Below are 694,492 nucleotides of genomic sequence, written 5' to 3'. Positions count from 1 at the left end.
TTTTCTTCACCCCATCCAACCAGCCCCGAAGAACCCCGTCAGACCCGAACACCAGAGGCATTCAGCAGCGAAGCCCACGAGTATATGACAGATTTTGAGGCTTCGTCCACTCTCGCAGACTTTTTTGCGCAGAGGCTCTGCGCCTCTCCTCATAAATGAAGAAAGCCGCCCGAAGGCGGCTTTCTTCATTAGCGGATCGCTGTTCCTTAGTAGTAGCGCGAGCTGTTCATGCGACGCATTGCTTCGTACAGCGTGGGCATGCGCACTTCCTGCGACCGGGCGCTCATGCGGGCCAGCGCGTCGATCTTGGCTGCCTCGGCGGCCGGGACAGTACCTTCCGGTTGCTGGCGCCACATCGCAGCCTGCAGGTCCTGCATCACGCGCGGGTCGTTCTTGGCGGTTTCCAGGAAGCGGGCATCGGCACGGGCAGCAGCGCGACGCTGTGCGGCAGCGCGCCATGCGGTGCCGATGGCGCCCTGGCTGATCGAGCCTGCGAACACCGCGAACAGGCCTATGGCCGACACGGTCCAGACGGCCAGGAGGCCGCCGTCGTTCCAGTTGGAAACGAGCGACTCGGTCACCACCAGCACGGCCGCCGCGACGGCGACGATCAGCAGGGCGATGAGTGGGCGGGCGCCCTTGGCACCAGCGCGAGCGGCCTGGATCTGGCCGAACAGGACTTCGGCGCGACGGACGCCGGGGTGGACGGTAGGTTGGTCAACGTGAACGAAGCTGGTCATGATGCATCCCTCCTGGGACATTGGTAATCAGTGGTGGCGAACAAGGCCGATGGGGGTGATATTAGGGATTACCCCAGTGTTTATCCACTTTATCTTTCTGATGTTTATCATTCACAAGGCTGATGGACGTCAACTTTCGCACGCTCGACCTCAACCTGCTCCGCGTCTTCGACGAGGTGATGGCGGAGCGCAACCTCACGCGCGCCGCCCGCAACCTGTCGATCACGCAGCCGGCCGTGAGCAACGCGTTGCGGCGCCTGCGGGAGGTTCTCGGGGATGAGCTGGTGCGCCGCTCGGGCGCCGGCGTGGAACCCACGCCGCGGGCGCTCGCCCTCTGGCCGACCGTGCGGGACGCCCTGCGCCAGCTGCAGCACACGCTCGCCCCCGGCGAATTCGATGCCGGCACGGCCGACACCACGTTCCTGTTGGCGATGGCCGATGCCACCGCGGCCGAGCTCATCCCGGGCCTGGTCCAGATTGCCGAGAAGGAAGCGCCGGCCATTTCCCTGCGCGTGCTGCCGCTGACCACGCGCGATCCGCGCCGCATGCTGGAACAGGAAGAGGTCGACATGGCGGTCGGCTACTTCCCGGCGGTGATCGCGAGCCTCGCGGCGCGGGGGCAGTCGGGGGTGGGGGTGCCGTTCGAGACCCAGCGGCTCTACCTGGGTCAATATGTATGCGTGATGCGGCGGGGCCATCCGCTGGCCGATGCGCCCCTCACGCTGGACGACTACTGCGCCGCCCGCCACCTGCTGGTGAGCTTCTCGGGGCGGCCCTATGGATTCATCGATCAGACGCTGGGCGCCATGGGGCGCGAGCGGCGCATCGTGGTGACGGTGAACCAGTTCTTCACTGCCGGCCGGGTGGTCGCCAATTCAGACCTGCTGACCGTGCTGCCCCGTCACTTCGTGACCGTGACCGGCATCGACGACCAGCTGGTGCTGCGCGACCTGCCCTTCGACCAGCCGCCGGTGCACGTCGACGCCATCTGGCACCGGCGCGCCCAGCACGGGCACTCTCACGAATGGCTGCGCAATGCGCTGTTGCGCTCGGCAGCCGCGGCTTTCGCCGGGTCGGTCCTCGGGCAGAAGGTGCCCGGCTGACCTCTTTGCCTGCTACTTATATATATATATATAGGGATCAGCGGACGACGCTGAGCCAGGCGCTGGCTGCGGCGCGCAGTTCCTGGGCGTGATGGGCGCCGCGGCCGGCGCGCATGTCGGCGCTTTCCATCAGTGCGGCGGCATGGCTGGCCGGGGCATTGACGTTGGAAGAGCGGAAGAAGAATCGGGCCACTTGGGCGATGAGGCTGAACATGATGGTGCGCTGCTCGTGGCGGCGCTGGAGTGGTTGATGTTTCAAGAATAAGGGTTAACCCTAGCAAATCAACCCGGACCTTATGCGCGTCGTGCATGGGGCAATTCACCTAGACTGGCCCGACGATGAAGCTGCAACTGCTGTCCGACCTGCACCTGGAGTCCCATCCCCGCTTCCGTGCCCAGCCGCTGCCGGGCGCGGACCTGCTGGTACTTGCGGGCGACATCGGCTCCTACCAGCAGGGTTCCCGCCTGACCGACACGGATTTCGGCCTGGGCCGCTTCTCGCCCCGCAATGGCTGGCCGGTGCCGGTGATCTACGTGCCGGGCAACCACGAGTACGACAGCCTCGACTTCGACGAGACCCACCAGCGCCTGCGCGCGCTCTGCGACGAGCTCGACATCATCTGGCTGGAGCGCGAAACCAGGGTAATAGAAGGCGTCCGCTTCGTCGGCACCACCCTCTGGGCCGATTTCGACGCGCTGGCCGAACCGACCGACAGCCTGGCCGAGGCGCTGAAGAAACGCGGCAAGGCGATGCGCGCGGCCGATTTCTATCTTGAAAAAGCGGCCACCATGCGTAACGGCGAGCTTTTCCTCGCCGCACAGCTGCGCGACCAGGCGCTGGCCTGCCAGGCCTGGCTCACGCAGGCTCTGGCCGAGCCTTTCGACGGCACCACGGTGGCCATCACCCACTTCGCGCCCAGCCTGGAAAGCGCCGATCCGCGCTACGGATTGACACCGGGCACCGCCGGTTTCTGCAATGCGCTGGACGAGTTGCTGCCGCAGGCAAGGCTGTGGCTGCACGGCCACCTGCATTGCCCGTCCGACTACGTCAAGAACGGCTGCCGCGTGGTCGCCAACCCGCTGGGCTACGCCCGCAACGGCGAACAGGAAGGCTACAGGCCCCAGTTGCTGGTCGAGGTGCCCGGCACCTCGTAACGGCCGGCAACGTCTTGGCCGCAGTCGCTGTGTAGACTGGCCCGATTCCATCTGATCGATGGGGAGCGCGCCATGACGCAGCAGCGGACACAACAACGACGCAAATTCCTGCAGCAGACCGCCGGCGCAGCCGCGGCCACGAGCCTGCTCTCCCTATGGCCGAAGGCCTTCGCCCAGGGACCGGCCGAGCCGCCCCCCGGCAGGGCCATGGGCCTGCTGTCGATGTCAGAGATGTCGCGCCGCCTCGCCGCGGGCAGCCTCAGCAGCAGCCAACTGGTGGAAGAAGCGCTGGCCGCCATCCAGAACCCCGCCGGCGAAGGCGCGCGCACCTTCATCCGTGTGCATGCCGATTCGGCCCGCGCCACCGCGGCTCGGCTCGACGCCGAGCGCAGGAGCGGCCGCCCGCCCGCCTCGCCGATCGCCGGCATCCCGATCTCGCTGAAGGACCTGTTCGACGAAGCCGGCGTCACCACGCTCGGCGGCTCGATGGTGCTGGCCGGCCAGCCGCCCGCGGCGCGCGACGCCCTTGTCGTCGAGCGGCTGCGGCGCGCCGGCGCGATCATCATCGGCCGCAGCAACACGGTCGAGTTCGCCTACACCGGCCTGGGCATCAACCCGCACTACGGCACGCCGAAGAACGTCTACGACCGCGCGACCGGCCGCATCCCCGGCGGCTCGACCTCGGGCGGCGCGATCTCGGTGGCCGACGGCATGGCGGCCGGCGCCATCGGCACCGACACCGGCGGCTCGCTGCGCATCCCGGCCGCGCTCAACGGGCTGGTGGGCTTCAAGCCGACGCAGCGGCGCATTCCGCTCGACGGCGTACTGCCGCTGTCCACCTCCTTCGACTCGGCCGGGCCGATGGCCTGGACGGTGGAAGACTGCGCGCTGCTCGACGCCGTGCTGGCCGCTGAGCTGCAGCGGCCGCTGCGCGTGCTGCCGATGCGCGGCCTGCGCTTCGCGGTGCCCAAGACCTTCTTCCAGGACGAGCTGTCGCCGCCCGTGGCCGCGGCATACGCGTCGGCGCTGGCCAAGTTGTCGGCCGCGGGCGCCACGGTCACCGAGCTGCCGATGACGGAGTTTTCGAAGGCGTCGGCCATCAACCCGCGCGGCATGATCACCGCCGCCGAGGCCTTCACCTGGCACCGGGAGATCATCAAGACCGGCGCGGCCAGGTACGACCCGCGCGTGCTGGCCCGCATCAGGACCGGCGAGACCATCACCGCGCCCGACTACCTGCAGCTGCAGGCGCTGCGCCGGCAGTTCATCCGCTCGATCAACACGGCCGCCATCGGCTACGACGCGATGCTGATGCCCACCACGCCCGACATCGCCCCGCCCATCGCCGAGGTGCTGAAGGACGACGACACCTACTACCGCATCAACGCCCGCATGCTGCGCAACCCCTCGGTGGTGAACCTGTTCGACGGCTGCGCGCTCTCGGTGCCCTGCCATGACGCGGGCACGGCGCCCGTGGGGCTGATGCTCGCCAGCATCGGCAACACCGATCACCGCCTGCTGGCGGTCGGCGCGGCGGTGGAGGCGGTGGTGGCTCCGCGGCGCGCGCTCAGCAGCTGAGCGCGCGCCGCCAGCCCCCGCCCCCCCCGGGGGCTCAGGCGCCGCCGCGCCCCTTGGACACCAGCTTGATGCCCGGCATCAGCTCAGCCGCCAGTTCGGGCCGCTCCAGCGCGTAGTCGAGGTTCATGCGCGCGATCTCGACGTGCTCCTCGCCCAGCGCCTGCGCGCGCGAGCCCTGGCCGCGCTCGATGGCCTGCACCATCGCATGGTGCGTGCGGTGCGCCTGGCGCATCCACTGCTGACCCTCTTCCATCGACGACTGCATCGGCAGCATCGCGCTCGGCGCGGCGAAGGGCTGGCCGCCGAGCATGTCCATCACCCGCTTGAGCGCGAGGTTGCCGCAGCCTTCGATGATCAGCTTGTGGAAGCGGTCGTTCATCTCGACGTAGGCGGCGTAGTCGTCCAGCTCCATGCTGGGCTTGTTGACGGCGCGGTCGCCGTCTTCCAGGCAGTCCTTGAGGTCGCGCAGAAGCTGGCGGGAGGCGCCGTCCTCGGCCAGCAGGCGCGCGGCGAAGCCTTCGATCACGCCGCGCACGCGGATGGCGTCGGCCACCTCCTGCGAGGTGAAGCGGCGCATCTGGTAGCCGCCGCTGGGCGACTGCTCGATCAGCCCTTCGTGCTCCAGGCTGGCCAGCGCCAGCCGCACCGGGGTGCGCGAAGCCTCGAGCTTCTCGGCCAGCGGGATCTCGGCCAGCCGCTCTCCGGGCACGAATTCACCCTTGAGGATCATGTCGCGCAGTTGCACGAGCACGCGGGATTGTTGGGAGTCCATGGGGCGAATTCTAGGAGACAGGCCCGGCATTGCACGCAGCGTATTTACTCTGGCTCGGTTGTTGCATGCATTGCGTCACAACAAGTGTCAAAAACCGACGATACGCTCAGCGTTTACCCTGATTTTGACCTTCCAAGGCCCATATTGGGGCAATTTGGCAGATGAAAGTTTGACCGGGATCGAGGATCACCAAGACAATGCATACAGTTGCATGCAATGGCTGCAAGCCTCTTTCCACAGTCCCCTCGATGGAGCCCGCACGATGATCAGCGCAGAGCAGAACGATTTCATCACCCGCGTCGGACCCGGCGCCCCTGCCGGCAAGCTGCTGCGCCGCTACTGGCAGCCGGTGGCCCTGGCCGACGAACTGGCAGGCCCGCGGCCTGTGAAGCCAGTGAAGCTCATGGGGCAGGACTTCGTCCTCTTCCGCGACGAGAGCGGCCAGCTCGGCATGCTCGACCGCGACTGCCCGCACCGCGGCGCCGACCTCGCCTTCGGCCGGCTCGAGAACGGCGGCCTGCGCTGCGCCTTCCACGGCTGGCTGTTCGACGCCAAGGGCAACTGCCTCGAGACCCCGGCAGAGCCCGCCACCAGCAAGCTGTGCACGCGCATCAAGCAGTCGGCCTACCCGGTGGTCGAGAAGAGCGGCGTGGTCTTCGCCTACATCGGCGAGGGCGAGCCCCCGGCCTTTCCCGAGTTCGACTGCTTCGTCGCGCCCGACAGCCACACCTTCGCGTTCAAGGGCCTGTTCGAGTGCAACTGGCTGCAGGCACTCGAGGTGGGCATCGACCCGGCGCATGCCTCGTACCTGCACCGTTTCTTCGAGGACGAGGACACCTCCGGGAGCTACGGCAAGCAGTTCCGCGGCGCCTCGGCCGACTCCGACATGCCGATCACCAAGGTGCTGCGCGAGTACGACCGGCCCGACATCAGCGTCGAGCCCACCGACTACGGCTTCCGCCTGAAGGCGCTGCGCAAGCTGTCCGAAGACGCCACCCACGTGCGCGTGACCAACCTGGTGTTCCCGCAGGCCTTCGTGATCCCGATGAGCTCCGAGATGACCATCTCGCAGTGGCACGTGCCCGTGGACGACACGCACTGCTACTGGTACGCCATCTTCACCAGCTTCACCGGCCCGGTCGACAAGCAGCAGATGCGCGAGCAGCGCCTGAAGCTCTACGAGCTGCCCGACTACACATCGCGCAAGAACAAGCGCAACAACTACGGCTACAGCATCGAGGAACAGCTCACCGAGACCTACACCGGCATGGGCGACGACATCAACGTGCACGACCAGTGGGCGGTGGAGTCGCAGGGCCCTATCCAGGACCGCACGCGCGAGCACCTGGGCAGCACCGACAAGGGGATCATTGCCTACCGCCGCGTGCTGGTGAAGGCGATCGAGGCCACGCTGGCCGGCGAAGGCGCACCGATGGTCATCGACGCCGCGCAGGCCAGCGCCATGACCGGGCCGCCCTCCATCGACGGCATCGGCCGCAACGTCGCCGACGAGGCTGCCACCGAGGCCTACTGGCAGGACGCCGACCGCGCGCGGCGACTGAAGTCCGACTGGGCCTCCGCACGCCTGGCCGCTACCTGAGCACACGCCATGACGAGCCACACATTCGTCGACCGCTTCGGCCTCTGGAGCGAAGACCAGCACGCGCAGGCCAGGGAACTGGTGCGCCGCATCGACGGCGGCGAGGTCGACCTCGTCCGCTTCGCCTGGCCCGACCAGCACGGCATCCTGCGCGGCAAGACGCTCGTCGCCAGCGAGGCGCGCTCGGCCCTCTGGGAGGGCGTGAACCTCACCTCCACCCTGCTGGCGAAGGACACCTCGCACAAGACCGTGTTCCCGGTGTTCACGCAGGGCGGCGGCTTCGCCGTCGAGGGCTTGCAGGGCGGCGCCGACTTCACCATCGTGGCCGACCCGGCCACCTTCAAGGTCCTGCCGTGGTCGCCGCGCACCGGCTGGGTGATGTGCGACGCCTACATGGCTGACGGCAAGCCCTGCCCCTTCGCCACGCGGCAGATCCTGCAGCGCGCGGTGCGCCAGCTCGACGAGCTGGGGCTGGACTTCATCGCCGGCCTCGAGGTGGAGTTCCACGTCTTCAGGCTCGACGACCCTCGCATGGGCCTGTCCGATTCCGGCCAGCCCGGCGAGCCGCCGCGCGTGTCGCTGCTCTCGCACGGCCACCAGTACCTCACCGAGCTGCGCTACGACCGCGTCGACGACCTGATGGAGCTGCTGCGCTCGCAGCTCATGGCGCTGGGCCTGCCGCTGCGCTCGCTCGAGATCGAATTCGGCCCCAGCCAGTTCGAGCTGACCTTCGGCCCCACGGCCGGCGTCATGCCCGCCGACACCATGGTGCTGCTGCGCAGCGCCATCAAGCAGGTCTGCCAGCGCAACGGGCTGCACGCCACCTTCATGTGCCGGCCGAAGATCCCGAACGTGATGTCCAGCGGCTGGCACCTGCACCAGTCGCTGCGCCGCAGGAGCGACGGCGTCAACGCCTTCATGCCGGAAGCCGCGGGCGGCCAGCCGCTGAGCGAGACCGGCATGCACTACCTCGGCGGCCTCAAGGCGCATGCCTGCGGCGCCGCGGCGCTGGCGAGCCCCACCATCAACGGCTACCGCCGCTACCGCCCCTTCTCGCTCGCGCCCGACCGCGCGATCTGGGCCAAGGACAACCGCGGCGCGATGCTGCGCGTGCTCGGCGGCCCGGGCCAGTCGGCCACGCGCATCGAGAACCGCGTGGGCGAACCGACGGCCAATCCGTACCTGTACCTGGCGTCGCAGCTGTTCTCGGGCCTCGACGGCATCCGCAACCGGATCGACCCCGGCCCCTCGGCCGACGCGCCGTACGAAACGCCGGCCGAGCAGCTGCCCCGCTCGCTGGGCGACGCCCTCGCCTGCCTGCGCCGCGACGAGATGCTCAACGCGCAGATGGGCAAGACCTTCGTCGACTACCTCTGCCACATCAAGGAAGCGGAGATCGCCCGCTTCAACCTCGAAGTCAGCGAGTGGGAACACCGCGAGTACTTCGACATGTTCTGAACATGACGCACACCCCCAGGCTTGCCCACTTCGTGTGGCCTCCAACCCCCTTGCAGGGGGCAACACCAGCGGCCCGGCAAAGCCGGTTCCGCGGTGTTCACCATTGAAGAAAACCCCATGCCCACGATCCACTACATCCTCAAGGACGGCACCACGCGCGAGGTCGACGCCAAGGTCGGCGCCAGCGTGATGGAGACCGCCATCCGCGGCAACGTGCGCGGCATCGATGCCGAGTGCGGCGGCTGCTGCTCCTGCGCCACCTGCCACGTCTACGTGGACGACGCCTTCATCGACCTGCTGCCGCCGCCCGACGACATGGAGAGCGCGCTGCTCGATGCCGTGGCGTCCGAGCGCCGGCCCGGTTCGCGGCTGAGCTGCCAGCTCGGCATCACCGCGGCCTTCGATGGCCTCACTGTGCGCGTGCCCGATACGCAGGTCTGACGCCAGGCTCGGGCATCATCGCGCGCTTCGCTTGCACCCGGTTACACGAAAGCAGCGCCCCGTCGGGCGCATCCACTCCACCTGAAAGGTCCTTTTCCATGACGATGACCAAGAGAACCCTCCTCTCGACCCTGCTGCTGGCCGGCCTCGGCCTCGCGGGCGCCACGGCGCATGCGGCCGACGAGCCGCTGCGCATCGGCCTCATCGCCACCTACTCGGGCCCGTACGCCGACTACGGCCGCCAGTTCGACGCCGGCATCGCGCTCTACCTGAAGGAGCACGGCGGCAAGGTGGGCGGCCGCACGGTCGAGATCATCAAGAAGGACACCGCCGGCCCCGCGCCAGACGCCGCCAAGCGCATCGCGCAGGAGCTCATCGTGCGCGACAAGGTGAACGTGCTCACCGGCCTGGACTTCAGCCCCAACGCCTACGCCGTGGGCGCCATCGCCACGCAGGCGAAGATCCCCACCATCGTGATGAACGCGGCCTCGTCGGCCATCACCACCAGCTCGCCCTACGTGGCGCGCCTGTCGTTCACCGTGCAGCAGGTCACCGACCCGATGGCGCGCTACATGCTCAAGGAAGGCATCAAGGACGCCTACACCGTGGTCGCCGACTACGCCTCGGGCGTCGACGCGGAAACCGCCTTCAAGAAGACCTTCACCGCCGGCGGCGGCAAGGTCTCGGGCGAGGTGCGCACGCCGATGAACAACCCCGACTTCTCGGCCTACGTGCAGCGCATCAAGGACGCCAAGCCCCAGGCCGTGTTCTTCTTCTTCCCCTCGGGCGTGATGCCGCCGGCCTTCCTGAAGGTGTGGAAGGAGCGCGGCATGGAGCAGGCCGGCATCAAGCTCTTCGCGACCGGCGAAGCCACCGACGACAGCTACCTCGACGCCACCGGCGACGTGGCGCTGGGCCTGGTCACCAGCCACCACTACTCCTTCGCGCACCCCTCGCCGAAGAACCAGAAGTTCGTGAAGGACTTCGCCGCCGACAACGGCACCAAGCTGCGCCCGAGCTACTTCGCCGTGACCGCCTACGACGCCATGGCCGCCATCGAACTCGCGCTGGCCAAGACCAAGGGCGACACCGCCGGCGACAAGTTCATGGACGCGCTCAAGGGCCTGAGCTTCGAGAGCCCGCGCGGCCCGGTGGAGATCGACCCGGCCACGCGCGACATCGTGCAGACCGTCTACATCCGCAAGACCGAGCGCGTGAACGGCCAGTTGGTGAACGTGGAGTTCGACAAATTCGAGCGCGTGAAGGACCCGGCGAAGGAAGGCGCAGCCGCCAAGTAGGCGCGCAGCAGCCTCATCGTTCAGTCGTTCAGCCAGCGAGTCAGCCAGCGGGAAATTCATGGGCATCGTGATCTTCGACGGAGTGGCCTACGGCATGCTCCTCTTCCTCATCGGCGTGGGCCTGTCCATCACGATGGGGCTCATGAATTTCGTCAACCTCGCGCACGGCAGCTTCGCGATGGTGGGCGGCTATGCCGCGAGCGTGCTGATGAGCCGGTTCGGCGTGGGCTTCGGCCTCTCGCTCGCCGCCGCCTTCGTGGCGGCGGCCGTGCTGGGCGCGGTGCTGGAGTTCGTGTTCTACCGGCGCCTGTACCGCGCGCATCCGCTGGACCAGGTGCTGCTGTCGATCGGCGTGGTGTTCGTGTCGATCGCGGCCTTCACCTACTTCTTCGGCCCGACGATGCAGCCCTTCGCGCTGCCGCCGGTGCTCGACGGGCAGATGTCGCTGGCGGGCCTGGAAGTGGGCCGCTACCGGCTGTTCCTGATCGTCTGCGGCGTGCTGGTGCTGGCCGCGCTGCTGCTGGGCCTGGGCAAGACGCGCTACGGCGCGATGGTGCGCGCGGCGGTGGACAACCAGCGCGTGGCCGGCGGCACCGGCATCCACGTGCAGCGGCTCTTCTTCCTGACCTTCTCGCTGGGCTGCGGCCTCGCCGGCCTGGGCGGCGCGCTGAGCCTGGGGATGCTGGGGCTGGAGCCCTCGTTTCCGCTCAAGTACCTCGTCTACTTCCTGATGGTGGTCTGCGTCGGCGGCGCGGGCACGGTCACAGGACCTTTCATTGCGGCGTTGCTGGTCGGCATCGTCGACGTGGCGGGCAAGTACTACCTGCCGGAGACCGGCGCATTCCTCATCTACGTCTTCATGATCGTCATGCTGCTGGTGCGGCCGAACGGCATCGTCGCGAAGAAGGGGCTCGCATGAAAGCCCTGAACCTTTCTCCCGCGCAGCTGCGCATCGCAGAGGCGGCCTTCTGGCTGGCGCTGGCGTCGAGCTTCTTCCTGCTGCCCGACAAGCTCACGCTGATGAGCCAGGTGCTGATCTTCGGCCTCTTCGCCGTGTCGCTCGACATGGCGCTGGGCTACGCGGGCATCCTCACCGTGGGCCACGCGGCCTTCTTCGGCGCGGGCGCCTATGCGGCCGGCCTGCTCGCCAAGTACGGCTGGAGCGAGCCCTTCAGCGGCCTCGTCGTCGCGCTCGCGGTGTGCGGCGCGCTGGGCTATGCGCTGAGCTACCTGGTGGTGCGCGGCGCCGATCTCACGCGGCTGATGATCACCATCGGCGTGTGCGTGCTGCTGTACGAGCTGGCCAACCGGCTCTCGGGCATCACCGGCGGCACCGACGGGCTGCAGGGCGTGGTCATCGCGCCGGTGCTCGGCTTCTTCGAATTCGACCTCTACGGCAAGACCGCGTTCGGCTACGCCTTCGTCGTGGTGCTCGCGATGTTCCTGCTGGTACGGCTGGTGCTGCGCTCGCCCTTCGGGCTGGCGCTGCGCGGCATCCACGACAGCCGCAAGCGCATGACGGCCATCGGCTCGCCGGTGGAGGCGCGGCTGCGCATGGCCTACGCCTTCTCGGCGGCGGTGGCGGGCGTGGCGGGCGCGCTGCTGGCGCAGACCACGCAGTTCGTCGGCATCGAGTCGATCGGCTTCAACCGCTCGGCCGAGGTGCTGATCATCCTGGTGCTCGGAGGCACCGGGCGGCTGTACGGCGGGATGATCGGCGCCATCGTCTACATGCTGGTGCACGACTGGTTCGCCGACATGAATCCGCAGTACTGGATGTTCTGGCTGGGCATCTTCCTGATCGCGGCCGTCATGCTGGGGCGCGGCGGCATCATGGGTGCGCTTTCGCGCTTCGTTCGCACGGGGAAGGCGCGATGACGAACACCACGCACAGCCTGCGCGCGCAGGACCTCGGCGTGCGCTTCGGCGCCTTCCAGGCCGTGGCCGAGGTGAACCTCTCGCTCGAACCCGGCGCGCGGCAGGCGCTGATCGGCCCCAACGGCGCCGGCAAGACGACGCTCATCAACCTGCTGACCGGCGTGCTCAAGCCCACCAGCGGCAGCATCCACATGGGCGCGACCGAGATCACGCGCCTTTCCGGCGACAGGCGCGCGCGCATGGGACTGGCGCGCACCTTCCAGATCAACACGCTCTTTCCCAGCCTCACGCCGCTGCTGTCGGTGGTGCTGGCGATCAGCGAGCGCGAAGGGCTGGGCGCCACCTGGTGGCGGCCGCTGAAGGGCTGCACCGCGGTGTTCGACGAGGCGCATGCGCTGCTGCGCACGCTGAAGCTCGACGGCCTCGCCGACGTGCCCGTGGCCGAGCTGGCCTACGGCAAGCAGCGGCTGCTCGAGATTGCGCTCGCGCTCGCGGCGAAGCCCCGCATCCTGCTGCTCGACGAACCCGCTGCCGGCGTGCCGGAGGACGAGAGCGGCGAGCTGTTCGAGGCCATCGCGGCGCTGCCCGCGGACATCAGCGTGCTCTTCATCGAGCACGACATGAAGCTGGTCTTCCGCTTCGCCCGCCGCATCTCGGTGCTGGTGGGCGGACGCATCCTCACCGAGGGCACGCCTTCGGACATCGGCGCCGATCCGCGCGTGCGCGAGGTCTACCTGGGCAGCTCGCACCTCCACCACCACCCACACCCACATGCCTGAAGCACTCGCCTTCGACAACGTCACCGCCGGCTACGGCAACGCCGTGGTGCTCGACCGGCTCGACTTCTCCCTGCAGCAGGGCGAGAGCCTCGCCATCCTCGGGCGCAACGGCGTGGGCAAGACCACGCTGCTCGAGACGCTGATGGGCAACACCCGCGTGATGCAGGGCGCGATCCGCTGGCAGGGCACGGACATCGTGCGCTGGCCCTCGCACCAGCGCGTGCGCGCGGGGCTGGGCTGGGTGCCGCAGGAACGCGAGGTGTTCCCCTCACTCACCGTCGAGGAGAACCTCACCGTCATCTCGCGCCTGGGCGGCTGGAACCTCAAGCGCGTCTACGACTTCTTCCCGCGCCTGCGCGAGCGTCGCGGCAACTACGGCAACCAGCTCTCGGGCGGCGAGCAGCAGATGCTCGCCATCGGCCGCGCGCTCATGACCAACCCGAAGCTGCTGCTGCTCGACGAGCCGATGGAAGGCCTCGCGCCGATCATCGTGGAGGAGCTGGCGGCGGCGATCCGCCGGCTTTGCGAATCCGAAGGGCTCGCGTCGATCGTGGTGGAGCAGCATCCGGTGCTCGCGCTGGAGATGACGCACAAGGCGATCGTGCTGGAGCGCGGCACCGTGGTGCACGCGGGGCCCAGCGCGGAGCTGGCGGCCGACCAGGAGTTGCTGGAAGGCTTGCTGGGCGTCGGGGTTTGATTGCAGGACACCGCGGAACCGGCTTTGCCGGGCCGCAGGTGTCGCCCCCGGTGAGGGGGTTGGCGAAGCGACACGAAGTGCGCGAAGCCTGGGGGAGTACCTGGCCTAGCTCAGCATCTGTCCGCGGCTGCCGATGACGGCCACGTCCACGAACTGTCCGCCTTCGCGGTTGGTGCGCCCGTAGTTGATCTTCACGCCGCCCAGGTCGAAGTTCTCGATGCTCGCGAGCCCCGACATCACCGAGGCACGCGTGAGCGAGCCGCCCGCGCGGCGCATGCCTTCGGCGAGCACGGCCGCGTTCAGGTAGCCTTCCAAGCTGGTGAGCGAGAAATCCTTGGTGCCGTTGGCCACCATGTCGGCCTGGTAGCGGCGCACGATCTCGAACTTGGTCGAGTACGGCGAGGGCACCACGATCACGAAGCCCAGGCCCTTGGCCAGGTCGCCCATGGCCGACAGCGCGCTGGCCGTGATCGACAGGCCGTAGGCCGAACTGCTGTTGCCCGCCTCGCGCAGCGCCTTCAGGAACACCGGCGCCGTTCCGGCCAGCCCGACCACCACCACCTGCGGCTTGGCCTTGGCGATGGCTTCGGCCGCGGGGCCCACTTCCATGCTGGTGGTGTTGGGCGTGGTCGCGATCACCGTCGGCTCCAGCTTGGCCTTGGCCAGCGCGTTCTTGAAGGCGGCCAGCACCGACTGCCCCAGCGGATCGTTCGAATGCACCAGGCCGATGCGGCTCTGGCCCAGCACGGCGGCGGTACTCACCAGCTTCTCGACCTCCTGGTCGTAGTTGGCGCGCACCCAGAAGGTGTTGGGCGCATTCTTCTTGCGCAGCGAGATGGTGCCGGTGATGGGCCCCACCACGGCCATGCCGGGCACCGCGTCCATCACCTCGGCCGTCTGGCGCGTGCCCAGGGGGTGCACCAGCGCGAGCACGGAGCTGTCCTTCTCGAAGGCCAGCGCGTTGGCCTTGGCCACTTCGGGCTTGAAGGTGTCGTCGGCCATCACGAGCTCGACCTTGGTGCCGTTGATGCCGCCCGCCTTGTTCAGCGCGTTGAAGAAGGCGCTGGAGCCCTGGTAGAGGCCCTGCCCGTTCGCCTTCTCGACGCTGCTGTTGTCGAAGGTCGTTCCCACGCGCACCGGCCGGTTCTGCGCGAGCGCCGGAAAGCCGAGTCCGGCGGCTGCGGTGGCGGCGGCCAGACCGGTCAGCGCACGCCGACGGCTGGTGGAAAGCGGCGCAATCGACTCGCGCGGCATGGGAACGGTCATGGTCGAAGTCTCCGGAAATGAATGCGTCTGTGACAAAAGTTCACACTCTTGCGAGGAATGTAACGCACCTTCCCGTTCGGAAGATGACCTGGGCGGCTACTTCTTGGGCGGCTTCGGCATGGCCGCCACATTCATGCCGGCTGGAGCATGCCGCCGGCTACAGGAGTTCTTCGCCCACGATGGGCAGCAGCAGCCAGTTCTTGAAGCGCAGCCAGAGGAACTCGCCCGGCTCGTCCTCGTGGACGATGTCGCCGCCGGCGTCGTCGTACTCCAGCCACTGCACGCGCCGTCCGTCGGGCCCCAGGCGCAGCCGGTAGCCGAGGTTCACGCGCTCGCCGCTCATGAGCCTGTCGTAGTCCTTCACCAGCTCGGGGCTGTCGATGACCAGCCCGATCTCGGTGTTGACCGCGGCGGAGCGGTGGTCGAGGTTCATCGAGCCGATGAAGAAGCGCTCGTCGTCGACGATCGCCAGCTTGGCGTGCAGCCGGCTGATCGACTTGCCGAAGTCGCCGAAGCGCCCCGATTTGCCGGTGAGCGTGGGCGCGATCTCGTAGATGGAGACGCCGATCTTCAGCATGTCGGCGCGGTAGCGCTCGTAGCCCGCATAGGCCAGCGGCTCGTCGGTGGCGCCCAGCGAATTCGTCACCACCGTGATGCGGCCGCCGCGGTCGATGGCCTTCTTCATCATCGCCATGCCGCGCGCGCCCGGAATGAAGTACGGCGAGCCGATCTTCACCTCGCGTTTGGCCGAATTGATGACGCTCAGCGCCCCCTCGGTCACGCTTCCCTCGTAGGCGGCCTCGGCCTTGCGCGTGATCTTCTCGGGGTCGTCCACGAACAGCGTCGACGGCGCCCAGTAGCGCTCGACGTTGCCCGCGATGAGCTGCTGCCCCACCGGCGACTTGTCGAGCACGTCGCGCTGGTGCATGGCCACGTCGGGCACCGCCGTGCGCGCGATCTCGTCGAAGCGCTTCTGCGCCTGCTCCACCGGCATGCGCAGCGGCGCGATCTGCTCGATGGGGCGCACGTGTTCGCTGTTCCAGTAGCGGTCGAAGCCCTCGGACATCTGGCGCACCACCGGGCCGCTGGAGAGCACGTCCATGTCGATGAAGTTCGCCGCCGTGCTGCGCATGAAGTATTCGTTGGCGATGTTGCGCCCGCCCGAGACCGCGAAGCTGTTGTCGGCCACCAGCAGCTTGTTGTGCATGCGGTGGTTGATGCGGCCGAAGTCGGTCAGCGAGAACAGCAGCCGCGTCGCCAGCGAGTCCGCGCGCGAGGGCAGCGGGTTGAACAGCCGCACCTCGATGTTCGGGAACGCCGACAGCGTGCTGAACACCTCGTCCTCGCCGCCGGTGTAGAGGTCGTCCACCAGCAGCCGCACGCGCACGCCGCGCGCGGCGGCCTCGCGCAGCTCCTTGAGGAACAGCAGGCCGACGTCGTCCTTCTGGATCAGGTAGTACTGCACGTCGAGCGACTTCTCTGCGTGCCGCGCGAGCGAGATGCGCGCATCGAACGCGAAGGCCGCCTCCGGCAGCAGCCTGAAGCCCGAGAGCGATGTCGAGCCGCCCGGGGTTCCCTTGGCCGCGAGCTGCCCGAGCTCGGTCTGCGACACGTCGGTGAAGGCCGTGACCACCGGGCGCGGCTGCGGCGGCGGCAGGCTCGCGCAACCCGCCAGCCAAAGGGTGGCTGCGCCCAGGGCGAGAGCGGCGTATCGGCGGACGGTGGAGGCGCGCATGGGCCGAACTGTAGCTCGCGGCGGCCCCGGATGGCGGGCCTATCATCGAAGCGAAACAAAAGGAAAAGAAGCGTGCTCAACGGCTTGTGGCTTGGTTTCTTCGGGGTGGCGGCGCTGGCGGCGCTGGTGCGGTGGCTGGTGGGCGGCGACCCGACGGTGTTCGCGGCGCTGGTCGAGGCGCTGTTCGCGATGGCGCGGCTGGCGGTCGAGGTGATGGTGCTGCTCTTCGGCACGCTCACGCTGTGGCTGGGCTTCCTGCGCATCGCCGAGGCGGCGGGGCTGGTCGGCTGGCTCGCGCGGCTGCTGGGGCCGCTCTTCCGGCGGCTCATGCCGGGCGTGCCGGCGGGGCACCCGGCGCTGGGCCTCATCACCATGAACTTCGCGGCCAACGCGCTCGGGCTGGACAACGCGGCCACGCCCATCGGCCTGAAGGCGATGCGCGAGCTGCAGCGGCTGAACCCCGACCCGGTGACGGCCACCAACGCGCAGATCCTCTTCCTCGTGCTCAACGCTTCGTCGCTGACGCTGCTGCCGGTCACCATCTTCATGTACCGGGCGCAGCAGGGCGCGGGCGACCCGACGCTGGTGTTCCTGCCGATCCTGCTGGCCACCAGCGCCTCCACGCTGGTGGGGCTGCTGTCGGTGGCGGTGGCGCAGCGCCTGCGGCTGTGGGACCCGGTGGTGCTCGCCTACCTGGTGCCGGGCGCGCTGCTGCTGGGCGGTTTCATGGCACTGCTGGGCACGCTCTCGGCGGCGGCCATCGCGTCGCTGTCGTCGCTGCTGGGCAACCTCACGCTGTTCGGCGTGATCGTCGTGTTCCTGCTGGCGGGCGCCATCCGCCGCATCAAGGTGTACGAGTGCTTCATCGAGGGTGCGAAGGAAGGCTTCGACATCGCGAAGAACCTGCTGCCCTACCTGGTGGCGATGCTGTGCGCCATCGGCGTGCTGCGCGCATCAGGTGCGCTCGACTTCGTGTTGAGCGGCCTGCGCTGGCTGGTGACTGCGGGTGGCTTCGACGCACGCTTCGTCGACGCCATGCCCACCGCGCTGGTCAAGCCCTTCTCGGGCAGCGCGGCGCGCGCGATGCTGATCGAGACCATGAAGAGCCAGGGCGTCGACAGCTTCCCAGCGCTTGTGGCTGCCACCATCCAGGGCAGCACCGAAACCACCTTCTACGTGCTGGCGGTGTACTTCGGCGCGGTCGGCATCCAGCGCACGCGGCATGCGGTGTCTTGCGCGCTGCTGGCCGAGCTGGCAGGCGTGGTGGCCGCCATCGCGGTGTGCTACTGGTTCTTCGGCTGAGCCTTGGGCTCGACGATCGGGAACATCGGCTCGAAGGTGTCGAGCATCGACATCAGCTCCGCCAGCTTCGCGCGGTCGCCGTCGATCTTCACCTTGCCCGCGAGCACCGCCGCCGGGAAGCTCGTTTCCTTCAGCGTGATCGCGTCGAGCGTGGCGCGGTTCAGCGTTACGGTGGCGTCGGCATCCGGCTGGCGGCCCGCGATGTGGGTGAGCGCGGAGTTCTCCAGCGTCAGCACGAACTGCTGGTTGGAATCGGTGAAGCTCCAGTTGATGGCCATCTTCCTGCCCTCGGCCCTGGCGGCGTTCAGCCGCACGCCCAGGAAGTCGAAGAACAGGTCGTTGCTCACGGCCTTGAGCGAATCGGCATTGGCGCTGTTGCCGCCCGCGATCTTCGGCACGCCGTCGCGCAGCTCCATCGCACCCACCAGGTAGGCGCTGCGCCAGGTGCCGGCTTCCGACTGGTAGCCCATCTGCTCGAGCGCATCGGCGCCCAGCTCGCGGGCCGCGCGGTTGGATGGGTCGGCGTACACCACCTGGCTCATCGCGCTGGCCACCCAACGGAACTCGCCCTTTTTGAAGTCTTCGCGGGCGCGCGCCAGCACCGCGTCGGCGCCGCCCATGTACTCGATGGTCTTCTTCGCATAGGCCACCGGCGGCAGCGGATTGAGGTTGGCGGGGTTCGCGTCGTACCAGCCCAGGTACTTCTGGTAGACAGCCTTGGCGTTGTGCCGCAGCGTGCCGTAGTAGCCGCGCGCGGACCACTCCTGCTCCAGGCTCGCGGGCATGCGCAGCGTCTCGGCGATGTCGGCCGCCGTGTAGCCCTGGTTGAGCAGGCGCAGCGACTGGTCGTTGATGAACTTGTACATGTCGCGCTGCTTCTTCAGCAGGTCGACGATGCGGTCCTGCCCGAAGGTGGGCCAGTGGTGCTGGGCGATCAGCACTTCGGCCTTGCCGCCGAAGGCCACGCGCGCCTCGTCGATGTACTTCGACCACAGGTTGCCGTCGCGCACCTCGGCGCCGCGGATGGTGTAGAGGTTATGCATGTTGTGCGTCACGTCCTCCGCCATGTTGAGCACGCGGAACTGCGGCAGGTACATGATCATTTCCGACGGCGCCTCGGAGCCCGGCACGAGCCTGAAGACGAACTGCACGCCGTCGATGGCGCGCTCTTCCGTCGGCTTGTCGATGGTGGAGGTAGGCGCGATCAGCGACATGGTGCCGCGCGCCAGCGCCTTGCCCAGGCCGGTGTCGACCTGCCCGCGCGGGCCCGGCGGCAGCAGCGTGCCGAACTGGTACTGCGAGCGCCGGCTCATCGCGTTGCCCGCGAGGATGTTCTCGGCCACCGCCGTCTCCATGAAGCCCGAGGGCGCGAGCACCTGCACCTTGCCGGCCTTCACGTCGGCCTCGTCGACGACGCCCTTCACGCCGCCGAAGTGGTCGGCGTGGCCGTGCGTGTAGATCACCGTGCCCACGGGCTTGCGCGGGCGGTGCTGGTAGTAGAGCTCCAGCGCGGCGCGCGCGGTCTCTGCGGCCAGCAGCGGGTCGATGACGATCAGCGAGCTGTCGCCTTCCACGATGGTCATGTTGGCGATGTCGAAGCCGCGCACCTGGTAGACGCGCTCCGTCACCTTGAAGAGGCCGTGGATCGCGTTGAGCTGCGCCTGGCGCCACAGACTGGGGTTGACGGTGTCGGCCGGCGCGTCGGCCTTGAGGAAGTCGTAGGGCTTCATGCTCCAGACCGGGCGCGCGCCAGCGCCCGGCACCAGCGCGTCGGGCACGGTGCCGACGAAGCCGTGCATCGCGTCCTCGAAGTCCTGCCGGTTGGCGAAGGGCAGCGTCTTGGCCATGTCGGCGTTGGCCTGAAGCGTGGAAGGCTCGGGCGCCTTGGGCGCGATCTGCGCAAACGACGGCGAGGCTCCCAGCGCGCAGGCCAGGGCAACGAGCACGGCGGAAAGGGAAGCAGAAGATGGGAAGGAGGCTTGCATGCCGACGATTCTGCGAAGCGCCAGAACCATTGGCAAATGCAAAATATGCGCTCCCTTTTGAAGCAAAACGCAAAATGCAGCTGCGCCAGCTCCAGCATCTCGTCGCCCTCGCCGACCAGGGCAGCTTCGGCCGCGCGGCCCAGGCAGTGCATCTTTCGCAGCCCGCCCTCTCGCGCAGCATCGAGAGCCTGGAGGAAAGCCTGCAGGCCCGCCTGGTCGACCGCGCCTACGGCAGCGTGCGCTTCACCCAGGCCGGCGAGCTGGTGCTGGCACGCGCGCGCGAACTGCTGGCCGACGCGCAGCAGATCGCGCGCGACGTGCTGCAGCTCGAAGGCCTGGCCATCGGCAGCCTCGCGGTCGGCTTCGGCCCCTTCGCCGCCGGCACGCTGGGCCGCGCGGCCCTGTCGCTCATGACGCAGCGCCACCCGCAGCTGCAGATGCGCATGGAGGTGGCCGACACCGCCACGCTGTGCGAGCGCCTGCACCGCCGCGAACTCGACCTGTTCGTGGCCGACACGCGCGACCTGACCAAGCAGCAGCCCGGCCTGAAGCTCGCGCGGCTGCCCAACCTGCCGGTGTCCTTCTTCGTGCGGCCCAAGCACCCGCTGCTGAAGCTCAAGCAACAGCCGACGGCGCTCGAGAAGCTCATGGACTACCCCGTCGCCGGCCCGCGCATGCCGGCGGAGGTGGCGCAGCAGTTCGACCGGCTCGCCCCGCGCGGCGACCGCGGCGTGTTCAACGTGACCTGCGACGACGCCGGCACGCTGCGGCACCTGGCGCTCACGGCCGACGCGGTGATCCTCGCGCCGGTTGCACCCGTCCCCGGCCACGACACCGACACGCTCGTTCCCCTGCCGGTGGCGGGGCTCGAACGCATGCAGACGCACTACAGCCTCGTCACGCTGGCGGCGCGCACGCCCTCCCCGGCGGCGGCCGTCTATACCCGGCTGGTGGAGGAGTTGATGAACCCGGACGGGCAGGCCGGCGGGCGCTGAGCCAAAATGGCCCTCCGCCTCCAAGCCATTTGCGTCTTTTTCAGTGACCACTCCCCGCCGGGCCCAGCCGCCCTCCTTTTCGTCCGACGAGTTCCGTGAAGCCCTCGGCATGTTCGCCACCGGCGTCACCGTCGTGACCGCGCGCGCGGCGGACGGCACGCTGGTCGGCCTCACGGCCAACTCCTTCAACTCGGTGTCGCTGACGCCGCCGCTGGTGCTGTGGAGCCTGTCGCGCGCAGCCGGCTCGATGCCCGCGCTCAGCGCCGGCTCACACTACACGGTGAACATCCTCGCGGCCAACCAGAAGGCGCTGGCCGAGCGCTTCGCCACCAAGAACATCGACCGCTGGGCCGACGTGGCCTTCACCGAGGGCCTGGGCGGCGCGCCGGTGCTCGTGGGCGCGGCGGCCAGCTTCGAGTGCTTCAACCGCAGCCGCTACGACGAAGGCGACCACGTGATCTTCGTCGGCGAGGTGGAGCGCTGCTCGCACGACGCGGGCGCATCGCCGCTGCTCTTCCACGGCGGGCGCTTCTACACAGAGCATCCCTTGTGACGCGCCGCCCTGCGCTCCTGCTTGTCCTGCTGCTCGCCGCGCAGGCCGGCACGGCGCAGGAAGCCGCGGCGCCACTGAAGCAGAACTGGTTCGACGACCCGTTCTTCCAGATCTCCTCGGGCCTGCCGGCCTGCGCCGTGCCCGAGGGCCCGTTCTACACGACGGAAGAACGCCGCCTGCAGACCCACTCGCGCCTGGAGCGCGGCACCACCTGCTGGCTGGCCGGCAAGTGCGCCGACAGCAACGCCTACCGCTACGACAAGCCGCTCGCGCCCAAGGTGCGCGCCGCGCTGCTGGCCGTGCCGGGGGTGAAGAAGGGCAGCGTCTGGGTCGTCATCCAGCGGCGCTGGGTCTACCTGCAGGGCTGCGTGCCGGACGCGGCGCTCGCGAAGCAACTGGAGCGCGCGGCACGCGCGGTGCCCGACGTGGAGACCGTGGTGCCCGACCTGATGACGGGCACACGGGGCAAGCCGCCCTACCCGGTGGCCTCCACCAGATAAGCGGGCAGCGAAGCTGGCTAGCTCCCCAGCGCCGACTCGTGCCAGTGCCGCAGCAGCAGCCGGCCGATCGCGCTCACCACCAGGAAGAAGAGAAAGCCCAGCAGCGTCGCCGCGATGACCTCGGCGAACAGCAGCGCGGTGTACATGCGCCCCTGCGCGAAGACGATCTGCACGCCGAGCCCGCCTTCGGCATTGCCCGAGCCGATGATGAATTCGCCCACGATGGCGCCGATCACCGACAGCCCCGCCGAGATGCGCAGCCCCGCGAAGATGTGCGGCAGCGCGCCCGGCAGCCGCAGCTTCCAGAACGACACCAGCCCACCCGCGCGATGCAGCGCGAACAGTTCCGCGAGATTGCGCGAGGTGGAGCGCAGGCCGAGCATCGTGTTGTTGATGATCGGGAAGAGCGACATGATGAAGCTCACGATCACCACCGACAGCTCGTTGTAGCCGAACCAGAGCACGATGAGCGGCGCAATCGCCACCACCGGCACGGTCTGCAGCAGCACCGCGTACGGATACAGGCTGCGCTCCAGCAGCCGCGACTGCGCCAGCACCGCGGCGCCCGCGATGCCGACGAAGATGGCCAGCGCGTAGCCCAGCAGCGCCTCCTTCAGCGTGGAGAGCGTGGCGCCCGCGAGCGTTGCGGCGTTCTCCACGGTGGCGGCCGCCACTTCCTGCGGCGAGGGCAGCAGGTAGCCCTTGCCCTGGTAGACGGTGGCGCTCAGCAGCCACCAGAAGCCGATGGCGAGCAGCGCGACCACCAGCACGGGGGCTGCGTTGCGCGCGAAGGCCAGGGCGGAGGAAGAAGACGAAGAAGAAGATCGGGTCATCGCCGTTTCCTCAGGCCACGGCCTGCGCGTGGTGCTGCGCGCGCAGCACCGCCGTCACCTGTCCGGTGAGCGCCGCGAAGTCGGCGCTGGCGCGCAGCTCGGGCGCGCGCGGGAATGCGAAGGGCACGTCGATCACGTCGAGGATGCGCCCCGGCCGCGGCGACATCACCACCACGCGGTTCGAGAGGTACACCGCCTCGTGCACGTTGTGCGTCACCAGCACGCCGGTGAAGCCGGCCTGCCGCCACAGCGACGAGAGCTCTTCCTGCAGCACGTCGCGCGTGAGTTCGTCGACCGCCGCCAGCGGCTCGTCGAGCAGCAGCAGCCCGGGCCGCAGCGCGAGCGCGCGGGCCAGCGACAGCCGCATGCGCATGCCGCCCGAGAGCTGGTGCGGATACGACTTCTCGAAGCCCGCGAGCCCCACGAGCTCCAGCGCTTCCGCCGCGCGCGGGCGGTAGCTGTCGGGCGGGTGGCCTTCGAGCTCCATCAGCAGCTGCGCGTTGCGCTCCACGTTGCGCCAAGGCAGCAGCGCGGCCTCCTGGAACACGAAGGCGGTCTCGATGCCGTCGGGCCGCGTACAGCGCCCGGTGCTCGGCGCGACCAGCCCCGCCATGATGCGCAGCAGGGTCGACTTGCCGCAGCCCGAGGGCCCGACGATGGAGACGAACTCGCCCGGACGCAGCGCGAAGTCGACCGTGTCCAGCGCCAGCAGCCCGCCATCCTTGCGCGTGTCGAAGCGCTTCGACACGCCCTCCAGCCCGACGGCCGCGCCGCTCATGGGTTGCAGCCCGGCACCAGCGTGCGGTCGTAGCCCTGCTTCGCGTCGAAGCCCGCGGGCAGGAAGCCGACGCTGCGCAGCTGGCCCGCGAGTTCGCTCCAGCGCGCGTCCGTCATGCAGCCGATGCGGCCGAGGTCGTGCGAGATCAGCGTCTCGATCATTTCCTTGTTGGCCGCGTCGTACACCTCGGGCGTCATCTGCTTGTTCATGCCGGTGATGAGCGGCTTGAGCCCCTGCGGGTTGCGCACATAGTTGGCCCAGCCCTTTTGCACCGCGGCGATGGTGGCCTTCACCAGCGCGGGGTTCTTGCGGATCATCTCGTCGGTGGTGAAGAGCACGTCGTAGGGCCGGTAGCCCAGCGAGGCCAGCGTGATCTGCTGCACCTGCACGCCGGCCGCGGCCATGCGCGCGGGCAGGAAGAGCGAGTAGCCCTGCTGCACCATCTTCGGATCGTTGCGGAACAGGCCGAGGTCGCCGCTCACCGGGATCTCGCGCGTGCCCGCGAGCTTGTACTGCTTCTTCGTCCACTCCCAGTAGGCGTTGCCGATGTTCACCGCGAAGGTGCGGCCCTGCAGGTCGGCGATGGACTTCACGGCCGGGTCGGCGTGATAGACCAGCGTGTAGGGCACGTAGTCGAGGTGCGCGAACACCGCGCGCACCGGCGCGCCGCGCAGGCGGGCCAGCAGCACGTCGTCGGCGTTGCCGATGCCGAACTCGGCCTGGCCCGAGGCCACCTGCGGGATGGTCTGTATCTTCGGGCCGCCCTGCAGCACGCTGATCTCGATGCCGGCTTCGCGGCCGAGCTTGTCCTGCTGGGCCTGCCAGTAGCCGGCCTGGTCGGGCTGGGCGAACCAGTTGCTGAGGATGCGCACCGGCCTGGGCGCGTCGGCGGCCTGTGCCGCGAAGGGCAGCGCCGCGGCCAGCGCGAGCAGGAGGCGGCGAAGCGAGGAAGAAGAAGTCGTCGTCATGCGGAAACCTTGAGCCAGGGAAGTTGCGCCGCGCTGTAGCGGAAAGTCTGGAACACGCTGTTCTGGCGGCCCGGCACGTACTTGCGCGCGGCCTCGTCGGGGTACTCGGCGAACCAGGGGATCACGTACTCCCACACCACCTCGCCGGCCGGCGTGACCTCGAAGAGGCGCCCGGTGGCCGACTCGGTGACGTGCGTGTTGCCGTTGGGCAGGCGCTGCGCGCTGCCCATGTAGGCGGTGTAGAAGGCGTTGACCAGTTCGTCCGCGTACTGCCACACGACCTCGTTGGAGGTCGGGTCGATTTCGAGAACGCGCGAGAAAGCCACATGCTTGCCGGTGCGGAAGTTGCCGTTGTCGAAAGCAAGAATGTTGCCGTTCTCCAGCGCGACCGGCGCATGCTGGTGCGACAGCACCGACGGCGGGATGTGCAGCTTCACGCCGCCCGTGGCGCGGTCGATGCCGACGATGCCCGAGGTGGTGCGCAGGCTCATGAGCACCAGGCCCTCGGCCGTCACGTCGAGCCCGTTCACCAGCGGCCAGTGGGTGCGGCCGAAGCCGGGGTGGATCGGGAAGTCTTCCGGCGCGAGGTGCTCCCAGGCCTTCCATTCCCACACGAGCCTGCCGTCGCGGTCGACTTCGCGGATCACGTCGCCGTACATGGTCTCGTCCGGGCGGTGGGCGGTGCCGCCGGGCACGCGCTCGGCAAAGCCGGCCGGCACCGGCGCGCAGCCGGCGTACAGCAGGTGGCCGTTGGCCAGCCAGCGGGCGTCGTGGTGGTGGGTCGGGTCCTGGAAGCGCCAGACGATCTCGCCCTCGGGCGTGGCCTCGTAGAAATCGCCGCCGTGCCACAGCGACCAGGCCGGGTAGATCTCGGGCGAATCGGCGTGGTTGCCGTTGTAGCCGAGGTTGCCGTTGGGCAGGATCACGGCCGCGCGGCCCGGGCGCACCGGCATCTTCCACTGGTGGACGACACGGCCCTCGATGTCGATCAGGTAGACGTTGCCGTCGTCGGTCTGCGGCGCGATCAGGATGTAGCCGCCGGCGCTCAGCGCCGGGTCGTGGGCGATCAGGCCGGTGCCGCGGCGGCGCTGGGTGATCTGGTCGACGGTGGTGGTGGTCACGGGAACGAACCTCGGAGGATGGATGACGGTGTGGATGACGGTGCGAATCTAGGCCGCATCGCCCGTCAGGAAAATCTGTTTGTTTCGTACAGTGCGTACGGAAAATCCATACACTCCCGCCACCATGCGCGCCATCTCCCAGACCTTCCGCTGTTTCGACGAAGTGGCCCGCCGCGGCTCGGTGCGCAAAGCGGCCGAGGCGCTGCACCTCACGGCCGCCGCGGTCCACCAGCAGGTGCTCAACCTCGAGGAGCAGGTCGGCACGCCGCTGTTCGACCGGCTGCCGCGCGGCATGCAGCTGACCACGGCCGGCGAGATCATGGTGGCCGCCGTGCGGCGCGGGCAGCGCGACTTCGACAACGCGCTGGCGCAGGTGGAAGACCTGCGCTCGCTGCGGCGCGGCCACATCAACCTGGCGGTGCCGCATTCCTCGGCCGAGCAGCTGGTGCCCGAGGTCATCGAGACGGCCATGAAGAACTACCCCGGCGTGACCTACGGCGTGCGCTCGGGCAGCGGCGAGAACATCCTCAAATGGGTGGCCAACGGCGAATCGGACATCGGCTTCTGCCTGCGCCGCAAGCCGCCGCCGGGCGTGGAGGAGATCCGCAGCTTTCCGCAGCACCTGGGGCTGGTCACGCCGCCGGGGCATCCGCTGGCGGCGCTGGGCAAGCTGCCGCGTCTGCGCGACTGCCTGGACCACCCGCTGATCCTCATGACGCCCGACACCGAGCTGCGCGCCATGGTCGACCAGATCGACCACCGCGAGCACCGCAAGGTGCGCCCGCTGGTGGAGACCAGCTCGGTGGCGATGGTGCGGCGCCTCGTGGCGGGCGGCACCGGCATCGGCTTCCTCATTCCCGAGAACGTGGCCGAGGACGTGGAGCGCGGCACGCTGGTGTGGACCGGCCTGGCCGACGCGGGCGCGCGCTCCTTCAGCTGCCTCTACCAGCGCTCTGGCCAGACGACCTCGGTGGCCATGGGCATGTTCCTGCAGTTCCTGGAGGCCGCGCTGCAGGCCATCGGCCAGCGCTTCGAGCGCCAGGCGCCGCTGCCGGCGCTGGACGCATTTGCCCAGTGAGCCCACGCGGGTTGCCCGGGCACGATACGATCATCGGATGAATTCGGCGGCCATCGGCCGCCATCCCCCGTTCGATCGACCGCCCCGAATGATCCAGCGCAAAACCCACCTCGACGGCCTCGCCATCGGCCTTCTCATCGCCTGCTGCGCCTTCTGGGGCCTGCAGCAGATCCTCATCAAGACCACCGTGGTGGAGGTGCCGCCGATGTGGCAGGCCTCGATCCGCATGGTCGGCGCGACGGCGCTGCTGTGGCTGTGGTGCGTGTGGCGGCGCGTGCCGCTCTTCGAGCGCGACGGCACGCTGTGGCCCGGGCTGCTGGCGGGCGCGCTGTTCGCGGGCGAGTTCGCCGGCATCTACCTGGGGCTGCAGCACACCAGCGCATCGCGGCTCACGGTGTTCCTCTACACCGCCCCCTTCTGGGTGTCGCTGCTGCTGCCGCGATGGGTGCCGGCGGAGCGGCTGCGCGGCTTCCAGTGGCTGGGGCTCTTCATCGCGTTCTCGGGCGTGGTGCTGGCCTTCAGCGAGGGCTTCGCCCACATGAGCTCGTCGCAGCTCATCGGCGACGGGCTGGCGCTGGGGGCCGGCATGCTCTGGGGCCTGACCACGCTCACGCTGCGCACCACGCGCCTGGCCACGGCCAGCGCCGAGAAGACGCTCTTCTACCAGGTGGCGGTCACCGCGGCGGCGTGCCCGGTGCTCTCGCTGGTGCTGGGCGAGCACTGGGGCTTCTCGTATTCCGCCTGGGCCTGGACCTCCATCGGCCTGCAGACGGTGGTCGGCGCCTTCGCGAGCTATCTCGCCTGGATGTGGCTGCTGCGGCACTACCCGGCCACGCAGATGTCGTCCTTCACCTTTCTCACGCCGCTGTTCGCGCTGGTCTTCGGCGTGGCGCTGCTGAAGGAGCCGCTCACGGCGCAGCTGATCGTGGCGCTGGTGGGCGTGGCGCTGGGCATCGTGCTGGTGAACCGGCGGCCTGCGGTACAACGCGGCGCATGAGCAGCAACATCACCCGATTCCAGCCCGTCCTCGACGAGATCGTCGCCACCCTGCGCCCGCAGCTGGGCCAGGGCGGCAAGGTCGCCAGCTACATCCCGGCGCTCGCGCGCGTCGATGCCCGGCAGTTCGGCATCGCGCTGCGCACCTGCGAGGGCGAGGAAGCCGGCGCGGGCGACTTCGAGACGCCCTTCTCGATCCAGAGCGTGTCGAAGCTCTTCACGCTCACGCTCGCCATGCAGCGCATGGGCGACGCGCTGTGGGAGCGCATCGGCCGCGAGCCCTCGGGCAACCCGTTCAACTCGCTGGTGCAACTGGAGAACGAACAGGGAAAGCCGCGCAATCCCTTCATCAATGCAGGCGCCATCGCGGTCGCCGACCGGCTGGTGAGCCAGGCCAGGGCCGCTGGCGGCAGCGCCAAGGCCGACATCCTCGCGCTCATGGGCGGCCTGTGCGGCGAGCCCATCGCCTTCGACGACGAAGTGGCGCAATCGGAGGCCGAGACGGGCTTTCGCAACATCGCGCTGGCCAACTTCATGAAGAGCTTCGGCAAGATCGACAACGACGTCGAGACCGTGCTGGACACCTACTTCCACCAGTGCGCGCTGCGCATGAGCTGCCGCCAGCTCGCGCGCGCTGCCGCCTTCCTGTGCCGCGACGGGGCGCATCCGCTCGACGGCGAGCCCGAGGTCACGGGCGAGCGGCAGACGCGCCGCATCAACGCGCTGATGCTCACCTGCGGCACCTACGACGCGGCGGGCGACGTGGCCTTCTCCATCGGCCTGCCCTGCAAGAGCGGCGTGGGCGGCGGCATCGTGGCCGTGGTGCCCGACAGGCTCACGCTGTGCGTGTGGTCGCCCGCGCTCGACGCCACCGGCAATTCGCTGCTGGGCATGAAGGCGCTCGAACTCTTCGTGGCGCGCACGGGGCTGTCGGTGTTCTGAGCGGCGCCGGTCAGGCCGCGGCCGCCATCGGCACGGTGGCCAGGCAGCCCATGCCGTCGAGCGCAGCCTCCACCGCCTCGTCGAGCGGCGTGTGCGGCTCGCGGCCGAGGAAGGCCACCAGCTTCGCGTTGTCCATGCCCACGGGCTCGCGCCAGAGGTAGCGCATCTCGCGCATTTCACGGAAGGTGACGACGAAGGGCGAGGCCAGCGTCAGCAGCCACCACGGGAAGGCCGACACGCCGACCCTGGCACCGGTGCGCCGCGCGACCACCTTGCGGATGGCATCGCTCATGCGGGTGCCGTCGGCGTCCCAGTGGCCGGCCATGTGGAAGCGCGCGAAGGGCCCCAGCCTGTCGCGGCGCGCGAGCAGCTCGACCATGGTGCGCGCCACGTCGGGCAGGTACGACCACTGGTGGCCGACGCCGGGACTGCCGGGATAGCTCACGGCCCGCACGGGCTGCCCCGCCTTCACCAGCCCCTGCGAGAACCAGTTGTTGCCCGCCTTCGGGCCGAAGAAGTCGCCGGCACGCACGATCAGCACGCGCGCGCCCTGGCGGCTGGCCTCTTCCAGACGCCGCTCCATCTCGACGCGGATCGCGCCCTTGCGGGTGAGCGGGCGCTGCGGCGAGCCCTCGGCCAGCAGCGGGAAGGCGTCGGGACCGAAGTTGTAGACCGTGCCCGGCAGAACGATCGTCGCGCCTTCTGCCTTGGCGGCGGCGATGGTGTTGTCGAGCATCGGCAGCACCAGCTGCGACCAGTTGCGGTAGCCCGGCGGGTTGACCGCGTGCACGATGACCGAGCAGCCCGTGGCGGCGCGGCGCACCGCCTGCGCGTCCATCGCGTCGCCTGCGAACCAGGTGATGCCCTCGCGCTTTCCTTCCTGTGTATCGCGCTTCAGTGCGCGCACCTGCCAGCCCGCATCGCGCAGCTGGCGGGCCACTTCGCCGCCGATGCCGCCCGTTGCGCCGAGAACCAGGACCGTGTCGTTTGCCATGGAATGCTCCAGAAGTTGTTGCCGATGGAAGAATTCTGGAACCGCACCGATTCCATTGGAATTGCCGAACATGAGCTATCGGCCATACATTTATGTATGACCTCGAACATCGGCTGGGAGCTCTACCGCACTTTCCTGAGCGTGCTGCGCGAGGGCTCGCTCTCGGGCGCGGCACGGGCCCTCGGCATCACCCAGCCCACGGTCGGGCGCCACGTGGCGGCGCTCGAGGAGGCGCTGGGCACCGTGCTCTTCACGCGCTCGCAGACGGGGCTGCTGCCCACCGAGGTGGCGCTGGCGCTGCGCACGTATGCGGAGGCCATGGAAAGCACGGCCGCCTCGCTGGAGCGCGCCGCCAGCAGCCAGGGCGAAGGCGTGCGCGGCGTGGTGCGCGTATCGGCCAGCGAGGTCGTCTGCGCGGAAGTGCTGCCGCCCATCGTCACGGGGCTTCGCGAGACGCACCCGGCGCTGAAGGTCGAGCTGGTGTCGACCAACCGCGTGCAGGACCTGCTGCGGCGCGAGGCCGACATCGCCGTGCGCATGGTGCGCCCCAGGCAGGAACAGTTGGTGGCGCGCCGCATCGGCAACATCGAGCTGGGCTTCCACGCGCATCGCGACTATCTCGAGCGCCACGGCACGCCGCGCAAGCTCGAAGAGCTGGCCGCCCACTCGCTGATCGGGTACGACCAGCCCACGGCCTTCGTGCGCAACGCGGGCAAGTCGCTCACGGGCTTCACGCGCGACACCTTCTCGCTGCGCACCGACAGCGATCTCACGCAGCTGGCGCTGATCCGCGCCGGCGCCGGCATCGGCATCTGCCAGGTGGCGCTGGCCAGCCGCGACCCCGCGCTGGTGCGGCTGATGCCGCGCGGCCTCTCGCTGAAACTCGACACCTGGGTCACGATGCACGAGGACCTGCGCGGCAGCCCGCGCTGCCGCGCCGCCTTCGATGCGCTGGCAGAGGGTCTCGCGCGCCATATCGACAGTGCCGGGACCGGGGCGAAAATGCCTCGCGCCAGAACGACAGCAACCGAATGACCGAACCCACCACAGACTCCGACATCCTCCCCCTGCAGGAAGACCGCCTCTGGCGCGACGACCGCTGGACCGCCCGCATCATCAAGAACGAGGAAGACGACGGCTGGGCCGTCGAGATGACGCGCCACGGCGACCCGGAGCCCGCCCTCGTCGGCCCCTGGACCATGGGCCGCGACAAGAAGAACCCGAAGCCGCTCGACGGCCCCGCCTTCTCCACGCTGGTGAAGACCGCCGCCGAAGTGATCCGCCGCCACGAGCAGCAGCTGCACGCCACGCTCAACAAGAGCGTGACCGTCACCGCGCGCGACGACCGTCGCGTGCGCGTGGCGCTTTCCATCGTGCCCGACGAGGACAACCCCACGGCCACGCTCACGGCCTTCGACGATGCGGACGACAGCGAACTCGCCAGCGTGAGCGTGTCGCCCGGGTTCAGGCTCACGGCGAGCAGCGCCAGCGCCTGGATCGAGTCGGGCTACGCCCGCCCGCGCTGAAGCGCATTGCCGCCGCAATCAGCGAAATGACGTATGTGCAGCTCGCGATGAGTTGAGAACAATCGGCTCCGACGACACGAACCCATTGCTCCACCGGAAGGCCCGGATCGGTTGAACGCCGATCCGGGCCTTCTTGTTTTCTTCCTTCATCAACCATCCTTCAGGAGCAGCGTCATGAGACACGGTGATATTTCGAGCAGCAGCGATTGCGTGGGCGTCGCGGTCGTCAACTACAAGATGCCCCGCCTGCACACCAAGGCCGAGGTGCTGGACAACGCGCGCAAGATCGGCGAAATGCTGGTCGGCATGAAGAAAGGCCTGCCGGGCATGGACCTGGTGGTGTTCCCCGAATACTCCACGCACGGGATCATGTACGACGCCAAGGAGATGTACGACACGGCCGCCACCGTGCCCGGCGAGGAGACGGCCATCTTCGCCGACGCGTGCCGCCGCGCGAACGTGTGGGGCGTGTTCTCGCTGACCGGCGAGCGCCATGAGGAGCACCCGAACAAGGCGCCCTACAACACGCTGATCCTCATGAACAACAAGGGCGAGATCGTCCAGAAGTACCGCAAGATCATGCCGTGGGTGCCCATCGAGGGCTGGTATCCGGGCGACTGCACCTACGTGAGCGAAGGCCCCAAGGGCATGAAGATCAGCCTGATCATCTGCGACGACGGCAACTACCCCGAGATCTGGCGCGACTGCGCGATGCGCGGCGCCGAGCTCATCATCCGCTGCCAGGGCTACATGTACCCGGCCAAGGAACAGCAGATCATGGTGTCGAAGGCCATGGCCTTCATGAACAACACCTACGTGGCGGTGGCCAACGCGGCGGGCTTCGACGGCGTGTACTCGTACTTCGGCCACTCCGCGCTGATCGGCTTCGACGGCCGCACGCTGGGCGAATGCGGCGAGGAGGAGATGGGCATCAACTACGCCGAACTGTCGATGGGCCTGATCCGCGACGCGCGCAAGAATGGCCAGTCGCAGAACCACCTGTTCAAGCTGGTGCACCGCGGCTACACCGGCACCATCAACTCGGGCGACGGCGACAAGGGCGTGGCGGCCTGCCCCTACAACTTCTACACGAAGTGGATCAACGATCCCGAGGGCACGCGCGAGATGGTGGAGTCGTTCACGCGCAGCACGGTGGGCACGCCCGAATGCCCGATCGAGGGCATCCCGAACGAGCCGGCGCAGCACCGATGAACGCGGCGGTTGCCGATCCGCTGGCCGCCTACCGCATCGAGACCGAGCCTTTCTACCGGCCCGCGGGCAACGAGGTGGCGCTGTACCGGCAGGCGTACGGCCACCGCATGCCGCTGATCCTGAAGGGCCCCACCGGCTGCGGCAAGACGCGCTTCGTGGAGCACATGGCGTGGTCGCTGGGCCGGCCGCTGGTCACGCTGGCCTGCAACGAGGACATGACGGCCTCCGACCTCGTCGGCCGCTACCTGCTCGACGCCGACGGCACGGCCTGGCACGACGGCCCGCTGACGCTGGCCGTGCGGCACGGCGCCATCTGCTACCTCGACGAAGTGGTGGAGGCGCGGCAGGACACGACGGTGGTGATCCACCCGCTGACGGACGCGCGGCGCGTCCTTCCGCTGGACAAGAAGGGCGAGCTGGTGCGCGCGCATCCCGACTTTCAGCTCGTGGTGTCGTACAACCCCGGCTACCAGAGCAGCGCCAAGGACATGAAGCCTTCGACACGCCAGCGCTTCGCCGCGCTGGAGTTCGACTACCCCGACAGCGCGCTCGAAGCCGAGATCGTGTCGCACGAGGCGCAGGTGGGGCTCGACCTCGCGGCAAGGCTGGTGGCCATCGCGCGGTGCTCGCGCGAGCTGAAGCACCGGGGGCTCGACGAAGGCGTGTCGACGCGCATGCTGATCTATGCGGGCGTGCTGATCCGCGACGGCGTGACGCCGCGCGAGAGCTGCGAGATGACGATGACGCGCGCACTGACGGACGACCCCGACATGGCCAGCGCGCTGCAGGGCTTTGTCGAAGCGCAGTTCGGATGAGTGCCGCCCTGTCGCTGCTGGCCCGCGGTCTCGCCGGCATCGACGTGGACGTGCAAGCACTGGCCGGCGCGCGCCCCGTGCTCGTCGGCAAGCGCCTGCTGCTGCCCGAAGACGCGGCTGCAGAAGGCCTGCGCCGGGCCATGGTCGCGCATGCGGTCGCGCACTTGCGCCACTCCACGCCCGCGCGACCGGCGCGCGGGCTCAAGCCCATGGGCATCGCGGTGGCCTCCGCGATCGAGGACGCGCGCGTCGAGCAGCTGCTGTGCCGCAATTTCCCCGGCCTGCGCGGCTGGTTCGCCGTGTCGCAGGCGCCCGCGCCCCATCCGAAGGACCTTGGCTTCGCTGCGCTCATCGCGCGCATGGACCGCATGCTGGCGCTGCCTGCTTGGCAGGACGACAACCACTGGGTCAACAAGGCTCGCCGCCTGTTCGACGAGACCGCGGCGCGCGCGGGCCTGGAAGACCACGACGCCTTCCGCGTCATCGCCTCCATCCTCGCCAACGATCTCGGCCAGATGCGCGTGCGCTTCGAGCCCCGGGACTACGCCGTGCCCGCGCCCTATCGCGACGACAACAGCTACCTCTGGGATTTCGGCGACGCCGATACGCCGCCGGACGAGGCCATCGCGCTCCAGCAATCGGGCGCGCGGCCGCCACCGCCCACGGACGCGCGCAACGCAGGCAGCGACGGCCAGCTACCCGAGGGCATCGACGAGATGACGGAGCTGGGCCGCTTCACCTATCCCGAATGGGACCGCAGGCTTGAGCGCCTGCGCGCCGACTGGTGCACGGTGATCGAGAAGCTGCCCGCCTGGCAAGGCCTTCGCGCGCCGCGCGAGCAGGCCATGGCGGGCGGCGAGCGCATCCCGCCGCCCGCCCTGCCCCGCGCCCGCCATCTCGACCGCACGCACCGGCTGCGCCGCCAGTGGGAAGGCGACGACGTCGACCTGGACGCCGCCATCGAAGTCATGATCGATCGCCGCGCGCGACTGCAGCCCGATCCGCGTCTGTTCATGCGCACCGGCAAGGGCCCGCGCCCGTCGAGCCTGCTGGTGCTGCTCGACCTGTCGGCGTCGGCGAACGATCCGGGGCCGCACGGCCTCTCGCTGATCGACATCGAGAAGCAGGCAGCCCTGCTGCTCGCGGCATCGAAGGCGGCGCACGGCATCGACCGCCTCGCGATCCACGGCTTCTCGTCGAACACGCGCGCGGAGGTCTACTACTACCGCCTGCTCGACTTCGGCCAGCCGCCCGACGCCGCATTGCACGCCACCCTCGCGGCCGTGCAAGGCCGCTACTCCACGCGCATGGGCGCGGCGCTGCGCCATGCCGCCTCGCACCTGCATGGCGAGCCCAACGACCGGCGTGCGATCCTGATCGTGACCGACGGCGCGCCCTCCGACATCGACGTGCACGACCCCGCGTATCTGACCGAAGATGCCCGCCAGGCCGTGGCCGAGGCACGCACAGCCGGCGTGCGCGTCGCATGCGTGGCGGTGGATGGCGCGGCCGATGCCTATGTGCGCCGCATCTTCGGCTGGCGCGACCACGGCATTGCCGACGATGTGCGAAAGCTCCCCCGGCGCCTGGCGCACATGGGTGCGCGGCTCGGAATGCTCAGGCCTGGCTGAAGCTCTTCAGCACCTCGAGCACGCTCAGCGTGGCGCCGTCGAGCAGCGCATGCTGGCGGTGCGCGATGCCCACGCGGCGCGTGAGCTTCGGGCTCACCGGCAGGATCTGCATGCGGTCGTTGCCGGGCGCCATGTCGGTGGACTGCTGCAGCGGCAGCAGCGCCGCGCCGTAGCCAGCCGCCACCAGGCTGCGCATGGCGGCGTCGTAGTTGAGCTCGATGCGCGCGCGCGGCGCGAAGCCCGCGGCGGCGAACCATTCCATGGTGAGGCGGTACATGTGCGTGGTCGCCTCGTTGAAGATCAGCGGCTGCGCCGCCAGCCACGCGGGCGTGACGCGCTTCGGCGCCTTCCAGCGGCGCGGTACGAAGGCCATCATGGGCTGCTCGCACCAGGGCGTGACGACGATGCCGCGCAGCGGCGGCTGCGGAATGGCGACCAGGCCGATGTCTAGCGTGCCCGCGGTCAGCCGCTCCATGGCCTCGAAGGAGCCGCGGATGCTCACTTCCACGTCGATGCCCGAGTGCTCCGCGCCCAGCGCCTCCAGCACCTGCGGCAGCAGGTCGACCAGCACGCCGGTGGAGGTACCGAGCCGCACGCGGCCCACCCGGCCCTCGGCCTGCCGCTTGACGGCCTCCACCGCGTCGTCGGTGTCGCGCAGCAGCTTGCGCCCGCGCTCCACGAGCGCGGCGCCCGCCGCCGTCGGCGTGATGCGCCGGTTGCCCCGCAGCACCAGCGGCGCGCCCAGGCGCGCTTCGAGTTCGCTGATGTGCAGGCTCACCGTGGGCTGGGCCAGGTGCAGCGCCTTGGCCGCGGCCGAGAAGGTGCCGAGGTCGACGATAGCGATGAGGGTGCGCAGTTGGTCGAGGTTGAGCTGTCGCATGGCAAATGACCGTTATCAGAAAGGCTGATTGGCGGTCTCAGAATTCTCAACTTCCACAATAGCATGCCCGGCGGGAAGATGAGCTCACCAACCAAGGAGCCCATCGTGAATGCGCCGAAGCCAACGTCCTTTCATCAACGCCTGATCCATGCCCTGCGCGGCTGGCGGCGCCGCGTGGTGAATCGCCGCCGTGCGCGCCTCGATTCGCTGCAGCTCGCCGGCATGAGCGAGCACGACCTGCGCGACCTGGGCATCGGGCGCAGCGAAGTGCCCGGGCTGCTGGACGAGCACCGGTACTGAACACCGAGTCTTCCCCGGCATCTTCTAACGCCCCGTTTTGAGGTTCAAATCGGGGGCGTGCCCAAGCCAGCCCCACACACCAACCAGGTCTTCATAGAACTCACATCGCCGCAGTCGGTGAACGGCCGGCGCGCGGCCTTCCAGTCGCTGTGGCTGCTGGTGCGCATGCAGCATGCCCATGAGGCCGGCGCCGGTGTCGTGCGGCTGGCCGACCTGCGCGGCGAAGTCTCCGACGCGAGCACGCTGCGCATGGTCGTGAGTCGCGCGTTCCGCGACTTCAAGAGCTGGGGCATCGACGCCGGCTGGGGCGAGGACACGCAGCGCGAGCCCCGCTTCCTCAACGCCGAGCGGCGCAGCCAGGGCCCCTTCTGGCTGCCCGCCGCCGAAGCGAAGCGCGTGCGCGTGCTGGTGGAAGGCCGCGCGGCGACTGCTGCCGAGGTGGCGTCATTTCTCGGCCTGCGCTCGCGCGCTGCGCGGCAGGCCGCCGGATCGCCGCCGCCCGACGCGGTGCACCTGCAGGACGCGGCCTTCTGGAAGCAGCTCGTCGCCTCGCAGCAGGCGGCGCGGCAGGGTCGGCTGATGGCGCCCGTCGCGGGCGAGAAGGCCGGCGAGAACGCGGGCGGCAGCGCGCTCGAATCGATCCGCCTCGCCGGCACGCTCGCAGCCACCGACTTCCAGCGCGCGCTGGTCACGCTCAACGAGGCCATGCTGTGGCGCCGCCTCGGCGACAACGAACAGGCCCGACGCCGGCTGCAGGCGCTCCAGAAGCAGCGGCTCGCGCACCACGTGGCGGGCAACGACTACCTGGGTGCGATGGAGTGCATCGTCGCCGCATGGTGCGCCTACACCGCGCGCGACCTGCCGCTGGCGCAGTCGCTTCTGAGCGGCATGGCCGAGGACGCGGTGCGCGCCCTGGTGCTGCGCCACCACCCCGACGTGCGATTCGAGTGGTGCAACCTGTGGGCGCTGGCCTGCCGCTCGCGCGCGCTGGCGCTCGCGGCCGACGACAAGCCCGCCGCCGCCGCGCTGGCCGAGGAGTCGCTGCAGCGCTTCGGCGAGGCGCTGGCGGCCGCCTTCGAGTCGCATTCCTTCGACGCGGCCCAGCACGTGGCGGCCAACATGGGCATGGCCGCGTGGCTCTTCGACCGGGTGGGCCTGGCCGACCTGCCCGCGCTGGCGCACGACGGCAACGCCGACACCACCCGCCGCGCCGTGCAGTGGATCGCCTTCAGCGAATGGCTTTGCGGCCACACCGACGGCCAGGGCCGCTCGGCGTGGAACGCGATCTACCTGATGCGCATCGCGCGCGGCCATTGCCGGCCGGAACGGCAACCCACGCTCGCGCAGTTCCGCGCGCAGAAGCCGCTGGACCCGGCCGCCGTCTCGAAGCTGGCCGGCCCGCTCGCCGACGCTTTCGACGCGACGAACTGGCCCGCGCGCTGGGTGCAGGTGGCGCAGGCGCGGCTGGCCGACCACCAGGCCGGGCGCCGGCGCTATCCGGGCCTGCAGCACTGCAGCCTGCTGTTCGAGCACGCTTGGTACGCGGCGCATGCTGGCGAGCTGAAAGCGGCCGAGCAGTCGCTGGCGCTGCTGCGCGAGGCGCTGCCCCAGCTGGTGCCCAGCGACCGCGCCTACTTCACCGAATCGTGGAACGACCAGCTGCCGGCCGAGCTGGTGCTCGAGGCGAAGCCGCCGCGCCGGCCTGCCGCGCGGAAGAAGCCCGCGCCGCGCGCGTCTGTGGCACGCTAGCCGGACACGTTTTCATCCGAGCATGTCCGACAAGCCCAACGACCCCATCGACCTGGCCGCACACCGCGAGCGCCGCGCGAGGCTGCAGCAGCAGCGCGACAGGCAGGGGTCGGCCGGCTCGCCGCCGGAGCCCGGTCCGGACGAAGTGCCCTGCCCGCGCTGCAAGGAGCTGATCTACGGCAAGGTGCGGCAGTGTCCCCATTGCGGCGTGTACTTCGTCGGCAGCGCGGCGGACTTCGCGCCCAGGCCCAAGATGTCGCTGCGCACCAAGTGCATCGTCGCGCTGGTCACGCTGGTGCTGCTCTACATGGGCCTGAGCGACGACATCGCCCGCTGGTGGTGGTAGCTGGGCTTCAGCGCGTGCCGCCCGGCGCGGCCGTCGACTGGCGCACCACCAGTTCGGGACGCAGCACCACGGTCGATGCCGACATCGAATGGCCGTCGATCTCCTCGAACAGCATCTCGGCCGCGCGCCAGCCCAGTTCGCGGTGCGGCAGGCGGATGGTGGTGAGCGGCGGGTCGACCATGTCGACCAGCGGCATGTCGTTGTGGCCAGTGACCGAGATGTCCTGCGGCACGCGCAGGCCCGCCTCGCGCAACGCGTCGTAGGCGCCCAGCGCGACCAGGTCGTTGCAGCACACCACGGCCTGCGGCGCGGCGCCGGCCGCGAGCATCTGCTTCATCGCCTCGGCGCCGGCCTCGCGGCTGTAGCTCGCGCACTCCACCACGCGAAAGGGCTTCATGCGGTGGTCGCGCAGCGCCTGCTCCACGCCCAGGCGCCGGCCCACGCCGGTGGGAATGGTCTGCGGGCCCGCGAGGTGCGCGATGCGCTTGTGGCCCAGGCCCACGAGATGGTCGACCGCGAGCTTCATCGCGAGCCGGTCGTCGCTCACCACGGCCGGCAGGCGGCCGGTCTCGTCGGCGCGGTTGACCAGCACGGCCGTCATGCCGGCCTTGGTGACGAAGTCGACCAGCGGATCGTCGCGCGTGGCGGTGGCCATGACCACGCCGTCCACGCGCTGCGCCAGCATGCGCTCCAGCACCGGCCGCGCGAGCGCGTGGTCGACCACGTTGGTGACGAACACGAAGTAGCCGCGCGCGGCGGCGCTGGCCTCGATGCCCTGCAGGATCGGCGGGAACACCGCGTTGGTGATGTCGGGCACCAGCACGCCGATGGTGTGGGTGCGCCCCGTGCGCAGCGCCGAGGCCGCGCGGTTGGGCCGGTAGCCCAGGCGCTGCGCCGCCTCCTCCACCACGCGCAGCACCTCCTCGCTGATCAGCGAGCGTTTCTCGGGACTGAGTGCGCGCGAGACGGTGGACACGTGCACGCCGGCGGCGCGGGCGACATCGCGGATGGTGACGGGCGAGGACGGGGCGGGTGGGTTGGCGCTCATTGATGCAAACGATTGTCGCAGGGGGCATCGGCTCAGGTCGGCTTTCTGCCATTTGAAGACCCCGGATCACCTCCATTTTACTTTTCGGAGATTTGGACTAATATCGTGCAAACGATTGCAAAGACTTGCCATGAACATCGCCACCTCCCCCCACTCGGTGCTGGGCCATGTGCTCGACGCCATGAGACACACGCCCGACCCCAGGCTGCGCACCGTGATGGAAGCGGTCACCCGCCACCTGCACGCGCTGGTGCAGGAAGTGAAGCTGACGGAAGAGGAGTTCGAGCAGGCGCTCGAATTCATCGTCGCCATCGGCCAGGCCACCGGCGAGACCAAGAACGAGGTGGTGCTGGCGGCGGACATCCTGGGCGTGTCGACCGTGGTGGCGCTGCAGAACAACCAGGACCCGCAGGGCGAATCGCCCGCCGCGCTGCTCGGCCCCTTCTGGCGCGCGAACGCGCCGGCCTGCGACCAGGGCGAGAACATCGCCCGCTCGGGCACGCCGGGCACGCCGCTGGAGGTGACGGGCACGGTGCGCGACCATCAGGGCCGGCCGGTGGAAGGCGCCACGGTCGACGTGTGGCAGGCCTCGCCGGTCGGCCTCTACGAGAACCAGGACCCGTCGCAGGAGAACATGAACCTGCGCGGGCGCTTTGCCACCGACGCCGAGGGCCGCTTCCACTTCCGCAGCGTGCGCCCCGCCGGCTACCCGGTGCCGACCGACGGGCCCTGCGGCGTGCTGCTGCGCGCGCAGAAGCGCCACCCGAACCGGCCCGCGCACCTGCACTTCATGGTGAGCAAGCCGGGCCACAAGGTGCTGATCACGCAGGTGTTCGCCGACGACGACGAGAACCTGGAGAGCGACCCGACCTTCGGCGTGACGCGCCGGCTGATCGGCCGCTTCGCGCTCGCGCCCGACGGAAAGAGCGCCTCGCTGCACCACGACTTCGAGCTGGAACCCGGCGAGATGAAGTTCCCGCGTCCACCGATACCTTGACCGCGCCCTTCGGGAGCGCAACACCAGCGGCCCGGCAGAGCCGGTTCCGCGGTGTTCCGCGACAAGGCATCGCCCCGATCAACCCACTCTTCTCAAATCCATGAGCTTCGACCCAGTCTCCAGACTCGACGGCAAGGTCGCCGTCATCACCGGCGGCCTCGGCGCCATCGGCTACGCCACCGCCAGGCGCCTTGCCGCGCTGGGCGCCACCTGCGTGCTGTTGCACCGCAAGGGCGGCGATGCCGCGGCCCGCGCAGCCGCCCTGCCCTCGGCCCAAGGCCAGCGCCACGCGGCGATCCGCGCCGACATCGTCGACACGCCCAGCCTCGTGGCCGCGGCCGCCGAGGTGAAGGCCACGCTCGGGCGCTGTGACATCCTCGTCAACAGCGCGGGCCACACCAAGCCGGTGCCAGGCGGCGACCTCGATGCGCTGACCGACGAGCTCATCGACGACATCGTGCGTTCCAACTTCCGCGGCGTGTTCGCCACCATCCGCGCCTTCGCGCCGCTGCTGAAGGCGAGCGGCGACGGCCTCGTGGTCAACATCTCGTCGATCGCGGGCTTCACCGGCGTGGGCAGCAACCTCGCCTACGTGGCCGCGAAGGCCGGGCTCGACGTGGTGGGCGATGCGCTGGCCAAGGCGCTGGCGCCCGCAGTGCGCGTGGTGTCGGTGTCGCCGGGCGCGGTGGAGTCGGGCTTCGTGCCCGGGCGCGGCGCGGAGTTCGCGAGCAAGATGGCCAGCACCACGCCGCTGGGACGCATCGGCCAGCCGGAAGACGTGGCCGCCACGGTCGAGGCGCTGGCCACCACCATGCGTTTCGTGACCGGCACGCGCATCGTGGTCGACGGAGGGCGCCACCTGTGAGCACCCACGCCAAGACCCTCATCACCTGCGCCGTCACGGGCAACCTCGTGAAGCCGGAGCAGACGCCGCACCTGCCGATCACGCCGGTGCAGATCGCCGACGAATGCCTGGCAGCGGCCGAGGCCGGCGCGAGCCAGGTGCACATCCACGTGCGCAACCCCGAGACCGGCAAGCCCTCGATGGAAGTCGAGCTGTACCGCGAGGTGGTCGACCGCATCCGCCGCGGCAACCGCGAGCTGATCGTGAACCTCACGACCGGCCCCGGCGGGCGCTTCATTCCCAGCGAGGACGACCCCAAGATCGCCGCGCCCGGCACCACGCTGCTGCCGCCGGAGAAGCGCGTGGAGCACATCGCGCTCATCAAGCCCGACGTGTGCTCGCTCGACCTGAACACCATGAACTCCGGCCCCGACGTGGTTATCAACACGCCGCGGAACGTGCGGCGCATGGCGAAGGTGATGCGCGAGGCGGGCGTGAAGCCCGAGCTGGAGATCTTCGACTCGGGCGACATCAACCTCGCGCTCGACCTGATCGCCGACGGCACGCTCGAGGGGCCCGCCATGTGGACCTTCGTTCTCGGCGTGAAGTACGGCTTCGCGCCGACGCCCGAGACGCTGCTCTACGCACGCAACATGCTGCCGCGCGGCGCCTTCTGGAGCGCCTTCGGCATCGGGCGCATGGAGTTCCCGATCGTCGCGCAGGCCTGGCTGCTGGGCGGCCACGTGCGCGTGGGCATGGAAGACAACATCTACCTGGAGAAGGGCGTGCTTGCCGAGAGCAACGCCCAGCTGGTGGCGAAGGCGCGCGACATCCTCGTGAGCCTGGGCGGCGAAGTCGCCAACCCGCGCGAGGCCCGCGCCATGCTGGGCTTGCCCGATGCGAGGAGCTGAACGATGAGCGACACCGCCATGCACAGCCCGCGCGCACTTCGCGTAAGCCAGAAGGCTGCCGACCTCGACGCGCTGCGGCTCGAAGCCGCACCGCAGCCGGAGCCCGCGGCGCCGCCCGGCCATGCCGTGGTGCGCATCGCCGCTGCAGCCGTGAACCCCAGCGACGTGAAGGCCACGCTGGGCCTCATGCCGCAGGCCGTGTGGCCCCGCACCCCGGGCCGCGACTTCGCGGGCACCGTGGTGAGCGGCCCTTCGGAGTGGATCGGCCGCGAGGTCTACGGCTCCGGCGGCGATGTGGGCATCACGCGCGACGGCTCTCATGCGCGCTACCTGGTGCTGCCCGAGCAGGCGCTGCGGGCCAAGCCGCGCGGCATCTCGATGGACGAGGCCGGCGCGGTGGGCGTGCCCTTCGTCACCGCGTACGAGGGCTTCCGCCGCAGCGGCATGCCGCAGGCCGGCCAGACGGTGCTGGTGCTGGGCGCCAACGGCAAGGTCGGGCAGGCGGCAGTGCAGCTCGCCTCGCAGGCCGGCGCGCGCGTGATCGCGGTGCAGCGCCGCGCCGGGCCTTTCGAGGGCTTCGCGAGCGGACCGGTGGACACGATCGACGCGCGCCACCACGCCGACGTGGGCGCGCGGGTGCGCGAGCTCACCGACGGGCGCGGCGCGAACATCGTCTACAACACCGTGGGCAGCGCCTACTTCGAGGCGGCCAACAAGGCGATGGCCAAGGGCGCGACGCAGATCTTCATCGCCACGCACGACCGCGCGGTGCCCTTCGACATCTTCGCGTTCTACCGCGGCATGCACACCTACGTGGGCATCGACTCGCTGGCGATGGACTGCATTGCCAGCACCGCGCAGCTCGACGCCATGCGCGAGGGCTTCGAGCGCGGCACGCTCAAGCCCTTCCCGGTGACGCGCCACTTCACGCTCGACGAGGCGCACGAGGCCTACCGGCTGGTGCTCTCGGGCAGCACCGACCGCGTCGTGCTGCGGCCCTGAACCCCTTCCGGAGCACAACCATGCACGTCACCCGCTTCGCCGAGGCGCCGCACTACGAGGCGCCCAACCATTTCGACATGCGCTGCCTGCGCCTTCAGGGCAAGGAGGCCGGCCCTTCCACGCAGATGTGGATGGGCATGAGCCAGATCCTGCCCGGTGGCCGCACCGGCCTCGACGGCTCGCCGATGGAAAAGCTCTACCTCGTGCTCGAAGGCCAGCTGCACGTGGTCGGCGAGATCGACGGCGCCCGCCAGGAAGAAGTGCTCGGCCCCTACGACAGCTGCCGCTTCGCGCCCGGCGAGAAGCGCCAGTTGGAGAACCGCGGCAACCGGCCGGTGCTGGTGGCGCTGGTGATGCCGAACGCACCGCCCGCGTAGGGGCGGCCTCCCCCCTCCTTTCCCGGTCATTCATCGCTCAACCAAATAGATCAACGGAGACAAGACGCATGAAGAAGACTTTCAACTGGAGCCGGCGGCAGACGCTCGCCGCGGCGGCGGCCCTCGCGGCCTGCGCGCTCACCGGCGCCCACGCGCAGGGGCCGTGGCCCGGCACGCAGGCGGTGCGGCTGGTCGTGCCCTTCACCGCCGGCAGCGGCACCGACATCGTCGCGCGCCTGGTGGCCGAGAAGCTCGGGCCCGCGCTGGGCACCAGCGTGATCGTGGACAACAAGCCCGGCGCGGGCGGCACGCTGGGCGCCGCCATCGTGGCCAAGTCGCCGGCCGACGGCTACACGCTGCTGGTGCACTCGGCCGGCCACCTGGTGAACCCGTGGATCTACAAGGGCCTGTCGTACGACACCCTCAAGGACTTCACCGGCATCACGCCGATGGCCAGCCTGCCCAACGTGCTGGTGACGGCGCCGTCGCACTTCGCCGACGTGAAGGACCTCGTGGCCAAGGCGAAGGCCAAGCCCGGCGGCTTCAACTACGGCTCCGCCGGCAACGGCTCGGCCACGCACATGAACGCCGAGGTGTTTCGCCTCGCGGCCGGCGTCGACGCGCAGCACGTGCCGTTCCGCGGCACGCCCGAGGCCATGACCGAAGTGATGGCCGGGCGCGTCGACTGGTTCTTCGCGCCGATGGTGTCGGCCCTGCCGCTGATCCAGACCGGCAGGCTGCAGGCGCTGGCCGTGGGCACGGGCAAGCGCTCGTCGGCGCTGCCCAGCGCGCCCACCACGGTGGAAGCCGGCGTGCCGGGCTCGGAGTACCTGTTCTGGGTCGGCCTGTTCGCGCCCGCGAAGACGCCGCAGCCGGTGGTCGAGCGGCTGCAGGCCGAGGTCGCGAAGATCATGGCGTCGCCCGAGCTGAAGGAGCGGCTGGAGAAGCTGGGCGCGGAACCGTTCACGATGCCTTCGGCGCAGTTCAACAAGTTCATCGTCGACGAGACGGCGAAGGCCCAGCAGGTCGTGAAAGCCGCCAGCATCAAGGTCGACTGACATGGCACGCACACTTCTCACTGCGGCTGCCATCGCCGCCAGCATGCTGCTGCCCGTCGCCGCGCAGGCACAACCGGCAGACCTCGTAGTCACCAACGCGAAGATCGCCACGCTCGACGCCGCCGGCACCATGGCGCAGGCGATCGCTGTGCGCGATGGCCGCATCGTGGCCGTAGGCAGCGCGGCGCAGATGGGCGCGTTCACGAGCCCCGCGACGCGCACGGTCGATGCGGGTGGGCGCACGCTGATCCCGGGCCTGACCGACTCCCACATGCACGCGGTGCGCGCAGCGCTGAGCTACTCCACCGAAGTGAACTGGATCGGCGCCGGCACCATCGCCGAGGCGATGGCGCGCATCCGCACCGCCGCCGCGAACGCGCGCCCGGGCGGCTGGCTGATCGTGGCCGGCGGCTGGACCGAGCAGCAGTTCGCCGAGCGCCGCCGCCCCACGCTGGCCGAACTGCAGGAGGCCGCGCCGAACAACCCGGTGTACGTGCAGCTCTTCTACGAAGCGGTGGTGATGACGCCCAAGGCGCTGGAGGCGCTGGGCGTCGCGCCCGGCACGCTGCCCGCCGGCATGAAGCCGACGCCCGACGGCGCGCCGGGGTGGATGAGCGGCGACATCGTCGGCATCTCCGCGCTCTTCGACAAGCTGCCCAAGCCCACCTACGACGACAACGTCGCCGGCACGCGCGCCTTCTTCACCGAGCTCAACCGCCTGGGCATCACCGGCCTGGTGGACCCGGGCGGCTTCAGCATCGCGCCTTCGCAGTACGCCGCGCTCTTCCAGCTGTGGCGCGAGAAGGCGCTGACGCTGCGCGTGGCCTACAGCGTGTTCGCGCAGAAACCCGGCGCGGAGCTGCAGGAGTTCCGCGACCTCACGCAGATGCTGCCGATGGGCTTCGGCGACGACATGCTCAAGTTCAACGGCCTGGGCGAACGCGTGACGCTCGCGATGTACAACAACAACTTCCCCGACGAGGCCGCGAGGGCGAAGTTCTACGAGCTCATCAAGTGGGCTGCGCAGCGCAAGCTGGCCGTCACCATCCACTGGCAGGAGAACGGCTCGGTCGACCATCTGCTGGGGCTGTACGAGAAGCTGAACGCCGAGGTGCCGATCAGGGACCTGCGCTGGTCCATCGCCCACCTCGACGACGCCTCGCCCGAGACGCTCGCGCGCATGAAGGCGCTGGGCATCGGCTGGACCATGCAGGACGCGATGTACTTCCAGGGTGACCGCGCACTCGCCGTGCGCGGCGACGCGGCTCGGCGCATGCCGCCCATAGGCACCGCGCTGCGCGCCGGCGTGAACATCGGCGCTGGCACCGACGCGCACCGCGTGGCCTCGTACAACCCCTTCGTCGCGCTGCAGTGGATGCTCGACGGCAAGACGGTGAGCGGCAGGGCCATGCGCGGCGCCGACGAGACGCCCACGCGCGAACAGGCGCTGCGCCTGTACACGCAGGGCAGCGCGTGGTTCAGCTTCGACGAGGGCAGGCGCGGCACGCTCGAAGTGGGCAAGCTCGCCGACTTTGCCGTGCTCGACCAGGACTTCTTCAGCGTGCCGCTGGAGCGCATCGGCAAGACCACGTCGCTGATGACGGTGGTGGGCGGGCGCGTGGTGTACGCGGCGCGGCCCTTCGCCGCTGCGGCAGGCGCTTCGGTGGCCTCGGCGCCCTGAGGCCGGCTCAGAGCCCGAGTGCGTGGCGCACGCGCTCGCGCAGTACCGGCAGCACGTCGCTCTCGAACCACGGATGGTGCTTGAGCCAGCCCGTGTTGCGCGGCGACGGATGCGGCAGCGGCACGAAGCGCGGCGCGTAGTCGGCGAAGGCCTGCACGGTCTCGGTGACGCCCGCGTGCGCCTTCCTGCCGAGGAAGTGGCGCTGCGCGTACTGGCCGACGAGCAGCGTCAGCTCGACCTGCTTCATCTGCGCGAACAGCCTCTCGTGCCACAGCTGCGCGCATTCCCTGCGCGGCGGCAGGTCGCCGCTCTTGCCGCGGCCGGGGTAGCAGTAGCCCATCGGCACGATCGCCACGCGCGCCGCGTCGTAGAACACCTCGCGCTCGATGCCGAGCCAGCGGCGCAGCTGGTCGCCGCTGCGGTCGTTCCACGGCACGCCGGTCTGGTGCACCGTGAGGCTGGGCGCCTGCCCGACGATCAGCAGCCTGGCGCTCGCGCTGGCCTGCACCACGGGCCGCGGGCCCAGCGGCAGGTGCAGCGCGCACGCGCGGCAGGCGCGCACCTCGGCGAGCAGTGCGTCCATGGCATCGGCGCGAAAGATCTCAATCGGCAAAGGGCTTGAAGAAGGCGTTGAGCTCGGCGCCCGGCGCGGCATCGGCGAAACCATCGAAGCGGCCATCGGCCAGCGTGCGTGCGGCACGGATGAAGCCGCCCCACGCCGCGCGGGCCAGCCCACCGCCCACGCTGACGCGGCGCACGCCGAGCTCGGCGATGTCCTTCATCGTGAGTTCGCTGGGCGCGCCCACCAGCAGGTTGACCGGCTTGCCTCCCGCGGCGGCCACCACGGCGGCGATCTGCTCGCGCGTCTTGATGCCCGGCGCGTAGAGGCAGTCGGCACCCGCGTTGGCGTAAGCCTTGAGCCGTGCGATGGCGTCGTCGAGGTCGGGACGGCCGGCGAAGAAGTTCTCGGCGCGACCGACCAGCAGCACGTCGGCGCCCGATGCGTCGATGGCCTTGCGCGCGGCGCGCAGGCGCTCCACCGCCACGTCGACCGGAAAGAGCGGATCGGCGGCGTTGCCCGTCGAATCCTCGATGGACAGGCCCGCCACGCCCATCTCGATGGCAAGGCTCACGCTCTCGGCCACGCCCTTCGCGTCGGCGGCGAAGCCGTTTTCGAAGTCAGCGTTCACCGGCAGGTCGGTGGCTTCCACCAGTTCGCGCAGGTGCGCGAGGATGTGCTCGCGCGACATCGCGCCGTCCGCCTGCCCCTGCGACCAGGCGAAGCCGGAACTGGTGGTGGCCAGCGCCTTGAAGCCCAGACCTTCGAGAAAGCGCGCGCTGCCCGTGTCCCAGGGGTTGGGAATGACGAAGCAGCCTTGTTGATGGAGGGCGCGGAAGTCGGCGCGTTTCTGGGCGATGGTGCGGGTCATGGCGCGGGTCGGCTTTCTTTCTTGTTGCGTGGGTGAGAAAACAGGACGTCAGGAAGGGCGGTCAGGATACGCCGGCCTTCGCATCCGCAGCACCCGGCGGGTTTTGCAGCAGGTGGTCGATGAAGGCGCGCACCGCCGGCAGCATGCCGCGGCGCGATGCGAAGGCGGCCTGGATCTCGCTGGCCGCGCAGGCCCACTCGCCGCACAGGCGCAGCAGTCGTCCCTCGGCAAGGGCGTCGCGGCACATGATCTCGGGCAGCAGCGCGAGGCCCATGCCCTGCTCTGCCAAGTGCCTCAGCGCGAACATGTCGTCGGTCACGACATGCGGCGTGAAGGCGAAATCGTGCGACTCGCTGCCGCGTTCCAGTGCCCAGCGGTAGCGCTCGTTCTCCGCGGGCAGCGACAGCACGGGCCAGGCGGCCAGATCGTCGAGCGAGCGCGGCATGCCCAGCCGCTCCACCAGCGCGGGGCTCGCGAGCAGCACGTCGACGGTGTTGCCCAGCGGGCGCGCGACCAGGCTGGAGTCCTCGAAGGGCGGGCGCCGCACGCGCAGCACCACGTCGATGTTCTCCTGCAGCGGATCGACGCGGCGGTTGCTCACCTCCAGCTGCAGCCGCACGCCCGGAAAGGCGCGCATGAAGGACGGGATCAGCGGCGTGAGCCAGAACTGCGCGAGCGTGAACGGGCAGCTCACGCGCAACAGGCCCTGCGGCTGCGCGGTGGCCTGCCGCGCCACGTCGAAGGCTTCCTCGCCCGCCGCCACCGTCGCCTGGCAGCGCTCGTAGAACTGCCGGCCGACGCTGGTGAGCAGCAGCCGTCGCGAGCTGCGCTGCAGCAGGCGCACGCCGATGCGCTCTTCCAGTTGCGAGACGCGCCGGCTCAGGCGCGACTTCGGGATGCCCAGGTGCCGGCTCGCGGCGCTGAAGCCCTGCTGCTCGACCACGTGGGCGAAGAGGGCGAGGTCGTTGAAGTCTTCCATGTCGTCTCTTCTGTTCTTTCTCGTTCTGCTGGCGGAACGATCCGTTCTTTTCTGGCCGATTGTTCGGCCTTCGTTCCATCAGCATCATCGATCGCTCTCCGCCGGTCAACCGCCAACTTGACACACACGCACGCCATGAAACTCGCCAGCTTCCACCATCGCGACCGGCTTCGCTTCGGCGTGGTCCGAAACGACGACGCAATCGCGGACCTGAGCGGGCAGCCCGGCGCGCCGGCGGGGCTGCTCGAGCTGATCGAACGGATCGCACACGGCGACGAGGGCGTGGCCTGGCTGCACGCGGCGCTGGCCGATGCACCGCTCGTGGCCTTGTCCGACGTGCGGCTGGCGGCGCCGATTCCCGCGCCGCGCAAGTTCCTCGGGCTCGGCGGCAACTACGCCTCGCACCTCGAGGAAGCCGCGAAGCTCGGCCTGGTGCGGCCGCCGGGGCAGGTGTGGTTCAACAAGCAGGTGTCGTGCGTGGCCGGCCCCTTCGATGCGGTGCACAAGCCCCGCGTGTCCGACCAGTTCGACTACGAGGGCGAGCTGGGCGTGGTGATCGGCCGGCGCTGCCGCCACGTGCGCGCCGAGGACGCGATGGCGATGGTGGCCGGCTACGTGGTGGTCAACGACATGAGCGTGCGCGACTGGCAGATGCGCGCGCCGACCCACACGCTGGGCAAGTCCTTCGACACGCACGGCCCCTTCGGGCCCTGGCTGGTGACGCGCGACGAGATCGCCGATCCGCACGCGCTGCGGCTGCGCACCTGGGTCAACGGCGAGCTGCGCCAGGACGGCAACACGGCGCAGATGATCCACCGCATCGAGGCGATGCTGGTCGAGCTGAGCACCGCCTTCACGCTGGAGCCCGGCGACGTGCTGAGCACCGGCAGCCCCGCAGGCGTCGGCGGCCTCATGGACCCGCCGCGCTACCTGGTGCCGGGCGACGTGGTGCGGGTGGAGATCGAGGGCGTCGGCCACATCGAGAACCGCGTGGTGGCCGAGCCAGACACCCTCTGAGCGCACGCCCTTTGCCTCTTCGAAGACGAAAAGGAGACGCCCCATGAACGACGGACTCGCCCTGCCCGCGCGCCGCCCCCTGGCCGACTTCGCGCACACCGCGCTGCGCCCCGTCAAGCTCGCACACGTCGTGCTGCGCGTGGGCGATCTCGCGCGCTCGCGCGACTGGTACATCGAAGTGCTGCAGGCCCGCGTGGCCTTCGAGAACGAGATGCTGTGCTTCCTGAGCTACGACGACGAGCACCACCGCATCGGCCTGGTCGCACCGCCCGGCCTCAAGCACGAGGCCGACGCGAGCACGGGGCTGGAGCACATCGCCTTCACCTACGCCTCGCTCGGCGAGCTGCTGGCCAACCACCGGCGGCTGGCGGCGCGCGGCATCCGGCCCTACTGGTGCATCAACCACGGGCCGACGATCTCGATGTATTACCGCGACCCCGACGGCCACCGGCTGGAGCTGCAGCACGACGTGTTCGAGACGGCCGCGGAAGTCGACGCCTTCTTCGCGGGCGGCGCCTATGCCGAGAACTTCATGGGCGTGGTGTTCGACCCCGACGCGCTGGCCGCGCGCTACGAGGCGGGCGAGCCGCTGGCCTCGCTCACCGAGCGGCCCCGGCTGCCGCAGGGCAAGGGGCCTTGGGACATGTTCGTGCCCTGAGCCCGGTGCGGTTCAGCACTCGACCACGTTCACCGCGAGGCCGCCGAGCGAGGTTTCCTTGTAGGTCGCCTTCATGTCCTCGCCCGTCTGCTTCATGGTGCGGATCACCGCGTCGAGCGACACGTAGTGGCTGCCGTCGCCGCGCAGCGCCATGCGCGCCGCGTTGATGGCCTTGACCGCGCCCATCGCGTTGCGCTCCACGCAGGGAATCTGCACCATGCCGCCGACCGGGTCGCAGGTGAGGCCGAGGTTGTGCTCCATGCCGATCTCGGCCGCGTTCTCGACCTGCGCGGGCGTGGCACCGAGCACCGCGGCGAGCGCGCCTGCCGCCATCGAGCAGGCCACGCCCACCTCGCCCTGGCAGCCGACCTCGGCACCCGAGATCGATGCGTTGGTCTTGTAGAGCATGCCGATGGCCGCGGCGGTGAGCAGGAAGTCGACGATGCCTTCGTCGCTCGCCTGCGGCACGAAGCGCTGGTAATAGTGCATCACCGCGGGCACCACGCCGGCCGCGCCGTTGGTGGGCGCGGTGACCACGCGGCCGCCGGCGGCGTTCTCCTCGTTCACCGCCATCGCGAAGGCATTGACCCAGTCCATCGCCGCAAGCGGATCGGCCGCGCCGGCCTGCGCCAGCAATTCGCGGTGCAGCTCGGGCGCGCGGCGGCGCATGCGCAGCGGGCCGGGCAGCGATTGCGCGGCCAGCGGGTTGTCGATGCCGAAGCCGCGCTGCACGCACTGCTGCATCACCTGCCAGACGCGCAGCAGCCCCGCGCGCACTTCGGCTTCGGGACGCCAGGTGCATTCGTTGCGCATGACGAGCGCGGCCACGGAGAGGCCGTTCTCGCGGCACTGCGCCATCAGCTCGTCCCCGGTGGCGAAGGGATGCGGCACGGCGGCCGCCGCAGCCACCGTCTGCGCCACGGCCTGCCCGCCCTCGACGACGAAGCCGCCGCCGACCGAGAAGTACGTGCCCTCGGCCAGCGTGGCGCCGTCGGCCGCGAAGGCGGTGAAGCGCATCGCGTTGGGATGCTCGGCCAGCGATTCCTCGCCCTTGAAGGCGATGTCGCGCACGCGGTCGAAGTCGATGGGCGTGGTGCCCAGCAGTTCGAGACGACCGGTGCGGCGCAGCGCCTCCAGCCGGGGCTGCACGGTCTCCGGCCGCACGGTGTCGGGCGCGTCGCCGAAGAGGCCGAGGATCACGCCCTGGTCGGTCGCGTGGCCGTGGCCGGTGGCGCCGAGCGAGCCGAACAGGTCGACATGCAGCCGCGCCACCTGCGCGAGCAGGCCGCGCCGCTCGAGCGACTGCGCGAACATCAGCGCGGCGCGCATCGGCCCCACGGTGTGCGAGCTGGACGGGCCGATGCCGATCTTGAAGATGTCGAAGGCGGAGAGCATCAGCGCATCATGCTCTCATCTCTCGATGCAGGAAGCTGCTGCCTGACCAGTGCCACCCAGTAGGCGGCGCCCAGCGGCAGGATGTTGTCGTTGAAGTCGTAGTACGGGTTGTGCACGTTCGGGTCGTTCGGGCCCTCGCCCGCGCCGATGCCGATGTAGGCGCCCGGGCGCTTCTGCAGCATGAAGGCGAAGTCTTCCGAGCCCATGGCGGGCGGGATGTCGGTGTGCACCTGCGCAAGATCCACCAGGCTGGCGGCCGCGGCGACGGCGGCGTCGGTCTCGGTGGGCGTGTTGACCACGCCGGGGTAGCCGCGGCGGTAGTCCAGCGCCACCTTCGCGCCGTGCGTGGCGGCCACGCCGTCGCAGATCTGCTGCATGGCGGCCTGGGTCTTGTCCTGGATGCCGGCATCCAGCGTGCGCACGGTGCCGCGCAGCACCACGGTCTCGGGGATCACGTTCCAGGTGTCGCCGCCGTGGATCTGCGTGACGCTCACCACGGCCGAGTCGGTCGCGCCAGTGCGGCGGCTCACGATGGTTTGCAATGCGTTGACCAGCTGGGCCGAGACCACCACCGAGTCGATGCCGGTCTCGGGCATCGCGCCGTGGCTGCCCTTGCCGGTGACGACGATCTCGAAGGTGTCGAGGAAGGCCGTCATCGTGCCCTTGCGGATCGCGAAGTGGCCGCGCGGCAGGCCGGGGAAGTTGTGCATGCCGTAGACGGCATCGGCCGGGAACTGATCGAACAGGCCCTCCTCGACCATCACCCGGCCGCCGCCTTCGTTCTCCTCGGCGGGCTGGAACACGAAGTGCACCGTGCCCTTGAAGGGCTTGTGGCGCGAGAGATGCTCGGCCGCGCCCAGCAGCATGGCCGTGTGGCCATCGTGGCCGCAGGCGTGCATCTTGCCGGCGCATTTGGAGGCGTGCGGCTGCGTGCCGAGCTCCTGCATGTTGAGCGCGTCGAGGTCGGCGCGCAGCGCGATGCTCGGGCCCTCGCCGTTCTTCAGAGTGCCGACCACACCGGTGCCGGCCAGGCCGCGGTGCACCGGCAGGCCCATCAGCATCAGCGCGTTGGCGACGACGTTGGCGGTGCGGTGCTCCTCGAAGGCGGTCTCGGGGTTGGCGTGGATGTCGCGGCGCCAGGCCAGCATGCGGGCGCGGGTGTCTTCGGCGATTTCGGGCTCGCGGTACATGGTGGTGATCTCTCGTGGGACGGGGTCAATGGAAGAATTCGGCGATCACAGTCGCACCGAGAAAGGTGCCGGCCGTGGCGGTGAGCGACACCACCACGATGCGCCAGCCCAGCTGGCGGAACACGGGCATGTCCTTCGCGACCGAGAAGCCGGCCAGCGCGAGCACGGGGGTGGTGAAGGCCAGGAAGTTGAGCTTGGCGGTGATCGCGATCAGCGCGTCGGAGAATGGGAACAGCCCCGGGATGCCGGCCACCGTGGCCACCACCGACAGCACCAGCACCATCGGCAGGCGCGGCACCAGGCGCTTGATGCCCTCGACGATCAGCGCGATCAACGCCACCGCCGCCAGGCCTTCGAGCGACACCAGCACCGGCACCTTGTAGGTCAGCGAATTGCCGATGAGCACGCCGCCGCTGACCACCGCCCAGGCGATGAGCGTGTCGCGCAGCGAGAGAGCGCCGCCGTGGCCGACGCTGACCTGCGACACGGCGCCCGTGCCCGCGTCCTGCGCGCCGCGCTTCGAGAAGCGGCCCAGCACCGGCTCCAGCTTGCCGTAGAGCCACGAGCACAGCGGCAGCGACAGGAACAGCGTGAAGTAGAAGCCCACCACCGTCGTCAGCAGGTTCGATGCGGCGGCGATGGCGGTGAGCTGCGGCAGCATCTCGGCCGGCTGCTGCGCCGCGATGGCGCCCAGCGCCGCCGCCATCAGGCTGCCGGAGCCCACGCCGGCACCCATGGCCAGCGAGCGCGGGTCGAAGATGTGCAGGCTGGCGACGAAGCCCGCCAGCACCGCGATGAAGAGCGCGCCCAGCACGGTGCCGGTGATGTACTCGGCCAGCACGCCGCGGCCCTCTGGCGAGGCCATGCCGTACTTCTCTCCGATGATCACCAGGTTGCCCTCGCGGCCCACCGAGAAGGTGGCACCCACCGCCTCGCGCTTGATGCCCAGCAGCAGCGCCAGCGGCAGGCCCAGCGCCAGCGTGCCCAGCGCATGGCCGAACTCCTGGAACAGCAGCGCCCAGCCGGCCTGCTTCACCTGCGGCAGCGCGGCGCCGACCGTGAGGCCCAGCTTCACCACGAACAGCAGCAAGCCCGCGTTCAGCAGGCCGCCTGCGAAGGACTGCTCGGCCGTCGCCACGCGCACCGCGCCCGGCACGCGGCGATGCGCGATGCCCCAAGCGGCCGCGATCAGCAGCGCCCACAGCATCGGCAGCAGCGCCACCTTGCCCGGGCCGACGCTGAACTGCACTGGGCCGATGAGCTCGGCCGCCGCCACGACGGCCAGGGTGACGAGCGCGAGCCGGAGTTTTCCGGAAGCCGACGAAGAGGCGCCGGGAGCGAGCGAAGTGGGGGTGGAAGCAGCGGATGTCATCGGTTGGGGCATCGTGTGGCGCAGCGGCGGCTGCGGGCTGCCGGGAAGTTTCGGATTGCCGGCCCCTTGCATCAATGGCCGCGAATCGGGATATTCGTTGCATTGAATGCAACACTCAGGAGACGAAGGCCATGGACGACAGGCTCGACACGCGCCGCGTGCGCTACTTCATGCAGGTGCTGGACAGCGGCTCCGTGCGCGGCGCCGCCGAGGTGCTCGACATGGATCCCTCGGCCGTGAGCCGCGCCATCGGCATCCTGGAGCAGGAGTGCGGCCTGCCGCTGCTGGAGCGCCACGGGCGCGGCGTGGTGCCCACCGACGCGGGCCAGATGCTGGCCGGCTACGTGCGGCGCCAGAACAGCCAGAAGCAGCACCTGATGGCGCAGCTCGACAGCATCCGCAAGATCGAGCGCGGCCACATCGACATCGTGGCCGGCGAGGGCTACGTGGACTGGCTCATGCGCCACAGCCTGCGCGACTTCATGACCTCGCACCCGAAGATCACCATCGACCTCGACGTGGCCAGCACCGACGAGATCGTGCAGCGGGTGGTGGAGGAACGGGCCCATGTCGGCCTGCTGTTCCAGCCGCCCAAGGACGAGCGGCTGACCTCGCACCAGTCGCATCCGCAGCCGATCCAGGCGATGGTGCTGCGCTCGCACCCGCTCGCGCAGCTCGACCGGCCGCTGACGCTCGCCGACCTGCAGCCCTACCCGGGCGCCACGCTGCACCGCAACTTCGGCGTGCGCCAGCACATCGAGGCCGCCGAGATCAGCGAGGGCGTGCGCCTGGCCTCGCTCCTGACCACCACTTCGTTCAGCGCGCTCGGCCACTTCGTGTCGGCGGGCCTGGGCTATGCGCTGGGCACGCGCATCTCGCTCACGCCGAACGCGAGCAACCCCGAGCTGGTGGAACTGCCGATGAAGAACCCGCTGCTGTCGCAGGGCCGCTCCCACATCGTCTCGCGCCACGGGCGCATGCTCTCGCCGGCCGCATCGGAGCTGCTGCGGCAGGTGGTGGCGGACATGCGGCGCTTCGCGGAAACCAAGCCTTCCGAATGACGATGAAGGGCTTCGTTGCGCGCCGGGGCGCTTCGGTGTTCTGATCGGGCCCAAGATGCTCTACGTCACCGCCCTCTTCATCCACCTGCTGTGCGCCGCCTTCTGGGTCGGCGGCATGGCCACCATGCACTTCGCCGTGCGCCCCTCGGCCGTTGCCACGCTCGAACAGCCGCCGCAGCGCCTGCGCATGATGGCCGCGACGCTCAGGCGCTTCTTCGTGGGGGTGGACGCATCGGTCACGCTGCTCTTCGCGACCGGCGTGGCGATGATCCTGGCCGGCGGCGGCTTCCGCGGCCTGCACTGGCGCATCGAGGCCATGATGAGCATCGCGATCGTGATGGCTGCGATCTACACCTACATCCGCGCCTCGGTGTTCAGGGCGATGCGCCGCGCGGTGGATGAAAGCGCCTGGCCGGCGGCTGCCGCGCGGCTGAACACGGTGCGCAAGCTGGTGACGGTGAACCTGGCGCTGGGCGTGATCGTGTTCGGCGTGGCGACCATCGGGCGCGCGGGCTGACGGCCGCCGCGCCTGTCAGACCAGGTTCAACTCCACCTCGATGTTGCCGCGTGTGAGCTTCGAGTAGGGGCAGGTCTGGTGCGCGGTGTCGACCACCGCGCGCGCGGTCTCGCGGTCGAGGCCGGGTAGGCTCACGTTCAGGCGGGCCTGCAGGAAATACTGGCCCTCTTCGAGCACGAGGTCGACTTCGGCGTCGACCGACAGGTCGGCCGGCAGCTTGACCTTCAGCGCGCCAGCGGCCTTGCCCATCGCGCCGATGAAGCAGGCCGACCAGCCGGCCGCGAACAGCTGCTCGGGGTTAGTGCCGGTGCCGTTGCCGCCGGGAGGCGAGAGCTGGATGTCGAGGTGGCCGTCGCTGCTGCGCGATGCGCCGAGGCGGCCGCCGGTGGTGTGGGTCTTGCCGGTGTAGAGGACTTGCTTGTCGGTCATGGTGGTTCCTTTGGATGGAAGGTGGTTCGGAATGAGGCCCGGTTGTCGGGGACCGCATCGCTTCGTGCGGTGTGCGTCGGAAGCGATGCAGGAATTACATCGGCGGGCTGTATCCGCGATGTGTCGAGCCACCTGCCGATTTGCATGCGCATGTGTTCACTGCGTCGTGCAGACACAGTGGCGTACAAATTGGCGGGAAAAGAAGAAGGAAAAGAAAGGAACTCTCAGGCCGCCGCAGGGCCCTTGAGCTCGACGCTGTTGCCGTCGGGGTCGGCGATGTAGATCGAGGGGCCGTTGCCCTCGGCGCCGAAGTTGTTCTGAACCTCGCCCTGCACCGCCACGCCGTGCTGCGCCATCAGCGCGCGGATTGCCGCTTCGTCGAAGGGCTCGATGCGCAGGCAGAGATGGTCGACGTTGCGACCTTCCGTGCCCGCGAGCGCCCCGCCCTGCCTGCCCAGCGGACCGTCGGCCGTGACGAGGTCGATCAGGCTCGCGCCGGCGCGCAGGTGCACGAGCCCCAGGTCGTCGCGGCGTTTCTCGACGGTGCAGCCCAGCACGCCGCAGTAGAAGGCGATGGCGCGTTCGGCGTCCTTCACGCGCAGCACGACGTGGTCGATGCGCAGCACCGAGAACGGTGGCTGGCGCATCGGGTTCGCCATGCGGGCCTCGTCAGTTCAGACGACGCCGGCCGAACGCAGGGCCTCGAAGCGGGCTGCGTCGATGCCCATCTCCGCCAGCACCTCCTGCGTGTGCTGGCCCAGCGCCGGCGGCGCGTGGCGCAGCACCGGAGGCGTGGCCGAGAGGCGCAACGGGCTCGCCACGCCGGTGATGCTGGCGATGCCGTCGCCCGCGTCGCGCGGCAGCGTGACCGCCAGGCCGCGCGCCTTGACCTGCGCGTCGTCGAAGGCCTGCGCGATGTCGTTGATCGGGCCGCAGGGCACGGCCTTGTCTTCGAGCAGCGTGACCCAGGCGGCCGTGGTGCGGGTGCGCGTGAGTTCTTCCATCATCGGAATCAGCACGCCGCGGTGTTTCACGCGCAGCGTGTTGGTGGCGAAGCGCGCGTCGGTCGCCCACTCGGGGTGGCCGCCGGCTTCGCAGAAGCGCGCGAACTGCCCGTTGTTGCCGATGGCCAGCAGCATCGCGCCGTCCTTCGTCGGGAAGTCCTGGTAGGGCGCGAGGCTGGGGTGCGTGTTGCCCTGGCGTCCGGGCGCCTTGCCGGTGTTGAGGAAGGCGCTGGCCTGGTTGGCGAGGATGGCCATGCCCACGTCGAGCAGCGCCATGTCGATGTGCTGGCCCTCGCCGGTGCGATCGCGCACCTGCAGCGCCGCGAGGATGGCGGTGCTGGCGTAGACGCCGGTGAACAGGTCGGTCAGCGCCACGCCCACGCGCAGCGGGCCGCCGCCGGGCACGTCGTCGGGGCGGCCGGTGATGCTCATCATGCCGGTCATGGCCTGGATCATCAGGTCGTAGCCCGCGCGCTCGGCATACGGGCCGTCGTGGCCGAAGCCGGTCACGCTGCAGTAGATGAGGCGCGGGTTGGCCGCGCGCAGGCTCTCGTGGTCGAGGCCGTACTGCTTCAGGCCGCCGGTCTTGAAATTCTCCACCACGATGTCGGCCTGCGCCGCCATCTGCCTGAGCAGCGCCTGTCCGTCGGGCGTGGCCATGTCGACCGTGACCGAGCGCTTGTTGCGGTTGCAGGCGGTGAAGTAGCTGGCCTGGTCGGTGTCGTTGCCGTCCGCGTCCTTGATGAAGGGCGGGCCCCAGGTGCGCGTGTCGTCGCCGACGCCGGGGCGCTCGATCTTGACGACGTCGGCGCCCAGGTCCGCAAGGATCTGCGTGCACCACGGGCCCGCGAGCACGCGGGACAGATCGAGGACCTTGATGCCGTCGAGTGCTGCGGGCTTGGTCATGCGGCTCAGTTGGCGAAAGCTGCGATGCCCGTGATGGCGCGGCCCAGGATCAACGCGTGGATGTCGTGCGTGCCTTCGTAGGTGTTGACCACTTCGAGGTTCACCAGGTGGCGGGCCACGCCGAACTCGTCGCTGATGCCGTTGCCGCCCATCATGTCGCGCGCCATGCGGGCGATGTCGAGCGACTTGCCGCAGTTGTTGCGCTTCATGATCGAGGTGATTTCCACCGCGGCGATGCCTTCGTCCTTCATGCGGCCCAGGCGCAGGCTGCCTTGCAGGCCCAGCGTGATCTCGGTCTGCATGTCGGCCAGCTTCTTCTGGATGAGCTGGTTGGCGGCCAGCGGGCGGCCGAACTGCTTGCGGTCGAGCGTGTACTGGCGGGCGCGGTGCCAGCAGTCTTCGGCGGCGCCGAGCGCGCCCCACGAGATGCCGTAGCGGGCGCTGTTGAGGCAGGTGAAGGGGCCCTTCAAGCCCTGCACTTCGGGGAAAGCGTTCTCCTCGGGGCAGAACACGCCGTCCATCACGATCTCGCCGGTGATGCTGGCGCGCAGGCCGACCTTGCCGTGGATGGCGGGAGCGCTCAGGCCCTTCATGCCCTTCTCGAGCACGAAGCCGCGGATCGGGCCGACGGCGCCGCTCTCGCTGACTTCCTTGGCCCACACGACGAACACGTCGGCGATGGGCGAGTTGCTGATCCACATCTTGGAGCCGGTGAGCGAGTAGCCGCCCGGCACCTTCTTGGCGCGCGTTGCCATGCTGCCGGGGTCGGAGCCGTGGTCGGGCTCGGTCAGGCCGAAGCAGCCGATCCATTCGCCGGTGGCGAGCTTGGGCAGGAACTTCTGCTTCTGGCCTTCGGAGCCGAATTCGAAGATCGGCACCATCACCAGCGAGCTCTGCACGCTGGCCATCGAGCGATAGCCCGAGTCGACGCGCTCGACTTCGCGGGCGATCAGGCCGTAGGCCACGTAGTTGAGGCCGGGGCCGCCGTACTGCTCGGGGATGGTCGGGCCCAGCAGGCCGAGGGCGCCCATCTCGCGGAAGATGGCGGGGTCGGTCTCGCCGGTGCGGAAGCCTTCGAGCACGCGGGGCGCGAGGCGCTCCTGGCAGTAGGCGTTGGCCGCGTCGCGGATCATGCGTTCTTCGTCGGTCAGCTGCTGGTCGAGAAGAAGGGGGTCGTCCCAGTGGAATTGCGCTTTGGCGGCCATGTGGCTGTCTCCGGAAAAGGGGGAGGAAAAAGAAAGGAGGGGAATCAGGCGATGCTAGCCACGCACCGGCCATGACGCAAACGAGGATTCCGCACCCAGATATGCGTTCGTAGAATGTCTTGCAAGATGTTCGGGCGGCTCTTCCATTGACGAGCCGTCGGATCCATACATACAGCCGAGGCATACATGCGCCGCAAGATCCCGCCCCTGCAGACCCTGGTGTGCTTCGACGCCGCCGCGCGCCACGAGAGCTACACGCGCGCCGCGCAGGAGCTCGCCCTCACGCAGAGCGCGGTGTCGCGCCAGATCGGCACGCTCGAAGGCTTCCTGGGCGTGGCGCTGTTCCGTCGCACGCGGCACGGCGTGGCGCTCACGGCCAGCGGCGCGGCCTATGCGCGGCAGATCAGCAAACGGCTCGAAGCGATGGAGCGCGACACGCTCGACGCCATGGCGCACCAGGGCGAAGGCGGTTCGCTCTCGCTGGCGGCCGTGCCCACCTTCGCCACCCGCTGGCTGATGCCGCGCCTGAAGGGCTTCGCGGCGCTGCAGCCCGACGTGGTGGTGCACATCGAGACGCGCACCCGCCCCTTTCTCTTCGCCGACGCCGAGTTCGACGCCGCCTTGTACGCCGGCACGCCCGCGCAGGTCGAGAACTGGGCCGGCACGCGCGCACTGCTGCTGATGCACGAGGACGTGGTGCCCGTGTGCAGCCCCGCCCTTCTTCCGCGCGGCAAGGCCGTGACGCCCGCCGCCATCGCGAAGATGCCGCTGCTGCAGCAGAGCACGCGCCCCGACGGCTGGCGCCAGTGGTTCGACGCGCAGCAGATCGACGCGCCCAATGCGCGCGGCGGCCCGCGCTACGAGCTGTTCTCCATCCTGGCCGCGGCCGCCTCGCACGGCCTGGGGGTGGCGCTGATGCCGACGATGCTGGTGGCCGACGAACTCGCGCGCGGCGAACTGGTGGTGGCCTGCGCGCGGCCGCTCTCGGGCGAGCGCAACTACTACCTCGTGACGCCCGAGCGGGCCGACCAGCGGCCGCTGTTGAAGTTCTTCAGCGACTGGCTGCTGGAGCAGGCGCGACAGCCGGGGGCGACGCCTTCTTCGGCGGCGAAGCGCGCTGCGGCCTGAACGGCCCCGCGACCTTCTCCAGCCACGGGTCGCACACGGCGCGCAGCTCCGGGTCGACGTCGAACTGCGGATCGCGCGCGTCGAACAGCACCGACTTCTTCGCCTGCGCTCGCACCAGCGAGAAGGCGTCCTTCTGCGATCGGCTGTTGTCGAACATCAGCGTCATGTTGGCGATCTGCGCAGCGTGGCCGACCGCCGCCTGCGTGCGGGGAAAACGCTCGATGAGCTTCCTGCGGTCCACGTCGTGGCCGCCCTGCTGCTTGCGCGTGCTCACGCGGAAGACCGACATGTCCACCGACACCAGCCCCACGAAGAGCAGCACGACGAAGTAGCCCGCCTCCTGCATCGCGCGGATGTCGTCGGCCTTCGACTCGTGGCCGCCGCCGGGCAGCGGCTTCCAGTGCGAGAACACGGTCTCGAATGCGAAAGGCATGCGCTGGTCCATCACCAGGCTCTTGAAGGCACGCACGCCCTTTTGCGAAAGGATCTGCCAGCGCTCGTCGTCGTCGCGCAGGCGCTGGGCCCACGGCGGGATGTGTCCGGTGGAGGGGTCGGCGTCGGGCAGGATGGACATCATCATCCGGTCGGCGTTGACCAGCGGCAGGCGCAGCGAGGGCGCCAGGCGCGAATACCAGAGCGTCGACTTGCCGGAGCCGTTGTGGCCGGCCAGCACGAAGGCCACCGGGCGCGGGCCCTGGGTCTGCTCCAGCAGCTTCTCGAGCTTCGGCGGCCGGCTGCTCACGCCTTGCTCGCGCGGAACCTGCCGTCGACCATGCGGCCGATCACCTTGGTGCCGTCGGCCGCCTCGCGCACGATCTTGCTCGGGTCGGGCGGATAGGCCGAGTAGGCGTACACCTTGGCCGCGTTGGGCCCGCGAAAGACCACCGACCTGTCGATGCCCGGCTTGCCCAGCGCGCGGGCAGCTTTCTTCATGAGAACGGTGGTGTTGTCCTCGGGCCGCACCTGCGGACGCGGCGCCTTGCCGACCTTGACCAGCGCCATGCCGCGTCCCAGCACGGCCACCGGGCGGCCCTGCACCAACTGCCCGGGGGCGCTGTCGCGCGCAGCGGTTTTTTGTCTTGCCATGGGCGGATGATCGCTCAAAACCCCCGCCTGCCTGCGCTTCGCCTGCAAAGCCCGCGATGCCCGACCGGTGCGGAAAGCAGCGTCCGGAAACGGCGAGCCATGACGCGCGGAACAGGCAACACTGCAGGCATGACAGCAACCCCAGCCTCTTTGGTCGAAGCGCTCGACTGGCCCCGCATCGAAGCCGACATCGCCGCGCGCGGCTGCGCCGCCACCGGCACCGCGCTCTTCACCCCGACCGAATGCGCGGCACTCGTGGCCATGTACGACCGGCCCCGCCATTTCCGCAGCCGCGTGGTGATGCAGCGCCATGGCTTCGGCCAGGGCGAGTACCAGTACTTCGCCTATCCGCTGCCGCCGAAGCTGGCGGCCTGGCGCAGCGCGCTTTACGAGCACCTCGCGCCGCTGGCCAACGCCTGGGCGGCGGCGATGGGCCAGCCTGCCGACTATCCGGCGCAGCACGACGCGTACCTCGCGCGCTGCCATGCGGCGGGCCAGGAGCGCCCCACTCCGCTGCTGCTGCGCTACGGCGAGGACGACTACAACTGCCTGCACCAGGACCTGTACGGCGACCTGCAGTTCCCGCTGCAGCTCACGGTGCTGCTGAGCGAGCCGGGCCGCGACTTCACCGGCGGCGAGTTCGTGCTGACAGAGCAGCGCCCGCGCATGCAGTCGCGCGCGGAGGTGGTGTCGCTCGCGCAGGGCGAGGCGGTGATCTTCGCGGTCAACCAGAGGCCCGTGGCCGGCACGCGCGGCAGCTACCGCGTGACGATGCGCCACGGCGTGAGCCGCGTGCGATCGGGGCGCAGGCATACGCTGGGCATCATCTTCCACGACGCAGGCTGACGCGCCGCCCTCCTGCAGTTTCCCCGGCAGTTCTCCGGCACCGGTCTATACAGGGCCGTGGCATCGTGGGACTGGGCAGTACCGCACGGCAGGCCGAAGTGGAGCGAAAATCACGGCCGCTTCCGCGCAGCCACGGACTCCGGCACCACGATCGGGGCCGTGGCCCTGGCGGAAGCCGGCCCGCGGCCTCGGTGCAGCGGGCGCGCCGAGTGGTCGCCAGGGAGCTGTATGAACAAGAACTCGTCCGGGAATCCGGAAGCGGCGGGAAAGCCGTCGATCGAATCCGCCAGGGGCGCGTCGCCGTCCGCGGCCGCGCTCGTCACACCCGCGGGGCGCTCGCGGCGCTTCAGGGTCGACGTGGGCACCATCGTGAGCGCGGTGGCGCTGGCGCAGTCGCTGCTGCTGGTGTCGCTGGGCTACTGGGGCTCGCAGAGGCTGGTCTCGCGCATCGGCGTGTCGGCGCACAAGTCCAACCACGACCGCACCGAGGACAAGGTGCTGGCCTTCCTGCACAAGGCGGAGTCGGTCGTCAATGCGGTAGGCACCGCACCCAGCCTGCAGCCGGCGGGCGAGCAGTCGGAACGAACGGCGGAGCTGCTCTGGACGCTGCTGCAGCAGTCGCCCGAGCTCGACAGCATCTACGTGAGCAACGAGAAGGGCCGGATGCTGATGGCCCTGCGCTACCCCGTGCCGGCCATGCGCCACATCGAGCTCGGCGACGGCTTCACCACCGAGACCTGGCAATACAAGCTGCCGCTGGACGCCGAGGCCGACGCCCAGCAGCGCTACGCCACGCAGCACATCGCATCCCTGCGCACTGACTACAACCCGACGCAGCGCGGCTGGTTCCTCCAAGCCCGAAAGGCGGGCGGGCCGGTCTGGACGCAGCCCTACGTGTTCGCCGCCGCGCAGGAGCTCGGCGTGACCTACGCGCTGCCGAGCCAGCGCCGCTATCCGGACAACAGCCCGCAGGCGCTGGTGGTCGCAGGCGATGTGTCGCTCGGGCGGCTCTCGGAGTTCGTGCGCCAGTTCAGCAGCGACGGCTACGGCGACAGCGCGCTGCTGAGCGCCGACTTCCACGTGCTTGCGCGCAGCGACCTGCCCGGCGTGCTGCACAAGCTGGAGCCGCCCAGCGGCGTGCTCGGCGCACTGCATGCGCACATGGTGAAGGCCGGTACCGCGGGAGGCGGCAGCGACACCGCGTTCTCATTCAGCTACGAAGGCCGCCGCTACCTCGTGCAGACATCGCGCATTCCGAGCACCGGCTGGCAGCTGGTGAGCTGGGTGCCCGAGGACATGCTGCTCGGCGACCTGCATCGCGCGGTGCTGTGGGGCCTGGGGCTGGCGGTGACCTTCCTCGCGGTCGCGCTGTTCATGTCGCTGAAGCTGTCGAAGCTGGTGACGGCGCCGGTGGAGAACCTCTCGCACATCGCGCGGCGCATCGGCCTGCTGGAGCTCGACAACCTGCCGCGCGAGCCGAGCCGCGTGCTCGAGATCCAGCATCTCGACCAGGCACTCGACGACTCGGCGCGCAGCCTCAAGGCCTTCAGCAAGTTCGTGCCGGTGGACATCATCAACCAGCTGATCGACGAAGGCCACGCACTCGGCCCTTCGGGCTCGCCGCGGCGCGTGACGGTGATGTTCACCGACGTGGAGGGCTTCACCTCGATCTCGGAATCGCTGGACCCCGACGTGCTGGTGGGCATGCTCACCGAATACTTCAATCTCGCGACCGGCGTGTTCGCGCGGCACGGCGGCGTGGTCGACAAGTTCATCGGCGACGGCATCATGGTGCTGTGGGGCGCGCCCTCGGACCTGAAGGACGCGGAGTACAAGGCCTGCCTGGCCGCGCTGGAGCTGCACGTGGAGATGGATGAACTCAACCGCAAGTGGGTCGAGCAGGGTCTGCCCGAGTTCCGCACCCGCGTGGGCATCCACACGGGCACGGTGATCGCGGGGGTGCTGGGCTCGAACGACCGGCTGTCCTACACCGCCTTCGGCGATGCGATCAACGTGGCAAGCCGCATCGAAGGCATCAACAAGCAGCTGGGCACCCTGGCGCTGATGTCCGAGACCACCTTCGCGGGCCTCGGCGGCCGGCTGCATACGCGGCGCATCGAGGAGCAGGTGGAACTGCGCGGCCGGCAGACGCGCATGGTGCTCTACGAGCTGGTGATGTCGTGACCGGGCCTAGCGCGGCGCCTGGGTGACGCGCACCAGCACGAGGTCCGCGCTGGTGGCGCCGCCTTCCGTGAGCACCGGGTACTGCGTGTCGTTGATGAAGAGGAGCTGCTCGCCGCGCGTGATGCGCGCCGACACCGCATAGCGCATGCGCGGATCGATGCGCGCGGCATCCACCTTCAGCTCGTAGGCGAAGGGCACCTGCCTGCCGTTGGCCTTGATGCGCTGTTCGGCGAGGACCTTCGAAGGCGCGTCCATGAGCGACACGTCGAGCAGCTGCACCACGATGTCGGCCGCGGGGTCGAGCGCGATGCGTTCGCGGTAGGTGACCGTGCCGGTCACGCGCAGCTGCGCCGCACTGCCGCCCGCCGACGGCGATGAAGGCATGGCGCACGCACTCAGCAGCGAGGCACCCGCGATGGCGGAGAACATGAGGAGGCTGGTTCGTCTTTTCATGCGACCCATTATGCGGAGGCGGTCTGCGCACGCTGCGCGGCAAAAGCCACGTACCAGTCGAGACTGCCGGGGTTGGCCATGGCCTCGCGGTTGACCACCTTCTCTATCGGCTGGCCCAGCAGCAGCTTCTTGATCGGCAGCTCCTGCTTCTTGCCCGAGAGCGTGCGCGGTATCTCGGCTACCTGGAAGATGTCGTTGGGCACGAAGCGCGGCGACAGCGATGTCTTGATGGCGTTGTCGATCTTCGCGCGCATGGCGCCGTCGAGCGCCACGCCGGGGCGCAGCACCACGAACAGCGGCATGTAGCTGTCGCGGCCCAGGTATTCGAGGTCGACCACCATGGAGTCGAGCACCTCGGGCAGGCCCTCGACCGCGCTGTAGATCTCGCTGGTGCCCATGCGCAGGCCCTGGCGGTTGATCGTGGCGTCGCTGCGGCCGTAAATGATGCAGCCGCCGTCCTCGCCGATCCTGATCCAGTCGCCGTGGCGCCAGACGCCGGGGTAGGTGTCGAAGTAGCTCGAGAGGTAGCGCGCGTTGCCCTCGTCGCCCCAGAAGTACAGCGGCATCGACGGAATGGCCTTGGTGCACACCAGCTCGCCCACTTCGCCGATGACGGGCTGGCCCTGTTCGTTCCAGGCCTCGACCGCGTGGCCGAGCTCGCGGCACTGCATCTGCCCGGGCACTTCGGGCAGGTCGCGGTTGCCGCCGACGAAGGCGCCGCAGAAGTCGGTGCCGCCGGAGATGTTGCACCACCACACCTCCTTCGAGCCCGCGTCGAGGATCTGCTTCGAGCCCCAGCGCTGCACCTCCTCGGGCAGCGGCGAGCCGGTGCTGCCCAGCGCGCGCACGCGCGAGAGGTCGCCGCACTCCTTCGCGACGAGGCCGGCCTTCATGCAGTTGGTGAAGTAGGCCGCGCCCGCGCCGAAGAAGGTGACCTTGTGGCGCGCCACGAAGCGCCACAACACGCCCCAGTCGGGCTTCTCCTTGCTGCCCGCCGGATTGCCGTCGTAGATGCAGATGGTGGCGCCGAAGGCCATGCCCGAGAGCTGCGAGTTCCACATGACCCAGCCGGTGGAGCTGTACCAGTGGTAGCGCTCGCCGAAGTTGTTGGCACCGTAGCTCGCGCCCACGTCGTTGTGCAGCCCGCAGGCGTGCATCGTGAGGATGATGCCGCCCTGCCCGTGCACGATGGGCTTGGGCAGGCCGGTGGTGCCGCTCGAATAGACGATCCAGATCGGGTGGTCGAAGGGCAGCCATTCGGGCTCGAAGGCGGCGACATTGGCGTCGTCTCGCGCGATGGCCTGCGTCCACTCGACGTCGTGAAGCACGGTGCTGGCAGCGTACGGCGACTTCACGAGCAGCAGCTTCCGCACGCTGGGCAGTTGGCCGCGCAGTTCCTGCAGCACCGCGCTGCGGTCCAGCGGCTTACCGCCGTAGTGCACACCGTCGACGGCAATCAGCACCTTCGGCTCGATCTGGCGGAAGCGGTCGGCCACGGCGGCCGTGCCCATGTCGGGCGCGCACACGCTCCAGATCGCGCCGATGCTGGAGCACGCGAGAAAGGCCACCATGGTCTCGGGCACGTTGGGCATGTAGGCCGCGACGCGGTCGCCGCGCTTCACGCCCAACGACTTCAGCGTGAGCGCGACCGACGCGACCTGCCGGCGCATCTCGGGCCACGACATCTCGCGCACCTGGCCCAGTTCGTTGTCGCTCACGATCGCGGGCATGCCTGCCGCATGGGCCGCATCGACGTGGCGCAGCACCTCGCGTGCGTAGTTGACCTGCGCGCCGGGGAACCAGCGTGCGCCGGGCATGCGCGATTCGGCGAGCACCGCGGTGTGCGGCGTGGGCGATTCGATGCGGGCGTAGTCCCAGATGCTCTGCCAGAAGGCGTCGAGCTCGGTGACGGACCAGCGCCACAGGGCGTCGTAGCTGTCGAATGCGAGGCCGCGCGTCTCGCGCAGCCAGTCCTGGTAGAGGCGGATCTGGGGGATGTTGGGAGCGTGCATTGCACGAGCGTAGCGCCGCGAACGACCGTGCTCAATGAGGGTTGACCTCAGGGTTTGTACGCGTGTTCAATGTTTTTGTACAAGCGTTCAATACGCCCCCGATGAGCACCCGCACACCCACCGCAAAGCGCCAGGTCTCGCGCGCACCGGCACAGGCAGCCGCCGCAGTCGCCATCGAGACTGCGCGGCCCGACCGCAAGCAGGCGATCCTGCTGGCGGCCGAGAAGCTTTTTTCGCAGCACGGCTACCACGCGGTGACGATCCGCCAGATCGCCGAGGAGGCCGGCGTTCCGCTGGCGCTGGTGGGCTACTACTACGGCCAGAAGCACGAGCTCTTCCACGCGATCTTCGAGCACTGGGGCCATTCCATCGAGGCGCGGCTGGCGGGCCTGGCCGCCGTGAACATCGACCCCGATGACGCGCGCACGCTGCCGCGCATCATTGACGCCTTCACCGCGCCCGTGCTGGCGCTGCGCGCGAGCGCCGAGGGCGAGTACTACGCGCTGCTGGTGGCGCGCGAGCTCTACCACGCCACCGAGGAAGCCGACCGCGTGCTGCGCGCCTACTTCGATCCGCTGGCCGAGGCCTACATCGACGCGCTGCACCTTGCGATGCCGCACGCCACGCGCAGCCAGGCCGCCTGGGGCTACCAGTTCGCGCTGGGCTCGCTGCTGCACCACCTGAACGACAGCCGCATCGAACGGCTCTCGCGCGGCGAGAACACGCGCGCCGACCCGGCCGTGGCACCGATGCTGGTGAACTTCATCGTCGGCGGCCTGCGCGCCGCGCTGCCGCGCCCGAAGGCCGCCAAGCCATCGCAGAAGAAAACCACCCCCAGGAGACAGAAGACATGATGAAACGACGCACCCTGCTGTCGGCGCTCGCCGCGGCGTCGGCTGCCGCGGCGCTGCCTTCGCGCGCACAGTCCACCACGAAGATCGTGTTCGGCTATACGGCCGTGACCGACTTCGCATCGGTGTTCGTGGCCGCCGAGGAGGGCTACTTCAAGAAGCGCGGCCTCGACGTGGAGCTGAAGTTCATTCCGCTGAACTCGACCATCCCGGCGGCACTGCAGTCCGATTCGCTGCAGATCGGCGGCCCCACGCCCTCGGTGTTCCTGCAGGCGGTGGACGGCGGGCTCGACCTGGTGCTGGTGGCCGGCGGCGGCCTCACCTCGAAGACCATCACCGGCTTCGGCCTGGTGGCGCGCGCGGGCTCGGGCATCAAGAGCGCGCAGGACTGCGTGGGCAAGAAGATCGGCGTGCCGGGCCTGGGCGCCTTCCTGCACGTGACCTTCCGCGCATGGCTGAAGGACAGCGGCGTGGACTACCGCAAGGTCAACTTCGTCGAGGCCGCATTCCCGCAGCACGCCGACCTGCTGCGCGGCGGCTCGGTCGACGCGGTGGTGTCGGCCGACCCGTTCATGAGCCGCATCACCGAGAGCGGCGCGGGCTACGTGGCCTCGTACTACTCGACCTTCCTGCCGGAGAACAACCAGACCATCGTGCACGCGGCCAAGCGCGAGTGGGTGGCGAAGAACCCGGCGGCGGCGCGCGCCTTCCGCGAGTCGCTGGTCGAAGCGGCTGCGTTCATGCAGCAGCCGAAGAACGATGCCAAGGTGCGCGCATCCATCGGCAAATACATCAAGCTGCCGCCCGAAGTGCTCGCCAAGGTGCAGGTCTCGCCGCCCGGCCCCGTGGTAACCGACAAGCAGCTTTCCTACTGGACCGGGCTGATGAAGGAGCAGGAGATGCTCAAGACGAACATCGACGTGGCAAAGCTGGTGGCGAAGTGATCGCAGCACCCGCCCCGCTCACCGCGCGCGCTGCATTGCAGCCGGGCGCCTTCCACGCACCGGCCGGCACCGCGGCGCATGCCACGCCTTTCCTGCGCTTCGACGGCGTGACCATCCGCCTCGGCGGGCGCGAGATTCTTTCGCCCACCTCGTTCGACGTGGCGCGCGGCGAGTTCGTCTGCATCGTCGGCCCCAGCGGCTGCGGCAAGACCACGCTGCTGCGCGCGGCCAGCGGGCTGGTCACGGCCAGCGCGGGCGAGGTGCGGCGCAATGGCGTGAAGATGACCGAGCCTTCGCGCGAAGTGGCCTTCGTGTTCCAGGACTACGGCCGCGCGCTGCTGCCCTGGCGCACGGTGGAAGGCAACGTGAGCCTCGCGCTCGAAGCGGCCGGCGTGCCCTCCGTGGAGCGTGCACCGCGCATCGCCGACGTGCTCGGCAAGGTCGGCCTCGCGAAGCACGCGCACAAGTTTCCGGTGCAGCTGTCGGGCGGCATGCAGCAGCGCGCGCAGATCGCCCGCTGCCTCGCGCAGAAGCCCGAGCTGATGATGATGGACGAGCCCTTCGGCGCGCTCGACGCGCTCACGCGCCAGAGCCTGCAGGACGAGCTCGCGCGGCTGGTGCGCGAGGATGGGCTCACCGTCCTCTTCGTCACGCACGACCTGGAGGAAGCCATCTACCTCGGCGACCGCGTGATCGCGCTGCAGGCCAACCCGGGGCCGGGCAGGCCCAGCCTCGCGCGGATGATCGACGTGAAGATCCCGCGCCCGCGCGACCAGCTCTCGACCAAGGAGCATCCGGAATACCTGCACTTGCGCCGCGAACTCTTCGCCTTCATCGAGCAGGGCCATGACTGACGGCCGCCTCTTGCGCTGGCTGCGGCCGTGGGTGTTCCCCGCGCTGCTGGTCGGCGCCTTCGAGTGGTATGCGCGGCGCGCGGCGGCCCTTGGCAGCGATGCGCTCGCGCCGCCCAGCGCCGCAGCGAAGGCTTTCGTGGGCGCCGCCATGGACGGCTCGCTCTGGACGGCCACCGGCTTCACGCTGGGCACCGCCGCGCTCGGGCTGCTGCTGGGCGCGGTGCTCGGCATCGCACTGGGCGTGGCGCTCGGCCTCTCGCGCCGTGCGGCGCAGCTCGGCTCGGTTTCCATCGAAGTGCTTCGGCCCGTGCCTTCGGTCGCGCTGATTCCGCTGGCGATGCTGGCCTTCGGCTTCGGCGTGCGCATGGAACTGGCCATCGTCGCCTTCGCCACCTTCTGGCCGCTGCTGGTGATGGTGCAGGCGGCGGTGCAGCAGGTGGAGCCGCGCCTGCTCGAAGTCAGCCGCGTGCTAGGGCTCTCGGCGCGAGAGCGGGCCTTCAAGATCGTGCTGCCGGCCATCGTGCCGCGCCTCTTCGTCGCATTGCGCCTCGGCGTGGCGGTGGCACTGGTGGTGGCAGTGACGGTGGAGATCGCGGCCAACCCGAACGGCATGGGCTACGCGATGATGATTGCGCAGCAGAGCTTCGACCCGGCGCTGATGCTCGCCTGGCTGGGCTGGATCGGCGTCGTGGGCTTCGCGGTCAACGCGGGCATGCTGATGCTGCAGCGCGCCGTGTCGCGGCGCATGGGGGTGCCGTCATGAACGACAGCCGCATCGGCCTCTACAGGGTCGGATCGCTGGGCGTGCTGCTCTCGCTCGTCGCGCTGTGGTGGATCGCGAGCAACGCGGGCTGGGTGAGCCGCGTGTTCCTGCCGACGCCGCAGGCTACCTTCGCGAGCCTGCTCGAAGGACTGAATCTTTCGGGAAGCGGCAATGGCCGCGGCGAGCTGCTCGGCTTCACGCGCGCCACCGTGGGCCGGATGATCGAAGGCTGGCTGCTGGCCTCGCTCTTCGGCGTGCTGCTGGGCGCGGCCATCGGCGTGTCGCCATCGGTGCGCGCATGGGTGCAGCCCACGCTCGAGTTCATCCGCCCCCTGCCCGCCTCGGCGCTGCTGCCGCTGGCCATCTCCATCTTCGGGCTGAACCCGGGCATGGTGCTTTTCGTGGTCGCCTTCGGGGCGATGTGGCCGGTGCTGCTGGCCACGGTGCACGGCTTCGCGGCCGTGGAGCCGCGCCTGTCGGAAGTGGCGCGCTGCCTGCAGATGTCGCGCGCGGCGTACATCTGGAAGATGGGCCTGCCCAACGCGATGCCCGACATCCTCGCCGGCATGCGGCTCGCGCTGACCATCGCGCTGATCGTCGCGGTAGTGGGCGAGATGATCGCCTCGCAAAGCGGCCTGGGGCAGGCCATCCTGCTGGCGGCGCGCGCCTTCCGGGCGAGCGACCTGTTCGCGGGCATCGTGCTGCTGGGGCTGATCGGCTTCGTGAGCAATGCGCTGTTGGCCTTTGCTGAACAACGGCTGCTGCGTTGGCAGCGTCCCTGAATCCTCCGTCTTCTCCAAAACGTACACCCACAAGGAGTTCCCATGCCACGCAAATTCGTCGACCTCTCGATCTTTCTCGAAAACGACGTGCTCTCCGACCCGCCGGCCTTCGCGCCGAAGATCCAGTACTTCACGCACGAGCAAACGTACGAGCAGATCGAGCCCTTCTTTCCCGGCCTCAAGAAGGAAGACTTGCCCGACGGCGAAGGCTGGGCGGTGGAGCTGGTGCAACTGTCGACGCACAATGGCACGCACCTCGATGCGCCCTATCACTTCCACTCGACCATGGACAAGGCGCTGGGCGAGAAGAAGCCCGCCATCGCGATTCACGACGTGCCGCTCGAATGGTGCTTCCAGCCCGGCGTGAAGCTCGACTTCCGCCACTTCGCCGACGGCTACGTGGTGACCGCCGCGGACGTCGAGGCCGAGCTCAAGCGCATCGGCCACACGCTGAGCCCGCTGGAGATCGTGGTGGTCAACACGCGCGCCGGCTCGCGCTACGGCAACCCCGACTACGTATCGGCCGGCGCGGGCATGGGCTACGAGGCGACGATGTACCTGCTGGAGCGCGGCGTGCGCCTCACGGGCACCGACGCATGGAGCTGGGACGCGCCCTTCGTGCACACCGCGAAGAAGTACGGCGAGACGCACGACGCCTCGCTGATCTGGGAAGGCCACAAGGCCGGCCGCGACATCGGCTACTGCCACATAGAGAAGCTGCACAACCTGGAAGTGCTGCCGCCCACGGGCTTCTACATCAGCTGCTTCCCGCACAAGATCCGCGGCGCCTCGGCCGGCTGGACGCGCGCGGTCGCGATCTTCGACGACGCGCTGATGGCTTCGGCATGAGGTCGCGCCGATGAGCATCGAACTCAACCACACGCACGACGTTCACGCGCGCAGCTGGGTCGAATCGGCCAATGCGCCGGACAGCGATTTCCCGATCCAGAACCTGCCGCATGCGGTGTTCCGCCGCGCCGGGAGCGCCGAGGCATTCCGCGGCGGTGTCGCGATCGGCGACCAAGTGCTGGACCTGGCCGCGCTGGTCACGAAGCAGCAGCTCGACGGCCTCGCGCTCGACGCCGCGAACGCAGCCGCGCTGCCGGCGCTCAACGACTTCTTCGCACTCGGCAACGGCGCTTGGAAAGCGCTGCGCCACGCGCTTTTCGAGTTGCTGAAGAACGACTCGCCCATCGCCGCGGTGCAGGCCGTGCGCGGATGCCTCGTGCCGCAGGCCGACGTCGAATACACAGTGCCCGCGCGCATCGGCGACTACACCGACTTCTACACCTCGATCGACCACGCGCTGAACATCAGCCGCTTGATGAACCCCGATGGCGACGTGACGCCCAACTTCCGCTGGATCCCGATCGCGTACCACGGGCGCGTGTCGACCATCGGCGTGAGCGGCCAGCGCTTCCACCGGCCGATGGGACAGGCGATGGCCCCGGGCGCTAGGGCGCCTACGTACCAGGCCTGTGCGCGGCTCGACTACGAGCTGGAGCTCGGCGTGTGGATCGGCAAGGGCAACGCGCAGGGCGATGCGATTCCGCTCGAACGCGCGGAAGAACACATCTTCGGCATTTGCCTGCTCAACGACTGGTCGGCGCGCGACATCCAGTTCTGGGAAATGGCGCCGCTCGGGCCTTTCCTCGCGAAAAACTTCGCGACTACGATCTCGCCGTGGATCGTGACGATGGAAGCGCTCGCGCCCTACCGGCAGGCATGGACGCGCCCGTCGAACGAGCCCCAGCCGCTGCCTTACCTGGAGCATGCAGCGAACCGCGAGAGCGGCGCGATCGACATCCGGCTGGAGGTCTGGCTCGAAAGCGAGAAAGCCCGCAAGGAAAAGACCGGAGCGTCGCGGCTTTCATCGACCAGCTTCCGGCACCAGTACTGGACCGTCGCGCAGATGGTGGCGCACCACACCGTGGGCGGCTGCAGCCTGAACCCGGGCGACCTGTTCGGCAGCGGCACGATCTCCGGCCCCGGCGAGGGCGAAGCCGGCGCGATCATCGAGCTGACGCGCGCGGGGCAAAGCCCGGTGAAGCTGGCCAACGGCGAGCAGCGCGGCTTCATGGAAGACGGCGACGCGGTGCTGCTGCGCGGCTGGTGCGAGAAGCCGGGGCATGCGCGCATCGGGTTTGGAGAGAGCCGGGGGACGGTGTTGGCGGCCAGGGGTTGACGCACGCATAAACACTCTTTACAGTCCGGCTCCCTTCGCGGCCTCGCTGCAAGTTCTCCGATAAAGCGAGAAACAATCCGCATCCATCCGAAAGCCATTCCGTGACCACCACAAAAGTCATCGCCAAGAACGTCGGCAACGCGCGCCCAACATCGGGTCACGCGTTTGCGTACGCCATGGGCCATGCAATCGGCCAGGAGCAGACGGGCAATCAGGCCTCACCGGGTGGAGTCGGCGCGTAGCGCGCAGCTCTTCAGAACTCTTTTCGAAGAGGCCCGGACACCGAATGGTTCCGGGCCTCTTTTCTTTTTCGTCACCATCAATCACAGGGAGAAAACAACCATGCGCAAGCTAGTCACCATCCGCACCGTCGACATAGTCCGCCCCATTCCCGGGGCCGACGCCATCGAATGCGCAGTCGTCGAAGGCTGGACCGTCGTGATCAAGAAGGGCGAGTTCGCCGTCGGCGACCGCTGCGTCTTCTTCGAGATCGACTCGTTCCTGCCACTCGACGATCCGCGCTTCGCCTTCCTCGAGAAGGCCGCGATCACCTGGAACGAACAACGCGGCGTGCGGCTACGCACGATGAAGCTGCGTGGACAGATCTCGCAAGGGCTGATCCTGCCGCTGTCGCAGTTCCCGGAAATCGACGCGCTCGCGCTGGCCGATCCGGCGCTGCGCCAGCGCGACTGGGCGCAACTGCTCGGCATCGACAAGTGGGAGCCGGTGATCCCGGCCTGCCTGTCGGGCGAGGTGGAGGGTGCATTCCCTTCCTTCATCGCCAAGACCGACCAAGAGCGCATCCAGAACCTTCCGGAAGTGCTTGCAGCGAATGACGGGCTTGCGTTCGAAGTCACGGTCAAGCTCGACGGATCGAGCATGACCGCGTTCCACAACGCAGGTGCCGTCGGCATCTGCGGACGCAACTGGCAGCTGCGTGAAACCCCGGGCAATAGCCTTTGGCGGGTGGCGCGGGAAGATCGCCTGCTGGAAGCGCTCGCGGCGCTGGGCCGCAACGTGGCGCTCCAGGGAGAAATCATCGGCGAAGGCATCCAGGGCAACCCGGAAAAGCTGCGCGGCCAGCAGTTCCACGTCTTCGATGTGTTCGACATCGATCGCGGCGGCTACTGCGGAATGGAAGAGCGCCGCGCCGTCGTCGACTCGCTGCGCGCGCTGGGAGCCACCGTGCGCACCGTGCCTTTGCTCGAAGTGACCGCGCTCGACCGCTTCGGCGGATCGATCGCCGAGGTGCTGGCGTATGCCGAAGGGCCGTCGCTGAATCCGGAGACCTCGCGCGAAGGTCTGGTGTTCAAGCGGCTGGACGGCGGGCTGTCGTTCAAGGCGATCTCGAACAGCTACTTGCTGAAGCACTCGGACCGCTGAGTCGAAGCACCAAAGAAAAAGGCCACCTGGTGAGGTGGCCTTTTTGCAATTTGGAGCGGGAAAAGAGTCTCGAACTCTCGACCTCAACCTTGGCAAGGTTGCGCTCTACCAACTGAGCTATTCCCGCGTGAGCCTCAGATTATAGGGTGATTTGGAGCCGATTTTCCCGATTCCGCGAAAAAAGTTCTTTTTCTGCCTTTCAGGCCTCGAACACCATCGAGCGGTGCATCGAAACACCAGCCATCAGCCCGTCCGCCGACGCCAGGGTGGCATTGGAGAACATCATCGCGAGATCGCCCGCGCCGTAGACGCCGGGCACGGTCGTCATCTTCATCGCATCGACGCGCAGCACCTTGCCCAGCGGGCCGTCGTCGAAGGCGCAGCCCAGCCGCTCGGCCAGGGGGCTTGCGGGGCGCGTGCGCGGCGTCACGTAGAGCGCGTCGATCGGCACCAGCCTGCCGTCGTCGATGCGCACGCCGGCGAGGTCGGGCGCATCGCCTTCCAGGCCGGCGATGCGGCCGGGCTCGATGGCGACGCCGCGCGCCTGCAGCCTCGCGCGCGCCTCGGTATCGGGCCCTTCGCCACCGTTGAGGAAGAGCGTGGTCGGGCCCCACTCGGCGATCAGCAGTGCATGGTCCTGCGGCTGCACGCCGTGGTGATAGAGCACGCCCAGCCGGCGCCCGCCGAATTCGTAGCCGTGGCAATAGGGACAGTGCAGCACGCTCGCACCCCAGCGTTCGCCGAGACCGGGAAGCTCGGGCAGGCCGTCCTGCACGCCATAGGAGAGCAGCAGCTTGCCGGCCGAGCGGCGCTCGCCGCTGCTGAGCGACACGACGAATCCACCAGCCTCATCGGCGCGCGCATCCACCACTGCGGCCTCGACGAACTCGACGCTCGGGTACGCGAGCAGCTTCTCGCGGGCGTCTGCAATCATCTTCAGGGGCGGCACGCCGTCCTGCCCGAAGAAGCCGTGCGATGCGGCGACGAAGCGGTTGCGCGGCGCGCCGGTGTCGACGACGCAGACCTTGCGTCGCGCCCGGGCAAGCTGCATGGCAGCGGAAAGGCCGGCAAAGCTGCCGCCCACGATCAGAGCGTCATGTCGCATGTTCGATGTCCTTCGATGTGAAGCCGCCGCCCGTCATGCGGCGATGAAAGTCCCTGGAAAGATCGGCCAGCGTGATGCTGTTGAAGCGCCTGAGAAGCAGCGCCTCGGCCTCGTCGCACACACCGTCGAGCGCCGCGTTCACCGCCTGTTCGACGATGCAGCCCGGACTCTCGGTGCGGTTGCCCATGGCCAGCAGCGCAGGCGCGCCCACCGCGTTGTGGATGTCGCCCAGCGTCACCGCCGACAGGGTGCAAGACAGCACCCAGCCGCCGCCATGCCCCTTGGCCGAGCTCACGAATCCCGCCTGCCGCAAGCCGGCCATGAGCCGGCGCACGACCACCGGGTTGGTCTGCATCGCCGCCGCGAGCGACTCGGAGGTGACGGGCGCCTTCATCTCGGCCATGTGCAGCAGCACATGGAGGACGGCGGAAAGCTTGCTGTCTCGTTTCATGCAACATTATGAGTTGCGTGTGTTTGACATGGCACGACGGAGGGTCTTGCGGGCTTGCCGATGTCCGCTTCGTCGTCGCGACGCACTGAGCCGACGACTACAAGAGCGGCAGGAACACGGAGGCTCGACAGCTGGAACAAGCGCTCCGGCAAGGTGTCGCGCCATCGACGCCTCCAATCAGCACGCCCGTGCTGCGGCTAGACAACGGGGACGCATCGCCAGAGGTGTGCCCCGGGGCGCTGGCAGCTCCGCTTCTGCCCAGGACCGCGGGGGCCAGCGAATGTTTCCGAATGTGATAAACGGGATCCAACAGACGTCTTCCGCGCGCAATATCGCCTTCGCGCCCTCAATGTCGATCCCGCGCCCTAACGCACGACCCCCCGTTTCCGCCGACGGCCGGTTCCCACGCGTGCAGGCGAACCTGGCGCACATGGCGACAGATCGCGGCTCGGCCATGGTTGCACCCGGATCGATCGAACCCGATCGGTCCAGGAAACCGTGACCACGCTACGAAAGGAACAGTCACCCATGAAGCAACAGCATCAACACAACCGCATCGTCCTCGGCACCCTGCTCGCAGGTCTGCTGGCCATCGGCGGCGTTGCCCAGGCGCAAGGCGTCGGGGTCGGCGTCGGGGTCAATGCCGACGTGAATGCCTCGGGCTCCACCACGGGCACACGCGGCGGCGCAGGTGCCGCGACCGGCGCCAACGCAGGGGCCGGCGCGAACACGAACGCCGGTAGCGCGGCAACCGGCGCAACAGGCACGGTCGGCAATGCGGTCGGCGGCGTGCTGGGCGGCGCGACAGGCGCCGTCGGCGGAGCAACCAACGCCGTGGGCGGCGTGACCAATACCGTCGGAGGCACCCTGGATGGCGCGACCGGTGCGGTCGGCTCGGCCGGCAGCGCGGTGAAGGCGCCTGCCGTGGGCGCGAAGGCGCACGGCAAGGCCCAGGGCTCGGGCGCAGTCGACATCAAGAAGTAACCGCGACTTCAGCCCGATGAGAAAGGCCCGCGGCGCCGGAGCGCCGCGGGCCTTTTCACGTTCTTTCTGTCGTCTGGTCGGCCGGTTTGAGCTTGAACAGGCTCGTGACCTCGGCATCGAGCACGATCAACTCGCGCTGGTTGAACAGCCGCCAGCGCCAGCGCAGGATGCCGAGCGTCGGGCGCTTCTCGGAGCGGCGCACCTCGATCACGTCGGCCACCAGCCGCAATGCATCACCGGGGCGCACCGGGTTGGGCCAGCGCACATGCTCCAGCCCCGGCGACGCGAAGGACTCCGAACCTGCGAGCGCAGCCTCCACCACCAGCTTCATTGCGATGGAGCAGGTGTGCCAGCCGCTCGCGATGAGCCCGCCGAAGGGGCTGTCGGCCGCCGCTTCCGCGTCGACGTGGAACCACTGCGGGTCGTAGGCCCGCGCGAACTGCAGAAGCTCGGCCTCGGTGAGCACGTAGGGCCCGGCCTCGATGACCTGGCCCGCATGGAAGTCGGCGAACTTCATTCGCCGCGGCTCAATAGGTCTCGAGGTGCAGGCGGCCTTCGCGCTTCAGCGCGGCGCCCACCATGTCCCAGTCGAGCCCCGCATCTTTGGCCACGTCGCGCAGCGCGAGCACCACGCCCTCTTCCATGCTCTTGAGGCCGCACACGTAGAAGTGGCTGGCGCCGTCCTTCAGCAGCGCGGCCAGGTCGGCGGCGCGCTCGCGCATCAGGTCCTGCACGTAGCGCTTGGGTTGCCCCGGCGTGCGCGAGAACGCGAGGTTGATGTCGATGAAGTCCTTGGGCAGCGACTGCAGCGGGCCGAAGTACGGCAGCTCCTGCTGCGTGCGGGCGCCGAAGAACAGCAGCAGCTTGCCGCCCTCGAACTTGCCGCTCTTGCGCAGCCGGCGGCGCCATTCGGTCATGGCGCGCATCGGGGCGCTGCCGGTGCCGGTGCAGATCATCACGATGTGCGACTTGGGATGGTTCGGCATCAGGAACGAGGAGCCGAAGGGCCCCACCACCTGCACCGTGTCGCCCACCTTCAGGTCGCACACGTAGTTGGAGCACACGCCGCGCACGGGCGTGCCGTCGTGGTCCTCGGTCACGCGCTTCACGGTGAGCGAGACGTTGTTGTAGCCGGGCCGCTCGCCATTGCGCGGGCTGGCCACCGAATACTGGCGCGCATGGTGGCGCTTGCCCATGGCGTCGGTGCCGGGCGGCACGATGCCGATCGACTGGCCCTCGAGCACCGGGAACGGCACCACGCCGAAGTCGAGCACGATGTGGTGCGTCTCGCTGTCGAAGCCGGCCTCGGTGCAGTTGAAGTTGCCCACCACGGTGGCGGTGGTCGGCGTCTTCGGCGGGAAGAGGTTGGTGTAGGCGTGCGCGGCCGACCAGGGCGGCACGGTGGCGCCGTACTGCGCGGAATTGAAGGCCGGCTCGAGCGTTTCGACCGCGGCCTGGGTCTGGGCTTGCGCCTGCGTCTGGGCAGGAGGGGCGGCTTCCGCATTTGCTGCGACACCGGCCGCTTCCAGCTCCTCGGGCGAGAGCTCCGCGGGCAGCGACTCCCAGGTGAACTGCTCCTCGATGGAATACGCGCGCACCAGCGGCATGGTGCGCCAGTTGTCGATCGAGCCCGTGGGGCACGGCGAGATGCAGGCCATGCAGCCGTTGCAGATGTCGGCACGCACGACGTAGTTGTTGTCGTCGTGCGTGATCGCGTTGACGGGGCAGGTGGCCTCGCAGGTGTTGCAGCGGATGCATATCTCGGGGTCGATCAGGTGCTGCTTGATGACTCCGGCTTCGACGGCCATGTCCATGTCTTTTTCTCCTTTCCCTCGCCCCTTGGGGAGAGGGTCAGGGTGAGGGGGCAGCAGCTTGTCGTGGGGACGCTGCCACCCTCACCCCCGCCCTCTCCCTAAGGGGAGAGGGAGTCATACCCCATGCAAATCAACCGAAGCGGACGTACTCGAAATCCACCGGCTGCCGATTGATGCCCATCACCGGCGGCGAGATCCAGCCGGCGAACTTGCCCGGCTCCACCACGCGGCCCATCAACGATGCCACGAAAGCGAAGTCTTCGGCACTGGGCAACCACGCGTCGCGCTTGGCGGCCCATTCCATGTCGTTCACCACGCGGCCTTCGGGCGACATCTTGATGCCGGCGAGCGCGCCGATCTGGCGGTTGAAGGCCTTGTGCGGCACCACCAGGCGGGTCGGGATGCCGGCCTTTTCCAGCACCTTGTTCCAGCGGCCCACGCCGGCCACCGAGTCCTTGATGAAGTCGTCGCGCAGCACTTCGTTGAGCGCGTTGAGCATCGGCACGTCCTTCTCGACGAGCTGGCCGTCCTTCACCTCGAGCACCTTGTAGGTCTGGCCCTTGAGCACGTGGTCGTCGGTGCGCTTGCCTTCTTCGTAGCGGCCCTTCAGGCCCGAGCTGTAGAAGATGGCGGCGTTGCTCGACTGGTCGGCGCCGAACAGGTCGATGGTCACGCTGTAGTGGAAGTTCAGGTAGCGCTGGATGGTGCCCAGGTCGATGGCGCCGGCAGCGCGCACCTTCTGCGGGTCGTCGGTCTTGAGTTCGTTCATGACTTGCGCGGTGCGTGCAATGACGCGCGACACGCCGCTCTCGCCCACGAACATGTGGTGCGCTTCCTCGGTCAGCATGAACTTCGTGGTGCGCGCCAGCGGATCGAAGGCGCTCTCGGCCAGCGCCGACAGCTGGAACTTGCCGTCGCGGTCGGTGAAGTACGTGAACATGAAGAACGCGAGCCAGTCGGGCGTGCGCTCGTTGAAGGCGCCCAGGATGCGCGGATTGTTCTCGTCGCCCGAGGTGCGCTGCAGCAGCGCCTCGGCCTCTTCGCGGCCGTCGCGCCCGAAGTGCTTGTGCAGCAGGTAGACCATGGCCCACAGGTGGCGGCCCTCTTCCACGTTGATCTGGAACAGGTTGCGCAGGTCGTACATGCTGGGCGCGGTCAGGCCCAGGTGGCGCTGCTGCTCCACCGACGCGGGCTCGGTGTCGCCCTGCGTGACGATGATGCGGCGCAGGTTGGCGCGGTGCTCGCCGGGCACGTCCTGCCAGGCCTTCTCGCCCTTGTGATCGCCGAAGTGGATCTCGCGGTTGGCGTCGCCCGGGTTCAGGAAGATGCCCCAGCGGTAGTCGCGCATCTTCACGTGGCCGAACTGCGCCCAGCCCTGCGGGTCGACGCTCACGGCCGTGCGCAGGTAGACCTCGTGGTTGGTCGAGCCCTCGGGGCCCACGTCGTCCCACCAGTTGATGAAGTTCGGCTGCCAGCCTTCGAGCGCGCGCTGCAGCGTGCGGTCTTCGCCGAGGTTGACGTTGTTAGGGATCTTCTCGCTGTAGTTGATCGTGCTCATCGTTCTTCCTTGGGTTCTTGCGGGACTGGGCTGTGCTGTCAGACGCGGTTCAAGTCGAAGCCGGCTTTTTGGCCGGTGCCGTAGACCTTCAGCGCGCCCTTTTCGCCGACGGCGTTGGGGCGGTTGAAGATCCAGTTCTGCCAGGCGGTGAGCCGGCCGAAGATGCGGGTCGCCATGTTCTCCTTGCTGGCGAAGCGCAGGTTGGCTTCGAGGCCGGTGAGCGCGTCGGGCGACATCGCGGCGCGTTCCTCGATGGCGATGCGGATCTCGTCGTCCCAGTCGATGTCGTCGGGCGCGGCGGTCACCAGGCCCAGCTTCAGGGCCTCGTCGGCATCGAGCGGCTTGCCTGCGGCGGCGCGCGCGGCTTCCAGCGGCGCGGCCTCTTCATAGAAGCGGCGCTGCAGGCGGCTCTGGTCGTTCACCATCGGGAAGAAGCCGAAGTTGAATTCGTCGAGCGTGAGCTTCGGTGCGCGCGCTGCATCGTCGGGCAGCGCGAGCATGTAGGCGCGGTCGGCCGCGAAGGCCAGTTCGGCCAGCATGCCGGCGAAGCACGAGCCGGCTTCGATCAGCGCGAACAGGCTGCGCGAAGACACGTCCAGGCGCGCCAGCGTACGGCGCAGCGCGCCGATGGTTTCGCGCACCAGCCAGTGGTCCTTGTTGGCGAGCATCACTGCGTCCGACGCGAGCACGGCGGCGGCATCGCCCTCGGTCTTGAGCAGCCAGGTACCGATGTCGAGTTCGTTCGTGCGCAGGTTCAGGATGGCGTCGTCGAGTTCGCGGCACATCGCCAGCGGCCACCATGCGGCGCCTGCCGCCTCGATGGCGGCGATGTCCGACGGCTGCGCGCCGGTGGGCGCCTTCACGGTGATGGTGGCGGTGCGCTTGCTGCGGTCGATCTGCACATCGACGTTCGCGTACGAGATGCCGTCGGCGCTGTCGGTGCGCTCGACGCGGGTCAGCGCCACGCCCTTGCCGTTGGCCGGGCGGTCGCTGCCGGCGGCGAGCTGCGAGGCGCGCTCCTGCACGGCGGCGGCGAACTGCGCGGGCTTGGCGACCGCATCGACCAGGCGCCAGTCGACCGCGCGCTGGCCGCGCACGCCTTCGACGCTGGTGCAGAAGATGTCGGCGAGGTCGTGGCGCACGTGGCGCTTGTCGGTCACGCGGGTCAGGCCGCCGGTGCCGGGCAGCACGCCCAGAAGCGGTACTTCGGGCAGCGAGACGGCGGAGGAGCGGTCGTCCACCAGCAGGATTTCGTCGCAGGCCAGCGCCAGTTCATAGCCGCCGCCCGCGCAGGCGCCGTTGACGGCCGCAAGGAACTTCAGGCCCGAGTGCTTCGAGGAGTCTTCGATGCCGTTGCGCGTCTCGTTGGTGAACTTGCAGAAGTTCACCTTCCAGGCATGGCTGGAGACGCCCAGCATGAAGATGTTGGCGCCGGAGCAGAAGATGCGGTCCTTGCCGCTGGTGACGATCACGCTGCGCACCTCGGGGTGCTCGAAGCGGATGCGGTTGAGCGCGTCGTTGAGTTCCACGTCCACGCCCAGGTCGTAGCTGTTGAGCTTGAGCTTGTAGCCCGGGCGGATGCCGCCGTCTTCCGCGATGTCGAGCACGAGGCGTGCGATGGCACCGTCGAAGCTCAACGACCAGTGACGGTACTGGCCGGGTTCGGTGCGGTAGTCGACGCGCTGGGGCGCCTGGAGCGTGGTGGTGTCGGTCATGCGGAAGTCTCCTGTGGGGCAGTGTTCGGAAACCGTGAACAGGAAAGATAATGCACTTTACTGCTCCGATGACATGCATCATGCTGCATGCAAAGAGGCAAGTCAATGCCTGCTGCACTTTTTTTCAGATTTCAGGGTCAAGGTTCGGGGTATGTGCACAGGCCACCGGGTACTCCCCTCCGCGAATGTCCTCCGCCCTTCGGGCTCCCCCTTTATTTCGCTGCGGGGAGCACCCGGCGCCCTGTGCACGCGGCACGCTGCTGGTTCGCAGCCGATCAACAAGTGCTTTGAACGATCACGACGGCGGGGTGCCTTGCGCAGCGAAATAAGGGGGAGGCCGCAGGCCGGAGGACATTCGCGGAGCAAGGTACCCCGTCGGCGTGAGCGCGCCCCGAACAAGAGCCCGAAAACTCAGGCGCCCAGCCCCATCGATTGGCGAGCCACCGCCCGCAGCGCCTGGAAGCTCTGCGACAAAGTCCTGCCGCTGGTGTCCACCGACAGGTCGGCCTTCGAATAGAAGGCGGCGCGGCCGTTCAGGATGCGGCGCAGGTCTTCCATCGCCTCCTTGCTGGCGGCCATCGGGCGGGTGTCGCCCTGGGCGGCCACGCGGCCCATGTGCTCCTCGGGCGCGGCCTGCAGCCACACAGTCGTGCAGTGCGCGAGCAGCTCGTTGAAGGTGGCCGGGTCGGAGACGATGCCGCCGGGCGTGGCGATCACCACCTCGCTGTAGATCTGCACCGCCTCTTCCAGCGCGCGGCGCTCGTAGCGGCGGTAGGCGTTGGTGCCGTACAGGTCGTGGATCTCGCGCACGCTGCAGCCTGCGAGCTTCTCGATCTCGCGGCTGAGTTCGATGAACGGAATCTCCAGGTCTTCCGCCAGCATCTGGCCCAGCGTCGACTTGCCCGCGCCGCGCAGGCCCACGAGCGCGATGCGGCGGTGCCGCGCCGGATCGACCGAGGCGGTGCCCAGCAGCTCGCCGATCGCCACGCGCACGCGGCGCAAGTCGGCCTCGCTGCGGTTCTCGAGCAGTTCGCGGATCAGCAGCCACTCGGGCGAGCTGGTCGTGACGTCGCCCACCAGTTCGGCCAGCGAGCAGTGCAGCGCGCCGGCCACCTGCTGCAGCACCAGGATCGACGCGTTGCCGATGCCGTATTCGAGATTGGCGAGGTGGCGCTCCGACACGTCGGCCGCGATGGCCACCGCCTTGCGCGTGAGGCCGCGCTGCGCGCGCAGGTTGCGCACGCGGTCGCCCAACGCCGACAGCAGCGGATTCTTCGCCTCCCCGGCGACAGCCTGGCCCGGCGCGCCATTGCCGCCTTCAGCCGCTGCGGCCAGCGCCGCGTCTACATGCTCGTTCATGCAATTCCTCGTTCTTCGCCGGGATTGTGCTCGCTCAGGGTAAACACCATAGATGCACTATATTGCTTGACACTCATTGTCTCGATGCTTATTGTTCGGCCACACGCAAGATACTGCACGCGCAGTGATCCTGCAAGGTAGTTCCAAAGTTCGAGGCCCCACAATGTCCGACAGCAGCAGCACTCCCGCCACCGGCAAGGAAGCATTCCACCAGCTGATCGCCGGCCTGACCGCCCAGATCGCCGGCAAGCCGCTCGACGGCGAGCTCGACCAGTGGCTCAACACCCACCACGGCGCAGGCAGCGCCAGCTTCGAGCAGCTGCGCCAGGCCTGCATCGGCGGCGTCGCCGAAGGCTGGCTCTGCGAGCGCGAGGGCGGCGGCATCAGGTACGGCCGCGTCTTCAAGGCCGAAGACGCACTGCACCGCTTCTCGGTCGACGTGGTCGACATGCAGGACATCGCCGGTCCGCACCACACCCATCCCAACGGCGAGATCGACCTGATCATGCCGCTCGACGACACCGCCGCCACCTTCGACGGCCGGCCCGCGGGCTGGTGCGTCTACGGCCCCGGCACAGCGCATCGCCCGACCGTGGCCAGTGGCCGCGCGCTCGTTCTTTATCTACTGCCTGAAGGGCAGATCAAGTTCACCCAATGACCGCGCTTCTTCCCAACTACGTCTCCGGCCGCTGGCAAAACGGTTCCGGCGCCGGCACGCCGCTGTTCGACCCGGTCCTGGGCACCGAGCTCGCGCGCGTCGATGCCACGGGCCTGGACCTGCCCGCCGCCTTCGCCTTCGCACGCGAACAGGGCGGCAACGCGCTGCGCGCCCTCACCTACCGCCAGCGCGCGGGGCTGCTTGCGGCCGTTGTGAAGGTGCTGCAGGCCAACCGCGACGCGTACTACGAGATCGCCACCGCCAACTCGGGCACGGTGAAGAACGACTCGGCCGTGGACATCGACGGCGCCATCTTCACGCTCGGCCAGTACGCGAAATGGGGCGATGCGCTCGGCGACGTTCGCGCGCTGCGCGATGGCGATGCGGTCAAGCTCGGCAAGGAGCCGGTGTTCCAGTCGCAGCACCTGCAGGTGCCGACGCAGGGCGTGGCGCTCTTCATCAACGCCTTCAACTTCCCCTCGTGGGGCCTGTGGGAGAAGGCCGCGCCCGCGCTGCTGTCGGGCGTGCCGGTGATCGTGAAGCCGGCCACGGCCACCGCGTGGCTCACCCAGCGCATGGTCAAGGACGTGGTCGATGCAGGCGTGCTGCCGGCCGGCGCGCTTTCCATCGTCTGCGGCAGCTCGGCCGGCCTGATGGATGCACTGCAGCCCTTCGACGTGGCCTCGTTCACCGGCTCGGCCGAGACAGCCGCGGTGATCCGCTCGCACCCGGCCGTGGCGCAGCGCTCGGTGCGCGTGAACATCGAGGCCGACAGCCTCAACAGCGCCCTGCTGCTGCCCGGCGCCGCGCCCGGCAGCGACGCCTTCAACCTGCTCGTGCGCGAAGTGGTGCGCGAGATGACGGTGAAGTCGGGCCAGAAGTGCACCGCCATCCGACGCATCTTGGTGCCGGCGGAGCTGTACGACGCTGCCGCCGAGGCCATCGGCGCCAAGCTCGCGGGCGTCACGGTCGGCAATCCGCGCAACGAGAGCGTGCGCATGGGTTCGCTGGTGAGCCGCGCGCAGCTGGACTCGGTGCGTGAAGGACTCGCTGCGCTGTCCGCGCAGACCACCGTGCTGCACGAAGGCCGCAACAAGCCCCTCGTCGATGCCGACCCGGCCGTCGCCGCCTGCATCGGCCCCGTGCTGCTGGGCGCGCGCGACGCCGACGCCGCGCAGCTTGTGCACGACGTGGAAGTGTTCGGCCCCGTCGCCACGCTGCTGCCCTACCGAGACCTCGCGCACGGCATCGCGCTGGCGCATCGCGGCCAGGGCTCGCTCGTCACATCCATATATGGAAGCGACGACGCGGCGCTGGCGCAGGCCGCGCTCGCCGTCGCGCCGAGCCACGGCCGCGTGCACGTGGTCACGCCCGAAGTGGCGCAGGCCCACACCGGGCACGGCAACGTGATGCCGATGTCGCTGCACGGCGGCCCCGGCCGCGCAGGCGGCGGCGCCGAGCTGGGCGGGCTGCGCGCGCTCGATTTCTATCACCGCCGCACGGCGGTACAGGCAAGCCCCGGCGTCCTCGCCGCACTCGGCCTCTAGAAGAAGAAACACGGCCGAAGGAGACAAGACCATGACCCTGCCCCCACGATTCAACTTCGCCGGACACCTGTTCGAGCTCAACCGCGAACGCGCCGCGCGCACCGCCTACATCGACGACCGCGGCACGATGAGCTACGGCCAGCTCGATGAGCGCTCGCGCCGCCTGGCCGCCGCGCTGCAGGCGGCCGGCATCCGGCGCGAGGAGCGCGTGCTGCTCTTGATGCTCGACGGCAACGACTGGCCCGTGAGCTTCCTCGGCAGCCTCTACGCCGGCGTGGTGCCGGTGGCGGTCAACACGCTGCTCACGCCCGACGACTATGCCTACATGCTCGACCACAGCCGCGCGCAGGCGGTGCTGGTCTCGGGCGCGCTGCTGCCCACGTTGCAGGAAGCGATGTCGCGCGGCGGGCACGAGGTGCGCACGTTGCTCGTGTCGCAGCCCGCCGGCGCCCTGCCCGAAGGCGCGCAGGAGTTCGACGCCGCGCTCGCCGCCGTCGCGCCGCTGGCCTCGCCCGTGACCACTGCATCGGACGACCCGGGCTTCTGGCTGTATTCCTCCGGCTCCACCGGCAAGCCCAAGGGCACGGTCCACACGCACGCCAACCTGTGGTGGACGGCCGAGCTCTACGGCAAGCCGGTGCTCGGCCTCACCGAGGACGACGTCTGCTTCTCGGCCGCCAAGATGTACTTCGCGTACGGCCTGGGCAATGCGCTGACCTTCCCGCTCTCGGTGGGCGCCACCGTGGTGCTGATGGCCGAGCGCCCCACGCCCGACGCCACCTTCCGCCGCTGGGTGGAGCACAAGCCGACCGTGTTCTTCGGCGCGCCCACCGGTTTCGCAGGCATGCTCGCGTCGCCGAAGCTGCCCCCGCGCGAGGCGGTGGCACTGCGCATGTGCTCCTCGGCCGGCGAGGCGCTGCCCGGCGAGATCGCGCAGCGCTTCAAGGCACATTTCGGCTGCGAGATCATCGACGGCATCGGCTCGACCGAGATGCTGCACATCTTCATCTCCAACCGCCCCGGCGACGTGCGCTACGGCACCACAGGCCGGCCGGTGGAAGGCTACGAGGTCGAGCTGCGCGGCGAGGACGGCCGTCCCGTGCCCGACGGCGAGGTGGGCGACCTCTACATCCGCGGCCCGAGCTCGGCGCTGATGTACTGGGCCAACCGCGAGAAGTCGCGCGAGACCTTCCAGGGCGGCTGGACCAAGAGCGGCGACAAGTACACCCGCGATGCCGACGGCTACTACACCTACGCCGGGCGCAGCGACGACATGCTCAAGGTCAGCGGCATCTACGTCTCGCCGTTCGAGGTCGAGGCCACGCTGATGCAGCACCCGGCCGTGCTCGAGGCGGCGGTGATCGGCAAGGAAGACGCCGACGGCCTGACCAAGACCAAGGCCTTCGTGGTGCTGAAGGACGGCGGCGCGGCCACCGAGGACGAGCTCAAGGCCTTCGTGAAGGAGCGGCTGGCGCCTTACAAGTACCCGCGTTTTCTCGAGTTCGTGGCAGAGCTGCCGAAGACGGCGACGGGGAAGATTCAGCGGTTCAGGTTGCGTGAGAAGGAAAGGCAGGCATGAAGCATTTGTCTTGTCCACTCTCCCTCTGGGAGAGGGAGCAACAGCCATGAGCACCGACTTCGCCACCATCGACTGGCGCAGCCGTGAAATCCGCATCGAATGCCAGTGGATCGCCCCCGAGCGCACCGACGCCCCGCTCGTCGTCTTCCTGCACGAGGGCCTGGGCTCCGTCGCGATGTGGAAGGACTTCCCCGCGCGGCTGTGCGAAGCCGCCGGCGTGCGCGGCCTCGTGTTCTCGCGCCCCGGCTACGGTCGATCGACGCCGCGTGCCGACGACGAGATCTGGGACGTCGACTTCATGCACCGCCAGGCGCACGAGGTGCTGCCCGCGCTCTTCGCCGCGCTCGACCTCGGCGACAAGAAGCCCTGGCTCTTCGGCCACAGCGACGGCGGCTCGATCTCGCTGCTGTACGCCTCGCGCTTTCCGGACAAGGTGGCCGGCCTCGTCGTGCTGGCGCCGCACATCTTCGTGGAGGACATGACGGTGGCGAACATCGAGAACGCGCGCACCGCCTACCTCGACACCGACCTGCCGCAGAAGCTGGGCCGCTACCACGACAGCGCCGACTCGGCCTTCTGGGGCTGGAACCGCATCTGGCTGCATCCGCCATTTCGCGACTGGAACATCGAGAGCGAACTCGACGGAATCCGCTGCCCCGTGCTCGCCGTGCAGGGCATCGACGACGAGTACGGCACCCTCGCGCAGATCCGCGGGATCGCCGCGCGCGTCGGTGGCTGCGAGCTGCTCGAAATCCCTGAATGCGGGCATTCCCCGCATCGCGATCAGCCGGATCGTGTCATCGTCGCGGCCACTTCCTTCATCACCAAAAACAGGAGACAGACACCATGACAATCCGCACCGCCCGCCTGGCCCTCACGGCCATCGCCTTCGCCGCGCTCGCGTCGGCTGCAGGCGCGCAAGGCACAGGCAAACTCAAGGTCGGCCTGATGCTGCCCTACAGCGGCACCTACACCGCACTGGGCGTGGCCATCGAGAACGGCTTCAAGCTGTACGTGGACGAGCAGGGCGGCAAGCTCGCCGGCCGCGAGATCGAATACTTCAAGGTCGACGACGAGTCCGACCCGGCCAAGGCCACCGACAACGTCAACAAGCTCATCAAGCGCGACAACGTCGACGTGATCGTAGGCACGGTGCACTCGGGCGTGGCCATGGCCATGGCCAAGGCCGCCAAGGAAAGCGGCACCGTGCTGATCGTGCCCAACGCCGGCGCCGACGCCGTCACCGGCCCGATGTGCGCGCCCAACATCTTCCGCAGCTCGTTCAGCAACTGGCAGCCGGCCTACGCCATGGGCGAGGTGGCGGCAAAGCAGCAGGGCAAGAAGAAGGCGATGACCATCACCTGGAAGTACGCCGCGGGCGACGAGTCGGTCAACGGCTTCAAGGAAGGCTTCGAGAAGAACGGCGGCAAGGTCGACAAGCAGCTCACCCTGCCCTTCCCCAACGTGGAGTTCCAGGCGCTGCTGACCGAGATCGCGGCGGCCAAGCCCGATGCGGTGTATGCCTTCTTCGCCGGCGGCGGCGCGGTGAAGTTCGTCAAGGACTACCAGGCCGCCGGACTGAACAAGACCATTCCTCTGTACGGCCCCGGCTTCCTGACCGACGGCACGCTCGACGCGCAGGGCGATTCGGCCCAGGGCATGCTCACCACACTGCACTACGCCGACGGCCTGAACACCGCGCGCGACAACGCCTTCCGCGTGGCGTACGCCAAGTCGTTCAAGCTGCAGCCCGACGTGTACGCCGTGCAAGGCTACGACGCGGCGCAGATGCTGGGCGTGGGCCTGAACGCCACCAAGGGCGACATCTCGAAGAAGGCCGAGTTCTCCGCCGCCATCGAGAAGGCGAAGATCGACAGCCCGCGCGGCGCGTTCACCGTGAGCAAGGCCCACAACCCGGTGCAGGACATCTACCTGCGCAAGGTGGAAGGCAAGGAGAACAAACTCGTGAGCACGGCCATCAAGGGCCTGGCTGACCCTGCCCGCGGCTGCAGGATGTAAATAGGCTCACCCCCAGGCTTCGCGCACTTCGTGTCGCTACGCCAACCCCCTTGCAGGGGGCGACACCTGCGGCCCGGCGAAGCCGGTTCCGCGGTGTCCCGCGAACTGCATCCTTCCTCAACGATCCCGCCCTGAGAGAACCTCCTCGTGGATTTCGGAACCTTCTTGGTCCAGTGCCTGAACTCGGTTCAGTACGGACTCCTTCTCTTCCTCGTGGCCTCGGGGCTGACGCTGATCTTCGGGATCATGGGCGTCATCAACCTCGCCCACGGGAGCTTCTACATGATCGGCGCGTACATGGCGTTCTCGCTCGCGCCGCTGTTCGGCGATCAGTTCCTGCTGATGCTGGTGGCCGGCGTGGTGCTTGCGGCCGTGTTCGGCTACCTGCTCGAATGGGCCTTCTTCAGCTATCTCTACCAGCGCGACCACCTGCAGCAGGTGCTGATGACCTACGGCCTGATCCTGGTGTTCGAGGAGCTGCGCTCCATTCTGGTGGGCAACGACGTACACGGCGTGAAGGTGCCCGCGTGGCTCGACGGCAGCTTCGCGCTGGGCAGCGTGATGAGCTACCCCTGGTATCGCCTCTTCGCATCGGCCGCCTGCATCGTGCTGGCCGTGGGCCTGTACTGGGTGGTCAACCGCACGCGCCTGGGCATGATGATCCGCGCCGGCGCGAGCAATCGCGACATGGTGCGCGGCCTGGGCATCGACGTGAAGCGGCTCTACCGCATCGTGTTCGCCGCGGGCGTGGCGCTCGCGGCGCTGGCCGGCATGATCGCCGCGCCGATGTCTTCCGTGTACCCGAACATGGGCGCGAGCGTGCTCATCATCTGCTTCGTGCTGGTGGTGATCGGCGGCATCGGCTCGATCACCGGCGCGCTGGTGGCCTCGCTGCTGGTGGGCTTCGTCGATACCTTCGGTAAGGTGTTCTTCGCCGATCTCGCCGGCATCGGCATCTACCTGCTGATGGCCATCGTGCTGATCTGGAAGCCCGAGGGGCTGATGGGGAGGCGGCCATGACAGCCATGAAGCGCGGCGCATTCCTGCTGCCCGTGGCCTGCGCGGTCGCCATCGGCATCGCCGGCCCGTTCATGGGCAACTACGCATCGGACTTCATCGTGAAGGTGATGATCCTCTCGATCTTCGCGCTGAGCCTGGAACTGCTGGTGGGCATGACCGGCCTCGTGAGCCTGGGCCACGCGGCGTTCTACGGCATCGGCGCGTACGTCACCGTGCTGGCCTCGGGCAACGAGGGCGGCAACTTCGCACTGCTGCTGCCGGCCGCCATGGGCGCGGCCGCGCTCTACGCGCTGTTCGTCGGCGCACTGAGCCTGCGCACGCGCGGCGTGTACTTCATCATGGTGACGCTGGCCTTCGCGCAGATGGCCTTCTTCGTGTTCCACGACACCAAGGTCGGCGGCGGCAGCGACGGCATCTACATGTACGTGCGGCCCGCCATCGGCGCGCTCGACATGGAGAACCGCACGGTGCTGTTCTACGTGGTGCTCGCATCGCTGGTGTTCACCTACGCGCTGCTGGCGCTCATCCGGCGCTCGCGCTTCGGCGCGGCGCTCGCGGGCATTCGCGTGAACGAGCAGCGCATGCGCGCCGCCGGCTTCGCTGTGTACGGCTACAAGCTCGCGGCCTTCGTGGTGGCCGGCGCGCTGGCCGGGCTCGCGGGCTTCCTGCTGGCCTCGCGCGACGGCGTGGTCAACCCGGAGCTGATGGCCTGGCACAACTCGGGCGAGGTGCTGCTGATGGTGATCCTCGGCGGCCTCGGCCACCTGCGCGGCGCGGTCATCGGCGCTGTGGCGTTCACGCTGCTCAAGGAAATCTTCTCCACGCACGCGGTGATGGGCCCGCTGGCCGACCACTGGCAGCTGACGCTGGGGCTCACGATCATCGTGTTCGTGGCGTTGCTGCCGAAGGGCCTGATCGGCCTTGTGCAGCGCCTCTCTCCAAAGGGGGTCGCATGACGGCCGCTCTCCTTTCCGTCGAGAAACTCACCCGCCGCTTCGGCGGCCTCACCGCCGTCAACGCCGTCACGCTCGACCTGCACGTGGGCGAGGTGCACGCCGTGATCGGCACCAACGGCGCCGGCAAGTCGACGCTCATCAACATGCTCTCGGGCGAGATCGAAGCGAGCGAAGGTCGCATCGCGCTCGACGGCGTGGACATCACCGGCCGCGCGCAATGGAAGCGCGCGCGCGACGGCGTGGGCCGCAGCTACCAGCGCACGACCATCTTCCCGGAGTTCAGCGTGCACGAGAACTGCCGCCTCGCCGCGCAGGCCGCGAGGCCGAAGCCCTGGGCGATCTGGCAGTCCTCGCGCGGCTGCGCCACGAGCAGCGCATCGGCCGACGCGGCGCTCGAAGCCGCCGGCCTCGCGCACGAGGCGCAACGCATCGCCGGCACCATGAGCCACGGCGCGCAGCGCCAGCTCGAGGTGGCGATGTGCCTGGCCACCAACCCGCGCGTGCTGCTGCTGGACGAGCCCCTCGCCGGCATGGGCGCCGAGGAGACCGACCGCATGCTCACGCTGCTTGCACGGCTGAAGGCCACGCACGCGATCCTGCTGGTGGAGCACGACATGGACGCGGTCTTCCGCATCGCCGACCGCATCACCGTGATGGTGAACGGCGCGGTCATCGCGAGCGGCAACCCGGCCGAGATCCGCGAGAACCCCGAAGTGCGCACGGCCTATCTCGGAGAGGACCACTGATGCCCCCACGCTCATCACTTCGTGTATTCGCTGCCCCCCAAGGGGGCGCTGGCCTCCCTTGGGGCGGCCCGGCGGGAGACCACTGACATGCTGCTCGTGCGCGATCTCAACACCTACTACGGCAACAGCCACATCCTGCGCGGCGTGCATGCCGGCATTCCGGCGGCCACCTCCGTCGGCCTGCTCGGGCGCAACGGCATGGGCAAGACCACGCTGATCCGCACCATGATGGGCTACGTGCGCCCCGCGTCGGGCGAAGTGCAGGTCGACGGCCGCACCGTCACCGGCCTGCCGCCCGAGAAGATGGCGCGCCTGGGCATCGGCTACGTGCCCGAAGGGCGCGGCATCTTCCCCAACCTGTCGGTGCGCGAGAACCTCGTGATGAGCGAGCGAGCGGGCATCGACGGCCGCCGCGAATGGACCTTCGACCGCGTGATGGCCACCTTCCCCCGCCTGTCCGAACGCCTCTCGCACGGCGGCCAGCAACTGTCGGGCGGCGAGCAGCAGATGCTGTCCATCGGCCGCGCGCTCATGACCAACCCGCGCCTCTTGATCCTCGACGAGGCCACCGAAGGCCTCGCACCGCTGATCGTGGCCGAGATCTGGCGCGTGATCGGCGAGATCCGCGCGACAGGCATCGCCACGCTGATCGTCGACCGCGACTACCGCAAGGTGCTCGCGAACACCGATCTCGCGGTGGTGATGGAAAAAGGGCAGATCGTGCGGCACGGCGCTTCGGCGGAGCTGCTGGCCGAGCCGCATGCGTTGGAGGAGCTGCTGGGCGTGTAGGCCACGCGATGACGCGCGAGATCAGCCTCCTCGACACATCGGGCAAGCCCCTGCCCTTCGACGGCAGGATGCTGATGAACGCGCAGGCCACTGCGTGGCAGGGCTTCGCGCTCGAGGTGCGCGCGATGTCGGGCGACGGCGAGAACCCCGCCTGCTACAACCCGCATCCGCTGATCGGCCTGTGCGTGCGCGGCCATGTGAAAGGCGCGATGACGCGGGGGCGGCGCCTGCATCCCTTCGAGTCGAACGCCGGCGGAATCTTCATCTTCGAACAAGGCTACGAGGTCGAGCGCGCGACCTGGACTGGCGAGCTCTCCGAGACCATCGTGCTGGAGATCCGCCCCGAGGCGCTGCGCAGCCTCATGCCCGAGGGCGACGGCGAGCTGCACCTGCAGACGCACCTGTCGACCACCGATGCGACGCTGTCGGCACTGGTCCTCGCCATGCGCGACGAGGTGGAGCGCGGCTGCAGCTCGGGCCGCCTGCATGCGCAGGGCCTGTCGATGGCGCTCGCGAGCTACCTGCAGAACCGCTACGGCGCCATCGGCAACACCCGGCGTCCGCGCGGACGGCTCTCGCAGAACGATCTTCGCAAGGTGTACGACTGGGTCATGCAGCATCTGTCCGAGGACTTCGGCATCGACGAACTCGCGGCCGAGCTGCACCTGAGCGCGGTGCATTTCACGCGGCTGTTCCGCGCCAGCACCGGCGCGACGCCGTACCGCTACGTGATGGAGCAGCGCGTGCGCCATGCGCTGTCGCTGCTGCGCGGCAACCAGTCGCTCGCAGAGATCGCGCAGGCCGTGGGCTTCTCGAGCCAGGCGCATTTCACGCAGGTGTTCCGCCAGCTGGTGGGCACCACGCCGGCGCGCGCGCGGCGCGGGTAAGTCCCGGTGGAGGGTGAAGGAATCCTGCAAGCGTTGATCGCATGTTGATATACCGCGGCGGGGGGCGCGGGCAAATTCATGTCTCTACATAACAGGAGACGAGAAGATGCCAACACCCACGCCAGCCCCCCGCGCGGCAACCGCCCTCTGTCTGAGCCTTGTCACCGCGGCCGCGCTCACCGCATGCGGCGGCAGCAGTTCGCCCGGCCCCGCCGTTCTGCCTTTGGTTCCCTCGCCGGCGCCACCCGCCGCCGCGCCGGTGGCGCTGGCCTGCGACGAAAGCCTGAAGACCGCGTTCAAGCCTGATGCCGACACCACCGTGACGGTGGTGAAGCAGTTCAGGAAAGGCGACGACCTGAACCTCGACGGCAAAGCCTCGGGCACGGTGGCAGCCAGCGACGTGTGCATGGTCAAGCTCAACGTGGGGCCGGGCCATGCGGGCCCGGCCGATGCGCCATCGACCTCGCCGGGCATCGGCATCGAGGTGTGGCTGCCTTCGCAGGCCTCGTGGAACAACCGCGTGCGAGTGCTCGGCGGCGGCGGCTTCGTCGGCGACGCAGGCATCAGCGCGAAGACGCAGATCGGCGGCGCCAATGCCGCCGCGATCGCGGCGGGCGAAGGCTCGGTGAGCGCGGTGACCGACGCGGGGCACGCTTCGAAGGCCCCGCTGCCTTCGGTCGACGGCTCGTTCGCGATGAACCCTGACGGCACCGTCAACACCACGCTGTGGACCGACTTCGCGAGCCGCGGCATCCACCAGATGGCAGTCAAGGCCAAGGCACTCGCCGCCGGCTTCTACCAGCGCGACGCGAAATACGCCTACTGGGACGGCTGCTCCACCGGCGGCCGCCAGGGCCACATGCAGGCGCAGGTGAACCCCGACGACTTCGACGGCATCCTGGCCGGCAACAGCGCGATCAATTGGACCAGCTTCATCACCGCCGAGCTCTATCCGCAGGTGGTGATTCAGCGCGACCTCGGCGGCACCCCGCTCACGCCGGACCAACTGGCGCTGGTGTCCTCGTCGGCGGTGAGCGCCTGCGACAGCGCGCTCACGGGCCAGCACGACGGCTTCATCAGCGACCCTGCCGCCTGCAAGTACGACCCCGCGCAGGACAAGACCGTGCTTTGCACCGCCAGCGGCGGCACCAACGCCACCGCCGCCTGCCTGAGCACCGCGCAGGCGCAGGCCGTCAACAAGATCTGGTACGGCCAGACGCGCGACGGCAGCGCGCCGGCGCCCGCGGGCGACAACGGCTACGGCGCCACGCTGGCGTCGAACCAGCTCTGGTACGGCCTCACGCGCGGCACCGCGCTCAACAGCCCCGGCGCGCCGGGCTTCTCGCTCGCCGACTCGGTGGCCGGCGTGCCCATGCCCTTCCACATCGCCGCGCACCAGGTGGCTCTGAACCTGCAGGACCCGACGATCGCCACGCCGGACTTCATCAACGCCACGGGCAACGGCGCGGACAAGTGGAAGGACCTGTCTTACGCGCAGCTCGCCAACGCGAGTGACCGCGGCAAGGCACTGCAGTCCGCGTTCGCGAACATCAACGCCGACAACCCCGACCTCGCACGTTTCCGCGACCGCGGTGCCAAGCTGCTGACCTACCACGGGCTGGCCGACCAGCTCATCCCCAACTCGGGCACGGCCAACTACTACGAGCGCGCGGCCAAGGCGATGGGCGGCATCGATGCACTGCAGAAGTTCTACCGCTACGTGGAGATCCCCGCGATGGGCCACTGCGCGGGCGTGGGCTCCGTCAACGGCCTGGCCGGCACCAGCCCCGCGGCCGACCCGCCGCTGCCGGCGCAGAACCAGCTGTTCACGGCGCTGACCGACTGGGTCGAGAAAGGCATCGCGCCCGACGGCATGGTGATGCAGAACGCCGGCAAGTCGCTCGCGCGGCCGCTGTGCACCTATCCGAAGAAGATCGCGTACCTCGGCGGCGACGTGAGCAAGGCCGAGAGCTTCGCCTGCCGCTGAGGGAACCGGCGGCACACTCTGTTGCAAAGCACGAAGGTGGTCTTCGGACTTCACCGGGTTTCACCTCTGTGCTGCGACAGTGCGACAGCCGAATGATGGTCGGCTCCACGGCCCCGCGTGGCCGTGCCCACCCATTCGCGAGGCTGCGCATGACGTCCCTGCAATCGCGTCACATCGACAACGTCTATTCGATCACCACCGGCGCGGCGCTGGCCGATCCGGCGCAGAGCCTGGTCCACAAGTCGTGGGCGCGCTGCGTGCGCGACCACGGACTCGACCCGTCGAAGCCGATGCCCGCGCGCATCCTGCCGGCGCAGGAAGTGCGGGCGCACCAGCAGCAGCTCGAACATTTCCTGAGAGCCGCTCGCTCGGGCATGGAAGACATCTACCGCCGCGTGGCCGACCTGGGCTACATGGTGCTACTGACCGACGCCGAAGGCATCACCGTCGACTACATCGGCAACCCCGCGTGGGACGACCAGCTGCGCAAGGCCGGCCTCTACCTGGGCGCGGACTGGAACGAGGCGCACGCGGGCACCTGCGGCGTGGGCACTTGCCTGGTCGAGCGCCAGCCGATGACCTGCCACCAGACCGAGCACTTCGACGCCACGCACATCGCGCTGACCTGCACCACCGCGCCGCTGTTCGACCACAGCGGCAAGCTCACGGCCATCCTCGATGTTTCGGCGCTGCGCTCGCCCGAGGCCAGGGAGAGCCAGCATCTCGTGCGGCACCTGGTGGCCATCTACGCGCGGATGATCGAGGATGCCGACTTCCTGCGCAGCTTCCGCGGCCACTGGATCCTGCGGCTGGGCAGTGCCTTCGGCCTCGTCGACGTGTCGGGCGAGGTGATGTTGGCCTTCGACGAGGGCGGCACGGTGGTGGGCGCGAACGGCGGCGCGCGGCAGGCCTTTGCAGGGCGCACGCTGGGAGGCGCGATATCCGAATGGCTGCACATGCCGATGGATGCGATCTGGCGCATCGGCAACGGTGGCGCGTCGGCGATGCCCTTCGCGCACACGGTGCTGTTGCCCGGCGGGGGTGAGTACCACGCGTCGCTGCTGGCGCCGCGCGTGCGGCGCGCCGCCGCCCCGGCATCCGCGACGCCAGCCCCGCGCCCCAGCGACCGACTGCCGCCGCTGGAACGCATCGCGGGCGACGACCCGCAGATGCAGAAGCTGCTCGCGCAGGCACGCCGCCTCGTGGATCGCGGCATCCACGTGCTCGTCGAAGGCGAGACCGGCAGCGGCAAGGAAGTGCTGGCCCGCGCATTGCACGGCGCGAGCAGCCGCGCGGCGATGCCCTTCGTGGCAGTGAACTGCGCGGCCATCCCTGATTCGCTGATCGAGAGCGAGTTGTTCGGCTACACGCCCGGCAGCTTCACCGGCGGCCGCGCCAAAGGCATGAAGGGCCTGATCGCGCAGGCCGACCGCGGCACGCTGTTCCTCGACGAGATCGGCGACATGCCGATGGCGCTGCAGACCCGGCTGCTGCGCGTGCTCTCCGAAGGCGAGGTGCTGCCGCTGGGCGCAGAGTCGCCGCAGCGCGTGGACATTGCGGTGGTGGCGGCCACGCACCGGCACCTGCCCGGGCTGGTGGCCTCGGGGCGTTTTCGCGAGGACCTCTACTACCGGCTGTGCGGCGCGGTGCTGAAGCTGCCGCCGCTGCGCGAGCGCGGCGACATGCGCTACCTGATCGAGGGCATGTTCAACGAGGAGGCCGCGGCGATGTCTTCACCGGCACGGCTGTCGGAAGAGGCGATGCAGAGGCTGCTGGCGCACGACTGGCCAGGGAATCTGCGGGAGCTGCGCAATGTGCTGAGGCTCGCGCTGGCGCTGTGCAGCGACGGCCGGGTCGGCGTGGAAGACCTCCAGCTCCAGTTGCCTGCACGATCGGGCAACGTAACCCCGGCCAACGTGGCCCGTGTCGCCGCTTCTTCGGCCGACGACGCAGATGACATCGCCGCCAACGAGCTGATCGAACTGCTCAGGCGCCACCGATGGCACGTGGCACGCGCGGCCGACGAACTTGGCTTGAGCCGTGCCACGGTGTACCGGCACATGAAGCGCCACGGCATCGCGCCGCCGCGCAGGATGTCATCATGAGCGCCCCAAAAAAAGAATGCAGGCCGCGCCCACATGATCGATGCTTCCCGGATGATCCCGCTGCTGGTGGAGGCCAGCCCCGCCTTCGCCGGCACGTGGGAGGAGTTCCAGGCTGAATACGCGGACGATCCTCCGATTCCGTACTACATCGTGCTCGGCAGCTTCGCGCGGCACATCTGCGATCTCCTGGCGACGGGCGACCACGCCACCCTGCGCCGCGTGTTCTCGGTCGTTGAAAGGCTGCACCTCGAAGGAGACTCCTTCGTGCAGGAGGCAGCCACGGTCGGCCTGCTCGAGGATCTTCAGAACGCGAACATGCACCGCCCCGGCACGTCGCCAGACCGGTTCGAGCCGTTCCTGCTGCCGGAAAGCGCAAGGTGGTGGAAGAAGCTCCGCGGCTTCTGGCGCGAGGGCCGGCCGTTGGCGGACGACTGAGACGCGCTGCGACAGTTGTCTCGCCTTCGTCGCATGCAGCGTGCGACAAACGCTTCCGCTGCGACAAAACCCCGCGCAAGTCATTGATCCATCGTCGCCCTGCGCACGGCACGAAAGCTGCGCAACGCATGCCGCGCCGCCCCCAAGGCGCCGCGCATCCATCAACGACGCACCGGAGACACGCAATGACAGACCCTACCACCGCCCCCACCCGGGCCGCGGCCCAATGGCTCGCCGACTTCGCCGCCGCGCTCGCGCGCAACGACATCGACGCGGCCGCCTCTCTGTTCGAGGCCGACGGCTTCTGGCGCGACCTTGTCGCCTTCACCTGGAACATCCGCACGCAGGAAGGCCCCGATGCCATCCGCGCGATGCTGCAGGCGCGGCTGGCCGACGTGCAGCCCACGGCCTTCGCGGTGGAAGGCGAGGCGACCGAGGCCGATGGCGTGGTCGATGCATGGTTCACCTTCGAGACGCGCGTGGCGCGCGGGCGCGGCCATCTGCGGCTGCGCAACGGCAAGGCCTGGACGCTGCTCACCACCATGACCGAGCTGAAAGGCTTCGAGGAGAAGACGGGCGAGAACCGCATCAAGGGCGCGGAGCACGGCGTGCACAAGGGCCGCCAGACCTGGCTGGAGAAACGCCGCGAGGAGGAGGCCACGCTGGGCTACACCGAGCAGCCGGAGGTGGTGATCATCGGCGGTGGCCAGGGCGGCATCGCGCTGGGGGCGCGGCTGCGGCGGCTGGGCGTGCCGACGATCATCGTGGAGCGCAACGCGAAGGCCGGCGACTCCTGGCGCAGGCGCTACAAGTCGCTGTGCCTGCACGACCCGGTCTGGTACGACCACCTGCCCTACATGCCCTTCCCCGACGACTGGCCGGTGTTCGCGCCCAAGGACAAGATCGGCGACTGGCTGGAGATGTACACGAAGATCATGGAGCTCAACTACTGGAGCTCCACCATCGCGAAGAAGGCGCGCTTCGACGAAGCCTCGCAGCGCTGGGAGGTGACGGTGGAGCGCGAAGGCAAGCCGGTGGTGCTGCGGCCGAGGCAGCTGGTGTTCGCGCTGGGCGTGTCGGGCTACCCCAACGTGCCGAAGATCGCGGGCGCGGAGAACTTCAAGGGCGAGCAGCACCACTCCAGCCAGCACCCCGGGCCCGAGGCCTATGCCGGCAAGAAGTGCGTGGTGCTGGGCTCCAACAACTCGGCGCACGACATCTGCGCCGCCCTGTGGGAGCACGGCGCCGACGTGACGATGGTCCAACGCTCCTCGACGCACATCGCGCCCTCGCAGTCGCTGATGGAACTGGCGCTGGGCGGGCTCTATTCGGAGCAGGCGGTGAAGAACGGCATCGACCACCACAAGGCCGACCTGATCTTCGCGTCGGTGCCCTACAGGATCATGCACACCTTCCACATCCCGGTATACGAGGAGATGAAGAAGCGCGATGCCGACCTGTACGCGCGGCTCGAAAAGGCGGGCTTCATGCTCGACTTCGGCGCCGACGGCTCGGGCCTCTTCATGAAGTACCTGCGGCGCGGCTCGGGCTACTACATCGACGTGGGTGCCTCGGAGCTGGTGGCCAACGGCAGCATCCACCTGAAGAGCGGCGTGAACATCGAGCGGGTGAACGAGCGCTCGGTGACGCTGACCGACGGCACCGAGCTGCCCGCCGATCTGCTGGTGTACGCCACCGGCTACGGTTCGATGAACGGCTGGCTCGCCGACCTGATCTCGCCCGAGATCGCCGACAAGGTCGGCAAGTGCTGGGGCCTGGGCTCCGACACGCCCAAGGACCCGGGCCCGTGGGAAGGCGAGCTGCGCAACATGTGGAAGCCCACGCAGGTCGACAACCTCTGGATCCACGGCGGCAACCTGCACCAGTCGCGGCACTACTCGCAGTTCCTGGCGCTGCAGCTGAAGGCGCGCATGGAGGGGATCGACACGCCGGTGTATGAGCGGGCGGCGTCGCACCATACGCGCTGACTTGGTGTTGTCCCCTCTCCCGCTTGCGGGAGAGGGCCAGGGTGAGGGTGAGTGTCTCGAACGGAGCGCGGCGCTTGCTCGGGCGCCTTGCCCTCACCCCAACCCTCTCCCCGAGGGGAGAGGGAGCGAATCCGCTCACTCGCTGATGAATCGCCGCAGCCCTTCGAGATCGATCACGGTGATGCCGCCGTATTCGATGCGAAGGAAGCCCGCCTCCTTCAGCCGGTTCAGCGCCGCATTGCAGCGCTGGCGCGAGACACCCGAGAGGTTCGCGATCTCTTCCTGCGAGGTCTGCAGGTGCGGCTCGCTCCCCGGGTGCAGCCACGGGTGGAACAGCCCCGCCAGCGCGCGGGCGACCTGGCTGTCGGCGTCGAGCAGGCGATGCGCCGCGTAGTTGCCCATGAACCAGTGCAGCCGCTCGTTGATCTGCTGCAGCAGGAAGTGATCGAAGCCGCGCTGCGTGCGGTGCAGCCACTCGAAGGTTTCCAGCGGCAGCGCCGCCACGCGGCTGGGCCGCAGCGCGATGATGTCGGCCGAGCGCGGCAGCGCGCGCAGCAGCGTGCCCTCGCCGAACCAGCTGCCTACCGAGAGCCCGCCGAAGGTCACGGAGCGGCCGTCGCTCGAGGTGATCGACCACTTGAGCAGGCCCTCGAGCGTGCCGTACCAGTGCAGCGGCGTGTCGCCGCGCCGGCACAGGGCGGCGCCCGCCGCCACCTCGACCTCGCGCATCTCGTCGAGCACGCGCTCGCCCGCGCTCACGTCGAGCAGGGGGAACCAGGCCGAGCCTTGCAGCAGTTGCGGGATCGTCAGCGATGCCGCCCTGGGGGCCGGCTTCGTCGTGGGCATGAAATGAAAGCTCCTGAAGGCGCGGGGTGCGTAAACCCTGAGCCCGAATGTCGTCGCGATGACTGAGTGTGCCTGCGCACCCAAAAATAATAGCGCGGCCCCAATGAAAGACACCAGGAGCCCCCGAGCATGTCGAAGCGCAAAGTGATCGTGACCATCGCCCCCACCGGCGGCATGGCGCACAAGTCGCAGAACCCCCACCTCCCGACCCAGCCCGCCGAGATCGCCGCCGACGTGCTGCGCTGCTGGAACGCCGGCGCCAGCGTGGTCGCCATCCACGCGCGCCGGCCCGACGACGGCGCCACCTGCGACGCCGAGGTGTACCGCGACATCAACAGCCGCATCCGCGCGGGCGGCTGCGACATCGTCATCAACAACTCCACCGGCGGCGGCGTGCACGGCGACATGGTCAAGCCGCTGGCCGGCGACCGCTGGGAGATCGCGTGGGAGGAGCGCATCAAGGGCATGGACGCCGGCGCCGAGATGTGCACCCTCGACGCGACCACGCTGAACCTGAGCTTCGAGGGCAAGCAGATCCTGATGGACACGCCCATCACCCGCGGGCGCGAACTGGCCGCCGGCATGAAGGCGCGCGGCATCAAGCCCGAGTGGGAAGTGTTCAGCCCCACGCACATCCTGCAGGACACGACCACGCTGATCGGCGAGGGCCACGACGACGAGCCCTACTTCATCAACCTGGTGATGAACGTGCACCGCAACTTCCAGAATGCGATGCCGTATTCGCCGCGCTTCCTGCAGATGATGGTCGACACGCTGCCCAAGGGCAGCATCTTCTGCGTGAGCGGCATCGGCCCTTCGCAGCTGGAGGCCAACGTGGCGGCGCTGCTGCTGGGCGGCCATGCGCGCGTGGGCCTGGAGGACAACCTCTACTTCCGCCAGGGCGAGCTGGCTACCAACGTGCAGCTCACCGAGCGCATCGTGCGCGTGATCCGCGAGCTCGACATGGAAGTGGCCACGCCCGCCGAGGCGCGGCAGATGATGGGCCTGCCGCGGGTGGGCACGCCCAGGCCCGAGTTCGCATTGGGCTGAAGGCAGGCGACAGGAAAACGAACGGAGACAAGTACATGAGCAATCTTTCCCGCACCGCCCTGGCCGTGGCACTCGGCGCGGCATTCTTCGCAACGGGCGCCTCGGCCCAGGTGTCCGACGACGTGATCCGCATCGGCTTCATCAGCGACATGTCGGGCATCTACCGCGACTACGACGGACCGGCCGGCGCCGAGGCGATCCGCATGGCCATCGCCGACATGGGCGGCGCCATCGACGGCAGGAAGATCGAGCTGGTCACGGCCGACCACCAGAACAAGCCCGACATCGCCGCCGCCAAGGCGCGGGAGTGGTTCGACGTGCAGAAGGTCGACATGCTGATCGCCGGCGTCAACTCGGGCGCGGCCATCGCCATGGCGGGCGTGGCGGCCGACAAGAAGAAGCCCTACTTCGTGGTGGGCTCGGGGGCCTCGGGCCTCACCAACGAGTACTGCTCGCCATACACGGTGCACTACGCCTACGACACGGTGGCCATGGCGCGCGGCACCGCGAGTGCGGTGGTCAAGGCCGGCGGCAAGAGCTGGTATTTCGTGACGGCTGACTACGCCTTCGGCGCGGCGCTGCAGAACGACGCCACGAAGACGGTGCAGGCCGCGGGCGGCACGGTGGCGGGCTCGGTGAAGCATCCGCTGGGCGCGAGCGACTTCTCGTCGTTCATGCTGCAGGCGCAGAGCTCGAAGGCGCAGGTGCTGGCGCTGGCGCTGGCCAACGCGGGCGGCGACACGGTCAACGCGATCAAGTCGGCGGCGGAGTTCGGCATCGGCAAGAACATGAAGCTGGCGGGCATGATCATCACCATCAACGACGTGCACGCGCTGGGCCTGAAGGCGTCGCAGGGCATGTACCTCACCGACAGCTGGTACTGGAACCAGAGCCCCGAGTCGCGCGAATGGGCGCGCCGCTTCTTCGACAGGCACAAGCGCATGCCCTCCTCCTTCCATGCCGGCGACTACTCGGCAGCGCTGCAATATCTGCAGGCGGTAAAGGCCGCGGGCAGCGACGACGCCGACAAGGTGATGGCCCAGTTGCGCAAGACGAAGTTCAATGACATGTTCGTCAAGGGCGGCTGGCTGCGCGAAGACGGGCTGATGGTGCACGACATGCACCTGATGCAGGTGAAGACGCCAGCCGAGTCGAAGGAGCCCTGGGACTACTACAAGGTGGTCGAGCCGATCCACGGCGAGGCCGCATGGACCACGAAGGCGGAGAGCCGCTGCGCGCGGTGGAAATCGACATGAGCACATCCTCGGACATCCAGCGCGTGGCGGTGGTCGGCACCGGCGTGATCGGCGCGAGCTGGGCCGCGCACTTCCTCGCGCACGGGCTCGACGTGAACGCGACCGACCCCTCGCCCGGCGCGGAAGAGCGGCTGCGCGAAGCCGTGGCGAAGCACTGGCCCACGCTGGAGCGCTTCGGCCTCACGCCGGGTGCCTCCATCGAACGCCTGCGCTTCCACGACAGCCTGGAAGACGCCGTCTCGGTGGCCGACTTCGTCCAGGAGAACGGCCCCGAGCGCATGGATTTCAAGATCGACCTGTTCCGCCGCATGGACGCAGCCGCGCCACCGGAGACGATCCTTGCATCGAGCTCCTCGGGCCTCGCAATCAGCGGCGTGCAGTCGGGCTGCGCGCATCCGCAGCGCGTGGTGCTGGGGCATCCGTTCAACCCGCCGCACCTGATCCCGCTGGTGGAGGTGATCGGCGGCGAACAGACCTCGGCCGAGGCCATCGAGCGCACCATGGCCTTCTACGCAGCCATCGGCAAGCGGCCGATCCACGTGAAGCGCGAGGTGAAAGGCCACATCGCGAACCGGCTGCAGGCGGCGCTGTGGCGCGAAGCCTTCCACCTCGTCGACCAGGGCGTGGCTAGCGTGGCCGACATCGACACGGCCATCGCGCACGGGCCCGGCCTGCGCTGGGCAGTGATGGGGCCGTTCATGAACCTGCATCTCTCTGGCGGCGCGGACGGTATCGAGCATGTGCTTGCGCACCTGGGCGGGCCGATCGAGGACTGGTGGAAGGACCTGGGGGCGCCGTCGGTGACGGCGGAGCTGAAGAAGAAGGTGAAGGAAGGTGTCGACGAGGAACTGGGGCAACGCTACACAGCGGATCTCGAAGCGGCGCGCGACACCCTGCTGTTAAACCTGATTCGCGCGAAGGCCGATAGCGGCAAGCTCGACTAGACAGAGGCCTCGTTTAACTCTTGTCGTGTTGTGAGCGCCCGGTTCGGGGTGCGCTCACGACGACGGGGTACCTTGCTCCGCGAATGTCCCCCGGGCTTCGCCCTCCTCCTTTATTTCGCTCCGCAAGGCACCCCGTCGTCGTGATCGCTCAACGCACTTGTTGACTGAGCAGCACACGGCAGCGCTTGTTGTGCACAGGGTGCCGGGTGCTCCCCGCAGCGAAATAAAGGAGGAGGGGCGTAGCCCCGGGGGACATTCGCGGAGGGGAGTACCCGGTGGCCTGTGCACGCACCCCGAACAAAAACCCGGACTAAAGAAATGACCGACTTCCTCAACGACGAAACCCTGATCGCTCCACCCCGCACGGTGCGCATCGACTTCGACGACGGCTCCTTCGCGCTGCGTTCGCCGATGACGCTGAAGCCGTATGCGCGCTGCATCGGCGAATGGATCGAACGCTGGGCGAGCGAGACACCCGACGCGCTGGCCTTCGCTGAACGCGACGAGAGCGGCGAAAACTGGCGCAAGCTCGACTACCGCGCATTGCGCCAAATAGTCGGCTCAGTGGCACAAGGCCTGCTCGACCTGAACCTGCCGGCGGGCCAGCCGGTCGTGATCCTCTCGGACAACGCCATCGACCACGCGGTCCTGATGCTCGCGGCCATGCACATCGGCCGCACTGCCTGCTCGCTGTCCAGCGCCTACTCCCGCATGGCGAAGGACCCGTCGCGGCTGCACGGCATGCTGCAGGCGCTGAAGCCCGCGCTGATCTATGCATCCGACGCGAAGGTGTACGGCGGCTCGCTCGCGGGTTGCGGCGTCGAAGCGTTTACGGTGTTCAGCCGCAACGCCGATGCTCATCCCGGTGCAATGTCATTCGATCAGTTGCTCGCGGCGAAGGAAACGCCCGCCGTGATGCAGGCTTTCGCTAACGTGCGGCCCGACACGCACGCCAAGTACCTGCTGACTTCCGGCTCCACCGGCAAGCCCAAGGTGGTCATCAACACGCACCGCATGCTGTGCGCCAACCAGCAGATGATGGCGCAGACTTGGCGCTTCCTTTCGCAGGAGAAGCCGGTGCTGGTCGACTGGCTGCCCTGGAGCCACACCTTCGGCGCCAACCACAACCTGCACATGGTGCTGTGCCACGGCGGCGCGCTCTACATCGACGAGGGTCGGCCAGCGCCCGGGCTGATCGAGAAGACGGTGCGCAACCTGCGCGAGGTGAAGCCCACGCTGCTGTTCAACGTGCCGCGCGGCTTCGACATGCTGCTGCCCTTCCTGGAGGCCGACGATGCGCTGGCCGCCGAGGTGTTCTCGCGGCTGCGCCTTGCCTTCTACGCGGCGGCGGCGCTTGCGCCCTCCACCTGGCAGAGGCTCGAGGCGGTGGCCCGGCGCGTGCGGCCCGAGCGGCCGCTGTGGCTCACCACCTCGTGGGGTGCGACGGAGACCTCGCCCGCCATCACCTCGGCGCACTGGCAGCTCGACGGCGCCGGCTGCATCGGCGCGCCGCTGCCGGGGCTGGAGCTGAAGTTCGTGCCCAATGGCGAGAAGCTGGAGATGCGCGTCAAGGGTGTGTCGGTGTTTCCCGGCTACCGCGACGCACCGCGCGAAACGGCGCAGGCCTTCGATGAAGAAGGCTACTACCGCATCGGCGACGCCGGCTTCCTGGCCGACCCTTCGCAGCCCGCGCAGGGCGTGATCTTCGACGGCCGCGTGGCGGAAGACTTCAAGCTCTCCAGCGGCACCTGGGTGTCGGTGGGCACGCTGCGCGTGAAGCTGGTGTCGATGCTCGCGCCGCACGTGCAGGACATCGTGCTCACCGGCCACGACCGCGACGAGATCGGCATGCTGGTCTTCGCGAGCCCCCAGGGCGCCGCGCTCTCGCCGCAGGCGCTGGGCGATCGCATCGCCGCCGTGATGCGATCGCTGCGCGACGAAGGCGCGGGCTCGTCGCAATGCCCCGCCTGCGCGCTGGTGCTGTCGGAGCCGCCGAGCCTCGACGCGGGCGAGATCACCGACAAGGGCTACATCAACCAGCGCGCCGTGCTCATGCGGCGCGCGGCCGAGGTCGAGCGGCTGCATGCTCGCTCGCCTGCCGGTGCCGACGCGCAGGTGGTGCGGCTCGAGGGCTGACTTTCCGCCGAGGGCAGGCGTTCAGGCCTGCTCGAACAGGTCGAGCAGCGTGTTCTTCAGCCACCGGTGCAGGCCCGAGCTCTCGTTGCGCTGGTGCCAGAAGAGTTCGATGATGCGCGGTGGCGCTTCCAGCGGAACGGGCATCTTGCGCAGGCCCGTCAGGCGCGGCGGCTCGAACTTCTCCGACCACGGCAGCACGGCGATCAGGTCGGAGCGGCGCACCACCTCGTAGGCCGCGCCGTAGTGGTTCACCGTCGCGACCAGGTTGCGCTGCAGCCCGCGGCTGCGCAGGAACAGGTCGTAGGTGGGCGTGGTCTTGCCGACCAGGCTCACGTCCACGTGGCGCGCGGCAAGAAACTTCTTCAGCGGGATCCTCTCGGCGCGCGCCAGCGGATGGCCCGCCCGCATGATGCAGACGAAGTCGGGCGACCACAGCGCCCGCGACTTGAGGAACGCCGGCCTCCGCACCTCTTCGTTGTAGACGCTGATGGCGAAGTCGGCCTTGTTGTCGGCCAGCACCGGGCCGAAGTCGACCAGCGTGTTGGGAATGGCGTGGACCTGCATCGACGGCGCGACCTTGCCCAGCCTCTGCGCCAGCCGCGGCACCACGATGGACGCCACGTAGTCGGACATGGCGATGCTCACGCTCGCCGTGCTGCGCAGCGCATCGAAGTGCTCGACGTCCATGGTCGCGCGGATCGCCTGCAGCGACTGCGACAGCGGCTCCCACAGGTCGATGGCGCGCCGCGTCGGGTTGACGCCCGCGCCGCTGCGCACGAAGAGCGGATCGTCGAAGGTGTCGCGCAGCCGGCGCAGCGCGTTGCTCACGGCCGGCTGCGTCAGCGACAGCTTGCCGGCCGCGCGCGTGACGTTGCCTTCGGTCATGAGCGCCTCGAACACCTTGAGCAGGTTGAGGTCGGCATTGCGGTAGTTCATGGCGTGCCCCGTCCGGTCATTTCATTCACTGGGTCAATGAACACAATCACGCATATAAATTTGTCGTGATATCCCCGCGATCCTACGATCTGCCGCTTCGCCACCGTTGCTCTTTCAACGCACCACCGAAGTCGAGGGATTCACATGACCATGCTGTCTGCCCGCATCGAGCGCCTGCCGTTCTCCGGCTTTCACCGGCGCCTGCTCCTCATGGGAGGACTGGGCTACACCTTCGATGCAATGGATGCAGCCGTAATCGCCTTCGTGCTGCCGGTGCTGCGCACCGAATGGGGGCTCGGCAGTGTGCAGATCGGCGTGCTGGCCAGCGCGAACTTCATCGGCTTCTTCTTCGGCGCGCTCGCGGCCGGCACCTGCGGCGACCTGTTCGGGCGGCGCAAGGTGATGATGTCGGCACTGGCGATCTACTGCGTGGCCTCGCTCTTCAGCGGCATGGTCGACAGCTGGACGGTATTCCTCGGCCTGCGCATCGTGGCCGGCTTCGGCGCGGGGGCCGAGAGCGCGATCATCGCGCCCTACCTGTCGGAGTTCGTGGCGCGCCGCTACCGCGGCACCTTCACCGGGGCGCTGGCGGGCTTCTTCTCGTTCGGCTTCGTGGCGGCGGCGCTGCTGGGCTACTTCATCGTGCCGGCGCACCCGCAGGGCTGGCGCATCGTGATCTTCATCACCGCGCTGCCGGTGCTGCTCTTGCTGTGGTGGCGCCGCGCGCTGCCGGAGTCGCCGCGCTGGCTCGAGAGCCAAGGCCGGCAGGCCGAGGCCGACACCATCGTCGACGCGATGGAATCCGACATGGCGCGCCGCGGCCTCGCGCTGCCTGCCCTCAACGCCGAGGACGTGGCCGCGCCGCCGCCCAGCAGCAGCCGCGGCAGCCTGCTGAAGAACTACGCCACGCTGGTTTCCAGCAAGCTCATGCGCATCAGCGTCATGACCTGGCTGATGTGGCTGTCGATCACCTTCAGCTACTACTCGTTCTTCACCTGGATCCCGAGCCTGCTGATCCAGAACGGCATGACCATCACCAAGAGCTTCGGCTATTCGCTGGTGATGTACCTGGCGCAGATCCCGGGCTACTTCTCGGCCGCCTGGCTCAACGAGAAGATCGGCCGGCAGGCCACCATCGTGGCCTACATGCTGCTGGGCGGCATCGCAGCGCTGGGGCTGGCCTTCACGCACAGCGACACGCAGATCATGGCGGCGGGCGTGCTGCTGTCCTTCTTCATGAACGGCACCTACGCGGGCGTCTATGCCTACACGCCCGAAGTGTTCCCGACGCAGGTGCGCGCCACCGGCGCGGGGCTGGCGTCGGCCATCGGGCGCATCGGCGGCATCACGGCGCCGATCCTGGTCGGCTTCGTGTATCCGGCGCTGGGCTTCGCGGGCGTGTTCGGCATGACGACGGCCGTACTGCTGCTGGGCGCCGCGGCCGTCACCTTCATGGGCATTCCCACGCGCGGCCGTTCGCTCGAAGACATCGCGGCCGCCGAGCTTTCCTGAACGACAAGCGAGATCCATGCAACCAAGGAATCTTCTTCTGGACGAATCGCTGTCGGCCGTCGCGCTCGCGCACGCCGACACGCAGCAGCCGCACGCCACCTTCGACGCGATCGACAAGGCGCTGGCCTCGACCATCGGCCACAGGCTCTTCACCATCCTGGTCCACCACCGCGAGGCGCGCGAGTCGGAGCGTATCTACACCAACATGCGCGAGGCCTACCCGGTGGGCGGGCGAAAGCCGATCACCGATTCGCCGTGGATGCGGCAGGTGATGCAACGCGGCCTGCCCTACATCGGGCGCACCGCCGACGACCTGCGCGACGTGTTCTACGACCATGAACTCATCGTGTCGCTGGGCTGCCGCAGCGTGCTGAACATTCCGCTGCGCTGGCGCGGCGAGACGCTGGGAACGCTCAACATGCTGCACGAGGAGAATTGGTACGACGACGCACACGTCGAGACCGCGCGCGTGTTCGCGCAGCTGGCGGTGCCCGCCGTGATGGAGCAACAGACCAAGGAGTCGCCCGCATGACGAACGCAGTGCTCTTCAGCAACGCCCACCTGCTCGATCCGCAGCGCACCGAGCTGCTGGAAGACCATCACGTCCTCGTCGAGGACGGCGTGGTCCGCGAGGTTTCGGACAAGCCGATCCGCAGCGCCTCGGCCCGCGTCGTCGACGTGAAGGGCCGCACGGTGATGCCCGGCCTCATCGACCTGCACGTGCACGTGATCGCGGTGGAGCTCAATCTCTCGCGGCAGGTGCACATGCCCAACGTGCTGGTGACGCTGCGCAGCGTGCCGATCTTGCGCGGCATGCTGCGCCGAGGCTTCACCACGGTGCGCGATGCGGGCGGCGCGGGCTTCGCGTTCAAGCAGGCGATCGACGCGGGGCTGGCGCAGGGCCCGCGCCTGTTCGTCTCGGGCCGCGCGCTGAGCCAGACCGGCGGCCACGGCGACATGCGCGCGCGCTCCGACTACCTCAGCAGCAACAACGACGGCGCCTGCGCCACCTGCGTGCGCGTCGGCGCGCTGGCCCGCGTGGCCGACGGCGTGGACGCGGTGCGCAAGGCGGTGCGCGAGGAACTGCAGATGGGCGCGGACCAGATCAAGATCATGGCCTCCGGCGGCGTGGCCTCGCCCACCGACCCGGTGGGCGCCTTCGGCTACAGCGAGGACGAGATCCGCGCCATCGTCGCCGAGGCCGAGGGGCGCGGCACCTACGTGATGGCGCACGCGTACACCGCCGCGGCCATCGCGCGCGCGGTGCGCTGCGGCGTGCGCACCATCGAGCACGGCAACCTCGTCGATGCACCGACGGCCGGACTCATGGCGGAGCTGGACGCCTACGTGGTGCCGACGCTCGTCACCTACGACGCGCTGGCCAACGAGGGCGAGAGCCTCGGCCTGCCGTCCGAGAGCGTGGCCAAGGTGGCCAGCGTGCGCGAAGCGGGCCTGCGCTCGCTGGAGATCTACAAGGCCGCGGGCGTGAAGATGGGCTACGGCTCCGACCTGCTGGGCGAATCGCAGCGCCTGCAGAGCGACGAGTTCCGCCTGCGCGCCGAGGTGCTGTCGCCGGCCGAAGCCATCGCCAGCGCGACCACCGTGGGCGCCGAGGTGCTGGGCATGGGCGACCGGCTGGGCCGGCTGGTGCCCGGCGCCCTGGCCGACCTGCTGGTGGTGGACGGCAACCCGCTGCGCGACATCGGCTGCCTGCTGGGCCAGGGCGAGCGCATTCCGCTGGTCATGAAGGAAGGCGTGGTGCAGTTCGACGAACTGGCCAACCTGCACTGAAGCGGCGCCCCAGGGGCTACGGCTGCGCCAGCCACTTGCGCCACAGCACCAGCGCCTTGTCCTGGTAGCGCCGGGTGGCGGCGAGTAGCGCGGCGCGCGGCTTGGGCGACATCAGCTCGGCCGGCAGCAGCGGATCGCGGATGAGGTGCCCGATCACGGCGCGGCCCAGCAGCAGCGACTCGCGCGTCGCGGTCTCGAGCTTCTGGGTGCGCAGGCGCTTCTCGCTGCGTTCCAGGCCGGCCTGCAGGCGACGGTAATCGGCTTCGAGCGTGCGCACGTTCCACAGCTTGCGCGCGGCGGCCTGCGCGGCATCGTCGAGGTCGGCCAGCCGGAACACCAGCGCGCTCGGCGCGAGCCCCAGTGCCGCCAGCTGCGCGCGTTCGGCCTCCAGCCCTCCGGCGAGGTTGTCGGGCCGGATCTGCAGGCCCGGCCGCAGCGCCGCGAAACCGCGCAGCGAGAGCGCGAGCGCGTGATGGCGCCACGCGGTCTTGTCGGTGCGCGAGACGCCCGCGTCGTGCACGGCGAGCCAGTCGCCGCGCCATGCGACCGCCTGCGCCTGCTTGTGGCGCCAGTCGTCGACCGCGCGTGCAAGCGCCGCGCCTCGCCGGTCGAGCGAGTAGCTGCCGCGCTCGCCGCGGGCGATCTTGCCCTCGGCCGCCAGCCGCGTCAGGCCCACGCGCAGGGTCGACTCGCCGATGCCCATGAGCGCGCCCGCGCGGCACAGCGACTGCGCGCTGAGCGTGCCGCCGTCGGCCACGAGCAGGTCGAGAATCAGGTCGGGGGCGCTGGGGACCGCCACCGGCACATTACATATTTTGTCCATCGTTGCGAAATGAAGAAATATTTCCTACGATGGGATTTTGCCCCGGAAGGACCTGTGCATGGCCATGCAATACGTGAGCTGCGACACAGATGGCGCCGTCTGCACCATCACCCTGAACCGGCCCGGCAAACGCAACGCGGTGGATGGCCTGGTCGCGGCCGAACTGCGCGAGGCCTTCGGCCGGTTCGAGGCCGAAGATGCGCTGCGCGTCGCCGTGCTGACCGGCGCGGGCGGCCACTTCTGCGCGGGCGCCGACTTCACCGCCGTGGGCGACCCGGCCCGCCGAAACGAGCTCGACCCCGAAGGCGGCGGCAGCGGCCCGATGGGGCCGACGCGCATGGCGCTGTCGAAGCCGCTGATTGCGGCGGTGAACGGCTTCGCGGTGGCCGGCGGCCTCGAGCTCGCGCTGCTGGCCGACCTGCGCGTGGCCGACGAAGACGCGGTGTTCGGTGTGTTCTGCCGCCGCTGGGGCGTACCGCTGATCGACGGCGGCACCGTGCGGCTGCCGCGCATCGTGGGCATGGGGCGCGCGCTCGACATGATCCTCACGGGCCGTGCGGTGGGCGCGCCCGAAGCGCTGGCGATGGGCCTGGTCAACCGCATGACGCCACCCGGCGGCGCGCTGGCCGCGGCGCAGCAGCTGGCACGCGAGCTCGTCGACTTTCCGCAGCAATGCATGCTGGCCGACCGCCGCTCCGCCTACGAGCAATGGGACATGCCGCTGGCCGAGGCGCTGCGCCGCGAGGGCGCGCGGGGCGTGCCGGTGGTCTTCGCGGAGGGCGCATCCGGTGCCGCGCGCTTCGCCGGCGGCGCGGGCCGGCACGGGGATTTCGGGCGTTGAGGAAGCCGCGGGCGCTCAGCCCGCCTGCCGGCGCAGCGCGACGCGCAGCGCCTTGGCGAAGCGCGGATCGGCCATGGCGCCCACGTTGAAGCGCGACCAGCGCGACACCTGCGTCGAGTCGACGCTGAAGATGCGCCCCGGCGCCATCACGATCTTGCGCGGCAGCAGCTCCTTCGCGAAGGCCAGCGAGTCGGCCACGCCGGGTAGCGCGGCCCACACGTAGAGCGACTGCGGGGTGCGCGCGAATACTTCCGCGTCGACCGATTCGAAGAGCCTGATTGCATTGCGCGTGGCCTCGCCCAGCCGCGTCTGCAGGCGGTTGAGGTGCCGCTGGTAGTGGCCCTCGCTCAGGATGACGTCGACCGTGCGCTCGCAGTATTCGGAGCTGCTCACGTGGATCAGCGCCTTCAGGTCGGCCAGGTCGCTCGCCAGGTCCGCGCCGCAGGCGATGAAGCCCACGCGCAGCGCCGCCGAGAACGACTTGGAGAAGCTGCCGATGTAGATGGTGCGCTCCAGCTGGTCGAGCGCGGCCAGGCGCGGCAGCGAGGTGGGCTTGAAGTCGGCCAGCGGGTCGTTCTCGACGATCAGCAGGTCGTGCTTCTGCGCGAGCTGCAGCACGCGGAATGCCTTGGCGGGAGAGATGTCGGAGCCGGTGGGGTTGTGCGCGATCGACTGCGTGAAGAACAGGCGCGGCCGCTCGGCCACGAGCAGGCGCTCCAGCGCCTCGAGGTCGGGCCCGTCGGCCAGGCGCGGCACGCCCAGCACCTGGGCGCCCGCGAGCTTGAGCTTGCCGAACAGCGGGTAGTAGCCCGGGTCGTCCACCAGCACCTTGCCGCCGGGCGGCACGAAGTAGCGGACGACGATGTCCATTGCCTCGTTGGCGCCGTGCGTCAGCACGATCTGCCGCGGCTCCGCGCCGATGCCGAAGTCGGCGAGCTTGCGCACCAGGTGATCGCGCAGCGGCGCATAGCCGAAGCGGCTGCCGTAGCGGAAGAGCGCACCGAGCCCCGTGCGGACCACCTTGGGGTGGTACTTGTCGAGCCGCACGTCGGCGAGCCACGCGATCGGCGGGAAGCCATCGCCCACGGCGATCGCGTCGGGCTGCGTCTTGAGCTGCTCGCGCATGAGCCAGACGATGTCCATGGCGCGGCCGAGGCTGCCGGCGTCGTCCTCGGGCGGCTTCGCTGCCTGTTGCTGCTGCGGAGGACGCACGAAGTAGCCCGAGCCGCGCCTGGGCTCCACCAGCCCGCGCGACACCAGCAGCTCGAAGGCGGCCACCACGGTGTTCTTCGCGTAGCCGTGGAGCTGCGCCAGTTCGCGCAGCGAGGGGAGCTTGTCGCCGGCCTTGTAGGCGCCGCTCGCGATCTGGCGCTCGATGGTGTTGGCGAGCGAATCGGCAATGGTCGTCATGGGCGTCGACTGTGACACAGCGGGCACGCAAGGCCGGCTGCTGTCCGCACTGTCCCGACAAACTGTACCTTCCGCCGGCGGTACAGCCGACCTAAATTGCGCGCTCCCGAAACCGACTCCAGAACCTCCTTTCTTTCGAACGAAGAGACACGCAACGATGGTCGCAGACTCACGCATTCCCAATTTCCGCGCACTCGCTCCGGCGCAGCGCCTCGAACATCTCGCGCGCGCCGCGTCGCTCGCCGCCGACGAGACCGCGCTGCTCCAGGCACCCGGCGCCCTCGGCGTGGAACGCGCCAACGGCATGGTCGAGAACGTGATCGGCACCTTCGAGCTGCCGCTGGGCGTGGCCGGCAACTTCACCGTGAACGGCCGCGACTACCTGGTGCCGATGGCGGTGGAAGAACCCTCGGTGGTGGCCGCGGCGTCCTTCATGGCCAAGCTGGCGCGCGAAGGCGGCGGCTTCGAGGCCTCGAGCACCGGCCCGCTGATGCGCGCGCAGGTGCAGGTGATCGGCATCGCCGACCCGTACGGCGCACGGCTCTCGCTGCTGCGGGCGCGCGAGCGAATCCTGGAGGTCGCCAACAGCCGCGACAAGGTGCTCATCGGCCTGGGCGGCGGCTGCCGCGACATCGAGGTGCACGTGTTCGACGACACGCCGCGCGGCCCGATGGTGGTGATGCACCTGGTCGTCGACGTGCGCGACGCGATGGGCGCGAACACCGTCAACACCATGGCCGAGGCGGTGTCGCCGCTGGTCGAGCAGCTCACGGGCGGCACGGTGCGCCTGCGCATCCTCTCGAACCTGGCCGACCTGCGGCTGGCCCGCGCACGCGTGCGGCTCGAACCCGCCGTGCTCGCCACGCGCGAGCGCAGCGGCGAGGAGGTGGTGGAAGGCGTGATCGATGCGTACACCTTCGCGGCCGTCGACCCCTACCGCGCGGCCACGCACAACAAGGGAATCATGAACGGCATCGATCCGGTGATCGTCGCCACGGGCAACGACTGGCGCGCGGTGGAGGCCGGCGCGCATGCGTACGCCTGCCGCAACGGCCGCTACACCTCGCTCACGACCTGGGAGAAGGACAAGCGCGGCGCGCTGGTCGGCACCATCGAGATGCCGATGCCGGTGGGCCTGGTGGGCGGCGCGACGAAGACGCATCCGCTGGCGCGGCTCGCGCTGAAGATCCTCGGCGTGAAGTCGGCGCAGGAACTCGGCGAGGTGGCCGTGGCGGTGGGCCTCGCGCAGAACCTCGGCGCGCTGCGCGCGCTGGCCACCGAAGGCATCCAGCGCGGCCACATGGCGCTGCACGCCCGCAACATCGCGCTGGTGGCGGGCGCCACGGGCGACGAGATCGACGCGGTGGCCAGGCAGATGGCCGCCGAACACGACGTGCGGACCGACCGCGCGGTGGCGCTGCTGGAGGCGCTGCGCAAGAAGTAGGCACGGGCACGACGGACGGCCACAGACAAGACCACGAACAAGACCACAGACGGAGACAAAGAGAAATGAACGCAGAAGAAGCAACGCCCGCCCGCTGGCGGCTGGTGGAGATATGGGGCGACACGGCCGACCTGGGCCACCTCGCATGGTCGATCGCGATCGGCGTCGCGGTGAGCCTCGCGGGCTACCTCGTCGCCAGTCGCGTGCTCGCGGGCACGGTGGGCACGCCCGAGCTGGCGCGGGCCTACGCCATGCTCGCCGGCCTGGGCGGCTGCGTGGTGTCGGGCCTGATCTGCGCGCGGCTGTTCGAGCCGAAGCGCGAGGTGGTCGAGGGAGCGGCGGCCGACCCGCGCTGGCGCGAGGAGGTGCTGGCCGAACTGGCCACCGAGCACGGCGGCCTCGGCTCGATGGACGACCTGCCGCCCGTGGTGGTGCGCGAGATGAAGGAACTCGAGATCCACGAACTGTTCGCGTCGTACGAGCCCCGCGCCCGGCATGCCGAGGGAGTCGAAGGAGCCGCGCAATGATCGACGCCGCGCTCCTGAACCAGATCCTCGTGGCCACCGGCATGGGCCTCGTGGGCGCCGTGGTCTTCGCGGCGATCGGCCTCGTGTCGGGCACCGACGAGACCACCACGCTCGCGCCGCTCACCCTGCTGGTGGTGCTGCTGGGCGTGCCGCCGGTGGGCGTGTTCACCTTCTTCCTGGCGGCGGCCGTCGCCAAGCACATGACGCACGCGGTGCCGACCGCCCTTCTGGGCATTCCGGGCGACACCATGGCCACGCCGCTGCTGCAGGACGCCAACGTGCTGCGCAACCTGGGCGTGCCGCACATCGCGCTGCGCAAGATGGTGTCGGGCGCGATCATCGCGGCCTTCATCGCGGTGCCGCTGGCCGTGCTGTTCGCGGTGCTGCTGGCGCCCTACGGCGCGGCCATCACCAAGGCGGCGCCGTGGATCTTCGTGGCGGCGGCAGTGGCCATCGCGTACTTCTCCAGCGGGCGCTGGGCGTCGGTTGCGACGCTGGCGCCCTTCGTGATGGTGATCGTGGCGCTGCAGGCGCTCACCGGCAAGTACGGCGTGAAGCTCAGCATCAGCTACTTCCTGGGCATTGCCATCGGGCCGCTGGTGGCCGACCTGTTCTCCGTGATCTCGCCCGCCGCGCGGGCCCGCATGAAGCGCGACAAGGTCCGCACCTTCTCGCTGGCGCCCGACGTGAAGGGCTGGTCGGGCTACTTTCCCAATCCGTTCCGGGTGCTCGACCGCGGGCAGGTGAAGTGGACCTTCGCGACGGCGGCGGTCTCCAGCGCCACCTTCGTGTTCAGCCCCGTCGCGATGACGGTGGTGCTGGGCGAGCTGGTCGGCTCGCGCGTGAAGCACGCCTACCACCGGCTCACCACCACGCTGGCCGCGCGCAACGGCGTGACCGAGGCCACCTACATCGCCGAGGCGCTGATCCCGCTGATCGCCATCGGCCTGCCGCTGAGCCCGGTGGCGGCCGGGCCGGCCGCGCCGCTGTTCAACGCACCGCCGGTCTTCACCATCGACGCGGCCAGCGGCCAGACGCACAACCTGCACAACCTGCTGAGCCACTGGGAGTTCCTGGGCTACGGCATGCTGGCGGTGATCCTGGCCGCGCTGGTGGCCTATCCGTTCACCATGAACTTCGCGCGCCGCGCGGCACTGTTCGTCTCGCGCAAGGTGAGCCACGAGGCGATCATCGCGACCTTCGTCGGGCTGATCGTGGTCATCAGCGTGTGGGAAGGCCAGCTGCTCGGGTTGCTGGTGATCCTGACCATGGGGCTGCTGGGCGGGCTGCTGTCGCGCGCGATCGGGTTCAACACCGGCGTGCAGTTCATGGGCTACTACACGGCCGTGCTGACGGTGCCGGCGGCCATCAAGGCCTTTGCCTAGAGTTCGCTCAGGACCGGGGTCAGGGCCGGGGCCTGGCCTTGGGCACGGGCTTCGGTGCCGGCTTCTCCGGCTTGCCCCCGCCGAGCATCTTCTCCACCTGCTGCCCCAGGCGCGCGCCGATGGCGGTGCCCACGCCGGGCAGCACCGCGCTGCCGATGGCCGCGCCGGTGAGCGCGCCGCCGGTCAGCGAGAGTTCCGGGTCGCCCGCGGTGCCGCCGATCTTCAGCGGCACGCCGACCACGCCGTCGACGAGGTCGACCGCGATCTCGCCGTCGAGCCTGCGGTTGAAGAGCTTCAGGTTGCCGCTGGCCGTGAGCACGCCCGAGCGTGCCTTGAGGTTGCTGTACTGCATGACCACGCCGTCCTCGGTGCCCTGGGTGTCGAGGGTGCCGGTGAGCTCGTCCAGTCTGGTCGTGCCGCCGCGGCTGATGCCGGCGGTGGTGACGGCCTTGGCCACGTCCAGCCTGGTGAGCGTGGCGGGCTGCACCGAGAAGGTGGTGCGGGTGTGCAGGCCGCGGATCAGCGCGCCGAGTTCGTCGGTGCTCGCGGCCTCGGCCCGCAGCGTGGTGGTGCCCGAGAACCTGCCCGCCACCGAGGTGCGGCGCCCGAAGGCCTGCGCCAGGCTCTCGATGTCGATCTGGCGCGGCTCCAGGTCGGCCGAGAGCTGGATCTTTCCGTCGGGCTGGATCTCGAGGCGGGAGACGCCGTTCCAGGTGCCGCCGCCCGCATCGATGCGGGTGCGCCAGCGGTCCTGCCCTGCCTGGCGGTCCAGCCGCAGGCGCACGGGCTGGGCCGGCGGCTCCAGGCCGGCGCGCTCGAGCCGGGCCTGGCGCGGGCGCCAGCCGGGGTCGAAGCGGATCTCGCCGTCGTAGGCCAGCGCGATGTCGCGCCGGTCGATCCAGGTCACGTCGCGCCAGCGCAGCTGTTCCACGGGCACGGCAGCGAGCGTCCACGGCGCGGGCAGCGGGACGATGCCCCCTCCGCCGCCTTCCTGCGGCTTGGGGCCCCTGCCCCGGAACGCCCGAAACGAGGCGCGCGGCAGCACCAGGCCCTCCACCTCGATCTCGTCCACCGCGATGACGCGCCGCAGCAGCGGCGCGGGATCGAGCCGCACGGTCACGCGGCGCAGGGTGATGGGGCGCGGCTGGTCGGTGGCGATGTCGGACAGCACGAGCACCGGAACCGGCACCAGCGCCCAGTGGGCGCCGCCCACCTTCAGGGCGACGCCGAAGCGCTTCTGGAAGGCGTCGGCGATCTTCGCGGCCACCTCGTCGTCGGTGGGCAGGCGGGTGCTCACCACCCACACCAGGGCGCCCGCGCCGAGCAGCAGCGCGGCGGCGATGCCCAGGAGCCAGCGGCGCAGGGGGTGCTTCATCGGCCCAAGGTAGCACGCAAAGGCGACTCGGTTTGTCAGCCGCCATCGCTATAGTTTTGGCCACTGTTACAGGCAAGAAGAAAGAAAGAGGCACTGAATGCGTATCTGGAAGAAAGAGATCTCCGTCGAGGCGCTCACGAGCAACCACGTGGGCACGGTCGTTTCCGCGCTGGGCATCGAGTTCCTGGAGGTGGGCGACGACTTCATCCGCGCCCGCTGCCCGGTGGACGAGCGCACCCGCCAGCCCTACGGCATCCTGCACGGCGGCGTGTCGGTGGTGCTGGCCGAGACGCTGGGCTCCTGCGGCGCCCACTACTCCGCCCCCGAGGGCGACCGCGCGGTGGGCCTGGACATCAACGCCAACCACATCCGCTCGGTCACCAGCGGCTGGGTCATCGGCACCGCGCGGCCGGTGCACCGGGGGCGCACCACGCAGGTCTGGCAGATCGAGCTGACCAACGAGGCGGGCGAGCTGACCTGCGTATCGCGCATCACGATGGCGGTGCTGCAGCCGCGCTGAAGGCGGCGGTTTTCTTTCTCCGGCGGCAGGGTGCGTGCCGGTGTTCAGGGCGGGGTTCATCACCCACAATCACGCCCCGGGAAAGCCGGGACGACCGGCCACCGAGCACTACATCCAACAAGAGGAGATAAAAGAATGTTCAACTGGACTGAACGGCCCGCGTCCGCGCTGGCCAACGGCGCGGTCATCGCGCCCGACGAGCGGCTGCCCTGGCTGCAGACCGGCGCCATGGGCGTACAGCACGTCATCGCCATGTTTGGCGCCACGGTGCTGGCGCCGATCCTGATGGGCTTCAACCCCAACATCGCGATCCTGATGAGCGGCATCGGCACGCTCATCTTCTACTTCGTCACCGGTGGCAAGGTGCCCAGCTACCTGGGCTCGAGCTTCGCCTTCATCGGCGTGGTGATCGCGGCCAGCGGCTACGCGGGCAAGGGCCCCAACGCCAACATCGCGGTCGCGCTGGGCGGCATCGTGGCCTGCGGGGTGGTCTACATCCTCATCGGGGCCATCGTGCAGGCCGTGGGCACGGGCTGGATCGAGCGCTTCATGCCGCCGGTGGTCACCGGTGCGGTGGTGGCGGTGATCGGGCTCAACCTGGCGAGCGTGCCGGTCAAGAACATGGCGGCCGGCAACTTCGACGCCTGGATGCAGGCCGTGACCTTCCTCTGCGTGGGCCTGGTGGCGGTGTTCACGCGCGGCATGCTGCAGCGCCTCTTGATCCTGGTGGGGCTGATCCTGGCCACGCTGGTCTACGCGGCGCTGACCAACGGACTGGGCATGGGCAAGCCGGTGGACCTGAGCGGCATCGCCAACGCGGCCTGGTTCGGCCTGCCGACCTTCACCGCGCCGGTGTTCACCGCCAACGCGATGCTGCTGATCGCGCCGGTGGCGATCATCCTGGTGGCGGAGAACCTCGGCCACCTGAAGGCGGTGACGGCCATGACCGGCCGCAACCTCGATCCGTACATGGGCCGCGCCTTCATCGGCGACGGCATCGCCACCGTGGTGAGCGGCGCCGCGGGCGGCACGGGCGTGACCACCTACGCCGAGAACATCGGCGTGATGGCGGCCACGCGCATCTACTCCACCGCGGTGTTCGTGGTGGCCGCCGTCATCGCGCTGGTGCTGGGCTTCAGCCCGAAGTTCGGCGCGCTGATCCAGGCCATTCCGCTGCCGGTGATGGGCGGCGTGAGCATCGTGGTGTTCGGCCTGATCGCCATTGCCGGCGCCAAGATCTGGGTCGACAACAAGGTCGATTTCTCGCAGAACAGGAACCTGATCGTGGCGGCCATCACGCTGATCGTGGGCACGGGCGACTTCACGCTGAAGTTCGGCGACTTCGCCCTGGGCGGCATCGGCTGCGCGACCTTCGGCGCGATCATTCTTTACGCGCTGCTGGGCCGCTCGAAGAATTGAACTGCGAAGACGCCCTTCCAGGGATACCGTGGAACCGGCTTTGCCGGGCCACCGGTATCGCCCCCGGCAAGGGGGTTGGCGAAGCGGTACGAAGTGCCGCGAAGCCTGGGGGTTGGCTTGGTAACCTCATGAAAGAAGTGTTCTCTGGAGGGCCTGAAGCCGGGGGCCTTCACCGGCGTTTGGCCCGCGCCCGTTAGACTCCAACGCTTTTCGCACCGACGTTTTCCCAATGGCCGATGTCTCCGCCGCGCGCACCAAGGCGGTTTTCGAATTCAAGAGCGCCACGCTGCCGCTGATCGCAGTGATCCTCAAGACGTCCGACCTGGACGTGCTGGCCGAGGCACTCGACGCCCAGCTGGCGGATTCGCCCGACTTCTTCGAGCAGGAGCCGGTGGTGATCGACCTCTCGCTGCTGCAGGAGTCGGAGGACGACGGCGACATCGACTTCGCCGCCCTGCGCGGCCTGCTGGCGCGCCACCAGACCCAGCCCATCGCGGTGCGCGGCGGCAACGACGCACAGCACGCCGCCGCACGCGCGGCCGGCCTCTCGGTGGCGGCCATGCCCGCGGCCCCGGCGCCCCGAGCCCCGGCCCCGCCGGCCGAGGCCCCCGCTTCCGAAGCACCGCAGATCGTGCGCGAGGTGCCGGTGCCGGCCAACGGCACGCTCCTGATCGACAAGCCGCTGCGCTCGGGCCAGCAGGTCTACGCCCGCGGCGGCGACGTGGTGGTGACGGCCGTGGTGAGCTTCGGCGCGGAGGTCATCGCCGACGGCAACGTGCACGTGTATGCGCCGCTGCGCGGCAAGGCCATTGCCGGCGCGCGCGGCAACACCGAGGCGCGGATCTTCTCGACCTGCATGGAAGCGCAGCTGGTGGCCGTGGCCGGCATCTACCGGACCAACGAGGTGCCGCTGCCCGACACGGTGCTGGGCAAGCCGGCCCAGGTGCGCCTGGACGGCAAGAAAATCTCGATCGATCCCATTCCCTGACCGGACGAACCCGATCACGGAATGCGGCGACCCTGACAAGCAACAACTGAATCGAAACAAGAAGGAATGGCCATGGCCAAAATTGTGGTGGTGACTTCGGGCAAGGGCGGCGTCGGCAAGACGACGACGAGCGCCAGCTTCGCGTCGGGCCTCGCGCTCGCGGGCAAGAAGACGGCTGTGATCGACTTCGACGTGGGCCTGCGCAACCTCGACCTGATCATGGGCTGCGAACGCCGCGTGGTGTACGACCTGATCAACGTCATCCAGGGCGAGGCCAACCTGAGCCAGGCGCTCATCAAGGACAAGCAGTGCGACAACCTGTTCGTGCTGGCCGCCTCGCAGACGCGCGACAAGGAAGCGCTCACGCAGGAAGGCGTCGAGAAGGTGCTGGCCGACCTCGCGGCAATGGACTTCGAATACATCGTCTGCGACTCGCCCGCGGGCATCGAGACCGGCGCGATGATGGCCATGCACTTCGCCGACGAGGCGCTGGTGGTGACCAACCCCGAGGTCTCGTCGGTGCGCGACTCCGACCGCATCCTGGGCATGCTCAGCAGCAAGACCAAGCGCGCCAAGGAAGGCGGCGAGCCCATCAAGGAGCACCTGCTCATCACCCGCTACAACCCCAACCGGGTGGCGGGCGGCCAGATGCTGTCGCTGGAGGACATCCAGGACATCCTGCGCATCAAGCTGATCGGCGTGATCCCAGAGTCGGAGAGCGTGCTGCACGCCTCCAACCAGGGCGTGCCGGCGATCCACGACAAGGAGACCGACGTGGCCCAGGCCTACAGCGACGTGGTGGCGCGCTTTCTCGGCGAAGACCGGCCGATGCGCTTCGTCGAGGCGGAGAAGCCGGGCTTCTTCAAGCGAATCTTCGGGAGCAAGTAGCCCATGTCCTTCCTCTCGTTCCTGCTGGGCGAAAAGAAGAAGACTGCCAGCGTCGCGAAAGAGCGGCTGCAGATCATCCTCGCCCACGAGCGCTCGAGCCTCAGCGGCAAGAAGCGGCCCGACTACCTGCCCGAACTCCAGCGCGAGCTGGTGGCGGTGATTTCCAAGTACGTGTCGATCAACGCGGACGACATCAAGGTCAACCTGGAGACCCAGGACAACCTCGAAGTGCTCGACATCAAGATCGAGCTGCCCGACCCGGCTCCGACGCCGGCGCGCTGAGCGCGAAGAACCTGAAGCGCACGGACGGGTCCTGCAGGACCCGCTCCGACAGTGCGCGCTCCCACGCGAGATAGTCGGCCCAGGCCGCATCGCGCCGCGGACCGAAGACGCGCATCACCGAGCCCCAGTCGTCGTCGAAGGGGGTGAGCAGCCGGGCCGGCACCAGATCGGTCGTCAGCAGCCTGCCCGAAGCCTTCCAGCCCTGCGTTCCGCCCTGCAGCCAGGTGAACTCCGCCCCCGAATCCGGCCAGCGCCGTTGCGCGTCGCGCGCCACGCGGGCGGCGGCCGCGCCGTCGGGCGAGGTGAAGACCAGCTTGCGGCCGGTCGCGGCGTGCGGGGTCAGCGGCGCGAGCGAGGCCGGCAGCATGTAGAGCGCGCCCGGCAGGTGGCCGCGCTCGTAGTCGAGGCTGGGGCCCACGTCGATCACGGTGGCGGCGCCGTCGCTGCGCAGTTGCGCGAGGGCGTCGGCGTCCAGCGGCGGCGGCGCGCCGTCGATGGCGGCCGAGGGGTCCGGCGGGGCCTGCGGCGGCGTGAACTCGCCGTCGTACACATACACCTCGGCCTGGCCCAGCTGCGTGAGCCAGAAGGCGGTGATGGCCGCACGCAGGCGATGGGCTGGATCGTCGACCAGCACGATGCGCGCGCCTCGCGTGCCCACGAGGTTCTCGAAGTGCATCAGCAGCTGGCCGCCCGGCACCTGGCGCAGGCCGGTGCCCGCGAAGGCCGGATCGGGCTCGGGCCGCACGTCGAACAGGTAGAGGGTGCGCCCGCGGTCCTCGCGCCAATCGGCGAGCCGGGCCGCATCGGCCACGGGCAGCGCGAAGCGCGCGAGCAGTTCGTCGGCCAGGCCGCGCAGCACCTGCGGGGATTCGGGCGGCAGCTCGTCGTCGGGCGCCGCGTTCTGCACGGTGGGCGCGCCGTGCAGGCCCCAGTCCATGACGCCGTCCTCGACGAACACCGCTTCGCTCGCGCGGCCCAGCAGCCGCAGCGTGGTCGCGCCGACGATGCCGCGCGTGCGGCTGAAGCAGTTGATGGCCCACAGGTGGTCGGGCCCGCCGGCATCGGGCGGCTCGAAGCGGCGCAGTGCCAGCTCGGTGCCAGGGTGGTTGCGCGCGCCGGGCAGCGAGAGGAACTCGAACTCCGCGCGCGGCCGCGCATCGACCAGCGTGGTCGGGCGGCCCTCGCGCAGGCGCGCACGCAGCGCCTCCACGGGCAGGCCCGGCGTGCCGTAGTGCAGCCGTGCGCGATCGCCGAAGGCCTTCACCAGCGTGCCGTAGCCGTCGATGGCGGGCAGGCCTTCGCCCACCCAGCGCCGCAGGCCGCCGTCGAGCGTGCGCACGTCGGTGTAGCCCAGGCGCGCGAGCACGGCCGATGCCGCCTGCGCGGCGCCGTCGGGCGCGTCATCGTCGTCGTAGAGCACCACCGGCGTGGAACGGCGCGGCACCAGCGCACCGACCTGCAGCTCTAGCCCGCTGAGAGGCGCGTTGCGCGCGAGGTTCAGGTGGCGCTGCACGAACCAGCGCGTCTCGCGCACGTCGAGCAGGGCGAGCTCGGCCGCGGGCTCCGCCAGCAGCAGGGCCCACAGCCCAGCCGGCACGACGCTGTTCTTCGGGGGCGTGCTCATGCGCGCATTCTCCGGGGCCTGCCGCTCAATTGGGCTGGATGCCGGCCTGCTTCACCACCGCGGTCCACTTGACGGTCTCCGACTGGATGAAGCGCGCGAAGTCTTCCGGCGAGCTGCCCACGGTGAAGGCGCCGATGTCGTCGTAGCGCTTCCTGAACTCGGCCGTCTGCACGATGTCGCGCAGCTCGCGCGACAGGCGCTGCACCAGCGGCGCGGGCGTGCCGCTGCGCACCACCACGCCGTACCAGGAGGTGACCTCGAAATCGGGCAGGCCAGCTTCGGCGGTGGTGGGCACGTCGGGCAGCCAGGGTGCGCGCGTGCGGTAGGCCACGGCCAGCGGCTTGAGCGTGCCGGCCTTCACGAAGGGAATGGCGGTGACCACCTCGTTGAAGATGAACTGCGTCTGCCCCGCGAGCAGGTCGTTGAGGGCCGGGGCGCTGCCCTGGTAGGGAATGGCGGTGAAGTCGGCGCCGGTCTGCGTCTTCAGCAGCTCGCCCGCGAGGTGCGAGTACGCGCCCACGCTGATGCCGTAGTTGACCTTCCCGGGGTTCTTCTTCGAATAGTCGATCAGTTCGCGCGGGCTGGCCACCGGCAGCTTCGGGTTCACCAGCAGCACCTGCGGCGTCTGCACGAGCAGCGACACGGGCGTGAAGTCGCGCGAGAGGTCGTAGCTCAGCTGCTTGAACAGCGCGGGCTGCACCGTGAGGTTGGACGCCGGCGCGAGCAGCAGCGTGTAGCCGTCGGCCGGCTGCCGCGCGACGTACTCGAAGCCGATGTTGCCCGCCGCGCCGCTGCGGTTCTCGACCACCACCGCCTGCCTGAGCCGCTGCTGGAGCTGTTCGGCGACCTCTCGGGCGATCTTGTCGGCGATGCCGCCGGCCGGATAGGGCACGACGAGGCGGACGGTCCTGGCCGGATAGTCGGCCAGCGTGGCGGCCTGGATCTGCACGTCGACGGACAGCGCGGCGAGCAGCGCCAGCGCGATGCGGGTGAGGAGTTTCTTCATGGGAGGAAGCGGAAGGGCCGGCACGCGGCTGCCGTGAAGGCGCAGCGGGCAGGGGTGCAGCAGCAAAGCCGTGAAGCGTAGGCCCCGCCCCGCGCCTGCCGAACTAAGTTTCGCGCCGATGCTTATGCGAAAAGCGCGCATGCAAGCGCCCGCTTGCTACCTAGCATCGCAGTCCCGCCCATCGCCATGACATCGACTGCCCTGCCCCTCCACCGGAATGCACCCGCCCGCCGCCACTGGTGGTGGCACTACGAGGTGCCCACGCTTCTGCTGGCCGCCCTGCTCTACGCCGCATGGGGCGCGCTGGTGTGGTGGCACGCGCTGCTTCCAGGCTGGGCGCTGTTCGTCGTGGGCGGCTTTCTCGCGCAGCTGCATTTCTCGCTGCAGCACGAGAGCATCCATGCGATGCGCCATCTGCCGAAGTGGCTGCGCCACGCCGTGGTGTGGCCGCCGCTGAACCTCTGGCTGCCCTACCCCTTCTACAACCGCGGCCACAGCTCGCACCACGTCAACTTCCATCTCACGCATCCGGAGCGCGACAACGAGAGCGCCTACCACTCCGCGCCCGCGTGGCAGAGCTATGGGCCCGTGTGGCGATGGATCTACATGGCCAACCAGACGATCGCGTTCCGCGTGGTGCTGGGGCCGTTCCTGCGGCTTTGGAAGCTGGTGCGCTTTGAGGCCGGGCGCGTGCTCGCGGGCGACTTCTCGCGGCTGCTGACGTGGTTCTGGCATGCGCTGAGCGTGGCACCGGTGCTGTATTACGTCGTCGAGGTCTGCGGCATGGGCTTCGGCGAGTACCTGCTGTACTTCGTGTACCCCGGGATGATGCTGGGCTCGCTGCGCACCTTCACCGAGCACCGCTGGGCCGACACGCCGCACGAGCGCGTGGCCATCGTGGAATCGAACCTCGTGTTCGGGCTGCTGTACCTCTTCAACAACCTGCACCACGTGCATCACCGCGCGCCGACCATGCCCTGGTACGAGATCCCGGTGTACTTCCGCAGGCACCGCGCGGCGGTGCTGGAGGCAAACGGCAACTTCTACTACCGCGGCTACGGGGAGATCGTGCGCCGGCACCTGTTCAAGCCGGTGTTCACCCCGGTCCATCCCAACTGGTAGGGACCTGACAGCGGACGGCGTCAACCCTCCGTCACGAAGCGCGCCACCTGCTCCAGCACCTCGGTTTCCTTGAGGATGCGGCGATGCCCCCAGCCCTGCGTGGCGACGAGGCGGGCTCCGGCGATCGCGTCGCGGTAGGCCTCGGCATCGGCGAAGCGGTTCACGCGGTCGTCGCGGTCATGCACGATCAGCGTCGGCTGCGCGATGCGCGGCCCCACCGCCGCCGGCTCGAGCTGCTGCATCAGCACGCCCTCGCGCGATTCGAAGAGCCGCTGCATCGCCAGGCGCGTGGCTTCGCTGAGGCCGAAGGTGTGCGCGAAATAGCGCGTGTAGTCGCGCGGCGAGGCCGGCGGCGCAAGCAGCACGATGCGTTCGGCCGGCAGGCCGCGCGCAGTGGCCAGCGCGAGCCCGTTTGCGCCCAGCGAATGCGCGATGGCGGCACGCAGCGCATGGCCGTCCGCCGCGAGCCGCGCCGCGACATACGCGATGGCGCGTGCGAACTGCGGCGAATTGCTCATCACCCCGGCGCTGCGGCCATGCGCCGGCAGCTCGAGCAGCACCGGCCGCAGGCCCGCCGCCGCCACGGCCTGCGCGAGCGGCAGCATCTGGCCCGCGTGCCCGCCCCAGCCGTGCACCAGAAGCACTACAGGCGCCGATTCGGCACCCGAGTCCTGCGCCGCGAGGTGGTAGATGCCCACGCTCGCGTCCTCGAAGGCCCAGCTCTCGCGCCGCCACTCGGCGCCAGGGCCCTGGCCGCGATAGAGCCACTTGGGGGGCAGCGGCGTGCCGAAGACGCGGTAAGCGGCTCGCACCGCCAGCGCGGGCCACAGGCGCTGCGAGGCGGTGAGGCCGAAGCGCAGCGCGCGCATCGAGCGGCTGGGCTGGTAGTAGTTCGACTGCGCGGCGTGGCCGGCGGAAGGAGAAGTGCTGGTCATGGGCAGGTGTTCCTTGCGGGTCTTCAGTACCAGACCCAGTCGTTGTTGCTCGCAGGCAGGCTGCGCAGGGTGTCGCGGAGGCCCTTGAGGCCGAGGACTGCCGCATACGCGGCGAGGAAGAGGGCAATGATCAGCATGGTGCTTCTCCTTTTTATCGCACGACTGTGCGAAATCTTGGCAAATCGATGCGCGGGAAATCCGCCTGCTTCGTGAAGGGGCTCGCTCAGGCGAGGTAGCTGGAAAGAAGCCGCTGCCAGGTCTGCGTGGCGCGGTCGGCGGCCTGCGGGTCGCGCAGGAAGCGCGCGTCGTGCAGCTGGGTCATGGTCAGGCCGTTGATCTCGCTCACGAGCTGTGCGGGGTCGGTGTCGGCCTTGAGCTCGCCCGTCTCCATGGCCTGCAGCACGGTGCGGCGCAGGGCGGCGCGCCAGCGGGTGATTTCGCCCAGCAGCACCTCGCGCAGCTCGCCTTCGCGGTCGTCGAACTCGAAGGCGCCGGCGGTGTAGAGGCAGCCGGTGTGCATCTCGACGTCGCGCATGCGGGCGATCCACCGCGCCACGATCTCGTTGAGCCGGGCGAGGCCCTTGGGCTTCTGCATGGCGGGCACGAACACGTCGGCCAGGAAGCCGCGGCCATACTCCTCGATGACGGCCTTCTGCAGCGCCTCGCGCGACCCCACACGCGAGAACACGCCGCTCTTCGACAGGCCCAGCCTGCTGGCCACGGCCTGCAGCGTGATCGCTTCCAGGCCCTCGGCCAGCGCGAGGTTCATTGCCGCGCCGACGATGGCGGCGCGGGTGAGTTCGCTTTTCTGGGTCTTGGCGTCCATGCGGCAAACTTTAGCACATGCGTGCGAAATTACAAGAATCGGGAACGAAGGCGCCGCCGGAGCGGCTCAAAGATGTTTTACTCATGTGAAACCAACAAACGCATCGTTCCCCGAATAAGCAGTTGTGCAGAGAATCGCCGGTCGGCCCCATCCGGGGCTTCGATGACTTCTCAGCGCCAGATGAACTTCCAACAACTGCGCTCGGTACGCGAGGCCGTTCGTTGCGGCTTCAACCTGACCGAGGTCGCCCATACGCTTCATACCTCCCAGCCCGGCGTGAGCCGGCAGATCCGCGAACTCGAGGAAGAGCTCGGCATCGAGCTCTTCGTGCGCGCCGGCAAGCGGCTCACGGGGCTCACGGAGCCCGGCGGGCACGTGCTGCCGATCATCGAGCGCATGCTGATGGAAAGCAGCAACCTCAAGCACGCGGGCCAGGAGTTCGTCGCGCAGCAGAGCGGCCTGCTCTCGGTGGCGGCCACGCACTCGCAGGCGCGCTACGCGATGCCGGTGGCGGTGCAGGAATTCCGCGCGCAGTTCCCGAACGTGAAGCTGCACCTGCACCAGGGCTCGCCCAAGCAGATCGCGCAGATGCTGCTCGACGGCGAGGCCGACGTGGGCATCGCCACCGAGGCGCTGGGCGACTATCCGCAGCTGGTGGCCCTGCCCTGCTACCGCTGGACGCATTCGGTGATCGTGCCGCCCGGGCACCCGCTGCTCGACGCGCCGCTCACGCTGGAAGCGCTCACGCGCTATCCGCTCATCACCTACGACACGGGCTTCACCGGCCGCTCGCGCATCGACGAGGCCTTCGAGCAGCGCGGGCTGCAGCCCAACATCGTGCTGGCCGCGATGGACGCCGACGTGATCAAGACCTACGTGCAGCTGGGGCTGGGCATCGGCATCGTGGCCGGCGTGGCCTACGAGGCCGAGCGCGATACGCAGCTGCGCGCGCTCGACGCGGGACGGCTCTTCGGCATCAACCTCACCAAGCTGGCCGTGCGGCGCGGCACCTACCTGCGCAAGTACGTCTACGCCTTCATCGAGTCTTTTGCGCCCACGCTGACGCGCGCCGTCGTCGAAAAGGCTCTGGGAGACGAAGCCAAGGCCTCGCACTACGAAATCTAGGGCTTGTCCAGCGCCTGTTGCGCGGTGTGTACTGAGGACGACAGAAAGGTTAAAAAAGAAGAATGCAGCTTCACACAGGCGGCGTACATTCGGGTTAATCACCTGGCTTCCTGGAAATGGATCAGCAATGGCATCGTCGACCTCGCAGCAGCAAGCGCAACAGCAAACAAAGGCCTCCCAGAGGGCGGCCGATGCGGCGGAGCGGCGAGAACGCCTGAGACGGGCCCTGCCCGCCACGGTCGAGTTGCTGCAGAGCCGCCAGGCAGATCGCATCGACGACGCCGACATCGACGCGTACGTGAGCCTCAACTGGCTCGAGTGGCACGGCGGCGGCCTCCGCCTGACCATCACGGGGCGCAACGTGTGCGCTCAGTCGGTGCCCTCGGCGCTGGTCTGAAGACCGGCTGCGGCGTTCGCTCCAAAGAAAAAACCGCCCCGGTTTCCCGTGGCGGTTTCGTCATGATGCAAGCCTTCGCTTACTGGCCGGCGATGATGTTCGCGATCACGCCGGTGGCGATGGCGGCGAGCACGAAGTCACCGCCCACGCCCACCCACTGATAGCCACGGGGCGGCTGCTGGAGCCTGTAGGCACGCCAGTCCTGCACCACGTAGTTGCGGCCACGGTACTCCGGCGGCACGCGCCCGCCGCGGCGCCATTCGGCGTGCGGCTGCGGGAAGCCGCGGCGATCGACCTGGCGGCCATCGCGGAAGTCCTGGTTGCCGCGGTAGTAGCGATCGCCGTGCGGACCACGGCGGTCGAAATTGCGGTCGCGCTGCTCGTAGCGGCCATCGCCGTGCCGGCCGTTGTCGTCGAATCGGCGGTCCTGCGCAAAGGCGCTTCCCGCGGCCATGCACATTGCGAGTGCCGCGGCTCCCACGGCCATGATCTTCTTCGAGTTGGTGTTCATCCTGAACTCCTTCATGCGTTGATGACGAGTCCATTGTGCGCACCGCATGTGTCCGGTTCAGCCAGTTCAGGTCTCGGTCAGGTGAAACCAGGTAAGCGCTGGTATCCGCGCGGCGCCTTGTCCTTCATAAGGCCGGGGCGTAGCGGTTGACCACCATGCCGCTCTCGTAGGCCGTCGAGCGCAACAGCCGCAGCTTGTGGCCCTTGCGCGTGTCGTGGAACACCGAGCGCCCCGCGCCCACCGCCGTCGGGTTCACGAAGAACTGGAACTCGTCGACCAGCCCCGCCGCCACCAGCGCCGACGCGAAGCCGACGCCGCCGATGGTGATGATGTCCTTGCCCGGCTCGCGCTTCAGCGCGTTCACCTCTTCCACCATACCGCCTCGGGCGATGACGGTGCGCTCCCATTGCGAAGACTCGAGCTTGCCGGTGAGCACGACCTTGCGCGCGTCGACGATCTTCTGCGCGAAGGCGTAGTGCGGATCCGCGGGAAATCTCTTCGCCGCGCGGCCCCAGTGGTCGAGGTAGCCCTCCTGCGCGACGAGCCGGCTCAGCAGGATGGTGTCGATGCCTTCGAAGACGGCGTTGAAGTCGCGCTTGAGCTTTTCGTCCCAGCCCCAGCGATCGCCCCAGCCCCAGAGCTGCCAGTCGAGATTGCCATTGGCCGGCGACACATAGCCGTCGACCGACATCTGCATTTGGAGGATGAGTTTTCTCATGGCGGTTCTCCTTCGATACTGCTTGCCAAATGCAAGCAGTTGAAGTGTTCGGCAACCGATGCGAAAATGCAAGCAGTTTTTCAAAGAGATCGGAAAGAGCATGGCCTCCAGCGAAAAATCGGCGTGTCCGATCAATCTCGCACTCGAAGTCTTCGGCGACCGATGGAGCCTGCTGATCGTTCGCGACATGATGTTCGCGGGCAAGCGCCACTTCCGCGAGTTCCTGCAATCCGAGGAAGGCATCTCCTCGAACATCCTCACCGAGCGCCTGGGCAAGCTGGTCGAGTACGGCGTTCTCTCCAGGGCCGACGACCCTACCCACAAGCAGAAGGCCATCTACAGCCTCACGCCGATGGGCATCGACCTGCTGCCGGTGGTGGCGCAGATCGGCATCTGGGGCCGCAAGTACCGGCCCGTGACCGAGGAGAGCGGTGCCGACGCCGAAGCGCTGGAAAAAGGCGGGGCCGCGCTGCAGAAGAAGATGCAGGCCGGGCTGCGCAAGGCGCATCTCGGCGGGCACTGAAGCGGCGGCCTCGGCAGAAGCCGCCAGGCAGTGCGGCAATGGCCGACCGACGGCTCAGCCGCCGACGGCGCTGTTGACCTGGTAGCCGCGCGAACCACCGCCCTGCTTCGCGTGGCGGTCCAGCGGCGGCAGGTCGAGTTCGATCAATGCGCCGTGCGCCCTTGCGAGATCGAAGGTGCCTGTGGCCTGCGGCTTGTCGGTATGCAGCACGAGCGCATAGGGGCCCTCGCCGCGCGCCGCGAGGCGCTGCCCCAGGCTGCCGCCGCCCTCCCCTTCGTTCGACGCACTGCTGCCGCTGTTTTCTCGCGGCGACGAAAGCACCAGCACGCTTTGTCCCAGCGCGATGACGGCAACGCGCACATTGCTGCCCGGGACCGCCACGGGCTCGCCGATGTGGGTGTCCGCATCGTCGGACACGCTGCTGCCGAGCAAGGCACGGTAGCGCGCCAGCGTCGCGTCGAGATCGCGCACCGCGACGGCCAGGCTCGCCACGCCCAGCACGCCGTTGGCATGCACGCGCACATCGCCTTCGGGCACGCGCAGGGCGCGCGGCGTGAGATCTCCGCACAGGAAAGGCAGGTCGGCCGACGACGGGCGCGCCGTCTGCCAGCGCAGGCGCTCGCCGTCGGGCCGCACGCGGCCGCCGTCGAGCGGGCCTTCGAGCGCGAGGCCCCGCGCCTTCGCGTCGGCCACTGTGGTGCCGGTGTCGCGCGGCAGCAGCGCGAAGTCGACGATGCCTTCGCCGTGCGTCTGCAAGAGCTGCCACCAGCGTTCCGTGGGCGAAGGCTCGCGCCACGCAATCAGCTCCAGATAGCTACCGTCTGCGAACACCACCAGCGCGTTGTGCGTGGCGCGCCCCGGATGGTCGCCGCCGCGCAGCACGTGGAAGCCCAGCGCGCCGTAGTCGGCGATGGTGCGTTCGAGGTCGTGCACCGCGATCACGATGTGGTCGAGTTTCAAGGGCATTCGTTTGTTCTCCCGTCGATGGATATGCCTGTGTGCGTCATGAAGCGGTGCGCGCCGCGCCGTCGCCGCCGAGGTAGGCGTCCCGGATGCGCGCGTCGGCCAGCAGCTCGCGCGCCGGGCCTGACAGCACGATGCGCCCCGTCTGCAGCACGTAGCCGTGGTGCGCGATCTGCAGCGCAAGGCTCGCGTTCTGTTCGACCATGAACACCGACACGCCCTGCGCGTTGATGCGCGCGATGAGCTCCAGCACCTTGTCGACGTACAGCGGCGACAGGCCCATGGTCGGCTCGTCCATGCAGATGAGCTGCGGCCGGCCCATGAGCGCACGCGCCATCGCCACCATCTGCTGCTCGCCGCCCGAGAGCGTGCCGGCCTGGAACTCGATGCGCTCGGCCACGCGCGGGAACAGCTCCAGCATGCGCTCGAGGTCTTCGGCCACGGCCTTGCGGTCGTTGCGCGCATAGGCGCCCATCAACAGGTTCTCGCGCACCGTCATCGCGGGGAACAGGCGGCGCGCCTCGGGCACCGAGCCGATGCCCCTGCGCACGATCTGCGGCGTGCTCAGCCCGAGTGTCGATTCGCCGTTGAAGAGGACCTCGCCCGAGCGCGGCTTGAGCAGCCCGAGCACGATCTTCATCGTGGTCGACTTGCCGCTGGCGTTGCCGCCGAGCAGGCTGACGATCTGGCCCCTGCGCACCTCGATGTCGAGATCGAAGTGCGCCTGCACGGGGCCGTAGAAGCTGTTGATCTTGCTCAGCTGGAGCAGCGGTTGCTGTTGCTGTGGCTCATTGGAAGCAGGCACCGCGCCGCGTTCGGGCAGCTGCCCCTCACCCCGGCCCTCTCCCCAGAGGGGCGAGGGAGCGAGGCCGGTGCGGGCGACTGTGGCGATCATGCGGGCACCGCCTCTTTCTCTTCGTGCGGCACATCCGCCGAGCCCACCTGGCGATGGCCGAGATACGCCTCGATCACCGCCGGGTCATGACGCACCTCGCCGGGCAGCCCCTCGGCGATCTTGCGGCCGTCGTCGAGCACGGCCACGCGGTCCGACAGCTGCATCACCAGGTCGAGCTTGTGCTCGATCAGCAGGATGGCCTGGCCGCGCGCCTTCAGGCCGCGGATGATCTCCAGCATCTCGGCAGTCTCGCTCTCGTTCATGCCGGCGGTGGGCTCGTCGAGCAGCAGCAGGCGCGGCTTGAGTGCGAGCGCGCGCGCGATTTCCACGCGGCGGCGGTTGGCGTAGGAGAGGCTGTAGGCCGGGTGGTCGATGCGCGGCGCGAGGCGCTGGCCGAAGAGCGCGATGATCTCTCGCGCCTCCTCGCGCAGCGCCTCTTCCTCGCGGCGCACCGCGCCGGGCTGCACCAGCGCGAGCGCCAGCTCGGCGATGGCGCCCAGCCCGGGCACGCCACCCAGGCGGGGTTTCACGGCGCGCAGCCGCGTGTGGGCGCCGACCAGCACGTTGTCGAGCACCGAGAGATTCGCGAACACGCGCCCATGCTGGAAGGTGCGCGCGAGCCCGCGCTGCGCGAGCTGCTGCGCAGGCAGGCCGGTGATGTCGCTCCCGTCGAACAGCACCTGTCCTTCGTCGGGCCGGTCGAGGCCGGTGACGAGGTTGAACAGCGTGGTCTTGCCCGCACCGTTCGGCCCGATCACGCTCAGCAGCTCGCCCTCGCCCACATGCAGGTCGACCGCGTTGACGGCCGTGAGCCCGCCGAAGCGGCGCACGAGGCCGCGTATCTCAAGCAGCGACGGCATCGTCCTCTTTCCGCGACGCGTTGGCAGCCCCGGCCTTCGAGTCGACCAGCTTCACCTCCGCGCGGATGGTCTGCGGATTGCGCAGCAGGTTGAGGATGGGGCAGTTGCGCTCCACCGCCTCGAAGAGCGCGTCGATCTCCTCGCGGCTCGCGGGGGAGTCGATGTGCACCGTGTAGCCGATCTCGTGCGGCCAGATCGGCGTCTTCTCGTGGCCCGGCTTGCCGCCGCGCGGGTCGATGATGCCCGTCACCTCCACCTCGAGGCTCTCGAGCGGAACCTGCCGCTCGGCCGCCTGGATCAGGAAGATGTGCGTGACGCAGGTGCCCAGCACGCCCAGCTGCAGCTCTGGCGAGCTGGGGCCGAGGTTGTAGCCTGCGAAGTCCGGCGGGCTGTCGCTGATGACCTGGTGTTCGCGGATGCGCAGCCGGCGCACGCCGCTGCGGCCCTCGGCCTTCACGCTGGCCTTGAGCTGCACGGGCTGCGCCGTGCCGGCTTCGACGGCGGCATTGCGCGCCAGCACGGCGGCACGTTTCTCGGCGAGGTAGTCGTTGAGGTGGCTCATGGTGGTGTGTTCTTTCAGACAGTGCCCAGCAAACCCTGCGGGCGGAATCGGATCAGGAGAAGCAGTGCGACGCCGTAGATCAGCATCCGGTACTCCGCCGTCACGCGGAACAGCTCCGGCAGGCTCACGAGCGCCACCGCGCCCAGCAGCGCGCCGCTGATGTTCCCGAGCCCGCCCAGGATCACCATCGTCAGCGCGAGGATCGAGATCTGCGAGCCGAAGGTCTCGTGGTTGATGTACGAGTACATGTGCGCGGTGAAGGCGCCGCTCACGCCGGCCGCGAAGCCGCCGAAGCCGAAGGCCAGCGCCTTGTAGCGGTCGGGGCTCACGCCGTAGGCGCGCGCGGCCACCTCGTCCTCGCGCACCGCGCGGAAGGTGCGGCCCAGGTGAGAACGCAGAAGGCGCCACTGCAGCAGCGCGAGCAGCACCATCGCACCGAACGAAGCCCAGTAGAGCGCCTCGTTCGACGACGCATCGCGCCCGAAAAGCGACAGCGGCGGAATGCCCGACACGCCGATGGGCCCGTGCGTGAGGCTTTCCCAGTTGAGGATGGTGAGCGCCACGATCTCGCCGATGCCCAGCGTGGCGATCGACACGTAGTGGCCGCGCAGCCTGAAGGCCGGGAAGATCAGCGCGGTGCCGATCAGCGAAGTGAGAAGGCCCGCGAGCACGATGCCCGTGCCCACCGGCAGGCGCAGGTCGAGCACCAGCAGCGACGACGCATACGCGCCGATGGCCAGCAGCCCCGCGTGGCCCAGCGAGATCTGCCCGATGGTGCCCGCCACCAGCGTGAGGCTCAGCGCGAGCGCGCCGTAGAGCCACGCGTTGGTGAGCGTCTGCAGCAGGTACGGAGACGGGTCGAACAGCGGCAGCGCCACTGCCGCCGCGAACAGCGCGACCAGCAGGCTGCGCGGCACATGCCACGGCTTGCTCGGCGCGATGAAGGTGCCCGTGAGCGGCTCGGGCGGCAATGCGCGCTTGCGCCCGAACAGCCCGTTGGGCTTCCACCGCAGGATCACGAGCAGCAGCGCGAAGGCGAAGAGATTGCGGTACGGCGTGCCGAGGATCGCCACGCCATAGCTCTCGATCAGCCCCAGCAGCAGGCTGCCGGCAATGGCGCCCGGCACGTTGCCCACGCCGCCGACCACCGTGGCCACCACGCCCTTGAGCGTGGCCTGGAAGCTCATCGCGGGGCTGATGTTGTTGTAGTACATGCCCACCAGCAGGCCCGAAAGGCCGCCCAGCGCGGCGGCGATGGCGAACACGGTCTGGTTCACGCGGTCGACGTCCACGCCCATCTGCTGCGCCGCGTCGCGGTCCTGCGCGGTGGCGCGCACCGCCCAGCCCAGCTTCGTGAAACGCAGGAAGCCGAAGAGCACGGCCGCGCTCGCGAGGCCGATGCCGGCGATGAGGATGTCGAGCGCGCCGATGGTGCCGGTGCCGATCTGCAGGCGCCAGTCGGGCAGCTGCGTGGGCAGCGAGCGCGGGTCGGGGCTGAACACCAGCTGCACCAGGATGTCGAGCACGAAGCTGATGCCGATGGTGGCCAGCAGCGGCGCGATGCGCGCCGAGCCCTGCAGCGGCCGCAGGCCCACGCGCTCGATCAGCATGCCCAGCGCACCCGAGCCGATCACCACCAGCGCGATGGTCACGGGCAGCGGCGTGTGCAGATACGTGATCGACGCCCAGCCGATGTACGCGCCCACCGTGTACACCGAGCCGTGCGCGAAGTTGATGAGGTGCGAGACGCCGAAGATCAGCGCGAGCCCCACCGCCAGCAGCGCATAGATGTTGCCGATGATCAGGCCGTTGACGGTGTAGTCGAAGAAGGAGGTGAAGCTCATGGGGCACCTGCCTTGCCCCCTCTCCCGCTAGCGGGAGAGGGAACAACGCGGAAGACTATTCATTTGGCTGCAGCCACCGCCGCCTTCTCGTCCAGCTGCGCCCACTTGCCGTCCTTCACGACGAGGTTGACGCTCTTCACGCCGATGATCCGCCGCGTCTGCGCATCGAAGCTGGCCTTGCCGAAGATCACGCTGGGCACGTCCTTGATCTTGTAGAACGCGTCGCGCACCGCCTTCCGGTCGGCGCTGGGGCCGGCCTGGCGCAGCGCGGCGGCCGCGTACACCACCGCGTCGTAGGCGTAGGCGTTGAAGGCGTCGGGCTCCTTGCCGTACTTCGCGCGGAAGCTCTTCACGAAGTCCTGCACCTCGGCGCGCGGCTCTTCGGGATAGAAGGCGGTGTTGGTGTAGATGCCGTTCACGGCCGCGCCGCCCAGCTCGATGAACTTCGGCGAATACACCGAGCCCACCGCGGCGATGGGCTGCTTCAGCCCCACGCTGCGCACCTGGCCCGCGATGAGCGCGCCGTCGGGGTAGTAGGAGATGAGCACCAGCCCGTCGGGGTTGGCATCGCGCACGCGCACCAGGGTCGAACGGAAGTCCTTCTCGTCGGGCTGGTAGCCCTCGGCGATGGCGACCTGCGCGCCGCGCTCCTGCGCGGCCTTCACGAGCACGTCCTTGCTGGTGCGGCCCCAGTCGGTGTTGAGATACAGCACGGCTAGGCGCTTGAAGCCCAGCGTCTTCACCGCGAGCTCGGCCAGCAAGGGCTGCGCATCGGCCTGGCTGATGGAAGGGCTCCAGATGTAGTCGCCGCCCTTGGTGAAGTCGGGGTGCGAGTTGGTGAAGCCCAGCTGCACCAGGCCCGCCCGTTGGTAGATGGGCGACGCAGCCATGGAGGCCGGGCTGGAGAAGTCGCCGAGCTCGATGAGCACCCGCTTGTCGTTCACCAGCTTCTGCGCGATGGCCACCGACTGGCGCGGATCGCTCTGGCTGTCCTCGAAGTTGTAGGCCAGCGGACGGCCGTGGATGCCGCCCTGCGCGTTGATGTGCTCCAGTGCGAGGTCGAAACCGGCCTTCCACTGCGCGCCGTACTGCGCGTTCTGCCCGGTGAGCGGCCCGCTGACGCCGAACCACACGGGCTCGCCCGTGGCGGGCGCGGCCAGCGCTGACAGCGGTGCGGCCAGCAAGGCCATGGAGAGTGCGGCCACATGGCGCAGGAAGCGGTGGCGGGTGAGCGTCGGCATGGTGTCGGATCCCGAGGTGAAAGAACTGAGAGGCAGGCAGGGCAACTAGTGATTCTTCGCCCGCCTCCATCGCCGGGGAACTAACAAAAACGGGGAGGCTTATGCGCTTTCCGAGCAAAGGGACAAGCCCTCGCGCGCCGTCAAGCTGCGATTAAGCTGCGCGCCACATGAAGCGACGACACCTCCTCCATCTGCTGGCGGGCCTACCTGCCGCGGGCCTGCTGGCGGCCTGCGGCAGGCGCAAGCCCTCGGCCGCGGCACTGAAGCCCGGCGCCCACGTGCTGGCCCTGGGCGACAGCCTGACCTTCGGCTACGGCGCGCCGCCGGAGGCCTCATGGCCGATGAAGCTGGGCGAACTCACGGGCTGGCAGGTTGAGAACGCGGGCATCAACGGCGACACCTCGGAAGGTGCGCTGCAGCGCCTGCCAGGGCTGCTGAATGGCGCGAGCTACGACGCGATCCTGATCGGCATCGGCGGCAACGACATGCTGCGCGGCGTATCGGCCGCGGCCACGCGCGACAACCTCGTGGAGCTGATCACGCAAGCACGTGCGCACACGCCCTACGTCGCTGTCCTGGCAACGCCCGCGCCAGATGCCATGCGCGCGGCGGTGGGCTCGCTCAGCGATGCGCCCTTCTACGAAGAGGTGGCGAAGGCGCAGCAGGCGCTGCTGGTCGCCAATGTGTATTCGAGCGTGCTCTCGGATTCGTCGCTGCGCTCCGACCGCATCCATGCGAACGCGCAGGGCTACGAGAAGATCGCGCAGCTCCTGGCGGAGCAGTTCAGGTCCGCCGGCTGGCGTTGATCAGGTCGACGTAGGCGCCCTGCACCAGCTGGTCGGTGCCCACGCCCAGCCGCGCCATGAGCGCATGCGCCTCGGCGATGCCGGTCTCGGCCGACTCGCCCTCATCCAGCACCACCTCGAGTTCGAGAAACTCGCCGAGCCCTTCCACGCGATCGAGGTGGATGCGCGTGCGGCCCGCGAGGAACAACCGGCGCTGCTTGCGCACCCGGCCCGCCTCGCCCCACGCGAGCGTGAGCGATTCGCGCAGCACGTCGGGCGTGGCGCAGGGCGTGATCAGGTAGAAAGATTCCTTCGGGCCGGCGCTGTTCGCGCGGCGGTAGAAGATCAGCTCCGCGCGGTCGGGCGCGAAGGTGCGCAGCTTGAGGCGGTCGGCGCTGTCGGTGCAGCGGAAGAAGGTGTCGTCCTGCGCGATCTCGATGGGGCCCTTGTCGGCCAGTGTCGCGGCGATGGCTGCGACCCGTTCGATGCTGTCGATGCGGGCCTTGATCTCTACATTTCGTGCCATGTGTTCCTTGGAGAGATGCATCCGGGATGCGTACGAATGACACCGGGTACTCCCCTCCGCGAATGTCCCCCGGCCTTCGGCCTCCTCCTTTATTTCGCTGCGGGGAGCACCCGGTGCCATTCGCACATCGACGCTCTGCTCATGCCGGTCGCATGAGCGCTGCGCTCATCGATCACGCCGATGGGGTGCCTTGCGCAGCGAAATAAAGGAGGAGGCCGAAGGCCGGGGGACATTCGCGGAGCAAGGTACCCCGTCGGCGTGATCGCGCCCCGAACAGCGGCGTTTGATATCAGGGCGCGCTGCTCTGCGGTCCCACCGAGGGCGGCGCAGCACGTCCGCTCGATCCCGGCGAGAGCTTGCGCCCGAAAGCCTCGCCCACTCTGCGCACGGGCCGGCTGGCCTTTTCCGACACGTTGTTGACGCCGCGTCGCGTGGCCGCGTCGGCGCGGTCGATGCTGCGGCCGGCGGCATTGGTGCCGCGCTGCACGCTGCCCACCACCTTGCCGCCGCGCGAGGGCGACTTGAGCGTATGGGCGCGCTGCGCCTTCGGCGGGTTGTCGGCGCTCTGGGCCTGCGCAAGACCGGGCATGCACAGCATGGCGGACATCGCCACGGCAAGCGATGCGTGGAGAGAGACGGAAAGTTTCATGGAGCCTCCTTGGTGTCTGTTTCTTCCGCTGCCACAGCGGCCGCACGCGCCATGCGTTCGCTCTTCCAGTAGACGTCGTCGCCGCCGTCCACGCGGTTGAGCACGCGCGCGAGCACGAAGAGCAGGTCGCTGAGCCGGTTGAGGTATTGCCGCAGCGCGTCGTTGAGCTGCTCGGCGGCGCCCAGCGCCACCACCGCACGCTCGGCCCTTCGCGCGACGGTGCGGCACACATGCGCGAGCGAGGCCGCGCGCGTGCCGGCGGGCAGGATGAATTCGGCCAGGCGCGGCAGCGCGGCGTTGTGATCGGCCAGTGCGTTGTCCAACTGCAGCAGGGCTTCGGGCTTCAGCAGCGTGAAGCCCGGTATCGACAGCTCTCCGCCGAGGTTGAAGAGCTGGTGCTGCACGTCCACCAGCAGCTCGCGAACGGGCTCCGGCATGGGCTCGCACAGCAGCACGCCGATGTGCGAGTTGAGCTCGTCCACGTCGCCCATCGCGTGCACGCGCAGGTTGTCTTTCGACACGCGCGTGTTGTCGCCGAGGCCGGTGGTGCCGTCGTCGCCCGTACGAGTGGCGATCTGGGAAAGTCGGTTGCCCATGGGCGCTCCTGCTTCTTTCTTACTGCGCGACGGTCGACGCGTCGATCTTGCCCGCCAGCCATTGCAGCCCGGCGAGGTGCTGCTGGTCGTGGCTGCAGAGGTAGTGGATGAGGCTGCGCATCGTGAGCGGCCCGTAGCCCTCGAACACTGCCGTGCGCGCGAGTTGCGCGTCGCTCAGGCTGGAGATGATCTCCATCGTCTGCGCGCGCGCCATGCGGAAATCGGCCAGCACCTGCGCCGCATCGGCCGCGCCGTAGTTGCGCTCGATGGCCAGCGGCTCGCTGTCGATGGAGGTGAGCGTCGGATGGGCTTCACTCAACGTGCGGCGGAAACGCACGTGGTAGCCCTCGATCTCGATGTCACGCACGTGGCAGAGCTGCTCGATGGCGGTGAAGGCCTCGCTGGGCACGCCTTCCCACGAGGGCGGCGCCCAGTGCCTGAAAGCCGTGGGGATGGCCGCGTAGTGGGCCTCCAGCTGCGAGGGGAAGGCCGCAAGGGCGCTGAGTGTGGTGGGGTTCATGTTTTTTCCGAAGCGCATTATGGTGCTCGCTCCGTAGAATGACCGATCACCCCACCGCCAGGAGACAGCCGATGAACGCCCCGACCCAAACCTCTCACCTGATGCCGGAGCTTCACCTGCGCGACGTGCCCGACAGCCTGATCGAGGCTCTGAAGGCCCGCTTCGGCGCCAACTGTTCCACGGCGATGGCGGTGCGCACGCAGCACGGCCGCGACGAGTCTTCCTTCGACGCGCCGCCGCCTTCCGCGGTGGTGTTCGCCGAGAGCACGCAGGATGTTGCAGACGCGGTGAAGCTCGCGAGCGAGCACAGCGTGCCGGTCATCCCCTTCGGCGTCGGCTCCTCGCTCGAAGGCCACCTGCTGGCGGTGCAGGGCGGCATCAGCATCGACGTTTCGCGCATGAACAAGGTGCTGTCGGTCAATGCCGACGACCTCACCGTGACGGTGCAGCCCGGTGTCACTCGCAAGCAGCTCAATGAAGAGATCAAGAGCACGGGCCTGTTCTTCCCCATCGACCCGGGCGCCGACGCCTCCATCGGCGGCATGACGGCCACGCGCGCGAGCGGCACGAATGCGGTGCGCTACGGCACGATGCGCGAGAACGTGCTGGCGCTCGAGGTGGTGACGGCCGCGGGGGACGTCATCCGCACCGGCACGCGCGCGAAGAAGTCGTCGGCCGGCTACGACCTCACGCGCCTCATGGTGGGCAGCGAGGGCACGCTGGGCGTGGTCACGGAGATCACGCTGCGCATCTATCCGCTGCCCGAGGCGGTGTCCGCGGCGATCTGCTCGTTCCCGAGCATCGAGGCCGCGGTGCGCACCACCATCGAGACCATCCAGCTCGGCGTGCCGATCGCGCGCGTGGAACTGATCGACGTGAACACGGTGCGCATGGTGAACGCCTACGCCAAGCTGAACCTGCGCGAGGAACCGATGCTGCTGATGGAGTTCCACGGCTCGCCCGCCGGCGTGAAGGAGCAGGCCGAGACGGTGCAGGAGCTCGCGAGCGGCCATGGCGGCAATGCCTTCGAGTGGGCCAGCACGCCGGAAGAGCGCACGCGCCTGTGGACGGCGCGGCACAACAGCTACTTCGCGGCGGTGCAGTCGCGTCCCGGCTGCCGCGTGATCTCGACCGACACCTGCGTGCCGATCTCGCGCCTGGCCGACTGCCTGCTCGACTCCGTAGCCGAGGCCGATGCGAGCGGCATTCCGTACTTCCTGGTCGGCCACGTGGGCGACGGCAATTTCCACTTCGGCTACCTGCTCGATCCGAACATTCCCGAGGAGCGCGTGAAGGCCGAGGAGCTGAACCATGCACTGGTGAGCCGTGCGTTGGCGCTCGAAGGCACCTGCACCGGCGAGCACGGCGTGGGGCTGCACAAGATGGAGTTCCTGGTGAACGAGGCGGGCGCGGGCGCGATCGACATGATGCGCACGATCAAGCGTGCGCTCGATCCGAAGAACATCATGAATCCGGGGAAGATCTTCAGCCTCTGATCCGCTGCCCAGGCACCCAATGAAAAAGCCCGGGGCTCTTGCGAGCCGCCGGGCTTTGTTTTGACTTGCGTCTGGCGGGATCAGTTGGTGCGGCGACGCGCCGGCGGTGCCTTCTCGGCCGGCACATAGGTCTGCGAGGGCGCCGCGCCGCCATCCACGCCCAGGCGGCCGCCGCCGCCGAGGCCCTGGCCGCGCACCGTCTGCGCCTTGTAGTTGCGCAGCGAACGAACCATCTGGTTGAAGGCGTCCATGAAGGCCGCGGCAATGACCTTGCCCTGTGCCGTGTTCGTGTAGCCGCCGAGGCCACCACCCGCGCTGCGGCCGGCCAGCGCACCGAAGGCGCCGAAGTCGGTCTTGGAGGCGCTGCCTTCGGAGGCCGCAACCTGCACGCCCGAGCGGTTGTCGATCAGCGTCAGGAGCGCGCTGGCTTCCTTGGTCTGCATGCTGCCGCCGATGGCCGCGAGGGCACGGCCACGGCCACCGCCCACCAGGCCGCCGAGCGCGCCGCCGACGCCGCCGGCATCGCTGTTGCTGAAGACGATCTCGGGCGACAGGCCGTAGTCGGAGGCCACCATCTGGCCGCGGCCGAAGTTGCTGCCGCCGCGCATTTCGCCCGACTGCTGCAGCGCGCGTTCGCGCGTCATGGCGTTCATGCCGGCCGCGCCGCGCTCGACCACGATGAAACAGTTCGATTGCTGCACCAGCAGGCGCAGCAGGTTGGCGGTGGGAGGCAGGCGGTATTCGCCGGTGAGGATGGTGTACCAGCCAGCGCTCTGGTTCTCGATCAGCGACACGGTGCCGAGCGGCGATTCGCAGCGCTCGAGCTGGCTGCTGGCGTTGTCGGTGGCGCCGCCTGCCGCGCTGCCGGTGGCCATGGTCTTGGCCGACTGGCTGCCCATCTGCATGTCGGTCGCGGCGCAACCGGTGAGAAGAAGCGCGCCGGCGGCGATGGCCGCGAGCGGGAACCTGGTGAGTTGCATGGTGGACTACTCCCTCTGTTGTTCAGAGAACTGGGGTTGGAAAAACCAGCGGTCGAGGATACGCGCAAAGGATTGCAGGAATCAATCAAACGAACGCCGGAGCCCCGATTCGCAACACTAGGCCGTTCGGCGGATGCGCTCGATCAATCCGTTGAGCGCCTCGATGGAGCCGAAGTGGATCGCGAGCTCGCCGCTTTCCTCGACGCGGCCGCCGCGCTTGCTGCGCTTCTTGATGCGGACCTCGACCTCGGCGGTGAGCAGGTCGGCCAGTTCTTCTTCCACGCGCAGCAGGTCGCGCGACTTCTCGCCGTCGTTGCTGCGGCGCGAGGGCGTGAGCGTGAACTCGGCCGCGAGCTTCTTCACCAGCGCCTCGGCCTCGCGCACCGACATCTTCCTGGCCGCGATCTGGTTCGCGGCCGTGATCTGCGTGCCGCGGTCCAGCGACAGCAGCGCGCGGGCGTGGCCCATGTCGATGTCGCCGGCCATCAGCATCTGCTGCGCGGGCTCGGCCAGATTCAGCAGGCGCAGCAGGTTGCTGGCCGCACTGCGCGAACGGCCCACGGCTTGGGCGGCCTGCTCGTGAGTGAGCCCAAACTCGGTCACCAGGCGTTGCAGGCCCTGGGCCTCTTCGAGCGGGTTGAGATCCTCGCGCTGGATGTTCTCGATGAGCGACATCGCCGCGGCGGCTTCGTTGGGCACGTCGCGCACCAGCACCGGCACGCTGTCGAGGCCGGCGAGCTTCGCGGCGCGGAAGCGCCGTTCGCCCGCGATGATCTCGTACTCGGCGTTCTTGGCCGCGGCCGATTCGGGATCGAGCCGACGCACCAGGATGGGCTGCATGATGCCCTGCACCTTGATGCTCTCGGCCAGCTCGTACAGCGCGCCCTCGTCCATGCGCGTGCGCGGCTGGTAGACGCCGGCGACCATCTGGTCGAGCATCAGCGTGCTCGGGTTGCGTTGGGCGCCGCTCTCCTCCGCGTCGGCAGCGCCGGCGTTGCTGCCGCCGTTGTCGGCCGAAGGCGCGGCCGTCGGACCCAGCAGCGCTTCGAGGCCTCGGCCCAGTCCCTTGGGTTTCTTGGTCGCCATCAGTTCTTTTCTTTCGAGATTTCGTTCAGGAGTTTCCGGCCTTCGGGCCAGTCGCCCAGGCCCGATTCGGCGTTCAGGTGGCCGGCCGCACCGGCGTCGATGAAGCGCGCGCCCCAGTCGGCGGCAAGCTGGCGCGAGCGCGAGGCTTCGCAGTAAGGGTCGTCGTTGGCGGCGATCAGCACCGCCGGGAACGGCAGCGGCTTGCGCACGATGGGCGCCCAGCCCGGAATCAGCTGGCGCAGGTTGTCGCTCTCGACGTCGCCCGGCGCGACCAGGAGCGCGCCGCTCACCCTGTGCGTATTGCGCGAATGCGCGGCCCAGGCGGCGACCAGGATGCAGCCGAGGCTGTGCGCCGCAAAGACCACCTGGCCGGGCGAGGCCAGCACCTCTTCTTCGAGCCGTGCGGACCAGTCGCCGCGCAGCGGTCGCATCCACTCGTGCTGCTCGACGCGATGGTCGCCATGGAGAGATTCCCAGCGGGTCTGCCAATGGCCGGGGCCGCTGTTCTGCCAACCGGGCAGCAGCAGGATGCGTGGCTCTATCATTTGCTACTGATTTGATAGCGAACTGCGAGGCTCAAGCGCATGTCAGGCGTTGTTTTCACTGGTGGAGTCGGCAGCCGGCGACGCAGCGGGCGCCAGCACGTCGTCGGGAATGGGCAGGTCCGGCGTGATGCGCGCGACCGGCGCGATCGGCGGGGCCACCGCGCCCGAGGCGAAGGCGCTGGCAGGCGGCATCTTCTCGACCAGTTCCTGCGCGAAGGCGATGAAGGCCTGGCTGCCGCGCGCGGCCGGGTCGAACACCACGCCCGGCAGTCCGTAGCTCGGCGCCTCGGCCAAGCGCACGTTGCGGGGGATGACGGTGTCGAACACCTTGTCGCCGAAGTGGGACTTGAGCTGCTCGCTCACCTGCTGCTGCAGCGTGATGCGCGGATCGAACATCACGCGCAGCAGGCCGATGATCTGCAGGTTCTTGTTGAGGTTGGCGTGCACCTGCTTGATGGTGTTGACCAGGTCGGTCAGGCCTTCGAGCGCAAAGTACTCGCACTGCATCGGCACGATCACGCCGTGGGCGGCGCACAGGCCGTTCAGCGTCAGCAGGCTCAGGCTGGGGGGGCAGTCGATCAGGATGAAGTCGTACTCGGCGCCGACCGCGGCCAGCGCGGTGCGAAGGCGCTTCTCGCGCCGGTCGAGCGCGACCATCTCGACTTCGGCGCCCGCCAGCTCGCGGTTGGCGCCGAGTATGTCGTAGCTGCAACCGCCTTCCACCAGCTTGTCGGACTTGACCCGCGCCTCGGCCACCGAGGCCGATTCGAGCAGCACGTCGTACACCGTCAGCTCCAGCTCCCGCTTGTCGATGCCCGAACCCATGGTGGCATTGCCCTGTGGGTCGAGGTCGATCATCAGCACGCGCTGGCCTACTTTCGCCAGGCCGGCGGCGAGATTGACGGTGGTGGTGGTCTTGCCGACGCCGCCCTTCTGGTTGGCGATGCAGAAAATCTTGGCCATGTGGTTACCGGGGGTCGATCGATCAGCGCGAGATTGCGAGCTTGACGCCGAAGGCGATCAGGAAGGTGCCGGCAAGCTTTTCGAGCGTGGTGGAAATGCGGGGATTCGCGCGGATGCGCTCGGCCAGGAAGTGCGTGAGCAGCGTCGAGGTCAGGCCGTACAGGAAGGTCAGCGCGGCAATCGTCACCGCCATGGCGCCGAAAGTGATCAGGCCCTGGTGCCGGGCCGGGTCCACGAACAGCGGGAAGAAGGCCATGTAGAACACGATGGCCTTTGGGTTGAGCAACGTGATGGTGAAAGCCTGGCGCATGAAATGGCTGGGCTTGATGTTGAGGATGGGCGCGGAACCGGGCTTTGCCAGCAGCATCTTGATGCCCATCCAGCCCAGGTAGGCGGCGCCCAGCCACTGCACCGCCTTGAAGGCAGCCGGGTAGGCAGCCATCACGGCCGACACGCCGGCCACCGCAGCCCACAGCAGGAACTGGTCGCCGATGATCACGCCGGCCGTCGCGGCCAGTCCGCCGCGGATACCGCCCTTGCTCGTCGAGGTGATCAGCGCCAAATTGCCCGGGCCGGGAATCAGAAGGAACAGGACGATGGCGGCGACGAATGCGCCGTAGTCAGCGATGCCGAACATGGGATTTGCCTCGAAAAAGCGAGCCGGGGAAGAGACCAGAGGGAGGCATCGAGTCTAAGCGAGCACACCGCCGCGACGATCGTTCGGACACCGGCTTTTACCGGTGTCGCCGCTTCTTTTGCGTATTCAGGCGCCGATTCCGACGGAGTCCTTGCGCGCCCAGACGATGCAGCGCTCCGCATCCAGGCCCGGAACCGTCAGTTGTTCCACGTGAAACACCGACACGCCCTTGGGCACGACTGCAAGTTCGTCCGTCGGCAGCTTGCCCTTCATGGCGAGCCAGACACCGCCGGGCGCGAGCAGGTTCATGGAACCGTTGAAGAAGTCCGGCAGCGAGGCGAAGGCACGCGAGCTGATGACTTCATAGCTTCCCGCCAGGGATTCGACCCGGGCGTGCAGGCCGCGAAGATTGGGCAACTCCAGCTCGGCTGCGACTTGTTGAACGAAGGCGGCCTTCTTGGCAACCGCGTCGAGACAGCTGACTTCCAGGTCGGGCCGCATGATGGCGATCACCACGCCGGGCAAACCACCACCGGAACCCACGTCCAGCAGCTTGCCCTTCCCTGCCCACTCGCGCTGCAGCGGCGCAACGGCCGCGAGGCTGTCGAGCAGATGGTGCGTCAGCACACTTGCCGGATCGCGCAGCGCCGTCAGGTTGTAGACCTTGTTCCACTTGAGCATCAGCGTGCCGTAGGCCAGCAGGCGCTCGGCCTGGACGTCGGAAAGAGTCACGCCCATGGCGGCTGCGCCGGAGCGCAGCGTGTCGATGGGCGCCGTCATTCGGCGGCAGCTTCCGTGGCGGCAGCTTCCTTGGCGCCGGGGGCGAATGCCTTGTGGCCGCCCTTGCGCAGGTGAATCATCAGCAAGGAAATGGCAGCCGGCGTCACGCCCGAGATGCGCGAGGCCAGTCCCAGCGTCTCCGGCCGGTGCTTGTCCAGCTTCTGCCGGACCTCGAAGCTCAGCGCCTTGACCTGGCTGTAGTCGAAGTCGACGGGCAGTTTCAGATTCTCGAAGTGCGCGGCGCGCTCCACTTCATCGTGCTGGCGCTCGATGTAGCCGGAATACTTGGCCGAAATCTCGATCTGCTCGATCTCGGTTTCGCTCAGCGGAGCCTGGGCGCTGTACTTGCCGCCGTCGAGCGTCATCAGCGTCTCGTAGCTCACGTCCGGCCGGCGCAGCAGGTCGGCCAGGTTGTATTCATGATCGATCGCCTTGCCCAGCACCCGCTCCGACTCCGAAGCCGGCAGGTTGCGCGGGTTCACCCAGATCGACTTGAGCCGCTCTGTTTCACGTGAAACAGCGTCGCGCTTGCGGCTGAAGGCGTCCCAGCGTTCGTCGTCCACCAGACCCAGCTTGCGGCCGGCTTCGGTAAGACGCATGTCGGCGTTGTCTTCACGCAGCTGCAAACGGAACTCCGCGCGGCTGGTGAACATGCGGTACGGCTCCGTCACGCCCTTGGTGATGAGGTCGTCGACCAGCACGCCCAGATAGGCCTCGTCGCGGCGCGGCAGCCAGGCATCTTCTCCGCGGCATTGCAGCGCGGCGTTGATGCCGGCGAACAGCCCCTGGGCCGCCGCCTCTTCGTAGCCGGTCGTGCCGTTGATCTGTCCTGCGAAGAACAGGCCCTTGACCGAGCGCGTCTCGAAGCTGCTCTTGAGCTCGCGCGGATCGAAGTAGTCGTACTCGATGGCATAGCCCGGTCGCAGGATGTGCGCGTTCTCCAGCCCGGGCATCGAGCGCACCAGCTGGTACTGGATGTCGAACGGCAGGCTGGTCGAGATCCCGTTCGGGTAGTACTCGTTGGTCGTCAGGCCTTCGGGCTCCAGGAAGATCTGGTGGCTTTCCTTGTCGGCGAAGCGGTTGATCTTGTCTTCCACGCTCGGGCAGTAGCGCGGACCCACGCCGTCGATCTTGCCGGTGAACATCGGACTACGGTCGAAGCCCGAGCGGATGATCTCGTGCGTGCGCGCATTGGTGTGGGTGATCCAGCAGGGCATCTGCTGCGGGTGCATGTCGGCGCGACCCATGAAGCTGAAGACCGGCATCGGCCCTGCCCCGCCGGGCATGCCGTCGCCGGGCTGCTCGGTGCACTTGGAGAAATCGATGCTGCGTCCGTCGAGCCGCGGCGGTGTGCCGGTCTTGAGCCGGCCTTGCGGCAGCTTCAGTTCCTTGAGCCGCGCAGAGAGGCTGACCGCCGGCGGATCGCCCGCGCGCCCGGCCTGGTAGTTGTCGAGGCCGACGTGGATGCGGCCATCGAGAAAAGTGCCCGCCGTCAGCACCACGGTTCGCGCGCGGAAAGCGATGCCGACCTGAGTGACGGCGCCGACCACGCGGTCGCCCTCCACCATCAGATCATCGACTGCCTGCTGGAACAGGCTCAGGTTCGGCTGGTTCTCCAGCCGGCGGCGGATGGCGGCCTTGTACAGGACGCGGTCCGCCTGAGCGCGGGTTGCGCGCACGGCCGGACCCTTGCTCGAATTGAGAATGCGGAACTGGATGCCGGCTTCGTCGGTAGCGATCGCCATCGCACCGCCGAGCGCGTCGACCTCCTTCACCAGGTGGCCCTTGCCAATGCCGCCGATCGACGGGTTGCAGCTCATCTGCCCCAGCGTCTCGATGTTGTGGGAGAGCAGCAGCGTCTTGGCGCCCATGCGCGCGGCGGCGAGCGCGGCCTCGGTGCCGGCATGGCCACCGCCGACGACGATCACGTCGAATTCTTCGGGGTACAGCATTTGGAGTGGGAGCGCACAACTGACGCTTGCGCGGCGCAAAAGGGGCACCGATTTTAATCGGCCATCCCCCTTTGCGTCCCCTGTGTGGATAAGCTTGGAGAGCGATGCCTAACGGCTGCCTCCACCACCATCGCTCGATAGTTTGCTATCTTTTTAATAGCAAACATGCCTGCTAGGCTGCCGCTTCGTTCGCCTCGCCCACCTCGCCCACCTCGCCCAGCGGCACCGGCTTTTCGATGCCCATCACCTCGCCGGTGGGCGAAGGCGGCATCGACGGCTGCAGGCTTTCGTCCTGCAGCTCGCGCACCACGAGCTTCTTGCCGGTCATGCGCACGTCGCCGAAGATCGTGCAGAAGGCCACGTCCTTCGCGTCGCGCCCGGTGCCCACGCGCACCAGCCTGTCGACCGGCGCCATGCGCGTCGGATCGAACAGCACCCATCGTCCGCCGAGCCACGCTTCGAACACCGCGTGGAAGTCCTGCGGCGGCTCGTCGAACCACACGTAGCCGACCACCAGCCGCGCCGGAATGTTCAGCGCGCGGCAGAAGGTGATGCCCAGGTGGGCGAAGTCGCGGCACACGCCTGCGCGTTCCACGAACACCTCGCGCGCGGTGGTGGTCGAATCGCTGCTGCCCGGCTCGTAGGTGATGCTGTCGTGGATCCAGTCGACAACGGCCTGCACCCGGCCAATGCCGGGCGGCAGGTCGCCGAAGAGCTGCTGGGCGCAGCGCGCCATGAGGTCCGACTCGCAATAGCGCGTCGGCATCATGTAGTGCAGCACCTCGTCGGGCACCTCGGTCACCGGCATCTCGGCCAGGTCGTTCGGCACCACCACGTGGGCGCGCCGCACGCTGGCCTTGTAGGCGATCTTCAGCGGCCCGGGCTTCGCATCGAAACGGATGAAGCGATTGCCGCTTCCCTCGTCACAGAACAGCCGCAGCGGCGTCGGCGGCTCCACGACCAGTTCCTCCCCGACCACGCTCTGCGTGCCCGAGCGCGCCGCCTCGATGTTCAGCAGCATGTGCGCCGGGGCGGCGACTTCGTAGTCGAGCTGCGCCTCGATGTGCGAGAGGTGCATCAGTCGATCGCTTTTTTCACCGCGCCCACGCCAAGCGCCGCCAGCACCACGAACAGCACCGCCAGCACCAGGAACAGGCCGAACAACAGCTTGGCGATGCCCGCGGCACCCGCCGCGATGCCACCAAAGCCGAGCAGGCCGGCCACGAGGGAAATGACCGCAAAAATGATCGCGTACTTCAACATCCTTCTACTCCTTGCAGCAGGCCTTGCCCACCGTGCGAGGCAGCTTAGAAAACGCGTCCCGCGCGCCCGATAGTCGCCGCGCGCATGCGGCCGTAGGACAAAAACGCGAGGCCGCCAAACCCGCTAGCATCCGCTGCGGTTCCTCACAACAATCAATCAACCAACCTCGTCATCACTGGAGTTTTTCGAATGAAGCTGTATTACTCGCCAGGCGCCTGCTCGCTTTCCCCGCACATCGCGCTGCATGAAGCGGGCATCGCCGCCGAACCCGTGCTGGCTAGCACCAAGAGCCACAAGCTGCAGGACGGCACCGACTACTACGGCATCAACCCGCTGGGCTACGTGCCGATGCTCGAGCTCGACGACGGCACCCGCCTGCGCGAAGGCCCCGCCATCCTCCAGTACATCGCCGACCTCGCCCCCACCAAGAATCTCGCGCCGGCCGCCGGCACCATGCAGCGCTACCGCCTGCAGGAATGGCTGACCTTCATCGGCACCGAAGTGCACAAGGGCTTCAGCCCGCTGTTCAACCCCAACATGCCCGAGGAAGCCAAGGCCATCTTCAAGGACAAGCTCAAGTCGCGCTTCCAGTGGCTCGACGGCGAGCTGGCCAGCAAGCAATACCTGATGGGCGATCACTTCAGCGTGGCCGACGGCTACCTGTTCACCGTGACCAACTGGACCAAGCCCACGGGCGTGGACATCTCCGACTTCCCCAACCTGCTGGCCTGGCATGCCCGCGTGGGTGCCCGCCCCGCCGTGCAGGAGGCGATGAAGGCCGAAGGTCTTCTGAAGTAAGCCGAAGCACGCAAAAGCGTTCAGAAGCAGCAAGCGGATCGGAACCCCTTCAGGGAAAACCCGAACCGCTTCAGCCACAAGCCGCACGATGCGGCTTTTTTTTCGGGCCACGCTACGGGCAGGAGAGAACAAGCCTCCGGACACCGAAGCACAAGGACCCGCGCCATGCCCGAAACACCTCCGTCCACCGAACTGCGCGAAGAGATGCGCGGGCCCGTCATGTGGCTCACCATCGAGCGCGAAGAGCGCCGCAATGCCATCAACGGCGCCGTACTCGCCGGTCTGGGCGATGCCATCTCACGCGCCAACAACGACAGCGCGGTGCGCGCCGTGGTCATCACCGGCGCCGGCACTCGCGCCTTCTGCGCGGGCGCCGACCTGCAGAGCGGCTCCTCGTTCAAGTTCGACTACGCAACGCCCTACCAGGGCTTCGCCAACCTCTTCCGCCAGGCCCGGCAATCGACCGTGCCGCTGATCGCGCGCGTCAACGGCGCCTGCATGGCCGGCGGCATGGGCCTCATGGCGATGTGCGACATGGCGGTGGCCAGCAGCCACGCGGTGTTCGGCCTGCCCGAAGTGAAGGTCGGCCTCTTTCCCGCGCAGGTGCTCAGCGTGCTCGGCGGCCTGCTGCCGCGCCGCGTGCTGGCCGAGATGTGCATCACCGGCGAGCCCATCGACGCGGCGCAGGCGCTGGAACTGAATCTCCTCAACCGCGTGAGCGACGACGTCGACGAGAGCGTCGACTGGCTGCTCGGCCGCATGCTCGACAAGTCGCCCGCCGCCATCCGCCGCGGCCTCTACACCATGAAGAAGATCGAGGCGATGGCCTTCGAGGAATCGATGGCCTTCACCGAAAGCCAGATCGGCCTGTTCGCGCTCACCGAGGACGCGGCCGAAGGACAGCTCGCCTTCCGCGAGAAGCGCAAGCCGCAGTGGAGCGGGCGATGAGCAGCGGCAACAACAACGAACGCATCGTCCGCATCGGCGGCGCCTCCGGCTTCTGGGGCGACAGCAGCGTGGGCGCACCGCAGCTCGTGGCCAGCGGCCAGATCGACTACCTCGTGTTCGACTACCTCGCAGAGCTCACCATGTCGATCCTCGCCGGTGCGCGGCTCAAGAAGCCGGAGCTCGGCTACGCCACCGACTTCGTGTCGGTGGCGATGAAGGCCGTGCTGAAAGACGTCGTGGAACAGGGCATCCGCGTGGTGAGCAACGCCGGCGGCGTCAACCCGCAAGGCTGCGCCGATGCGCTCGCGGCGCTCGCCGCCGAACAGGGCATCGCGCTGAAGATCGCCGTGGTGAGCGGCGACGACGTGTCCCCTCTTCTGCCCGAGCTGCGCAAGTTGCAACCGCCGGTACGCGAACTCCAGAGCGGCGCCGCCCTGCCCGAGCGCGTGCTCACCGCCAACGCCTACCTCGGCGCGCAGCCCATCCGCGCGGCGCTCGACGCGGGCGCGCAGGTCGTCATCACCGGCCGCTGCGTCGACTCGGCTGTCACGCTCGGCGTGCTCATGCACGAATTCGAGTGGCAGCCGAACAACCTCGACCTGCTCGCCGCGGGCAGCCTCGCGGGCCACATCATCGAATGCGGCTGCCAGGCCACCGGCGGCCTGCACACCGACTGGGACACCGTGCCCGACTGGCCCAACATCGGATACCCCATCGTCGAATGCAGCGCCGACGGCAGCTTCGTCGTCACCAAGCCCGCGGGCACCGGCGGCAAGGTCACGCCCGCGGTGGTGGCCGAGCAGATGCTCTACGAGATCGGCGATCCCTCCGCCTACCTGCTGCCCGACGTGGTGGCCGACTTCACGCAGGTACGCATCGAGCAGGCCGGCGAGCACCGCGTGCGCGTGCACGGCGCGCGCGGCCATGCGCCGACCGCGAGCTACAAGGTCAGCGCCACCTACGTCGATGGCTTCAAGACGGCGGCGCAGCTCACCATCGTGGGCTTCGATGCGGTGGCGAAGGCGAGGCGAACGGGCGAGGCCATCCTCGCGCGCACGGGTGCGCTGTTCTCGCAGCAAGGCTTCGGCCCCTACAGCGGCACGCACATCGAGGTGCTGGGCGCCGAGTCGTGCTACGGCCCGCACGCACAGCAGGCATTGCTGACGCGCGAGGCGGTGCTGCGGCTCGCAGTGACGCATCCGCGCAAGGACGCGCTGGAGCTGTTCGCTCGGGAGGTCGCACCCGCCGGCACGTCATGGGCGCCGGGCACCACCGGCGCGGGCGGTGGACGGGCCTCGGTGTCGCCGTCGATCCGGCAATATGCGTTCCTGCTCGACAAGTCGCAGGTCGAGGCATCGGTGACCATCGACGGAGAGCGCATCGATGTTCCATGCGCGGACTCAGTCCCGGCCTCGAAAGCGGCCGAAGCCATCTCTTCGCCTGCCAGAGCCATCCAGACGACGATCGACACCTCCGCCGTCGACAGCATCGAAGTGCCCCTGATTCGCCTGGCCTGGGCGCGCAGCGGCGACAAGGGCGACACCTCGAACATCGGCGTCATCGCGCGCCACCCTGCCCTGCTGCCGCTGCTGCGCGGGCAGCTCACCGAAGCGCGCGTGGCCGATTGGCTCGCGCACCTGGTGAAGGGCCGAGTCACGCGCCATGAGGTGCCGGGCATCGACGCCTTCAACTTCGTCTGCGAACAGGCGCTGGGCGGCGGCGGCATGGCCTCGCTGCGCAACGATCCGCTGGGCAAGGGCATGGGGCAGATCCTGCTGGCGATGCCGGTGAGGGTGAGCCCCGCGCTGCTGGCGCTGCTCGCCTAGCACCAATCCGTCAACCGTGCGACAGCAGGGTTGAGGCGGCGCGCTTAGCCTTGCGCCCCGTATCAACTCTGCTTTCGATCGCACGATGTCCACCCTTTTCGACCCCGTACAGGCCGGCGACCTGAAGCTCGCCAACCGCATCGTCATGGCGCCGCTCACGCGCAACCGCTCGCCGAACGCCATTCCGCCCGACATCGCCGCCACCTACTACGCCCAGCGCGCCAGCGCGGGCCTGCTCATCACCGAAGCCACCGCCATCAGCCACCAGGGCCAGGGCTACTCCGACGTGCCCGGCCTCTACGGCACCGAGCAGCTCGACGCCTGGAAGCGCGTGACCGAAGCCGTGCATGCCAAGGGCGGCAAGATCGTGGTGCAGCTGTGGCACGTCGGCCGCGTCTCGCACAACGAACTGCAACCCGGTGGCGGAAAGCCCGTCGCTCCCTCGGCCATCACCGCCAAGACCAAGACCGTGCTCATCAAGGACGGCGTTCCCACCTTCGTCGACACCTCCGAGCCGCGCGCGCTCGACGCCGGCGAACTGCCCGGCATCGTGCACGCCTATGCGGTGGCCGCACGCAGCGCGGTGGAGACCGCCGGCTTCGACGGCGTGGAAGTGCACGGTGCCAACGGCTACCTGCTCGACCAGTTCCTGAAGGACGGCAGCAACAAGCGCACCGACGACTACGGCGGCAGCATCGAGAACCGCGCCCGCCTGCTGCTGGAGACCACGCGCGCCGTGGCCGACGCCGTCGGCGCCCGCAAGACCGGCATCCGCCTGTCGCCCGTCACGCCCGCCAACGACGCCCACGACAGCGACCCGCAGCCCCTCTTCACCTACGTGGTGAAGCAGCTCGCCACGCTCGACCTCGCCTACATCCACATCATCGAAGGCGCCACCGGCGGCCCGCGCGAGATCGAGGACCGTCCCTTCGACTACGAAGCCCTCAAGGCCGCATACCGCGAGGCCGGCGGCAAGGCCGCATGGATGGTCAACAACGGCTACGACCGTCCGCTGGCCGAAGAGGCAGTGAAGGAAGGCGACGACCTCGTGGCCTTCGGCAAGCCCTTCATCTCCAACCCCGACCTCGTGCGCCGCCTGCGCGAGAACGCGCCGCTGAACCCGCTCGACAAGGCCACCATGTACGGCGGCGGCGCGAAGGGCTACACGGACTATCCGGTACTGGCCTGAGTCCCTCCCCCAACGGTCAGCATGCCTGCTGCGCATGCGGGCCGATTGCCCGCGCGGCCGCGAGCCCTTACGCTCGCTACTCATCCAACCTGGGGAGGAACGCCGCATGGCAACGGACAACGCCAACGACAGCAGCCATGGTGAAGCAGCGGAACTGGGCGCGCGCCTGGCGATGCTGAGCGACGAGGAACTGCTGCGCCGCTGCGCATCGGGCTTCTTCTCCGAAGAGGCCCACGCAATCGCCACGACCGAATTGCGAGGCCGCGGCATCCAGGCACCGGAGCTCCCCCAGCCCGAGCCGCCACAGGAGCCGGTCGACCCCGAGGTCTATCACGGCGACATGGTCACTATCGCGCGCCGCTTCACGCCCACCGACGCCCAGATGCTCTGCGGCTGCCTGGAAGCCGCGGGCATTCCCGCGACCGTGGCCGACGCCGCGCTGGTGCAGGCCAACATGCTGTGGAGCATCGCCCTGGGCGGAGCGAGCCTGCGCGTGCCGCAGGCTTTCGTCGAACAGGCCAACGAAGTCATCGCGGCCTTCGAGCGCGGCGAGTTCTCGCTGGACGAAGACTTCGATCCGAACACACCCTGAACCTGCACCAACTATGGCCCATATCGAACGCAAGCTCGCCGACCTCGGTCTCGCACTGCCGCCCGCAGTGATACCGCCACCCGGCGTCGTGCTGCCTTTCCAGTTCGTGCGCATCGTCGGCCGACGCGCGCTCGTCTCCGGCCACGGCCCGCTCGATGCCGACGGCACCATCGCCGGACCGCTGGGCAAGCTCGGCCGCGAAGTGAGCGTCGAGCAGGGCTACACCGCCGCGCGCCTCACCGCGCTCGCAATACTCGGCAGCCTGCAGCGCGCACTCGGCGACCTCGACCGCATCACCGCATGGACGCGGGTGTTCGGCATGGTCGCCAGCGCACCGGGCTTCGACAGGCAGCCGGCCGTCATCAACGGCTTCTCCGACCTCATCCTCGAAGTCTTCGGCCCCGACATCGGCGCGCATTCGCGCAGCGCGGTGGGCATGGCGGAGCTGCCCTTCAACATCCCGGTGGAGATCGAGGGCGAGGCGGAATTCGACGCATGAGCGCCACGCCATGGACCCTGCGGCGTGCGGACATCGGCGATGCCTCCGCCATCGGCGAATGCGCCGTGGAAGCCTTTCGCCACTACATTCCTCGCCTCGGCCTCACGCCGACGCCGATGACCAGGGACTACGGCGCGGCGATCGCCAACGCGCAGATTTGGGTCGCGCAGCAGCAGGAGCGAATCGTCGCCGCGCTGGTGCTCGACGTTACCGACGAAGGCTTCCTCATCGACGTGATCGCGGTGCGTCCCGCGCACCAGGGCACCGGCGTGGGCCGCGCATTGCTCGAGCTCGCGGAGCACGAAGCGCTGCGGCAGGGCCACGATTCGATCTACCTCTTCACCAACGGGAAGATGAGCGAGAACCGCGCGCTCTACGAGCGCATCGGCTATGTCGAATACAAGCGGATCGCCTTCACCGAACGCACGCGCGTCTTTCTTCGCAAGCAACTGAAGAAGTGATGGCCACGATGCAGCTCGAACGCATTCATCACGTCGCCGTCATCTGCTCCGACTACGCAGTGTCGAAGCGCTTCTACACCGAGGTTCTGGGCCTGCGCGTGGTCGCCGAGAACTATCGCGCCGCACGCGATTCCTACAAGCTCGACCTCGCGCTGCCTGACGGCTCGCAACTCGAGCTCTTCTCCTTTCCCGATGCACCCGGGCGCCCCACGCGACCCGAGGCGCAGGGGCTGCGCCACCTGTCCTTCGAGGTGCCAGACGTGCAGGCGGCGGCCGACGAACTCTCGGCCAGGGGCATCGCCGTCGAGCCGCTGCGCACCGATGAATTCACCGGCAGGCGCTTCACCTTCTTCGCCGACCCCGATGGCCTTCCGCTCGAACTCTACGAGGCCGCGCCGGAGGAAGACCTGGATGCACTGCTTCTGAAGCTCGAAGGCGCACTCCATCTCCGCGAGGTTCGTGCGAGCGCCGCGCGACTCGAGGAACTGCTCGACGACGACTTCCACGAACTGGGCGTCTCTGGCACGGTGTGGACGCGCGCCGCCATCATCGAGGCACTGCGAGACGAAGCCTTCTCGGAACGCACGATGTCGGACTTCCGCGTGCTGCGCATGGGGCCGGACGTGGCGCTGGTCACCTATCGCGCACACCGCGAAGCCATTGCGCAGCGTCCCGGCGCGGACTCGCTGCGCAGTTCGCTCTGGCGACGGCGCTCGGGCCGCTGGCGCATGGCGTTCCACCAGGGCACGCCGCTGTCGCGCTAGATCGCTTCGCCGAAGGCCACGCTCACGCGAAGGCCCGTAGGCTCCGCCGCCTCGAGCCGCAGTTCCGCACCCAGCAACTCCGCGTAGCGCGAGACGATCGACAGCCCGAGCCCCGACCCCTGCCCCAGCTTCTCCCCTGCGGGACCCTGGGCCCAGCGCCGCATCAGGTCGCGCTGCGCTTCCAGCGGGATGCCGGGACCATCGTCGATCACGCTCAGCGTGTGGCCCGCGAGCTCGACCGTGATCGTGCGTCCGCCGTAGCGCAGCGCGTTGTCGATCAGGTTGTCGAGGATGCCCTCCACCAGCGCCTCGTTCGCGTTCACGATCACGCCGTCGTCGAGGCCTCGCGCGCCCAGGTCGACGCCTCGCGCATCGGCACGCGCGAGGTGCCGCAGCACCGTCTGCTCCGCCAGCACGTCGAGCCGCACGGGCACGCGCTTGAGCTCGGTGCGCGCCTCCTCGGCCAGTGCGAGCGCGAGCAGCTGGTCGATGAGGTGGCTGGCACGCGCCTGGCGTTCCGACACGCGCTCGAGCTGCTCGCGCCATACCTTGGTGTCGTGTTGCGCCAGGCCGTACTCGGCCAGCGCGCGGATGCCCGCCAGCGGCGTGCGCAGCTCGTGCGCCACGTTGCCCACGAACTCGCGCTGCGCCTGCACGCTGTTGCCCAGCCGCTCGAACAGCGAGTTGACCGCGTTGCCCAGGCGCTGGATCTCGCGCGAGGTCTGCGCCACCGCCACCGGCGAGAGGTCGCGCACGTCGCGCCGGTCGAGCGCGCGCTGCAGCTCGCCGAGCGGGCGCAGGTCGCTGCGGATGCCGTACCAGAGCCAGACCGCGAGCAGGATCAGCAGCACGATCTGCGGCGCCAGCGCATAGCCCAGCAGCTGCCGCACCAGCGCGGTCCGGCTCAGCGTGGTCTGCGCGATGATCACGCGGTAGGGCATGCTGATGTCGGGCTCCGCGTCGTGCTCGAGCACCACCGCGCGCAGCGTGCTGCCCTCGTAGTCGACGTCGGAGAAGCGATAGCGCGAACCGTCCACCGGAAGCGGCGCCTTCAGGCCCGCCTGGCCCGAGATCAGCGAACCGTCGAGACGCTGCACCGCGAAGTAGACCTTGTCGACCTGGTCGAAGAGCACGGTGGCCACTTCGCGCGGCGTGAGCATCAGCTCGATGCCGCGCTCGCCCGCCTGCACGTTGGCCGACAGCGCATACGCGTCGTCGAGCATGCCGCGGTCGAAGGCCTGCTCGGAGAAGTAGTTGGCGATGACCAGCGCGATGACCGCACCGACCATCCACGTGAGCGCCAGCGGCACCAGCACGTTGCGCAGCACGCGCCGCGTGAGCGACGGCGCACGCACCGTCGCCGCCGGCTGCGATTCGGTGGTCTGCTGCTGGCCGGTCACGCGCGGATCAGACCTCGGCTTCGAGCAGGTAGCCGATGCCGCGCAGCGTGCGGATGCTCGCGCCGGTGCCCTGCAGCTTCTTGCGCAGGCGGGAGATGAAGGCCTCCAGCGCGTTGTCGCCGAGCGATTCGTCGAAGCTGGAGAGCTTGTCGGACAGCGCGCGCTTGCTCACCGTGCGGCCCGGCGGGCTCATGAGCTCCCACAGCACCTCGAACTCGCGCGCCGGCAGGTCGAGCGGGCCGTTGGCCGTGGAGAAGCGGCGTGCCTTGCGGTCGAGCTTCAGCTGCCCCAGCAGCACGATGTCTTCGGTGCCCTTCGCGCGGCGCACCAGCGCACGCAAACGCGCCTCGACCTCGGCCAGGTCGAAGGGCTTGCCGAGGTAGTCGTCGGCGCCGGCATCGAGGCCGGCGATGCGTTCCTCGGTGCGCCCACGCGCGGTGAGCACGAGCACCGGCGTGCGGTCGCCGCGCGCACGCGCCTGCCGCAGCGCTGTGAGGCCGCTCGCGAGGCCGCTGGTCGGGCTCGCGGTGGCGGGCAGGTTGAGGTCGAGCAGCACCGCGTCGAAAGGCTGCACGCGCCACAGGTGGTCGGCATCCTCGACATTGGTCGACACGTCCACGCGATGGCCGGCATCAGCAAGGCTGCGCACCATCACGTCGCGCAGAACGGTGTCGTCTTCGACAAGCAGAATTCGCATGGTCTTTGAATGGTTGGGGGTAATCTGCCTTGCGAACGACGGGTCAGCGGCCGGTCAGTCGCTCCAAGCGATAAACGCAACATGAGCATACGACAGCACGATGAATCACGGGCCATTTTCATGGCCCGCACCACACGATGAGTGCGCGCGAACCCTCCGATCTGCTGAGCCTGGTTTCCCCGGCAGTGCAAGGCACCGCCGTGGTCCTGCTGCATGGTTTATGCAGCACGCCTGACGAGTTGCTGACCGTGCAGTCCGCGCTGCGCAGCCGCGGCTATCCGGTCTACCCGCTTTCGATCGAGGGCTACTCCTTCGACGCGAGCGCGCCGCTGCAGCACGCCGCGCCGTACGAACGCTGGCTCGACGCGATCCAGGCGCAGGTGAAGTCGCTGCGCGAGCGGCACGACCGCGTGATGCTGGTCGGCATCTCCGCGGGCTCCTCGCTGGCGCTGGGCGCCGCCATCCGCTGCGGCAGCGAGGTCGACGCACTGGTGCTCATGTCGACCACGCTGCGCTTCGACGGCTGGGCCATTCCGCGCACGCAGTTCCTGCTGCCGCTGGCCTTCTACACGCCGCTGGGCCGGCTCTGGCAATACCGCGAACGCCCGCCCTACGGCGTGAAGAACGAACGCGTGCGCGCCTGGATCGAGCGCGAGCTGCGCCACCGCAAGGTCTCGCGCGCGGGCAGCTCGGTCATTGGCGTGGGCCACCTGCGCGAGCACGACCGGCTCATCCGCCATGTACGCCGCAACCTCGGCAGCGTGCAGTGCCCCAACGTGCTCGCGCTGCATGCCCAGCAGGACGAGGTGGCCAGCGTGGCCAACCTGGGCATCCTCGCGCGCGGCCTTCGGTGCCGCGCATTCCGAGCCGTCGTGGTCGCCAACAGCTATCACATGATCACGATCGACAACGATCGTCAACAGGTCGTGAGCGAAACAGTGTCGTTCGTCGATGCAGTAGCGCATGGCACGATGCCCGAGCATCCGCTGTACGCCTGACTGCTTCGAACCCGTCCGACCACGCCTGAAAGGAAAGCATCTCCATGTCTTCTTCCGCTGTCTTCTCGCCCACCTTCAACACCATCGCCGCGATCCTGCGGGACGACTTCCGCGTCGACCCCGCGGCCGTCTCGCCGGCCACCGCGCTGACCGACCTCGGCCTCGATTCGCTCGCGCTGATGGAGTTCGTCTTCGCGGTCGAGGACGCCTTTCACCTGCGCATTCCCGAAGACCGCCTCGACCCGCGCGAAGCCGGCATCACGCTGCAGCGCCTGTGCGAAGTGATCGACGCGGAGAGCGCTGGCGCCGTCGCGGCACAGCCCGCAGAAGCAACGGCATGAGCAGCGGCGCAGCGCATTCCGTGCTCGCGGCCTCCGCCGCGCGCGCCGCATCCGCCCCTGTGCGCGTGAGCGGCATCGGCTTCGTCACGCCCATCGGCCGCACTGTCGAGGCCTTCGACGAGGCGCTGTTCGCGGGCCGCTCGGCGGTGCGCGCGCAGACGCTGGAAATCAAGGGCATGGACCCGATGTCGCTCGCCGTCGCCGCCTGCGACTTCGACTCGAACGGCATCCGCAGCACCTCGCGCCTGCCGCTGGACCGCGGCACCGCAATGGCGCTCGCCGCCGCGCAGGACGCGGCCGGTGAAGCGAAGCTCGATCTCGCGGCCATCGACTGCGACCGGCTCGGCATCTTCTGGGGCTGCGGGCTCGCCGGCGCGGGCACCTTCGACAACACCACCAGCGCGCTCTATGGCGAACAGCGCCGCATGCGCCCGACCACCGTGCTCACGGTGATGCCCAACGCCGCCGTGGCAGAGCTCGCGCTGCACTTCGGCGCACGCGGCTCGGCCATCGCCTACGCCTGCGCCTGCGCCTCCTCGGCAGTGGCAATCGGCGAGGCAATGCGCGCGATTCGCGGCGGCTGGATCGACGTCGCCATCGTCGGCGGCCACGACGCCATGCTCACGCCCGGCGTGATGGCCAGCTGGCACGCCATGCGCGTGATGGCGCCGCCACCGGCCGATGCGCCGTCGACCGCATGCCGCCCCTTCTCGGGCGACCGCGCGGGCTTCGCCATCGGCGAAGGTGCCGCTGCATTGGTGCTCGAATCCGAGGCGCATGCAGCCGCGCGCGGCGCCGAAGCCGCGCCCTTCGTGCTCGCGGGCTACGCCACCAACTGCGACGGCACGCACATCACCAACCCCGACAGCGCGGGCCAGGTGCGCGTGATGCGCGCCGCGCTGCGGGACGCGGGCATCGAGGCTTCCGATATCGGCCACATCAACGCGCACGGCACGGCCACCTCGGCCGGCGATGCAGCCGAGGCCGCATCGATCCGCGAGGTGTTCGGCGACACCGTGCCGGTGAGCGCGACCAAGGCCATCCACGGCCACGTGCTCGGCGGCGGCGGTGCGATCGAGCTCGTCGCGGCGCTGCGTGCCCTGGCACGCGAGACGCTGCCACCCATCGCCAACCTGCAGACGCCCGATGCGGCGTTCGACCTCGACTTCGTGCAGGGCGAGGCCCGCGAGGCCAAGGGCATGCGTTATGCGCTGTCCAATTCCTTCGCCTTTGGCGGCACCAATGCAGTCATCGTGGCCGGCCGCGCGTCCGATCGCTGAAGATTCGCTGAACGCTTCCTGAAAAATCGCGCGGTGCATCGGCTGGTCGTTTTCGTGGTGCCGGTGTTCGCGCTGCTCATGGCGTGCGAGTTCGCCTGGGGCTGGCTGAAGCGGCGCAACACCTACCGCTTCGGCGACACCATCGGCAGCCTGAGCCAGGGGCTGCTGAGCCAGGCGTTGGCGGTGTGCACGCAGCTCTTCCAGATCGGCCTCTACGCGATGGCCTATCCGCTGGTCGCGATCTGGATGCGGCCCGCCCTCTGGGACAGCGCCATGGGCTGGATCGCCGCGGTGCTGCTGTTCGACTTCTTCGACTACTGGCTGCATCGCGCGGGGCACGAGTCGGCCGTGTTCTGGGCCGCGCATTCGGTGCACCACCAGAGCCAGCACTTCAACTTCTCCACCGCGCTGCGGCAGGAAAGCACGGTCGCGTTCCTCGGCTGGGCCTTCTACCTGCCGATGGCCGTGATCGGCGTGCCGCCGGAGCAGTTCGGCCTCGCGGGGCTGATCGTGCTGGTCTACCAGTTCTGGATCCACACCGAGCACATCGGCAAGCTCGGCTGGTTCGACCGCGTGTTCTCCTCGCCCTCGAACCATCGCGTGCATCACGCGGTGAACGACCGCTACATCGACCGCAACTACGGCGGCATGCTGGTGGTGTGGGACCGCATGTTCGGCACCTTCGCCGAAGAAACCGAACGCTGCGTCTACGGCACGCGCAAGGCGCTCGCGAGCTTCGACCCGATGCGCGCGATCCTCGGCCCCTACGTGCCGCTGCTGCGCGATGCCTGGCACACGAAGCGCTGGCGAGACAAGGTCGCCGTGTGGTTCAAGCCCCCGGGCTGGCGGCCGGCCGACGTGGCGGCGCGCTTTCCGGAACCCGCGTTCTCGCTCGAAGAAGCCATGCACATCCACGCTCCCGTGCTCACGCGCCCTCAGGTCGCATCGGCCGCCCTCCACTTCGCATGCTGGGTCGGCGTGACGCTGGCCTTTCTCTGGCGAGCCGACGACCTCGCCTTCCACACCGGGCTGACACTGCTCGCGTTGTCGGTCGGCGGCTTCTGGTCCATAGGCGCGGTACTCGATTCGCGGCTGCGCCTGCGATGGGCATGGTGCGCGCAGGCTGCGCTGCTGGCGGTCTCGGCGGTACTGCTCTTCGGCTGAGCACCCGGGCACGGCCCGCTATGCTCGGCGCCTTCATCGTTGCGGGGCACCCATCATGCGCAGGCTGGCCACTCCCAAAGACATCGACACCGTCTTCGCCCTCTACATGCACGAGAAGGTCGTGCCCTACCTGGGCTACGACCCGATGCCGCTGGAAGACTTCAAGAAGATCTACCGGCAACTGCTGGATGGCCGCGACTTCTTCGTCTACGAACGCGGCGGCCGCATCGCCGGCTTCTACCGCGCCTCGCGCTACCCGGGCCGTGTGCGGCATGTGGCCAGCCTCGGCACACTCGCTGTAGACCCCGCACTGCATGGTCAAGGCATTGCGCTGGCGATGGTCACGGATGCGATCGAGCGACTGAAGGCGGATGGCATCAAGCGCATCGAGCTCATCGTTGAAAGCGACAACGCGCCGGCGCTGCGCTTCTACGAAAAGCTTGGCTTCGAACGCGAAGGCACGCTGCGCAAGTTCTACAAGCGCGCCTCGGATGCGCAGGCCATCGACGACCACATCATGGCGCTGCTGCTCGACTGAACCTCCGCGGAAGAAGCCTCAGGGCTTCCAGCGCCGCAGCAGCAGCGCATTCGCCATCACGCTCACGCTCGACAGCGCCATTGCCGCGCCGGCGACTACCGGGCTCAGCAGGCCGAGGGCCGCGAGCGGGATGCCGGCCACGTTGTAGGCGAAGGCCCAGAACAGGTTCTGGCGGATCTTCGCCACCGTGCGGCCCGAGAGCTCGAAGGCCTGCGCGACCAGCGCGAGGTCTCCGCGCATCAGCGTGATGCCTGCCGCCTCCATCGCCACATCGGTGCCGCCGCCCGAAGGCGCCATCGCAATGCCGACGTCGGCTGCGGCCAGCGCAGGCGCGTCGTTGGCGCCGTCGCCGACCATCGCGACGACATGCCCGTTGTTTCGGAGAGCGCTGACCTGCGCGGCCTTGTCGGCCGGCAGCACGTCGGCGCGAACGTCTTCCGCCGCGATGCCGAGCCGCGCCGCCATCGCCTGCGCCGCGCGCAGGTTGTCGCCCGAGATCATCACCACGCGCAGACCACGCGCACGCAGCGTGCGGATCGCTTCCGCCGCCTGCGGCTTGGGTTCGTCGGCAAAGGCGAGCAAGGCCTGCACATGCGCGGCGCCGGCTTCGTCGAATCGCAGCAGCGCAGAGACCGTGGCGCCCTGCGATTGCAGACGCTCAACTTCCGCGTCGTCGGGCATGGCATCGAGCTCCCGGCACCAGCGCAGGCTGGCGATGGCCCATTGGACGCCCTCGACCTCACCGCGCACGCCGCGGCCCGGTGACGCCTGCATCGCACCGAGGGAAGGCACCTGCAGGTTGCGCTGCGCGGCGGCCGACAACACCGCCTTGGCCAGCGGATGCTCGCTGCCGCCTTGCAGGCTGGCGGCGGTGGCCAGCAGCTGGTCTTGCGAGGCCGAGACGCCGGCTACAGGAACCAGTGCAGTCAGCATGGGGCGGCCGATGGTCAGCGTGCCGGTCTTGTCGAATGCCACCGTGTCGACGCGATGCGCGATCTCGAGCGCGCGCGCGTCCTTGATGAGCACGCCATGCCGCGCCGCCACGCCTGTACCGGCCATCACCGCCACGGGCGTCGCGAGACCCAGCGCACACGGACATGCGATGACGAGCACCGCCACCGCATGGATCAGCGCCGTCTCGATGCCGGCACCCGACACCATCCAGCCTGCGAAAGTGGCCAGCGCGATCAGCAGCACCACCGGCACGAACACGGCCGCGACCTTGTCCACCAGCCGCTGTATCGGCGCCTTCGCGGCCTGCGCGTCTTCCACCAGGCGGATGATGCGCGCGAGCACGCTCTCGGCGCCGATCGCGCTCACCTCCACGACCATGCGGCCGTCGCCATTGACCGCACCGCCCGTGAGCGCATCTCCCGGGCCCTTGGGCACGGGCAGCGGTTCGCCGGTGAGCATCGATTCGTCGACTTCGGAATGCCCCTCGACAATCTTCGCGTCGGCCGGCACGCGCTCGCCGGGACGCACCGCGAGGCGGTCGCCCACCATCACCTCGGACAGCGGCACGTCGCTTTCCTTGCCACGAACACCGATCAGATGCGCCACTTCGGGCCGCAGCTGCTGCAGGGCGCGGATCGCCGAAGTGGCCTGGCGCTTGGCGCGCGCCTCCAGCCACTTGCCCAGCAGCACCAGCGTGATCACCACCGCCGAGGCCTCGAAGTAAAGGTGCGGCACCATGCCGTGGCCCGCATGCTCGCCGGTGGACGCACGCCACCAGAGCCACAGCGAAAGGCCGAAGGCCGCGCTGGTACCCAGCGCCACCAGCAGGTCCATGTTGCCGGCACGCGCCTTCACGGCATGCCAGCCGGCGCGATAGAAGCGCGCGCCCAGCCAGAACTGCACCGGCGCCGCGAGCAGCAGTTGCACCCAGGGCGGCAGCATCCAGTCGAGCCCGAAGAGATCGCCCAGCATCGGCGCCATCAGCGGAATCGACAGCGCGAGGCCGATCGCGACCGGGCCGAAGCCGGCCCATGGCGAAAGCGCTGCTTCATCGGCGGCACTTTCCGGCGTACGGGGTTCGTAGCCCGCTGCGCGCACGGCACGGCGCAGCCGGGCGTCCATGTCTTCGCTGCCACCGGTCACCACGCGGGCCGATTCGGTCGCGAGGTTCACGCTCACGTCCTGCACGCCCGGTACGTTCTTCAAGGCACGCTCCACGCGCATGACGCACGAGGCGCAGGTCATGCCGCCCACCGAGAGGTCGAAGGTGGCGACGGAAGGGTTCTGCTGAAGTTTTTCCATGTGCGAAGGCTAAAGGCTCACACGATGTCAAGGTCAAGCGGACGATTTCAGAACCCCTGCCCTGGACATTGACATCGTGAGAGGGTTCAAACTGCGGCCTCCAGCTATTCCTCATTTTCAAGGAGCAACACGATGAGCCAGAAATTCCAGGTCACGGGCATGAGCTGCGGCCACTGCGTGAACGCAGTGCAGAACGCGGTGCAGACGGTGGATCCCGAAGCGCAGGTCACGGTCGATCTGGAAACGGGTCATGTCGACGTGCTGAGCGAACAGCCGCGCAAGGACATCCTGGCCGCCATCGAGAACGCGGGGTACGCGGTCCAATGACGACGGGCCCGGTCAGCATCGGCGAAGCGGCGCAGCGCTCCGGCGTATCGGCCCGCATGGTCCGCCACTACGAAGGGCTGGGCCTGCTGCCGGCAGTGGCGCGCACCGAGAGCGGGTACCGCCAGTACGGCGAGGCCGACATCCACACGCTGCGCTTCATCAAGCGTTCGCGCGACCTGGGCTTCTCGATGGAAGAGATCGCCGAGCTGGTCGGGCTGTGGAACAACCGGCGGCGCGCCAGCTCGAGCGTGAAGCGCATCGCGGAAAAGCACCTGGGCGAACTGGAGCAGCGCATCGCGGACATGCAGTCGATGCGCAGCACGCTGGCGCACCTGGTGCACTGCTGCCACGGCGACTCACGGCCGGACTGCCCGATCCTCGACGATCTGGCGAACTAGGTACTCCCCCAGGCTTCGCGCACTTCGTGTCGCTGCGCCAACCCCTCGCCGGGGGCAACACCGGTGGCCCGGCGAAGCCGGTTCCGCGGTGTTCCTGGAACAAGTCCTTCAAGCGCCGCGCACCAACGACAAGACCTTGCCTGCATCCAGCGTGCGGGCCTTTTCCTGGATGGCGGGCAGGTACTGCGTCTGCAGGCTCTGGCCTTCCTTCACCACGCCCGAGAAGGCGTCCTTCAGCATCTGCGTCGAGAGCGTGCGGCCGCCGGCGTAGTAGCGCTTGGCGACGTGGCCGAGGGCGTAGGTCGATGCGAAGCTCATGCCCGAGCTCACGGCCTGGTTGCCCAGCCCGCGCAGCAGCCCGCCGCCGACCTTGCCGAGCAGGCCCCCGAGCAGCTTGCGCCCGGCCTGTTCCAGGTATTGCGAGGTGAGGCCCACGCCGACCGTGGCCAGGAAATCCTTGACGTGGCCGCTGTCGAGCTCGTAGCCGTACGACTTGCCGATACGGTAGACCAGCTTCATCTGCAGCGGAATGATGGCCATGGTCGACAGCGTCTCGGGCAGCAGCTCGAGCGCACCGTTGAGGATGGCGGCGTTGAGGATCGACTTGTCCAGTTCCGCCGTGTCGGGGCTCTTCGGTGCCGCGGGTACCGAAACCGCCGCCGAGGTGGCAGCCACGGGCACTGCGGCGATTTCCTCGGCCTTCTGCGAGAACGCCGCCGCCGAGGCGTCCAGCCCGAGCGAGGTACGCACGTCCGCCAGGAACATGCGTTCCGCCTCCGACTGCGTGCCGTCCGCGTCGCAGACGCACACCGCCATCTCGTAGGCAAGCTGCCTCGCCTCCGGACTCTTCAGCTCCCCTGCCACGGAGGCGAGCGACACGCGCTTCATCAGCACATCCTGGTAGAGCGTCGGCAGGTTCAGGCCGTCGGCCTGCGACAGCCCTTCCGCGATGCGCTTGATCTCCGCGCGCTCCCGCTCGTGCTTCTCGCCGTCGACGAATGCGGCCAGCAGGCTCAGGGTAACGATCGACTTTGTTTCAAAAGGTGACATGTTCGATATTTCCGCAATTTCAACGACCTGGTGGGGTCGCGGCCCGCGCCAGAAGGTTCCTTCGCCCGTTCTCCCCACAAACCTTGGGCAACTCTGTGGATAACGTCGGCACTTCTGTGTAGGGGTCGCGCAAGCCTTTGATTTGAAAGAAGAATCCTTAGCCTGCCCATTTTTTCGGCAATGAATTTCTCCGGGCAAAAACCGCTTTCGCAGATTTTCAAAGGGCCGTCAAAGGACAAGTCTGGGGACATTTTTTGAACAAGGCATGGTTTATCCACAGGCCCGAAGGGTTACCCAATGTTGTCCATGCCGCGGGTACAAACCGGAAGCGCGGCTGCGCACAGTGACGGCGGCATGACAAGTCCTTGTCGCATAACGAAAAAAGGGGCATGTCCACAGAGGGGTGCGACCCTTATCTACTACTACTAATTTGAATAATAAAAACAAGAGATAGGGAACAAGAGAAGCCGCGCCCCGAAAAAAAGCGGCGAACGGCCGCGCCGGTCCAGGGCGCAGCGGACGAAACCGGTCCTCCTGGTTTCCTCTTCCCCCTCGCTAACATTCGCGGATGAGCTTCAAACCCCGGATCCTGATCGCCGAAGACGAGTCGGGCATCGCCGACACGCTGCAATACGTCCTGAAGAGCGACGGATTCATCCCGGTCTGGTGCGCCACGGCCGAGGAAGCCATCGCCCAGTTCGCGCAGGAACCGCCGGCGCTTGCCATCCTGGACATCGGGCTGCCGGATCTCAACGGTTTCGAGCTCTTCAAGCGCCTGCAGGCGCTCAACCAGTCCATGGGCGGACCGGAGGTGCCCATGGTGTTCCTCACGGCCCGCAGCGACGAGATAGACCGCGTGGTCGGCCTCGAACTCGGCGCCGACGACTACATCGCCAAGCCCTTTTCTCCACGGGAGCTCGTCGCGCGTGTGCGGACCATCCTGCGGCGCAGCGCCAGGAACGGCTCAGGAGCTCCGCAGGCGGGCCCGGGCGGAAACCAAGGGGCCCCCCATCAGATTCCCGGCCAGGCGCCTCCTGCGGTCTCCCAGGTGCCTCCAATGCCCTTCGCGCTGGATGTCGAGCGCATGCAGATCCGCTATTACGGGCGCCTGCTGGAACTCTCACGCTACGAATACGGCCTGTTGAAGCTCCTGGTGCAACGGCCCGGCCGCGTCTTCACGCGCGACGAACTGCTCGAACTGGTCTGGGACGACGCCAGCGACAGCTTCGACCGCACGGTCGACGCGCACATCAAGACCCTGCGCGCCAAGCTCAAGGCGATCGCGCCGGAAGTGGAGCCGATCCGCACGCTGCGCGGCACCGGCTACGCACTGAACGAAGAACTGCCATCAAAGGCATGACGCCGCCCCTGGCCTGCCTTGTCGCGGAATACCGCGGAGCCGGCTTTGCCGGGCCGCAGGTATCGCCCCCGGCGAGGGGGCTGGCGGCCACACGAAGTGGACAAGCCTGGGGGGGAGCCAGGCTTTGACACGGCGCACGCGCATCTTCATCGGCATCCTGCTGATCTACACGGCGGGCATCGCCTTCCTGCTGTACCGCGTCGTCTCGGACATCGATCCGCGCTATCGCGAATCGGCCGAGGAATCGCTGGTCGAGACTTCGCAGCTCGTGGCCAGCCTGGTCGAGCAGGACGTGATCGCCGGCGCCATCAACACTGCGCGGCTGGAGCCGCTGTTCCGCACGATCTACGCGCGCGAGTTCTCGGCGCAGATCTACAACCTGCACAAGAGCCGCGTCGAACTGCGCGTGTACGTCACCGACCGCAACGGCCGCGTGATGTTCGATTCGCTCGGCAGGCACCTCGGCGCCGACTATTCGAAATGGAGCGACGTGAGCCGCACGCTCGCCGGCCTGTACGGCGCGCGCACCTCGCGCGACGTCGATGGCGACCCGCGCACCTCGGTCATGTACGTGGGCGCGCCGATCCGCTGGAACAACGAGATCGTCGGCATGGTCAGCGTCGGCAAGCCGGTGCAGAGCTTCGGCCAGTTCGTGGAGGACGCGCGCGGGCGCACCATCTGGGTCGGCGTGGGTTCGGCGCTGGCGCTGCTGCTGCTCACGCTGATCGTCTCGGTCTGGCTGGTGCGGCCCTTCGGACTGATCCGCGACTACTGGACCTGGGTGCGCGCCCAGCGCACGCTGAGCCTTTCACGCATGGCGCGGCGCGCGGTCGACGGCGTGCGCACAGGCTTCAGCGAGATGCGCGACGCACTCACCGGGCGCAACTACGTCGCCGACTACGTGCAGACCTTCACGCACGAGGTGAAGAGCCCGCTCTCCGCCATCCGCGGCGCGGCCGAGCTGCTGCAGGAGCCGTCGATGCCGCACGCCGAGCGCGAGCGTTTCCTGAAGAACATCGAGCGGGAGACGCAGCGCATCCAGGAAATCGTCGATCGCATGATGGAGCTCACCGCGCTGGAAACCCGGCGCGCGCTCGACCGCACGGAACCAGTGTCGCTCGCCGCGCTGATCGAAGACATCTCCGCCAGCGCGCAGCCCGCCGCCTCCAAGCGCAGCATCAGGCTGCTCGTGAACATCCGCAACGAAGCCCGCACCGAGGGCGACCCCTTCCTGCTGCGCCGGGCGATCAGCAACCTGCTCGACAACGCCATCGATTTCTCGCCGCCGGACAGCGAGGTGCTTTTGACGCTCGAAACGACTTCGAAGCTGGCCCGCATCAGCGTGCGCGACCACGGCCCCGGTATTCCGGAATACGCGCAGGAAAAGGTCTTCCAGAAGTTCTATTCGCTCGCCAGGCCGCACAACCAGAAGAAGAGCACGGGCCTGGGGCTGGCTTTCGTCAAGGAGATCGCGGCCTTGCACCATGGCCGCATCGATCTGGGCAATGCATCGCGTGGCGGGGCGGTGGCTACGCTCACGCTGCCGCTGTCTTCACATCACTGAGCGGGTCTCGACGAGTTCCGGACGCGACGGAAGTGATTCGGGAAGACGCAGATCCCACACCAGGCCGCACCGTTCGAGCAGCCTGAGCATCCACCATCCCGGGTCCCATTCCCCGGGCGCGAGCCCCAGCTTGGCGGAGCCGGGAAAGGCATGGTGGTTGTTGTGCCAGCTCTCGCCCATGGTCAGCAGCGAGGTCCACGGTATGTTTCGCCCTTGAACGGCAGCGCCTCGCACTTCGTAATTCATCTCGCCCTGGTTGTGCGCGAACCAGCCTATCAACCAGTGACCCAGCACGCCCGCGGTGACACGTGCGCACACGCCCCAGAAAACGAAAGCCCATCCACCCCATAGATAAAAAAGTACGGCGACGGGCAACTGCTGCAGCATCCAGGTTCTTTCCAGCCATTGCAGGAAGCGGTCGTTCGCAACAAACGATTCGATCCGGATGCCGGGTGGATGCGCGAGATGAAGTTCGCAGTGAAGCTGCCACCATGCATCCATCCAGAAACCGCGGCCGTGACGCAGGTAGTCATGGCAGACCGGCAGGCGTTGTGCGTAGTCGCGCAACTCGTGCTGGCGAAGAATGCCCAGAGGACCGGCCAGGCCGACGAGCACGCCGCAGTAGATCAAGGCGCAGCGCAGCCATCGGGGGCATTGGAAGCTGTGATGAATCAGCTGCCGATGGCTGCCCAGCGAGTGGCCGAACAAAAGCACGAACGCGGTGCTTGCGACGAAAAGCGCGAATGCATCCCACCGGAAAAAGAAAAAACCGCCAACCAGTGCGGCGGCGGCCATGCCGGAGAACCAGAGCGACTTGACCGGTGCGTACAGAACTTCGCCCTGGCAGACGAAATCGGCCTGCCCCGCGTGAACCCGATGATTGTCGAGACCCGTGGGCAGCATCGCGCAAGGCTCAGCGCCCGATCAGCGCGCGATAGGCTTCGCGCGTCTCCGGACTCACGGCTCCGAGGGCCTGCAGGTACTGCGTCTGGTGCTGCCCGATCATGCGTGCCGAGGCCACCGTCTTCGAGCGGCAATACCAGTGGCAGGTGTGCTGCAGCAGGAACAGCTCGGCCGACATCATGTAGGCCTTGGACTTCGGCGTGCGGCCCGCTTCGTTGCGCATCACGCCGGCAATGCCGCGCGCGTGGATGAGCAATGCCTGGCGCATGTCGAAGCTCGCGGCCGGAAATAACTGGGTGAAGAGCGGAATGGCCACGGGCAGCTTGCTCACTCGGGTGATCGGCTCGGGCATGCGCGAGAACTCGGCCGCGAAGCCGTCGACCTGGCTGGAGAGTTTTTCCTCGGTGGTGTCGAGCAGCAGCCAGATCTGCCGGCGGCGCTCGGCATCGTCTTCGCCCAGGCAGCGCATGTAGCCGGAGGTGAGGCTCTCCATCAGCTTCTCGATCTGGTAGCGGCCGAGGTGGCTGGCCAGCAGCGCGATGCGAATGCGCTGCTCCCTAGACTTGAGGATGTAGAAGCCGGCGGCGAAGAGTGCCACCAGGGTGAGGATTTCCATGGATACGGGCAGAGGAGAAAAAAGAAAAGGCGGGTCGCGGTACCGAGTGTAGGCACCGCGACCCGCCTTCTCTTTTCAACTCCGTGAAGAGAGCCCGGCTACCGGAAGAAATCGAGGATCCGGTTGCGCTCTTCCGGCGGAGGCGGCGCGCCCACGGGCGCGCCGGTGAGCTCTTCCACCGGCGGCGGTGGCGTGTCGCTGTTCTCCAGGCCCAGGCTCGCCACGTTGTGGCCCGGCGTGAAGTCGTCGAAGTACCACTCGCCGTCGATGCTCACCACGCCTTCTGGCTGGGCCGGATGCGTCACCGGCACGCCCTGCAGCGCGGTCTGCATGTAGCCGGTCCAGATCGGCAGGCTCAGGCTGCCGCCGGTCTCTCCGCGCACGCCGAGCTGGCGCGGCGTGTCGTAGCCGACCCATGCGATGCCCACCATGGTCGGCTGGAAGCCGGCGAACCAGGTGTCGAAGGAATCGTTGGTGGTGCCGGTCTTGCCGTAGAGGTCGTCGCGCTTGAGCGTCTGGTAGGCCTTGAAGCCGGTGCCGTTTCGCACCACGCTCTGCAGCAGCGAATCCATGATGAAGGCGTTGCGCTGCGGGATGGCGCGGCGCGTCTCGTCGAGTACCGGCGGCTCGGTTTCCATGATGACCTTGTCGCGCAGGTCGGTGACGCGCGTGACCAGGTAGGGATTGACGCGGTAGCCGCCGTTGGCGAACACCGAGTAGCCAACCGCCATCTGCATCGGCGTGACCGAGCCGGCACCCAGGCCCATCGGCAGGTTGGCGGGATGCTTGTCCTTGTCGAAGCCGAACTTCGTGATCCAGTCCTGCGCGTAGGGCGCGCCGATGGACTGCAGCACGCGCAGCGTGACCAGGTTCTTCGACTTCATCAGCGCGGTGCGCAGCGGCATCGGGCCTTCGTAGGTGCCTTCGAAGTTCTTCGGCTCCCAGGGCTGGCCGCCGTTGGCGCTGGCGTCGAAATACAGCGGCGCGTCGTTCACCACCGTGGCGGGCGTGAAGCCCTTCTCGAGCGCGGCCGAGTAGATGAAGGGCTTGAAGCTCGAACCCGGCTGGCGCCATGCCTGCGTCACGTGGTTGAACTTGTTCTTGCCGTAGTCGAAGCCGCCCACCAGCGCCTTGATGGCACCGCTGCGCGGGTCCATGCCGATGAAGGCGCCCTCCACTTCGGGCAGCTGGGTGATCTCCCAGGTGTTCTTGGGCGTCTTCGCCACGCGGATGACGGCGCCGCGGCGGATCTTGATGTTGGGCGGCGCCTTCGCGGCAAGGCCCGACTGAGCGGGCTTGAGGCCGTCGCCGGTGATCTGGATGGTTTCGCCGTTCGCGCGCACCGCGCTGATTTCCTTCGCGTTCACGTCGAGCACCACGGCCGCGATCACGTCGCCGTTGTCCGGATGCTCGGCCAGCGCGTCGTCCACCGCTTCGTCGATTTCCTTCTGCTCTGTCGGCAGGTCGACGAACTTCTCTGGCCCGCGGTAGGGCTGGCGGCGTTCGTAGTCCATGATGCCCTTGCGCAGCGACCGGTACGCCGCAGCCTGGTCGGCCGCCACGATCGAGGTGTAGACCTTCATGCCGCTGGTGTAGATGCTGTCGCCGTACTGCGCGTACATCATCTGGCGCACCGTCTCGGCCACGTATTCGGCATGCAGCCGGTTCGGGTCGGCCGCATCGCGCAGGTGCAGCTCTTCCTTCTTCGCGGCGGCCGCCTGCTCGGCGGTGATGAAGCCGGTCTCCTGCATGCGGTCGATCACGTACAGCTGGCGCGCACGCGCGCGGCGTGGGTTGGCGACCGGGTTGTTGGCGCCGGGCGCCTTCGGCAGGCCGGCGAGCATCGCGGCCTCGGCGATGGTGATGTTCTGCAGCGGCTTGCCGAAATAGGTCTCGGCCGCGGCGGCGAAGCCGTAGGCGCGGTTGCCGAGGTAGATCTGGTTCAGGTAGATCTCGAGAATCTGGTCCTTCGTGAGCTGCTGTTCCAGCCGCATCGCCAGCAGGATCTCGTAGGTCTTGCGGCTCATGGTCCGCTCGGAGGTGAGGTACACGTTGCGTGCCACCTGCATCGTGATGGTCGAGGCGCCCTGCTTGCGTCCGCCCTTCAGGCTGGCTACCGCCGCGCGAAGGAAGCCCTTGTAGTCGACGCCGCCGTGGTCGTAGAACCGGGCGTCCTCCACGGCCAGTACTGCGTCCTTCATCACCTTCGGGATGTTGGCGAAGGGCGTGAGGTTGCGGCGCTCTTCGCCGAACTCGCCGATCAGCTGGCCTTCGGTCGAATACACACGCAGCGGCAGCTTGGGGCGGTAGTCGGAAAGCTCCGAGACGTCGGGCAGCTTCGGGTAGATGGTGACCACGGCGACGATGGCCGCGACCAGCACCACCAGCGCGCCGGAGCCGACACCGATGGCGCCCCAGCCGGCAACGCGCTTCCAGTTGAAGCGGGAGCCGGGTGGCGCCGCGCCGTCGTCGCCGGAAGCCTTGGAATGTGAGCGTTTGAACATGGGAAATGCCTGTTTGGCTATCGAAAGGATTGGAGCCGCCGCGCGTTGCCGCGTTCCAGCATCCGGAAGTCGAGCGTGTCTTGCCGCGCAGCGCGCTGCGCGCAATGCATGGCATCGAAATACTTGTCGTGGTCGAAGGCGATCAGCAGGAGATCCACGCCGGCGTTCAGGGCGTGGACGGTGGCGTCGCAAAGACCGCGGTTGTAGGCCGCGCCCATCGTGAGATCGTCGGTGACGAGCAGGCCCTGGTAGCCCCATTCGCCTCGGATCACCCGCTGTACGATTTTGCGCGAGAAAGAGACCGGATAGGCGGCGTCGAGTTCCGCAAGGATGACATGGCCCAGCATGATCGCCGCATCCGAATGTTTCGATACGTCTTGAAACGGCTTCCAGTCGTGGGCCGAGAGCCGGGCGACCGGCGTGCGCAGCTCGGCGGCGAAATGATGGGTGTCCTCGGTCACGCCGGCCAGCCCGGGAAAGTGCTTGAGGGTGCCTCGTACCCCAGCCGATTCGAGGCCCAGCTCGTAAGCGAGCGCCACCTGCGCAGTGACCGCCGGGTCGGCCGAGATGGCGCGTTCGTCGATGCGGGTGTGCAGGTCCCAGGGACCCGGCGCGCGGCCGGTGCGCAGGTCGACCACCGGACTGAAATTGAGCGTGATGCCCAGGTCGGCCAGTGCCCTGCCCTGGCGGGCTCCGTAGGCATGGGCACGTTGCGCGAGTTCCTCGTCGGGCAGGTCTGCATCGAGCAGCGAGGCGAGCGAGGGCTGGCGTTCGACCAGCGGCGACAGGCGCGAGACGGCGCCGCCTTCCTGATCGGTCGCGACAATCAGCGGCGGCAGCCCGGCCGCGCGGCGCACCGCCTGCAGATCGGCGATCTCGCTGCGCAGCTCGTCGGCCGTCCGGCCCCTGACATTGCGACCGGTTACGAAGATGCCGCCGATCAGCCCCTTGCCGGCCAGGTCGCGCAGATTCCTCGCATCGTCGTAGCCGACGATGAAGTGCGCACCCAGCGCCCGGGCAAGCGGGCCGCCGGACGCATTCACCTCGGCGCGGTGCCGGTGCGAAGCCGCCTCGTTGCACAGGGCGGTCAGCAAGGCCGCGAACGCCAGCCCGAGGGCCAGCGGGCGCAGCCTGCCGCGTGAGAGCCGCCACGCGATCGCGATGGCCGCCGCCGTCAGCGCCAGGAGCAGCGGCAGTTCCCACGCGCGCATGAAGCGCAGGTGCGGGTCTTTCAGGTGCCAGGCCCAGAACCACAGCGCGGCCAGTGCCAGCCAGCCCGAAGCACCAGCGATGACCCGCAGGGGCTTCATGCGGCCGTCTGCGCCTCGGGCACCACCACGGGAGCGGCTTCGCTGCGGCGCGAGAGCGCGTACCAGTCGACCTTGCGTGTCACGAGCATCAGCACCGACAGCATGCCGAAGATCAGCAGAGCGCCCAGCAGCAGCGCGTTGCTTTCCGAAGCCAGCAGGCCGTAGAGCGCGCCATACAGCAGCGCCACGAAGGCACCGAACGACATGCCGCGCCGCCAGCCGCCGAGCACCGCGCTGAAGTACACGGCCAGCAGCATGACGCTCGCCGAGGCGGCGCCCGCATAGGCCATCCAGAACGTGAACTTCTCCGACAGCGCCAGCAGCAGAAGGAAGAAAAGCGCGATCGACAGGCCGACCAGGCCGTACTGGATCGGATGCAGACGCAGCTTGCGGAACAGCTCGAACATGAAGGCAGCCATCAGCACGAGGCCGATGAAGAGCACGCCGTACTTGCCCGCGCGCGTGCTCATCGAATAGACGTTGATCGGCTGCGCGAGGGATACGTCGAAGGTCTGCAGCGAGCCCATGTTGCGGCGTGTCGGAACGGCCGCCGCCGGGTGGGCGCTGCCGGCCACGTCCGCCGAGCCGCCCTGGCCCGAAAGGCCCGCACGCACCTGCTCGCGCGCCGAGGTCACGAGCGAGGACACGCGCCAGTGCGCATCGAAGCCCTGAGGCGTCACGCTGCGCTCGGCCGCGAGGAAGCGGCCACCGAAGCTGGGATGCGCCCAGAGCGAACGCAGGTGCGCGGTCGTTTCCTCGGCGATGGGAGCGATGGCGAGCGTGTCCTGCCCGACCAGGCCCAGCTTCATCTCGAAGGGGATCGGCGTGCCGGCCTGCCAGGCCGTGAGCGCGGCGCCGGTGACCGGTGCGTGGATGCCGTTCGCGAACCAGGCATCGTCGTCCAGGCCCGGCACGCGTTGCCTGAAGCGCAGGGCCTCGCCGCCCATGATCATGGCTGGCGAACCATCAAGGCCGCGCAGGTCGCTCACGTTGAAGGCGATGAGCGGTGCCTTGAACTCGATCTTCGAGTCGGTCTCGCTGTGCGGCACGGCCTTCGGGTCGAAGGCGGCGAAGCCGCCGCTGAGCGTGGCGTCGAGCGTGTAGAAGGGAATCCTGAAGATGCCGCGATAGCGTTCCTGCGGCGCCATCGAGCCCTCGATGTGCAGCTTGTCAGGGAACACCACGTGGGCCATCTCCTTGCTGCGCGGCTCCTGGCCGATCACCTTGCCCTGCGCATTGCGCAGCGGCTCCATCCAGCGTTCCACGTAGGGCACCAGCAGCAGCGGTCCCACCATGGTCTGGCGGCCCGCGTAGGTGGCGGCGAGTTCATCGGCGGCCTCGCGCTGGCTCTCGCCGCGGGCGCGGTTGATCGAATCGATCTCCCCCAGCGGAATGCACAGGAGCAGCAGCAGGAAAAACAGGCCGGCGACTTTCGCCAGCATGGAGCTCTGGAGCGCCTTCAGCAGCTGAAACATCTTTTCTCTCCTCGTCTGTAGCGATGGACGCGATGCTCGCCGCGCGAACCGAAGGCCGTGTGAAGGGCCCGGGCCGCCTCGCTTCACACAGACTTCACACAGCGGATGCGGGTGGCCGTCGACTTCAAGACGCCTTCCAACTGGCTTCTCGCGCGGTGGAGAAAGTTGCGGCCGTGCAAGTTCGCACGGACAAGGACCCCCGCCATGGATGCCCAAACCACCACACGTCCCGGCCGCTGGCTCTGGCTCGCCACCGTGAGCCTGGCGACCGCGGGCTTCATCGCCATGGGCGTGCGCCCGGCGCACGCGCAGGAAGCGCCCGCCGGCCCGCGCCTGAAGACCGAGAGCCCCTATTTCTTCGTGAAGAGCGACGACCCCTCGGTCGACCGCCTGCCGCTCAAGGGCACCGAGGTGTCGGTGAAGATCTCGGGCGTGATCGCCGACGTGACGGTCACGCAGACCTACCGCAACGAAGGCCAGCGCGCCATCGAGGCGAAGTACGTGTTCCCCGGCTCGACCAAGGCCGCGGTGAGCGGCCTCAACGTGCGGCTGGCCGACCGGCTCATCACCGCGCAGATCCGCGAGAAGCAGCAGGCGCAGATCGAGTACGACACCGCCAAGAAGGAAGGCAAGACCGCCGCGCTGCTGGAGCAGCAGCTGCCCAACGTGTTTCAGATGAACGTCGCCAACATCCTGCCCGGCGACGACGTGAAGGTGGAGCTGCGCTACACCGAGCTGCTGGTGCCGCAGTCGGGCAACTACCAGTTCGTGTTTCCGACCGTGGTCGGCCCGCGCTACAACTCGCCGCAATCGGAGAACGCGCAGGCCAAGTGGGTCGCGCAGCCCACGCTGGCCGCCGGCACTGCCGCCGGAACGAGCTTCAGGCTCAAGGCCACCATCGACACGCCGATGGGCATCAAGGAGATCCGCTCGGCCACGCACGCCATCGACGTGAAGAAGAGCGACGAGGACCAGCACGCCGACGTCGTGCTCGCCGCCGACGGCCGCCCCGCCGACAACCGCGACTTCGTGCTCGACTACCGCCTCGCGGGCGAGAAGATCGAATCGGGCCTGATGCTCTACAAGGGCCAAGGCAACAATGCGGAGAACTTCTTCCTCGCCATGGTCGAGCCGCCCAAGGCCGTGGCCGCCAGCGCGATCTCGCCGCGCGACTACATCTTCGTGGTCGACATCTCGGGCTCGATGCACGGCTTTCCGCTCGACACCGCGAAGACGGTGCTGGAGCGCCTGATTGGCGGGCTGCGACCGAGCGACACCTTCAACGTGCTGCTGTTCTCGGGCAGCAACAAGATGCTCTCGCCCAGGTCGGTGCCGGCCACGCGCGCCAACATCGAGCAGGCGCTGGCCACCATCAAGAACTACAGCGGCAGCGGAAGCACCGAGCTCATTCCGGCGCTCAAGCGTGTGTATGCCGAACCGAAGGAAGCGAACGTCTCGCGCACCGTGGTGGTGGTGACCGACGGCTACGTGACGGTGGAGCGCGAGGCCTTCGAGCTGGTGCGCAACAACCTGTCGAAGGCCAACGTGTTCGCCTTCGGCATCGGCTCCTCGGTCAACCGCAGCCTGATGGAAGGCATCGCACGCGCCGGCATGGGCGAGCCCTTCATCATCACCGACCCGATCCAGGCGCCCGAGCAGGCCGCGCGCTTTCGCCGCATGGTCGAGTCTCCGGTGCTCACGAACGTGAAGGCCACCTTCGGCGGCCTCGACGTGTACGACGTGGAACCGCAGGCACTGCCCGACGTGCTCGGCGAGCGCCCGGTGATCGTGTTCGGCAAGTGGCGCGGCGAAGCCAAGGGCCGCGTGATCATCGAAGGCCAGGGTGCGAACGGCCCCTACCGCCAGGAAGTGCGCATCGACGGCAACACCCGCCAGGACACGGCCGCGCTGCACACGCTGTGGGCACGCCACCGCATCCAGAGCCTGAGCGACCAGGAGACGCTGGAAGGCGGCACGGCCCTGAAGGACCGCATCACCGAGCTCGGCCTGAAGTACAGCCTGCTCACGCAATACACGAGCTTCATCGCCGTCGACAAGGTGGTGCGCAACGTGGCGCCGCAGGACAGCGTGAACGTGAACCAGCCGCTGCCCCTGCCGCAAGGCGTGAGCGAGCTGGCGCTCGGCGCCGAGGTGCCGAGCACGCCCGAGCCCGAATCGCTGGGCGCCATCGCCGTCGTGCTGTCGATGCTCGCCATGCTGCGCCGCCGCGCGCGCCGCAACGACGCGCGCCGCTTCACCGCCTGACCCATCCGGAAAAAAGAAAGAAAAGAATGTCCTTGGCAATGCTTGCCCACCGCCATCCGCGCATCGTGGACTGGGGCATCCACATCGACCGCACGCCGGCCGCCGGCTGGATCGGCCTGCAGTTCCTCGCGCTGATGCCCACCTGGGTGTGGATGGCCCAGCGCATGCGCGACGGCTCCGACGATCCGCTGGGCCTGCTCGCGCTGGTCGCGCTCGCGGCGCTGGCCTGGAGCCGCCGGCGTGAGCTGCGCGCATCGCCGCGGCTGGGCTGGCTCGCGCTGGCCTGCGCGGGTACGGTGCTCGCGACGCTGGTGCGCACGGGGCTCGGCTTCGTGCCCGCGCTGCCGCCGCTCGCGGCCGGGCTGGTGGCGGTGTTGTCGCTGGCCTGCGGGCTGCTGGCCTTCCTGCCGCGCAAGGTGGCGGCGCTGCCGGTGGCCGGCTTGGCGGTGCTCGCGTTGCCGCTGCTTTCTTCGCTCCAGTTTTATGCGGGCTATCCGCTGCGCGTGGTCACGGCCGAGGTCAGCCGCTGGCTGCTGTCGCCGGGCTTCGAGGTGGCGCGCGAAGGTGCGAGCCTGGTCGTCGACGGACGCCTGGTGATCGTCGATGCGCCCTGCTCGGGCGTGCAGATGGTGTGGCTGGGCTACTTCACGGCCTGTGCGGTCGCGTTGTGGGCTTCGCGCAGCGGCAGGGCCTTCATGCAGCGGCTGCCGATGGTCGGCCTCCTCGTGCTTGCCGGGAACATCGTGCGCAACAGCGTGCTGATCGCCTTCGAGGGCGCGGGCCATCCGCTCGCGCCGTGGGCGCACAACGCGCTGGGCCTGGTGCTGCTGGCCGCGGTGTGCGGCGCCATCGCCCGGCTGATGGTGCCGGAGCGCCCCGCGCCCGAAGCCGCCGAACTGCCCATTCCGGGCCTGATCACCACCCAGGGAGCCCGCCATGTCGACACCGTTCTTTGAACGCTGGTTTGCGAACCATTTCATCAATCGCATCGGGCACAAGACGGCTTTCGCGCTGGCGATGGTGCTGTGCATGCTGTGGTCGGCCGGCGCGGCCCTGCGCGAGCCGGCCGAAGCGATGCCGGCCGCAGTGGCCTCGCACGAATGGCCGAGCCAGTGGGACGGCGCCGCGCTGCGCCCGCTGGCCTTGAGCGACGTGGAGCAGCGTTTTGCCGATCGCTTCCCTGGTGCCATCGGTCGCATGACCGACGGCACGCAGACGCTGGTGATGCGCGAGGTCAGCCAGCCCACGCGCATGCTGCACCCCGCCGCGGACTGCTACCGCGCGCTGGGCTACCGCATTGAGCAGGCGCGCCTGGAACGCGACGCGCAGGAGCGCATGTGGCGCTGTTTTGTTGCTCAACGGCACGGAGCGCAAAAAATCCGCGTCTGCGAGCGCATCGTCGATGCCCAGGGCACGGCTTTCACAGACACTTCAAGCTGGTACTGGGCAGCCGCCAGCGGCCAATCGCATGGGCCGTGGCAAGCTGTCACCGTAGCGAGACCGATCTGAGAAAACCTGCCTGTGAAGAAGACCCTGCGATTCGTGCTTTTCGGCCTGCTGGCCCTGGTCATTACGGCCTGCGTGGCTATGTTCCTGATAGTCAGGCTGGCGCTCGCGCCGGCCTCCGGCGAATGGAGCACCACGGTCAAGGCGGGGCCCCTGAGTTTCGAGATCGGCGTGCCGACCGCGGTGCGCGTCGCCACCTCCGCGTGGTTCGCGCCTCACCTGGACGGGCGCTCGCTCGACACGCGCTTCGGCACCGTGCGCTTCGCCTGGAAGCCGGCCGGCGAGCTGCTGGAAATGCAGTGCGCGCCGTGCAGCGCGGAGGTGCCGGCGCTCGGCACCCAGCCGATCCGCGTGGAGCGCCTGGTCGCCACCGTGAAGCGTGACGGCAACACGCTCAACGGCACCTTCGAAGCCACACCGCGGAGCACCGACGCCACCCGGCTGCAGGGGCAGTGGGACGGCAGGCTGATGCCGAAGAACATCCATCTCAACGCCAGCGTGCAGGACGCGCCCATCGAGCGCTGGTACGCGGTGCTGGTGCCCGCGCTGCCCGAACTCCAGCGCGCCCGCATCGGCGGCACCCTGGCGCTGCGCGGCCAGCTCGTGCTGCCGGAGGCCACCTTCGCGGTGCAGCCCACCATCAGCCAGTTCACCGTGGAAGGGCTGGGCACCGAGGCCATGCTGGGCGCGCGTACCAGCTGCGGCCCGTCGGCGAAGCTGGCCAACGACAGCTGGCTGGCGCGCGCCGTCATCGCCGCCGAAGACCAGCGCTTCTTCACCCACGGCGGCTACGACCTGACCGAGATCCTCGCTTCCATCGACAACAACCAGAAGCCCGGCCAGACGCGGCGGCGCGGCGGCAGCACGCTCACGCAGCAACTGGCCAAGCTGCTGGTGACGGGCAGCGACCGCACGGCGGAGCGCAAGCTGCGCGAGCTGCTCTACGCGGTCGAGATGGAGCAGACGCTGGGCAAGGCCCGCATCCTGCAGCTGTACCTCGACAACGCGCCATGGGGCGGCAACCTCTGCGGCGCCGAGGCCGCGGCGAAGCGGTACTTCAAGCGCAGCGCGCGCACGCTGGAGCCGGCACAGGCCGTGTGGCTCGCCGCCATGCTGCACAAGCCGCAGGCCGTGCTCGAGCAATGGCGGCGCGACGGCCAGATCGACCCCGAGCGCATCAAGTGGATTGCCGAGGGCATCCGCGGCATCAGCCGCAACCAGCGCGAGGCGCTGCTCAAGAGCGTGGCCGCGGCGAAATTCACGGCACCGGAGGCCGCAACACAATGACGAACACAGCCGTGCTGGGCGTTACCGATATCGAAGCCATCGAGCGCGCCACCATCGCCGCGGTGTCGCCCGACCTGACAGAGGAGCTCGACGGCTGGCTGCTGCCCTTCGCCGGAGGCACCGTCAAGCGCGCCAAGTCGGCCGTGCCGCTGCACCGGGGCCCGGTCGACCACGCCACGCTCGACCGTATCGAGGACCGCTACGACAGCCGGCAGGCCAAGCCCGCGCTGCGCCTGGCCGATGCGCCCTGCTTCGACGGGCTGCGCACCGAACTCGAGCGGCGGCACTACGTCGCCGACAGCCCGACCTGCGTGCAGCTGGCTTCGGTGCGGCGCATGCAGGAGGTGGTCGCACCGGGCGGCGCGCTGGCCGACGTCGATCGCACACCCGACGCCGCCTGGTCGGCGCTGTTCCTCGGGGAGGGCTTCGATCCGGTCGACGGTGCCCATCGCGTGCGGATGCTCTCGCGCGCCAAGGGCACGCTCTACGCCAGCGTGCGCGAGAACGGCCGTACGCTGGCTGCTGGCGCCATGGCCTTCGGCCACGGCTGGGCCAGCGTGCACGGCATGCGCACCGACCAGGCCCAGCGCGGCCGGGGGCTGGCCGCCCGCGTGCTTGCGGGGCTCGCGCAGGCCGCGGTGGAACGCGGCTTCGAGCGGGTGTTCCTGCAGGTCGATGCCGGCAACCACGCGGCGCTGTCGCTGTATCGCCGCGCGGGCTTCGAGACGCAGTGGAAATACAGCTACTGGCAGCGCCAGCAGTGGCCCTGAAGCCGCAGGCCGCACGAGCTGTCGGCTGACAGGGTGCGGGTGGCGCGGTGGGCGCGTTAGTGCCACCATGGACGCATGACGAACGCCAATCACCACGCCAACCACCCCACCGATCCCGTCGCCACGCCGCGCGGCATCGACCACATCGTGGCCGGTGTCTCCACCAGCGATGGCGACGGCGTGAAGCTCACCCGCGTGCTGCAGCAGCCGCTGCAGAAGCGGCTCGACCCGTACCTCATGCTCGATGCCTTCGGCAGCGACAACCCGGGCGACTACATCGGCGGCTTTCCCAGCCATCCGCACCGCGGCTTCGAGACCGTCACGTACATGATCTCGGGCCGCATGCGCCACCGCGACAGCGCCGGCCACGAAGGGCTGCTCGAGAACGGCGGCGTGCAGTGGATGACCGCCGGCCGCGGCCTCGTGCACAGCGAGCTGCCCGAGCAGGAAGAAGGCCTGATGGAAGGCTTCCAGCTCTGGCTCAACCTGCCGGCAAAAGACAAGATGCGCGAGCCCTGGTATCGCGACATCCAGAGCGCGGAGATCCCTGAATTCACCACCACCGGCGGCGCGCGCGTGCGCGTGATCGCGGGCGCGAGCCACGGCATCGAGGGCGCCGTGCGGCGCGAGCACACCGAGCCGCTCTACCTCGACATCGAACTGCCGCCGGGCGCCGAGTTCGCGCAGCCGCTGCCGCACGACCACAACGCGCTGATCTACGTGTTCCGCGAATCGCTGTGGATCGCGGGCAGCGAGATCCCCACGCGGCGCATGGCCATCCTCGCTAACGACCCGGGCAGCGACGGCGTGGTGCTGCGCGCCGGCGCGACCAACCACAGCCCGGCGCGCGCCCTGCTCATCGCCGGCAAGCCGCTCAACGAACCGATCGCGCAGTACGGCCCCTTCGTGATGAACACCTCCGAGCAGGTCAGGCAGGCGGTGCACGACTTCCAGAACGGAAAGCTGGGCTGAACGCCCACCCGCGGGGGCGAGCGATGTAGTCGCCCGCCTACCGGAATTCGGCATCGCGTACATGCACCGGCTGCCGCGCTTCGGATCTAGATTGCGCCAATGCCTCCCACGATCCGGAAAGGACAGGCGCCCGAGACGCTGCAGCGCGCCGAGTTCCACGAACGCTTCATGCAGCCCTTCCAGGACCCGGCCTTCAGTGCCGAGGCCGATTCACTGCGGCGCATCGAGCTCATCGCCTGGCAGGCCTACGAGGAAGGCCGCAAGGCACCCGTCACCCGCAAGGCCGGGCCCGGATACGCCGACCCCGAATACGAACTTTCGGTCGACTGGCTGGAGGCCAAGGCGCGCATCGATGCGGCGCAGGCGGCCTGGGGCCTGCCGCAGACGCCTTCGCGCGTGCTGCTGGTGAACGGCTCGCCGCGCAACGACGGCACCTGCCCCGGCGAAGTCTCCAAGACATGGCGGCTGGCGCAGATCGCCCGCGAGGTGCTCGACGGCAGCGGCATCGAGACCGACCTGCTCGACCTGAGCCTGCTCACCTCCGAGTACGGCCGGCAGATCCATCCCTGCAAGGGCTGCGTCTCCACCGCCATGCCGCTGTGCCATTGGCCCTGCAGCTGCTATCCGAACCATTCGCTGCGCCAGACCGGCGACTGGATGAACGAGATCTACGAGCGCTGGGTGTTCGCGCACGGCGTGATCCTGCTCACGCCCACGCACTGGTATCAGGCAACGAGCCCGCTGAAGCTCATGATCGACCGCCTGGTCTGTGCCGACGGCGGCAACCCCGATCCCACCAGCACGCACGGCAAGAAGCCCGACGAGGCCAAGGCGCTGGAACTGGAAGGCTGGGGCTACCCCAGGCACCTCGACGGCCGCGCCTACGGCGTGGTGGTGCACGGCGACGTGGCCGGCGTGGAAAGCGTGCGGCGCAACCTCTGCGACTGGCTCGACTGGATGGGCCTGATCGAGGCCGGCACGCAGTCGCGGCTGGACCGCTACATCGGCTACTACGAACCCTACGCCACCAGCCATGACGCGCTCGATGCCGACGCCGACGTGCAGGAGGAAGTTCGCCAGGTGGCCCGCGCCGTGGCCAACGCGGTTGCCGAGGTGCGCGCGGGCAGGCTGCAGCCGCCCGATCGGGGACTGAAGCGGCCGCGGCCCAAGTGATGCAGCGCCCGCAAGGGCAATAAATCACGCCGCGGGCTGCACGCGCAGGGCCTGTTCATCATTCTTTACGCAAGCTCACGCCGGGCTAACGGATGCGATACAGAGGGCTTCCACACTTCGTCTCACCTGCTGCCCATCGGCCGCGGGCTTCTTCGAAAGGAAGCAGTTCTCATGATTTCTCTCCGCCAACGCATCGTCTGGGCCAGCCTGCTCGGTTCGGCCGCCCTCGCCTCCTCGGGCGCCTTCGCTCAAGCGCCGGCAGCCGCTCCGTCCGCAGCCGCACCCACCGCCGCGGTGGCCCAGGCCGACAACGCCGCTGCGCCCAAGGCGCAGCACAAGCGCATGGACCCGGCCCAGCGCATGGAGCGCATGAAGGAACACCGCGCCAAGCGCCTCGCGGCCCTGAAGGAAAAGCTCAAGCTCACCTCGGCCCAGGAAGGCGCATGGAGCACCTACACCAGCGCGACGCAGCCGCCGGCCGGCCCGCGCCCGCACATGGACCGCGCCGAGTTCGCCAAGCTGACCACGCCGGAGCGCCTGGAGCGCATGCAGGCCCGCCAGGCCGAGCGCAGCGCAAGGTTCGCCAAGCGCGCCGAAGCCACGAAGACCTTCTACGCCGCGCTGACGCCCGAGCAGCAGAAGACCTTCGACGCCGAGACCGCGCACTTCGGCCATCGCGGCCACCGTGGCCATGACGGCGCCAACCACGGCGCGCCTGCGGCCCCTGCCAAGAGCTGATCGATCGCCGCCCTCGGCGGCAGCCGTAGGAAAGCCCGCAACGCGAAAGCGCTGTGGGCTTTTTCATTGGCGATCAGGCTTAGTGCTTATTTCGGCGTGCCGGTCTTGTCGGTCGGGTTCGTCACCACGTCGGGGCGTTCGCCCTTCTCGCCGAAGCGCGGCGTCACCTTGCGGCCAGTCTGGCTGACTTCCGCACGGGACATCTCGCCGGTCGGCTGCGGCATGGCGTTGGGCTGGTGGTTGACGGTGGTCGTCACCTCGCCCTTGGGCACCGGGTTGTTGGCGTTGTTGCGGTTGTGCGCGCGGGCTTCGGCCTTCACCGACTCGCGCGACATCGGCATCGAGTTGTCGGGGCGCTGCGGCGGGTTGGCGACGCCGGCCGGCGTCATGGTGCTGGCTTCGCCGCCCACCGAGGGATCGGGCTGGGCCGGAATGGACGTGGTCTGCGCCATCGCGATGCCTGCCGCGCCCAGCAGCGCGGCAAGTACGGTGGCGTGGAAAGCGGCTTGGTGTTTCATGGGTGTGCTCCTTGTGGCTTGTTCCTCGAAAAAAGGCGGGCTGCCTTTTTCGAACCGTGAATTCACCGTAGGAGCCCCGGATTTCCGTCCGTGTGGGGGTGCGGCAGGCGTGCCTGTAGGAACCGGCCGTCCGCGCACGAAGGCGGCGGCGGGATGGCGGGGAAAAGAAGTTGGCGCGTTCCTACAGTCAGGACGGGCGCGGCCACGTACAACCCGAGTGACGATGTCCTCTTCGCCCATCATTCCCGAAGCCGAGCCGGCAGCGCCGGTCACGCCGACCTCGCTCAAGGTCATGACGGTGAACACCCACAAGGGCTTCACCGCGCTCAACCGCAAGTTCATCCTGCCGGAGTTGCGCGACGCGGTGCGTACCGTGGGCGCCGACGTGGTGTTCCTGCAGGAGGTGCTGGGCACGCACTCGCGCCATTCGCGCCGGGTGAACAACTGGCCAGAGGCGCCGCACTACGAATTCCTGGCCGACACCATGTGGCCGCAGTTCGCCTATGGCCGCAACGCGGTGTACCCCAAGGGCCACCACGGCAACGCGGTGCTCTCGAAGTTCCCGATCGTGCATTTCCGCAACCACGACGTGTCGGTGAGCGGCCCCGAGAAGCGCGGGCTGCTGCACTGCGTGCTGCGGCTGCCGGGCCGCGTGGTCGACGTGCACGTGATCTGCACCCACCTCGGCCTGGCCGAGGCGCACCGGCAGCAGCAGCTGGAGCTGCTGTGCCACATCGTGCGCGACGAGGTTCCTTCCGAGGCGCCGCTGATCGTGGCGGGCGACTTCAACGACTGGCGCGGCCGCGCGCATGAGATCCTGGAAAAGGGCGCGTCGCTGCGCGAGGTGTTCGTGCATGCCACCGGCCGCGCGGCCCGGACCTTTCCGGCACGCTTCCCAGTGCTGTCGCTGGACCGCATCTACGTACGCAATGCCGGCGCGCATGCACCGGTGGTGCTGCCGCGCCGACCGTGGTCGCACCTGTCGGACCACGCACCGCTGGTGGCGGACATCGACCTGTGAGCGCCGTGCCATGAACGAAAGCAATAACGGAAACGGCCACTGGATCCCTGGCAACCGCGTCGAGCTGCTGGAGAACGGCGAGGAGTTCTTTCCGCGCGTGTTCGAGGCGATCCGGCAGGCGCGGCGCGAGGCGATCGTCGAGACCTTCATCCTGTTCGAGGACAAGGTCGGCCTGCAGCTGCATGCCGCGATGCGCGAGGCGGCGCTGCGCGGGGTAAAGGTCGACCTGATGGTCGACGGCTTCGGCTCGCCGGACCTCTCGCGCGAGTTCATCGAAGGGCTGACCTCGGCTGGCGTGAAGGTGCGCGTGTTCGACCCGGGCCGCCGCTTCATGGGCCAGCGGCTCAACGTGTTCCGCCGCATGCACCGCAAGATCGTGGTGGTCGACGGCGAGCGGGCCTTCGTCGGCGGCATCAACTACTCGGCCGACCACCTGCTCGACTACGGCCCCATGGCCAAGCAGGACTACGCGGTGGAGCTCGAGGGCCCGATCGTGGGCGAGATCCATCAGTTCGTGCTGCGCGCCATCGCGCTGGGCGGCAAGGGCGCGGGCTGGTTCCGCCGGCGGCTGCGCCAAGTGCCGGGCATCGCGCACATGCAGCATGCCGGCACGGCCGACGCCATGTTCGTCACGCGCGACAACCGGCGCCACACCAACGACATCGAGCGGCAGTACCGTGCCGCCATTCGCGCCGCGCGCGAGCGCATCGTGATCGCGAACGCGTATTTCTTTCCGGGCTACCGGCTCATCAAGGAGCTGCGGCGTGCCGCGCGGCGCGGCGTGGACGTGCGGCTCATCCTCCAGGGCGAGCCCGACATGCCGATCGTGAAGACCGCCGCGAGCATGCTGTATCACCACCTGCTGCACGCGGGCGTGCGCATCTACGAGTACTGCGACCGCCCGCTGCACGGCAAGGTCGCGCTCATGGACGACAGGTGGAGCACCGTGGGCTCGAGCAATCTCGATCCGCTGAGCCTTTCGCTCAACCTGGAGGCCAACGTGGTCGTGCGCGACGCGGCCTTCAACGAGGTGCTGTGGAAGCGCATGGACGGGCTGATGCGGCAAAGCTGCAAGCAGGTGCTGGCCGCCGATCTCGCCAGCGAATGGAGCGGCTGGCGGCTGGTGCGCAGCTTCTTCGTCTTCCACATCATGCGCTGGTATCCGGCCCTGCTGGGCCGCCTGCCGCGGCACGTGCCGCGCCTGACGCCGGCCGAGGCCACCGACCTCGCGAGCCGACGCGACACGGGGCGCAGCGACCCGGCCGGCGGCGCCACGCAGACGGAAGCCGCCTGAGCCCGGAGGAAGCAACGCGATGAGCACCCTGGCCCTCTCGCGCCACAGCTGGTGGCCCTGGGCCCGCCGTGCGGCGGTGTGGGGCTTCTTCGCGCTGATCGCGTGGCTGCTGGTGCGGCAGGCGCGCGCCATCGACTGGGAGGACGTGTTCGACGCGATCCGCGCGCTGCCGGCCACGGCCCTGCTCGCGGCGGCCGCGCTGGCGGCGGGCAGCTTCGCGCTCTACAGCACCTACGACCTGCTTGGGCGGCACCTCACGCGGCACCGGCTCGGCACGGGCACCGTGATGGGCGTGACCTTCATCAGCTACGCCTTCAACCTCAACCTCGGCTCGCTGGTGGGCGGCGTGGCGTTCCGCTACCGGCTCTATTCGCGCCTCGGCCTCGCGAACCACACCATCACGCGCGTGCTCGGCTTCAGCATGCTGACCAACTGGCTGGGCTACCTGGTGGTGGCCGGCGCGGCCTTCTGCTTCTGGCCGATGGCGCTGCCGCCCGAATGGAAGATCGACAGCGAAGGCCTGCGCATCCTCGGTGCGGTGCTGCTGACGGCGGCCCTGGCCTACCTGGTGCTGTGCGCCACCTCGCGGGGGCGCGCATGGCGCGTGCGCGGCCATGAATTCAGGATGCCGGGGTTCGCGATGGCGCTGCTGCAGCTGGCGATGTCGTGCGCCAACTGGTCGCTGATCGGCGGCGTGATCTGGTTCCTGCTGCAGGGGCAGGTGGCGTACGTACAGGTGCTCGCGGTGCTGCTGGTTGCGGCGGTGGCCGGCGTCATCACGCACGTGCCGGCGGGGCTCGGCGTGCTCGAGGCGGTGTTCGTGACGCTGCTCTCGCACCAGGTGCCTCAGGCGCAGCTGCTCGGCGCGCTGCTGGCCTATCGCGGCCTCTACTACCTGCTGCCGCTGGCCGTGGCCACGCTGGGCTATCTGGTCACGGAGGCGCGGGCCAGGCGGCTGCGCACGCCGCTGCGCCGCGGGCGGTAGCGCCCGGCCCGGAAGTGCTCAGAAGTGATACGTGTAGCGCAGCCGGACGAAGTTCTCGCCCGGGTTCGGCTTCTTGATGCCGCCGTTGGAGAAGTGCTGCAGCCGCAGCGAGAGTTCGTGTTCTCCGTGCTCGCCGAAGCTGCGCCCGATGCCGATCACCTCGGTGAACTGGAAGGCGGTGCTGAAGCTGCGATCGGGCGTGCGGTAGACGTGGTCCATCACGCTGCCGCCCACGCCGCCTTCGGCAAACCAGGGCGAACCGCCGTGGTCGAAGCGGTAGCGCCAGGTGTAGATCGCGCCGATCTGCGCGTAGTCGTGCGGGCCGTCGCCCAGCGCCGGTGCATGCCAGTTGCTCAGAAAGACGTCCCAGTAGGTGGTGAGCGCACCCTCGTGGACCGGCTGGCGGAACGACCAGGGAATGGTCATGCCCACGGTGGCCGAATTGGTGCTGCCCATGTCGCCGTGCGGGGCGCGGCCGCCTTCGGCATAGAAGCCGCGCGCGCTGTCTTCGAACGCGTGGGCCGTGGTGCCCGACAGGCCGAGCAGGCCGGCAAAAAGGGCTGCTCCGGCAAGGGACACGCAGGTAGGAAATCTCATGATGCGGGGCATGAATGCACTAAGCGGGAACGAGAAGCTCATCTTCAATTTCCGCCGCATCCGGCATTCGCCCGGCACGTAATTTCCACATCGGAAAGTAGGACTTGATCAACAAAAATGCAGGTTCGCTCCTGGTGTGCGCAAACCTCTGCCGCCCGGCTGCGCCTATAGTGGCCCGACCCCTTCTCCACGCGCTCGAGCGCGGTCTTCTTCGCCATGCCGTATTCAAGTTCTTCAGTTGCCAGCGTCCCGGGCCCCCTCATGCAGCAGTGGTTCGAGCTGGCGTTCAAGACCCACGAGATGCTGCTGTCGTCCGGCCTCGTGATCGGCATGCGCACCGGGCGCATGGCCCGCGCGGGGCTCGCGCCCAGCGCCGACGATCTCGCGGAGTTCCACCTCATGGGACAGGAAAAGCTCGACGCCGCGAGCGAATCGGGCATGGCGATGGCCAGGCAATGGCACAGCAGCCATTTCTCGCTCGCCAACCGCGTGCTCCAGCAATGGCTGCAGAGCACGACGGCCTTCTTCTCGCTCGCGGGCAGCGTCACGCCGGCGCAGGCGGCCGCGCATGGCGATGCCTTCGTGCAATCGGCCGCGGACACGGTCGATGCGGCGAGCGAGCTGCCCGCGATCGCGGCGCGCATCGCAAGGCAGGGCCTCACGCCCATCCACGCCGCCGCCACGTCCAACGCACGGCGGCTGTCGGGGCTCGAAGAGTCCTGAGCCTCTTCCTTCAGGTTCAGGACTTCGCCGGCACCAGCGTCAGCAGCGTGATCTCCGAGGGCGCGCCAAAGCGCTTGGGCGGGCCCCAGTAGCCGGTGCCCCGGCTCACGTAGACCCACATGTCGTGCAAGCGGTGCAGGCCGGCCGTGAAGGGCTGCTGCATCGGCACGAAAAGATTCCACGGAAAGAACTGGCCGCCGTGCGTGTGGCCCGACAGCTGCAGCTGGTAGCCCGCCGCGGCCGCCAGCGGCGCGCTGCGCGGCTGGTGCGCGAGCAGCACGCGCGTGTGCACCAGCGGGGGGGCGTCGTGCAGCGCCAGGTGCGGATCGCTGGCATGCGCCGCGTCGAAGTGCCCGGCGGTGAAGTCGGTCACGCCGGCGAGCACCAGCGCGCTCTCGAAGAGCTCTTCATCGGTCTGTGCGCCGCGCACGTTGCGCGTCTGCAGCACCACGTGCTCGTTGAGCAGCACCTTCAGGCCCAGCCGGCGCAGCTCGTCGATCCAGGCATGCGCGCCCGCGTAGTACTCGTGGTTGCCCGTGACCACGAAGGTGCCGTGCCGCGCGCGCAGCCCGGCCAGCGGCGCGATGTGCTCGCGCAACTCGGGCACGCTGCCGTCGACCAGGTCGCCGGTGATCGCGATGGCGTCCGCGCCCAGGCGGTTCACCGCGTCGACGATGCGCTGGATGTAGGTGTTGCGGATCGTCGGACCCACGTGGATGTCGCTGAGCTGCGCGATGCTGAAGCCCTGGAGCGCCTGCGGCAGGCCGCGGATGGGCACTTCCACCCGCTTCACGCCGGCCGTGCGGCGCGCATTGAAAAAACCGATCGCCGACGTTGCCGTGGCCAGCGCCAGCACCGCCAGCGCACTCCACGGCAGCAGCGCGTTCCACTGCACCTGGATGCCGCCCACAGCGCCCGCCAGCCAGGTCAGGGCCAGGCCGGCGTCGCGCACCAGCGTCAGCACGAACATCGAGGAGAACCAGCCCATGCTGATCAGGCCGGTCCACTTGAGCAGGTTTCCGTTGCCGGCGCCCTCCCGCCCGCGCCGGCGCGAAACGAAAGGCAGGGGAATCGTCGCCGCCGACACCACCAGCGCGAGCAGCGCCAGCGGCCATGCGGGCGTGAGCGTCGCCAGCGCGGGCAGCAGGCGCAGCGCGATATAGACGTGCAACAGCGCGGTCAGCGCGCTCAGGGGACGGATCGGCATCGGGGCAATGGGGTCGGGCACTGCCCGGGGACAAGGCATGTGCAAGGCGCATGCCGCGCATTCAAGACACCGCGAAGCGCGTCGGTCGCTATTTTTTCTATAGCGGACAGCGCCCGGATAGCAAGCCTTGCAGCATGGCCCAACCCTCGGATTGTGCGCCAGCCCGATGCGTGCCGGCGCTCACTTGTCCCGCGCTACTGCACCGGCCGCGTGCCGGCCGAGGCCATGTCGGTGCCGGCGGGCCAGACGAAGGTCGCCTTGGCCGGTCCGCCCTGCGGCACGCGCAGCTCCTGCTTCAGCACCTGGCTGCCGATGCGCGCCTCGACCTCGTAGTTGCCCGGGTCCAGCCGCGCCACCATGAACGGGCCGCCCGACACCACGTTGTCGAGCAGCGCCGTGCCGCTGCTGTCGCGCACCGTCACGTGCACGTTGGCCGCGAAATCGGCGCCCTTGTGGTCCTTGATCGCGAACTCGAAGGTCGCGGGCCAGCGCGGCGACACCGTCTCCATCAGCTGGGCCTCGTCGCTGCCGATGCCTCCGCTCATGTACTCGACACCGTGCGCCATGTAGATCGGCGGATTCACAGTTGCCTGGGCCGTCGAGAGCGCGCCGAGCAGGACCGCGCCGCAGAACATCGCAGCCGCCAGCGGCCGCGCGGCGCGCAGTGATGGAAAACGGGGGGTCATGGTCTGAGTCCTTTCTTTCCTTGCGTGGCGAAAGCCACGGCGCCACTTTGCGGCGCGCGGCTTAGGAAAGGCTGACCTGGGAAAGGAGCGGGCACGCCATGCGGCGTGCCCGTCTACCTGCGTGCTCGTTCGCCGCTTCTCAGCGGGCGGCGGAAGAAGTCTGCGCCAGCGTCTGAGTTTGCGGCGGCATCACCGAGGCCATGTCGAAGTTCGACGGCCAGATGAACGATGCGCGCGCCGGCACGCCGGCGATCACCACCAGCGACTGCGTCAGCGTGAGGCCGCCGAGCGTCACGTTCACGTCGTACGCGCCCGGATTGAGGCGCGCGAGCATGAAGGGACTCTGCGATTCCACGTTCATCACGACCTGGCCGGTGTACTTCTGGCGCACCTCGATTCCCGCCTTGGCGGGAAAGCCGGGCCGCTGCGCGCCCTTGCCGTCGCTGATGCCCAGTTCGATGGTCGCGGCCCAGCGCGGCGACACCATTTCCATGAACGCGGCCTCGTCCTTCGCGGCGCCGCCGCACATGTATTCGATGCCCTGCGCCACCTGGATGGGCGGGTTCGAGAACGCATGGGCCGAAGTCACGGCCCCGAGGAAAGCTGCGGTACCGCCCAATACCAGCGCGGCCAGCGGCCGGCGGAGACGCATAGGTTTCATTGCTGTGAGGTCCTCGATCTTGCGTGACGTGAAATCCGTCGGGGATTTTGCTTAGCAAGAGTCGGGCTAGATATAGCGTTTACGAGGAACGATCTGCGGATCGGAACTGAATGCTATTGTTTTCATAGCTGATGGCGGCCTTGTGACGCGCATCCACGATGGATTTGCCGACCGCCTCCACGAAAACCCTGATCGGACGGTTTCGCCCCTTTTCCGCGTCTTTTCTGCGTCGTTTGTGCGCGCCGCCTGGAGGCTGCCTGGCGTCGAAGTCTGCAGCGCTGCATTGGTGCAGGCCTACAGCGGTGCGTTGGCGCTCGCGATATCAATGGCTGGAGCAAGGATCAACAAGGAGCTTCAGCCATGAGCATCGAATCGACGATCAATGAGTTCAAGAGAGTCGACGCCCAGCGCGCCGACTACCCGGGCGAGCATCTCGCGGTGCTCGCCGCGGGTGTGTTGCTGCTGCTGGCGGCGGGACGCAGCCGCTCGTTCCTGGCGCGGATCGCCATCGGCGCGGCTGGCGGTGCGCTGGTCGGGCGGGCCGCGAGCGGCACCGGCGGTATCGCCAGGCTGGCGGGCGCACTGCAGAAAGGAGGCCTGTCATGGCCGCGGCGCTGAATGGCCGGGTGGGCGGCCGGGCGCCCGAGGTCGGGGACTCCCGCCGCTACTGGGCGCCGTGCATCGCCGTCGTGCTGGTGGCGATGTTTCTCTTCTATGTGACGCTGACCGACCTGGTGAAGGAAAGTGCCGCCCGCGCCGCGGCTCAGGTGACCGTGATGCCCGCCGTTGTCCAGGCGCCGCTGCGGACCTCTACGCCGGCCCCGGAACCGGCCGGGGTCGAGGCGCCGGTGCGGATGGCTGCCGTCGTGCCCGTGGCTCGCCGCATCGAACAGCCACAGCCGGCCGAACTTTCACCCGTCGTGGCAAAGCCTGTGCGCCTGGAGGTGACCAAGTGCGTGACGCCGTCCGGCGAGGCTGAATACTCGGATGGGCCCTGCTCCGAAGGCGCGCGCGCCACGACGCTGCGCCTGCAATGACAAACGCCCGGGCGAGCCGGGCGTTTGGTTGATTGCTGTCGTGTTGGCACTTGCCGAAAACTCGCGGTCTGGCCTCACGCCAGCACATTCAAGATTGATCTGGGGCTTGGTCGCTCCGTCGAACAACGAAGGCGTCCGTGCACTCGATGGGGCATGGTGGGCCCGGTCGACCGAATGCTCCCAGAACGAAGTTACATTTCATCCGCCGAAGCGGTCGTCACCCTTTCGGCGTAAAGCAACTTCAATTGCTCAATCGGAGGGATCTTGAGAAAAATCGCAGTTATCGCCCTGATGTCCGTCTTGTTTACGGGTTGTGCTTCCGTGAAGATGGAAAGCGCGGAGGCCTCGGCGCAGGCCAAGAAGTTTTCGCCACCGTCGCCGGGCAATTCCGGTCTCTATGTCTATCGGGACAGCTTCGTCGGAAAGGCGCTCAAGAAGGACATCTGGGTCGATGGAAAGTGCCTTGGCGAGTCGGCGCCCGACGTGTTCTTCCGCACGGAAGTTGCGGGTGGCAAGGAACACGAGATCGCGACGGAATCCGAGTTCTCGCCCAACACGCTCAAGCTGATGTTCGAGACGGGCAAGAACTACTTCGTTCGCCAGTACATCAAGATGGGCGCTTTCGTCGGCGGTGCCAACCTTGAAGTGATGCCCGAGGCCGAGGGCAAGAAGGCGGTGACGGCGTTGGGCCTCGCTACGCCGGGAACCTGCAGCAAATAAGTCCGCGCTGCGCCTGTTTTGCGCGCCAGCGGAACAGGATGCGCGCTACTGTCGGCTCGCCCGTCAGTAGCGCGCTCTTTCGACGGTATCGGATGAGACAGAGGCCTGGCGCCTACTTTCAAAAATCCCGCAGTCTGGCCACGCAACGTGAAAGATTCGCGCAGTTCGCGAATGACTGTCAGGGAGATCAGCGAAGTTCGCGAAATGCGGAGCGTTCGAAGTCTCGGTACTCGTAGGTCACGGTGTCCATACGTGGGGAGCGGCCTCCCGTTCCGATAAAGCAGGCGGGTTATTCAAAGCAAAACAGGGAGAGGGTAATGAGAAGGAAATGGATTTGGGTAGCGGTTCTCATCGCATTGCTGGCTGCGTGCAGCCAGGATTCGGAGAACTTGCCAAGGGCGTATGTCAGCTTTCCGGAGCGGATCGACCCCCAGTGTCGCAATGGAAAGGCCCGCGTTTTCGATGAGTGCGGCGATCAGTTGGCTCTTTTCACAGCGGCCTTGGCAAAAGCAAATAGCGAGGGCAAGACTTTGCTCGTGGAATATGGCGCGGAGTGGTGCATCTGGTGCCACGTCTTCGATGCCCATATCAGCGGGGAGCATGGAGAGTTTCGCTATACCTATGGCTTGCCCCGGGATCCAGAAGCCCGGCATACGCAGAAGATGGCTGAGGATCCCTCAGGCGCCCAAGATGTCCAGGCAAAAGCGCTTCGTGATTTCGTTGCCGCAAACTTCGTGGTCGTTCGCATCGACGCGCAATATGCACCGAATGGCAAAGCGGTCCTGATGAGAACTGGCGCGATCAGGCACTATTCTGGCGGCGTTCCATACATATTCACTGTAGATGGAAGCGCAAGATTCGCAGCCGATTTCAACCACGAAACGGCGGAGAGGCGCCGTGATACGGAAGTGAACTGGTACCGGGGCTATGACAGGGTAGACATGCTCCGGCAATTTACCCTCATGCGTGATCGCGCCCGAGCAAATGTTGCGACTGGCACCGGGACCTAGCGTGGTGCGCCGCTCTATTCCGTACTTGTTCCTATGTCTCGCTGCACTCGTAGAAAGCGGTGCGCCGGTTGATTCAGGACACGTTCGCCGCACAGGCTCTTAAGCCTATGTTTGCTGAAAAAAAAGCGGCTGATTTAGCCGCTTTTTTCACTTTCCGTGTCACTCGACAGGAATCGAACCATCACACGTCGATATTCGCCGCCCGCAGCGCGTTCTGCTCGATGAACTCCCGCCGCGGTTCCACCTCGTCGCCCATCAGCATCGTGAACACGCGGTCGGCCTCGATCGCGTCGTCGATCTGCACCTTCAGCAGGCGGCGCACGTTTGGGTCCATGGTGGTTTCCCACAGCTGCTCGGGGTTCATCTCGCCCAGGCCCTTGTAGCGCTGGCGCGAGGTGGCGCGTTCGGCTTCGCCGATGAGCCACTTCATGGCCTGGCGGAAGTCGTCGACCTTTTCTTCCTTGGTGCGGTCGCCCTCGCCGCGCTTCACCAGCGCGCCTTCGGGGCTCAGCAGGCCGCGGAAGGTGTTGGCGGCTTCGGCGAGCGCGGCGTAGTCGGCGCCGTGCACGAAGTCCTGCGTGATCACGCTGCTCTTGATGTTGCCGTGGTGGCGGCGGCTGATGCGCAGCAGCGGCTTGTCGGTGCGGGCGTCGAACTCGTGGCTCACCTCGGCCGGCACGCCGGTCGTGTTGAGTTCGCGCAGCTTGGCCTGCAGCGCGACGGCCGAGGCCTCGGCGGCGGGCGTGGTGTCGAGGTCGAGCGCCACGCCGTCGGCAATGGCGCGCAGCGCTTCGGCGTCCATGAAGTTGCGCAGCCGGGCGATGACGGCCTCGGCCACCTGGTGCTTGCGCGCCAGTTCGGCCAGCGTGTCGCCGCTGAGCGTGGTCGAGCCGGCGCCGCCGGTCTCGATGCGTGCATCCTTCAGCGCCACCTTCAGCAGGAAGGCGTCGAGCGCGGGGCCGTCCTTCAGGTACTGCTCTTCCTTGCCCACCTTGACCTTGTACAGCGGCGGCTGGGCGATGTAGATGTGGCCGCGCTCGACCAGCTCCGGCATCTGCCGGTAGAAGAAGGTCAGCAGCAGCGTGCGGATGTGGGCGCCGTCGACGTCGGCGTCGGTCATGATGATGATGCGGTGGTAGCGCAGCTTGGCGACGTTGAAGTCGTCAGCGCCGCCGCCCGGCGTGCTCGCGCCGGCGCGGCCGATGCCGGTGCCCAGGGCGGTGATCATCGTCAGGATTTCGTTGCTGGTCAGCAGCTTCTCGTAGCGTGCCTTCTCGACGTTCAGGATCTTGCCTCGCAGCGGCAGGATGGCCTGGAACTTACGGTCGCGGCCCTGCTTGGCGGAGCCGCCGGCGGAGTCGCCCTCCACCAGGTAGACCTCGCACAGCGCCGGATCCTTTTCCTGGCAGTCGGCCAGCTTGCCGGGCAGGCCCATGCCGTCGAGCACGCCCTTGCGGCGCGTCATTTCGCGGGCCTTGCGCGCGGCCTCGCGCGCACGGGCGGCCTCGATGATCTTGCCGCAGATGATCTTGGCGTCGTTCGGGCGCTCCTGCAGGTAGTCGGTCAGCAGGCGGCCGACGATGTCTTCCACCGGCGCGCGCACTTCGCTGGACACCAGCTTGTCCTTGGTCTGGCTCGAGAACTTGGGCTCGGGCACCTTCACGCTGAGCACGCAGCACAGGCCTTCGCGCATGTCGTCGCCCGAGACCTCGACCTTGGCCTTCTTGGCCAGCTCGTTCTCCTCGATGTACTTGTTGATGACGCGGGTCATCGCCGCACGCAGGCCCGTGAGGTGGGTGCCGCCGTCGCGCTGCGGGATGTTGTTGGTGAAGCACAGCACCTGCTCGTTGTAGCCGCTGTTCCACTGCATCGCCACTTCGACGCCGATGTGCGTGCCGGGGATGCCGCCGTAGGTGTCGGCCGGGCGCTCGCCCTCGGCGTAGAACGAGTTCGGGTGCAGGACGGTCTTGCCCTTGTTGATGAACTCGACGAAGCCGCGCACGCCGCCGGCGCCGGAGAAGTCGTCTTCCTTGCCCGAGCGCTCGTCCTTCAGGCGGATGCGCACGCCGTTGTTCAGGAAGCTCAGTTCGCGCAGGCGCTTGCTGAGGATCTCGTAGTGGAAGTCCGAGTTCTCCTTGAAGATCTCGGTGTCGGGCAGGAAGTGCACCTCGGTGCCGCGCTTGTCGGTGTCGCCGATGATCTTCATGGGCGAGACCTCGACGCCGTTCACCGTCTCCAGCAGGCGGTTCTGCACGAAGCCGCGGCTGAATTCGAGTTCGTGGATCTTGCCTTCGCGGCGCACCACAAGGCGCAGCATCACGCTCAGCGCGTTCACGCAGCTCACGCCCACGCCGTGCAGGCCGCCCGAGACCTTGTAGCTGTTCTGGTTGAACTTGCCGCCCGCGTGCAGCTCGGTCAGCGCGATCTCGGCGGCCGAGCGCTTGGGCTCGTGCTTGTCGTCCATCTTCACGCCGGTGGGAATGCCGCGGCCGTTGTCGGTGACGGAGATCGAGTTGTCGGTGTGGATGGTCACGACGATGTCGTCGCAGTGGCCGGCCAGCGCCTCGTCGATGGAGTTGTCGACCACCTCGAAGACGAGGTGGTGCAGCCCGGTGCCGTCGGAGGTGTCGCCGATGTACATGCCGGGGCGCTTGCGCACGGCCTCAAGCCCTTCGAGGATCGTGATCGAGCCTTCGCCATAGCTGGTGTCGGCGGCCACGGTTTCGATCTCGGGGATGTAGACGGGCTCGGTGTGCGGCACGTCGGGCTTGTTTTCTTCAGCACTCATTCGGATATTCCTCTGTCTCTCACGGCATTCGCGCGTGATTTTTCGGGCTCTCAAAAGCTCAATTCGCCGCCTCTTGAAAGCGCAAACCCGCGGAGGGCCGCGGGTCGTGTGCGCAAGGCGCCGTGTGGTGTGTCTTCTAGATTCGCATCGGCATCACGACGTACTTGAAGGATGCGTTCTCGGGAATGGTCAGCAGCGCCGAACTGTTGGAGTCGGCAAGGTCGATCTTGACCATGTCCTGGTCCATGTTCGACAGCGCGTCGATCAGGTAGGTCACGTTGAAGCCGATCTCGATCGTGTCGCCGCCGTAGTCGATGTCGAGCTCGTCCTGGGCCTCTTCCTGCTCGGCGTTGTTCGACGCGATGCGCAGCGTGCCCGGCTCGATGTTCAGGCGAACGCCCTTGAACTTCTCGCTGGTCAGGATGGCGGTGCGCTGCAGGCTGGCGAGCAGCGGCGCGCGGCCCAGCGTGACGGTGTTCTTGTGGTTCTTCGGGATGACGCGGTTGTAGTCGGGGAACTTGCCCTCGACCAGCTTGGTGACGAACTCCATGCCGCCGAAGCTGAACTTGGCCTGGTTGTTCGCGAACTGCATCTCAATGGCGCCTTCGGCGTCGGACAGGAGGCGCTGCATTTCGAGCACGGTCTTGCGCGGCAGGATCACTTCCTGGCGCGGCACTTCGACGTCGAGCGTGGCGGAAGAGAAGGCCAGGCGGTGGCCGTCGGTGGCGACCAGGCTCAGCTGCTTGCCCTCGGCCACGAAGAGGATGCCGTTGAGGTAGTAGCGGATGTCGTGCACGGCCATCGCGAACGAGACCTGCGAAAGCAGATCCTTCAGTGTCTTCTGCGGTACGCTGAAGACGGGACCGAAGTTGGCGGCTTCCTGCACCAGCGGGAAGTCTTCGGCCGGCAGCGACTGCAGCGTGAAGCGGCTCTTGCCGCCCTTGAGCACCAGCTTGCTCGCGCTCGATTCGAGGCTCACGGTCTGGTCGGCCGGCATGGTGCGCAGGATGTCGATCAGCTTGCGCGCACCGATGGTGGTGGTGAAGTTGCCTTCGTCGCCGCCGAGCTCTGCGGTGGTGCGGATCTGGATCTCGAGGTCGCTGGTGGTCAGCTGCAGCTGGCCGCCGGTCTTGCGGATCAGCACGTTCGCCAGGATCGGCAATGTGTGACGCCGCTCCACGATGCCCGCGACCGACTGGAGCGCGGCGAGGACCTTGTCCTGGGTTGCCTTCAAAACGATCATGTCTTCTTCCTCTTCCTATCTCTTTGAATCAGCTTGCAGGGCGCCATTCTCCGCTGTCGCGAGGGGCTTCCTGGACGACATCCGATTTCTTTCCGGTCAGCCCTTGAGGGTCTGCTCGAGCACGTGGAGCTGCTGGTTGAGCTCGGTGAGCTGCTGGCGCTCGCCCGAGATCTTGCGCACCGCGTGCAGCACCGTCGTGTGATCGCGCCCGCCGAACAGCTCGCCGATCTCCGGCAGGCTCTTCTGCGTGAGCTCCTTGGCCAGGTACATCGCGATCTGCCGCGGCCGCGCGATGCTGGCCGGGCGTTTCTTGCTGTACATGTCGGCGACCTTGATCTTGTAGTAGTCGGCCACTGTCTTCTGGATATTCTCGACGGAGATCTGCCGGTTCTGGATCGACAGCAGGTCGCGCAGCGCCTCGCGCGCCAGGGCGATCGAGATCTCCTTCTGGTTGAAGCGCGAGTACGCGAGGATCTTGCGCAGCGCGCCCTCGAGCTCGCGCACGTTGGAGCGCACGTTCTTGGCGACGAAGAAGGCGACTTCTTCGGGCATCTCGGCCGATTCGGCGCGCGCCTTGTTGATCAGGATGGCCACGCGCATTTCGAGCTCCGGCGGCTCGATGGCGACCGTGAGCCCGGAATCGAAGCGCGAGACCAGGCGCTCGTGGATGTCGGCCAGCCCCTTCGGATAGGTGTCGCTGGTCATCACGATGTGCGACTTCTTGGCCAGCAGGGCTTCGAACGCATTGAAGAATTCTTCCTGCGTCCGGTCCTTGTTGGCGAAGAACTGCACGTCGTCGATGAGCAGCAGATCGAGCGAGTGGTAGCGCTCCTTGAACTCATCGAAGGTCTTGCGCTGATAGGCCTTGACCACATCCGAGACGAACTGCTCGGCGTGGATGTAGAGAACTTTGGAGTCCGGCTTGTCGGCCAGCAGCCGGTTACCCACAGCATGCATCAGGTGGGTCTTGCCCAGGCCGACGCCGCCGTAGATGAAAAGAGGGTTGTAAAGATGCCCCGGCATGCCGGCCACGTGCATCGCCGCGGCGCGTGCCATGCGGTTGGCTGTGCCCTCGACCAGGGTGTCGAAGGTGAGGCCCGAATTCAGGCGGTTCTTGAAGCCGGCGGCGGCCGGCTCCTCGCCCGGGCCGGCCACGTCGCGCGGCACGTCCGTTTCAGTCATGACGGCCACGGGCGCAGCACGCACGGGGATTTCGCGAGGAGCAAGCGCTAACTCGATGGCGACCGGCTGGCCGTACATCTTCTCCGCCATGGCGGCGATCTTGCCGGCGTACTGGGCACGGATCCAGTCGAGCTTGAACCGGTTGGCGACGAACACCGTCATGCGCGACAGGTCGTCGGCGACCTGTGCCGTCAGGGGTTTGATCCAGGTGTTGAACTGCTGCTCGGACAGCTCCTGCGCGAGCTGGTCGACGCAGGCTTGCCAGAGGCTCTCGCCGATGCCGTCAGTCGACATGGGCGTAGGAAAAAGTGATGAAACCCTCGGGCATTTTTTGGTATAGGTATTGTGGATATTCTCTGCTGGAAGGCGCCCGGCATTCTAACTTGTCAAAACCTTATCCACACGCTGCCCGGCACTTCGAAAGGCCCGCAAATCCGCTCGAAGATTGTTCCCGGAGCCAATGTTTGCGATAATTGCGGGTTTCCCTGAAAACCTCTTTGCGTCTTTCGGGGGTCATCCGAAACACGCTCGCCCGGCGCCCCGCAGGTACTTCAGGCTTTCGAACACGAAAGCGCGAAGGGCCAGCGCGAACAGGGAATTAGGAAATCACCATGAAACGCACCTACCAAGCATCCAAAGTCCGCCGCGCCCGTACCCACGGCTTCCTGGTCCGCATGAAGACCCGCGGCGGCCGCGCCGTCATCAACGCACGCCGCGCCAAGGGCCGCAAGCGCCTGGCCGTCTGACGGCAACCCGCCTGCCGTTGCCAGCAGCCGGCTCGTCAGCGCCCACTCCGACAGCCAGCGCGCCTGGCCCGAACAGGCGCGACGCAAGCGGCCCGGCTTCCATGCAGCGGCTCAAGACCCGCGCGCAATTCCAGGCCGTCCTCGCAGGTGCCACCGTGGCGCGCACTGCTCATTTCGCATTGCATCGCTGTGCGCTCGATCTCGCATCGAGCGCGCAGCCGTTGTTCGCGTCCGACGACGTCTGGCTGGGCGCCATGGTGCCCAAGCGCTGGGCGCGCCGCGCGGTCACGCGCAACGCCATCAAGCGCCAGATCTACGCCGTGAGCGCCGCTCCCGGCGTCGCATTGCCACGTGCCGCGCACGTGGTGCGGCTGCGCGCGGGCTTCGACCGCAAGGAGTTCGTGAGCGCTTCCTCGGACAAGCTCAAGGCCGCCGTGCGCGCCGAGCTCCAGCAATTGCTCGCACGGGCCGCGCGCACCCCCGCGGCGCCGGCTCCGGCCCCTTCTGCGGCACCCTCCTCCTCGCCATGAAACGCGTGCTGATCGGCATTGTGAAGGCCTACCGCCTGCTGCTGAGCCCCTGGCTCGGCCAGTCGTGCCGCTTCACGCCGAGCTGCTCCGTGTATTCGATCGAGGCGCTGGAAGTGCACGGCGCGCTCAAGGGCAGCTACCTCACCCTGCACCGCATCGCGCGCTGCCAGCCCTGGTGCCAGGGCGGCCACGATCCGGTCCCGCCGAAATCGCAGCGTCGCACTGACAGGTCAGGATCGCTGTTTTCGTCTCTTCTCTCTTCCGACAAGAAGTCTTCGTCATGAACGATATCCGCCGCACGATACTGTGGGTGATTTTTGGTTTCTCGCTGGTGCTGCTGTGGGACCAATGGCAGGTCTTCAACGGCAACAAGCCGACCTTCCTGCCGTCGACCAAGCCGGCCGCCACGGCCGCCGCCCCCGCCAATGGCACCCCCGCGGCCAACAACGGCGTGCCGACCGCGGCCGGCGCTACCGGCGGCAACGCTGGTGCCGTTCCCACGCAGCCTGTTGCCGCCACGCCGCGCGAGCAGGTCAAGGTGACCACCGACCTGTTCAAGGCCACGATCGACAGCGAAGGCGCCACGGTCAACTACCTCGAGCTGCTGAAGTACGACGAAGCCGACCGCACCAAGCACGTGGTGCTGTTCGAGAACGGCTCGCCCGCCACCCGCTACGTCGCGCAGACGGGCCTGCTCAACCAGGTCGACACCGGTGAGCGCTACCCCAACCACCTGACGCAGATGACGCCGAAGGCCGGCCCGCGCGAGATGGCCGACGGCCAGAACACGCTCGAGGTGAGCTTCGAAAGCGCCCCCGTCGGCGGCCTGAAGTACGTCAAGACCTATGTGTTCCACCGCGGCGACTACGTCATCGGCGTGCGCCACGAAGTGGTCAACACCACCGGCCAGCCGCGCGACGCGCAGCTGTACCTGCAGCTGCTGCGCCATGGCACCGTGGCCGCCGGCACCATGTTCGGCACCAACACCTTCACCGGCCCGGCCGCGTACACCAACGAGAAGAAGTTCCACAAGCTCGACTTCAAGGATATCGCCAAGGGCAAGATCGAACCGCCGCCGCCAGCCAACGACGGCTGGATCGCGATGGTGCAGCACTACTTTGCATCGGCCTGGCTGCTCAAGGGTGACCCGGCCAGCGAACAGCTGCGCCGCGAGTTCCGGGTGAAGGACCTGGGCGACAACCAGTTCTCCATCGCCATGGTGGCCACGCTGCCGAAGATCGCTCCGGGTGCCACACAGGTCGTGAACAGTGCGCTGTTCGCAGGCCCTGAAGAAGAAAAGAAGCTCGAAGCCATCGCTCCGGGCCTGGACCTGGTGAAGGACTACGGCATCTTCGCGATCATCTCCAAGCCGCTGTACTGGCTGCTCACCCAGCTGCACGGCCTCCTGGGCAACTGGGGCTGGTCGATCGTGGCGCTGGTGGTGCTGCTGAAGGCGGCCTTCTACTGGCTCAACGCCAAGGCCTACGCCAGCATGGCCAAGATGAAGGCCATCAACCCCAAGATCATGGAAATGCGCGAGCGGCTGAAGGACAAGCCGCAGGAAATGCAGCAGGAAATGATGCGGATCTACAAGACCGAGAAGGTCAATCCGATGGGCGGCTGCTTCCCCATCGTGATCCAGATCCCGGTGTTCATCGCGCTGTACTGGGTGCTGCTGTCGTCGGTCGAGATGCGCCATGCGCCCTGGATCGGCTGGATCACCGACCTCTCGGCACCCGACCCCTGGTACATCCTGCCGATCGTGATGACGGCCACCTCGCTGTTCCAGACCTGGCTCAACCCGACGCCGCCCGATCCGATGCAGGCCAAGCTGATGTGGATCATGCCGCTCGCCTTCAGCGTGATGTTCATCTTCTTCCCGGCCGGCCTGGTGCTGTACTGGATCACGAACAACGTGCTGTCGATCGCGCAGCAGTGGTTCATCAACAAGCGGCTGGGCGTGCTCGGCACCAAGTGACGGCGGCAGTAGCCGCACGGCACTCCAGCCATCCCACGAAGGGCCGCGTCAGCGGCCCTTTTTGCTGAAAGAATCCGCACCACCATGCTCGCCCGCACCTCCGATCCCATCGTCGCCATCGCCACCGCCTCGGGGCGCGGCGCGGTCGGCATCGTGCGCGTGTCGGGCGCCAGGCTGGCGCCGCTGGTCGACGCGATCTGCGGCCGCGCGCTCAAGCCGCGCGAGGCCACCTACCTGCCGTTTCGCGACGCGGAGGGCGAACCCGTAGACCACGGCCTGGCCATCCACTTTCCCTCGCCGAACTCCTTCACCGGGGAAGACGTACTCGAGCTGCAGGCCCACGGCGGATCGGTGGTGCTGCAGCTGCTGCTGGCGCGCTGCCTGGAGGCGGCGGCCGAGCCCGACCCGGTCACCGGCCGTCCTCGCCTGCCCGGCCTGCGCGTGGCCGAGCCCGGCGAGTTCAGCCAGCGGGCCTTCCTCAACGGCAAGATCGACCTGGCGCAGGCCGAAGCCATCGCCGACCTGATCGACGCCAGCACCGAGGCGGCCGCGCGCAGCGCCGGGCGATCGCTGTCGGGCGCCTTCTCGCGCGAGATCCACACGCTGCGCGATGCGCTGATCCACCTGCGCATGCTGGTGGAGGCCACGCTCGACTTTCCCGAGGAGGAAATCGACTTCCTGCAGAAGGCCGACGCGGCCGGGCAGCTCGCGAAGCTGCAGTCGCAGCTTTCCGCCGTGCAGCAGCGCGCGCGCCAGGGCGCGCTGCTGCGCGAGGGCATCAAGGTCGTGATCGCGGGGCAGCCCAACGCGGGCAAGAGTTCGCTGCTCAATGCGCTGGCCGGCGCGGAGCTGGCCATCGTGAGCGCGGTGGCGGGCACCACGCGCGACGTGGTCTCGCAGACCATCCAGATCCACGGCGTGCCGCTGCACGTGGCCGACACCGCCGGCCTGCGCGAGAGCAGCGACGAGGTCGAGCAGATCGGCGTGGCGCGCGCCTGGGGGCAGATCGAGAGCGCCGACGCGGTGCTGTTCCTGCACGACCTGACCCGCGCGGACCAGCCCGACTACGCCGCCGCCGACGCGGAGATCCTGGCCGGCCTGCAGCGCAAGCTGCCCGCGAGCGTGCCGGTGCTCGACGTCTGGAACAAGCAGGATGCGGCACCCGCGGTCCACCCGGCGCAGGGCATCGCCCTCTCCGCCAAGACCGGCCTGGGCATCGAGGCCCTGCGCGAGCAGCTGCTGGCCATGGCCGGCTGGCAGGCCGTGCCCGAGGGCGTGTACCTCGCGCGTGCGCGCCACGTGCAGGCGCTGGCGCGTGTCGAGACGCACCTGGCGCTGGCCGCCGACCACCTCGCGGCGCAGGCGCAACTGCTCGACCTGCTGGCCGAGGAGCTGCGCCTGGCGCAGAACGCCCTGAACGAGATCACGGGCGAGTTCGGCGCCGACGACCTGCTGGGCGTCATCTTCTCGCGCTTCTGCATTGGTAAATAGCCACAGATGGCGGCGGCCGGCCACCAAAAAACGTAAACAGTTGTAGCGAAATAACATGGCCATGGCGGATACTTCAGCCCACATGCGGGGGTCGAAAAACACATGTCCATCCAGAACCTGAGCCGCGCCATCGCGGAGAACATCAACACCGACGCGTTCGCGTTGACGTTCAACGTCCAGCAGTGGGAAACGCTGGCGGGTTACCTGCAGCCGATCGACACCGGCGTGGGCGACGTGCTGATCGAACAGGGCACGCCCGACCGCTCGGTGTTCTTCGTCGAGAGCGGCGCCATCAGCGTGCACCGCGTCAGCAGCAAGGAGCAGATGAAGCTGGCCGTGCTCACCGCGGGTTCGGTCGTCGGCGAGGGTTCTTTCTTCTCGCGGCAGCCGCATTCGGCCAACGTGGTGGTCACCGGCGCGGGCCGTGTCTGGCGGCTCACCGCGATCCGCTTCGCCGAGATGAGCAACCGCCAGCCCAACATGGCGCTGGAGATCGCGATGGCGCTGGGCGCCGTGATCGCCAAGCGCATGGCGCACCGTTCCAAGCGCGTCGCGGTGACCTGAGCAGGAAACCTCCTTTCCCGCCCGCCGCCGGATCGATCCTGCGGATGCAGGCCAGCCACCTCCGTCCAAGACCCCCGAAAAACAAGAAGTAGTCAGCAAGCAATCCATGGCCTCGATCTGTCCGGTCTGCAGCACGGAGAACCGTGACGGCGCGAATTTCTGCAGGAGCTGCGGCATCAAGCTGTCCGCCGCGGGCGACCGGATCCCGCCGCCGCCGACTCCCGAACGCGAATGGGCCACCACCGCACCCGCCCAGCTGCGCGCGCCGACCATTCCGGCGCCCCTCGAAGAGCTCTCGCCGGCACCGCCGCCGGCGCGCCAGTCGTTCTTCTTCAGCAGATCGCCGGCCTCCGCGCCGCGGCGCGACGACGAGCAGACCGTCTTCATGCTGCACGACGACGGCTTGCCGCATTCGCCCGCCTCGTCCGATTCAGCCGACGCGCCTGCCTCGCCGCCCGGGCTCGAATCGAGCTGGGCCATGGCGCCCGAAAGAACGAAGCGGCCCCGCCGGGTCAGGATGCGGCGGCCCGCGTCGGTCGAACGCTCGCCGCGCTGGCGCGTCGTCCTGCCGTGGCTGGGCCTGCTGCTGGTGGCGGTGGCGATGATCGTCGCGGGCTGGTATGGCTACGGCACGCGAAAGGCGCCCGCCGCCGTCGAAGAGTCCGCGCCGGCCACTGAGCCAGCCGCTCCCGCGGTGGCACCGCCGCCGCCGGCCGAGCCGCCGCCTCCCGCGCCGGAGGCTCCCGCCGCCACGGCGGATCCCCAGGCGGCCGACAAGGCGGCCGACCAGGCAAGCGCGACCCCGCCCGCCGCGGAAGCCGCGCCGGCTCCGGCGCCCAAGCCTGCCGCCAAGTCGCGCAAGCAGGCGACCCCCGCCGCACAACCTTCGCCGGCCGCGCCCGAAGCCGCGCCCCAGGCCGCCGCTGCGGTCCCGCCGCCGGCACCGGCCGCCCCGGCCGAGCCCGCGGCCATGTGCGGCGACCGCAACTTCATCGCCAAGGCCCAATGCATGGCGGCGCAGTGCCTGAAGCCCGAGTACAAGGCCCACGCGCAGTGTGAGGCGGTGCGCCGCCAGCAGCGTCTCGAAGAGGAAAAGCGCAATCCGACGCTGATCAACTGAGGGCGGGAAAGGCGCGAGAGCGCCCGCCCGCCCGATCGCTCACCCGCTCCCCGATCAGCCCTTCTGCAGCCGCTCGACCGCCATCGCCAGGGCGGCCGGCTTGCCCGACAGCACCAGCGTGTCGCCGTCCGACAGCACCGTGTCGTCGGCCAGCGCGCGGGGCTGGCCGTCCTGCCGGCGCAGGCTGGCGACGCGCACGCCCAGCGTGTGGAGCGCCAGCCGCTCCAGCGTCTGGCCGACCGCCCTCGCGCGGGCATCGAGCGTGAAGCTGTTGAGCCGCTCGTGGTCGATCTCGTCGGCGTTGTCGTCGTCGGCGCCGTGGAAGTAGCCGCGCAGCAGGTTGTAGCGGGCGTCGCGCTGGTCCTGCACCACGCGGATCACGCGCCGCATCGGCACGCCGACCAGCGCCAGCGCATGGCTCGCGAGCATCAGCGAACCTTCGATGGCCTCGGGCACCACCTCGGTCGCGCCGGCGGCCTGCAGCTTCTCGAGGTCGTGGTCGTCCTGCGTGCGCACGATCACCGGCACGTGCGGCGCATGGGCGCGGGTGTTGGCGAGCACCTTCATCGCGCCGGGCACGTCGAGGTAGGTCACGACCACCGCGCTGGCCCGCGCGAGGCCGGCGGCCATCAGCGCCTGCAGCCGCGCCGCGTCGCCGAACACCACCGAGTCGCCGGCGGCGGCGGCCTGCCGCACGCGGTCGGGGTCGAGGTCGAGCGCCATGTACGGGATGCCCTCGCGCTCCAGGATGCGCGCCAGGTTCTGGCCGCAGCGCCCGTAGCCGCAGATGATCACGTGCTGCGCCGTGTTGATGGTCTTGCGCGCGATGGTCGTCATCTGCAGCGACTGCTGCAGCCAGTCGCTGGCCACGAGCTTTCGCACGATGGCGTTGCTGTACATGATGATGAAGGGCGTCGCCAGCATCGACAGCACCATCGACGCCAGCACCGGGTTGGCCAGCCACGGCGGCAGCAGGCTGCGCTCCTGCGCCAGCGTCAGCAGCACGAAGCCGAACTCGCCGGCCTGCGCCAGGTAGAGGCCGGTGCGCAGCGACACGCCCGAGGTCGCGCCCAGCACCTTCGCCAGCACCGTCACCAGCCCCAGCTTGAAGGCCAGCGGCACCAGCAGCAGCACGCCCACCAGCAGCCAGCGCTCGACCACGATGTGCCAGTCGAGCGACATGCCCACGGTGATGAAGAACAGGCCCAGCAGCACGTCGTGGAAGGGGCGGATGTCGGTCTCGACCTGGTGCTTGTATTCGGTCTCCGACACCAGCATGCCCGCGATGAAGGCGCCCAGCGCCAGGCTCAGGCCGGCCAGCTCGGTGAGCCAGGCCAGCCCCAGTGTGATCAGCAGCACGTTCAGGATGAAGAGCTCCTCGCTGCGCCGCCGCGCCACCAGCGTGAGCCACCAGCGCATCACGCGCGGGCCGCCGTACAGCAGCACGCCGATCAGGAAGCTCGCCTTCAGCAGCGCCAGGCCCAGCGCCTTGGCCAGTGCCTCGGGCGGCGCGCCCAGGGCGGGGATCAGCACCAGCAGCGGCACCACCGCCAGATCCTGGAACAGCAACACGCCCATCACGCGCTTGCCGTGCTCGCTCTCGAGTTCGAGTCGCTCGGCCATCAGCTTGACCACGATGGCCGTGCTGCTCATGGTGAGCGCGCCCGACAGCGCCAGGGCGGTCTGCCAACCCAGGTGCCATGCAGGCGGCAGCAGCCGCGCCATCAGCAGCGCGCCGACGGTGGCGAGGGCCATGGTCAGCAGCACCTGCAGCATGCCCAGGCCGAACACGTGCTTTCGCATTGCGCGCAGCTTGGGCAGGCTGAACTCCAGCCCGATCACGAACATCAGGAACACCACGCCGAATTCGCCCAGGTGCTGGATGCCTTCCGTGTTCTGGGCCAGCGCGAAGGCATGCGGCCCGATCAGTACGCCCGCCGAGAGGTAGCCGAGCATCGGCGGCAGCTTGAGGGAGCGGCACGCCACCACGCCGATCACCGCGGCCAGCAAGTACAACAGCGTGAGATCGAACGAAGACATAGGCGCCGATGCTAGAGCAAGAGCCGTGCGCGGCGCCTCAGGGAGGACACCCGGAGGCGCCCCGGGAGCCGCGGGGGCAAGCCGCGGGCCCGTAAAATCCGGCGATGAGCTCCCGTCCCGCCCCGGCCCCCGTGGTCGACCCCGAAGCCATCCTCGCTCGGGCACGCCTCACCTTCGACATCGAAGCCGAAGCCGTCTCCGGCCTGAAGAACCGCATCGGCCCCAGCTTCGTCGAGGCCGTGCGCAAGATCCTCGAGGTGCGCGGCCGCGTGGTCGTGATGGGCATGGGCAAGAGCGGGCACGTCGGCCGCAAGATCGCGGCCACCCTCGCCTCCACCGGCACGCCCGCGATGTTCGTGCATCCGGCCGAGGCCAGCCACGGCGACCTCGGCATGATCAAGGCGGTCGACCTGGTGCTCGCCATCTCCAACAGCGGCGAGGTCGACGAGCTCACCGTCATCCTGCCGGTCGTCAAGCGCCAGGGCGTGCCCCTGATCGCCATGACCGGCCGCCCCGAATCCACCCTCGCCCGCCACGCCGACATCGTGATCGACGCGGGCGTGTCCAAGGAAGCCTGCCCGCTCAACCTGGCGCCCACCGCCAGCACCACCGCCCAGATGGCGATGGGCGACGCGCTGGCCGTGGCGCTGCTCGACGCGCGCGGCTTCGGCTCGGAAGACTTCGCGCGCTCGCACCCGGGCGGCGCGCTCGGGCGCAAGCTGCTCACCCATGTGAGCGATGTCATGCGCTCGGACGAAGACGTGCCGCGCGTGACGCCCGACGCCGGCATCGGCGAGCTGATGCGCGCCATGAGCAACAAGGGCTTCGGCGCTGCGGCGGTGGTCGCGCCCGACGGCCGCGCGCTCGGCATCTTCACCGACGGCGACCTGCGCCGCCTGATCGAGGCCGGCGCCGACCTGCGCGGTCCGAAGGCGGCCGAGGTGATGCACCACAACCCGCGCACCATCCGCGTCGACGCGCTGGCGGTGGAGGCGGCCGAGCTCATGGAGCAGTGCGGCATTACCCGGCTGTTCGTGATCGACGGCAGCGGGGTGGTCGTCGGCGCCATCAACACCAACGACCTGATGCGCGCGAAGGTCATCTGATGCCGCTCGAGTTCCAGGCCGAGACATTGCTTGCCGCGCAGGACGTGCGCATCGTCTTCTTCGACATCGACGGCGTCCTGACCGATGGCGGCGTGTATTTCACCGAGCACGGCGAGACGCTCAAGCGCTTCAGCATCCTCGACGGCTACGGCCTGAAGCTGCTGCGCAAGGCGGGCATCGTGCCGGCGGTGATCACCGGGCGCGATTCCAAGCCGCTGCGCGTGCGCCTGGAGGCGCTGGGCATCGAGCATGTGCGCTACGGCACCGAAGACAAGCTGCCGGCCGCACAGGCCATGCTCGACCAGCTCGGCTTCGGCTGGGCGCAGGCCGCGGCCATCGGCGACGACTGGCCCGATCTGCCGGTGCTCCTGCGCGTGGGCTTCCCGGCGGCGCCGGCCAATGCCCACGCGGAAGTGCGCGGCATTGCGCGCTACGTGACCAAGGCGCGCGGCGGCGAAGGCGCGGCGCGCGAGTTCTGCGACCTGCTGCTCACGGCCTGCGGCCAATACCGCGTCATGCTCGACGCTGCGAAGGGACCGGGCGCATGAGCGGCATGAAACGCGCATGGAACACGCTGCGCGACGGTCTCGACCGCGCCACCATCTATCTGCCGATCATCCTGACGGCCGCCGTCGCGCTCGGCACCTACTGGCTGGTGCGCAACGCGCCCAAGCTGCTGGAGCCCGCACCCAAGGTCGCGCCCACGCACGAGCCCGACTACTTCATGCGCGACTTCGTCATCAAGAACTTCCTGCCCAACGGCGACCTGCGCAGCGAGCTGCACGGCGTCGAAGGCCGGCACTACCCCGACACCGACACCATCGAGATCGACAAGGTGCGCATGCGTTCGGTGTCGCCCGAGGGGCTCGTGACGCGCGGCACCGCCGACCGCGGGCTGTCGAATTCCGACGGCAGCGAAGTGCAGCTGTTCGGCAACGCGATCGTCATTCGCGATCCTTCCGTGGCGCCGAACGGCAAGCCCACGCCGCGCCTCGAATTCCGCGGCGACTTCCTGCACGCCTACGTCGACACCGAGCGCGTCACGTCGAACAAGCCGGTCACGCTCATCCGCGGCACCGACCAGTTCACCGGCGACACGCTCGACTACGACAACCTGAGCGGCGTGGCCAACCTCAACGGCCGGGTGCGCGGCGTGCTGATTCCGTCGGCGGCAGCGGCTGCTCCCGCGCCGGCGAAGAAGCGCTGAACGGGCATCTCGGCATGGCAAACACTTCTCCGCTCGTCTTCATCACCGGCGCCTCCAGCGGCATCGGCCAGGCGCTGGCCGCCAGCTTCCACGACGCGGGCTACCGGCTGGCGCTGGTCGCACGGCGCACGCAGGAGATCGAATCGTGGGCGAGCGCCCGCCAGCTGGGCGCCGACCGATGGCGCGTCTACGGCGCGGACGTGGCGCAGACCGACAGCATCGTCGCCGCCGGCAAGGCCTGCATCGAGCAGCAGGGGCTGCCCGACGTGGTGATCGCCAACGCCGGCATCAGCGTGGGCATCGATACCGCGGAGCGCGAGGACATCGACGTGATGGCGCGCACTTTCGCGACCAACAACGTGGGCCTGATGGCCACCTTCCATCCCTTTGTGTCGGCGATGGTCCGGCGCGGCAGCGGGCGGCTGGTGGGCATCGGCAGCGTGGCTTCGATCCGCGGGCTGCCGGGGCACGGCGCCTATTGCGCGAGCAAGGCCGGCGTGGTTGCGTACTGCGAGAGCCTGCGCGGCGAACTGCACAACAGCGGCGTCAAGGTCGTCACCCTCTGCCCGGGCTATATCGACACGCCGCTCACGCAGGGCAACCGCTACGGCATGCCCTTTCTCATGAAGGCGGAGGACTTCGCCGCCCAGGCGCTGCGCGCCATCGAGGCCGGCACCAGCTATCGCGTGATTCCCTGGCAGATGGGCGTGGTCGCGAAGATCATGCGCATGCTGCCCAACGCCGTGCTCGATCGGGCCGTGCAGGGGCGCGAACGCAAGAAGCGAAGCGGCGAAGCCTGAGCGTCGGCTGCGGCTGGATCGCCCAATGAAAAAGGCTCCCGAAGGAGCCTTTTTCTATATGTGCTTTTCTGGAGTGTGCAGGGTTCAGTAGCCGCTGTTGCCGCCGCCGTAACCACCGCCGCCACCGCCCGAACGGCCACCGCCGCCGCCACGGGGACCAGCGCCGTAGGGGCTGCGGAAACCGCCATCGCCACCACCGCCGCCGCCGCCACTGCGGCCACCGCCGCCGTAGCCGCCACCACCGCCGGAGCGACCGCCACCACCGTAGCCGCCACCACCGCCGCCGCCGTAGCCACCGCCACCACCGCCGCCATAACCACCACCGCCGCCGCCGTAGCCGCCACCACCGCTGCGCGGGGGACGTGCTTCCATCGGGCGCGCTTCGTTGACGACGACGCTGCGGCCGCCCAGGGGCTGGCCGTTCATGCCGTTGATTGCAGCCTGTGCTTCCGCGTCGCTGCCCATCTCGACGAAGCCGAAGCCCTTCGAGCGGCCGGTGTCGCGTTCCATCATGACCTTGGCGCTGGTCACGGCGCCGAACTGCCCGAAGGCCTGTTCGAGATCTCCGTCGCGCACCGAGTAAGGCAGGTTGCCGACGTACAGTTTGTTGCCCATCAAGGGACTCCTATAAACACATCAAGAAAAGCGATGGAGTCCCGAAAGCATCACTCAAACGAGAGCGTCGAGTCGCGCGAAACTGACCGATCACCGAACTGCCTCCCGACCAAATTGAAGAGGGAGGCTCGTGCATTATGGGTGAAATATCCGAATTGCAAGCGGGAATTTGCTTCCTGAGGTAGCACCTGTCAAAACTATTCGAAAGCTAGCGCCTACTTGCACGATTGGGCGAGGTCCTTCGCCCTACATCCGTGCGCCGATGTAGAATTCCGCCCGTCATTGGGGAGTAGCCGCCTTCCGATCTGCGAGAAGGGCCCGCGTCAACAGACTTGTCCTGTCCCACCAGGATATGGCGCGTGCAGTGAAAACACCTGGCGAGACCTTTGACCGTGCAACTTCGGGAATATGGCCGAAGGTGTTGCACGGTCAATTGCGTCCTTCGGCCCAAGGAACCCCACGTTCATCATGGAAGCTTTTCTCGTAGCAACGGGCGTCGTCGCGCTCGCGGAAATGGGCGACAAGACCCAGCTCCTGGCCCTTCTCCTGGCCGCGCGCTTCAGGAAACCCTGGCCGATCGTCCTCGGCATCTTCGCCGCCACCGTCATCAACCACGCGCTCGCGGGCGCGGTCGGCAACTACCTCACGCGCTGGCTCGGGCCCGAGGTGCTGCGCTGGATACTGGGCGGCTCGTTCATCGCGATGGCCGTCTGGATGCTGATCCCCGACAAGCTCGACGACGACGATGCCCCCGGCACATCGAAGTTCGGCGTCTTCGGCACCACGGTCGTCGCCTTCTTCCTCGCCGAGATGGGCGACAAGACCCAGATCGCCACCGTCATGCTCGCCGCCCGCTTCACGCACGACTACATCTGGGTGGTCATGGGCACCACGCTGGGCATGATGCTGGCCAACGCGCCCGTGGTGTGGCTGGGCGAGAAGATCGTGCGGCGCGTGCCGATCAAGCTGGTGCACGGCGTCTCGGCAGCGATCTTCCTCGTGCTCGGCGTTCTGATGATCGTCGGCATATAACCCCCGTCCCCTTCCAGGAACACCGCGGAACCGGCTCCGCCGGGCCGCCGGTGTTGCCCCCTTCCCAAGGGGGTTGGCGAAGCGACACGCAGTGCGCGAAGCCTGGGGGATATACTCCCCCTGCGCCGATTTGCTTCAGCTTGCGGGCGCTCTATAAATTCAGCTAAAGACAGGCGCGGCAGACCCGGCTCGTTTTTGGCGAGGCCGGGTTTTTCATTCATGTCGTCGTCACCACCTCTGGTCGTCACTCCGCAGTCGATGCAGTTCGCAGGCCCGCTGGCCCTGCGCAGCGGCGCATCGATCAGCGACTACACGCTCGCCTACGAAACCTACGGCACCCTGAACGCCGATCGCAGCAACGCGGTGCTCGTGTGCCATGCGCTCAACGCATCGCACCACGTCGCGGGCGTCTATCAGGGCCAGGCCCGCTCCGAGGGCTGGTGGGACAACATGGTGGGTCCGGGCAAGCCGGTCGACACCGACCGCTTCTTCGTGATCGGCGTCAACAACCTCGGCTCATGCTTCGGCTCGACCGGCCCGATGCACGTCAACCCCGCCACCGACCGCGTCTACGGCGCCGACTTCCCCGTGGTGACGGTCGAGGACTGGGTCGACGCCCAGGCCGCGCTGCTCGACGCGCTAGGCATCGAGACGCTCGCGGCCGTCATGGGCGGCAGCCTCGGCGGCATGCAGGCCCTTTCGTGGACGCTGCAGTACCCCGAGCGCGTGCGCCACGCCGTGGTGGTGGCCAGCGCTCCCAACCTCACGGCCGAGAACATCGCCTTCAACGAGGTGGCGCGCCGCGCCATCGTGACCGACCCCGATTTCCACGGCGGCCACTTCTACGAGCACGGCGTGGTGCCCAAGCGCGGCCTGCGCATCGCGCGGATGATCGGCCACATCACCTACCTCAGCGACGACGTGATGAACGCCAAGTTCGGCCGCATCCTGCGCAGCGCGGTGGAAGGCGAAGTGGCAGGCGCGGACTACCGCTATTCCACCCAGGACGTCGAGTTCCAGATCGAAAGCTACCTGCGCTACCAGGGCGACAAGTTCAGCGAGTACTTCGACGCCAACACCTACCTGCTGATCACCCGCGCGCTCGACTACTTCGACCCCGCGCGCAATCACGGCGGCAAGCTCAGCGCCGCGCTGGCCCAGGCGCGCGCCAAGTTCCTGCTCGTGAGCTTCAAGACCGACTGGCGCTTCTCCCCCGCGCGCAGCCGCGAGATCGTCAAGGCGCTGCTCGACAACAGCCGCAACGTGAGCTACGCCGAGATCGACGCGCCGCACGGCCACGACGCCTTCCTGCTCGACGACGTGCGCTACATGGGCGTGGTGCGCTCCTACTTCGAGCGCGTCGCCAAGGAGTTCCAGCAATGAGCGACCTCGAACATCAACGCCTGATCGCGGAGCTGGTGCCCAAGGGGGCCCGCGTGCTCGACCTCGGCTGCGGCGACGGCGCCCTGCTCGACCTGCTTCAGCGCGAGCGCGGCTGCACCGGCTACGGCGTGGAGATCGCCGACGGCAACGTGCTGCAGTGCATCCGCCGCGGCGTCGACGTGATCCAGCTCAACCTCGACGAAGGCCTCGCGATGTTCGACGACGCCTCCTTCGACGTGGTGCTGCAGATCGACACGCTGCAGCACTTGCGCAATGCCGAGGTCATGCTGCGCGAGACCGCGCGCGTGGGTCGCATCGGCATCGTCGCCTTCCCCAACTTCGCGCACTGGCCCAACCGCCTGAGCGTGGCGCGCGGGCGCATGCCCGTCACGCGCCGCCTGCCCTACCAGTGGTACGACACGCCCAACATCCGCGTCGGCACCTTCAAGGACTTCGAGGTGCTGGCCGGCAAGAACAACCTGCGCATCCTCGACGCCTTCGGCCTTCAGGACGGCCGCGACGTGCGCTGGCTGCCCAACGCGCGCGCCAGCACGGCGGTGTTCAAGTTCGAGCGCGGCGGCGGTTGATCGCGCAATGAGCTTCACGCTCGCACAGCCGGTCCACAGCGAGCTCGTCATCAAGAAGAGCCGCTTCATCGGCTGCGTGCAGCCGGTGGCCGACCGCGCGGCGGCACTGGCGGTGGTCGCCTCGCTGCGCGCCGGGCATCCCGCGGCGGCGCATGTGTGCTGGGCACTCATGGCGGGCGGGCAGTCGGCCGCCAACGACGACGGCGAGCCCGGCGGCACGGCAGGACGGCCGATGCTGGAAGTGCTGCGCCACCAGCAGGTCGAAGGCGCGCTCGCGACCGTGGTGCGCTACTTCGGCGGCGTGAAGCTGGGCGCGGGCGGCCTCGTGCGGGCCTACACCGACGCGATTGCGCAGGCCCTGCTCGGCGCCACGCTGGTGCCGCTGCTGCGCCAGCGCAGTCTGCGCTGCTCGGTGCCCTATGCGCTCGAAGGGCTGGTGCGGCGCGAGCTTGTGGCGGCAGGCGCGGTGCTCGAGGGCGTGCAGCACGGCGACGACGTGGCCTTCGCCTTCTCGCTGCCCGAGCCCGAGGCCGACGCTTTCATCGCGCGCCTCGGCGATGCTGCGCAAGGGCGCGTCGTCTGGCCGCGGGAGTGAGCCTCTTCGCCGGTACTGCCGGGACTGTGGGTGCCGGTTCGACCATCGAGAGAACGCCGCGCTGCGCCACCGGCAACGCAGCCGGTTCGTCGTCGCTCCCGCGCCGCGCCATCTCGGCGGTCACGATGCCGGTCGGCACCGCGAGCACGCCCCAGCCCACCAGCATCATCACCGAGGCGATCGCGCGGCCCAGGTCGGTCTTGGGCACGAGGTCGCCGAAGCCGACCGTGGCCATCGTCGAGATGGCCCAGTAGACCGCCACCGGAATGCTCGTGAAGCCGTGCGGCGGCCCCTCGACCACGTACATCAGCGTGCCCATCACCAGCACCACCAGCATCACGAAGCCGACGAACACGGTGATCTTCCGGCGGCTCGCCGCCACCGCCGACACCAGCGCGCGGTACTCCACCGAGTAACGCGATAGTTTGAAGATGCGGAACACGCGCAGCAGCCGCAGGATGCGCACGTCGATGAGATAGCCCAGCCCCATCTCCGGCGCGAAGACCACGAGGAAGGTCGGCAGCAGCGCGAGCAGGTCGATCACGCCGTAGAAGCTCAGCGCGTAGCGCAGCGGCTTGTTCACGCAACTGAGCCGCGCGATGTACTCCAGCGTGAAGAGGGCAGTGAACACCCATTCGAGCACGTTGAACACCGCGCGCCACTGCTCGCGGATGGACTGCACGCTGTCGAGGATCACCACCAGCACGCTGGCCACGATCACCGCGATCAGCGCCAGGTCGAACATCAGGCCGGCGCGGGTGTCGGCCTCGAAGATCACGGTGAAGAGCGTGCGCCGCCAGCCGTGCGCGGGCTTGTCGAAGCGCGAGTCGGTGGTGGATGACATTGCGCGCGATGCGGCGTTCCGTTCGGCGTTTGGAGGGCTCATGGCGCCACATTGTCATGTACGCGATCGACTTATTCAGTTACGCTTATTGCGCAATGAAGTGCCGCAGGCCGTGAGTGCGTTCTTACGATAGTCCCCTTTCTTGAGGAGCTCCCCTTTGGCTACACAGTCCCCCTTCTTCGGCAAGCGTGATCGTGACACCGATTCGTTGACATCGCGCCCCGCGCCGCTCGTCGGTTCGGGCACCAACCTCTCCGGAACCCCCGTCAATCCCTCGTCGCTCACCGCACAGCAAGGCGGCCTGAATGCGGCAGCGGCCGCGCCCGTCGCGAAGGAAGGCGGCAGCAAGCTCACCGTCGGCCCCAACATCAAGCTCAAGGGCGTCGAGATCACCGATTGCGACACGCTCGTGGTCGAAGGCCTGGTCGAGGCCACCATGGACTCGCGCCTGATGCAGATCGCCGAGCAGGGCGCGTTCAAGGGCTCCGCCGAGATCGACATCGCCGAGATCCGCGGCGTGTTCGACGGCAGCCTCACCGTGCGCGAGAAACTCGTCATCCACTCGACCGGCAAGGTCACGGGCAAGATCCGCTACGGCAAGATCGTGATCGAGGAAGGCGGCCAGATCTCCGGCGAGATCAGCTTCGGCGCCGCAAAGCCCTCGCTGCAGGCCGCTGCCTGAAACAGGCCCCCCGGCTTTTCACTCCGCTTCGCTGCGTGTAACTCCACCCCCCGAGGGGGAGGCGCGGGCCGTCTTGGGAGCGGCCCGGCGGCGCCCGCAGGCGTCTTTCACGCGGTAGGTGCGGTCCAGCCAAGACGCTCCAGCAAGGCACCGGCAGCCGCCGGTGCCTTTTCCTTCGCGCCGTTGATGAAGTAGACGAACACGTCGCGCTTCTTCGGCGACACGGCCCAGCCCTGCGCGCGCCCGGCCCATGTATCGAGCGCCTTCGGCGCATAGCCCGTCTTCAGCTTGGCGTCGGCCATCATCAGCCGCGCATAGGCGATGTCGCCTTCGGGTTCCTCGAAGGACGGAAACTTGTCGGCGTCGGTGAACACCGTCGACACCTTGTACTTTTTCGCGAGCGCCTTGTAGGCGGGCACGATGAAGCTCTCGTGCCGCACGTCCATCACGTGCCGCAGCACCCGGCTGCCCTCCTTCTTCGGCAGCAGCGCCAGAAAAGCCTCGAAGTCCTCCGCGTCGAACTGCTTGGTCGGCATGAACTGCCACACGATCGGCCCGAGCTTGTCGCCGAGTTCGGCCACGCCGCTGTCGATGAAGCGCTTGATGGAGTCGCCCGCGCCCGAGAGCAGCTTGCGGTTGGTCGCGAAGCGCGAGGCCTTCATCGAGAAGATGAAGTCGTCGGGCGTGTCGTCGTGCCACTTGCGGAAGGTCTCGGGCTTGAAGGTGCTGTAGTAGGTGCCGTTGATCTCGATGGCGCTGACCTTGCGGCTCGCGTAGTTCAGCTCTTTCGCGTGCGCGAGCCCCTTCGGGTAGAAGTTGTCGCGCCATGGCTCGTAGGTCCAGCCGCCGATGCCCACCTTGATGTTTGCCTTGCTCACGTGGCCCTCCGGGTTGAGATCGCCCGCACTCTACGCGCGGTTGTTCCAAGGCGCAAAATGCGTCCTTTCTTTCGTCACCCGCGGAGAACCCAACGATGAACGCCCCCCTGCACCGCGAAATGCCCGCCGGCACGCTCGACGCCGAGCGCGCCCTGTCCGACGTCACCGCCCAATGGGACGGCGACATCGTCAAGCAACTCACCGACTACATCGGCATCCCGGCCAAGTCGCCCGGCTTCGACAAGGACTGGTCGGCCAACGGCTACCTCGAGACCGTGCTGCGCAACGCCGCCGCGTGGGTCGAGGCGCAGAAGGTGGAAGGCCTGAAGCTGGAGATCGTGCGCCTGGAGGGCCGTACCCCGGTGTTGTTCTTCGAAGTGCCGGCCACCGGCACAGACATGGGCGAGACCGTGCTGATGTACGGCCACCTCGACAAGCAGCCCGAGTTCACCGGCTGGCGCAACGACCTCGGCCCCTGGACGCCCAAGTACGAGAACGGCCTGCTCTACGGCCGCGGCGGCGCCGACGACGGCTACGCGGTGTACGCCAGCATCGCCGCGCTGCAGGCGCTCAAGAACCAGGGCGCGGCGCATCCGCGCATCGTCGGCCTGATCGAGACCTGCGAGGAAAGCGGCTCCTATGACCTGCTGCCCTACGTCGACGCACTGCGCCCCCGCCTGGGCAACGTCGAGCTCGTGATCTGCCTCGACTCCGGCGCCGGCAACTACGACCAGCTCTGGCTCACCACCTCGCTGCGCGGCATGGCCAGCGGCACGCTCAAGGTCGAGGTGCTGACCGAAGGCATCCACTCGGGCGATGCCTCGGGGCTCGTGCCCTCGAGCTTCCGCATCATGCGGCAGGTGCTCGACCGCCTCGAGGACAGCGCCACCGGTCGCCTGCTGCCCGCGAGCTTCCACTGCGAAGTGCCGGCCGACCGCCTCGCGCAGGCCAGGGCCACCGCCGCGATCCTCGGCGAGGAGGTCTACAAGCGCTTCCCCTGGGCGCACTACGACTGCGGCGGTTCGACCGTGTTCGCGCTGCCCACCACCACCGACCCGGTCGAGGCGCTGCTCAACCGCACCTGGAAGCCGACTCTCTCGGTGACCGGCGCCGAAGGCTTCCCGGCGCTGAAGGACGCGGGCAACGTGCTGCGCCCCTACACCGCCTTCAAGCTGTCGCTGCGCCTGCCGCCGCTGGTCGACGCGGCCGAGGCCGTGCAGAACCTCAAGACGCTGCTGGAGGACAACGCGCCCTACCAGGCCCGCGTGACCTTCGAGAGCAACGGCGGCGCCACCGGCTGGAACGCGCCCACCATCACGCCGTGGTTCGAGGACGCGCTCAACAAGGCCTCGAAGGCGCACTTCGGCGCTTCCTGCGGCTACATCGGCCAGGGCGGCACGATCCCGCTGATGAACATGCTCAGCGCCGGCTTCCCGAAGGCGCAGATGATGGTCTGCGGCGTGCTCGGCCCCAAGAGCAACGCGCACGGCCCCAACGAGTTCCTGCACGTGCCCTATGCCAAGAAGCTCACCGCGGCCGTGGCCGAAGTGATCGCCGCATTGCCGGCCGCGCACCGCGCAGCAGCATCGGAGCCGGTGGCCGCTTGAGCGAGGCGCTGCCTCTGCCGCAGCGCGTGTCGCTGTCCACGCCCGACGGCGAAACGCTCGCACTGCGCCGGCTGCCGGCGCCCGGGCCGGCGCGTGCCGTGGTCGTCGTGGTCCACGGGCTCGGCGAGCACGCCGGCCGCTACCACGGGCTGGCCGAGTGCCTGCACGAATGGGGCTTCGCGGTATGGGCGCACGACCACTATGGGCACGGCGAATCCAGCGGCCCGCGCGGCGGCCTGCCGAGCGAACTGCGGCTGGTGGACGACCTCGCGCTCGTCATCGACGACGCGCGCCGAGAGAACCCAGGCCTGCCGGTGGTGCTGCTGGGCCACAGCCTGGGCGGGCTTGTCGTGGCGAGCCTGGTTGCGCGCGGCGTGCGGCACGTCAACGCCGCGGTGCTGTCCTCGCCGGGGCTCGATCCCGGCCTGAGCGGTTTCCAGAAGCTGCTGCTCGCGGTGCTGTCGCGCATCGCGCCAGACCTTCGCGTGGGCAACGGCCTCGACGACAACTACCTCTCGCACGATGCGGCCGTGGTGCAGGCCTACCGAGACGACCCGCTCACGCACGACCGCATCGGCGGGCGCCTGGCGCGCTTCCTCGCGTACGAAGGCGAGAACGTGCTGCGGCAGGCCGCGAACTGGCCCGTGCCGACGCTGCTGCTCTACGCGGGCGACGACCGCCTCGTGCGGCCCGACGCGAGCCGGGCCTTCGCCTCGGCGGCGGCGCCCGGCGGCAAGGTCGAGGCGCACTGCTTCGACACGCTGTACCACGAGATCTTCAACGAGCTCGAAGCCGATCCGGTCTTCGAAGCCCTGCAGCGCTGGCTCAACCGGCGCTTTCCGCCGCTGGCCTGACGGCGCGCCTGCGGCGCGCCAGCCAGAGCAGCGCCGCACCGGTCAGCACCACCGGCACCAGAGAGCCGAAGTTCAGCAGCCGCCAACCCTGCGTGGTCACCAGCACGCCAGAGGCGAACGAGGTCAGCGCCAGTGTCGCGAACACGCAGAAGTTGAGCGCGCCCTGCGCGCGGTCGCGCTCCTCCGGCGCGTAGGCCGTGAGCGAAAGCGTGGTGCTGCCGGTGAACAGGAAATTCCAGCCCACGCCCAGCAGGAACAGCGACACGATGAAGTGATGCAGCTCCACGCCCGAGAGCGCGACGGCGATGCAGCCGAGGTTCAGCAGCAGCCCCACGCCCATCACCGGCAGCACGCCGAAGCGGCGGATCAGGTGGCCGGTGAAGAAGCCCGGCGCGAACATGCCGATGACGTGCCATTCGAGCACCAGCGCGGCGTCGGAGAACGGCAGGCTGCAGATCTGCATCGCGATGGGCGTTGCGGCCATCAGCAGGTTCATCACGCCGTAGCCCAGCGCGCCGGCCGCGGCCGCCACGATGAACACCGGCTGGCGCGCAATCTCCGCCAGCGAGCGCCCGCCGCCCGATTCCTTGCGCGTGGGCGCCGGCGGGAATTCGATGAAGTGCATCACCGCCATCGACAGCAGCGCCACCGCGGCCAGCGCGATGTAGGCGCCGGCGAAGGGCACGGCAAAGGCCTCGCGCGTGGCCTTGGCGAGGTTGGGCCCGGCCACGGCGCCGATGAGTCCGCCGGCCATCACCATCGACACCGCCTTCTCGCGCCATTCCGGCGCCGCCAGTTCGGCCGCGGCGAAGCGATAGAGCCCCGCGTTGGCGTTGTAGTAGCCCGCGACGACGGTGGCGAAGCACAGCAGCCAGAAGTTACGGGTGACCGCGGCGAAGCAGCACAGCAGCGCCGACACCAGCGCCACCGCCAGCCCGGTCTGGAACGAGCCGCGCCGGCCGAAGCGCTGCTGCGTGCGCGCCACCAGCCCGGTGGAGAGCGCGCCGCCGATCACGTAGCTCATCACCGGCAGCGTCGCCATCCAGCCGCGCGGCGCGATCGCCAGCCCCACCAGCCCGTTGATGGCGATGAAGGTGACGTTGTTCGTCAGCAGCAGGCCCTGGCAGATGGCGAGCAGCCACAGGTTGCGGTTCATGGCGCTGTCTCCCGTATGGCGCGCTGCAGGTCGCGCTCGATCTCGCTGAAGGCGATGGGGGGCAGGTCGCCCAGCGTGCGCTCGGTGCCGGTGAGCGCCACGCCGAGCACCGTCTGGAGCGCCTTGCCGTCGGGGCTGTCCTGCACGAACCAGCCTTCCTCCAGCTGCAGGCGGACCTGGCCTTCGCCGGGCACGCCCTTGTTGAAGGCGTTGACCATGCCGCCGTCGCCGATCTCGCGCACCCAGCCGCGCGTCTCCAGGCCCATGAGCGCGGCGTTGGACACCGCGCGGCCGGCCCATTGCGGCAGCTCGCGGCCGGCGCGCAGCGCGTCGTCGAGCACGAAGGACTGGCGCGCCAGCTGTTCGAAGGGCTGCAGCAGTTCGTAGTCGGCCAGCACATGGCCCCACGCGGCCGCGAGCGAAGCATCGAGCGCCGCGAAGTCCAGCGGATGCGGCAGGCCGATGCGCGCGTTCTCCGCCAGCTTCACCGGGTCGTCGTGCAGGTCGGCCAGCTCGTCTTCGGCGGTGACGCGGAAGGTGCCCTGCAGCCTGTCGGCGGCATCGAACAGGCCCCAGACCAGCGGCCGGCTGAACACGCGCAGCACCGGATGGTTGGCGAAGAAGGGCATGAACTCGTCGGGGCCCCAGCGGCGCTGCGCGCACATCGCGGCCTCCAGCCGCCTGATCTGCGTGGTGGCGACGGTCTTCGCGAGCTTGCGCAGTTCCTTGAGCTGGGTCGTTGCGGCGGCCGCCTTGCCTGCGTCGTCGTTGGCGCCCGGCTTGGGCAGCGTCTTGAGCGCCTTGCCCTTCGCGTCGTGCACCACGGGCTGGAAGCTGTCGTCCATGCGCACCTCGAAGCTGCGCGGGCCGAAATCCAGCATGAGGCGCGCGCGGACATCGAGGCCGAGGTCGGGCACGGTGCGGTCGGCCAGCTGGTCGAGGCTCAGGCCGCGCTGTTCGGCCACCTCGCCGAGCATGCGGTCGGCGCGGGTGCGCAGGTCGTCGTAGCGGGTCTGGCGCGCGAGTTCGGCCAGGTGCATCAGCGCGGCGTCGCTGCCGATCTCGCCGAGCATCGCCATCGCGTCGTAGGCGCGCACGCGGTCGAGCGCCGCCCGCCACTGGCGCAGCAGGCCGTAGAGCTGGCGCGCGGTCTCGCCGTCGCCGAGGCGGCCCTGCAGCGCGAACATCCAGCGCTCCCTGGCCGGGCGGCCGTTGCCGATCCACCAGGCCAGCAGCGCGCGGCCGAAGCGTGCGAGGGAGTCGGGCGTGATCGCCTCCAGCAGTCCGGCGAGCCCCGGATACGGCGCGTCGGGCTTGCCGAGCATCATCGCCATCAGCACGTCGGGCACCACGGCCTGCGGCAGCGCGAGGCCGTTCTTGGCGAGGATCAGCCGGGGCAGCGTCGGCAGCGGCAGCGTCTTCGGCACCGCGGGAAGGTTGTCGGGCAGCACGTCCTCGGGCGCGATGGACAGCAGCTGCGCCACCGCGCCGGCGGCTTCGGCGCCGTAGGCCTGCGCCTGGGCGCGCACCGCCTCGGCATGGCCGTTGTCGTGCAGCCAGCGCAGCGCGGCCTGTGCCGCTTCGTGCGCGGGGCCTGGCTCGCCCAGCGCGATGGGAACCAGGCCGCGCGCGGCCGTCTCGGGGTAGCGTGCCAGCCATGCGGCCGCCTCGCGCCGCACCCATCGGTTGGTGTGGAAGCCCTTGGCGATCCAGCCGGCGAGCGGGTCCCACTCGATGACCGAGGCCAGCTCGAACATCGCGCGCGAGCCCTGCTTGAGGAAGCGCGGCAGCCCCGGCAGCGCGTCCGCGCCGAAGGCGCGGAGGATGGGCCGCACGCGCGCCACGTCGCCCATGAAGTGATCGACGGCCGGCCCGTGCGTGAACGCCGCCACCGCCAGTGGCGCGGGCAGCTGCCAGATGTATTCGGCCACGCCCCAGCGTGTGCCCGGCAGCGGGCCGAAGTCCTCGGGTCCGGCGATCTCGCGGCGCCCGGCGGCCACGTCGTCGATGAGCTCGGGGCGCAGGCCCAGCATCCACAGCGCCTTGTGCACGCTGCCGCCTTCGCGGATGGCGTCCAGCGCATCGGGCTGGTGGCGCGGGAACTCGGTCATCCACTGGTTCGAGCGATCGCGCGAGACGCGCACCTCGCGCGCCAGCCAGTCGGACAGGTCGCCCGTGGCCTGCAGGTACTGCGGCGGCTGCAGGTCAGCCCAATGCAGCCGCGCCGTCGGAGGCAGCGGCTGCAGCGCCAGCACCGGAATGACCGGCAGCGCCTGCCGGTTCTTCCACGGCGGGCGGCGCAGCAGCGCGGGCCAGTCGTCGGCGGGGGCGTCGGCCACGCCGGGGGAGCCGTCTTCCTGCAGGCGCGCGAGCGTCTTGCGCTGGGCTTCGTCGCAGGAGGCTTCGAGGGGCTTCTGCCACTCGGGATTCGCCGCTAGAAGCTCCAGGATCAGCGCTGCGCCGGCCTGGTGCCGCGCCGGGTTCGCCGACAGCAGCTCGCGCAGCACGAAGAGCGGCCAGCGCGCCGCCTGCTTCACCAGCGCGTTCTTGCAGTCGATCTGCTTGACCTGCGCGACGAAGAAGCGCACCACCTCCGCGTCATGGATGGCCAGGAGGTCGGTGACGGCTTCCTTGTGCGGCGAGGGCTCGAAGAGCAGCTCGGCCGCCGCAGCGCCATGCATCTCGAGCATGCGCAGCCGGGCGGCGCGCGGCGGATAGAAGCTGGAGCGGTGGCGGCGAAAGAAGTCGAGGCTGTCGGCCAGGCTGCGCTCGTCGGAAAGCGAGCCGCCGCACTGGCCGCAGGGCCGGTCGTTGAACCGCGCGAGCGCCTCGCGCATGTTCTTGGTCCACCGCACCTTGCCGTCGGGCCGCGCGTCGAGGCCGCCCTCCTTCTTCTCTTCGCTCTTCTGTGCTTCCCCCTTCGACTTGCGACTGCCCGCCATGCCATTGCTCTCCGTTGATGCCGCAGGGATTGTCGGCCAACACGCGCGGGCCAAAAAAAAGCGCCCTCGCGGGCGCTCGAACGCTGGAGAAGGCAGTCCGGTTCAGGACTGCTTGCCTTGCAGCAGACCGCTGAGCGAGCCCAGCAGGTCGTCATGGTTGCCCAGCCCCTGGTCGGGGATCTTGCCGTGCGGCGTGAGCTGGTCGATGAGCGCCGGCAGCATGGTGGCCAGCATCGGCAGCAGCGTCTGCGCATTGATGCCGAGCTTGGACGCGATGCTCGCGATGGTGTCGCTGCCCAGTGCGTTCTGCAGCTGGTCGCCCGAGACGGGCTGGTTTTCTCCCTTGCCGATCCACGAGCCGATGACGTCGCCCATGCCGGCCTGCTCGAACTTCGAGACCAGACCGCCGAGGCCGCCCACGCTGCCGTTGTTGGCGAGCAGGCCGCCCAGCGCGCCGGCCAGGCCTCCCAGATCACCCAAGCCGCCGAGGCCTCCACCTTGCGGCTGCTGCTGTTGCGCAGCGCCTCCGAGCACCTGACCGAGTACCGAATCGAGCAATCCCATGGCTGTTTCCTTGGTGTGTGACAGAACCGCCAACATTGTTAAATGCCGCGGACCGTAAGTCGAAAGTGGCACGCCACTTTCGAACTGGCAACGTGACAAATTACTTGGTACGCGCCGTCCGTTTGGCCAGCAGCGCGGGGCTGACCCCCTGCACGCCCACCAGGCCGAGCACGGTGACGAGCGAATTCTGCGCGCCTTTCCATGCATCTGTCATGTCAATGGACTCGTTCAGCGAATGGAATCCGGAGGCCTTGCCGCCGCCGCCCACGATGATGGCCGGCACGCCCATCGAGATCGGCACGTTGGCATCGGTGCTGCCGCCGCGCAGCAGTGTCTTGTGGCCGAAGGCGGCGTTCGAGCGGACCGCGGCCTCGACGATCGCCGAATCGGACGGCGTGCGGCCGCCGGGGCGCTCGCCGATGAGCCTGACGCTCACGCCCAGCGTGCTCACGTTCCAGCGCTTGTTCTCCTCGGCCACGGCTTCGTCGATGGCGGCGAGGATCTTCTTCTCGGTTTCCAGCAGCGAGCCCATGTCGTCCGAGCGGATGTCGATGGCCATGCGCGCATCGGGCGCGATGGTGTTGACCGAAGTGCCGCCGCCCACGGTGCCGACGGTGAACGTCGTCTTCGGGAAGCTCGGCGTGCGGATGTCGGCGATCTTCGCGATGGCGCGCCCCATGCCGTGGATGGCGCTCGGCACGAGGCCGAAGGCGCCGAAGCTGTGCCCGCCCGGCCCCTGGAACGTGACCTCGTAGCGATGGCTCGCGGTGCCCAGCACCAGCACCGAGCCGGGCGCCGAGGGCTCGAGCCCCACCATGCCGTCGATGTCGAGGTGGTCGCGGAAGATCGCCTTCATGCCGCGCAGGTTGCCGAGTTCCTCCTCGCCGACGTTGGCGACGAACATCAGGTCGCCCACCGTCTGCACCTTGTTGTCGTTCAGCACCTTGAGCCACGACAGCAGCACCGCGAGACCGCGCGTGTCGTCGGCGATGCCCGGTGCGTGGAGGCGGCCGTCGCGCTCCTTCACCTTCACGTCGGTGCCGGCGGGGAACACGGTGTCGAGGTGGGCCGAGACCAGCAGCTTCGGGCCGCCACCCGTGCCCTTGCGCACGCCGACCACGTTGCCTTCGGCGTCGATCTTCGCGCTTGTCAGGCCGAAGGCCTTCATGCGCGCGAGGAAGGCCTCGGCGCGCTTCTGCTCCTTGAAGGGCGGCGCCTCGATCTCGGTGAGCATCTTCAGGTCTTCCACCGAGCGCTCGTGGTCGGCCTTGACCGCGTCCAGCAGCTTCTGGATCGCGGGCGAGGCCATCAGCTGGGTGTAGGCGCGGTCGACCTCCGGGCTGACCTGGGCGGGCGTCGGCGCGACGGCTGTGCTCTGGGCGAACGCGCCCTGCGTGGCGCACAGGAGCGCCGCAAGAACCAGGGGAGCAAGGCGCAGCGGACCGGTCGACTTGGGCATGGGCTCGGAAGTCCTTCTTTTGTTTTAAAGGAGTAACGATTGTTTCCCAGGCTTTCCGCGCGCGCGTTGCGGAAAACACTCACCGGAACGGCGTTCCGGGTCTTTCGGTCCGGCGGCTGGAGGCTCGCTAGAGGCCGCTAGAGGCCGCTAGAGGCCGGCCAGGGACACCAGCGCGGCCAGCGCCGCCGTTTCGGCGCGCAGCACGCGCGTGCCCAGGGTGACGGGAGCGAAGCCGCGCGCGATGGCCTGCTGCTCCTCGGCGGCGCTCAGTCCGCCCTCGGGGCCGCTCAGCACGGTCGTGCCCTGCCCGTCCGTGGTCATGCCGGCGAGGCTTCGCGTGCCCTCGGCGAGGCTCAGCACGAGGCGCGCGGCCGGGGCGCCGGGGCCGCCCTGCGCTTCGAGCCAGGCGGAAAAGGACTGCACCGGATGGATCGCCGGTACGCGGTTGCGTCCGCACTGTTCGCAGGCCGCGACCGCGATGGCTTCCCAGTGCGCCCGCTTCTTCTCGGCGCGCTCGCCCGCCAGGCGCAGCACGCCGTGGGCCGTGGCCAGCGGCTGGATGCTCGCCACGCCGAGCTCGGTGGCTTTCTCGACCAGCCAGTCCATGCGCTCGTTCGCCGGCATGCCGACCGCGAGGTGCACGGCACGCGGCGCCTCGCGCTCCACGGCGAGGTGCGCGCCGACCGTCACCGAGACGTCGCTGCGGCCCATGCGCTCGACCGTGGCCGCGTACTCGCCGCCCGTGCCGTCGAACAGCGTGAGCGCGTCGCCGGGCTGCATCCGCAGCACCTGCACATGGCGGGCGGCACCGGACGGCAGCGCGAGGCTGGCGCCGGCGCTCAGGGGCACGGAGCAGTGAAAGCGCGGCATGCTACGGAATCGATAGCTGCGAACGACCGTTGCGCGGGCGTCACAGCGTGGTGCTTTTTCAGTTTTCCTTCAGACACGGCCGTAGGCGAAGCCCGTGATGGCCGAATTGCCCTCGACCTCGTCGATCGCGCGCGAGAGCGGGGTCAGCTCGGTGTAGCGGCTGGCGGTGGCGCGGATGTAGGCAATGAAGCGCGGCGTGTCGGCCAGGTACCTGGGCTTGCCGTCGCGCAGCGTGAGGCGCGCGAAGATGCCGGCCACCTTCAGGTGGCGCTGCAGGCCCATCCATTCGACCGCGCGGTAGAAGGCGCCGAAGTCCTCGTCGACCGGCAGTCCCGCCTTGCGCGCCGCCTGCCAGTAGCGCACGGTCACGTCGAGCACGAACTCCTCGTCCCAGCTCAGGAAGGCATCGCGCATCAGGCTGGCGATGTCGTAGGTGATGGGGCCGTAGACGGCGTCCTGGAAGTCGAGCACGCCCAGGCCCGCCGCGTTCCCTGTCATCAGATTGCGCGGCATGAAGTCGCGGTGCACGTAGACGCTAGGCGATGCGAGGTTGTTCTCGACGATCAGCTTGAAGCTGCGGTCGAGCCGCTCTTTCAGCTTGCCTTCGACGGCGATGCCGCGGTGGCGGCCGATGTACCACTCGGGGAAGAGGGACAGTTCGCGCTCCAGCAGCGCCCGGTCGTAGGGCGGCAGCACGCCGGGCTTCGAGGACAGCTGCCAGCGGATCAGCGCGTCGATGGCCTGGTCGTAGAGCGGGCGGGCGGCGCGCGGGTCGGCCGGATCGATCACGTCCAGCATGGTCTGACGGCCCAGGTCGTCGAGCAGGAGGAAGCCGTTGGGCCTGTCCCATTCGAGCACCGTGGGAGCGAGCACGCCGGCGGCGGCCATCAGCTGCGCCACCTGGACGAAGGGGGCGCTGTTTTCCTTGTCGGGCGGGGCGTCCATCACGATGCGCGTGGGCGCGGCCGGGTCGGTGGTGTCGAGGCGGAAGTAGCGCCGGAAGCTCGCGTCGGCGGAGGCCAGGCGCACGGTCTCGGGCAGCAGCCGGTGGGCGGGTGCGACGGCCGCCAGCCAGGCCCTGAACACCTCGGCTCGCTGCGGATCGGTCCAGGAAATGGGTTCGGCGAGGCTTGGGGCCAATGCGGCCGGGGGCGGGGGTGCTGTCATGGATAATCGATTCTACAAATCCGCCTGGCGCGGCAATCCCCCTTGGCCGGCCCCCGGCCGATGCGGATCGCCGCCGGCCCCTGCAACCCGCCGGCCTGCCGCGCCGTCCCCGACGACCTTTCGTTCCGAACCGATGCCTACGACCCAAAGCCCCCACGCTTGGCACCTTGTGCGCTCGCTGCTCTCCATGGGAGAGTCGCCGGCTTCCCTCGGAATGGCCGGGCGGGAGGCCTGATGAGCCGACGTCGTGTCGTCCCGCGGCGCTCCGGCCCGCCGCCGCTGCCGCTGGCAGTCCTGTCGCTGGCGCTGATGCACGCGCACGGCGCGTCCGCGCAGCCGGCCGGCAACCTCGAAGGGCCGCTCACGCTGAAGCGCACGCCGCTGCTGACCGAGACCCTGACGCCCGCCGACCGCAGCCAGATGCCCAGCCTGGTCACCGGCGACCGCATCTCCGGCCGGCCCGACCTCGAGACCGTGGTCGAGGGCAACGCCACGCTGCGCCGCGGCGCGGTGTCCATCACCGCCGACCGGCTCGAGTACTACCAGCCCGACGACCGCGCCAAGGCCACCGGCAACGTGCGGGTCAACCAGGCCGGCAACATCTATGAAGGCCCCGAGCTGCAGCTCAAGCTCGAGACCTTCGAGGGCTTCTTCAACAACGTGCGCTACAAGTTCCTCGCGAACGAGGCGCACGGCGAGGCCAAGCGCATCGACTTCGTCGACGCCAACGTGTCGATCGCCCGCGAAGCCACCTACACCACCTGCCGCCGCGAGGACTTCCCCGGCTGGATGCCCGCCTGGCTGCTGACCGCGGCCTCGATCACCACCGACACCGAGGAGAACGAGGGCGTGGCGAAGAACGCGCGCCTGAGCTTCATGGGTATCACGACGCCGCCCATTCCGAGCGTAAGCTTCCCGCTGTCGAACGACCGCAAGAGCGGCCTGCTGCCGCCGACCGTCGGCATCGACAACACCAACGGCATCGAGATCGCGCAGCCGTACTACTGGAACATCGCGCCGAACCGCGACGCCACGTTCACGCCGACGATCATGAGCAAGCGCGGCATCAATTTCAGCAACGAGTTCCGCTACCTCGAGAAGGAATACAAGGGAACCGTCCGCTTCGACTTGATGGGCAGCGACCGCCTCGTGGGCGACCGCTACAACGAACTGCGCGCCAGCCAGCTCCAGCAGCTGATCAACGGGCAGATCACAGCCAGCAGCCTGACCCCCGCGCCCAAGAACACCCGGCGCTGGGGCCTGTGGCTCAACCACCACCAGGATTTCGACGCCAAGGCGCTGGGCCTCGATTCGCTGTCGGCCAACATCAACATCAACCGGGTGAGCGACGACGACTACTGGCGCGACTTCACCCGCACGCCCTCGCTCGCGCAGCGCCAGCTGCCCAACGACGCGTCGCTCAACTGGAGCAAGGGCGACTGGAGCGGCATGGTCCGGGCGCTGAAGTACCAGAACCTGCAGTACAACCTGTCGCCGATCGTGCCCGCGTACGACCGGATGCCGCAGATCACGGCCAACTACAACAAGTACGACTGGCACGGCTTCGACGTCGCGCTGAACCTGGACTACACGCGCTTCCGCGTGAACAGGCTCTCGTCGACGCAGCTCGGCTACGACTTCAACCAGCAGTCGCAGCCCGACGGCGACCGCGCGATGGCGGTAGCGACGATCAGCCGGCCCTTCATCACGCCGAGCACGTACGTCATTCCCAAGCTGATCCTGAACGCGGCCTCGTACAACTACTACCTGCCGCAGTCCGACATTCCGAAGCTCACGCTCAACGGCGTGCAGTACGTCAACGGACAGGTCTACAACCCGAACTCGCTGTACTTCTTCCCGACGTCCAGCAACCGGACGGTGCCGACCTTCAGCCTCGACAGCGGCCTGACCTTCGAGCGCGACGCCAGCTACTTCGGCCGCGCCTTCCGCCAGACGCTGGAGCCGCGCGCGTACTACGTCTACACGCCGTACCGCAACCAGAGCATGCTGCCGAACTACGACTCGGCGGCCAACGACTTCAGCTTCGCGACCATCTACACCGAGAACGCGTTCTCCGGCGGCGACCGCGTCTCCGACACCAACGCGCTCACGCTGGGCGTGACCTCCCGCCTGATCGACCCCGATACCGGCGCCGAGGCCGCGCGCTTCGGCATCGCGCAGCGGCTGCGCTTCAGCGACCAGAAGGTCACGCTGCCCGGCGGCACGCCGGTGACCGACCGCGCGAGCGACCTGCTGCTGGGCGCCACCATCAACTGGACGCCCAAGTGGAGCCTGGACACCCTCGTCCAGTACAACCCCGACACCCGCAAGTCGGAGCGCTCGGCCATCAGCGCGCGCTACAACCCCGAGCCGTACCACAACCTGAGCGCGGCCTTCCGCTACCAGGCGCCCAGCACCCCGACGGCGACCGACGGCAACAAGTCGATCGACGTGGGCTGGCAGTGGCCGCTCAACGACCTGTGGGGCGACAAGGGCAAGAACCTCGGCCCCGGCAAGGGCCAGGGCGGCGGCCGCTGGTATGCCGTCGGCCGGCTCAACTACAGCCTGCAGGACAAGAAGCTCACCGACGGCGTGCTCGGCTTCGAGTACGACGGCTGCTGCTGGATCGGGCGCGTGGTGCTGCAGCGCACCACCACGGGCCTGGTGACGGCGAACACCCGCATCATGTTCCAGCTCGAATTCGTCGGCTTCTCCAGCATCGGCTCGAGCCCCATGCAGACCCTGCGGCAGAACATCCAGCGCTACGAACCCCTGCGCCAACCGGGCGAAGCGCCGAGCCGCTTCACCAACTACGACTGAGACGACTGACTGAGCGACGCCATGAAACACATCCGTTCCATCATCACCCTGGGCTGTCTCGCGGCCATCGCCGCCACCGCGGGTGCGCAGGGCTATCGTCCCGGTACCGGCATCACCGACATCATGCGCGCCGGCCCGCGCCTGGGGCCGCCGGCGGCGCGCCCCTCCGCCGCCGCTCCCGCGGCGCCGCCCGTGCAGCGCTCGGCCGAGTTCATCGTCGCGCTGGTCAACTCGGAGCCGATCACCAACACCGACGTGCAGTCGCGCGTGTCGCGGCTGATCAAGGAGAACCCCGACGCCGAGCGCGTTCCCCGCGGCGAGCTCACGCGGCTCGTGCTGGAACGGCTGATCACCGAGCGCGCGCAGCTGCAGCTCGCCAAGGAAAACGGCATCAAGGTCGACGAAGTGGCCATCGACCAGGCCGAGCAGACCGTGGCGCGCCAGAACGAGATCAGCCTGGTCGAGCTGCGCCGCCGCGTGGCTGCCGAAGGCATCGCGCAGCAGGATTTCCGCAATGACCTGCGCGACCAGCTGCTGCTCACGCGCCTGCGCGACCGCGAGGTCGAGGCGAAGGTCAAGATCAGCGACGCCGAGGCTGACGAATACCTGCGCGACCAGCGCAACACCTCCGTCAAGAACGCGGCGCTCGAGAACCTGAACCTCGCGCAGGTGCTGGTGGCCGTTCCCGAGAACGCCACCGACGCACAGGTGGCCGCCGCGCAGAAGAAGGCGCAGGACATCGCCCAGCGCGCCCGTTCCGGCGAAGACTTCGCCAAGCTGGTGCGCGAGAACTCCGATTCGCCCGACCGCGGCAATGGCGGCGCCATCGGCATGCGCAGCGCCGACCGCTATCCGTCGCTGTTCGTCGAGGCCACGCAGTCGACCGCCGTGAACGGCATCGCCGGGCCGGTGCGCTCCAGCGCTGGCTTCCACGTGCTCAAGGTGCTGGCCAAGGCCCAGATCGGATCGGGCGACGCCACCGTGACCCAGACCCAGGTGCGCCACATCCTGCTGCTCAACGACCCCAAGCGCACCACGGCCCAGGCGGTGGCGCAGCTGGCCGAATTCAAGCGCCGCATCCAGGCCGGCACGGCCGACTTCGCCGGCCTCGCCCGCGACAACTCGCAGGACGGCAGCGCCAAGCAGGGCGGCGACCTCGGCTGGTCGCGCCCGGGCCAGTTCGTGCCCGAGTTCGAGGAAGCCATGGACCGGCTCTCGCCGGGCCAGATCAGCGATCCCGTGGTGTCGCGCTTCGGCGTGCACCTAATCCAGGTGGTGGGCCGCCGCGATTCCAAGCTCAGCCAGTCGGAACAGCGCGAAGCCGCGCGCGCCGCGCTGCGCGAACAGCGCGTGGAAGAGGCCTTCACCACCTGGGTGCAGGAAGTGCGCGCGCGCGCCTACGTCGAATACCGCGACCCACCGCAGTCCTGATGGCACACCCCCAGGCTGCGCGCACTTCGTGTCGCTTCGCCAACCCCCTTGCAGGGGGCAACACCAGCGGCCCGGCAAAGCCGGCTCCGCGGTGTTCCTGGCACGGCATCCCTTTCACGTCGATGGTGGTTTGACGGCATGGCTCAGCACATCGCGAGGAAGCGGTTCGGGCAGCATTTCCTGTCCGACGGCGGGATCATCGATGCGATCGTGCGCGAGATCGCGCCGCAGCCGGGCGACGCCATGGTCGAGATCGGGCCGGGGCTCGCGGCGCTGACGCAGCCGCTGGTGGAGCGGCTGGGCCGCCTCACCGTGATCGAACTCGACCGCGACCTCGCCAAGCGCCTGCGCGGGCATCCGCAGCTCGACGTGGTCGAGTCCGACGTGCTCAAGGTCGATTTCGCCGAACTGGCCGCGAGGTTCCCGGGCAAGCCGCTGCGCGTGGTGGGCAACCTGCCCTACAACATCTCCACGCCCATCCTGTTCCATCTGCTGGGCTGCGCCCATCTGGTCGCCGACCAGCATTTCATGCTGCAGAAGGAAGTGATCGACCGCATGGTGGCGAAGCCCGCCACCTCGGACTACAGCCGCCTGAGCGTGATGCTGCAGTGGCGCTACGAGATGGAGAACGTGCTGTTCGTGCCGCCGGAGAGCTTCGACCCGCCGCCGCGCGTGGACAGCGCGGTGGTGCGGATGGTGCCGCTGGCGGTGCCGCCGGCGGTCGATGCGCAGCTCCTGGGCGAGATCGTGCAGGTGGCTTTCAGCCAGCGCCGCAAGCTGCTGCGCCACACGCTGGGCAAGTGGCTGCAGGACAAGGGCTTCGCCGGCGACTTCGACACCCAGCGGCGGGCCGAGGAAGTGCCGGTGGCCGAATATGTGGCGCTGGCCCAGGCCCTGCCCCAATGAAAAAGCGCGCCGTCGGCGCGCTTTTTGTTTGTCGGCCGGCAAGCTTGCCGGCTTCTTTTCTTCTCGTCAGGCGGCGGCGAGCCAGTAACCTGCGTTGAAGGGGCTGCTCATGCGCAGCGCCAGGGGCGAAACGTCGACCAGTTTGTCGGTCGGCATCTTTTCGCCGGCCGGTTCGGCAGCGGCGGCTGCCGCGGTGTTCACTTCGATGCCATCGAGGGTTTCAACGTTCGGTTGAGCCTCGTTCGCCCGTTCTGCTTGGCTGGTGGATGCAGAACGGGCTACAGAAAAGAATAGAAGCACCGGAACGGGACCTTGCGGTCGCCCCAGTAGTCCGAGGCGTCGCGGAAGATGTCGAGCAGCTGCTCGCGGGCTTCCTTGTCGAACTTGGCGTTGGCCGGAATCTGCTCCAGCACGATGACGAATCCCGGCTGCGGGCCCGATTTATGCAACGGGTCGGTCATGCAGTCGTACAGCGCGTCGAAGTTCTTCCCGAAGTGGGCCGGGAACGTGAACTGCTGGGCGATCAGGTCGAGCACGTCCTGCTTGGTCTGGGCGTTGCCCAGGTTGGCGTACAGGAAGTGCTGGCCGGCCGCGTTGGCTGCGTCCTGCAGGTCGTTCACGCGGAACGCGCGGATCGATTGCACGATGTTCGGGCGTACGGCACGAAGGGATAAGGTCATCTCCGCTGGTCTTTCCATAGTCATCATCATTTCGTCGGGGCGCTTCGAGGCGCCGCTCAGGTCGTTTTCATCGCTCATGGCGCAATCCGTCTGAAGCTCGCGTAGTGGTCTGCGGTGTACCAGCAGGCCTCGGGCGCGGTGCGCTGCTCGCCGCCGCAGACGATCCGCCTTGCACCACGGTTGCGCGAACCGGGCGTCGTCACCGTGTATTCACGGTAGTGGCCGCGGCGTGCCGGCGGCAGAAGACGCTCGCGATTGCCGAACACCGTGCCGTCCTTGTCGTACCTGAAAGGGCCGCCATCGAGGATGGCGCGGTAGGTCTGCTGGCCCTGCGCCGGCAGCTCGGACAGCGCGATCGTTTCCTCGGCGGACGTTTTTCCGGCGCCGAACCATCCGCGGGCCTCGGCCCCCGTCGTCAACGCGACCAGCATCAGACTGGTGAGCGCAAACTTTGTGACAGAGGACGTGATCGAGGCGTAAGCCGCCATGGGGCACCACAAGAAAAGAGCGGGGGGTTCGAATTGGCGATCAACGTCGGGGTTAACCCGCAAATTCAAGCCCGCGAGTGTGCACCACGCTGGCGAAAATAGCAAGCGACTGCCCAAAGTTTGAGCAGTCGCCAGGGTATCGAATGGCTTTTTAAGTTGGCGGCCACTCTCGCCAAATAGCCTATCTTTCCGCGTTTGCGTCGGCGACTGTCAAGGCTGTCATGTTCACGATGCGCCGAACAGTCGCGCTTGCCGTGAGAATATGCACAGGTTTGGCCGCACCGAGCAGGACCGGGCCGATGGCGATGTTGCCGCCCGCCGCCGTCTTGAGCAGGTTGTAGGAAATATTGGCCGCGTCGATGTTGGGAAAAACCAGCAGATTGGCGTCGCCCGCCAGCGCGCTGTGCGGCATGACGACCGCGCGCTGCTTGCTGTCGAGCGCCACGTCGCCGTGCATTTCGCCGTCCACCTCGAGCCAGGGCGCCTGCACGCGCAGCAGGTCGAGCGTGCGGCGCATCTTGATGGCGCTGGGGCCGTTGCTGGTGCCGAAGTTGGAGTGCGACAGCAGCGCAGCCTTCGGCTTCAGGCCGAAGCGCATCATTTCCTCGGCCGCCATGGTGGTGATCTCGGCCAGCTCCTCGGGCGAGGGGTCGTAGTTGACGTGCGTGTCGACCAGGAACACCTGGCGGTCGGGCAGCAGCAGGCCGTTCATGCAGGCGTACACGGGCACGTCCTGCGGGGTGCTTTCGCAGCCGCCGGGGCGCTTGCCGATCACCTGGTCGATGTAGTGCAGGTGGTTGGCGGTGGTGCCCCAGGTGCCGCAGATCAGGCCGTCGACCTCGCCCTTGTGCAGCAGCATCGAGCCGATCAGCGTCAGGCGCCGGCGCATCTCGATCTTGGCGACCTGCACCGTCACGCCCTTGCGCTCGGTCATGCGGTGGTAGGTCTGCCAGAACTCGCGGTAGCGGTGGTCCTGCTCGACGTTGACCACGTCGTAGTCCAGCTCTTCCTTCAGGCGCAGGCCGAATTTCTCGATGCGCTGGGCAATGATGGCCGGCCGGCCGATGAGCGTCGGGCGCGCCACGCCCTCGTCCACCACGATCTGGGCCGCGCGCAGCACGCGCTCTTCCTCGCCTTCCGAGTAGGCCACGCGCTTCTTGCTCGCGCGCCGGGCGGCGTCGAAGATGGGCTTCATCGTGGTGCCCGAGGCGTAGACGAAGCTCTGCAGCTTGTCGCGGTAGGCGTCCATGTCCTTGATGGGGCGCTGGGCCACGCCGCTTTCCTCGGCCGCCTTGGCCACGGCCGGCGCGATCTTCATCATCAGGCGCGGGTCGAAGGGCTTCGGAATCAGGTATTCGGGGCCGAAGCTGAGCTTCTCACCGACGTAGGCGGCGGCCACGCGCTCGCTCTGCTCGGCCTGCGCCAGGTCGGCGATGGCGTGCACCGCGGCGATCTCCATCTCGTCGGTGATCGTCGTCGCGCCGCAGTCCAGCGCGCCGCGGAAGATGTACGGGAAGCACAGGACGTTGTTGACCTGGTTCGGATAGTCGGTGCGGCCGGTGGCCATGATCACGTCGTCGCGCACCGCGTGGGCGTCTTCCGGAGCGATCTCGGGATTGGGGTTGGCCAGCGCGAAGATCACCGGGCGCTTGGCCATCTTGGCCACCATGGCGGGCTTGAGCACGCCGCCCGCGGACAGGCCCAGGAACACGTCGGCACCCTCGATCACCTCGGCGAGCGTGCGCGCGTCGGTCTTCTGCATGAACTGGCGCTTGTCGTCGTCCATCAGCTCGGTGCGGCCTTCGTAGACCACGCCGGCCAGGTCGGTGACGAACACGTTCTCGCGCTTCAGGCCCACCTTGAGCAGCAGGTTCAGGCAGGCCAGCGCCGCGGCGCCCGCGCCGGAGGCGACCAGCTTGACCTCTTCGATCTTCTTGCCGGCCACCTTCAGGCCGTTGACCATGGCAGCCGCCACGGTGATGGCCGTGCCGTGCTGGTCGTCGTGGAAGACCGGGATCTTCATGCGCTTGCGCAGCTCGCGCTCGACGTAGAAGCAGTCCGGCGCCTTGATGTCTTCGAGGTTGACTGCGCCGAAGGTGGGCTCCAGCGAGGCGATGATGTCCACCAGCTTGGCCGGGTCCTTTTCGTCGATCTCGATGTCGAACACGTCGACGCCCGCGAACTTCTTGAACAGGACGCCCTTGCCTTCCATCACCGGCTTGGAGGCCAGCGGGCCGATGTCGCCCAGGCCCAGCACGGCGGTGCCGTTGCTGATGACGGCCACGAGGTTGCCCCGGGAGGTGTACTTGAAGGCGTTGGCCGGATCCTTGACGATCTCCTCGCAGGGAGCCGCCACGCCGGGCGAATAGGCCAGCGACAGGTCGCGCTGGTTGATCATCTGCTTGGTCGCCGCGATGGCGACCTTGCCTGGAACGGGAAACTCGTGGTACTCGAGGGCGGCACGGCGCAGTTCTGCGCGCTTGTCTTCGGGCGTGGGAGTCGATGAGGTCGAGGGGGTCGAATCTGACATGTGCCGTAGCTCCTGGTGGCGCTTCTTCTGGGGGCGCCGATTGTAGACCTCGCGCATGACGCCCTAGGCCGCATGGCCAGGGGTTCCCATGACCAATAGCACGGGTGTTTTCCCGGGCCCGTGTGGCAATATGCGCAGTTCGGACAGAACCTGAAAAAACCTCAAGAGGAGCGACCGACCATGGCCCTGATGGATTTCATCAAGAAGCAGTTCATCGACATCATCCAGTGGACCGAGACCGGCGACGGCACGCTGGCCTGGCGCTTCCCGATGGCGGAGATGGAAATCCAGAACGGCGCTTCGCTCACGGTGCGCGAATCGCAGGTCGCCGTCTTCGTCAACGAGGGCAAGGTGGCCGACGTGTTCGGCCCCGGCATGTACAAGCTCACGACGCAGACGCTGCCCGTGCTCACGTACCTGAAGAACTGGGACAAGCTTTTCGAGTCCCCCTTCAAGAGCGACGTCTACTTCTTCAGCACCCGCCAGCAGGTCGACCAGAAGTGGGGCACGCCCCAGCCGATCACCATCCGCGACAAGGACTTCGGCGCCGTGCGCCTGCGCGCCTTCGGCAACTACTCGTTCCGCATCGGCGACGCCAAGGCCTTCCACACCGAGATCTCCGGCACGCGCGACACCTACACCGTGGCCGATCTCGACGGCCAGCTGCGCGGCCTGGTGCTGCAGAACATCAGCAACGCCATCGCCTCCAGCGGCGTGCCCTTCCTGGACCTCGCGGCCAACCAGATCCAGTTCGCCCAGGCGCTCGCCGCCCAGCTGGTGCCCGAGTTCGAGAAGATCGGCATCAAGCTCGAGAACATCACGGTCCAGAACGTCTCGCTGCCCGAAGAGCTCCAGAAGATCCTCGACCAGAAGATCGGCATGGGCATGGTCGGCAACGACATGGGCAAGTTCATGCAGTACCAGACGGCGCAGGCCATTCCCAAGTTCGCCGAGGGCGCTGCCGGCGGCGGCAGCGGCATCGCGGGCGACGCGATGGGCCTGGGCGCCGGCGTGGCGCTCGGCCAGGTGCTGGCGCAGAACCTCGCGCAGGGCCTGAGCCCCAACGCGGCGGCTGCCGCCGCGGCCCAGCAGCAGCAACCGGCGGTGGCCGTGGTGAGCGCCGCCGACGTGATGACCACGCTGGAAAAACTCGGCGAGCTGAAGACGAAGGGCATCCTCACCCAGGAAGAGTTCGACGCCAAGAAGGCCGAACTGCTGAAAAAACTGGTCTGACGCGGCGCCATGTTCCGCACAGCGCCTGACGCCCCTTCGACGGGCGTCAGAAGCCTCGTTGGCTTGAAAGACTCGTGGCCGCCCGAGCCATGGCTGATGAGACGCCATGGCTGAGGAAACCGGCAACCAACGCTACTACCGAGCGCCCTGCCCCGGCTGCGGCGCACCGGTCGAATTCCGCTCGGCGCAATCGACGCACGCGGTCTGTCCCTACTGCCAGAGCACGGTCGTGCGTCAGGGCGACACGCTCGCGCGCACCGGCAAGATGGCGGAGCTGTTCGACGACTTCAGCCCGCTGCAGCTGTTCGCCGCCGGCCGCATCCAGGACAAGCCCTTCACGCTCATCGGCCGGCTGCAGTACACCTACCCCGGCGGCCGCTGGACCGAATGGATCGCCGCGCTCGACGGCGACCGCACCGCCATCCTCAGCGAGGACAACGGCGCCTACGTCTTCGCCCTGCCCTTCGACCTGCAGCGCGCCGCGCCCCCGCCTGTCGACCTGCGCGTGGGCGCCACCAGCGCCTTCGCGGGCCAGAGCTACACCGTCACCTCGAACGAGCAGGTGGCGCTGACCTCGGCGCAGGGCGAACTGCCGCACCTGCCCGAACTCGGTCGGCCGTTCGCGATGGTCGAGCTGCGCAACGACCGCGGGCTGGTGCTGAGCATCGACTACGGCACCGCCAAGCCCAGCGCCTATCTCGGCCGCTCGGTGCAGCTGGAAGACCTCCAGCTCACCGGCCTGCGCGCCGAATCCGCCAAGGACGAAAAAGGCCGCAGCTTCAACTGCCCCAACTGCGGCTCGCCCGTCACCGTCAACCTGGCCGACAGCAAGAGCATCACCTGCGGCTCATGCAACAGCATCATCGACCTGTCGCAGGGCATCGGCGGCGAACTCAAGCACGCCACGCAGGACGAGCCCGTGCGCCCGCTCATCGCGCTGGGCAGCATGGGCCAGCTGCAGGGCGCGCAGTGGCAGGTGGTGGGCTTCCAGCACCGCATGGGCAGCGAGCCCGGCGACGACGAGCAATTCGGCTGGGACGAATACCTGCTCTACAACAACAAGCGCGGCTTCAGCTTCCTGGTGGACGCCGAGGACGGCTGGAGCATGGTCAAGCCGACCACCGGCGCGCCCGTGATGGCCGAGAGCGGCAACACCGCCACCTACCTCGGCAAGCGCTACCAGCAGCAATACGCCTACAACGCCGAGACCACCTACGTGGCGGGCGAGTTCTACTGGCAGGTCGAGCGCGGCCAGAAGACCTTCAACCGCGACTTCGCCAATGGCGGCGCGCTGCTGTCGATGGAGCGCTCGGCCAACGAACTGACGTGGTCCTCCGGCAGCAAGATCGACAGCGGCGCGGTCGCCACCGCCTTCAAGCTCGACGCGCGCAAGGACATGTTCAAGCGCGCCGACGCGCTGCCGGTGAGCGCCGCCTCGGGGCTGGGCTGCGGCACCATCATCCTCATCATCGTCGTGATCATCATCGTGCTGATCATCCTGAGCACCTGCTCCAGCAGCGGCGGCTCCGGTTATCGGAGCTCGGGCGGCTCGTATGGCGGCTACTCGAGTGGCGGCGGCCACAAATGACGGCGAAGATGCGCGCGATGCTCTCTCTAACTACTGCTACGACTGGAGGTCCCCATGGGATTTGAATGGCTGAAACCGGGCGTGGTCCTCGGATCGCTCGTGTACGCGCTGATCGGCGTCGTGATCTTCTGGCTCTGCTTCCTGATCATCGACAAGATCACGCCCTACGATCTGTGGGGCGAGATCGTCGAGAAGCAGAACGTGGCGCTGGGGCTGGTGGTTGCCGCGATGAGCCTCGGCATCAGCATCATCGTGGCTGCTGCAATCCATTGAGCGACGCGGCCCTGCCCGCGCGCACCCCGGACGCGCGGGGGCCGCAACCGATCGAGATCGCGCTGCTCGCCAGCGTGTTCGTGGTCGCCGCCTGCGGACTCGTCTACGAGCTCACCGCGGCCGCGCTCAGCTCCTACCTGCTGGGCGACTCGGTGCTGCAGTTCAGCACAATCATCGGCACCTACCTGTTCGCCATGGGCGTGGGCTCATGGCTCTCGCGCTATTTCGAGCGGCAACTGCCCGCGCACTTCCTTCGCATCGAACTGCTGGTGGCGCTGATCGGCGGCGCACTGCCGGCGATCCTGTTCCTTGCCAACGCCTACGTGCCGGGCGCGTTCCGGCTGCTGCTCTACGGTCTGGTGATGGTCGTGGGCACGCTGGTGGGGCTCGAGATCCCGCTGGTGATGCGCATCCTGAAGCGCAACATCGTGCTCAAGAATCTGGTGTCGCAGGTGCTCACCTTCGACTACCTCGGCGCGCTGGCCGTGTCGGTGGCGTTTCCGCTGATCCTGGTGCCGCAGCTCGGCATGATCCGCACCGGTCTGCTGTTCGGCTTCATGAACGCGGCCGTGGCGGTGTGGGCGCTGTGGCTGTTCCGCCATGAGCTGCGCCGCGTGGGCGCGCATGCCGTCGCCTGCTTTCTGGCGCTGGCCGCGCTGGTGGGCGCCTTCGTCGGGGCCAACCACATCACCACGCTGGCGGAAGACAAGTTCTACCAGGACCGCATCGTCTTCAGCGCCACCTCGCCCTACCAGCGCATCGTGGTCACGCGCGGGCTGCTGGGGCACCGGCTCTTCCTCAACGGCAACCTGCAGTTCGCCGAGCGCGACGAATACCGCTACCACGAGGCGCTGGTGCATCCGGTGATGGCCGCCCAGGGCGCGCCCAAGAAGGTTGCGGTGCTTGGCGGCGGCGACGGCATGGCGGTGCGCGAGATCCTCAAGTACCCGTCGGTCGAATCGGTCACGTTGGTGGAGCTCGATCCGAACATGACGAAGCTCTTCACCGAGCACGAGACGCTGGCTGCGCTCAACGGGCATTCGCTGTCTTCGCCGAAGGTGAAGATCGTCAACACCGATGCCTTCCAGTGGCTGCAGCAGCCGGGTGACATGTACGACGTGATCGTGGTCGACTTTCCGGATCCGACCAACTTTGCCATCGGCAAGCTCTACACCAACAGCTTCTACGCGCTGCTCGAGAAACGTCTTTCGGCCAGCGGCTATGCGGTGATCCAGACCACCTCGCCGCTGGTGGCGCGCAAGAGCTACTGGACCGTGGCGACGACCATCGAGTCGGTGGGCCTGCGCGCCACGCCGTACCACGCGCACGTGCCCAGCTTCGGCGAATGGGGTTACATCATCGCCAGCCGCAGGCCCTACCGCATGCCCGATGCGCTGCCGCCGGGCCTGCGGTTCCTCTCCCCGAGCACCCTGCCGCTGATGTTCGACTTTCCGCTCGACATGGCGCGCGTGCCGGCGGAAGTGAACCGGCTGTCGAACCAGATCCTGGTCACCACTTACGAGCAAGAGTGGGGCAAGGTCATGGCTCACTAGCCCCGTCATGCAAAGGCGCGAATTCCTCGGCGTGGCGGCGGGCGCGGCGGGTGCTCTGGCGCTCGCGGGCTGCGAGGCCCCGCCACCGCCCATCGAGGGCGGCTTCACCGGCATCGACGTCACGCAGGGCCATGCGATGCGCGACCACGCCCTGGGGAGCACGACGCCTGCCGTGGTGAAGCGTACGCGCGTGGTCATCGCCGGCGGGGGCGTGGCGGGCCTCGCAGCTGCCCGCGCGCTACGGCTTTCGGGCATCGACGACTTCGCGCTGCTTGAGCTGGAAGACACTGCCGGCGGCAACGCGCGCGGCGGCGTGGTCAATGGCATCGCCTGCCCGCTCGGCGCGCACTACCTGCCGGTGCCTGGCGACGACGCGCGCGAGGTGCAGGATCTGCTGGAGGAACTCGGCCTGCGCCGCCGCGTGGCGGGCCGCTGGGAATACGACGAGGTCACGCTGTGCCACAGCCCGCAGGAGCGCCTGTTCTTCCACGGCGAGTGGCAAGACGGGCTGCTGCCCGTGCATGGCGTGGGCGAGGCCACGCTCGCGCAGTACCGCAAGTTCGCGCGGCGCATCGACGCGCTGCAGCACGCCGCCCACTTCGCGATTCCGACGCTCAAGGCCGCCATCACGCCCGAGTTGCTGGCGCTCGATGCCATCAGCTTCGAGAGCTGGCTCGACAGCGAAGGCTTCGGCGATGCGCAGCTGCGCTGGTACCTCGACTACTGCTGCCGCGACGACTACGGCGCCGGCATCGGGCAGGTGTCGGCCTGGGCCGGCATCCATTACTTCGCGAGCCGGCACGGCTTCCACGCGCCCGGCGATCCGACGGGCAGCGTCAACGATTCGAGGCCCGAGCGCGACGGCATCCTCACCTGGCCCGAGGGCAACGGCTGGCTCACGAAGCAGCTCGCCAGGCCGCTCGGCGAGCGCCTGCGCACCGGCAGCGTCGTCACGCGCATCGCGGAAGTGCGCGACGGCGTCGAGGTCGATGCGTGGGATGCGGCGTCGAAATCGATGGTGCGCTGGCAGGCCGAGCGCTGCATCGTCGCGCTGCCCGTGTTCATCGCCGCGCGCGTGGTCGAGAACCCGCCCGAGGTGCTGAAGAACGCCGCCGCGCATGTGCGCTACGCCCCCTGGCTGGTGGCCAACATCCACCTGCGCGGCCCGCTGGCCGACCGCGTGGGCGCCGCGCCTAGCTGGGACAACGTGATCTACGGCACCAGGGGCCTCGGCTACGTGGATGCGCGCCACCAGGCGCTGGACCCCACGCCGCGCGGCACGGTGCTGAGCTGGTACCGCCCACTGGGCCCGGGCGGCTACGACACCGCCGACGGCCGCAAGCTTCTGCTGGAGCGCCCCTGGACCGGCTGGCGCGACGATCTGCTCGCCGAGCTGTCGGTGCCGCACCCCGACCTGCCCTCGCTGGTCTCGCGCATCGAGATCACGCGCTACGGACACGCCATGTCCATCCCCAGGCCCGGGCTGCTGGCGCAGATCGGCCCGCAGCGCAGCGCGCCCGACGCCGGGCATCGCGGCAGCGTGGTGGCGGGCCGGCTGTCGTTCGCGCACGCGGACTGGTCGGGCTATTCGATCTTCGAAGAGGCGTTCACGCGCGGGCATGTCGCGGGAATGGATGCGGCGGCAGCATGAAGACGCTGGTGCTTGGCGGCTACGGCAACTTCGGCGCGCGCATCTGCCGCGCGCTGGCCGGCTGCCCCGGCATCGAACTGCTGGTGGCGGGGCGCGATGCGCAGCGCGCCACGGCCTTCGCCTCATCGCTGGACGCGGCCGCGAGCGGCGTGCGCATCGACGTGCAGGCTGCCGATCTCGCCGGCACCCTGCGCGGTCTTGGCGTGGGGCTCGTGATCCACACCGCCGGGCCCTTCCAGAACCAGGACTACCGCGTGCCGCAGGCCGTCGCTGCCGCGGGCGCGCACTACATCGACCTGGCCGATGGGCGCCGCTTCGTGTGCGACTTTCCTGCTGCCTTGGACGCCACCTTTCGCCACGCTGGCCGCACTGCGGTGAGCGGTGCCAGCACCGTGCCCGCACTGTCGTCCGCCGTGGTCGACCATCTCGCGGACGGCTGGCAGGACATCCGGAGCATCGACATCTGCATCGCCCCCGCGCAAGGTGCGCCGCGCGGTGAGGCCACGCTGGCCGGCGTGCTCGCATACTGCGGCGAGCCCATCCGCGTCTGGCAGGGCGGCCGCTGGGTCGAGATGCCCGGCTGGGCCGATCCGGCGAGGGTGGAGTTCGCGCGCATGAAGCCGCGCCGCGGTGCGCTCTGCGACATTCCCGACCTGGAGCTCTTTCCGGCGCGCTACGAAGGCGTGCAGTCGGTGATGTTCCGCGCCGCGCTCGAAGTCGAACTGACGCAGCGCGCCTTCGCCTTCCTCGCCTTCATGCGCCGCGCGGGACTGCTGCCGGCGCCGCAGAAGCTGGCGTCCCTGCTGCATGCCACCGGCGGCATGTTCGACGCGCTGGGTACGGCGCTGGGCGGCATGGTCGTGCGCGTCGAAGGCACCGATGCACAGGGCCGGCCGGCGCGGCGCGCCTGGCACATCGCGGCCGACGACAACCATGGGCCGGAAATCCCATGCATGGCCGCGATCCTGCTGGCGCGGCGGTTTGCGAAAGGCGAAGCAACCTTGCCCGTCGGTGCGAATGCCTGCATGGGCCTGCTCGCCCTGCCTGAGTTCGAGCCGGAGTTCGCGCGCTGGGGCATGGTGACCGACATCGTCGAAGAAGCGCCAATCGCAGTGACAGGCCATGGCGCACCGGCGTTTTGAGTTCGACATGCCGGCGCCTGCCGACGTGGTCTTCGACGCTTTCCACTACCACGTGTGGCGCGCACGCTGGGACTCACTGGTCGGCAACGCCCGCGTGGTGGGCGGCGCGCCCTGTCCGTTTGTCGGCGCCGAGACGGAGAACACGGGCCACGGCTGGTTGCGCGGCCTGTCGATGCGAACGCGCTTCGTAAGCTTCGACCGACCGCATGTGGCTGCGGCCTCGATGGTCGGTCGCTCCTTCCCCTTCAGCCGCTGGGCCGCGTCCATGCGGCACCGCGACGCGCAACCGGGCCATTCGGTTCTCATCTATGTCTACACCATCGAGGCGAGCCCGAAGGCGTTGCGCTGGCTGCTGGAGCCGGTGGTCGCGTGGGTCTTCGCACGGCAGACGCGCCGGCGCTTCGCGCGCATGCATGCGTTCCTGGCTGCGCATGCGCATGAAGTCGTTGCTTGGCAGCGGACTGAGCACGGGAGCTCCGCCACGTGAAGGATTCTGCTGCGGAGGAGCGCTTGTTGCGCTTGAGTCTTGTCGCCGTGTGGCTCTTCACCGCAATCGCCAGCATCGTCGAACTGGACGGCCAGAGCCGCCAGGTGCTGGCCGCCGCCGGCATTGCCTCGCCGCAGTGGCTGGTGCAAGGGCTGATCGTCGGCGGCGCGGCGGCCGATCTTGTGGTCGGCATCGCGCTGTGGCGGTGGCCCGGGCGTGCCAGCTATGCGGCAGCCCTGGCCCTCATGCTCGTCATGACACTGGTGGCGACGGTGCTGCAGCCCGGCCTGTGGCTGCACCCGCTCGGTCCGCTGCTCAAGAACATCCCGATCGCCGCGCTGCTCTGGCATCTGTACCGGCGCGCCGCACCATGACATGAACACCTACCTCGTCCTCAAGTGGCTGCACGTCGTTTCCAGTGTGCTGATGGTCGGTACCGGACTGGGCTCGGCTTTCTACATGTTCTTCGCCAACCGCAGCGGCAGCGTGCCTGCGCAGGCGGTCGTGAGTCGGCTGGTGGTGCGCGCCGACTGGTGGTTCACCACGCCCACCGTCATCCTGCAGCCGGCCACCGGCTTCGCGCTGGCGCACATGGCGGGCTTTCCGCTTTCCACGCCGTGGCTCGCGCTGTCGCTGGCTCTGTTCGTTTTCGCGGGGGCTTGCTGGCTGCCGGTGGTGTGGCTGCAGATCCGCATGGCGGCGATCGCGGCGCGGGCGCATCGCGATGCGGCGCCGCTGCCGCCGCTCTATGCACGCTACCAGCGATGGTGGGAACTGCTGGGCTATCCGGCCTTCGCGGCCATGGTGGTCGTCTTCTACCTGATGGTGAACAAGCCCCAGCTATGACTCGTTGAATGCGGCCCGGCGCGGGCCTGTGCGGTTTTCACGAAGACTTCACACACAGCGCGATTGCTTCACAGATGGCTCGCACACTCGCGAGCGCCAACAAAAACAGTGGGGAGCTTCCATGCTTCAAGTCGCCAACAGAAAACTCGCGTCGATCAGCGACGTGTTCTTCACCGGGCTGGGCCGAGCGCTCGGCTTCCTGCGTCCGCTGGCCCGCGGGTTCATCGGTTCCTGGCGACCCCCGGGCTGGCTGCGCATCCTGGGTTCCTTCGTGCTCCTGGGCCTGCAGTGGCTGCAGCAGCGCCTGGCATGGCTGGCGGTGCTCGTGCTGCTTGCGCTGGCCGGCTGGATCGCCCATCCCCATGTGATGAAGTGGTGGCACGGCCTCACGCCCGACCGCGTCGAACCCGTGGTCGCCACCGCGAAGACCGATCCGCCGCAGCGCACGCAGATCGAGTTCGACAGGGGCCCAAACCCCTTCGTCATCAATTTCTCGGCCTCCGTCGCGCCCATTGCGCGCATCGGCCAGGAAGCCACCGGCGTCACCATGGAGCCTGCCATCGCCGGCCGCTGGACCTGGACGAAGCAGAACCGCCTCGAATTCCTGCCCACCCAGGACTGGCCCATCGGCCAGCCGTACAAGGTGCAGATCGCCGACAACGCCCTCGCGCCGCACATCGAACTGGCGCAGCGCAAGTACGAGTTCACCTCTCCCGAGTTCACCGCGCAGTTCATCGGCGCCGAGTTCTACCAGGACCCGGTCCAGGCCAACGTGCGACGTGCGCTCTTCCAGGTGCGCTTCTCGCACCCCGTCAACACGGCCGAGTTCGAGAAGCGCCTGGTGCTGACCTACGACCAGCCCTGCAGCAGCTCCTTCTTCAGCGTGGGCAAGTGCGCGAGCGAGAAGTTCACCGTCAGCTACGACAAGCTGCGTCTCATCGCCACGCTGCAGTCGGAGCCGCTGCCCATTCCGGAGAAGAACCGGCCCGCGATCCTCAGCCTCACGGCCGGCGCGGTCGCGCAGAAGGGCGGTCCGGCGCTGCGCAATGACCAGTCGCGCGCGGTCGAGATCCCCGGCCTCTACAGCCTTTCCATCTCCAGCATCGAGCCCACCATCGTCACCGGCGAGAACGGCGAGCCCGAGCACGTGATGCAGGTCAGCGCCTCCATGCCGGTGCACGAGCGCGAGATGGCGCGCGTGGTGCAGGCCTGGCTGCTGCCCGTGACGGAAGAGGCCAAGGGCGACCCCGCGGAGAAGTTCGACTGGTCCGCCGATCCGTCGAAGGTGACCGATGCCGTGCTGCGTCGCGCGAAGAAGCTCAACCTGCAGCCCATCGCCAGCGAGCGCGAGGTGACCGAGATGGTCAGCTTTCGCATGCCGCAGGCCGAAGGCGGCCGCTACCTGCTGGTGCGCGTTGCCAAGGGCCTGAAGACGCCCGGCGGCTACCAGCTGGGCGCCGCGTTCCAGGACGTGCGCCTGCTCAAGACCTTCGCGCCCGAGCTCAGCATCATGAGCCAGGGTTCGCTGCTCGCGCTTTCCGGCGAGCGCAAGCTGCCGATCCTGGTGCGCGACCTGCCCGGCATCCGGCTCGAAATCGGCCGCCTGCTGCCGCAGCAACTGCAGCACCTGGTGACGCAGACGAACGGCGACTTCGCGCATCCGCAGTTCTACGGCGGCCTGCAGTCGGACAACCTCGTCGACCGTTTCCAGAAGGAGATTCCGCTGAGCATTCCCGCCGGCAAGGCGCACTACGAGACCGTCGACTTCGCCGAGTACCTGCGCAGCGACGCGACCGACCGCCGCGGCGTGTTCCTGCTGAAGGTGCAGGGCTACGACCCCAAGGCGAAGAAGAAGCCGGAGGGCGAAGGCCAGCCGGAGGAAGCGCAACAGCAGCAACAGGAAGAGCAATCCTCCGAAGAGGAAGGCAACGGCAACGGCGAGGGTGGCGAAGGCGGCAGCCCCGAGCAGCAGATCGACCAGCGCCTGGTGCTCGTCACCGACCTGGGCATCGTGGCCAAGAAGTCGCTCGACGGCACGCGCGACGTGTTCGTGCAGAGCATCGCCAGTGGTCAGCCGGTGGCCGGCGCGATGGTCGAGGTGTGGGGCCGCAACGGCATGATCGTCGCGTCGCAGTCCACCGACGCCACGGGCGCGGCCAAGCTGCCCAACCTTGCGGGCTACCAGCGCGAGAAGGCGCCGGTGGTGCTGGTCGTGCGCAAGGACGGCGACCTGAGCTTCCTGCCCTTCAACCGCAGCGACCGCACACTGGACATCTCGCGCTTCGACGTCGGCGGCCTGCGCGCGGCCGGCGTGCCGAACCAGATGACCGCGTATGTCTTCAGCGACCGCGGCATCTACCGCCCCGGCGACACCATGCACATCGCGATGATGGTGAAGGCCGGCAACTGGGGCACCTCGCTGCGCGACCTGCCGCTGGAGGCCGAGATCATCGATGCGCGCGGCCTCAGTGTGCGGCGCGAGAAGCTCCGGCTCGGCCCGGGCGGTGCAGCCGAGATTGCCCACACCACGCAGGACACATCGCCCACGGGCAACTACGCCGTCAACCTCTACCTGCCGCGCCAGTCGTCGCCGGGCACGCCCGAGGTCGAGAGCCTGCTGATCGGCAGCACCACGGTGAAGGTGCAGGAATTCCTGCCCGACCGCACCAAGGTCACGGCCAAGCTCAGCAATGAAGTTGCCGAAGGCTGGGTGAGCCCCAAGGACCTGAAGGCGCAGATCGACGTGCAGAACCTCTTCGGCACGCCCGCGCCCGATCGTAAGGTGGAAGGCACGCTCACGCTGAGCCCCGGCTTCCCGGTGTTCCGCGCCTTCACCGACTACGCTTTCTTCGACCCGCAGCGCGCCACCGACAAGCAGGTGGACGACCTGGGCAGCGTGCAGACCAGCGCCGACGGCAAGGCCGAGTTCGACCTGCGCCTCTCGCGCTTCGACGCCGCCACCTACCAGGTGCACGTGCTCGCCAAGGCCTTCGAGCCCGAGGGCGGGCGCAGCGTGTCGGCCGAGGCCCAGACGCTGGTGAGCGACCTGCCCTACCTCGTCGGCGTGAAGGTCGACGGCGACACCAGCTACGTGAGCAAGGGCGCCACGCGCAACGCCACGGTGATCGCCATCGACCCGCGCGCGAAGAAGACGGCCGTGGCCGACCTGAAGATCGAGCGCGTCGAGCGCAAGGTGCTGTCGGTGCTCATCAGGCAGGACAACGGCCTGTACCGCTACGAGTCGCGCCGCAAGGAGATCGTGCTGGACGAGAAGCCCTTCGCCATTGCCGCAGCCGGCAACAACGTGGCGCTGGACACCGCCGCGCCCGGCAACTTCGCCTACGTGGTGCGCAACGCGCAGGGGCTGGAGCTCAATCGCGTGGAATACAGCGTGGCCGGCAATGCCAACGTGTCGCGCTCGCTGGACCGCAACGCCGAGCTGCAGCTCACGCTCGACCGCAAGGACTACGAGCCCGGCCAGGAGATCTCGGTGAGCATCCGCGCACCTTATATGGGCGCGGGCCTCATCACCATCGAGCGCGACAAGGTGTACGCGCATGCATGGTTCAAGGCCGACAAGACCGCATCGGTGCAGAAGATCACGCTGCCCAAGGACTTCGAGGGCACCGGCTACATCAACGTGCACTTCGTGCGCGACCCGGCCTCCGACGAGGTCTACATGAGTCCGCTGTCGTACGGCGTGGTGCCCTTTGCCACAGCGCTGACCAGGCGCACCGCCAACCTGCAGCTCACCAGCAGCGAGCTGGTGAAGCCGGGGCAGACCGTGAAGATGAAGCTCACGAGCGACAAGCCCACGCGCGCCGTCGTGTTCGCGGTCGATGAAGGCATCCTGCAGGTGGCGCGCTACAAGACGCCCGACCCGCTGAAGCACTTCTTCCAGAAGCGCGCGCTCGAAGTGGGCACGCTGCAGACGCTCGACCTGATCCTGCCGGAGTTCAAGAAGCTCATGCAGGGCGCCGCGCCCGGCGGCGATGGCGAAGGCGAACTCGGCAAGCACCTGAACCCGTTCAAGCGCAAGCGCGACAAGCCGGTGACCTACTGGTCGGGCCTGGTCGACGTGAACGGCAGCCGCGAGTTCAGCTACACCGTGCCCGAGAGCTTCAACGGCAGCCTGCGCGTGATGGCCGTGGCGGTGAACGACGAGACCACTGCCGCCAAGAGCACCCGCACCGTGGTGCGCGGCGACATGGTGATCCTGCCGAACGCACCGTTGGCGATGGCGCCCGGCGACACCGTCGAGGTGGGCGTTGGGCTGGCCAACAACATCGTCGGCTCGGGCAAGGAGGCGCCCATCGCGCTCACGCTCACCGCATCGGGCGGGCTCGAAGTGGTGGGCGACGCCACGCAGACGCTCAAGGTCAACGAGCGCGGCGAAGCCAGCACCAAGTTCAACGTGCGCGCCAAGCCGGGCGAGCAGGCAGTGCTGGGTTCTTCCGCGCTGGTGTTCACATCGACGCACAAGAACTACAGCGCGCGCCTGTCGACCGAGGTAAGCGTGCGCCCGGCCTCGCCCTTCGTCACGATGGTGCAGGCCGGCAGCTTCCAGCGCGCGGGAGAAATCTCGAGCCAGGCCGACCTGTATCCGAACTTCCGCCAGAGCGACGTGGCCGTGTCGGCCGCGCCGTGGGCCTTCGCGACCGGCCTCATGCAGTACCTGGAGGCGTACCCGCACGGCTGCACCGAGCAGATCACCAGCCAGACCTTCCCGGCCGTGCTGCTCGCGGGCCGGCCCGAGCTGGTGAAGGAAATGTCGCGCGGCCGCACCGCGGAGCAAGGCCCGCTGCCCGAGGCGCGCAAGACCTTCGAGCGCTACCTGGTTCAGCTGCGCGCGCGGCAGACGGCCGACGGCGGTTTCTCGCTGTGGCCCGGTGCCGGCACCGACCCCTTCGCCACCCTCTATGCGGTGCAGCTGCTGGTCGAGGCCAAGGACCACAAGCTGCCCGTGCCGCAGGACCTGCTGCAGAAGGCCGACACCTACCTGCAGGGCTGGCTCGGCAGCGGCGACAGCACGCTCGACGGCTGGCGCCAGCGTACGCAGGCGGCCTACCTGCTGACGCGCCAGGGCATCGTCGCGCCGGCGGCGCTCGCCAACCTGCGCGAAGCCCGCCGCAACCAGCTGGCGCGCCAGGGCGTGGGCTGGGGCGACGACCTGGGTGCCGTGTACCTTGCCGCGAGCTACCAGCTCGTGAAGCAGGAGCAGGTCGCCAACGAGCTGCTCGACCCGGTGTGGTCCGACCTGCTCGCGCGCACCGAGAAGAAGCAGCGCCGCAACGCCTGGGGCGCCTACTACGACCCGCTGGTGCACGACAGCATGACGCTGCACCTGGTGGGCCGCCACTTCCCGTCGCGCCTGAAGACGCTGAAGCCCGCGGTGTGGGAAGGCATGGCCCAGATGGTGCGGGAGGGCTGGTACAACAGCCTGTCGTCGGCCTCGATGCTGCTCGCGGTCGACTCGTACTTCGAGGCCGTGGGGCAGAACGTGGAAGGCAAGCTCTCGGCGAGCGCCGTCAACGCGCAGGGCCAGGCCGCGGCGCTCGCGCTGGGCGCCGTGAACCCGATCACGCGCGCCGCGGTGCCGGCTGGCACCGCCAAGCTGAGGCTGTCGAACGACAGCGACTTCAATCTGTACTACAGCTGGGCCGAACAGGGCTTCGAGCGCAATGTGCCCGCCACGCCAGTGAACAAGGGAATGGAGATCTTCCACGAGGTGCTCGACGCCAAGGGCAACCCCGTCACCAAGGCGAAGCTCGGCGAAGAGGTCACGGTGCGGGTGCGCGTGCGCAGCCTGGAGCGAGCGCAGATCAACGACGTGGCACTGGTCGACGTGCTGCCCGGCGGGCTGGAGCCGGTGCTGCAAGCGGTGGGTGACGACGACGATGCCAATGCCGACGCGCCGATCTGGAAGAAGCGCCTGGGCGGCGGCGGCTCGTGGAAGGTGCAGTACGCCGACATTCGCGAAGACCGCGTCGTGTTCTACGGCGGCGTCGGCAAGGACCTGCTCGAGGTGACCTACAAGGCCCGCGCCACCAACGTGGGCGACTACGTGGTGCCGGCGGCGTATGGCGAGGCGATGTACGACCGGCGCGTGTTCTCGCGCTCGGCCGGTGCGCGCTTCCAGGTGGTGGCGAATTGATCACTGCGCGCTCTTGCCTTGTCCCCTCTCCCGCAAGCGGGAGAGGGTTAGGGTGAGGGTGCAGCGCCTCCCATGACCACCGCGCTCGATCCGTCGCCGATGCCCTCACCCCAACCCTCTTCCAGAGGGAGAGGGAGGAAGGCGCTCATTGCTTTTGCAGTCGTCGCCGTGTTGCTCGCGCTGTTGCGCCTGTGGCCCCACGCCCCGCTGAGCGAAACCGTCGGCAGCTCGCGCGCGGTCTATGCGCAAGGCGGCGAGCTGCTGCGCCTCACGCTCGCCGCCGACGAGCAGTACCGGCTCTGGGTGCCGCTGGAGCGCATCTCGCCCACGCTGGTCGATGCGGTGCTGCTGTACGAGGACCGCCGCTTCTACGCGCACCCCGGCATCAACCCCGCCGCGCTGGTGCGCAGCGCATGGCGCATCGCCAGCGGCGAGCGCAGGCAGGGCGGCTCCACCCTCACGATGCAGCTTGCACGCCGCGTCTACGGCATCGACAGCCGCACGCCCACCGGCAAGGTCGCGCAGATCTTCGCGGCGCTGTGGCTGGAGGCCCGCTTCAGCAAGCACGACATCCTGGAGGCGTATCTCAACACCGCGCCCTACGGCGGCAACATCGAAGGCGTGCAGGCCGCGAGCCTCATCTACTTCCGCAAGGACGCCGCCAGGCTCAGCCTGCCCGAAGCGCTGACGCTCGCGGTGATTCCGCAGAACCCCGTCAAGCGCATCGCCGAGCGCGGGCGCAACGCCGAGCTGCAGGCCGCGCGCGAGCGCCTCTCTGCCCTGTGGGCCGAGCGCGATCCCACGGCGAAGCAGCATGCGCCCGACGCGCAACTCGCGCTGTCGGCGCAGTCGCGCGGCAGCCTGCCTTTTCTCGCGCCCCACGCCACCGACATGCTGCTCGCGCAGGAGCGCGGCGTGCAGGAGGTGCGCACCACCATCGACCTGCGCATGCAGGCCACGCTCGAGCGCGTCATGGCGCAGTACCTGCGCGCGCATGCCGACGTGGGCATGAACAACGCGAGCGCGCTGCTGCTCGACGCGTCGACGATGCAGGTGCGCGCGATGATCGGCTCGGCCGACTTCCGCAACGACGCCATCGCGGGCCAGGTCAACGGCGTGCTGGCCAAGCGCTCGCCGGGCTCCACGCTCAAGCCCTTCATCTACGCGCTGGCGCTCGACCAGGGCCTGTTGCATCCGAAGACGATGCTGAAGGACGCACCCACTTCCTTCGGCCCCTACACGCCCGAGAACTTCGACCACCGCTTCGCAGGGCCGCTGCCGGCGCAGGAGGCGCTGATCCGCAGCCGCAACGTGCCCGCGGTGGCCGTGGCAGCGAAGCTCTCGAAGCCCGGGCTCTACGACTTCATGCGCCTTGCGGGTGTGCAGAAGCTGCAGAGCGAGCAGCACTACGGCCTCGCGCTGGTGCTCGGCGGCGGCGAGGTCACGCCCGAGGAGCTGGCCGGCATGTACGCGACGCTGGCCAACGGCGGCGTCTCGCAGCCCATCCGCTACACGCAGCCAGCGCCCGGCGAGAAGCCCGTGCAGCCGCTGCGCCTGCTGAGCGAAGAGGCTTCGTTCGTCACGCTCGACATGCTGCGGCAAACGCCGCGCCCCGATACCACGCTGGCCGCGCGCCCCGCCATCGCATGGAAGACGGGCACCTCCTGGGGCTTCCGCGATGCGTGGACCGCGGGCGTGTTCGGCCGCCACGTGCTGGTGGTGTGGGTCGGCAATTTCGATGGCAGCAGCAACCCCGCGCTGGTGGGCGTGGATGCCGCCGCGCCGCTCTTCCTGCGCATGGTCGACGCACTGCGCGCCGAGCGGCTGGACCCGGGCGAGATGGCGTCGCGCCGGCCGCCCGACCTGCGCCAGGTCGAAGTCTGTTCGGCGACCGGCGGCCTGCCCGACGCGCTGTGCCCGGTGCGCACCATGACGTGGTTCATCGCCGGCAAGTCGCCGATCCAGGTCAGCAATCTGCACCGCGCGGTGTGGGTCGACGAGACCACGGGCAAGGTCGTCTGCGGCCCGCAGCCCAATGCGCGGCAGCAGGTGGTGGAGCAATGGGGCAGCGACATGCGCCGGCTGTTCCGCCAGGCGGGGCTGCCGCGCGCGAGCGCGCCTTCCGACGGTTGCGAGAAGGCGCAGGGCAGCGAAGGCGACGCCTCGTCGGACAGCGCGCCGCTCATCACCTCGCCGCTGCGCGGCGTGCGCCATACCCTGCGCGCGAAGAAGCCCGAGCCCCTGGTACTGCGCGCCGAAGGTGCGGCCGGCACGCAGGCGATCTACTGGTTCGCGGACGACGCGCTCATCGGCCGCGCCGCGCCGGGCGAAGGCATCACGTGGATGCCCGACCTGGCGAGCTCGGGCCGGCGCTACCTGCTGCGCGCGGTCGATGACCAGGGGCGCGCCGAGTCGCGCGAGGTGACGGTCGACATCGCGCCCTGAAGTCGCGCGGGGCATGTCATGGCCGCGTCACTCCTTGCCGGCATGGTCACGCGTTTTCGACTTGGAACCTTTCCCTCTCATGACGCGTCTCGCCCCCCTGTCTTTCATCGCCCTTGCTGCCGCTCTCGCGTGCAGCGCAGTCCAGGCACAGACCGCCTTCCCCGCCACGCTCGCCGGCCATGCCGTGCTGCCCGCGCAGAGCTTCGTCTCCGCGCCCAAGGATGCGCCTGCCGACCTACAGGTCAGCGGCAAGTTCACCACCGGCAAGCGCGTCGATGCAGTGGGCTCGGTCGAAGGCCTCTCGGGGGGCCGTGGCACCGGCGTGTCGCTGCCTTTCAAGGGCCAGCCGCTGCAGGGCCACTCCGGCATCAAGAAGATGGACGACGGCAGCTTCTGGATCCTCACCGACAACGGCGCCGGCGCCAAGGCCAACTCGCCCGACTTCATGCTCTACCTGAACCACTACAAGGTGGACTTCAAGAGCGGCAGGTTCAACCGCATCGAAACCGTCTTCCTGCACGACCCCGACAAGAAGGTGCCCTTCCGCATCGTCCATGAAGGCACGAAGCAGCGCTACCTGACCGGCTCCGACTTCGACCCCGAGAGCTTCCAGTTCGCCGGCGGCGCACTGTGGATCGGCGAGGAGTTCGGCCCCTTCCTCATCAAGGCCGACCTGAAGGGCAAGGTGCTCGCCGTGCACGACACGCTGGTCGACGGCAAGGCCGTGCGCTCGCCCGACCATCCGGCCGTGACCACGCCCGGTGCTCCAGGCGGCGCGGTCGACTTCCAGATCAAGCGCTCCAAGGGCTTCGAGGGCATGGCCTCGTCGAAGGACGGCAGCAAGCTGTATGCGCTGCTCGAAGGTCCGGTGTGGAACGCCGAGGCCAAGGACTACGAGAAGGTCGAAGGCAAGGAAGCGCTGCGCGTGCTGGAGTTCGACGTCGCCACCGAGAAGTGGACTGGCCGCCACTGGAAGTACGTGCTCGAGGCGAATGGCAACGCCATCGGCGACTTCAACATGATCGACGGCAGCACGGGCCTGATCATCGAGCGCGACAACGGCGAAGGCACCAGCGACAAGGCCTGCCCCGAAGGCCAGAAGCGCACCGACTGCTTCCACGACATCGCCAGGTTCAAGCGCGTCTACAAGGTCGAGCTGAACGACGCGAACGTCGGCGGCCCGGTGCGCAAGATCGGCTACATCGACCTGCTGAACATCGCCGACCCGGACAAGCTCGCGCGCAAGCCCCTGAACGACGGCGTGCTGAAGTTCCCCTTCTTCACCATCGAGAACGTCGACGTGGTCGACGCCACGCACATCGTGGTCGGCAACGACAACAACCTGCCCTTCTCGAGCAGCCGCGAGCCGAACAAGGCGGATGACAACGAACCGGTGCTGCTGGAGGCGGGGGCGCTGCTGCAGGCCAAGTGATTCAGGAATCCGGGGCTTGAATGCCCCGGATCGCAGGCAGGATGAGCAGGAGAAATCCCGTCAGATGAGTATCATTCTCATCTTCCAGAGATTTTCCTCTCCTGTTCCATGAATTTCCGTACGACCTCGCACGCCGTCCGGCGCGCGTCGTGACTGCCGGCGCCCGCCATCGCTTGGGCGTGGCTTCGCGAGCCGTGGCAGCCATCGCCGGCGGCTACGGCGTCGCGGCGCTTTCTTCCGTCGTGCTCGCGCTGTGCCTGCCCGCCGTCTTCGGCATGGCGCGCAGCGAGGCCACGATGACTGGCCTGCTCGCTTCCTTCGCCGTCTTCGCTTTCGGGGTGATGTGGGTTTTCGCCGCGCGCACGGCACTGCGTGCGTGGTCCGGCCTTGCCTTGGCCGCGGCGGTGCTGGGTTCGCTCCTCCTGCTGCTCACGCGCACCACCGGAGCGGCCGCATGAAGGAAGGCTTCCGCCAGTCGATGGCATGGCTTCACACCTGGTCGGGCCTTCTGGTCGGCTGGGTGCTGTTCATGGTGTTCGCGGCCGGGACGGCTTCGTACTTCAAGGACGAGATCACGTTCTGGATGAAGCCCGAGCTGCATGCACCGGCTGCGCGGGCACAGGTGCCGCAGGTCCAGGCGGCCGAGGGCGCGGTGGCCTATCTGCAGAAGCACGGCGCCGGCAGCCCGCGCTGGTTTATCAACCTGCCGGCCGAACGCCAGCCGTCGACCGACGTGCTGTATCTGGCCGCACCCGGCGACAAGTCGCGCCGCCGCTTCGACCGTGTCTCGCTCGACCCGGCCACCGGCGAGGCGCTCACCGCTGCCCGCGTGACGCGCGGCGGCGAGTTCTTCTATCGCCTGCATTTCGACCTGCACTACATGCCCGCGCTGTGGGCGCGCTGGATCGTCGGCTTCTGCGCGATGTTCATGCTGGTGGCGATCTTCAGCGGCATCGTCACGCACAAGCGCATCTTCAAGGACTTCTTCACCTTCCGCCCGAAGAAGGGCCAGCGCTCCTGGCTCGACGCGCACAACGTGACCGCGGTGCTCGCGCTGCCCTACCACCTGATGATCACGTACACGGGTCTGGTCACGCTGATGTTCATGTACATGCCCTGGGCGCCGCAGGTGGCCTACAAGGATCGCGGCGGCGAGCAGGCCTTCTTCTCCGAGGTCTTTCCCGGCGGCGGCCGCGACCAGGTCAAGGCCTCCGGCAACAAGGCGCCGCTCGCACCGATCGCGCCGATGATGGCGCAGGCTTCCGCGCACTGGAACGGCGCCGCCGTGGGCCGCATCACCGTGCACCAGCCCAACGACGCCAACGCGATCGTCTCGCTCACCCGTGCCGAAGGGCCGCAGCTGTCCTACGACAAGCCGTCGATGCTCTTCAACGGCACCACGGGGGCGCTGATCGGCGCCTTCGGCGACGTGCCCAAGCCCGCGGCCGAGACGCGCGGCGTGCTCTACGGCCTGCACATCGCGCGCTTCGGCGATCCGCTGCTGCGCGCGCTGTTCTTCCTCTCGGGGATCGCGGGCTGCCTGATGGTGGCGACGGGGCTTCTGCTGTGGGCCGTGAAGGAGCGCCAGAAGTTCGCGAAGACGCTCAACCAGGGCGGGCGCATCGGCTTCGGCCTGCGCCTCGTCGACGGACTGAACCTCGGCGCCATCGCCGGCCTGCCCGTCGCGATGGCCGCCTTCTTCTGGGCCAATCGCCTGCTGCCGGTCGGGATTGCCGAGCGCGGCGACGCGGAGATCCGCTGGTTCTTCATCGTCTGGGGTGCGGCCGCGGTGCTCGGGCTGCTGCGGCCCACGCTGCGCATGTGGCAGGCGCAGCTCGCGGCGGGCGCGCTGCTCTTCGCACTGCTGCCGGTGCTCAACGCCTTCACCGGCCCCGCGCCGCTGAGCGTCAGCCTGCGCGCCGGACCGAGCGCGGTGGCGGGCTTCGACCTGGTCGCGATCGCGCTGGGCCTGGGGCTCGCGGGCTCGGTGTGGATCGTCGAGCGCAAGCGGCGCAAGTCGATGGCCATGAGGCAGCAGGCGGAGAAGAAACAGTCGGCCTCGCCGCAACAGCAGGAGCTACAGCAGCCGTCGCCGGCGCTCGCCGCGTCGGGCCAGGGCTCGTGACGGCGATGGACTCGTCCCTTCTCTCCCTCGTGTTCGCCGCATCGCTCGCGGGCTTTTGCGCCTTGAGCCTGGCGATGGACCGCCACAGCGAGGACGTCTACGGCCGCGGCAGCACGCCGGGGCGGTGGCGGCGCTGGCTGCAACTCGGCGGCGCCGTGCTGCTGTGCCTGTCGCTTGTCGCCAGCCTGCAGGTGGCCGGCAGCGCGATCGGCTGGGTGCTGTGGCTGGGCACGCTCACGGCCGCGGCATTGTCCACGGTGGCGCTGCTCAGCTATGCGCCGCGCCGCTTCCACTGGATCGCGTTCGCGGCGACGGCCGTCGCGCTGTGCAGCCTGCTGGCGAGCCTCTTGTCGTCGTCGACCGCGTCGCTCACGCCGTGACGGAGGCGGTGCGCAGCGCCTGTCCGCTCATCGTGCCTTCCACTGCCGATACATAGAGCCTCGCGACAGCGCGATCACCTCGTGCCGCTCGCGCAACGCGCCCACCACCGCGCGGCCGATGGTGCCGCCCGCGCCGATGACCGCCACCCTCAGCCTCCGCGGCTTCATGCAGGCCGCCGCACCGAGCTGCCGCCCGAGAGCACGCCCTGCGTCATCGGCAGCGCCATGAAGTCGTGCGGGAAGCCCATCGACACGGCGCTGGCCGCTTCGAGGCGCTGCAGCGCCTCGGCGTCGAGCTGGACGTCGAGCGCGCCGAGGTTGTCCTCGAACTGCGCGAAGGTACGCGCCCCGATGATCGGCATCACCGTCGGCGCGCGGCGCTGCAGCAGCCACGCCAGCGCGACCTGCGCGCTCGAGCGGCCCTGCTCCCTCGCGACCTGCCCCACCACTTCGGCGATCTCCAGCGAGCGGGCGCTGAGCGCGCCATTGCCCACGGCCACGTCCTTGCGCGAGCCCGTCACGCCCGAGCCCTGCTCCTTGCGATGCTCGAGATCGGCGCGCGTGTACTTGCCCGAAAGCACGCCGCTGCCCAGCGGCGACCACGCCAGCACGCCCAGGCCTAGCTCCTGAGCCATCGGCAGCAGCTCGCGCTCCACGGTGCGCTCGATCAGGCTGTACTCGATCTGCAGCGCCACCAGCGGCGCCCAGCCGCGCAGCTCGGCCAGCGTCTGCATGCGCGCGATCTGCCAGGCCGGCGTGTCGGAGATGCCCGCGTAGAGCACCTTGCCCGAGCGCACGAGGTCGTCGAAGGCGCGCATCACTTCCTCGAAGGGCGTGAGCCCGTCCCAGATGTGCAGGTACAGCAGGTCGATGTAGTCGGTGCCCAGCCGCTTCAGGCTGGCCTCCACCGAGCGCATCATGTTGCGGCGGTGGTTGCCGCCCGCGTTCGGGTTGCCCGGCTGCATGTTCAGCGAGTATTTCGTGGCCACCACCACCGACTCGCGCCGGTCGGCGATGAACTGCCCCAGCAGCCGCTCCGAACGGCCGTTGGTATAGAAGTTGGCGGTGTCGATAAAGTTGCCGCCGCGCTCGACGTAGAGGTCGAACATGCGGCGCGACTCGCCCGCGTCGGCGCCCCAGCCCCATTCCTGGCCGAAGGTCATGGTGCCCAGCGACATGGGGCTGACGCGCAGGCCCGAACGGCCGAGGGTGATGTAGTCATCCAGCTTCATGATGCAGATTCCTTTCGTGCTTTCGTTGCGAGGTGAAGGCGGCGGCGCGAGAGCCGCATCGCCATGACCTCGAAGGTATTTGCGCGATTGCTTCGGAAAAAGCCGGTCGGATCGAATGCTTTGTGAAGCCGGTCTTCATAATGGCCGGCATGTCGCCCGACCTGCTCCCGGCCATCGCCGCTTTCGCCCGCGTGGCGCACCACGCCAGCTTCACGCGCGCCGCGGAAGAGCTGGGCGTGTCGCCATCGGCCCTTTCACAGACCGTGCGCACGCTGGAGCAGAAGCTCGGCGTGCGCCTGCTGGACCGCACCACGCGGCGCGTCGGCGTGACGGAGCTGGGGCAGCAGTTCCTCATGGGTGCGCAACAGGGCTTGGCCGCGCTCGCGCAGGCGGTCGAAGGCATCGACGAGGCGCGCGACAAGCCAGCAGGACTGCTGCGCCTGAACGTCTCGCGCGTGGCGGCGGAGCTGCTCTTCTTCCCGCACTTCGGCGCCTTCGCCGATGCCTATCCGGACATCACGCTCGAGTTCGTCTGCGACAACCGCATGGTCGACCTCGTGGAAGGCGGCTTCGACGCCGGCATCCGCCTGGGCGAAAGCCTCGCGCAGGACGTGGTGGCCGTGCCGGTGGGCGGGCCGCTGCGCATGGTGACGTACGCGGCGCCCAGCTACCTGAAGGGGCGCGAGCCGCCGCGCACGCCCGAGGACCTGCGCGAGCACCGCTGCCTGAACTATCGCCTCACCACCGGCGGCCTCTATCGCTGGGAGTACGCGCAGGACGGGCGCGTGCTCGACGTGGAGCTCGCAGGCCCGCTCGTCAGCAACGACGCGGACCTGCTGCTCGCGGCCGCGCGCTCGGGGGCAGGCATCGCAACGTCGTTCGAGGGAGCGGTGCGGGAGGATTTCGCGAGCGGCCGCCTCGTGCCGCTGCTGGAGCCCTGGTGGCCGACCTTTCCGGGCTTCTATCTCTACTACCCGAGCCGCGCGCAGATGCCGCGCAAGCTGCGGGTGTTCATCGACTTCCTGCAGGCGCGGCACGCGCCGCCGCCCGTGTCTCAGCAGGCGGTCAGGCCCGCATCAGCGCCTCGATCTCGTCCGCCTTCACCGGCACGCCGCGCGAAATGAGTTCGCAGCCGGTGGCGGTGACGATGGCGTCGTCCTCGATGCGGATGCCGATGTTGTGGAACTGCTCGGGCACGCCCTCGGCGGGGCGCACGTAGATGCCGGGCTCCAGCGTGAGCACCATGCCGGGGTGCAGGATGCGGCTGGGCCGGTTCTTGATGACTTCGTTCGACAGCGGGTCCTTGCGCTCGCTCACCTCGCCGACCTGCGTGGGCTCGACGTAGCTGCCGCAGTCGTGCACGTCCATGCCGAGCCAGTGGCCGGTGCGGTGCATGTAGAACTGGAAGTAGGCGCGCTTGTCGATCACGTCGTCGACGCTGCCGACCTTGTTGGCGTCGAGCAGGCCGAAGTCGAGCATGCCCTGTGCGAGCACCCGCACCGCCGCGTCGTGCGGGTCGTTGAAGCGGTTGCCGGCCTTGGTGGCTGCGGCGGCCGCATCCTGGCTGGCCAGCACCAGGTCGTAGAGCGCGCGCTGCGGGCCGGTGAACTTGCCGTCGGCGGGGAAGGTGCGGGTGATGTCGCTGGCGTAGCCGTCGAGTTCGCAGCCCGCGTCGATCAGGACCAGCTCGCCCGTGCGCACGGGCGCGGCGTCGGCGCGGTAGTGCAGCACGCAGGCATTGGCGCCGGCCGCGACGATGGAGTAGTAGGCCGGGTACTGCGAGCCGCCCAGGCGGAATTCATGCAGCAGCTCGGCGTCGAGGTGGTATTCGCACGCATCCTTGCCCTCGCGCAGCATGCGGGCCGACAGCTGCATCGCACGCACGTGCGCACGGGCGCTGATCTGCGCGGCGCGGCGCATGATGTCCTGTTCGTGCGCGTCCTTGACCAGGCGCATCTCGTCGAGCGGGCCGCACAGGTCGCGCTGCTCGTCGGGGCACAGCGCGCCGTAGCGCACGCGCGCGCGCACCGACTGCAGCCAGCCGTCGACGCGGCTTTCCAGGCCCTTGTGGATGGCGAAGGGAAACCACACGGTGGCGCGGTTCTCCAGCAGCTTGGGCAGCTTCGCGTCGAGTTCGGTGACGGGGAAAGCCTCGTCGACGCCGAGTGCCGCGGGCGCCGCGTCGGGGCCCAGGCGATAGCCGTCCCAGATCTCGCGCTCGATGTCCTTGGGCGCGCAGAAGAGTGTCGCGCGGCCGTCGCCCGCCAGCACCAGCCAGGCGTTGGGCTCGGTGAAGCCGGTCAGGTAATAGAAGTAGCTGTCGTGGCGATACAGGAAGTCGGTATCGCGGTTGCGCGGCCGCTCGGGCGCGGTCGGGATGATGGCGATGCCGTCCTTGCCGAGTTGCGAGGCGAGGCGCGCGCGGCGCTCGGCGTAGATCGTGGTGGCGATGTCTGCTGCGGTCATCTTGTTGGCGTGTTCAGTTGGGCGAGCCGTTCGGGGGTTCCCACGTCGGTCCAGGGGCCGGTGTAGAGCTCGGCGCTCACGAGTTCATTGTCCATCGCGGCGCGCAGGATCGGCGCCAGCGGGGCTTTGCGGCCGGCCGGGTTGCCGCTCGGGATGTCGCAGTAGGGCGGCGCGAAGAGCGCGGCGCGGTACAGGCCGATGGTCGAAAAGGTGTATTTCGCGGCGGCAGTGTTGAGCGCGAGGCCCTCCGGCGAGAGGCCGAAATCGCCTTTCGGGTTGTGCGCCGGGTTGGGCACCAGCCAGAGGTGCGCGAGCCTGCCGCTGGCGACGAAACGCTCGACCGAGGCTTGCGCGAAGGCGAATCCTGGCGCGAACACGTCGCCGGCCGCGACCCAGAACACATCGCCCAGCAGGGGCAGAGCGCGCACGATGCCGCCGGCTGTTTCCAGCGCGCCGCCGAAGTCGCGGCCTTCGTCGGAGTATGAAATCGATAGCGCAGAGCGCCCATCCAGCAAAGGCCTTGCGCCGAACCGGTCAGAGATCTGCGAGCCGAGCCAGTCGGTGTTGACGACCAGTTCTGTGAAGCCGCCGGCGGCCAGCGCCTCCATCGGCCATTGCATCAGGGGCTTGCCGCGGACCTCCAGCAGGGGCTTGGGAGTGCTGTCGGTCAGCGGCCGCATGCGCTCGCCGCGCCCGGCGGCCAGGATCATGGCGCGCACCGCGTTGCCGCTCACGCCGCGACCCGTCCGCGTTGCAGTTCGTTGCGTTCGCTGTGCAGTGGCTGGAACACCGACACCAGGCATTCCATCAGCGCATGCGCCTTGGCCGAGTGGTCGCCGCTGAAGTTGCAGACGTACACGTCCAGCGTCACGCCGCGCTGCTCGGGCCAGGTGTGGATGCACAGGTGCGATTCGGCCAGCAGCACGGTGGCCGTGACCCCGCCCGGGCCGTGCGCGGTGGCCGGAAAACCGTGGATCAGCTTGCCCACCGCCTGCAGCCCGGCAGCCGCCACCGCCTTGAGGCAGACCGCGCCCAGGGCATCGCGATCGGTGAGCCACTGGGGGCCGCATTGGCAGTCGTGGAGGTCGGCGGTGAGGTGCAGCCCGTGCATGGGTGGCAACTCTAGCAGTCCGCCCTGGGGCCAGGGCGCACAGGAGCATCGGAAGGGTGTTCGGGCCGTATCGGGAGCGTTCGGGGCTCGCCCGGTAAAATCGCGGGTTCTCCCCACCCCAACCCTCCCTTTTCCCTCCGAAAGTCCACCGCACATGGCAAACCACGCCCTGATGGCCAACGCAATCCGCGCACTGGCCATGGATGCCGTCCAACAAGCAAATTCCGGACATCCGGGCGCACCGATGGGCATGGCCGACATGGCCGTCGCACTCTGGGGCGATCACCTTCGCTACAACCCCGCCAACCCGCACTGGTTCGACCGCGACCGCTTCGTGCTGTCGAACGGCCACGCCTCGATGCTGCTGTACTCGGTGCTGCACCTGACGGGTTACGACCTGCCCATCGGCGAACTGAAGAACTTCCGCCAGCTGCACAGCAAGACCGCCGGCCACCCCGAGGTGGACGTGACCCCGGGCGTCGAGACCACCACCGGCCCGCTGGGCCAGGGCATCACCAACGCCGTGGGCTTCGCGCTGGCGGAGAAGCTGCTGTCGGCCGAGTTCAACCGCAAGGACCACACCGTGGTCGACCATCACACCTACGCCTTCCTGGGCGACGGCTGCATGATGGAAGGCATCAGTCATGAAGCCTGCGCGCTGGCCGGCGCCTGGCACCTGAACAAGCTGATCGCGCTGTACGACGACAACGGCATCAGCATCGACGGCCAAGTCAAGCCCTGGTTCATCGACAACACCGAGGAGCGCTTCAAGGCCTACGGCTGGAACGTCATCGGCCCGATCGACGGCAACGACGCCGCGGCGGTGTCCAAGGCCATTGCCAAGGCCAAGAAGGAAGAGACCAAGCCCACGCTGATCGTCTGCAAGACCACCATCGGCAAAGGCAGCCCGAACCGCGCCGGCACCGCCAAGGCGCACGGCGAGGCGCTGGGCGCCGAAGAGATCGTGCTCACCCGCGAAGCCATCGGCTGGCCCTACCCCGCGTTCGAGATCCCGGCCGAGGTGTATGCCGACTGGGACCACAAGGAAGCCGGCGCCAAGGCCGAGGCCGCCTGGAACGACAGGTTCGCCGCCTATGCCGCCGCCTACCCCGAGTTGGCCGCCGAGTTCACCCGCCGCATGAAGGGCGAGCTGCCCAAGGACTTCCACCAGGTCGCGTTCGACACTGTGGTCGCCGCCCACACCAAGGGCGAGACCGTCGCCAGCCGCAAGGCCAGCCAGCTCGCGCTCGAAGCCTTCACCGCCGCGCTGCCCGAAATGCTCGGCGGCAGCGCCGACCTGACCGGCTCGAACCTCACCAACACCAAGAGCACTGCCGCCCTGCGCTTCGACGCGAAGACCGGCGCCGTGGTCATGAACGTGCCGGCAGTTCCTGCCAAGCAGGGCGCGGAAGACGAAGCCAAGCCCGAAGCCCCGGCCGAAGCGCCGCACGGCACCATCGGCCGCCACATCAACTACGGCGTGCGCGAGTTCGGCATGGCGGCCATCATGAACGGCGTGGCGCTGCACGGCGGCTACATCCCCTACGGCGGCACCTTCCTCACCTTCAGCGACTACAGCCGCAACGCCATCCGCATGGCCGCGCTGATGAAGCGCCGCGTGATCCACGTCTTCACGCACGACTCCATCGGCCTCGGCGAAGACGGCCCGACGCACCAGTCGATCGAGCACGCCGCCTCGCTGCGCCTGATCCCGAACCTGGACGTCTGGCGTCCGGGCGACACGGCCGAGACGGCCGTGGCCTGGGCCGTGGCGCTGCAGAACCAGTCGCGTCCGACCGCGCTGCTGCTGAGCCGCCAGAACATCGCCTACGCGCCCAAGAGCGAGCTCGGCGACATCAGCCGCGGCGCCTACGTGCTCGCGGAGCCCGAAGTCGTCGGCCTCAAGAGCAAGAAGACGGCCGCCGTCATCATCGCCACCGGTTCCGAAGTGCCGCTCGCGCTGGCTGCCCAGAAGCTGCTGGCCGAGAAGAAGATCGCCGTGCGCGTGGTGTCGATGCCCTCGACCACCACCTTCGACCGCCAGGACGTGGCTTACAAGAAGGCCGTGCTGCCGAAGAAGCTGCCGCGCATCGCCGTGGAAATGGGCTGCACCGGCGGCTGGTGGAAGTACGGCTGCGCCGCCGTCGTCGGCATCGACACGTACGGCGAGTCGGCGCCGGCACCGGCGCTGTTCAAGCACTTCGGGTTCACGGCGGAGAACCTCGCCGCCACGGTGGAAGCCGTGCTGCGCGACTGATCGGTTCGTTCTTTCGCCGGTTTCACGACAGACAACAGTTTTTCAACCTTAGGAGCAAGTCAGATGGCTATCAAACTCGGTATCAACGGCTTCGGCCGCATCGGTCGCAACGTGCTGCGCGCAGCGGTGCAGAACTTCAAGAACGACATCGAGATCGTTGCCATCAACGACCTGCTCGAGCCCGACTACCTGGCCTACATGCTCCAGTACGACTCGGTGCATGGCCGCTTCAAGGGCGAAGTCACGGTCGAAGGCAACACGCTGATCGTGAACGGCAAGAAGATCCGCCTCACGCAAGAGCGCGACCCCGCGCAACTGAAGTGGAACGAAGTCGGCGCCGACATCGTGCTCGAGTCGACCGGCCTCTTCCTCACCAAGGAAACGGCGCAGAAGCACATCGATGCGGGCGCCAAGAAGGTGATCCTGTCGGCTCCCTCGAAGGACGACACCCCCATGTTCGTCTACGGCGTGAACGACAAGAAGTACGCCGGCGAAGCCATCATCAGCAACGCCAGCTGCACCACCAACTGCCTGGCCCCGCTGGCCAAGGTGCTGAACGACAAGTGGGGCATCAAGCGCGGCCTGATGACCACCGTGCACGCAGCTACCGCCACGCAGAAGACCGTGGACGGCCCGAGCAACAAGGACTGGCGCGGCGGCCGCGGCATCCTGGAAAACATCATCCCGTCGTCGACGGGCGCGGCCAAGGCCGTGGGCGTGGTGATCCCCGAGCTGAACAAGAAGCTCACCGGCATGAGCTTCCGCGTGCCGACCTCCGACGTGTCGGTGGTCGACCTCACGGTCGAGCTGGTGAAGGAAGCCACGTACAAGGAAATCTGCGCCGAGATGAAGGCACAGAGCGAAGGCGCTCTCAAGGGCGTGCTGGGCTACACGGAAGACAAGGTGGTCGCCACCGACTTCCGCGGCGACCCGCGCACCTCGATCTTCGACGCCGAAGCCGGCATCGCACTCGACGGCACCTTCGTGAAGCTCGTGAGCTGGTACGACAACGAGTGGGGCTACTCGAACAAGTGCCTGGAGATGGTGAAGGTCGTGTCGAAGTAAGACTTCGCGGCTTCAACATAAAAAACGCGCCTTCGGGCGCGTTTTTTTATTGGGCTCCCGCTCCCCCGCTTTCGCCGCTTTCACTCCTATCGCAGCTTCTCATTTCTGCGTATCTCGCTGCTCAGCTGCGAGGTCAGCCGCGTCGCAGCCCTTCGCGCCGCCAGCCCGAAGTCGCCCTTGAACTCACCGAACTCCGCCGTGCCGTTACCCACGGCGCGCACGCGCGTGACCTCGGCGCCCGTCGCATCGGTCACCACGCACGAGACCTCGGCCGTGAACGAGGTCGGGGGCCAGCTGATCCATGAGGACGAGCTCGAGTCGGTCTTGATGCGCGGCGAGAACACCAGCGACACGCCCGCCGCCTCGTTGGCCTTCGCGTCGCCGGCGGTGCGCAGTACGACGACGTCGCGGTACACGGCGCGCAGCGCATCGCGGATCGACTTCTCCAGGTCGCGGTACGGGTAGTAGCTCACGCGGTCGCCGCTGCCGCCGGGGGTGACCACTTCGAGGTCGCGGTCGGCATCGGTCATCACGTAGGCGACTTTCTTCGGCACGAGGTACGCCTGCGAACGCGGCGGGGCGGTCTCGGTGATCATGGTGATCGGGTGCACGCAGCCGCCGAGCAGCAGCATGGCCGACAGCGCGGCGGCTGCCGGAAGAGAAAAGAACTGCATCGAAACGCCTCCTCGCCTCTGGGGATCAACGGCCGATGGCGGCCACGAACTGCGGATCGGCATACACCTGCCGCAGCAAGGCACGCACGAGGCGCGGATACGCGGCCTGCCCGGCAGGCACGGCGACGATGCTCGCGTAGCTCGAATCGAAGGCGGTCTCGGCGCGGTAGGTCTTGCGCAGGCGCTGCGCGGTGTCGCGCGTGACGGTGATCTCGACTTCCATGCGGCCCGCGCCGTTGATCACGCCCAGGTCGATCTCGTTGGCCAGCACGCGCGCCGCGATGCGCGTGGGCGCCTTCGGGTCGTAGGCGGAGATCTCGCTCAGGTCGCGCATCATCGCGTCCTGCAGGTACTGCGCGAAGCTGCCGCTGGGCGAAAGCAGCCGGGCGCTGCGCAGGCGCACGGTGTTGACCTTGTCGTCCGCGTCGGTGGGCTGCGCCTTCGCAAGGGCCACCATGCCGGGGCGCGTGGCCTCCAGCTTGTCGAGGGTCTCGTAGTCGGCCGCGTAGGGCGGCGCCAGCAACGGCGCGCAGCCGGTGGCCAGAACGGCGGCTGCCAGCACGCCGGGCAAGAGCGGGCGGCGCAAATGCCGGCCCTGCTGCGAACTAAAGATCGCCATCCCTTCGGTCCCCTCTCTGCATCTTCACGAGGCCCGCGACGCATGCATGGTGCATCGGTGGCGCGTGCTCCCGGCGCGACGGTAGCACGCATCGCGCGGCGCGCGAATGCGTGATGCCGCGAAACCGAAAGGTACGAAGAGGTGGGAAGGAGGGGTGAAGGCGTGCCTCAGACCGGTTCTAGCACGTGGATCAGCTTGCCCGCGGTGAGCTCCTTCGTCTTCTCGCCGTGCGCCTTCATGTGCGGCGCGACCGCGTGCGCCTGCAGGTGCGCCAGCGTTTCCCACTTCTCGATCACGACGAAGGTGTCGGGGCCGAAGCTGGCCTTCGACGTGGGGATGCCCTGCGCATCGACCGTGGCGCCGTACTCGATGCAGCCTGCCTCGGCCAGCACGGCCGCGCGGTTCTCGGCGAAGGCCTCGAGCAGCCTGGCGCGCTGGCCCGGCTTGGCGGTGATGACGGCGACGACGTGGATCATTGAAAAGTCTCCGGTTGGATGAGTGGTGAATGACGACGGTCGAATCTAAGAGATTTGGCACGACCGTACCGGTCAGGTCCGCGACAACGCCGCGGCCTTGTCCCTATCATCGCCCGCATGTTCTTCCCGCTCCCCCGCACGGCCACAGCGCCCTTCTGTCCTTCCGAAGTCAAGGGCAGCGTCGCCGTCCCGCAGGAACTGCCCTTCTTCAAGAAGCTGATGCGCTACGCGGGCCCTGGCCTGCTCGTCTCGGTCGGCTACATGGACCCGGGCAACTGGGCGACCGACATCGAGGCCGGCTCGCGCTTCGGCTACGGGCTGCTGTTCGTGGTGCTGCTCGCGAGCCTGGCGGCGATGCTGCTGCAGACGCTGTGCGTGCGGCTGGGCATCGTCGCGCGCAAAGACCTGGCGCGCACCTGCCGCGAGCACTACTCGCCGCGCGTCAACCGCCTGCTGTGGCTGGGCGCCGAGCTGGCCATCGTGGCCTGCGACCTCGCCGAGGTGCTGGGCAGCGCGCTCGCGCTGCACCTGCTGTTCGGCGTGTCGATCCCGGTGGGCATCGCCATCACCGCCTTCGACACGCTGCTGGTGCTGGGCCTGCAGGGCGCGGGCTTCCGCCGCGTGGAAGCCATCGTGCTGGGGCTCGTGGGCACCATCGCGGCCTGCTTCGTGGTCGAGCTGGCGATGGCGCCGCCCAACTGGTTCGGCGTGGCGATGGGCTTCGGCCCGAGCCTGGAGCGACTGCACCAGCCGGGCGCGCTGTACCTGGCCATCGGCATCGTGGGCGCGACGGTGATGCCCCACAACCTGTACCTGCACTCGTCCATCGTTCAGACGCGCCTGATCGCCGACACCGAGCCCGCGCGGCGCGAGGCGGTGCGCTTCTGCACGCTCGACGCGGTGGTGTCGCTCTCACTCGCGCTGCTGGTCAACGCGGCCATCATGGTGCTGGCGGCCAGCGCCTTCCACGCCACCGGCCACCGCGAGGTGACGGAGATCGACGACGCCTACCGACTGCTGGAGCCCGTCGTGGGCAGTGCGGTCGCGGCCACGCTGTTCGGCATCGCGCTGCTTGCTTCGGGACAGAGCTCGACCTTCACCGGCACCATTGCGGGCCAGATCATCATGGAAGGCTTCCTCGACCTGAAGATCCCGTGCTGGCAGCGCAGGCTCATCACGCGTGCGCTGGCACTGGGCCCGGCATGGCTGGGCGTGTGGTGGTTCGGAGATGGCGGCGTGGGCAAGATGCTGGTGCTCAGCCAGGTGGTGCTGAGCTTCCAGCTGCCCTTCGCGATGTGGCCGCTGATCCGCTTCACGAGCAGCCGCGCGCTGATGGGCGGCTTCGCCAACGGGCCGGTGGTGAAGTCGCTCGCCTGGCTGCTGTTCAGCGTGATCGGCGCGGCCAACGTGTGGCTGATCGCGTCGGTGGTCCTGGGCGGTGCCTAGGCTTTTTCAGCTTCTGCCCGCTTCCTTCCACAGGTGCACCAGCGCCTCCGGCGCCTCGGCCTCGGGCACCTCGAAGCTCACGAAGATGTCCTGCTGCTCGCCCGCGCTGCGCACGAGCACCTCGACGCGGTAGAAGCGCTGGTCGCCGCCCGACACCGTCGCGCCGGCCTGCTGCTGTGCGCGCGGCACGGCGCTTTGCAGCGCATCGCCGATCCGCTGGCGCAGCTCCTGCGTGCACTCGCCGAGCTGGAAGCTGCGCGGCTGCGCGAGGCCCGGCAGGTAGGCCAGGCCGCCCTCGCGCGTCACACGCACGGTGGTCGCCTCGTTCAGCGGCGGCAGGCGGATCATGGCGCGATCACCCCCACGGCCTGCCAGGCGTCGGCCACCGCCTTGCGGACCGCGCTGCCGGCGCCGAAGCGCTGCGACGCCACATCGATGCTGAGCGTCGCGAAGGCCTCGAAGTCGGCGTCGTTGCGAAGGCGCCTGTCGCGCAGCGTGTCGTACCAGACGCGGCCTGCGCTCTCCCATGCCGGCCCGCCGATGGCAACGGCCGCCAGGTGGAAGGCGCGGTTCGGAATGCCCGAGTTGATGTGCACGCCGCCGTTGTCCTGCGAGGTGACGACGAAGTCCTTCATGTGCGCGGGCTGCGGGTCCTTGCCGATCACCGGGTCGTCGTAGGCGGTGCCGGGCTCGGCCATCGAGCGCAGGGCCTTGGCCTTCACGCTGGACATGAAGAGCCCCGCGCCGATGAGCCAGTCGGCCTGCTGCGCGGTCTGCTTCAGCACGTGCTGCTTCACCAGCACGCCGAACACGTCGCAGATCGATTCGTTGAGCGCGCCGGGCTGGCCCTGGTAGACGAGCGCGGCCTCGTGGTCGATCACGCCGTGCGTGAGCTCGTGGCCGATGATGTCCACCGCGATGGTGAAGCGGTTCATCACCTCGCCGTCGCCATCGCCGAACACCATCTGCGCGCCGTTCCAGAAGGCGTTGTCGTAGTTCCTGCCGTAGTGCACGCTGCCGGTCAGCGGCATGCCCGCGCCGTCGATGGAGTCGCGCTCGTACACCTCGCGGTACAGCCGCCAGGTGGCGCCCAGGTGCTCGTAGGCCTCGTCGGCCGCGATGTCGCCGGTGGCGGGCCTGCCTTCGGTGCGCACCAGCCTGCCGGGCAGTTCGGTCGTGTGGCCCGCGTCGTGGATGGCGCGCTCGGGCGAATTGGGCCGCGCAGGGCGCACCGGCGTGCCGGTGATGTTGGAGACCACCGCCGGCGGCACCAGGCCACGCAGCGCGCGATGCTCGCGGTCGATGGTCAGCGTGCTCACCGCGCGTTCGCTCAGCGGCGGGCTGGCGCTTTCGGCGAGCCGGCTCAGCAGGTAGGGCGGCACGAAGGCGGGCGGCAGGATCTGCGGGTTGCGCGATGGCATGGGCGGGGCCTTTCGTCGAAGGTCGATCGGTTCGAATCCACCGTAGCAGAAACGCGCGCCCGCGCCTGTCGGATCGGGTCTCAAGCCCTGGGCGGCATGTCGTCTTTGCCCAGCGCGGCGGCCATGAAGTCGACGAAAGTTCGCACGCGCGCCGACAGCTGGTGGCGCTGCGGATACACCGCGTAGATGTCGGCGTCGGGCGTGCGGTAGCTGGCGAGCACCTGCACGAGGCGCCCGCTGCGCAGGTAGCGCGCGATGTCCCACTCGGCGCGCATCAGGATGCCGTGGCCGTCGAGCGCCCAGTTGACCGCGATCTCGCCGTCGTTGGTGCTGAGCATGCCGCGCGTCTTCACCGCCTCGGTGCGCTGCGCGGTGCCGCGCCCGCTGCTCAGGCGCCAGATGCCGTAGGCCTCGTCGCCCTGGCGGATGCCGATGCAGCGGTGCCGCGTGAGGTCGTTGGGCACCTTGGGCTGCCCGGCGCGCGCGAGATATGCGGGCGAGGCGCACAGGAGGCGCCGGTTCGACGCGATGCGCCGCGCGATCACGCGGGCCTCGGGCGGTGCGCCGAAGCGGATGCAGACGTCGAAGGCGTCGTCGGTCAGCGGCGGCGGGTTCACCGAGAGCTGCAGCTGTACTTCCACCTGCGGGTGCTTCTTCGCGAACTTCGAGATCAGCGGCGCCACATGGCTGCGCCCGAAGCCCAGCGTGGCGTTCACGCGCAGCAGCCCCTGGGGCTCGCCCTTCGCGCCGCCGAGCAGCTGCGCCATGTCGTCGATCTCGCCGAGGATGCGGCGCGCGTGCGCCACGTAGAGCTCGCCCTCGGGCGTGAGGCTCATGCGCCGCGTGGTGCGGTTCACCAGCGTGACGCCCAGGCGCGACTCCATCTGCGCGAGCCGCTTGCTCACCGCGGGCGTGCTGATGCCGAGCTCGCGCGCCCCCGCGCTCAGGCTGCCGCTGGCCGCGAGCGTGGAGAAGAAACCGAGGTCGGCGGGCTGTACCGGGGCTGCCATGGTTGATCCGATTGTTGAATTCAGGTTAACGATGGATTCACTTCCGGCGTGAATCGTTCGACGCGACCGATCCTACAGTGGGAGCCCGACAGAGCACCTACACACACAAACGAAGAAGGACATCGACGATGAGCAGCAGCTACAGCATCGCCACCATTCCCGGCGACGGCATCGGCAAGGAAGTGATACCCGCAGGCCGACAGGTGATGGAGGCGCTGGCCGAGGCCTCCGGCGGTGCGCTGAACTTCAGCTTCGAAGACTTCGGCTGGGGCGGCGACTGGTATCGCGCGCACGGCGAGATGATGCCGGCCGACGGCCTCGACGCGCTGCGTAAGAAGGACGCGATTCTTTTCGGCTCCGCGGGCGATCCGCACATCCCGGACCACATCACGCTGTGGGGCCTGCGCCTGAAGATCTGCCAGGGCTTCGACCAGTACGCCAACGTGCGGCCCACGCGCATCCTGCCGGGCATCGACGCGCCGCTGAAGCGCTGCAGGGCGGAAGACCTGAACTGGGTGATCGTGCGCGAGAACTCCGAGGGCGAATACGCCGGCGTCGGCGGTCGCGTGCACCAGGGCCATCCGATCGAGGCCGCCACCGACGTGAGCATGATGACCCGAGCCGGCGTGGAGCGTGTCATGCGCTTCGCCTTCAAGTTGGCTCGATCACGCCCTCGCAAGCTTCTCACCGTGGTCACCAAGAGCAACGCGCAGCGCCACGCGATGGTGATGTGGGACGAGATCGCGCTGCAGGTCTCGAAGGAGTTTCCCGACGTGCACTGGGACAAGGAGCTCGTGGACGCGATGACCGCGCGCATGGTCAACCGGCCCGCCACGCTCGACACCATCGTCGCCACCAACCTGCACGCCGACATCCTCAGCGACCTCGCGGCCGCGCTCGCGGGCAGCCTGGGCATCGCGCCCACCGGCAACATCGATCCGGAGCGGCGCTACCCGTCGATGTTCGAGCCCATCCACGGCTCGGCCTTCGACATCATGGGCAAGGGGCTCGCCAACCCGGTGGGCACCTTCTGGTCGGTGGTGATGCTGCTGGAGCACCTCGGCGAGACCGAGGCCGCGCGCCGCGTGATGGCCGCGGTGGAGCACGTCACGGCCAACCCCGCCCTGCACACGCGCGACCTGGGCGGCAATGCGACCACCGAAGAGGTGACGCGCGCGGTTTGCGCGCACATAGCGGCCGAGCCGCTGCGGCTGGCGGCCTGATCTGTCACCCGGGCGGACAAGCGATTCCACGGTATCCGCGCGCCTCGATGCGCGCACCACTACAACGAGCCGGAGACAAGACATGAACGCTTCATCGAACGCGCGCCTGCATCGGCGCACCTTGCTGCAGGCTGCAGTCATTGCGCTGGGGCTGGGCACCACCGCCCTCGCCTTCGCGCAGCAGGCGCAGGCCACCGCTGGCTGGCCCACGCGGCCGATCAGCCTCGTCGTGCCCTTCCCGGCCGGCGGCACCACCGACGTGCTGGCCCGCGCGCTGGCCGACAAGCTCTCGCAGTCGCTCGGCCAGCCGGTCGTGGTCGAGAGCAAGCCGGGCGCCGGCGCCACGCTCGGTGCCGACTACGTGGCGAAGGCCAAGCCCGACGGCTACACGCTGCTGATGGGCGCGGTGCACCACACCATCGCCACCAGCGTCTACAGGAAGCTGCCCTACGACTTCCAGAAGGACCTGGCGCCCATCACCGTGGTGGCCATGGTGCCGAACGTGCTGGTCATCAACGCCGCGAACACGCCCGCGAAGAACGTCGCCGAGCTGGTCGCGCTCGCCAAGGCCGCGCCCGAGAAGCTGGCCTACGGCTCCAATGGCAACGGCACGGCGCAGCACCTGATCGGCACGCAGTTCCAGGCCAGCACCGGCACGAAGCTGCTGCACGTGCCCTACAAGGGCAGCGGGCCGCTCACCACCGACCTGCTCGGCGGGCAGGTGGCGATGTCCTTCGACACCATCACGCCGGTGCTGCAGCACATCAAGGGCGGCAAGCTGCGCGCGCTGGCCGTGACCACCGCGCGGCGCTCTTCGGTGCTGCCGGACGTGCCGACGCTGGAGGAAGCCGGGCTCAAGGGCTTCGACATCGGCACCTGGTTCGGTGTGCTGGCGCCGGCGGCCACGCCGAAGGAGATCTTGGCGCGGCTGAACGCCGAGATGGTGAAGATCATCCATTCGCCCGAGTTCGCGCAGCGCATGCAGGCCATCGGCGCCGAGCCGCTGGGCGGCACGCAGGAAGAGATGGCGCGGCAGATCCGCGAGGAGACGGCGAAGTTCGCGAAGCTGGTGAAGGAAGGCGGCGTGGCGATCGAATAGCGCCGCGGCGGACGGCTCGACGGCGGCGTGCAGCCGGTTACGCACGTGCACACCTGCATTCAGCGGCATGGGCGCCGAGGCCATAGGATCAGGGCTTCCGAAATCACCGCCTCCCGCCCATGTTCATCGTCACCCTCACCTACATCCGTCCGCTCGAGGAGGTCGACGCGCTGATGGATGCGCACATGGTCTGGCTCAAGAAGCACTACGAAAGCGGCCTTTTCGTGGCCTCGGGCCGGCAGGTGCCGCGCCAGGGCGGCGTGATCCTCGCGCGCTCGGGCGACCGCGAGGGCCTGGAGGCGGTGCTGGCGCGCGACCCCTTCGTGCAGGGCGGGGTGGCGCGCACCGAGGTCATCGAGTTCGTGCCGCGCATGACGGCGCCGAGCGTCGAGATCCTCAAGACTTTCTAGGCGAGCTTTCCAGCCGCTTCCGCCGGCAGCTCCTCGCGCCCGCCGGGGTGCCGCGCGAAGCGCGGCGCGTCGTGGCCGTGCACCGGCGCCGGGTCTTCCCAGGGCCAGCCGCCGAACTGCGTGCGGCGGTAGTCGGCCATGGTCTGGCTGATCTCGGCCTGCGTGTTCATCACGAAGGGGCCGTACTGCGCCACCGGCTCGGCGATCGGGCGGCCCTGCAGCACCAGGAACTCGCTGGTTTCCGCGTCGCCGTTGACGATTTCCACGGCCACGTCCGCGCGCAGCTCGACGGCCGCCGGGCCCTGCACCTGCTCGCCGCCGACCCGCGCCGTCGCGCCCTTGAAGAAGTACAGCATGCGCCGCGTGCCCTCGCCGGCGGCGGCGGGCAGCGTCCATTGGGCGCCGGGCGTCATCTTCAGCGTCCAGATCGCCACGTCGGCATCGGCCTGCGCGGCCCAGGAATCGGGCGGGGGCGCCAGCGGCTGGATCGGGGACCGGCCGCTGGATGGGTCGTCGCCGAGCCGGCCCGCGATCACGGCGACCTCGGTGCGGCCGCCCTTCGCGTCGTCGGAGACGAAGCGCGGAATGGCCTCCGACCAGAACATCGTGAAGTGCGGCTCGGCCATCTTGCTCTTCGCCGGCAGGTTGAGCCAGATCTGGAACAGCTCCAGCGGGTTGGCCGTGTCGGCGTCGAGCAGCGGGAACATCTCGGAATGCACGATGCCCTTGCCGGCCGTGAGCCACTGCACGTCGCCGCCGCCGAAGCGCGCGGTGGCGCCCAGCGAGTCGGAATGGTCGACCAGGCCCTTGCGCACGATGGTCACGGTCTCGAAGCCGCGGTGCGGGTGCGAGGGAAAGCCCGGCACCGTCTCGCCGTGGTACATGCTCCAGCCGTCCTTGCGGCTGAAGTCCTGGCCGATCTGGCGGCCGGCCAGCGAGGCCTCGGGGCCCATGCGGCCGTTGGCCTTCGGGTAGGCGTCGTCGTGGTAGACGCAGAAGAGGAACGGGTCGATCGTCTGCCACGGGAAACCGAGCGGCTTGACCTGGACGACGGGGCTCCTGTTGTCGTTGTTGTTGTCGGACATGCGGATATTCCTTTCCATGGGGGGCGCGGCCGATGATGCCGTGCCGGTGGATGGAATATCGGGGCGGCGCCGCCTTCCGCCAGGGGCTTTCCGTGCAACAGTGAAGAGCGCGTATGGAACGATCGGCATCGTCCGGGTCCTGTGCGGCGGCGCTGCCTCAGGGGTTCTGGTGCGTCACGGCGGCGTTCGGGTCCATGTAGACCAGCTCCCACAGGTGGCCGTCGAGGTCCTGGAAGCCGTGGCCGTACATGAAGCCGTAGTCCTTCGGCTCGGTCGGGGTGGTGCCGCCGGCGGCCTTGGCCTTGGCCACCAGATCGTCGACCTCGGCGCGGCTCTCGCACGAGAGGCACAGCAGCACTTCGGTGCTCTTGGCGGTGTCGGCGATGCTCTTGGTGGTGAAGGTCTTGAAGAACTCCTCGACCAGCAGCATCACGTGGATGCTGTCTTTCTGGACGACCATGCACGCGGCATTGGCGTCGGTGAACTGCTCGTTGAAGGTGTAGCCCAGGGCGGCGAAGAACGCCTTGGTCTTTTCGAGGTTCTTGACGGGGAGATTCACGAAGATCTGCTTGGTGGCCATGGTGTCGTCCTGTCGATGAAAAGAGGTTTGTGGAGGTGCTGTCCGGCGTTTTGTGTACGCCGTCCACAAACGATAGCAAATCAAATGGACGGTGTCCACATAATTTTTCGAAGCTACCGATCCAGACGATGCGACCGCGATTGCAAGGGGCGAAACGGACCGGGCATCATGGGTGCCATCATGGAAATCGAGTTCAAGTTCTGCATCCCCGCCGGCCGCCTGAAGGCCGTCGAAGCTGCCCTCAGGCGCGGCACCGTCGAGCGCACCCGCCTGCAGGCCCGTTATTTCGACACCGCCGACCAGCGCCTGGCCGCCGACGGCGTGGTGCTGCGGCTGCGCAAGGAAGGGCCTCGCTGGGTGCAGACGGTGAAGGCCACCGGCGACAACGCCCTGCACCGCCTGGAGCACAACGTCGACCTGGGCACGGCAGGACCGGCGCCGCAGATGGATCCGCAGCGCCACCACGGCACGCCCGTGGGCGAGCGGCTCGCGAAGCTCCTCGCCGACGGCACGCCGCTGGTCGAGCGGCAATCGACCGACATCGTGCGGCTCACCCGCGACGTTCGCGTCAGCGGCCCCGGCGGTGCGGTGATCGAGATGGCGCTGGACGTCGGCAAGGTCGTCGCCCACGCCGGCACGCCCGAGCAACGCGAATCGCCGGTGTGCGAGCTCGAGCTGGAACTCAAGCGCGGCGACGTGCAGGGCCTGGTCTCGCTTGCGCGGCGCTGGTCGCAGCAGCACGGGCTGTGGTTCAGCACCGTATCGAAGGCGGAGCGCGGCGCGCGGCTGCTTGCGGCGCAGGAGACCGTGGAAGCAGTGAAGGCCGAGCCGCCGCGCTTCGCCGATCAGCATCCGGACGGCCTGGCCATCCGGCGGGCCGTGGTCGCGTCGTGCCTTGCGCAGATGCTGCCGAACGCGGGCGAGATCGCCGCGGGCAGCACCGACGAGGAGCAGATCCACCAGTTGCGCATCGGCATCCGCCGCTTGCGCACGGCCCTGCGCGAGCTCGCCGATCTCGATCCCGCCTCGGGCGCCGCCCAGGCTGCCGAATGGGAGCCCCCGCTCGTCGACGCCTTCCGCGCCCTCGGCGCACTGCGCGACCGTGAACAGGTGGTGAAGCTCGCCCAGCCCCGCCTGCGCGAAGCCGGCGCGCCCGACTTCGATCCGCTGGCCGCCGACGATGCCGCCGCAGCCGATGCGCCCTCGCCCGGCGACATCGTGCGCGCACCGGCCTTCCAGAACGTGCTCGTCTCGCTGATCGGCTTCACTGCGGCGAAACCGGCCGAATCCGAACCGGTTACGGAAGGCGATCCGCCATCGGCACCGGCAGACGCCAACGACGCCCGCCGCCTGCTTCGCAAGCGCCTGCAGCGCCTGCACAAGCAGGTGCTGCGCGACGGCAAGCGCTTCGAATCGCTGGACACCGAAAGCCAGCACCGCGTGCGCAAGCGCCTCAAGCGTTTGCGCTACCTCGCCGAGTTCGTGGCGCCGCTGTTCGATGAAAAGGAAGAAGGCGCCAACACCTACCTGAAGGCCCTGCGCCCCGCACAGGACGCATTGGGCGAATTCAACGACGAGGCCGTCGCGCTCGCGCTGTACCGCGAGGCCGCCGCGCGCGATGCGCGCGCCTGGTTCGCCGTGGGATGGTTCACGGCACGGCGCGAGGCCGGGGCGAAGGCCAGCCGCAAGGCGCTCGCGAAGATCGAGGATGCGGCGAGGTTCTGGAAGAAGAGCTAGTCGATTCCGTAGGCCGACACGGCCCGTTCAGTGATGGTGCCCATGCGCCCCATGAACATGCCGGTGCTCGATCTCCACCGGCTGCGCCGCGCGCACGTCCGTCACCTGCAGGCTGAACTTCAGCGCCTTGCCTGCCCAGGGATGGTTGCCGTCGAGCAGCACGACCGGGCCCTTGATCTTCATCACGGTGAAGACGTGCTCGCGGCCGTCGTCGAGGCGGCCCTGAAGCTGGCCGCCGACCTTCACGCCGGGCGGGAAGTCGGTCTTGGGGATGCTGCGCACCAGCGACTCGTCACGCTCGCCGAAAGCGTCTGCGGGGGCGAGGTTCAGCACGGTCTGGTAGCCCTTTTCCTTGCCGTCGAGCGCCTCCTCGATCTTGGGCAGGGTGTTCTCGTATCCGCCATGCAGGTAGGCCATCGGCTCGGGGCTCGCCTCGATGAGCTTGCCCTGGGCGTCGGAGACCTTGTACTTGATGGTGACGACGGTGTCTTTTGCGATTTTCATGGGCTCGCATTCTCGGACGAAACCCGAAGGCGCAGGCGGCCGGGCCTTTCCCGAGGGCCTGGAGGGCCGCGCGGCTATTTCAGCACGTCCATCTGGTCGAGCTTCCCCATCACCAGCCCGATGAACGCCGACACCGCCAGCGGCAGGTGCTTGCGGCTCGGGTAGACGACGTTGAGCCCGCGCCCTGCGTACTCGTACTGCGGCAGCACGCGCACCAGCTGGCCCGCCTGCTCGTCGCGCGTGGCCATCGCTGGCGGCAGCTGCGCGATGCCGAGTCCGGCCAGCGCGGCCCTGCGCAGCGCCTGGGCGGTGTTGCCGGTGAAGCGGCCGGTGACCTGCACTTCCTCTTCCGCGCCGTCGGGGCCGGTGAGGCGCCAGGTGGTGTGGCCGGTGGGGGTCGACGGGGTCACGGAGTCGTGCTGGGCCAGCTCCTGCAGGCTCTTCGGTTCGCCGCGCCGGGCGATGTAGGCGGGGCTCGCCAGCAGGCCGGCGCTGCGGGTGACCAGCCGCCGGCCCACGTAGCCCGAATCGCGCAGCACGCCGCCGCGGAAGGCCACGTCGATGCGCTCGGCGATCAGGTCGGCGGCCGCGTCGCTGAGCGCGAAATCGAGCCTGACCAGCGGGTGCTCGGCCAGGAAGCTGGCCACCCATTCCATCGGGAAGAAATCGAAGAAATCCGCCGGCGCGGCCACGCGCACCAGGCCGCTGGGTTCCTGGCCGCCGGCCGCCAGCGCCTGCCCGGCGGCGGCGAGCCCGTCGATGTGGCCGGCGCACTGGTCGTGGAAATCCTGCCCGGCGCTGGTCAGCGTGAGCTTGCGGGTGGAGCGCTGCAACAGCCGGGTGCCCAGCTGCGACTCGAGCTGCTGGATGCGCCGGCTCACGGTGTTGGGCGGCAGGCCCAGGCGCCTGCCTGCCTCGGCGAAGCTGCCGTGGCGCACCACCTGGACGAAGACGGCGGCGTCGTTGAGGTCGAACATGGCGGACTGATTCCTTCAATTTGTGGACGAGTGCAATCCGACTCTACCGCCTAGTCGATCAATGGGTGCGTGCCTAACCTTGAGCCCATGACTACTTCATCCCTTGCTTCTCCTACCCAGCGCCGCATCGTCTGGGGCGTGCGCATCCTGCTGGCGCTGGCTTTCGTGGCCGCGGGCGCGGCCAAGCTGGCTGGCGCGCAGCAGATGGTCCAGGTGTTCGACGCCATCGGCTTCGGCCAGTGGTTCCGCTATGTGACCGGCCTCGTCGAGGTCGGCGGCGCGGTGCTGCTGCTCGTGCCCGCGACCGGCTTCCTCGGCGGCCTGCTGCTGTTCGCGACCATGGTCTGCGCCGTTGCCACGCACCTGTTGCTGATCGGCGGCAACCCCGCGCCGGCCGTGGTGCTGGCGCTGCTGTCGGGCTTCGTCGCCTGGCGGCTGCGGCCGCAGTCCCGGCCCGTCGCGGCGGCCTGATTTCCTTTTCTTCCTTCCAACCTCTTCCGGAGTACCCCATGACCCAGCAACAACCCCGCATCGGCATCATCCTCGGTTCCACCCGCGAAGGCCGCTTCGGCGAGAAGCCCGCGCAGTGGATCCACGAGATCGCCAAGCAGCGCACCGACCTCGCCTTCGAACTGGTCGACCTGCGCGACCACCCGCTGCCACTTTTCGACGAAGCCGGCGCGCCGGCCTGGGGCCCGGTGAAGAACGAGGCCGCGCAGCGCTGGCAGGCCAAGCTGGCCACCTTCGACGGCCTGATCGTCGTCACGCCCGAGTACAACCACGGCCCCGCCGCCGTGCTGAAGAACGCCATCGACTGGGCCTACAAGGAGTTCATCCGCAAGCCGATCGGCTTCGTGGGCTACGGCGGCGTGGGCGCGGCGCGCGCCATCGAGCAGCTGCGGCTGGTGGCGGTCGAGATGCAGATGGCGCCGGTGCGCCACGCGGTGCACATCGGCATGGTCGAGTTCCTGGGCATCTGGCAGCAGGGCAAGAGCTTCGCCGACTTCCCGCACCTCGCGCAGGCGGCCGCCGCGCTGCTCGACGACATCGCGTGGTGGACCAAGGCGCTGAAGAGCGCGAGGGAGGCCGCATGACGGCCACGGCCATCGAAACGAGCGCCCGCGCCATCGTCTACCGCACGCGCGGCTCGCGCCATGGCGGCATCACGCGGCTGATGAGTCCCGGCGACCTGGGCGAATTCCTCAAGCCCTTCGTGTTCCTCGACCTCTTCGGCTTCGACGTGACCGGCGGCCACAAGGGCTTCGGCCTGCATCCGCACTCGGGCATCGCGACGCTGACCTGGCTGATGGAAGGCGACACGCAGTACGAGGACACCACCGGCGAGCAGGGCACGCTGCGCGGCGGCGGCGTGGAATGGATGCGCGCCGGCAACGGCGTGTGGCACACCGGCGCGCCCGCGCCGGGCGTGGAGCGTGTGAGCGGCTTCCAGCTGTGGGTGGCGCTGCCGCCTTCGGAGGAGAACGCGCCCGCGCAGAGCATGTACCTCGCGCCCTCGCAGGTGCCGCAGGAAGGCCCGGCGCGCGTGCTGCTCGGGCGCTACGGCGCGGCGCGCAGCCCCGTCGCCGCGCCTTCGCCGATGAACTACCTGGCCGTGAAGCTCAAGGACGGCGAACGCTGGACCTACGTGCCGCCGGCCGGACACACGGTGGGCTGGATCGCAGTGAGCGCCGGCGCGCTTGAGGCGGGCGGCGACGCCGGCGGCCCCGTTGCCGCGGGCGAGCTCGCGGTGTTCGAGGAGTCGGGCGCGGCCATCGACTTCGTGGCGCACGGCGACACGGCCTTCGTGCTGGGCTCTGCGGCGAAGCATCCGCACGAGCTGGTGATGGGCTACTACTCGGTGCACACCAGCAAGGCCGCGCTCGAGCAGGGCGAGGGCGAGATCCGGCGCATCGGCGCGCGGCTGAGGCAGGAAGGGCGAATTGCGTAGCAGCCTGGCCGGCAGTCGATCCGGCGTGCGCGCGGCGGGCTGCTGCGCCAGAATCGTTCGCTTCTTCTTCCATCGAACGATTCCGCTGCCAGCAGCCCCGCCATGAACATCACCGATTCCTTCATCACCAACGCCGCCCGCTTCGTCGAGATCCGCCGCGACATCCACGCCCACCCCGAACTCGGCTTCGAGGAGCACCGCACCTCCGACAAGGTCGCGAAGCTGCTCGCCGAGTGGGGCATCGAGGTGCACCGCGGCATCGCGGGCACGGGGCTCGTGGGCGTGCTGCGCAAGGGCACGGGCAGCCGCACCATCGGCCTGCGCGCCGACATGGACGCGCTGCCGCTGCACGAGGCCAACGAGTTCGCCCACAAGTCGACGCACCCCGGCCGCATGCACGCCTGCGGCCATGACGGCCACACCACCATGCTGCTGGCCGCCGCCTGGCACCTCTCGCAGCAAGGGCCCGACGACTTCGACGGCACGGTGAATTTCATCTTCCAGCCCGCCGAGGAGATGGGCAAGGCCGGCGCCAAGAAGATGATCGACGAGGGCCTGTTCGAGCGCTTTCCCTGCGACGCCGTCTTCGGCCTGCACAACTTCCCGGTCGGCGACGTGGGCCGCTTCGCGCTCAACGAAGGCGCGCTGATGGCCTCGAGCAACACCTACATGATCACCGTGCGCGGCCGCGGCACGCACGCCTCGATGCCGCACACCGGCATCGACCCGGTGGCGGCGGTGGTCACGCTCGCGCAGCAGCTGCAGACCATCGTGGCGCGCACCATCCCGAGCACCGAGCGCGCGCTGCTCGCGGTCACGCAGCTGCAAGGCTCCGACGCGCCGAACGTGATTCCCGACTTCGCCACCGTCGGCGGCACCATCCGCACCTTCTCGATCGACGCCATCGACAAGCTCGAAGCCCGCCTGCGCGAAGTCGCCGCGGGCGTGGCGGCGGCACACGGCTGCACGGCCGAGGTGTTCTTCAAGCGCTCCTCGCCGCCGACCGTGAACCACCCGGCCGAGGCGCGCTTCGCCGCAAGCGTGATGCGCGAGGTGGTGGGCGACGACATGGTCACCGACGACTTCCCCGCCGTGATGGGCGCCGAGGACTTCGCCCACATGCTGCTCGCGCGGCCCGGCTGCTACGCCTTCCTGGGCAACGGCGACGGCGACCACCGGCTCGACGGCCACGGGCCCGGCCCTTGCATCATCCACAACACCTCGTTCGACTTCAACGACGAGATCATCCCGATCGGCGCCAGCTACTTCGTGAAGCTGGTGCAGCGCTGGCTACCGGCGCGCGCCTGATCGGCATTCCTTTTTTTTCCTGTTGACGATGATGATGAAAGCGGCCACCCAGATGACCACGACCCCGTTCACCCGACGTTCCCTGGCAGCGCTCGCGGCTGCCGCCGCGCTTTGCGCCGTCGCGCCGCTGCATGCGCAGCAGCGCGTGATCCACATCGTCGTGCCCTTCGGCACCGGCGCGGTGCAGGACACGGTGGCGCGCGCCTTCAACAACGAACTGGGCGCCGCGCTGAACGCCAGCGCCATCGTCGAGAACCGCGCGGGCGCGGGCGGTACCGTGGGCGCGGCGATCGTGGCGCGCGCGCCGGCCGACGGCAACACGCTGGTCCTCGCCGCGGCGAGCCACAACATCGCGGGCTTCCTCTACAGCAAGCTCAGCTACGACCCGCTGAAGGACTTCGTCGGCGTCGCCAACGTCGGCAACGCGGGCTACGTGCTCGCGGTGTCCAGCGGCATGGGCGTGTCGAGCACGGCCGACTTCATCAAGGAGGTCAAGGCCAACCCCGGCAAGTACAACTACGCCTCGGCCGGCAACGGCAGCGCCACGCACCTCGCGATGGCCTCCTTCCTCGCGAAGGCCGGCCTGCAGATGACGCACATCCCGACCAAGTCGACCGGCGAGGCCGTCAACGAGGTGCTCGCGGGCCGCGTGCAGGCGGTGATCTCGTCGAGCATCGGCGTGATCGGCTTCCAGGACGACGCGCGCATGAAGCTGCTGGCCTCCACCGGCCAGTCGCGCAGCCCCTTCCTGCCCAAGCTGCCCACCGTGTCCGAGAGCGGCCTGCCCGGCTACGCCTTCGATTCGTGGATCGGCCTGCTTGCACCGGCCGGCACGCCCAAGGCCGAGGTCGAGCGCCTGAACGCCGTGACCAACAAAGTGCTGGCCGACCCCGCGATCCAGGAACGCTTCAAGCGCCTGGGCGTGGAGCCGCGCAGCCAGAGCGCGGAGGAGTTCCAGAAGCTGCTGCGCGCAGACTGGGATGCGATGGGGGCGGTGGTGAAGGCGTCGGGGGCGAAGATCGACTGATGGCAGGGAAATTACAAGCCTGAACCTATATTGAAGAAAAATACGCCAAAGACGATATTTTGACAAAATAAGACAGGGCCGATATTCTGCAGGTGCAATGGAATATCCCCTGCGCTTCGTCGATCAACTGCGGCCGCACCTCAAGGCCCTGCGCAAGCAGCGCGGCCTGACGCAGGCTCAGGCCGGCGCCATCATCGGCGTCAGCCAGGCCCGCATCGCGGAAATCGAGGCGAACCCCGGCGCGGTCAGCTTCGAGCAGCTGATGAAGCTCCTGTCGGCGCTGGGCGCCTCCTTCTGCCTGCGTGAGGAAGCAGCGCCAAGTCCCGTGCCCGTGGCCGCGGAAGAGCCCGCGCTGTACGACGCCGTGAAGCTTCCGCCCGGCCCATGGACCGCCACGCCGATGAGCGACCAGTCGGTGCTGGTGCGGCTGGAAGCCGAATCGCCGGGTGCGCCGGGCGAATCGCTTCGCGCACTCCAGGCGCTGAACCCCGGCAAGGACGTCAAGCCCACCTCGCGCCGGAACTTCGTCGTCCGGCCCAAGAGGGAGTCGTGGTGACGCAGGCCCTCGACGCCTGGATGAACGGAGAGCGCGTAGGCACCTGGATCGTCGAACGCGGCGCCCATTCCTTCCACTACGACCCGGCCTGGGCTGAATCGCCGCGGCGGCGATCGCTGTCGCTGTCGATCCCGCTCAACAGCGCGCTCGAGGTTCGCGGCGAGGTGGTCCGCAACTACTTCGACAACCTGCTGCCCGACAACGACAGGATTCGCGCGCGGCTGCGCAACCGCTTCCGGCTCAAGGACGCCACGGCCTTCGGCCTGCTCGAAGCCATCGGCCGCGACTGTGTCGGCGCCGTTCAACTCGTGCCCGAAGGGGCCGTTCCGCAAGGCTGGAACGCCATCGACTGCGAGCCGCTGGACGAGGCGCAGATCGCCGACCTGTTGCAGGCCGTGCCGTCCGAGGACGTGCCGCAAGGCATGCGCGACGAAGACCTGTTTCGCATCTCGCTGGCCGGCGCGCAGGAAAAGACGGCGCTGACCCGCTGGAACGATGCGTGGTGCCGGCCGCACGGCGCCACGCCCACTACGCACATCGTGAAGCTGCCGCTCGGGCTGATCGGCGGCTCCAGGCGCGTGGACGCCTCCGACTCGGTGCAGAACGAATGGCTGTGCGCGCAGATCGTGCTGGCCCTCGGCCTGCCGGTGGCACCGACTTCCATGGCCACCTTCGGCGGGCAGACGGTGCTGGTCGTGGAGCGCTTCGACCGCGAGTGGATGGACGGCAGGACCTGGATCGCACGACTGCCGCAGGAAGATTTCTGCCAGGCCCTGGGCCTGCCGTCAGAAAAGAAGTACGAGCAGCACGGCGGGCCCGGCATGCCGAAGTGCCTGCAGCTGCTGCAAGGCAGCAGGAGCGCCGAGGACGGCGCGCGCTTCCTGCTCGCGCAGCTGGCTTTCTTCCTGCTCGCGGCCACCGACGGGCATGCCAAGAACTTCTCGATCCACCTCCAGCGCGGCGACGCCTACGAGATGACGCCGCTGTACGACGTCATCTCGATGTGGCCGTATTTCGGCGATGGCGCCAATCAGTTCCAGCCGCGCAGGGCGGGCCTGGCGATGGCGATCTGCTCGAGGAATGCGCACTACGTGTTCCAGACCATCCAGGCCCGCCATTGGCATGCCCTGGCAATGAAGAACGGCGGCATCGGCGTGTGGAACGCGATGCTCGAGCTGGTGGCGTCGGTGGACGCCGCGCTGGGCGAGGTCGAGGCGCTGCTGCCGCCGGACTTTCCCGCGCGCACCTGGGACGCCATCTCGCAGGGCATGCGAGGCGAGGCGAAGCGATTCCTGGCGGGCGCCGACATCGCCTTGCAGGAGGCCGCTCAGGACTCCGCGCTCAAGACTCCGAAGTGAACCCGATCTGCTTCACCAGCGGCCCCCAGCGCTCGTACTCGGCCTTCTGGTCGGCGGCCATGTCCTGTGGCGTGCTGCCGTTCGCGACCAGGCCGACCAGGGCCAGCGCGTCGATCACGGCCTTGTCCTTCAGCGCCCGGGTGATGGCCGCGTTGGCGGTGGCGATGACGGCGGCGGGCGTCCTGGCCGGCGCGTAGAAGCCGAACCACTCCTCGGAGGTCACGTCGGGGTAGCCCAGCTCAGTGAAGGTCGGCACGTCGGGCAGGAAGGGCGAGCGCTTCTTCCCGGAGGTGGCCAGCACGCGGATGCGGCCGGCCTTCACGTACTGCAGGTAGTCGCCGCTGGGGTTCATGGCCGCCGCGATCTGGCCGCCCACCAGGTCGGTGATGCTGGGCACGGTGCCGCGATAGGGCACGTGCTTGATCTCCACGCCCGCGCGCATGCCCAGCAGCGCGCCCAGCAGGTGCGGCATGGAGCCGGCGCCGGGCGAGCCGTAGCTGGCCTTCTCGGGGTTGGCCTTGGCCCAGGCGAGGAAGTCCTTCAGCGTCTTGACCTCCGCCGGGACCGAGGGGCCCACGGCCAGGCCGTGGAACATCACCGCGCCGATGGATACGGCCGTGACGTCCTCGGGCTTGTACGAGAGCTTCGGATAGATGTACGGATAAACCGACAACGCCGACACGGGCGCCAGCGCCAGCACCGAGCCGTCGGCCGGCACGGCCTTGAGCGTTTCCAGCGCGATGCGCCCGCCCGCGCCGGGCTTGTTCTCCACGTAGCCCGGGTTCTTGCTGTAGGGCGTGCCGCCGAGCTTCTCGGCCACGCGGCGCGCCACGCTGTCGCCGGCGCTGCCAGCGGGAAAGCCGTAGATGACCTTCACCTGCTCCAGCGCCTGCGCAAGGGCGGCGAAGGGCGTCAATGCGCCGGTGGCGGCGGCGCCTGCCATGGCGTTGAGGAAGTGGCGTCGTTGCATGTGCTGTGTCTCCTTGAGTTTGTGTGTATGCGAAAGGGCTGGGGGAAAACGAAGGCGGCCCCGGGAGGCTGCCGGGGAATCAGGCCGCCGCGCGCCGGCGGGCGTAGTCGATGAAGAAGGCGAGGCTGCGCGGGTTCTGCATGCTGTCGGGGCTCGCCACCTTTTCGGCCGGCGTGCCCAGCAGCAGCTTGCGCAGGGGCACTTCCATCTTCTTGCCGCTGAGCGTGCGCGGAATCTCGTCCACCTGCACGACGTCGTCGGGCACGTGGCGCGCCGATGCCTTGGTGCGGATGGCGGCACGGATGCGCTCGACGAGGGCCGCATCGAGCGCCATGCCCGGCTGCAGCACCACGAACAGCGGCATGAACGAGGGACGGCCCAGGTATTCGAGGTCGACCACGACGCTGTCGCGCACCTCGGGCAGCTGCTCGACCACGCGGTAGATCTCGGCGGTGCCCATGCGGATGCCGAAGCGGTTGATGGTGCTGTCGGAGCGCCCGTAGATCACCGCGCTGCGCCGCGGCGTGAAGCGGATCCAGTCGCCATGCCGCCAGACACCAGGAAAGCTCTCGAAGTAGCTCTCGCGGTAGCGCCGGTTCTCCGGATCGTTCCAGAAGTACAGCGGCATCGAGGGCATGGGCTTGGTGATGACCAGCTCGCCCACCTCGTCGACCACGGGCCGGCCGGCGTCGTCGAATGCGTACGCCGCCACGCCGAGTTCGGGGCACTGGATCTCCCCGGCGTGCACCGGCAGGCTGGGCGCGCAGGCCACGAAGCCCGATGCGATGTCGGTGCCGCCGCTGATCGAGGCCAGCCAGAGGTCGGGTTTGACGGCCTCGTAGACCCACAGATAGGCTTCCACCGGCAGCGGTGAGCCGGTCGCGTTGATGGCGCGCAGCCGCTCCAGGTTCGCGATGTCGCGCGGGCGCAGGTTGTCCTTCATGCAGTTGGCCAGGTAGGCCGCGCCGCAGCCGAACAGCGTGACGCCCTGCTCGCCGATGAAGCGCCACAGCGCACCGGCGTCGGGCCAGGCGGGGTTGCCGTCGAACAGCACGATGCTCGCGCCGGTCAAAAGCGCGCCCACCTGCAGGTTCCACACGATCCATCCGGTGCTGCCGAGGAACAGCAGCCGGTCGCCCGCGCGCAGGTCGTGCTGCAGCGTCATGGTCTTCAGGTGCGTGAGCACGATGCCGCCGTGGCCGTGAACCATCGCCTTGGGCAGGCCGGTGGTGCCGGACGAATAGACGATCCACAGCGGGTGGTCGAAAGGCAGGCGTTCGTAGCGCGGCGGCGCGTCCTCGCGCAGCGCATCGGCCCAGTCGACGCGGTCGCGCCAGTCGGGTGCCGGCGCCTCGTCGCCCGGGCCCGGCACGTGGATCACGCGCTTCACGCTGGGCAGTTCGGCGAGCAGTTCCTTCACCTGGGCGCTGCGGTCGTGGCGCTTGCCGTTGTAGCGGTAGCCGTCGGTCGCCAGCAGCAGGCAGGGCTCGATCTGGCGCAGCCGGTCCAGGACCACGCCGGGGCCCATGTCCGGCGCGCAGCTCGACCAGATGGCGCCGATGCTGGCGCAGGCCAGGAAGGCGACGACGGTCTCCGGCCAGTTGGGCAGGTAGCCCGCCACCCGGTCGCCGGGGCCGATGCCCCATGCGCGCATCTGCCCGGCCAGCGCGGCGGCGTCGCGCTCCAGCTCGGCCCACGAGATGGTGCGCAGCGGCGCGTCTTCCCGGCGCGCGATGATCGCCGGGCTCGCCGGGTCATTGCCCGTTCTGCGGAACACGTTCTCGGCGTAGTTCAGCCGCATGCCGGGAAACCATTGCGCATCGGGCATCTCGCGCTGCGCGAGCACCGGTTGCGCGGCGCCCTCGCCCACCACGCTGAAGTACTCCCGGATCGACTGCCAGAAGGGCTCCAGCGAGTCCACGGACCACTGCCAGAGTTCCTCGTAACTGCCCGCCGGCACGCCGTGGCGTTCAGCGAGCCACTGCTGGTAGGCATGCAGGCCGCTGGCGCGGACCTGTTCAGCCGAGGGTGTCCACAGCAGCTGGCCGTGGGCGTCGGAAGGGGGCGAATCGTGCATCGTGTAGCTGGCATCCAGGAGCCGCCCGGCGGGCGGTTCGGGCCGGATTGTTCGGGGGATGCGGCGGCGATACTGTTGGAAATGAGACATTTGAATTAAGGGTTTGCCCGTTGGAAAAGAAGCCACACGAGCCGCCGGCCGCGCCCCATCGGCGGGCGCCGGGGCCCCTTCCTTCGCGGCGCCCGAAGGCGGACGAACCCGCGGGCCTCGGCATGGACGAGCTGCTGCGCAAGTCGTCGTGGAGCGCGGCCCTGCCTGCGCCGCTGCGCAAGCGGGTGATGGAGCGCATGCGCGAGCACCGGGTGTCGAAGGGCCAGCTGCTGGGGCGGCGCGGCGAGATCCCGTCGGCCTGGTTCGGGCTGATGGAGGGGCTGCTCAAGACCTCGGTGCTCGCCGCCGACGGCCGCAGCTCCACGCTGGGCGGCATCCTGCCGGGCTGCTGGTTCGGCGAGGGCGCACTGCTGCGCGGCAAGCCCCGCCACGCCGACTACGTGGCGCTGCGCGACAGCCGGGTCGCGCTGCTGCCGCTGGACGATTTCGCCCGCCTGCTGCAGGAGCACCCGGCGTTCAAGGACTTCATCTACGCGCAGATCAACGAGCGCCTGCACTACTTCATGGACCACGTGGGCGACGTGCGGCTGATGCGCGGCCCCGCGCGCGTGGCGAATGCGCTGTGCGGGCTGGCCCATCCGCTGAACAACCCGCTCGGGCTGATCCACCTGCCCATCGCGCAGGACGAGCTCGCGGCCATCGCCGGCGTCTCGCGGCAGCGCTGCAACCTCGCGCTGCAGCACATGCAGGCCGAAGGCTGGCTGCACGTCGGCTACGGGCAGCTGACCCTGCTCGCGCTGGAGCCGATCACGGCCATGGCCCGGGCGGGCTGATCCCCTGCGGCGGCGCCCCGGGCGCGAAATCGCCTTGTAGGACGCCGGCGGATTGAACTTCGCGCGCCCCGAAGCCATGCTCTGGCGGTGCCCCGCCGTGCGCCGGGGCTGAAAGGAAATCTCATGGATTCGACATCGCCCCTCGAACAGCCTGCGGCCGTGCACGCAGGCAGATCGCCCAGGGTGCTCTGGGCCGTGATTGGCGTGCTGGCCATCGCGGTCGCAGCGCTCGGCGGGGTGCTGCTGCACAGGCAGGGGCAGGAAACGGCGGCGCCCGCCGCCACGCCCCTGGCCGCCGCGGCTACCGCGGCGACTGCCCCGGCGCCCGACGACTTCAAGCCCGACGCCATGCCGCCCGCGCCAGCGATGCCGCCGCCCGCGGTCGGCGCCGGCGCCGCTCCTCAGCCGATGGCCGCCGCGCCGCAGTCAGCGCCCGCTCCCGTGAATTCGACGGCCGTTGCGGCAGCCGAGCCCGCGCCCGCCACGCGCGCAGCGCCACCGTGCGCGGTCTGCGGCCGCGTCGAGTCGGTCCGACCGGTACAGCGCGAGCAGAAGACCAGCGGTGTCGGCGCCGTCGCGGGCGGCGTGGTCGGCGGCCTCGTCGGCAACCAGTTCGGCCATGGCAACGGCCGCGTCGCCACCACGGTGCTGGGCGCGGTGGGCGGCGGCTTCGCGGGCAACGCCATCGAGAAGCACGTGCGCACCGTCACCGTCTACGAGGTGGGCGTGCGCATGGACGACGGCAGGCTGCGCACCGTCGAGACGAAGACTGCGCCGCCGATCGGCAAGCCGGTCACGCTCCAGCGCGGCGTGCTGCGTCCCGCCGACGGCCACAAATAGGCGAGCCGGCCTTGCGCAGGGCTTTCACGCCCTGCGCCCCTCCGTATCACAGAAGAACACGGCGCAAAAGAGCGCTTGCCCCAAAAGTATCTTGACCGTATATCCTTAATATATTTAAAGTCCGGTGCTTCCACCGCACATCCGAAGGAGCGATCAAGTGAGCAATCCCCGCTGGCAGGGCATCTTTCCCGCCGTCACCACCAAGTTCCACGCCGACGAGAGCATCGACGCCGAGGGCACGGCCCGGCACATCGATTTCCAGATCCGCAACGGCATCCACGGCCTCGTCACCTGTGGCTCGCTCGGCGAGGCCAGCACGCTGACGCTGGAGGAGAAGCTGCAGGTCGCGAAGATCGCACTCGACGCCGCCGACGGCCGCATCCCTGTGCTGGCCAACGTCTCGGAAACCAGCACGCGCGAGGCGCTGCGCTACGTCGACGGCGCCAACAAGATCGGCGTGGCCGGCTTCATGGTGATGCCCTCGGTGATCTACGTGGCTGATGCGCGCGAGGCCATGCTCAACGTGCGCACCATCGCCAATGCGGCGCAGAAGCCCATCATGGTCTACAACAACCCGGTGGCCTACCGCGTCGATCTGAAGCCTGCGCACATGGTCGAGCTGGCCGACTGCGAATGGATCGCCGCCATCAAGGAAAGCACCGACGACATCCGCCGCATCACCGACCTGCGCAACACCGTGGGCGAGCGCTACCAGCTGTTCCTCGGCGTCGACGACCTCGCCTACGAAGGCCTGGCGCTGGGCTGCGACGGCCTGCTCGCCGGCGTGGGCTGCGCCTTCCCGCGCGAGACCGTGGCTCTCTACGACCTCATGAAGGCCGGCAAGTTCGCAGAGGCGCTCAAGCTCTACCAGTGGATGACGCCGATGCTGCACCTCGACGTGTCGACCAAGCTGGTGCAGAACCTCAAGCTCATCGACGCGCTCGTGGGCGTGGGCACCGAGCACATGCGCCGCCCGCGCCTGCCGCTCGTCGGCGCCGAGCGCGAGTACGTCGAAGGCATCGTGAAGAAGGCGCTCGCGACGAGGCCTGTTCAATACCAGTCGGTCATGCAATAAACCGACGGCGCGCCGGCACCGGCTTACCGGTCGGCTGCCGGCCGCGTGTTTTTCATCGTCCCCAACCCAGCAGGAAGAAGCATGAAGACAAAAGCAGGCATGGTTTCGTTTCTCGGTCTCGCGGCCCTGGCCCTCGCCGGCCAGGCGCACGCGCAGGAGCAGGTGGTCAAGATCGGCCACAGCGGTCCTCTCTCGGGCCCCAACGCCTTCGCGGGCAAGGACAATGAAAACGGCGTGCGCCTCGCCATCGAGGAGCTCAACGCGAAGAAGCTCGTGGTCGGCGGCAAGACGCTGAAGTTCGAGCTTGCCTCGGAAGACGACCAGTGCGACGCCAAGACCGGCGTGAGCGTGGCACAGAAGTTCGTGGATGACGGCGTGAAGTACGTCATGGGCCCGTACTGCTCGGGCGTGGCCATCCCGGCCTCGCGCATCTACGCCGACGGCGGCACCATGGTCTCCACAGTGGGCACCAACCCGAAGGTCACGCAGGGCGGCTACAAGAACCTCTACCGCATCATCGCGAGCGACAACCAGATCGGCGGCGCGATGGCCGTGTATGCGGCCAAGGAGATGAAGCTGAAGAAGGTCGGCGTGATCGACGACCGCACCGCCTTCGGCCAGGGCCTCGCCGAGGAATTCACCAAGGAGGCGAAGAAGCAGGGCCTCACCGTGGTCGGCCAGGAGTTCACCACCGACAAGGCCGTGGACTTCACCGCCATCCTCACCAACATGAAGGCCAAGGCGCCCGAGGCCATCTTCTTCGGCGGCTACGCGCCGCAGGCTGCGCCCATGGCGCGCCAGATGAAGCAGCTCGCGGTGCCCGGCAAGCTCTTGGGCGGCGACACCGTCTGCAGCCCCGCCACCGGCAAGCTCGGCGGCGACGCGGTCAACGACCTGGTGTTCTGCGCGCAGGGCGGCTCCATCCTCGAGAAGGCGCAAAGCGGCCCGGCCTTCAAGGAAAAGTTCAAGAAGCGCTTCAACGCCGATCCCGACGCGTACGCCGCCTCGTACTACGACCAGGTGCTCTTCATCGGCGAGTCGATGAAGAAGGCCAACTCCATCGACCCCGACAAGGTCGGCGCCGAACTCTACAAGGCCACCTACAAGGGCGTGGCCGCCACCTACGCCTACGACGACAAGGGCAACATGAAGCAGGCGCCGATCACCGTGTTCACCTTCAAGAACGCGGCACCCGTGCCCATCGCAAGCTACTGATCCGAAGCGAAGAACATGCAGCGCATCCAGGTCATCGACTCACACACGGGCGGCGAGCCCACGCGCCTGGTGATCGGGGGCTTTCCCGACCTGGGCAAGGGCAGCATGGCCGAGCGCCGCGCGCTGCTGGCCGAGCGGCACGACAAGTGGCGAGCCGCCGCCGTGCTCGAGCCGCGCGGCAGCGACGTGGTGGTGGGCGCGCTGCTGTGCGAGCCGGTCTCGGCCGACGCGGCAGCCGGTGTCGTCTTCTTCAACAACGCCGGCTACCTCGGCATGTGTGGCCACGGCACCATCGGGCTGGTCGCGAGCCTCGCGCACATGGGGCGCATCGGCATCGGCGAGCACCGTATCGAGACGCCCGTGGGCACCGTGACCACCACGCTGCACGAAGACGGCTCGGTGAGCGTGCGCAACGTGCCCGCCTACCGGCACCTGCGGCAGGCGGCGGTCGAGCTGCCGGGCCACGGCACGGTTCGGGGCGACGTGGCCTGGGGCGGCAACTGGTTCTTCCTCGTGAGCGAGCACGGCCAGCGCGTGGCGAGCGACAACCTCGCCGCGCTCACCGACTACACCGCCGCGCTGCGCAAGGCCCTGGCGGCGCAGGGCATCACCGGTGCCGACGGCGCGGAGATCGACCACATCGAGCTTTTCGCCGACGACAGCGAAGGCGCCGACAGCCGCAACTTCGTGCTGTGCCCCGGCAACGCCTACGACCGCTCGCCCTGCGGCACCGGCACCAGCGCCAAGATCGCCTGCCTCGCGGCCGACGGCAAGCTCGCGCCGGGCGAGGTGTGGAAGCAGGCCAGCGTGATCGGCAGCGTCTTCGAGGCCAGCTACGCGCTCGACGGCGAAGGCCGCGTCATTCCCACGCTGCGCGGCCGCGCGCACATCAGCGCAGAGGCCACGCTGCTGATCGACGACGCCGATCCCTTCGGCTGGGGCATCCGGCTCTGACCACGGGCACGACAGGCCCAATGGACGCGGACGTCATCGTCATCGGCGCCGGCATCGTGGGCGCCGCGTGCGCGCATGCGCTCGCGGATGCGGGCGCGAAGGTGCTGGTGCTCGACGCGGGCATCGGCGGCGCCACCGGCGCGGGCATGGGCCACCTCGTGGTGATGGACGACAACCCGGCCGAGCTCGAACTGAGCCGACATTCCATCGCGCAGTGGCGCGAACTTGCGCCGCGCATGGGCGAAGACTGCGCCTACAGCCCCTGCGGCACGCTCTGGATCGCCGCGAACGACGAAGAGATGGCCGAGGCCGAGCGCAAGCTGCAGCGGCTGCGCGCCGACGGCATCGACAGCCGCCTGCTCGACGCACGGCAGCTCTCGGCCGCCGAACCTGCATTGCGCAAGGGCCTCGCCGGCGCGCTCGAAGTGCCTGGCGACGGCATCCTCTACGCACCCAACGCGGCGCGCTGGCTGCTCGCGCAGCACGCGGCATCGATCCGCGTCGAGCAGGCGAAGGTCGATGCCATCGAGGACGACGGCACGCTGCGCCTGGCCGACGGCAGCCGGCGCACCGCGCCGCAGGTCGTGCTCGCCAACGGCATCCAGGCGACCGCGCTGTGCCCCGAGCTGCCGATACGCCCGAAGAAGGGCCACCTGCTCATCACCGACCGCTATCCGGGCACGGTGCACCACCAGCTGGTCGAGCTCGGCTACGTGACCAGCGCGCACCACAGCGAGGGCGACTCGGTCGCCTTCAACGTGCAGCCGCGTCCCACGGGGCAGCTGCTGATCGGCTCCTCGCGCCAGTTCGACACCACCGACGCGGCCGTGGAAGCGCCGATGCTCGCGCGCATGCTCCAGCGCGCGCTCGACTACCTGCCGGGGCTCGCGAACCTCAACGCCCTGCGCTCGTGGACCGGCATGCGCGCGGCCTCGCCCGACGGGCTTCCGCTTCTTGGCAAGCACCCGTGGCGCGAAAGGCTCTGGCTCGCCGTTGGGCACGAGGGCCTGGGCGTGACCACGGCACCGGGCAGCGCGCACCTGCTCGCCGCGCTGATGACCGGTGCGACGCCCGGTTTCGACGCGACGCCCTACGCGCCTCGCGGCCTGCGGGAGGCTGCATGAGCGCCCACACCCTGCTGAACATCGACGGCCACCTCGTCCGCGTGAAGGCCGGCAGCTCGGTCGCCGCCGCGCTGCGCGTGGCCGATGGCACCGGCGTGGCGCGCATCTCCGTCGGCGGCCAGCCGCGCGCGCCCTTCTGCGGCATGGGCGTGTGCCAGGAGTGCCGCGTGCTCGTCGATGGCCGGCGCAGGCTCGCCTGTCAGACCGTGTGCGCCGAAGGCATGCGGGTGGAGACATCGGAATGAGTGGAGTCATGCCCGAGCGTTGCGACGTGCTGGTCGTCGGCGCCGGCCCGGCCGGCATGGCGGCGGCCGTGGCGGCTGCGCGCAGCGGCGCATCCGTCGTGGTGATCGACGACAACCCCGCGCCCGGCGGACAGATCTGGCGCGACGGCCCCGGCGCCAAGCTGCCGCCCGGCGCGCGCAAGTGGCGCGATGCGCTCGAACGCCACGCCAACATCCGCGTGCGCAGCGGCACGCGCGTGGTCGCGGCGCCCTCGCCCGGCGAACTGCTGCTCGAAGACGCCGATGGCGCCGTGCGCATGCGGTGGAGCAAGCTCATCCTATGCACCGGCGCGCGCGAACTGCTGCTGCCCTTTCCCGGTTGGACGCTGCCCGGCGTGACCGGCGCGGGCGGGCTGCAGGCGCTCATCAAGGCCGGCCTGCCGGTCGAGGGCGAGCGCATCGTCGTCGCGGGCAGCGGACCGCTTCTGCTCGCCGCCGCAGCCACCGCGCGTTCGGCGGGCGCCAAGGTGCTGCGCATCGCCGAGCAGGCTTCGTTCGCCGCGGTCGCGCGCTTCTGCGCCAGCCTCGCGCGCTGGCCCGGCAAGGCGGCGCAGGCCGTCGCGCTGGCCGACCCCTGCTACCGCACCTCGTCGCACGTCGTCTCGGCGGGTGGCGCGGTGCAGGTCGAGTCGGTGCGGCTGCGCCAGGGCAACGGCAAGGAAGTGGAGATCGCCTGCGACCGCATCGCCTGCGGCTTCGGCCTGGTGCCGAACACGCAGCTCGGCCGCATGCTCGGCTGTGCGCTGGCTTCGGACGGTTTCAGCGCGCGGGGCCTGCGGGTCGATGCGCGGCAGGCCACCAGCGTGCCGGGCATCTACGCGGCGGGCGAGTGCACCGGCTTCGGCGGCAGCGAGCGCGCGCTGGCGCAGGGCAGCATCGCCGGCCATGCGGCGGTGGGCGACGAGCGCGCCGCCGCCGCGCATGAAGGCGAGCGCGCCCGCTGGGAGGCCTTCGCCGCGCAGCTGCACCGCGGCTTCGCGCTGCGTGCCGGCATCCGGGCGCTGGCCCAGCCCGACACGCTCGTGTGCCGCTGCGAGGACGTGCCCTTCTCCGCGCTGCAGGACTGCAGCGGCTGGACCGACGCCAAGCTGCACCGCCGCTGCGGCATGGGCGCCTGCCAGGGGCGCGTGTGCGGCGACGCCGCGCAGTTCCTCTTCGGATGGACGCCGCCCGCGCCGCGCCCGCCGCTGTCGCCGGTGCGCATCGCGACGCTCGCGGGCCTCGGCGAAGTTGTCGGCGGCGCGGACGCCCGACAATGACGGCGCCGCCGCATCCGCAGAACGAGACCATGGCCTCCCCGAAGACAGCACCGAAGAAGAAAGAAGCCGAGACAGCCCCCGCGGCCGCCGCGCGCCCGCGTCCCAAGCGCCGTGCCGCCGACGAGGCCTACGACGCCATCGAGACGCTGCTGTCCACCATGCAGCTGCAGCCCGGCAGCCAGATCGTCGAGGCCGAGCTCGCCGAGCGCACCGGGCTGGGCCGCACGCCGGTGCGCGAGGCGCTGATGCGCATGGTGTCCATCGGCCTCATCGTGCAGCAGCCGCGCCGCGGGCTGCTGGTGTCGACCATCGACCTGGCCGACCATCTCGACGTGATCCAGACGCGGCGCGTGCTCGAACTGCTGATCGCCGCCTGCTCGGCGCGCCGCGCCACCGCGCAGCAGCGCCAGGAGATCGTGCGCTGCGCCGAGATGATGGTCGAGGCCGCGGGCCGGGGCGACCTCAACGACTACATGCAGGCCGACCGCGCGCTCGACCTCGTCAACCACCGGGCGAGCCACAACGACTCGGCGGTGCGCGCGGTGATCCCTCCCATCGTCCAGTGCCGGCGCTTCTGGTACGCCTACCAGCACGAGGGCGAGATCGTCGAAGGCGCGAACGCGCACCTGCAGCTGGCGCGGGGCATCGCGACCGGCGACGAGGCTGCCGCCACCGCGGGCGCCAACCGGCTGATGGACTATCTCGAAGTCTTCGCGCGCAAGATCATCGACAACTAGGCCGGAGGGCACCTCGGGCACGCAGCCTGGCCTTCCTTCAGCGCGCGCCCGCCGGCGCGGTGCGCACCTTCGGCGGTTGCGCGCCGCGCTGCGCATGCTGGCTCAGCCAGATGCTCGCGATCACGACGAGGATGCCCAGCACCTGCCACGCCGAAAGCGCCTGCCCCAGCAGCGCCCAGCCGAGGATCACCGCCGTCACCGGGCTCAGGAAGGCCAGCGGCGCGATGGTCGAAGGCTCCAGCCGCGCCACGCCGCGGAACCACACGATGTAGGTCAGCGCGGCGCCCACCAGGCCCAGCCAGCCGAAGCCGATCCAGTTGTGCAGCGTGAGCACGGGCAGCGGCGGCTCCAGCAGCAGCGCCACCGGCAGCAGCAGAAGGCCGCCCGCGGTGAGCTGCCAGGCCGTGAAGGTCAGCGCCGATACCGGCGGCTGCCAGCGCCGGCTCAGCACCGTGCCGAAGGCCATCGATACGGCGGCGGCGATGGCCGCCGCGATGCCGAGCGCATCGAGCGCCGCGTTCGGCGTCAGCACCAGCAGCGCCACCCCGCCGATGCCGACCATCGCCGCCACTACCGACAGCGCACGCACCGGTGAACCCAGGAAGACGCTGGCCAGGAACACCACCATCAGCGGCTGCACCGAGGTGATGGTGGCCGCCACGCCGCCCGGCAGCCGGTAGGCCGCGAGGAACAGCATCGCCCACAGCACCGAGAAGTTCAGCGCCCCGAGCAGCAGGATGCGGCCCCACCACGCGCGCCCGGGCAGCTGCCGCACGATCGCCAGCAGCAGCAAGCCCGCGGGCAGCGCGCGCAGCAGCGCCACCGTCAGCGGGTAGTTCGCCGGCAGCAGCTCGGTCGTGACGATGTAGGTGCTGCCCCAGATGGCGGGCGCCGTGGCGGTCAGGAGGATGTCGGTGGTGCGGCTGGTCATGCCTCGAATCTAGTGAGTTGACCGTTGGTTGTGAATGTTCGAATAATGAATTGATTCTTTACCGCCAGTCGTCAATCAGGCATGGACCACCATGGACCACCTTACCGCCCTCAAAGTCTTCCGCACCGCCGCCGCCACGGGCAGCTTCGCAGGCGCCGCGCGGCAGATGGGGCTCTCGCCCGCAGCGGTGAGCAAGAACATCGCCGAGCTGGAAGCGCACCTGAAGGTGCGGCTCATCAATCGCACCACGCGGCAGATGAGCCTGACGGAGGCCGGCGCGGCGTACCACCAGCGGCTCTCCCGCATCCTCGACGAGCTCGCCGAGGCCGATGCCGCGCTCGCGCCCATGGGCAGCAGCCCCGGCGGCGTGCTGCGCGTGAGCGCGCCGCTGACCCTCGCGCTGACGCTGCTGTCGCCGGCCATTCCGGAGTTCATGGGCCGCCACCCCAACCTGCGGCTGGAGCTGAACCTGCAGGACGCCCGCGTCGACATCATCGGCGAGGGTTACGACCTGGCCATCCGCGGCAGCGACCGGCTGGAGGATTCGAGCCTCGTCGCGCGCGAACTCATGACCATGGACCACGTGCTGTGCGCCGCCCCCGCCTACCTCGACGCAGCCGGCCGGCCGCAGCAGCCCGCCGACCTGAAGAGCCACGAGTGCGTGCAGTTCACGCTCTCCGGCCACGCCAACAAGTGGACCTTCACGCGCGCCGGCCGCAGCGTGGCGGTGCCCATCGACGGGCGCTACAAGGTCGGCTCCAGCATCGCCGTGCGCGACGCCCTGCTCGCGGGCTTCGGCCTGAGCCTGATCCCGCGCATCTACGTGGAGAAGGAGCTGGCCGCGGGCCGGCTCGAGGCGGTGCTGCAGGAGTGGGAGGCCGACCGCACGCCCGTGTACGCCGTGTACCCCTCGCGTCACCTGGCAGCCAAGACGCGCGCCTTCGTCGACTTTCTGGTGGAGCGCTTCGCGGCGCGCTGAGCGCCGGGCGGACTCAGCCGGCGTCGGATCCGGGCTCGGGCAGTTCCGGATCCTCCCAGCCGAGCAGTTCGGCCAGCCGCCGCACCACCCACGTGGCCTCGGCCGCCGACACGCCCGATTCGGGCGCGGCCAGCCCGGCGTGGATGCGGCGCAGGATCTCGTTTTCGACCGGCACCTCGGTGTGGTGCTGGATCTGCGCATGGCCCACGAGATGGCTGGCGAGGTCCTCGCAGATCTCGTAGCGCTCGCGCACCACGCCGATGGGCTCGCTCAGGCGCTGGCGCGCGTCGGTGTAGACCGCGAAGAACGAGGGCGGGATGAGGATCTGGTTGTCGTCGGACATCGCGGGTCTCGGGGGAAAGCTCGGGGCGGCGGCGCGCCCCAATGACAAAACGCGCCCTTGGGCGCGTTCGTCGTGGCTCCTTCGGGGAGCCGGCTGGCCGAAGGCCGGATCAGCCGCCCTTCTTGGCGCGCTTGCCGGGGTTCTTCTTGCTGCGCGTGGCGGTGCCGCGTTCGAGGCTGACCTTCTGGCCGCCACCGGAGCGCGGCACGGTGTAGCCGGGCAGCGGCGTCGGCTTCGGGGTGGCAACGCGTTCGGCTTCGGTACGGAATGTCTTGGGCATGAAAAGCTCGGGTAAAAGTGAATGTTCGAACCTGCAATTAGGCCACATCGGGAATTTCACATGCCAATAACCGCAACGGCGGGTGGTATCGGGCGCGCGCGCTTCGTTTCGGGCTCGCTGATGCGCCACGTCTGCGTGATGGCCGGCACGGGCGCCATCGGGCTGATCGCGGTGTTCGCGGTCGACCTCATCAACCTGTTCTACATCTCGCTGCTGGGCGAGAAGGAAATCGCCGCAGCGATCGGCTTCGCGGGCGTGGTGGGCTTCTTCCATGCGTCGCTGTGCATCGGGCTGACGATCGGCATCGCGGCGGTGGTGTCGCGCACCGTGGGCGCGGGGCGCGCCGAGGATGCGCGCCGCATCGCCACGTCGAGCCTCGTGCTGATGACCGCGCTGGCCGTGGTGGCGGGCACGGGCACCGCTTTCTTCCTGCACCCGGCGCTGCATGCGCTCGGTGCCGAGGGCGAGACGGCGCGGCTCGCGCACCGCTACCTCTCGGTGACGGTGCACACGCTGCCGCTGCTGGGCATCGGCATGGCGACCTCGGCGCTGCTGCGCTCCATCGGTGATGCGCGCCGCGCGATGACGGTGACGCTCGGCGGCGCCTTCGTGACGGCGGTGCTCGACCCGATCCTGATCTTCGGCTTCGGCCTGGGGCTCGACGGCGCGGCCATCAGCGCGGTGGTCTCGCGCATCGTGCTCGCGGCCATCGGCCTGCACGGCGTGATCGTGCGGCACCGCATGCTCGGGCGCTTCGAGCCGCGCAGGCTCGCCGACGATGCGCGCGCGCTCGGCACGGTGGCGGCTCCGGCGGTGCTGACGAACCTCGCGACGCCGGTGGGCGCGGCCTTCGTCACGCATTCGGTCGCGCAGTTCGGGCCCTCGGCGGTGGCGGGCGCGGCCACCATCGACCGGCTCACGCCGGTGGCCTTCGGGCTGGTCTATGCGCTCAGCGGCGCGGTCGGGCCGATCCTCGCGCAGAACCTGGGCGCGGGGCAGTTCCGCCGCGTGCAGGAGGGGCTGCGCGACAGCCTGCTCTTCATGGTGGTGTCGGTGGCCGTGGCGTGGCTGGTGCTCGCGCTCGGGCAGGGCGCGATCATCCGGGCGTTCTCGGCCGACGGGCAGGCGGCGCAGCTGATCTCGCTCTTCTGCAGCTGGCTGGCTGCGAGCTTCTTCTTCGCGGGCGGGCTGTTCGTGGCGAACGCCTCGTTCAACAACCTCGGGCATCCGCTGCTGTCGACCGCGTTCAACTGGGGGCGCGCCACGCTGGGCACGATTCCGTTCGCCTGGTGGGGCTCGCACTACGGCGCGGCCGGCGTGCTGATCGGCCAGGCCGTGGGCTCGTCGATCTTCGGGCTGCTGGCGGTGATCGTCGCGTTCCGCCTGGCCGCGAAGCTGGCGCGGCAGGAGGTTCCGGCAGGTGCGGCCCCGGCGCTCGATGCGCCGGTGGCGCCGACCTCGCCGCAGGCGGCTACTGCTCCAGCAGCCGCACCTTGACCGACTTGCCCTTCACGCGGCCGGTCGACAGCTTGCGCACCGCCTCGGCCGCGATCGCGCGGTCCACCGCCACGTAGGTCGAGAACTCGTTGACGTTGATCTTGCCGACCTGCTCCTTGGCATAGCCGCAGTCGCCGGTCAGCGCGCCCAGCACGTCGCCGGCGCGGATCTTCTCCTTGCGCCCGCCCACGATCTGCAGCGTGGCCATCGGCGGCTGCAGCGGTGCGCCCTTGCCCGGCGTAAGCTCGGCCAGCGGGTGCCATTCGGATTCGCGGCCCTGCAGCTGCTCGATCTTCCCGACGCTGCCCATCTCGTCCATGCTGGCCAGGTTCAGCGCCAGGCCTTCCGATGCGCCCTGCTGCCCCACGCGGCCGGTGCGGCCGACGCGGTGGATGTGCACTTCGGCGTCTGGCGTCACGTCGACGTTGATCACCGCCTCGAGCTGCGCGATGTCGAGCCCGCGCGCCGCCACGTCGGTGGCCACCAGCACCGAGCAGCTGCGGTTGGCGAACTGCACCAGCACCTGGTCGCGCTCGCGCTGCTCCAGCTCGCCGAAAAGCGCCAGCGCGCTGAAGCCCTGGGCCCGCAGCACCTCGACCAGGTCGCGGCACTGCTGCTTGGTGTTGCAGAAGGCCAGCGTGCTGACGGGGCGGAAATGGTCGAGCAGCAGGCTCACGGCGTGCAGGCGCTCGTTGTCGGCCACCTCGTACCAGCGCTGGCGGATCTTGCTGCCCTCGTGCTGCGACTGCACGGCGATCTGCTCGGGGCTCTTCATGAACTGCTGCGCGAGCTTGGCGATGCCTTCCGGGTACGTGGCCGAGAACAGCAGCGTCTGGCGGGCCGAAGGGCACTGGCGCGCCACCTTCACGATGTCGTCGAAGAAGCCCATGTCGAGCATGCGGTCGGCCTCGTCGAGCACCAGGGTGTTGAGCGCTTCGAGGTCCAGGTTCCCGCGCTCGAGGTGGTCCATGATGCGCCCCGGCGTGCCCACCACGATGTGCGCGCCGTGCTCCAGGCTGGCCACCTGCCCGCGCAGCGCGACGCCGCCGCAGAGCGTGACCACCTTGATGTTCTCCTCGGCGCGCGCGAGGCGGCGGATCTCGGTCGTGACCTGGTCGGCCAGCTCGCGCGTCGGGCACAGCACCAGCGCCTGCACCGCGAAGCGGCGCGGGTTCAGATTGGAGAGCAGCGCCAGGGCGAAGGCGGCGGTCTTGCCGCTACCGGTCTTGGCCTGGGCGATCAGGTCCTTGCCGAGCAGCGCCGGCGGCAGCGCTGCCGCCTGGATCGGCGTCATCTGCGTGTAGCCGAGCTGCGTGAGGTTGGCCAGCATCTGCGGCGAGAGTGCCAGCGCGGCGAAGCCGTTGTTGCCGTTGTCGGCCGTGGAGTCGGGGGTGGTCATGGTTCGGTGGCCGGCAGGACGCACGAATGACAAAGGCCTTGCGGCGCCCCTGGGGAGCGTCGCAAGGCCTTGTGTCGGTGGCGTATCAGCGGCGGGGTGCGTTGTTGTTGCCGGAGCCGCCGGAGTTCGTCGGCGGCGGGCCGCGACGTTCCAGGTGACGGAAGGTGATGCGGCCCTTGGTCAGGTCGTAGGGCGAGAGCTCGAGCGACACCTTGTCGCCGGCCAGGATGCGGATGTGGTGCTTGCGCATCTTGCCGCCGCTGTAGGCGATCAGTTGATGGCCGTTGTCCAGCGTGACGCGGTAGCGCGAGTCCGGCAGGACTTCGGTCACCGCGCCGTTCATTTCGATCAGTTCTTCCTTTGGCATCTGTGCTTACCTCTGAATCGTTCGTTCGATGTGTGTTGGAGATTGAATTGGTGTGATTGTTTCAGCCCGCGTACGGGAGCGCGAGACGGACGCGCGATTCGCTTCAACAGTAACGACGGCAGTGGTGGCCATCATGGGCGCCGGTCTGGCACTCCAACACACTGTGAATGCCGGCTTGCCGAGCGGGAGGCCGGAGAATCCGGAAAGCAGCGCAGCTTGCAGGCGGGATTGACGAAATTCTTCGTCGTGGTATCGAAACGAACCCAACATTATAGCTTGCGGGGCATGACAGTTGCTTGTCTTAAAACAACGCCGAAAAGAAAAAGGCCCCGAAGGGCCGTGGCGCAAACGCTTTTTGCTATCGAAAACATAGCTTTGACGAAGCGGCGCCGGACACGCGCGCCCGGCGTGCGGCGCGCAGCAGGAGCATCAGGCCGGCAAACTGGCAGGCCGCACCCACCCAGCCCACCGTGCCGACGCCGAACAGGTCGATCGCCACCCCGCCCAGCCCCGAACCCGCCGCGATGCCCAGGTAGATCGCCGAGGCGTTGAGCGACAGCGTCATCGGTGCGCGCTCCGGCGCCAGCCGGATCAGCCGCACCGCCTGCGCCGGCCCGAAACCCCAACCCGCGAAGCCCCAGAGTGCCGACAGCCCCGCGATCGCCGGCAGCGCCAGGCCGCGCGGCAGCATCTGCGCGGCGAACGACAGCCCGCCCAGGATCAGCACCAGCATCAACGCGAAGCCCTGCGCCATGCGGTCGGCGCCGAAGCGGTCGGTGGCCCAGCCGCCGGCCGCGGTGCCGATCGCCGCCGCCACGCCGATGGCGAAGAACACCGCGCCCGTGCCTTCAGCGCCGAAACCCAGCGTGTGCGAGAGAAAAAGCGCGATGTAGGTGTAGAAGCTGAAGCCGCCCGTGGCCCACAGCAGGCTGACCAGCAGCCCAGGCAGCACGCCCGGCTCGCGCGCCACGGCGAAGGCCGGTGCGCGCTTTTCCGTGGCAGGCGCCTGTGAGAGTTCGCGCGGCAGCCCCAGCGCAAGGCCCCAGGTGGCTAGCGCCGCCACTGCCGCGATCAGCAGGTAGGCCGTGCGCCAGCCGCCCCAGCCCGCGATCCATGCGCCCAGCGGCACGCCGAGCGCCACCGCCACCGTGCCGCCGCCGGTCACGATGGCCAGCGCCCGGCCGCGCAGTGCGGGCGACACCATCACCGCCGCCACCGCGCTCGCCGTCGGAAGGAACACGCCGGCCACCAGCCCCAGCGCGATGCGTGCTAGCGCCAGCTGCGCGAAGCCGTGCGCCATCGAGGCTGCCAGCGTCAGCCCCGAGAAGGCCGCGAGGCTCACCACCAGCAGCCGCCGGCGGCCGAAGCGCGCCAGCAGCGCCGCCATGAGCGGCGAGCCGATCGCATAGCTCAGCGCGAACAGCAGCACCAGCTGCCCGGCGCGCGCGGCGCTGATTCGCAGGTCGGCCGCCAGCACCGGCAGCAGGCCTGCGACCATGAAGCTCTCGGTGCCGATGGCGAAGGCGCCCAGCGCGAGCCAGCCCAGGCTCAGCGGCAGGCGCTCGGCCGGCTGCGGAGCGGAGGGGGATGAGGAAAGAGCCGTGTTGTTCATGACGATGGACTCCGTGGCGAGTGTGTTCAGTGCCTCCAGAATAGGCTTGCAACTGGCTCTTCAAAAGAACCACAATCGGCGAAGTTCATGGAGCCACTTTTCGAACTCGCCATCCGCCTGCCGCCCGCCGGCTCGCGCGACCTGCTGCGCGAGTTGCACCGCCAGCTGCGCGCAGCCATCCTCGATGGCCGGCTGCAACCCGGCTCCCGGCTGCCCGCCACGCGGGCGCTGGCGCAGCGGCTGGGCGTGTCGCGCAACACCATGCTGGCGGCCTACGACCTGCTGCTGGGCGAGGGCTACCTGCTCGCGCGGCCCGGCGCCGGCACCTACGTGGCCGACACGCTGCCGGTGTCCCGGCGGCGCGCTGCTCCTAAAAGATCCCTGGCTGCCGGCCGCGACCCTCGCCTCGTGCCCGCGAGCGTCCCCGGCGCCGATCTCGCCCCAACCTTGCAGCCGCCGCCTGCGCGCGAGGACTTCCGCGTCGGCCTGCCCGACGTGAGCCTCTTTCCCTTCGACATCTGGCGCCGCCTGAGCGACCGCGCCCTGCGCCGCATCGCGCGCCAGACGGCCGACTACGCCGACCCGCAGGGCCAGGCCGCGCTGCGCGAGGCGATCGCCGGGCATGTGTCGTTCACCCGCGCGGTCGGCTGCACCGCAGACGACATCGTGGTCACGGCCGGTGCCCAGCAGGCCTTCGGGCTGCTCGCGCGCATCCTGGTCGTGCCGGGGCGCACGGTGGTCGCGGTGGAGCAGCTTTTCTATCCCTCGCTGCGCGAAGCGATGCTGGCGGCGGGCGCGAAGGTGGTGACTGTGCCCACCGATGCTGAGGGCCTGTGCGTGGACCGAATCCCGCCCGAGGCGCGCGTGGTCTGCGTGACGCCCTCGCATCAGTTCCCGACCGGCGTCGCGATGTCGCCGCAGCGCCGCGCAGCGCTGCTGGCCTTCGCGCGCGAGCGCAACGCGGTGATCGTCGAGGACGACTACGACAGCGAATTCCGCTTCGCCGGCCGGCCGCTCGACGCGCTGCAGACGCTGGACCGCGCCGAGTCGGTCTTCTACGTCGGCACCTTCTCGAAAAGCCTCTTTCCCGCGCTGCGGCTGGGCTTCGTCGTGGCGCCGCCCTGGGCCCGCGCGGCGCTGGTGCGCTCGCGCGAGCTGGCTGACTGGCACGGCCCCGTGCTCGGGCAGGAGGCGCTCGCGGCCTTCATCGCCGAAGGCCACCTCGCGCGCCACATCCGCAAGATGCGCAAGCTCTACGGCGCGCGGCGTAACGCCCTGCTCGATGCGCTGGCGCGCCACGGCGCGGGCCGGCTGGAAGTGATTCCCTCCAGCGCGGGCCTGCACCTGTCGGCATGGCTGCATGGCGGCACGCGCGCCGACGCGGTGGTCGAGCGCGCCGCGGCGGCCGGCATCACGCTGCCGCCGCTGTCGCGCTTCGCGCTCGATCCGCTGGCGGCCGACACGCCCAACGGACTGGCCTTCGGCTACGGGCTGATCGGCGAGGCGCAGATCGACGGGGCGATCCGGCGGCTTGCGAGCCTGTTCTAGCTAGGCCCGGTCCAGCGGCAATTGCGTGGTGAACTTGGTGGTCGACAGCACCACGTCGCTCGAATAGTTCTCCAGCTCCAGCGCGTCGCCCAGCTGCTCCTGCGCGAAGGCCTGGTACTCGGGCAGCGAGCGCGCGCAGATCACGAGCACGAAGTCGGTGTCGCCCGCCACGCAGTGGCACTGCAGCACCTGCGGCAGCGCATGCACCTTGCGCTCGAAGGCCTGTATCGCCTCGCGCGTGGTGCTGCGCAGCGACACGCGCGAGATCACCAGCACCGGAAAGCCCACGCGCGCCGCGTCGAGGATCGCCACCTCCTCGCGGATCACGCCCGAGCGCCGCAGCCGCTGCACGCGCTTGAGGCAGGCCGAGGGCGAGAGGTTCACGCGCTCGGCCAGCGTCTGGTTCTGCAGGCCGGCGTCGGCCTGCAGCTCGGCGAGGATGCTCTGGTCGATGCGATCGAGGTCGAGGGTGCCGGTCTTCATGGTGCCGCCAGTGTGGCGCAATGCCCGTGCAATCGGATGCGCTTTGGGGCCCGCACAACGACACCGGATTCTCCGGCCGCTGGCTACGCTGCCCGCATCCCCACGAAAAGGAGCATCCGATGGCAGAAGGCGCAACCTACGACCCCGCAGCCGCGAGGCACCTCGTGCGCTACGGCATGGGCCTGAGCCCGCACGTGATCGTCAAGGCGCGCGGCGCCACGCTGTGGGACCAGCACGGCCGCGAGATCCTCGACTTCACCTCCGGCCAGATGTGCGCCACCATCGGCCACAACCACCCGCGCATCGTCGCGGCCATCGAGAAGGCCTGCGAGGGGGCGCTGCACCTCTACAGCGGCTTCGTCGGGCCGGCCGTGCCCGCGCTGGCCGGGCGGCTGGCGTCGATGCTGCCGCCGTCGCTGTCGAAGTCGCTCTTCCTTTCCACCGGCGGCGAGGCCAACGAGGCGGCGGTGCGCATGGCGCGGCTGGCTACCGGCCGCTACGAGGTCGTGGGCCTCAACGGCGGCTGGCATGGCGTGACGGGCGGCATCGCCTCGCTCACCTTCGCCGGGCGGCACCACGTCGATTACGGGCCGCGCAAGCCCGGCACCATGTCGATTCCGGCGCCCAACTGCTACCGCTGCCCGGTGCGCCACTGCCGCGACGCCTGCGACACCACCTGCCTCGACGTCGGCTTCGACATGGTCGATGCGCAGTCCAGCGGCTCGCTCGCGGCCTTCATCGCCGAGCCGGTGCTCAGCTCGGGCGGCGTGATCGTGCCGCCCAGGGGCTACTTTCCCAAGCTCAAGGAGAAGTGCCGAGAGCGCGGCATGCTGCTGATCCTCGACGAGGCGCAGACTGCCTTCGGCCGCATGGGCGCCAACTTTGCCTTCGAGCAGGCCGATGTGGTACCCGACATCCTCACCGTGTCGAAGACGCTGGGCGGCGGCGTGGCCATCGGCGCGACGATCACCGGTGAGGCCATCGAGCAGGACTGCCACGACAAAGGCTTCGTGCACGTCACCTCGCACGTGTCCGACCCGCTGCCGGCCGAGGTCGCGCTGGCCGTGCTCGACGTGCTGGAGGAGGAAGACCTCGCCCGCCGCGCCGCCGAGATGGGCCAGCGGCTGCGCGAGGGCCTGGAGACGCTGAAGGCCCGGCACGAGGTGATCGGCGACGTGCGCGGCCACGGCCTGCTGCAGGGCGTCGAACTCGTGAAGGACCGCGAGACCCGCGAGCCCGACGCCGGGCGCGGCCGCGCCATCACCGACGCCTGCATGGAATGCGGCCTGAGCATGAACATCGTGTCCGTCGGCGGCATGGCGGCCGTGTGGCGCATCGCGCCGCCGCTGAACGTGAGCGCCGAAGAACTGGACCGGGGGCTCGAGATCCTCGACGACGCGATCCGGTCTACGTCCTAGCCTCCTAGACCCTAGCCGATCCCCAGCATCCGCTTGTTCGCCGCCACGTCCACCCCACCCGCCGCGAAGTCGTCGAAGGCGCGGTCGGCCACGCGGATGATGTGGTCGGCGATGAACTTCGCGCCCTCGCGCGCGCCGTCTTCGGGGTGCTTGATGCAGCACTCCCACTCCAGCACCGCCCAGCCAGGGAAGTCGTACTGCGCCATCTTCGAGAAGATGGCCTTGAAGTCCACCTGCCCGTCGCCCAGCGAGCGGAAGCGCCCCGCCCGGTTGATCCAGCTCTGGAAGCCGCCGTACACGCCCTGCTTGCCGGTCGGGTTGAACTCGGCATCCTTGACGTGGAAGATCTTGATGCGCTCGTGGTAGTGGTCGATGTAGGCCAGGTAGTCGAGCTGCTGCAGCATGAAGTGGCTCGGGTCGTACAGCAGGCAGGCGCGCGGATGGTTGTTGACGCGCTCCAGGAACATCTCGTAGCTCACGCCGTCGTGCAGGTCCTCGCCGGGGTGGATCTCGTAGCCCACGTCGACGCCGGCCGCGTCGAAGGCGTCGAGGATGGGCCGCCAGCGGCGCGCGAGTTCGTCGAAGGCTTCCTCGATCAGGCCCGGCGGGCGCGGCGGCCACGAGTAGAGATACGGCCAGGCCAGCGCGCCCGAAAACGTTGCGTGCGCCGTGAGCCCGAGGTTGGCCGAGGCCCTGGCCGCGAAGTGCAGCTGCTCGACGGCCCACTGCTGCCGCCGCACCGGGTCGCCGCGCACTTCGGGCGCCGCGAAGCCGTCGAAGCCCGCGTCGTAGGCCGGGTGCACCGCCACCAGCTGGCCCTGCAGGTGGGTCGAGAGCTCCGTGATCTGCAGGCCGTGGCTCGCCAGCGTGCCCTTCACTTCCTCGCAGTAGGTCCTGCTCTCGGCGGCGCGCTGAAGGTCGAACAGGCGGGCGTCCCAGCTGGGAATCTGCACGCCCTTGTAGCCCAGGCCGGCGGCCCAGCCGGCAATGCCGTCTAGCGTGTCGAAGGGGGCGGTGTCTCCCGCGAACTGGGCCAGGAATATGGCTGGGCCCTTGATGGTTTTCATCGGCTTGTCTTCCTTGTACGTTGGGGCAGCGTTGAAAGCATACTTGGCGTGTCGTCCGACCCCGTGCGAGAGGCCAACGAGCCAAAATGGACTTTCCTTTCCGCATCATCCGTCCGGTTGCCACCGACGACAGTCCAGCGATGACACAACCTGTTTCCGCCAGGCTCAAGATCGGCCTGTCCGCCTGCTTCTCGCATGCCGACCCGGCCCGCTCGCTCTTCACCAACAAGACCCTGCAGTACGTCGAGCAGTCGATCGCGCACTGGCTCATGTCCGCCGGCGCCATGGTCGTGATGGTGCCCTGCCCCACCGGCGAGACCGCGCGCGGCGACACCAAGCTGTCGCACTACGCCGAGTGGCTCGACGGCGTGGTGATGCACGGCGGGGCCGACGTCTGGCCCGGCAGCTACGGCGAGGTGCCGCTGAAGGACGCCTGGATCGGCGACCGCATCCGCGACCTCTACGACCTCGCGCTGGTCGAGGCCTTCGAGCAGGCCGGCAAGCCCATCTTCGGCGTGTGCCGGGGGCTGCAGCTCATCAACGTGGCCTTCGGCGGCACGCTCTACCAGGACATCGAGGAGCAGCACGGCCACCCGCAGACGCTGAAGCACCGCGACCCGGTGACCTACGACCAGAACTTCCACGAGATCGAGATCGTGCAAGGCACGCGGCTGTCGAAGCTCTACCCCGAGGTGCGCACCGCGCGCGTCAACAGCATCCACCACCAGGGCATCAAGGGCCTCGCGCCGGGCTTCGAGGTCGAGGCCTGGAGCCTGCCCGACCGCGTGCCCGAGGCCATCCGCCGCCGCCCCGAGAAGGGCCGCAGCTACATCTCGGCGACCCAGTGGCACCCCGAGTTCCACAAGTACGGCAGCACCGAGACGGTGGACGACACGCCCATCCTGCACGACTTCCTGTGGGCCTGCGCCACCGCCAAGGTCGCGCCCAGGACCACGCCGCGCTCCGGCCCCGGCAAGATCCGCGACCGCGCCGCGCGGGTGCTGCAGCAGGCGCTGCTGAGAAGGCGGAGCTAAGCGCGTCTCGTCCGCTCCCGGTTTTCAGCGCCACGCGGCGCGCAGCAGCGCTGCCGGATCGGAAGTGCCGGCACTGATGCCCGTCACCGGCCCCCAGTCGGGATCGAAGCGGCTCGACAGGAACGCGGCCGACTCCTCGGCGCTCGCATGCTCCAGCATCAGGCAGGCCTGCGCAGCCAGCACCAGCCGCTGCGTGAAGCGGCGGGCCTGCGGCTCCAGCTCCTGCGGCGGCAGCTGCGTCATGCGGCGCACGGACTGCAGCGCATCCAGCACGCGGGGCTCGCCGGTGGCGACCTCCTGCAGCTGGTCGAGCACGAGGTGCGCGTCGTCGGGATTGCGCGAAACGGCGCGCAGCACGTCGAGGCACATCACGTTGCCCGAGCCTTCCCAGATCGAGTTGACCGGCGCCTCGCGAAAGAGCCGGCCCATCGGGCTCTCCTCGACGTAGCCGTTGCCGCCGAACACCTCCATCGCCTCGCCGGTGAAGGCCACCGCGCGCTTGCAGTTCCAGAACTTGGCCGCCGGCGTGAGCAGCCGGCGCCAGGCCGTGTCCAGCGGCGCTGCCGAGCCGAAGCGCGAGGCCAGCCCCATCGCCAGCAGCGTGGCGGCCTGCGATTCGAGCGCCATGTCGGCCAGCAGCGCTGTCATCACCGGCTGGTCGGCCAGCGCCTTGCCGAAGGCGTGGCGGTTGCGCGCGTAGTGCAGCGCCTGCGCGAAGCCCTGGCGCATGAAGCCCGCGCTGGCCAGCGCGCAGTCCAGCCGTGTCACGGTCGCCATCTCGATGATGGTCGGGATGCCCCGGCCCTCCTCGCCCACAAGCACGCCCCAGGCGTCCTTGAACTCGACCTCGCTGCTCGAGTTGGAGCGGTTGCCGACCTTGTCCTTCAGCCGCTGGATGTGCACCGCGTTCCTGCTTCCGTCGGGCCGCCAGCGCGGCACGAAGAAGCACGAGGAGCCGCGCTCGTCGGTCTTGGCCAGCACCAGGTGGCCGTCGCACATCGGCGCCGAGAAGAACCACTTGTGGCCGGTGATGAGGAACCCTTCGCCCCACGGGCCACTTCCTGCTGGCATAGCGCGCGTGGTGTTGGTGCGCACGTCGCTGCCGCCCTGCTTCTCGGTCATGCCCATGCCGACGGTGATCGAGGTCTTGCCCTCCAGCGGGATGTCGCGCGCGTCGTGTTCGTTCGACGCGAGCTTGTCGCGCAGCGCGGCATACAGCGCCGCGTTGCGCCGCACGACCGGGATGCAGGCCTTGGTCATGGTGGTCGGGCAGGTCGAGCCCGACTCGATCTGGCTGTGCATGTACAGCGACGCGCCGTAGCCCACCCAGGCCGAGGGCCGCTCGTCGAAGAACGGCAGGTTGGCGATGCCGTTGCGCCGGGCGATGGCCATCATCGTGTGCCAGGCGGGGTGGAAGCGCACCTGGTCGATGCGCTCGCCGGTGCGCGAATGGGTGTGCAGCTCGGGCTCGTGGCGGTTGGCGTCTTCAGCCGCGCGCAGCGTGGCCTCGGCGCCGTACTCCGCGCCCTGGCGCACCAGCTCCTCGTCGCGCCAGGCCGCGCCGCCGCGCGCCACTGCGCCGCGCAGCGTGGGGTCGCTGGTGTAGACGTTGTAGTCCTTGAGTTCGGGGACCTGGTTGTCGGGGTGGATGCCGGTGGTGGTCATGCGTGTGTCTCCTTGGGTTCTGTCCGCGTGGGCGATTCAGGCGCCGGCGGGCCGTTCGCGCAGCACCAGCGTCTGGGTGGCGATGCCGATCGCGCCCTGCTCGTCGAAGAGGTGGGACACGACCAGGCCCGCGCCGCCGCCGTGCACCTCGGAGGCGGAGCGCAGGCCGATCCACTCGCCCTGCGGCACGCGGAACAGGTTCATGCTCAGGTCGGCGTTGGTGAACAGGTAGCGATCGACCGGCAGCACCCAGCTCAGGCCGTTGCCGAAGTCGGCCGCCGCCGCGGCGCGCATCGCGGGCGAGGTGGCCGCGCCGTGCAGCAGCGGCACCGCGAGGCGGAACCATGCGGAACACGGGCCCGGCCGGGTCGAGTCGCCCTCGGCCACGCGCGTTTCCATGGCCGTGGCGTAGAACGACACGCCCTCGGGCAGGCCCGGGATTCGCACGCGCTCGGTGCAGTCGCGCGGCAGCGGCCGCAGCGGCTCCTGCGGCCAGCCCGGCAGGCCGGGCGGAAGCGCCAGCGTCTGGCTCGCCAGCAGCAGCGCGTGCGCCCGCGCCACCAGCACCTCGCCCGCCAGCAGGTCGATGCCCACGCGCACCGTGGAGCGCGAGGACTGCACCTGCGTGCGCGTGACGAGCGGCGCCAGCGGCACCGGCTTCACCAGCTCGAGCGTCAGCCGCGCCAGTTGCCAGCCGGGCCCCGCGGCGCGCTCGGCCACGTGCACCAGCAGTGCGGCGGGCGCGCCGCCGTGCTGCGCGCGCGGGTCCCAGGGGCCGCGCGACGACGGGCCGGGCAGCCATGCGTCGTCGCCCTGCGCGGTGTAGACGGCTTGGTGGGCTTGATGGGCTGGATGGGATTCGTGCTGGTTGCTCTCGTCGTGTGCCATTGCAGAATGCCGTTCGATGGGTCCAAAAATTCTAGGAACAACCCGCCCCCGACGTGTTCGGGTTCGGCCGAGCTGATGGCGACCGCCCGCGCCCGGGCCGCCGCCCCGAGGCGCAAGCCGCGCCAGTCCCGCGCGCGCCACACCTCGCAGGCGCTGCAGGAAGCCTTTGTTCGGCTTTTGGTCGAGAAGGGCTACGCCGCCATCACCATCCGCGAGATCGTGTCGGTGGCCGGCACGGGGCTCGGCAGCTTCTACGAATACTTCGCGAGCAAGGAAGACCTGGCGCGCGTGTGCCTGCACCTGCGCTCCAAGGCGCTGCTGCTGGACATGCGCTCGGCAGTCGCCGCGCATGAGGGCCGGCCGCTCGCGGAAATCGTGGACGCGGTGATCAACGCGCAGCTGGAGGCGCACCGCGCGCAGCCCCTGGCCTGGGGCGCGCACTACCTGCTGGAGCGGCACCTCTCGGGCCCCGAGGCCTACCGCAAGATGTACGACCGCTTCGTGGCCGAGTGGGTGGGCGTGCTCGACGCGGCCATCGACCTGTCGCCGGACTGCCAGAAGAAGGAAGTCGCCCGCGTGTGCCAGACCATCATCTACGGCCTGTTCGCGCACCTGCACATCGGCACGGGCGGGCGGCCCGACCTGCAGGCGCTGTCACGGCAGCTGCGTGCCGCATTGCACGGCTACCTGAAGGGCGTGGCCTGATTCAGGCGGCGATCAGCGCGCGCTGCTGCTGTTCTTGTAGCCGCTGACGCTCGCGTCGATGGTGCCGAACACCGTGACGCCGCTGCCGCTGGCCGGTGTGGCGGCAGAAGAGCCTGCATTGCCTGCGGAACCCGTGCCGGCGCAACCCGTGGTCAGCACGCCCATTGCGATCGCGAATGCGGCGGCGATGAAAGACGACTTCAACGGAATCTCCTGGATGGTTGGACCGGGCCACTATAGGCCGACCGCGTAAAGCGGCCTGTAACAGCACACCCGGCGCCGACAGGGTTGTTGGCGCCGGGCCGGGAAGCCTTGTCCTATTCGGGCTTGGCGCCCGAGGCCTTCACCGCTGCGCCCCACACGCCGATCTCGCTCGCCACGAAGCGGTCGAACTCGGCCGGCGCCGTCGGGGCGGGCTCTGCGCCACGCTCGCGGATGAAGCGGGCCATCTGCTCGCTCCTGAGGATGTCGGTCACCTCGCGGTTCAGGCGCTCGACGATCTCGCCGGGCGTGCCGCGCGGCGCCATCAGGCCGAGCCAGCCCACGGCCTCGAAGTTCTTCGTGCCCGCCACGCCGCTCTCGCGCACGGTGGGCACGTCCGGCAGCTGCGAGGAGCGCGTGGCCGAGGTCACGGCCAGCGCCACCGCGCGGCCCGACTTGATGTGCGGCAGCGCGGCCGTCACCGAGTCGATCATCAGCGGCACCTGGCTGCCCAGGAAGTCCGACTGCGCCGGGCCGCTGCCCCGGTACGGAATGTGCGTGATGAACACATGCGCGGCCGCCTTGTACATCTCGCCCGACAGATGCTGCGTGCCGCCGATGCCGGCGCTCGCGTAGCTCAGCCGGCCGGGTTCGGCCTTGGCGCGCGCGGTGAGCTCGGCCAGCGTGCGGATGCCGCTCTCGGGCGTCGCCAGGAAGACCAGCGGCACCTTGGCGATGAGCGAGATGCCGACCAGGTCCTTGCGCGGATCGAAGCCCGGCTTGGCGTAGAGCGTCTGGTTCACCGCCATCGCGCTGCCGGCCACAACCAGCGTGTAGCCGTCGGGCTGCGAGCGCACCACGAACTCGGTGCCGATGTTGCTGCCGGCACCGGCCTTGTTGTCGACCACCACCGGCTGGCCCAGCCGCTTGCCGAGCTGCTCGGCGAGGGCGCGGGCGAAGATGTCGGTGGCCTGCCCGGGCGGGAACGGCACCACCAGCTTGACCGGCTTGTCGGGCCACGCGGCGGCGTGCGCCGTGCCCATGCCGCCGAGCACCGCGATCGACAGTGCCACGCTGGTGGCGAAGTGCCTGCGCAGCATGGTTCAGGGCGCCGAGAGGTGCTTGCCCACGATGCCCGCGAGCTCGAACATCGTCACCTGGTCCTTGCCGAACACCGGCTTGAGCTTGGCGTCGGCGTTAATCGAGCGCTTGTCCTTCGCGTCCTGCAGGCCGTTGGCCTTGATGTAGTCCCACAGCTTCTTGACCACCTCGGTGCGCGCGACCGGCTCGTTGCCGATCACCGCCGCCAGCGCGTCGCTGGGCTTCAGGCCCGCGCCGGGCTTGCGCGGCGCGGCGGCCTTCTTCGCGGCCGGTGCCTTCTTGGCTGCAGGCGCCTTCTTCGCCGCTGCCGTCTTCTTGGCGGCGGCGGTCTTGCCGGCGAAGGTCTTGCGCGGCGGGAACTTGCTGCCCCCCTCGCGCGGCGCGAACTCGAAGGTCACCTTGCCTTCTTCCGCGTTCCAGGTCAGGAAGGCCTTGAAGGGACGGCGCGTGCGCATGCTCACGAACTTGTCGAGCAGGTCGGTCTTGCCGGTGGCCAGCAGCTTCTCCATCTGCGCGCGCTCCACCGGCTGCTGCAGGATGATCTTGCCGGTCTTGAAGGTGCAACTCGGCGTGGGCTGCGAATTGGTGGGCACCGACTTCTCGCAGACGTAGTTGCTGCCGTGCTCGAACACCGGCGCGCCGCACACCGGGCAGGGGCCCACGGTGTCCTGGTCGCTGAAGTCGACGATCTCGCCGCTTTCCTCGTTCTTGTCGTCGCCGAAGTCGAACTCCAGCTTCCAGTTCTTCGCCTCCTCGTCGTACTTGATGACGATCTCGGAAGTGAAGGGCCAGCCGGCCTTGGAGCGGAAGCCTTCCAGCGGGCCGATGTGCTTGTCGCGCAGCAGCGCCTCGGCCTCTTCCACCTCGAAGGTGCGCCCGGCCGGCGACTTGCCGAACGAGAAGCCGCAGGCGTCCTCGCCCGTGCCGCTCTTGCCGGTGCAGGCGTAGCGGCGGTAGTTCTCGCGCACGATGCCGCCGCAGTTGGGGCACGGGGTGCGCAGCGTGGCGTAGTCGCCCGGCACGGTGTCGCGGTCGTATTCCTTGGCCTTCTTGACGATGTGCTCCGTCATCTCGGCGATCTCGCGCATGAAGGCGTCGCGGCTGAGCGCGCCCTTCTCCATCTGCGCGAGCTTGTATTCCCACTCGCCCGTGAGCTCGGCCTTGGAGAGTTCCTCCACGCCCAGACCGCGCAGCAGCGTCATGAGCTGGAAGGCCTTGGCCGTGGGGATCAGCTCGCGGCCTTCGCGCAGGATGTATTTCTCGGCGATCAGCCCTTCGATGGTGGCCGCGCGCGTGGCAGGCGTGCCCAGGCCCTTCTCCTGCATGGCTTCGCGCAGCTCGTCGTCGTCGATGGTCTTGCCCGCGCCTTCCATGGCGCCGAGCAGCGTGGCTTCGGAGTAGCGTGCCGGCGGGCGCGTCTTCAGGCCCTTGGTGTCGACCGACTCTGCCTTCACGATCTCGCCCGGCTTCACCGGCACGAGGCGCTTGCCGTCCTTGTCGTCTTCCTTCTCGTCGTCCTGCGCTTCCTTGCCGTAGATGGCGAGCCAGCCCGGCTTCACCAGCACCTTGCCGTCGGTGCGGAACGGGTACTTCTTGCCGCCCTGCTCCACCGTGCTGATGCGCGTGGTCACCTGGTATTCGGCGCTCGGGAAGAACACCGAGAGGAAACGCCGCACCACGAAGTCGTAGAGCTTCTGCTCGGCCTCGCTCAGGCCGCTGGGCGCCTGCAGCGTCGGGATGATGGCGAAGTGGTCCGACACCTTCGCGTTGTCGAAGATGCGCTTGTTGGGCTTCACGTAGTTGCCGTCGATCGCCTGCTGGGCGAAGGGCGCGAGGTGCTTCATGCCGCTGTTGGCGAGCATGCCCATGGTCTGCTTGACGACAGGAAGATAGTCTTCCGGCAGCGCGCGCGAGTCGGTACGCGGATAGGTCAGCGCCTTGTGGCGCTCGTACAGGCTCTGCGCCAGCGCCAGCGTGGTCTTGGCGCTGAAGCCGAAGCGGCTGTTGGCCTCGCGCTGCAGCGAGGTCAGGTCGAACAGCAGCGGCGAGGCCTGCGTGGTGGGCTTGCTCTCTTCCGTGACGGTGGCGGGCTTGCCGCGCGCGGCATCGGCGATGGCGCGGGCTTCCTGCTCGTTCCACACGCGGTCGGCGCGCTGCTCGGGGTCGGGCTCGCCGCTGGGCAGCAGCGGCGCGTTCGCCTTCTTCCAGTCGGGGTTGAACCACTTGCCCGGGTACTCGCCGGCCTCGGCGCCGAAGGTGCCGTGGATTTCCCAGTAGTCGCGCGAGACGAACTTGCGGATCTGCTCCTCGCGCTCCACCACCACCGACAGCGTGGGCGTCTGCACGCGGCCCACGGTCGTGAGGAAGAAGCCCCCGTCGCGCGAATTGAAGGCCGTCATCGCGCGCGTGCCGTTGATGCCCACCAGCCAGTCTGCCTCGGAGCGCGAACGCGCGGCGTCGGCCAGGCCCTGCATCTGCTTCTCGGTGCGCAGCGCGTCGAAGCCGTCGCGGATGGCCTGCGGCGTCATCGACTGCAGCCAGAGGCGCTTGACCGGCTTGTTCAGGCCCGACTTGCCGCCCGCGTACTGCTCGATGAGCCGGAAGATCAGCTCGCCCTCGCGCCCCGCGTCGCATGCGTTGATGAGCTGCGTCACGTCCTTGCGCTTGGCCTGCTTGACCACCGCGTTCAGGCGCGTCTTGGTCTTGTCCACGGGCTTCAGGTCGAAGTGCGGCGGGATCACCGGCAGGTTGGCGAAGCTCCACTTGCCGCGCTTGACGTCGAATTCCTCGGGCGCCTGGATTTCGACCAGGTGACCGACAGCGCTGGTCACGACATAGCTGTCGTTCTCGAAATGCTCGTCATGTTTGTCGAATTTCCCTGCCACCGGCGTGAGAGCGCGGACGATGTCCTGCGCCACCGACGGCTTTTCTGCGATTACCAACGTCTTCATCAACAGTTCCTAAAAAAATTCGGGCCGGCGCCGGGCCGCCCCGAGGCGGCCTGCGGCCCCTTCGGGGGCAGCGACGACACGCAGTGCAGGAGCGTGGGGGCCACATACAATCTGCGGCTTCCCGCGTGCGCACGCGCACACGCGCATGTGTGTGCATATTCAAACTAACAGACTTCGGCGATGCCTTCCAAATCCCCACTTCCGGCCGGTCGTGATTCGCAGGCCACCGCGCTCCCCGAGGCGGAAGCCAAGGAGCGTTCCGGCGGCCGCCGCATCCAGATGCGGCGCTCCGACGTCCACGGCAACGGCGTGTTCGCCGTGCAGGACCTGGCCGAAGGCGAGACGCTGATCGAATACAAGGGCGAAGTCATCAGCTGGAAGGAGGCGCTGCGCCGCCATCCGCACGACCCCACCCAGCCGAACCACACCTTCTACTTCCACATCGACGACGGCCGCGTGATCGACGGCAACGTCAAGGGCAACGATGCACGCTGGATCAACCACTCGTGCGAGCCGAACTGCGAAGCCGACGAAGTCGATGGGCGCGTTTATATCAAGGCGCTGCGCAACATTGCAGCCGGCGAAGAGCTCAACTACGACTACGGCCTGATCATCGACGAGCCGTACACGCCGAAGCTTCTTTCCGAATTTCCCTGCTGGTGCGGCTCGGAGCAGTGCCGCGGCACGCTGCTGACACCGAAGGATGAGGACGAGGAAAAAAAGAACAAGAAGAAGGCAAAGAAAAAAGCCGAAAAGAAAAAGGCTGAGAAGAAGGAAGCCAAGAAGGACGCAAAAAAGGCGGAAAAGAAGGCCGAAAAAAAGGCTGAAAAGAAAGCGGAAAAGAAATCCGCGAAGAAAGACAAGTCCGCCAAGGACTGACCATGAGCAACAGCAGCACCGCCGACTGGTTCCAGGACCGGATCGCCGCGGCGGTCGCGCCGCTGCTGCCCGGCTTCGCGGTCGAGGCCGTGGCGGAAATCGACTCCACCAACACCGAGCTGATGCGCCGCGCGCGCGCCGGCCGCATCGAGCCCGTGCTGCTCGTGGCCGAGCGCCAGACGGCCGGGCGCGGCCGCCTCGGGCGCCCCTGGCAGAGCGGCGCGCAGCAGGATGCGGCCGCCTCGCTCACCTTCTCGCTCGGCATGCCGCTGGCGCCCGCCGACTGGTCGGGCCTGTCGCTGGCCGTCGGCGTGGCGGTGGCCGAGGGGCTCGATCCCTCGGGCGCGCACAAGGTCGGCCTCAAGTGGCCCAACGACATCTGGGTCGACGACCGCAAGCTGGTCGGCATCCTCATCGAGACCGCCCTGCCCTCCGACGGCGGGCCGGATGCCTCGCGCTACGTGGTGGTCGGCATCGGCATCAACATCGGCGCGCGCGAGGGCGACGGCATGCGCACGCCGCCGGCATGGCTGCACCAGTGGCGCCCCGGCGTCACCGCGCCCGAGGTGCTGTCCGAACTGGCCGGGCCGCTGGTGCGCACGGTGCTCGACTTCGAATCCCGCGGCTTCGCGCCCTTTGCCGAACGCTTCGCCGCGCGCGACGTGCTGCGCGGGCGCGAGGTGACGCTCAGCGACGGCACCGCCGGCCTGTGCGAAGGCGTGGCCTGGGGCGGCGAGTTGCAGGTGCGCACCGACGCAGGCCTGCAGCTGATCTCCAGCGACGAAGTGAGCGTGCGCCCCCGCGGCATGGCTTTCTGATCTTCGCCACCATGAAGCTGCGCCTGATCCTCGTCGTCCTGCTGCTGGCCAATGCCGGCTACTTTCTCTGGGCGCGCGGCGACCTTGCCGGATTCGGCCTGGCGCCGGCCGGCCTCAGCGAGCGCGAGCCGCAGCGCATGGCGCGGCAGATCCACCCCGAGTGGCTACAGATCCGCAAGGAAGCGGCGAAGCCCGCCGCGCCGGCGCCGTAGCCAGTTTCCGCGCCCGCCTCAGGAGGGCTGCTCGCTCTCGAAGCGCACCGTGAACAGCGCCCCTGGCGGATGCCTGCCCGGATGCGCGTCCTCCAGCTTCACCTGCGCGCGGTGCTGGTTCGCGATCTCCAGCACGATCGGCAGGCCCAGCCCCGAGCCGTCGGCCTCGTTGCCGAGCACGCGATAGAAGGGCTCGAACACCAGCTCGCGGTCGGCCTCGGCGATGCCGGGGCCGTTGTCCTCCACCTGCAGCAGCAGCACGTGGCCGAAGGGGTCGGCCAGCACGCGCACGGTGATGAGGCCGGGGCGCTCGGACGTCGAGGGCGTGTAGTTGATCGCGTTGTCGACGAGGTTGCGCACCAGCTCCTTCAGCAGCGTGGGGTTGCCGTCGAACACCACGCCCGGCGCGCCGGGCTCGGCGCCGTCGTAGCCCAGGTCGATGCGCTTCTCGATCGCGCGCGGCACCGCCTCGCGCACCACCTCGATGGTCAGCTTCGCCAGGTCGCAGGGCTGGTGGTGCGCGTGGGCGCTGTTGCCCTCGGCGCGCGCCAGCGACAGCAGCTGGTTCACCGTGTGCGTCGCGCGCTTGCTCGCGCGGCCGATCTGCTTGAGCGACTGCTTCAGCTCGTCGGCGTTGGCGCCTTCGCGCTGCGCCAGGTCGGCCTGCATGCGCAGGCCCGCCAGCGGCGTCTTCAGCTGGTGCGCCGCGTCGGCCAGGAAGCGCTTCTGCGTGCCGATGGAATCGTTGAGCTTGTCCAGCAGCTCGTTCACCGACGACACCAGCGGCACCACCTCCAGCGGCACCGAGGATTCGTCCAGCGGGCTCAGGTCGCCGGGGCGCCGCTCGCGGATGCGCGCCTCCACCACCGACAGCGGCTTGATGCCGCGCACCAGCGCCAGCCAGATCAGCAACACCGCCAGCGGCAGGATCGCGAACTGCGGCAGCAGCACGCCCTTGATGATCTCCGCCGCCAGCACCGACTGCTTCTCGCGCGTCTCGGCCAGCTGCAGCAGCGTGGGCGGCACGTCGTCGGTGCCGCTGGAAATCCACATCGAGGCCACGCGCACCGGCTGGCCGTGCACGTCGCTGTTGTGCAGGAACACCTGGCCGGGCGGCAGCGGCTCGTCGAGGCCCGGGTGCGGGATGTCGCGCTCGCCGCTGAGCAGGTTGTCGTAGCCGTCGAGCAGCTGGTAATAGACGTGGCCGGTCTCGTCGGCGCGCAGGATCTCGCGCGCCGACTGCGAGAGCACGAACTGCGCGTGCCCCTCCTTCATCGTCACCAGCTCGGCCAGCGCCTTCACGTTGTGCTCCAGGGCGCGGTCGAAGGGCGCGTTGGCGATGCCCTGCGCCACCAGCCATGTGACGCCGATGCTCACCGGCACCAGCAGCAGCAGCGGCGTGAGCATCCAGTCGAGGATCTCGCCGAAGAGGGAGCGCTGCGCGCGCTGGAAAAGCTTCACTTGGTTCGCTCCGGGGCAGCACGCACCGCGTGTCTGTGCGCCGCCTTGCCGAGGGCAATGCCTGCGGCCCGGCAGAGCCGGTTCCGCGGCATTTCCCGCATGTCAGGGCGCATCAGGGCTGGATCTTCTCGAGGCAGTAGCCCAGCCCGCGCACCGTCGCGATGCGCACCGGGCCCTTCTCGATCTTCTTGCGCAGGCGGTGGATGTAGACCTCGATGGCGTTGAGGCTCACTTCCTCGCCCCATTCGCACAGGCGGTCGACGAGCTGGTCCTTGCTCACCAGCCGGCCGGCGCGCTGCAGCAGCACTTCGAGCAGGCCGAGTTCGCGCGCCGAGAGCTCGATCATCTTGCCGTCGATGGTGGCCACGCGGCCGGCCTGGTCGTACACCAGCGGGCCGTGGCGGATGGTGTTGCTGGTGGCGCCCATGCCGCGCCGGGTGAGGGCGCGCACGCGCGCCTCGAGTTCCTGCAGGCTGAAGGGCTTGGCCATGTAGTCGTCGGCGCCGTGGTCCAGGCCCTTGACGCGCTCCTCCACGCTGTCGGCGGCGGTGAGCACCAGCACCGGTAGCTGCGAGCCGCGCGCGCGCAGCCGCTTGAGGATCTCGATGCCGTGCAGGCTGGGCAGCCCGAGGTCGAGGATCAGCAGGTCGAACTCGTCATGGGTCATGAGCGCGGTGTCGGCCTGCGAGCCGTTGGCCACGTGGTCGACCGCCGCGCCCGAGGTGCGCAGGCTGCGCAGCAGGGCATCGGCAAGCACCTGGTCGTCTTCGGCAATCAGAATCCGCATGCGCCACCTCCGGCCTGTTTCGGGTGTCGGGCGCCACGCCGGCGCCGTTCACATTTGTCTCTTCGCCGGAGTCTAGCCCGCCGTATAGGCTTCGAGTCCGATGGTTACCACGGTGGCGATCTCGTCGCCCACGCTGATTCGGAACTCCTTCTCGGCCTGCGTCACGGCGCCGCGGAAGGCATCGAGCCAGGCCAGCCCGTCGGCGGTGAAGAGCACGCGCCGCGCCCGCGCGTCCAGCGGATCGGGCCCGCGCGTGACCAGCCCCCAGGCCTCGCACTGGTCGACCAGCGCGCCCATCGCCTGCTTGGTCATGCCGGCGCGCTCGGCCAGCTCGGTGAGGCGCGAGCCCTCGCGTGACAGGTGCCGGGTGATGTGGATGTGCGCCGCGCTCACCTGCGCGCGCGCCGCGAGGTTCGACAGGGCCAGCGGCACGTCGACGTCGTGCGCCATCAGCTCCAGCACGCGCTCGTCGAAGCGGCGCATGGCGTGGCCCAGCAGGCGGCCCAGGTGGGTCTGGCGCCAGGCGTCCTGGTCGGCGGGGAAGGGGGCTTCGGCCATGGCCAGAATGGTAAAGCAAACTGACCAAAAAACAGGTTTACGCCGAAGAATCAGCCTCTACACTACTGTTCAAGCATCCAGCCTGTAGTTAAACGCAGATGGATGGTGTCACACACAAGCCATTGATCTTCAAGGAGTTTTTCACATGGACGCAGTAGTCAAGGGTTCGAACATCGGCGCCAACAGCGAGAAGGCCAAGGCCCTTCAGGCCGCGCTGGCCCAGATCGAAAAGCAGTTCGGCAAGGGCACCATCATGCGGCTGGGCGAGGGCGAGGTGCTGGAAGACATCCAGGTGGTCTCCACCGGCTCGCTGGGCCTGGACATCGCGCTGGGCGTCGGCGGCCTGCCGCGCGGCCGCGTGGTCGAGATCTACGGCCCGGAATCGTCGGGCAAGACCACGCTCACGCTGCAGGTCATCGCCGCCATGCAGAAGCAGGCCGGCACCTGCGCCTTCGTCGACGCCGAGCACGCCCTCGACGTGCAATACGCCCAGAAGCTCGGCGTGAACCTGTCGGACCTGCTGATCAGCCAGCCCGACACCGGCGAGCAGGCCCTCGAGATCGTCGACTCGCTGGTGCGCTCGGGCGCCGTGGACCTGATCGTGGTCGACTCGGTCGCCGCCCTCACGCCCAAGGCCGAAATCGAAGGCGAAATGGGCGACTCGCTGCCCGGCCTGCAGGCCCGCCTGATGAGCCAGGCGCTGCGCAAGCTCACCGCCACGATCAAGAAGACCAACTGCATGGTCATCTTCATCAACCAGATCCGCATGAAGATCGGCGTGATGTTCGGCTCGCCCGAAACCACCACCGGCGGCAATGCGCTGAAGTTCTATGCCTCGGTGCGCCTGGACATCCGCCGCATCGGCACCATCAAGAAGGGCGACGAGGCCATCGGCAACGAGACCAAGGTGAAGGTGGTGAAGAACAAGGTCTCGCCTCCGTTCAAGACGGCCGAGTTCGACATCCTGTTCGGCGAGGGCATCAGCCGCGAGGGCGAGATCATCGACATGGGCGTGAACGCCAAGATCATCGACAAGTCGGGCGCCTGGTACGCCTACAACGGCGAGAAGATCGGCCAGGGCCGCGACAACGCCCGCGAGTTCCTGCGAGAGAACCCCGCGCTGTCGCGCGAGATCGAGAACAAGGTGCGCGAGTCGCTGGGCGTGCCGCTGCTGGCGGCCGATGCCGACGAAACGCCCGAGAAGCCGCAGAAGGCGACCAAGGCCGACAAGGCCGACAAGGGCGAGTAAGCACGGGCGCGGCTCCACGGGGGCCGCGCGAGCGACCCCCGCATGGCATTCGACGCCCCCTCCCTCAAAGGCCGCGCGCTGCGCCTGCTGAGCCAGCGCGAGCATTCGCGCGCGGAACTGGAGCGCAAGCTGGCGAAGCACGAGGAAGAACCCGGCACGCTGGCGAAGGCGCTCGACGAGCTGGCGGCCAAGGACTTCATCAGCGAGCCGCGCGTGGTGGCCTCGGTGCTCAACCAGCGCGCGGCCCGCTCGGGCGCGCTGCGGGTGAAGCAGGAGCTGCAGGCCAGGGGCATCGCGCCCGAGGCCATCGCCGAAGCCGTGGCCGGCCTGCAGGAAACCGAAGTCGAGCGCGCCACCGCCCTGTGGCGCCAGCGCTTCGACGGCCCGCCCGCCGACGCGAAGGAGCGGGCGAAGCAGATGCGATTCCTGATGGCGCGCGGTTTCTCGGGCGCCGTCGTGTCCAAGGTGCTGAGGAGCGATTTCGATGACGAAGCCGACGAATGAACACTCCGCCGCGCAGTCCCGCGTGATCACGCAGCGCGTGCAGTGCGAATGGCGCCGCGCCTACGTGCTGGCGGCCGATCCGAGGCGCCTGCCCGACTGGGCCAGCGGCCTCGCGAAGAGCGCGCTGGTGCCGCACGGCGACCACTGGATCGTGCGCACGCCCGAGAGCGGCGAAGCCCGCATGCGTTTCGCGCCGCGCAACGACTTCGGTGTGCTCGACCACTGGGTCGCGCCGGAAGGCGTGCCCGAGGTCTACCTGCCGTTCCGCGTGATCGGCGTCGCGCCGGACGCCTGCGAGCTGCAGTTCACGCTGCTGCGCCAGCCGCACATGGACGACGCGGCCTTCGAGCGCGACGCGCAGTGGATCGCCCGCGATCTGCGGGCGCTGCGCGACCTGCTCGAGGCCGAGTGACTGCCGAGTGATCGCCGAGTGATCGCGAGTGATCGCGAGTGACCGGCCGATCACGGGTCGGACAGCCGGCGGCGTTCAGAACTTGCGGTACTTCAGGTAGGCCTCCTGCGGATCGGTGCCCGCGAGGATAGCGGTGCGCACGAGGTTCTCGCGGCCCATCATGTGCTCGGCCTCCGCAATGATGGCCTCGGCCTGCGCGAGCGGCAGGCGGATCACGCCGTCGGTGTCGGCCAGCAGCAGGTCGCCGGGGTTCACCGTGACCTCGCCGATGCGCACCGGCACGTCCATCGCCTCGGGCAGCCAGTAGCCCACGATGTCGCGCGGCGTGAAGTAGCGGTGCCACACCTGGAAGCCCTGCCGGATGATGAATTCCGCGTCGCGCACGCCGCCGTCGGCGATCACGCCCAGCACGCCCTTGCGGCCCAGCGTCTCGGCCGAGAGCTCGCCCATGTGCGAGACGGTCGAGTCGTTGGGCTGGATCACCGCGACGTGGCCTGGCCTGGCGCGCGAGAGAAAGCCGGTCCATGCCATCAGCGTCTCGTGCGGATCGGCCGCTGGGTCGACGCGGCCGTTCACCGTGAAGGCCGGCCCGCAGAGCTTCTGATCGGGGATCAGCGGACGCAGCGTGGGCGGCAGCGTGAAGTCGCGCAGCCCCGCGGCGCGCATCACGTCATGAAGGATGCCGGTGTAGCAGGCCTGCAGGCGGGTGAGCAGGGAGGTTGCCGGGGCGTCGGGAGTCTGGGCCATGGGTGAATCCTGTTTTCTTGGATAAAAACACTTTTCACGAACCAGATTAGCGGTCGGGCCGCCAGCAAGTCCTGGGGTTTGCGCGAATTTCCGGGTAACTACCGAGTCAAGAGCCGGCGAATAGGGGTTCCGACGGGGGCGACGATGCGCCCGGCTCGCGTATATTTGATTTCATCAGTGAAATTTATATTTCACATGTGCGCAGCAACTCCCAACCAAAGGACATCCCCGTGACTTCACGCGTTCAAGGAAAGAACATCCTCGTTACCGCAGCCGGCAAGGGCATCGGACGCGCCAGCGCGCTGGCGCTGGCCCGCGAAGGCGGCACCGTGTGGGCCACCGACGTGGACACGGCGGCGCTGGCCGAGCTCGCCGAACTGGCCCGCGAAGAGGGCCTGGCGAGCCTGAAGACCGCCACGCTCGACGTGCGCGACACCGCCGCGGTGCAGGCCTTCGCCCAGGCCACGGGGCGGCTGGACGTGCTCTTCAACTGTGCCGGCTACGTGCATGCCGGCAACATCCTGGCCTGCGAGGAGGCGGACTGGGACTTCAGCATGGACCTCAACGCCAAGTCCATGTACCGCACCATCCGCGCCTTCCTGCCGGCGATGCTGGAGCGCGGCGGCTCGATCATCAACATGGCCTCGGCCGCCTCCAGCGTGAAGGGCGTGCCGAACCGCTTCGTCTACGGCGCCTCGAAGGCCGCGGTCATCGGCCTGACCAAGGCGGTGGCGGCCGACTTCATCCAGCAGGGCGTGCGCTGCAACGCGATCTGCCCCGGCACGGTCGAATCGCCCTCGCTGCGCGACCGCATCGCGGCCCAGGCCGAGCAGGCCGGCACCGACGAGGCTGCAGTGCGCGCCGCCTTCGTGGCGCGCCAGCCGCTGGGGCGCGTGGGCAGGCCCGAGGAGATCGCCGCGCTGGTGGTGTACCTGGCTTCCGACGAGTCGGCCTTCACCACCGGCGCGATCCATATGATCGACGGTGGATGGTCGAACTGAACAACGGGGAACGATGAAGCAAGCAGCGCCAGCGCCAGCGCCGGAAGAACAACAGGACCAGGAAGCCGGCGAAGGCGCTGCGCCGGAAGGCGAGGGCGCGCTGCGCTATGCCGCGCCGGCCCTGGAGAAGGGGCTGGACATCCTGGAGGCGCTGGCCGACAGCGTCTCCGGCTACACGCTCAACGAGCTGGCGCAGAAGGTCGGGCGCAAGGTCAGCGAGATCTTCCGCATGGCGGTGACCCTGCAGCGGCGCGGCTTCGTGCAGGTGGACGAGAACGACCGCTACACGCTCACGCTGCGCATGTTCGAGCTGGCGCACCGCCAGCAGCCGCTCAAGAGCCTGGTGAGCGTGGCGCTGCCGCTGCTGCGGGAGCTGGCCAACCGGTCCCGCCAGTCGTGCCACCTGGCCATGTACCAGGGCGGGCGCGTGGTGGTCATCGCGCAGGTCGAGAGCCCTGAGCGCTGGTCCTTCGGACTCAAGGTGGGCGTGGTGATGGGGCTGACCGACACCTCCTCGGGCCACGTGCTGCTGGCCTTCCGCGACGAGATCGACCGCGCCCGCATGCTGCGCGCCCACATCGGCGTGGAGGGCGAGCCCGAGATGGACCCGGGCGAGCTCTTCGCCATCCTGCAGGAGGTGCGCGAGCGCGGCTACTCGGCCATGCCGAGCAGGCAGACGCGCGGCATCACCAACATCGCATTCCCGGTGATGGGGGCGGCCGACCACGTGATCGCGTCGATCAACGTGCCGTACATCGAGCGCATCGACCAGAAGTCGGCGCCCGACGTCGTGCAGGTGCGCGGCATCGTGGGCAACATCGCCGGGCGCCTGTCGGCGCTGATGGGCGCCAGCGGCTACAACGACAACGAGTAGGGGCTCAGCCGGCGTCGGGCGCTTCGTCCAGCGGCGCGGCTGTCTCGCTCTTGTGCGCGGCGATGTCGCGCACGTTCTTCTGCACCGCCACCGCGCCGAACAGGCTCAGCAGGAAGGCCATGGCGTAGAAGCCCTTCTCGCTGGAGGCCAGCGTGGCGTTGAAGAGGCCGACGGCCAGCAGCGCCACCGACAGCAGCAGCGAAACCCAGCACAGGCCGTAGTAGATGCCGGTGACCTGGATGCCTTCGAGACGGTCGCGCACCGTCTTCTGCAGCGACACGGCGGAGAAGAGGCCGTACATCAGCACGGTGAAGTAGTAGCCCTTCTCGTTGAGCTGCATGGCCGCGTTCCACAGCCCGATCAGGTAGACGACGGCGCCGATGAAAAGCGCTGCCCAGGAAGCGGCGACGAACGCCGCGGTCGGTTTCTGGAATCGGACGGCCATGGGATTCTCCTCGTATGGTTTGCGCGCGATTATGGTGGAGCGGCGCCGATGGCATGATCCGCGGCGGCCGCCCAATCGCACGGCAATTGCGCAAGGCGGCCGCCAACAACAACGGAGGAGTTCCACATGTCGTCGACCGACCCCGCGGCCCAGCAGCCGTCGCTCGTGCGCACCGGTGCCAAGGCCGGGCTGTCCTTTGCCGGTTCCGTCATCAAGGGCGGCCTGCTCGGCGTGTTCCTGGGCGGCGGCGTTTTCTTCTTCTACCTGGGCCAGCTGCAGGGGCCGGGCAACGTGGCGGCGCGCGCGGGCGGGGTGGGCGCGGTGCTCGCGCTCATCACATCGCCGCCGCTGCTGGTGGCGCTGCTGCTGCTGTTCTTCGTGGTCGTCTACGTGGCGCTGGGCGTGCAGCAAGGGCGTGCGCGCGCGATGCAGCACCTGGTGGAGGCGCGCGGCGAGGCGGTGTCGCAGCGGCTCGGCGGCGCGATCGCGAGCCGCATCGAGGCCATGCCGCGGGCGCACGGCGCCTTGCATCGCGTGGCCGACTGGCTGTCGGTCGATGCGCTGAGCAAACAGCTCGCGCCGGTGCTGGGCGAAGGCAAGGCGGTGCGCGCAGTCGTGGCCTTCGTGATCGGCAGGCTGCCGCTGAGCGAGATGCTGGCCGAATGGCAGCAAAGCCGCGCGGAAAACGGCGACGCGCCGGCGGTGGGCGAGGGCGGTGCCGCGCCGCAGGATCCGGCGCTGCGCGCGCTGCTCACGCGCCGCATCCACGAGACGCTTCAGGACATGGCTGCGCCCTCGCGCAAGCCGCTGTACATCGCGCTGGGCGCGCACGCGGCCCTGCTGGGCGTGGGGCTCTGGCTGGTGAAGTGACCGGCGGCGTGCCGCCGTCGGAGTGGGGCGCTCAGAGCCCCAGCATCAGCTTCAGGTTCTGCACCGCGGCGCCGCTGGCGCCTTTGCCGAGGTTGTCGAGGCGGGCGATCACCACGGCATGGCGATGGTCCTCATTGGGGAACACGCGGATCTCGAGGTTGTTGGTGTCGTTGAGCGCGAGCGCCTCGAGCTTGCCGTCTTCGGTCGGCGGCAGCACCTTCACGAACTTCTCGGGCGTGTTGCTGCGCGCGTAGTGCGCGGCCAGCGCGTCCTGCAGGTCGCCGGCCTTGGGCTTGCCGGGCAGCAGGTCGAGGTGCAGGGGCAGCTGCACCAGCATGCCCTGCTTGAAGTTACCCACCGACGGGATGAACACCGGCCGGCGGGTGAGGCCGGTGTAGGCCATGATTTCGGGGATGTGCTTGTGCTTCAGGCCCAGCGCGTAGATCTCGAAGGCCGGGGCCTCGTTCTTCTCGTAGGCCTCGATCATGGTCCGGCCGCCGCCCGAATAGCCGCTCACGGAAGGCAGCGAGATGGGGAAGTCGGCCGGCAGGATGCCCGCGTCGACCAGCGGGCGCACCATGGCGATGGCGCCGGTGGCGTAGCAGCCGGGGTTGCCGACGCGCTCTGCCTTGGCCACGGCCTGCCAGTGGCCCTCGGTGAGTTCGGGAAAGCCGAACACCCAGCCCGGGGCGATGCGGTGCGCCGTGGAGGCGTCGATGATCTTGGGCTTGGCGCCGGGCAGCTGGTCGATCAGCGCGACAGATTCGCGTGCCGCGTCGTCGTGCAGGCAGAGCACCACCAGGTCGACGCCGGCCATCAGCTCGCGCTTGGCGCTGGCGTCCTTTCGCAGCTCGGGGGCGATGCTCACGAGTTCGACCTGCGGCATCGCCTGCAGACGTTCGCGGATCTGGAGGCCGGTGGTGCCGGCTTCGCCGTCGATGAAAACCTTGGCCATGATGGAAGTGCCCCTGGGTAGCTGATAGAGGAGAGGACGTACGGCAGGTACGTATTGCCCGCAACCACACTCACAGTATTGGTGCGGCGCACCATGATACAGTCCGCGGTTGTTCGCCGCCCCCAGCCGTCAGGCTGCCGTCGCCCGCGGACAACAGAGCATAGACCCTCTCCAGCCCAGATCTCCCGATTTCTCAACTTCCTCCTTCCGAGAGACATCCCTCATGAAGATTCACGAGTACCAAGGCAAGGAAATCCTTGCCAAGTTCGGCGTGCCGGTGCCGCGCGGCATCCCGGCCTACACGGTCCAGGAGGCGGTTGAAGCCGCCCAGAAGCTTGGGGGCCCGGTCTGGGTCGTCAAGGCCCAGATCCACGCGGGCGGCCGCGGCAAGGGCGGTGGCGTCAAGGTCGCCAAGTCGATCGAGGACGTCAAGAAGCTCGCCGGCGAGATCCTGGGCATGCAGCTCAAGACCCACCAGACCGGCCCCGAAGGCCAGAAGGTCCGCCGCCTGTACATCGAGGACGGCGCCGACATCCAGAAGGAATACTACGTTTCGGCCGTGACCGACCGCGCCACCCAGAAGGTGGCCTTCATCGCTTCGAGCGAAGGCGGCATGGACATCGAGGAAGTGGCCCACTCCTCGCCCGAGAAGATCATCACCGTGTTCGCCGACCCGGCCCAGGGCCTGACCGACGAACAGGCCAAGCAGATCGCCGACGGCATCGGCATCCCGGCCGACTCCACCGCGCAAGCCGTGGACATCTTCAAGAAGCTCTACACCTGCTACATGGAGACGGACGCCTCGCTGGTCGAGATCAACCCGCTCAACCGTGACAGCAAGGGCAACATCATCGCCCTGGACGCCAAGTTCAACTTCGACAGCAACGCGCTGTTCCGCCACCCCGAGATCGTCGCCCTGCGCGACCTCGACGAGGAAGACGCGGCCGAAGTGGAAGCCTCGAAGTTCGACCTCGCCTACATCTCGTTGGACGGCAACATCGGCTGCCTGGTGAACGGTGCCGGCCTGGCCATGGCCACCATGGACACCATCAAGCTGTTCGGCGGCGAGCCGGCCAACTTCCTGGACGTGGGCGGCGGCGCCACCCCCGAGAAGGTCACCGAAGCCTTCAAGATCATGCTGAAGAACAAGAACGTGGAAGCCATCCTCGTGAACATCTTCGGCGGCATCATGAAGTGCGACACCATCGCCACCGGCGTGATCGCAGCCTGCAAGGCCGTGAACCTGCAAGTGCCGCTGGTCGTGCGCATGAAGGGCACCAACGAAGTCGAAGGCAAGAAGCTGCTGGCCGAATCGGGCCTGCCGATCATCAGCGCCGACACCATGGCGGAAGCGGCCCAGAAGGTCGTGGCAGCAGTCAAGAAGGCCTAAGGAACAAGTCATGTCGATCTACATCAACAAAGACACCAAAGTCATCACGCAGGGCATCACCGGCAAGACCGGCCAGTTCCACACCGAGAAGTGCCAGGAATACGCGAACGGCAAGAACGCCTTCGTGGCCGGCGTGAACCCGAAGAAGGCCGGCGAGTCGATCTTCAACATTCCGATCTTCGGCTCGGTCAAGGAAGCCGCCCAGCAAACGGGCGCCACCGTCTCGGTGATCTACGTGCCGCCGGCAGGCGCCGCGGCCGCCATCTGGGAAGCCGTCGAGGCCGACCTGGATCTGGCGATCTGCATCACCGAAGGCATTCCGGTTCGCGACATGCTCGAAGTGCGCAACAAGATGAAGGCCAAGGAAGCGGCCGGCGGCAAGAAGACGCTGCTGCTTGGCCCGAACTGCCCCGGCCTGATCACGCCCGACGAAATCAAGATCGGCATCATGCCCGGCCACATCCACCGCAAGGGCCGCATCGGCGTGGTCTCGCGCTCGGGCACGCTGACCTATGAAGCCGTGGCTCAACTGACGGAAATCGGCCTGGGCCAGTCGTCGGCAGTCGGCATCGGCGGCGACCCGATCAACGGCCTGAAGCACATCGACGTGATGAAGGCCTTCAACGACGATCCGGACACCGACGCCGTGATCATGATCGGCGAGATCGGCGGCCCCGACGAGGCCGACGCTGCCCGCTGGTGCAAGGACAACATGAAGAAGCCGGTCGTCGGCTTCATCGCCGGCGTCACCGCGCCTCCCGGCAAGCGCATGGGCCACGCCGGTGCGCTGATCTCCGGCGGCGCCGACACGGCCGAAGCCAAGCTGTCCATCATGGAAGAATGCGGCTTCACCGTGACGCGCAACTTCTCGGAACTGGCCAAGCTGCTCAAGGCCAAGCTGTAAAGAGACGGCTCCGCGACACCGGCCGCAGAGCCGGGTCATGAGAGGACCACGCAGAAACAAGAAAGCGCCCGCACTGGCTTGCGGGCGCTTTTTTCAATAAAACACAGTGGGATCAGAGACATGGAATTACTTCAAAGCACAGATTTCTGGATAGGTCTGCTCAAGATCATCTGGATCAACATCATCCTGTCGGGCGACAACGCGGTGGTGATCGCCATGGCGGCGCGCTCGCTGCCGCCCGCCCAGCAGAAAAAGGCCGTGCTCTTCGGCTCGGGCGCGGCCGTGGTGCTGCGGATCGTGCTCACGGTGGTGGCGGCCAAGCTGCTCGCCCTGCCTTACCTGCAGATCATCGGTGGCCTGCTGCTGCTGTGGATCGGCCTGCAGCTGCTGAGCGAGGAAGACGACGGCGACGGCGAGTCCAAGGAGTACGGCAGCATGATGGCGGCCGTGCGCACCATCCTGCTGGCCGACCTGGTGATGAGCCTGGACAACGTGATCGCTGTCGCTGCCGCGGCACAGGGCAGCATGGTCCTGCTGATTCTCGGCCTGGCGATAAGTATTCCCTTGGTGATTTTCGGCAGCACGCTCATGATCAAGCTCATGGAACGTTTCCCGATCATCGTCATGCTGGGTGCCGCGCTGATCGGCTGGGTCGGCGGCGAAACCATCGTGCAGGACGCCATCCTGCGCGACACGCTGGCGGCCAACCCCTGGCTGCACTACGCGGCTGCCGCCGCCGGTGCGGTGTTCGTCGTGGCCGTCGGCCGCCTGATGCAACGGCGTTCGCACGCCGCTGCGCACTGAGCACTTCGAGAGAGATCGGCGCTGACAGACCATGGCGAGTGTCGGCGTCTCCCTTTTCTCCACCCGCCCTCCGCTGACCTGGGAATTCGCCTCCCTGACCGATGTCGGCCGGACGCGCGCCCATAACGAGGACGCCGTCCACGTCGATCCGGCCCTTGGCCTGGCCCTGCTGGCCGACGGCATGGGCGGCTACAAGGGCGGCGAGGTGGCGAGCGCCATGGCCGTCTCGCTGATGCACGCCAGCTTCGGCCGCTGGTTCGCCCAGGCCGGCATGCAGGCGCCTTCCCGCGTGGTCCGGCGGGCGCTTCAGGCAGCCACGGACGAAGCCAACAGCTCGATCCTGCACGCCGGCATGACCAACCCCGAACTCCAGGGCATGGGAACGACCCTGGTGCTGGCGGCCTTCCGGCCGCAGCGCGTGGTGGTCGGCCACATCGGCGACTCGCGCTGCTACCGCGTGCGCAACAACAAGCTGGAGCTCCTCACCCGCGACCACTCGCTGCGCCAGCAGCAGCTCGACGCCGGCGCCATCACCGCCGAGGAAGCCCTGAATTCGCCCACCCGCAACCTCGTGACGCGCGCCGTCGGCGTGGAGGCCCAGGTCTTGCTGGAAATGCACGAGCACAGCGCAAGACCGGGCGATCTCTATATGCTTTGCTCCGACGGGCTCAGCGAGATGGTTTCGGATGAGCAGCTTTTCACGCTTCTAGAACACGATGTCGGGCTTCAGAAAAAAGCATCACTTTTGGTTGCAATTGCAAATGAGAATGGCGGACGGGACAACATTTCCGTTGTCCTGGCCAGCGCGAGCGTTGCGGAAACGCCCCGCACGGGCAGGTAGCGGGCTCCGGCGCCGGTTTTCCGGCCTGCCTGCCGTGTTTCAAGCTTTGGATTCGGAGAGTCGGCAATGCCGAAGATGATCATCTCGGTCGATGGCGTTGTCATCGGGCAAGTGGCGCTCGCCAAGGAACGCACGACGCTGGGACGCCGTGCCTACAACGACATCGTGATCGACAATCTGGCGGTCAGCGGCGAGCACGCCGTGCTGCACATGAGCGGTGGCGAAGTCGAAATTGAAGATCTCAACAGCACCAACGGCACCTACGTCAACGCGCTCGCCGTCCAGCGGCAGGCGCTCAAGGACAACGATGTCATCGAGGTCGGGGGCTGCCGGATCCACTTCCGCGCGCGCAGCAACCTGGACCCGGCCATCGGCGCCGGCTCGGTCCGCGCCACCTCGGGCGAATACCCGTCGGGCGCCATGCCGCTGTCGTCGGCACCCACGGAATCCGGCGCGCTGGTCGAGCTCGGCGTTCCCGTGCTGCGCGTTCTGTCGGGTGCCAACGAGGGGCAGGACGTGGGGCTGCAGAAAGTCGTCACCACCATCGGCAAGCCCGGGGTGGCCGTGGCCGTGGTCACGCGCCGGCGCCAGGGCTACGTGGCCGCGGGTGTCGAAGGCAGCGTCACGCTCAACGGGCTGCAGCTGGGCGCCGAGGCCGTCGCGCTGCAGGAGCGCGACGTGCTCGAGCTGGGCGGCGCCACGCGCATGCAGTTCGTGCGCATCTGAGCCGCCCTTTCCCTTGGCTTGCCGCGGTCACGCCCGCACGGACCCGGCACCGTGAGAGACGAGCTGCGGCGGCACTGGCCGCGCATCGCGATCACCCTGCTGCCGGTGCTGCTGGCGCTGGCGCACGCCACCGGCACCTGGCGGCTGACCGCCCTCGAGCGCCTTGACCAGCTGATCTACGACGTCCGCCTGCGCGCCACCATGCCAGGCACGCCCGACGCGCGCGTGGTGATCGTCGACGTCGACGACGCCAGCCTGGCGCGCCAGGGCCAGTGGCCCTGGCCGCGCGACAAGATCGCCCTCCTCACCACCGAGCTGCTGACGCGCCAGCAGGCGGCCGTGCTCGGCTTCGACGTCATGTTCCTCGAGCCGGACCGCAGTTCGGGCCTCGAAAGACTCAGGCAGATCGCCAGCGGCCCGCTGAACGGCATGCAGGGCCTGGCCGCCGAGGTCGAGCGGCTCGCGCCTTCCCTCGATCACGACGCCACGCTCGCCGCGGCGCTGGAAGGCCGGCGCGTGGCGCTGGGCTACTACTTCACGCGCACCGGAACGCCCAGCGCCAAGGGGCAGCTGCCTGCGGCTCCCCTGCTCACCGAAGGCGCTTTCCCGCCGGGCGGTACCTATGCCACGGGGTGGAACGGCTTCGGCGCCAGCCTGCCGGCGCTGGCGAAGGCGGCGCCGGTGGCGGGCTTCCTGAATACGCTCGTCGGCGCGAATGCCGATGGCGTCATCCGCAGCGTGCCGCTCATCGCCCGCTACGACGGCGACAAGGCGCAGCCGGGGTACTACGAGTCGCTGGGGCTCGCGGTCTACAGGCTCGCGAACGGCTCGCCGCCCGTGCAGCCGGCCTTCGCGTCAGGCGCGGGCGCGATGCCCCGGCTCGAGTCGCTGCGGGTGGGGCGGCTGCGCATCCCGGTCGATGGCACGGGCAGCATGCAGGTGCCGTTTCGCGGGCCCGGCGGCGCGGACGGCGGATCGTTCCGCTACGTGCCCGCCGCCGACGTGCTCGAGGGCCGGCTCGGTCCGGGCGAACTCAAGGGCCGGATCGTGCTCGTGGGCGCCACGGCGCCGGGCCTGCAGGACCTGCGCGCCACGCCGGTCGAGGCGGCATTCCCCGGCGTGGAAGTGCACGCCAACATCGTCTCCGCGCTGCTCGACCAGCGCCTGCTCAGCGTGCCCGACTACACGCCCGGCTACGAAGTGCTGCTGGTCGTCGCCACGGGGCTCCTGCTGGCCTTCGGGCTCTCGCTGCTGTCGGCGCCGCGCGCCGTGCTGTTGGCCGCGGGCGTGACCGTCGCGCTGATCGGCCTGAACGCCTGGCTGTACGTGGGCGCCGGCCTCGTGCTGCCGCTGGCCTCCGCGCTGGCCATGACGGCGCTCGCCTTCGCGCTCAACATGAGCTGGGGCTACTTCGTCGAATCGCGCGCGCGGCGCGGGCTGGTGCGGCTCTTCGGCACCTACGTGCCGCCCCAGCTCGTCAACGAGATGATGGCGCACCCCGACCGCTACAGCATGCGCGCCGAGAGCAAGCCCATGACCGTGATGTTCTGCGACATGCGCGACTTCACGCGCCTGTCGGAGCAGATGGCGCCGGCCGAGCTGCAGACTTTTCTCAATACCGTCTTCAGCCGGCTCACCAACGTCATCAGCGCGCACCGCGGCACCGTCGACAAGTACATGGGCGACTGCGTCATGGCCTTCTGGGGCGCACCCATCGACACGCCCGACCACGCCACGCTCGCCGTGCGCGCCGCGATCGACATGGCCGATGCCGTGCACGACATCAACCGCGCCCACCGCGCCAGCGGCCGGCCCGAGATCAGCGTGGGCATCGGCATCAACAGCGGCGTGATGAGTGTGGGCGACATGGGATCGGCGGCGCGCCGCAGCTACACGGTGGTCGGCGACGCGGTCAATCTCGCGTCCCGCCTCGAGGGCCTGAGCGGCCACTACGGCATCGAAGTGGTCGCCAGCGGCGCGACGCGAGAGCTCGCGCCCGACTTCATCTGGCAGGAGCTCGACAGCGTGCGCGTCAAGGGAAAGGCACAGGCCGTTGCCGTTTTTACGCCCCTCGCCGCGCGCACGCCCGAAGCCGTGGAGCAGACGCAGCAGCTGCTCGAGCGCTGGAGCGAAGTGCTCGCCGCGTACCGTCGCCAGGACTGGGCCATGGGCCGAAACTTGCTGGCGCCCCTGCTCGCCGCGGATGCGAAAAAAGTCCTTTACCAGCTCTACGCCCAGCGTTTAGCCTCGATGGCGTTGCGACCGCAAGACCCGAACTGGGACGGCGCAACCCGGTTCGAGACCAAATGACGACGGACACATAAGAGGGGTCTTTCACAATGCAGGTTCGTGTGCTGGGTTGCTCGGGCGCCATCGCCAAAGACTGCCGCACCACCTCGTTCCTGGTCGACACGGACCTGCTCGTCGATGCGGGCACCGGTGTCGGAGACCTCACGCTCGATGAAATGGCCTGCATCGACGACGTCGTGCTCACGCACAGCCATCTCGATCACATTGCCGCGCTCCCCCTGATGCTCGACGCGATCGGCAGCCGCCGCACGCAGCCGCTGCGCGTGCACGCGCTGAGCGCCACCATCGACGCGCTGCGCACGCACGTGTTCAACAACGTCATCTGGCCGGACTTCGAGAGCATTCCCAGCCTGGAGGCGCCGTTCGTGAGCTTTCACGACATCGCCGTCGGCCAGCAACTGCCGCTGGGCAGCCGCGAGCCCAAGGTGGTCGAAGTGCTGCCCGCGTTCCACACCGTGCCAGCCTGCGGCTTCGCCGTGCGAAGGGCCGAGGGCGGCGCCCACTGGGTGTTCAGCGGAGACACCGAGCGCAACGCGCCCTTCTGGGAACGCGTGAACGAGCTCGACGTGGCAATGCTCGTGATCGAAACCGCATTCAGCAGCCGCGAGCAGGCGCTGGCCGAGCGCAGCCTGCACCTGTCGCCCGCGCTCCTGGCTGGCGAACTGGCCCACATCGCGCGGGGCAAGCAGTACCCGATCTACATCACCCACACCAAGCCTGCCGAAACCGACGAGATCATGAGCCAGATCGAAGCCCTGGTGGTCGAGCAGGTCGCAGGCATGGCGCAGCGGGACATTCGCTGGCTGAAGGTGGATGGCGTCCTGACTTTCTGACTGCCAGTCAGTGACGCGTGGCATGACAAATTTGTCACCAGGTGTCGCATCTTGAGGCAAGTTGTGTCACATGGTGTAACGGGAAAGTGGCTTCAAGTGACGTGTTCGGTCGGTGGAAGGGCCTGAAGACGGGTGGCACGGATGCTGCGGAAGGTACCTCGCTCCGGGCAGGTTCCCGGGCGTAACAACCAACCTACCTGGAGTTAGTGAATGAACCGTCGTTCCATCGCACGTTCCGTGCAAAAGGGTTTCACCCTTATTGAATTGATGATCGTTGTGGCGATCATTGGTATCTTGGCCGCTATTGCGATTCCGCAGTACCAAACCTACATCGCCAAGTCTCAAGTGGCCCGCGCCATGGGAGAAACCGGTGCACTGAAGACAGCTTACGAGGACTGCCTGAACAATGGAAAGACAGCCATTGGCGCCTGCGACCTCGGCGCCACTAGCTCGGGCATCTTGAGCCTGTCGGCACCCCTGACTTCTACCGCTGGCACCGCTCTCGCTGCGTCCACGAATACCGCCGCTCTGACCACTAACGGCACCATTGCTGCTTCCTTCGCGGGCCAAGCGGCCGCAATTCTGAAAGCAACGCCTTTCACGATCACCTGGACCCGTACTGATGCAGGCAGCTGGACCTGCGGTACGACGGCAGACGCAAAGTATGCGCCGGCAGGTTGCCCGAACACCCCCGCTGCAGGTGGCGGCGGCGGAGGCTAATTGATTGGGGTTTGATATTAAAAGAGCGGTCTTCGGACCGCTTTTTTTTGATATGTCCAAGAAACTTCTGATAGTCATTGCAACTAAATTCGTTGTAACGATTGCGCTGTCCGCTTTTGTTTATCGAATATTGCTCACCATCGAAAACTCTCGCACTCTATTGCCAACACTGATCCTGCTATTAATCGGAGAAGTGGTTACTATCGGCATAGTTATTTTCTCCAAGCCATCAACAACAACTTCCACAGATGTAATATCCATCATCAGTACGGGGGTTGCGACGTTCTATTTTTTGTTCGTATCACTAAGCTCTGGAGTAAAAATTGCGCCGTTGATGCTTACAGAAACAATGCAGGTTTTGGGGATAGGGTGGCAGATCGTCTCCAAAATTTATCTGGGCCGATCATTTGGTCTTCTGCCGGCAGATCGCGGCATCGTCACTAGCGGTCCATACCGAATAGTCAGACATCCTATCTATTTGGGATACTTTCTCAACCACCTAGGTTTTTTGCTTTCCACATTTAGTTGGTGGAATTTTTTCACATACGCAGCGTTGTATTTTTTTCAGGCAATCAGGATTTTTCGGGAGGAGCAGCTTTTAATGAAAAACCCTGAATACGCCGCATACGCAAAGAAAGTTAAATATCGAGTGATTTTTGGGCTAATTTAAATTAAAATCGCTCGGCGACGTCCCGATTCGGTCGTGATTGGAGGTAGCGTTGTGTTGCTCTTGCCAATTTGAGTTTATGTATATGTAGGGCGCCCTCCAATTAGCTTGACTCCAAGTCAAGACTCCCAACTCAGTATTGGTAGTTGTAAGTCGTGCTGATGCTATTGCTATTCGAATCCGAAGCGCTGGCGCTGCCCGACCCGCTGATGCCCGCAGAGACATGCATGGCAGACATCGCACCTGCCGCGATCTGAGCCTGCTGTACCGCGTTCTGCATGCGGGCGGTGTACTCGCTGATCATCTGCGCGTAGGCGATGTTGGTCCGGGTGTTCATGTCGGTGAAGCGCGACTGCATCTCGGCGTCGGCCACCACCGCATTCGACTTCGCGCGCCAGCCCTCGACCTGCACCTGGTAGACCTGCGTGCCGTACTGCACCTCACGCAGGCTCGCGTCGATGCGCGCCTTGAAGGCATTCACATCGGCCAGGAACTTCGATACCTTTGTGCGCGCGGCTCCCATCTTGATCTGTGCGCCCTTGACCTTGATTTCCGCCTTGTTCGTCACCGCCTGCACCGTGGCGGCGTAGGCGCGGGACTGCGACTCCAGCACGCCGGCCTTGGCCGCCTCGCCCTTCGCGCGCGCCTCATAGGCGTCGAACTGCGACTTGATCGTGTCGGCGCGCACCGATGCGCCTTGCATGAGGGCCTTGTAGACCTCGACGTTCGACTGCACGGCCATCGGAATCTGCTCACCGAGGGCCCGATCAGGTTCGCCTCACTGGCAGCGAGGTGTGGGTAGCCAACATCACGTGCCTGCCGACTGATCGGTGACGGACGCATAGTCGCGCAAGATCGTGGGCCGGTTGACCACGACAGCTTGCATGCTGGGCAGGTCGCGCGCTGGCGGTGGCGCCCAAGGGCCAGCAAACGGAAGAGGCACTGGTGCATCTGACGATTACCAGGGGTCGCATGGTTGGTCGGTCGGCGGACATCTGCGGCCAGGAGTGACCGCTCTTGTCCCTGAAATTGAAAACGCCCGATGAGGTCCATCGGGCGTTTCTGACCGGCTTGAGCACTCCGGCTATCGTCCCCTCAGAGAGGCGAGAGAGGATCGGTCAGGCCAAGCATCAATCAATCGTCGGCACTTCCCGCCAATTCAACAATCGCAGCCCCGTCCCCTTCCCGAAGTCGATCGGCGGTTGGTTCACTTCACCTCTCACATTGCCCGCGATGCCCTGCATGCGGCCGTTGTTGTTGATGATCTGCATGTCCGTGATCGCACTGGTGTAGCCGACATAGGCGGCTCCCGTCGTCAGCGCTGTCGTACCGGATCCATAGTTGACCGCATAGATCCGGCTCTGGCCTGAAGGGCTGCAGGCGTCGCCGGTCGTCATCAGGCTGGAGAACACGACGACGCCGTTGAACGACGTGGCGCCGAGCGTCACGCGCCAGGTGGTTCCCGACGTCGCGTCCTTGCCCAGGTCGAGATACCAGCCCAGGCTCGTTCCCAAATTGAACGCCGTGGTGCCCGTGAGGTTGTCCTCGGTCAGGGCGGCCAGGTCGTTGCGCGTGATCGCAGCAGTTCTGCCGCTGTCGAAGCCTGTCGCTGTGCCGTCGATGATGGCGTAGAACGACTGGCCCGCCTTCGAATTGATGTCCACGGTGTCGAGCAATTGGCCGGTGCCGAAGAGCACGTAGCGCTTCTTGCTCTTTGGGTCGATCTCCACCAGCGGCTGCGTCGTGATCGGCTGCGCGCCGCTGGCATCGGCCAGGGTGGCCAGCTTCAAGGGGGCGGGGTAGGCCGCAGTGCTGCCCTTCGCCGCGGTCACGTCGAAGCGCCAGAGTTGCCCGTTCAGGTCGCCCGCATACAAAGCGTCGGCGGTACCGTCCGTGAAGTCGGTGATGTAGGCGGTCAGCTGTGCCAAGCCTGCCGACGAGCTGCCGGTCTGCACTTTCTCCAGCAGTGCGCCGGTCTTCGGGTTCACGAAGTACACATAGCCGAATCCATCGCTGTTGTTGTAGCCCGAGGTGAAGACCACGACCCAACCGTACTTCTTGGTCTTCAGCACCACCGGCGTGCCGAAGCTGTAGCCCAGCGTGTTGCCCACGCCGCTGGTTGCGCTGGAGAACTCCCAGAGAACCTTGGTCTTGATGGTGTCCTCGCTCGTCATGCTCGCCGGATCGGTGATGTCGATGGCATAGAAGCCTTTGCCACCCTTGCCGAGCCCGCCGATCAGCACGGTACGCCAATCCGAGTTGTTGCCCGTCGCCGTCGTGGTGAAGACGCCGCCAGCGGTATTGAAGTCGATATCGAACGACTTGGGCGACGCGTCTACGTAGTAGTGATGCTGGTAGTCCGGGTTGCCGAGTTGCTGCAGGCCGTCGAGCGTGGGCGTGGCCGGGCTGCTGGGACCCGAGAACAGCATGCTCGGCACGTAGGCGAACAACTCGTTGCCCGCTCCTGTTCCGGTCAGTGCGCCGTTGAAAGCATGCAGCATGCCGTCGTTGGCGCCTGCATAGACGATGGTCGGGCGCGAGGCGTAGTCCGTCTTGAACTTTGCATAGCCCGGGTTGACCGTGTTCGAGAACTGGCTCGAAGGCGGACCGACAGGCGTGACCTTCGCATTCACGATGTCGCCGAGCAGCAAGGCGCGACGGCGATAGGGCTTGGTGTCGTCAGTGGTCGTCTTTTCCTTGCTGCGGTCGCCGCGCAGGTAGTTGAGGAAGTCGCCGCTGTCGTCGCCTGTCGCCCAGGGGGTATCGAGAGCAGTGGATTGCGCTGCTGTCAGGTTGGCCTTGCGGAAGGGCACGCCCGCGGTGCCGTTCCAGGTGAGCACCCGGCGCGCGGTATCCCAGCCGGTACCAGACAGCTGGTTTTCCAGCGTGCTCGACGTGTTCCACTTCTCGGTGAGTGTCGGCACATTATTTGGAAACGTGAGTTGGCTGCCGGACAGCACGCCGGTCCACCCGTTCGAGTCGTACTGCGAAGAGTAGGAAGCTGCACCTGCGGCCGACACTTGCGGGCTTGACAGCGAGAACGACGTAGTGAACGACTTGATCGCGTTCGCGATGCTCGCGAAGGCCTTGGTCAAGCCGTCGACCATCGAGTCGGGCCGGCCGGCCGTGAAGTAGTTGTCCGGCCTCGGCTGGGTGGTGCCGCCGTTGCGGGTATCGGTAAGCATATCGCCGCTTGTCGCCCACCAGGTTTGCGGAATGGCATCGTTGAACGTATATGGATCGAACGTGCTCTGCATGTTGGTGGGTATCTTGAGGCCACCGAACTTTGCGGCTAGGTAGAACTGGTTGTTCGCCTGGAAAGCCTGTTCGAGCACGTCGACCCAATAGGTCTGAACCGTCTGCTTGCCGATGGTGTTCGCCTTGTTCGGATCGTCGGGGCGAATGTCCTTGGTGTTCGCGTCGTAGGCAAGGCCTGCCATGAGTGCCGAGTTGTTGCTGCAGCAATTGTTCGAGACGTTGGTGCGGGTGCCCAGATCGCCCGTCATCCCCTGCAACTGGCCGACCTTGGTCGTCGCTGTCACTGCATTGACTGTCTTGTCGGACGTAACCAATGCAGGCATCGTCGGCTCATTGGCGGTGTTCGTATTGCCGGGAACGTTCTTGTCAGCGTGGGTATAGATGTCGCCGATACCCAAAACGAAGTTGCGCTGGCACGAGTATTGGATGGGGTCATCCCAATTGGTGATGACCGGGAAGCCGTCAAGCCGTTTCGCCGTGGTGTTGGTGTCGGTGGTGTTCAGGTTGCTCCACTCCGGCACGTTGCCCAGGTTGCGGTAGTAGCGCAGCGCGGCGTAGTAGAGCTCGCTTACGGGGTCGTTCGATTTGTAGGTACCCGGAATGATCTGGCCGAACTTGTTGAGGTAGTTGATCACTCCGCTGTCCGCAATGGTCACGCCATTGGCCGAGGTCGCACTCGCGTCGGTCGCATCAGGGTTGCGAATGAAAACGCCAGTGGTCTCGTCCCATTCCTTGTTGGCGTTCGCAGTATCGGGAAGCCCCGGCACCGGCTGCATCGGACCCACGAATTTCTGGCGGGCGCGCATCACGCCGCCATCGCGGCCGTTGCCATCCTCGTTCAGATAGCCGAAGGCGCTGAAGCGCATACGCCGCGCGTACTGCTGGATCAGGCCCTCGGGCTTCCAGTTGTTCCCGTATTGCACGCAGTTGCTCTCGACGCCGCCGGGTGCGTTGGGGTTGCAAACCCTGTTGCGCATCGTGTAGTCATTGGTGACCGCGCCGCCAATGTCGCTGGTGAAGGTGCTGAAGTCCTTGTCCTTGGGCTTCTTCCACAGGAACTGCATCACCGCGCCGCCACCGTTCTCGTAGTACTCGATCTTCACGTCGAAGCTCTGGCCGGCAACAAGGGCAACCGTGACGTCGTAGTTGGTCGGGCCCTGATCGATCCACTTATCGATGACCAGCAGACCTGAAATCCACAGGCGTACGCCGTCGTCTGCCCGTACCCGGAACGTATAGGTGCCTGTCGAAGGGGCAACGAACGTACCCGTGAATCGGGCCGCGAAATTGTCTGCGCCGACGCCTGACACGGGTGCACCGCTACCCCAGTCATGGTCGACCGTGTCTTGTGCCACTGTGGTGGTCGGCGTGCCGGTCAGCGTCTTGTTGGCATTGTTGAAGTACTCGCCTTTCAGCGACGCGCCGGATGCGGTGATGCGCATCGCATACTTGCGGCCGTTGACCGAGATGCCGAGGCTGGTCGCGGTGCTGAACGGCGTGGCGCCTGCGATCTCGCTCGCTGGAAGGTTGCGGTCGTCGAACAGGCCCTGACCAGAGTGGTAACCCTTTTCCAGGATGGTGTCGGTGGTCGTATCCACCACGCGCCTGCCGCCGGTCATTGCCCAGCGGAACGGGTCGATGGTTGCAGTGGCGGCCCAGTTCAGGAAGTTGCCGCTCCACTTCGTGCCGTCGCACTTGCGGTTGCTCCCCACGGCGGTCGGGTCGAAGAAGCTCTTGTCGCCCGTGTTGGTTTCGTTGGACGTGGTGTCCACCACGTACGAATAGCACTTGTTGGGATCGAAGTAACCCAGGAAGGTGCTGGCGCTGGAGTAGGCGGCGGTGTGCGCGGTGCGCGAGGCCGTCGGCCATTCCACGGACAGCGTGAGCGCCAGGTTGCCTGGAACGTTCGAGGTGGCGAAGACCGGCTGGTCGGCGAGGCTGGCCGCGTCTGCCGGCGTGTGAATGCCCAGGAGTGCGCCGGCGAGCGCAATCGCGCCGGCCACGCGCGTGGCGAATATCGAGATGTTGTTCATGGTTCTTTCGCGATGCGTTATTCGGGCTTCGTGAAGGAGGACTGCAGAAAGACCTGCGTGTCGCGAGGACCGTCAACGCGCACGCTCAATCGATACACCAGTGCCTTGGGCGGAGGTGGGCGTCCCGACTCCTGGACACTGCCACCGCGTACGTCGGTGGTGGCAGGCGCGTAGACGCAGGTGCTCTTGCTTGCAGCGCCGGAGGTGTTGCACAGGCGGTCGATGAGGTAGCGGATCTTCACAAAGTCCGAAGTCCGTTCGATGGTGTCGGACGCCTTCGCGTTGTAGAGGTCGTCCTTCAGGAGCGCAAGCGGAATGCCGCGGTCGTTGGAGTCGAGCCTGACCGCGCTGTAGTTCGACGCCTTCGCGTCGTTGTAGTCGGCGCCAACGGCAGACAAGGCGCCAGTGTTGAACAATGCCAGGGCCTTGACCCCAGCCTGCTCCCCCTGGTTGACGAGGTCGCGCTTGAAAGCCAGGTTGCCGGCACTGGAGAGGGTCGTGTTCATCGAGCGCATCACGGCAACGCCGCCCGCAAGCAGGATGACGAGGACGATCAGGCAGATCAGCAACACCACGCCGCGCTCGCGGCGCTGGCTGCGCAAGGTAGTAATCATGATTTGGGCAGCAACAGGATGTTGCGCAGGGGAATGGTGAATTCGACGACGCGATAGCGGTAGCGGCGGTCGTCACCGGTCAACGTGACGGCGTCGCGCTGCAGGCCCGTATCGCTGAACATCGCGGGAATGGTCGATGAGACAACATCGCGCTCGAGCGTGGCGCTGCGCAGGATGAGGCCCACGCGCACGGCCACCACCTGCCTGCTGAGGTTGCCGTCCTTCATCATGGTCTTGACGTCGAAGCCCGTGGCATCGGGCGCTTTCCACGTATCGATGATGCCGTCCTTGTTGGTGTCCAGCCCGTAGACCGCGTGCAGCTCCATGACGCCGTCGGCCAGGGTCTGGGTGGTGTCGGTGCCGTCGCTGCGCAACAGGTCGTAGCTGACCAGCGTGTTGTTCGGGCCGATGCCGAAGAGCTGGAACTGCACGTTGTTGGCGGTATTGCTGCCCAAAGGCGTGAAATACGCGGTGCCGCTGGCAGCAAGCGACGCCAGAGTCGTGCCCACTCCTGCCGTGTAGTACTTGCCGTTGAGCGTGACGAGTTCGTTGTTCGCGCTGTCCGCAAAGGTCGGGTCGACCTGCTCGAGCAGGCAGTCGGTGCTGCCGACCTGGCTGACCAGCGCGATGTCGTTCGCCTTCAGCTGAACCGTGTTGTCCAGGCGAATGATCTTCGGGTCGGTACCCGCGGAGATGATCGGACGGGGCACGTCACCGGCCGCCGCATTGCCGCCCATCATCATCAGCACGTCGGACTTGCCGTCCGAGGACTGGCCCTTGCCGATCAGCAGCGGCGCGATGCGCAGGTCCGCGACCCCTGCCGCGTCGGTCAGGAACTTCTCGAACGGCACTGGAAAGACCGTGGTGCGCGGCAGGATTGCCGTGTTGTTCTGCTTGGCCTGCAGCTTGCACCCGAAGACGCCCAGATCCCAGGACTGGGTGAAGCCGGAACCGGCGCTGCGACCGGCTCGATCAAGCAGATAGGCGGCGTACGAACCCGACTGGTTGATGTCGTTGACCGACGTCGTAGTGCGCTTGGTCGATTCGCCGAAGATCACGGCGCTCGTGATCGCCAGTGTCACCACCAGCGCAATGACCATGGCGACCAGAAGCTCGATAAGGGTGAGGCCGCGCTCGCGCGCGACACGTCGGACTTTCCGAATGCTCATTGGGGCAGCTCCACATGGGTCGTGAGCTTGCTGCTCGTGCTGCTCGACGGGGCTTGCCAGGTGATGGTTACGTCGGCGGCTTTACCAGTGCCGACGGGTGTGACCGTTCCCACTCCACTCGGCAGGCCACCTGTCGTGGGGGTACTGACACGCGTCTTCCAGGCAGCCAAGGTGGCAGCAGGCACGGTGGTCGACTGGTTGAGCCACATCAGCGCAACCACTTCGTTCGCGAGCAGCGCCGCGCGATTGCGGTCCTCGGCATCCACCGAGAAGCTGACTGCGCGTGCCTGCAGGCCGATCAGGCCCAGCAGGCCAAGCGAAAAGAGCAGCACGGCCACAAGAACTTCGAGCAGTGCGACGCCCGCCTGAACGCGGTGCGGATGAGTTGTTTCCCGAGGCTTTTTCATGGCGAGGCACAGCCGTCGGGCTGGGTGGCTGAAAGGGTTCTGGCCGGGTCGCACATGCGGACCTGTCCGCCCACTGCAACGGTGACGCGAAGTGGCCGGTCGCCTGTCTTGGTGTCGCTCATCGCGATGTCGTACTGGGCGGCCTCGGCCCTGCACTTTGCGCCGGTGGGTCCTGGCGTATCGTTAAGCACGAGGCGGCCGATCGAGCTGAAGCAGAGCGCCGTTGGGGTGTTCGATGACGTCTTGGGGCCTGTGATCGCCACGTTCGAGCCGACCTCCAGCAGGATTCCCGCTTCGACAAATGTTGCGGTCGCATCCGAGTCTGCCGGCACCACTGTGCTGATGGCCCAGTTGCTGCCGTTGGCTTTGGTTGTGTAGGTTTTTGTGGTGGGGCTGTTGTCGGTCAAGGAGAAAACCACTTGCCGATTGCGCCGGGTGGCTTCAGTCTGCGCCTGCCGCAGGGCGTTCTGCAGCGAATCGCTGACTGTCCGGATCTTGTTGTTGCGCACCCAGCCGAGCATGGACGGGGTGGCGAGCGCGGCGAGCAGCGCCATGATCGCCACCACCACGATCATCTCGACCAGTGTGAAGCCCTCCGGCCGGGCCGGAGAACGGCGGCCGATCATGACGAGGGGCATGCTTGCCCCTTCTTGACGATCCAGGCGCTGGTGCAGCTTGTAGTCCAACCCGACCAGGCGGTAGGCATGCCCGTCGTAGCTCGAACGTTCTGTTCAGTGATGGTGTAGACGGCGCCGTTGGCTGGCCCGCTTCCTGTCGCAACGAGCGTGAACGTCGTATCGGTCGGCACGATGGTTGCGCAGCTGATCACGAAGTTTCCAAACGTGCGCTGGCTGGCGGTTACTCCAGCGTCGCAAGGCGGCATGATGGTGGCGCTGACCTTCTTATATGTGCGGTTGTCCTGAAAGTACCTCTCCATGTTCGCCTGCATGGTCGCCAGCCCATTTGTGGCATCCACCACGTACCCACGCCGCACGTAGTCCTGGTAGCTCGGAATGGCGATGGCCGCGAGCACGCCGATGATCACCACCGTGATCATGATTTCGATCAGCGTGAAGCCATAAGCCCGTGAACTGCCGATCCGGCCGCGAGCAGGTTGCTGTTTCATCAGAAAACGCCTTTCACCCCCGGTCGGCAGAGCCGGAAACGGGCAAGAAACAATTGAACATATTTGTTAAATGGTGTCTTTAAATGTTTACAGTTGCAAAGCCTCTCATCTCCCGCCAATGACCATTCGTCGGCAAGTCGGCTCGGCACAATGGGGCGAATGACGTCTGCGCGGCACCCTCTCGCTTTGGCCGGCCCGTTTACAAAGATGCTTGGCTTCATTCGGGTGGCGCTCGTCGCGTTGACTTTTGTTTGCCCTTTGGTGGGCGGCCCATCTGTCAGCGTCTGGCAGTTGCTTGTGTCCTGGGGTTGTCTGGCAGGGCTGTTGCTGACCGGGCCCGTCGGCTCGCCCGCGCCACGGGTTTGGCTGTGGCTGGGCCTGGGAGGCTTGCTTGTAGCGCTCTCCGGCTGGAGCGGCCTGTCGGCATGGGGGCCGGCATTTATCGCAATTGCCGGAATCGCCGCGGCCGCGAGCGTGGGCAGCGCACCGGCGCGCGACTTGGGAGGCGCGTCGCGGTTCTTGGCCAAGGGCGTGCTTGCCGCCGGGCTCGTCAGCGCGGTTCTAGGCCTGCTGCAGTACTACGGACTTGCCGAACCCCTCGTCCCCTGGACGACTTCCCCCGCGTTGGGACAGGCCTACGGCAATCTCCGCCAGCGAAATCAGTTCGCGACCCTGATCAGCATGGCCTGGTGCGCCGCCCTTTGGCTCTACGCGACCAACGAGGCATTGCGCGTTCGGCGCGGTCTGATGGCTGCGGCCGTGCTCTTGCTGATTGCCGCAGCCGCGTCGACTTCGCGCACGGGCCTTTTGCAACTGCTGTCGATCACCGGTGTGGCCGCCTTCATCGCAGTGCGGGAAAGGCGAAACGCACATAAAGGCAGCGTTGTCTTCCATCGCCTGCCGGATCCGAAGTGGCTGCTCGCAACCCTCCCGCTGTACTTCGCCATCGCTTGGCTCCTCCCCCAACTGGCCACCGGCGGCGAAGGCACCGTCGAAAGCATGCTCCAACGCCTCCACACCGGCGCCCCCCAGGACCACAGCCGCCTGATCCTGTGGCGCAACGTGCTCACGCTGATCGCCCAGCACCCCTGGACTGGCTGGGGATGGGGCGAGCTCAGCTTCGCGCACTACAGCACCCGGTACGACGGCCCCCGGTTCGTCGAGATCCTCGACAACGCCCACAACCTCCCGCTGCACCTGGCGGTGGAACTGGGCATTCCCGCCGCCGTGCTGATCTGCGGCGGCTTCCTCTGGATGGTGCTTGCCGCGCGGCCCTGGCGGGAGCGGGACCCTGCGCGCCTGATGGCCTGGGGCATGCTGGGTGCGATCGTGCTGCACAGCCTGCTCGAGTACCCGCTCTGGTATGGCCCGTTCCAGCTGGTGTTCGGGCTGTGCCTCGGCATTCTTTGGCCGGGCGGGGGCCGCGTTGCGGTCCGGCCGGCGCTGTCATCGCTGGCGGCGGGCGTCATGCTGGTGGTCGTGGGGCTCGCCGGCTGGGACTACGTCCGCGTCAGCCAGATCTACCTGCCACCCAGCGAACGGCTCCCGGCGTACAGGGAAGACACGCTCGCCAAGGTGCGGGAAACGTGGCTGTTCGCGCGCCAGGCCGAGTTCGCGCAGCTGACGCTGACCACCGTGACGCCCGTGAATGCCGCCGAGATGCATTCGCTCGCGCAGCGCGTGATTCATTTCTCGCCGGAGCCGCGCGTCATCGTGAAGCTGATCGAAAGCGCCGAACTGCTGGGCCGCGAAAGTGAAGCCCAGGCGCAGGCGCAGGCGGAGCGCTTCAGCGACGCCTTTCCGCAGGAGTTCGCGCGCTGGCTGAAAGAGGCCGACCGGGATCCACAGTTGGCGGCGCCGCAATAGACGCAGCGCAGGCGTCGAGCGGTCGCGTGCGGGTGACAAACGGCAAATTAGTACTTTCAAACTCATTTAGCATCGAAGGACACATATAGACACAAAGCTTGCAAGGGAGGATTTCAACCATGCCGGGGAAGCGCAAGGCGTTTCGTTGCAGTGGCTTCACGCTCGTCGAGATCGTCGTCGTCATTGCGATCATGGGGATCCTTCTGGCGTTGGCTGCGCCGAGCTTCGTGGCGATGCAGAAGAACTCGGCTGCCGCGACGCTCGGCAACGAATTCACAATGGCAGTCGGCTTCGCGCGCTCCGAGGCCATCGCGAAGAACAAGTGCGTCACTGTCTGCGTACCCAGGGACATCACCGCCGCCGACCCGGTCTGCGCCAGCACCGGCACCGAGTGGAGCGGCGGGTGGATCGTGTTCTCCAACCCCAAGTGCGACAGCGTCGCCACCGACGACACGGCGCAGCTGCTGAAGTTCTACATCGGCAAGAGCGGCGGCCCCACGCTGACCGCGCCCACCGGCAAGGTCGCGACGCTGCGCTTCGATGCGCGCGGCCGCTCGAGTCTTGCCGGGCAGCAGGCGCTGAGCCTCGCGTCTGCAGGGGATTCCGCCACCAAGGTCGTGTGCCTGGACATGATGGGCCGGGCCCGCGTCGGCAACGTCGGCGGCATCAGCTGCGACGACAGCAACCAGAACTGAGGCGGAGGGCGAATGACGTATCGCGCTCGGCAATCGGGTGTGGCGCTGATCGAGGCGCTGGTGGCTCTGCTGATCTTTTCGCTCGGACTGATCGCCGTCGCAGGCCTCGTCGCTGCCGCGGTGAGGTACCAGACCGGCAATGAAGCCAGGCTGAATGTCCCGGCCCTCATCAACGACCTGTCCGAGAGGATCCGCGTCAACGCGCCCGGAGCGAACGGATATTCGGGTGTCGTCGCAGGCGTCGGCGTGGAGGGCAAGGGCTACCAGCTGACCGACACCTATTCGGAGCAGGTCGCCGAGGTGCTCTCCGCGCCAGCGAAGGACTGCGGCAGCGCCGCCTGCACACCGGCGCAGTTGGCCGACTTCGACCTTGCGCGCTGGAAGAACATCCTGCGCACCGCGTTGCCGGGAGGCGCGGGCTACATCACGGGGGATGTCCAGGCCGGGTTCGATGTCAGCGTCATGTGGTTCGACAAGAGCGCGGTCGACGAAAGCGGCGACGCCGTGACGCAGGCCAGCTGCACCAACAAGCCTGAAGACCTGCAGAAGGCGTCTGCGCGTTTCTGCTGTCCCGACAAGGCAAAGGCACCGGCCGGCGTGCGCTGCTACACCGCGAGAGTTCTTCCATGAAGGCGAAGACGCGTGCCTGCAGGTCGCGAGGCCTCACGCTGGTGGAACTGCTGGTGGCGATCGTGATCGGGCTGCTGCTCGTCGCCGCGGCGAGCTACCTGCTCATCTCGACGACGCGGGTTGCGAGGGGCGTGGACGCCAGCGCCCAGCAGCAGGAAGCCGCGAGCATCGTGCTGGACATCATCGGCCGCGACCTGAAGAACGCGGGCTTCTATCCGGCCAGCTTCCCTGGCTCGCTCGAATCCTCCAGGTTCCATGGCGGCTATTCGAACGTGGTGTCGAGTTCGGCCTCGGCGTTCGACCAGGGAATCTTCGGATGCAACTCGGGGCTGTTCGACGTGGAGAAGGGTACTTGCCCTGCAGCCAAGGAAGGAGAGCCCGATTCGCTCGTCGTCAACTACTTCTCTGCCGACAACTTCGAGACCGAAGGTGTCGGCACCAGAAAGGACTGCCTGCGCCAGGACGTGGAGCTCGCCGAATTCGGTGGAACCAAGTACAACGAAGCTCGCGCCGGCAGCGGTGCAAAGGGCACAGGCACCGTCGCGCTGCCGCTGTTCATCAGCAATGTCTACGGGCTGGGCGCCAACTACACCTACAAGGAGGACGGCCGGTCCGTCACGACGCGAAGCTTCCGTTGCGCCGGCAACGGACCGAACACCAAGCCCCACCAGCCCATCGTTGCCGGCGTCACCCAGCTGAGGTTCCGCTACGGCGTCTCCGAGGCCAATACGCTCGAAGCGCCCGCGCGTTTCTTCACGGCGACGGAAGTCAACGGTCTTTCAGTCGCCACCATCAACGGGGAGAGCAAGACGGGGTGGCAGCGCGTCGTCGCCGTCCAGGTGTGCGTGGTGACCAAGACGCTCGACGCCTCCGCGAGGCAGACGTCCGGCGGCAGCTATGTGGACTGCGACGGCACCTCCGTCTCGTTCACGAATTCCGATCGCGCCGTCTACAAGCAGCAGACCCGCATCTTCGGCGTGCGCAACAACCTCACGAGGACATTTTGAAGACCCCGCGCCACCCTGCCGCCGAGCGCGGACTCGCCATGGTCGTCGTGCTGGCCTTCATCCTGATCCTGTCGGGCGTCGCCGCCTTCGCCGTGCGGCGCGTGATGTTCGGCGAGCACGTCGCGCGCAACGTGCTCGACATGGAAGTCGCCAGGCAGGCTGCCGAGGCCGCCCTGCGCGATGCGGAGCGGGACATCGCCCTGACCGCCGACGTGGCGGACGCGACCTGCGCGCGTGGCGACGACCGCCCGATCAAGTCGGCTTACGGCGAGCCCAACTTCGGCACCGACTGCCCGCGCGGCCAGTGCCGCTTCGGCGACCAGAGCCCCGCGAGCTATTACGCAGCCAGCAACTCCAAGTCCAAGACCAATCCCGAGCCCTGGTGGCCGGCGGATCTGGGTGGTGTCGGCTGGAAGGCGTCCCCGCCCTCGAGCTGCACTTTCACCGGCGGAGTGCCGCTCGGCACCTTCACCGGTACGCCGCGCGTCCAGGGCGTGTCGCGCCAGCCCGAGTACCTCATCGAGTACATGCAGCGCGGCGACGACATCTATTTCAGGAATACCGCGCGCGGCTGGGGCCTCGACCCGAACACCGAAGTCGTGCTGCAGAGCTACTTCAAGCGAAGCTGACAAATGAAATCACCGATCCCCAAGCTTGCGGCGATCTTGGCGCTGGCAGGCGCTGCCGCTTCCAATGCCCAGATCCAGGCGATTCCGCCCAATGTGAATCCGGACCCGAACCTGCCGATGGTGGTGCTGAACGTGTCGAAGGACTACAGCATGTTCAGCCGCGCCTACACCGACTACGAAGACCTGAACTTCGACGGCAGCATCGACTATTTCTTCCTGCCCTATTTCAAGTACTACGGCTACTTCGATCCGACGAAATGCTACAGCTATGGCGGCACCGGAGCAGCCGGCAATTTCATTCCGGCGAAATTGGCCGAAAAGGTGACCGTGGCCGGAGACCCGGCGGGTTCGCCGAGGTACTACTGCGCCGAAGCGGGTGCCAGATCATCCAGCCTCTGGAGCGGCAATTTCCTGAATTGGGCCACCATGTCCCGCATGGACGTGCTTCGCAAGATTCTTTACGGCGGATTGCGCTCCACCGACGAAGCCGGGTCTTCGCAGAATCCTGGAAAAACCGTGCTCGAAATGGCCTTCGTCCCGCGCAACAGCCAGGCCTACGCCAAGTACTACAACGGCCCCGACCTGATTCGCCTCACGCCGTTTTCATACGCCACGGGGCTCACGCTGTGCCGCCGTCACGAGAATCCGACCAACGCCGAAGAATCGCAGATATCGAAGTTGAACCCGGTGATTCGTGCCGCCGAAGGCAACTACGTTCTGTGGAACATGACGGAAGTCCGCAGCTGCAACTGGTTGAACGAGGGAAAATACGATTGGCAGGATTCGACCGTCGCATTCATGACCGCGAATTATGTGGGTGCTGGTGGCGCATCGGCGCACCAAGGCAAAAATCCGGCGAAGGCCAATGAATACATGGCCCGAGTGGAGGTCTGCCGAAAAGATCTGATCGGGGAAGAGCGTTGCAAGCAATATCCGAATTCAAATCTGAAGCCCATCGGCCTGCTGAATGAATTCGGCGAAAGCAGCAATTACGGCCAGAGCCCGGCCAAGGCCGAATTCGCGATGTTCCTCGGTTCCTTCGACACCAATCTCGATGGCGGCGTGCTTCGAAAGAACATGTCCGAGATCAACGACGAGATCGATGCGCAGACCGGGGTGTTCAAGGTTTTTGCCAACGCCAATGACCGCGGCATCATCTATTCGCTGAATCGGCTGAGGCCGTTCGGGTACAACCCCTCAACCGGGATTTACTCGACGACCTGCACCTCCGACAGGATCGAGAATGGGAAGTGCCCATCATGGGGCAATCCCATCGGCGAAATTCTCCTGGAGGGGCTGCGTTACTACGCCCACCCCCCCGAAACAAAGGCGCTCTACAGCGGCGGAGAGAACGACAGCACGCTCGGTCTGCCGTCTCCCTCCTGGATCGATCCGCTCAAGGCCAATCCGGCCTACCCGAATTCGCAGAAATCTCGTGAGTCGCTCTATGGCAAGAACATCTGCCGCCCGCTCAACATGGTCACCGTCTCCAGCGGCGTGGGAACCTTCGATGGAGACAAGATGGGCGCCTTCAACGACAGCGCTTCAGGCATCGGCGCACCGCGAAGCGCCGCCTATTACACGGACCTGATCGGCAACTCCGAGCATGAGGGCATTTCGGGCACGACCCGCCTGGCGGGCTCCAACGGCACGGACGTCAACGGCATCTGCACCGGCAAGCTCATCGGCGACCTGAGCCTCGTGGCGGGCCTGTGCCCCGAGGCGCCGAACATGCAGGGCACCTATCTTGGCGCGGGCGCCGCCTACTACGCGCATGTGAACCGCATCCGCCCCGAACTCACCGTGCCTTCGGACGCCAATTCCAACGTGCTGAAAGTGCGGCAGTACGCGGTGACGATGTCGGGTGGGTCGGCGTCCATCCGCATTCCGGTCCCGGGGGGCAATCCGGGCAGCTACGTCTTCGTCACACCTGCCAGCATCGATTGGAATGGCACCAAGCCTCTGCCTGGCAACATGGTGGACTTCAAGGTCCTGAGGCGCGCGGCCAACGGCGAATCGGGAACCTTTCTCGTGCTCTGGCAGCACCAGGCGCTGGGTGAAGACCAGGACCAGGACATGCTCGGCTCCATCCGCTACGAGACCGATGCGAGCACCACCCCGCCCACGCTGCGCATCTTCACGCAGACCCTGGAATCGAACACCGGCAACGCCAGGCCCTTCGCCTTCGGCTACACGGTGGTGGGTAGCGACAAGGACGGGAGCCACTTCCACAGCGGCATCAACAGCTACGTCTCCGCGGAGTCGACCGCAACCTACGCCCGGTCGAGCGTGCAGAGCGCGCCCGTGGAGACGGAAGACAAGTGCTATCTGATGGCCGACGGAACCAAGCCGGACCCATGGGACTACAGAAAGGCACCGCGCCTGTGCGTGAAGATCGGCAACGACTTCGTGAAAGGCGAGACCCGGCTCGACTACAAGATGCTCGGCTCGAACGACGTAGTGATCCAGGACCCGCTCTGGTACGTCGCCAAGTACGGCGGCTTCAAGGACTCCGAGAAGAATCCGACCAGGTTCCCCGACGCCGCTTCCAAGTGGGACGTCAAGCGTGCCGACGGCGCCGCCTGCGGGGCCGCGGGCCAGCCCAGCTGCAGCGACGGCATTCCGGACAACTACTTCCTCGCGCGGCGCCCGGACCTGCTCGAGGAATCGCTGCGGCAGGTCTTCGCGGACATCACCGGCAACTCGAACTCCGCCCCGGCCGTGTCGCGGCCCGACCTGCGCGCCGGCGACTACAAGTACGTCGCGAACTTCTCGGCCTCCGACCTGCACGGCGAGCTGCTGGCGTACCGGCTGGACTCGGCAGGCAATTTCGCAAGCACGCCCTCCGCGAGGGGGCAGGTCAACCTCACGAACGCGACGACGCGCCAGATCATCACGAACCTCGGAACCACCGGGGTGCCGTTCACCCATGAAGACCTGAACGTCGCCGCGGGCGCGGCGTACCTGGCCGGCCTCGGTGCATCGACGAGCGTGCAGCAGGACGTCATCGGCTACCTGCGCGGCACCCGCACCAGGGAGAAACTGTACGGCGGCACCTTCCGCGACCGGAATTCGGATTCGATCATGGGCGGCGTGGTCAACTCCAACCCCTGGTTGCAGGACCGGCCCGCGGCCAACTTCTTCGGCTCCGCGTTCGCGGGCTACGGCATCTTCAAGACCGCACAGAAGTCGCGCAACAAGCTGGTCTGGGTGGGCGCCGCCGACGGCATGCTCCACGCCTTCACCGCCGATACGCTGATGCCGGTGATGTCCTATGTGCCGCAGGCGCTCTCCTCGCGCCTCAAGGAGTTGCCGGACGCCGCCATCACCGAGCTGCGCGCCTATGCGGACGGGTCGCCCTTCACCGCGGACGTGAAGACTTCCGCGCAGACCAATCCGTGGAGGACCTACCTTTTCTCCAGCCTCGGGCGCGGTGCGAAGGCGATCTTCGCGCTCGACGTGACATCGCCCGCGGCGCTGACCGAAGCCAATGCCGCCAGCGTCTACAAGTGGCAGTTCACCGCCGCGGACGATGCCGATCTCGGCTACGTGATCTCCGACGGTGGGGTGCATCCGGCAAGCAACCAGGCCGCGCAGGTCGCCAAAATGGCCAACGGCAAGTTCGCCGTGCTCTTCGGCAATGGCGTGTCGAGCACTTCGGGCAAGACCGTGCTCTACATCCTTTTCATCGACGGGCCGAGCTCCGCCGGCAGGTGGACCGACAACACCCACTACAAGCGCATCGAAGTCGGCACGGCTGGCGGCGGCGGGCTGATGCAGCCCACCTGGCTCGATACTAACGACGACGGCATCGCCGACGCGATCTATGCGGGCGACCTCAAGGGCAACATGTGGAAGTTCGACGTCTCCAGCACCGATGTGACGGCCTGGGCGGAGGCCTACGGCAAGCCGCTGTACTCGGCGCTCGACGGCTCGAACAACAAGCTCCCGATCACGACCGCGCCGGTGCTGCGCTTTCATCCCCACGGTGGCCAGGTCGTGGTGTTCGGTACCGGGCAGTCGATCTTTTCCGGCGATTTTCCCGACGCGGTACGGAAGCACCGCGTCTTCGGAATCTGGGACAAGCCGGGCTATGCCGATGCCCCCGGCACCATTCCCTCGGGGGTCACCGATCTCCAGCAGCGCACATGGAGCCTCGACACGGAGAAGGCCGAGGCGATCGTCCAGAGCGCCACCGGTGCCGTCGACTGGAACAGAAAGAAGGGCTGGTATGTGAATATTCCAGAGTCGCTGGCTTCGGGCATGGTGCTGAGCAACCCGAAGGCCATGGGCAAGGACGTCAACATTCCCATCGTCTACAAGAAAGCGACGACGGGCGTCGTGTGCACCGACACCGCAGCGGGAGCGGACGTGCAGGTGAACGGTGTCGCTGGCGTCTCCACGACGCCGAATCTCTTCGGCATTGCCGGCGCCGCGGGAGAGGTGATCGGTATCGTCGGCCTCGACCAGCGCTTCGCCATTCCCGAGGACTCGACCGCCCGCTGCACCGCGGGCCTCTCCTGTGCCCGGATCGTCGGGCCGAACTCGGACGTCACGATGAAGAAGAACACCACCCAGGCGCGAATCTTCTGGCGCGAGATCCCCGGCCTGAAGACAACCGTGGAGAAGCACCGATGAGCGCGGCGCGCAAACATGCGGGAGGCTTCACGCTGGTCGAAGTGATGATCACGGTGGCCATCATCGCGATCCTCAGCGCCATCGCCTACCCGAGCTACAAGGAGCACATCGCCAAGGGCAAGCGCGCCCAGGTGAAGGCTTCGCTGGCCCAGGCCCAGCAGTGGCTGGAGCGGCACTACAGCGAGAACTACAGCTACGCGAAGACGGCGGGCGGAACGGACATCAACGCGGACGACGGCATCTTCAAGACGCAGTTCGGTACTTCACCGTTGCCGGGCGAAGGGGCCGCCAACTACACCATCGCGCTGACGCCCAACGAGGCGGGCACCGGCTACAGCATGAAAGCAACCCGCACGGGCTCGATGAGCGGCGACCGTTGCGGCGACTATGTCGTCAACCATGCGGGACGGAAATCGGTCGAGAACTACACGGGCTTCGACGCGGCGCTGGCGGCTGCAAGCGCCTGCTGGAACTGAACCGAGGTCACGTCGAAAGGCGGGCTACCCGGCCACCCAGCTGCCGGACTTCCCCCCGTGCTTCTCCAGCACATGCACGTCGGTGATCCGCATGCCGCGGTCCACCGCCTTGCACATGTCGTAGATCGTCAGCAGCGCGACCTGCACGGCGGTCAGCGCCTCCATCTCCACGCCCGTCGGCCCCACGGTCTCGACGGTCGCCGTACAGGCCACCTGCGGCGCGCTTCCCGCATCGGCCAGCGCGAAGGCCACCGCCACGCGGGTCAGGGCCAGCGGGTGGCACAGCGGAATCAGGTCGCTGGTCTTCTTCGCCGCCTGGATGCCCGCGATGCGCGCGATGCCCAGCACGTCGCCCTTCTTCGCGGTGCCGGACTCGATCAGCGCGAGCGTGGCCGCCTGCATCTCGATGCGGCCCGTGGCGACGGCCACGCGATGGGTTGCGGGCTTGGCGGCGACGTCGACCATGTGGGCCTGGCCCTGGGCGTCGAAATGGGTGAGGGTGCTCATGGGTGAACGATCGGGTTGGAGGTGCATCATACGAGCCCGAGCCACAGACGAGGAATGCCGCGCTTGACTCCACATCCCCACTCCAGAAGCCAGCCGAAGCCCGCCCTGCGAGCCCTGTGTGCTAGCGTTTTGATAGCTTCCCAGGTGCTGCTGCCGGTGCCCGCGCTGGCGCAGATCCAGCAGGTGCTCCCCGGCATGGGCGACGGCGGCGAGATGACCGCCAGCGCCGAGCGCCACTTGGGCGACCAGATCGCCCGCGAGCTGTACCGCGACACCGACTACATCGACGACCCGGTGATCGCCGCCTACGTGCAGGACATCTGGCAGCGCCTGCTGGTCGCCGCCCGCGCGCGCGGCGAGCTCACGCCCGAGCTCGACGAGCGCTTCGCCTGGACGATCCTGCTGGGCCGCGACCGCAACATCAACGCCTTCGCGCTGCCGGGCGGCTATCTCGGGCTCAACCTCGGGCTGGTGGCCGTGGTCGGCAGCCGCGACGAGCTGGCCACGGTGCTCGGGCACGAGCTCTCGCATGTCACGCAGCGCCACATCTCGCGCATCATGACCAAGCAGGGCAGGCAGATGCCGCTGATGATCGCCGGCCTGATCCTCGGGATGATCGCCGCCGGCAAGAGCCGCAACGGCGACGCCGGCCAGGCCATGATCATGGGCAGCCAGGCGATGTTCGCGCAGAACCAGCTGAACTTCTCGCGCGACATGGAGCGCGAGGCCGACCGCATCGGCTTCGGCGTGATGACGCAGGCCGGCTTCGCGCCGCAGGGCGCGGCGACAATGTTCGAGAAGCTGCAGTACGCCTCGCGCCTCAACGACAACGGCTCCTACCCCTACCTGCGCAGCCACCCGCTGACCACCGAGCGCATCTCCGACATGCAGGGCCGCTTCCAATTCAACATGGACACGGTGCCGCCGCAGCCGCTGGCCATGGACCACGCCATGATCGCCGCGCGCGCCCGCGTGCTGACGCGCCCCGGCGTCGACGTGCTGCGGCTGTGGGTCGACTCCGCCTCCAGCGGCGAATTCGCGAAGAGCTCCCCGGCCCAGCAGGCCGGCACGCTGTACGCGGCGGCGCTATCGGCGAAGGAGATGCGCAACTACAAGGCGGCGCGCGCCCTGGTCGAGCGGCTGGTCGCGCGCACGGCGGACGACCCTGCCGCGGCGAAGCAGGCGCGCTGGCTGAACGCGGAGATCGAGCTCGCCGCCGGAGGGGCGCCCAAGGCGGCCGCGCTGCTCGATGCCAGCTCGAAGGAGCGGCCCGAGATGCTGCTCGCCGCCGAGGCCGCCACCGCGATGCGCCAGCCCGCGCCGATGATTCCCGTGCTGCGCGACTGGGTGGCCGCCAACCCGCGCGATGCGACCGTGTGGCGCGCGCTCGGCAATCTCTACGGCGCGCAGAACGACACGCTGCGCGCGGTGCGCGCCGACGCCGAGGCGAACGTGGCGATCCTCGACTACCCGGCGGCGCGCGACCGGTTCAAGGCGGCGCAGGAGCTCATCCGCCAGTCGAAGGTGGTCGACCACTACGAGGCGTCGATCATCGACACCCGGGCGCGGGCGGTGGAGGTGCTGGTGAAGGAGCAGGCGGCGGAGCCGCCGCTCAAGTAGCCGCTGGCGGGCGCGCTCAGCGCCTGGAGAGCAGCCCGCCCAGCGCGGACTCGATCAGCAGCCCCAGCAGCGAATACAGCAGCGAGCCGATCAGCGCGGCCAGGAAGCCGTTCACGTGGAAGCCGCCCAGAAGCCCCGAGGCGGCCCAGAACAGCAGCGCGTTGATGATGAAGAGGAAGAGCCCGAGGGTGACGATGGTGACGGGCAAAGTCAGTATCACCAGCACCGGCCGCACGACCATGTTGAGCAGGCCGATCACCGCGGCCGCGATGAGCGCGGAGCCGAAGCTGTTGACCTGGACGCCGCTGTAGAGATAGGCGACCGCCAGCAGCGCCACGGCGCTGAGCAGCCATTTGAGGATGATGCGCATGGCGGCAGGATACCCGAGGGCCCGCAAAAGACAACGAGCCCCGGCACCTTTCGGCGCCGGGGCTCGCATGGAGTCGGGCTTTCTTCCTGCGGCCTTATTCGGCCAGTTCGTTCGCCAGAACGAGCAGTGCGCCCATGCCCATCACGGCACCGGGAAAGGCCCAGCCCGACTGTTGGGGCGGCGTCTGGTCCGGCGCCACCGGCTCCAGGTCGACACCGACCTTCGGGCGGCGCGCATCGACCACGTGAGTGGCCGAATGCTCGCGCTTGAGCTGCGCGGTGAGCTCTGCCAGCGGACCCTTGGCCAGAACAGGCGTCACCTGCCCGCCGTTGCGCTCCAGCAGCGGCGTCATCTGCGCCTGCACCTTGCTGAACCACTTGGCGCGCCAGTTCTCGCGCGCGCTGTGGCTCACCCATTTGCTGATGCGATGCGTCATGCGCGGAGCGCAGGCCACGAGCACCCAATGGCGCGCCACGACGCTGTTCGCGTCCGGCGCCAGTTCGGCGAACTGCTCGCAGGCGTAGGTGGCGTCGTCGACGTAAAGAATGATCTTTTCCATGGCGTGCTCCTTCAGGTAGTTAGAGTGACAGAGACAGTGTTGGTCGGGAAGTTCGTGGCTGGGCAATGACTCGCGGCGCTCAGCCGGTCGTCACCGCCGGTTCCTCGTGCTTGCTGCGGGCATGGCGCGCGGCCACCCACTTGCCGACCGCCAGCACCAGCAGCGCACCGATGACGCCGGCTGCGTACTTGACCACGTCGGTCTGCGGCACCTTCGGCACCCAGGTCCAGGCGGCGGTGTTCGCCAGAGCGGGGTCGGACACGGCCATCGTGCCGGCGATCCAGCCCAGCAGCATGCCGCCGGCGGTGATGATCATCGGGAAGCGGTCCATCAGCTTGATGACCAGCTGGCTGCCCCAGACGATGATCGGGATGCTCACGAGCAGGCCGAAGATCACGAGCGGCATCTGGTGGCTGTCGCCGGCGCCTTGTGCGGCGCCCGCGATGGCGATCACGTTGTCGACGCTCATCACGAGGTCGGCCACGATCACGGTCTTGACCGCGCCCCACAGCTTGTCGCTGCCGGTGATGTTGCCGTGGCCGTCGTCATGCTCGGGGGCCAGCAGCTTCACGCCGATCCACAGCAGCAGGATCGCGCCCACCAGCTTCAGGAACGGAATGGCCAGCAGGGTCAGCGCGAAGAAGATCAGGATCACACGCAGCGCGATGGCGCCGGCGGTACCCCACAGGATGCCCTGGGTGCGCTGGGCAGGCGGGAGCTTGCGGCAGGCCAGCGCGATCACCACGGCGTTGTCGCCGCCGAGCAGGATGTCGATCATGATGATCTGACCGACCGCGACCCAGAACTCCGGGGTCATGAACATTTCCATAAATTTCCTCTTTGTCTTCGCGCCCCTGCCTCTCCCTGTGGGGACGACGACGGAAGGCGCATGGCTATGCGTTTCGATTCATCCTGTGCGGGTGAGCCGAAAGCGAGGAATGAAGTCCGGGTGACACCGGGAGCTTGCGAACGCTTCGACCAAACCTGCACAGGTTCAAATCGAAGGTCTTGCTCGACAGCGCGCGCGCAAGAAAACGCACGCACGTTGCCCGACAGGCCGGAAGTGTTTTGCTTCGTATTGACGACCTGACGATTCGCGCCGCCGTGGACGACAGCGCTCGGGAGCTACTCCCCTTCGTGCGCGGATTAGAGCATCGATGCGCTCGGCGGCGCAATCGAAAGTTTTCAGAAATTTAAAGAGAACCGCTTCGGAATGCGCATGGATAAAAGGCGCGATGCTCTCGTTTTCATAGCGACGATGTCCCTTCGTCGCTTCGGGACATTGCCGGACTATGATCGCCGTCCGCTGTTTTTTCACGCTCCATGGCCGCCATACACATCACCGACATAGAGGCCGCCATCAACTACTGGCGCGAGAAGACGCCGTCGCCCGACGGCGTCACGCTGGGCCCCGAATTGCGGGCGCTGGCCGAGGTCTACGCGCTCATGGTCTTCCACCACGAGGACGAAGTCGACGAGGTCGGCTTCCCGCCCAAGGCCTGGGCCGCCTGGATGGCCTGGTACGACAGCACGCCCGACACCCCCTGCATCGCGATCTGCTCCACCAGCCAGGGCGACGACGAATGCAAGGGCTGCGGCCGCAGCTTCGACGAAGTGCAGTTCTGGCCCGGCATGTCGCCCGTCGAGAAGCGCGCCACATGGCGGCGCATCACGATGGAGGATTCCGCCTGGCGCTTCAACCGCTATGCCGAGCGCGCACGCGAGGCCGAGCGCGACGCACCGTCAACGCCGTCGGCCGACGAGCCCGAGTTCGATCCCGACGACGAGAAGAACTGGGCCCCCTGACCATGCGCCGCCTCGCGCAAGCGCCCAACCTCGCGATCGCGACCGTGTGGGCGCACGCCCTGCGCGAGGAGGGCGTGGCGGCTTCCGTGCAGCGCGAGTTCCTCGGCGCGGTGATGGGCCAGCTGCCGCCCGACCAGTGCCTGCCCGAGATCTGGATCGACGACGAGACCCAGTTCGAGCTTGCGAAGCGCCTCTTGCACGAGCTGCAGCACCGCCCGCAGCGCAGCTGGCGCTGCGCGTGCGGCGAGCAGGTCGAGGGCGGTTTCGAGCAGTGCTGGCAATGCGGCCAGATGATGCCGGCCGTCTAGAAACAACGAACATGGCTCCTTCGCGAAACACCGCGGAACCGGCTTTGCCGGGCCGCAGGTGTTGCCCCCGGTAGGGGTTGGCGAAGCGCACGAAGTGCGCGCAGCCCGGGGGCGAGCCTTATCTCCAGCGCAAGGGTTCGATGTCGACGCTGTTCGTGCCGTCGCCCAGCGTCAGCGTGTTCTCCTGGATCGTCGCCTGCAGCTGCATGCTGCGCTGCGCGAGCGCGGCCAGTGCCTGCGAGGCGGCCGTCGGCACGCGATACACCTTCAGGTTCTGCGGCCGCGTGAGCTTGTTCTCGATGCCGCGCCACCAGATCTCGGCGGCGTGGTTGAAGGCGTAGACGATCACTTCGTCGGCCTTGTTGCAGGCCTTGATGATGGGCTTGTCCTCCGGCTGGCCGACCTCGATCCAGAGCTTGACCTCGCCCGTGAAGTCGCGAAGCCACACGTCGGGCTCCTCCACGTTCGACAGGCCGGCGCCGAAGGCCAGCGTGCCGTCGCCGTTGCACACGTCCTGCAGCTGGTGCGCGTTGAGCGCGAGCGCCACGAGGCGGATCATCATCCGCTCGTCGGTCTCGCTGGGGTGGCGCGCCAGGGTCAGCGCGTGGTCGGCGTAGTAGCCGTGGTCGATGTCGGCCACCGCGAGGGTGGCCTTGAAGATGGTGGATTTGAGGGCCATGGGTGCGCGAGTTTAGGCCCGCGCGTCAGAACGCCACCGACGCCTGCAGGTAGACCGTGCGCGGCTGTCCCACGTACTTGCCGCCGTTGTTGTCCACCGAGCGGTTGAAGTAGCGGCGGTCGAACAGGTTCTTGATGCCCACGGCGACCTTCAGGTTGCTCATCGACGGTCCGAAGTCGTAGGCCGCGCGCAGATTCATCGTGGCGTAGCCGGGGATGTCGCCGAGCCGGCCGCTGGCGTCTTCCAGCGTGACGTACCTTGCGCCGTCGTCCGGCGAACCCGGCGAGCGCTGCTTCGACTGCGCGTAGATGTCGGCGTTGAAGGTCCACGGCCCGCGCTCGTAGCGCGCGCCCAGCGTCGCCACCTGGCGCGAGTAGAAGGGCAGGTCGCGCCCTGCGAAGGCGCCGGCCTTCGAGATCGCCTGCGTGTACGTGTACGTGCCCGACACCGACAGCCCCTTGAGCGAATCGCTCAGCGTGCCGAGGTCGTAGCGCAGCGCCGATTCCAGCCCGCGGTGGCGCGTCGCGCCCAGGTCGGTCCACTGGCCGACGTCGCCGGTGATGGAGCGCGCCAGCAGCAGCTCCTTGTCGAAGTTGATGTTGAACAGCGTGAGCTCGCCGCTCCAGGCCTCGCCCTTGTAGTGCGTGCCGATCTCGTAGGTCTTGGCCTTCTCGGGATGCAGCCCGGTGGTCGACTGCGCGAGCTGTGCGTACTGCTGCGGCCCGAACGACACGCCGGCGTTGGCGAACACCGACCAGCGATCGCTCGCGCGATAGAGCACCGACAGCGTCGGCAGCCACTCGTCGGAGTCGATCTTCGGATAGATCGCGCTGGTGGCCCGGCCGTTCGTGATGGTGTAGACGTCGTTGAACGAGCGGATCGATTCGTGCCGCACGCCGGGCGTGATGGTCCAGTTGCCGAAGTCGATGCGGTCGTCGATGTAGAACGCGTGCGCGGTCGTGCCGCCCTTGCTGGTCTGGTAGGCGGGGTTGGCCAGGCCGAAGGCGTTGAAGCCCGGGCGCGGCTGGTAGTAGGCGCTGCGCGTCGCCACCTCGGAAGCCTCTTCCTTCAGGTAGCGATAGCCGAAGCTGACTTCCTGCACCACGCTGCCCGAATCGATCAGGCGCGAGTAGCGGGGCTCGACCGCGAAGGTCTTGTAGTTGCGCGGCGCCGAGGTGAGGCGCCGACGGCCATTGTTCGTGCCGGTGCCTTCCTGCTCGAGGAAGCTGCTGCGGTACGAGTCCGTGTAGTAGGTCAGCATCTCGAACTTGTTCACGCCGTCGTTGTGCGTGTACTTCACCGAGCCGTCGGTGCGGCGGCCGGTGAACTCGTCGAAGGGGCGGTCCGACTGGAACGGGTTGGCCGCGAACTGCGCCGTCGTCAGGCCGCCGGGCATGCGGCCCTTGCCCTCGAAGTGGTGCAGCGTGACGGCGACGTCGTCCGTCTTCGAGATGCGGTAGGCGCCCTTGAGCATCAGGTCGTCGATGCTCGTGTGGTCGTTGCTCTGGCGGAAGCCGTCGCCGTGCGTGCCGGAGTACAGCAGCGCGAGGCCCAGGCCGTTCTCGTTGGTGCCGCCGATGAAGAGGCTGGGCGTGGTCTTGGTGCCGCCGCCGTGGCCGGCGCTTTCGACGCCCACGCTCACCTCGCCCGAGAACTGCTTGGGGATCGAGCGCGTCACGAAGTTGATGATGCCGCCCACGTTCTGCGGGCCGTAGCGCACCGAGCCCGCGCCGCGCACCACGTCGACCGCCTCCAGGCTGCCGAGCGACAGCGGCGCCAGCGACAGCTGCGGCTGGCCGTAGGGCGCGTAGGCCAGCGGCACGCCGTCCAGCAGCACGGTGGAGCGCGGCGACAGGCGCGAGGTCAGGCCGCGCACGCCCACGTTCAGCGAGATGTCGCTGCCGCCGGTGCCGTTGCTCTCCTGCACCTGCACGCCGGGCACCTGGCGCAGTACGTCGCGCACGCTGGACGAGCCGCTTTCCTGGATCTGCTTGCGCTCGATGATGCTCCGGGCGCCCGGGTGCTCGAGCACCTTGGTTTCGCTGGGGCTGCCCAGCCAGTCGCCGGTGACGGTGATGGTTTCGAGCGACTTCGCCGCGTCGGCGGCTGCGGGCTCGGCTTCCGCGGCGAAGCCCTGCAGGCTCAGGGGAAGCAGCGCCATCGCGATGGCTGTGCGTTTGTGCGTGAACAAGAGAGATCCCTCCAAGGGTTTTCTGATGGTGATGAAACTGGGTGCAGGCAGGGCTCGGAACCGATCAAGGCGCCGTGGTGCCGCGGGATAGCTGGCCGTCGTTGTCACGGGCCGCTGCCGCCGCGGCGCGGCGGCGCCACCAGAGCCAGACGCCGCTCAGGCCCAGCCCGGCGAGCGCAAGCCCCAGCAGCGCCGTGACCGCTTCATGCAGCGGGCCGCCGAGTTCGCCGGTGTGCAGCGGATAGATCACCGCCACCGCGCCGTTGCCGGCGTCGAGGTCCTGCCACTTGCGCGCGGCCAGCACCTCGCCGGTCACCGGGTTCAGCCACACCGAGCCGATGCCGTTCGGATGCGGATCGTCCGGCAGGCGGAAGCGCACCCGCATCGGCCGGCCGGCCTTGGCTGGCACCTGGATGAAGCCGATGGGCTGGCCGGGGTAGACCTGCTGCGCGCGCGCCACGAGCTCGTCCAGCGGCAGGAGCGGACCGGTCGCGGCACCCTTGGCGATCACCGGCGCCTTGACGGGCTGCTGGCCCATGGCGCTGGAGATGAAGTTGCCCAGCGGCCGCCACGCCATGTACGCGCCCGTGGCCACCGACACCGCGATCAGCAGCCCGAGCACCGCGCCGCCGGTGCGATGCAGGTCGAACAACCCGCGCAGCAGGCCGCGGTCGAGCACGATGCGCAGCGACGGCGGCCAGCGCACCGGCCACCACAGCACGATGCCCGTGACCAGCAGGAACAGGTAGGCCAGCGCGGCGAAGGCGAGCACGCCCTTGCCGGTGTCGTCCAGCAGCAGGCTGCTGTGCAGCTCGAAGAGGAGGTTGTAGGCGCCCTCGTGCGTGCCGCGGCGTCCCTGCTCGGCGCCGGTGGCGGGGTCGAGGTAGAGCGTGCCTTCCCATTTGCCGCGCACCCGCACCTGCAGCGTGTCGGCGGGCTTGCGCGGCGGGCGCAGCGTGAAGTCGGCGTTGGCTCCGAACTCGGCCGCGAGGCGCTGGCGCAGGGGCTCCAGCGGCAGCACGGCCTTGGTGGCGTCGCCGGCCGGGGCCGAACGCGCCGAATGGGCGATGAAGAAATCGGGATGTGCCCAGCGGTCGAGCGGCAGCCCCACCACCAGCATGGCGCCGAGCAGCGCGGTGAGGGCGAGGATCGGACCGAGCGTGAGGCCGGTCCAGCGATGGACCTTGAGCCAGAGGCGTCTCAGAGGGGCGCGCATGACCAACAGAAGGGCGGCGGGCCCCTCGGAGAATGTTGTTGGCTGGCGCCCGGCAGGGGGCGTTGGCTGGAAAAGAGCTGACCGCCGACGCAAAACAGCCGCCTGAAGGCGGCTGTCGCATCGGTACGGGAAGCTTAAATTCTACCGGCGAGCTCCGCCGCCTTGCCCACGTAGCTGGCCGGTGTCATGGCCAGCAGGCGGGTCTTTTCCTCTTCGGGAATGGCCAGCGAGCGGATCAGCCCGTGCAGCGCCTCGGCCGTCACGGTCTTGCCGCGCGTCACTTCCTTGAGCTGCTCATAGGCGCCCTGCACGCCGTAGCGGCGCATCACCGTCTGGATCGGCTCGGCCAGCACTTCCCACGAGGCGTCGAGGTCGGCGGCCAGCGCTTCGTCGTTCAGTTCGAGCTTGCCCAGGCCGGTCGCCAGGCTGGCATAGGCCAGCGTGGCATAGCCGAAGGCCACGCCGATGTTGCGCAGCACCGTGCTGTCGGTCAGGTCGCGCTGCCAGCGGCTGATGGGCAGCTTCTCGCTCAGGTGGCGCAGCACCGCGTTGGCCAGGCCCAGGTTGCCTTCGGCATTCTCGAAGTCGATCGGGTTGACCTTGTGCGGCATCGTCGAGGAGCCGATCTCGCCCTTCTTCAGGCGCTGCTTGAAGTAGCCCAGGCTCACGTAGCCCCAGATGTCGCGCGAGAAGTCGATGAGGATGGTGTTGGCGCGGGCCACCGCGTCGAACAGCTCCGCCATGTAGTCGTGCGGCTCGATCTGGATGCTGTAGGGCTGGAAGCTCAGGCCCAGGCCCAGCGGCGCGGGCGTCTCGACGACCTTGCGGCTGAAGGCTTCCCAGTCGAAGTCGGGCCAGGCGGCCAGGTGGGCGTTGTAGTTGCCGACCGCGCCGTTCATCTTGCCCAGCAGCAGCACCGCGGCGATCTGCTCGCGGGCCTTCGACAGGCGCACCGTCACGTTGGCGATTTCCTTGCCGACGGTCGTCGGGCTGGCGGTCTGGCCGTGCGTGCGCGAGAGCATCGAGACGTTGGCGAACTGGTGCGCCATTTCGCGCAGCTTGGCGATCAAGCCATCGATGGCCGGCAGCACCACCTTGTCGCGCGCGGCCTGGATCTGCAGGGCGTGGCTGGTGTTGTTGATGTCCTCGCTGGTGCAGGCGAAGTGCACGAACTCGGCGGCTGCGAGCAGCTCCGGGCGGGCCTCGAACTTCGACTTGATCCAGTATTCGACCGCCTTCACGTCGTGGTTGGTGGTCTTCTCGATCTCCTTGATGGCCAGCGCGTCGGCCTCGGAGAAGTGCGACACCAGGCCCAGCAGGTACTTGCGGGCGCCGCCGGTGAGGGGCTTGAATTCGGCGAAGCCGCAGTCGGACAGCGCAATGAACCACGCCACCTCGACTTGCACGCGCCGGTGCATATAGCCCTGTTCGCTCATCAGCGGACGCAGCGCCGCGAGTTTGGCCGCGTAGCGGCCATCAAGGGGGGAAAGGGCGGAAACGGTGGAAAAGCTCATGCCCGAATTTTAGGCGGCCGCCGACCCGTGGGGCCGGCATCGCGCTTTGGGGGCGATTCGGGTCCTGGTTTTCCCGTTCACCTAAAATGACTATTAACAAACGTCATCAATGCATAGGGAGAGAGCCTTCATGAAACTGATCGGATCCGCCGCCAGCCCCTACGTGCGCAAGGTGCGCGTGGTGCTGGCCGAGAAGCGGCTCGATTACCAGTTCGTGATCGAAGACGTCTGGTCTGCCGACACCACCATCTCCAACTCCAATCCGCTGGGCAAGGTCCCCTGCCTGATCATGGAAGGCGGCGAGGCGATGTTCGACTCCCGCGTGATCGTCGAGTACCTGGACACCCTGTCGCCCGTCGGCAAGCTGATTCCGCAGCAGGGCCGCGAGCGCGCCGAGGTCAAGACCTGGGAGGCGCTGGCCGACGGCGTCATGGACGCCGGCGTGCTCTGGCGCCTGGAAGCCACCTGGTCCGGCCGCGCCGACGGCGAGCGCAGCGCCGCCTGGATCGAGCGCCAGCGCGCCAAGGTCGAGGACGGCGTGGCCGCCATGGCCAAGGGCCTGGGCGACAAGCCCTTCTGCAGCGGCATCCACCTGAGCCTGTCGGACATCGCGGTGGGCTGCACGCTGGGCTGGCTGGACCTGCGCTTTCCCGAGATCGACTGGCGCGGCGACCACGCCAACCTCGCGAAGCTGTACGACAAGCTGATGCTGCGGCCCAGCTTCATCGACACCAAGCCCTGACGAAAAGGCGCCTCCGGGCGCCTTTTCTTTCATCCGCTTTTTCGTCCCTCGGGCGTGGCGCCTGCGCGGCGTGTGTTGCCCGATCGTTGCCATATGGGCTCGGCCACCGAAGTGGTCACTGGCTTAGGGAGGGGTGATGGAAGCCGCGTCGCGCAGCGAGTGCGCCGCGGACAGTCCCGGGATGCCGGCGCCGGATGGGCGATGCGGGAAGGCCGCGTCATCGCGACCTCCGTCCCGGCTGGAATACAAAAATGCTGCGAGGCGCCCCGACGCGAAGGAGGGAGGGAGGGAGGAGGAGAAGAATCGCCTCGGGATTTCGACCAGACGGCAAGCGCCCGGAAGACCTCGCAACATGAAAACCGTAGGGCAGTCACTGCCCACGCGAATTAGGAGCGCGGCATCCGCGGCACGGTTCCCGTCCGTTTGGTAAACGTTTGTGTCCTCGAGTTCACAATGGGATGGTCGCATCGGTGAATCACCGGTGCGTCTTCCCGTGAACCAGTGGGTCTCAATTGGGCCCGAGCTGTTTCTCGATCACGCTCACGAAGCCGTTTTCATCGGGTGCCGTCATGCTCGACCAGGCCTGCACGACCTTGCCGTCGCGCCCGATCAGGTACTTGTAGAAGTTCCACTTCGGCGTGGTGCCCGAGGCCTGCGCGAGCTGCTTGAAGAGCGGATTCGCGTCCGTGCCGCGCACCGAGGACTTGGCGAACATCGGGAATTTCACGCCGAAGGTGCTTTCGCAGAAGTCGGCGATCTCCTTGTTGGAGCCCGATTCCTGGGCGAAATCGTTCGAGGGGAAGCCCAGCACCACGAGCCCGCGCGAGCGGTACTTCATGTCCAGCGACTCCAGGCCCTTGTATTGCGGCGTGAAGCCGCAGAAGCTGGCCGTATTGACCACCAGGACCACCTTGCCGGAGTACTGGCACAGGGATTGGGGTTTTTCGTCCTGCAGCCGCGGGAAGGTGTGCTGAAGGATCGCCGGGCATCCCGCGGCCTCCGCCGGGGCGGGCGCGGCGGCGGCCGTCTGGGCGTGCGCCGGAAGGGCGGAAACCAGGCTCGCCACGAGGGAAACCGCGGGGGCGCAGCGCCACAGCGTCGACAATCGGAAGGGGGTTCGCATCGCGGGCTCCTGATTCAAAAAGGGGTTGCGCATCCATGCCGCAAGGGCGCGCGTATCCGCATCATCGCGCGTCTGTCACGGGCGCGCCAAACGGGCCGATTAAAATCGACGGCCTTAGAAAGATATAGATGCTCTATCCGGAACTCTTCAGACAACTCGAATCCGTCCGCTGGGACATGGACAAGGACATTCCCTGGCAGTCGTTCGACGCTTCCTTGCTGTCGGAAGAGCAGGCGCAGACCATCAAGATGAATGCCATCACCGAGTGGGCGGCACTGCCGGCCACCGAGATGTTCCTGCGCGACAACCGGCACGATAGCGACTTTTCCGCTTTCATGTCGATCTGGTTCTTCGAGGAGCAGAAGCACTCGCTGGTGCTCATGGAGTACCTGAAGCGCTTCAGCCCCAAGCACGCGCCCACCGAGGAAGAGCTGCACGAAGTGCGCTTCGACTTCGACCCGGCCCCGCCGCTGGAAACCCTCATGCTGCACTTCTGCGGCGAGATCCGCCTCAACCACTGGTACCGCCGCGCCGCCCAGTGGCACACCGAGCCGGTCATCAAGCACATCTACACCACGCTGAGCCAGGACGAAGCCCGCCACGGCGGCGCCTACCTGCGCTACATGAAGCGCGCCATGGAAAAGTTCGGCGACGAGGCCCGTGCCGCGTTCACCAAGGTCGGCGTCCTGATGGCCAGCGCCCGCCGCACGGCGCAGGCCCTGCACCCGACCAACCTGCACGTCAGCAAGGCGCTCTTCCCGCGCGACACCATTCAGAGCCGCATGCCCGACCCCGACTGGCTCGAGCACTGGCTGGACAAGCAGATCAAGTTCGACGCCGTCTGGGAAACCAAGGTCGGCGAGCGCATCCTGCACAACCTGAGCCTGCTGATGAACCGCAGCTTCAAGACGGTCCAGGAGCTGAACCGCTACCGCAAGGAACTGGCAGCTACTCTAGGCCCCAAGCCCGAATACCAGGGCGCCTGAGCCCCGGAACACTGGAAAACGCCCCGCATGCCGGGGCGTTTTTTTTGCAGAATCCATGTCACAAACCGGAGACGCCAGCCGTCTAGCCCGCATGGACGACGCAACCCTCACCTTCGACCGCCACCGCCCCCGCCTGCAGGGCATCGCCTACCGCATGCTCGGATCCGTGGCCGAGGCGGAAGAGGTCGTGCAGGACGCCTGGCTGCGCTGGCATGAGGCCGACCGGGACACCCTCGACAGCGCCGAAGCCTGGCTGGTGACCGTGGTCACGCGCCTGTCGATCGACCGGCTGCGCGCCGCCAAGGTCCAGCGCGAGCACTACGTCGGCGCCTGGATGCCCGAGCCCACACTGACCGGCGCGCACGATTCGCCCGCCACGCCCGAACAGCTGCTCGAGCGCGCCGACAACATCTCCGTCGCCTTCCTCGCCGTGCTGGAGCGCCTTGCGCCCGAGGCCCGCGCCGCCTTCCTGCTGCGCGAGGTGTTCGACGCCGACTACGACGAAATCGCCCTCACCCTCGGCAAGACCGAGGCCGCCTGCCGCCAGCTCGTGCACCGCGCGAAGCTCCAGGTGCAGGAAGGGCGCCCGCGCTTTTCCGTGCCGCGCGAGACCCACGAGCGCCTGCTGCGCGCCTTTGCCGACGCCGCCGCGCGCGGCAGCCTACACGAGCTGAAGGCGCTGATGTCCGAGGACGTCGAGCTCATCGGCGACGGCGGCGGCAAGGTGCAGAGCTTCAGCAAGATCCTGCGCGGCAGCCAGCGCCTCGCGCAGCTCTATTACTCGCTGTGGCGCCGCGTGGGGCCGGCGGTGCGCATGGAAATCGTCGAGATCAACGGCGAGCCCGGCATGCTGCGCTTTCTCGACGGCGAGCTCGAATCGGCCCAGACCTTCGAGATCGAGAACGACCGCATCGTGCGCATCCGCGCGCAGCGCAATCCCGACAAGCTCGCGCGCATCGCGCAGCTCTTTTCCTCGAAATAGTTCGCGCGGCGTGTCACAGGGTGCCTGGTTCGCCCGTCTTCAGTAGGTAAGCAGATCGATTCCATCGCAACCCACTGGAGAAACCAACCATGAACACCACCGCACGCCTGAACTGGTTCAAGCTGGTCCCGAAGTCCTTCGAGGCCATCCTCGGCGTCAACGCCACCATCGAGTCGAGCACGCTCGGCAAGGTGCTGGTCGACTACGTCTACGCCCGCGTCTCGCAGATCAACGGCTGCGCCTACTGTCTCGACATGCACGTGCGCGACCTGCGCAAGCAGGGCGAGGAATGGCAGCGCATCAACAGCCTCGCCACCTGGCGCGAGGTGAGCTTCTTCAACGAGCGCGAGCGCGCCGCTCTGGCCTGGGCCGAATCGCTCACGCGCCTGGCCGACCGCTACGACGCGCGCGACGCCGAGTTCGCGGCGCTCAAGGCCAACTTCAGCGACCTGGAGATTGCCGAGCTGTCGGTGGCGATCGCGCAGATCAACACCTGGAACCGCCTCAACGTCGCCAGCGGCGTGCCGGTGGCGGTCAAGCCGCTGCTCTGATCGGAAGGCGCGCAGGCGCCTACCTGCGCTCCACCACCATCGGCGAGATGTGCAGGTTCTCGCGCAGCTGGCCGACCACCTCGCCGGCTGCGTTGCGCGAGGCGAAAGGCCCGGCCTGCAGCCGGTGCGTTCCGGCCTCGCTGAACACGCGCAGCTGCGGCGCCAGCGACGGCACGCCGCGCGCGGCCTGGTTCAGCAGGCTCTCGGCGCCGTCCCGCTCGCGGAACGCGCCCAGTTGCACCCAGAAGCCGGGGAGCGCCGCGGCGGGCCGCTGAGCGATGTTCGCGGGCAAGGGTGCCGGCGGCACAGCCGCCTGCAGCGGAGGCAGTTCGTTGACCACGATGGCTTGCCGGCCCGGTGGAATGGAAGGCGGCGACTGCGCCGATTCCGGCTCCGCCCCCGTCCCCGGCGGCAGGGCCGCGGCCATCGGCGTCTGCGGAGCGACAGGCATCGTCGATGCCGGCTGCGGCATGTCGTTGCCGGCCGCTGCGACCGGCGCCGCCCATTCGGCCGGCACCCGCACCTGCTGCTGTTGCGGCGGCAGCGGTGCGCTTGCTACGCGCACGGGCGCCGTGCGCACCGGCGCGGGCGCTTCGGCGGCGGCATACGCCGTTCCCGAATCGCGCCGCCATGCGCCCGTGCGGATGTCGTCGTTGGTGATCCGCTCGATCTCCACCGGCGCCACGCCGCGCAGCAGGTCGAGCTTGAGCGCAGCCGTGTAGCTCAGGTCGATGACGCGGCCGTCCACGAAGGGGCCACGGTCGTTCACGCGCACGATCACCTCGCGCCCGTTGGCCGGGTTGCGCACGCGCACGTAGCTCGGCAGCGGCAGCGTCTTGTGCGCGGCCGTCATGGCGTACATGTCGTAGGGCTCTCCGCTGGACGTGGACGCCGCGTGGAACTTGCGCCCGTACCACGAGGCCAGCCCCGATTCGCGGAACGGCCGGTCGTCGGTGATCGGCGCGTAGCCGCGGCCCAGCACCGTGTAGGGCTTGCTGGTGCCACCGCTGGTGCGGATCGGCTCGATACGCGGCTCGGCGTCGGGCACGTTGGCGAGGTCGGGCGGGATGTTGGTGCCCGGGCCGTCGCGGCCGCTGGCCACGCCGCCCCCGCTGCGCGGACCGCTGGCGCAGCCCGCAAGAAGAACGGCGACGGCTACCGCGCAGGCCGCCAGCGCGGTGGTGGCTGGGGAACGGGTTCCCTCAGCCAAATACGGCCTTCCACAGCGCCAGCATGGCGTCTCGTTCGGCCGCCAGCGCGGGCGGCGTGACCTGCGTGGGCTCCTCGTTGAGGCGCGCGCGGTGCTGCACGCGGCGCAGCTCGCGATAGGCGCGCGCCGCGCTGCGGCCCACGCCCTCGGGCAGCAGGCCGGCCAGTTCGGCGCGCAGCAGCAGGGCGATGTTGCCCACGTTCGGAATCAGCTCCGGGTGCTCGGCCGAGGACGACAGCACCAGGAACTGCACCGCGAACTCGGCATCGACCATGCCGCCGGGGCTGTGTTTCACGTCGAAGCGGTCGGGCTTCACCGGCCGCGCGCCGCGCAGCTTGTTGCGCATCGCGATGATCTCGGCCTTCAGCGCCTCGCGGTCGCGCGGCGCCACGAGCACGGCCTCGCGCACCTGGTCGAAGCGCGCGCCGAGCTCGGCGCCGTGGTCCTCGCTGCCCAGCACGAAGCGCGCGCGCGTCATGGCCTGGTGTTCCCAGGTCCACGCGGTGTTGCTGCCGCGGCCGAGCTGGTACTTCTCGTAGGCCTCGAAGCTGGTGGTCAGCAGGCCGGAGTTGCCGTTGGGGCGCAGGGCGGTGTCGATCTCGAACAGGTCGCCCTCGCGCGTCTTCACCGTGAGCCAGTTGATGAGCTTGCGCACGTAGGCCGCGTAGACCTCGCCGGCGCGCTCGTCGTCGTCGTCGTAGACGAACACGATGTCGAGGTCGCTGCCGTAGCCCAGCTCCTTTCCGCCCAGCTTGCCGTAGCCGATGATCGCGAACTGCGGCACCTCGCGGTGCCGGTTGCGCACGTGCGGCCAGCACCAGCGGGCGGTCACGCGCAGCGTGGCGTCGGCCAGCGCGCTGAGGTCGTCGGCCACCTGCTCGACGGTGAGGCGGCCGTCCACGTCGCGCGCCAGGGTGCGGAACACCTCGGCGTGGTGCGCGTGGCGCAGCAGGTTCAGCAGCCGTTCCTCGTCGGCCTCGCCGGTGCGGGTGAGCGATGCGTGGCGCGCGTCGAGCTCGCGCTCGAACTCGGCGGCGACGAAGCGGCCCGAGAGCATCTCGTCGCTCGCGAGCTCGTCGATCACGCCGGGGTGCTGCATCAGGTAGCGCGCCGGCCACTTGGCCGCGCCCAGCAGGCGCAGCAGGCGTTCCTGCACTGCCGGGCGTTCGACCAGCAGTGCCAGGTAGCTCTCGCGGCGCATCAGCGGCTCGATCCAGTCGGCCCAGCGCATGGCGGCGTCGACATGGCGCGGGGTCTGGCCCGCGCCGTCGCCATCAGGCTCCTTGAGCCACTGGCCGGTGCGTTGCACCAGCTGGCGCAGGCGCGCGCGGGTTTCCTCGCGCAGGGCCAGCACGCGGGGCTGTTCGCACCAGTCGCGGATGCGCTCGGCGAACACCGGAGGCAGGTCGCCGAGCAGGTCGGCCAGGTCGGCGGGCGCGGCGGCCTTCTTGCCGCTGCACTTGCCGTTGCAGGGCTTCTCGCCGCCCAGCAGCTTGTCGAACTCCTGCGCGACGAACTCGCGGTGCGTGTCGAGCTGCTCGAGGAAGGGGCAGCAGCTGGGATAGCCCATGCTCTGGGCGATCCAGCGCAGGTCGTCGTCGGACACCGGCAGCACGTGGGTCTGCTGGTCGTCGAGGTACTGGATGCGGTGCTCGACGCGGCGCAGGAACTCGTAGGCCGCGGCCAGCGCGTCGGCGGTTTCCTGCGGCATGAGGTTGGCGCGCGCCAGGCGCTGCAGCGCATCGAGCGTGGGCCGCGTGCGCAGCTCGGGGAACTGACCGCCGCGCACCACCTGCAGCAGCTGCACGGTGAACTCGATCTCGCGGATGCCGCCGCGCGAGAGCTTCACGTCGTTGGCGCGTTCAGGGCGGCCGGCGCTGCGGCGCGCCGACTGCTCGCGGATCTGCCGGTGCAGCACGCGCAGCGAATCGAACACGCTGTAGTCGAGGTAGCGTCGGAACACGAAGGGCAGCACTGCGCCGCGCAGCCCCTGTGCCTGGCCCGCGAGCACGATGTCGCGCGGCGCGACCACGCGGCTCTTCATCCAGGCGAAGCGCTCCCACTCGCGGCCCTGCACCTGGAAATACTCTTCCAGCGCATCGAGCGAGACCACGCTCGGGCCCGAGTTGCCGTTGGGCCGCAGCGCCAGGTCGACGCGGAACACGAAGCCGTGCTCGGTGGTGTCGCCCACCAGCGCGTAGATGCGCTTCACGGCACGCGCGAAGTACTCCTGGTTGGCCAGCCGGCCGCGGCCGTCGGCGTCGCCCTGGGTCTCGCCGTCGACGTCGTAGAGGTAGATCAGGTCGATGTCGCTCGACACGTTGAGCTCGCGCGCGCCGAGCTTGCCCATGCCCACGATCCACAGCTGCGCACGCTGGCCCTCCGGGCCGAGCGGGGCGCCGTGCGTGGCGTCGAGCTCGCGGCAGGCCTCGCGGCATGCGATGTCGAGCGCCAGCTCGGCCAGCTCGGTGACTGCGGTGGTCACGACGGCCAGCGGGGCCTGCTCGTCGCAATCAAGAGTTACAAGCCGCTCCATCACGAGCTGCCGCACAATCCGGAGTGCATCGCCGATACCGTCCCCTCGCTGGCGCAGGGCCTCGTAGGCCACCGTCATCGATTCGCGCCGCGGCGCGCCAGGGGGAAGGAATGAAAGCTCCGCCGCATACCTGCGGCGCAGGCGCTGCACGAACCTCGAATACGAAGAGAAGGCGTCTTTCGGCGCCGAAGAAATGGGAGAAATGGTGTCTGGCAACTGGTTCACACCGATGCTGGTTTCCGTGGAACCCGTCTGAATGCTGGCGGTCATAATTCCGGACACAGCGCGATCCTCAATGAACGACACGGCGTCTTCCCCTTCACGTCTGCTCAAAATAACCGCTGTGACGGCGCGCTGGCTGCTGGGTCTGTTGATCGCTGCATGGCTTCTGCTGGCGCTGTCAGTCGTTGTCCTACACGCGTGGATTGTGCCGCGAATCGGCGATTTTCGTGACGCGCTCGAGGCGCAGGCTAGCAAGGCCATCGGCGTGCCGGTTCGCATCGGATCGATCACCGCCCGCTCCGAAGGGCTTTTCCCGGCCTTCGAACTGCGCGACGTGGTGCTGCAGGACGCGGACAAGCGGGAGGCCCTTCGCCTCGCACGCGTGGTGGCCAGCGTGTCCCCGCGCTCGCTGTGGCGGCTCAACTTCGAGCAGCTCTACATCGAGGGGCCGCAGCTCGACGTGCGCCGCGACACTCAGGGAAAACTCCATGTGGCTGGTTTGCACATGGCGACCGATACGACCGGAGAAACCCGCGGCGCCGACTGGTTTTTCGCGCAGCGCGAACTGGTCATCGAAGGCGGCACGGTGCGCTGGACCGACGAGCAACGCCAGGCCGAGCCCCTGCTGCTGACCGACGTCCGCTTCGTCGCGCGCAACAGCGCCAGGCGCCACAGCCTGCGGCTCGATGCCACGCCGCCGGCCGGCTGGGGCGAGCGCTTCACGCTGCGCGGCCAGTTCCGCCAGCCGCTGCTGTCCATCCGCAGCGGCCACTGGCAGACCTGGGACGGCCAGCTCTATGCCGACCTGCCCTATATCGACGTCACCCGGCTCGGCCGGTACGTCTCGCTCGACGCCCGCATCCGCGAGGGCAACGGCGCGCTGCGCCTGTGGGCCGACGTGGACGACGGCCAGGTCGTCGGCGGCGCGGTCGACCTGGGGCTGGACAAGGTCGACGTCTCGCTCGACAAGGGCCTGCAGCCGCTGGTGCTGCGTGCCGTCACCGGCCGCCTCTCGGGGCAGCTCACCGAGGAGACGCTGGAGTTCTCCACCACCGCGCTGCAGTTCGACACCACCGACGGCATGCGCTGGCCCGGCGGCAACCTGTGGCTGCAGCACACGCCCGGAAGGGGCCGCACGCCCGAGCACGGCGCAATGCGCGCCGACCGCCTCGACCTGGCCGCCCTCGCCCTCATCGCCGACCGGCTGCCGCTGGGCGATGCCACGCACCGCCTGCTCGATGCCTATGCGCCGCGCGGCCTGGTCGAGCACGTCGACCTGAACTGGCAGGGCTCGCTGGGCGCGCCGAGCCGCTACCAGGCCAAGGGCCGCGTGAGCGGGCTGCGCATCGCGTCCCAGCCGTCCAAGGCGGACGCGGCGGCACCGGCCGCGATCACGGCCACCACCTCCAGTGCCACCGGCACGGCCACGCCACCGCCGAAGATCCACACCGGCACCCCCGGCCTGAGCGGCGCCACCGTCGACTTCGACGCCACCCATACCGGCGGCACCGCCACGCTCGCCATCGCGCAGGGCACGCTCGAATTCCCCGGCGTGTTCGAGGAGCCGGTCATCCCCGTCGACCGGCTCTCCACGCAGCTGCAGTGGAAGCTCGACAGCGGCAACGGCAGCGCCCAGCTGCAGATGTCGAAGCTCAGCTTCGCCAACGCCGACGCCGAAGGCGAGGCCCAGGCCAGCTGGCGCACCAGCGATCCGGCCGCGTCGAGCGGCAAGTCTCGCTTCCCGGGCGTGCTCGACCTGCAGGGCAAGCTCACGCGCGCCGACGGCACCCGCGTGTTCCGCTACCTGCCGCTGGACATTCCGCAGCACACGCGCGACTACGTGCGCGAGGCCGTCACCAAGGGCGTCGCGAGCAGCGTCGACTTCCGCGTGCGTGGCGACCTGCACGACATGCCCTTCAAGGACCCGAAGCAGGGCGACTTCCGCATTGCAGCCAAGGTGTCCGACGTCAACTACGCCTACGCCCCGCCCGCCGTCACGGCCGCCACGCCTTCGCGCAACGGCACGCCGGCGCGCGTCTGGCCGGCGCTCACCGGCCTTTCGGGCGAACTGGTGTTCGAGCGCGACAGCATGCTGGTGCGCAACGCGCGCGGCCGCCTGGCGGGCACCAACGGCGTGGAGGTGACCAAGGGCGAGGCGCAGATCCCGGAGCTGTCGCACCATGCGCAGGTGCTGCGCGTCGACGTGCAGGCCAAGGGGCCGCTGGCCGAGGTGCTGCGCGCGGGCGCGCCGCTGGCGGGCATCGAGCCGGGCGGCGTGGGCGAAGTCATGCAGGCCGCTCGCGCCACCGGCTCGGCCGACTACAAGCTGCACCTCGAACTGCCCCTGGAGGCCATGGACAACGCCAAGGTGCAGGCCAGCGTGGTGCTGGCCGACAACGAGCTGCAGGTGGTGCCCGAGGCGCCTTCGTTCTCGCAGGCGAAGGGCACCGTCAACTTCACCGAGACCGGCTTCTCGCTGGCCGGCGTGCAGGCCAGGCTCCTGGGCGGCGACGTCCGCCTGGAAGGCCGCGGCCGCTTCACCGGCCCCAACCGCGAGGTGGCCCTGAAGGCGCAGGGCACGGCCACCGCGGACGGCCTGCGCGGCGCGCGCGAGGTCGACTGGCTCGCCCGCCTCGCGAAGAAGGCGACCGGCAGCACGCCCTACGCGGCTACCTTCTCGGTGCGCGAAGGCACGACCGAGTTCTCGCTCAACAGCAGCCTGCAGGGCCTCGCGCTGCAGCTGCCGCCGCCGCTCGTGAAGGCGGCCGAGGAGCAGATGCCGCTGCGCATCGAGAAGAAGGTGCTCGCGCGCGAAACCACGAAGCAGGGCGCGACGGTGGCCACGCAGGACCAGCTCTCGCTCGACCTGGGCCGCGTCGGCGCCGTGCAGTACGTGCGCGACCTGCTGGCCAACGGCGAGGCGCGCGTGGTGCGCGGCGGCATCGGCGTGGGCCTGGCGCAGGGCGAGACGGCCAGCCTGCCCGACAAGGGCGTGTTCGCGAACGTCAACGTCGCCAAGCTCGACATGTCCGCCTGGCAGTCGCTGCTCGGCGAGGCCGGCGGCGCGGGTGCCGAATCGGCGGAGCGCCCCGACGATCCGTCGATGGCCTACCTGCCCACGCGCATCGCCGTGCGCGCGCAGCAGCTGGGCATCGCGGGCCGCACGCTGCACAACGTGGTGCTCGGCGGCACGCGCGACGGCGGCGTCTGGCGCGCCAACATCGACGCCACCGAGCTCAGCGGCTATGCCGAGTACCGCCACGCGCAGGCAGGGCGCCTCTATGCGCGGCTCGCGCGGCTGAAGATCGCGCCCTCCGAGGCCACGCAGGTCGAGGCCCTGCTCGACGAGCAGCCAGGCACCCTGCCGGCGCTGGACATCGTGATCGACGACTTCGAACTGCTCGGCAAGCGCCTGGGCCGCGCCGAGATCGATGCGGTCAACCGCGGCGGCGCGGGGCGCGAATGGGCGCTCAACAAGCTGGCCTTCACCATGCCCGAGGCCAGCTTCGCGGCCAAGGGCACCTGGGCCGCGGTGCCCGGCGCGGCGGCCGGCCAGCGCCGCACCGCCATGACCTTCAGGCTCGACATCGCCGATGCCGGCGAGCTGCTCACGCGCTTCGGCATGCCGGGCGTGCTGCGGCGCGGGCGCGGAAGGATGGAAGGCGACGTCAACTGGCGCGGCTCGCCGTTCTCGCTCGACTACCCGAGCCTGGGCGGGCAGTTGCAGGTCGACGTGGAACAGGGCCAGTTCCTCAAGGCCGACCCGGGGCTTGCCAAGCTGCTGGGCGTGCTGAGCCTGCAGGCGCTGCCGCGCCGGCTCACGCTCGACTTCCGCGACGTGTTCAGCGAGGGCTTCGCCTTCGACTTCATCCGCGGCGACGCGAAGATCAGCAAGGGCATCGCCAGTACCAACAACCTGCAGATGAAGGGCGTCAACGCCGCGGCGCTGATGGACGGCTCGGCCGACATCGTGCGCGAGACCCAGGACCTGCGCGTGGTGGTCGTGCCCGAGATCAACGCGGGCACCGCGGCGCTGGTGGCCACCGCCATCAACCCCGCCGTGGGCCTGGGCACGTTCCTTGCGCAGTGGGTGTTGAGCAAGCCGCTCGCGGCGGCGGCCACCCAGGAGTTCCATATCGAAGGCACCTGGGCAGACCCCAAAATAGCGAAGGTGCCGCGCACGCTGCAGCTCCTGCCGCAGACCATTCCCGGCGCGCCCGGTTTGCCGCCCGCCTCGCGGACCGCGGACGACGGCAAGAAAACGGAGACCAAGCAATGAAAGTCGCAGCCATCCAGATGGTGTCGGCCATCGCCCGCGAAGCCAACCTCGCGCGCGCCCACGACCTGCTCGCGCAGGCCGCCGCGGCCGGCGCCGAACTCGCGGTGCTGCCCGAGTATTTCTGCATGATGGGCGCGCGCGACACCGACAAGCTGGCCCTGCGCGAGACGGCGGGCGCGGGCACGGTGCAGGGCTTCCTGGCCGACGCGGCGCGCGAGTTCGGGCTGTGGATCGTCGGCGGCACGCTGCCCATCGAGAGCACCGACGCCGAGCACGTGTTCAACAGCTCGCTGGCCTTCTCTCCCGACGGGCGCTGCGTGGCGCGCTACGACAAGATCCATCTCTTCTTCTTCGACAACGGCACCGAGCGCTACGACGAGCGCCGCGTCATCGCGCCCGGCGCGAAGCCGGTGGTGTTCGAGCTGCCCTCGCGCGACGGCCACCGCTGGCGCGTGGGCATGAGCGTCTGCTACGACCTGCGCTTTCCCGAGCTGTACCGCGCGCTCGCGAAGCAGGGCGCCGACCTGCTGCTGGTGCCCAGCGCCTTCACGCGCACCACCGGCGCCGCGCACTGGGAGGTGCTGCTGCGCGCCCGGGCCATCGAGAACCTGGCCTGGGTGGTCGCGCCCGCGCAGGGCGGCACGCACGAGAACGGCCGCCAGACCTGGGGCCAGTCGCTGGTCGTCGATCCGTGGGGCACGGTGGTGGCACAACAGGCCACCGAGGAAGGCGTGGTGCTGTTCGACATCGACGCCGCGAAGGTGCAGAGCACGCGCACGCAGTTGCCCGTGCTCTCGCACAGCGTTCTTTAGATGACCCCCAGGCTTCGCGCACTTCGTGTCGCTGCGCCAACCCCCTTCCAGGGGGCAACACCGGCGGCCCGGCGAAGCCGGTTCCGCGGTGTTCCTGGAACAAGCCACGTACCTTGCGTGCGGCGGTGCTGCCGGTATGTCTGATGCGCTGCTGACCGTTGCACCGCAGCGATGGGCGCTGCTGGCCTATGCGCGGCTGCGCTCGCTGTGGCAGCGCTGGTTCCTGTGGCTGCTGCTGGCGGTGCTGGTGTCGGTGCTGCTGGTCACGGTGGTGTGGCTCGCGGGCCGGCACGAGGTCGAGCAGGTGCAGGCCGCGCTCGACCGCGACACCGCCGACGCGGTCGCCGACCTGCGCAGCGGCTTCCAGCGCAATGCGCAGAGCCTGCGCGCCACGCAGGCGCCAGGCGCCGATCCCGCCAAGTGGCCGGAGGTGGCCGCCGCGCTGCTGCGCGAGCACCGCGAGTGGCTGCGGCTCGAATGGCGCGACTCGGCGCTGCGCCCGCTGCAGGCCGTCAACACGCCCTACCGCATGCGCGTGCTCGACGAGGACACGCGCGGCCCCGAGCAGTCCGACGTGTCGCTGGCCTGCGCCGCGGCGCGCAAGCTGGGTGCGTCGGCCTATTCGCCGAGCCACTACGTGCCGATAGCGGGCGGCGGCGGCATCGAAGTGATGGAGCTGTGCGTGCCCATCGACGCGGGCGGCTACCTGGTGGCGAGCTATTCGCTGCGCGACGCGCTGATCGAACTGGTCGGCCCCACGCTCACGCGCGGCCAGGAAGTGGCCTTCACCGAGGCCGACGGCACGCGGCTGGTGGCGCTGGGCAGCTCGCGGCGCACCGGCACGCGGGTGTTCACCTCGCAGCAGCTCATCGACCTGCCAGGCGCCGCGCTGATGCTGCGCGTGGACGGCTGGCGCGCGGCGCCCGACCTGTTCCCCAACATGCTCACGGCGCTGGTCACGGCGATCTCCATCGCGCTGGTGTCGGTGCTGGTGCTGCTCGCGCGCGACACGCGCCGCCGCCTGCGCGCCGAGCGCGACCTGGCCGACGCGCTGGCCTTTCGCAAGGCGATGGAAGACTCCGTCATCACCGGCCTGCGCGCGCGCGACCTGCGCGGCCGCATCACCTACGTGAATCCGGCCTTCTGCGAGATGGTGGGCTTCAGTCCCGAGGAGCTCATGGCCGGCAACGCCGAGGCGCCCGATGCTCCGTACTGGCCCACCGAACTCGCGCACGAGTACCAGCAGCGGCAGGCGCGCCGGCTGGCCGGCGGCATGCCGCCGCGCGAGGGCTTCGAGTCGGTCTTCATGCGCAAGGACGGCACGCGCTTTCCGGTGCTGATCTTCGAGGCGCCGCTGATCAACGCGCACAAGGTGCAGACCGGCTGGATGAGCGCGTTCATCGACGTGAGCGAGCAGCGCCGCATCGAGGAGCTCTCGCGCGCGAGCCAGGAGCGCCTGCAGGCCAGCGCGCGGCTGGCCACGGTCGGCGAGATGGCCTCGCTGCTGAGCCACGAGCTCACCCAGCCACTGGCCGCGATCGCCAGCTACGCGAGCGGCTCGCTCAATCTGCTGGGCCCCGACGCCAAGGGCGACCAGGGCGAGGTGGCGATGGCGGTGAAGCGCATCGCCGAGCAGGCCGACCGCGCGGGGCAGGTGATCCGCAGCGTGCACGACTTCGTGCGCCGCCGCGACCGCACGCGCGAGGCCGTCGCGCCGCAGGCGCTGATCGACGCGGTGCTGCCGCTGGTGCGGCTGCAGGCGCGCAAGCTGGGCGTGATCATCGAGGTGGTGCTGGAAGACAGCCTGCCCGCGGTCATGTGCGACCGCACGCTGGTCGAGCAGGTGCTGCTGAACCTCGCGCGCAACGCGATGCAGGCCATGGACAGCCCCGACAACGTCGGCAGCCGCGTGCTGCGGCTGCGCGTGGCGCGCGCCACGGCGGTGGGCGGTGCGGTGCAGGAGGACGGCCGGCGCTGGATCGAGTTCTCCGTGGCCGACCTGGGCAGCGGCATCAGCGAGGAGGTCGCCGAGCGGCTCTTCACGCCCTTCTTCACCACGCGCGCCGACGGCATGGGGCTCGGCCTGAGCCTGTGCCGCACGGTGGTGGAGCAGCACGGCGGGGCGCTCATGTTCGAGCCCAACAAGCCGCGCGGCACGGTCTTCAGGTTCACGCTGCCCAGTACATGATTCACCCCCAGGCTCCGCGCACTTCGTGTCGCTGCGCCAACCCCCTTGCAGGGGGCGGCGCCAGCGGCCCGGCAAAGCCGGTTCCGCGGCGCCCCCGAAAGGGCTCGTGCCTGTTTTTGGAATTGAATTGATATGCAACCGCTGATCGACGGCTTGATCTTCATCGTGGACGACGACGCCAGCGTGCGCGAGGCGCTGGCCTGGCTGCTGCGCTCGCGGCGCCTGGCCAGCGAGCACTTCGCGAGCGCCGAGGCGTTCGAGCAGTTCCTCGACCAGGGCCCGCTGCCGCAGCAGCCGCTGTGCCTGCTGCTGGACGTGCGCATGCCCGGCACCAGCGGGCTGGTGCTGTTCGACCGTATCGTGGAGCGCGGCCTGCTGCCGGCGATGCCGGTGATCTTCCTCACGGGCCACGCCGACGTGCCCACGGCCGTCGACGCGGTCAAGCGCGGCGCCTTCGACTTCTGCGAGAAGCCCTTCTCCGACAACGCGCTGGTCGACCGCATCGAGCATGCGCTGAGCGCGTCGCTGCAGGCACTGGAAGTGCAGCGCGCGCGCCGGGGCCTGGCCGAGCGCATCGGCGAGCTGACCGAGCGCGAGCGCGACGTGATGCGGCGGGTGGTCGAAGGCCTGCCGAACAAGCTCATCGCCGACCAGCTCGCGATCAGCGTGCGCACGGTGGAGGTCCACCGCGCGCGCGTGTTCGAGAAGATGGAAGTGAAGTCGGCCGTCGAGTTGGCCAACCGTCTGCGAGAACTCTAGCCCCGGACTCTTCGGGGAAACACTGCGGACCCGGCTTTGCCGGGCCGCTGGCGCCGCCCCCTGCAAGGGGTTGGCGCAGCGGCACGAAGTGCGCGAAGCCTGGGGTCAGCCCTTTTCGGCGACGAAGATTTCCACGCGGCGGTTTTGCGCACGGCCGGCGGCCGTGTTGTTGTCCGCCAGCGGTTCGCGCGAGCCGCGGCCGTCGGTGGTGATGACCGTGGTCGAGATGCCGCGGCTCACGAGGTGGTTGCGCACGCTGTCGGCGCGGCTCACCGAGAGGCGCTCGTTGCCTTCCTCGCTGCCGGTGCTGTCGGTGTGGCCGACCACGCGCACGCTGGCGGCGGTGGCGCTCTTCAGGCCTTCGGCGACCTTGTCGAGCACCTGCGCGAGGTTGCGCTTGACGTTGGAGCGGCCGGTGTCGAACGACAGCTCGTTCGGGATCACCAGGTGAAGCTGGTTGTCGGCGGTCTGCTCGATCACGACGCCCGTGCCCTTGGTGGAGGTCTCGAGGTCGGTCTTCAGGGCGGCCAGGCGGGCTGTCCAGCTGTTGGCCGGTGCGGCCGCAGCGGCTGCGGGCGCGGGGGCCGGCGGCGGCGCCGACTGCGATGCGCAGCCCGCGATGAACAGCAACGCGGCGGCAGCCGCACCCGAAACAACAAACTTCCTCATGAGATTCCCTCTTAATGGACCAATGGAACGGTGATGGCGGGAACCGGCCTTTCAGCGCGGCCGGTTTCCCTTCGTGTGCTGGAGATCGTCAGCCTCGCGGCGCGCGCTCGCCCACGTAGATTTCGACGCGGCGGTTCTGTGCCCGGCCTGCGTCGCTGTTGTTGTCGGCGATCGGTTCGTGCGAACCGCGGCCCTCGATGCGGAAGGCCGCCGCGTTCACGCCGCGCGCCACGAGGTAGTCGCGGGTGCTGGTGGCGCGTTCGACCGACAGCGGATTGTTGATGGCGTCCGAGCCGGTGCTGTCGGTGTGGCCGATGATGCGCACCTCGGCGTTCGGGTTGTTGCGCAGGCCGCTGGCGAACTGGTCGAGCACCGGCGCGAAGTTGGGCTTGATGTTGGCGCGGCCCACGTCGAAGGACACGTCGCTCGGGATCTGCAGCTTCAGCTCGTTGTTGGTCGTCTGCGTGACGGCCACGCCGGTGCCCTGCGTGGCGGCTTCCATCTGGCGCTTCTGGTTTTCCATGCGCTGCGACCACAGGTAGCCGCCGAGCGCGCCGGCTGCCGCGCCGACTACCGCACCGGTGCCGATGGCACCGCGGTTGCCGCCGGTGGCCGAGCCGATGGCGGCGCCGCCCAGTGCACCGATGCCGGCGCCGATGCCGGTGTTGCGCTGGGTGTCGGTCATGCCGCCCGCGCACCCGGACAGGACGAGTGCGGCGGCGGTGGTGGCGAGTACGAACTTTTTCATGGCGATCCCTTTCAAGGTTGAATCAGGCGGGGCACAGCTTAGCCTTCGGGGAGTGCGTGATGGTACGGGCTCAAAGCCCTACGGAAAATAAGAAAAGTTTCGCCTTCGCGCATGAATACTGCAATGATTGCTACTAAAGCAATAGCAATCGGGTGCTTGTCCGACAGTGCCGCGCGCCGGGGGACTGCACGAGCAGTTCACGTTCCGGGCGGCTTGTTCGAGCCGGTGCTGTCGCGGCCGGCTCCGGGGCCGACTTCGGGGCCATCGTCGTCATCGTGCAATTCACCCTTTTTGCGGCCGGAAAACATGGTCCACCAGATGATCAGGATGAACACGAGTCCCGCGGCGAGGGCTTCAAGCAGAATCAAACCCATGAGAAATGGACTCCAGTGGCTGGTCGGGCTTGCGATCGTAGCAACGCTCGCCGCCTGTTCGACCGGCCCGCGCACGCCCGAGCCCCCCATCCGCCCACCCGCCACCCAGCCGCGCGACCTCGGTCCGCTCACCGGCTCGCTCGCGCATCCCAAGAGCCGCTGGGTGCCGGTGGGATGGAGCGAGTTGCCGGGCTTCGGCGAAGACCCGCTGCACGAGGCCTGGATCGCGCTGCTGGCGAACTGCTCGCGCCCCAACGCCGCCTTCGCGCCGCTGTGCCGCGATGTGCGCCAGCTCGCCATCGCCACCCCCGAAGAGCAGCGCCAGTGGATGACCGAGCGGCTGCAGCCCTACCGCGTGGAAGCGCTCAACGGCCAGACCGAAGGCAAGCTCACCAGCTACTACGAACCGGTGTACGAAGCCTCGCGCGTGCCCACCGCCACCTTCAACGTGCCGATCTACCAGGCGCCCGACGGCCTCGTGCCCCGCCGCCCCTGGTACACGCGCCAGGAGATCGAGACCCTGCCCGAGGCCCAGGCCGCGCTGCGCGGGCGCGAGATCGCGTGGATGGCCGACCCGATCGACGCGCTGATGCTGCACATCCAGGGCTCCGGCCGGCTGCGCATCACCGAGGCCAACGGCTACCAGCACACCGTGCGCATGGCTTTCTCGGCCACCAACGAGCAGCCCTACCGCAGCGTGCAGCAGTGGCTCATCAGCCAGGGCGTGACCAAGGTCGGCAAGTGGCCCGACGACACCAAGGCCTGGGCCGCGCAGAACCCCCAGCGCGTGACGCAGCTGATGTGGAGCAACCCGCGCTACGTGTTCTTCCGCGAGGAGACCATGAGCGAGGTCGATGCCGCCTTCGGTCCGCGCGGCGCGCAGGGCGTGCCGCTCACGGCCGGCCGCTCCATTGCGGTCGACCGCGAGAGCATCCCCTACGGCACGCCGGTGTGGCTTGCATCCAACGGGCCGGCGGCGCAATTGCAGAAGCTCGTGGTGGCGCAGGACACCGGCAGCGCCATCCTCGGTGCCGTGCGCGCCGACTACTTCGCGGGCACCGGTGCCGATGCGGGCCGCTTCGCGGCGAGCATGAACCAGCCGCTGCGGCTGTGGGCGCTGTGGCCGCGGCAGCTGCCCGCGCCCTGAACGAGAGGGCGCGAAACGGCGGGCCGCGCGGGCCTGGGGATTGGCGGATGGGTTGATGAAGGGATGCTGAAAAGACCCGATTCAACCTGACCCGAAGCTGAGCAATTCACGGAGTCGTCATACGAAGTGCCTAACTTCGCGGGCTGGTTTTCCTTTCCAACCCACGAAGAAAGACATTGCGCATGACCGCAAACACCCGCACCGACGATCGTCCGGTCGAAATCGAAGACATCGGCACCAACCCCACGTCGAACCCCTCGTTCACCGACCTGATCGCCTCGCGCCTGAGCCGCCGCCACCTGTTCGGCCTGGGCGTCGGCACCGCCGGCACCGCACTGCTCCAGGCATGCGGCGGCGGTGGTGGCGGCGGCACTGCCTTCCCTGTCCTGCCCCCGGCTCCCGCACCGGCGCCCGCCCCGGCACCAGCGCCGACGCCGGCACCCAGCCCCGCGCCGATGAAGCTCGGCTTCAATGCCGTCGCCAAGAGCCTCGCCGACGTCGTCACCGTGCCCGCCGGCTACACCGCCAGCGTGCTCTACCGCCTGGGCGACCCTATTGCCTCGGGCGTTGCCGCCTACAAGAACGACGGCTCCGACGACGCGACCACCTACGACCGCCGCGCCGGCGATCACCACGACGGCATGACCTACTTCGGCATGAATGCGTCGAACAAGTGGGACGCCACCGGCGCGTCGCGCGGCCTGCTGGTGATGAACCACGAGGCCATCACGCCGCTGTTCCTGCACCCCACCGGCCAGACCATCACCGGCAGCGGCAATGCGGCCGCGCGCACCGTCGCCGACGAAGTGCTGCGCGAGTTCTACCTGCACGGCGTGAGCGTGATCGAGGTCAACAAGAGCGGCGGCAGCTGGAGCTACAAGCAGGACTCGAGCTTCAACCGCCGCGTCCACACGCTCACCGAGATGAGCTTCTCGGGCCCCGCCGCCAAGACCGACTACCTGAAGACCAAGTACTCGACCGACGGCAGCAAGACCCGCGGCACGCTCAACAACTGCGCCAACGGCACCACGCCGTGGGGCACGTACCTCACCTGCGAGGAGAACTGGGCCGGCTACTTCCGCCGCATTGCCGCCAATGACGATGCCAACCGCACCGCCAAGGAACTGGCTTCCTTCAGCCGCTACGGCGTGGCCAGCACCGGCCGCGAACTCTGGGCCACCGTCACGCCCGACACCGCCGACAATCTGTACGGCCGCTGGAACACCGAAGTCGTCGCCACGAGCGGCACCGCCGTCGACGACTACCGCAACGGCGCCAACACCTACGGCTGGGTGGTCGAGATCGACCCGTTCAACCCGTCGAGCACGCCCAAGAAGCGCACCGCGCTCGGCCGCTTCGGCCACGAAGGCGCCTGCCTGGGCCCGGTCGTGGTCGGCAAGCCGCTGGTCTGGTACATGGGCGACGACTCGCGCAACGAGTACATCTACAAGTTCGTGTCGACCAAGAACTGGGACGCTGCCGACATCGGCGGCGGCACGGCCGCCGGCGACAAGTACATGGACGACGGCAAGCTCTACGTCGCGAAGTTCAAGGCCGACGGTACGGGCGACTGGCTCGAGCTCAAGCTGGGCGTCAACAACATCACCGCCAGCTACGCCGCCTACGCATTCGCCGATGCGGCCGACGTGGTGGTCAACGCCCGCCATGCAGCCGACGCGGCCGGCGCCACCAGGATGGACCGCCCCGAATGGACGGCCGTCAATCCGAAGACCGGCGAGGTCTACGTCACGCTGACCAACACCAACTCGAGCTCGCGTCCGATCGGCAAGACCGACGCCGCCAACCCGCGCTTCTACAACGACAAGACGACCGCCGGAAAGGACCAGAAGGGCAACCCGAACGGCCACATCGTGCGCTTTGCCGACACCAACGGCGATCCGACCTCCGTCACCTTCAAGTGGGACGTGTACCTCTTCGGCGCGCGTTCCACCGCGTCGGCCGATATCAACCTCTCGCAGCTGGGCGCCGACAACGACTTCTCCAGCCCCGACGGCATGTGGTTCAGCCAGGCGGCTCCCGGCCTGCTGTGGCTCGAGACCGACGACGGCGCCTACACCGACGTGACCAACTGCATGCTGCTCGGCGCCCTGCCGGGCAAGGTCGGCGACGGCGGCGCGAAGACCATCACAAACGTCGATGGCTCCACCACCGCCACGCAGGCCACCTTCGTCGGCAAGGCTCCCGGCACCGACGGCCTGCGCCGCTTCCTGGTCGGGCCGATCGACTGCGAGATCACGGGCATCGCCGAATCGGGCGACGGCCGCGCGCTGTTCGTGAACATCCAGCATCCGGGCGAGAACACGGCCAAGGCAGACATCGGCGACCCGTCGAAGTACCTCAGCCACTGGCCGGAAGGCGGCAACGCCCGTCCGCGCTCGGCGACCGTCGTCATCACGAAGAACGACGGCGGCCTGATCGGTCTCTGATCGGCGCAACAGCCAGCCTCTTCCGGGAGACACCGCGGAACCGGCTTTGCCGGGCCGCAGGTGTTGCCCCCGGCGAGGGGGTTGGCGCAGCGACACGCAGTGCGCGAAGCCTGGGGGTGTGCCTATTTCGGCAACGGCAGCGCCGTCTTGTATCTCACCTGCTTGAGCGCGAAGCTGGAGCGGATCTTCTCGATGCCCGGAATCGGCGTGAGCTGTTCCAGGATGAATTTCTCCAGCGCCGCCATGTCCGCCACCGCGATACGGATCAGGTAGTCGCTGTCGCCCGTCATCAGGTAGCACTCCATCACCTCGTCGTGCTCGGCGATGCGCTGCTCGAAGTCGGCCAGCGACTGCTTGCTCTGCGTGGTGAGGCTGATCGAGATGAACACGTTGAGCCCGAGGCCCAGCGCCTTGGCGCTCGCGAGCGCGACGTAGCGGTCGATCACGCCATTCGCCTCGAGCACCTTCACGCGCGAGAGGCAGGGCGAGGGAGACAGGTGCACGCGCCGCGCCAGCTCCACGTTCGACAGCGCGCCGTCGCGTTGCAGTTCGTCCAGAATGCGCAGATCGATCGCGTCCAGTTGCATGAAATGCCGCTCAATTTGAATTCAACGGAATTTTATGCTGCGACGGGAACGCGGGTTTGGCTTCGCCGGTAGCTAATTCTCCCCATTGCGGCCTAAAGTGCCGACATGAACGCCCCGATTTCGCCCGACCAGATGCGCGCCCTGCTGCTGGATGAAACGCAGCTCTCGCACGACCCCGACCCCGCCGAGACCGCCGAATGGCGCGATGCCTTCGTCGCGCTGGCACAGACGCAGGGGCCGCAGCGCGCAAGGCAGATGCTGGTCGAGCTGGCGCGTCTCGCGCGGCAGCAGCGCATCGGCTGGCAGCCCGAACTCGCCACGCCGTACGTCAACACCATCGCGGTGGAAGACCAGCCGCCGTTCCCGGGCGACCTCGCCATCGAGGAGAAGCTGGCCTCGCTGATGCGCTGGAACGCGCTCGCGATGGTCGCCAAGGCCAACCAGGCATACGGCGAACTCGGCGGCCACATCGCCAGCTACGCGAGCGCGGCCGACCTGTTCGAGACCGGCTTCAACCATTTCTTCCATGCGCGCAGCGAGCACCATCGCGGCGACCTCGTGTTCTTCCAGCCGCACAGCGCGCCTGGCGTCTATGCCCGCGCATACCTCGAGGGCCGCCTGAGCGAAGAAGACCTGAATCACTACCGCCAGGAACTCACCGCGCCGGCCTTCGCCGAAGGCAGCGGCGCGCGCGGGCTGTGCAGCTACCCGCATCCGTACCTGATGCCGGACTTCTGGCAGTTCCCGACCGGCTCGATGGGCATCGGCCCCATCAGCTCGATCTACCACGCGCGCTTCATGCGCTACCTCACGCACCGCAACCTGCTGAACTGCGAAGGCCGAAAGGTGTGGGGCGTGTTCGGCGACGGCGAGATGGACGAGCCCGAGTCGATGAGCGCGCTGACGCTCGCCGCGCGGGAAAAGCTCGACAACCTCGTGTGGGTGGTCAACTGCAACCTGCAGCGCCTGGACGGCCCGGTGCGCGGCAACGGCCGCATCATCGACGAGCTCGAGAAGCTCTTCGCCGGAGCGGGCTGGAACGTCGTCAAGCTCATCTGGGGCAGCGACTGGGACGGCCTCTTCGCACAGGACGTCAGCGGCGCGCTGGCACGCGTGTTCTCCAACACCGTTGACGGCCAGATGCAGACCTTCGCGGCCAAGGACGGCCGCTTCAACCGCGACAACTTCTTCGGCCAGAACCCCGAGCTCGCGCGCCTGGCCGAAGGCATGACCGACGAGCAGATCGACCGCCTCAAGCGCGGCGGCCACGACCTCGTGAAGATCCACGCCGCCTACGCCGCGGCCGCGGCGCACCGCGGCCAGCCCACCGTGATCCTCGCCCACACCAAGAAGGGCTACGGCATGGGCAGCGCCGCGCAGGGCAAGATGACCACGCACTCGCACAAGAAGATGGGCGACGTGGACCTCATCGAGTTCCGCGACCGCTTCAACCTGCCGCTGACCGACGCGCAGGCCACTGCGATGGACTTCTACCGCCCCGCCGAGGACAGCGCCGAGATGCGCTATCTGCGCCAGCACCGCGAGGCCCTCGGCGGTGCCATGCCGCGCCGCGAAACCGCCTGCGAGGTGGTCGCCAAGCCCGACATCGCGAGCTACGCGCAGTTCGCGACCGTCGCGGCCGGCAAGGAGATGAGCACCACCATGGCCTTCGTGCGCATGCTGGGCAACCTCATGAAGGACAAGGCCCTGGGCCCGCGCATCGTGCCCATCGTGGCCGACGAGGCGCGCACCTTCGGCATGGCCAATCTGTTCAAGCAGGTCGGCATCTATTCGAGCGTGGGCCAGCGCTATGCGCCGGAAGACATCGGCTCGGTGCTGAGCTACCGCGAGGCCACCGACGGGCAGATCCTCGAAGAGGGCATCAGCGAGGCCGGCGCCATCGCGAGCTGGACGGCCGCTGCCACCAGCTACAGCGTGCATGGGCTGGCGATGCTGCCCTTCTACATCTACTACTCGATGTTCGGCTTCCAGCGCGTGGGCGACGCCATCTGGGCCGCGGCCGACCAGCGCGCGCGGGGCTTCCTGCTGGGCGCCACGTCGGGGCGCACCACGCTCGGCGGCGAGGGCCTGCAGCACCAGGACGGCAGCAGCCACCTCGTGGCCGCGACCATTCCCAACTGCAAGGCCTACGACCCGGCCTTCGCGGGCGAGATGGCGGTGATCGTCGACGCGGGCATCCGCGAGATGATGGTCGAGCAGCAGGACGTGTTCTATTACGTCACGCTCATGAACGAGAACTACGCGCAGCCCGATGTGCCGGCCGGCGCGGAAGCCGACATCCTGCGCGGCTGCTACCGCTTCGGCACCTATGCGCCGGCCTCGGGCAAGGCGAAGAAGAAAGTGACGCTGATGGGCTCGGGCGCGATCCTCACCGAGGTCGTCAAGGCGGCGCAGTTGCTGGCCGACGAAGGCATCGAGGCCGAGGTGTTCAGCGTGACGAGCTGGAGCGAGCTCGCGCGCGACGGGCTGGCCTACGAGCAGCGCGCGCTGGCGGGCGAAGACGCCGGCACGCCCTTCATCGCGCAGCAGCTCGGCAAGGGCAGCAAGGCGCCGATCGTCGCCGCCACCGACTACGTGCGCGCCGTGCCCGAGAGCGTCCGCGCCTTCCTGCCCGAAGGTCGCCGCTACATCACCCTGGGCACCGACGGCTTCGGACGCAGCGATACGCGCGCGGCGCTGCGCGGCTTCTTCGGCGTCGATGCGAAGAGCATCGCGAACGCTGCGCGCCACGCGCTGGGCTGAACTGCAGCCGCCGCGAAAGTGGCGGGCCCTGCGTTAGAGTCGCAGGCCCCACCCCTTTCGCACCCATGACCGCCCGCTTCCAGTCCATCGCCCCCGCCGTCCGCCTGGCCGACCAGGTGGCCGATGCGCTTGCGGCCGAGGTGCGCAGCGGGCGCCTGTCCGAAGGCGACCGGCTGCCCACCGAGACCGCGCTGGCCGAGCAGTTCGGCGTGAGCCGCACGGTGGTGCGCGAGGCGGTGTCGCGGCTGAAGTCGCTGGGGCTGCTCGATTCGCGGCAGGGCAGCGGCGTCTACGTGCGCGCCGCGGGCGTGGAGCCGCTGCGCTTCGAGATGCCGCACGTGGCCTCGCGCGAGGCGGTGATCCAGATGGTCGAGTTGCGCCGTGCGCTCGAAGCCGAGGTGGCCGCACTGGCCGCCGAGCGCCGGACGGACGAGGACGTGCAGCGTATCCGCGACGCCATCGCCGCACTGCATGCGGCTGTGGAAGCCGGCGGCAACGGCGCCGATGAGGACGTGCTCTTCCACCGCGCGATCGCCGAGGCGGCGCGCAATCCCTTCCTGATCGGCACGCTGCAGTACCTGCGGCAGTTCCTGCACGGCGCTACCCGCGTCACGCGCGCCAACGAGGCGCGCCGCGCGGATTTCGCGCGCGAGGTGGCGCAGGAGCATGCGCGCATCGTCGAGGCGATCGAGGCCGGCGATGCGTTGCGTGCGCGCGAGGCGGCCAAGAGCCACATGGACAACGCGATCCGCCGCATCGAGCAGGCCGATCCGGTGTTCTGGCAGCAGGAGGGCGAGCAGCTCGCCCGTCCGCTGGTCGAAGGCTGGCCCGTCGGCGGCTGAGCCGACACACAAAGACACCAGAAAGGCGCCGAAGGCGGCCTGATCCGCGGGTTTACCCGGGGCCGCCAACAAAAATCAAATTTGTATGATGACCTGACAAATCATCCGAGACACAGCCTTCCAATGACTTCCTCGACCCTCCAGGCCGGCGCAGCGTCGCCCGCCGCCGCCGATGCCGCGCTCGAAAAGCGCGCCTACTCCAAGGTGTTCTGGCGCCTCGTGCCCTTCCTGATGCTCTGCTACGTGATCGCGTACCTCGACCGCGTGAACGTCGGCTTCGCCAAGCTGCAGATGGGGCAGGACCTGGGCTTCAGCGAAACCGTGTTCGGCCTGGGCGCGGGCATCTTCTTCCTGGGCTACTTCCTGTTCGAGGTGCCGAGCAACCTGCTGCTCAACCGCGTGGGCGCGCGCGTCTGGATCGCGCGGATCATGATCACCTGGGGGCTGCTCTCGGCCTGCTTCATGTTCGTGAAGACGCCCACCAGCTTCTACATCCTGCGCTTCCTGCTCGGGCTGGCCGAGGCGGGCTTCTATCCGGGCGTGATCCTGTACCTCACGCACTGGTACCCGGCGCACCGGCGCGCGCGGATCATCGCGGTGTTCATGTCGGCGATTCCGGTGGCGGGCATCTTCGGCAACCCGCTGTCGGGCTGGATCATGGACAGCTTCCACGGCGTGTCGGCCATGAGCGGCTGGCAGTGGATGTTCCTGATCGAGGCCATCCCCGCCGTGCTCATCGGCGTGGCGGTGCTCCTCTACCTCGACAACGGCATCGCCCAGGCGCGCTGGCTGAGCGCCGAGGAAAAGGCGCTGCTGCAGCGCGAGGTGGCGAAGGACGCCGCCCATGGCGCCAAGGGCCCCCACTCGGTGGCTGGCGTGTTTCGCGATGCGCGCATATGGTGGATGGCGTTCATCTACTTCGCCTTCGTCATGGGCCAATACGCACTCACCTTCTGGCTGCCCACGCTGGTCAAGGCCACGGGCGTGCAGGGCAACCTGAACATCGGGCTGCTCAGCGCCATTCCGTTCCTCTGCGCCATCGTCGCGATGAACTTCTTCGGCCGCAGCGCCGACCGCCGGCAGGAGCGCCGCTGGCACCTGATCGTGCCGGCCATGATGGGCGCGGTGGGCTTCACCGTGGCCGCTTCGTACACGCAGAACACGGCCGTGTCGCTGGCGTTTCTCTCGCTCGCCGCAGCGGGCGTGCTGACCTGCGCGCCGCTCTTCTGGTCGCTGCCCACCGCCTTCCTCACGGGCACTGCCGCTGCCGCGGGCATTGCCGCCATCAACTCGGTGGGCAACCTCGCGGGCTTCGTGAGCCCCTACCTCATCGGCTACCTGAAGGACCTCACGGGCAGCACGCAGATCGGCATGTACGTGCTGGCCGGTGCGCTGGTGCTCGGCGCCATCGGCGTGTGGTTCACGCCCAAGCAATTGGTCAATCGCTGACCGACCACCATCGAAAGAAACCTGCATGACTTCCAGCACCAACTCCCCCGTCGTCGGCCTCGTGGGCCTGGGCGCCATGGGCGCCGGCATGGCGCAGTCGTTGCGCCGCGCGGGCCATGCGCCGCATGTGTTCGACGTGCGCCGCGAGGCCGCCGAAGCCTTCGCGCGCGAGGGCGGCACGGCGTGCGCCACGCTGGCCGAACTCGGCGCGCGGTGCGACATCGTGGTCAGCGTGGTGGTGAACGCCGCGCAGACCGAGTCGGTGCTGTTCGGCGACGGCACCACGCCCGGCTGCGCCGCGTCGATGAAGCCCGGCAGCGTCTTCGTGATGTGCTCCACCGTCGATCCGAACTGGTCGGTGGCGCTGGAAGCGCGCCTGGAGAAGCTGGGCATCCTCTACATCGACGCGCCCATCTCCGGCGGTGCCGCCAAGGCCGCGAGCGGACAGATGACGATGATGACCGCCGCCAGGCCCGCCGCCTACGAGAAGGCCGGCGCCGTGCTCGACGCCATGGCCGCCAAGGTCTACCGCCTGGGCGACAAGGCGGGCGCCGGCAGCAAGGTGAAGATCATCAACCAGCTGCTGGCCGGCGTGCACATCGCGGTGGCGGCCGAGGCCATGGCGCTGGGCCTGCGCGAGGGCGTGGACCCGGCGGCGCTGTACGAAGTCATCACCCACAGCGCGGGCAACAGCTGGATGTTCGAGAACCGCATGGCGCACGTGCTCGCGGGCGACTACACGCCGCTGTCGGCCGTGGACATCTTCGTGAAGGACCTGGGCCTGGTGCTCGACGTGGCGCGCGCGAGCAAGTTTCCGCTGCCGCTGTCGTCCACGGCGCACCAGATGTTCATGCAAGCCTCCACCGCCGGATTCGCGCGTGAGGACGACAGCGCCGTCATCAAGATCTTCCCGGGCATCGAGGTGCCTGCACCGAAGGGGAAAGCGCCGTGAGCGACGCCACGCTCAAGTTCGTCGACACGCCGCTGCTGCGCATCGGCTACGAGGAATGGAACCCCGCGGGCAAGGCCACCGCGGTGCTGGTGCACGGCTGGCCCGACAGCCCGCGCTGCTGGCACGGCGTGGCCGCGCGGCTGGCCGAGGCCGGCTGGCGCGTGCTGCTGCCCGCCCTGCGCGGCTTCGCGCCGACGACCTTCCTGCATGCGGATACGCCGCGCAGCGGGCAGCTCTCGGCGCTGGGGCGCGACATGCTCGACTTCATCGACGCGCTCGGCCTGGAGCAGCCCGCGCTCGTCGGCCACGACTGGGGCGCGCGTGCGGTGGGCAATGCCTGCGGGCTGCGGCCCGGCGTCGCGAGTTCGCTCACGCTGATGTCGGTCGGCTACGGCACCAACGCACCCGACCAGCCGATGCCGCTCGCGCAGGCGCGCAACTACTGGTACCACTGGTACATGGCCACGCCGCGCGGCGAACGCACCGTGCATGACGACCGCATCGCCTTCACGCGGATGATGTGGGACACATGGGCGCCAGCCGGCTGGTACGAGCCCGCCGAGTTCGAGGCCACCGCCGCCGCCTTCGAGGGCGACGACTGGGCGCGCGTGGTGGTGCATTCGTACCGCCATCGCTGGGGGCATGCGCCGGGCGATCCGCACTACGCCGCCGACGATGCCGCGCTCAACCCCGCGCCCGTGCTGTCGGTGCCCACGCTGGTGCTGCATGGCGCGGCCGATTCCTGCAATCATCCCGACACCTCGGCCGGCAAGGAACGCTTCTTCAGCGGCCCCTACCGCCGCGAGCTGCTCGACGGCGTGGGCCACTTCCCGCAGCGCGAGGCGCCCGAAGCGGTGGCCGATGCGCTGCTGCGCTTCCTGCCCGCGCTCTAGAACGAACACGAAAGACAAGACGACCATGAACATCCTCATCACCGGCGGCTGCGGCTTCCTGGGCGCCCGCCTCGCACGCACGCTGCTCGCGGGCGGCAGCCTCGCGCTGGCCGGCGCTGCCGCGCAGCCCGTCTCACGCATCACCCTGGCCGACCGCGTGCCGCCGCCCGCCGACCTGGCGGCCGATGCGCGCGTGCAGTTCGTGCAGGGCGACCTGCTGGAGCAACTCGCGAACGGCGCGCTGCCCATGGCCGACACGCAGCTCGTGTTCCACCTCGCCGCCGCCGTGAGCGGCGAGTGCGAGGCCGACTTCGACCTCGGCATGCGCAGCAACCTAGACGCCACGCGCGGCCTGCTCGAAGCCGCGCGCCGCGCGGGCCATGCGCCGGTGTTCGTGTTCTCCAGCTCGGTCGCGGTGTTCGGCGATTCGCCAGAGCAGCGCCTGCCCGCCGTCATCGAGGACACCACGCTGCCGACCCCGCAGAACAGCTACGGCATCCAGAAGTTCATCGGCGAACAGCTGGTGGCCGACTTCACGCGCAAGGGCTTCGTGCAGGGCCGCAACGTGCGGCTGATGACGGTGTCGGTGCGACCCGGCCGGCCCAACGGCGCGGCCTCCAGCTTCCTGAGCGGCATGCTGCGCGAGCCGCTGGCCGGCGAACGCGCACGCTGCCCCGTGTCGCCCGACACGCCCGTCGCGCTGGCATCGCCCGGCAACACCGTCGCCGGCATCGTGCGCGCGGCCACCGCCAGCGCCGCCGAGTGGGGCGCGCGCACGGCGGTCAACCTGCCCGCGCTGACCACCACCGTGCGCGAGATGGCGCAGGCGCTCGAACGCATCGCAGGCAAGGACGCCACCGGCCTGATCGACTGGGAGCCCGACGCCGCCATCGCGAAGATCGTCACCAGCTGGCCCAGCCGCATCCACGCCGCGCGCGCCGAGGCGCTGGGCCTGAAGGCCGACGCCAGCTTCGACGCGATCCTGCGCGACTACGTGCGCGAGAACGCGCAGGCCGTGAAGCTGCCGGTAAAGGACTGACCCATGGCAAAGCTCGTGCTCGGCTGCATCGCCGACGATTTCACCGGCGCCACCGACCTCGCCAACAACCTCGTGCGTGCCGGGATGCGCGTGGTGCAGGCCATCGGCGTGCCCGAAGGTCCGCTGGATGCAGATGTGGATGCCGTGGTGGTCGCGCTCAAGTCGCGCACTATCGCGCCGGCCGAGGCCATCGCGCAGTCGCTCGAAGCATTGCGCTGGCTGCAGGCGCAAGGCGCGAAGCAGATCTATTTCAAGTACTGCTCCACCTTCGACAGCACGCCCCAAGGCAACATCGGCCCCGTGACCGAGGCGCTGATGGACGCGATGGGATGCGACTTCACCATAGCCACGCCCGCCTTCCCCGACAACAAGCGCACCGTGTTCAAGGGCTACCTGTTCGCGGGCGACGTGCTGCTCAACGAGAGCGGCATGCAGAACCACCCGCTCACGCCGATGACCGACCCGAACCTCGTGCGCGTGCTGCAGGCGCAGTGCACGCGCAAGGTGGGGCTCGTCGACTACGCGGTGGTGGCGCGCGGCGCCGCCGCCATCGAGGAGCGCATCGTGCAGCTCAAGGCCGAGGGCGTTTCCATCGCCATCGTCGACGCGGTCTCGAACGACGACCTGCTGCGCATGGGCCCGGCGCTCGCGAAGATGCCGCTGGTCACCGCAGGCTCGGGCGTGGCCATCGGCCTGCCGGCCAACTTCGGCCTCGCGCCCTCGTCGCAGGCGAGCGCGCTGCCCAGGGCCGGCGGCAAGTCGGCGGTGGTCTCGGGCAGCTGCTCGCTGGCCACCAACCGGCAGGTGCTCGACTTCATCCAGCGCGGCGGCGCGGCACTGGCCATCGATCCGCTGCGCATCGCGGCGGGCGTGGATGTCGCGGCCGAGGCGCTGGCGTGGGCAGCTCCGCTGATCGACAAGGGCCCGGTGCTCGTCTACTCCACCGCCGAGGCCGGCGCCGTGAAGTCGGTGCAGGGCCGCCTGGGCGTGGAAGAGGCCGGTGCGATGGTCGAGCGCACCATCGCCGCCATCGCGCGCGGCCTGGTCGAGCGCGGCGTGCACCGGCTGGTGGTGGCCGGCGGCGAGACCTCGGGCGCCTGCGTGCAGGCGCTGGGCATCGCGCAGATGCAGATCGGCCCGCAGATCGACCCCGGTGTGCCGTGGTGCCATGCGCGCTCCGAAGCCGCGCCCGAGGCCGGCCTGCACGTCGCGCTGAAGTCCGGCAACTTCGGCAGCGACGATTTCTTCACCAAGGCATTTACAGTGCTCGGATGACCGAGAGCATGTCAGCAGAGAACCAGGCCCGCGAGGAGATCTGCCGCGTCGGCCGCAGCCTGTTCGAGCGCGGCTACGTGCACGCCACGGCCGGCAACATCAGCGTGCGCCTGGACGACGGCGGTTTCCTCATCACGCCGACCGACGCCTGCCTCGGCTTCCTCGACCCCGCACGGCTCGCACGGCTCGACGCACAGGGCCGGCAGATTGGCGGCGACCGCGCCAGCAAGACCATCGCGCTGCACATGCGCATCTACGCCGCCGCGCGCGAGTTCGACGCGGACACCGCCTGGGTTATCCACACGCACAGCACGCACTGCGTGGCGCTCACGCTGCGGCAACCCGGCGACGAGCTGCTGCCCGCGCTCACGCCCTACTTCGTGATGAAGGTCGGCCATGTGCCGGTCATTCCGTACCACCGCCCGGGCGCGCCCGAGGCGGCCGAGCAGGTGGCGCAGGCCATCGGCCGCTTCGGTGCGGCCGGCACGCCTATCCGCGCCGTGATGCTCACGCGCCTGGGCCCCAACGTGTGGCACGACACGCCGGCCGCCGCCATGGCCGTGCTCGAGGAACTCGAGGAAACCGCAAGGCTCCAGCAGCTCGCGCAGGCCGCAAGGCCCCAGCCGCTGGATGCCGATCAGATCGATGAACTGCGCCGCACCTTCGGTGCGCGCTGGTAGTACAAACAACACCCCATGCCCCAATTCGCCGCCAACCTCTCGATGCTCTATCCGGAGCTCGCCTTCCTCGACCGCTTCGACGCCGCTGCGAAGGACGGCTTCAAGGCCGTGGAATACCTCTTCCCCTACGACTTCACCAAGGAAGAAATCGTCGCCCGGCTCAAGCACAACGGCCTGCAGCAAGTGCTGTTCAACGGACCACCGGGCGACTGGAACGGCGGCGAGCGCGGCCTGGCCTGCCTGCCGGGTCGCGAGGCCGAGTTCCGCGAAGGCATCGCCAAGGCCATCGACTACGCCGTGGCGCTCGACTGCCCGCGCATCCACGTCATGGCCGGCCTCGTGCCCGCGGGACAGCAGCGCGAGGCGCTGCAGCCGGTGTACGTCGACAACCTGCGCTGGGCCGCCGCCGAGGCCGCCAAGGCGGGCCGCGACGTGCTGATCGAGCCGATCAACACGCGCGACATCCCGGGCTTCTTCCTCAACCGGCAGGACCATGCGCACGAGATCGTCGAGACCGTCGGCGCGCCCAACCTCAAGGTGCAGATGGACCTCTACCACTGCCAGATCGTCGAGGGCGACGTGGCGATGAAGATCCGCAAGTACCTGCCGACCGGCCGCGTCGGCCACATCCAGATCGCCGGCGTGCCCGATCGCAACGAACCCGACATCGGCGAACAGAACTACCCGTACCTCTTCGACGTGCTCGACGAGGTGTCGGCGCAGTGCGGCTGGCAGGGCTGGGTCGGCTGCGAGTACCGGCCGAAGCGCGGCGCGGAGCCCGGCGGCACCTCGGCCGGCCTGGGCTGGCTGCGCGACTGGCGGCAGCGGCACGCATGAAGCTCGAGGCGCTGCGCATACCGGCGTCGCTGCGTGGCTTCGCGGCGGGCGATGCGCAGCTGTTCGACGTCACCATCGAGGGCGACAAGGTCGCCTCCGTCACGCCCAGCGCGCAAAAGCGGCAAGCCAAGGGCACGCTGCTGAGCGCACTGGTCGAGGCCCACGCGCACATCGACAAGAACTACACCGTGCAGGACGTGGGCGCCGCGCAGGGCAACCTGTTCGTCGCCATCGAGCGCATGAACCGCCACCGCGAGAGCTGGACCGGCGAATCGCTGCGCCTGCGCATGGAGCGCGCGCTGCACGACGCATGGCTGTCGGGCACGCGCGCGCTGCGCACGCACCTCGACTGGGTGCAGCCCGAGCCGCCGGCCGCGCTGGCGGTGTTCGAGGCGCTGCGCGAGGAATGGCGCGGCCGCATCGAGCTGCAGTTCGTCTCGCTCACGCCGCTGGATCTGTTCGCCGACATCGCGGCCGGCGAGCGCATCGCGCGCGAGGTGAAGCGCGCGGGCGGCGTGCTCGGCGCATTCGTCTATCGGAACGAGGGCATCGTCCACAAGCTGGGCCGCGTGTTCGACCTCGCGCAGCAGCACGGACTGGCGCTCGACTTCCACGTCGACGAAGGCCTGGACGTCGAGGCCACCGGCCTGCGCAGCATCGCCCAATTGGTGCGTGCGCGCGATTTCAGGCAGGGCGTGGTCAGCGGCCACGCCTGCTCGCTCTCGGTGCAGGACGATGCCGTAGCGGGCGAAACGCTTGCGCTGTGCGCCGGCGCGGGCATCCACCTCGTCGCGCTACCGACCACCAATCTCTACCTGCAGGGCGCCTGGGACCGCACGCCCGTGCAGCGCGGCATCACGCGCATCCGCGAGGCGGCGGCACGGGGCTTGCGTGCGAGCCTGGCGACCGACAACGTGCAGGACGCCTTCTATCCCTACGGCAGCTACGACCTGCTGGAGACCTTCGGCCTCGGCGTGCAGGCGGCGCACCTCGCGCCGGCCGACGACTGGCTCGACACCATCACCGTGAGCCCCGCGAAGGCGCTGGGGCTCGCGTGGGACGGACGCATCGTGCCGGGCTGCCCGGCCGACCTGCTGGTGCTGTCGGCCACCGGGGAACATGAACTGATCGGCCCGCGCGGACGGCAACGCACCGTCATCCGCGCCGGCCAACGACTGGAGAGCAACGAGCAATGAGTATGGGCAAGCCGATGGCCAACTACGCGGCCGCCAAGCGCGTGGGCGATTTCGTCTTCATGAGCGGCGTGGTCGCCGTCGACCCGGCCACGCGCCGCGCTGTCGCCGGCTACGACGCCATCCCTGAAGAAGCACGTACCGCGCTGCAGAGCGTGGGCTACGCCACCGGCCAGATGTCGGTGGACGTGTTCGAGGCGCCCATCGTCGCGCAGAGCTGGTTCGTGCTGGAGCGCATCCGGCAGATCGCGGCCGAGCACGGCGGCACGATGGAAGACGTGGTGAAGCTGGTGCAGTACTTCCGCCACCTGCCGCACTACGCCTTCTACAACCGCGTGCGCGGCCTGTTCTATCCGGGCGAGCCGCCGGTGAGCACGGTGGTGGAGGTGTCGCGCTTCCTGCCGGGCGACGAAGTGCTGGTGGAAGTGGAAGCCACCATGTACTTGCCCCGCACCGCTTTCTCGTCGTCTTCCTCGTCTACCTGACGCCCGCGCCCTTGAGCAGGAATTCGGTCACCTGCTCGATCAGGTAGCGCCGGTCCTTGCCGTCCTTGTCCTGACCCTGCTGGATCGAATCGCGGTAGTAGGCGGCCTGCGTGGCGTGGTCGGCGTAGAACTGCGTCACGGCCCAGATGTGGAACAGCACCAGCATCGGATCGGCCTTGTCCATCAGGTCCTGGTTCATCCAGTTCTGGATCACCGCGGCGGCCTGTTCGGTGCGCTGCTTGCTCGTCTCCATCATGTCGTTGATGACCGGCGCGCCGCGCAGCATTTCAGCCGTGAAGATGCGCGAGCGCAGCGGATGCTCGAACGAGAACATCATCTTGCGGCGGATCAGGTCGCCCAGCACCTTGCGCGGGCCGAAGGCCTCGTCGCTGAAGCCGAACACCACGATCCAGTCGTTGAGGATGTCCTGCAGCACCTGCCGGTACAGCGCCTCCTTGCTGTCGATGTAGTAGTGCAGCTGCGCCTTCGAGAGCCCGGCCTTGTCGGCGATGGCCTGCGTCGAGGCGCCGGCCAGCCCCTCGCTCGCGAACACCTCGATGGCGGCCTGGTTGATGAGGGCCAGCACCTGCGTGTACTTGCGCGAGCGTCCGCGCGTGGCGGGCGCCTCGCCGTCGCTCTCTTCGGTGATGGCGGCGCGTGCGTTCACAGCTGCAGTTCCAGTTCCAGCCCCTTGGCGCGCGAGCAGCACAGCGCCACCTTGTGGCGGCGCTCGCTGCCGGTGAGGCAGAAGTCGCGGTGCTCGGCGCCCTCGCCGTCGCCCTCTACCACGCAGGTGCCGCACAGGCCCTGCTGGCACGACACCGGAATGTCGATGCCGACCTCGTGCAGCGCGTCGACGGCCGTCTGGTCCGCGGCCACCGGCACCGTGATGCCGCGCTTCGCGAGCTTCAGCGTGAAGGGCAGGCCGGCGGTCGCGCCGGCGTCGGTGGGCGCGGCGAAGTATTCGGCGTGCAGCGCGTCTTCGGGCCAATCCGTCTTTGCGGCGGCTTCGCGCACCGCCTGCATGAAGCCGCCGGGGCCGCACACGTACAGGTGCGTGCCGGGCGCGCGCCCGGCCAGCAGCGAGTGCAGGTCGATGCGCTGCGATGCATCTCCCTGGTCGAGGTGCAGCCGCAGGTGCGGCGCCAGCGACGGCGCGCGCAGCGCATCGGCAAAGGCCAGGTGCTCCTCGCTGCGCGCGAACACGCACAGCGTGAACTGCGCGCCGCGTGCGGCGAGCGCCTGCGCCATCGCCAGCAGCGGCGTCATGCCGATGCCGCCGGCCAGCAGTAGGTGGTGCGTGGCCTCCTCGCGCAGCGGGAAGGTGTTGCGCGGCGCGCTGATCGGCAGCAGGTCGCCTTCGCGCACGCGCTCGTGCATCGAGGCCGAGCCGCCACGGCTCGAAAGCTCGCGCTTCACGCCGATCACGTAGCGCCCCGCGTTGGTCGCCAAGGGCGCCCGCGCCAGCGAATACTGGCGCGAGAAGCCACCGGGCATGTGCACGTCGATGTGCGCGCCGGCCTCGTAGGAGGGCAGCGGCCGGCCCCACGGGTGGGCCAGCTCGAAGGCCAGGATTTCCGGCGTCTGGCGCGAGATGCGTTCGACGCGGACGGTGAGCGTGCGTTCGAGGCTCATGGTGTCGTATGTCTCCTTCTGGAATCGAAGGTTCTTCTGCTAGATGCTGCCCAGCTTGCGCGAGACGCGTTCGATGAAATGGGTGCGGTCGCTCGCGGTGACGGCGTTCATGTCGTGCAGCTGCAGCCACGTCACCTTGCAGCGCCACGCGAAGAGCGCGCGCAGCGCCCGCGTGAAAAGCCGCCTGCCCGGGTCGCCGATGACCATCACGAACCAGCGCGGCGCGCCGCCGGTGGTGACCACCGTGAGCCTCCGGATGTGCCGCATGCCCGACCGCGCGAGCTGCCCCTTGCGTTCCGCCGGCAGGAAGGCCACGCCGGGCAGCCAGACCCTTTCGAGCCAGCCCTTGAGCATCGAGGGCGGCCCGTAGAACCAGGTGGGGAAAACGAACACCAGGTGCTCGGCCCACAGCAGCGCTTCGACGTGGGGTTTCACACGTTCGCGGATCAGGTCGGGGTTGTCGAGGTAGGCGACGCGCTCCTCGCGTGTCAGCGTGGGGTCGAAGCCCTCGGCGTACAAGTCGATGGCCTTGACGTGATGTCTGGGCTCGAGCGCCTCGAGGGCGGTGCGGTAGAGCGCGTGGTTGAAGCTGTCAGGATTCGGATGGCAGTGGACGACGAGCGTTTTCATGGTTGAGGGCCGGTTCGCCCAGGACTTGCGTCGCTGGCGAGACGGGGTCAGAGCCCAGGGGATGAAAGGCCGCACGGTGCCTTATGGCAACCCAGGCGCCGGCATCTGACCCCGGCGCAAGCCCCGCGCGGCCGCGGGAAAAAACGGTGTGCTTGCTTGTTGCTGCTTACTTGCCCGTGAGCTTCTTGCGCACGTCGATGCCGACGCCCTTGTTCACGAACTGCGTGGTGACCACCTTCGACAGGTCGACCTCGCCGGGCTTGTACAGGCCGGCCTTGACCATCTTGTCGTAGAAGTCCTTCACGCGGGCCTCGTCCATCGCGCCGATGCCCTTGGTGAGCGACTCGCCGCTGTCGACGATGCCCATCTTCTTCATCAGCTCGATGGAGCCCAGAGAGGAGGCCACGGGCGAGTCGGGGTTGATCTTGGCGATCATCTCGTTGGCGGCCTTGTTGTCGCCGTAGAGGTAGTTGTTCCAGCCGATGATCGATGCCTCGATGAACTTGCGCACCGTCTCGGGCTTGGTCTTCACCAGGTCGGCGCGCGTCTCGATGGTGGTGGAGTAGGTCGAGAAGCCGTTGTCGGCCAGCAGCTGCACCACCGGGTCGAAGCCCGCCTGCGCCTTGATCGACAGCGGCTCCGAGATGGCATAGCCCTGCTGGATCGACTTCTTGTCGGCCAGGAACGGGCCCACGTTGAAGGTGTAGGGCTTGAGCTGCGAGTCCTTGAAGCCGTGCTCCGACTTCATCCACTGCCAGAAGCTGAACTGGCCGTCCTTGCCGATGAAGGCCACCGGCGCCTTGGCCATGTCCTTGAAGGTGTCGAAGCCCTGGCCCGGGTGGGCGAACATGGCCTGCGGGTCCTTCTGGAAGAAGGCGGCCACCACCACGGTGGGCACGCCGTTCTTCACGTTGTCGAAGGACTGCAGCAGGTTGCCGGTCATCAGGAAGTCGACCTTGCCGGCCGGCAGCATCGGCCGGTTGTTGACCATCGGGCCGCCTTGCTGGATGTCGACGTCGAGGCCGTACTTCTTGTAGGTGCCGTCCACCAGCGCCTGGTAGAAGCCGCCGTGGCCGGCCTGCGCCTTCCAGTTGGTGGCGAACACCACTTTTTCCTGCGCCTGCACGGCGAAGGCGGCTGCAGCGAGGGCTATGCCGAGGGCAAGCGGACGGATTGTCAGAGCGGGAACGCGCATGGCAGTGGACTCCTGGGGTTGAATGCGAAACGGGATTTTCATATCAGTCGAGAGGCGCTTTTGCTTCTGTTCGGGGCGTGTGCACAGGCCGCCGGGTACTCCCCTCCGCGAATGTCCCCCGGCCTGCGGCCTCCTCCTTTATTTCGCTGCGGGGAGTACCCGACGCCCTGTGCAGTGGGCACGCTGCTGGTGTGCGGCTGATCAACGACCACGGCTTGCAACGCGCACGCCGATGGGGTGCCTTGCGCAGCGAAATAAAGGAGGAGCCCGAAGGGCGGGGGACATTCGCGGAGCAAGGTACCCCGTCGGCGTGAGCGCGCCCTGGATGGCAGCGCCCAGAAGACCACCGAAGATGAACAAAACGCCAAGTCGTCATTTCAGCGCTCGACAGCCATGTCGGTGGTCCAGCCGCGCGTCTTGCCCGGGTTCATCAACCCCATCGGGTCGCTGCGCTTCTTGAACTCGATCTGCTGCGTGTCGATGGTCTTCATGCCGCCGTCTTCGATGGTCACGACGTGCGGGTTGAAGATCTTGCAGCCGCCCTGCGACTCGATCTCGCGGATCAGCTCGTACTGATGGGCCTCGCCCTTCCAGCGCACCAGCAGGATGCCGAAGGTGCCGCACTCGCCGTTGGCGCGCGCGAAGTCCTGGTGCTGCAGCACGTCGTCGCCGAAGATCTCGAGGTGCCGCTCGACCACGGCCGGGTCGAAAGGCTGGGCGTAGGCCACCTGAAGATAGGTCCAGCCGCGGTCGGCCTTCAGCGCCTGCAGCGTCGTGTGGTTGAACGCGCACTCGTAGGCGGGAGGCAGGCCTTCGGCGAGCAACTCGGCCTCGGTGCCCGCCACCGAGATCGTTCCGCCGTGCGACGCGGCGAGCGCGCTGAAGTCATCCATCGACTCGGGCGAGACCATCGCGAACACCGCATGCCGGTCGGCCGGGAAGCGGTCGCGCATGGCCGTGTAGTAGGGCGAGAAGCGGGCCTCCACCGTCGACAGCAGGAAGATGTCGAGCGAAGGCGCCTGCGCGGCGATGCCGAAGTCGAGCGCGCCGCGGTAGGTGTCGAACAGCACCGTGCAGTGCACCCAGTCGACGGCCGGGCTCAGCGCAACCTCCACGTCGAGGATCACGCCGTTGGTGCCGTAGGCGTGGTGCACCTGCTGGATCTCGTCGCCGTGCAGCTCGATGACGCGCGGCTCGCGCTCCACCGTCATCACCCGCGCGCGCAGCAGGTTGCCGGGGTCGCGCAGGATGCCGTGGCGGAACGAGCCGATGCCGCCGAAGCCGCCCGCGATGAAGCCGCCGATGCTGGCCACGTGCCAGGTCGAGGGCCACATGCGCAGCGCCTGCCCGGTCTCGCGCGCGGCGAGGTCGATGTCGTGCATGCGTGCGCCGGCCTCCACGCGGATGCTGCCCTCGCGGATGTCGAGCACGCGGCACATCTGCGTCACGTCGAGCACGATGCCGCCTTCGAGCGGCACGCACTGGCCGTAGTTGCCGGTGCCGCCCGCGCGCACCGTGAGCGGCAGCTTCCACTTCGCAGCCACGGCCGCGGCCTGGCGCACGTCGTCCTCGGTGCCGACCTTCACCACCAGGTCGGCCACGCAGCCCGCGAGCTGCTCGGTGAGGATGGGGCTGTACCAGTAGAAGTCCTTCGACAGCTGCTTGCGCTGTCCGGGCGCGGTGATCACGTTGAGGCCGCGCAGGTCCTCGCGCACGGCGTTCCAGTCGACGTTCGCAGGGGAAGCGTGTGTTGCGTTCATCGCGGCTCCGTCCAAGGGGCGTCTCTGCAAGGGAACACCGCGGAACCGGCTTTGCCGGGCCGCAGGTGTTGCCCCCGGTCGGGGGGTGGCGAAGCGACACGAAGTGCGCGCAGCCTGGGGGCGAGCCGATTACCTTTCACGGCGCATCTCGCTTTCGTGCCAGTGGCCTAGTACCACACGCGACAAGGCCGCGAACACGATGAAGATCACGATGCCCAGCAACGACACCAGCAGCAGCGCCGCGAACATCATCGGGATCTCGGTGCGGAAGCTCGATTCGAGGATGCGCGAGGCCAGCCCCGTTTCCTTGCCCGCCGTGCCGGCCGTGAACTCGGCCACCACTGCGCCGATCAGGCTCAGCCCGCCCGCGATCTTCAGGCCCGCCATGAAGTAGGGCAGCGCACTCGGCGCCAGCAGGTAGCGGAAGGTCTGCCAGGGCGAGGCCTTGTAGAGCTGGAACAGGTCGCGCAGGTTGCTGTCGGCGCTCTTCAGGCCGATGACGGTGTTCGACAAAATCGGGAAGAAGGCCACGATCCATGCGCACAGCAGCAGCGCGGCCGTGGTGCTCGACACGTAGATCAGGATCAGCGGCGCGATCGCGATGATCGGCGTCACCTGCAGGATCACGGCAATGGGAAAGAGCCCGATCTCCACCCACTTGAAGAGCGCGAAGGCAATGGCCAGCAGCACGCCGCCCACGATGGCCGCGGCCAGCGCCAGCAGCGTGAGCTTCACCGTGAACCACAGCGCACTCGAGAGCGAATCCCAGTTGTCGAACAGCGTGCGGATGACGAGCGAGGGCGCGGGCAGGATGTAGTGCGGGATGTTGTTGGCGCGCACGGTCCATTCCCACGCCAGCAGCAGCAGCGCGACGATGGCCGCGGGCACCGCGATGCGCAGCAGCGACTCGCGCCGGCGCAGCCGGTCCTCGTGCGCGCGCAGCGAGGCCTCGGAGGGGGCCGCGTCGGCATCCGCGAGAGGGGCGGCTGCGTTGGTCTCAGTGATCGATGTCGACGCCATGCAGGGCTCCGTGCAGCGATTGCGACACCGCGGTGCAGTGCGCGTTGTAGCGGGTCGAGGTGCGGAAGTCTTCTCCGCGCGGGTAGGGCTCGTCGATGCGGATCTCGTCGATCACGCGGCCGGGCCGCGCGGCCATCACCACGATGCGGTTCGACAGATACACCGACTCGTACACGCTGTGCGTGACGAACACCACCGAGAAGCGGTGCTCGCGCCAGATGGCCAGCAGGTCGTTGTTGAGCTTGATGCGCGTCATCTCGTCGAGCGCGGCGAAGGGCTCGTCCATCAGCAGCAGGCGCGGGTGCGTGACGAGTGCGCGCGCGATCGACACGCGCATCTTCATGCCGCCGGAGAGCTCGCGCGGGTACACGTCGGCGAAGCGCGAAAGGCCGACCATCTCCAGCGCCTGCTTCACCACGGGTGCCGCTGCGTCGCGGCCGGTGCCCGCCAGCTTCAGCGGCAGCCAGACGTTGTCGAACACCTTGGCCCAGGGCATGAGCGTGGGTTCCTGGAACACGAAGCCCAGGTCGCGGTCGGTCTTGCCGCCCTTGGCCGGATTGGCGCTCGCACCCGACCAGTGCATGTCGCCCGAACTGATGCGCGTGAGCCCCGCAATGAGGCGCAGCGCCGTGCTCTTGCCGCAGCCCGAAGGGCCGAGGAAGCTGATGAAGTCGTGCTCGCCGATGTCCAGCGACATGCCCTGCAGCGCGAGCGTGCCGTTGGCGAAGCGCTTGCTGACGTTGCGCAGGCCGACCAGCGGCGTGCCGGCTGCGGTGGAGGTGGCGTCGGCGCTCATTTCCAGGCGGGCTGGTTGGCGAGTCGGGAGAGCGGGAAGCGATCGACCTCCTGCAGCAGCTCGACGAAGCGGCGGCCCACGTGGTCGAGCACGGCGGCGCCCTTCTCGGCGGTGGCGCGCGTGGCGTCGCCGGCGGCGCCCGCGGGGTTGATGTCATGCATCTGCCAGCCGAGCTTGCCGCTGGGCGTGATCGAGAGGAACTTGTTCTCCTCGGCCAGCTGCTCGGTCATGGAGCTGAAGTTCTGGAACTGGTCGCGGCGCACGTAGTCGGGCGTGAGGTGCAGCATCACCGAGCTTTCGAGGTCGCCGGCATGGATGCCGTGCTTGCCCTCATGCGCGGTGAACAGGCCTTCGGGCAGGCCCAGCGTGTACCAGTTGGCGGCCACGACCATCATGCCGTGTTCCTCGCGCAGGTCGCGCGCGACGATGTCCATCACGCTCATCTGGCCGCCGTGGCTGTTGTAGAGCACCAGCTTGCGCACGCCGGCCTTCGCGACGCAGGCGCCGATGTCCTTCCACATCGAAATGAGCGTGTTCGCCGACACGGTGAGCGTGCCGGGGTAGCGCGAGTGCTCGTTGCTCTTGCCGTAGGGCACGGTGGGCAGGAACAGAACCGGCAGGTCGTCGGGCAGGTGCGGCAGCGTGGCGCGCACCATGCCGTCGATGGTGGCGGTGTCGGTCGACATCGGCAGATGCGGGCCGTGCTGCTCGGTGGCGCCCACCGGCAGCACGGCGATGAGCCGTTCGCGGTCGAGGCGGGAGAACTCTTCGCTGGTCAGGTCGGACCAGAAGCGGCTGCGCAGGGGAGGCGGATTCATCGCGTGTGTACCTCGTGGCGCCTGGTGTGGCGGTGGCTTAAATTATCCATACGGTCAAAAAAGGCGGGCTATCCGTGGATACCCGGCAAATTTCTCCATGCAAGCGCCGTGCCATCAAAGTTAACCAGTTGGTAAAAAATGAATGGCAAGCACCGACCGTGCGGATGCCGGCTCAGCGCCGCACGATGTACCGCGTGACGACCGGCCCCGACTCGCCGATGTGGAAGGCGAGCCTGCGTTCGCGCAGCGCCATGTCGCTGGCGGTGGCGCGGGTGAAGCGGCGCAGGTGGTCGGTCCACGACTCGTCGACGATCTGCTCCACGTAGCGCTCGGGCTGAGCGATGTCGTGCAGCAGCTCCCAGCCGATGGCGCCCTGGCTCAGGCGCGCGCGGCGCGTCTGCTGCATGACCAGGTGGAAGGCGGCGGCGCGCGCGGGGTCGATCAGGTATTCGACGGTGACCACCACGCGGCCGGTTTCCTCAGGGGCTTCCGCGGGCGGGCCGACGGCCCAGCCGGCCTGCGCGGGGCTGGTGTCGTCCTCGCCGCTCAGGTCGGTCACCCAGCGCAGCGCCGCGAGCATCAGCAGCGTGCCGCTGGCGGCCGCCACGCTCAGGCTGGCGACCAGCGAGCTGAGCGTGGCCACCTGCCCCCAGATGGCCGCGCCGATCGCGCTCGCGCCCATGATCGCCATCTGGTACATCGACATGCCGCGCGCACGCACCCAGTCGGGCAGCGCGAGCTGGGCCGACACCGACAGCGAGTTGGCCACCGTGATCCACGCCATGCCGCCGAAGAACATCGCCGGCACCGCGACCCAGGCATTGGGTGCGAAGGCCATCACCGCCGTGGCGCCCGACTGCAGCAGCGTGCCGCGCAGCACCAGCTGGTCGCGCCCCATTGCCTGGCGCAGCCGCGGCAGGAACAGCACCGCGACGATCGCGCCCGCGCCCATGGCCGCCAGCAGCAGCGTGAAGGTGCCCGCGCCGCCGCCCTGGAGGTTGCGCGCCAGCAGCGGCAGCAGCGCCAGCAGCGCGGTCGAGTGGAAGAAGAAGATCGAGATGCGCGTGAGCACCGCGCGCATGCGCTGCGACTGCCGCACGAACTGCACGCCCACGCGCATCGCGCTCACCAGCTTCTCGCGGCCCAGTGGATTGGGCGTGTGCTCGCGCCGCCAGCGCAGCACCACGAAGCCCGAGGCCACCGACAGCACCGCGTTCAGCGCGAACACCCAGATGCTGCCCGCGCTCGCGATCAGCATGCCGGCGGTGAGCGGGCCCACGATGCGCGACGCGTTCATCGCGATGCCGTTGAGGCCCAGTGCGGCCGGCAGCTGCGCGCGCGGCACCAGCTCGGGAACGATGGCCGCGAACACCGGCCAGCGCAGCGCCAGCCCGATGCCGTTGGCGAAGGTCAGCGCCAGCAGCAGCGGCGCGGTCATGAGGTCGAGCGCCAGCGCGGCGCACAGCACGATGGCGGTGCCGGCCAGCCAGAACTGCGTGGCCACCAGCCAGCGCCTGCGGTCGAGGATGTCGGCCAGCGCCCCGCTGGGCAGGCCCAGCAGGAACACCGGCAGCGTGGAGGCCGACTGCACCAGCGCCACCCAGATCGGCGAGGAGGTCAGCGTGGTCATCATCCACGCGGCGGCCACGTCGTTCATCCACATGCAGATGTTGGCGACGAGCCAGGTGCTCCACAGCATGCGGAACACGGAAATCTTCAGGGGCACGAGCGCCGCGAACTTCGTCGGCTGTGGCCTCGCGGGCGGGATGGGTGTCTCTTCGGTGGATATGGGGGGCATGTGGCGCTATTCTGGCCCCGGCGCCTGCAGGCTTGGCGATCCTGTCATTGCGCGAACACCGAGGAGCCGGCTTTGCCGGGCCTCAGGTGTTGCCCCCTGCAAGGGGGTTGGCGCAGCGACACGAAGTGCGCGAAGCCTGGGGGTGTGCCTAGCTTCTGTCGCTGCGGGCGAGGCGGTGCTCCAGGCGGCGCAGCAGCGTCGTCAGGATCAGCGTCATCACCCAGTAGATCACCGAGATCGCCAGGTACGGCTCCCAGTAGCGTGCGTAGGCGCCAGCCACGGTGCGCGCGGCGTAGGCCAGCTCGGCCAGGCCGATGGCGGAGACCAGCGACGTGTCCTTCAGCAGCGCGATGGCGTTGTTGCCCAGCGGCGGCAGCATGCGGCGGAAGGCCTGCGGCAGCACCACGTAGCGCATCACCTGCGCGGGCGTGAAGCCGATCGAGCGGCCGGCGTCGAACTGGCCGCGCGAGATCGACTGGATGCCCGCGCGGAACACTTCGGAGATGTAGGCCGCCGAGTTGAGGGTGAGCGCCACCACGCCCGAGATGAGCGCGCCGTGCTCCTGCTTGAGCGTGCGCGCGAGTTCGCCGTCGATCAGCAGGCCCGAGGTCGGATGGATGAACACCGGCATCACCGCGAAGTGGATCAAGAGGATCTGCACGAAAAGCGGCGTACCCCGGAAGAAGCTCACGTACACAGTGGCCGGCCAGCGCAGCAGGAAGCGCGTGGCCCAGGTCCACGGTGCGTGGCGAGCCTGCGCCAGCCGCGCGAGCGCGAGGCACAGGCCCCAGCTCGCGCCCAGCAGCACGCAGACCACCGTCATGCGCAGCGTCATCCATGCGCCCTGCCAGAACAGGTCCTTGTATTCCACGAGGATGTCCCAGCGGAACCATCCGAAAAGCAGCACTGGCTGTTCCATGCTTGCGTCCTCAAACTCTCATCAATCGACTGAAAACGAAACGGCCGCTTCGAGGCGGCCGTGTTCGGAGAAATGCCGTGCGGCTCAGCGCACGTTCGGGTCCTTGTTGAACCACTTCTTGTAGATCGTCACGTAGCTGCCGTCGGCGCGGATGGCCGCGAGGCCGGCCGTGAGCTTGTCCAGCAGGGCCTTGTCGCCCTTCTTCACGACGATGCCGAAGCCCTCTTCGGGGAAGGACTTGTCGTCGATGGTCTTCAGCTCTGGGTTCTGCGCCACGCGGTAGGCGATCACGCCGTTGTCGCCCATGGCGGCATCGACGCCGCCGCCGGCCAGCTCGGAAATGATGAGCGGCGTGCTCTCGAAGCGGCGGATGTCGGGGCTGGTCTTGCCGAACTCGCGCGAGGCGATGTCGTCGGCGGTGGAGGCGCTGACCACGGCGATCTTCTTGCCGGCCAGGTCCTTCAGCGACGCGACCTTGCTGTTCTTCGGCACCGCGATCAGCTGGCGGGCCGCAAAGTACGGCGGCGTGAAGTCGTAGCTCTGCTTGCGCTTCTCGTTGATGGTGACGCCCGAGATCACGAGGTCGACGTCGCCGTTGTTCAGCGCGCCGAAGATGCCGGTGAAGGGCGTGTTGACGATCTTGATCTTCAGGCCCTGCTGCTTGGCGATGGCATTGATGATGTCGATGTCGAAGCCGACGATCTGCTTGTCCTTGTTCTCGAAGGCGAAGGGCGCGTAGGTGGCGCTGGAGGCCACGATCAGCTCGCGGTTCTGGGCCTGGGCGCCAAAAGCGAGCGTGGCGGCGGCGAGGCCGAAAGCCAGGGCGCGGCGGAGGGAGTTCATGCGGGGTCCTTGTTGTTCGCCGTCCGGCGGGAGGAAGGTGGTGGGCGGGGATTTTAGGCTGTCGCTATCGGTGGCCTTCCGTTGGACCTGTTGCAAGGATCGCCGCACGAGTCCAACCAAGGTTCTCCGGCCGGGGCGAAGGGCATCCGCCGGCGATCGCTGCCCGCTGGCTAGCATCCGGGGCTTTTCTGGCTCAGGAGCGCCTTGCATGACGACACAGCGGCTTGCTTTCCATCTTCTTTGTGGCATCGGCCTCGCGTCGGCCGCCACCATCGTGCTGGCCGCGGCCGACCCGCCGGCGCCGGTCTTCGACCCGCAGCGCCTCTCGCAGATCGTGAAGACGGTGTCCGGCGACGACTTCGAGGGCCGCGCCCCCGCCACGCCGGCGGAAGCGAAGACGGTCGACTACCTCGTCGCGCAGTTCAAGGCCGCCGGCCTCGCGCCCGGCGGCGATCTCGAAGGCGGCCGGCGCGGCTGGACGCAATCGGTGCCGCTGGTGAAGACCGAGTTCCGCGGCGCGCCGCAGATCACGCTGCAGGTGGGCGCGCAGCGCGACGCGCTGGCGCAGGGCGAGCAGATCGCGGTGCGCGCGGCGCTCGACGGCTCCACCGCGGTGTCGATCCAGCAGGCGCCGCTGGTCTTCGTGGGCTACGGCGTGAGCGCGCCCGAGCGGCGGTGGGACGACTACAAGGGCGTCGACCTCAAGGGCAAGATCGCCGTGGTGCTGGTGAACGATCCCGACTTCGAGACCGGCAGCGGCGACTTCGGCGGCAAGGCCATGACCTACTACGGGCGCTGGACCTACAAGTTCGAGGAGGCCGCGCGTCGCGGTGCGCTGGGCGTGCTGATCGTCCACGAGACCGCGCCGGCCGCCTACGGCTGGGCCACGGTGAAGAACTCCAACACCGCGACCATGCTCGACATCGAGCGCGAGCAGCCCGCGGCGGTGCATCCGAAGCTGGAGGGCTGGATCCAGCGCGACGTGGCGGTCGACCTGCTGCGCCGCGCGGGCCTGGACTTCGAGGCGCAGAAGAAGCTCGCGCAGACGCGCGAGTTCCAGCCGCAGCTGCTGAAGGACGCGAGCCTGTCGGCCGAGTACGCGATCGACCGGCAGGTGATCGTCTCGAAGAACGTGGTCGGCCGCGTCGAAGGCCGCAAGCGCCCGGACGAGACGGTGATCTACAGCGCCCACTGGGACCACCTGGGCGTGGGCGCGCCCGACGCGAAGGGCGACCGCATCTACAACGGCGCCGTCGACAACGGCACCGGCCTGGCCGCGCTGGTGGAGATGGGCCGCGCCTTCGCGGGCGCGCGCCACAAGCCCGAGCGCTCGGTCGTGTTCCTTGCGGTGACGGCGGAGGAGCGCGGCCTGCTCGGCTCGGAGTTCTATGGCGCGAAGCCGCTCTATCCGCTGGCGAAGACGGTGGCCGTGATCAACATGGACGCGCTCAGCCCCGAAGGCCCGGCGCGCAACTTCAGCACCTCGGGCAGCGCGGTCTCGCAGCTGCAGGACCTGCTGGTGGAGCAGGCGCGCGGCTTCGGCCTGGCCTACGCGCCCGATCCGCATCCCGAGGCCGGCTACTTCTTCCGCTCCGACCATTTCTCCTTCGCCAAGCGCGGCGTGCCGGCGCTGTCGTTCGCCTCCGGCAACGACCTGGTGGACGGCGGCCTCGCGGCCGGCGAGGCGGCCAGCAAGGTCTACAACGCCGAGCGCTACCACCAGCCGGCCGACGAATGGCGCGCCGACTGGTCCTTCGCCGGCATGGCGCACGACCTGCCGCTGCTCTACCGCGTGGGCGAGATGCTGGCCAACAGCCGGCGCTGGCCGGAATGGGGGCAGGGCTCGGAATTCCGCGCGATCCGCGAGGCCAGCCGCGCCGAGCGGCGGTGATCCGTCTTAGGTGCCGCGCGACCGGGTGGTTCCTTGGACCAGGTGCGCCAGCGGCAGCGCGCTGCTGGCCTTCACCTCGCCCAGCGAGAAGCTGGTGTGCAGGTCCTTCACATTGGGCAGGTTCATCAGGTGCTGGCGCGCGAAGGCCGAGAAGCTGTCGAGGTCCTGCGCCACCACCTGCAGCTCGAAGGTGCCGGTGCCGCTGATGTAGTGGCAGGCGATCACGTCGGGCAGCTTGCGGATCGCGTCCTCCAGCTTGCGCGTGGCCTCGTGGGTGACTCGCTCCGTGTCGACCCGCACGAAGGCGAGCACGCCCAGGCCGATCTTGTGGCGGTCGATCTCGGCGTGATAGCCCTTGATGAAGCCGGCCTCCTCCAGCGCGCGCACCCGGCGCCAGCAGGGCGCGGCCGACAGGCCCACGCGCTGCGCAAGCTCGGCGTTGGTGAGGCGTCCATCGGCCTGCAGTTCTTGCAGGATTGCGAGGTCGAACTTGTCGATGCTTTCCATAAGGGCCGATCCTAAGCAAGATTCTTTCTGGAAGCGCGTTTTTCCCGACAAAGAACGCAAACACCTGTCGCGGACCCCGGCATACACTTTGCGTGATCATGGGCTCGTGCCCTACCCGGGCACAGACCCAGAAACAGCCAGGCCCATGAGGCCCTGCCAAACGGAGACAGACGACATGAATGCACCGCTACCCGCGCACATTCGCAAGGCCCTAGAAACCGTCACGCTCGACGACAAATACTCCCTCGACTACGGCCGCGCATTCATGAGCGGCGTGCAGGCCCTGGTCAAGCTGCCCATGCTGCAGCGGCTGCGCGACAAGCAGGCCGGCAAGAACACCGCCGGCTTCATCAGCGGCTACCGCGGCTCCCCGCTTGGCGGCTACGACCAGGCGCTGTGGAAGGCCAGCAAGTTCCTCAAGGAACAGAACATCGTCTTCCAGCCCGGCGTGAACGAGGAGCTCGCCGCCACCGCGCTGTGGGGCACCCAGCAGCTGGGCTTCTCCCCGCAGGGCACCAACAAGTTCGACGGCGTCTTCGGCATCTGGTACGGCAAGGGCCCGGGCGTGGACCGCTGCTCCGACGTCTTCAAGCACGCCAACATGGCCGGCACCACCGAGTACGGCGGCGTGATCGCGGTGGCGGGCGACGACCACATCTCCAAGAGTTCCACCGCCGCGCACCAGAGCGACCACATCTTCAAGGCGTGCGGCACGCCGGTTTTCTTTCCGGCGAACGTGCAGGAAATCCTCGACCTGGGCATCCACGCCTTCGCCATGAGCCGCTTCTCGGGCGTGTGGTCGGGCATGAAGACGATCCAGGAGATCGTCGAGTCGAGCGCCACGGCCATGATCGACCCCGAGCGCGTCGAGATCGTCATTCCCACCGACTTCGAGATGCCGCCCGGCGGCCTGCACATCCGCTGGCCCGACCACGCGCTGGAGCAGGAAGCCCGGCTCATGCACTACAAGTGGTACGCCGCGCTGGCCTACATCCGCGCCAACCGGCTCAACCACAACGTGATAGAGGGCCCGAACGACCGCTTCGGCATCATGGCCAGCGGCAAGGCCTACAACGACACCCGCCAGGCGCTCATCGACCTGGGCCTGGACGACGCGGCCTGCCGCCAGCTCGGCATCCGCCTGCACAAGGTGGGCGTGGTGTGGCCGCTGGAGGCGCAGCTCACGCGCCAGTTCGCCACCGGCCTGCAAGAAATTCTGGTGGTGGAAGAGAAGCGCCAGGTCATCGAATACCAGCTCAAGGAAGAGCTCTACAACTGGCGCCCCGACGTGCGGCCCAACGTGGTCGGCAAGTTCGACGAGGGCGAGGTGCACGCGGCCGAGGGCTATTCGGGCGGCGAATGGTCGATGCCCAACCCGACCTCGCACACGCTGCTGCGCGCCAACGCCGACCTGAACCCGGCGCTCATCGCCAAGGCCATCGCCACGCGCCTGAAGAAGACCGGCCTGCTGGCCGCCGCCGGCGCCGACATGACCGCGCGCATCGACGCCCAGCTCGCCATCCTGGAAGCCAAGGAGCGCTCGATGGTGCTGCAGCAGGCTTCCACCGGCGTGGCCGACGCCACGCGCCAGCCGTGGTTCTGCTCGGGCTGCCCGCACAACACCAGCACCGTGGTGCCCGAGGGCTCGCGCGCGATGGGCGGCATCGGCTGCCACTTCATGGCGACCTGGATGGACCGCTCCACCATCGGCTTCACGCAGATGGGCGGCGAGGGCGTGCCGTGGGTGGGCCAGCAGCCCTTCACCACCGACCAGCACATCTTTGCGAACCTGGGCGACGGCACCTACTTCCACAGCGGCCTGCTCGCCATCCGCCAGAGCATCGCGGCGGGCGTGAACATCACCTACAAGATCCTCTACAACGACGCGGTCGCCATGACCGGCGGCCAGACGGTGGGCGAGCGCCCCGAAGGCCACTCGGTGCTGCAGATCGCCGAGAGCCTGCATGCCGAAGGCGCGAAGAAGGTCGTGATCGTCACTGACGAGCCCGAGAAGTACGAGGGCGTGAGCATCCCCGGCGACCACGTGCAGGTGAAGCACCGCGACCTGCTCGACGACGTGCAGCGCGAGTTCCGCAAGATCCCCGGCACTACGGCCATCATCTACGACCAGACCTGCGCCACCGAGAAGCGCCGCCGCCGCAAGCGCGGCACGGCGGTCGACCCGGCCAAGCGCGTGGTCATCAACGAGCTGGTCTGCGAAGGCTGCGGCGACTGCAGCGTGCAGAGCAACTGCCTGAGCGTGGAGCCGCTGGAGACCGAGTTCGGCCGCAAGCGCACCATCAACCAGAGCAGCTGCAACAAGGACATGAGCTGCCTGAAGGGCTTCTGCCCGAGCTTCGTGACCGTCGAGGGCGGCCAGCTCAAGAAGAAGGGCAAGAACAAGGCGGCCACGCCGGCCGAGTTCGGCCTGCTGCCCGAACCTTCGATCCCGTCGCTGGAAGGCGGCCGGGTCTGGGGCGTGGTGGTGGCGGGCGTCGGCGGCACCGGCGTCATCACCATCGGCCAGCTGCTGGGCATGGCGGCGCACATCGAGGCCAAGGGCATCGTCACGCAGGACGCGGCCGGCCTCGCGCAGAAGGGCGGCGCCACCTGGAGCCACGTGCTCATCGGCGACACGCAGGACGACATCCGCACCACCCGCGTGGGCACGGCGGCGGCCGACCTGATCCTGGCCTGCGACCCGCTGGTCACGGTGAACGCCGAGACCATGGCCCGCATGCGCGAAGGGCGCACGCACGTGGCGCTCAACAGCCACAGCGCGCCGACGGCCGCCTTCGTGCGCAATGCCAACTGGAAGAATCCGGAAGAAGCCTGCGCCGCTGAGATCGCGCGCGCTGTGGGCACCGAAGGCGTGGGCAGCTTCGATGCCGACGCCGCCGCGACCACGCTGATGGGCGACACCATCTACGTCAACCCGATGATCCTGGGCTACGCCTGGCAGAAGGGCTGGATCCCGCTGGCGCACGAGTCGCTGATGCGCGCCATCGAGCTGAACGCCGTGGCGGTCGAGAACAACAAGGCGGCCTTCGAGTGGGGCCGCCAGGCGGCGGTGCGACCGGAAGAGCTGAACAAGCGCATTCGCCCGGGCCAGGTCATCGAGTTCAAGAAGCGCGAGTCGGTCGAGAGCATCGTCGAGCGCCGCGCGGAGTTCCTCACCGGCTACCAGAACGCCGCGTACGCCGAGGAATACAAGCGCTTCGTCGGCAAGGTGCGCCAGGCCGAGTCGGCCGTGGGCAAGAGCACCGCGCTGACCGAGGCTGTGGCACGCTATCTCTTCAAGCTGATGGCGTACAAGGACGAGTACGAAGTCGCCCGCCTGCACAGCGACCCGGCCTTCCTCGGCCGCATCGAAGGCATGTTCGAAGGCCAGATGGGCAAGGACTTCAAGCTCAACTACCACCTGGCGCCGCCGATCGTTGCCAAGAAGAACGCCAAGGGCCAGCTGCAGAAGCAGAAGTTCGGCCCCTGGATGCTCACCGGCTTCAGGTTCCTCGCCAAGCTCAAGGGCCTGCGCGGCACGGGGCTCGACATCTTCGGCCGCACCGAGGAACGCCGGACCGAGCGCGCGCTGATCGGCGAGTACCGCGCCGCCATCGAGGAAGTCATTGGCGCCCTGCGCGCCGACAACCACGCGCTGGCGCTGGAGATCGCGAGCCTGCCCGAGCAGATCCGCGGCTACGGCCACGTGAAGGACCGCAACCTGGCGGCCGCCCGTACCCGCTGGAGCGAGCTGATGACCAAGTGGCGCAACCCGCAGCAGGCGCCGCGCGCGGCGGCCTGACCGGGGAATGCAGGGGAGGTCGGCTCAGTCGGTCTTGTCCGCGAGCCGGCCGTCCAACCGGGCCCGTGCAGCCATCAGGGCGCCGTGGATCTTCTGTTCGAACACCTCGCGGGGCGGCAGGACGGTGAGGTATTCCGCCACGTGAATGCCTGACTTGTCCAGCTCGAGCAGTTCGATCTGCTCCTGCTTCTTGCCGGTGCAAAGAATGATGCCGAGCGGAGGTGCGTCACCCGGCTCCTGGTCGTGGCGGGCGAGCCAGCGCAGGTAGAGCTCCATCTGGCCCTTGTACTCGGCGCGGAACTCGCCCAGCTTCAGCTCGATCGCCACCAGCCGGCGCAGCTTGCGGTTGTAGAAGAGCAGGTCGATGTAGAAATCGTCGTTGTCGAGCTGGATGCGCCGTTGCCGGGCGACAAAGCTGAAGCCCGCCCCGAGTTCGAGCAGAAAGCCCTCCAGCTCGCGCAGGATGGCGTCCTCGAGATCCTTTTCCAGGTGGCGATCCTGCAGGCCCAGGAAGTCGAGCACATAAGGGTCCTTCAGCAGCAGCGCCGGCTCGGTGGGGTTCTGGCGCTGAAGCTCGTCGAGTTCCTGGCGGATCAGCACGTCGGGCTGGCGCGAGACCGCGGTGCGTTCGTAGAGCAGCGAGCCGATGCGCTCGCGCAACGTGCGAACGCTCCAGCCTTCCAGCTGGCACATCTGTGCATAGAAGTCGCGCGCGAGCGGGTCCTTGACCGGCAGCAGTGCGAGAAAGTGCGTCCAGCTCAAATGTCGCATCAGCGGCACGACAATTTGCTCGGACGGGAACACCTCGGCGAACTGCACCATGCGCCGGAGGTTCTTCTCCTCGAAGCCGCGGCCGTAGTCGCTCGCCAATTGTCGTGACAGCGTTGCGACAATTTCTTCTCCGTAGCCGGCACGCCGGCCTCCCAGCACTTCGGTGCGGATGCGCTGGCCGATGCGCCAGTACATGAGCGTCATCCCCGCGTTCACGGAGGCGACGGCCGCTTGCCGGGCCTGCTCGATCAATTGCCGCAGGTCCGCAAGAAGGGCGGCCGGCTGCGTGGGAAGCGCCGGTGTGGTGCTGGATGTCGTCAAGCTGTTGCGCTTGCTCATGAAGGCTCCTTGCTTTGCGGGTGGTGCGGCGGGAATTGTCCGGCGGCGGTGGACCCCGGCTCCGTCACGCAATGCGGCGCAGTCCGGAAAAGATCCGAAAGCCGGTAATGTTCACGGGGTCTGCTATCAGATCTGTAGCAAATGCGGTGCTCCGGAAGCTTCCTGAAAGCCCTCCCCATCGCGCCGGATAAGCGCTCGGAGCCGGCATCCGCGCCGAATACAATGCCCGGTGCTGTGCGCGGCCAGGCCCCGCCGCGCTTTGAGTTGCAGCCCGCATCCCGCGTGGCGGCGAAGCCCAAGGAACCGCGGGCGTGACCCGCGCTCCCACACGTTTTCTTTTCTCTTCCCTCTGTTGGAGACTCTCTTGTTCATTTCCTCTGCTTTCGCCCAGACCGCGCCCGCTGCAGGTGGCGGCGACATGATGTCCTCGCTCGGCAGCATGCTGCCCCTGGTGCTGATGTTCGTGGTGCTGTATTTCGTCATGATCCGGCCCCAGATGAAGCGCCAGAAGGAAGCCCGCGCCATGATCGAAGCCCTGGCCAAGGGCGACGAAGTCGCCACCGCCGGAGGCGTGCTCGGCAAGATCACCTCGCTGGGCGACCAGTACCTCGGCCTCGAGATCGCCAACGGCGTCGAAATCAAGATCCAGCGCAGCGCCGTGGTGCAGGTCCTGCCCAAGGGCGCCGTCAAATAAAAGCGTGAGCTGACCTTGCGCCTTCGGGCGCGGGGCCCCAATTCACGCCGTGTTCCGTTTCAGAAAAAGCGCTTTCTCATGAACCGTTACCCGGTCTGGAAGTACGCGATCATCGTGGTCGTGCTGCTCGTGGGGCTCATCTACGCCCTGCCCAATTTCTTCGGTGAAGCGCCTGCAGTGCAGGTGTCGGCGGCGAAGTCCACCGTCAAGATCGACGCGTCGACCCAGGCCAGGGTGCAGGAGCTGCTCAAGACGGCAGACCTCACGCCCGACCTGCTGACCCTCGAGCCCACCGCGGTGCGGGCCCGCTTCGCGACCACCGACGACCAGATCAAGGCGCGCGACACGCTCCAGCAGGCGCTGGTGCCCGACGCCGACGACGCCTCGTACACGGTGGCGCTCAACCTCGTGTCGCGCTCGCCCTCGTGGCTGACGGCGCTGCACGCCTTCCCGATGTACCTGGGCCTCGACCTGCGCGGCGGCGTCGACTTCCTGCTGCAGGTCGACATGCGCGGCGTGCTCGACAAGAAGGCCGAGTCCTTCGCCGGCGACATCCGCACGGGCCTGCGCGAGAAGAAGGTGCGCGGCAGCGCCGTGAACCGCAACGGCCAGGCCGTCGAGATCACCCTGCGCGACGCCGACAGCGTTGAAGTCGCCCGGCGCCTGATCCAGGACCAGATGCCCGACCTCAGCACCGTCGAGACCCAGCAGGGCAGCGAATGGCGCATCGTGGCCAGCATCAAGCCCGAGGCCGCCCGCCGCTTCCAGGACGCGGCGCTCAAGCAGAACGTGACCACGCTGCACAACCGGATCAACGAACTCGGCGTGGCCGAACCCGTGATCCAGCAGCAGGGCATCGACCGCATCGTCGTGCAGCTGCCCGGCATGCAGGACCCGGCCCAGGCCAAGCGGATCATCGGCCGCACCGCCACGCTCGAGATGCGCATGGTGGACGAAAGCGCCGAAGGCCGCGCCGCTGAACTGAGCGGCGGCCCGGTGCCCTTCGGCTCCGAGAAATTCCTCGACCGCCAGGGCCGCCCGGTGATCGTGAAGAAGCAGGTGCTGGTCACCGGCGAGAACCTCACCGACGCGCAGCCCGGCTTCGACCAGCAGAGCAACCAGCCCAAGGTCGACCTGACCATGGACTCCAAGGGCGGCACCATCATGCGTGACGTCAGCCGCGAGAACTACAAGAAGCGCATGGCCATGCTGATCTTCGAGAAGGGCAAGGGCGAAGTGCTCACGGCTCCCTCGATCAACGGCGAGCTGGGCAACCGCTTCCAGGTCTCGGGCTCGATGAGCGTGGCCGAAGCCAACGACCTCGCGCTGCTGCTGCGCGCCGGCTCGCTGGCCGCGCCCATGGAAATCATCCAGGAACGCACCATCGGCCCGACGCAGGGCGCCGAGAACATCAAGAAGGGCTTCGACAGCGTGATGTACGGCTTCGCCGCGATCATGGTGTTCATGTGCATCTACTACGCGCTGTTCGGCCTGTTCTCGTCGATCGCGCTGGCCGTCAACCTGTTGCTGCTGGTGGCCATCCTTTCCATCCTGCAGGCCACGCTCACGCTGCCGGGCATCGCGGCCATGGCGCTGGCCATCGGCGTTGCCATCGACTCCAACGTGCTGATTAACGAGCGGGTGCGCGAGGAGCTGCGCAACGGGGCGTCGCCGCAGGCGGCGATCCATGCTGGCTACGAACGCGCCTGGGGCACCATCCTGGACTCCAACGTGACCACGCTGATCGCGGGTATCGCGCTGCTGGCCTTCGGTTCGGGCCCGGTGCGCGGCTTCGCGGTGGTGCACTGCATCGGCATCGTCACCTCGATGTTCTCAGCCGTGTTCTTCTCGCGCGGCCTCGTGAACTTCTGGTACGGCCAGAAGAAGAAGCTCAAGTCGGTGTCCATCGGTACGGTGTGGCGCCCCTCGACCGACGGCACCGCCGCGGTCGAAACCAAGTAAGCGGCAGAAGAAGGACGCACAGCCATGGAATTCTTCCGCATCCACAAGACCATCCCGTTCATGCGCCACGCGCTGGTGCTGAACATCGTCTCCGTTGTCACCTTCCTGCTGGCGGTGTTCTTCCTGTTCCACCGCGGGCTGCACCTGTCGGTGGAGTTCACCGGCGGCACGGTGATGGAAGTCGCCTACAACCAGTCGGCCGACGTCGGAAAGGTCCGCGATATCGTCGGCAAGCTGGGCTACACCGAGGTGCAGGTCCAGAGCTTCGGCAAGTCGGTGCAGATCCGCCTGCCGGTGAAGAAGGGCGTGACCTCCGCCCAGCAGAGCGCCGAGGTGATGGACTCGCTGAAGGCCGCCGACCCCGCGGTGGAGCTGCGCAGCAACGAATTCGTCGGCCCGCAGGTCGGCGACGAGCTCACCACCAACGGCCTGAAGGCGCTGGCGATGGTGGTCGTCGGCATCATGATCTACCTGGCGTTCCGCTTCGAATGGAAGTTTGCGCTGGCTACCGTGCTGGCCAACCTGCACGACGTGGTGATCATCCTGGGCTTCTTCGCCTTCTTCCAGTGGGAGTTCTCGCTGGCGGTGCTGGCGGCGGTGCTGGCGGTGCTGGGCTACTCGGTGAACGAGTCGGTCGTGATCTTTGACCGCATCCGCGAGAACTTCCGCCGCTACCGCAAGATGTCGACGGTCGAGATCATCGACAACGCGATCACCTCGACCATCAGCCGGACCATCATCACCCACGGCTCCACCCAGCTGGTGGTGCTGTCGATGTTCTTCTTCGGCGGTCCGACGCTGCACTACTTCGCCCTGGCTCTGACCATCGGCATCTGCTTCGGCATCTATTCCTCCTGCTTCGTGGCGGCGGCAATCGCCATGTGGCTGGGCATCAAGCGCGAAGACCTCGTCAAGGGCGGCCCGGCCAAGCGCGACGGCGGCTCCGAGGACGACCCCAACGCCGGCGCCGTCGTCTGACGGATACTCCAGGGTTCGGCAACAAGGCGCCGGCGGCGGCAACACCGCCGGCGCTGTTCGCATGCAACGCCGGGCACTTCCACACTTGTGCGGCAGCCCGTCCCGATGCAAGCTCGCGGTTGTCGCCGACGAACAGAACACCCTGGCCCCTCCGACTTTTCAATGAGCACCGCTCGGTCCGCCTCTTCCCTGCAGCTCGCACGCGAGACGCGTGAGCGCTTCGTATCGGCGACCGAAGGCGCCATCCTGCCGCTGGCCCGCGCGATCAAGGACCGGCTGACGACCATGGCCTCCGAGGCCGGCACCGCCCGCTCCATGCAGGAGAACCGCGACGACTTCGTCGCGTTCCAGGGCCAGGCGACGCAGTGGGTGACGCTCTCCCAGACCGGCTGGCGCAAGGCGCTGGCCGCCAGTTCCGGCGGCGCGTCGAGCATGCCTTCGGCGCTGCGGCTCGAGCTGATCGGCGACGAGGTGGTGGAAAGCAACATCCTCTCCTCGCGGCTCGCCCAGCTGATCCACGACAAGGCCAGCTTCGAGCTCAGCGACCTGCGCCTGCGCATCCAGCACCTCGAGGGCACCACCGAACTCGACGCCAAGGACGTGCTCAAGCCCGAGACGCTGGCCAAGCTGCTGGTCGAGCAATGGCTCGCGGTGGGCCTGAGCCGCGGGCTCTGGACCCGGGTGCAGGACACCGTGCAGCAGGGCCTCGTCGACGTGATCGTCAAGGCCTACGAGAACGCCAACGCCTACCTGATCGCCAACGGCGTGATGCCGGAGATCGACCTCAAGAGCTTCGTGCGGCGCACGGGTAACGCTGGAGGAGCCGGTGGCGGCAATGGCGGCAGCTCGGGTGCGGCCCCGGTCGACGGCGCAGTCTCCGCCGGCCCGCAGAACAACATGCAGCGCACCGGCTTCGGATTCGACGGCCAGCCGCAGCAATCGGTGCCGACCGCTCCGTCGACCATGAGCAGTTCGCCGCTGGCGATCGCGCGGCAGCGCGCCCAGACCGCGCTGCTGAGCCTCAAGCGCTTCGTGACGGCGCGCATCGGCGGCGACGCCGGAGGCTCCGCCGGGGTGTTCCAGACCGCGGGCGCGGACGGCCGTACCACCAGCCCCGGCAGCCAGCCGGGCCAGGGCGGCGGCGGGGCGCCGCGCGCGTTCTCCAGGACATTCGCCGGCGCCATCGCCGAGGCCGAGGCGGCCTACCGGATGGCCGCCACGCAGTACATGGAAGGCGCCGGCGAGCAGGCCACGCTGATGCAGCAGACGGCCGTCGACCTGCGCCGGCGCAGCGCCGAACTCAAGAAGCGCGCGCCCACCACCGCCGACAAGGCCACGGTCGAGATCGTGGCGCTGATGTTCCAGGCCATCCTTGCCGAGGAACGCATTCCGTTCTCGGCCCGCGTGTGGTTCGCCCGCCTGCAGATGCCGGTGCTGCGCGTGGCCATCGCCGAGCCCGAATTCTTCGGCACCCTGCAGCATCCGGCGCGCATGCTGATCGACCGCATGGGCTCCTGCGTGATGGGCTTCGACGCGGCCGCCATCACCGGCAGCGCGCTCGAAGGCGAGATCCGCCGGGTGGTGCAGGTCATCGAGCAGTATCCCGAGACCGGCCAGCGCGTGTTCAAGCTGGTGTTCGACGAGTTCGTCGCCTTCCTCAACCGCTACCTGACGCAGAGCGACACCACGCAGCGCGTGATGAGCGTGGCGCAGCAGGTCGAGCAGAAGGAGACGATGGCGATCCAGTACACCATCGAGCTGCGCAAGATGCTCAACGACATGCCGGTGCGCGACGAGATCCGGGAGTTCCTCTTCAAGATCTGGGCCGAGGTGCTGGCCATCGCCGCGCTGCGCTACGGCGCCCAGGGCGAGCAGACCGTGATGCTCAAGCGCGTGGCCTCCGACCTCGTGTGGGCCGCGAGCGCCAAGCCCAACCGCACCGACCGCGCGCGCGTCATACAAGACCTGCCGCAGCTGCTGCAGCGCCTGCGCCAGGGCATGGCGCTGCTGGGCATCGTCGACGAGCCGCAGGAGGCGCAGATCAAGATCATCGGCGCCACGCTGTCCGACGCCTTCCTCTCGAAGACCGAGGCGATCCCGCAGGCCAAGATCGAAGCCATGGCCGAGCGGCTGGCGCACCTCGAGGATTTCGTGAGCGACGTGGGCGGCACCGCCGACCTGCCGCTCGACGCCCAGAGCATCGAACTGCTGCTCGGCGTGGACGCGGCGTCGATCGAGGTCATTCCCGACACCGCCGGCAGCAAGGTGCCCGAGGACATGGTCGCCTGGGCCAACGAGCTGCAGGTGGGCAACTGGTTCATGCTCGACCACAACGACCGCGTGAGCCAGGTCCAGTTCGTCTGGCGCAGCGACCGCAAGCAGCTGCACCTGTTCGCATCGGGCGACGGGCGCAGCTTCCTGATCCAGGCAGGACGCCTGGCGACCTACCTGCAGGCCGGCCTGCTGGTGCCCGCCGAAGAGGAAACCCTCACCGTGCGCGCCACCCGCGAAGCACTGGCGAAGCTCGACGCGAACCCCGAGCGCCTCCTGAACTAGTTGCTGCCCGGCAGTTTTCGCGGAACACCGAGGAACCGGCTCCGCCGGGCCTCCGGTGTTGCCCCCGGTAGGGGGTTGGCGCAGCGGACACGAAGTGCCGCGCAGCCTGGGGGCGAACCTAGCTAGTGTGCCGTGCGGCCTTCGCGGCTCTCGCAGAGTTCGTCGAGCACCAACGCATCGGGCTCGATGCCGGTGCTCCAGTGCACCATCAGCACGATGATCTTCAGCTCGTCGAGCGCGACCGGATCGCCCGGTGCGGCCATCGCGCGCTCGACGACGATCTCGCGCAGCCCGCAGGGCAGCACGTTCGACGATTCGAGAAAGCGGATGAAGCCCAGGCACTCGGCGCCCAGGTGGTCCTGCTCGGCCTGCGAGTAGACGCGCATCGCGTTGGCGGATTGCGGCATGGCCGCGGGAGGCGTTCCGGACAGCACGACCGTGGCGGCGGCGTCGTCATCGGAGCTTCGCTCGATCTGCATGCCCTGCGTTGCAAGGCTCAGGCCGTCGAGCCAGTGAAGGGCTTCGCGGATCTCTTCCGCCTCGAAGCCGTGGGCGCTGAGCTTGCGGCCCAGTTGCTCGGCCTCGGGACAGGCATCGCCGCGCCAATAGTTTTCGTACACAAAAACAAGCACTTCGAACATGGGCCCAATATAGCCGACGTTCGTGCCATGCCGGCTAGGTGGAAGCCACTCGCTGGAAGAGGCCGCCGGGCAATCGGGAGATATGCCCGTCCAGTTCCAGTTCGAGCATCCTGGCCTGCAGCGCGGCCGCGCCCCAGCCGGTGCGGGCGCCGAGGGCGTCGAGGCTCGCGGGCTCGAAGCCGAGGGCCTCCAGCAGCGGGTCTTCCGGCGACGAAGCCGCGCTCGCTCCGTTGGAGAAGGATGGAGCCGAAGCGGCACGCGGCGCATGCAGGGGCGGCAGCTCCTCGAGGATGTCGCTCACCGACTCCACGAGCTTCGCGCCCTGCCGGATCAGCGCATGGCAGCCGCGCGACTGCGGCGAGTGGATCGAGCCCGGGATCGCGAACACCTCCTTGCCCTGCTCCGAGGTGAGCCGCGCGGTGATCAGCGAACCCGACTGCAGCGCCGCCTCGACCACCAGCGTGCCGCGCGCCAGGCCGGCGATGAGCCGGTTGCGCTTCGGAAAATTCTGGGTGAGGGGCGGCGTGCCCAGCGGCAGCTCGCTCACGATCAGCCCCTGCAGCGTGATGCGGTGCGCGAGGTCGCGGTGCCGCGCGGGGTAGACGCGGTCGAGCCCGGTGCCGACCACCGCCACCGTTGCGAGCCGGTGCGCATCGCCCGCCGCATCGAGCGCGCCGGTGTGCGCCGCGCCGTCCACGCCCAGCGCCAGCCCCGACACCACGGGCAGCCCCGCCTCGCCGAGCGCGCGCCCGAAGCTGCGCGCATTGGTCGCGCCCTGCGGCGTCGGGTTGCGGCTGCCCACGACGGCGATGCTGTGGCCGAGCTGCGTGAGGTCGAAGCCGGCGGCGCCGAGCACGTAGAGCATCAGCGGCGGGTCGGCCATTTCGAGCAGGGAGGCCGGGTAGCCGGCGTCGCCGAGCGTGACCACGCGGCGCGAGACCCTGTCGTCGCCAGCCTGCAGCCACTGCCAGGTCAGGTCGATCTGCGCCTGCAGGCCGGCGGGCGGCTGCATCAGCGCCTCGGCCTGCGCATGCGAGACGACCTCGCGCAGCGCGGCGTCGGGCTGCGCGAAGATGCGCTCGGGCAGCCCGAAGGCCGAGAGAAGACGGCGCGCGGCACCGTCACCGATGCCGGGCGTCAGCGAAAGCCGCAGCCAGCCTGCGAGTTCTGCGCGTTCCAAACGAGTGTGCGAGAAGAAAGGCCGGGTTCGCGGGTCAGGGATTGACGAGGAAGTCGCCGGCGCGCGGAGTGTCGTTGATTTCGAGCACCAGCGCGTAGGAGACCTTCTCGAAGGTGCGGAAGACCATCAGCAGGCCGATGCGTTCGTTCGGCAGCTTGATGGTTTCCTTGCTGGCGCCGGTGCGGTCGAGGATGGTCTCGCCGTTCTTCAGGATCGCCAGCACGTGGCCGTTGTCGATGCCGTCGCGCGTGCCCTTGTTGATGGCCACCACCTGGTTCTGCGCCGCGAACTGCACCGCGTTGCCGTAGACCGAGATGATGCGGCCGTCGACCTGCGTGGACGGGGCGCGCGGCACGTAGCTCAACAGCTGGCGCGGCGGCTCGGGCAGCAGGCGGTCGCCGGCGCGCATTTCCTCGCGCGAGGCGATGATGTCGATGCTGGCGGGCACCACCGTGATGAGGTCCTTGTTCTCGACCGTCTCGATGGTGGTCGACTCGCCGCGCTGCAGGCGCGCCTTGCCCAGGTACTGCGCCTCGTAGCCGAGGATCTCGCCCGTGCCCGGGTCCTTCAGCGGCGTGGCGTTGCGGAAGATGCGGAAGTTCTGCACCGGGCCGGGAATCTCGACCAGCGGCGCCTCGGCGGTGCCGCGGGCATAGGCCCGGTCGCCGCGCGACAGCAGCACGCGGCTGTCGTTGCCGGCCACGATGCGCGGCGCGGCCTCGAGCGTGCCGGCGTCGACCACGATGGGTTCGCTCAGGAACGGCTCGATGATGCTCGGGTTGAGCGTGGGCAGCGCCATGCCGGCCAGCGAGTCGAAACGGGTGCGCGGTGACAGCTTGATGGTCCCGCCGTCGCCGCCGGACCCGCCGCGGCGCATGGTCAGGCGCGCGCGGCCGCCCGTCTTGTCCAGGTAGAGCACCTGGCCGGGGTAGATCCGGTGCGGATTGGCGATTTCATTGATGTTCATGCCCCAGAGCTCCGGCCAGCGCCAGGGGCGCAGCAGGTAGAGGCGGGAGATGGCCCAGAGCGTGTCGCCCGGCTTGACGGTGTACTCGTCGGGTGCGTTGGGTGCCAGTTCGCTCAGGGGAACGCCGGTCTGGGCGGTCTGCTGCGCGGTGGCGCGCTGCTGCGGCGTGACGGGGTAGTTCTGAGCCCAGGCCGTCGTGGCGCCGCAACTGCCGATCACCGCCAGGGCTGTCAGCGTGGCAAGGAAGGAGGGGCGCCGGCGTTCGGTGAGTCTGAGCTTTTTCATGTCTGGATGGTGAGCGCGCGACGTATCGCTGCGCATACGAATCTCACAATTTGCTACGAATTCTGCGCTGAAGCCCTTGGGAGGGCAACGTTTTCGGGCTCCGCGGCCGCGTGTCGTCGCGGAATTGGCGAAAATAGCCACAACTTTCCCCCGATTTCATGGCCAAACGAAACATTCTGAGTTACCCGGACAAGCGCCTGCACACCGTGGCCAAGCCGGTGCAGGGCGTCGACGCGCGCATCAAGGCCCTGGTCGCCGACATGCTGGAGACCATGTACGACGCCAACGGCATCGGCCTGGCCGCCACGCAGATCGACGTGCACGAGCGCCTCGTCGTGATCGACGTGTCCGAGGAGCGTAACCAGCCGATCGTGCTGATCAACCCCGAGATCACCTGGGCCAGCGATGAAAAGATCCTGAACGAGGAGGGCTGCCTCTCGGTGCCCGGCATCTACGACGGCGTGCTGCGTTCCACCTCGGTGAAGGTGCAGGCCCTCGACGAGAACGGCGAGACGCGCACCATCGAGGCCGAAGGCCTGCTGGCCGTGTGCATCCAGCACGAACTCGACCACCTGCTGGGCAAGGTGTTCGTCGAGTACCTCTCCCCCCTGAAGCGCAACCGCATCAAGAGCAAGCTGCTGAAGCAGCAGCGCGAAGAAATGCGGGAGCGGGCTTGAACCTCCCCTCCATGACCGCCGCAGGCCGCCGCAGCTCCTTTGCGGCGCTGGCGTTCTGCGCGGTCGCCGGCCTCGGGCTCCTGGCCGGCTGCGCCAGCGAACCCACCCGCATCCAGCCCGGCACCTCGGCTGCCGACACCCTCCAGCGCCTGGGCGCGCCCACCGGCCGCTATCCGCTCACGGGCGGCGGCGAGCGGCTGCAGTATTCGCGCATGCCGGCCGGCTTCGAGGTGGTCGACATCGACCTCGACGCCTCCGGCAAGGTCGTCTCGGTGACGCAGGTGCTCAGCGAGGCGCGCTTCGGCCAGGACATCAAGGTCGGCCAGTGGCGCCAGAACGACGTGATGGCCTTCTATGGCCGTCCCTATGAGATCACCCGCGTCAGCTCCTTCGACGGCGCCATCTGGACCTGGCGCTACAAGGCCGTGAACGAGCGCCGCATGCTGTACATCTACATCGATCCGACCGGCGTGGTCCGGCGCTACCACACGGGGGACGATCTCGAGCTCGATCGGATCCGCGATTGAGCCGCCTCAGAGTCGTCTTCGCGGGCACGCCCGAGTTCGCGCGCGTCGCGCTCGAAGCCATCGCCGCCGCCGGCCATGAGATCGTGCTGGTGATGAGCCAGCCCGACCGCCCCGCCGGCCGCGGCATGAAGCTGCAGGCCTCCCCCGTCAAGCAATGCGCAGTCGCCAACGGCTGGCCCGTGGCCCAGCCGCGCAGCCTGCGCCTCGACGGCAAGTACCCCGACGAGGCCGCCGCCGCGCGCGACACCCTGCTGGCGCTGAAGCCCGACGTGATGGTGGTCGCCGCCTACGGCCTGATCCTGCCGCAGTGGGTGCTCGACCTGCCGGCGCACGGCTGCCTGAACATCCACGCAAGCCTGCTGCCGCGCTGGCGCGGCGCCGCGCCGATCCACCGCGCCATCGAGGCCGGCGACGCGCAGACCGGCATCACCATCATGCAGATGGACGCCGGCCTCGACACCGGCGACATGCTGCTGCGCGAGGCCGTCGACATCGGCGCGGGCGACAACACCGCCCGCCTGCACGACCGCCTGGCCGAGCTCGGCGGCAGGATGATCGTCGAGGCGCTGGCCCGCATCGGCACGCTCGCGCGCACGCCGCAGCCGGCCGAAGGCGTCACCTACGCCAGCAAGGTGGAGAAGCACGAGGCGCAGGTCGACTGGAACCAGCCCGCCGACGCCATCGTGCGCCGCGTGCTGGCCTTCGATCCGTTCCCCGGCGCCAACAGCCCGCTGGACGGCGAGACCGTCAAGCTCTGGGCAGCCCGCGCCGAAAACGCCCCGGCGGCTTCGGCGGCCGCACCGGGCACCATCCTGGCCGTCGACCCGTCCGGCGTCACGGTGGCTGCGGCCGCCGGCTCGGCCGTCGTCCTCACCGAACTGCAGCGGCCCGGCGGCAAGCGCTTGCCCGTGGCCGACTTCCTGCACGGCTTCGACCTGAAGCCCGGGCAGGCGTTCGGCTGATGTTCCTCTCGCGCAGCATCCGCAGCCGCCCGGAGTTTCGCGTCGGCGTGCGCGACATGACGCCCGTGGCGCTGGGCATCGGCGCCTGGGGGCTCATGACCGGCGTGGCCATGGTCAAGTCGAACATGAGCGTGGTCGAGGCAGTGGCGATGACGCTGCTGGTCTACGCAGGCAGCTCGCAGCTCGCGGCCATTCCGCTGCTCTTCGCCGGGGCGCCGGCCTGGGTGATCCTGGCGACGGGCTTCTGCGTCAACCTGCGCTTCGTGGTGTTCAGCCTGCACCTGCGGCCCTACCTCATGCACATGCCGCGCTGGCGCCGCATGCTGCACGGCTACCTCACGGCCGACATGAGCTACGCGCTCTTCACGAAGAAGTACCCCAAGCCGCCGCTGACAGTGGCCGAGCAGCAGGCGCAGGAGGCCTACCTCACCGGCAACTACTTCGTCACCTGGTGCGCCTGGATGGGCATGAGCCTGCTTGGCATCGCGCTGGCCAACTTCATTCCCCAGACCTGGGGCCTGAGCTTCGCCGGCGTGCTGAGCCTGGTGGCCATCGTCTGCTCGATGGCGACGACGCGCCTGCGCGTGCTGGCCGCGCTGATCGCCGGCGCCACGGCGGTCGCGGCCTACGCGCTGCCGCTGAAGCTCAACATCGTGGTCGCGATCGGCGTGGCGGTGCTGCTGTGCTTCTGGCTCGAGAAGCAGCTCGGGCTCGACCCGAACGTGGAGGACGACAAGTGAACAGCGCCGCCGCGACCACCGACTGGTGGACCATGGGCGTGATCGTCGGCCTGGCGCTGGTCACCGTGCTCACGCGCTGCTTCTTCTTCATCCTCGACCGGCCCTGGGGCCTGCCCGAGTGGGCGCATCGCGCGCTGCACTATGCGCCGGCCGCGGCGCTCGCGGGCGTGATCGCGCCCGAGATCGTCATGACGCAGGGCCACCTCATCACCACGCTGCACGACGCGCGCCTGTACGCGGCGGTGGTCGGCGCCGCCTACTTCTACTGGCGGCGCGGCGTGCTGGGCACGATGCTCGCGGGCATGGCGGTGTACCTGCCGCTGCACCTCGGACTGGGCTGGTAGGCGGCCGACTGGCGGGAGGCTCCCGGTTCCTCAGTCGAGCTTCACGCCGGCCGCGACGATGATCTTCCCCCAGCGCTCGCTCTCGGCACGCGAGAGCTTGTAGAAATCCTGCGGCGTCCCCGGCAGCGCCTCGAAGCCGAAGTCCGCGAACAGCTTCACCACCTTCGGCGCCTTCATCGCCTTGTGCAGCTCGGCGTTGAGCCGCGCCACCGCTTCCGGCGGCATGCCGGCCGGGCCGATCAGGCCGTGGAAGGCGTAGGCGTTGACGTCGCTGAAGCCGGCCTCGACGAAGGTCGGAACGTCCGGCAGGGCGCTCGCGCGCTGCGGCAGCGCGATGGCCAGCACCCGCACCTTGCCCGACTTGATGATCGGCAGGCCCGAGGCCAGGTCCAGCATCATCGTCGGCACCTGGCCGCCCATCACGTCGGTCATGGCCGGCGCCGCGCCCTTGTACGGCACGTGCGTGATGGTCAGCCCGGCCTTCTGCTTGAAGAGCTCCATCGCCATGTGGTGCGGCGAGCCGTTGCCCGGCGAGGCGTAGCTCACCTTGTCCGGGTTGGCCTTCACGTAGCGCACGAACTCCGCCACGTTCTTCGCGGGAAAGTCCGGGTGCACCACCAGCGCCACCGGGAAGCGCCCGATGGTGCCGATGTAGGTGAAGTCGCTCGCGGGCTTGTACGGCAGCTTGGCGAACATGTGCTCATTGAAGAGCAGCGCGGCGTTCTCTGCCTGCATGATGGTGTAGCCATCGGGCCTGGCCTGCATCATCACGCCCACGCCGATGTTGGTGGAGGCGCCCGGCCGGTTGTCGATGATGAGCGGCTGCCCCAGCGACGGCTGCATCGCATCGGCCAGCGTGCGCGCGAGGTTGTCGGTGCCGCCGCCGGCCACGTAGGGCACGATCCATTTGATCGGCTGCGTGGGGTAGGTGGTCGTCTGCGCCGATGCGAAGTTGGAAGTGGCCATCGCGAGGGCTGCGGCCAGCATGGGTAGGAATCGCCTCATCGTCTCTTGTCTCCGTTGCTCGTTCTTGAAATCGGTCGGGCTCGCCTGCTAGCCGCGTAAGGTCTGCCACAGCTCGCGGTCGCGATCGGCGGTCCACACCACCGGGTGCTCGATGCCGCGCAGCTCGTCGTAGGCGCGCGAGACGTCGAAGGGCAGCACGTGCTGGAACACGGGCCAGTCGCCGAAGCGCGGGGTCATTGCCGCCTCGGCGCGCGCGAAGCAGCCCTTGAGGGTTTCGCCGGCCGCGATGCCGGCCTTCACGCTCTCCAGCAGCGTCGAGAGAAATGCCTTGGTGAGGCCGATGGCCTCGGCGCAGGCGGCCTCGTCCTGCAGCACCGCGCCGCGGCCGGGCACCAGCACGCGCGGCTTCAGCGCGGCCACCGCCTCGAGCGTGCCGGCCCAGTCGCCGATGTAGGCGTCGCCCGCGTACACGCCGCATCGGTTCTCGACCACGTCGCCCGAGAACAGCACGCCGCAGTCGGGCAGCCATGCGACCGCGTCGCCGCCCGAATGGCCGCGGCCCAGCGACATCAGTCGCAGCTCGCGGCTGCCGCCCAGCGGCAGCGTCATCTCGCGGTCGAAGACCTTCGTGGGCATGGTCAGGCCCGGTATCTCCTCGACGCCAGCGAACAGTCGCGGAAAGCGGCCGACCTCCGAGTCGAAGTCGGCCTGGCCGCGCGTGCGGATCCAGTAGAGCGTGCCGCTGCTGGCGACGATGTCGCGCACCTCGGCGAAGGCGCTGGCGCCCATCACCCGCACCGCGTGGTAGTGCGTGAGCACGATGGTGCGGATCGGCTTGTCGGTCACCGTGCGGATGGCGGCCAGGAAGTCGCGCGCCATGCGCGGCGTGGGGCGGGTGTCGATCAGCACCACGTGCTCGTCGCCGACGACGAAGCCGCAATTGGGATCGAAGTCGCTGATGTAGCCGTAGGCGCCGGGGCCGAGCTCCTGCAGGCGGGGCTTCTGCTCGCGGGTGTCGGAGGCGGATGCGAAGGAAACGCTCGTGGTCATGGGGTGTCGTGCTCCGTCGTCGTGGGTTCTTCTTCGGCCGCCGCGCGGATGCAGGCAAGCAGCACGTCCTGGTCGGCGCACTGGTTGGCCAGCAACAGCACGAGGCGCGCGTTGAGGTCGGCGCTCTGCGCCTCGCTGCGGCCTTCGTGGGCGGCGAGCAGCGCGGCGTAGAAGCCGTCGGGATCGGGGATGCGGGGCTCGGTGATCATGGGTTGCACTCGTTGGAGGCCAGCGCGGTGCGCACGGCGGACGCGATGGTTTCGGGCGTGGCGTTGGGCAGCACGGCGGCACGGTAGGCGTCGGGGCGCACGAGGACGAAGCTGCCTGCGTCGCCTGCGCCGAGATGGCTCGCGAGCTTTTCGTCGGCCTGCAGCGTGGGCAGGCCGCTGTCGCCGCCCACGGCCAGCAGGCGCAACGGCAGCGACGCGATGGCATCGAGCGCCGCTCTCGCCTGCTCGCGTGTCGGCGCGAACCACAGGCCGATGCACTCGGTGCCTTCGGCAAGCATCTGCATCAGCGTCGTCTCGCGGCCATCGGCCAGGCGCAGCGGCAGGTTCTGTACCGAGCGCGCGCCCTCGGGCAGCAGCGGCGCGGGCGGATAGTCGTTGGCCACCGACATGCGACCGGTGTTGACGAGCGCCCGCGCGAAGGGGTAGCGCGCCGCCAGCGCCACCACCGCGCGGCGCAGCGTGTGCTCGGCGGGCGAGCGCGGCGCGAGGAAGCGTGCCGATCGGCTGGTCACCTGCAGGTTCTGCTTCGCGGCGGGCTGGCGCTCGGCGTCGTAGCTGTCGAGCAGCGCGTCGCCGGCCTTGCCCTGCGCGACGAGCGCGAGCTTCCAGCCGAGGTTGGCCGCGTCCTGGATGCCGCTGTTGCCGCCGCGCGCGCCGAAGGGGCTCACCACGTGCGCCGCGTCGCCGATGAAGAACACGCGGCCGTGGCGGAAGCTGTCGAGCAGGTGGTCGCGGTAGCCGTAGGGGCCGATCCAGACGAACTCGAACTCCACGTCCGGCCCCAGCTGCTCGCGCAGCCGCGCGCCGGCCACTTCGGGCTTGCTGATGTAGGCGGTGTCGCAGTCCTCGGGCATCTGGTAGTCGATGCGCCACACGCCGTCGGCCATCAGGTGCTGCCACACGCCGCGGCCTTCGTTGAAGGGCGCGTCCACCCAGGTCCAGCGCTCGGTGGGCAGCGGCTTCCTGAAGCGCACGTCGCTGATGCACCAGCGGTCGGTGCTGCGCGAGGAGTGCGCGTCGATGCCCATCTGCGTGCGGATGGCGCTGTTGGCGCCGGTGGCGTCGATGAGCCGGTCGGCCTCGATGGTGTAGCTGCCGGCGGGGGTCTCGACTTCCAGACGCACGCCGTCGGCGAGCTGCTCCACACGCGTGACGCGGTTCTTCCAACGAAGGTCGGTCAGCCCCAGCTCGACGATGCGGTCGACCAGGAACCACTCGACGTAGAACTGCTGCAGGTTGATGAAGGGTGGCTGCCGCGAGACGCTGTTGGCCTGCAGGTTGAAGTTGTAGACCTCCTGCTCGCCCGAGAAGGTGCGCCCGAACGACCAGGTGATGCCCTTGGCCGCGATGCGCTCGTAGATGCCCAGGCGCTCGAAGATCTCCAGGCTCTTCTGCGCGTAGCAGATGCCGCGCGACGATGCGCCGCGCACGCCGACGGTGTCGTCCTCGTCCAGCAGCACGGCGCGCACACCGCGTTGCGCGAGGTCGCAGGCCAGCGTGAGGCCCGAGGGGCCGGCGCCGACGATCACGATCGGATGCCGCACGGGCTTCGTGCTGCCGAGCTCGGGCGGCGGCGTGAAGGGCCAGGCCGGCAGCTCGTAGGCCGGTGCGAAAGCGAAGTTTTCCATGGGGGCTCTGCGGCTACAGCGCGTGCGCGAACTCGGCGATGGCGTCCGCCGCCTTCGGGATCAGCTCCGGCTGCCCTGCGAGGTAGTGGTTGCCGCCGGCGATGTCGACGTTGCGGATGCGCGATCCGCCCGCCGTCATCCACGCATCGCGCGTGCTCGGGAAGGTCGACTGGTCGCCCGTGTAGGTCAGCAGCAGCTTCGGCACCGTGGTGCGCGCGAGGTTGGTTGGACCGTCGGCCTGCGAGCGCGACGACCACTGCGAGAGGAAGGCCGTGAGCGAGGTGGTGCGCCCCATCGCGTTGGCCGAGTAGTTCACCTGCCGCGCGTCGCCCCAGACGCTGCCGGGCAGGCGATCGTTGGGGTCGAGCGAGAGGTCCACGCAGCGCGGATCGGCGTGCGTGCGGTAGACGATGAAGGTCTGGTCGCGCGGCGCGCCGGGCGTGCCGCGCAGCAATGCGAGGCGGTCGATGCACCACTGCTCGATGCGATCGAGCCGCGCCTTCTGCGCGGCGCTGAAGCGCGCGAGGAAGTCGCGGTCGTAGGGCACGCGGTGGCGCGCGTCGTACATGTCGAGCTCGGGGTCGACCGAGAGCGGGTCGTGCTCGTCGGTGACCGAGGGGTCGATCCAGTCGCGCATCAGCCGGGTGCGGCCCAGGTGCGCGGCGCACAGGGCGATGCCGTCCACGGGCGGCAGGTCGTCGGGGTGCAGGTGCGTGGGGTCGCCGTCGGGCAGGTGCGTGGCGGTGAGCTTCTCGGCCTGTGCCTGGTAGAAGGCCGCGAGCGCGGCGCCGCCGGAGTTGCCGACGAGGAACACCTTCTCGTAGCCGGCCGAGCGCAGGTACTGCACGCCGGCGCCCAGGTCCTGGATGGCGCGCTCCATCAGCAGCACCGTGTCGTTGCCCACGAAGCGCGAGTTCAGGCCCATGCAGCAGATGCCGCGCTCGGCCAGCGGGCCGATCAGGTAGTGGCCCATGAAGTTGCTCGTGGGGTGCATCACGATGGCGGCGATCTTCTTCGGGCCCTGCGGCGAGCGGTAGGCGCCGTAGATGCGCGGGCGCAGCAGCTGCAGGCCCGACTGGCTCTCCATGGCCGCGCCGGGCTTCACGTCGATGACGGCGAGTTGCAGCTCAGGCATTCGACGCGCCCCTTGCCGCACGCAGACCGGCCTTGCGCGCGGTCCACGCGTCGAGATCTGCCCGGGCGCGCAGCGCGTGCGCGTCCATCTCCGATTGCGGCACGGTCGGCGTGGTCAGCTCCACGCGAATGCCGTTGGGGTCGAAGAAGTAGATCGATTCGATGATGTGGTGGTCGGTCACGCCCAGCACCTCGACGCCCGCGCCTTCGAGCCGCGCCTTGGCGGCCAGCAGGTCGGCCACCGAATCGACGCGCAGCGCGATGTGGTTTACCCACGAGGGCGTGTTGGGCGAGGGCAGCGCGGCGATGTCGTCGCCGAGGTCGAAGAAGGCGATGTAAGAGCCGTCGCGCATCTGGAAGAAGATGTGGACGTAGGGGCAGTACTCGCCGGTGCTCGGCACGTGGTCGCTCTTGATGACGTGGGCCAGCGGCAGGCCGAGCAGGTCTTCGTAGAAGCGGCGGGTTTCCTCGCTGTCGCGGCAGCGCCAGGCGAAGTGGTGCAGCCCGCGCACGGGCGGTGGTGGGGTCGGCATGGCTCGTGTCTCCGGTGAGCCGGTATTGGGCGATGCCGCGTCTTATGATGCAATCGAAATTAATTCATCGATTGATGAAATAACCGTATATATGAACCTCACCCTGCGCCAGCTGCGGGCCTTCGCCGCCGTGGCCGAAACCGGCAGCTTCACCGCCGCGGCGCAGCAGCTGCACCTCACGCAGTCGGCACTCAGCGTGCTGGTGCGCGAGCTGGAGCGCGAGATGGGCGTGCAGCTGCTCGACCGCAACACGCGCCGCGTGCAGCTGTCGGAGGCGGGGCGCGAGTTCCTGCCTTCTGTGCACCGGCTGCTGGGCGACCTGGCCGGCGCGGTGGCGGGCGTCACGGATTTGCGTGACAAGAAGAAAGGCTTGCTACGGCTTGCCGCGCCGCAGCTCATGGCCTGCACCCTGATGCCGCGCGTGATCGCCCTCTACCGCGAGCAGTACCCCGACGTCGACGTGCGCCTGGCCGACACCCTGCCCGAGCACCTGCTCGCGGGCGTGACGGCGGGCGACGTGGAACTGGCCGTGGGTCAGGACGTGCCGGTCGACGACGCCATCGAGCGCCGCACGCTGCTGCGCGACCGGCACTGGCTGATCTGCCCGCCGGGCCACGCCTTCGCCAATCGCCGCAAGGTGCGCTGGCACGAGCTCGGCCCCTACACCTTCATCGCGCCCACGCGCGACTTCCGCCAGCGCGTGCTGCCCGAGCTGGCGCCCGCCGAGCGCGAGTACATGCTGCGCTCCGGCACGCAGGAGGTGTCGTACATGACCACCGCGCTGGGCATGGTGGCCTCGGGGCTGGGGCTGACCGTGTGCCCCACGTATTCGGCGCCGCTGGTGCGCGCACACGGCCTGCAGATGGTGCGGCTGGAGTCGCCCGACTTCCATCGCGAGGTGTGCGTCTACAGCGCGGCGCGGCGCTCGCTGTCGCCGGCGGCGGCGAGCTTCGTCGAGGTGCTGGAAGGCTTTGCGCGCGAGCAGCAGCAAAAGGGCTGAAAAGCATCGGTGCGCGGCAAGAGGCGCATAGAGCGGCGATGGGGCCAAAACTACAATGCAGCCGATCCCCCGTCTTCCAATTTTCTCCAGGTTTCTCCAATGAACGTCATTCGATTCACCGACCTCTGCGCGCAGGGCAAGGCCGCCGGCCAGCGCGTCTTCATCCGTGCCGACCTCAACGTGCCGCAGGACGACGCCGGCAACATCACCGAAGACACGCGCATCCGCGCCTCCGTGCCCTGCATCAAGCTGGCGCTGGACGCCGGCGCCGCCGTGATGGTCACCTCGCACCTGGGCCGCCCGACGGAGGGCGAGTTCAAGCCCGAGGACTCGCTGGCGCCCGTCGCCAAGCGCCTGGGCGAGCTGCTCGGCCGTGAAGTTCCCCTGGTCTCCAACTGGGTCGACGGCGTCGACGTGAAGCCCGGCCAGGTCGTGCTGCTCGAGAACTGCCGCGTCAACAAGGGCGAGAAGAAGAACGACGAAGGCCTGGCCCGCAAGCTGGCCGCGCTCACCGAGATCTACGTGAACGACGCCTTCGGCACCGCGCACCGCGCCGAGGCCACCACCTACGGCATCGCGCAGTTCGCCAAGGTGGCCGCCGCCGGCCCGCTGCTGGCGGCCGAGATCGACGCCATCACCAAGGCGCTGGCGCAGCCGAAGCGGCCGCTGGTGGCCATCGTGGCGGGTTCCAAGGTGAGCACCAAGCTGACCATCCTGAAGAGCCTGTCGGCCAACGTCGACCAGCTCATCGTGGGCGGCGGCATCGCCAACACCTTCATGCTGGCCGCGGGCCTGAAGATCGGCAAGTCGCTGGCCGAGCCCGACCTGGTCGACCAGGCCAAGGCGGTGATCGACGCCATGCGCGCGCGCGGCGCCGACGTGCCCATTCCGGTGGACGTGGTCACGGCCAAGACCTTCGCGGCCGACGCGGCCGCCACCGTCAAGGACGCGAGCGACGTGGCCGACGACGACCTGATCCTCGACATCGGCCCGAAGACGGCGGCCCAGCTCGCCGCGCAGCTGCGCGAGGCCGGCACCATCGTCTGGAACGGCCCGGTGGGCGTGTTCGAGTTCGACGCCTTCGCGGGCGGCACCAAGGCCATCGCGCAGGCCATCGCCGAGAGCAGCGCGTTCTCGATCGCCGGCGGCGGCGACACGCTGGCGGCCATCGCCAAGTACGGCATCGAGAAGCAGGTCGGCTACATCTCGACCGGCGGCGGCGCCTTCCTGGAAGTGCTGGAAGGCAAGACCCTGCCGGCCTTCGAGATCCTGTCGAAGCGCGCCGCGGGCTGAGCGAAACCCGAAGCGGGAAAACCCATGGGTGACTTCCGTTCGACACACAAAGTGTATACAGTAGCGAATACAAAACGGAGACTACCCTCATGAGCACGGACCGCATTCCCCGCCACGCCACCAAGATCGTTGCCACCCTCGGTCCGGCGTCCAGCACGCCCGAACTGCTGGAAAAGATGATCCTGGCCAAGGTCAGCGTGGTGCGGCTGAACTTCAGCCACGGTACGGCGCAGGACCACATCGATCGCGCCACCATGGTGCGCGAAGCCGCCCGCAAGGCCGGGCGCGAAGTGGCCATCATGGCCGACCTGCAGGGCCCGAAGATCCGCGTGGGCAAGTTCGCGCAGGGCAAGGTCTGGCTAGAGGCCGGCGCCAAGTTCGTGCTCGACGCCTCGCGCACCGAGCTTGGCGACGCCGATGCCGTGGGCCTCGACTACAAGGACCTGCCGCGCGACGTGAAGCCCGGCGACAGGCTGCTGCTGAACGACGGCCTCATCGTGCTGACGGTGGACGCCGTCAAGGGCGAGGCCGTGCACACCACCGTGAAGCTCGGCGGCGAGCTCTCGAACAACAAGGGCATCAACAAGCAGGGCGGCGGCCTCACCGCGCCCGCGCTGACGGCCAAGGACATGGAGGACATCAAGACCGCGATGAGCTTCCAGGCCGACTACGTCGCCGTGAGCTTCCCCAAGAACGCCACCGACATGGAAATGGCGCGCCAGCTGTGCAACGTGGCCGCCGCCGAATACGGCCACAAGCCCGGCATGATCGCCAAGATCGAGCGCGCCGAGGCCATTCCGAAGCTCGAAGAGATCCTGCGTGCCAGCGACGGCATCATGGTCGCGCGCGGCGACCTCGCGGTCGAGGTGGGCAACGCGGCAGTGCCCGCGCTGCAGAAGAAGATGATCCGCATGGCCCGCGAGATGGACAAGGTGGTCATCACCGCGACCCAGATGATGGAGTCGATGATCACCAACCCCGTGCCCACGCGCGCCGAGGTGAGCGACGTGGCCAACGCCGTGCTCGACGGCACCGACGCCGTGATGCTCTCGGCCGAAACGGCCTCGGGCCGCTACCCGCTCGAGACCGTCCAGGAGATGAGCCGCATCTGCGAGGCCGCCGAAGCCGCCGAGGACAAGCAGCTCGACGCCGACTTCAGCGGCCAGAACTACAGCCGCATCGACCAGTCGATCGCCATGGGCGCGCTCTTCACCGCCCACCACCTGGGCGCCAAGGCCATCGTGGCGCTCACCGAGTCGGGCTCCACGCCGCTGTGGATGAGCCGCCACCGCGCGCACATTCCCATGTACGCGCTGACCTCGCGCCTCGCCACGCAGCGCAAGATGGCGCTCTACCGCAACGTGCGCCCGCTGCTGATGGATTCGGAAAGCGACCGCGACACCGCGCTGCTGCAGGCCGAGAACCACCTGAAGAAGCGCGGCATCGTGCAAAGCGGCGATGTCTACGCCATCACCTGCGGCGAGCCGATGGGTGCCCCCGGCGGCACCAACATGCTGAAGATCTGCAGAGCAAGTTAAGCAAACCCCCAGGCTTCGCGCACTTCGTGTCGCTGCGCCAACCCCCTTGCAGGGGGCAACACCTGCGGCCCGGCAGAGCCGGTTCCGCGGTGTTCCTGGAACTTATCCGTTCCTGAACAGGAAGCTATAAGCGTTCAGCGCGGGCACGCCGCCCAGGTGCGCGTACAGCACCTTCGAGCCCGCCGGGAATTCGCCCAGGCGCACCTTCTCGATCATCCCGTGCATCGACTTGCCCTCGTACACGGGGTCGGTCAGCATGGCCTCGAAGCGCGCGCTCAGGCGGATGGCTTCGAGCGTACCCTCGTTGGGCAGGCCGTATTCAGGGCCGCCGAAGCGGCGGTCGAGCACGATGTCCTTCTCGGTGATGTCGCGGCCCAGCTCCACCAGTTCAGCCGTGTTCTTGGCGATGCGCAGGATCTGGTCGAAGGTCTGCTGCGGCTTGGCCGAGGCGTCGATGCCGATCACGCGGTCGGCGCGGCCGTCGGCGGCGAAGCCCACCACCATGCCGGCCTGGGTGCTGCCCGTGACGGAGCAGACCACGATGTAGTCGAACTTGAAGCCCAGCTCGGCCTCCTGCTGGCGCACTTCCTCGGCAAAGCCGACGAAACCCAGGCCGCCGCGCGGATGCTCCGAGCAGCCCGCGGGAATCGGGAACGGCTTGCCGCCGGCCTTGCGGACGCTCTCCATGGCGTCTTCCCAGCTCTTGCGGATGCCGATGTCGAAGCCCGCTGCGTCCAGGCGCACGTCGGCGCCCATGATGCGTGACATCTCGATGTTGCCGACCCGGTCGTACACCGCGTCGGAGTAGTTGACCCAGTTCTCCTGCACCAGCACGCACTTCATGCCGAGGTGTGCCGCCACGGCCGCGACCTGCCGCGTCTGGTTCGACTGGATGCCGCCGATGGACACCAGCGTGTCGTAGCCGCCTTCGATCGCCTCGGGGATCAGGTATTCGAGCTTGCGCGTCTTGTTGCCGCCGAAGGCCAGGCCGCTGTTGCAGTCCTCGCGCTTGGCATAGAGGTCGACCTTGCCGCCCAGGTGCGCGCTTAGGCGCTTGAGAGGCTGGATCGGCGTGGGGCCGAAGGTCAGCGGGTAGCGGGGAAATTTCTCGAGGTTCATGGCGGCAGTTCCAGCAAAGGGAGGAAGAAGGAGGGGTGTGTCGAAGCCTCCATCGTAGGAACAATGCCGCACAACGTGCTTGCGAAGTTTGTTGGATCTGTCAGAGAAAAAGAGGCAATATCGAGGAATCCAATGCTTTCGTTCTGATGAATAAAAGATGAGCACAACAAAATTGCGTGACACCCCGGAGCTCGACCGCACCGACCGCGCCATCCTGCGCACCATGCAGCGCGACGCCTCGCTGTCGAACGTGGCGCTGGCCGCCAAGGTCAACCTGAGCCCGGCCGCCTGCCTGCGCCGCGTGGAGCGGCTCAAGGCGGCGGGCCTCATCAAGGGCATCGTCGCGCTGCTCGACCCCGACGCGCTCGACGCCAGCATGCTGGTGATGATCGGCGTGGTGCTCGACCGCTCCACGCCCGACTCCTTCTCCGACTTCGAGAAGGCCGCCCAGAAGGTCTCGGGCTGCCTCGAATGCCACGTGGTGTCGGGCGAATTCGACTACTTCATGCTCGTGCGCACCCGCGACAACGACAGCTTCAACCGCCTGCACGCCGAGCAGCTGCTGTACCTGCCGGGGGTGCGGCAGATCCGCACTTTCATCGTGCTCAAGCAGGTGCTTTCGACCACTCAGCTGCCGATCTGACGAAACCGGCGCGCGGCTGTCTGCGTACAGCACGGATGATTCCTCCCTCCCCCGCGTCATTTCTCCGGCGCCGCGGCGCCTTCGTCCTCGCCCTTGCCCTCGCCTCCGCATTGCTTTCGGCCTGTTCGCCGGTCAAGGTGCTCAACGGCCTGGTGCCCACCGACACCTACCAGTTCCAGGGCGGCATCGCCTACGGCGAGGCGCCGCGCCAGCTGCTCGACGTGTACCGGCCGCTGCCGTCCGTGCAGCCGGCGCCGGGCGCCCGGCCGCTGGTCGTGTTCTTCTACGGCGGCACCTGGACGAACGGCGACCGCGCCAGCTACCGGTTCGTCGGCGAGGCGCTGGCCGCACGGGGCGCCGTGGTGGTGGTGCCCGACTACGGGCTCTCGCCGGCCTTCACCTACCCGGCGTTCGTGCGCGACAGCGCGCTGGCCACCAAATGGGCGCTCGACAATGCGGCCCGGCTGGGCGCCGATCCGAAGCGGGTGTACGTCATGGGCCACAGCTCGGGCGGCTACAACGCCGCGATGGTCGCGCTCGACGGGCGCTGGCTCGGGGAACTGGGCGCCAGCCCGACGCAGCTCGCGGGCTGGATAGGCCTGGCCGGCCCCTACGACTTCCTGCCCATCGGCGACCCGCAGGCGCAGGTGGCCTTCAACTGGCCGGACACGCCGCGCGATTCACAGCCGCTGGCGCACGTCACGTCCGGGTCGCCGCGCGCCCTGCTCATGGCGGCGTCGAAGGACGAGCTGGTCTACCCCGACCGCAACACGGGGCAGATGGCCGCGGCGCTGCGCGCGGCGGGCGTACCGGTCGAGGTCAGGCTGTTCGACGACCTGAGCCACGTGACGCTGATCGGCGCCTTCGCCAGGCCCATCCAGTGGCTGGGCGGGCCGGTGCTGCCGCCTGTCATGGATTTCCTCGGGCTGGCGTCGGTCCTGTCCCACAAGGGTGCTCGGTAGAATTGCGGCAGTTTTTCCCGCCTTTCCGTCTTCTTCTTTTTCCAATTTCCCGCGAGGTATTTCCCATGGCACTCGTCTCGATGCGCGAACTGCTCGACCATGCCGCAGCCAATGGCTACGGCATTCCGGCCTTCAACGTCAATAACCTCGAACAGGTCCAGGCCGTCATGGAGGCCGCCAAGGAAACCGGCGCGCCCGTCATCCTGCAGGCCAGCGCAGGCGCCCGCAAATACGCCGGCGAGGCCTTCATCAAGCACCTGATCCAGGCCGCCATCGAGCAGTACCCGAACATCCCGCTGGTCATGCACCAGGACCACGGCCAGAGCCCGGCCATCTGCCAGGGTGCCATCGACCTCGGTTTTTCGTCTGTCATGATGGACGGCTCCCTGCATGAAGACGGCAAGACGCCCGCCTCCTTCGACTACAACGTCGACGTGACCCGCAGGGTCGTGCAGCTGGCGCACAAGGTCGGCGTGACCGTCGAGGGCGAGCTGGGCTGCCTGGGCTCGCTGGAGACCGGCATGGCCGGCGAGGAAGACGGCATCGGCGCCGAAGGCGTGCTCGACCACTCCGCGCTGCTGACCGACCCCGAGGAAGCCGCCCAGTTCGTCAAGGCCACGCAGCTCGACGCGCTGGCCATCGCCATCGGCACCAGCCACGGCGCCTACAAGTTCACCCGCAAGCCCACGGGCGACATCCTGTCGATCCAGCGCGTGAAGGAAATCCACGCCCGCCTGCCCAACACCCACCTGGTGATGCACGGCTCGTCGTCGGTCCCGCAGGACCTGCTCGAAATCATCCGCAAGTACGGCGGCAACATGAAGGAAACCTACGGCGTGCCCGTCGAGGAAATCCAGGAAGCCATCAAGTACGGCGTGCGCAAGATCAACATCGACACCGACATCCGCCTTGCCATGACCGGCGCGGTGCGCAAGTTCCTGTTCGAGAACCCCGAGAAGTTCGACGCCCGCGAGTGGCTCAAGCCCGCGCGCGAGGCCGCCAAGCAGATCTGCAAGCAGCGCTACATCGAGTTCGGCTGCGAAGGCCAGGGCGCCAGGATCAAGGGCGACAGCCTGCAGGTGGTCGCCGCCAAGTACGCCAAGGGCGAACTCGCGCAGGAAGTCATCTGATCACTTCCCGCTGATCCGAAGGCCACCGTTCGCGGTGGCTTTTTTCTGCGCGCACAATCCGCTTTCACCGTCCCCACGTTTCTCACTGCATTTGCCGTTGCTCTCATGACCACCGTCCACACCTCCTCCATCCAGAGCCTGCCCCTGCTTGCGCGCGGCAAGGTGCGCGACAACTACGCCGTCGGCGAAGACCGCATCCTGATGGTCGCGAGCGACCGGCTCAGCGCCTTCGACGTGATCATGGGCGAGCCCATTCCCGGCAAGGGCGAGATCCTCACGAAGATGGCCCTGTGGTGGTTCGACCGCCTCGGCCAGCTCTGCCCTAACCACCTGACCGGCGACGCGCCCGAGAGCGTGGTCACGGCCGCCGAGGTGCCGCAGGTCACCGGCCGCTCGATGCTGGTCAAGCGCCTGAAGCCGATCCCGGTCGAGGCCGTGGTGCGCGGCTACCTGGCCGGCAGCGGCTGGAAGGAATACCAGGAAAGCCGCTCGGTCTGCGGCGTGCCGCTGCCCGAGGGCCTGACCAACGCGAGCAAGCTGCCGCGCCCCATCTTCACCCCCGCCGCCAAGGCCGCCGCCGGGGAGCACGACGAGAACATCAGCTATGAGCGCGTGGTCGAGATCGTCGGCCCCAAGCTCGCGCAGCAGATCCGCGAAACCAGCATCGCCATCTACGAGACCGCCGCGCAGATCGCCCTGGCCAAGGGAATGATCATTGCCGACACCAAGTTCGAGTTCGGCCTCGACGAGAACGGCACGCTGGTGCTGATGGACGAAGTGCTCACTCCCGACAGCTCGCGCTACTGGCCCGTCGAGGGCTACCAGGCCGCGCTGGCGTCCGGCGCCAATCCGCCGAGCTACGACAAGCAGTTCGTGCGCGACTGGCTCGAGGCCACCAAGATCAACGGCAAGCCCTGGGACAAGACGCCCCCGGCGCCGCGCCTGCCGGCCGAGGTCATCGAGAAGACGGCCGCCAAGTACCGCGAGGCGCTGGAGCGGCTGACGGGCTGAAGCTTGTCAGCGGCTGCCGCCGCTGTTCAACAGCGCCACCGTCCGCCCGCTCGCATCCAGCAGCGCCAGCCGGGTCGGCCCGGCCAGCCGGTAGCTCGCGGCGCTCTGCAGCGCGGAAATGAACTGCGCCTCGTTGGCGCCGCGCGTCGGGTCGGTGCAGGCCATGCGGGTGGAGGCCAGCTGGCCGATCTTCAGCGCGACCCCGGTGCGCGTGAAAGTGCCGGAGATGCGGTTGCAGCCGCCCGAGCCGCTCACGCGCCCGCTGCTGCGGTCGAACTGCACCTGGGCGCCACTGCCCGGCTGCACCGGTTCATCGCCCAGCTGGGCCAGTTGCCAGGCCGGACCCTCGATCGGCTCGTCGAGGCTGATGCCGCTGCCGCAACCGGCCAGCGTGGCCAGCAGGGCAGTGGCGGCAAGGGCGGGGAAGAGCGGGGTGCGGCGGGCGAAGGAGCGCATGGCCAGTGTTCCTTTTTGCATCTGCAACAAGTTGAATCGGGCGTGATCGTATGCGACGGCGCCTGGCCCGCCAATGCCGCTCCCAGGTCGCCAAGCCATGGAAAAAGCGGCCCGTAGGCCGCTTTCGTGGAAGGTCTGCAGGGAAGTCAGCTCAGCACGATGCTGCTGAGCCGGCGGCGGTAGCTCGCCACCACCGGATCGTCCGGCGGGATCTGCCCGTCGGCCACCTTCACCTTCGGCGGCTCGATGATGTCGAGGATGGCGATGTAGGTCTTGCGGGCGAGGTCCTCGCTCCAGGTCTTGTCGCGCATCAGGATGTCGAGCAGTTCGTCCATGGCGTCGGTCCAGCGCTGCTCGACCATCAGCAGGCGGGCGCGGCCGAAGCGGGCGTCGAAGTCGCGCTTGTTGGCGGCGATCTTCGCGTCGAAATCGGCGATCGAGGGCGCGGCACCGGCCGGCGGTGCTGCGAAATCGATAGCATCCATCCAGCGCTGCAGCGCGTCGAAGCGGCGCACCAGCGAGGTCTTGGCGATCACCGGGGCGAAGGCCACCTTGGCGTCGTCGACGCGGCCTTCCTGCAGCAGCAGCTTGACGTAGTCGAAGCGGGCGTCGTCGTTGGCCGGGTCGGTGGCCACGGCGTGCTGCAGCTTTTCGAGGGCGCCCTGGGTGTCGCCGCCAGCCAGCGCTTCCTGCGCGGCGGCTTCCTCGGAGGCGGCCTCGGCCTCGTCGGCGCCGGGCACGTGCTTGTCGAGGAATTCGCGGACCTTGTCGGCCGGGATGGCGCCGACGAAGCCGTCCACCGGCTGGCCGTCCTTGAACATCACGCAGAACGGGATGCTGCGCACGCCGAACATCTCCGACAGCTGCGAGGAGATCTGCGGCACCTTGTCGGCGTCCAGCTTGGCCAGCGTGAAGCGCCCGCCGTACTCGACCTCGAGCTTTTCGAGCACCGGGCCGAGCTGCTTGCAGGGGCCACACCATTCGGCCCAGATGTCCAGCAGCACCGGTGTGGCGACCGAGGCTTCGATCAGTTCGGCCTGGAAATTTTCGAGAGTGATGTCGATCATCGGAACCAGCTGGGGGTGAAACGTAAAATTGAAACCATGAACGAAACCATTCAGGTCGGTGTAGTGATGGGCTCGAACTCCGATTGGGAGACGATGCGCAACGCGGTCGAGATTCTCCAGCAATTCGGAATCGGGCACGAAGCCAGGGTGGTCTCGGCCCACCGGATGCCCGACACGCTCTTCGAATATGCCGAAAGCGCCGCCGGGCGCGGCCTTGCCGCGATCATCGCCGGCGCGGGCGGCGCGGCCCACTTGCCGGGCATGCTGGCCTCCAAGACAACGGTGCCGGTGCTCGGCGTTCCGGTGGCCAGCCGCCACCTGCAGGGCGTCGATTCGCTCTACAGCATCGTGCAGATGCCAAAGGGCGTGCCAGTCGCCACCTTCGCCATCGGCAATGCCGGCGCGGCCAACGCGGCGCTGTTCGCGGTGTCGATGCTGGCGGTGAACGACCCGGCGCTGCGCGCGAAGCTCGACGCCTTCCGCGCCGCGCAGACGGCGGCCGCCGAGGCCATGACCCTGCCCCCGGCTCCTGCGGGCCATGGCGACGGGGCTCCCCCCGTGTCTCCTTTCTCGCCGCAAGGCGGAGGTGCCCTGTGAGCAGCAAGAACGGCGACCTGCCCATCCTCCCGGGCGCCACGCTCGGCGTGCTCGGCGGCGGCCAGCTGGGGCGGATGTTCGTCCACGCCGCCCAGCGCATGGGCTACTTCACCGCGGTGCTCGACCCCGACACCGACAGCCCCGCCGGCCGTGTGAGCCACCACCACATCCACACCGACTACGACGACATCGACGGCTTGGCCCGCCTGGCCGGCCTGGCCGACGCGGTGACCACCGAGTTCGAGAACGTGCCCGCGCCCTCGCTGGAGCATCTCGCGGTGGCGCGCCCGGTGTCGCCCGCCGCGCCGGCCATCGCCATCGCGCAGGACCGCATCGCCGAGAAGGCCCACTTCACCCGCTGCGGCGTGCCTTGCGCGCCCTACGCGGTCATCGAAACGGCTGCGCAGCTGGCAGCCATCGACGACAACCTGCTGCCCGGCATCCTCAAGACCGCGCGCCTGGGCTACGACGGCAAGGGCCAGCAGCGCGTGAAGACGCGCGCCGAGCTGGTCGATGCCTGGCAGGCCACGGGCTGCGTGCCCTGCGTGCTCGAGAAGATGCTGCCGCTCGAATTCGAGTGCTCGGTCATCCTCGCGCGCGGGCGCGACGGCCAGATCGTGCACTTCCCGCCGCAGCGCAACCTGCACCGCGACGGCATCCTCGCCGTGACCGAGGTGCACCCGCAGAACATGCCCAAGACGGTGGCGCAGGGCGCCGTCAATTCGGCGAAAAGCATCGCCAACGGCCTGGGCTACGTCGGCGTGCTGTGCGTCGAGTTCTTCGCGCTGGCCGACGGCTCGCTGGTCGTCAACGAGATGGCGCCGCGTCCGCACAACAGCGGCCACTACACCATGGAAGCCTGCGACGTGTCGCAGTTCGAGCTGCAGGTGCGCACGCTCGCCGGCCTGCCGCTGGCCGCTCCGCGCCAGCACAGCCCCGCGATCATGCTCAACCTGCTGGGCGACCTGTGGTTTCCGGCCGGTGCCGACGGCAAGTCCGACAAGCCGGTGTCGCCGCGCTGGAGCGAGGTGCTCGCGCTGCCCGGCGCCCACCTGCACCTCTACGGAAAGATCGAGCCGCGCCGCGGCCGCAAGATGGGCCACCTCACGCTGACCGGCGCCACGCTCGAGGCGGTGCGCGCCACGGCCTCGCAGGCCGCGCTGCTGCTGGGCCTGCCGGCGGTGAGCACCGCCGACCTCGCATGATCCTCGACGGCCGCACCCCCGAAGCCATTGCCGAGGCGGCGCGCGTGCTGCGCGCGGGCGGGCTGGTGGCCTTCCCGACCGAGACGGTGTACGGCCTGGGCGCCGACGCGAGCAGCGACACCGCGGTGGCCGGCATCTTCGAGGCCAAGGGGCGGCCGTCGGACCATCCGCTGATCGTCCACGTGGCGGCCGGCATCAAGGGCACCGAATCGCTCTCGCGCTTCGCCCAGCCGCTGCCGGACTTCGCGCAGAAGCTGGTGCAGGCTTTCTGGCCCGGGCCGCTCACGCTGATCGTCACGCGCCAGCCCGGCGTGGGCGCCGCTGCCGCCGGCGGGCAGGACACCATCGGCCTGCGCTGCCCCTCGCATCCGGTGGCGCAGGCGCTGCTGGAGGCTTGCGCCGAGCAGGGCGTGCCCGGTCTCGCGGGGCCCAGCGCCAACCGCTTCGGCCGCGTCAGCCCCACCACCGCGCAGCACGTGCACGACGAGTTCGGCGACGAGCTGCTGGTGATCGACGGCGGAGCCTGCGACGTGGGCATCGAATCGACCATCGTCGACTGCAGCCGCGGCGCGCCCGTGCTGCTGCGCCCAGGCCTCATCACGCGCGCGCAGATCGAGGCCGCCTGCGGCGAGAAGCTCGCCGACCGCGAAGTGCTCGAAACGCCCGACCCGCGCGCCTCGGGCACGCTCGAAGCGCACTACGCCCCGAACGCCAAGGTGCGGCTGATGGACGCCAAGTCGATCCAGACCGGCCTCGACGTGCTCGGCGCGAACGCCGCCCACATCGCCGTGTGGTCCCGCACTGCGGTGCGCAGCCGCTCGCAGCGCGTGCTGCTGCGGCGCATGCCAGACGACGCGGCGGCCAGCGCGCAGTTGCTGTTCGCGGTGCTGCGCGAGTTCGACGCGCAGGGCGTGAAGCTGATCTGGGTGGAGACGCCGCCCGACACGCACGAGTGGGAAGGCGTGAAAGACCGCTTGCAGCGCGCGTCGGCCGCTTAAACCTGGCTAACCCCCAGGCTTGCCCACTTCGTGTGGCCGCCCACCCCCTTGCAGGGGGCAACACCAGCGGCCCGGCAAAGCCGGTTCCGCGGTGTTCCTGGAATGGGCTCTTCGTTCAGCCTCCGGCTGCGAGCACTCCCTGGAAGAAGCCCCGCGCGGAGGCCAGGCAGAACGGCGGCGCAAGCGTGCCGTGGTACGCGAGCGTGACGGCCTGCGCCTTGTCCGATGCGCTGCCCGAGGTGTTCTGCGCCAGCAGGGCCTTGGCCTGCGCGAAGCCGGCGCGGGCGGTGGCGTAGGCGTCGATGGCTGCCGAGTCCTCCAGGTCGACCACGGACAGCAGGCTGGACGGCATGCCCTTGGCGCGGAAGTAGCCCGAGGTGGCGCGGGTGCTCGCGAAGTTCACCGTCGGGTCGTTGGCGCCGCCGCACATCAGCATCGGCCGAGTCGGCACCCAGTTGCGCAGGTCGTTGGCGATGGCGGCCTTGCGGAAGCCCGTGGAGGGCTTGCAGTCCAGCGGCGAGGTGGTGCTCAGCGAAGCGGCCGTGGCCGGCAGCGCGTTGCCGGGGCAGGGGTTGCCCTGGATGTCGCCGGCTGCCTGCGTGAGGAAGCTCTGCTTGATGAGGTTGTTGGGGCCGTAGAAGATCGAAAGCTCCGGGCTCACCGGCCCCGGCTTGGCGTCCGCCGGGAACAGCGCGAGCTGCGGCAGCTTGCCGCTGGAGAACAGCGTGCCGGGCGATGCGCTCGGCAGCAGCGTGTCGATGCCGCTGGCGTACTGCGCCTCGTACACGTCGCTGGTCGAGCCGTAGACGTTGCCGAACTGCTGCTGCCAGCTGGTCGACAGCAGCGGCACGAACAGCGTGGAGCCCAGCGCCGGCCAGCCCAGGTAGGTGTAGTCGCTCAGCAGGCTGATGGCCGAGGGCGCAGACAGCGGCGCCGAGGCTGTCACCGGCTTGCCGTTGGCCTGCATCTCGCGGTGCGCCGCCATCGCCACGTAGCCGCCCTGCGAATAGCCGGTGATGAAGAGCGAACCGGCGTCGTTCGCGCCGATGCCCGAGAAGGTCTTGCGCGCCGCGGTGAGCGCATCGACCATGTCCTTGCCCTGCTGGTCGCCGTCGAGGTAGGGGTGGTAGGGCAGCGTCGACTTGTCGTAGCCCGCGTAGTTGGGCGCCACCACGATGTAGCCCTGCGCCGCGAACATGGCGGCGACCATCAGGCCCTCGCCGGCGGCGGCCTGGGTGCTGTCGGTCCACTTGGCCAGGTTGTAGGCCTTGGCGGCGGTGGTGCCGTGGGCATAGAGCACGACCGGGCGCTGGCCGCTGCAGGCCACGTCGGAGCCGGTGGGCACCATGATGGCGGCGGTGGCGTTGGTGGCTTCGTTCTTCGCGCCGATGGTGCGGTATTCGAGGTAGCGCAGGTCCATGCCGCACTTGGGCGTGCCCGCCACCTGCAGCAGGGCCTTGCCCTGGTCGCTGGCCTGCAGGCTGGCGGTGAACTGGCCGGCCGTCAGCGCGGCCGTCTTTTCGGGCGGGTCGGTGACCACCGAGCCCCGGCCGTTGTCGGCCGCGGGCGGCGGAACGCCCACCCCGACGCCGATGCCTCCTCCGCCCCCGCCACCACCGCCGCAGGCGGCGAGCAGCAGCAGGGTCGCGGCGCTTGCGACGGCCGTGAAGGCGGCTGTCTTCTTGCGCATGGGGCTGGAGGGCTGGCGGTGCGGCTGGTTCAAGGCATGTCTCCTGCGCCGGCGAGGCGTCTGGCTTGTATGGAATCGAACGACCGTCCGATTCTGGGCAGCGGCATGTCCGCGCGCAAGCGGGCGTTTGCCCTCAGAAGACTTCAGTACACAGCACCGGGAGCCGGCAGCAGGCCGGCGGCCGGCCTTCAGTTGTCCTGCGAGGCCCAGTCGACCAGCGCGTCGAAGGCCGCGCGCGCGGCCCCGGCGTTCTCGCCGTTGGCGATGGCCACGAGCACGTAGCGGCGTCCGCTGGCGCCGTCCACGTAGCCGGCCACGCCCGAGGCGTCGCGCAGCGTGCCGGTCTTCAGGTGCGCCGAGCCGCCGGAGCGCAGCGAGCGCTTCTTCAGCGTGCCGTCCACGCCCATGGCCGGCAGCGAGGACATCAGCTCCGGCATCACCGGCGAGCGCCATGCCACCTGCAGCATCTTTCCGAGTGCGGCCGCGCTGATGCGCTCGTCGCGCGACAGGCCCGAGCCGTTCTCGAACACCGGCTGGGCCTCGCCCGTGCCGATGCGGTCGCGCCACCACTGGCCCATGGCCGCGCGCGAGGCTTCGAAGGTGCCGCGGTTCTTCTGCGCCAGCCCGATGGTGAGGAACAGCTGCTGCGCCATCACGTTGTTGCTGTACTTGTTGACGTCGCGGATCACCTCCGCCAGCGGCGGGGACTCGAACTCGAAGGCCGGCTTCAGCCCCGCCGGCACGCGGCCCTCGCGCATCTGCCCGCCCACGCGCCCGCCCATCTCGGCCCACATGCCGCCGATGGCGCGCATGGCGTAGGTGCGTGGGTCGCCATAGGCCACGGCCCAGCTCTTCTCGCCGCAGCCGCTGGGGAAACCGCCGTTGAAGCGGATGCGGTTCACGTCGGAGAAGTCGGCGCGCAGCGTGCCGCGCCAGTCGCCGCATTCGCCGGGCACGATCGCCACGGTCTGCGGCATCGCCACGCTGGCCAGCGGGGGCTCGTAGCTCACGCGCGCGATCTGGCCGGCGCGGTCGGGCGCGAAAGTCATGTTGACCGACTTGAAGTTCACCAGCAGCGCGTCGGGCGAGGCGTTGTAGGGGCGCAGCGGCTCGCCGTCGAAGGCCGACGGGTCGCCCTCCACCGTGGTCTCGAAGGCGCTGCGGTCGAGGACGATGTCGCCGCTCACCGTGGTGATGCCCAGCCCCTGCACGTGGCGCAGCAGCAGCCACACGCGCTCCAGCACCAGCTTGGGGTCGCCCTGGCCCTTGATGTAGAGGTTGCCGTTGAGCACGCCGTTGTTCACCGTGCCGTCGACGTAGACCGGCGTGGTCCAGCTGTAGGCGGCGCCGAGCAGGTCGAGCGCGGCGTAGGTCGTCACCAGCTTCATGATCGACGCCGGGTTCACCTGCGCCTGCGTGCGCCAGGCCAGGCGCGGCTGGCGCGTGCCGTCGGCCTCGGCGACCAGCATGGTCACCGACTCGCGCGGCACCTTGGCGCGGGCGAGGGCGGCTTCGATCTGGGTGGGGAGGGCTTGCGGAGCCTGTTGTTGGGCGAATGCGCCGGCCGGGGCCAGCGTCGTGAAGATCAGGGCGCAGGCGGCGCGGCGGAAGTCGAAGGGCATCCGCCGATTATCCCGGCGGGAAAACGTGCAGCTTCGCGTGATACAGCAGCATCACCGTCTTGGCGTCCGCGATGCGGCCGTCGGCCACCATGGCCAGCGCCTCGTCGATGCCGGTTTCGAGCACCTCGATGTCCTCGCCTTCCTCGGCCAGCCCGCCGCCTTCGCCGACGCGCATCGACGACTCGTAGGGCGCGACGAAGAAATGCAGCTTCTCGGTGACCGAGCCCGGGCTCATGAAGCACTCGAAGACCTTGCGCACATCGCCGAGCCGGTAGCCGAGCTCTTCCTCGACCTCGGCGCGGATTCGCTCCTCGGGCGCCGCGTCGTCCAGCAGGCCGGCGGCGGCCTCGATCAGCAGGTCGTCGTGGCCGTTGACGAAGGCCGGGTAGCGGAACTGGCGCGTGAGCAGCACCGTGCGCCGCTGCAGGTTGTAGGGCAGCAGCGTGGCTCCGTTGCCGCGGTCGTAGGTCTCGCGGTGCATGCGCTGCCACTGGCCGTCGTTGCGGCGCCAGTCGAAGGCGGTGGTGCGCAGCGTGTACCAGTTGTCGGAAAGCAGGGTGACTTCGTGCACCCGGACGCGGTCGTGGATGGTCATGGCGCCGAGCATATGTGCATGTTCGTGCAATAACAAGAAAAATCGTGCAAAAAGCGGCGCCAGCCGATACCATCGCCGGATGCTCACCAGCCAGCGCAAGCACCACATCCTTTCGGTCCTGCGGCGCAACGGCAATGTCGTCGCCAAGTCGCTCAGCGAGGAACTCGGCCTGTCGGAAGACACCATCCGCCGCGACCTGCGCGAGCTGGCGGCCGAGGGTCTGCTGCAGCGCGTGCACGGCGGTGCGCTGCCGCTGGCGGCGGCCGAGGCCGACTTCGCCGGCCGACAGCAGCTCGCGCCCGACGAAAAAATCGACATCGGCCGCGCCGCCGCGCGCCTGGTGAAGCCGGGGCAGGTGGTTTTCGTCGACGGCGGCACCACCGCCGTGCAGCTCGCGCGCCACCTGCCGGCGAAGCTGCAGGCCACGGTGGTCACGCACAGCCCGTCGGTGGCGGTGGAGCTGGCCTCGCACGCGGGCATCGAGGTGGTGCTGATCGGCGGGCGGCTCTTCCGGCATTCGATAGTGGCGGTGGGCTCGGCGGCGATGGCGGCCATCTCGCGCATCCACGCCGACACCTACTTCATGGGCGTCACCGGCGTGCACGCCGAGGCCGGGCTGACCACCGGCGACCTGGAAGAGGCCGAGATCAAGCGCGCGCTGATGGCCTCGGCGGCCGAGACGGTGGTGATGGCCTCGTCGGAGAAGATCGGCGCGGCGTCGGCCTGGGTGGTCAACCCGGTGGCATCGGCCGGCACGCTGCTGGTCTCGCCGCAGGCGCCGGCAGCGGCGCTGGTGCCGTTGCGCCGGGCGGGGCTGGCGATCCTGCGCAGCGACGATGCCGATGGCGGCAAACCTGCCGATACCGCAGGCGGGGCTTCGGAATTGCCCGGCGCTCGATAATCGCAGGGATGTCTCCCGTCCCGCCCAAGCTGCTCGCCTTCGACACCAGCACCGAACACCTGTCCGTGGCCGTGCTGCACGGCGACAGGCTCCTGTCGCACGACGGCGCCGGCGGCGCGCAGGCCTCCAGCACCCTTCTTCCCGTGATCCGGCAACTGCTGGGCGAAGCCGGCCTTGCGCTGGCCGAGCTCGACGCCATCGCCTTCGGCCGCGGCCCGGGCTCCTTCACGGGGCTGCGCACCGCCTGCTCGGTGGCGCAGGGCCTGGCCTACGGCGCCAAGGTGCCGCTGCTGCCGGTCGACACCCTGCTCGCGGTGGCCGAGGAAGCGCGCCACGCGTTCGGCGCGCAGCAGGTGGTGGCGGCGCTGGACGCGCGCATGGAGCAGGTCTACGCCGCGCGCTACGACTTCGTGGCGCACGGCCCGCTCGGCCAGCCCGAAGGCGGCGAGGAGCCGCTGCTGCTGGCGCCCGAGGAACTCGAAGTGCCCGCCGGCTGGGCGCTCGCCGGCAATGCCTTCGCCGCCTACGGCGAGCGCCTGGCCCCTGCCGCGGCCCGCCACGAGGCGCTGCCGATGGCCGCCGCCATGCTGCGGCTGGCGCCCGCGCTGCTCGCCGCCGGTCGCACCGTGCCGGCCGCGCAGGCCTGGCCGCTGTACGTTCGCGATAAAGTGGCGCAAACCACCGAAGAGCGCGCCGCCATCAAGGCTGCCGCCGCAGCACGCTAGTCACCCACGCATGAGCACCGTCCTCCAGCCCGTCGAAGCCCGCCTCGAACCGCTCACCGTCGAGCGGATCGATGCCGTCTGCGCGGTCGAGCAGACGGCCTACAGCCACCCCTGGACGCGCGCCAACTTCACCGATTCCATGGCCGTGGGCTACCACTGCCAGTGCCTGCTGGCCCCCGGCGTGGCGCCGGGCGTGACTTCCCCGGTCACGCAGCTGGGCGAGACGCTGATCGGCTACTTCGTCGCCATGAAGGGCGTCGACGAGGTGCACCTGCTGAACATCACCGTGGCGCCGGCCTTCCAGCGACAGGGCTGGGCGCCGCTCATGCTCGAGGCGCTGGGCGGCTGGTCGCGCGCCGAGGGTGCGCAGTGGCTGTGGCTCGAAGTGCGCCAGAGCAACCAGCGCGCGCTCGACATCTACCTGCGCCAGGGCTTTCGCAGCGTCGGCGTGCGCAAGGGCTACTACCCGGCGCACGACGGCAAGCGCGAGGACGCTGTCGTCATGAGCCTGCGCCTGAACGAAAGCTCCACCGCCTGGGGAGGCCTGCGATGAGCGCCGCCGTGCAGACGCTGAGGCTGGACGCCCGCCAGCGCGCCATGCTCGACGAAATGGGCGTGAAGGTCTGGTGGCCCGTGCCCGAGGCGGTCGAAGTGGCTGCCGCGCCCGAGGCTCCCGCGCCGGTCGAGCAGGATTTGCCCGTCGTCGACGAACGCCCCGAAGCCGATATGCCCGTGGCCGCACCCCCGCCGCCCGCCGCGAGGCCCGTCGCCGCGCCGGTGCAGGCTCCCGCGCCGGCTCCCCGTGCAGCCGCGCCGGTCACCCAGGGCGCGGCCGTGCTGGTCGAAGCGCCCTGCCGCCTCTATGCCGATGCCGGCGTCGCCGATTCCGTGCAGGGCGGCTGGCTGGTCGTCGCCGACATGCCGCCCGAGGCCGACGGCCGACACGGCGATCCCTTCGCGGGCGATGCCGGCCGCCTGCTCGACAACATGCTGCGCGCCCTGAAGCTGCACGACGGCAGCACGCCCGTGCACCTCATGCGCACCCACCGCGGCGTGGCCATCGGCCAGCCCGGCAGCCCCCGCGCCATGGACGAAGCCTTCGGCGAGCACGCGGCGGCGATCGCCCCGCGCGTCGTGCTGGCCATGGGCCCGCTGGCCGCGCAGAGCCTGATGCGCAGCGGCGACCCGCTGGGCAAGCTGCGCGGACGCGCGGTGCCGCTGGAGGGCGTCGAGGGCGCCTCGGTGATCGCCACCTATCACCCGGCCTACCTGCTGCGCAATCCGGCAGACAAGGCCCGTGCCTGGGCCGACCTCTGCCTGGCCGCAGAGCAGCACACGCCGGCATCGAACTGACCGCCTGGAGTGGTTCCGGGGCGGCCCGCCTAAAATCGGGCCTCATGACTTTTCTCGACAAGCTGGCCGCCGCACAGCAAAAAAACGGTTCCTTGCTTTGCGTGGGGCTCGATCCGGAGCCAGCCAGGTTCCCGGGTCAGCTCAAGGGCGACGCCACCCGCATCTACGATTTCTGTGCTCGCATCGTCGACGCCACGGCCGACCTGGTCATTTCCTTCAAGCCGCAGATCGCCTACTTCGCCGCCCACCGCGCCGAAGCCCAGCTCGAAAAGCTCATGGAGCACATGCGCCGCAACGCGCCCCACGTGCCCGTGATCCTCGACGCCAAGCGCGGCGACATCGGCTCGACCGCCGAGCAGTACGCCCTCGAAGCCTTCGAGCGCTACGGCGCCGACGCGGTGACGCTGTCGCCCTTCATGGGCTTCGACTCGGTGGCGCCGTACCTCAAGCACGAGGGCAAGGGCGCCTTCCTGCTGTGCCGCACCAGCAACCCCGGCGGCTCCGACCTGCAGGGCCAGCGTCTGGCGGACGTCGAAGGGCAGCCCTTCCTGTACGAACACGTCGCCAAGCTGGCGCAGGGGCCGTGGAACCTGAACGGCCAGCTCGGCCTGGTGGTGGGCGCGACCTACCCCGCCGAGATCGAGCGCGTGCGCGAACTCGCGCCGACCGTGCCGCTGCTGATTCCCGGTGTCGGCGCCCAGGGCGGCGATGCCGTCGCCACGGTGCGAGCCGGCTGGCGCGCCGATGCGCCGATCATCGTGAACTCGTCACGCGCGATCATCTACGCCTCGTCGGGCGATGATTTCGCCGAGGCCGCGAAGAGCGCCGCGCGCACGATGCGCGACACCCTCGAAGCAGCCAAATAGGGCTCGCTCCTAGGCTGCGTGCACTTCGTGTTGCGCGCTTTCCCCCTACCGGCGGCAACACCAGAGGCCCGGCAAAGCCGGTTCCTCGGTGTTCCTGGATTGAGCGTCAGGCTCTACGAAGCCTTGTGAAAGCCTCGAACTCCCAGTTCCGCATCCCCAGCAGCAGCGTGTAGCCCTCGCGGTCCTTGGCGGCCAGTTTCTGGTCGGTCTGGTGCTGCTGGGCGAAGTCCTGCGCCACGCGCTGCAGGCGTTCCAGGAAGGCGGGCGCGAGCGAGCGGCTGATCTGGCCGTGCACCAGCAGCAGGCCCTCGGCAGGGCCGTCGAAGCCGCCCTTGTAGTAGTCGAGCACCACGTTCTCGCGGAAGAACTCCATCACCGGGCCGTGCGGGCGCCAGCGGAAGGTCTTGGCGAGCTTCAGGCGATACCGGTTGAGCGGGCGCAACTCGATGATGCCGATGCGGTCGAGCTGGGCCAGGAAGCCGATGCACTCGGCCTCGCTCACGCGGTAGGCCGCCACGATCTGCTCCAGCGTCCACTGGCTCAGCACGCTGATGGCCACCAGCAGCAGCTTCTTGTCCTTGACCACGGCCTTTTCCTGCTCGTGCGTCAGCTCCTTCAGCAGCGGCTGGGCGTCGGCCACGCGGCGCGCCAGCTCGGCGAAATCGATCTTCAGCGCCCGGCAGATGGCGTCCACGCGCGACAGCGGCATGTCGCTCTTGGCCAGCATGCGCTTGACGCTGGATTCGGCCATGTCGAGCGACCGCGCCAGGTCGGCGTAGGTCATGCGGGCGTTCTTGAGTTCGTTCTTGAGGGCTTGGACGAGATCGACGGTGGTACTCATGGGCCGGAAGCGTACACGGGCGTCGGCAAGTATCAAGTGGAGATACCACCGGGTGTGAATTAGTACCTCGTATCGATTCTCGATGCCTCTGGAGGGGTGCGGACCCTAAATTCCGCCCCAGTTCAGACCACCACCGAGGACCGCCATGCTTCTGCCCTCCCTCAGCCGCCGCGAACGCGGGTTGCTTTTCACCTTCGCGCTGCTCGCGCTGATCGCCTTCTTCGGCCCCGAGCTGCCGGCCGCCGACGTGGCCATCGCCTCGGTGTTCGCCGACAACCGCGGCTGGCATGGGCTGCCGAACGCCATGGACGTGCTGAGCAACATCCCCTTCGTGGTGATCGGCCTGTGGGGCCTGTACCGGCTCAACCGCATCGACCGCTCGCACCAGGAGGCGCTGTCGCAGTTCCCGCTGGCCCCGCCGGCCAGCGATCCGCCGGACAACACGCTCGACTGCGCATGGCTCTTCTTCGCCGGCCTGATCGCCGCCGCCGCCGGTTCGGCCTTCTACCACCTCATGCCCGACGGCCCCCGGCTCGCGGCGGACCGCGCCGGCATGGCGGTGGCTTTCGCCGGGCTGATCGGCGTGGCGGTCTGCGAACGGGTGAGCCAGCGCGCCGGCTGGCCCGCCGCCTGGTTCGTGCTGACGGCGGGGCTGCTGTCGGCCGAGGTGTTCCAGGAGACGGGCAACGTCATGCCCTGGGCGCTGGTGCAGTTCGGCGGCATGGCGCTGGTGCTGACGCTGGCGCTGGCCACGCCGATGCGCAAGTCGGTGGGGCTGAAGCTGGGCTGGGTGATCTTCTTCTACGTGCTGGCCAAGGGCTTCGAGATGGCCGATCACCAGATCTACGAATTCACGCAGCACACGGTGTCGGGCCACACGCTCAAGCACCTGACGGCCTCGCTCGCCGGGCTGCCCGTGGTGTTCGCGCTGCGCAAGCTGGAGATGCGCTGGGAAGCCGCGCTGCGGCACAATCCGGGCGCCGCCGCCGTGGCCGCATGAGGAGCACTCTTCGAATGACAAATCCCGCCGCCGCAGCCCCGGCCACGCCCGTGGCTCACGAGGAGAACGCCCACGCCAACCAGTTCGCGCTCCTTGGGCAGCGGCGCTTCGCGCCCTTCTTCTGGACCCAGTTCGCGGGTGCCGCGAACGACAACCTCTTCAAGTTCGCCTTCACCGTGATGGTGACCTACCAGCTCCAGCTGAGCTGGATGCCGCCTTCGATGGCGGGCCTGGTGATCGGCGCGCTCTTCATCCTGCCCTTCCTGCTGTTCTCGGCCACCTCCGGCCAGCTCACCGACAAGTTCGACAAGACGAAGATGATCCGCTTCGTCAAGGACCTCGAGATCGTGATCATGCTGATCGCCGCCTGGGGCTTCGTCACGGCCAACGCGGTGGTGCTGCTGGCCTGCGTGTTCCTGATGGGGCTGCACTCCACGCTCTTCGGCCCGGTCAAGTTCGCCTACCTGCCGCAGGTGCTCGACGCGCGCGAGCTCACCGGCGGCAACGGCATGGTCGAGATGGGCACCTTCGTCGCCATCCTGCTCGGGCAGGTCGCCGGCGGGCTGCTGGTGGCCCTGCCGAACGTCGGCCACACGAGCGTGGCCGTGGGCTGCGTGCTGCTGGCGCTGGTCGGCCGGGGCGTGGCGCAGGCCATTCCGCGCGCGCCCGCCACCGACCCGGGGCTGGTCATCAACTGGAACCCCGTCAGCGAGACCTGGCGCAACCTCAAGCTCGCGAACCAGAACGTGGTGGTGTTCCGCTCGCTGCTGGGCATCTCGTGGATGTGGTTCTTCGGCGCGGTGTTCCTGAGCCAGTTCCCGAGCTTCGCCAAGGAAGTGCTGCACGGCGACGAGCAGGTGGCCTCGCTGCTGCTGGTGGTGTTCTCGGTGGGTATCGGCGTCGGCTCGCTGCTGTGCGAGACGCTCAGCCGCCGACAGGTGGAGATCGGGCTGGTGCCGCTGGGCGCCATCGGCATGAGCGTGTTCGCGATCGACCTGTACTTTGCCTCGCGCGGCCTGCCCAAGGTGGCGGAAATGGGCATCGGCGCCTTCGTGCACCAGCCCGCGCACTGGCGCGTGATGGCCGACCTCGCGCTGCTGTCGCTGTTCGCGGGGCTCTACAGCGTGCCGATGTACGCGCTGATCCAGCTGCGCAGCCAGCCCACGCACCGCGCGCGCATCATCGCGGCGAACAACATCCTCAACGCGCTCTTCATGATCGGCAGCTCGGTCATCGCGGGCGCGCTGCTGGGCGCGGGCTTCACCATTCCGCAGATCTTTTTGTTCACCGGCATCGCCAACGCGGTGGTGGCGTTCTACATCTTCATGCTGGTGCCCGAGTACCTGCTGCGCTTCGTGGCGTGGGTGCTGTCGCGCTTCGTCTACCGCTTCGACATCAAGGGCGAGACGCACATTCCCACCGAGGGCGCGGCCGTGCTGGTGTGCAACCACGTGAGCTTCATCGACGCGGTGCTGCTGATGGCGGCGAGCCCGCGGCCGATCCGCTTCATCATGGACCACCGCATTTTCAAGGTGCCGGTGCTGGGCTGGCTGTTCAAGCTGGCCAAGGCGATCCCGATTGCGCCGCAGAAGGACGACCCGGCGGCCTACGAAGCCGCCTTCGCGAAGGCGCAGGAGGTGCTGCGCGAGGGCGACCTGCTCGCCATCTTCCCCGAAGGTGCGATCACGCGCGACGGCGAGCTGCAGCCCTTCAAGGGCGGCGTGATGAAGATCCTCGAGGGCGCGCGCGCCCAGGGCATCGAGCCGCCGGTGATCCCGATGGCGCTCACCAACCTCTGGGGCTCGTACTTCAGCCGCATCGAGCTGCGCGGCGGCGAGCGCGTGGCCATGGCCAAGCCCTTCCGCCGCGGCTTCTTCAGCCGCGTGGGCCTGAACGTCGGCGCCCCCGTGCCGCCGGCCGAGGTGCAGCCGGACGCGCTGCGCCAGCGCGTGAGCGCCCTGCTGGCCGCCTGAAACACCCCCAAAAGTATCGATTGCGGATACCGGCGGAGCCGGAAACCGCAACTGGTGCAAGCATTCAAGCCTCGCGGTGCGGGAGCGAACCATCATTCGCTCACCTTCACTACGCCGCGAGGCACACATGCAACCCCTCTCATCCACCACGACCGTCTTCATCCAGCGCGACACGCGGGCCTGGCAGTTCCAGGCCTGGGCATCGTTCGCGATCGCCGTCTTCCTGTGCGCGACCGGCCTGAGCTGGCTGCCGGGCGAGGCGCTGGACCGGGCGTTCATGGTGATGGGCTACGTCTTCTGCCTGAGCACCGCCTTCATGCTTTCGAAGTTCGTGCGCGACAGCCAGCAGGCCGCCGAGCGGGGCGCCGAAGCAAGCCGCGACGTGCCGATGTGGAAGCTGGTCGTCTGGGGCAGCTTCTTCGTCGCGATGGGCCTGACCGGCTGGGGCCTCGTGCGCATGGACATCAACGAAGCCTACAAGGCCTTCCTGGGCGTGAGCTGGCTGTTCCTCATCAGCTCGGCCTTCACGCTGGCCAAGACGCTGCGCGACCGCCACGAGGCCGACCTGGCCGAAGCCCGCCTGCAGGGCCGCCGCATGGCGCGCGCCGAAGCCGCCGCTGCAGCCGCAACCGCTGCCGCCGAATGACCCACGCACCTCAAGAACGGAGACTCATCATGATCAGGAAGTCGATTGCCGCCGCCCTCGTCGCCGCCAGCACTGTCTTCGCCGGTGTCGCGGTTCCCATGCAGGCCCAGGCCCAGAGCGACGCCTCGCTCGCCCTCTCGCTGATGCCGGTGGCGTCGGTGGTGGTCGCGGGCTCCGCCGTCGGGGCCTCGGCCACCACGGCGGTCGCGCTGCCCGCCGCGCTGTCGGTGGGCGGCTCGACACTGGCCGTGGTCGCGGTCGAAGCCTCGGTGGACGGCACGGTGTACGTGCTCGAACGCGCCTCCGACGGCGCGCGCGCCAGCATCAAGGTCTCGGGCCGGGTGGCCGAAGGCACGGCGAAGGCGGTGGGCACCAGCGTCCTCGTGACCGTGATCGGCTCGGGCGTGGTGCTGTCGGCCGCCGGCGAGGTGCTGGCCTTCGTGCCCAACGCCATCGGCCGCGCGCTGCTCCACAACGAGAGGTTGTCGTGAACCGCGCGCTGGCGCCGCTGCTCGCACTAGCGCTTGCGGTCGCGGCGGCCTTGTTGCCCATGCAGGCGCAGGCCGGCCGCTCCTGCGAACAGGTCAGGCCCACGCCCGACGTGATCGTCAAGGGCATGCGGATGGCCGAGCGCACCTCGCAGGCGCTCGACGCCAGCGGCGCGCGCGTGGTGCTCCTGGCACGCGCCGGGCAGGACCTGAGCAAGTACGGCCTGCGCTATTCGCATCTCGGCTTCGCCTACAAGACCGAGGCCGGCCCGTGGCGCGTGGTGCACAAGCTCAACCAGTGCGGCACCGCCATCGCCGAGGTCTACCGCCAGGGGCTCGGCGAGTTCTTCCTCGACGACCCTTGGCGCTACGAGGCCGCCTGGGTGGTGCCCACGCCCGAGGTGCAGGCGTGGCTGCTGGCCGCGCTGAACGAATCGCCCGCGCGCATCGTGCGGCTGCACACCGAGCCCTACAGCATCGTGAGCTACGTGTGGGGCCGCAAGTACCAGCAGTCGAACCAGTGGGCCATGGAAACGCTCGCTGCCGCCATGGAACCAGCCACCATCGCCAACCGCGCGCAGGCGCAGGCGTGGATGCAGTTCAAGGGCTACGAGCCCACCACGCTGAAGCTGGGCCCGCTCACGCGGCTGGGCGGGCGCGTGGGCTCGGCCAACGTGGCTTTCGACGATCATCCGAACGACAAGCGCTTTTCAGACCGCATCGAGACGGTGACGGTCGATTCGGTATTCGCCTGGATGCCGCGCGCCGGTCTGAGCGCGGCGCCGGTGACGCTGAAGCTTCAGTGAGAAAGAACGAGGAGAAAACAACATGAGCAAGTCTTTGAGACTTTCCGAGAAATGGTTCCGCCGCGGCCTCTGGCTGGTGGCGCTGGTGTTCGCGAGCTTCCTCATCGGACTCGGCAGCACCGTGGTGAGCGACCTGCCGCAGGTCGAGCGCGTGCGCGGCATCGACGACTTCATCGACAAGCCCAGGGCCGAGCCGCTGCGCGCCACCATCAAGGCATCGGAAGCCGCCGAGCTGGAAGCTGCGCGCGAGCTCGACCAGATCCAGCTGCAGCTCAACGCCGCGCAGCAGGCCAGCCGCAATGCGCGCGAGACCTTTGCCAACTGGCTCTCCACGCGGCGCGCCACCGCGCTGCCCGACCAGGACACCGAGCTCATCGCGCGCACCAAGGCGCTGGACGCCTTCAAGCAGAAGGAAGAGGAGCTGCAGCGCAAGGTCAACGCGCAGCAGAAGATCACGCTCGATGCGCGCCAGGGCGAGCAGCGCGCGCGCATGGCGCTGTCGGAGCTGGAGCGCGATGCGCAGATCAAGCTGGACGCCGAGTACCGCCGCGTGGAGCTGCGCGTGTTCGCCTACCGGCTGGCGCTCACGCTGCCGCTGCTGGTGGTGGCGGGATGGCTCTTCGTGAAGAAGCGCAAGAGCACTTATTGGCCCTTCGTGTGGGGCTTCATCTTCTTCGCGCTGTTCGCCTTCTTCGTCGAGCTGGTGCCCTACCTGCCGAGCTACGGCGGCTACGTGCGCTACGTGGTGGGCATCCTGCTCACGGTGCTGGTGGGGCGCTACGCCATCGTCGCGCTCAACCGCTACCTCGCGCGCCAGAAGCTGGCCGAGCAGCAGCCCGACCAGGTGCGCCGCGAGGAACTGAGCTACGACACCGCGCTCGCGCGCCTGGCCAAGAGCGTGTGCCCGGGCTGCGAGCGGCCGGTGGACCTGAAGAACAACGAGATCGACTTCTGCCCGCACTGCGGCATCGGCCTTTTCGACCACTGCGGCAACTGCGAAACCCGCAAGAGCGCGTTCTCGAAGTTCTGCCACGCGTGCGGCACCTCGGCCGCGCCGCGCGTGCTGCCGCCTCTGGGGACGGGCACGGCCGAGGCGTAGTCTGCGAATTCGGTCACGGCCGGCGGAAGCTTCGACACGTCGTGTAGCGGACATGCCGTACGGTCGTGCTACAACCCGCCGGCTGCGACACAAATGTTGCCGCAGACTTCCAGCCAACCCCTTCGACGGAGCACAAGCATGAGCATTTTTGGCAGCATCCTTTCCAAGATCTTCCCGGGCGCCAAAGCCGCCGAGGCCCCGGCGCCTGCCCCCGCGGCGCCAGCCGATGCACCAGCGCCCGCCGTGGCCGCGCCGCCGCCCGCCATTCCGCTGGGCGACGTGGCCGCCGTGCTCGACGCCATGCCGGGCTCGAAGAACCTGAACTGGCGCACCTCCATCGTCGACCTGATGAAGCTGCTGGGCCTGGACAGCAGCCTCGAAGCCCGCAAGCAGCTGGCCGCCGAGCTGAGCTACGGTGAAGACACCAGCGACAGCGCCAAGATGAACATCTGGCTGCATCGCCAGGTCATGACCAAGCTGGCCGCCAACGGCGGTACGGTTCCGGCGGAACTTCGGGACTGATTGAGCACACCCCCAGGGCTGCGCGCACTTCGTGTCGCTGCGCCAACCCCCTTGCAGGGGGCAACACCGGCGGCCCGGCAAAGCCGGTTCCGCGGTGTTCTCGAAAGGGAAAAGCCCCGCGCGATGCGCGAGGCTTTTTTTTCAGGTCCAGCCCGCGTCCACCACGTAGTCCTGCGCGGTACACATGCGCGAATCGTCGGCTGCGAGGAAGAGCGCCATAGCCGCGATGTCCTCCGCCATCACGCGCCCCGGCAGGCACTGCGCCGCATCGATCTCGGCTGCCGACTCGGGCTTCACCCACAGCTTGATCTGCCGCTCGGTCATCACCCAGCCCGGCACGATCGAGTTCACGCGGATGTTCTGCTTGCCCAGGTCGCGCGCCAGCGAGCGCGTGAGGCCGCGCGCCGCGGCCTTGCAGGCCTGGTACACCGGGTAGCCCTTGCCCTTGATCATCCAGCTGATCGAGCCGAAGTTGATGATCGAGCCGCCGCCCAGCGCGCGCATGTCGTCGGCCACCGCCTGCGCGGCGAAGAACTGGTGCTTGAAGTTGACGGCCACGAGGCGGTCGAAGTCCTCGTCGGTCACGTCGGCCATCTCGTGGCGGCGGTCGTTGGCCGCGTTGTTCAGCAGCACGGAAACCGGTCCGAAGCGCTGGCGCACCGCGTCGATGGTGGCGGCGAGCGCGGCCGTGTCGGTCACGTCGCAGGGCAGGAAGAGCGCCGGGTGCTCGCCCTGCAACTGCGCCGCGAGCGCGTTGCCGGCGGCCGTGTCGAGGTCACAGAACCCCACCTTCGCGCCCTGCGCATGGAAGGCCCGCACCAGCGCTTCGCCGATGCCGCTGGCGCCGCCGGAGATGAACACGGTGCGTCCGGCCAGCGAGGGATAGCGGGCGGTGTAGGGCGAAAGTTGTGATGCGTCGGTCATGGGGATGCGGCAACGGCGTTGGAGACGGACGGCAAGCGTAGCGGATAGCGGCCGGCCGGTGTATCGGTGTATGGCTTCCGGCGAATGGGCGGCGCGCATGTGCGTGGCTACGCTTGCTCCCATGAAGACGAAGACACTTCCCCGCCGCCGCACCCTCGTCGCGTTCGCGATGCTCGTTCCCGCCGCGCTGGCGGTGCGCTCCGTGCGGGCGCAGGCGTCCGCGCCGGGCGTTCAACTCTTCAAGGTGGTCTCGTCGCGCGACGAGGTGATCGTCGGCGCCGACGCCGCGATGCTCGGCGCCGGCTCGGGCCCCGCGGTGGAGCGGCTGGCGGCGCAGCTCGCCGCCAAGGGCCAGCTCACGCTGTGGCAGTACGCCTCCAGCAAGGACGCGGGCGGCGCGCTGGTGCAGGCGCCGCTCAGGCAGATCGTGGTGTTCAGGAACGATGCGCTGCGCATCGAGCCCTACGCCACGCCGCTGCCGATCCAGCCGCTGAAGTGAGGCGAAGCCTCAGACCCCGCGCGCCCGGTCCGACTTGAAGCGCGCGCGGAATTCCGTGAACGTGCCCGCGTCCAGCGCCTCGCGGATCTCGCGCATCAGGTTCAGGTAGTAGTGCAGGTTGTGGATGGTGGTGAGCATCGGCCCCAGCATCTCGCCGCAGCGGTCGAGGTGATGCAGGTAGGCGCGGCTGAAGCCTTCGCGGCCGCCGTCGTTCCAGCTCACGCCCGAGGTGCCTGCGCAGGCATGGCAGGTGCAGCTCGGGTCGATGGGCTGCGGGTCGCTCTTGTGGCGCGCGTTGCGCATCTTCAGGTCGCCGAAGCGGGTGAAGAGCGTGCCGTTGCGCGCGTTGCGCGTGGGCATCACGCAGTCGAACATGTCCACGCCGTCGGCCACGCCCTGCACCAGGTCCTCGGGCGTGCCCACGCCCATCAGGTAGCGCGGCTTGTTCGCGGGCAGCCGGTGCGGCGTGTGGCCCATGATGTGCAGCATCTCTTCCTTGGGCTCGCCCACGCTCACGCCGCCGATGGCGTAGCCGGGAAAGTCCATGTCGACCAGCGCGGCGAGCGACTCCTCGCGCAGGTTTTCGAACATGCCGCCCTGCACGATGCCGAAGAGCGCGTTCGGGTTCTGCAGGCGCGAGAACTCGGCCTGGCAGCGCTTGGCCCAGCGCAGGCTCAGCTCCATCGAGACGCGCGCCTCGGGCTCGGTCGTGATGTGGCCCTTGGTGTCGTAGGGCGTGCACTCGTCGAACTGCATCACGATGTCGCTGTTGAGGATGGTCTGGATCTGCATCGAGACCTCGGGCGTGAGGAACAGCTTGTCGCCGTTGACGGGCGACGCGAACTTCACGCCTTCCTCGCTGATCTTGCGCATCGCGCCCAGCGACCACACCTGGAAGCCGCCCGAGTCGGTGAGGATGGGCTTGTCCCACTTCTCGAACTGGTGCAGCCCGCCGAAGCCGGCCATCACGTCGAGGCCCGGGCGCATCCACAGGTGGAAGGTGTTGCCCAGGATGATCTGCGCGCCCATCTCTTCCAGGCTGCGCGGCATCACGCCCTTGACCGTGCCGTAGGTGCCCACGGGCATGAAGATCGGCGTCTGCACCTTGCCGTGGTTGAGCGTGAGCGTGGCGCGGCGCGCGTGGCTGTCGGGGTCGGTCTTGAGGAGTTCGAAGTTCAAACTGCTATTCATAGGTTTCGAAAAACTGTTTCACTTGCGTTTCTGAGTTCTCAAAGGAAGGCAGTTGCCGAAGGGTTGGAAGACTCATTAGTTCGGCAACTCGGTGTCGTGCCGCTTCAGGTTTGAACTGTCGCTTTCGCCTGCCGGTGCAGTCTGTCGCGGCGTTGAGGGCCTCAAAGAGTCGGGCTTTGGGATCCGCGAGTCTCTCGATCGACTTGATCGGGGGAAGATCCAGTGGGGTTGTGCCTTTTGGATTGCCCGCAGCAGTTCGTATAGCTTGTTGGTCAAGCAGCAGCCAACTTTCAGTCATGCGAATCGGGATCAAGCAGACGTGTGTGGGTGGGTTCGCAAGTTGTGCCGTCGCTGCCGCGATTTCCTGTTGTCGATCTTTGGCGGGAGCAGCTTCAGCATCCCGATGGATGAAGAGGAGGTCACACGGATAAAGCTGCAACGCCCGAGGCAAACGCGTAGTGAGAGAGCCTATGTGAAGACCTTCCGCAAACAATGTGCGGTGTGGTACTGGACTCCATTCATCCAGTAAGAACTGAATGATGGGGAGAAGTGTGCGATCAGACGTTCCGTCAGCAACCAAGGTAGCGGTAAGAGTTTTCATCAAGGATGCGTGACTTTCCTCAGGAAGTCTGAAACAGATCCGCGGTTTCGGGCAGGTGATCCGTGACTAGCTTCGCGCCCTTGGACTTTGAGGGAAGCCGGTTGCCGGACAGATAGGCATGCAGTTCACCGCGCGTGATGACGCTTGGCGGCAAGCCCACCGTTGATTTGGTTCTCCATGTTCCGTTGATCGGCTTGAAGTTTGCAAAGGACTGGGCCCTGAACCGAATGGTCTCAGCGAACAAGAGTTCATCGTCAAGCAACTCTGCCACCACCAGCGGGGAGTGGGTGTTGATGATTACTTGTCGAAGGTTAAGCAGTCCGGCCATTTCCTGCGCGGACAGATCTGCGTCCGAGAGTTCTCGAACGAGCCGAAGCATTTCCGGAATTCGTTGCGGATGAATGCCGTTTTCCGGCTCTTCCAAGCAGACCAAGCCGGTTGCGTCGGGGTCGCTGGATAGAACCGCGAGTGCTAGAAAACGCAAGGTCCCGTCAGATAGCGAGCTTGCTGAATAGGGATGCTTGTCGCTCATCGTGACAGACAACGTCCGTTGCTGTCGAGTCTGGTCGGTATCGACATCGAGGGCCTCCACCCCTGGAATCAGGTCAGCGAGCCGGTTTGCGATGTCGCCGTAGTTTCCAAGTCGAAAGAGCGTGTTTGGCAGATGCTCGCCGGTTGGAGAGAGTGTGGATTCGCCGAAGATGTCGTCAGGAGAGCGGAGCGCGGTCGGCTCCAACTGCAGCATGCGCCAAGACTGCATTTCGCGGCGCGTGGCCAACGCTGTCGGGTGCGACGACAGATTAACCCCCGAGAGGACGGTCTGTGGACTTCTGCGAGCCGAGATCGTCTGGGGATTGCCTCTGCCCCCTCCGTCTCCGCGCAAAAGAATCGCGATGTCTGCAGCTTTGTCGTCGGTTTCAATGAAGGGGGATGTTCGAGGTCCCGGGCCGAAGATGATCTTCTTGTTCTTTGCAAGTGCGTTGCCTCCCTCGAACTGTAAAAATCTTTGAGCCGTGCTCGAGGGTTTGGCTCTCAACTCTTCTTTCTCGATATAAACCGGGTCCTTGAAGGGGCCCGAAGTTGGATCGGGATTCAGACGAAGAACCAGTGAGTACTCGACCAAGGTCGCGGTTGGCTTTGCCTTGCGGTCGAAGTCATCCACCACCTCGTTGGGGATAATCAATTCGGCAAGGAACTCCATTCGTAATCCATCGGAGCCCTTGTCCCGAAAGAAAAGCGACGCGAAATCTGAAGCTCGGCCATGAGTTCCACGCACATTGCTGCAGGCCTTGATGATGGGCATTGAAGCAAGATCGCTCAAGAACGTGATCGCATCAAACAGGTTTGACTTGCCTACGCCGTTTGCGCCGGCAATGCACGTAAATAGACCGAACTGGACGTCGATGTCGCGTAAGTTCTTGAATCCTGTCACTCTGAGACGGGTGAGCATCTTGTTCTCCAGGGCCAGATTGGCCAGATGGTGCCTTCAGGCGCCGAAGTATTCGCAGGGGAGCGGTCTATTCTTCTATTCTGATCCTTTGGCAGGCTCTTTTATTCGCTCCAGCAGCATGGCGTCGCCATAGCTGAAGAAGCGATAGCGCTCCGCGATGGCATGGGCGTACAGCCCCATGACCCGCTCGTAGCCCGCGAAGGCCGAGACCAGCATCATCAGCGTGCTCTTGGGCAGGTGGAAGTTCGTCACCAGCAGGTCGACGTGCTCGAAGGCGAAGCCCGGCGTGATGAAGATGCGCGTGTCGCCCGCGGCCTCGCCGCTCTTGGCCCACGACTCGAGCGTGCGCACGGTGGTCGTGCCCACGGCCACGATGCGTCCGCCGCGGGCCTTGCACTCGGCAATCGCGCGTTGCGTCGGCTCGGGCACCTCGTAGCGCTCGGCGTGCATCGTGTGCTCCGAGATGTTCTCGGTCTTCACCGGCTGGAAGGTGCCGGCGCCCACGTGCAGCGTGACGTTGGCGCGCTGCACGCCGTTGGCCTCCAGCTCGGCCAGCAGGCCTTCGTCGAAGTGCAGGGCGGCGGTGGGCGCGGCCACCGCGCCGGGCACGCGCGCGAACACGGTCTGGTAGCGGCTCTCGTCCTCGGCCGAATCGGTGTGGGTGATGTAGGGCGGCAGCGGCACGTGGCCGCAGCGCTCCATCAGCATGTAGGGGTTCTCGCCGCTGTCGCTCTCGAAGGCGAAGCGGAAGAGCGCTCCGTTCTCGTCCGGCCAGCGGCCCAGCAGCGTGGCGCGGAAGCCGCCGACCATCTCCAGCGTGGTGCCCACGGTCGGCTTCTTGCTGACCTTCATGTGCGCCACCACTTCCTGGCCCTGCAGCACGCGCTCGACCAGCAGTTCGAGCTTGCCGCCGGTGGGCTTCTCGCCGAAGAGGCGGGCCTTCACCACGCGGGTGTCGTTGAAGACGAGCAGGTCGCCCGGGCGCAGCAGCGAGGGCAGGTTCCTGAAGATGCGGTCGACCGGCGCGGGCCCCGTGCCGTCGAGCAGGCGGGAGGAGGTGCGTTCGGGGGCCGGGTGTTGCGCCACCAGCTCGGGCGGCAGGGCGAAATCGAAATCGGAGAGCGTGAAAGCGCGCATGTGCTTGAGGGCCGGACGGGCCCGTTCCAAGAAAGACGGGGAAGACGGGGATGCGACCCGGATTGTCCCATGCCGAGAAAGCCGCCCGTTTTCGCGGGGCTGTCGAGGCAGAATCGGCGGATGGTCGATTCACAAGCTGCGCGTGTTTCCTCGGGCTCGTCGTCCGGCCCTTCCGAAGGCGAGCTTTTCAAGAAGATCCTCGGCAGCGCCTGGCAGGGCCTGCATCCCGACATCCGCCGCCGCTTCGACAAGAACCCGTCGCCCGGCAAGGCGCTGCACTACCTGGGCTCGCTGAGCGAGCTGCGCTGCTCGCGCTTCGGCAAGCTGCTGGGCCACATCACGCAGCCGATGATCCAGGGCGCACTCATTCCCTACAGCGACGCCGACTTCCCCGTGGAAATCCAGGTCTACGCCAAGCCGCGGGACCCGGCCATCTACAAGCAGCGCATCTACCGCCTGCGCGGGCGCAAGCCGATCCAGTTCACCAGCTTCATGCGCGAGAGCGAGCGCGGCGAGGTGCTGGAGTACGTGGGCATGGGGCTGGGCATGAAGCTGGTGCTGAGCGTGGAGAACGGCAGCCTGCACTTCCAGAGCGACGGCTATTTCTGGGACGTGTTCGGCTGGCGCATTCCGCTGCCCGGCGTGCTCACGCCCGGCAAGACTTTCCTCTGGCACCACAACGAGACACCGGAGCGCTTCAACATCCGCATCGAGATCCGCCACTGCCTGATGGGCACGACCTTCACCCAGGTCGGCGTGTTCGAGGAGATTCCCGAGCCCAAGGCGGTGCCCGCATGATCGACACGCACCTGCTCGCGCTGCAGCTCATGGCCGCGCAAGGCGCGCTCGGCGCCTTCGACACGCTCTACCACCACGAGGGCACCGAGGCGCTGCCGCGGCGCGGCACGGCCGGGCGCGAGCTGGCGATTCACGCGACGCGCTCGTCGATCTACTGCGCGCTCTTCATCGGGCTGTCGTCCTGGGCCTGGCACGGCGCATGGGCGTGGGTGCTGCTCGCGGTGTTCGGCGTCGAGATCGTGCTCACGCTGTGGGACTTCGTGGTCGAAGACCGCAGCCGCCTGCTGCCGCCCACCGAGCGCGTGACGCACACGGTGCTGGCCATCAACGCGGGCGCCTTCATCGCGCTGCTGGCGATGAGCGCGACGGACTGGGCCGCGCAGCCGACCGCGATGGTGTGGCAGCCGCAGGGCTGGCTCGGCGCGTTCCTGGCGCTGTGCGGCGTGGGTGTGGGCCTGTCGGGCCTGCGCGATGCCTTCGCGGCGCGCGCTCTCTCCAGGCGCGGCGCGCAGGAGCAGGCGCGCGATGCCCAGACGCCGGTGCGCTTCGGATCGAAGCCGCAGCGCGTGCTGGTGACGGGCGGCACGGGCTTCATCGGCCAGCTGCTCGTGCGCCACCTGGTGGCCGACGGCCATGCCGTGACGGTGTGGACGCGCGACGCGCGATCGGCCGCCTGGAACTTCGGCGGCGCGGTGCGCTGCGTGCAGTCGCTCGACCAGGTGCCGGCGGCCGATGACATCGACGTGGTCATCAACCTCGCGGGTGCGCGCATCCTCGGCATGCGCTGGAGCGAGCGGCGCCGGGCGCAGCTGCTGCGAAGCCGCGAAGGGCTGACGCAACAGCTGGTCGCCTGGATCGCGGCGCGGCCGCGCAAGCCATGGCTGCTGCTGTCCGGCTCCGCCATCGGCTACTACGGCGTGCAGCCGCAGGGCGACGTGCGCGAACTCGCGGAAGACGCGCCGCCGCAGCCGATCTTCATGTCGCAGCTGTGCCAGCGCTGGGAGCAGGCGGCGCAAGCGGCGGTGGCGCACGGCGTGCACGTGGCCTGCATGCGCTTCGGCTTCGTGCTGGGCCACCAGGGCTCGTTGCCGCAGCTGCTGCTGCCGATCTCGCTGGGCATGGGCGGGCGGCTGGGCAGCGGGCGGCAGTGGCTGTCGTGGGTGCATGTGCACGACCTGATCCGCGCGATGGCGCACGTGTGGACCCTGACCGAAAACGCCGCGGCACCTGCGGCCGCGCAGGCGTTCAACTTCACCGCGCCCGGCGCCCTGAGCCAGGAAGAATTCACCCGCGTCGCCGCGAGCGTGCTGCACCGGCCCTGCTGGATGCCGACGCCGGCCGCGCCCGTCAAGCTGCTGCTCGGCGAGCAGGCCGACCTGCTGCTCGAAGGCCAGCGCGTGGTGCCGGCGCGGCTGCTGCAGTCGGGCTTCGGCTTCATGTTCCCCGAGGCCCGCAGCGCCTTGACGGACCTTTGCCGGCCGCGCTAGAAGACTCGTCCGTGCCCGCCAAGAAAGCCCCGACTCCCCCCGCCGAAGCGGCCGCCGCCGCGCCGGAGAAGCCGTCGCCGCCGGGCTCCGGCCTCAGCCAGGTCCAGCGCGCGCTGCGCAAGCTCGGCCTCGTGCGCGACATCGACTTCGCGCTCTACCTGCCGATGCGCTACGAGGACGAGACGCGCATCGTGCGCATCGCCGACACGCGCGACGGCGACGTGGCGCAGGTCGAAGGCGTGGTCACCGAATGCGAGGTGGTCTACCGGCCGCGCCGCCAGCTGATCGCGACCATCGACGACGGCAGCGACACCTGCCAGCTGCGCTTCTTCAACTTCTATCCGTCGCAGCAGAAGCAGCTCGCAGTGGGCGCCAAGGTCCGCGTGCGTGGCGAGATGCGCGGCGGCTTCGTGGGGCGGCAGATCATGCATCCGACCGTGAAGGCCGCCGGCACCGCGCTGCCGAATGCGCTCACGCCCGTGTACTCGACGGTGGCCGGGCTTCCCCAGCCGGTGCTGCGGCGCGAGGTGCGCTCGGGCCTGGCGCGCGCGGTGCTCGACGAGACCGTTCCCGTGCAGATCGGTTTTCGCGGCGCGTGGAACCTTCGCGACTCGCTGACCTTCCTGCACTACCCGACGCCCGACGTGGCGATCGCCACGCTCGAAGACCACAGCCATCCCGCCTGGCAGCGTATCAAGGCCGAGGAGCTGCTCGCGCAGCAGCTCTCGCAGCTGCAGGCGCGGATGGAGCGCGCGGCGCAGCGCGCACCGGTGCTGCCGCCCGTGTCGCCCGAACCCGATGCGGCCTCGCTGCATTCGCAGCTGCTCGCCGTTCTGCCCTTCGGCCTCACGGGTGCGCAGCAGCGCGTCGGCGAGGAGATCACCCGCGACCTCGGCCGCGAGATCCCGATGCACCGCCTGCTGCAGGGCGACGTGGGCTCGGGCAAGACGGTGGTGGCGGCGCTCGCGGCGGCGCGCTGCATCGACGCGGGCTTCCAGTGCGCGCTGATGGCGCCCACCGAGATCCTCGCGGCCCAGCACTTCGGCAAGCTCGTCGGCTGGCTCGATCCGCTGCTCGCCGCGCGCGGCCAGCGCGTGGCGTGGCTCACGGGCAGCCAGAAGAAGAAGGAGCGCGACGAGATGTCGGCGGCGGTGGAAAGCGGCCAGGCCGCGCTGGTCATCGGCACGCACGCGGTCATTTCGGAGAAGGTGCGCTTCAAGAGCCTCGCGCTGGCGATCATCGACGAGCAGCACCGCTTCGGCGTGGCGCAGCGCCTGGCCCTGCGCGGCAAGGCGGAAGGACATCTCGAGCCCCACCTGCTGATGATGAGTGCCACGCCCATCCCGCGCACGCTGGCGATGAGCTACTACGCCGACCTCGACGTCTCCACGCTCGACGAGCTGCCGCCGGGCCGCACGCCCATCGTCACCAGGCTGGTGGCCGACCACCGGCGCGACGAGGTCATCGACCGCATCCATGCGCAGATCGCGCAGGGCCGGCAGGTGTACTGGGTCTGCCCGCTGATCGAGGAGAGCGAGGCCGTCGACCTGCGCAACGCCACCGAGACGCGCGACGAGCTGGCCGGGACGCTGGGCGAGCCCATCCAGGTCGGCCTGCTGCATTCGCGCATGCCCACGGCCGAGAAGCAGGCGGTGATGGCGGCCTTCACCGCCAACGAGATCCAGGTGCTGGTGAGCACCACCGTCATCGAAGTGGGCGTGGACGTGCCGAATGCCTCGCTCATGGTCATCGAGCACGCCGAGCGCTTCGGCCTCTCGCAGCTGCATCAGCTGCGCGGCCGCGTGGGGCGCGGCGCGGCGGCCTCGGCCTGCGTGCTGCTCTATGCGCCGGGCGACAGCGGCCGCGTCGGCGAGGCGGCGCGCGCGCGGCTCAAGGCCATGGCCGAGACCAGCGACGGCTTCGAGATCGCGCGGCGCGACCTGGAGATACGCGGCCCCGGCGAATTCTTGGGCGCGCGCCAGTCGGGCGCGCCGCTGCTGCGCTTTGCCGACCTCACGACCGACACGCTGCTGCTCGACTGGGCCCGCGAACTCGCGCCGGTCATGCTGCGCAAGCACCCCGACCTCGCGCAGCGGCACATTGACCGCTGGCTGGGCACCAAGGCCGAGTACTTGAAAGCCTGAAGCTTCTTTCGCGGAACACCGCGGAACCGGCTTTGCCGGGCCGCAGGTGTTGCCCCCGGCGAGGGGGTTGGCGCAGCGACACGAAGTGCGCGAAGCCTGGGGGAGTGCTTCCTATGCAGGCCGGCGCGTGAACGCCAGGATCAGCCCGAAGCCGACCATCATGCTGCCGCTGATGCGGTTGAACCAGCGCATCGCACGGCTCCCATTGGCCAGCCGGCGCATGCGCGCACCGAGCAGTGCATAGAGCGCGATCGCCACCAGCTCGAACACCAAAAAGGTCAGGCCCAGCAGCAGGTAGCTGGAGGCATAGGCGCCCGGCACCACGAACTGCGGGAAGAAGGCGGTGAACACCAGAATGGCCTTCGGGTTGCCCGCCGCCACGGTGAACTCCTGCCGCACCAGCGCACGCATCGAGGGCGGCGCGGATGCGGCGTCGCGCGCCTGCACCTCGGCCGTGGGCGCCGGCGCGCGCAGCAGGCGGATGCCGATCCACACGAGGTAGGCCGCACCGATGTACTTGATGACGTCGAAGGCCAGCTCCGAGGCCACCAGCACCGCGCCCATGCCCAGCCCGGCGATGGCGATCATGATCGCGAAGGCCACGAGCCGGCCGCTGGCCGCGATGACCGCGGGAGACACGCCGTGCTTCGCGCCGTTGGTCACCGACAGCAGGTTGTTGGGGCCGAAGGCCATGTTGATGGCGAAGCAGGCCGGCAGGAAGAGCAGGTAGGCAGACAGGGTCATGGCGGGTGTCCTTCAGGGGCGGACAGCCATTATCCGCAGCACCTAGCTGTCGATGCCGCCCTCGGGCATGCTGCGCGCATAGACCGCCAGCACGATGCGCTCGGAGTGCACCAGGTAGTCGTTGAGCGCGGCCGAGCCCTCGGCGAACTTGCCGGCCTCGATGAGCTCGAGCAGCTTCATGTTCATGTCGACGTAGGGCGCGTGCAGGAACTCCGGGTCCTTCAGCAGCCCGAAGGCCAGCCGCAGCTCGACCAGGATGTGCGCGAAGAGGTTGTTCAGCCGCTCGCTGTCAGCCAGCTCCACGATGCCCTTGTGGAACTCCATGTTCGCCGTGCCCACGCCCAGCCAGTCGCCGGCCTCGCGGCACTTCAGCGCCATCTCCACCGCCTCGCGCATGTGCTTCTTGGCGGGGTGGCGCGGGTAGGCCTGGGCCAGCGCCTGGCATTCGATGAGCCGTCGCACGCGGTAGATGTCGATGATCGACGCGATGCTCGGCACCGCCACGAACACGCCGCGGTTGGGCGCGTGCTTGAGCAGCCCCTCCTTGGTCAGCGTGCGGAACACCTCGCGCAGGGTGTTGCGCGAAATCTCGAAGCTGTCGGCCAGCGCGGCCTCCGACAGCCGCTGCCCCGGCGAGAACTCGCCCTTCACGATCTTCTGGCGGATCAGCTCCGCGACCCGGTCATTGAGCGTCTGTGCGCCGGCGGCGGCCGCGGGCAGGGCGGAAGGGGGCGTGGAGGCCGGAGGGGTCATGCCGAAAGCGGAGGGCGGAGGAAATCGAGGGGTGGAGGGCGGTGAACCCGGCCGTTTGTAGCAGGTTTTCCCAGGCCGGCCGGCCCAAGCTGGGCTCCGCCGGATGCACCAGACGGCGGCGCGCTCAGGGTTTTCATGGGGCCATGTTGGCACCTTTGTTGGGCAAACTCGCATAAATTGTTCAACAATTTATTGGAAATGAGTGATTCAAGAGAAATGAATTGCTCATTCATTGGCACGCAGTTTGCAAGAAGCGGCCTGCCGGACCTCCCGGCGCAAGGTGTCTCCGAATCACCCAACGAAAGACCAACATGACTCCTGACATCCCTCACCTCTGGCCGCTGATCGGCGTCGCCGTGATCATTGCGGGCTTCGTCCTGCGCTTCAATCCGATGCTGGTGGTGATCGTCACCGCCGTCGCCACCGCGGCGGCCGCGGGCTTCGGCCCGATGGCGATCCTCACGGCCATCGGCAACGGCTTCATCAAGACGCGCAACCTGCCGCTGATCATTCTTCTGCCGCTGGCGGTGATCGGCCTGCTCGAGCGCCACGGCCTGCGCCAGCACGCGCAGAACTGGATCAGCCGCATCAAGTCGGCCACCGCCGGGCGCCTGCTGATCGTCTACCTGGCCGCGCGCGAACTCACCGCCGCCATGGGCCTGACCAGCCTGGGCGGCCATCCGCAGATGGTGCGTCCGCTGCTCGCGCCGATGGCCGAGGGCGCCACCGAAACCCGCTACGGCAAGCTGCCCGACCGCATCCGCCACAAGCTGCGCGCCTATGCGGCGGCCACCGACAACGTGGGCCTGTTCTTCGGCGAGGACATCTTCGTGGCCTTCGGCGCCATCGTGCTGATGACCACCTTCCTGCATGAGGCCGGCATCGACGTGGAGCCGCTGCACGTCGCGATGTGGGGCATTCCCACGGCCATCGCCGCCTTCGTGATCCACGCCTGGCGCCTGCGCCGGCTAGACCAGGCGCTGGCGCGCGAACTCGGCGGCAAGCCTGAAGTGCCCGCGGTTCCCTCGGTGCCCGCAACGCAAGAGGGCCGTTGATCATGATCCTCTCGATCCAGCACCTCTACATCCTTGTCGGCCTGATCCTCGCGATCACGGCGGTCATGACGCTGGCCGACCGCCAGCATCCCAAGCGCTACACCAGCGCGCTCTTCTGGGGCCTCTATTCGCTGGTCTTCCTGGTCGGCGACAAGCTGCCGCCGGCCCTGGTGGGCGTGGGGGCCATCGCCATGGCCGTCATCGCCGGCCTGCGCGGCGTGGGCGCGGGCAAGCACGACGAGCCGACGCCGGCCCAGTACGAGGCCAGCGCCAGGCGCCTGGGCAACAAGCTCTTCATGCCGGCGCTGGCGATCCCGCTGGTCACCGTGATCGGCACGGTGCTCGTGAGCAAGGTCAAGATCGGCGACGCCTTCCTGCTCGATCCCAAGAACACCACGCTGGTGAGCCTGGGCGTGGGCTGCGTGGCGGCGCTGGCGCTGGCCTGCTGGCTGACGCGCGAGACGCCGGTGCAGGGCATGCGCGAGTCGCGCCGCCTGACCGACGCGCTGGGCTGGGCCGTGGTGCTGCCGCAGATGCTGGGCATGCTGGGTCTCGTGTTCTCCGACGCGGGCGTGGGCAAGGCGGTGGCGTACGTCACCACCAGCTACATCAACATGGACATCCGCTTCGTCGCGGTCGCGGTCTACGTGCTGGGCATGGCGCTCTTCACCATCATCATGGGCAACGGCTTCGCGGCCTTCCCGGTGATGACGGGCGGCGTGGGCGTGCCGGTGCTGGTGGGCGTGTACCACGGCGACCCCGCGGTGATGGCGGCCATCGGCATGTTCTCGGGCTACTGCGGGACGCTGATGACGCCGATGGCGGCCAACTTCAACATCGTGCCGGCGGCGCTGCTGGAGCTGCCCGACAAGAACGCGGTGATCCGCGTGCAGATACCGACCGCGGCCACGCTGCTGGTGGTCAACATCTTCCTGATGTACTTCCTGATGTTCCGCTGAGGCCCCTGCATGACCACCGATGACAAGGCGCCCCGGGTGCTGGTCGCGGGCTTCGAGCCGTTCGAGAACGATCCCGTCAACCCCGCGTGGGAGATCGCCCGCGCGCTCGACGGATGGCGCTGCGAAGGCACCGTGGTGCAGGCGCTGCAGCTGCCCTGCGTGTTCGGCCGCTCGATCCAGGTGCTCGACGACGCCATGGCCGGCATCGCGGAGAGCGGCAGGCCGCTGCCGCTGGTGCTGTGCATCGGCGCCGCGGGCGGGCGCACCGAGATCTCGCTGGAGCGCGCCGCGCTGAACGTCGACGACGCGCGCATTCCCGACAACGCCGGCCACCAGCCCATCGACATCGAGGTGGTGCCCGGCGCGCCGGCCGCCTACTTCTCGACGCTGCCGATCAAGGCCATGGTGCGCGACATGCGCGCCGCCGGGCTGCCCGCGGCGGTGTCCAACAGCGCCGGCACCTTCGTGTGCAACCACATCTTCTATGCGCTGATGCACCGGCTCGCGACCCGGCCCGCGCTCGCGCACACGCGCGGCGGCTTCGTCCACGTGCCCTACCTGCCCGAACAGGCCGCCTCCAAGCCCGGCGTGGCGAGCATGGCGCTGCAGACGCAGGTGGAAGCCTTCCGCGTGGCGATCCGCACCGCGCTGCTCGTGCGCGACGACGTGCGGGAGACGGCGGGCCGCCTCCACTGACCGACTCACTGAAGACCGAACGATGAACATCGACTTGAACAGCGACCTCGGCGAGAGCCTGGGCGCATGGCGCATGGGCGACGACGCCGCCATGCTTTCCCTCGTGAGCAGCGCCAACGTCGCCTGCGGCTTCCATGCCGGCGACCCGGCCGGCATCCTGCGCACGCTGCGCCAGGCGAAGGAGCGCGGCGTGGCCATCGGCGCGCACGTGGCCTACCGCGACCTCGTGGGCTTCGGGCGCCGCAACATGGACGTGGAGAGCGCCGACCTGCGCGCCGACGTGATCTACCAGATCGGTGCGCTCAAGGGCCTGGCCGCCGCGGCCGGCACCACGGTGCGCTACGTGAAGCCGCACGGCGCGCTCTACAACACCATCGCCCACGACGAGCGCCAGGCGCGCGACGTGATCGCCGCCATCCGCGAGATCGATGCCAGCCTGGTGCTGGTGGCGCTCGCGGGCTCGCCGCTGATCGGCTGGGCGCGCGACGCAGGCCTGCGCGTGGTGGCCGAGGCCTTCGCCGACCGCGCCTACACGCCCAGGGGCACGCTGGTGTCGCGCCGCGAACCCGGCGCGGTGCTGCACGACGCCGAGGAAGTGGCCGCGCGCATGCTGCGGCTGGCTTCCGAAGGCGTGGTCACGGCCATCGACGGCAGCACCGTGCGCATCGAGGCCGAGTCGGTCTGCGTGCACGGCGACAGCCCCGGCGCGGTGGAGATGGCGCGCCGTGTGCGCGCGCTGCTGAAGCAGTCGGGCGTGGCGATCCGCTCCTTCGTGGACGCCGCATGACGACGATGCGCTTCCTGCCGGTCAACCTGAATGCGGTGCTGGTCGAGCTCGAAGACCTGCCGCAGACCCTCGCGCTGCTGGCCTCGCTGCGCGCCGAACCCATCGCGGGCATCGAGGAGCTGGTGCCCGCGGCGCGCACGCTGCTCATCACCTTCAGGCCGGCCGCAATTTCAGCCGACGAGCTCGCGCGGCAGGTCGGCGCGCGCAGCCTCGACGCAAGCGAGGCGCGCAGCGAAAGGCGCATCGAGATTCCCGTGCGCTACGACGGCGAGGACCTGGCCGAGGTGGCCGGCCTGCTCGGCATCACGCCCGATGAAGTCGTGCGCCGCCACACCGGCAGCGACTACACCGTCGCCTTCACCGGTTTCGCGCCGGGCTTCGCGTACCTCTCGGGCGGGCACCCGAGCCTGAACGTGCCGCGCCGCAAGGTGCCGCGCACGCGCATTCCCGCCGGCGCCGTCGGGCTCGCGGGCAGCTTCAGCGGCGTCTATCCGCAGGCCAGCCCGGGCGGCTGGCAGATCCTCGGCATCACCGATGCACCGATGTGGGACCTCTCGCGCGAGACGCCCGCGCTGCTGCAGCCTGGCGATGCTGTGCGCTTCGTCGATGTGACCGGCCAACCGCGCGCGGAGCTGAAGGCCGCCGCCGCGCCGGCGCAACCGGCCGTGCCGAAGAGCGGCTGCGCCCTGGAGATCCGCGCCCCGGGCCTGCAGTCGCTGCTGCAGGACGGCGGCCGCCACGGCCAGGCGAAGCAGGGCGTGTCGGCTTCCGGCGCGATGGACCGGCGCTCGCTGCAGGCTGCCAACAGGCTCGTCGGCAATGCCTCCGATGCTGCGTGCATCGAGGTCGCCTACGGCGGCTTCCAGCTCGCCTGCCGTGGCGATGCGGTGGTGGCGGTCACCGGCGCTGAAGCTCCGGTCACGCTGACCCGCACCGATGGCGCCCGGTGGCCGCTGCCGCGCTACCAGCCCATCGCGCTGGCCGATGGCGACGTGCTCGCGCTCGGCGAGCCGCCGGCCGGAATCCGCAGCTACATCGCGGTGCGCGGCGGCTTCGACATCGCGCCCGTGCTCGGCAGCCTCTCGACCGACACGCTCGCGCGCGTCGGCCCCGCCGCCCTCGCCGCGGGCGACCTGCTGCCCGTGCGCACGGTGTCCGCCGGTGCGCTGGTCGGCGAGCCCGAGTCGCCGCCGGCCGGCCTGCCCACCGTGCACGAGGAAGTGGTGCTCGACATCGTGCTCGGCCCGCGCACCGACTGGTTCACGCCCGACGCGGTCGAGCTGCTCTGCGGCCAGGCATGGGCCGTCACGCCGCAGTCGAACCGCGTCGGCATTCGCCTGGCCGGCGAGCAGGCGCTGCAGCGCGCCAACCATGCCGAGCTGCCCAGCGAGGGCACCGCGCGCGGCTCGATCCAGGTGCCTGCGAGCGGCCAGCCCGTGCTGTTCCTGGCCGACCATCCGCTGACGGGCGGCTATCCCGTGATCGCCTCCGTCGCCACCCATCACCTGGACCGCGCGGGGCAGATCCCCGTGAACGCGCGCGTCCGATTCAGGCCCATGGCCCAGTGAAAGCCTCCCCATGAAGAAAGTACTGATCGCCAACCGGGGCGAAATCGCCGTGCGCATCGCGCGCGCCTGTACCGACCACGGCGTGAAATCCGTCGCCGTGTATGCCGACGCCGACCTGAATGCGCTGCATGCGCGCATGGCCGACGAGGCATACGGACTCGACGGCAACAAGCCCGCCGACACCTACCTCAACATCGCCAAGCTGCTCGACGTGGCCGCGCGCAGCGGCGCCGACGCGGTGCATCCGGGCTATGGCTTCCTGTCGGAAAGCGCGGCCTTCGCGCAGGCCGTCATCGACGCCGGCCTCACCTGGATCGGCCCGCCGCCGGCCGCCATCGCGATGCTGGGCGACAAGGTGCAGGCCCGCAAGCTCGCGATGAAGGTCGGCGCACCGCTGGTGGCGGGCACGGCCGATCCGGTGAAGGATGCGGGCGAAGTGCTCGCCTTCGCGGAGAAGCACGGGCTGCCGGTCGCGATCAAGGCGGCCTTCGGCGGCGGCGGGCGCGGCATCAAGGTGGCGTGGCGGCTCGACGAAGTCGAGGGCCTCTACGAATCGGCAGTGCGCGAGGCAGTAACGGCCTTTGGACGCGGCGAATGCTATGTCGAGCAGTTCCTCGACCGCCCACGCCACGTCGAGGCGCAGGTGCTAGCCGACACGCACGGCAACGTGGTCGTGCTCGGCACGCGCGACTGCTCGCTGCAGCGGCGCAACCAGAAGCTGGTGGAAGAGGCGCCCGCGCCCTTCCTGAGCGACGCGCAGCGCGAGCGCATCCACCAGTCGGCACGCGACATCTGCGCGGAAGCCGGCTACACGGGCGCCGGCACGGTCGAGTTCATGCTGAGCGCGAGCGGCGCGATCTCTTTCCTCGAGGTGAACACGCGGCTGCAGGTGGAGCATCCGGTGACGGAGGAAACCACGGGCATCGACCTCGTGATCGAGCAGCTGCGCATCGCCGAGGGCCTGCCGCTGCGCGTCACGCAGACGCCCGCGCCGCGCGGCCATGCCTTCGAGTTCCGCATCAACGCCGAGGACGTGGGTCGCGGCTTCCTGCCCTCGCCCGGGCCGGTGAAGGTGTTCGACGCACCCTCGGGGCCCGGCGTGCGCGTCGATGCCGGCGTGGAGGCGGGCTCGCAGGTGCCGGGCACCTTCGATTCGCTGATGGCCAAGCTCATCGTCACCGGCGCCACGCGCGAGCAGGCCATCGCGCGTGCGCGGCGTGCGCTGAAGGAGTTCCGCGTCGAGGGCCTGCCGACGGTGCTGCCCTTCCATCGCGCGGCGATGGCGCACCCGGACTTCGTCTCGGGCGACGCCTTCAAGGTGCACACGCGCTGGATCGAGACCGACTTCGCCAACTGCGAGGCGCCGGCCCTGCGCCCCGATCCGCTGCCCGACGCCGCGCTGCTGCGCACGGCGATCGAGGTCGACGGGCGGCGCATGGCGCTGGGCCTGCCGGCGGTGCTGCTGAGCGGACTCTCGTCGGCGGCCGGTGGTGCCGTGGCGGCCCCCGCGTCGCAGGCACCCGCAGCGGATGCAGCCGCGGTGGCCGCGCCCGTCTCGGGCACGGTGCAGGCATGGAAGGTGGCCGACGGTGACGAGGTCGCCGAGGGCACAGTCATCGCGGTGATGGAGGCGATGAAGATGGAGATGCAGGTGCTCGCGCATCGCGCGGGGCGCATCGCCTTCTCGGTGGCCGCAGGCGGCTACGTGGCGGTCGGCGCCGCCATTGCGACCATCGCCTGAAAGGCAGCGGCATGACCAGCGGCAGCATCACGCGGCGCGGCTTCGCATGGCTGGCATGCGGGGCCGGCGTCCTCCCGTCGGCCGCGTGGTCGGCGCAGGCCGTCGTGTGGCGGCTGGCCACCGGCTACCCGGCGGAGAACTTCCACACCGCCAACCTGCTGGCGATGGCGAAGGAGGTGGAGGCCGCGACCGGCGGGCAGCTTCGCATCGAGGTCCATCCTGGCAACACGCTGTTTGCGCTGAACGCGATTCGCGCGGCGGTGCAGGAGGGCAAGGTCGAGGCCGGCGAAGCCATCATGAGCAGCCTCGCGGCCGACGTGCCGCTGGCGGGCGCCGATTCCGTTCCCTTCATCACGCGCAGCTATACCGACGCGCAATTGCTGTGGCGCATCCAGCGTCCGCTGATCGAGCAGGACTTCGCGCAGCGCGGCCTGCGCGTGCTCTATGCGGTGGCGTGGCCGCCGCAGGGCCTCTTCTCGACGCGGCCGCTCGGCGGCGTGGGCGACCTGCGCGGCATGCGCATGCGCGCCTACAACGACACCACCGCGCGCATCGCGACGCTGATGGGCGCGGTGCCTGTCGACGTTCCGGCCACCGGCCTTGGCAAGGCGCTGGCCGAAGGCCGCATCGACTGCATGCTGACCTCCGCCGTGACCGGCGTGGAAAACCAGGCGTGGCAGTCGATGCGCCACTTCTACGAGATCAACGCGTGGTTCCCGAAGAACCTCGTGTTCGTCAACGCCAAGGCGTGGGACGGGCTCGACCCGTCGTCGCGCAACTCGCTGGCCGCCGCGTGCGCGGTCGCCGAGACGCGCGGATGGGCCCGCAGCACCGAGGCCGCGGCCCGCTCGACGGACGAACTGCGGCGCAACGGCATGAAGATCGAGCCGGTGCCCTTCCTGCTCGGGCGCGACCTGCAGCGCCTGGGCGAGAACTTTTCGCTGAACTGGGTCAAGCAAGTGGGCACGGCCGCCAACGGCATCTTCATTCCGTATTTCGAGAAGCGCTGAGGACCACGCGCGGAGGGAAAACCCTACACCCAGCAGATGAAGTTGCTGCGTTGCAACATTCCATTTCCCGCGCTTGCGCTTGCGGTTACGACGAAAGCCATCGGATTTTTCGGCCGCGCATCGGGTGACCACTTCCCGATGAAATCTTTCTTGCTCAACGCTCCACGTGAAATGTTTTCACCCCGGAAGCTGTCTCTGAAATTGTTGAAACAGCTTGTACATTGAATCGGGAATGGCCATTGCTTCCTTGCAGGAGCAGTCGCCGCCGATCAATTCAAGACGTGGAGAAGTTCATGAGCACGGTCGACCCTCAGGGTGGCGCATCTGTCCTCACTTCGGGCCAGATGGCGATGTGGCTCGGCGCCAGGTTCGCCTCGCCCGACACCAACTTCAATCTCGCCGAAGCCATCGACATCGAAGGCCCCATCGACGCGGACGTCTTCATGGCCGCGATGCGGCAGGTGACCGGGGAAGCCGAGGCCACGCGGCTGAGCTTCGTCGACACCGCGCAGGGCCCGCGGCAGGTGGTCGCGCCCGACTTCACGCGCGAGATGCCCTTTCTCGACTTCAGCGGCGAGGCGGATCCGGCCGCCGCGGCGCAGGCGTGGATGCAGGCCGACTTCACGCGCAAGGACGACCTCGCGCGCGACCAGCTGTGGTTGTCCGCGCTGATCCGCCTCGCGCCGGAGCGCCACGTCTGGTACCACCGCAGCCATCACATCGTGCTCGACGGCTTCGGTGGCGGTCTCATCGCGCGGCGCTTCGCCGACGTCTACACCGCGCGCATCGAAGGCACCGAGGTGCCCGAGGCCTCGCGCCTCGCGCCCATCTCGCAGCTGGCCGAGGAAGAGAAGGCGTACCGCGAGTCGGGCCGCTTCCCGCGCGACCGCCAGTACTGGAGCGAACGCTTCGCCGACGCGCCCGATCCGCTGAGCCTGGCCTCGCAGCGCTCGGTCAACGTCGGCGGCCTGCTGCGGCAGACCGCGCACCTGCCGGCCGAAAGCGTGCACGCGCTGGCCGACATCGCGCAGCAGCTGGGCACCACGCTGCCGCAGATCCTGATCGCCACCACCGCCGCCTACCTGTACCGCGCCACCGGCATCGAGGACATGGTGATCGGCATTCCCGTCACCGCGCGCCACAACGACCGCATGCGCCGCGTGCCCGCGATGGTGGCCAACGCGCTGCCGCTGCGCCTCGCGATGCGCGCCGACCTGCGCGTGCCGGAACTCATCAACGAAGTGGGCCGCCAGATGCGGCAGGTGCTGCGGCACCAGTCCTACCGCTACGAGCACCTGCGCAGCGACCTCAACATGCTGGTGAACAACCGGCAGCTCTTCACCACGGTGGTCAACGTCGAGCCCTTCGACTACGACTTCCGCTTTGCAGGCAGCAAGGCGAAGCCGCGCAACCTGTCGAACGGCACGGCCGAGGACCTGGGCATCTTCTTGTACGAGCGCGGCAACGGGCAGGACCTGCAGATCGACTTCGACGCCAATCCGGCGATCTACACCGCGCAGGAACTCGCCGCCCACCAGCGCCGGCTGCTGGCCTTCATGACCGCCGTGATCGCCGAGCCCGACCAGGCCATCGGCCACGTCGACCTGCTGCAGCCCGGAGAGCGCGAGCAGCTGCTGGTGACGTGGAACGACACGGCGCACGCGGTGCCCGATACGAATCTCGTCGCGCTGATCGAGGCGCAGCTTGCGGCCAATCCGCAAGGCGTGGCGCTGCGCTTCGAGGGCGACGCCATGAGCAACGACGAGCTGAACCGCCGCGCCAACCGCCTCGCGCACCTGCTGCGCGCGCGCGGCGCGGGGCCGGAGCGCACCGTGGCGCTGGCCATTCCGCGTTCGTTCGACCTCATGGTGGCGCTGCTCGCCACGCTGAAGACCGGCGCGGCCTACCTGCCCGTCGACCCCGACTTCCCGCAGGACCGCATCGCCTTCATGCTCGACGACGCGCAGCCGGCGTGCCTCGTCACCACCGCTGCGCTCGCGGAGTCGCTGCAGGCGGGCGCCCCAGCCCTTCTGCTCGATGTAGGGCAAACGTTTGCGGACCTGGCGAATTGCGATGACGCTGATCACGGCATCGCCATCGACCCCTCGCATCCGGCCTACGTGATCTACACCTCCGGCTCCACCGGCAGGCCCAAGGGCGCGGTGGTGTCGCACCGCGCCATCGTCAACCGCCTGCAGTGGATGCAGGACCGCTACCGCCTGAAGGCCGACGACCGCGTGCTGCAGAAGACGCCATCGAGCTTCGACGTGTCGGTGTGGGAATTCTTCTGGCCGCTGATCGACGGCGCCACGCTGGTGCTCGCGAAGCCCGGCGGCCACAAGGACGCCGCCTACCTCGCGAAGCTGATCGCCGATGAAGGCATCACCACCGCGCACTTCGTGCCGTCGATGCTCGAAGTGTTCCTGCTCGAGCCGAAGGCGCGCGAGTGCGCCTCGGTGCGGCGCGTGATCTGCAGCGGCGAGGCGCTGTCGCCCGCGCTGGTGGCGCAGTTCCAGCAGCAGCTGCCCTGCGAGCTGCACAACCTCTACGGGCCGACCGAGGCCGCCGTCGACGTCACCTCGTGGGAATGCCCGCGCGATGCCGACGAGGGACAGGCTCCGAAGGGCAGCGTGCCCATCGGCAGGCCGATCTGGAACACGCAGATGCACGTGCTCGACAGCGGCCTGCAGCCCGTGCCGCCCGGCACCACTGGCGAGCTCTACATCGCGGGCGTGGGCCTCGCGCGCGGCTACCTCGGCCGTCCGCTGCTGAGCGCCGAGCGCTTCGTGGCCAACCCCTACGGCGAGCCCGGCAGCCGCATGTACCGCACCGGCGACCTCGCGCGCTGGCGCGAGGACGGCAGCCTCGACTTCCTGGGCCGCGCCGACCAGCAGGTGAAGATCCGCGGCCTGCGCATCGAGCCCGGCGAGATCGAATCAGCGCTGCTGCAGCATGCGCAGGTCGCGCAGGCGGCGGTGGTCGCGCGGGAAGACGTGCCGGGCGAGAAGCGCCTCGTGGCCTACGTGGTGGCCGCCGAGGGAGCCGATCCGCAGGCGGCCGATCTGCGCACCCATCTCGCGCAGTCGCTGCCCGAGTACATGGTGCCCTCGGCCTTCGTCAACGTGCCGGCGCTGCCGCTGGGCCCCAGCGGCAAGCTCGACCGGCGCGCGCTGCCCGCGCCCGAGCTGCAGGCGGCCACGCCCTACGTGGCGCCGCGCACGCACACCGAGAAGATCCTCGCGCGTCTCTGGGCCGAGACGCTGCACCTGCCGCGCGTGGGCATCGAGGACAACTTCTTCGAGCTCGGCGGGCACTCGCTGATGATCGTGCAGCTGATCTCGATGATCCGGCAGCAGTTCATGATCGACCTGCCGCTGGACACGCTGTTCCAGGTCTCCACCATCGCCGGCCTCGCCGAGCTGCTCGATCAGGCCTCGCAGGCGGGGCCGAGCCTCGTGCCGATGCCGCGGCCGGCGCGCATCCCGCTGTCGTTCGCGCAGCGCCGCCTGTGGCTGATGAACCAGCTGGAGAACGCCAACCCCGCCTACAACATGCCGCTGGCGCTGCGCCTGTCGGGCACGCTCGACCGCGCCGCCCTGCAGTCGGCGATCGACGACCTGATGCAGCGCCACGAGAGCCTGCGCACCATCTACCCGAGCGAGGACGGGCTGCCGTACCAGCACATCCTCGAAGGCGAGCAGGCGCGCGCATTGCTGGTCGCGGCCGACAGCAGCGAGGACGGGATCGCCGCGCAATTGCATGCCGCCGCGCGCGCCGGCTTCGACCTCGGCACCACCGCGCCGCTGCGCCCGCATCTCTTCAGGCTGGCCGACGACGAGCACGTGCTGCTGCTGCTCACGCACCACATCGTGGGCGACGGCGCCTCGCTGCTGCCGCTGGCGCGCGACCTCAGCGTGGCCTACGCCGCGCGCAGCGAAGGCAAGGCGCCGGGCTGGGCGCCGCTGCCGCTGCAGTACGCCGACTACGCGCTGTGGCAGCAGGAACTGCTGGGCAGCGAGGACGACCCCGAGAGCATGGCCGGCCGCCAACGCGAGTTCTGGCGCGAGACCCTGCGCGACCTGCCCGAGCGGCTGAGCCTGCCGGTCGACCGCCCACACCCGGCCGTGCCGAGCTACCGCGGCGACGTGGTGCCGCTGCAGATTCCGCCGCAGGTGCACGAGCGCATGCTGCAGCTCGCACGCGATGGGCAGGCCAGCGTCTTCATGGTGCTGCAGGCGGCGCTCGCGGGGCTGCTCAACCGGCTGGGCGCGGGAGACGACATCGTCATCGGAACGCCGGTGGCAGGCCGCAGCGACCACGCGCTGGACGAGCTCATCGGCTGCTTCGTCAACGCGCTCGTGCTGCGCACCGACCTGGCAGGGCAGCCCAGCCTGCGCGAGCTGGTCGCACGGGTGCGCGCCACCAACCTCGCGGCCTATGCGAACCAGGAGTTCCCGTACGACCGCATCGTGGAGCTGCTGCGTCCGCAGCGCGGCGGCGCGAACCTGCCGCTGTTCCAGGTGATGCTGGGCTTCCAGAGCGGCAGCAACCGGCTCTCCTTCGGGCTGCCGGGCCTGTCGATCACGCCGCAGCCGGTGGAGGTGGACACGGCCAAGTTCGACCTGTCCTTCATCCTCGACGAGCAGCGCGGCGCCGACGGGCTGCCCGGCGGCATCGCGGGCGGCATCCAGTACAGCACCGACATCTTCGACCGCCCGACCGTCGAGGCCATCGGCCAGCGGCTGGTGCGCCTGCTGGAGCAGGCCTGCGATGCCCCCGATGCCGCGCTGAACGGCCTGGACATCCTCGGCGAAGAAGAGCGCCATCGGCTGCTGCACGACTGGAGCGGCCGCAGCAGCGGCACGCGAGACGACATCGCGCCGCTCTCGCTCGCGGCCATGGTCGAGGCGCACGCCGCCGCGCGCCCGCATGAGGCGGCGGTGGTGCTCGACGACGCCTCGGTGGTGAGCTATGCCGCGCTCGACGTGCGCGCCAACCGGCTCGCGCACCTGCTGCGCGGCCGCGGCGTGGGCGCGGGCCACATCGTCGCGACCGTGCTGCCGCGTTCGCTCGACCTCGTGGTGGCGCACCTGGCCATCGTGAAGGCCGGCGCGGCCTACCTGCCGATCGACCCCAACCACATGGCCGGCCGCAGCGCCTTCGTGTTCGAGGAGGCTGCGCCTGCCGCGGTGCTGACGCACGCGTCGCTGCTGCCGGAGCTGGCCGGCATTGCGCGCTGCCTCGCGCTCGACAGCGACGAGACCGTCGCCGCGCTGGCGATCCAGTCGGACGGGCCCGTGGCGCAGCCGCGCGCGGTCGATCCGCGCGACGCCGCGTACGTGATCTACACCTCGGGCTCCACCGGCAAGCCCAAGGGCGTGGTGGTGCCGCACCAGGGCCTGGCAAGCCTGGGCGCCTCGATGGCGCAGCGCTTCGCCATCGACCACGGCTCGCGCGTGCTGCAGTTCTCCTCCAGCGGCTTCGACGCCTCGGTGATGGACCTGCTGATGGCCTTCCATGCCGGCGGCGCGCTGGTGGTGCCCTCGGCGCAGCAGGTGCTGGGCGCCGAGCTCGGCGTGCTGATCGAGAGGCTGGCCGTGAGCCACGCGCTGATTCCGCCGGCCGCGCTCGCGACGCTGCCCGAGGGCGCTTACCCCTGCCTGCAGACGGTGGTGGTGGGCGGCGATGCCTGCTCCGCCGAACTGGCTGCGCGCTGGTCCAGGGGCCGCCGCATGGTCAACGCCTACGGCCCGACCGAGATCACCATCTGCGCGAGCACCAGCGCGCCGATCAACGGCCAGGAGCCGCCCACCATCGGCACGCCGGTGTGGAACACGCGCGTGTACGTGCTCGACGACGCGCTGCAGCCGGTGCCGCCCGGCGTGGCGGGCGAGCTCTACATCGCGGGCAGCGGCGTCGCGCGCGGCTACCTGAACCGCGCGCTGCTGAGCGCCGAGCGCTTCGTCGCCGATCCCTTCGGCGAGCCCGGCAGCCGCATGTACCGCAGCGGCGACCTGGTGCGCTGGCGCAATGACGGCAGCCTCGACTTCCTGGGCCGCGCCGACCAGCAGGTGAAGATCCGCGGCTACCGCATCGAGCCCGGCGAGATCGAATCGGTGCTGCTGCGCCATCCGCAGGTGACGCAGGCGGCCGTCATCGCGCGCGAGGACGTGCCGGGCGAGAAGCGCCTGGTGGCCTACGTGGTGGCGTCGTCCGATCCGCAGCCCGCGGAACTGTGCGCCCACATGGCGCAGTCGCTGCCCGACTACATGGTGCCTTCGGCCTTCGTGCACCTGCCGTTCCTGCCGTTGACGCAAAGCGGCAAGCTCGACCGCAGGGCGCTGCCCGCGCCGGAGCAGCAGGCCACCTCGGCATATGTCGAGCCGCGCACCGCCACCGAGAGGCAGCTTGCCGCGCTGTGGGCCGAGACGCTGCACCTGGAGCGCGTGGGCATCCACGACAACTTCTTCGAACTCGGCGGGCATTCGCTGATGGCGATCCAGCTCGGCATGCGCATCCGCCAGCAGGTGCGCGCGGACTTCCCGCATGCCGAGGTCTACAACCGCCCGACCGTCGCGGCGCTGGCCGCATGGCTGGACGACAACACGGCCGGCGCCGAGGCGCTGGACCTCTCGCGCGAGCTCGACCTGCCCGCGCACATCCGCAGGCAGGACACCGCGCCGCCGCTGGCCCCGCAGCGCGTGTTTCTCACCGGCGCCAGCGGCTTCGTCGGCAGCCACCTGCTGGCCGCGCTGCTGCGCGACACCACCGCTCGCGTGGTCTGCCACGTGCGTGCCGTCGACGAGGAAGCCGGCAAGCGCCGCCTGCAGCTCACGCTGGCGCAGCGGCAGCTCGGCGCGATCTGGGACGACGCGCGCATCGAGGTCGTGACCGGCGACCTCGGCAAGCCGAACCTGGGCCTGGACGACCGCGCGGTGCAGCTGGTGCGCGAGGACTGCGACGCCATCTACCACTGCGCCGCGCAGGTGGACTTCCTGCATCCCTACGCGAGCCTGAAGCCGGCCAATGTCGGCAGCGTGGTCACGCTGCTCGAGTGGACCGCGCAGGGCCGGCCGAAGAGCATGCATTACGTCTCCACGCTGGCGGTGATCGACCAGAACAACGGCAAGGAAGGCGCCACCGTCACCGAGCAGTCGGCGCTGGCCTCGTGGCGCGGGCTGGTCGACGGCTACAGCCAGAGCAAGTGGGTAGGCGACGCGCTGGCGCGCGAGGCGCAGTCGCGCGGCATGCCGGTGGCGATCTACCGGCTGGGCGCGGTCACCGGCGACCACACGCACGCGATCTGCAACGCCGACGACCTGATCTGGCGCGTGGCGCATCTCTATGCCGACCTCGAAGCCATTCCCGACATGGACCTGCCGCTGAACCTCACGCCGGTGGACGACGTGGCGCGCGCGATCCTCGGCCTCGCGGGGCTGCAGTCGTCGTGGGGCCAGGTGTTCCACCTGACGAGCCAGGAGGCGCTGCGGGTGCGCGACATTCCGGCCGTGTTCGAGCGGCTCGGCATGCGGCTCGAACCCGTCGGGCTCGAACCGTGGCTGCAGCGCGCGCACGCGCGGCTCGCTGTGGGGCAGGACCGCGACCTCGCGGCGGTGCTGGCGATCCTCGACCGCTACGACACCTCGGCCACGCCGCCGAAGGTGAGCGGCGAGGCCACGCATGCGCAGCTGCAGGCCATCGGTGCCGCGATCCGCCCGGTGGACCGCGACCTGCTGCATCGCTACTTCGTCGACCTGGGCATCGACACCAAGGCGCGCCGCACCGCCGAAGCCGGCGCATCGCAGGAGGCCTGAAGCCATGGCGCGCTATCTCATCGCCGCGACGCCGCTGCCGGGACACGTGCTGCCGATGCTGGCCATCGCGCAGCACCTCGTGGGCCTGGGGCACGAGGTGCGGGTGCACACGGCCAGCCGCTTCCGGGCACAGGCCGAGGCCACCGGCGCCGGCTTCACGCCCTTCGACGCCTCGATCGACTTCGACCACCGCGAGCTCGACCAGCGCTTTCCGCAGCGCCAGCGCCTGCCGTCGGCGCATGCGCAGCTGTGCTTCGGCCTGAAGCATTTCTTCGCCGACGCCATGGCGGCGCAGCACAGGGGCCTGCGCGCGATCCTGGGCGACTTCCCGGCCGATGCCGTCATGGTCGACACCATGTTCTGCGGCACCTTCCCGCTGCTGCTGGGGCCGCGCGAGGAGCGCCCTGCCGTCGTGGGCATCGGCATCTCGGCGCTGCCGCTGTCGAGCTGCGACACCGCCTTCTTCGGCACCGCGCTGCCGCCGTCGTCCACGCCGGAAGGGCGGGTGCGCAACCGCGCGATGAACGCCAATCTCAGGCAGGCGATGTTCGGCGAGGTGCAGCGCTACTTCGATGCGCTGCTGACCTGCGCGGGCCTGCCGGCGCTGCCCGAGTTCTTCATCGACGCGATGGTGAAGCTGCCGGACGTCTACCTGCAGCTCACTTCCGAATCCTTCGAATACCCGCGCAGCGACCTGCCGGCTTCGGTGCGCTTCGTGGGCCCGCTGCTCGCGCCCGCCAGCCGCGACTTCGTGGAGCCCGACTGGTGGCACGAGCTGGACGACGGCCGCGCGGTGGTGCTGGTGACGCAGGGCACGCTGGCCAACCAGAACCCGGCGCAACTGATCGGCCCGACGCTGCAGGGCCTGGCCGGCGCGGGCGACATCCAGGTCATTGCGACCACGGGCGGACCGCAGCCCGAGGCGCTGAACATGGCGGTGCCTGCGAATGCGCGCGTGCTGCCCTTCCTGCCCTACGACCGCCTGCTGCCGAAGGTGCACGCGATGGTCACCAATGGCGGCTACGGCTCGGTCAACCATGCGCTGAGCCTCGGCGTGCCGCTGGTGGTGGCCGGCGCCACCGAGGAGAAGCCGGAGATTGCCGCGCGCGTAGCCTGGTCGGGCGCCGGCATCAACCTGGGCAACGGGCAGCCCACCGCGCGCCAGATCGGCGACGCGGTGCGCAGGCTGCTGAAGGAGCCCGCCTACCGCCAGCGCGCGGGCGTGCTGCGCGACGACTTCGCGCGCCATCACGCGCTCACCGAGATATCGGCCGCGCTCGAGGCGCTGCGCGAGGCCGCGGTGCCCGAATCCCTGGCCATGGCCTGACCCGGCCCGATTGAAGAACCCCCGAGGAAACAGACGATGAGCAACCTGTTTGACGACAAGGACGGCACCTTCCAGGTGCTGGTGAACGACGAAGGCCAGCACTCGCTGTGGCCGGCTTTCATCGACGTGCCCGCCGGCTGGAAGGTGGCGCTGCCCGCCACCGACCGCGCCACGTGCGGCGCCTACATCGAGGCGAACTGGACCGACATGCGCCCGCGCTCGCTCGCGGCCAGGGATCTCGATGCCGCAGGCGCATGAGGGTGTTCGCGCTGCACCGGCGCGGCGCCGCCTGGGCGTATGCGTCGCGGTTCCGCACGTCGGTCGCCGATGAGGTGAGCGTCGCTCCCGGCGACCGGCAAGAGCGCGCAGTGCCGGCGCAGGGAAGGCAGGAAAGACCGCGGCGGCAAGGCAGGCCGCAACGGCGATGAGCGTCTTCTCGCCCTGGCCGTACTTCGTGCTCGTGCTGGTGGTGCTCGGTGCGATGGCGCTGCCGGTGTTCCGCGCTGCCGACGAGCCGCACGACGCCCGCGACCGCCGCACCGCAACGCTCGACGGGCTGCGCGGCTTTCTCGCGCTGAGCGTCTTCGTGCACCACCTGATGGTGACCCACGGCTACATCGAGCGCGGCGAGTGGACCTTTCCGCCCTCGGGCTTCCACACCCTGCTGGGGCAGGCAGGCGTGGGCGTCTTCTTCATGATCACCGCCTTCCTGTTCTGGGGAAAGCTGCTCGACGCGAAAGGGCGGCCCGATTGGAGGGGGCTGTACACCGGCCGGCTCTGGCGCATCGGGCCGACCTATCTGCTGGCCGTGGGGCTGATGTTCCTCGTCGTCGGCTGGAGAACCGGCTTCGAGCTCAGGGAGCCGGCGTGGTCCGTGCTGGCCGAGGTGCTGCAGTGGCTGGCCCTCGGCATCTGGCCGCTTCAGCCGGACATCAACGGCTACGTGGGCACGACGCTGATCCTCGCGGGCGTCACCTGGACGGTGTTCGTGGAGTGGCTGTTCTACGGCGCGCTGCGGCCGATGGCCCCGCTCGCGCGCGGGGCCCGCACGCCGCGCTTCGTTATCGGCGGCATGCTGCTGGTGTGCCTGCCGCTGCTGGTCTTCGGGGCGCTGTCGCCGGGGGCCACGCCCTCGCGGCCGACGCTCGCGCTGGTGATCGGCGCGCTGGCCTGGGTGCTGGCGTCCTTCCTCATGGGCATGCTGTCGGCGTGGCTGGTCCGTCGCAAGGGGCCGCGGCTGCCGCAGCGGGAGGCGTCGCTGCTTGCGCTGGCTTGCCTCGCGGGGGTGTTCCTCGGTTTCGGGCACATGGTCGGCCCCGTGCAGGTGCTGCTGCTCTGGGTGTTCTTCCACCTGGTGTGCACGGGCAGCACGCTCTTCGGCCTGCTGGGCACGCGCGCGGCCCGGCGCATGAGCACGGTGAGCTACAGCATCTACCTGCTCCAGGGGCTCGTGCTGACCCTGGTGTTCGCGGTGCCGCCGGTGAGGGCGTTCGCGATGTCGGGGCCGACGGCCTACTGGTTGGTGGGCGCGGGCTGCGCCCTGCTGCTGGCGGCGGCATCGGTCGCGAGCTACCGGCTGGTCGAGAAGCCGGGCATCGCGCGCGGACGGCGCCTGCGGTCCGGCGCGCGCCCGATGCCCGCTGCGCAGGCCGCCCGGCCGTGAACGGGGGCGGGCTACAAGACCCCAAGCCATCCTCGTGACATACCCTTGCGCATAATTGACGCAAGCTATGACTCTCACCGAACTCAAATACATCGTCGCAGTGGCCCGCGAAAGGCACTTCGGCAAGGCGGCCGAGGCCTGCTACGTTTCGCAGCCCACTCTCTCCGTCGCAATCAAGAAGCTCGAGGACGAGCTCGAAGTCAAGCTCTTCGAGCGCAGCGCCGGCGAAGTGACCGTCACGCCGCTGGGCGAGCAGATCGTCCAGCAGGCCCAGAGCGTGCTCGACCAGGCCGCCAGCATCAAGGAGATCGCCAAGCGCGGCAAGGATCCGCTGGCCGGTCCGCTGAACCTGGGCGTGATCTACACCATCGGGCCGTACCTGCTGCCCGACCTGGTGCGCCAGGTGATCGCGCGCACGCCGCAGATGCCGCTGGTGCTGCAGGAGAATTTCACCGCCAAGCTGCTGGAGATGCTGCGCGCCGGCGAGATCGACTGCGCCATCATGGCCGAGCCCTTTCCCGACACCGGCCTCGCGATGGCGCCGCTGTACGACGAGCCCTTCATGGCCGCGCTGCCGAGCAAGCACAAGTTCGCCGACCGCGAATCCGTCACGTCCGAGGAGCTGCAGAGCGAGACGATGCTGCTGCTGGGCACCGGCCACTGCTTCCGCGACCACGTGCTGGAGGTGTGCCCCGAATTCGCGCGCTTCTCGAGCAACGCCGAGGGCATCCGCAAGAGCTTCGAGGGCTCGTCGCTGGAGACCATCAAGCACATGGTGGCCTCGGGCATGGGCGTGACGCTGGTGCCGCGCCTGTCGGTGCCGGCCGATGCGATCAAGCCGAAGGTCAAGGGCCGCAAGGAGCCCGAGCAGATGGTGCGCTACCTGCCGGTGCGCGATGCGCAGGACCGCGATCCGCCCACGCGCCGCGTGGTGCTCGCATGGCGGCGCACCTTCACGCGCTACGAGGCCATCGCCGCGCTGCGCAACGCGATCTATGCGTGCGAGCTGCCGGGAGTGAAGCGCCTTTCGTAGGTTGCGATTCGAGAACTTGGCCTACGCGGCGGCTGTTTTGAATCGTTGATCGCTGAGATAGAGTGGCGCTGTTGCGAAGCCGCGTGCCGGCTTCCAGAATCGAAGCCACACATCCCTCCAAGAACTCGACTGAAGAAAAGGATCTCCCGCCATGGCCAAGGACTCTAAGAAACCGTCGCCCGCCTCTTCCGCCGGCAAGGTGCCCAAGAAGGGCGGCAAGCAGGTCGCGCAGGAGTCGGGCAGCCGCAACGCGCCCATCATCAACATCGGCATCGAGCGCCAGGACCGCGCCGCCATCGCCGAAGGCCTGAGCCGCGTGCTGGCCGACACCTACACGCTCTACCTCACCACGCACAACTTCCACTGGAACGTGACGGGCCCGCACTTCAACTCGCTGCACGCCATGTTCATGCAGCAGTACACCGAGCTGTGGGGCGCGACCGACGTGATCGCCGAGCGCATCCGCGCGCTGGGCCACTACGCGCCGGGCTCGTACGCCGAGTTCAGCAAGATCGCCACCGTGCCCGACGTGCCTCAGAACCCGCCCAAGGCGATGGAGATGGTGCGCATTCTGGTGAAGGGCCACGAGACCGTGTCGCGCATCGCGCGCGAATTCATTCCTGTCGCCGAGGAAGCCGGCGACGACCCGACGGCCGACATGCTGACCGCGCGCTGCACGGTGCACGACCAGACGGCCTGGATGCTGCGTTCCCTCCTTGAAGACTGATTCCGCCCCTTCCGCCATCGCGCCCGCGGTTCACCGCGGGCGTTTTGCGTTGTATCTCGACCTGATCCGCTGGAACCGTCCGGCGGGCTGGCTGCTGCTGCTGTGGCCCACGCTGGGCGCGCTGTGGTTCGCGGCGGGCGGCTGGCCGGGCTGGCACCTGCTGGTCGTGTTCACGCTCGGCACCTTCCTCATGCGCAGCGCCGGCTGCTGCGTGAACGACGTGGCCGACCGCGACTTCGACCGCCACGTGAAGCGCACCGCGCAGCGGCCCGTGACCAGCGGCGCGATGTCGGTCAAGGAAGCGCTGGGGCTGGGCGTGGTGCTGGCGCTGGTGTCCTTCGGGTTGGTGCTCACGACCAACCGCACGACGGTGCAGTGGTCGTTCGCGGCGCTGGCCATCACGCTGGTGTATCCCTTCGCCAAGCGCTTCGTCTCGGTGCCGCAGGCGGTGCTGGGCGTTGCCTTCAGCTTCGGCATTCCGATGGCCTTCGCGGCCGTGCAGTCCGCAGTGCCGCTCTTCGCCGCGGTGCTGCTCGCGGGCAACCTCTTCTGGGTGCTGGCCTACGACACCGAGTACGCCATGGTCGACCGCGACGACGACCTCAAGATCGGCATGAAGACGTCGGCCATCACCTTCGGCCGCCTCGACGTGGCGGCGGTGATGACGAGCTACGCGATCTTCCTCGCCGTCTGGACCTGGGCCGGCGCGAGCCGTTCGCTGGGCGTGCTGTTCTATGTGGGCATCGCGGTGGCCGCGGCTCAGGCGCTGTGGCACTGGCGGCTGATCCACGACCGCACGCGCGAAGGCTGCTTCAAGGCCTTCCGCCTGAACCACTGGCTGGGCTTCACCGTGTTCGCCGGCGTCGTGGCCGGCTACGCGCTGCGGTGAGCACGACCATGGCCGGCATGCTGGAGCGGTTGAGGCAGAAGATCGGCCAGGAGGGTCACTCCGGCTGGCACCGCATCACGCAGGAGATGGTCGACCGCTACTCGGAGCTCTCGGGCGACGGCGAGGGCGAGTGGATCCACCTCGATCCCGAGCGCGCGGCGAGCGAGGCCGGCTACGGCGGCACCATCGTGCAGGGCTTCTTCCAGGTGTCGCATCTCATCCGGCTGACCGGCGAGGCCATGCGCACATTGCTGCCCTTCGACTCGAACCACGCCCTCAACTACGGCTTCGACCGCCTGCGCTTCGTGCGGCCGATGCCTGTGGGCGCGCGCTTCCGGGCGCGGGTTCGCATCGCGGACGTGACGCCGAAGGCTGGCGACAGCTTCCTGCTGAAGGAAGAGGTCTGGCTGGAACTCGAAGACGGCACCGTCACGCTGGCCGCCGAATGGCTGTTCCTGCTCGGCCCACGTGCGCTGGCCGCGGGCTGAGTCCTGCCCGGTGCCCCTGGTCAGCCGCGGCCGAATTCCTCGCCCAGCTCCGCGGCACGCTTCTGCGCCGCGCGGATCGCGGTCTTGAACTGGGACTTCACGTCCGCCGCCTGCATCGAGGTGATGGCCGCGTAGGTCGTGCCGCCCTTGGAGGTCACGCGCTCGCGTAGCACCGACGGCGGCTCGGTCGCGCTATGCGCCAGTGCCGAGGCGCCGGTGAAGGTGCCGATGGCCAGGCGCAGGGCCTGCTCGGGCGTCAGGCCCATCTCGGTGCCGGCCTCGGCCATCGCCTCGATGAAATAGAAGACATAGGCCGGACCGGAGCCCGACATGGCGGTGACGGCGTCGAGCGCCGGTTCGGTGTCGACCCAGAGCAGCTCGCCGGTGGGCGCAAGCAACTGCCCGACCGTCGAGCGGTCGGCGCTCTCGACGCCGGGCCGGGCGAACAGGCCGGTCATGCCCTTGCCGACCAGCGCGGGCGTGTTGGGCATCGCGCGCACCACGCGCTCGGTGCCGAGCCAGCGCGCGATGCTGTCGGACGGAATGCCGGCGGCCACGCTCAGGTGCAGGGCGTCGGCGGCGAAGGCGCGGACCGGCCTGGCGGCCTCGGCGAAGGTCTGGGGCTTTACCGCCCAGACCACCACGCCGCAGCGCGACAGCGCCTCGCCCGCCTCGGCCTTCGCGACGATGCCGAAGGACTGCGCCAGCTTCGCGCGGGCCTCGTCGAAGGGCTCGACCACCTCGAAGGCATCCGCCGGGGTGCCTTGCTGGATCAGGCCGCCGATGATGGCGCTGGCCATGTTGCCGCCCCCGATGAAGGCGACGGGAGGCAGCGGCGCGGGGCCGGTGCGGGGCAGGAAGGTCACGGCGATGGTCATGGTCGGTCGGCGTATTCGAAGGCGGCGAACTGGGTGATTTGAAGCGGATTGAAATTGTCGTCGCTCACGACCACCAGCATGCGCCCGCCGCCGGGCAGGGGCGGGCCCCAGCACATGCCTTCGGTGTTGTCGAGCCGGGAGAGGCCCAGCGTGGCGAAGTCGGCCACCAGCGTCTTGGCTGCCGGCCGGTGGTTGCCGGGCGCCAGCGTATCGACCGCGAGCACGTCGCTGGCGGCGCGGGTGTCTATTTCATACAGGCGCAGCGAATTGCCGCGGCCGGTGGCGTAGGCGCGCTCCAGCACCAGCATGCGGTCGGCGTCGAGCATCAGGATCTCGCTCACGCCGTTGTCGGCGTAGCTTCCGGGAACCAGCGGGCGCAGCGGGATGGCGTCGGGAACGTAGGCGATCTGGCGGTCGGGCTGGCCGGTCTCCAGGTCGATCCGCGTGAAGCGGCAGGGTCCGCCGGCGGCGCCGATGGCGGGTTCGGGGCCGTCCTGGATCAGGGCGTTTTCCATCGCCAGCCAGGCGAAGCGGCCGTCGGGCGTGAGGCTGATGCCCTCGAAAGTCAGGTTGTCGCGCGGGCCGCGACGCTTTGCCTGGTCGGGCTGGAACATCGCCGGCATCGGGAATTCGCGCAGGAAGCGGCCGTCGCGGGCCGATTCGTACAGCGCCGGGCCGAAGCCGCGGGCGACGTCGCCTTCGCTGGTCCACAGCAGTGTGTTGGTGGCGGGGCGCAGCCGGAGGGCCTCGGGGTCCGGAACCGGAAGGCCGTCGACCGCGTTGCGCCGGTTCGGCCATGGGCCGCCGCCGGGACGTTGCAGCTGAACCACGCCCGCAGGCTCGGGCGGCGCGGCCGGCGGGTCGGGCCAGCGGGCGATGTAATAGCGCACGGGAGCCAGATCCGATCGGTCGTCGCTGATGAGCAGGTACTCACCTCGGATCGGGTCGTAGTCGATGCCCGAGAGGCCCCCGGCCGTGGTTCCTTCTATATGAAGGCGGTGCGGCCATCGCGCCTCGGCGATGCGGCGCAGCCGGCCGGAGTCCGGGCTGGGCGTCGCGCCGCCCTTGCAGCCGGCCATGCCCAGCATCGCCAGCCCGGCGCCGCCGGCCAGCAGAAGGCGGCGGCGCGGCAGCGGCAATGAGGTCGAAAGGATGGATTTCTCGGGCTTTTCGGTCGGGCGCACGCCCCGAAGTCTAGTGGCACCGTCTCGCCTCAAACAGGGTTGTTGACTTCCCGGCCTTCGCGTGCAACAATCGCAGGCTTCGCCTTCAAAAGGCGGAGCTTTCAGCCCAAAGCGGAAGTGCCCCGAGTGGTTCGGGGTATGGACGACGGGCCCAAGACTGACTGATTTGCCTCCCTCCTGGAGGCGCATCGGTACAAGTTGGGAATATCAAGAAATGATCCAAACTGAATCCCGGCTCGAAGTGGCCGACAACACGGGCGCGAAATCCGTCCTGTGTATCAAGGTGCTCGGTGGCTCCAAGCGGCGTTACGCCAGCGTGGGCGACGTCATCAAGGTCAGCATCAAGGAAGCCGCTCCGCGTGGTCGCGTCAAGAAGGGCGAGATCTACAGCGCAGTGGTGGTCCGCACCGCCAAGGGCATCCGTCGCGCCGACGGCTCGCTCGTGAAATTCGACGGCAACGCAGCAGTGTTGCTCAACGCCAAGCTGGAGCCCATCGGCACCCGCATCTTCGGACCGGTCACGCGCGAACTGCGCACCGAGAAGTTCATGAAGATCGTGTCGCTGGCACCCGAAGTTCTCTAAGGACACAACGCCATGAACAAGATTCGCAAGGGCGACCAGGTCATCGTGTTGGCCGGCCGCGACAAGGGCAAGCGGGGCACCGTCTCGCTGCGCAAGGATGACTCGCACGTGGTCATTGAAGGCATCAACCTCGTCAAGAAGCACACCAAGCCGAACCCCCTGAAGGGTACGACCGGTGGCATCGTCGAGAAGGCCATGCCGATTCACCAATCCAACGTGGCGATCTTCAACGCCGCGACCGGCAAGGCCGATCGCGTGGGCGTCAAGGTCACCCAGGATGCTGACGGCAAGCGCGTGGCTGTTCGCGTGTTCAAGTCGAGCGGCGAAGAAATCAAGTTCGCCTAAGAGGTACTCACATGGCACGTCTCCAACAACACTATCGCGAAAAGATCGCGAAAGACCTGACGGAAAAGTTCGGCTACACGTCGCCGATGCAGGTCCCGCGCCTCACCAAGATCACGCTCAACATGGGTGTGGGTGAAGCAGTCGCCGACAAGAAGGTCCTCGACAACGCCGTTGCCGACCTGACCAAGATCGCCGGCCAGAAGCCCGTGGTCACCAAGTCGAAGAAGGCCATCGCCGGCTTCAAGATCCGCGAAAACCAGCCGATCGGCTGCATGGTCACGCTGCGTGGCGTGCACATGTACGAATTCCTGGACCGCTTCGTGACCATCGCGCTGCCGCGCGTTCGCGACTTCCGTGGTATCTCCGGCCGTGCTTTCGATGGCCGTGGCAACTACAACATCGGCGTCAAGGAACAGATCATTTTCCCCGAGATCGAGTACGACAAGGTCGATGCCCTGCGCGGTCTCAATATCAGCATCACGACGACGGCCAAGACCGACGAAGAAGCCAAGGCGCTTCTCGCTGGCTTCCGTTTCCCGTTCAAGAACTGAGGTGACCTGTGGCTAAAGCATCTTTGATCCAGCGCGAACTCAAGCGCGACAAGCTGGTTGCCAAGTTCGCAGCGAAGCACGCCGAACTGAAGGCAGCCTCCAACGACCTGAAGAAGACCGAAGAAGAGCGCGCTGCTGCACGCCTGGCGCTGCAGAAGCTGCCGCGCAACGCGAACCCCACGCGTCAGCGCAACCGTTGCGAAATCACCGGTCGCCCCCGTGGCACCTTCCGTCAATTCGGTCTGGCCCGCGCCAAGATCCGCGAACTGGCTTTCAACGGCGACATCCCCGGTGTCACCAAGGCCAGCTGGTAAGCCAGGCAGGAGCAAACAACATGAGCATGAGTGATCCCATTGCCGACCTGCTGACGCGTATCCGCAACGCGCAGATGGTGGCGAAGCCCACTGTGTCGATCCCGTCTTCCAAGGTGAAGGCTGCGATTGCACAAGTCCTGAAGGACGAGGGCTACATCGACGGTTTCGAAGTCAAGACCGATGCCGGCAAGTCCGAGCTCGTCATCACGCTGAAGTACTACGCTGGCCGCCCGGTCATCGAACGTATCGAACGCGTGAGCCGCCCCGGCCTGCGCGTCTACAAGGCCAGCGCCGCCATCCCGCAAGTCCAGAACGGCCTCGGCGTTGCGATCGTCACGACCCCCAAGGGCGTGATGACCGATCGCAAGGCTCGCGCTACCGGTGTCGGCGGCGAAGTTCTGTGCTACGTCGCCTAACCGAGACATCGAGGAGTTACTGAAATGTCCCGAGTAGGAAAAATGCCGATCACCATCCCCGCAGGCGTGGATGTGTCGATCAAGGAAGACCAGATCAGCGTCAAGGGTTCGGGCGGCACGCTCAACCTGTCGCGCAACGCACTGGTCAACGTCGTCAGCAAGGACGGCAAGCTGAACTTCGAACCCGCCAATGATTCGCGTGAAGCGAACGCCATGAGCGGCACGATCCGCCAGCTGGTGAACAACATGGTGGTTGGCGTGACCAAGGGCTTCGAGAAGAAGCTCAACCTGATCGGCGTCGGCTACAAGGCCGCGGCGACCGGCGCCAAGCTGAACCTGCAAGTCGGTTACTCGCACCCGGTCAACATCGACATGCCGCAAGGCATCACGGTGGCCACCGCGACCCCGACCGAAATCGTGATCAAGGGTGCTGACCGTCAGCGCGTTGGTCAAATCGCTGCTGAGATCCGCGCTGTTCGTCCGCCAGAGCCCTACAAGGGCAAGGGCATCCGCTATGCGGACGAGAAGATCGTGATCAAAGAGACCAAGAAGAAGTAAGGGGCAGCAAAATGATGTTGACCAAAAAAGCACAGCGTCTTCGCCGCTCGCGCCAGACCCGCATTCGCATCGCGACGCAGGGCGTGGCCCGTCTGACGGTGAACCGCACCAACCTGCACATCTACGCCACCGTCATCTCCGGCGACGGCGCCAAGGTGATTGCAACCGCATCGACGGCAGAAGCCGAAGTGCGTACCTCGCTCGGCGGTTCGGGCAAGGGCGGCAATGCCGCAGCAGCCACCGCCGTCGGCAAGCGCATCGCTGAAAAGGCGAAGGCAGCCGGCATCGAGAAGGTCGCTTTCGACCGCGCAGGCTTTGCCTACCACGGCCGCGTCAAGGCGCTGGCCGAAGCCGCCCGCGAAGCCGGCCTGCAGTTCTAACCGGACACGAGATTCAAAATGGCAAAGATTCAGGCAAGAGCTCAGAACGAAGGCCCTGAGGACGGTTTGCGCGAGAAGATGATCGCGATCAACCGCGTCACCAAGGTGGTGAAGGGTGGTCGTATCCTCGGTTTCGCAGCACTCACCGTCGTCGGTGACGGCGATGGCCGCGTCGGCATGGGCAAGGGCAAGTCGAAGGAAGTGCCCGCTGCAGTGCAGAAGGCAATGGAAGAAGCGCGTCGCAACCTGCTGAAGGTTTCGATCAAGAACGGCACGCTGCACCACCAGGTGCAAGGCCATCATGGCGCTGCAACGGTGGTGATGTACCCGGCTCCCAAGGGTACCGGCATCATCGCCGGCGGCCCGATGCGCGCCGTGTTCGAAGTGATGGGTATCACCGACATCGTGGCCAAGAGCCATGGTTCGTCGAACCCCTACAACATGGTTCGCGCCACGCTCGACGGGTTGAAGAACTCGACGACGGCGGGCCAGGTGGCTGCCAAGCGCGGCCTCACCGTCGAAGAAATCTTCGCCTGAGCGCGAGCTCTCGCAAGGCTGAAGGAAGCATTCAAATGACGACGCAACAACAAACCCTCAAGGTGCAGCTGGTCAAGAGCCCGATCGGCACCAAGGAATCGCATCGCGCGACCGTGCGTGGCCTCGGCCTGCGCAAGCTCAACAGCGTGAGCGAACTGCAAGACACGCCCGCAGTGCGCGGCATGATCAACAAGATCAGTTATCTGGTCAAAGTTCTGTAAGAGAGACTGATATGGAACTCAATGGCATCAAGCCGGCGGATGGCGCCAAGCACGCCAAGCGCCGCGTTGGCCGCGGTATCGGCTCCGGCCTGGGCAAGACCTCGGGTCGCGGTCACAAGGGCCAGAAGTCGCGCGCAGGCGGTTTCCACAAGGTCGGCTTCGAAGGCGGTCAAATGCCGCTGCAGCGTCGCCTGCCGAAGCGTGGCTTCAAGTCGCACCTGCTGAAGTTCAACGCCGAAGTCACGTTGACCGCTCTCGAGCAGCTCGGCCTGGCCGAAGTGGACATCCTGGCGCTGAAGCAAGCCGGCCTCGTGGGCCAGCTCGCCAAGGTCGTCAAGGTCGTGAAGACCGGTGAGCTCACCAAGGCCGTCAAGCTGACGGGCGTGGGCGCAACGGCTGGCGCCAAGGCTGCTATCGAAGCCGCCGGCGGCAGCATCGCCTGATCATCATCGGACTGAAAGAAGTTCTTCGTGGCAACTAACGCGGCAACGATCGCAAAGACAGGCAAGTTCGGCGACCTCCGTCGTCGGCTCGTCTTCTTGCTGCTCGCGCTCGTGGTCTACCGGATTGGCGCGCACATCCCTGTGCCGGGCATCAACCCGGACCAGCTGGCTGCGCTGTTCCAGGGCCAGCAGGGCGGCATTCTGAGCCTGTTCAACATGTTCTCGGGCGGTGCGCTGTCGCGCTTCACCGTGTTCGCGTTGGGGATCATGCCGTACATCTCGGCGTCGATCATCATGCAGCTGATGACCTACGTGCTTCCGACCTTCGAGCAATTGAAGAAGGAAGGCGAGGCCGGCCGCCGCAAGATCACGCAGTACACGCGCTATGGCGCGCTGGGCCTGGCCCTGTTCCAGTCGTTCAGCATCGCGGTGGCTCTCGAGTCGTCGGCCGGCCTGGTCATCTCGCCCGGTTTCGGCTTCCGCCTGACCGCCATGGTGAGCCTGACGGCAGGTTCGATGTTCCTGATGTGGCTCGGCGAGCAGATCACCGAACGCGGTCTCGGCAACGGCATCTCGATCCTGATCTTCGCGGGTATCGCGGCCGGTCTGCCCAACGCCATCGGCGGTCTGCTGGAGCTGGTGCGTACCGGCGCTATGAACGTGATCGTCGCGCTCTTCATCGTCGCCGTGGTGGTGCTGGTCACCTACTTCGTGGTGTTCGTGGAACGTGGCCAGCGCAAGATCCTCGTGAACTATGCGCGGCGCCAGGTCGGCAACAAGGTGTATGGCGGCCAGTCGTCGCACCTGCCGCTGAAGCTGAACATGGCTGGCGTGATCCCTCCGATCTTCGCTTCGTCGATCATCCTGCTGCCGGCAACGGTGGTCGGCTGGTTCAGCACCGGCGAAGGTGGCTTCCGCTGGATCAAGGACGTGGCCAGCGCGCTGCGCCCCGGCGAACCGATCTACGTGCTGCTGTATGCCGCTGCGATCGTTTTCTTCTGCTTCTTCTACACGGCACTCGTGTTCAACAGCAAGGAAACGGCCGACAACCTGAAGAAGAGTGGTGCATTCATTCCTGGCATCCGCCCGGGTGACCAGACCGCTCGCTACATCGACAAGATTCTGGTTCGCCTGACGCTGGCTGGCGCGGTGTACATCACCTTCGTCTGCCTGCTGCCAGAGTTCCTGATCCTGAAGTACAACGTGCCGTTCTACTTCGGTGGTACCTCCCTGCTGATCATCGTGGTCGTCACGATGGACTTCATGGCCCAGGTGCAAAACTACATGATGTCCCAGCAGTACGAATCGCTGCTGAAGAAGGCTAACTTCAAGACATCGTAGGGCTGTGTTTCAGTATTGAGTCCGGGCGGTAGACCGCCACGTTAAACAGTTTTAGGAGAGTGAAATGAGAGTTTCGGCTTCGGTCAAAACCATCTGCCGTAATTGCAAGGTCATCCGCCGCAAGGGTGTGGTGCGCGTGATCTGCACCGACCCGCGCCACAAGCAGCGCCAGGGTTGATTGAAGAGTATTAGAGGACGCACATGGCACGTATTGCTGGCATCAACATCCCGCCGCACAAGCACGCTGAAATCGGCCTGACCGCCATCTTCGGCATCGGTCGCACCCGCGCCCGTCAGATCTGCGAAGCGAGCGGCATCGAGTATTCGAAGAAGATCAAGGATCTGACCGACGCCGATCTCGAGAAGATTCGCGACCAGATCGCACTGTTCACGATCGAAGGCGACCTGCGTCGCGAGACGACGATGAACATCAAGCGCCTGATGGACATCGGCTGCTACCGCGGCTTCCGTCACCGTCGCGGCCTGCCGATGCGCGGCCAGCGCACGCGCACCAACGCCCGCACCCGCAAGGGTCCGCGCAAGGCTGCGCAGTCCCTGAAGAAATAAGGATAGAACAGCATGGCTAAAGCACCTGCAAACAACGCCGCACAGCGCGTTCGCAAGAAGGTTCGCAAGAACGTCGCGGACGGTATCGCTCACGTGCACGCTTCGTTCAACAACACCATCATCACGATCACCGATCGCCAGGGCAACGCCCTGTCGTGGGCTTCGTCGGGTGGCCAGGGCTTCAAGGGCTCGCGCAAGTCGACCCCGTTCGCTGCGCAGGTCGCTTCGGAAGTTGCCGGCCGTGCTGCTGTCGAACAAGGCATCAAGAACCTCGACGTCGAGATCAAGGGCCCCGGCCCCGGTCGCGAATCGTCGGTGCGCGCACTGGCTGCGCTCGGCATCCGGATCAATTCCATTGCCGACGTGACGCCCGTTCCGCACAACGGCTGCCGTCCCCAGAAGCGTCGCCGCATCTGATCGTCAGTCCGCAAGGCGCAGCCGGCTTTGAATAGCGGCTGCGCGTTTGTTTTTTTACTAAGCCCACCGCCATCGGCATGCTGCCGACGGCTCCCGTAGGCAACTGCGGCAGATGACACAAAGGAAAAATCGTGGCACGTTACCTCGGCCCCAAGGCCAAACTTTCCCGCCGTGAAGGCACCGACCTGTTCCTGAAGAGCGCCCGCCGTTCGATCCAGGACAAGGCCAAGTTCGACTCCAAGCCCGGCCAGCATGGCCGCACCTCGGGTCAGCGCACCTCCGACTACGGCCTGCAGCTGCGCGAGAAGCAGAAGGTCAAGCGCATGTACGGCGTGCTCGAGAAGCAATTCCGCCGCTACTTCGAGGAAGCCGACCGCCGTCGTGGCAACACGGGCGCCAACCTGCTGTTCATTCTCGAATCGCGCCTGGACAACGTCGTTTACCGCATGGGCTTCGGCTCGACCCGCGCCGAAGCGCGCCAGCTGGTGTCGCACAAGGCGATCACGGTGAACGGTCAGTCGGTCAACATCCCGTCGTACCTGGTCAAGACCGGTGACGTGATCGCCGTGCGCGACAAGTCGAAGAAGCAGACCCGCGTTGTCGAAGCGCTGCAACTCGCCCAGCAAGTCGGTATTCCGGCATGGGTCGACGTGAACGCCGACAAGGCCGAAGGCACGTTCAAGAAGGTGCCCGATCGCGACGAATTCGCAGCCGACATCAACGAATCGCTGATCGTCGAACTGTATTCGCGTTGATTTTTTCTACCCGCCTGCGCTTCCACGCGCCGGCGGGAGATTGTTTTTGTTGTTCACGTTCCTGCTCCGCGCTTCGTCGCGGCTCAGGTGCTTCACCAGCCTTACCGGTGTAACGAGCCGGGGGTATTGAGAGGAAGTCTGCATGCAAACCACCCTGCTGAAACCCAAGACCATCCAGGTCGAGCAACTTGCCGCCAACAAGGCCAAGGTGACGCTCGAGCCTTTCGAGCGCGGCTATGGCCACACGCTCGGCAACGCGCTGCGTCGCGTTCTGCTGTCGTCCATGGTGGGCTACTCGGCCACCGAAGTCACGATCGCTGGCGTTCTGCATGAGTACTCGTCGATCGACGGCGTGCAGGAAGATGTCGTCAACATCCTGCTGAACCTCAAGGGCGTGGTGTTCAAGCTCCACAACCGCGACGAAGTCACGCTGAGCCTGCGCAAGGACGGCGAAGGTCCGGTCCTGGCTTCGGACATCCAGACCCCGCACGACGTCGAGATCATCAACCCCGACCACGTGATCGCCCACCTGTCGCAAGGCGGCAAGCTCGACATGCAGATCAAGGTCGAGAAGGGCCGCGGCTACGTGCCCGGCACGATGCGCCGCTACGCGGACGAGCCGACCAAGTCGATCGGCCGCATCGTCCTCGACGCCTCGTTCTCGCCCGTCAAGCGCGTGAGCTACACCGTCGAGAGCGCCCGCGTGGAGCAGCGCACCGACCTGGACAAGCTGCTGGTCGAGATCGAAACCAACGGTGCGATCACCGCCGAAGACGCTGTGCGCGCATCGGCTAAAATCCTGGTCGAGCAGCTCGCCGTGTTCGCGCAGCTCGAAGGCGGCGAACTCGCTGCGTTCGACGCTCCGGCTCCGCGCAGCGCACAGCAGTTCGATCCGATCCTGCTGCGTCCTGTCGACGAACTCGAACTGACGGTGCGTTCGGCCAACTGCCTGAAGGCCGAAAACATCTACTACATCGGTGACCTGATCCAGCGCACCGAGAACGAGCTGCTCAAGACCCCGAACCTGGGTCGCAAGTCGCTCAACGAAATCAAGGAAGTGCTTGCCTCGCGCGGCCTGACCTTGGGCATGAAGCTCGAAAGCTGGCCGCCGGCCGGCCTCGACAAGCGTTGATTATTTGAATTTTTGAAAGAGGCCCCTGAAAAGGGCCAGTGCACCGGGCAGTACCTGACACGGCTGCCTGTTTTTATAAAGTAAAGGAAAGCACCATGCGTCACGGACACGGACTCCGCAAACTCAACCGCACCAGCTCGCACCGCCTCGCGATGCTGCAGAACATGATGAATTCGCTCATCGAGCACGAAGTCATCAAGACCACGGTCCCCAAGGCCAAGGAACTGCGCCGCGTCATCGAGCCGATGATCACCCTGGCCAAGAAGCCCACCGTTGCCAACAAGCGCCTGGCCTTCGACCGCCTGCGCAGCCGCGACAGCGTCGTCAAGCTCTTCGGCGAACTCGGCCCGCGTTTCGCCGCGCGTCCGGGTGGCTACACCCGCATCCTGAAGATGGGTTTCCGCGTGGGCGACAATGCCCCAATGGCGCTCGTCGAACTGGTTGATCGTCCTGAAATTAAAGAAGACGCAGCCGAGCAAAACGCTGCTGAATAAGCTATAATCTAAGTCTGCCGCGCGATGGAGCAGCCTGGTAGCTCGTTGGGCTCATAACCCAAAGGTCGCAAGTTCAAATCTTGCTCGCGCAACCAAATTAAAAAGGCCCTTTGAGAAATCAAAGGGCCTTTTTCTTTTTCGCTTTTCTGTCGCTCTTCTTTGCCGATCAACTGCCACGAAAGGCAAAAGGAATCGCAAAAAGAAATGCCCTCGCAATGAGGGCATTCCTGTTTTTGGGCCGGCGATGAGGCTCAGTCCGGTACGACCGCTGTGACCTCGATTTCGACCTTCGCCCGGTGCTCCACCAGCGCCGCCACCTGCACGCAGGTCATGGCCGGGAAGTTGCGGCCCATCGCGTCGCGGTAAACCGGGCCGAGTTCGCCCAGCCGCCGGCTGTATTCGTCACGGTCCGTCACGTACCAGGTCATGCGGACCATGTGTTCGGGACCTGCGCCGCCTGCGCGTAGCACCTCGACGATGTTGCGCAGCGCCTGGCCGCACTGGTCGATGAAGTCGTCCGACTCGAACTGCTGTTGTGCATTCCAGCCGATCTGGCCGCCGATGAACAGCATCGTTCCGCGAGCGGCGACGCCGTTCGCATAGCCTTTGGGAGGCAGCCAGCCTTCGGGTTGCAGGAGTTTGTTGATCATGATGTCGTCGTGTTGGGTTGTCTCAGTTTGAATCGCTGGAGCTTGCCGGTTTCGGTGCGCGGCAGCGCCGGCACGAACTCGATCTCCCTCGGGTATTTGAACGGCGCGATGGTCGCCTTCACGTGGTCCTGCAGCACCTTCACGAGGGCGGCATTGCCTTCGTTGCCCGGCTTGAGGACGCAGAACGCCTTCACGATCATGCCCCGCTCCGGATCGGGCTTGCCGATCACGCCGCACTCGGCCACCGCGGGGTGCTTGAGCAGCGCGTCCTCGACCTCCGGCCCGCCGACGTTGTAGCCGGCGGTGATGATCATGTCGTCGGCGCGCGCCTGGTAGAAGAAATAGCCGTCGTCGTCCTGCACGAACGAGTCGCCCGGATAGTTCCAGCCGTTCTTCACGTAATCGGTCTGCCGTGCGTCGTCGAGATAGCGGCAGCCCACGGGCCCCTGCAGCGCGAGCTTGCCGACCGTGCCGCGCGGCACTTCGTTGCCCTGGTTGTCCACCACCTTCGCGGTGAAGCCCGGCACGACCTTTCCGACCGCGCCACGGCGCACGTCGGCGCCGGCAGCCGAGATGTAGATGTGGAAGACCTCGGTGCCGCCGATGCCGTCGAGCATCTCGATGCCGGAGGCTTCCTTCCACAGCTGCCGCGTGGCATCGGGCAGGGCTTCGCCGGCGCTCACGCTGATGCGAAGCGTGGGCATGCCGTGCTGCTTCACGAACGGCGCCATCTGGCGATAGAACGTGGGCGCCGTGTAGCAGATGGTCGCGCCGACCTCGTTGATGAGCTTCACCAGCCCCTCGGGCGTGAAAGGCGCATCGGGGAAGTAGACGGAGGCGCCGGCCCACATCGGAAACACCAGCAAGCCGCCGAGCCCGAAGGTGAAGGCCAGCGGCGGCGAGCCCACCACGATGTCGTCGCTGCGCGCGCGCAGCACGTGGCGCGGCCAGGTCTGGCACATCGCGAGCACGTCGCGGTGCGTGGTGACGGGCGCCTTCGGCTTGCCCGTGGTGCCCGAGGTGAAAGCCAGCAGCGCGATGTCGTCCGACGCCGTGGGGCAGGCCTGGAATACGCCGCTCTTCTTCCCTGCGCGCGCCGAGAGCGAGTCGTCGGCATCGGGCTTGTTGAATGCCACCACCGTGGCAAGCACCGGATGCTCGCGCTGCGCGATCGCCAACTCGTCGAGCAGCCGCCCGTCGCACAGCGCGGCCACGGGCTGGGCCTTCTCGATGATGTCGCCCAACTCCTTCGCGCGCAGCAGCGGCATCGTCGCCACGGCGATCAGCCCGGCCTTCACCACCGCGAGCCACGCGAGCGCCATCGCCACCGAATTGCCGCCGCGCAGCAGCACGCGGTTGCCCGGCACCAGCTTGAGATCCTCGACCAGCACCTGCGCGATGCGATTGACCTCGACGGCCGCCTGCGCATAGGTCAGCGTGCCCTGCGGCGAGCGCAGCATCGGCTTGTCGCCGAAGCCCTTCGCTGCGGCCTTGTCGAGCAGTTCCTCGACCAGGTTGAGCTGGTCGGGCAGCTGCAGCTCGGGCAGGTCGTAGCGAAAGACGGGCAGCTGTGCCGCGGGCGGCAAGCGGTCGTGAACGAAGCGGTCGACTTGGGCAGACACGGTGTTTATCCCCGTAGAACGGATTTGCCGATGATCAGTTGTTGAACTTCCGTCGCGCCCTCGTAGATGCGCAGCGAGCGGATGTCGCGGTAGAGGCTTTCAACCTTCGTGCCAACCTTCACGCCGAGGCCGCCGTGCATCTGCAGCGCCATGTCGATCACGCGGCTCGCGTTCTCGGTGGCGCACATCTTGGCCATGGCCGCGGCGGCCGACACGTCGCCCACTGCCGGTGCACCGCGTCGCTCGGCGTCGTCGCGCATCCATGCGGCGCGGTAGGTGAGCAGCGCTGCGCCGTCGATCAGCGCGGCCATCTCGCCGAGCTTCGCCTGCGTGAGCTGGAAGTCCGCCAGCGTCTGGCCGAACATGCGGCGCTTCTTCGAATGAGCGATCGCTTCCGCCAGCGCGCGCCGGCCCATGCCGAGCGCCGCCCCGGCCACCGAGGCGCGGAAGATGTCGAGCGTGCGCATCGCGAGCTTGAAGCCGCCGTTGAGTTCGCCCAGTTGCGCGGCGCGCGGCACGACACAGTTCTCGAAGCGCAGCGTGGCCAGCGGGTGGGGCGCCATCACGTCGATGTGCTCGGAGGTGTCGAGGCCCGGCGTCTTCGCATCGACGATGAAAGCCGTGATGCCGCGCGTGCCGCCCGCCGGGTCGGTCTTCGCGAACACGCAGTAGAAGTCGGCGATGCCGCCGTTGCTGATCCAGGTCTTCTCGCCGTCGAGCTTCCAGCCGTCGGTGGTCGCTTCGGCGCGCATCGCCATCGCGCCCACGTCGGAGCCGGCTTCGGGCTCGCTGAGCGCGAAGGCCGCGATCCTGCTGCCCTTGGCCACGGCGGTCAGGTAGTCGGTGTGCTGCTGCGGCGTGCCCGCGAGCGTGATCGCGCCGCTGCCCAGACCCTGCATCGCGAAGGCGAAGTCGGCGAGCGGCGAGTGGTAGGCGAGCGTCTCGCGCAGCAGCACGAGGGCGCGCGAATCGAGCCGCTCCAGCGCGCCGCCGGAGCTGCCCGGCACGCAGTAGCGCAGCCAGCCGCCGGCGCCGAGGCGCTGGACCCAGTCGCGGCAGGCCGCGCGGTCGTCGTGCTCGTCGACTTGCTGCGCGTCGGCCCAGGGCAGCAGGCCGTCGGCCAGCGCGCGGTGCGCGTCGTCGAAGAAGGGCAGCGCGAGGTGCGCCGTCGAAGGTGGTGCGGGAGCCTTGGTCAACATCGCGTCAGTCCCCGCCGAAGACCGGCTTGCGCTTGGCCGCGAAGGCTTCGTAGGCGCGCTTGAAGTCCTCGGTCTGCATGCAGATGGCTTGTGCCTGCGCTTCGGCTTCGATGGCCTGGTCGATGGTCATCGACCATTCCTGCGACAGCATCGTCTTCGTCATGCCGTGCGCGAAGGTCGGGCCTTCGGCCAGGTCGCGCGCGACCTTGGTCGCAGCCTCGAGCAGCGCATCGCTTTCATGCAGTGCGTTGAAGAAGCCCCAGGAATGGCCTTCCTGCGCCGTCATCGCGCGGCCGGTGAAGAGCAGTTCCGACGCACGGCCCTGGCCGATCACGCGCGGCAGCAGGGCGCACGCGCCCATGTCCGCACCGGCGAGGCCCACGCGCGTGAAGAGGAAAGCGGTGCGCGTGGCGGGCGAGCCGTAGCGCAGGTCGCAGGCCAGAGCGATCATCGCGCCGGCACCCGCGCACACGCCGTCGATCGCGCCGACGATGGGCTGCGGGCACGCGCGCATCGCCTTCACCAGGTCGCCCGTCATGCGCGTGAACTCCAGCAGCTCGGGCATGCGCATGCCGGTCAGCGGGCCGATGATCTCGTGCACGTCGCCGCCGGAGCAGAAGTTGCCGCCCGCGCCGGTCACGACGATCGTCTTCACGTCGGTGGCGTAGACCAGCGCGCGGAACAGGTCGCGCAGCTCGCCGTACGAGTCGAAGGTCAGCGGGTTCTTGCGGTCGGGCCGGTTCAGCGTGATGGTGCCCACGCCGGCCTCGAAGCTCCATGCGAAGTGCTCCGCCTTGTAGGCCGCCTTGGGTTCGAATTGGGCGCGCATGGGATTGCCCGCGCCGATGTAGTGCTTCATTCGGTCTCCGCCATCAGTAGTTGGTTGTGCGAGTGCTGCTTGACCTTGCCCAGCAGCTTGTGCAGTTGCGCGATCTCCTTGGCGCTGAGGCCCGCGAAGGCCTCGACGATCCAGTCCTCGTGCTGCTGCGCCATTTCATTGAAGAGCTTGCGCCCGCGCGGCGTGAGGCGCACGCGCCATGCGCGGCGGTCGCCCTCGACGTTGATGCGCTCCACCAGCCCCTCGGACACGAGCTGGTCGGTGATGCCGGTCACGTTGCCGCCCGTCACCATCATGCGGCGCGAGAGCTCGTTCATCTTGAGGCCCTCGGGCGAACGCTCGAGCTGCGACATCAGGTCGAAGCGCGGCAGCGTGGTGGCGAACTGGGAGCGCAGCTCGTTGCGCACCTGCTTCTCGATCAGCTGGGTGCAGGTGAGCAGCCGGAGCCACAGCCGCAGCGCCTCCGGGTGTTCGCTGTGTGCGCGCGCTTCGAGGTCCATGTCAGTGCGTCTCCTCGCTGTTCTGCGCGGCCATCGCGGCATTGGCGGCGGCCGTGAGCTGTTGCTGCTTGGCGATCTCGCGGTACATCTGGTCGCGCCCGCTCAGGTACTGCACGGGCCACTCGACGTCGCGGCTCTGCAGCTTGGCGGCTTCGTGCAGCGTCCATGCGGGGTCGGCCAGGTGCGGGCGCGCGATGGCGCACAGGTCGGCGCGGCCCGCCGCGATGATGCTGTTGGCCTGGTCTGCGTCGGTAATGGCGCCCACCGCGATGGTCGAGATGCCGACCTCATTGCGGATGCGGTCGGAGAACGGCGTCTGGTACATGCGGCCGTACACCGGCTTGGCGGCGCGCGTGGTCTGGCCGGACGACACGTCGATGAAGTCGGCGCCGGCCTCCTTGAAGAGGCGCGCGACCACGATGGCGTCGGCGTCGGTGTTGCCGCCGGGCGCCCAGTCGTGCGCCGAGATGCGCACGCTCATCGGCCTGTCGGCGGGCCACGCGGCGCGCATGGCGCGGAACACTTCGAGCGGATAGCGGCAGCGCGCCTCGATGTCGCCGCCGTACTCGTCGGTGCGCAAATTGGTGAGCGGGCTGATGAAGGCCGACAGCAGGTAGCCGTGCGCGCAGTGCAGCTCGAGCCAGTCGAAGCCGCATTCGGCGGCGCGGCGGGTCGAGTCGACGAACTGGTCGCGCAGCGTGTCCATCTCGGCGCGCGAGATGGCGGCGGGCAGCTGGTTCTGTTCGCCGTAGGGCAGCGCGCTCGCGGCCAGCAGCGGCCAGTTGCCGCTTTCGAGCGGTTCGTCTGTGCCTTCCCAGCCGACGCGGGTCGAGCCCTTGGGGCCGCTGTGGCCGAGCTGCATGGCGATCTTCGCACTCGACTGCGTGTGCACGAAATCGACGATGCGCTTGAAGGCGGCCTGCTGCGCGTCGTTGTAGAGGCCCGTGCAGCCGGGTGTGATGCGGCCTTCGGGCGTCGGGCTCGTCATTTCGACGAACACCATGGCCGCGCCGCCGAGCGCGCGTGCGCCCAGGTGCACCAAAAGGAAGTCTTGCGGCATGCCGTCGACCGCGCTGTAGGTGGCCATGGGCGACACCAGGATGCGGTTCTTCAGCGTGAGCCCGCGCACCTTCAGCGGCATGAGCATCGGCGGCATCGCCTTGCCGCCTGCGAGCCACTGCTCGTAGCCGCTGAGCCATTGCGTGTCGCGCAGGCGCAGGTTCTCGTGGCTGATGCGCTGCGAGCGGGTGAGCAGCGAGTACGCGAACTGCTCGATCTGCATGCCGGTGTAGCGCGGCACGTTCTCGAACCATTCGGTGGAGTTGCGCGCGGCGTTCTGGATCTTCAGCACCTCGACGCTGCGGCGCGCCTCGTAGCCTTCGAGCACGTGGTCGACCGTGCCGCCCTGCGCGAACTCGTTGGCCAGGTCGATCGCGTCCTCCAGCGCCAGTTTGGTGCCCGAGCCGATCGAGAAGTGTGCCGTGTGCGCCGCGTCGCCCATCAGCACCACGGGCACGGAGCGGCCCTCGACGTCGATGCGGTGCGTCCAGCGCTCGCACACCACGCGCGGAAAGCGGATCCAGTTGGCCGAGCCGCGCAGGTGCGTGGCGTTGCTGATGAGCGAGTGGCCGCCGAGGTACCTGGCGAAGAGCTTCTCGCAGAAGGCGATGGCCTCGGGCTGCTCCATCTGGTCGAGGCCGTGGGCCTTCCAGACGGCCTCGGGCGTCTCGACGATGAAGGTCGAGGTCTTGTCGTCGAACTGGTAGGCGTGCGCCTGGAACCAGCCGTGCTCGGTCTGCTCGAAGGCGAAGGTGAAGGCGTCGAAGGTCTGGTGCGTGCCCAGCCACACGAAGCGGCAGTTGCGCAGGTCGATGTCGGGCCTGAACACGTCGGCGTAGCGCTGGCGGATGCGGCTGTTGAGGCCGTCGCTGGCGATCACCAGGTCGGCCTTGTACCTGGCGGCAATCGCCTGGTCGTCGGCGACGTCGGTCTCGAACACCAGCTCGACGCCCAGTTCGAGGCAGCGCTCCTGCAGGATGTTGAGCAGCCGCTTGCGGCCGATGCCGCAGAAGCCGTGGCCGCCGGAGCGCACCTGGCTGCCCTTGAAGAAGACCTGGATGTCGTCCCAGTGGTGGAACTCGTTGCCGATGAGCGCCGCGGTCGGCGCGTCGGCCGCGCGCAGGTTGGCGAGCGTCTGGTCGCTCAGCACCACGCCCCAGCCGAAGGTGTCGAAGGGGCGGTTGCGCTCCACCACGGTGACCTGCAGCGACGGGTTGCGCGCCTTCATCAACAGGGCGAAGTACAGGCCTGCCGGCCCGCCGCCGATGCACAGGATGCGTTGGAGATCCGAGGCGGGAGCGAACTTGGACGGGTCGAGGCTGTTCATGGCTAAATAGTTTAGACATAAACAATCCAATGTCAATCCGGGTTCTCGCCGGCCCGAAGCCGCCGCAGATCGCGGCTTGCGCCGACACGGGAAGTCATGCAAAAGCTTGGAAAAATCAATACCATGGCTCCATGCAACACTTGATACCCAAGATCGAGTCGCAGCTGGCGTCGCTGCCTGTCCCCATCGCGCTCGAGCTGCCGGATGGCCGGCGCGTCGCACAGGCCGGAGCCCGCGTCACCCTGGCCTTCAAGGAATGGACGGTGCTCGCCAAGCTGGCGGCGCGGCAGGTGGGGGCCATCGGCGAGGCCTACGTCGAGGGCAAGGTGCAGATCGAAGGCGCCATGCGCGACCTGATCGACGCCACGGTCGGCATGCTCCCCGGCAACCCGGCGGAGACCGACACCGGCTGGTGGAGCCGCCTGCAGCGCCGGGCCAAGTCGCACGGCTCGCACTCGCTGCGCAAGGACGCAGCGCAGATCGAGTTCCACTACGACGTTTCCGACGACTTCTACGCGCTGTGGCTCGACCCGCGCCGCGTGTATTCATGCGCCTACTTCCGCACGCCCGAGCTCACGCTGGCGCAGGCGCAGGAAGCCAAGCTCGACCACATCTGCCGCAAGCTGATGCTGCAGCCTGGCGAGCGCTACCTCGACATCGGCTCCGGCTGGGGCGCGCTGCTGCTCTGGGCGGCCGAGCACTACGGCGTGGACGCCACCGGCATCACGCTGTCGAGGAACCAGCACGCGCACGTGCAGCGGCTCATCGAGGAAAAGGGCCTGCAGGGCCGGGTGCGCGTCGAGCTGCGCGACTACCGCGAAGTGCCCACCGACAAGCCCTTCGACAAGATTTCCTCCGTCGGCATGTTCGAGCACGTGGGGGCGGCCAACATGCCGACCTACTTCCGCAAGATCCATTCGCTGCTCAAGCCCGGCGGCCTGGTGATGAACCACGGCATCACCTCCGGCGAGCTCAACTACCGCCAGCTCGGCGCCGGCATGGGCGACTTCATCGAGAAATACATTTTCCCCGGCGGCGAGCTGCTGCACGTGACGCACGTGCTGCGCGAGACCGCCGCGGCCGGCCTGGAGATGGTCGACACCGAGAGCCTGCGGCCGCACTACGCGCGCACGCTCTGGGCCTGGTCGGACGCGCTGGAGTCGCAGCTCGACGCCGCGCGGGAAGTGCTGCAACGAAGCGGCGGCCGCCAGAAAGAGAACGCGGAACGCATCCTGCGCGCCTATCGCCTCTACCTCGCGGGCTCGGCAATGAGCTTCGAGCAGGGCTGGATCTCGCTGCACCAGATGCTTTCCACCCGGCCCGACGGGAAGGTCGAACACGGCGTCCTTCGCGGCGCGCAATCGGTGTACCCTTTTGCACGTGACTACATCTATAACAAGTGAGTGAGAACAACACCATGCTCTATCGATTCCAGTCCCGGGCCGCTCCCGATTTCGTGATGCTCGAAGTGCATGCCCGCCAACTGCTCGAGATCGTCGGCAAGTCCGCCGCCCCGCAGGGCATCATCACCGTCGAACAGATCCCCGGCGCCATCGCGGCCCTCGAAGCCGCCCTGGCGCGCGAGGCCTCCAACGCCCACAACAACGACGACTACGCCGTCGAAGGCCACGCCAACGAGGCCGAGAAGCAGCACGTCGGCCTGCACCAGCGCGCCGTCCCGCTGCTGCACATGCTCAAGGACTCCCTGGCCGAAAAGAAGGACGTGACCTGGAAGACCTGATCACCAAAGATCAGCCGCCCCCGCCCTTTCGTGAAACACCACGGATCCGGCTCTGCCGGTCCGTAGGTGTTGCCCCCTGCAAGGGGGTTGGCGAAGCGACACGAAGTGCGCGCAGCCTGGGGGTTAGTCCACCTTTGCGCCGGAGTCCTTGACCACCTTCGCCCACTTCACATGCTCGCTCGCAATGAGCTTCGTGAAGTCCGCAGGCGAATTCCCGCTCGGGATCGCGCCCTGCGCGAGCATCTTCTCCTTCATGGCCGGCGTGCCCAGCGCCTTGGCCACTTCCTGCTGGATGCGGTTCACGGTCTCCGGTGAGGTGCCCGCCGGCGCCAGCAGCCCGAACCACGAGCTCGCCTCGTAGCCCTTGAGCGAGGGGCCGCCCACTTCAGCCACTGTCGGAATGTCCGGCAGGGCCGGCGAACGCTGCGCGCTCGTCACCGCCAGTGCGGTGAGCTTGCCGGCCTTGATCTGCGCCATCGACGAGGGCAGGTTGTCGAACATCACGTCGGCATTCCCGCCCACCATGTCCAGCAGCGCCGGGCCCGAGCCCTTGTACGGGATGTGCGCCATGAAGGTGCCCGTCATGCTTTTGAACAGCTCGCCAGCCAAGTGGATCGAGGTGCCGCTGCCGCTGGAGGCCATGTTCAGCTTGCCGGGGTTGGCCTTGGCGTACTTGATGAAGTCCTGCACGTTGTGGATGTTCAGCGACTTTGCTTTTTCTGCGTTCATCTCCATCACGTTCGGCACGGCGGCCACCAGGGTGATCGGCGCGAAGTCCTTGATCGGGTCGAAGGGCAGCTTGGGGTACAGCGCGCGGTTGATGCCGTGCGTGCCCACCGTGCCCATCAGCAGCGTGTAGCCGTCGTTCGGCGCGCGCGCCACGATCTCGGCGCCCACGTTGCCGCCGGCGCCCGCGCGGTTGTCCACGATGAACTGCTGGCCGAAGGCCTTCGAAAGCTCGGGCGCCACGGCGCGCGCCAGGATGTCGGTGGTGCCGCCGGCCGCGAAGGGCACGACGATGCGCACTGTCTTGGTCGGCCAGGTGGCCTGGGCCCACGAGGGCGCGGTGATGAGGGTCAGCGCGGCGGCAACGGATGCGGCCAGCGCGGTGCGGCGATTCAGGGAGAAAGAGAAAGTCTGATTGGTCATGCGCGCGTTTGTACAGGCGCACGCCCCGGCCGTCGCGGGTGAAAACCCCGTGGCTGCGTGAGGGAGTTCGCAGCGCGCAGTTCGCGGCGCCTCAGGCCACCTGCATCCGCTGCGCGAACCGCTCCTCGCGGAAGCGCTCCAGCACGAAATCGATGAACACCCGCGTCTTCGGCGGCAGCAGCTTCTTGCTCGGGTAGTAGAGCCACACCGCCCCCGCCTCCTGGTACCAGTCGGGCACCAGCCGTAGCAGTTCGCCGCTGCGCAGCCCGCGCTCCACGAAGGGCAGGGGCAGCATCGCCACGCCCAGCCCCATCAGCGCGGCATGCGCGATCGCCTCGGGGTCGTTGAAGATGGCGCGCGGCCGCGGAAGCTCGACGCTGACCTCGCCTTCGCCTTCGCCTCCGCCTCCGCCTCCGCCCGCGCCGCGCACGCGCCGCAGCGTCCAGCTGCGCACGCGCCCGGTGGGCGACGAGCGGCGCATCAGCGTGTCGAGCGCCGCCAGGTCCGACGGATGCCCGGGCGGCTTGCGCCCCTCCATGTACGCGGGCGAGGCCACCGCCACCACGTGGATGCGCGCCAGCTCGCGCGCCACCAGCCCGGCCGGCAGCTCGATGCCGCCGCCGATGGCCGCGTCGAAGCCTTCGCCCACCAGGTCGACCTGCTGGTTGTCGAAGTGCCAGTCGGGCACGATGGCCGGGTAGCGCGCGAGGAACCCGCCCATCAGCGGCAGCACGTGCTCGCGCCCGAAGGCCTGGCCCATGCTGACCTTCAGCGTGCCCGAGGGCTGGCCGTCGTCGGTGTCGACGCCCGCCACCGCCTCGCGCAGCGTGGCCAGCGCACCGCCGATCTGCGCGAGGAAGCGCTCGCCGCCCTCGGTCAGCTTCAGGCTGCGCGTGCTGCGCTGGAACAGCCGCAGGCCCAGCCGCGCCTCCAGACGCGCCACGTTCTTGCTGACGGCGGCCGGCGTCAGGCCCAGGCGCCGTGCGGCCTCGGAGAAGCTGCCGCCCTCCGCGCTCTGCACGAAGGATTCGAGGTGGTTGAGCGGTTCCATGACGGCATTGTCGGTCTCATCTTCAACTGTTGGTTGAATTTGATTGGATGGATTGATGGCTACCGGAGACGGAATGAAAGGCTCAGACTGAGGCCTTCTTCCTCCACTTCAACGGAAAAATCATGGCCTCCGACACCGCTTCCTCCTCGTCCTCCTCTTCTTCTGCTTCCCCCGTCCTGGCCGGCAAGGTCGCCTTCGTCACCGGCGGCTCGCGCGGCATCGGCGCGGCCATCGTGCGCCGCCTGGCACGCGACGGCGCCGCCGTGGCCTTCAGCTACGCCGCCTCGGCAGCCCCCGCCGACGAACTGGTGCGCAGCATCCAGTCCGAAGGCGGCCGCGCCCTCGCGCTGAAGATCGACAGCGCCGACGCCGCGGCCCTCACCGCCGGCATCGACGAAGCCGCCCGCACCTTCGGCAGGATCGACATCCTCGTGAACAACGCCGGCGTGTTCCTCGGCGGCACCCTCGACGAGTTCTCGCTCGAAGATTTCGACAAGACGCTGGCCATCAACGTGCGCGCCGTCTTCGTCGCGGCCAAGGCGGCCTCGCGCCACATGGGCGAGGGCGGCCGCATCATCAACATCGGCAGCACCAATGCCGAGCGCATGCCCTGGCCCGGCGGCAGCGCCTACGCGATGAGCAAGTCGGCGCTGGTCGGCCTGGTGCAGGGCCTGTCGCGCGACCTCGGCCCGCGCGGCATCACCGTCAACAACGTGCAGCCCGGCCCGGTCAACACCGACATGAACCCCGTCGACGGCCCCAACGCCGCGTCGATGCACGGTCTGATGGCGCTGGCCCGCCACGCCCGCCCGGAAGAGATCGCCGGCATGGTCGGCTATCTCGCCAGCCCCGAAGCCGGCTTCGTGACGGGTGCGAGCCTCAACATCGACGGCGGCTTCGCGGCGTGACTTGGTTCGCCCCCAGGCTGCGCGCACTTCGTGTCGCTTCGCCAACCCCCTTCCGGGGGCAACACCAGCGGCCCGGCAAAGCCGGTTCCGCGGTGTTTCTGGAATGGGGCGTGCCTTGCTCGGGAGGTCAGGGGCCGCTGCGCTGCACGGCCTCGATGAGCTTGTCGAGCGTGGCGTCGAGCTGGGCCAGTTCGGCGGCATCGATGCCGCCAAACAGCGCGACTTCGCGTTCGCGGCCGAGGGCGCCGACCGTCTCTTGCAGCGCCTTGCCGGCGGCGGTGAGGTAGAGCCGGCTGCTGCGCCGGTCGGTCGGGTCGTCGTGGCGCTGCACGCGCTTGTGGCGCAGCAGGCCGGCGAGGGCGCGGCTCACCGCCATCTTGTCGAGGCCGGTCTGGTCGGCCACCTGCGTGGCGTTGAGGCCGGGCTGCGCTGCTAGCACCGCCATCGTGCGCCACTCGTTGAGCGTGAGCCGGTGCTCGCGGCCCACGCGCTCGTGAAAGGGCCGGGCCGTGAGGTTCACGACCCTCACCAGCTTGAAGAAGAGCGGGTCCATGGCCGGTCGATCGTGCTTCAGCCGGCGAGCCTTTTCGCCGCGGCCACGATCGCTTCCGTGCCGACGCGCGACTGCGCCTCCAGCACCGGCGCGTAGCCGACCGGAATGCGCGGCGCGCCCAGTCGCGCCACGCGGCAGCCGGTGGCTTCCGCCGCGCTGGCCGCGATCTCCGCGCCGAAGCCTGCGGCCTGCACCGCCTCGTGCACCACGAGCAGCCGGCCGGTGCGCGCGCACGAGGACAGCACCGTCTCGCGGTCCCACGGCCACAGCGTGCGCAGGTCGATCAGGTCCACCGCGATGCCCTCGGCGGCCAGCACATCGCACGCTGCCGCGCAGGCCTGCATCTGCCGGCTCCAGCTCACCAGCGTGAGCGCATCGCCCTCGCGCACGCGCGCCGCCTTGCCCAGTGGCACGGCGATGGTTTCGTCGACCTCGCCGCGCGCGCCCCACAGTGTCTTGTGCTCGATGTAGACCACCGGGTCGCCGCACTGCAGCGCTGCGCGCAGCAGGCCGTGGTTGTCCTGCGGCGTCGAGGGGCACACCACCACCACGCCCGGCAGGTGCGCGAACCAGGCTTCGAGCGACTGCGAATGCTGCGCCGCCGACGCGTCCCAGATGCCGCCGGGCATGCGCGCCACCAGCGGCACGCGGCCCTGGCCGCCGAACATGAAGCGGTTCTTGGCGGCCTGGTTCACCAGCTCGTCCATGCCGCACAGCGCGAAGTCGACCACGCGCATCTCGACCATCGGACGCAAGCCCGCGAGCGCCATGCCCACGCCGGCGCCCATGATCGCCGCCTCGCTGATCGGCGTGTCGATCACGCGACCTTCGCCGAAGCGCTGCTGCAGCCCCTTGTACTGGCCGAAGATGCCGCCGCGGCCCACGTCCTCGCCGAGCACCACCACGCGCGGGTCGGCTTCCATTTCGCGCTGCAGGGCGAGCAGGGCGGCTTCCGAATAGCTCAGTTCGTGCTTCATCGCCACTGGCCCTCCCCGACGGTCTGCACGTCGGTGAAGGCGGCGGCCGGCTCGGGCCACGGGGCCGCATCGGCGACCGCGAGGGCGGTGTCGACCTCGTCGCGCGCGGCGTTCTCGATGGCGTCGAGCGTCGCGGCGGCGACGCCGGCCGAAAGCAGATGGCCGCGCGCCCGTGCGATCGGATCGGTCTCGAGCGCAGCGGCCAGCTCGGCCGGATCGCGGTACGCCGCGACGTCCACCGACACATGCCCCTTCACGCGATAGGTCAGCGCATGCAGCAGGCGCGGCCCGCCGCCGGCGCGCACTTCGGCCACCAGCCTCGCGGCGGCCGCGTGCACCGCGAACACGTCGTTGCCGTCGACCTGCGTGGACGCGATGCCGAGCGACTCTGCGCGCGCCGAGGCGCCTTCGCCGGCCGTCATCGGTCCGCTCGCGGTGGTCGCGCTCCAGCGGTTGTCCTCGCAGACGAAGAGCACCGGAAGCTCGTACACCCGCGCCCAGTTCAGCGCCTCGAGGAAGGGGCCGCGGTTGATCGCGCCGTCGCCGAAGAAGCAGACGGTGATGTCGTCGCCCTTGTTCAGTAGCTTCTGCGCGTGCGCCGCGCCCACCGCGATCGGCAGCCCCGCCGCCACCACGCCGTTGGCGCCCAGCATGCCGACCGAGAAGTCCGCAATGTGCATCGAGCCGCCCTTGCCGCCGTTGAAGCCGGTGGCCTTGCCGAACAACTCGCACATCATCCGCGCGAGGTCGGCGCCCTTGGCCAGCGTGTGGCCGTGGCCGCGGTGAGTGGAAGTGAGGTAGTCGCTCGCGCGCAGGTGGGCGCAGACGCCGGCCGGCACCGCCTCCTGCCCCGTCGACAGGTGCAACGGTCCGCGCACCTTGGCCGCGCCCGCCGCCTGCTGGCCGTAGGCACTCACGCCACCCTGGCTGGCGGTCTCCGCCGCGTTCTCGAAGGCCCGTATCCGCACCATGACGCGGTACAGGGCCACACCCGCGCCGTGCGCGCCGCCGCTGGAAATGCTCGAGTCCATCTTGTCTCCGACGCCCTTGGAGCGGGCGTTCCGGAAAAAATCGTATCAACCGAGACGGACTCGCGGCACCGGGCTTACCCGCCGCTCCCTCTGCTTCCCCGCAGGGTTCAGGCCACGGGCGGCAGGCGATCCAGCAGCTTGTCGAGCGTGATCGGGTAGTCGCGCACCCGCACGCCCGTCGCGTTGTAGACGGCGTTCGCCACCGCCGCGGCGACGCCGCACATGCCGAGCTCGCCGACGCCCTTGGCCTTCATCGGCGAGGAGATCGGGTCGGTCTCGTCGAGGAAGACGACGTCCTGGTGCGGAATGTCGGCGTGCACCGGCACCTCGTAGCCCGCCAGGTCGTGGTTGACGAAGAAGCCGTGCCGCTTGTCGAGCGCGAGCTCTTCCATCAGCGCGCCACCCACGCCCATCGTCATCGCGCCGATCACCTGACTGCGCGCGGACTTCGGGTTCAGGATGCGCCCCGCGGCGCACACCGCGAGCATGCGCCGCACGCGTATCTCGCCGGTGGCCGCATCGACGCCGACTTCCACGAAATGCGCGCCGAAGGTCGACTGCTGGTACTTCTTGTCGAGGTCGCCGAATTCGATGCTGTCCTCCACCACCAGCCCCTGCGCTCCCGCCGCTTCGGCCAGCGGCACCGCGCGCGAGCCGGCGCGCACCATGCCGTCGGCGAACTCCGCCTCGGCCACCGGAAGGCCCAGCCTGGAGGCGACCGCTTCGCGCAGCTTCATGCATGCCGCGAAGACGCCCGAGGTCGAGCTGTTGGCGCCCCATTGCCCGCCGGAGCCGGCCGAGACCGGGTGCGCCGAATCGCCCAGGCGCACCAGCACCTTGTCGAGCGGCACGCCCATGGTCTCGGCGGCGGTCTGCGCGATGATGGTGTAGGTCCCGGTGCCGATGTCCGTCATGTCGGTTTCCACCGTGACCATGCCCCGGTTGTCCAGGCGCACGCGCGCGCCGGACTTTATCACCAGGTTGTTGCGGAACGCGGCGGCCACGCCCATGCCGACGAGCCAGCGGCCGTCGCGCTGCTGCCCCGGCGCCGGGTTGCGCTTGTTCCATCCGAAGCGCTCGGCGCCTGTGCGCAGGCATTCGATCAGCTTGCGCTGGGAGTAGGGGCGCTGCGGCTTTTCGGGATCGACCTGCGTGTCGTTGAGCACGCGGAACTCGATCGGGTCGATGCCCAGCTTCTCGGCCATCTCGTCCATGGCGATCTCCAGCGCCATCATCCCGGGCGCTTCGCCTGGCGCGCGCATCGCGTTGCCCTCGGGCAGGTCGAGCACGGCCAGGCGCGTGGTCGTGAGGCGGTTCGCGCCGGCGTACAGCAGCCGGGTCTGGTTCACGGCGGTCTCCGGCTGGCCGCCCGGCAGGTCGCCCGACCAGCCTTCGTGGGCGATGGCGGTGAGCCTGCCGTCCCGGCCGGCGCCCAGGCGGATGCGCTGGATGGTCGCAGGCCTGTGCGTGGTGTTGTTCGCCATCAGCGGCCGCGGCAGCGCCACCTTCACGGGCCGCCGCGCAGCCCGCGCGCCCAGCGCCGCGAGCAGCGCGTCGGCCCGCACGAACAGCTTGCCGCCGAAGCCGCCGCCGATGAAGGGCGAGATCAGCCGCACATTCGCCTTCGGGATGCCGAGCGTCTTGGCGACGTCGCCGGCGCCCCAGGCGATCATCTGGTTCGAGGTCCAGATGGTGAGCTTGTCGCCCTGCCACTGCGCGATGGAGGCGTGCGGCTCCATCATCGCGTGCGACTCGTCGGGCGTGGTGTAGGTTGCGTCGAGCTGCACGGGGGCGGCCGCGTACGCGCCGGCGAAATCGCCCGTCTTCGTCTGCGGCTCGCCCGAGAAGGGGTTGGCGGCGGGCATCTGCGCCGTGCCCTTCTCGGCGGCCAGGTCGAAGCGGCCGGGCGTGCGCTCGTATTCGATGCGCAGCAGCTGCGCCGCCGCGCGCGCCTGCTCGAAGGTCTGGGCCACGACCAGCGCCACCGCCTGGTGGTAGTGGTCGATCTCCGGGCCGCCCAGGAGCTTCGCCGTGTTGAAGTCGCCTTTGGCGAGCTTGCCCGCATTGCGCGCGGTGACGATGGCCAGCACGCCCGGCGCCGCCCGGGCGGCGGCTGTGTCCATCGACGCGATGCGGCCCTTCGCGATGCCTGCGCCCACCACGTAGCCGTAGGCAGCATTCGGCATCTCGGTGTTGCGCTCGTAGGCGTAGCGCGCGGAGCCGGTGGTCTTCATCGGGCCGTCGATGCGGTCGGTGGGCTTGCCGATGATCTTCAGCTGATCGATGGGGTTGGTGGTGGCGGGGGTGTCGAATCTCATGCTCAGCTCCTCGCTTGCGTGATGGCCGCGGCCAGCGTGCGCTCGGCGAGCTGCAGCTTGAACGCGTTCTCGTGGGTGGGTTGCGCGTCGGCGAGCAGCCGCGCGGTCACGGCCTTCGCGCCCTGCGGCATGGCGGATTCGGCAGCCTCGAGGCGCCACGGCTTGTGCGCGACGCCGCCCAGCGCCACCCGGCCGGAGCCGTCGCGCTGCACGATGGCCGCGACCGACACCAGCGCGAAGGCGTAGGAGGCGCGGTCGCGCACCTTGCGGTAGACGTGCGTGCCGCCCACGGGCCTGGGCAGCGTGACGCCGGTGATGAGCTCGTCGCGCTCCAGCGCCGTCTCGACGTGGGGCGTGTCGCCGGGCAGGCGGTGGAAGTCGGCGATCGGGATCACGCGGGTGCGTCCGTCGGGCCGCACCGTTTCGACGGAGGCGTCCAGCACGCGCATCGCCACGGCCATGTCGCTGGGGTTGGTGGCGATGCAGGACTTGCTGCCGCCGATCACCGCGAGCTGCCGCGTCACGCCGCCGATGGCGCTGCAGCCGCTGCCGGGGCGGCGCTTGTTGCAGGGCTGGTCGGTGTCGTAGAAGTAGGGGCAGCGCGTGCGTTGCAGCAGGTTGCCCGCGGTGGTCGCCTTGTTGCGCAGCTGACCCGATGCGCCGGCCAGCAGCGCGCGGGAGAGCACGCCGTAGTCGCGGCGCACGCGCTCGTCGGCCGCCAGGTCGGTGTTGCGCACCAGCGCGCCGATGCGCAGGCCGCCCTCTGGCGTCGGCTCGATGCGGTCCAGCGCCAGGCCGTTCACGTCGACCAGGTGCACCGGCGCCTCGATCTGCAGCTTCATGAGGTCGAGCAGGTTGGTGCCGCCAGCGATGAACTTCGCGCCGGGCCGGCCCGCCACGGCGGACGCGGCCTGCGCCGGGGTCGCGGCGCGCTCGTAGGTGAAAGCCTTCATGCCTTGCTCCCCGCCACTTCCGTGATGGCCTCGACGATGTTGGAGTAGGCGCCGCAGCGGCAGATGTTGCCGCTCATGCGCTCGCGCAGTTCCTCGGCCGAGAGGATGGGGCGGGCCGTGAGGTCGGCGCTCACGTGGCTCGGGATGCCGCGCCTGACTTCGTCGATCACCGCCACCGCCGAGCAGATCTGTCCCGGCGTGCAGTAGCCGCACTGGTAGCCGTCGTGCCTGACGAAGGCGGCCTGCAGCGGATGCATGTTCTGCGGCGTGCCCAGGCCCTCGATGGTCGTGACCTGCGCGCCGTCGTGCATCACGGCGAGCGTCAGGCAGGAGTTGATCCGCCTGCCGTCGACGATGACCGTGCAGGCGCCGCACTGGCCGTGGTCGCAGCCTTTCTTGGTGCCCGTGAGCTGCAGGTGCTCGCGCAGTGCGTCGAGCAGGGTGGTGCGCGTGTCCAGGTCGAGCGCGTGCGCCGTGCCGTTGACGCTCAGTGAGAGCTTCGCGCGGAATCCGGCGGCGCTGGCCGCGGGTGCCGCCTGTGCCGTCGCCGGCGCTGCTGGCGCGGATGAGGTCGAGATCGCCGCGGCGGTGGCTGCTCCTGCGAGGAGCGCGTCGCGCCGGGAGATCAGTGGGGTCGTGGGACTGTCCATGTCGGCTCCTGCTGTTCGAGGTTCGGGTGGGTGGCGATCAATGCTGATCAGTGCTGATATCGCGGCCCATGGGCTTCGGCAGTAGGAGAACGGCGGCTGTTGCCCCCTGTCCGTGGCTCATGGAATCGCTGGCTTCGGAAAAAGGTTCTCAGGGCGGGAGCCGCGGCGACGTACCGGCCGGCTTCCCGCATCGGAATCGGTCCCCGCCTGCGAGCGGGGCCAGGGACTCCCATTCTTCTGAAGCGGCACGCCGATCGATAGAGCAATCCTCTTGCTTTCTTGCCCGATCCGATGAGGTGGCGAAGACTCCGTCAGTTCGCGGCCGGCGGAAGCCGCGCTTGCCCGGCGTCGCGCCTGGCTCCTTCGCGCAGCACCTCGATGTCCCGCCTGGGCGGGGCACCGAAGAGGCGGCTGTATTCGCGGCTGAACTGGGACGGGCTCTCGTAGCCCACCCTGAAGGCGGCGCTCGCCGCGTCGAAGTGCTCGTTCAGCATCAGCCGCTTCGCCTCGTTCAGCCGCAGCCACTTCTGGTACTGCAGCGGGCTCATCGCGGTGAGCTGGCGGAAGTGGTGGTGGAAGGTCGGCGCGCTCATCTGCACGCGGGCCGCGAGTTCGTCGATGCGCAGCGGCGATGCGTAGTTGAGCTTCAGCCAGTCGATGGCCCTCGCCACGCGGTGGCCCTGCCCGTCCACGGAGGCGATCTGCCGCAGCCTGGCCGCCTGGTCGCTCATCAGCAGCCGGTAGTGGATCTCGCGGTGGATCATCGGCGCGAGCACGGGAATGGCTTCGGGCTCGTCCAGCAGTTCCACCAGCCGGCCGATAGGCGCCAGCAGCGCGGGCGTCGCCTCGCCGAGTCCCACGCCGATGCCGATGGGGCGCTCGCGCTGCGGCGGCAGGTTGCCCTGCGCGATCAGCTCGGCCAGCACGCGCACGTCGAGCTTGAGCATCAGGCCCAGGCAGGGCTGCCGCGGGCTCGCCCCCGTCACTTCCGAGTTGGCGGGCATGTCCAGCGAGGTGACGAGGAAGCGCGAGGTGTCGTAGGGATAGGCCTGGCCGCCCACCCACATCCGCTTCGCGCCCTGCGCGACGAGCACGATGCTCGGCTCGACCATGCACACGGCGGGCGGCGCGGGCGACTCGCGTCGGAAGAAGCCGAGGTTCGCGATGGGCGTGTCGTAGTCGCCCGGCGCCGGCGTGCGCGCGCCGATGATCCGCGCCATCGCCGCCTGCAGGGCCCTGCACCGTGCCGCGGCGCCGGCGTCGTTCGAGTCCTTCGCGTCCTCCTCGTCCAGTCTGGGTGACATCTTGTTCGCTTCGAAAACTTGCCCGGCACTCTACCCGCGTGCCGCGGCGGCATTCACGCGGACGCCGTGTCTTCACAGGATCGGGCAAGAAATCCAGAGGAGCGGGCAAGCCCTGTCACTGCCGCGCGGGGTGGCCACCCGCCTGCTCTCCTACATCGTTGCGAGACGTTTCAGCGAACCCGTGCAGGACAAGCGCGCGACCCGACTTCGGAGGCCCCGAGGCTCGAACGCATGTGGCATCGTGACGCCCTCCTTCCGCTGCCTGCCGACGTGCGGGCATGCGGCCCTCAACAACCACATCACAGGAGGCTCATCACATGATCAAGATCGGCATCGTCGACGACCACGCGGTCGTCCGCACAGGCCTGAAGTCGTTCTTCTCCACCTTCGTCGATTTCCGCGTGGTCGGCGAGGCCGGCAGCGGCCGCGAGGCCATCGACCTCGTGCGCACGACCGACATCGACGTGCTGGTGATGGACCTGTCCATGCCAGGCCAGAGCGGCATCGACGCGCTCGCCATGGTGCGCGCCAAGGCGCCGGACCTGGGCGTGCTCATTCTCAGCGGCTACCCCGAGGAGCACTACGCGGTGAACCTGATCCGCCAGGGCGCATCGGGCTACCTCAACAAGGAATGCGACCCCGAGGAGATCGCCAAGGCCATCCGCACCATCGCGCTGGGCCGGCGCTACATCTCGCCCTCGGTGGCCGAGCTGCTCGCGGGCCAGCTGGAGCGCAAGGACGGCAGCGCACCGCCGCACGAGCAGCTGTCGGAGCGCGAGTTCCAGGTGTTCCTCAAGCTCGCGAAGGGCGAGACCGTGGGCGCCATCGGCGAGGCGCTCTCGCTGTCGGTGAAGACCATCAGCACCTATCGCACGCGCCTGATGGAGAAGATGAATCTCTCCACCAACAGCGACCTGACCTACTACGCCATCAAGACGCAGCTCATCGACTGAGCCGGGTCGTCCTGGGCCTACGCCGCGTTGCCCGATGGGCCGACGCGGCGATGCCGTCGATCTTTCCAAGATGGGTCTTCGACCAGCCGCCAACACCGCCCGCGGCCGCTGCCATCAGCACCGGGCGCCAAGGCTGGACTCCCAAGACCCGGCCTGCCGCGAGGCAGGCAACGAAAGGACCACGACATGGCATACACCGAAGCAATCGCGGCGGACACCCTGACCACCGGCCCCACGCTGGGCAACGACGAAGTGGTGGACGTGCTCAACGACCTGCTCGAGAACGCGCGCGACGGCGAATACGGCTTCCGCGCCTGCGCCGAAGAGGTGAAGGATCCCGCGACCAAGCAGCTGTTCGCGAATCGCGCCGAGCAATGCAGGCAGGCCGGCGTCGAGCTGATCGCGCTGATCACCACCTACGGCGGCACGCCGGCCTCGGGCGGCACCGCCAGCGGCGCGCTGCATCGCGGCTGGGTGCATGTGAAGGGATCGCTGGGCGCGAACAGCGAGCTGTCGATCCTCGAGTCGTGCGAGCGCGGCGAAGACGCGGCGGTCGCGCGCTACCGCAAGGCGCTCAAGCAGAACCTGCCGCTAGAAGTGCGCAGGGTCGTCTCCATGCAGGCCGACGGCGCGCAGCGCAACCACGACCAGATCCGCGACCTGCGCAACGCCGCGCGTACGCGCGAATGAGCGGGTGAATGAATGACCAGATAGAGGCGAGCGGCGCGCCTCAGGAAAGGGCCAGGGCTTCCTGGCCCTTTTTCTCGTGGGCGCCTTCGCCCGGATAGCGCACGCACTGCAGCGTCTCGAAGCCCTTCTGCGTGACCGCGAGCACCTGCACCACGCGCAGGCCCGGCATCTTCGCCATGTCGGCGGCCGAGGGCACCAGCGCGATCACCAGTCCTGCGGCGCGCAGCTTCAGCACTTCGTCGATGTCCCGGGGCGAGGACATCACCATCGGCAGTCGCGTGGCGGCAATCTGCCTGAGCATGTCGGTGGACATTTCGTCGTCTCCTTGTGGGCGGCGCGCCTGGCGCGTCGGGGGAATGGGGGGCAATGGGATCAATGGGGCTCCCGCCGGGGCGGGGGCAGCGAAAGATACCGGGCCGCGCGGTCCCGCCGCGTCGGACCGCGTCTCGCAAAAAGGGGCGTGGGAGCCCTCGAATGCGCTTCGGGAATTCCCGGATGCCACGAATCCCGCCGCGATGGGATAGTTAGTTCGCCCTTCAAACTAACTAATTTCTTACTGCGGCGGCCATGGCCGATCGACAGGGCGAACCAACAGGAGAGACATCGATGCGACTGAAACAAACCCTGGCCGCCATGGCCTTTGCCACGGCACTCGGTTCCACGGCCGTGGGCGCGATGGCGCAGACCGTCGTCGGCGTGAGCTGGTCCAACTTCCAGGAAGAGCGCTGGAAGACCGACGAGGCCGCCATCAAGGCCGAGCTGGAAAAACTCGGCGCCAAGTACATCAGTGCCGATGCGGGCGGCTCGCCAGAGAAGCAGCTGGGCGACATCGAGGGCCTGATGTCCAAGGGCGCGAAGGCGCTCATCGTGCTGGCGATGGACAAGGACGCCATCCTGCCGGCAGTCACCAAGGCCACGCGCCAGAAGGTGCCCGTGGTGGCCTACGACCGCCTCATCGAAGCGCCGGGCGTCTTCTACATCACCTTCGACAACGTCGAGGTCGGCCGCATGGAGGCGCGCGAGGTCTTCAAGGTCAAGCCCAAGGGCAACTACGTGATCATCAAGGGCTCGCCCAGCGACCCGAACGCCGACTTCCTGCGCGCGGGCCAGCAGGAGGTGCTGGACGCCGCCATCAAGAAGGGCGACATCAAGATCGTCGGCGACGAATACACCGAGGGCTGGAAGCCCGAGGTCGCGCAGAAGAACATGGAGCAGATCCTCACCAAGGCCGGCAACAAGGTCGATGCCGTGGTGGCGGCCAACGACGGCACGGCCGGCGGCGCGGTGGCGGCTCTCACGGCCAAGGGCATCCGCGGCATTCCGGTGTCGGGCCAGGACGCCGACTTCGCGGCGCTCAACCGCATCGCGCTGGGCACGCAGACCGCCACCATCTTCAAGGACTCGCGCGAGCTCGGCCGCGAAGCCGCCGCCGCGGCCATCGCGCTGTCGCAGGGCAAGCCGGTCGACAAGGCCGCGCCGTGGAACTCGGGCCCGAAGAAGGTCGCGCTGCAGTCGCGCCTGCTGACGCCCGTCGCCGTGACCCGCGACAACCTCGACGTCGTGGTCAAGGCCGGCTGGATCAAGAAGGACGAGCTCTGCAAGGGCGTGTCGGGCGCGAGCGCGCCCGCGGCCTGCAAGTAACGCGGCGCAGCGACAGGCAACGCGCCGGCGCCATCCTTCTTCGGAAAGCGCGCCGGCCCTTCTTCTCTCTCCCATGCAATGCACTCACTGCCGGCCCTCGCGGGCCCGGCTGGCGGGCGCCTTCGCATCCACGTAGTCCCAAAGGGGTCTGAAACATGAGCAACCCATCGTCATCAACGCCGGGCTGGTGGCGCCGCACCGGCGTCGACCTGCGGCTGATCCTGATGTGCGTGCTGCTGGTCATCATGGCCGTGGCGTTCAGCGTCATGTCCGGCGGCGTGTTCCTCTCGCCCGAGAACCTCTACAACGTCGCGCAGCAGACGGCGGTGGTGGGCATCGTGTCCACCGTGATGGTGCTGATCATCGTGGCGCGGCACATCGACCTGTCGGTGGGCTCGGTGATGGGCTTCGTGGGCGTGCTCATCGCCTACCTGCAGTACACCTCGGGCTGGTCGTGGCCCACGGCCTGCCTCGCGGGGCTCGCGGTGGCGCTGCTGGTGTCCATCTACCAGGGCTGGCTCACGGCGGTGCTGGGCGTGCCTTCGTTCGTGGTCACGCTGGGCGGGCTCATGTCCTTCCGCGGCGCGGCCTTCCTGGTGGCCGACGGCAAGACGCAGCCGGTGAACGACGAGTTCTTCCAGCGCCTGGGCGGCGGCTACGACGGCGGCATCGGCGTCACCGCGAGCTGGGTGCTCGCCGCGTTCGTGGCGGTGGTGCTGTTCGCGCGCATGGTGCAGAAGCGCCGCGCGCGCCAGCGCTACGACATGCCCACCGAGGCGCTGTGGCTCGACGTGCTGATCACGGCCGTGCCGGTGGCGGTGGTGTTCGGCTTCGCGTGGGTGATGAACAGCTACCAGATCTCGTCCAAGAACGAGCCGCAGGGCATTCCGATCCCGGTGCTGATCTGGGCGGTGGTGGCCATCGTGCTGTCGTTCATCGTGCACCGCACGCGCTTCGGGCGCTACGTGTTCGCGATGGGCGGCAACCCCGACGCGGCGGCGCTGGTGGGCATTCCGGTCAAGCGCGTCACGCTGATGCTGTTCGCGCTGCTGGCGGTGCTGGTCACCGTCGCGGCCATCGTGTCGATCGCGCGCCTGAACGCCGGCACCAATTCGCTGGGCACGGGCATGGAGCTGTACGTGATTGCGGCAGCCGTCATCGGCGGCACGGCGCTGGCGGGCGGCAGCGGCTCGATCTTCGGCTCGGTGCTGGGCGCGCTCATCATGCAGTCGCTCGACAGCGGCATGCTGCTGCTGGACGTGCCCATCGGCAAGCGCATGGTCATCATCGGCCAGGTGCTGATCGTGGCCGTCGTTTTCGACGTGCTGTACCGCCGCAAGTTCGGGGAGAACTGAAATGGCAGCCATCGACACATCCAAACCCCTGGTGGAACTGCGCGAGATCCGCAAGGCCTTCGGCGGCGTGAAGGCCGTGGACGGCGTGAGCGTGAACCTCTACCCCGGCGAGGTGGTCGCCCTGCTGGGCCACAACGGCGCGGGCAAGTCCACGCTGATGAAGATGCTCGCGGGCGCCTACCCCATCGACTCGGGCGACACGCTGATCGCGGGCGAGAAGGTCAACATCCGCACGCCGGCCGAAGCGCAGGCGCAGGGCATCGAGACCATCTACCAGACGCTCGCGCTGGCCGACAACCTCGACTCGGTGGCAAACCTCTTCCTCGGCCGCGAGAAGATGACGGCCTGGAACACGCTCGACGACCACTTCATGGAAGTGCAGGCGCGCAAGGTGTTCCAGCGCCTCAACAGGAACTTCACCAACATCCGCGTGCCGGTGCGCCGGCTCTCGGGCGGGCAGCGGCAGGTGGTGGCGATCTCGCGCGCGCTGTACTTCAATGCGCGCATCCTCATCATGGACGAGCCCTGCGCCGCGCTCGGCCCCGAAGAGACCGCGATGGTCGGCGGCCTGGTGAAGCAGCTCAAGGCCGACGGCGTGGGCATCTTCCTCATCACGCACGACATGCCCGACGTGTTCTCGCTGAGCGACCGCCTCGCGGTGATGAAGAACGGCAAGCTCGTGGGCACCTACCGTACCGCCGACGTGACCGAGGACGAGGTGCTCGGGATGATCATTGCCGGCAAGCGGCCCGAGGGCAAGGAGCAGGCCCACCACGCCGACTCCGCTGCGGCACTCGCCTGAACGAAGACCCGACGTGACCACCACCGCCGACCAGCAGCTCGTGAAGCGCATGAACCGCAGCGTGCTGCTGCGGCTGCTGCGCGCGCAGCCTGGCCTGTCGCGCGCGCGGCTGGCCGGCGAGAGCGGCCTCACCAAGTCGACCGTGAGCCTGCTGGTGCGCGAGCTGATCGACGAGGGCTGGCTCAGCGAGGCCGGCACGACCGTGGCCGACGGCCTCGGCCGGCCTTCCACGCCGCTGCAGATCAACGTGGGCGTGCGCGCGCTCATGGGCGTGGAGATCGCGGTGGAAACCGTGCGCCTCGTGTGCATGTCGTTGCAGGGCGAGGTGCTGCATTCGCAGAGCCACGCCCTGACGGACGGATCGCCGGCCGGCGTGTGCGCGCTGGTCGCGCGCATGGCCGCGGCCGCGCACGAGAGGCTGAAGCAGGTCGGGCTGCGCCTGTCGAGCATCGGCGTGTGCGTGCCGGGCGCGGTGGACGACTGCACCGGCGTGGTCCGCTTCGCGCCCAACCTCGGCTGGCGCAACGTGAGCCTGCTGCCGGCGCTCGAGGAAGCCTTTGCCGCCGTCGGTCTGCCCGGCGTGACCGTGCAGCTGCAGAACGACGCCGATGCCGCCGTGCTCGGCGAGTACGAGTTCGCGACCAGCGTGGGCCAGGAGGGCGAAGACCCGCTGATCTTCGTCAACTGCGACGTGGGCGTGGGCGCCGGCGTGGTGCTGAACGACCGGCTCTTCACCGGTGGGCAGGGCATGGCCGGCGAGATCGGCCACACCATCCTCGAACTCGACGGCCCGCTGTGCTCCTGCGGCCGCCGCGGCTGCGCCGAAGCCTTCTTCGGTTCGCGCGTGCTGGAACGCGAGGGCGTCGACACGCGCCGTGCCGCCGCCTTCTTCGGCGTGCTGCTGCAGAACCTGTGGGTCACCTTCAATCCGCGCGCCATCGTGCTGGGCGGCAAGGCCTGCACCGACCATCGCGGCTTCGTGCAGACCGCCTTCGAATGCGTGAAGCGCCACGCCGACGGTGCCGGCATGCCCGCGCCGGACCTGCGCACTGCGCGCTACGAGGAACTCGCGGCCGCGGTGGGCGCCGCGGCACTGGCGCTGCACGAGTACTTAAGGCCGCTGCAGCCCGACGCGAAGGCGCGCCGGGCACGCGCCGCGCAGGTTCTCGCCGCCGCCTGAGCCTTCGGCCTACGCGCGGCCCGCGCGCAGCGGTCTAGCGTCTGGACTCCGCCTCCGGAGTCCAAGTCATGAAGTCTTCGCCCGCCCGCGCTCCCGCATCTTCCGCGCTGCTCGTCGTGCTGGCCGTGTTCGTCGGCCTCGCGGGCCTTGCGCTCGTGGTCGCGGGCGCATGGCTCGCCGCGCTTGGGGGCTCGTGGTACTACCTTGTCGCGGGCCTGGGGCTCGTGGCGGCAGCGCTGCTGCTTCGGCGCGGCGGCGGCGCCGGGCTGCTGGTCTATGCGGCGGTGGTGCTGTTCACGCTGGCCTGGGCATTTTGGGAGGTCGGCCTCGACTGGTGGCCGCTGGCCGCGCGCGGCGACGTGTTCTTCGTGGTCGGCCTGCTGCTGCTCACGCCATGGGTGGCGCGTCCGCTCGCCCTGCGCAATGCCGCGGGCGTGGGAAGCGCGCGCACCGTGCTCGGCGTGGTGCTCGCGGCCTTCCTGGTGGCGGCGGTGTTCTCTTGGATGCGCGAACCCCGACGCATCGAAGGCATCGCGCCCCCGGCCGATGCGACGGCCGCCACGGCGGGCGCACCTTCAAGCCCTGCGGCCCCGGCGGACGAGTGGACGGCCTATGGCGGCACCGGCTTCGGCCAGCGCTACTCGGCGCTCGACCAGATCACGCCGCAGAACGTGGGGCAGCTCGAGGAGGCCTGGCACTTCCGCACCGGCGACGTGCGCGGCCAGCCCGGCGATCCCGAGGAGACGACCTTCGAGGTCACGCCGCTGAAGATCGGCGAGAGGCTCTTCCTGTGCACGCCGCACCAGTCGGTGATCGCGCTCGACGCCACCACCGGCCGGCAGGTGTGGCGCTACACGCCGCAGATCGCGGGGTCGCTCGCGCTGCAGCACCTGACCTGCCGGGGGCTTTCTTACTACCCGGGCGCCGCCGCCTCATCCGCACCGCCCGCGCAGGCAGCCACGCCATCGGCCGGCTGCGACGCCAAGCTCTTCATGCCCACCGCCGACGGCCGCGTCATCGCGCTCGACCCCGCGAGCGGCAAGCCCTGCCCGGCCTTCGGCGGCGGCAGCGGCCAGATCGACCTCTGGAAGAACATGCCGAACGTGCGGGCGGGCTCTTACTACTCGACCTCGCCTCCGGTGGTGGCGCGTTCGCTGCTCATCGTGGGCGGCACGGTGCTGGACAACGTCTCGACGAAGGAAACCTCGGGCGTGCTCCGCGCCTTCGACGCGAACACCGGCGCGCTGGTGTGGAACTGGGACTCCGGCAATCCCGAGGAGACCGCCCCCATCGCGGCCGACCGCACCTACACCGCCAACTCGCCCAACAGCTGGTCGATCTCCAGCGTGGACGAGGCGCTGGGCCTGGTCTACGTGCCCATGGGCAACCAGCCGCCCGACCAGTGGGGCGGCGCGCGCAGCGAAGGCGCGAAGAAGTATTCGTCGGCGGTGGTCGCGCTCGACCTGGCCAGCGGCCGCGTGCGCTGGAGCTTCCAGACCGTGCACCACGACTTGTGGGACTACGACGTGCCGGCGCAGCCCAGCCTCGTGGACCTGCGCGTGGGCAGCGAGACCGTGCCGGCGCTGGTGCAGCCGACCAAGCAGGGCGAGCTGTTCGTGCTCGACCGCCGCAACGGCAAGCCGATCCTGCCGGTGAACGAGCGGGCCGTGCCGCAGGGCGCCGCCGCGGGCGACGTCACGGCGCCGACGCAGCCCTCGTCGGCCCTGTCCTTCGATCCGCCGGCGCTCAAGCCGTCGGACATGTGGGGCGCCACCGTCTTCGACCAGCTGGCCTGCCGCATCGCATTCCACCGGCTGCGCTACGAGGGCCGGTTCACGCCGCCGTCGACGGAGGGCTCGCTGATCCATCCGGGCAACTTCGGCGTCTTCAACTGGGGCGGCGTGGCCGTCGATCCGCACCGGCAGCTTGTCTTCGCCACGCCCGCGTCGCTGGCCTTCGTCTCCAGGCTCGTGCCGCGCGCGGACGACACCTCGCTCTACGTGCAGGGCAAGAACCGCCCCAACGACAGCCTGCCCGCGCTCGGCGAGAACTTCGGCGCACCCTTCGCGGTGAAGCTCAGCGCCTTCACCTCGGTGCTCGGCCTGCCGTGCCAGGCGCCGCCCTGGGGCTACGTGGCCGCGGCCGACCTGCGCACCGGCAGGATCGCCTGGATGCACAAGAACGGCACGGTGCGCGACAGCTCTCCGCTGCCGCTGCCCTTCGCGATGGGCGTGCCCAACCTCGGCGGCCCCATCCTGACGGCCGGCGGCGTGGCCTTTCTCTCGGGCACGCTCGACCAGTTCGTGCGCGGCTACGACGTGAACGACGGCAGGGAACTCTGGCGCAGCCGCCTGCCGGCCGGCGGACAGGCCACGCCGATGACCTACCGCGGCGCCGACGGGCGCCAGTACCTGCTGGTGGTGGCCGGCGGCCACGGCTCGCTCGGCACGCGCACCGGCGACCATGTGATCGCCTACGCGCTGCCCAGGCGCTGACGGCCTTCAGTCCCTTCCGCCGGCCGCAGCCGCGGCTTCGTCGCGCCAGCCCCGCAGCCGCCGGTAGAGCGTGCCGCGCGACACGCGCAGCTGCCGCGCGGCCTGCGACACGTTGCCGCCGTGCGCGGCGAGCGTCTCCTCGATCAGCTTGCGGCTGTGCTCGCGCAGCGTGGTCTCGGCCTGGGGCGAAGCTTCCGCGTTGTCCGCGTCGGGGCGGGCCTCGGCTGCCGCGAACTGCATCTGCCGTGCTTCGCGCGTCTCGATGGCCAGCGGCAACGCTTCGCCCGGCATCGCCACCGCATGGCGGAAGTCCGCGCCATCGGCGCCGCCCTTGAGCTGCGCCTGCACCCACACGCCCAGGCCGCTGGCCAGCCGCAGCGGCTGCGCTGCCTCGCGCCGGCCGAGCCGCAGCAGGCTCGCGAGGTCGTGGCCGAGCAGGAACTCGACGTCGCGCTCGTCCGCCGCCTCGGGCAGCCGCCCCAGCAGCCGCGCGCCGGCATTGTTGAGCCAGGCGATGGTGCCGTCGGGCGCGATGCCGGCCAGCGCTTCGAGCGGCGTGCCCAGCAGCGTCGGGCTGGCCTGGAAGCGCAGGATCAGGTGGTCGCGCGACTGCGCCTGCAGCAGCCTGTTCTCGATGGTGGTGGCGTACAGCGCCACCATCGATGCCGCGTCGAAGCCGAAGCGCCGCGCCTCCACCGTGAGGTCGAGCACGCCGGCGAGCTGCCCCGTCACGTCGCGGATCGGCGCGGCCGCGCACCGCATGTGGCACAGCAGGTCGAAGTAGTGCTCGGCGCCGTCGACCGTGCAGGCCTGCCCGGTGCTCGCCACGATGCCCGGCGCGGTGGTGCCCACGATGCGCTCGGAGATGTTCACGCCCACGCGCGCCGTCTTGCGCAGCACCGGCTGTTGCGCCGCGGCCGGCTGCTGCGTGACGTGCACCACCACGCCCTCGCGGTCGGTGAGGATCACGCGGCAGTCGGTGCCCGCGAGCGCGTGCTCCATCTGCCCCAGCTCCTGGCGCGCCGCTTCGAGAAGCTGGCGGTTGCGCGCCAGCGTGGCGTGCAGGCGGCTGGGCGTGACCGGGTCGAAGGGCACGATGCGCTGGCGGTCGGCGTGGGTGCGGCTGCAGCGCATCCACGACTGGATCACCGCCTCGCCCACCAGCCCCGAGGGGCGCACGCCCTCCTCGAAGAACTGCTGCCGCGCGAGCGCCACGCGCTGCGCGGGCGTGCTGGCGAAGAGCTGGCGCGGGGCATCGGATGTGCCGATTCTTCCAACTGGGCTTCTGTCGAGGGCCATGGACTTGCTGCCTCCCGGTTCAGGATTCACACCGCCGTCGAATGTGTTCCGCAATGGAACAGCGCCGGACTGGGGAAATCCCCAAGATGAACGCGCGGCCCGTCCCGACGATTCTTGGCGCACAAAGGAGACCTGCGATGAAAAAAACACACTCCGGGCTGCTCGTGCTCGCCGGCGCATTGCTGTGCCTGGGCGCGACGAACACCGCCACGGCCCAGAACAACGCACAGGACCGCGCCGCCGCCGCGACCAAGCGGGTGGACGGCGCATTCATCCGCGCCAACGCCGCGCAGAAGAAGACGCCCGACTGGCCCAGCGTGGGCCTGGACTATTCGGAATCGCGCTTCAGCCAGCTCGACCAGGTGAACGCCGGCAACGTGAAGGACCTGGGGCTGGTCTGGTCGTACAACCTCGAATCCACGCGCGGCGTCGAAGCCACGCCGCTGGTGGTGGACGGCATCATGTACATCACCGCCTCCTGGAGCGTGGTGCACGCCGTCGACACGCGCACCGGCCAGCGGCTGTGGACCTTCGACCCGCAGGTCGACAAGTCCAAGGGCTTCAGGGGCTGCTGCGACGTGGTGAACCGCGGCGTCGCGATCTACGAGGGCAAGGTGTACGTGGCGGCCTACGACGGGCGCCTCATCGCGCTCGACGCCGCCACCGGCCAGAAGGTCTGGGAGAAGAACACCATCGAGGGCCAGAAGGGCAGCTACACCATCACCGGCGCGCCGCGCGTGTTCAAGGGCAAGGTCATCATCGGCAACGGCGGTGCCGAATACGGCGTGCGCGGCTTCGTCACCGCCTACGACGCGAAGACGGGCGACCAGAAGTGGCGCTGGTTCGTGGTGCCGGGCGACCCGAGCAAGCCTTTCGAGGACGAGTCGATGGCGCGCGCCGCCAGGACCTGGGACCCGAGCGGCAAGTACTGGGAGGCCGGCGGCGGCGGCACCGCCTGGGACAGCTTTGCGTTCGACCCCGAGCTCAACCTGATGTACGTGGGCACCGGCAACGGCTCGCCCTGGTCGCACAAGGCGCGCAGCCCCAAGGGCGGGGACAACCTCTACCTGGGCTCGGTGGTGGCGCTCGACCCCGACACCGGCAAGTACGTGTGGCACTACCAGGAGACGCCCGGCGACAACTGGGACTACACCTCCACGCAGTCGATGATCCTGGCCAACGTGAAGATCGGCGGCAAGCAGCGCAAGGTGCTGCTGCATGCGCCGAAGAACGGCTTCTTCTTCGTCATCGACCGCACCAACGGCAAGTTCATCTCGGCGAAGAACTTCGTCGAGGTCAACTGGGCCACCGGCTACGACAGGAACGGCCGGCCCATCGAGATCGCCGCCGCGCGCGACGCCACCAAGCCCGGCGACAGCATCCCCGGCCCCTTCGGCGCGCACAACTGGCACCCGATGTCGTTCAACCCGCAGACCGGCTTCGCCTACCTGCCCGCGCAGCACGTGCCGATCAACCTGATGGACGACAAGGACTGGAAGTTCGACGAGAACGTGCCGGGCCGCCCGCATTCGGGCCTGGGCTGGAACCTGGGCAAGTTCGCCAACGCCGAGCCGCCCAAGAGCAAGCCCTTCGGCCGCCTCGTGGCCTGGGACCCGGTGGCGCAGAAGGAAGCCTGGGGCGTGGACTACGCATCGCCCTGGAACGGCGGCACCCTCACCACCGCCGGCAACCTCGTGTTCCAGGGCACGGCCGACGGGCGCCTGCTGGCCTACAACGCGAAGACCGGCGAGAAGCTCTGGGAGACGCCCACCGGCACCGGCGTGGTGGCCGCGCCATCGACCTACATGGTCGACGGCAAGCAGTACGTGTCGGTCGCGGTGGGCTGGGGCGGCGTCTACGGCCTCGCGCAGCGCGCCACCGAGCGGCAGGGGCCCGGCACCGTCTACACCTTCGCGGTGGGCGGCACGGCGAAGATGCCCGACTTCGTGCAGTACCGCATGGACAAGCTGGTGCAGGGCGTGAAGTACGACCCCGCCAAGGTCCAGGCCGGCACCATGCTCTACGTGAGCAACTGCGTCTTCTGCCACGGCGTGCCGGGCGTGGACCGCGGCGGCAACATCCCCAACCTCGGCTACATGGACGCCGCCTACATCGAGAACCTCGACAAGTTCGTGCTCAAGGGCCCGGCCATGTCGCGCGGCATGCCCGACTTCACGGGCAAGCTCTCCAATGACGACATCGAGAGCATCAAGGCCTTCATCCAGGGGACGGCCGACGCGATACGCCCGAAGTAGCCCGCCGACCGCCTGCCCGGCCGCTCAGCGCCCGCCGTACCAGTACGGCGTGGCGGCCGTCCACGGCGAGTTCGGGTAGTTCGTGCGCAGGGCCTGCAGCCCCTTGCGCGACCAGTCGCCCGCGGCCTTGTCCTGGCAGGTGTAGCGCGCCATCTTCACCGCGACCGACAGCGCCTGCGGCACCAGCGGATCCGTGCGGGCGCGCTGCATCAGCGCCAGGCTTTCCTGCGTGAAGTAGATCGAGTCCTGCGGCACGGTGCGCAGCTTCTCGACCAGCGCGGCCTGCCGGCCGCGTTCTTCCTGCGGCAGGAAGGCGGGTATCTCGAAGTCGGCGGCGGTGGCCGCCTGTGGCCCGGAGGTCGGCACGCCCAGCGGACGGCACCACTTGCCATAGCTGCCGACCGTGTTGCGCTCGGAATACCCGGCGCCGACGCCGAGCTTCAGCGGCGTCGGCCGGATGCCTTCGGCAGCGGGCCAGTGCGGTGGCTGCAGCACCTCGGTGGTGCTCGCCATGCGCTCCAGCAGCAGGTGGCGCCAGGCGGCGCCGTCGGTCTCGGGCAGCGCCGCCGATCGGCGGATGCCTGCGATCGTGTCGGCGCCCTTGGCGGTGCCCGCCTGCGGCGGCGAGGCGATGCGCATCTGGGCCGCGCGGCGGGCCGTGGCGTAGTCCCCGGCCACCACGGCGCGGGTCCAGGCGGTCTCGAGCAGGCTGTCGCGCAGCGCGGGCGCCATGGCCGGCTCGGCGGCCAGGCGCAGCCACATGGCCAGCGGCGCGCGGGTGTTGAGGAAGCGCACCACGTCCTCGTCGAAGGCACTGGCCAGCGGCACCGCGCTCGGCTTTGCTTCCATCGCTTCAGGATCGCGGCGCGCGACCACGGGGCGGATCGCGAGGCGGCGCCATTCCTCTTCCGACGCGGCGGTCGGCAGCAGCAATGCCTTCACGAGGTTCTGGCCCGAGAGGCTGTGCGCGATCAGCGGCGAATCGGCCGTGGAAGCCACGAGCTCGCGCACTTCCTTGTAGCGGCCCTGCGCGAACATGCGTTGCGCGCGCAGCTGCGTGGCGGCGAAGCGCGCCGGGTGGTCTTCCGGCACGGCCGCGAGCGCGGCCTGCAGCTCGGCCTCGCGCTTGTCGTCGTTGGCGGCGGCCACCGGCACCAAGCTCGCGCCGGCCATCAGCCAGGCGAGGTCGTGCGTGCGCTGGTAGCGGCTCCAGCTCAGCGTTTCGCGCCACTTGCCGTTGGGTTCGAGGCCGCTGCCCGGTCCGTCGAAGCCGCGCACGGTGCTCAGCCACTGCACCAGGTCGGAGGTCTGCGCCGGGCCGATGTAGCTGCAGCCGCCGAAGAAGCCGCAGGCGCGGAACTCGTGGTTCAGCAGCAGCAGCTTCGCGGCGGCCGCGTCGGGCTGGCCGATGGTCCTGAGGCCGTCGGCCAGGCGCTGCATGCGCGTGGCGGGCAGCAGGTAGCGGATGCGCAAGGCCTCGGCCAGCCGGTGCACCGAAGGATGCAGCGCCTTCAGGCGCGGGTTCTTCAGCAGCGGCGGGGCGATGGCGTCGACCTGCTTGTCGAGCTCGGCCTGCTTCTTGAGCGCCTCGGCGCTTTCCTTGCTGCCTTCCGCCCCGCCGCTGTCCGAAGGTGCATCGCCGGGGTTCTGCCGCGCCAGCACGCGCAGCCGCATGTAGGCCGCGAGATCGCGCCAGGGGCTGGCCTTGTCGGCCGCGATGGCGGCGAACGCTTCGTCGGCGTCATCGAGCTCACCGGCATAGAACTGCCGTGCGGCCAGCTGGTAGGCATGGTCGGCCTGCAGCCATGCGGGAGCGGCTGCCGGAAGTTCGGGGGCGGCGCCGGGCTCCTTGTTGCAGGTGTCGAACACCGCGTCCTGCGTCTTGAGCCAGTGCAGCACGAAGGGCGCCGCGGACTTGTCGCCGGCCGCGCGGGTCATCCGCTGGGACAGCGTCTTCGCGGCGCTGCGGAAGGCGTCGCCGTAGAAGCAGTTCGGGTCCGCCTGCAGGGTGCCGGTGTTCCAGTTCGGTGGTCGCTGCGACGGCGGTGGCATGTTGGGCCTGTCGCGCGGCGATGCCGGATCGAGCTTCGCCATGGCGTCGTCGCGCGCCTTGCGCCATTCGATCCATGCGTCGTCGGTTTCGGCCATGCCGTTGTCTTCGCGGGGCAGCTTCTCCAGCAGGTCGGTGAAGGCGCGCACCGCGTCGGGCGAGAAGCTCTGGCCGCGAAGGCGCCAGTACCAGAGCACATGGTAGGGCACCAGATAGCCGGTGTAGTAGCCCGCGGGCCGCTCGACGAACTCGCGCACCGGCTGGTCGGGCCGGGTGCTGGCGAAGAACAGGTCCTCGGCGTCGTAGCCACCGCTGGCATGTGCAGCCGCGCTGCCGAGCAGGGTTGCCGCGGCCATTGCGGCGGCGGCGAGCAGCCTGCGGCCTCCCGTTGTCGAAAGAGTCATTTGTAGTTTTCCCTGTTTCCGGTCTGCAGTTTTTCGAAGTCTTCGTTCTTCCACGAGCCCGCATGGAACACATAGCGCCGCTTCACGTCGTGCAGCGCGGGCCAATCCTCGCCGAGCATCAGGCCGGCCGCGTCCCGGCAGGCCGGCACTGTGGCCTTGCCCGTCGTGGCAAGCCGCTGGCGGATGCGCGCGGACTCCGCGCCCATGCGGAAGTACATCGGCACGATCTCGTCGAGAAGGCCGGCCGGCAGCCACGGATCGCCCATGCACCACGACGCCAGCGCGGTGGCCGAGACGCGCGTGCCGCCTTCGCGCAGCGGCTGCAGCCGGCGCAGCAGCGCGACGTAGGCCTCGCGCTGGCTGCGCCTCGCCTCGAAGTCGAGCTGCACCCAGCCCGAGCGGTTGCCCTGCGTGGCAGCATGCCCGACAGCAGCGGCGATCGCCTGCTGCTGCGCGTCGTTCAGGGGCGAGGGCGAGAGGTTGTCGAGCGCGACGTGGACCACCGGCACCACCGTCGCGCCCGGCGCGACGCGCAGCGGCCACTGGCGCCAGCTGGTGCGGCTTTCGGTGCCGCTCAGCCGCACAGTGGCATGCAGGTAGGCCACGCCCGTGGCTTCGGGCAGCGAGGCAAAGCGCTGGGGCCGGTCCCACACCCAGAGCAGCGTTCGTGTTTGCGCCATGCCCTCGCGCGCCAGCAGGGCCACGAAGAGCAGAAGGGCCGCGCTGCGAAGACGCATGGGGGATGAAGAAGGAGAAAGGGTAGGACGCGGGAGGAAGAAATCCCGCGCAGCATAACGAAAAAGCCGCCTGGCCCCGGGGAGCTCAGGCGGCCTTGCGGCTGCTCGTGGCTGCTTGCGCTGTCGTGAATCGATCAGTCGGCGTACACGCCGGCGGCCTTGATGATCGGGCCCCACTTCGCGATTTCGGACGACACGAACTTCTTGTGTTCGGCCGGCTCGGTGCGCTTGTCGGTGGTGATCACCGCGCCCAGCGCTTCTTCACGCTGGATGAAGCCCGGGTCCTTCATCGCGGCCTTGATGGCATCGTTGAGCTTCTTCAGCACCGGCGCCGGCGTGCCCTTGGGCGCGTACACGCCGTGCCAGATCGTCACTTCGAAGCCCTTGAGGCCCGACTCGTCCAGCGTGGGCAAGTCCTTCAGCGCGGGCGTGGTCAGGCGCTTGCTCGTGGTCACGGCATAGGCCTTGACCTTCTTGGCCTCGATCTGCGACGTGGTGTTGGTGGTCTGGTCGCACAGCAGGTCGATCTGGCCGCCCAGCAGGTCGGCGATGGCCGGTGCGGTGCCCTTGTAGGGAACCGGCGTCATCTCGACCTTCAGCGCGCTCTGGAACAGCAGGCCGCACAGGTGCGAGGCGGCACCCAGGCCGGCGTTGCCGAGGTTGATCTTGCCCTTGTTGGCCGAGATCCAGGTCGTCAGTTCCTTGTAGTTGTTGGCCGGCAGGCCGGGCTTGCCGATCAGCGTCATCGGCACTTCGTTGACCATGCCCAGGTATTCGAAGTCGGTCTCGACGTTGAAGGGCAGCTTGCGATAGAGCGCCGGCATCGTCGACATGCCGATGTGGTTGAGCAGCAGCGTGTAGCCGTCGGGGTTGGCGCGCGCCACCTTGGCGGTGCCGATGGAACTGCCCGCGCCGGCGGTGTTGTCCACCACGATGGTGGTGCCCAGCGTCTTCTGCATGGCTTCGGCCAGGTCGCGGGCGACACGGTCGGTGGGGCCGCCGGCGGCGAATGGCACCACCAGGGTCACGGTCTTGCCCGCGGGGAAGTCCTGGGCGTGTGCACCGACGGCCGCGGCGGCAATCGCCGCGAGGGCGAACAGTTTCTTCATGTCGTCTCCGAAAAGGGGGGAATAAAAACGCCGCGATCTTAAGGGCTGACCAGGACCTGACCTATAGCGAATAGCCCTTAGCCGAGGGCCGTCTTGCGCACCTTGGAGGGGCGTGCGGCGGGGCATCCAAACCCGGGCCTGCCGAACGGGTTCCGCGGCGGCGTGAAGCGCGCGGGGCTCGGTAAGTAGTAGCGAGCAGGCCCACTCTTCGTAAGAGAAGTTTGCCGGCCGTCGAACTGTCCGACAGGCGGAGCCGGCGACGGACGATGCGGCCTGCGCGGGGCAGACCTAGGGTGAAGATTCAAAAGGAGATTTCACCCATGCCCAATACCACCACATCGTCATCCTCGTCGCTCGACGGATTGAAGGTCGCCATCCTCGTGGCCGACGGCTTCGAGCAGGTCGAGATGACCGAGCCGCGCAAGGCGCTCGACAACGCCGGCGCGCGGACGCGGATCGTCTCGCCCGCCCAGGGCAGCGTGCGCGGCTGGAACCATCACGATCCGGCCGACAGCTTCGCGGTCGACGCGCCGCTCAAGAGCGCCAGGCCCGACGACTTCGACGCACTGCTGCTGCCGGGCGGCGTCGTGAACCCCGACACGCTGCGCATCGACGAGAAGGCGGTCGCCTTCGTGCGTGCCTTCATCGAGTCCGGCAAGCCCATCGCGGCGATCTGCCACGGCCCCTGGACGCTGATCGACGCCGGCGGCGTCAAGGGCCGCAAGATGACCTCGTGGCCTTCGCTGCAGGCCGACCTGAAGAACGCGGGCGCGCAGTGGAGCGACAAGGAAGTCGTCGTCGACGGCAAGCTCGTCACCAGCCGAAAGCCCGACGACATCCCCGCCTTCAATCGCGAGATGACGGAGCTCTTCGAGCACGCGCGGGAGCCGGTGGCGCACTGATCGGCACCGCTTCCGCCGTGGCGGGCAGCGGGCCCGTGTAGCGCGCGCGGGGGCGGATCAGCTGGCCCGCGGCCTGCTGCTCGAGCACGTGCGCGGTCCATCCCACGCTGCGCGCGAGCGCGAAGAGCATGAGCGGCGCGCCGGCCGGCAGCTTGTGCACGGCCGCGAGTGCGGCGAGCGCGAAGTCGATGTTCACTGCCTCGCCAAGCAGTCTCTCGCCGATCTCGCGCAGCTGCGCGAATTCGGCCGGCAGCGCGATGTGCTCCAGCAGCGCCGCACAGCGCGCATCCCCCGTCGGATAGAGCGGATGCCCGAAAGCAGCCAGCGGCCGCCCGTGCGAGAGCCATTCGCGCACGGCGGCTTCGGTGCCGATGGCGGCTGCATTGCGCATCAGCGCCTGCACTGCGGCGGAAGCACCGCCATGCAGCGGCCCTGTGAGCGTCGAAAGGCCGGTGAGCAGGCAGGCCGCCGTCGAGGCGCCGGTCGATGCGGTCACGCGTGCCGCGAAGGTCGAAGCGTTGAGTTCGTGGTCGGCCAGCAGCACCAGCGCGCGGCGCAGGTCTTCGGCAGCGCGCGGGCGGCGCCATGCGGAGGCCAGTCGCATGTGCATGGGTGTGTCGGCGCGTGGTGGCGCGGTGCGCAGCATGGCATCGGCCAGCGCGCCGATCGCCGCCGCTGCCTCGGCCTGAAGCACGCCTGCCGAGCGGCCGCGCGAGGGCAGGTCGGAGGCGGCGCGCGTTGCAAGCGCTAATAGTCCTGCCTGCAAGGGATGTTCATGTGAGCCCTCCGCATCGGAAGGTGTGTCTGCGGCGTGAAAGCGCGGCGGTGCGCTTTCCCATAGCAGCCCCGCCACGTCTTCCAGCGTGGCGTGCGCTGCGAGTTCGCACGCGTTCTGTCCGCGATACAGCAGCCGGCCTTCGGCGACTGTCGATATCGCTGATGGCAGCACCGGCTCGCCCCACTGGATCGCCTCGCTCGCCACCGTCTCGACGCTGCGCCGGCCCTTCGCGCGTGCCGCGATGCGCTGCACGTCGTCGCGGTGGTAGAGGCTGCGGCGCGGGTCGGCCGCATCGGGCCTGGCGCGGATGCGGCCGCGGCTCACGCTCGCGTAGAGCGTCTGCGGACGCACCTGCATCAGTTCGAGCGCGTCGGCCGCGGGCAGCCACAGCGGCTGCGTCTTCTTGATGGTCATGTTGACAGAATAGATCAAGATTGACGTCAATATCCATCTGACCAGAATCGATGCCATCGTGACAACCAGGAGCAAAGAGCGATGAACAACGACGACGGCAGCCTCGAAGGCGTGGTGGCTGCGCATACCGTGCTGTCCGAGGTGGATGGCGCGGCGGGGCGGCTGGTGATCCGCGGCCATGAACTCGACGAGATCGCGCAGCGCTGGCGCTACGAGGACGTGGTGCACCTGCTCTTCGAGGGCTTCTTCGACACGCTGCCCACCGTCTCGGCGCTGCGCCGCGCCATCGGCCGTGCGCGCCGCGAGGCCTTCGAGCTGCTGCAGCCGAACGACGACGTGTTGCTGCGCCGTATGCCGCCCATCGAGGCCGTGCGCGCGCTGATGGCCCGCCTGCCCGATGGCGACGACCTGCCGACCGCGCTGCGCCTCGTGGCCGCGCCGGCCGTCTACACCGCTGCCGTGATGCGCTGGCGTTTGGGCGTTCCAGCACTGGCGCCCGACGAGGCACTGCCGCATGCCGCCGACATGCTGCGCATGCTGCATGGCCGCTCGCCGACGTCCGCGCAGAGCGCCGCGCTCGACACCTACCTCGTCACCGTGTGCGACCACGGCCTCAATGCATCGACCTTCGCGGCGCGCGTGGTCGCATCGACCGGGGCCGGGCTCGCATCGGCCGTGCTCGCGGGCATCAGCGCGCTGAAGGGGCCGCTGCACGGCGGCGCGCCCGGGCCGGTGCTCGACGCGCTCGATGCCATCGGCAGCGCCGCCAATGCCCGCGCTTGGCTGGAGCAGGCCGTGGCCGAAGGCCAGCGCCTGATGGGCTTCGGCCACCGCATCTACCGCGTGCGCGATCCGCGCGCCGACGCGCTCAAGGGCGCGCTGGGGCGGCTCGGCGAGGAGGGCAGCGTGAACGCGGCGCGCTTCGCGCTGGCGGAGGCGGCGGAGCAGGCCGCGCTCGCCATCCTGCGCGAGAAGAAGCCGGGGCGCGCGCTGGAGACCAACGTCGAGTTCTATACCGCGCTGCTGCTGGAAGCCCTGGGCTTCGGCCGCGAGAGCTTCACCTGCGTGTTCGCGGCCGGCCGCGTGAGCGGCTGGGTGGCGCATGCGCGCGAGCAGGTGAAGAAAGGTCGGCTGATCCGTCCGCAGTCGATCTACATCGGACCCGAGCCGCAGGAGTCGGGCGAAGCCGCACTCGCGCACTGAGCCTACAGGGGGCGCACGCCGCCATCCGATACGCTCGCCTTTTCCGCAGGGCGCGGCCGCACAGGCCGCACCTTGCATCGTGAAAGGCGAAAGTATTTCCTCCATGACGGCGACTCCCCTCCAGTCGCAGGCATTGCGCCTGCCGCGCGATCTCGCGCTCATCACCGTGGCCATCGACGCCGCGATGGTGCTTCTCAACATGGCCGTCCGGCTCTGGCCCGACTCGCCCGAATCCGAGCAGCTGCGCAGCGCCTATGCGCTGCCCGGCGTCTGGATCCCGATGGTCTGCAGCATCGCGATGGGCTGGGTGCTCTCAGGGACTATCGCGTGGTGCCACGGGCGCAATGCGCTCGAAAGGCATGGCGCCGGCAGCGTGGCGGAGCTGCCGCAGCCGCGCATGCGCTATGCCGCGGCCTACGTCGTGGTGCTGCTGTTGAACTTCTACGCGCTGAGCCCGCTGCTCTACGACCTTCAGCTTCTCTTCATGCCGGGCGGGCGCTTTCATGAATCGCTGGGCTTCACCTCGATGCGCGCGGCGATGCCGGTGTTCGTGTTCCTGCAGTCCGTGGCCCAGCTGATCGTGCTGGTGCTGGGCATCTGGCTCTCGGCCTGGATCGCGCTCAGGGGCGCCCGTGCCGGATCGGCGGACGCGCAGGCCGACGAGGTTCCAGGCGGGCCGCCGACGCGCCGTGCGGTGGCGCTGGTGGCTGCCTCGGTGTTCGCGTCGCTGCAGATGTGGAGCGGCGCCGCCATGAGCCGATGGAGTTCCATGACGCAAGGCCTGGACGGTCCCGCGCTGCTGGTCGCCTGGTTGGTGCCGCCGCTCGCGGCCTTCGGGCTCGCGTTCTGGGGTGCATGGCTGGGCGCCGCGCCGGTCTTCTCGAGGGTGCGGCCGTTCAGGGCGGTGAGGGCGTCGGTGCTCGCCTTCGTGCTGGTGCAGCTGCTGTGCATCGCGGCCGGACTCGCGTGGCTGGCGATGGCGGTCTGGCTGCATGGCTTCAACAGCGCGGGCAGCCTTGTCGGCTTCGCGCTGGCGCTCGTGCTGGTCTACACCGTGCTCACGGTGGTGCTTACGCGCGCCACCGTGCGCGGGCTGTATCGCCGCTACTTGTAGCTGCGCGCGTCCTCGATCACCTTGCCGTCGTTGGGCAGCGAGCCTGCGCCCACCACCACGACCTCGCCGCGCAGCTTGGTCACTTCGCGGATCGCGTCGCCCACGCGCGCTTCTAGTCCTTCAGGAGCCACGCCCGCGCATTCGAGCTGCAGCGTCATCCTGTCGTCGCCCGTCTCGCCAGATACGACCAGCCGCGCGCGTTGCACTTCGGGAAAGCGCCGTGCGATCTCGGCCACTTGCGAGGGATGCACGAACATGCCGCGCACCTTGGTGGTCTGGTCGGCACGGCCCATCCAGCCCTTGATGCGCCTGTTGGTGCGGCCCGTGGGGCAGGTGCCCGCCAGCACGGCCGAGAGGTCGCCGGTGCCGAAGCGCACCAGCGGGTAGTCGGGGTTGAAGGTGGTGACGACGATCTCGCCGACCTCGCCGTCGGGCACCGGATCGCCGGTGCCGGGGCGCACGATCTCGACCAGCACGCCCTCGTCGAGCACCAGGCCTTCGCGTGCGCTGGTTTCATAGGCGATGAGGCCCAGGTCGGCGGTCGCATAGCACTGCGTGCCCTTCACGCCGCGCGCGGCGATCCAGTCGTGCAGGCTCGGCGGAAAGGCCTCTCCGGAGACGAGTGCCTTGGTCAGCCACGGCAGCTTCAGGTTCTTCTCCTCGGCCTTCTCCAGCAGGATCTTGAGGAAGCTCGGCGTGCCCGCATAGCCCTCGGGCTTGAGGTCGACCATCGCCTCGAGCTGCTGCTCGGTCTGGCCGGTGCCGCCCGCGAACACGGTGCAGCCCATGGCGTGCGCGCCGCTTTCCATGATCGAGCCGGCGGGCGTCATGTGGTAGCTGAAGCTGTTGTGGATGAGCTCGCCGCCGCGAAAGCCCGCCGCGTGCAGTGCGCGCGCGGTGCGCCAGTAGTCGCGCGCCTCGCCCTCGGGCTCGTAGATGGTGCCGGGGCTCGCGAACACGCGCGGCATGCGCGGGCCGCGCACGATCGACGAGAAGCCGCCGAAGGGGTCGTCCGCACGGCGCGCCTTCTGCAGTTCGAGCAATTCCGATTTGCGCGTGACCGGTAGTCTTGCGAGCGCCTCGCGCGTGGTGACGTCGGCGGGCTTCACGCCATCGAGGATCTTCGCGAAGGCGGGGGCCGCTGTCTGCGCCTGAGCGATCTGCTTCGGCAGCGCGGCCAGCAGGTCGCGTTCGCGTTCGGCGGGGTCTCGGATCTCGAGCTTGTCGTAGTGGTCGGTCATGTCCGTACCCTTCAATCTGTTCAGTTCAGTTCTCTGCCGAGCGGTGTTTGTTCGGGGCGTGTGCACAGGCCACCGGGTACTCCCCTCCGCGAATGTCCCCCGGCCTGCGGCCTCCTCCTTTATTTCGCTGCGGGGAGCACCCGGTGCCCTGTGCACCGGGGCACGCTGTGGGTGATCGCCGATCAACCAGAGCTCCGAATCGATCACGTCGATGGGGTGCCTTGCGCAGCGAAATAAAGGAGGAGCCGAAGGCGGGGGACATTCGCGGAGCAAGGCACCCCGTCGGCGTGATCGCACCCCGAACGACGACGCGTGGACGCATCAAGCCAGCCACCTCTTGCGCCGCTTGTAGCTCTTCACGTCGCGGAAGCTCTTGCGGTCCGCGCCGCCGACGCCGAGGTAGAACTCCTTCACGTCCTCGTTCTCGCGCAGGCTCTTCGCCTCGCCGTCCATCACGATGCGGCCGTTCTCCAGGATGTAGCCGTAGTCGGCGTAGCGCAGCGCCATGTTGGTGTTCTGCTCGGCCAGCAGGAAGGTCACGCGCTCCTTGGCGTTGAGGTCCTTCACGATCTCGAACACTTCCTCCACGATCTGCGGCGCCAGGCCCATCGAGGGCTCGTCCAGCAGCACCATGGTCGGGTTGGCCATCAGCGCGCGGCCGATGGCGCACATCTGCTGCTCGCCGCCCGAGGTGTAGGCCGCCTGCGAGGTGCGGCGCGTCTTCAGGCGCGGGAAGTACGCGTACACCTTCTCCAGCGTCTGCTGCACCGCGGCCTTGCCGTCGGTGCGCGTGTAGGCGCCGGTCATCAGGTTCTCCTCGATGGTCAGGTGCGCGAAGCAGTGGCGGCCTTCCATCACCTGGATCAGCCCGCGCTTCACCAGCTCGGCCGGCGACAGCGCTTCGATGCGCTCGCCGCGCAGCTCGATGGTGCCCTTGGTGACCGCACCGCGCTCGCCCGCGAGCAGATTGCTCACCGCGCGCAGCGTGGTCGTCTTGCCCGCGCCGTTGCCGCCGAGCAGCGCCACGATGCCGCCGTCGGGCACCGTCAGCGACACGCCCTTGAGCACCAGGATCACGTGGTTGTAGATGACCTCGATGCCGTTGACGTTGAGGAGGATGTTGGATTCGCTCATGGTGTGGTCCGAAGCATTCGAAAGAACGGCGACGTGCGATACCCGCCGCTCTTGCGAATGGCGGCTCTCGCGAGCCGCCACGGAACGCGCGCTCAGCGCATCAGGACTGGCAATCCGCTGCTTCGCGTCGCGTGAGCTTCTTTTCGCCCGCGTACTTGTCGGCAGCCGTCTTCACCATCGGCTTGATGATCTGCTCGTCGGCCTGGTACCAGTCGGACATGTCGCCCCACTTCGCGCCGTCCCAGGTGTGCACGCGCGCCCAGGTCGAGCCCATGTGGTCCTGGCAGGAAGTGCTCACCGGACGCATCACGCCCGAGAAGCCCAGCGCATCGAGCTTCTTCTGGTCGAGCGCGAGGTTCTCCATGCCCCAGCGCACCTGCTCGCCGGTCATGACCTTGCCCTTGCCGAAGCGCTCCTGTGCGCGCTTGACGGCCTCGATGGTCAGCATCTGGATGATCACGCCGCGCGTGTAGAGCACCGAGCCCACCTCGTCCTTCGGACCCGTGCCCTGGCCCTTGTCGTGCACCTGCTTGAGGATGTCCTGGATCACCTTGGGCTCGGTGCCCGAGGTGTTCAGCGCCAGCGCGTGGTAGCCCTTGGCGTTCGCGCCCACGTCCTTCACGTCGGGCTCGGCGCCGGCCCACCACACGCCGTACATCTTCTCGCGCGGGTAGCCGGTGGCCACGGCTTCCTTCAGGGCGGTGGAGTTCATCACGCCCCAGCCCCACAGCAGCACGAAGTCGGGGCGCTGCTGGCGCACCTGCAGCCAGGCCGATTTCTGCTCCACGCCGGGCGCGGTCACCGGAATCAGCGAGAGCTCGAAGCCGTTCTGCTTGGCGCGCTCCTGCAGCAGCGGAATCGGTTCCTTGCCGAAGGGCGAGTCGTGATACACGAGGGCGATCTTCTTGCCCTTGAGCTTGTCCATGCCGCCTTCCTTCTTCCCGATGTGCTGGATCAGGATGTCGGCCGCGGTCCAGTAGGAGCCCATCAGCGGGAAGTTCCACTTGAAGACGCCGCCGTCCTGCGAAGCGGCCAGGCCGTAGCCCAGCGTGATCAGCGGGATCTTGTCGGTAGGCACCTTGTCGGTCAGCGCGAAGGTGATGCCGGTGGCCTGCGGATCGAACAGCGCCACGCCCGGGCGGCCCTTCAGGCGCTCGTAGCACTCCACGCCCTTGTCGGTGGCGTAGCCGGTCTCGCACTCCTCGTACGCGATCTTCACGCCGTTGATGCCGCCGTTGGCGTTGACCAGCTTGATGTAGTCCTGCTTGCCGTTGGCCCAGGGCGTGCCGTTGGGTGCGTAGGGGCCCGTGCGATACACCAGCAGCGGGAAGAACTGTTCCTTCGCCTGCGCCTGCGCGAGCGATGGCGCGAGCATGGCGCCGAGGGTGCTGGCCACCAGGGCGGCGGTCAGAGCGAGCGATTTCAGTTTCATGCCTGTCTCCTTTGTGGGCACCTCGGTGCCGGTTTTCTACGAACGGAACTCATCACATCAATGCGGGAAGGGCCACAGCCGCAGCTTCTCCTTGGCCGTGGACCACAGCCGCGCGAGGCCGTGCGGCTCGACGATCAGGAAGAACACGATCAGCGCGCCGAAGATCATGGTCTCCAGGTGCGAGGCCAGCGCAGTGGAAATCGAGAAGCCCAGCCACGCGGGCAGCTGGTTCAAAAAGAGCGGCAGCAGCACGATGAAGGCGGCGCCGAAGAAGCTGCCCATGATCGAGCCGAGCCCGCCGATGATCACCATGAAAAGCAGCTGGAACGAGCGGTCGATGCTGAAGGCCGCCGGCTCCCATGCGCCCAGGTGCACGAAGCCCCACAGCGCGCCGGCCACGCCGACGATGAAGCTGCTCACCGCGAAGGCCGTGAGCTTGGCGTACACGGGCCGGATGCCGATCACCGCGGCCGCCACGTCCATGTCGCGCATCGCCATCCATTCGCGGCCGATGGCGCTGCGCACCAGGTTCTTTGCCAGCAGCGCGAACACCGAAACGAAGATCAGGCAGAACAGGTACTTCTGCACCGGCGATTCGATCGGCACGCCGAACACGTTGAGCCCCGCCACGCTCACCGAGCCGGACGAAGAATTGTTGGTGAACCACTGGATGCGCAGGAAGGCCCAGTCGGTGAAGAACTGCGCCGCGAGCGTGGCCACCGCAAGGTACAGCCCCTTGATGCGCAGGCTGGGAATGCCGAACAGCACGCCGATCACCGTGGCGCACAGGCCGCCGAGCAGCAGCGATGCGATGAGAGGCATGCCCTCGATGCGCACCTGGAAGTTGTAGGCCGCGTAGGCGCCCACCGCCATGAAGGCGCCCGTGCCCAGCGAGATCTGGCCGCAGTAGCCCACCAGGATGTTCAGCCCCAGGGCAGCGAGCGACAGGATGAGGAAGGGCGTGAGGATGGCGCGCATCCAGTAGTCCGACACGCCCAGCGGCACCACCACGAAGGCCACCAGCAGGAGCACGAGGATCGCGAGGCGGTCCTGCGCGATCGGGAAGATCTGCTGGTCGGCGCGGTAGCTCGACTTGAATTGGCCGTTTTCTCTGTAGAACATCTCAGACCCGATCAATGATCTTTTCGCCGAACAGGCCCTGCGGACGCACCAGCAGGAACACCAGCGCCAGCACATAGGCGAACCAGATCTCGATGCCGCCGCCGAACATGGGGCCCAGATAGATCTCGGAGAGCTTCTCGCCCACGCCGATCAGCAGGCCGCCGATGATGGCGCCCGGAATGGACGTGAGCCCGCCCAGGATCACCACCGGCAGTGCCTTCAGCGCCACCAGCGAGAGCGAGAACTGCACGCCCAGCTTCGATCCCCAGATGATCCCGGCCACCAGCGCCGAGAAGCCGGCCACCGACCACACGATCACCCAGATGCGCTTGAGCGGAATGCCGATGGATTGCGCGGCCTGGTGGTCGTCGGCCACCGCGCGCAGGGCGCGGCCGGTGGACGTCTTCTGGAAGAACACGGCGAGCACCACCACCAGGCCCGCCGCCACCAGCGCGGCGATCAGGTCTTCCTGGCTCAGCAGCAGCCCGCCCTGGAAGGTGTTCTCCAGCACCATCAGCGGCTCCTTGGGCATGCCGACGTCGATCTTGTAGATGTCGTTGCCGAAGATCGTCTGGCCCATGCCGTCGAGGAAGTAGGCGATGCCCAGCGTGGCCATCAGCAGCGTGATGCCTTCCTGGTTCACCAGCTTGCTGAGCGCGAGCCGCTCGATGAGCCAGGCCACGACGATCATCACCGCCATGGCCGCGACGAAGGCCAGGATGTTCGCGAGGATCTGGCTCTGGAAGCCGAACCACTGCGGGAACCACTCGGCGAAGCGCGCCATCGCCAGCGCCGCGAACAGCACCATCGCGCCCTGCGCGAAGTTGAAGACGCCGGAGGCCTTGTAGATCAGCACGAAGCCGATGGCGATCAGCGAATAGAGCATGCCGACCATGAGACCGCCGAAGAGGGTTTCGAGGAAAAAGCCCATGCTCAATGCTCCACGCCGAGGTATGCCCGGATCACGTCTTCGTTGTTCCGGACTTCATCCGGCGTGCCGTCCCCGATCTTCTTGCCGTAGTCCAGCACCACCACGCGGTCGGAGATGTCCATCACCACGCCCATGTCGTGCTCGATCAGCACGATGGTGGCGCCGAACTCGTCGTTCACGTCGAGGATGAAGCGGCTCATGTCCTGCTTCTCCTCCACGTTCATGCCGGCCATGGGCTCGTCCAGCAGCAGCACCTGCGGCTCCATCGCGAGCGCGCGGCCCAGGTCCACGCGCTTCTGCAGGCCGTAGGGCAGGCGGCCCACGGGGGTCTTGCGGTGCGCCTGGATCTCGAGGAAGTCGATGATGTGTTCGACGAACTCGCGGTGCGCGAGCTCCTCGCGCTCGGCCGGGCCCCAGCGCAGCGCCTGCGCGAACAGGCCGCTCTTCATCTTGAGGTTGCGGCCCGTCATGATGTTGTCGAGCACGCTCATGCCCTTGAAGAGGGCCAGGTTCTGGAAGGTGCGCGCCACGCCCATCTCGGCCACCTGGCGCGAGTTCATGTGCTTGAAGGTCTTGCCGCGGAAGGTGATGGAGCCCTGCTGCGGCCAGTAGACGCCGTTGATGCAGTTCAGCATCGAGCTCTTGCCGGCACCGTTCGGCCCGATGATGGCCCGCACCTCGTGCTCGCGCACGTTGAAGCTGATGTCGGTAAGCGCCTTCACGCCGCCGAAGCTCAGGGAGATGTTCTGCACGTCGAGGATGACCTCGCCGTCCTTGCGGCCGCCCCGGGTCGTTGTTGCAAGCATGGATGCCTCGGTGAGGTTGTGCGCGTTCATGCGGCCGCCTTGATCAACGGAAATCGCTTCGCGTCGACGATCTTCAGCGTGGCGCTCACCGAGCCCGTGCGGCCGTCCTCGAACTTGACCTGGGTCTCGATGTACTGCTCTTTCTTTCCGCCGTAGAGCGCGTCTACCAGCACCGCGTACTTGTCGGCGATGAAGCCGCGGCGCACCTTGCGCGTGCGGGTGAGCTCGTCGTCGTCGGGGTCGAGCTCCTTGTGCAACACCAGGAAGCGCGCGATCTGCGTCTCGCCCATGCCGTCCTCGGCGGCGAGGTCGGCATTCACCTTGGCGATGCACTCGGCCACCAGCGCGAGCACGTCGGGCTTGCCGGCCAGGTCGACGTAGCCGCCGTAGGCCAGGCCGCGGCGCTCGGCCCAGTTGCCCACCGCCTCGTAGTCGATGTTGATGGCGGCGCAGACCTCGTCGCGGCCGTTGCCGAAACACACAGCTTCCTTGATCTGCGGGAAGAACTTGAGCTTGTTCTCGATGTAGTTGGGCGCGAAGATCGCGCCGCCAACGAGCCGGCCCACGTCCTTGGCGCGGTCGATGATGCGCAAGTGGCCCTCGCTGTCGAGCACGCCGGCGTCGCCGGTGTGGAAGTAGCCGTTCGCGTCCAGCACCTCGGCGGTGGCGTCGGGGCGCTTGTAGTACTCCTTGAGCACCGACACGCCGCGCACCAGCACCTCGCCGTCGTCGGCGATCTTCAGCTCGATGCCCGGCGCGGCCGTGCCCACGGTCTGCAGCTTGACCTTGCCGTCCTGCTGCAGGCACACGTAGGCGCAGGTTTCGGTCTGGCCGTAGAACTGCTTGAGGTTCACGCCGATGGAGCGGTAGAAGCGGAACAGGTCGGGCCCGATGGCCGCGCCCGCGGTGTAGGCCACGCGGATGCGGCTCATGCCCAGCACGTTGCGAAGCGGGCCGTAGATCAGCAGGTCGCCCAGGCGGTACATCAGGCGGTCGCGCAGGCTCACCGGCGCGCCGTTGAGGATGTCCGCGCCCACGCGCTGCGCCAGCGCCATGAACTTCGCGTACAGCCAGCGCTTGGGCGCGGCCGCGTCCTCCATGCGGATCGACACGGCGGTGAGCAGCCCCTCGAAGGTGCGCGGCGGTCCGAAGTAGTAGCTCGGGCCGATCTCGCGCATGTCGTTCATCACCGTCTCGCTCGACTCGGGGCAGTTGAGCGTGAAGCCGCCCACCAGCCACTGCGCCACCGAGAACAGGTGGTCGCCCACCCACGCCATCGGCAGGTAGCTCATGATGTTGTCGCCGGGGCCGAGCCTGTCGGTCTCCACGCCCCCGCGTCCCGCCGCGATGAAGCTCGCATGCGTCTGGCACACGCCCTTGGGGCGGCCGGTGGTGCCGGAGGTGTAGAGGATCACGCCGACGTCGGTGGCCTCGCCGCTGGCCACCGCTCGGTCGTAGTGGCCCACGTTGGACTTGTCGAACTCGCGGCCCAGTGCGCGCAGCTGCTCGTAGCTCATGAGCCCGGGCTGGTCGTAGTGGCGCAGGCCCTTGGGGTCGTCGTAGATGATGTAGCGGATGCCCGGCTGCCCGCCCTGCTGCAGTTCCCGGCACTCAAGCAGCTTGTCGACCTGCTCCTGGTCCTCGACGATCACGAATTCGATGCCGGCGTCCTGCAGCATGAAGACCATCTCGCCGGCCACCGCGTCCTGGTACAGCGGCACGGGCACGCCGCGCAGGCTCTGCGCCGCGACCACCGACATGTACAGGTGCGGCCGGTTGGCGCCGACGATCGCGAGGTTGTCGAAGGGCCTGAAGCCCAGGCTCGCGAGGCCGCAGGCGATCTCGCGCACTTCCTGCGCCACGGCGCTCCAGCTCCAGGTTTGCCAGATGCCGAGGTCCTTCTCGCGCATGGCGGGGGCTTCGGGCCGGGCCTCGGCGTGCGCGAGCAGCAGACGGGGAAAGGTGGGGGCGGTTGTTTGCACAGTGGGCGGATCGTAGGACTCACTTTGACGCCCGGTTGTCGTTCCAACGACAATCCTAGGGACACTACTCCCCGGAGTTTCCCGATGCCTCACGGCAATTCCAACCACAACGGCGCGCTCGGCGGTTCGACCATCAGGGACCGGGTGCGTCCCGCCGATGCCGCGGAGCTCGAAGGCATTCCATGGCTGTCGAAGCTCACGCCCGCCGAGCGCCGCCGCGCCGAGGCCGCGCTGGTGGTCGGCGAGGCCGAGCCCGGCGACCTGGTGTGCCGCGTCGGGCGCTCGCCCACCTACTGGTTCGGCGTGGTCGAGGGCCTCTTGAAGATGAGCAACGACAACGCCGATGGCGGCTCCGTCACTTATACCGGCGTGCCACCTGGCGGCTGGTTCGGCGAAGGCACGGTCATGAAGCGCGAGCCCTACCGCTACAACATCCAGGCGCTGCGGCGCAGCCTGATCGCCGGCCTGCCGATCGAGAGCTTCCACTGGCTGCTCGACCACTCCATCGGCTTCAACCGCTTCGTGATGAACCAGCTCAACGAACGGCTGGGCCAGTTCATCGCGGCACTCGAGATCGACCGGCTCAACAACCCCGACGCGCGCGTGGCGCGCAACCTGGTGTCGCTCTTCAACCCGGTGCTGTACCCGGGCGTGGGCGAAGTCCTGCGGATCACGCAGCAGGAGCTGGCCTACCTCGTCGGCCTCTCGCGTCAGCGCGTGAACGAGGCGCTCAACGGCCTGTCGGCGCAGGGGCTGATCCGCGTGGAATACGGCGGCCTGCGCGTGCTCGACCTGCCGGGCCTGCGCGCGACCGCGATGTCGAACAACAGGAAGAACGCTATGGTGGAAAAGGAAAGAACATGACTCTCAAGGACCAGCTCCTGGTGGTGCCCGCGAACGCGGAGGCCGCCTTCGTCCCGCCGCAGCCCGAAGTTCCTGCGAAGGCGAAAGCGAAGGCGGAAGACACCGGCCCCACGCTCGAGGAAGCGCTCGCGCGCAACGAGGCGCTCGCCGAGAAGATCGAGGCGCTGGACGCCGTGCTCGCCAAGCCGCTCGCCGAGATCCTCGCCGACCGCGAGAAGGCCGAGGAAGCCGCCCTCGCGTGGGACCGCTTCGGCGCCATGTGGATGCTCTCGCAGCGCGCGATGCGCCGCGTGGCGCTGGACCTCGCGGCGCAACTGGGCGTGAGCGAGGAAGAGGTGGTGGCGCGCGCCATGGCCAATGCCAACGCGGTGCTCAACGGTGCGGACGAGGTCGACTTGGGCGGCACCATCGCGCCGGCGCAGATGCAGCACATTGCTCGGCATCGCAACTTCCTGAGGAAGCAGTTCAAGTAGGGACAAGCGATTCGCTTTAACCTTCCGGCCTTCGTTCCATCAACAAAGACTTTTCCAGATGTCCACCTCCCACCTCACCCTCATCACCGGCGCCTCGCGCGGCCTGGGCCAGGCCATGGCCGAGCAGCTGCTGCAGGCCGGCCATACGGTGATCGGCATTTCGCGCAAGCAGTCGCCCGCGCTGGCGGAAGCGGCCAAAGCCGCCGGCGCCGAGATCACGCAATGGGAGCAGGACCTGTCCGACCCCGTCGCCGCCGCCGAGCGCCTCTCTGCCTGGCTCAAGACTGTCGACGCGCAGCGCTTCGACAGCGTCACGCTCATCAACAACGCCGGCACGGTCGGCAACCCGGCGCCGCTGTCGCGCGCGGTGGGGTCCGAGCTGTCGCAGGCGCTGCGCATCGGCCTGGAAGCGCCGATGCTGCTGACGGCGGCGTTCCTGGGCGCCACGCGCGAATGGCGCGGTGCGCGCAAGGTGCTGAACATCTCCTCGGGCCTGGGCCGCAACGCCATGGGCAGCCAGGCGCCCTACTGCGCTGCCAAGGCCGGCATGGACCACTTCTCGCGCGCCGTGGCGCTGGAAGAGGCCAATGCGCCGAACGGCGCGCGCATCGTCTCGCTGGCGCCGGGCGTGATCGACACCGACATGCAGGTGCAGCTGCGCGGCGCCTCGGCCGAGAAGTTTCCGGACCGCACGCGCTTCGAGAAGATGAAGAACGAAGGCATGCTCGACAGCCCCGCCAGCGCTGCTGCCAAGGTGCTCAAGTACCTGGCGCGCGCGGACTTCGGCGCGAAGCCGGTGGCCGACGTGCGCGACCCCGATTGAGCGGAAGGCGAGCGACCCCATGGCAACGGCCCAGGCCATCGACACCGGCGAGTACAAGCTCTTTCCCTCGCCGCGCAACGTGCACCGCATCGTGTTCGAACACCAGGTGTTCGTGCCCCATCCCTACGCGCTGATCGTGATGAACGAGTTCGGCTTCAAGGGGCGCTACAGCCTGTTCTCGGCCTGCCGCATGAAGGACGGGAAGATGGGGCAGGTGGTGACGTTCGAGGACGTAGGGGACGTGGACGTCTTCAATCGCAAGTTCGTACCGGACTGAGTCCGGTATTTCTCCCTCCCCCGCTGGGGGAGGGCAGGGGTGGGGGCACGCGGCCCATGCGCCGCCAGCGGCCTTTTCAAGCGCCGACTGCCCCCATCCCGACCTTCCCCCAGAGGGGGAAGGAGCAGGCCCCGCTTCACTGCATCGCAAACCTGTCCCGCTGCGCCTGCGCGCATTCCCCCATCACGCCCAGCGCACGCTCCACCGTCGGCGTGCCCATCACGAACGGGTTCGCTGCGCCCGCGGGCTGCTGGCGCAGCGCGGCCATCTTGGCCTGCGAGCTGTCGACGTTCGAGTGGTTCGACAGCATCACGTCGATGTTCTGCGCCTTCACGATCGAATCCATGCGCTTCGTGGACGCGATGTAGTTGTCCAGCCGCGGCACGTCCTTGCCGAAGTTGAAGCCCGTGCCGCCCCAGAGCATGGCGCGGTGCTTCCTGCCGTTCTCGCTCACGTCGAACACCGGCGACAGCGTGCCCATGGTGTGGCCCGGCGTGAGGTAGAGGGTGACGGTGGTGTCGCCCAGCGTGACGCGGTCACTGTCCTTCACCGAGATGTCGCGCTTGGGCGGCGCGCCCCAGATCGGCGTGGCGAATTCCAGCTTGGTCTCGGTCATCGTCCAGTCGGCATCGCTCATCACCACGCGCGCGCGGTATTTCTGCGCGAGGTAGGGGGCGCCGCCGTAGTGGTCGCCGTGGCCGTGCGTGACGATCACGTACTTGATCTGCGCCGGGTCGAGGCCCAGCTTTCGCATGCCGCCTTCGATGAGCGCGGCCGCCTCCACCTGGTTGTTGAGCGCATCGATGAGGATGATGCCGTCCGAGGTCTTGATGGCCCAGGCGCTGACCCAGTCGGCGCCCACGAAGTAGAGGTTGTCGAAGGCCCTGGCCGGCGGCGGTGCGGGCTTGTTGATGAGCAGGGGCAGGCCCTTGTCGAGCTCTTCCTGCGGCGGGCGTGTGGCCGGAGCGGGCTTGCACAGCGACAGCAGCGGCCCGAGGTCGGTGCCCGCGGCCTTGGTGGCTGCGGCGACGTGCGCGGCGACGGTGGCGTCTGAAGGCTTCTGCGCGGCAGGTGGTGTTTGCGCGCAGCCCTGGAAGAGGACGACGGCCGCCGCGAGGGCAGCCGTCTTCAATGGAAGCGAAGGAACCATCGGTGTCTCCATGCCGTCGTTGCGGCCTGTTCTGGAGACACCATTCTGCGACGCGAAGGCTTATTCGATTGTCGCGCCCGAGGCTTGCACGATGCCCTTCCACTTCTCGTAGTCGGTCTTCAGCAGCGCGCCGAACTGCTCGGGCGTCATGCTCTGCGGCTCGGCGCCCTGGGCGATGATGGCCGCCTTCATCTCGGGCGTGGCCAGCAGCTTGTTGACCTCGGCATTCAGCGTGGCCACCACGTCCTTCGGCGTGCCGGCGGGCACGAAGAGGCCGTACCAGGTGCTCACGTCGAAGTCCTTGTAGCCGAGCTCGGCCACGGTGGGCGTCTCGGGCAGCGAGGTGCTTCGCTTGGCCGAGGTGACGGCCAGCGGGCGCAGCTTGCCGGCCTTGATCTGCGCCATGGCCGAAGGCACCGACGACACCATCAGGTCGACGTTGCCCGCGAGCACGTCCATCATGGCTGCGTTGGAGCCCTTGTAGGGCACGTGGCGCATCTTGATCTTGGCGGCGCCGTTGAAGATCTCGCCGGCCAGGTGGATGGTGGTGCCGTTGCCGGGCGAGCCGTAGGTGACGGTGTCGGGCGCGGCGCGCGCGGCCTTCACCACGTCGTCGAGCGTCTTGAACTTGGAGTTGGCCTGCGTGACGATCACCACCGGCGTGTAGGCCACGTGGGCCACGGCCGTGAGGTCCTTCACCGGGTTGTAGCTCAGGTTCTTGTAGAGCCAGGGCGCGACGACCATGTTGTCCTTCTGGCCCATCACGATGTCGTAGCCGGTGGGCGTCGCGCGCGCGGCCTCGGCGATGCCGATGGTGCCGCCGGCGCCCGCACGGTTGTCGGGCACCACGGTCCAGTGTTTGGCCTCGGTGAGCTTCTGGGCCACCAGCCGCGCGAGGATGTCGGTGCCGCCGCCGGGCGGGAAGGGCACGACCATGCGGATGGGCTTGGCGGGATAGGCGGTGGACTGTGCGTGCGCCGCAATGCCGGCGAACGCCATGGGGATTGCCAGCGCGATGGCCAGCGGGCGGATGAGTTTTCGGATCATGGGTTCTCTTTGTCTCTGGACTGATCGCTGATCGGGTTGCAGCCTGAAGGCTTCGCTTCGCCTCACTGCACCAGCGGTGCAGTGTGCCGCAACCGGCCAGGCCGGGATTTCGCGGTTCGCGATGGCCGTCTTCTCCAGATGTGGCAGCTCGCGACGGTCTTGCACGCCTGCAGCGCGCCAGATGCGCGCATGAAGTGCGCCTGAAGAGGCCCATTCCCTCCTTTGCGCTGCCGTTCGCACCACGACTGTGCCGCCAGCCCGATTCCGGCTGGCATGAAAATTGTGTGCGTTCTGTGCAAGTAACTTGCATGAATGCAAGTTACTTGCTGATCCCGTTCACACCTGTTTCAATCCACACCCGAGGGCCTGGTCATGTTGTTACATCGCGCAATCGCTGGCGTTCTTTCCCTGTTCCTGCTTGGTGCCGCGCACAGCGCCGACATGCTGGAAACGGTGAAGAGCAAGAAGGAAATCGTCGTCGGCACCGAGGCGCAGTTCGCGCCCTTCGAGTTCCTGCAGGACGGCAAGATCGTGGGCTACGGCCCCGACCTGATGCGCCTGATCCTGGCGGACCTGCCCGAGGTCCGGGTCAAGCAGCTCGACGTGCCGTTCCAGGGCATCCTGCCCGGCCTGGCGACCAAGCGCTTCGACTTCGTCGTGACCTCGGTGACGCTCACGAAGGAGCGCGCCGACAAGTTCGCCTTCACCGTGCCGATCGCCGACGCCACGACGGCGCTGGTCAAGCGCAAGGAGGACAGCGCGCTCACCGACCCCGCGGGCATCGCCGGCAAGACGGTCGGTTCGCAGGCGGGCTCGGCCCAGTTGAAGGCGCTGCAGGACTACGCGAAGAAGCTGCAGGCCGAAGGCAAGCCAGCAGTCACCATCCGCGAATACGTGAGCTTCGACGAAGCCTATGCCGACCTGGCCGCCGGCCGGCTCGCGGCGGTGGCGCAGTCGCTCTCCAACCTGGCGACGCTGGTCAAGACGCGCGGCGACATCTACGCGGTGATGCCGGCGCCCATCGGCCCCAAGACCTACTTCGGCTGGGTCGGCCGCAAGGACGCGGAGAGCGCGCCGCTGGTCAAGTTCTTCAGCGACGGCATCGCACGCGCCCAGAAGAGCGGCAAGCTCAAGGAGCTGCAGATGAAGTGGTTCGGCTTCACGATGGACGTGCCCACCGACGCGGTGCCGGCGCCGCAGATGTGAGCGGGCCCGCAAGACACGACGCTTCCTGAGCACGCACCGTCCGATGAACGCGGCAACCCTTCTCGAGCGCCTGGCCGCCTACCTGCCGGTACTGCTGCAAGGCCTCGCCACCACGCTGAGCGTGGCGGTGGCGGCCATCCTGCTGGGCTTTGCCTGGGGTGCGGTGCTGCTGGGCCTGTCGCTGCGGCGCGGCGGTCGGGGCGTGTTGCCCGCCGCGGTGCGCACCTACCTGAGCTTCTTTCGCGGCACGCCGCTGCTGGTGCAGCTGCTCATGCTCTTCTACCTGCCCAGTGCCTACGGCGTCGATCTGCCGCCGCTGCTGGTGGCCATCGTCGCGCTGGGCCTGAACTCCGCCGCGTTCCAGTGCGAGATCCTGCGTGCCGGGCTGGTGGCGGTGCCGGCGGGGCAGATCGAGGCGGCCGCCTCGTTCGGCATGCCGCCCGCGCGCATCTTCCGCCACGTGCAGCTGCCGCAGCTTGCGCGGGCCGTGTGGCCAGCCGTGGTGTCCGAAGCCGTCGACGTGGTGAAGAGCTCGGCCATCGTCTCGGTGATCGCGGTGGCCGACCTCGGGCGTAGCGGCCGGCAGATCGTGGCGGCCAATTTCAGGCCGCTGGAGGTGTACGTCTGCGTGGGCCTGTGCTACCTGCTGATGACCGGTGCGGTGCTGTGGCTCGGCCACTGGCTGCGCACCCGGATGGAGCGGCCATGATCGACGCCGCGCTCCTGGGCCAGTTGCTGCCCGAGTTCGGCGCCGCCGCGCTGCGTACCGTGCTGCTCACGCTGGTGGGGCTGGCGGGCGGGCTGGTCGTGGGCTTCGGCTTCCACGCATTGCGCGAAACCGGCTGGCGCGCGGCGCGCTGGCTCTATGTCGCCTACACCGGCGTGTGGCGCGGCGTGCCGTTCCTGATCCACCTGTTCATCGTGTACTTCGGCCTGCCGAGCGCGGGCCTCTCGCTCGATCCGTTCGCCGCCGCGGGCCTCACGCTCGCCGTGTACGGCGGCGCGTACTTCGCGGAGATCTTTCGCGCCTGCTGGCAGAGCATTCCGCGCGGCCAGATCGAGGCGGCCCGGTGCATGGGCCTGTCCTCCCGCCAGATCTTCGCCACCATCGAATGCCCGCAGGCGCTGCGCGCCAGCCTGCCGCTGATCGCGAGCCAGACCATCCTGCTGATGAAGGAGTCCGCGCTGGCTTCGGTCATCACCTATCCCGAACTGACGATGACCGCCGGCAAGGTCGTGTCGGAGCAGTTCGTCTATGTCGAGCCCTACCTGCTGCTGGCGCTGAGCTACTGGGGCCTGTCGCTGCTCGTCAACCGCGCGGCCAGCACGCTGCGCGCGTGGTCGGCCCTTCGAGAAAACCCCCGCCCATGAATGCTTCCGTGACCGTTCCCATCGTCTCCATGCGCGGCGTCGGCAAATCGTTCGGCACGCAGTGCGTGTTGTCCGGCATCGACCTGGACATCCGCAAGGGCGAAGTCGTGTCGCTGATCGGTCCTTCGGGTTCGGGCAAGACCACGCTGCTGCGCTGCATGAACTTTCTCGAGGCCTACGACGAGGGCGAGGTCCGCATCCGCGGCGCTCTGCTCGGCTACCGCCGCAATGCCGCGGGGGCACTGGTCCGCGAGAGCGAGCGCGTGATCGCCGAGGTGCGGGCGCCGGTCGCCATGGTGTTCCAGCAGTTCAACCTGTGGCCGCACATGACGGTGCTGGCCAACGTAATGGCGCCTCTCACCCTGGCCAAGGGGCTGCGCGAAGACCAGGCCCGCAGCGTTGCCGGGGAGGCACTGGAGCGCGTGGGCATGTCGGCCAAGGCCGACGTGCGTCCGCCCCAGCTCAGCGGCGGGCAGCAGCAGCGCGTGGGCATCGCCCGGGCGCTCGCGGTCGGCCCCGAGGTGATGCTGCTCGACGAGCCGACCTCCGCGCTCGACCCGGAGCTCGTCGACGAAGTGCTGGAGGTGATCAAGTCGCTCTCGCGCGGCGGCATGACCATGATCATGGTCACGCACGAGATGAGCTTCGCGGCCGAGGTGTCGGACCGGATCGTGTTCATGGAGAAGAGCCGCATCGTGACGATCGGCACGCCGCGCGAGGTGATCCACCAGCCGGAGCACCCGCGCATCCGGGCGTTCCTGCAGCCGTGGATTCGCCGCAGCCTCGGCAATGCCGCGGCAGGAGCGGCCGCATGAACCTGCTCGACGAAGTGGGGGATGCGGCCGTGGCCCACAAGGTGGCGCACGCGGTCGACACCGCGCGCCTCGAGGCGCGGCTGCGCGGACTGGCGGCGCATGGCGCCGTCGCTACGGGCACCGGCGGCGGCGTGGCCCGGCAGGCGCTGAGCGCGCACGAACTGGCCGCGCGGCGCTGGCTGGTGCAGCCGTTCGCGCAGCGGCCCGGCTACCGCATCGGCATCGATACCGCCGCCAACGTGTTCGTGCGGCGCGACGGACAGGAATCGAAGCTGTCGCCGGTCATGACCGGCAGCCACATCGACACCCAGCCCCTGGGCGGCTGGCTCGACGGCGCCTTCGGCGTCGCGGCGGGCCTGGAGGTGTTCGATGCGCTGGACCGCCTCGGCCTGCGCACCCGCAGGCCGATCGACGTGGCGATGTGGACCAACGAGGAAGGCTCGCGCTTCGCACCCGGGCTGATGGGCTCCGTCGCTTTCACGTCGCCGCAACGTCTGGATGCGTTCCTCGGCGTGCGCGATGGCGAAGGCCTGTGCTTCGAGGCAGCGCGCGATGCCGCCGTGGACGACCTGCGCGGCGAGGCGCAGCGCCTCGGCTGGGCCTGGATGGACGACACCCCGCTGGCGCGCCCGGTGCACTGCTACGTCGAAGCGCACATCGAGCAGGGCCCGGTGCTGGAGGCTGAGGGCCTGCAGGTCGGCTGCGTGACGGCGATCCAGGGCGTGCGGTGGTTCCGCATCACCGTGGCGGGGCGCAGCGCGCACGCGGGCACCACGCCGCCGGCCTCGCGCGACGACGCCCAGGCCAAGGCCGTGCGCATGGCGCACGCGCTGCTCGAACATGCGGCGCTGTGCGGCGACGACCGGCTGCGCCTGACCATCGGGCGGTGGGAGTGCAGCCCCGGGTCGATCAACACGATCGCCGATCGCGTCGTCTTCACCGTCGATGCCCGGCATCCCGAGGCTGCCGCACTCGACGCGGTGCGCCTGCTCATCGATACGGCGCTGCCGGCCGGAGGCCAGGTCGAGGTGCTGCAGGACAAACCCACGGTGCGCTTCGACGCTGCGCTCGCAAGCCTCGCACGCGAGGCCTGCATCGCCCTGCAGCTGAGCCATCGCGAGATGCTCTCGGGCGCCTTCCACGATGCCATGCCGCTGGCGGGCTTCTGTCCTACCGCGATGCTGTTCGCACCCAGCCGCGCCGGCGTGAGCCACCACCCCGACGAAGACACCCCCATCGACGACCTCGCGGCCTGCACGCGCGCCCTGGCCTGGTGCCTCGCGCGGCTGGCGGGGCCGCTCGTTTCCTCCACTCCCAACGAACCTTCAAAGGACTAGCCAGAACCATGGACCACCAAGCCCTCTCCCATTCCCATGCGCACACCCACGTCGCCGACAACGGCGAACCCGTCGGTGCCAACAACACGCTGCGCGAGCCCGTGTCGGCCGACGGCACGCCGGAGCTCGGCAAGCGCTACGAGGTCCCCGCGCGCAACGGCCGTGCCGTGCGGCTCGCCAAGGGCCAGGTGATCCGCGTCATCAACACGCATGGCAGCCAGGTGTGCGACTTCTGGGCCTTCAAGGCCGACGACCTGAGCGAATTCATGTCGATGGAGCACGCGCGTGCCGTCATCGACCGCATCATTCCCAAGGCCGGCGATCCACTGGCCACCAACCGCCGCCGGCCCATCATGACGCTGGTGGCCGACACCTCGCCCGGCGTGCACGACACGCTCATGGCCGCCTGCGACGCCTACCGCTACCAGAACCTTGGCGTGACCGAGTACCACGACAACTGCGCCGACAACATGCGCATGGCGCTCAAGGCCATCGGCCTGCGCGCACGCGAGGTGCCGCAGCCGCTCAATCTGTGGATGAACATTCCGGTGGGCCCGGCCGGCGGCGTAGACTGGCTGCCGCCCGTCTCCAAGGCCGGCGACCATGTGGATCTGCGCGCCGAGATGGACTGCGTGGTGGTCATGTCGGCCTGCCCGCAGGATATTGTCCCGATCAACGACAACCGCCCGGTCGAAGTGCATTTCACCGTGCTGGCCACTGCCTGACCTTCCCGGCCCGCCGCCGGCTTACCGACGATTCGACATGCGCACCTCCAAGAAGACGAACTCCACGCCCGCCGCCTCTTCTCCTGTACCGGCTGGTGCGGACGCGGACCTGGCGCTGTCGGCGCTGGGGCCGCGGCTCAAGCATGCGCGCATGGTGCGAAGTCTGACGCTGAAGGCGCTCGCGGATGCGGCCGGCTGCTCCGAAAGCCTGCTGTCGCGCGTGGAGCGTGGCCAGGTCATGCCGTCGCTGGCCAATCTGCACCGCCTGGCGCGCGCGCTGGACACCAACGTCGCCGAGCTCACGGCTTCCTTCGCGCCACCCACGTCGCCGGTGACCCGGGCATCCGAACGCCCGGTGATCGAGTTCACCGGCCTGCGAGGCAAGAAGCGCGGCGTGAAGCTCGAACGGGTGATCGTGCCGATTCGCGGCCAGCTGCTGCAGGCTGACATCCACGTGCTCGAGCCCAAGGCCGAGAGCCTGGAGCAGATCGCACACGCCGGCGAGGAAATGGGCTACGTGATCGAGGGCGAGTTCGAGCTGCGCCTGCGCGACGAGGTCTACCTGCTGTCGGCCGGCGACTCCTTCTATTTTTCGAGCGACGTGCCGCACAGCTACCGCAATCCTGGCAAGACCCAGACCCGGGTGCTGTGGACCAATACCCCCGCCACGTTCTGAAGCTGCCTTCTCCATGCACACAGACACCGCCATGCAGACGCTGCCGCGCTACAGCGGCATCCCGACCTTCATGCGCGTGCCCTTCGCACAGCGCCTCGAAGACTTCGACATCGCCCTGGCCGGCGTGCCGTTCGACGGCGGAGTGACGGCGCGCCCCGGCGCACGCTACGGCCCGCGCGAGATTCGAAACATGTCGTCGATGACGCGCGCCATCCACCACGTGAGCGGCTTCAACCCCTTCGAGGCGTGCCGCGTGGCCGACGTGGGCGACGTGCCTTTCACCGACGTGTTCCACCTGGAGCGCTCGCACGAGGACATCCGCCGCTTCTTCGAGCCGCTGTTCGCCGCCGGCAAGACGGTGCTGGCCGCGGGCGGCGACCACTCGATCACCTTTCCCGTGTTCCAGGCGATGGCGCCTCGTCAGCCGCTGGGCATGGTGCACATCGATGCGCACACCGACACCTGGGACGACTTTCTCGGCTCCAAGTTCAGCCATGGCTCGCCGTTTCGCCGCGCGGTCGAGGCCGGGCTGCTCGACCCGAAGCGCACCATACAGATCGGCATCCGCGGCGCGCAGAACTCCGACGAAGGCTGGCGCTATTCGCTGGACAGCGGCATGCGCGTGGTCTTCATCGAGGAGTTCGAGGCCAGGGGCGTCGAGGCGATCGTGCAGGAGGCTCGGCGCATCGTCGGCAGCGGCCCCACCTACCTGTCGCTGGATGTCGATGGCCTGGACCCGGTATTCGCGCCGGGCACCGGCACGCCCGAGATCGGCGGCATGACCACGCGCGAAACGCTGGGGCTGCTGCGCGGCCTCGACGGCCTGGATTTCGTCGGCGCCGACGTGGTCGAGGTGTCGCCGCCCTACGACCCGACCGGCAGCACCGCGCTGCTGGGCGCCACGCTGATGTACGAGATCCTGTGCCTGCTGGCGCGCAACGTGGCCTCGAAGCGCTGAAACCTTTTGTCGGGAACCTGACTTGACAGGGTCTTGGCGAGCACTGAATACTGCACCGGATGGTTGAGTATTTTTGGCTCGCCTGGCGCCGCTCGATGGTCCGCCGGGCCCTACAGGAGACTCGCATGCTTGGAAACATCAACGCGGTGGCCAACCTGGCGGTGAAAGACCTCGCCACGGCCCGCCGTTTCTACGAGGACACGCTGGGCCTGTCGCAGGTCGATGCGGAAGGCGACGAAGTCATCGTCTACCGCAGCGGCAACACGCGCATCAACGTGTACCGCTCGCAGTTCGCGGGCACCAACCAGGCCACGGCCGTGACCTGGTCGGTGGACGGCGACATCGAGCGCATCGTGGATGCGCTGAAGTCGCGGGGCGTGCGCTTCGAGCACTACGACATGCCGCATGCGAAGCTGGTGGGCGACCTCCACGTCATGGGCGACATGAAGGTCGCGTGGTTCAAGGACCCGGACGGGAACATCCTGAACCTGATCAACGACTGATCGACCGAAAGGCCGATCAGCCGAAGTTCTTGGCGGCGAAGTCCCAGTTGACCAGCTTGGCCAGGAAGGTCTCGACGAACTTCGGGCGCAGATTGCGGTAGTCGATGTAGTAGGCGTGCTCCCAGACGTCCACGGTCAGCAGCGCGGTGTCTGCGGTCGTCAGCGGCGTGCCGGCTGCGCCCGTGTTCACGATGTCCACGGTGCCATCAGGCTTCTTCACCAGCCAGGTCCAGCCCGAGCCGAAGTTGCCCACGGCCGACTTCACGAAGGCTTCCTTGAAGGCGTCGTAGCTGCCCCACTTGGCTTCGATGGCCTTGGCCAGCGCGCCGGTGGGAGCGCCGCCGCCTTGCGGCTTCATGCAGTTCCAGAAGAAGGTGTGGTTCCAGATCTGTGCGGCGTTGTTGTAGATGCCGCCGCTGGACTTCTTGACGATCTCTTCGAGCGTCAGCGACTCGAACTCGGTGCCCTTCTGCAGGTTGTTGAGGTTCACCACGTAGGCGTTGTGGTGCTTGCCGTAGTGGTACTCGAGTGTTTCCTTCGAATACTCGGGTGCCAGTGCGTCGAGCGCGTAGGGCAGGGGTGGGAGCTTGTGTTCCATCGTGATTTCCTCGTGGTGGTTGAAAAAAGAAAAGGGGCTCAGGCGTTCGCCCTGGCCTTGGGTTCGATCCGGTAGGCGCAGCGCCGCGCGCCCGCGAGCACGTGCTCGACGCGGCTCACGTTCACGTCGGGGCCCAGCACTTCGTCGAACAGCTGCAGCTCGCTGCGGCAGAAGCCGGTGCAGGCCTGCGCGGCGGTGCAGATGGGGCAGTGGTTCTCGATGAAGAGAAATCCATCGCCTTCCTCATCGGGTCGGAACTCGGCCATGTAGCCCTCGCGGCTGCGGATCTCGGCCAGCCGCTCCAGCCGTGTCTTCAGGCTGCGCGCGCCGCGCATGGCCTCGGTGTAGTTGGCACGCATCGTCGCCTCGCGCGCCCCGATGAGCTGGTCCATGCCCTTCTGCCCGAACACGCTGATGACCGCGCTGATCATCTGCACCGTCATCTCGGCGTGCGTATCGGGAAAGCGCTTGTGGCCCTCTCCGGTGAGGCGCCAGATCTGCGTGGGCCGGCCCCGGCCGCTGGAGCGGCTTTCGGAGTCGACCAGCCCTTCTGCCTCCAGCTTGGCCATCTGCTGTCGCACCGCTTCCACCGTGACGTTCAGCACCTTGGCGATGTCGGGAATGCCGAGCGCGCCGCGCGTCTTGAGCGTCGAGAGGATGCGGTCTGCCGGCTGGTGCGGCATCCAGGTGGGCCTGGCAGCAGCATCCGGGAGCAGGCCTTGGGGTTGCTTGTTCATCGCAGGTTCATTATTAATCAAGCAAAGTGCTTTGATTATTTGACGCCGGAGACCGACTGTCGATGGGGCCGGGCAATGGCCCTCGCAAGCCGGGGCCATTTGAGCAGGGCATTCGCGTTTTTACGCTTTCTTTACGCCCACCCCATCACTCTTTCCCCCGTTTTGACGCCCGACTGCCGAGACTGACTCCCATCTTTTCTCGTTTGCAGGAGTGATGTATGGACATCGTCTGGATGGGCGCCTTGCTGGCGCTGTGGGCCGTGGTGGGGGCCATGGTGGTCGGGCTGGACAGGCTCGATGCGCCGAAGAACCCGTCGAGCAAGGCGTCGAATGCCGCCGATGGAGCCGCGTCGTGATCAGCCTCGAAGTTCTCTATGGCTTCGGCGCGCTGATCGCCGTGGTTCTCTTCGCGTACCTGGTGTTCGCGCTGATCTGCGCGGAGGAATTCTGAAATGACTTCCTCCGCCTGGGGCCTGCTGGCCCTTTTCCTGGTGCTGCTGGGCCTGCTCGCATGGCCGGTGGGCAAGTTCCTTGCCGCGCTGTGCAACGAGCGCGTGCCGCGCTGGATGCAGCGCGTCGAGGCGCCGCTCTACAGGCTCTCGGGCACGAGGCCCGAGCAGTCGATGCACTGGCTGCGCTATGCCTTCGCGCTGCTGGCCTTCAATGCCATCGGCGCGATCTTCGTCTATGCACTGCAGCGCCTGCAGGCCTGGCTGCCGCTCAACCCTGCAGGCATGGCGGCCGTGTCGCCCGACTCGGCCTTCAACACCGCGGTGAGCTTCGTCTCCAACACCAACTGGCAGGGCTATGCGGGCGAGTCGACCATGAGCTATCTCACGCAGATGCTGGGTCTCACGGTGCAGAACTTCTTCTCCGCCGCCACCGGCATCGCGGTGGCCTTCGCGCTCGTGCGGGGCTTCGCCCGCCGCGGCGACGGCAAGGGGCTGGTGGGCAACTTCTGGGCCGACATCACGCGCGTCACGCTGTGGGTGCTGGTGCCGATCTCCTTCGTCCTGGCCGTGGTCTTCGCGGGCCAGGGCGTGATCCAGAACTTCGACGCCTACAAGGAAGCGAGCACGCTCGAGACCACCGCCTTCCAGCAGCCGAAGAACGGCGCCGACGGCCAGCCTTTGAAGGACGAAAAGGGCCAGCCGGTGATGGAAGACGCCACCACCAGGACGCAGACGCTCGCCATGGGCCCGGTCGCCTCGCAGGAAGCCATCAAGATGGTGGGCACCAACGGCGGCGGCTTCTTCAACGCCAACTCGGCGCATCCGTACGAGAACCCGACGGCGCTGGTGAACCTGCTGCAGATGATCGCGATCTTCCTGATCCCGGCCGCGCTGTGCTTCACCTTCGGGCATGTGGTGGGCGACATGCGCCAGGGATGGGCCGTGCTCGCGGCGATGACGGTGATGTTCGTCGTCGCGGTCATCGTCATCACGCCCGCCGAGCAGGCCGGCAACCCGCTGCTGACCCCGCTGGGCGTCGACCAGATGCACGGCGCGCTGCAGGCCGGCGGCAACATGGAAGGCAAGGAGGTGCGCTTCGGCATCGACGCCTCCTCGCTCTTCGCCGCCATCACCACGGCCGCCTCGTGCGGTGCGGTCAACGGCATGCACGACTCGCTCACCCCGATCGGCGGCATGGTGCCGCTGGTGCTGATGCAGCTCGGCGAGGTGGTCTTCGGCGGCGTGGGCTCGGGCCTGTACGGCATGCTGATCTTCGCGATGCTCGCGGTGTTCATCGCCGGCCTGATGATCGGCCGCACGCCCGAGTACCTCGGCAAGAAGATCGAGGTGCGCGAGATGAAGCTGATCTCCATCGCCATCCTGGTCACGCCGATCCTGGTGCTGGCCGGCACCGCGGTGGCGGTGATCGCGGCCGCGGGCAAGGCCGGCATCGCCAACCCCGGCGCGCACGGCTTCTCGGAGATCCTGTACGCGCTGACCTCGGCCGCCAATAACAACGGCAGCGCTTTCGCGGGCCTGTCGGCCAACACGCCCTTCTACAACGGCCTGCTCGCGCTCGCCATGTGGCTCGGCCGCTTCGCGATGATCGTGCCGGTGCTGGCCGTGGCTGGCGCGCTGGCCGCCAAGAAGCGCCTGCCCGTGACCAGCGGAACGCTGCCCACGCACGGCCCGCTGTTCGTCTCGTTGCTGATCGGCACGGTGCTGCTGGTCGGCCTGCTCAACTACGTGCCGGCGCTGGCCCTGGGCCCGATCGTCGAGCACCTCGTGCTCTGGAAATGAGAAGGAGCGCACCATGACCGCCAATACAAAAACCTCTCTCTCGCTCTTCGATGCGGCGCTGGTCAGGCCCGCGCTGTGGGCCGCCTTCGCCAAGCTCAACCCGCGCACCCAGTGGCGCAACCCGGTGATGTTCATCGTCTACATCGGGAGCATCCTCACGACGGTGCTCTGGGTGCATGCGCTGAGCTTCCCGGGCGACACCGGCATGAAGCCCGCCTTCGTGCTGGCCGTGACCATCTGGCTGTGGTTCACGGTGCTCTTCGCCAACTTCGCCGAGGCGCTCGCCGAAGGCCGCAGCAAGGCGCAGGCCGCCTCGCTGCGCGGCCTGCGCAAGGACACCTGGGCCAAGAAGCTGCAGGAGCCGCATCACGGTGCCCAGTGGCTCCCTGAGCAGGCACCGAACCTGCGCAAGGGCGACGTGGTGCTTGTGGAAACCGGCGACGTGATCCCGCTCGACGGCGAAGTCATCGAAGGCGTGGCCTCGGTCGACGAGAGCGCCATCACCGGCGAATCGGCACCCGTGGTGCGCGAATCGGGCGGCGACTTCTCGGCCGTGACCGGCGGCACCCGCGTGCTGTCCGACTGGCTGGTGGTGCGCATCTCGGTGAACCCGGGCGAATCGTTCCTCGACCGGATGATCGGCATGGTCGAGGCCGCCAAGCGCCAGAAGACGCCCAACGAGATCGCGCTGACCATCCTGCTGGTTGCGCTGACCATCGTGTTCCTGGTGGTCACGGTCACGCTGCTGCCGTTCTCCATCTTCAGCGTGGAGGCCGCGGGTGCGGGCACGGTGGTGTCGCTCACCGCGCTGGTCGCGCTGCTGGTGTGCCTGATCCCGACCACCATCGGCGGCCTGCTGTCGGCCGTGGGCGTGGCCGGCATGAGCCGCATGATGCAGGCCAACGTGATCGCCACCTCGGGCCGCGCGGTCGAAGCCGCCGGCGACGTCGACGTGCTGCTGCTCGACAAGACCGGCACCATCACGCACGGCAACCGCCAGGCCAGCGCCTTCCTGCCCGCGCCGGGCGTGACCAAGGCGCGCCTCGCGCGCGCCGCGATGATCGCCTCGCTCGCCGACGAGACGCCCGAGGGCCGCAGCATCGTCGAGCTCGCGCGCCGCGAAGGCCTGGAGCCGACGCCGGTGGAGGGCGCCCGCTTCGTCGCCTTCACCGCGCAGACGCGCATGAGCGGCGCCGACCTGCCGGCCGCACCCAACAGCCTGGACACCGACCTGGTGCTGCTGCGCAAGGGTGCGGTCGACGCGGTGCGCCGGCACGTCGAGGCCATCGGCGGCACGGCCGCGCCCGAGGTGCTGCGCGCCGCCGAGGAGGCGGCGCGGCGCGGCAGCACGCCGCTGGCGGTGGCCGAGGGCAACCGCGTGCTGGGCATCGTCGAGCTCAAGGACATCGTCAAGACCGACATCAAGGAGCGCTTCGCCGAATTGCGCCGCATGGGCATCAAGACGGTGATGATCACCGGCGACAACAAGCTCACCGCGGCGGCCATCGCCGCCGAGGCCGGCGTGGACGACTTCCTGGCCGAGGCCACGCCCGAGGACAAGCTCGCGCTGATCCGCCAGTACCAGTCCGAAGGCCGCCTGGTGGCGATGACCGGTGACGGCACCAACGACGCCCCCGCGCTCGCGCAGGCCGACGTGGCCGTGGCCATGGGCAGCGGTACGCAGGCCGCCAAGGAAGCCGGCAACATGGTCGACCTCGACTCCAACCCGACCAAGCTGCTGGAAGTGGTGGAGACCGGCAAGGCGCTCTTGATGACGCGCGGCTCTCTCACCACCTTCTCGATCGCGAACGACGTGGCGAAGTACTTCGCCATCATCCCGGCGATCTTCATCTCGACCTACCCGCAGCTGGGCGCGCTCAACGTGATGCGGCTGGCGAGCCCGTCGTCGGCCATCCTGAGCGCGGTGATCTTCAATGCGCTGGTGATCGTGTTCCTGATCCCGCTGGCGCTCAAGGGTGTGCGCTACCGGCCGGTGGGCGCCGCCGCACTGCTGCGCCGCAACCTTGCCATCTATGGGCTGGGCGGCCTGCTGGTGCCCTTCATAGGCATCAAGCTGATCGACTGGCTGCTGGTCGCCGTGCATCTCGTCTGAGGAGTAATCAGTCATGAACAACAACACCGTCAATGTCCAAGGCAATGGCAGCGAGGGCGGCATCGTCCGCCCTGCGCTCGTGCTCTTCGTGCTGCTGAGCGCGCTCACCGGCCTGATCTACCCGATGGCCGTCACCGGCGCCGCGAAGGCGGCGTTTCCCGCGCAGGCGGCCGGCAGCCTGATCGTGATCGACGGCACCACGGTGGGCTCGAAGCTCATCGGCCAGAACTTCAGCGATCCGAAGCACTTCTGGGGACGGCCTTCGGCCACCGCGCCGCAGCCCTACAACGCGAGCGCCTCGGGCGGCTCGAACCAGGGCCCGCTCAACCCGGCGCTCACCGATGCGGTGAAGGCGCGCGTGGAAGCGCTGCGCGCGGCCGACCCGGACAACACGGCGCCGGTGCCGGTCGACCTGGTCACGGCCTCGGCCAGCGGACTCGACCCCGACATCAGCCCCGCCGCCGCGCAGTACCAGGCGGCGCGCGTGGCACGCGTGCGCGGCATGCCGCTCGCGCAGGTGCAGTCGCTGATCGACAAAAACACGCAGCAGCCCCTGCTGGGCTTCCTGGGCGAGTCGCGCGTCAACGTGCTGGCGCTGAACATCGCGCTGGACGCCGCCTCCGGTTCATTCAGTCCTTCGACACCGCGTTGAGGAGAAACAAGCCATGGCCTATGCCGCCTATCGAGAACACCCCGGTGCGCCGAGAACGCGCGCTTCCATGATCACCGGCAAGAGCAACGACAGCCCGTTCCATGTGCTCGACGTCACGGTCTGCTGCGCCGACGCCCTGCGCGTGCGCCGCAGCATCGCCGGCTGCCCCGAGGCCGGCGTGGTGCGCTGCGAGCCGCTGCTGCATGCCTGCAGCTCGCAGGAGAGCGACGCGCCCTGCGTGCGCCTGATGATCCGCCTGCCTCTTGCCCGCTACGCCGACGTGCTGCACCGGCTGGTCGAATGCGTGCCCTCGGGCGAGATCGGCCGGCTCGTGAGCTGGCGCGAGCACCTCGCGCGCTGCGGCCTGCGCCATGGTCACTGACCTGCTGATGGCGCTGCTGGCCATGGCGGCGCTCTTCGTGCCGCTGGGCTTCGCGTGGTGGGTGCTGTCGCGCACCGCGCGGCGCCATGCAGGCCGCCGCAAGGACCGCCCGATACGCTAACCTGTGCCGCCGATGAACGAAGTGCTCCGCCCCGACCCCGACGCGCTGCTCGCGCAGCTGCGCAGCGACGAGGCGCGTGCACAGCGCGGCAAGCTGCGCATCTACTTCGGCGCCAGCGCGGGCGTCGGCAAGACATGGGCGATGCTCAGCGCGGCGCAGCGCGAGCGGGCCGCGGGGCGCGACGTGCTGATCGGCGTGGTCGAGACCCACGGCCGCAGCGAGACCGCCGCGCTGCTTGCGGGGCTCGATGCGCTGCCGCTGCGCGAGATCGCCTACCGCGGCCGCACGCTGGCCGAGTTCGACCTCGACACGGCGCTCGAGCGCAAGCCCGCCGTGCTGCTGGTCGACGAGCTGGCCCACACCAACGCCCCGGGCTCGCGCCACGCCAAGCGCTGGCAGGACGTGCAGGAGCTGCTGGCCGCCGGCATCGAGGTTTGGTCGGCGCTCAACGTGCAGCATCTCGAAAGCCTCAACGGCACGGTCGGCGCCATCACCGGCGTGCGCGTGCACGAGACCGTGCCCGACACCGTGCTCGACGAGGCCGACGAGGTGGTGCTGGTCGATGTCACGCCCGACGAACTGACGGCCCGGCTCGCCGCCGGCAAGGTCTACCTGCCGCAGCAGGCCGAGCGCGCGGCGCAGAACTTCTTCCGCAAGGGCAACCTCATCGCGCTGCGCGAGATCGCACTGCGGCGCACCGCCGAGCACGTGGAAGACGACGTGCGCGGCTGGCGCGTGGAGCAATCGGGCGCGGTCGGAAGCGGGCGCGATCTGCAGGCCTGGAACACCTCGGGTGCGATCCTCGCTTGCGTCGGCCCGCACGAAGGCGCGGCGCAGACCGTGCGTACGGCGGCGCGGCTCGCAGGTCAGCTCAACGTGCGCTGGCATGCGGTCTACGTCGAGACGCCGCGGCTGCAGCGGCTGGCCGCCGCCGAGCGCGACCGCATCCTCGCGGTGCTCAAGCTCGCCGAAGAACTGGGCGCGGCCACGGCGGTGCTCACCGGCTCCGACGTCGCCGAGCAGCTGGCCGAACAGGCGAGGCGCCTGAACTGCGCGACGCTGGTGCTGGGGCGCTCGCAGCCCGAGACAGGCTGGCGGCGCTGGTGGCCCGCGAGGGCGGTGCCGCTCGCGCGCGCATTGGCGCTACGCGCGCCGGCGCTCGACATCATGGAAGTCGCGCCCGCCGACAGTGCGCGCCGCCTGTCGCGCACCTCGCTTCAGGGCGCGCTCGTCGACAGCGACGACCACGAGAAGGCCCCCATCCATTGGCCCGGCTACGCGTGGGCAGCGGCCACCAGCATCGCACTCACGCTGCTGTGCACGCCGCTGGCCAGCGTGCTGGAGCTGTCGAACATCGTCATGCTGTTCCTGCTCGGCGTGGTGGGCGTGGCGATGCGCTTCGGGCGCGGGCCTTCGGCGCTGGCGGCCCTGCTCAACGTCGCGGCCTTCGACTATTTCTTCGTGCCGCCGCGCCTGTCGTTCGCGGTGAGCGACGTGCAGTACGTGCTGACCTTCGCGATCATGCTCGGCGTCGGCCTGCTGGTGGGGCAGCTCACGGCCGGGCTGCGCTTCGCGGCGGGCGTGTCGACCAGCCGCGAGCGGCGCGCGCGATCGCTGTTCGAGCTCACCCGCGAGCTGTCGGCCGCGCTGGAGGCCTCGCAGGTGGTCGCGCTCGGCACGGCAGCCGTGCGCGGCCACTTCGGCGGCGATGCGCTGGTGCTCGTGACCGACGCGGCCGACCAGCTCGTGATGCCGGCCAGCGCGCCCCAGGGCTTCGATCCGCAGGTGGCCGACTGGGCCTTCCGCCACGGCCAGAGCGCCGGCCTGGCCACCGCCACGCTCGCGGCCCAGCCCTGGCACTACGTGCCGCTGCGTGCGCCGATGCGCGTGCGCGGTGTGCTCGCACTCTCGCCCGCGCAGCCGCGCTGGCTGCTCATACCCGAGCAGGCGCAGCAGCTCGACACGCTGGCGCGGCAGATCGCCATCGCGCTGGAGCGCGTGCACTACGTCGAGGTGGCGCAGCAGGCGGTGGTCGAGATGGAATCGGAGCGCCTGCGCAACGCACTGCTCGGCGCCATCTCGCACGACGTGCGCACGCCGCTCACCGCCCTCATCGCCCTGGCCGAGTCGCTGCAGACACTGCCGCCCGAGGAGCGTGCCGAGGCCGCGCGCGCCATCGTCGCGCAAGCGCACGAGCTGCATGCGCTGGTGAGCAACCTGCTCGACATGGCACGGCTCGAAAGCGGCATCGCCGGCGGCGCGGTGAACCTGCGGCGCGACTGGCAGTCGGTGGAGGAGGTGGTGGGCTCGGCCATCCGCGCCGCGCGCACCTCGCTGGGCGGCACCGTGGTGCAGACCGCGCTCGACCCCGAGCTGCCGCTGGTCGAGTTCGACGCCGTGCTCATCGAGCGCGTGCTGGTCAACCTGCTGGAGAACGCCACCAAGTACGGCGCGCCGCCCATCGTGGTCGGCGCGCGCGCGGAGCCCGGGGCGCTGGTGCTGACGGTGCGCGACCATGGCCCTGGCCTGCCGGCCGCGCTGCTGGGCCACGAGCAGAAGCTCTTCGACAAGTTCACACGGGGCGAGGCCGAGTCGGCGACGCCGGGTGTTGGCCTGGGCCTGGCGATCTGCAAGGCCGTGGTGAGCGCACACGGCGGCGAGATCACTGCCGAGAATGCGCGCGATGGCGGTGCAGAATTCACGGTCACGCTGCCACGCCGCGAGCCGCCCGAACCCGCTGAAGCACAACTCTGAACCCATGCCTTCCCCCACCGCCATCGTGATCGAAGACGAGCCGCAGATCCGCCGGTTCGTTCGCGGCGCGCTCGAGGCCGAGGGCTGGGTGGTTCACGAGGCCGGCACCCTGCGCGACGGGCTCGCCGCGGCAGGCACGCGCCAGCCCGACCTGCTCGTGCTCGACCTGGGCCTGCCCGACGGCGACGGCGTTTCGCTGATCCGCGACGTGCGCGGCTGGTCGGCCGTGCCGATCATCGTGCTGTCGGCCCGCACCGACGAGGCCGACAAGATCGCCGCCCTCGACGCCGGAGCCGACGACTACCTCACCAAGCCCTTCGGCACCGGCGAGCTCCTGGCCCGCGTGCGCGCCAACCTGCGCCGCCCGCGCACGGCGAGCAGCACGGAGGAAGCGGCACCCGAGGCGCTCTTCCGCTTCGGCGAGATCGAACTCGACCGTTCCGCACGCCTGGTGCGCCGCGCCGGCGCCGAGGTGCACCTCACGCCGACCGAATACCGCCTGCTGTCGGTGCTCGTCGCCAACGCGGGCCGCGTGCTCACGCAACGCCAGCTGCTGCGCGAGGTCTGGGGCCCGTCGTACACCGACCAGAGCCACTACCTGCGGATCTACATGGGGCACCTGCGGCAGAAGCTGGAGGCCGATCCGGCGCAGCCGAAGCATCTGCTGACGGAGACGGCGGTGGGGTATCGGTTGGTCGTTTAGTTCTTCCGGGTACGGCGGCTAGAGCCATGCCCTTCCCTGAATCAACTCCGGGTATTGCTCCCTCTCCCTCCGGGAGAGGGTTGGGGTGAGGGCTGCGGCATCAACGAAACGACAAGCCCGGTATGCGGCGCGGCGCGTTCGACCCCTCTGTGCCGCCGAGGAGCGCAGCGTTTCGCGGACAAGGGCTCGCAGCTGTTTGAGCGAAGCGAGTTCTGCGAGACCCCGCGAAACGTGAGCACCGCAGGGAAGCCGCGAAGCGGCCGGCATAGTGGGGGCGGGCGCGCCGTGCCGTACCGGGCGACCTGTTCAGGCAAGACGAATCAGGCCTTGTTCGGATTCAGCAAGAACTTCTCCCCCGTCGCCTGCTTGCCATACACGCCAATCGCGTCGAGCTGCAGCATCTCCACCAGCGAAACCTCGCGCGTGTAGTGGCTCGCGAACGTGGTCTTCAGTTCGGCGACCACGCGGGCCTTCAGGCGCTGCGTGCCGGCGTCGCCCAGGCGCTGCAGGAAGGGGAACAGCAGCCAGCCGCCCATGCCCCAGGTCATGCCGAAGTTGCGCACCACCTCGGTCGGGCTGCGGTCGAGGCCGCCGTAGATGTAGACCTGCTTGTGGGTGTTGGAGCCGTAGCGGCTGTATTCCTTGGCGGTGCGGTTGATGGCCGCTTCCATGCAGCCGAGGATCTGGCCCGCGAGCTTGCCGCCGCCGATGGCGTCGAAGGCCAGGGTGGCGCCGGTCTCGGCGAGGGCCTGGGTCAGGTCCTCGATGAAGGTGGACGAGCTCGAATTGCACACGTACTTGGCGCCGAGGCTGCGCAGCAGGTCTTCCTGGTCCTGCTTGCGCACGATGTTGACGAGGGCGATGCCGTCCTTCTGGCAGATCTTGTTGAGCATCTGGCCGAGGTTGGACGCGGCGGCGGTGTGCACCAGCGCCTTGTGGCCTTCCATGCGCATGGTCTCGACCATGCTCAGCGAGGTGAGGGGGTTGACGAAGCACGAGGCGCCTTCAGCCGGCGTGGTGCCCGCCGGCAGTTCCAGGCACTGGGCGGCGGCGAGGCAGCGGTACTGCGAGTACATCGCGCCGCCGATGGCGGCCACCGTCTTGCCGAGCAGCGCCTGAGCTTGCGGCGAGGAGCCAGCCTTCACCACCACGCCCGCGCCTTCGTTGCCGACCGGCATCGATTCGTCGAGCCGCGCCTTCATGGCGGGCAGCACGCGCTCGGGCACGGTGGCGGTGACGACGGGGCGATCGGCGGTGCCGAAGGCCTTGGCGGTGCTCATGTCGGCAGCGCCGAACAGCAGGCCCAGGTCCGACGGGTTCAATGGCGATGCCTCGACGCGGATCACCACTTCGTGGGCCTGCGGCTCGGGAATGGGATCGTCGTGCAGCGAGAGTTCGAGTTCGCCGCTGGAGCGGATGAGGGAGCGGATTTGGAGTGCCATGGAAGAGCCCTTCTGGTCAGGTTCGCGGATGGCCTTCGGCCACGGGGCGGCCAGTATAGGAGCGGCTTTCGCGGCCTGCTGGCGCCTTCAGGACACCACCGGAATCGCAGGCGCCTGGGCCAGCGCGTCGCGCATGGCGGCCGGGTCGAGCCGCTCGATGTAGCGCGGGATGTTGCGCCACAGCGTGTGGTAGCCGTAGCCGCCGCGCAGCATCTCCTGGCGGGCGCTGTCCTTGTCCCAGTCCTGCAGCGCCATGCGGTAGACCGCTGCGACCACGCCGGTGCGGTCGGCGCCGTGCATGCAGTGGATGAGCACCGGGCCCTGCTTCTCGGCCGCGCGAATGGCCTGCAGCGCCCGCAGCACCTTGGCGTCGTCGATGGACCAGGTGTTGATCGGCACGCGCACCAGCCGGATGCCGCTTCCTGCGAACACTTTCCGGTCGTCGTTGAACGAGCGCAGGCTCACCACCGTGCGGATGCCCAGCGACTGCAGCGCGGCGAGATTGGAGCGCTTCGGCTGCGCGCTGCGGTACAGCGTGGGCGTGATGCGGTGCAGGTTCTCCACGCCCAGCGCGTCCAGCGGATCGGCCCAGTGGCCGGGGCGCGGTACCTCGGCGACGGGCTCCTGCCCGCGTTCCTTGCGTCTTCTTCTGCTGTTGCTGCTGCTCATCGGCCGCCCTTGCGCGGCCAGTGCCGCGTCGCCAGGATGATCGCCGCCACCGCGAGGCCGCCCCAGTAGTCCACAGGCGCGCCCCACAGCCAGTGCTTGTGCCAGAACGCATCCACCGGGTTGAAGCGCTCCCAGCCGAAGGCCGGGTTGATGAGAAACCAGGTGAAGTCCTCGCAGACCCAGAACACGATCAGGCCCGCCGCGGCCAGCCCCGCGTCGCGCCACGTCCAGCGTCCGTTGAAGGCCAGCGGCGAGAAGAACACCAGCGCCATGAAGGTGAAGACCCAGGCGTGGTAGCCCGTCATCGCGCGGCCGCCCCAGAAGAGGTCGAGCCAGATGCTGTTCTCGATGCGCCATGTGGGAAGCGACGTGGCCCAGCCGGCGCCGCCTTCGATCTGGATCTCGGCGTTGGCGAAGAAGAAGGCCATGACGATGACCCACGCCAGGTAACCGAGCGTGCGGGCCACGCTCGTCTTTTCGACGGCGGGGCTCATGCGGGCGTTCCCAGCACGTGGCTCAGCACCGATCGCGCCGCCTGCGGCTTGCCCAGCGCGCGGCTGCGCGTCGCCATGCTCGCGAGCTTGGCCGGATCGGCCATGAGGCGCGCCACCTTGTAGTCGAGGCCGATGGCGTCGTAGGCCAGCCAGGCCGCGCCTTCTTCCATCAGGAAGCCGGCGTTGTGTTCTTCCTGGCCCGGAATGGGCGAGATCAGCAGCATCGGCTTGCCCAGCGCGAGGCACTCCGACACCGTGAGGCCGCCGGGCTTGGTCACCACCAGGTCGGCCGCGGCCATCATCCTGTGCATTTCGTTGGTGAAGCCGATGGCCACCACGCGCCCCGGATAGCGCCTGGCCAGCGCCTCGAGCTTGCCGTGTGCCTCCACGTTGCGGCCCGCCACGGCAATGACCTGGAAGCTGCCTTCGCCGCCAAGGCCGAGCACGCGCTCGACCATGCTCGGCAGATCGCCCACGCCCGCGCCGCCCGAAGCCATCAGCAGCACCGGCCGCGAAGGATCGAGACCGAGCCCGGCCACGCAGGCATCGCGCGCCAGCGAGGGCGCATCGGGTTCGGAGAAGGCCGGCATCACCGGAATGCCGGTGACGTGGATGCGCTCGGCCGGAATACCGCGCGCCCGCAGGCGGAAGGCCACTTCTTCCGTCGCCGCGAGGTAGCCTGCCATGCCCGGCACCAGCCACATGTTGTGCAGGTCGTAGTCGGTGATCTGCAGCCACACGGGGTAGTCGATGCGGCCGCGGTTGCGCTCGCGCATCAGCAGCTCGGCCGGCAGGAAGTGGGTGCAGACCACCGCGTCGGGCTTCTCGCGGCGGATCTCGCGCACCAGCGCGCCGGTGCTCAGCCGCTCGATGCCGCGGCGCAGGCGTTGCGAGGGCGCATGGTGCGGCGTGACGTCGGTGCGCTGGTGCAGGTACGACCACAGCTCGGGCGCGCGATTCACGAGCTGGATGTACCAGTCGGTGTAGACCTTGCGGAACCCCGCGGCCACATGGGCCATCGCGTCGATGTGGACCGCCGTGCAGGGCGGGGCGAGAGACTGGGCGGTGGCGGCAAGCGCCTGTGCTGCACGCACGTGGCCGTTGCCGGCACTCACGCTGAGGATCAGGAGTTTGGTCATGGAATCCGGGGTTTGCGCGGCGGATTATGGCGATGGCGTGTGGCAGTGCCTTTGGGTCTGTTGTTCGGGGCGCGATCACGCCGACGGGGTACCTTGCTCCGCGAATGTCCCCCGGGGCTTCGCCCCTCCTCCTTTATTTCGCTGCGCAAGGTACCCCATCGGCGCGATCGTTCAGAGCACTCGTGGATCGGCCAGCACAACGGCAGCGCTCGTGGTGCACAGGGCATCGGGTGCTCCCCGCAGCGAAATAAAGGAGGAGGGCCGCAGGCCCGGGGGACATTCGCGGAGGGGAGTACCCGGTGGCCTGTGCACAGGCCCCGAATGACTCCACATGCCCTGGAATCAGAGCGGCGCCCGCGAAGTGATGAACTGATTCACCCCTGCAGCAGCACGCTCACGCACAGCATCGAAAGTCGTGCTCTCGACGATGCGCCCGTTCTCGAACACCGTCTGCAGCAAGTCGGCCTGGCCCGCCGCCAGCATCTCTTCACGCACAGTGGTTTCAATGTCGTTCGCATTGCGCACCAAGGCAAGACGCCCCTTCTTCGAAGCCTTGCCCACATCGCCAACGGGCGACTTGTACACGTCGCGCCACTCGCCGTTCACCTGCATCGCCGAGCACTTCATCGCCCACTGCATGGTGTCGCGGTTGACCTGCTGCAGCAGCCCGCCGCCCATGCCGAAGGAGATGTTCTCGGTGGAGAAACCGTTGTGATAGAAGTTCGACAGGCACAGTCGCAGCGAGTCGAGGTTCACTCCATCGCCCTGGATGATGCGCACGTTGTTCAGCACGCGGAAGCCCTTGGCATTGGTCGTGGTGCCGAAGCGGTCGGCCAGGATGCGCGCCACCTTCAGCGTGGTTTCGGCCGGGTCGCCCGAGTCCGGCCGCACCACCAGCGTGGCGCCCGAGGCCACCACCTTCGCCTTCAACTCGTCGCCCCAGATGCGCGCGCAGGCATTGAAGATGTCGTAACTGTCGCTCACCACCGCAAAGGTTGCGCCGGGCTTGCCGAACTGGTCGACCATGTTGCTGTATGCGTCTGATTCATGGTCGCGGCCCCAGCCGGTGATGGTGCTGTGCTCGGCGGCGGGAATGGAGAAGCCCGCCACGTCGCAGTCGTAGTAGCGGCGCGCCGCCACCAGCGCGGCCAGCGTGTCGGTGCCCATGAAGTTCACCAGGTGCGCCATGCCGCCGAGCGCGGCCGATTCGAGGCTCGACACGCCGCGCGCGCCGAAGTCGTGCAGCCTGAAGGCGATCTGCCCCTGGGGGTCGTCGCAGGTCGCTTCCAGGTAGCGCAGCAGCGTGGTGCGCGCGGCGGCCGAGAGCGTGGCCACCGTGGTGGGGTACCAGATGGCGCGCAGCAGTTCGGTCTCGAGGAAGCTCGTGACCCAGAAGAACTCGGGGTCGGTGTTCTCGATGGTCGCCAGCACGTTGTGCACCGGCGTCACGCTGCCCTCGGGCACGGCGCGGATGCGCACCGGCATCAGTCCGCCGTGCTTCTCGATCAGCCGCAGCCAGCCCTCGCGGTTGAAGGGCTCGCCGTGCACGGCCATGAGCGCGGCTGCTTCCTCGACGTCGTCGCGCGTCACCGGCGTCTGCAGGTATTCGCGCAGGTAGGCCTGCAGCCCGAAGAACAGCGAGTGGCTGAATATGCCGCCGCGCGACTCGATGTAGCTGTACACCGTCTGCGTGCCGGGCGGGTACTGCATCCAGTGCGAGACCTTGTAGGAGTCGGTACGCAGCAGCAGGTTGTTGCCCAGGGGCGAGGAGGAGAGATTGCGGTTCATGTGAAAGCTCCTTTCACTGTGGCACCCGTCAACCGGGTGCCGTTCTTGCTGACAAGGCCGGGCGTTCAGTTCTTGCCCAGGCCACCCAAAAAATGATTCGCGATGAAGAAGTGGTCTTCGTAGATGCGCTCCTGCATGTCGAGGAACTCGGCAATGGGCACCCAGCGCACCTCGGCCGCGTCGTCGTCGGCGCGCACCTCGGACAGGCCCGTCCACTGGTTGTGCGCCAGCTCGAAGAAGAAGCCGTGCGTGATGGTGCGGCCGCGCTGCGAGCGGTCGGGCGCGTCAAACACGTGGCTGGCCTTCATGCTGCCGTTGAGCACGGGCACCGGCACCTTCAGGCGGGTTTCTTCCTTCAGCTCGCGGATGGCCGCGTCCTGCAGCCGCTCGTGCTGGCCGACGAAGCCGCCGGGCAGCGCCCAGGTGCCCTTGCCGGGATGGAACTTGCGCTGCACCAGCAGGATGTGGCCGGCCTCGACCACCACAGCATCGACCGTGGTGTAGATCGGCGGGAATTCGCTGCCCGCATAGCGGTACTTGTCGCGGTAGTCGGCGAGGAAGGCGCGCTCCTCGCAGAGCTCGGCGTAGTCGGCCGTGCGGGTGAACTGGTCGAGAAAGGCCGCGGTGCCGTCGGGCAGGTCGGCGCGCGCGAGCTGGCCGCGGTTCTCGGGGTCGAAGTAGAGGCTGCGCACGTCGGTGGCGTTGAGGCTTTCCACGCTGTTCTGGCCGACGAACTCCCAGTGCGGGAAGAGCTTGAGGTAGTAGCTCGACGCGTCCTTCAGGTGCCCCACCAGCGCCACCTTGGCCTTGGCGGGCGCGTGGCCGTCCTGGGCGATGAGCCGCTCGACCGCCGACTGGATCGACGCGATCCAGATCTGGTCGTTGTAGGGCGAGTCGCCCACGCCGACCACGCTGACGCGCATCTGCTCGGTGCCGCGAAGGCAGGCGCGCACCATGCGCTCGCGTTCATCGAAGGTGAAGGGGTTCTTGACGCTGCGCGGCTGACGGTCGGAGCCGACCACCACGATGACCCGCTCGGCGGCGCGAAGGCCTTCCTCGATGAGTCGTTGATGTCCGAAATGAACGGGCTGGAAGCGCCCGATGACGATGGCGTACTGGTACTTGCGTGTGCTCACTTGGGAATCCCCCAAAAATAACGCGATCAACTCGCGTCTGGGTTCAGGATAGCATCGGTGCCGCATTCCGATCAAGCCCCGATGACAGAGCCATCTTCCTCCCCCGCCGATGCCGTGCGCCTCAACAAGCGCATGGCCGACCTCAAGCTGTGCTCGCGCCGCGAAGCCGACGAATGGATCGCCAACGGCTGGGTGAAGGTCAACGGCAGGCCGGCCGAGATGGGCGTGAAGGTCACGCCGGCCGACCGCATCGAGGTCGACAAGGCTGCCAAGGGCCAGCAGGCCAGCCAGGTCACCATCCTCATCAACAAGCCCATCGGCTACGTGAGCGGGCAGGCCGAGGACGGGCACGACCCGGCGGTCAAGCTCTTCACGCCGCAGAACCGCTGGGCCGACGACAACGCGCGCTTCTTCTTCAGCCCCAAGCAGCTGCGCGGCCTCGCGCCCTGCGGCCGGCTCGACATCGACTCCACCGGCCTGCTGGTCATGACGCAGGACGGGCGCATCGCACGCCAGCTCATCGGCGAGGACTCGACGATGGAGAAGGAGTACCTCGTGCGCGTGGCCTACCACGGCCTGGGCCAGCCCGCGCCCACGGGCCAGTTGGTGCGGCTGGACGACGACGACCCCGTCACCACCAACGTGCAGGCGGTCTTTCCGAAGGCCATGCTCGCGAAGCTGCGCCACGGCCTGAGCCTCGACGGGCAGGCGCTGAAGCCCGCGCGCGTCGACTGGCAGAACCCCGAGCAGCTGCGCTTCGTGCTCACCGAGGGCAAGAAGCGGCAGATCCGCCGCATGTGCGAGCTGGTGGGCCTGAAGGTGGTCGGCCTGAAGCGCGTGCGCATCGGCCGGGTGATGCTCGGCAACCTGCCGCTGGGGCAATGGCGATACCTCGCGCCGCACGAGAAGTTCTGAGCCTGCGCGCGCTGAACCGCGCCACGCTGGAGCGGCAGATGTTGCTGGAGCGGCGCAGGCTGAGCGCGACACAGGCCGTCGAGCGCCTGGCCGGGCTGCAGGCGCAGGCACCCAATCCGCCCTACATCGGCCTCTGGAGCCGCATCGAGGGCTTCCGTCGCGAACAGCTCACCGAGGCCCTGCGAAGACGCCGCATCGTGCGCATGTCGACCCTGCGCGCGACGCTGCACCTGATGACCGCGCAGGACGCGCTGGCATGGCGCCCGCTGCTGGAGCCCGTGCATCAGCGAGGGCTGCTGGGCAGCACGCACAGGAAGGAACTCGAAGGGCTCGATCGCGCGGCGGTGATCGCGGCGGGGCGCGTACTGCTCGGCGAACGGCCGCGTACCGGCGCCGAGCTCGGCCAGGCGCTGGGCCTGCAGTGGACGGGCCGCGAGGCCGCATCGCTCGCCGCGCTGATCCGCAACAACCTGCCGCTCGTGCACCTGCCGCCGGGCGGCACCTGGAACTCGCACCAGAGCGCGGTGCTGCAGCCATTGGGCGATTGGCTCGGGGAGGCTGTGGAAGCCTCTCCCGCCACGCAGGACGACATGCTGCTGCGCTACCTTGCCGCCTTCGGCCCGGCCACGCTGGCCGATGCCGGTGCATGGTCGGGCCTCACGGGGTGGAAGGCAGTTGTCGAACGCCTGCGTCCGCAGCTGCGCGTGTTTGCGGGCGAAGACGGCCAGGAGCTGTTCGACCTGCCTCGTGCGCCGCGCCCTGACCCCGACACACCCGCGCCGCCGCGCCTCGTGGCCGAGTGGGACAACCTGCTGCTTTCGCACGCAGACCGCAGCCGCATCCTCAGCGAGGCGCATCGCGCACGCGTGTTCACCGTCAACGGCATCGTTCGCGGCACGGTTCTGCTCGACGGCTTCGTCGCGGGCGTGTGGAAGATCGAGCGCGGCAAGAACAAGGGCAGGAACGTCGCCAACGTGCTGCTGGAGCCCTTCGGCCGCTGGTCGAAGGCCGATCGCGCCGGCGTGGAGCAGGAAGCCCTCGACCTGCTGGCCTTCACTTCGGACGACGAGAGCGAACGCCGCGTCGTGCGCCTGGCCTGACCCGGACAGTAACCCCGTATCGCGCCTGTCGCCTAAGCGTGCCCTAAGTATTCGCACCTACTCTGCGCCGCGGCGCAGGCTCTTCCGATCATCCCGGTCGCGTGCTACCTTGCGGCCGAAGGAGTCGCCGCGATGCGCGTGCTGTTGGTGGAAGACGATGAAATGATCGGGCGCAGCCTGAAGCAGGCGCTCGAGGGCGCGGGCTGGTCTGCGGACTGGGTGCGCGACGGCGAGCTGGCGCAGAGCGCGCTGGGCGACGGCGGCTACACCTGCGTGCTGCTCGACCTGGGCCTGCCCAGGCAGGACGGCACCGAGGTGCTGCGCCGTGCCCGCGAACGCGGCGACGCCACGCCGGTGCTGGTGCTCACCGCGCGCGACGGCCTCGACGACCGCATCCACAGCCTCGACCTCGGTGCCGACGACTACCTGCTCAAGCCCTTCGAATTCCGCGAGCTGCTCGCGCGCATGCGTGCCGTGGTGCGCCGCCGCGACGGCGCCGCGCATTCGCTGGTCGGCAGCGGCGCATTGCAGCTCGACCTCACCACGCGCGAGGTGGTGGTCAACGGCGCGCGCGAGGCGCTCACCGCGCGCGAGTTCGCGCTGCTGCACGCGCTGCTGGAACGCCCCGGCGCCATCCTCTCGCGCGAGCAACTCGAGAACCGCATCTACGGCTGGGGCGAGGAAGTCACCAGCAACGCGATCGACGTGCTGATCCACGGCATGCGCCGCAAGCTCGGCGCCGATGCGATCCGCAACGTGCGTGGACTGGGCTGGCGCGTAGCCGCATGATGATGCTCGCCCCCAGGCTTCGCGCACTTCGTGTCGCTTCGCCAACCCCCTGCCGGGGGCAACACCGGTGGCCCGGCAAAGCCGGTTCCACGGTGTTCCGCGAACGGGCAGACGGGTTGTCTTGCCAATGAACGGAGTTTCGCGCGGCCCGGGCCGCTGGTGGCGGCCGCGCTCGCTGCGCACGCAGCTGTTGTTCTGGCTCATCACGCTGCACCTCGGCGCCGCGGTGCTCACGGCCTGGTTCTCCTTCGTGGCCTACGGCAACCTGGTGCACAACGCGCTGGACGACCAGATGCGCCTGGTGGCCGAGTCGTACGCGGGCAGCGATCCGCAGAAGCTGCCGCGCCCGATGGACGGCGAGGCCGCCTTCTCGCGCGGCGCCTTCATCGTGCAGATATGGAGCCCCGACGGCGCCACGCTGCGCGCCACTTCGTGGCCGGTGCTCACGGTGCCGCTGCAGGCCCGGCCCGGCTTCAGCGACGTGAATACCGGCGCGCATTCGGGCTCGGCCTGGCGCGTGTTCACCGCCGAGCCCGGTTCGCGCGCCGACCAGCCGCGCGTGCAGGTGCTGCAGAACGAGGACTACCGCCGCCGCCGCGCGCTGCGCCGCGCATTGCTCGAAGGCCTGCCGATCACGCTGCTGCTGCCGCTGGCGCTGCTGATCCTGTGGATCATCGTGTCGGCCGCCTCGCGCTCGCTGCGCGCGGTGGCGCGCGACGTTGCCTCGCAGGACGAGCGCAGCCCCACCGAGCTGTCGCTCGCGCGCGTGCCCGACGAGATCGCGCCGCTGGTGGGCGCCTTCAACAACCTGCTGTCGCGCGTGCGCAGCGCCTTCGCCACGCAGCGGCGCTTCGTGCAGGACGCGGCCCACGAGCTGCGCACGCCGATGGCCGCCATCGGCCTGCAGATCGAGAACCTGCGCGCGCACGTGCCGGCCGGCGAAGCCACCGAGCGCTTCAACCAGCTCGAGGCGGGCGTGACGCGTGCGCAGCACCTGATCGAGCAGCTGCTGCACCTGTCGCGGCAGGACGCGCCGCGCGCGGGTCATGCGGGTCACGCGAGCGAGCGCGTCGACATCGAGGTGCTGCTGCGCGACAGCGTGAGCCAGCTGATGGTGCTGGCCGATGCGCGGCGCGTGGACATCGGCTTCGAAGGCGGCATCGCCGCCGTGGTGTTCGCGCCGGCGGCGGAACTGCGCAGCGTGTTCGACAACCTGATCGACAACGCGCTGCGCTATGCGCCCGAGGGCGGCGTGGTCGACGTGAGGCTGCACGAGGTCGATGGCCACGCGGTGGTCGACGTGCTCGACAACGGCCCCGGCATTCCGAAGGAGGCCATCGACCGCGTGTTCGACCGCTTCTTCCGCGTGCCCGGCGCCGCGGCGGGCGGCAGCGGACTGGGGCTTGCGATTGCGCGCACGGCGGCAGAGCGGCACGGGCTGCGCATCGAACTGCGCAATCGCACCGACGGGCCCGGGCTGATGGCACGGGTGCATCTGCCTGCGCCGCCCGCGGCCTAGCCGGGGCCGCACGCCGGCGAACGAGGCAGGTGCGGCCCAAAGTTCCAGCAAAAGGCGCGCCGCTCACTCGCGCCTAACTCTTCGCTCACATCCAACTCAGTCTGCGTGCCTAGAGTGCGTTCAGGTCCTGCCACGCGCAGTTCGCGCGATGGCATGTGACCGGAGACAGCCTGCTTCCATCAATCAGGAGAACACACACCATGCGCACTTCCTTCAAGCTTCTCGCCGTCGGTTCCTTCGCTGCGCTGGCAGCCATGGGCGCCGTCACCGCATCGGCCGAAACCACCGACGGATCGGACTTCCATCCGCTGCAGTTGAACTCGCCAGAAAACCCCGACGTGAAGGCCGGCGCAATGGCCGCTGCGCGTCCGAGCGGCACCGAGTCCATCGGCCAGTCGACCAGCGCACCCGCAATGAACTCGACGACGCCGGTTTCCGACATCCAGGCCGGCGCCTATGCGGCCTCGCACGCGAGCGGAACCGAATCGATCGGGCAATCGACTTCGCTGCCGCTGGTGAAGTCGGCCAGCGGCAGCTGAGGCCGCCGAGTCGGCCGAGTCCGGTTCGCCTGCCGTCGATGAATGCGACGGCGGCGGCGAGGCTCAGTCGTCGCTGCCGTTGCTCAGCAGCGCGCGGTAGATCACCGCGCCGATGATCGCGCCCGCGATGGGCGCTACCCAGAAGAGCCACAGTTCCGACACCGCATGGGACGGCCCGAAGAGGGCCGGACCCGTGCTGCGCGCCGGGTTGACCGACGTGTTGGTGACGGGAATCGAGATCAGGTGGATCAACGTGAGGCACAGGCCGATGGCCAGCCCCGCGAAGCCGCCGGCCGCGCGCTTCGCGGTGGCGCCGAGGATCACGATCAGGAACACGGCCGTCATCACCACTTCGCACAGCAACGCGGCCGTGAGGCCGTACTTGCCGGGCGAGTGCTCGCCATAGCCGTTGGTGGCGAAGCCGCCGATGTCGGCGCCCGGCTTGCCGGTGGCGATGAGGTACAGGATGCCCGCCGCGGCGATGGCGCCGAGCACCTGCGCCACGATGTAGCCCGCGAGCTGCGAAGCCTTGAAGCGGCCCGCGGCCGCGAGGCCGATGGACACCGCCGGATTGAAGTGCCCGCCCGAGATCGGACCCAGTGCGTACGCCCCCGTCACCACCGTGAGGCCGAAGGCCAGCGAGACGCCGAGCAGGCCGATGCCGACATTCGGAAAGGCCGCCGCCAGGACCGCGCTTCCGCAGCCTCCGAGCGTGAGCCAGAAAGTACCAATGAACTCGGCAGACCACTTTTTATAGGTACTGTGTTCCATAACGCTCCATCCTGAAGTTGAGAAGGCGCGCAGCCCGCGAGGCGATGCGCGGGCGGATTCTAGGAACGCAAATAGAGGGCGTCGAGCAAGTCGTTGGCACTAACGGAACCTGTTCACGGATGGCGCTGCTTTCGTGCATTGCCGCAACTGCGTTGCATCTGCGGCACCAACGCGTTTCGTGATCTTTTACATCGTCACGACGATCTTTCCGAACGCGCCGCGCTCCAGGTGATCGAGTGCGGCGGGCAGTTCGTCGAAGCCGTATTGCGTGGCGATCACCGGCTTGAGCGCGTTCGTGTCGACGGCGCGCACCAGGTCTTCGAGCGCGCGCCGGTGGCCCACGCCGATGCCCTGCACCGTCACCCGGCCCAGCACCATCGCGTAGAACGAGGCACTCAGCGTCTCGCCTTCGAGCATGCCGATGATCGATACACGTCCGCCCTGCTTCACGGCCTGCAGCGAGCGGTCGAGATTGGGTCCGCTCGCGAGTTCGAGCACGTGGTCGACACCGCGTCCCTGCGTGAGGCGCCGTACTTCCGCGGGCCAGTCGCCGCCGCGCGCGAGCACGTGCGTGGCGCCGAGCGCAAGGGCCTGCGCGCGCTTGGCCTCGTCGCCGCCCGTCACCACGATGGCACGCGCGCCGTGCAGCCGGGCGATCTGCAGGCCGAACAGGGCGACGCCGCCCGTGCCGTGGATCAGCACCGTCTCGCCCGCGCGGAGCGCACCTGTTTCAGCCAGGGCGAACCACGCGGTGAGGCCCGCGCAGGGCAGCGTGCTGGCTTCGGCGAGGCTCAGCGTCTCGGGCGCGGCCACGGCCCAGGCGGCGTCGATCAGCACGTGCGAGGCCAGCATGCCGGGCCCGGGTCCGCCGAGCAGCGTGGTGTCGGCGTGCCAGTGGCTGTCGATCCAGCCGCCCCAGAAGGTGTCGATGACGCGATCGCCCACGGCGAAGCGCGTCACGCCCGGGCCCGCGGCCACCACGGTGCCGGCCATGTCGGAACCGGGCACGAAGGGCAGTTCGAGCGCCATGCCCATGCCATCGCGCGTCATCAGCAGGTCGCGGTAGTTGAGCGACACCGCGCCGACCTTCACGAGGATCTGGTTCGGCCCCGGCTCGGGCAACGGGGCCTCGGCCTGTTCGAGATGGGCGCGGCCGAATTCGGGAAGCTGCCAGCGGCGCAACGTTCGGGGTTCTTGCATGAATGAGCTCCAAGGGGAAAACGGGAAGAAAGTCTTCATGCTATTGACGAGTGAAGCTATCCGGTGGAGGATAATTTTCCTTTCAATGGCGCCTTAAAGTATCCAATGGGTCAACGCCTGCAAGGAATCGAGGAATTCGTCGCCGCCGTGGAGGCGGGCAGCTTCGCGCTGGCCGCGCAGCGCCTGCACGTGACGCGCTCGGCGGTCGCCAAGAGCATCGCGCGGCTCGAATCGCGGCTCGACACCCGGCTCTTCCTGCGCACCACGCGCAGCCAGAGCCTCACGGAGGAAGGCCACGGCTACTACGAGCGCTGCCGCCGCGCGCTCGCCGAGCTCGAAGCGGCCGAGGCCGTGGCCGACGTGGCGCGCAGCACCGCCTCGGGCCTGGTGCGGCTGAGCATGCCGGCGATGCTGGGGCGGCTGAAGGTCGGGCCGCTGCTGCTGGCGCTGGCGCGGCACCATCCGCAGTTGTCGCTGGAGCTCTCGTTCAACGACCGGCGCGTCGATCTCGTCGAGGAGGGGCTCGATCTCGCCATCCGCAGCGGCGAACTCGCCGACAGCACGGAGCTGGTCGCGCGGCCGGTCGGCATGCAGTGGATGGTGCTGTGCGCCTCGCCCGGCTACCTTGCCGCGCACGGGCATCCGGGTGGCATCGACGAGCTGAAGGAGCACGGAGCGGTGCTCTACGCGCGCGACGGGCAGGTGTCGTCCTGGCGCTTCCATGACGCCGAAGGCCGCCTCGTCGAGGTGACGCCGCCGTCGCGGCTGCGCTGCGACAGCGCCGAGGTGCTGCTCGAGGCGGCCACCGGAGGCATGGGCCTCGCGCGCCTGCCGGCATGGCTGGCGGCCGACGCGCTCGCCGCAGGCACGCTGGTGCGCGTGTTCGACGAGCCCCGGCCCTTCGGTTTCGAGCTCAACGTGATCCGCTCGCGCAGCCGCTACCTGCCGCTGAAGACGCGCGTGGTGACCGACTGGCTGGCCGAGCACCTGCCGCCGCTGCTGGCCGCGCGCTGAGCGCCGGCGCTATCCTGCGGCCTTCGAGAACCACGACGAGGAGACCCGCGCATGCGCCCATTCGCCATCCGACACATCGCCGCCGCGGCAGGCATTGCCGCCGCATTCATTCTGGCGGCGCCGAACGCTCTGGCGCAAGGCACCGTCAACGCGCTGTGCAGCACCGACGCGGGCTGGTGCGAGGCAGCGGCCGCGGCCTTCACGCGCGAGACCGGCATCAAGGTGCAGCAGGCGCACAAGGGCACCGGCGAGATCGGCGCCCAGTTGCGCGCCGAGGCCGCCAACCCCAAGACCGACATCTGGTGGGGCGGCACCGGCGACCCGTTCCTGCAGGCGGCCGAGCAGGGGCTGCTGGAGCCCTACCGCCCGGCCTACATCAACGACCTGCACGACTGGGCGGTGCGGCAGTACGCGCTGTCGCAGAACATGGTGGGCGGCTTCTACACCAGCGCCATCGGCTTCGGCTTCAACACCGACGTGTTGAAAAAGAAGAAGCTGCACGAGCCGAAGTGCTGGGCCGACCTGATCAAGCCCGAGTACAAGGGCGAGATCGAGATCTCGCACCCGGCCACCAGCGGCACGGCCTACACCATCATCGCGGGCCTGGTGCAGCAGATGGGCGAGGACGCGGCCTTCGAATACCTGAAGAAGCTGCACAAGAACGTCACCAGCTACACGCGCAGCGGCCAGGCGCAGGCGCCCAACGTCGCCAAGGGCGAAGTGGCCATCGGCGTGAGCTTCATCTTCGGCTTCGAGCGCTGGCGCTACGACAAATTTCCCGTGAAGACCGCCGCGCCCTGCGAGGGCACGGGCTACGAGATCGGCGGCATCGCGCTGGTGAAGGGCGCGCGCAACAAGGAGAACGCGAAGCGCTACTACGACTGGCTGATGAGCCCCGCGGGCCAGGCCATCGGCGGCAAGGCGGGCAGCCTGCAGTCGCCGGCCAACAAGACCTTCAAGCCCGACCCGCGCATCCCCTCGATGGCCGAGGTGAAGCTGATCAAGTACGACTTCGAGAAGTACGGCAAGGCGGCCGAGCGCAAGCGGATCATCGACCGCTGGACGCGCGAGGTGGAGTCGCTTCCGAGGTAGGGCTCGCCCCCAGGCTTCGCGCACTTCGTGTCGCTGCGCCAACCCCCTTCCGGGGCAACACCTGCGGCCCGGCAGAGCCGGTTCCGCGGTGTTCCTGGAAGAAGTCCTCCAGGGCGGGCGACGCCGTGACTTGCCTGCGCGGGGCTGGGGGTCAGGGCGAGCTGGCGGTGAAGGTGACTTGGCCCGTGTAGATGCCGGCGGTGCGGCTCGCCAGGTTGGCGTAGGAAAAGGTCCAGGTGGCGCTGCGCTGGGTGACGAGGTTGGCGAAGCTGGTGCCCGCGACGTTGACCGCCGTGCCGGTGCCCGTGTTCGGGATCTGCGGCGCGGGCAGGTTGGCGTCGCTGCTGGCGATGGTGATCTCCGACAGCGGGATCGTGTTGGCGCCGCTCGCCAGCGGCGTCGTGGCCGTCGCCCGCAGCGTGATCTGCCCTCCGTTGCTGCGCACCTCGACGGGCAGCGCGTTGTTGCTGGGCGTGACGCTGAAGCCCGGCGCCGCGCCGCTCCAGTTCACCGGCGTGTTGTTGCCGGCGACCGGCGTGGTCGGGCCGCCCGGGATCGACGGCGTCAGCACGAAGCTCACCGTGCTCGTGGTGCCGCCGGGCGTGGGCCAGGCGCCGTCGCCGATGCGGAAGAAGATGAACTTGTCGATGGCGATCGTGAAGTCCAGGTTGACGCCGGTGCTCAGCGGCACCGAGGCGCTGGGGCCGGCGGTGCTGGACGCGGCCTGGGCGATGCCCGTGCCCAGCCCGGCGACTGCGCTCGCAAGTGCGAAGCTGCACGAAGCGTGCGAGGCCATGGGGAGTTTCATTTCAGCTCCACGTCCACCTTGAAGCTGCCCTTGTCCCAGTCGAGCCTGCCGCTGGCCTTGACCGGATAGACGGGCTGCGGCGCCGGCTGGCCGTTCTCGGCCTTGGGCACCAGCGCCAGCGTGCGCGTCTGGCCCGGCAGGATCGGCGTGCCCTCGGGCACCAGCTCGAACGCGCGGCCCTTGCTGTCGGTGGCGTCCAGGCTGCCTTCGAGTCGGCCGTGCGCGTCGCCGGTGTTGGCCACGGTCACCACCGCGCGGCGCGCGCCGCCGGCTTCTCCGCTGGCGATCTGCCTGATCTCGAGCCTGGGCTCGGCGCCGTCGAGCATGACGTACACGGCCACCGCGATGCGGCCCGTGACCGGCAGGCTCAGGCTGGCGCCGCCGTTGCGGATGACGGTCTGCTGCGCCGGCTCCGTGCCCTCGATGGCGATCATGAAGCGGCACTCGCCGCGCGGCGCGTCGGCCGGCGGCTCCACCTGGAAGCGGAACGAGCGCTTGCTGCGCGCCGGCACCGAGAGGCTGCGCCGCTCCAGCACCACCCATGGCCTGCAGCTGCCGGGCAGCAGTTCGTCGTGGTAGCCGATGTTGCCCTCGGCCGAGTAGCTCCAGTCGATGGTGCGCATCGAGACCTCGGTGGCGGTCGATGCCAGGTTGTGGATGTCGAGCGACTGCCCCAGGCGCGTGCCGGGCTTGCCCGAGAGCTCGAAGCGCGACGGCGTGACGGCCAGCTCGAAGGGCGCGGCCCTTGCCATGCCGGCGGCCGCGAGCAGCGCAAGGCAGAAGGATGCAAGGGCACCCGTGGAACCGGCTTCGCCGGACCACAGGGTGCGTCCCTTTCCCGAAGGAGAGGGGGAAGGCGCGAAGCGACTCAGGGGGTGTCTCATGGCAATGTCTCGATCTCGAAGAACGACTCGAAGCTCAGCGCCGAGCCTGCGGGCATGCGCAGCTCGCGTGGATCGATGCGCAGCGTGAGCTCGAAGGTCTCGTTCATCCACGGAGCCTGGACCACGCCGTTCCACACCTGCACACGGTCGCCGGGCCGGCCGCTGCCGCTCGCGAATGCGCCGCTGCCACGCCACTGCACCAGCATCCCCGCCGGCGAGCGCAGGCCCGCGACGTTGGCGGGAATCACGTAGAAGATGCGCGCACGCCGGCCCAAGTGGGGCGTCATGGCCAGGCGGTACTCGATGCGGCCGAGGGGGAGCACGACCACGTGGCCGTCCATCGCCTGCGCATTGCTGAAATCGCTGCGCACGTGCGCGCGCGGCGAGGCCGAGTCGTCGAGCCGGGCGACCGTCGCCCATGCGGGAGCGGCCAGCACCGCGCCGCACAGCAGCGCGACGGCGGTCGCTCGGCGAAGGCGCGGCGGCTTCATTCCATCGACGCCGTGAATCGCACGGTGCCCTTGTAGTTGCCGCCCGGGTAGACGACGTCGTTGTCGTAGCTGAACTGCAGCCGCGTGGCCGTCACGTTGCGCGACAGGTAGGTCCAGGTGCCGACGCCCAGCACGCAGGGCAGGCCGAGCGGACCGACGCAGAAGGTGGCGTTCGCGTCGTAGCTCGCGATCGACTGGTTGGCGGTGGTGTCGAAGCGGCCGTTCTGGATGTCGCCCGAGGCCGCGCTGCTGTTGTTCGTGGCCACCCAACTGATCTTGCTGAAGGGAATGGCCGTGGTGCCGCAGCCGCCCGACTGGCAGGTCAGCGCAACGGACGAATCCACGCGCAGCGTCACCGGCCGCGCCACGGTGGTGTTGGCCACCGGGCGCACCGGCATCACCCACACGTCGATGGCCGGCGTGCCGGCCACGGCCGTGGGGGTCAGCCCCGCGTTGGCGCCGGTGACGCTGAAGGCCACCGTGTCGACGGTCGCGCCGGCCGAACCGACGCGAAGCGTCAGGCTGTAGGTGCTGCCGGTGTCGGTGACCGTGGTGATGACGGCGCGCGCGGACGTGGCGGCGAGCAGGGCCGCCGCGAGCGCCATCGCCGTCGCCGCACGCCCAGGCATCAGATGCCCTGGGCCGTGTACGTGATGGTGTTCGTGTAGGTGCCCGCCACCCAGCCCGCGGGCGTGCCGCCGAGCGTGTAGGCCCAGGTGCCCGAGGCGACCGCGTTCGAGGGGAACGAGGTCGAGGCGCAGGCGCCGAGGTTGGCCCCGGGGTGCGGCAGCGTGCCCGTGGTCGCGACGGTGAAGTCCGCGTTCGCCGGGCCGCCGGCGGCGGGCGCCCAGGTGCCCATGGCGCAGTTGATGGTGCCCGCGCCCGCGTTGGTCCAGGCGTACACGTTGAGCGTGTTCGTGGTCGAGGCGGGCGTGACGGTGGGAGCCGCGCCGTTCCAGTCCACATTGGTGTTGTTGCCCGTGACCGGCGTGGTGGGCACGGGCGGAATGCTGAGGGTGGAGGCCCAGGTCACGGTGTCGATGGTGGTGTTGGTCGAGCCCACGCGCAGCAGGATCAGCTTGGGCACCGTCACGCTCAGGTTCACCTTGGCCTGGGCGGTGATGGTGCCTGTGCCGGAGCCGTACTGGCTTTCGGCCGGGGCCTGCCCGCCGGCCAGCGCGAGGACTGCCAGCGAAAGCATCTGCATGCTGCGCACGAGGGGTGTTCGGATCATGGGAACTCCTTCTGGTTGGATGCGGCGGGGTGGAAAAAAGGAAGGTCGGTGCGGCTCATTCGCCCACCTTGACGACGGGTATCTCCGCGCTGGCCCGGCCACGCAGCGGAACGTTCACGCTCACCCCGGTCTCGCCGGCCGCGCCCCAGGGCAGCGGCACGCTTTCGAGCGTGAGCGTCAGCTGGTGGCGGCCGGTGGTCACCAGCGGGAATTCGAAGCGGCCGTCGCGGTCGGTGGTGGCGCGGTAGCGGCCGTCGAGCAGCACCTCGACGCCGGCCACGCCGCCTTCGCCCGACTGCTGCTCGCCGTCGCGGTTGGCGTCGTAGAACACCCGGCCCGACACGCTGCCGCCGCCCGCGCCTTCGCCGCGCGCGCCCGCCGGGCGGAAGGCGGTGCCGGCGCTGCCTTCCCATCGCAGGTAGACGTAGGCGGCCTTCTCGTTGCTGCGATAGAGGTTGGGAGACGAATACGAGGTCGGCAGCAGCGATGCGCGCGCCTGGTTGAAGTTGGCCATGAAGCCCACGCGCCAGCCCATGCCCAGCTCCTTCTCGGCCGTGAGCGAGCCCGACAGGCCGCGGCTGGTGTAGAGGCCGCCGCTTTGCGAGGTGTAGCGCAGGTTGCCGCCCACGTGGAAGCCGTCGTCGATCCAGTAGCGCAACTGCAGGCCCGCCGTCGGGTAGCTGCGGGAGGTGCCGCCGCTGCGGTCGCGCGCGTAGCCGACGGTGGTGGTGAGCTCGGGGCGCATCGTCTCGCGGCGCCCGCCGATCCAGTCCTGCTCCCACTGCAGCTCCTGGCCGGTGGCCGCGGAGTCGCCGAGCACGATCAGCTCGTTGCGGCGCACCGTCAGCGAGAAGCGGCTGCGCGGCCAGTCGAACAGGCGGGTCTGCCAGAAGGCGCTGCCGTAGAGGCTGCGGCCGTCGCCGCTGCCGCCCGCGATGCTCCCGTCGGGGAGCCCGTCGTAGCGCGTGCGGTAGACGCTCAGGCTGCCGCCGACGGAGTTGTCGCGGTCGAACAGGTACTGGAAGTTGCCGCTCGCGCCGAAGCGGCGGTAGCCCGCGAGGTTGAAGTTCACGTCCCGCCGGGAGCGCTCGTAGTCCAGGCCGACGCCCCAGCTCAGGCGGCTGGTGTTGCGGTCCACCCGCCAGTACGCGCCGCGCGTGCCGGTCGCCAGCGCGTAGTCGCCGAAGTACAGGTTGGGCCGCGCGGTGTAGGCGCCGAACTCGTGGCGGTAAAGGCCCGTGCGCGCGCTAGCTTCGACGAACAGGCCCCGCGAATCGCCGGTGGTCACCCCGGGCGTGGACGAGCTCACGCGGCTGCCCACCAGCGTGGCGCGGGCCTTGAAGTCGCCGTCGCGCGCCACCTCGCGGCCCCAGCCCACCGAGCTCGCCCAGCTGGTGACGTCCTTGCTGCCGTAGCCCCGGGCCGTGAGCGGGTCGTAGTAGTAGGCGGGCACGTTGCGCGCCCGGTCGAGCTGGAACGACGCGAACCACGGGTCGCCCAGGCGCAGCGTGGCCCCGAGCCAGCCGAGCGTGCCCTGGCTCTTCTCGAAGCCGGGATACGGTCCGCCGGTCAGGTTGCCGCGCTGGCCGAAGCCGCCGCGCAGGTCGAAGTCATTGCCGTAGACGCGCATGGACGCGCCGCGCACCGTGGTCGAGCCCAGCGAGAGCCTGTAGTTGCGCGCCAGGCCGCCGGTAAGCTCGCTCTGGATGTCGCCCACGGCGGTGTCGGCGAAGGTCTGCGTGGTCAGCGGAAAACCGAGGTTGCGCAGCGTGAAGCGGCCGCTGGTGGCTTCGCGCGCATAGCCCAGCGAGCCGATGCCCAGGCCGCTCGCGCTGTTGTCGCCGCCCAGGTGGCGGCCGTCGGCCTGCAGCACGAATTCGCCGTAGTTGAGGGTTTCGCGGCGGTATTCGAAACGCTGGCCGAACTCGGTCGCGCGCTGGCGGCCGTAGCCGGTGGTGGTGGCGTCGCCGAAGCCGATGCGGCTTTCCACCAGCCAGGCCCGGTAGCCCTGCGGCTGCTCGGACTCGGGCGTCGCGTCGGCCGCGGGGGTGTCCGCGTCGGAGGTCATGAAGCGGTCTTCGTAGGCCTTGGGCGCGGAATCGGCGAGCGCCTTCAGCCGCGCCTGCTCGGCCTGCGCGCGGTCGAGGGTTTCGATGCGCGCGTCAGCCACGACGTGGGCGGCCGGGGCCGTCGCCTGCGGTTTCTGCTGGGGCTGCGCCTGGGCCGGCGCGCAGGACAGCCATGCGAGGGCCGTCGTGCACTCGAGCCATGCAAGGGCGGCCACCGGGCGCCTTGCGGCTCCGGGGGGGCCGGAAACGGCCCTTGGCGACGTGCAAGTCATCAGACGTCATCCCTGTCTCGTTCCCCGGGGCTGGACCCCTGTTCTCTGTCACTTCTTGGCAGTCGTCAGGATATTTCAGAACTGTTAACAAGAGTCAATTTTTCCGGGCTCGGAGGGTTTTCCCCAGCGGAGCGCACGGGCGCCGGGTCTTCAGGAATGCCAAAAATGGAACGTTGAGCTTCATTTGCCCTTGATGAAGACAAAAGACAACCCAATTGAGGATGTTGGTGCGCGGGCGCTTTCCGGCGCCGCGCCCGACTTAGAATTTTTCGGCTTTCGACATTTCTCTATCCATGGCTGATTCCTCCAAAACCAAACTCCCGTTCCAGGCTGAAGTCGCGCAACTGCTGCATCTCGTCACGCATGCGCTGTACTCCAACAAGGAAATCTTCCTGCGCGAGCTGATCTCGAATGCATCGGACGCCTGCGACAAGCTGCGCTTCGAGGCCCTCGACCACCCCGAGCTCTACGAAGGCCAGTCCGATCTCGACGTGCGCCTGAGCTTCGACAAGGCCGCGCGCACCATCACCATCACCGACAAGGGCATCGGCCTGTCGCGCCAGGAGGCGATCGACAACCTCGGCACGATCGCCAAGAGCGGCACCAAGGACTTCATGAGCAAGTTGAGCGGCGACCAGAAGGCCGACGCACAGCTCATCGGCCAGTTCGGTGTGGGTTTCTACTCGGGCTTCATCGTGGCCGACAAGATCACCGTCGAGTCGCGCCGCGCGGGCCTGCCGGCCGACCAGGGCGTGCGCTGGACCAGCGGCGGCGCCGGCGACTTCGAGGTGGCCGACATCACCCGCCCGGAGCGCGGCACCAGCATCACGCTGCATCTGCGTGAGGATGCCGACGAATACCTCAACGCCTGGAAGCTCAAGCAGATCGTCGGCAAGTACTCCGACCACATCTCCCTGCCCATCCTCATGGAGAAGGAAGAGTGGAAGGACGGCGAGAACGACCAGCCCGGCGACATGGTGAAGACCGGCGAATGGGAAACCGTCAACAAGGCCAACGCCCTGTGGAGCCGCCCCAAGAAGGACATCACCCCCGAGCAGTACGAGGAGTTCTACAAGAGCATCAGCCACGACTACGAGGCCCCGCTCGCCTGGAGCCACAACCGCGTGGAAGGCAGCACCGAGTACACGCAGCTGCTGTACATCCCGGCCAAGGCGCCCTTCGACCTGTGGAACCGCGACAAGAGCGCGGGTGTGAAGCTCTACGTCAAGCGCGTCTTCATCATGGACGACGCCGACGCGCTGATGCCCAGCTACCTGCGCTTCGTCAAGGGCGTGATCGACTCGGCCGACCTGCCGCTGAACGTGAGCCGCGAGCTGCTGCAGGAAAGCCGCGACGTGAAGGCCATCCGCGAGGGCAGCACCAAGCGCGTGCTCGGCATGCTGGAAGACCTGGCGAAGAAGCAGAAGACCGCGCCGGAAAGCGGCGAGGGCAGGATCGACGTGGGCTCCGGCGAATCGGTGCCGGCCGCCGAGCCGACCGAAGGCGTGACCGACGTGGTCGACAAGAACGCGCCCACCGCTGCGGAAACCGCCGCTGCCGCCGCCGACGAATCGGGCAAGTACGCCAAGTTCTACGCCGAGTTCGGCGCAGTGCTCAAGGAAGGCCTGGGCGAGGACTTCGGCAACCGCGACCGCATCGCCAAGCTGCTGCGCTACGCCTCCACCACCACCGACTCGGTGAGCGTGAGCTTCGCGGACTACAAGGCCCGCATGAAGGAAGGCCAGGACGCCATCTACTACATCACGGCCGACACGCTCGCCGCCGCCAAGAACAGCCCGCAGCTCGAAGTCTTCAAGAAGAAGGGCATCGAGGTGCTGCTCATGACCGACCGCGTTGACGAGTGGGCGCTGAACTACCTCAACGAGTTCGACGGCACCCCGCTGCAGAGCGTGGCCAAGGGCGCGGTCGATCTCGGCAAGCTGCAGGACGAAGCCGAGAAGAAGGCCGCCGAAGAGGCCGCCGAGTCGTTCAAGCCCATGCTCGAGAAGCTCAAGACGGCTCTCAAGGACAAGGCCGAAGACGTGCGCGTGACCACGCGCCTGGTCGATTCGCCCGCCTGCCTCGTGGTGCAGGACGGCGGCATGAGCACGCAGCTCGCGCGCATGCTCAAGCAGGCCGGCCAGCCTGCGCCCGACCTGAAGCCGGTGCTCGAAGTGAACGCCGAGCATCCGCTGGTGAAGAAGCTCGAGGGCTCCTCGCACTTCGACGACCTGGCCAACATCCTGTTCGACCAGGCCCTGCTGGCCGAAGGCGGCCTGCCGGCGGACCCGGCGGCCTACGTGAGGCGCGTCAACGCGCTGCTGGTGTGAACGGCCGGCCGCGCGTCATACGGGCAGCGGCCGTCGTTCCGGCGGCGGCGCTGTTGCTCCTGGCGGGCGGCTGTTCCCACTACCACGTCGGCATTCCGCTGGTGCCCGGGCTCTCTCTGGGGCTCGGCGCCACCAAGGACGGCAACTTCTCCGTGGGCCTGAACACCGGCTTCGGCCCGCTCGGCGCGGGCGTGGCCGTGAACAACGGCGGGCAGGTGTCGGGCTCGGCCGGCGTGGGTGTCGGCGTGGGGCCGGTGCGCACGGGCGTGAGCAAGGGAGCCGTGCTCTACGACCCCAACGCCGCGCCCACGGCTCCAGCGGCACCGGCTACGGCAGCCGTAGCGCCCGCCGCAGGCGGCGCGGTGGCTTCTGCTGCGCCTGCGGCTTCCCCCGGGACGGCCGCCGCGCCGGCTCCGGTGCAGTACTACTCGACGCCCGCAGCCCCTTTCACGCCCGTGGGCCCCGTTCCCCCGCCCGCTCCGGTGGCCACGGCACCCGCCAGCGCAACGCCGGCAGCGACCGTCAGGCGGGCGCCCCTGGTCAAGATCACCCGGCCGCCGCCCGAGCCCACGGCGCCCGCTGCTCCCGCGGTGAACGTCACCTACCGCCCGCCCGCCGCGGCCGCGACGGCCGCCGCCGCGCTTTCGGCCCGCGACACCGGCACGCCGGGCAATCCCGTCGCGCCGTGACGCGGCCCCTGGTGCGTCCCTGATGCGCCCATAGGCGTGCCCCTCACGCGGACACGCGGCCCGGCCTAACATGGCGGCCGGTATCTCCCCGGAGACAGTCGCCCGTGATGACCCGCCGATCGCTCCTGCTGCAACTCGCCGCCATGGCCGCCCTCGCGGCCGGGGGAGCCCATCGCGCGGCGAAGGCGCAACTCGCGTATCCCGCCAAGTCCATCCGCTGGATCGTGCCGTACGCGGCGGGAGCCGGGGCCGACATCGTCGCGCGCACCATCTCCGCCCAGCTCGCCATCGACGCGGGGCAGTCCGTCGTCATCGAGAACCGTGCAGGCGGCAACACCGCGCTCGGCGCCATGGAAGCCGCGCGCGCCCCGGCCGACGGCTACACGGTGCTGTCGGCCGACAGCGGCACGCTGGTGTTCAACCCGGCGCTCTACCGCAACCTCAGCTACGACCCCTCGCGCGACTTCGCGCCCGTCACCCTGCTCGGCCGGCTGCCGATGGTGCTGCTGGTCGGCCCGGCCAGCGGCGTGAAGGACGCGCGGGCCTTCATCGACGACGCGCGCGCCTTCCCCGGCAAAGTCAGCTACGCCTCGGCCGGCACGGGCAGCCCGCAGCACCTGGCGATGGAACTGCTCGAACGCGAGGCCCGCCTCGAGATGGTCCACGTGCCCTACCGCAGCGCCGCGCCCGCTGTGGCCGACGTGGCCGGCGGACAGGTGCCGGTGATGATGTGCGACCTGGCCGCCTCGCGCCGCTTCATCCAGAGCGGCAGACTGCGCCCGCTGGCGGTGGCGAACCCCTCGCGCCTCGTGCAGCTGCCGCGCGTTCCCACCTTCGTCGAGATCGGCCTGCCGCGCGTCGAGGCCGCCGCGCTCATGGGCCTGGTGGTGCCTGCCGGAACGCCGGGCGAGATCGTCTCGCGGCTGCAGCAGTCGGTGGCCAGCGCCATCCACAACCCGGCCGTGCTGCGCCGGCTCGCCGAGTACGGCGTGGAGCCCGCGGGCGACGCGCCCGCGCAGTTCGCGGCACTGCTGCGGGGCGAATCGGCGCGGTGGCATCCGCTGATCCGCGACCTCAATCTTTCGCTGGACTGAAGGCCGGCGGGGAGCCGCGCGCTTTACGGCAACTTTGCGAAAGCCGGGGCCCTTGCTCACGCCGGGCTAAGAGTGGCTGCCTAGATTGGCGCATCGCACGCACAAGAAAGGTCGGCGGGGCGGCTTGCGGCAGCGCAGGAGAGAGCCGCCTCCCGAGGCCACCATGACTCGCCGGTTCCACAACGTCGTCTTCGCCGACGACTTCTTCCGCTCGCCCGCCAACGGGCTCCAGTATCACGTCGCCAACCGGCGCTTCCTGCGCGGCTTCTTCGACTCCGCCCTGGGCCGGCTGGGCCTACCGTCGAGCGAGGCCTCGCCGCTGTCCGAAGGCGGCCGCATCGACGTCGCACGGCTCATGAACCGGCTGGAGTTGCCCTGCACGCCCGCGGGCTGGGCGCGCGCCTGCATCGCCGACCTGCACGCGTTCGCCGGGCGCGACGGCATGCCGGCCTTCGACCCCGGGTGCCTGGTGATCGGCTGGGGCCTCACGCCGGCGCAGCAGCACTGCATCGACCGCTCGGGCGCCAGCTACCTCGACATCGAGATCGACCCGCGCCGCTTCACGGAGCACCTGCATTTCTGCGCGCGCACCAACGACCCCACCGTCGAGGCCGCGCTGCTCGCGCGCCGCGTGGACGAAGAGCTCTTCTGGAACCACGCGAGCGCGCTCAAGGGCCGCTTCGCGCGCCACGGCGCGGCCTCGCTGTTCGACCCGCGGCTGCGCGTGGGCCTCTTCTTCGGCCAGAGCCTGGTCGACCTGTCGCTCGTCAGCGGCGGCCGCACCATGCATCCGGCCAGCGTGATCGCGCCGCTGCGCGAGCTGGCGCAGGGCGTCGACCTGCTGGTCGTCAGGCCGCACCCTTACGAAAGCGCGCTGCACGACCTCGCGCCCATTGCGCGCGCCATTCCCAACGTGGCGTGGACCAGCGAGAACAGCTATGCGCTGCTGTCGGCGGCCAACGTGCACTTCGCCGCCAGCCTGTCGTCGAGCGTGCTCACCGAGGCGCGCTACTTCCGCAAGCCCACGCACGCGCTGATCCGCGCCGACCGCAACGCGCCGGAGCAATTGCCCAGGACCTGCTCGGGCTGGATACCGGTCGGTGCCGAGCTGGGCTCGATGGATTTCATGGCCGAGGCCTGCGGCCTGGCTGATGAGCGAAGCGGCGGGGCGGCTCGCAGCTTCCCGGCCTGGCCCGCCGCCGCGATCGACCGCGCCTTCCTCACGCGCTGGGGCCTCGACGACCAGGCCCGGGGCCTGGCCGAAGTGGCGGAGCTGCAGCTGGAGCGCCCCTACCTCTTCCACCCCGGCAGCCCCGCGATGAGCTGGCTGAGCCACGGCTGGGACGGCTTCGACGGCGAGGGCGCGCGCAGCGTGGGCGAGCTGGCCTGCCTCGTGGTGCCGCTGCCGGCGCTGTCGGCGCGATCGCTGTCGCAGATGCAGCCGCATCGCGTCGAGGTGCGCATCGACTACCGCAGCAATGCCAAGGCCACCAGCGTGCACGCGATGCTCGACGGCGCGGTGCTGCCCGGCCAGCGCGTCACCGGCGCGCGGCGGCGCAGCCTCGTGTTCGAGGTGGAGCCGGCCGCCGGGCGCAAGTGCCTGGTGCTCCAGTTCGTCGTGGCTGACACCGCGCGCGGACCCCGCATGCGCCGCAAGGCGGCGCGCCCGGGCTTCACGCTCAGGAAGCTGCAGGTGTCGCTGCGCATGGGCCGGGGCCTGATCTCCGCGCCGCCGAAGGCCGCCGCACCGGCGCGGTGGTCGGAGATTTCACCGGTGCGCGCGATGGCGCGGCTCTTCCGCGCGGTGCTCGATTCGGCGCGCGGTTCGGCCGGCAGTCACTGAGGCAGCGGCGCGTTACGGGCCGCGCGCGGCCTCCGCCAGCCCCGACAGCAATACGGTCCAGTGCCGAAGCCGCTCGATGGCGGCCTGCCGCCCTTCGGACGCATTCGCCTCGCCGTCCGGCAGGTCGAGCAGCTCGCCCGCCGCGGCGGCCACGGCCCGCGCGAACTTCGGCGCGTCCCCGCGCCACACCACCACGCGGTGCGCCAGCCCTAGCTGCGCCGCGCGGCCCGCGTTGATCGCCTGCTCGGGCTGGTCGGTGAGCAGCAGCAGGATCGGCTTGCGGTAGACCGCCGCGATCGACAGCGCCGCCATGCCGGGCGCGGAAACGATGAACGCGCTGCGCGCCGCCGCCTCGATCCAGTGTTCGTCCCGCGCATGCCAGTGCGCCCGGTGCGCATAGCCTTCGCCGACCAGGTGCGCGGGCACGCCGGCGTCGGCAAGGCCCTGCTCCAGCCCGTCGGCCAGCGCCGCATCCCGGAAATGCGGATTGAGATACACGGCCGCCATCTGCCGCGCCGCATCGCCGTGGCCCGCCGCGTCCACCACCGCCACCGGCGTGGCCAGCCGATGGCGGCCGCGTCCGTCATGCCGGGGCTCGCCGTAGGCGAAGTCGTGCTCGATGCGCGCGAGGCTGCGGTCGATCTGCCAGGCCACGATGCGGCCGAACAGACGGGCGACGAAGCCCGGCATGCGTCCGCCGAAGTTTGTCTCCAGCGCATGCCGCAGGCTCGCGCCGTACACGTGCACCACCTTGCGCCGCCAGAAGGGCAGCCAGCCCATCAGCAGCAGCGCGGGGTGGAAGGAGTCGTTCACCACCAGGTCGGCGTCGCGCAAGTGCGCGCGCAGCTTCCACACGTCGCGCAGCATGCGTTCGGGCCTGAACATGTACAGCGCCACGTTGCGGTCGGTCTCGCGCCGCAGCATGTTCTGCTGCGCGTCGAACTGCACCGCGTAGTGGCGCGAGAGCACCGGCGCGTCGATGCCGAAGCCGGCAAGGAAGCGCGCGCCTTCGTCCGATGTGGTGAGCACGCGCACCTGCGCGCCGGCCGCGCGCAATGCATGCGTGAGCAGCTGCGCGCGCATCAGGTGGCCGCGCGCGTCCGCGGTCGCGAGGTAGAGGATGCGCGGCGGCATCGCTCAGGCGTGGTGCCGCACCGGTGGTGCCGAGCCCGGCCGCAGACGCAGCGCCACGCCGGCGAGCCACATGCCGAACGCGCCGGTCACGCCGAAGCCGCGCTCGGTGTCGCGCACCTCGCGCATCAGCTGCGCCAGCCGCGCCTCTTCATGCGGCGCCACGCAGCGCTGCAGCGTGCGGGTGCACAGGCGGATGTGGCGGTCCTCGTCGGCCATCACGCGCGACAGCAGCGGATGCAGCGCGTGCTGCGGACCGATCAGCGCGCAATGGCGCTGCAGGATGCGCGAGGCCATCTGCTCGGCCGAGAGGCCGATGGCGTAGGCCGGCACCAGCCCGCCGTGCGCGAAGTGCGGCGCGTGGCGGCGGATCAGCGCCTGCCAGCGCGCGAGCTTGCGGCGGCTGAACCAGTCGGGCCTGGGCGCTTCCTCCGGCGATGCGGCGGCCTGCGCGCTGCCGCCGCGCTCGACGATGGCCTGCGCGAACAGGCGCGCGTGCAGCTGCTCGTCGGCCAGGTGCTGGTCGAGCTGGCGCGCGAGCCACTCGGGCGGCGCGATGCGCAGCTCGCGCTGCAGCGCCTGCTCCGACGATTCCTCGCCCACGAGGTAGAAGCGCAGCAGCAGCATCTCGCCCGCATTGCTTGCATGCAGCTGGCGCAGCGCGGCGCGCTTGACGTGGTGCACCAGCCAGGCCTGCAGCGCGGGCCAGCCGCGCAGACGCGGCGGCGAGAGACAGTCGAAGCCGGCCGAAGCGCCGGCTGGCGAGTCAGCGGGCATCCGTCTTGGTCTTCACCGGCGAGTGCTGCTGCTGCCAGCCCAGCACCAGGCCGATGAAGCTGTCCTGCAGGAAGGCGCGCGCGGACGCGTCGGCGCCCGCGAACTCGCGCTGCTGGCCATCGTAGCGCACGTAGCCCTTGCCGCTCGCGGCGCCGAGCACCAGCTTCTCGTTCTTGCGGAAGCCGCGCTGCAACAGCGGCTGCAGCAGCGACTGCGATTCGAGCCCGTACAGGAACAGGTCGCGCTGCACCACCTGGCGCGGGATCTGGCCGCTCAGTGCCTGCAGCTCCAGCGTCCAGTTGCCCTGCTGCATGGCCTCGGCCAGGTCGCGGCCCTTGGCGCCGGGCGCGCGGAAACGCGCGCGCGCCACCGACTTCGAGGCGCCGCTCAGGCCCAGGCCGATGGTGATGTCGGCGTCCTTCGCGCCATCGGCGCGGTTGTCTTCCACCTGCACGAACACGTTGGCCAGGCGTGCCGTCAGCGAGGGCCGGGCCAGCGCATCGACGATCTGGTCGGCCGTCAGCAGCACGTGGTCGGTGGTCGACTCGCTCACCACCACGATCTGGTAGGGGTCGATGCGGATGTCGCTGAACTCGCCGCCGATGGGCGTGTGCGCATGGCTGCTGACCGACCATTCGTTGCCCGAGCGGCTCAGCAGCGCGTGGAAGGTCAGCGGCACGCGCTGGCCGCCGCGCGCCTGTCCGGAGCCCTGCAGCAGCACGTCGCCGACGATGGTCTTCCCGGCGTAGCTGCGGGTGTTGACGAAGCGGATGGTGTGCGCGCCGATGTCGAGCGCGGCGCGGGTGTCCGGGTCGTCGAGCGCGAGGCGGTTGCAGTCGTTACCCTTGCCCGCGAGCGCGGCGAAGGGGCAGCCGGAGTCGGACCTGAAGTTGAAGACGCCGCGGCCGGCGAAGTCTGCCGCGCCGGCCAGCGTGAAGGCGCCCGCGAGCGCGATGCCGAGCGCCAGCCGGCGGGCGGAGAACGAAGAGGGGAGGGACATGGTTCCTGTCTTTTTTGTTGTTCTGGAGATGAGGCGGAGCGCCGTTCAGGGGCGGTGGTACGAAAGCGCCTGTGCATCCGCATTGGTGCGGCCCGTGGTGTGCCAGCCGATGCCGCGCGCGAACGCGCCCAGCATGTCGACGGCCGAGAAGCCCAGGATGAGCGCCACGCCCGCGAGCCAGCGCAGCCCGCGCAGCGGCGGGAGGTCTTGATGGTTCAGCGCCTTCATGCTGAAGCCCAGCCGCGTGAACAGCACCGCCAGCGGCCCGATCGGGCCGCTCTTCGCGAGCCACTGCCAGCGCGGCGACACGTAGCTGCGCAGCAGGTGCGGCGTGAGCGAGTAGGTGTCCTGCCCGCGCATCCAGCGCAGCTTGAGCGCCTCGGCGCGCGTGTCGGGCAGGCGGTGCTCGGTGTGGGCTGCGGCCGCGTAGTGGATGGGCACGCCCGCCGCCTTCAGCCGCATGCCGAGCACCTGGCAGTGCGCGCGGTAGACGCCGTCGAGCGCCTGGTAGCTGTGCTCTTCGAACACCTCGCGGCGGAAGGCCACGTTGTTCGCGTAGAAGTTGCTCGTGGCGCCGGCGTGGTCGGCATTGGGGAAGTACATGAAGTCGATGGTGGTGAGCGCGGTGCCCACCACGTTGGCTGCGTAGCTGGTGCGCCCGGCCACCACGGCGGGCGCGTCGGCTCCCCTGGTGAAGGGCAGCAGCATCTGCAGCAGCCAGTCGTCGTCGGGCAGGCAGTCGGCATCGGCGAACACCACGTGCGTGCAGCGCTGCGCGTCGGTGGCGGCGAAGCCGGCGTTCTTGGCGTCGTAGTAGCCGGTGCTCGCGTCGATGCGCACGAAGTCGACCGGGCGGCCCGCGAGCGCGCTCACGGCCTCGCAGGTGGCGGGGCTCAATCCGTCGTGCGTGATGACCAACTGCGCGAGCGCGGCGAGCGGCAGCTTCTGCCTGGCCAGCAGCGCGACCAGGCGCTGCAGGCTGGCACCGGCCCTGGCCTCGGCATCGGCGCCGCCGCGCAGGTTGTTGGTCTCCAGGACCAGCGCGCAATGCGAGGCAACTTGATCGGGCATCATCGAATTTTCCTGTCCGGACATCGTTTTGAAGGCTTGCATCCTGCTTTTATCGCACAACCGCGCCCGCCACCAGTGCCGCACGCCATGGGGCCGCCCATGAAAGTGACCATCTTCGGCGCGGGCTACGTGGGCCTGAGCTTCGCCGCCTGCCTGGCCGAGGCGGGCCACGAGGTGCTGTGCGCGGACGCCGACCTGGCGCGGATCGAGGGGCTGCAGCGCGGTCGGATGCCGCTGCACGAGCCGGGGCTGGAAGCGCTGGTGGCTTCGGGTGTCGCCGCCGGCAGCCTGCAATTCACGGCCGATGAGCGCGCGGCCTGCGAGCACGGCGACCTGCTCTTCATCGTGGTGAACACGCCGGCTGATGCCGAGGGACGGGTCGACCTGCGGCACGTGATCGCGGTGGCCGCCGCCATCGGACGGCACCGCGGCCGCGACGCGCTGGTGGTCTGCAAATCGACCGCGCCCGTGGGCACGGCCGCGCAGGTCGAGGCGGTGCTGGGAGGCGAGCTCGCGCAGCGCGGCACGCGGCACCGCATTGCCGTGGCGGTGAACCCCGAGTTCCTGCGCGAAGGCTCGGCCGTGCGCGACTGCCGCCAGCCCGACCGCGTGGTGATCGGCAGCGAGGACTCGTGGGCCATCGACTTGTTGACCCGGCTCTACGCGCCCCTCATCCAGGACCCGCAGCGGCAGCTGCTCGTGATGGACCGCCGCTCGGCCGAGCTCACCAAGTACGCAGCCAACGCGATGCTCGCCACCCGCATCAGCTTCATGAACGAGATGGCCCGCGTGGCCGAGCAGGCCGGCGCCGACATCGAGGCGGTGCGTCGTGGCATCGGTGCCGACAGGCGCATCGGCCCTGACTTTTTGCAGGCCGGCGCGGGTTACGGCGGCTCGTGCCTTGCAAAGGATGTGCGGGCGCTGGTGCATGCGGCCGAACGCAACGGCCATGCGCTGCGCATCCTCCCGGCGGTGGCCGTCACCAACCACGAGCAGAAGGGCCGGCTGTTCGAGCTGATGTCGCGGCATTTCGGCGGCACGCTGGCGGGCCGGACCATCGCCGTGTGGGGCCTGGCCTTCAAGGCCGACACCGACGACATGCGCGACGCGCCCAGCCTCGTGCTGCTGGAACGCCTGTGGGCCGCCGGCGCGCGCGTGCGGGCCTACGACCCGGCGGCGATGTCGAATGCACGCAGCCTCGTCGGCGAACGCGACGACGTGTGCTGGTGCAGCACCGCACAGGAAGCGCTGCGCGGCGCCGACGCGCTGGCCGTGGTCACCGAGTGGGCGGAGTTCCGCCGGCCCGACTTCGCGCTCATCGCGAAGGAGCTGAACGTGCCGCCGGTCATCTTCGACGGGCGCAATCTCTACGACGACGCGAAAGCCGAGTCGGCCGGCATCGCGTACTACGGCATCGGCCGGGGCCGGTCGTCAATGCTGCGTTGAATCTTCCGGGGACAGGAACGCATCCCCCGGCGTGAGCGGCGCGTGCCGGTAGCTCGCCGGCGTGCGGCTGAGCTTCACCGGCGCGCCGATGCCGCGATAGCCGCCGGGCATTTCCACCACCATCTCGCGGTGCAGCGTGTGCGGATGCTGCAGGGCGGCGTCGACGGGCAGCACGGGCGCGGCGGGCACGCCGGCGGCCATCAATTGATCGACCAGCGCGCGGCCGTCGAAGGCGGCCATCGCGGCCTCGAGCCGCTGCTTGAGCTGCCCGCGATTCACCGAGCGCGCGCCGGCCGTGCGAAAGAGCGGATCGTCCGCGAGTTCGGGCAGGCCGATGCAGCGGCACATGCTCGCGAACTGCCGGTCGTTGCCCACGGCGACGAACACCGGGTCGGTGCTGGTGGCGAGTGCGTCGTAGGGATAGATGTTCGGATGCGCGTTGCCGGTGCGGCGCGGCTCGGTGCCGTCCATGAACCAGTTGGCGGCGTGCGGATGCAGCAGCGAGAGGCCGCTGTCGTACAGCGCCGCCTCCACGAACTGGCCGCGGCCGCTGCGGTTGCGTTCCTGCAGCGCGAGCAGCACGCCGATCACCGCGTTGAGGCCGGTCACCATGTCGACCACCGGCAAGCCGACGCGCAGCGGGCCGCCGTCGGCCTCGCCGTTGATGCTCATGATGCCGGTCATGGCCTGCACGGCGGCGTCGTAGCCCGGCAGGCCACCCAGCGGGCCGTCGGCGCCGAAGCCCGACACGCGGCACCACACGAGGCGCGGGAAGAGCTTCGACAGTTCCTCGTAGCCGATGCCCCAGCGCTCCATGGTGCCGGTCTTGAAGTTCTCGATCAGCACGTCGGCTTCGGCCACCAGCGCGAGCAGCGCCTCGCGGCCTTCCTCCGTGGAGAAGTCCAGGTGCTGCACGCGCTTGTTGCGGTTGAGCCCGTGGTAGTACGAGGCCACGCCTTCCCTGAAGGGCGGGCCCCAGGTGCGCGTGTCGTCGCCCTGCGGCGGCTCGACCTTGAGCACGTCGGCACCGTGGTCGCCGAGGATCTGGCCGCAGTAGGGGCCGCCGAGGATGCGGGAGATGTCGAGTACGCGGATGCCGGCGAGGGCGCCTTGGGTTTGTGTCATTTCTTGTTCCTGTGTTTTGCTTTTCAGGGCGCGTGCACAGGCCGCCGGGTACTCCCCTCCGCGAATGTCCCCCGGCCTTCGGCCTCCTCCTTTATTTCGCTGCGGGGAGTACCCGACGCCCTGTGCACGATGGGCTCTCTGCTCGCGCGGGGCGCATGAGCGCTGCGTCCATCGATCACGACGATGGGGTGCCTTGCGCAGCGAAATAAAGGAGGAGGCCGAAGGCCGGGGGACATTCGCGGAGCAAGGTACCCCGTCGGCGTGATCACGCCCCGAACGACTGAAGCATCAATCGAGCTGCGCCCCCGACTTCTTCACGACGTCCTTCCACTTCACCGACTCACCCGCGATGAACTGCCCGAGCTTCTGCGGCGAAGTGTCGGCAGGCACTTCGAGACCCTGGGCCGCGAACATCTGCTTCACCTTGGGCGAATTCAGCACCTCCGTGAACGCATGGTTGAGCTTGTTCACGCGATCCGCTGGCGTGCCGGCCGGCGCGACGATGCCGAAGAACACGCTCACGTCGTAGCCCTTGTAGCCCTGCTCGGAAATCGTCGGCACGTCGGGCAGCGCCTGCGAGCGCGCGACGGTGGCCACGCCCAGCGCGCGCAGCTTGCCGGTCTTGACGTAGGGAAGCGCGGTGAGGATGTCGGTGAAGGTCATGCTGACCTGGTTGCCCAGCAGGTCGTTGAGCGCCGGGCCCGTGCCCTTGTAGGGGATGTGCTGCAGGTCGGTGCCTGCCACCGAATTGAAGAGCACGCCCGCGAGGTGCGACGAGGCGCCGTTGCCCGACGAGGCATAGCTGAGCTTGCCGGGGTTGGCCTTGGCGTAGGCCACCAGTTCCTGCACGTTCTTCACCGGCAGCGTGGGGTTCACCACCAGGATGTTCGGCAGGTAGCCGACCTGGATCACCGGTGCGAAGCTCTTCACCGGGTCGTAGTTGATCTTGCGGTACAGGCTCGAATTGATGGCCAGCGGGCCCGAGGTGCCGAACAGCAGCGTGTGGCCGTCGGCCTCGGCGCGTGCCACGTACTCGGCGCCGATGTTGCCGCCGGCGCCTGCGCGGTTCTCTACGATCATGGGCTGGCCGAGGCGGTCCTTCATCTCGGCGGCGAGGGTGCGCGCCATGGCGTCGGTGGGGCCGCCGGGCGGGAAGGGCACGACCAGCATCAGGGGCTTGGAGGGGAAGGCGTCGGCGGCCTGTGCCGCCGGCATGGCGGCCAGCAGAGTCGTCGCGCAGGCGGCCAGCAGGAAGGTGAAGCGTTTCAAGGGATGTCTCCGTTTTTTTGAAAGAAAGAAAAGTCAGGCTGGCACGGCCGTGGGCGCAGCGGCCGCGACGTTCCAGTCCGCCGGCATCGCATCGGGCGAGAGCGGATCGCGCGGCAGCACGCGGTGCAGCAGCACCAGTTGCGCCCAGCGCAGGCGCGCCGCAGAGCCGCCGCGCGAGGCCTCCCAGGCCATCGCGATGGCGCTGGTGCAGTGGTAAAGGGCGGAGGCGGCCTGGCGCGCGAGCACGTCGCCGCCTTCGCGCGCGGCGGTTTCGGTGAGCGCGGCGGCGCGGTCCAGCGCGCCGCGCAGTGACTTGTCGAAACCGGGGGCGAGCGCTGCGTCGTCGAGCAGCTTTGCGCAATGCGCGCGCAGCACCGGCAGCGAGCCCTCGCGCTTCACCGCGCGTATCACGTCCAGCGCCACGATGTTGCTCGTGCCTTCCCAGATCGAGCCCAGGTGCGCGTCGCGCACGAGGCGCGCGTCGCTCCATTCCTCGATGTAGCCGCAGCCGCCGCGCACTTCCATCGCGTCGCCCGTGACCTTGCGCGCATCGCGGCAGGCGCGGAACTTGATGAGCGGCGTGAGGATGCGCAGCAGCGCGTAGGCATCGGGCTCGCCGGCGTCCGAACGCGCGAGCGCCAGCGCCGTCTGGCACACCATGGTGCGGGCCTGTTCGGCGGGCAGGCGCAGCTTGTCGAGCTGGCGCTGCATCAGCGGCATCTGCTCCAGCGTGCGGCCGAAGGCGCGGCGCTCGGATGCGATGAACTCGGCCTCGGCCACCGCGCGGCGCATCAGGCCGGCGGCGCGCACGCCGTTCGACAGGCGCGAGTTGTTGACCATGTCGGCCATCTGCACGAAGCCGCGGCCTTCCTCGCCCACCAGCCAGGCGGTGGCGCCTTCGAGGCGGATCTCGCCGCTGGCCATCGAGCGCGTGCCGAGCTTGTCCTTCAGCCGGATGATGCGGTAGCTGTTGAGGCTGCCATCGTCGAGCCGGCGCGGCAGCAGGAAGAGCGACACACCCTTCATGCCCTGCGGGCCGTCATCGGCGCGCGCGAGCACCATCGCAAAGTCGGCGTCGGGGTTCGAGCAGAACCACTTGTCGCCCGTGAGGCGCCAGCTGCCGTCCGACTCACGGTGGGCCAGCGTGGCGGTGGCGGCGATGTCGGAGCCGGCGGCCTGCTCGGTCATGAACATCGCGCCCTGGGCGAGTTCGTCGAAGTCGAGCGAGGTGAGGCGCGGCAGGTATCTGGCGACCAATTCCGGGCTGCCGAACTTCTTCAGCGTGCGCGTGAGCGAGTCGGTCATCGACACCGGGCAGCACAGGCCGAACTCCGCCTGCACGAAGAGATAGGTCAGCACGTACTTGACCAGCGGCGGCATCCTGCCCTTCCAGCCCAGTGTGTCGTCGCGGTGCGAGATGGCGGCCAGGCCGAATTCGGCGAGCGCGAGGCGCTCCATCTCCACGTAGGCGGGGTGCTTGACGATCTTCTGCTCGTCGAGGCCGGTGCGCGTGCGCTGCTTCAGCACGGGCGGGTTGCGGTCGGCGGTGCCGGCAAGCTCGTCGATCAGGCCGCCCGCAAGGCCGCCCAGGCGCTCGAAGTGCGGCTGCATGTGGCGGCGCAGGTCCTCGGGCAGGTAGAGCGCGAGCAGGGCGTGCAGCTCGGCGTCGGTGGTGAACAGGTTCTGGCCGTGGCGGTCGGGGATCGGATGGGCGTGCTCTGGCATGCGCGTTGTCTCCATGGGTTCCTTGGTTTGGCGCATTGTTGAAGCCGCGACGATCCGTGTCTAATATCGATTTGGTCTTGTTCGATTCGATCTGACTATTCATGGAACTGCGGCACCTGCGCTACTTCTGCGTGCTCGCCGAGGAGCTGCACTTCGGGCGCGCGGCGCGGCGGCTGTCGATCTCGCAGCCGCCGCTGTCGGTGGCGATACGGCAGCTCGAGGACAACGTGGGCGCCCGCCTCTTCGAGCGCAACAGCAAGGAGGTGCGGCTCACGCCCGCGGGCGAGGCGCTGCGGGTTTCGGCGCGCAGGCTGCTCCTGCAGGCCGAGGAGGCCGCCATCGAGGCGCGCGATGTGGCGCTGGGTTCGGCCGGGCGACTGCGCATCGGCTTCGTCGGCGCGATGCTGTACCGGGGCCTGCCGCAGGCGCTGCGCGCATTCCAGGCGAAGCATCCGGCGGTGCGCATCACGCTGAGCGAGCTCAATTCGGGCATGCAGATCGCCGAGCTGATGAACGACCGGCTCGACCTGGGCTTCGCCCACACGCACCGCGTGCCGCCCGAGCTGCAGCACCGGCTGCTGTTGTCCGAACCCTTCGTGGCCTGCCTGCCCGCGGGCCATGCGCTGGCGCGCAAGCGGGTGCTGGCGCCGGCCGACCTGCGCGAGCAGCCCTTCGTGCTGTTCTCGCGCGAGGTTTCGCCCGATTACCACGAGCGCATCCTGAGCATCTGCGCCGACGCGGGCTTCCTGCCCGAGGTGCGGCACGAGGTGCGCCACTGGCTGGCGGTGGTCTCGTGGGTGTCGCAGGGCTTGGGCGTGGCGCTGGTGCCGCAGGCGATGCGGCATTCGGCCCTGCGCGGCGCGGTGTTCAGGCCGCTCGACCGGGCGGTGGCGCAGTCGGAGGCCTACGGCATCTGGCGCAACGGGCCGGCCAACGTGCTGGTCGAGCGGCTGCTGGCGGGCGTGGCGGACAGCCTTGCCGCCGCGCGGGAAGATCAGGCGTAGTCAGGCGTGATCATGCGTACAACGGCTCTTCCGCCATCTGCTCGCACTGCTCCTCGAGCATGAGGATCTGCCCCTTCCAGTAGTCGCTGGAGCCGAACCACGGGAAGTTGATCGGGAAGATCGGGTCTTCCCAGCGCCGCGCCAGCCAGGCGCTGTAGTGGATCAGGCGCAGCGTGCGCAGCGGCTCGATCAGCGCCAGCTCCCGGCGGTCGAATTCGCGGAACTGCTCGTAGCCGTCGAGCAGGCCCGACAGCTGCGCCGTGCGCTGCGCGCGGTCGCCCGACAGCAGCATCCACAGGTCCTGCACCGCGAAGCCGGTGCGCGCATCGTCGAGGTCGACGAAGTGCGGGCCGCCGCCGGGGCGGTCGGTGGGCGTCCAGAGGATGTTGCCGGGGTGCACGTCGCCGTGCAGACGCAGCTTGCGCGGCTGGAAGTCGGCCGAAGGCGGGCTGGCCGCGAGCGCGGTGGCGCCGATCATGTCCAGCGCCTCGTTGCAGGCCTTCTCCCAGTCGCGCTGCACGTCGAGCGGGATCTTGTCGTTGGCGAGCAGCCAGTCGCGCGATGCGATGCCGAAGCTCTGCAGGTCGAGCGCGGGCCGGGCCTCGAAAGGCTTGGCGCCGCCCACCGTGTGGATGCGCGCCAGGAAGCGGCCCACCCATTCGAGCACCTCGAAGTCGTCGAGCTCGGGCGCGCGGCCGCCGCGGTAGGGGCTCACGCTGAAGGCGAAGCCGGCGTGGTGGTGCAGCGTGCTGCCGTCGAAGGCCAGGGGCGGCACGGCCGGCACCTCGGCGGCGGCCAGCTCCAGCGAGAAGCTGTGCTCCTCGAGGATCTCGGCCTCGCTCCAGCGGCCGGGCCGGTAGAACTTGACCACCACCACGCTGCGGTCTTCCAGGTGGACCTGGTAGACCCGGTTCTCGTAGGAGTTCAGGCCGGTGAGCCGGCCGTCGCCGTAGAGGCCGAGCGTCGCGAGCGCGTCGAGCACCACGTCTGGCGTGAGGCTCTCATAGGGATGTGTGTTCGCGGGCGCCGCGGAAGATTGGGTCATGCGGCGATTGTCGTCGCCGCCGGGCCCCGGCCCGCTTCAGGACCTGACGGCCTGCCTGGAAAGGGAAAGGACGTGCCCGGTGCGCGGATCGCCCTTGCCCGCGAGCACCTGCGCATAGGCTGCCTGCACGGCCTCGGCGCCGTCGTGATGCTCGGCGCGAAGCCAGGGCGCCTTCGTGTCGGTGACGGTGCCCATGAAGTCGTGCCAGGCCGCGACCATGCGCCGGCCGAATTCCTCCGGGCCCCATTCGGCGGTGCGCTTCTTGATCTGCGCCGGCGCGAAGAACAGGGTGGCGCGCGGACCCGGGAGGCTCTTGCCTGCACCCTTGCTCGCGAGCTGCTCGACGTGCGTGCCGCCGATGGAACTGCTGTACTTCAGGTTGGCGAAGCGCTCGTGGATGGTGCTGCGCAAATCGCCGTTGCCCGCGAAGTCGACGTACACGCAGGGCGTGTCGGCCGCGATGGAATCGAGCGCGTCGTAGGTCACCACGCGGTCGTAGCAGCCGAGGCTCTCGCAGAAGGCCACGTTGGCGAGCGAGGTCAGGCCGATCACCTCGATGCCCTCGCGCTTGTGCAGCTGGAAGGCGGTGCCATAGGCCGTCTTGCTCGATGCGCTCGACAGCAGCATGGTGTTGGCGCCGAAGAAATCGTTGTCGGCCATGAAGTCGTCGATCAGCCACGAGGTGATGAACAGCGGGCGCAGCAGCGCCTGGATGTCCTCGGTGCCGGCCGTGTAGAGCGGGTCGCTCGCGCAGCGGAAATACTGGTTGTAGACGGCGGGCAGTTCGGCGCGGTGCGGCGCCACGTCGGTAAAGCGCTCGGGCGAGAGCCGCCCGGGGCTCAGCACCGCACCCGAGGCTATCGGCCAGTAGCCGTACAGCCGCTCGCCCACCGGCACGCCCGGGTGCAGCGACTGCACCACGCTCGCGAAGCCCCACACGGGGATGCTGCCCCAGCCTTCCTCGCCGCTCGGGAAGAACTGCCAGTAGCTCATCGCGTCGCCGAAGGCGGCATACGTGATGTTGTTGGAAGTGAGCGCGAAGCTGTCGATGCGCACGCGCACCTGCCCGTCGGCGAGCACTTCGTCGGTGGCGGTGTGAAGGCGCGTGGTGGAAAGCTGGTCTTTGCGGATGAGGAGGCTGGTGGTGCTCATGAGCGTGGCTCCTGGCGGTTGTAAGGTTCGCCAACGTTAGCCAAGCTTGATGAAAGGCGCCATCGCGCGGCGGCTTCCGGCGTCACCCGTGAGACATCGGCGGGCATGAAAAAAGCGGCCCGGCTTGGGGCCGGACCGCTTCTTTCTTCATGTGCGCCGTGGGCTCAGGCAATCGTCAGTTCGACGTCGATGTTGCCGCGGGTCGCGTTCGAGTAGGGGCAGACCTGGTGAGCGGTGTCGACCAGCTTCTGCTTGGCGTCGGCATCCAGGCCCGGCAGCGTGATCGCCAGCTTCACGGCGATGCCGTAGGCGGCGCCGCCGTTCGTCGGGCCGAGGGAAACGCTGGAGTCGATGGCGACGTCTTCCGGCACCTTCACGCCGATCTTCGGGCCGACGGCCTTCATCGCGCCGATGAAGCAGGCGGCATAGCCGACCGCGAACAGCTGCTCGGGGTTGGTACCGGGCTTGCCGGAACCGGGCGAGCTCAGCTTGACGTCGATGGCGCCGTCGCTGGACTTGCCTGCGCCGTCACGGCCGCCGACCGTGTGGGCTTCTGCGGTGTAGAGCACTTTGTCGAGCTTGGTGGTCATGGTGATTCCTTTGGTGGTGATGAAGTTGAAGGGAGGGTGGTCAAAAGGCTTCGTTCTTTTTCCTTGCGGAGGCCGACCGGAGCGGGAGAAACATGTTGCGTTGCGTCAGGCCGCCTTCTTGATGCGGTCGCGCAGCGTCTGGATCTGCTGGGTGAGCGAGATCAGCTCGGGCACCGAGCACTCGGCGGCGGCCATCAGGCAGGCCGGCACGTTCGATGCGCGGCTCTTGAGCCTGCGGCCCGCGGCGGTCAGCGTGATGTGCACACGGCGCTCGTCGGCCACGTCGCGCACGCGGGCCACGTAGCCGTTGGCCTCCAGGCGCTTGAGCAGCGGCGTGAGCGTGCCCGAGTCGAGCGAGAGGCGCTCGCCGAGTTCGGAGACCATGAGGCCGTCCTGCTCCCAGAGGGCGAGCATCACGAGGTATTGGGGGTAGGTGAGCTGCAGCTTCTCCAGCACCGGCTTGTAGAGCCGGGTCATGGCCAGCGAGGCCGAATACACGGCAAAGCACAGCTGGTTGTCCAGCTTGAGCATTTCGTCGGCGGAGACTTGGGTGGAGCGCATGGGTTGAATTGTAGCGAGCAATTAAATTGTGTGCAATCTAATTTGCAAGCATCGGTTTCAGCAGGGCTACAGTCGGCCGGGAACGGGGCATTCTGAACCCGCGAGGCTCATGGGCCAAATCTTTCGGTTCCACCTGTTGACCCGGCCCCAGGGGCAGGTTCTAAAAAGAGAAGACTGTCGAAAAAGGTTCTCTTCATGCCATCCACCACCCGCTTTCTCAGCCCGTCGGAAGCCGCCAAGCGGCTCGGCGTTTCGGCCAAGGCCTTGCGGCTCTACGAGCAGCGCGGACTCGTGGCGCCCGGCCGGACCGAAGCGGGCTGGCGTACCTACGGCCGCGAGGAGCTCGACCGTGCCGCGAAGGTCGTCGCGCTGCGCGCTCTCGGCTTCAGCCTCGCGCAGGTGGAACGCGTGCTGGGCGGCAATTCCAGCGGCCTGGAGCCGACGCTCGCGGCGCACCAGGCAGCGCTGGAGTCGCAGCTGCGCCAGCTTGCCGAGACGGTCGGGAAGGTCCGCGAACTGCGAAGCGACCTGATGCAAGGCCGCGCGCCGACCATCGACGAGTTGATGAGCCTGCAGGCGCCGGCGCGCGAAGTCCGCGTCGCATTCGAACTCCCGTGGCCTTGGGGCGCAGAGCTCTTCGAGCTGCGCGACATCCGCTCGCTGAACTACATCATCGGCCCGCTCGGCAGCGGCAAGACCCGGTTCGCGCACAGCCTCGCGCAGGCGTTGCCCGACGCTGTCTTTCTGGGGCTGCAGAGGCTCGAGGAAGCCAGAATGGCCGAAGCGAAAACAAGGCTGCGCGCCGACCGCTGGTTGAAGCCGAAAGTAGACGGGGCGATGGCCTGGCTCATCGAAGACGGCGCCACGCCATCGGACGCCCTGCTGGTGCTGCTCGCCGCGCTCGAAGCCGAAGGCTCCGCCATCCTGATCGTCGACATGATCGAGCAAGGCCTCGACCGGCCGACACAGGAGGCACTGATCGCATGGCTGCGCAGAAGAGGCTCGGCCGCGCGGCCCGTCTTCATGCTCACCCGCTCCTGCGCGATCCTCGACCTGTCCGCCGTGGGCCCTGACGAAACCATCATCCTCTGCCCGGCCAACCACAGCCCGCCGATGCAGGTAGCGCCGCATCCCGGTGCGCCAGGCTACGAGTCCGTTGTTACCTGCCTGGCTTCGCCCGAGGTCCGCGCCCGAACGGCGGGAGTCATCGCGTGGCGGCCGCCCGGCGGTCTCGAGCCCGCTATGCCCTGAACCGCTTCCGCGTCAGCGACAGCGCGATCCAGAACGCCGCCACCGCATACACCGCCAGCACCACGGCGTGCACCCACCAGCCGGCCGGCCACTGGTCCATGAAGAGCGGCCGCACCAGCGCCACAGCGTTCGTCAGCGGCAGCCACGCGGCCACGGCCTGCACGGCGGAGGGCAGTTGCTCCAGCGGAAAGAACACGCCGCTCAGAAACATCATCGGCGTCATGAACAGCGTGAAGTAATAAGTGAAGAAGTCGTAGCCCTTGGCCAGCGCGTTGAAGATCAGCGCGATCGACGAGAAGGTGATGCCCGCGCCTATCAGCACCATCCACGCGACCACGAGCTTCGGGCTGTGGCTGATGCCCAGCCCGAGCATCACGAACAGGATCGCCGTCACCGTGAAGATCGACTTGAATGCCGCCCACAGCATCTCCGCCAGCACGATGTCGTCGAGACCGACGGGCGCGTTCATGATGCCGTCCCAGGTCTTCTGCACGTGCATGCGCGAGAAGGCCGAGTACAGCGCCTCGAAGCTCGCCGCGTTCATCGCGCTCATGCAGATCGAGCCGCTGGCCAGGAACAGGATGTACGGCACCTTCGTGCCGTCGACCGACACCTGCCCGACCAGCGCGCCCATGCCGTAGCCGAAGGCCACGAGCCAGATCAGCGGCTCGGCGATGTTGCCGATCAGGCTCGGAATGGCGAGCTTGCGCCACACCAGCAGGTTGCGCAGGAACACGGGCCACCAGCGCAGCGAGAGCTCAGGCGGGCGCCATGGTGAGGGCGAAGAGGGAGCGCTTGTTGTTGCTGTCGTCGTGTTCATTGTTCAGCCGTCCTCGCGGATCTGGCGACCCGTGAGTTTCAGAAAAAGGTCTTCGAGATTCGCGGGCCGATGGAAGGTGCGCAGTCCACCGTGGCGGGTCAGCGCGTCGAGAAGCCGCCGCGCGTCCTGCGTGTAGAAGAACACCGTCTCGCCGCTGACCTCCACGCGCGCCGCCATCGCCTTCAGCTCGGCCGACTCGGCCAGCGACAGCGCGCCGTTGCCGTACACCTCGACCACGTCGGGCTCCAGGTGCTCGGCGATGAGGTCGCGCGGGCGGCCCTCGGCGATCTTGCGGCCGTGGTCCAGCACCAGCAGGCGCGAGCAAAGGCGCTCGGCCTCGTCCATGAAGTGCGTGGTCAGCAGGATCGACTTGCCCTGCTGCAGCAGCACCTGCAGCCGTTCCCACATCAGGTGCCGCGCCTGCGGGTCGAGGCCGGTGGTCGGCTCGTCGAGCAGCAGCAGCTTCGGGTCGTTGACCAATGCGCGCGCCAGCGACAGCCGCCGCCGCATGCCGCCCGAGAGCTCGCCCGGCTTCGCATCTGCCTTGTGCGACAGCGCCGCGAATTCCAGAAGCTGCGGTACGCGCGCGCGAACCTGCGCCTTGCCGAAGCCGAAGTAGCGGCCGTACACCACGAGGTTCTCGGCGCAGCTGAAGTCGGGGTCGAGCGTGTCGAACTGCGACACCACGCCGAGCTGCGCCTTGATCGCCAGCGCATCGCGCGGCATCTGCAGCCCGAGCGCGGAGATCTCGCCGCCGTCGGGGGCGGTGAGGCCCAGGCACATGCGGATGGTGGTGGTCTTGCCCGCGCCGTTCGGGCCGATCACGCCCAGGCATTCGCCGGGTGCGATCTCGAACGAGAGGTCGTCCACGACCGTCGCGTCTCCATAGCGCTTGTGCAGGTGGCTTGCGTGGAAGAGGGGAGGCGGTGTGGAGGAATGTGTAGGCGGCACGCGGCCATTCTGACGCAGCCGCGCGGCGGGCGTCCCATCGCTTCAATCGATGGACAATCCGCCGATGTCCAGAGCAATTTCATCCTGGTGCGTGGCGAGCCTTGCCGCGCTGGCGGTCCAGGCCGTGGCGGCGGCACCCGCCGACAGCCGCAAGTGCGAGGAGCTTCATGCGGTTGCGAATGCGAGCCCTGGCTTCGTTCCGCGCTACGGCGCTGTCGTCGTCGGCACCGGCCGGGCCCGCCTGTACACGGCGCCCGACGCCGCCTGCGACAGCGGCCGCTTCCTGATTCCCAAGGACCGCGTCACCGTCTACACGCCATACAAGGAGTGGGTTCAGGTGCTGTTCATCCACCCGAAAACGGGCGAGGACACTATGGGCTGGATTCTCGACAGCCGCCTGAAGACGACCGGCACCATGGGCCCTCGATAACCCGGGGCGGACCACGCTCCCGGCAGCGGCAAAATCGCCGCACCCATCGACAGAGGGATGAATGAGCCAATGGCATTTCACAAGGGGGGAGAGCCTAGGATGCTGCGTTTCTGGCTGGCGCTGACGGCGTTGCTGCTGCTCGGCGCCTGCGCGCCATTTCACAGGCCGCTGGCGGCCGCGGACCGCAACAAGGTCCAGGAGGTCGACCTGCGCGTGGTCGTCGCACAGGAGAGCTTCATGTTCTCCGCCCAGCCCCCGGGCGTGAGCGCTGCCACCGGCGGCGGGCTGATCGGCGCGCTCATCGACTCTTCGGTGCAGCAGTCGCGCCAGAAAGAGATGAGCGCCGAGGTGCAGGCCATCGTCGGCCCGCTGCTCGACTACGACTACCGCGCCGAGGCCGGCCGGGCGCTCGAGGCGCAGCTGGCCGAGCCGAGTTCGTTTCCGCTGAAGATCCGCTCGTCGGAGCTGCTTCCCGCCATGCCGGTCAAGGCAGAGCACGAGGCCCGCATCGCCGCCACGAAGAACGGCCCCGCCTACATGGTGCTGTTGCTCCAATACGCGCTGGAGCCCGGGCTGGGCGCATTCACCACGCGCACCTCGGCCCTGCTCTGGCAGGACGGCAGGAGCGAGCCTTCGTACCGCGCGGCCGTCATCTTCCAGACGCCGGTGGGCGGCGTCGCGCGCGCCGCCGTCATACGCCGCCTCACCGCCGACGACGGGCAGGTGCTGCGCGGCGTGATGCGCGAGTCGATGGCCCAGACCTTGCAAGCGGTGGCGCTCGATGTCGCAGGCGTGCGTTCCGGTGCGGTGAAGACCGCACGCTTCAACGTCAACGGCTCCTGGGTGACGCTGGCCGGCCCGAGTTTCGACGAGCGGCCGGGACGCGTGCTGTTCCGCGACCAGGACGGAGCCCTCTATTCGGTCAGGAGCGCAGCCCCATGACGCCACGCCACGCATCGAGGGCCGCCGCCGCGCTCGGTGCCTTCTCCGTGCTTCTTGCCGCACCTGTCGCGTCGCATGCGCTGACCGAGACCGAGCCGCTTCCCATGGTGTACGAGCCGGCGCCGGAGCCTGCGGAGCGGCCCAACAGCACACCGGTCGCACCGCTGCGCGTGGCGAGCGGCTGCACCCTGTACCTGCCGAAGATCGACGACGTGCGCCCTCACAAGGCCAGTGTCGGCAACCTGACCCTCATGATGCCCACGTTGCACGCCACGCCCTTGGCGGTGCAGTCCATCCAGGGCGGCGGCGACGCGAGTGCCTGGACACGCGGCGCGCTGCAGTCGGCAAGCCGCTACGGCCTGCGGGTCGCGACGGCCGCGCTACCCGCGTCCGGCAATGCGCGGCAGGTGACGGCCGACGTGGCGCTGCGCCTGGCGCATTCGTGGTCGGCCGGCCTGAACCTGGTCTCGCACGTCGTGCTGCAGGCCACCTACCGCATGCCCGGCACCGAGGCCGTCGTGCGCCAGTACCACGGCATGGGCACGCGCACCAACTGGGCCAACGGCAACGGCGAATTCATGTCGGTGCTGAACCTCGGCATGGAAGAGGCGGTGCGCGGCATGGTCAGCGACACGGCCGCGCTGTGCGACGGCAAGCCCCTGCCCGCTCGGGTGGCCGCGCCATGAACACGATTCCACCGCTGCTGAAAGGCCGGCTCGAACTTCACCTGACCTGCGGTGCGATGGATGCCGCGCGGATTCCTTCCTTCGTCGAGGTGTGCGAGCAGGTGGGGCTCAAGCCGCTGCTGATCGACCTCGCCCACGGCGAACAGAAGCAGCAGCCCATGGCCACCACCTGGCTGCGCGGCGACCTGACCGAGGCGAAGGCCGAGGCGATGGCGCTCGCGCAATGGCTGGCGCGCGCGGGCATGGCCGTGCTGCGCGTGAAGGTGGAGGCCCCCATCCAGGGCCACGAATGCCTGAGCCGGCCCGGCGAGTACTTCGAATGGCACGGCAAGCTGCGGGTGCACGACGCCTCCGCGTTGCAGCACCTGTGCGAGACGCACGGCGCGCGCCTCTCGCGCAACAGCCTGAAGGACGAGACGGACGTGCGCTTCGTCACCCTGCGCAGCCGCGAACCGCTGGACGGGTTCAGGGCCCGCGTGGCGGCACTGGCCGGGCAGCTGGAGCGCCAGGGCTGGCCGCTGCTCAAACAGGAGACGGAGATCTGCCTGCTCGACAGCCGGGAGTCGATGGACGCGGGATGGCTGGAAGCCTCGGCATGACCCTGTCGGTGACGCAGGCCGGCATGGAGAACGAAGCCCGGCGCACCGGGGCGACGGTCGAGCAGGCGCGAGAGCTCGTTCTGCTGGAAGGTTTCATGCGCCGCGCGGCATGGGTGGGTGGCCCTTTCATGCTCAAGGGCAGCCTCGTCACGCGCCAATACCTGAACGGGCCGGAGCAGGACAACGAGCGCTTGTCGCGCGACATCGACTGGGTGTGCACCGAGCCCTTCGACCGCGAGCGCAGCGCCCGGCAACTGAATACATGGGCGCAGTCCGTGACCACGGTGCACCTCGACGACGGCCTGCACTTCCGTCCGTTCATCGACAACGCGTTCTGGCGAATGATCGACTACGCCATGGACGACGACTTTCCCACCGTCAGCACCGACATCGACGGCTGCGTGCTCGACGGCGATTCGCAAACCCCGCTGCATCGCTTCCGGCTGGACGTGAGCTTCAACCTGAAGTTGGACCCTCCGCCCGTGCCGTTGCACTACCGGCCGTGTCTCGGCGAGGCGTTCCACTTGCCGAGCACTTGCGCGCTCGACCTGCAGATCGCCTGGAAGCTTCACCAGTGCCTGGTGCGGCCGCGCTTCAAGGACCTGCTCGACCTGATGTGGCTGGTGCCGAACAACGCCGTCGATGCCGATGCCGTCGGGCGCGCGCTGCGTACCGAGTGTGCTCAGGACAAGGCTGACATCGGGCGGCTGCGCTACCTGTTGAACGGCGATATGCCGCGGCATCCGGTGTTTCCGGGCCAACGGGCCGTTAAGACGATGGCGCAAGCCTGGGAGTGGTGGCGCCACGGGACTCTGCCCAACAAGGCGGGGCCGGGGCAGGTGGTGACGTTCATCGGTGAGCCTGCCAGCGCCTGCGTATCGCGCGTCAATGCATTGCCCGACCGGCTCGAAGCCTTTCTCGCACAACTGCACGAGGCCTTGCATGGCCTGGTCGAGGCGCTGTTGCTCGAGGTGCCGCCGCGCCGGAGCGCCCAGCTCAAAGCCTGAGCCCCCCAAACTCCATCTTCATCCAGTCGATGAACGCCCGCGTGCGCGCCGGCAGCAGCCGCGCGTTCGGATAGATCACGCTCACCGGCCGTGGCGGCGGTTCGAAGTCTTCGAGCACCAGCTTCAGCCGCCCCTGCGCGACGTGCGGCATCACCTGGTACGAGAAGAAGGTGCCGAAGCCCATGCCTGCCGCGCACGACTCGATGGCCGGCGCGAGGTGGTTGAACTCCAGCCGGTTGTCGGGCATCACGCTGATCGCTTTTGCTCCCTCGTAGAACTGCCAGTGCGCCGGCGCGTCGACGCGGCCGCGCACGCAGGGCGCGCCGTTCAGCTCGCGCGGATGCGCCGGCGTGCCGTGCCGCGCCAGGTAGTCGGGGCTTGCGACCAGCACGCGGCGGATGGTGCCCATGGTCTGGGCGACGAGGGAGGAATCTTCAAGCGGGCTGATGCGGATGCCGACGTCGATGCCCTCGTCGAGCAGGTTCACCGTGCGGTCGTACAGCCGCACGCTGCAGCGCACCTTCTCGTAGCGCTTCATGAAGCGAACGATGGCCGGCGCCACGTACATGTGGCCGAAGAGCACCGGCGCGGTGATGGTGAGCTGGCCCGCCGGTTCGCGCGCCTCGGCCTTCAGCGCGAGGTCGGCGGCGTCTGCCGCGAGCAGCACCTCGCGCGCGCTCGGCAGGTAGCTGCGCCCTTCCTCGGTGAGCGAGAGGCGGCGCGTGGTGCGGTGGAAGAGGCGCACGCCCAGGTGGGCCTCCAGCGCGGCGAGGGAGCGCACCACCGCGGGCAGCGAGGTGCCCAGCGCCTCGGCGGCGCGAGTCAGGCTGCCCTGGTCGGCAATCTGCACGAAGGTCTGCATGGCCTTGAAACGATCCATGGAGCGATTAAACCGGAAAACGCAGCAGTCAAATACAGGAATGGCTATTCATTCGATCTACGCAAGAGAGAAGAATCCAGCCCATGCCCCAACTCTTCGCAGAAAAGGAATCGTCCATGACCGCCGCCCGCCTCTCTCAACCTGTGCAGCCCATCAAGCTCTACGGCTCCGCCATCTCGGGCCACGTGCATCGCGTGCGGCTCTTCCTCGCGATGCTCGGGCTGCCCTTCGAGAGCGTCGAGATCGACATGCGCAAGCGCGAGAACCGCACGCCGGAGTTCCTGGCGCGCAATCCCTTCGGTCAGGTGCCGGTGATCGAGGACGGCGAGGTCACGCTGGCCGACTCCAACGCCATCCTGGTCTACCTCAACGAACGTTATGCGACCGATCCCTCGCGCTGGATGCCACGCGATGCGGTCGGCGCGGCGCGCGTGCAGCGCTGGTTCTCGGTGGCGGCTGGTCCGCTGGCGTACGGCCCGGCGGCGGCGCGGGTCATCGCGCTGTTCGGCCATCCGGCCGACCCGACGGAGATCGTCAAGCGCTCGCACGCGCTGCTGTCGGTGATGGAAATGCACCTGGAGCAGCAGCCCTTCCTCGCGGGCCCGACCGCCACGCTGGCCGACATCGCAAACTACGCGTACGTGGCACGCGCGCCCGAAGGCAGCGTGTCGCTCGACGGCTATCCGAAGGTGCGCGAATGGCTCGGGCGCGTGGAGGCGCTGCCGGGCTTCGTGCCGATGGTGCGCACGCCCGCAGCCCCCGCGGCACCCGCGGTGGGGGTCGGCTCATGATCGCCGCGCCTTTCCACGCGGGCGAGCGCGCGCTGCAGGCCCTGGCGGGCTCGCGCGAGCAGATGGAGGTCGCCGGGCCCCGCGTGATCCGCGACTACATGCCCGACCAGCATCGCGATTTCTTCGAGCTGCTGCCGTTCATCGTGGCCGGCAGCATCGACGAGAACCTGCAGCCCTGGGCCAGCGTGCTCGCCGCGCCCGTCGGCTTCGTGCACTCGCCCGACCCCACGCACCTGCGCGTCGATGCGCTGCCGGCGGCGGATGATCCTCTTGTCGGCCAGCTGAAGCAGGGCGCCACGCTGGGCCTGCTCGGCATCCAGCCGCACACGCGGCGGCGCAACCGCATGAACGGCACGGTCGAGGCGCTCGACGATGCGGGCTTCATGGTCGCGGTGCAGCAGAGCTTCGGCAACTGCCCGCGCTACATCCAGGCGCGCGAGCCGGTGTTCGTGCCGCCGCGCGCCGGCGCGGCACCGCAGGCGCAGTGGCTCGACCGGTTCGACCTGGCGGCGCACCGCCTCATCGGCAGCGCCGACACGCTGTTCATCGCCACCGCCTATCCCGACGAGGCGGCGACAGGCGACGCGGCCGATGCGAGCTCGCATGGTGTCGACGTGTCGCATCGCGGCGGCCGGCCGGGCTTCGTGCGCATCGATGGCGACGACACGCTCACGCTGCCGGACTTCAACGGCAACCGCTTCTTCAACACGCTGGGCAACCTGGCGGCGCATCCGCGCGCCGGGCTGCTGTTCGTCGACTTCGACAGCGGCGACCTGCTGCATGTGGCGGCCACGGCCGAGATCATCTGGAACGGGCCCGAGGTGGACGCGTTCGAGGGGGCCGAGCGTCTGGTGCGTTTCCACGTCGAGCATGCGCTGCGCCGCCCGGGAGCGCTGCCGCTGCGCTGGGGCGAGGCGCAGCTGTCGCCGCACCTCGCGGGCACCGGTCAGTGGAACACTGGAATGCGCCCGTTGACCGACGGACGGTAGCTCCAGCCGCGCAGGCGCTGCGCATCGAGGTCGAGGCCGCGATGCAGCAGCGTGTGCAGGCTGGCCGCCGCCAGCGTGCAGGCCAGTGCCTGTCCGGGACATGCGTGCATGCCGTGGCCGAAGCCGAGCATGCGACGCCGTGCGCGCACCGGCATGAATCGGTCGGGCTCCGGATTGAAGGCCGGGTCGCGGTTGGCCGAGGCCAGCAGCACCAGCACCGCATCGCCCGCAGCCAGTTCGGTGCCGGCGATGGTGACGGCCTCGGCGGCGAAGCGCCGCGTGTTGTGCACCGACGGATCGTGCCGCGCGGTTTCCTCGACGATGGCCCGGAGGCCGTCGCGCGTGCCGGTCGAGGGCAGCAGCGAAGGCTCGCGCATCAGCGCGACCAGGCTGTTGCCGACCAGCCCCGCCGTGGCGTCGCAGGTCTGCGAAAGCAGGCCGGCGAGGTTCGCGAGCAGCGAGCGCGAAAGCGGCGCGTCGCCCGCGCTCTGCGCCAGCACGGCGGCGAGCAGCGTGCCGTGCTGGGGCGGCGTGCCGGCTGCCAGGGTCTCGAAGCGCGTCATCAGCTCCGCGGCGGCGGTGCTCGCGCGTTGCAACTGATCGGGCGTCGAGAGCGGCGACAGGCAGGCCACGAAGTCGCGCATCCACCGGTTCACCTGCGGCAGCGCTTCGTCGGCAAAGCCGAGCAGGTGCGCGACGGTCTGCACGGGCATCGAGAACAGCGTATCGGACAGCGCCTGCTCCCGCGGCACGCGTTGCGCGACCTGCAGGGCGGCCGCATGAACAGCGTCGAGGTCGAGCCCGGCGAGCGCCCGCTGCAGCGCGGGCCGGTGCGCCTGATGCGCGGTGCCGTCGTTCATGCGCACCAGGTGGCCGAACACCTCGCCGGCCGGGCTGCCCGCGATGGCGCGCGGCACCGGCTCGGCGGCCGGCCTCACGCGCAGCGCGCTGTGGGCCTGCAGCACCTGCTCGACGACGTCGGCGCGGCTCGCAACCCAAAGGCGCAGCTTCTCGTTCCACGCGAGCGGCGGTCCGTCGCGAAGGGTCGCGTAGTACGGATACGGATCGGCGTGGGTGGCTGCCGCGACCGGATCGGCAGGCAGGGCGTAGTGCGTGGGGCTTTGGTTCATGGGCGCCAGTGTGCGATCGATGCGGCCACCACACTTCGCCCGAGAACGAAGTGTGGCGTGCGCCGCCGTCTTAGGATCGGCGCATGGACGACACCCTTTCCTCCTCCGCCGACTTCCAGCTTGCCCGCCTCGCAGGCGCCATCGCCGAGCCGGCGCGCGCCCGCATGCTGAGCTGCCTGATGGACGGCCACGCACGCACCGCCACCGAGCTCGCCACCGTTGCCGAGGTGGCCGCGTCCACCGCCAGCGCGCATCTGGCGCGCCTGAAGGAGGAACGGCTGGTCGACGTGATGGTGCAAGGCAAGCACCGCTACTTCCGCCTCGCCAACGACGACGTCGCCTCCGCGCTCGAAAGCCTGATGGTGGTGGCCGGCACGCCCCGTACGCCGCCAGCGCCCGAGTTCAAGCCCAGCACACCCAGCCGCCTGCGCAGCGCGCGCACCTGCTACGACCACATGGCGGGCACGGCCGGCGTCGCGCTGCACGACCGCCTGCATGCGCAGGGCTGGCTCAGCGGGCTGCACAGCGGCTCGTACGAGCTCACGCCCGAAGGCGCGATCGCGCTGGAGAGCCTGGGCGTGGAGATCGACGCCGTGCGCCGCTCACGCCGCCGCTTCGCCTGCGCCTGCCTCGACTGGAGCGAACGCCGCCCGCACCTGGGGGGCGCGCTGGGCGCGGCATGGCTGCAGCTCTCGCTGAAGCGCGGATGGGCGAGGCAGGAGCTGGACGGGCGCGCGCTCACGCTGACGCCGGAGGCGCAGCGGGAGATGCCGGAGCTTTTTTCCTGAAGCGCGAAGCGTTCAGGCTTTGAGCTTGAGCAGGTAGATCAAGGGGCCGGCCATCGCCGTATCGAGATCGAGAAAACTCTCGAAGTCCTTCCCCGCCATCCAGTACGAGTCCCAGTTGTTGCGCTTGATGGTCTTCTGCCAGACCTCGGCCGTGGTGGCGCGGCGCACCGCCTCGAGCAGCACGGCGCGGCGCTCGGCCGTGACCTTCTTGCCGGTGAGCACGCCGCGCCAGTTGGCGAGGTCGGCGTCCACGCCCTGTTCGCGCACCGACGGAATGCCCTGGAAGGGGCGCTTGGCCGACACGCCGATGGCGCGCAGCTTGCCGCTGGCGAGCTGTTCGCTGAATTCGCTGTAGCCCGAGATGCCGGCGGCGGCCTTGCCCGATTCGAGCGCCTCGACCACCTGCGCGCCGCCCGGGTGCGGCTGGTAGACCAGCGCGCCGGCGTTGCCGGCCACGCGTGCCAGCATGCCGGCGTACATGTGGTCCACGCCGCCGGCCGAGCCGCCCGCGATGACGGTCTTCGCGGCATCGGTGCGCAGCTGCGCGATCAGGTCCTTCGGCGTCTTGATGGGCGAGTCGGCCTTCACGGCCACCACCTCGTAGTCGCTGGTGAGGCGCGCCACCGGCGCAACCTGCGCGAGGGTGATGGCGGGCTTCTGCAGCGCGACCGCGCCGACCATGACCATGCCGCTCATCAGCAGCGTGTCGGGATCGGCGTCGTACTTCTCGACGTATTTCGCGAGGCCGATGGTGCCGCCCTTGCCGCCCAGGTTCTCGTAGGCCACGTCGCCCACCGCGCCGGAAGCGACCATGGCGGCGCCGAGGGCGCGGCCGGTCTGGTCCCAGCCGCCGCCTTCATTGGCGGGAATGAAGATGCGTAGCTTCGGAATCAGCTGCGGCTCGGCCGCACGGGACACGGCGGGCCAGAGCGAAGCGGGCACCGCGCCCGCCGCGGCGGCCGACGCAAAGAGTGCGGCAAAACCGCGACGAGAAAGGTCGGTTGGCATGGAATGCGTCATTTTGTTTCAATCTCCCCGTAAAAGTAACGGGATGATGGACGAAAACCATGTCAAAAGCCGGTGTCGCCTGATCGGGGAAAACCCGAACAAACGACCAGGCGGCCGTGTCCTGCCAGGGCCCGGAACGCTCAGGCTTTCAGCTTCAGCAGATAGATCAGCGGGCCGGCCATCGCCGTGTCGGTCTCGAGGAAGCTCTCGAACTCCTTGCCCTCCAGCCAGAACGGGTCCCAGTTGTTCTGCTTGATGGCTTTCTGCCACGTGTCGGTGGCGGTGGCGCGCTTCACCACTGTCAACAGCGCCGCCTTGCGGTACGGCGGCACCTTGCGGCCGGTGAGCACGCCGCGCCAGTTCGCGAGGTCGGCCTCCACGCCCTGCTCGCGCACCGAGGCGATGCCCTGGAACGGCCGCTTCGACGACACGCCGATGGCCCGCAGCTTGCCGCTGGCCAGGCTCTCCGCGAACTCGCTGTAGCCGGAGATGCCCGCGGCGGCCTTGCCGCTTTCCAGCGCCTCGACCACCTCCGCTCCACCGGGGTGCGCCTGGTAGACCAGCGACTGCGAGGCCTCGGCCACGCGCGCCAGCATGCCGGCGTACATGTGGTCGACGCCGCCGGCCGAGCCGCCCGCGATGACGGTGTTGGCCGCGTCCGCGTGCAGCTGCGCGATCAGGTCCTTCGGCGTCCTGATGGGGGAGTCGGCCTTCACCGCGATCACCTCATAGTCGCTGGTGAGGCGGGCGATCGGCGCCATGTTGGCCATGGTGACCGTGGGCTTCTGCAGCGCGACCGCGCCGACCATGACCATGCCGCTCATCAACAGCGTGTCGGGGTCGGCGTCATATTTCTCGACGTACTTCGCAAGCCCGATCGTGCCGCCCTTGCCGCCGACGTTTTCATACACCACGCTGCCGACCGCGCCCGATGCCAGCATGGCGGCACCCAGCGCACGGCCGGTCTGGTCCCAGCCTCCGCCCTCGTTGGCGGGAATCACGATGCGCAGCCTGTTGCTCAGCGGCGCATCGGCCGCGTGGGCCGCGCGCGGCCACAGGGCGGCGTGCCCCCCGCCGACTGCCGCGGCCGAGGCCGCGATCCATGCAGAGAAACTGCGGCGGGAGATGGAGGAAACGGAGCGCGACTGGGTCATCTTCTTTCCGGTTGTCGTGGGATAGACCGGATGATGTCCGCGAAAAGCGCCATTCCCGCGCGGCTTCGGGCAGGACAAACCCTGAGGCCCGCGCCCTCGCCGGCCCCTGCTGGAGCCATTCTTCTTAGGGGAATGCCATTACTGGAACGCCACTTCGGCGAAGCTGCGCAGCTTGCGGCTGTGCAGCCGCGACGAGCCTTCCTCGCGCAGGATGTCGATGGCCCGCATGCCGATGCGCAGGTGCTGCTCCACACGCTCGCGGTAGAAATGGTTGGCCATGCCGGGCAGCTTGATCTCGCCGTGCAGCGGCTTGTCGCTCACGCACAGCAGGGTGCCGTAGGGCACGCGGAAGCGGAAGCCGTTGGCCGCGATGGTCGCGCTTTCCATGTCGAGTGCCACCGCGCGGCTCTGGCTGAAGCGGCGCTGCGGCTGGTTGCCCGGCAGCAGCTCCCAGTTGCGGTTGTCGGTGCTGGCCACCGTGCCGGTGCGCATGATCTTCTTCAGGTCGGGGCCCTCATAGCGCGTGACGTCGGCCACGGCTTTTTCCAGCGCGAGCTGGATCTCCGACAGCGCCGGAATGGGCACCCACAGCGGGAGCTCCTCGTCGAGCACGTGGTCCTCGCGCACGTAGGCGTGGGCCAGCACGTAGTCGCCGAGCTGCTGCGTGTTGCGCAGGCCCGCGCAGTGGCCCAGCATCATCCAGGCGTGCGGGCGCAGCACCGCGATGTGGTCGGTGATGGTCTTGGCGTTGGCCGGGCCGACGCCGATGTTGACCATGGTGGTGCCGCTGCAGTCCTCGCGCACCAGGTGGTAGGCCGGCATCTGCGGCAGGCGCGGCGGCGCGGTGCCCTGGCTGCCGTCGAGCAGGTGGCCGTAGGTGGCGCTCGAGCCGGCGGGCAGGCCGCGTCGGCGCGTGACCACGTTGCCGGGCTCGATGAAGGCGACGTACTCGCTGTTCTCGTCGGCCATGGCCTCGTGGCCCAGGCGCACGAACTCGTCGATGTAGAACTGGTAGTTGGTGAACAGGACGAAGTTCTGGAACCACTCCGGCGCCGTGCCCGAGTAGTGGCGCAGGCGGTGCAGCGAGTAGTCGACCCGTGCGGCGGTGAACAGCGACAGCGGCTGAGCCTCGCCGTCTCGCGCCTCGAAGGTGCCGTTGGCGATGCCGTCGTCCATCACGCCCAGGTCGGGCAGGTCGAACACGTCGCGCATGAGGGCGCGGCGCTCGGCGCTCATGGTGCCTTCGATGTGGTCGTTCTCGGCGAAGGAGAAGTGGATCGGGATCGGCTGCGTGCTGGTGCCCACCTCGAGCTCAACCTGGTGGTTCTCCAGCAGCAGCCGGAACTGGTCGAGGTAGTAGCGCGCGAACAGGTCGGGGCGCGTGAGCGTGGTCTCGTAGCGGCCGGGGCCGGCCACGAAGCCGTAGCTCAGGCCGGCGTTGGCCGGCGGCGTGTGGCGCGAGACGGTGTGGGTGTGGACCCGCACGAAGGGGTAGCAGGCCCGCACCCGCCCCGGCAGTTCCTCGCCGGCGACGAAGCGCAGCATCGATTCGCGCAAATGGGCCAGGCCGCCGTTGTAGATGGACTTGACCTGTTCGAGCGCCGCGGCGGCGTCGGTGAAGCGGGCGGGGGCGACGAAAGTTGGCATGTAGGGCATGGCGGCATTGTGCAATGCGGCTGCCCGGTCAGTCAGTGATCGGTTGGGGGTCAGTCGTCCAGGAGGCAGGCCAGCACCTTCGCCAGCATCTCGTTCACGTCCGAGACCTGCACCGCCCCCGGCAGCGCCACGTCGCCATGCATCACGAACACCGGCTTGCCCCACTTGAGACCCAGTGCCATCTCGGACAGCGTTCCCATGTTGCCGCCGATGGCGACCAGGCACACGCCGCTGCGCGCGACGATGCCGTTGCGCATCTCGCCCATGCCGGTCGGAATGGCCACGCTGAGCCACTCGTTGGCGTTGCGGTCGTCGTCCTCAGGCAGGATGCCCACGGCGATGCCGCCGGCTTCCGCGGCGCCGCGCGAGGCCGCCGCCATCACGCCGCCGCGCCCGCCGCAGACCACGGCCATGCCCGCGCCGGCCAGCGCGTGCGCCACCGCATAAGCGGCTTCGCATTCGGCCGCACCGCCGTCGCCGGGGCCGATGATGGCCACCGGCTGGCGGTGGCGCTGCGGCCCCTTCTGCTTCTGCGCTAGGCGCGCCAGCGCCTCAGTGACCTGCGCCGGCAGCGCCACCGCGCTCGCGCCTTCGCGTAAAGACATCGCCCACTCCCATCACGATCACACACACAACCATCAGCACCAGCGACAGGGCCGCTGCCACCGCGAAATCGAAACCGCCGTCGCCCACCTGCGCCAGCAGCATCAGCGGCAGGATGTTGAGCTGCGTGCCCACGAGCGCCAGCGCCGTGCCGTAGGTGCCCATCGCGATCGCGGCCACCATGCAGGCGTTCGACAGCACCGAGGGCATCACCTCGGGCACCACCGTGTCCCAGAAGGCGCGCGCTTTCGACGCACCCAGCGTGCGCGCTGCCTGCACCGGGCGCAGGTCGAGGTTGGCGAACACCGGGTACAGCGACAGCGCCACGCGCGGAATCAGGTAATAGGCATACGCAAAACCCAGGCCCGACACGCTGTAGATCCAGCTGCCGATGGCCGCCGGGTCCGCCCCCAGGCCCGCGAGCAGCTGCGTCACGAAGCCCGCACGGCCGAAGGCCAGGATGAAGCCGTAGGCGATCACCAGACCCGAGAAGGCCAGCGGCAGGCCCAGCAGCGTCATCATCCAGCGCCGCCGGCCCTCGGGCTGGCGCGCGAGCTCGATCGCGATGCACGTGCCCACCAGCGCCGACATGGCACCCGCCGCGAGCCCGAGCGCCAGCGTGTTGCGCAGCGCGCCGAAGAACAGCGGGTTGCCGAACAGCCGGCCGAAGGCGCTGCCGCCCTCGCCGAAGGCCTCGGGCAGCAGCGCCGCCAGCGGCACCGCGAAGAACAGCGCCATGAAGGCCCACGCGGGCCAGGCGCCAAAGCGTCGCATGGCTGCCTACTTGCCCAGTGCGGCTTGCGCCCAGAGCTTGTCGACTTCCGCCTTGCGCTCCGAGGCCTTCACCACGTCGAGCGGCTTGATCTGCGGCGCGGCCGGCATCTTCGCCGCCACGTCGGCCGACAGCGGCGTACCCGGCACTGCAGGGCGCACGAAGCCCTGGGCGAACAGCGACTGGCCGGCCTCGCTCATGATGAAGTTGAGCCACAGCTTGCCGGCGTTCGGGTTCGGGCCGTTCTTCACGAGGCTGATGGCATAGGGCGCGGCCACGCTGGCTTCCTTGGGAATCACGACTTCCACCGCGTCGCCCATGCCGTCGACGTGCTTGGCCTTCAGGCCGTCGTTCTCGTAGCTGATCCACACCGGGATCTCGCCCTTCAGGAACTTGGCATAAGGCGTAGTGCCTTCCACGCGCAGCACGTTGCCGGCCGCATGCAGCTTGCCGAGGTAGTCGGTGCCGGGCGGCACGTTGTCGACGCTGCCGCCGTTGGCGTAGGCCGCCGCGAAGGTCAGCACTTGGCCGATGCCGGTGGAGCGCGGGTCGAGGTACACGACCGTGTTCTTGAACTCGGGCTTGAGCAGGTCGGCCCAGCCGGTGGGCACGTTCTTCACCAGCTTCTTGTTGACCAGGAAGGCGATGTTGAGCGTGTGGATGGTGAACCAGCGGCCCTCGGCCTCGCGGAACACGGCCGGCAGCTTGTCGAAGTTGACGGGCTTGAAGGGCGCGACCACGTCTTTCTTGGCGGCGTCGACGGCGGAGGCGGCGAAGTAGTAGGCGGTGTCGGCCTGCGGGCGGCGTTTGGTCTTCTCGAGCGAGACCACGGTGGCGGCGGAGCCGATGTCGTTGTAGGTCAGCTCGATCTCGGGATAGCGCTTCTTGAAGTCGCGGAACAGCGACTTCCAGTTGGCCCATTCGGGGCCGGTGTCGAAGGAGACGCACAGGCCTTCCTTCTGCGCCTCGGCGTACAGCGCCTTCTCGCCGGCGTAGAGCTCGGGGCCGTCGAAGGCGAATGCGGTGCGGGCCGCGAGGGTGGCCAGCGGCAGTGCGCCGGCGGCCTGGATCAGATGTCTGCGTTGCATGGTGGCTCCTTGGAGGATGGGTTCAGTGGTCCAGTAAACGGAGGTGTTCCGGAGCGATGGCGATGGCCTCTGCCGCCGGCATCGCCGATTCGGCGAGGAAGGGCTTGCCCGCGCCCGGCACTTCGAAGTCGTAGCGCGTGAGCGCGCCCAGGTAGCGCTGCGCGCCGGTGCGGCCCGCGAGCCGGTTCACGGCGTCGGCGGCCGGGTCGGGCCGGACGTGCTCGGGCCGCACCAGCACATGCACTTCGCTGCCGAAGGGGCGTTGGCCGGTGTCGGCGAAGAGCTCGGCGAAACCCATGTCCAGGCGGCCGGGCGCGGCCACCTTCGCGGACAGGATCGTCGAGAGCCCGACGAACTCCGCCACCGCGCGGCTCGCGGGGTTCTCGTAGATGTCGCGCGGCGTGGCGATCTGCAGCAGCCGGCCGTCTTTCAGCATCGCCACGCGGTCGGCCATGGCCAGCGCTTCCTCCTGGTCGTGCGTGACCAGCAGCGTCGTGGCGTTGAAGCGCTGCTGGATGGCGCGGATCTGGTCGCGCAGGTGGCCGCGCACGCTGGCGTCGAGGGCCGAGAGCGGCTCGTCGAGCAGCAGGGCGCGCGGGTCGATGGCCAGCGCGCGGGCCAGGGCCACGCGCTGCTGCTGCCCGCCCGAGAGCTGCGCCACTGCGCGCCGCGAGAACTCGCCCAGTCCGACGATGTCGAGCAGCTCCTGCGCGCGGCGGTGCCGTTCGGCCGTGGCCACCTTGCGCAGCTTCAGGCCGTAGGCCACGTTGTCGAGCACGCTCAGGTGCGGAAAGAGCGCGTAGCTCTGGAACACCATGCCGATGTGGCGCTGGTGCACCGGCGTGCGCGACATGTCCTCGCCGTCGAGCGCGATGCGGCCGGTGTGGCCCGTCTCCAGGCCCGACACCAGCTTCAGCAGCGTCGACTTGCCCGAGCCGCTGGGACCGATCACCGCGACCAGCTCGCCGGTGCGCACGTCCAGCGATACGTCGTGCAGCCCGTGCGTGCTGCCGGGGTAGTTGTAGCTGACCTTGTCGAGGAGGAGGCTCATGGCGTATCGGTTCTGCCGCTTATGCGCGTTGCTTCACGAGGGAGGAGGAAAGAAGCGCCGACGCGCTCGCCAGCACCAGCAGGATCACCGTGGCCGCGCAGGCGAAGCCCGTCGCGCCGTAGAAGGCCTGCAGCAGCACCACCGGGTAGGTGCGGTTCTGGAAGCTCGTGAGCAGGTTCGACACGCCGAACTCGCCCACCGAGATGGCCGCCACCATCACCAGCCCGCTGATCAGGCTCTGGCGCAGGCTGGGCAGCACGATGCCGGTGAACTGCTGCCAGCCCGAGGCGCCGAGCGTGGCGGCCGCCTGCTCCAGTCGGCCGAGGTCGAGGTGGCGCAGATCGGTCAGCAGCGTGTTGGTAAGGTAGGGCAGCGTGAGGATCGCGTGCGCCGCGATCAGGAGCGGCATCGAGCCCAGCCAAGGCGCGAGGTCGGTGTTGAAGACGATCATGTAGCCGAAGGCCAGCGTGATTGCCGGCACCGCCACCGGCGTGGCGCTCACGATGCGCGCCGCCAGGCTGCCGCCGCGCCGCGCGCCGTGGTACAGCGCATAGGCCAGCGGCAGCGCCAGCACGGTGTTGATGGCGCAGGCCGACATGGCGACCACGAGGCTGCTCACGAAGGCCTTGCGGAAGGAGGTGTCGAGCCAGAGGTCGGCATACCACTGCCCGGTGATGCCCGTGGGCAGCAGCGTGTTGGTCCAGTTGCCGCCCACGCTGCCGACCAGCAGCAGCGCGATGGGCAGCAGCAGGTACAGGCCGTAGACGAGCGAGATGACGCGAACCAAGTTTGTCTCCAATGTCATGGACACCCGGCATACTTTCCGGATGCGCTACTGTTCGCGCCGGCCATGCCGCCGCGCCGCCTCGAATTCTAGGAACCGCGTGCGTACTTATGGGTGAAAGTTGGATGACGACATTTGAGCAATCGGAAAGCGTTTTTCACGCAGCTTTCATGAAGCGAGGCCATGCATGAAGCGCGACTGCCCCACCATCCAGGAACTGCTGGCCTTCGACGCCGTGGCGCGCCACCAGAGCATCACGCTCGCGGCCGGCGCCCTGTGCATCACCGTGAGCGCGGTCAGCAAGCAGATCGCGGGGCTCGAGGCCTTCCTGGGCCGCGAGTTGCTGCAGAAGAACGGGCGCGGCGTGCAGCTCACGCCGCAGGGGCGCGTGTACTGGCAGAAGATCTCCGGCGGCCTGCGCGCCATCGAGACCGCCACCTTCGAGGCCCGTTCGGGCGACGCTGGCGCCGGCCTGCTCACGCTGGCGAGCGTGCCCACCTTCCTCACCAAGTGGCTCATTCCACGCCTGCCCGCCTTCAGCCAGAAAAGCCGCCACGTGATGCTGAGCTTCAGCCGCCACCTGGAGCCCAGCGACGGCATCCCGGCAGGCGTGGACGCCGCCATCCGATACGGCCCCGACGGCTGGCCCGGCGTGGTGTCCGAATACATCGCGGGGCGCGAGTTCGTGCTGATCGTGGCGCGCTCGCTGGTGGAAGGGCGCCACCGCATCGCGCAGCCCGCCGACATCGTCGGCCACACGCTGCTGCACCACGAGGGCGCCCCCACCGCCTGGCGCCTGTGGGCCGTGCAGCATGGCGTGCCAGAGGTGCAGACCGTGGCCGGACCGCGTTTCGCCCAGTATTCGGCGCTGATCCAGGCGGCGCTCAACGGACTGGGCATCGGCCTCGTGCCCAAGCTGCTGGTGCAGGAGGAGCTCGCCGAAGGCGCACTGCTGAGCCCCTGCGGCACGCCCGTGAGCGTGAACCAGGGGCACTACCTGTGCTATCGGCCCGACCGCCTCGACCTGCCGGCCTTCGCGGCGTTCCGCGAATGGCTGCTCGACGAGGGGCTGAAATCGCGCGGCGTGGAAACTGAGGCATGAAGCGAGGCATGAAGGCGCCATCTTCGCTAGGCTTGCCCTTCGTACGGACAAGCAAGGAAACGAACCGATGAAAGTCGCAGTCATGGGAGCCGGCGCGGTCGGCTGTTACTACGGGGCGATGCTCGCGCGCGCCGGGCATGAGGTTGTGCTGGTAGGCCGGCCCTCGCATGTGGAGGCCGTCAACGCCCGGGGCCTGCGCCTGGAGACCAAGGCCTTCGACGAGCACGTGCGCGTTGCCGCGAGCACCGAGGCTTCGGCCGTGCAGGGCGCCGACCTCGTGCTCTTCTGCGTGAAGTCCACCGACTCCGAAGCGGCCGCCGAACAGATCAGGCCGCATCTCGTCCCCGGCGCACTGGTGCTCACGCTGCAGAACGGCGTGGACAACGACCAGCGCGTGCGCTCGGTGCTGCCGCCGTCGAACGAAGTCGCCGCGGCCGTCGTCTACGTCGCGACCGAGATGGCCGGCCCCGGCCACGTGAAGCACCACGGCCGCGGCGAGCTGGTGATCGCGCCCTCGGCCCGCAGCGAGGAAGTGGCGCGGCAGCTGGAGGCCGCCGGCGTGCCCACGCAGATATCGTCCAACGTGCGCGGATCGCTCTGGGCCAAGCTGATCCTCAACTGCGCCTACAACGCTCTCTCCGCCGTCACGCAGCTGCCCTACGGCGTGCTCGTGAAGGGCACCGGCGTGGCCGACGTCATCCGCGACGTGGTGGCCGAATGCCTCGCGGTCGCGAAGGCCGAGGGCGTGGACGTGGTCGGCGACACCGACGCCGCCGTGCGCGCCATCGCGCAGACCATGCCGTCGCAGTACTCCTCCACCGCGCAGGACCTCGCGCGCGCCAGGCCCACCGAGATCGACCATCTCAACGGCCTCATCGTGCGTCGCGGCGAGGCGCTGGGCGTGCCCACGCCGGCGAACCGCGTGCTGTTCGTGATGGTGAAGCTGCTCGAGGACAAGCAGCAGCACGGAACCCGCTCCTAGTCTTTGGCTGAAACGCGACTTCTCGTATCATTTTGAAACGCGCCCTCAAGGGCGTCGTGAGCGGGGATATGTCGCCCCGTTCCCATAAGAGAAGCTCTGGAGGAGTTCATGTTCGAACGGATGCAGCGGGCCATCAAGTGGCCATGGGGAGAGTTTTGCCTGCTTGCCGCATTGGCTGTCACCACGGTGGCGCAGGCCGCCGAGCCTCAGCAGGCCCACTCTATTTCAAAGCAGTGGTATGCGGACTACGAGGTGGCGCCCGACGGTCGGTCCACAACAACCTACACATCGGCGACCCAGATTGTTCATTCGAGTGCGCTGGAGGACATGAAGTCCGCGACTTTCTCGTACAGCACAAGCATCCAGAAGGGCGAAATTCTGGAGGCGTATACGTTGAAGGCCGATGGGCGGCGCATCGCGGCGCCTCCGACCAACTATCAGACCGAGGTCAACAACGGACGTGATGGGGCGAAGCCGCTCTTCTCCGACTACACGCGTCTCTCCGTGGTGTTTCCGGACGTGGCCGTGGGTGACACGGTCGGCGTGAAATACCGTATCGCCGACAAGGAGCCGATCTTTCCGGGCGCATTCTCGGTCGTTCAAGCCTTCTCGCCCTACAGCGTCTATGAAGATGCCCGGATCACGGTCCGTTTCTCCAAGGCACTCGATCTGAAGTTCGAAAGCCACAACCTGAAGGAGGAAGCCGCCGGCGAAGACGGAGGCCTGCAGGTGCGCACGTGGAGCTATCGCAATCCTTCGCCGCGGACATACGACGAAGCCGACGAAGGCATCTGGCGCCTTGAGGAATTCCCCGTGCTGATGGTGAGCACCTTCCCGAACTACGAGTCCATCGCCAAGGCCTATGGCGACCGCGCGTTGCCCAAGGCCGAGCCCAATGACCGGGTGACTGCCCTGGCGAAGTCCATCGTGGGCGATCAGGCGGATCCCCTCGTGCGCGCCCGCCTGCTCTACGAATGGGTGTCCCGCAACATTACCTACGGCGGCAACTGCATCGGCGTGGGCGCGGTCGTGCCGCGAGATACCGATACGGTGCTCGAAAACAGAATGGGCGATTGCAAGGATCACGCGACCTTGCTGCAGGCTCTGTGGCGCGCGGCAGGCATCCGGGGCGAACAGGTGCTGATCAATGCCGGCAGCCAGCTCGATCTGCCGGCTACGCCTGTTGTGTCGATGGTCAACCACGTCATCAACTATCTGCCCGACTGGAAGATCTACCTGGACGCCACTGCCAAGGACATTCCGTTTGGCTACCTGCCAAGTGGTTCGCACGGCAAACCCGTCCTCCATGTGGGCGCGCCCACGGTATTGGCAACGATTCCGCCCTTGCCCGCTGACCGGAAGCAGCAGCATGTGCAAACCAGACTGCGCGTCGGCGCCGACGGCAGCGCGACAGGCGATATACAGGTCAGCCTCAAGGGAACACAAGCTGCACAATGGCGCGCCTACATGAATGATCTCAAGGCGACCGCGGTGCGCGACTTCGTGCGGCGCACGCTGTCGGCCTCCGGCTTCAAGGGCAAAGGTGAGCTCGACCGCGGCGATCTGTCCGACGCCAAGGCCCTGGCGGACGAGTATTCGTTCGGCTTCACCTTCGAGATAGACAACTATCTGCAAGCCGGGACCTCAGGGGCCTTCCGGCTGACCCCCGTTGCCAATCTGCCGCTGTCTGTTTCTCGTTTTGCGTTCAAGGGAGATCAGGCTTCGGTCACGCGCCGCCACTACTGCACCGGATTCAAGACTGGAGAGAGCTACGACATCGAACTGGCACCGGGTGTGAGCTTCGTCCAACTGCCGGAGTCTTTGACTAAGCGTGGCCGGTATCTCGAGTTTGCGAGCAGCTACAAGCGAACGAAGACCGGCGTGCGCGTTGTGCGCGAGCTGTTCGACAAGACGCCGGAGGGCGTCTGCACAGCAGACTTCCTGAACGGCTGGCAGTCCGAAGTCGAGCCGATTGCGCAGAACCTGAAGTCGCAGGTCTTCTACAAGCGCAAGTCGCGTTGAGCTTTCGCCGGCGGGCTAACCAGGCATCGGCTCGCGCATCGTCACGAACTCCTCGGCAGCCGTGGGATGGATGCCCACCGTGCTGTCGAAGATCGCCTTCGTCGCTCCCGCCCGCATCGCCACCGCGAAGCCCTGCACCACTTCGCCGGCATTGGCGCCCACCATGTGCAGGCCCACGACGCGATCGGTGGCCTTGTCGACCACCAGCTTCATGAAGGTGCGCTCGCTGCGGCCCGAGAGCGCGTGGCGCAGCGACTTGAATTCGCTGGAGAACACCGCCACTTCGCCGAATTTCGCGCGCGCGTCGAGCTCGGTGTAGCCGCAGGTGCCAATGTTCGGGTGGGTGAACACGGCGGTGGGAATGAACTCGTAGTCGAGCCGGCGCTTTCCCTTGCCGAAGAGCTCGTCGACCACCACCATCGCCTCGGCCAGCGCCACCGGCGTGAGCTGCACGCGCGTGGAGACGTCGCCCACCGCATAGATCGACGGCACCGAGCTGCGGTAGTGCGCATCGACCGCGATCGCGCCGCGCTCGTCGAGCGCCACGCCCGCCGCCTCCAGGCCCAGCCCCTGCGTGTTGGGCACGCGGCCGGTGGCGAAGAGCACCGTGTCGGCCTCGATCTGCTGGCCGCGCGCGAGCGTGACCGTGAGTCCGCCGGTGCCGCCCGTGCCGCGGGTTACCGATGCGACATCGCAGTTCAGCCGCACGTCGACGCCGGCCTTGCCCATCTCGTTGGCCAGGAACTGCCGCACGTCGTCGTCGAAGCCGGTGAGCAGGTGCGCGCGGCGGTGCAGCTGCGTGACCTTGGCGCCCAGCCCGTTGAAGATCGATGCGAACTCGCAGGCGATGTAGCCGCCGCCCACCACCAGCAGGCGCTTGGGGAACGGGTCGAGGTCGAACATCGCGTCGGAGGTCACGACGTGCTCGCGGCCCTGGATGTCGGGCACGAAGGGCGTGCCGCCGGTGGCCACGAGCAGGTGGCGCGCCGTGTGGCGCTTGCCGTCGACCTCCACCGTGTGCGGATCGACCAGCTGGGCCCATCCGGTGACGAGCGTGACGCCCGCGTTCTTCAGCAGCGAGGCGTAGATGCCGTTGAGCCGGGCGATCTCTTTTGCGCGCTGCGCCTTCAGGTGCGCCCAGTCGAACTGCGGCGCCTCGGGCAGCTTCCAACCGTAGCCCGCGGCCTCCTCGAAGGATTCGGCATAGCCGGCCGCGTAGCTGTAGAGCTTCTTGGGAATGCAGCCCACGTTGACGCAGGTGCCGCCGAGCTCGGCGGCCTCGGCGAGGGCGACGCGGGCGCCGGTCTGCGCCGCCATGCGCGCGGCGCGAACGCCGCCGCTGCCGCCGCCGATGACGAAGAGATCGAAGTCGAATGTGGGCATGAAAGGCTTGCTCCTTGGCCGCCGACTGTAGCGGCCGGGACGAAGCCGGCGCTTTCGTCGGGGCTTGCTTGACCCTGGAGCTGGTTCAGGGATTCCACTGCGTCCGGGCCCCGCGGGAGTTCATCGCCGTCGGCGACGCTTCCACGGACAGCCTGTTTCCAGGGAGATGCACATGGGCATGCTTGAAAGACTTTTTGGAGGCCACGGCGGATCGCGGCACGGCGGCGGTGGAGGCCACCACGGCGGATACGGCAACGGCGCGCCGCCGACAGGAGGAGGCGGTGGTAGCGCATGCCCCGCATGCCGCGCAGTCAACGGCCCGGACGCGCGTTTCTGCCAGCAATGCGGCGGCTCGATGCAGCCGGCGGCCTGCAGGCAGTGCGGCACCGCGATGCAGGCCGGCGCGAAGTTCTGCGCGCAGTGCGGCCAGCCTTCGGAAGCCGCGCCGCGCGGCTGAAGCGCTACCGCTACTGGCGCGAGTCCGGCGAGGTCCAGAGCCGGCGCGGATCGTCACCGCGCTGGCCGGGTTGCGGCTGCGGCTGGGGCGCCGCCGGCTGGATGCCGCGCTGCTGCTGCAGCGCGCGCAGCTGGGCCTGCTGCAAGGCCTGCTGTTGAGCCTGTGCCTGCTGCTGCATCTGCGCGGCACGCTGCTGCATCTCCTGCTGCTGGCGAAGCTGCTGTTGCTGCGCCAATGCCTGCTGCTGGGCCGCGCGCATCTGCTGGAGCTGCATTTGCTGCGCTTGCTGCTGCTGGAGCAGCTGTTGTTGCTGCAGGGCCTGCGCCTGCGCGGCGCGCTGCTGCATTTCCTGCTGCTGGCGCAGTGCCTGTTGCTGCTGGAGTTGCAGCTGCTGTTGCTGCAATTGCTGTTGTTGCTGGTGCTGCCAGCGTTCCTGCTCGCCGCGCCGCTGCCATTCCTGCTGCGCGCGCCAGTCCTGCTGCTGGCGTGAATCCTGCTGCTGCCTCCAGCCTTGCTGGCGCTGCCATTCCATCTGCTGCTGTTGCTGCATCAGTTGCTGCTGCTGCGCCTGCTGGAGCTGGATCTGCTGCTGTCGCGCCACCAGCGCAGCGGCCGGCGGCACCACCGCGGCGGGCCGGCCGAAGCCGCCGAAGGCGTTGACGTTGATGCCCGGCGTGGGCGCCACCGGGCCGCGCGAGAAGCGGTCGTCCGGCAGCCGCATCAGGTCGCGCCGTCCGAAAGGGCCGCGGCCGAAGCGGTCGGCGGGCACCACGGTCACCGCGCCCGGCATCTGCTGGTTGGCATAGAAGTCGCTGCGCAGCGCCTGGCGGTTGTAGATGGCCATGCGGTTGACCTGGTCCAGGTAGCGCTGGCTCGCGCGGTAGCCGGGGCGCCATTGTTCGCCCGGGGCCAGCGGGAACCAGCCGACGCCGCCGGCGCCGCCCGCGCTGCCGCCGCCGTTCACAAAGCCCACCAGTGCCGGCGAATACACGGGCCGCCCGTTCGGCCGACCGGGCACCCAGCCCCAGCGCGGGCCCACGCGCGCCCAGCGGCCGTAGTGGGAGGGCGCGAAGCCCCAGGGCGCGGCGTCGATCCAGGTCAGGCCCCAGGGCGCGACGTTAACCCACTGGCCGTCGCGGTACGGCGCCCAGTCGGCATCGACATTGCGCGGGAACCACACGTCGCCGTAGGTCGGGTCGCTCTGCCAGTCGCCGTACGCGTCGAGCTGCTGGTAGCCGACCACGTCGCGCGACACGTAGCGCGCGGAGATCGACTGGTCCTCGATGCGGTTGCGCTCGGCCACCCAGGCGTCGAAGCCGCCGCCCTGCTGCGGCGCGCCGCCCACGGCGGAAAGATCGCGGCCCGCCACCGTGAGCTGCTGGCGCGCGCCCAGCGACTGCGACTGCCCGTTCTCGCCATGGAGCGTGACCCGGCCCGAGGCCACCGCCACCCAGGTGGTGCCGGCGGCCGGATCGGCGGCGATGCGGTATTCGCCCGGCTCGTCGATCACCACCGCGAGGTTGCCGGTGTCGACCTCGAAGCGCTGGCCCGAGAGATCGTCGCGCACGCGCAGCTGCAGGTTGCCCTGGTTCGAGGTGATGCGCGCCGTGTCGTCGTCGAGCTCGGTGAATTCGACATGGGTCTGGCCGTCGAGCCGCAGCGCCGCGGAGCCGACGTGCAGCTCGGCGCGCGCATTGCGGTCGGTCCAGAGCCGGTCGCCGGTGGTGAGGGGGCGGTTGGGTTGCGCGTCGTACCAGCTGTCGGCGCCGGCGGGCGCGAAGCTCACCGTGCCCTGCTGGTAGTTGAGCCGCGCGATGCGGCCGGGCGGGTCCTGCTGCGCGCTGGCTGCGAAGGCCACGCACAGCAGCGCGATGCCGAGCAGCCATCGGCGTGGCGCGGCAAGCATGGAAGGGGCGGGTTGGTTCATGGCGTTGTTCTCTGATCCTCGGGACGATGTGCGAGCGCTGGAGTTGTAACGCGCGAGAATCCGCTACCGCTGTCACCGCGCATCCCCTGCTTGGTGAAGCGCGCGTGCATTCGGCAACCGGCTGTAAGGAGGGACACCCCATGAAAAACCAGAACAACACACGGCCCACGGGCAAACCGCGCTTCAAAAACGGTAGCGCGATCGTTTTCTGCATGGCTGCTGCTGCGGCAACACTGGCGGCCATGCCCGCCAATGCGCAGCTGGCGCGCAAGCCGTCGTACTACCAGCAACAGAACCAGCCACAGAATCAGCCGCCCGAAGGCCCCGCCGCGCAGCTGGTGCCGCGCCCCTCGGTGCCTTCGTCGCTGCCCGCGCTGCGCAGCCAGGGCGACTTCGACCAGCTCGCCCGCGTCTACGACGCCGGCACGCCGATGCAGCTCGCGCACGTGCTCTTCGTGGTCGACCGGCAGGCGAAGCCGCTGCGCATGTACTACATCGATACGCCGCGCTACCAGCTGCACGTGCGTTTCCTGCGCGACACGCGGCTCGCGCCCGGCGCCGGCAAGCGCGAGATCGACCGCAACTACCTCGTGCCCGACCGCCGCTTCCTGTTCGGCACGCTGAGCTGGCAGCAGAACATCGGCAGCTTCACCTACGAATTCTGGGAGGGCGACAAGCTCACGGCGCCGCTGCTGCGGCAGGCCGAGCAGCAGGTCAGGGCCAGCTTCTTCGGTCCGGTGAAGTTCAAGACCAACTCCACGCTGCACGAGCGCGTGGCGAAGGAAGCCGGCATCGACTTCGTGAGCCAGGAGGCGCTGATCCGCGAGCAGCCCTTCCTGCCGATGAACCTCGGCACCGCCACCGGCCGCGTGCGCATCGTGGAGGATGAATCGGGCATCAACGCACTGCTGCCCGACGACATCGCCGTGCTGCGGCAGGTGCCCATCGGCCTGCCGCCTGTTGCGGCCGTGCTGACCGAGCGGCCCTCGACCGCGCTCTCGCACGTCAACCTGCTGGCCAAGGGCTGGGGCATTCCCAACGCCTACGTGCGCGACGCCGCCGCCGTGCTGAAGGAGCACGCCGGCCAGTGGGTGGCGCTGAAGGTGGCCAGCTCGGGCTACCAGGTGCGCCGGCTCACGGCGGAGGAGATCGCCGCTCTGCCGCCGCGTGCGGTGCGCACCGCCGCTGCCGGCGCTGCTGGCGCCGTGCCCGGCAGCGCGCGCGCCATCAAGCCCGACCTGCGCGAAAACCGGCTGCTTCCGCTGGCCTCGCTGCGCGCGCGCAACAGTGCGCAGTGCGGCGTGAAGGCAGCGAACCTCGGCGCCATGCAGGCCGCGCACATCCCGGGCACCTCGGTGCCCGACGGCTTCTGCATTCCCTTCGCGCACTACGACCGCTTCATGCGCGCCAACGGCCTGGCCGAGCGCATCGCGCGCATGCAGCAGCAGCCCGGCTTCGCGAGCGATCCGAAGGTGCGCCAGAAGGCGCTGGCGCAGCTGCGCGACGAGATCGTGCAATGGCCCGTCGATGCCGCCACTGCGGCCGGCTGGCGCGCCGCATGGCAGTCGCAGCTCGGAGGCGGCGGCGTGTTCGTGCGCAGCTCGTCCAATTCCGAGGACCTGCCCGGTTTCAGCGGTGCCGGGCTCTACACCACCGTGCCCAACGTCAAGACCGGCGACGCGCTCGAAGTGGCCGTGAAGAAGGTCTGGGCCTCGGTGTTCAACCCCGAGGCATGGGAGGCCCGCACGGCGGCCGGCTTCGGCGCCGAATCGGTCCTCATGGGCGTGTTCGTGCAGACCGCCATCGACTCGACCAACGCCGGCGTGATGATCACCCGCGACCCCTTCGACGCCGGGCACCCGCACATCACCTACATCTCCGCCAAGCGCGGCATCGGCATTCGCGTGGTCGAGGGCCGCCGCGTGGCCGAGCAGGTGATGTACTCGAGCTGGTCCAAGGCCATCCAGGTGCTCAGCCGCTCGGCCGAAGAGACCGCGCTGCAGCTGGACAAGGACGGCGGCGTGAAGGAAGTGCCGGTAGAAGCCGGCCGCAACGTGCTGACCGACGAGCTTGTGGTGCGGCTTGCCAACGTGGGCGCGGCGGTCAAGCGCACCTTCAACGGTGTCGACCAGGACATCGAGTGGGCGACGGTGGGGGACAGGATCGTGCTGCTGCAGGCGCGGCCGTATGTGGAGAGGCGGCGTTGAGGCCGCCTCTCCCGGCCGGGCCTGCCGTGGCTACTTGTACAGCAGCTGCGGCAACCACAGCCCAATCTGCGGCCACATGTACAGCAGCACGATCGCCAGCACCTGGATGCCCATGAAGGGCAGCATGCCCAGGAAGATCTGGTTCAGCGTCACGTGCGGCGGGCTCACGCCCTTGAGGTAGAAGGCGGCCATCGCGACCGGCGGCGAGAGGAAGGCGGTCTGCAGGTTCAGCGCCACCAGCAGCCCGAAGAACAGCGGGTCGACGCCGAAGTTGTCGAGCAGCGGGATGAAGATGGGCATGAAGATCACGATGATCTCGGTCCACTCCAGCGGCCAGCCCAGCAGGAAGATGATGACCTGGCTCAGGATCAGGAACTCCACCTTGGTGAGGTTCATGCCGAGCACCCATTCCTCCACCAGCGCCTGTCCGCCCAGCAGCGCGAACGCGGCCGAGAAGATGGCCGAGCCGACGAAGAGCCAGCACACCATGGCCGATGTCTTGGCCGTGAGGAACACCGATTCCTTCAGCACCGCGAGGTTGAGCCGCCGGTAGGCCGCGGCCAGCAGCATGCCGCCCAGAGCGCCCATGGCGGCCGCTTCGGTGGGTGTGGCCAGGCCCAGCACGATCGAGCCCAGCACCGCGAGGATCAGCAGCACCAGCGGGAAGAACGATGCCAGCAGCATCTTGAAGATCTCGAGCCGCGCGAAGCTCAGGAACAGATAGAACAGCGTGACGATGGCGCCGAAGACGGCGAAGGTGACCCACCACCAGGTCGGCGCGGGCCGCTGCGTGGCGGCTTCGGCGGCGGCGGGGGCGGTGGGTTCTGCGCCTGCTGTTGCAGCGGGTGCCGCCGATGCGCCCGGCGGTTCCGCCAGCGAGCCCTGGGCCGACGCGCCGGCCGGTGCCGCCGGCTGCGCATCTTCGCTGGGAGGTTCCTGGAGGCCGCCTTCCTGCGGCGGCTCCTGCAACCCGCCTTCGACCGGAGGCTCCTGCAGGCCGCCGGACTCCGGCGCGCTGCTGCGCACCGAGCCGATCTCCTCGATCTCGTAGCGCGCCTGCGCTTCGACCGTGGTCACGGCCTTGTAGCTGAAGGCGACCAGCAGCAGGAAGATCACGCCCGGCAGCGCGACGATGCCGAGCTGTTTCAGCACATGCGAGAAGGGCACGCCGGCGTTGCGGCGGCCTTTCAGCAGGCCGACCAGCGCATGCGCGGCGGGACTCTCAGCCAGGCGCTGCGACAGCGGCGGCAGCGGCACGACGCGCTCGGCGTGCGGCAGCGGCGGGGCCCATTGCGGCTTGAGCCACGCGACGATGATCACGTACAGCACGTAGAGCGAGGCCAGCATCAGCCCCGGAAAGAACGCGCCCGCGTACAGCTGCACCACCGACACGCCCGCCGTCGCGCCGTACACGATCAGCAGCACCGAAGGCGGAATCAGGATGCCCAGGCAGCCGCCTGCGGTGATCGCGCCGGCCGCCAGCGGCACGCTGTAGCCCGCGCGCAGCATGGCCGGCAACGCAAGCAGGCCCATCAGCGTGACCACCGCGCCCACGATGCCGGTGGCCGTCGCGAAGATGGTGCAGGTGACCAGCGTCGCCACCGCCAGCGCGCCGGGCAGCCGCGCGAGCGCGAGGTGCAGGCTCCTGAAGAGCGACTCGATGAGGTTCGCGCGCTCCACCAGGTAGCCCATGAACACGAACAGCGGCACTGCGATGAGCACGTCGTTGGCCATGGTCTTGAAGGCCGACTGCACCATCAGGTCGAGCGTGCGGTGCCAATCGCGGTCGTAGGCCAGCCAAGTGAAGAGCATGCCCATGCCCAACAGCGTGAACGCGGTCGGAAAGCCCAGCATGATGGCCACGACCACCAGCGAAAGCATCAGCAGGCCGAGGTGGCCGTTGGTGATGGTGGGCGCGTTGGCCAGCACCGCCACCGCGCCGATCACGATCAGTGCCATGAACGAGAGGCCGAACCAGAGTTCGCGGCGGATCATCGCGCGGCCTCCTTCGAGACCACGACGCGGTCGAGCGCGGCGATGTCCTCGTCCTTCACGTGCACCATCTCCTTGAGCTTCTCGACGTCGACTTCCTCCACGTCCTGCTCGCGCGAGGGCCAGGCACCGTCACGGATGCAGCGCACGCAGCGGATGATCTCCACCAGCCCCTGCAGCAGCAGCGTGAAGCCCGCCAGCGGAATCACGAACTTGAACGGGTACAGCGGCAGCGGCTCGGCCGAGAATGTCTGCTCGCGGATGGCGAGCGACTCGCCCGCGTAGACCCATCCGGCCCAGGTCAGCGCCACGATGCCGGGCAGGAAGAAGACGATGTAGAGCACCAGGTCCACCAGCGCCTGCGTGCGCGGGCGGAAGAAGCCATAGAGCACGTCGCCGCGCACGTGGCCGTTCTTCGAGAGCGTGTAGGCGCCCGCGGTCATGAACATGGTGCCGTACAGCATGATCTGCGCGTCCAGCACCCAGGCGTGGGGCTTGTTGAGGGCATAGCGCGAGAACACCTCCCAGCTGATCAGCAGCGTGAGCAGCAGGGCGCACCAGGCGAAGGTCTTGCCGATCCATGTGGAGAACCGGTCGACCGCCAGCAGGAAAGATTGCATCGGAACGAACTCCTCGCCGCGTCATCCGTGTCTTGCGCGGCAGCTTGGGCGCAGGCATGAAAAGAGGGCACCGCCCGGGTGCCCTCGCGTCGCATCGATCCCTTGGCTCAGGTCTTCTTCGCCTGCCGTCCGAAGTAGTGGTTGTAGGCCATCTTGAAATCGACGGCGTAGTCGTTCTGCCACTGGCCCGCGCGCTCGGCGAAGGCGCGCTGCGAGTCGAGTACCTTCTTGAACATCGCGTTCTCCGCCGACTTCTTCGCGATGGTCTTGTCCCACGATGCGAGCTGCGCGCGCAGCACCGCGTCGGGCGTCTTGTAGAACTTGATGCCGGCCTTCTTCAGCTCCTCGTAGTCCTTCGAGTTGCGGTCGATGGCCTTCCAGCTCATCTCGGCGCTCGCGGCCTGCGTGGCGTATTCGATGATCGACTTCAGTTCGGCCGGCAGCGCCTTGAGCTTGGAGCCGTTGAAGAGCACCTCGAACTGCTCGCCGCTCTGGTGGAAGCTCTGGAGCATGCAGTTCTTGGCCACGTCGGGAAAGCCCAGCACGCGGTCGCTGGAGGCGTTGTTGAACTCGGCCGCGTCGATCAGGCCGCGGTCCAGCGCGGGCACGATCTCGCCGCCGGGCAGCGGGTTCACGGCCGCGCCCATGTCGGTGAACACGTCTACTGCCAGGCCCACGGTGCGGAACTTCAGGCCCTTCATGTCCTCGGCCTTGGCCACCGGCTTCTTGAACCAGCCCAGCGGCTGCGTGGGCATGGGGCCGTAGAGGTACGAGACCACGTCGAGGTTCAGGCCCTTGTAGATCTCCTCCATCAGCGCCTTGCCGCCGCCGTAGGTGTGCCAGGCCAGCACCATGTTGGCGTCCATGCCGTAGCCCGGGCCGGAGCCCCACAGCGCGAGCGCCGAGTTCTTGCCGTACCAGTACGCGACCACGCCGTGGCCGCCGTCGAGCGTGCCCTTGGCCACCGCGTCGAGCAGCTGGAAGGCGGGCACCACCGAGCCGGCGGGCAGCACCTCGATCTTCAGGCGGCTGCCCGCCATGTCGTTGACCTTCTTCGCGTAGTCCTGCGCGTACTCGTGGAAGATGTCCTTCGCGGGCCAGGTGCTCTGGAAGCGCAGGGTGGTGGTCTGGGCCATGCTGACCATCGGCACGGACATGGCGCCGGCGGCCACGGCCGCGCCCTTGAGCAGCCCGCGGCGGCGGGGCATCTTGCTGTCTGTCATTTGTCTCTCTCCAAACGGTTCTGAGTTGGGAAAACCCAGGCTGTCCGTCTTGGAGTTATGGTTCGACAGGCCCAAGGCGCCATCTTTGGTGCGCGGGAGCACTCAACAAACAGGGTTTTCACGAACCGGTGAAAAATTCCGGGCCATGAAAACCCGCATCCCAAGGACACGAGAGAAATGACCGAACCCGTAGAGAACAAGGGCTACGCCGGCGACGTGACGCCCGATCAGGCCGCCCAATGGACCGCCAGCGGCGACGCCGTGCTGGTCGACGTGCGCACCGACGCCGAGCGCGAATGGGTCGGCTACGTGCCCGGCGCCGTGCCGCTGGCATGGAAGCAATGGCCCGGCATGGCGATGAACCCGGCCTTCGACGAAGGCATCCGTGCCGCGGCCGAAGGCGGCAGGAAGGTGGTGCTGCTGTGCCGCAGCGGCGTGCGCTCCATCGCAGCGGCCAAGCGCGCGACAGAGCTGGGCGTGGAGGCCTACAACATCCTCGAAGGCTTCGAGGGCAACCCGGACGAGAACGGCCACCGCGGGCTGATCGGCGGCTGGCGCAAGCGCGGGCTGCCCTGGCGGCAGAACTGACCGGAACGAGCCTATCGCCTCACTCGGCCGTGGCCGGGTCGATCACGCTGTAGACCCGGTCCACGCGATTGGCCGGGAAGCCGCCGAGCTCCGCGTGCCGGCGCACCAGTTCGGCGTCGGTGGCCTGGTAGACGCAGTAGACGCGGTCGTCCGTCACGTAGCTGTGGATCCACTGGATGTCCGTGCCCATGCTACTGAGCACGCCGCAGGACTTCTGCGAGATGGCCTTCAGGTCCGACGGGGTGAGCTTGCCGGCGCCGGGGATGTCTCGCTCGATGACGAATTTGGGCATGGTGGTACTCCTGTCTGGCTGTCAGAATCGGTCGAAGGCGACCAGGACCTATGGTGCCGAGGCGAAGCCGCCGCGTCTTGCCCGCCTCGCCTGACTTATTGACCGAAACCCCGCCCTCGCTTGCCCCGGGAGGTGACCATGGATGTCTTGTCGGACGTGCTGCGGACCATCCGCCTGGAGGGCGCGCTGTTCCTCAATGGGGACATGCATGCACCCTGGTGTTTCAAGGTACCCAAGGGTACGGACATCGCGCAGCTGCTCAGGCCCGGTGCGCAGCGGCTTGCCATCTGTCACCTGGTGCTGCAGGGCGAATGCTGGGCCCAGGTCGATGGCGGCGAGCCGATCCGCGCGCATGCGGGCGAAGTGATCGCCGCGCTGCACGGCGACTCCCACGTGCTGGGCAGCGGCCTGCACCATGCGGCGGTAGACATGTCGCATGTGGTGAGCCCTCGGGCACCCGAGCTGGAGCGCGTGCGCTATGGCGGCGAGGGCGATCGCACCTTGCTGGTGTGCAGCTGGTTCGCGTACGAGGGCGACGCGCCCAATCCCGTCATGGCGAACATTCCGCGCCTGTTCACCACGCAGCTGCGAAGCAGGCCGGCGGGCCCGTGGATCGAGCAGTCCGTCAACTTCGTGCTGGGCGATGCGGCTTCACGCTCGCCGGGATCGGAGATGGTCGCCGCCAAGGTGGCGGAGGTGCTGTTCGCCGAAGTGCTGCGCGGCTACATCGAATCCATGCCCGCCAACAACCCCGGCTGGCTGGCGGGCCTGCGAGACCCCCACGTGAGCCGCTGCCTGGCGCTCATGCATGCCGAGCCCGCGCGCAACTGGACGGTCGACGCGCTGGCGCACGAGACGCACACCTCGCGCAGCGTGCTGGCCGACCGCTTCGCCGAACTCGTGGGCGTGCCGCCCATGCACTACCTGGCCCGCTGGCGAATGATCCTGGCCGCAGGCATGCTGCGCAGGGACCAGTGCAACCTGGCGCGCATCGCCGAGGGCGTGGGCTACGAGTCGGAGGCCGCCTTCAACCGCGCGTTCAAGCGCGAGTACGGCGTGTCGCCAGGGGCATGGAGGCACAACGGGGCCTGACCCCCGTGTCTTGCTCAGAGCGCCGGGATGCGCAGCTTCTGCCCCGGATAGATCTTGTCCGGATGCGTCAGCATCGGCTTGTTGGCCTCGAAGATCACGTTGTACTTGTTGGCGTCGCCGTAGTACTTCTTCGAGATGGCCGAGAGCGTGTCGCCGCGCACCACGTCGTGGTACTGGGCGGGCGGCGCGGCAGGCGCGACGAGGTTGTTCTCCACGCTGGTCACGTTCGCCACGTTGCCCGCGGCCAGCGACGCCTTCTCGCTGGCTTCCTGCGATGGCGCCTGGCCCGCGAGGGTGACCACGCCGGTGCTCGCGGTGTAGGTCACTTCCAGTCCCGTGAGGCCGAGGTTCTGCGTCTCGATGTAGGTCTTGATGGCGGCGGCAGCGGCCTGGTTGGCGTCGGGCGTGGCGGCATGGGCCGACGAGCCGCCGAACAGCTTCTCACCAGCCTCCTTGATGAAACTGAGCAATCCCATGGTTCTCTCCTTGTGCGGTGGTGGGTGGAACCGGCCAATGTAGAGGCGGAACCCGGCGCGCCGGCGTAGGCCCATGCCGCGTGTGTCAACGACGTGCCAGCCGGAATAACAACAAAGTCGCAATAATCCCGCGCATGTCATCCCCCTTCCTCGCCATCGACATCGGCAACACCCGCCTCAAGTGGGCGCTCTACGACTCGGCCCGCCCCGGCGCCGCGTTGCAGGCGCAGGGCGCCGAATTCCTCGACCACATCGAACGGCTGGCCGACGGCCCGTGGGCCGAGCTGCCCTCGCCCGGCTCCATGCTGGGCTGCGTGGTGGCCGGCGACGCGGTGCGCCGCCGCGCCGAGGAGCAGATCGTCGAGCACTTCGACTGCACGCCGCGCTGGGTGATGTCGAGCGCGGGCGAGGCCGGCATCGTCAACGGCTACGACCACCCCACGCGCCTGGGCGCCGACCGCTTCGTGGCGATGATCGGCGCGCGCCACCGCATGCTGGCCGCCGCCAGGCCGGGGCAGGCGCCGCGGCCGATGGTGGTGGTGCTGATCGGCACGGCCGTGACGGTCGAGGCCATCGACGCCGACGGCAAGTTCCTCGGCGGCCTGATCCTGCCGGGCCACGGCATCATGCTGCGCGCGCTCGAATCGGGCACGGCGGGCTTGCACGTGCCCACCGGCGAGGTGCGCGAGTTCCCCACCAACACCAGCGACGCGCTGACCAGCGGCGGCACCTACGCCATCGCCGGCGCGGTGGAGCGCATGGTGCAGCACGTGCGCTCGCACTGCGGCGCCGAGCCGGCCTGCTACATGACCGGCGGCGCGGGCTGGAAGATGGCGCCCGTGATGAACGGGCACTTCGAGCTGGTCGAGAGCCTCATCATGGACGGCCTTCTGGTGATCGCCCGCGAGCGGGCTTCGAACTGAGAAGGTTCGGTCAGGGGCGCATCAGCGCCTCGGCCATCGCCTGGAAGGCCGGCAGCGTCAGCGGATCGTTCGCGCCGTTGGCCGCCACCGGATGCGCCGCGTAGCGCACGATCACCATCTCGGCCTTCGGGTCCACATAGATGCTCTGGCCGTGGATGCCACGCGCCATGTAGGCGCCGTGCGGGTTGTGCGACACCCACCACATGTCGCGGTACGACCAGCCCTTGAGCAGCGGGTAGCCCGCCTTCACGAACTTGGCCGGATCGCCGCCGCGCTGGATGTCTTCCACCACCGCCTTCGGAATCGCCTGCTGCCCGTTGGAGGCACGCCCGCCGTTGCGCATGGTCTCGCCGAAGCGGGCCAGGTCGCGCAGCACGGTGTTGAGGCCGCCGCCGCCCGATTCGGTGCCGATGCGGTCGACCATGAAATACGCATCCTGCTCGGCGCCGATGCGGCGCCAGATCTTCTCGCTCAGCAGGTCGGCCAGCGACTGGTTGCTGGCGCGGCGAACGATCCACGCCAGCACCTCGGCGTTGACCGTCTTGTAGGCAAAGCCTTCGCCGTGCTCGCCTTCCTTCTTCAGGGTGACGAGGAATTCGTAGAACGACTTGGGGCCGGTGTAGTTCGCGCCCTGGGTGAGCATGCCGCCGGCACGCGCGTAGTCCCAGATCTCGGCCTTGGGGTCAGCGTAGTTCTCGGAGTAGTGCACGCCCACGGTCATGTCCATCACCTGGCGCACGGTGGCGTCGCCGTAGGCCGTGTCCTTGAGTTCGGGGATGTATTTGGTGACGGGCGCGGCCGGGTCGAGCTTGCCCTCGTCCGCAAGGATGGCCGCCAGCGTGCCCACGAAGGACTTGGTGACCGACATCGCGATGTGCGGGCGCTCGGGCGTGAGCGCGCCGAAGTACTTCTCGTAGACCACCTTGCCGCGATGCATCACGAGGATGCCGTCGGTGTAGGTGCCGGAGATCATCTGGGCGAAGTTCAGCGTCTGCTCGCTGCCCAGGGGCTTGAACTTGACGGCCTCGATGTCGAAGGGCGCTGGCGCCGAAGGCAGCGGGCTGGCCGCACCGGGACCGCGCCATACGTTGGCCGTGGGCACGGTCTCGCGCACGTGCGAGAAGCTCCAGCGCGTGCGCGGAAAGACGCCGCCGGCCGGGTTGTCGAAGGTGATGAGCTTGTCGGGCGGGGGCGGGAAGCCCTTCATCCAGCCCATGGCGTCGACCGAGGTGGCGGCAGGGTCGGGCAGCGCGGGAGGCGTGGGCGTCTGTGCGGAGGTGGTGTTCACGGCGAGCAGGGTGAATGCGGCGGCGAGCGCCGTGCGAATGAAGAGGGACATGTTGTTCGTTGTTCTGGATGAGGAAGGGGTCAGCGGCCGCTGAAGCGCGCCGGCCGGCGCTCGATGAAGGAGCGCACGCCCTCGGCGGCGTCCTCGCTGTTCGACAGGCGTTTCTGCGTCTCGATGAATTCCGACACCGCCGCCAGCGGCCCCTGCTCCACGGCCTTGATCACGTTCAGCCGCGTGGCCACCACCGCCAGCGGCGCCTGCGCCGCGATGCGCTGCGCGATGGCCAGCGCCGCGTCGAGCTCCTGGCCGGCCGGCACCACCTTCTGCACGAAGTTGAGGCGGTAGGCCTCGGCGCTGTCGAACTCGTCGGCCGTGAGCAGGTGCAGCATCGCGTTGCCCACGCCCGCGCGCTCGGCCATGCGCAGCGTGGCGCCGCCCGTGGCCATGATGCCGCGCTGCACTTCCATCTGCGAGAAGCGGCAGTTGTCGGCCGCCACCACGATGTCGGCGCCCAGCATCAGCTCGATGCCCACCGTGAAGCAGATGCCCTTGACCGCCACCACCATCGGCTTGGTGCGGCGGCGGTAGTCGGGCAGGCCGAAGTCGTGCGGCTCCACCAGCCCTGCGGGAATCGCCTTCTCGCCGCGCTTCATGTATTCGGCGACCGCCGGCAGGTCCAGGCCCGCCGTGAAGTGGTCGCCGAAGGCATGCAGCACGCCCACGCGCAGCTCCGGGTCGTCGTCGAGCCGGGTGTAGGCCTCGGCCAGCTGCCTGAACATCGGCGGCGTCCAGCCGTTGCGCTTGGCGGGACGGTTGATGCCGATCAGCAGCACGTGGCCGAGCACCTGGGTGTCGATGCAGCCTTCTGCCGGTGGGGTGGTGGGGATCGCAGTCATCGGTCTTGTCTCCGTGTTGTTGTTATGGACCTGCGGATCAGTACGTGTACACGCCGCGGCCGGTCTTGCGGCCCAGTTGGCCGGCCGCGACCATTTCTTTCAGCAGCGGGCAGGGGCGGTATTTGGAATCGCCGAACTGTTCGAGGTACACCTCCATCACCGCCAGGCACACGTCCAGGCCGATCATGTCGGCCAGCGCCAGCGGGCCGATGGGCTGGTTGCAGCCCAGCTTCATGCCGGCATCGATGTCTTCCGCCGTGGCGATGCCCTCGGACAGCACGAAGAAGGCCTCGTTGATCATCGGCACCAGGATGCGGTTGACCACGAAGCCCGGGGCGTTCTTCACCGTGATCGGCGACTTGCCCAGGCGCTCGGCCAGTTCCTTCACCGTGTCGTGCGTGGCGTCGCTCGTGAGATAGCCGCGAATGAGCTCCACCAGCGCCATCATCGGCACCGGGTTGAAGAAGTGCATGCCGATGAAGCGGTCGGCGCGCGAGGTGGCGGCTGCCAGCTGCGTGATCGAGATCGAGGAAGTGTTGGAGGCGATGATCACCTCGGGCGCCAGCATCTCGTCGACCTGCTTGAGGATCTTGAGCTTGAGCGCGTGGTTCTCGGTGGCGGCCTCGATGACCAGCTGGGCGCCCTTCAGGTCTTCGTAGTTGGTCGAGCCCTGGATGAGCGCCAGCGCGGCGGTCTTCTGCTCGGCGGTGAGCTTTTCCTTCTTGATCAGGCGGTCGAGGCTGCCCGACACGGTGGCCAGGCCCTTGTCGACCGCCGCCTGGGCGATGTCGACCATCACCACCTTCACGCCGGCCACCGCGCAGGCCTGCGCGATGCCGTTGCCCATCGTTCCGGCGCCGATGATGCCTACAGTCTGGATAGCCATGAGAGAACTCCTTGGAGAAAGCAAAAAGAAAGGGGAGCGCGCGGCCGGCGCCGCGGCGGAAACATCGATTGTGAAGCAGCCCCGCGCCCGCGCCGTTCCCGCGTGCGACACCGGCGGCTGCAGGTGGCTTACAGTCCTGCGGTTGCTTTTTTCCGCCCCCTTTCGAATTCCCGACTTCCGACCATGACCACCCTCGGCACCCCCCTTTCCCCCTCCGCAACCCGCGTGATGCTCCTGGGCTCCGGCGAACTCGGCAAGGAGGTGCTGATCGCCCTGCAGCGCCTCGGCGTCGAGACCATCGCCGTCGACCGCTACGAGAACGCCCCCGGCCAGCAGGTGGCGCACCATGCGCGCACCATCACGATGAGCGATCCGGCGCAGCTGAAGGCGCTGATCGAGGCCGAGAAGCCCGCGCTGGTGGTGCCCGAGATCGAGGCCATCGCCACGCCCATGCTCCAGGAGCTGGAAGAAGCCGGCACCGTGCGCGTGATCCCCACCGCCCGTGCCGCCCGCCTGACCATGGACCGCGAGGGCATCCGCCGCCTGGCCGCCGAGACGCTGGGCGTGCCCACCAGCCCCTACAAGTTCTGCGACTCGCTGGCCGAGCTGCAGGCCGCCATCGACGCAGGCATCGGCTACCCCTGCATCGTCAAGCCGGTGATGAGCAGCTCCGGCAAGGGCCAGAGCAAGATCGACGGCCCCGCCGACGTGCAGAAGGCCTGGGACTACGCCATGGCCGGAGGGCGGGTCAGTCATGGCCGCGTGATCGTCGAGGGCTTCATCGACTTCGACTACGAGATCACCCTGCTCACCGTGCGCGCGAAAGACGCCGCCGGCAGCGTGCAGACGCAGTTCTGCGACCCCATCGGCCACGTGCAGGTGAGCGGCGACTACGTGGAAAGCTGGCAGCCGCACCCCATGGCGCCCGCCGCGCTGCAGAAGGCGCAGCAGATCGCGCAGGCCGTCACGGCCGACTTGGGCGGCCAGGGCCTCTTCGGCGTGGAGCTCTTCGTGAAGGGCGACGAGGTCTGGTTCAGCGAAGTCAGCCCGCGCCCCCACGACACCGGCATGGTCACCATGGCCACCCAGTGGCAGAACGAGTTCGAGCTGCACGCGCGCGCCATCCTCGGCCTGCCGGTGGACACCTCGCTCAAGAGCCCGGGCGCCAGCGCGGTGATCTACGGCGGCGTGGACGCCGCCGGCATCGCCTTCGACGGCGTGGCCGAGGCGCTGCAGGTGCCCGGCAGCGACATCCGCCTGTTCGGCAAGCCGGAAAGCTTCACCAAGCGCCGCATGGGCGTGGCGCTGGTGCACGCGGCCGACACCGACACCGCCCGCAAGCTCGCCAAGGAAGCGGCCTCCCTGGTCAAGCCGCGCAAGGCGTAGCCAGTTTCCGCAAGCCGCGCCGCAAGGGCGCGGGCATGGTGCGGGGGCTTGCCGCGCCCCGTCGGGTGCGGGTGCGTGCGGATACCGCGAGCGCCCGATGCCTCCCACACTGGATGCTCGCAACGATCCACCGGAGACACCATGCTGCATCCCCAGGCGCGCGCCCTGCTGGACTTCATCGAGGCGCGCGGCATTCCGCCGACGCACACCCTGTCGCCCGCCGACGCGCGGGCCTTCTATCGTGAGCGCCGCACCGCCACGCAGCCGCTGCCACCTGAAGTGGCCGAGGTGCGCGACCTCGCCGCCGACGGGCCGCACGGCACCATCCCGGTGCGCCTGTACCGTCCGATGGGCTCCGGCGTTGGCCCGCTGCCGGTGCTGGTGTACTACCACGGCGGCGGCTGGGTCATCGGCGACCTCGACACGCACGACGTGCTGTGCCGCCAGCTGGCCAACGGCGCGGGCTGCGCGGTGGTCGCGGTCGACTACCGCATGGGCCCCGAGCACCGCTTTCCCGCCGCAGTCGACGACGTGCTGGCCGCCACCCGCTGGGTGCGCCGCGAGGCCGCCGCGCTGGGGCTCGACGCGAACAGGCTGGCCGTGGGCGGCGACAGCGCGGGCGGCAACCTCGCGGCGGTGGTGTCGATCGCCGCGCGCGACGCGGGCGACCTGCCCATCGCCTACCAGCTGCTGATCTACCCGGCCACCGACATGCGGCGCGGCCACGCATCGCACCAGAGCAACGGGCAGGGCTACCTGCTCACGGCGGACACCATCCGCTACTTCCACGACCACTACATCACCGACCCGAAGCACGACCTCGACTGGCGCGCCTCGCCGCTGCTGCATCCCGATCTTTCGAGGCTGCCTCCGGCATTGGTGCTCACCGCCGGCTACGACCCGCTGCGCGACGAAGGCGCCGCGTACGCCGAGGCGCTCACGGCCGCGGGCAACAGCGCGGTCTACGTGTGCTTCGAGCGCCAGATCCACGGCTTCGTGCCGATGGGCAAGGTGCTCGACGAGGCCAATGCGGCGGTCGCGCTGTGCGCCGCCGAACTGCGCCGCGCGTTCGCGGCGGCATAGGGAAAGTCCTCGCGCAAATCGGCGCAAACCCATATCGCGCTGGCGGCCCGCGCCGCTACGATCCAGCCAACAAAGGACGCCGCCACTAAGCGGCAATCCACCGATGCAGGAGACAAGCACCATGCAGCGAACGAGGACGACGACGCCGCCCGCGCGCGGTGCCCAGAGGCAAGGCGAACGCCTGATGTGGCTCACGCCGCATCGCGTGTTCTACGCTGGCCTGCTCGGTGCCGCTGCCGAGCGCACGATGGGCGGGCACGGCGTGTACGTGTCGCCCGCCGGAGCGCCGCCCACGCGCATCCGCATCGGCGGCGGAGCCTGGGTGAGCGGCGAGTTCATCGTGGTGCCGCCTCACGTACCGCACGAGGTGGAGACCGCGCATCCGCTGATCTTCAATTTGCTGATCGAGTCGGAGTCGGTGGACCCCGCGCGCATGCCGGCCTTTCTTCAGCACTGCGGCCCGGTGGAGGCGCCGGCCTTCGTGCAGCGCGTGCGCGAAGCTCATGCGAATTTGCTCGCCGCTTCTGCGCGTGGCATGAACTTCGAGGGCTTCGACTTCGACACCATGTTCTTCGGCGAGCCGCTCGCGCCGCGCGCGCTCGACGCGCGCATCCGCAAGGTGGCCGACGCCATCAACGCCGATCCGGCCGCACCGGCCTCGGCGGAGGAATGGGCGGCTTCGGTGCACCTGTCCTTCTCGCGCTTCCTGCACCTGTTCAAGCAGGAGACCGGCATGGCCTTCCGCGCATTCAGGGCCTGGAAGCGCGCGCGCAGCCTGCTGCGCTACGTGCGCCAGAGCAGCACGCTGACCGACATCGCGCTCGACACCGGCTACCCCGACTCGACGCACTTCAGCCATTCGATCCGCCAGGTCTACGGCCTCAAGCCCAGCGACATCGTGGCCGGCTCGCGCCGCCTCGTGCTGCACGACGCGGCCGGCGGCTTCCGGCAGTAGGCGCGGCAGAGGGCGCCGATGCAGATCCTCCAACTGCTGTTGTCGGGCATCGCGCAAGGCTGCATCTACGGCCTGATCGCGCTGGGCTTCGTGCTCATCTACAAGGCCACCGAAACGGTGAGCTTCGCGCAGGGCGACCTGATGATGCTCGGCGCCTTCGGGGCGTTCGCGGGCATGTCGCTCTTCGGCATGCCCTTCTGGCTCGCGGCGATCCTCGCGGTGGTGGCGATGGCGGCCTTCGGCGTGCTGCTGGAGCTGGTGGTGATCCGGCCCATCCTCGGGCAGCCGCAGTTCTCGATCGTGATGCTGACCATCGGCATCGCCTACGTGGCGCGCGGGCTCATCACCATGGTGCCGGGCATCGGCACCGACACGCATACGCTCGCCGTGCCCTACAAGGACCAGATCTGGAAGCTGGGCGAGCTGGTGGTGAACCTGGAGCAGTTCGTGATCATCGTGGCCACCGCCATCCTGTGCGGCCTGCTGTTCGCGATGTTCCGCTACAGCAAGCTGGGCATCGCGATGCAGGCCTCGTCGCAGAACCAGCTCGCGGCCTACTACATGGGCATTCCGGTGAAGCGGCTCAATGGGCTGGTGTGGGGCCTGGCGGCGGCTGTGGCGGCCATCGCGGGCATGCTGCTGGCGCCCATCACCTTCGTGCACGCGAACATGGGCTTCATCGGGCTCAAGGCCTTTCCGGCGGCGGTGGTGGGCGGCTTCGGCAGCCTGCCGGGTGCGATCGTCGGCGGGCTGGTGATCGGCATCGTCGAATCGTTCGCGGGCTTCTACCTGCCGGACGGGTTCAAGGACACGGCGCCGTACATCGTGGTGCTGCTGATGTTGATGATCAAGCCGAACGGCCTGTTCGGCGAGAAGCTGCGCAAGAAGGTGTAAATCTCAGATGCGCTTCATCTTCAAGACAAGCTACGACCAGGACATCCGCCTCGCCAAGCACGGTGGGCATGTGTTCTGGTACGGCCTGCTGGTGGCCTTTCTGCTCGCGGCGCCGTGGATCATCGACGAGTACTGGCTCGCTCAGCTGACCTTCGTGCTGATCTACGGCATCGTCGGCCTGGGGCTGATGCTGCTGGCGGGTTTCACGGGGCAGTTCTCCATCGGGCACGCGGCGTTCCTCGGCGCGGGGGCGTACACGCAGGGCGTGCTGACGAACATCGGCGTGCCGTTTCCGCTGGCGCTGGTCGCAGCCGCTGCGCTGTCGGCGGCGGTGGGCGTGGTGGTGGCCTTGCCGGCGCTGCGGGTGAAGGGCATCTACCTCGGCATCGCGACGCTGTCCTTCGGCTTCATCGTCGAGGAGGTGTTCGCGCGCTGGGAGAGCATGACGGGCGGCAACGCGGGGCTGCACGTGAAGTCGCCGCAGCTCTTCGGCTGGTCGCTGGGTTCGGGCGAGGGCTTCTACTTCCTCTGCCTGGTGGTGGCGGTGCTGGCGACACTGGGCATCCTGAACCTGCTGCGCTCGCCGACGGGGCGGGCCTTCGTCGCGATCCGTGATTCGGAGATCTCGGCGCAGAGCATGGGCATCCACCTGGCGCGCTACAAGACGATGTCGTTTGCGATATCGGCAGCGCTGGCGGGGCTGGGTGGCGCGCTGTATGCGCACAAGCTGAGCTTCATCTCGCCGGACCAGTTCAGCATCCTGCAGTCGATCGACCTGCTGCTGATGGTGGTGATCGGTGGGCTGGGCTCGGTACACGGCGCGTTCCTGGGCGCGATCTTCCTGATCGCGATGCCGCAGCTGATCTCCATCGGCAAGGACTGGCTGCCGGCGGCCATCGGGCAGGCGCCGGGGCTGCAGGGGCTTGTGTACGGCCTCGTGCTGATCGCGTTCGTGCTGTTCGAACCGCTGGGCCTGTACGGCCGCTGGCTGAAGATCCGCACCTGGCTGCAGCTCTTTCCGTTCTACCGCAAGGGCCTGTTCAAGCGGCAGAAGTCCTTCACCAAGTCGGACCGGTTGAGATGAGCAGCGGCGACGTTCTTCTGTCCGCGAAGGAGTTGAGCGTTCGCTTCGGCGGCGTGCTCGCGGTCAACAAGGTGAGCTTCGACGTGCGGCGCGGCGAGGTGTTCACGCTGATCGGGCCGAACGGTGCGGGCAAGACGACGGTGTTCAACCTGATCAGCCGCATCTACACGCCGACCACGGGCGACATCACGTGGCATGGCGAGGCCGGCGGCCCGCTGGCGCTGACGCAGCAGGCGCCGCATGCCATCGCAGCGCTGGGCATTGCACGCACCTTCCAGAACATCGAGTTGTTCGAGCACGCGACGGTGCTGCACAACCTGCTGATCGGCCGCCATACGCACCGGCAGACGGGTTTCTGGAGCGAGGTGTTCTTCACGCCGGCCACACGGCGCGCGGAGATCGCGGCGCGCGAGAAGGCGGAGCAGGTGATCGACCTGCTGGACCTGCAGCACCATCGCGACTCGATGGTGGCGGGGCTGCCCTATGGCGTTCGCAAGGTGGTGGAACTGGCGCGTGCCTTGTGCACGGAGCCGAAGCTGCTGCTGCTCGACGAGCCTTCTTCCGGCCTCAACGTGGAGGAGACGGCGGACATGGCGTTCTGGATCCAGGACATCCAGCATGAGCTGGGCGTGTCGGTGCTGATGGTCGAGCACGACATGTCGCTCGTTTCGAAAGTGTCGGACCGGGTGCTGGCTATGAACCAGGGCGAGGTGCTGGCTACCGGCTCTCCCGGCGAAGTGCAGGCTGATCCTCGTGTTGTCGAGGCCTACCTTGGGACTGTGGACGACGTAAGCAGCTTGAGGAGGGTGGCGGCGTGAATGCTTCGTTCGCTGCCTCTTTGGGAGCGCCCGGCATGCGGCACGGCGCGGCCACCCCCACTATGCCGGCCGCTTCGCGGCTCCCCTGCGGTGCTCGCGTTTCGCGGGGTCTCGCAGAACTCGCTTCGCTCAAACAGCTGCGAGCCCTTGTCCGCGAAACGCTGCGCTCCTCGGCGGCACAGAGGGGGCGGCCGCGCCGCGCCGCACGCCGGGCTTGGCTGAGTGGTGGAGGGCGGATATGAGCGACATCGTTCTCCAGCTCATGAACGTCGAAAGCGCCTACGGCCCGATCAAGGCCATCAGGGGCGTGAGCCTCAGGGTTCGCAAGGGCGAGATCGTGACGGTGCTCGGCTCGAATGGCGCGGGCAAGACGACGATCCTCAAGACCATCTCCGGGATCATCGATCCGCGCAAGGGCAGCATCGAGTTCCAGGGTGCGGACATCACCGCCAAGGACCCGGCCTACATCGTCCAGCAGGGGCTGAGCCACGTGCCCGAGGGGCGCGAGGTGTTCCCGCTGCTGTCGGTGAAGGACAACCTCCTGATGGGCGCCTACACCCGCAAGGACCGCGACGGCGTGGCGCGCGACATCGAGACGGTCTTCGGCTACTTCCCGATCCTGCGCGAGCGCGCGGCGCAGGACGCGGGCCTGCTGTCGGGCGGGCAGCAGCAGATGCTGGCGATCTCGCGCGCGATCATGGCGGCGCCGCATCTGATTCTTCTGGACGAGCCCAGCCTCGGCCTGAGCCCGAAGCTGACGAAGGAGATCTTCGAGATCGTGGTGCGCATCAACCGCGAGCGCGGCACCACGATTTTGCTGGTGGAGCAGAACGCCAACATGGCGCTCAACGCGGCCGACCACGGCTACGTGCTGGAGAACGGCCGCATCGTGATGGAAGACTCCTGCGACCGCTTGAGGGAGAAGGAGGACATCAAGGAGTTCTATCTCGGCATGAAGGACGACGGCGTGCGCGGCGAGCGGCGCTGGAAAAAGAAGAAGACCTGGAGATAGCGGCCATGCAGCAAGGACTCTGGGACCTGAACACCTTCGCGCCCAAGCTCGACGTGGTCGTGCCCGGCGACACCATTCCCGCGATGTTCTGGAACGCGGTGAAGCAGCGCGGCGACAACATCTGGATGCGGCAGAAGAAGCTGGGCATCTGGCGCAGCTGGAGCTGGCACCAGACCGCCGACGCGGTGCGCGAGATCGCGGCGGGGCTGCAGGCCATCGGCTTCGCGCCGGGAGAGTGCGCGTCGATCCTGTCGAACACCGTCATCGAATGGGTGCTGGCCGACCTGGCGGTGCTCAGCTGCGGCGGCGTGTCCAACGGCATCTATCCGACCGATGCGGCCTCGCAGGTGCACTACCTCTGCGAGGACTCGCGCACCACCGTGCTCTTCGTGGAAGACGACGAGCAGCTCGACAAGGCGCTCGAAGTACGCGGCGGGCTGCCGGGGCTGCGCCGCGTGATCGTGTTCGACATGGAGGGGCTGCGCGAGCTCGACGACGCCGGCGTGATGAGCCTCGACGCGCTGCGCGCCCTCGGCCGCGAGCGCCTTGCCGCCGACCCGCAGGCGGTGGAGCGCACGGTCGCGGCATGCCGCCCGGAAGACCTGGCCATCCTCGTCTACACCTCGGGCACCACCGGCAAGCCCAAGGGCGCGATGCACAGCCACGCGGGGCTCGTGTACACCGCGCGCGGCTACAACACGCTGGTGGCGCAGGACGACAAGGACGAGCGCATGTGCTTCCTGCCGCTGTGCCACATCGCCGAGCGAATGGGCGGCGAGTATTTCGCGATGTACACCGGCTCGATCCTGAACTTCGTCGAGAACCCGGAGACGGTGCCCGAGAACGTGCGCGAGATCGCGCCCACCGTGTTCACTGCGGTGCCGCGCGTGTGGGAGAAGTTCTATTCGGGCGTGATGATCGCGCTGAAGGAAGCGAGTCCGCTGCAGCAGGCGGCCTACAGGTGGAGCATCGGCGTGGGCGAACGGATCGCCGAGCGCGTGCTGGCGGGCCAGCCGGTGGGCACCGGGCTGAAGCTCAAGTTCAGGCTGGCGCGCGCGCTCGCGCTGGACAACGCGCGCAAGCTCATCGGCATCCACCGCTCGCGCTTCCTGGTGACGGGCGCGGCGCCCATCTCGCCGGAGCTGGTGAAGTGGTACCTGGCGCTGGGCGTGCCGATGCTGGAGGTGTGGGGCATGACGGAGTCGTGCGGCGCCTCCACCGCGGTGCCAGCCGCGCGGATCAAGCCGGGCTCGATCGGGCCGGCCACCAGTTACAACGAGGTGCGCGTGGATGCCGCCACCGGCGAGATCCTGGTGCGCGGCCCCAACGTCTTCATGGGTTACCTCAACCTGCCGGAGAAGACGGCCGAGACCATCGACGCCGATGGCTGGCTGCACACCGGCGACGTGGGCGTGATGGACGAGGACGGGTATTTCCGCATCACCGACCGCATGAAAGACATCATCATCACGGCGGGCGGGAAGAACGTGACGCCCAGCGAGCTGGAGAACGAGCTCAAGTTCAGCCTCTACATCACCGATGCGGTGGTCATCGGCGACAGGAGGCCCTACCTCACGGTGATCGTCATGATCGACCAGGAGAACGTCGAGAAATTCGCGCAGGACAACGACGTGCCGTTCAGCAACTACGAGAGCCTGACGCGCGCCAGGGAAGTGCAGGAGCTGATCCAGGGCGAGATCGATCGCGTCAACGCCAAGTTCGCCCGCGTTGAGCAGATCAAGAAGTTCTTCCTGCTGGAGACGCAGCTCAGCGCCGAGGACGAGGAGCTCACGCCGACGATGAAGCTCAAGCGCAAGCTGGTTCAGACCAAGTACGCCGAGCGCATAGAAGCCATGTACCGGTGATTCGTTTTTTTCGTCAACCCGAGGAGACAACCGCATGAAGCTCAAGACACTGACGACGCTGGCCGTGCTGGGACTGACCGCGACGCTCGCGTCCGCGCAGCAGCAGGGCGTGAGCAAGGACGAGATCCGCATCGGCACCATCCAGGATTTGTCGGGTCCGCTCGCGGGCTTCGGCAAGCAGGCGCGCAACGGCATGCAGTTGCGCGTGGACGAGCTCAACGAGCAGGGCAACGTCAACGGCCGCAAGCTCAAGCTCTTCGTGGAGGACTCGGGCTACGACCCGAAGAAGGCGGTGCTGGCGGCGCAGAAGCTGGTGAACCAGGAGAAGATCTTCATCATGGCCGGCCACATCGGCACGGCGCAGAACATGGCGGCGATGCCGGTGCAGTTCGACAAGAACGTCATCAACTACATGCCCATCACCGCGGCGCGCGAGATGTACGAGCCGCTCAACCGCCTGAAGTATTCGTTCGCGGCCACCTACTACGACCAGATCCGGCTGGCGCTGCCGAAGATGATCAAGGACAAGGGCGCCAAGAAGGTCTGCACCATCTACCAGGACGACGAGTTCGGCCTGGAGGTGCAGCGCGGCGCCGAGGCGGGCCTGAAGGCCGCGGGCATGGAGCTGGCCGAGAAGACCTCGTTCAAGCGCGGCGCCACCGACTTCAGCTCGCAGGTCGCGAAGATGAAGGCCGCCAACTGCGACCTCGTGGTGCTCGGCACCATCATCCGCGAGACCATCGGCACCGTGGGCGAGGCGCGCAAGACCGGCTTCAACCCGACCTTCCTGGGCTCCAGCGCGGCCTACACCGACCTGATCCACAAGCTCGGCGGCAAGGCGATGGACGGCGTCTACGCCACCATGACGGTGCAGAACCCCTACACCGACGAGCAGTCGCAGCCGCTGCGTTTCTGGGCCAACAAGTACAAGACCAAGTTCAACGAGGACCCGACCGTGTTCTCGGTGTACGGCTACGTGATCATCGACTCGTTCATCAAGGCCGCCACCAAGGCCGGCCCGAACCTCACGACCGACAGCTTCATCAAGGCCATGGACAGCATGACCTTCGAGCCCGACATGTTCGGCAGCCCGAAGAGCAGCTACACGGCCACCAAGCGCTTGGGCAATGACCAGTCGCGCCTGTCGCAGATCAAAGACGGGAAATGGGTGGTCGTGTCGGACTATGTGACACCGTAATCCGGCACTCCCCAATGCTTCGCGCACTTCGTGTCGCTGCGCACACCCCCTCGCCGGGGGCAACACCTGCGGCCCGGCAAAGCCGGTTCCGCGGTGTTCCGCGATGAAGGCGCGCAGGTCGGCCGAGGTTTATATTTGCGGCGAACTTCTACGCTGAAGAGCCCGCAATGCCCCAGTATTGGCTGATGAAATCCGAGCCCGACGAGGTCTCGATCGACGATGCGCTCGCCGCGCCCGATGCCACCGTGCCGTGGACCGGCGTGCGCAACTATCAGGCACGCAACTTCATGCGCGACGGCATGAAGGTCGGCGACGGCGTGCTGTTCTATCACTCGAGTTGCCCGGAGCCGGGCATCGCCGGCATCGCGCGGGTGGCCTCTGCCATTAAGCCCGATCCCACGCAGTTCGACGCGAAGTCGCCCTACTACGACGCGGCGTCGAAGAAGGACGATCCGCGCTGGCTGCTGGTCGACGTGCAGGCGCTGCGCAAGACGCGCCTGCTGGCGCTGCCTGAGCTGCGCGCGAAACCCGAGCTGGCCGACCTGGTCGTGCTGCGCAAGGGCAACCGGCTGTCGATCACGCCGGTGGAGCCCGCGCACTGGAAGATCATCGAGAAGATGCTGGCCTGACAGCCAGGGTCGTGCAGGCCTCTCAGCCGAGCTTGTTCAGGATGGGGAACAGCTTGCCGAGCCCATCGGCCATCACCTCGACAGCGAGCGCGGCGAGGATCAGGCCCATCAGCCGCGTCATGATGTTGATGCCGGTCTTGCCCAGCACGCGCGCGATAGGCTGCGCGAGCGAGAAGGCCAGGGCTGTGGCCAGCGCCACCACCACGCCGTAGCCGACCAGGATCGCCAGTTCCCATAGGTGCTGCGCCTTGTCGGCGTAGATCACCACGGTGGAGATGGTGGCCGGCCCGGTGAGCAGCGGAATGGTGAGCGGCACCACCGCGATCGACGCGCCCATCGACGCCTTCACCTCGGTGGCGCGCAGTTCCTCCACGTTGGTCTTGCTCTCGGCCGGCTTGGCGTTGAGCATCGACAGCGAACTCATGAGCAGCAGCAGCCCGCCACCGACCTGGAAGCTCGCGATGGAAATGCCGAAGAAGGACAGCAGCTGCAGCCCCAGCAGCGCGCTCACGGCGATGACGACGAAGGCGCTGAAGGCCGACATGCGCACCGTGTGGCGGCGCTGCGCGTCGCTGTAGCCCTGCGTGTAGTGGATGAAGAAGGGCACGATGGCCAGCGGATTGACGATGGCCACCAGCGTGACCAGCGGCTTGATCAGGTCCATGGAGGTGCTCATGCTCAGCGGCCTCCGGTGACGTCGAGCAATGCCGTGGTGGTGTAGCTCGCCTCGGGCGACAGCAGCCACAGGATGGCGCCGGCGATTTCCTCGGCGGTGCCGGTGCGCTTCATGGGCACGGTGGGCGCGAGCTCGAAGGCGCGGTCGGGCAGGCCGCCGGAGGCGTGGATCTCGGTGTCGATCAGCCCGGGGCGTACCGCGTTCACGCGGATGCCTTCCTCGGCCACTTCCTTGGCCAGGCCGATGGTGAAAGTGTCGATGGCGCCCTTGCTGGCCGCGTAGTCCACGTACTGGCCCGGCGAGCCCAGCCGTGCGGCGCCGCTGGAGATGTTGACGATGGCGCCGCCCGAGCCGCCGTAGCGCGTGCTCATGCGCCGCACCGCCTCGCGCGCGCAGATGAAGCTGCCGATCACGTTGATGCGGAACATGCGCTCCAGCCGCGCGAAGCTCATCTCGTCGACGCGCGCCGTGACGTCGACCACGCCGGCGTTGTTGACCAGTGCGGTGAGGCGGCCGAACCTGGCGTCGACCTTCTGGAACATGGCAATGACCTGCGCCTCGTCGCCTACATCGGCCTGCACGGCCATGGCGTTGCCGCCGCCGTCGCGAATGGTGCGCACCACTTCGTCGGCGGCCAGCGAGTTGGTGGCGTAGTTGACGGCCACCGCGTAGCCGCGGCTGGCCGCGAGCAGGGCGGTGGCGGCGCCGATGCCGCGGCCGCCGCCCGTGATCAATAGCACCTGGTCCAAAACCTACCTCCTGCAGAGAAACTGCGTGTCAGTTAAAACGGCCGGCTTGGATTACATCACCGGGGGCATGCGCATGAGCACCAAGACGATCGACTATTACTTTGCGCCACAGAGCCCGTGGACCTATCTGGGGCATTCCCGCTTCGAGGCGATTGCCGCGGCCGCAGGCGCCACGGTGCGGGTGCGGCCCATCGACATGGGCAGCGTCTTCCCGGTGTCGGGCGGGCTCCCGCTGGGCAAGCGCGCGCCGCAGCGCCAGGCCTACCGGCTGGTCGACCTGGCGCGCTTCTCGAAACACCTGGGGCTGCCGCTGAACGTCAAGCCGAAGTTCTTCCCGGTGGCCAGCGACGACGCGGCGCGCGTCATCATCGCGGTCGACATGCACGACGGCACCGAGGCCGCGATGCGCATGTGCGCCGCGGTGTTCCAGGCCGTGTGGGTGCAGGAGCGCAACATCGGCGATCCGAAGGTGCTCGACTCGCTGGTCGTCGAATGCGGGCTGTCGCCCAAGCGCGGCGAGCAGTCGCAAAGCCAGGCGGTGCAGGAGCGCTACGAGGCCTACACGCAGGAGGCCATCGACATCCAGGTGTTCGGCGCGCCGAGCTATGTCATCGACGGCGAAATTTTCTGGGGGCAGGACCGCCTCGACTTCGTCGAGCGGGCGCTGCGCCCGTAAACCCGGCATTTATTCATCTATCTGCCATCCAGGAGCAAGACACATGGGTCAATTCATCGATCTCAAGGCCAAGGACGGCCTCACATTCCCCGCCTACGTGGCCGAGCCCACGGGCAAGCCGCGCGGCGCCGTGGTGGTGGTGCAGGAAATCTTCGGCGTGAACTCTCACATCCGCTCGGTGGCCGACGGCTACGCGGCCGAAGGCTACCTGGCGGTGGCGCCTTCCACCTTCCAGCGCGTCAAGCCGGGCGTGGAGCTGGGCTACTCGGAAGACGACATGAAGAACGGCTTCGGCCTGAAGACGGCGGTCGAGGCGCTGCCGCCGCCCGGCGTGCTGCAGGACATCGAGGCTGCCATTGCCTACGCCTCGAAGGCCGGCAAGGTCGGTATCGTCGGCTATTGCTGGGGTGGCCTGCTGACCTGGCGCGCCGCGGCGCTGCTGCCCGGCCTGGCCGCGGCGGCGCCCTATTACGGCGGCGGCATGACCACCCCGGAGGAAACGGCACGCCAGCCCAAGGTGCCGGTGCTCGCGCACTTCGGCAACCAGGACCACTGGATTCCGCTGGACTCCGTCGAGGCCTTCAAGAAGGCGCATCCGGAGGTGGAAGTGCACGTGTATCCGGTCGGCCACGGCTTCAACTGCGACCAGCGCGGCTCCTACGATGCCGACGCCGCCAAGCTGGCGCGCGAGCGCACGCTGGCGTTCTTCGCCAAGCACGTCGGCTGACCCGCTCCGGCGAACGAAGGAAAAGCCCGGCATGCCGGGCTTTTTTCATGGTGCCGGTTTCCGCTTGGAGCCGTGCCCGTCGCCCACGCGGGTCTGCAGGAAATCGAGCAGTGCCCGCAGCGCGGCGCTGTTGTGGCGCCGCTGGAGGTACGCGGCCGAGAGCCACATGTCCTTGCGCGTGTAGTCCTGCAGCACCGGCACCAGCTCGCCATGCTCGATGTGCGACTGCACGAGGATCGACGGCAGGTAGATCACGCCGAATCCGCGCATCGCGACGCGGATCAGCGGCGCGCCCTCGGTGCAGTCCATGCGGCTCCTGACGTTCACGTCCAGAGGCTGGCCGCCGTCGTCGAAGCGCCATACCGGCTGCGCGCCGAGCAGGGAATGGGTGAGGGCGTCGTGCCTGGCCAGGTCGCGCGGGTGCTCAGGCTTGCCGTGCTTCTTCCAGTAGATGGGCGAGGCGCAGACCACCATTTCCATGCGCCGGAGCTTGCGCACGATGAGGTTGGCGTCTTCCACCGGGCCGCTACGGATGTCGACGTCGATGCCTTCTTCCGCGAGGTCGACGGTGCGGTTCGTCAGCTGCAGGCTGATGCTCACGTCCGGGTAGTAGCGCATGAAGTCGGCCAGCAGGTTGGGGAACTCGCCGTTGCCCATGCCGTGCGGCGCCGAGATCCGCAGCCGTCCGCCGGGCTGGCTGGCGCGCTCCTGCAGCTCCGCCTGGGTGAGCTCGACCATCTCCAGCACCGGTGTGCTGCGCTCCAGCAGCAGCTGGCCCGCGTCGGTAAGGCTCACGGAGCGCGTGGAACGGTTCAGAAGGCGCACCCCGAAGCGGGTTTCCAGCTCGGCCACATACTTGCTGACGGTGGCCTTCGACATGTCCAGCCTCTTGGCTGCCTGGGAGAAACTGCCGTGCGAGGCGACTTCCCGGAAGGTTCTGATCAGATCGAGGCTGTCCATGTGGATGGGTCCATTGTTTCCGTTTTGGGAACGCGATGGTTCGATTCTCCCGGGTTTTTCCTAGCCGGCTTGGGCGACACTTCGGTTACACGCCAGCGTCGCCGGGCCGGCTGGGCCGCTGGAAGGAACTGAAATGAAGACCTCGAACCTCATTGCCGCCGCCGTCCTGTCGCTGCTTGCCGCTTCCGGCGTGCAGGCGCAGGGCTTCGAACCGGTGCAGCCGCTCAAGGCCGTCACCAGCCGCAGCGACGTGGTGTCCGGTGCGGACGCGGCGGCGCGCGGAGGCAATGTCTACGGCGACGTCGTTGCGACGCCCCTGGTTTCGCGGCCGAGTTCGCGCGACAGGGCTTCGGTCCGCGCCGAGGCGGTGGCCGCGGCCCATGCGCCCAACCAGAACCTGGACCGCCGCGCCTTCGTCAACAGCGAAGTGCCGCCGCAGCTCCAGGCAGCACCCCGGCCATAGGCCGGAAGCCTTCTTCTCTTGAAAGCCGGGCCGGTGTGAACCGGGCCCGGCTTTTTTGCTTTGCATGCCTCGATGTCGGCATTGTTTCAATAGAGGAAACACGGTGTCTCTGAACCGAGTGTTCCGGCAATGCCGTTCCCCCGGAAACTCGCCGCACAGGCTCGCGAACCAGCAGGCCTGGTGGACGAACCATCCAACGAACACCCTAGGAGAACTGAACATGAAGACCTCGCAAATCCTCGCCGCCGCCGCCCTGACCCTGCTGGCCGTTACCGGCGCCCAGGCTGAAACCTACCAAGGCGTGAACACCGCCGTGTCGACCAAGAGCCGCGACGAAGTCAACGCCGAAGCCGTTCGCACCGCGTCGGCTCCGAACCAGAACGTGACCCGCGGTTCGCGCGGCCCGGAAACGGTCGCCGTGTCGAAGGACCGTTCGATCGTCGAAGCTGAAGCCGTTCGTACCGCCTACGCTCCCGACCAGAACGTGACCGGCGGCTCGCGCGTCAACAGCAAGGTCATCTCGACCATGCCCCACCCGATGGACGCTCGCGTTCAGGCCCAGCAAGGCTCGGGCGCCGTCGCCAAGTAATCGAAGCAATTGAAGCGGTCCTCCGGGACTGCCGAAATGCAGAAGGGCCACGCGAAAGCGTGGCCCTTTTTCTTTGGCCGCGGAGGTTGCGGCAGCGGTCAGCGCGTGCGGGCGAGGTAGCGCTTGCGCCAGAAGATCACGACCAGCAGCACGGCGATGACCAGCATCGACGTCATCGCGATCCAGAAGCCGTCGGCCTTGTGCACCAGCGGGATGAACTCGAAGTTCATGCCGAAGATGCCGGCGATGAGGTTCAGCGGCAGGAACACGGCGGTGAGCACCGTCAGCACCCGCATGATGTCGTTGGCGCGGTGGCCCTGGACGCTGAAGTGCATCTGCACGGCGGTCTCGGCGTTCTGCTCCAGCCGGTGCACGTGGTGCACCACGCGCTCGATGTGCTCGAGCACGTCGCGGCTGCGGATCATGATGAGCTCCCGCTCGCGCTGTTCGAGCTCGCCCTTGGGCACGGGGAGCGTCTCCAGCGAGTCGATCCAGTCCTGCATGGCGGCGCGCTGGTCCTCGCAGATCTCGTCCAGGTGATGCAGCGACTGGCGCGCTTCCATGAGCGCGCCCCAGTTGGTGAAGCGGCTGCGCGGGTCGATCAGCTCGGTCTGCCAGTGGTCGAGCTGCTTGGTGAGCTCGCGCCGCAGGTCGAGGTAGCCGTCGACGATCTGGTTGATGACGCGCAGCATCAGGTCCGAAGGGCTGGTCGGCAGGCGGGCCGAAGTGGCGCGCACGTCGAGCGCCGGGGTGGCGCCGTCGGCCGAGACCGCGGCCAGCAGCCGGGCGGCGAAGGCGTCGCGCACTGCGCCGTCTTCCGGATGCACCGACAGCAGCACCCGGTCGAACACCGCGAAGCCGACCGGCCGGGTGTCGACACGGCGCAGCACGGGTGGGCCGCTGCGGGGCTGGCGGGGAGGCGCGACCGGTGCCGGCGGGGCCTCGTTGGTGCTGCCCTTGCCGTTGCCCAGCGCCGCCTGGCCCTGTCCGTTGGCCAGCCGCCGGAACACCAGCACGTCGTACAGCGAGGTGTAGTCGTAATGCGAGGGCAGCTGGTCGTTGAGCAGGTCGGCCACGTGCAGGTCGACCAGCTGCGTCTTGCACAGCGTCTGCAGGATCTGCTGCACTTCGGCCAGCGAGGCGCGGAATTCATCCCGCGTGAGCGAGATCCAGAGGTAGCCGCTGGCGCCGCAGGCGCCCGGCACGGCCAGCGGCGCCAGCGCGGCGTGCTCGCTGACCTGCGAACGGTTGATTTCGAAGATGCGCATGCCCGGTTGCCGGCGCGCCGTTACTTCTGCAGCAGGCGCGCGGCGTCGAGCGCGAAATAGGTCAGCACGCCATCGGCGCCCGCGCGCTTGAAGGCCAGCAGGCTCTCGAGCACCACGGCGTCGTGGTCGAGGCAGCCGTTCTGGGCGGCGGCCTTGAGCATGGCGTATTCGCCGCTGACCTGGTAGGCGAAGGTGGGCACGTGGAACTGGTCCTTCACGCGGCGAACGATGTCTAGATAGGGCATGCCGGGCTTCACCATCACCATGTCGGCGCCTTCGGCGATGTCGATGGCGACTTCGCGCAGGGCCTCGTCGCTGTTGCCCGGGTCCATCTGGTAGACCTTCTTGTTGCTCTTGCCGAGCGTGGCGGCCGAGCCCACGGCGTCGCGGAAGGGGCCATAGAAGGCGCTCGCGTACTTGGCGCTGTAGGCCATGATGCGCGTGTGGATGTCGCCGCGAGCCTCGAGCGCGTTGCGCACGGCACCGATGCGTCCGTCCATCATGTCGCTGGGCGCCACGATGTCCACGCCGGCCTGCGACTGGGCGAGCGCCTGCTTCACCAGCACTTCGACGGTCGCGTCGTTGAGGATGTAGCCGCTGTCGTCGAGCAGGCCGTCCTGGCCATGGCTGGTGTAGGGGTCGAGGGCGACGTCGGTCATCACGCCCAGTTCCGGAAAGCGCGCCTTCAGCGCCGCTACCACGCGGGGAATCAGCCCGTCGGGGTTGAAGGCCTCGCGGCCGTCGGGCGTCTTGAGGCTGGCGTCGATCACCGGGAACAGCGCCATCACCGGAATGCCGGCAGCCACGCACTGCTCGGCCACGGGCAGGAGCAGGTCGAGGCTCAGGCGGTCCACACCGGGCATCGAGGGGACGGCATCGCGGCGCTTTTCGCCTTCCTGGACGAACACCGGGTAGATCAGATCGTTGACCGTCAGTGCGTGCTCACGCACCAGGTTGCGGGTGAAAGCGTCGCGGCGCAGGCGTCGCGGTCGCCCGGCGGGGAACATGGCCAGGGGGGAGGATGATGACGTCATATACCCAAAATTGTGCCCGAAGCGGTTGTTTACAGCCTCCTGGCACGGGCGTTCGGTTGTCCTACAACTACGGAAATTCGTAGAACCAAGGTTCTCAGTTTTTTGCTTCAAATGTCAAAGAAAGTGCCCCAGTCGCTTGAAACCTTGTTTCGTCTTTGTTAAATTCTGAAGCGGGCGGCTTGCCGCTCCCCGCTTTTCCTCCCTGAGCGGGTGCCTTGATGTGTGACAGCAAAAGGGCTTCCCAGCCCGACGTGAAGACGTCGGGCTTTTTTTTGCCTGTCGTACAAGCGACCCGATGGGAAACGGGGCCATGCCGGAGAGGGCGCGCCACTAAACTGCCGCCATGCTCTGGGTCAAATCTCTACACATCGTCTTCATTGCAAGCTGGTTCGCGGGGCTGTTCTACCTGCCCCGGATCTTCGTCAATCTGGCGATGGTTCCACCCGAGTCGGTGGCCGAGCGCGAGCGCCTGCTGCTGATGGCGCGCAAGCTCCTGCGGTTCACGACCTTCCTGGCGGTTCCCGCGATCGGCTTCGGCCTGTGGCTCTGGCTGGGCTACGGCATCGGGCGCGGCCCGGGCAACGGCTGGATGCATGCCAAGCTGGCGCTGGTGCTGGTGGTGATCGGCTATCACCATGGCTGCGCCGTGCTGCTGCGACGCTTCGCCGCCGGCGAGAACCGGCGCAACGACCGCTGGTTCCGCTGGTTCAACGAACTGCCGGTGCTGCTGCTGCTGGGCATCGTGATCCTGGTGGTCGTCAAGCCCTTCTAGGCGGAGTGCAAACGGTGGATAGGCCGCACAAGTCCGCCGCGCTTCCCCTGGCGCTGGCGTACGCGGCGCTGATCGTCTACGCCAGCCTTTATCCGTTCGCCGACTGGCGCGACCAGGGGATCGCGCCGTGGGCATATCTCTCGGCGCCCTGGCCCAAGTACTGGACGGGCTTCGACTTCGCGGTCAACGTGGCGGGCTACGTGCCCTTCGGTTTCCTGTGCGCCCTGGCGGTGCTGCGCACGGGGCGCGCCACCGGGGTCTGGCGTGCGGTGCTGCGCGCCACCGTGGCGGGAACGGCGCTCTCGTTCGCCATGGAGACGCTGCAGAGCTACCTGCCCGCACGCATCCCTTCCAACGTGGACCTGGGGCTCAACGCATTGGGGGCGGTCGTCGGCGCGGTGGTGGCTGCGGGACTCGAGCGGCTGGGCGCGGTCGCGCACTGGAGCCGCGCGCGCTCGCAGTGGTTCGCCGAGGACTCGCGCGGCGCGCTGGTTTTGCTGGCGCTGTGGCCGTTCGCTCTGCTTTTCCCGGCGGCGGTCACCTTCGGGCTCGGGCAGGTGTTCGAGCGGCTCGAGGCGGCGATCTCCGAGTGGCTGCTCGACACGCCCTTCATCGACTGGCTGCCGGTGCGCCAGTTCGAGCTCGAACCGCTGGTGCCGGCGGTGGAACTGCTGTGCGTGATGCTGGGCGCGCTGGTGCCGTGCCTGCTGGGATACCTCGTCGCGCGCTCGGTGGTCCAGCGGGCGGTGCTGTTGCCGCTGACCCTGCTGGCGGGCATCGCGGCATCGGCGCTGTCCGCGGCGCTGAGCTACGGGCCGGAGCATGCCTGGGCGTGGCTCGGGCTGCCGGTGCAGGTCGGCATGGCGGCGGCGCTCTTCGCCGGCGTGCTGCTGCTGTTCGCGCCGCGCCGCCTGTGCGCGGCGCTGCTGCTGATGGGGCTGGTGCTGCAGCTGAGCCTGCTGAACCAGGCGCCCGAGAGCGCGTATTTCGCGCAGACGCTGGCTACCTGGGAGCAGGGGCGTTTCATCCGCTTCCACGGGCTGGCGCAGTGGCTGGGCTGGGTATGGCCTTACGCGGTGATGCTCTACGTGGTGGCGGCCTTGTCGCGCCGCGGGCGGTCCGGGGCGGTTCCGACGAGCTGAGCGTGCGGATTGCTCGGCCGGAGCGAGGGTGAAGAGGGTGGTCACTAAAATCCGCCGATGCCCAGCTCCACCCCAGCCGCCCCGTCCGGCTACTACGGCCGCCACATCTTCTTCTGCCTGAACGAGCGCAAGAACGGCGAGGACTCCTGCGCCATGCACAACGCTCAGGAAGGCTTCGACCGCTGCAAGGCGAAGGTCAAGGAAGAGGGCCTATCGGGGCCCGGCAAGGTGCGCGTCAACAAGGCCGGCTGCCTCGACCGCTGCGCGGGCGGGCCGGTGGCCGTGGTGTACCCCGAGGCTGTCTGGTACACCTTCGTCGACAGCGAGGACATCGACGAGATCGTCGAGTCGCACCTGAAGAACGGCCAGGTGGTCGAACGCCTGTTGCTGCCCCCGAGCGTGGGGCGCTGAACTTTTCCGCCGACCCTCTGCTCGTACCTGCGCCAATGAATTCCCAGACAGAAAAGATCAACCTAAAGGGCGCCGCCGGCGCGATCGAGGTGCAGCGCGACCAGCCCGCCGGAACCCCGCGCGGCATCGCGGTCATCGCCCATCCGCATCCGCTCTTCGGCGGAACGATGGACAACAAGGTGGTGCAGACGCTGGCGCGCGCCTTCGTCGCCACCGGCTGGACCACGGTGCGCTTCAACTTCCGCGGCGTGGGCGCCAGCGAAGGCGTGCACGACGAGGGTCGCGGCGAACTGGAGGACATGCTGAACGTCGTCGGGCAGCTCGCGCCCGAGGGGCCGCTGGCGATCGCCGGCTTCTCCTTCGGCGCCTTCGTCGCGAGCGGTGCCGTCTCCAGGCTCTGGGGCGGGCGCGACATCCGGCAGATCGTGCTGGTAGGTACGGCGGCGGCACGCAACAGCGTCGCGGCGCTGCCGGTGGAGGCGCACGAGCGCGCGCTGGTGGTCCATGGCGAGGCCGACGACACGGTGGCCCTGTCCTCCGTGATGGACTGGGCGCGGCCGCAGTCACTTCCTGTCACAGTCATCCCCGGGGGCGGTCATTTCTTTCACGGACAATTGCCGCTGCTCAAGGGGCTGGTCGTCCGCCATCTGCGCGCGGACATCGCTTGAAAGCCGCTCAGGCTTGTTTTCGTCTCTTTTCGAACTCCCAATGAATCGTTTTCTAGGCGCGCTCCGCGCGCTGGTCTTTACTGCCGCAGCCTCCTTCAGCCTGATCGCCGCCGCCCAGATACCGGCGCCGCCCGAGATCGCCGCGCGCAGCTATCTGCTGCTGGACGTGACCGCCAACCAGATCCTGGCCCAGAAGGACATCGACAGCCCGGTGGAGCCGGCCTCGCTCACCAAGCTGATGTCCGCCTACCTGGTGTTCGACGCCCTGCGCGCCAAGAAGATCACGCTGACCCAGACCCTGCCGGTCAGCCCGCGCGCCTGGAAGATGCCCGGCTCGCGCATGTTCATCGATCCCAAGATGCAGGTGCCGGTGGAAGACCTGATCAAGGGCCTGATCGTGCAGTCGGGCAACGACGCCACGGTGGCGCTGGCCGAAGGCGTGGGCGGCACGGTCGAGCATTTCGTCGAGATGATGAATGCCCAGGCCAAGGTGCTGGGCATGAAGAACACCACCTACAAGAACCCCGAAGGCCTGACGGCGCCCGGCCACACCACCACGGCCCGCGACCTGAGCATCCTGGCGACCCGCCTGGTGCGCGACTTTCCCGAGGAAGCCAAGTACTACGCGATCAAGAAGTACCGCTACCCGGGCACCCCGTCGACCAACGACACCAACCGCAACCTGCTGCTGTTCCGCGACCCGACCGTCGACGGCCTGAAGACCGGCCACACCGATGCCGCCGGCTACTGCATGATCGCCACCGCCAAGCGCGACTTCCCGAACCTGGCGGGCGGGCGCCGGCTGCTGTCGATCGTCCTGGGCACCACGGGCGAGACCGTGCGGGCCAACGAATCGCAGAAGCTCCTGAACTGGGGCTACACGGCCTACGACGCCGTCCGCCTGTTCGACGGCGGCCAGCCGGCTGCCACCCCGGCCGTCTGGAAGGGCAAGGCCAACACCCTGAAGCTGGGGCGTCCCGAGCCCATCGTGGTGGCGGTCCCGACCGGCACGGCCAACAAGATCAAGACCCAGGTGTCGCGCCCCGACCCGCTGGTGGCGCCGTTCACCAAGTACCAGCCGGTCGGCTCGCTCAAGGTCACGCTGGACGACCAGCCCCTGGCCGACGTGCCGCTCGTCGCCCTGGAGCCGGTCGAGCAGGCCGGCGTTTTCGGCCGCGCCTGGGACGCCCTGCGGCTCTGGATCAAGTAGCCTGAAAGGCGCGGAAAGCCGCCGGCAGGCCTGCGAGGCTGCCCGACTTTGCCGTTTTCAGACTCGTTTGCTATACTCGTGGGCTTTTCGGAATTTTCCGAAGGGTTTCACGTTTTCGTCATTCCCGGCCTCCTTGAGTCACGACAAGGGCGGTTTCACAGCCAGGGCCGGGGCGTTTCTCGTTTTGGGGACTTTTTAATTCATGCCAACCATCAATCAACTGGTGCGTCAGGGTCGGACGGTCGAAAAGATCGCTTCGAAGAGCCCTGCCATGCAGAACTCGCCGCAACGTCGCGGTGTCTGCACCCGCGTCTACACCACGACGCCGAAGAAGCCGAACTCGGCGCTTCGTAAAGTTGCCAAGGTCCGCCTGACCAACGGCTTCGAAGTCATTTCCTACATCGGCGGCGAAGGCCACAACCTCCAGGAACACAGCGTCGTGCTGGTTCGCGGCGGTCGTGTCAAGGACTTGCCCGGTGTGCGCTACCACATCGTTCGCGGTTCGCTCGACCTGCAAGGCGTGAAAGACCGCAAGCAGTCGCGTTCCAAGTACGGCGCGAAGCGTCCCAAGAAGGCCTGATAGGTCTTCCTGTCGTCAAAAACAAACGGTGTTCGGTTACCTTGGCGGGTACATCGAACGAAGTGACCCAACGTCGGGTCGAGTAAGTGAGAGTTCCAGCTGGCTCTCGCGGTGCCGGAAACGGTGCCAACTGAAGCAAAGAGGTTAAGAAAATGCCACGTCGTCGCGAAGTCCCCAAACGTGAAATCCTGCCGGATCCCAAGTACGGCAATGTCGAGCTGTCCAAATTCATGAACGTGATCATGGAAGGCGGCAAGAAGGCTGTTGCCGAGCGCATCATCTACGGTGCCCTCGACTTCATCGAGAAGAAGAACCCGGACAAGGACCCCCTCGAGGCGTTCACCGTTGCCATCAACAACGTGAAGCCGATGGTCGAAGTGAAGTCGCGCCGCGTCGGCGGTGCGAACTACCAGGTGCCGGTCGAAGTCCGCCCCGTCCGCCGCCTCGCCCTGTCGATGCGCTGGATCAAGGAAGCCGCCCGCAAGCGCGGCGAGAAGTCGATGGCCCTGCGTCTGGCCAACGAACTGATGGAAGCCACCGAAGGCCGTGGCGGTGCGATGAAGAAGCGCGACGAAGTGCACCGCATGGCAGAAGCCAACCGCGCCTTCAGCCACTTCCGCTTCTAAAAACCAAACTTCGCTTGGGCGTTGGGTGTCGGGTTTCGGGCGTTGTGCCTGTGCCCGGGGCCCAGCGCTCAACGCATTTCAACCCGAAAGTAAATCATGTCCCGCAAGACCCCCATCGAGCGCTACCGCAACATCGGTATCTCCGCGCACATCGACGCCGGCAAGACCACGACGACCGAACGCATCCTGTTCTACACCGGTGTGAACCACAAGATCGGTGAAGTGCACGACGGTGCCGCCACGATGGACTGGATGGAGCAAGAGCAAGAGCGCGGCATCACGATCACGTCCGCTGCCACCACCTGCTTCTGGAAGGGCATGGCCCAGAACTTCCCCGAGCACCGCATCAACATCATCGACACCCCCGGCCACGTGGACTTCACCATCGAGGTGGAGCGCTCCATGCGCGTGCTGGACGGTGCCGTGATGGTCTATGACGCCGTCGGCGGCGTGCAGCCCCAGTCGGAAACCGTCTGGCGCCAGGCCAACAAGTACAAGGTGCCCCGCCTTGCGTTCGTCAACAAGATGGACCGCACCGGCGCCAATTTCCTGCGCGTTCGCCAGATGATGATCGACCGCCTGAAGGCCAACCCGGTCGTGATCCAGATCCCGATCGGCGCGGAAGACAAGTTCCAGGGCATCGTCGACCTCGTGAAGATGAAGGCCATCATCTGGGACGAGGACAAGGGCGTGACCTTCACCTACGGCGAGATCCCGGCCGACCTGGTCGATGTCTGCAACGAATACCACGAGAAGCTGGTCGAGGCCGCCGCCGAATCGAGCGAAGACCTCATGAACAAGTACCTCGAAGGCGAAAAGCTCTCCGAAGAGGAAATCAAGAAGGCCATCCGCCAGCGCACCATCGCTGGCGAAATCCAGCCGATGCTTTGCGGCTCGGCCTTCAAGAACAAGGGCGTGCAGGCCATGCTCGACGCCGTGATCGAATACATGCCCGCTCCGACGGACATTCCCCCGGTTGCCGGCACCGACGAAAGCGAAGAGCCGGTGGTGCGCAAGGCCGACGACGAGGAGAAGTTCTCCGCGCTCGCGTTCAAGCTGATGACCGATCCCTTCGTCGGCCAGCTGACCTTCGTGCGCGTGTACTCGGGCGTGCTCTCCAAGGGCGACAGCGTCTACAACCCGGTGCGCGGCAAGAAGGAACGCATCGGCCGTATCGTGCAGATGCACGCCAACAACCGCGAAGAAGTCAGCGAAATTCGCGCCGGCGACATCGCCGCTTGCGTGGGCCTGAAGGAAGTGACCACGGGCGAAACCCTGTGCGATCCGGATTCCGTCGTGACGCTGGAGCGCATGGTGTTCCCCGAGTCGGTGATCTCGCAGGCTGTCGAGCCCAAGACCAAGGCCGACCAGGAAAAGATGGGCATCGCCCTTCAGCGCCTCGCACAGGAAGACCCGTCGTTCCGCGTCAAGACCGACGAGGAATCGGGCCAGACCATCATTTCGGGCATGGGCGAGCTCCACCTCGAAATCATCGTGGACCGCATGAAGCGCGAATTCGGCGTGGAAGCCAACGTGGGCAAGCCGCAAGTGGCTTACCGCGAAACGATCCGCAAGACCGTCGAAGACGCCGAAGGCAAGTTCGTTCGCCAGTCGGGCGGCAAGGGCCAGTACGGCCACGTGGTGCTGAAGATCGAACCCCAGGAAGCCGGCAAGGGCTTCGAGTTCGTCGACGCCATCAAGGGCGGCGTGGTTCCTCGCGAATACATCCCCGCGGTCGAGAAGGGCATCGTGGAAGCCCTGGGCCAGGGCGTGCTGGCGGGCTACCCCGTCGTGGACGTCAAGGTCACGCTGCACTTCGGTTCGTACCACGACGTGGACTCGAACGAAATGGCGTTCAAGATGGCCGCGATCTTCGGCTTCAAGGAAGGTGCCCGCAAGGCCAACCCCGTGATCCTCGAGCCGATGATGGCCGTGGAAGTGGAAACGCCTGAAGACTACGCCGGCAACGTGATGGGCGACCTGTCGTCCCGCCGCGGCATGGTGCAGGGCATGGACGACATGGTCGGTGGCGGCAAAGCCATCAAGGCGGAAGTGCCGCTGTCGGAAATGTTCGGCTACTCGACCACGCTGCGCTCGATGTCGCAAGGCCGCGCCACGTACACGATGGAGTTCAAGCACTACGCCGAAGCTCCGCGCAACGTCGCCGAAGCCATCGTGGCCGCTCGCGCCAAGTAAGTTTTTCAAGAACCAAGGGCCGTGCACTGCGCGGCCCTTCCTGTCTGCGATCCGGTGCCGCCCTGTTCCCGTGCGGGGCGAACCAGCAACCGGATGCAGACATAAAACCAATACACGGGGCTGCTCTTTCAAGGATTGAAAAATGGCAAAAGGTAAATTCACCCGCACCAAGCCGCACGTGAACGTGGGCACGATCGGTCACGTCGACCACGGCAAGACCACGCTGACGGCT

The 694,492-nt window shown here is 68.5% G+C and carries 665 protein-coding genes, 2 tRNA genes, 1 pseudogene and 1 riboswitch; of the genes and pseudogenes, 393 read left to right on the top strand and 275 right to left on the bottom strand.

The genetic code is table 11. The annotated features are described in order from the left end of the window. Nucleotides 1-206: 206 nt before the first annotated feature. Entirely contained in the window at nucleotides 207-740 is a 534-nt protein-coding gene (locus FHT32_RS15975) for a hypothetical protein (RefSeq protein WP_176665568.1), read from the bottom strand. Nucleotides 741-862: 122 nt separating this feature from the next. Between FHT32_RS15975 and FHT32_RS15970 the strand changes: the two genes are divergently transcribed. Continuing rightward, complete coding sequence (locus FHT32_RS15970; RefSeq protein ID WP_176665567.1) at nucleotides 863-1,843, top strand: LysR family transcriptional regulator; 981 nt, start codon at nucleotides 863-865, stop codon at nucleotides 1,841-1,843. A 37-nt stretch (nucleotides 1,844-1,880) separates the two neighbouring features. On the opposite strand, the gene FHT32_RS15965 is transcribed toward FHT32_RS15970, so the two are convergent. Further along, complete coding sequence (locus tag FHT32_RS15965; RefSeq protein WP_176665566.1) at nucleotides 1,881-2,057, bottom strand: hypothetical protein; 177 nt, start codon at nucleotides 2,055-2,057, stop codon at nucleotides 1,881-1,883. Between the two features lie 125 nt (nucleotides 2,058-2,182). Here FHT32_RS15965 and FHT32_RS15960 point away from each other — a divergent pair, with 125 nt between their 5' ends. Then, nucleotides 2,183-2,998 carry a metallophosphoesterase gene (locus tag FHT32_RS15960; RefSeq protein WP_176665565.1) on the top strand — a complete coding sequence of 272 codons (816 nt, stop codon included), beginning with the start codon at nucleotides 2,183-2,185 and terminating at the stop codon, nucleotides 2,996-2,998. Nucleotides 2,999-3,070: 72 nt separating this feature from the next. Continuing rightward, entirely contained in the window at nucleotides 3,071-4,576 is a 1,506-nt protein-coding gene (locus FHT32_RS15955) for an amidase (protein ID WP_256099009.1), read from the top strand. A gap of 34 nt (nucleotides 4,577-4,610) precedes the next feature. Here FHT32_RS15955 and FHT32_RS15950 read toward each other — a convergent pair whose 3' ends face one another. Further along, nucleotides 4,611-5,348, bottom strand: coding sequence for a GntR family transcriptional regulator (locus FHT32_RS15950; RefSeq protein ID WP_176665564.1), 738 nt, complete (start codon nucleotides 5,346-5,348; stop codon nucleotides 4,611-4,613). 262 nt (nucleotides 5,349-5,610) lie between these two features. Here FHT32_RS15950 and FHT32_RS15945 point away from each other — a divergent pair, with 262 nt between their 5' ends. From FHT32_RS15945 to FHT32_RS15910, 8 genes are all read left to right on the top strand, one after another. Continuing rightward, nucleotides 5,611-6,948 (top strand): aromatic ring-hydroxylating dioxygenase subunit alpha, encoded by a 1,338-nt coding sequence (locus FHT32_RS15945; RefSeq protein ID WP_176665563.1) that lies wholly within the window; start codon nucleotides 5,611-5,613, stop codon nucleotides 6,946-6,948. 9 nt (nucleotides 6,949-6,957) lie between these two features. Then, on the top strand, nucleotides 6,958-8,406 hold the full coding sequence (locus tag FHT32_RS15940; protein ID WP_176665562.1) for a glutamine synthetase family protein: 1,449 nt from the start codon (nucleotides 6,958-6,960) through the stop codon (nucleotides 8,404-8,406). Nucleotides 8,407-8,523: 117 nt separating this feature from the next. Then, nucleotides 8,524-8,847, top strand: coding sequence for a 2Fe-2S iron-sulfur cluster-binding protein (locus FHT32_RS15935; protein ID WP_176665561.1), 324 nt, complete (start codon nucleotides 8,524-8,526; stop codon nucleotides 8,845-8,847). Nucleotides 8,848-8,945: 98 nt separating this feature from the next. Further along, nucleotides 8,946-10,145, top strand: coding sequence for an ABC transporter substrate-binding protein (locus FHT32_RS15930; protein ID WP_176665560.1), 1,200 nt, complete (start codon nucleotides 8,946-8,948; stop codon nucleotides 10,143-10,145). Nucleotides 10,146-10,203: 58 nt separating this feature from the next. Further along, complete coding sequence (locus FHT32_RS15925; RefSeq protein WP_176665559.1) at nucleotides 10,204-11,064, top strand: branched-chain amino acid ABC transporter permease; 861 nt, start codon at nucleotides 10,204-10,206, stop codon at nucleotides 11,062-11,064. Next, the gene (locus FHT32_RS15920) at nucleotides 11,061-12,023 is read left to right on the top strand and encodes a branched-chain amino acid ABC transporter permease (protein WP_176665558.1); all 963 of its coding nucleotides are present in this window, start codon (nucleotides 11,061-11,063) and stop codon (nucleotides 12,021-12,023) included. The genes FHT32_RS15925 and FHT32_RS15920 overlap by 4 nt, the downstream gene beginning before the upstream one ends. Then, nucleotides 12,020-12,802: an ABC transporter ATP-binding protein gene (locus FHT32_RS15915; protein ID WP_176665557.1), complete on the top strand. Its 783-nt coding sequence runs from the start codon at nucleotides 12,020-12,022 to the stop codon at nucleotides 12,800-12,802. Before FHT32_RS15920 ends, FHT32_RS15915 begins: the two co-directional genes overlap by 4 nt. Next, nucleotides 12,795-13,499, top strand: a complete 705-nt coding sequence (locus FHT32_RS15910; RefSeq protein ID WP_176665556.1) for an ABC transporter ATP-binding protein — start codon at nucleotides 12,795-12,797, stop codon at nucleotides 13,497-13,499. The genes FHT32_RS15915 and FHT32_RS15910 overlap by 8 nt, the downstream gene beginning before the upstream one ends. Nucleotides 13,500-13,604: 105 nt before the next feature. On the opposite strand, the gene FHT32_RS15905 is transcribed toward FHT32_RS15910, so the two are convergent. Both FHT32_RS15905 and FHT32_RS15900 read right to left on the bottom strand, forming a co-directional pair. Further along, on the bottom strand, nucleotides 13,605-14,765 hold the full coding sequence (locus FHT32_RS15905) for an ABC transporter substrate-binding protein (RefSeq protein WP_176665555.1): 1,161 nt from the start codon (nucleotides 14,763-14,765) through the stop codon (nucleotides 13,605-13,607). A gap of 157 nt (nucleotides 14,766-14,922) precedes the next feature. Next, nucleotides 14,923-16,500, bottom strand: coding sequence for a phospholipase D family protein (locus FHT32_RS15900; RefSeq protein ID WP_176665554.1), 1,578 nt, complete (start codon nucleotides 16,498-16,500; stop codon nucleotides 14,923-14,925). A gap of 72 nt (nucleotides 16,501-16,572) precedes the next feature. Here FHT32_RS15900 and FHT32_RS15895 point away from each other — a divergent pair, with 72 nt between their 5' ends. Next, entirely contained in the window at nucleotides 16,573-17,802 is a 1,230-nt protein-coding gene (locus FHT32_RS15895; RefSeq protein ID WP_176665553.1) for a spore maturation protein, read from the top strand. On the opposite strand, the gene FHT32_RS15890 is transcribed toward FHT32_RS15895, so the two are convergent. Further along, on the bottom strand, nucleotides 17,784-19,787 hold the full coding sequence (locus tag FHT32_RS15890; protein WP_176665552.1) for an alkyl/aryl-sulfatase: 2,004 nt from the start codon (nucleotides 19,785-19,787) through the stop codon (nucleotides 17,784-17,786). The two genes, FHT32_RS15895 and FHT32_RS15890, sit on opposite strands and share 19 nt — an antisense overlap. Before the next feature lie 74 nt (nucleotides 19,788-19,861). Between FHT32_RS15890 and FHT32_RS15885 the strand changes: the two genes are divergently transcribed. Genes FHT32_RS15885 through FHT32_RS15875 form a run of 3 tightly spaced genes read left to right on the top strand, consistent with a single transcriptional unit; the run spans nucleotide 19,862 to nucleotide 21,835 of the window. Further along, nucleotides 19,862-20,782 (top strand): LysR family transcriptional regulator, encoded by a 921-nt coding sequence (locus FHT32_RS15885; RefSeq protein ID WP_176665551.1) that lies wholly within the window; start codon nucleotides 19,862-19,864, stop codon nucleotides 20,780-20,782. Nucleotides 20,783-20,825: 43 nt separating this feature from the next. Then, nucleotides 20,826-21,335, top strand: a complete 510-nt coding sequence (locus tag FHT32_RS15880; protein WP_176665550.1) for a flavin reductase family protein — start codon at nucleotides 20,826-20,828, stop codon at nucleotides 21,333-21,335. Next, the gene (locus FHT32_RS15875; protein ID WP_176665549.1) at nucleotides 21,332-21,835 is read left to right on the top strand and encodes a BON domain-containing protein; all 504 of its coding nucleotides are present in this window, start codon (nucleotides 21,332-21,334) and stop codon (nucleotides 21,833-21,835) included. The genes FHT32_RS15880 and FHT32_RS15875 overlap by 4 nt, the downstream gene beginning before the upstream one ends. Before the next feature lie 17 nt (nucleotides 21,836-21,852). On the opposite strand, the gene FHT32_RS15870 is transcribed toward FHT32_RS15875, so the two are convergent. From FHT32_RS15870 to FHT32_RS15855, 4 genes are read right to left on the bottom strand one after another with little or no spacing between them, the layout of a single operon-like run. Then, nucleotides 21,853-22,668, bottom strand: coding sequence for an ABC transporter permease (locus FHT32_RS15870; protein WP_176665548.1), 816 nt, complete (start codon nucleotides 22,666-22,668; stop codon nucleotides 21,853-21,855). Between the two features lie 10 nt (nucleotides 22,669-22,678). Beyond that, the gene (locus FHT32_RS15865; RefSeq protein ID WP_176665547.1) at nucleotides 22,679-23,446 is read right to left on the bottom strand and encodes an ABC transporter ATP-binding protein; all 768 of its coding nucleotides are present in this window, start codon (nucleotides 23,444-23,446) and stop codon (nucleotides 22,679-22,681) included. Then, on the bottom strand, nucleotides 23,443-24,414 hold the full coding sequence (locus FHT32_RS15860) for an ABC transporter substrate-binding protein (protein WP_176665546.1): 972 nt from the start codon (nucleotides 24,412-24,414) through the stop codon (nucleotides 23,443-23,445). The genes FHT32_RS15865 and FHT32_RS15860 overlap by 4 nt, the downstream gene beginning before the upstream one ends. Beyond that, nucleotides 24,411-25,535: an aryl-sulfate sulfotransferase gene (locus FHT32_RS15855; protein WP_176665545.1), complete on the bottom strand. Its 1,125-nt coding sequence runs from the start codon at nucleotides 25,533-25,535 to the stop codon at nucleotides 24,411-24,413. The genes FHT32_RS15860 and FHT32_RS15855 overlap by 4 nt, the downstream gene beginning before the upstream one ends. Before the next feature lie 124 nt (nucleotides 25,536-25,659). On the opposite strand from FHT32_RS15855, the gene FHT32_RS15850 reads away from it, so the two are divergent. The 3 genes from FHT32_RS15850 (at nucleotide 25,660) to FHT32_RS15840 (ending at nucleotide 28,551) form a co-directional block, all read left to right on the top strand. After that, nucleotides 25,660-26,613, top strand: a complete 954-nt coding sequence (locus tag FHT32_RS15850; protein WP_126183476.1) for a LysR family transcriptional regulator — start codon at nucleotides 25,660-25,662, stop codon at nucleotides 26,611-26,613. 88 nt (nucleotides 26,614-26,701) lie between these two features. Further along, the gene (locus FHT32_RS15845; RefSeq protein WP_176665544.1) at nucleotides 26,702-27,610 is read left to right on the top strand and encodes a DMT family transporter; all 909 of its coding nucleotides are present in this window, start codon (nucleotides 26,702-26,704) and stop codon (nucleotides 27,608-27,610) included. After that, nucleotides 27,607-28,551 (top strand): glutaminase, encoded by a 945-nt coding sequence (locus FHT32_RS15840; RefSeq protein ID WP_176665543.1) that lies wholly within the window; start codon nucleotides 27,607-27,609, stop codon nucleotides 28,549-28,551. Before FHT32_RS15845 ends, FHT32_RS15840 begins: the two co-directional genes overlap by 4 nt. A 10-nt stretch (nucleotides 28,552-28,561) precedes the next feature. Here FHT32_RS15840 and FHT32_RS15835 read toward each other — a convergent pair whose 3' ends face one another. Then, nucleotides 28,562-29,545, bottom strand: a complete 984-nt coding sequence (locus FHT32_RS15835) for an SDR family oxidoreductase (RefSeq protein ID WP_176665542.1) — start codon at nucleotides 29,543-29,545, stop codon at nucleotides 28,562-28,564. A 96-nt stretch (nucleotides 29,546-29,641) separates the two neighbouring features. Here FHT32_RS15835 and FHT32_RS15830 point away from each other — a divergent pair, with 96 nt between their 5' ends. The 5 genes from FHT32_RS15830 to FHT32_RS15810 all read left to right on the top strand — a co-directional run bounded on the left by FHT32_RS15830 (nucleotide 29,642) and on the right by FHT32_RS15810 (nucleotide 34,729). After that, complete coding sequence (locus tag FHT32_RS15830; RefSeq protein WP_176665541.1) at nucleotides 29,642-30,580, top strand: LysR family transcriptional regulator; 939 nt, start codon at nucleotides 29,642-29,644, stop codon at nucleotides 30,578-30,580. Continuing rightward, a complete protein-coding gene (locus tag FHT32_RS15825; protein WP_176665540.1) occupies nucleotides 30,577-31,071 on the top strand; it encodes a hypothetical protein in 495 nt (164 codons plus the stop codon). The genes FHT32_RS15830 and FHT32_RS15825 overlap by 4 nt, the downstream gene beginning before the upstream one ends. Nucleotides 31,072-31,245: 174 nt before the next feature. Then, nucleotides 31,246-32,283 carry an aliphatic amidase gene (locus FHT32_RS15820; RefSeq protein ID WP_176665539.1) on the top strand — a complete coding sequence of 346 codons (1,038 nt, stop codon included), beginning with the start codon at nucleotides 31,246-31,248 and terminating at the stop codon, nucleotides 32,281-32,283. Further along, nucleotides 32,280-33,098 carry a CbbQ/NirQ/NorQ/GpvN family protein gene (locus FHT32_RS15815; RefSeq protein ID WP_176665538.1) on the top strand — a complete coding sequence of 273 codons (819 nt, stop codon included), beginning with the start codon at nucleotides 32,280-32,282 and terminating at the stop codon, nucleotides 33,096-33,098. The genes FHT32_RS15820 and FHT32_RS15815 overlap by 4 nt, the downstream gene beginning before the upstream one ends. Then, nucleotides 33,095-34,729, top strand: a complete 1,635-nt coding sequence (locus FHT32_RS15810; RefSeq protein ID WP_176665537.1) for a nitric oxide reductase activation protein NorD — start codon at nucleotides 33,095-33,097, stop codon at nucleotides 34,727-34,729. Before FHT32_RS15815 ends, FHT32_RS15810 begins: the two co-directional genes overlap by 4 nt. On the opposite strand, the gene FHT32_RS15805 is transcribed toward FHT32_RS15810, so the two are convergent. Then, nucleotides 34,716-35,609 (bottom strand): LysR family transcriptional regulator, encoded by an 894-nt coding sequence (locus FHT32_RS15805; RefSeq protein WP_176665536.1) that lies wholly within the window; start codon nucleotides 35,607-35,609, stop codon nucleotides 34,716-34,718. The two genes, FHT32_RS15810 and FHT32_RS15805, sit on opposite strands and share 14 nt — an antisense overlap. Nucleotides 35,610-35,714: 105 nt before the next feature. Between FHT32_RS15805 and FHT32_RS15800 the strand changes: the two genes are divergently transcribed. From FHT32_RS15800 to FHT32_RS15790, 3 genes are read left to right on the top strand one after another with little or no spacing between them, the layout of a single operon-like run. After that, nucleotides 35,715-35,909 (top strand): DUF1127 domain-containing protein, encoded by a 195-nt coding sequence (locus FHT32_RS15800; RefSeq protein ID WP_176665535.1) that lies wholly within the window; start codon nucleotides 35,715-35,717, stop codon nucleotides 35,907-35,909. 57 nt (nucleotides 35,910-35,966) lie between these two features. Further along, entirely contained in the window at nucleotides 35,967-37,658 is a 1,692-nt protein-coding gene (locus FHT32_RS15795) for a hypothetical protein (RefSeq protein ID WP_176665534.1), read from the top strand. A 22-nt stretch (nucleotides 37,659-37,680) separates the two neighbouring features. After that, nucleotides 37,681-38,004: a hypothetical protein gene (locus FHT32_RS15790; protein WP_176665533.1), complete on the top strand. Its 324-nt coding sequence runs from the start codon at nucleotides 37,681-37,683 to the stop codon at nucleotides 38,002-38,004. Between the two features lie 7 nt (nucleotides 38,005-38,011). Here FHT32_RS15790 and FHT32_RS15785 read toward each other — a convergent pair whose 3' ends face one another. Next, a complete protein-coding gene (locus FHT32_RS15785; RefSeq protein WP_176665532.1) occupies nucleotides 38,012-39,052 on the bottom strand; it encodes a LacI family DNA-binding transcriptional regulator in 1,041 nt (346 codons plus the stop codon). A gap of 130 nt (nucleotides 39,053-39,182) precedes the next feature. Between FHT32_RS15785 and FHT32_RS15780 the strand changes: the two genes are divergently transcribed. The 7 genes from FHT32_RS15780 (at nucleotide 39,183) to FHT32_RS15750 (ending at nucleotide 45,922) form a co-directional block, all read left to right on the top strand. Beyond that, a complete protein-coding gene (locus FHT32_RS15780) occupies nucleotides 39,183-40,049 on the top strand; it encodes a dioxygenase (RefSeq protein ID WP_176665531.1) in 867 nt (288 codons plus the stop codon). A 100-nt stretch (nucleotides 40,050-40,149) separates the two neighbouring features. Continuing rightward, nucleotides 40,150-40,914 carry an SDR family NAD(P)-dependent oxidoreductase gene (locus FHT32_RS15775; protein WP_176665530.1) on the top strand — a complete coding sequence of 255 codons (765 nt, stop codon included), beginning with the start codon at nucleotides 40,150-40,152 and terminating at the stop codon, nucleotides 40,912-40,914. After that, nucleotides 40,911-41,804 (top strand): 3-keto-5-aminohexanoate cleavage protein, encoded by an 894-nt coding sequence (locus tag FHT32_RS15770; protein ID WP_176665529.1) that lies wholly within the window; start codon nucleotides 40,911-40,913, stop codon nucleotides 41,802-41,804. Before FHT32_RS15775 ends, FHT32_RS15770 begins: the two co-directional genes overlap by 4 nt. A 3-nt stretch (nucleotides 41,805-41,807) precedes the next feature. Further along, nucleotides 41,808-42,806, top strand: coding sequence for a zinc-binding alcohol dehydrogenase family protein (locus FHT32_RS15765; RefSeq protein ID WP_176665528.1), 999 nt, complete (start codon nucleotides 41,808-41,810; stop codon nucleotides 42,804-42,806). A 20-nt stretch (nucleotides 42,807-42,826) separates the two neighbouring features. Beyond that, nucleotides 42,827-43,183: a cupin domain-containing protein gene (locus FHT32_RS15760; protein WP_176665527.1), complete on the top strand. Its 357-nt coding sequence runs from the start codon at nucleotides 42,827-42,829 to the stop codon at nucleotides 43,181-43,183. Nucleotides 43,184-43,251: 68 nt separating this feature from the next. Next, entirely contained in the window at nucleotides 43,252-44,241 is a 990-nt protein-coding gene (locus FHT32_RS15755; protein ID WP_176665526.1) for a tripartite tricarboxylate transporter substrate binding protein, read from the top strand. 1 nt (nucleotide 44,242) lies between these two features. After that, nucleotides 44,243-45,922 (top strand): amidohydrolase, encoded by a 1,680-nt coding sequence (locus FHT32_RS15750; RefSeq protein WP_176665525.1) that lies wholly within the window; start codon nucleotides 44,243-44,245, stop codon nucleotides 45,920-45,922. Between the two features lie 7 nt (nucleotides 45,923-45,929). On the opposite strand, the gene FHT32_RS15745 is transcribed toward FHT32_RS15750, so the two are convergent. The 3 genes from FHT32_RS15745 to FHT32_RS15735 form a co-directional block, all read right to left on the bottom strand. Continuing rightward, nucleotides 45,930-46,505 carry a uracil-DNA glycosylase family protein gene (locus FHT32_RS15745; RefSeq protein ID WP_176665524.1) on the bottom strand — a complete coding sequence of 192 codons (576 nt, stop codon included), beginning with the start codon at nucleotides 46,503-46,505 and terminating at the stop codon, nucleotides 45,930-45,932. A 19-nt stretch (nucleotides 46,506-46,524) separates the two neighbouring features. Next, the gene (locus tag FHT32_RS15740; RefSeq protein ID WP_176665523.1) at nucleotides 46,525-47,352 is read right to left on the bottom strand and encodes an oxaloacetate decarboxylase; all 828 of its coding nucleotides are present in this window, start codon (nucleotides 47,350-47,352) and stop codon (nucleotides 46,525-46,527) included. 61 nt (nucleotides 47,353-47,413) lie between these two features. Next, nucleotides 47,414-48,331, bottom strand: a complete 918-nt coding sequence (locus FHT32_RS15735; RefSeq protein ID WP_176665522.1) for a LysR substrate-binding domain-containing protein — start codon at nucleotides 48,329-48,331, stop codon at nucleotides 47,414-47,416. A gap of 135 nt (nucleotides 48,332-48,466) precedes the next feature. Here FHT32_RS15735 and FHT32_RS15730 point away from each other — a divergent pair, with 135 nt between their 5' ends. Together FHT32_RS15730 and FHT32_RS15725 are read left to right on the top strand one after the other, a co-directional pair. Further along, on the top strand, nucleotides 48,467-49,348 hold the full coding sequence (locus FHT32_RS15730; RefSeq protein WP_176665521.1) for a fumarylacetoacetate hydrolase family protein: 882 nt from the start codon (nucleotides 48,467-48,469) through the stop codon (nucleotides 49,346-49,348). Nucleotides 49,349-49,391: 43 nt separating this feature from the next. Further along, complete coding sequence (locus tag FHT32_RS15725) at nucleotides 49,392-50,006, top strand: VOC family protein (protein ID WP_176665520.1); 615 nt, start codon at nucleotides 49,392-49,394, stop codon at nucleotides 50,004-50,006. A 12-nt stretch (nucleotides 50,007-50,018) separates the two neighbouring features. Here FHT32_RS15725 and FHT32_RS15720 read toward each other — a convergent pair whose 3' ends face one another. From FHT32_RS15720 to FHT32_RS15710, 3 genes are read right to left on the bottom strand one after another with little or no spacing between them, the layout of a single operon-like run. Continuing rightward, nucleotides 50,019-51,404 (bottom strand): L-serine ammonia-lyase, encoded by a 1,386-nt coding sequence (locus FHT32_RS15720; protein WP_176665599.1) that lies wholly within the window; start codon nucleotides 51,402-51,404, stop codon nucleotides 50,019-50,021. Beyond that, nucleotides 51,401-52,591, bottom strand: coding sequence for a M20 aminoacylase family protein (locus FHT32_RS15715; RefSeq protein WP_176665519.1), 1,191 nt, complete (start codon nucleotides 52,589-52,591; stop codon nucleotides 51,401-51,403). The genes FHT32_RS15720 and FHT32_RS15715 overlap by 4 nt, the downstream gene beginning before the upstream one ends. Before the next feature lie 25 nt (nucleotides 52,592-52,616). After that, a complete protein-coding gene (locus FHT32_RS15710; protein WP_176665518.1) occupies nucleotides 52,617-53,963 on the bottom strand; it encodes a DUF3100 domain-containing protein in 1,347 nt (448 codons plus the stop codon). A gap of 131 nt (nucleotides 53,964-54,094) precedes the next feature. On the opposite strand from FHT32_RS15710, the gene FHT32_RS15705 reads away from it, so the two are divergent. Further along, entirely contained in the window at nucleotides 54,095-55,024 is a 930-nt protein-coding gene (locus FHT32_RS15705) for a LysR family transcriptional regulator (RefSeq protein ID WP_176665517.1), read from the top strand. Nucleotides 55,025-55,079: 55 nt separating this feature from the next. After that, on the top strand, nucleotides 55,080-55,541 hold the full coding sequence (locus FHT32_RS15700; protein WP_176665516.1) for a CopD family protein: 462 nt from the start codon (nucleotides 55,080-55,082) through the stop codon (nucleotides 55,539-55,541). Between the two features lie 15 nt (nucleotides 55,542-55,556). Here the strand turns inward: FHT32_RS15700 and FHT32_RS15695 are convergent, their stop codons facing one another. The 4 genes from FHT32_RS15695 to FHT32_RS15680 form a co-directional block, all read right to left on the bottom strand. Beyond that, entirely contained in the window at nucleotides 55,557-55,970 is a 414-nt protein-coding gene (locus FHT32_RS15695; protein ID WP_176665515.1) for an organic hydroperoxide resistance protein, read from the bottom strand. Between the two features lie 224 nt (nucleotides 55,971-56,194). Continuing rightward, nucleotides 56,195-56,629 (bottom strand): VOC family protein, encoded by a 435-nt coding sequence (locus tag FHT32_RS15690; RefSeq protein ID WP_176665514.1) that lies wholly within the window; start codon nucleotides 56,627-56,629, stop codon nucleotides 56,195-56,197. Between the two features lie 15 nt (nucleotides 56,630-56,644). Continuing rightward, nucleotides 56,645-57,880, bottom strand: coding sequence for a CaiB/BaiF CoA-transferase family protein (locus tag FHT32_RS15685; protein ID WP_176665513.1), 1,236 nt, complete (start codon nucleotides 57,878-57,880; stop codon nucleotides 56,645-56,647). 5 nt (nucleotides 57,881-57,885) lie between these two features. Then, nucleotides 57,886-59,085, bottom strand: a complete 1,200-nt coding sequence (locus tag FHT32_RS15680) for an acyl-CoA dehydrogenase (RefSeq protein ID WP_176665512.1) — start codon at nucleotides 59,083-59,085, stop codon at nucleotides 57,886-57,888. A gap of 186 nt (nucleotides 59,086-59,271) precedes the next feature. Here FHT32_RS15680 and FHT32_RS15675 point away from each other — a divergent pair, with 186 nt between their 5' ends. Then, nucleotides 59,272-60,213 (top strand): LysR substrate-binding domain-containing protein, encoded by a 942-nt coding sequence (locus FHT32_RS15675; RefSeq protein WP_176665511.1) that lies wholly within the window; start codon nucleotides 59,272-59,274, stop codon nucleotides 60,211-60,213. On the opposite strand, the gene FHT32_RS15670 is transcribed toward FHT32_RS15675, so the two are convergent. Both FHT32_RS15670 and FHT32_RS15665 read right to left on the bottom strand, forming a co-directional pair. Continuing rightward, nucleotides 60,137-60,955 carry a zeta toxin family protein gene (locus tag FHT32_RS15670; protein ID WP_176665510.1) on the bottom strand — a complete coding sequence of 273 codons (819 nt, stop codon included), beginning with the start codon at nucleotides 60,953-60,955 and terminating at the stop codon, nucleotides 60,137-60,139. The two genes, FHT32_RS15675 and FHT32_RS15670, sit on opposite strands and share 77 nt — an antisense overlap. Continuing rightward, nucleotides 60,952-61,299, bottom strand: coding sequence for a hypothetical protein (locus FHT32_RS15665; RefSeq protein ID WP_218088223.1), 348 nt, complete (start codon nucleotides 61,297-61,299; stop codon nucleotides 60,952-60,954). Before FHT32_RS15665 ends, FHT32_RS15670 begins: the two co-directional genes overlap by 4 nt. A gap of 129 nt (nucleotides 61,300-61,428) precedes the next feature. On the opposite strand from FHT32_RS15665, the gene FHT32_RS15660 reads away from it, so the two are divergent. Continuing rightward, nucleotides 61,429-62,145, top strand: a complete 717-nt coding sequence (locus FHT32_RS15660; protein ID WP_176665509.1) for a 2OG-Fe(II) oxygenase — start codon at nucleotides 61,429-61,431, stop codon at nucleotides 62,143-62,145. Between the two features lie 228 nt (nucleotides 62,146-62,373). Beyond that, nucleotides 62,374-64,329 (top strand): adenylate/guanylate cyclase domain-containing protein, encoded by a 1,956-nt coding sequence (locus FHT32_RS35305; RefSeq protein WP_176665508.1) that lies wholly within the window; start codon nucleotides 62,374-62,376, stop codon nucleotides 64,327-64,329. A 6-nt stretch (nucleotides 64,330-64,335) separates the two neighbouring features. Here FHT32_RS35305 and FHT32_RS15650 read toward each other — a convergent pair whose 3' ends face one another. Together FHT32_RS15650 and FHT32_RS15645 are read right to left on the bottom strand one after the other, a co-directional pair. Then, nucleotides 64,336-64,782 (bottom strand): YbaY family lipoprotein, encoded by a 447-nt coding sequence (locus FHT32_RS15650; protein WP_256099008.1) that lies wholly within the window; start codon nucleotides 64,780-64,782, stop codon nucleotides 64,336-64,338. Between the two features lie 8 nt (nucleotides 64,783-64,790). Continuing rightward, on the bottom strand, nucleotides 64,791-66,794 hold the full coding sequence (locus tag FHT32_RS15645) for an acetoacetate--CoA ligase (protein ID WP_176665507.1): 2,004 nt from the start codon (nucleotides 66,792-66,794) through the stop codon (nucleotides 64,791-64,793). 101 nt (nucleotides 66,795-66,895) lie between these two features. Between FHT32_RS15645 and FHT32_RS15640 the strand changes: the two genes are divergently transcribed. The 8 genes from FHT32_RS15640 to FHT32_RS15605 all read left to right on the top strand — a co-directional run bounded on the left by FHT32_RS15640 (nucleotide 66,896) and on the right by FHT32_RS15605 (nucleotide 74,556). Continuing rightward, complete coding sequence (locus tag FHT32_RS15640; protein WP_176665506.1) at nucleotides 66,896-67,648, top strand: TetR/AcrR family transcriptional regulator; 753 nt, start codon at nucleotides 66,896-66,898, stop codon at nucleotides 67,646-67,648. Next, nucleotides 67,645-68,589, top strand: a complete 945-nt coding sequence (locus FHT32_RS15635; protein ID WP_176665505.1) for an ABC transporter substrate-binding protein — start codon at nucleotides 67,645-67,647, stop codon at nucleotides 68,587-68,589. The genes FHT32_RS15640 and FHT32_RS15635 overlap by 4 nt, the downstream gene beginning before the upstream one ends. Continuing rightward, nucleotides 68,586-69,443: an ABC transporter ATP-binding protein gene (locus FHT32_RS15630; RefSeq protein WP_371132183.1), complete on the top strand. Its 858-nt coding sequence runs from the start codon at nucleotides 68,586-68,588 to the stop codon at nucleotides 69,441-69,443. Before FHT32_RS15635 ends, FHT32_RS15630 begins: the two co-directional genes overlap by 4 nt. After that, the gene (locus FHT32_RS15625; protein ID WP_176665504.1) at nucleotides 69,436-70,206 is read left to right on the top strand and encodes an ABC transporter permease; all 771 of its coding nucleotides are present in this window, start codon (nucleotides 69,436-69,438) and stop codon (nucleotides 70,204-70,206) included. The genes FHT32_RS15630 and FHT32_RS15625 overlap by 8 nt, the downstream gene beginning before the upstream one ends. After that, on the top strand, nucleotides 70,203-70,988 hold the full coding sequence (locus FHT32_RS15620; RefSeq protein WP_176665503.1) for an ABC transporter permease: 786 nt from the start codon (nucleotides 70,203-70,205) through the stop codon (nucleotides 70,986-70,988). The genes FHT32_RS15625 and FHT32_RS15620 overlap by 4 nt, the downstream gene beginning before the upstream one ends. Nucleotides 70,989-71,030: 42 nt before the next feature. Beyond that, the gene (locus FHT32_RS15615; RefSeq protein ID WP_176665502.1) at nucleotides 71,031-71,837 is read left to right on the top strand and encodes a cyclase family protein; all 807 of its coding nucleotides are present in this window, start codon (nucleotides 71,031-71,033) and stop codon (nucleotides 71,835-71,837) included. Nucleotides 71,838-71,847: 10 nt separating this feature from the next. After that, complete coding sequence (gene fahA / locus FHT32_RS15610) at nucleotides 71,848-73,173, top strand: fumarylacetoacetase (protein WP_176665501.1); 1,326 nt, start codon at nucleotides 71,848-71,850, stop codon at nucleotides 73,171-73,173. A 183-nt stretch (nucleotides 73,174-73,356) separates the two neighbouring features. Continuing rightward, nucleotides 73,357-74,556, top strand: coding sequence for an RNA ligase (ATP) (locus tag FHT32_RS15605; protein ID WP_218088222.1), 1,200 nt, complete (start codon nucleotides 73,357-73,359; stop codon nucleotides 74,554-74,556). Nucleotides 74,557-74,607: 51 nt separating this feature from the next. On the opposite strand, the gene FHT32_RS15600 is transcribed toward FHT32_RS15605, so the two are convergent. The 3 genes from FHT32_RS15600 to FHT32_RS15590 form a co-directional block, all read right to left on the bottom strand. Further along, a tRNA-Gly gene (locus FHT32_RS15600) sits at nucleotides 74,608-74,683 on the bottom strand. Between the two features lie 72 nt (nucleotides 74,684-74,755). Then, nucleotides 74,756-75,661, bottom strand: coding sequence for an NAD(P)/FAD-dependent oxidoreductase (locus tag FHT32_RS15595; protein ID WP_176665500.1), 906 nt, complete (start codon nucleotides 75,659-75,661; stop codon nucleotides 74,756-74,758). After that, on the bottom strand, nucleotides 75,651-76,112 hold the full coding sequence (locus FHT32_RS15590) for an Rrf2 family transcriptional regulator (protein ID WP_176665499.1): 462 nt from the start codon (nucleotides 76,110-76,112) through the stop codon (nucleotides 75,651-75,653). Before FHT32_RS15590 ends, FHT32_RS15595 begins: the two co-directional genes overlap by 11 nt. Nucleotides 76,113-76,640: 528 nt before the next feature. Here FHT32_RS15590 and FHT32_RS35300 point away from each other — a divergent pair. Then, on the top strand, nucleotides 76,641-77,096 hold the full coding sequence (locus tag FHT32_RS35300) for an adhesin (protein WP_176665498.1): 456 nt from the start codon (nucleotides 76,641-76,643) through the stop codon (nucleotides 77,094-77,096). Between the two features lie 55 nt (nucleotides 77,097-77,151). Here the strand turns inward: FHT32_RS35300 and FHT32_RS15580 are convergent, their stop codons facing one another. From FHT32_RS15580 to FHT32_RS15560, 5 genes are all read right to left on the bottom strand, one after another. Beyond that, entirely contained in the window at nucleotides 77,152-77,613 is a 462-nt protein-coding gene (locus FHT32_RS15580) for a MaoC family dehydratase (protein WP_176665497.1), read from the bottom strand. A gap of 10 nt (nucleotides 77,614-77,623) precedes the next feature. Next, nucleotides 77,624-78,910 (bottom strand): benzoyl-CoA 2,3-epoxidase subunit BoxA, encoded by a 1,287-nt coding sequence (boxA, locus tag FHT32_RS15575; RefSeq protein WP_176665496.1) that lies wholly within the window; start codon nucleotides 78,908-78,910, stop codon nucleotides 77,624-77,626. 130 nt (nucleotides 78,911-79,040) lie between these two features. After that, the gene (gene boxB / locus FHT32_RS15570; protein WP_176665495.1) at nucleotides 79,041-80,468 is read right to left on the bottom strand and encodes a benzoyl-CoA 2,3-epoxidase subunit BoxB; all 1,428 of its coding nucleotides are present in this window, start codon (nucleotides 80,466-80,468) and stop codon (nucleotides 79,041-79,043) included. A gap of 38 nt (nucleotides 80,469-80,506) precedes the next feature. After that, nucleotides 80,507-82,183, bottom strand: coding sequence for a 2,3-epoxybenzoyl-CoA dihydrolase (boxC, locus tag FHT32_RS15565; RefSeq protein ID WP_176665494.1), 1,677 nt, complete (start codon nucleotides 82,181-82,183; stop codon nucleotides 80,507-80,509). Between the two features lie 411 nt (nucleotides 82,184-82,594). After that, nucleotides 82,595-83,542 carry a helix-turn-helix transcriptional regulator gene (locus tag FHT32_RS15560; protein WP_176665493.1) on the bottom strand — a complete coding sequence of 316 codons (948 nt, stop codon included), beginning with the start codon at nucleotides 83,540-83,542 and terminating at the stop codon, nucleotides 82,595-82,597. Nucleotides 83,543-83,705: 163 nt separating this feature from the next. On the opposite strand from FHT32_RS15560, the gene FHT32_RS15555 reads away from it, so the two are divergent. The 14 genes from FHT32_RS15555 (at nucleotide 83,706) to FHT32_RS15490 (ending at nucleotide 100,258) form a co-directional block, all read left to right on the top strand. Then, entirely contained in the window at nucleotides 83,706-84,200 is a 495-nt protein-coding gene (locus FHT32_RS15555) for a DUF4863 family protein (protein WP_176665492.1), read from the top strand. After that, entirely contained in the window at nucleotides 84,197-85,747 is a 1,551-nt protein-coding gene (locus tag FHT32_RS15550) for a 3,4-dehydroadipyl-CoA semialdehyde dehydrogenase (RefSeq protein ID WP_176665491.1), read from the top strand. Before FHT32_RS15555 ends, FHT32_RS15550 begins: the two co-directional genes overlap by 4 nt. A 31-nt stretch (nucleotides 85,748-85,778) precedes the next feature. Then, entirely contained in the window at nucleotides 85,779-87,326 is a 1,548-nt protein-coding gene (locus tag FHT32_RS15545) for a benzoate-CoA ligase family protein (RefSeq protein WP_176665490.1), read from the top strand. Between the two features lie 46 nt (nucleotides 87,327-87,372). After that, nucleotides 87,373-88,176 (top strand): alpha/beta fold hydrolase, encoded by an 804-nt coding sequence (locus FHT32_RS15540; protein ID WP_176665489.1) that lies wholly within the window; start codon nucleotides 87,373-87,375, stop codon nucleotides 88,174-88,176. Beyond that, complete coding sequence (locus tag FHT32_RS15535) at nucleotides 88,173-89,345, top strand: ABC transporter substrate-binding protein (protein ID WP_176665488.1); 1,173 nt, start codon at nucleotides 88,173-88,175, stop codon at nucleotides 89,343-89,345. The genes FHT32_RS15540 and FHT32_RS15535 overlap by 4 nt, the downstream gene beginning before the upstream one ends. A gap of 147 nt (nucleotides 89,346-89,492) precedes the next feature. After that, nucleotides 89,493-90,365, top strand: a complete 873-nt coding sequence (locus tag FHT32_RS15530; RefSeq protein ID WP_019653558.1) for a branched-chain amino acid ABC transporter permease — start codon at nucleotides 89,493-89,495, stop codon at nucleotides 90,363-90,365. After that, on the top strand, nucleotides 90,362-91,321 hold the full coding sequence (locus tag FHT32_RS15525; RefSeq protein WP_176665487.1) for a branched-chain amino acid ABC transporter permease: 960 nt from the start codon (nucleotides 90,362-90,364) through the stop codon (nucleotides 91,319-91,321). The genes FHT32_RS15530 and FHT32_RS15525 overlap by 4 nt, the downstream gene beginning before the upstream one ends. Continuing rightward, nucleotides 91,318-92,067, top strand: coding sequence for an ABC transporter ATP-binding protein (locus tag FHT32_RS15520; RefSeq protein ID WP_176665486.1), 750 nt, complete (start codon nucleotides 91,318-91,320; stop codon nucleotides 92,065-92,067). Before FHT32_RS15525 ends, FHT32_RS15520 begins: the two co-directional genes overlap by 4 nt. An 87-nt stretch (nucleotides 92,068-92,154) precedes the next feature. Next, nucleotides 92,155-92,856, top strand: a complete 702-nt coding sequence (locus FHT32_RS15515; RefSeq protein ID WP_176665485.1) for an ABC transporter ATP-binding protein — start codon at nucleotides 92,155-92,157, stop codon at nucleotides 92,854-92,856. Between the two features lie 8 nt (nucleotides 92,857-92,864). Further along, nucleotides 92,865-93,743: a helix-turn-helix domain-containing protein gene (locus tag FHT32_RS15510; RefSeq protein WP_176665484.1), complete on the top strand. Its 879-nt coding sequence runs from the start codon at nucleotides 92,865-92,867 to the stop codon at nucleotides 93,741-93,743. Between the two features lie 106 nt (nucleotides 93,744-93,849). Next, on the top strand, nucleotides 93,850-95,730 hold the full coding sequence (locus tag FHT32_RS15505; RefSeq protein WP_176665483.1) for a tannase/feruloyl esterase family alpha/beta hydrolase: 1,881 nt from the start codon (nucleotides 93,850-93,852) through the stop codon (nucleotides 95,728-95,730). A 149-nt stretch (nucleotides 95,731-95,879) separates the two neighbouring features. Next, the gene (locus FHT32_RS15500; protein ID WP_176665482.1) at nucleotides 95,880-97,835 is read left to right on the top strand and encodes a sigma-54-dependent Fis family transcriptional regulator; all 1,956 of its coding nucleotides are present in this window, start codon (nucleotides 95,880-95,882) and stop codon (nucleotides 97,833-97,835) included. A 33-nt stretch (nucleotides 97,836-97,868) separates the two neighbouring features. Next, entirely contained in the window at nucleotides 97,869-98,270 is a 402-nt protein-coding gene (locus FHT32_RS15495) for a hypothetical protein (RefSeq protein WP_176665481.1), read from the top strand. A 185-nt stretch (nucleotides 98,271-98,455) separates the two neighbouring features. Further along, nucleotides 98,456-100,258 carry an NAD(P)/FAD-dependent oxidoreductase gene (locus FHT32_RS15490; RefSeq protein WP_176665480.1) on the top strand — a complete coding sequence of 601 codons (1,803 nt, stop codon included), beginning with the start codon at nucleotides 98,456-98,458 and terminating at the stop codon, nucleotides 100,256-100,258. A 135-nt stretch (nucleotides 100,259-100,393) separates the two neighbouring features. On the opposite strand, the gene FHT32_RS15485 is transcribed toward FHT32_RS15490, so the two are convergent. Beyond that, a complete protein-coding gene (locus FHT32_RS15485) occupies nucleotides 100,394-101,104 on the bottom strand; it encodes a Crp/Fnr family transcriptional regulator (protein WP_176665479.1) in 711 nt (236 codons plus the stop codon). A gap of 129 nt (nucleotides 101,105-101,233) precedes the next feature. Between FHT32_RS15485 and FHT32_RS15480 the strand changes: the two genes are divergently transcribed. The 4 genes from FHT32_RS15480 (at nucleotide 101,234) to FHT32_RS15465 (ending at nucleotide 106,490) form a co-directional block, all read left to right on the top strand. Beyond that, the gene (locus FHT32_RS15480; RefSeq protein ID WP_093195730.1) at nucleotides 101,234-102,154 is read left to right on the top strand and encodes a 3-keto-5-aminohexanoate cleavage protein; all 921 of its coding nucleotides are present in this window, start codon (nucleotides 101,234-101,236) and stop codon (nucleotides 102,152-102,154) included. 35 nt (nucleotides 102,155-102,189) lie between these two features. Continuing rightward, nucleotides 102,190-103,410, top strand: a complete 1,221-nt coding sequence (locus FHT32_RS15475; protein WP_176665478.1) for an ABC transporter substrate-binding protein — start codon at nucleotides 102,190-102,192, stop codon at nucleotides 103,408-103,410. Beyond that, a complete protein-coding gene (locus tag FHT32_RS15470; RefSeq protein WP_176665477.1) occupies nucleotides 103,407-104,354 on the top strand; it encodes a 3-hydroxyacyl-CoA dehydrogenase NAD-binding domain-containing protein in 948 nt (315 codons plus the stop codon). Before FHT32_RS15475 ends, FHT32_RS15470 begins: the two co-directional genes overlap by 4 nt. 318 nt (nucleotides 104,355-104,672) lie before the next feature. Further along, nucleotides 104,673-106,490 carry a feruloyl-CoA synthase gene (locus tag FHT32_RS15465; RefSeq protein WP_176665476.1) on the top strand — a complete coding sequence of 606 codons (1,818 nt, stop codon included), beginning with the start codon at nucleotides 104,673-104,675 and terminating at the stop codon, nucleotides 106,488-106,490. Between the two features lie 21 nt (nucleotides 106,491-106,511). Here FHT32_RS15465 and FHT32_RS15460 read toward each other — a convergent pair whose 3' ends face one another. After that, on the bottom strand, nucleotides 106,512-107,426 hold the full coding sequence (locus FHT32_RS15460; protein ID WP_176665475.1) for a LysR family transcriptional regulator: 915 nt from the start codon (nucleotides 107,424-107,426) through the stop codon (nucleotides 106,512-106,514). Nucleotides 107,427-107,570: 144 nt separating this feature from the next. On the opposite strand from FHT32_RS15460, the gene FHT32_RS15455 reads away from it, so the two are divergent. Genes FHT32_RS15455 through FHT32_RS15445 form a run of 3 tightly spaced genes read left to right on the top strand, consistent with a single transcriptional unit; the run spans nucleotide 107,571 to nucleotide 110,729 of the window. Continuing rightward, the gene (locus FHT32_RS15455) at nucleotides 107,571-108,938 is read left to right on the top strand and encodes an MFS transporter (protein ID WP_176665474.1); all 1,368 of its coding nucleotides are present in this window, start codon (nucleotides 107,571-107,573) and stop codon (nucleotides 108,936-108,938) included. Between the two features lie 16 nt (nucleotides 108,939-108,954). Continuing rightward, nucleotides 108,955-109,470: a GAF domain-containing protein gene (locus FHT32_RS15450; RefSeq protein WP_176665473.1), complete on the top strand. Its 516-nt coding sequence runs from the start codon at nucleotides 108,955-108,957 to the stop codon at nucleotides 109,468-109,470. Next, nucleotides 109,467-110,729 (top strand): amidohydrolase family protein, encoded by a 1,263-nt coding sequence (locus FHT32_RS15445; RefSeq protein ID WP_176665472.1) that lies wholly within the window; start codon nucleotides 109,467-109,469, stop codon nucleotides 110,727-110,729. Before FHT32_RS15450 ends, FHT32_RS15445 begins: the two co-directional genes overlap by 4 nt. A 16-nt stretch (nucleotides 110,730-110,745) precedes the next feature. Here FHT32_RS15445 and FHT32_RS15440 read toward each other — a convergent pair whose 3' ends face one another. Next, nucleotides 110,746-111,552 carry a PaaX family transcriptional regulator gene (locus FHT32_RS15440; protein WP_176665471.1) on the bottom strand — a complete coding sequence of 269 codons (807 nt, stop codon included), beginning with the start codon at nucleotides 111,550-111,552 and terminating at the stop codon, nucleotides 110,746-110,748. Nucleotides 111,553-111,610: 58 nt separating this feature from the next. Here FHT32_RS15440 and FHT32_RS15435 point away from each other — a divergent pair, with 58 nt between their 5' ends. After that, nucleotides 111,611-112,393: a crotonase/enoyl-CoA hydratase family protein gene (locus tag FHT32_RS15435; RefSeq protein ID WP_176665470.1), complete on the top strand. Its 783-nt coding sequence runs from the start codon at nucleotides 111,611-111,613 to the stop codon at nucleotides 112,391-112,393. Between the two features lie 15 nt (nucleotides 112,394-112,408). On the opposite strand, the gene FHT32_RS15430 is transcribed toward FHT32_RS15435, so the two are convergent. Beyond that, nucleotides 112,409-113,803 (bottom strand): PLP-dependent aminotransferase family protein, encoded by a 1,395-nt coding sequence (locus FHT32_RS15430; protein WP_176665469.1) that lies wholly within the window; start codon nucleotides 113,801-113,803, stop codon nucleotides 112,409-112,411. Nucleotides 113,804-113,960: 157 nt separating this feature from the next. Between FHT32_RS15430 and FHT32_RS15425 the strand changes: the two genes are divergently transcribed. From FHT32_RS15425 to FHT32_RS15415, 3 genes are all read left to right on the top strand, one after another. Then, entirely contained in the window at nucleotides 113,961-115,247 is a 1,287-nt protein-coding gene (locus FHT32_RS15425) for a hydroxymethylglutaryl-CoA reductase, degradative (RefSeq protein ID WP_176665468.1), read from the top strand. 65 nt (nucleotides 115,248-115,312) lie between these two features. After that, nucleotides 115,313-115,774 (top strand): hypothetical protein, encoded by a 462-nt coding sequence (locus tag FHT32_RS15420; protein WP_176665467.1) that lies wholly within the window; start codon nucleotides 115,313-115,315, stop codon nucleotides 115,772-115,774. Continuing rightward, nucleotides 115,771-117,159: a tripartite tricarboxylate transporter permease gene (locus tag FHT32_RS15415; protein ID WP_176665466.1), complete on the top strand. Its 1,389-nt coding sequence runs from the start codon at nucleotides 115,771-115,773 to the stop codon at nucleotides 117,157-117,159. Before FHT32_RS15420 ends, FHT32_RS15415 begins: the two co-directional genes overlap by 4 nt. Nucleotides 117,160-117,178: 19 nt before the next feature. Here FHT32_RS15415 and FHT32_RS15410 read toward each other — a convergent pair whose 3' ends face one another. Further along, nucleotides 117,179-118,534, bottom strand: a complete 1,356-nt coding sequence (locus FHT32_RS15410) for a hypothetical protein (RefSeq protein WP_176665465.1) — start codon at nucleotides 118,532-118,534, stop codon at nucleotides 117,179-117,181. Nucleotides 118,535-118,631: 97 nt separating this feature from the next. Between FHT32_RS15410 and FHT32_RS15405 the strand changes: the two genes are divergently transcribed. The 5 genes from FHT32_RS15405 to minE all read left to right on the top strand — a co-directional run bounded on the left by FHT32_RS15405 (nucleotide 118,632) and on the right by minE (nucleotide 122,631). After that, a complete protein-coding gene (locus FHT32_RS15405) occupies nucleotides 118,632-119,054 on the top strand; it encodes a hotdog fold thioesterase (protein ID WP_176665464.1) in 423 nt (140 codons plus the stop codon). A gap of 135 nt (nucleotides 119,055-119,189) precedes the next feature. Continuing rightward, complete coding sequence (locus FHT32_RS15400; RefSeq protein ID WP_019653576.1) at nucleotides 119,190-120,473, top strand: solute carrier family 23 protein; 1,284 nt, start codon at nucleotides 119,190-119,192, stop codon at nucleotides 120,471-120,473. 229 nt (nucleotides 120,474-120,702) lie between these two features. Continuing rightward, a complete protein-coding gene (gene minC / locus FHT32_RS15395) occupies nucleotides 120,703-121,461 on the top strand; it encodes a septum site-determining protein MinC (RefSeq protein WP_176665463.1) in 759 nt (252 codons plus the stop codon). 72 nt (nucleotides 121,462-121,533) lie between these two features. Continuing rightward, complete coding sequence (minD, locus tag FHT32_RS15390; protein ID WP_176665462.1) at nucleotides 121,534-122,349, top strand: septum site-determining protein MinD; 816 nt, start codon at nucleotides 121,534-121,536, stop codon at nucleotides 122,347-122,349. A gap of 3 nt (nucleotides 122,350-122,352) precedes the next feature. Further along, nucleotides 122,353-122,631, top strand: a complete 279-nt coding sequence (gene minE / locus FHT32_RS15385; RefSeq protein WP_019653579.1) for a cell division topological specificity factor MinE — start codon at nucleotides 122,353-122,355, stop codon at nucleotides 122,629-122,631. Here the strand turns inward: minE and FHT32_RS15380 are convergent. Both FHT32_RS15380 and FHT32_RS15375 read right to left on the bottom strand, forming a co-directional pair. After that, nucleotides 122,588-124,255 (bottom strand): rhodanese-like domain-containing protein, encoded by a 1,668-nt coding sequence (locus FHT32_RS15380; protein ID WP_176665461.1) that lies wholly within the window; start codon nucleotides 124,253-124,255, stop codon nucleotides 122,588-122,590. The two genes, minE and FHT32_RS15380, sit on opposite strands and share 44 nt — an antisense overlap. A 25-nt stretch (nucleotides 124,256-124,280) precedes the next feature. Further along, a complete protein-coding gene (locus FHT32_RS15375; RefSeq protein WP_176665460.1) occupies nucleotides 124,281-125,261 on the bottom strand; it encodes a tripartite tricarboxylate transporter substrate binding protein in 981 nt (326 codons plus the stop codon). A 186-nt stretch (nucleotides 125,262-125,447) separates the two neighbouring features. On the opposite strand from FHT32_RS15375, the gene FHT32_RS15370 reads away from it, so the two are divergent. Next, a complete protein-coding gene (locus FHT32_RS15370; RefSeq protein ID WP_176665459.1) occupies nucleotides 125,448-126,383 on the top strand; it encodes a fatty acid desaturase in 936 nt (311 codons plus the stop codon). 20 nt (nucleotides 126,384-126,403) lie between these two features. On the opposite strand, the gene FHT32_RS15365 is transcribed toward FHT32_RS15370, so the two are convergent. Beyond that, the gene (locus tag FHT32_RS15365; RefSeq protein WP_176665458.1) at nucleotides 126,404-127,318 is read right to left on the bottom strand and encodes an alpha/beta hydrolase; all 915 of its coding nucleotides are present in this window, start codon (nucleotides 127,316-127,318) and stop codon (nucleotides 126,404-126,406) included. A 223-nt stretch (nucleotides 127,319-127,541) separates the two neighbouring features. Then, nucleotides 127,542-128,144 (bottom strand): TetR/AcrR family transcriptional regulator, encoded by a 603-nt coding sequence (locus FHT32_RS15360; protein ID WP_176665457.1) that lies wholly within the window; start codon nucleotides 128,142-128,144, stop codon nucleotides 127,542-127,544. Between the two features lie 180 nt (nucleotides 128,145-128,324). Here FHT32_RS15360 and FHT32_RS15355 point away from each other — a divergent pair, with 180 nt between their 5' ends. Beyond that, complete coding sequence (locus FHT32_RS15355) at nucleotides 128,325-129,269, top strand: CysB family HTH-type transcriptional regulator (RefSeq protein WP_093196167.1); 945 nt, start codon at nucleotides 128,325-128,327, stop codon at nucleotides 129,267-129,269. Nucleotides 129,270-129,396: 127 nt separating this feature from the next. Continuing rightward, nucleotides 129,397-129,666 carry a hypothetical protein gene (locus FHT32_RS15350; RefSeq protein ID WP_176665456.1) on the top strand — a complete coding sequence of 90 codons (270 nt, stop codon included), beginning with the start codon at nucleotides 129,397-129,399 and terminating at the stop codon, nucleotides 129,664-129,666. Nucleotides 129,667-129,745: 79 nt separating this feature from the next. Here FHT32_RS15350 and FHT32_RS15345 read toward each other — a convergent pair whose 3' ends face one another. Both FHT32_RS15345 and FHT32_RS15340 read right to left on the bottom strand, forming a co-directional pair. Continuing rightward, nucleotides 129,746-130,177 (bottom strand): RcnB family protein, encoded by a 432-nt coding sequence (locus FHT32_RS15345; RefSeq protein ID WP_176665455.1) that lies wholly within the window; start codon nucleotides 130,175-130,177, stop codon nucleotides 129,746-129,748. Nucleotides 130,178-130,301: 124 nt separating this feature from the next. Beyond that, a complete protein-coding gene (locus FHT32_RS15340; RefSeq protein WP_176665454.1) occupies nucleotides 130,302-130,895 on the bottom strand; it encodes a dihydrofolate reductase family protein in 594 nt (197 codons plus the stop codon). A gap of 100 nt (nucleotides 130,896-130,995) precedes the next feature. Between FHT32_RS15340 and FHT32_RS15335 the strand changes: the two genes are divergently transcribed. Continuing rightward, nucleotides 130,996-131,418 (top strand): helix-turn-helix domain-containing protein, encoded by a 423-nt coding sequence (locus tag FHT32_RS15335; protein WP_176665453.1) that lies wholly within the window; start codon nucleotides 130,996-130,998, stop codon nucleotides 131,416-131,418. Nucleotides 131,419-131,472: 54 nt separating this feature from the next. Here the strand turns inward: FHT32_RS15335 and FHT32_RS15330 are convergent, their stop codons facing one another. The 6 genes from FHT32_RS15330 to FHT32_RS15305 are packed head-to-tail and all read right to left on the bottom strand — an operon-like array spanning nucleotide 131,473 to nucleotide 137,783. Next, nucleotides 131,473-132,384, bottom strand: a complete 912-nt coding sequence (locus FHT32_RS15330) for a VOC family protein (protein WP_176665452.1) — start codon at nucleotides 132,382-132,384, stop codon at nucleotides 131,473-131,475. Between the two features lie 37 nt (nucleotides 132,385-132,421). Continuing rightward, a complete protein-coding gene (locus tag FHT32_RS15325) occupies nucleotides 132,422-133,276 on the bottom strand; it encodes an ABC transporter ATP-binding protein (RefSeq protein ID WP_256099007.1) in 855 nt (284 codons plus the stop codon). Then, nucleotides 133,273-134,136 carry an ABC transporter ATP-binding protein gene (locus tag FHT32_RS15320; RefSeq protein WP_126183547.1) on the bottom strand — a complete coding sequence of 288 codons (864 nt, stop codon included), beginning with the start codon at nucleotides 134,134-134,136 and terminating at the stop codon, nucleotides 133,273-133,275. Before FHT32_RS15320 ends, FHT32_RS15325 begins: the two co-directional genes overlap by 4 nt. After that, the gene (locus tag FHT32_RS15315) at nucleotides 134,120-134,698 is read right to left on the bottom strand and encodes an OsmC family protein (RefSeq protein ID WP_176665451.1); all 579 of its coding nucleotides are present in this window, start codon (nucleotides 134,696-134,698) and stop codon (nucleotides 134,120-134,122) included. The genes FHT32_RS15320 and FHT32_RS15315 overlap by 17 nt, the downstream gene beginning before the upstream one ends. A 14-nt stretch (nucleotides 134,699-134,712) precedes the next feature. Continuing rightward, complete coding sequence (locus FHT32_RS15310) at nucleotides 134,713-136,542, bottom strand: ABC transporter permease (protein WP_176665450.1); 1,830 nt, start codon at nucleotides 136,540-136,542, stop codon at nucleotides 134,713-134,715. Between the two features lie 59 nt (nucleotides 136,543-136,601). After that, complete coding sequence (locus tag FHT32_RS15305; protein WP_176665449.1) at nucleotides 136,602-137,783, bottom strand: ABC transporter substrate-binding protein; 1,182 nt, start codon at nucleotides 137,781-137,783, stop codon at nucleotides 136,602-136,604. 167 nt (nucleotides 137,784-137,950) lie between these two features. Between FHT32_RS15305 and FHT32_RS15300 the strand changes: the two genes are divergently transcribed. Continuing rightward, nucleotides 137,951-138,589, top strand: coding sequence for a GDSL-type esterase/lipase family protein (locus FHT32_RS15300; RefSeq protein WP_176665448.1), 639 nt, complete (start codon nucleotides 137,951-137,953; stop codon nucleotides 138,587-138,589). Here the strand turns inward: FHT32_RS15300 and FHT32_RS15295 are convergent. From FHT32_RS15295 to FHT32_RS15280, 4 genes are all read right to left on the bottom strand, one after another. After that, a complete protein-coding gene (locus FHT32_RS15295) occupies nucleotides 138,567-139,094 on the bottom strand; it encodes a class IV adenylate cyclase (RefSeq protein WP_176665447.1) in 528 nt (175 codons plus the stop codon). The two genes, FHT32_RS15300 and FHT32_RS15295, sit on opposite strands and share 23 nt — an antisense overlap. A gap of 289 nt (nucleotides 139,095-139,383) precedes the next feature. Continuing rightward, nucleotides 139,384-139,743 carry a hypothetical protein gene (locus FHT32_RS15290; RefSeq protein ID WP_176665446.1) on the bottom strand — a complete coding sequence of 120 codons (360 nt, stop codon included), beginning with the start codon at nucleotides 139,741-139,743 and terminating at the stop codon, nucleotides 139,384-139,386. Then, nucleotides 139,740-140,339, bottom strand: a complete 600-nt coding sequence (locus tag FHT32_RS15285) for a cob(I)yrinic acid a,c-diamide adenosyltransferase (protein WP_176665445.1) — start codon at nucleotides 140,337-140,339, stop codon at nucleotides 139,740-139,742. Before FHT32_RS15285 ends, FHT32_RS15290 begins: the two co-directional genes overlap by 4 nt. Nucleotides 140,340-140,358: 19 nt before the next feature. Continuing rightward, nucleotides 140,359-140,859, bottom strand: a complete 501-nt coding sequence (locus FHT32_RS15280; RefSeq protein ID WP_176665444.1) for a DinB family protein — start codon at nucleotides 140,857-140,859, stop codon at nucleotides 140,359-140,361. Nucleotides 140,860-140,930: 71 nt separating this feature from the next. On the opposite strand from FHT32_RS15280, the gene FHT32_RS15275 reads away from it, so the two are divergent. Further along, the gene (locus FHT32_RS15275; RefSeq protein ID WP_176665443.1) at nucleotides 140,931-142,355 is read left to right on the top strand and encodes an FAD-binding oxidoreductase; all 1,425 of its coding nucleotides are present in this window, start codon (nucleotides 140,931-140,933) and stop codon (nucleotides 142,353-142,355) included. 80 nt (nucleotides 142,356-142,435) lie between these two features. On the opposite strand, the gene FHT32_RS15270 is transcribed toward FHT32_RS15275, so the two are convergent. The 9 genes from FHT32_RS15270 to FHT32_RS15230 form a co-directional block, all read right to left on the bottom strand. Next, complete coding sequence (locus tag FHT32_RS15270) at nucleotides 142,436-143,335, bottom strand: CsgG/HfaB family protein (RefSeq protein ID WP_176665442.1); 900 nt, start codon at nucleotides 143,333-143,335, stop codon at nucleotides 142,436-142,438. Between the two features lie 117 nt (nucleotides 143,336-143,452). Further along, complete coding sequence (locus tag FHT32_RS15265) at nucleotides 143,453-144,421, bottom strand: ParB/RepB/Spo0J family partition protein (protein WP_176665441.1); 969 nt, start codon at nucleotides 144,419-144,421, stop codon at nucleotides 143,453-143,455. After that, nucleotides 144,421-144,966, bottom strand: a complete 546-nt coding sequence (locus FHT32_RS15260; RefSeq protein ID WP_176665440.1) for an alpha/beta hydrolase — start codon at nucleotides 144,964-144,966, stop codon at nucleotides 144,421-144,423. Before FHT32_RS15260 ends, FHT32_RS15265 begins: the two co-directional genes overlap by 1 nt. A gap of 42 nt (nucleotides 144,967-145,008) precedes the next feature. Then, a complete protein-coding gene (locus FHT32_RS15255) occupies nucleotides 145,009-145,929 on the bottom strand; it encodes a ParA family protein (protein ID WP_176665439.1) in 921 nt (306 codons plus the stop codon). A 22-nt stretch (nucleotides 145,930-145,951) separates the two neighbouring features. Next, on the bottom strand, nucleotides 145,952-146,566 hold the full coding sequence (locus FHT32_RS15250; protein WP_176665438.1) for a LysE family transporter: 615 nt from the start codon (nucleotides 146,564-146,566) through the stop codon (nucleotides 145,952-145,954). A 126-nt stretch (nucleotides 146,567-146,692) separates the two neighbouring features. Next, the gene (gene rsmG, locus FHT32_RS15245) at nucleotides 146,693-147,346 is read right to left on the bottom strand and encodes a 16S rRNA (guanine(527)-N(7))-methyltransferase RsmG (protein ID WP_176665437.1); all 654 of its coding nucleotides are present in this window, start codon (nucleotides 147,344-147,346) and stop codon (nucleotides 146,693-146,695) included. Then, complete coding sequence (mnmG, locus tag FHT32_RS15240; protein ID WP_176665436.1) at nucleotides 147,343-149,298, bottom strand: tRNA uridine-5-carboxymethylaminomethyl(34) synthesis enzyme MnmG; 1,956 nt, start codon at nucleotides 149,296-149,298, stop codon at nucleotides 147,343-147,345. The genes rsmG and mnmG overlap by 4 nt, the downstream gene beginning before the upstream one ends. Nucleotides 149,299-149,470: 172 nt before the next feature. Further along, entirely contained in the window at nucleotides 149,471-150,376 is a 906-nt protein-coding gene (locus FHT32_RS15235; protein ID WP_176665435.1) for a transglutaminase family protein, read from the bottom strand. Then, complete coding sequence (locus FHT32_RS15230) at nucleotides 150,376-150,561, bottom strand: DUF1328 family protein (protein WP_056574793.1); 186 nt, start codon at nucleotides 150,559-150,561, stop codon at nucleotides 150,376-150,378. The genes FHT32_RS15235 and FHT32_RS15230 overlap by 1 nt, the downstream gene beginning before the upstream one ends. 189 nt (nucleotides 150,562-150,750) lie before the next feature. Between FHT32_RS15230 and gstA the strand changes: the two genes are divergently transcribed. The 8 genes from gstA to FHT32_RS15190 all read left to right on the top strand — a co-directional run bounded on the left by gstA (nucleotide 150,751) and on the right by FHT32_RS15190 (nucleotide 157,638). Further along, a complete protein-coding gene (gstA, locus tag FHT32_RS15225) occupies nucleotides 150,751-151,359 on the top strand; it encodes a glutathione transferase GstA (protein WP_176665434.1) in 609 nt (202 codons plus the stop codon). A gap of 165 nt (nucleotides 151,360-151,524) precedes the next feature. Continuing rightward, a complete protein-coding gene (locus FHT32_RS15220) occupies nucleotides 151,525-152,307 on the top strand; it encodes an enoyl-CoA hydratase/isomerase family protein (protein WP_176665433.1) in 783 nt (260 codons plus the stop codon). Next, nucleotides 152,304-154,133 (top strand): acyclic terpene utilization AtuA family protein, encoded by a 1,830-nt coding sequence (locus tag FHT32_RS15215; protein WP_176665432.1) that lies wholly within the window; start codon nucleotides 152,304-152,306, stop codon nucleotides 154,131-154,133. The genes FHT32_RS15220 and FHT32_RS15215 overlap by 4 nt, the downstream gene beginning before the upstream one ends. Before the next feature lie 85 nt (nucleotides 154,134-154,218). Next, a complete protein-coding gene (locus tag FHT32_RS15210; protein ID WP_176665431.1) occupies nucleotides 154,219-155,322 on the top strand; it encodes an alkene reductase in 1,104 nt (367 codons plus the stop codon). A 106-nt stretch (nucleotides 155,323-155,428) separates the two neighbouring features. Then, nucleotides 155,429-155,914 (top strand): DUF2007 domain-containing protein, encoded by a 486-nt coding sequence (locus tag FHT32_RS15205; RefSeq protein WP_176665430.1) that lies wholly within the window; start codon nucleotides 155,429-155,431, stop codon nucleotides 155,912-155,914. Nucleotides 155,915-155,927: 13 nt separating this feature from the next. Continuing rightward, the gene (locus FHT32_RS15200) at nucleotides 155,928-156,413 is read left to right on the top strand and encodes a RidA family protein (protein WP_176665429.1); all 486 of its coding nucleotides are present in this window, start codon (nucleotides 155,928-155,930) and stop codon (nucleotides 156,411-156,413) included. After that, nucleotides 156,410-156,874, top strand: coding sequence for a GNAT family N-acetyltransferase (locus tag FHT32_RS15195; RefSeq protein ID WP_176665428.1), 465 nt, complete (start codon nucleotides 156,410-156,412; stop codon nucleotides 156,872-156,874). Before FHT32_RS15200 ends, FHT32_RS15195 begins: the two co-directional genes overlap by 4 nt. Next, nucleotides 156,874-157,638 (top strand): VOC family protein, encoded by a 765-nt coding sequence (locus tag FHT32_RS15190; RefSeq protein WP_256099006.1) that lies wholly within the window; start codon nucleotides 156,874-156,876, stop codon nucleotides 157,636-157,638. The genes FHT32_RS15195 and FHT32_RS15190 overlap by 1 nt, the downstream gene beginning before the upstream one ends. Here the strand turns inward: FHT32_RS15190 and FHT32_RS15185 are convergent. After that, entirely contained in the window at nucleotides 157,635-159,038 is a 1,404-nt protein-coding gene (locus FHT32_RS15185; protein ID WP_176665427.1) for a sensor histidine kinase, read from the bottom strand. The genes FHT32_RS15190 and FHT32_RS15185 overlap by 4 nt on opposite strands. Nucleotides 159,039-159,045: 7 nt before the next feature. Next, complete coding sequence (locus tag FHT32_RS15180) at nucleotides 159,046-159,735, bottom strand: response regulator transcription factor (protein WP_019653620.1); 690 nt, start codon at nucleotides 159,733-159,735, stop codon at nucleotides 159,046-159,048. Nucleotides 159,736-159,872: 137 nt separating this feature from the next. On the opposite strand from FHT32_RS15180, the gene FHT32_RS15175 reads away from it, so the two are divergent. Genes FHT32_RS15175 through FHT32_RS15155 form a run of 5 tightly spaced genes read left to right on the top strand, consistent with a single transcriptional unit; the run spans nucleotide 159,873 to nucleotide 164,056 of the window. Further along, a complete protein-coding gene (locus FHT32_RS15175; protein WP_176665426.1) occupies nucleotides 159,873-160,733 on the top strand; it encodes a carboxylesterase in 861 nt (286 codons plus the stop codon). Nucleotides 160,734-160,777: 44 nt separating this feature from the next. Continuing rightward, nucleotides 160,778-161,074, top strand: coding sequence for an acyl carrier protein (locus FHT32_RS15170; protein ID WP_176665425.1), 297 nt, complete (start codon nucleotides 160,778-160,780; stop codon nucleotides 161,072-161,074). Further along, nucleotides 161,071-162,354, top strand: coding sequence for a beta-ketoacyl synthase (locus FHT32_RS15165; protein ID WP_176665424.1), 1,284 nt, complete (start codon nucleotides 161,071-161,073; stop codon nucleotides 162,352-162,354). The genes FHT32_RS15170 and FHT32_RS15165 overlap by 4 nt, the downstream gene beginning before the upstream one ends. A 33-nt stretch (nucleotides 162,355-162,387) precedes the next feature. Next, nucleotides 162,388-163,518, top strand: a complete 1,131-nt coding sequence (locus FHT32_RS15160) for a sterol desaturase family protein (RefSeq protein WP_176665423.1) — start codon at nucleotides 162,388-162,390, stop codon at nucleotides 163,516-163,518. 55 nt (nucleotides 163,519-163,573) lie between these two features. Next, complete coding sequence (locus FHT32_RS15155; protein ID WP_176665422.1) at nucleotides 163,574-164,056, top strand: GNAT family N-acetyltransferase; 483 nt, start codon at nucleotides 163,574-163,576, stop codon at nucleotides 164,054-164,056. 18 nt (nucleotides 164,057-164,074) lie between these two features. Here FHT32_RS15155 and FHT32_RS15150 read toward each other — a convergent pair whose 3' ends face one another. Beyond that, the gene (locus FHT32_RS15150; protein WP_176665421.1) at nucleotides 164,075-166,312 is read right to left on the bottom strand and encodes a cation-translocating P-type ATPase; all 2,238 of its coding nucleotides are present in this window, start codon (nucleotides 166,310-166,312) and stop codon (nucleotides 164,075-164,077) included. Between the two features lie 132 nt (nucleotides 166,313-166,444). On the opposite strand from FHT32_RS15150, the gene FHT32_RS15145 reads away from it, so the two are divergent. Both FHT32_RS15145 and cueR read left to right on the top strand, forming a co-directional pair. Next, entirely contained in the window at nucleotides 166,445-166,639 is a 195-nt protein-coding gene (locus FHT32_RS15145; RefSeq protein ID WP_176665420.1) for a heavy-metal-associated domain-containing protein, read from the top strand. Further along, a complete protein-coding gene (gene cueR / locus FHT32_RS15140) occupies nucleotides 166,636-167,037 on the top strand; it encodes a Cu(I)-responsive transcriptional regulator (protein ID WP_176665419.1) in 402 nt (133 codons plus the stop codon). The genes FHT32_RS15145 and cueR overlap by 4 nt, the downstream gene beginning before the upstream one ends. 108 nt (nucleotides 167,038-167,145) lie before the next feature. On the opposite strand, the gene FHT32_RS15135 is transcribed toward cueR, so the two are convergent. Then, the gene (locus FHT32_RS15135; protein ID WP_176665418.1) at nucleotides 167,146-168,087 is read right to left on the bottom strand and encodes a YcjF family protein; all 942 of its coding nucleotides are present in this window, start codon (nucleotides 168,085-168,087) and stop codon (nucleotides 167,146-167,148) included. A 568-nt stretch (nucleotides 168,088-168,655) separates the two neighbouring features. Here FHT32_RS15135 and creB point away from each other — a divergent pair. Continuing rightward, nucleotides 168,656-169,447, top strand: a complete 792-nt coding sequence (gene creB, locus FHT32_RS15130; protein WP_176665417.1) for a two-component system response regulator CreB — start codon at nucleotides 168,656-168,658, stop codon at nucleotides 169,445-169,447. A 124-nt stretch (nucleotides 169,448-169,571) separates the two neighbouring features. Next, on the top strand, nucleotides 169,572-171,011 hold the full coding sequence (gene creC / locus FHT32_RS15125) for a two-component system sensor histidine kinase CreC (protein WP_176665416.1): 1,440 nt from the start codon (nucleotides 169,572-169,574) through the stop codon (nucleotides 171,009-171,011). On the opposite strand, the gene FHT32_RS15120 is transcribed toward creC, so the two are convergent. From FHT32_RS15120 to creD, 5 genes are all read right to left on the bottom strand, one after another. Continuing rightward, complete coding sequence (locus FHT32_RS15120; RefSeq protein WP_176665415.1) at nucleotides 171,000-171,914, bottom strand: acyl-CoA desaturase; 915 nt, start codon at nucleotides 171,912-171,914, stop codon at nucleotides 171,000-171,002. The genes creC and FHT32_RS15120 overlap by 12 nt on opposite strands. 10 nt (nucleotides 171,915-171,924) lie before the next feature. Then, complete coding sequence (locus tag FHT32_RS15115) at nucleotides 171,925-172,530, bottom strand: hypothetical protein (RefSeq protein WP_176665414.1); 606 nt, start codon at nucleotides 172,528-172,530, stop codon at nucleotides 171,925-171,927. 98 nt (nucleotides 172,531-172,628) lie between these two features. After that, the gene (locus FHT32_RS15110) at nucleotides 172,629-175,034 is read right to left on the bottom strand and encodes a penicillin-binding protein 1A (RefSeq protein ID WP_176665413.1); all 2,406 of its coding nucleotides are present in this window, start codon (nucleotides 175,032-175,034) and stop codon (nucleotides 172,629-172,631) included. A gap of 17 nt (nucleotides 175,035-175,051) precedes the next feature. Continuing rightward, the gene (locus tag FHT32_RS15105; protein ID WP_176665412.1) at nucleotides 175,052-176,344 is read right to left on the bottom strand and encodes a glycoside hydrolase family 3 protein; all 1,293 of its coding nucleotides are present in this window, start codon (nucleotides 176,342-176,344) and stop codon (nucleotides 175,052-175,054) included. Beyond that, a complete protein-coding gene (creD, locus tag FHT32_RS15100; protein WP_176665411.1) occupies nucleotides 176,341-177,819 on the bottom strand; it encodes a cell envelope integrity protein CreD in 1,479 nt (492 codons plus the stop codon). Before creD ends, FHT32_RS15105 begins: the two co-directional genes overlap by 4 nt. Before the next feature lie 204 nt (nucleotides 177,820-178,023). On the opposite strand from creD, the gene FHT32_RS15095 reads away from it, so the two are divergent. The 8 genes from FHT32_RS15095 (at nucleotide 178,024) to FHT32_RS15060 (ending at nucleotide 186,530) form a co-directional block, all read left to right on the top strand. Next, complete coding sequence (locus FHT32_RS15095) at nucleotides 178,024-180,084, top strand: VIT and VWA domain-containing protein (protein ID WP_176665410.1); 2,061 nt, start codon at nucleotides 178,024-178,026, stop codon at nucleotides 180,082-180,084. A 26-nt stretch (nucleotides 180,085-180,110) separates the two neighbouring features. Continuing rightward, the gene (gene xrtQ, locus FHT32_RS15090; protein ID WP_176665409.1) at nucleotides 180,111-181,040 is read left to right on the top strand and encodes an exosortase Q; all 930 of its coding nucleotides are present in this window, start codon (nucleotides 180,111-180,113) and stop codon (nucleotides 181,038-181,040) included. After that, on the top strand, nucleotides 181,021-181,593 hold the full coding sequence (locus FHT32_RS15085) for a hypothetical protein (protein ID WP_176665408.1): 573 nt from the start codon (nucleotides 181,021-181,023) through the stop codon (nucleotides 181,591-181,593). The genes xrtQ and FHT32_RS15085 overlap by 20 nt, the downstream gene beginning before the upstream one ends. 12 nt (nucleotides 181,594-181,605) lie before the next feature. Beyond that, nucleotides 181,606-182,877, top strand: coding sequence for a biosynthetic peptidoglycan transglycosylase (locus tag FHT32_RS15080; protein ID WP_176665407.1), 1,272 nt, complete (start codon nucleotides 181,606-181,608; stop codon nucleotides 182,875-182,877). Continuing rightward, the gene (locus FHT32_RS15075) at nucleotides 182,874-183,647 is read left to right on the top strand and encodes a GNAT family N-acetyltransferase (RefSeq protein WP_176665406.1); all 774 of its coding nucleotides are present in this window, start codon (nucleotides 182,874-182,876) and stop codon (nucleotides 183,645-183,647) included. Before FHT32_RS15080 ends, FHT32_RS15075 begins: the two co-directional genes overlap by 4 nt. 75 nt (nucleotides 183,648-183,722) lie before the next feature. Next, nucleotides 183,723-184,619, top strand: a complete 897-nt coding sequence (locus FHT32_RS15070; RefSeq protein ID WP_176665405.1) for a pirin family protein — start codon at nucleotides 183,723-183,725, stop codon at nucleotides 184,617-184,619. 99 nt (nucleotides 184,620-184,718) lie between these two features. Further along, nucleotides 184,719-185,792 (top strand): flavodoxin family protein, encoded by a 1,074-nt coding sequence (locus FHT32_RS15065; protein WP_176665404.1) that lies wholly within the window; start codon nucleotides 184,719-184,721, stop codon nucleotides 185,790-185,792. Between the two features lie 171 nt (nucleotides 185,793-185,963). Then, nucleotides 185,964-186,530 (top strand): Spy/CpxP family protein refolding chaperone, encoded by a 567-nt coding sequence (locus FHT32_RS15060; protein WP_176665403.1) that lies wholly within the window; start codon nucleotides 185,964-185,966, stop codon nucleotides 186,528-186,530. An 86-nt stretch (nucleotides 186,531-186,616) separates the two neighbouring features. On the opposite strand, the gene FHT32_RS15055 is transcribed toward FHT32_RS15060, so the two are convergent. Beyond that, on the bottom strand, nucleotides 186,617-187,048 hold the full coding sequence (locus FHT32_RS15055; protein WP_176665402.1) for a serine/threonine protein kinase: 432 nt from the start codon (nucleotides 187,046-187,048) through the stop codon (nucleotides 186,617-186,619). Between the two features lie 223 nt (nucleotides 187,049-187,271). Here FHT32_RS15055 and FHT32_RS15050 point away from each other — a divergent pair, with 223 nt between their 5' ends. Genes FHT32_RS15050 through FHT32_RS15040 form a run of 3 tightly spaced genes read left to right on the top strand, consistent with a single transcriptional unit; the run spans nucleotide 187,272 to nucleotide 190,348 of the window. Beyond that, on the top strand, nucleotides 187,272-188,069 hold the full coding sequence (locus tag FHT32_RS15050; protein ID WP_176665401.1) for an endonuclease/exonuclease/phosphatase family protein: 798 nt from the start codon (nucleotides 187,272-187,274) through the stop codon (nucleotides 188,067-188,069). A 10-nt stretch (nucleotides 188,070-188,079) separates the two neighbouring features. Then, nucleotides 188,080-189,363: a cardiolipin synthase ClsB gene (gene clsB, locus FHT32_RS15045; RefSeq protein ID WP_176665400.1), complete on the top strand. Its 1,284-nt coding sequence runs from the start codon at nucleotides 188,080-188,082 to the stop codon at nucleotides 189,361-189,363. A gap of 19 nt (nucleotides 189,364-189,382) precedes the next feature. After that, a complete protein-coding gene (locus FHT32_RS15040; protein WP_176665399.1) occupies nucleotides 189,383-190,348 on the top strand; it encodes a lysylphosphatidylglycerol synthase domain-containing protein in 966 nt (321 codons plus the stop codon). An 18-nt stretch (nucleotides 190,349-190,366) separates the two neighbouring features. Here FHT32_RS15040 and FHT32_RS15035 read toward each other — a convergent pair whose 3' ends face one another. Beyond that, nucleotides 190,367-190,945: an acyloxyacyl hydrolase gene (locus FHT32_RS15035; RefSeq protein ID WP_176665398.1), complete on the bottom strand. Its 579-nt coding sequence runs from the start codon at nucleotides 190,943-190,945 to the stop codon at nucleotides 190,367-190,369. A gap of 261 nt (nucleotides 190,946-191,206) precedes the next feature. Between FHT32_RS15035 and FHT32_RS15030 the strand changes: the two genes are divergently transcribed. Continuing rightward, a complete protein-coding gene (locus tag FHT32_RS15030) occupies nucleotides 191,207-191,668 on the top strand; it encodes a polyhydroxyalkanoate granule-associated phasin (RefSeq protein ID WP_256099005.1) in 462 nt (153 codons plus the stop codon). Nucleotides 191,669-191,684: 16 nt separating this feature from the next. On the opposite strand, the gene FHT32_RS15025 is transcribed toward FHT32_RS15030, so the two are convergent. From FHT32_RS15025 to FHT32_RS15015, 3 genes are all read right to left on the bottom strand, one after another. Next, the gene (locus tag FHT32_RS15025) at nucleotides 191,685-192,875 is read right to left on the bottom strand and encodes a metallophosphoesterase (RefSeq protein WP_176665396.1); all 1,191 of its coding nucleotides are present in this window, start codon (nucleotides 192,873-192,875) and stop codon (nucleotides 191,685-191,687) included. A 194-nt stretch (nucleotides 192,876-193,069) separates the two neighbouring features. Continuing rightward, the gene (locus FHT32_RS15020) at nucleotides 193,070-193,561 is read right to left on the bottom strand and encodes a hypothetical protein (protein WP_176665395.1); all 492 of its coding nucleotides are present in this window, start codon (nucleotides 193,559-193,561) and stop codon (nucleotides 193,070-193,072) included. Nucleotides 193,562-193,700: 139 nt separating this feature from the next. Next, on the bottom strand, nucleotides 193,701-194,222 hold the full coding sequence (locus tag FHT32_RS15015) for a hypothetical protein (protein WP_176665394.1): 522 nt from the start codon (nucleotides 194,220-194,222) through the stop codon (nucleotides 193,701-193,703). Nucleotides 194,223-194,582: 360 nt separating this feature from the next. Here FHT32_RS15015 and FHT32_RS15010 point away from each other — a divergent pair, with 360 nt between their 5' ends. From FHT32_RS15010 to FHT32_RS14995, 4 genes are all read left to right on the top strand, one after another. Beyond that, nucleotides 194,583-194,840, top strand: a complete 258-nt coding sequence (locus FHT32_RS15010) for a hypothetical protein (protein WP_176665393.1) — start codon at nucleotides 194,583-194,585, stop codon at nucleotides 194,838-194,840. After that, nucleotides 194,825-195,259, top strand: coding sequence for a hypothetical protein (locus FHT32_RS15005; protein ID WP_176665392.1), 435 nt, complete (start codon nucleotides 194,825-194,827; stop codon nucleotides 195,257-195,259). Before FHT32_RS15010 ends, FHT32_RS15005 begins: the two co-directional genes overlap by 16 nt. Before the next feature lie 264 nt (nucleotides 195,260-195,523). Beyond that, nucleotides 195,524-195,979, top strand: coding sequence for a DUF2846 domain-containing protein (locus FHT32_RS15000; protein WP_240649979.1), 456 nt, complete (start codon nucleotides 195,524-195,526; stop codon nucleotides 195,977-195,979). 317 nt (nucleotides 195,980-196,296) lie between these two features. Next, nucleotides 196,297-196,989 carry a DUF255 domain-containing protein gene (locus FHT32_RS14995; protein WP_176665391.1) on the top strand — a complete coding sequence of 231 codons (693 nt, stop codon included), beginning with the start codon at nucleotides 196,297-196,299 and terminating at the stop codon, nucleotides 196,987-196,989. Between the two features lie 181 nt (nucleotides 196,990-197,170). Here FHT32_RS14995 and gyrB read toward each other — a convergent pair whose 3' ends face one another. The 3 genes from gyrB to dnaA all read right to left on the bottom strand — a co-directional run bounded on the left by gyrB (nucleotide 197,171) and on the right by dnaA (nucleotide 202,496). After that, the gene (gyrB, locus tag FHT32_RS14990; protein WP_176665390.1) at nucleotides 197,171-199,777 is read right to left on the bottom strand and encodes a DNA topoisomerase (ATP-hydrolyzing) subunit B; all 2,607 of its coding nucleotides are present in this window, start codon (nucleotides 199,775-199,777) and stop codon (nucleotides 197,171-197,173) included. Nucleotides 199,778-199,913: 136 nt separating this feature from the next. Beyond that, nucleotides 199,914-201,020: a DNA polymerase III subunit beta gene (gene dnaN / locus FHT32_RS14985; protein WP_126020843.1), complete on the bottom strand. Its 1,107-nt coding sequence runs from the start codon at nucleotides 201,018-201,020 to the stop codon at nucleotides 199,914-199,916. Nucleotides 201,021-201,116: 96 nt separating this feature from the next. Further along, nucleotides 201,117-202,496 carry a chromosomal replication initiator protein DnaA gene (gene dnaA / locus FHT32_RS14980; RefSeq protein WP_126020845.1) on the bottom strand — a complete coding sequence of 460 codons (1,380 nt, stop codon included), beginning with the start codon at nucleotides 202,494-202,496 and terminating at the stop codon, nucleotides 201,117-201,119. 317 nt (nucleotides 202,497-202,813) lie between these two features. On the opposite strand from dnaA, the gene rpmH reads away from it, so the two are divergent. From rpmH to FHT32_RS14945, 7 genes are all read left to right on the top strand, one after another. Further along, nucleotides 202,814-202,948, top strand: a complete 135-nt coding sequence (gene rpmH, locus FHT32_RS14975) for a 50S ribosomal protein L34 (protein WP_007834827.1) — start codon at nucleotides 202,814-202,816, stop codon at nucleotides 202,946-202,948. A 101-nt stretch (nucleotides 202,949-203,049) separates the two neighbouring features. Beyond that, nucleotides 203,050-203,478 carry a ribonuclease P protein component gene (locus FHT32_RS14970; protein WP_176665389.1) on the top strand — a complete coding sequence of 143 codons (429 nt, stop codon included), beginning with the start codon at nucleotides 203,050-203,052 and terminating at the stop codon, nucleotides 203,476-203,478. Continuing rightward, nucleotides 203,475-203,762 carry a membrane protein insertion efficiency factor YidD gene (yidD, locus tag FHT32_RS14965; protein WP_176665388.1) on the top strand — a complete coding sequence of 96 codons (288 nt, stop codon included), beginning with the start codon at nucleotides 203,475-203,477 and terminating at the stop codon, nucleotides 203,760-203,762. The genes FHT32_RS14970 and yidD overlap by 4 nt, the downstream gene beginning before the upstream one ends. After that, nucleotides 203,759-205,456, top strand: coding sequence for a membrane protein insertase YidC (gene yidC / locus FHT32_RS14960; protein WP_176665387.1), 1,698 nt, complete (start codon nucleotides 203,759-203,761; stop codon nucleotides 205,454-205,456). The genes yidD and yidC overlap by 4 nt, the downstream gene beginning before the upstream one ends. A gap of 84 nt (nucleotides 205,457-205,540) precedes the next feature. After that, the gene (gene mnmE, locus FHT32_RS14955) at nucleotides 205,541-206,947 is read left to right on the top strand and encodes a tRNA uridine-5-carboxymethylaminomethyl(34) synthesis GTPase MnmE (protein WP_176665386.1); all 1,407 of its coding nucleotides are present in this window, start codon (nucleotides 205,541-205,543) and stop codon (nucleotides 206,945-206,947) included. Nucleotides 206,948-207,049: 102 nt separating this feature from the next. Continuing rightward, complete coding sequence (locus FHT32_RS14950) at nucleotides 207,050-207,511, top strand: Crp/Fnr family transcriptional regulator (protein ID WP_176665385.1); 462 nt, start codon at nucleotides 207,050-207,052, stop codon at nucleotides 207,509-207,511. Nucleotides 207,512-207,617: 106 nt separating this feature from the next. Beyond that, on the top strand, nucleotides 207,618-208,631 hold the full coding sequence (locus FHT32_RS14945; RefSeq protein ID WP_176665384.1) for a zinc ribbon domain-containing protein: 1,014 nt from the start codon (nucleotides 207,618-207,620) through the stop codon (nucleotides 208,629-208,631). 54 nt (nucleotides 208,632-208,685) lie between these two features. Here the strand turns inward: FHT32_RS14945 and FHT32_RS14940 are convergent, their stop codons facing one another. After that, entirely contained in the window at nucleotides 208,686-210,671 is a 1,986-nt protein-coding gene (locus tag FHT32_RS14940) for a monovalent cation:proton antiporter family protein (RefSeq protein ID WP_176665383.1), read from the bottom strand. Between the two features lie 104 nt (nucleotides 210,672-210,775). Between FHT32_RS14940 and FHT32_RS14935 the strand changes: the two genes are divergently transcribed. From FHT32_RS14935 to FHT32_RS14920, 4 genes are read left to right on the top strand one after another with little or no spacing between them, the layout of a single operon-like run. Further along, nucleotides 210,776-211,777 carry an SIS domain-containing protein gene (locus tag FHT32_RS14935; protein ID WP_176665382.1) on the top strand — a complete coding sequence of 334 codons (1,002 nt, stop codon included), beginning with the start codon at nucleotides 210,776-210,778 and terminating at the stop codon, nucleotides 211,775-211,777. Next, on the top strand, nucleotides 211,777-212,325 hold the full coding sequence (locus tag FHT32_RS14930) for an HAD family hydrolase (protein ID WP_176665381.1): 549 nt from the start codon (nucleotides 211,777-211,779) through the stop codon (nucleotides 212,323-212,325). The genes FHT32_RS14935 and FHT32_RS14930 overlap by 1 nt, the downstream gene beginning before the upstream one ends. Further along, nucleotides 212,322-212,984 (top strand): LPS export ABC transporter periplasmic protein LptC, encoded by a 663-nt coding sequence (lptC, locus tag FHT32_RS14925; RefSeq protein ID WP_176665380.1) that lies wholly within the window; start codon nucleotides 212,322-212,324, stop codon nucleotides 212,982-212,984. The genes FHT32_RS14930 and lptC overlap by 4 nt, the downstream gene beginning before the upstream one ends. Before the next feature lie 14 nt (nucleotides 212,985-212,998). Beyond that, entirely contained in the window at nucleotides 212,999-213,784 is a 786-nt protein-coding gene (locus FHT32_RS14920) for an SDR family oxidoreductase (RefSeq protein ID WP_176665379.1), read from the top strand. A gap of 84 nt (nucleotides 213,785-213,868) precedes the next feature. Here the strand turns inward: FHT32_RS14920 and FHT32_RS14915 are convergent, their stop codons facing one another. Next, the gene (locus tag FHT32_RS14915; protein ID WP_176665378.1) at nucleotides 213,869-214,399 is read right to left on the bottom strand and encodes an RNA-binding protein; all 531 of its coding nucleotides are present in this window, start codon (nucleotides 214,397-214,399) and stop codon (nucleotides 213,869-213,871) included. 272 nt (nucleotides 214,400-214,671) lie between these two features. After that, a riboswitch (yybP-ykoY riboswitch) is annotated at nucleotides 214,672-214,848 on the top strand. 19 nt (nucleotides 214,849-214,867) lie between these two features. Here FHT32_RS14915 and FHT32_RS14910 point away from each other — a divergent pair. The 4 genes from FHT32_RS14910 to FHT32_RS14895 all read left to right on the top strand — a co-directional run bounded on the left by FHT32_RS14910 (nucleotide 214,868) and on the right by FHT32_RS14895 (nucleotide 217,996). After that, complete coding sequence (locus FHT32_RS14910) at nucleotides 214,868-215,431, top strand: TMEM165/GDT1 family protein (protein WP_176665377.1); 564 nt, start codon at nucleotides 214,868-214,870, stop codon at nucleotides 215,429-215,431. Between the two features lie 219 nt (nucleotides 215,432-215,650). Then, on the top strand, nucleotides 215,651-216,814 hold the full coding sequence (locus tag FHT32_RS14905) for a homoserine O-acetyltransferase (protein ID WP_176665376.1): 1,164 nt from the start codon (nucleotides 215,651-215,653) through the stop codon (nucleotides 216,812-216,814). Further along, on the top strand, nucleotides 216,811-217,401 hold the full coding sequence (gene metW, locus FHT32_RS14900; RefSeq protein WP_176665375.1) for a methionine biosynthesis protein MetW: 591 nt from the start codon (nucleotides 216,811-216,813) through the stop codon (nucleotides 217,399-217,401). The genes FHT32_RS14905 and metW overlap by 4 nt, the downstream gene beginning before the upstream one ends. A gap of 7 nt (nucleotides 217,402-217,408) precedes the next feature. Then, nucleotides 217,409-217,996, top strand: coding sequence for a YigZ family protein (locus tag FHT32_RS14895; RefSeq protein ID WP_176665374.1), 588 nt, complete (start codon nucleotides 217,409-217,411; stop codon nucleotides 217,994-217,996). Here the strand turns inward: FHT32_RS14895 and FHT32_RS14890 are convergent. Then, complete coding sequence (locus FHT32_RS14890; protein ID WP_256099004.1) at nucleotides 217,941-218,840, bottom strand: ion transporter; 900 nt, start codon at nucleotides 218,838-218,840, stop codon at nucleotides 217,941-217,943. The two genes, FHT32_RS14895 and FHT32_RS14890, sit on opposite strands and share 56 nt — an antisense overlap. Before the next feature lie 157 nt (nucleotides 218,841-218,997). On the opposite strand from FHT32_RS14890, the gene FHT32_RS14885 reads away from it, so the two are divergent. After that, nucleotides 218,998-219,522: a polymer-forming cytoskeletal protein gene (locus FHT32_RS14885; protein ID WP_126020878.1), complete on the top strand. Its 525-nt coding sequence runs from the start codon at nucleotides 218,998-219,000 to the stop codon at nucleotides 219,520-219,522. 107 nt (nucleotides 219,523-219,629) lie between these two features. On the opposite strand, the gene FHT32_RS14880 is transcribed toward FHT32_RS14885, so the two are convergent. Beyond that, nucleotides 219,630-220,400, bottom strand: a complete 771-nt coding sequence (locus FHT32_RS14880) for a DUF72 domain-containing protein (RefSeq protein ID WP_176665372.1) — start codon at nucleotides 220,398-220,400, stop codon at nucleotides 219,630-219,632. Between the two features lie 95 nt (nucleotides 220,401-220,495). On the opposite strand from FHT32_RS14880, the gene FHT32_RS14875 reads away from it, so the two are divergent. Then, complete coding sequence (locus tag FHT32_RS14875; RefSeq protein WP_176665371.1) at nucleotides 220,496-222,007, top strand: M20 family metallopeptidase; 1,512 nt, start codon at nucleotides 220,496-220,498, stop codon at nucleotides 222,005-222,007. Beyond that, nucleotides 222,004-222,861, top strand: a complete 858-nt coding sequence (locus FHT32_RS14870) for an alpha/beta hydrolase (RefSeq protein WP_176665370.1) — start codon at nucleotides 222,004-222,006, stop codon at nucleotides 222,859-222,861. Before FHT32_RS14875 ends, FHT32_RS14870 begins: the two co-directional genes overlap by 4 nt. On the opposite strand, the gene FHT32_RS14865 is transcribed toward FHT32_RS14870, so the two are convergent. The 6 genes from FHT32_RS14865 to FHT32_RS14840 all read right to left on the bottom strand — a co-directional run bounded on the left by FHT32_RS14865 (nucleotide 222,833) and on the right by FHT32_RS14840 (nucleotide 231,019). Further along, nucleotides 222,833-224,017: an MFS transporter gene (locus FHT32_RS14865; protein ID WP_176665369.1), complete on the bottom strand. Its 1,185-nt coding sequence runs from the start codon at nucleotides 224,015-224,017 to the stop codon at nucleotides 222,833-222,835. The two genes, FHT32_RS14870 and FHT32_RS14865, sit on opposite strands and share 29 nt — an antisense overlap. Then, on the bottom strand, nucleotides 224,014-226,959 hold the full coding sequence (locus tag FHT32_RS14860; protein WP_176665368.1) for a DUF4132 domain-containing protein: 2,946 nt from the start codon (nucleotides 226,957-226,959) through the stop codon (nucleotides 224,014-224,016). The genes FHT32_RS14865 and FHT32_RS14860 overlap by 4 nt, the downstream gene beginning before the upstream one ends. A gap of 102 nt (nucleotides 226,960-227,061) precedes the next feature. Further along, nucleotides 227,062-227,523: a YidB family protein gene (locus FHT32_RS14855; RefSeq protein ID WP_206169463.1), complete on the bottom strand. Its 462-nt coding sequence runs from the start codon at nucleotides 227,521-227,523 to the stop codon at nucleotides 227,062-227,064. Between the two features lie 100 nt (nucleotides 227,524-227,623). Further along, a complete protein-coding gene (locus FHT32_RS14850) occupies nucleotides 227,624-228,982 on the bottom strand; it encodes a M20/M25/M40 family metallo-hydrolase (RefSeq protein WP_176665366.1) in 1,359 nt (452 codons plus the stop codon). A gap of 147 nt (nucleotides 228,983-229,129) precedes the next feature. Then, nucleotides 229,130-229,852: a 16S rRNA (uracil(1498)-N(3))-methyltransferase gene (locus FHT32_RS14845; protein WP_176665365.1), complete on the bottom strand. Its 723-nt coding sequence runs from the start codon at nucleotides 229,850-229,852 to the stop codon at nucleotides 229,130-229,132. Nucleotides 229,853-229,921: 69 nt separating this feature from the next. Next, nucleotides 229,922-231,019, bottom strand: a complete 1,098-nt coding sequence (locus tag FHT32_RS14840) for an aminoglycoside phosphotransferase family protein (RefSeq protein ID WP_176665364.1) — start codon at nucleotides 231,017-231,019, stop codon at nucleotides 229,922-229,924. 234 nt (nucleotides 231,020-231,253) lie between these two features. Here FHT32_RS14840 and FHT32_RS14835 point away from each other — a divergent pair, with 234 nt between their 5' ends. The 3 genes from FHT32_RS14835 (at nucleotide 231,254) to rsmA (ending at nucleotide 236,176) form a co-directional block, all read left to right on the top strand. Then, nucleotides 231,254-233,839 carry an LPS-assembly protein LptD gene (locus FHT32_RS14835; protein WP_176665363.1) on the top strand — a complete coding sequence of 862 codons (2,586 nt, stop codon included), beginning with the start codon at nucleotides 231,254-231,256 and terminating at the stop codon, nucleotides 233,837-233,839. 21 nt (nucleotides 233,840-233,860) lie between these two features. After that, on the top strand, nucleotides 233,861-235,270 hold the full coding sequence (locus tag FHT32_RS14830; RefSeq protein WP_176665362.1) for a peptidylprolyl isomerase: 1,410 nt from the start codon (nucleotides 233,861-233,863) through the stop codon (nucleotides 235,268-235,270). 138 nt (nucleotides 235,271-235,408) lie between these two features. After that, a complete protein-coding gene (rsmA, locus tag FHT32_RS14825; protein ID WP_176665361.1) occupies nucleotides 235,409-236,176 on the top strand; it encodes a 16S rRNA (adenine(1518)-N(6)/adenine(1519)-N(6))-dimethyltransferase RsmA in 768 nt (255 codons plus the stop codon). Nucleotides 236,177-236,242: 66 nt separating this feature from the next. Here rsmA and FHT32_RS14820 read toward each other — a convergent pair whose 3' ends face one another. From FHT32_RS14820 to FHT32_RS14805, 4 genes are all read right to left on the bottom strand, one after another. Then, on the bottom strand, nucleotides 236,243-236,476 hold the full coding sequence (locus FHT32_RS14820) for a hypothetical protein (protein WP_176664992.1): 234 nt from the start codon (nucleotides 236,474-236,476) through the stop codon (nucleotides 236,243-236,245). Beyond that, nucleotides 236,455-236,880, bottom strand: a complete 426-nt coding sequence (locus tag FHT32_RS14815; RefSeq protein WP_086011111.1) for a barstar family protein — start codon at nucleotides 236,878-236,880, stop codon at nucleotides 236,455-236,457. Before FHT32_RS14815 ends, FHT32_RS14820 begins: the two co-directional genes overlap by 22 nt. A 50-nt stretch (nucleotides 236,881-236,930) precedes the next feature. Next, a complete protein-coding gene (locus tag FHT32_RS14810; protein WP_176665360.1) occupies nucleotides 236,931-237,344 on the bottom strand; it encodes a ribonuclease domain-containing protein in 414 nt (137 codons plus the stop codon). 181 nt (nucleotides 237,345-237,525) lie between these two features. Continuing rightward, nucleotides 237,526-239,874 carry an NADP-dependent malic enzyme gene (locus FHT32_RS14805; protein WP_176665359.1) on the bottom strand — a complete coding sequence of 783 codons (2,349 nt, stop codon included), beginning with the start codon at nucleotides 239,872-239,874 and terminating at the stop codon, nucleotides 237,526-237,528. Between the two features lie 180 nt (nucleotides 239,875-240,054). Here FHT32_RS14805 and FHT32_RS14800 point away from each other — a divergent pair, with 180 nt between their 5' ends. The 15 genes from FHT32_RS14800 to FHT32_RS14730 all read left to right on the top strand — a co-directional run bounded on the left by FHT32_RS14800 (nucleotide 240,055) and on the right by FHT32_RS14730 (nucleotide 261,183). Then, a complete protein-coding gene (locus FHT32_RS14800) occupies nucleotides 240,055-241,107 on the top strand; it encodes an SPFH domain-containing protein (RefSeq protein ID WP_176665358.1) in 1,053 nt (350 codons plus the stop codon). Nucleotides 241,108-241,213: 106 nt separating this feature from the next. After that, on the top strand, nucleotides 241,214-242,695 hold the full coding sequence (locus tag FHT32_RS14795; RefSeq protein ID WP_176665357.1) for a DUF4178 domain-containing protein: 1,482 nt from the start codon (nucleotides 241,214-241,216) through the stop codon (nucleotides 242,693-242,695). Between the two features lie 54 nt (nucleotides 242,696-242,749). After that, nucleotides 242,750-242,968 (top strand): DUF350 domain-containing protein, encoded by a 219-nt coding sequence (locus tag FHT32_RS14790; RefSeq protein WP_019653703.1) that lies wholly within the window; start codon nucleotides 242,750-242,752, stop codon nucleotides 242,966-242,968. Next, a complete protein-coding gene (locus FHT32_RS14785; RefSeq protein ID WP_371132182.1) occupies nucleotides 242,965-244,521 on the top strand; it encodes a polyamine aminopropyltransferase in 1,557 nt (518 codons plus the stop codon). Before FHT32_RS14790 ends, FHT32_RS14785 begins: the two co-directional genes overlap by 4 nt. 7 nt (nucleotides 244,522-244,528) lie before the next feature. After that, nucleotides 244,529-246,172 carry an FAD-dependent oxidoreductase gene (locus tag FHT32_RS14780; protein WP_176665356.1) on the top strand — a complete coding sequence of 548 codons (1,644 nt, stop codon included), beginning with the start codon at nucleotides 244,529-244,531 and terminating at the stop codon, nucleotides 246,170-246,172. Then, complete coding sequence (locus tag FHT32_RS14775) at nucleotides 246,169-247,314, top strand: saccharopine dehydrogenase family protein (protein ID WP_176665355.1); 1,146 nt, start codon at nucleotides 246,169-246,171, stop codon at nucleotides 247,312-247,314. The genes FHT32_RS14780 and FHT32_RS14775 overlap by 4 nt, the downstream gene beginning before the upstream one ends. Nucleotides 247,315-247,321: 7 nt before the next feature. Then, a complete protein-coding gene (locus tag FHT32_RS14770; protein ID WP_256099003.1) occupies nucleotides 247,322-247,801 on the top strand; it encodes a hypothetical protein in 480 nt (159 codons plus the stop codon). Nucleotides 247,802-247,824: 23 nt separating this feature from the next. After that, on the top strand, nucleotides 247,825-248,175 hold the full coding sequence (locus FHT32_RS14765; RefSeq protein ID WP_218088241.1) for a DoxX-like family protein: 351 nt from the start codon (nucleotides 247,825-247,827) through the stop codon (nucleotides 248,173-248,175). A 1-nt stretch (nucleotide 248,176) separates the two neighbouring features. Further along, complete coding sequence (locus tag FHT32_RS14760) at nucleotides 248,177-248,647, top strand: DUF2269 domain-containing protein (protein WP_176665352.1); 471 nt, start codon at nucleotides 248,177-248,179, stop codon at nucleotides 248,645-248,647. A gap of 121 nt (nucleotides 248,648-248,768) precedes the next feature. Continuing rightward, nucleotides 248,769-254,801 (top strand): alpha-2-macroglobulin, encoded by a 6,033-nt coding sequence (locus FHT32_RS14755; RefSeq protein WP_176665351.1) that lies wholly within the window; start codon nucleotides 248,769-248,771, stop codon nucleotides 254,799-254,801. A gap of 72 nt (nucleotides 254,802-254,873) precedes the next feature. Continuing rightward, nucleotides 254,874-257,246 carry a penicillin-binding protein 1C gene (gene pbpC, locus FHT32_RS14750; RefSeq protein WP_256099001.1) on the top strand — a complete coding sequence of 791 codons (2,373 nt, stop codon included), beginning with the start codon at nucleotides 254,874-254,876 and terminating at the stop codon, nucleotides 257,244-257,246. 79 nt (nucleotides 257,247-257,325) lie between these two features. Next, complete coding sequence (locus tag FHT32_RS14745) at nucleotides 257,326-258,678, top strand: esterase-like activity of phytase family protein (protein WP_176665350.1); 1,353 nt, start codon at nucleotides 257,326-257,328, stop codon at nucleotides 258,676-258,678. Between the two features lie 194 nt (nucleotides 258,679-258,872). After that, a complete protein-coding gene (locus tag FHT32_RS14740; protein WP_371132181.1) occupies nucleotides 258,873-259,136 on the top strand; it encodes a DUF3649 domain-containing protein in 264 nt (87 codons plus the stop codon). Beyond that, a complete protein-coding gene (locus FHT32_RS14735; RefSeq protein ID WP_176665348.1) occupies nucleotides 259,133-260,803 on the top strand; it encodes a PepSY domain-containing protein in 1,671 nt (556 codons plus the stop codon). Before FHT32_RS14740 ends, FHT32_RS14735 begins: the two co-directional genes overlap by 4 nt. Before the next feature lie 5 nt (nucleotides 260,804-260,808). After that, nucleotides 260,809-261,183: a DUF3325 domain-containing protein gene (locus FHT32_RS14730; protein ID WP_176665347.1), complete on the top strand. Its 375-nt coding sequence runs from the start codon at nucleotides 260,809-260,811 to the stop codon at nucleotides 261,181-261,183. Between the two features lie 164 nt (nucleotides 261,184-261,347). Here the strand turns inward: FHT32_RS14730 and FHT32_RS14725 are convergent, their stop codons facing one another. Further along, a complete protein-coding gene (locus FHT32_RS14725) occupies nucleotides 261,348-262,415 on the bottom strand; it encodes an aldo/keto reductase (protein WP_176665346.1) in 1,068 nt (355 codons plus the stop codon). Nucleotides 262,416-262,564: 149 nt separating this feature from the next. On the opposite strand from FHT32_RS14725, the gene FHT32_RS14720 reads away from it, so the two are divergent. Beyond that, complete coding sequence (locus tag FHT32_RS14720; protein ID WP_176665345.1) at nucleotides 262,565-263,539, top strand: LysR family transcriptional regulator; 975 nt, start codon at nucleotides 262,565-262,567, stop codon at nucleotides 263,537-263,539. Here the strand turns inward: FHT32_RS14720 and FHT32_RS14715 are convergent. Genes FHT32_RS14715 through speD form a run of 3 tightly spaced genes read right to left on the bottom strand, consistent with a single transcriptional unit; the run spans nucleotide 263,481 to nucleotide 265,992 of the window. Beyond that, the gene (locus tag FHT32_RS14715) at nucleotides 263,481-264,881 is read right to left on the bottom strand and encodes an aminopeptidase P N-terminal domain-containing protein (RefSeq protein WP_176665344.1); all 1,401 of its coding nucleotides are present in this window, start codon (nucleotides 264,879-264,881) and stop codon (nucleotides 263,481-263,483) included. The genes FHT32_RS14720 and FHT32_RS14715 overlap by 59 nt on opposite strands. After that, the gene (locus tag FHT32_RS14710; protein WP_176665590.1) at nucleotides 264,878-265,591 is read right to left on the bottom strand and encodes a nucleotidyltransferase family protein; all 714 of its coding nucleotides are present in this window, start codon (nucleotides 265,589-265,591) and stop codon (nucleotides 264,878-264,880) included. Before FHT32_RS14710 ends, FHT32_RS14715 begins: the two co-directional genes overlap by 4 nt. Before the next feature lie 20 nt (nucleotides 265,592-265,611). Beyond that, nucleotides 265,612-265,992 (bottom strand): adenosylmethionine decarboxylase, encoded by a 381-nt coding sequence (speD, locus tag FHT32_RS14705; protein WP_176665343.1) that lies wholly within the window; start codon nucleotides 265,990-265,992, stop codon nucleotides 265,612-265,614. A gap of 154 nt (nucleotides 265,993-266,146) precedes the next feature. Between speD and FHT32_RS14700 the strand changes: the two genes are divergently transcribed. Together FHT32_RS14700 and gap are read left to right on the top strand one after the other, a co-directional pair. Beyond that, complete coding sequence (locus tag FHT32_RS14700) at nucleotides 266,147-268,249, top strand: transketolase (RefSeq protein ID WP_176665342.1); 2,103 nt, start codon at nucleotides 266,147-266,149, stop codon at nucleotides 268,247-268,249. A 63-nt stretch (nucleotides 268,250-268,312) separates the two neighbouring features. Beyond that, nucleotides 268,313-269,314: a type I glyceraldehyde-3-phosphate dehydrogenase gene (gene gap, locus FHT32_RS14695; protein WP_176665341.1), complete on the top strand. Its 1,002-nt coding sequence runs from the start codon at nucleotides 268,313-268,315 to the stop codon at nucleotides 269,312-269,314. 86 nt (nucleotides 269,315-269,400) lie between these two features. Here the strand turns inward: gap and FHT32_RS14690 are convergent, their stop codons facing one another. The 3 genes from FHT32_RS14690 to FHT32_RS14680 all read right to left on the bottom strand — a co-directional run bounded on the left by FHT32_RS14690 (nucleotide 269,401) and on the right by FHT32_RS14680 (nucleotide 271,083). Next, nucleotides 269,401-269,988 (bottom strand): hypothetical protein, encoded by a 588-nt coding sequence (locus FHT32_RS14690; RefSeq protein WP_176665340.1) that lies wholly within the window; start codon nucleotides 269,986-269,988, stop codon nucleotides 269,401-269,403. A 25-nt stretch (nucleotides 269,989-270,013) separates the two neighbouring features. Continuing rightward, entirely contained in the window at nucleotides 270,014-270,607 is a 594-nt protein-coding gene (locus FHT32_RS14685; RefSeq protein WP_256099000.1) for a hypothetical protein, read from the bottom strand. Nucleotides 270,608-270,774: 167 nt separating this feature from the next. Further along, nucleotides 270,775-271,083: a putative quinol monooxygenase gene (locus FHT32_RS14680; protein ID WP_176665339.1), complete on the bottom strand. Its 309-nt coding sequence runs from the start codon at nucleotides 271,081-271,083 to the stop codon at nucleotides 270,775-270,777. A 117-nt stretch (nucleotides 271,084-271,200) separates the two neighbouring features. Here FHT32_RS14680 and FHT32_RS14675 point away from each other — a divergent pair, with 117 nt between their 5' ends. After that, entirely contained in the window at nucleotides 271,201-272,529 is a 1,329-nt protein-coding gene (locus FHT32_RS14675; RefSeq protein WP_176665338.1) for an Nramp family divalent metal transporter, read from the top strand. Between the two features lie 6 nt (nucleotides 272,530-272,535). Here FHT32_RS14675 and FHT32_RS14670 read toward each other — a convergent pair whose 3' ends face one another. The 3 genes from FHT32_RS14670 to FHT32_RS14660 form a co-directional block, all read right to left on the bottom strand. Further along, nucleotides 272,536-272,877 carry a protealysin inhibitor emfourin gene (locus tag FHT32_RS14670; protein WP_176665337.1) on the bottom strand — a complete coding sequence of 114 codons (342 nt, stop codon included), beginning with the start codon at nucleotides 272,875-272,877 and terminating at the stop codon, nucleotides 272,536-272,538. After that, nucleotides 272,874-273,950, bottom strand: coding sequence for a M4 family metallopeptidase (locus FHT32_RS14665; RefSeq protein ID WP_176665336.1), 1,077 nt, complete (start codon nucleotides 273,948-273,950; stop codon nucleotides 272,874-272,876). Before FHT32_RS14665 ends, FHT32_RS14670 begins: the two co-directional genes overlap by 4 nt. Before the next feature lie 80 nt (nucleotides 273,951-274,030). Continuing rightward, a complete protein-coding gene (locus tag FHT32_RS14660) occupies nucleotides 274,031-274,960 on the bottom strand; it encodes a LysR family transcriptional regulator (protein WP_176665335.1) in 930 nt (309 codons plus the stop codon). A gap of 128 nt (nucleotides 274,961-275,088) precedes the next feature. On the opposite strand from FHT32_RS14660, the gene FHT32_RS14655 reads away from it, so the two are divergent. From FHT32_RS14655 to FHT32_RS14645, 3 genes are all read left to right on the top strand, one after another. Beyond that, nucleotides 275,089-276,183 (top strand): tartrate dehydrogenase, encoded by a 1,095-nt coding sequence (locus FHT32_RS14655; RefSeq protein ID WP_176665334.1) that lies wholly within the window; start codon nucleotides 275,089-275,091, stop codon nucleotides 276,181-276,183. Between the two features lie 82 nt (nucleotides 276,184-276,265). Next, the gene (locus FHT32_RS14650) at nucleotides 276,266-277,282 is read left to right on the top strand and encodes a tripartite tricarboxylate transporter substrate binding protein (RefSeq protein ID WP_176665333.1); all 1,017 of its coding nucleotides are present in this window, start codon (nucleotides 276,266-276,268) and stop codon (nucleotides 277,280-277,282) included. Between the two features lie 119 nt (nucleotides 277,283-277,401). Then, nucleotides 277,402-277,692, top strand: coding sequence for a YciI family protein (locus tag FHT32_RS14645; RefSeq protein WP_093195879.1), 291 nt, complete (start codon nucleotides 277,402-277,404; stop codon nucleotides 277,690-277,692). On the opposite strand, the gene FHT32_RS14640 is transcribed toward FHT32_RS14645, so the two are convergent. Then, on the bottom strand, nucleotides 277,689-278,777 hold the full coding sequence (locus FHT32_RS14640; protein ID WP_176665332.1) for a pirin family protein: 1,089 nt from the start codon (nucleotides 278,775-278,777) through the stop codon (nucleotides 277,689-277,691). The two genes, FHT32_RS14645 and FHT32_RS14640, sit on opposite strands and share 4 nt — an antisense overlap. Nucleotides 278,778-278,934: 157 nt before the next feature. Then, on the bottom strand, nucleotides 278,935-279,357 hold the full coding sequence (locus FHT32_RS14635; RefSeq protein ID WP_176665331.1) for a VOC family protein: 423 nt from the start codon (nucleotides 279,355-279,357) through the stop codon (nucleotides 278,935-278,937). Nucleotides 279,358-279,525: 168 nt separating this feature from the next. Here FHT32_RS14635 and FHT32_RS14630 point away from each other — a divergent pair, with 168 nt between their 5' ends. Then, nucleotides 279,526-281,094 carry a CYTH and CHAD domain-containing protein gene (locus FHT32_RS14630; RefSeq protein ID WP_176665330.1) on the top strand — a complete coding sequence of 523 codons (1,569 nt, stop codon included), beginning with the start codon at nucleotides 279,526-279,528 and terminating at the stop codon, nucleotides 281,092-281,094. A gap of 27 nt (nucleotides 281,095-281,121) precedes the next feature. Here FHT32_RS14630 and FHT32_RS14625 read toward each other — a convergent pair whose 3' ends face one another. After that, a complete protein-coding gene (locus FHT32_RS14625; RefSeq protein ID WP_176665329.1) occupies nucleotides 281,122-281,598 on the bottom strand; it encodes a peptidylprolyl isomerase in 477 nt (158 codons plus the stop codon). 74 nt (nucleotides 281,599-281,672) lie between these two features. Then, a complete protein-coding gene (locus tag FHT32_RS14620) occupies nucleotides 281,673-282,575 on the bottom strand; it encodes a LysR family transcriptional regulator (protein ID WP_176665328.1) in 903 nt (300 codons plus the stop codon). Nucleotides 282,576-282,662: 87 nt separating this feature from the next. Here FHT32_RS14620 and FHT32_RS14615 point away from each other — a divergent pair, with 87 nt between their 5' ends. The 7 genes from FHT32_RS14615 (at nucleotide 282,663) to FHT32_RS14585 (ending at nucleotide 288,772) form a co-directional block, all read left to right on the top strand. Then, nucleotides 282,663-283,046, top strand: coding sequence for a DoxX family protein (locus FHT32_RS14615; RefSeq protein ID WP_176665327.1), 384 nt, complete (start codon nucleotides 282,663-282,665; stop codon nucleotides 283,044-283,046). 38 nt (nucleotides 283,047-283,084) lie between these two features. Further along, nucleotides 283,085-283,669, top strand: coding sequence for an NADPH-dependent FMN reductase (locus tag FHT32_RS14610; RefSeq protein WP_176665326.1), 585 nt, complete (start codon nucleotides 283,085-283,087; stop codon nucleotides 283,667-283,669). After that, nucleotides 283,666-284,523, top strand: coding sequence for a pirin family protein (locus FHT32_RS14605; RefSeq protein WP_176665325.1), 858 nt, complete (start codon nucleotides 283,666-283,668; stop codon nucleotides 284,521-284,523). The genes FHT32_RS14610 and FHT32_RS14605 overlap by 4 nt, the downstream gene beginning before the upstream one ends. 102 nt (nucleotides 284,524-284,625) lie before the next feature. Further along, entirely contained in the window at nucleotides 284,626-285,831 is a 1,206-nt protein-coding gene (locus FHT32_RS14600; RefSeq protein ID WP_176665324.1) for a M20 aminoacylase family protein, read from the top strand. A 28-nt stretch (nucleotides 285,832-285,859) separates the two neighbouring features. After that, the gene (locus FHT32_RS14595; RefSeq protein ID WP_371132180.1) at nucleotides 285,860-286,858 is read left to right on the top strand and encodes a tripartite tricarboxylate transporter substrate-binding protein; all 999 of its coding nucleotides are present in this window, start codon (nucleotides 285,860-285,862) and stop codon (nucleotides 286,856-286,858) included. A gap of 97 nt (nucleotides 286,859-286,955) precedes the next feature. Further along, nucleotides 286,956-287,414, top strand: coding sequence for a helix-turn-helix domain-containing protein (locus FHT32_RS14590; protein ID WP_176665322.1), 459 nt, complete (start codon nucleotides 286,956-286,958; stop codon nucleotides 287,412-287,414). Beyond that, on the top strand, nucleotides 287,408-288,772 hold the full coding sequence (locus FHT32_RS14585; protein ID WP_371132179.1) for a HipA domain-containing protein: 1,365 nt from the start codon (nucleotides 287,408-287,410) through the stop codon (nucleotides 288,770-288,772). Before FHT32_RS14590 ends, FHT32_RS14585 begins: the two co-directional genes overlap by 7 nt. On the opposite strand, the gene FHT32_RS14580 is transcribed toward FHT32_RS14585, so the two are convergent. Together FHT32_RS14580 and FHT32_RS14575 are read right to left on the bottom strand one after the other, a co-directional pair. Continuing rightward, nucleotides 288,756-289,742, bottom strand: a complete 987-nt coding sequence (locus FHT32_RS14580; protein WP_176665321.1) for a Bug family tripartite tricarboxylate transporter substrate binding protein — start codon at nucleotides 289,740-289,742, stop codon at nucleotides 288,756-288,758. The genes FHT32_RS14585 and FHT32_RS14580 overlap by 17 nt on opposite strands. Before the next feature lie 79 nt (nucleotides 289,743-289,821). After that, nucleotides 289,822-291,819, bottom strand: coding sequence for an acetoacetate--CoA ligase (locus FHT32_RS14575; protein WP_176665320.1), 1,998 nt, complete (start codon nucleotides 291,817-291,819; stop codon nucleotides 289,822-289,824). Nucleotides 291,820-291,929: 110 nt separating this feature from the next. Here FHT32_RS14575 and FHT32_RS14570 point away from each other — a divergent pair, with 110 nt between their 5' ends. The 9 genes from FHT32_RS14570 (at nucleotide 291,930) to FHT32_RS14530 (ending at nucleotide 300,191) form a co-directional block, all read left to right on the top strand. Further along, entirely contained in the window at nucleotides 291,930-292,703 is a 774-nt protein-coding gene (locus FHT32_RS14570; protein ID WP_256098999.1) for a Crp/Fnr family transcriptional regulator, read from the top strand. Nucleotides 292,704-292,826: 123 nt separating this feature from the next. After that, on the top strand, nucleotides 292,827-293,543 hold the full coding sequence (locus FHT32_RS14565; RefSeq protein WP_176665319.1) for a glycine zipper 2TM domain-containing protein: 717 nt from the start codon (nucleotides 292,827-292,829) through the stop codon (nucleotides 293,541-293,543). 157 nt (nucleotides 293,544-293,700) lie between these two features. Beyond that, nucleotides 293,701-294,618 carry a dihydrodipicolinate synthase family protein gene (locus FHT32_RS14560; protein WP_176665318.1) on the top strand — a complete coding sequence of 306 codons (918 nt, stop codon included), beginning with the start codon at nucleotides 293,701-293,703 and terminating at the stop codon, nucleotides 294,616-294,618. 81 nt (nucleotides 294,619-294,699) lie between these two features. Further along, nucleotides 294,700-295,833 carry a branched-chain amino acid ABC transporter substrate-binding protein gene (locus FHT32_RS14555; RefSeq protein ID WP_176665317.1) on the top strand — a complete coding sequence of 378 codons (1,134 nt, stop codon included), beginning with the start codon at nucleotides 294,700-294,702 and terminating at the stop codon, nucleotides 295,831-295,833. A 15-nt stretch (nucleotides 295,834-295,848) separates the two neighbouring features. Then, nucleotides 295,849-296,787, top strand: coding sequence for a 4-hydroxyproline epimerase (locus tag FHT32_RS14550; protein ID WP_176665316.1), 939 nt, complete (start codon nucleotides 295,849-295,851; stop codon nucleotides 296,785-296,787). A gap of 20 nt (nucleotides 296,788-296,807) precedes the next feature. Then, a complete protein-coding gene (locus FHT32_RS14545; protein WP_176665315.1) occupies nucleotides 296,808-297,911 on the top strand; it encodes an FAD-binding oxidoreductase in 1,104 nt (367 codons plus the stop codon). After that, nucleotides 297,908-298,156 (top strand): (2Fe-2S)-binding protein, encoded by a 249-nt coding sequence (locus FHT32_RS14540; protein WP_176665314.1) that lies wholly within the window; start codon nucleotides 297,908-297,910, stop codon nucleotides 298,154-298,156. The genes FHT32_RS14545 and FHT32_RS14540 overlap by 4 nt, the downstream gene beginning before the upstream one ends. Next, nucleotides 298,153-299,454 carry an FAD/NAD(P)-binding oxidoreductase gene (locus FHT32_RS14535; RefSeq protein WP_218088221.1) on the top strand — a complete coding sequence of 434 codons (1,302 nt, stop codon included), beginning with the start codon at nucleotides 298,153-298,155 and terminating at the stop codon, nucleotides 299,452-299,454. Before FHT32_RS14540 ends, FHT32_RS14535 begins: the two co-directional genes overlap by 4 nt. Then, a complete protein-coding gene (locus FHT32_RS14530) occupies nucleotides 299,451-300,191 on the top strand; it encodes a GntR family transcriptional regulator (protein ID WP_176665313.1) in 741 nt (246 codons plus the stop codon). The genes FHT32_RS14535 and FHT32_RS14530 overlap by 4 nt, the downstream gene beginning before the upstream one ends. Before the next feature lie 37 nt (nucleotides 300,192-300,228). Here FHT32_RS14530 and FHT32_RS14525 read toward each other — a convergent pair whose 3' ends face one another. Continuing rightward, nucleotides 300,229-301,122 (bottom strand): EamA family transporter, encoded by an 894-nt coding sequence (locus tag FHT32_RS14525; RefSeq protein WP_176665312.1) that lies wholly within the window; start codon nucleotides 301,120-301,122, stop codon nucleotides 300,229-300,231. 91 nt (nucleotides 301,123-301,213) lie between these two features. Here FHT32_RS14525 and FHT32_RS14520 point away from each other — a divergent pair, with 91 nt between their 5' ends. Continuing rightward, entirely contained in the window at nucleotides 301,214-302,101 is an 888-nt protein-coding gene (locus FHT32_RS14520; RefSeq protein WP_176665311.1) for a LysR family transcriptional regulator, read from the top strand. A gap of 13 nt (nucleotides 302,102-302,114) precedes the next feature. Here the strand turns inward: FHT32_RS14520 and FHT32_RS14515 are convergent, their stop codons facing one another. Next, nucleotides 302,115-302,444 carry a hypothetical protein gene (locus FHT32_RS14515; protein WP_176665310.1) on the bottom strand — a complete coding sequence of 110 codons (330 nt, stop codon included), beginning with the start codon at nucleotides 302,442-302,444 and terminating at the stop codon, nucleotides 302,115-302,117. A 109-nt stretch (nucleotides 302,445-302,553) separates the two neighbouring features. Beyond that, nucleotides 302,554-302,724, bottom strand: a complete 171-nt coding sequence (locus tag FHT32_RS14510; RefSeq protein ID WP_164546861.1) for a hypothetical protein — start codon at nucleotides 302,722-302,724, stop codon at nucleotides 302,554-302,556. Between the two features lie 60 nt (nucleotides 302,725-302,784). On the opposite strand from FHT32_RS14510, the gene FHT32_RS14505 reads away from it, so the two are divergent. Next, nucleotides 302,785-304,221, top strand: coding sequence for an MATE family efflux transporter (locus tag FHT32_RS14505; protein WP_176665309.1), 1,437 nt, complete (start codon nucleotides 302,785-302,787; stop codon nucleotides 304,219-304,221). Here FHT32_RS14505 and dbpA read toward each other — a convergent pair. The 3 genes from dbpA to FHT32_RS14490 form a co-directional block, all read right to left on the bottom strand. Further along, on the bottom strand, nucleotides 304,196-305,620 hold the full coding sequence (dbpA, locus tag FHT32_RS14500; protein WP_176665308.1) for an ATP-dependent RNA helicase DbpA: 1,425 nt from the start codon (nucleotides 305,618-305,620) through the stop codon (nucleotides 304,196-304,198). The two genes, FHT32_RS14505 and dbpA, sit on opposite strands and share 26 nt — an antisense overlap. A gap of 85 nt (nucleotides 305,621-305,705) precedes the next feature. Beyond that, nucleotides 305,706-305,987, bottom strand: coding sequence for a translation initiation factor IF-1 (infA, locus tag FHT32_RS14495; protein ID WP_176665307.1), 282 nt, complete (start codon nucleotides 305,985-305,987; stop codon nucleotides 305,706-305,708). A 358-nt stretch (nucleotides 305,988-306,345) separates the two neighbouring features. Continuing rightward, nucleotides 306,346-307,599 carry an MFS transporter gene (locus FHT32_RS14490; protein ID WP_176665306.1) on the bottom strand — a complete coding sequence of 418 codons (1,254 nt, stop codon included), beginning with the start codon at nucleotides 307,597-307,599 and terminating at the stop codon, nucleotides 306,346-306,348. An 87-nt stretch (nucleotides 307,600-307,686) separates the two neighbouring features. On the opposite strand from FHT32_RS14490, the gene FHT32_RS14485 reads away from it, so the two are divergent. After that, on the top strand, nucleotides 307,687-309,147 hold the full coding sequence (locus FHT32_RS14485; protein ID WP_176665305.1) for a PLP-dependent aminotransferase family protein: 1,461 nt from the start codon (nucleotides 307,687-307,689) through the stop codon (nucleotides 309,145-309,147). On the opposite strand, the gene FHT32_RS14480 is transcribed toward FHT32_RS14485, so the two are convergent. Beyond that, entirely contained in the window at nucleotides 309,148-309,630 is a 483-nt protein-coding gene (locus tag FHT32_RS14480; protein WP_020723017.1) for an Lrp/AsnC family transcriptional regulator, read from the bottom strand. A gap of 119 nt (nucleotides 309,631-309,749) precedes the next feature. On the opposite strand from FHT32_RS14480, the gene FHT32_RS14475 reads away from it, so the two are divergent. After that, complete coding sequence (locus FHT32_RS14475) at nucleotides 309,750-311,048, top strand: aspartate aminotransferase family protein (RefSeq protein WP_176665304.1); 1,299 nt, start codon at nucleotides 309,750-309,752, stop codon at nucleotides 311,046-311,048. Nucleotides 311,049-311,059: 11 nt separating this feature from the next. On the opposite strand, the gene FHT32_RS14470 is transcribed toward FHT32_RS14475, so the two are convergent. Continuing rightward, nucleotides 311,060-312,115, bottom strand: coding sequence for a sugar phosphate isomerase/epimerase (locus FHT32_RS14470; RefSeq protein WP_176665303.1), 1,056 nt, complete (start codon nucleotides 312,113-312,115; stop codon nucleotides 311,060-311,062). Between the two features lie 140 nt (nucleotides 312,116-312,255). On the opposite strand from FHT32_RS14470, the gene FHT32_RS14465 reads away from it, so the two are divergent. Continuing rightward, nucleotides 312,256-313,149: a gamma-glutamyl-gamma-aminobutyrate hydrolase family protein gene (locus FHT32_RS14465; protein ID WP_176665302.1), complete on the top strand. Its 894-nt coding sequence runs from the start codon at nucleotides 312,256-312,258 to the stop codon at nucleotides 313,147-313,149. A gap of 24 nt (nucleotides 313,150-313,173) precedes the next feature. Here FHT32_RS14465 and FHT32_RS14460 read toward each other — a convergent pair whose 3' ends face one another. Then, entirely contained in the window at nucleotides 313,174-314,814 is a 1,641-nt protein-coding gene (locus tag FHT32_RS14460) for an acyl-CoA dehydrogenase family protein (RefSeq protein ID WP_176665301.1), read from the bottom strand. 36 nt (nucleotides 314,815-314,850) lie between these two features. After that, the gene (locus FHT32_RS14455) at nucleotides 314,851-315,702 is read right to left on the bottom strand and encodes a thioesterase family protein (protein WP_176665300.1); all 852 of its coding nucleotides are present in this window, start codon (nucleotides 315,700-315,702) and stop codon (nucleotides 314,851-314,853) included. A 75-nt stretch (nucleotides 315,703-315,777) separates the two neighbouring features. Between FHT32_RS14455 and FHT32_RS14450 the strand changes: the two genes are divergently transcribed. Continuing rightward, nucleotides 315,778-316,407 (top strand): TetR/AcrR family transcriptional regulator, encoded by a 630-nt coding sequence (locus FHT32_RS14450; RefSeq protein WP_256098998.1) that lies wholly within the window; start codon nucleotides 315,778-315,780, stop codon nucleotides 316,405-316,407. A gap of 12 nt (nucleotides 316,408-316,419) precedes the next feature. On the opposite strand, the gene FHT32_RS14445 is transcribed toward FHT32_RS14450, so the two are convergent. The 3 genes from FHT32_RS14445 to FHT32_RS14435 all read right to left on the bottom strand — a co-directional run bounded on the left by FHT32_RS14445 (nucleotide 316,420) and on the right by FHT32_RS14435 (nucleotide 320,660). Then, the gene (locus FHT32_RS14445) at nucleotides 316,420-316,611 is read right to left on the bottom strand and encodes a hypothetical protein (protein ID WP_176664991.1); all 192 of its coding nucleotides are present in this window, start codon (nucleotides 316,609-316,611) and stop codon (nucleotides 316,420-316,422) included. Between the two features lie 113 nt (nucleotides 316,612-316,724). Continuing rightward, entirely contained in the window at nucleotides 316,725-317,708 is a 984-nt protein-coding gene (locus FHT32_RS14440; protein ID WP_176665299.1) for a tripartite tricarboxylate transporter substrate binding protein, read from the bottom strand. A gap of 3 nt (nucleotides 317,709-317,711) precedes the next feature. Then, complete coding sequence (locus FHT32_RS14435) at nucleotides 317,712-320,660, bottom strand: DNA topoisomerase III (protein ID WP_176665298.1); 2,949 nt, start codon at nucleotides 320,658-320,660, stop codon at nucleotides 317,712-317,714. Nucleotides 320,661-320,840: 180 nt separating this feature from the next. Between FHT32_RS14435 and FHT32_RS14430 the strand changes: the two genes are divergently transcribed. From FHT32_RS14430 to FHT32_RS14420, 3 genes are read left to right on the top strand one after another with little or no spacing between them, the layout of a single operon-like run. Then, nucleotides 320,841-321,539 (top strand): SET domain-containing protein, encoded by a 699-nt coding sequence (locus FHT32_RS14430; protein WP_371132178.1) that lies wholly within the window; start codon nucleotides 320,841-320,843, stop codon nucleotides 321,537-321,539. Between the two features lie 2 nt (nucleotides 321,540-321,541). Next, a complete protein-coding gene (locus FHT32_RS14425) occupies nucleotides 321,542-322,357 on the top strand; it encodes a biotin--[acetyl-CoA-carboxylase] ligase (protein WP_176665297.1) in 816 nt (271 codons plus the stop codon). Between the two features lie 11 nt (nucleotides 322,358-322,368). Next, on the top strand, nucleotides 322,369-322,569 hold the full coding sequence (locus FHT32_RS14420; protein WP_176665296.1) for a sporulation protein: 201 nt from the start codon (nucleotides 322,369-322,371) through the stop codon (nucleotides 322,567-322,569). Between the two features lie 18 nt (nucleotides 322,570-322,587). On the opposite strand, the gene FHT32_RS14415 is transcribed toward FHT32_RS14420, so the two are convergent. From FHT32_RS14415 to FHT32_RS14405, 3 genes are all read right to left on the bottom strand, one after another. Further along, the gene (locus tag FHT32_RS14415; RefSeq protein ID WP_176665295.1) at nucleotides 322,588-324,030 is read right to left on the bottom strand and encodes a sensor histidine kinase; all 1,443 of its coding nucleotides are present in this window, start codon (nucleotides 324,028-324,030) and stop codon (nucleotides 322,588-322,590) included. A 112-nt stretch (nucleotides 324,031-324,142) separates the two neighbouring features. Then, complete coding sequence (locus FHT32_RS14410; protein ID WP_019653813.1) at nucleotides 324,143-324,817, bottom strand: response regulator transcription factor; 675 nt, start codon at nucleotides 324,815-324,817, stop codon at nucleotides 324,143-324,145. 72 nt (nucleotides 324,818-324,889) lie between these two features. Continuing rightward, nucleotides 324,890-325,375, bottom strand: a complete 486-nt coding sequence (locus FHT32_RS14405; protein ID WP_176665294.1) for a MarR family winged helix-turn-helix transcriptional regulator — start codon at nucleotides 325,373-325,375, stop codon at nucleotides 324,890-324,892. A 145-nt stretch (nucleotides 325,376-325,520) separates the two neighbouring features. On the opposite strand from FHT32_RS14405, the gene recA reads away from it, so the two are divergent. From recA to FHT32_RS14390, 3 genes are read left to right on the top strand one after another with little or no spacing between them, the layout of a single operon-like run. Then, on the top strand, nucleotides 325,521-326,624 hold the full coding sequence (gene recA, locus FHT32_RS14400) for a recombinase RecA (protein ID WP_176665293.1): 1,104 nt from the start codon (nucleotides 325,521-325,523) through the stop codon (nucleotides 326,622-326,624). 42 nt (nucleotides 326,625-326,666) lie between these two features. After that, nucleotides 326,667-327,128, top strand: coding sequence for a recombination regulator RecX (gene recX / locus FHT32_RS14395; RefSeq protein WP_176665292.1), 462 nt, complete (start codon nucleotides 326,667-326,669; stop codon nucleotides 327,126-327,128). Next, nucleotides 327,109-327,540, top strand: a complete 432-nt coding sequence (locus FHT32_RS14390) for an SRPBCC family protein (protein ID WP_176665291.1) — start codon at nucleotides 327,109-327,111, stop codon at nucleotides 327,538-327,540. Before recX ends, FHT32_RS14390 begins: the two co-directional genes overlap by 20 nt. A gap of 75 nt (nucleotides 327,541-327,615) precedes the next feature. On the opposite strand, the gene FHT32_RS14385 is transcribed toward FHT32_RS14390, so the two are convergent. After that, nucleotides 327,616-328,287, bottom strand: coding sequence for an RraA family protein (locus tag FHT32_RS14385; RefSeq protein WP_176665290.1), 672 nt, complete (start codon nucleotides 328,285-328,287; stop codon nucleotides 327,616-327,618). 230 nt (nucleotides 328,288-328,517) lie between these two features. On the opposite strand from FHT32_RS14385, the gene FHT32_RS14380 reads away from it, so the two are divergent. Together FHT32_RS14380 and FHT32_RS14375 are read left to right on the top strand one after the other, a co-directional pair. Then, the gene (locus FHT32_RS14380) at nucleotides 328,518-329,288 is read left to right on the top strand and encodes an SDR family oxidoreductase (protein WP_176665289.1); all 771 of its coding nucleotides are present in this window, start codon (nucleotides 328,518-328,520) and stop codon (nucleotides 329,286-329,288) included. A 13-nt stretch (nucleotides 329,289-329,301) separates the two neighbouring features. Beyond that, on the top strand, nucleotides 329,302-330,162 hold the full coding sequence (locus tag FHT32_RS14375; RefSeq protein WP_176665288.1) for an IclR family transcriptional regulator: 861 nt from the start codon (nucleotides 329,302-329,304) through the stop codon (nucleotides 330,160-330,162). Between the two features lie 4 nt (nucleotides 330,163-330,166). On the opposite strand, the gene yiaA is transcribed toward FHT32_RS14375, so the two are convergent. Next, the gene (gene yiaA / locus FHT32_RS14370) at nucleotides 330,167-330,607 is read right to left on the bottom strand and encodes an inner membrane protein YiaA (protein WP_176665287.1); all 441 of its coding nucleotides are present in this window, start codon (nucleotides 330,605-330,607) and stop codon (nucleotides 330,167-330,169) included. Between the two features lie 126 nt (nucleotides 330,608-330,733). Between yiaA and FHT32_RS14365 the strand changes: the two genes are divergently transcribed. Next, on the top strand, nucleotides 330,734-331,477 hold the full coding sequence (locus FHT32_RS14365; protein ID WP_176665286.1) for a hypothetical protein: 744 nt from the start codon (nucleotides 330,734-330,736) through the stop codon (nucleotides 331,475-331,477). A gap of 31 nt (nucleotides 331,478-331,508) precedes the next feature. Here the strand turns inward: FHT32_RS14365 and argC are convergent, their stop codons facing one another. Further along, nucleotides 331,509-332,432, bottom strand: a complete 924-nt coding sequence (gene argC, locus FHT32_RS14360; protein ID WP_176665285.1) for an N-acetyl-gamma-glutamyl-phosphate reductase — start codon at nucleotides 332,430-332,432, stop codon at nucleotides 331,509-331,511. A gap of 223 nt (nucleotides 332,433-332,655) precedes the next feature. Between argC and sucC the strand changes: the two genes are divergently transcribed. From sucC to FHT32_RS14315, 9 genes are all read left to right on the top strand, one after another. Next, nucleotides 332,656-333,822, top strand: a complete 1,167-nt coding sequence (sucC, locus tag FHT32_RS14355) for an ADP-forming succinate--CoA ligase subunit beta (RefSeq protein ID WP_019653821.1) — start codon at nucleotides 332,656-332,658, stop codon at nucleotides 333,820-333,822. 10 nt (nucleotides 333,823-333,832) lie between these two features. Further along, complete coding sequence (gene sucD / locus FHT32_RS14350) at nucleotides 333,833-334,726, top strand: succinate--CoA ligase subunit alpha (protein WP_176665284.1); 894 nt, start codon at nucleotides 333,833-333,835, stop codon at nucleotides 334,724-334,726. A gap of 120 nt (nucleotides 334,727-334,846) precedes the next feature. Further along, entirely contained in the window at nucleotides 334,847-335,530 is a 684-nt protein-coding gene (locus FHT32_RS14345; protein ID WP_176665283.1) for a TerC family protein, read from the top strand. Nucleotides 335,531-335,561: 31 nt separating this feature from the next. Next, on the top strand, nucleotides 335,562-336,371 hold the full coding sequence (locus FHT32_RS14340) for a Stp1/IreP family PP2C-type Ser/Thr phosphatase (protein WP_176665282.1): 810 nt from the start codon (nucleotides 335,562-335,564) through the stop codon (nucleotides 336,369-336,371). Between the two features lie 66 nt (nucleotides 336,372-336,437). Next, nucleotides 336,438-337,097 carry an FHA domain-containing protein gene (locus tag FHT32_RS14335; protein ID WP_176665281.1) on the top strand — a complete coding sequence of 220 codons (660 nt, stop codon included), beginning with the start codon at nucleotides 336,438-336,440 and terminating at the stop codon, nucleotides 337,095-337,097. A gap of 51 nt (nucleotides 337,098-337,148) precedes the next feature. Beyond that, nucleotides 337,149-339,407: an adenylate/guanylate cyclase domain-containing protein gene (locus tag FHT32_RS14330; RefSeq protein ID WP_176665280.1), complete on the top strand. Its 2,259-nt coding sequence runs from the start codon at nucleotides 337,149-337,151 to the stop codon at nucleotides 339,405-339,407. A gap of 29 nt (nucleotides 339,408-339,436) precedes the next feature. Further along, nucleotides 339,437-340,240, top strand: coding sequence for a 3',5'-cyclic-nucleotide phosphodiesterase (locus FHT32_RS14325; protein ID WP_176665279.1), 804 nt, complete (start codon nucleotides 339,437-339,439; stop codon nucleotides 340,238-340,240). Nucleotides 340,241-340,450: 210 nt separating this feature from the next. After that, the gene (locus FHT32_RS14320) at nucleotides 340,451-340,960 is read left to right on the top strand and encodes a pilin (protein WP_176665278.1); all 510 of its coding nucleotides are present in this window, start codon (nucleotides 340,451-340,453) and stop codon (nucleotides 340,958-340,960) included. A 52-nt stretch (nucleotides 340,961-341,012) separates the two neighbouring features. Then, nucleotides 341,013-341,630 carry an isoprenylcysteine carboxylmethyltransferase family protein gene (locus tag FHT32_RS14315; RefSeq protein ID WP_176665277.1) on the top strand — a complete coding sequence of 206 codons (618 nt, stop codon included), beginning with the start codon at nucleotides 341,013-341,015 and terminating at the stop codon, nucleotides 341,628-341,630. A 130-nt stretch (nucleotides 341,631-341,760) separates the two neighbouring features. Here the strand turns inward: FHT32_RS14315 and FHT32_RS14310 are convergent, their stop codons facing one another. Next, nucleotides 341,761-342,369: a hypothetical protein gene (locus FHT32_RS14310; protein WP_218088220.1), complete on the bottom strand. Its 609-nt coding sequence runs from the start codon at nucleotides 342,367-342,369 to the stop codon at nucleotides 341,761-341,763. 391 nt (nucleotides 342,370-342,760) lie between these two features. Here FHT32_RS14310 and FHT32_RS35405 point away from each other — a divergent pair, with 391 nt between their 5' ends. Further along, nucleotides 342,761-342,997 (top strand): EspF repeat-containing protein, encoded by a 237-nt coding sequence (locus FHT32_RS35405; RefSeq protein WP_371132185.1) that lies wholly within the window; start codon nucleotides 342,761-342,763, stop codon nucleotides 342,995-342,997. 186 nt (nucleotides 342,998-343,183) lie between these two features. On the opposite strand, the pseudogene FHT32_RS14305 reads toward FHT32_RS35405, so the two are convergent. The 6 genes and pseudogenes from FHT32_RS14305 to FHT32_RS14280 all read right to left on the bottom strand — a co-directional run. Beyond that, nucleotides 343,184-346,327, bottom strand: a pseudogene (locus FHT32_RS14305) (PilC/PilY family type IV pilus protein); the annotation flags it as partial. A 608-nt stretch (nucleotides 346,328-346,935) separates the two neighbouring features. Further along, complete coding sequence (locus tag FHT32_RS14300; RefSeq protein WP_176665275.1) at nucleotides 346,936-347,520, bottom strand: hypothetical protein; 585 nt, start codon at nucleotides 347,518-347,520, stop codon at nucleotides 346,936-346,938. 8 nt (nucleotides 347,521-347,528) lie between these two features. Then, complete coding sequence (locus FHT32_RS14295; RefSeq protein ID WP_176665274.1) at nucleotides 347,529-348,701, bottom strand: PilW family protein; 1,173 nt, start codon at nucleotides 348,699-348,701, stop codon at nucleotides 347,529-347,531. Further along, on the bottom strand, nucleotides 348,698-349,108 hold the full coding sequence (pilV, locus tag FHT32_RS14290) for a type IV pilus modification protein PilV (protein WP_176665273.1): 411 nt from the start codon (nucleotides 349,106-349,108) through the stop codon (nucleotides 348,698-348,700). The genes FHT32_RS14295 and pilV (FHT32_RS14290) overlap by 4 nt, the downstream gene beginning before the upstream one ends. Further along, nucleotides 349,105-349,746 carry a Tfp pilus assembly protein FimT/FimU gene (locus tag FHT32_RS14285; protein WP_176665272.1) on the bottom strand — a complete coding sequence of 214 codons (642 nt, stop codon included), beginning with the start codon at nucleotides 349,744-349,746 and terminating at the stop codon, nucleotides 349,105-349,107. Before FHT32_RS14285 ends, pilV (FHT32_RS14290) begins: the two co-directional genes overlap by 4 nt. After that, nucleotides 349,731-350,234 (bottom strand): type IV pilin protein, encoded by a 504-nt coding sequence (locus FHT32_RS14280; protein ID WP_176665271.1) that lies wholly within the window; start codon nucleotides 350,232-350,234, stop codon nucleotides 349,731-349,733. The genes FHT32_RS14285 and FHT32_RS14280 overlap by 16 nt, the downstream gene beginning before the upstream one ends. A gap of 207 nt (nucleotides 350,235-350,441) precedes the next feature. Here FHT32_RS14280 and FHT32_RS14275 point away from each other — a divergent pair, with 207 nt between their 5' ends. From FHT32_RS14275 to FHT32_RS14245, 7 genes are all read left to right on the top strand, one after another. Further along, nucleotides 350,442-352,100, top strand: a complete 1,659-nt coding sequence (locus FHT32_RS14275) for a Wzy polymerase domain-containing protein (RefSeq protein ID WP_176665270.1) — start codon at nucleotides 350,442-350,444, stop codon at nucleotides 352,098-352,100. Between the two features lie 119 nt (nucleotides 352,101-352,219). Next, nucleotides 352,220-352,795, top strand: coding sequence for a GspH/FimT family pseudopilin (locus FHT32_RS14270; RefSeq protein ID WP_176665583.1), 576 nt, complete (start codon nucleotides 352,220-352,222; stop codon nucleotides 352,793-352,795). 12 nt (nucleotides 352,796-352,807) lie between these two features. Then, the gene (gene pilV, locus FHT32_RS14265; protein ID WP_176665269.1) at nucleotides 352,808-353,425 is read left to right on the top strand and encodes a type IV pilus modification protein PilV; all 618 of its coding nucleotides are present in this window, start codon (nucleotides 352,808-352,810) and stop codon (nucleotides 353,423-353,425) included. Continuing rightward, complete coding sequence (locus FHT32_RS14260) at nucleotides 353,422-354,432, top strand: PilW family protein (RefSeq protein WP_176665582.1); 1,011 nt, start codon at nucleotides 353,422-353,424, stop codon at nucleotides 354,430-354,432. Before pilV (FHT32_RS14265) ends, FHT32_RS14260 begins: the two co-directional genes overlap by 4 nt. Beyond that, nucleotides 354,429-355,061: a hypothetical protein gene (locus FHT32_RS14255; protein WP_176665268.1), complete on the top strand. Its 633-nt coding sequence runs from the start codon at nucleotides 354,429-354,431 to the stop codon at nucleotides 355,059-355,061. The genes FHT32_RS14260 and FHT32_RS14255 overlap by 4 nt, the downstream gene beginning before the upstream one ends. Nucleotides 355,062-355,064: 3 nt before the next feature. Further along, nucleotides 355,065-359,699 carry a pilus assembly protein gene (locus tag FHT32_RS14250; protein WP_176665267.1) on the top strand — a complete coding sequence of 1,545 codons (4,635 nt, stop codon included), beginning with the start codon at nucleotides 355,065-355,067 and terminating at the stop codon, nucleotides 359,697-359,699. Further along, on the top strand, nucleotides 359,696-360,175 hold the full coding sequence (locus FHT32_RS14245; RefSeq protein ID WP_176665266.1) for a type IV pilin protein: 480 nt from the start codon (nucleotides 359,696-359,698) through the stop codon (nucleotides 360,173-360,175). The genes FHT32_RS14250 and FHT32_RS14245 overlap by 4 nt, the downstream gene beginning before the upstream one ends. A 24-nt stretch (nucleotides 360,176-360,199) precedes the next feature. Here FHT32_RS14245 and moaC read toward each other — a convergent pair whose 3' ends face one another. After that, nucleotides 360,200-360,682 (bottom strand): cyclic pyranopterin monophosphate synthase MoaC, encoded by a 483-nt coding sequence (gene moaC / locus FHT32_RS14240; protein ID WP_176665265.1) that lies wholly within the window; start codon nucleotides 360,680-360,682, stop codon nucleotides 360,200-360,202. A 54-nt stretch (nucleotides 360,683-360,736) separates the two neighbouring features. Between moaC and FHT32_RS14235 the strand changes: the two genes are divergently transcribed. Continuing rightward, nucleotides 360,737-362,302, top strand: a complete 1,566-nt coding sequence (locus tag FHT32_RS14235; protein ID WP_176665264.1) for a M48 family metalloprotease — start codon at nucleotides 360,737-360,739, stop codon at nucleotides 362,300-362,302. Between the two features lie 16 nt (nucleotides 362,303-362,318). Here FHT32_RS14235 and FHT32_RS14230 read toward each other — a convergent pair whose 3' ends face one another. The 3 genes from FHT32_RS14230 to FHT32_RS14220 form a co-directional block, all read right to left on the bottom strand. Further along, nucleotides 362,319-362,672, bottom strand: coding sequence for a phage holin family protein (locus FHT32_RS14230; RefSeq protein ID WP_019653843.1), 354 nt, complete (start codon nucleotides 362,670-362,672; stop codon nucleotides 362,319-362,321). A gap of 94 nt (nucleotides 362,673-362,766) precedes the next feature. Then, the gene (locus FHT32_RS14225) at nucleotides 362,767-363,231 is read right to left on the bottom strand and encodes a hypothetical protein (protein ID WP_176665263.1); all 465 of its coding nucleotides are present in this window, start codon (nucleotides 363,229-363,231) and stop codon (nucleotides 362,767-362,769) included. 79 nt (nucleotides 363,232-363,310) lie between these two features. Beyond that, nucleotides 363,311-364,060, bottom strand: a complete 750-nt coding sequence (locus tag FHT32_RS14220) for a TerC family protein (protein WP_176665262.1) — start codon at nucleotides 364,058-364,060, stop codon at nucleotides 363,311-363,313. Between the two features lie 494 nt (nucleotides 364,061-364,554). On the opposite strand from FHT32_RS14220, the gene FHT32_RS14215 reads away from it, so the two are divergent. Both FHT32_RS14215 and FHT32_RS14210 read left to right on the top strand, forming a co-directional pair. Next, on the top strand, nucleotides 364,555-365,037 hold the full coding sequence (locus FHT32_RS14215; RefSeq protein WP_176665261.1) for a DUF3717 domain-containing protein: 483 nt from the start codon (nucleotides 364,555-364,557) through the stop codon (nucleotides 365,035-365,037). Between the two features lie 2 nt (nucleotides 365,038-365,039). After that, the gene (locus tag FHT32_RS14210) at nucleotides 365,040-365,345 is read left to right on the top strand and encodes a putative signal transducing protein (protein ID WP_176665260.1); all 306 of its coding nucleotides are present in this window, start codon (nucleotides 365,040-365,042) and stop codon (nucleotides 365,343-365,345) included. A gap of 118 nt (nucleotides 365,346-365,463) precedes the next feature. On the opposite strand, the gene FHT32_RS14205 is transcribed toward FHT32_RS14210, so the two are convergent. The 4 genes from FHT32_RS14205 to purB all read right to left on the bottom strand — a co-directional run bounded on the left by FHT32_RS14205 (nucleotide 365,464) and on the right by purB (nucleotide 370,945). Then, nucleotides 365,464-366,024, bottom strand: coding sequence for a YaeQ family protein (locus FHT32_RS14205; RefSeq protein WP_176665259.1), 561 nt, complete (start codon nucleotides 366,022-366,024; stop codon nucleotides 365,464-365,466). Between the two features lie 25 nt (nucleotides 366,025-366,049). Further along, nucleotides 366,050-368,185 (bottom strand): TonB-dependent siderophore receptor, encoded by a 2,136-nt coding sequence (locus tag FHT32_RS14200; protein WP_176665581.1) that lies wholly within the window; start codon nucleotides 368,183-368,185, stop codon nucleotides 366,050-366,052. A 94-nt stretch (nucleotides 368,186-368,279) separates the two neighbouring features. Next, nucleotides 368,280-369,431: a PepSY domain-containing protein gene (locus FHT32_RS14195; RefSeq protein ID WP_176665258.1), complete on the bottom strand. Its 1,152-nt coding sequence runs from the start codon at nucleotides 369,429-369,431 to the stop codon at nucleotides 368,280-368,282. 134 nt (nucleotides 369,432-369,565) lie between these two features. Continuing rightward, nucleotides 369,566-370,945: an adenylosuccinate lyase gene (gene purB / locus FHT32_RS14190; protein ID WP_176665257.1), complete on the bottom strand. Its 1,380-nt coding sequence runs from the start codon at nucleotides 370,943-370,945 to the stop codon at nucleotides 369,566-369,568. A 130-nt stretch (nucleotides 370,946-371,075) separates the two neighbouring features. Between purB and FHT32_RS14185 the strand changes: the two genes are divergently transcribed. After that, nucleotides 371,076-371,687 (top strand): glutathione S-transferase N-terminal domain-containing protein, encoded by a 612-nt coding sequence (locus tag FHT32_RS14185; protein ID WP_176665256.1) that lies wholly within the window; start codon nucleotides 371,076-371,078, stop codon nucleotides 371,685-371,687. A gap of 508 nt (nucleotides 371,688-372,195) precedes the next feature. On the opposite strand, the gene FHT32_RS14180 is transcribed toward FHT32_RS14185, so the two are convergent. Next, nucleotides 372,196-372,810, bottom strand: coding sequence for a glutathione peroxidase (locus FHT32_RS14180; protein ID WP_176665255.1), 615 nt, complete (start codon nucleotides 372,808-372,810; stop codon nucleotides 372,196-372,198). Nucleotides 372,811-372,938: 128 nt separating this feature from the next. Between FHT32_RS14180 and FHT32_RS14175 the strand changes: the two genes are divergently transcribed. The 3 genes from FHT32_RS14175 (at nucleotide 372,939) to FHT32_RS14165 (ending at nucleotide 375,329) form a co-directional block, all read left to right on the top strand. After that, entirely contained in the window at nucleotides 372,939-373,796 is an 858-nt protein-coding gene (locus FHT32_RS14175; RefSeq protein WP_176665254.1) for a ferritin-like domain-containing protein, read from the top strand. A gap of 91 nt (nucleotides 373,797-373,887) precedes the next feature. Next, entirely contained in the window at nucleotides 373,888-374,778 is an 891-nt protein-coding gene (locus tag FHT32_RS14170) for an RNA polymerase sigma-70 factor (RefSeq protein ID WP_176665253.1), read from the top strand. Between the two features lie 89 nt (nucleotides 374,779-374,867). Next, nucleotides 374,868-375,329: a carboxymuconolactone decarboxylase family protein gene (locus FHT32_RS14165; protein ID WP_176665252.1), complete on the top strand. Its 462-nt coding sequence runs from the start codon at nucleotides 374,868-374,870 to the stop codon at nucleotides 375,327-375,329. A gap of 19 nt (nucleotides 375,330-375,348) precedes the next feature. On the opposite strand, the gene FHT32_RS14160 is transcribed toward FHT32_RS14165, so the two are convergent. Together FHT32_RS14160 and glnE are read right to left on the bottom strand one after the other, a co-directional pair. Next, the gene (locus FHT32_RS14160; RefSeq protein ID WP_176665251.1) at nucleotides 375,349-376,539 is read right to left on the bottom strand and encodes a septal ring lytic transglycosylase RlpA family protein; all 1,191 of its coding nucleotides are present in this window, start codon (nucleotides 376,537-376,539) and stop codon (nucleotides 375,349-375,351) included. After that, nucleotides 376,532-379,345 (bottom strand): bifunctional [glutamate--ammonia ligase]-adenylyl-L-tyrosine phosphorylase/[glutamate--ammonia-ligase] adenylyltransferase, encoded by a 2,814-nt coding sequence (glnE, locus tag FHT32_RS14155; RefSeq protein WP_176665250.1) that lies wholly within the window; start codon nucleotides 379,343-379,345, stop codon nucleotides 376,532-376,534. Before glnE ends, FHT32_RS14160 begins: the two co-directional genes overlap by 8 nt. 25 nt (nucleotides 379,346-379,370) lie before the next feature. Between glnE and FHT32_RS14150 the strand changes: the two genes are divergently transcribed. From FHT32_RS14150 to FHT32_RS14135, 4 genes are all read left to right on the top strand, one after another. Continuing rightward, complete coding sequence (locus FHT32_RS14150) at nucleotides 379,371-383,576, top strand: YhdP family protein (protein WP_176665249.1); 4,206 nt, start codon at nucleotides 379,371-379,373, stop codon at nucleotides 383,574-383,576. Then, nucleotides 383,573-384,388, top strand: a complete 816-nt coding sequence (locus tag FHT32_RS14145) for a carbon-nitrogen hydrolase family protein (protein WP_176665248.1) — start codon at nucleotides 383,573-383,575, stop codon at nucleotides 384,386-384,388. The genes FHT32_RS14150 and FHT32_RS14145 overlap by 4 nt, the downstream gene beginning before the upstream one ends. A gap of 136 nt (nucleotides 384,389-384,524) precedes the next feature. After that, nucleotides 384,525-386,576: an ATP-binding protein gene (locus FHT32_RS14140; RefSeq protein ID WP_176665247.1), complete on the top strand. Its 2,052-nt coding sequence runs from the start codon at nucleotides 384,525-384,527 to the stop codon at nucleotides 386,574-386,576. Nucleotides 386,577-386,708: 132 nt separating this feature from the next. Further along, nucleotides 386,709-387,335, top strand: a complete 627-nt coding sequence (locus FHT32_RS14135) for a response regulator transcription factor (protein WP_176665246.1) — start codon at nucleotides 386,709-386,711, stop codon at nucleotides 387,333-387,335. 105 nt (nucleotides 387,336-387,440) lie between these two features. Here the strand turns inward: FHT32_RS14135 and FHT32_RS14130 are convergent, their stop codons facing one another. The 3 genes from FHT32_RS14130 to FHT32_RS14120 form a co-directional block, all read right to left on the bottom strand. Beyond that, the gene (locus FHT32_RS14130) at nucleotides 387,441-388,004 is read right to left on the bottom strand and encodes an OmpA family protein (protein WP_176665245.1); all 564 of its coding nucleotides are present in this window, start codon (nucleotides 388,002-388,004) and stop codon (nucleotides 387,441-387,443) included. A gap of 88 nt (nucleotides 388,005-388,092) precedes the next feature. Next, complete coding sequence (locus FHT32_RS14125) at nucleotides 388,093-388,752, bottom strand: OmpA family protein (RefSeq protein WP_176665244.1); 660 nt, start codon at nucleotides 388,750-388,752, stop codon at nucleotides 388,093-388,095. Nucleotides 388,753-388,949: 197 nt separating this feature from the next. Continuing rightward, nucleotides 388,950-389,126 (bottom strand): hypothetical protein, encoded by a 177-nt coding sequence (locus FHT32_RS14120; RefSeq protein WP_176665243.1) that lies wholly within the window; start codon nucleotides 389,124-389,126, stop codon nucleotides 388,950-388,952. Here FHT32_RS14120 and FHT32_RS14115 point away from each other — a divergent pair. Beyond that, a complete protein-coding gene (locus FHT32_RS14115; protein ID WP_176665242.1) occupies nucleotides 389,125-390,273 on the top strand; it encodes a murein transglycosylase A in 1,149 nt (382 codons plus the stop codon). The two genes, FHT32_RS14120 and FHT32_RS14115, sit on opposite strands and share 2 nt — an antisense overlap. 182 nt (nucleotides 390,274-390,455) lie before the next feature. Then, on the top strand, nucleotides 390,456-392,720 hold the full coding sequence (locus FHT32_RS14110) for a PhoX family phosphatase (RefSeq protein ID WP_176665241.1): 2,265 nt from the start codon (nucleotides 390,456-390,458) through the stop codon (nucleotides 392,718-392,720). Between the two features lie 122 nt (nucleotides 392,721-392,842). Here FHT32_RS14110 and FHT32_RS14105 read toward each other — a convergent pair whose 3' ends face one another. Beyond that, nucleotides 392,843-393,307 (bottom strand): Lrp/AsnC family transcriptional regulator, encoded by a 465-nt coding sequence (locus FHT32_RS14105; RefSeq protein WP_176665240.1) that lies wholly within the window; start codon nucleotides 393,305-393,307, stop codon nucleotides 392,843-392,845. Nucleotides 393,308-393,412: 105 nt separating this feature from the next. Here FHT32_RS14105 and mdeB point away from each other — a divergent pair, with 105 nt between their 5' ends. From mdeB to FHT32_RS14050, 11 genes are all read left to right on the top strand, one after another. Next, a complete protein-coding gene (gene mdeB, locus FHT32_RS14100) occupies nucleotides 393,413-396,070 on the top strand; it encodes an alpha-ketoglutarate dehydrogenase (RefSeq protein ID WP_176665239.1) in 2,658 nt (885 codons plus the stop codon). 65 nt (nucleotides 396,071-396,135) lie between these two features. Next, entirely contained in the window at nucleotides 396,136-396,912 is a 777-nt protein-coding gene (locus tag FHT32_RS14095) for a FadR/GntR family transcriptional regulator (RefSeq protein WP_176665238.1), read from the top strand. Between the two features lie 123 nt (nucleotides 396,913-397,035). Next, nucleotides 397,036-398,361, top strand: a complete 1,326-nt coding sequence (locus tag FHT32_RS14090; protein WP_176665237.1) for an MFS transporter — start codon at nucleotides 397,036-397,038, stop codon at nucleotides 398,359-398,361. Continuing rightward, nucleotides 398,354-399,313: an L-threonate dehydrogenase gene (ltnD, locus tag FHT32_RS14085; RefSeq protein ID WP_371132184.1), complete on the top strand. Its 960-nt coding sequence runs from the start codon at nucleotides 398,354-398,356 to the stop codon at nucleotides 399,311-399,313. The genes FHT32_RS14090 and ltnD overlap by 8 nt, the downstream gene beginning before the upstream one ends. Continuing rightward, nucleotides 399,310-400,206, top strand: coding sequence for an alpha/beta fold hydrolase (locus FHT32_RS14080; protein WP_176665235.1), 897 nt, complete (start codon nucleotides 399,310-399,312; stop codon nucleotides 400,204-400,206). The genes ltnD and FHT32_RS14080 overlap by 4 nt, the downstream gene beginning before the upstream one ends. A gap of 25 nt (nucleotides 400,207-400,231) precedes the next feature. Beyond that, nucleotides 400,232-401,245 carry a D-erythronate dehydrogenase gene (denD, locus tag FHT32_RS14075; RefSeq protein WP_176665234.1) on the top strand — a complete coding sequence of 338 codons (1,014 nt, stop codon included), beginning with the start codon at nucleotides 400,232-400,234 and terminating at the stop codon, nucleotides 401,243-401,245. 3 nt (nucleotides 401,246-401,248) lie between these two features. After that, the gene (gene otnK, locus FHT32_RS14070; protein ID WP_176665233.1) at nucleotides 401,249-402,520 is read left to right on the top strand and encodes a 3-oxo-tetronate kinase; all 1,272 of its coding nucleotides are present in this window, start codon (nucleotides 401,249-401,251) and stop codon (nucleotides 402,518-402,520) included. A gap of 8 nt (nucleotides 402,521-402,528) precedes the next feature. Next, nucleotides 402,529-403,200 carry an aldolase gene (locus tag FHT32_RS14065; protein ID WP_256098997.1) on the top strand — a complete coding sequence of 224 codons (672 nt, stop codon included), beginning with the start codon at nucleotides 402,529-402,531 and terminating at the stop codon, nucleotides 403,198-403,200. Between the two features lie 15 nt (nucleotides 403,201-403,215). After that, on the top strand, nucleotides 403,216-404,037 hold the full coding sequence (gene otnI / locus FHT32_RS14060) for a 2-oxo-tetronate isomerase (RefSeq protein ID WP_176665231.1): 822 nt from the start codon (nucleotides 403,216-403,218) through the stop codon (nucleotides 404,035-404,037). Then, nucleotides 404,034-405,233: an amidohydrolase family protein gene (locus tag FHT32_RS14055; RefSeq protein WP_176665230.1), complete on the top strand. Its 1,200-nt coding sequence runs from the start codon at nucleotides 404,034-404,036 to the stop codon at nucleotides 405,231-405,233. Before otnI ends, FHT32_RS14055 begins: the two co-directional genes overlap by 4 nt. Next, complete coding sequence (locus tag FHT32_RS14050) at nucleotides 405,230-405,715, top strand: RidA family protein (protein ID WP_176665229.1); 486 nt, start codon at nucleotides 405,230-405,232, stop codon at nucleotides 405,713-405,715. Before FHT32_RS14055 ends, FHT32_RS14050 begins: the two co-directional genes overlap by 4 nt. Here FHT32_RS14050 and FHT32_RS14045 read toward each other — a convergent pair. The 11 genes from FHT32_RS14045 to FHT32_RS13995 form a co-directional block, all read right to left on the bottom strand. Further along, the gene (locus tag FHT32_RS14045) at nucleotides 405,708-406,382 is read right to left on the bottom strand and encodes a TetR family transcriptional regulator C-terminal domain-containing protein (protein WP_176665228.1); all 675 of its coding nucleotides are present in this window, start codon (nucleotides 406,380-406,382) and stop codon (nucleotides 405,708-405,710) included. The genes FHT32_RS14050 and FHT32_RS14045 overlap by 8 nt on opposite strands. Next, nucleotides 406,379-407,350 carry a PDR/VanB family oxidoreductase gene (locus FHT32_RS14040; protein ID WP_176665227.1) on the bottom strand — a complete coding sequence of 324 codons (972 nt, stop codon included), beginning with the start codon at nucleotides 407,348-407,350 and terminating at the stop codon, nucleotides 406,379-406,381. The genes FHT32_RS14045 and FHT32_RS14040 overlap by 4 nt, the downstream gene beginning before the upstream one ends. 39 nt (nucleotides 407,351-407,389) lie before the next feature. After that, the gene (locus tag FHT32_RS14035; RefSeq protein ID WP_176665226.1) at nucleotides 407,390-407,980 is read right to left on the bottom strand and encodes an NAD(P)H-dependent oxidoreductase; all 591 of its coding nucleotides are present in this window, start codon (nucleotides 407,978-407,980) and stop codon (nucleotides 407,390-407,392) included. 166 nt (nucleotides 407,981-408,146) lie between these two features. Beyond that, nucleotides 408,147-409,175: an ABC transporter substrate-binding protein gene (locus FHT32_RS14030; RefSeq protein WP_176665225.1), complete on the bottom strand. Its 1,029-nt coding sequence runs from the start codon at nucleotides 409,173-409,175 to the stop codon at nucleotides 408,147-408,149. Between the two features lie 377 nt (nucleotides 409,176-409,552). Then, nucleotides 409,553-410,935 carry an FAD-binding oxidoreductase gene (locus tag FHT32_RS14025; RefSeq protein WP_176665224.1) on the bottom strand — a complete coding sequence of 461 codons (1,383 nt, stop codon included), beginning with the start codon at nucleotides 410,933-410,935 and terminating at the stop codon, nucleotides 409,553-409,555. Between the two features lie 129 nt (nucleotides 410,936-411,064). Further along, nucleotides 411,065-411,955 (bottom strand): ABC transporter permease, encoded by an 891-nt coding sequence (locus FHT32_RS14020; protein ID WP_176665223.1) that lies wholly within the window; start codon nucleotides 411,953-411,955, stop codon nucleotides 411,065-411,067. Then, nucleotides 411,933-412,751, bottom strand: a complete 819-nt coding sequence (locus tag FHT32_RS14015) for an ABC transporter ATP-binding protein (RefSeq protein WP_176665222.1) — start codon at nucleotides 412,749-412,751, stop codon at nucleotides 411,933-411,935. The genes FHT32_RS14020 and FHT32_RS14015 overlap by 23 nt, the downstream gene beginning before the upstream one ends. Continuing rightward, on the bottom strand, nucleotides 412,748-413,569 hold the full coding sequence (locus FHT32_RS14010; RefSeq protein ID WP_176665221.1) for a creatininase family protein: 822 nt from the start codon (nucleotides 413,567-413,569) through the stop codon (nucleotides 412,748-412,750). Before FHT32_RS14010 ends, FHT32_RS14015 begins: the two co-directional genes overlap by 4 nt. Before the next feature lie 172 nt (nucleotides 413,570-413,741). Beyond that, on the bottom strand, nucleotides 413,742-415,367 hold the full coding sequence (locus FHT32_RS14005) for an MFS transporter (protein WP_176665220.1): 1,626 nt from the start codon (nucleotides 415,365-415,367) through the stop codon (nucleotides 413,742-413,744). Between the two features lie 148 nt (nucleotides 415,368-415,515). Next, complete coding sequence (locus FHT32_RS14000) at nucleotides 415,516-416,286, bottom strand: amino acid ABC transporter permease (protein WP_176665219.1); 771 nt, start codon at nucleotides 416,284-416,286, stop codon at nucleotides 415,516-415,518. Between the two features lie 84 nt (nucleotides 416,287-416,370). Next, the gene (locus FHT32_RS13995; RefSeq protein ID WP_126183730.1) at nucleotides 416,371-417,129 is read right to left on the bottom strand and encodes a basic amino acid ABC transporter substrate-binding protein; all 759 of its coding nucleotides are present in this window, start codon (nucleotides 417,127-417,129) and stop codon (nucleotides 416,371-416,373) included. Nucleotides 417,130-417,337: 208 nt separating this feature from the next. On the opposite strand from FHT32_RS13995, the gene FHT32_RS13990 reads away from it, so the two are divergent. Continuing rightward, the gene (locus FHT32_RS13990) at nucleotides 417,338-419,020 is read left to right on the top strand and encodes a M28 family metallopeptidase (RefSeq protein WP_176665218.1); all 1,683 of its coding nucleotides are present in this window, start codon (nucleotides 417,338-417,340) and stop codon (nucleotides 419,018-419,020) included. A 6-nt stretch (nucleotides 419,021-419,026) separates the two neighbouring features. Here FHT32_RS13990 and FHT32_RS13985 read toward each other — a convergent pair whose 3' ends face one another. Continuing rightward, nucleotides 419,027-419,527, bottom strand: a complete 501-nt coding sequence (locus tag FHT32_RS13985) for an Lrp/AsnC family transcriptional regulator (RefSeq protein ID WP_176665217.1) — start codon at nucleotides 419,525-419,527, stop codon at nucleotides 419,027-419,029. 175 nt (nucleotides 419,528-419,702) lie between these two features. On the opposite strand from FHT32_RS13985, the gene FHT32_RS13980 reads away from it, so the two are divergent. Next, a complete protein-coding gene (locus FHT32_RS13980; protein WP_176665216.1) occupies nucleotides 419,703-423,329 on the top strand; it encodes an indolepyruvate ferredoxin oxidoreductase family protein in 3,627 nt (1,208 codons plus the stop codon). 24 nt (nucleotides 423,330-423,353) lie between these two features. Here the strand turns inward: FHT32_RS13980 and FHT32_RS13975 are convergent, their stop codons facing one another. Next, on the bottom strand, nucleotides 423,354-424,439 hold the full coding sequence (locus FHT32_RS13975) for a YhcG family protein (RefSeq protein ID WP_176665215.1): 1,086 nt from the start codon (nucleotides 424,437-424,439) through the stop codon (nucleotides 423,354-423,356). Between the two features lie 364 nt (nucleotides 424,440-424,803). On the opposite strand from FHT32_RS13975, the gene yajC reads away from it, so the two are divergent. The 4 genes from yajC (at nucleotide 424,804) to FHT32_RS13955 (ending at nucleotide 430,629) form a co-directional block, all read left to right on the top strand. Beyond that, nucleotides 424,804-425,133, top strand: a complete 330-nt coding sequence (gene yajC, locus FHT32_RS13970; protein WP_125950429.1) for a preprotein translocase subunit YajC — start codon at nucleotides 424,804-424,806, stop codon at nucleotides 425,131-425,133. 78 nt (nucleotides 425,134-425,211) lie between these two features. Further along, complete coding sequence (gene secD / locus FHT32_RS13965) at nucleotides 425,212-427,095, top strand: protein translocase subunit SecD (protein ID WP_176665214.1); 1,884 nt, start codon at nucleotides 425,212-425,214, stop codon at nucleotides 427,093-427,095. Nucleotides 427,096-427,119: 24 nt separating this feature from the next. Next, nucleotides 427,120-428,073: a protein translocase subunit SecF gene (gene secF, locus FHT32_RS13960; RefSeq protein ID WP_176665213.1), complete on the top strand. Its 954-nt coding sequence runs from the start codon at nucleotides 427,120-427,122 to the stop codon at nucleotides 428,071-428,073. A gap of 162 nt (nucleotides 428,074-428,235) precedes the next feature. Next, on the top strand, nucleotides 428,236-430,629 hold the full coding sequence (locus FHT32_RS13955) for a DUF1631 family protein (protein WP_176665212.1): 2,394 nt from the start codon (nucleotides 428,236-428,238) through the stop codon (nucleotides 430,627-430,629). A gap of 122 nt (nucleotides 430,630-430,751) precedes the next feature. On the opposite strand, the gene FHT32_RS13950 is transcribed toward FHT32_RS13955, so the two are convergent. From FHT32_RS13950 to FHT32_RS13940, 3 genes are read right to left on the bottom strand one after another with little or no spacing between them, the layout of a single operon-like run. After that, on the bottom strand, nucleotides 430,752-431,270 hold the full coding sequence (locus tag FHT32_RS13950; protein ID WP_176665211.1) for a DUF494 family protein: 519 nt from the start codon (nucleotides 431,268-431,270) through the stop codon (nucleotides 430,752-430,754). A gap of 34 nt (nucleotides 431,271-431,304) precedes the next feature. After that, nucleotides 431,305-432,450 carry a DNA-processing protein DprA gene (gene dprA, locus FHT32_RS13945; protein WP_176665210.1) on the bottom strand — a complete coding sequence of 382 codons (1,146 nt, stop codon included), beginning with the start codon at nucleotides 432,448-432,450 and terminating at the stop codon, nucleotides 431,305-431,307. Nucleotides 432,451-432,484: 34 nt separating this feature from the next. Next, entirely contained in the window at nucleotides 432,485-433,702 is a 1,218-nt protein-coding gene (locus tag FHT32_RS13940) for a LysM peptidoglycan-binding domain-containing protein (protein ID WP_176665209.1), read from the bottom strand. A 158-nt stretch (nucleotides 433,703-433,860) separates the two neighbouring features. On the opposite strand from FHT32_RS13940, the gene def reads away from it, so the two are divergent. The 5 genes from def to FHT32_RS13915 are packed head-to-tail and all read left to right on the top strand — an operon-like array spanning nucleotide 433,861 to nucleotide 436,952. Next, nucleotides 433,861-434,379 carry a peptide deformylase gene (gene def / locus FHT32_RS13935; RefSeq protein ID WP_176665208.1) on the top strand — a complete coding sequence of 173 codons (519 nt, stop codon included), beginning with the start codon at nucleotides 433,861-433,863 and terminating at the stop codon, nucleotides 434,377-434,379. Beyond that, nucleotides 434,376-434,906: a hypothetical protein gene (locus tag FHT32_RS13930; protein WP_256098996.1), complete on the top strand. Its 531-nt coding sequence runs from the start codon at nucleotides 434,376-434,378 to the stop codon at nucleotides 434,904-434,906. Before def ends, FHT32_RS13930 begins: the two co-directional genes overlap by 4 nt. After that, complete coding sequence (fmt, locus tag FHT32_RS13925; RefSeq protein WP_176665207.1) at nucleotides 434,903-435,868, top strand: methionyl-tRNA formyltransferase; 966 nt, start codon at nucleotides 434,903-434,905, stop codon at nucleotides 435,866-435,868. The genes FHT32_RS13930 and fmt overlap by 4 nt, the downstream gene beginning before the upstream one ends. Beyond that, nucleotides 435,868-436,608, top strand: a complete 741-nt coding sequence (locus FHT32_RS13920; RefSeq protein ID WP_176665206.1) for an AzlC family ABC transporter permease — start codon at nucleotides 435,868-435,870, stop codon at nucleotides 436,606-436,608. The genes fmt and FHT32_RS13920 overlap by 1 nt, the downstream gene beginning before the upstream one ends. A 32-nt stretch (nucleotides 436,609-436,640) precedes the next feature. Then, complete coding sequence (locus tag FHT32_RS13915; protein WP_093055509.1) at nucleotides 436,641-436,952, top strand: AzlD domain-containing protein; 312 nt, start codon at nucleotides 436,641-436,643, stop codon at nucleotides 436,950-436,952. Nucleotides 436,953-436,982: 30 nt separating this feature from the next. Here the strand turns inward: FHT32_RS13915 and FHT32_RS13910 are convergent, their stop codons facing one another. The 6 genes from FHT32_RS13910 to FHT32_RS13885 are packed head-to-tail and all read right to left on the bottom strand — an operon-like array spanning nucleotide 436,983 to nucleotide 442,493. Continuing rightward, nucleotides 436,983-437,957: a tripartite tricarboxylate transporter substrate binding protein gene (locus FHT32_RS13910; RefSeq protein WP_176665205.1), complete on the bottom strand. Its 975-nt coding sequence runs from the start codon at nucleotides 437,955-437,957 to the stop codon at nucleotides 436,983-436,985. Between the two features lie 48 nt (nucleotides 437,958-438,005). Beyond that, complete coding sequence (locus FHT32_RS13905; RefSeq protein WP_176665204.1) at nucleotides 438,006-438,968, bottom strand: MBL fold metallo-hydrolase; 963 nt, start codon at nucleotides 438,966-438,968, stop codon at nucleotides 438,006-438,008. Then, nucleotides 438,965-439,177, bottom strand: a complete 213-nt coding sequence (locus tag FHT32_RS13900) for a DUF2783 domain-containing protein (RefSeq protein WP_176665203.1) — start codon at nucleotides 439,175-439,177, stop codon at nucleotides 438,965-438,967. The genes FHT32_RS13905 and FHT32_RS13900 overlap by 4 nt, the downstream gene beginning before the upstream one ends. Next, complete coding sequence (locus FHT32_RS13895) at nucleotides 439,174-440,826, bottom strand: FAD-dependent oxidoreductase (RefSeq protein WP_176665202.1); 1,653 nt, start codon at nucleotides 440,824-440,826, stop codon at nucleotides 439,174-439,176. The genes FHT32_RS13900 and FHT32_RS13895 overlap by 4 nt, the downstream gene beginning before the upstream one ends. Before the next feature lie 13 nt (nucleotides 440,827-440,839). Further along, entirely contained in the window at nucleotides 440,840-441,961 is a 1,122-nt protein-coding gene (locus FHT32_RS13890; RefSeq protein ID WP_176665201.1) for a S9 family peptidase, read from the bottom strand. Next, nucleotides 441,954-442,493 (bottom strand): VOC family protein, encoded by a 540-nt coding sequence (locus FHT32_RS13885; protein ID WP_176665200.1) that lies wholly within the window; start codon nucleotides 442,491-442,493, stop codon nucleotides 441,954-441,956. Before FHT32_RS13885 ends, FHT32_RS13890 begins: the two co-directional genes overlap by 8 nt. Nucleotides 442,494-442,584: 91 nt before the next feature. Between FHT32_RS13885 and FHT32_RS13880 the strand changes: the two genes are divergently transcribed. The 3 genes from FHT32_RS13880 to pyk all read left to right on the top strand — a co-directional run bounded on the left by FHT32_RS13880 (nucleotide 442,585) and on the right by pyk (nucleotide 446,324). Further along, nucleotides 442,585-443,493 carry a LysR family transcriptional regulator gene (locus tag FHT32_RS13880; protein WP_176665199.1) on the top strand — a complete coding sequence of 303 codons (909 nt, stop codon included), beginning with the start codon at nucleotides 442,585-442,587 and terminating at the stop codon, nucleotides 443,491-443,493. A gap of 99 nt (nucleotides 443,494-443,592) precedes the next feature. Then, a complete protein-coding gene (locus FHT32_RS13875) occupies nucleotides 443,593-444,786 on the top strand; it encodes a phosphoglycerate kinase (protein WP_176665198.1) in 1,194 nt (397 codons plus the stop codon). A gap of 89 nt (nucleotides 444,787-444,875) precedes the next feature. Then, nucleotides 444,876-446,324 (top strand): pyruvate kinase, encoded by a 1,449-nt coding sequence (pyk, locus tag FHT32_RS13870; RefSeq protein ID WP_176665197.1) that lies wholly within the window; start codon nucleotides 444,876-444,878, stop codon nucleotides 446,322-446,324. Between the two features lie 102 nt (nucleotides 446,325-446,426). Here the strand turns inward: pyk and FHT32_RS13865 are convergent, their stop codons facing one another. Next, nucleotides 446,427-447,443 (bottom strand): 1-aminocyclopropane-1-carboxylate deaminase, encoded by a 1,017-nt coding sequence (locus FHT32_RS13865; protein ID WP_093196045.1) that lies wholly within the window; start codon nucleotides 447,441-447,443, stop codon nucleotides 446,427-446,429. Nucleotides 447,444-447,600: 157 nt separating this feature from the next. Here FHT32_RS13865 and FHT32_RS13860 point away from each other — a divergent pair, with 157 nt between their 5' ends. The 4 genes from FHT32_RS13860 (at nucleotide 447,601) to FHT32_RS13845 (ending at nucleotide 451,189) form a co-directional block, all read left to right on the top strand. Then, nucleotides 447,601-448,086, top strand: coding sequence for an Lrp/AsnC family transcriptional regulator (locus FHT32_RS13860; RefSeq protein WP_176665196.1), 486 nt, complete (start codon nucleotides 447,601-447,603; stop codon nucleotides 448,084-448,086). 35 nt (nucleotides 448,087-448,121) lie between these two features. After that, entirely contained in the window at nucleotides 448,122-449,048 is a 927-nt protein-coding gene (locus FHT32_RS13855; protein ID WP_176665195.1) for an alpha/beta hydrolase, read from the top strand. 65 nt (nucleotides 449,049-449,113) lie between these two features. Then, nucleotides 449,114-450,178 carry a class II fructose-bisphosphate aldolase gene (gene fba / locus FHT32_RS13850; protein WP_176665194.1) on the top strand — a complete coding sequence of 355 codons (1,065 nt, stop codon included), beginning with the start codon at nucleotides 449,114-449,116 and terminating at the stop codon, nucleotides 450,176-450,178. 105 nt (nucleotides 450,179-450,283) lie between these two features. After that, complete coding sequence (locus tag FHT32_RS13845; RefSeq protein ID WP_176665193.1) at nucleotides 450,284-451,189, top strand: phosphoribosylaminoimidazolesuccinocarboxamide synthase; 906 nt, start codon at nucleotides 450,284-450,286, stop codon at nucleotides 451,187-451,189. A 6-nt stretch (nucleotides 451,190-451,195) separates the two neighbouring features. Here the strand turns inward: FHT32_RS13845 and FHT32_RS13840 are convergent, their stop codons facing one another. Together FHT32_RS13840 and FHT32_RS13835 are read right to left on the bottom strand one after the other, a co-directional pair. Then, on the bottom strand, nucleotides 451,196-451,645 hold the full coding sequence (locus FHT32_RS13840) for an META domain-containing protein (RefSeq protein WP_176665192.1): 450 nt from the start codon (nucleotides 451,643-451,645) through the stop codon (nucleotides 451,196-451,198). A 146-nt stretch (nucleotides 451,646-451,791) separates the two neighbouring features. Continuing rightward, complete coding sequence (locus tag FHT32_RS13835; protein ID WP_176665191.1) at nucleotides 451,792-452,712, bottom strand: tetratricopeptide repeat protein; 921 nt, start codon at nucleotides 452,710-452,712, stop codon at nucleotides 451,792-451,794. A gap of 36 nt (nucleotides 452,713-452,748) precedes the next feature. On the opposite strand from FHT32_RS13835, the gene purE reads away from it, so the two are divergent. The 3 genes from purE to FHT32_RS13820 are packed head-to-tail and all read left to right on the top strand — an operon-like array spanning nucleotide 452,749 to nucleotide 455,512. Further along, nucleotides 452,749-453,309 (top strand): 5-(carboxyamino)imidazole ribonucleotide mutase, encoded by a 561-nt coding sequence (purE, locus tag FHT32_RS13830; protein ID WP_176665190.1) that lies wholly within the window; start codon nucleotides 452,749-452,751, stop codon nucleotides 453,307-453,309. Then, nucleotides 453,306-454,514, top strand: a complete 1,209-nt coding sequence (locus FHT32_RS13825) for a 5-(carboxyamino)imidazole ribonucleotide synthase (RefSeq protein WP_176665189.1) — start codon at nucleotides 453,306-453,308, stop codon at nucleotides 454,512-454,514. The genes purE and FHT32_RS13825 overlap by 4 nt, the downstream gene beginning before the upstream one ends. After that, nucleotides 454,511-455,512: an L-threonylcarbamoyladenylate synthase gene (locus FHT32_RS13820; protein WP_176665188.1), complete on the top strand. Its 1,002-nt coding sequence runs from the start codon at nucleotides 454,511-454,513 to the stop codon at nucleotides 455,510-455,512. Before FHT32_RS13825 ends, FHT32_RS13820 begins: the two co-directional genes overlap by 4 nt. 115 nt (nucleotides 455,513-455,627) lie before the next feature. Here FHT32_RS13820 and FHT32_RS13815 read toward each other — a convergent pair whose 3' ends face one another. The 3 genes from FHT32_RS13815 to FHT32_RS13805 all read right to left on the bottom strand — a co-directional run bounded on the left by FHT32_RS13815 (nucleotide 455,628) and on the right by FHT32_RS13805 (nucleotide 459,419). Then, on the bottom strand, nucleotides 455,628-457,235 hold the full coding sequence (locus FHT32_RS13815; RefSeq protein ID WP_176665187.1) for a S9 family peptidase: 1,608 nt from the start codon (nucleotides 457,233-457,235) through the stop codon (nucleotides 455,628-455,630). Between the two features lie 155 nt (nucleotides 457,236-457,390). Continuing rightward, a complete protein-coding gene (gene dacB, locus FHT32_RS13810; protein ID WP_176665186.1) occupies nucleotides 457,391-458,824 on the bottom strand; it encodes a D-alanyl-D-alanine carboxypeptidase/D-alanyl-D-alanine-endopeptidase in 1,434 nt (477 codons plus the stop codon). Nucleotides 458,825-458,831: 7 nt separating this feature from the next. Beyond that, nucleotides 458,832-459,419: a GDP-mannose pyrophosphatase gene (locus FHT32_RS13805; protein WP_176665185.1), complete on the bottom strand. Its 588-nt coding sequence runs from the start codon at nucleotides 459,417-459,419 to the stop codon at nucleotides 458,832-458,834. 79 nt (nucleotides 459,420-459,498) lie between these two features. On the opposite strand from FHT32_RS13805, the gene FHT32_RS13800 reads away from it, so the two are divergent. From FHT32_RS13800 to pyrF, 5 genes are read left to right on the top strand one after another with little or no spacing between them, the layout of a single operon-like run. After that, entirely contained in the window at nucleotides 459,499-460,320 is an 822-nt protein-coding gene (locus tag FHT32_RS13800) for a DeoR/GlpR family DNA-binding transcription regulator (protein ID WP_176665184.1), read from the top strand. Between the two features lie 8 nt (nucleotides 460,321-460,328). Next, nucleotides 460,329-461,045: a tRNA (adenosine(37)-N6)-threonylcarbamoyltransferase complex dimerization subunit type 1 TsaB gene (gene tsaB / locus FHT32_RS13795; protein ID WP_176665183.1), complete on the top strand. Its 717-nt coding sequence runs from the start codon at nucleotides 460,329-460,331 to the stop codon at nucleotides 461,043-461,045. A 10-nt stretch (nucleotides 461,046-461,055) separates the two neighbouring features. Continuing rightward, nucleotides 461,056-461,598, top strand: coding sequence for a ribosomal protein S18-alanine N-acetyltransferase (gene rimI, locus FHT32_RS13790; RefSeq protein ID WP_176665182.1), 543 nt, complete (start codon nucleotides 461,056-461,058; stop codon nucleotides 461,596-461,598). After that, entirely contained in the window at nucleotides 461,595-462,398 is an 804-nt protein-coding gene (locus FHT32_RS13785; RefSeq protein ID WP_176665181.1) for a uracil-DNA glycosylase family protein, read from the top strand. Before rimI ends, FHT32_RS13785 begins: the two co-directional genes overlap by 4 nt. A 44-nt stretch (nucleotides 462,399-462,442) precedes the next feature. Further along, a complete protein-coding gene (pyrF, locus tag FHT32_RS13780) occupies nucleotides 462,443-463,264 on the top strand; it encodes an orotidine-5'-phosphate decarboxylase (protein ID WP_176665180.1) in 822 nt (273 codons plus the stop codon). A gap of 106 nt (nucleotides 463,265-463,370) precedes the next feature. Here the strand turns inward: pyrF and FHT32_RS13775 are convergent, their stop codons facing one another. After that, nucleotides 463,371-464,105 (bottom strand): helix-turn-helix transcriptional regulator, encoded by a 735-nt coding sequence (locus FHT32_RS13775; protein ID WP_019653935.1) that lies wholly within the window; start codon nucleotides 464,103-464,105, stop codon nucleotides 463,371-463,373. A gap of 145 nt (nucleotides 464,106-464,250) precedes the next feature. Between FHT32_RS13775 and FHT32_RS13770 the strand changes: the two genes are divergently transcribed. From FHT32_RS13770 to FHT32_RS13740, 7 genes are all read left to right on the top strand, one after another. Further along, nucleotides 464,251-465,105 carry a hypothetical protein gene (locus FHT32_RS13770; RefSeq protein ID WP_176665179.1) on the top strand — a complete coding sequence of 285 codons (855 nt, stop codon included), beginning with the start codon at nucleotides 464,251-464,253 and terminating at the stop codon, nucleotides 465,103-465,105. A gap of 14 nt (nucleotides 465,106-465,119) precedes the next feature. Further along, the gene (locus FHT32_RS13765; RefSeq protein ID WP_176665178.1) at nucleotides 465,120-467,078 is read left to right on the top strand and encodes an MFS transporter; all 1,959 of its coding nucleotides are present in this window, start codon (nucleotides 465,120-465,122) and stop codon (nucleotides 467,076-467,078) included. A gap of 127 nt (nucleotides 467,079-467,205) precedes the next feature. Beyond that, nucleotides 467,206-467,724 carry a YiaA/YiaB family inner membrane protein gene (locus tag FHT32_RS13760; RefSeq protein ID WP_176665177.1) on the top strand — a complete coding sequence of 173 codons (519 nt, stop codon included), beginning with the start codon at nucleotides 467,206-467,208 and terminating at the stop codon, nucleotides 467,722-467,724. 29 nt (nucleotides 467,725-467,753) lie between these two features. After that, entirely contained in the window at nucleotides 467,754-468,215 is a 462-nt protein-coding gene (locus FHT32_RS13755) for a hypothetical protein (RefSeq protein ID WP_176665176.1), read from the top strand. Beyond that, on the top strand, nucleotides 468,212-469,018 hold the full coding sequence (locus FHT32_RS13750) for a DUF2145 domain-containing protein (protein WP_176665175.1): 807 nt from the start codon (nucleotides 468,212-468,214) through the stop codon (nucleotides 469,016-469,018). The genes FHT32_RS13755 and FHT32_RS13750 overlap by 4 nt, the downstream gene beginning before the upstream one ends. 22 nt (nucleotides 469,019-469,040) lie before the next feature. Next, complete coding sequence (locus FHT32_RS13745; RefSeq protein WP_176665174.1) at nucleotides 469,041-470,117, top strand: zinc ribbon domain-containing protein; 1,077 nt, start codon at nucleotides 469,041-469,043, stop codon at nucleotides 470,115-470,117. 138 nt (nucleotides 470,118-470,255) lie between these two features. Continuing rightward, nucleotides 470,256-470,639 (top strand): DUF3597 domain-containing protein, encoded by a 384-nt coding sequence (locus tag FHT32_RS13740; protein ID WP_019653942.1) that lies wholly within the window; start codon nucleotides 470,256-470,258, stop codon nucleotides 470,637-470,639. Between the two features lie 141 nt (nucleotides 470,640-470,780). Here the strand turns inward: FHT32_RS13740 and FHT32_RS13735 are convergent, their stop codons facing one another. Beyond that, entirely contained in the window at nucleotides 470,781-471,563 is a 783-nt protein-coding gene (locus FHT32_RS13735; RefSeq protein WP_176665173.1) for an SDR family NAD(P)-dependent oxidoreductase, read from the bottom strand. Nucleotides 471,564-471,684: 121 nt separating this feature from the next. Here FHT32_RS13735 and FHT32_RS13730 point away from each other — a divergent pair, with 121 nt between their 5' ends. Next, nucleotides 471,685-472,062, top strand: coding sequence for a hypothetical protein (locus FHT32_RS13730; RefSeq protein WP_218088219.1), 378 nt, complete (start codon nucleotides 471,685-471,687; stop codon nucleotides 472,060-472,062). Between the two features lie 9 nt (nucleotides 472,063-472,071). Here the strand turns inward: FHT32_RS13730 and tgt are convergent, their stop codons facing one another. The 4 genes from tgt to queA form a co-directional block, all read right to left on the bottom strand. Beyond that, the gene (gene tgt, locus FHT32_RS13725) at nucleotides 472,072-473,253 is read right to left on the bottom strand and encodes a tRNA guanosine(34) transglycosylase Tgt (protein ID WP_176665172.1); all 1,182 of its coding nucleotides are present in this window, start codon (nucleotides 473,251-473,253) and stop codon (nucleotides 472,072-472,074) included. Next, complete coding sequence (locus tag FHT32_RS13720; RefSeq protein ID WP_176665171.1) at nucleotides 473,246-473,854, bottom strand: DUF4276 family protein; 609 nt, start codon at nucleotides 473,852-473,854, stop codon at nucleotides 473,246-473,248. Before FHT32_RS13720 ends, tgt begins: the two co-directional genes overlap by 8 nt. Before the next feature lie 19 nt (nucleotides 473,855-473,873). After that, nucleotides 473,874-475,304: an AAA family ATPase gene (locus tag FHT32_RS13715; protein WP_176665170.1), complete on the bottom strand. Its 1,431-nt coding sequence runs from the start codon at nucleotides 475,302-475,304 to the stop codon at nucleotides 473,874-473,876. Nucleotides 475,305-475,379: 75 nt separating this feature from the next. Beyond that, nucleotides 475,380-476,441, bottom strand: a complete 1,062-nt coding sequence (gene queA, locus FHT32_RS13710; RefSeq protein ID WP_176665169.1) for a tRNA preQ1(34) S-adenosylmethionine ribosyltransferase-isomerase QueA — start codon at nucleotides 476,439-476,441, stop codon at nucleotides 475,380-475,382. A 120-nt stretch (nucleotides 476,442-476,561) separates the two neighbouring features. Between queA and FHT32_RS13705 the strand changes: the two genes are divergently transcribed. From FHT32_RS13705 to recG, 3 genes are read left to right on the top strand one after another with little or no spacing between them, the layout of a single operon-like run. Beyond that, nucleotides 476,562-477,239, top strand: a complete 678-nt coding sequence (locus tag FHT32_RS13705; protein ID WP_176665168.1) for a DUF4166 domain-containing protein — start codon at nucleotides 476,562-476,564, stop codon at nucleotides 477,237-477,239. Then, nucleotides 477,236-478,726 (top strand): TIGR01777 family oxidoreductase, encoded by a 1,491-nt coding sequence (locus FHT32_RS13700; RefSeq protein WP_176665167.1) that lies wholly within the window; start codon nucleotides 477,236-477,238, stop codon nucleotides 478,724-478,726. Before FHT32_RS13705 ends, FHT32_RS13700 begins: the two co-directional genes overlap by 4 nt. Nucleotides 478,727-478,737: 11 nt before the next feature. Beyond that, nucleotides 478,738-480,870, top strand: a complete 2,133-nt coding sequence (recG, locus tag FHT32_RS13695) for an ATP-dependent DNA helicase RecG (protein WP_176665166.1) — start codon at nucleotides 478,738-478,740, stop codon at nucleotides 480,868-480,870. A 111-nt stretch (nucleotides 480,871-480,981) separates the two neighbouring features. On the opposite strand, the gene FHT32_RS13690 is transcribed toward recG, so the two are convergent. Continuing rightward, on the bottom strand, nucleotides 480,982-481,614 hold the full coding sequence (locus FHT32_RS13690; RefSeq protein WP_176665165.1) for a LysE family translocator: 633 nt from the start codon (nucleotides 481,612-481,614) through the stop codon (nucleotides 480,982-480,984). A 42-nt stretch (nucleotides 481,615-481,656) separates the two neighbouring features. Next, a complete protein-coding gene (locus tag FHT32_RS13685; protein ID WP_176665164.1) occupies nucleotides 481,657-482,367 on the bottom strand; it encodes a GntR family transcriptional regulator in 711 nt (236 codons plus the stop codon). Nucleotides 482,368-482,678: 311 nt separating this feature from the next. Here FHT32_RS13685 and FHT32_RS13680 point away from each other — a divergent pair, with 311 nt between their 5' ends. The 15 genes from FHT32_RS13680 (at nucleotide 482,679) to FHT32_RS13610 (ending at nucleotide 504,124) form a co-directional block, all read left to right on the top strand. Beyond that, nucleotides 482,679-483,422 carry a DUF969 domain-containing protein gene (locus FHT32_RS13680; protein ID WP_176665163.1) on the top strand — a complete coding sequence of 248 codons (744 nt, stop codon included), beginning with the start codon at nucleotides 482,679-482,681 and terminating at the stop codon, nucleotides 483,420-483,422. A gap of 2 nt (nucleotides 483,423-483,424) precedes the next feature. Continuing rightward, on the top strand, nucleotides 483,425-484,381 hold the full coding sequence (locus tag FHT32_RS13675) for a DUF979 domain-containing protein (RefSeq protein WP_176665162.1): 957 nt from the start codon (nucleotides 483,425-483,427) through the stop codon (nucleotides 484,379-484,381). 9 nt (nucleotides 484,382-484,390) lie between these two features. Further along, nucleotides 484,391-485,077, top strand: a complete 687-nt coding sequence (pcp, locus tag FHT32_RS13670) for a pyroglutamyl-peptidase I (protein WP_176665161.1) — start codon at nucleotides 484,391-484,393, stop codon at nucleotides 485,075-485,077. Nucleotides 485,078-485,099: 22 nt separating this feature from the next. Then, a complete protein-coding gene (locus FHT32_RS13665) occupies nucleotides 485,100-485,864 on the top strand; it encodes a LamB/YcsF family protein (protein ID WP_176665160.1) in 765 nt (254 codons plus the stop codon). Between the two features lie 5 nt (nucleotides 485,865-485,869). After that, complete coding sequence (locus FHT32_RS13660; RefSeq protein WP_176665579.1) at nucleotides 485,870-487,432, top strand: urea amidolyase family protein; 1,563 nt, start codon at nucleotides 485,870-485,872, stop codon at nucleotides 487,430-487,432. 10 nt (nucleotides 487,433-487,442) lie between these two features. Further along, complete coding sequence (locus tag FHT32_RS13655) at nucleotides 487,443-489,173, top strand: biotin carboxylase N-terminal domain-containing protein (RefSeq protein ID WP_176665159.1); 1,731 nt, start codon at nucleotides 487,443-487,445, stop codon at nucleotides 489,171-489,173. An 11-nt stretch (nucleotides 489,174-489,184) separates the two neighbouring features. Further along, the gene (locus FHT32_RS13650) at nucleotides 489,185-490,183 is read left to right on the top strand and encodes a TRAP transporter substrate-binding protein (protein ID WP_176665158.1); all 999 of its coding nucleotides are present in this window, start codon (nucleotides 489,185-489,187) and stop codon (nucleotides 490,181-490,183) included. A gap of 293 nt (nucleotides 490,184-490,476) precedes the next feature. Next, nucleotides 490,477-497,997, top strand: coding sequence for a non-ribosomal peptide synthetase (locus FHT32_RS13645; RefSeq protein ID WP_176665157.1), 7,521 nt, complete (start codon nucleotides 490,477-490,479; stop codon nucleotides 497,995-497,997). Nucleotides 497,998-498,001: 4 nt separating this feature from the next. Beyond that, nucleotides 498,002-499,324 carry a glycosyltransferase gene (locus tag FHT32_RS13640; RefSeq protein WP_176665156.1) on the top strand — a complete coding sequence of 441 codons (1,323 nt, stop codon included), beginning with the start codon at nucleotides 498,002-498,004 and terminating at the stop codon, nucleotides 499,322-499,324. A 36-nt stretch (nucleotides 499,325-499,360) separates the two neighbouring features. After that, a complete protein-coding gene (locus FHT32_RS13635; protein WP_176665155.1) occupies nucleotides 499,361-499,582 on the top strand; it encodes an MbtH family protein in 222 nt (73 codons plus the stop codon). Between the two features lie 166 nt (nucleotides 499,583-499,748). Further along, complete coding sequence (locus FHT32_RS13630; RefSeq protein ID WP_176665154.1) at nucleotides 499,749-500,987, top strand: acyltransferase; 1,239 nt, start codon at nucleotides 499,749-499,751, stop codon at nucleotides 500,985-500,987. 67 nt (nucleotides 500,988-501,054) lie between these two features. Then, nucleotides 501,055-502,020 carry a LysR substrate-binding domain-containing protein gene (locus FHT32_RS13625; RefSeq protein ID WP_176665153.1) on the top strand — a complete coding sequence of 322 codons (966 nt, stop codon included), beginning with the start codon at nucleotides 501,055-501,057 and terminating at the stop codon, nucleotides 502,018-502,020. A gap of 151 nt (nucleotides 502,021-502,171) precedes the next feature. Next, nucleotides 502,172-502,747, top strand: a complete 576-nt coding sequence (locus tag FHT32_RS13620) for a Dps family protein (RefSeq protein ID WP_019653962.1) — start codon at nucleotides 502,172-502,174, stop codon at nucleotides 502,745-502,747. Next, nucleotides 502,737-503,636 (top strand): 4-hydroxybenzoate octaprenyltransferase, encoded by a 900-nt coding sequence (gene ubiA / locus FHT32_RS13615; protein WP_176665152.1) that lies wholly within the window; start codon nucleotides 502,737-502,739, stop codon nucleotides 503,634-503,636. The genes FHT32_RS13620 and ubiA overlap by 11 nt, the downstream gene beginning before the upstream one ends. Beyond that, on the top strand, nucleotides 503,633-504,124 hold the full coding sequence (locus FHT32_RS13610; RefSeq protein WP_371132177.1) for a MaoC/PaaZ C-terminal domain-containing protein: 492 nt from the start codon (nucleotides 503,633-503,635) through the stop codon (nucleotides 504,122-504,124). The genes ubiA and FHT32_RS13610 overlap by 4 nt, the downstream gene beginning before the upstream one ends. Before the next feature lie 20 nt (nucleotides 504,125-504,144). On the opposite strand, the gene proC is transcribed toward FHT32_RS13610, so the two are convergent. Then, the gene (gene proC, locus FHT32_RS13605) at nucleotides 504,145-505,002 is read right to left on the bottom strand and encodes a pyrroline-5-carboxylate reductase (protein ID WP_176665151.1); all 858 of its coding nucleotides are present in this window, start codon (nucleotides 505,000-505,002) and stop codon (nucleotides 504,145-504,147) included. Beyond that, entirely contained in the window at nucleotides 504,999-506,090 is a 1,092-nt protein-coding gene (locus tag FHT32_RS13600) for an esterase-like activity of phytase family protein (RefSeq protein WP_256099010.1), read from the bottom strand. Before FHT32_RS13600 ends, proC begins: the two co-directional genes overlap by 4 nt. A 310-nt stretch (nucleotides 506,091-506,400) precedes the next feature. On the opposite strand from FHT32_RS13600, the gene rplN reads away from it, so the two are divergent. The 18 genes from rplN (at nucleotide 506,401) to FHT32_RS13510 (ending at nucleotide 515,335) form a co-directional block, all read left to right on the top strand. Next, on the top strand, nucleotides 506,401-506,769 hold the full coding sequence (gene rplN, locus FHT32_RS13595; RefSeq protein ID WP_009124801.1) for a 50S ribosomal protein L14: 369 nt from the start codon (nucleotides 506,401-506,403) through the stop codon (nucleotides 506,767-506,769). A gap of 12 nt (nucleotides 506,770-506,781) precedes the next feature. After that, on the top strand, nucleotides 506,782-507,114 hold the full coding sequence (rplX, locus tag FHT32_RS13590; RefSeq protein WP_093196099.1) for a 50S ribosomal protein L24: 333 nt from the start codon (nucleotides 506,782-506,784) through the stop codon (nucleotides 507,112-507,114). Between the two features lie 11 nt (nucleotides 507,115-507,125). Continuing rightward, complete coding sequence (gene rplE, locus FHT32_RS13585; protein WP_093196100.1) at nucleotides 507,126-507,665, top strand: 50S ribosomal protein L5; 540 nt, start codon at nucleotides 507,126-507,128, stop codon at nucleotides 507,663-507,665. An 8-nt stretch (nucleotides 507,666-507,673) separates the two neighbouring features. Next, a complete protein-coding gene (gene rpsN / locus FHT32_RS13580) occupies nucleotides 507,674-507,979 on the top strand; it encodes a 30S ribosomal protein S14 (RefSeq protein ID WP_019653969.1) in 306 nt (101 codons plus the stop codon). 20 nt (nucleotides 507,980-507,999) lie between these two features. Further along, nucleotides 508,000-508,395 (top strand): 30S ribosomal protein S8, encoded by a 396-nt coding sequence (gene rpsH, locus FHT32_RS13575; RefSeq protein WP_176665150.1) that lies wholly within the window; start codon nucleotides 508,000-508,002, stop codon nucleotides 508,393-508,395. Between the two features lie 24 nt (nucleotides 508,396-508,419). Then, the gene (gene rplF, locus FHT32_RS13570; RefSeq protein WP_176665149.1) at nucleotides 508,420-508,953 is read left to right on the top strand and encodes a 50S ribosomal protein L6; all 534 of its coding nucleotides are present in this window, start codon (nucleotides 508,420-508,422) and stop codon (nucleotides 508,951-508,953) included. Between the two features lie 14 nt (nucleotides 508,954-508,967). Continuing rightward, on the top strand, nucleotides 508,968-509,333 hold the full coding sequence (gene rplR, locus FHT32_RS13565) for a 50S ribosomal protein L18 (RefSeq protein WP_026346312.1): 366 nt from the start codon (nucleotides 508,968-508,970) through the stop codon (nucleotides 509,331-509,333). Nucleotides 509,334-509,351: 18 nt separating this feature from the next. After that, a complete protein-coding gene (rpsE, locus tag FHT32_RS13560; protein WP_176665148.1) occupies nucleotides 509,352-509,870 on the top strand; it encodes a 30S ribosomal protein S5 in 519 nt (172 codons plus the stop codon). A gap of 35 nt (nucleotides 509,871-509,905) precedes the next feature. Continuing rightward, complete coding sequence (gene rpmD, locus FHT32_RS13555) at nucleotides 509,906-510,091, top strand: 50S ribosomal protein L30 (protein WP_009124818.1); 186 nt, start codon at nucleotides 509,906-509,908, stop codon at nucleotides 510,089-510,091. A gap of 11 nt (nucleotides 510,092-510,102) precedes the next feature. Then, complete coding sequence (gene rplO / locus FHT32_RS13550) at nucleotides 510,103-510,534, top strand: 50S ribosomal protein L15 (protein WP_019653975.1); 432 nt, start codon at nucleotides 510,103-510,105, stop codon at nucleotides 510,532-510,534. A 27-nt stretch (nucleotides 510,535-510,561) separates the two neighbouring features. Then, on the top strand, nucleotides 510,562-511,875 hold the full coding sequence (gene secY / locus FHT32_RS13545; RefSeq protein ID WP_176665147.1) for a preprotein translocase subunit SecY: 1,314 nt from the start codon (nucleotides 510,562-510,564) through the stop codon (nucleotides 511,873-511,875). Between the two features lie 64 nt (nucleotides 511,876-511,939). Further along, complete coding sequence (gene rpmJ, locus FHT32_RS13540; protein ID WP_013544106.1) at nucleotides 511,940-512,053, top strand: 50S ribosomal protein L36; 114 nt, start codon at nucleotides 511,940-511,942, stop codon at nucleotides 512,051-512,053. A gap of 23 nt (nucleotides 512,054-512,076) precedes the next feature. Further along, nucleotides 512,077-512,442, top strand: coding sequence for a 30S ribosomal protein S13 (gene rpsM / locus FHT32_RS13535; protein WP_013544105.1), 366 nt, complete (start codon nucleotides 512,077-512,079; stop codon nucleotides 512,440-512,442). A 12-nt stretch (nucleotides 512,443-512,454) separates the two neighbouring features. Next, nucleotides 512,455-512,859, top strand: coding sequence for a 30S ribosomal protein S11 (gene rpsK / locus FHT32_RS13530; RefSeq protein ID WP_009124825.1), 405 nt, complete (start codon nucleotides 512,455-512,457; stop codon nucleotides 512,857-512,859). Between the two features lie 131 nt (nucleotides 512,860-512,990). Next, nucleotides 512,991-513,614, top strand: a complete 624-nt coding sequence (gene rpsD / locus FHT32_RS13525; protein ID WP_093196104.1) for a 30S ribosomal protein S4 — start codon at nucleotides 512,991-512,993, stop codon at nucleotides 513,612-513,614. A gap of 142 nt (nucleotides 513,615-513,756) precedes the next feature. Then, a complete protein-coding gene (gene rpoA / locus FHT32_RS13520; protein WP_009124827.1) occupies nucleotides 513,757-514,746 on the top strand; it encodes a DNA-directed RNA polymerase subunit alpha in 990 nt (329 codons plus the stop codon). Nucleotides 514,747-514,841: 95 nt separating this feature from the next. Further along, nucleotides 514,842-515,240, top strand: coding sequence for a 50S ribosomal protein L17 (gene rplQ / locus FHT32_RS13515; protein WP_176665146.1), 399 nt, complete (start codon nucleotides 514,842-514,844; stop codon nucleotides 515,238-515,240). An 18-nt stretch (nucleotides 515,241-515,258) separates the two neighbouring features. After that, nucleotides 515,259-515,335, top strand: a tRNA-Met gene (locus FHT32_RS13510). Nucleotides 515,336-515,491: 156 nt separating this feature from the next. On the opposite strand, the gene FHT32_RS13505 is transcribed toward FHT32_RS13510, so the two are convergent. Genes FHT32_RS13505 through FHT32_RS13480 form a run of 6 tightly spaced genes read right to left on the bottom strand, consistent with a single transcriptional unit; the run spans nucleotide 515,492 to nucleotide 522,435 of the window. Further along, nucleotides 515,492-515,890, bottom strand: coding sequence for a RidA family protein (locus tag FHT32_RS13505; protein ID WP_176665145.1), 399 nt, complete (start codon nucleotides 515,888-515,890; stop codon nucleotides 515,492-515,494). After that, nucleotides 515,887-517,512, bottom strand: a complete 1,626-nt coding sequence (locus FHT32_RS13500; RefSeq protein WP_176665144.1) for an AMP-binding protein — start codon at nucleotides 517,510-517,512, stop codon at nucleotides 515,887-515,889. The genes FHT32_RS13505 and FHT32_RS13500 overlap by 4 nt, the downstream gene beginning before the upstream one ends. 5 nt (nucleotides 517,513-517,517) lie before the next feature. Beyond that, nucleotides 517,518-518,711, bottom strand: a complete 1,194-nt coding sequence (locus FHT32_RS13495; protein ID WP_176665143.1) for an acyl-CoA dehydrogenase family protein — start codon at nucleotides 518,709-518,711, stop codon at nucleotides 517,518-517,520. Between the two features lie 4 nt (nucleotides 518,712-518,715). Further along, on the bottom strand, nucleotides 518,716-519,570 hold the full coding sequence (locus FHT32_RS13490; protein ID WP_176665142.1) for an enoyl-CoA hydratase family protein: 855 nt from the start codon (nucleotides 519,568-519,570) through the stop codon (nucleotides 518,716-518,718). Continuing rightward, nucleotides 519,567-520,049 (bottom strand): MarR family winged helix-turn-helix transcriptional regulator, encoded by a 483-nt coding sequence (locus FHT32_RS13485; protein ID WP_126183779.1) that lies wholly within the window; start codon nucleotides 520,047-520,049, stop codon nucleotides 519,567-519,569. The genes FHT32_RS13490 and FHT32_RS13485 overlap by 4 nt, the downstream gene beginning before the upstream one ends. 1 nt (nucleotide 520,050) lies before the next feature. Further along, nucleotides 520,051-522,435, bottom strand: coding sequence for a bifunctional salicylyl-CoA 5-hydroxylase/oxidoreductase (locus FHT32_RS13480; RefSeq protein WP_176665141.1), 2,385 nt, complete (start codon nucleotides 522,433-522,435; stop codon nucleotides 520,051-520,053). Nucleotides 522,436-522,566: 131 nt separating this feature from the next. Here FHT32_RS13480 and FHT32_RS13475 point away from each other — a divergent pair, with 131 nt between their 5' ends. Together FHT32_RS13475 and FHT32_RS13470 are read left to right on the top strand one after the other, a co-directional pair. Beyond that, nucleotides 522,567-523,838 carry a cyclopropane-fatty-acyl-phospholipid synthase family protein gene (locus FHT32_RS13475; protein WP_176665140.1) on the top strand — a complete coding sequence of 424 codons (1,272 nt, stop codon included), beginning with the start codon at nucleotides 522,567-522,569 and terminating at the stop codon, nucleotides 523,836-523,838. A 14-nt stretch (nucleotides 523,839-523,852) separates the two neighbouring features. Continuing rightward, on the top strand, nucleotides 523,853-524,176 hold the full coding sequence (locus tag FHT32_RS13470; RefSeq protein WP_176665139.1) for a DUF1840 domain-containing protein: 324 nt from the start codon (nucleotides 523,853-523,855) through the stop codon (nucleotides 524,174-524,176). A gap of 123 nt (nucleotides 524,177-524,299) precedes the next feature. Here FHT32_RS13470 and FHT32_RS13465 read toward each other — a convergent pair whose 3' ends face one another. Next, nucleotides 524,300-525,325 carry a tripartite tricarboxylate transporter substrate binding protein gene (locus FHT32_RS13465; RefSeq protein ID WP_176665138.1) on the bottom strand — a complete coding sequence of 342 codons (1,026 nt, stop codon included), beginning with the start codon at nucleotides 525,323-525,325 and terminating at the stop codon, nucleotides 524,300-524,302. Nucleotides 525,326-525,416: 91 nt separating this feature from the next. Further along, nucleotides 525,417-526,376, bottom strand: a complete 960-nt coding sequence (locus FHT32_RS13460) for a LysR family transcriptional regulator (RefSeq protein WP_176665137.1) — start codon at nucleotides 526,374-526,376, stop codon at nucleotides 525,417-525,419. Nucleotides 526,377-526,498: 122 nt separating this feature from the next. On the opposite strand from FHT32_RS13460, the gene FHT32_RS13455 reads away from it, so the two are divergent. Next, nucleotides 526,499-527,284 (top strand): SDR family oxidoreductase, encoded by a 786-nt coding sequence (locus FHT32_RS13455; protein WP_176665136.1) that lies wholly within the window; start codon nucleotides 526,499-526,501, stop codon nucleotides 527,282-527,284. 127 nt (nucleotides 527,285-527,411) lie between these two features. Here the strand turns inward: FHT32_RS13455 and FHT32_RS13450 are convergent, their stop codons facing one another. From FHT32_RS13450 to FHT32_RS13420, 7 genes are all read right to left on the bottom strand, one after another. Further along, entirely contained in the window at nucleotides 527,412-527,837 is a 426-nt protein-coding gene (locus tag FHT32_RS13450; RefSeq protein WP_176665135.1) for a MarR family winged helix-turn-helix transcriptional regulator, read from the bottom strand. Between the two features lie 17 nt (nucleotides 527,838-527,854). Next, nucleotides 527,855-528,814: an alpha-ketoacid dehydrogenase subunit beta gene (locus FHT32_RS13445; RefSeq protein ID WP_176665134.1), complete on the bottom strand. Its 960-nt coding sequence runs from the start codon at nucleotides 528,812-528,814 to the stop codon at nucleotides 527,855-527,857. After that, nucleotides 528,811-529,845 (bottom strand): thiamine pyrophosphate-dependent dehydrogenase E1 component subunit alpha, encoded by a 1,035-nt coding sequence (locus FHT32_RS13440; protein ID WP_176665133.1) that lies wholly within the window; start codon nucleotides 529,843-529,845, stop codon nucleotides 528,811-528,813. The genes FHT32_RS13445 and FHT32_RS13440 overlap by 4 nt, the downstream gene beginning before the upstream one ends. 107 nt (nucleotides 529,846-529,952) lie before the next feature. Next, complete coding sequence (gene paoC / locus FHT32_RS13435) at nucleotides 529,953-532,163, bottom strand: aldehyde oxidoreductase molybdenum-binding subunit PaoC (RefSeq protein WP_176665132.1); 2,211 nt, start codon at nucleotides 532,161-532,163, stop codon at nucleotides 529,953-529,955. A 2-nt stretch (nucleotides 532,164-532,165) separates the two neighbouring features. After that, entirely contained in the window at nucleotides 532,166-533,116 is a 951-nt protein-coding gene (locus FHT32_RS13430) for a xanthine dehydrogenase family protein subunit M (RefSeq protein ID WP_176665131.1), read from the bottom strand. Then, nucleotides 533,113-533,766, bottom strand: a complete 654-nt coding sequence (gene paoA / locus FHT32_RS13425) for an aldehyde dehydrogenase iron-sulfur subunit PaoA (RefSeq protein WP_176665130.1) — start codon at nucleotides 533,764-533,766, stop codon at nucleotides 533,113-533,115. Before paoA ends, FHT32_RS13430 begins: the two co-directional genes overlap by 4 nt. A 311-nt stretch (nucleotides 533,767-534,077) precedes the next feature. Continuing rightward, nucleotides 534,078-534,986, bottom strand: coding sequence for an AraC family transcriptional regulator (locus FHT32_RS13420; RefSeq protein ID WP_176665575.1), 909 nt, complete (start codon nucleotides 534,984-534,986; stop codon nucleotides 534,078-534,080). A 401-nt stretch (nucleotides 534,987-535,387) separates the two neighbouring features. On the opposite strand from FHT32_RS13420, the gene FHT32_RS13415 reads away from it, so the two are divergent. Both FHT32_RS13415 and FHT32_RS13410 read left to right on the top strand, forming a co-directional pair. After that, complete coding sequence (locus FHT32_RS13415; RefSeq protein ID WP_176665129.1) at nucleotides 535,388-536,023, top strand: response regulator transcription factor; 636 nt, start codon at nucleotides 535,388-535,390, stop codon at nucleotides 536,021-536,023. A gap of 186 nt (nucleotides 536,024-536,209) precedes the next feature. Then, nucleotides 536,210-536,713, top strand: coding sequence for a PA2169 family four-helix-bundle protein (locus FHT32_RS13410; RefSeq protein ID WP_176665128.1), 504 nt, complete (start codon nucleotides 536,210-536,212; stop codon nucleotides 536,711-536,713). 40 nt (nucleotides 536,714-536,753) lie between these two features. Here FHT32_RS13410 and FHT32_RS13405 read toward each other — a convergent pair whose 3' ends face one another. Further along, nucleotides 536,754-537,026: a hypothetical protein gene (locus FHT32_RS13405; RefSeq protein WP_176665127.1), complete on the bottom strand. Its 273-nt coding sequence runs from the start codon at nucleotides 537,024-537,026 to the stop codon at nucleotides 536,754-536,756. A 293-nt stretch (nucleotides 537,027-537,319) separates the two neighbouring features. Between FHT32_RS13405 and xylF the strand changes: the two genes are divergently transcribed. The 5 genes from xylF (at nucleotide 537,320) to FHT32_RS13380 (ending at nucleotide 544,186) form a co-directional block, all read left to right on the top strand. Then, the gene (gene xylF / locus FHT32_RS13400; RefSeq protein WP_176665126.1) at nucleotides 537,320-538,354 is read left to right on the top strand and encodes a D-xylose ABC transporter substrate-binding protein; all 1,035 of its coding nucleotides are present in this window, start codon (nucleotides 537,320-537,322) and stop codon (nucleotides 538,352-538,354) included. 155 nt (nucleotides 538,355-538,509) lie between these two features. Next, nucleotides 538,510-539,709 carry a sugar ABC transporter permease gene (locus FHT32_RS13395; RefSeq protein WP_126021227.1) on the top strand — a complete coding sequence of 400 codons (1,200 nt, stop codon included), beginning with the start codon at nucleotides 538,510-538,512 and terminating at the stop codon, nucleotides 539,707-539,709. A gap of 1 nt (nucleotide 539,710) precedes the next feature. After that, on the top strand, nucleotides 539,711-540,511 hold the full coding sequence (locus FHT32_RS13390) for an ATP-binding cassette domain-containing protein (RefSeq protein ID WP_176665125.1): 801 nt from the start codon (nucleotides 539,711-539,713) through the stop codon (nucleotides 540,509-540,511). Between the two features lie 13 nt (nucleotides 540,512-540,524). Beyond that, nucleotides 540,525-541,691, top strand: coding sequence for an ROK family transcriptional regulator (locus FHT32_RS13385; protein ID WP_176665124.1), 1,167 nt, complete (start codon nucleotides 540,525-540,527; stop codon nucleotides 541,689-541,691). Between the two features lie 68 nt (nucleotides 541,692-541,759). Further along, complete coding sequence (locus FHT32_RS13380; protein WP_176665123.1) at nucleotides 541,760-544,186, top strand: membrane-bound PQQ-dependent dehydrogenase, glucose/quinate/shikimate family; 2,427 nt, start codon at nucleotides 541,760-541,762, stop codon at nucleotides 544,184-544,186. A gap of 6 nt (nucleotides 544,187-544,192) precedes the next feature. On the opposite strand, the gene FHT32_RS13375 is transcribed toward FHT32_RS13380, so the two are convergent. After that, nucleotides 544,193-545,485 (bottom strand): helix-turn-helix domain-containing protein, encoded by a 1,293-nt coding sequence (locus FHT32_RS13375; RefSeq protein WP_176665122.1) that lies wholly within the window; start codon nucleotides 545,483-545,485, stop codon nucleotides 544,193-544,195. A 137-nt stretch (nucleotides 545,486-545,622) separates the two neighbouring features. Here FHT32_RS13375 and FHT32_RS13370 point away from each other — a divergent pair, with 137 nt between their 5' ends. Then, entirely contained in the window at nucleotides 545,623-547,740 is a 2,118-nt protein-coding gene (locus tag FHT32_RS13370; protein WP_176665121.1) for a PQQ-dependent dehydrogenase, methanol/ethanol family, read from the top strand. Nucleotides 547,741-547,764: 24 nt separating this feature from the next. Here the strand turns inward: FHT32_RS13370 and FHT32_RS13365 are convergent, their stop codons facing one another. The 3 genes from FHT32_RS13365 to FHT32_RS13355 all read right to left on the bottom strand — a co-directional run bounded on the left by FHT32_RS13365 (nucleotide 547,765) and on the right by FHT32_RS13355 (nucleotide 552,040). Then, complete coding sequence (locus FHT32_RS13365) at nucleotides 547,765-550,194, bottom strand: hypothetical protein (RefSeq protein ID WP_176665120.1); 2,430 nt, start codon at nucleotides 550,192-550,194, stop codon at nucleotides 547,765-547,767. Further along, on the bottom strand, nucleotides 550,191-550,931 hold the full coding sequence (locus FHT32_RS13360; protein ID WP_176665119.1) for a hypothetical protein: 741 nt from the start codon (nucleotides 550,929-550,931) through the stop codon (nucleotides 550,191-550,193). Before FHT32_RS13360 ends, FHT32_RS13365 begins: the two co-directional genes overlap by 4 nt. Before the next feature lie 134 nt (nucleotides 550,932-551,065). After that, nucleotides 551,066-552,040 carry a tripartite tricarboxylate transporter substrate-binding protein gene (locus tag FHT32_RS13355; RefSeq protein WP_126183797.1) on the bottom strand — a complete coding sequence of 325 codons (975 nt, stop codon included), beginning with the start codon at nucleotides 552,038-552,040 and terminating at the stop codon, nucleotides 551,066-551,068. 320 nt (nucleotides 552,041-552,360) lie between these two features. Here FHT32_RS13355 and FHT32_RS13350 point away from each other — a divergent pair, with 320 nt between their 5' ends. Beyond that, nucleotides 552,361-552,942 carry a type 1 glutamine amidotransferase domain-containing protein gene (locus FHT32_RS13350; protein ID WP_176665118.1) on the top strand — a complete coding sequence of 194 codons (582 nt, stop codon included), beginning with the start codon at nucleotides 552,361-552,363 and terminating at the stop codon, nucleotides 552,940-552,942. Here FHT32_RS13350 and FHT32_RS13345 read toward each other — a convergent pair. Next, nucleotides 552,887-554,134, bottom strand: a complete 1,248-nt coding sequence (locus FHT32_RS13345) for a citrate synthase (protein WP_176665117.1) — start codon at nucleotides 554,132-554,134, stop codon at nucleotides 552,887-552,889. The genes FHT32_RS13350 and FHT32_RS13345 overlap by 56 nt on opposite strands. An 81-nt stretch (nucleotides 554,135-554,215) precedes the next feature. On the opposite strand from FHT32_RS13345, the gene FHT32_RS13340 reads away from it, so the two are divergent. Continuing rightward, nucleotides 554,216-555,337 (top strand): citrate synthase/methylcitrate synthase, encoded by a 1,122-nt coding sequence (locus FHT32_RS13340; RefSeq protein WP_176665116.1) that lies wholly within the window; start codon nucleotides 554,216-554,218, stop codon nucleotides 555,335-555,337. 103 nt (nucleotides 555,338-555,440) lie between these two features. Continuing rightward, on the top strand, nucleotides 555,441-556,451 hold the full coding sequence (locus tag FHT32_RS13335; RefSeq protein ID WP_176665115.1) for a hypothetical protein: 1,011 nt from the start codon (nucleotides 555,441-555,443) through the stop codon (nucleotides 556,449-556,451). Here the strand turns inward: FHT32_RS13335 and FHT32_RS13330 are convergent. From FHT32_RS13330 to FHT32_RS13300, 7 genes are all read right to left on the bottom strand, one after another. Further along, complete coding sequence (locus FHT32_RS13330; RefSeq protein WP_176665114.1) at nucleotides 556,442-557,692, bottom strand: phenylacetate--CoA ligase family protein; 1,251 nt, start codon at nucleotides 557,690-557,692, stop codon at nucleotides 556,442-556,444. The two genes, FHT32_RS13335 and FHT32_RS13330, sit on opposite strands and share 10 nt — an antisense overlap. Nucleotides 557,693-558,013: 321 nt before the next feature. Then, nucleotides 558,014-558,826 carry an ABC transporter ATP-binding protein gene (locus tag FHT32_RS13325; RefSeq protein WP_026346745.1) on the bottom strand — a complete coding sequence of 271 codons (813 nt, stop codon included), beginning with the start codon at nucleotides 558,824-558,826 and terminating at the stop codon, nucleotides 558,014-558,016. A gap of 100 nt (nucleotides 558,827-558,926) precedes the next feature. Next, nucleotides 558,927-560,258 (bottom strand): ABC transporter substrate-binding protein, encoded by a 1,332-nt coding sequence (locus tag FHT32_RS13320; protein ID WP_176665113.1) that lies wholly within the window; start codon nucleotides 560,256-560,258, stop codon nucleotides 558,927-558,929. A 57-nt stretch (nucleotides 560,259-560,315) separates the two neighbouring features. Continuing rightward, nucleotides 560,316-561,380 carry a branched-chain amino acid ABC transporter permease gene (locus FHT32_RS13315; RefSeq protein WP_176665112.1) on the bottom strand — a complete coding sequence of 355 codons (1,065 nt, stop codon included), beginning with the start codon at nucleotides 561,378-561,380 and terminating at the stop codon, nucleotides 560,316-560,318. Between the two features lies 1 nt (nucleotide 561,381). Next, nucleotides 561,382-562,311, bottom strand: a complete 930-nt coding sequence (locus FHT32_RS13310; protein ID WP_176665111.1) for a branched-chain amino acid ABC transporter permease — start codon at nucleotides 562,309-562,311, stop codon at nucleotides 561,382-561,384. A 2-nt stretch (nucleotides 562,312-562,313) separates the two neighbouring features. Next, on the bottom strand, nucleotides 562,314-563,147 hold the full coding sequence (locus tag FHT32_RS13305) for an ABC transporter ATP-binding protein (protein ID WP_176665110.1): 834 nt from the start codon (nucleotides 563,145-563,147) through the stop codon (nucleotides 562,314-562,316). Further along, nucleotides 563,144-565,099 carry an AMP-binding protein gene (locus tag FHT32_RS13300; protein ID WP_176665109.1) on the bottom strand — a complete coding sequence of 652 codons (1,956 nt, stop codon included), beginning with the start codon at nucleotides 565,097-565,099 and terminating at the stop codon, nucleotides 563,144-563,146. Before FHT32_RS13300 ends, FHT32_RS13305 begins: the two co-directional genes overlap by 4 nt. Nucleotides 565,100-565,183: 84 nt before the next feature. Here FHT32_RS13300 and FHT32_RS13295 point away from each other — a divergent pair, with 84 nt between their 5' ends. The 4 genes from FHT32_RS13295 to FHT32_RS13280 are packed head-to-tail and all read left to right on the top strand — an operon-like array spanning nucleotide 565,184 to nucleotide 567,536. Next, nucleotides 565,184-565,963 carry a Crp/Fnr family transcriptional regulator gene (locus FHT32_RS13295; protein WP_176665108.1) on the top strand — a complete coding sequence of 260 codons (780 nt, stop codon included), beginning with the start codon at nucleotides 565,184-565,186 and terminating at the stop codon, nucleotides 565,961-565,963. Continuing rightward, on the top strand, nucleotides 565,960-566,436 hold the full coding sequence (locus FHT32_RS13290) for a hypothetical protein (RefSeq protein WP_176665107.1): 477 nt from the start codon (nucleotides 565,960-565,962) through the stop codon (nucleotides 566,434-566,436). Before FHT32_RS13295 ends, FHT32_RS13290 begins: the two co-directional genes overlap by 4 nt. Nucleotides 566,437-566,494: 58 nt before the next feature. After that, on the top strand, nucleotides 566,495-567,259 hold the full coding sequence (locus tag FHT32_RS13285; protein ID WP_176665106.1) for an SDR family NAD(P)-dependent oxidoreductase: 765 nt from the start codon (nucleotides 566,495-566,497) through the stop codon (nucleotides 567,257-567,259). Nucleotides 567,260-567,278: 19 nt separating this feature from the next. Beyond that, a complete protein-coding gene (locus FHT32_RS13280) occupies nucleotides 567,279-567,536 on the top strand; it encodes a hypothetical protein (protein WP_176665105.1) in 258 nt (85 codons plus the stop codon). Nucleotides 567,537-567,672: 136 nt separating this feature from the next. On the opposite strand, the gene FHT32_RS13275 is transcribed toward FHT32_RS13280, so the two are convergent. Together FHT32_RS13275 and FHT32_RS13270 are read right to left on the bottom strand one after the other, a co-directional pair. After that, nucleotides 567,673-568,686, bottom strand: coding sequence for an MBL fold metallo-hydrolase (locus FHT32_RS13275; RefSeq protein WP_176665104.1), 1,014 nt, complete (start codon nucleotides 568,684-568,686; stop codon nucleotides 567,673-567,675). Nucleotides 568,687-568,746: 60 nt separating this feature from the next. Beyond that, complete coding sequence (locus FHT32_RS13270; protein ID WP_176665103.1) at nucleotides 568,747-569,733, bottom strand: tripartite tricarboxylate transporter substrate binding protein; 987 nt, start codon at nucleotides 569,731-569,733, stop codon at nucleotides 568,747-568,749. 372 nt (nucleotides 569,734-570,105) lie between these two features. Between FHT32_RS13270 and FHT32_RS13265 the strand changes: the two genes are divergently transcribed. The 9 genes from FHT32_RS13265 to FHT32_RS13225 all read left to right on the top strand — a co-directional run bounded on the left by FHT32_RS13265 (nucleotide 570,106) and on the right by FHT32_RS13225 (nucleotide 577,324). Further along, the gene (locus FHT32_RS13265; protein ID WP_176665102.1) at nucleotides 570,106-570,939 is read left to right on the top strand and encodes a transporter substrate-binding domain-containing protein; all 834 of its coding nucleotides are present in this window, start codon (nucleotides 570,106-570,108) and stop codon (nucleotides 570,937-570,939) included. A 43-nt stretch (nucleotides 570,940-570,982) separates the two neighbouring features. After that, nucleotides 570,983-571,648, top strand: coding sequence for an amino acid ABC transporter permease (locus tag FHT32_RS13260; protein WP_176665101.1), 666 nt, complete (start codon nucleotides 570,983-570,985; stop codon nucleotides 571,646-571,648). After that, nucleotides 571,645-572,310, top strand: a complete 666-nt coding sequence (locus FHT32_RS13255; protein WP_176665100.1) for an amino acid ABC transporter permease — start codon at nucleotides 571,645-571,647, stop codon at nucleotides 572,308-572,310. Before FHT32_RS13260 ends, FHT32_RS13255 begins: the two co-directional genes overlap by 4 nt. Next, nucleotides 572,307-573,125, top strand: coding sequence for an amino acid ABC transporter ATP-binding protein (locus tag FHT32_RS13250; protein WP_176665099.1), 819 nt, complete (start codon nucleotides 572,307-572,309; stop codon nucleotides 573,123-573,125). Before FHT32_RS13255 ends, FHT32_RS13250 begins: the two co-directional genes overlap by 4 nt. Then, entirely contained in the window at nucleotides 573,122-574,462 is a 1,341-nt protein-coding gene (locus FHT32_RS13245; RefSeq protein WP_176665098.1) for a M20 family metallo-hydrolase, read from the top strand. Before FHT32_RS13250 ends, FHT32_RS13245 begins: the two co-directional genes overlap by 4 nt. Nucleotides 574,463-574,470: 8 nt before the next feature. Continuing rightward, nucleotides 574,471-575,187: a DUF1989 domain-containing protein gene (locus FHT32_RS13240; RefSeq protein WP_176665097.1), complete on the top strand. Its 717-nt coding sequence runs from the start codon at nucleotides 574,471-574,473 to the stop codon at nucleotides 575,185-575,187. A gap of 37 nt (nucleotides 575,188-575,224) precedes the next feature. After that, nucleotides 575,225-575,863 carry a cupin domain-containing protein gene (locus FHT32_RS13235; protein WP_176665096.1) on the top strand — a complete coding sequence of 213 codons (639 nt, stop codon included), beginning with the start codon at nucleotides 575,225-575,227 and terminating at the stop codon, nucleotides 575,861-575,863. A gap of 13 nt (nucleotides 575,864-575,876) precedes the next feature. Beyond that, complete coding sequence (speB, locus tag FHT32_RS13230) at nucleotides 575,877-576,821, top strand: agmatinase (RefSeq protein ID WP_176665095.1); 945 nt, start codon at nucleotides 575,877-575,879, stop codon at nucleotides 576,819-576,821. Between the two features lie 125 nt (nucleotides 576,822-576,946). Beyond that, complete coding sequence (locus tag FHT32_RS13225; RefSeq protein WP_176665094.1) at nucleotides 576,947-577,324, top strand: VOC family protein; 378 nt, start codon at nucleotides 576,947-576,949, stop codon at nucleotides 577,322-577,324. Between the two features lie 16 nt (nucleotides 577,325-577,340). Here FHT32_RS13225 and FHT32_RS13220 read toward each other — a convergent pair whose 3' ends face one another. Beyond that, a complete protein-coding gene (locus FHT32_RS13220) occupies nucleotides 577,341-577,922 on the bottom strand; it encodes a superoxide dismutase (RefSeq protein WP_176665093.1) in 582 nt (193 codons plus the stop codon). Nucleotides 577,923-577,960: 38 nt separating this feature from the next. Further along, nucleotides 577,961-578,659 (bottom strand): metalloregulator ArsR/SmtB family transcription factor, encoded by a 699-nt coding sequence (locus FHT32_RS13215; RefSeq protein WP_176665092.1) that lies wholly within the window; start codon nucleotides 578,657-578,659, stop codon nucleotides 577,961-577,963. 218 nt (nucleotides 578,660-578,877) lie between these two features. On the opposite strand from FHT32_RS13215, the gene FHT32_RS13210 reads away from it, so the two are divergent. From FHT32_RS13210 to kdpE, 9 genes are all read left to right on the top strand, one after another. Continuing rightward, nucleotides 578,878-579,015: a hypothetical protein gene (locus tag FHT32_RS13210; protein WP_164713487.1), complete on the top strand. Its 138-nt coding sequence runs from the start codon at nucleotides 578,878-578,880 to the stop codon at nucleotides 579,013-579,015. Beyond that, nucleotides 579,012-579,110, top strand: coding sequence for a K(+)-transporting ATPase subunit F (gene kdpF / locus FHT32_RS13205; RefSeq protein WP_019657711.1), 99 nt, complete (start codon nucleotides 579,012-579,014; stop codon nucleotides 579,108-579,110). The genes FHT32_RS13210 and kdpF overlap by 4 nt, the downstream gene beginning before the upstream one ends. A gap of 1 nt (nucleotide 579,111) precedes the next feature. Next, nucleotides 579,112-580,911, top strand: coding sequence for a potassium-transporting ATPase subunit KdpA (gene kdpA / locus FHT32_RS13200; RefSeq protein ID WP_176665091.1), 1,800 nt, complete (start codon nucleotides 579,112-579,114; stop codon nucleotides 580,909-580,911). 13 nt (nucleotides 580,912-580,924) lie between these two features. Next, the gene (gene kdpB / locus FHT32_RS13195) at nucleotides 580,925-583,024 is read left to right on the top strand and encodes a potassium-transporting ATPase subunit KdpB (protein WP_176665090.1); all 2,100 of its coding nucleotides are present in this window, start codon (nucleotides 580,925-580,927) and stop codon (nucleotides 583,022-583,024) included. Between the two features lie 13 nt (nucleotides 583,025-583,037). Continuing rightward, nucleotides 583,038-583,676, top strand: a complete 639-nt coding sequence (kdpC, locus tag FHT32_RS13190) for a potassium-transporting ATPase subunit KdpC (protein ID WP_218088216.1) — start codon at nucleotides 583,038-583,040, stop codon at nucleotides 583,674-583,676. A 67-nt stretch (nucleotides 583,677-583,743) separates the two neighbouring features. After that, nucleotides 583,744-584,058, top strand: coding sequence for a hypothetical protein (locus tag FHT32_RS13185; protein ID WP_256098995.1), 315 nt, complete (start codon nucleotides 583,744-583,746; stop codon nucleotides 584,056-584,058). Beyond that, nucleotides 584,048-584,179 carry a hypothetical protein gene (locus FHT32_RS34985; RefSeq protein ID WP_256098994.1) on the top strand — a complete coding sequence of 44 codons (132 nt, stop codon included), beginning with the start codon at nucleotides 584,048-584,050 and terminating at the stop codon, nucleotides 584,177-584,179. The genes FHT32_RS13185 and FHT32_RS34985 overlap by 11 nt, the downstream gene beginning before the upstream one ends. Nucleotides 584,180-584,191: 12 nt before the next feature. After that, on the top strand, nucleotides 584,192-586,933 hold the full coding sequence (locus tag FHT32_RS13180) for a DUF4118 domain-containing protein (RefSeq protein ID WP_176665088.1): 2,742 nt from the start codon (nucleotides 584,192-584,194) through the stop codon (nucleotides 586,931-586,933). A 4-nt stretch (nucleotides 586,934-586,937) separates the two neighbouring features. Further along, nucleotides 586,938-587,636 carry a two-component system response regulator KdpE gene (gene kdpE, locus FHT32_RS13175; RefSeq protein WP_176665087.1) on the top strand — a complete coding sequence of 233 codons (699 nt, stop codon included), beginning with the start codon at nucleotides 586,938-586,940 and terminating at the stop codon, nucleotides 587,634-587,636. 320 nt (nucleotides 587,637-587,956) lie between these two features. On the opposite strand, the gene FHT32_RS13170 is transcribed toward kdpE, so the two are convergent. The 6 genes from FHT32_RS13170 to FHT32_RS13145 form a co-directional block, all read right to left on the bottom strand. Continuing rightward, on the bottom strand, nucleotides 587,957-589,078 hold the full coding sequence (locus FHT32_RS13170) for a zinc-binding dehydrogenase (RefSeq protein WP_176665086.1): 1,122 nt from the start codon (nucleotides 589,076-589,078) through the stop codon (nucleotides 587,957-587,959). A gap of 87 nt (nucleotides 589,079-589,165) precedes the next feature. After that, nucleotides 589,166-589,747: a dual specificity protein phosphatase family protein gene (locus tag FHT32_RS13165; protein WP_176665085.1), complete on the bottom strand. Its 582-nt coding sequence runs from the start codon at nucleotides 589,745-589,747 to the stop codon at nucleotides 589,166-589,168. Next, nucleotides 589,744-590,241 (bottom strand): hypothetical protein, encoded by a 498-nt coding sequence (locus tag FHT32_RS13160; protein ID WP_176665084.1) that lies wholly within the window; start codon nucleotides 590,239-590,241, stop codon nucleotides 589,744-589,746. The genes FHT32_RS13165 and FHT32_RS13160 overlap by 4 nt, the downstream gene beginning before the upstream one ends. Further along, the gene (locus FHT32_RS13155) at nucleotides 590,238-591,380 is read right to left on the bottom strand and encodes a glycosyltransferase (RefSeq protein ID WP_176665083.1); all 1,143 of its coding nucleotides are present in this window, start codon (nucleotides 591,378-591,380) and stop codon (nucleotides 590,238-590,240) included. The genes FHT32_RS13160 and FHT32_RS13155 overlap by 4 nt, the downstream gene beginning before the upstream one ends. 342 nt (nucleotides 591,381-591,722) lie before the next feature. Further along, entirely contained in the window at nucleotides 591,723-593,168 is a 1,446-nt protein-coding gene (locus FHT32_RS13150) for a nicotinate phosphoribosyltransferase (RefSeq protein WP_176665082.1), read from the bottom strand. 65 nt (nucleotides 593,169-593,233) lie between these two features. Beyond that, nucleotides 593,234-594,304: a bifunctional nicotinamide-nucleotide adenylyltransferase/Nudix hydroxylase gene (locus tag FHT32_RS13145; RefSeq protein ID WP_019657724.1), complete on the bottom strand. Its 1,071-nt coding sequence runs from the start codon at nucleotides 594,302-594,304 to the stop codon at nucleotides 593,234-593,236. Between the two features lie 81 nt (nucleotides 594,305-594,385). Between FHT32_RS13145 and FHT32_RS13140 the strand changes: the two genes are divergently transcribed. From FHT32_RS13140 to FHT32_RS13120, 5 genes are all read left to right on the top strand, one after another. Next, nucleotides 594,386-595,219, top strand: coding sequence for a pseudouridine synthase (locus FHT32_RS13140; RefSeq protein ID WP_176665081.1), 834 nt, complete (start codon nucleotides 594,386-594,388; stop codon nucleotides 595,217-595,219). Continuing rightward, nucleotides 595,186-596,319, top strand: a complete 1,134-nt coding sequence (locus FHT32_RS13135) for a winged helix DNA-binding domain-containing protein (protein ID WP_176665080.1) — start codon at nucleotides 595,186-595,188, stop codon at nucleotides 596,317-596,319. The genes FHT32_RS13140 and FHT32_RS13135 overlap by 34 nt, the downstream gene beginning before the upstream one ends. 132 nt (nucleotides 596,320-596,451) lie before the next feature. Then, nucleotides 596,452-597,108 carry a response regulator transcription factor gene (locus FHT32_RS13130; protein WP_176665079.1) on the top strand — a complete coding sequence of 219 codons (657 nt, stop codon included), beginning with the start codon at nucleotides 596,452-596,454 and terminating at the stop codon, nucleotides 597,106-597,108. A 127-nt stretch (nucleotides 597,109-597,235) separates the two neighbouring features. Next, the gene (locus FHT32_RS13125; protein WP_176665078.1) at nucleotides 597,236-598,627 is read left to right on the top strand and encodes a HAMP domain-containing sensor histidine kinase; all 1,392 of its coding nucleotides are present in this window, start codon (nucleotides 597,236-597,238) and stop codon (nucleotides 598,625-598,627) included. Nucleotides 598,628-598,827: 200 nt separating this feature from the next. Next, the gene (locus FHT32_RS13120) at nucleotides 598,828-599,166 is read left to right on the top strand and encodes a hypothetical protein (RefSeq protein WP_176665077.1); all 339 of its coding nucleotides are present in this window, start codon (nucleotides 598,828-598,830) and stop codon (nucleotides 599,164-599,166) included. 63 nt (nucleotides 599,167-599,229) lie between these two features. On the opposite strand, the gene aqpZ is transcribed toward FHT32_RS13120, so the two are convergent. Together aqpZ and FHT32_RS13110 are read right to left on the bottom strand one after the other, a co-directional pair. Next, nucleotides 599,230-599,937: an aquaporin Z gene (aqpZ, locus tag FHT32_RS13115; RefSeq protein ID WP_176665076.1), complete on the bottom strand. Its 708-nt coding sequence runs from the start codon at nucleotides 599,935-599,937 to the stop codon at nucleotides 599,230-599,232. A 186-nt stretch (nucleotides 599,938-600,123) separates the two neighbouring features. Continuing rightward, nucleotides 600,124-601,137, bottom strand: coding sequence for an NAD(P)-dependent alcohol dehydrogenase (locus FHT32_RS13110; protein WP_176665075.1), 1,014 nt, complete (start codon nucleotides 601,135-601,137; stop codon nucleotides 600,124-600,126). Nucleotides 601,138-601,242: 105 nt separating this feature from the next. Here FHT32_RS13110 and FHT32_RS13105 point away from each other — a divergent pair, with 105 nt between their 5' ends. Continuing rightward, nucleotides 601,243-602,151 (top strand): LysR family transcriptional regulator, encoded by a 909-nt coding sequence (locus tag FHT32_RS13105; protein WP_176665074.1) that lies wholly within the window; start codon nucleotides 601,243-601,245, stop codon nucleotides 602,149-602,151. Between the two features lie 51 nt (nucleotides 602,152-602,202). Further along, entirely contained in the window at nucleotides 602,203-603,243 is a 1,041-nt protein-coding gene (locus FHT32_RS13100; protein ID WP_176665073.1) for an ABC transporter substrate-binding protein, read from the top strand. Nucleotides 603,244-603,394: 151 nt separating this feature from the next. Here the strand turns inward: FHT32_RS13100 and FHT32_RS13095 are convergent, their stop codons facing one another. The 6 genes from FHT32_RS13095 to FHT32_RS13070 are packed head-to-tail and all read right to left on the bottom strand — an operon-like array spanning nucleotide 603,395 to nucleotide 608,944. Next, the gene (locus tag FHT32_RS13095) at nucleotides 603,395-604,051 is read right to left on the bottom strand and encodes a hypothetical protein (protein ID WP_256098992.1); all 657 of its coding nucleotides are present in this window, start codon (nucleotides 604,049-604,051) and stop codon (nucleotides 603,395-603,397) included. Then, nucleotides 604,048-604,935 (bottom strand): hypothetical protein, encoded by an 888-nt coding sequence (locus FHT32_RS13090; protein ID WP_256098991.1) that lies wholly within the window; start codon nucleotides 604,933-604,935, stop codon nucleotides 604,048-604,050. Before FHT32_RS13090 ends, FHT32_RS13095 begins: the two co-directional genes overlap by 4 nt. Continuing rightward, the gene (locus tag FHT32_RS13085) at nucleotides 604,932-605,426 is read right to left on the bottom strand and encodes a hypothetical protein (protein ID WP_176665072.1); all 495 of its coding nucleotides are present in this window, start codon (nucleotides 605,424-605,426) and stop codon (nucleotides 604,932-604,934) included. The genes FHT32_RS13090 and FHT32_RS13085 overlap by 4 nt, the downstream gene beginning before the upstream one ends. After that, entirely contained in the window at nucleotides 605,423-606,055 is a 633-nt protein-coding gene (locus FHT32_RS13080; RefSeq protein WP_176665071.1) for a hypothetical protein, read from the bottom strand. The genes FHT32_RS13085 and FHT32_RS13080 overlap by 4 nt, the downstream gene beginning before the upstream one ends. Further along, the gene (locus FHT32_RS13075) at nucleotides 606,055-606,660 is read right to left on the bottom strand and encodes a hypothetical protein (protein ID WP_256098990.1); all 606 of its coding nucleotides are present in this window, start codon (nucleotides 606,658-606,660) and stop codon (nucleotides 606,055-606,057) included. Before FHT32_RS13075 ends, FHT32_RS13080 begins: the two co-directional genes overlap by 1 nt. A 55-nt stretch (nucleotides 606,661-606,715) precedes the next feature. Next, the gene (locus tag FHT32_RS13070; protein WP_371132176.1) at nucleotides 606,716-608,944 is read right to left on the bottom strand and encodes an SdrD B-like domain-containing protein; all 2,229 of its coding nucleotides are present in this window, start codon (nucleotides 608,942-608,944) and stop codon (nucleotides 606,716-606,718) included. Between the two features lie 350 nt (nucleotides 608,945-609,294). Here FHT32_RS13070 and htpG point away from each other — a divergent pair, with 350 nt between their 5' ends. The 4 genes from htpG to FHT32_RS13050 all read left to right on the top strand — a co-directional run bounded on the left by htpG (nucleotide 609,295) and on the right by FHT32_RS13050 (nucleotide 614,957). Next, nucleotides 609,295-611,331: a molecular chaperone HtpG gene (gene htpG / locus FHT32_RS13065; RefSeq protein ID WP_176665069.1), complete on the top strand. Its 2,037-nt coding sequence runs from the start codon at nucleotides 609,295-609,297 to the stop codon at nucleotides 611,329-611,331. Continuing rightward, the gene (locus FHT32_RS13060) at nucleotides 611,328-612,020 is read left to right on the top strand and encodes a hypothetical protein (RefSeq protein ID WP_176665068.1); all 693 of its coding nucleotides are present in this window, start codon (nucleotides 611,328-611,330) and stop codon (nucleotides 612,018-612,020) included. Before htpG ends, FHT32_RS13060 begins: the two co-directional genes overlap by 4 nt. A 107-nt stretch (nucleotides 612,021-612,127) precedes the next feature. Continuing rightward, entirely contained in the window at nucleotides 612,128-613,114 is a 987-nt protein-coding gene (locus tag FHT32_RS13055) for a tripartite tricarboxylate transporter substrate binding protein (RefSeq protein ID WP_176665067.1), read from the top strand. Nucleotides 613,115-613,277: 163 nt separating this feature from the next. After that, nucleotides 613,278-614,957, top strand: a complete 1,680-nt coding sequence (locus FHT32_RS13050) for a hypothetical protein (RefSeq protein ID WP_176665066.1) — start codon at nucleotides 613,278-613,280, stop codon at nucleotides 614,955-614,957. 12 nt (nucleotides 614,958-614,969) lie between these two features. Here the strand turns inward: FHT32_RS13050 and FHT32_RS13045 are convergent, their stop codons facing one another. The 4 genes from FHT32_RS13045 to FHT32_RS13030 are packed head-to-tail and all read right to left on the bottom strand — an operon-like array spanning nucleotide 614,970 to nucleotide 618,939. Beyond that, entirely contained in the window at nucleotides 614,970-616,091 is a 1,122-nt protein-coding gene (locus tag FHT32_RS13045; RefSeq protein WP_176665065.1) for a hypothetical protein, read from the bottom strand. Between the two features lie 3 nt (nucleotides 616,092-616,094). Then, nucleotides 616,095-616,865 (bottom strand): hypothetical protein, encoded by a 771-nt coding sequence (locus FHT32_RS13040; RefSeq protein WP_176665064.1) that lies wholly within the window; start codon nucleotides 616,863-616,865, stop codon nucleotides 616,095-616,097. Continuing rightward, nucleotides 616,855-617,865, bottom strand: a complete 1,011-nt coding sequence (locus tag FHT32_RS13035) for a hypothetical protein (protein ID WP_176665063.1) — start codon at nucleotides 617,863-617,865, stop codon at nucleotides 616,855-616,857. The genes FHT32_RS13040 and FHT32_RS13035 overlap by 11 nt, the downstream gene beginning before the upstream one ends. A gap of 45 nt (nucleotides 617,866-617,910) precedes the next feature. Next, on the bottom strand, nucleotides 617,911-618,939 hold the full coding sequence (locus FHT32_RS13030; RefSeq protein WP_176665062.1) for a glycosyltransferase family 2 protein: 1,029 nt from the start codon (nucleotides 618,937-618,939) through the stop codon (nucleotides 617,911-617,913). A gap of 96 nt (nucleotides 618,940-619,035) precedes the next feature. Here FHT32_RS13030 and FHT32_RS13025 point away from each other — a divergent pair, with 96 nt between their 5' ends. Then, nucleotides 619,036-620,382: a UDP-glucose/GDP-mannose dehydrogenase family protein gene (locus FHT32_RS13025; RefSeq protein ID WP_176665061.1), complete on the top strand. Its 1,347-nt coding sequence runs from the start codon at nucleotides 619,036-619,038 to the stop codon at nucleotides 620,380-620,382. Here the strand turns inward: FHT32_RS13025 and FHT32_RS13020 are convergent. The 3 genes from FHT32_RS13020 to FHT32_RS13010 all read right to left on the bottom strand — a co-directional run bounded on the left by FHT32_RS13020 (nucleotide 620,368) and on the right by FHT32_RS13010 (nucleotide 624,501). Continuing rightward, a complete protein-coding gene (locus FHT32_RS13020) occupies nucleotides 620,368-621,507 on the bottom strand; it encodes a CaiB/BaiF CoA-transferase family protein (protein WP_176665060.1) in 1,140 nt (379 codons plus the stop codon). The genes FHT32_RS13025 and FHT32_RS13020 overlap by 15 nt on opposite strands. A gap of 288 nt (nucleotides 621,508-621,795) precedes the next feature. Next, nucleotides 621,796-622,776 (bottom strand): tripartite tricarboxylate transporter substrate binding protein, encoded by a 981-nt coding sequence (locus FHT32_RS13015; protein WP_176665059.1) that lies wholly within the window; start codon nucleotides 622,774-622,776, stop codon nucleotides 621,796-621,798. 33 nt (nucleotides 622,777-622,809) lie between these two features. Next, on the bottom strand, nucleotides 622,810-624,501 hold the full coding sequence (locus tag FHT32_RS13010) for an acyl-CoA dehydrogenase family protein (RefSeq protein WP_256098989.1): 1,692 nt from the start codon (nucleotides 624,499-624,501) through the stop codon (nucleotides 622,810-622,812). A 101-nt stretch (nucleotides 624,502-624,602) separates the two neighbouring features. On the opposite strand from FHT32_RS13010, the gene FHT32_RS13005 reads away from it, so the two are divergent. Further along, nucleotides 624,603-625,505 carry a LysR family transcriptional regulator gene (locus FHT32_RS13005; RefSeq protein ID WP_176665057.1) on the top strand — a complete coding sequence of 301 codons (903 nt, stop codon included), beginning with the start codon at nucleotides 624,603-624,605 and terminating at the stop codon, nucleotides 625,503-625,505. A 10-nt stretch (nucleotides 625,506-625,515) separates the two neighbouring features. Here the strand turns inward: FHT32_RS13005 and FHT32_RS13000 are convergent, their stop codons facing one another. The 4 genes from FHT32_RS13000 to FHT32_RS12985 form a co-directional block, all read right to left on the bottom strand. Beyond that, on the bottom strand, nucleotides 625,516-626,550 hold the full coding sequence (locus tag FHT32_RS13000; protein WP_176665056.1) for a serine/threonine protein kinase: 1,035 nt from the start codon (nucleotides 626,548-626,550) through the stop codon (nucleotides 625,516-625,518). A gap of 36 nt (nucleotides 626,551-626,586) precedes the next feature. After that, the gene (locus tag FHT32_RS12995; protein WP_176665055.1) at nucleotides 626,587-627,702 is read right to left on the bottom strand and encodes a DUF2855 family protein; all 1,116 of its coding nucleotides are present in this window, start codon (nucleotides 627,700-627,702) and stop codon (nucleotides 626,587-626,589) included. Nucleotides 627,703-627,866: 164 nt separating this feature from the next. Then, a complete protein-coding gene (locus FHT32_RS12990) occupies nucleotides 627,867-628,292 on the bottom strand; it encodes an organic hydroperoxide resistance protein (RefSeq protein ID WP_093058675.1) in 426 nt (141 codons plus the stop codon). Between the two features lie 105 nt (nucleotides 628,293-628,397). Then, nucleotides 628,398-628,853: a MarR family winged helix-turn-helix transcriptional regulator gene (locus FHT32_RS12985; RefSeq protein WP_176665054.1), complete on the bottom strand. Its 456-nt coding sequence runs from the start codon at nucleotides 628,851-628,853 to the stop codon at nucleotides 628,398-628,400. A gap of 195 nt (nucleotides 628,854-629,048) precedes the next feature. Between FHT32_RS12985 and FHT32_RS12980 the strand changes: the two genes are divergently transcribed. Continuing rightward, on the top strand, nucleotides 629,049-630,104 hold the full coding sequence (locus FHT32_RS12980; RefSeq protein WP_176665053.1) for a MerR family transcriptional regulator: 1,056 nt from the start codon (nucleotides 629,049-629,051) through the stop codon (nucleotides 630,102-630,104). On the opposite strand, the gene FHT32_RS12975 is transcribed toward FHT32_RS12980, so the two are convergent. Next, complete coding sequence (locus FHT32_RS12975; protein WP_176665052.1) at nucleotides 630,094-630,924, bottom strand: ABC transporter permease; 831 nt, start codon at nucleotides 630,922-630,924, stop codon at nucleotides 630,094-630,096. The genes FHT32_RS12980 and FHT32_RS12975 overlap by 11 nt on opposite strands. 3 nt (nucleotides 630,925-630,927) lie before the next feature. Next, the gene (locus FHT32_RS12970) at nucleotides 630,928-631,875 is read right to left on the bottom strand and encodes an ATP-binding cassette domain-containing protein (protein ID WP_176665051.1); all 948 of its coding nucleotides are present in this window, start codon (nucleotides 631,873-631,875) and stop codon (nucleotides 630,928-630,930) included. Between the two features lie 64 nt (nucleotides 631,876-631,939). Between FHT32_RS12970 and FHT32_RS12965 the strand changes: the two genes are divergently transcribed. The 5 genes from FHT32_RS12965 to FHT32_RS12945 all read left to right on the top strand — a co-directional run bounded on the left by FHT32_RS12965 (nucleotide 631,940) and on the right by FHT32_RS12945 (nucleotide 635,539). After that, complete coding sequence (locus FHT32_RS12965) at nucleotides 631,940-632,305, top strand: hypothetical protein (RefSeq protein WP_176665050.1); 366 nt, start codon at nucleotides 631,940-631,942, stop codon at nucleotides 632,303-632,305. Nucleotides 632,306-632,404: 99 nt separating this feature from the next. Beyond that, entirely contained in the window at nucleotides 632,405-633,247 is an 843-nt protein-coding gene (locus FHT32_RS12960; RefSeq protein ID WP_176665049.1) for a hypothetical protein, read from the top strand. Beyond that, complete coding sequence (locus tag FHT32_RS12955) at nucleotides 633,244-633,933, top strand: hypothetical protein (protein ID WP_176665048.1); 690 nt, start codon at nucleotides 633,244-633,246, stop codon at nucleotides 633,931-633,933. The genes FHT32_RS12960 and FHT32_RS12955 overlap by 4 nt, the downstream gene beginning before the upstream one ends. Then, nucleotides 633,930-634,532, top strand: a complete 603-nt coding sequence (locus FHT32_RS12950; protein WP_218088214.1) for a hypothetical protein — start codon at nucleotides 633,930-633,932, stop codon at nucleotides 634,530-634,532. The genes FHT32_RS12955 and FHT32_RS12950 overlap by 4 nt, the downstream gene beginning before the upstream one ends. Next, nucleotides 634,529-635,539, top strand: a complete 1,011-nt coding sequence (locus tag FHT32_RS12945; RefSeq protein WP_176665047.1) for a nucleotidyl transferase AbiEii/AbiGii toxin family protein — start codon at nucleotides 634,529-634,531, stop codon at nucleotides 635,537-635,539. Before FHT32_RS12950 ends, FHT32_RS12945 begins: the two co-directional genes overlap by 4 nt. Here the strand turns inward: FHT32_RS12945 and FHT32_RS12940 are convergent. Next, nucleotides 635,529-636,419, bottom strand: a complete 891-nt coding sequence (locus FHT32_RS12940; protein WP_176665046.1) for a LysR family transcriptional regulator — start codon at nucleotides 636,417-636,419, stop codon at nucleotides 635,529-635,531. The genes FHT32_RS12945 and FHT32_RS12940 overlap by 11 nt on opposite strands. A 116-nt stretch (nucleotides 636,420-636,535) precedes the next feature. Here FHT32_RS12940 and FHT32_RS12935 point away from each other — a divergent pair, with 116 nt between their 5' ends. Together FHT32_RS12935 and FHT32_RS12930 are read left to right on the top strand one after the other, a co-directional pair. After that, nucleotides 636,536-637,210 carry a glutathione S-transferase family protein gene (locus FHT32_RS12935; RefSeq protein WP_176665045.1) on the top strand — a complete coding sequence of 225 codons (675 nt, stop codon included), beginning with the start codon at nucleotides 636,536-636,538 and terminating at the stop codon, nucleotides 637,208-637,210. Then, a complete protein-coding gene (locus FHT32_RS12930) occupies nucleotides 637,207-638,199 on the top strand; it encodes a pyridoxamine 5'-phosphate oxidase family protein (RefSeq protein ID WP_176665044.1) in 993 nt (330 codons plus the stop codon). The genes FHT32_RS12935 and FHT32_RS12930 overlap by 4 nt, the downstream gene beginning before the upstream one ends. On the opposite strand, the gene FHT32_RS12925 is transcribed toward FHT32_RS12930, so the two are convergent. Then, entirely contained in the window at nucleotides 638,157-639,329 is a 1,173-nt protein-coding gene (locus tag FHT32_RS12925; protein WP_176665043.1) for a cytochrome P450, read from the bottom strand. The genes FHT32_RS12930 and FHT32_RS12925 overlap by 43 nt on opposite strands. A gap of 83 nt (nucleotides 639,330-639,412) precedes the next feature. On the opposite strand from FHT32_RS12925, the gene FHT32_RS12920 reads away from it, so the two are divergent. Further along, on the top strand, nucleotides 639,413-640,117 hold the full coding sequence (locus tag FHT32_RS12920; RefSeq protein WP_176665042.1) for a helix-turn-helix transcriptional regulator: 705 nt from the start codon (nucleotides 639,413-639,415) through the stop codon (nucleotides 640,115-640,117). A 12-nt stretch (nucleotides 640,118-640,129) separates the two neighbouring features. On the opposite strand, the gene FHT32_RS12915 is transcribed toward FHT32_RS12920, so the two are convergent. The 8 genes from FHT32_RS12915 to FHT32_RS12880 form a co-directional block, all read right to left on the bottom strand. Continuing rightward, nucleotides 640,130-641,125 carry a Bug family tripartite tricarboxylate transporter substrate binding protein gene (locus FHT32_RS12915; RefSeq protein WP_371132175.1) on the bottom strand — a complete coding sequence of 332 codons (996 nt, stop codon included), beginning with the start codon at nucleotides 641,123-641,125 and terminating at the stop codon, nucleotides 640,130-640,132. A gap of 140 nt (nucleotides 641,126-641,265) precedes the next feature. Then, a complete protein-coding gene (locus FHT32_RS12910; protein WP_176665040.1) occupies nucleotides 641,266-642,279 on the bottom strand; it encodes a tripartite tricarboxylate transporter substrate binding protein in 1,014 nt (337 codons plus the stop codon). A 138-nt stretch (nucleotides 642,280-642,417) separates the two neighbouring features. After that, on the bottom strand, nucleotides 642,418-643,935 hold the full coding sequence (locus tag FHT32_RS12905; protein ID WP_176665039.1) for an AMP nucleosidase: 1,518 nt from the start codon (nucleotides 643,933-643,935) through the stop codon (nucleotides 642,418-642,420). Between the two features lie 50 nt (nucleotides 643,936-643,985). Then, the gene (locus FHT32_RS12900) at nucleotides 643,986-644,540 is read right to left on the bottom strand and encodes a TIGR00725 family protein (protein WP_176665038.1); all 555 of its coding nucleotides are present in this window, start codon (nucleotides 644,538-644,540) and stop codon (nucleotides 643,986-643,988) included. Beyond that, nucleotides 644,488-645,312, bottom strand: coding sequence for an ABC transporter permease (locus FHT32_RS12895; protein WP_176665037.1), 825 nt, complete (start codon nucleotides 645,310-645,312; stop codon nucleotides 644,488-644,490). Before FHT32_RS12895 ends, FHT32_RS12900 begins: the two co-directional genes overlap by 53 nt. 6 nt (nucleotides 645,313-645,318) lie before the next feature. Further along, on the bottom strand, nucleotides 645,319-646,398 hold the full coding sequence (locus FHT32_RS12890) for an extracellular solute-binding protein (RefSeq protein WP_176665036.1): 1,080 nt from the start codon (nucleotides 646,396-646,398) through the stop codon (nucleotides 645,319-645,321). 22 nt (nucleotides 646,399-646,420) lie between these two features. Next, entirely contained in the window at nucleotides 646,421-647,449 is a 1,029-nt protein-coding gene (locus tag FHT32_RS12885) for an ABC transporter ATP-binding protein (RefSeq protein ID WP_176665035.1), read from the bottom strand. Between the two features lie 19 nt (nucleotides 647,450-647,468). Further along, nucleotides 647,469-648,254, bottom strand: coding sequence for an ABC transporter permease (locus tag FHT32_RS12880; protein WP_176665034.1), 786 nt, complete (start codon nucleotides 648,252-648,254; stop codon nucleotides 647,469-647,471). Between the two features lie 166 nt (nucleotides 648,255-648,420). Here FHT32_RS12880 and FHT32_RS12875 point away from each other — a divergent pair, with 166 nt between their 5' ends. The 3 genes from FHT32_RS12875 (at nucleotide 648,421) to FHT32_RS12865 (ending at nucleotide 652,339) form a co-directional block, all read left to right on the top strand. Beyond that, entirely contained in the window at nucleotides 648,421-649,335 is a 915-nt protein-coding gene (locus FHT32_RS12875) for a LysR substrate-binding domain-containing protein (RefSeq protein ID WP_019657775.1), read from the top strand. Between the two features lie 67 nt (nucleotides 649,336-649,402). Beyond that, the gene (locus tag FHT32_RS12870) at nucleotides 649,403-650,317 is read left to right on the top strand and encodes a ketopantoate reductase family protein (protein ID WP_176665033.1); all 915 of its coding nucleotides are present in this window, start codon (nucleotides 649,403-649,405) and stop codon (nucleotides 650,315-650,317) included. Between the two features lie 108 nt (nucleotides 650,318-650,425). Next, on the top strand, nucleotides 650,426-652,339 hold the full coding sequence (locus FHT32_RS12865; protein WP_176665032.1) for a DUF3857 domain-containing protein: 1,914 nt from the start codon (nucleotides 650,426-650,428) through the stop codon (nucleotides 652,337-652,339). Nucleotides 652,340-652,354: 15 nt separating this feature from the next. Here FHT32_RS12865 and gorA read toward each other — a convergent pair whose 3' ends face one another. Continuing rightward, nucleotides 652,355-653,722, bottom strand: coding sequence for a glutathione-disulfide reductase (gene gorA / locus FHT32_RS12860; protein WP_176665031.1), 1,368 nt, complete (start codon nucleotides 653,720-653,722; stop codon nucleotides 652,355-652,357). 172 nt (nucleotides 653,723-653,894) lie between these two features. On the opposite strand from gorA, the gene FHT32_RS12855 reads away from it, so the two are divergent. Continuing rightward, complete coding sequence (locus tag FHT32_RS12855) at nucleotides 653,895-654,179, top strand: zinc ribbon domain-containing protein (RefSeq protein WP_176665030.1); 285 nt, start codon at nucleotides 653,895-653,897, stop codon at nucleotides 654,177-654,179. Nucleotides 654,180-654,189: 10 nt separating this feature from the next. Here FHT32_RS12855 and FHT32_RS12850 read toward each other — a convergent pair whose 3' ends face one another. Further along, entirely contained in the window at nucleotides 654,190-656,106 is a 1,917-nt protein-coding gene (locus FHT32_RS12850; RefSeq protein ID WP_176665029.1) for a DUF6600 domain-containing protein, read from the bottom strand. Nucleotides 656,107-656,246: 140 nt separating this feature from the next. Here FHT32_RS12850 and FHT32_RS12845 point away from each other — a divergent pair, with 140 nt between their 5' ends. Further along, a complete protein-coding gene (locus FHT32_RS12845; RefSeq protein WP_176665028.1) occupies nucleotides 656,247-658,313 on the top strand; it encodes a PEP/pyruvate-binding domain-containing protein in 2,067 nt (688 codons plus the stop codon). Nucleotides 658,314-658,343: 30 nt separating this feature from the next. Here FHT32_RS12845 and FHT32_RS12840 read toward each other — a convergent pair whose 3' ends face one another. From FHT32_RS12840 to FHT32_RS12830, 3 genes are all read right to left on the bottom strand, one after another. Next, nucleotides 658,344-660,308 (bottom strand): TRAP transporter large permease subunit, encoded by a 1,965-nt coding sequence (locus tag FHT32_RS12840; protein ID WP_176665027.1) that lies wholly within the window; start codon nucleotides 660,306-660,308, stop codon nucleotides 658,344-658,346. Further along, nucleotides 660,305-660,925, bottom strand: a complete 621-nt coding sequence (locus tag FHT32_RS12835) for a TRAP transporter small permease subunit (protein ID WP_176665026.1) — start codon at nucleotides 660,923-660,925, stop codon at nucleotides 660,305-660,307. Before FHT32_RS12835 ends, FHT32_RS12840 begins: the two co-directional genes overlap by 4 nt. 107 nt (nucleotides 660,926-661,032) lie before the next feature. Further along, on the bottom strand, nucleotides 661,033-662,148 hold the full coding sequence (locus tag FHT32_RS12830; RefSeq protein ID WP_176665025.1) for a TRAP transporter substrate-binding protein: 1,116 nt from the start codon (nucleotides 662,146-662,148) through the stop codon (nucleotides 661,033-661,035). A 177-nt stretch (nucleotides 662,149-662,325) separates the two neighbouring features. Between FHT32_RS12830 and FHT32_RS12825 the strand changes: the two genes are divergently transcribed. Continuing rightward, nucleotides 662,326-662,736, top strand: coding sequence for a rhodanese-like domain-containing protein (locus tag FHT32_RS12825; protein WP_176665024.1), 411 nt, complete (start codon nucleotides 662,326-662,328; stop codon nucleotides 662,734-662,736). A 19-nt stretch (nucleotides 662,737-662,755) separates the two neighbouring features. On the opposite strand, the gene FHT32_RS12820 is transcribed toward FHT32_RS12825, so the two are convergent. Beyond that, a complete protein-coding gene (locus tag FHT32_RS12820; protein ID WP_176665023.1) occupies nucleotides 662,756-663,028 on the bottom strand; it encodes a DUF4242 domain-containing protein in 273 nt (90 codons plus the stop codon). Between the two features lie 138 nt (nucleotides 663,029-663,166). Here FHT32_RS12820 and FHT32_RS12815 point away from each other — a divergent pair, with 138 nt between their 5' ends. After that, nucleotides 663,167-664,120, top strand: coding sequence for an AraC family transcriptional regulator (locus tag FHT32_RS12815; RefSeq protein WP_176665022.1), 954 nt, complete (start codon nucleotides 663,167-663,169; stop codon nucleotides 664,118-664,120). A 14-nt stretch (nucleotides 664,121-664,134) separates the two neighbouring features. Here the strand turns inward: FHT32_RS12815 and lysM are convergent, their stop codons facing one another. Further along, on the bottom strand, nucleotides 664,135-664,596 hold the full coding sequence (gene lysM / locus FHT32_RS12810; protein ID WP_176665021.1) for a peptidoglycan-binding protein LysM: 462 nt from the start codon (nucleotides 664,594-664,596) through the stop codon (nucleotides 664,135-664,137). Between the two features lie 134 nt (nucleotides 664,597-664,730). Between lysM and FHT32_RS12805 the strand changes: the two genes are divergently transcribed. Next, nucleotides 664,731-665,519, top strand: coding sequence for a type III pantothenate kinase (locus tag FHT32_RS12805; protein ID WP_176665020.1), 789 nt, complete (start codon nucleotides 664,731-664,733; stop codon nucleotides 665,517-665,519). Between the two features lie 10 nt (nucleotides 665,520-665,529). Here the strand turns inward: FHT32_RS12805 and FHT32_RS12800 are convergent, their stop codons facing one another. From FHT32_RS12800 to FHT32_RS12790, 3 genes are read right to left on the bottom strand one after another with little or no spacing between them, the layout of a single operon-like run. Continuing rightward, a complete protein-coding gene (locus tag FHT32_RS12800; protein ID WP_176665019.1) occupies nucleotides 665,530-666,858 on the bottom strand; it encodes a serine hydrolase in 1,329 nt (442 codons plus the stop codon). A 29-nt stretch (nucleotides 666,859-666,887) separates the two neighbouring features. Further along, the gene (locus FHT32_RS12795) at nucleotides 666,888-667,703 is read right to left on the bottom strand and encodes a crotonase/enoyl-CoA hydratase family protein (protein WP_176665017.1); all 816 of its coding nucleotides are present in this window, start codon (nucleotides 667,701-667,703) and stop codon (nucleotides 666,888-666,890) included. 37 nt (nucleotides 667,704-667,740) lie between these two features. Beyond that, a complete protein-coding gene (locus tag FHT32_RS12790; RefSeq protein ID WP_019657789.1) occupies nucleotides 667,741-668,589 on the bottom strand; it encodes a 3-hydroxybutyryl-CoA dehydrogenase in 849 nt (282 codons plus the stop codon). Nucleotides 668,590-668,772: 183 nt separating this feature from the next. On the opposite strand from FHT32_RS12790, the gene purT reads away from it, so the two are divergent. From purT to FHT32_RS12740, 10 genes are all read left to right on the top strand, one after another. After that, complete coding sequence (purT, locus tag FHT32_RS12785; RefSeq protein ID WP_176665016.1) at nucleotides 668,773-669,975, top strand: formate-dependent phosphoribosylglycinamide formyltransferase; 1,203 nt, start codon at nucleotides 668,773-668,775, stop codon at nucleotides 669,973-669,975. Nucleotides 669,976-670,116: 141 nt separating this feature from the next. Beyond that, complete coding sequence (locus FHT32_RS12780; protein WP_176665015.1) at nucleotides 670,117-671,058, top strand: alpha/beta hydrolase; 942 nt, start codon at nucleotides 670,117-670,119, stop codon at nucleotides 671,056-671,058. A 121-nt stretch (nucleotides 671,059-671,179) separates the two neighbouring features. Next, nucleotides 671,180-672,013, top strand: coding sequence for an AraC family transcriptional regulator (locus FHT32_RS12775; RefSeq protein ID WP_176665014.1), 834 nt, complete (start codon nucleotides 671,180-671,182; stop codon nucleotides 672,011-672,013). 18 nt (nucleotides 672,014-672,031) lie between these two features. Next, complete coding sequence (locus tag FHT32_RS12770) at nucleotides 672,032-672,907, top strand: branched-chain amino acid ABC transporter permease (RefSeq protein WP_176665013.1); 876 nt, start codon at nucleotides 672,032-672,034, stop codon at nucleotides 672,905-672,907. 7 nt (nucleotides 672,908-672,914) lie between these two features. Further along, nucleotides 672,915-673,991 (top strand): branched-chain amino acid ABC transporter permease, encoded by a 1,077-nt coding sequence (locus tag FHT32_RS12765; RefSeq protein WP_176665012.1) that lies wholly within the window; start codon nucleotides 672,915-672,917, stop codon nucleotides 673,989-673,991. After that, complete coding sequence (locus tag FHT32_RS12760; protein ID WP_176665011.1) at nucleotides 673,988-674,809, top strand: ABC transporter ATP-binding protein; 822 nt, start codon at nucleotides 673,988-673,990, stop codon at nucleotides 674,807-674,809. Before FHT32_RS12765 ends, FHT32_RS12760 begins: the two co-directional genes overlap by 4 nt. Nucleotides 674,810-675,047: 238 nt before the next feature. Next, nucleotides 675,048-675,821 carry an ABC transporter ATP-binding protein gene (locus tag FHT32_RS12755; protein WP_176665009.1) on the top strand — a complete coding sequence of 258 codons (774 nt, stop codon included), beginning with the start codon at nucleotides 675,048-675,050 and terminating at the stop codon, nucleotides 675,819-675,821. A gap of 5 nt (nucleotides 675,822-675,826) precedes the next feature. Beyond that, a complete protein-coding gene (locus FHT32_RS12750; protein WP_176665008.1) occupies nucleotides 675,827-677,686 on the top strand; it encodes a long-chain fatty acid--CoA ligase in 1,860 nt (619 codons plus the stop codon). A 34-nt stretch (nucleotides 677,687-677,720) separates the two neighbouring features. Further along, nucleotides 677,721-678,884, top strand: a complete 1,164-nt coding sequence (locus FHT32_RS12745) for an ABC transporter substrate-binding protein (protein WP_176665007.1) — start codon at nucleotides 677,721-677,723, stop codon at nucleotides 678,882-678,884. A 167-nt stretch (nucleotides 678,885-679,051) separates the two neighbouring features. Continuing rightward, a complete protein-coding gene (locus tag FHT32_RS12740; protein ID WP_176665006.1) occupies nucleotides 679,052-679,513 on the top strand; it encodes an EVE domain-containing protein in 462 nt (153 codons plus the stop codon). A 22-nt stretch (nucleotides 679,514-679,535) separates the two neighbouring features. On the opposite strand, the gene FHT32_RS12735 is transcribed toward FHT32_RS12740, so the two are convergent. Together FHT32_RS12735 and FHT32_RS12730 are read right to left on the bottom strand one after the other, a co-directional pair. Beyond that, the gene (locus tag FHT32_RS12735; RefSeq protein ID WP_019657800.1) at nucleotides 679,536-680,189 is read right to left on the bottom strand and encodes a MarC family protein; all 654 of its coding nucleotides are present in this window, start codon (nucleotides 680,187-680,189) and stop codon (nucleotides 679,536-679,538) included. Between the two features lie 2 nt (nucleotides 680,190-680,191). After that, nucleotides 680,192-680,938 carry an SDR family oxidoreductase gene (locus FHT32_RS12730; RefSeq protein WP_176665005.1) on the bottom strand — a complete coding sequence of 249 codons (747 nt, stop codon included), beginning with the start codon at nucleotides 680,936-680,938 and terminating at the stop codon, nucleotides 680,192-680,194. 73 nt (nucleotides 680,939-681,011) lie between these two features. Here FHT32_RS12730 and FHT32_RS12725 point away from each other — a divergent pair, with 73 nt between their 5' ends. Beyond that, nucleotides 681,012-681,614, top strand: a complete 603-nt coding sequence (locus FHT32_RS12725) for a 2-hydroxychromene-2-carboxylate isomerase (RefSeq protein ID WP_176665004.1) — start codon at nucleotides 681,012-681,014, stop codon at nucleotides 681,612-681,614. Between the two features lie 43 nt (nucleotides 681,615-681,657). Beyond that, entirely contained in the window at nucleotides 681,658-682,341 is a 684-nt protein-coding gene (locus FHT32_RS12720) for a dienelactone hydrolase family protein (protein ID WP_176665003.1), read from the top strand. A gap of 45 nt (nucleotides 682,342-682,386) precedes the next feature. Here FHT32_RS12720 and FHT32_RS12715 read toward each other — a convergent pair whose 3' ends face one another. Further along, nucleotides 682,387-683,301 (bottom strand): LysR family transcriptional regulator, encoded by a 915-nt coding sequence (locus FHT32_RS12715; RefSeq protein ID WP_176665002.1) that lies wholly within the window; start codon nucleotides 683,299-683,301, stop codon nucleotides 682,387-682,389. Between the two features lie 133 nt (nucleotides 683,302-683,434). Here FHT32_RS12715 and FHT32_RS12710 point away from each other — a divergent pair, with 133 nt between their 5' ends. Continuing rightward, entirely contained in the window at nucleotides 683,435-683,764 is a 330-nt protein-coding gene (locus tag FHT32_RS12710) for an alpha/beta hydrolase (RefSeq protein ID WP_176665001.1), read from the top strand. Nucleotides 683,765-683,984: 220 nt separating this feature from the next. After that, nucleotides 683,985-684,353 carry a DUF4148 domain-containing protein gene (locus FHT32_RS12705; protein ID WP_176665000.1) on the top strand — a complete coding sequence of 123 codons (369 nt, stop codon included), beginning with the start codon at nucleotides 683,985-683,987 and terminating at the stop codon, nucleotides 684,351-684,353. 98 nt (nucleotides 684,354-684,451) lie between these two features. On the opposite strand, the gene FHT32_RS12700 is transcribed toward FHT32_RS12705, so the two are convergent. Together FHT32_RS12700 and hemB are read right to left on the bottom strand one after the other, a co-directional pair. After that, complete coding sequence (locus FHT32_RS12700) at nucleotides 684,452-685,621, bottom strand: magnesium transporter CorA family protein (protein ID WP_176664999.1); 1,170 nt, start codon at nucleotides 685,619-685,621, stop codon at nucleotides 684,452-684,454. Between the two features lie 20 nt (nucleotides 685,622-685,641). Then, complete coding sequence (gene hemB / locus FHT32_RS12695) at nucleotides 685,642-686,655, bottom strand: porphobilinogen synthase (RefSeq protein WP_256098988.1); 1,014 nt, start codon at nucleotides 686,653-686,655, stop codon at nucleotides 685,642-685,644. Nucleotides 686,656-686,998: 343 nt separating this feature from the next. Here hemB and FHT32_RS12690 point away from each other — a divergent pair, with 343 nt between their 5' ends. From FHT32_RS12690 to FHT32_RS12650, 9 genes are all read left to right on the top strand, one after another. Next, a complete protein-coding gene (locus FHT32_RS12690) occupies nucleotides 686,999-687,427 on the top strand; it encodes a CopD family protein (protein WP_176664998.1) in 429 nt (142 codons plus the stop codon). A 14-nt stretch (nucleotides 687,428-687,441) separates the two neighbouring features. Continuing rightward, nucleotides 687,442-688,569, top strand: a complete 1,128-nt coding sequence (locus FHT32_RS12685) for a VanZ family protein (RefSeq protein WP_176664997.1) — start codon at nucleotides 687,442-687,444, stop codon at nucleotides 688,567-688,569. Between the two features lie 57 nt (nucleotides 688,570-688,626). Further along, nucleotides 688,627-688,980 (top strand): ferredoxin, encoded by a 354-nt coding sequence (locus FHT32_RS12680; protein ID WP_176664996.1) that lies wholly within the window; start codon nucleotides 688,627-688,629, stop codon nucleotides 688,978-688,980. A gap of 35 nt (nucleotides 688,981-689,015) precedes the next feature. Next, complete coding sequence (locus FHT32_RS12675) at nucleotides 689,016-689,648, top strand: alpha/beta hydrolase (RefSeq protein WP_176664995.1); 633 nt, start codon at nucleotides 689,016-689,018, stop codon at nucleotides 689,646-689,648. A gap of 40 nt (nucleotides 689,649-689,688) precedes the next feature. Beyond that, nucleotides 689,689-690,858 (top strand): D-alanyl-D-alanine carboxypeptidase family protein, encoded by a 1,170-nt coding sequence (locus tag FHT32_RS12670; protein ID WP_176664994.1) that lies wholly within the window; start codon nucleotides 689,689-689,691, stop codon nucleotides 690,856-690,858. 202 nt (nucleotides 690,859-691,060) lie between these two features. Further along, nucleotides 691,061-691,438, top strand: a complete 378-nt coding sequence (gene rpsL / locus FHT32_RS12665; RefSeq protein ID WP_019657814.1) for a 30S ribosomal protein S12 — start codon at nucleotides 691,061-691,063, stop codon at nucleotides 691,436-691,438. 152 nt (nucleotides 691,439-691,590) lie between these two features. Then, complete coding sequence (gene rpsG, locus FHT32_RS12660; RefSeq protein WP_007829591.1) at nucleotides 691,591-692,064, top strand: 30S ribosomal protein S7; 474 nt, start codon at nucleotides 691,591-691,593, stop codon at nucleotides 692,062-692,064. Nucleotides 692,065-692,160: 96 nt separating this feature from the next. Next, nucleotides 692,161-694,260, top strand: coding sequence for an elongation factor G (gene fusA, locus FHT32_RS12655; RefSeq protein WP_176664993.1), 2,100 nt, complete (start codon nucleotides 692,161-692,163; stop codon nucleotides 694,258-694,260). Nucleotides 694,261-694,402: 142 nt separating this feature from the next. Next, nucleotides 694,403-694,492, top strand: a 90-nt coding sequence (locus tag FHT32_RS12650; RefSeq protein WP_038111923.1) for a GTP-binding protein, incomplete at its 3' end; no start/stop codon positions are given.

The sequence above is a fragment of the Variovorax sp. SG517 genome (assembly GCF_013376045.1).
In the GTDB taxonomy this organism is placed as follows: Bacteria; Pseudomonadota; Gammaproteobacteria; order Burkholderiales; family Burkholderiaceae_C; genus Variovorax.
Note: the sequence above shows the minus strand (reverse complement) of the source record. Positions and strands in the feature narration are given on the sequence as shown.

Excerpts from the sequence above, each read along its gene's own strand:
- FHT32_RS12720 (WP_176665003.1), top strand. The coding sequence starts at position 681,658 with ATGGGTCAATTCATCGATCTCAAGGCCAAGGACGGCCTCACATTCCCC.
- FHT32_RS14595 (WP_371132180.1), top strand. The coding sequence starts at position 285,860 with ATGATGATGAAAGCGGCCACCCAGATGACCACGACCCCGTTCACCCGA.
- FHT32_RS15625 (WP_176665504.1), top strand. The coding sequence starts at position 69,436 with ATGACTGACGGCCGCCTCTTGCGCTGGCTGCGGCCGTGGGTGTTCCCC.
- FHT32_RS15270 (WP_176665442.1), bottom strand. The coding sequence starts at position 143,335 with ATGCAACTCACCAGGTTCCCGCTCGCGGCCATCGCCGCCGGCGCGCTT.
- FHT32_RS13350 (WP_176665118.1), top strand. The coding sequence starts at position 552,361 with ATGCCCAATACCACCACATCGTCATCCTCGTCGCTCGACGGATTGAAG.
- FHT32_RS12845 (WP_176665028.1), top strand. The coding sequence starts at position 656,247 with ATGAAAAACCAGAACAACACACGGCCCACGGGCAAACCGCGCTTCAAA.
- gap (WP_176665341.1), top strand. The coding sequence starts at position 268,313 with ATGGCTATCAAACTCGGTATCAACGGCTTCGGCCGCATCGGTCGCAAC.
- FHT32_RS14260 (WP_176665582.1), top strand. The coding sequence starts at position 353,422 with ATGAAGGCGAAGACGCGTGCCTGCAGGTCGCGAGGCCTCACGCTGGTG.
- FHT32_RS13405 (WP_176665127.1), bottom strand. The coding sequence starts at position 537,026 with ATGTCCACCGACATGCTCAGGCAGATTGCCGCCACGCGACTGCCGATG.
- sucD (WP_176665284.1), top strand. The coding sequence starts at position 333,833 with ATGTCGATCTACATCAACAAAGACACCAAAGTCATCACGCAGGGCATC.
- proC (WP_176665151.1), bottom strand. The coding sequence starts at position 505,002 with ATGACCATCGCCGTGACCTTCCTGCCCCGCACCGGCCCCGCGCCGCTG.
- FHT32_RS13955 (WP_176665212.1), top strand. The coding sequence starts at position 428,236 with ATGAGCACCGCTCGGTCCGCCTCTTCCCTGCAGCTCGCACGCGAGACG.
- FHT32_RS13805 (WP_176665185.1), bottom strand. The coding sequence starts at position 459,419 with ATGACCATCCACGACCGCGTCCGGGTGCACGAAGTCACCCTGCTTTCC.
- FHT32_RS14295 (WP_176665274.1), bottom strand. The coding sequence starts at position 348,701 with ATGAGCATTCGGAAAGTCCGACGTGTCGCGCGCGAGCGCGGCCTCACC.
- purB (WP_176665257.1), bottom strand. The coding sequence starts at position 370,945 with ATGAGCTTTTCCACCGTTTCCGCCCTTTCCCCCCTTGATGGCCGCTAC.
- FHT32_RS15920 (WP_176665558.1), top strand. The coding sequence starts at position 11,061 with ATGAAAGCCCTGAACCTTTCTCCCGCGCAGCTGCGCATCGCAGAGGCG.
- FHT32_RS13215 (WP_176665092.1), bottom strand. The coding sequence starts at position 578,659 with ATGAACAAGCAACCCCAAGGCCTGCTCCCGGATGCTGCTGCCAGGCCC.
- rpsH (WP_176665150.1), top strand. The coding sequence starts at position 508,000 with ATGAGCATGAGTGATCCCATTGCCGACCTGCTGACGCGTATCCGCAAC.
- FHT32_RS34985 (WP_256098994.1), top strand. The coding sequence starts at position 584,048 with ATGGTCACTGACCTGCTGATGGCGCTGCTGGCCATGGCGGCGCTCTTC.
- FHT32_RS15790 (WP_176665533.1), top strand. The coding sequence starts at position 37,681 with ATGTCCGACAAGCCCAACGACCCCATCGACCTGGCCGCACACCGCGAG.
- FHT32_RS13030 (WP_176665062.1), bottom strand. The coding sequence starts at position 618,939 with ATGATGCCCGATCAAGTTGCCTCGCATTGCGCGCTGGTCCTGGAGACC.
- FHT32_RS14170 (WP_176665253.1), top strand. The coding sequence starts at position 373,888 with ATGGACGACGCAACCCTCACCTTCGACCGCCACCGCCCCCGCCTGCAG.
- FHT32_RS13620 (WP_019653962.1), top strand. The coding sequence starts at position 502,172 with ATGGCCAAGGACTCTAAGAAACCGTCGCCCGCCTCTTCCGCCGGCAAG.
- FHT32_RS14805 (WP_176665359.1), bottom strand. The coding sequence starts at position 239,874 with ATGTCAGATTCGACCCCCTCGACCTCATCGACTCCCACGCCCGAAGAC.
- FHT32_RS14200 (WP_176665581.1), bottom strand. The coding sequence starts at position 368,185 with ATGGCGCTGCTTCCCCTGAGCCTGCAGGGCTTCGCCGCGGAAGCCGAG.
- rpsE (WP_176665148.1), top strand. The coding sequence starts at position 509,352 with ATGGCAAAGATTCAGGCAAGAGCTCAGAACGAAGGCCCTGAGGACGGT.
- FHT32_RS15715 (WP_176665519.1), bottom strand. The coding sequence starts at position 52,591 with ATGTACCGCGAGCCCGAAATCGCCGAAGACACCCGCGCCCGCATGCTG.
- FHT32_RS15760 (WP_176665527.1), top strand. The coding sequence starts at position 42,827 with ATGCACGTCACCCGCTTCGCCGAGGCGCCGCACTACGAGGCGCCCAAC.
- FHT32_RS13240 (WP_176665097.1), top strand. The coding sequence starts at position 574,471 with ATGGACCACCAAGCCCTCTCCCATTCCCATGCGCACACCCACGTCGCC.
- FHT32_RS14015 (WP_176665222.1), bottom strand. The coding sequence starts at position 412,751 with ATGAGCGCCGACGCCACCTCCACCGCAGCCGGCACGCCGCTGGTCGGC.
- FHT32_RS14285 (WP_176665272.1), bottom strand. The coding sequence starts at position 349,746 with ATGCCCCTCGTCATGATCGGCCGCCGTTCTCCGGCCCGGCCGGAGGGC.
- FHT32_RS14430 (WP_371132178.1), top strand. The coding sequence starts at position 320,841 with ATGCCTTCCAAATCCCCACTTCCGGCCGGTCGTGATTCGCAGGCCACC.
- FHT32_RS15405 (WP_176665464.1), top strand. The coding sequence starts at position 118,632 with ATGCGTATCTGGAAGAAAGAGATCTCCGTCGAGGCGCTCACGAGCAAC.
- FHT32_RS15615 (WP_176665502.1), top strand. The coding sequence starts at position 71,031 with ATGCCACGCAAATTCGTCGACCTCTCGATCTTTCTCGAAAACGACGTG.
- pilV (WP_176665269.1), top strand. The coding sequence starts at position 352,808 with ATGACGTATCGCGCTCGGCAATCGGGTGTGGCGCTGATCGAGGCGCTG.
- FHT32_RS13025 (WP_176665061.1), top strand. The coding sequence starts at position 619,036 with ATGAAAGTGACCATCTTCGGCGCGGGCTACGTGGGCCTGAGCTTCGCC.
- FHT32_RS14810 (WP_176665360.1), bottom strand. The coding sequence starts at position 237,344 with ATGGCGGCTTACGCCTCGATCACGTCCTCTGTCACAAAGTTTGCGCTC.
- FHT32_RS13860 (WP_176665196.1), top strand. The coding sequence starts at position 447,601 with ATGAGCACAACAAAATTGCGTGACACCCCGGAGCTCGACCGCACCGAC.
- FHT32_RS14775 (WP_176665355.1), top strand. The coding sequence starts at position 246,169 with ATGAAGACGCTGGTGCTTGGCGGCTACGGCAACTTCGGCGCGCGCATC.
- FHT32_RS15970 (WP_176665567.1), top strand. The coding sequence starts at position 863 with ATGGACGTCAACTTTCGCACGCTCGACCTCAACCTGCTCCGCGTCTTC.
- FHT32_RS14320 (WP_176665278.1), top strand. The coding sequence starts at position 340,451 with ATGAACCGTCGTTCCATCGCACGTTCCGTGCAAAAGGGTTTCACCCTT.
- FHT32_RS12815 (WP_176665022.1), top strand. The coding sequence starts at position 663,167 with ATGGATGTCTTGTCGGACGTGCTGCGGACCATCCGCCTGGAGGGCGCG.
- FHT32_RS13050 (WP_176665066.1), top strand. The coding sequence starts at position 613,278 with ATGACTCGCCGGTTCCACAACGTCGTCTTCGCCGACGACTTCTTCCGC.
- FHT32_RS15805 (WP_176665536.1), bottom strand. The coding sequence starts at position 35,609 with ATGCGACAGCTCAACCTCGACCAACTGCGCACCCTCATCGCTATCGTC.
- kdpE (WP_176665087.1), top strand. The coding sequence starts at position 586,938 with ATGCCTTCCCCCACCGCCATCGTGATCGAAGACGAGCCGCAGATCCGC.
- FHT32_RS15660 (WP_176665509.1), top strand. The coding sequence starts at position 61,429 with ATGACAGCAACCCCAGCCTCTTTGGTCGAAGCGCTCGACTGGCCCCGC.
- FHT32_RS13245 (WP_176665098.1), top strand. The coding sequence starts at position 573,122 with ATGAACCTGCTCGACGAAGTGGGGGATGCGGCCGTGGCCCACAAGGTG.
- FHT32_RS15665 (WP_218088223.1), bottom strand. The coding sequence starts at position 61,299 with ATGGCAAGACAAAAAACCGCTGCGCGCGACAGCGCCCCCGGGCAGTTG.
- FHT32_RS13700 (WP_176665167.1), top strand. The coding sequence starts at position 477,236 with ATGATCGACACGCACCTGCTCGCGCTGCAGCTCATGGCCGCGCAAGGC.
- FHT32_RS35305 (WP_176665508.1), top strand. The coding sequence starts at position 62,374 with ATGAACAAGAACTCGTCCGGGAATCCGGAAGCGGCGGGAAAGCCGTCG.
- FHT32_RS13055 (WP_176665067.1), top strand. The coding sequence starts at position 612,128 with ATGACCCGCCGATCGCTCCTGCTGCAACTCGCCGCCATGGCCGCCCTC.
- kdpA (WP_176665091.1), top strand. The coding sequence starts at position 579,112 with ATGACTTCCTCCGCCTGGGGCCTGCTGGCCCTTTTCCTGGTGCTGCTG.
- rplQ (WP_176665146.1), top strand. The coding sequence starts at position 514,842 with ATGCGTCACGGACACGGACTCCGCAAACTCAACCGCACCAGCTCGCAC.
- FHT32_RS15170 (WP_176665425.1), top strand. The coding sequence starts at position 160,778 with ATGTCTTCTTCCGCTGTCTTCTCGCCCACCTTCAACACCATCGCCGCG.
- FHT32_RS14315 (WP_176665277.1), top strand. The coding sequence starts at position 341,013 with ATGTCCAAGAAACTTCTGATAGTCATTGCAACTAAATTCGTTGTAACG.
- FHT32_RS15370 (WP_176665459.1), top strand. The coding sequence starts at position 125,448 with ATGACATCGACTGCCCTGCCCCTCCACCGGAATGCACCCGCCCGCCGC.
- FHT32_RS13345 (WP_176665117.1), bottom strand. The coding sequence starts at position 554,134 with ATGACCATCAAGAAGACGCAGCCGCTGTGGCTGCCCGCGGCCGACGCG.
- FHT32_RS12960 (WP_176665049.1), top strand. The coding sequence starts at position 632,405 with ATGCTGCGTTTCTGGCTGGCGCTGACGGCGTTGCTGCTGCTCGGCGCC.
- FHT32_RS15065 (WP_176665404.1), top strand. The coding sequence starts at position 184,719 with ATGCCTCCCACGATCCGGAAAGGACAGGCGCCCGAGACGCTGCAGCGC.
- FHT32_RS12820 (WP_176665023.1), bottom strand. The coding sequence starts at position 663,028 with ATGCCCAAATTCGTCATCGAGCGAGACATCCCCGGCGCCGGCAAGCTC.
- FHT32_RS13910 (WP_176665205.1), bottom strand. The coding sequence starts at position 437,957 with ATGAGGCGATTCCTACCCATGCTGGCCGCAGCCCTCGCGATGGCCACT.
- FHT32_RS12770 (WP_176665013.1), top strand. The coding sequence starts at position 672,032 with ATGCAGATCCTCCAACTGCTGTTGTCGGGCATCGCGCAAGGCTGCATC.
- FHT32_RS15355 (WP_093196167.1), top strand. The coding sequence starts at position 128,325 with ATGAACTTCCAACAACTGCGCTCGGTACGCGAGGCCGTTCGTTGCGGC.
- FHT32_RS13885 (WP_176665200.1), bottom strand. The coding sequence starts at position 442,493 with ATGCCGACCCCACCACCGCCCGTGCGCGGGCTGCACCACTTCGCCTGG.
- FHT32_RS12700 (WP_176664999.1), bottom strand. The coding sequence starts at position 685,621 with ATGCGCATCTTCGAAATCAACCGTTCGCAGGTCAGCGAGCACGCCGCG.
- dacB (WP_176665186.1), bottom strand. The coding sequence starts at position 458,824 with ATGCCCTTCGACTTCCGCCGCGCCGCCTGCGCCCTGATCTTCACGACG.
- FHT32_RS14040 (WP_176665227.1), bottom strand. The coding sequence starts at position 407,350 with ATGAGCCTCGAACGCACGCTCACCGTCCGCGTCGAACGCATCTCGCGC.
- FHT32_RS13255 (WP_176665100.1), top strand. The coding sequence starts at position 571,645 with ATGATCGACGCCGCGCTCCTGGGCCAGTTGCTGCCCGAGTTCGGCGCC.
- FHT32_RS14565 (WP_176665319.1), top strand. The coding sequence starts at position 292,827 with ATGGATTCGACATCGCCCCTCGAACAGCCTGCGGCCGTGCACGCAGGC.
- recX (WP_176665292.1), top strand. The coding sequence starts at position 326,667 with ATGGCATTCGACGCCCCCTCCCTCAAAGGCCGCGCGCTGCGCCTGCTG.
- aqpZ (WP_176665076.1), bottom strand. The coding sequence starts at position 599,937 with ATGGAACACAGTACCTATAAAAAGTGGTCTGCCGAGTTCATTGGTACT.
- FHT32_RS12675 (WP_176664995.1), top strand. The coding sequence starts at position 689,016 with ATGAATTCCCAGACAGAAAAGATCAACCTAAAGGGCGCCGCCGGCGCG.
- yidD (WP_176665388.1), top strand. The coding sequence starts at position 203,475 with ATGAAACGCGTGCTGATCGGCATTGTGAAGGCCTACCGCCTGCTGCTG.
- FHT32_RS15095 (WP_176665410.1), top strand. The coding sequence starts at position 178,024 with ATGGATGCCCAAACCACCACACGTCCCGGCCGCTGGCTCTGGCTCGCC.
- FHT32_RS15320 (WP_126183547.1), bottom strand. The coding sequence starts at position 134,136 with ATGCCGTCGCTGCTTGAGATACGCGGCCTCGTGCGCCGCTTCGGCGGG.
- FHT32_RS12940 (WP_176665046.1), bottom strand. The coding sequence starts at position 636,419 with ATGGATCGTTTCAAGGCCATGCAGACCTTCGTGCAGATTGCCGACCAG.
- gstA (WP_176665434.1), top strand. The coding sequence starts at position 150,751 with ATGAAGCTGTATTACTCGCCAGGCGCCTGCTCGCTTTCCCCGCACATC.
- FHT32_RS12920 (WP_176665042.1), top strand. The coding sequence starts at position 639,413 with ATGGACGACACCCTTTCCTCCTCCGCCGACTTCCAGCTTGCCCGCCTC.
- FHT32_RS15535 (WP_176665488.1), top strand. The coding sequence starts at position 88,173 with ATGACAATCCGCACCGCCCGCCTGGCCCTCACGGCCATCGCCTTCGCC.
- FHT32_RS14760 (WP_176665352.1), top strand. The coding sequence starts at position 248,177 with ATGAACACCTACCTCGTCCTCAAGTGGCTGCACGTCGTTTCCAGTGTG.
- FHT32_RS15305 (WP_176665449.1), bottom strand. The coding sequence starts at position 137,783 with ATGCCGACGCTCACCCGCCACCGCTTCCTGCGCCATGTGGCCGCACTC.
- FHT32_RS14055 (WP_176665230.1), top strand. The coding sequence starts at position 404,034 with ATGAAGCTCGAGGCGCTGCGCATACCGGCGTCGCTGCGTGGCTTCGCG.
- FHT32_RS14030 (WP_176665225.1), bottom strand. The coding sequence starts at position 409,175 with ATGCGCGTTCCCGCTCTGACAATCCGTCCGCTTGCCCTCGGCATAGCC.
- FHT32_RS13475 (WP_176665140.1), top strand. The coding sequence starts at position 522,567 with ATGCAACACTTGATACCCAAGATCGAGTCGCAGCTGGCGTCGCTGCCT.
- FHT32_RS14230 (WP_019653843.1), bottom strand. The coding sequence starts at position 362,672 with ATGCGCATCATCCTCAAATGGCTGCTCAGCGCCGTGGCGCTGCTGGCG.
- FHT32_RS14050 (WP_176665229.1), top strand. The coding sequence starts at position 405,230 with ATGAGTATGGGCAAGCCGATGGCCAACTACGCGGCCGCCAAGCGCGTG.
- FHT32_RS12745 (WP_176665007.1), top strand. The coding sequence starts at position 677,721 with ATGAAGCTCAAGACACTGACGACGCTGGCCGTGCTGGGACTGACCGCG.
- FHT32_RS14845 (WP_176665365.1), bottom strand. The coding sequence starts at position 229,852 with ATGCCGCGCTTTCACTGCTCCGTGCCCCTGAGCGCCGGCGCCAGCCTC.
- FHT32_RS14345 (WP_176665283.1), top strand. The coding sequence starts at position 334,847 with ATGGAATTACTTCAAAGCACAGATTTCTGGATAGGTCTGCTCAAGATC.
- FHT32_RS15785 (WP_176665532.1), bottom strand. The coding sequence starts at position 39,052 with ATGAGCGCCAACCCACCCGCCCCGTCCTCGCCCGTCACCATCCGCGAT.
- FHT32_RS13275 (WP_176665104.1), bottom strand. The coding sequence starts at position 568,686 with ATGGTTCCTTCGCTTCCATTGAAGACGGCTGCCCTCGCGGCGGCCGTC.
- FHT32_RS13020 (WP_176665060.1), bottom strand. The coding sequence starts at position 621,507 with ATGACACAAACCCAAGGCGCCCTCGCCGGCATCCGCGTACTCGACATC.
- FHT32_RS15010 (WP_176665393.1), top strand. The coding sequence starts at position 194,583 with ATGAGCATCGAATCGACGATCAATGAGTTCAAGAGAGTCGACGCCCAG.
- FHT32_RS15635 (WP_176665505.1), top strand. The coding sequence starts at position 67,645 with ATGATGAAACGACGCACCCTGCTGTCGGCGCTCGCCGCGGCGTCGGCT.
- FHT32_RS15445 (WP_176665472.1), top strand. The coding sequence starts at position 109,467 with ATGACGAACGCAGTGCTCTTCAGCAACGCCCACCTGCTCGATCCGCAG.
- FHT32_RS14745 (WP_176665350.1), top strand. The coding sequence starts at position 257,326 with ATGACGCGTCTCGCCCCCCTGTCTTTCATCGCCCTTGCTGCCGCTCTC.
- FHT32_RS15845 (WP_176665544.1), top strand. The coding sequence starts at position 26,702 with ATGATCCAGCGCAAAACCCACCTCGACGGCCTCGCCATCGGCCTTCTC.
- purT (WP_176665016.1), top strand. The coding sequence starts at position 668,773 with ATGACCACCCTCGGCACCCCCCTTTCCCCCTCCGCAACCCGCGTGATG.
- FHT32_RS12890 (WP_176665036.1), bottom strand. The coding sequence starts at position 646,398 with ATGCAACGCAGACATCTGATCCAGGCCGCCGGCGCACTGCCGCTGGCC.
- FHT32_RS12900 (WP_176665038.1), bottom strand. The coding sequence starts at position 644,540 with ATGTCTTTACGCGAAGGCGCGAGCGCGGTGGCGCTGCCGGCGCAGGTC.
- FHT32_RS15815 (WP_176665538.1), top strand. The coding sequence starts at position 32,280 with ATGAACGCGGCGGTTGCCGATCCGCTGGCCGCCTACCGCATCGAGACC.
- FHT32_RS15900 (WP_176665554.1), bottom strand. The coding sequence starts at position 16,500 with ATGCGCGCCTCCACCGTCCGCCGATACGCCGCTCTCGCCCTGGGCGCA.
- FHT32_RS14505 (WP_176665309.1), top strand. The coding sequence starts at position 302,785 with ATGCCAATAACCGCAACGGCGGGTGGTATCGGGCGCGCGCGCTTCGTT.
- FHT32_RS15410 (WP_176665465.1), bottom strand. The coding sequence starts at position 118,534 with ATGAAGCACCCCCTGCGCCGCTGGCTCCTGGGCATCGCCGCCGCGCTG.
- FHT32_RS15905 (WP_176665555.1), bottom strand. The coding sequence starts at position 14,765 with ATGACCGTTCCCATGCCGCGCGAGTCGATTGCGCCGCTTTCCACCAGC.
- FHT32_RS15470 (WP_176665477.1), top strand. The coding sequence starts at position 103,407 with ATGAGCACATCCTCGGACATCCAGCGCGTGGCGGTGGTCGGCACCGGC.
- FHT32_RS13150 (WP_176665082.1), bottom strand. The coding sequence starts at position 593,168 with ATGAACCGCAATCTCTCCTCCTCGCCCCTGGGCAACAACCTGCTGCTG.
- FHT32_RS13755 (WP_176665176.1), top strand. The coding sequence starts at position 467,754 with ATGATCAGGAAGTCGATTGCCGCCGCCCTCGTCGCCGCCAGCACTGTC.
- FHT32_RS14715 (WP_176665344.1), bottom strand. The coding sequence starts at position 264,881 with ATGACCGCAGCAGACATCGCCACCACGATCTACGCCGAGCGCCGCGCG.
- FHT32_RS12750 (WP_176665008.1), top strand. The coding sequence starts at position 675,827 with ATGCAGCAAGGACTCTGGGACCTGAACACCTTCGCGCCCAAGCTCGAC.
- FHT32_RS15870 (WP_176665548.1), bottom strand. The coding sequence starts at position 22,668 with ATGACCCGATCTTCTTCTTCGTCTTCTTCCTCCGCCCTGGCCTTCGCG.
- FHT32_RS15580 (WP_176665497.1), bottom strand. The coding sequence starts at position 77,613 with ATGAAGTTCGCCGACTTCCATGCGGGCCAGGTCATCGAGGCCGGGCCC.
- fba (WP_176665194.1), top strand. The coding sequence starts at position 449,114 with ATGGCACTCGTCTCGATGCGCGAACTGCTCGACCATGCCGCAGCCAAT.
- FHT32_RS12980 (WP_176665053.1), top strand. The coding sequence starts at position 629,049 with ATGCCATCCACCACCCGCTTTCTCAGCCCGTCGGAAGCCGCCAAGCGG.
- gyrB (WP_176665390.1), bottom strand. The coding sequence starts at position 199,777 with ATGAGTGCTGAAGAAAACAAGCCCGACGTGCCGCACACCGAGCCCGTC.
- FHT32_RS13760 (WP_176665177.1), top strand. The coding sequence starts at position 467,206 with ATGCAACCCCTCTCATCCACCACGACCGTCTTCATCCAGCGCGACACG.
- FHT32_RS15145 (WP_176665420.1), top strand. The coding sequence starts at position 166,445 with ATGAGCCAGAAATTCCAGGTCACGGGCATGAGCTGCGGCCACTGCGTG.
- FHT32_RS15105 (WP_176665412.1), bottom strand. The coding sequence starts at position 176,344 with ATGAAGCCCCTGCGGGTCATCGCTGGTGCTTCGGGCTGGCTGGCACTG.
- FHT32_RS14485 (WP_176665305.1), top strand. The coding sequence starts at position 307,687 with ATGGAGCCACTTTTCGAACTCGCCATCCGCCTGCCGCCCGCCGGCTCG.
- FHT32_RS15465 (WP_176665476.1), top strand. The coding sequence starts at position 104,673 with ATGACCGACTTCCTCAACGACGAAACCCTGATCGCTCCACCCCGCACG.
- FHT32_RS13995 (WP_126183730.1), bottom strand. The coding sequence starts at position 417,129 with ATGAACTCCCTCCGCCGCGCCCTGGCTTTCGGCCTCGCCGCCGCCACG.
- FHT32_RS14550 (WP_176665316.1), top strand. The coding sequence starts at position 295,849 with ATGCAGCGCATCCAGGTCATCGACTCACACACGGGCGGCGAGCCCACG.
- FHT32_RS14815 (WP_086011111.1), bottom strand. The coding sequence starts at position 236,880 with ATGACTATGGAAAGACCAGCGGAGATGACCTTATCCCTTCGTGCCGTA.
- FHT32_RS14530 (WP_176665313.1), top strand. The coding sequence starts at position 299,451 with ATGACGGCGCCGCCGCATCCGCAGAACGAGACCATGGCCTCCCCGAAG.
- FHT32_RS15550 (WP_176665491.1), top strand. The coding sequence starts at position 84,197 with ATGACCGCGCTTCTTCCCAACTACGTCTCCGGCCGCTGGCAAAACGGT.
- FHT32_RS13035 (WP_176665063.1), bottom strand. The coding sequence starts at position 617,865 with ATGTCCCTCCCCTCTTCGTTCTCCGCCCGCCGGCTGGCGCTCGGCATC.
- FHT32_RS13415 (WP_176665129.1), top strand. The coding sequence starts at position 535,388 with ATGATCAAGATCGGCATCGTCGACGACCACGCGGTCGTCCGCACAGGC.
- FHT32_RS15115 (WP_176665414.1), bottom strand. The coding sequence starts at position 172,530 with ATGGAAATCCTCACCCTGGTGGCACTCTTCGCCGCCGGCTTCTACATC.
- FHT32_RS12930 (WP_176665044.1), top strand. The coding sequence starts at position 637,207 with ATGATCGCCGCGCCTTTCCACGCGGGCGAGCGCGCGCTGCAGGCCCTG.
- FHT32_RS13505 (WP_176665145.1), bottom strand. The coding sequence starts at position 515,890 with ATGATCAACAAACTCCTGCAACCCGAAGGCTGGCTGCCTCCCAAAGGC.
- FHT32_RS13165 (WP_176665085.1), bottom strand. The coding sequence starts at position 589,747 with ATGAGCAGCAGCAACAGCAGAAGAAGACGCAAGGAACGCGGGCAGGAG.
- FHT32_RS13715 (WP_176665170.1), bottom strand. The coding sequence starts at position 475,304 with ATGCTCACCCGTCTCAGAGTGACAGGATTCAAGAACTTACGCGACATC.
- FHT32_RS15435 (WP_176665470.1), top strand. The coding sequence starts at position 111,611 with ATGGCCATGCAATACGTGAGCTGCGACACAGATGGCGCCGTCTGCACC.
- FHT32_RS14335 (WP_176665281.1), top strand. The coding sequence starts at position 336,438 with ATGCCGAAGATGATCATCTCGGTCGATGGCGTTGTCATCGGGCAAGTG.
- FHT32_RS14390 (WP_176665291.1), top strand. The coding sequence starts at position 327,109 with ATGACGAAGCCGACGAATGAACACTCCGCCGCGCAGTCCCGCGTGATC.
- rsmA (WP_176665361.1), top strand. The coding sequence starts at position 235,409 with ATGGCTCAGCACATCGCGAGGAAGCGGTTCGGGCAGCATTTCCTGTCC.
- FHT32_RS14680 (WP_176665339.1), bottom strand. The coding sequence starts at position 271,083 with ATGATCCACGTCGTCGCCGTCATCACCGCCAAGCCGGGCCAGCGCGCC.
- FHT32_RS15740 (WP_176665523.1), bottom strand. The coding sequence starts at position 47,352 with ATGACCCGCACCATCGCCCAGAAACGCGCCGACTTCCGCGCCCTCCAT.
- FHT32_RS13665 (WP_176665160.1), top strand. The coding sequence starts at position 485,100 with ATGAACATCGACTTGAACAGCGACCTCGGCGAGAGCCTGGGCGCATGG.
- FHT32_RS15255 (WP_176665439.1), bottom strand. The coding sequence starts at position 145,929 with ATGGCCAAGATTTTCTGCATCGCCAACCAGAAGGGCGGCGTCGGCAAG.
- FHT32_RS14855 (WP_206169463.1), bottom strand. The coding sequence starts at position 227,523 with ATGGGATTGCTCGATTCGGTACTCGGTCAGGTGCTCGGAGGCGCTGCG.
- rplF (WP_176665149.1), top strand. The coding sequence starts at position 508,420 with ATGTCCCGAGTAGGAAAAATGCCGATCACCATCCCCGCAGGCGTGGAT.
- FHT32_RS15365 (WP_176665458.1), bottom strand. The coding sequence starts at position 127,318 with ATGACCAGCACTTCTCCTTCCGCCGGCCACGCCGCGCAGTCGAACTAC.
- creD (WP_176665411.1), bottom strand. The coding sequence starts at position 177,819 with ATGTTTCAGCTGCTGAAGGCGCTCCAGAGCTCCATGCTGGCGAAAGTC.
- FHT32_RS14950 (WP_176665385.1), top strand. The coding sequence starts at position 207,050 with ATGTCCATCCAGAACCTGAGCCGCGCCATCGCGGAGAACATCAACACC.
- FHT32_RS13845 (WP_176665193.1), top strand. The coding sequence starts at position 450,284 with ATGACCACCGTCCACACCTCCTCCATCCAGAGCCTGCCCCTGCTTGCG.
- clsB (WP_176665400.1), top strand. The coding sequence starts at position 188,080 with ATGAACGAAAGCAATAACGGAAACGGCCACTGGATCCCTGGCAACCGC.
- FHT32_RS15700 (WP_176665516.1), top strand. The coding sequence starts at position 55,080 with ATGCTCTACGTCACCGCCCTCTTCATCCACCTGCTGTGCGCCGCCTTC.
- FHT32_RS15085 (WP_176665408.1), top strand. The coding sequence starts at position 181,021 with ATGTCGACACCGTTCTTTGAACGCTGGTTTGCGAACCATTTCATCAAT.
- FHT32_RS14035 (WP_176665226.1), bottom strand. The coding sequence starts at position 407,980 with ATGAAAACGCTCGTCGTCCACTGCCATCCGAATCCTGACAGCTTCAAC.
- FHT32_RS14480 (WP_020723017.1), bottom strand. The coding sequence starts at position 309,630 with ATGAAGACCGGCACCCTCGACCTCGATCGCATCGACCAGAGCATCCTC.
- FHT32_RS15415 (WP_176665466.1), top strand. The coding sequence starts at position 115,771 with ATGATCGACGCCGCGCTCCTGAACCAGATCCTCGTGGCCACCGGCATG.
- FHT32_RS13010 (WP_256098989.1), bottom strand. The coding sequence starts at position 624,501 with ATGCCAGAGCACGCCCATCCGATCCCCGACCGCCACGGCCAGAACCTG.
- FHT32_RS14455 (WP_176665300.1), bottom strand. The coding sequence starts at position 315,702 with ATGGCACACGACGAGAGCAACCAGCACGAATCCCATCCAGCCCATCAA.
- FHT32_RS15180 (WP_019653620.1), bottom strand. The coding sequence starts at position 159,735 with ATGCGAATTCTGCTTGTCGAAGACGACACCGTTCTGCGCGACGTGATG.
- FHT32_RS15950 (WP_176665564.1), bottom strand. The coding sequence starts at position 5,348 with ATGGACTCCCAACAATCCCGCGTGCTCGTGCAACTGCGCGACATGATC.
- FHT32_RS12870 (WP_176665033.1), top strand. The coding sequence starts at position 649,403 with ATGAAAGTCGCAGTCATGGGAGCCGGCGCGGTCGGCTGTTACTACGGG.
- rpsL (WP_019657814.1), top strand. The coding sequence starts at position 691,061 with ATGCCAACCATCAATCAACTGGTGCGTCAGGGTCGGACGGTCGAAAAG.
- FHT32_RS15840 (WP_176665543.1), top strand. The coding sequence starts at position 27,607 with ATGAGCAGCAACATCACCCGATTCCAGCCCGTCCTCGACGAGATCGTC.
- FHT32_RS14710 (WP_176665590.1), bottom strand. The coding sequence starts at position 265,591 with ATGATCCTGGCCGCCGGGCGCGGCGAGCGCATGCGGCCGCTGACCGAC.
- FHT32_RS13265 (WP_176665102.1), top strand. The coding sequence starts at position 570,106 with ATGTTGTTACATCGCGCAATCGCTGGCGTTCTTTCCCTGTTCCTGCTT.
- FHT32_RS15290 (WP_176665446.1), bottom strand. The coding sequence starts at position 139,743 with ATGAAACTTTCCGTCTCTCTCCACGCATCGCTTGCCGTGGCGATGTCC.
- rpsM (WP_013544105.1), top strand. The coding sequence starts at position 512,077 with ATGGCACGTATTGCTGGCATCAACATCCCGCCGCACAAGCACGCTGAA.
- FHT32_RS15935 (WP_176665561.1), top strand. The coding sequence starts at position 8,524 with ATGCCCACGATCCACTACATCCTCAAGGACGGCACCACGCGCGAGGTC.
- FHT32_RS13680 (WP_176665163.1), top strand. The coding sequence starts at position 482,679 with ATGACTCCTGACATCCCTCACCTCTGGCCGCTGATCGGCGTCGCCGTG.
- FHT32_RS15620 (WP_176665503.1), top strand. The coding sequence starts at position 70,203 with ATGAACGACAGCCGCATCGGCCTCTACAGGGTCGGATCGCTGGGCGTG.
- FHT32_RS15205 (WP_176665430.1), top strand. The coding sequence starts at position 155,429 with ATGGCAACGGACAACGCCAACGACAGCAGCCATGGTGAAGCAGCGGAA.
- FHT32_RS14995 (WP_176665391.1), top strand. The coding sequence starts at position 196,297 with ATGAGAAGGAAATGGATTTGGGTAGCGGTTCTCATCGCATTGCTGGCT.
- FHT32_RS14645 (WP_093195879.1), top strand. The coding sequence starts at position 277,402 with ATGTTCATCGTCACCCTCACCTACATCCGTCCGCTCGAGGAGGTCGAC.
- FHT32_RS14720 (WP_176665345.1), top strand. The coding sequence starts at position 262,565 with ATGTCGCCCGACCTGCTCCCGGCCATCGCCGCTTTCGCCCGCGTGGCG.
- FHT32_RS13295 (WP_176665108.1), top strand. The coding sequence starts at position 565,184 with ATGCCTCACGGCAATTCCAACCACAACGGCGCGCTCGGCGGTTCGACC.
- FHT32_RS13495 (WP_176665143.1), bottom strand. The coding sequence starts at position 518,711 with ATGTTGACCAAGGCTCCCGCACCACCTTCGACGGCGCACCTCGCGCTG.
- FHT32_RS13315 (WP_176665112.1), bottom strand. The coding sequence starts at position 561,380 with ATGTTCTACAGAGAAAACGGCCAATTCAAGTCGAGCTACCGCGCCGAC.
- FHT32_RS14105 (WP_176665240.1), bottom strand. The coding sequence starts at position 393,307 with ATGCAACTGGACGCGATCGATCTGCGCATTCTGGACGAACTGCAACGC.
- FHT32_RS14635 (WP_176665331.1), bottom strand. The coding sequence starts at position 279,357 with ATGGCCACCAAGCAGATCTTCGTGAATCTCCCCGTCAAGAACCTCGAA.
- argC (WP_176665285.1), bottom strand. The coding sequence starts at position 332,432 with ATGGCCAAGGTTTTCATCGACGGCGAAGCCGGCACCACCGGCCTCCAG.
- xylF (WP_176665126.1), top strand. The coding sequence starts at position 537,320 with ATGCGACTGAAACAAACCCTGGCCGCCATGGCCTTTGCCACGGCACTC.
- secF (WP_176665213.1), top strand. The coding sequence starts at position 427,120 with ATGGAATTCTTCCGCATCCACAAGACCATCCCGTTCATGCGCCACGCG.
- FHT32_RS13800 (WP_176665184.1), top strand. The coding sequence starts at position 459,499 with ATGCTCACCAGCCAGCGCAAGCACCACATCCTTTCGGTCCTGCGGCGC.
- FHT32_RS15555 (WP_176665492.1), top strand. The coding sequence starts at position 83,706 with ATGTCCGACAGCAGCAGCACTCCCGCCACCGGCAAGGAAGCATTCCAC.
- FHT32_RS13135 (WP_176665080.1), top strand. The coding sequence starts at position 595,186 with ATGGCGATACCTCGCGCCGCACGAGAAGTTCTGAGCCTGCGCGCGCTG.
- FHT32_RS15020 (WP_176665395.1), bottom strand. The coding sequence starts at position 193,561 with ATGACCCCCCGTTTTCCATCACTGCGCGCCGCGCGGCCGCTGGCGGCT.
- FHT32_RS15285 (WP_176665445.1), bottom strand. The coding sequence starts at position 140,339 with ATGGGCAACCGACTTTCCCAGATCGCCACTCGTACGGGCGACGACGGC.
- FHT32_RS15190 (WP_256099006.1), top strand. The coding sequence starts at position 156,874 with ATGGCCACGATGCAGCTCGAACGCATTCATCACGTCGCCGTCATCTGC.
- FHT32_RS14125 (WP_176665244.1), bottom strand. The coding sequence starts at position 388,752 with ATGAAAAAGTTCGTACTCGCCACCACCGCCGCCGCACTCGTCCTGTCC.
- FHT32_RS14010 (WP_176665221.1), bottom strand. The coding sequence starts at position 413,569 with ATGAATCCGCCTCCCCTGCGCAGCCGCTTCTGGTCCGACCTGACCAGC.
- FHT32_RS14875 (WP_176665371.1), top strand. The coding sequence starts at position 220,496 with ATGAACGCCCCCCTGCACCGCGAAATGCCCGCCGGCACGCTCGACGCC.
- FHT32_RS13745 (WP_176665174.1), top strand. The coding sequence starts at position 469,041 with ATGAGCAAGTCTTTGAGACTTTCCGAGAAATGGTTCCGCCGCGGCCTC.
- FHT32_RS15755 (WP_176665526.1), top strand. The coding sequence starts at position 43,252 with ATGAAGAAGACTTTCAACTGGAGCCGGCGGCAGACGCTCGCCGCGGCG.
- minE (WP_019653579.1), top strand. The coding sequence starts at position 122,353 with ATGTCCTTCCTCTCGTTCCTGCTGGGCGAAAAGAAGAAGACTGCCAGC.
- FHT32_RS15540 (WP_176665489.1), top strand. The coding sequence starts at position 87,373 with ATGAGCACCGACTTCGCCACCATCGACTGGCGCAGCCGTGAAATCCGC.
- fahA (WP_176665501.1), top strand. The coding sequence starts at position 71,848 with ATGAGCATCGAACTCAACCACACGCACGACGTTCACGCGCGCAGCTGG.
- boxA (WP_176665496.1), bottom strand. The coding sequence starts at position 78,910 with ATGGACATGGCCGTCGAAGCCGGAGTCATCAAGCAGCACCTGATCGAC.
- FHT32_RS13705 (WP_176665168.1), top strand. The coding sequence starts at position 476,562 with ATGGTCGATTCACAAGCTGCGCGTGTTTCCTCGGGCTCGTCGTCCGGC.
- pcp (WP_176665161.1), top strand. The coding sequence starts at position 484,391 with ATGACCACCGATGACAAGGCGCCCCGGGTGCTGGTCGCGGGCTTCGAG.
- FHT32_RS15120 (WP_176665415.1), bottom strand. The coding sequence starts at position 171,914 with ATGCTGCCCACGGGTCTCGACAATCATCGGGTTCACGCGGGGCAGGCC.
- FHT32_RS15820 (WP_176665539.1), top strand. The coding sequence starts at position 31,246 with ATGAGACACGGTGATATTTCGAGCAGCAGCGATTGCGTGGGCGTCGCG.
- FHT32_RS13125 (WP_176665078.1), top strand. The coding sequence starts at position 597,236 with ATGAACGGAGTTTCGCGCGGCCCGGGCCGCTGGTGGCGGCCGCGCTCG.
- FHT32_RS12790 (WP_019657789.1), bottom strand. The coding sequence starts at position 668,589 with ATGGCTATCCAGACTGTAGGCATCATCGGCGCCGGAACGATGGGCAAC.
- FHT32_RS15850 (WP_126183476.1), top strand. The coding sequence starts at position 25,660 with ATGCGCGCCATCTCCCAGACCTTCCGCTGTTTCGACGAAGTGGCCCGC.
- FHT32_RS15110 (WP_176665413.1), bottom strand. The coding sequence starts at position 175,034 with ATGTTCAAACGCTCACATTCCAAGGCTTCCGGCGACGACGGCGCGGCG.
- FHT32_RS14800 (WP_176665358.1), top strand. The coding sequence starts at position 240,055 with ATGGCCCTGATGGATTTCATCAAGAAGCAGTTCATCGACATCATCCAG.
- dnaA (WP_126020845.1), bottom strand. The coding sequence starts at position 202,496 with ATGTCGACTGACGGCATCGGCGAGAGCCTCTGGCAAGCCTGCGTCGAC.
- FHT32_RS14185 (WP_176665256.1), top strand. The coding sequence starts at position 371,076 with ATGAAACTGATCGGATCCGCCGCCAGCCCCTACGTGCGCAAGGTGCGC.
- FHT32_RS15300 (WP_176665448.1), top strand. The coding sequence starts at position 137,951 with ATGAAGCGACGACACCTCCTCCATCTGCTGGCGGGCCTACCTGCCGCG.
- FHT32_RS13730 (WP_218088219.1), top strand. The coding sequence starts at position 471,685 with ATGAAGACGAAGACACTTCCCCGCCGCCGCACCCTCGTCGCGTTCGCG.
- FHT32_RS13155 (WP_176665083.1), bottom strand. The coding sequence starts at position 591,380 with ATGACCAAACTCCTGATCCTCAGCGTGAGTGCCGGCAACGGCCACGTG.
- FHT32_RS13875 (WP_176665198.1), top strand. The coding sequence starts at position 443,593 with ATGAACGTCATTCGATTCACCGACCTCTGCGCGCAGGGCAAGGCCGCC.
- boxC (WP_176665494.1), bottom strand. The coding sequence starts at position 82,183 with ATGACCGACACCACCACGCTCCAGGCGCCCCAGCGCGTCGACTACCGC.
- FHT32_RS14120 (WP_176665243.1), bottom strand. The coding sequence starts at position 389,126 with ATGGGTTTGATTCTGCTTGAAGCCCTCGCCGCGGGACTCGTGTTCATC.
- FHT32_RS14725 (WP_176665346.1), bottom strand. The coding sequence starts at position 262,415 with ATGAAGCTGGATGACTACATCACCCTCGGCCGTTCGGGCCTGCGCGTC.
- FHT32_RS15280 (WP_176665444.1), bottom strand. The coding sequence starts at position 140,859 with ATGAACCCCACCACACTCAGCGCCCTTGCGGCCTTCCCCTCGCAGCTG.
- rsmG (WP_176665437.1), bottom strand. The coding sequence starts at position 147,346 with ATGACGGCGCCCATCGACACGCTGCGCTCCGGCGCAGCCGCCATGGGC.
- FHT32_RS14780 (WP_176665356.1), top strand. The coding sequence starts at position 244,529 with ATGCAAAGGCGCGAATTCCTCGGCGTGGCGGCGGGCGCGGCGGGTGCT.
- FHT32_RS13600 (WP_256099010.1), bottom strand. The coding sequence starts at position 506,090 with ATGCTGGGCATGGCCGGCTGCAAGGGCGGCGCGACGCCCAGCCCGGAC.
- FHT32_RS13720 (WP_176665171.1), bottom strand. The coding sequence starts at position 473,854 with ATGAAAACTCTTACCGCTACCTTGGTTGCTGACGGAACGTCTGATCGC.
- FHT32_RS35300 (WP_176665498.1), top strand. The coding sequence starts at position 76,641 with ATGAAGCAACAGCATCAACACAACCGCATCGTCCTCGGCACCCTGCTC.
- FHT32_RS13180 (WP_176665088.1), top strand. The coding sequence starts at position 584,192 with ATGAACGAAGTGCTCCGCCCCGACCCCGACGCGCTGCTCGCGCAGCTG.
- glnE (WP_176665250.1), bottom strand. The coding sequence starts at position 379,345 with ATGACCGCCAGCATTCAGACGGGTTCCACGGAAACCAGCATCGGTGTG.
- FHT32_RS13420 (WP_176665575.1), bottom strand. The coding sequence starts at position 534,986 with ATGGCGCGGATCATCGGCGCGCGCACGCCGGCGCCGGGCGACTACGAC.
- FHT32_RS13640 (WP_176665156.1), top strand. The coding sequence starts at position 498,002 with ATGGCGCGCTATCTCATCGCCGCGACGCCGCTGCCGGGACACGTGCTG.
- FHT32_RS14690 (WP_176665340.1), bottom strand. The coding sequence starts at position 269,988 with ATGCAGTTCTTTTCTCTTCCGGCAGCCGCCGCGCTGTCGGCCATGCTG.
- FHT32_RS13950 (WP_176665211.1), bottom strand. The coding sequence starts at position 431,270 with ATGTTCGAAGTGCTTGTTTTTGTGTACGAAAACTATTGGCGCGGCGAT.
- FHT32_RS15420 (WP_176665467.1), top strand. The coding sequence starts at position 115,313 with ATGAACGCAGAAGAAGCAACGCCCGCCCGCTGGCGGCTGGTGGAGATA.
- FHT32_RS15490 (WP_176665480.1), top strand. The coding sequence starts at position 98,456 with ATGACAGACCCTACCACCGCCCCCACCCGGGCCGCGGCCCAATGGCTC.
- FHT32_RS14420 (WP_176665296.1), top strand. The coding sequence starts at position 322,369 with ATGAAGCTGCGCCTGATCCTCGTCGTCCTGCTGCTGGCCAATGCCGGC.
- FHT32_RS12925 (WP_176665043.1), bottom strand. The coding sequence starts at position 639,329 with ATGAACCAAAGCCCCACGCACTACGCCCTGCCTGCCGATCCGGTCGCG.
- secD (WP_176665214.1), top strand. The coding sequence starts at position 425,212 with ATGAACCGTTACCCGGTCTGGAAGTACGCGATCATCGTGGTCGTGCTG.
- FHT32_RS14625 (WP_176665329.1), bottom strand. The coding sequence starts at position 281,598 with ATGAAAATCGCAAAAGACACCGTCGTCACCATCAAGTACAAGGTCTCC.
- FHT32_RS13645 (WP_176665157.1), top strand. The coding sequence starts at position 490,477 with ATGAGCACGGTCGACCCTCAGGGTGGCGCATCTGTCCTCACTTCGGGC.
- FHT32_RS15525 (WP_176665487.1), top strand. The coding sequence starts at position 90,362 with ATGACAGCCATGAAGCGCGGCGCATTCCTGCTGCCCGTGGCCTGCGCG.
- FHT32_RS13440 (WP_176665133.1), bottom strand. The coding sequence starts at position 529,845 with ATGGACTCGAGCATTTCCAGCGGCGGCGCGCACGGCGCGGGTGTGGCC.
- FHT32_RS15515 (WP_176665485.1), top strand. The coding sequence starts at position 92,155 with ATGCTGCTCGTGCGCGATCTCAACACCTACTACGGCAACAGCCACATC.
- mnmG (WP_176665436.1), bottom strand. The coding sequence starts at position 149,298 with ATGCTGTACCCCGAAGAATTCGACGTGATCGTCGTCGGCGGTGGCCAT.
- paoC (WP_176665132.1), bottom strand. The coding sequence starts at position 532,163 with ATGAGATTCGACACCCCCGCCACCACCAACCCCATCGATCAGCTGAAG.
- FHT32_RS12835 (WP_176665026.1), bottom strand. The coding sequence starts at position 660,925 with ATGCAATCTTTCCTGCTGGCGGTCGACCGGTTCTCCACATGGATCGGC.
- FHT32_RS15590 (WP_176665499.1), bottom strand. The coding sequence starts at position 76,112 with ATGAAACGAGACAGCAAGCTTTCCGCCGTCCTCCATGTGCTGCTGCAC.
- rplN (WP_009124801.1), top strand. The coding sequence starts at position 506,401 with ATGATCCAAACTGAATCCCGGCTCGAAGTGGCCGACAACACGGGCGCG.
- FHT32_RS13785 (WP_176665181.1), top strand. The coding sequence starts at position 461,595 with ATGAGCGCCGCCGTGCAGACGCTGAGGCTGGACGCCCGCCAGCGCGCC.
- FHT32_RS13040 (WP_176665064.1), bottom strand. The coding sequence starts at position 616,865 with ATGCCCGCTGACTCGCCAGCCGGCGCTTCGGCCGGCTTCGACTGTCTC.
- FHT32_RS14375 (WP_176665288.1), top strand. The coding sequence starts at position 329,302 with ATGAAGCAAGCAGCGCCAGCGCCAGCGCCGGAAGAACAACAGGACCAG.
- speB (WP_176665095.1), top strand. The coding sequence starts at position 575,877 with ATGCACACAGACACCGCCATGCAGACGCTGCCGCGCTACAGCGGCATC.
- FHT32_RS15070 (WP_176665405.1), top strand. The coding sequence starts at position 183,723 with ATGACGAACGCCAATCACCACGCCAACCACCCCACCGATCCCGTCGCC.
- FHT32_RS15890 (WP_176665552.1), bottom strand. The coding sequence starts at position 19,787 with ATGCAAGCCTCCTTCCCATCTTCTGCTTCCCTTTCCGCCGTGCTCGTT.
- infA (WP_176665307.1), bottom strand. The coding sequence starts at position 305,987 with ATGCCAAAGGAAGAACTGATCGAAATGAACGGCGCGGTGACCGAAGTC.
- FHT32_RS12895 (WP_176665037.1), bottom strand. The coding sequence starts at position 645,312 with ATGCGACGCTTTGGCGCCTGGCCCGCGTGGGCCTTCATGGCGCTGTTC.
- FHT32_RS13865 (WP_093196045.1), bottom strand. The coding sequence starts at position 447,443 with ATGAACCTCGAGAAATTTCCCCGCTACCCGCTGACCTTCGGCCCCACG.
- FHT32_RS14095 (WP_176665238.1), top strand. The coding sequence starts at position 396,136 with ATGACCGCCCGCTTCCAGTCCATCGCCCCCGCCGTCCGCCTGGCCGAC.
- FHT32_RS15930 (WP_176665560.1), top strand. The coding sequence starts at position 8,946 with ATGACGATGACCAAGAGAACCCTCCTCTCGACCCTGCTGCTGGCCGGC.
- FHT32_RS15495 (WP_176665481.1), top strand. The coding sequence starts at position 97,869 with ATGATCGATGCTTCCCGGATGATCCCGCTGCTGGTGGAGGCCAGCCCC.
- FHT32_RS13990 (WP_176665218.1), top strand. The coding sequence starts at position 417,338 with ATGACGACACAGCGGCTTGCTTTCCATCTTCTTTGTGGCATCGGCCTC.
- FHT32_RS15295 (WP_176665447.1), bottom strand. The coding sequence starts at position 139,094 with ATGGCACGAAATGTAGAGATCAAGGCCCGCATCGACAGCATCGAACGG.
- fusA (WP_176664993.1), top strand. The coding sequence starts at position 692,161 with ATGTCCCGCAAGACCCCCATCGAGCGCTACCGCAACATCGGTATCTCC.
- FHT32_RS15710 (WP_176665518.1), bottom strand. The coding sequence starts at position 53,963 with ATGACATCCGCTGCTTCCACCCCCACTTCGCTCGCTCCCGGCGCCTCT.
- FHT32_RS14025 (WP_176665224.1), bottom strand. The coding sequence starts at position 410,935 with ATGAACGCAACACACGCTTCCCCTGCGAACGTCGACTGGAACGCCGTG.
- FHT32_RS14020 (WP_176665223.1), bottom strand. The coding sequence starts at position 411,955 with ATGGCGTCGACATCGATCACTGAGACCAACGCAGCCGCCCCTCTCGCG.
- FHT32_RS15310 (WP_176665450.1), bottom strand. The coding sequence starts at position 136,542 with ATGAGCTTCACCTCCTTCTTCGACTACACCGTCAACGGCCTGATCATC.
- FHT32_RS14515 (WP_176665310.1), bottom strand. The coding sequence starts at position 302,444 with ATGTCCGACGACAACCAGATCCTCATCCCGCCCTCGTTCTTCGCGGTC.
- FHT32_RS14365 (WP_176665286.1), top strand. The coding sequence starts at position 330,734 with ATGTCGTCGACCGACCCCGCGGCCCAGCAGCCGTCGCTCGTGCGCACC.
- FHT32_RS15810 (WP_176665537.1), top strand. The coding sequence starts at position 33,095 with ATGAGTGCCGCCCTGTCGCTGCTGGCCCGCGGTCTCGCCGGCATCGAC.
- FHT32_RS13340 (WP_176665116.1), top strand. The coding sequence starts at position 554,216 with ATGAACAACGACGACGGCAGCCTCGAAGGCGTGGTGGCTGCGCATACC.
- FHT32_RS15595 (WP_176665500.1), bottom strand. The coding sequence starts at position 75,661 with ATGCGACATGACGCTCTGATCGTGGGCGGCAGCTTTGCCGGCCTTTCC.
- rpmH (WP_007834827.1), top strand. The coding sequence starts at position 202,814 with ATGAAACGCACCTACCAAGCATCCAAAGTCCGCCGCGCCCGTACCCAC.
- FHT32_RS14235 (WP_176665264.1), top strand. The coding sequence starts at position 360,737 with ATGCCGCGCTTGACTCCACATCCCCACTCCAGAAGCCAGCCGAAGCCC.
- FHT32_RS15440 (WP_176665471.1), bottom strand. The coding sequence starts at position 111,552 with ATGGACAAAATATGTAATGTGCCGGTGGCGGTCCCCAGCGCCCCCGAC.
- otnI (WP_176665231.1), top strand. The coding sequence starts at position 403,216 with ATGCCCCAATTCGCCGCCAACCTCTCGATGCTCTATCCGGAGCTCGCC.
- FHT32_RS12850 (WP_176665029.1), bottom strand. The coding sequence starts at position 656,106 with ATGAACCAACCCGCCCCTTCCATGCTTGCCGCGCCACGCCGATGGCTG.
- lptC (WP_176665380.1), top strand. The coding sequence starts at position 212,322 with ATGAGCGGCATGAAACGCGCATGGAACACGCTGCGCGACGGTCTCGAC.
- FHT32_RS15340 (WP_176665454.1), bottom strand. The coding sequence starts at position 130,895 with ATGAGAAAACTCATCCTCCAAATGCAGATGTCGGTCGACGGCTATGTG.
- FHT32_RS15685 (WP_176665513.1), bottom strand. The coding sequence starts at position 57,880 with ATGACCAAGCCCGCAGCACTCGACGGCATCAAGGTCCTCGATCTGTCC.
- otnK (WP_176665233.1), top strand. The coding sequence starts at position 401,249 with ATGGCAAAGCTCGTGCTCGGCTGCATCGCCGACGATTTCACCGGCGCC.
- FHT32_RS14575 (WP_176665320.1), bottom strand. The coding sequence starts at position 291,819 with ATGCACGATTCGCCCCCTTCCGACGCCCACGGCCAGCTGCTGTGGACA.
- FHT32_RS15695 (WP_176665515.1), bottom strand. The coding sequence starts at position 55,970 with ATGACCGACAAGCAAGTCCTCTACACCGGCAAGACCCACACCACCGGC.
- FHT32_RS13430 (WP_176665131.1), bottom strand. The coding sequence starts at position 533,116 with ATGAAGGCTTTCACCTACGAGCGCGCCGCGACCCCGGCGCAGGCCGCG.
- FHT32_RS15735 (WP_176665522.1), bottom strand. The coding sequence starts at position 48,331 with ATGGAAGACTTCAACGACCTCGCCCTCTTCGCCCACGTGGTCGAGCAG.
- FHT32_RS14640 (WP_176665332.1), bottom strand. The coding sequence starts at position 278,777 with ATGTCCGACAACAACAACGACAACAGGAGCCCCGTCGTCCAGGTCAAG.
- pyk (WP_176665197.1), top strand. The coding sequence starts at position 444,876 with ATGAGCACGGACCGCATTCCCCGCCACGCCACCAAGATCGTTGCCACC.
- FHT32_RS13470 (WP_176665139.1), top strand. The coding sequence starts at position 523,853 with ATGCTCTATCGATTCCAGTCCCGGGCCGCTCCCGATTTCGTGATGCTC.
- FHT32_RS12775 (WP_176665014.1), top strand. The coding sequence starts at position 671,180 with ATGCAGCGAACGAGGACGACGACGCCGCCCGCGCGCGGTGCCCAGAGG.
- FHT32_RS15050 (WP_176665401.1), top strand. The coding sequence starts at position 187,272 with ATGTCCTCTTCGCCCATCATTCCCGAAGCCGAGCCGGCAGCGCCGGTC.
- FHT32_RS14615 (WP_176665327.1), top strand. The coding sequence starts at position 282,663 with ATGACTACTTCATCCCTTGCTTCTCCTACCCAGCGCCGCATCGTCTGG.
- FHT32_RS12995 (WP_176665055.1), bottom strand. The coding sequence starts at position 627,702 with ATGAGCACCACCAGCCTCCTCATCCGCAAAGACCAGCTTTCCACCACG.
- FHT32_RS14700 (WP_176665342.1), top strand. The coding sequence starts at position 266,147 with ATGGCAAACCACGCCCTGATGGCCAACGCAATCCGCGCACTGGCCATG.
- FHT32_RS12985 (WP_176665054.1), bottom strand. The coding sequence starts at position 628,853 with ATGCGCTCCACCCAAGTCTCCGCCGACGAAATGCTCAAGCTGGACAAC.
- FHT32_RS13900 (WP_176665203.1), bottom strand. The coding sequence starts at position 439,177 with ATGATCACCGAGCCCCGCATCCCCGATCCCGACGGCTTCTACGCCGCG.
- FHT32_RS13330 (WP_176665114.1), bottom strand. The coding sequence starts at position 557,692 with ATGACCGACCACTACGACAAGCTCGAGATCCGAGACCCCGCCGAACGC.
- FHT32_RS14325 (WP_176665279.1), top strand. The coding sequence starts at position 339,437 with ATGCAGGTTCGTGTGCTGGGTTGCTCGGGCGCCATCGCCAAAGACTGC.
- FHT32_RS15475 (WP_176665478.1), top strand. The coding sequence starts at position 102,190 with ATGAGCAATCTTTCCCGCACCGCCCTGGCCGTGGCACTCGGCGCGGCA.
- FHT32_RS13685 (WP_176665164.1), bottom strand. The coding sequence starts at position 482,367 with ATGACCCCTCCGGCCTCCACGCCCCCTTCCGCCCTGCCCGCGGCCGCC.
- FHT32_RS12965 (WP_176665050.1), top strand. The coding sequence starts at position 631,940 with ATGTCCAGAGCAATTTCATCCTGGTGCGTGGCGAGCCTTGCCGCGCTG.
- FHT32_RS12830 (WP_176665025.1), bottom strand. The coding sequence starts at position 662,148 with ATGACAGACAGCAAGATGCCCCGCCGCCGCGGGCTGCTCAAGGGCGCG.
- FHT32_RS15680 (WP_176665512.1), bottom strand. The coding sequence starts at position 59,085 with ATGGCCGCCAAAGCGCAATTCCACTGGGACGACCCCCTTCTTCTCGAC.
- FHT32_RS13920 (WP_176665206.1), top strand. The coding sequence starts at position 435,868 with ATGTTCCTCTCGCGCAGCATCCGCAGCCGCCCGGAGTTTCGCGTCGGC.
- FHT32_RS13095 (WP_256098992.1), bottom strand. The coding sequence starts at position 604,051 with ATGAAACTCCCCATGGCCTCGCACGCTTCGTGCAGCTTCGCACTTGCG.
- rplR (WP_026346312.1), top strand. The coding sequence starts at position 508,968 with ATGTTGACCAAAAAAGCACAGCGTCTTCGCCGCTCGCGCCAGACCCGC.
- FHT32_RS13835 (WP_176665191.1), bottom strand. The coding sequence starts at position 452,712 with ATGATCGACATCACTCTCGAAAATTTCCAGGCCGAACTGATCGAAGCC.
- FHT32_RS13735 (WP_176665173.1), bottom strand. The coding sequence starts at position 471,563 with ATGACCGACGCATCACAACTTTCGCCCTACACCGCCCGCTATCCCTCG.
- FHT32_RS14795 (WP_176665357.1), top strand. The coding sequence starts at position 241,214 with ATGGCTGAGGAAACCGGCAACCAACGCTACTACCGAGCGCCCTGCCCC.
- FHT32_RS14225 (WP_176665263.1), bottom strand. The coding sequence starts at position 363,231 with ATGGAAAAGATCATTCTTTACGTCGACGACGCCACCTACGCCTGCGAG.
- FHT32_RS14135 (WP_176665246.1), top strand. The coding sequence starts at position 386,709 with ATGCAACCGCTGATCGACGGCTTGATCTTCATCGTGGACGACGACGCC.
- FHT32_RS13660 (WP_176665579.1), top strand. The coding sequence starts at position 485,870 with ATGCGCTTCCTGCCGGTCAACCTGAATGCGGTGCTGGTCGAGCTCGAA.
- mnmE (WP_176665386.1), top strand. The coding sequence starts at position 205,541 with ATGCTCGCCCGCACCTCCGATCCCATCGTCGCCATCGCCACCGCCTCG.
- FHT32_RS14865 (WP_176665369.1), bottom strand. The coding sequence starts at position 224,017 with ATGAACCGCAACCTGTGGCTGCTCGCCATCTGCCAGGGCCTGCTGCTG.
- FHT32_RS13455 (WP_176665136.1), top strand. The coding sequence starts at position 526,499 with ATGGCCTCCGACACCGCTTCCTCCTCGTCCTCCTCTTCTTCTGCTTCC.
- FHT32_RS15650 (WP_256099008.1), bottom strand. The coding sequence starts at position 64,782 with ATGAAAAGACGAACCAGCCTCCTCATGTTCTCCGCCATCGCGGGTGCC.
- FHT32_RS14930 (WP_176665381.1), top strand. The coding sequence starts at position 211,777 with ATGCCGCTCGAGTTCCAGGCCGAGACATTGCTTGCCGCGCAGGACGTG.
- yiaA (WP_176665287.1), bottom strand. The coding sequence starts at position 330,607 with ATGGCCGTCCGATTCCAGAAACCGACCGCGGCGTTCGTCGCCGCTTCC.
- FHT32_RS13380 (WP_176665123.1), top strand. The coding sequence starts at position 541,760 with ATGAAGTCTTCGCCCGCCCGCGCTCCCGCATCTTCCGCGCTGCTCGTC.
- FHT32_RS15480 (WP_093195730.1), top strand. The coding sequence starts at position 101,234 with ATGTCGAAGCGCAAAGTGATCGTGACCATCGCCCCCACCGGCGGCATG.
- FHT32_RS15175 (WP_176665426.1), top strand. The coding sequence starts at position 159,873 with ATGAGTGCGCGCGAACCCTCCGATCTGCTGAGCCTGGTTTCCCCGGCA.
- FHT32_RS13325 (WP_026346745.1), bottom strand. The coding sequence starts at position 558,826 with ATGAGCGAATCCAACATCCTCCTCAACGTCAACGGCATCGAGGTCATC.
- FHT32_RS12955 (WP_176665048.1), top strand. The coding sequence starts at position 633,244 with ATGACGCCACGCCACGCATCGAGGGCCGCCGCCGCGCTCGGTGCCTTC.
- pbpC (WP_256099001.1), top strand. The coding sequence starts at position 254,874 with ATGACCACCGCGCTCGATCCGTCGCCGATGCCCTCACCCCAACCCTCT.
- FHT32_RS14830 (WP_176665362.1), top strand. The coding sequence starts at position 233,861 with ATGAAACACATCCGTTCCATCATCACCCTGGGCTGTCTCGCGGCCATC.
- lysM (WP_176665021.1), bottom strand. The coding sequence starts at position 664,596 with ATGGGATTGCTCAGTTTCATCAAGGAGGCTGGTGAGAAGCTGTTCGGC.
- speD (WP_176665343.1), bottom strand. The coding sequence starts at position 265,992 with ATGCACGGGCTGCACCTCACCGCCGACCTCCACGACTGCCAATGCGGC.
- FHT32_RS15400 (WP_019653576.1), top strand. The coding sequence starts at position 119,190 with ATGTTCAACTGGACTGAACGGCCCGCGTCCGCGCTGGCCAACGGCGCG.
- FHT32_RS13485 (WP_126183779.1), bottom strand. The coding sequence starts at position 520,049 with ATGGACCTCGAAGCGCGCGCACACAGCGAACACCCGGAGGCGCTGCGG.
- FHT32_RS13120 (WP_176665077.1), top strand. The coding sequence starts at position 598,828 with ATGCGCACTTCCTTCAAGCTTCTCGCCGTCGGTTCCTTCGCTGCGCTG.
- sucC (WP_019653821.1), top strand. The coding sequence starts at position 332,656 with ATGAAGATTCACGAGTACCAAGGCAAGGAAATCCTTGCCAAGTTCGGC.
- FHT32_RS14440 (WP_176665299.1), bottom strand. The coding sequence starts at position 317,708 with ATGCTGCGCAGGCACTTCGCCACCAGCGTGGCACTGTCGATCGCGGTG.
- FHT32_RS13100 (WP_176665073.1), top strand. The coding sequence starts at position 602,203 with ATGCGCCCATTCGCCATCCGACACATCGCCGCCGCGGCAGGCATTGCC.
- pilV (WP_176665273.1), bottom strand. The coding sequence starts at position 349,108 with ATGAAAAAGCCTCGGGAAACAACTCATCCGCACCGCGTTCAGGCGGGC.
- FHT32_RS14435 (WP_176665298.1), bottom strand. The coding sequence starts at position 320,660 with ATGAAGACGTTGGTAATCGCAGAAAAGCCGTCGGTGGCGCAGGACATC.
- FHT32_RS13940 (WP_176665209.1), bottom strand. The coding sequence starts at position 433,702 with ATGAAAAAGCTCAGACTCACCGAACGCCGGCGCCCCTCCTTCCTTGCC.
- FHT32_RS13140 (WP_176665081.1), top strand. The coding sequence starts at position 594,386 with ATGACAGAGCCATCTTCCTCCCCCGCCGATGCCGTGCGCCTCAACAAG.
- FHT32_RS12975 (WP_176665052.1), bottom strand. The coding sequence starts at position 630,924 with ATGAACACGACGACAGCAACAACAAGCGCTCCCTCTTCGCCCTCACCA.
- metW (WP_176665375.1), top strand. The coding sequence starts at position 216,811 with ATGAGCGACCTCGAACATCAACGCCTGATCGCGGAGCTGGTGCCCAAG.
- FHT32_RS15460 (WP_176665475.1), bottom strand. The coding sequence starts at position 107,426 with ATGAACTACCGCAATGCCGACCTCAACCTGCTCAAGGTGTTCGAGGCG.
- FHT32_RS14600 (WP_176665324.1), top strand. The coding sequence starts at position 284,626 with ATGAACATCACCGATTCCTTCATCACCAACGCCGCCCGCTTCGTCGAG.
- FHT32_RS14220 (WP_176665262.1), bottom strand. The coding sequence starts at position 364,060 with ATGGAAATGTTCATGACCCCGGAGTTCTGGGTCGCGGTCGGTCAGATC.
- FHT32_RS14195 (WP_176665258.1), bottom strand. The coding sequence starts at position 369,431 with ATGCGCGCCCCTCTGAGACGCCTCTGGCTCAAGGTCCATCGCTGGACC.
- FHT32_RS13445 (WP_176665134.1), bottom strand. The coding sequence starts at position 528,814 with ATGAAGCACGAACTGAGCTATTCGGAAGCCGCCCTGCTCGCCCTGCAG.
- FHT32_RS13840 (WP_176665192.1), bottom strand. The coding sequence starts at position 451,645 with ATGCGCTCCTTCGCCCGCCGCACCCCGCTCTTCCCCGCCCTTGCCGCC.
- FHT32_RS13310 (WP_176665111.1), bottom strand. The coding sequence starts at position 562,311 with ATGGGCTTTTTCCTCGAAACCCTCTTCGGCGGTCTCATGGTCGGCATG.
- FHT32_RS15915 (WP_176665557.1), top strand. The coding sequence starts at position 12,020 with ATGACGAACACCACGCACAGCCTGCGCGCGCAGGACCTCGGCGTGCGC.
- FHT32_RS15640 (WP_176665506.1), top strand. The coding sequence starts at position 66,896 with ATGAGCACCCGCACACCCACCGCAAAGCGCCAGGTCTCGCGCGCACCG.
- FHT32_RS14525 (WP_176665312.1), bottom strand. The coding sequence starts at position 301,122 with ATGACCAGCCGCACCACCGACATCCTCCTGACCGCCACGGCGCCCGCC.
- yidC (WP_176665387.1), top strand. The coding sequence starts at position 203,759 with ATGAACGATATCCGCCGCACGATACTGTGGGTGATTTTTGGTTTCTCG.
- minD (WP_176665462.1), top strand. The coding sequence starts at position 121,534 with ATGGCCAAAATTGTGGTGGTGACTTCGGGCAAGGGCGGCGTCGGCAAG.
- FHT32_RS13635 (WP_176665155.1), top strand. The coding sequence starts at position 499,361 with ATGAGCAACCTGTTTGACGACAAGGACGGCACCTTCCAGGTGCTGGTG.
- FHT32_RS14065 (WP_256098997.1), top strand. The coding sequence starts at position 402,529 with ATGTCAGCAGAGAACCAGGCCCGCGAGGAGATCTGCCGCGTCGGCCGC.
- FHT32_RS15730 (WP_176665521.1), top strand. The coding sequence starts at position 48,467 with ATGAAACTCGCCAGCTTCCACCATCGCGACCGGCTTCGCTTCGGCGTG.
- FHT32_RS14555 (WP_176665317.1), top strand. The coding sequence starts at position 294,700 with ATGAAGACAAAAGCAGGCATGGTTTCGTTTCTCGGTCTCGCGGCCCTG.
- rpmD (WP_009124818.1), top strand. The coding sequence starts at position 509,906 with ATGACGACGCAACAACAAACCCTCAAGGTGCAGCTGGTCAAGAGCCCG.
- FHT32_RS14115 (WP_176665242.1), top strand. The coding sequence starts at position 389,125 with ATGAGAAATGGACTCCAGTGGCTGGTCGGGCTTGCGATCGTAGCAACG.
- FHT32_RS14410 (WP_019653813.1), bottom strand. The coding sequence starts at position 324,817 with ATGCGGATTCTGATTGCCGAAGACGACCAGGTGCTTGCCGATGCCCTG.
- FHT32_RS15235 (WP_176665435.1), bottom strand. The coding sequence starts at position 150,376 with ATGCACCTCTCGCACATCGAGGCGCAGCTCGACTACGAAGTCGCCGCC.
- FHT32_RS15675 (WP_176665511.1), top strand. The coding sequence starts at position 59,272 with ATGCGCCGCAAGATCCCGCCCCTGCAGACCCTGGTGTGCTTCGACGCC.
- FHT32_RS14475 (WP_176665304.1), top strand. The coding sequence starts at position 309,750 with ATGGCAGAAGGCGCAACCTACGACCCCGCAGCCGCGAGGCACCTCGTG.
- FHT32_RS13370 (WP_176665121.1), top strand. The coding sequence starts at position 545,623 with ATGAAAAAAACACACTCCGGGCTGCTCGTGCTCGCCGGCGCATTGCTG.
- FHT32_RS14510 (WP_164546861.1), bottom strand. The coding sequence starts at position 302,724 with ATGCCCAAGACATTCCGTACCGAAGCCGAACGCGTTGCCACCCCGAAG.
- FHT32_RS13675 (WP_176665162.1), top strand. The coding sequence starts at position 483,425 with ATGATCCTCTCGATCCAGCACCTCTACATCCTTGTCGGCCTGATCCTC.
- FHT32_RS15825 (WP_176665540.1), top strand. The coding sequence starts at position 30,577 with ATGACCGAACCCACCACAGACTCCGACATCCTCCCCCTGCAGGAAGAC.
- FHT32_RS14790 (WP_019653703.1), top strand. The coding sequence starts at position 242,750 with ATGGGATTTGAATGGCTGAAACCGGGCGTGGTCCTCGGATCGCTCGTG.
- htpG (WP_176665069.1), top strand. The coding sequence starts at position 609,295 with ATGGCTGATTCCTCCAAAACCAAACTCCCGTTCCAGGCTGAAGTCGCG.
- FHT32_RS15430 (WP_176665469.1), bottom strand. The coding sequence starts at position 113,803 with ATGACGACCATTGCCGATTCGCTCGCCAACACCATCGAGCGCCAGATC.
- FHT32_RS14610 (WP_176665326.1), top strand. The coding sequence starts at position 283,085 with ATGACCCAGCAACAACCCCGCATCGGCATCATCCTCGGTTCCACCCGC.
- FHT32_RS13270 (WP_176665103.1), bottom strand. The coding sequence starts at position 569,733 with ATGATCCGAAAACTCATCCGCCCGCTGGCCATCGCGCTGGCAATCCCC.
- FHT32_RS14130 (WP_176665245.1), bottom strand. The coding sequence starts at position 388,004 with ATGAGGAAGTTTGTTGTTTCGGGTGCGGCTGCCGCCGCGTTGCTGTTC.
- FHT32_RS15745 (WP_176665524.1), bottom strand. The coding sequence starts at position 46,505 with ATGGACGCACTGCTCGCCGAGGTGCGCGCCTGCCGCGCGTGCGCGCTG.
- FHT32_RS14460 (WP_176665301.1), bottom strand. The coding sequence starts at position 314,814 with ATGACCACCACCGGCATCCACCCCGACAACCAGGTCCCCGAACTCAAG.
- FHT32_RS13105 (WP_176665074.1), top strand. The coding sequence starts at position 601,243 with ATGGGTCAACGCCTGCAAGGAATCGAGGAATTCGTCGCCGCCGTGGAG.
- FHT32_RS13915 (WP_093055509.1), top strand. The coding sequence starts at position 436,641 with ATGGGCGTGATCGTCGGCCTGGCGCTGGTCACCGTGCTCACGCGCTGC.
- FHT32_RS13740 (WP_019653942.1), top strand. The coding sequence starts at position 470,256 with ATGAGCATTTTTGGCAGCATCCTTTCCAAGATCTTCCCGGGCGCCAAA.
- FHT32_RS15250 (WP_176665438.1), bottom strand. The coding sequence starts at position 146,566 with ATGTTCGGCATCGCTGACTACGGCGCATTCGTCGCCGCCATCGTCCTG.
- FHT32_RS13880 (WP_176665199.1), top strand. The coding sequence starts at position 442,585 with ATGAACCTCACCCTGCGCCAGCTGCGGGCCTTCGCCGCCGTGGCCGAA.
- FHT32_RS13775 (WP_019653935.1), bottom strand. The coding sequence starts at position 464,105 with ATGAGTACCACCGTCGATCTCGTCCAAGCCCTCAAGAACGAACTCAAG.
- FHT32_RS15215 (WP_176665432.1), top strand. The coding sequence starts at position 152,304 with ATGAGCAGCGGCAACAACAACGAACGCATCGTCCGCATCGGCGGCGCC.
- recA (WP_176665293.1), top strand. The coding sequence starts at position 325,521 with ATGGACGCAGTAGTCAAGGGTTCGAACATCGGCGCCAACAGCGAGAAG.
- FHT32_RS12740 (WP_176665006.1), top strand. The coding sequence starts at position 679,052 with ATGCCCCAGTATTGGCTGATGAAATCCGAGCCCGACGAGGTCTCGATC.
- FHT32_RS13235 (WP_176665096.1), top strand. The coding sequence starts at position 575,225 with ATGCGCACCTCCAAGAAGACGAACTCCACGCCCGCCGCCTCTTCTCCT.
- FHT32_RS15865 (WP_176665547.1), bottom strand. The coding sequence starts at position 23,446 with ATGAGCGGCGCGGCCGTCGGGCTGGAGGGCGTGTCGAAGCGCTTCGAC.
- FHT32_RS15750 (WP_176665525.1), top strand. The coding sequence starts at position 44,243 with ATGGCACGCACACTTCTCACTGCGGCTGCCATCGCCGCCAGCATGCTG.
- FHT32_RS15150 (WP_176665421.1), bottom strand. The coding sequence starts at position 166,312 with ATGGAAAAACTTCAGCAGAACCCTTCCGTCGCCACCTTCGACCTCTCG.
- FHT32_RS15775 (WP_176665530.1), top strand. The coding sequence starts at position 40,150 with ATGAGCTTCGACCCAGTCTCCAGACTCGACGGCAAGGTCGCCGTCATC.
- FHT32_RS13980 (WP_176665216.1), top strand. The coding sequence starts at position 419,703 with ATGAATGCACCGCTACCCGCGCACATTCGCAAGGCCCTAGAAACCGTC.
- FHT32_RS14850 (WP_176665366.1), bottom strand. The coding sequence starts at position 228,982 with ATGCCCAAGTCGACCGGTCCGCTGCGCCTTGCTCCCCTGGTTCTTGCG.
- FHT32_RS14755 (WP_176665351.1), top strand. The coding sequence starts at position 248,769 with ATGCTTCAAGTCGCCAACAGAAAACTCGCGTCGATCAGCGACGTGTTC.
- FHT32_RS14425 (WP_176665297.1), top strand. The coding sequence starts at position 321,542 with ATGAGCAACAGCAGCACCGCCGACTGGTTCCAGGACCGGATCGCCGCG.
- FHT32_RS15260 (WP_176665440.1), bottom strand. The coding sequence starts at position 144,966 with ATGATAGAGCCACGCATCCTGCTGCTGCCCGGTTGGCAGAACAGCGGC.
- FHT32_RS15705 (WP_176665517.1), top strand. The coding sequence starts at position 54,095 with ATGGACGACAGGCTCGACACGCGCCGCGTGCGCTACTTCATGCAGGTG.
- FHT32_RS13465 (WP_176665138.1), bottom strand. The coding sequence starts at position 525,325 with ATGACCAATCAGACTTTCTCTTTCTCCCTGAATCGCCGCACCGCGCTG.
- FHT32_RS13085 (WP_176665072.1), bottom strand. The coding sequence starts at position 605,426 with ATGAAGCCGCCGCGCCTTCGCCGAGCGACCGCCGTCGCGCTGCTGTGC.
- FHT32_RS12670 (WP_176664994.1), top strand. The coding sequence starts at position 689,689 with ATGAATCGTTTTCTAGGCGCGCTCCGCGCGCTGGTCTTTACTGCCGCA.
- FHT32_RS12905 (WP_176665039.1), bottom strand. The coding sequence starts at position 643,935 with ATGCCCTACATGCCAACTTTCGTCGCCCCCGCCCGCTTCACCGACGCC.
- FHT32_RS14840 (WP_176665364.1), bottom strand. The coding sequence starts at position 231,019 with ATGACAGCACCCCCGCCCCCGGCCGCATTGGCCCCAAGCCTCGCCGAA.
- FHT32_RS14580 (WP_176665321.1), bottom strand. The coding sequence starts at position 289,742 with ATGCAACGACGCCACTTCCTCAACGCCATGGCAGGCGCCGCCGCCACC.
- FHT32_RS15690 (WP_176665514.1), bottom strand. The coding sequence starts at position 56,629 with ATGGCGAACCCGATGCGCCAGCCACCGTTCTCGGTGCTGCGCATCGAC.
- FHT32_RS14470 (WP_176665303.1), bottom strand. The coding sequence starts at position 312,115 with ATGAAAACCATCAAGGGCCCAGCCATATTCCTGGCCCAGTTCGCGGGA.
- FHT32_RS14490 (WP_176665306.1), bottom strand. The coding sequence starts at position 307,599 with ATGAACAACACGGCTCTTTCCTCATCCCCCTCCGCTCCGCAGCCGGCC.
- kdpC (WP_218088216.1), top strand. The coding sequence starts at position 583,038 with ATGAACAACAACACCGTCAATGTCCAAGGCAATGGCAGCGAGGGCGGC.
- FHT32_RS15605 (WP_218088222.1), top strand. The coding sequence starts at position 73,357 with ATGCAATCGGCCAGGAGCAGACGGGCAATCAGGCCTCACCGGGTGGAG.
- FHT32_RS15155 (WP_176665422.1), top strand. The coding sequence starts at position 163,574 with ATGCGCAGGCTGGCCACTCCCAAAGACATCGACACCGTCTTCGCCCTC.
- FHT32_RS15450 (WP_176665473.1), top strand. The coding sequence starts at position 108,955 with ATGCAACCAAGGAATCTTCTTCTGGACGAATCGCTGTCGGCCGTCGCG.
- FHT32_RS13045 (WP_176665065.1), bottom strand. The coding sequence starts at position 616,091 with ATGCCGCCGCGCATCCTCTACCTCGCGACCGCGGACGCGCGCGGCCAC.
- FHT32_RS14250 (WP_176665267.1), top strand. The coding sequence starts at position 355,065 with ATGAAATCACCGATCCCCAAGCTTGCGGCGATCTTGGCGCTGGCAGGC.
- FHT32_RS14140 (WP_176665247.1), top strand. The coding sequence starts at position 384,525 with ATGTCTGATGCGCTGCTGACCGTTGCACCGCAGCGATGGGCGCTGCTG.
- FHT32_RS12755 (WP_176665009.1), top strand. The coding sequence starts at position 675,048 with ATGAGCGACATCGTTCTCCAGCTCATGAACGTCGAAAGCGCCTACGGC.
- FHT32_RS15275 (WP_176665443.1), top strand. The coding sequence starts at position 140,931 with ATGAACGCCCCGACCCAAACCTCTCACCTGATGCCGGAGCTTCACCTG.
- FHT32_RS15265 (WP_176665441.1), bottom strand. The coding sequence starts at position 144,421 with ATGGCGACCAAGAAACCCAAGGGACTGGGCCGAGGCCTCGAAGCGCTG.
- FHT32_RS15075 (WP_176665406.1), top strand. The coding sequence starts at position 182,874 with ATGACGAACACAGCCGTGCTGGGCGTTACCGATATCGAAGCCATCGAG.
- FHT32_RS15725 (WP_176665520.1), top strand. The coding sequence starts at position 49,392 with ATGAACGACGGACTCGCCCTGCCCGCGCGCCGCCCCCTGGCCGACTTC.
- FHT32_RS13390 (WP_176665125.1), top strand. The coding sequence starts at position 539,711 with ATGGCAGCCATCGACACATCCAAACCCCTGGTGGAACTGCGCGAGATC.
- FHT32_RS15910 (WP_176665556.1), top strand. The coding sequence starts at position 12,795 with ATGCCTGAAGCACTCGCCTTCGACAACGTCACCGCCGGCTACGGCAAC.
- FHT32_RS15645 (WP_176665507.1), bottom strand. The coding sequence starts at position 66,794 with ATGCACGCTCCCAACATCCCCCAGATCCGCCTCTACCAGGACTGGCTG.
- FHT32_RS13490 (WP_176665142.1), bottom strand. The coding sequence starts at position 519,570 with ATGAAGCACTACATCGGCGCGGGCAATCCCATGCGCGCCCAATTCGAA.
- queA (WP_176665169.1), bottom strand. The coding sequence starts at position 476,441 with ATGCGCGCTTTCACGCTCTCCGATTTCGATTTCGCCCTGCCGCCCGAG.
- FHT32_RS12875 (WP_019657775.1), top strand. The coding sequence starts at position 648,421 with ATGAAGCGCGACTGCCCCACCATCCAGGAACTGCTGGCCTTCGACGCC.
- paoA (WP_176665130.1), bottom strand. The coding sequence starts at position 533,766 with ATGGACAGTCCCACGACCCCACTGATCTCCCGGCGCGACGCGCTCCTC.
- FHT32_RS13355 (WP_126183797.1), bottom strand. The coding sequence starts at position 552,040 with ATGAAGAAACTGTTCGCCCTCGCGGCGATTGCCGCCGCGGCCGTCGGT.
- moaC (WP_176665265.1), bottom strand. The coding sequence starts at position 360,682 with ATGAGCACCCTCACCCATTTCGACGCCCAGGGCCAGGCCCACATGGTC.
- FHT32_RS12825 (WP_176665024.1), top strand. The coding sequence starts at position 662,326 with ATGACCGAACCCGTAGAGAACAAGGGCTACGCCGGCGACGTGACGCCC.
- FHT32_RS14110 (WP_176665241.1), top strand. The coding sequence starts at position 390,456 with ATGACCGCAAACACCCGCACCGACGATCGTCCGGTCGAAATCGAAGAC.
- FHT32_RS14165 (WP_176665252.1), top strand. The coding sequence starts at position 374,868 with ATGAACACCACCGCACGCCTGAACTGGTTCAAGCTGGTCCCGAAGTCC.
- FHT32_RS13690 (WP_176665165.1), bottom strand. The coding sequence starts at position 481,614 with ATGACCCTGTCTGCCTACCTGCTCTTCCTGCCGGCCTGCTTCGCCATC.
- FHT32_RS12950 (WP_218088214.1), top strand. The coding sequence starts at position 633,930 with ATGAACACGATTCCACCGCTGCTGAAAGGCCGGCTCGAACTTCACCTG.
- FHT32_RS13290 (WP_176665107.1), top strand. The coding sequence starts at position 565,960 with ATGACTCTCAAGGACCAGCTCCTGGTGGTGCCCGCGAACGCGGAGGCC.
- FHT32_RS15230 (WP_056574793.1), bottom strand. The coding sequence starts at position 150,561 with ATGTTGAAGTACGCGATCATTTTTGCGGTCATTTCCCTCGTGGCCGGC.
- FHT32_RS12800 (WP_176665019.1), bottom strand. The coding sequence starts at position 666,858 with ATGTCCCTCTTCATTCGCACGGCGCTCGCCGCCGCATTCACCCTGCTC.
- FHT32_RS13170 (WP_176665086.1), bottom strand. The coding sequence starts at position 589,078 with ATGGCACTCCAAATCCGCTCCCTCATCCGCTCCAGCGGCGAACTCGAA.
- FHT32_RS13130 (WP_176665079.1), top strand. The coding sequence starts at position 596,452 with ATGCGCGTGCTGTTGGTGGAAGACGATGAAATGATCGGGCGCAGCCTG.
- FHT32_RS15040 (WP_176665399.1), top strand. The coding sequence starts at position 189,383 with ATGAGCACCCTGGCCCTCTCGCGCCACAGCTGGTGGCCCTGGGCCCGC.
- FHT32_RS13080 (WP_176665071.1), bottom strand. The coding sequence starts at position 606,055 with ATGCCTGGGCGTGCGGCGACGGCGATGGCGCTCGCGGCGGCCCTGCTC.
- FHT32_RS14245 (WP_176665266.1), top strand. The coding sequence starts at position 359,696 with ATGAGCGCGGCGCGCAAACATGCGGGAGGCTTCACGCTGGTCGAAGTG.
- FHT32_RS12795 (WP_176665017.1), bottom strand. The coding sequence starts at position 667,703 with ATGACTGCGATCCCCACCACCCCACCGGCAGAAGGCTGCATCGACACC.
- FHT32_RS13075 (WP_256098990.1), bottom strand. The coding sequence starts at position 606,660 with ATGATCCGAACACCCCTCGTGCGCAGCATGCAGATGCTTTCGCTGGCA.
- FHT32_RS15830 (WP_176665541.1), top strand. The coding sequence starts at position 29,642 with ATGACCTCGAACATCGGCTGGGAGCTCTACCGCACTTTCCTGAGCGTG.
- FHT32_RS15055 (WP_176665402.1), bottom strand. The coding sequence starts at position 187,048 with ATGAAACACCAAGCCGCTTTCCACGCCACCGTACTTGCCGCGCTGCTG.
- FHT32_RS14310 (WP_218088220.1), bottom strand. The coding sequence starts at position 342,369 with ATGGCCGTGCAGTCGAACGTCGAGGTCTACAAGGCCCTCATGCAAGGC.
- FHT32_RS15220 (WP_176665433.1), top strand. The coding sequence starts at position 151,525 with ATGCCCGAAACACCTCCGTCCACCGAACTGCGCGAAGAGATGCGCGGG.
- FHT32_RS12805 (WP_176665020.1), top strand. The coding sequence starts at position 664,731 with ATGTCATCCCCCTTCCTCGCCATCGACATCGGCAACACCCGCCTCAAG.
- FHT32_RS13480 (WP_176665141.1), bottom strand. The coding sequence starts at position 522,435 with ATGAACAGCCTCGACCCGTCCAAGTTCGCTCCCGCCTCGGATCTCCAA.
- FHT32_RS13220 (WP_176665093.1), bottom strand. The coding sequence starts at position 577,922 with ATGGAACACAAGCTCCCACCCCTGCCCTACGCGCTCGACGCACTGGCA.
- FHT32_RS14670 (WP_176665337.1), bottom strand. The coding sequence starts at position 272,877 with ATGATCCGCCTGCCGCCGCTGAACGAGGCGACCACCGTGCGTGTGACG.
- FHT32_RS15940 (WP_176665562.1), top strand. The coding sequence starts at position 6,958 with ATGACGAGCCACACATTCGTCGACCGCTTCGGCCTCTGGAGCGAAGAC.
- FHT32_RS14215 (WP_176665261.1), top strand. The coding sequence starts at position 364,555 with ATGGCCGCCATACACATCACCGACATAGAGGCCGCCATCAACTACTGG.
- FHT32_RS13630 (WP_176665154.1), top strand. The coding sequence starts at position 499,749 with ATGAGCGTCTTCTCGCCCTGGCCGTACTTCGTGCTCGTGCTGGTGGTG.
- FHT32_RS12945 (WP_176665047.1), top strand. The coding sequence starts at position 634,529 with ATGACCCTGTCGGTGACGCAGGCCGGCATGGAGAACGAAGCCCGGCGC.
- FHT32_RS15765 (WP_176665528.1), top strand. The coding sequence starts at position 41,808 with ATGAGCGACACCGCCATGCACAGCCCGCGCGCACTTCGCGTAAGCCAG.
- mdeB (WP_176665239.1), top strand. The coding sequence starts at position 393,413 with ATGAACGCCCCGATTTCGCCCGACCAGATGCGCGCCCTGCTGCTGGAT.
- tsaB (WP_176665183.1), top strand. The coding sequence starts at position 460,329 with ATGTCTCCCGTCCCGCCCAAGCTGCTCGCCTTCGACACCAGCACCGAA.
- FHT32_RS14280 (WP_176665271.1), bottom strand. The coding sequence starts at position 350,234 with ATGAAACAGCAACCTGCTCGCGGCCGGATCGGCAGTTCACGGGCTTAT.
- FHT32_RS14655 (WP_176665334.1), top strand. The coding sequence starts at position 275,089 with ATGAGCAGCAGCTACAGCATCGCCACCATTCCCGGCGACGGCATCGGC.
- rimI (WP_176665182.1), top strand. The coding sequence starts at position 461,056 with ATGAGCACCGTCCTCCAGCCCGTCGAAGCCCGCCTCGAACCGCTCACC.
- FHT32_RS14605 (WP_176665325.1), top strand. The coding sequence starts at position 283,666 with ATGACGGCCACGGCCATCGAAACGAGCGCCCGCGCCATCGTCTACCGC.
- FHT32_RS14270 (WP_176665583.1), top strand. The coding sequence starts at position 352,220 with ATGCCGGGGAAGCGCAAGGCGTTTCGTTGCAGTGGCTTCACGCTCGTC.
- FHT32_RS14590 (WP_176665322.1), top strand. The coding sequence starts at position 286,956 with ATGGAATATCCCCTGCGCTTCGTCGATCAACTGCGGCCGCACCTCAAG.
- FHT32_RS12760 (WP_176665011.1), top strand. The coding sequence starts at position 673,988 with ATGAGCAGCGGCGACGTTCTTCTGTCCGCGAAGGAGTTGAGCGTTCGC.
- FHT32_RS13895 (WP_176665202.1), bottom strand. The coding sequence starts at position 440,826 with ATGGAAAACTTCGCTTTCGCACCGGCCTACGAGCTGCCGGCCTGGCCC.
- gorA (WP_176665031.1), bottom strand. The coding sequence starts at position 653,722 with ATGCCCACATTCGACTTCGATCTCTTCGTCATCGGCGGCGGCAGCGGC.
- tgt (WP_176665172.1), bottom strand. The coding sequence starts at position 473,253 with ATGAATAGCAGTTTGAACTTCGAACTCCTCAAGACCGACCCCGACAGC.
- FHT32_RS15315 (WP_176665451.1), bottom strand. The coding sequence starts at position 134,698 with ATGAGCCACCTCAACGACTACCTCGCCGAGAAACGTGCCGCCGTGCTG.
- FHT32_RS15925 (WP_176665559.1), top strand. The coding sequence starts at position 10,204 with ATGGGCATCGTGATCTTCGACGGAGTGGCCTACGGCATGCTCCTCTTC.
- FHT32_RS14545 (WP_176665315.1), top strand. The coding sequence starts at position 296,808 with ATGGACGCGGACGTCATCGTCATCGGCGCCGGCATCGTGGGCGCCGCG.
- boxB (WP_176665495.1), bottom strand. The coding sequence starts at position 80,468 with ATGAGCACGATCAACTACAGCGAGAAGATCCCTAACAACGTCAACCTC.
- FHT32_RS13625 (WP_176665153.1), top strand. The coding sequence starts at position 501,055 with ATGACTCTCACCGAACTCAAATACATCGTCGCAGTGGCCCGCGAAAGG.
- FHT32_RS13770 (WP_176665179.1), top strand. The coding sequence starts at position 464,251 with ATGCTTCTGCCCTCCCTCAGCCGCCGCGAACGCGGGTTGCTTTTCACC.
- FHT32_RS14450 (WP_256098998.1), top strand. The coding sequence starts at position 315,778 with ATGGCGACCGCCCGCGCCCGGGCCGCCGCCCCGAGGCGCAAGCCGCGC.
- FHT32_RS15135 (WP_176665418.1), bottom strand. The coding sequence starts at position 168,087 with ATGTCACCTTTTGAAACAAAGTCGATCGTTACCCTGAGCCTGCTGGCC.
- purE (WP_176665190.1), top strand. The coding sequence starts at position 452,749 with ATGAACGAAACCATTCAGGTCGGTGTAGTGATGGGCTCGAACTCCGAT.
- FHT32_RS14180 (WP_176665255.1), bottom strand. The coding sequence starts at position 372,810 with ATGCGAACCCCCTTCCGATTGTCGACGCTGTGGCGCTGCGCCCCCGCG.
- FHT32_RS12705 (WP_176665000.1), top strand. The coding sequence starts at position 683,985 with ATGAAGACCTCGCAAATCCTCGCCGCCGCCGCCCTGACCCTGCTGGCC.
- FHT32_RS12865 (WP_176665032.1), top strand. The coding sequence starts at position 650,426 with ATGTTCGAACGGATGCAGCGGGCCATCAAGTGGCCATGGGGAGAGTTT.
- FHT32_RS13820 (WP_176665188.1), top strand. The coding sequence starts at position 454,511 with ATGATCCTCGACGGCCGCACCCCCGAAGCCATTGCCGAGGCGGCGCGC.
- FHT32_RS12715 (WP_176665002.1), bottom strand. The coding sequence starts at position 683,301 with ATGGACAGCCTCGATCTGATCAGAACCTTCCGGGAAGTCGCCTCGCAC.
- rpoA (WP_009124827.1), top strand. The coding sequence starts at position 513,757 with ATGCAAACCACCCTGCTGAAACCCAAGACCATCCAGGTCGAGCAACTT.
- rplX (WP_093196099.1), top strand. The coding sequence starts at position 506,782 with ATGAACAAGATTCGCAAGGGCGACCAGGTCATCGTGTTGGCCGGCCGC.
- FHT32_RS13985 (WP_176665217.1), bottom strand. The coding sequence starts at position 419,527 with ATGGAAAGCATCGACAAGTTCGACCTCGCAATCCTGCAAGAACTGCAG.
- FHT32_RS12765 (WP_176665012.1), top strand. The coding sequence starts at position 672,915 with ATGCGCTTCATCTTCAAGACAAGCTACGACCAGGACATCCGCCTCGCC.
- FHT32_RS13090 (WP_256098991.1), bottom strand. The coding sequence starts at position 604,935 with ATGAGACACCCCCTGAGTCGCTTCGCGCCTTCCCCCTCTCCTTCGGGA.
- FHT32_RS14935 (WP_176665382.1), top strand. The coding sequence starts at position 210,776 with ATGAGCTCCCGTCCCGCCCCGGCCCCCGTGGTCGACCCCGAAGCCATC.
- FHT32_RS14465 (WP_176665302.1), top strand. The coding sequence starts at position 312,256 with ATGACACAACCTGTTTCCGCCAGGCTCAAGATCGGCCTGTCCGCCTGC.
- FHT32_RS15860 (WP_176665546.1), bottom strand. The coding sequence starts at position 24,414 with ATGACGACGACTTCTTCTTCCTCGCTTCGCCGCCTCCTGCTCGCGCTG.
- FHT32_RS13225 (WP_176665094.1), top strand. The coding sequence starts at position 576,947 with ATGCTTGGAAACATCAACGCGGTGGCCAACCTGGCGGTGAAAGACCTC.
- FHT32_RS13000 (WP_176665056.1), bottom strand. The coding sequence starts at position 626,550 with ATGACCCAATCTTCCGCGGCGCCCGCGAACACACATCCCTATGAGAGC.
- FHT32_RS14890 (WP_256099004.1), bottom strand. The coding sequence starts at position 218,840 with ATGTCATCCACCACCGACTCGCGCTTCGACAAGCCCGCGCACGGCTGG.
- FHT32_RS14005 (WP_176665220.1), bottom strand. The coding sequence starts at position 415,367 with ATGCCCCCCATATCCACCGAAGAGACACCCATCCCGCCCGCGAGGCCA.
- FHT32_RS15200 (WP_176665429.1), top strand. The coding sequence starts at position 155,928 with ATGGCCCATATCGAACGCAAGCTCGCCGACCTCGGTCTCGCACTGCCG.
- FHT32_RS14665 (WP_176665336.1), bottom strand. The coding sequence starts at position 273,950 with ATGCCATCGCGCAACCCGCAGATCCTGCCGCCCGCCTTCGTGCCGCCC.
- FHT32_RS15975 (WP_176665568.1), bottom strand. The coding sequence starts at position 740 with ATGACCAGCTTCGTTCACGTTGACCAACCTACCGTCCACCCCGGCGTC.
- pyrF (WP_176665180.1), top strand. The coding sequence starts at position 462,443 with ATGACTTTTCTCGACAAGCTGGCCGCCGCACAGCAAAAAAACGGTTCC.
- FHT32_RS14920 (WP_176665379.1), top strand. The coding sequence starts at position 212,999 with ATGGCAAACACTTCTCCGCTCGTCTTCATCACCGGCGCCTCCAGCGGC.
- FHT32_RS15350 (WP_176665456.1), top strand. The coding sequence starts at position 129,397 with ATGGCATCGTCGACCTCGCAGCAGCAAGCGCAACAGCAAACAAAGGCC.
- hemB (WP_256098988.1), bottom strand. The coding sequence starts at position 686,655 with ATGACGTCATCATCCTCCCCCCTGGCCATGTTCCCCGCCGGGCGACCG.
- FHT32_RS12725 (WP_176665004.1), top strand. The coding sequence starts at position 681,012 with ATGAGCACCAAGACGATCGACTATTACTTTGCGCCACAGAGCCCGTGG.
- FHT32_RS14175 (WP_176665254.1), top strand. The coding sequence starts at position 372,939 with ATGCTCTATCCGGAACTCTTCAGACAACTCGAATCCGTCCGCTGGGAC.
- FHT32_RS15500 (WP_176665482.1), top strand. The coding sequence starts at position 95,880 with ATGACGTCCCTGCAATCGCGTCACATCGACAACGTCTATTCGATCACC.
- FHT32_RS12735 (WP_019657800.1), bottom strand. The coding sequence starts at position 680,189 with ATGAGCACCTCCATGGACCTGATCAAGCCGCTGGTCACGCTGGTGGCC.
- FHT32_RS13185 (WP_256098995.1), top strand. The coding sequence starts at position 583,744 with ATGATCACCGGCAAGAGCAACGACAGCCCGTTCCATGTGCTCGACGTC.
- FHT32_RS14735 (WP_176665348.1), top strand. The coding sequence starts at position 259,133 with ATGAAGGAAGGCTTCCGCCAGTCGATGGCATGGCTTCACACCTGGTCG.
- FHT32_RS13285 (WP_176665106.1), top strand. The coding sequence starts at position 566,495 with ATGTCCACCTCCCACCTCACCCTCATCACCGGCGCCTCGCGCGGCCTG.
- FHT32_RS14210 (WP_176665260.1), top strand. The coding sequence starts at position 365,040 with ATGCGCCGCCTCGCGCAAGCGCCCAACCTCGCGATCGCGACCGTGTGG.
- FHT32_RS14340 (WP_176665282.1), top strand. The coding sequence starts at position 335,562 with ATGGCGAGTGTCGGCGTCTCCCTTTTCTCCACCCGCCCTCCGCTGACC.
- minC (WP_176665463.1), top strand. The coding sequence starts at position 120,703 with ATGGCCGATGTCTCCGCCGCGCGCACCAAGGCGGTTTTCGAATTCAAG.
- FHT32_RS15375 (WP_176665460.1), bottom strand. The coding sequence starts at position 125,261 with ATGAAGAAACTCCTCACCCGCATCGCGCTGGCGCTGCTCGCCGCGCTG.
- FHT32_RS13210 (WP_164713487.1), top strand. The coding sequence starts at position 578,878 with ATGGACATCGTCTGGATGGGCGCCTTGCTGGCGCTGTGGGCCGTGGTG.
- FHT32_RS14685 (WP_256099000.1), bottom strand. The coding sequence starts at position 270,607 with ATGGCGATCTTTAGTTCGCAGCAGGGCCGGCATTTGCGCCGCCCGCTC.
- FHT32_RS14860 (WP_176665368.1), bottom strand. The coding sequence starts at position 226,959 with ATGGCGGGCAGTCGCAAGTCGAAGGGGGAAGCACAGAAGAGCGAAGAG.
- FHT32_RS14730 (WP_176665347.1), top strand. The coding sequence starts at position 260,809 with ATGGACTCGTCCCTTCTCTCCCTCGTGTTCGCCGCATCGCTCGCGGGC.
- FHT32_RS12840 (WP_176665027.1), bottom strand. The coding sequence starts at position 660,308 with ATGATCCGCCGCGAACTCTGGTTCGGCCTCTCGTTCATGGCACTGATC.
- FHT32_RS14770 (WP_256099003.1), top strand. The coding sequence starts at position 247,322 with ATGCCGGCGCCTGCCGACGTGGTCTTCGACGCTTTCCACTACCACGTG.
- FHT32_RS15060 (WP_176665403.1), top strand. The coding sequence starts at position 185,964 with ATGATTTCTCTCCGCCAACGCATCGTCTGGGCCAGCCTGCTCGGTTCG.
- FHT32_RS13975 (WP_176665215.1), bottom strand. The coding sequence starts at position 424,439 with ATGAGCAAGCGCAACAGCTTGACGACATCCAGCACCACACCGGCGCTT.
- FHT32_RS13160 (WP_176665084.1), bottom strand. The coding sequence starts at position 590,241 with ATGAGCCCCGCCGTCGAAAAGACGAGCGTGGCCCGCACGCTCGGTTAC.
- FHT32_RS15520 (WP_176665486.1), top strand. The coding sequence starts at position 91,318 with ATGACGGCCGCTCTCCTTTCCGTCGAGAAACTCACCCGCCGCTTCGGC.
- FHT32_RS14150 (WP_176665249.1), top strand. The coding sequence starts at position 379,371 with ATGAACGACACGGCGTCTTCCCCTTCACGTCTGCTCAAAATAACCGCT.
- FHT32_RS14405 (WP_176665294.1), bottom strand. The coding sequence starts at position 325,375 with ATGGCCGAAGCCCCCTTCCCCGCCGACCAGGACGCCTGGCGCCAGACC.
- FHT32_RS14675 (WP_176665338.1), top strand. The coding sequence starts at position 271,201 with ATGTTCTTCCCGCTCCCCCGCACGGCCACAGCGCCCTTCTGTCCTTCC.
- rpsK (WP_009124825.1), top strand. The coding sequence starts at position 512,455 with ATGGCTAAAGCACCTGCAAACAACGCCGCACAGCGCGTTCGCAAGAAG.
- FHT32_RS15035 (WP_176665398.1), bottom strand. The coding sequence starts at position 190,945 with ATGAGATTTCCTACCTGCGTGTCCCTTGCCGGAGCAGCCCTTTTTGCC.
- FHT32_RS14205 (WP_176665259.1), bottom strand. The coding sequence starts at position 366,024 with ATGGCCCTCAAATCCACCATCTTCAAGGCCACCCTCGCGGTGGCCGAC.
- FHT32_RS14535 (WP_218088221.1), top strand. The coding sequence starts at position 298,153 with ATGAGTGGAGTCATGCCCGAGCGTTGCGACGTGCTGGTCGTCGGCGCC.
- FHT32_RS12915 (WP_371132175.1), bottom strand. The coding sequence starts at position 641,125 with ATGCCAACCGACCTTTCTCGTCGCGGTTTTGCCGCACTCTTTGCGTCG.
- cueR (WP_176665419.1), top strand. The coding sequence starts at position 166,636 with ATGACGACGGGCCCGGTCAGCATCGGCGAAGCGGCGCAGCGCTCCGGC.
- FHT32_RS13410 (WP_176665128.1), top strand. The coding sequence starts at position 536,210 with ATGGCATACACCGAAGCAATCGCGGCGGACACCCTGACCACCGGCCCC.
- FHT32_RS14540 (WP_176665314.1), top strand. The coding sequence starts at position 297,908 with ATGAGCGCCCACACCCTGCTGAACATCGACGGCCACCTCGTCCGCGTG.
- FHT32_RS12710 (WP_176665001.1), top strand. The coding sequence starts at position 683,435 with ATGAAGACCTCGAACCTCATTGCCGCCGCCGTCCTGTCGCTGCTTGCC.
- FHT32_RS13855 (WP_176665195.1), top strand. The coding sequence starts at position 448,122 with ATGATTCCTCCCTCCCCCGCGTCATTTCTCCGGCGCCGCGGCGCCTTC.
- FHT32_RS14385 (WP_176665290.1), bottom strand. The coding sequence starts at position 328,287 with ATGGCCCAGACTCCCGACGCCCCGGCAACCTCCCTGCTCACCCGCCTG.
- FHT32_RS13395 (WP_126021227.1), top strand. The coding sequence starts at position 538,510 with ATGAGCAACCCATCGTCATCAACGCCGGGCTGGTGGCGCCGCACCGGC.
- FHT32_RS15015 (WP_176665394.1), bottom strand. The coding sequence starts at position 194,222 with ATGAAACCTATGCGTCTCCGCCGGCCGCTGGCCGCGCTGGTATTGGGC.
- FHT32_RS14910 (WP_176665377.1), top strand. The coding sequence starts at position 214,868 with ATGGAAGCTTTTCTCGTAGCAACGGGCGTCGTCGCGCTCGCGGAAATG.
- FHT32_RS12990 (WP_093058675.1), bottom strand. The coding sequence starts at position 628,292 with ATGACCACCAAGCTCGACAAAGTGCTCTACACCGCAGAAGCCCACACG.
- rplO (WP_019653975.1), top strand. The coding sequence starts at position 510,103 with ATGGAACTCAATGGCATCAAGCCGGCGGATGGCGCCAAGCACGCCAAG.
- def (WP_176665208.1), top strand. The coding sequence starts at position 433,861 with ATGGCCAAACGAAACATTCTGAGTTACCCGGACAAGCGCCTGCACACC.
- FHT32_RS13655 (WP_176665159.1), top strand. The coding sequence starts at position 487,443 with ATGAAGAAAGTACTGATCGCCAACCGGGGCGAAATCGCCGTGCGCATC.
- FHT32_RS15360 (WP_176665457.1), bottom strand. The coding sequence starts at position 128,144 with ATGGACGCCAAGACCCAGAAAAGCGAACTCACCCGCGCCGCCATCGTC.
- FHT32_RS15025 (WP_176665396.1), bottom strand. The coding sequence starts at position 192,875 with ATGCCGATCCGTCCCCTGAGCGCGCTGACCGCGCTGTTGCACGTCTAT.
- dbpA (WP_176665308.1), bottom strand. The coding sequence starts at position 305,620 with ATGACCACCCCCGACTCCACGGCCGACAACGGCAACAACGGCTTCGCC.
- FHT32_RS13320 (WP_176665113.1), bottom strand. The coding sequence starts at position 560,258 with ATGAAACTGAAATCGCTCGCTCTGACCGCCGCCCTGGTGGCCAGCACC.
- FHT32_RS15965 (WP_176665566.1), bottom strand. The coding sequence starts at position 2,057 with ATGTTCAGCCTCATCGCCCAAGTGGCCCGATTCTTCTTCCGCTCTTCC.
- FHT32_RS15335 (WP_176665453.1), top strand. The coding sequence starts at position 130,996 with ATGGCCTCCAGCGAAAAATCGGCGTGTCCGATCAATCTCGCACTCGAA.
- FHT32_RS14660 (WP_176665335.1), bottom strand. The coding sequence starts at position 274,960 with ATGGCAGCCCCGGTACAGCCCGCCGACCTCGGTTTCTTCTCCACGCTC.
- FHT32_RS12855 (WP_176665030.1), top strand. The coding sequence starts at position 653,895 with ATGGGCATGCTTGAAAGACTTTTTGGAGGCCACGGCGGATCGCGGCAC.
- FHT32_RS13360 (WP_176665119.1), bottom strand. The coding sequence starts at position 550,931 with ATGCGTCTTCGCAGCGCGGCCCTTCTGCTCTTCGTGGCCCTGCTGGCG.
- FHT32_RS15345 (WP_176665455.1), bottom strand. The coding sequence starts at position 130,177 with ATGAACACCAACTCGAAGAAGATCATGGCCGTGGGAGCCGCGGCACTC.
- FHT32_RS14945 (WP_176665384.1), top strand. The coding sequence starts at position 207,618 with ATGGCCTCGATCTGTCCGGTCTGCAGCACGGAGAACCGTGACGGCGCG.
- FHT32_RS15955 (WP_256099009.1), top strand. The coding sequence starts at position 3,071 with ATGACGCAGCAGCGGACACAACAACGACGCAAATTCCTGCAGCAGACC.
- FHT32_RS14630 (WP_176665330.1), top strand. The coding sequence starts at position 279,526 with ATGGGTGCCATCATGGAAATCGAGTTCAAGTTCTGCATCCCCGCCGGC.
- dnaN (WP_126020843.1), bottom strand. The coding sequence starts at position 201,020 with ATGATCGTTTTGAAGGCAACCCAGGACAAGGTCCTCGCCGCGCTCCAG.
- FHT32_RS14970 (WP_176665389.1), top strand. The coding sequence starts at position 203,050 with ATGCAGCGGCTCAAGACCCGCGCGCAATTCCAGGCCGTCCTCGCAGGT.
- FHT32_RS13905 (WP_176665204.1), bottom strand. The coding sequence starts at position 438,968 with ATGACCACGAGCGTTTCCTTCGCATCCGCCTCCGACACCCGCGAGCAG.
- FHT32_RS14520 (WP_176665311.1), top strand. The coding sequence starts at position 301,214 with ATGGACCACCTTACCGCCCTCAAAGTCTTCCGCACCGCCGCCGCCACG.
- denD (WP_176665234.1), top strand. The coding sequence starts at position 400,232 with ATGAACATCCTCATCACCGGCGGCTGCGGCTTCCTGGGCGCCCGCCTC.
- FHT32_RS12690 (WP_176664998.1), top strand. The coding sequence starts at position 686,999 with ATGCTCTGGGTCAAATCTCTACACATCGTCTTCATTGCAAGCTGGTTC.
- FHT32_RS13650 (WP_176665158.1), top strand. The coding sequence starts at position 489,185 with ATGACCAGCGGCAGCATCACGCGGCGCGGCTTCGCATGGCTGGCATGC.
- FHT32_RS15835 (WP_176665542.1), bottom strand. The coding sequence starts at position 29,545 with ATGGCAAACGACACGGTCCTGGTTCTCGGCGCAACGGGCGGCATCGGC.
- FHT32_RS15195 (WP_176665428.1), top strand. The coding sequence starts at position 156,410 with ATGAGCGCCACGCCATGGACCCTGCGGCGTGCGGACATCGGCGATGCC.
- rplE (WP_093196100.1), top strand. The coding sequence starts at position 507,126 with ATGGCACGTCTCCAACAACACTATCGCGAAAAGATCGCGAAAGACCTG.
- FHT32_RS13765 (WP_176665178.1), top strand. The coding sequence starts at position 465,120 with ATGACAAATCCCGCCGCCGCAGCCCCGGCCACGCCCGTGGCTCACGAG.
- FHT32_RS13460 (WP_176665137.1), bottom strand. The coding sequence starts at position 526,376 with ATGGAACCGCTCAACCACCTCGAATCCTTCGTGCAGAGCGCGGAGGGC.
- kdpB (WP_176665090.1), top strand. The coding sequence starts at position 580,925 with ATGACCGCCAATACAAAAACCTCTCTCTCGCTCTTCGATGCGGCGCTG.
- FHT32_RS15485 (WP_176665479.1), bottom strand. The coding sequence starts at position 101,104 with ATGCCCACGACGAAGCCGGCCCCCAGGGCGGCATCGCTGACGATCCCG.
- FHT32_RS13890 (WP_176665201.1), bottom strand. The coding sequence starts at position 441,961 with ATGCCTGAGCTGCAACTCGCCGTCATCGACGTGAAGCCCGGCGCGGCC.
- FHT32_RS12885 (WP_176665035.1), bottom strand. The coding sequence starts at position 647,449 with ATGAGCCTCCTCCTCGACAAGGTCAGCTACAACTACCCCGGCAGCACG.
- FHT32_RS15945 (WP_176665563.1), top strand. The coding sequence starts at position 5,611 with ATGATCAGCGCAGAGCAGAACGATTTCATCACCCGCGTCGGACCCGGC.
- FHT32_RS14650 (WP_176665333.1), top strand. The coding sequence starts at position 276,266 with ATGAACGCTTCATCGAACGCGCGCCTGCATCGGCGCACCTTGCTGCAG.
- FHT32_RS13250 (WP_176665099.1), top strand. The coding sequence starts at position 572,307 with ATGAATGCTTCCGTGACCGTTCCCATCGTCTCCATGCGCGGCGTCGGC.
- FHT32_RS14940 (WP_176665383.1), bottom strand. The coding sequence starts at position 210,671 with ATGTCTTCGTTCGATCTCACGCTGTTGTACTTGCTGGCCGCGGTGATC.
- FHT32_RS15505 (WP_176665483.1), top strand. The coding sequence starts at position 93,850 with ATGCCAACACCCACGCCAGCCCCCCGCGCGGCAACCGCCCTCTGTCTG.
- FHT32_RS14145 (WP_176665248.1), top strand. The coding sequence starts at position 383,573 with ATGAAAGTCGCAGCCATCCAGATGGTGTCGGCCATCGCCCGCGAAGCC.
- FHT32_RS15005 (WP_176665392.1), top strand. The coding sequence starts at position 194,825 with ATGGCCGCGGCGCTGAATGGCCGGGTGGGCGGCCGGGCGCCCGAGGTC.
- FHT32_RS15330 (WP_176665452.1), bottom strand. The coding sequence starts at position 132,384 with ATGCCCTTGAAACTCGACCACATCGTGATCGCGGTGCACGACCTCGAA.
- FHT32_RS13260 (WP_176665101.1), top strand. The coding sequence starts at position 570,983 with ATGAACGCGGCAACCCTTCTCGAGCGCCTGGCCGCCTACCTGCCGGTA.
- FHT32_RS15780 (WP_176665531.1), top strand. The coding sequence starts at position 39,183 with ATGAACATCGCCACCTCCCCCCACTCGGTGCTGGGCCATGTGCTCGAC.
- FHT32_RS15510 (WP_176665484.1), top strand. The coding sequence starts at position 92,865 with ATGACGCGCGAGATCAGCCTCCTCGACACATCGGGCAAGCCCCTGCCC.
- FHT32_RS13305 (WP_176665110.1), bottom strand. The coding sequence starts at position 563,147 with ATGAACGCGCACAACCTCACCGAGGCATCCATGCTTGCAACAACGACC.
- FHT32_RS13365 (WP_176665120.1), bottom strand. The coding sequence starts at position 550,194 with ATGACTCTTTCGACAACGGGAGGCCGCAGGCTGCTCGCCGCCGCCGCA.
- FHT32_RS15165 (WP_176665424.1), top strand. The coding sequence starts at position 161,071 with ATGAGCAGCGGCGCAGCGCATTCCGTGCTCGCGGCCTCCGCCGCGCGC.
- FHT32_RS15960 (WP_176665565.1), top strand. The coding sequence starts at position 2,183 with ATGAAGCTGCAACTGCTGTCCGACCTGCACCTGGAGTCCCATCCCCGC.
- FHT32_RS12680 (WP_176664996.1), top strand. The coding sequence starts at position 688,627 with ATGCCCAGCTCCACCCCAGCCGCCCCGTCCGGCTACTACGGCCGCCAC.
- FHT32_RS13280 (WP_176665105.1), top strand. The coding sequence starts at position 567,279 with ATGGCAACGGCCCAGGCCATCGACACCGGCGAGTACAAGCTCTTTCCC.
- FHT32_RS15325 (WP_256099007.1), bottom strand. The coding sequence starts at position 133,276 with ATGATCGCCACAGTCGCCCGCACCGGCCTCGCTCCCTCGCCCCTCTGG.
- FHT32_RS14895 (WP_176665374.1), top strand. The coding sequence starts at position 217,409 with ATGAGCTTCACGCTCGCACAGCCGGTCCACAGCGAGCTCGTCATCAAG.
- FHT32_RS14090 (WP_176665237.1), top strand. The coding sequence starts at position 397,036 with ATGACTTCCTCGACCCTCCAGGCCGGCGCAGCGTCGCCCGCCGCCGCC.
- FHT32_RS13335 (WP_176665115.1), top strand. The coding sequence starts at position 555,441 with ATGACGGCGACTCCCCTCCAGTCGCAGGCATTGCGCCTGCCGCGCGAT.
- FHT32_RS15380 (WP_176665461.1), bottom strand. The coding sequence starts at position 124,255 with ATGAGCACGCCCCCGAAGAACAGCGTCGTGCCGGCTGGGCTGTGGGCC.
- xrtQ (WP_176665409.1), top strand. The coding sequence starts at position 180,111 with ATGTCCTTGGCAATGCTTGCCCACCGCCATCCGCGCATCGTGGACTGG.
- FHT32_RS15425 (WP_176665468.1), top strand. The coding sequence starts at position 113,961 with ATGGTCGCAGACTCACGCATTCCCAATTTCCGCGCACTCGCTCCGGCG.
- FHT32_RS12935 (WP_176665045.1), top strand. The coding sequence starts at position 636,536 with ATGACCGCCGCCCGCCTCTCTCAACCTGTGCAGCCCATCAAGCTCTAC.
- FHT32_RS14915 (WP_176665378.1), bottom strand. The coding sequence starts at position 214,399 with ATGGGCAACAAACTGTACGTCGGCAACCTGCCTTACTCGGTGCGCGAC.
- FHT32_RS14835 (WP_176665363.1), top strand. The coding sequence starts at position 231,254 with ATGAGCCGACGTCGTGTCGTCCCGCGGCGCTCCGGCCCGCCGCCGCTG.
- FHT32_RS15545 (WP_176665490.1), top strand. The coding sequence starts at position 85,779 with ATGACCCTGCCCCCACGATTCAACTTCGCCGGACACCTGTTCGAGCTC.
- FHT32_RS13375 (WP_176665122.1), bottom strand. The coding sequence starts at position 545,485 with ATGGCCCTCGACAGAAGCCCAGTTGGAAGAATCGGCACATCCGATGCC.
- FHT32_RS15030 (WP_256099005.1), top strand. The coding sequence starts at position 191,207 with ATGCAGCAGTGGTTCGAGCTGGCGTTCAAGACCCACGAGATGCTGCTG.
- FHT32_RS12910 (WP_176665040.1), bottom strand. The coding sequence starts at position 642,279 with ATGACCCAGTCGCGCTCCGTTTCCTCCATCTCCCGCCGCAGTTTCTCT.
- FHT32_RS12780 (WP_176665015.1), top strand. The coding sequence starts at position 670,117 with ATGCTGCATCCCCAGGCGCGCGCCCTGCTGGACTTCATCGAGGCGCGC.
- FHT32_RS13005 (WP_176665057.1), top strand. The coding sequence starts at position 624,603 with ATGGAACTGCGGCACCTGCGCTACTTCTGCGTGCTCGCCGAGGAGCTG.
- FHT32_RS15210 (WP_176665431.1), top strand. The coding sequence starts at position 154,219 with ATGTCCACCCTTTTCGACCCCGTACAGGCCGGCGACCTGAAGCTCGCC.
- FHT32_RS14000 (WP_176665219.1), bottom strand. The coding sequence starts at position 416,286 with ATGGAACAGCCAGTGCTGCTTTTCGGATGGTTCCGCTGGGACATCCTC.
- FHT32_RS15885 (WP_176665551.1), top strand. The coding sequence starts at position 19,862 with ATGCAGCTGCGCCAGCTCCAGCATCTCGTCGCCCTCGCCGACCAGGGC.
- rpsG (WP_007829591.1), top strand. The coding sequence starts at position 691,591 with ATGCCACGTCGTCGCGAAGTCCCCAAACGTGAAATCCTGCCGGATCCC.
- FHT32_RS14905 (WP_176665376.1), top strand. The coding sequence starts at position 215,651 with ATGTCGTCGTCACCACCTCTGGTCGTCACTCCGCAGTCGATGCAGTTC.
- FHT32_RS15560 (WP_176665493.1), bottom strand. The coding sequence starts at position 83,542 with ATGAACGAGCATGTAGACGCGGCGCTGGCCGCAGCGGCTGAAGGCGGC.
- FHT32_RS13110 (WP_176665075.1), bottom strand. The coding sequence starts at position 601,137 with ATGCAAGAACCCCGAACGTTGCGCCGCTGGCAGCTTCCCGAATTCGGC.
- FHT32_RS13450 (WP_176665135.1), bottom strand. The coding sequence starts at position 527,837 with ATGGACCCGCTCTTCTTCAAGCTGGTGAGGGTCGTGAACCTCACGGCC.
- FHT32_RS14275 (WP_176665270.1), top strand. The coding sequence starts at position 350,442 with ATGCTTGGCTTCATTCGGGTGGCGCTCGTCGCGTTGACTTTTGTTTGC.
- creB (WP_176665417.1), top strand. The coding sequence starts at position 168,656 with ATGAGCTTCAAACCCCGGATCCTGATCGCCGAAGACGAGTCGGGCATC.
- rpmJ (WP_013544106.1), top strand. The coding sequence starts at position 511,940 with ATGAGAGTTTCGGCTTCGGTCAAAACCATCTGCCGTAATTGCAAGGTC.
- FHT32_RS15455 (WP_176665474.1), top strand. The coding sequence starts at position 107,571 with ATGACCATGCTGTCTGCCCGCATCGAGCGCCTGCCGTTCTCCGGCTTT.
- FHT32_RS14620 (WP_176665328.1), bottom strand. The coding sequence starts at position 282,575 with ATGTTCGACCTCAACGACGCCGCCGTCTTCGTCCAGGTGGTGCGCCAC.
- FHT32_RS12880 (WP_176665034.1), bottom strand. The coding sequence starts at position 648,254 with ATGACATTGGAGACAAACTTGGTTCGCGTCATCTCGCTCGTCTACGGC.